This is a genomic window from Permianibacter fluminis, assembly GCF_013179735.1.
Taxonomy (GTDB): Bacteria; Pseudomonadota; Gammaproteobacteria; order Enterobacterales; family Permianibacteraceae; genus Permianibacter; species Permianibacter fluminis.
In genome coordinates this window covers 1147525-2070270 of sequence record NZ_JABMEG010000001.1, presented here as the reverse complement: position 1 = coordinate 2070270, position 922746 = coordinate 1147525, and the positions used below count along the sequence as shown (strand labels likewise).

The 922746-nt window shown below is 59.5% G+C and carries 762 protein-coding genes, 7 tRNA genes, 2 other RNA genes and 1 pseudogene (2 of these 772 cut by a window edge); 327 read left to right on the top strand and 445 right to left on the bottom strand.

The genetic code is table 11. From position 1 onward, the window contains the following. Together HPT27_RS08960 and HPT27_RS08955 are read left to right on the top strand one after the other, a co-directional pair. A protein-coding gene (locus HPT27_RS08960; protein WP_172241966.1) for an alpha/beta fold hydrolase crosses the window boundary here: on the top strand, window positions 1-693 show its 3' portion. It extends 231 nt beyond the left edge of the window; 693 of the gene's 924 nt are visible here — the last part of the coding sequence; the start codon falls outside the window, past its left edge; the stop codon is at window positions 691-693. Window positions 694-893: 200 nt separating this feature from the next. Next, window positions 894-1508 (top strand): trimeric intracellular cation channel family protein, encoded by a 615-nt coding sequence (locus tag HPT27_RS08955; protein ID WP_172241963.1) that lies wholly within the window; start codon window positions 894-896, stop codon window positions 1506-1508. Window positions 1509-1576: 68 nt separating this feature from the next. Here HPT27_RS08955 and HPT27_RS08950 read toward each other — a convergent pair whose 3' ends face one another. Then, the gene (locus HPT27_RS08950; protein WP_211197910.1) at window positions 1577-2395 is read right to left on the bottom strand and encodes a M90 family metallopeptidase; all 819 of its coding nucleotides are present in this window, start codon (window positions 2393-2395) and stop codon (window positions 1577-1579) included. A 333-nt stretch (window positions 2396-2728) separates the two neighbouring features. Between HPT27_RS08950 and HPT27_RS08945 the strand changes: the two genes are divergently transcribed. Continuing rightward, window positions 2729-3613, top strand: coding sequence for a PD40 domain-containing protein (locus HPT27_RS08945; protein ID WP_172241960.1), 885 nt, complete (start codon window positions 2729-2731; stop codon window positions 3611-3613). A gap of 24 nt (window positions 3614-3637) precedes the next feature. Beyond that, a complete protein-coding gene (locus HPT27_RS08940; protein WP_172241957.1) occupies window positions 3638-4003 on the top strand; it encodes a YbaN family protein in 366 nt (121 codons plus the stop codon). A 231-nt stretch (window positions 4004-4234) separates the two neighbouring features. Here HPT27_RS08940 and HPT27_RS08935 read toward each other — a convergent pair whose 3' ends face one another. Continuing rightward, entirely contained in the window at window positions 4235-5581 is a 1347-nt protein-coding gene (locus HPT27_RS08935) for a DUF4785 domain-containing protein (protein WP_172241954.1), read from the bottom strand. 11 nt (window positions 5582-5592) lie between these two features. Beyond that, a complete protein-coding gene (locus HPT27_RS08930; RefSeq protein ID WP_211197909.1) occupies window positions 5593-6537 on the bottom strand; it encodes a lipase family protein in 945 nt (314 codons plus the stop codon). 560 nt (window positions 6538-7097) lie between these two features. On the opposite strand from HPT27_RS08930, the gene HPT27_RS08925 reads away from it, so the two are divergent. Next, window positions 7098-7523, top strand: coding sequence for a low affinity iron permease family protein (locus HPT27_RS08925; RefSeq protein ID WP_172241951.1), 426 nt, complete (start codon window positions 7098-7100; stop codon window positions 7521-7523). Window positions 7524-7598: 75 nt separating this feature from the next. On the opposite strand, the gene HPT27_RS08920 is transcribed toward HPT27_RS08925, so the two are convergent. Both HPT27_RS08920 and HPT27_RS08915 read right to left on the bottom strand, forming a co-directional pair. Continuing rightward, window positions 7599-9083 (bottom strand): outer membrane protein assembly factor BamB family protein, encoded by a 1485-nt coding sequence (locus HPT27_RS08920; protein ID WP_172241948.1) that lies wholly within the window; start codon window positions 9081-9083, stop codon window positions 7599-7601. Between the two features lie 248 nt (window positions 9084-9331). Then, on the bottom strand, window positions 9332-10198 hold the full coding sequence (locus HPT27_RS08915) for a TIGR02285 family protein (protein WP_172241945.1): 867 nt from the start codon (window positions 10196-10198) through the stop codon (window positions 9332-9334). Between the two features lie 249 nt (window positions 10199-10447). Here HPT27_RS08915 and HPT27_RS08910 point away from each other — a divergent pair, with 249 nt between their 5' ends. The 3 genes from HPT27_RS08910 (at window position 10448) to HPT27_RS08900 (ending at window position 11953) form a co-directional block, all read left to right on the top strand. Next, window positions 10448-10765, top strand: a complete 318-nt coding sequence (locus HPT27_RS08910; protein WP_172241942.1) for a hypothetical protein — start codon at window positions 10448-10450, stop codon at window positions 10763-10765. Continuing rightward, window positions 10762-11232: a hypothetical protein gene (locus HPT27_RS08905; RefSeq protein ID WP_172241939.1), complete on the top strand. Its 471-nt coding sequence runs from the start codon at window positions 10762-10764 to the stop codon at window positions 11230-11232. The genes HPT27_RS08910 and HPT27_RS08905 overlap by 4 nt, the downstream gene beginning before the upstream one ends. 322 nt (window positions 11233-11554) lie before the next feature. After that, on the top strand, window positions 11555-11953 hold the full coding sequence (locus tag HPT27_RS08900; RefSeq protein ID WP_172241936.1) for a hypothetical protein: 399 nt from the start codon (window positions 11555-11557) through the stop codon (window positions 11951-11953). Window positions 11954-12110: 157 nt separating this feature from the next. On the opposite strand, the gene HPT27_RS08895 is transcribed toward HPT27_RS08900, so the two are convergent. Beyond that, on the bottom strand, window positions 12111-13025 hold the full coding sequence (locus HPT27_RS08895; protein ID WP_172241933.1) for a LysR family transcriptional regulator: 915 nt from the start codon (window positions 13023-13025) through the stop codon (window positions 12111-12113). A 147-nt stretch (window positions 13026-13172) separates the two neighbouring features. Between HPT27_RS08895 and HPT27_RS08890 the strand changes: the two genes are divergently transcribed. After that, window positions 13173-13931, top strand: a complete 759-nt coding sequence (locus tag HPT27_RS08890) for an SDR family NAD(P)-dependent oxidoreductase (RefSeq protein WP_172241930.1) — start codon at window positions 13173-13175, stop codon at window positions 13929-13931. Between the two features lie 160 nt (window positions 13932-14091). Next, window positions 14092-14454, top strand: coding sequence for a hypothetical protein (locus HPT27_RS08885; protein ID WP_172241927.1), 363 nt, complete (start codon window positions 14092-14094; stop codon window positions 14452-14454). Window positions 14455-14494: 40 nt separating this feature from the next. On the opposite strand, the gene HPT27_RS08880 is transcribed toward HPT27_RS08885, so the two are convergent. From HPT27_RS08880 to ftrA, 5 genes are all read right to left on the bottom strand, one after another. Further along, window positions 14495-14857, bottom strand: coding sequence for a DUF3088 family protein (locus HPT27_RS08880; protein ID WP_211197908.1), 363 nt, complete (start codon window positions 14855-14857; stop codon window positions 14495-14497). 24 nt (window positions 14858-14881) lie between these two features. Then, the gene (locus HPT27_RS08875; RefSeq protein ID WP_172241924.1) at window positions 14882-15130 is read right to left on the bottom strand and encodes a DUF1272 domain-containing protein; all 249 of its coding nucleotides are present in this window, start codon (window positions 15128-15130) and stop codon (window positions 14882-14884) included. Window positions 15131-15153: 23 nt separating this feature from the next. Continuing rightward, on the bottom strand, window positions 15154-16119 hold the full coding sequence (locus HPT27_RS08870) for a GlxA family transcriptional regulator (RefSeq protein ID WP_172241921.1): 966 nt from the start codon (window positions 16117-16119) through the stop codon (window positions 15154-15156). A 53-nt stretch (window positions 16120-16172) separates the two neighbouring features. After that, the gene (locus HPT27_RS08865) at window positions 16173-16733 is read right to left on the bottom strand and encodes an isochorismatase family protein (protein WP_172241918.1); all 561 of its coding nucleotides are present in this window, start codon (window positions 16731-16733) and stop codon (window positions 16173-16175) included. 199 nt (window positions 16734-16932) lie between these two features. After that, window positions 16933-18006 (bottom strand): transcriptional regulator FtrA, encoded by a 1074-nt coding sequence (gene ftrA, locus HPT27_RS08860; protein ID WP_172241915.1) that lies wholly within the window; start codon window positions 18004-18006, stop codon window positions 16933-16935. A gap of 167 nt (window positions 18007-18173) precedes the next feature. Between ftrA and HPT27_RS08855 the strand changes: the two genes are divergently transcribed. From HPT27_RS08855 to HPT27_RS08830, 6 genes are all read left to right on the top strand, one after another. Further along, on the top strand, window positions 18174-18611 hold the full coding sequence (locus tag HPT27_RS08855; RefSeq protein WP_172241912.1) for a rhodanese-like domain-containing protein: 438 nt from the start codon (window positions 18174-18176) through the stop codon (window positions 18609-18611). 71 nt (window positions 18612-18682) lie between these two features. Next, entirely contained in the window at window positions 18683-19978 is a 1296-nt protein-coding gene (locus HPT27_RS08850; RefSeq protein ID WP_172241909.1) for a hypothetical protein, read from the top strand. 62 nt (window positions 19979-20040) lie between these two features. Then, window positions 20041-22236, top strand: coding sequence for a TonB-dependent receptor (locus HPT27_RS08845; RefSeq protein WP_172241906.1), 2196 nt, complete (start codon window positions 20041-20043; stop codon window positions 22234-22236). 193 nt (window positions 22237-22429) lie between these two features. Then, entirely contained in the window at window positions 22430-23041 is a 612-nt protein-coding gene (locus tag HPT27_RS08840; RefSeq protein WP_172241903.1) for an outer membrane beta-barrel protein, read from the top strand. A gap of 215 nt (window positions 23042-23256) precedes the next feature. Continuing rightward, on the top strand, window positions 23257-23652 hold the full coding sequence (locus tag HPT27_RS19460; protein WP_328820589.1) for a YchJ family protein: 396 nt from the start codon (window positions 23257-23259) through the stop codon (window positions 23650-23652). A 202-nt stretch (window positions 23653-23854) separates the two neighbouring features. Next, on the top strand, window positions 23855-24337 hold the full coding sequence (locus tag HPT27_RS08830; protein ID WP_172241897.1) for a PH domain-containing protein: 483 nt from the start codon (window positions 23855-23857) through the stop codon (window positions 24335-24337). A gap of 79 nt (window positions 24338-24416) precedes the next feature. Here HPT27_RS08830 and HPT27_RS08825 read toward each other — a convergent pair whose 3' ends face one another. Further along, the gene (locus tag HPT27_RS08825; RefSeq protein WP_172241894.1) at window positions 24417-25757 is read right to left on the bottom strand and encodes a choice-of-anchor H family protein; all 1341 of its coding nucleotides are present in this window, start codon (window positions 25755-25757) and stop codon (window positions 24417-24419) included. Window positions 25758-25921: 164 nt separating this feature from the next. Here HPT27_RS08825 and HPT27_RS08820 point away from each other — a divergent pair, with 164 nt between their 5' ends. The 3 genes from HPT27_RS08820 to HPT27_RS08810 all read left to right on the top strand — a co-directional run bounded on the left by HPT27_RS08820 (window position 25922) and on the right by HPT27_RS08810 (window position 29816). Further along, window positions 25922-26656 carry an FAD-binding oxidoreductase gene (locus HPT27_RS08820; RefSeq protein WP_172241891.1) on the top strand — a complete coding sequence of 245 codons (735 nt, stop codon included), beginning with the start codon at window positions 25922-25924 and terminating at the stop codon, window positions 26654-26656. A gap of 36 nt (window positions 26657-26692) precedes the next feature. Then, entirely contained in the window at window positions 26693-28684 is a 1992-nt protein-coding gene (locus HPT27_RS08815; RefSeq protein ID WP_172241888.1) for a cation:proton antiporter domain-containing protein, read from the top strand. A gap of 166 nt (window positions 28685-28850) precedes the next feature. After that, the gene (locus tag HPT27_RS08810; protein ID WP_172241885.1) at window positions 28851-29816 is read left to right on the top strand and encodes a YbgA family protein; all 966 of its coding nucleotides are present in this window, start codon (window positions 28851-28853) and stop codon (window positions 29814-29816) included. Between the two features lie 102 nt (window positions 29817-29918). On the opposite strand, the gene HPT27_RS08805 is transcribed toward HPT27_RS08810, so the two are convergent. Both HPT27_RS08805 and HPT27_RS08800 read right to left on the bottom strand, forming a co-directional pair. Further along, on the bottom strand, window positions 29919-30521 hold the full coding sequence (locus tag HPT27_RS08805) for a hypothetical protein (protein ID WP_211197907.1): 603 nt from the start codon (window positions 30519-30521) through the stop codon (window positions 29919-29921). 64 nt (window positions 30522-30585) lie between these two features. Continuing rightward, window positions 30586-30996, bottom strand: coding sequence for a cupin domain-containing protein (locus tag HPT27_RS08800; protein ID WP_211197906.1), 411 nt, complete (start codon window positions 30994-30996; stop codon window positions 30586-30588). 502 nt (window positions 30997-31498) lie between these two features. On the opposite strand from HPT27_RS08800, the gene HPT27_RS08795 reads away from it, so the two are divergent. Next, on the top strand, window positions 31499-32260 hold the full coding sequence (locus HPT27_RS08795; protein WP_172241882.1) for an SDR family oxidoreductase: 762 nt from the start codon (window positions 31499-31501) through the stop codon (window positions 32258-32260). 81 nt (window positions 32261-32341) lie between these two features. Here HPT27_RS08795 and HPT27_RS08790 read toward each other — a convergent pair whose 3' ends face one another. From HPT27_RS08790 to HPT27_RS08770, 5 genes are all read right to left on the bottom strand, one after another. Further along, a complete protein-coding gene (locus HPT27_RS08790) occupies window positions 32342-32965 on the bottom strand; it encodes a hypothetical protein (protein WP_172241879.1) in 624 nt (207 codons plus the stop codon). A gap of 146 nt (window positions 32966-33111) precedes the next feature. Then, window positions 33112-33480, bottom strand: a complete 369-nt coding sequence (locus HPT27_RS08785; protein ID WP_172241876.1) for a DUF3192 domain-containing protein — start codon at window positions 33478-33480, stop codon at window positions 33112-33114. A gap of 75 nt (window positions 33481-33555) precedes the next feature. Beyond that, on the bottom strand, window positions 33556-34491 hold the full coding sequence (locus HPT27_RS08780) for a hypothetical protein (RefSeq protein WP_172241873.1): 936 nt from the start codon (window positions 34489-34491) through the stop codon (window positions 33556-33558). Next, on the bottom strand, window positions 34488-35375 hold the full coding sequence (locus tag HPT27_RS08775) for an ABC transporter ATP-binding protein (protein ID WP_172241870.1): 888 nt from the start codon (window positions 35373-35375) through the stop codon (window positions 34488-34490). Before HPT27_RS08775 ends, HPT27_RS08780 begins: the two co-directional genes overlap by 4 nt. After that, window positions 35372-35743: a GntR family transcriptional regulator gene (locus tag HPT27_RS08770; protein WP_172241867.1), complete on the bottom strand. Its 372-nt coding sequence runs from the start codon at window positions 35741-35743 to the stop codon at window positions 35372-35374. The genes HPT27_RS08775 and HPT27_RS08770 overlap by 4 nt, the downstream gene beginning before the upstream one ends. Window positions 35744-36223: 480 nt before the next feature. Between HPT27_RS08770 and HPT27_RS08765 the strand changes: the two genes are divergently transcribed. Beyond that, entirely contained in the window at window positions 36224-37177 is a 954-nt protein-coding gene (locus HPT27_RS08765; RefSeq protein ID WP_172241864.1) for a YeiH family protein, read from the top strand. Window positions 37178-37197: 20 nt separating this feature from the next. Then, window positions 37198-38085, top strand: a complete 888-nt coding sequence (gene nudC / locus HPT27_RS08760) for an NAD(+) diphosphatase (RefSeq protein WP_172241861.1) — start codon at window positions 37198-37200, stop codon at window positions 38083-38085. A 157-nt stretch (window positions 38086-38242) separates the two neighbouring features. Here the strand turns inward: nudC and HPT27_RS08755 are convergent, their stop codons facing one another. Together HPT27_RS08755 and HPT27_RS08750 are read right to left on the bottom strand one after the other, a co-directional pair. After that, complete coding sequence (locus tag HPT27_RS08755; protein ID WP_172241858.1) at window positions 38243-38647, bottom strand: hypothetical protein; 405 nt, start codon at window positions 38645-38647, stop codon at window positions 38243-38245. A gap of 98 nt (window positions 38648-38745) precedes the next feature. Then, the gene (locus HPT27_RS08750) at window positions 38746-38952 is read right to left on the bottom strand and encodes a hypothetical protein (RefSeq protein WP_172241855.1); all 207 of its coding nucleotides are present in this window, start codon (window positions 38950-38952) and stop codon (window positions 38746-38748) included. An 81-nt stretch (window positions 38953-39033) separates the two neighbouring features. Between HPT27_RS08750 and HPT27_RS08745 the strand changes: the two genes are divergently transcribed. Further along, window positions 39034-39342 carry an MGMT family protein gene (locus tag HPT27_RS08745; protein ID WP_172241852.1) on the top strand — a complete coding sequence of 103 codons (309 nt, stop codon included), beginning with the start codon at window positions 39034-39036 and terminating at the stop codon, window positions 39340-39342. A 123-nt stretch (window positions 39343-39465) separates the two neighbouring features. On the opposite strand, the gene HPT27_RS08740 is transcribed toward HPT27_RS08745, so the two are convergent. Together HPT27_RS08740 and HPT27_RS08735 are read right to left on the bottom strand one after the other, a co-directional pair. Further along, on the bottom strand, window positions 39466-39840 hold the full coding sequence (locus HPT27_RS08740) for a YqcC family protein (protein ID WP_172241849.1): 375 nt from the start codon (window positions 39838-39840) through the stop codon (window positions 39466-39468). Between the two features lie 3 nt (window positions 39841-39843). Beyond that, the gene (locus HPT27_RS08735) at window positions 39844-40050 is read right to left on the bottom strand and encodes an SEC-C metal-binding domain-containing protein (RefSeq protein WP_172245201.1); all 207 of its coding nucleotides are present in this window, start codon (window positions 40048-40050) and stop codon (window positions 39844-39846) included. A gap of 302 nt (window positions 40051-40352) precedes the next feature. Between HPT27_RS08735 and HPT27_RS08730 the strand changes: the two genes are divergently transcribed. The 4 genes from HPT27_RS08730 to HPT27_RS08715 all read left to right on the top strand — a co-directional run bounded on the left by HPT27_RS08730 (window position 40353) and on the right by HPT27_RS08715 (window position 43522). Continuing rightward, entirely contained in the window at window positions 40353-41198 is an 846-nt protein-coding gene (locus HPT27_RS08730) for an ABC transporter ATP-binding protein (RefSeq protein ID WP_172241846.1), read from the top strand. Window positions 41199-41200: 2 nt separating this feature from the next. Then, window positions 41201-42511: an ABC transporter permease gene (locus tag HPT27_RS08725; RefSeq protein ID WP_172241843.1), complete on the top strand. Its 1311-nt coding sequence runs from the start codon at window positions 41201-41203 to the stop codon at window positions 42509-42511. Between the two features lie 94 nt (window positions 42512-42605). Continuing rightward, on the top strand, window positions 42606-42998 hold the full coding sequence (locus HPT27_RS08720) for a hypothetical protein (RefSeq protein WP_172241840.1): 393 nt from the start codon (window positions 42606-42608) through the stop codon (window positions 42996-42998). Then, window positions 42995-43522, top strand: coding sequence for an RAD23 family protein (locus HPT27_RS08715; RefSeq protein WP_172241837.1), 528 nt, complete (start codon window positions 42995-42997; stop codon window positions 43520-43522). Before HPT27_RS08720 ends, HPT27_RS08715 begins: the two co-directional genes overlap by 4 nt. A 154-nt stretch (window positions 43523-43676) precedes the next feature. Here HPT27_RS08715 and HPT27_RS08710 read toward each other — a convergent pair whose 3' ends face one another. Next, on the bottom strand, window positions 43677-44795 hold the full coding sequence (locus HPT27_RS08710; protein ID WP_172241834.1) for an alkane 1-monooxygenase: 1119 nt from the start codon (window positions 44793-44795) through the stop codon (window positions 43677-43679). Window positions 44796-44976: 181 nt separating this feature from the next. Between HPT27_RS08710 and HPT27_RS08705 the strand changes: the two genes are divergently transcribed. Beyond that, window positions 44977-46188, top strand: coding sequence for a DUF3667 domain-containing protein (locus HPT27_RS08705; protein WP_172241831.1), 1212 nt, complete (start codon window positions 44977-44979; stop codon window positions 46186-46188). Window positions 46189-46601: 413 nt separating this feature from the next. Here HPT27_RS08705 and HPT27_RS08700 read toward each other — a convergent pair whose 3' ends face one another. The 8 genes from HPT27_RS08700 to HPT27_RS08665 all read right to left on the bottom strand — a co-directional run bounded on the left by HPT27_RS08700 (window position 46602) and on the right by HPT27_RS08665 (window position 55113). After that, window positions 46602-46967, bottom strand: a complete 366-nt coding sequence (locus HPT27_RS08700) for a cupin domain-containing protein (RefSeq protein ID WP_172241828.1) — start codon at window positions 46965-46967, stop codon at window positions 46602-46604. Window positions 46968-47015: 48 nt separating this feature from the next. Then, window positions 47016-48266 (bottom strand): threonine/serine exporter family protein, encoded by a 1251-nt coding sequence (locus HPT27_RS08695; protein ID WP_172241825.1) that lies wholly within the window; start codon window positions 48264-48266, stop codon window positions 47016-47018. Beyond that, window positions 48263-49363, bottom strand: coding sequence for a hypothetical protein (locus HPT27_RS08690; RefSeq protein WP_172241822.1), 1101 nt, complete (start codon window positions 49361-49363; stop codon window positions 48263-48265). Before HPT27_RS08690 ends, HPT27_RS08695 begins: the two co-directional genes overlap by 4 nt. Window positions 49364-49375: 12 nt before the next feature. After that, window positions 49376-49717, bottom strand: a complete 342-nt coding sequence (locus HPT27_RS08685; RefSeq protein ID WP_172241819.1) for a DMT family protein — start codon at window positions 49715-49717, stop codon at window positions 49376-49378. A gap of 240 nt (window positions 49718-49957) precedes the next feature. Next, window positions 49958-51901 carry a 23S rRNA pseudouridine(2605) synthase RluB gene (gene rluB, locus HPT27_RS08680; RefSeq protein WP_172241816.1) on the bottom strand — a complete coding sequence of 648 codons (1944 nt, stop codon included), beginning with the start codon at window positions 51899-51901 and terminating at the stop codon, window positions 49958-49960. 301 nt (window positions 51902-52202) lie between these two features. Beyond that, complete coding sequence (scpB, locus tag HPT27_RS08675) at window positions 52203-52964, bottom strand: SMC-Scp complex subunit ScpB (RefSeq protein WP_172241811.1); 762 nt, start codon at window positions 52962-52964, stop codon at window positions 52203-52205. Then, window positions 52961-53806: a segregation and condensation protein A gene (locus tag HPT27_RS08670; protein WP_172241809.1), complete on the bottom strand. Its 846-nt coding sequence runs from the start codon at window positions 53804-53806 to the stop codon at window positions 52961-52963. Before HPT27_RS08670 ends, scpB begins: the two co-directional genes overlap by 4 nt. A gap of 92 nt (window positions 53807-53898) precedes the next feature. Continuing rightward, window positions 53899-55113 carry a tryptophan--tRNA ligase gene (locus tag HPT27_RS08665; protein ID WP_407951138.1) on the bottom strand — a complete coding sequence of 405 codons (1215 nt, stop codon included), beginning with the start codon at window positions 55111-55113 and terminating at the stop codon, window positions 53899-53901. A 286-nt stretch (window positions 55114-55399) separates the two neighbouring features. Between HPT27_RS08665 and HPT27_RS08660 the strand changes: the two genes are divergently transcribed. Further along, the gene (locus HPT27_RS08660) at window positions 55400-56749 is read left to right on the top strand and encodes an MgtC/SapB family protein (RefSeq protein WP_172241803.1); all 1350 of its coding nucleotides are present in this window, start codon (window positions 55400-55402) and stop codon (window positions 56747-56749) included. A gap of 38 nt (window positions 56750-56787) precedes the next feature. Here HPT27_RS08660 and HPT27_RS08655 read toward each other — a convergent pair whose 3' ends face one another. Continuing rightward, entirely contained in the window at window positions 56788-57408 is a 621-nt protein-coding gene (locus HPT27_RS08655; protein ID WP_172241800.1) for an L-threonylcarbamoyladenylate synthase, read from the bottom strand. After that, on the bottom strand, window positions 57405-58313 hold the full coding sequence (locus HPT27_RS08650) for a PHP domain-containing protein (protein ID WP_172241797.1): 909 nt from the start codon (window positions 58311-58313) through the stop codon (window positions 57405-57407). The genes HPT27_RS08655 and HPT27_RS08650 overlap by 4 nt, the downstream gene beginning before the upstream one ends. A gap of 134 nt (window positions 58314-58447) precedes the next feature. On the opposite strand from HPT27_RS08650, the gene HPT27_RS08645 reads away from it, so the two are divergent. From HPT27_RS08645 to HPT27_RS08630, 4 genes are read left to right on the top strand one after another with little or no spacing between them, the layout of a single operon-like run. Then, window positions 58448-59020, top strand: coding sequence for an inner membrane-spanning protein YciB (locus HPT27_RS08645; RefSeq protein ID WP_172241794.1), 573 nt, complete (start codon window positions 58448-58450; stop codon window positions 59018-59020). 4 nt (window positions 59021-59024) lie between these two features. Beyond that, window positions 59025-59324 carry a YciI family protein gene (locus HPT27_RS08640; RefSeq protein WP_172241791.1) on the top strand — a complete coding sequence of 100 codons (300 nt, stop codon included), beginning with the start codon at window positions 59025-59027 and terminating at the stop codon, window positions 59322-59324. 51 nt (window positions 59325-59375) lie between these two features. Next, entirely contained in the window at window positions 59376-59645 is a 270-nt protein-coding gene (locus tag HPT27_RS08635) for a BolA family protein (protein ID WP_172241788.1), read from the top strand. A 54-nt stretch (window positions 59646-59699) separates the two neighbouring features. After that, window positions 59700-60632 (top strand): VanZ family protein, encoded by a 933-nt coding sequence (locus HPT27_RS08630; protein ID WP_172241785.1) that lies wholly within the window; start codon window positions 59700-59702, stop codon window positions 60630-60632. 113 nt (window positions 60633-60745) lie between these two features. On the opposite strand, the gene rpoS is transcribed toward HPT27_RS08630, so the two are convergent. From rpoS to HPT27_RS08590, 8 genes are all read right to left on the bottom strand, one after another. Beyond that, window positions 60746-61729, bottom strand: a complete 984-nt coding sequence (rpoS, locus tag HPT27_RS08625) for an RNA polymerase sigma factor RpoS (protein WP_172241782.1) — start codon at window positions 61727-61729, stop codon at window positions 60746-60748. 90 nt (window positions 61730-61819) lie between these two features. After that, complete coding sequence (locus tag HPT27_RS08620; RefSeq protein ID WP_172241779.1) at window positions 61820-62728, bottom strand: peptidoglycan DD-metalloendopeptidase family protein; 909 nt, start codon at window positions 62726-62728, stop codon at window positions 61820-61822. Between the two features lie 13 nt (window positions 62729-62741). After that, on the bottom strand, window positions 62742-63410 hold the full coding sequence (locus HPT27_RS08615) for a protein-L-isoaspartate(D-aspartate) O-methyltransferase (RefSeq protein ID WP_172241776.1): 669 nt from the start codon (window positions 63408-63410) through the stop codon (window positions 62742-62744). After that, window positions 63407-64171: a 5'/3'-nucleotidase SurE gene (gene surE / locus HPT27_RS08610; RefSeq protein WP_172241773.1), complete on the bottom strand. Its 765-nt coding sequence runs from the start codon at window positions 64169-64171 to the stop codon at window positions 63407-63409. The genes HPT27_RS08615 and surE overlap by 4 nt, the downstream gene beginning before the upstream one ends. 202 nt (window positions 64172-64373) lie before the next feature. Further along, window positions 64374-64844, bottom strand: a complete 471-nt coding sequence (ispF, locus tag HPT27_RS08605; protein ID WP_328820710.1) for a 2-C-methyl-D-erythritol 2,4-cyclodiphosphate synthase — start codon at window positions 64842-64844, stop codon at window positions 64374-64376. A gap of 19 nt (window positions 64845-64863) precedes the next feature. Then, window positions 64864-65202, bottom strand: coding sequence for a hypothetical protein (locus tag HPT27_RS08600; protein ID WP_172241767.1), 339 nt, complete (start codon window positions 65200-65202; stop codon window positions 64864-64866). Between the two features lie 23 nt (window positions 65203-65225). After that, entirely contained in the window at window positions 65226-65954 is a 729-nt protein-coding gene (gene ispD / locus HPT27_RS08595) for a 2-C-methyl-D-erythritol 4-phosphate cytidylyltransferase (protein WP_328820564.1), read from the bottom strand. A 9-nt stretch (window positions 65955-65963) separates the two neighbouring features. Next, the gene (locus HPT27_RS08590) at window positions 65964-66248 is read right to left on the bottom strand and encodes a septum formation initiator family protein (RefSeq protein ID WP_211197905.1); all 285 of its coding nucleotides are present in this window, start codon (window positions 66246-66248) and stop codon (window positions 65964-65966) included. 295 nt (window positions 66249-66543) lie between these two features. Between HPT27_RS08590 and HPT27_RS08585 the strand changes: the two genes are divergently transcribed. Next, on the top strand, window positions 66544-67233 hold the full coding sequence (locus HPT27_RS08585) for a putative 2OG-Fe(II) oxygenase (protein ID WP_172241761.1): 690 nt from the start codon (window positions 66544-66546) through the stop codon (window positions 67231-67233). On the opposite strand, the gene rrtA is transcribed toward HPT27_RS08585, so the two are convergent. From rrtA to HPT27_RS08560, 5 genes are all read right to left on the bottom strand, one after another. After that, window positions 67216-67836, bottom strand: a complete 621-nt coding sequence (rrtA, locus tag HPT27_RS08580; RefSeq protein ID WP_172241758.1) for a rhombosortase — start codon at window positions 67834-67836, stop codon at window positions 67216-67218. The genes HPT27_RS08585 and rrtA overlap by 18 nt on opposite strands. 94 nt (window positions 67837-67930) lie before the next feature. Beyond that, a complete protein-coding gene (gene eno, locus HPT27_RS08575; protein ID WP_172241755.1) occupies window positions 67931-69214 on the bottom strand; it encodes a phosphopyruvate hydratase in 1284 nt (427 codons plus the stop codon). A gap of 162 nt (window positions 69215-69376) precedes the next feature. Continuing rightward, a complete protein-coding gene (gene kdsA / locus HPT27_RS08570; protein ID WP_172241752.1) occupies window positions 69377-70222 on the bottom strand; it encodes a 3-deoxy-8-phosphooctulonate synthase in 846 nt (281 codons plus the stop codon). Between the two features lie 47 nt (window positions 70223-70269). After that, on the bottom strand, window positions 70270-71904 hold the full coding sequence (locus HPT27_RS08565) for a CTP synthase (RefSeq protein WP_172241749.1): 1635 nt from the start codon (window positions 71902-71904) through the stop codon (window positions 70270-70272). A 146-nt stretch (window positions 71905-72050) separates the two neighbouring features. After that, window positions 72051-72425 carry a winged helix-turn-helix domain-containing protein gene (locus HPT27_RS08560; RefSeq protein WP_172241746.1) on the bottom strand — a complete coding sequence of 125 codons (375 nt, stop codon included), beginning with the start codon at window positions 72423-72425 and terminating at the stop codon, window positions 72051-72053. Between the two features lie 915 nt (window positions 72426-73340). Between HPT27_RS08560 and HPT27_RS08555 the strand changes: the two genes are divergently transcribed. Next, window positions 73341-76154, top strand: a complete 2814-nt coding sequence (locus HPT27_RS08555; RefSeq protein WP_172241743.1) for a TonB-dependent receptor plug domain-containing protein — start codon at window positions 73341-73343, stop codon at window positions 76152-76154. Between the two features lie 72 nt (window positions 76155-76226). Here HPT27_RS08555 and HPT27_RS08550 read toward each other — a convergent pair whose 3' ends face one another. Next, window positions 76227-76382: a hypothetical protein gene (locus HPT27_RS08550; RefSeq protein WP_172241740.1), complete on the bottom strand. Its 156-nt coding sequence runs from the start codon at window positions 76380-76382 to the stop codon at window positions 76227-76229. A gap of 107 nt (window positions 76383-76489) precedes the next feature. Here HPT27_RS08550 and HPT27_RS08545 point away from each other — a divergent pair, with 107 nt between their 5' ends. Beyond that, on the top strand, window positions 76490-79381 hold the full coding sequence (locus HPT27_RS08545) for a TonB-dependent receptor domain-containing protein (protein ID WP_172241737.1): 2892 nt from the start codon (window positions 76490-76492) through the stop codon (window positions 79379-79381). 153 nt (window positions 79382-79534) lie between these two features. On the opposite strand, the gene HPT27_RS08540 is transcribed toward HPT27_RS08545, so the two are convergent. From HPT27_RS08540 to HPT27_RS08515, 6 genes are all read right to left on the bottom strand, one after another. Then, window positions 79535-81676 carry a methyl-accepting chemotaxis protein gene (locus HPT27_RS08540; protein ID WP_172241734.1) on the bottom strand — a complete coding sequence of 714 codons (2142 nt, stop codon included), beginning with the start codon at window positions 81674-81676 and terminating at the stop codon, window positions 79535-79537. 232 nt (window positions 81677-81908) lie between these two features. Next, window positions 81909-82772, bottom strand: a complete 864-nt coding sequence (gene mazG / locus HPT27_RS08535) for a nucleoside triphosphate pyrophosphohydrolase (RefSeq protein ID WP_172241731.1) — start codon at window positions 82770-82772, stop codon at window positions 81909-81911. Between the two features lie 17 nt (window positions 82773-82789). Next, window positions 82790-85012, bottom strand: a complete 2223-nt coding sequence (gene relA / locus HPT27_RS08530; RefSeq protein ID WP_172241728.1) for a GTP diphosphokinase — start codon at window positions 85010-85012, stop codon at window positions 82790-82792. A gap of 366 nt (window positions 85013-85378) precedes the next feature. Then, a complete protein-coding gene (locus HPT27_RS08525) occupies window positions 85379-85726 on the bottom strand; it encodes a DUF2185 domain-containing protein (RefSeq protein ID WP_211197904.1) in 348 nt (115 codons plus the stop codon). 388 nt (window positions 85727-86114) lie between these two features. Beyond that, the gene (gene rlmD / locus HPT27_RS08520; RefSeq protein ID WP_172241725.1) at window positions 86115-87443 is read right to left on the bottom strand and encodes a 23S rRNA (uracil(1939)-C(5))-methyltransferase RlmD; all 1329 of its coding nucleotides are present in this window, start codon (window positions 87441-87443) and stop codon (window positions 86115-86117) included. A 127-nt stretch (window positions 87444-87570) separates the two neighbouring features. Continuing rightward, window positions 87571-88344: a 3'-5' exonuclease gene (locus HPT27_RS08515; protein WP_172241722.1), complete on the bottom strand. Its 774-nt coding sequence runs from the start codon at window positions 88342-88344 to the stop codon at window positions 87571-87573. Window positions 88345-88460: 116 nt separating this feature from the next. On the opposite strand from HPT27_RS08515, the gene HPT27_RS08510 reads away from it, so the two are divergent. Next, window positions 88461-89471, top strand: coding sequence for a type 1 periplasmic-binding domain-containing protein (locus HPT27_RS08510; protein ID WP_172241719.1), 1011 nt, complete (start codon window positions 88461-88463; stop codon window positions 89469-89471). Beyond that, on the top strand, window positions 89468-92311 hold the full coding sequence (gene barA / locus HPT27_RS08505; protein WP_172241716.1) for a two-component sensor histidine kinase BarA: 2844 nt from the start codon (window positions 89468-89470) through the stop codon (window positions 92309-92311). Before HPT27_RS08510 ends, barA begins: the two co-directional genes overlap by 4 nt. Before the next feature lie 201 nt (window positions 92312-92512). On the opposite strand, the gene corA is transcribed toward barA, so the two are convergent. From corA to HPT27_RS08480, 5 genes are all read right to left on the bottom strand, one after another. After that, on the bottom strand, window positions 92513-93493 hold the full coding sequence (gene corA / locus HPT27_RS08500; RefSeq protein ID WP_172241713.1) for a magnesium/cobalt transporter CorA: 981 nt from the start codon (window positions 93491-93493) through the stop codon (window positions 92513-92515). A 108-nt stretch (window positions 93494-93601) separates the two neighbouring features. After that, the gene (locus HPT27_RS08495) at window positions 93602-95392 is read right to left on the bottom strand and encodes a M61 family metallopeptidase (RefSeq protein WP_172241710.1); all 1791 of its coding nucleotides are present in this window, start codon (window positions 95390-95392) and stop codon (window positions 93602-93604) included. 205 nt (window positions 95393-95597) lie between these two features. Beyond that, window positions 95598-96593: a YhdH/YhfP family quinone oxidoreductase gene (locus HPT27_RS08490; protein WP_172241707.1), complete on the bottom strand. Its 996-nt coding sequence runs from the start codon at window positions 96591-96593 to the stop codon at window positions 95598-95600. 160 nt (window positions 96594-96753) lie between these two features. Continuing rightward, entirely contained in the window at window positions 96754-98181 is a 1428-nt protein-coding gene (locus HPT27_RS08485; protein ID WP_172241704.1) for a peptide MFS transporter, read from the bottom strand. Window positions 98182-98392: 211 nt separating this feature from the next. Further along, complete coding sequence (locus HPT27_RS08480; protein WP_172241701.1) at window positions 98393-99010, bottom strand: alpha-ketoglutarate-dependent dioxygenase AlkB family protein; 618 nt, start codon at window positions 99008-99010, stop codon at window positions 98393-98395. 217 nt (window positions 99011-99227) lie between these two features. On the opposite strand from HPT27_RS08480, the gene HPT27_RS08475 reads away from it, so the two are divergent. Together HPT27_RS08475 and HPT27_RS08470 are read left to right on the top strand one after the other, a co-directional pair. Further along, window positions 99228-100967 carry a peptide MFS transporter gene (locus HPT27_RS08475; protein ID WP_172241698.1) on the top strand — a complete coding sequence of 580 codons (1740 nt, stop codon included), beginning with the start codon at window positions 99228-99230 and terminating at the stop codon, window positions 100965-100967. A gap of 104 nt (window positions 100968-101071) precedes the next feature. After that, complete coding sequence (locus HPT27_RS08470; RefSeq protein WP_172241695.1) at window positions 101072-101491, top strand: CBS domain-containing protein; 420 nt, start codon at window positions 101072-101074, stop codon at window positions 101489-101491. A 222-nt stretch (window positions 101492-101713) separates the two neighbouring features. On the opposite strand, the gene HPT27_RS08465 is transcribed toward HPT27_RS08470, so the two are convergent. Together HPT27_RS08465 and HPT27_RS08460 are read right to left on the bottom strand one after the other, a co-directional pair. Then, window positions 101714-102217 (bottom strand): DNA-deoxyinosine glycosylase, encoded by a 504-nt coding sequence (locus tag HPT27_RS08465; protein WP_172241692.1) that lies wholly within the window; start codon window positions 102215-102217, stop codon window positions 101714-101716. A gap of 312 nt (window positions 102218-102529) precedes the next feature. Next, on the bottom strand, window positions 102530-103891 hold the full coding sequence (locus HPT27_RS08460) for an amidohydrolase (RefSeq protein WP_172241689.1): 1362 nt from the start codon (window positions 103889-103891) through the stop codon (window positions 102530-102532). A gap of 45 nt (window positions 103892-103936) precedes the next feature. On the opposite strand from HPT27_RS08460, the gene HPT27_RS08455 reads away from it, so the two are divergent. Continuing rightward, on the top strand, window positions 103937-104575 hold the full coding sequence (locus HPT27_RS08455; protein ID WP_172241686.1) for a DNA-3-methyladenine glycosylase family protein: 639 nt from the start codon (window positions 103937-103939) through the stop codon (window positions 104573-104575). Window positions 104576-104946: 371 nt separating this feature from the next. Here HPT27_RS08455 and HPT27_RS08450 read toward each other — a convergent pair whose 3' ends face one another. Further along, on the bottom strand, window positions 104947-107847 hold the full coding sequence (locus tag HPT27_RS08450; RefSeq protein WP_172241683.1) for an ATP-binding protein: 2901 nt from the start codon (window positions 107845-107847) through the stop codon (window positions 104947-104949). A 103-nt stretch (window positions 107848-107950) separates the two neighbouring features. Further along, window positions 107951-108700 (bottom strand): glycerophosphodiester phosphodiesterase family protein, encoded by a 750-nt coding sequence (locus HPT27_RS08445; RefSeq protein WP_172241680.1) that lies wholly within the window; start codon window positions 108698-108700, stop codon window positions 107951-107953. Between the two features lie 273 nt (window positions 108701-108973). Between HPT27_RS08445 and HPT27_RS08440 the strand changes: the two genes are divergently transcribed. Beyond that, on the top strand, window positions 108974-110203 hold the full coding sequence (locus HPT27_RS08440) for a nucleoside recognition domain-containing protein (RefSeq protein WP_172241677.1): 1230 nt from the start codon (window positions 108974-108976) through the stop codon (window positions 110201-110203). 673 nt (window positions 110204-110876) lie between these two features. Here the strand turns inward: HPT27_RS08440 and HPT27_RS08435 are convergent. Further along, the gene (locus HPT27_RS08435) at window positions 110877-111470 is read right to left on the bottom strand and encodes a class I SAM-dependent methyltransferase (protein ID WP_172241674.1); all 594 of its coding nucleotides are present in this window, start codon (window positions 111468-111470) and stop codon (window positions 110877-110879) included. Between the two features lie 250 nt (window positions 111471-111720). Between HPT27_RS08435 and HPT27_RS08430 the strand changes: the two genes are divergently transcribed. From HPT27_RS08430 to queF, 4 genes are all read left to right on the top strand, one after another. Next, window positions 111721-112053, top strand: coding sequence for a DUF1820 family protein (locus HPT27_RS08430; protein WP_172241671.1), 333 nt, complete (start codon window positions 111721-111723; stop codon window positions 112051-112053). A gap of 188 nt (window positions 112054-112241) precedes the next feature. Further along, a complete protein-coding gene (rlmM, locus tag HPT27_RS08425; RefSeq protein ID WP_172241668.1) occupies window positions 112242-113303 on the top strand; it encodes a 23S rRNA (cytidine(2498)-2'-O)-methyltransferase RlmM in 1062 nt (353 codons plus the stop codon). Beyond that, entirely contained in the window at window positions 113303-113650 is a 348-nt protein-coding gene (locus HPT27_RS08420) for a hypothetical protein (protein WP_172241665.1), read from the top strand. Before rlmM ends, HPT27_RS08420 begins: the two co-directional genes overlap by 1 nt. Before the next feature lie 52 nt (window positions 113651-113702). Continuing rightward, window positions 113703-114524, top strand: a complete 822-nt coding sequence (queF, locus tag HPT27_RS08415) for an NADPH-dependent 7-cyano-7-deazaguanine reductase QueF (protein ID WP_172241662.1) — start codon at window positions 113703-113705, stop codon at window positions 114522-114524. Between the two features lie 126 nt (window positions 114525-114650). On the opposite strand, the gene aceF is transcribed toward queF, so the two are convergent. Continuing rightward, window positions 114651-116306: a dihydrolipoyllysine-residue acetyltransferase gene (aceF, locus tag HPT27_RS08410; protein ID WP_172241659.1), complete on the bottom strand. Its 1656-nt coding sequence runs from the start codon at window positions 116304-116306 to the stop codon at window positions 114651-114653. Between the two features lie 12 nt (window positions 116307-116318). Further along, window positions 116319-118994 (bottom strand): pyruvate dehydrogenase (acetyl-transferring), homodimeric type, encoded by a 2676-nt coding sequence (gene aceE, locus HPT27_RS08405; RefSeq protein ID WP_211198023.1) that lies wholly within the window; start codon window positions 118992-118994, stop codon window positions 116319-116321. Window positions 118995-119376: 382 nt separating this feature from the next. Here aceE and HPT27_RS08400 point away from each other — a divergent pair, with 382 nt between their 5' ends. From HPT27_RS08400 to HPT27_RS08390, 3 genes are read left to right on the top strand one after another with little or no spacing between them, the layout of a single operon-like run. Beyond that, the gene (locus HPT27_RS08400; protein ID WP_172241653.1) at window positions 119377-119955 is read left to right on the top strand and encodes a TetR/AcrR family transcriptional regulator; all 579 of its coding nucleotides are present in this window, start codon (window positions 119377-119379) and stop codon (window positions 119953-119955) included. A gap of 50 nt (window positions 119956-120005) precedes the next feature. Continuing rightward, complete coding sequence (locus HPT27_RS08395) at window positions 120006-120446, top strand: hypothetical protein (protein ID WP_172241650.1); 441 nt, start codon at window positions 120006-120008, stop codon at window positions 120444-120446. Between the two features lie 42 nt (window positions 120447-120488). Beyond that, the gene (locus HPT27_RS08390) at window positions 120489-121457 is read left to right on the top strand and encodes a tetratricopeptide repeat protein (RefSeq protein ID WP_172241647.1); all 969 of its coding nucleotides are present in this window, start codon (window positions 120489-120491) and stop codon (window positions 121455-121457) included. Between the two features lie 87 nt (window positions 121458-121544). On the opposite strand, the gene HPT27_RS08385 is transcribed toward HPT27_RS08390, so the two are convergent. Together HPT27_RS08385 and HPT27_RS08380 are read right to left on the bottom strand one after the other, a co-directional pair. After that, complete coding sequence (locus HPT27_RS08385; RefSeq protein WP_172241644.1) at window positions 121545-123725, bottom strand: carbohydrate binding family 9 domain-containing protein; 2181 nt, start codon at window positions 123723-123725, stop codon at window positions 121545-121547. Window positions 123726-123766: 41 nt separating this feature from the next. After that, window positions 123767-124771 (bottom strand): NHL repeat-containing protein, encoded by a 1005-nt coding sequence (locus tag HPT27_RS08380; RefSeq protein WP_172241641.1) that lies wholly within the window; start codon window positions 124769-124771, stop codon window positions 123767-123769. A 168-nt stretch (window positions 124772-124939) separates the two neighbouring features. Between HPT27_RS08380 and HPT27_RS08375 the strand changes: the two genes are divergently transcribed. Further along, window positions 124940-127108 carry a winged helix-turn-helix domain-containing protein gene (locus tag HPT27_RS08375; protein WP_172241638.1) on the top strand — a complete coding sequence of 723 codons (2169 nt, stop codon included), beginning with the start codon at window positions 124940-124942 and terminating at the stop codon, window positions 127106-127108. A 124-nt stretch (window positions 127109-127232) separates the two neighbouring features. Here the strand turns inward: HPT27_RS08375 and ampE are convergent, their stop codons facing one another. From ampE to HPT27_RS08360, 3 genes are all read right to left on the bottom strand, one after another. Next, window positions 127233-128087 (bottom strand): regulatory signaling modulator protein AmpE, encoded by an 855-nt coding sequence (gene ampE, locus HPT27_RS08370; protein WP_172241635.1) that lies wholly within the window; start codon window positions 128085-128087, stop codon window positions 127233-127235. Window positions 128088-128208: 121 nt separating this feature from the next. Next, the gene (gene ampD / locus HPT27_RS08365; RefSeq protein WP_211198022.1) at window positions 128209-128763 is read right to left on the bottom strand and encodes a 1,6-anhydro-N-acetylmuramyl-L-alanine amidase AmpD; all 555 of its coding nucleotides are present in this window, start codon (window positions 128761-128763) and stop codon (window positions 128209-128211) included. A gap of 75 nt (window positions 128764-128838) precedes the next feature. Then, on the bottom strand, window positions 128839-131208 hold the full coding sequence (locus HPT27_RS08360; protein ID WP_172241629.1) for a DUF1631 domain-containing protein: 2370 nt from the start codon (window positions 131206-131208) through the stop codon (window positions 128839-128841). 491 nt (window positions 131209-131699) lie between these two features. On the opposite strand from HPT27_RS08360, the gene nadC reads away from it, so the two are divergent. Further along, window positions 131700-132596, top strand: coding sequence for a carboxylating nicotinate-nucleotide diphosphorylase (gene nadC, locus HPT27_RS08355; protein ID WP_172241626.1), 897 nt, complete (start codon window positions 131700-131702; stop codon window positions 132594-132596). 65 nt (window positions 132597-132661) lie between these two features. Here the strand turns inward: nadC and HPT27_RS08350 are convergent, their stop codons facing one another. Together HPT27_RS08350 and HPT27_RS08345 are read right to left on the bottom strand one after the other, a co-directional pair. Further along, the gene (locus tag HPT27_RS08350) at window positions 132662-134797 is read right to left on the bottom strand and encodes a sulfatase-like hydrolase/transferase (protein WP_172241623.1); all 2136 of its coding nucleotides are present in this window, start codon (window positions 134795-134797) and stop codon (window positions 132662-132664) included. A 138-nt stretch (window positions 134798-134935) separates the two neighbouring features. Next, a tRNA-Thr gene (locus HPT27_RS08345) sits at window positions 134936-135011 on the bottom strand. Window positions 135012-135767: 756 nt separating this feature from the next. On the opposite strand from HPT27_RS08345, the gene HPT27_RS08340 reads away from it, so the two are divergent. The 7 genes from HPT27_RS08340 (at window position 135768) to HPT27_RS08310 (ending at window position 142109) form a co-directional block, all read left to right on the top strand. Further along, window positions 135768-136256 carry a pilin gene (locus tag HPT27_RS08340; protein WP_172241620.1) on the top strand — a complete coding sequence of 163 codons (489 nt, stop codon included), beginning with the start codon at window positions 135768-135770 and terminating at the stop codon, window positions 136254-136256. A 111-nt stretch (window positions 136257-136367) separates the two neighbouring features. After that, complete coding sequence (gene pilB, locus HPT27_RS08335; RefSeq protein ID WP_172241617.1) at window positions 136368-138077, top strand: type IV-A pilus assembly ATPase PilB; 1710 nt, start codon at window positions 136368-136370, stop codon at window positions 138075-138077. Window positions 138078-138286: 209 nt separating this feature from the next. Continuing rightward, complete coding sequence (locus HPT27_RS08330; RefSeq protein WP_172241614.1) at window positions 138287-139570, top strand: type II secretion system F family protein; 1284 nt, start codon at window positions 138287-138289, stop codon at window positions 139568-139570. A gap of 13 nt (window positions 139571-139583) precedes the next feature. Next, window positions 139584-140474, top strand: a complete 891-nt coding sequence (locus HPT27_RS08325; RefSeq protein ID WP_172241611.1) for a prepilin peptidase — start codon at window positions 139584-139586, stop codon at window positions 140472-140474. A 19-nt stretch (window positions 140475-140493) separates the two neighbouring features. After that, window positions 140494-141114 (top strand): dephospho-CoA kinase, encoded by a 621-nt coding sequence (gene coaE, locus HPT27_RS08320; protein WP_172241608.1) that lies wholly within the window; start codon window positions 140494-140496, stop codon window positions 141112-141114. 13 nt (window positions 141115-141127) lie between these two features. Continuing rightward, entirely contained in the window at window positions 141128-141889 is a 762-nt protein-coding gene (gene zapD / locus HPT27_RS08315) for a cell division protein ZapD (protein ID WP_172241605.1), read from the top strand. Window positions 141890-141911: 22 nt separating this feature from the next. Beyond that, window positions 141912-142109 carry a DNA gyrase inhibitor YacG gene (locus HPT27_RS08310; protein ID WP_172241602.1) on the top strand — a complete coding sequence of 66 codons (198 nt, stop codon included), beginning with the start codon at window positions 141912-141914 and terminating at the stop codon, window positions 142107-142109. Between the two features lie 121 nt (window positions 142110-142230). Here HPT27_RS08310 and HPT27_RS08305 read toward each other — a convergent pair whose 3' ends face one another. The 3 genes from HPT27_RS08305 to HPT27_RS08295 form a co-directional block, all read right to left on the bottom strand. Next, window positions 142231-143181 carry a Nudix family hydrolase gene (locus HPT27_RS08305; RefSeq protein ID WP_172241599.1) on the bottom strand — a complete coding sequence of 317 codons (951 nt, stop codon included), beginning with the start codon at window positions 143179-143181 and terminating at the stop codon, window positions 142231-142233. Window positions 143182-143298: 117 nt separating this feature from the next. Continuing rightward, complete coding sequence (gene secA, locus HPT27_RS08300) at window positions 143299-146022, bottom strand: preprotein translocase subunit SecA (protein WP_172241596.1); 2724 nt, start codon at window positions 146020-146022, stop codon at window positions 143299-143301. Window positions 146023-146500: 478 nt separating this feature from the next. Beyond that, on the bottom strand, window positions 146501-147436 hold the full coding sequence (locus tag HPT27_RS08295) for a M23 family metallopeptidase (RefSeq protein ID WP_172241593.1): 936 nt from the start codon (window positions 147434-147436) through the stop codon (window positions 146501-146503). A 229-nt stretch (window positions 147437-147665) separates the two neighbouring features. Here HPT27_RS08295 and HPT27_RS19700 point away from each other — a divergent pair, with 229 nt between their 5' ends. Further along, on the top strand, window positions 147666-147878 hold the full coding sequence (locus HPT27_RS19700; protein ID WP_407951137.1) for a DciA family protein: 213 nt from the start codon (window positions 147666-147668) through the stop codon (window positions 147876-147878). A gap of 292 nt (window positions 147879-148170) precedes the next feature. On the opposite strand, the gene lpxC is transcribed toward HPT27_RS19700, so the two are convergent. The 19 genes from lpxC to HPT27_RS08195 form a co-directional block, all read right to left on the bottom strand. After that, window positions 148171-149091: a UDP-3-O-acyl-N-acetylglucosamine deacetylase gene (lpxC, locus tag HPT27_RS08285; RefSeq protein ID WP_172241587.1), complete on the bottom strand. Its 921-nt coding sequence runs from the start codon at window positions 149089-149091 to the stop codon at window positions 148171-148173. A gap of 420 nt (window positions 149092-149511) precedes the next feature. Then, window positions 149512-150705, bottom strand: a complete 1194-nt coding sequence (ftsZ, locus tag HPT27_RS08280; RefSeq protein WP_172241584.1) for a cell division protein FtsZ — start codon at window positions 150703-150705, stop codon at window positions 149512-149514. A 129-nt stretch (window positions 150706-150834) separates the two neighbouring features. After that, the gene (gene ftsA / locus HPT27_RS08275; RefSeq protein ID WP_172241581.1) at window positions 150835-152067 is read right to left on the bottom strand and encodes a cell division protein FtsA; all 1233 of its coding nucleotides are present in this window, start codon (window positions 152065-152067) and stop codon (window positions 150835-150837) included. Between the two features lie 114 nt (window positions 152068-152181). Beyond that, a complete protein-coding gene (locus HPT27_RS08270) occupies window positions 152182-152961 on the bottom strand; it encodes a cell division protein FtsQ/DivIB (RefSeq protein WP_172241578.1) in 780 nt (259 codons plus the stop codon). 10 nt (window positions 152962-152971) lie between these two features. After that, complete coding sequence (locus HPT27_RS08265) at window positions 152972-153928, bottom strand: D-alanine--D-alanine ligase (protein ID WP_172245198.1); 957 nt, start codon at window positions 153926-153928, stop codon at window positions 152972-152974. Window positions 153929-153939: 11 nt separating this feature from the next. Next, window positions 153940-155391 carry a UDP-N-acetylmuramate--L-alanine ligase gene (gene murC / locus HPT27_RS08260; protein ID WP_172241575.1) on the bottom strand — a complete coding sequence of 484 codons (1452 nt, stop codon included), beginning with the start codon at window positions 155389-155391 and terminating at the stop codon, window positions 153940-153942. Beyond that, the gene (murG, locus tag HPT27_RS08255) at window positions 155384-156526 is read right to left on the bottom strand and encodes an undecaprenyldiphospho-muramoylpentapeptide beta-N-acetylglucosaminyltransferase (RefSeq protein WP_172241572.1); all 1143 of its coding nucleotides are present in this window, start codon (window positions 156524-156526) and stop codon (window positions 155384-155386) included. Before murG ends, murC begins: the two co-directional genes overlap by 8 nt. Continuing rightward, a complete protein-coding gene (ftsW, locus tag HPT27_RS08250; protein WP_211197902.1) occupies window positions 156523-157785 on the bottom strand; it encodes a putative lipid II flippase FtsW in 1263 nt (420 codons plus the stop codon). The genes murG and ftsW overlap by 4 nt, the downstream gene beginning before the upstream one ends. Continuing rightward, window positions 157782-159122: a UDP-N-acetylmuramoyl-L-alanine--D-glutamate ligase gene (gene murD / locus HPT27_RS08245; RefSeq protein ID WP_211197901.1), complete on the bottom strand. Its 1341-nt coding sequence runs from the start codon at window positions 159120-159122 to the stop codon at window positions 157782-157784. The genes ftsW and murD overlap by 4 nt, the downstream gene beginning before the upstream one ends. A gap of 11 nt (window positions 159123-159133) precedes the next feature. Next, window positions 159134-160216, bottom strand: a complete 1083-nt coding sequence (gene mraY, locus HPT27_RS08240) for a phospho-N-acetylmuramoyl-pentapeptide-transferase (RefSeq protein WP_172241569.1) — start codon at window positions 160214-160216, stop codon at window positions 159134-159136. Next, on the bottom strand, window positions 160216-161601 hold the full coding sequence (locus tag HPT27_RS08235) for a UDP-N-acetylmuramoyl-tripeptide--D-alanyl-D-alanine ligase (RefSeq protein WP_211197900.1): 1386 nt from the start codon (window positions 161599-161601) through the stop codon (window positions 160216-160218). Before HPT27_RS08235 ends, mraY begins: the two co-directional genes overlap by 1 nt. After that, window positions 161601-163100, bottom strand: coding sequence for a UDP-N-acetylmuramoyl-L-alanyl-D-glutamate--2,6-diaminopimelate ligase (locus HPT27_RS08230; RefSeq protein WP_172241567.1), 1500 nt, complete (start codon window positions 163098-163100; stop codon window positions 161601-161603). The genes HPT27_RS08235 and HPT27_RS08230 overlap by 1 nt, the downstream gene beginning before the upstream one ends. Further along, the gene (locus tag HPT27_RS08225; protein WP_172241565.1) at window positions 163093-165039 is read right to left on the bottom strand and encodes a peptidoglycan D,D-transpeptidase FtsI family protein; all 1947 of its coding nucleotides are present in this window, start codon (window positions 165037-165039) and stop codon (window positions 163093-163095) included. The genes HPT27_RS08230 and HPT27_RS08225 overlap by 8 nt, the downstream gene beginning before the upstream one ends. Beyond that, window positions 165036-165356: a cell division protein FtsL gene (gene ftsL, locus HPT27_RS08220; RefSeq protein ID WP_172241563.1), complete on the bottom strand. Its 321-nt coding sequence runs from the start codon at window positions 165354-165356 to the stop codon at window positions 165036-165038. Before ftsL ends, HPT27_RS08225 begins: the two co-directional genes overlap by 4 nt. 109 nt (window positions 165357-165465) lie before the next feature. Then, window positions 165466-166383, bottom strand: a complete 918-nt coding sequence (gene rsmH, locus HPT27_RS08215; protein ID WP_172241561.1) for a 16S rRNA (cytosine(1402)-N(4))-methyltransferase RsmH — start codon at window positions 166381-166383, stop codon at window positions 165466-165468. A gap of 12 nt (window positions 166384-166395) precedes the next feature. Next, entirely contained in the window at window positions 166396-166842 is a 447-nt protein-coding gene (mraZ, locus tag HPT27_RS08210) for a division/cell wall cluster transcriptional repressor MraZ (RefSeq protein WP_172241559.1), read from the bottom strand. A 294-nt stretch (window positions 166843-167136) separates the two neighbouring features. Further along, an RNA gene (gene rnpB, locus HPT27_RS08205) (RNase P RNA component class A) lies at window positions 167137-167523 on the bottom strand. A gap of 112 nt (window positions 167524-167635) precedes the next feature. Beyond that, entirely contained in the window at window positions 167636-168046 is a 411-nt protein-coding gene (locus HPT27_RS08200; RefSeq protein ID WP_172241557.1) for an HIT domain-containing protein, read from the bottom strand. Window positions 168047-168118: 72 nt separating this feature from the next. Continuing rightward, complete coding sequence (locus HPT27_RS08195) at window positions 168119-169369, bottom strand: DUF819 family protein (RefSeq protein ID WP_172241555.1); 1251 nt, start codon at window positions 169367-169369, stop codon at window positions 168119-168121. A gap of 370 nt (window positions 169370-169739) precedes the next feature. Here HPT27_RS08195 and HPT27_RS08190 point away from each other — a divergent pair, with 370 nt between their 5' ends. From HPT27_RS08190 to HPT27_RS08180, 3 genes are read left to right on the top strand one after another with little or no spacing between them, the layout of a single operon-like run. Next, window positions 169740-170294 carry an RNA polymerase sigma factor gene (locus tag HPT27_RS08190; protein ID WP_172241552.1) on the top strand — a complete coding sequence of 185 codons (555 nt, stop codon included), beginning with the start codon at window positions 169740-169742 and terminating at the stop codon, window positions 170292-170294. Next, a complete protein-coding gene (locus HPT27_RS08185; RefSeq protein WP_172241549.1) occupies window positions 170284-170967 on the top strand; it encodes a zf-HC2 domain-containing protein in 684 nt (227 codons plus the stop codon). Before HPT27_RS08190 ends, HPT27_RS08185 begins: the two co-directional genes overlap by 11 nt. Further along, a complete protein-coding gene (locus tag HPT27_RS08180) occupies window positions 170964-171920 on the top strand; it encodes an HlyD family secretion protein (RefSeq protein ID WP_172241546.1) in 957 nt (318 codons plus the stop codon). The genes HPT27_RS08185 and HPT27_RS08180 overlap by 4 nt, the downstream gene beginning before the upstream one ends. Window positions 171921-171994: 74 nt before the next feature. Here the strand turns inward: HPT27_RS08180 and HPT27_RS08175 are convergent, their stop codons facing one another. The 3 genes from HPT27_RS08175 to HPT27_RS08165 all read right to left on the bottom strand — a co-directional run bounded on the left by HPT27_RS08175 (window position 171995) and on the right by HPT27_RS08165 (window position 176663). Further along, window positions 171995-173272, bottom strand: coding sequence for a metal-dependent hydrolase family protein (locus HPT27_RS08175; protein WP_172241543.1), 1278 nt, complete (start codon window positions 173270-173272; stop codon window positions 171995-171997). Window positions 173273-173504: 232 nt separating this feature from the next. Beyond that, window positions 173505-175469 carry a type IV pilus assembly protein FimV gene (locus HPT27_RS08170; RefSeq protein WP_172241540.1) on the bottom strand — a complete coding sequence of 655 codons (1965 nt, stop codon included), beginning with the start codon at window positions 175467-175469 and terminating at the stop codon, window positions 173505-173507. 186 nt (window positions 175470-175655) lie between these two features. Next, window positions 175656-176663, bottom strand: a complete 1008-nt coding sequence (locus HPT27_RS08165; RefSeq protein WP_328820523.1) for an HpcH/HpaI aldolase/citrate lyase family protein — start codon at window positions 176661-176663, stop codon at window positions 175656-175658. Between the two features lie 189 nt (window positions 176664-176852). Here HPT27_RS08165 and HPT27_RS08160 point away from each other — a divergent pair, with 189 nt between their 5' ends. The 6 genes from HPT27_RS08160 (at window position 176853) to HPT27_RS08135 (ending at window position 183076) form a co-directional block, all read left to right on the top strand. Next, entirely contained in the window at window positions 176853-178097 is a 1245-nt protein-coding gene (locus tag HPT27_RS08160) for an HpcH/HpaI aldolase/citrate lyase family protein (protein ID WP_211197898.1), read from the top strand. Between the two features lie 130 nt (window positions 178098-178227). Then, window positions 178228-179826: an acyl-CoA synthetase gene (locus tag HPT27_RS08155; protein WP_172241537.1), complete on the top strand. Its 1599-nt coding sequence runs from the start codon at window positions 178228-178230 to the stop codon at window positions 179824-179826. Window positions 179827-179935: 109 nt separating this feature from the next. Next, entirely contained in the window at window positions 179936-180841 is a 906-nt protein-coding gene (locus HPT27_RS08150) for an HpcH/HpaI aldolase/citrate lyase family protein (protein ID WP_211197897.1), read from the top strand. Between the two features lie 65 nt (window positions 180842-180906). Next, entirely contained in the window at window positions 180907-182001 is a 1095-nt protein-coding gene (locus tag HPT27_RS08145; protein ID WP_172241532.1) for a MaoC family dehydratase, read from the top strand. Between the two features lie 84 nt (window positions 182002-182085). Next, window positions 182086-182631 carry a hypothetical protein gene (locus tag HPT27_RS08140; RefSeq protein ID WP_172241529.1) on the top strand — a complete coding sequence of 182 codons (546 nt, stop codon included), beginning with the start codon at window positions 182086-182088 and terminating at the stop codon, window positions 182629-182631. 124 nt (window positions 182632-182755) lie between these two features. Beyond that, window positions 182756-183076 carry a heavy metal-binding domain-containing protein gene (locus HPT27_RS08135; RefSeq protein ID WP_172241526.1) on the top strand — a complete coding sequence of 107 codons (321 nt, stop codon included), beginning with the start codon at window positions 182756-182758 and terminating at the stop codon, window positions 183074-183076. Between the two features lie 12 nt (window positions 183077-183088). Here the strand turns inward: HPT27_RS08135 and HPT27_RS08130 are convergent, their stop codons facing one another. The 8 genes from HPT27_RS08130 to HPT27_RS08095 form a co-directional block, all read right to left on the bottom strand. Further along, entirely contained in the window at window positions 183089-183352 is a 264-nt protein-coding gene (locus HPT27_RS08130; RefSeq protein WP_172241523.1) for a GIY-YIG nuclease family protein, read from the bottom strand. Between the two features lie 54 nt (window positions 183353-183406). Further along, window positions 183407-184468 carry a DUF4340 domain-containing protein gene (locus HPT27_RS08125; RefSeq protein ID WP_172241520.1) on the bottom strand — a complete coding sequence of 354 codons (1062 nt, stop codon included), beginning with the start codon at window positions 184466-184468 and terminating at the stop codon, window positions 183407-183409. A gap of 54 nt (window positions 184469-184522) precedes the next feature. Next, on the bottom strand, window positions 184523-186388 hold the full coding sequence (locus HPT27_RS08120) for a Gldg family protein (protein WP_172241517.1): 1866 nt from the start codon (window positions 186386-186388) through the stop codon (window positions 184523-184525). A 35-nt stretch (window positions 186389-186423) separates the two neighbouring features. Further along, the gene (locus HPT27_RS08115; RefSeq protein ID WP_172241514.1) at window positions 186424-187188 is read right to left on the bottom strand and encodes an ABC transporter permease; all 765 of its coding nucleotides are present in this window, start codon (window positions 187186-187188) and stop codon (window positions 186424-186426) included. Between the two features lie 65 nt (window positions 187189-187253). Further along, the gene (locus tag HPT27_RS08110; RefSeq protein ID WP_172241511.1) at window positions 187254-188177 is read right to left on the bottom strand and encodes an ABC transporter ATP-binding protein; all 924 of its coding nucleotides are present in this window, start codon (window positions 188175-188177) and stop codon (window positions 187254-187256) included. A gap of 279 nt (window positions 188178-188456) precedes the next feature. Continuing rightward, entirely contained in the window at window positions 188457-189347 is an 891-nt protein-coding gene (locus tag HPT27_RS08105) for a 1-aminocyclopropane-1-carboxylate deaminase/D-cysteine desulfhydrase (protein ID WP_407951136.1), read from the bottom strand. A gap of 23 nt (window positions 189348-189370) precedes the next feature. Further along, on the bottom strand, window positions 189371-189595 hold the full coding sequence (locus HPT27_RS08100) for a hypothetical protein (RefSeq protein WP_172241505.1): 225 nt from the start codon (window positions 189593-189595) through the stop codon (window positions 189371-189373). A gap of 173 nt (window positions 189596-189768) precedes the next feature. After that, a complete protein-coding gene (locus HPT27_RS08095) occupies window positions 189769-190113 on the bottom strand; it encodes a hypothetical protein (RefSeq protein WP_172241502.1) in 345 nt (114 codons plus the stop codon). 58 nt (window positions 190114-190171) lie between these two features. Here HPT27_RS08095 and HPT27_RS08090 point away from each other — a divergent pair, with 58 nt between their 5' ends. The 4 genes from HPT27_RS08090 (at window position 190172) to HPT27_RS08075 (ending at window position 195458) form a co-directional block, all read left to right on the top strand. After that, window positions 190172-191473: an MFS transporter gene (locus tag HPT27_RS08090; RefSeq protein WP_172241499.1), complete on the top strand. Its 1302-nt coding sequence runs from the start codon at window positions 190172-190174 to the stop codon at window positions 191471-191473. Window positions 191474-191591: 118 nt separating this feature from the next. Then, a complete protein-coding gene (locus HPT27_RS08085) occupies window positions 191592-194099 on the top strand; it encodes a choice-of-anchor B family protein (RefSeq protein ID WP_172241496.1) in 2508 nt (835 codons plus the stop codon). A gap of 72 nt (window positions 194100-194171) precedes the next feature. Then, on the top strand, window positions 194172-194972 hold the full coding sequence (murI, locus tag HPT27_RS08080) for a glutamate racemase (RefSeq protein WP_172241493.1): 801 nt from the start codon (window positions 194172-194174) through the stop codon (window positions 194970-194972). Between the two features lie 78 nt (window positions 194973-195050). After that, a complete protein-coding gene (locus HPT27_RS08075; protein WP_172241490.1) occupies window positions 195051-195458 on the top strand; it encodes a hypothetical protein in 408 nt (135 codons plus the stop codon). 110 nt (window positions 195459-195568) lie between these two features. On the opposite strand, the gene mrcB is transcribed toward HPT27_RS08075, so the two are convergent. The 4 genes from mrcB to HPT27_RS08055 form a co-directional block, all read right to left on the bottom strand. Then, complete coding sequence (mrcB, locus tag HPT27_RS08070; RefSeq protein ID WP_172241487.1) at window positions 195569-197860, bottom strand: penicillin-binding protein 1B; 2292 nt, start codon at window positions 197858-197860, stop codon at window positions 195569-195571. 157 nt (window positions 197861-198017) lie between these two features. Next, window positions 198018-199673, bottom strand: a complete 1656-nt coding sequence (locus HPT27_RS08065) for an acyl-CoA dehydrogenase family protein (protein WP_172241484.1) — start codon at window positions 199671-199673, stop codon at window positions 198018-198020. Window positions 199674-199754: 81 nt separating this feature from the next. Further along, window positions 199755-200231 (bottom strand): SET domain-containing protein-lysine N-methyltransferase, encoded by a 477-nt coding sequence (locus tag HPT27_RS08060; protein WP_172241481.1) that lies wholly within the window; start codon window positions 200229-200231, stop codon window positions 199755-199757. 105 nt (window positions 200232-200336) lie between these two features. After that, the gene (locus HPT27_RS08055) at window positions 200337-200723 is read right to left on the bottom strand and encodes an S-adenosylmethionine decarboxylase (protein WP_172241478.1); all 387 of its coding nucleotides are present in this window, start codon (window positions 200721-200723) and stop codon (window positions 200337-200339) included. A gap of 349 nt (window positions 200724-201072) precedes the next feature. Here HPT27_RS08055 and HPT27_RS19270 point away from each other — a divergent pair, with 349 nt between their 5' ends. Continuing rightward, a complete protein-coding gene (locus HPT27_RS19270) occupies window positions 201073-201645 on the top strand; it encodes a hypothetical protein (protein ID WP_172241475.1) in 573 nt (190 codons plus the stop codon). 25 nt (window positions 201646-201670) lie between these two features. Here the strand turns inward: HPT27_RS19270 and hrpB are convergent, their stop codons facing one another. Next, on the bottom strand, window positions 201671-204229 hold the full coding sequence (gene hrpB, locus HPT27_RS08045; protein WP_172241472.1) for an ATP-dependent helicase HrpB: 2559 nt from the start codon (window positions 204227-204229) through the stop codon (window positions 201671-201673). A gap of 278 nt (window positions 204230-204507) precedes the next feature. Here hrpB and HPT27_RS08040 point away from each other — a divergent pair, with 278 nt between their 5' ends. The 3 genes from HPT27_RS08040 to HPT27_RS08030 all read left to right on the top strand — a co-directional run bounded on the left by HPT27_RS08040 (window position 204508) and on the right by HPT27_RS08030 (window position 207140). Continuing rightward, window positions 204508-205275 (top strand): substrate-binding periplasmic protein, encoded by a 768-nt coding sequence (locus HPT27_RS08040; protein WP_172241469.1) that lies wholly within the window; start codon window positions 204508-204510, stop codon window positions 205273-205275. A 132-nt stretch (window positions 205276-205407) separates the two neighbouring features. After that, complete coding sequence (gene thpR / locus HPT27_RS08035) at window positions 205408-205953, top strand: RNA 2',3'-cyclic phosphodiesterase (RefSeq protein ID WP_172241466.1); 546 nt, start codon at window positions 205408-205410, stop codon at window positions 205951-205953. A 785-nt stretch (window positions 205954-206738) separates the two neighbouring features. After that, entirely contained in the window at window positions 206739-207140 is a 402-nt protein-coding gene (locus HPT27_RS08030; protein WP_172241463.1) for a hypothetical protein, read from the top strand. 286 nt (window positions 207141-207426) lie between these two features. Here HPT27_RS08030 and HPT27_RS08025 read toward each other — a convergent pair whose 3' ends face one another. Next, window positions 207427-207822, bottom strand: a complete 396-nt coding sequence (locus tag HPT27_RS08025) for a VOC family protein (RefSeq protein WP_172241460.1) — start codon at window positions 207820-207822, stop codon at window positions 207427-207429. 221 nt (window positions 207823-208043) lie between these two features. On the opposite strand from HPT27_RS08025, the gene HPT27_RS08020 reads away from it, so the two are divergent. Further along, window positions 208044-209312, top strand: a complete 1269-nt coding sequence (locus tag HPT27_RS08020) for a hypothetical protein (protein WP_172237160.1) — start codon at window positions 208044-208046, stop codon at window positions 209310-209312. Window positions 209313-209408: 96 nt separating this feature from the next. Further along, window positions 209409-210323, top strand: a complete 915-nt coding sequence (locus HPT27_RS08015) for an LOG family protein (protein ID WP_172241457.1) — start codon at window positions 209409-209411, stop codon at window positions 210321-210323. A 58-nt stretch (window positions 210324-210381) separates the two neighbouring features. On the opposite strand, the gene HPT27_RS08010 is transcribed toward HPT27_RS08015, so the two are convergent. Next, entirely contained in the window at window positions 210382-210840 is a 459-nt protein-coding gene (locus HPT27_RS08010) for a hypothetical protein (RefSeq protein WP_172241454.1), read from the bottom strand. Window positions 210841-211068: 228 nt separating this feature from the next. Here HPT27_RS08010 and HPT27_RS08005 point away from each other — a divergent pair, with 228 nt between their 5' ends. The 11 genes from HPT27_RS08005 to HPT27_RS19065 all read left to right on the top strand — a co-directional run bounded on the left by HPT27_RS08005 (window position 211069) and on the right by HPT27_RS19065 (window position 228088). Continuing rightward, window positions 211069-212301 carry a TolC family protein gene (locus tag HPT27_RS08005; protein WP_172241451.1) on the top strand — a complete coding sequence of 411 codons (1233 nt, stop codon included), beginning with the start codon at window positions 211069-211071 and terminating at the stop codon, window positions 212299-212301. 23 nt (window positions 212302-212324) lie between these two features. Next, window positions 212325-214055 carry an efflux RND transporter periplasmic adaptor subunit gene (locus tag HPT27_RS08000; protein ID WP_172241448.1) on the top strand — a complete coding sequence of 577 codons (1731 nt, stop codon included), beginning with the start codon at window positions 212325-212327 and terminating at the stop codon, window positions 214053-214055. 10 nt (window positions 214056-214065) lie between these two features. Then, window positions 214066-217206 carry an efflux RND transporter permease subunit gene (locus tag HPT27_RS07995; RefSeq protein ID WP_172241445.1) on the top strand — a complete coding sequence of 1047 codons (3141 nt, stop codon included), beginning with the start codon at window positions 214066-214068 and terminating at the stop codon, window positions 217204-217206. 86 nt (window positions 217207-217292) lie between these two features. Then, window positions 217293-217790, top strand: coding sequence for a hypothetical protein (locus HPT27_RS07990; RefSeq protein ID WP_172241442.1), 498 nt, complete (start codon window positions 217293-217295; stop codon window positions 217788-217790). Between the two features lie 63 nt (window positions 217791-217853). After that, window positions 217854-218309 (top strand): YybH family protein, encoded by a 456-nt coding sequence (locus tag HPT27_RS07985; RefSeq protein WP_172241439.1) that lies wholly within the window; start codon window positions 217854-217856, stop codon window positions 218307-218309. Window positions 218310-218703: 394 nt separating this feature from the next. Beyond that, window positions 218704-221220, top strand: a complete 2517-nt coding sequence (gene thrA, locus HPT27_RS07980; protein WP_172241436.1) for a bifunctional aspartate kinase/homoserine dehydrogenase I — start codon at window positions 218704-218706, stop codon at window positions 221218-221220. Window positions 221221-221338: 118 nt separating this feature from the next. After that, entirely contained in the window at window positions 221339-222295 is a 957-nt protein-coding gene (gene thrB / locus HPT27_RS07975) for a homoserine kinase (protein WP_172241433.1), read from the top strand. A gap of 95 nt (window positions 222296-222390) precedes the next feature. After that, entirely contained in the window at window positions 222391-223683 is a 1293-nt protein-coding gene (gene thrC / locus HPT27_RS07970) for a threonine synthase (protein ID WP_172241430.1), read from the top strand. 193 nt (window positions 223684-223876) lie between these two features. Further along, complete coding sequence (locus tag HPT27_RS07965; protein ID WP_172241427.1) at window positions 223877-225025, top strand: cell surface protein; 1149 nt, start codon at window positions 223877-223879, stop codon at window positions 225023-225025. Window positions 225026-225356: 331 nt separating this feature from the next. Beyond that, on the top strand, window positions 225357-226778 hold the full coding sequence (locus HPT27_RS07960; protein WP_172241424.1) for a DUF6384 family protein: 1422 nt from the start codon (window positions 225357-225359) through the stop codon (window positions 226776-226778). Between the two features lie 20 nt (window positions 226779-226798). Further along, a complete protein-coding gene (locus HPT27_RS19065) occupies window positions 226799-228088 on the top strand; it encodes a hypothetical protein (protein WP_211197896.1) in 1290 nt (429 codons plus the stop codon). A gap of 58 nt (window positions 228089-228146) precedes the next feature. Here the strand turns inward: HPT27_RS19065 and HPT27_RS07950 are convergent, their stop codons facing one another. From HPT27_RS07950 to hemA, 8 genes are all read right to left on the bottom strand, one after another. Further along, complete coding sequence (locus HPT27_RS07950) at window positions 228147-229316, bottom strand: ABC transporter permease (RefSeq protein ID WP_172241421.1); 1170 nt, start codon at window positions 229314-229316, stop codon at window positions 228147-228149. Continuing rightward, a complete protein-coding gene (locus tag HPT27_RS07945; protein WP_172241418.1) occupies window positions 229316-230476 on the bottom strand; it encodes an ABC transporter permease in 1161 nt (386 codons plus the stop codon). Before HPT27_RS07945 ends, HPT27_RS07950 begins: the two co-directional genes overlap by 1 nt. 8 nt (window positions 230477-230484) lie before the next feature. After that, window positions 230485-231246 carry an ABC transporter ATP-binding protein gene (locus HPT27_RS07940; RefSeq protein ID WP_172241415.1) on the bottom strand — a complete coding sequence of 254 codons (762 nt, stop codon included), beginning with the start codon at window positions 231244-231246 and terminating at the stop codon, window positions 230485-230487. 12 nt (window positions 231247-231258) lie between these two features. Continuing rightward, window positions 231259-232464: an efflux RND transporter periplasmic adaptor subunit gene (locus tag HPT27_RS07935; RefSeq protein ID WP_172241412.1), complete on the bottom strand. Its 1206-nt coding sequence runs from the start codon at window positions 232462-232464 to the stop codon at window positions 231259-231261. An 85-nt stretch (window positions 232465-232549) separates the two neighbouring features. After that, window positions 232550-233329, bottom strand: coding sequence for a HesA/MoeB/ThiF family protein (locus HPT27_RS07930; protein WP_172241409.1), 780 nt, complete (start codon window positions 233327-233329; stop codon window positions 232550-232552). Between the two features lie 118 nt (window positions 233330-233447). Beyond that, on the bottom strand, window positions 233448-234281 hold the full coding sequence (gene prmC / locus HPT27_RS07925) for a peptide chain release factor N(5)-glutamine methyltransferase (RefSeq protein ID WP_172241406.1): 834 nt from the start codon (window positions 234279-234281) through the stop codon (window positions 233448-233450). A gap of 1 nt (window position 234282) precedes the next feature. Further along, on the bottom strand, window positions 234283-235371 hold the full coding sequence (gene prfA / locus HPT27_RS07920; protein ID WP_172241403.1) for a peptide chain release factor 1: 1089 nt from the start codon (window positions 235369-235371) through the stop codon (window positions 234283-234285). Window positions 235372-235394: 23 nt separating this feature from the next. Beyond that, entirely contained in the window at window positions 235395-236675 is a 1281-nt protein-coding gene (hemA, locus tag HPT27_RS07915) for a glutamyl-tRNA reductase (protein ID WP_172241400.1), read from the bottom strand. Window positions 236676-237011: 336 nt separating this feature from the next. Here hemA and HPT27_RS07910 point away from each other — a divergent pair, with 336 nt between their 5' ends. From HPT27_RS07910 to HPT27_RS07870, 9 genes are all read left to right on the top strand, one after another. After that, a complete protein-coding gene (locus HPT27_RS07910) occupies window positions 237012-239090 on the top strand; it encodes a tetratricopeptide repeat protein (protein WP_172241397.1) in 2079 nt (692 codons plus the stop codon). Next, the gene (gene lolB, locus HPT27_RS07905; protein WP_172241394.1) at window positions 239087-239668 is read left to right on the top strand and encodes a lipoprotein insertase outer membrane protein LolB; all 582 of its coding nucleotides are present in this window, start codon (window positions 239087-239089) and stop codon (window positions 239666-239668) included. Before HPT27_RS07910 ends, lolB begins: the two co-directional genes overlap by 4 nt. A gap of 37 nt (window positions 239669-239705) precedes the next feature. After that, the gene (gene ispE / locus HPT27_RS07900; RefSeq protein ID WP_172241391.1) at window positions 239706-240557 is read left to right on the top strand and encodes a 4-(cytidine 5'-diphospho)-2-C-methyl-D-erythritol kinase; all 852 of its coding nucleotides are present in this window, start codon (window positions 239706-239708) and stop codon (window positions 240555-240557) included. 11 nt (window positions 240558-240568) lie between these two features. After that, a tRNA-Gln gene (locus tag HPT27_RS07895) sits at window positions 240569-240643 on the top strand. A 160-nt stretch (window positions 240644-240803) separates the two neighbouring features. After that, the gene (locus HPT27_RS07890; RefSeq protein WP_172241388.1) at window positions 240804-241748 is read left to right on the top strand and encodes a ribose-phosphate pyrophosphokinase; all 945 of its coding nucleotides are present in this window, start codon (window positions 240804-240806) and stop codon (window positions 241746-241748) included. 155 nt (window positions 241749-241903) lie between these two features. Beyond that, entirely contained in the window at window positions 241904-242527 is a 624-nt protein-coding gene (locus HPT27_RS07885) for a 50S ribosomal protein L25/general stress protein Ctc (protein ID WP_172241385.1), read from the top strand. A gap of 154 nt (window positions 242528-242681) precedes the next feature. Beyond that, on the top strand, window positions 242682-243263 hold the full coding sequence (pth, locus tag HPT27_RS07880; protein ID WP_172241381.1) for an aminoacyl-tRNA hydrolase: 582 nt from the start codon (window positions 242682-242684) through the stop codon (window positions 243261-243263). Between the two features lie 125 nt (window positions 243264-243388). Then, window positions 243389-244480: a redox-regulated ATPase YchF gene (ychF, locus tag HPT27_RS07875; RefSeq protein ID WP_172241378.1), complete on the top strand. Its 1092-nt coding sequence runs from the start codon at window positions 243389-243391 to the stop codon at window positions 244478-244480. A gap of 215 nt (window positions 244481-244695) precedes the next feature. Then, window positions 244696-245655 carry an OmpA family protein gene (locus HPT27_RS07870; protein ID WP_172241375.1) on the top strand — a complete coding sequence of 320 codons (960 nt, stop codon included), beginning with the start codon at window positions 244696-244698 and terminating at the stop codon, window positions 245653-245655. Between the two features lie 120 nt (window positions 245656-245775). On the opposite strand, the gene katG is transcribed toward HPT27_RS07870, so the two are convergent. The 3 genes from katG to HPT27_RS07855 all read right to left on the bottom strand — a co-directional run bounded on the left by katG (window position 245776) and on the right by HPT27_RS07855 (window position 250841). Further along, window positions 245776-247968 carry a catalase/peroxidase HPI gene (katG, locus tag HPT27_RS07865; RefSeq protein ID WP_172241372.1) on the bottom strand — a complete coding sequence of 731 codons (2193 nt, stop codon included), beginning with the start codon at window positions 247966-247968 and terminating at the stop codon, window positions 245776-245778. A 266-nt stretch (window positions 247969-248234) separates the two neighbouring features. Continuing rightward, window positions 248235-250403, bottom strand: coding sequence for a PKD domain-containing protein (locus tag HPT27_RS07860; protein WP_172241369.1), 2169 nt, complete (start codon window positions 250401-250403; stop codon window positions 248235-248237). Between the two features lie 84 nt (window positions 250404-250487). After that, the gene (locus HPT27_RS07855) at window positions 250488-250841 is read right to left on the bottom strand and encodes a hypothetical protein (RefSeq protein ID WP_172241366.1); all 354 of its coding nucleotides are present in this window, start codon (window positions 250839-250841) and stop codon (window positions 250488-250490) included. A 324-nt stretch (window positions 250842-251165) separates the two neighbouring features. On the opposite strand from HPT27_RS07855, the gene HPT27_RS07850 reads away from it, so the two are divergent. The 3 genes from HPT27_RS07850 (at window position 251166) to HPT27_RS07840 (ending at window position 254302) form a co-directional block, all read left to right on the top strand. Continuing rightward, window positions 251166-252575, top strand: coding sequence for a transaminase (locus tag HPT27_RS07850; RefSeq protein ID WP_328820491.1), 1410 nt, complete (start codon window positions 251166-251168; stop codon window positions 252573-252575). Window positions 252576-252704: 129 nt separating this feature from the next. Continuing rightward, window positions 252705-254099 (top strand): glutamine synthetase family protein, encoded by a 1395-nt coding sequence (locus HPT27_RS07845; protein WP_172241363.1) that lies wholly within the window; start codon window positions 252705-252707, stop codon window positions 254097-254099. A 126-nt stretch (window positions 254100-254225) separates the two neighbouring features. Then, window positions 254226-254302 (top strand) — tRNA-Met (locus HPT27_RS07840). A gap of 825 nt (window positions 254303-255127) precedes the next feature. Here the strand turns inward: HPT27_RS07840 and HPT27_RS07835 are convergent. The 3 genes from HPT27_RS07835 to HPT27_RS07825 all read right to left on the bottom strand — a co-directional run bounded on the left by HPT27_RS07835 (window position 255128) and on the right by HPT27_RS07825 (window position 259015). After that, on the bottom strand, window positions 255128-256021 hold the full coding sequence (locus HPT27_RS07835; RefSeq protein WP_172241360.1) for a hypothetical protein: 894 nt from the start codon (window positions 256019-256021) through the stop codon (window positions 255128-255130). An 82-nt stretch (window positions 256022-256103) separates the two neighbouring features. Next, window positions 256104-256475: an ACT domain-containing protein gene (locus HPT27_RS07830; protein ID WP_172241357.1), complete on the bottom strand. Its 372-nt coding sequence runs from the start codon at window positions 256473-256475 to the stop codon at window positions 256104-256106. Further along, a complete protein-coding gene (locus HPT27_RS07825) occupies window positions 256472-259015 on the bottom strand; it encodes a M14 metallopeptidase family protein (protein ID WP_172241354.1) in 2544 nt (847 codons plus the stop codon). The genes HPT27_RS07830 and HPT27_RS07825 overlap by 4 nt, the downstream gene beginning before the upstream one ends. A 285-nt stretch (window positions 259016-259300) precedes the next feature. Between HPT27_RS07825 and nfuA the strand changes: the two genes are divergently transcribed. After that, window positions 259301-259882 carry a Fe-S biogenesis protein NfuA gene (gene nfuA, locus HPT27_RS07820; protein WP_172241351.1) on the top strand — a complete coding sequence of 194 codons (582 nt, stop codon included), beginning with the start codon at window positions 259301-259303 and terminating at the stop codon, window positions 259880-259882. Between the two features lie 60 nt (window positions 259883-259942). Here nfuA and HPT27_RS07815 read toward each other — a convergent pair whose 3' ends face one another. Then, window positions 259943-260731: a lysophospholipid acyltransferase family protein gene (locus tag HPT27_RS07815; protein ID WP_172241348.1), complete on the bottom strand. Its 789-nt coding sequence runs from the start codon at window positions 260729-260731 to the stop codon at window positions 259943-259945. Window positions 260732-260751: 20 nt separating this feature from the next. After that, window positions 260752-261513, bottom strand: coding sequence for a GNAT family N-acetyltransferase (locus HPT27_RS07810; RefSeq protein ID WP_172241345.1), 762 nt, complete (start codon window positions 261511-261513; stop codon window positions 260752-260754). A gap of 316 nt (window positions 261514-261829) precedes the next feature. Between HPT27_RS07810 and HPT27_RS07805 the strand changes: the two genes are divergently transcribed. Continuing rightward, a complete protein-coding gene (locus tag HPT27_RS07805; protein ID WP_172241342.1) occupies window positions 261830-263902 on the top strand; it encodes a M13 family metallopeptidase in 2073 nt (690 codons plus the stop codon). 186 nt (window positions 263903-264088) lie between these two features. Here HPT27_RS07805 and HPT27_RS07800 read toward each other — a convergent pair whose 3' ends face one another. Continuing rightward, window positions 264089-265987 carry a hypothetical protein gene (locus HPT27_RS07800; protein ID WP_172241339.1) on the bottom strand — a complete coding sequence of 633 codons (1899 nt, stop codon included), beginning with the start codon at window positions 265985-265987 and terminating at the stop codon, window positions 264089-264091. 229 nt (window positions 265988-266216) lie between these two features. Here HPT27_RS07800 and HPT27_RS07795 point away from each other — a divergent pair, with 229 nt between their 5' ends. Both HPT27_RS07795 and HPT27_RS07790 read left to right on the top strand, forming a co-directional pair. Further along, window positions 266217-266846, top strand: a complete 630-nt coding sequence (locus HPT27_RS07795) for a TetR family transcriptional regulator (RefSeq protein WP_172241336.1) — start codon at window positions 266217-266219, stop codon at window positions 266844-266846. A 9-nt stretch (window positions 266847-266855) separates the two neighbouring features. After that, complete coding sequence (locus HPT27_RS07790) at window positions 266856-267566, top strand: NAD(P)H-binding protein (protein WP_172241333.1); 711 nt, start codon at window positions 266856-266858, stop codon at window positions 267564-267566. A gap of 122 nt (window positions 267567-267688) precedes the next feature. On the opposite strand, the gene HPT27_RS07785 is transcribed toward HPT27_RS07790, so the two are convergent. Beyond that, window positions 267689-268540, bottom strand: coding sequence for a 23S rRNA (adenine(2030)-N(6))-methyltransferase RlmJ (locus HPT27_RS07785; RefSeq protein ID WP_172241330.1), 852 nt, complete (start codon window positions 268538-268540; stop codon window positions 267689-267691). 168 nt (window positions 268541-268708) lie between these two features. Next, complete coding sequence (locus HPT27_RS07780) at window positions 268709-269353, bottom strand: hypothetical protein (RefSeq protein ID WP_172241327.1); 645 nt, start codon at window positions 269351-269353, stop codon at window positions 268709-268711. Window positions 269354-269628: 275 nt separating this feature from the next. On the opposite strand from HPT27_RS07780, the gene HPT27_RS07775 reads away from it, so the two are divergent. The 3 genes from HPT27_RS07775 (at window position 269629) to HPT27_RS07765 (ending at window position 271655) form a co-directional block, all read left to right on the top strand. After that, window positions 269629-269702 (top strand) — tRNA-Gly (locus HPT27_RS07775). A 142-nt stretch (window positions 269703-269844) separates the two neighbouring features. After that, a complete protein-coding gene (locus HPT27_RS07770) occupies window positions 269845-271017 on the top strand; it encodes a sensor histidine kinase (protein WP_172241324.1) in 1173 nt (390 codons plus the stop codon). After that, entirely contained in the window at window positions 271014-271655 is a 642-nt protein-coding gene (locus HPT27_RS07765; protein ID WP_172241321.1) for a response regulator, read from the top strand. The genes HPT27_RS07770 and HPT27_RS07765 overlap by 4 nt, the downstream gene beginning before the upstream one ends. Before the next feature lie 24 nt (window positions 271656-271679). Here HPT27_RS07765 and HPT27_RS07760 read toward each other — a convergent pair whose 3' ends face one another. The 5 genes from HPT27_RS07760 to HPT27_RS07740 are packed head-to-tail and all read right to left on the bottom strand — an operon-like array spanning window position 271680 to window position 275615. After that, on the bottom strand, window positions 271680-272315 hold the full coding sequence (locus HPT27_RS07760) for an SCO family protein (RefSeq protein WP_172241318.1): 636 nt from the start codon (window positions 272313-272315) through the stop codon (window positions 271680-271682). A 4-nt stretch (window positions 272316-272319) separates the two neighbouring features. Further along, complete coding sequence (cyoE, locus tag HPT27_RS07755) at window positions 272320-273225, bottom strand: heme o synthase (RefSeq protein ID WP_172241315.1); 906 nt, start codon at window positions 273223-273225, stop codon at window positions 272320-272322. Further along, on the bottom strand, window positions 273222-274217 hold the full coding sequence (locus HPT27_RS07750; RefSeq protein WP_172241312.1) for a COX15/CtaA family protein: 996 nt from the start codon (window positions 274215-274217) through the stop codon (window positions 273222-273224). The genes cyoE and HPT27_RS07750 overlap by 4 nt, the downstream gene beginning before the upstream one ends. A gap of 56 nt (window positions 274218-274273) precedes the next feature. After that, entirely contained in the window at window positions 274274-274906 is a 633-nt protein-coding gene (locus HPT27_RS07745) for a hypothetical protein (RefSeq protein ID WP_172241309.1), read from the bottom strand. A gap of 1 nt (window position 274907) precedes the next feature. Continuing rightward, window positions 274908-275615 carry an SURF1 family protein gene (locus HPT27_RS07740; protein WP_172241306.1) on the bottom strand — a complete coding sequence of 236 codons (708 nt, stop codon included), beginning with the start codon at window positions 275613-275615 and terminating at the stop codon, window positions 274908-274910. A 180-nt stretch (window positions 275616-275795) separates the two neighbouring features. Here HPT27_RS07740 and HPT27_RS07735 point away from each other — a divergent pair, with 180 nt between their 5' ends. Together HPT27_RS07735 and HPT27_RS07730 are read left to right on the top strand one after the other, a co-directional pair. Then, entirely contained in the window at window positions 275796-276008 is a 213-nt protein-coding gene (locus HPT27_RS07735; RefSeq protein WP_172241303.1) for a twin transmembrane helix small protein, read from the top strand. Between the two features lie 220 nt (window positions 276009-276228). After that, window positions 276229-277299 carry a trypsin-like serine protease gene (locus HPT27_RS07730; RefSeq protein WP_172241300.1) on the top strand — a complete coding sequence of 357 codons (1071 nt, stop codon included), beginning with the start codon at window positions 276229-276231 and terminating at the stop codon, window positions 277297-277299. A 225-nt stretch (window positions 277300-277524) separates the two neighbouring features. Here HPT27_RS07730 and HPT27_RS07725 read toward each other — a convergent pair whose 3' ends face one another. Genes HPT27_RS07725 through coxB form a run of 4 tightly spaced genes read right to left on the bottom strand, consistent with a single transcriptional unit; the run spans window position 277525 to window position 281939 of the window. Further along, complete coding sequence (locus tag HPT27_RS07725; RefSeq protein WP_172241297.1) at window positions 277525-278439, bottom strand: cytochrome c oxidase subunit 3; 915 nt, start codon at window positions 278437-278439, stop codon at window positions 277525-277527. 57 nt (window positions 278440-278496) lie between these two features. Further along, window positions 278497-279054 carry a cytochrome c oxidase assembly protein gene (locus HPT27_RS07720; RefSeq protein ID WP_172241294.1) on the bottom strand — a complete coding sequence of 186 codons (558 nt, stop codon included), beginning with the start codon at window positions 279052-279054 and terminating at the stop codon, window positions 278497-278499. A gap of 47 nt (window positions 279055-279101) precedes the next feature. Continuing rightward, window positions 279102-280706 (bottom strand): cytochrome c oxidase subunit I, encoded by a 1605-nt coding sequence (ctaD, locus tag HPT27_RS07715; protein WP_172241291.1) that lies wholly within the window; start codon window positions 280704-280706, stop codon window positions 279102-279104. A 12-nt stretch (window positions 280707-280718) separates the two neighbouring features. Continuing rightward, a complete protein-coding gene (gene coxB, locus HPT27_RS07710) occupies window positions 280719-281939 on the bottom strand; it encodes a cytochrome c oxidase subunit II (protein WP_172241288.1) in 1221 nt (406 codons plus the stop codon). A gap of 221 nt (window positions 281940-282160) precedes the next feature. Here coxB and HPT27_RS07705 point away from each other — a divergent pair, with 221 nt between their 5' ends. Both HPT27_RS07705 and HPT27_RS07700 read left to right on the top strand, forming a co-directional pair. Then, on the top strand, window positions 282161-282610 hold the full coding sequence (locus HPT27_RS07705; RefSeq protein WP_172241285.1) for a YiiD C-terminal domain-containing protein: 450 nt from the start codon (window positions 282161-282163) through the stop codon (window positions 282608-282610). Between the two features lie 468 nt (window positions 282611-283078). Continuing rightward, entirely contained in the window at window positions 283079-283705 is a 627-nt protein-coding gene (locus HPT27_RS07700; RefSeq protein WP_172241282.1) for a hypothetical protein, read from the top strand. 36 nt (window positions 283706-283741) lie between these two features. Here the strand turns inward: HPT27_RS07700 and HPT27_RS07695 are convergent, their stop codons facing one another. The 5 genes from HPT27_RS07695 to HPT27_RS07675 form a co-directional block, all read right to left on the bottom strand. Beyond that, window positions 283742-284281: an acyloxyacyl hydrolase gene (locus tag HPT27_RS07695; protein ID WP_172241279.1), complete on the bottom strand. Its 540-nt coding sequence runs from the start codon at window positions 284279-284281 to the stop codon at window positions 283742-283744. Between the two features lie 152 nt (window positions 284282-284433). Next, the gene (gene djlA / locus HPT27_RS07690; protein WP_172241276.1) at window positions 284434-285231 is read right to left on the bottom strand and encodes a co-chaperone DjlA; all 798 of its coding nucleotides are present in this window, start codon (window positions 285229-285231) and stop codon (window positions 284434-284436) included. 24 nt (window positions 285232-285255) lie between these two features. Further along, window positions 285256-285942 (bottom strand): N-acetylmuramate alpha-1-phosphate uridylyltransferase MurU, encoded by a 687-nt coding sequence (gene murU, locus HPT27_RS07685; RefSeq protein WP_172241273.1) that lies wholly within the window; start codon window positions 285940-285942, stop codon window positions 285256-285258. Continuing rightward, the gene (locus HPT27_RS07680; protein ID WP_172241270.1) at window positions 285942-286964 is read right to left on the bottom strand and encodes an aminoglycoside phosphotransferase family protein; all 1023 of its coding nucleotides are present in this window, start codon (window positions 286962-286964) and stop codon (window positions 285942-285944) included. Before HPT27_RS07680 ends, murU begins: the two co-directional genes overlap by 1 nt. Beyond that, entirely contained in the window at window positions 286957-287397 is a 441-nt protein-coding gene (locus HPT27_RS07675; RefSeq protein WP_172241267.1) for an OsmC family protein, read from the bottom strand. The genes HPT27_RS07680 and HPT27_RS07675 overlap by 8 nt, the downstream gene beginning before the upstream one ends. Window positions 287398-287562: 165 nt before the next feature. Between HPT27_RS07675 and crp the strand changes: the two genes are divergently transcribed. Together crp and HPT27_RS07665 are read left to right on the top strand one after the other, a co-directional pair. After that, window positions 287563-288198, top strand: coding sequence for a cAMP-activated global transcriptional regulator CRP (crp, locus tag HPT27_RS07670; protein ID WP_172241264.1), 636 nt, complete (start codon window positions 287563-287565; stop codon window positions 288196-288198). A 71-nt stretch (window positions 288199-288269) separates the two neighbouring features. Continuing rightward, the gene (locus HPT27_RS07665; RefSeq protein WP_211197894.1) at window positions 288270-289175 is read left to right on the top strand and encodes an AEC family transporter; all 906 of its coding nucleotides are present in this window, start codon (window positions 288270-288272) and stop codon (window positions 289173-289175) included. Window positions 289176-289234: 59 nt separating this feature from the next. Here HPT27_RS07665 and HPT27_RS07660 read toward each other — a convergent pair whose 3' ends face one another. From HPT27_RS07660 to rpe, 3 genes are read right to left on the bottom strand one after another with little or no spacing between them, the layout of a single operon-like run. Further along, window positions 289235-289810: an anthranilate synthase component II gene (locus tag HPT27_RS07660; protein ID WP_172241261.1), complete on the bottom strand. Its 576-nt coding sequence runs from the start codon at window positions 289808-289810 to the stop codon at window positions 289235-289237. 33 nt (window positions 289811-289843) lie between these two features. Beyond that, window positions 289844-290560: a phosphoglycolate phosphatase gene (locus tag HPT27_RS07655; RefSeq protein WP_211197893.1), complete on the bottom strand. Its 717-nt coding sequence runs from the start codon at window positions 290558-290560 to the stop codon at window positions 289844-289846. Next, window positions 290553-291233, bottom strand: a complete 681-nt coding sequence (rpe, locus tag HPT27_RS07650) for a ribulose-phosphate 3-epimerase (RefSeq protein WP_172241258.1) — start codon at window positions 291231-291233, stop codon at window positions 290553-290555. Before rpe ends, HPT27_RS07655 begins: the two co-directional genes overlap by 8 nt. A 158-nt stretch (window positions 291234-291391) precedes the next feature. Between rpe and HPT27_RS07645 the strand changes: the two genes are divergently transcribed. The 3 genes from HPT27_RS07645 (at window position 291392) to HPT27_RS07635 (ending at window position 295372) form a co-directional block, all read left to right on the top strand. Beyond that, window positions 291392-291871: a GFA family protein gene (locus HPT27_RS07645; protein WP_172241255.1), complete on the top strand. Its 480-nt coding sequence runs from the start codon at window positions 291392-291394 to the stop codon at window positions 291869-291871. A 198-nt stretch (window positions 291872-292069) separates the two neighbouring features. After that, complete coding sequence (locus HPT27_RS07640; RefSeq protein ID WP_172241252.1) at window positions 292070-293743, top strand: hypothetical protein; 1674 nt, start codon at window positions 292070-292072, stop codon at window positions 293741-293743. Window positions 293744-293920: 177 nt separating this feature from the next. Next, the gene (locus tag HPT27_RS07635) at window positions 293921-295372 is read left to right on the top strand and encodes a lipopolysaccharide kinase InaA family protein (protein ID WP_172241249.1); all 1452 of its coding nucleotides are present in this window, start codon (window positions 293921-293923) and stop codon (window positions 295370-295372) included. 105 nt (window positions 295373-295477) lie between these two features. On the opposite strand, the gene HPT27_RS07630 is transcribed toward HPT27_RS07635, so the two are convergent. Continuing rightward, window positions 295478-296641: a VanZ family protein gene (locus HPT27_RS07630; protein ID WP_172241246.1), complete on the bottom strand. Its 1164-nt coding sequence runs from the start codon at window positions 296639-296641 to the stop codon at window positions 295478-295480. Window positions 296642-296757: 116 nt separating this feature from the next. Here HPT27_RS07630 and HPT27_RS07625 point away from each other — a divergent pair, with 116 nt between their 5' ends. Next, the gene (locus HPT27_RS07625; protein WP_172241243.1) at window positions 296758-298317 is read left to right on the top strand and encodes an acyl-CoA ligase (AMP-forming), exosortase A system-associated; all 1560 of its coding nucleotides are present in this window, start codon (window positions 296758-296760) and stop codon (window positions 298315-298317) included. 6 nt (window positions 298318-298323) lie between these two features. Continuing rightward, window positions 298324-299565, top strand: coding sequence for a pyridoxal-dependent decarboxylase, exosortase A system-associated (locus tag HPT27_RS07620; protein ID WP_211197892.1), 1242 nt, complete (start codon window positions 298324-298326; stop codon window positions 299563-299565). Between the two features lie 391 nt (window positions 299566-299956). On the opposite strand, the gene HPT27_RS07615 is transcribed toward HPT27_RS07620, so the two are convergent. The 4 genes from HPT27_RS07615 to HPT27_RS07600 form a co-directional block, all read right to left on the bottom strand. Then, window positions 299957-300826 carry an OmpA family protein gene (locus HPT27_RS07615; RefSeq protein WP_172241240.1) on the bottom strand — a complete coding sequence of 290 codons (870 nt, stop codon included), beginning with the start codon at window positions 300824-300826 and terminating at the stop codon, window positions 299957-299959. A gap of 100 nt (window positions 300827-300926) precedes the next feature. After that, window positions 300927-301757, bottom strand: a complete 831-nt coding sequence (locus tag HPT27_RS07610) for a MotB family protein (protein ID WP_172241237.1) — start codon at window positions 301755-301757, stop codon at window positions 300927-300929. A 6-nt stretch (window positions 301758-301763) separates the two neighbouring features. After that, window positions 301764-302513 (bottom strand): MotA/TolQ/ExbB proton channel family protein, encoded by a 750-nt coding sequence (locus HPT27_RS07605; RefSeq protein WP_211197891.1) that lies wholly within the window; start codon window positions 302511-302513, stop codon window positions 301764-301766. 10 nt (window positions 302514-302523) lie between these two features. Further along, window positions 302524-302724 carry a hypothetical protein gene (locus tag HPT27_RS07600; RefSeq protein ID WP_172241234.1) on the bottom strand — a complete coding sequence of 67 codons (201 nt, stop codon included), beginning with the start codon at window positions 302722-302724 and terminating at the stop codon, window positions 302524-302526. Here HPT27_RS07600 and HPT27_RS07595 point away from each other — a divergent pair. The 4 genes from HPT27_RS07595 to HPT27_RS07580 all read left to right on the top strand — a co-directional run bounded on the left by HPT27_RS07595 (window position 302723) and on the right by HPT27_RS07580 (window position 307029). Further along, window positions 302723-302974, top strand: a complete 252-nt coding sequence (locus HPT27_RS07595) for an exodeoxyribonuclease VII small subunit (protein WP_172241231.1) — start codon at window positions 302723-302725, stop codon at window positions 302972-302974. The two genes, HPT27_RS07600 and HPT27_RS07595, sit on opposite strands and share 2 nt — an antisense overlap. Then, window positions 302971-303864 (top strand): polyprenyl synthetase family protein, encoded by an 894-nt coding sequence (locus tag HPT27_RS07590; RefSeq protein WP_172241228.1) that lies wholly within the window; start codon window positions 302971-302973, stop codon window positions 303862-303864. Before HPT27_RS07595 ends, HPT27_RS07590 begins: the two co-directional genes overlap by 4 nt. Window positions 303865-304008: 144 nt before the next feature. Continuing rightward, complete coding sequence (gene dxs, locus HPT27_RS07585; RefSeq protein ID WP_172241225.1) at window positions 304009-305859, top strand: 1-deoxy-D-xylulose-5-phosphate synthase; 1851 nt, start codon at window positions 304009-304011, stop codon at window positions 305857-305859. 183 nt (window positions 305860-306042) lie between these two features. Continuing rightward, window positions 306043-307029 (top strand): DUF2167 domain-containing protein, encoded by a 987-nt coding sequence (locus HPT27_RS07580; protein ID WP_235950858.1) that lies wholly within the window; start codon window positions 306043-306045, stop codon window positions 307027-307029. 102 nt (window positions 307030-307131) lie between these two features. Here HPT27_RS07580 and HPT27_RS07575 read toward each other — a convergent pair whose 3' ends face one another. From HPT27_RS07575 to glyA, 14 genes are all read right to left on the bottom strand, one after another. Next, window positions 307132-307584 carry a DUF2721 domain-containing protein gene (locus HPT27_RS07575; RefSeq protein WP_172241222.1) on the bottom strand — a complete coding sequence of 151 codons (453 nt, stop codon included), beginning with the start codon at window positions 307582-307584 and terminating at the stop codon, window positions 307132-307134. Window positions 307585-307657: 73 nt separating this feature from the next. Next, entirely contained in the window at window positions 307658-309004 is a 1347-nt protein-coding gene (locus tag HPT27_RS07570; protein ID WP_172241219.1) for a hypothetical protein, read from the bottom strand. Then, window positions 309004-309666, bottom strand: coding sequence for a retropepsin-like aspartic protease family protein (locus HPT27_RS07565; RefSeq protein ID WP_172241216.1), 663 nt, complete (start codon window positions 309664-309666; stop codon window positions 309004-309006). Before HPT27_RS07565 ends, HPT27_RS07570 begins: the two co-directional genes overlap by 1 nt. Next, window positions 309663-310127, bottom strand: coding sequence for a phosphatidylglycerophosphatase A family protein (locus HPT27_RS07560; RefSeq protein WP_172241213.1), 465 nt, complete (start codon window positions 310125-310127; stop codon window positions 309663-309665). The genes HPT27_RS07565 and HPT27_RS07560 overlap by 4 nt, the downstream gene beginning before the upstream one ends. After that, complete coding sequence (gene thiL / locus HPT27_RS07555) at window positions 310124-311155, bottom strand: thiamine-phosphate kinase (protein WP_172241210.1); 1032 nt, start codon at window positions 311153-311155, stop codon at window positions 310124-310126. The genes HPT27_RS07560 and thiL overlap by 4 nt, the downstream gene beginning before the upstream one ends. 23 nt (window positions 311156-311178) lie before the next feature. Beyond that, complete coding sequence (locus HPT27_RS07550) at window positions 311179-311673, bottom strand: YcxB family protein (protein ID WP_172241207.1); 495 nt, start codon at window positions 311671-311673, stop codon at window positions 311179-311181. A 34-nt stretch (window positions 311674-311707) separates the two neighbouring features. After that, the gene (gene nusB, locus HPT27_RS07545; protein WP_172241204.1) at window positions 311708-312154 is read right to left on the bottom strand and encodes a transcription antitermination factor NusB; all 447 of its coding nucleotides are present in this window, start codon (window positions 312152-312154) and stop codon (window positions 311708-311710) included. 49 nt (window positions 312155-312203) lie between these two features. Further along, window positions 312204-312677 carry a 6,7-dimethyl-8-ribityllumazine synthase gene (gene ribH, locus HPT27_RS07540; RefSeq protein WP_172241201.1) on the bottom strand — a complete coding sequence of 158 codons (474 nt, stop codon included), beginning with the start codon at window positions 312675-312677 and terminating at the stop codon, window positions 312204-312206. 71 nt (window positions 312678-312748) lie between these two features. Continuing rightward, on the bottom strand, window positions 312749-313855 hold the full coding sequence (gene ribBA / locus HPT27_RS07535) for a bifunctional 3,4-dihydroxy-2-butanone-4-phosphate synthase/GTP cyclohydrolase II (RefSeq protein WP_172241198.1): 1107 nt from the start codon (window positions 313853-313855) through the stop codon (window positions 312749-312751). Between the two features lie 15 nt (window positions 313856-313870). Continuing rightward, complete coding sequence (locus HPT27_RS07530) at window positions 313871-314533, bottom strand: riboflavin synthase (RefSeq protein WP_172241195.1); 663 nt, start codon at window positions 314531-314533, stop codon at window positions 313871-313873. A 111-nt stretch (window positions 314534-314644) separates the two neighbouring features. Continuing rightward, window positions 314645-315790 carry a bifunctional diaminohydroxyphosphoribosylaminopyrimidine deaminase/5-amino-6-(5-phosphoribosylamino)uracil reductase RibD gene (ribD, locus tag HPT27_RS07525; protein ID WP_172241192.1) on the bottom strand — a complete coding sequence of 382 codons (1146 nt, stop codon included), beginning with the start codon at window positions 315788-315790 and terminating at the stop codon, window positions 314645-314647. A 106-nt stretch (window positions 315791-315896) separates the two neighbouring features. Next, entirely contained in the window at window positions 315897-316310 is a 414-nt protein-coding gene (locus tag HPT27_RS07520) for a hypothetical protein (RefSeq protein ID WP_172241189.1), read from the bottom strand. A 48-nt stretch (window positions 316311-316358) separates the two neighbouring features. Beyond that, on the bottom strand, window positions 316359-316814 hold the full coding sequence (nrdR, locus tag HPT27_RS07515; RefSeq protein ID WP_172241186.1) for a transcriptional regulator NrdR: 456 nt from the start codon (window positions 316812-316814) through the stop codon (window positions 316359-316361). A gap of 416 nt (window positions 316815-317230) precedes the next feature. Further along, on the bottom strand, window positions 317231-318484 hold the full coding sequence (gene glyA / locus HPT27_RS07510) for a serine hydroxymethyltransferase (RefSeq protein WP_172241183.1): 1254 nt from the start codon (window positions 318482-318484) through the stop codon (window positions 317231-317233). Window positions 318485-318836: 352 nt separating this feature from the next. Here glyA and HPT27_RS07505 point away from each other — a divergent pair, with 352 nt between their 5' ends. Next, window positions 318837-321686 carry a TonB-dependent receptor domain-containing protein gene (locus tag HPT27_RS07505; protein ID WP_211197890.1) on the top strand — a complete coding sequence of 950 codons (2850 nt, stop codon included), beginning with the start codon at window positions 318837-318839 and terminating at the stop codon, window positions 321684-321686. Window positions 321687-321765: 79 nt separating this feature from the next. On the opposite strand, the gene HPT27_RS07500 is transcribed toward HPT27_RS07505, so the two are convergent. Continuing rightward, on the bottom strand, window positions 321766-323073 hold the full coding sequence (locus tag HPT27_RS07500; protein WP_172241180.1) for an aspartyl/asparaginyl beta-hydroxylase domain-containing protein: 1308 nt from the start codon (window positions 323071-323073) through the stop codon (window positions 321766-321768). A gap of 185 nt (window positions 323074-323258) precedes the next feature. Between HPT27_RS07500 and HPT27_RS07495 the strand changes: the two genes are divergently transcribed. The 9 genes from HPT27_RS07495 to HPT27_RS07455 all read left to right on the top strand — a co-directional run bounded on the left by HPT27_RS07495 (window position 323259) and on the right by HPT27_RS07455 (window position 331116). Next, window positions 323259-324668 carry a cryptochrome/photolyase family protein gene (locus tag HPT27_RS07495; RefSeq protein ID WP_172241177.1) on the top strand — a complete coding sequence of 470 codons (1410 nt, stop codon included), beginning with the start codon at window positions 323259-323261 and terminating at the stop codon, window positions 324666-324668. A gap of 123 nt (window positions 324669-324791) precedes the next feature. Further along, window positions 324792-325208 (top strand): nuclear transport factor 2 family protein, encoded by a 417-nt coding sequence (locus HPT27_RS07490; RefSeq protein ID WP_172241174.1) that lies wholly within the window; start codon window positions 324792-324794, stop codon window positions 325206-325208. Further along, complete coding sequence (locus HPT27_RS07485; RefSeq protein ID WP_172241171.1) at window positions 325205-325969, top strand: SDR family NAD(P)-dependent oxidoreductase; 765 nt, start codon at window positions 325205-325207, stop codon at window positions 325967-325969. Before HPT27_RS07490 ends, HPT27_RS07485 begins: the two co-directional genes overlap by 4 nt. Beyond that, window positions 325966-327222 (top strand): NAD(P)/FAD-dependent oxidoreductase, encoded by a 1257-nt coding sequence (locus HPT27_RS07480; RefSeq protein ID WP_172241168.1) that lies wholly within the window; start codon window positions 325966-325968, stop codon window positions 327220-327222. Before HPT27_RS07485 ends, HPT27_RS07480 begins: the two co-directional genes overlap by 4 nt. Beyond that, window positions 327222-328046, top strand: a complete 825-nt coding sequence (locus HPT27_RS07475; protein ID WP_172241165.1) for a DUF1365 domain-containing protein — start codon at window positions 327222-327224, stop codon at window positions 328044-328046. Before HPT27_RS07480 ends, HPT27_RS07475 begins: the two co-directional genes overlap by 1 nt. Then, window positions 328043-329293: an SAM-dependent methyltransferase gene (locus HPT27_RS07470; RefSeq protein ID WP_172241163.1), complete on the top strand. Its 1251-nt coding sequence runs from the start codon at window positions 328043-328045 to the stop codon at window positions 329291-329293. The genes HPT27_RS07475 and HPT27_RS07470 overlap by 4 nt, the downstream gene beginning before the upstream one ends. Continuing rightward, window positions 329272-330033, top strand: coding sequence for a DUF2878 domain-containing protein (locus tag HPT27_RS07465; RefSeq protein WP_172241160.1), 762 nt, complete (start codon window positions 329272-329274; stop codon window positions 330031-330033). The genes HPT27_RS07470 and HPT27_RS07465 overlap by 22 nt, the downstream gene beginning before the upstream one ends. After that, complete coding sequence (locus HPT27_RS07460) at window positions 330014-330547, top strand: chalcone isomerase family protein (protein ID WP_172241157.1); 534 nt, start codon at window positions 330014-330016, stop codon at window positions 330545-330547. The genes HPT27_RS07465 and HPT27_RS07460 overlap by 20 nt, the downstream gene beginning before the upstream one ends. After that, on the top strand, window positions 330544-331116 hold the full coding sequence (locus HPT27_RS07455; protein ID WP_172241154.1) for a DUF3833 domain-containing protein: 573 nt from the start codon (window positions 330544-330546) through the stop codon (window positions 331114-331116). Before HPT27_RS07460 ends, HPT27_RS07455 begins: the two co-directional genes overlap by 4 nt. A gap of 45 nt (window positions 331117-331161) precedes the next feature. On the opposite strand, the gene HPT27_RS07450 is transcribed toward HPT27_RS07455, so the two are convergent. Together HPT27_RS07450 and HPT27_RS19060 are read right to left on the bottom strand one after the other, a co-directional pair. Further along, the gene (locus HPT27_RS07450; protein WP_172241151.1) at window positions 331162-334641 is read right to left on the bottom strand and encodes a bifunctional diguanylate cyclase/phosphodiesterase; all 3480 of its coding nucleotides are present in this window, start codon (window positions 334639-334641) and stop codon (window positions 331162-331164) included. Between the two features lie 130 nt (window positions 334642-334771). Continuing rightward, window positions 334772-336388, bottom strand: a complete 1617-nt coding sequence (locus HPT27_RS19060) for a peptidylprolyl isomerase (protein WP_211197889.1) — start codon at window positions 336386-336388, stop codon at window positions 334772-334774. A gap of 178 nt (window positions 336389-336566) precedes the next feature. On the opposite strand from HPT27_RS19060, the gene ettA reads away from it, so the two are divergent. Then, on the top strand, window positions 336567-338234 hold the full coding sequence (ettA, locus tag HPT27_RS07440) for an energy-dependent translational throttle protein EttA (protein ID WP_172245171.1): 1668 nt from the start codon (window positions 336567-336569) through the stop codon (window positions 338232-338234). Between the two features lie 72 nt (window positions 338235-338306). On the opposite strand, the gene HPT27_RS07435 is transcribed toward ettA, so the two are convergent. The 8 genes from HPT27_RS07435 to HPT27_RS07400 all read right to left on the bottom strand — a co-directional run bounded on the left by HPT27_RS07435 (window position 338307) and on the right by HPT27_RS07400 (window position 345732). Continuing rightward, the gene (locus HPT27_RS07435) at window positions 338307-338558 is read right to left on the bottom strand and encodes a YceK/YidQ family lipoprotein (RefSeq protein ID WP_172241148.1); all 252 of its coding nucleotides are present in this window, start codon (window positions 338556-338558) and stop codon (window positions 338307-338309) included. 87 nt (window positions 338559-338645) lie between these two features. Continuing rightward, window positions 338646-339527 carry a protease HtpX gene (gene htpX / locus HPT27_RS07430; RefSeq protein ID WP_328820709.1) on the bottom strand — a complete coding sequence of 294 codons (882 nt, stop codon included), beginning with the start codon at window positions 339525-339527 and terminating at the stop codon, window positions 338646-338648. Between the two features lie 188 nt (window positions 339528-339715). Then, a complete protein-coding gene (gene lnt, locus HPT27_RS07425; protein WP_172241142.1) occupies window positions 339716-341263 on the bottom strand; it encodes an apolipoprotein N-acyltransferase in 1548 nt (515 codons plus the stop codon). 238 nt (window positions 341264-341501) lie between these two features. Beyond that, a complete protein-coding gene (locus HPT27_RS07420) occupies window positions 341502-342383 on the bottom strand; it encodes an HlyC/CorC family transporter (protein WP_172241139.1) in 882 nt (293 codons plus the stop codon). A 10-nt stretch (window positions 342384-342393) separates the two neighbouring features. Further along, window positions 342394-342879 carry an rRNA maturation RNase YbeY gene (gene ybeY, locus HPT27_RS07415; protein WP_235950980.1) on the bottom strand — a complete coding sequence of 162 codons (486 nt, stop codon included), beginning with the start codon at window positions 342877-342879 and terminating at the stop codon, window positions 342394-342396. Between the two features lie 2 nt (window positions 342880-342881). Further along, window positions 342882-343922 (bottom strand): PhoH family protein, encoded by a 1041-nt coding sequence (locus tag HPT27_RS07410; protein WP_172241134.1) that lies wholly within the window; start codon window positions 343920-343922, stop codon window positions 342882-342884. Then, window positions 343919-345307: a tRNA (N6-isopentenyl adenosine(37)-C2)-methylthiotransferase MiaB gene (gene miaB, locus HPT27_RS07405; RefSeq protein ID WP_172241131.1), complete on the bottom strand. Its 1389-nt coding sequence runs from the start codon at window positions 345305-345307 to the stop codon at window positions 343919-343921. The genes HPT27_RS07410 and miaB overlap by 4 nt, the downstream gene beginning before the upstream one ends. Before the next feature lie 191 nt (window positions 345308-345498). Then, window positions 345499-345732, bottom strand: a complete 234-nt coding sequence (locus HPT27_RS07400) for a hypothetical protein (protein ID WP_172241128.1) — start codon at window positions 345730-345732, stop codon at window positions 345499-345501. 253 nt (window positions 345733-345985) lie between these two features. Between HPT27_RS07400 and HPT27_RS07395 the strand changes: the two genes are divergently transcribed. Then, on the top strand, window positions 345986-346585 hold the full coding sequence (locus HPT27_RS07395) for an acyl carrier protein phosphodiesterase (protein WP_172241125.1): 600 nt from the start codon (window positions 345986-345988) through the stop codon (window positions 346583-346585). A 52-nt stretch (window positions 346586-346637) separates the two neighbouring features. Here HPT27_RS07395 and HPT27_RS07390 read toward each other — a convergent pair whose 3' ends face one another. Together HPT27_RS07390 and waaA are read right to left on the bottom strand one after the other, a co-directional pair. Continuing rightward, on the bottom strand, window positions 346638-347201 hold the full coding sequence (locus HPT27_RS07390; protein ID WP_172241122.1) for a hypothetical protein: 564 nt from the start codon (window positions 347199-347201) through the stop codon (window positions 346638-346640). A gap of 100 nt (window positions 347202-347301) precedes the next feature. Next, on the bottom strand, window positions 347302-348555 hold the full coding sequence (gene waaA / locus HPT27_RS07385; protein WP_172241119.1) for a lipid IV(A) 3-deoxy-D-manno-octulosonic acid transferase: 1254 nt from the start codon (window positions 348553-348555) through the stop codon (window positions 347302-347304). A gap of 112 nt (window positions 348556-348667) precedes the next feature. Here waaA and HPT27_RS07380 point away from each other — a divergent pair, with 112 nt between their 5' ends. Together HPT27_RS07380 and HPT27_RS19605 are read left to right on the top strand one after the other, a co-directional pair. Beyond that, window positions 348668-350179 (top strand): M16 family metallopeptidase, encoded by a 1512-nt coding sequence (locus HPT27_RS07380; RefSeq protein WP_172241116.1) that lies wholly within the window; start codon window positions 348668-348670, stop codon window positions 350177-350179. Then, the gene (locus HPT27_RS19605) at window positions 350176-351669 is read left to right on the top strand and encodes a M16 family metallopeptidase (RefSeq protein ID WP_172241113.1); all 1494 of its coding nucleotides are present in this window, start codon (window positions 350176-350178) and stop codon (window positions 351667-351669) included. Before HPT27_RS07380 ends, HPT27_RS19605 begins: the two co-directional genes overlap by 4 nt. 161 nt (window positions 351670-351830) lie before the next feature. Here HPT27_RS19605 and HPT27_RS07370 read toward each other — a convergent pair whose 3' ends face one another. The 3 genes from HPT27_RS07370 to HPT27_RS07360 form a co-directional block, all read right to left on the bottom strand. Beyond that, on the bottom strand, window positions 351831-352466 hold the full coding sequence (locus tag HPT27_RS07370) for a TetR/AcrR family transcriptional regulator (RefSeq protein WP_172241110.1): 636 nt from the start codon (window positions 352464-352466) through the stop codon (window positions 351831-351833). A 148-nt stretch (window positions 352467-352614) separates the two neighbouring features. Further along, window positions 352615-352926 carry an RnfH family protein gene (locus HPT27_RS07365; RefSeq protein ID WP_172241107.1) on the bottom strand — a complete coding sequence of 104 codons (312 nt, stop codon included), beginning with the start codon at window positions 352924-352926 and terminating at the stop codon, window positions 352615-352617. Between the two features lies 1 nt (window position 352927). After that, window positions 352928-353374 (bottom strand): type II toxin-antitoxin system RatA family toxin, encoded by a 447-nt coding sequence (locus HPT27_RS07360; RefSeq protein WP_172241104.1) that lies wholly within the window; start codon window positions 353372-353374, stop codon window positions 352928-352930. Window positions 353375-353491: 117 nt separating this feature from the next. On the opposite strand from HPT27_RS07360, the gene smpB reads away from it, so the two are divergent. Further along, window positions 353492-353974: an SsrA-binding protein SmpB gene (gene smpB, locus HPT27_RS07355; protein ID WP_172241101.1), complete on the top strand. Its 483-nt coding sequence runs from the start codon at window positions 353492-353494 to the stop codon at window positions 353972-353974. Window positions 353975-354155: 181 nt separating this feature from the next. On the opposite strand, the gene HPT27_RS07350 is transcribed toward smpB, so the two are convergent. Next, window positions 354156-356102, bottom strand: a complete 1947-nt coding sequence (locus HPT27_RS07350; protein WP_211197887.1) for an amidohydrolase — start codon at window positions 356100-356102, stop codon at window positions 354156-354158. 241 nt (window positions 356103-356343) lie between these two features. Between HPT27_RS07350 and HPT27_RS07345 the strand changes: the two genes are divergently transcribed. The 3 genes from HPT27_RS07345 to HPT27_RS07335 all read left to right on the top strand — a co-directional run bounded on the left by HPT27_RS07345 (window position 356344) and on the right by HPT27_RS07335 (window position 360471). After that, on the top strand, window positions 356344-357027 hold the full coding sequence (locus HPT27_RS07345; RefSeq protein ID WP_211197886.1) for a TetR/AcrR family transcriptional regulator: 684 nt from the start codon (window positions 356344-356346) through the stop codon (window positions 357025-357027). Between the two features lie 250 nt (window positions 357028-357277). Further along, window positions 357278-358327 (top strand): hypothetical protein, encoded by a 1050-nt coding sequence (locus HPT27_RS07340; protein WP_172241098.1) that lies wholly within the window; start codon window positions 357278-357280, stop codon window positions 358325-358327. Between the two features lie 62 nt (window positions 358328-358389). Beyond that, window positions 358390-360471 carry a M14 family zinc carboxypeptidase gene (locus HPT27_RS07335; RefSeq protein ID WP_172241095.1) on the top strand — a complete coding sequence of 694 codons (2082 nt, stop codon included), beginning with the start codon at window positions 358390-358392 and terminating at the stop codon, window positions 360469-360471. A gap of 319 nt (window positions 360472-360790) precedes the next feature. Here the strand turns inward: HPT27_RS07335 and HPT27_RS07330 are convergent, their stop codons facing one another. After that, window positions 360791-361618, bottom strand: coding sequence for a complement resistance protein TraT (locus HPT27_RS07330; protein ID WP_211197885.1), 828 nt, complete (start codon window positions 361616-361618; stop codon window positions 360791-360793). Window positions 361619-361653: 35 nt separating this feature from the next. Continuing rightward, window positions 361654-362379 (bottom strand): complement resistance protein TraT, encoded by a 726-nt coding sequence (locus HPT27_RS07325; protein ID WP_211197884.1) that lies wholly within the window; start codon window positions 362377-362379, stop codon window positions 361654-361656. A gap of 399 nt (window positions 362380-362778) precedes the next feature. Between HPT27_RS07325 and HPT27_RS07320 the strand changes: the two genes are divergently transcribed. Both HPT27_RS07320 and HPT27_RS07315 read left to right on the top strand, forming a co-directional pair. Next, window positions 362779-363672 (top strand): ABC transporter ATP-binding protein, encoded by an 894-nt coding sequence (locus HPT27_RS07320; protein WP_172241089.1) that lies wholly within the window; start codon window positions 362779-362781, stop codon window positions 363670-363672. A gap of 13 nt (window positions 363673-363685) precedes the next feature. After that, window positions 363686-367276: an ABC transporter permease/M1 family aminopeptidase gene (locus tag HPT27_RS07315; protein WP_172241086.1), complete on the top strand. Its 3591-nt coding sequence runs from the start codon at window positions 363686-363688 to the stop codon at window positions 367274-367276. Between the two features lie 135 nt (window positions 367277-367411). On the opposite strand, the gene HPT27_RS07310 is transcribed toward HPT27_RS07315, so the two are convergent. After that, window positions 367412-368197, bottom strand: coding sequence for a phosphatase PAP2 family protein (locus HPT27_RS07310; RefSeq protein WP_172241083.1), 786 nt, complete (start codon window positions 368195-368197; stop codon window positions 367412-367414). A 234-nt stretch (window positions 368198-368431) separates the two neighbouring features. On the opposite strand from HPT27_RS07310, the gene ssrA reads away from it, so the two are divergent. Further along, window positions 368432-368783: a transfer-messenger RNA gene (ssrA, locus tag HPT27_RS07305) on the top strand. A gap of 358 nt (window positions 368784-369141) precedes the next feature. Beyond that, window positions 369142-370155, top strand: a complete 1014-nt coding sequence (locus tag HPT27_RS07300) for an L-threonylcarbamoyladenylate synthase (protein WP_172241080.1) — start codon at window positions 369142-369144, stop codon at window positions 370153-370155. Window positions 370156-370182: 27 nt separating this feature from the next. Here HPT27_RS07300 and HPT27_RS07295 read toward each other — a convergent pair whose 3' ends face one another. Continuing rightward, window positions 370183-371187: an AraC family transcriptional regulator gene (locus tag HPT27_RS07295; protein ID WP_235950855.1), complete on the bottom strand. Its 1005-nt coding sequence runs from the start codon at window positions 371185-371187 to the stop codon at window positions 370183-370185. A gap of 224 nt (window positions 371188-371411) precedes the next feature. On the opposite strand from HPT27_RS07295, the gene HPT27_RS07290 reads away from it, so the two are divergent. The 10 genes from HPT27_RS07290 to HPT27_RS07245 all read left to right on the top strand — a co-directional run bounded on the left by HPT27_RS07290 (window position 371412) and on the right by HPT27_RS07245 (window position 388080). Then, window positions 371412-373025: an FAD-dependent oxidoreductase gene (locus tag HPT27_RS07290; RefSeq protein WP_172241074.1), complete on the top strand. Its 1614-nt coding sequence runs from the start codon at window positions 371412-371414 to the stop codon at window positions 373023-373025. Window positions 373026-373247: 222 nt separating this feature from the next. Next, a complete protein-coding gene (locus HPT27_RS07285) occupies window positions 373248-374906 on the top strand; it encodes an acetolactate synthase large subunit (protein ID WP_172241071.1) in 1659 nt (552 codons plus the stop codon). A 500-nt stretch (window positions 374907-375406) separates the two neighbouring features. After that, window positions 375407-377341, top strand: coding sequence for a hypothetical protein (locus HPT27_RS07280; protein WP_172241068.1), 1935 nt, complete (start codon window positions 375407-375409; stop codon window positions 377339-377341). 357 nt (window positions 377342-377698) lie between these two features. Next, window positions 377699-380290: a Fe/S-dependent 2-methylisocitrate dehydratase AcnD gene (gene acnD, locus HPT27_RS07275; RefSeq protein ID WP_172241065.1), complete on the top strand. Its 2592-nt coding sequence runs from the start codon at window positions 377699-377701 to the stop codon at window positions 380288-380290. A 228-nt stretch (window positions 380291-380518) separates the two neighbouring features. Beyond that, window positions 380519-380911: an endonuclease domain-containing protein gene (locus tag HPT27_RS07270; RefSeq protein ID WP_172241062.1), complete on the top strand. Its 393-nt coding sequence runs from the start codon at window positions 380519-380521 to the stop codon at window positions 380909-380911. Window positions 380912-381073: 162 nt separating this feature from the next. Next, window positions 381074-382270 (top strand): 2-methylaconitate cis-trans isomerase PrpF, encoded by a 1197-nt coding sequence (prpF, locus tag HPT27_RS07265; RefSeq protein ID WP_172241059.1) that lies wholly within the window; start codon window positions 381074-381076, stop codon window positions 382268-382270. Window positions 382271-382410: 140 nt separating this feature from the next. Next, entirely contained in the window at window positions 382411-382821 is a 411-nt protein-coding gene (locus HPT27_RS07260; RefSeq protein WP_211197883.1) for a GntR family transcriptional regulator, read from the top strand. Between the two features lie 103 nt (window positions 382822-382924). Next, complete coding sequence (locus HPT27_RS07255) at window positions 382925-383881, top strand: ABC transporter ATP-binding protein (RefSeq protein WP_172241056.1); 957 nt, start codon at window positions 382925-382927, stop codon at window positions 383879-383881. A 96-nt stretch (window positions 383882-383977) separates the two neighbouring features. Continuing rightward, complete coding sequence (locus HPT27_RS07250) at window positions 383978-385801, top strand: hypothetical protein (protein ID WP_172241053.1); 1824 nt, start codon at window positions 383978-383980, stop codon at window positions 385799-385801. Between the two features lie 107 nt (window positions 385802-385908). Continuing rightward, complete coding sequence (locus tag HPT27_RS07245) at window positions 385909-388080, top strand: S9 family peptidase (RefSeq protein ID WP_172241049.1); 2172 nt, start codon at window positions 385909-385911, stop codon at window positions 388078-388080. 59 nt (window positions 388081-388139) lie between these two features. On the opposite strand, the gene HPT27_RS07240 is transcribed toward HPT27_RS07245, so the two are convergent. Together HPT27_RS07240 and HPT27_RS07235 are read right to left on the bottom strand one after the other, a co-directional pair. Then, on the bottom strand, window positions 388140-388847 hold the full coding sequence (locus HPT27_RS07240) for a hypothetical protein (protein ID WP_172241046.1): 708 nt from the start codon (window positions 388845-388847) through the stop codon (window positions 388140-388142). A gap of 106 nt (window positions 388848-388953) precedes the next feature. Further along, on the bottom strand, window positions 388954-390033 hold the full coding sequence (locus HPT27_RS07235) for an MBL fold metallo-hydrolase (protein ID WP_172241043.1): 1080 nt from the start codon (window positions 390031-390033) through the stop codon (window positions 388954-388956). 298 nt (window positions 390034-390331) lie between these two features. On the opposite strand from HPT27_RS07235, the gene HPT27_RS07230 reads away from it, so the two are divergent. From HPT27_RS07230 to HPT27_RS07220, 3 genes are all read left to right on the top strand, one after another. After that, the gene (locus HPT27_RS07230; protein ID WP_235950854.1) at window positions 390332-390919 is read left to right on the top strand and encodes a TetR/AcrR family transcriptional regulator; all 588 of its coding nucleotides are present in this window, start codon (window positions 390332-390334) and stop codon (window positions 390917-390919) included. A 122-nt stretch (window positions 390920-391041) separates the two neighbouring features. Beyond that, window positions 391042-391863 (top strand): substrate-binding periplasmic protein, encoded by an 822-nt coding sequence (locus HPT27_RS07225; RefSeq protein WP_172241037.1) that lies wholly within the window; start codon window positions 391042-391044, stop codon window positions 391861-391863. A 137-nt stretch (window positions 391864-392000) separates the two neighbouring features. Continuing rightward, window positions 392001-392507, top strand: a complete 507-nt coding sequence (locus HPT27_RS07220; protein ID WP_172241034.1) for an SRPBCC family protein — start codon at window positions 392001-392003, stop codon at window positions 392505-392507. Window positions 392508-392965: 458 nt separating this feature from the next. Here HPT27_RS07220 and HPT27_RS07215 read toward each other — a convergent pair whose 3' ends face one another. Further along, on the bottom strand, window positions 392966-393409 hold the full coding sequence (locus HPT27_RS07215) for a winged helix-turn-helix transcriptional regulator (RefSeq protein WP_172241031.1): 444 nt from the start codon (window positions 393407-393409) through the stop codon (window positions 392966-392968). Window positions 393410-393513: 104 nt separating this feature from the next. Between HPT27_RS07215 and HPT27_RS07210 the strand changes: the two genes are divergently transcribed. From HPT27_RS07210 to HPT27_RS07185, 6 genes are all read left to right on the top strand, one after another. Further along, window positions 393514-394461: an alpha/beta fold hydrolase gene (locus HPT27_RS07210; protein WP_172241028.1), complete on the top strand. Its 948-nt coding sequence runs from the start codon at window positions 393514-393516 to the stop codon at window positions 394459-394461. Window positions 394462-394505: 44 nt separating this feature from the next. Further along, window positions 394506-395504, top strand: a complete 999-nt coding sequence (locus HPT27_RS07205) for an NADP-dependent oxidoreductase (protein ID WP_172245161.1) — start codon at window positions 394506-394508, stop codon at window positions 395502-395504. A gap of 625 nt (window positions 395505-396129) precedes the next feature. After that, the gene (locus HPT27_RS07200; protein WP_172241025.1) at window positions 396130-396612 is read left to right on the top strand and encodes an RNA polymerase sigma factor; all 483 of its coding nucleotides are present in this window, start codon (window positions 396130-396132) and stop codon (window positions 396610-396612) included. After that, window positions 396609-397064 (top strand): hypothetical protein, encoded by a 456-nt coding sequence (locus HPT27_RS07195; protein WP_172241022.1) that lies wholly within the window; start codon window positions 396609-396611, stop codon window positions 397062-397064. The genes HPT27_RS07200 and HPT27_RS07195 overlap by 4 nt, the downstream gene beginning before the upstream one ends. Window positions 397065-397826: 762 nt before the next feature. Next, on the top strand, window positions 397827-399122 hold the full coding sequence (locus HPT27_RS07190; protein ID WP_211197882.1) for an SIR2 family protein: 1296 nt from the start codon (window positions 397827-397829) through the stop codon (window positions 399120-399122). Continuing rightward, window positions 399119-400879 carry an ATP-binding protein gene (locus HPT27_RS07185; RefSeq protein WP_172241019.1) on the top strand — a complete coding sequence of 587 codons (1761 nt, stop codon included), beginning with the start codon at window positions 399119-399121 and terminating at the stop codon, window positions 400877-400879. Before HPT27_RS07190 ends, HPT27_RS07185 begins: the two co-directional genes overlap by 4 nt. Window positions 400880-400995: 116 nt before the next feature. Here the strand turns inward: HPT27_RS07185 and HPT27_RS07180 are convergent, their stop codons facing one another. The 3 genes from HPT27_RS07180 to HPT27_RS07170 form a co-directional block, all read right to left on the bottom strand. Beyond that, entirely contained in the window at window positions 400996-401394 is a 399-nt protein-coding gene (locus HPT27_RS07180) for a RidA family protein (protein ID WP_172241016.1), read from the bottom strand. A 174-nt stretch (window positions 401395-401568) separates the two neighbouring features. Further along, window positions 401569-402465: a DNA alkylation repair protein gene (locus HPT27_RS07175; protein WP_211197881.1), complete on the bottom strand. Its 897-nt coding sequence runs from the start codon at window positions 402463-402465 to the stop codon at window positions 401569-401571. A gap of 65 nt (window positions 402466-402530) precedes the next feature. After that, complete coding sequence (locus HPT27_RS07170; protein WP_172241013.1) at window positions 402531-402872, bottom strand: FKBP-type peptidyl-prolyl cis-trans isomerase; 342 nt, start codon at window positions 402870-402872, stop codon at window positions 402531-402533. A gap of 282 nt (window positions 402873-403154) precedes the next feature. On the opposite strand from HPT27_RS07170, the gene HPT27_RS07165 reads away from it, so the two are divergent. From HPT27_RS07165 to HPT27_RS07110, 12 genes are all read left to right on the top strand, one after another. Beyond that, on the top strand, window positions 403155-403574 hold the full coding sequence (locus tag HPT27_RS07165; RefSeq protein WP_172241010.1) for an ArsR/SmtB family transcription factor: 420 nt from the start codon (window positions 403155-403157) through the stop codon (window positions 403572-403574). Further along, a complete protein-coding gene (locus tag HPT27_RS07160; protein ID WP_172241007.1) occupies window positions 403571-404056 on the top strand; it encodes an SRPBCC family protein in 486 nt (161 codons plus the stop codon). The genes HPT27_RS07165 and HPT27_RS07160 overlap by 4 nt, the downstream gene beginning before the upstream one ends. A 50-nt stretch (window positions 404057-404106) precedes the next feature. Then, complete coding sequence (locus tag HPT27_RS07155) at window positions 404107-404463, top strand: hypothetical protein (protein WP_172241004.1); 357 nt, start codon at window positions 404107-404109, stop codon at window positions 404461-404463. Continuing rightward, on the top strand, window positions 404460-404633 hold the full coding sequence (locus tag HPT27_RS07150) for a hypothetical protein (RefSeq protein WP_172241001.1): 174 nt from the start codon (window positions 404460-404462) through the stop codon (window positions 404631-404633). The genes HPT27_RS07155 and HPT27_RS07150 overlap by 4 nt, the downstream gene beginning before the upstream one ends. Further along, window positions 404630-404977: a GFA family protein gene (locus HPT27_RS07145; protein ID WP_172240998.1), complete on the top strand. Its 348-nt coding sequence runs from the start codon at window positions 404630-404632 to the stop codon at window positions 404975-404977. The genes HPT27_RS07150 and HPT27_RS07145 overlap by 4 nt, the downstream gene beginning before the upstream one ends. A 51-nt stretch (window positions 404978-405028) precedes the next feature. Continuing rightward, window positions 405029-406492, top strand: coding sequence for an MFS transporter (locus HPT27_RS07140; protein WP_172240995.1), 1464 nt, complete (start codon window positions 405029-405031; stop codon window positions 406490-406492). A 50-nt stretch (window positions 406493-406542) separates the two neighbouring features. Next, entirely contained in the window at window positions 406543-406932 is a 390-nt protein-coding gene (locus HPT27_RS07135; protein WP_172240992.1) for a VOC family protein, read from the top strand. Window positions 406933-406975: 43 nt separating this feature from the next. After that, window positions 406976-407359 carry a VOC family protein gene (locus tag HPT27_RS07130; RefSeq protein WP_211197880.1) on the top strand — a complete coding sequence of 128 codons (384 nt, stop codon included), beginning with the start codon at window positions 406976-406978 and terminating at the stop codon, window positions 407357-407359. A 140-nt stretch (window positions 407360-407499) separates the two neighbouring features. Continuing rightward, window positions 407500-407991, top strand: a complete 492-nt coding sequence (locus HPT27_RS07125; RefSeq protein ID WP_172240986.1) for an SRPBCC domain-containing protein — start codon at window positions 407500-407502, stop codon at window positions 407989-407991. A gap of 152 nt (window positions 407992-408143) precedes the next feature. Next, a complete protein-coding gene (locus tag HPT27_RS07120; protein WP_172240983.1) occupies window positions 408144-408701 on the top strand; it encodes a hypothetical protein in 558 nt (185 codons plus the stop codon). Window positions 408702-409216: 515 nt separating this feature from the next. After that, complete coding sequence (locus HPT27_RS07115) at window positions 409217-412408, top strand: bifunctional diguanylate cyclase/phosphodiesterase (protein WP_172240980.1); 3192 nt, start codon at window positions 409217-409219, stop codon at window positions 412406-412408. 423 nt (window positions 412409-412831) lie between these two features. Beyond that, window positions 412832-414364, top strand: coding sequence for a 1-acyl-sn-glycerol-3-phosphate acyltransferase (locus HPT27_RS07110; protein ID WP_172240977.1), 1533 nt, complete (start codon window positions 412832-412834; stop codon window positions 414362-414364). A 20-nt stretch (window positions 414365-414384) separates the two neighbouring features. Here HPT27_RS07110 and HPT27_RS07105 read toward each other — a convergent pair whose 3' ends face one another. The 4 genes from HPT27_RS07105 to HPT27_RS07090 form a co-directional block, all read right to left on the bottom strand. Further along, on the bottom strand, window positions 414385-416274 hold the full coding sequence (locus tag HPT27_RS07105) for a putative bifunctional diguanylate cyclase/phosphodiesterase (RefSeq protein WP_172240974.1): 1890 nt from the start codon (window positions 416272-416274) through the stop codon (window positions 414385-414387). Between the two features lie 158 nt (window positions 416275-416432). Then, window positions 416433-416621 carry a hypothetical protein gene (locus tag HPT27_RS07100; RefSeq protein WP_211197879.1) on the bottom strand — a complete coding sequence of 63 codons (189 nt, stop codon included), beginning with the start codon at window positions 416619-416621 and terminating at the stop codon, window positions 416433-416435. Window positions 416622-416631: 10 nt separating this feature from the next. Then, on the bottom strand, window positions 416632-418530 hold the full coding sequence (gene feoB / locus HPT27_RS07095) for a ferrous iron transport protein B (protein WP_172240971.1): 1899 nt from the start codon (window positions 418528-418530) through the stop codon (window positions 416632-416634). Beyond that, a complete protein-coding gene (locus HPT27_RS07090) occupies window positions 418530-418817 on the bottom strand; it encodes a FeoA family protein (RefSeq protein ID WP_211197878.1) in 288 nt (95 codons plus the stop codon). The genes feoB and HPT27_RS07090 overlap by 1 nt, the downstream gene beginning before the upstream one ends. A gap of 418 nt (window positions 418818-419235) precedes the next feature. On the opposite strand from HPT27_RS07090, the gene HPT27_RS07085 reads away from it, so the two are divergent. Then, on the top strand, window positions 419236-419769 hold the full coding sequence (locus HPT27_RS07085; RefSeq protein WP_172240968.1) for a hypothetical protein: 534 nt from the start codon (window positions 419236-419238) through the stop codon (window positions 419767-419769). Window positions 419770-419802: 33 nt separating this feature from the next. On the opposite strand, the gene HPT27_RS07080 is transcribed toward HPT27_RS07085, so the two are convergent. From HPT27_RS07080 to HPT27_RS07070, 3 genes are all read right to left on the bottom strand, one after another. Beyond that, window positions 419803-420165, bottom strand: coding sequence for a GFA family protein (locus HPT27_RS07080; RefSeq protein WP_172240965.1), 363 nt, complete (start codon window positions 420163-420165; stop codon window positions 419803-419805). A gap of 55 nt (window positions 420166-420220) precedes the next feature. Continuing rightward, the gene (locus HPT27_RS07075) at window positions 420221-420859 is read right to left on the bottom strand and encodes a site-2 protease family protein (RefSeq protein WP_172240962.1); all 639 of its coding nucleotides are present in this window, start codon (window positions 420857-420859) and stop codon (window positions 420221-420223) included. Window positions 420860-420978: 119 nt separating this feature from the next. Beyond that, a complete protein-coding gene (locus HPT27_RS07070) occupies window positions 420979-421956 on the bottom strand; it encodes a hypothetical protein (RefSeq protein ID WP_172240959.1) in 978 nt (325 codons plus the stop codon). Window positions 421957-422276: 320 nt separating this feature from the next. Between HPT27_RS07070 and HPT27_RS07065 the strand changes: the two genes are divergently transcribed. Beyond that, window positions 422277-423779, top strand: a complete 1503-nt coding sequence (locus HPT27_RS07065) for an alanine/glycine:cation symporter family protein (RefSeq protein WP_172240956.1) — start codon at window positions 422277-422279, stop codon at window positions 423777-423779. Between the two features lie 295 nt (window positions 423780-424074). Here HPT27_RS07065 and HPT27_RS07060 read toward each other — a convergent pair whose 3' ends face one another. From HPT27_RS07060 to HPT27_RS07050, 3 genes are all read right to left on the bottom strand, one after another. Further along, entirely contained in the window at window positions 424075-424527 is a 453-nt protein-coding gene (locus HPT27_RS07060; protein WP_172240953.1) for a DUF1579 family protein, read from the bottom strand. Between the two features lie 114 nt (window positions 424528-424641). Beyond that, complete coding sequence (locus HPT27_RS07055; RefSeq protein WP_172240950.1) at window positions 424642-426405, bottom strand: DUF885 domain-containing protein; 1764 nt, start codon at window positions 426403-426405, stop codon at window positions 424642-424644. Window positions 426406-426674: 269 nt separating this feature from the next. Next, on the bottom strand, window positions 426675-427133 hold the full coding sequence (locus HPT27_RS07050) for a Rid family detoxifying hydrolase (protein WP_172240947.1): 459 nt from the start codon (window positions 427131-427133) through the stop codon (window positions 426675-426677). 186 nt (window positions 427134-427319) lie between these two features. Between HPT27_RS07050 and HPT27_RS07045 the strand changes: the two genes are divergently transcribed. Then, window positions 427320-428108 carry a hypothetical protein gene (locus HPT27_RS07045; RefSeq protein WP_172240944.1) on the top strand — a complete coding sequence of 263 codons (789 nt, stop codon included), beginning with the start codon at window positions 427320-427322 and terminating at the stop codon, window positions 428106-428108. A gap of 47 nt (window positions 428109-428155) precedes the next feature. Here the strand turns inward: HPT27_RS07045 and HPT27_RS07040 are convergent, their stop codons facing one another. Continuing rightward, the gene (locus HPT27_RS07040; RefSeq protein WP_172240941.1) at window positions 428156-430309 is read right to left on the bottom strand and encodes a tetratricopeptide repeat protein; all 2154 of its coding nucleotides are present in this window, start codon (window positions 430307-430309) and stop codon (window positions 428156-428158) included. 208 nt (window positions 430310-430517) lie between these two features. Next, entirely contained in the window at window positions 430518-431261 is a 744-nt protein-coding gene (locus HPT27_RS07035) for a class I SAM-dependent methyltransferase (RefSeq protein ID WP_172240938.1), read from the bottom strand. 406 nt (window positions 431262-431667) lie between these two features. Between HPT27_RS07035 and HPT27_RS07030 the strand changes: the two genes are divergently transcribed. Next, window positions 431668-432531 (top strand): DUF5694 domain-containing protein, encoded by an 864-nt coding sequence (locus tag HPT27_RS07030; RefSeq protein WP_172240935.1) that lies wholly within the window; start codon window positions 431668-431670, stop codon window positions 432529-432531. A gap of 107 nt (window positions 432532-432638) precedes the next feature. Here the strand turns inward: HPT27_RS07030 and HPT27_RS07025 are convergent, their stop codons facing one another. Beyond that, window positions 432639-435575 carry a tetratricopeptide repeat protein gene (locus HPT27_RS07025; protein ID WP_172240932.1) on the bottom strand — a complete coding sequence of 979 codons (2937 nt, stop codon included), beginning with the start codon at window positions 435573-435575 and terminating at the stop codon, window positions 432639-432641. A gap of 561 nt (window positions 435576-436136) precedes the next feature. Between HPT27_RS07025 and HPT27_RS07020 the strand changes: the two genes are divergently transcribed. After that, on the top strand, window positions 436137-438092 hold the full coding sequence (locus HPT27_RS07020; protein ID WP_172240929.1) for a methyl-accepting chemotaxis protein: 1956 nt from the start codon (window positions 436137-436139) through the stop codon (window positions 438090-438092). Window positions 438093-438426: 334 nt separating this feature from the next. Further along, window positions 438427-439113, top strand: a complete 687-nt coding sequence (locus HPT27_RS07015) for a PEP-CTERM sorting domain-containing protein (RefSeq protein ID WP_172240926.1) — start codon at window positions 438427-438429, stop codon at window positions 439111-439113. Window positions 439114-439226: 113 nt separating this feature from the next. On the opposite strand, the gene HPT27_RS07010 is transcribed toward HPT27_RS07015, so the two are convergent. The 5 genes from HPT27_RS07010 to HPT27_RS06990 form a co-directional block, all read right to left on the bottom strand. Next, window positions 439227-441251, bottom strand: a complete 2025-nt coding sequence (locus HPT27_RS07010; RefSeq protein ID WP_172240923.1) for an amidohydrolase family protein — start codon at window positions 441249-441251, stop codon at window positions 439227-439229. 60 nt (window positions 441252-441311) lie between these two features. Then, a complete protein-coding gene (gene ppnN / locus HPT27_RS07005; RefSeq protein WP_172240920.1) occupies window positions 441312-442709 on the bottom strand; it encodes a nucleotide 5'-monophosphate nucleosidase PpnN in 1398 nt (465 codons plus the stop codon). A gap of 197 nt (window positions 442710-442906) precedes the next feature. Beyond that, window positions 442907-444658, bottom strand: a complete 1752-nt coding sequence (locus HPT27_RS07000) for an N-acyl-D-amino-acid deacylase family protein (protein WP_172240917.1) — start codon at window positions 444656-444658, stop codon at window positions 442907-442909. A gap of 435 nt (window positions 444659-445093) precedes the next feature. Then, window positions 445094-445645: a nuclear transport factor 2 family protein gene (locus tag HPT27_RS06995; RefSeq protein ID WP_172240914.1), complete on the bottom strand. Its 552-nt coding sequence runs from the start codon at window positions 445643-445645 to the stop codon at window positions 445094-445096. 123 nt (window positions 445646-445768) lie between these two features. Further along, complete coding sequence (locus HPT27_RS06990) at window positions 445769-446143, bottom strand: hypothetical protein (RefSeq protein ID WP_172240911.1); 375 nt, start codon at window positions 446141-446143, stop codon at window positions 445769-445771. An 87-nt stretch (window positions 446144-446230) separates the two neighbouring features. On the opposite strand from HPT27_RS06990, the gene HPT27_RS06985 reads away from it, so the two are divergent. The 5 genes from HPT27_RS06985 to HPT27_RS06965 all read left to right on the top strand — a co-directional run bounded on the left by HPT27_RS06985 (window position 446231) and on the right by HPT27_RS06965 (window position 451370). After that, window positions 446231-446683, top strand: a complete 453-nt coding sequence (locus tag HPT27_RS06985) for a TlpA family protein disulfide reductase (RefSeq protein WP_211197877.1) — start codon at window positions 446231-446233, stop codon at window positions 446681-446683. A 27-nt stretch (window positions 446684-446710) separates the two neighbouring features. Then, window positions 446711-446935: a DUF4266 domain-containing protein gene (locus tag HPT27_RS06980; RefSeq protein WP_172240908.1), complete on the top strand. Its 225-nt coding sequence runs from the start codon at window positions 446711-446713 to the stop codon at window positions 446933-446935. Next, complete coding sequence (locus tag HPT27_RS06975) at window positions 446926-448284, top strand: DUF3570 domain-containing protein (RefSeq protein ID WP_172240905.1); 1359 nt, start codon at window positions 446926-446928, stop codon at window positions 448282-448284. Before HPT27_RS06980 ends, HPT27_RS06975 begins: the two co-directional genes overlap by 10 nt. A 316-nt stretch (window positions 448285-448600) precedes the next feature. Beyond that, entirely contained in the window at window positions 448601-449512 is a 912-nt protein-coding gene (locus HPT27_RS06970) for an FAD:protein FMN transferase (RefSeq protein ID WP_172240902.1), read from the top strand. Between the two features lie 460 nt (window positions 449513-449972). Beyond that, window positions 449973-451370 (top strand): esterase-like activity of phytase family protein, encoded by a 1398-nt coding sequence (locus HPT27_RS06965; RefSeq protein WP_172240899.1) that lies wholly within the window; start codon window positions 449973-449975, stop codon window positions 451368-451370. 182 nt (window positions 451371-451552) lie between these two features. Here HPT27_RS06965 and HPT27_RS06960 read toward each other — a convergent pair whose 3' ends face one another. From HPT27_RS06960 to HPT27_RS06945, 4 genes are all read right to left on the bottom strand, one after another. Continuing rightward, entirely contained in the window at window positions 451553-452008 is a 456-nt protein-coding gene (locus HPT27_RS06960) for a hypothetical protein (RefSeq protein ID WP_172240896.1), read from the bottom strand. A 469-nt stretch (window positions 452009-452477) separates the two neighbouring features. Continuing rightward, on the bottom strand, window positions 452478-453533 hold the full coding sequence (locus HPT27_RS06955) for a 2-oxoacid:ferredoxin oxidoreductase subunit beta (RefSeq protein ID WP_172240893.1): 1056 nt from the start codon (window positions 453531-453533) through the stop codon (window positions 452478-452480). Further along, window positions 453530-455422, bottom strand: a complete 1893-nt coding sequence (locus HPT27_RS06950; RefSeq protein WP_172240890.1) for a 2-oxoacid:acceptor oxidoreductase subunit alpha — start codon at window positions 455420-455422, stop codon at window positions 453530-453532. The genes HPT27_RS06955 and HPT27_RS06950 overlap by 4 nt, the downstream gene beginning before the upstream one ends. Before the next feature lie 47 nt (window positions 455423-455469). After that, window positions 455470-457320 (bottom strand): FAD-dependent oxidoreductase, encoded by a 1851-nt coding sequence (locus tag HPT27_RS06945; protein ID WP_172240887.1) that lies wholly within the window; start codon window positions 457318-457320, stop codon window positions 455470-455472. 420 nt (window positions 457321-457740) lie between these two features. Here HPT27_RS06945 and HPT27_RS06940 point away from each other — a divergent pair, with 420 nt between their 5' ends. Both HPT27_RS06940 and HPT27_RS06935 read left to right on the top strand, forming a co-directional pair. Further along, complete coding sequence (locus HPT27_RS06940) at window positions 457741-458121, top strand: hypothetical protein (protein ID WP_172240884.1); 381 nt, start codon at window positions 457741-457743, stop codon at window positions 458119-458121. A gap of 301 nt (window positions 458122-458422) precedes the next feature. Continuing rightward, window positions 458423-459196, top strand: coding sequence for a substrate-binding periplasmic protein (locus HPT27_RS06935; RefSeq protein WP_172240881.1), 774 nt, complete (start codon window positions 458423-458425; stop codon window positions 459194-459196). A 16-nt stretch (window positions 459197-459212) separates the two neighbouring features. Here HPT27_RS06935 and HPT27_RS06930 read toward each other — a convergent pair whose 3' ends face one another. Next, window positions 459213-460049: a class I SAM-dependent methyltransferase gene (locus tag HPT27_RS06930; protein WP_172240878.1), complete on the bottom strand. Its 837-nt coding sequence runs from the start codon at window positions 460047-460049 to the stop codon at window positions 459213-459215. A gap of 280 nt (window positions 460050-460329) precedes the next feature. On the opposite strand from HPT27_RS06930, the gene HPT27_RS06925 reads away from it, so the two are divergent. From HPT27_RS06925 to HPT27_RS06915, 3 genes are all read left to right on the top strand, one after another. Then, window positions 460330-461346, top strand: coding sequence for an AraC family transcriptional regulator (locus tag HPT27_RS06925; protein WP_172240875.1), 1017 nt, complete (start codon window positions 460330-460332; stop codon window positions 461344-461346). Between the two features lie 194 nt (window positions 461347-461540). Next, window positions 461541-463820, top strand: a complete 2280-nt coding sequence (locus HPT27_RS06920; RefSeq protein WP_172240872.1) for an FdhF/YdeP family oxidoreductase — start codon at window positions 461541-461543, stop codon at window positions 463818-463820. A gap of 204 nt (window positions 463821-464024) precedes the next feature. After that, window positions 464025-465308: a glycoside hydrolase family 26 protein gene (locus HPT27_RS06915; protein WP_172240869.1), complete on the top strand. Its 1284-nt coding sequence runs from the start codon at window positions 464025-464027 to the stop codon at window positions 465306-465308. A 197-nt stretch (window positions 465309-465505) separates the two neighbouring features. Here the strand turns inward: HPT27_RS06915 and HPT27_RS06910 are convergent, their stop codons facing one another. After that, entirely contained in the window at window positions 465506-466258 is a 753-nt protein-coding gene (locus HPT27_RS06910) for an MgtC/SapB family protein (protein ID WP_172240866.1), read from the bottom strand. Between the two features lie 566 nt (window positions 466259-466824). Here HPT27_RS06910 and HPT27_RS06905 point away from each other — a divergent pair. Then, complete coding sequence (locus HPT27_RS06905) at window positions 466825-467469, top strand: substrate-binding periplasmic protein (RefSeq protein ID WP_172240863.1); 645 nt, start codon at window positions 466825-466827, stop codon at window positions 467467-467469. Between the two features lie 45 nt (window positions 467470-467514). Here HPT27_RS06905 and HPT27_RS06900 read toward each other — a convergent pair whose 3' ends face one another. The 4 genes from HPT27_RS06900 to HPT27_RS06885 form a co-directional block, all read right to left on the bottom strand. Further along, window positions 467515-468183 (bottom strand): hypothetical protein, encoded by a 669-nt coding sequence (locus HPT27_RS06900; protein WP_172240860.1) that lies wholly within the window; start codon window positions 468181-468183, stop codon window positions 467515-467517. Between the two features lie 475 nt (window positions 468184-468658). Further along, window positions 468659-468883, bottom strand: a complete 225-nt coding sequence (locus HPT27_RS06895; protein WP_172240857.1) for a helix-turn-helix transcriptional regulator — start codon at window positions 468881-468883, stop codon at window positions 468659-468661. Then, complete coding sequence (locus HPT27_RS06890) at window positions 468880-469302, bottom strand: hypothetical protein (protein WP_172240854.1); 423 nt, start codon at window positions 469300-469302, stop codon at window positions 468880-468882. The genes HPT27_RS06895 and HPT27_RS06890 overlap by 4 nt, the downstream gene beginning before the upstream one ends. A 644-nt stretch (window positions 469303-469946) precedes the next feature. Then, window positions 469947-470804, bottom strand: a complete 858-nt coding sequence (locus HPT27_RS06885; protein WP_172240851.1) for a DUF2306 domain-containing protein — start codon at window positions 470802-470804, stop codon at window positions 469947-469949. Window positions 470805-471006: 202 nt separating this feature from the next. Here HPT27_RS06885 and HPT27_RS06880 point away from each other — a divergent pair, with 202 nt between their 5' ends. Next, the gene (locus tag HPT27_RS06880; RefSeq protein ID WP_172240848.1) at window positions 471007-472161 is read left to right on the top strand and encodes a helix-turn-helix domain-containing protein; all 1155 of its coding nucleotides are present in this window, start codon (window positions 471007-471009) and stop codon (window positions 472159-472161) included. 300 nt (window positions 472162-472461) lie between these two features. Here the strand turns inward: HPT27_RS06880 and HPT27_RS06875 are convergent, their stop codons facing one another. Further along, the gene (locus HPT27_RS06875) at window positions 472462-473148 is read right to left on the bottom strand and encodes an SOS response-associated peptidase (RefSeq protein WP_172240845.1); all 687 of its coding nucleotides are present in this window, start codon (window positions 473146-473148) and stop codon (window positions 472462-472464) included. Between the two features lie 453 nt (window positions 473149-473601). Between HPT27_RS06875 and HPT27_RS06870 the strand changes: the two genes are divergently transcribed. After that, complete coding sequence (locus HPT27_RS06870; RefSeq protein WP_172240842.1) at window positions 473602-474879, top strand: glycerophosphodiester phosphodiesterase family protein; 1278 nt, start codon at window positions 473602-473604, stop codon at window positions 474877-474879. Window positions 474880-475121: 242 nt separating this feature from the next. Beyond that, the gene (locus HPT27_RS06865; protein ID WP_172240839.1) at window positions 475122-476096 is read left to right on the top strand and encodes an MBL fold metallo-hydrolase; all 975 of its coding nucleotides are present in this window, start codon (window positions 475122-475124) and stop codon (window positions 476094-476096) included. A 285-nt stretch (window positions 476097-476381) separates the two neighbouring features. On the opposite strand, the gene HPT27_RS06860 is transcribed toward HPT27_RS06865, so the two are convergent. From HPT27_RS06860 to HPT27_RS06810, 11 genes are all read right to left on the bottom strand, one after another. Continuing rightward, on the bottom strand, window positions 476382-479510 hold the full coding sequence (locus HPT27_RS06860; RefSeq protein ID WP_172240836.1) for a P-loop NTPase fold protein: 3129 nt from the start codon (window positions 479508-479510) through the stop codon (window positions 476382-476384). 78 nt (window positions 479511-479588) lie between these two features. After that, window positions 479589-480680 (bottom strand): c-type cytochrome, encoded by a 1092-nt coding sequence (locus tag HPT27_RS06855; protein ID WP_211197876.1) that lies wholly within the window; start codon window positions 480678-480680, stop codon window positions 479589-479591. 630 nt (window positions 480681-481310) lie between these two features. Next, a complete protein-coding gene (locus HPT27_RS06850; RefSeq protein ID WP_172240830.1) occupies window positions 481311-481814 on the bottom strand; it encodes a DUF1579 domain-containing protein in 504 nt (167 codons plus the stop codon). A gap of 66 nt (window positions 481815-481880) precedes the next feature. Continuing rightward, complete coding sequence (locus tag HPT27_RS06845; protein WP_211197875.1) at window positions 481881-483485, bottom strand: DUF885 domain-containing protein; 1605 nt, start codon at window positions 483483-483485, stop codon at window positions 481881-481883. A 275-nt stretch (window positions 483486-483760) separates the two neighbouring features. Beyond that, window positions 483761-484501, bottom strand: coding sequence for a PIN domain-containing protein (locus HPT27_RS06840; RefSeq protein ID WP_172240827.1), 741 nt, complete (start codon window positions 484499-484501; stop codon window positions 483761-483763). A gap of 176 nt (window positions 484502-484677) precedes the next feature. Continuing rightward, on the bottom strand, window positions 484678-485613 hold the full coding sequence (locus HPT27_RS06835) for a CPBP family intramembrane glutamic endopeptidase (RefSeq protein WP_172240824.1): 936 nt from the start codon (window positions 485611-485613) through the stop codon (window positions 484678-484680). A gap of 320 nt (window positions 485614-485933) precedes the next feature. Continuing rightward, window positions 485934-487493, bottom strand: a complete 1560-nt coding sequence (locus HPT27_RS06830; RefSeq protein WP_172240821.1) for an EAL domain-containing protein — start codon at window positions 487491-487493, stop codon at window positions 485934-485936. A 109-nt stretch (window positions 487494-487602) separates the two neighbouring features. Then, a complete protein-coding gene (locus HPT27_RS06825) occupies window positions 487603-489180 on the bottom strand; it encodes an EAL domain-containing protein (RefSeq protein ID WP_172240818.1) in 1578 nt (525 codons plus the stop codon). Window positions 489181-489444: 264 nt separating this feature from the next. Then, window positions 489445-490455 carry a low-specificity L-threonine aldolase gene (gene ltaE / locus HPT27_RS06820; RefSeq protein WP_211197874.1) on the bottom strand — a complete coding sequence of 337 codons (1011 nt, stop codon included), beginning with the start codon at window positions 490453-490455 and terminating at the stop codon, window positions 489445-489447. A 337-nt stretch (window positions 490456-490792) separates the two neighbouring features. Next, window positions 490793-491554: a DsbA family protein gene (locus HPT27_RS06815; protein WP_407951134.1), complete on the bottom strand. Its 762-nt coding sequence runs from the start codon at window positions 491552-491554 to the stop codon at window positions 490793-490795. An 89-nt stretch (window positions 491555-491643) separates the two neighbouring features. Continuing rightward, complete coding sequence (locus HPT27_RS06810; RefSeq protein ID WP_172240812.1) at window positions 491644-492558, bottom strand: MBL fold metallo-hydrolase; 915 nt, start codon at window positions 492556-492558, stop codon at window positions 491644-491646. A 180-nt stretch (window positions 492559-492738) separates the two neighbouring features. Between HPT27_RS06810 and HPT27_RS06805 the strand changes: the two genes are divergently transcribed. Beyond that, a complete protein-coding gene (locus tag HPT27_RS06805) occupies window positions 492739-493656 on the top strand; it encodes a LysR family transcriptional regulator (RefSeq protein WP_172240809.1) in 918 nt (305 codons plus the stop codon). Between the two features lie 168 nt (window positions 493657-493824). Next, entirely contained in the window at window positions 493825-495633 is a 1809-nt protein-coding gene (locus tag HPT27_RS06800; RefSeq protein WP_235950973.1) for an ABCB family ABC transporter ATP-binding protein/permease, read from the top strand. Window positions 495634-495724: 91 nt separating this feature from the next. Here the strand turns inward: HPT27_RS06800 and HPT27_RS06795 are convergent, their stop codons facing one another. From HPT27_RS06795 to HPT27_RS06785, 3 genes are all read right to left on the bottom strand, one after another. Next, window positions 495725-496300, bottom strand: coding sequence for a DUF3501 family protein (locus HPT27_RS06795; RefSeq protein ID WP_172240803.1), 576 nt, complete (start codon window positions 496298-496300; stop codon window positions 495725-495727). Between the two features lie 55 nt (window positions 496301-496355). Beyond that, complete coding sequence (locus HPT27_RS06790; RefSeq protein WP_172240800.1) at window positions 496356-497699, bottom strand: heterodisulfide reductase-related iron-sulfur binding cluster; 1344 nt, start codon at window positions 497697-497699, stop codon at window positions 496356-496358. Window positions 497700-497813: 114 nt separating this feature from the next. Then, window positions 497814-498236 (bottom strand): rubrerythrin family protein, encoded by a 423-nt coding sequence (locus tag HPT27_RS06785; RefSeq protein ID WP_172240797.1) that lies wholly within the window; start codon window positions 498234-498236, stop codon window positions 497814-497816. 577 nt (window positions 498237-498813) lie between these two features. Between HPT27_RS06785 and HPT27_RS06780 the strand changes: the two genes are divergently transcribed. After that, on the top strand, window positions 498814-501576 hold the full coding sequence (locus HPT27_RS06780; protein WP_211197873.1) for a lamin tail domain-containing protein: 2763 nt from the start codon (window positions 498814-498816) through the stop codon (window positions 501574-501576). A 137-nt stretch (window positions 501577-501713) separates the two neighbouring features. Then, the gene (locus HPT27_RS06775) at window positions 501714-502313 is read left to right on the top strand and encodes an NF038129 family PEP-CTERM protein (protein WP_172240794.1); all 600 of its coding nucleotides are present in this window, start codon (window positions 501714-501716) and stop codon (window positions 502311-502313) included. Window positions 502314-502469: 156 nt separating this feature from the next. Here the strand turns inward: HPT27_RS06775 and HPT27_RS06770 are convergent, their stop codons facing one another. Next, window positions 502470-505514 (bottom strand): TonB-dependent receptor, encoded by a 3045-nt coding sequence (locus tag HPT27_RS06770; RefSeq protein WP_172240791.1) that lies wholly within the window; start codon window positions 505512-505514, stop codon window positions 502470-502472. A 269-nt stretch (window positions 505515-505783) separates the two neighbouring features. Here HPT27_RS06770 and chrA point away from each other — a divergent pair, with 269 nt between their 5' ends. Next, window positions 505784-507112 carry a chromate efflux transporter gene (gene chrA / locus HPT27_RS06765; protein ID WP_172240788.1) on the top strand — a complete coding sequence of 443 codons (1329 nt, stop codon included), beginning with the start codon at window positions 505784-505786 and terminating at the stop codon, window positions 507110-507112. 108 nt (window positions 507113-507220) lie between these two features. Here the strand turns inward: chrA and HPT27_RS06760 are convergent, their stop codons facing one another. Together HPT27_RS06760 and HPT27_RS06755 are read right to left on the bottom strand one after the other, a co-directional pair. After that, a complete protein-coding gene (locus tag HPT27_RS06760; RefSeq protein WP_172240785.1) occupies window positions 507221-508123 on the bottom strand; it encodes a DMT family transporter in 903 nt (300 codons plus the stop codon). 272 nt (window positions 508124-508395) lie between these two features. Beyond that, window positions 508396-509331, bottom strand: coding sequence for a LysR family transcriptional regulator (locus HPT27_RS06755; protein WP_172240782.1), 936 nt, complete (start codon window positions 509329-509331; stop codon window positions 508396-508398). Window positions 509332-509576: 245 nt separating this feature from the next. On the opposite strand from HPT27_RS06755, the gene HPT27_RS06750 reads away from it, so the two are divergent. The 6 genes from HPT27_RS06750 to HPT27_RS06725 all read left to right on the top strand — a co-directional run bounded on the left by HPT27_RS06750 (window position 509577) and on the right by HPT27_RS06725 (window position 519529). Then, on the top strand, window positions 509577-509846 hold the full coding sequence (locus tag HPT27_RS06750; protein WP_172240778.1) for a hypothetical protein: 270 nt from the start codon (window positions 509577-509579) through the stop codon (window positions 509844-509846). Window positions 509847-510259: 413 nt separating this feature from the next. After that, on the top strand, window positions 510260-515116 hold the full coding sequence (locus tag HPT27_RS06745) for a response regulator (protein ID WP_172240775.1): 4857 nt from the start codon (window positions 510260-510262) through the stop codon (window positions 515114-515116). A gap of 116 nt (window positions 515117-515232) precedes the next feature. Then, complete coding sequence (locus HPT27_RS06740) at window positions 515233-516357, top strand: response regulator (protein WP_172240772.1); 1125 nt, start codon at window positions 515233-515235, stop codon at window positions 516355-516357. A gap of 17 nt (window positions 516358-516374) precedes the next feature. Further along, the gene (gene kefF, locus HPT27_RS06735; RefSeq protein WP_172240769.1) at window positions 516375-516923 is read left to right on the top strand and encodes a glutathione-regulated potassium-efflux system oxidoreductase KefF; all 549 of its coding nucleotides are present in this window, start codon (window positions 516375-516377) and stop codon (window positions 516921-516923) included. Beyond that, window positions 516913-518769 (top strand): glutathione-regulated potassium-efflux system protein KefC, encoded by a 1857-nt coding sequence (gene kefC, locus HPT27_RS06730; protein ID WP_172240766.1) that lies wholly within the window; start codon window positions 516913-516915, stop codon window positions 518767-518769. The genes kefF and kefC overlap by 11 nt, the downstream gene beginning before the upstream one ends. 88 nt (window positions 518770-518857) lie before the next feature. Beyond that, window positions 518858-519529 (top strand): type 1 glutamine amidotransferase domain-containing protein, encoded by a 672-nt coding sequence (locus HPT27_RS06725; protein WP_172240763.1) that lies wholly within the window; start codon window positions 518858-518860, stop codon window positions 519527-519529. 50 nt (window positions 519530-519579) lie between these two features. Here HPT27_RS06725 and msrB read toward each other — a convergent pair whose 3' ends face one another. Then, entirely contained in the window at window positions 519580-520074 is a 495-nt protein-coding gene (gene msrB, locus HPT27_RS06720; protein ID WP_172240760.1) for a peptide-methionine (R)-S-oxide reductase MsrB, read from the bottom strand. 64 nt (window positions 520075-520138) lie between these two features. Further along, window positions 520139-520780, bottom strand: a complete 642-nt coding sequence (gene msrA / locus HPT27_RS06715) for a peptide-methionine (S)-S-oxide reductase MsrA (protein ID WP_172240757.1) — start codon at window positions 520778-520780, stop codon at window positions 520139-520141. A gap of 161 nt (window positions 520781-520941) precedes the next feature. On the opposite strand from msrA, the gene modA reads away from it, so the two are divergent. From modA to HPT27_RS06695, 4 genes are read left to right on the top strand one after another with little or no spacing between them, the layout of a single operon-like run. Then, window positions 520942-521745, top strand: coding sequence for a molybdate ABC transporter substrate-binding protein (gene modA, locus HPT27_RS06710; protein ID WP_172240754.1), 804 nt, complete (start codon window positions 520942-520944; stop codon window positions 521743-521745). Window positions 521746-521774: 29 nt separating this feature from the next. Next, on the top strand, window positions 521775-522188 hold the full coding sequence (locus HPT27_RS06705) for a TOBE domain-containing protein (protein WP_172240751.1): 414 nt from the start codon (window positions 521775-521777) through the stop codon (window positions 522186-522188). Continuing rightward, on the top strand, window positions 522185-522859 hold the full coding sequence (modB, locus tag HPT27_RS06700; protein ID WP_172240748.1) for a molybdate ABC transporter permease subunit: 675 nt from the start codon (window positions 522185-522187) through the stop codon (window positions 522857-522859). The genes HPT27_RS06705 and modB overlap by 4 nt, the downstream gene beginning before the upstream one ends. Further along, on the top strand, window positions 522859-523731 hold the full coding sequence (locus tag HPT27_RS06695; protein ID WP_172240745.1) for an ABC transporter ATP-binding protein: 873 nt from the start codon (window positions 522859-522861) through the stop codon (window positions 523729-523731). Before modB ends, HPT27_RS06695 begins: the two co-directional genes overlap by 1 nt. 18 nt (window positions 523732-523749) lie before the next feature. Here HPT27_RS06695 and HPT27_RS06690 read toward each other — a convergent pair whose 3' ends face one another. Further along, window positions 523750-526995 (bottom strand): hypothetical protein, encoded by a 3246-nt coding sequence (locus tag HPT27_RS06690; RefSeq protein WP_172240742.1) that lies wholly within the window; start codon window positions 526993-526995, stop codon window positions 523750-523752. 117 nt (window positions 526996-527112) lie between these two features. After that, the gene (locus HPT27_RS06685) at window positions 527113-528516 is read right to left on the bottom strand and encodes a diguanylate cyclase domain-containing protein (RefSeq protein WP_172240739.1); all 1404 of its coding nucleotides are present in this window, start codon (window positions 528514-528516) and stop codon (window positions 527113-527115) included. Window positions 528517-528797: 281 nt separating this feature from the next. Here HPT27_RS06685 and HPT27_RS06680 point away from each other — a divergent pair, with 281 nt between their 5' ends. Then, window positions 528798-529622 (top strand): hemerythrin domain-containing protein, encoded by an 825-nt coding sequence (locus tag HPT27_RS06680; protein WP_172240736.1) that lies wholly within the window; start codon window positions 528798-528800, stop codon window positions 529620-529622. A gap of 136 nt (window positions 529623-529758) precedes the next feature. Here the strand turns inward: HPT27_RS06680 and HPT27_RS06675 are convergent, their stop codons facing one another. Both HPT27_RS06675 and HPT27_RS06670 read right to left on the bottom strand, forming a co-directional pair. Further along, complete coding sequence (locus tag HPT27_RS06675; RefSeq protein WP_172240733.1) at window positions 529759-531153, bottom strand: GAF domain-containing protein; 1395 nt, start codon at window positions 531151-531153, stop codon at window positions 529759-529761. Further along, complete coding sequence (locus HPT27_RS06670; protein WP_172240730.1) at window positions 531153-531653, bottom strand: hypothetical protein; 501 nt, start codon at window positions 531651-531653, stop codon at window positions 531153-531155. Before HPT27_RS06670 ends, HPT27_RS06675 begins: the two co-directional genes overlap by 1 nt. Before the next feature lie 300 nt (window positions 531654-531953). On the opposite strand from HPT27_RS06670, the gene HPT27_RS06665 reads away from it, so the two are divergent. From HPT27_RS06665 to HPT27_RS06650, 4 genes are all read left to right on the top strand, one after another. Continuing rightward, window positions 531954-532952: a class 1 fructose-bisphosphatase gene (locus tag HPT27_RS06665; protein ID WP_172240728.1), complete on the top strand. Its 999-nt coding sequence runs from the start codon at window positions 531954-531956 to the stop codon at window positions 532950-532952. A 7-nt stretch (window positions 532953-532959) separates the two neighbouring features. Further along, the gene (locus HPT27_RS06660; RefSeq protein WP_172240726.1) at window positions 532960-533310 is read left to right on the top strand and encodes a hypothetical protein; all 351 of its coding nucleotides are present in this window, start codon (window positions 532960-532962) and stop codon (window positions 533308-533310) included. Window positions 533311-533466: 156 nt separating this feature from the next. After that, complete coding sequence (locus HPT27_RS06655) at window positions 533467-533922, top strand: hypothetical protein (RefSeq protein ID WP_172240724.1); 456 nt, start codon at window positions 533467-533469, stop codon at window positions 533920-533922. Window positions 533923-534068: 146 nt separating this feature from the next. Next, window positions 534069-534410 (top strand): zinc ribbon domain-containing protein YjdM, encoded by a 342-nt coding sequence (locus HPT27_RS06650; RefSeq protein ID WP_172240722.1) that lies wholly within the window; start codon window positions 534069-534071, stop codon window positions 534408-534410. Between the two features lie 41 nt (window positions 534411-534451). Here the strand turns inward: HPT27_RS06650 and HPT27_RS06645 are convergent, their stop codons facing one another. Next, window positions 534452-535183, bottom strand: a complete 732-nt coding sequence (locus HPT27_RS06645) for a hypothetical protein (RefSeq protein WP_172240720.1) — start codon at window positions 535181-535183, stop codon at window positions 534452-534454. Between the two features lie 243 nt (window positions 535184-535426). On the opposite strand from HPT27_RS06645, the gene HPT27_RS06640 reads away from it, so the two are divergent. Then, the gene (locus tag HPT27_RS06640) at window positions 535427-535969 is read left to right on the top strand and encodes a dihydrofolate reductase family protein (protein ID WP_172240718.1); all 543 of its coding nucleotides are present in this window, start codon (window positions 535427-535429) and stop codon (window positions 535967-535969) included. Window positions 535970-536044: 75 nt separating this feature from the next. On the opposite strand, the gene HPT27_RS06635 is transcribed toward HPT27_RS06640, so the two are convergent. From HPT27_RS06635 to HPT27_RS06610, 6 genes are all read right to left on the bottom strand, one after another. Beyond that, on the bottom strand, window positions 536045-537454 hold the full coding sequence (locus tag HPT27_RS06635; protein WP_172240716.1) for a hypothetical protein: 1410 nt from the start codon (window positions 537452-537454) through the stop codon (window positions 536045-536047). Window positions 537455-537689: 235 nt separating this feature from the next. After that, window positions 537690-538556, bottom strand: a complete 867-nt coding sequence (locus HPT27_RS06630; RefSeq protein WP_172240714.1) for a pirin family protein — start codon at window positions 538554-538556, stop codon at window positions 537690-537692. Window positions 538557-538705: 149 nt separating this feature from the next. Further along, a complete protein-coding gene (locus tag HPT27_RS06625) occupies window positions 538706-541804 on the bottom strand; it encodes a DNRLRE domain-containing protein (protein WP_172240712.1) in 3099 nt (1032 codons plus the stop codon). Window positions 541805-541930: 126 nt separating this feature from the next. Beyond that, on the bottom strand, window positions 541931-544060 hold the full coding sequence (locus HPT27_RS06620; RefSeq protein WP_235950851.1) for a putative bifunctional diguanylate cyclase/phosphodiesterase: 2130 nt from the start codon (window positions 544058-544060) through the stop codon (window positions 541931-541933). Window position 544061: 1 nt separating this feature from the next. Continuing rightward, complete coding sequence (locus HPT27_RS06615) at window positions 544062-547874, bottom strand: response regulator (protein WP_172240710.1); 3813 nt, start codon at window positions 547872-547874, stop codon at window positions 544062-544064. A 171-nt stretch (window positions 547875-548045) separates the two neighbouring features. Then, window positions 548046-548276, bottom strand: coding sequence for a DUF3330 domain-containing protein (locus tag HPT27_RS06610; protein ID WP_172240709.1), 231 nt, complete (start codon window positions 548274-548276; stop codon window positions 548046-548048). Window positions 548277-548546: 270 nt separating this feature from the next. Between HPT27_RS06610 and HPT27_RS06605 the strand changes: the two genes are divergently transcribed. Further along, window positions 548547-549278: a phosphatase PAP2 family protein gene (locus HPT27_RS06605; protein ID WP_172240708.1), complete on the top strand. Its 732-nt coding sequence runs from the start codon at window positions 548547-548549 to the stop codon at window positions 549276-549278. Window positions 549279-549349: 71 nt separating this feature from the next. On the opposite strand, the gene HPT27_RS06600 is transcribed toward HPT27_RS06605, so the two are convergent. The 3 genes from HPT27_RS06600 to HPT27_RS06590 are packed head-to-tail and all read right to left on the bottom strand — an operon-like array spanning window position 549350 to window position 555191. Then, complete coding sequence (locus tag HPT27_RS06600) at window positions 549350-550798, bottom strand: efflux transporter outer membrane subunit (protein WP_172240707.1); 1449 nt, start codon at window positions 550796-550798, stop codon at window positions 549350-549352. Further along, the gene (locus HPT27_RS06595; protein ID WP_172240706.1) at window positions 550791-553925 is read right to left on the bottom strand and encodes an efflux RND transporter permease subunit; all 3135 of its coding nucleotides are present in this window, start codon (window positions 553923-553925) and stop codon (window positions 550791-550793) included. The genes HPT27_RS06600 and HPT27_RS06595 overlap by 8 nt, the downstream gene beginning before the upstream one ends. A gap of 57 nt (window positions 553926-553982) precedes the next feature. Further along, the gene (locus HPT27_RS06590; RefSeq protein ID WP_172240705.1) at window positions 553983-555191 is read right to left on the bottom strand and encodes an efflux RND transporter periplasmic adaptor subunit; all 1209 of its coding nucleotides are present in this window, start codon (window positions 555189-555191) and stop codon (window positions 553983-553985) included. Window positions 555192-555521: 330 nt separating this feature from the next. Here HPT27_RS06590 and HPT27_RS06585 point away from each other — a divergent pair, with 330 nt between their 5' ends. Then, complete coding sequence (locus HPT27_RS06585; protein WP_172240704.1) at window positions 555522-556145, top strand: TetR family transcriptional regulator; 624 nt, start codon at window positions 555522-555524, stop codon at window positions 556143-556145. 39 nt (window positions 556146-556184) lie between these two features. Here HPT27_RS06585 and HPT27_RS06580 read toward each other — a convergent pair whose 3' ends face one another. The 4 genes from HPT27_RS06580 to HPT27_RS06565 all read right to left on the bottom strand — a co-directional run bounded on the left by HPT27_RS06580 (window position 556185) and on the right by HPT27_RS06565 (window position 560313). Further along, entirely contained in the window at window positions 556185-556607 is a 423-nt protein-coding gene (locus HPT27_RS06580; RefSeq protein WP_172240703.1) for a hypothetical protein, read from the bottom strand. A gap of 217 nt (window positions 556608-556824) precedes the next feature. Continuing rightward, complete coding sequence (locus tag HPT27_RS06575; protein WP_172240702.1) at window positions 556825-557655, bottom strand: THxN family PEP-CTERM protein; 831 nt, start codon at window positions 557653-557655, stop codon at window positions 556825-556827. 323 nt (window positions 557656-557978) lie between these two features. Next, a complete protein-coding gene (locus HPT27_RS06570; protein WP_172240701.1) occupies window positions 557979-558839 on the bottom strand; it encodes a THxN family PEP-CTERM protein in 861 nt (286 codons plus the stop codon). A 184-nt stretch (window positions 558840-559023) separates the two neighbouring features. Beyond that, a complete protein-coding gene (locus HPT27_RS06565) occupies window positions 559024-560313 on the bottom strand; it encodes a 6-phosphofructokinase (RefSeq protein ID WP_172240700.1) in 1290 nt (429 codons plus the stop codon). Window positions 560314-560466: 153 nt separating this feature from the next. Here HPT27_RS06565 and HPT27_RS06560 point away from each other — a divergent pair, with 153 nt between their 5' ends. The 4 genes from HPT27_RS06560 (at window position 560467) to HPT27_RS06545 (ending at window position 564197) form a co-directional block, all read left to right on the top strand. After that, window positions 560467-560976 carry a hypothetical protein gene (locus HPT27_RS06560; RefSeq protein ID WP_172240697.1) on the top strand — a complete coding sequence of 170 codons (510 nt, stop codon included), beginning with the start codon at window positions 560467-560469 and terminating at the stop codon, window positions 560974-560976. A gap of 20 nt (window positions 560977-560996) precedes the next feature. Continuing rightward, window positions 560997-562346: a UDP-N-acetylmuramate:L-alanyl-gamma-D-glutamyl-meso-diaminopimelate ligase gene (gene mpl / locus HPT27_RS06555; RefSeq protein WP_172240694.1), complete on the top strand. Its 1350-nt coding sequence runs from the start codon at window positions 560997-560999 to the stop codon at window positions 562344-562346. Between the two features lie 345 nt (window positions 562347-562691). Next, window positions 562692-563312, top strand: coding sequence for a flavin prenyltransferase UbiX (locus HPT27_RS06550; RefSeq protein ID WP_172240691.1), 621 nt, complete (start codon window positions 562692-562694; stop codon window positions 563310-563312). A gap of 114 nt (window positions 563313-563426) precedes the next feature. Continuing rightward, a complete protein-coding gene (locus tag HPT27_RS06545) occupies window positions 563427-564197 on the top strand; it encodes a DUF2310 family Zn-ribbon-containing protein (protein WP_172240688.1) in 771 nt (256 codons plus the stop codon). A gap of 36 nt (window positions 564198-564233) precedes the next feature. On the opposite strand, the gene HPT27_RS06540 is transcribed toward HPT27_RS06545, so the two are convergent. Further along, window positions 564234-566444, bottom strand: a complete 2211-nt coding sequence (locus HPT27_RS06540; protein WP_172240685.1) for a putative bifunctional diguanylate cyclase/phosphodiesterase — start codon at window positions 566442-566444, stop codon at window positions 564234-564236. Between the two features lie 398 nt (window positions 566445-566842). Here HPT27_RS06540 and HPT27_RS06535 point away from each other — a divergent pair, with 398 nt between their 5' ends. Together HPT27_RS06535 and HPT27_RS06530 are read left to right on the top strand one after the other, a co-directional pair. Continuing rightward, the gene (locus HPT27_RS06535) at window positions 566843-567811 is read left to right on the top strand and encodes an ABC transporter ATP-binding protein (RefSeq protein WP_172240682.1); all 969 of its coding nucleotides are present in this window, start codon (window positions 566843-566845) and stop codon (window positions 567809-567811) included. Further along, window positions 567808-568605: an ABC transporter permease gene (locus tag HPT27_RS06530; RefSeq protein WP_172240679.1), complete on the top strand. Its 798-nt coding sequence runs from the start codon at window positions 567808-567810 to the stop codon at window positions 568603-568605. Before HPT27_RS06535 ends, HPT27_RS06530 begins: the two co-directional genes overlap by 4 nt. Before the next feature lie 156 nt (window positions 568606-568761). Here HPT27_RS06530 and HPT27_RS06525 read toward each other — a convergent pair whose 3' ends face one another. Further along, the gene (locus HPT27_RS06525) at window positions 568762-569076 is read right to left on the bottom strand and encodes a hypothetical protein (protein ID WP_172240676.1); all 315 of its coding nucleotides are present in this window, start codon (window positions 569074-569076) and stop codon (window positions 568762-568764) included. Between the two features lie 727 nt (window positions 569077-569803). Here HPT27_RS06525 and HPT27_RS06520 point away from each other — a divergent pair. After that, window positions 569804-571900: a sodium-translocating pyrophosphatase gene (locus HPT27_RS06520; protein WP_172240673.1), complete on the top strand. Its 2097-nt coding sequence runs from the start codon at window positions 569804-569806 to the stop codon at window positions 571898-571900. A gap of 330 nt (window positions 571901-572230) precedes the next feature. On the opposite strand, the gene HPT27_RS06515 is transcribed toward HPT27_RS06520, so the two are convergent. From HPT27_RS06515 to dusA, 14 genes are all read right to left on the bottom strand, one after another. Next, window positions 572231-572821: a hypothetical protein gene (locus HPT27_RS06515; protein ID WP_172240670.1), complete on the bottom strand. Its 591-nt coding sequence runs from the start codon at window positions 572819-572821 to the stop codon at window positions 572231-572233. 175 nt (window positions 572822-572996) lie between these two features. After that, complete coding sequence (locus HPT27_RS06510; RefSeq protein WP_172240667.1) at window positions 572997-575234, bottom strand: CHASE2 domain-containing protein; 2238 nt, start codon at window positions 575232-575234, stop codon at window positions 572997-572999. Between the two features lie 77 nt (window positions 575235-575311). Further along, window positions 575312-576067 carry a hypothetical protein gene (locus HPT27_RS06505; RefSeq protein ID WP_172240665.1) on the bottom strand — a complete coding sequence of 252 codons (756 nt, stop codon included), beginning with the start codon at window positions 576065-576067 and terminating at the stop codon, window positions 575312-575314. Between the two features lie 97 nt (window positions 576068-576164). Then, a complete protein-coding gene (locus tag HPT27_RS06500; protein WP_172240663.1) occupies window positions 576165-578384 on the bottom strand; it encodes a hypothetical protein in 2220 nt (739 codons plus the stop codon). 2 nt (window positions 578385-578386) lie between these two features. After that, window positions 578387-579295: a hypothetical protein gene (locus tag HPT27_RS06495; protein WP_172240660.1), complete on the bottom strand. Its 909-nt coding sequence runs from the start codon at window positions 579293-579295 to the stop codon at window positions 578387-578389. Then, complete coding sequence (locus HPT27_RS06490) at window positions 579292-583146, bottom strand: beta strand repeat-containing protein (RefSeq protein ID WP_172240657.1); 3855 nt, start codon at window positions 583144-583146, stop codon at window positions 579292-579294. Before HPT27_RS06490 ends, HPT27_RS06495 begins: the two co-directional genes overlap by 4 nt. A 582-nt stretch (window positions 583147-583728) precedes the next feature. Next, the gene (locus HPT27_RS06485) at window positions 583729-584622 is read right to left on the bottom strand and encodes a DUF4097 family beta strand repeat-containing protein (RefSeq protein ID WP_172240654.1); all 894 of its coding nucleotides are present in this window, start codon (window positions 584620-584622) and stop codon (window positions 583729-583731) included. 199 nt (window positions 584623-584821) lie between these two features. After that, the gene (locus HPT27_RS06480) at window positions 584822-585355 is read right to left on the bottom strand and encodes a hypothetical protein (protein WP_172240651.1); all 534 of its coding nucleotides are present in this window, start codon (window positions 585353-585355) and stop codon (window positions 584822-584824) included. Then, complete coding sequence (locus HPT27_RS06475; protein WP_172240648.1) at window positions 585352-585894, bottom strand: RNA polymerase sigma factor; 543 nt, start codon at window positions 585892-585894, stop codon at window positions 585352-585354. Before HPT27_RS06475 ends, HPT27_RS06480 begins: the two co-directional genes overlap by 4 nt. 226 nt (window positions 585895-586120) lie before the next feature. Beyond that, window positions 586121-587068, bottom strand: a complete 948-nt coding sequence (locus tag HPT27_RS06470; RefSeq protein WP_172240645.1) for a PIG-L family deacetylase — start codon at window positions 587066-587068, stop codon at window positions 586121-586123. A gap of 52 nt (window positions 587069-587120) precedes the next feature. Then, entirely contained in the window at window positions 587121-587552 is a 432-nt protein-coding gene (locus HPT27_RS06465) for a copper chaperone PCu(A)C (protein WP_172240642.1), read from the bottom strand. Window positions 587553-587743: 191 nt separating this feature from the next. Then, complete coding sequence (locus tag HPT27_RS06460; protein WP_172240639.1) at window positions 587744-587998, bottom strand: PspC domain-containing protein; 255 nt, start codon at window positions 587996-587998, stop codon at window positions 587744-587746. Between the two features lie 112 nt (window positions 587999-588110). Continuing rightward, on the bottom strand, window positions 588111-588854 hold the full coding sequence (locus HPT27_RS06455) for a PspA/IM30 family protein (RefSeq protein ID WP_172240636.1): 744 nt from the start codon (window positions 588852-588854) through the stop codon (window positions 588111-588113). 285 nt (window positions 588855-589139) lie between these two features. Next, entirely contained in the window at window positions 589140-590144 is a 1005-nt protein-coding gene (gene dusA, locus HPT27_RS06450; protein WP_172240633.1) for a tRNA dihydrouridine(20/20a) synthase DusA, read from the bottom strand. Between the two features lie 229 nt (window positions 590145-590373). Here dusA and HPT27_RS06445 point away from each other — a divergent pair, with 229 nt between their 5' ends. Next, entirely contained in the window at window positions 590374-590868 is a 495-nt protein-coding gene (locus HPT27_RS06445; protein WP_172240630.1) for a cytochrome C, read from the top strand. Window positions 590869-590953: 85 nt separating this feature from the next. Further along, window positions 590954-591301, top strand: coding sequence for a putative signal transducing protein (locus tag HPT27_RS06440; RefSeq protein WP_172240627.1), 348 nt, complete (start codon window positions 590954-590956; stop codon window positions 591299-591301). A 54-nt stretch (window positions 591302-591355) separates the two neighbouring features. On the opposite strand, the gene HPT27_RS06435 is transcribed toward HPT27_RS06440, so the two are convergent. After that, window positions 591356-592951, bottom strand: coding sequence for an alpha/beta fold hydrolase (locus tag HPT27_RS06435; protein ID WP_172240624.1), 1596 nt, complete (start codon window positions 592949-592951; stop codon window positions 591356-591358). A gap of 40 nt (window positions 592952-592991) precedes the next feature. Continuing rightward, the gene (locus HPT27_RS06430; protein ID WP_211197872.1) at window positions 592992-594392 is read right to left on the bottom strand and encodes a DUF4397 domain-containing protein; all 1401 of its coding nucleotides are present in this window, start codon (window positions 594390-594392) and stop codon (window positions 592992-592994) included. A gap of 234 nt (window positions 594393-594626) precedes the next feature. On the opposite strand from HPT27_RS06430, the gene HPT27_RS06425 reads away from it, so the two are divergent. Both HPT27_RS06425 and HPT27_RS06420 read left to right on the top strand, forming a co-directional pair. Then, complete coding sequence (locus HPT27_RS06425) at window positions 594627-595301, top strand: sigma-70 family RNA polymerase sigma factor (RefSeq protein ID WP_172240621.1); 675 nt, start codon at window positions 594627-594629, stop codon at window positions 595299-595301. 6 nt (window positions 595302-595307) lie between these two features. Continuing rightward, the gene (locus HPT27_RS06420; protein WP_172240618.1) at window positions 595308-596000 is read left to right on the top strand and encodes a ChrR family anti-sigma-E factor; all 693 of its coding nucleotides are present in this window, start codon (window positions 595308-595310) and stop codon (window positions 595998-596000) included. A 61-nt stretch (window positions 596001-596061) separates the two neighbouring features. Here the strand turns inward: HPT27_RS06420 and HPT27_RS06415 are convergent, their stop codons facing one another. The 5 genes from HPT27_RS06415 to thiC form a co-directional block, all read right to left on the bottom strand. Next, complete coding sequence (locus HPT27_RS06415; protein ID WP_172240615.1) at window positions 596062-597672, bottom strand: methyl-accepting chemotaxis protein; 1611 nt, start codon at window positions 597670-597672, stop codon at window positions 596062-596064. A 150-nt stretch (window positions 597673-597822) separates the two neighbouring features. Next, window positions 597823-598656, bottom strand: coding sequence for a 3',5'-cyclic-AMP phosphodiesterase (cpdA, locus tag HPT27_RS06410; RefSeq protein ID WP_172240612.1), 834 nt, complete (start codon window positions 598654-598656; stop codon window positions 597823-597825). Next, complete coding sequence (locus HPT27_RS06405; RefSeq protein ID WP_172240609.1) at window positions 598657-599160, bottom strand: DUF1249 domain-containing protein; 504 nt, start codon at window positions 599158-599160, stop codon at window positions 598657-598659. It abuts the gene before it with no gap. Between the two features lie 83 nt (window positions 599161-599243). After that, window positions 599244-599840, bottom strand: coding sequence for an NUDIX domain-containing protein (locus tag HPT27_RS06400; protein ID WP_172240606.1), 597 nt, complete (start codon window positions 599838-599840; stop codon window positions 599244-599246). Between the two features lie 146 nt (window positions 599841-599986). Further along, on the bottom strand, window positions 599987-601882 hold the full coding sequence (gene thiC, locus HPT27_RS06395) for a phosphomethylpyrimidine synthase ThiC (protein WP_172240603.1): 1896 nt from the start codon (window positions 601880-601882) through the stop codon (window positions 599987-599989). A gap of 346 nt (window positions 601883-602228) precedes the next feature. Here thiC and HPT27_RS06390 point away from each other — a divergent pair, with 346 nt between their 5' ends. The 3 genes from HPT27_RS06390 to HPT27_RS06380 all read left to right on the top strand — a co-directional run bounded on the left by HPT27_RS06390 (window position 602229) and on the right by HPT27_RS06380 (window position 606406). Further along, the gene (locus HPT27_RS06390; RefSeq protein ID WP_172240600.1) at window positions 602229-602885 is read left to right on the top strand and encodes a protein-L-isoaspartate O-methyltransferase family protein; all 657 of its coding nucleotides are present in this window, start codon (window positions 602229-602231) and stop codon (window positions 602883-602885) included. 226 nt (window positions 602886-603111) lie between these two features. Then, window positions 603112-604476, top strand: coding sequence for a TolC family outer membrane protein (locus HPT27_RS06385; RefSeq protein WP_172240597.1), 1365 nt, complete (start codon window positions 603112-603114; stop codon window positions 604474-604476). Window positions 604477-604780: 304 nt separating this feature from the next. Continuing rightward, a complete protein-coding gene (locus HPT27_RS06380; protein WP_211197871.1) occupies window positions 604781-606406 on the top strand; it encodes a M12 family metallo-peptidase in 1626 nt (541 codons plus the stop codon). 78 nt (window positions 606407-606484) lie between these two features. Here the strand turns inward: HPT27_RS06380 and HPT27_RS06375 are convergent, their stop codons facing one another. After that, window positions 606485-606691 (bottom strand): heavy-metal-associated domain-containing protein, encoded by a 207-nt coding sequence (locus tag HPT27_RS06375; protein ID WP_172240594.1) that lies wholly within the window; start codon window positions 606689-606691, stop codon window positions 606485-606487. 392 nt (window positions 606692-607083) lie between these two features. Here HPT27_RS06375 and HPT27_RS06370 point away from each other — a divergent pair, with 392 nt between their 5' ends. From HPT27_RS06370 to HPT27_RS06360, 3 genes are all read left to right on the top strand, one after another. Continuing rightward, window positions 607084-609555 (top strand): heavy metal translocating P-type ATPase, encoded by a 2472-nt coding sequence (locus HPT27_RS06370; protein ID WP_211197870.1) that lies wholly within the window; start codon window positions 607084-607086, stop codon window positions 609553-609555. Window positions 609556-609757: 202 nt separating this feature from the next. Continuing rightward, window positions 609758-610171 carry a Cu(I)-responsive transcriptional regulator gene (cueR, locus tag HPT27_RS06365; RefSeq protein WP_172240588.1) on the top strand — a complete coding sequence of 138 codons (414 nt, stop codon included), beginning with the start codon at window positions 609758-609760 and terminating at the stop codon, window positions 610169-610171. Between the two features lie 137 nt (window positions 610172-610308). Beyond that, the gene (locus HPT27_RS06360; RefSeq protein WP_172240585.1) at window positions 610309-610740 is read left to right on the top strand and encodes a hypothetical protein; all 432 of its coding nucleotides are present in this window, start codon (window positions 610309-610311) and stop codon (window positions 610738-610740) included. Between the two features lie 92 nt (window positions 610741-610832). Here HPT27_RS06360 and lipA read toward each other — a convergent pair whose 3' ends face one another. The 15 genes from lipA to leuS form a co-directional block, all read right to left on the bottom strand. After that, entirely contained in the window at window positions 610833-611846 is a 1014-nt protein-coding gene (gene lipA, locus HPT27_RS06355) for a lipoyl synthase (RefSeq protein ID WP_172240582.1), read from the bottom strand. 5 nt (window positions 611847-611851) lie between these two features. Beyond that, a complete protein-coding gene (lipB, locus tag HPT27_RS06350) occupies window positions 611852-612550 on the bottom strand; it encodes a lipoyl(octanoyl) transferase LipB (protein WP_172240579.1) in 699 nt (232 codons plus the stop codon). Between the two features lie 131 nt (window positions 612551-612681). Next, window positions 612682-612942 carry a YbeD family protein gene (locus HPT27_RS06345; RefSeq protein ID WP_172240576.1) on the bottom strand — a complete coding sequence of 87 codons (261 nt, stop codon included), beginning with the start codon at window positions 612940-612942 and terminating at the stop codon, window positions 612682-612684. Window positions 612943-613065: 123 nt separating this feature from the next. Continuing rightward, window positions 613066-613911, bottom strand: a complete 846-nt coding sequence (locus HPT27_RS06340; protein ID WP_172240573.1) for an aminotransferase class IV — start codon at window positions 613909-613911, stop codon at window positions 613066-613068. A gap of 120 nt (window positions 613912-614031) precedes the next feature. Then, window positions 614032-615192 (bottom strand): D-alanyl-D-alanine carboxypeptidase family protein, encoded by a 1161-nt coding sequence (locus tag HPT27_RS06335; protein WP_172240570.1) that lies wholly within the window; start codon window positions 615190-615192, stop codon window positions 614032-614034. A gap of 229 nt (window positions 615193-615421) precedes the next feature. Then, complete coding sequence (locus HPT27_RS06330) at window positions 615422-616273, bottom strand: septal ring lytic transglycosylase RlpA family protein (protein ID WP_172240567.1); 852 nt, start codon at window positions 616271-616273, stop codon at window positions 615422-615424. Then, complete coding sequence (gene mltB, locus HPT27_RS06325; protein ID WP_172240564.1) at window positions 616270-617325, bottom strand: lytic murein transglycosylase B; 1056 nt, start codon at window positions 617323-617325, stop codon at window positions 616270-616272. Before mltB ends, HPT27_RS06330 begins: the two co-directional genes overlap by 4 nt. Before the next feature lie 78 nt (window positions 617326-617403). Further along, window positions 617404-618525 carry a rod shape-determining protein RodA gene (rodA, locus tag HPT27_RS06320; RefSeq protein ID WP_235950849.1) on the bottom strand — a complete coding sequence of 374 codons (1122 nt, stop codon included), beginning with the start codon at window positions 618523-618525 and terminating at the stop codon, window positions 617404-617406. Next, window positions 618518-620416, bottom strand: coding sequence for a penicillin-binding protein 2 (gene mrdA, locus HPT27_RS06315; RefSeq protein WP_172240561.1), 1899 nt, complete (start codon window positions 620414-620416; stop codon window positions 618518-618520). The genes rodA and mrdA overlap by 8 nt, the downstream gene beginning before the upstream one ends. A 126-nt stretch (window positions 620417-620542) precedes the next feature. After that, a complete protein-coding gene (rlmH, locus tag HPT27_RS06310; RefSeq protein ID WP_172240558.1) occupies window positions 620543-621013 on the bottom strand; it encodes a 23S rRNA (pseudouridine(1915)-N(3))-methyltransferase RlmH in 471 nt (156 codons plus the stop codon). Between the two features lie 51 nt (window positions 621014-621064). Then, window positions 621065-621430: a ribosome silencing factor gene (gene rsfS / locus HPT27_RS06305; RefSeq protein WP_172240555.1), complete on the bottom strand. Its 366-nt coding sequence runs from the start codon at window positions 621428-621430 to the stop codon at window positions 621065-621067. After that, window positions 621420-622088 carry a nicotinate-nucleotide adenylyltransferase gene (gene nadD, locus HPT27_RS06300; protein WP_172240552.1) on the bottom strand — a complete coding sequence of 223 codons (669 nt, stop codon included), beginning with the start codon at window positions 622086-622088 and terminating at the stop codon, window positions 621420-621422. Before nadD ends, rsfS begins: the two co-directional genes overlap by 11 nt. Then, window positions 622085-623107 carry a DNA polymerase III subunit delta gene (holA, locus tag HPT27_RS06295; protein ID WP_172240549.1) on the bottom strand — a complete coding sequence of 341 codons (1023 nt, stop codon included), beginning with the start codon at window positions 623105-623107 and terminating at the stop codon, window positions 622085-622087. Before holA ends, nadD begins: the two co-directional genes overlap by 4 nt. Continuing rightward, window positions 623108-623611, bottom strand: a complete 504-nt coding sequence (locus HPT27_RS06290; RefSeq protein ID WP_172240546.1) for an LPS-assembly lipoprotein LptE — start codon at window positions 623609-623611, stop codon at window positions 623108-623110. Next, window positions 623611-626214: a leucine--tRNA ligase gene (leuS, locus tag HPT27_RS06285; RefSeq protein ID WP_172245135.1), complete on the bottom strand. Its 2604-nt coding sequence runs from the start codon at window positions 626212-626214 to the stop codon at window positions 623611-623613. Before leuS ends, HPT27_RS06290 begins: the two co-directional genes overlap by 1 nt. A gap of 144 nt (window positions 626215-626358) precedes the next feature. On the opposite strand from leuS, the gene HPT27_RS06280 reads away from it, so the two are divergent. After that, entirely contained in the window at window positions 626359-627132 is a 774-nt protein-coding gene (locus HPT27_RS06280; protein WP_172240543.1) for a YdcF family protein, read from the top strand. A 56-nt stretch (window positions 627133-627188) separates the two neighbouring features. Here HPT27_RS06280 and HPT27_RS06275 read toward each other — a convergent pair whose 3' ends face one another. The 4 genes from HPT27_RS06275 to HPT27_RS06260 all read right to left on the bottom strand — a co-directional run bounded on the left by HPT27_RS06275 (window position 627189) and on the right by HPT27_RS06260 (window position 634483). Next, a complete protein-coding gene (locus tag HPT27_RS06275) occupies window positions 627189-631403 on the bottom strand; it encodes an EAL domain-containing protein (protein WP_172240540.1) in 4215 nt (1404 codons plus the stop codon). Window positions 631404-631461: 58 nt separating this feature from the next. Further along, entirely contained in the window at window positions 631462-632547 is a 1086-nt protein-coding gene (gene alr / locus HPT27_RS06270) for an alanine racemase (protein ID WP_172240537.1), read from the bottom strand. 117 nt (window positions 632548-632664) lie between these two features. Then, window positions 632665-634032: a replicative DNA helicase gene (gene dnaB / locus HPT27_RS06265; RefSeq protein WP_172245133.1), complete on the bottom strand. Its 1368-nt coding sequence runs from the start codon at window positions 634030-634032 to the stop codon at window positions 632665-632667. 211 nt (window positions 634033-634243) lie between these two features. Beyond that, on the bottom strand, window positions 634244-634483 hold the full coding sequence (locus HPT27_RS06260; RefSeq protein WP_328820352.1) for a DUF2798 domain-containing protein: 240 nt from the start codon (window positions 634481-634483) through the stop codon (window positions 634244-634246). 196 nt (window positions 634484-634679) lie between these two features. Between HPT27_RS06260 and HPT27_RS06255 the strand changes: the two genes are divergently transcribed. Continuing rightward, window positions 634680-636509: an SLC13 family permease gene (locus HPT27_RS06255; RefSeq protein WP_172240534.1), complete on the top strand. Its 1830-nt coding sequence runs from the start codon at window positions 634680-634682 to the stop codon at window positions 636507-636509. 3 nt (window positions 636510-636512) lie between these two features. On the opposite strand, the gene HPT27_RS06250 is transcribed toward HPT27_RS06255, so the two are convergent. Continuing rightward, window positions 636513-636803 carry a hypothetical protein gene (locus tag HPT27_RS06250; protein WP_172240530.1) on the bottom strand — a complete coding sequence of 97 codons (291 nt, stop codon included), beginning with the start codon at window positions 636801-636803 and terminating at the stop codon, window positions 636513-636515. A 135-nt stretch (window positions 636804-636938) separates the two neighbouring features. Here HPT27_RS06250 and HPT27_RS06245 point away from each other — a divergent pair, with 135 nt between their 5' ends. Further along, entirely contained in the window at window positions 636939-637994 is a 1056-nt protein-coding gene (locus HPT27_RS06245; RefSeq protein ID WP_172240527.1) for an RHS repeat domain-containing protein, read from the top strand. A gap of 391 nt (window positions 637995-638385) precedes the next feature. Here HPT27_RS06245 and HPT27_RS06240 read toward each other — a convergent pair whose 3' ends face one another. Both HPT27_RS06240 and HPT27_RS06235 read right to left on the bottom strand, forming a co-directional pair. Then, window positions 638386-639090, bottom strand: a complete 705-nt coding sequence (locus tag HPT27_RS06240) for a YebC/PmpR family DNA-binding transcriptional regulator (RefSeq protein WP_172240524.1) — start codon at window positions 639088-639090, stop codon at window positions 638386-638388. A 209-nt stretch (window positions 639091-639299) separates the two neighbouring features. Then, window positions 639300-640700, bottom strand: a complete 1401-nt coding sequence (locus HPT27_RS06235; protein WP_172240520.1) for a diguanylate cyclase — start codon at window positions 640698-640700, stop codon at window positions 639300-639302. Between the two features lie 534 nt (window positions 640701-641234). On the opposite strand from HPT27_RS06235, the gene HPT27_RS06230 reads away from it, so the two are divergent. Beyond that, entirely contained in the window at window positions 641235-641945 is a 711-nt protein-coding gene (locus tag HPT27_RS06230) for a hypothetical protein (protein ID WP_172240517.1), read from the top strand. 423 nt (window positions 641946-642368) lie between these two features. Here the strand turns inward: HPT27_RS06230 and HPT27_RS06225 are convergent, their stop codons facing one another. Further along, window positions 642369-642974 carry a thiol:disulfide interchange protein DsbA/DsbL gene (locus HPT27_RS06225; protein ID WP_172240514.1) on the bottom strand — a complete coding sequence of 202 codons (606 nt, stop codon included), beginning with the start codon at window positions 642972-642974 and terminating at the stop codon, window positions 642369-642371. Between the two features lie 120 nt (window positions 642975-643094). Then, entirely contained in the window at window positions 643095-644375 is a 1281-nt protein-coding gene (locus HPT27_RS06220) for a serine hydrolase domain-containing protein (RefSeq protein ID WP_172240511.1), read from the bottom strand. 174 nt (window positions 644376-644549) lie between these two features. Here HPT27_RS06220 and HPT27_RS06215 point away from each other — a divergent pair, with 174 nt between their 5' ends. Next, on the top strand, window positions 644550-645725 hold the full coding sequence (locus tag HPT27_RS06215) for a tetratricopeptide repeat protein (protein ID WP_172240508.1): 1176 nt from the start codon (window positions 644550-644552) through the stop codon (window positions 645723-645725). Window positions 645726-645919: 194 nt separating this feature from the next. Here the strand turns inward: HPT27_RS06215 and HPT27_RS06210 are convergent, their stop codons facing one another. Next, window positions 645920-646492, bottom strand: a complete 573-nt coding sequence (locus HPT27_RS06210; protein WP_172240505.1) for a TetR/AcrR family transcriptional regulator — start codon at window positions 646490-646492, stop codon at window positions 645920-645922. A 111-nt stretch (window positions 646493-646603) separates the two neighbouring features. Here HPT27_RS06210 and HPT27_RS06205 point away from each other — a divergent pair, with 111 nt between their 5' ends. Together HPT27_RS06205 and HPT27_RS06200 are read left to right on the top strand one after the other, a co-directional pair. Then, a complete protein-coding gene (locus HPT27_RS06205; RefSeq protein WP_172240502.1) occupies window positions 646604-647353 on the top strand; it encodes an SDR family oxidoreductase in 750 nt (249 codons plus the stop codon). Between the two features lie 369 nt (window positions 647354-647722). Then, on the top strand, window positions 647723-648949 hold the full coding sequence (locus tag HPT27_RS06200; protein WP_172240499.1) for an FG-GAP repeat domain-containing protein: 1227 nt from the start codon (window positions 647723-647725) through the stop codon (window positions 648947-648949). A 293-nt stretch (window positions 648950-649242) separates the two neighbouring features. Here the strand turns inward: HPT27_RS06200 and HPT27_RS06195 are convergent, their stop codons facing one another. The 3 genes from HPT27_RS06195 to HPT27_RS06185 all read right to left on the bottom strand — a co-directional run bounded on the left by HPT27_RS06195 (window position 649243) and on the right by HPT27_RS06185 (window position 655461). Further along, window positions 649243-649647 carry a hypothetical protein gene (locus HPT27_RS06195; protein ID WP_172240496.1) on the bottom strand — a complete coding sequence of 135 codons (405 nt, stop codon included), beginning with the start codon at window positions 649645-649647 and terminating at the stop codon, window positions 649243-649245. A gap of 208 nt (window positions 649648-649855) precedes the next feature. Next, window positions 649856-654391, bottom strand: a complete 4536-nt coding sequence (locus HPT27_RS06190) for an RHS repeat protein (RefSeq protein WP_172240493.1) — start codon at window positions 654389-654391, stop codon at window positions 649856-649858. Window positions 654392-654735: 344 nt separating this feature from the next. Then, window positions 654736-655461: a TerC family protein gene (locus tag HPT27_RS06185; RefSeq protein WP_172240490.1), complete on the bottom strand. Its 726-nt coding sequence runs from the start codon at window positions 655459-655461 to the stop codon at window positions 654736-654738. Between the two features lie 497 nt (window positions 655462-655958). On the opposite strand from HPT27_RS06185, the gene acs reads away from it, so the two are divergent. From acs to HPT27_RS06125, 12 genes are all read left to right on the top strand, one after another. After that, complete coding sequence (acs, locus tag HPT27_RS06180; RefSeq protein ID WP_172240487.1) at window positions 655959-657905, top strand: acetate--CoA ligase; 1947 nt, start codon at window positions 655959-655961, stop codon at window positions 657903-657905. A gap of 341 nt (window positions 657906-658246) precedes the next feature. Beyond that, on the top strand, window positions 658247-658744 hold the full coding sequence (phaR, locus tag HPT27_RS06175; protein ID WP_172240484.1) for a polyhydroxyalkanoate synthesis repressor PhaR: 498 nt from the start codon (window positions 658247-658249) through the stop codon (window positions 658742-658744). A gap of 285 nt (window positions 658745-659029) precedes the next feature. Further along, on the top strand, window positions 659030-660175 hold the full coding sequence (locus tag HPT27_RS19600; RefSeq protein ID WP_172240481.1) for a methyl-accepting chemotaxis protein: 1146 nt from the start codon (window positions 659030-659032) through the stop codon (window positions 660173-660175). A gap of 152 nt (window positions 660176-660327) precedes the next feature. Then, window positions 660328-660615, top strand: coding sequence for an STAS domain-containing protein (locus tag HPT27_RS06165; protein ID WP_172240478.1), 288 nt, complete (start codon window positions 660328-660330; stop codon window positions 660613-660615). A gap of 3 nt (window positions 660616-660618) precedes the next feature. After that, window positions 660619-662307: a SpoIIE family protein phosphatase gene (locus tag HPT27_RS06160; RefSeq protein WP_172240475.1), complete on the top strand. Its 1689-nt coding sequence runs from the start codon at window positions 660619-660621 to the stop codon at window positions 662305-662307. A 130-nt stretch (window positions 662308-662437) separates the two neighbouring features. Continuing rightward, window positions 662438-662800 (top strand): response regulator, encoded by a 363-nt coding sequence (locus tag HPT27_RS06155; protein ID WP_172240472.1) that lies wholly within the window; start codon window positions 662438-662440, stop codon window positions 662798-662800. 24 nt (window positions 662801-662824) lie between these two features. Next, window positions 662825-664864, top strand: a complete 2040-nt coding sequence (locus tag HPT27_RS06150; RefSeq protein ID WP_172240469.1) for a chemotaxis protein CheA — start codon at window positions 662825-662827, stop codon at window positions 664862-664864. Continuing rightward, window positions 664861-665346 carry a chemotaxis protein CheW gene (locus HPT27_RS06145; RefSeq protein WP_172240466.1) on the top strand — a complete coding sequence of 162 codons (486 nt, stop codon included), beginning with the start codon at window positions 664861-664863 and terminating at the stop codon, window positions 665344-665346. The genes HPT27_RS06150 and HPT27_RS06145 overlap by 4 nt, the downstream gene beginning before the upstream one ends. Before the next feature lie 66 nt (window positions 665347-665412). Beyond that, window positions 665413-668256 (top strand): methyl-accepting chemotaxis protein, encoded by a 2844-nt coding sequence (locus tag HPT27_RS19695; RefSeq protein ID WP_172240463.1) that lies wholly within the window; start codon window positions 665413-665415, stop codon window positions 668254-668256. A 15-nt stretch (window positions 668257-668271) separates the two neighbouring features. After that, a complete protein-coding gene (locus HPT27_RS06135) occupies window positions 668272-669111 on the top strand; it encodes a CheR family methyltransferase (RefSeq protein ID WP_172240460.1) in 840 nt (279 codons plus the stop codon). Further along, window positions 669108-669713 carry a chemoreceptor glutamine deamidase CheD gene (cheD, locus tag HPT27_RS06130; protein WP_328820340.1) on the top strand — a complete coding sequence of 202 codons (606 nt, stop codon included), beginning with the start codon at window positions 669108-669110 and terminating at the stop codon, window positions 669711-669713. Before HPT27_RS06135 ends, cheD begins: the two co-directional genes overlap by 4 nt. A 9-nt stretch (window positions 669714-669722) precedes the next feature. Then, window positions 669723-670769, top strand: a complete 1047-nt coding sequence (locus HPT27_RS06125) for a protein-glutamate methylesterase/protein-glutamine glutaminase (protein WP_172240457.1) — start codon at window positions 669723-669725, stop codon at window positions 670767-670769. A 256-nt stretch (window positions 670770-671025) separates the two neighbouring features. On the opposite strand, the gene HPT27_RS19245 is transcribed toward HPT27_RS06125, so the two are convergent. After that, window positions 671026-671343 carry a hypothetical protein gene (locus HPT27_RS19245; RefSeq protein ID WP_235951078.1) on the bottom strand — a complete coding sequence of 106 codons (318 nt, stop codon included), beginning with the start codon at window positions 671341-671343 and terminating at the stop codon, window positions 671026-671028. Between HPT27_RS19245 and HPT27_RS06120 the strand changes: the two genes are divergently transcribed. Beyond that, complete coding sequence (locus tag HPT27_RS06120; protein ID WP_328820708.1) at window positions 671294-673924, top strand: hybrid sensor histidine kinase/response regulator; 2631 nt, start codon at window positions 671294-671296, stop codon at window positions 673922-673924. The two genes, HPT27_RS19245 and HPT27_RS06120, sit on opposite strands and share 50 nt — an antisense overlap. 43 nt (window positions 673925-673967) lie before the next feature. Here HPT27_RS06120 and HPT27_RS06115 read toward each other — a convergent pair whose 3' ends face one another. The 5 genes from HPT27_RS06115 to HPT27_RS06095 all read right to left on the bottom strand — a co-directional run bounded on the left by HPT27_RS06115 (window position 673968) and on the right by HPT27_RS06095 (window position 680073). After that, window positions 673968-674828 (bottom strand): DUF1853 family protein, encoded by an 861-nt coding sequence (locus HPT27_RS06115; protein ID WP_172240451.1) that lies wholly within the window; start codon window positions 674826-674828, stop codon window positions 673968-673970. Beyond that, the gene (locus HPT27_RS06110) at window positions 674825-675823 is read right to left on the bottom strand and encodes a TerC family protein (protein WP_172240448.1); all 999 of its coding nucleotides are present in this window, start codon (window positions 675821-675823) and stop codon (window positions 674825-674827) included. The genes HPT27_RS06115 and HPT27_RS06110 overlap by 4 nt, the downstream gene beginning before the upstream one ends. Window positions 675824-676347: 524 nt before the next feature. Continuing rightward, window positions 676348-676545, bottom strand: coding sequence for a hypothetical protein (locus tag HPT27_RS06105; RefSeq protein ID WP_172240445.1), 198 nt, complete (start codon window positions 676543-676545; stop codon window positions 676348-676350). A gap of 376 nt (window positions 676546-676921) precedes the next feature. Further along, window positions 676922-678973: a 3-deoxy-7-phosphoheptulonate synthase gene (gene aroF / locus HPT27_RS06100; protein WP_172240442.1), complete on the bottom strand. Its 2052-nt coding sequence runs from the start codon at window positions 678971-678973 to the stop codon at window positions 676922-676924. Window positions 678974-679356: 383 nt separating this feature from the next. Next, the gene (locus tag HPT27_RS06095) at window positions 679357-680073 is read right to left on the bottom strand and encodes a DedA family protein (protein ID WP_172240439.1); all 717 of its coding nucleotides are present in this window, start codon (window positions 680071-680073) and stop codon (window positions 679357-679359) included. A gap of 294 nt (window positions 680074-680367) precedes the next feature. Here HPT27_RS06095 and asd point away from each other — a divergent pair, with 294 nt between their 5' ends. Next, window positions 680368-681213: an archaetidylserine decarboxylase gene (gene asd, locus HPT27_RS06090; RefSeq protein WP_172240436.1), complete on the top strand. Its 846-nt coding sequence runs from the start codon at window positions 680368-680370 to the stop codon at window positions 681211-681213. A 211-nt stretch (window positions 681214-681424) separates the two neighbouring features. Here asd and cobA read toward each other — a convergent pair whose 3' ends face one another. Further along, window positions 681425-682171 (bottom strand): uroporphyrinogen-III C-methyltransferase, encoded by a 747-nt coding sequence (cobA, locus tag HPT27_RS06085; RefSeq protein ID WP_211197869.1) that lies wholly within the window; start codon window positions 682169-682171, stop codon window positions 681425-681427. Between the two features lie 16 nt (window positions 682172-682187). On the opposite strand from cobA, the gene HPT27_RS19055 reads away from it, so the two are divergent. Next, window positions 682188-682412 carry a hypothetical protein gene (locus HPT27_RS19055; RefSeq protein ID WP_211197868.1) on the top strand — a complete coding sequence of 75 codons (225 nt, stop codon included), beginning with the start codon at window positions 682188-682190 and terminating at the stop codon, window positions 682410-682412. On the opposite strand, the gene HPT27_RS06080 is transcribed toward HPT27_RS19055, so the two are convergent. The 3 genes from HPT27_RS06080 to nirB all read right to left on the bottom strand — a co-directional run bounded on the left by HPT27_RS06080 (window position 682402) and on the right by nirB (window position 688058). Next, a complete protein-coding gene (locus tag HPT27_RS06080) occupies window positions 682402-685143 on the bottom strand; it encodes a nitrate reductase (RefSeq protein WP_172240433.1) in 2742 nt (913 codons plus the stop codon). The genes HPT27_RS19055 and HPT27_RS06080 overlap by 11 nt on opposite strands. A 3-nt stretch (window positions 685144-685146) precedes the next feature. After that, the gene (nirD, locus tag HPT27_RS06075) at window positions 685147-685503 is read right to left on the bottom strand and encodes a nitrite reductase small subunit NirD (protein ID WP_235950962.1); all 357 of its coding nucleotides are present in this window, start codon (window positions 685501-685503) and stop codon (window positions 685147-685149) included. A gap of 128 nt (window positions 685504-685631) precedes the next feature. Next, window positions 685632-688058, bottom strand: a complete 2427-nt coding sequence (gene nirB / locus HPT27_RS06070) for a nitrite reductase large subunit NirB (protein WP_211197867.1) — start codon at window positions 688056-688058, stop codon at window positions 685632-685634. Between the two features lie 566 nt (window positions 688059-688624). Here nirB and HPT27_RS06065 point away from each other — a divergent pair. The 4 genes from HPT27_RS06065 (at window position 688625) to HPT27_RS06050 (ending at window position 692757) form a co-directional block, all read left to right on the top strand. Continuing rightward, entirely contained in the window at window positions 688625-689191 is a 567-nt protein-coding gene (locus tag HPT27_RS06065; RefSeq protein ID WP_172240427.1) for an ANTAR domain-containing response regulator, read from the top strand. Window positions 689192-689649: 458 nt separating this feature from the next. Beyond that, window positions 689650-690930: a CmpA/NrtA family ABC transporter substrate-binding protein gene (locus HPT27_RS06060; protein ID WP_407951133.1), complete on the top strand. Its 1281-nt coding sequence runs from the start codon at window positions 689650-689652 to the stop codon at window positions 690928-690930. Next, complete coding sequence (ntrB, locus tag HPT27_RS06055; protein WP_172240421.1) at window positions 690927-691886, top strand: nitrate ABC transporter permease; 960 nt, start codon at window positions 690927-690929, stop codon at window positions 691884-691886. The genes HPT27_RS06060 and ntrB overlap by 4 nt, the downstream gene beginning before the upstream one ends. 64 nt (window positions 691887-691950) lie before the next feature. Continuing rightward, window positions 691951-692757, top strand: a complete 807-nt coding sequence (locus HPT27_RS06050; RefSeq protein ID WP_172240418.1) for an ABC transporter ATP-binding protein — start codon at window positions 691951-691953, stop codon at window positions 692755-692757. A gap of 45 nt (window positions 692758-692802) precedes the next feature. Here HPT27_RS06050 and HPT27_RS06045 read toward each other — a convergent pair whose 3' ends face one another. From HPT27_RS06045 to HPT27_RS05990, 12 genes are all read right to left on the bottom strand, one after another. Next, window positions 692803-694650 carry a chitinase N-terminal domain-containing protein gene (locus tag HPT27_RS06045; RefSeq protein ID WP_172240415.1) on the bottom strand — a complete coding sequence of 616 codons (1848 nt, stop codon included), beginning with the start codon at window positions 694648-694650 and terminating at the stop codon, window positions 692803-692805. Between the two features lie 47 nt (window positions 694651-694697). After that, the gene (locus tag HPT27_RS06040; RefSeq protein ID WP_172240412.1) at window positions 694698-695066 is read right to left on the bottom strand and encodes a VOC family protein; all 369 of its coding nucleotides are present in this window, start codon (window positions 695064-695066) and stop codon (window positions 694698-694700) included. Window positions 695067-695079: 13 nt separating this feature from the next. After that, on the bottom strand, window positions 695080-697548 hold the full coding sequence (locus HPT27_RS06035; protein ID WP_172240409.1) for a PQQ-dependent sugar dehydrogenase: 2469 nt from the start codon (window positions 697546-697548) through the stop codon (window positions 695080-695082). 349 nt (window positions 697549-697897) lie between these two features. After that, window positions 697898-698617: a hypothetical protein gene (locus HPT27_RS06030; protein WP_172240406.1), complete on the bottom strand. Its 720-nt coding sequence runs from the start codon at window positions 698615-698617 to the stop codon at window positions 697898-697900. Between the two features lie 7 nt (window positions 698618-698624). Next, window positions 698625-698942 carry a hypothetical protein gene (locus tag HPT27_RS06025; protein WP_172237158.1) on the bottom strand — a complete coding sequence of 106 codons (318 nt, stop codon included), beginning with the start codon at window positions 698940-698942 and terminating at the stop codon, window positions 698625-698627. Window positions 698943-699199: 257 nt separating this feature from the next. Continuing rightward, on the bottom strand, window positions 699200-702727 hold the full coding sequence (locus HPT27_RS06020) for a hypothetical protein (protein ID WP_172240403.1): 3528 nt from the start codon (window positions 702725-702727) through the stop codon (window positions 699200-699202). A gap of 313 nt (window positions 702728-703040) precedes the next feature. After that, window positions 703041-705317, bottom strand: coding sequence for a protein kinase domain-containing protein (locus HPT27_RS06015; protein ID WP_172240400.1), 2277 nt, complete (start codon window positions 705315-705317; stop codon window positions 703041-703043). Continuing rightward, window positions 705314-705964 carry an ECF-type sigma factor gene (locus HPT27_RS06010; RefSeq protein ID WP_172240397.1) on the bottom strand — a complete coding sequence of 217 codons (651 nt, stop codon included), beginning with the start codon at window positions 705962-705964 and terminating at the stop codon, window positions 705314-705316. Before HPT27_RS06010 ends, HPT27_RS06015 begins: the two co-directional genes overlap by 4 nt. Window positions 705965-706208: 244 nt before the next feature. Further along, window positions 706209-707186 (bottom strand): phospholipase A, encoded by a 978-nt coding sequence (locus HPT27_RS06005; protein WP_172240394.1) that lies wholly within the window; start codon window positions 707184-707186, stop codon window positions 706209-706211. A 60-nt stretch (window positions 707187-707246) separates the two neighbouring features. Further along, window positions 707247-708218 (bottom strand): elongation factor P--(R)-beta-lysine ligase, encoded by a 972-nt coding sequence (gene epmA / locus HPT27_RS06000; RefSeq protein WP_172240391.1) that lies wholly within the window; start codon window positions 708216-708218, stop codon window positions 707247-707249. Between the two features lie 43 nt (window positions 708219-708261). Next, entirely contained in the window at window positions 708262-709896 is a 1635-nt protein-coding gene (locus tag HPT27_RS05995; protein ID WP_172240388.1) for a diguanylate cyclase, read from the bottom strand. Beyond that, window positions 709893-710300, bottom strand: coding sequence for a response regulator (locus HPT27_RS05990; RefSeq protein ID WP_172240385.1), 408 nt, complete (start codon window positions 710298-710300; stop codon window positions 709893-709895). The genes HPT27_RS05995 and HPT27_RS05990 overlap by 4 nt, the downstream gene beginning before the upstream one ends. Window positions 710301-710562: 262 nt before the next feature. On the opposite strand from HPT27_RS05990, the gene HPT27_RS05985 reads away from it, so the two are divergent. Genes HPT27_RS05985 through HPT27_RS19240 form a run of 3 tightly spaced genes read left to right on the top strand, consistent with a single transcriptional unit; the run spans window position 710563 to window position 715719 of the window. Then, window positions 710563-713241, top strand: coding sequence for an ATP-binding protein (locus tag HPT27_RS05985; protein ID WP_172240382.1), 2679 nt, complete (start codon window positions 710563-710565; stop codon window positions 713239-713241). After that, entirely contained in the window at window positions 713238-714785 is a 1548-nt protein-coding gene (locus HPT27_RS05980; RefSeq protein WP_172240379.1) for a CHASE domain-containing protein, read from the top strand. Before HPT27_RS05985 ends, HPT27_RS05980 begins: the two co-directional genes overlap by 4 nt. Next, a complete protein-coding gene (locus tag HPT27_RS19240) occupies window positions 714688-715719 on the top strand; it encodes a sensor histidine kinase (RefSeq protein ID WP_235950959.1) in 1032 nt (343 codons plus the stop codon). The genes HPT27_RS05980 and HPT27_RS19240 overlap by 98 nt, the downstream gene beginning before the upstream one ends. Window positions 715720-715866: 147 nt before the next feature. Here HPT27_RS19240 and efp read toward each other — a convergent pair whose 3' ends face one another. After that, the gene (efp, locus tag HPT27_RS05965) at window positions 715867-716430 is read right to left on the bottom strand and encodes an elongation factor P (RefSeq protein WP_172240376.1); all 564 of its coding nucleotides are present in this window, start codon (window positions 716428-716430) and stop codon (window positions 715867-715869) included. 57 nt (window positions 716431-716487) lie between these two features. Between efp and epmB the strand changes: the two genes are divergently transcribed. From epmB to HPT27_RS05945, 4 genes are all read left to right on the top strand, one after another. Further along, window positions 716488-717543 (top strand): EF-P beta-lysylation protein EpmB, encoded by a 1056-nt coding sequence (epmB, locus tag HPT27_RS05960; RefSeq protein ID WP_172240373.1) that lies wholly within the window; start codon window positions 716488-716490, stop codon window positions 717541-717543. Window positions 717544-717736: 193 nt separating this feature from the next. After that, window positions 717737-719575: a hypothetical protein gene (locus tag HPT27_RS05955; RefSeq protein ID WP_172240370.1), complete on the top strand. Its 1839-nt coding sequence runs from the start codon at window positions 717737-717739 to the stop codon at window positions 719573-719575. A gap of 98 nt (window positions 719576-719673) precedes the next feature. Then, a complete protein-coding gene (locus HPT27_RS05950) occupies window positions 719674-721749 on the top strand; it encodes a GGDEF/EAL domain-containing response regulator (protein WP_172240367.1) in 2076 nt (691 codons plus the stop codon). A gap of 4 nt (window positions 721750-721753) precedes the next feature. Further along, on the top strand, window positions 721754-722869 hold the full coding sequence (locus HPT27_RS05945) for a hypothetical protein (protein WP_172240364.1): 1116 nt from the start codon (window positions 721754-721756) through the stop codon (window positions 722867-722869). A 9-nt stretch (window positions 722870-722878) separates the two neighbouring features. Here HPT27_RS05945 and serB read toward each other — a convergent pair whose 3' ends face one another. Further along, on the bottom strand, window positions 722879-723841 hold the full coding sequence (gene serB / locus HPT27_RS05940; protein WP_172240362.1) for a phosphoserine phosphatase SerB: 963 nt from the start codon (window positions 723839-723841) through the stop codon (window positions 722879-722881). Between the two features lie 287 nt (window positions 723842-724128). Between serB and HPT27_RS05935 the strand changes: the two genes are divergently transcribed. The 4 genes from HPT27_RS05935 to HPT27_RS05920 all read left to right on the top strand — a co-directional run bounded on the left by HPT27_RS05935 (window position 724129) and on the right by HPT27_RS05920 (window position 729527). Further along, window positions 724129-725589 carry an adenylate/guanylate cyclase domain-containing protein gene (locus HPT27_RS05935; RefSeq protein WP_172240359.1) on the top strand — a complete coding sequence of 487 codons (1461 nt, stop codon included), beginning with the start codon at window positions 724129-724131 and terminating at the stop codon, window positions 725587-725589. After that, window positions 725586-726641 carry a hypothetical protein gene (locus HPT27_RS05930; RefSeq protein ID WP_172240356.1) on the top strand — a complete coding sequence of 352 codons (1056 nt, stop codon included), beginning with the start codon at window positions 725586-725588 and terminating at the stop codon, window positions 726639-726641. Before HPT27_RS05935 ends, HPT27_RS05930 begins: the two co-directional genes overlap by 4 nt. Before the next feature lie 302 nt (window positions 726642-726943). Next, window positions 726944-728269, top strand: a complete 1326-nt coding sequence (locus HPT27_RS05925; protein ID WP_172240353.1) for a TonB family protein — start codon at window positions 726944-726946, stop codon at window positions 728267-728269. A gap of 403 nt (window positions 728270-728672) precedes the next feature. Beyond that, entirely contained in the window at window positions 728673-729527 is an 855-nt protein-coding gene (locus HPT27_RS05920) for a hypothetical protein (RefSeq protein ID WP_172240350.1), read from the top strand. Between the two features lie 91 nt (window positions 729528-729618). Here HPT27_RS05920 and parC read toward each other — a convergent pair whose 3' ends face one another. From parC to HPT27_RS05880, 8 genes are all read right to left on the bottom strand, one after another. Further along, a complete protein-coding gene (gene parC / locus HPT27_RS05915) occupies window positions 729619-731868 on the bottom strand; it encodes a DNA topoisomerase IV subunit A (protein ID WP_172240347.1) in 2250 nt (749 codons plus the stop codon). Window positions 731869-732246: 378 nt separating this feature from the next. Further along, complete coding sequence (locus HPT27_RS19690) at window positions 732247-732588, bottom strand: YgaP family membrane protein (RefSeq protein ID WP_407951005.1); 342 nt, start codon at window positions 732586-732588, stop codon at window positions 732247-732249. Window positions 732589-732635: 47 nt separating this feature from the next. Further along, window positions 732636-733175, bottom strand: a complete 540-nt coding sequence (locus tag HPT27_RS05905) for a hypothetical protein (RefSeq protein WP_172240344.1) — start codon at window positions 733173-733175, stop codon at window positions 732636-732638. A gap of 48 nt (window positions 733176-733223) precedes the next feature. After that, the gene (locus tag HPT27_RS05900) at window positions 733224-733616 is read right to left on the bottom strand and encodes a hypothetical protein (RefSeq protein ID WP_172240341.1); all 393 of its coding nucleotides are present in this window, start codon (window positions 733614-733616) and stop codon (window positions 733224-733226) included. Window positions 733617-733707: 91 nt separating this feature from the next. Next, window positions 733708-734307, bottom strand: coding sequence for a LysE family transporter (locus HPT27_RS05895; protein WP_172240338.1), 600 nt, complete (start codon window positions 734305-734307; stop codon window positions 733708-733710). Between the two features lie 76 nt (window positions 734308-734383). Next, the gene (locus tag HPT27_RS05890) at window positions 734384-735529 is read right to left on the bottom strand and encodes a hypothetical protein (protein ID WP_172240335.1); all 1146 of its coding nucleotides are present in this window, start codon (window positions 735527-735529) and stop codon (window positions 734384-734386) included. A 131-nt stretch (window positions 735530-735660) separates the two neighbouring features. Next, window positions 735661-736188: a DUF1569 domain-containing protein gene (locus tag HPT27_RS05885; protein WP_172240332.1), complete on the bottom strand. Its 528-nt coding sequence runs from the start codon at window positions 736186-736188 to the stop codon at window positions 735661-735663. A gap of 161 nt (window positions 736189-736349) precedes the next feature. Next, a complete protein-coding gene (locus HPT27_RS05880) occupies window positions 736350-737108 on the bottom strand; it encodes a hypothetical protein (protein ID WP_172240329.1) in 759 nt (252 codons plus the stop codon). A 360-nt stretch (window positions 737109-737468) separates the two neighbouring features. On the opposite strand from HPT27_RS05880, the gene HPT27_RS05875 reads away from it, so the two are divergent. Then, on the top strand, window positions 737469-738116 hold the full coding sequence (locus tag HPT27_RS05875) for a DUF3667 domain-containing protein (protein ID WP_172240326.1): 648 nt from the start codon (window positions 737469-737471) through the stop codon (window positions 738114-738116). A 45-nt stretch (window positions 738117-738161) separates the two neighbouring features. On the opposite strand, the gene HPT27_RS05870 is transcribed toward HPT27_RS05875, so the two are convergent. The 3 genes from HPT27_RS05870 to parE all read right to left on the bottom strand — a co-directional run bounded on the left by HPT27_RS05870 (window position 738162) and on the right by parE (window position 742458). After that, complete coding sequence (locus HPT27_RS05870) at window positions 738162-738695, bottom strand: REP-associated tyrosine transposase (protein ID WP_172240323.1); 534 nt, start codon at window positions 738693-738695, stop codon at window positions 738162-738164. Window positions 738696-738931: 236 nt separating this feature from the next. Then, window positions 738932-740446: a leucine-rich repeat domain-containing protein gene (locus HPT27_RS05865; protein ID WP_172240321.1), complete on the bottom strand. Its 1515-nt coding sequence runs from the start codon at window positions 740444-740446 to the stop codon at window positions 738932-738934. 119 nt (window positions 740447-740565) lie between these two features. After that, complete coding sequence (gene parE, locus HPT27_RS05860; protein WP_172240318.1) at window positions 740566-742458, bottom strand: DNA topoisomerase IV subunit B; 1893 nt, start codon at window positions 742456-742458, stop codon at window positions 740566-740568. A 547-nt stretch (window positions 742459-743005) separates the two neighbouring features. On the opposite strand from parE, the gene HPT27_RS05855 reads away from it, so the two are divergent. Then, window positions 743006-745516 (top strand): putative bifunctional diguanylate cyclase/phosphodiesterase, encoded by a 2511-nt coding sequence (locus tag HPT27_RS05855; protein WP_172240315.1) that lies wholly within the window; start codon window positions 743006-743008, stop codon window positions 745514-745516. 86 nt (window positions 745517-745602) lie between these two features. Here HPT27_RS05855 and HPT27_RS05850 read toward each other — a convergent pair whose 3' ends face one another. Next, entirely contained in the window at window positions 745603-746637 is a 1035-nt protein-coding gene (locus tag HPT27_RS05850; RefSeq protein ID WP_172240312.1) for an ABC transporter substrate-binding protein, read from the bottom strand. Window positions 746638-746964: 327 nt separating this feature from the next. On the opposite strand from HPT27_RS05850, the gene HPT27_RS05845 reads away from it, so the two are divergent. Continuing rightward, window positions 746965-748527, top strand: a complete 1563-nt coding sequence (locus HPT27_RS05845) for a methyl-accepting chemotaxis protein (protein ID WP_172240309.1) — start codon at window positions 746965-746967, stop codon at window positions 748525-748527. Between the two features lie 107 nt (window positions 748528-748634). Here HPT27_RS05845 and HPT27_RS05840 read toward each other — a convergent pair whose 3' ends face one another. Beyond that, on the bottom strand, window positions 748635-749600 hold the full coding sequence (locus tag HPT27_RS05840) for a helix-turn-helix transcriptional regulator (RefSeq protein WP_172240306.1): 966 nt from the start codon (window positions 749598-749600) through the stop codon (window positions 748635-748637). Between the two features lie 117 nt (window positions 749601-749717). Between HPT27_RS05840 and HPT27_RS05835 the strand changes: the two genes are divergently transcribed. After that, the gene (locus HPT27_RS05835; protein ID WP_172240303.1) at window positions 749718-750254 is read left to right on the top strand and encodes a peroxiredoxin; all 537 of its coding nucleotides are present in this window, start codon (window positions 749718-749720) and stop codon (window positions 750252-750254) included. Between the two features lie 112 nt (window positions 750255-750366). Here HPT27_RS05835 and HPT27_RS05830 read toward each other — a convergent pair whose 3' ends face one another. The 5 genes from HPT27_RS05830 to rpsO form a co-directional block, all read right to left on the bottom strand. Then, window positions 750367-751587, bottom strand: coding sequence for a hypothetical protein (locus HPT27_RS05830; RefSeq protein ID WP_172240301.1), 1221 nt, complete (start codon window positions 751585-751587; stop codon window positions 750367-750369). Window positions 751588-751724: 137 nt separating this feature from the next. After that, a complete protein-coding gene (locus tag HPT27_RS05825) occupies window positions 751725-752192 on the bottom strand; it encodes a UPF0158 family protein (protein ID WP_172240298.1) in 468 nt (155 codons plus the stop codon). 9 nt (window positions 752193-752201) lie between these two features. Next, window positions 752202-752726, bottom strand: a complete 525-nt coding sequence (locus HPT27_RS05820) for a hypothetical protein (protein WP_172240295.1) — start codon at window positions 752724-752726, stop codon at window positions 752202-752204. A 131-nt stretch (window positions 752727-752857) separates the two neighbouring features. Beyond that, on the bottom strand, window positions 752858-754957 hold the full coding sequence (pnp, locus tag HPT27_RS05815) for a polyribonucleotide nucleotidyltransferase (protein ID WP_172240292.1): 2100 nt from the start codon (window positions 754955-754957) through the stop codon (window positions 752858-752860). 205 nt (window positions 754958-755162) lie between these two features. Beyond that, window positions 755163-755432 (bottom strand): 30S ribosomal protein S15, encoded by a 270-nt coding sequence (gene rpsO / locus HPT27_RS05810; protein WP_172240289.1) that lies wholly within the window; start codon window positions 755430-755432, stop codon window positions 755163-755165. Between the two features lie 240 nt (window positions 755433-755672). Here rpsO and HPT27_RS05805 point away from each other — a divergent pair, with 240 nt between their 5' ends. Continuing rightward, complete coding sequence (locus tag HPT27_RS05805) at window positions 755673-756275, top strand: RNA polymerase sigma factor (protein WP_172240286.1); 603 nt, start codon at window positions 755673-755675, stop codon at window positions 756273-756275. Beyond that, window positions 756269-756511 (top strand): zf-HC2 domain-containing protein, encoded by a 243-nt coding sequence (locus HPT27_RS05800; protein ID WP_172240283.1) that lies wholly within the window; start codon window positions 756269-756271, stop codon window positions 756509-756511. The genes HPT27_RS05805 and HPT27_RS05800 overlap by 7 nt, the downstream gene beginning before the upstream one ends. Window positions 756512-756637: 126 nt before the next feature. On the opposite strand, the gene truB is transcribed toward HPT27_RS05800, so the two are convergent. The 8 genes from truB to HPT27_RS05760 all read right to left on the bottom strand — a co-directional run bounded on the left by truB (window position 756638) and on the right by HPT27_RS05760 (window position 765149). After that, window positions 756638-757576: a tRNA pseudouridine(55) synthase TruB gene (truB, locus tag HPT27_RS05795; protein ID WP_172240280.1), complete on the bottom strand. Its 939-nt coding sequence runs from the start codon at window positions 757574-757576 to the stop codon at window positions 756638-756640. A gap of 188 nt (window positions 757577-757764) precedes the next feature. Further along, complete coding sequence (rbfA, locus tag HPT27_RS05790; RefSeq protein WP_172240277.1) at window positions 757765-758175, bottom strand: 30S ribosome-binding factor RbfA; 411 nt, start codon at window positions 758173-758175, stop codon at window positions 757765-757767. Between the two features lie 88 nt (window positions 758176-758263). After that, complete coding sequence (gene infB / locus HPT27_RS05785) at window positions 758264-760855, bottom strand: translation initiation factor IF-2 (RefSeq protein WP_172240274.1); 2592 nt, start codon at window positions 760853-760855, stop codon at window positions 758264-758266. Between the two features lie 69 nt (window positions 760856-760924). Next, window positions 760925-762421, bottom strand: a complete 1497-nt coding sequence (gene nusA, locus HPT27_RS05780; RefSeq protein ID WP_172240223.1) for a transcription termination factor NusA — start codon at window positions 762419-762421, stop codon at window positions 760925-760927. 15 nt (window positions 762422-762436) lie between these two features. Continuing rightward, window positions 762437-762979 (bottom strand): ribosome maturation factor RimP, encoded by a 543-nt coding sequence (gene rimP / locus HPT27_RS05775; RefSeq protein ID WP_172240220.1) that lies wholly within the window; start codon window positions 762977-762979, stop codon window positions 762437-762439. 356 nt (window positions 762980-763335) lie between these two features. Then, a tRNA-Met gene (locus HPT27_RS05770) sits at window positions 763336-763412 on the bottom strand. Window positions 763413-763446: 34 nt separating this feature from the next. Continuing rightward, a complete protein-coding gene (locus tag HPT27_RS05765) occupies window positions 763447-764616 on the bottom strand; it encodes an MJ1255/VC2487 family glycosyltransferase (RefSeq protein WP_211197866.1) in 1170 nt (389 codons plus the stop codon). Then, window positions 764616-765149, bottom strand: coding sequence for a phosphatase PAP2 family protein (locus HPT27_RS05760; RefSeq protein ID WP_172240217.1), 534 nt, complete (start codon window positions 765147-765149; stop codon window positions 764616-764618). Before HPT27_RS05760 ends, HPT27_RS05765 begins: the two co-directional genes overlap by 1 nt. Window positions 765150-765380: 231 nt before the next feature. Here HPT27_RS05760 and HPT27_RS05755 point away from each other — a divergent pair, with 231 nt between their 5' ends. Then, entirely contained in the window at window positions 765381-765767 is a 387-nt protein-coding gene (locus tag HPT27_RS05755; RefSeq protein ID WP_172240214.1) for a diacylglycerol kinase, read from the top strand. 114 nt (window positions 765768-765881) lie between these two features. Further along, on the top strand, window positions 765882-766820 hold the full coding sequence (locus tag HPT27_RS05750; RefSeq protein ID WP_172240211.1) for a UDP-2,3-diacylglucosamine diphosphatase: 939 nt from the start codon (window positions 765882-765884) through the stop codon (window positions 766818-766820). Between the two features lie 97 nt (window positions 766821-766917). Here the strand turns inward: HPT27_RS05750 and nuoN are convergent, their stop codons facing one another. The 18 genes from nuoN to HPT27_RS05660 all read right to left on the bottom strand — a co-directional run bounded on the left by nuoN (window position 766918) and on the right by HPT27_RS05660 (window position 784355). Beyond that, window positions 766918-768348: an NADH-quinone oxidoreductase subunit NuoN gene (nuoN, locus tag HPT27_RS05745; RefSeq protein ID WP_172240208.1), complete on the bottom strand. Its 1431-nt coding sequence runs from the start codon at window positions 768346-768348 to the stop codon at window positions 766918-766920. 20 nt (window positions 768349-768368) lie between these two features. Next, window positions 768369-769895 (bottom strand): NADH-quinone oxidoreductase subunit M, encoded by a 1527-nt coding sequence (locus tag HPT27_RS05740; protein WP_172240205.1) that lies wholly within the window; start codon window positions 769893-769895, stop codon window positions 768369-768371. An 18-nt stretch (window positions 769896-769913) separates the two neighbouring features. Next, window positions 769914-771980, bottom strand: coding sequence for an NADH-quinone oxidoreductase subunit L (gene nuoL, locus HPT27_RS05735; protein WP_172240202.1), 2067 nt, complete (start codon window positions 771978-771980; stop codon window positions 769914-769916). Window positions 771981-771989: 9 nt separating this feature from the next. After that, window positions 771990-772295 (bottom strand): NADH-quinone oxidoreductase subunit NuoK, encoded by a 306-nt coding sequence (gene nuoK / locus HPT27_RS05730; RefSeq protein ID WP_172240199.1) that lies wholly within the window; start codon window positions 772293-772295, stop codon window positions 771990-771992. Further along, window positions 772292-772930, bottom strand: a complete 639-nt coding sequence (locus tag HPT27_RS05725) for an NADH-quinone oxidoreductase subunit J (RefSeq protein ID WP_172240196.1) — start codon at window positions 772928-772930, stop codon at window positions 772292-772294. The genes nuoK and HPT27_RS05725 overlap by 4 nt, the downstream gene beginning before the upstream one ends. 25 nt (window positions 772931-772955) lie before the next feature. Continuing rightward, window positions 772956-773450: an NADH-quinone oxidoreductase subunit NuoI gene (gene nuoI / locus HPT27_RS05720; protein WP_211197865.1), complete on the bottom strand. Its 495-nt coding sequence runs from the start codon at window positions 773448-773450 to the stop codon at window positions 772956-772958. Between the two features lie 61 nt (window positions 773451-773511). After that, complete coding sequence (nuoH, locus tag HPT27_RS05715; protein ID WP_172240193.1) at window positions 773512-774537, bottom strand: NADH-quinone oxidoreductase subunit NuoH; 1026 nt, start codon at window positions 774535-774537, stop codon at window positions 773512-773514. A 3-nt stretch (window positions 774538-774540) separates the two neighbouring features. Continuing rightward, window positions 774541-776694: an NADH-quinone oxidoreductase subunit NuoG gene (gene nuoG, locus HPT27_RS05710; RefSeq protein ID WP_172240190.1), complete on the bottom strand. Its 2154-nt coding sequence runs from the start codon at window positions 776692-776694 to the stop codon at window positions 774541-774543. Between the two features lie 127 nt (window positions 776695-776821). Further along, window positions 776822-778126, bottom strand: a complete 1305-nt coding sequence (gene nuoF, locus HPT27_RS05705; protein ID WP_172240187.1) for an NADH-quinone oxidoreductase subunit NuoF — start codon at window positions 778124-778126, stop codon at window positions 776822-776824. A gap of 13 nt (window positions 778127-778139) precedes the next feature. Continuing rightward, window positions 778140-778646 (bottom strand): NADH-quinone oxidoreductase subunit NuoE, encoded by a 507-nt coding sequence (gene nuoE / locus HPT27_RS05700; protein WP_172240184.1) that lies wholly within the window; start codon window positions 778644-778646, stop codon window positions 778140-778142. Further along, window positions 778646-779899: an NADH-quinone oxidoreductase subunit D gene (locus HPT27_RS05695; protein ID WP_172240181.1), complete on the bottom strand. Its 1254-nt coding sequence runs from the start codon at window positions 779897-779899 to the stop codon at window positions 778646-778648. The genes nuoE and HPT27_RS05695 overlap by 1 nt, the downstream gene beginning before the upstream one ends. A 4-nt stretch (window positions 779900-779903) precedes the next feature. Beyond that, complete coding sequence (locus HPT27_RS05690) at window positions 779904-780563, bottom strand: NADH-quinone oxidoreductase subunit C (protein ID WP_172240178.1); 660 nt, start codon at window positions 780561-780563, stop codon at window positions 779904-779906. Window positions 780564-780573: 10 nt separating this feature from the next. Beyond that, a complete protein-coding gene (locus HPT27_RS05685; RefSeq protein WP_456238493.1) occupies window positions 780574-781101 on the bottom strand; it encodes a NuoB/complex I 20 kDa subunit family protein in 528 nt (175 codons plus the stop codon). Window positions 781102-781167: 66 nt separating this feature from the next. Next, complete coding sequence (locus HPT27_RS05680) at window positions 781168-781536, bottom strand: NADH-quinone oxidoreductase subunit A (RefSeq protein WP_172240175.1); 369 nt, start codon at window positions 781534-781536, stop codon at window positions 781168-781170. 459 nt (window positions 781537-781995) lie between these two features. Then, window positions 781996-782080, bottom strand: a tRNA-Leu gene (locus HPT27_RS05675). A gap of 33 nt (window positions 782081-782113) precedes the next feature. Next, window positions 782114-782524: a preprotein translocase subunit SecG gene (secG, locus tag HPT27_RS05670; RefSeq protein ID WP_172240172.1), complete on the bottom strand. Its 411-nt coding sequence runs from the start codon at window positions 782522-782524 to the stop codon at window positions 782114-782116. A gap of 30 nt (window positions 782525-782554) precedes the next feature. Further along, window positions 782555-783331, bottom strand: a complete 777-nt coding sequence (tpiA, locus tag HPT27_RS05665; protein WP_172240169.1) for a triose-phosphate isomerase — start codon at window positions 783329-783331, stop codon at window positions 782555-782557. A 151-nt stretch (window positions 783332-783482) separates the two neighbouring features. Next, entirely contained in the window at window positions 783483-784355 is an 873-nt protein-coding gene (locus HPT27_RS05660; RefSeq protein WP_172240166.1) for a DUF3034 family protein, read from the bottom strand. A gap of 82 nt (window positions 784356-784437) precedes the next feature. Here HPT27_RS05660 and HPT27_RS05655 point away from each other — a divergent pair, with 82 nt between their 5' ends. The 3 genes from HPT27_RS05655 to HPT27_RS05645 all read left to right on the top strand — a co-directional run bounded on the left by HPT27_RS05655 (window position 784438) and on the right by HPT27_RS05645 (window position 787916). Beyond that, the gene (locus HPT27_RS05655; RefSeq protein ID WP_172240163.1) at window positions 784438-784869 is read left to right on the top strand and encodes a group I truncated hemoglobin; all 432 of its coding nucleotides are present in this window, start codon (window positions 784438-784440) and stop codon (window positions 784867-784869) included. Window positions 784870-784932: 63 nt separating this feature from the next. Continuing rightward, on the top strand, window positions 784933-785538 hold the full coding sequence (locus tag HPT27_RS05650) for a methylamine utilization protein (RefSeq protein ID WP_211197864.1): 606 nt from the start codon (window positions 784933-784935) through the stop codon (window positions 785536-785538). Further along, entirely contained in the window at window positions 785538-787916 is a 2379-nt protein-coding gene (locus HPT27_RS05645) for a putative bifunctional diguanylate cyclase/phosphodiesterase (protein WP_172240160.1), read from the top strand. The genes HPT27_RS05650 and HPT27_RS05645 overlap by 1 nt, the downstream gene beginning before the upstream one ends. Before the next feature lie 72 nt (window positions 787917-787988). On the opposite strand, the gene glmM is transcribed toward HPT27_RS05645, so the two are convergent. Further along, a complete protein-coding gene (gene glmM, locus HPT27_RS05640; protein WP_172240157.1) occupies window positions 787989-789323 on the bottom strand; it encodes a phosphoglucosamine mutase in 1335 nt (444 codons plus the stop codon). Between the two features lie 227 nt (window positions 789324-789550). Beyond that, the gene (folP, locus tag HPT27_RS05635; RefSeq protein ID WP_172240154.1) at window positions 789551-790363 is read right to left on the bottom strand and encodes a dihydropteroate synthase; all 813 of its coding nucleotides are present in this window, start codon (window positions 790361-790363) and stop codon (window positions 789551-789553) included. Between the two features lie 187 nt (window positions 790364-790550). Here folP and HPT27_RS05630 point away from each other — a divergent pair, with 187 nt between their 5' ends. Both HPT27_RS05630 and HPT27_RS19050 read left to right on the top strand, forming a co-directional pair. Further along, complete coding sequence (locus HPT27_RS05630) at window positions 790551-792335, top strand: BamA/TamA family outer membrane protein (protein WP_172240151.1); 1785 nt, start codon at window positions 790551-790553, stop codon at window positions 792333-792335. A 157-nt stretch (window positions 792336-792492) separates the two neighbouring features. After that, window positions 792493-793164 (top strand): PEP-CTERM sorting domain-containing protein, encoded by a 672-nt coding sequence (locus HPT27_RS19050; protein ID WP_211197863.1) that lies wholly within the window; start codon window positions 792493-792495, stop codon window positions 793162-793164. A 524-nt stretch (window positions 793165-793688) separates the two neighbouring features. Here HPT27_RS19050 and ftsH read toward each other — a convergent pair. Both ftsH and rlmE read right to left on the bottom strand, forming a co-directional pair. Further along, a complete protein-coding gene (ftsH, locus tag HPT27_RS05620; protein ID WP_172240148.1) occupies window positions 793689-795608 on the bottom strand; it encodes an ATP-dependent zinc metalloprotease FtsH in 1920 nt (639 codons plus the stop codon). 53 nt (window positions 795609-795661) lie between these two features. After that, window positions 795662-796291: a 23S rRNA (uridine(2552)-2'-O)-methyltransferase RlmE gene (gene rlmE / locus HPT27_RS05615; protein ID WP_172240145.1), complete on the bottom strand. Its 630-nt coding sequence runs from the start codon at window positions 796289-796291 to the stop codon at window positions 795662-795664. Between the two features lie 133 nt (window positions 796292-796424). Here rlmE and yhbY point away from each other — a divergent pair, with 133 nt between their 5' ends. Further along, window positions 796425-796745 (top strand): ribosome assembly RNA-binding protein YhbY, encoded by a 321-nt coding sequence (gene yhbY / locus HPT27_RS05610; protein ID WP_172240142.1) that lies wholly within the window; start codon window positions 796425-796427, stop codon window positions 796743-796745. Window positions 796746-796828: 83 nt separating this feature from the next. On the opposite strand, the gene greA is transcribed toward yhbY, so the two are convergent. From greA to carA, 3 genes are all read right to left on the bottom strand, one after another. After that, window positions 796829-797305, bottom strand: coding sequence for a transcription elongation factor GreA (greA, locus tag HPT27_RS05605; protein ID WP_172240139.1), 477 nt, complete (start codon window positions 797303-797305; stop codon window positions 796829-796831). Between the two features lie 108 nt (window positions 797306-797413). After that, window positions 797414-800635, bottom strand: coding sequence for a carbamoyl-phosphate synthase large subunit (gene carB, locus HPT27_RS05600; protein WP_172240136.1), 3222 nt, complete (start codon window positions 800633-800635; stop codon window positions 797414-797416). Between the two features lie 103 nt (window positions 800636-800738). Beyond that, the gene (gene carA / locus HPT27_RS05595) at window positions 800739-801866 is read right to left on the bottom strand and encodes a glutamine-hydrolyzing carbamoyl-phosphate synthase small subunit (protein ID WP_172240133.1); all 1128 of its coding nucleotides are present in this window, start codon (window positions 801864-801866) and stop codon (window positions 800739-800741) included. Window positions 801867-802217: 351 nt separating this feature from the next. Here carA and HPT27_RS05590 point away from each other — a divergent pair, with 351 nt between their 5' ends. Beyond that, window positions 802218-802952: a cupredoxin domain-containing protein gene (locus tag HPT27_RS05590; RefSeq protein WP_172240130.1), complete on the top strand. Its 735-nt coding sequence runs from the start codon at window positions 802218-802220 to the stop codon at window positions 802950-802952. A 60-nt stretch (window positions 802953-803012) separates the two neighbouring features. Here the strand turns inward: HPT27_RS05590 and selD are convergent, their stop codons facing one another. Both selD and HPT27_RS05580 read right to left on the bottom strand, forming a co-directional pair. After that, entirely contained in the window at window positions 803013-804059 is a 1047-nt protein-coding gene (selD, locus tag HPT27_RS05585) for a selenide, water dikinase SelD (RefSeq protein ID WP_172240127.1), read from the bottom strand. A 20-nt stretch (window positions 804060-804079) separates the two neighbouring features. Continuing rightward, entirely contained in the window at window positions 804080-804823 is a 744-nt protein-coding gene (locus HPT27_RS05580; protein WP_172240124.1) for an AraC family transcriptional regulator, read from the bottom strand. Between the two features lie 323 nt (window positions 804824-805146). Here HPT27_RS05580 and putA point away from each other — a divergent pair, with 323 nt between their 5' ends. The 3 genes from putA (at window position 805147) to HPT27_RS05565 (ending at window position 811070) form a co-directional block, all read left to right on the top strand. Beyond that, window positions 805147-808308: a bifunctional proline dehydrogenase/L-glutamate gamma-semialdehyde dehydrogenase PutA gene (gene putA, locus HPT27_RS05575; protein WP_172240121.1), complete on the top strand. Its 3162-nt coding sequence runs from the start codon at window positions 805147-805149 to the stop codon at window positions 808306-808308. Between the two features lie 126 nt (window positions 808309-808434). Continuing rightward, window positions 808435-809844, top strand: coding sequence for an NOL1/NOP2/sun family putative RNA methylase (locus tag HPT27_RS05570; RefSeq protein ID WP_172240118.1), 1410 nt, complete (start codon window positions 808435-808437; stop codon window positions 809842-809844). A 260-nt stretch (window positions 809845-810104) separates the two neighbouring features. Further along, window positions 810105-811070, top strand: coding sequence for a PEP-CTERM sorting domain-containing protein (locus tag HPT27_RS05565; protein ID WP_172240115.1), 966 nt, complete (start codon window positions 810105-810107; stop codon window positions 811068-811070). Window positions 811071-811265: 195 nt separating this feature from the next. On the opposite strand, the gene HPT27_RS05560 is transcribed toward HPT27_RS05565, so the two are convergent. The 8 genes from HPT27_RS05560 to HPT27_RS05525 form a co-directional block, all read right to left on the bottom strand. Continuing rightward, complete coding sequence (locus HPT27_RS05560) at window positions 811266-811721, bottom strand: REP-associated tyrosine transposase (protein WP_172240112.1); 456 nt, start codon at window positions 811719-811721, stop codon at window positions 811266-811268. 49 nt (window positions 811722-811770) lie between these two features. After that, entirely contained in the window at window positions 811771-812469 is a 699-nt protein-coding gene (gene trmH, locus HPT27_RS05555) for a tRNA (guanosine(18)-2'-O)-methyltransferase TrmH (RefSeq protein WP_172240109.1), read from the bottom strand. Between the two features lie 49 nt (window positions 812470-812518). Further along, complete coding sequence (locus HPT27_RS05550; RefSeq protein ID WP_172240106.1) at window positions 812519-812902, bottom strand: RidA family protein; 384 nt, start codon at window positions 812900-812902, stop codon at window positions 812519-812521. A gap of 52 nt (window positions 812903-812954) precedes the next feature. Next, window positions 812955-813164 carry a hypothetical protein gene (locus tag HPT27_RS05545; RefSeq protein WP_172240103.1) on the bottom strand — a complete coding sequence of 70 codons (210 nt, stop codon included), beginning with the start codon at window positions 813162-813164 and terminating at the stop codon, window positions 812955-812957. 13 nt (window positions 813165-813177) lie between these two features. Then, window positions 813178-813438, bottom strand: a complete 261-nt coding sequence (locus tag HPT27_RS05540; protein ID WP_172240100.1) for a hypothetical protein — start codon at window positions 813436-813438, stop codon at window positions 813178-813180. Then, complete coding sequence (gene spoT / locus HPT27_RS05535; RefSeq protein WP_172240097.1) at window positions 813439-815577, bottom strand: bifunctional GTP diphosphokinase/guanosine-3',5'-bis pyrophosphate 3'-pyrophosphohydrolase; 2139 nt, start codon at window positions 815575-815577, stop codon at window positions 813439-813441. A gap of 22 nt (window positions 815578-815599) precedes the next feature. Continuing rightward, window positions 815600-815869, bottom strand: coding sequence for a DNA-directed RNA polymerase subunit omega (gene rpoZ / locus HPT27_RS05530; protein ID WP_172240094.1), 270 nt, complete (start codon window positions 815867-815869; stop codon window positions 815600-815602). 187 nt (window positions 815870-816056) lie between these two features. Beyond that, the gene (locus HPT27_RS05525; RefSeq protein ID WP_235950848.1) at window positions 816057-817100 is read right to left on the bottom strand and encodes a zinc-dependent alcohol dehydrogenase family protein; all 1044 of its coding nucleotides are present in this window, start codon (window positions 817098-817100) and stop codon (window positions 816057-816059) included. A gap of 435 nt (window positions 817101-817535) precedes the next feature. Here HPT27_RS05525 and HPT27_RS05520 point away from each other — a divergent pair, with 435 nt between their 5' ends. Next, window positions 817536-818447 carry a LysR family transcriptional regulator gene (locus HPT27_RS05520; protein ID WP_172240091.1) on the top strand — a complete coding sequence of 304 codons (912 nt, stop codon included), beginning with the start codon at window positions 817536-817538 and terminating at the stop codon, window positions 818445-818447. A gap of 95 nt (window positions 818448-818542) precedes the next feature. On the opposite strand, the gene HPT27_RS05515 is transcribed toward HPT27_RS05520, so the two are convergent. The 5 genes from HPT27_RS05515 to HPT27_RS05495 are packed head-to-tail and all read right to left on the bottom strand — an operon-like array spanning window position 818543 to window position 821338. Continuing rightward, window positions 818543-819106 (bottom strand): hypothetical protein, encoded by a 564-nt coding sequence (locus HPT27_RS05515; RefSeq protein WP_172240088.1) that lies wholly within the window; start codon window positions 819104-819106, stop codon window positions 818543-818545. A gap of 19 nt (window positions 819107-819125) precedes the next feature. After that, on the bottom strand, window positions 819126-819368 hold the full coding sequence (locus tag HPT27_RS05510; protein WP_172240085.1) for a hypothetical protein: 243 nt from the start codon (window positions 819366-819368) through the stop codon (window positions 819126-819128). Window positions 819369-819385: 17 nt separating this feature from the next. Further along, window positions 819386-820009, bottom strand: coding sequence for a guanylate kinase (gene gmk / locus HPT27_RS05505; protein WP_172240082.1), 624 nt, complete (start codon window positions 820007-820009; stop codon window positions 819386-819388). A gap of 37 nt (window positions 820010-820046) precedes the next feature. Next, complete coding sequence (locus HPT27_RS05500; protein WP_172240079.1) at window positions 820047-820484, bottom strand: hypothetical protein; 438 nt, start codon at window positions 820482-820484, stop codon at window positions 820047-820049. Between the two features lie 2 nt (window positions 820485-820486). Further along, the gene (locus tag HPT27_RS05495; protein WP_235950847.1) at window positions 820487-821338 is read right to left on the bottom strand and encodes a YicC/YloC family endoribonuclease; all 852 of its coding nucleotides are present in this window, start codon (window positions 821336-821338) and stop codon (window positions 820487-820489) included. Between the two features lie 344 nt (window positions 821339-821682). Between HPT27_RS05495 and rph the strand changes: the two genes are divergently transcribed. The 4 genes from rph (at window position 821683) to HPT27_RS05475 (ending at window position 823752) form a co-directional block, all read left to right on the top strand. Continuing rightward, window positions 821683-822399: a ribonuclease PH gene (gene rph, locus HPT27_RS05490; protein ID WP_172240073.1), complete on the top strand. Its 717-nt coding sequence runs from the start codon at window positions 821683-821685 to the stop codon at window positions 822397-822399. Between the two features lie 12 nt (window positions 822400-822411). Further along, window positions 822412-822753: a hypothetical protein gene (locus HPT27_RS05485; protein ID WP_172240070.1), complete on the top strand. Its 342-nt coding sequence runs from the start codon at window positions 822412-822414 to the stop codon at window positions 822751-822753. Beyond that, on the top strand, window positions 822750-823382 hold the full coding sequence (locus tag HPT27_RS05480; RefSeq protein ID WP_172245112.1) for a LysE family translocator: 633 nt from the start codon (window positions 822750-822752) through the stop codon (window positions 823380-823382). Before HPT27_RS05485 ends, HPT27_RS05480 begins: the two co-directional genes overlap by 4 nt. A 61-nt stretch (window positions 823383-823443) precedes the next feature. Further along, window positions 823444-823752 (top strand): hypothetical protein, encoded by a 309-nt coding sequence (locus HPT27_RS05475; protein ID WP_172240067.1) that lies wholly within the window; start codon window positions 823444-823446, stop codon window positions 823750-823752. Window positions 823753-823826: 74 nt separating this feature from the next. Here the strand turns inward: HPT27_RS05475 and slyD are convergent, their stop codons facing one another. Next, entirely contained in the window at window positions 823827-824360 is a 534-nt protein-coding gene (gene slyD / locus HPT27_RS05470; protein ID WP_172240064.1) for a peptidylprolyl isomerase, read from the bottom strand. A 291-nt stretch (window positions 824361-824651) separates the two neighbouring features. Between slyD and HPT27_RS05465 the strand changes: the two genes are divergently transcribed. Then, the gene (locus HPT27_RS05465; RefSeq protein ID WP_172240061.1) at window positions 824652-826541 is read left to right on the top strand and encodes a M1 family metallopeptidase; all 1890 of its coding nucleotides are present in this window, start codon (window positions 824652-824654) and stop codon (window positions 826539-826541) included. A 61-nt stretch (window positions 826542-826602) separates the two neighbouring features. Here HPT27_RS05465 and HPT27_RS05460 read toward each other — a convergent pair whose 3' ends face one another. The 3 genes from HPT27_RS05460 to HPT27_RS05450 form a co-directional block, all read right to left on the bottom strand. Continuing rightward, complete coding sequence (locus tag HPT27_RS05460) at window positions 826603-827298, bottom strand: hypothetical protein (protein WP_172240058.1); 696 nt, start codon at window positions 827296-827298, stop codon at window positions 826603-826605. 153 nt (window positions 827299-827451) lie between these two features. After that, window positions 827452-828039 carry a hypothetical protein gene (locus tag HPT27_RS05455; RefSeq protein WP_172240055.1) on the bottom strand — a complete coding sequence of 196 codons (588 nt, stop codon included), beginning with the start codon at window positions 828037-828039 and terminating at the stop codon, window positions 827452-827454. A gap of 68 nt (window positions 828040-828107) precedes the next feature. Continuing rightward, complete coding sequence (locus HPT27_RS05450) at window positions 828108-828869, bottom strand: SDR family NAD(P)-dependent oxidoreductase (protein ID WP_172240052.1); 762 nt, start codon at window positions 828867-828869, stop codon at window positions 828108-828110. Between the two features lie 94 nt (window positions 828870-828963). On the opposite strand from HPT27_RS05450, the gene HPT27_RS05445 reads away from it, so the two are divergent. Beyond that, window positions 828964-829956 (top strand): cation diffusion facilitator family transporter, encoded by a 993-nt coding sequence (locus HPT27_RS05445; protein WP_172240049.1) that lies wholly within the window; start codon window positions 828964-828966, stop codon window positions 829954-829956. Window positions 829957-830281: 325 nt separating this feature from the next. Here the strand turns inward: HPT27_RS05445 and tdh are convergent, their stop codons facing one another. Further along, on the bottom strand, window positions 830282-831307 hold the full coding sequence (gene tdh, locus HPT27_RS05440; RefSeq protein WP_172240046.1) for an L-threonine 3-dehydrogenase: 1026 nt from the start codon (window positions 831305-831307) through the stop codon (window positions 830282-830284). 340 nt (window positions 831308-831647) lie between these two features. Continuing rightward, a complete protein-coding gene (locus HPT27_RS05435) occupies window positions 831648-832844 on the bottom strand; it encodes a glycine C-acetyltransferase (protein ID WP_172240043.1) in 1197 nt (398 codons plus the stop codon). 168 nt (window positions 832845-833012) lie between these two features. Between HPT27_RS05435 and ggt the strand changes: the two genes are divergently transcribed. Beyond that, window positions 833013-834710 carry a gamma-glutamyltransferase gene (ggt, locus tag HPT27_RS05430; protein WP_172240040.1) on the top strand — a complete coding sequence of 566 codons (1698 nt, stop codon included), beginning with the start codon at window positions 833013-833015 and terminating at the stop codon, window positions 834708-834710. A 231-nt stretch (window positions 834711-834941) separates the two neighbouring features. Continuing rightward, entirely contained in the window at window positions 834942-837407 is a 2466-nt protein-coding gene (locus HPT27_RS05425) for a TonB-dependent receptor plug domain-containing protein (protein ID WP_172240037.1), read from the top strand. Window positions 837408-837490: 83 nt separating this feature from the next. On the opposite strand, the gene HPT27_RS05420 is transcribed toward HPT27_RS05425, so the two are convergent. The 7 genes from HPT27_RS05420 to HPT27_RS05390 all read right to left on the bottom strand — a co-directional run bounded on the left by HPT27_RS05420 (window position 837491) and on the right by HPT27_RS05390 (window position 846050). Next, entirely contained in the window at window positions 837491-837874 is a 384-nt protein-coding gene (locus tag HPT27_RS05420) for a YccF domain-containing protein (protein ID WP_172240034.1), read from the bottom strand. A 158-nt stretch (window positions 837875-838032) separates the two neighbouring features. Then, entirely contained in the window at window positions 838033-838653 is a 621-nt protein-coding gene (locus HPT27_RS05415) for a lysoplasmalogenase family protein (RefSeq protein WP_172240031.1), read from the bottom strand. 2 nt (window positions 838654-838655) lie between these two features. Further along, window positions 838656-839027 (bottom strand): CoA-binding protein, encoded by a 372-nt coding sequence (locus HPT27_RS05410; RefSeq protein WP_172240028.1) that lies wholly within the window; start codon window positions 839025-839027, stop codon window positions 838656-838658. A 76-nt stretch (window positions 839028-839103) separates the two neighbouring features. Then, entirely contained in the window at window positions 839104-840339 is a 1236-nt protein-coding gene (locus HPT27_RS05405; RefSeq protein ID WP_172240025.1) for a TonB family protein, read from the bottom strand. Window positions 840340-840657: 318 nt separating this feature from the next. Next, the gene (locus HPT27_RS05400; RefSeq protein ID WP_172240022.1) at window positions 840658-841941 is read right to left on the bottom strand and encodes a TonB family protein; all 1284 of its coding nucleotides are present in this window, start codon (window positions 841939-841941) and stop codon (window positions 840658-840660) included. Between the two features lie 147 nt (window positions 841942-842088). Further along, window positions 842089-844632, bottom strand: coding sequence for a TonB-dependent receptor plug domain-containing protein (locus HPT27_RS05395; protein WP_172240019.1), 2544 nt, complete (start codon window positions 844630-844632; stop codon window positions 842089-842091). A gap of 437 nt (window positions 844633-845069) precedes the next feature. Then, window positions 845070-846050, bottom strand: coding sequence for a malate dehydrogenase (locus HPT27_RS05390; RefSeq protein WP_172240015.1), 981 nt, complete (start codon window positions 846048-846050; stop codon window positions 845070-845072). Between the two features lie 437 nt (window positions 846051-846487). Here HPT27_RS05390 and HPT27_RS05385 point away from each other — a divergent pair, with 437 nt between their 5' ends. After that, entirely contained in the window at window positions 846488-847921 is a 1434-nt protein-coding gene (locus HPT27_RS05385) for a sensor domain-containing diguanylate cyclase (protein WP_172240012.1), read from the top strand. A 175-nt stretch (window positions 847922-848096) separates the two neighbouring features. Further along, window positions 848097-849389, top strand: coding sequence for a 4-aminobutyrate--2-oxoglutarate transaminase (gene gabT / locus HPT27_RS05380; RefSeq protein WP_172240009.1), 1293 nt, complete (start codon window positions 848097-848099; stop codon window positions 849387-849389). Between the two features lie 55 nt (window positions 849390-849444). On the opposite strand, the pseudogene HPT27_RS05375 reads toward gabT, so the two are convergent. Beyond that, window positions 849445-850440: pseudogene (locus HPT27_RS05375) on the bottom strand (integron integrase). Between the two features lie 746 nt (window positions 850441-851186). On the opposite strand from HPT27_RS05375, the gene HPT27_RS05365 reads away from it, so the two are divergent. Beyond that, window positions 851187-852164, top strand: a complete 978-nt coding sequence (locus HPT27_RS05365) for an alpha/beta fold hydrolase (protein ID WP_172240002.1) — start codon at window positions 851187-851189, stop codon at window positions 852162-852164. Window positions 852165-852261: 97 nt separating this feature from the next. Here the strand turns inward: HPT27_RS05365 and HPT27_RS05360 are convergent, their stop codons facing one another. Further along, window positions 852262-853041 carry a substrate-binding periplasmic protein gene (locus HPT27_RS05360; RefSeq protein ID WP_172239999.1) on the bottom strand — a complete coding sequence of 260 codons (780 nt, stop codon included), beginning with the start codon at window positions 853039-853041 and terminating at the stop codon, window positions 852262-852264. Between the two features lie 160 nt (window positions 853042-853201). Here HPT27_RS05360 and HPT27_RS05355 point away from each other — a divergent pair, with 160 nt between their 5' ends. Together HPT27_RS05355 and HPT27_RS05350 are read left to right on the top strand one after the other, a co-directional pair. Beyond that, the gene (locus HPT27_RS05355) at window positions 853202-853942 is read left to right on the top strand and encodes a substrate-binding periplasmic protein (protein ID WP_172239996.1); all 741 of its coding nucleotides are present in this window, start codon (window positions 853202-853204) and stop codon (window positions 853940-853942) included. Window positions 853943-854198: 256 nt separating this feature from the next. Further along, window positions 854199-854936 carry a substrate-binding periplasmic protein gene (locus HPT27_RS05350; protein WP_172239992.1) on the top strand — a complete coding sequence of 246 codons (738 nt, stop codon included), beginning with the start codon at window positions 854199-854201 and terminating at the stop codon, window positions 854934-854936. A 174-nt stretch (window positions 854937-855110) separates the two neighbouring features. Here HPT27_RS05350 and HPT27_RS05345 read toward each other — a convergent pair whose 3' ends face one another. Both HPT27_RS05345 and recG read right to left on the bottom strand, forming a co-directional pair. Next, a complete protein-coding gene (locus HPT27_RS05345) occupies window positions 855111-855398 on the bottom strand; it encodes a hypothetical protein (RefSeq protein ID WP_172239989.1) in 288 nt (95 codons plus the stop codon). Further along, the gene (gene recG, locus HPT27_RS05340; protein WP_172245108.1) at window positions 855385-857514 is read right to left on the bottom strand and encodes an ATP-dependent DNA helicase RecG; all 2130 of its coding nucleotides are present in this window, start codon (window positions 857512-857514) and stop codon (window positions 855385-855387) included. Before recG ends, HPT27_RS05345 begins: the two co-directional genes overlap by 14 nt. A gap of 288 nt (window positions 857515-857802) precedes the next feature. On the opposite strand from recG, the gene HPT27_RS05335 reads away from it, so the two are divergent. The 3 genes from HPT27_RS05335 (at window position 857803) to HPT27_RS05325 (ending at window position 859377) form a co-directional block, all read left to right on the top strand. After that, the gene (locus HPT27_RS05335; RefSeq protein ID WP_172239986.1) at window positions 857803-858249 is read left to right on the top strand and encodes a DUF6249 domain-containing protein; all 447 of its coding nucleotides are present in this window, start codon (window positions 857803-857805) and stop codon (window positions 858247-858249) included. A gap of 76 nt (window positions 858250-858325) precedes the next feature. After that, window positions 858326-858940, top strand: coding sequence for an RNA polymerase sigma factor (locus HPT27_RS05330; protein WP_172239983.1), 615 nt, complete (start codon window positions 858326-858328; stop codon window positions 858938-858940). A 17-nt stretch (window positions 858941-858957) separates the two neighbouring features. After that, window positions 858958-859377, top strand: a complete 420-nt coding sequence (locus tag HPT27_RS05325; protein ID WP_172239980.1) for an anti-sigma factor — start codon at window positions 858958-858960, stop codon at window positions 859375-859377. Window positions 859378-859744: 367 nt separating this feature from the next. Here the strand turns inward: HPT27_RS05325 and HPT27_RS05320 are convergent, their stop codons facing one another. The 3 genes from HPT27_RS05320 to HPT27_RS05310 all read right to left on the bottom strand — a co-directional run bounded on the left by HPT27_RS05320 (window position 859745) and on the right by HPT27_RS05310 (window position 873336). Continuing rightward, a complete protein-coding gene (locus tag HPT27_RS05320; RefSeq protein WP_172239977.1) occupies window positions 859745-866812 on the bottom strand; it encodes an RHS repeat-associated core domain-containing protein in 7068 nt (2355 codons plus the stop codon). Then, window positions 866812-870327, bottom strand: a complete 3516-nt coding sequence (locus tag HPT27_RS05315; RefSeq protein ID WP_172239974.1) for a putative Ig domain-containing protein — start codon at window positions 870325-870327, stop codon at window positions 866812-866814. Before HPT27_RS05315 ends, HPT27_RS05320 begins: the two co-directional genes overlap by 1 nt. Before the next feature lie 396 nt (window positions 870328-870723). Beyond that, window positions 870724-873336, bottom strand: coding sequence for a glycoside hydrolase family 3 protein (locus HPT27_RS05310; RefSeq protein ID WP_172239971.1), 2613 nt, complete (start codon window positions 873334-873336; stop codon window positions 870724-870726). A 434-nt stretch (window positions 873337-873770) separates the two neighbouring features. Between HPT27_RS05310 and HPT27_RS19595 the strand changes: the two genes are divergently transcribed. Both HPT27_RS19595 and HPT27_RS05300 read left to right on the top strand, forming a co-directional pair. Then, the gene (locus HPT27_RS19595; RefSeq protein ID WP_211197862.1) at window positions 873771-874940 is read left to right on the top strand and encodes an AraC family transcriptional regulator; all 1170 of its coding nucleotides are present in this window, start codon (window positions 873771-873773) and stop codon (window positions 874938-874940) included. Window positions 874941-875155: 215 nt separating this feature from the next. Next, the gene (locus HPT27_RS05300; RefSeq protein WP_172239968.1) at window positions 875156-876715 is read left to right on the top strand and encodes a sodium:solute symporter family transporter; all 1560 of its coding nucleotides are present in this window, start codon (window positions 875156-875158) and stop codon (window positions 876713-876715) included. Window positions 876716-876905: 190 nt separating this feature from the next. On the opposite strand, the gene HPT27_RS05295 is transcribed toward HPT27_RS05300, so the two are convergent. The 12 genes from HPT27_RS05295 to HPT27_RS05240 all read right to left on the bottom strand — a co-directional run bounded on the left by HPT27_RS05295 (window position 876906) and on the right by HPT27_RS05240 (window position 893412). After that, window positions 876906-878480, bottom strand: coding sequence for a tryptophan halogenase family protein (locus HPT27_RS05295; protein WP_172239965.1), 1575 nt, complete (start codon window positions 878478-878480; stop codon window positions 876906-876908). Between the two features lie 37 nt (window positions 878481-878517). After that, window positions 878518-880014 carry a tryptophan halogenase family protein gene (locus HPT27_RS05290; RefSeq protein ID WP_172239962.1) on the bottom strand — a complete coding sequence of 499 codons (1497 nt, stop codon included), beginning with the start codon at window positions 880012-880014 and terminating at the stop codon, window positions 878518-878520. 31 nt (window positions 880015-880045) lie between these two features. Further along, on the bottom strand, window positions 880046-880804 hold the full coding sequence (locus tag HPT27_RS05285; protein WP_172239959.1) for a SapC family protein: 759 nt from the start codon (window positions 880802-880804) through the stop codon (window positions 880046-880048). 149 nt (window positions 880805-880953) lie between these two features. Next, window positions 880954-884034, bottom strand: coding sequence for a TonB-dependent receptor (locus tag HPT27_RS05280; protein WP_172239956.1), 3081 nt, complete (start codon window positions 884032-884034; stop codon window positions 880954-880956). A 352-nt stretch (window positions 884035-884386) separates the two neighbouring features. Beyond that, window positions 884387-884533, bottom strand: a complete 147-nt coding sequence (locus tag HPT27_RS05275) for a hypothetical protein (RefSeq protein ID WP_172239953.1) — start codon at window positions 884531-884533, stop codon at window positions 884387-884389. 117 nt (window positions 884534-884650) lie between these two features. Continuing rightward, window positions 884651-885205, bottom strand: a complete 555-nt coding sequence (locus HPT27_RS05270) for a response regulator transcription factor (protein WP_172239950.1) — start codon at window positions 885203-885205, stop codon at window positions 884651-884653. Next, window positions 885202-886488, bottom strand: coding sequence for an ATP-binding protein (locus HPT27_RS19590; protein WP_172239947.1), 1287 nt, complete (start codon window positions 886486-886488; stop codon window positions 885202-885204). Before HPT27_RS19590 ends, HPT27_RS05270 begins: the two co-directional genes overlap by 4 nt. Before the next feature lie 240 nt (window positions 886489-886728). Then, window positions 886729-888336: a diguanylate cyclase gene (locus HPT27_RS19585; RefSeq protein ID WP_172239944.1), complete on the bottom strand. Its 1608-nt coding sequence runs from the start codon at window positions 888334-888336 to the stop codon at window positions 886729-886731. A 113-nt stretch (window positions 888337-888449) separates the two neighbouring features. Beyond that, window positions 888450-889343 carry a methyltransferase domain-containing protein gene (locus HPT27_RS05255; protein WP_172239941.1) on the bottom strand — a complete coding sequence of 298 codons (894 nt, stop codon included), beginning with the start codon at window positions 889341-889343 and terminating at the stop codon, window positions 888450-888452. A 19-nt stretch (window positions 889344-889362) separates the two neighbouring features. Continuing rightward, a complete protein-coding gene (locus HPT27_RS05250; RefSeq protein WP_172239937.1) occupies window positions 889363-890604 on the bottom strand; it encodes a DUF418 domain-containing protein in 1242 nt (413 codons plus the stop codon). A gap of 138 nt (window positions 890605-890742) precedes the next feature. Beyond that, on the bottom strand, window positions 890743-891651 hold the full coding sequence (locus HPT27_RS05245; RefSeq protein ID WP_172239934.1) for a general secretion pathway protein GspB: 909 nt from the start codon (window positions 891649-891651) through the stop codon (window positions 890743-890745). Then, window positions 891652-893412 carry an ExeA family protein gene (locus HPT27_RS05240; protein WP_172239931.1) on the bottom strand — a complete coding sequence of 587 codons (1761 nt, stop codon included), beginning with the start codon at window positions 893410-893412 and terminating at the stop codon, window positions 891652-891654. A 168-nt stretch (window positions 893413-893580) separates the two neighbouring features. Between HPT27_RS05240 and HPT27_RS05235 the strand changes: the two genes are divergently transcribed. The 4 genes from HPT27_RS05235 (at window position 893581) to HPT27_RS05220 (ending at window position 898308) form a co-directional block, all read left to right on the top strand. Beyond that, on the top strand, window positions 893581-894828 hold the full coding sequence (locus HPT27_RS05235; protein ID WP_172239928.1) for a multifunctional CCA addition/repair protein: 1248 nt from the start codon (window positions 893581-893583) through the stop codon (window positions 894826-894828). Beyond that, window positions 894758-895207 (top strand): hypothetical protein, encoded by a 450-nt coding sequence (locus HPT27_RS05230; RefSeq protein WP_172237156.1) that lies wholly within the window; start codon window positions 894758-894760, stop codon window positions 895205-895207. Before HPT27_RS05235 ends, HPT27_RS05230 begins: the two co-directional genes overlap by 71 nt. 58 nt (window positions 895208-895265) lie before the next feature. Beyond that, a complete protein-coding gene (locus HPT27_RS05225) occupies window positions 895266-896864 on the top strand; it encodes a tRNA/rRNA methyltransferase (RefSeq protein WP_172239925.1) in 1599 nt (532 codons plus the stop codon). A gap of 88 nt (window positions 896865-896952) precedes the next feature. Beyond that, a complete protein-coding gene (locus HPT27_RS05220; RefSeq protein ID WP_172239922.1) occupies window positions 896953-898308 on the top strand; it encodes an RsmB/NOP family class I SAM-dependent RNA methyltransferase in 1356 nt (451 codons plus the stop codon). Window positions 898309-898355: 47 nt separating this feature from the next. Here the strand turns inward: HPT27_RS05220 and HPT27_RS05215 are convergent, their stop codons facing one another. Then, a complete protein-coding gene (locus tag HPT27_RS05215; protein WP_172239919.1) occupies window positions 898356-898853 on the bottom strand; it encodes a hypothetical protein in 498 nt (165 codons plus the stop codon). 143 nt (window positions 898854-898996) lie between these two features. Here HPT27_RS05215 and HPT27_RS05210 point away from each other — a divergent pair, with 143 nt between their 5' ends. Next, window positions 898997-900202, top strand: a complete 1206-nt coding sequence (locus tag HPT27_RS05210; protein ID WP_172239916.1) for an FAD-dependent oxidoreductase — start codon at window positions 898997-898999, stop codon at window positions 900200-900202. 227 nt (window positions 900203-900429) lie between these two features. Continuing rightward, window positions 900430-901038, top strand: a complete 609-nt coding sequence (yfbR, locus tag HPT27_RS05205; protein WP_172239913.1) for a 5'-deoxynucleotidase — start codon at window positions 900430-900432, stop codon at window positions 901036-901038. A 391-nt stretch (window positions 901039-901429) separates the two neighbouring features. Here the strand turns inward: yfbR and HPT27_RS05200 are convergent, their stop codons facing one another. Continuing rightward, window positions 901430-901813 (bottom strand): hypothetical protein, encoded by a 384-nt coding sequence (locus HPT27_RS05200; RefSeq protein ID WP_172239910.1) that lies wholly within the window; start codon window positions 901811-901813, stop codon window positions 901430-901432. Window positions 901814-902375: 562 nt separating this feature from the next. On the opposite strand from HPT27_RS05200, the gene HPT27_RS05195 reads away from it, so the two are divergent. Further along, complete coding sequence (locus HPT27_RS05195) at window positions 902376-902843, top strand: Dps family protein (protein ID WP_172239907.1); 468 nt, start codon at window positions 902376-902378, stop codon at window positions 902841-902843. A gap of 143 nt (window positions 902844-902986) precedes the next feature. Here HPT27_RS05195 and HPT27_RS05190 read toward each other — a convergent pair whose 3' ends face one another. From HPT27_RS05190 to HPT27_RS05180, 3 genes are all read right to left on the bottom strand, one after another. Next, window positions 902987-903811 carry an undecaprenyl-diphosphate phosphatase gene (locus tag HPT27_RS05190; RefSeq protein ID WP_172239904.1) on the bottom strand — a complete coding sequence of 275 codons (825 nt, stop codon included), beginning with the start codon at window positions 903809-903811 and terminating at the stop codon, window positions 902987-902989. 141 nt (window positions 903812-903952) lie between these two features. Then, the gene (locus HPT27_RS05185; protein WP_172239901.1) at window positions 903953-904207 is read right to left on the bottom strand and encodes a hypothetical protein; all 255 of its coding nucleotides are present in this window, start codon (window positions 904205-904207) and stop codon (window positions 903953-903955) included. Further along, entirely contained in the window at window positions 904207-905451 is a 1245-nt protein-coding gene (locus HPT27_RS05180) for a class I SAM-dependent methyltransferase (protein WP_211197861.1), read from the bottom strand. The genes HPT27_RS05185 and HPT27_RS05180 overlap by 1 nt, the downstream gene beginning before the upstream one ends. Window positions 905452-905585: 134 nt before the next feature. On the opposite strand from HPT27_RS05180, the gene mtgA reads away from it, so the two are divergent. From mtgA to HPT27_RS05165, 3 genes are all read left to right on the top strand, one after another. After that, window positions 905586-906344 (top strand): monofunctional biosynthetic peptidoglycan transglycosylase, encoded by a 759-nt coding sequence (gene mtgA, locus HPT27_RS05175; protein WP_172239898.1) that lies wholly within the window; start codon window positions 905586-905588, stop codon window positions 906342-906344. 141 nt (window positions 906345-906485) lie between these two features. Continuing rightward, the gene (locus tag HPT27_RS05170) at window positions 906486-907475 is read left to right on the top strand and encodes a 2-hydroxyacid dehydrogenase (RefSeq protein ID WP_172239895.1); all 990 of its coding nucleotides are present in this window, start codon (window positions 906486-906488) and stop codon (window positions 907473-907475) included. A gap of 232 nt (window positions 907476-907707) precedes the next feature. Then, window positions 907708-908421: an SDR family oxidoreductase gene (locus HPT27_RS05165; RefSeq protein WP_172239892.1), complete on the top strand. Its 714-nt coding sequence runs from the start codon at window positions 907708-907710 to the stop codon at window positions 908419-908421. A 340-nt stretch (window positions 908422-908761) separates the two neighbouring features. Here the strand turns inward: HPT27_RS05165 and folK are convergent, their stop codons facing one another. Together folK and folB are read right to left on the bottom strand one after the other, a co-directional pair. After that, window positions 908762-909307, bottom strand: coding sequence for a 2-amino-4-hydroxy-6-hydroxymethyldihydropteridine diphosphokinase (gene folK / locus HPT27_RS05160; RefSeq protein ID WP_172239889.1), 546 nt, complete (start codon window positions 909305-909307; stop codon window positions 908762-908764). 222 nt (window positions 909308-909529) lie between these two features. Next, window positions 909530-909895, bottom strand: a complete 366-nt coding sequence (folB, locus tag HPT27_RS05155) for a dihydroneopterin aldolase (RefSeq protein ID WP_172239886.1) — start codon at window positions 909893-909895, stop codon at window positions 909530-909532. A gap of 555 nt (window positions 909896-910450) precedes the next feature. Here folB and plsY point away from each other — a divergent pair. Further along, entirely contained in the window at window positions 910451-911062 is a 612-nt protein-coding gene (plsY, locus tag HPT27_RS05150) for a glycerol-3-phosphate 1-O-acyltransferase PlsY (RefSeq protein WP_172239883.1), read from the top strand. A 161-nt stretch (window positions 911063-911223) separates the two neighbouring features. After that, window positions 911224-911730 (top strand): DUF2846 domain-containing protein, encoded by a 507-nt coding sequence (locus HPT27_RS05145; RefSeq protein ID WP_172239880.1) that lies wholly within the window; start codon window positions 911224-911226, stop codon window positions 911728-911730. A gap of 142 nt (window positions 911731-911872) precedes the next feature. Here HPT27_RS05145 and HPT27_RS05140 read toward each other — a convergent pair whose 3' ends face one another. Both HPT27_RS05140 and tsaD read right to left on the bottom strand, forming a co-directional pair. Beyond that, window positions 911873-914248: a hypothetical protein gene (locus tag HPT27_RS05140; protein ID WP_172239877.1), complete on the bottom strand. Its 2376-nt coding sequence runs from the start codon at window positions 914246-914248 to the stop codon at window positions 911873-911875. A 466-nt stretch (window positions 914249-914714) separates the two neighbouring features. After that, the gene (gene tsaD, locus HPT27_RS05135) at window positions 914715-915722 is read right to left on the bottom strand and encodes a tRNA (adenosine(37)-N6)-threonylcarbamoyltransferase complex transferase subunit TsaD (protein WP_172239874.1); all 1008 of its coding nucleotides are present in this window, start codon (window positions 915720-915722) and stop codon (window positions 914715-914717) included. Between the two features lie 359 nt (window positions 915723-916081). On the opposite strand from tsaD, the gene rpsU reads away from it, so the two are divergent. The 5 genes from rpsU (at window position 916082) to HPT27_RS05110 (ending at window position 921313) form a co-directional block, all read left to right on the top strand. Then, window positions 916082-916297 carry a 30S ribosomal protein S21 gene (gene rpsU, locus HPT27_RS05130; RefSeq protein WP_172239871.1) on the top strand — a complete coding sequence of 72 codons (216 nt, stop codon included), beginning with the start codon at window positions 916082-916084 and terminating at the stop codon, window positions 916295-916297. A gap of 199 nt (window positions 916298-916496) precedes the next feature. Continuing rightward, a complete protein-coding gene (locus tag HPT27_RS05125) occupies window positions 916497-916946 on the top strand; it encodes a GatB/YqeY domain-containing protein (protein WP_172239868.1) in 450 nt (149 codons plus the stop codon). A gap of 101 nt (window positions 916947-917047) precedes the next feature. Beyond that, the gene (gene dnaG, locus HPT27_RS05120; RefSeq protein ID WP_172239865.1) at window positions 917048-918832 is read left to right on the top strand and encodes a DNA primase; all 1785 of its coding nucleotides are present in this window, start codon (window positions 917048-917050) and stop codon (window positions 918830-918832) included. Between the two features lie 362 nt (window positions 918833-919194). Next, complete coding sequence (gene rpoD / locus HPT27_RS05115; RefSeq protein ID WP_172239862.1) at window positions 919195-921057, top strand: RNA polymerase sigma factor RpoD; 1863 nt, start codon at window positions 919195-919197, stop codon at window positions 921055-921057. Between the two features lie 179 nt (window positions 921058-921236). Beyond that, window positions 921237-921313 (top strand) — tRNA-Ile (locus HPT27_RS05110). Window positions 921314-921327: 14 nt separating this feature from the next. On the opposite strand, the gene HPT27_RS05105 is transcribed toward HPT27_RS05110, so the two are convergent. Further along, window positions 921328-922746, bottom strand: partial view of a tetratricopeptide repeat protein gene (locus tag HPT27_RS05105; protein ID WP_172239859.1) — the 3' portion only. 711 nt of this gene lie beyond the right edge of the window; the window shows 1419 of its 2130 coding nt (coding positions 712-2130); the start codon falls outside the window, past its right edge; the stop codon is at window positions 921328-921330.

The following is a 922746-nucleotide window of genomic DNA, read 5'->3' as shown; positions in this document are numbered from 1 at the left end:
GACAAGCCGCGCAATTTTCAGTACAGCATCGCCGCCCAAGCCGATCTCGCCGAAGCGGTTCTGGCGCATTTTGGCATTACGCGCGCACGCGTGCTGGCCCACGACTATGGCGACACCGTTGCCCAGGAATTGCTGGCGCGGCAACTCGAGGGGCAAATAGAGGGACACCAAGAAGGGCAACAGGAGGGACAACAGGCAGGCCATGCCCGCTGGCAGCTGCAGCAACTGTTCCTGCTCAATGGCGGCTTGTTTCCGGAAAGCCATCGTCCCGTGCTGCTGCAAACACTGCTCGCCTCACCGCTCGGCGGCCTGCTGGCGGCATTGACCCGGTATCCGCGCTTTGCCGCCAACATGCAGCGCATTTGCGCGCACTCGCTGTCCGCGGCAGAACTGAACGGGATGTGGCAATTGCTGACCCGACAAGATGGCTTGCGCGTCATGGCAAAATTGATTGCTTACATGGCCGAGCGCAAACGCTGGCGGGAACGCTGGGTCGGCGCACTGATCCAGGCCGACATTCCGGTGCGACTGATCGCCGGCATGGCCGATCCCATTTCCGGCGCCCACATGGTTGCGCGCTATCGCGAACTGATTCCGGCGCCGGACGTAGTCGAGTTGGCCGGCGTCGGCCATTACCCGCAACTGCAGGCCAGTGCCGCCGTTGTCGCCGCGATCACCGAGGCCTGTGCTTGAATGATCCGGCGGCCACCAAATCGGCTGACGCGGCCTTGACCAGCCGATAAAATCGCCTGCGACTGCAACCGTCACCACAGGCGAAACTGAAACGGCGGACAGTTGCCGGCTTTTGCGGCAAGGCAACTTGGCCGTTGCTGCAATACTTGCAGCGACGGTCACCGCATCCCCCTCCCCCTGATCAAAAGGCCAGCCCGGATATGCTCGTTTATCTGCTCGGAATGCTCGGCACCGCCGTATTTGCCATCACCGGCGTGTTGGCGATACGGCGTCAGGGCGTTGATGTTTTTGGTGCCGTGGTGCTTGGCGTGGTCACGGCGCTGGGCGGAGGCACCGTGCGGGATCTGATTCTTGATGTACCGATTTTCTGGATTGTCGATTTCAATTCGATCTGGGTCGCCAGCGGTGCAGCACTGCTGAGTTTCTTTCTGGCCCAGCATCTGCACAGCACTCGCCAGCTGCTGCTCTATCTCGATGGGTTTGGCGCCGCCCTGTTCGGCGTGCTGGCCACGGAAAAAGTGTTGGCGCTAGGTCATGGCGCGGGGCTGGCCGTGATGATGGGCGTCTGGACCAGTATCGGCGGCGGTATCGCTCGCGACGTCCTGGCCAGCCGCACCAATCTGCTGATGTCCACCGAAATTTATGCCACGCCGATTCTGGTCGGTTGCACCTGTTATGTGTTGCTGCGCGGCCAACTGGATACCGCGACCCTCAGCATCTTTGCAGTGCTGCTGATCTTCAGCTTCCGCGCACTCGCCATCGCCCGTGGTTTGAAAATGCCGCACTGGCTCTCGACCCATCGCGAGCGCAGCTGATTTTTGCATGGCACACAGCGCTGCACGGATACCACACTTCCAATCCGTCGCAAACGCTCAGACTGCACTCACCAGGTCAGCGGGTCCACCCGATAGAAACGACTCAACTGCTGGTACAGCGCTGGATGCTCAGTAGCCATGGCCTGTGGCTGTTCAAAAAACACTTCTGACACCACGGCAAAAAATTCGGCCGGATTGGTCGCACCGTAGTGGCTGAACAGGGTTTCCAGACCGATGCGTGCCGCTGACTGCAGCTGTTCAAACTCGGCGCGCAATACGGCTGACCATTCCGGGTAGTGCTCGCGGCGCGCCAGAATCGGTGCTCCATTGGCCGGACCATTTTCCTGATCCAGTTGGTGGGCAAATTCGTGAATCACCACGTTGTGGCCATCGTCCGGCACTTCACTGCCCTGCACCGTGTTTTGCCATGACAGTATCACCTGACCCTGCTGCCAGGACTCGCCCGACAACACCTGCCGCTGTTCGGTTACCAGCCCCATGGCATCGGTGTGTTTCTTGTTGACGATAAACGCATCCGGATAGATCAGAATCTGGCTGAGGCCGGGGTAGTAGTCGGTGTTGCGATTCAGCAGCAGCAAACACGCCTGCGCGGCGATGGTGACCCGCATTTCATCGGTCACTTCCAGGCCATCACAACCCACAAAGACTTTCTCGGCCAAAAATACCTGGATGTGTTTTTTGAGCTGCAGCTGCAGATCGGCCGGCATGCGGCGAAAATACGGCACCCGCCGCTTCAGGATCTGCCGCCACGATTCCGGAAAGGCTTGCTGCCGGATACGGCGACGCCGGTAGTATTTCAGATAGGGCTTGCCGAACATCCAGGCCGCCAGCAGCAAGCCAAGTCCGACAATGATGAGTATGGGCAACGGAAAACTCACAACGCTGTGAGGAAGAGAAAGCAAGGTGGGTCTGCTGTCGGGCAATTTCAAGCCCTGCCGACGGCCATCACGTTGCCGACCGGCCTTGTTGGTGCCACACACACAAGCACAGACACAGGCGCCACATGATGCTGCCGTTGTCAGCGGCAGCCGCCTTGATCATAGCTACCTTGATCATAGTTACCCTGGTCAGAGTCGCCTTGGTCAGGGTCTCCTTGATCAGACTCGCCTTGGTCAGATTCACCTTGGCCGAGGCTGTTCAGCCAAGTAGCATGGCCGCCGTTTGATTCATCCACACTCACCAAGCACGGAATGCTTCACATGCGCCACATGTTACCCAAATTGCTCGCATCGCTGTTGGTGCTCGCTGGTTGTGCGCCGCAGACCACCACGCTGACGCCGGCACACCCGCTGGCGTGGCATCAGCGGGAAATTTACGCCGCCGGCACAGTCTCGACCACGGCCACTGAAGTGCGCCTTGCCATTTCGCCCGATGGCCGACACGAGGTGTGGGGCATTATCGATGGCCGGGAAAGTGGCTGGGATTTGCTGGAGCGCCAGCGCCAAGGTGATGGCTGGTCCCTGCCGGCACCGGTGCCGTTCAACAGTAACGCCAACGATTTTGATCCTGCTTTCAGTTCCGATGGCAAAGGCTTGTATTTCTTTTCCAATCGCGAAGGCGGCTACAGTGGTGATGACATCTGGTTCGTGCCGCTTACCGAACAGGGCTGGGGACAGCCAATGCCGCTGGGATCTGCCATCAACAGCAGTCGCAACGAATGGGCGCCAACACCGCTGAGCACGGGTTGTCTGCTATTTGCCAGCGATGGCCATGGCGGCGCTGGCGGCATGGATCTCTGGCAAAGTTGCCCGGAGGCGGGACAGTGGCAAACCGCCACACCGCTGGTTGGCATCAACACCAGCGCGCATGAATACGATGCAGCCGTGCTTGCTGATGGCCAGACGCTGGCGTTTACCCGTTCCGACAATCCGGATGAAGGCGGTGCACTCTGGTTGGCAACCGCCAGTGATGGCGGCTATCACACCGAACCGCTGCCGGAAAGCGTCAACAGCCCGGCCGGCTGGACATTAGGCCCCAGCACGTCGCCGGCATATCCAGGCCAATTGTTTTATTCCAGCTATCGCGAGCAGGAAAGCATCGGCCATCTGGATATTTTCTCGATTCTGTACCAACAATCAAAATAGCGTTTAACGGCTCAAATCCCACTCATGCTGACGCGTGCAAAAAAATACTTGTTGATGGCGGCTGGCGTGTTGGCCTTGCTGTTGGCGGTGGCTGGCATCGTACTGCCGTTGTTGCCCACTACGCCGTGGGTCATCGTCGCGGCGTTCTGTTTTGCCAAAGCGGAACCGAAATGGGAAAAACGGCTGCTCGATCATCCGCGCTTTGGTCCCTACATCATCGCCTGGCGCGACCGTCAGGCCATCCCGCGGCTCGGCAAAATTGCCGCCGGCATCATGCTGATTATCAGTGCGGTGGTGGGCTGGTGGCGTTTGCCGCTGGCATGGGCCTGGCTGCCGACGCTCGTCGCCATCGTGGTCGGCAGCTGGATCTGGACCCGGCCAGACAACTGAACATCTTTTGCAGAATTGAGCGCGAACGATCATCTCATCAACGCCGGACCGGCAGAAAAACTCACTGCCTGACAAGGATGCAGCAGCAGCCTGTGCGCGTTGATGGGGTCAACGCGTACAGGTGCTTTCTCACCACACCACAACCACTCCACAACTACACCGCAACACCACACAACTCTGCACATCAAAACAAAATAACTCAGCGCAACAGTTCAGCGATACGGCAAAAACTCAGCGCCGATCCCGACCGTTGTCGGCAAGCCGGGCATTGCCCTGCCACTGCGCCGGCCGCAATGACAAGGCTTGCGCCTGACGTTGCAGCACGCTCATTCGCGATTGATCGATCAATTGCAGGTCCTGCACCGCTAGCGTGCCGCTGACGCCGGCTTCAGTGAGCACCGATTTGTCGAGCGTCAGGCTCAGTTTGCGTTCACCGGCTTGCAGCCAATTGGCGCTGCTGGCAAACAACACCGGCCGGACAACGCCGGTACCGTCTTTGCCGCTGACCACGGCGCGCACTTCGTAGCGGCCTTCACTGGCAACGGTCAGCGGTATCTGCAGCGTGACGTTGCTGGCGGTTTTACTCAGCTGCAGTTGCTTGCCAAGCCGGGCACTCGGTGCGGCAAAGGCGAACGCGCTGCGCAGCTGTCGCTCGACCGTCAGACCGTTGTCGGTGGTTTTCAGCTGCCACTCGACTTCCCACAGGCCCGGGACATCGGCCGTGGGCGCATCGAGCAACTGCGCGATCTGCCAACGGTTGCCCGTGCCACGGGCAACGGTCAACGGCAAGCGCCGACCATCCGGCGCCAGCAGCACGGCGGAGATCGCCTGGACCGGCAACGCCTTCGCCGCTTGTGACGCCGATTGCTCATGCAACAAAACGCCTTCCGCATTCAAACTGCCGCCGGCGAGTACGTTGTAATTGGCGTGTTTGGCTTGCAAACGGTACGGGCTGTCGGGCTCGAATACCTGCACGACAAATTCCGCATCGGCTGGCATCGGCTGTTTCGCTGTCAACGTGAACACACCGGCGCCCATGTCGGCATCCAGTTTGGCTGCCACACTGCCACGCGCGAACGGCAAATTGCTCGGTTGATCTTTTGCGGCCTGATACAGCGATTGAGCTGCGCTCGCCAGCGATTGCTCGCGGCCCTGCGGACTGCGCAAACTCAGTGCTTCACCGTCGACCAGCAGCACGCTTTTGCTGGCCTGATTGCCGTTACCAAATCCGCTGATACGCAACAAGGCGCCCGGCGCGGTGGTCGGCAAATCGATACCGCGATTTAGCTCGGCGCCACTGATCTTGCGCCAGTATTCCTTGCTTTCGACCGCTTCCGGTTTCGGATTGAGGCTCAGCGCGGAATCCATGTCGAGCGCATAGCTGACCGACACCGGCTCGCGGTTGTCGTTCTGCCACGGCGCACTGATCGCCGGTCGCAAATCGCCGGGGATTTGATCACCCGCAACAGCCGGCAGCAGTTTCAGCGTTTCTGCCGCGACTACCGGCAACGCGCCGGTCAAGCCAATGACCGCGCCGATAATGGCGGTGCGCACCGATCGCTTGTTCAAATTGTTCATGGTGTGGCCCCTCACAGATCGTTACGCAGGATGACGTCAAGACCAAAGCATTTCTTGCGGCTCTGGTTATGGCTCAGCGGTTCAGCACCGTTGGTCCGGGTGATGTCCTTGAACCAGAGTGAGCCGGCGCCACTTTGCGACGAGCAGTTGAGAAAACCATCGGAACAACTGTTCAGCCAGGCCTGGGTGATCTCCAGACCGACGTTGGCGGAATAGCCTCCGCAATAGCTGTCACCATCCCAAATTGCCGAATCAACATCGCTGCCGACCACCGTCCAGAAACCTTTCGGCAGGGCTGGCCGGCCGGCGGTGCCGAACAGATTGTTGGCGTTGTAATTCGCCATCCACGACACTTGCTGTTGGCGCACGGCATCGGTTTTGAACCCCAGCAACCAGCCCACGGACGACTCGAACACATTGCCATTCATCACCGCATCCGCGAGCGGCGTGCCGAGACTCGATGGTGCCAGTGCGTTGACCCAGCGGATCTTGCTGATGATGTTCGGGTAGCGGCTGTCCGAGGTCGGATTCGACAGAATCCAGCGCACGACGTTGCCACCGTTCGAATGGGTGATGATGACCAGATCGGTGATCGCTTTGTTGTTGATGAACGTGGTCAGCTGGCCAGCCAGACAACCAGCGGCGGCTGAACTCCACATGTACTGATTGAAGTCGCAATTGACCACCACGTACTTGCTTTGATCCGGCAAACCCTGCCGCACCGAGTCGATGAAATCACCGCCCCAGTAATCCCAGGCATCACTGCGGTGATCACCGGTGCCATGGACAAACGCAACACCGGTCACCGCTGCGGACGCCTGTCCGGCTAACAGCAGGCTGGTCAACAGCAACGCGGTCAACGCCAGCAATGGCGACAAAAAAGCGTGCGATGCGCGACGACAAAAAGCAGCACCACCGGCTGAAATGTAACGACAGGATGAAATGAAACGACGCATGAAAAGCCCTCCTCGGTGAAATGAGCGAAAAGGGCCTTGGCGCTGGACAACAACTCCACGTCGGTGCGCGTTGGCACCGGAAATGGCAGACGGAAAACTGGGCTCGTCGGCGGGTGATGTTGCGCGGCTAACGCGTCATCCCCGTCTTTTTCTCAGGCTCAAGGCAGTCGCCGGTTCCTCCGCTGACCGATTCCGACCGCTGCCTGCGCAACTGATCGGTGCTCGGTGCTCCGACGACCGATCAGATCTTTAGCAGACCCCAAAAAGTGTGCAAGCGCTTCGCTTTTAGCACTTATGTACCTTGATTTTGCTTCACTGCAGCATGAATTCGTTCGCTGATTTTGCTGCGCAGCAGCATGGATTTGCGTCGAATGGCTTGCCCATACAACGTCTGGAATCTTGTCCCGGGCGCAACGCCACGGCCGCACGGGATGAGCTAATCGCATCGAGCGCGCCTTCACTTCTGCCTCGTCGGACTAACGACCGGCTTGTGCTTAACTGAAGCCAGTCTGTCGACCGACAGTCCGTCGGTGATGTTCACCCTTGTCCCGGAATTCACCATGAGAAAACAACGCTGGTTTTCCCGCTTCGCCAAGAGCACGGCCCGGCTCAGCGGGCGACCGCTGGCCTTCAACCTCGCGGTATTAACCATCGCCGCGTGGCTGATCAGCGGCCCTCTTTTTGGTTTCAGTGATACCTGGCAACTGGTGATCAACACCGCCACCACCATCATCACGTTTCTGATGGTGTTCCTGATTCAGAACACCCAGAACCGCGATACCGAAGCCATTCAGGTCAAGCTCGATGAGCTGATTCGCGCGACCAAAGGCGCCCACAACGCGCTGCTGGATCTGGAAGAGCTGGAAGAACATGAGCTCGACCGTTTTCGCCAACGCTACCAGCTGATGGCCGAGCAAGCTCGCGCCGCACTCAGCGCCGGTGAGGCCGATACCGAAACGCCGGAGCCGAGTGCCGATGGCGGCTAGCGGGCGGCTGGAGCGCGACTAGCGAGTCAGCACCAAGCTCGCCGACTGCACACCGTACTCACGGCACCGCAAGTTTCAATCGAGTGGAAACGCGTACATCGTGCCGTTCAGGCCACCGACATAAACCGTTTTGTCGGCAATCACCGGCGTGGCAGCAAAGCCGCTGACAAAACTGCCCGGTGCTTCCGGTGCCGGCCACCGCCAAAGCATTTTGCCGCTGGCGCGGTCGAGCATGCTGAGACTGCCGAGGTGGCGAATCTCATACGGATTGACCCCAATGGCGCTGACCACAATGCGCTGTTCGCTGAGCGCCGGCCGCGCCCAGGCGCAGCCGTACACATCCGTGCGCCATAGCACTTTCTGATCGCGGGCATCGATCCAGCTCAGCCGACGCAGATCGGAAGAGCCGATATAAAACGTGCTGCCCGCTCCTGCCACCGCACCGGATTCCACCGCCGAACCCCATAGCGTCATCTTCCAGATCACGCTGCCATCCGCCGGATTCAGCGCCGCCAGCAGACCGCTGCGATTGCCGAGTATCAATTTGCCATCGATCAGCGCGGGTGGATTGCTGATGGCCGCGAAGGTATTTTTCTGCCAGCGCTCGTTGCCGGTTTTGCGTTGCAGGGCATAGACATGGCCATCCATGCTGGCAATGAAGACGTTGTCATCTGTCACCAGCGCATCGCTGCGCATGCTGCCGGAGCCAGCAAAGCGCCAGAGCCGCTTGCCTGTGACCGCGTCGACGGCATGCACACCGCCATCGCCCGCACCAACATACAGCACGCCATCGCGCAGCACCGGTGTGGGCGCATTGAGATCAAAGTCAAACTCGCCGCTGTTACTGATCACCGGATGCGGCAACATGCGCGTGCTTTGGCTGTCCGCCAAATCGTAACGCCACAGCGGTTTGCCGCTGCCACGATCGAGCGCAAACAAAAAGCCGTTGTCGCAGACAAAATATAACTGCGCAGCGGTCAGCAAGGCCGCACCATGGATCGGCCGGCCGGCCGCGAGGGTCCATTTGAACGCGCCGGTCTTGGCATCGAGCGCGCTGAAATTGCCGGTACTGGAACCGACATAGAGCGTGCCGTCTGCAACGGCCACCGGCGCATAAATGGCGCCACCGAGCACGGTCTGCCAGCGCGGCGCCGGTGCGCCGGGGATCACCGGCAATGGCGACTCGGCCGGTAGCTGATCAACCCGCTGCAAATGCAGCGGTGCGTTCAGGCTGAAATAACTACCGGACAAACGTTGCTGGTCTGCGGAAGGCGTCACGCTCAACAGGCTGTCGGCATTGCGAAAGCTGGCGCCGTCCTGCTCGACCCGGCCAAGATCCAGACCGTAGAAATTCATCACCGGCTGGTACAGATACACCCGCAACTCCTGATCGGCATTGCGGCGGAATTCAAAACCGATAGGCACGCGGTCGTAATCAAAGCCAACTTCACCGAACCATTTCCCGATCAGAACCTCGCCCGGCTGCGGCTCGACCGCCACCGACGTTGCCGGCCCCCACAGCGCCGCCAAACCGGCCAGCATGATGATGAACATGCGCATGAAACTCTCCTTGCCACCGCACAGACCCGACCGGCGGTCTGAGCGCAGTAGAGCGCAAGGCCCGGCAAGATCCTGCGGCATATTCACATCGGCAGGGGTTCTGACGGGAAAACGGCGGGCAAATTTGTAACGGCAGGTTGCCGGAGGCAGTGGCGGGTTACCGCCAGCGGAACGGCGTCGCAATCAGGCTCTGGGACAAAACTGGCGTCGCGATCAGGACCGCATGAAACGCCGTGCGAGACTCGGTGTCAGGGCGTGCTTGGCAGCAGCGGTGATTGTTCGAGTATGTATTTCTGCCAGTAATGCTGAAAATCCTTGAGCTCGGCTTCGCTCAGCTTTTGGTACAGCGAGTGCTGATAGTCGGGCTCGCGAAACAGCTCTTTTAGTGCAGCGTTTATGCGGGCGATGGCCTGGGCGCCGAATTCGGTTTTGGCGCAGGCGATGACGCCGATGGAAAACTCGGCATTGCCGACCAGTTTGTACGAGGCAAACGGTGTTCGCGTCGACGGTTGTTGCGATTCCCAGTACCGCACCACCAGCGGATATTCGATGGTGTAATCGATGCGGCCGGAATCCAGCATCCTCAGGATGTTGTCGGAATCCAGCGCCAGAAATTGCAGATTGGGCACTGCGCTGGGCGTAGCAAACAATTGATCAAGCAGCGGACCGTAGCTGCGAGAACGATGCACAAGACCATGCAGATTCGGCATCGACGCGACGGTGGCCAAATCCAGCGCCGGGACCTCGCCAAATTGGCTGACGCTATCCTGCCTGACGATGAGCCGGGTGCTGAGTCCGATATCCATTGGCACCGAGAACAGCATGAACGGTTCGCGTTTGGCGGTGCGTTGCAAGGGCATGGAGCAGACCGGACGGTTTGACATCAGCTCGGTTTCCAGCCGGATGACCGACACCCGCTGGGTAACGTGCTCGTACTCCGGCAAGCGGGCAAACAGCATCTTCATCTGATCGCCAGTCACGCCGCCGACCATCTGATCGCCTTGCATCAGGAAAAACGGTGGCCAGTCCATCAGTAGCCAGGTCAGTTTTTCCTTGGCCTGCGCCGTGGCAGCGCAGCACGCCAACAGCAAGGCAGGAAGGTATTTTCCGGCCATTCCGTCGCCACCTTTCGCTCACCGATATCTGCCTTCGATACTAGTTCAAATCCGGCACTGTCATTGGCCATACGCTGGCTGACCATAAGCTGGCTTGCAATGGCTTGGCTAATCAGACCCCGCGCGCTGCCGGTTCACCTCCGCCCTTGCCATCCATGCACAGACACCGGCACGATGACCGCCTGTTTATTGCTAGTCCAGCATTGCTCACCCAGCTACATGGCCACCAGCAAACGGCAACCAACCTCCATGACCCCCACTTCACTGCAGCCGGCGCTCGGCACCGTCCGCGGCGTGCTGCTGACCGCCGGCATCGGCTTGTTCACCCTGGTGGTGCCGAGTGCTGGCGGCGCTGTCGGTTTCAACATCGGCCTCGGTATTGCGCTGCAATTGCTGTGGTGGCTGGCCATGCGCCTGGCGGCGCGGTATGAACAGAAACAGCAACTGGCTGGCGCGCTGACACCGGTGATTGCGCTGGTGCTGGAACTGGTCATCGATGCGGTCACGATTGGTCTGTTCAGTCACGCCATCCTGCACCACTGGTGGCAAGCCGGTGAAAGCCTATGAAGAAGCTTGTCGCGATCCTGCTGGTGCCTTACGCACTCTGGTTGAGTTTTGCCTACCAGTATCATTTCATCGACGGCGCCAACCTGCTGTTTCACGAGGCTGGCCACGTGATCCTGAGTCCGTTCGGCAACTGGCTGCAATTTCTCGGCGGCACGCTCGGCCAGCTCGCGTTTCCGGTCGGCACGGCCTGGTATTTCCGGCGCCAGCAAAAACCGTTTGAAACCGGCATCTGTGTGTTCTGGGCCGGCGAAAACCTGCTAAACATCGCGCACTACATGGCCGACGCGAAAGCGCAGGTACTGCCGCTGGTCGGTGGCGGCATTCATGATTGGGGCTGGATGCTCGGCCGGTTCGGCTGGCTCAATGCCGCCGAACGGCTTGGCGGCTTGCTGCACTTTTTGGCGGCCTTGCTGGTGCTGGCTTGCAGCGGGTATTTGCTGAAGCTCAGCTTTCGAAAGGAAGAGTGATATCGCGCTATCGGGAAAAGACCCACCAAGCAAACAAACCTGACGTTTTAGCGGGCTGTGCCTGGCTGATAGCCGTTTCAGGATATATAGCCAGCGCAGCGCCACGTTAATGCACAACAAGCCCTTGAAGCCAAGTACAAAAGCGGTCAAATTCCCGACCATTTAAAAAACCAGTTTGGAGGCATGCCTCCTAATCACAAGTTGGACGCCTATGCGATCTCTCACAACTGCCTGGCTGATTCTGCTTCTCGTCGGGTGCGCTAGCCTTCCCGAAGGCAGCCCTCCACAGAATCTGGGTGCAAACATTTTCGTTCCCAGCAGCGTGACGGCCGAAGACGTAGAACATCGGTGCAATGGCCACTTTCAGGGCGAACACTGGAAGTATCCATTTGCCATCTCACACGTATGGTATCCAACCCGGCAGCAGGTGGAACGCGTTGATCAGTTGCTCTCGACCACAATCACCAAGCAAGCGCGATCGCTCAGGCCGGAGATGGATTTGGATTACTCCGACTACCAACGTCAGTTCATTGGCTTTAGGTCTCGTGGAAAAAACTACATCTTCGCCGTTGGCAAACGCTCCGGCGTATTAGAGCTCAAAGACAGACCCCCGACTAAGTTTCTATTTGATTTGTGTGGTGGGGGAACGTGGTTTTGGAGTGCGGCTTACGAACTGGAAGCCAATAAACTGGTGGACACTAGCTTCAACGCAGATAAATAAAAAGAGCAGAAAACATAACAGCATTGGCGTCTAACCAGCCGCCCCCCCCGACGCTGCGCACTTGCGCACAGTAAACGTAGGGCGCAATACATTGCGCCCTACCTGATTGGGTGGCGCACGGCGTCGCCAACTCAAGCTGAACAACGAACTGACAGGTTCAACTCGAATCCCTCACCAAATACGCCTGCAGCGTCGCCGTCACCCAATCCATAAATGCTTTGACCCTTTTGGGCAGATGGCGACGGTTGGCGTACAACAGGGAAATCGGCATCGGCGCGGCGCGGTATTGCGGTAGCACTTCCAGCAATTCGCCGGTCGCCAACGCGGCCCGCACCGCGGCATCCGGCACTTGAATGATGCCAAGACCGGCCAGACAGGCGGCGAGATAGGCATCAGAATTGTTGACGGTGATTGCGCCGGACATGGCAACCGCCTGCGGCTCGTTGTGGTCGTCGACATATTCAAAGCCGGTGGATTTGCCGCCGAGCGTTGGCACGTAATGCACAAGTTGGTGCTGCGCCAGATCGGCCAGTGTCTGCGGCAGACCATGCTGGGCGACATAGCTGGGGCTGACGCAATTGAGCAGGGCGTATTGCCCAATGGGCCGCGCGATCAAACTGCTATCGAGCACATTGCCGACCCGGATCACGCAATCAAAGCCTTCGCGCACGACATCGACCCGGCGATCAGTGCTGCTGAGTTCGATTTCGATGCGCGGGTGCGCGCGTAGAAATTCCGCCAGTTTCGGCACGATCACGTTCTTGGCGATACCGCTCGACATATCGACCCTGATGCGACCGGCAAGCCCGGCCTCGCCGGCCTGAAACAGCGTTTGCAGCTCGTCGATATCGGCCAGCAGATCCTTGCAGCGCTCATAAAACGTCAGGCCATCCTGGGTCATCTGCACTTTGCGGGTGGTCCGGTGCAGCAAGCGGGTGCCGAACTCGGTTTCCAGCTGCTGCACCGCCGCCGAAATGCTGGCCTTGGGCAGGCCCATGCTGTCGGCGGCCTGGGTGAAACTGGCCAACTCCGCCACCCGCAGGAAAATCCGCATGGCATCGGTCTGGTTCATGGCTGCCCTCAGGCAATTGTTCAGATATTGCGAACAGTCTAATCGCTTTCCGGCAATTTATCGGCAACAAACACCACAATAGACTGCGCTCACGGTTCAGCCCGCCTGCTGCTGACCCCGCTGATACCCCACCGTGAGGACCCCCGCATGAACCCGAAAATTGCACTGATAACCGGCGGCAGCCGCGGTCTCGGCCGCAACAGCGCCATCAAGCTCGCCCAGCGTGGCGTTGATGTCATCCTGACCTACCGCAGCCAACAGGCCGAGGCCGCCGCCGTCGTCGCCGAGATCGAGCAGCTCGGCCGACGCGCCGTTGCGGTGCCGCTGGATGTCGCGCAGGTCGGCGGCTTTCCTGCCTTTGCTGTAGCAGTAAAAGCCGCGCTGAAAACGCATTGGCAGCGCGAGCGCTTTGATTATCTGGTCAACAATGCCGGCATCGGTGTCCATGCCGCGTTTGCCGACACCAGCGAAGCGCAATTTGATCAGCTGATGAACGTGCACCTGAAAGGTCCATTTTTTCTGACCCAAGCATTGCTGCCGCTGCTGGCTGACGGTGGCCGCATCATCAATATTTCCAGCGGATTGGCGCGTTTTGCTGTGCCGGGCTACGCCGCTTACGCCGCCATGAAAGGCGGCATCGAAGTGCTGACCCGCTATCAAGCGAAAGAACTCGGCAGCCGCGGCATCGCCGTCAACACGATAGCGCCCGGTGCCATAGAAACCGATTTTGGCGGCGGCATGGTGCGCGACAATGCCGAGGTCAATGCCTTTCTGGCTGCGCAAACCGCGCTCGGCCGGGTCGGCGTGCCGGATGATATCGGTGGCGTTATTGCGTCACTGCTGGCAGACGACAACCGCTGGATCAACGCCCAGCGCATTGAAGCCTCGGGTGGCATGTTTCTGTGACTTGTAGCGATTGGCGTGGCCGGTTTATCGCCGGGATGCACCGGCTACACGCCGCAGCACGATAAACCGATTTTGTCGTTTGATATTGCCGGACGCCGCTTTCGCTCGCGGAGGGCGGCGCCTAGAATGGCGGCGTTCCGGTTTTTTGAAGCAAATGTGAATGTTGAAACGTCTGGTCTTTCTGGCACTGGCCGCTGCAATTGGTTATCTGATCTACGCACTGAATCAGCAACCCAGCGCGGCCCATCCATTCGCCCCGTACAAACTCGACGAGTTGGCGAGCCGGCCGTTGCCGAAACAGGTGTTTCTGGACGGCGTGCACTTCTATGCCGAAGATCTCTGCAAGGACAAACCCTTTCTGGCCATCATCAAGACAACGGCCGACGCCTGCCTGCAACACGTCCACGATCAGCACTCCCGTTGTCTGGCAACGGTGGCCACGCTAACCCCGGAGGAAATTCGCGATAGCGAAGAACTCGGGGAATACAGCCAGCAGTACGTTGGCTGCGTGACGCCGAAATAAGCCGCGTTCAGCATTGGCGCTGACGTCGCGACGAAGCGGATCAGGGATGAATCTCGGCAATGCCGTATGCAGCGGAAAGATACGCGGCAATCGACTCGACTCCACTGACGAAGTACGCACCGGTCGCCTCGCTCTGTTTGAGCAAATGGCGACCAGCCGAATGAGGGCGCGCAACCACCAGCACCGGGCAACTCTGCTGGGCCTCACCGAGCAGCGCAACGATGGCCGGCCGCGGGCGCGGAAAGGCAACGCGCACTACCGCGAGCGTTCTCGCCAAGTCGGGGTAGTAATGCAGAATGCCTTCAATGGCGGCACAGTGAACGCAATAGAAAGACTGTGCGCCCAATTTGGCATCGGCAAAATCCGGCGCCAGCAGAAACAAGGTATCGCGTTCCAGCGTCATGGCATTGATCTCCAATGATGGCGATTAATTCAGTGGCTTGCAGCCATCCGGCTTGTAAATGCGTTCAGTCGAGGCCGGATATTTGCTCAGCAAGCGTTCGGCGCGGCTCGGCCGTATGCCGAAATTTCCGCCGCAGTTCGGGCATTTGCCGTGCAATACGGTGTCGACACAGTTTGCGCAAAACGTGCATTCAAATGAGCAGATGCGCGCATCGGTGGCATCGGGTGGCAGATCTTTGTTGCAGCATTCACAGTTCGGGCGCATTTGCAGCATGAGAGTCTCCTTCGTTGATACGGTTATTGCCGAGCGACGCGGCGCTGCGCAGTGGGCGAATCCTGATGCTCGCTGCGCCAGGCGCGGCGCAAACTGCGGGCACTGCCATAGCCGGTCAATTCGGCGATGCGTTCAACCGAATGACCGGTATCACTGAGCAGGCGTTTGGCATGATCAAGCCGGATGCGCTGCTGATAGTCGTGCAGACTGATGCCGGTGGTATCGCGGAAAACCCGGGTCAGGTGGCGCACGGACAGATGCACGGCATCTGCGAGTTCGTCGAGTGACCAGCGTTTTTCCGGTTGCCGGCAAATGAGATCCTGAACGCGATGGATCTTCGCCTGCATGTGATTGCGCCACGACAGCCACGGACTGAGCTGCGGGTCGTCGCCGCTGCGGCGCAAGTACACCACCAGATCACGCGCCACGGCTATCGCCGTGGTTTGATCGCACCATTCACCGACCAGATACAACGCCAGATCCAGACCGGAGGTGACACCGGCGCTGGTGTAGACATTGCCATCCTGAACAAAGATCCGATCATCGGCGATGCGCGCTGCCGGTTCTGTTTGGGCCAAACGCGCGCACAGATCATGATGCGTCGTGCAGTGTTTGCCGGCCAACAGGCCCGCGTGCGCCGCGACCAGCGCGCCGGCACAAACCGCGACCAGCGTGTGCTGGGGTTTCAGACTGTGCTGCAACCAATGACAGGCCGCCTTGCAGGCATCGGTCTGCAAGGGATCAATTTTGCTACCGGAAATGTGCAGGCCGGGGATCACCACGACTGCATCATCCGGCAACTGCTCCGGGAGCGGTTCGATGTCGGCGAGGGTGACGCCCTCGCCGACTTCCAGCTGCGGGCTGACGCCAATCATGTGCAAACGAAAGCGCGGCCCCACCATCTTGTTGACGGTGCGAAACACCTGCCACGGCCCGGCCATGTCGAGCAGCAACAGGTTTGGCAGCAGGATGAAATACATGTCGCGCATGGGTTGGAGATCCGCTTGCGGTTACTTCATTACAGCGTCAGTTTGTCGGTGGATTAATCATCCAACCCACGCAGACATTCTTCCACCGTGACGATCTTGGCGAACCGGTTGTGCAGCACCAGTTCGGTTTTTTCTTTGATCTCAGCCGTGGAGTACACCCGACCGCTGACCGGGTGTTGCATCGGAAACGTCAGCGTCGCTTCGGTGACGTAATCCACGGCATAGCCCAAATCGGCAGCCACGCGGGTGGTCGTTTCACAGCATTGCTCGGTGCGGATGCCGGTGATGATCAGGTGGTTGATGTCCTGCTCGACCAGCCAGCGTTGCAAACCGGTGGTGGTAAAGCTGTTATGGGCGCTTTTGACGAATTCGACCGCACTGTCCGCGGGCAGAAACGCCATCGGCTTGACCCAGCCTGAGGCGAGGCTGAATGCGCCGTCCGGGTCGACATGCAGTATACGCACGACCGGGACATTTCGGGCCTTGGCACCTGCGAGCAGTGCCAGCAAGCGGTCCTGGAATGCCGGCAGGTCATCCTGCCGCCAATAAGGCTTGTGCTCAAACGATTGCTGGACGTCGATCAGTAAAACGGCCGATTTTTTCCGTGATTTCATGCTGGCTTGCTCCCGTCGTGGTGAATGGACGGTGAGCAGCGTACGCCGCCGCGCTGTTCCGTATCAGGTCCCGGGCGGCCCAGAGGCGGACAAATCCGGCCATTATGCTGCGGCGACTGGAGGCGGACTTCCCGGGAGAGTGGCTCTTGGGTGAGTGTTTCCGGGAGCATGTTTCCTGAAGCACGGCCGCCGGCCCCGCTTAATCACGAACGAGAGTGGCGAGGCCGGTCTTGCCCGCCACGTCGCCGGCAGCCGGCCGCCGAAAGCGCTCGCGGTAGCGCGCCGGCGTCAGCCCGAACACCCGCCGGAACGCGGCCCGGTAGGTTTCCAGCGACGCGATACCGCAGGCCTCGGCGATTTGCGCCAGCGACAGCGACGACGACTCCAGTAGGGCCTGCGAGCGGTACAGGCGCTCGCGGATCAGCCAGTCTTTCGGCGCCATGCCGGCAGCCTGCTGGAACCGGCGCAAGAATGTCCGTTCGCTCATGGCCGCTTGCTTGGCGAGCGCCGGCACCGTGATGGTTTCGGTCAGCCGGGCCCGCGCCCAATCCATGGCCTCGCCGATCCCGCGGCCGGGGTGAGCCGGCAGCGGAGCCTCGACAAACTGGGCCTGACCGCCTTCCCGATGTGGCGGCACCACCATCCGGCGGGCGACCTGATTGGCCACTTTGCTGCCGTAATCGCGCCGGATCAGGTGCAGGCAGGCATCAATGCCGGCCGCACTGCCGGCCGAAGTGATGACTTGCCCCTCATCGACATAGAGCACGTCGGGCTCAAGCTGAACGCGCGGAAAGCGGGCGCGAAAAGCGTCGCGATAGCGCCAGTGGGTGGTCGCCCGTTTGCCATCGAGCAGACCGGCCTCGGCCAGCACAAACGCGCCGGAGCAAATGGTCAGAAAGCGGGCGCCATTGGCCGCCGCCTGCCGTACCGCGTCGAGTAGCGCGGGCGGCACCGGCGCCTGATGGTGGCGCCAGCCGGGCACGACAATGGTGCGCGCCGCAGCCAGCGTGGCCAGCCCGGCGCTGACCGTGGCGGTCATGCCGCCCAGCATCCGGATCGGACCGGGCTCGACCGCGACCAGCGCGAACTCATACCAGGGAAAGTCGAATTCCGGCCGCGGCAGGCCAAAGGCCTCGACCGCAATGCCGTATTCGAAGGCGCACAAGCCGTCATAGACGAGTACCGCCACCAGTCCGGGCGACGAGCCGGTAGCTGCCGATTCCGTTGATGCTGATGCCGATCCGCCCGCCTCCGCTCTGGATGCCCGCGCCATGAAAACCTCCGCCACTCGATTGGCGAAAATCTACCACATCCTGTCTTTTGCGCCACTGCCGGAGTTCGGCTGACCGCCAGACAATGACGACCGTCAGCGCCCCAGATCGGCACAACAGCCCGGCGCCACCGGCGTCAGATCCACACGCAGCCCAGCAGGAGAACCCCATGAGCACCGCCCCGAGCTTCACCCGCAAAAGTGCCGTCAGCCAGATCACGGCCGCAACCCCAGAGGACGTCATCCAGCACGTGCAGCGCCGTCTGGCGCTGGAAACCGATTGCTGGGATGTGCACGACAGCATCAGCACCGGCAACAAGGATTTTGTTCTGGTCGATGTCCGCTCGCCGGAAATGTTCAGCCGCGGCCATCTGCCGGGTGCCGTCAATATTCCGCACGGCAAATTGATTGCGTCGCGTTTGCAGGACTTTCCACCGGACAGCTTGTTCGTGGTCTATTGCGCCGGCCCGCACTGCAACGGTTCCAGTCGCGGCGCCTTGCGGCTGGCCCAGCTCGGTCGACCGGTCAAGGAAATGATTGGCGGCGTAACCGGCTGGCTGGATGAGGGTTTCACGCTGGAAACAGCGAGCGCGGATCAAGAGAGCTGAAAGCGCTGCCGACACGCCGCACTCAGGGCGCTGATACACTGCGGCCATCATTTGGCCGAGGTGTTTTATCCATGAGCGAAACCACCGATCTTTCCGAAAGCGTTGCGGAACTGTTCAACAACGGCTGCGCCTGCGTGTCGCTGGATCGGGCCAGCCTCGCCAGCGCGCTTGGCGATCAACTCGGCGCACCGATGGCCGATGCGCTGGCGCACCACTATCCCGGTTTGTTCGCCAACGTCGCGCTGTTTTTGCCGACCAGCGAATTCCGGGCGATGCAGCAACTGATTGAAGCCGTTGAAAGTGTTGTTGCCAGCTCGGCGTATCAGCAATCGGTACTGGCGAATGCGCCGGCTGTGGCGCAAACCGATGCAGGCCCGGCCGGCGCTTTCATGGGATACGACTTTCACCGCGATGGCGACAAACCCAAGCTGATTGAGATCAACACCAACGCCGGCGGCGCATTTTTGAACGCGGCGCTGCGCCGGGCCCAGCAGGCCTGCTGCGCGGAAATGGCGGCGGTGCTGTGGCCACCGCTGGCCAACGATTTTGAAACCAGTGTGCTGGCGATGTTCCGGGAAGAATGGTCGCGTCAGCGCGGCCAGCAACCATTGCGGCGCATCGCCATCGTCGATGACCAACCCGAACAGCAATTTCTGTATCCGGAATTTCAGCTGGCAAAAGAGCTGTTTCAACGCCACGGCATTGATGCCGTGATCGCCGATGCCGGTGCACTGCAGTATCAGGATGGCCGACTGACGTATCAGAACGACAGTTCACAACTTGCCGATCAAAGCATCGATCTGGTCTACAGCCGGCTGACCGATTTCCTGCTCACCGCCCCGGCTCATCAGGCGCTGCGGCAGGCGTATCAGGACGGCGCGGTGGTGTTGACGCCGAATCCGCACAACTATGCGTTGTACGCCGACAAGCGCAACCTGATCCAGCTCAGTGACGCCACCCAATTACAGCAATGGGGCGTACCCGCCGCCGTGCAAACCACCCTGCTCAACAGCATCCCGAAAACGCTGGCGGTGACGGCGGCCAACGCCGAGTCGTTGTGGCGCGAGCGCAAGCAATGGTTCTTCAAACCGGCGCAAGGCTTTGGCAGCAAGGCCAGTTATCGTGGCGACAAGCTGACCAAAGGCACCTGGGCCGACATCATTGCCGGCCATTACGTTGCCCAGACCTTTGCCCCGCCCAGCGAACGGATGATCAGCGAGGATGGTGCGGCCATCGCACTGAAAACCGATATCCGTATCTACCGCTACGCCGGCCGCAGCCTGTTGGTAGCAGCACGTTTGTATCAGGGACAGACCACCAATATGCGCACACCCGGTGGCGGCTTTGCCCCGGTTTTTCTGACCTGAGCCACCGGCCCGAAAAATGCTGACTACACTTTTCAGCAAGCGCTGAACCGTGGAGTGACGCCATGCGGCGAGTCTGGCCAGCATGCCTGTTGATTGCTGCGCCATGGATGGCAACGGCCCATGCGGCCGAGACAACGGAGCTGTTTTCCCTGTCGCTGGATGAACTGGCCAGGGTGGTGGTGACCTCGGCATCACGCAAAGCCGAGCGGCTGATTGACGCGCCGGCCACCGTCATCGTGTTGACGCAAAACGATTTGCGCTTGCGCGGCTATCGCGAACTGTCCGAAATTTTCGACGATCTGCCGGGCATGGATGTGTCCCGCCCTTACGGTGACACCTGGTTCCAGAACCAGTGGCGCGGCATCCGCAAAAGCATCTCCGTGCCCTACTTGCTGATGCTCGATGGCTTGCCCCTGAATCATCTTTACTTCAATCAGGCGGAGATCATCAGTGCGCTGCCGATGAACGAAATTGACCGGGTCGAAGTGGTCTACGGCCCGGCCGCGGTGGTGTATGGCGCCAACGCCTTTGTCGGTGTCATCAACGTCATCACCCGACAACAGCTCGGCGAAAATGGCACGCATTTCACCGGCCAGTTGCGCCGCGGCAGCTTCAACGCCGAAGAACTCGACTTCCATTACCTGCAGCAGCGGGATGACTGGCGCATGAGCATCGCCGGCCGGCTCGATCGCGGCGAGCGCGACCCCGATCAGGCCGACGGTTATGAATGGCTGAATGACCGCTACTACTCCGATCGTCAGCTGTGGGGCGCGTTTGTCGATGATCCGGATTACGGCGGCCGTCACGACTCGCCACACGAGCACAGCGGCATCGATGTCAGGCTCGGCTGGCACGACACTGAACTGAGTGCGCAATATTTCGTGCTCGAATCCGGCTTTGGCAGCGTGTATGCCGCCGACGCGGCGCAAAATCACGCGGTCTGGCGCGAGCCCGATCTGATCCTGTCGTTGCGCCAGCAGCATCAGGGCGAATCCTGGCAAGGAAACACGATCCTGCGTTATCGGGAAAGTGGCGTCGCCGACAATTCCTATTTTCTCGAAGGCTACAACGTCACCGATGAGTTTGGCGTGACGCGCCGGGTGGTGGATTTCTCCTATTGGGGTTCGGAAAACGACAGCCTGGCCCTGCTGCACGACGGCCAGACCACGCTGAGCGAACACTGGTCGCTGGTGGCCGGTGGCAAATACGCCCGCAAGAATCTGCAGAAAGCCTATCGAACCAATTACGGTCCGTCCGTTGATCCGGAAACGCTGCTCGATTTGGCCGACTACCCTTTCCCCGATCACGCCAGCAATGACAGCATTCCGAACAACCATATCGAAACCCGCGAATGGTCGCTATACGGACAATTGCGTTACAGCACCGAAGGCGTATTTGCCGCCTCCGATCAGCACATCGTGACCATCGGTCTGCGCCACGATGGTCACAGCGAATACGACAGCGCTACGTCGCTGCGCGGTGGCTATGTGCTGAGCAATGGCCGCTGGACCGGCAAAGTGCTGTATGGCGAATCGTTCAACGAACCAGCACCACGCGAACTGTATGGCGGCTGGCGCGGCAGCGGCAGTGATCCGCAGCTCGATCCGGAAACCGGAAAAACGCTGGAAACCCAGATTGCCTATGCCGGACCAAACTACAGCCTGTGGCTATCGCGCTGGCAGCTGCGCACCCGTAACGACATCGTGACGTTCAGCGGTGGCGCCCGCAATGAAGGCGAGCGAGAAATCGACGGCTGGGATCTCGGTTGGCGCTGGAAGCTGGCCGCCGAATCGTTCTGGCAAACCCAGCTCTGGGGTTATTACTCGTATATCGATGCCAACGAGATTGCGGCCGGCAGTGAACAATCGATTCCGGTTGGCGATACCGCCGACAACAAGCTGCAGTTTGGTTTGACCTGGACACCCGCACAGCAAACCGCACTGACGCTGCGCGGTCGACATATCGGCAGCCGCGACACGGTTGCGAGCAATCCGGCCGAGCATCTTGACAGCTACACCGTCTGTGACATGACGCTGCTCTGGCGCGGCATCATCGATCCCTCGCTAAGCCTGTCGGTAACCGTACTCAACCTGTTCGACAAGGACTATGCCCAGCCCGGCGTGCGCGAAGCTGCTGCCGGATTCAGTCCCGGCAGTCGCGACAACAATGACGTCTGGCAAGGCAGCGCCAGCTTTTACAATTCCTTGCTGCCGCAGGAAGGTCGCAGCATTCAGTTGTCATTTTATTGGGATATTTGACACAACTTCCTTCATCACCAAACTGCAGTCCGCGTGAATTTTGCTGGCAAAATTCAGCTGAATTTTCCCTGAACAACGCCACTCGCACAGTTCATTTCCGGTTCAGCCAACCGACTCTACTCTGGCCTCCGTCCGGACCGAATGCCGGTCCGCATTCGAACAGGCAACTGTTCACCTACAGACGGAGTTGTTCATGATGATGAAGAAATCGCTGCTGTCCCTCGCTGTGTTCGCCGCTGCTGGCGTTGGTGCGGCGCAGGCCAGTGATCTGTCCTACAACTATGTGCAGGGCAGCTACACCGAAACGGAAATCGATGCTGAAGGCGCGTCCATTGATATCGACGGCTTCAATCTTGGCGGCTCATTTGAATTGGGCGACATGTTTTTCGTGACACTCGAAGCCGGCAAGGCCAGCGGCAACGACAACTTCCTGGGTGCCGATGTCGATGTTGATACCGACAGCCGCACCATCGGTTTTGGTTTTCACACCGCCATCAACGACAAGGTCGACTTTGTTGCCAGCTTGGCCAAGTCAACGGTTGATGTCACCGTTGATGTTGACGGCTTCAACGAGTTTGATGGCGATGCCGATGCCAATCTGCTGTCGGTCGGCGTGCGCGGTCTGGCCAGCGAATCGGTCGAGCTGTTTGCCAACGCGATCTACGTCGATGGCGACGATGACTCCGAAACCGATCTCAATTTCGGCGGCATGTACCATGTCAGCTCGAATTTCGGTCTTGGTTTGAGCTTCACCTCGGCGGACGATGCCGATGCCACCTCGGTGTTTGCTCGCTTCACGTTCTAAACCCGTGTTCTGAATCCTGAGTCCTGAGTCCTGACGCAACATCGTTCAGGAAGCTACGGCCCCGCTTGCGGGGCCGTAGTTTTTTGCTCACAAGGCTGAGCCGTTAGCACTCTCGTCGCAGCTCGGATCTCGGTCTCTCGCCATCACGTTTGCCGCAGCACCACACCGGCTTGCGGCATAATGGCGGCTCACACCCATCCCTGACGTTTCTCAACGTGGCAAAAACCGCTGCTGCGCCTGCCTGCCCGTGCTCACCTGAGCGTCGCTATGCCGACTGCTGCGGGCGCTATCACGCCGGCCAGATCGCGCCAACACCGGAAGCGCTGATGCGTTCGCGTTACAGTGCCTACGTGCTCGGCTTAGATGATTACCTGCTGGCGAGCTGGCATGCCAGCAGCCGACCTGCCGCGCTGGATTTGCAGGACGAGCCGCCACGCAAATGGCTCGACTTGACCATCAACCGGCAGTACACGAATCCCGATGATACCGGCGTGGTCGAATACTGCGCCCGGTTCAAGATCGGCGGGCGAGCCTATCGCCTGCACGAAACCAGCCGCTTTGTCCGTGAGCAGGGCCGTTGGTATTACCGTGATGGCGATATTCACGACTAACGCCAATCAACCAGCGCGTGACCAGACGCACCGGAGTCGCCCGTTCAAAAGCGAGCGGAACGCCAGGCACGGCCAACGGCCCACAGCCTGAGCGCAGAACGCCGCCATTTTGGCAATGGCTTCTAGGCAAGCCGGAGTCGACCCGGTAAGGTAGGCCGCGCGCAATTTGCCTAAACCTGTGATGCAAGGGGAGACAGTCTCGATGGATTCCTATGTCAAGAAAGTGCTGATCAGCGGCGAGCGGATTTTGCACACCGGCCAAGTCTCGTGGTGGACCTTGCTCGGGCCGCTGGCGCTATCGGCAATGTTGCTGGCCAGTGCGCTGAGCTTGCAGCTGCTGCATCCGATCCCGGTGCTGCCACTGGTGTTGCTGGCCGCGTCGGCGCTGGTGGCGCTGGTCGCCTACGTGCGGCAACGCTCAACCGAGCTTGCCATTACCAACAAGCGCATCATCGTCAAACGCGGCTTTGTCCGCCGCGACACCATCGAAATCAATCTGGTCAAAGTCGAGAGCTTGCAGGTGGAGCAAAACTTGCTCGGCCGGATGCTGAATTTCGGCGACATCATCGTTTCCGCCGGCGGCGGCCCGATGGCGCCGGTCAGCGGCATTGCCGCGCCGCTGGTTTTTCGCCAGCACTTCAACGAAGCCACCGACCAAAGCCAGCAACCGGCAAAAGCCGGCTAAAAAAAAAGCGCGACTGCAATGGTATGCAGTCGCGCCAACTTGCCGATGCGCGCCCTCATGGCCTGCATCTGAAACCGCCTTACAGCGGCTGGCTTGGCTTGTTACGAGCCTTTTGCAGCAGCCGATCACGTTGGCTGCGCCAGCGGGCGAAAATCAGCCCGGCCACCACGCCCAGCAACAACCAACTCATCGAGCCACCACCACCGCTTTCACTGGAGTGGCTGCTGCCGCCACCGCCATTGCTGCCGCCGTTGGCCACCGTATCGCGACCGGCATCTTCCAGCGGCACCCGTGACAATTCCGGCCGTTCGCTGGAGACGGTCGCCACCAGCAGATTGCTCGCGGCATCGTACAGATCGATTTGCACATCGTAGCGTGAGGTGATGTACCCACTCAGCCAGTCGCCAGTGAAGCTGAAGCGATCGGCATCACCGCTTTCATCGACCTGGAATACTTCCGAGGTATGTTCGGTCTGCCAGTTGCCATCATCGGCACGCACCCGCAACACCGCATAGGCCATGCTGGCGCCAAAATCGCGGTCCGGATCAAAACTGATGCTGAACTTGGAGTAGTAGCCGTCGTGATCGCTGTCGATCAGCAGCGTGGTATCGACATCATTGATGTGATAACCCGCATTCGGCAACGGAATGTCGAGCCCGGCATCTTCCAGTCGCAAATCCCGCAGCGACGCGTCCTCAAACGGACCGATGGTCGCGACGATGCCGCTATAACCGACCTCGTACAAATCGATCAGGACATCGTAGTCACCGGTCGGATAACCGTCATTCAGCGTGGTGTCGACGTAGTAGTCATCGCTGTCGCTGTTGCCGTAGATCCAGAAATCATCGGTGGTGTAGTAATGCTCCCAAGGACCGGTGTCGCCGACCCGGCGCAGATACAGTTTGGCGTAGACCTTGGCATCACCGCTGCTGACATCGGCATCAAAGCGGATTTCGAAGCGGCGGAAATAGCCGTCGGCATCGACATCGCTGATCAGGTCGCGGCCAGCATCCCAAAGCCGGAAGCCGTAGCTGCTGCTGCGCAAGGTGACGGTATCCGGACGGGCGGCTTCTTTCTGCGTGGTCTTCTGGCCGCTGGCTGCCAGCACACGTTCATCACGGTAGTGCACCGGTGTGGTCGCCGCGTTGCCGGCTTTCTGCCCTACCGAGCCATTGTCGGGCTCGGTTTCATTTTGGCTGTCGGCGCTGCGGCCAGACTGATAATGCGACTGCGGCGAGGAACTGCCCGTATCTGGCGCTTTGTTGGCCACCGCAGCCGCACTGCCAGCGGTTGTCGATGCCGCAGATTTGCTCGCAACATAATTGCCAGACGAACTGGCTGAAGTCGCCGGCGTTTCGCTGGCGGCCCAAGCGGCTGGCATGGCCAGTACTAGAGCAAGGGCAACGGCGCTGCGTAACATGGTTTCACTCCCTGGTCGTTCGACTCAATTGCAGGGGCCGCTAACGCCGCCCCATGCATGATGTTGGCGCTCATTTGGCACGCCGGGCACTGAATCGATCCTGAACGGTGGACGCTCCCGACCCAGCCCCCTAAACTGGGCGGGCAAACATTCAGGTAACGTTCATGCTCACCACTCCCATTCGATTGCTCGACTCGGCCATGATCAGCCGCAACGTGCGCCGGCTGCGCTTTGTTCGCAGCGATGGCGGCAGCTTTGCCTACCGGCCGGGTGAATTTGTTTCGCTGCATCTGCCCGATGACAGCGGCGAGATTTACAAGCGCAGTTACAGCATTGCCACCGTTGCCGACAACCCCGCTGCTGCCGAGACGCTGGAGCTGGTCGCCAGTCACGTTGAAAACGGCAAGGCCACGCGCTGGTTCTGGCAGGCGCAGCCGGGCGCCGAAATTGCTTTTTCCGGCCCGCATGGCCTGTTGGTCTGGCCGGAAGTGCTGCCGAAGCGGCTGATTTTGATCGCCACCGGCACCGGCGTAGCGCCCTATCGGGCCATGTTGAAACAAATGCAGCCGCATTTGACGCAAGGCATGCAGGTGCATCTGCTGTTTGGTGTCCGCGATCAAGCCGAGGCATTTTATCTCGACGATTTTCGCGCGCAGGCGCAGGCTTTCCCGTCATTCCAGTTCAGCCTGTGCGTGTCGCGCGCGGCAGCCACTGCGCCCGATGAATATGCCGGCCGGGTCACTGATCGCTTGCAGCAGCTGAATCCGCAGGCGGACACGGATCTGGTCTATCTTTGTGGCAACCCGGCCATGGTCGATGAAGTGTTCGAGCGCCTGAAAGCCGTCGGGTTTGGCGTCAAGACCGTCAAGCGGGAGAAGTATATTTTTTCGCGCGCCTGATCCGCGCTATTCGCCACTAGCGAGGACCACCGGCTCATGCTGCTCCAGGGAATACTGCTGATTGGCTTGACCGTGTTGGTCATCGCGCTGCTGCTGCGCTGGCAGATGCCGGCCATTCTCGGCTATCTCGCCGCCGGCATCGTGCTGCGCGAGTTCGGTTACGATCTGTACGGCCAATCATCGGAGCTGCGCTTGCTTGGCGAGCTCGGGCTGGTCTTTCTGCTGTTCACTCTCGGCCTGGAGTTCTCGCTGCCCAAACTGAAAAGTTTGCGCCGCGCGGTGTTCGTGTTCGGGCCCAGCCAGTTGCTCGGTACTGCGTTTGCGCTGGGCTTGCCACTGTATCTGTTCGGCTTGCAAAGCAAATTGGCGCTGGTGCTTTCGCTGGCGCTGGCCATGTCGTCGACAGCTTTGGTCAGCAAGCTGTTGGCAACGCAGCGCGAACTCAATACCCGTCATGGTCGCAACGCCATTGGCGTGCTGCTGTTTCAGGATCTGGCGGCGGTGCCGTTGCTGATTCTGGTGCCGGCGCTGGGAGTCTCCGGCGAAGGCCAATTGGCCCAGCATCTGCTGCTGGCCTTTGCCAAAGGCCTGACGGCGGCGGCGCTGTTGGTGCTGGTCGGGCGCAAGTTGCTGCCGCCGCTGTTTCACTGGGTTGGCAAATCCCGTAGCGATGAATTGTTCGTGCTGGTTTGCCTGCTGGTCACGCTGGTCGCGGCCGAAGTGACCCACGAACTTGGCCTGTCGATGGCGCTCGGCGCGTTCCTCGCTGGCACCTTGCTCGGCGAGAGTCAGTTCCGCCACCAAATCGAAGCCGAGATCCGGCCGTTCCGCGATGTCCTGATGGGTTTGTTTTTTATCGGCATCGGCAACTTGCTGACGCTGACGGTGCTGGTCGATCACACCAAGGTCATCGTGCTGGCCCTGCCGTTAATCATTTTGATCAAGGCACTGGTCGTGTATGTGTCGCTGCGCCTGCTGAAAGAGCGTCGGCGCGAAGCGATCATGTCCGGCATCGTGCTGGCGCAAGTCGGCGAATTTGGTTTTGCGCTGTTGGCGCTGGCCTCGGATACCGCCCTGCTTGATCGCACCACCGTATCGGTGGCGCTGTTCGTCGGCATTGCCAGCATGCTGCTGGCGCCGTTGGCGTTGCGGCACAGCGGCAATCTTGCGGATCGCCTGCTGCGACGCCGTCGTCGGCAGGAAGACGACAGCGATCCGCTGCAGGTCATTGAGTTGGCGGCACTGGAATTGAGCGGCCATGTGATCGTCTGCGGCTTTGGCCGGGTCGGCCAATTGGTCGTGCGCTTTACCGAAAACGAAGGTTACAAGGCGCTGGCACTGGATCGCGACAGCCAACGGGTGCTGGAGGCCAATCAGGCAGGCGTGCGGGTGTTTTTTGGCGACGCCAGCCGACCGGAAATTTTGCGCGCCGCCGGTCTGGATCGCGCCCGCATGGTGGTGGTCTGTGTCGACAGTGCCGGGCACGCCGAATTGATCATTCGCCGGGTACGCGCGCTGCAACCCGAGCTGCCGGTTCTGGTTCGTACCCAGGATGACAGTCACCTCGATGTGCTGCGGGAAAGCGGCGCCACTGAAGTGGTGCCGGAGATTCTCGAAGGCAGTCTCATGCTGGTCTCACATGTGCTGGTGATGCTCGATGTGCCGGTCAACAAAGTGCTGCACCGGGTTCAGCAGGCGCGGCGCGCCCGCTACAAACAGTTGAAAGGATTTTTCTACGGCGCCGGTGCCGACATGACGGTCGACAGCAGCAAACGGCCGCAGCAATTGCACCCGGTCACACTCGGCAAAGACGCCGCTGGCGTGGGCAGCACACTGGGTGATCTGCATCTGGAAGCAATGGGTATCGAGGTCACCACCCTGCGCCGCGGTGAGGTCGAAACCGCCTACCCCGCCAACACCGAGATGCTGCGGGCCGGCGATACCCTGGTGCTGATGGGCTTTCCGGAAAATATCGAGGCGGCGGAATCACGGCTGATTTCCGGCGCGCGCCGGTTCAGCCGGTTTTAGTCGGCGGAATGCGCCGGCCACGTGAAGTCTTGTGCGAGACAATGCCCATGATCTGGAAGCCGGCTTTTCCGAAACCGCAGGTGCACCAGCAACGACATTGCTACGTATCAGCTCGATACGCCCAGCCTAGTTCAAGACTGGCAACCCAAATCAAGAACACGACAACATGATTCCGTTTGAAACGCCAGCACAGAAACCCGTCGTCGGTATCAGCACTTGCCTGCTGGGCGAGCCGGTGCGTTACGACGGCGCGCACAAGCGTGACGATTATCTGACCGGCGTCTTGTCGACGCATTTCGATTACCGGCCCTACTGTCCGGAGGTTGGCATCGGTCTGGGCGTGCCGCGTCCGCCGATTCAGCTGATCAATATCGATGGCGCCATCCGGGTGCGTGGCGTGCGCGAACCGGAACGCGATTTCACCGACGCGCTGCATCAGTTCGCTGACCGGCAATTGCCGAGCCAGCGCACGCTGTCAGGCTATGTGCTGAAAAGCAAATCGCCCAGCTGTGGCATGGAGCGGGTCAAGGTGCACGGTGCCAAGGGCGGATTGCCGCAGCACAGCAGCGGCGCTTACGCAGCACGCCTGCTGCAGAATTTGCCGCTGCTGCCCGTGGAAGAAGAAGGCCGCCTGCACGATCCGGTGCTGCGGGAAAATTTCATCGTTCGCGTTTATGCGTATGCGCGCTGGCAAGCGCTGCGGGCAAGCCATCCGAGCAAAGCCGATATCATTGCCTTTCACACCCGGCACAAACTGCTGCTGCTCGCCCATAACGAGGCTGCCTATCGCCGGCTCGGCAGGATGGTCGCTGAACTGAAAGGCCCGCTCAGCGCGCACTGGCTCGATGCCTATGCCAATGAATTCATGGCGGCGTTGAAGCGCAAAGCCAGTCGCAAACGTCACACCAATGTGCTGCAGCACATCGCCGGCTATTTCAAGCGCACGCTTGATGCGGCAGACCGGGACGAGTTGGCCACGCTGATCGATGACTACCGTCTGGAAAAAGTGCCGTTGATCGTGCCATTGACCCTGCTGCAACACCATTTGCGCAAACAACCTGATGCCTACCTGAATCAGCAACTGTATTTTGCGCCGTATCCCACTGAACTCGGCTTGCGCAATGTGCTGTAGCACGGGTCTCTGACCGTAACGGATATGCTTTTCTGAAAGGCCGCTGACCGCGACTGCCTTCTGGCAAAAGTTGCGGGCGGCAGCTCACCGGAAACGCTTCACTCAACGCGACGGCCGCGCCGCTTGCGCCAGCAGCCGCGAACGGGCTGAACGTAACAGGCAGCGGGAATACAGCTGGTGAAAGCCGAGCAAGGCATGAAACAACAAGCCCATTCCACGCCGCCGATCGCTTTCATTGCCGCCACGCGGCACCACGGCCGAGCCGAAATAAAGCAAGGTTTTAATTGGGCTCACGTCAAGCGAATCCGCATTTCTCAAGTCCGATGTACCCGATGCCGATTTGTTGGCATCCGCTGCAGCGCCGACAGTCTCAACCATCAACCAGGACTTCGTCCGGCCGGTGAAATCGGCCAGCAGAAGCTGTCCGCTGGCACGGGCTTCCACGCGCCACGCTGCAAAGTGATCGCAGTCACCAGACGCCAGTGCTTGGGCGTCGCGGTCCGTTGACGTTTTGCCAACGGCCCAACGAAGAATCAGTCGCTCCAGTTTGAACAACGTCGTGGTGTAGAACGCCTCGATAAACGCTGGTGCAGAAACAACACCGGCGACCGTCGTCACATAGCAATCGGTGTATGCGCCCTGGTCACGACAGCGCTGCAACAGCGCCGTCGGCGGCAATTCGCAGGGTTGGATTGCAGAACTCATGAAAGCGAGTCCGGCAATGTAAACGACACAGCCGTCACTTCCGCTGAACCTTCACTGACGGCGCTCAATTGCCAAACTCGTATAGCGGCTGCGCCTTGTCGACCACGTGCACGGTGAACAGTTTCAATGGCACCTCGCCAACCACGGTGAAGCCGGCATGCTCGGCGTCGCGCAGATTCACCAGCGATGCACCGGTCAACAAGGCACTGGCCTCTTTGCCGGGCAGCTGAATGCTCGCGCCCTGCACCACATACGCCACTTCAATGCCGTGATGCGAATGCCGGGCAACGGTAGCGCCGGGCGGATATTCGGCCGTGGAGGTGATCACTTCCATACCTGGCGCGCCGGACAAATCGACGCGCTTCACTTCCACCCGCTGCGGTGAATCCGTGAGCTTTTGCGCCAGCAGCCCGGAAGCAAAACCCAGCGCAAATACCGCGCCAGCAAAAACCCGCATTCTGATGACCGAAGCCATGTCGATTCCTCTGTTAGTCGAAACCATCGCGCCGTAAGACGCGGTCGCATCGCGATGCCCAGCACATAACATCGCATCAGAACCCAACTACAGCTCACCCGCTCGCGTTCATGTTGTTGCCGCACCGCCGCAGAACACGGCGATACCCGTCACCAACGGCAACGCAGCTTAGCAAGATTGTCCGACCGGCATTGGCGGTCGTCGTGCGCTTTCGATTCATTGCCGACGGCGCTCACCACTCTGTGCGTGGACCGTTGTCAGCGTCGTCGTGCACCCATGTCACCGCGACCACATGGCCCTGTTTGGGCGACTGACAGCGGTCTTGTCCCCGGCCTTGGGACAGCCGGTCACCAAACCCGCGCCACACTTCTGGTGAGAACGAACCAGTTACTTCGCGCCGTCCCTGCCCGCGACGGCCCGCCCCCTTCTCTGGTCGGCGTTTCCTGCTATAGTGCGGCGGTTTTGTGCATCGCAGCATTTGCCGCAGGCTAACGAGGTCGCTATGCAGATTCAGGACAAAGTCATTGCCATTACGGGCGCGGGTCAGGGTTTGGGTAAAGCCATGGCGCTGACCCTGGCGAGCCAGGGCGCCAAGCTGGCGCTGGTCGACCGCAACGCTGACGCGCTGGAGCGGGCGGTGGCGGAATGCCGCAAGCTCGGCGTGCGCGCTGAAGGCTATATCGCGGACATCGCCAACGAGGGCGAGGTCGAGAACCTGTTTGCCCGCATTGAAACGGCATTCGGCGGGGTCGATGCGCTGGTCAACAATGCCGGCATCATTCGCGACGGCCTGCTGGTCAAGGCCAAGGACGGGGTCATTGAAGGCAAGCTCAGCCTGAGCGATTGGCAGAAAGTGATCGACGTCAATCTGACCGGCGTTTTCCTCTGCGGCCGTGAAGCTGCGGCGCAAATGGTGCAGAAAGGCCGGCCGGGCGTGATCGTCAATATTTCGAGCATTTCCCGTAATGGCAACATGGGTCAGAGCAATTACGCGGCGGCGAAAGCCGGGGTCGCAGCCATGACTGTGACTTGGGCGAAAGAGCTGGCACGTTACGGCATTCGCTGTGCGGCTATTGCGCCAGGCTTTATCGCCACCGACATGACCGCGAGCATGAAGCCGGAAGTGATTGCGAAAATCGAAAGCGGCATTCCGCTGCGCAAGATGGGGCTGCCGGAAAACATCGCCCAGACGGTCAAATTCATTCTGGAAAACGATTACCTGACCGGCCGCGTGCTGGAAATCGACGGCGGTCTGCGGCTGTAGCACGAGCCGATTGCCCAACAAAAAACGCGGCCGATGCCGCGTTTTTTGTTGTCGCATTGTTGTCACATTGCTATCGAAATCTCAGCTGTCCGGATCAATACCCTGCAGCAACAGCTGATTCATTTTGTAGACCGTGGTGAACCAGGCGAGCCCAACCGCCATGCGCTTGTCACCGGCCAGCGTCTGATTGCCAGCCAGGCCCTGACGAAAGCCGTTGGCCTGATCGATATCACGCTGATAGCGCCGGTACAGATTGGCGCAGGTGGCCTCGTCGCGCAGTTCATCCGGCAACCATTTCTGTTCGAATGCATGCAGCACGGCATCCTGCAAGGTGCCGCCGCGGGCGCACCAATCGCGATTCAACACTTCCCGGACATAGGCGACAAATTCGGTTTGCAGAAACGCCGAATTGATCGGTTGGATGGTTGGCTGGCTAGCTGATGGAATAGTCGGCCGGCTGGTGACCGTAGCCGCAGCCGGGCCACGCGACGGTGCCGTCGTGTTGCTGCCGGATTCGGCGCTGCGGCCAGCGAAGCGATTGGCCATGTCGGCCAGTTCTTGCCGCTCTTCGCTGCTGAGCTTTTCCGGATCGCCGGCTTGCTGCAGACGCGCGATCAAATCCCGGTAATGTCGCTGCTCGTCATGCGGCAGCGTGGTCAACCAATACTCCAGCGTGTTGTCAGCCGCCGCCATCGTCGGTGTCATCCGTCAAAACCCAATCGGCGCGCATTCTCGCATATTTGTTGCGGGCTGTGAGCGGCCCAAAAATAGGCAGGGCGGGTCGCCGTTGCCGGTGACCCGCCCTGCTGGTTTTGTTAACGGCGTGTGGCGATTGCCGCGTTCAGCGGCAATCAGCGCGCCAGTGCCTGACGGTAGGCATCTTCACCAAACGCTACCAGCTTGCCATCGCGGAATACCAGCGGGGTGGTTTCGTCACGGCTGGTATCGCCGTCCGACTTGGTCCGATGGGTGCGATAAAACCAGACCCGGTATTCGCCATCCTTGCCGGCGAAGGCTTCGCTGAATTCCGGCTCACCCAGCTTTTCCCGTACCGACTCGGTGCTCTGGCCGAGCGGCAGGTCGGCAATTTTTTCCCGCATCTTGCTGTCGCGGCGGCTGACGCTGTCACCGGTATCAAAACCATCCGGACCAATCGCGATGACGCAACCGGTCAAGGTGGTTGCCATCGCCAAAGACAGTGCCAACAGGGTCTTCTTCATCGTTGTTTCCTTTTCATCTAACGTTTGGTCAACTGCGCAGCGGCCGGTGAATGCCGCTGCTGCAAAAATCACTCATTACACATCTTGCAGTCGGCGGCGGGCATAGACCGCACCGGCCAACAGCGCTATCGACAACAGCAAACCGAACCAGAACTGGCCGTTGCCAAACACTTCCAGACCGTGGCTGTAGCTGGCAAACGGGTAGTGCTCGCCCATCTTGTCCATGTCACGCATGTCACCCCACAACAGCGTGGCCATGCCGACCAGTCGCTCGCCAATCCAGTCGGCAATGTATTCCGTGCCCGTCAGCAATTTCTCGACCAGCATCAGCACCAGCGGCAAGACAATGGCGAGCATCAGCGGACGCTTGGTCGTTGCCGACAACAGCAGGTTCAGGGCAAAGAACGGCAGAACCCACAGCATCATCAGCAGGTAATGAAAGTAGGACGACAGCCAGAACAGCGGCAGATGGCTCGGTGCCCATACCGTGCTCCAGGCACTGACGCCGACATACCAGCTCAGGCCCGTTGCAATCAGCATCCAGATCAGTTGGAACGCTGCCGCAGCCGCCAACACCACGGCGGGATACACCACCACGGCGGTCGCCAATTTTGCCAGCACCGTGTGCAGATCCGATACCGGCAGCGAGCGCCAGAAATAGATCGAGCGGTCCTTGCGGTCGTCATACAGCGCGGCCACACAGTAGAACGGCAAAATGATCAGCAGCAGCAAATCAAACGGCACCCGCAAGCCCATCAGACCGGCCTGCACCGCTTGCACGCGTTCGGTGTCGGTAAAGCTGTTCAGTTTTTCCGCCAACAGATCCAGCTTGAAAACTTCACCTTCCAGATGAATCTCCGGGGAATGGCCAATCTCATAGGCACCGCGGACAACGGCCCAGCAGCTCAGCAAGGCCAGCACGGCCGCAACAATGATCGGCGTCCAGACCAGACTGCCCTTGTTTTCCCACAGCTCACGCTTGATCAGCGTGCCAAAGGCTTTGGTATTCATACTTTTGCCTCCGTCATTTTGGCGACAAACACATCGGCAATGCCGGGTGTCCGCAGTTCGCCAAGGCCACGCAGTTGCTCGCGGGCGATATTTTCAAACATCAGCACATGGCGACCGAACACTTCCCGATCGCTGATCGGCTTGTAAGCGCGCGCCGCGTCCAGCTGTTCGCGCGGCACCATCACTTCGGTGTAGCGCTCGCTGACCGCGTCCATGGTGCCGTTCAACACCAGTCGGCCTTTGCTGATCAGCAGAATGTCGGTCAGCAGATGCTGCACTTCTTCCACCTGGTGCGTGGTCAGCACGATGGTGCGTTCACGCTCGTAGTAGTCGCCCAGCAGGGTTTCGTAAAACGCCTTGCGGTAGACAATGTCGAGACCCAGAGTCGGCTCGTCCAGAATCAGCAACTCGGCGTCGATTGCCAACACCAGCGCCAGATGCAACTGCGCCACCATGCCTTTCGACAGCGTGCCGATTTTGGCTTTGGCCGGGATGTTGGTTTTTTTCAACATCGCCTCGCAGCGCTCGCGGGAAAAGCGCGGATGCACGCCATCGACATAATCAATGGCCTGATCGACCCGCAACCAGCGCGGCAGAATCGCGACATCGGCGATGTAGGCAACCCGCTCCATCAACTGATCACGATGGGTACGCGGATCCAGCCCCAGCACCGACAGCTCGCCATCAACATCGGTCAAGCCGAGCATGGCCCGCAGCAAGGTGGTTTTGCCGGCGCCGTTGCTGCCGATCAAACCGACGATGCGGCCTTTCTCGATGGTGAAATCAACCTGATTCAGCACATCGGTTTTGCCGAACGCCTTGTGGATGCCACGGCCTTGCACCAGCACGTTGTTGTTGTGCACAGCACTTGCGGAACCGGTCATGCGGCACCTCCCGGGCTGCTGTTGAATGCCAACAGCTCTGCCGGCGTCAGATCCAGCAACTCAATGCGTTTCAGCACACGCGGCCACTCTTCGTCGAGGAATTGTTGGCGCAGCTGCGTTTTCAGTTTTTCCCGCGCGCCTTCGTTGACGTACAGGCCAAGCCCGCGTCGCTTTTCCACGATGTTCTCCTCGGACAATTCCTGATATGCCTTGCTCACGGTCAGCGGATTGATGCGGTAATCCGCCGCCACCTGCCGGACCGAGGGCAGGGCATCACCCGGGGCCAGCGCGCCTTCCAGAATCAGCAGCACGATACGTTCGCGCAGCTGCCGGTAAATCGGCGCTTCGTCACTCCACTCTGCTCGCATAGGCCTCCTTACTTGCTCTCAATCAGGCCCGGTTGGAACCGTTTCGCCTGGGTTGGGGGTGTCGCGCCCGTCCGGTCAATCGACCAGCCGGGCGCGAACGCTCGGGAAATTCAGCTCCAGAAACAAGGAGCCGCTACATCAGTTCGGTATTGCCTGCTCCACCGGTATTGCGACCACATTCGCCCTGTCCTTGGCTCTCCGTGGTGGTGTTGTAGTGAACTATAACACCGAGACTGTGACCGTTTGCCGGTGACTGTTACCAAAGGTAAACAGGGTCAGTCGGCGTAAACGTGGGGTCACGGCCCGGCAAGCGGCGCGGGCAACGAGGCCGGCACCAACGCGGCGACACGGTCTGGCCGGTAGCAATCCTTCAATCGCCAGCGCACGAACGTCCCGACTCGTGGTTGCCTGACGCCGCTGCCGCGCTCACAATGCCGGCCTCTGCCGTCCCCGGCGATTTTTGTAGCGATAGCCCGGTTGATGTCCCTGCCCGCCCTGCCCCGTCCTCAGGATCGGTTTGCTGCCGCCCTGCTTGCCTTGCTCAGCGTTGCCTGCCTCGTCGGCATCCTTGGCAGTTCACTGGCCTTGCTGGCCGGCATTGGTCTCGGTCTCTGGCTGGGCAACCCGGTCAAAGCGCAGACCCAGAAAGCCTCTGGACTGGTGCTGAAGACTGCCGTGGTTGGGCTCGGCTTTGGTCTGCCGCTGAATGTCGTGCTGGCAACAGCGCGCGACAGCCTGGCGCTGACCATCGCCACCATTGCGCTAGCGCTGTTGGCCGGCTGGTGGCTGGCGAAATGGCTGAAAGTGGAATCGGTGCTCGGCCAGCTGCTGGCGGCCGGCACCGCCATTTGCGGTGGCAGCGCAATTGCCGCCGTGGCGCCGGTACTGCGCGCCAAAAGTGAAACCATTGCGGTCGCAGTGGCGGTGGTGTTTCTGCTGAATGCGCTCGGTCTGGTGATCTTCCCGCCGCTGGGTCATTGGCTCGGTTTGACGCAGGCCGAATTCGGTTTGTGGGCCGCGCTCGCCATTCACGACACCAGTTCGGTAGTCGGCGCGGCCGCCAATTACGGCAACGAAGCGCTGGCCGTTGCGACCACCGCCAAATTGGCGCGCGCGATCTGGATCGTGCCGCTGGTCTTGCTGTTCGGCATCGTCAATCGCAGTCGCGATCAGCAAAATGCCTTTCCGCTGTTTATCTCGTTTTTTCTGCTCGCCAGCCTGATCCGGACCCTGGTGCCGGCCCTGGCCGACATCGCACCGCACATCACCAGTTTCGCCCGCGACCTGTTCGCCTTGTCGCTGCTGTGGATCGGCGCCGGCATCACCCGGACTACCTTGCGGAACTTGAGCATGCGGCCGCTGATACTGGCGGTCACCTTATGGCTGATTTTGGCCACCGGTTCGCTGCTGGCCATCGAGGCAATGCATCCGTGATAAATTCTTCGGTGACCGCCATGTTGCATTTCACCTTGCAGCGGCAAGCGCTGCTGCGCCACGACGAAAGCCAACTGCAACAGCTGCGCAACAGCAAAGATGCGCGCGTCCTTGGCATCTTCGATGACAAGCTGCCCATGCTGGCCGGCGAGCTGTTCCGGCCATTGCAGGAATTCAGCAGCCGCCAGCGTGCAGAAGCATTTTTTCTCGGGCTGTATGAAGGCCTGCCAACGTTTGCGCTGGCGCTCGACGAAGCCAATGCCGGCGGTTATCGGGATGCCGACTTCGACGATTTGCGGCCACGCGCGGGCTACCTGACCGCCGAACATCTGGCGATCGCCTGCGAAGCGAAAGCGCTGGTGCACTGGCATGTCCATCACCGGTTTTGCGCCGGCTGCGGCGCACCCACCGAGGTCCGCGAAGCCGGCCACAGCCGGCATTGCCCGAGCTGCCAGCGCAATCATTTTCCGCGTACCGATCCGGCAATTATTGTCGGGGTCACGCACGCCGACAAATTGCTGTTTGGCCGTGGCGCCAACTGGCCGGCCGGTCGGTTCGGCATGATCGCCGGTTTTGTCGAACCGGGCGAAAGCATGGAGCAGGCCGTCGCCAGGGAAGTGATGGAAGAAACTGGCATTTTGATCCGCAACGTCCAGTACGTCATGTCGCAGCCATGGCCCTCGCCGATGTCGCTGATGCTGGCGTTTTTTGCCGAAACCGATGACCCGCAACTGACCCTGCATGACAAGGAATTGGAAGAAGCGCGTTGGCTCAGCCGCGATGAGTTGGTAACCGCCGTCAGAAATGGCAGCATGAAATTGCCGACCCGCGCGTCAGTGGCTTACGGCTTGACCAAAGTCTGGTTCGAACAGCGCGGAGACTCGCTGGCAGACGCGCTGCCAAAGTAAGAGCCTGAACCACGAGTCCTGGTCCAAGAGGACTTATACACAAAAGTACTAGCCCGCAAGTAAAGGCCCGCGTGCCTGACCGCATTCGCCAGACCGATTTCTGCCAATAAAAAACGCCGTGCAAGCACGGCGTTTTTTTATTGCGGCAACGATCCGCTCAAGGCTCGCAGTTCTTGTCAGAGACCTGCCAGATCACCGGCTCCCAGAACTCGTTGCGATCAAACGGCTTCTTGGCATTGAATTTGGCGCCGACCCGATAAACCTTGTTGGCTTCCACCTCAACGGTCAACACCTTGCCGTAACCGCGATGGCGCGCCGGCACTTTCAATTCCGGGGCATCGATGAACTCATAGATGCGCAACTCGTGCTTGCCCGGTGCAAGCCGGTGCTCGCGGTTCTCCAGCAAGGTATTGCTGCTGTCGATGGCGCCGATGCGCGCCTCGTAAATATCCCGGGTTTCCGGCCCGTCAAAAAACGTCGAAACGGCGCCACAATTGCCTGCAATGGCCTGACTGGACACGGCCAGCATCACCAACGATGTCACGGTTAGGGCTCGAACCACGTTACACCTCGTCAACAAATACACCGGATGGACGCAGGCTGAGACCGTGGCGACCACAAAACAGTTCCGGCGCCACTGGGGCGCCGGACTGATACTGCTTATTCTTCTTCGCTGTCGTCGAACTCGTAGTCGTCGTACTCGCTGAGTGCGGCGCTCAGTTCGCGTTTTTCCCGCAACATCTCGATCTGACGCCAGCGCGGCGGATGCTTGGTGGCATCCGCATGATTGACGTTGACATTGACGTGAATGGTCTCGGTAGACTCCACCTCGACAAAGTCTTCGTCCAGACCTTCAATACCCGCCATACTGCCTACCTCAACGCAAAATGATGAAATTTCGGGCGAGCTATATACGGACTGGCGCGAACTTTGTCAACTGATGCTTTTATGACCAGCCCATCCGACTTGCACCAACGCCTGCTTGCCGTCATCGCCGCGATTCCCGCCGGCGAATGGTGCAGCTATGGCGAGGTCGCTCGGCGCGCGGGTTTGCCGGGTTATCACCGATTAGTGGCACGTTTGTTGGCCAGCCAACCGAACGGTGGCCGCCTGCCTTGGCATCGGGTCCTGCGGGCCGATGGCCGGCCCGGACTGGCAGAAGGCTCGGCCGGTTGGCGCGAGCAATTGCAGCGGCTGCGCGCCGAAGGCGTGCGCATCGAAAATGGCCGCGCCAAGAGGCCGCCGGAACCGGGCTGACACGAACCGGGCGTTGATGCCCTCGCCATGGCCTTTGCGCCACAGAGAAACGCGCTCAGCGCGCCGCTCGAACCGATTTCAGTGCGCTTATTCTCAGTGCACTTGTTCTCAGTGCGCTGATTTTCAGTGCACTACCGGCGCCACCAATAGCTCATCCATCGCCTTCAGCAAGGTAATCAATTCCCGCCGCGCGGCCATCTGGTCGCGGAAACAGACTTCGGCATAGGCCGCCAGACCCGAACCTCGCGGCAACTCTGCACCGGCGTCCAGCAGCGCCTGCATCCGCGGCAGAAAGACAAATTGCAGCCATTGCTCAATTGACAAGGTATCGACGCAGAACGGCAGCGTGCTGGCAAAACGCTCGACCGGCGGCGGTACCGCCGCCCAGCAGTCCAGCCGACGCAGTTCCTGCTGGATGGCACCCAGCAGGCGGGTGCACTCCTGCAGTTGCACCTCGGGGTGCAGGGAAACCGGGTTGTCGCCGTCAGATGCGCTCATCGTTCAACGCCCGTGGCATTTCTTGAACTTGTTACCCGAGCCGCAAGGGCAAGGGTCATTGCGGCCGACTTCCCGCAGCGGATTGCGGACCGGGGCCTGAACGTGATGGTGGTGATGATCGTGGTCATGGTCGCAATCCGGACCGTGCACATGTTCGTGCTCATGGTCGTGATCGCAATCCGGGCCGTGAACGTGCGGCTGGCCGTGCATGGTGAAGCTCCCGATTAAAAAAACTGCTGACAGGCCGCCATTGTCCCGTCCGGAGCGGTACCGACGCAAGCAACGCGCGGGCAACGCCAGCGCCACACCAGCCAGCGAGATGACATTCGTCATCTTCAACGGGTGACGGCTGGCACTGCCGCGCTGGCCCGGCGGCGCCGACACTGACGCCATCCGAACCGCGCCGCCGTAACCGGCCGGTTTCCCCCGCGTCAGCAAGGAGAACAGCTGACTTTGTTGCCACCTCTGTCCGCCACCAATTCACTACACAACAGAACCCATGCGAGATCATCATGCTGGAACTGGAAAACGTCAGTAAAGCGTACGCCGGCAAACGCGCCGTGCATCAACTCAGCTTGCAGATACGCGCAGGCGAAATCTTTGGCTTGCTCGGCCCGAACGGCGCCGGCAAAAGTACCAGCTGTGCGTTGATTACCGGATTGCTGGCGCCGGACAGCGGCAGCGTCTGCATCGCCGGCACCGATCCGCGCCAGCACACGGTGCGCCGGCGAATCGGTTTGGCGCCGCAAAAGCTGGCGCTGTACGAGCGGCTCAGTGCTCGCGCCAATCTGCAATTCTTTGCCTCGCTGTACGGCATCACCGGTCTGTCTGGTAACGAAGCCGTTGGCCAGGCGCTGGCGCAAGTGGGCTTGACCGAGCGCGCGGAGGATCCGGTCAGTACGTTTTCCGGCGGCATGCTGCGCCGACTCAATCTGGCCGGCGCCCTGGTGCACAACCCGGACCTGCTCCTGCTGGATGAACCGACTGCGGGCGTCGATCCGCAATCGCGCAGCCGCCTGTTCGACACTGTGCTGGCCTTGAAAGCCGCCGGCAAGACGGTGATTTACACCACGCATTACATGGAAGAAGCCGAGCGGCTATGCGACCGCGTCGCCATTCTCGACAACGGCCGGTTGCTGGCGCTCGATACGGTGCCGGCCTTGCTGCGGCAATACGGCGGCGCCAGCGAAATCGTGCTGCGCAATGGCCACGGTCAACGCCAGATCAGCACCACCGATCCGCTGGCAACCCTGCGCGAACTGCTGGCCACCGACACCAGCGCGGATCTGCTGGAGGTGCGGCCACCGACGCTGGAATCGGCGTTCCTGAATCTGACCGGCAAACATTTGAGGGACTGACGATGAACCATTCGATCGGCAAAACCGTGCTGTTGATGGCGCGCAAAGATTTTCAGTTGCTGCTGACCGACAAGGTCACGCTGTTTTTTACTTTTGTCTTCCCGCTGCTGTTTGCCCTGCTGTTTGGCGGCATGATGGGCGGCGGCAACAGTGGCCGGCAGATTTCCTTGGTGCTGGTGCAGGAAGATGCATCAAGTGCCGCGCAGGAGTTTGCCGGCTTGTTGAAAGCCGCGCCGGAATTGCAAATTACCGAGCAGGACCGGAGCACCGCCGCCGAGCAAGTGCGCAAAGGCGAAAAAACGGCGTATCTCATCATCCCGGCCGGTTTTGGCGAGCGCTGGCAAGCCGGTTTTGCCGGCACGTTCTCCGGTCAGGTGCCAACCGTGCAGCTCGGCGTGGATCCGGCACGCGAAGCCGAAGCGGGCATGCTGCAAGGTGTGCTGATGAAATACGCGGCAGAACGGTTCAAAACCTTGTTCGCTGGTGGCCCGGCCCTGCAGCAGCAAATGCAATCCTCGATTCAGCAAATCGAAACCAGCGCCGACATGCCAGCCGAATGGCGCAGCCTGCTGCTGGACTACCTGCCAAAAATGCAAACGCTTTTGGCGAAACAGGCTGAGGCGCCGACGGCCGCAAACCGCGCCAATGACGCCGGCTTTCTGCCACTGAAAATTGATGCCGAAGCCGTTGCCATCGAAAAGAAAGGTCCAGGCAATGCGTACGCCGTGCTGTTTCCGCAATCGATGATGTGGTCGGTGCTCGGCTGCCTGATGGGCTTCGGTGTGTCGCTGGTGCAGGAACGCAGCCGCGGCACGCTGCAACGGCTGCAGGCGGCGCCCGTCAATGCCGCCAGCATTCTGGCCGGCAAGGCACTGGCATGCGCACTGACCCAAATGGCGGTGATGAGTCTGCTGCTGGTAATTGCCCATGTCTTTTTCCGGGTGCCGTTACCGCATCCGCTGGCATTGATCGCGGCCGTGCTGGCCATCACGGTCTGCTTCAGTGGCATCATGACGCTGATGGCCGCCATCGCCCAAACCGAGCAAGCGGTCAACGGCATGGGCTGGGCGGTGCTGATGGTGCTGGCGATGATCGGCGGCAGCATGATTCCCTTGTTCCTGATGCCGCCCTGGCTGCAGACGGTCAGTCATATCAGCCCGATCAAATGGGGCATCCTCAGTCTCGAAGGTGCAATCTGGCGCGACTTCAGCAGCGTGGAAATGTTGTTGCCGCTGACGGTCTTGCTCGCCATTGGCCTGCTCGCCTATGGTGGCGGGGTCTGGCGATTCCGGCGCGAAACGCTTGCCGGCTGAATGAACGGCTGGAAAGCAAAACCGGAAACAGAAGCTGAACACGGGCGTCGGTTGATGAAATCGACTCGGCCCATCGCAATGACAACGGAGTGCAATGATGACCGACGAAAAACTGCCGGCAGCCACAGATAACAGCGATAAAGTGATTTACCGAATCACCATGGGCATTGTGGTGATACTGGTCGGCTTGTTGTTTCTGGCGAAGGAGCAGGGCTACAACCTGGATTTTCTCTGGATCAAGAACTGGTGGGCATTGTTCATCCTGATTCCAGCGGTGGCGATGTATGCCCGGGTGATCTCGCGGGTGCGCCGGGTCGGCCGGTTTGATGCCGATGCTGCCGGCACCTTGATTGGCGCGTTGTCGACCAGTCTGGTCGCGGGCCTGTTTCTGCTGGATCTGAATTTCGGCAAATGGTGGCCGGTGTTTGTGATTCTCGGTGGCGTGGCGATTTTGCTCAGCGCCTTCAGCCGGAACACCGAATCATGAACGCCCACCCGAGCTCGCTCATTCAGGCACTGCTATTGTTTGCGCTATCCGCTTGCAGCGCCTCGCAACCAGTCGCGTTGTCAGCGAAAACGCCGACCATGGTGACCACGGCTGAAACGCCGGCTGTTTCACCGAGTCTGGCAGCGAATGTCGTGGGGAATGCAGCACCTGCCGGGAAGCCTGCTCCCGAAACAACGCCCGCGACACCGCTCACAAAACCAAACCCGGACACGATCACCGATGGCAAGCCCGTCACAACGCCAGTTGCACCACGCAGCTTGCGCGACTATCAGCAAAGCCTCGGCAAGGCCTGTCAGCGTGACGCGGACTGTGTGGTCAAGAACGTCGGCAGTTGCTGTGGCTATCAGCCGCAATGTGTCCACAAGGACGTGCAAACGTTTCCTGAGCAGGTGAAAGCCTTGTGTGAAAAGGAAGGTCGCAGCAGTATCTGCGGCTTTCAGGAACCGGCCGGTTGCAGCTGCGTCAACAACCAATGCCGGAGCAGCGCCGGCAGCGGTCTCTGATCGGAACCGCTCATCATCGAGATCGCGGCAACAGTCGCGATCGTTTCAATCAAAGCTCTGCGGAAACATAGCTCAGCGAAAACTTAGACCAGCGAAAACCGGGCAGTGTCCTTTGCCAACTGTTCGCGTCAACTGGTCGTGTCAACCCGTCACATCAATTCGTACCGTCGGGATCGCCACCATAGTAGGCGCGTACCCGCGGATTCATCACCGCAAACCATAGCGGCGGCAGCCAGGCCAGCATCACCATGGTCGGGTAGCCGCCCGGCAGCTGTGGACTGTCATCGAAATGCCGCAAGATCTGGTAGCGCCGTTTGGGAAAGGCATGGTGGTCCGAATGGCGTTGCAAATGAAACAGCAACAAATTGCTCAGCCGATAGGATGAGTTCCAGGAATGCAGATGCGTCACCCGCTCGTAGCGGCCATCGGCCTGCAGGCGACGATGCAAGCCGTAGTGCTCGATGTAGTTGACCGTTTCCAGCAACACGATGGCGACCAGGCTCTGACCAAAAAAGAACAGCACGCCGTGCCAGCCGAACAACAGCGCCGCGGTCACGGCAAACACGCCACTCAGCGCGGTCCAAGCCACGCATTCGTTGCGCCAGGACCAGATCGGCAAGCCCTTCTGGCGCAGGCGAATCGCTTCCAGCCGAAAAGCATTGTGAACATTGCGGATAATCGCCCGCGGCACAAAACCGTAGACCGTTTCACCGTAGCGGGCGCTGGAGGCATCTTCCGGCGTCGAGACATGAACGTGGTGGCCGCGGACATGTTCAATCTTGAAACCGCCATAGCAAACGCTGGCCAATAAAATGCCACCGGTCCACTGATCGAGTTTCTCGTTCTTGTGAATCAGCTCGTGCGCCACCGTAATGGCCAATACGCTGCTGACGGTGCCAAATGAGACGATCCAGCCGAGCAGTGCGAGGCCACCCGGCAGCTGGACGGCAACGACAGCACCGCTAATCAGGCTGGCAAACTGCAGCGGCAGGCACAGCAAGGTCAGCGTTCGATACCATGGCTGGGTCGACAGCACGCGGCTTTGCTCTTCATTCGGGTTCAGTGTGTCTTTGCCAATTAGATAATCCAGCAGCGGCACCAAGCCAAACACCACGACCGGCGTCCAGAACATGAACAAGGTCGGGTAAGCACTGGCCGCACCGTGTCGCAAACTGAGCCACGGTAGCAGCAGTGGCAAAAACACCAGGGCAAAGCTCCACGCTTTGCGGTGCAGCGCTGGGGTAATGGCGTCTGTGGTGATGCTAACCGTCATGGACGTCTCCTTGCCGGACCGAACGTGATGAGCGCGACTATAGCACCGCCGCGATTGTTGTTTGCCAGCCACTGACTTACCCTTGCCAGCATGACAATGCCGACGGCTAACGCCGCGGCCGCCTCCGATTGAGATCTGTATCCCTATGCTCCAACAAGGACCGGCACACGAGCTGACCCCAATGCAGTCGACAACACCGGCGACCCGCACCGATGGCATCCTCTCGACCACGGTGATTGAACCCGCTGCTCGCACTTGTCCGAATTGCCAAACACCGATGCATGGCCCGTTCTGTTATCAGTGCGGCCAGCATGAGCGCTCGTCCTTGCGCCATGTCGGGCTGCTGTTCCGCGACTTTCTCGATGATGTGTTGAATCTGGATTCCCGGGCCGTCCGGACCCTGAAGCCTTTGCTGTTCCGGCCGGGCTTTCTGACCCTGGAGTTTTTCGCCGGCCGGCGCCAGCGCTATGTGCCGCCACTGCGACTGTATGTGATCGCCAGCCTGATCTTTTTTCTGGTGGCCGGGTTTCTGGTTTCCTCAAGCAACGGTGTCGTCGAGTTTGATGGCGGCGAAGCTGCCGCTAACAAACAGCCGACTCACCCAGCGCAAGGAAATGACGCGGAACAAGTGACGGACGGAAAATTGCCGAACGAGAAAGAGTTGCAGAACGAAGCCGAACTGCGCCAGGCGATGGCAGATCCCGAGCTGGCCAAGGCGCTGGAGCAGGCGCCTCCGGCCGTCAAGAAGATGCTGGCGCAAAAAGCGGCTGCCGGAGCCATACCGCCCGTCCCGGCGGTACCTAACAAGGAAAACATCGGCATCAAGATCGGCGAAGATGACGATGTGGTTGGTGCCCAGATCCCGGAGAACATTGAATTCCTGCCGGCGTTTGCCAATGAATGGCTGGCGACCACCAACAAGGAGTTGCGGGAAAAGTCCAAGAACATTCGCAATGACCCGCGCAAGCTGGTCACAGCCGTGCTGAGCGTATTGCCGCAGTCCATGTTTATTCTGCTGCCACTGTTTGCCCTGCTGCTGAAGCTGTTCTACCCGTTTGCCAATCGGCTCTACATGGAGCACCTGATTGTCGCGCTGCACAGCCATTGCTTTATGTTCTTCCTGTTTACCCTGCTGTTCAGCCTCAACTATGTCGTTCGTGATGCCACCGGTCTCGCGATTACCTTTCCGCTGGTTGAAGATGTGCTGGGTTTTGTCACCGGGACGTCACTTGTGCTCGGCGTGCCCAGCTATTTGTATCTGATGCAGAAACGGGTCTACGGCCAGAGTCATATGCTGACCGCATTCAAGTTTTTCATGATCGGCATTGTCTATGTGACGCTGCTTTCCATCGTGGTGGCGGTGGATATCGTGCTGGGGATTTTGCGGATGTAGTCTTGTCCAATAAAAAGGGCGCCAAACGGCGCCCTTTTCTTGTGCGATTGATTTAATGACCGGCGAGATTCTGAGGTTTTTGGCCAATCTCATCGACCCTTTTCTGCGGTGGATTTACCCAAATCACTTTTAACCCGCGCTCTCTGGCGGTCGCATTCACCAATGCCACCTTGTCAGCATCCGTCTGATACGAACTGGCAACCCGGGGCATGCTGCTACAACCTGCCACCAGTATTACCGCAGCCACAGCAACCACTACCCGTACGCTACGCATAACTACCTCCTTGCCGGAAAGAACTCACCACTATCGGAAGTCAGCGTAGGCCTCGGTAGTAACCCATGGCGGTTTACAAATGCACAGCCCCACTGTGCAGAATTTACATCTGCCGCCGTCCTCGGCAGCGCCTCAGCCGCTACTTCGGCTCAAAAATTACATAGTACTTATGCGCTGACTCAACAACTTGCCAAACCCCTTTGAAGCCGGCAGGAATAATGAATGCATCACCGGCACCAACCGTGGTCTGGACGCCGGCGGCATCGGTGATGGCGATGCGGCCACGGGTGACATAACAAAACTCATGTTCGGTATAGCTCACCCGCCAGGTGCCGGGCTCGCCGGTCCATTCGCCGGCGTGGAACTGGCCGGTGTCGTCGCTGTAGTGGTTTGCCACCGTCTGCTCGGGCGTACCGGCCAGGACTTTTTCAGCAGCGGGCAGAAATGCCTGCACCGACGAACGGGCAGCGGCGAACATCAAGACCGCCTGATTTTGCTGACTCATGAAGCAGGACTCCCCATTTCAGAATGATTCTGCGAACGGCCGGGTGACTCAGGCCACTTCGCCGCGCTGGATCCGCTCCCGGCGGGTCGGCAGGGCAAATACCGACGACAGCAGCAAGCCAATCACCAGGGAAATGCCAGCCAGGATCATCTGGAAGGCGATGTCGAGCCCGGCGACGACGTTCTGTTCCAGCAGTGCATGCAAGCTGCGAAAACCGACACTGCCCGGCACCAGCAGAATGATGCCGGGCACCAGCATGATCGAATTGGGCCGGTCAAAAATGAACCGGAACAGGTGCGACACCCCGCCAATGACAAACGCGCCACAAAACGCACCCGCGACCGGGCCAAGCAGGCTGCTGCCATAGCGTGCGCTCGAATAGGCAATGAGGCCCGCCAGCACCACCCAGATTCCATCGCGCATCCGGGCCTGAAACAAGGCAACAAAACCAAGACCGGCCAACAACACCGCGGGCCATTCCGTCCAGACCGGCAGCAGTTTCGGGGCGGTGTAGACGAGCTGCGGAAACAGCTTGACCCCCAACTGATCGCCAACGGCCACGCCAAAGCCCATCAAGACAAACAGAATCGCTGCGCCGGACAGGCGCGCGGTACCCGACACCAGATTCTGCGTTGCTAGTTCGGCGAGGCCCACAGTAATCATCAGCCCCGGCAACAGCACAATGACACCGGACACCAGCGTCGTGAACACCGAGGTGTGACCGAGAGCCGAAGCCAGGGCATAGGACGTCAACGCGGCCAGCAGCGCCGCCAAGGTCGGGAACATGTAGGTCCAGATCAGGCTGCGGGCGGTCCAGATCGCCAAGCCGCCAACCAGCACGCCGATCAGCAGCGACGACAGCATTTCAGCCCAATCGCCACCGAATACCCGCGCCACACCCGAGGAGACCAGACCAAAACTGAAAATCACCGCCCACTGACCCCAGCGCGGTGGTGCCGTGGTGATGGTCGCCAGTTCCTGCGCGGCCGCCGCGATGGCAATCTCGCCATGCAGCACACGCTCGGCCAGATCATGGGAACGGGTCAGTTTTTCCAGATTGATATCACCCGGCGCCACCCGGATAACGAAACTCGAATGCCGGTCCGGCTCAAACAGCGACAGCGTGATCATGGTCGGCAGCGAAAAACACTCCAGACCAAAGCCCAGCTTTTTCGCCACATCATTGATGATGCGTTCGAGCTCGTAGGCCGGTGTGCCGTAAGTGTGCAAGGCTTTCGCCAGCCGCAGCACAAAACCGGTCGGCGTATCTGCAGCGGGCCAGCGGGATTCATCGATCATTGCCCATCCGCCTCTGGTTTCCGCAGAGCGGGTAATTGCGACAGCTTCGCACGCGCCTGCCTGTCCGCTTCTCGCTCAGCCATTTCAGCCTCAGTAAACCATCCTTGCGCGACACGATAGTCATACAGTGCTCCGTAACGACTATTCATGACGACCGCTTTTCGCTCTGGCTCCGACAGCAAGTTGAACAAGGGCAATCGATGCTCAAGCAACATGGTAAACAGCATGCCGCGCTCGCTACCGCCTTCCAGATCGCAGGCGCCATCTTTTTCGTTCCAGACATCCGGTAACGAAGCTGCCAGCTCCTGCAATAGTGTCCTGCAGGTGATCTGCTCCAACGGGTCACCCAGCTGCCGTGAAACATGATGAGACCAAACACCTGTATTCAAATCCAGTTTCGACAAACCTAAATCACCACCAACCCACAGCTCGTCGCGTACCCGACCTAAGCCGTTGAAGCGAGCTTGGCAGGGTCCAGGCTCACTCACACGTGCCATATTGGGCAGCGTAATCAAATCGTCCGAAGACCAGTCATATCGAATGAGCCCACCTGACGGTTGTGTCGTACCTTCGGTTTCATATTCAGAGAGCAACCAGACGATTTCGCCATCGACCACCAAATCGGTAATTGAATCAGTTGCAAAGCCATGAGCGCGTCGAAATTCCCAGCTCTTTTGTGTCCGGTTATAACGCCCCAGTCCGCCGAGCTCACGAACGCCCTCACCGTGATAGACCTCAAGACCAAAATAGACATACTCGCCGCTAATGAAGCAACTGCTAACACCTTGCACCAACGGCGAACCCCATGACTCGTATTCTTGCGTGAGCACCTCTGGGCGATAACGCACAAAATCGGTTCGGGATACATCCGGCAGTTCGGTCAACAATTCTTTGCAGGCAGCGAACCGGTCATTCCGACCAGAAAGGAATCGCTCAGGATAGCGGTGTGCCCACACACTCTCGCCATTCTCATTTGGATAAACATAAATTTTTGGCAGTGAGGCTTCAAATACACAGCCATAACCTGCACTGGCCAATTCGGCCGTCAGAAAAAATCCAATAACGGCAACCCGCATCAAAACAGATTCGACATCCATGCCAGCTCACCCCTAACTGCGGAAAATAAAATAGACGGCCCCGAGCAGGCAGATGGCCGCCCACAGGTAATCCCATTTGAACGGTTCGTTCATGTAGAACAAAGCGAACGGGACAAAAACGCTCAGCGTGATCACTTCCTGCAGGATTTTCAGTTGGCCGAGATTCAATTCGGTGTAACCGATGCGGTTGGCCGGCACCTGCAGCAGATATTCAAACAGCGCAATGCCCCAGCTGACCAGTGCCGCGACATACCAGGGCTTGCTACTGAGATTTTTCAGATGCCCATACCAGGCAAACGTCATGAACACGTTCGAGGCGATCAACAGCAACGTGGTCTGCAGCAGAACAGGCATTGACGATGGCTCGGTCAAATACGGAGAAGTGCCGGGATTAAAGCCGAGCCCTGCTGGAAAAGCAAACACCGATGGCTGCGGCAGCGGCCATCGGTGTTTTCAGAACAAACATCGGCTTTATCGTGGCCGGCGTGACCGCAGCGAACCCGGTCCGTGCTAACGGCTCAAACCGGCAGCGTCAACAAGACCGGTTCAACACGCATCGCGCATCAGGCATCACACATCAGGCAGAACAAGCGCTCAGCGCGTGCGTTTGCCTTTGCCAGCCGGCTTGCCTTTGTTGGCCGTTTTGCCAGCCGTACGACTGCCACCGCGTTCGCTCGCGCTGCGAGCCGAACCGGAGCGCGATGAGGCATTGGCCGACTTGCCAGCGGTACGGGCGGCCGGCTTGGCCGCCGTTCTGCTGCGTGTCTCGCCACTGCGTGCGGAACCGCGCGCTGAGTCGCTGCGCGATGCACTGCTCTTGCCCACTCCGGTACGGCTGGTGGTGCGAGTTCCACTCGCGCGGCTCGGCCGATCTGACGCAGTGGCCGAGCGGCTACGAGCCGGCCGGTCACTGTCGGCTGCGCGGCTGCGCGCCGAACGCGGGCTGTCTTCGGTACGCCGATCGTCAGTACGACGGCTGTCACTACGAGTGCCGCGTGTACTAGCCGCTGTTCTGGCGCCTGTCGGCTTGGCACTGCGGCGGCGCGGCGCTTCGTCTTCACTGCTGCGTGCGGCTGCTCGGGGCGCGCGGCGCGGCGCCTCATCGTCCGCACTGCGCGTGCGACTGACCGTGCGCGTGGACCGACGTGGTGCCGCCTCGTCGTCATTGCGCTCGGCGTACGACGTTGACCGGGCCAGACCGGTGCGGGTTGCGGTACGGCCGGACGCGCTGCGGCTGGTTGGCGCACTGCGAGTTGAGGCACTACGGGTTGAGCTACTGCGAGATTCCGTATCGCGAGCGGTACTGCTGCGTGTTTCGGCACTGCGTGTCGACGCAATGCGGGACGCTGCAGAGCGAGCGCCCGGCGCGACCGGACGTGCGCGAGTCTCGTCCGTGGCAGCGCTGCGAGTGCGGGTGCGTGGCGTGTCGCGTTCATCACCATCGGCGCGCGTGGCAGCGGTTTTACCGCCAGCACGCTTGGCTTTTTCTGCGGCTTTTTCCTGAGCAATTTTACGCAGCTCGCTTTCACGCAGCGTGCGCTTGCCCGACAAGCGGCCTGAGCGGCCACTGAATTCAACGCCAGCGGATTCGGCTTCGCGGCGCCGACGCAACAGCTCGGCGGCACGCTCCACCCGATCCAGCGGCAGCTCATCGGCCTTGCTGCCGATCACTCGCGGTTTGCGACTGCTGACTGGCGCGACGTCGTCATCGAATGCGTCATCACCGTCAGCGCGGCCACGCACCGGCTCACTGCGCCGGGATTGCTGGTAATCGCGGCGCCGTTCGGCACGCGGTGCCTGCGGTTCAATGCCAACCGCTTCGCACAGACGATCAGATTCTTCCAGCGTCAGCAAGCGGTTCATGCCTTGCTTGAGCAAAGGGTCCAGCGACACCGGGCCATAGCGAACACGGATAAGACGCGATACCACCAGTTGCAGCGACTCGAACATCCGGCGCACTTCCCGGGTCCGGCCTTCGGACAAGGTCACGTGATACCAGCGGTTGGTGCCGCTACCACCGCGCGATTCAATGCTGTTGAATTTGGCCAGGCCATCTTCCAGCACCACCCCTTCGAGCAATTGCTTGCGCTGCGAAGGCTTCAACTCGCCCAAAATCCGCACCGCGTATTCGCGCTCGACTTCGTGCGACGGGTGCATCAGGCGGTTGGCCATTTCGCCATCGTTGGTGAAAATCAGCAGACCGGAGGTGTTCAAATCAAGCCGGCCGATAGCAACCCAGCGGCTGCCACGCATCGGCGGCAAGCGATCGAAAACGGTCGGCCGACCTTCCGGATCCTTGCGGGTGGTCACTTCGCCTTCCGGCTTGTGATACATCAGGATTTTACGGTTGACCAAGGATTCCGGGATCAGCTTCAGCCGGCGGCCATCGAGTTTGACTTCATCTTTCGGTTCGACACGGGTGCCGAGCAAAGCCGGATAGCCATTGACCATCAGGCGGCCATCTTCAATCCAGGTTTCGATTTCACGACGGGAACCGAGGCCGGCACGGGCCAATACTTTTTGCAGCTTCTCGCTCATGGCGATTTCCTTCTTTCAGCGTGCATTGCACGCACTTTGCGGGACGATCCGTCTGCTCACGCAGAGGGAGTGTTTTATATAAATCATGAGGCGGTTCATGTGTCGCAGAACCACCTGCCTTTGCCGGTCACGGCGGTGGATCCGCTACGCTTGATCCACCCTACTCGGCTCGTCTTCAGCTACGCGACTATCGCCTTGGCCGATGATGCTCACAGCTCTCCTGCTTGACTACTCGCGCAGGAGACACCTGTTTGCAGTGGACCGCAACGATCAGCACTGCGAACAGTAATGAAGAAAGGTATCAATGCACCGACGGGGTCGGCAGCACCACATCCGGTTCCGGAATGCCGGCTTCATCCATCGCCGCTTCAATCGCCTGTTCTTGTTCCATCCGGGCAACTGCTTTTTCGACTTCGGCATCCTGCTCGACTTCAGTCTTGACGGTCTGCCGCGCTTCTTCGAAGTTCAGTTCGACGTTCAGGCTGTCAAAGTCTTTCAGTTCGGCCAGTGACGGTAACTGGTCCAGACTCTTCAAATTAAAGTAGTCGAGAAATTGCCGTGTCGTCGCGTACAGCGCCGGCCGGCCGGGTACATCGCGGTGGCCGACGACCCGGATCCAGTCGCGCTCCATCAGGGTCTTGATGGTCTGGGTGTTGACGGTGACACCGCGTATCTCTTCGATTTCCGAACGGGTAATCGGCTGCTTGTAGGCGATCAGTGCCATCGTTTCCAGCGTTGCGCGGGTGTATTTCTGCGGCTTTTCATCCCACAGCCGGGCTAGGTACTGGGCCAGTTCCTGTTTGGCGGTGAACCGGTAGCCGGAGGCGATTTCTTTCAACTCGACGCCACGAGTCTGGCACTCGACCCGGATGCGCTCCAGCGCTTTCAAAATATCGGTCGGGCTTGGCCGTTCGTGTTCATCGAACAGCGCCGACAGCTCGTCCAGTCCGAGCGGGCGGCCGGCAACCATCAACGCGGCTTCGAGAATTTGCGCCAGCCGCTCTTCGGCCGGCGGAAACACCTCAACCGGCAGCACTTCGTTGATTTCGACTTCGTTACTCATTGGATTTTCGCCCTGACGTGGATCGGTCCAAACAATTCGGATTGAATGATTTCCACCAGCGACTCGCGTGACAGCTCCATGATGGCCAGGAAGGTCACGACTACGCCCATGCGGCCTTCAGCCGGAGTGAACAGCGCCGGGAAATCGGTGAAATGCACTTGCGACAATTTTTCCAGAATCGCACTCATTCGTTCGCGCACCGACAGTGGTTCCATCGCGACGAAGTGGGATTGGGTCAGCTCGACCCGCTTCATGACATCGCGCAGCGCCAGCAGGATTTCTTTCAGCTCGACATCCGGTACCGGCTTGACCAGATCCAGATTCGGCAGGTCGGTGCTGGCAACCCAAACGTCTCGACCGATACGTGGCATCGCATCCATGTCTTCGGCCGCTTTCTTGAAGCGTTCGTATTCCTGCAAGCGGCGCACCAGCTCGGCACGCGGGTCTTCTTCTTCGCCGTCTTCGCTCGGCGGCCGTGGCAGCAGCATGCGCGATTTGATTTCGGCCAGCACGGCGGCCATCACCAGATAATCCGCTGCCAGTTCCAGATTGAACGCCTTGACCATCTCGACGTAATCCATGTACTGGCGGGTGATCTCCAGCATCGGAATATCGAGGATGTCGAGGTTCTGCCGGCGGATGAGATACAGCAGCAAATCCAGCGGACCTTCAAACGATTCCAGAAACACCTGCAGCGCATCCGGCGGGATGTACAGATCTTTCGGCATCGCGGTCAGCGGCAGACCATGGACCAGCGCAAACGGCATTTCTTCCTGCACACCTTGCGGCGGCGTGGCGTCCGCTGGCACTGCTACCGGTTGTTGTTCTTCGCCTGTGGTCATTCTTGGTTCTCAATGTTCTTGGCGCACGCGCCAAGCCTTAATACGTTTGCAAGTAAATTTGCTGCCGATATGGCGTTTGCCAATCGCGCTTGTTACCAATACGACAGCTGCATCGCTTCGCGGACATCGGCCATGGTTTCGCGAGCGACTTCACGCGCCCGCTCACCGCCTTCAGCGATGATGTTTTTCACCAGCTGGCGATTGCCTTCAAATTCTTTGGCACGCTCGCAGAAGGTTCCGACCTCGGCTTTCACCGCATCGATCACCGGCTGCTTGCATTCCAGACAGCCGATGCCGGCGGTTGTGCAGCCTTGCCGAACCCAGTTCTTCACCTCGTCCGGCGAGTAAATCTTGTGGAACTCCCAGACCGGGCAGTTATCCGGATTACCGACATCGGTACGACGAACTCGGGCCGGATCGGTCGGCATGCGCTTGATTTTGGTTTCGATGTCTTTTGCGTCTTCGCGCAGCGCAATCGTGTTGTTGTAGGACTTCGACATTTTCTGACCGTCGAGTCCGGGCATTTTCGACACCGGGGTCAGCAGCGCATGCGGCTCCGGCAGAATGATCTTGCCCCCGCCCTCGAGAAAGCCCAGCAGACGCTCGCGATCGCCGAGTGAAATGCCGGATTGATCTTCGATCAGGGCGCGCGCAGTGGCGAGTGCTTCGCCATCACCATCCTGGGTGTAGCGGCGGCGCAGGTCGTTATACAACTTGGCGTTTTTCTTGCCGAGTTTCTTGATTGCCGCTTCGGCTTTTTCTTCAAAGCCCGGCTCCTTGCCGTAAATGTGGTTGAAGCGACGGGCGATCTCGCGAGTAATTTCCACGTGCGGGACCTGATCGGCACCAACCGGCACATGCGCGGCTTTGTAAATCAGGATATCGGCGCTTTGCAGCAGCGGATAACCGAGGAAGCCGTAGGTTTGCAGATCTTTGTCGGCCAGCTTTTCCTGCTGCTCCTTGAAAGTCGGCACCCGCTCCAGCCAGCCGAGCGGCGTCACCATCGACAGCAGCAAATGCAGCTCGGCGTGTTCGATTACCTGCGACTGGATAAACAAGGTCGCGGCGCCCGGATTGACCCCGGCGGCGAGCCAGTCGATGACCATTTCCCAGCAATTGTTTTCAATGCCGGCGGTGTCGTCATAACCGGTGGTCAGCGCATGCCAGTCGGCGATAAAGAAAAAGCATTCGTACTCGTGCTGCAGCTGCGCCCAGTTCTTGAGCACGCCGTGGTAGTGGCCCAGATGCAGGCGGCCGGTCGGCCGCATGCCGGAAAGCACGCGGGAGTTGCCGGAAGTCGACAAGATTTGCTCCTGTTATGGTTAGGCTTGTGCCAAAAACTGGCGCCAACGACTTGAGTCAGTCGTGGCTTCGGTCGGCGCCAGCGGCAGTCGGTATTCGAGGTCTTGGCGACTGCGGCGGCCGGCGGTCCGGCCGGGACCGGGCATTATAGCGAGCATGGCCGGCCATAGGCGGCCAGATCGCAGGGCTTTGCCGGATTGATTGCCATGGGCCGGCGCCGGCCAAATCCCCGGCAAAAGCTGCTAGCCTGAAAGGAAGTCTCGGCCAATCAATCACTTGGAGCCGTTCCGCATGGAGCTCAGTGCCGATATCGTGCTGGTTCGCGACTTTGCCATTGCCCTGGCCATCGGCGCCCTGGTCGGGGTCGAGCGGGAGAAACACCGCGAACGCAGCGGCCATGGCGCCGCCGGCCTGCGCAGCTTCATGCTGATCGCCGAGACCGGGGCGCTGGCGGCCTGGCTTGGTCAGCAACTGGCGGCGCCCTGGCTGGTGGCGGCGGTTTTGCTGGCTTTGGCCCTGGTGATCGGCCCGCTGAGCCGCCGCAGCGCCAACGGCCAGACTGCCATCGCGACCGGCGACACCAGCCCTGAGCGCGCCGGCATCACCACGTCCATCGCCGCCTTGACCGTCTTCCTGCTTGGCGCCGTTACCCTGTATGGCCATGCCGAACTGGCCGTTGCGCTGGCCATTACCACATCGGCGATTCTGGCGTTCCGGGAGCCAATGCACGGCCTGGTCCGGAAAATCGATACCGATGACATTTATGCCGGGCTGAAACTGCTGATTGCCACGTTCATCGTGCTGCCGCTGATCCCGAATCGCACGCTCGATCCCTGGGGTGCGTTCAATCCGTTCCAGCTCTGGTCACTGGTGATCATCATCTCGGCGCTGTCGTTGGTCGGTTACGTCGCGATGCGCTGGCTCGGCTCCGAACGCGGCATCGCGCTGACCGCCCTGAGCGGTGGCTTGGTCTCCTCAACTGCGGTCACGCTGAGTTTTGCCCGGCGCAGTCACGAGCAGGTTGAAACCAGCCGAATGCTCGCCACCGGCGTCTTGATTGCCTGGCTGGTGATGTATGCGCGGGTGCTGATTGAAGTGGCCGTGGTGCATCCGCCGCTGGTCTGGCGCATCGGCGGGCCGCTGCTGGCGCTGGCGTTTGTCTGCGCGGTTCTGGCGGGCTATGGCTGGCAGCGCAATAGCCGGGATCACAACGGACTGGCTCATGATGGTCAGACACAAAGCGGACTGCTTCATAACGGACTGGTTAACAACGGCCATCAGCTACCAGTAACAAATCCGTTCAGTCTGGTCTCGGCAACGCAGTTCGCGTTGTTTTTCACCGCCGTGCTGTTCGTGGTGAAACTGAGTCAGCATTACCTGCCGTCGGAAACCTTGTATGGTGTGGCGGCGCTCGCCGGCTTTGCTGAAGTGGATTCGATCACGCTGTCGCTGGCCAGCATGATCCGCGATGGTGGTGATATTCGCACAGCCAGTCACGGCATTTTACTCGCCACGCTGACCAATACCTGGACCAAAGCCGGACTCGTGCTGGTGCTCGCCACCGCGCAATTGCGTCGACCGATTTTGCTGGCAACGCTGTCACTGACGGCGACCACCTTGCTGCTGATGCTGGTCATGTAAGCGCGGCACATTCAGCTGCAATCGCAACCGATTAGCGGCTACTCAAACGCCGTGCTGTCACCGGCGCCACGGCGCACCAACACCGGCACGCCATCGGTCAAATCGACCACCGTGGTCATGTCGTTGCCGCAGAAACCGCCATCGATCACCACGTCCACCTGATTGCCGACGGCATCGAAAATATCCTGCGGATCAGCGCCCAATTCGCCGGCATCCGGCAACACCAGACTGGTGCTTTGAATGGGCTCCGCCATTTCTTTCAGCAAGGCCTGAGCGATTTTGTTGTCCGGCACCCGCAGGCCGATGGTCTTGCGTTTTTCATGGACCAATCGTCGCGGCACATCCTTGGTCGCGCGCAGGATAAACGTGTACGGCCCCGGCGTGTGCGCCCGCAGAACCCGATAGGCGGGGTCTTCGACTTTGGCGTAGGTGGCAAGCTCGGACAGATCGCGGCAGACCAGCGTGAAATGGTGCTGCTCGTCGAGCCTGCGCATGCGCCGGACTCGATCAGTCGCGGCCTTGTCGCCGAGCGCCCAGCCAAACGCGTAACCGGTGTCGGTGGGATACACAATGACGCCGCCGGATTTCAGCAACGCGACCACCTGTTGAATCAGGCGCGGCTGGGGATCGACGGGATGGATTTGTACGATGCGACTCATGCTTGCGCGTCCGGCGCCATGTTGCCGTCCTTGTTCAAAATATCGACCTTGTTGAGGGTAGCGGATGGCAGGCCGAATAATTCCGGCCGCGCCTGCCAAACGGTGATCACATCGGGTGGCTGCGGCGGCATTTTGCCGAGCTCGGTCCAGTGCTGATCGGGGCTGTGAAAATCGCTGCCCTGACTGGCCCACAAACCGCGCGCGCGCGCCGAGCGCGCCAACCGCTGCGCTTCTTTCGGAAACAGTTGCGGGTAGGAAAGCTCCATCGCCTGACCGCCAGCAGCAACAAACTCGTCGAGCAAGCGATCCAGCGCGCTGCCTGACAATCCATAGCGGCCCGGATGCGCCAACACCGGCACACCGCCAGCTGCGCGTATCCAGCCCACGCCTTCGGCCAGCGAGCACCATTCGGCGGCCACGTAAGACGAGCCCTTGCGCCCCAGATAACGGGCAAAAGCGCGATCGTTATCGCGGACCAAACCGCGCGCCACCAGCAACTGGGCAAAATGCGAACGGGTCGGTGCCGCCACCGGAAAGCGCTGCTTGAGCTCGGTCAACACACCGGCCACACCGTCTTCTTCCAGCCGGGCACTGATAGCCTCGGCGCGAGCCCAGCGCCGCTGCTGCTGGGCCGCCAGCCCCGCCCGCAAGCCGTCGTGCTGCGGGTCAACCGCCAGCCCGACCACATGAATCTCGAGTTTCTGCCAGCCACAGGAAATTTCGACTGCTGGCACCAGCGTCAGGCCGTGCTGCGTCGCCGCCGCTCCCGCTTCCGCCAGCCCCTGCAGTGAATCATGGTCCGACACGGCCAGCACCCGGACGCCGCGCTCAGCCGCACGCGCCACCAGCGCCGTCGGCGCCAGCGCGCCGTCTGAACAGTGGCTGTGGCAGTGCAAGTCGTACATGGGTGATTCCAATGCGGCAGGCCGGTTGGCCGAAGCCAGTGCGTTGAGCTGGCTACACACCGGCTCAGGTGACGCTGACGCCAGCCAACCGGTAAGATGGCGGCCCGTCACGCGCGACTGATGTCCAGTTTACCATGTTGAAGTTCCTGCTCGATTTTTTCCCGCTGCTGGCGTTTTTTGTCAGCTACAAAATGGCGGACATTTATACCGCTGTCGCCGTGTTGATGATTGCCACCACCATTCAAACGGTGGGCAATCGCCTGCTGAGCGGCAAATGGCAAAAATTGCATCTGATCGGCCTGGCGATTGCGCTGCTGTTTGGCGGCCTGACGCTGATCCTGCACGATGACCGTTTCATCAAGTGGAAAGTCACGGTGTTTTTCTGGTTGCTCGCCGTGGTGTTTATCGCCGGTGCCACCATTCGCCGCTCACCGCTGAAAGCCTTGTTTGAATCGATGAACGAACAGACGCTGCCGGTACCTGCCAAGGTCTGGATGCAGGTCGACCTCATTTGGGGCGTTGTGTCGGCGTTGATTGGCGGTGCCAATCTTTACGTCGCGTTCCATTATCCGCTCGATACCTGGGTCAATTTCAAAGTCTGGGGCATCACCGTGCTGCAGATTCTGTTGTTTGTTTACACCGGTTACGCGCTGTATCGCTTCATGCCACAGGAAGCGGATAGCGACAGCCCGCAACCGAAGGAGTGATGAGATGTTTTACGCATTGATCGGTGAAGATGTACCGGGCACGCTGGACAAGCGCTTGGCCGCACGCGGCGAGCATCTGGCCCGTTTGCAGCAACTGCGTGATCAGGGCCGTTTGCTGCTGGCCGGTCCGTTTCCGGCGGTCGACAGCAATGATCCGGGCCCGGCTGGTTTTACCGGTTCGCTGATTGTTGCGGAATTTGCCTCACTGGCCGACGCCCAGGCATTCGCCGACAGCGATCCCTACGTCGCAGCCGGCGTCTATGCCAAGGTCACGGTCAAGCCGTTCAAGAAAGTCTTGCCGTAAGCGGTCCTTAACAGAGCACGACTGCCACAACAGTACTTAGCCGAGTCCGAAATGATTGATAATCGTGCCCGTCTGATTGAAATCGAACAGCGTTTGCGCGCCGCGCTGGCACCAACAGAATTTGAGTTGCTTGATGAAAGCCATTTGCACGCCGGTCATGCCGGGGCACTGACCGGCAAAGGCCATTTCGCCGTCCGCATTGTCAGTGAACAATTTCGCGGCAAATTGCCGCTGGCGCGACACCGGCTGGTCTATGCTGCGTTGGCTGAGCTGATGGAAACGGATATCCACGCCTTGCGAATCGACGCGCAGGCGCCGTAAAACGCAGCTGACAATGTCAGTTGTGATGATGGTCGTACACGAGCAAGGATGCCAATGCTGCATGCCCGCCGCCACCGCCTGACCCTGCTGGTCGCCAGTCTACTGGTCGCACTCTATTTACTGCTGGTACAGGACAAGATCGCGCTACCCAATCGCGCTGCGGCCGCGCTGTGGGATCTGGCGCACTTGCCGCTGTTCTTCCTGCTGACCGTGATTTTTGATCACTCGGTGCTGAAGCGGCATCCACGCCGCGCCGCGGTCTGGCTGCAGCTGCTGCTTCCGCCGTTGGTGGTCTTTGCCATCGGCACGGAATTGCTGCAGTCCCTGACCAATCGGGAACCCAGCCTCGGCGATGTCATCACCGACAGCGTCGGTATCGGCTTGGCAACGCTCTGGCTCGCCAGCTCACGTTATGTCGGCGCCGGCTGGAAAAAAATGCTACGCGGCATTGTGTTTGCAATAGCCGCGTCATTGCTGATCCAGCCCGGTGTGCTGCTATGGGCCGACTATCACATCAAACACAATTTTCCGATGCTGTCCGATTTTGAAAGCATCATCGACAGCAGCAACTGGTCACTTGGCAAACGCAGTGCGGAACAAGCTCGGGACGGTCGCCATTCGCTGAAAATTGTGTTTCCCACCCAGCTTTACTCTGGCACAACGCTGCGACATTTCCCGACCGACTGGAGCGCCTACAAAACGCTGCATCTGTCGGTGTTCAATCCCGGCAACGACACGCTGCCATTGTCGCTGCGGATCCATGATCGCAAACATGAACTGGGCGAGCAGCCCTATCATGACCGTTTCAATTACAACTTTGCTGCCGGTCCCGGCTGGACTGATGTCCAGTTGCCGATCAACCGAATTGCCAGCGGCCCTCGCGACCGCAAGCTTGACCTTGGCCAGCTTGCCGCGCTGCGCTTGTTCTATCAGGGTCTGCCGGCTGACGGCACGGTGGTTTATCTTGATGCGGTGTATCTGGATTGAGCTCAGTCGCCCGCTGATCGAAAATAAAAAGCCCCGCACTAAGCGGGGCTTATTATTTGTTCTATTTGCCTTATTGCTGCCAACGCTATCGGCAGCAACGGCTACTCAAAAGATTACTCAAACAACGCATCCATCGACAGGTTCTGCTCGCGCAGAATCTCGCGCAGGCGGCGTAGCGCTTCAACCTGAATCTGCCGCACCCGCTCGCGGGTCAGGCCGATTTCATTGCCAACTTCTTCCAGTGTTTGCGGTTCAAAGTGCAGCAGGCCAAACCGGCGCGCCAGCACTTCGCGCTGCTTGTCGGTCAGCATGTTCAGCCACTTCTCGATGTTCGATTTCAGATCATTGTCTTCGAGAATGGCCACTGGTTCGGCGCCAGCATCATCAGCAATGGTATCGAGCAGCGAACGATCACCGTCCACGCCGATCGGTGTGTCGATGGAGCTGATGCGCTCGTTGAGGCCGAGCATGCGCGAGACATCTTCGACCGGTTTGCCCAGCTTCTCGGCAATTTCTTCGGCGGTCGGCTCATGATCCAGCTTTTGCGCCAGTTCACGGGCGGCCCGCAAATAAACGTTGAGTTCCTTAACCACATGGATCGGCAGGCGAATGGTCCGGGTCTGGTTCATCAGCGCCCGTTCCACGGTCTGGCGTATCCACCAGGTGGCGTAGGTCGAAAAACGGAAACCACGTTCCGGATCGAATTTCTCGACCGCGCGGATCAAACCCAGATTGCCTTCTTCAATGAGATCCAACAGCGGCAGGCCGCGGCCGTTGTAGCGGCGGGCAATCTTGACCACCAAGCGCAGGTTGCTCTCGATCATCCGTTGTTTGGATTTCAGGCAGCCACGTTGCGACTTGCGGGCAAAGTAGACTTCTTCTTGCGGGGTCAGTAGCGCGGCGATGCCGATTTCACCCAGGTAAAGCTGGGTGGCATCCATGATTTTTTCATCGTCGGCGAGTTCGTAATGCGGGTTTGCCGCAGGCGCTTCGCGCTCGGCAAGTCGGGGGAGAGTATCTTCTTCGGCGAGTTCTTCAGCGATTTCTTGCTCGAGCTCTTCTTCCAACAACAACTCGTTATCCCACTGCTCATTCATGGCAGCCTCTCCACAAAGTGCCGGTGTTCGGCTTTGTTATGGTTCGGGTCCGCTCACCCTCCGGCATCGGCCCCGCTGCTGCTTATGCTTTCAGCGCTTGGGCAAATGCTTGAGTGGATCCACCGGTTGGCCCTGATAACGGATCTCGAAATGCAACTGCTCGACATCCGTACCAGTAGAACCTATATCGGCAATCAACTGGCCAGCTTTAACTGAGTCGTTCTCTTTGACGTGCAAACGGCTGTTGTGCGCGTAGGCGCTCAAAAAGTCATCGTCGTGTTTGACAATAACCAGCTGCCCAAAACCCCGCAAGCCATTTCCCGCATAGACGACGCGACCAGAAGCCGCCGCTTTGACCGGTTCACCGGAATGGCCTGCAATATTCACGCCTTTGTTACCGGTCGGGCTCGCCGAGAAGCCAGCCAACAGCTTGCCTGGGGCTGGCCAGGACCATTTTATCGGACCGTTGGCGACACCGGGACTGGTACGATTTTCTTGGGGATTTACCGGAGTTTTTGTATCTTTTTGTACATCGGCAAGTGGCTTGTTCGTGCCGGGTTTGGCCGCCGAAATCGGCGCTGTCGGCGAGGCTTTCGGGGGATTGGTACTGCTGTTGGATGGCCGTACAGATGGCAATTCGACCGCCTTCGGAGGCGGTTCTGCCGTCGATATTTTGACGTTTTCGTCAGAACTTTGACGTTCGTAGGTCCCAATTGGCAGCTTCGGCCCGGACAATTTTAAGCGCTGACCGGGAAAAATCCGATAATCGGTATCGACGCCATTCCAGCGTGCGAGCGTCCGGAAGTCCAAATCATAGGCAAAGGCAATGGAGTAGAGCGTCTCGCCGGCCGCGACAACATGGTAGCCACGGTCAATCGCCTGCTCCTGAGCGATCAACCGGGACTCGAACGGCGCCATTGGCGGCGGCAGACAGCCGGCCAGCAGTGTGGCGACACCAGCAAAAACTGTAATTGCGACCGGTTTGCGGAATGCCTGCATCAGTTCTGGTTACTTACTCAGTGGGGCCGGGCTGTAGCGGCACAAAACGAACCTTGTCCATGATGGCACTTTGCAGCTGATCGCCACGCTTCTCAATCAGCATCAGATTCTGGCTGCCATTGGCTTGGCCGACTGGCACCACCAACCGGCCACCATCGGCCAGCTGCGCGACCAGCGCCGGCGGAATCGCCAGCGGCGCCGCAGTGACGATGATGCCATCGAACGGGCCTTTTTCTTTCCAGCCTTGAAAACCGTCACCGTGGCGGTATTCGATATTGTCCAGCTGCAGCGCACTTAGCCGCGCCTGCGCCTGTTGCTGCAACTCGTCAATGCGCTCGATGGTGTACACCTGCTCGACCAGCTGCGCCAGCACGGCGGTCTGGTAACCGCAACCGGTGCCAATTTCGAGGACGTTTTTCAGCGGTCCGGCATCAAGCAGAATCTCGGTCATCTTGGCGACGATGAACGGTTGCGAAATGGTCTGGCCACGGCCAATCGGCAGCGCGGTGTCTTCGTAGGCGCGATGGGCGATCCCTTCATCGACAAAGATATGCCGCGGCACGCCAGCCATCACCGCCAACACCATCGTGTTGCGGATGCCCTCTTCCTGCAGCCGCTGCACCAGCCGGGTTCGGGTGCGATCGGAGGTCATGCCGATGCCACGCAAATTGCTGCCATTCATGGCGCCAGTCCTCCAATCCATTCGGTGAGCTTCGGCAGGCTGCTGTGCGCGGTCATGTCGACATGCAGCGGTGTGACCGAGACATAACCGTTGTCGACCGCATGAAAATCGGTGCCCTCGCCGGCATCGTCGCCTTTGGCTGGCGGACCAATCCAATAAACGTCGCGGCCTTTCGGATCGTGGGCAGGAATTATGGTGTTGGCGCGATGACGATGACCCAGCCGAGTCACCTTGAAGCCTTTGAGTTCGCTGAGCGGCAGGTCCGGCACATTGACGTTCAGGATGCGATTGGGTTCAAGCGGATGGTTGTGCAGATTGCGCACCAGCTGCACCGCCACCGCGGCTGCGGTTTCGTAGTGCACGCAGTCGGCGCCGAGCAGCGACATGGCAATGGCCGGATAACCGAGATGCCGACCTTCGAGCGCGGCGGCAACGGTGCCGGAATACATCGTGTCGTCGCCCAGATTGGCGCCATTGTTGATGCCGGCGATGACGATATCAGGCGGTTGCGGCATTAATCGATGGGTTGCCAGGTGCACGCAATCGGTCGGCGTGCCGGTGACCGCGAAATAACCTTCAACCGTCAGGTGATAACGAATGGGCGCATCCAGCGTCAGCGAATTGCTGGCGCCACTGCGGTTGCGATCCGGCGCGACTACCGTCAAGTCGCAGTGCGGGGCAAAGGCCTGGGCAAGCGCCTGAGCCAAGGCTTTCAGGCCGGGCGCAAAATAACCATCATCATTGCTGAGCAAAAAACGCATGCGTTTCAGTTCTTGTTTTAGCGATAGCGAATTTCGGGTCTGGTCAATGCCAGACAACACCAACCGCAGGCTGACGCGTCACCGCGTGGCAGTCCGCCGCTTCAGGCAGCTGGCGAGCTATGTTACCGGGCCGATCAGCAACCGTGCAGTTTTCTTTCCGCCGGCGCACGCGGCGCTGGCCAAAACATCGGCAATTCGCCGATTAACCAGACAGCAGTGCCACGGCATGCACGGCGATGCCTTCCTTGCGGCCGATATAACCCAGCCCTTCCGTGGTGGTCGCTTTCAGGTTGACCGCCGTTTCCGGCAAGCCCAGATCGGCAGCCAGCTGCGCGCGCATGGTCTGTTTGTGCGGACCAAGCCGCGGCACCTGAGCAATAACGGTGACATCGACATTGTCCGGTCTCAGCCCCCGCTCCGCCGCCAGCTTCAGGCAATGTGCCAGCAGCGCCCGGCTGCTGGCGCCGCGCCAGCGCTCATCGGTATCGGGAAAATGTTCGCCGATATCGCCGAGCGCTGCCGCTCCCAATAGCGCATCACAGACGGCATGCAGCACGACGTCACCATCCGAATGCGCCAGCACCCCTTGCGCGCCCGGAATCGTCACCCCAGCGAGGATCAGCGGCTTGTCACCGCCGAATTTGTGCACGTCGTAGCCGTGGCCGATTCGAATTGTCATGACAATCTGTTCCTCAGGCCGCAAAAAATTTGAGCAGCAACTGGATGACCGCTATTTGCAACACGAAGGCAAACAAGCTCAGACCAAAGGCGCCGCCGAAACTGGGCTTGAGCACCAACCAGAACCCGACCGCCATGCCAATGAAGCCGGTCAGAAAGCCAAAAAATGGCCCCAGCAATTGATAGCCCAGCCACGCCCCTGCCGATGCAACCGGCACGGCCAATGCCGACCAGCCGATGGTCGCGCGTTCAGCGTTGAAGAATTTCGCAGCAATATAAACTGGCAGGACCATCACGACAAAAACAATGGCAGTGATGATGCCGGCAGACTGCGTGTGAAAACCGATTTGCACCAACATACTCCCAACAAAATGAATTAGCGCAAGCCTTGCTCGCGCTGCTCGCGCAGAATTTGTTCGGCCATGGCCAGATCCTGACCCTGGGTGATTTTCAGATTGTCATCGCGGCCACGTAGCATCGTCGCAAACAGACCGAGCTGTTCGACCGCTGCGGTATCGTCGGTGTGGACCACACCAGCTTGTTCAGCCTGCTGCAAGGCTGCATGCAAAATCCGGTAGCGAAAGACTTGTGGCGTCAGCGCCCGCCAAAGTCCGTCGCGATCAACCGTGCCGGTGACGCGGCCGTGCGGATCACGGCGCTTTAGTGTGTCGGCAACTGGCGCACCCAACAGCGCACCGACATTTTCCTGCGCCAGAACAGCAAACAGCTGATCGAGATCGGAGCGCAGCAACAGTGGCCGGGCGGCATCGTGAACAAAAATCCAGTCGTCCGCTTGCGCCTTGCCGGCCAGCGCCTGCAGCGCCGCAAACACCGACGCCTGTCGGGTCGCGCCGCCGACGCAAGTCAGTACCGGCGTGGTCGCGACATCGGATTGCGGAAAATGTGCGTCGTCGGCGGCCAAGGCCAACATCACCCCGGCAAAACGCGAATCGGATTGAAATTGCTGGACGGTATGCCAGAGCACACTGTGGCCGAGTAGGTCGAGATATTGCTTGGGACGGTCAGCGCCGAGACGGCTGCCGGAGCCGGCGGCCGGGATGACCGCCCATGCTGCCGGGCCTGTCATCACTGTCGAATTCAACACGGCAGGCCCTTAGGATTCCTTGACGATGCGATAGAAAATCTCGCCTTTCTTGACCAGACCGAGCTCATGGCGAGCCCGCTCTTCAATACCGTCGAGGCCGGATTTCAGATCCTGGACATCGGTCTGCAGCAGGGCGTTGCGCTCGCGCAGCCGATCGTTTTCCAGCTGCTGGCGAGCGATCTGATCATGCAGATCGTTCAATTCAGCCAGACTGCCCGCGCCATGCCAGAGCCGGCCCTGCAGCGCACAGCAAACCAACAGGAACACTATCGCCAAGACTTTCATTGCGGACATCCGGGTCGTCGTGGAATCAGTTTGGTAATCGCCAGCAGCCCGCACCACAGCGGTCGAGGCAGCTCAAGGCCGGGCAAAGTATCGCAGAAACATCCGGGCTTTGCCTACCGTTCCGGTTTGCAGGGTTTTACCCATTTGGCGTTTCAGCCAGCCGCTGTTTTGCCGGTCCGCTGCTTTTCCAAAATCATGTATTGAAGAACCAGTCATTTGCCGGAGCAGCATTCGGCCAAGCCAGTGCTTTGCTAGGATAGTGGCAGACGGCGCAACCCGACGCCGACCATGGATGATGTCACCGATGGATACTGCCCAGTCGTCGGCAGCGCCGCCGCTATCGCTGTTCCCGACCCCGGTTTTTTGTCAGCCACTGGCGGATACCGAGCGACTCAACCATGAGCTAATCGCATTGGTGCAGAGCCTTTATCAGCAACAGCCAAGCGTGCAGCGCAGCAATGTCGGCGGCTGGCAATCGGCAAAGGATCTGCAGAACAATCCGGCACCGGCCATTCAGGCATTTCTGGCGCAATCCCGCGCCGTGCTCAGTGACTGGGCCATGCTGACGTTTGCCTTGCACACGCGCCCGGACCCGGCGATGTGGTGGTTTGCGCTGTGGGCCAACGTGAATCGGCCCGGTCATTACAACCGCGCGCACGATCATTTCCGCAGCGGCCAGATCGGTTCATCGTTTTACTACGTGCGCACGGGTGGCAATCAGGCCGGCGGTCGCACGGTGTTCATCAACCAGCAAAGCGTGCCGCATTTCGTCGACTGCGAGGTGGGCTGGCGCGACCACGAATACCCGGTGACACCGCAGGATGGCATGCTGGTGGTATTTCCGAGTTGGCTCGGTCACCGGGTCGAACCCTATACCGGTGACGGTGACCGAATCACCCTGGCATTCAATGCCGGCCACCCGGATCTTCCGGTCCGGCGGCGCGGTGATCGGCCGCTGCCGCCGTGGCTGAAACGCTTACTGGGTCGCGCCTGAGCGCCGACGCAACAGCGGTATACCAATCAGCAACGCACCGAGCAGATAACCACAGCTCAACCCCCAGAGATGGGCATCGACCGCAACCGGCGCGGCGATCAATTCCGCCAGCTCTTCGGTATGGCCACCCAGTTGTTCATACAAAATTCGGCCCAGCAAATACGCACTCAGCACACCGCCAACCAGCCATTCCCGATTGGCCAGCAGCAGCAAACCACCGAACACTGCAATACCGTACAACGCGCCGGACATGCCGACGTACCAAGCCACGCCCGGCGAAAACAGGTGCATCCCGAGCACATTGCAAACCGTGCAAAACGCGGCCACCAGCCACCATTTCGCCCGCGAGCCAAGGCCCTGAAACAACCAGTATTGGAACACCACGCTGGCGGCATTGAGCAGCCAATGCCAACCGTTGCTGTGCACCAGATTGGCGGTGAACAACCGCCACCAGGCTCCCGCGTTGACGTCCGGGCGCTGATAGCGCAATTCGCTGACTGCATCCGGCCACAGCAACAGCGCCGCCGTAATCAACAACCACAACCAGAGCGGCCAGCCGGCACGCCACTGCGCGGCCGACAACATCATTGCATTCGGTTTCACGGCTCGTTTCTCTTTTTTTGTTCCGGTTGGTCGTATCAAACCGGTGGATAATGAAAAGCCCGCAGGCGCGGGCTTTTCATGTCATCACTGTCGCTCACTTCAGGCGCGAAAACGCCCGCTTGCCGGCGTATACGGCCTTGCTGCCGAGCTCGCCTTCGATGCGCAGCAGTTGGTTGTACTTGGCAATGCGATCCGAGCGGCACAGCGAACCGGTTTTGATTTGACCGCAGCCGGTGGCTACCGCCAAATCGGCAATCGTCACGTCTTCGGTTTCGCCGGACCGATGCGAAGCCACCGAGGTGTAACCGGCCTTGTGCGCCATCTCGATCGCGGCAATGGTTTCGGTCAAGGTGCCGATTTGGTTGACCTTGATCAGGATCGAGTTGGCAATGCCCTTGTCGATACCTTCTTTCAGGATCTTGGTGTTGGTGACAAACAGATCGTCGCCAACCAATTGAATGTCTTTGCCGAGTTTGTCGGTCAGTTGTTTCCAACCGCCCCAGTCGCTCTCGTCCATGCCGTCTTCAATGCTGATGATCGGGTACTGCTTGCACCAGCCGGCCAGGAAGTCGGCAAACTCGGCCGAGCTGAACGACTTGCCTTCGCCTTCGAGGTGGTAGTAACCCTCTTTGTAGAACTCCGAACTGGCAACATCGAGACCGAGGTAAATGTCCTTGCCCATCTTGAAGCCGGCTTTCTCGATTGCGGTAGCAATGCACTGCATCGCTTCTTCGTTCGATTTCAAATCCGGCGCGAAACCGCCTTCATCACCGACGGCGGTATTCAGCTTGCGGGCTTTCAACACGGCCTTCAGTGCATGGAACACTTCGGCACCGTAACGCAGTGCTTCGGCAAAACTCGGCGCTCCGACCGGCAGAATCATGAACTCTTGGACATCGACGTTGTTATCGGCGTGAGCGCCGCCGTTGATGATGTTCATCATCGGCACCGGCATGATGAATTCGCCGCTCTTGTTCAAATATTGATAGAGCCCCTGACCTTTGCTCTGCGCCGCCGCCTTGGCTATTGCCAGCGACACCGCCAGAATCGAGTTGGCGCCAAAGTTGGCCTTGTTGTCAGTGCCATCCAGTTTGATCATCAGCTCGTCAAGCGCGGCTTGCTGGGTCACGTCCTTGCCGATCAGCGCGCTGCGCAGTTCGTTGTTGACGTGGCCAACGGCTTTCAGCACACCTTTGCCGAGGTAACGGCTCTTGTCACCGTCGCGCAGCTCCAGTGCTTCGCGCGAGCCGGTCGAGGCGCCGCTCGGCGAACAGGCCAAGGCACGAATGCCATTGTCCAGAATGACTTCGGCTTCAACAGTCGGGTTGCCGCGCGAGTCCATGATTTCGCGGCCGATAATGTGCTTGATAGTTGCCATGACGGGTCCTTGCTGTTTCAACTCAGAGAAAATCTCAAACCAACAAACGAATGTGGCGACACCAGAATCGCTTTCCCGATAGGGCGGATCAAGCAGAGCGGATCCGCCGCTGCAAAACAGGTGGTTCCGCTACGCTTGAACCACCCTACGGCCGGTTAAGCGTCAAGCCGTTTCGATCGGCGGAAACGATTTGACCAGATCGTCAATCGCTTTCACCTGCGTCAGAAATTGTTCGAGCTTGTTCAGGCGCAGTGCGCAGGGGCCATCGCATTTGGCGTGGTCCGGGTCCGGATGTGCTTCGAGGAACAGACCGGCGAGACCGGTGGCCATGCCGGCGCGAGCCAGTTCGGACACTTGCGCCCGACGACCGCCGGCGGCTTCGGCAAGCCCGCCCGGCATTTGCAGCGAGTGTGTCACGTCAAAAAATACCGGGTAATGAAATTGCTTCATGATGCCGAAGCCGAGCATGTCAACGACCAGATTGTTGTAGCCGAAACTGGAGCCGCGCTCGCACAGGATCAACTCGTCGTTGCCGGCTTCCTGACATTTTTTCAGGATATGGCGCATTTCCTGCGGTGCCAGAAATTGCGCTTTCTTGATATTGATGACCGCTTTGGTCTTGGCCATGGCGACAACCAGATCGGTTTGCCGCGACAAAAAAGCCGGCAACTGGATGATGTCGGCGACTTCAGCAACCGGCGCCGCCTGCTGCGGCTCGTGCACATCGGTGATCACCGGCACGCCGAAAGTCTGTTTGATTTCCTGAAAAATCTTCAAGCCTTCGTCCAGACCCGGCCCCCGATAGGAGTTGACCGATGAGCGATTGGCCTTGTCGAAGCTGGCTTTGAACACATACGGAATGCCGAGCTTCTGGGTCGCTTTGACATAGGCCTCGCAAACTTGCAGCGCCATGTCGCGGGATTCCAGCACATTCATGCCGCCGAACAGCACGAACGGCAACTCATTGCCAATCCGGATCTTGCCAACCTGAACAATCTTCTGACTCATGCGATCAAACGCTCCTGGTCGGGTCCCCTGCGGGAGGGGACCTCAGCTTATTTTTTGACGGTATCGCGGTGTTGCGCTGCCGCCGTGACAAACGCGGTGAACAGCGGATGACCATCGCGCGGCGTCGAAGTAAATTCCGGATGGAATTGGCAGGCCAGGAACCACGGATGGTTTGGCAGCTCGACCATTTCGACCAGACTCTTGTCTTCCGAACGACCGCTGATTTTCAGGCCGGCGTCGGTCAGCTTGGGCAACAGCACGTTGTTCACTTCGTAGCGATGGCGATGCCGTTCCATCACGGAGTCCGCGCCGTACACTTCGCGCGCCAGCGTGCCCGGCTCCAGCCAGCATTTCTGGGCGCCAAGCCGCATGGTGCCGCCCATGTCGCTGCCTTCACTGCGTTGCTGAACCGAACCGTCGGCATCGCGCCATTCGGTGATCATGGCAACGACCGGATACGGCGATTCCTTGTTGAACTCGGTCGAATGGGCACCGGCCAGATTGGCGACATGACGGGCGTATTCGATCACCGCCACCTGCATGCCAAGGCAGATGCCAAGGTAAGGAATCTTGTTCTCACGAGCGTATTGGGCGGCCTTGATCTTGCCTTCGATGCCGCGCTCGCCGAAACCGCCTGGCACCAGAATGGCATCGGCACCTTTCAGAATATCGGTGCCATTGCGATCGACTTCTTCCGAATCGATGTAATGGATGTTGACCGTGTTGCGAGCATGCAGACCGGCATGCTTCAGCGACTCGGTCAGCGATTTGTAAGCCTCGGTCAAATGCACGTATTTACCGACGAAAGCGATGCTGACTTCGCCTTTCGGATTGGCCTGCGCGTACAGCACTTTTTCCCATTCGGCCAGATCGGCCGGTTTGGCGTCGAGCTTGAAGCGCTGAACGATCAGTTCATCCAAACCTTGGGCGTGCAGCACGGCCGGAATGCGGTAAATGCTGTCGACGTCCTTCAACGAGATGACGGCTTTTTCATCGACATTGGTGAACAGCGCGATCTTGCCGCGCTCGGAGGCCGGCAACGTGCGGTCGGAACGGCAGATCAGGATGTCCGGCTGGATGCCGAGCGAACGCAGCTCTTTTACCGAGTGCTGGGTCGGCTTGGTCTTCAGCTCGCCGGCGGTTGCAATATAAGGCAGCAGCGTCAGGTGCATGAACGCGGCGCGCTCGCGGCCGAGCTCGAAACCGAGCTGGCGAATGGCTTCGAGGAACGGCAGCGACTCGATGTCGCCAACGGTGCCGCCAATCTCGGTGATCAGTACGTCATAGCCTTCGCCGGCGGCGAGGATCTGCTGCTTGATGGCGTCAGTAATGTGCGGAATGACCTGGACGGTGGCGCCCAGATAGTCGCCACGGCGCTCGCGGCGCAGCACTTCGGCGTAGATCTTGCCGGTGGTGCAGCTGTTCTTGCGCGACAGCCGGGTGCGGATGAAGCGCTCGTAATGGCCGAGGTCGAGGTCGGTCTCGGCGCCGTCGTCGGTCACATAGACTTCGCCGTGCTGGAACGGGCTCATAGTGCCCGGATCGACGTTGATATAAGGGTCCAGCTTCAGCATCGTGACCTTCAGGCCACGGGCTTCGAGAATGGCGGCAAGGCTCGCCGAGGCAATACCTTTACCCAGGGACGACACGACGCCGCCCGTCACAAAAATAAAACGCGTCATGGCTGCAGGCCGCTCGCAGTCGAAAGTAAACAGGAAGAATAGGGGAAGCCTGCGGGAGCAGGCTCAGGACGGGGGCAAATTCTAGCAAATCGGCCCGGCTGGCGGCAAACCAAAACTCCGGGTCGAAAGGCTAAGCTTTTGAATTGTCAGGCAGTTACTTTCTCAATCTGGGGCCATTGCCGCTCCAGCGGCTGGGCTGGCCTCAGCAGACGGTAGCCGCGCCGGGGGATGGTCTCGATAAATTGCGGCACGCCGGTATCGTCGCCAAGCAGCCGGCGCAGCGCCCAGACCGCATTGGCGACGCCCTGCCGGCCCACCGTTTCGTACTGGCCCCAGACTTCGGCCAGCAACTCATCCGGCGACACCGGGCTCGGGTAGCGCTCAATCAGGCAGACCAGCACGGCCAACAGCTTCAACCGGACCGGCTGCGAAAGACCACTGCGATCAATCCGCTGCCGGCCTTCATCGATCAGGCATTCCCCCAGCATCCAGCATCGGCTTTCGAGTCGCATGATCAGCATCCCCTTTTCCTGGTGAACTGCACCCTCGCGCGCCGGTCTGCTACCAAGCGGGCTCGCCGGCAGCGAACCGTTCGTGGCGAGGTCTTTGCGACGGGCATCGTTGGCTGGCGACGCAGCTACAGCATGATGCGCAGGTACTGCATGAGGCGCCGCTACTGCATGAGGCGCCAAGACAGCATGGGTTGTTGCCACAGGTGCAGTTTCCATTCTGACAAACACGACGACATCTCCCGGAAAAAAGTTTTGCAAATCGCAACAGCGCTGAGAAACAACTGTTATCTCAATGCATGCCGACGAGAATGAAATTACATCGAAACCGGGACGCGAATGTGGCACTTTTGCGCGGTGCCGATCGGTAATATTGCCTCTGCATCGGCATGACCTGCGTGACCAAGGTTTCCCCTGGCCTTGGTGGTTTCTGCTGCAGGTCGGATGGCGGAGATGCAGCAAACGCAATCGTCAGCCGTTGCGGCGATTGCCGCGTGAAATTGCCTTATTTTCCAGCCCGGGAGCAATTGGCTCGCGCTGGCTCCCTGGGTGAGGACACGACCTGATTTGTCCCGTTCTACTCCGCCATCCTTCTTTTCTCAGGCCATTCCCGCTCATTTTTCTGCCTGACTTTCCCACTGCACCGAGCACCGCACGCGTAACGCCAGATCAGCACCGCCACATCCGCACAGGCGGCGCGGTGGATGCTGTGCATTATTTACATCGCCCGCACGCCGCTGCCGAAAAACACTCGCTTACAGCTCCGACACAATTTCGGACAATGCAAATTACATCGCCATTGGAATGCGCTTCCATTGCTCCTGTGAAACGCGAATGTGAAGTTGAGAGGGATCGTGGCAGGGATCACGGCATCGTTTTTTTGCCGACTCGTTGTGCCACGACAACAATCACAACAGGAGAAAGCCAATGCCCCTCAGCAAATGGAAGCGCCGCCGTGCGGCATTCACCCCCGCTGCGCCAGATTCGGCTCTGGTCGCATCATCGACAACTGGCACCGCAAGCACCCGACTTTCCGCCACCGTGATCGGCGTGCACGCCGCGCTGCTCGCTTTCACTGGCTTGAATTCGACGGTCAGCATCGCCGCCGACAGCGCCAGCACCAGTACTGATGACAAGGAAGAACGGATCGAAGTCACCGGCTCGCGCATCAAACGCAGCGAGCTGGAAGGGCCGAGTCCCGTCATTACCATCAGCGCCGACGACATGAACAAGGAAGGTTTCAACACGGTGTTCGACGCACTGCGCTCGCTGTCGCAGGCAACCGGCGCCGTGCAGGGCGAGCAATACGCCAACTCGTTCACGCCCAATGCCGAAACGCTGAACCTGCGCGGTTTTGGTCCGGGCCTGACCCTTTATTTGCTCAATGGCCGTCGGGTCGCTGACTATCCGCAGCCCTATAACGGCCAGAGCAATTTCTTCAACCTGGCCCAAATCCCGGCGGCGATGGTGGATCGGATCGAGATCCTGTCCGGTGGTGCTTCGTCGATTTACGGTTCGGATGCGGTCGCTGGCGTCGTCAACATCATTACCCGCAAGGACTACGACGGTCTGACCGCCACCGTGCGGCTTGGCGACACCACGGAAGGCGGTGGCGAGTCGCGCAAGCTGCAGCTGGTCGGCGGCCACAATTTTGGTGATGCCAACCTGACCTTCGCGTACGAGTACATGAAACGGGAACCGATTTTCGGCAAGGACCGCTCCTACACCGACAGTCGCAGCGACAACCCAACGCTGACCGGCCCGGCCATTCTCGATCGCGAGTTGCTGATTCTGAGCGGCACGCTGGTCGAATACATTGATCCGACCGAAGCGGTCTGCGACCGCTTTCATGACATGGAATATGCGTTCCGCCCCGGTCGCGGTTTCTATTGCGGCCGCGACGGCGCCGGTGACGAATCGCTACGCGGTGATCGCGAGTGGCACACGCTTTACGGCAGTCTGGTGGTGCCGGTCGGCACCGACAGCGAGTTTTACGCCAGCAGCTATCTGTGGAAGAGCGAATCGAAGCACAGCAATTTCCGGCTCTGGTGGGGCAGCGTCAACGGCGGTTATTACTACGACCCGGCGTTCGATGATCTGATCACGGTACAACGGGTCTTCCAGCCGAGCGAAACTGGCGAGCAAACCCAGAATTTCACCGAAGAAGCCTTTGATCTGGCAGTTGGATTCCGTACCACCTTGGCCGGCAGCTACGATCTGGATCTGGCCATCAGCCACAACGCCGCCGATTTCGCCAGCCGCGAACACCGGTTCAAGGAAGAAGCCATCAACAGCTATTTCCTTGGCGATCAACAAGGGGAGATTTCTGGCTTCCCGATCTTCACGCTCGATCTCGATCGGTTCTACAACCCGCTGAGTCGCGAGCAGATGAATTCGCTGATGGGTATCGCCACCAACGACGCCGACTCCGACTCCACCACGATCAGCGCCAGCCTCAGTGGCGATCTGTTCGAGCTGGACGCCGGCGCAGTCCAGTTCGCCAGCGTGGTCGAATGGGGCACTCAGTCGTATGACATCAAACTCGACAACCGCACATTCAACACCGAAGGCGAGGGCTGGTGGGGTTTGACCGGCACCGGTGGCGGTGGCGAACGTGACCGGATGGCAGTTGGTGTGGAACTCAGCGTACCGCTGACCGAGCAATTGCGGCTGACCCCGTCAGCGCGCTACGACAAATACGATGACATCACCGCGGTTGATGACGCGATCACCTACGGGCTTGGTCTCGAATACCGGCCACTCGACAACTTGTTGCTACGGGCAAAATATGCCACCAGCTTCCGGGCGCCCGACATGCACTATGTGTTCAGCGATGAGAGCGGCTTCTACACCAGCATCATCGACGAATATCTGTGCCGGCAGAACGAACCGGATACGCCGCTCGGTGAATGCGGCGAAACCTACACGGTGTTCGGCACCCGCGCCGGCAATCCGGAACTGGAGGAGGAAGAAGGCACCTCGTACACCGTAGGCATGGCCTGGGACATTACGGACGATCTGTCCTTTACCCTCGATTACTACGACATCGAACTGACCGGCATCGTCAATGACTTGAGTCTGCCCAATCTGCTCGCGGTGGAAGCGGCGTGCCGCATCGGGACCGATCGCGGTGGCAATCCGGTCGATGCCGGCTCGGCGGAATGCCTGGACGCTTTCGCGCGCATCGAGCGTTGGCCTGACGATGGCTCACCCATTGCCGAACAAGTGCAGCAGGTACGGCAAGATCCCATCAACACCGGCCTGCAACGGCAAAAAGGTCTGGACGCTCAGCTGACTTATGACTGGCGCGAAACCGGCTTCGGCGATTTTGCCTTCAGCCTGAACTGGACCCATGTGCTTGAAACCCAGCTGCAACAATATAAGGAAGATCCGATCGACAAGGACTATCGCGACAACAAGTTCCTGAACGGTGAAGCACGCAGTCGCTTGCGCGGTTCCGTGACCTGGACGCTTGGAGATTGGGCCACCACGCTGTTCGCCAGCCGGGTCGGTTCGATCGCCAACTACGCCTCGAATGATCGACTGGACCCGTGGACAATCTATAACCTGTCGACTGCCTGGCAAGTTACCGACGGCGACCGGCTCAGCCTGATTGTCAACAACCTGCTCAATACCGAAGCACAGGTGGACAAGACCCAGAACGCCTGGCCGTATTTCTATGCCGGCCAGTACAACGCGGTTGGTCGTGAGCTGTTCCTGGAATACAGCCACAGCTTCTGAGTGGTGAGCGGATGTCCGGGGTAATTCGGACATCCGCTGTTAAGCGGGAAACCATATCAACTGGACATAACATCAACGAAACGACAAGAGCGCCTGATGGCGCTCTTGTCGTTTCATCCCTATGCCAAGTGCCGCGCAAGCCAACTCGTCATCGCTGCGACATTTTGCCGGTGATTTGCCGGAACTTTTTTCCAACATATTCACATTCCATCGTTTGGTGATGGCCATTCCATGCCAGCTCCATCGTCTCGCCATTGCCGCTGTGTTTCATTGCACGAACGGGCCAGTTACCGCTCGCCCCGGCGCATGACGTGTAATAGACAGGAGAAAAAAACATGAGCGACCTCACTGCAACAACGGCCAGCACGCGCTGGTCACTCTTTGCCATGACGGCACTGGCGCTGGCCATACCGAGCGCCTATGCCGCCGACGCGGCCGATGACGGCAGCGCTGAACGGGTCGAGATTACCGGTTCACGCATCAAGCGGGTCGACGTCGAAGGCGTCAACCCGGTCTACACAATCGACCGCAGCGGCATCGAAAAATCCGGGGTCGGCACCATAGGCGAACTGCTGCAGGAAATGCCGACCGTCTCCGGCGCTGCAACCAATCCGCAGGTCAACAATGGCGGTGGCGATGGCGCTTCCAAAGTGTCGCTGCGCGGACTAGGCGAAGACCGCACCCTGCTGCTGCTCAATGGCCGGCGGATGCTGACCCAGGACATCAACTCGATTCCGCTGGCGCTGGTTGATCGCATTGAAGTGCTGAAGGATGGTGCGTCGGCTATTTACGGTTCTGATGCCATTGCCGGCGTCGTCAACGTGATCACCCGCAAGAATTTCACCGGTGTTGAAGTCACTGCCACCTATGGTCGCACCAGCGAGGACGACGGCCATCGCAATCAGGTTGAAGTGATCAACGGCGTCAACTCCGACAGCGGCAATCTGGTGTTTGGCATGAACTACACCAAGCAGGGCGCGATCTCGGCCGCCGATCGCGATTTCAGCCGCGTCGATCGCCAGCTCTATGATGGAGCTGTTTATGAAACCGGCAGCCCGACGCCGCCGTGGGGCCGCACACTGGTGCCGATCGATGCTGCCACGGCCGCCGGCGCCGACCTGAGTTCGCCAGCCTGCACCCTGCTGGATCTGGATGGCGATGACGTCAACGACGCGGTCTACCTGACCACCAATCATGGTAGCCAGGGCACCGCCGGCAGCGATTACCGCTGTTTCATTTTTGATGGCGCCGGCAACGACAGTTACAACTACCAGACCACCAATCTGGTGCTGACACCGCAGGAGCGCAAACACTTCTTTGTCCAGGGCACGTACAACCTGCCGCACGACATCGAATATTACGGCTATGCCAGCTATGTCGATGTCGAAGCACATGCCCAGATTGCGCCGGCACCGCAGAACGGTCTGGTCATCGACGCCAGCAATCCGTTCAACCCATTCGGCGTCACGCTCGATCTGGACAACGGCATCCGGATGGAGCTGACCGGTCCGCGCATCACCGAAGTGGAAACCAGCAACATCGAAATGACCAATGGTTTGCGCGGCAGCATCGGCAGCTGGGATTGGGATGTCTATTACAGCTGGTCGGAACAAAAGCAGCTGACCACCAACCGCGGCTTTGTCTATTCGACCCCATTGTTGAATGCGCTTGGGCCCGCCTTCCAGAATGGCGATGGCAGTTACAGTTGCGGTACGGTCGGCAATCCGATTGCCAATTGCACGCCGGTCAATCTGTACAACCTCGACCCGAGTGATCCGGCCGTGGCGCAGTTGCTGACGCAAATTCAGCCGCATACCCATGATGTGCTGGCCCAGCACCAGCAAGTTGCCGAAGCGACCATCACCGGCGATCTGATCGAGCTGCCCGCTGGCCTGCTGGCGCTGGCCGCCGGTTACCAGTGGCGCTGGACCGATTACGATTTTGATCCGGATTTCCTGGCGGTGCAGCGTACCGTCGATGGCATCGAAAACGATCCGATCTTCGGTGAGTACGACATCAGCGAACTGTATTTCGAATTGAATGTGCCGCTGCTGGCGAATGTGCCGGGCGCCGAACTGCTCGAATTGAACATCGGCAGCCGGGCCTCGGATTATTCAACCTTTGGTCGCACCACCAACAGCAAAGTCAGTTTGCTGTACAAGCCCTGGGCGGATTTGAAAATTCGCAGCACCTGGGCCGAAGTGTTCCGCTCGCCAACCATGACCGACCTCTACACCGGCCGACTGGAAAGCGCAGCCGAGTTTACCGACCCCTGCACCGGACTGACGCAGGCCATTGTCGATGCCAACCCGCATGCAGCCGAGGCCTGCGTTGGCGTGCCGCGCAACGGCAATTACAACAGCCCGTTTGATCAGCTGACCGCCATTCAATCCGGCAACGCGGATCTGAGCCCGGAAACCGGCACCATGCTGACGTTCGGCATGCTGTATCAGCCGAGCTTTCTGAGCAATCTGTCGACCACTATCGACTGGTTCCATGTCGAGTTGGAGGACACCATTTCCACGGTCGGTACCCAGAATATTCTGGATCTGTGCTTCAGCCGCGGTCTGTATTGCGATCGTATCCATCGCGATGCGTTCGGCAGCTGGTCGGAAGGCAATTCCCAGATCGATGATCCAACCTCCAACGTCGGCGCGCTCGATGTCGAAGGTATCGACTGGAATATCCGCTACCTGTTCGATGAAACCGCGTTCGGTCGATTCAAGTTCAATCTGGATGCGACCTATTTCATCAAGTACGACAAGGAAGCGGTAGCAGGTGTCGCCGAATCGCTGGTCGAAAATGCCGGCTTGTTCGTGGACCAGTCGCGCGGCGGTGATGGCCATTTTGGTCGGGTGCGGGCCTTGGCAACGCTGGATTGGAGCCTGGGTGACTGGGACGCCAGCTGGACCATGCGCTACATCCATTCGGTTCGTGAAAGCGGCGTTCAGGCCGACGAATGCCTGAGCAATACCGCACCAGCCGATTGGGCCACCGATTGCCCGAACGCCGATCCGTCTGACCGGGTGGTGCCGGCTTATCTCTATCACGACCTGCAAGTGTCGTGGGCGGCCTCAGCGCTGGCAACCCGGTTCAGTCTCGGCGTCGAAAACCTGACCGACAAGCAACCACCGCGGCTGTACACCGGCTTCGAAGGTGATACCGATTTCCGCACCTACGATAACAAAGGCCGCTTCCTGTACCTGCGGGCAACCACCACGTTCTGAGTCGGAATCCGCTGTTCAGTCCGTGAAGGAAAAAGGGGCCACTGCGGTGGCCCCTTTTTTCTGCTGTCATTTCTCTTCAATGCGTTGGCCTGCAGTCGCAGTTGCTGATCCTGATGCTGCCGCCAACGCACCGACCATGCCCCAATGCTGCGCCTACAGCCGGAACTGTCCCACCAACTGCTGCAGGCGATCCGCCAGTGATTTCAGTTGGCTGCCAGTGCCGGCGTTATCGTGGGCGCCGCGCGCCAGCATTTCCGCAACATCGCGAATCGAGGTGATGTTACGGGTCAGCTCTTCGGTAACCATGGTCTGCTCTTCCACCGCGGTGGCAATCTGCGTGTTCATGTCGCTGATCGTGGTGATGGCGGTGGTGATGGTTTGCAGCGACAGGCCGGCCCGGTCGGCCTGACTCACGGCGTCTTCAGCGCGACCCCGGCTGGTGGTCATCGCCGCAACAGCGCGCTCGGTGCTGGCCTGAATCGCACCAATCATGTTCTGGATTTCCTGAGTGGAGGTGTGCGTGCGCTGGGCCAGATTACGCACTTCGTCGGCGACCACGGCAAAACCGCGCCCCTGCTCGCCGGCGCGCGCCGCTTCGATGGCGGCATTGAGCGCCAGCAGATTGGTTTGCTCGGCGATTCCGCGAATGACATCGAGAATATTGCCGATTTGCGCGCTGTCATCGGCCAATTGCCGGATCACCTGTGCCGCTGACTGGACATCGGTTGCCAATGCCTGGATCGCGCCAACGGTGCTGTTGACTTCTTTCTGACCGCCGCGCGATTCGTTGCTGGCCGAGTCAGCCGCCGTAGCGGCCTGATTGGCGCCGCCGGCAACTTCCTGAATGGCACTCGACATTTCCGTGACCGCAGTTGCCACCATGTCGATATCGGTTTGCTGGGCGGCGATTTCCTGCGAGGTTTTCTCCGACAGCTGCGCCGTCATTGCCGCCGCCTGATTGACCTCGGCCGAACACTCGGCAATGGCCTTCATCATATTCTGCAGCCGGGTCAAAAACTCATTGAATGCCGACGCCAGCTGACCAATCTCGTCTTCACTGGCGACCGGCAGGCGCCGGGTCAGATCGCCACCGCCTTTGGCGATTTCCTGCAGTGTCTCGGTGACGCCCTTGATTGGCCGCGCCAATGCCCGCGCCGTCATCGCGACCAGGAACAGCGCCACGGCCGCCACCGCCAGCGCAATCACCAATTGGATCACGGTCGCCGAATCATTGGCGCTGTTCAGTTCGGCATTGAGTTTTTCCGCTTCCGCCATCACCACCGGCGTCGGTACCCGGATCAGCATCTGCCACTGGCTGTGGCCGTCGGCCAGCGGTAACGGAATCATGGCCTCGACATCATCACCGTCGTTGAAGCGGACATCGATCTGGCTCTGGCTCAAGCGTGATTGCGCGCCACCCGCCCAGGGCTCGCTGAGTGCGCTGAGTTTCTTGCCGATGTTGTCGGCATTGCCGCTGTCGGCCACGACCACACCAATGCTCGACAACAGCATGGTCCGGCCGGCGCCGCCATACATGGCGCTGTTGGCACTGTTTGCCATCTCTTTCAACGCCACCAGCGAGTAATCGATGCCGGCAACGCCAACCGCTTTGCCGGCGCGCAGAATCGGCACGGTTGCCGAGCTCATCAGCGTCGGCACACCATCGACATCATCGACATAAGGTTCAACGAAGCAGCCGGTTTTTTCCTTGAGTGCGCAAGTTACCCAGAGATTACCGGGCAGGCCGTTGTCGCCGAGCGCGGTGTCGTTCAGATCTTCTTCCGTCATCGCCTCCGGCACGATCTCGCCAGCCTGGTTGTAGGCCCAGTAAATCGACACCCGGCCGGCTTCATTGCTGGCCAATTCTGCTCGCCCGCCGAACTGGCTGTCGCGGCCATCGAAACCATTTGGCTCAAACACCAGCCACACGCCCAGCGCCTTCGGCATGGCCCGTTGCAATTGCTCGGTCAGTTTCATGATCTGTTCACGGCCGGCGGCCGGGCTGATCAGATTGCCGCGCACATCGTCACCAATCGAGGCAGCCGCCACGCCGACCGCGCGCGAAAAATGGTAGGCATCTTCCAACTGGCGGATCATGTCGTGTCCGGACTTGTCAGCCGCCAGGCTCAGTTGCTGACGCGCCGCCGACTGGCTCAGCTCGCTGGTGCGGTCGCGGACCAGATCCTGCGCTTTGCCGGAGGCCCAGAGCCCGGCCAGCAGCATCACCAGCAACGCCGCCAACAAGCCGATGCCGTTGAGCACCAGCAACTTCTTTTCTATCGATCGGAACTGCATTGCCACTGCCTCGCGTCACGCTGCCAATAACCATAAGTGTAGTGGGCGTATCGGCGGCTGGCGGGCAGACTTGAGCGAAAGCGGCTGCAACGGCATCAGCTACAGCAGCAACAGCCGAGTTGGCACAAAGGCCATCGACAAAAGATTGGCGCGAACGCCATGAGCGCCACGGACGGCAGCGGTGACAGCGGTCTTGCGGGTTTGAAACCCACAGCCCGGTCTGCGGCTGAATTTATGGCTTGGTCGATAACTTGGTCTGCGGACTGCCCTGCAAATCGACCTGCAACTTGGCTTGCTGCCAGAGCTGTTCCAAGCGGTCTGGCCCCAAATCGGCGACAGCCTCGCCTTGTTGACGCGCCAATTGTTCGACCAATCGAAACCGGCGACTGAACTTGTCGGTCGCCCGGCGCAGCGCCGCTTCACTGTTCAGCTGCAGATGCCGCGACAGATTGACGCAGGTGAACAGCAGATCGCCAAATTCGTCTTCCATCGCGTCAGCGTCGCCGGCGGCCCGGGCCGCCGCCAATTCGTCCAATTCTTCATGCAGCTTGCTGACCACGGCATCGGCGTCCGGCCAATCGAAGCCGGCGCTGGCGGCCCGCTTCTGGATTTTCTGTGACCGCGCCAAGGCCGGCAGCGCCAAGGGCACATCATCGAGCAGGCTTGGCTCGGTGCCGGAACCGGTCTGTTTGCTGGCGCGTTCTTCGGCCTTGCGCTGCTCCCATTGCCGATGCAGCTCAGCATGGGAAACGTATTGCCCGTCGGCGAACACATGTGGATGCCGGCGCAGCAATTTGTCCGACATGGCCTGCGCCACGTCAGCAAAACCAAACCGCCCCTGCTCGCTGGCCATCTGGCAATAGAACACCACCTGGAACAACAGATCGCCGAGCTCGCCTTTCAGCTCGGTGAAATCTTCGCGGGCAATCGCGTCAGCCACTTCGTAGGCTTCTTCCAGCGTGTAAGGCGCGATGGTGGCAAAGGTCTGCTCACGATCCCAGGGACAGCCCTTATCGGGATCACGCAGCGTCGCCATCAGTTGCAGCAGCTGGCTTAGCGCCGCTTCGGCGGTCTTTGTTTTGCTTTCTTCAGTCATCGCGCAATCGCTCTTGCTCAGCCATCATTGCGTCGGCGCACCGACAGCACGCTCGGCAGCTTGGCAATCTGTGACACCAGTCGACCGAGCGCATCGGCATCGCGCACTTCCACTTCCAGACCAATGCTGGTGATGCCGGTGCGTTTGTTGACGTGGGTGGTCAGGCCGACCACGTTGATTTTTTCGTTGGCGACCAGCGACGTCACATCGCGCAGCAAGCCTTGCCGATCGGTGGCCTCAATCGCCAAATCCACCTGATACAGCGCCGAGGCATCGCTCTGCCACTGGACATCGACCACCCGCTCCTGTCGATCCTCACGCGCGCGCAGCATGTGAGCACAATCGGCCCGGTGAATGGCAATGCCGCGGCCTTGAGTGATGTAACCGAGAATGGCGTCACCGGGCACCGGCCGGCAGCAGCCGGCCGAATGGGTCATCAGATTGCCGATTCCCTGCACTGAAATTGCACCGCTGGCCTCCCGCTCGCTCGGCGCCCGCACCACCGGCTTGATTTCGGTGCTTGGTTCGGCCTGCGGCATATGCAGCGCCAGCAGCGAATTGATCGCCTGCACCACCCCAATTTCGCCAGCACCGATATTGCCGTACAAATCCTCGACGCTGTGCAAATTGAACCGCTCGGCCAGCGGCAACAGCTCGGCTTTCGACAGGCCGTGTCGCGCCAGCTCCTTGTCCAGCAACTCGCGACCTTCGGCAATATTCTGCTCGCGATTCTGCTGGCGGAAATAGGTCTGGATTTTCAGCCGTGCCCGCTGTGAATGGACATAGCCCAGATGCGGATTGAGCCAGTCGCGCGACGGCACGCCCTCCTTCGCGGTCAGGATCTGCACTTGCTCGCCGGTTTGCAGCACATAAGTCAGCGGAACAATGCGGCCGTTGACCTTGGCGCCGCGACAGCGATGGCCGACCGAGGTGTGCACATGATAGGCAAAATCGATCGGCGTTGAGCCCGCCGGCAAATCGACAATGCTGCCATCCGGGGTGAACACATACACCCGATCCTCGACGACTTCGTGACGAAACTCTTCCAGCAGCGCATTCGAATCGGCGACTTCTTCCTGCCACTCGACCAATTGCCGCAGCCAGGCGATCTTGCCTTCGTGCCCGGCGTCGGCACCAGCCGCCGCCCCTTCCTTGTAACGCCAGTGCGCGGCGACACCAAGCTCCGACTCCTGATGCATCTGGAAGGTACGGATCTGCACCTCCAGCGCCTTGCCTTCCGGACCAATCACCGCCGTGTGCAGCGAGCGATAGCCGTTCTCTTTCGGCGTGGCAATGTAATCGTCGAACTCTTTCGGAATGTGTTGCCAGAGCGAATGCACGATACCGAGAGTGGCATAGCAATCGCGAATTTCCGGCACCAACACCCGTACGGCGCGGACGTCATAAATCTCGTCGAAGCCGACGCCCTTGCGCTCCATCTTGCGCCAGATGGAATAGATATGTTTGACCCGACCGCTGACCTCGCCCTTGATGCCGGACTTTTCCAGCTCGCTTTCAATCCGCTTGATGACGTCGCGAATGTATTGCTCGCGCGCCAGCCGTTTCTCGTGCAACTGCCCGGCAATGCCCTTGTACTGCTGTGGCTGCAAATAGCGGAACGCCAGATCTTCCAATTCCCACTTCAGCTGGCCAATGCCCAACCGGTTGGCCAGCGGCGCAAACACCTCGCGGGTTTCTTCGGCGATGCGGCGCTGAGTGCTCTCGTCCTTTTCCTTGACCGCACGCAGCAGATAAATCCGCTCGGCCAGTTTAATCAGCACGATGCGGGTGTCATCGACCATTGCAATCAGCATTTTGCGCAGATTGTCGCCCTGCGATGCCGACAGCTTGTTGCCTTGTTTGCTGGCCTGCAGGCTGCGGATGGCATCCATCCGCAACGCCCCGCGCGCCAGCTTGGCCACTTCCTTGCCAAGCTTGTCCTCGACCGTTTCCAGTTTCAGATCGCCGGCTTGCAGGCTCGGATAGATCAGCGCCGCGGTCAGCGTCTGGGTATCCAAATTCAGCCCGGCGAGAATTTCCGCCATCGCCAAGCCCTGCTCGAAACAGGAAATGCCGAGCTCGGTCAGGCAATCCCAATGCTGCTCGATCACCAGATCCAGCGCGGTTTCGAGCTGCTTCATTTGCTCGGGTTCGCGCTGAACGTTGATTCGGTTGAGCCATGAGCTCAGATCGATGGCGCCATCGGGGGTGAGGGGGAATTCTTCGCGGACTTTGACCATTTATTGGCTTTCCGTTATTCGGTTTTCATAGCGAGACGCGGCATGCTTCCGTTCGTCCTGAGCTTGTCGAAGGATGAACGGCTGCTGTGGATCGTCTTACGCTCGCGTTCGAAAACCGACCGACAATTCGAGGGCCGAGAGTGCCGGGTCTCGCCCCGGCGGGCGAGTAACTTTCTTTGACGCAAAGAAAGTTACCAAAGAAACATGCCCGGCTCCGAGCCGTGCTACGCACGGTTCCCTGCGCTGCTCAAGGTCTGGTGGCGGCTGCGGAACTCGCGCTACGCGCTCAGACAGTCCTCGCCGACAACTCCACCAGACCTCTCCGCTGCTCGGCTCGTCGAACGGGCGAGAGTCAAAAAACTAAATCTACCTATTCTCCACATTCCAATCGCTTACTGGTTGAAACTGGTCGCTTCCTTCGCTCTTTTCAAAAGCACAGCCTATAGGAGAATCAAGAAGGCTAATTATGCTCTGATCATAGTTGGCAATTGTATTGACATCATAAATTTCAATGTTGTCGGGATTATCTACGTACTCATCAGATTCAAATCCTGACATGAAACGCCAACCGCTATCGAGTCTGTTATCGGGAGACTCCCTATACATGAAACGAACAGGGTGTCCATCGACGGTAATCATGTCTGAAGCAAAGCAAGCACCATAACCTTGGACAATAGGGCGTATGAGATCTTTAGTTAGCTTGTATTTTTTCATTATTTTTATCTGCAATTCCGCTCGAACGAAGTAACAAAGCAAGCTAGAACCGGGGCCCCAATCGCGCCAGCCGCTGGGCACGTGACAGTGGCCGGGTGCGCCGGCACGGATAGCCGGCGCAGCACTGATAAGGCAGGAAGCCGCATCAGTGCGTGCCCGTAGCCAATGGCACGTGAACAGCGGGCGGACTCACCGAAGCAACCCAACCACTACTGGCGCGTCTGGGGCGTGTTTCTTTGCTCACTTTCTTTGCACGAGCAAAGAAAGTTAGGCGCCCGCCGGTGCGCGAACCGGCAAACCTGCCGACTATTCTGCTGTCGAAACAGCTAGAGAGGATTTCCCGGCAACACCCCCACCCTAGCCCTCCCCCTTACAGGGGAGGGAACAATCAAACCAAATCAAACACCGCTATCGACTCGACATGCGTCGTATGCGGAAACATATCCATCACACCGGCTTTGGCCAGCTTGTAACCGAGCTTGGTCAACTCACCGGCATCACGCGCCAGCGTTGCCGGATTGCATGAAACGTACACCACGCGTTTGGCTTTGAAGCGGGCCAGTTCACGGACCACTTCCAGCGCGCCAGAGCGCGGTGGATCGATCAGAATCTTGTCGAAGCCTTCGCCGACCCAAGGCTGGGCCGGCAGATTCTTGGCCAAGTCGGCCCCGTAAAAACTGACATTGGTCAAGCTGTTGTGGGCGGCGTTTTCGATGCCGCGTTTGACCATGCTCGCTTCGCCTTCGACGCCGACCACTTCGCGCGCTTTGGTCGCCAGCGGCAGGGTGAAGTTGCCGAGGCCGCAGAACAGATCCAGCACTCGCTCATGCGGCTGGACATCGAGCAGATCGATCGCCAGCTTCACCATCCGGCGGTTGATACCGGCGTTGACTTGAGTGAAGTCGGTCGGGTGAAACTGCAGTTCAACACCAAAATCGGGCAAGCGGTATGACAAGCGGTCATGACCATCTGCCGGCCAGACTTTGCGGACCGTGTCCGGGCCACCGGACTGCAGGTAGAGATCGAGGTCATAGGTCTGGGCGAAGGCCATCAGCGCGGCGCTGTCGCTGTCGCTGAGCGGCTGCAGATGGCGAATACCGAGCGAGGCGCGATCATCACCGACGGCGACTTCGATTTGCGGCAGTGCGCTGCGGCAATCGAGTTGCGAGATCAGCTCGCGCAGCACCGGAATCAGCGTGCCGACTTTCGGGTGCAGGACATGGCATTCATTGATCGCAGCGAGAAAGCTGGAGCGCTTTTCCCGGAAGCCGACCAGCGCGCCGCCTTTTTTTTCGACGTATTTGACCCCGAGCCGGGCCTTGCGCCGGTAACCCCAGACCTCGCTGGTCAGCGCCGGCAGGCGCTCCTCGACAGTGACATTGCCAAAATGCGCCAGCTGTTCAAACAGCACTCGTTCCTTGTCCCGGATCTGGGCATCGCTGCTGATGTGCTGCGACGAGCAGCCACCGCAGACGATGGCATGCGGGCAGCGCGGCTCGACCCGATCAGCCGACGGCTGCTCGATTTTGATGGCAAGACCTTCATCGAATTTGCCGTGCCGGGCGGTGTACTGGAATTGCACCGTTTCGCCGGGCAGCGAGTTATCGATGAAAATGGTTTTGCCATCGAGATGGGTGACACCACGGCCATCGTGGGCGAGGTTTTCTATCACCACGGTCGGGGTTTCAGTGGGCAAGGGTTTGCGTTTCTTGATCATCTATCTTCTGCTTGATTGATTGGTGCAAAGGGTTTTTAAAAAGGTTTGGGGAGTGGAGGCCGGCAGCGAGTGCAACGTCGACGGCATCCTCTCCCCTGCCCCTCTCCCACAGGCTGAGAGAGGCATATCAGGACGGCCAGGCCGCCAGAAATTCATCAAAATGCGTTTTTTGTTCCTGCGCCAGATAGGCACGCAATTTCTGTTGTTCCGTGTGCAATTGATTGGGATCGAGCCGGCCGCGCATTTGTTCATAGCGCAGATACACCAGATAGGTATTCAGCACATCGGTTTCGCAGTAATCGCGAATGGCTTTCAGCTGCCCGGCCTTGAACGCATCCCAGACCTTGGCGCCGCTCATGCCCATCTTGCCGGGGTAACCAAGCAGCGTCGCCACATCATCCAGCGGCGCCACGGCCCGGCCTTGGTACATGGCCAGCACATCCATCAGATCGGTGTGCCGATCGTGATAACGGTTCAAATAATTGTTCCAGCGAAAGGCGCTGTCCGTTTCGCCGGTTTCCCAATAGCGCGACGCCACCACGTTGTGCAGCATCGCGCGGTAATGCAGCACCGGCAGATCAAAACCGCCGCCATTCCAGCTGACCAGGGTTGGGGTGTATTTTTCCAGGCCGTCGTAAAAGCGCTGGATCAATTCGGCTTCGTTGCTGTCTTCCGTGCCGATGCTCCAGACCGCCAGACGATCCTGACTGCGCAGCACCACCGAGATTGCCACCACACGTTGCAGGTGCAGCGGCAGAAAGTCGCTGCCACCGGTTTTCTGCCGGCGCAGCAGTTGGGCAGCGGCCAGCACGTCGTCATCCGGCAGTTCGCCAAGCTCATACAGCCGGCGCAGACCGGCGATATCAGGGACCGTCTCAATATCGAAAACCAGGATGTTCATTTGCCGTGCCCGGCCCCTTTTGCTGTGGCTGTGCAGTGTACCGGATGGGCGCCGTGCCGGCACCGTTCGAACGCACGTGCAGGAAGGCTGGGAATGCAGCGGTCCGCTACGCCATAATGGCCACTCATTTCGTCGGTCAGCGCGGGCAATACATGGGTCGGAGTGCCACCGTCATCGCGGTTGCGGCAGTGTTGTCGCCGCTGCTGGGCCTGCTGGCCCCGCCGGCGGCGGCCGCTGACCGGCTGCTCTGGCTGGCCGAACCGCAACCGGCCGTGATGAGCGCCTTCAGCAGCCGCTGGCTTGAGCTGCGCGGCAGCGCGCCGGAATGGCTGAGCCAAACACCGGCATTTGGCGCGGACATGAACATCACGCTGACCGTGCGCGACGAGCCCGCCGCGATGCCGACCGCAGGCAACGCACCGGAACTGTTTCTGCACCTGCCGCGCGATCAGGCTGGCCTGACCGCTAACCGCGCCGGCATTTACGCCGAGCCAAGCCCAGCCGCGCTACTGGCGCTGTGGCAGCAATTGCTGCCCGACCGGCGCCCGGCCGGCATTCTGGTGGGCGCCGGCCATCAGGCACTGTGGCCGCAATGGCAACAAGCGGCGCAGCAGCTGCCGTTAGGGGTCGGATTTGTCCGCGCCGGTGAACAGGCTCAACGGGTTTTTGCCCTGGTGCGACCGGGCCTCGGTTTGCTGCTGTACAGTGCCGGCACCAGCGCCGCCGATCCGGTTGCGCTTGGCGTGATCCTGCGCGAAAGTCTGGCCAGTGGCCTGCCCGTGCTGGGCACTGACCCAGCGCTGTTGCCGGCTGGTGCGCTGGCCGTGTTGCATCAGGAGCCCGCGGCGCTGGGCAGCCAAGCTGCGGAACTGGCTGTGGCACTGCTGAACGGCAAGGCCGGCAGCATTCAGGAGCCGCAACCGCTGCGCCGACAGATCAATTTTCAGGTCGCGCGCAGTCTGCAGCTGAGCGCGCTGAGCCAGCTCGAAGCCAGCCCGGAGCTTTCGCAAAATCCGGGCGCCGCAACACCAGCCGCCAACGCGGCGAAATCGAACAAACCGGATAGCACGGATCAGAACGCCACCGGCCACGATGGCCACCACCAGCAAACGGATAAGCAACCATGACGGATTGGGGTATACGCAGTCGGATTCTGTTTCTGGCCCTGATCCCGGTGGTCGGCATTTCCGTGCTGCTGCTGAGTTTTTTCATCAGCGAACACAGCGCCGACGTCAACAATTCGCTGCGCCAGCGCGGCCAGACCATCGTTCGCCATCTGGCTTATGCCAGCGAATACGGCATCGCCGCCGCCAACGAAGAACAACTGCGTTACCTGATCACCTCCGCCCGCGACAGCGACGATGACGTCGAAGCCATTGCCGTTTTCGACAATCAGCATCGTCTGCTCGCCCGCACCGGGCACGATCGCTTTGACGACACCTTGCGCGCCAACGGCGAACTGCCACAAGGCATCAGCTGGGCCGACAACGACACCGGCTTCGTGGTCCGGGCGCCGGTATTCGGCCAGCTGCTGAGCCTGCGCGATGTCAATGACAATGCCCGGCCGGACCGACCCATTCTGGGTTACATCGCGGTGCAGATGTCGCGCGAAAGCGAAGTGCTGAAACTGTATGAGACGCTGGCCATTGCCCTGGTTGTGGTGCTGGCGGCGGCCGCCATCGGTGCTGCGCTGGCGATCCGGATGGCGCGCAATGTCATCGTGCCGATTGTGCAAATGGCGCAGGCGGTGCACCGGATCAAGGAAGGCAAGCTCGACACCCAGGTCGAGACCCGCGCGACCGGCGAATTGAAGGTGCTGGAAAACGGCATCAACAACATGGCGAGCTCGCTGCAGGAAGCGCACGAGGAATTGCAGCAGGGTATCGATCAGGCCACCGCCGATCTGCGGCAAACGCTGGAGACCATTGAAGTCCAGAACGTCGAGCTCGATATTGCCCGCAAACAGGCACTGGAAGCGGCCCGGGTCAAATCGGAATTTCTGGCCAACATGAGCCATGAAATCCGCACCCCGATGAATGGGGTGATTGGCTTCACCAATCTGCTGCTGAAAACCGAGCTCAGCGGCAAACAAAAAGAATACCTCAACACCATCCGCAAATCGGCGCAGGGCCTGCTGACCATCGTCGACGACATTCTCGATTTTTCCAAAGTCGAGGCCGGCAAGCTGGTGCTGGAAAACGCGCCACTTGATCTGCGCGAAATTGCCGACGAAGTGCTGGCCATGATGGCGCCGGTTGCCAGCGACAAGAAGCTCGAACTGGTCGCACTGGTCTATTCCGATGTGCCGAGCAACCTGCTCGGTGACGGCCTGCGACTCAAGCAGGTGCTGACCAATCTGGTCAACAACGCGGTCAAGTTCACCGCTCAGGGCAGCGTTGAAATCCGCATCATGCTCGAGCAGGAAAGCGAGCACGACGTGGTGATCGGCCTGCAGGTGCGTGACACCGGCATCGGCTTGTCCACCGAGCAGCAAAAGCAATTGTTCCATGCCTTCACCCAGGCCGACACCACCACCACCCGGCGCTTCGGTGGCACCGGCCTCGGTTTGGTGATTTGCAAAAAGCTGGTGGAAAAAATGGGCGGCGAGATCGGCCTGACCAGCGAAGCCGGCAGCGGCTCGACCTTCTGGTTCACCATCCGCTGCGAAAAATCTGACGATGCCTGGACCGCACTGCGCCACAACGATGAACTGGCCGGTCGCCGCGTGCTGATGTTTGAGCCGCACGCCACAGCGCGGCTGGCCATGGGCCATCTGCTGTCGTCATGGAAGATGCTCTACACCGAGTTTGACCAGATCGGCGATGTGGTCGATTACCTGCAGCACAACGATCAGAAAATGCAGGTCGATTTGCTGTTGCTCGGTGGCCCGCTGCACAGCCAGCAGGACCGCGAGTTGCTGAAGCGGCTGATCGAGCTGGGGCGTGACCGTAACGGCGCCCGTATCATCATCGCCAGCCGCAGCGTTGACAACAGCGAGCACGCCAGTCTGCTGGACATGGGCGTGGACAGTGTCATCGGCAAACCGGTGGGCCAGCGCCGGTTGTTCGGCATCATCCAGTCACTGTTCCAGCGCGGTGCACGCAGCCACAGTGACGACAACATCGATCACGGCGCTGCGCAGGACGAACCACTGGTCTGTCGCTTGCTGGCCGTCGATGACAACGACGCCAATCTGGAATTGGTCAGCACCTTGCTGGCCGACATGGGCGCTGACGTGCACACCGCCCGTAGCGGCCGGGAAGCCGTAGACATTGCTCGTGAACAGGATTTCGATTTGATTTTCATGGATATCCAGATGCCGGAGATGGATGGCATCGAAGCGACCCGGACTCTTCGTGCGCATCCGCGCCACCGCAACACCCCGGTCATTGCGCTGACCGCACACGCGATGCACGGCGAGCGCGAGACGCTGCTCGATGCCGGCATGGACGACTACCTGACCAAGCCGGTCACCGAGCAAGAGCTGTACGACACCGTGCAGCGTTGGTTGCAGCAGGGCGAGCGCACCCGCAGTCGCCTGCGCCGCCGCCGTGCCGATGGCAGCACCATCGAACGCGCCGCCGCTCGCGCCCAAACCGGACAAGCTGCCGCCATCGATTGGCCGCTGTCATTGAAAATGGCCAACCAGAAACCGGATCTGGCGCAAACCATGTTGAGCATGCTGGTGCAAAGCATTCCGGAAGCTCGCAGCCAGATCCGCAGTGCCCACGACGACGGTGAATTGAAACTGCTGCTCGAACGGGTGCACAAATTCCACGGCGCCACCTGCTATGTCGGCGTGCCGCAGTTGAAGCAACTGGCGCACGATCTGGAAACCGCACTAAAGCAGGGCGATGGCAGCCGCGCGGAACAGCTGTTGCCGCAATTGGAAGCGGAAATGGAGCGGGTGTTGAAGGAAGCCCCGATGCATTTGCCGATCGCAACCGAAACCGAGACTGAAAGCTGAAATTTTCAGCAATAAAAAAGGCGGGATGACCCCACTGCCGCTCAGTTAAGCTTTGTTCTGTCACCCCCGCGAAGGCGGGGGCCCAGTGTCTTGCGCGAAAGTCGCTGGATTCCCGCCTGCGCGGGGATGACGGCTTCTCTTAACTGAACGGCATTGCGGGATGACCCGCCTTTTTTATTTTCGGATTGTTGGCATCCGCCCTCAGATCCAACGTCGGCGTTTGAAGAACCAGTAGGGCAGTGTGCCGGACCCAATAATCAGCACCAGCGCTATCGGATACGCCCACGGCCAGGTCAGCTCCGGCATGTGCTCGAAATTCATGCCGTAAATGCTGGCAATAAGCGTCGGTGGCAAAAACACGGTGCCAGCCACGGCCAGGGTCTTGATGATAGTGTTCTGCTCGATGCTGACCAGACCTAGCGTTGCATCCAGCAAAAAGCCAATCTTGTTGCTCAGAAACGCCGCGTGATCGGCCAGCGACAGCAAGTCGGCACGCAGGCCGTGTAGATGCTCGCGCAATTCCGGTTGATTCGGCAGCCGCGCGGATTCCACCAAGAAATTGTGCAGCCGGGTCAAGCTGGTCAAGCTTTCACGGATTCGCGCCACCAGATCACCATTGCGACCGAATGCGGTCAGAAATTCGCGGAACAATTCTTCGCTGCGGCGCTGGTCCTTGTTTTGCACGGTACCAAACACTCGCCGCGACAACTGATCCAGATCAGCGCCAGTACGCTCCAGCAAATCGGCCATGCGGTCGACAATGGCATCGAGCAACGCCGTCATCAGCTGGGCCGGTTGCTGCAGCAACTGCGGTTTGCTGCTGCACTGGTTGATCATGTTACGAAACGGACTGGGATCGGCATAGCGCACGGTGATCAACCGGTTCGGCATCAGGATGAAGGTCACCGGCGTCGATTCCGGCATGTCGCTATCGGCGTTGAACAGCACGGTCGCTGTCATGAACAGCACGCCGTCTTCGACGTACAGCCGGCTCGACGTTTCAATCTCCTGCATTTCTTCCCGGGTCGGAATTTCACCGCCCAGCGTCTGCTCGACCACCTGCTCTTCTTCTGCGCTGGGGTTCAGCAAGTCAATCCAGAGTGCATTCTGGATATGGATCTTGGCCTCAGCGGCATAAGCCGAGATCTCCTGCGCGCCACTGCCGGCATAGCATCGCAACATCCTGCACCTCACATCGCCGGTCGCATCCGGCTGTCACTGCCTGTTGATCACCCATCAGCGGCCAAGTCCATCAGAACATGAATGCCGCCGCTGATGGTTTGGCCGCACTCAGTCTTTCGCCGGCTTTGGCCACGGCACGCCCAGCCAGTTGCTGTTCAGTTGTTTCTGATCGGAACTGGCGTCTTCAAGTGCTTTGAGTTTGCGCTTGCCTTTGTCCTGCAGCACCGGCTTCAGTGTAACGGTGTTCAATTGATCACGACGGAACAGAGTGACCACAGTCGAATCACTTTTGACAGCAGCGCTGCGATCGGCAAAATCCTTGGCGCTCACGCGCAGCTGATCAATCGCGACGATCTGGTCATTCGCCACCAGCCCCGCTTGCCAGGCCGGGCTGTCACGCTCGACTTCACTGACCACGGCAAACTGATCAGCGCCGCCGTCCTTGATCTTGACGCCCCACCATGCCGCCTGCTGGCCCTTGTCGTCCTTGCCCTGATCAATGCGCAATTGCAAACCGGCATCCTTGAGCAGAGCCGCCAATGGCAGCTCTTTGGTGCCGGCGACATAGTCCTGCCAGAACTGCTCCCAATCAAAATTCGCTCGGGCTTGCTGGCTCAGTGACTTCAGTATGGCCTTGACGTCGGCACTGGTATAGCCGCCCTGCTCGACTCGCTTGTGCTGCCACAATTGCTTGTGCAGATCCTCGATCCCGAGTTTGCCCTTGCTCTGTTGTCGCAGCAGCAGATCCATTGTCAACGCCAGCAGTTCACCTTTGCTGTAAATGCTGACTGAGGCATTGCGGGCGCGTTCGCCGCTGGGTTGTATCCACTCGTCAAAACTGGATTCCAGCGCGCTCTGGAAGAAGCGACCGGGTTGGTGCAGGTAATCGTCGAGAATGCTGGCTTCTTCTTCCAGGTACTCGTCGCGGGTTTGCACACCGGCGCGCAGCGTCAGCAAGTTGTCAAAATAGCTGGTGTGGCCTTCGGCCAGCCACAACAGTTCGCTGTAATTCTCTTTTTGATAGTCATACGGCACCATCGCGGCTGGCCGATAGGCTTTGACATTCCAGGTATGGAAAAACTCGTGCGTGGCCGTGCGGATGAACTTCAGGTAATCCTTGCGCGGCGCAAAGCCCCAGCGCGATAACTGGATGACTGTCGAGTTGACATGCTCGGTGGCGCCACCTTCACCGCTGGTGGCGTGGACAATGAACAGATAGCGGGCAAACGGATAACCGCCAAACAGTTTCCCCGTGGTGGCAACCAGTTTCTGCAAGTCCGCGACAATCTGTTTGCCGTCGTGATTGCCGGCGCCCCAAATCGCTAGTTCGATGGTTTTGCCATCGACAACAAAGGAATGAAACTCGTGCAGCCCGGTTTCGATCGGCGAATCGACCAGCTCGTCATAGTTCGTGGCGACAAAGCAATGATTACAGTCACCGGCGCGCATGCCCGAGCGTGATTGCCAGTTCGCCGGTACCTGCAACTGCACGCTGACAGGATTGCCGCGCTGCTCACCGTTGTAGAGCCACACCGCGCTGGCATCAAGATAGGCATGACTGTCATCAATGTGGCGGGTGCGCTGGCCGAGTTCATTGGCGTATAGCTCGTAGCGCACGGTCACCGCCTCGCCGGCCGCTTTCTCGATCAGCCAGCTGGCTTTATCGGTCTTGCGCACGGACAGCGCGCGGCCATCGTTGCCAGTAGCAGTGAGCTGCCGCAGGCCATTGGCCAGCGGCAGAATCTGATAGCGACCGGTGCGCCAGACCGGCAGCTGCAAGTTCAGCGTGCTGGCATTGCTGGCCGGAAATTGCGCACTGACCTCGGCCAGATGCTGGGCCGCATTGCTGATGCGCAGTTCGTAATGCACCTCGTCAGCGGCGGTGGCAGCGTGTGCCATGCCGACGCCTGCCAAACCCATTGCCAGAACGCTAACCACCCGGAGCCAATGTCTCGTCATTTTGTGCAACAGCCTTTCTTTTCGCTTCAAGATGAAAAATGGAAAGCCGCCGTAGGAGCGGCCTTGGCCGCGATGCTTTAGCACAGTCATCGCGGCCAAGGCCGCTCCTACTGCCGGTTCAACGTCATCGCCACGCCACCAAACCCTAACGACAATCAACAATCGTTCGGCCCAGGCGCTTGCGGTCGAGCAAGTCATTGCAAGCCGGGATCACGTGGCGCAGCGCGACCGTCTCGGTAAAAATCCGTTCGAACGGAATCCGCCATTCGGCGCCGAGTTTCTGCCAGATTTGTTTGCGCAGCGGCATCGGGCAATTGGCCGAGCTGACCCCAAGCAACGAAACGCCGCGCAGGATCAGCGGAAACACCGTGGTCGGCAATTGTTCGCTGTCGGCCAGTCCGACGCAGGCGACATTGCCCCACAAATTCACATGCGCGATCAGTTTCGCCAATTGCTGGCCACCGACATTGTCGACAATGCCGCCAAAGCGGCCCGCTTCCAGTGGCCGGTCGCCCAGCTTCAGATCCGCCAGCGTGCACACCTCGCTGGCACCGAGCTGGCGCAGATAATCGTGATGCTCCGGTCGGCCCGACAGCGCAATGACCTCGTAACCCTGGCTGGCAAACAGCGCGACGGCAACACTGCCGACCCCACCGGTGGCGCCGGTGACCACAATCGGTCCTTTGTCCTTGCTTTGGTGATTTTCCAGCATCCGGTGCAGGCACAGAGCCGCGGTGAAACCCGCCGTGCCGAGCGTCATCGCTTGCGCCGCGGACAAACCGGCCGGCAGCGGAATAATCCAGTCGGCTGGCACCCGCGCCCGCTGGGCAAGGCCGCCATCCTGCGCTTCACCAAGGCCACAACCATTGACCAGCACGCGCTGTCCGACCGCAACCGCCGGCGAGCTCGACTCCAGCACGGTGCCGGCCAGATCGATGCCGGCATTGAGCGGATACGAGCGCAGGATTTTGCCGCGCCCGGTCACCGCCAGCGCGTCCTTGTAATTGATGCCGGAATACTCGACCGCCACCAGAACCTCGCCGGCCGACAGCTCGCTGTCGTTCATCTCGATCACGCGAGCATGAATCTGTTTTTTGTCCTGAACGACGTCCTGAAACACCCGGCAGGCGAGAAAACTCATGGCGCTATCCTCTGAGGGTCACGGCTTGGGATTGTAGCGGGTTCGATCTGCCCGTGCGCTCTGGCAATCATTGACCGCAACACAAATCAGCGCAAAACAAAACCCCGCCGCAGCGGGGTTTTGTAAAGCGGATATTGTGCCGCGCAAACGCGCGTCCGCATCAGGCCTTGGCGGTGGTGCTTTCGGCACCATGCATCCAGTCGACCAGCTTGCCGGAGACCAGCCACATCAGCACCGAGAACAGCACCAGCACGGCCGCAATGGCAGCAAACACGAACAGCAGACCAGAATGCTCCGGCATCACACCCATGCTGATGGCGAACTGCTGGACAAAACCATACTCGCCCGCGTGTTCCGTGAAAGCACCGATGTAGCCTGCCAGGAAGTAGGCGCAGGCCGGCATCAGGAACCAGACGCCCATGATCACCGACATCAACCGCAGCGGCGCCAGCTTGGTCATCAGGCTCAGGCCGACTGGCGAAATGCACAGCTCACCGAGCGTATGGAACAAATAGCCCAGCGTCAGCCAGATCATCGACATCTTGTGATCCGAGGTGCCCTGCATTTCGAACACGCCGAGAATCAGAAAACCGAAACCGATCGCGGTCAGCAAAATACCGGCCGACACTTTCAGTGGCGACGACGGGTTTTTGTTTTCCCGCGCCAACTTGACCCAGAGCCAGGCAAATACCGGCGCGAAGATCACGATGAACAGCGGGTTCAGCGACTGGAACCAACCGGCCGGTACTTCAAAGGCCCCCACCATCCGTTGGGTGTTGTCCTGCGCGACCAGGTTCAGCAGACCACCGGCTTGTTCAAACGCGGTCCAGAACATCATGATGAAGACAAACATCGACATCACAACGCGCAGGCGATCGCGCTCTTCATGGCTCAGCGGCTGCTTGACGCCACCGGTCGCTTCTCTCGAACGCTTGGCCGTTGGTACGACACCGATGTCGCCGAGAAAGCGCTTGGCGAACAGCAATTGAATCGCCACCGAGATCAGCATGCCAACGCCAGCGGAGAAATAGCCCCAGCGCCAGCCGTAATTCGGGTCTTCACCAAGGGTCGAGGTAATGAATGGCGCAATGAACGCACCGAGGTTGATGCCCATGTAGAAAATGGAGAACGCGGCATCACGGCGGGCATCGCCCTGCGGATACAGCTCACCGACCATGGTCGAAATGTTCGGCTTGAACAGACCGACGCCGGCGGCCATCAGCACCAGACCGATGTAATACAGCGTGATATCGCCCGGCACGGCAAAGAACAGCGTGAACTGTGCCGCCGACATGATCAGGCCGCCGAACAACACCGAGCGGCGCATGCCGAGAATGTTGTCGGCAATCCAGCCGCCGAGAATATTGGTGGCATAGGCCGAGCTGGTGTACCAGCCGTACAGGATCAGCGCTTGGCCACGATCCATGCCAAAGCCCGGATTGGCGCCATCAACGGCAGCAACCAGAGACAGGACTACCAGCGCACGCATGCCGTAGTAGCAGAAGCGTTCCCACATTTCGGTGGTGAACAACAAGAACAATCCCGCTGGATGGCCCAGCAAGGTTGTTTGGGGAATGTTGCGGCTCATTAACGACTCCGTAGCTGTCACCCGCCGGACGAAGACCCGTCCAGGCGTAATTTGTCTATTTTTTATGCTGGTCGGGACGCGCCCGCCAAGCTGGCCGACTTGATATCACAGGGGGATATAACGAACAAGGAAAATGCCGGTGGCCGCTTGTCACAACAAAGCTGCTGCAGCGCAGCAATTACCGGCTTTAGCGATGCAACGCAACGGCCGTTCAAGACGCAGTCGGATGAATCCAGCGAAAGGTAAAGTTCAGTCGCTCCGCGACCGGCTTGGACGTTTTCGGCAAGGCATGGCGATAGTTGGCCTGGGTGGCGCCGGCCATCAGCAGCAAATCGCCGTCTTGCAACAAAAGCTCCAATCGCTGCTGTTTTTGCCGCCGATGCTGCAGGCAAAACCGCCGCGCGGCGCCAAAACTCAGCGAGGCGATGACTGGCTCCGGCCCCAGCTCGGGCTCGTCATCACTGTGCCAGCCCATGCTGTCCTGGCCATTGCGATAACAGTTGGCCAGCACACTGTTGAAGCGGGCGCCACTGACCAGCTCGACGGCAAGCCGCAGCTCGGTCAGCAGCGGCGTCCACGGCAAGGGCTCGTTTCGTTTGCCGGAATAGACGTAAGCGCAATCCGGGTCGCCATACCAGGCCGTCAGCCGTGGCTGCAGCACCTCGCGGCCAAAAATGACGATCGGCTTCTGCTGCCAGGCCAGTGTCCGGCGCAGTTCCGCCTCGATATCGGCGCAGTCCTGCGCCGGCCACAGTGCGCGCCAGAGCTGTAACTCGGCGTTGGCTAGTACCGGTGTTTCAAAATCAGAAAAATGGGCTGGCTTTAACATGAACACCGCAACTCCATAATCCAGTCCGTTCTGGTCGCCCGCTCCGCCACCAGCCCTAGCCCCTCCTCAACGAGGAGGGGGATCAATCATGCCGTGCTGGCTTCACGTCACCAGCGGCCGTTACACTCGCGGGCGTTTTGTGGACCGGCGGTCAATCGCCGCCGGTAAAGGATTAGCAGTTTGTAGACTCACCGCTACAACATAACGAGATCAGGACATGACCTCCACCACCTTGGGCCAACAACACGTTCACGACCAACAACGTGGACATGAGTTGTTCGGCCACCCTGCCGGCGTGTACGTCTGCTTTTTTACCGAAATGTGGGAACGCTTTTCGTTTTACGGCATGAAGGCGCTGCTGGCGCTGTATCTGATTAAACATCATCTGTTCACCGATAGCGAAAGTCTGGCGGTGCTAGGCGCCTATGGCGGTCTGGTCTATGCGATGCCGGTACTCGGCGGCATTCTGGCCGACCGTTATCTGGGCATGCGCAAAGCGGTGGTGCTCGGTGGCATTCTGCTCTGCCTCGGTCATCTCGGCATGTCAGTCGAAGGCCATCAAGCCACGCTCAATGCCGATGGCAGCCCACAGCGCGATCTGTTTGCGCTGAGCATTTTCTATCTGTCGCTGTCCTTGATCATCAGCGGCGTCGGCTTTCTGAAGCCAAATATCTCGACCATCGTCGGCAAACTCTATCCGGACAATGATCCGCGCCGCGATTCCGGTTTCACCTTGTTTTACGCCGGCATCAACGTCGGCGCCATTTTCGCCAGTCTGGTCTGCGGTTATCTCGGTGAACGCTATGGCTGGGGCTATGGCTTTGGCGCCGCCGGCATCGGCATGTTGGCCGGACTGGCGGTGTTCCTGACCGGCCAAAAATACCTGGAAGGTCATGCCGAGCCGCCGCAGCCGGAACGGCTCAAACAAAAAGTGCTCGGCCCGATCAATATCGAATGGGCAATTTATCTCGGCAGCGTGTTGGGTTTACCGTTGCTGTGGCTCCTGATGCAACTGGGCCATGCCGTGTTCTCGTTGCAGGTATTGACGCTGGTGGGCTGGCTCGGCTGGCTCGGCTGGTACGTCACGACCCGCTGCGACAAAGTGCAGCGGGAACGCATGCTGGCCTGCGTGTTCTTTGTTTTCGTTTGCCTGCTGTTCTTCTCTCTGTACGAACAGACTTACGGTTCCTGGGTGCTGTTTACCGACCGCATGCTCGACAAGGATTTGTTCCCGAGCTTGGTGATCCGTGACGGCCACCCGATGCCGTGGTCAGTGATTCCGTTGGCGCTCAGTCCATTTGTGGTCGCCGCGGCACTGCGCATGAAAGGCAATCGCGGCCCGTCCTGGTTGCTCGGCAGTTTGACCGTCGTCGGTCTGGTGGCGATTTTCCGTGACAGCGTCGTGCTGCCGCAAACCGCCGGTTCACTGACCTATCTCGGCGCGCTGTTCATTGTGCTGCTGTCGCCGGTCATGGCCTGGTTGTGGCCGGCGCTGGAAAAGCGCGGCTGGAATCCGTCGAAACCGGTTAAAAGCGTGCTCGGTTTGGCGCTCGCTGGCTTGGCGTTTCTGCCGCTGGCCGCGGCCAATGCCACTGTCGGTCCGGATCAGATGGCCAGTGTCTGGTGGTTGGTGCTGGCTTATTTCGTCATCGAAGTCGGTGAAGTCACATTGTCGCCAATCGGCTTGTCGGCGGTGACCCAATTGTCGCTGCCAAATGTGGTCGGGCTGATGATGGGCGCCTGGTGGCTGGGCACCTCGTTCTCGGAACAAATGGCGGCGTTCTTCGGCACTTGGGCTGCCATCGATGTTCCGGCTGATGGTCAGATTGACATGGCCATGGCCACTGCCAAATACGGCGAGCTGTTCGACAAGATGGTCTTGCTAGGTCTGGTCTCGGCCGCGGTCTGCCTGTTGCTGGTGCCGCTGATCAAGCGCTGGATGCACGGCATCAAATAAGCGTGGGTCTCACGGCAGAGAAAAGGCGGCCTCCGGGCCGCTTTTTTTTTGCTTCGCCATTTCAGTGCTAGGCTTTCCTCACCGCCACCGCCGGAATGCCCATCATGAAACTGGTCGCCGATCTGATGACCCGCAACGTGCTCAGCTTGCGTGACAACCAGACCTTGAAAGAAGCCCACGCCCTGATCCGCGACAAAGGCATCCGTCATATTCCGATTGTCGATGCGCAAGACAACCTGGTTGGCGTCCTGAGCCAGCGGCCCTTGCTGGCATTCCTGCTGCAGGCTGTCGACAGTGGCGGCTTGCCGTATGCCAACAAACTGGAAGCGCGCACGCTCATCCGCGAACTGATGGAAGAACCCATGACCATCGCCCCGGAGCAACCCCTGATCACCGCCGGCAGCTATCTGCTCGACAACAAACAAGCCTGTCTGGTGGTGACCGAAGGCGGCAAGGTGACCGGCATTTTGAGCCCGGTGGATTTCATTCGCTGTGCGCTGCATTTTCTGGAAGCGAAAAACTGAGTGCTTGGCGCAAACAAAAGACCTGCCACTACCACTGGCAGCAGCAAGGCTGACGTGTACCGGTAGAAGCGGCCTTGGCCGCGATTTTTTTAACTTTCAAACCATCGCGGCCAAGGCCGCTCCTACGAAAACTGACAGAACGAATTGTCGTGGTGGGAGCGGCTTTAGCCGCGATTCTTTACTGACTAAACAATCGCGGCTAAAGCCGCTCCCACAAAACATTTAATCATCAAGATACTCGCGCAAACTCGACCACGCCTTCAGCTTCGCCGCAAGCGACTTGCCAGCATGCGCCGGACTGGTTGACGGCAGCTGCAACAGCGCAATGCCGGTCATATCCACCACCGGCAGCACATGCCGGCGAAACAAGGTGAACGCAGTGCCACCGTTGCAGGCGACCGCGCGCAAGTGCCGGCACTGCCGGAACAACGCCGGAAAATCATTTGGCACTTCACTGGCGCGGGCAATGGCCGAATCCAGACTGCCGGGCCGCTCGCAACTGGCCAGCACATCCCAGACTGCGATCCGACCAGCCTGGAGCGCGGCCACCCGCTGCGGGTACGGCAAGGCGACGTCAAATTCCAGCAAGGTAGCCATGATCGGCCAGAACGCATTGCGCGGATGGGCGTAATACTGCTGCGCTTGTAGCGAAGCGACGCCAGGCATGGTGCCAAGGATCAACACACGGGCGTGTGGCGTTTCAATGGCAGAAAAACTTTCAATCATCAAAGCGGTGACTCAAAGCTCACGGCGAAGCCAAAAGCCGGAATATGAAAGCGGTGAACATGCTTGCCCCCTCCCCCTTGACGGGGGGTCTTGCAGGGAATTGCAACGCATCCCAGTGGATGCGTTGCCCTGCGGGACGACGAGCACTCTGTGCTCGGCCGGGCGGGTTGGGGAGAGGGTGAAACATCAATCGAGATGACATTATTGCTATAGCGAGCACTGCCACCCTCTCCCCTGCCCCTCTCCCGTCAAGGGAGAGGGGAAATGTCAGCGCACATCGCAACGTTCAGGAATTTACCGAATCGATGTGATTCATTTCACTGGCAACAAATCCAGCGCCGCCGCCACCAGTGCTTTCACCCCGGTCCGCAGCGTCGGCGCCGGTACCGGCGCGAATTCTGGCGAGTGCAGCGCCGGCAGCGTCACTTCACCGCGCAGGGATTTTTCGTAGACCATCGGATCCACACCGCCGACCCAGAAAATCGTGCTGGGGATCTTGTCGGCGGTTTGGCCGTACATCGAGAAATCTTCGCCGGCCATGACCGGTTCGGTGGCCAGCACATGATCAGCACCAAGCGCTTTGCCAAATACCGCAACGAGATGCTCGGTCAGTTTCGGTTCATTCCAGGTGGATGGCGTGTATTCATCGCGCACGCGCACGTCCGGCATCGCGTCGGCCGGCATGCCGGCGGCCAGCGCGGTGCCGGTGACGATACGCTCGATCGATTTCAGCATCAGCTCGCGCACCGTCGGCGAATAGCTGCGCACCGTCAACGCCATTTTGACTTCTTCGGAAATGATGTTGGCTTTGGCGCCGCCGTGAATGGAGCCGACCGTGATCACCGCCGGTTCGCGCGGATCGATTTCGCGGCTGACGATGGTTTGCAAGGCCAGCACGACTTGCGCCGCCAGCACGATCGGATCCTTGGTCTTGTGCGGATAGGCGCCGTGACCGCCAACACCACGGATGGTGATATCGACGTTATCGACGCTGGCCAGTGCCGGGCCGATGCTGTACGCCACCGAACCGGCCGGATGCGATGCCGAGGTGTGCAGCGCAACGGCGTAATCCGGTTTCGGAAATTTGTCATACAGCCCGGCTTTCAGCATCGCTCTGGCGCCGCCGGAAACCTCTTCGGCAGGCTGGCCGACCAGCACCAACGTACCCTGCCATTCTTTTTGCCGCGCTTTCAGTTCACGGGCCGCACCGACCAGCGCGGTCATGTGGATATCGTGACCGCAGGCGTGCATCACGCCGACCGTTTGGCCGGCGTCATTTTTGCTGGTGACTTTGCTGGCGTACGGCAGACCGGTGTTTTCCACGACCGGCAGCGCATCCATGTCGGCACGCAGCAGCAAGGTGGGGCCGCTGCCATTCTTGAGCACCGCGACCACGCCATTGCCGCCAACGCCGGTGCTGACTTCATACCCCACGGCCTTGAGTTCCTTGGCGACCCGTTTGGCCGATTCGGTTTCACGAAACGACAGTTCCGGGTTTTGATGGAAATACAGATAGAGCTTTTCCAGATAGCGCGCTTCCTGCGTCATTCCGTCATCAGCCTGCACGGGCAATGGCTTAGCCGCCAGCGCGGCACCGACCGCCAATGGCAACAGGGCTGCGATAAGCCCGCGAGCGGTAAATTGCGATGACGTTTTTTCGTTCCGGGCCAACATCGTTTATGCTCCTGACAGGGGTTCAGACAGGCAGAGGACAAGGTCATGGAGCTTATCACCGATGAACGGATGTTGCGCCGGGCGGCCGAGCATCTGGCTGGCCATGATCGGGTCATGGCCGCGTTGATTGAGCAACATGGCATTAGCCGGATGACGCCGTGGCAGAACGAACCGTTTACCGCGCTGATCGGCGCCATCATTTCCCAGCAGCTGTCAGTCAAGGCTGCCGACACCATTGAAAAACGGGTGCTGAAAATCGGTGGCCGCGGCGACCGTTTTGTCGCCAGCAAATTGCTGGCCGCCAGTGACGAAGAGCTGCGCGCTTGCGGCCTGTCCGGCGCCAAGACCCGCTATATCAAGGGCATCGCCGAAGCCGCACAAAGCGGCCAGCTGAATCTGAAACGAATCCGCGATCTGCCTGACGACAAGCTGATTGAAACCCTGACCGAGCTGAATGGCATCGGCCGCTGGACCGCCGAGATGCTGATGATTTTTGCCTTCGGCCATTCCGATGTCATGAGCCTGGGTGATCTCGGCCTGCGCAAAGGCATTGAAGTGGCTTACGAACTCGACCACCGGCCCAGCGACAAGGTCATGCTGGGTACCGCCGAAATCTGGCGGCCGTATCGCTCGGTCGCCAGTTGGTATCTGTGGCGGGCGGCGGAAAGCGGGCCGGTGAATTAAGGAGACTCTGATTAAGTCTCCGTTCGCCCTGAGCCTGTCGAAGGGAGAACAGAATTACGCTGAAATATCGGTCATCTGTGGTTCGATGACCGCAGGAAATCCCCCTGCGGGACAAGCTCACCACGAACGGCAGTTGACGACTCAATCAGAGTCTCCTTAAGCAAGCGCTGATTCAGTTCTGAAATCAAAATCAAACCGCCACCCCGGCGAAAGCGCCTGTAGGAAGTACCCTTGGGGTGCCGGGGTCTATGGTCTCGATAAAAATGGATTCCGGCCTTCGCCGGAATGACAGCGTGATGACTTAATCAGAGCTTCCTTAATTGTCATCGCAGTGAGCTGGTCAATTCCAATCGCGCCACGCCCGGCACATTTCAGTCGTACGGTTTCAGGCGTAAAAACTGCCGCAGCAACGCCTCGATCTCGCTGCGCTGAAACGGCTTGCTGGCAAAGGCATCGCAACCGGCGGCCAGGCAGCGTTCGCGATCGCCACTCATGGCATTGGCGGTCAGTGCAATGATCGGATGATTGAAACCGCTGGCGCGCAATTTCTGCACCGCTTCATAACCGTCCATGCGCGGCATCTGCATGTCCATGAACACCAGATCGTAAGGCGATTGTTGCCCCGCTGCCTGCTCAATCATCGATAGCGCAATCAAGCCATCACCCGCAACATCCACCTGCACCCCGCAGGATTGCAAGACTTGGGTGGCCAGCTTGGCATTGACGGCGTTGTCTTCTGCCACCAGCACCCGACCGGCGAAGCGTTGACGCGGTTGGCCCGCATGCAGCAGCGGACTGCGCTCAAACTCGCTGACCAGCAATTGCTGATCGACCCGCTCGGCTGAGAATTCCAGGACAAACGTGCTGCCCTCGCCGGGCACGCTGTGGACCCGGATATCGCCGCCGAGCAACCGCGCCAGCTGGCGTGAAATGGCGAGGCCAAGACCGGTGCCGCCAAAGCGATGTGCGGTGCCAACATCGCCCTGTTCAAACGGATCGAAGATGCGCTGCAGATTGGCCGGCGCAATGCCGATGCCGGTGTCGCTGACCGCGATGCGAAATTTGGCCACCAGCTCATTGAGTTCGGTGCTGATCTGCAACTGAATCTGGCCAACCTCGGTAAATTTGATGGCATTGCCAAGCAAATTCAGCAGAATTTGCCGTAGCCGCAGCGGATCGGTAATCACCTGCGCCGGCAACGGAAAACGATAGTCGGTCAGCAGCAGTACTTGCTTCTGCTCGGCGCGCGGTTGCAGCAACTGCACCACTTCCTGAGCGATGGCCATGATGGAGCAGGGCTTCGTTTCCAGCTTCATGTGGCCGGCTTCGATGCGCGACAAATCCAGCACATCGTTGATCAGGGTCAGCAAGGTCTTGCTGCTGTCGAGCACGGTTTGCAGCGACGGCTTCAGCGGTGCCGGCATTTGCTTGTCGTCGAGCAACAGTTCGGTGTAACCCATGATGGCCGTCAGCGGCGTCCGGATTTCGTGACTCATGCTGGCCAGAAACTGACTCTTTGCCTGACTGCCGGCAACCGCCTGATCGCGTGCCTGTGACAGCTCAATAGTGCGCTCTGCCACTTCGCTTTCAATACGCGCCGCATAGTGACTGAACGACAACAGATAAATGCCGAGCGTGGCCGACAGCAACAACCCGACCAGCAGCAACAGCAGGGAACGATACGGCGTCGGCGCCAATGCCGCCGGCGTGGTCATGCTCAATTGCCAGGTGCGATCACCGAAAGCAACGCTGTAGTGATTTTCGGCCGCGACGGCGGTCTTGCTGGCGCTTTCGCTCGGTGCCGGTTCCGGCGCTGGCCAGCTCGCCAACCATTGCTGCTCGCCAGCATCGTTCTGCAATGACAAGCTGGCCTTCACACCGGTCACGACATCTTCGGTCATCGCCGTACGCAGCAGCAGCGCCGGATCGACCACGGCCAGCAAGATGCCGGCGAGCCGCGCTGGCGACTTGTCAGCTGGCTTTCTGTCAGCCCGATCTGTATCAACCTGATCTGCATCAACCTGATTCGTATCACTCTGATCTGTATCAACCTGATTCGTGTCAACCGGCTTCGCGCCGTCCTGCTCCGCTCCAGCCTGCTCCGCGCCGAGAACATAGGGCACGGCCGCCAGCACATCGCTCGCCGCGCTTTCGGTCGGCGTCGATGGCTGGACCAGGCCCACCTGGAATTGCAACTGCCGCTGAACGCGCCGAATCAGATCGGCGCTATCCGGTTGCGCCAGCAAATCGAGCCCGAGCAGCGAACGATAAAAGGCGCTCGGTTCGACATAGCTGACCGGAAAATAGTCGGGGCGCGGCAGCGCGCTGACCAGCACGCCGCCGCTTTGCTGGCGGATCTCAAAAGCTGGCTCGGTCTGTCGCTGTGCGTGTTCAAACGCGGTGCGTTCGGCCGGCGTGATATGTGGCAACCACTGCACCGAGCTGACCACCGGCACAAACGGCAGTTGTTGCAAAGCAAAGTTGCGAAATTCGGCGCGTGTCACCGATTCGGAACTGCTGAACAGCGCCGCCAGCATTTGCAGCGCTTGCCGCACGCTGGCTTGCTGTTGCTCCAACCGGTGCAGCACCCGGCTGTGCACCAGCTCCTGCTGGGCCTGCCACTCGACCACTTCGCGCTCTCGCCAATGCAGCGCGGTGACGGCACTGAGCACAGACGCAAACAACATGATCAATGACAAACCGATCCGGCGCGACAGCCGCAATTGCTGACCCGGCGACTGCCAGACATAGAGCAGGGGCAACAAGGCAATGACACCCATGCTGTCACCGCACCACCAAGTCAGCAGCGCTTCACTGAGATTACTGATGGGCAACTCATTGAGCAGCACCAGCACGGCGCTGCCCCAGAGCGGATTGATGAGGCAAGCAAGCGGCCCCACCAGCAACACTTGCCGCGCCAGTGAGCGGCCTGAACGCGGTGCCACGGTATCGCCACCATGACGCTGCCACAGCCACAATCCCGCCAGCGCCTGTGCCACCGCGCCGAGCGCAATCAACGCCGAAGCAACCCAGGCGTTGATGGTCGGCTGCTCGGCATAAATCAGCGCATTGAACAGTAGCGAGCCCAGAAAAATGCCGGGCCACAGGCGTCGACCAAACAAGGCCAGCGCGACAAACGCGATGCCGGCCGGCGGCCAGACCGGCATCACCATGGTCGGTGGCAGCGCCAGCAGGCGCGCCAGCAAGCCGCCAGCGAAATAGGCAACCGCCAATGCCAGGCAGGCAAGAACAGTGCGGGCAGCAGCGGGCATCCGTGGGCTCATTCCAGGCCATTCGTCCGGTTAACTATAGCGGCAAGCCGGCAAATGCTCGCGCTGTCACTGCGCAACCAGCATGGTCCGAATCGTTCGTGGGTCATGCCGGCACCAGCGGCTGATCGGAAAATACCGCCGTCACACCGAGCTGCCACAACGCCTTGGCCCGGGCCGGATCATTGACGGTCCAGATCAGCACGTCGCGGCCACTGGCGCGGACTGCGGCAATCTGTTCGGGCGTGATCAGCGAGTCGTCGTAGTGAAAGCTGACCGCCGCGAGGGCATCGAGCTCGGCCAGAATGCGCGGCAGCGGCCAGCGCCGCTCCAGCAACAAGCCGCGTGGCAGTTCCGGCAGATAGCGCTGAAATGCACGCAGCGATTGCAGCGAAAAACTGGAGATCAACAGCGGCAGCCGCGCCGACCAGTCACCGGCCCGCAGCAAATCGGCGACGGCGCGGGCGGTGGCGACGTAATCGACGGGATTGGGTTTCAATTCAATGTTGATGCCGATACCGTGATCGGCGCAGAACTGCAAAACATCCTGCAGCAGCGGAATGCGCTCACCGGCAAAGCGCGGTGAAAACCAGCTGCCGGCGTCCAGCTTGCGCAATTGTTGGTAACTCATCGCGTGTGCCCGACCGCGACCATTGCTGGTGCGATCCACGCTGTTGTCATGCAGCACAATCAACTCGCCGCTGGCACACAGCTTGGCATCGAGCTCGACCCAGCGCAGTCCGGCCTGCTGCGCCGCGACAAACGCTGCCATGGTGTTTTCCGGCGCTGCTGCCGCCAAACCGCGATGACCGATCACGCGCGCCGTGCGCAGCGAGGCCAGTGTGCTGTTGTGCATACGCCCTGACTCCTTCATCGCGGGCTCGTCGTGCATTCGAGATCGACCTTGAATTCGGGCTCCAGCATGAACGCGGCTCCGATGTGAATTCGAGATCGGGCTTGCAGGCTGGCGTGAGCCACATGGCGGCCAGATTGACCTCACTGCGCGGGCAGCGGCGCAAATCGTCGCGCTGCATTTTTCCGTCACCCGCCACTGCGCGGTTTCACCGCTGGCCACTGCATGGCAAGATGCCTGCATTCACCACCCGACACAAGCGGACGACGAGCCTTCATGCTGAACCGGATCTGGCTGGGCTTTTTTCTGGCGGCATTTGCCGGCGCGCTGTGGCAATGGCTGGTGCAGGACAACACCGCCATTTTTGCCACGCTGACCAGCGAAGCGTTTGCGATGGCGAAGCTGTCAGTGGATATCGCGCTCGGCCTGGTCGGCCTGCTCTGTTTATGGCTCGGCCTGTTGAAGATAGCTGACCACGCCGGTCTGACGGCCGGGTTGTCGCGCTTGCTGGCGCCTTTGTTCGGCAAACTGTTTCCGGAAATTCCGCGTGGCCACCCGGCGCTCGGCAGCATGGCGATGAATAGCGCCGCCAACCTGCTCGGACTCGACAACGCTGCGACACCGATCGGCCTGCGCGCGATGCAGGAGCTGCAGTCGCTGAATCCACTCGCCGACACCGCCAGCCGCGCCCAGATCCTGTTCATGGTGCTGAACACGGCGTCGCTGACGCTGTTTCCGGTCACCGTGATGATGTACCGGGCGCAAAGCGGCGCCAGCGATCCGGCCGCGGTGTTTCTACCGATTCTCGGCGCGACGGCCTGTGGCACCTGTGTCGGCTTGGGGCTGGTGGCGTGGCGGCTGCGGCTACCGGTGCTCAATCGGGTGGTTGGCGCCTATGTGCTGGCGGCGCTCGGGGTGATCGCATTGATGCTGCTGCCAGTGTTCTGGTTGCCGCACGACGCCCTGACCGGTTATTCCTCGGCGCTTGGCAATGGCCTGTTGCTGGCCGCCATCGCCAGCATTCTGCTGCTCGGCGCACGCAACAAGGTCGACTTGTTCGACAGCTTTATCGCCGGCGCCAAGGAAGGTTTTGCGCTGGCGATTCAGATATTGCCGTATCTCGTTGCGATGCTGGTGGCGATTGGCCTGCTGCGCGCCAGCGGTGTGCTGGATCTGCTGCTCGACGGCGTCCGCTACCTGGTGGCAACGGCTGGCGGCGATACTGCCTTTGTCGATGCCCTGCCGACCGGCATCATGAAAATGCTGTCCGGCTCCGGCGCCCGCGCCATGATGCTGGAGACCATGCGCCAGTTTGGCCCGGACAGTTTTGCCGCGCTGACCTCGGCGGTGATGCAAGGCAGCTCGGAAACGACGTTTTATGTGCTGGCGGTTTATGCCGGGTCGGTTGGCCTGAAGAAGCTCGGGCCGACGCTGATGTGCGCCGTGCTGGCAGACGTTGCCTGCATCGTTGCCGCCGTGCTGCTGAGTTATGCCTTCTTTGCTTGAGCGAGGGATGGGGCTGGTTGCGGCAGGCTGACAATGCGACCGGCCAATCCGGCCGACGGGTAATTCAGGCAAGGGACTATTCGGACAAGGTGCTGCCCGAGCCCTGCGCAATCCGGACAAGACTCAGACCGGGCAATGCTCAGCCCGGACAAAAACCACCCAGCCCATTTGTGCGATTAGCGACCAAAACCCCGCGCCGGATCAGGCGCTTTTTTTACACTGTCAGCGCGCGAACCCGTGCCAGATAAGTCCGCGCAAAACACTCAGGTTAGTCCTCACTTGCACCGGCGAAACGCGCCGCGCCGTTGCCCGATTGACAATTTCGTGACGCCGTTCGTCCACAGCCCGGGTTTCGCCGCAGTGCAGCGTCAAAGCGCCGGCTACAAAGACTGTACAATCCTTCGACAACGCCAAAAATAAGCGCTAACTCATTGAAATGGTTGATTTAAATATAATCGTACGTTTTTTGAGCAATTCAAGTTAAAGGCCAGAATCTGCTGGGCCGGCATCGGGTTTCGGCAAGATTTCACCAAAGTTATCCACAGAAATTGTGGACAGCTGATGACGGCTTCGTGAAACCTTCGTGCATCTCAGCTGCAAGCGGCAAGAATCCGTCGTGGAACCTTTTTTGTGACTTTTTTACCCCGGCCGACCGCCGACAAAACAACCGCTCTCAGGCCTTTTTGACCGCCGCCGAGATGGTGTAGTGAGCACCTTGCTTGCGCTTCTCGTAGTTGCCGAACACTTCGTTGAAGCTGCGTTTAACAAACTCGCGCAAGCCGTTGATTGTGACCACCACCAGCTCGCCGCCCGGCGCCAGATGATGCAGGGCGTCATAGAAATACAGATAGAACAGCTCATTGCCCGCTTTCGCCGGCAGGTTGGACACGATCAGGTCGAACTGGCGAGTGCCCACTTCCGACAGACCGTTGGACAGGAAGGCCTCGGCGTTCTTGATGCCGTTCGCCGCCAGATTTTTCTTGGTGTATTCGACCGCGACATAGTCCTTGTCGATCAGGGTGTGCATGCCTTGCGGCGCCATCCGGGCCAGCGTCATGCCGAGCACGCCGTAGCCACAGCCGACGTCGAGGGTCCGGGCGTCCGGCTTCGGCTCCACATAATCCAGCATCAGCCGCGAGCCCTCATCGACCTCTTTCGGCGAAAACAGACCGTGGGTGGTGGTAAACCTGAAATCGAAGCCACGGACATTGGCGGCAAAGTGCAGATCTTCGCGGTAGCGGCAGGCGGTCGGGTGCGGTGACGGCATGGTGGTTCCAGTTCAAGGCAGGCCGGCAGTCAGCGCTGCCGTGGCCGGAAGGGTCGCTATGCTACCATTGCGCCCCCATTGACCGGGCCAGTCGCATAGCGACGACTTCCTCATTCCCCTCGCCCCTTGTGGGAGAGGGTGGCACGCAGTGCCAGGAGAGGGGTGGGCATGCCGCGAGCGAACGACCGGATTCACCCAGTCCCCATTCGGCATGCTTGACTGAGCCCTACACTGAAGCCAATTCAACACCATGTCCGAACCCCGACTGTACCGTGTGATCTTCCTGAACCAGGGTCAGCACTACGAGCTGTATGCCCGCTATGTCTACCAGAGCGACATGTGGGGCTTTGTCGAGATCGAGGAACTGGTGTTCGGCGAGCGCAGCCAGCTCCTGGTTGACCCGGCTGAAGAAAAACTCAAAAACGAATTCGACGGCGTCCGCCGCAGCTATATTCCGGCACATGCGATTGTCCGCATTGACGAAGTCAGCAAAGTCGGCGAAGCGCGCATTACTGACGGGAAAGGCGAAAACGTCACGCCGTTTCCCGCCGGCATGCCAAGGCCGACGAAGAAGCCGGAATAATGATTCTGATCCCCCTCCTTTTTAAGGAGGGGTTAGGGGTGGTTGCGGAGTTTCTAATCGAACAGCTCTTTATCGCTGACAGCTTTGCGATCTGAGTTCAACCGCCCCCAACCCCGCCTTGACAAGGCGGGGAGCCAAAACATATTTGCTTTCGCACAATCCGAAGCTGTTCAAACGAGGTTTTTCCCGTGGCATTAATCGTTGCCCATTGCCGCCCCGGTTTCGAAACCGAATGCGCCGCCGAACTGGAAGCCATGGCGCAAGCCTGGGATACCGAACTCACCACCGAAATCCCGGCGCTCGGTGGTTTAGTGTTCGGTCGCGGCAATGTCCGCGCACTGGCAGAACAGATGGACGTCAAATTGCTGGTGTTCACCCGGCAATGGTTTCTCGCGCTGGAAGAAGTCGAGCTGGATCCGAAAAACCGTGTTGACGGCATCCTGAAAGCGCTCGGCCGCAGCAGTGGCGCCGCACTGTTCATCGAAAGCAGCGACAGCGAACCGGGCCGCGAATTGCAGGCACTGTGCCGCAGCATCACCGCACCGCTGGAACAGGCGCTGAAAAAAGCCGGCATGCTGCGCGAAGGCGACGCTTCCCAGAAAGGCAGCGATCAGCGCCTGCACGTCCTGTTCCTCGATGGCAGCCATGCGCTGGTCGGTTACGCACCGATTGCCCGCAGCCACAGCGAACCGATGGGCATTCGCCGCCTGCGCATGCCGAAAGATGCGCCAAGCCGCTCAACCCTGAAACTGGAAGAAGCGCTGCAGGAATTCATTCCCCGAGATCAATGGCCACACCGATTGAAGCCGCGCATGCGCGCCGTCGATCTCGGCGCCTGCCCCGGTGGCTGGACCTATCAGATGGTGCAGCTCGGCATTCATGTCACGGCGGTGGATCACGGCCAGATCGATCCCCGTTTGATGGCCACCGGCCAGGTCGAACACCGCGCACTCGACGGCTTTCTGTTCAAACCGGAACGCCGGGTCGACTGGCTGCTTTGCGACATGGTGGAAAAACCGATGCGAGTCGCCCAACTGCTGGCGAAATGGCTGCAGAACAACTGGTGCCGCGAAGCGATCATCAATCTGAAACTGCCGATGAAAAAACGCTTCGAAGAACTGGAGCGCTGCCTGGATACCATCGAGAAGCCGATGCTCGACAGGAACATCAGTTTTGAATTGCAGGTCAAGCATCTGTATTACGACCGCGAAGAAGTGACTTTGCATATTCGTGTATTGGGTCAAGGCTAATGCATATATTTATCGGGTTCGCTTACGCCACGATCAATCTATTTTTTATGATGTGGTATGGAATTAGCAGGCACAACTGGGAAGGGCCAAAGAGCATGCTTGGTATTTCCGCTGGGTACGTCGCAGTTGTGCTGGTGGCAATTTATGTCCCTCTATGGTTCGCGCGCAAAAAAACGCGAACCGCTGCGTTTATTGGCCTGCTCCCGCCTTGGCTGCTTTTAGGCCTGATTGCAATCCCGCAACAGGAAGCCCCACAGATGCTGCTTTGTATTTCGGGGATTTTCTCAACACTCTTTTTCGCAAGATTGTTGCTGGAACCGATATTTGCGAAATTGAACAACGAATAGAACAACCTAACTTGCATCATTTTTTGCGATTACGATTCCCTCCGAGAAAAAAATGAGCCACGAACTCCTGCTCGGCAAAACCGTGCTGTACAAGGATCAATACGATCCGAAACTGCTGCACCCGGTGCCACGGGCGCTGAACCGCGCCCATTTGCCGTTGACGACATTGCCATTCACCGGCGTCGATATCTGGAACGGCTACGAGCTGTCCTGGCTGAACGGCAAAGGCAAGCCGGTCGTTGCGCTGGGCGAATTCACCGTACCGTTCAACAGCCCGAATTTGATCGAATCAAAATCCTTCAAGCTCTACCTGAACTCATTCAATGGCACGCGCTTCAATGAATGGTCCGACGTTCAGCAAAAAATGCAGCAGGATTTGTCAGCGGCAGCCGGTGCCGACGTACGTGTCGAACTGAAGCCAGCCAGCGAAGCGGTGATGCGGCCACAATGGCCGGGCGATGGCCTGTGTCTTGATGAACTGGATATTGCCTGTACCGACTATGCCTTGCAGCCGGACTTGCTGGCCCTCGATCAGGCCCGCGCCGGCAAACCGATACGGGAAACCCTGCACAGCCAACTGCTCAAATCCAATTGCCCGGTTACCGGACAACCGGATTGGGCGACCGTGGTCGTGCGTTACCACGGCGCCGCCATCGACCACGCCAGCCTGCTGCGTTACATCGTTTCGTTCCGCAATCACGCCGAGTTTCATGAGCACTGCATCGAGCGGATGTTCTGCGATATCTGGCAGCGCTGCCAGCCGCAAGCCCTGACGGTATTTGCCCGTTACACCCGCCGCGGCGGTCTCGACATCAACCCCTACCGCAGCAGCGACGAAACCACCTACGACAATCGGCGAGCCGCCCGGCAATAAGCCGCGACAGCTGAACATCGCACAAAAACAAAGGCCGGCATGTCTGCACATGCCGGCCTTTGTTTTTAACAAGAGCAACTTTTGACGAGAGCAACGGCTCCCGCGCGGGCTGATTGCCGGATGGAATTACAGCAGCAAGCGCCGGATGTCACTCAGGTTCTTGGCCAGATGCGTGATAAAGCGCGCACCGACCGCACCATCAATGACCCGGTGGTCATAGGACAGCGACATCGGCAGCATCAGTCGCGGGACAAACTGCTTGCCGTCCCAGACCGGTTTCATGCTGCTCTTCGACAGACCCAGAATCGCCACGTTTGGCCAGGCCACGATCGGGGTGAAGTAGCTGCCACCGATGCCACCGAGCGACGAAATCGTGAAGGTGGAGCCTTGCATCGCATCGGCACCGAGTTTCTTCTCGCGGGCTTTCTTGCTGATTTCCGCCAGTTCTTCCGATAGTTGGAACACCGATTTCTTATCGACATCACGCACCACCGGCACCACCAAACCATCCGGGGTGTCGACGGCAACACCGATGTGCCAATATTTTTTCAGCACCAGCGTTTCGCCGTCCGGCGCCAGTGAGGCGTTGAAGCTCGGGAACGCCTGCAGCGTGTTGACCACGGCCTTCATGACAAACACCAGCGGGGTCAGTTTGATGCCGCGTTTTTCCGCTTCGTCTTTCGCACCCTGACGGAAGGCCTCCAGTTCGGTGATATCGGCATCGTCATGCTGGGTGACATGCGGAATGGTCAGCCAGTTGCGATGCAGATTGACGCTGGAGACTTTCTGGATGCGGGTGAGCTGACGGGTTTCCACCTCGCCCCATTTGCTGAAATCAATCGTCGGCAGCTCCGGCACACCGGCGCCGCTGCTGGCAACCGGTTTCGGCCGGTTGAGTTCGAATTTGACGAAGGACTGAATGTCTTCCTTCATCACCCGGCCTTTCGGACCGGACGCATTCACCTTGCCAAGATCGACGCCCAGTTCGCGGGCAAAGCGCCGTATCGCTGGCGAGGCGTGAACAATTTTCTCGCCCACTGCTTTGCGTTCGTACGGATAGTCCGGCACCGGTGCCGCACGATCCGTGCTAACCGATGGCATTGCTGCGGTGACAACGCTCGGCGCACTTGCAGCAACGCTTGTGCTGGGCGCCGGTGCCGCAGCCAGCGGTGCAGACGCGCCGCCAGCGACCTTGATAACGCCGATAACGCTGCCTTTCGAGACTTTGTCGCCGACTTTCAGCGCAATCGATTCGACCACACCGGACACCGACGATGGCACATCCATCGTGGCTTTTTCGCCTTCGACCACAATCAGCGTGTCGTCTTTCTTGACGGTATCGCCGACTTTCACGGCGATCTCGATCACATCGACATCTTTGGCGTCGCCAATATCCGGAACGGATACGGTCTCGCTACGGGCCGGGCCGCTGGCAGCAGCAGGTGCTGCTGCGACCGGCGCTGGTACCGCCGCAACCGGAGCGGGTGCTGATGCGGAAACTGCAGTCGGTGCTGGCGCAGGTGCAGACACCGCTGCGCTAGCACCGGCTTCTTCCAGCAACAAGATCAACGAACCTTGCGAGACCTTGTCGCCGACTTTCAGTTTCATTTCCTTGATGGTGCCAGCCGCTGGCGCCGGCACTTCCATCGTCGCCTTGTCGGTTTCCACGGTGATCAGCGTGTCGTCTTTCTTGATGACATCGCCGACCTTGACCGGCACTTCGATGACATCGACATTTTTGACGTCGCCAATGTCCGGTACGGTGATTTCACGGATTGCCATGTCGTGCGCTCCTTACACCGTGACCGGATTCGGTTTGTTGGGATCAATGCCATACAAGGTGATGGCATCCTTGACCGCCTTGGCCGGTACATCGCCACGGTCGGAAAGCGCTTTCAGCGCGGCGATCACGATGTAGTGACGATCCACTTCGAAGAACCGGCGCAGCGCAGCGCGCGAATCGGAACGACCGAAACCGTCAGTGCCAAGCACACGGTAATCGCCCGGTACCCATTGCCGAATCAGGTCGGCCAGCGATTTCTGGTAGTCGCTGGCGGCAACCACCGGGCCTTCGCGATCTTTCAGCACTTTGGCGACATACGGTGTTTGCGGTTTTTCATCCGGGTGCAGCAGATTCCAGCGATCGGCATCGAGGCCGTCACGGCGCAGCTCGGTGTAGCTGGTGACGCTCCAGATGTCGCTGACAACGCCGTGGTTGTCACGCAGCAGATCCGAGGCCGCCAACACTTCGTTCAAAATGGTGCCGGAACCGAACAGCTGCACTTTCGGCGCTTTCTTGCCTTTGCTCTTGCCAGCCGCTTTGGCGTCAAGCTCGCCTTCGCGCAGCAGGTACATGCCTTTCAGGATGCCCTCTTCGGCGCCTTTCGGCATCGCCGGCTGGACGTAGTTTTCGTTCATCAGCGTGATGTAATAGAAAACGTTTTCCTGTTTCTCGACCATGCGCTCCAGACCGTTCTGGACGATCACCGCCAGCTCATAGCCATAGGCCGGGTCGTAGGCAACGCAAGACGGAATGGTTGACGCCAGAATGTGCGAATGGCCATCTTGATGCTGCAGGCCTTCGCCGTTCAATGTGGTGCGGCCGGCGGTTGCGCCGAGCAGGAAGCCACGCGCCTGCATGTCACCGGCGGCCCAGGCCAGATCCATGGTCCGCTGCAGACCGAACATCGAATAGAAGATGTAGAACGGAATCATCGGGTAGTTGTTGCTGCTGTACGAGGTACCGGCTGCAATCCACGACGAGATCGCGCCCGCTTCGTTGATACCCTCTTCCAGCAACTGGCCCTTGATGTCTTCTTTGTAATACGACACCTGATCGGAATCGACCGGCTGATACAGCTGGCCAACCGACGAGTAAATGCCGTACTGACGGAACATGCCTTCCATGCCGAAGGTGCGAGCTTCGTCCGGAATGATCGGCACGCAACGCGAACCCAGCACCTTGTCTTTCATCAACACATTCAGCATGCGAACGAACGCCATGGTGGTGCTGATCTCACGATCGCCACTGCCGGCGGTGACTGCTTCAAACGCTTTCAGTGCCGGCACTTCCAGTGATTCGGCTTTGGCACGGCGCGCCGGCAGGAAACCACCAAGTGCCGAACGCCGCTCACGCAGGTATTTCATTTCCGGCGAGTCGGCCGGTGGCAAATAGAACGGCAGATCAGCCAGCTTGTCGTCCGGAATCGGCACGCGGAACCGATCGCGGAAGGCCTTGATCGCATCCAGATCCATTTTCTTCAATTGGTGAGCAATGTTCTTGCCTTCACCAATCGGGCCGAGGCCGTAACCCTTGACGGTTTTCGCCAGAATGACGGTTGGCTGACCTTTATGCGTGGTCGCAGCATGGAACGCGGCGTGCACTTTGTGCGGATCATGACCGCCGCGATTCAAGCGCCAGATGTCTTCGTCCGACATGTTGGCCACCATCGCCGCGGTTTCCGGATCTTTGCCGAAGAAGTTTTCCCGGGTGTATTTGCCACCGAAGGACTTGTAGTTCTGGTATTCGCCGTCAACGGTTTCTTCCATGATCCGGCGCAGCGCGCCTTTGGTGTCGCGAGCCAGCAGCGGGTCCCAATAACGGCCCCAGATCACCTTGATCACGTTCCAGCCAGCGCCACGGAAATCGGCTTCCAGTTCCTGAATGATTTTGCCGTTGCCACGGACCGGACCGTCGAGACGCTGCAGGTTGCAGTTGACGACGAAAATCAGGTTGTCGAGTTTCTCGCGACCGGCCATGCCGATGGCACCGAGCGATTCCGGCTCGTCCATTTCGCCGTCGCCCATAAAGGCCCAGACTTTGCGGCCGTCGGTTTTTTGCAGTTCGCGGTGTTCGAGGTAGCGCAGGAAACGCGCCTGATAAATGGCTTGCAGGGGCCCGAGGCCCATCGACACAGTCGGGAATTGCCAGAAGTCCGGCATCAGCCACGGATGCGGATACGAGGTCACACCTTTGCCATCGACGTCCTGACGGAAATGCGCCAGTTGTTCTTCGGTCAAGCGGCCTTCCATAAAGGCACGAGCATAAATGCCGGGCGAGGCATGGCCCTGGAAATAAATCAGATCACCGCCGTTGCCTTGGTCACCTTTGAAGAAGTGGTTGAACGCAACGTCATAAATGGTCGCCGACGACGCGAACGAGGAAATATGGCCGCCGAGTTCCAGATCGAGTTTGCCGGCACGCAGGACGATTGCCAACGCGTTCCAGCGAATGATCGAACGGATGCGCGCCTCGATGGCTTGGTCGCCCGGATACGGCGCTTCCTTCGACGGCGGAATGGTGTTCACGTAAGCCGTGGTCGCCGAGTACGGCAGGTAGGCACCGGAGCGGCGGGCCTTGTCGATCAGCTTTTCCAGCAGGTAGTGGGCGCGTTCGACGCCTTCGGCTTCGAGTACGCCATCAAGGGCGTCGAGCCATTCCTGGGTTTCGGTCGGGTCGTTGTCGGGCAGTCGGTCGAGCGACATGATGGGCTCCTTAATACAATTCGGCTGACGTCATTCGGGTTCACCGGCACGGCGCTGGGCGCGGATACCGGCGGTCTGGCCGCCATGCTGCCAATTGAGTGACTGTTATTGCTTGGCTAGCTCTTAGCTATGGCGGCATGCCGACCGGCTTTGCGGGCGACAAACTGCCGGCAAGTCTAGGCTGGTCAAGGAGAAAAGCTACGGCTGGACTGCCATTCCAGCTCGGGGTCAGACCAGATGGCCAGCCTTTTCGGCAATATTTTACTTGCAGGTAAGTAAAATACAGGATTACCATCGCCACATCCTCGAACACCGAGGGCTAACTGCCATGATGTGGCTCGCTGCCTCACCCCAATCAGGACTGTCCATGAGCGCCCGTCGCGATACCCGAACCGAAGTGCTGGAGCTGGCGGAGAAGCTGCTGCATGAGCGCGGCTTTCGTGGCTTCTCCTACGCCGACATTGCCGGTCCGCTCGGCATCAAACCCGCTGCCATCCATTACCACTTCCAGGGCAAGGAAGAGCTCGGGGTCGCGTTGATCGAGCGCATCCGGGACCGGCTCAAGGAAGCGCAGATCCGGTTTGCCGCCGAGCAAACCCCTTGGGATCAGCAGCTCGATTTCCTGTTCAACTACTACCGCCGCCATGCCAGCGAAAACTGCGCCGTCTGCGCGGTGGGCGTTGCGGCCATTGAGGCCGACAGCATCCCGCACAGCATGCAAATCCAGGTTCGGCTGCTGATCAAGGAAGTGCTGAACGCGCTGGTCCAGATGCTGGCCCGCGGCCGCGATGCCGGTCAGTTCCACTTTGAAGGCCGGGCCGAAGAGCGCGCCACGCTGGTACTGGCGGCGTTGGGTGGTGCCCTGCAGTTGCAGCGGCTGACCGGTCTGCCCCAGCTGGAAACGGTCATTGCCGAACTGCAGCATGGCCTGGCGAGCCTGCACTGATTTTTATTTACGGAAGACACTTACTTATTAGTAAGTATATGGAGGTCATCATGAGCACGTTCCCGCTGCAAGCCCGCCCGTCCCCTGCCCTGTCATTACCGGTCGCGGCCGGACCATGGGCAATTTTCGCCCCGGTACTCGGCATGGCTGGCGCTGTTCTGCTGATGTTGTTGCCGACGTTCGGCTTCGGCGACGCGGGCCCGGTCTATGCCGCGTTCAGCCTCGGCATCGCCACGCTGTATCTGGCTCTGGTGCCGATCTGCGAACGTAGCGGCCGCGCTGCCATGGTACTGGCCGTTGCCAACGCCATCGCCGGCATCGCCCTGGTCGATTGGACCTCGGCCTTGCACGGCTGGCTGAGCTTGCAAACGGTGATCGCCGCCTTGTGGTTGCTGCGCGACCAGAACCGTGGCGAGCGCGCGTTGGCCGGCCTGATTCTCGGCCTGAACGCCGGCGCCGTGGCCGCACTGGGTTTCAGTTTGTCGGGCTGATGCCGCTCCGGCAGAATGACGACCGAGCCTGCAGGAGTTGTCATGTCTCGTCGTCGTTCTGCCACGCTGGCAGCTGTTTTTGTTTTTCTGTTGATTCCGCTGATTCCGCTGATTGCCTTGCTGGCGCCGCCCCCGGTTTCAGCCAGCGAAACGGCGCTGCTGGATCTGGCCGCGCAGCAGCATTTCCCCGAACCGCGCGAAGCCAAACTGTTGCAGTACCGGTTGCTGAATTATCTGCAGCAAGTCGGCGCGCTGTACGACCAACCGGAAAGCAGCAAGCGGCAAGCGGATATCGCCGAAGCCTTCGATACGCTGGGCAAAACCTATGGCCGTCTCGGCATGCCGGTGATGGCAGCGTTTTATTACGATCAGGCGCTGCGGCTGGAGCCAAACTCCAGCCATCACAAAGCCGATCTGGGCGCCGCGCTGCTCCAGATTGGCGAGCTCGACGCCGGCAAACGGCTGTTGCTGCAATCACTGCAGGGCGATGATCATGCCGATCATGATCGCAGCGTTGCGGTCGGTCTGATCCAACTCGGCGCGTACCCTGACGCTGACCGGATTTTTCGCGACGTGATCAAAACCACCGCTGAAGCGAGCGACCGGCATTACGCCTACCTCATGCTGTCGCTGCTGCAACCGCTGCTGGGCGACGCCAGTCGCAACGCCTTGCCACCGCCACCAAAAGCTGAGCGCAACCAATGGCCGGCGCTCGCCGCAGGCTGGTTTGCACTGACTGACGAAACCGACTTGACCGCCTATTTGACCGCGCTGCAAAGCAAGGACAGCGACCGCTTCCGCGAGCAATTGTGCGAAGCGCTGTTCTACCGTGGCTGGTATTGGCAGGGTGTCGGCAAGCCTGATCGCGCCCGCGACTATTTCAAAGCTGTCCTGCAAATGAATCTGCCGTCGTTCGATGAGACGCAACTGGCCCGCTATTTTCTCAATCGAATGCAACCGATCATGCCGGCATCGCGCGGCAGCTCGTTCGATCCGATGCCGGTCAGCTGACCGGCATCGTCGCTATCGCTGCTAACGCTACTCACACCCTTCAACCCGCACAACCGCTCGTGCAATCCGCGCACGCCAGCACAGGCATCAAAACTGGAATGCGTAGGAAACCTTGAACACTGCGTCAGTTTGTTCAGCGCGGAAGTGCTGATCGGGATCGCGGCTGGCGCCGTGATTGAACATCAGGAACACTTCTTGACCGGCCTGCGGCAGCCATTGCAAGCGGGTATTGATGCCCAATTGCTCGCTGACATTATCAAACTGCGCCACGGTAACCCAGGACCAGGTGTCGTTGAACGCGACGGTCGATTTCAAGCGAAACAAACGCACCAGGAAATCACCTTCCGGAAACCGCAATTGATTAAAGCTGGCGAGCCCTTTCCAGGTCAGATGAGGGCTTTGCTTCCAGGTCAGCTCAGTACGCAGCTCGTCCTGATCACCGTGAAAAAATTCGCCGACACCAATCCGTCCATTGAACACCCAAGCCCCGGACTCGGCCGTTTCGACATTCAGGATTGCCCGCTGAAAACGGTAGTCACCGATCGGTACCGCAAACCGGTCAGCCAGCGTAAACGCTTCGCTGACCACTTCCCGATTGAACGACAGGAACGGCTCGTAATAATTGAAATCCCACGGTGACCATGGCGAAAATTCGGCGATCTCAGTTTGTACAGCATTGTCGACCCCGGTCACCCGATTCAAATACAGCCAATAATTGTTCGCCAGCCAGCGGCTGTTTTCCGGCCGGGTCCGAAACCGGTAGAACAGGCGGGCGTCGCGGATACCGGCCCGGTTGACAAAACCCAGGGCCGGATCGAAATTCTGCTGCACTTCCTTGTAGAACGCCTCGACGAAATGCCGGTCATCCGGTTGCCGCAGCATGCCGCCGAAAGCGCCATCATCGCCAGCAAGCCCTTCGGTGTCGCTGCGCTGCCACCACAGATTGGCTTCCAGCGGTTTGCCGGTAAAAGTCGCGGCCGTGCGGTAGCGAAAATCGGTACCTATCAAGCGGTTGTCGGGGCCGCCACGCGGATTGCCGCTGGTGGCAATCACCCCGACACTGGCTTGCTCAAGCACATTCCGAACGAACCGGGCGACAAACACATCCTGCTGTTCAATCGCGTCAGTTTCGTCTTGCCGAACCCCGAGAAAACCGTAATTCCAGTCGCCACTGCGACCGGTCAACTTCAGCCCGCCCTGCAGATCGACTGGCTGACCGTCCGCATCCAGACCGATGGTGCGGGAAAAGAACGGCCGGGCATTTTCACTCAGATCACCAAATTCGAAAATGCCGGCGTCTTGCAGGAAGAACAGGCGCTTTTCCGGCAGGAACGGTGAGAACCGACTCAGGTTGACGATGCGGTCGTCAACATCGGTGGCGGAAAAATCGGTGTTCAAGGTCAGCGCGGCGGTGACGGAGTCATCGATTTTGTACAGCACATCAAGCGCCGGCTCAAAGTCCGAACTGTCCTCACGCGCGCCAGTTTCGGCCGCAGCGAAGTCGCGCTGTTTTTTCAACACCAGTGACGGCACCACTTGCAAGCCAAGCCCTTGCTGCATGCCTTGCAGTCCGCGCAGCTGACCGGCCCAGGTCGGTGCCAGCGGCGCTTCGACCTGTCCGGGATTGCTCCACATCAGCAATTCATTCTTGCGGGCGATCGCGCGATAGAAATTCAGCCCCCAGGTATCGCCGTCCGGCCGGAACGAAAGCGCCCGGAAAGGGATCTTGACCTCGACGGCCCAGCCTTGATCGTTCAGGCGGCTTTCGGCAAACCAGAAGCCTTCCCAATCCTCCAGCAAGGTGGTGTTGTTTTCGATCAGGCCATCGGCGCGAATGCCGTTTGGGTTGACCTCGAAGAAGTAGCCGTTGCGTTTATCGAGAAAGGTATCCAGTACCACCACCAAACGATCATCTCCGCGCACCCGTTTCTGCCGCGACAAAAAATTGCGGGTCACTTCGGTCGGTTCACTGTCGTAGAGCTGGGCACCGATATAAAGATTTTCGTCGTCGTAGAGCACCCGGATTTCGGTGCGCTCGCTGGCGTCAGCGAGCGCAATCGGCTCGTACTGCTTGAAATCGCTAATCGCGCTTGCCTGTTGCCAGACCGCGTCGTCCAGCACGCCATCGAGCTGCGGTGCCGCGCCGACTTTGATGGCTTGCAGTGATTTACCAGACTGGCTGTCGATGGTCGCGTAGGCGGCCGGCGCCAGCCAGACCAGTGCCAACAGAGACAGTATCCAAAGACCGGTGATCAGGGTCCGTTTCACTTCTTACTCCTTGCAGTAGAGATGGGTTGTTGTGGCTGAAATCAGTGCGGCAACACCAGCTTTTGCAGCGTCGATTGCGCGTCGATATCGGCATGGCGGGAAGCGCGGAGCTGCTCCGCGAGAAACCAGAATTCGTCGGCTTGCACGAGCCCGCCGCGTGGTGGAAATTGCTGGCGCGACAGCACGGCGATGGTGTCACTGCGCAGCACGCGCGATGGCATCGTGGTGTCGGCGTCAGTGGTCAGCGTCAACAGCTGCAGCACACCGGTGCCTGCAGTCAGGGCCAGCAATCGGCCGTGATACCAGTGCAGGCTGGTGCAACTGTTGATCGCGGTTCCGGCTGGCAACGCCAGGTTTTCGCTGACGCCAGTGCTCAGCTGAATGCGCAGCAAGCCGCGTTCGTGACCGAGGTAGAGCCAGCCATGCGCGTCATCGAGCGCGATGCCATGCGGTTCACGCACCTGCGGACCGCCACGCCAGAAAACGGCCAGCTGATCGTCATCGGCCGTTAGCCGATACACCGCCGGCCGTTCGTAACTGTGGCTGAGATAAACGTCACCATTGCTGGCAACAACGAGATCACCCAGATGGTGCCAAGCGCCGGCCTCGACCAGCAGATGGCGCTGCTGCAGCCGGCCGCTGGCCAGATCAAACCGATACAGCGCGGCTGCGGGCGCCGGCACAATCGGCCGGCTTGACGGTTCGGCTTGCGAAGCGATGGCCCACAGCCAGCCGTGCGCGCTGTCGAGCTCAAGCTCTTCCAGACGGGCCGGACCGTCGGTCGGCAAGCGGGCAAAGAAGTTCAGCGATTGTCCGGCGCGACGGCGCCAAATCAGTCCGGTCGCGGCGTCACCGATAAAGAGATCACCACTGCCACTGTCTCGAGCCAGTCCGGCGGGTTGCTGCAGGCTTGGCAGTGGATCCAGGGTTTCCGGCATGACGCCGGACCACGATCGGTTCGGCGCCAGCGCAATCAACGCAATCAACAAAACCGGCCACGCCAGCGACGGCTTCGCTGACAACCGCCACGACAACACTTGTGACATAAGACCGGCTCCACGGCGCTCGGGATAGGCGCTACTATCCCGAGCCGCCGCGCTGTCCGCCGGACAAGCGGCTGAGCAAAAGCTGATGAAACGTTGACAACGCGCCTGTCCGACCGGCGCTCGGCCGCCTGGCTGTCCGATGCCTGCCCTGATGAGTACCGACTGTTTATGAGCACACCGATTCCGATGACCACCCGCGGCGCCAGCAACGAGGCCGCCGGGCTGGCATTCGGCCGCTGGCAGCTGCAGCCGGCGCTGTGCCGGATTCGGACCGGCACGCAGGAGTGGCAGCTGGAGCCGCGGGTCATGCAAGTGCTGGCCGCGCTGGTTCGGGCCAACGGTGAACCGGTGACCCGGGACGCCTTGATGCAGGCGGTATGGGGCAAAGAGGTGGTCAGCGAGGACGCGCTTAACCGGACCGTGTCGCGACTGCGCAAAGTGCTGAGCGAGGAACTGGACTGTCCGGCGCTGTTGGAAACGATTCCGAAGGTCGGCTATCGACTGAGCCTGAACGAGCAAGCCGAACCGACGCCGCCATTGCCCGCTGTCGCCACCGCCGAGGCTACTGAGACTGTCGCCGCCGCGGTCGACTCGCGCACCTCGGCCACACCGCATCCGGTGCGTCCGACCCGGCAATGGCTGATGGCAAGCACCATTGCGGCCCTGCTGGGTTATGTTGGTTGGCAGCAACTGAGCAACAACGCCGGCATGATGCCGGAGCCGGCCACCGATTACGGATCAGCCCGTATCACCCCATTCACCACGCTGCCCGGTCGCGAAGTCAGCGCCAGCTTTTCACCTGATGGCAGTCAGGTGGCGTTTACCTGGCTGGCGCCGGAAAGCAAAAATGGCGACATCCAGGTCCGCACCCTGGGTTCCGAAACCTTGCATCCGGTGGCGGCCACCGCGGCAAATGAGCAACGACCCGCTTGGTCGCCGGATGGTCGCCGCATCGCCTATTTCGCCGTTACCGATGAACACTGCGAAATCCGCCTGGTGTCTCCGCAGGGCGGCCCGTCCCGCAAACTGATTGATTGCCCGGTGCACAACTGGGACAACCTGACCTGGCGGCCGGATGGCCGCGAGCTGGTATTCACCGACGAGAGTGGCGGCCTCGTTGCGGTCAATGTCGACAGCGCCGCCCGGCAAATGCTGACCGCACCCAAGCCCACCGATCAGGAAGATGGTGATGCCAGCTTCTCATCCGACGGCAGCAAACTCGCGTTCAGTCGTTGGCGCGCCGCCGGGGTCGCCGACGTGTATGTCCTCGAGCTGAGCAGCGGCGCGCTTCAGCGCCTGACCGGCGACAACGTCAAGATCCACGGTATTGCCTGGGAACCGGATGGCGAGCATTTAGTGTTCGCCTCCAACCGCGCCGGACCGTTTGCGCTCTGGCGCATCGCCTCGACCGGTGGCGCACCAAGTCGGGTACCGGTCAGCGGTCGCAGCACCGACTTTCCCGCCATCGCCCGAACCGGCGCCATGATTTATGAAGAAGGCAGCGGTCAGGCCAATCTGTTTGCCGCACCGGTCAATCAACCGGAAACGCCGGCGCGGGCACTGACCTTTGATACCCGTTGGGATTGGCAGCCGGTGCTGGCACCAAACGGCGAGCGCCTGGCCTTTGTCTCAGACCGCTCCGGCACCACGGAGATCTGGTTGGCCAAACCGGATGGCAGCGAACTGCTGCAACTGAGTCATTTCAATGGCCCGTTTACCAACGGTCCGGCGTGGTCACCAGACAGCAGCCAGCTGGCGCTTGATGCGCCACCGGCAGGCAACACCGATATCTACCTGCTCGATGCCAGCGGCGGCAATCCGAAGCGCATCACCAGTGACCCGGCGGAAGATCGCTTTGCCAATTGGTCGCGTGACGGCACGCGTTTGTATTTCGCCTCGTTCCGCACCGGTGATTGGCAGATCTGGCAGCACCAGCTCGGCACCGGTGAAGAAACGCAGCTCACCCGGGATGGCGGTTACATTGCCCGGGAAGCGGCCGACGGCAATCTGTATTTCTCCCATCCTTCCGAGCCCGGATTGTGGTTGCTGAATCGCGACGATCGCAGTCGCAGTCTGGTTTTGCCCGAGGTGGAGTTGGCGTTCTGCAACAGCTGGCAGCTCTATAACGACGGCATTGCCTACGTCAAAGATCGCGCCGATGGCGGCACCCAATTGCAGCACTATTCGCTGCGCACTCGGCGTGACCGCTGGCTACGACCCTTGCCGCGGCTGACTTACAAATCCGGCTTGTCCATTACCCCGACCGGTGAGGTGCTGTATTCCGAAGTGCTGCGCAGTGAAGCCGATTTGATGTTGGTGCTACCGCCGGCAGGCTGAGTCCGCCCCCTGCTCGCGCGCAAAACAAAAGCCGGGAAATCCCGGCTTTTGTTTTGCTGCAGCTCCGCGACAAGTCGATGCCGAAAGTCCTGATGACACTGGTATCGACGACAAAGCCGCCGGGTCAAATCAGCACCCCAAACAGCGAGAACAGTGCGATCAATACCAGCACCAGCAGCAGCGCCCGCTCGGCCAGCGCCAATGCCTGAACGTTTTCTTCCAGCGCATCCATCGGCAGGTCCGGGCCGATGGCAAGTGACGCCAAACCGCTGTCGAGCAGAATGCGTTCCGAGCTGGCATCGGCCTCGCGCCAGAACGGATGCAATACGCTATAGCCACGGACAAAATCGCCGACCAGCGCATATGACAGCGCGGTGATTCGGGCCGGCACCCAATCCAGCACATGACGCAGCGATCGGATCAGTCGCTGATGCGGATGACCCGGTTCGTTTTTCAGCAATTCGGCGTACAGCGTACACAGCCGATAGAACAGACATGCCGCCGGTCCGAGCACGGCAAACCAGAACAGCAGCGCGATGAAACGGCTGTTGATTTCGGTGAAGATGAACCGCGACACCTGCCGGCCCAACTGCGGCAACTCGTCGACCGCGTCGGCATCGACCCGCTCACGGGCATGCTCCCAGGCACTCTGGCTGTCATTGCGTTCCAGCGCGGAGAAATACGGCGCCAGCAACGCCCGCAAATCCTGTGGCCCAAGGCAATACCAGAGCACGCTGGTACCGACCGCCAGATAAAGCAGCTGACCAATCCAGCCGCCCGTGAACGCCAGAATCAGCGCCAGCAACAGCGGCACCGTGCCGGTCATGAACAGCAGACCGCCAAAACCTTCGAATTGGGCCGGAAACTGGCGTTGCATGAAACGGCGGAAGCGGACAAACCAGCGGAAGTTGCGATAGCTGGGCGGCAACCGGAAATACCATTCCAGCACCAGCACCAACACGATGGCCAACAAGGTCATGACACGTCCCTGAACAAGATTGAGTCGATACAGCTGCGGCAATTATCGCACAGAAATTTGACGGCTCCGGTCATCGGGCCGTCATTGGCGAGATATCGGGTCGGCAAGCGGGCGCGGACCGTCAGCCGGCACTTGCCAGCATGGCGCGATAACGCAGCCAGTCGAACGCCGGACCGGGATCGGTTTTGCGGCCCGGGGCAATGTCCTCATGACCAGCAATGCACGCGTTGCCGATGGCCGGCCAGCGTTGCTGAATCGCCCGGGTCAACGCCACCAGCGCCGGATATTGCGCTGCCGCATACGGCGTATCGTCGGCGCCCTCCAGCTCGATGCCGATGGAAAAATCATTGCAGCGGTCACGGCCGGCAAACTGCGAGACCCCGGCGTGCCAGGCCCGTTGCAGGCAACTGACAAACTGGACGATTTCACCGTCGCGGCGAATCAGGAAATGACTCGACACCCGCAAGCCGTGAATCGAGGCGAAATAAGGATGCGCTTGCGGATCCAGCTGGCCATGAAACAGTTGCTCGATATACGGACCACCGAACTGGCCCGGCGGCAAACTGATGCCGTGGATAACCAGCAGGGAAATGTCGGCGGGCGCGGCCCGCTCGTCACAATGCGGCGACGGCGATCGGCGCGCCCCCACTAACCAACCATTGGCATCGAGCTGCATAGACATTTATCTGCAGAAAAAAAGCTGGCCACTCAGGGTGGCCAGCTTAGCGCGTTTTGATGAATACCAGCGAACTCAGCTGTCGGCTGCGTCCTTCAGCTTACGCAGATTCGAGATGACCGCTTCCAGCGCCCGGTCAAACAACGCCGCGTCATCCAGCAACTTGACGCTGCCGCGGCGCAAGGCTACCGCCATGCCCGGGCGAGTGAATTCGGCCACTTTGACACCGGAACGGTTGACGAAAATCAGCTTGCCGACGGTCGGAATCCGCGCCGCCAGTTTGCAACGGGTGTTGCGATCCGGCTCGCGCAATTCGATCCAGCTGCCGACCTGCAGCGCATCGACCTGATCGATATAACCATCGACGTCCGGCTCGTTGTCCGGCGCGCTTTCCATGACGATGTCTTCGCCAAGCTCTTCACCGCTTGGCAGCTCTACCGGCTCGACATTGATCGAGGCCAGCAACGCAGCATCTTCGGCACTGGTGTCCGGCAGCGCATCGGCCAGCAAATCGGTATCGTGCGACGACATGCCAAAATCGGCTGCGACGACGCCGTTGTCGACCATGTCATCAAGACCGCTGTCTTCCGGCACCACCGGCTCGACCGGTGCCCGCATCAACTGGAAGTGCAGCGCTTCCAAATCCTGCAACAGCGCGCTTGATTCCAGCGCACCATAGGAAATCGATTCAAACCCGGCCCGCAACTGGCGAATCAGGCCTGGGATCAAACTCGGCAACTGCGAGCGTTCGGTTGGCGTGCGCACGGTCACCGTACGCACCAGCACGTCGGCCACTTGCGCTGCATGGCGGAAGGCATCGGAGTCGGCACCAGCACGCAGGTGTTCGAGGAACAGCACTTTGCTCCAGACATCATGCAGCAGCTTGTGCGCGACCGGCGGCAACGAGCGTCCGGCCACCACCTTCTGCAGCAGGTTGTCGACCACATGCTTGGCCGAATCACTGCGCGCCTTGCCTTCTTCGGCTTCCTTGGTGCGTTTTTCAATGATCAGCGAGCGCCGACGCTCTTCTTCACAGTAACCGCGAAACTCTTCCAGCAACTCGGTGAACAGCCGCGAGTCATCTTCAAATTCATTCAGCACCCGCTGGACAATCGTTTCTATACGGCCCTGCAGGCCATCACGACCACGCCGATCCGGATCCCAGCCAATGCCGGCGTAGGCCATTTCGTTCAGCAGCAGACGCGCCGAGTGATTGCGGTTGCTGAAAAAACTCTTGTCGACCAGCGCGACTTTCAGCATCGGAATCTGCAAACGCCCGAGCTGGGCCTTGATGTCATCCGGCAGATTGGCGTCGCCGAGAATGAAATCGAACATCATGCTGACGATGTCGATCACGTCATCGTTGACGGCACCGACGGCACTGGCGTCAACGCGACCACCGACCACAACCGGCAAACGCGCAGCAAGCGCAGTCCGCAGATCGATGGATTGGCCGACCGGCACGGCACCCGGATCGTGCTGCAGTTTCGACAGCGCCTGCAGCAACTGCGGGGTTTCAACTACCGGCACCACCGGCGCACCAAAACCGCCGTCAAAGAATGCGCCCGCAGCCCCGCCCATGGCCATACCGCCACCTTTCTGGGCAGCGAGCAAATCGCGCAGGGCGTTGAACACTTCGGCCTTGATATCGACCGGCTGCTCGGGTGTCACGACATCGCCAAGACCATCGTCTTCGGCGACTTTGCGTTTTGCCGCCGGCGGCGGGGTCGCCAGTTTGCGCGGCTTGCGCACATGCAAATCCGGCAGCACACCGTTATCGGCGAAGAACAGGTTCAGGTCGTCATAAACATTCGGCAGCTCGGCCATGACGCTGCGTTCAAACAGTTTGAACACCACCAGCTTGGCACGCAGATCCAGGCCCAAGGCTTTGGTGGCGGAGCGGAAGCTTTCGCAGATGCGTTTCGGATAGACCGGCAGATCATCCGCCTCGACCCGGATATCCGGCACCACGGCATCGAACCGACGGGCCAGATAACGCAGCGGCTCTTCGTTGCGCTGCTTGGCGCGCGAGACCATGCCGTCGACGGCGAGGTTTTCTTCCAGCTCGTCTTCCTTGACCAGACTGAGCGAATCGAGCGAATAGGTGGCACCGGCAGCGCCCGCCATATTCTCATTCCGGCCAACCAGATCGTAGAAGCCGTTCTGCAACTCCTGCCGGAACACGTTTTCCATGCCCTTGCGCTTGATGCGCAGTTCCCGCATGGCGTCGAAATACAGGGTTTGGTCCTTGTTGTTGCCGGCCTTGTCGGCCAAGTCAAACAAGGTGTCGTCAGCGGTATCGAGCATGTGCCCGAACAACTTGGTCAGCGCCTCCAGCGACTGATCCCTGACCCGCTCTATCAGCTTGGGCAATTTCCGCTGCTCCTGGACACGACGCGGTTCACCGGTGCTGGTGAATTGCATTACGTGGGGTTCAAATGCCATGTTTCTTTACTCCAGGGGCGTGCGCACAGACTTTTCTACGCCATGCCATTACAGCGGAAAGCCGTCGAGTGTGCCGTGATGCAGTCGACACTGCCCTGGAGTGGGGCACGTTTGCCGACCAGAGGTCGAATTGCCACGATGCCCGGAGACTGTATAGCTGCTGCCTTGCTGCTTTGGCCAGCGCCGTCGGAAAAGTCGGTCGTTTTGCCGGCGCACCGGCCGATTGCTGGCGAAAAATCCGCCTGCGAATCACCCGCATGAAAGACACATGCCGAACCAGCTGCGCAACGCGCAACCGCCGCCGGCCACGACAGCGGGTAAGGTGAAAGTTTGCGGCGCCTCGACCGGGCAGTCGATAATCAGGCCCTCGATTGAGCTACCGACTGGCTGGGCAAGCGAAAGACCGAGCAATCGACTTGTTCCGCCCGGCCCGCCAGCCGTCGAGCCTGTCCGTATAGAAAGCTTATAACAACTGCCCCCAGAGACCGCCCATGCATAACCGCCTCGACCCCGAATACCTCGCCGCTGCCCGTCAGCAAAGCGTCCGTCAGGCCTTGGCTGAAGATCTGGGGCAAGCACCAGGCAGTGGTCCGCTCGACCCGCAGCGGGATTTGACCGCCATGCTGGTGCCGGCCGGTCGGCTCGCCACGGCCACCATCATCACCCGCGAGGCAACGCTGGTCTGCGGTCAAGCTTGGGTCGAGGAAGTGTTTCGACAACTGAGGCAGACCGGCAACGGCCTGGAGGTTGCGCTGCAATGGCGCTGCCGCGAAGGGGAATCGGTCGACGCCGACAGCCTGCTGTGCGAACTGAGCGGCCCGGCCCGGCTGCTACTCACCGGAGAACGAACCGCGCTGAACTTCCTGCAAACCCTGTCCGGCACCGCCAATGCCGCGCGAGCGTTTGTGGCGCCACTGGCTGGCAGCCGCTGCCAGCTGCTCGATACCCGCAAAACCCTGCCCGGCTTGCGCGCCGCCCAGAAATACGCAGTCCGGGTCGGTGGCGGCAGCAATCACCGGATCGGCCTGTTCGATGCCTTTCTGATCAAGGAAAACCATATCGCCGCCTGCGGCGGCATTGCCGAAGCGGTCAATGCCGCCCGCCGGCTGGCACCGAAGGTTCCGGTTGAGGTTGAGGTGGAATCCTTTGAAGAACTGGAACAAGCCCTGAGCGCCGGCGCCGACATTATCATGCTCGATGAATTCGCCGACGCCGACCTGCCCCGCGCCGTCAGCCTGACCGCCGGCCGCGCCAAGCTGGAAGTGTCCGGCAGCGTCTCCGCCGAACGGCTGAAAACCATCGCCGCCGCCGGCGTCGATTTCATCTCAGCCGGGGCGATTACCAAGCATGTGAAGGCGGTGGATTTATCGATGCGGGTGCAGCTGTGATGTCAGATACTTCGCCTGAAATCCAATGGTCTGTGCCCAAAAGCAGTCGGTGCTTGCCTATTGATCTAATTAAGCCTCCCATCAACAAAGCGATGCCTTTCGATAGCACTTTTCATCAGACTATCCCAGGGCAAAGACTCGCTACCATAACGAGATTTCAGCGCCTCAATCATCTCGGAAACAGGCGCCTGTGCCGCAAACTCTGTACCGAAATCATTGGTCCATTGCTTCGATTCACGATTGAACAAGACAATTGTTCTCGGATAGTTCTCAAAAATCGGCGTGCTAGCAACATCGTTGACCGGCGGCAATAATGCCAGCTGCCACGTCCCCAGCAGCACCGACCGAATCTTGTTATCCAACCGTTTCTCGAAGAATTCGGGCTTAAGCTGAAGTAATGGTTCTGTATTGCTGACCTCATAGCTCTGGAGAGTTTCTTCCATCAACTTGGCCGCATCCACCTTCGTAACATCTGCGATGGCTGAAAAATATAAATCAGATTCGACAAATCTCGGTAGGTTCTGCAAGTCACCGACAACGCCCCCGGATACAGCGGCCGCCAGACTGCGACCATCAAATCGGTCTTTTGTAAAAGGGATTTTTGCTAAGTCCAAAAGCGTTGGCGCGACATCAATCAGCGATACGCCTGACGATTCAAATGCAGGCTTACTCTTTAGCTCGGGTGTATTTATTTGGAATGCCAAAAAGGTTTGAATCTGACTTTGGTCGAAAACACTTACCCCGTGACCATTAACATAGGTAAACGCCTGGCCAATAAGACCTTCCTCAGGCATTGACTCGTGTCCAACATACTGTTTGCCAATGAGTTCAAAATCACGCCCGCTCTCTAAGTCGTGACCATGATCAGTCAACAACACAATGATGGCGTTATCTAGGTATCCAGCCGATTTCAAATTAGACATCAGCCAATCCACCTGCTCAGTCGCTCGACGGATGGCCGCAGCATGAACGACCTCCATACCGGACAGACCTTCGTGGTTGCCAATTTTGGGAGACTCCCCCCAAAAGTACGGATAATGTGAAACACAAAAATGTGACACTAAAAACAGCGGTTTATCCGATGTTTTAGCCAAAACTTGTTGAAGCTTTTGATCGTGATGATCAGGCAAATACGCACCTTTTGAAGCGCGATTTCCGTAACTATTTGGCAAAATATACTGGCTACCCGGAACAAAATGCATGAAGAGATTATTCAATGGCAAGTCAGCGATGGTAGAAATAAGGAAGTCAATGGCCCCCATTCTTGGGCCGACCACCTCATCGAACCCATATCGCTGATCGATATTTGCAAACAGCCTTTCATCCATAGCGAAGACGGTGCGATAACCTGCGTTATGAAAATCATAAGCTATCGAGCGATCCGTTTTTACCGTCTCAATCGGCGTCAAGTTAAAACGAGCGCCACTATCGACAGCATCAAGTCCAGTCAAAATGCCGGACCAAGATCCAAAGGTCCTCGGTACGCTCGGAACCGAATCAGCGAACCAGTGCATCTGCTCAATTTTTGAAATAAAATTAGAAAAATTCTCTTCGTGATAGCGGCCAAGCTGAAACGGAGAGAAGGAGTCGACACCAATTATTATAACGTTCGGCTGGCTTGTTTTAGCGGCCGGACTGAACCCTGAGTCGATATTATGGCTAATGGTGATTGCGAGCAAAATGGCCGCTGCCGCATAAACCGTTTTCTTTCGATTGGCCAACCACAACGCCACTAACATTGGCACCGCGACTAATAACGACAATATTGCAGCGACCACTATTTCGGTCACGGTATTTCGCAAATATATCGGCACCAACAAGTCGAATCGCGACCCACTGTATATGACGTTGTTGGCAAATCCTATTGCCATCCATGAAAGCAACGTATACAGCAAGAAGGTTGGAACAAAAGTTCGATACCGCCAACTCCGACGCACCATGAAAAATGCCACAGTGCGATAAGTCAACCAAACCAGTCCAGCCCAGAGAATGAACGATAGCAATAGAAACAGCGCCAATTGAGTAGTCAGATAGCTACTGGAGGTCAGCACAGTGACAATGATGTCCAACTGCATACCCTTAGAAGCGGACCCCACCAAGGTCGGCACCAAGAATTGCAAGTAGAATACGAAACCGAGCGAACACAAAGCCAACAACCGCAAAATCAGTAGTTGACGGCTCAATTTAGTGGAAAGGACCATAGCGAGGATTCTGTCTGACCGAGACTAGCGGCAAGGATGACCCAAGCTGCATGTTCAGACAAGGGCGTCCTTTCAACCCTAAGCATGGGCATCGAGTAACAAGAGGACAGATGATCGTTTGAGCTGTGTATGGAAAGATGGTGCCGGGGATAGGAGTCGAACCTACGACCTTCGCATTACGAATGCGCTGCTCTACCAACTGAGCTACACCGGCGTCTTAATGCACGTACCGCGGCGCGACAGTATAAGGACTCGCCTAGGAAGGCTCAAGTATCACATTTGACATTGGTCAGCACATTGTCGAGAAGTAAGCCAAAGCTTGATAGCCACACTGCCAAGCAATTTGAACGCCCGAAGAACTACGACAATCTCTGCAGTTCGGGTCAAAACAACTCGCCGCTTTCCGACCCCGACCGTAGTCCAAACAGGGCGGCACGTGACGTTGTGGAGTAGGTCGTGCTCCAACTGGAGAAGCGTCCATGCTGATAAAGTTGGATATGCGTGGGTTGGCCATAGCCTTGCAGACAGCGGCTCAACATCGTTTTTTTTTGAACCACCTAGTCTTTGGAAAGACTGGCCTTACTTCTAGGGCCCCTCCCCGGATACCCGCCCTGTTTTTAATAGGCCACTGACAAATATTGTCACAAGCTGCCGCGCAATCGAGAAGGGGCACACGCCCTACCCCTAGCGAAGTACGGTATAGGAATACCCGCAATTGTGAGGCACCTCACAAATAAGTCTATGTAGAGAGCAATTTATCTGGGCTGGCGCGTTCCCAGACCGGCAGAATGCTGGGAAGTTGACCCATCAAATATTTGGCACGATACTTGCTGGCGTACTGATAACACTGGTCGGTCGCCCGTACGCTGCATTCGTTGTTGGGGCGTACGAGACGCGCCAGTGGCGGATTTGGGATTTTCACCTATCCTGAATTGACTGGCCATACCTTCCCCTGTGAGGAGCTTTAAACATGAAATCAGTGCAAAAGGGCTTTACCCTTATCGAACTCATGATCGTCGTTGCGATTATCGGTATCTTGGCTGCCGTTGCGTTGCCAGCTTACCAAGACTATCTCAAGCGCTCGAAGGTTTCCGAAGTGGCCGCGGCTGCCGGTGCCTGCAAAATTTCCGTTGCAGAGTTCTTCGCCGCCAACCCGAATACTGTCCCTTCGTCCGCCAATGCGGCCGGCTGCTCGACTGACTCGGCTGGCGTCAGTCAGTACGTTGAACAAATTGCCGTTTCGGGCAATGTCATCACTGTCGAAATCCAGAACATTGATCCGGATTTGTACAACGAACAACTTATGCTGAAGGCTTGCACGAATGCCAGCGGTGGCTTGGCTGGCGGTTCCTGCTCGGATGCTGCTTCCGGCGACACCATCAAGGCATGGCGCTGCTACACTGGAGCATCGGCTAGTCTGTTCAAGTTGTTCCCGGCTAACTGCCGTAACAGCTCGTAAGTTACTGTTGTTTAGGACAAAGGCGAGCTTGGCTCGCCTTTGTTTTTTTAAGATTGTCCATTACCTTTATCTGAAAGCTGCTAATGAAAAGAATCTGTCGGAACAACTGAAATGAGCACACCGGGTACCAAAATGGCCTTGGGCGGCCTGCCACGACGGCTGGTCACAGACGGCATTCTTGAAGAGGGCATCGCTCAAGAGGCGTTGGCTCAGGCGGTTAAGACCAAGCAGCCCTTCGTTAGCTATGTTGTCCAGAATAAGCTAGCCAAAGCTCACGTTCTTGCGAATATAGCGTCCCAGGAGTTCGGCGCGCCGCTGTTTGACATCGAGGCGATGGATCAAGATCTGATTCCAAAGGAACTGGTCGAAGAAGCCATCATCCGGCAGCACCGGACCATGCCACTGTTCAAGCGCGGTAACCGGTTGTTCGTTGCCATCTCGGATCCGACCAATCTCGAAGCCCTGGACAAGGTCCGGTTCCATACCGGCATGAGCATTGAAGGCATTCTGGTTGAGGATGACAAGCTCGGCCGTGCCATCGACAAACTGCTCGATGCCAAGGATGCCGGCAGTTTCGAGGGCATGGATGAGGACCTCGACAACCTCGATATTCAAGGCGGTGATGAGGAGCCGGCCGGCGATGACGGTCAGGGCGCGGACGATGCTCCAATTGTTCGATTCATCAACAAGCTCTTGATGGACGCCATCAAAAAGGGCGCCTCGGACTTGCACTTCGAGCCTTATGAAAAGGAATACCGGGTTCGGTTCCGTGTTGACGGTGTGCTAAAGGAAATCGCCAAGCCGCCGGTCAATCTTTCAAGCCGGCTTGCCGCCCGTTTGAAGGTTATGTCGCGGCTCGATATCGCCGAGCGACGGGTGCCCCAAGACGGCCGTATCAAGCTGAAATTGTCAAAAAACAAGTCCATCGATTTCCGGGTTTCGACACTACCAACCCTGTGGGGCGAAAAAGTCGTCATGCGGATTCTGGACTCCTCAAGCGCCAAATTGGGCATCGATGCGCTGGGTTATGAACCGGTCCAGAAACAAGCGTTCATGGATGCCATTGCCAAGCCACAAGGCATGGTTTTGGTGACCGGACCGACGGGTTCCGGCAAAACCGTGTCGCTGTACACTGCCGTCAACATTCTCAATGACGAAGAAACCAATATTTCGACGGCGGAAGACCCAGTCGAAATCAACTTGCCCGGCGTCAATCAGGTTCAGGTCAATCCGAGAGCTGGTCTGACCTTTCCGATGGCGCTTAGGGCCTTCCTGCGGCAAGACCCGGACGTCGTGCTGGTCGGCGAAATCCGCGACCTAGAAACTGCCGAAATTGGCATCAAGGCGGCCCAGACCGGTCACTTGGTGTTGTCGACCCTGCACACCAACAGCGCCCCGGAAACCCTTACTCGTTTGATCAATATGGGGGTTGCTCCGTTCAACATCGCGACAACGGTGCACCTCATCATTGCCCAGCGGCTGGCACGGCGCTTGTGCTCACACTGCAAAAAACCGGTCAAACTGCCACCAGAAGCGCTGATTCAAGAAGGATTTCGTGAAGAAGAAGTGGCAACTCTTACGCTTTACGAGCCGGTCGGCTGCGATAACTGCAACAAGGGCTACAAAGGCCGGGTTGGCGTTTATGAAGTCATGCCGGTTACCGATGCCATCAGCCGCATCGTCATGAGCGGTGGCAACGCCATTGATATCGCCGACCAGATGCGGAAAGAGGGTATCAAGGATTTGCGCGAGTCCGGCCTGGAGAAAGTCAGGCAGGGAGTTTCCAGTCTGGCCGAAATCAACCGGATTACCTCTGATTGACCGGCTTTTGCTTAGGCCAGAATTTGGGTTAGTCCAGACGAATTGCCGGCGACAGGCCTATCAGAAATGCCGCGCTGAGAAATCAAGAGTACTGGCATTTCCCCATTGGCAGTGCTTCAATAGGCCTGTTTCCGGGACGAAAAGCACAATTAGTCAACGCTTTAGCCGCTAGAATTACAACAACACCTGAACTTGAAGGGACCAAGGCCATGGCATTGCAAGCCGTCAAAAAAGACCCCGCCGCCAAACCCCGGTCGAATGCGATCACACGCCCAACGGCGCCGGTCGCTAAACAAAAGACCTATGCATGGGAAGGCGTTGACAAAAAAGGTCAGAAGATCAAAGGCGAAATGCAGGCCGCAAACGAAGCCATGGTCAAAGCCCAGCTGCGCAAGCAAGGCCTGATGCCGGGCAAAATAAATCGCAAGGCAGCCGACCTTTTTTCACCGCGCAAAGCGCCAATAACGCCGGCCGATATCGCCATGATGGCAAGGCAACTGGCAACAATGATGAAAGCGGGTGTCCCTCTTGTTCAGTCTTTCGAAATTATTGGCCGTGGCCACGAAAAACCATCGGTTCAAGAATTGATGATGACCATCAAGGGCGATATTGAAGCCGGCGCGCCCTTTCATGAGTCACTGCGCAAACACCCGAAGTATTTTGACCCGCTTTTCTGCGACTTGGTAGGTGCTGGTGAGCAATCCGGCTCGCTTGAGCAAATGCTGGATCGTATCGCGCTCTACAAGGAAAAGTCGGAGCGCATCAAGTCGAAAATAAAGAAGGCGCTCTTTTATCCAACAGCTGTGTTGGTAGTTGCCGCCATAGTCACAGCGATTCTTTTGCTGTTCGTTGTGCCGATGTTCGAAGACATGTTCAAGAGCTTCGGCGCCGACTTGCCCGCCTTCACTCAATTTGTGCTGGGCATATCAAGATCGCTCCAGGAGACTTGGTACATTTACTTGGCGGTCATTGTTGGGTCCGCGTTCGGTTTTGGTTATTTGAATGTCAATTCACAAGCGTTCCGGGATGGTAAAGACCGATTGGTCCTCAAGCTTCCGGTGATCGGCATCATCTTGAATAAAGCCGCTATTGCCCGCTATGCACGCACATTGTCGACAACCTTCGCTGCGGGCGTCCCGTTGGTTGAAGCGCTGGAGTCGGCTGCCGGCGCGTCTGGCAACGTTGTCTATCGAACATCCATCTTGAAAGTTCGGGATGATGTGACCACCGGTATGCAGATGAATCTGGCGATGCAGGGCACTGGAATGTTCCCCAACATGGTCGTGCAAATGGTTGCCATCGGCGAAGAGTCGGGTGCGCTAGATGCCATGTTGGCCAAGGTGGCAGACATTTACGAGGCGGAAGTTGATGACGCAGTAGATGGTTTGGCATCACTGCTCGAACCGATCATCATGGCTGTACTCGGGGTTGTGGTCGGCGGCCTGATCGTCGCCATGTACCTGCCTATCTTTAACCTCGGCAAGGTCATCTAATAACAAGCACAACATGACACTACTTGATCTCTTTGGCGGCGACCGTGTGTTCTTCACGGTCGCCGCCGGCATTTTTGGCCTGCTGATTGGCAGCTTTCTCAATGTCGTGATCTTCCGGCTGCCGATCATTTTGCAGCGGCAGTGGCAAGCTCAGGCGCGTGAATTGATTGTTGAAGGCGGCTGTTCCTTCAATGGTGAATACCGCGATAATTACCCGAGTGACTTTGGTTTGGTGATGCCGCGCTCGGCTTGCCCTCATTGCGGTTATGCGATTCCTGGCTGGTTGAATATTCCTCTGCTGAGCTGGTTGTTTCTGCGCGGCAAATGCAAGCAGTGCAAGGATCCTATTTCAGTTCGCTATCCGATCATCGAGGCCATGACCGGTGCCGCTTTTGCCTTTGCCGCTGCAGAGTTCGGCCCGGATGGCTTGCTGTTCGGCGCAATGCTGTTTACCGCGTTGTTGATCGCCATGGCGGGCATCGACTGGGATACCAAGCTGTTACCCGATCAATTGACCTACCCTCTGCTCTGGCTGGGCTTGCTGTTCAACATGAGCGGCGGTTTCGTGCCATTGAATGACGCCGTTATCGGTGCCGTTGCCGGCTATCTGAGCCTGTGGTCTGTGTATTGGGCGTTCAAGCTGCTGACCGGCAAGGAAGGCATGGGCTACGGTGATTTCAAATTGTTCGCGGCACTGGGCGCCTGGCTCGGCTGGCAGCAATTGCCGATCATCATCATTCTGGCGGCTGTCGCTGGCTTGGTCATCGGCGGCAGCATGGTGCTGTTCTCACGCAACAACGATCGGCAAATTCCGTTCGGTCCCTATCTCGCCATTGCCGGTTGGTGCTCGCTGTATTTCGGCGCTGACTGGATGAGTGCTTACCTGCGCGCTTCCGGGCTGTGAGTGCGGCGGTAAACACGCGATGACCGAGCCGCTGCGGATTGCCCTGACTGGCGGGATTGCCAGCGGCAAAACCGCTGTATCACGACGCTTCGCTGCACTCGGCGTGCCGGTGATTGATGCCGATGTCGCGGCGCGCCGGGTTGTCGAACCCGGTCAAACCGGCTTGCAGCAATTGGTCGACTTGTGCGGCCGCGAGATTCTGCAAGCCGATGGTCAGCTTGATCGCCGCGCCTTACGTCAGCGCATCTTTGCCGATGCCGACCTGCGCAGACAGGTCAACGCCATCCTGCATCCGCTGATCCGAGCGGAAATGAATGCTGCAGCACGCGTGCAGCCCTACCCTTATCAGATCTTCGTGATTCCGCTGCTGGTCGAAACCGGTCAGTCAGGCGATTACGATCGGGTATTGTTGGTCGAGGCCAGCACCGAGCAGCGTCGCCAGCGCCTGATGGCACGTGACCAGGTTGATGCGGATCAGACAGATGCCATCCTCGCGGCTCAAGCCGCCGATGCTGCACGACGCGCTGCGGCCGACGACATCATCGACAACAATGCCGATGAGCAAGCGCTCGACAGTCATGTAAAATTGCTGCACTTACGCTACCTGCAGCTGGCTGGCCAGCCAACTGCAGCCCCCTGACGGCGACCGAGCCATGACCGCACCGAACCTGCTGCTGTTCGAGCAACCCTTGAATGAGAAGACCCGGGTCTATCTACGGCTGGAAGGTATTTTCAATCGCGCCCAGCAGTTGTTGGCCGAGCAGAGTCTGGCCGCTCACTACGCGGCGTTCGGTACCCTTTTTGAGTTGATGGACTCGGTCGATCACGGCGATCTGCGCGGCGATTTGCACAGTGATCTGGACCGGCAACTGCAGCAGTTACGCGCACTCGGCAGCAACCCGCAAGTCGATGCGGATAAGCTCGGCCGCTTTCTGCAACAACTGGAAAAGCTGCATCACTGGATCGTTCATCATCAAGGCAAATTTGCTGCGCGCTTGCGCGAAAATGAATTCCTGCATGCCATCAAGCACCGCTATACCCTGCCCGGCGGCACCTGCGCGTTCGATTTACCACGACTGTATTGCTTTTTGCAGCGGCCGGCCGACGCGCGCCGCGAGCGCCTGCAGCAATGGCTCAATGAATTGCACGGGGTACGTACCAGCGTTGATGTCTTGCTCAGACTGATGCGGGAAAACACCAATTGGCGCAGCGCCCAGTTTGACGATGGTTTTTTCCAACTGGAGCCGGTGCACGGTCAACTGCTGCGGCTGCGCATGCCGAGCACACAATCGGTCTATCCGGAGGTGAGCAGCGGCCGTCAACGCTGCGTCATTCGTTTGGCTATTGCCGATGATGAAGGCGCCGTCAAATACCTGCGCGAAAGCAGCAGCTTTGAATACTCACTGTGCGGCTGAACGCCGCCGCTTGTAGACCGTTATGACTGATCAAACACCCGAGAAGCCGCCACTTATCATCGCCTGCCCTTGCTGCCGGAAATCCGTGCTCTATCGTGCCGACAATCCGTGGCGACCATTCTGCTCCGAGCGCTGTCGGCTGATTGATCTGGGCGAATGGGCATCGGAAGGCCATCGCATTGCCGGTGAGCCGCTTGAGCCGGATCCGGATGAGTCCTAGCCGTTAGCAAGTAACTGCGTTAACAAGAAAAAGCCGTTAATGACCGATCGGTTAATAGACAGCAGAAACTGGCAGACAACGCCGATAGCCGGCCATCATGTCCTGAACGTTCAGCAATCGATCAATCATGCTCCGGCCACAGCGCGCGTATCGCGGCAATACCTTGGCCGCCATGTTGCCAGCTGTCGAAAATATCACGCTCAAGCATGCCGCCCAGCGCATAGACAGGCCGATTCGCTTGCCTTGCCAACTCGGCAAATCGCCGCCAACCCAAGCCTGGCTGCTCTGGATGAGATCGGGTTTCCGCAACAGGCGACAACAGCAGAAAATCTGCATTGAGTGTCTGCGCCAACTGAAGCTGTGCTTCGTCATGGCATGCCAGCGACAGCCAGCGTGGCCGTGACGGCAATCCTGCCGCCGTAGCCTTCGCAGCATTTTCGCTAGACAGGTGCCAACCGTCACAGGACAAATCTGCGATTAATTCAGGTCGACGATTCAGCATCAGCGCGCAGCCATGACGCTGACAAATCGCATGGACGTCGACCGCCAGTTGCCGATATGCCGCATCCGGTAACGTATGTGCGCGCAGCTGAATCATTCGCACACCACGTTGGCAAGCGCGCTCGACTTTGGCCAGAAAATTTTTGTTTTCCGTCGGCTCCGGAGTAATCATTAAACGATCAGGCAATTGCACCGCGGCGATAATCGGCAGGTTCGCTGCCGGAAACTCGTATTGACTGAGCTGAGCGGCGGGCACCCATGCCAGAGGTTGGCCTTCATGACCGTGCGGCTCGCCGCTAAAGGCATCGACCCGGAAAACATGCAGGCGCACGGATTTGTCACCGTAGTGATGGCTGACGGTGATCAGCGGCCGGCACCGGCTGACCGTGATCCCGAGCTCTTCCTGCAACTCGCGAATCAAGGCTTGCTCTGCCGTTTCACCCGGCTCCAACTTGCCACCCGGAAACTCCCAGCGATCGCCTTGATGCCGATGGGCGGCCCGCTTGGCGATCAATACTTCATCTGCCGCGTTGACAATGGCCGCTGCCGCGACCTCAATGAATTGACTCATGCCGACATTCCCGATCCCTGCTAAACAAGGCTAAAGCACTGACATCAGCCCGATACGCGCTAATAAAAAAGGGTGAGCTAGCTCACCCTTTTTTATTGTTCAGCTCAAGCAGCAGGCCTACGCAATTGCACCGTGGCAGTGCTTGTATTTTTTGCCGGAACCGCAAGGACACAGATCATTGCGGCCGACTTTTTGGCCAACACGCACCGGCGCATTCGGCGCCGCTGCTGCCGGTTCATCTTCGACCGGCTCGGCTTGCATGGCGGTAGCTTCGGCGTGCTGGAACTGCAATTTTTGCCGCTCGGCTTTTTCCTGTGCTTCGCGCTCCATGCGCTCCACTTCCGACTCAGTGCGCACCTGCACCCGCGACAGGATGCTAACTACATCGTACTTGATCCGATCCAACATGCCGGAAAACAGCTCAAACGCTTCGCGCTTGTATTCCTGCTTCGGATTTTTCTGGGCAAACCCGCGCAGATGAATGCCCTGACGCAGATAGTCCATCGCGGCGAGATGCTCGCGCCAGGCACTGTCAACGTTCTGCATCAACACCGCTTTTTCGAAATGGCGCAGTACCGGCGCACCGACTTGCGACTCCTTGGCGTCATAGGCTGCAACCGATGCTTCCCGGATACGATCCCGAATGCCTTTCTCGGTCAGATTGTCATCGGCTTCCAGCCACTGACTGACTGGCACTGACAGGGCGAACTCGCCGCGCAAGCGCTCTTCCAGACCCGAGAGGTTCCACTGGTCAACAACACTTTGCGGCGGAATGAATTCACTGATGACTCCGTCGATGACGTCATCACGCATCGCCCGAATGGTCTCGGAGACATCATCCGCCTGCATCAGCTCGGCACGTTGCTGGTAAATCACCTTACGCTGATCGTTCGAGACGTCATCGAACTCGAGCAGGTGCTTACGAATTTCAAAGTTGCGCGCCTCGACTTTGCGCTGGGCATTTTCAATCGCCCGGTTGACCCAAGGATGCTCCAGCGCCTCACCGGCTTGCCAGCCCAGTTTCTGCATCATCGCGCCCATCCGGTCCGAGGCAAAAATGCGCATCAGATCATCTTCCAGCGACAAATAGAAACGTGACGAACCGGCATCGCCTTGGCGGCCAGCACGGCCACGCAGCTGGTTGTCGATACGGCGGCTTTCATGACGCTCGGTACCAATGATGGCCAAACCGCCAGCAGCGAGCACCTGATCGTGCCGCTCCTGCCATTTGCGTTTGGTTTCTTCTTTCTGCAATTCGGTGGCGTCTTCACCCAGCGCGTTCAAATCAGCCTGCAAGGAACCACCGAGCACAATGTCGGTACCGCGACCGGCCATGTTGGTGGCAATGGTTACAGCACCCGGACGGCCGGCCTGGGCAATGATCTGCGCTTCGCTTTCGTGGAACTTGGCGTTCAGCACCTGATGTTCAATCTTGTCGTGATTGAGCAACTTGGACAGAATTTCGCTGGACTCAATGGATGCGGTGCCGACCAGTACCGGTTGGCCTTTTTCGCGCCGGGCCTTGATGTCCTCAATGACGGCTTTGTATTTGTCCTGTTTGTTCAGGTACACCAAATCCGACATGTCCTGACGAATCATCGGACGGTTAGTCGGAATGACCACCACTTCGAGACCGTAAATTTGCTGGAACTCGAATGCTTCGGTATCGGCGGTACCGGTCATGCCGGACAGCTTGTTGTACAAGCGGAAATAGTTCTGGAATGTGGTCGATGCCAGCGTCTGGTTTTCCTGCTGGATCTCAACCCCTTCTTTCGCTTCAACCGCCTGATGCAGGCCTTCCGACCAGCGCCGGCCCGGCATAATACGACCGGTGTGTTCGTCAACAATGACCACCTGATTGTCACGGACGATGTAATCGACATCACGCTTGAACAGGGTGTGTGCGCGCAGCGCAGCATAGGCGTGGTGCAACAACTGAATCGACGACGGACTGTACAAGCTCTCGTCTTCGCCAAGCAGACCGGCCTGCACCAGCAACTGCTCGACTTTTTCCTGGCCCAGCTCGGTCAGATGCGCTTGCCGGCCCTTCTCGTCCAGATAGAAATCGCCTTCGCCCTGATCGTCCTCGGTTTCCTGACGGACCAGTTTCGGAATGATGGCATTGACGCGTTTGTACAGCTCACTGGAACCTTCAACAGCACCCGAAATGATCAATGGCGTCCGCGCTTCGTCGACCAGAATCGAATCGACTTCGTCGACGATGGCGAAATTGAGTTCGCGCTGGGCTTTCTGGTCCAGCGAGAACGCCATGTTGTCGCGCAGGTAATCAAAACCAAATTCGTTGTTGGTGCCGTAGGTGATATCGGCGGCATAGGCGGCGCGTTTTTCTTCACCCGGTTGTTGCGACAGAATCACACCGACCGACAGACCCAGCGCTTCATAAACCGGACGCATCCAGTTGGCATCGCGCTTAGCCAAATAGTCGTTGACCGTGACTACGTGCACGCCTTTGCCTGACACCGCATTCAAATACGCTGGCAGTGTCGCCATCAGCGTTTTGCCTTCACCGGTGCGCATTTCGGCAATGCGGCCCGAATGCAGCACCATGCCGCCGATCATCTGGACATCAAAATGGCGCAGACCCAAGGTCCGGCGCGCGGCTTCGCGTACGGCGGCAAAGGCTTCCGGCAGCAACGCGTCCAGAGCGGTACCGGCAGTGAGACGTTGCTTGAATTCTGCAGTCTTGTTGCGCAGCTGCTCGTCGCTCAGCTGCTGAAAGCTCGGCTCCAAGGCATTGATGGCATGAACATCTTTGGAGAATTTTTTGACCAGCCGCTCATTGCGGCTACCGAAAACGCGGGTCAACAGAGAAGCAAACATGAAAGTCCCAATCTGGTGAGAATCGCCACCGGCGAATTCATTGTTATGGTCAACAGCTGTTATTGCTAAAAGCCGATTCGTTGCCTCGACGTGCCGACACAACGACATGCCAGCAGCGAGTGTTTCATTCGTTTCGACTGACGTTGGACAGTGAAGTCACGTCAGTGTGCGGGGCGACTTGCCATCGGAGCCGGTGCTGAGGCTGCGCGTTAACGCCGGCCTCGAAACCGGGTCCCGCCACGGAGCCGGCATTCTACCGGCTTTCACCGGGCCAAGGAACGCAAGTCGGCACCGCCGAAGCGGGCTTCCGGCGGCCCGTTTGCACAGGTGGAGACAGGCGCACCAGATTTCAAGGCAGCAACGGCAAATCGCCAGCGAGAAAGCGTTGCCGCGGACTGAAATCCCCGGCACGCATTCGACCCAGATCGGCAGAAACAACAACGGCGCCCGCAGGCGCCGTTATCTTGGAGAAGCAGGCTCAGCTCTTGTCGCCGAGGTACTTGGCCGGATTCAGGAACAGGCCATCGCGCAGCACTTCGTAGTGCACGTGTGGCGCGGTCGACCGACCGGTTGAACCAACCTTGGCAATGACCTGGCCTTTGCGGACCAGCTCACCGACTTTCACCACCAGCTTGGAGTTGTGACCATAGCGGGTCACCAGACCATCGCCATGGCCGACTTCGACGACATTACCGTAACCGTCTTTGACGCCAGCGAAAACCACCACACCAGCAGCGGTCGCCATCACGTCGGTGCCTTCCGGCGCGACGAAGTCGATACCTTTATGCCAGGTCGTGTTGCCGTGGAACGGGTCCGAACGATAACCGAAATACGAGCTGATATAGCCGCTGTTGACCGGATGGCCGGAAATCAGCTTCTCGGTGCCCATGTGCTTGTCGAGCAACAGCGACTCCAGCACCGCCAGTTGTCGACCACGGGTTTCCAGCTGCGAATTCATCGCGTCCAGCTGATCAATGAACTCCAGCGGTGACGCACCCGGAGCATTGGCCAATGGCTCGCCTTCGGGTCCGCCCATGGCCGGTTCAGCGGTGAATTCAAACTCTTTGCCTTCCAGGCCAACCAGCTCGGTGACCCGTTCGCCAACGGCATCAAGCCGGGCGATATGCGCCTGCAGCCGGGCAACCCGGGCCGCCAGGGCGTTGATTTGCTGTTCGGATTCGCTGCGGGTGGTATCGACGGCGCGGCGCTGGGCATCCAGCTCCTGCTGCCAGCTCTCGACGGTGCGTTCACTGACCACACCGTTTGGATGCAACTTGACCGCCAGCTCGTAGCCGCCGAAACCGGCACCGGCGATCACGCCGAGGCCAAACAGGGCAGCACAGGCCTGACCGGCGCGACCGAGCTGAAGGCGTTTGGCCCCGGCTCGGGTATGGGTAATCAGGGTCAGCGTCATGGGTTCGTTATCTCGTCACTTTGTAGCAAAAACCACCTGCCTGGCAGCAATTGCTACTACCGTGGCGTGTACCGAAAGCAATGTGCAGTTACACTGGCCCTGCTAGGCAAAACCTATTCAGGCATAAACAGTGAACCGCCCAACGTCTGCTCAATCGGTCGCCAATTTGCTCGGTCAACCCGAGGGCCCACTTAAGGCGCTCCTCGACCGGCTGGCTCTTCTTGAGGGCATGGACCTTAACCTACAGCCCCTGCTGCCCGCAAGCCTTCGCGGCCATTGCCGTGTCACCGCCGTGGACGGCGTCACACTCGAGGTCACCGCCCGCCAAGCCGCCGTGGCGACCCGGCTCCGCTATCTTGTGCCGCAGCTGCTGTCCGGACTCCATAGCTGCGGTTATCCGCAGCTGCAGCAGATCCGGGTTCGGGTATTGCCGCCAAGCTGAGTGTTTTTTGTTCAATTGCACCGAACTGAACAGAGTGTAGGCCGGATTTAAGCCATGCAGCGTTGCCGGCCCGCACAATCACACTGTGACCGCAGCCACAACTCAGGCGGTCAAATCAGCGAGCACGAATACCCTCCCGCCGCGCGGCGCCGTTTCAGACGTTGCCAGCGCCAGACCATCCGGCTGCCCTGAAATCCGAATACCTGAAACCCGAATTCCTGAAATCGGAAGACAAACAGCCGAAAGCCGGGCGAGGCCCGGCTTTCGGTTACTGCTGGAGAACGCTGGACAATTAACCGGCGGCCAGTACCGGGTTCATGATGTAGGAAATTGGCGCCGTGCTGGCTTCGTCTTCAAACGTCACCAGCTCCCAGGCATCGGCATCGGCTTTCAGCGCCCGCAGCAGCTGATTGTTCAGGGCGTGCCCGGATTTGTGGGCGCGGAAGGCACCGATCAGGCTATGGCCCATCAGGTACAGATCGCCGATGGCGTCGAGAATCTTGTGTTTGACGAACTCGTCTTCGTAACGCAGACCGCCTTCATTGAGGATGCGGTACTCGTCCAGGACAATGGCGTTTTCCATCGAACCGCCCAGCGCCAGGTTCTTAGAGCGCAGGTATTCGATGTCATTCATGAAGCCAAAGGTCCGGGCCCGGCTGACTTCCTTGACGAAAGAGGTCGACGACAGATCGACCAGCGCCCGTTGCACGGTGTTTTGCAGGACCGGGTGATTGAAATCAATGGAGAAGTCGATTTTGAAGCCGTCGAACGGTTCAAAGGCAGCCAATTTGTCGCCGTCACGGACTTCGATTTTCTTCTTGATGCGGACAAAACGCTTGGCCGCGTTCAACTCTTCGACACCCGCAGACTGAATCAGGAACACGAACGGACCGGACGAGCCGTCCATGATCGGAATTTCCTGGGCGCTGACTTCAATGTAGGCGTTATCGATACCGAGCCCGGCCATCGCAGCCAGCAGGTGTTCGACGGTCGAAATCCGCACCCCATCCTTGACCAGACAGGTCGACATGGTGGTTTCGCCGACGTTTTCCGGCATCGCGGTAATTTCCACGACCGGGTCCAAATCCACCCGGCGAAACACGATGCCGGTATTGGCCGGCGCCGGACGCAAGGTCAGGTACACCTTTTCACCGCTATGCAGACCGACGCCAGTGGCGCGGATGGCGGTGCGCAGGGTACGTTGCTTGATCATGCTTCAATGTGCTCCTGAATCAGGTCGGCATTCTAGGCACCGACCGACGCCCGGAGTTCCTTCTTCGCTCGCATCCGGTTCCGGAGGCGACAACCCGCGGCAGCGGGGAGGTCCATCAAATGACTGCGCCAGACGCTAAACAAAGGCGCTGACACTACCGGCCAGGCCCGACAATCCGGCTGGCTGGTCAAAAGGTGTGCAATTCCACACTGCTCGGGCCAGCAAGTCAAGTTGACTTATGACCTGTACCAGTTATCGCAGCGATAGACGCCACGGCGATAGCGGCCAACCCGAGAAGCCTTTCTTCCTTTACCAGCAGCGTACAAGTCCGGGCCACAGCCACCACCGCCCACCCCGGCAAAGGGGGGGCCTTGATGGGCGGCGGCAGCATCGGGACCGGACTCGCAGTGCCGATTCGGCTCAGTCCGCCTGCTTGCGCAGGAAGGCCGGAATGTCCAGATAGTCCAGATCCGAACCGGCAGCCATCCGCATCGGCTGCTGGCTCGCACTGCCGTTGTTGCGCATGGCGGTCGGCCGCTCCAGTTCCTTGTAATTGACGGCACTCTCGACCGGCCGCTGATTCGCCTGCTGCTGTTGGTGTTGCTGCACCAGTCGCACCGGCTTGTCATCCATAGGCGCCGCCGCACTGGCATGCAATCCAAGACCAGTGGCAACAACCGTCACGCGCATTTCATCGCCGAGGCTGTTGTCCAGTGCCGTGCCGATTTTCACCGACGCGTCGGCGGCAGCGAAACTTTGCAGCACGTTGCCGACTTCCTCGTATTCATCGATCAGCATGTCTTCGCTGGCGGTGATGTTGACCAGAATGCCGCGCGCGCCAGCCAGATTGACGTCTTCCAGCAGCGGGCTGCGCACTGCCAATTCGGCGGCCCGACGAGCACGACCTTCACCGGCGGCAACACCCGAACCCATCATCGCCATGCCCTGCTCGGCCATCACGGTACGCACGTCAGCAAAGTCAGTGCCGATGAAACCCGGACGGGTAATCAGATCGGCAATGCCTTGCACCGCGCCACGCAGCACGGCATCGGCGTTGCGGAACGCTTCGGTCATTTTGGCGCCGCCGTAAACGGCCAGCACTTTGTCGTTCGGAATCACGATCAGGCTGTCGACCGCCTTGCGCAATTCGGTGATACCGCAATCGGCAACCTGCGCGCGCTTGTTCATTTCAAACTTGAACGGCCGGGTCACAATCGCAACGGTCAGGATGCCCATGTCTTTGGCAATTTGCGCAACAACCGGCGCCGCGCCAGTGCCGGTACCGCCGCCCATGCCAGCGGTGATGAACACCATGTCGGCGCCTTGCAGCATGTCCTGAATGCGCGACTTCTCTTCCAACGCGGCCTGCTTGCCGATTTCCGGATTTGAGCCGGCGCCCAGACCTTTGGTCAGATTGGAACCGAGCTGCACCGTGAAGCGAGCTTTCGACTGCTTCAGTGCCTTGCCGTCGGTATTGGCGGCAATGAACTCGACGCCTTCGATGTTGGCGTCAACCATGTGGTTGATGGCGTTGCCACCACCACCACCAACGCCAACCACTTTGATCACCGCGTTGTCGGCGGCGTTTTCCAACAGTTCAAATGTCAATGCCATGATTACGTTCCCCTTTTTATTCATCCGTTTCCGGATGCTTCAGTCACTGCATGTTGTTGCTGCCAACCGCTACTGCCTGTAGCCGCAACAGCCCTTGCAACTCATCACGTGTTTCACAAAATAAAGAAATCAAAAACCGCTAAACCACTTTTTCATTTTTGTCAGCAAACTGCCAAAACTGTCGTCACCGCTGCTGCTGCTGCGCGGCATCGACAACTGTTGCTTGCCATACATCAGCAAACCCACGCCGGTGGCGTAAATCGGATTGCGCACCACTTCCGACAAGCCCGACACATACTGCGGCACACCAAGGCGCACCGGCACATGGAAGACTTCTTCAGCCAACTCAATAACGCCCTGCATCTTGGCGGCACCACCCGTCAGCACGATGCCGGAAGCAATCAGCTCTTCAAAACCGCTGCGCCGCAGTTCGGCCTGCACCAGCTGGAACAGCTCTTCGTAGCGCTGCTCGACCACATCGGCCAGAATCTGCCGGCTCAACCGGCGCGGCTCGCGCTCACCCATGCCCGGCACTTCGATGGTGTCGTCAAGCGAGGTCAGCTGTTTCAGCGCGCAGGCATATTTGACCTTGATCTCTTCGGCATGCTGGGTCGGGGTGCGCAGGGCCACCGCAATGTCATTGGTAACCTGATCACCGGCAATCGGAATCACATGGGTGTGGCGAATGGCACCACCGGTAAAAATGGCGATATCGGTGGTACCACCACCGATATCGACCAAGCACACGCCCAAATCCTTTTCGTCTTCGGTCAGCACGGCATAGCTCGATGCCACTTGCTCGAGAATGATTTCATCCACTTCCAGGCCACAGCGACGCACACATTTGACAATGTTCTGCGCGGCACTGACTGCGCCCGTCACGATGTGAACCTTGGCTTCCAGCCGGACGCCGGACATGCCAACCGGCTCCCGAATGCCTTCCTGGTTGTCGATGATGAATTCCTGCGGCAGCACATGCAGGATTTTCTGATCGGCCGGAATCGCCACCGCCCGCGCGGCGTCAATCACCCGCAGAACGTCGTCATAAGTCACTTCCTGTTCGCGGATGGCAACAATGCCGTGCGAATTCAGGCTGCGAACATGCGAACCGGCAATACCGGTGTAAACCGAGTGAATTTCGCAGCCAGCCATCAGCGCCGCCTCTTCGACTGCGCGCTGAATCGATTGCACGGTCGATTCGATATTGACCACGACGCCCTTCTTCAGGCCGCGCGACGGATGCGAACCCAGGCCGATGATCTGGATATCCCCTTCCGGCGAAATTTCACCGACGATGGCAACGACTTTGGAGGTGCCGATATCCAAGCCGACAATCAGTTTTTTATCTGTCATTTTTACCATCTTGGTTCTCGTTGCTTCCTGTCACAAGACTGCCGGTAACCAGAATCGTCATTACCGGAATTCCTGCCCAATTCCACTGCAGCGCCACCGCATCCAGCCCGCCAGTGGCACCGCTTACAAACCTGCCGTCTTGCTATTGGTCATTTTCTCGGTCTGCGGCCAGGCCACGGCAAAACCGGTGTCGTAGCGCAAATCGATATAAGTCGGGACATTGCCATCGGCGACCAGACCTGGATACAAACTCATGAACCGCTGCAGGCGACCGTCCCAGTCGTCGCGACCAAACATCAGCTGCAATTTGTTGTTCAGTGTCATCATCAGCGCACCGCGACCATTCAAGTCCAGCTCGACGATGGTCAGGCCGAGCGGTTTCAATTGGTCGTTGCCGCCAACAAATTGCGCAACCGCCTGCTCGAGCTGGCCATGACTGCTGCGCAGCAAAGCCAAATGACCAAATGCCGCAACATTGGCTGGCGCGTATGGATTGCCGTCGGTGTCGATCAATTCATCCTGATTCAGCCGCAGCCACGGTGTCCGTTCAACAACCGTCACTTGCAGTTCGCCCGGGTACACCCGCCGCAAACTGACCGACTTGACCCACGGCAGCGCCGCAACCCGCTCATGCAATTGCCGCAAATCAAGTGCCGCCAGTGTCATGCCGGCCTGCACTTGCATGGCTGCCAGCACTTCCGCCGATTTGACCTGACGCATCGCGCCTTCTACTCGCACCCGCTGCAACTGCCAGCTGTCACTGTCGCGATAGCGTTGCTGCAGCGTCAGCACCAGTACCGTGGCACCAATCAACAGCAACAAGGCCGAAACAAACGGCAATACCGTCTTCAGCCGCTGCGTGAGCGGAATCTGTTCGGTCGTCTTGCGCGTTGCCTGGGCCATGGTCTTGCCCTCACTGCGCCAATGTCGGCAGCAGAATCTGCTGCACCAACTGCTCGAAACTCATGCCGGCCACTTTCGCCGCTTTCGGCACCAGACTGGTTTCCGTCATGCCCGGCACCGTGTTCACTTCCAGCACATAGAACTGCTGGTTGCTGCCATCACGCATCACGTCAACCCGGCTCCAACCTTTGCAGCCGAGCGAATCGAACGCCCATTTCGCCAACGCCCCAAGCTCGGCTTCATCGGCGGCCGACAGACCACTCGGGCAGTGATACTGAGTCGTGCCACCACTGTGGTACTTGGCCTGGTAATCGTAAAAATCGCGCGGCGTTTCCATCGAAATGCTCGGCAGCACTTCATCACCGACAATACCGACGGTGTATTCCGGGCCGCTGACGAAACGCTCGACGATCACGCTCGCGTCGTACTTCAATGCTTCGATCACCGCTTGCTGCAATTCGATGGCCGTCCGCACCTTGGCCATGCCGACACTGGAACCTTCATGCGCCGGTTTGACCATCAAGATCGGTCCGAGCTTGGCAAACACCGCTTGCGCGTCGGTCTCGGTTGCGACCATCGCGGCAGTCACCATCTGAAACGGTGGCGTCGACAAGCCAATGCCCTGCCACAATTGCTTGGCGCGCATCTTGTCCATCGCCAATGCCGACGCACCAACACCTGAACCGGTACAGGGCAAACCCAGCAATTGCAATGCGCCTTGCAGTTGACCGTCTTCACCGCCACGGCCGTGCACGGCATTCCAGACCCGGGCATAGCCGCCGGTCTTCAGGGTCTGCAAAAAATCACCGACGGCATCAATGCCATGAGCGTCAACACCGCTGCGCTGCAAGGCTTCCAGCACGGCCTTGCCGGAACGCAAACTGACGTCGCGCTCAGCGGACGTGCCGCCGAACAGCACGGCGACTTTGCCGAACGCTGCCGGAGCCGGCAGCGCTGGCCGATTCATTTGAGCCTGACTCACTTGCTACTCCAGACGTTTTTCAACGCGACAAAATCCAGTTTCTCGGCTGCCAGTTGTTTGGCAATGCCACCGATATCGCCGGCACCTTGGGTCAACAACAAATCCCCTTCGCGCAGGATATTGGCCAACACATCGGGCAACTCGCCTTTGTGCTCGATGAAAATCGGGTCGATGCGGCCGCGGGCACGAATGCTGCGACACAGCGAGCGACTGTCGGCGCCTGCGATTGGCGTTTCGCCAGCGGCATACACTTCCATCAGCAACAAGGCATCGGTCTCCGACAGCACCTGCGCAAAGTCTTCATACAGATCACGGGTACGGGTGTAGCGATGCGGCTGATAAATCATCACCAGCCGGCGTTCCGGCCAGTTTGCCCGCACCGCCTTGATCACCGCCGACACTTCGCGTGGATGGTGGCCGTAGTCATCCACCAGCCAAACCTTGCCATTACTGGTGGCGTGCTCGCCGTGTGACTGGAAGCGACGACCGACGCCCTTGAACTGACTCAGCGCCCGCACAATCGCGTCGTCACTGACACCTTCTTCGGTCGCAATCGCAATGGCGGCGAGCGCATTCAGCACGTTGTGCCGGCCGGGCAAATTCAGCGTCACGGCCAGCGGCGCGCTGTGGCCACGGCGATGCACCAGAAATTGACTGCGGCCCTGCTCCTGCTCGACCGCGCTGGCGCGGACATCGGCATCGTCATCAAACCCGTAAGTGGTCACCGGCCGGGTGATACGCGGCAGGATTTCCCGCACGTTCTCATCGTCGGTACAGAGGACTGCCAGTCCGTAGAACGGCAGATTGTGCAGAAACTCGACGAAGACATTTTTCAGTTCTTCGAAATCACCCTTGTAGGTATCCATGTGATCGGCATCGATATTGGTGACGACGGCCACCATCGGTTGCAGATGCAGGAACGAGGCATCACTTTCATCGGCTTCGGCCACCAGATAGCGGCTGCTGCCAAGCCGGGCATTGGTGCCGGCGCTGTTGAGCAGGCCGCCGATGACGAAGGTCGGATCCAGATTGCCTTCGGCCATGACCGAGGCCAGCAAACTCGTTGTGGTGGTTTTGCCGTGCGTGCCGGCCACCGCGATGCCATGACGAAAGCGCATCAGCTCGGCGAGCATTTCCGCCCGCGGCACCACCGGAATCCGGTTGGCACGCGCCGCCAGCAATTCTTCGTTGTCCGGTTTGATGGCCGTTGAAATCACCACCACATCAGAGCCGGTGACATTGCTGTCGACATGACCACGAAATACGGTTGCACCGAGCTGCTTCAGCCGCTGCGTCACCGCGTTGTCAGCCACATCCGAACCCGAGACCTGATAGCCCTGATTCAGCAGCACTTCGGCGATGCCACCCATGCCGGCGCCGCCGATGCCAATAAAATGAATGCGTCGGATCCGGCGCATTTCCGGCACGTTGTAAGTACCGTTAGCCATTGCCGTTACTCCGCGTCGAAAAGTTGTTGCTTGAATGATCGTTGTTTGAACGGTCATCGTCTTGTTTCATCTTCAGCAATTGCTCGCAAACCGCAGCGACCTGTTCGGCCGCATCGGTAATGGCCGCCGCACGTGCGGCTTGCGCCGTGCGCTGCAGCAGCGCGCGATCAGCAGCCAGGGTTTGCAAACGTGTCGCCAGCGTTGCCTCGGTCAGCTCGTTTTGCGGCAATAACCAGGCGGCATTGCGTTCACTGAGGTAGCGGGCATTCGCGGTCTGGTGATCATCGACCGCATGCGGATACGGAACGAAAATGGCGGGCACGCCGACCGCGGCAATTTCTGACACTGTCAATGCGCCGGCCCGGCAAATCACCACATCCGCCCAACTGTAAGCAGCAGCCATGTCGTCAATGAACTCACTGACCTTGACGTCCGCGCGCGAGCCATAGCGCTGCGCGGTGACGCTGTGCTGACCACGGCCAGTCTGATGCCAGACTTCCATTGCAGCCGTTGTCTGAGCGAGCGCCGACGGTACCGTTTCATTGAGCACGGCAGCGCCGCGACTGCCGCCGATCACCAACACCCGCAGCGCCCCGCTGCGCTCGGCAAAACGCGCCACCGGCTCAGCAAGTTGCAGCAACTCCTTGCGCACGGGGTTGCCAACAGCGCGCACCGAACGCGTGGCAAATGCTTGCGGAAATGCCGCCAGCACAACCGTGGCAACGCGTGCCAACCATTTGTTGGTCATGCCGGCGACGGCGTTCTGTTCGTGTATCACCAGCGCGCGTCCAGTCAGCCGCGCCATCAGACCACCGGGACCGCTGGCAAAGCCGCCCATGCCGAGCACCACATCGGCATTCGTTTGCTGCAGCACTTTGCGCGCAGCCAGCAATGCCGACAGCAACCGTAGCGGTGCCGTCACCAGCGCAGCGATACCTTTGCCACGCAGGCCACTGATGGCGAGCAGATGCAGCGGAATATTCCGCGCTGGCACCAGCTGTTCTTCGAGACCACCGTGGCTGCCCAGCCACTCGATGCGCCAACCGCGGCCACGCAGCACTTCCGCCACGGCGAGGCCGGGGAAAATATGGCCGCCGGTACCACCGGCAGCAATCAGCAGGCAAGGCGCGGTCATGACGGCACCTCTTCTGCAGTTGCATTGTTGCTGACGTTGTCCGCGCCCACTGACTGCCGCAGCCGTTCCGGCCGGACATTGCGGCCAACGCCGGCACGCAAGCGGCGCTCAAAATCCACTCGCAGCACAAAGGCAATGGCGACCACGGTAACGATCAACGCATTGCCGCCATAGCTGATGAAAGGCAAGGTCAACCCTTTGGTCGGCAGCGCGCCGCTGGCGACACCAATGTTGATCAGCGCCTGCAAGGCAAACCAGGTTGCGATGCCGACGCAGGCGTAGGCCGAGAAGGCCATTTCCGCTTTCAGCGCCAGTTGCGCGACCCGCAGGATGCGCAGCACCAACAAGGCAAACAGCGTCAACACGACTGCCACACCGACCAGACCAAACTCTTCGGCAAACACCGCAAAAACAAAATCGGTGTGCGCTTCCGGCAGGTAGGCCAATTTCTGCAAGCTGTTGCCGAGCCCCTGCCCCCACCACTCACCGCGTCCGAACGCGATCAGCGACTGGGTCAACTGGTAGCCGCTGCCATACGGATCGGCCCACGGATCCAAAAATGTTTTCAGCCGCGCCAAGCGGTATTCCGCCGACAGCGCCACCACCGCCAGCACCGAACCGGCCACCAGACAAAGCGCGGCAAACTGCCAGACTTTGGCGCCGGCCAGAAACATCATCGCGAGACAGGTCGCCATGATCACGACGCTGGCACCGTAATCCGGTTCCAACAGCAACAGAAATGCAGTGAAGCCCAGAATCAGCAGCGGCCGGAAGAATCCTTCGAAACGGGTGCGCAGCAACTCGTTGCGGCGTTGCAGATAATCAGCCAGATAAATGATGACGAACAGCTTGGCCAGTTCCGAAACCTGGACGGTGAAAACGCCGGCGCCGAGCCAGCGCTTGGCGCCGTTGATTTCGCGACCAAGAATCAGCACCAACACCAGCATCACCAGACAGGCCACCAGCAGGTGCATGGCGATTTTCTGCCAGTCGGTGCTCGGCCGGGTCAACACCACGGCCGCGAAGGCGCCACCGATGCTCAGGTAAACCAGATGACGCAGAACAAAATAGAAACCGTTGCCGTTGCGCTCCATCGCGAACGGCAGCGAGCTGGATGCAACCATCAGAATGCCGAGCGCCAGCAGCAGCACAGTCAAACCGGCCAGCCAGCGATCGAACAGCACCGGAGACTTGCCCGCATCATGCTGGAACAGGGACTTGAGTCGAGCGGTCAGGGTCGCATTCATGGTCGAACTCATGGCAGCAACTCAACGGCACGCGCGAACCGATCGCCACGCTCTTCGTAATTGCGGAACATGTCGAGCGATGCACAGGCTGGCGACAGCAATACCGCATCGCCGGGTTCGGCCAGTGCGGCCGCAGCGGTAACGGCCTCTTCGATGCTGTCGACAAATTCCTGCGTCACCGAATCCGGTACCACCGCCGAGACGCGCTCGGCATCGCGACCGAGCAGCACCACAGCGCGAGCGTAGTGGGCCAGCGCCGAGGTCAGCGGCAGCAAATCCTGACCCTTGGCATCGCCGCCCGCGATCATTACCAGCTTGCCGGTAATGACCGGACCAATACCGCTGATCGCTGCCAGCGCAGCGCCGACATTGGTAGCTTTCGAATCGTTGTAATAGCGCACACTGGCGTGTTCACGCACCAGCACGCAGCGATGAGGCAAGCCCTTGAAGCTGCGCAAACCGTCACGCATTTTTTCGGCTTTGACGCCAACCGCTTCGCACAGCGCCACCGCCGCCAGCACATTGGCGGCGTTGTGTTCACCCTGAATCGGCAAATGTTCCAAATCAGCAAACGCCTGCTCACCGACAGTCAACCAGCGCCGGCCGTTGAGATGTTCAACCCGGTATTCGGCATTGCTGTGATGAATGGCAAACGCCACGTGCCGGTGGGCCCGATCAAAATCACGGCGGGTTTCCCGATCATCGGCATTGAATACCGCAACATTGGCGTGGTGATAAATGCGGGCTTTGGCTTCGGCGTAGGCGGTCAGCGACGCGTAGCGATCCATGTGATCTTCGCTGATGTTCAGCACTGTGGCAGCGGCCGCACGCAGGCCGTAAGTGGTCTCCAGCTGGAAGCTGGACAGTTCCAGCACGTAATAATCCGGCACCGGCTGCTCCAGCAGATCCAGCACCGGGGTACCGATGTTGCCGCCGACCAGCGCCCGCTTGCCGGCCTGATTCAACAAATGGCCGGTCAGCATGGTGACCGTGCTCTTGCCGTTGGAGCCGGTGATGGCAATGATCGGCGCCCGCGCCACCTGGACAAACAATTCGATATCGCCGATGACCTGAGCACCACGGCTGCGCGCAGCGGCGATTGCCGGTTCCGCCAGCGCCAGTCCCGGCGACAGTACGATCACCTCGGCCTTTGCCAGCAGCTCAGCATCCAGCGCACCAAATTTGCATTCGGCATCTGGCGCAATCTCCCGCAACTGATCAACGCCCGGCGGTTGTGCCCGGGTATCGGTCACGGCAAACGCAACGCCGCGGCTGCGCAAATAGCGCGCAACCGAGATCCCGGTCTTGCCCAGACCGGCGATCACATGAAAGCGACGTGCATCGACCATAACGCTTATCCTTAGCGCAGTTTCAGCGTGGCCAAACCGGCCAGCACCAGAATCACGGTAATAATCCAGAACCGGACAATAACCCGCGGTTCCGGCCAGCCTTTCAATTCAAAATGGTGATGAATCGGCGCCATCCGGAACACCCGGCGGCCGGTCAATTTGAACGACGCGACCTGCACTATCACCGACACCGTTTCCATGACGAACACACCGCCCATCACGAACAGCACCAGCTCTTGCCGGACCAGCACCGCAACCGTGCCAAGCGCCGCACCGAGTGCCAGCGCGCCGACATCGCCCATGAACACCATGGCCGGATAAGTGTTGAACCAGAGGAAACCCAAGCCCGCGCCGACAATCGCGCCGCAGAACACCGCCACTTCACCAACGCCGTGGACGTAGGGAATCTGCAGGTATTCTGCAAACACCGTATTGCCGGTCACATAGGCAAACACCGCCAGCGCGCCGGCGACCATCACGGTCGGGACAATGGCCAACCCATCGAGACCATCGGTCAAGTTGACCGCATTACTGGTGCCAACAATGACGAAATAGGTCAGCAACACGTAACCGAGTCCGAGCGGCAGCAACACGCCCTTGAAGAACGGAATGATCAAGGTGGTTTCGGCAGCGCTGCCGGCATGCAGATAGAGATAAATGGCCGCGGCAACGCCGACTACCGATTGCCAGAGATATTTCCAGCGGGCAATCAGGCCTTTCGGATCCTTGCGCACCAGCTTGATGTAATCGTCAGCAAAACCGACGGCGCCAAATCCGAGCGTGACCAGCAGCACCACCCAGACAAAACGATTGTTCAGATTGGCCCACAGCAGCGTGCTGAGCGCGATCGCCACCAGAATCAGAGTGCCGCCCATGGTTGGCGTACCGGATTTGCTCAGGTGCGTTTGCGGGCCGTCTTTGCGCACGGTTTGGCCGACTTGATAATGGCGCAACCAGGCGATCATTTTCGGCCCGACGATCAAGGAGATCGCCAGCGAGGTCAGCACGCCGAGAATGGTCCGGAACGTCAGGTAACCAAAGACGTTGAAGCCGTGGTAGTACTGTTCAAGGTATTGCGTGAGCCACAGAAGCATCAGTGCATCTCCCCATGATCTTTGTCGTTGTTGGGAGTTGAAAGAGCAGAAACAACGCGCTCCATGCGTGCACTGCGTGAACCCTTGACCAGCACCACATGGGTGGCAGTCAAGGCAGTCTGGAGTGCCACCAGCAGCGGCTCCAGTTCGAGAAAATGCTGGCCACCGGCGCCAAACGCGGCGCTGGTTTCCGCACTCAGTTTGCCGAGGCTGTACAGCGCGGCAAGGCGCTTCTCACGGGCATAACGGCCGACCTCGGCATGAATGGCGGCGGCTTCGGCACCCAGTTCACCCATATCGCCAAGCACCAGCACCGGCTGCCCCGGCAAACTGACCAACAGATCAATCGCCGCTTTGACCGATTCCAGATTGGCGTTGTAGGTGTCATCAATCAGCGCGGCGCCGCTGCGCGTTTGTTTGCGCACCAGACGGCCGCCGACAACCGGGGTTTCCTGCAAACCTTTGGCAATCCGCGCCAACGGCAGACCGAGCGCTTCACCAACACCGGCAGCAGCCAACGCATTCATGACATTGTGCTGACCGGGCACCGGCAATTGCACCGCCACTTGACCACGCGGCGTCACCAAGGTGAAACGGGCACAGGCGGCACTGTCGAGGACAATATTTTCAGCGCGAATATCCGCTGCCGGCGTCGAACCGAAGCCCAGCGTTTTGCGCGAGCCGATTGCCGCCCGCAGTATCGGTTGATGAAGGGCATCCTGGTTCAGCACCGCGCAACCATTGGTCGGCAAGGCAGCAAAAATTTCACTCTTGGCGCGGGCCACGCCTTCGATGGAGCCAAAGCCTTCCAGATGCGCGGCACCAATGAGAGTAATGGCCGCGACGCTGGGCTCGGCGATCGCCGCGCAATAGGCAATTTCACCAGCGTGATTGGCGCCCATTTCGATCACGGCGTAGCGATGGCTGGGTTGCAACCGAAACAGCGTCAGCGGTACACCGATGTCATTGTTAAGATTGCCTTGGGTCGCCAAGGTCTCGCCGTCCTGACGCAGAATGCTGGCGATCATTTCCTTGACCGTGGTTTTGCCGGCGCTGCCGGTCAAACCGACAACCGTGGCAGCGCAGCGGCGACGCCAGGCGCGCGCCAAATCACCGAGTGCGCGCCGGGTATCGGCCACCACGATCTGTGGTACTGACAGCGGCAACACTCGCTCGACCAGCAGCGCGATCGCGCCGCCGGCGATCGCGCCGGCGGCAAATTCATGGGCATCAAACCGCTCACCGCGCAGCGCCACAAACAGCGATGCCGGCACCGGTTGCCGGGAATCGGTGTTGACTGCGCGCACGTGCATTTCGCTGGCCGCATCAGCGCCGTGCAGCTGGCCGCTGGTCGCGGCGGCGATGTCACGCAATTGCATGTCCATCAGCGCCGCGCTCCCTGCAGGTTCTGCAACAAGGTTTGCACTACGGCCACTTCCGAATACGGCGTGCGCTGGCCATTGGCTTCGACATAGGCTTCATGCCCCTTGCCGGCCAACAACAAGGCATCACCGGCCTGCAACTCAGCCAACACGGTGGCGATGGCCTGCTGGCGATCGGCAATGAAACGAACGCCTGCACCGGCTTTCATGCCAGCACGAATGTCATTGGCGATGGCCAGCGGCGCTTCCGAACGCGGATTGTCATTGCTCAGCACCACATCGTCGGCAAAGCGTTCCGCGATGGCGCCCATTTCCGGCCGCTTGCCTTTGTCGCGATCACCGCCGCAACCAAACACGACGGCAACTTTGCCGTGGCAATGCAGGCGCAGCGCCATCAGCGCTTTTTCCAGCGCATCCGGGGTGTGGGCGTAATCGACCACGACCAGCGGTTGCTCGCCGCCACCAAACCGTTCCATCCGGCCAGCGATTGGCTGCACCGTACCGAGCACGCCGGCAACCTCATCGAGCGAAAAACCGTTGGCGCAAAGCGCGGTCAGCGCCGCCAGCAAATTGCTCAGGTTGAATTCGCCGAGCAGCGGGCTTTGCAGCAGCTTGCGCCCCCAAGGCGTGACGATTTCGGCCAGAATGCCGTCGCTGCTGTAGTGAATGCGTTCGGCGTGCACGCTGCCCGCGATGCCGGCAATGGCATGCGCGCGAACACCGTAGGAATATTTGCTGGCGGTAATGGCGGGATCGGCCAGCAGTTCGCGACCAAATTCGTCATCGGCATTGATCACCGCGTGCTGCAGCGCCGGCCAGACAAACAGCCGACGTTTGGCGGCGCCGTAGGCGGCCATGGTGCCGTGGTAATCGAGGTGATCGCGGGTCAGATTGGTGAAAATCGCGGTGCGGAAATGCAGCGCCTCGACCCGGCCCTGATCCAGACCATGTGAAGACACTTCCATTGCCGCCGCGCGGGCACCTTGTTTCAGACCTTCGGCCAGCAGCCGTTGCAAAGCGATGGCATCAGGCGTTGTGTGCCGACCCGGTTGCAATTCGCCAAACAAGCCATAGCCGAGCGTACCGAGCACGAAGGTCGGTCCGGTCAGCCGGGTCAGTGCGGCGGCCAGCAACTGGCTGGTAGTAGTCTTACCATTGGTGCCGGTTACCGCGTAAAGCGGCATCGCGGCACTGGCATCGTCGTAGGTTTTTGCGGCCAGTGCCGACACCCGCATACGCAGATTGGGCACGGCGATCAAACGTTCGTCACCGTTGGCGGTTTCCGTCAATGCGGCGACCGCGCCACGCGCAAACGCGTCGGCAATAAATTTGCGACCATCAGTGGCGGTGCCGGCCAGGGCAATGAAGATGTCACCAAACTGGACATCACGACTGTCCAGCGTCAGCCGGGTAACCGGAATCGCCGCCATGCTGGCGGACACCTGCACCGATTCGCCAGCCAGCAATTGCTGTAGCGTCAGGGTCACTTTTGATTCAGACATCGTGACCTCCTGCTGGTGTTGAAATCTGCGCGGAAATTTTTGCTGAAGTTTGTGCGGGTGCGCGGACCGGCGCGGGCGCAGAGCTGACCACATTCGGTTGGCTCGCGCGTGCTTGCTGCTGGCCGACGCGAACCGCCGACTTGTCATCCGGTGCGACATTGATGAGACGTAGCGCCTGATCCATCACGGCGCTGAAGACCGGCGCCGCGATATCGCCACCGTAGTATTTGTCACCGCTCGGCTCATCCACCACCACCACCATGACCAGGCGTGGATTCTCACAGGGCGCAATGCCGGCAAACACCGAGAAATAATCGTCGCTGTAGCCACCGGCCACGGCCTTGTGCACGGTGCCGGTCTTGCCCGATACGCAATAGCCGCCAACTTTGGCGCGCTTGCCGGTGCCACCATCGGTGATCACTTCGCGCATCATCGCCAGCACTTCCTGGGTCACGTGTTCGTCAGCAACGCGCTCACCAATCACACCACCTTTGACTTTCAACATGCTTACCGGACGTTTGATACCGCCGCTGGCCAGCGTGGCGTAAGCACTGGCAATTTGCAGCGGACTGGCAGTCAAACCATAGCCATACGACGCGGTGGCCAATTCGAATTTCGACCAGCGCTTGTCCAGGTTCAGCCGGCCGGCAGTTTCGCCAGGAAACCCGGTATTCAATGGCTGACCCAGACCGAACCGCTCATAAGTGCCGAGGAATTGCTCCTTCGACAAACTGAGCGCCATTTGGGTAACGCCAATATTGCTGGATTTCTTGATCACACCGGTGACATCCAGCACGCCGTGATTGCTGGTATCTCGCACCCAGGAACCACCAACACGCAAATAACCCGGACGGGTATCGATCACGGTATGCGGTGTGTATTTGCCGGACTCGAGCGCACCGACCACCACCAACGGCTTGACCGTTGAGCCGGGCTCGAACATGTCGGTGATGGCGCGATTGCGGGTCGCGCCTTTCGGCCGGTCATTGCGCTTGTTCGGGTTGTAGGAAGGCAAATTCGCCATCGCCAGCACTTCACCGGTATTGACGTCAAGGATTACCGCCGAACCGGCGCGTGCATGCTGTTCATTGACGGTGGCGCGCAACTCGCGGAAGGTCAGGTTTTGCAAACGACCATCCAGTGCCAGCTCGATATCCTGACCCGGTTCAGCCTCCTGCAGCACGCCTTGCGACTCGACCACGCGACGCTTGCGATCCAGCAATTGCCGCTCGCTGCCCGGCGTGCCGGTCAACTGCTCATCAAACGCCCGCTCGATGCCTTCGATACCTTTTTCGTCGATGTTGGTGAAACCCACCACGTGCGCGGCCACTTCGCCGGCCGGATAGGAACGGCGATATTCACGAGTCAAATGCACGCCAGGCAGATCCAATTGCCGCACCAGCTTGGCGACCGTCGGCTCCAGTTGCCGTTTGACCCAGACGAAATGCTTCTTGGCGTTGTTCTCGACCAATTTGTTCAAGGCAGAAGTTTTCAAACCCAGCAACGCGGCCAGCTGGTGCCAAGCGGTGCCTTGGCGCAGCCCTTCGGCATCGTGCTTTTCTTTGATTTCGCGCGGGTCGATATACAGCGATGCCACTTCGATGGAGACCGCCAGCTGCTGGCCATTGCGATCCAGAATGCTGCCGCGATAGCTGGCAATGGGAGCATCGCGCAGCGCGCGCACCGCACTCTCTTTTTGCAGGAAGGAATTCTCAACCAGCTGCAGATAACCGGCGCGAACACCAAGGCCGACAAAGCCGAGTACCAGCACGCCGCCGAGGAAATAGAAACGCCAGTTGTAAACCGGATAATTGCGGCGGGTATCGGCCGTTGCCTTGGCCGCACCCGATTTGGCAGTGGCGGCACTCATTGCCTTGGCCGCCGGCATTTTTTTGGCCGGCACTGGCTTCGCCTGATCCTTGCCTGCTGCGCGGCTCATGGTTGCACCACCCGTTCATTGGCAATGCCGACCCGCTCCATGCCCAATTTTTGCGTCGCAACTGTTTCGACCCGGCCGTGCTCGGCAAGCGCGGCTTGACCCAGCTTCAGCGCGCGGTAATCGTTGTCGAGATCGTCACGCTGCTTTTCCAGCGCTTCCAATTCCGCACGTGCCATCCGGGTCTGATACGCGCTCCAGACCACGGCCAAGGCGGACAGCAAGGTCAGCAAGGCGAGCAACGCCACGGCAAAACCGACGCCGCGCAAGCTGGCCAGCAGCGCCTTCAGCAGGGAGGGCTGTTCGGTGCTGGCGTTCATGCCAACTTCTCGGCGATAAACACAATCAGCACGGCACGCGCTGGCGTCGAATCACTGCGACAGCAAGACTGAGGGCAGAGTGGTTGGTCATGCCAGTACACGGAGAGGTTCATGCGAGCTTCTCCGCAATGCGCAGCACGGCACTGCGTGAGCGCGGGTTGCGGGCAACTTCCTGAGCCGATGGCACCACCTTGCCGTGCAGCTTGACCCGGGCGTGAATTTCGCTGGCGCGAATCGGCAGATCTTTCGGCAGATCGTCGCCTTTGGCTTCGCGCTTCAGGTACTGCTTGACGATGCGATCTTCGAGCGAATGAAAACTGATCACCGCCAACCGGCCGCCCGGCGCCAACACTTCAAATGCTTGCGGCAATACCCGCTCAACTTCGCCGAGTTCATCGTTGACGAACAGACGCAACGCGAGAAAGGTACGGGTGGCCGGATGTTTGTGTTTTTCGTGCCGCGGTAGCGCCTCGGCAACGATATTGGCGAGCTGGACCGTGCGGGTGATGGGCTCGACCTCGCGCGCGGCAACAATGGCGCGGGCGATGCGACGGGATTGGCGTTCTTCGCCAAGACGATAAAGCACATCGGCGATGGTTTCATCCGTCGCCGTGGCGAGAAAGGCGGCTGCGCTTTGTCCCCGCGTGGGATCCATGCGCATGTCCAGTTCTCCGTCACGCATAAAACTGAATCCGCGCGCCGCTTCGTCCAGTTGAGGCGACGACACGCCCAAGTCCATCAACACGCCATCGACCTTGCCGGTCATGCCGCGTCGTGCAATCAAATCGGCCAGCTGCGAAAACGCGCCCTGCTCGATTGAAAACCGCGGGTCGCTGCCGAATTGTTCGTGCGCGACCGCTATCGCCTGCGGATCTTTATCAATACCCAGCAACCGACCCGCAGGACCCAGCTGCTGCAAAATCAAACCGCTGTGGCCGCCGCGACCAAAGGTGGCGTCCACATAGAAACCATCCGCACGCACCGCCAGCGCTGCCACCGATTCGTGCAGGAGTACCGTCTCGTGCATGGGCCTGTCCCCTTAGAACGAGAGCGCTGGTAATTCAGCGGTATCAGTACCGTGGGCCTCGATATCGACCCGGATCTGTTCATCCCAACGACCGGCATCCCAGAGCTGGAACACTTTGCCTTGACCGACCAACATCGCGTCCTTGGTCATGCCGCACTGCTCGCGCAGCACTTGCGGCAACAGCATGCGGCCGGCGCTGTCGAGCTCGATTTCGGTGGCAAAACCCATCAGGATGCGTTTGATGCGTTGGTGCACCGGGTTGGTGTTCGACAACTTCTCAAGGTCTTGCTCGAGCCGTTCCCAGGCCGGCATCGGAAACACCAGCAGGCATGGCAGGCTCAAATCGCGGGTGATGACCAGCTGACCGGCGCAGAGGTTTTGCAGGGCGTCACGGTGCCGGGCTGGCATGGCGATGCGGCCCTTTGCGTCTACCGAGATGGCACTTGCCCCACGAAACACTGGTTTGACTGTCCTGTCCGGTTGAACCTGAAACGTGATCCACAAAACGACACGTTTCCCCACTTTTCGCCACTATAGAAACGAGGGTGATCACCGTCAAGCAAATTCCCGCTTTAATTCGGGGAAATAACGCTTGTTTGACAAGGACTTAGCGCTGGATCACAGCTTGTGGATAAGTACCAGTTGGAAGGAAGAAAACGAAATCAAACTCTTGTGCATGGAACGTGAGAATTCACTTTAAGTTTGGTCAGGAAGCGCCTGCCCTGGCGCACCGGAACGAAAGGGAGGTGAAAAGAAGGGAGTCGGCCGATAAGCCGGATTCTGTCGAGGACAGTCATTCCTCTGGGCCGCCTGTCACCAGTCGGCTCAAGCAACCTACCCGCGTCCAGCGCGGGCCACGCCATTGGACGCCTATTTGGTCTTGCTCCGGGTGGGGTTTGCCGTGCCATCGCCTGTTGCCAGGGACGCGGTGCGCTCTTACCGCACCATTTCACCCTTACCTGCGACCGTTTCCGTTCTGTTCCTGTTTCCAGTCCCAGCTCGGACAAGCCACATCGGCGGTATCTTTCTGTTGCACTTTCCATCGGCTCGCGCCGTCCAGGCGTTACCTGGCACCCTGCCCTATGGAGTCCGGACTTTCCTCCAGCACCTTGCGGCACCAGCGACTGTCTGGCCGACTCCCAGCGGCGATCTTAGCCGAAAGCCGGCAAAGACCGCAGCGCGAATTTTTGTTAGCGACAAGAATCGTGCAGAAAGTAAGCGCTTCGCTAACGACCGACGGAAATACCGGCGCTTACAGCGACAGCTTCGCCCGCAAGGTCTTCAGCAACGCGTCCGCCGCTGCCGGTGCATACGGCAGCGCCGGCACCTTGCCCCACACCGGCGCCGGCCACGCTGCATCACCGACTTTGCGCACAATGTGATGAATATGCAGCTGCGGCACCATGTTGCCGAGTGCAGCCACGTTCAGTTTATCGCCGGCAAACTGCTGCATCAGCGCTTCGCCCAGCGTGCACGACTCGGCGAGAAACTGCGTGCGATCAGCGGCATCCAGCTGGTAAATCTCGCGCAGATCCGGCCGGCGCGGCACCAGAATCAGCCACGGGTAATTGCTGTCGTTCATCAACAGCACGCGACACAGCGGCCAGTCGCCAACGATGAGGCAATCGGCCGCCAAGCGTTCGTGCAAAACGAAATCATTCATTTCAATCACCTGCTGCCAATCAGCCACTGCTACCAATCCACAACCCGAAACCAATCTATCACCCGAGACCAATCAACCACCTGAAACCAGGCGCATCATTTCCGCGCACATGTAGCCGCCATAAGTGCCGAGCACATAACCAAACACCGCCAGCAGCACGCCGACGGGTGCCAGCGACGGATGAAACGCTGCCGCAACCACCGGCGCTGATGCCGCTGCGCCGATATTGGCTTGCGAGCCAACGCAGAGGAAAAACAGCGGCGCCCGGATCAGCTTGGCGACCAGAAACAGCAGCGCGCCGTGGGTCAGAATCCAGAACAGGCCGACAAAGAACAATTGCCAGTGCTCGGCTATCGCCGCGATATTCATCTGCATGCCGACGGTGGCGATCAGGATGTACAAAAAGCCGGAACCGATTTTGGACGCGCCAACGCCTTCGAGTCGGCGGGCGCGGGTAAATGACAGACCGAGGCCACCGGCCGTCGCCAGTATCACGACCCACAGAAACGTGCTGTCGAGGCTCCACGTCTTCAAATACGGCGCATGCTCGCCAATATAACTGGCGACGAAGCCCGCGAGCCAATGCGCCAAACCGGTAACGCCAATTGCCAGCCCGACCATGATCATCAGATCGTTCAGGGTCATTTCGCGTTTGTGCTCGGCCTGGAATTGCTCAACCGTTGCCCGCACCTCATCAATGGCGCGGGTGTCGGCCTGCAACCAGCGGTCAAGCCGGCTGGAGTTGCCAATCAGAAAAAACAGAAACGCCATCCACAGATTGCCAATGATGATGTCGATGGTCACCATCACCGAGAACAGGTCAGTCGGTGTGTTATAGGTTTCGCGCAGCGCCGCTTGATTGGCAGCGCCACCGACCCAGCTGCCGGCGATGGTGGCGAGACCGCGCCACAGCGCATCCGGCCCGGTGCCAGTCACCTGTTCTGGCGAAATCAGCGAGTAAATGTACAAAATCAGCGGGCCGCCGATCATCACGCCGAGCGTGCCGGTGAGAAACATCACCAAGGCTTTCGGACCAAGTGCCAGCAAGCGCTTCAAATCGACGCTCATGGTCAGCAACACGAGGCTGGCCGGCAGAAAATAATTGCGCGCAACCGGGTAGAGATTGGAGGCACTGCCATCGATGATGCCAAACGTGTTCAGCAGCGACGGCAGGAAATAGCACAGGAAAATCGCCGGCACATAGGTGTAGAACGTCTTCAAAGGTGACCACTGGCTGCGCGAGCTGCTGAACACCAGCGCGAGGATCAGGGCCAGCAGGCCCATTACGACGACATCATTGTTAATCAGGACTGTGCGTTCCATAACCGGTCTGCATGCGGGTGGTGTCAACGGAAGACGGCGCCATCACGGCGCCGTCGAGGCAGGTTCGGAGGCTGTTTCGAGTGCAGCCTGAACCGGGCCGGACTATAGCATGCAGCTGTCCGGCAGCTGACAGACAGCAATCGGCCAGCGACCGGCCAGCGATCGACCAGATCAGCCGTCAGACTGTCAGGCCCGGGCGGTCCGACTGCCTTACTGCTGCGTCGCAGCAGCCCCGATCTGCACAGCCGCGCTGGCGGCCGGCGGCGCCAGCAGGTCTTTTTTCCGGATCGCGCAAACTATTTGTCGGCCGGCTACGACAATCAGCATAGACGGATCGGAAAGCCGGTCCAGACCAGAAAAACGGATAACCATGTTCGGAATAGCAGACGACGGCGAACTGATTGCCAAGGCGCTGGGGGGATCACAGCGCGCCTGGCTGAGTCTGGTTCGGCGCCACGAAAAGCGGGTTTACAACCTCGCCTACCGGATGACCGGCAACCGGCAGGATGCGCTTGACCTGATGCAGGAAGCATTTCTGGCGGTCTACCGCAACCTGCCCAATTACCGGGCAGAGGGCGTGTTTGCCGCCTGGCTGCTGCGCATCGTCGCCAACCGGGCGGTGGATTTCTTGCGCCGCCGACGTGGCAATCCGCTGCATCGCGCCGCCGAGGTCGATGAAGAGCATGTCGCGACCGAATCCAGTCACGACAGTGCCGAGCAAGACAGTCTGCGCGCCACGCTGCTGCGGCTGATGGCCGGCCTCAGCAATGAACAGCGAATGGTGGTGGAACTGAAATTTTTCCAGCACCTGACTTTTGACGAAATTGGCAAACATCTGGGCATTCCGGAAAACACCGCGAAAACCCGGCTGTATACCGCGCTCCAGCATTTGCGCGGTCATGAGGAGCTTAAACATGCGTTGTGACGAAGCCGGTCTTCTGCTCAGCGATTTTCGCGAGCACTCGCTGCCCGAGACCGAGCAGCATCAGGTTGCCGAACACTTGCAGCAATGCGCGCAATGTCGCGCCGATCTGGCAGCGCTGGACAGCCTCACCAGCCAAGCCCGGCAATGGCGCGATCTGTCGGTACCGGAATGGCATCGCACCGCGTTTGCCGTACCGGAAAAACAACGCGGCCAATGGCTGCAATGGACGTCGCTTGCCACCTCGGCGCTGACCCTGTTGCTGGTCGTGGCAAAAGTGGACATCAGCAGCGACGACCACGGTCTGCGCATCAGCTTTGGTGGTGCGCCGAAACCGGCTGCCAGTCAAATGCTGACGGCCGAAGCGCTGGAACAGCGGCTGAACCAGTTCAAGGAACAGCAGCAACTGACCATTACCAATCAGCTTGCGGCCTGGGACATCACCCGCCAGCAAGACAGTCAGAAAATGATGACCGCGGTGGTCAATTACGCCCGCGATCAGCAACAACAGGATCTCGCGCAATGGGTCAATTACTGGAAGACCGTTCGCGATCAAGACCAGGCGCTGCAGGTGAAAGCTTTCAGCGATTTGTTAACCACTCAACAACAAAGTCGGCTTGAGTTGCGCGCGCTCAAGGCGTCCTTGCAAAACCCCACTAACTCGGAGGCATTATGAACCGTACTGCTGTATTGAAGGGTCGCCCGGTCGCCAAATTGGCAACCGTCCTGACCGCCATGTTGGCCGCCAGCGCGACTCTGTTTGGCGTCAGCGCCAGCGCAGCCGATTACACCGCCATCAGCAAAGATGTGCAGATCCTCGGTCAGGTATTGGAAACCGCAACCGCACCCAAATCCCGCGGCGGTCGCTGGGAACATGGCGGCATCAGCATCGAAGGCATTTATCTGGCCGGTCAAGGCATGGTGTTCGACATCAACCTGCCGGGCGCCCACTACGGCCAGATGTTCGGCGCACCGCTGCCGCCGATGGCACCGCTGGCACCGATGCCGGCACTCGCCTGGAGCGGAGATGACGACGAAGACGCGCCGGACCCGGAAGACATGGTCGATACCGAAGAAATGGAGTCCGTCGTTGAAGAAGCCATGAGCGCCGCTCAGGAAGCGATGAGCGAGATGGGTTACAGTGGCGGCATCGACAAGCAAACACAGGAGCAGTTCCGGGCGCTACGCGACAGCCAACGCAAAGCGGCCCGCGACTACCGCGATCAGCAACGCGCTTACGCCGATGCCGTACGCAAGAAAAAAGATCTGAGCCAGGCCGACAAGGACAAACTGAAAGCCAACCTGGAAAAATCGCGGCAAAGCTTTGAAGCGGCGCAACAACAATTCCGCACCAAGGCCGAAGCCCTGCGCAATGACCAGAAGCAAAAGTGGGCCGCCAAGCTGCAGGAAACCGAAAACCAGTTGCTGGACGCGCTGTGCAATTACGCCGGCTCAACCCGTCGTCTCGGCGCCGGCGAAGCCGTCAGCTTCGTACTGCGCGATGCCTCGGGTGACAGCGAAGCCAAGCACAAGATCTGGGTCATCAAGAAGACCGACCTCGATGCCTGTGCCAGCGGCAATCAAACCGCCGGCGTGCTGCAGAAGAAAGCGATCAGCTACAACTTCTGAAGCTGGCTCGGTATAAAACAAAACGGGGCGCAAGGCGCCCCGTTTTGTTTGTTGCGTCAGCAGCCTCACTGACATCACTGCTTGTAAACCACGCCTTCCTTCATGACAAAGCCCAACTGCGTCATCAGCTTGATGTCTTGCAGCGGGTCGCCTTTGACGGCCACCAAGTCGGCGTATTTGCCGGCGCTGATGCTGCCGAGATCCTTTTCCTGACGCAGCAGCGTCGCGGCATTGATGGTCGCGGACTTGATCGCATCCATCGGGGTCATGCCGGCTTCGACCATGTAGACAAATTCCATGGCGTTGCTGCCGTGCGGGCCGACACCGGCATCGGTACCGAAGGCAATCTTGACGCCGGCTTTGTAGGCTTTGGCAAACGTCTTCTGAATCTCAGCGCCGATGGCGGCGGCTTTTGGCCGCACGACTTCCGGGAAGTAGCCATCGATTTTGGCTTTGTCGGAAACGAACTTGCCGGCGGAAATGGTCGGCACATACCAGGTGCCGTGCTTTTTCATTTCCTTGATCACTTCATCGTCCATGTAGGTGCCGTGCTCGATCGAATCAACGCCGGCTTTGACTGCCCGCAGCATGCCTTCCTTGCCGTGTGCATGCACGGCGACCGCAAAGCCGTAATCCTTGGCGGTGTCGACAATGGCTTTCAGTTCGTCGTCCATGAATTGCGGATTCTGGCCATTTTTGGCCAGGCTTAGCACGCCGCCGGTGGCGGTGATTTTGATCACGTCGGCGCCTTCCTTGTAGCGCTGGCGCACGGCTTTGCGGGCGTCATCGGCGCCGTTGATCACGCCTTCATCCGGGCCCGGATTTTCCCGCAGCTCCATGTTGACACCATTGGTCGGGTCGGCGTGACCCCCGGTGGTGCCAATGGCTTTGCCGGCAGCGAAAATGCGCGGGCCGACAATCCAGCCTTTTTTGACGGCATCGCGCAGACTCAGGTTCAGGCCATCGGAGGCGCCAAGGTCTCGCACCGTGGTGAAGCCGGCGTGGAGCGTGCGCTGCAGATACTGGGTTGCGTGCAGGGCAAAGTCGGCCGGGTTCAGGAAGAACGGTTCGGTGTACGAGGTCGGGCTGTTTTCATGTGAAACGTGGACATGCATGTCGATGAGACCCGGCATGACAGTGCTGTCCTGCAGGTTGAAATACGGGCTGTAGCCTTGCGGATCAACATAGCCGGCCTTGACCTCGGCGATCCGGTTGTCCTTGATGATGATGGACATCTGGCTTTGCACGGTGCCGTGTTCGGTATCGATCAGTTTGCCGGCGTGAATCAGGGTGTCGGCATGGACAGCGCCAGCGAGCAGCAGCAGCGCGGTAGTGGAAAGGCGGAAGGACATGGGCAGACCTCAGTTCGAGTTGTGTGAGTGGACGGCGATGTGTAAGCAGAAAGCCAGGTGAGGCTAGAACGCGAGGTCCGAGTGTAGCGAGTACGGCAGCACCGTCAAACGACAAAGGCCGGGAAAAATCCCGGCCTTTGTCTGATCTCAATTTGCGGCGGTGCGACAAAACCGCTCTTTCATTCCGAGCGCGCCATGGCGGCGCACCGGTAAGCAGAGCTGTCGTTACGCGTCAGCCGGAGGTCTTCTTGCCGTCATCGCGGCTGACCGGCTTGTCAACATGGGTAACGGTGGCGCGATCAAACTGCTCGCTGAGCTGCTCCTGATGCTCCTGCTGCCACTCCAGCTGATCGTGCCGGACTTGCTTTTGCAGCCGCTGCAATTGCCGGCGCAGCATCAGATCATCACCGGCGATATGCATTTCCTGCTCAAGCATTTCCAGTGCCCGATCAAACCGTTGATAGGAAACATACGTTTCCAGCGCCGCCTGCACCTGCTTGAGTTTCAGCGTGCGCCGATCCGGCGCGTTGGCATCGATCGGCACTTGCGCGGACTCTTCGGCATCGGCCAGCGGCAACACCGGCCGCGGTTCACGCGGTGCCCGTGGTTTGCTGCGCACCGGCAGTACCTGAGCCCGACGCTCCGACCATTGCCAGAACAGCACGCCAGCCAGGCTGAGCGCAAACACCGTCAGCAGGCCCCAGATCACACCGCGCCACGGCTGCTCACCCGACGGCGTCGCCGCGTCTCCGGTTTCGCTGACGGCTTGGTTCGCGTTGGAAGATTCCGCCAGCGTGTCGTTGACGCGCACCGTGACGGGTTCAGCTGCGACGAAGGTAGTAGCGGCTTGCTCGGCAGCTTGTTCGCTCGCCGTCGGCGATTCGGTTGTCACAGCCTGTTCTGAGCCGGCGGCGGTTTCTGTCACGGAAGGCGATACAGTGGCCGAGTTTGCTGTCGCCGCTGAATTCATTCTTTCCGTTTCGCGCTGCATGAGTTCGGCGTAGCGACTGTCCATCTGGTTCAGCTGGGTTTCCAGCGCCTGCAACCGTGCCGTTGCGGCTTGCAGATCCGTTTTCAGGCTGAGGTTTTCCTGTTGCAACTGCTGCAGATTGACGGCCGCGGAGTCTGTTGCTGAACGTGCGGTGGCAACTATTGTTGTACTGGAACCAGCCGTCGATGATTTCACTGCCTGCGCACCGGCATTGCCATCGACGCTCACCGACTTCGCCGGCGGCGCCACCGTCGTGATGACGGTCTCAGTTGCCGTGCTGGCCACCTGTGATTGCCCAGCGGCGCGATTGGCATTGAACAGCGCCAGCCAGTCTTGCCGCTGATAATTTTGCACCTCGGCTGCACTCGGCAGTTTCAGCGGCATGGCCATTTTCAAACGATTGGGATCGCCGGCGATAAAAGCATCGCGATTGGCCTGATACAGCGCGACACCGAAGGCATGCCATTCATCGCCGCGCGCCTTGCCGAGCCGATGGGCTATGGTCGACAAACTTTCACCGGGCCGGGTTGGCCCGTACACGGTTTCCGCCGTCGCATTACTGTTGGCAGATGACGTACTGACGAGAGCGGCTGGCGGATTCTGATTGACCGCCGGGTTCGCCGTTTTTTCTGCCGGCAAATGAGTCACCGGCGCGTGCTCCGCTGACGGTGGCAGTTCATTGATCGCTGCAGAAGTAGCAACGCTGGCTGCAGTATCAGGAATGCGATTCGCGCTCACAGGCGTGCTGGTAGTCGCGGCGGCAGTCGGTGCAGTGGCAAGGCTAGTCGCCGGAATGGTGGCCGGCGCTGGCGTGCCCGGCAGGTCCAGCAGCACGGCGTAATCGCGCAGGTAGCGGGTGCTACCCTCTTCCGCGACCAGCACCAGATTGAGCAAGGGTTCGCGCAGCGCGCGCCGGCTGCTCAGTTGCAGTACCAACCGGTTGTCGCGCACCAGCAATTCGGTGCGGACATCGTCAATTTCCGGCAGGTAGTCGTAACCGAGTGCGGCGAAATCTTCGCGCTTGCCGAGCCGGACCTTGACCGAGTCGGCGGCATAGGCTGGTACACCGAGAATGGGGATTTCCGCTTGCAGCGGTTGATTGAGCTGCGACTGCAGCTGCAAATCACCAAAGCCCAACGGCAACGCGGGTTGACTGAATGACAGCCCTATCAACAGGGCGGACAGTGACAAGCGGTACGGCGCCATGACACGAATCCTTGTGCAAGTCCTTGTGCATGCTTGTAGTAAGCATCTGCCCGCAGGCAGCGTCGCCGTCCGGGATAACGGCCAACAAAGACAGTATGGGAACGGCTCGGCGGTTTTGCAAAGCCGTTCCTGTGCGGATTTGTGTAATGGCGCGGACGGTCTAACGAACGTGCGCTATGCGAACTTTTAGCTGAAAAAGGCCTTGGTTGCTTCCGCCGATATCGGCGCGCCGGTCAGCTTGGCGCGCTTCAGCAGCGTCCAGAAGTAACGATAGGTAGCGCGGTCGTGCAGTTCGCCTTTGTGCTGGATGGGACCCCAGTGATTGGCCTGTGCGGCCAGCAGAATTTCGGCGCCGTCCTGAATCTCGGAGAAGTCCGGTTTCATGGCATCGACAATGGCCTGGATCTGGGTCGGGTAAATCGACCATTGCCGCAAGAAACCAAATTCATAACGGGCGCGATGGGCATCGGCACGGGTCTGTTCCGGGTTCTTCAAATCGAGCGTAACGTTGTGGGCCGGGACCACGCCATTGGCCAGCGCGGCAGCCACCATCTCGGTTTTGGCGCGGGCCAGCAGCGGGTGATCGAACTGGCCCGGCGAGCGCATGCACGAGGCCGGAATAGCCCCGTGGTGGCCGGAGACAAAGTCCATCATGCCAAAGTCCAATACCTCGACCCATGGCAGCGTGGCAATCTGCCACACTTCGTGCAGCGCACCATGGGTTTCAATAAGGACGTGGATCGGCACTTCGCGTTTCAGATGCAGCTGCCGGCACTTGTCCTGGATGTAGGTCACCATGTCCTCGGCCTGACGGGCATTGGTGCACTTGGGAATGGTGATATAGGCGATACGTTCGCCAGCGGCTTTCAGCAGGATGTCGACATCCTTGCGCCAGAATTCGTGGCTGTAATCGTGAATGCGGACGCCGGCGCGATGGTGTTTGTTGGCGTCGGAATTGATGACCGCCGCGACCATTTCGGCATGCTCGGTCTCTTTGCCGGCCTGGGCGCCGTCTTCGCAGTCACAGGTGATGTCGAAGATGGGGCCAAGCTCGTTCTGCAGCTGAAGGGCCTTGTTGATGAGCTTCTCGCTGCCAGCAAAATGCTCGCAGCTGGCCAGCGCCGGAAACGGGCGCTCGCCTTCAAACAGGGCGACATCAGGGTGCACGGGCCGATTCACTGCAGGTGGGGTCACGGTGGTCTCCTTGCGACAGGTCTGAATTCCGGGGATCAAGGTCCGGTGGGCATTTTGCCCGAGTTTTAGCGAGGAAAAGCGCCGCTACTGCTTTGGTCGTAGGCGCCTGAACCGGCCGGGCCGGCCTCTCCGAGCCTGTATTGATAGCACAGTAAACAAACATTTCAAACGGGTATTTCAAATGAGCGTTTGAATCGTTATATTCGACGGAACCGCCCGGCCCGACCAGTGCCGGGACGCCCGGCTTCTCGCTTTGCGGAGGGTGAGAGCCGGTGCAGACCAGACCGCAGGAGGGCAGTCGGCATGATGGCAGAACACGCATTTCTCAAAACCATCAACGAGGAATTGGTGCTGGGCGGCCCATGGCCGGGCATCCAGCTCTATTACCCGCCGGTGAAGTACAACCCGGCCCAGGGTATCTACGAAACCATGGAGCAGGCTGCCGAGCGCATGCGCAAATACGCGCGTGAGTGCAAGGCACACACCCTGCTGTTCGACTTGGAAGACGGCTGCCGGCAGAAAGAAATGTCGCGCGATCTGCTGCGTCAGGAGCTCGCTTCGTTCGGCGAAGCAAAAGACCGCGGCTTCCAGATTGCCCTGCGCATCAACCCGTTCCGCACCGCCGAGTACGAGAAAGATCTCGAACTCATCAAGGACATGTCGCCGTTTATCGACGTGATCATTCTGGCCAAGGCCGGTGAGGTCTACGGCGCCGCGGAGATTCGTGATTTGAGCGGCTGGCTGGTCAACGTCAACCCGTCCATCACCATCCAGCCGATTATCGAGCACCCGCGCAGCCTGAAGATTGCTCCGGAGATGATGCAGTTCGCCACCGTCAAGCACGTGGTGTTCGGTATCCACGACTTCTCGAAAGCAATGGCGATTCACCTGACGCCCGAGAACTGGATCAACGAGCTGCGCACCTATCTGATGATGCTGCTGTTCGAAGCCCGTATCGCTGGTAAAGGCGTGATCGGCGGCGTCGAAGTGCTGCTTAATGCCAGCGCGATGCCGGAAACCTACATCGAACCGCACGACATCCGCCGCTGGCTCGATCTGCACGGCGACCGCGAAGCGCAAATCGTGTACGCCCACGCCGTCGAAGAAGCGCAGATGGGTTTGACCGGGAAACAGGTTATTCATCCCGGCCACATTCATCTGTGCAAAGTCGCGTTCACGCCGTCACCGATGCGCATCCAGCGCGACGTCAACATTCTCAAAGCCGCGATTGATGCCGACGCCCTGCTCGGCGGCGCCATCCGCTTCGAAGGCGAAATGCTCGACCCACCGATGTTCGGCAAGGCGCTGCAAACCCTGCTGCGCGCCAACGCGCTGAACGCGCTGCCGGCCGAGCAAAAGCTGTTTGCGATCGAAGTACTGAAGAAACTGCCAGTACACACGATCCGCGAAAACTGGCCGTACGGTCTCGTATAAATGCGTTCCCTCCCCTGCCAAGGGGAGGGCTAGGGTGGGGTCGCGAGCGCAAGCTCGCGTGAGCATTTCAAGATATCGTAGGGCGGGTCAAGCACAGCGGACCCGACATTTGGCAACCGAGAGCAACACCATGTCCGACTGGCAGTGGAATATCCCGGAACATTTCAATATCGGCACCGCCTGTACCGATCGGCACGCCCATGGCGAACGCGCCGCGCATTACGCGATGATCGTCGAAGATGCCGAGCGCGGCGAAGAGCGCGTCACCTACGCCCAGCTCGCCGAGCAAAGCTCGCAACTTGGCGCAGCGCTGCTCGCGCTCGGGGTCAAACGCGAAAGCCGCGTGCTGATCCGTTTGCCGAACTCGATTGCCTATCCGGTTACCTTCTTCGGCACGATGAAGGCCGGCGGCATCGCGGTGCCGTCGTCATCACTGCTGACCGCCAGTGAGCTGGCCTATCTGGCAAAAGACTCCGGCGCCGAAATTCTGGTGACCCACGTCAATATGTGGCTGGAACTGGTCGAGCAGCTTGGTCAGGTCAGTACACTCAAGCATGTCATCCTGTCTGGCTGTGACCGCTTGCCGGTTGGCTTACCACGCAGCAAAGCCGAACTGCATGCCTTCAATGATCTGCTGCGTAAGCACGCACCACTGAAGAAAGCGGTGGCGACCAAGGCCGATGATCCGGCCTATCTCGTCTACACCTCTGGCACCACCGGCTACCCGAAAGGCGTGTTGCATGCGCACCGCGCCTTGCTCGGCCGGGTGCCGGCCGCCACCAATTGGTTCGACTTCAAAGGTCAGGATCGCATCCTGCACTCCGGCAAATTCAACTGGACCTATGTGCTCGGCACCGCGCTGATGGACCCGCTCTATCACGGCCACACCGTCATCGCCTATGAAGGCCCGAACGATCCCGGCTTGTGGACCCGTTTGATCGCCAAACACCAGTGCACAATTTTTATCGGCGTGCCGACGGTCTATCGCCAGATCTTGCAAAAGACAGCGACCAGCAAAGCCGATGTGCCAACGCTGCGGCATTGCATGTGCGCGGGCGAGCACCTGTCCGATGATGTGCTGACCGCGTGGCAAGAGCGTTTCGGCCAGCCGATTTTTGAAGCGATCGGCATGAGCGAATTTTCCTATTACATCTCGCATCCGCCGAGCCGGACACCGCGGCCGGGCGCTGCCGGTGTCCGTCAGCCCGGCCACAACATTCAATTGCTTGACGAAGATCTGCAACCGGTGCCGCGCGGCGAAGAAGGCATGATCGGCATTCCGGAATCTGATCCGGGTCTGTTCCTGTCCTACTGGCAGCTGCCGGAAGAAAACGCCAAGCTGCGCCGTGGCGGCTACTTCCTCACCGGCGATTACGCCTGGGAAGACGAAGACGGCTACATCTGGTTCATGGGCCGCAAGGACGATGTGATTAAATCGTTCGGCTATCGGGTCAGCCCGCACGAAATCGAGCGCGTGCTGAAAAGCCATGACGGCGTCGGCGATTGCGTTGCGCTCGGTCAGCAGATTGACGCCAGCAAGACCTTGGTGGTTGCCTGCGTCATCCGCCGCCCGGGCAGCCACGCCACCGAAGCCGATCTGCTCGCCTTCGCCGAAAAAGAACTTGCCGCGTACAAAGTGCCGAAACGGATTTTCTTTTTCGACGATTTTCCGCGCACCAAGAACGGCAAAGTGCTGCGCAAGGATTTGCTGAAGCAGTTGCCGGCCTGACGAAATATAAAGCGCCGTTCGTGCTGAGCTTGTCGAAGCATGAATGGCAACGATTTGATCGACTCGCCCTTCGACAAGCTCAGGACGAACGGTGAATGGAGAAAGCTTGATGAACAACGTTCCCTACCGCCCGCGCCGCACCATGCTGTATGTGCCGGCTCACGTCGAGCGCCATCTGGAAAAAGCGCGCGGCCTGCCGACCGACAGCATCATTTTTGATCTGCAGGAATCGGTGCCCTCCAGCCTCAAGACCCAGGCCCGCGAGCAGCTGAAAAAGGCGTTTGAAAATCCGGATTTCGGCCACTCCGAAAAAGTGGTCCGGATCAATCCGCTCTATTCGCCCTGGGGTCAGGACGATTTGCGCCTCGCCGCTTCCTTGCCGATTGACGCGATTCTGCTGCCGCGGGTGGAAAGCAAGCAGCAGGTGCTCGACACCCTGATCGCACTTGATGCCCTCGGCGCTACTCATATTCAGTTGATGTGCAATATCGAAAGCCCGTTTGGCGTGCTGCGCGCCGAGGAAATCGCCGGCGCCTCCGATCGGGTCTGTGCGCTGATCATGGGCACCACCGATCTGGCCAACGAACTCAAGCTGAACCCGAATCCGGAACGCACTGGCCTGCTGACCTCGCTAGGCTTGGTCATCCTGGCTGCGCGCGCGCACCGCAAATGCGTGGTCGATGGCCCGCATTTCGATTTGAAAGATGTCAAAGCCGCGGAATTTGCCTGCCGGCAGGCGCGCGATCTCGGCTTTGATGGCAAAGCCATCATTCATCCGGTCCAGCTGACCTACGCCAATGATGCCTTCACTCCGAAGCGTGGCGATGTCGACCGCGCCCAGCGTATCATCGAGGCACTGAAAGACGCCGATGCCAATGGCATGAGCACAGCCGTGATCGATGACCGCCTGATTGAGCCGGCAATGATCGAATGGGCCCGCCGCGTGATCGCGGTATTCGAAGCGGTGCATGCGCTGGGCCAAACCGAATTGCTGGGCCAAGCCAAACGGCGCTGAAGGAAGCGATTCCCCACCTTGTTAAGGAGGGGCCAGGGGTGGTTGAGCTCAGCGCGCATTGCCGTATGAGCAGCAATAGCCACGCCAGTGACTTACAACATCCACACAAGGCAACAACCGTGACCATCGGCCGTTTCTTTGAAGATTTTCAACTCGGTGAGCGTATCCAGCACGCGACGCCACGCACGCTGACCGAAGGCGATGCCGCCCAGTATCTGGCGCTGTATGGCTCGCGCTTCGCGCAGTACTGCGCCGCGCCGTATGCAACGGCCTGCGGCTTTGCCAAAACACCGCTCGACCCTTTGTTGGTCTTTCACGTCGCGTTCGGCAAAACTGTGCCAGACGTGTCACTGAACGCTGTCGCTAATCTCGGCTATGCCGATGTCCGCTTCCTGCAGCCGGTGTTTGCTGGCAACACCCTGTTCGTCGACAGCGAAGTGATCGGACTGAAGGAAAACAGCAACGGCAAGACTGGCGTGGTGTATGTGCAATCGCGCGCGCAGAACCAGCACGGCGAGCCGGTGTTGCAGTGGCAACGCTGGGTCATGGTGCACAAACGCGATCACAAGACACCGACCGAGCACAACAGCGTGCCGACCGTCAAAGCCGCGCTGACCGCCAGCGAATTGCCGCTGCCGCAAGGTTTGCACGCGCCAGCTGAGCAGAATTACTACACTGGCAGCAGCACCGTCGCGTGGGACTACCGCATTGGCAGCGTGATCAACCACGGTGGCGGCATCACCATCGGCGACAGCGATCACATGATGGCAACCCGGTTGTATCAGAACAATGCCAGGGTCCATTTCGATGCGGCCTACATGCAGCAACAACCGGCCGGCAAACGGCTGGTTTACGGCGGTCATATCATTTCGCTGGTGCAGGCACTGAGTTACAACGGTTTTGAGAATGCGCTCTGGCTCGCGGGATTCAACGGCGGCGTCCACGCCAACCCGAGTTTTGCCGGCGACACCATTTACGCCGCCAGCGTGGTCACCGATGTCCAGAAACTCGGCAACGGCTTGTCGGCATTGCGGGTCGTCAGCTTCGGTATCAAAGGTGAACCGGGCGAGCTGCTGGCGAGCTTGCCAGCTTTGACCGAAAGCGCCAGCTTGCCGAGTACCATTGTGCTGAAGTGGGATTACTGGCTTGTGCTCCCTTAGCAAATGGGCAACCAGCTGACGGTGATTGTTGCTCTGTCTGTGAGCTGTTGTGCTGGCGTCGCACATGCGGCAGAGCCAGCGCAAGTGGACGACGGTGGCTTACCAGCCAGCGTGCTGGAAAAGCTCAATCAGCAGACATCCGCTGTCGTCAGCGTGGAGATGAAAGCACGCCCTGCTGCCACAGAAGTGGATCAGTCGCCAGCCGAGCCGGCGGACGTCACGCAGTGGCGTCAGAGCCAACAAGCGATACGCCAGCAAAAACAAGCCCTGCAGGAGCAGCGACGGCAGCAGCCGGGCTATTCCCCCATCAGGAGCTTGTCTGCAGCGCCCGAGTTCGCCAGCCAATGCGTGAAGTTGGTGTGGCAGGAAGACGGCAATCCGAGCTTCCAGAACCAGTGCGGCAAGCCGGTGCAAATCGCTTATTGCTGGGTCGACTGGCCTGGCGAACACGGCGCGCTGGATTGCCAACACAGTGGCATCGGCCTGAATACCGGCGGCGCCGCAACGGGCCCCAATTTTCGCGACGGCAAATATCAAGTTCTCTGGTTTGCCTGCACCAAACCCGGCCTGCCTACCGCCATCGAGCTCAGTCTCTCGCCTGCCAGCATGGCGGGGCAATGCTTCTGGTAAGCACCGAAGACCGGAAAGTGGCGCTCGGCAGCCGCGATTAGCGCATGTCCCGTTACATCCTGTCATGTACCGTTTACCGGATTGATGCTGGAATGCTGCCGTCACCGCACAAGGAGCTGCTGACATGCTGATGACCACCACGCCGTCGTTCGAAGGCAAAACCATCGTCGCCTACAAAGGCATCGTCACCGGCGAGACGATCGTTGGTGCCAATATTTTTCGCGACATCATGGCGACCGTGCGCGACATCGTCGGCGGCCGCTCCGGCGCTTACGAGAATGCGCTGCGCGATGCTCGTCAGATGGCACTCGATGAACTCGCCGACGCCGCTCGCGCGGTCGGTGCCAACGCCATTGTCGGTATCGATCTGGATTACGAGGTGGTCGGTCAGGGCGGCTCGATGCTGATGGTGTCGGCCAGCGGCACCGCCGTCGAGATCAAATAGCGCGCAGCGTTGTCAGTGGCCGGCGGCAAGCGCGGCTACTGAATCCAGTTGCCGTTTTGCCGCTGCCGGCAAACGCTTGATGGCATGCTCAAGCTTCAGCGCTTCAGAGCGGCCGGCCACCGGAAAACTGGCCAGGAGCTGGCGGGGTTTATGCGAGCGCGTGTACTTGGCGCCGTTGCCGGCACAATGCACGGCATAGCGCTTGGCCACATCGACCGCAATACCGGTATAGATGCTGCCGTCTTCACATTCGATCAAATACACATGCCAGGTCACCGGCGTTTTTCCCCTCAACAAAAAACAAGGGCCGCAATCGCGGCCCTTGTTGTATCAGCTGCCGGCCTTCTTGTCTTGCACCAGCGCATTCAGGTCGCGGGCAAGGCCTTCACCTTTGTAGCTGGAGATTTCGTAAACCCAGCCGGCATGCTGGGTGTTGAACGCCGCAACAGCCTGTTTGATTTCCTCGCTGGCAGCCGGGCCGGCTTCCTGATGCAGCGTCACAAAATGCTTGCCGTCTTTGCCATAGTGCGTCAGCAGCACGATCTGATCGTCAAAACTGCTGTAGCGGGTCAGAGTCGCGGTGGCCTTGCTGAAATCAAACGTCGCCAGCGCCTGCACATCAACCGCGTTGAGTCCGTTCAGGCCATCGGTCAGACCGGACAGCAACCAGGCCGCGCCTTTTTCCTTGCCGGCCGGCAGCGGACTCAGGACAAACTCATTGTCCTCGGGCTTGCTTTTGCTGAGTGCAAACTGCCGCTCTCCCGGCTGCGGCAGACAAGGTGCCTGGATGCATTGCACTGGCACCAGCTTCAGCCGCTCGACTTGCTTCAGCTTGACTGCCGGCAGGTTGATAAGCTCGGTGCGTAACCAGTCGCTCGCCTCTTTGCTGACATCCAGTTCACGATCGATAAGCCAGCTCTGCGGATCGTTCTTGGCGCGAACGAAATGTCCGGCCGGTCGCGACACCGCTGTACCGACGATCAGATCGGCAACCACTTTCTCGCCAGCCATCACCGTCAACAGGGTCGCCTTCTCGGATGTTTCGGCGACGCCCAATTTGTCGTAACGGGCCGGGTCGGCCGTTTTGGCTTCCTGCTTGTCAGCCCGACTCAGGTTATCGAGTAACGCGCGAATTTTGCCGACGTTCGCCGGATAATTTCCGCGATTGACCAGTTGCCAGTGTTCGCCGCTGCGCTGCAGATCAATGGCAACCTGACCGGCGTGACGCAAAACAATATGATCAATGGCCGCAAGTTCTGACTTCAGTTCCGGCAGCAATTTCTCCGCAACCGGGCTCGCCGCACGTTGCGGTCCCAACCAATTCACGGCGAGCACAGCCAGCACCAATAGCAAGGTGCCGATGCCGAGCAAGGAAAAAAGGCGTTGATTCATTAATGGAAACTCCCCATTGGTCAATCAGCCGGAGCAACCCCCGGCCCCCCGGTTTCAGTCGCGCGCCTTGCGGCTGCGGGCTGAACGGCGACCGAGCGCGATAAAGGTAGCCAAGGCAATCAACAGCAGCGGCACCAGCGCGATATTGATCAGCTTGAGCTTGGTGCCAAGTGCCTCGATATCGCGATTGAGCTGGTGCTGGACGTCACGCAGCTCTTTGCGGATACGCAGCTTCTCGCCCTGAAAGTCACGCAGTGCCTGCTCTTCCTGCGGATTCAGTTGTACCGTGCCGGATTCGTTCATCCGCTTTTGCAGATCACTGAGTTTCTGTTCGGTTTCATTCAGCCGTTGCTGCAGAGCCTCTTCCTGCACGCGGAATTTGGTTTCGGCATCGCGGCGCAGTTCATCGAGCTTGTCAAACGGGCGGGCAAAGCGGCCGCGGCTACGCAGGCCAATCAGATCGCTGGAGTCGGCGAATTGCTCCACGCTGTTGAAGACAAAGTTGCCGTTGTCCGCAAACGGTTGCGCAACGCGCTGGCCAAAGAAATCCTGCACTTGCACCCAGAACCGGTCAGACAGCAGATCGGTATCGGCGATCAGCAGCACATTGATGCCGGTGTCGACGGCGTCACTGCGGTGTTCGCCACTGACACCAGCCGGTGCCGCCGCGAACGCGCTGTGGGCACTGCCGGTGATATGGGCAGCGATCGTCTGTACCTTGTCGGCACTGACAAACTCTTTTTGCAGCGTCGTCGGGTCCGGCAAAAACTCGAACTTGGCGCGCGGCATCAGCATGCTGTGCGAACCGGACACCAACACCGGTGTCACGGTTGATTTGGCCTCCGGCAGGGTTTCAATCACGCCAGCACTGCCGACGTTGATCGCTTCCAGACCATTGGTCAGGTTGTTGCCGGCAGCATTGCCATCCAGACCGAGCAACCCTAGATGGCGAACCGGATTGCCACCGGCGCCGGTTTGCACGCTCAGCGCATGATCGGCGTCGGCCAGAATCTGGTTCATGTCGACCTTGACACCCCAGGCTTGCAGCAGACTGTTCAGATCATCACCCGGCAACACTTGCGGGAACGGATTCTGCGGACCGGCCGGCATGCGATCGGTTTCAGCAAACGGATCGACGAACAGCAGCAGCTTGCCGCCATTCAGCACATATTGGTCGATGGCATAGCGCAGCGGTTCGGACAATCCTTTCGGTTGCACCACCACCAGCAGATTCAGATCGCTCGGCAGACTGGTCGCATCGCTGGCAATGTCTTCCACCCGGAACAACTGCTTGATTTGCTCGAATACCACCCAGGTCGGTTTTGGTTCGCGGCTCATCATGTCAAAACCGCCGTTGACCGGCAGCCCGCTCAGCAAACCAACTTTCGGCGGCTCGCTACGGCTGAGCTTGGTCAGCATACGGCTGATGTCGTATTCCAGCGACTGCTCCTTGTCCGGTTGCAGGAAGGCAATAATTTCCTTCTCATCGACGCTGTTGCTGCCGACCAAACCGAAATAGATTTTCCGGTCAGCCACCGGCACGGCTTGCAAGCCCAGTTGCGCAGCCCGGTCTTCGTCCTCTGAAAACGGCACGGGGTCGACAAGGCTCAGCACGATCTTGCCTTTGCCGATGCGCTCATACTCCTGCAACAACTCACGAACGCGCTGGGCGTAGGTGCGCAAGCTTTGCAGCTCCGGCTGCGACTTGGATTCCTGATCGGAAAAAAACAGGCTCAGGTGGACCGGCTCGCTGATGCGGCCGACGATGCGCTCGGTGCCTTCAGAAACCGAGAACAATTGATTCTCGGTCAAATCGATGCGCCAGCCGCGCATGATGAGCGTGCTCAGGATGCTGAGCGCGACAAAGGCCAGCGCCAGCAACATCAGGCCGGCCCGGGAAAACAGATTCTTGTTGGTCATGGCTGTTCTCGTTAGCTATGCGTGATGGTGGTCGGTTACTCGGCTTTCTTCATGTCCAGCACAATCGCGGTGGCGATCAGCCAGGCGACCATGAAAGACAGAAAGAAAAACACATCACGAAAATCCAGCACGCCTTTGCTGATGCTGTCGAAATGGGTCAGGAAAGACAGGTTGGCAATCGCGTCCACCAGCAGCTTCGGCAACCACCCGGCAACCCAATTGAGCACCAGCGGAAAACCGGCCAAGACAAAAACAAAACACAGCACAACGGTCAGAATGAACGCCACCACCTGCGAGCGCGTGGCCGCCGACAAACAGGTGCCGATCGCCAAAAAGGCGCCAGCCATCAGCAGGCTGCCAACATAGGCTGCGGCAATGACGCCGTTATCCGGATCACCGAGATAGTTGACCGACAGCCACATCGGGAAGGTCAGCGCCAAGGCCAGCGCCAGCAACGCCCAGGCCGCGAGAAATTTCGCCAGCACGGCCTGCCATAGGGTAATCGGCAAGGTCATCAGCAATTCCAGCGTGCCGCTGCGCCGCTCTTCGGCCCAGGTGCGCATGGCTACCGCCGGTACCAGAAACAGATACAGCCAGGGATGAAAGCTGAAGAAGGCCAATAGATCGGCCTGATTGCGGTCGTAGAATTTGCCGAACTCAAAAGCAAAAACGCCGCTCATCACCAGAAATATCACCACAAACACCAGCGCCAGCGGCGTTGCGAAATAGCTGCCCAGCTCGCGTCTGAACAAGGTCTTGATTGCATGAAATTTGCTGATGGGTTGCGCTGCAGTGGACATGGTCGTAACCGTGGAAGCAGAAGTTGAAGAGGCAGTCGAAACGGAAGATGCAGGAGCTGTCATGATCACACTCCGGCCGTGACGTCACGGAACACATCATCAAGCCGGCCACTTTCAGCAAATAATTGCTGCACCGGCCACTGCTGTTGCCGCAGCAACTCGCTGACCACCGCAAACGTCGACTGGCCATGCTGCGGCAACACCAGCAACTCATGCGCATCGATCACTTCAACGGCTTTGACCCCCGGCAATGCCGCCAAGGCGTCGCGCTCTTCCGCCTGATGATCACGGTTCAGCACAACCCGGGCAGCGCCATGGTATTTCGAGCGGGCAAGCAGATCCTGCGGCTTGCCGTCAGCCAGCAAGCGACCACGGGCAATGATGATGGCGCGACTGCAGACCGCCGTGACCTCTTCAAGAATGTGGGTGGAGATGATCAGGATTTTGTCTTTGGCCATGCCACGGATCAGCTCGCGCACCTGATGCTTCTGGTTCGGGTCGAGACCATCGGTTGGCTCATCGAGAATCAGCACCTTGGGGTCATGCAAAATGGCTTGCGCCAGACCGACCCGGCGCTTGAAACCTTTCGACAGCGTCTCGATGCTTTGCGCCAGCACCTCCTGCAGTTGCACCTGGGCGACGACAGTGTTGATGCGTTCGGTTTTCTTGCTGCCACTGAGCCCGCGCATATCGGCGATGAAATCGAGAAACGCCTGCACGGTCATGTCGCCATAACAGGGCGCGCCTTCCGGCAAATAGCCAATCAATTGTTTGGCCGCGAGCGGATCGGATTCAATATCGTGACCACAGATGCGGATGCGGCCGGCGCTCGGCGTCAGAAAGCCGGTCAGCATTTTCATCGTGGTGGATTTGCCGGCGCCGTTCGGGCCGAGGAAGCCCAGCACTTCGCCGGGGCTGACCGAGAAACTGAGATTGTCGACGGCTTTGAAATCGCCGAACTGACGAGTCAATGACTGGATTTCAATCATGTCGCGAGTTGCTCCTTTTTTGTTCTGTGCCGATGAGTACCGGCAAGGTCATTCTGGGTTCGCGCGGCGCCAACAGCGGCATCTTGCAACGTGGCTTTTGCAATGCCGGCCGTGGCCAGGAACAAATCGCGCGAACGACGGTTCGTGATAAAGCAGGCAGTGGCGAGTGTGGCGTTCCGAATGCCAGCACCCGCTCGCCGGGTTTGCCGCACCGCGCCGGCATCATAAGTACCGGCAATCAATTTTCAAGTGCGCGCATTTCACGTCCGTGAATGGACGTTACGGGCGGGCACCCTGCAGACCACCGGTGTGAACCAGCAGAATGCGCTGACCGCGACGAAACACGCCTTGCCGCGCCAGCTTCTGCAGGGCGTAACAGACCCTGCCGGTGTAAACGGGTTCCACCGGCAGGCCGGTCTCGGAAAAAAAAGTTTGGCAAAACTGCTGCAGGGCATCGGGCCGGCGACCGTAGCCACCAAAATGAAACCCCGTCAGCACTCGCAGCGGCGCTCGGCGCGTCACACACGCTTCGGCCAACAGGCGTTTGGCCTCTGGCAGCAAAAAGCCGCCGCCTTTCAGCACCGCCACCGCCCAGACCTCGCCATGCGCTTGCATGGAGCGTAGCCCGACCGCCAGACCGGCCATGGTCGCGCCGGTACCGGCCGCGGTCAGGACAAGCTCGGGTGCGAACTCGGCCACCGCCTCGCTCTGCAGACTTTCCTTCAAGCCGGCGATGGCCAGGGCATTGCTGCCGCCTTCCGGCAGCCAATAGGCGGTGGGTTCGAAGCGAGCCATGAAGGGTGCCGGCGCGGTCCGCAGCTGGCGATAGTCGGTCCGGGACAACGGAATCAGTTGCATGCCGGCGGTACCGCAGTCGCGCAATGTCGGCGACAGTGACGGTGGAAGCGGACCACGGACAAAGGCAGCAGTGGCAAAACCGAAACGGCGACCCGCCAACGCCAGCGCGTGCAGGTGATTGGAATAAGCGCCGCCCATGCTGACCAGCGTTTGGGCACCCCGACGATGGGCTTCGATCAGGTTGTACTGCAGCTTGCGGGCCTTGTTGCCGGCCAGCTCGGGATCACGCAGATCTTCACGCAAAACCCGGACATCGAGCCGGAGCGCGGAGAAAACAGGGAGAGACAGTGGCTGAAGCGGCGCTGGGGCCAGCGCCGCGAAGTACTCGGCCGGGGTCAGAGGCTGACAGCCCGGTCGATGGCAGTTTCCGACAGCAACAGCCAGGAGGTATCGCCGCGACGGCGATCCGGTACCACCCGGCGGTTCAGGCCAAAATGGCCCAACAGCTTCTCGAACTCGTCGTTGCGGACGCTACGACGGCGCTCTTCCCGGCGTTCAGGCCCGACATAAACCATGTCGGCCTGGCCGGCTTGCACAACCCGAATGAAACCACTGGTCATGTCTGGCCACCTTGGGCGAATGCGAACTCGTTCACAAAATTGTGAACGGTGACATTATGCGTCATTTTCTGCCCTTGGCAAGTCGTCGGAGGTGACCGGCAGCGTCAGGCCGATGAATGGCCGTTCGAAAAGCGTACATTTTGGCCAAATGGCATGGCCTGGCGCTGCGTTTATCAGCCGCCGTGCCGGGCGATATGCCAACGCAACTGGAACGCAAACAAGGCAAAGGGAATCCAGAACGCCAGATCAAAGGCGGCGCCGGTCATGGCCGCCCGGGCGATGCCGGCCACGGTCAGTACGCAAAGGCCGTTGGCCAGCCAACGAACCCAGATGCGTTCGACCCACCAGGGCTGGCCTTTCCAAAGGGTCTGGTCGTGCTCGACCACCCGGTTGCGAGCAATGTCATCGAGCAGGCCGGCTTCTTTCCAGTCGCGCTTGCGGGCCTCGACCGTCGCCTGCATCGCGGCTTTGCGCTCCGCTTCGTTTTTGCGCCGGTAATGATCAGTGGGCACCGTCATGGCCTTGCCTTTGTGGCAGCATCGTCGCCGCGATTCTAGCAAACCCCGGATAACGCGATTGGCCTTAACTGCCGCTACTGCAATCGGCCCACTGCCCCGCACCGTCATCGTGCTGGGGCTGGTCAGCCTGCTGATGGATCTGTCCAGCGAGACCATTCACGCGCTGCTGCCCCTGTTCATGGTCAATGTGCTCGGCCTTGGCACCGTTGCTATCGGTTTGCTTGATGGCGGTGCCGAGGCACTGACCTTGGCCCTGAAGCCTTGGGCCGGGCGCTGGTCCGATCGCATGGGCAAACGCAAGCCGTTGACGATTGCTGGCTACGGATTATCGGCGTTGGCAAAACCGCTGTTTGCGCTTGCTGGCGGTGTCGCGGCGATCGCTGCGGCGCGGGTACTGGACCGCCTTGGCAAAGGCATCCGCGGAGCACCGCGCGACGCATTGATCGCCGATGTCACAGCACCGGCACAACGGGGCGCGGCTTACGGTGTGCGCCAGGCGCTGGATACCGTGGGCGCCTTGCTGGCGCCGTTGCTCGCTGCCGAATTGCTGTGGTTGTTCAGTGGCGATTACCGGGCGGTGTTCTGGCTGGCGTGTTTGCCGGCGCTGGCGGCGGTGGCCCTGCTATGGCTGGCAGTCAGGGAACCGGCGGTCGCCGACAGCGCGCCCTCGAATGTCAGCGCAACACCCGAACAACAACCAATTGATTCCATCGACGCCTCGCGGCCGGCTGTCACGTTGACGGTTCCGCGCGGAGCCGATCTTCCCGCGCTGCCGCACGAAGCCGATCTTGCCGCGCTGCCGCGCGAATTTTGGCTCACCGTCGGTTTTGCCGTCTTGCTGACGCTGGCGCGACCCGGTGAAGCCTTTCTGATTCTGCGCGGGCAATCGCTTGCGCTCGGCGATTACCTGAGCGCCTTGTTGCTGGCGGCGATGAATCTGAGTTACGCCCTGAGTGTGTGGCCGGTCGGTCATTTTTTTGACCGGATTGGCGCCAGCAAATTGCTGGGTTTCAGTTTGTTGTTCCTGTTGCTGTCACAGGGGACGCTGGCACTCGCTGCAACGACGTGGGCTGTGTTTGCCGGCGCCCTGTTATGGGGATTGCATCTGGGGTTTTCACAGGGCGTACTGGCCGCATTGGTCGCCCACCATGCGCCGAAAACGCGACGCGCAACCGCGTTTGGCTATTACGCCTTGGCCGTCGGTTTGGCCTTGCTCGGCAATGGCGCCGCATTTGGCGCCATCTGGCAGCGGCTGTCTCCCGGTCATGCGTTTGCCTGTACCAGTGTCATGGCCATGTTGACCCTGCTGGCGTTGTGGCGCTGGCAACGGCGCCGCAACAACCCGGCCCCGGCACGCTGAATGCCGCGCAGCCAAAGCCGGCACATTGCGGCGGACTCGGCAACTGTACAATTTGCCATTGAGTCAGCGTCGCAACGCTGTTAGAACCTTGCCTATCTTTTGCTGCGAGTGTTCACAGATGAACCGTCCCCGTTTGCGCCAGCCGGCGCTGCTTGTTTCGTTTGCCTTGGCGGCTGCTACCGGATTGGTGCTGCAGGCCACTCCCGCGCATGCCCACGGCAGTGGTCATGCCACCCGCTATGTTGCCGCAGATGGTGTCGACCGCGGCCATTGCGCGACGCCGACGCAGCCGTGTCAGAGCATCGCCTATGCGCTGGGAAAGTCCGGCAAGGGCGACACGATTCACGTTGCCGAAGGCACCTACCACATTCGCGGAACCCAGCGCGTCAACCTGCTCGCGGGCGTCGTGCCCATCGAGGGTGGTTACAGCCGTGCCGACAACTTTGCCAAAGCCGATCGCCGTCGGCATCCCACCCAACTGACCGGGGTCCCGTTTGAATTCCGCGAACAGTTGGAGAGCAAAGGCTTTCAAATTATCCAGGACAGCAAAGGCGGCGATATCGCGCTGAATATCAGCGAGCAGAAACTGCTCGGTACCTGGCAGAAAGTGTCGAGCGCCATCGAAGGCCCGGCCAATTGTGAGGGTGGCGTTGCCGGCAGCTATAACTGCAACAAGATGGATTTGCTGTCGCATATTCCGCTGAGCCAATTCTCCAGCCGTCCGGAAAGTGCCAATGACATCTGGGGCTTCATGGACCGCAATGACGGTCACGAATACGCGCTGATCGGTCTGTCCAACGGCACTGCCGTGGTCGACATCACCGACCCGACTGCGCCGCATGAAGTGGGCACCGTCACCGGACTCGGTTCGCTCTGGCGCGATGTCCATGTCTACCAGTATTTCGACATCAGCGCGAATCGCTACAAGGCCTATGCCTACGTCACCACTGAAGCTGCTGGCGGCGGCGTGCAAGTGATCGATCTGACTGCGCTGCCAACAGCCGTCAGTCTCGCTTACACCATCCACGATGTGCAGTCGGCACATACGCTGTACGGCAATTTTGATTATGCCGACGGTACCCCGGTCGAAGGTCTGGTGCCGACTCTGTTCATCGCTGGCTCGGATGTTGTGGTGGCCGGCAAAAACAAGGACGCCGCGCCCAATCGCAGCCGGGGTTCCTGGCGCGCCTATGACATGAGCAATCCGGCGCATCCGGTGTTCGTGCACCAACCGGTATCAACCGGCAGCTACATGCATGACAGCACCGGCTTTATCCTGACTGACGAGCGCACCTCGCAATGCGCGCCCGGCCATAACCCGTGTGAAATCCTGTTCGACTTTAACGAAGACACGCTCGATATCTGGGATGTCACCGAACGCGCCAATCCAACCCGGCTGGCGAAAGCACCCTACGGTGGCGTCGGTTACGCGCACTCCGGCTGGTTTACCGCCGACAAGCGCCACCTGATTCTCGATGACGAACTCGACGAACAAATTACCGGCGCCAATTCGCGCTTCCGCACGTTTGATCTGAACGATCTGCACAATCCGGTGGTAGCGGCCAATTACTACGGCCCGACCACCGATATCGACCACAACACCTACATTCGCGGTTCGCGGGGTTACGTTGCCCATTATCGCCGCGGTGTGGTGGTGCTTGATGTCAGCAATCCCTTGGCGCTCGCCGAAGCGGGTTCGTTCGACAGTTCGTTCATGTTCCCGTCCGCCGCGGAGTTCAATGGTGTCTGGGGCACCTACCCGTTTTTCCCGAGTGGCAGCGTGGTGCTCAGCGATATCGAAAACGGCTTGTATGTCGTGCGCGACAACACTGTCGCCGCTGGCAAGGGCCGGCTTGGTTTTGGCGTGACGCACTATCGGGTCAATGAATCGGCCGGCAGCATCAGCATTCCGGTGTATCGCAGCGGTGGTGCCAGCGGCGCCGTCAGCGCGCGTATCGTCAGCGCCGACGGCAGTGCTGTGGCTGGCAGTGATTATCAGGCAACCGATGTCACACTGAACTGGGCCGATGGCGAACGTGGCAGCAAATTTTTGACGCTGCCGCTGCTCGATGACAGCGACACGGAAAGCGCAGAAACCGTGCTGCTGAATCTGACCGTTGCCGGTGGTGCCGAAACCGATATTGTCAGCCAGCTGAAAATCGATTTGATCAGCAACGAGCAAGTCGGGGCACTGGGTTTTGCCGGCGCCAGTTCCAGCGTTGCCGAAAATGCTGGCACGGTCACCCTGACCGTGCAGCGGTTCGAAGGCAGCGTTGGCGCCGCCAGCATTCATTACCAAACCGAGGACGGCAGCGCGCTTGCCGGCAGTGATTACGACGCCGCCAGCGGCACCCTGAACTGGGCTGGCGGCGATGCCAGCAGCAAGACCATCACGGTGACGCTGCGCGACGACAGCAGTGTCGAAAATGATGAAAGTTTTGCCATTAAGCTGAGCGCCGCAACGGGCGCTGCCGCGACCTCGTCAATGCAGGCCACTGTGACCGTGCACGACAATGACGGCAATCCGGGTTCTGGCAGTGGCGGCGGTGGTGGTGGCGCCGTCATGTTGCTGTGGCTGCTGCCCTTGTTGGCGCGGCGCCAGCACAAATCGAACCGCCTGGATTGACGGCACGGCCGTCAGATAGGCGAATGGCCGGCCCGCTGCTACACTGCGCGCCGACCTTTTATTGTCCGCATCATGTCCACTGCTCTCGCGCCCGTTCTGGTTTTTGATTCCGGTGTCGGCGGTCTCAGCATTTTTGCTGATATCGCGGCGGCGCTGCCTTCCTTGCCGCTGGTGTTCGCCTGCGACAACGCCTTCTTTCCTTACGGCACCAAAGCCGAAGACGAATTGGTCGAGCGCGTCGATGCCGTGCTGCACGCGCTGATCGATCGCATTCAACCGCGCCTGATTGTCATCGCCTGCAACACCGCCAGTACGGTGGCGCTGCCGCGCTTGCGCAGCCGGTTTGCCTTGCCGATCGTTGGCGTGGTGCCGGCAATCAAGCCGGCCGCCAAACTCAGCCGCAATCGCGTTATCGGTCTGCTGGCCACGCCGGCCACGGTACAGCGCCCGTATACCGATCAGTTGATCCGGGAATTCGCCAGCGACTGCACCGTGATCAAGGTTGGCAGTCGCGAGCTGGTGCAACTGGCCGAAGCAAAGTTGCGCGGCACCCATATTTCCGTGGAAGCGCTGCAGCCGATACTGGCGCCGTTTTTTGCCGACCCCGACCGCAGCGCCGACACCATCGTGCTCGGCTGCACCCACTTTCCGCTGCTGCGTCAGGAGTTGGCGGCGGCCGCGCGGCAACCGGTGCAGTGGGTGGATTCGGGTGAGGCCATCGCGCGCCGGGTTGAAACGCTGATTGGGCGTCCGCCAGAACAGCCTGCGCCTGCGACCACGGCCTGGATGACGGCCGACAATGCCGAGGCACGGGCGCTGTGGCCGGCGCTGGCCCAACAAGGCTTCAGCACCTTGCAGTTCATCACGATCTGAACGCCACTGACCCGCTTCCTGCTTGCAGTCGGCAACAATCGGCGCTACAACCAACAGACCACTCCGGGAGATTCCACCATGCGTCAGGTTGTCACGATGTCTGTGTTTGTTGCCGCGTTGGCACTGACCGGTTGCGCCAGCGCGCCACCGGCCAAAGTCGACGCCCATTTTCTGGCTTGGCAAAGCGCGCAAGTTGACGAGCTGATCCAAGCCTGGGGCGTACCGCAGCAAAGCCGCGAAGTCGCCGGCAAACATTACGCCGAATGGACCAAACAGGATGTCTCCAGCTCGCCGCGTTTTTCACTCGGCCTCGGCGGTTTTGGCGGCAACTTTGGCGGCGGCGTCGGCACCTCGTTTGGTGGTGGCGACAAACATGATTTCTGTTCGGTACAAGCTGAACACGACAGCGACGGCCGGGTCAGCGTGATCCGCTGGACGGGCGATACCGACATCTGTCTGGAACAGTTCGCGGCACGCAACCGGTGACATAAGCCGTTACGAAAACGACCAGCGGGTTGAGATTGCATGAAAAAGAAAAGAGCGGGCATGCCCGCTCTTTTCTTTTTCTGCTTGTGACCCGACGGCCGCAACAACCTCTAAGGACACCCCATTGCCGGCGCTGCCGATGCTGAGCTCATCACCGGCAACCACGCGGTGCCCGGACACTCCAGCGCATAGCGACTACCGTTGCCATCGACAAACGCAAACCGGACACCGCTTGGCAATTCCAGACTCAGCGGTGCGGCCCCTTTGACATTAAGCCAATCGGAAAAGAGCTGCATGGCGCCGCTGGCGCCGGTCAAACCGGTGCTTTGATTGTCGTCACGACCGACCCAGAAGACCGCCAGATGTTCGCCATCAAAACCGGCAAACCAGGAGTCGCGCTGATCATTGGTGGTGCCGGTTTTGCCGGCGACATTGAGTTCCGGCATTCGGGCGCCGAGCGATTTGCCGGTGCCGTCGCGGACCACCTCCTGCAGCGCGTAATCGACCAAAAATGCGGTGCCGGGCTGCAGGCGGGCATGGACTTCGTCCGGCCGCAACCAACTCTTGCCATCATCACGGCGCACCGCGCGGATCGCTTTCGGAATGCGCACGCTGCTGCCGTTCGCCAAACCGGAATAGAGCGTTGCCACATCCATCGGACTCAGTTCGAGCGCCCCGAGCGCCAGTGACGGCCACAAATGGATATCGCGTTGCAAGCCCATGGTTTTCAGGGTCGATTCGATTTCCGGCAGGCTGACTTCCATGGCTAGGCGTGCGGTCGCGAGGTTTAACGACTCCGCCAGTGCGCGGTGCAGCGGCACGATGCCGTGGGCACGACCATCGTAATTTTTCGGTTGCCAGGTGGCGCCATCATCGGCGCGCATAACAAATGCCGAATCCTGCAAGGTGGTGCCGAGATCAAAGCGACTGCTTTGCTTCAGCGCGGCGTAGTAAATCATCGGTTTCAGCGTCGAACCGACCGGCCGCTTGGCATCGAGTGCGCGATTGAACCCGGCAAAACTTGCATCGCGACCGGCGACAATTGCCCGCAGTCGCCCCTGCTGCCGATCGGTCACAATCACCGCCGCTTGCAAAGGCCCGTTCGGATCCAGCCGTTGCAAACCTTTTTCCACCACCAATTCGGTTTTTCGCTGCAACACCGGATCGACGCTGGTGAACACCTGCAGACCTGACTGGCTGGTGTCGGTCTGGCCCAGATCGGCACGCAATTCCCGTTTGATGAGATCCAGCACCGCCGGCATCTTGCCGGACAGTGCCCGTGGCGTGCCGAGCACACCGAGCGGCGCCTGCTGCCAGCGCGCCAACTCCTCGGCATCAATCTGGCCGACTTGCTGCCGGCGCGCCAGAACAAAATCGCGACGCGCTTTTGCCCGCGCCGTTTGCTTCCACGGTGAGTAATAGGAAGGCCCGCGAATCAAACCGACCAGCAAGGCGGTTTCGGCCGGGTCCAGTTCAGCCACCGGTTTGCCAAAATAATACCGGCTGGCCAGCGACACGCCATGAATGGCGCGCTGACCATCCTGACCGAAATAGATCTCGTTCAAATACGCTTCGAGAATTTCATCCTTGCTGTAATTGCGCTCCAGCACAATGGCCATCAACGCTTCGCGGATCTTGCGCCACCAACTGCGCTCGCTATTCAGAAAATAATTCTTCACCAGCTGCTGGGTGATGGTGGAGGCGCCCTGCTCGGCTTCGCCGGCGCGCAAATTGGCCCAGGCAGCACGCGCGATGGCGCTCGGACTTATGCCAAAGTGCTGGTAGAAATGTTGGTCTTCGGTCACCAGCAAGGTATCGATCAGGGTTTTCGGAATGGCACTGAGCGGCAGCAACTCGCGGTCTTCATCCGACCGCGCCGAGAAACGGCCGAGCAGTACCGGATCCAGTCGAGCGCTATCGAGTTCCTTGCCGGTGGCGTCGCGCAGCAAACTGATGCGGTCACCGCGCAGGCCGACTTCGATGCCGCGCTCCGGCAGGGTGCCGTCGGCAAAGGTGAAACCTCGCGCCCGTATCAAAAATCCGCTGCTGCGATGCGCATATTCACCGGCCACTTTCGGCGCCTTCGTTTCGCGGTAGCCGAGCAACTTCAATTCCAGCAGCAGATCGGTTTCGCTCAGAACATCGCCTTCGCGCAGGGTTTGCACGCGGGCGTAAACGCTGGCAGGCTCGGTCCAGCGCTGGCCTTCAAAACGACGGGTCACGTCGGCTTGCAGGTACAGCATCAGTGCGGCAAAGGCCAGCAGCAGCACGCCGGCAATTTTCAGCAGCAACGGCCACCAGCGCCGCTTGCCGGCACCGGAGCGACCTGCCGGCGGCTTGCGCGGGCCAGTACTACGCGAACCAGTCTTGCGAGCAGAGGTGTTGCTGGAGCGACGAGCCACGGAGTCAAATATCCCGACCAAAAGGGGCGCACACGTTACCGCAGCGCGGCCACCGGCTCAACCGGGCGGCAACCGCCACGCAAGAGCATTGCGGCAATTCCGTGGCTTTCCGGAGACAATCCCACATCAATCAAGCGACAACACCGCGACGTCTTGCTCAGTGCTGCGGCTGACTGCGCGCGATCAGCTCGGCAAATGGCAATCCGGTCGGCAGGCTGCCAAATTGCCAAAACGATTCCGCCGCCAGCCGACCAGCACAGAAACTGTCGGCAACAAACGCCGGCGCGCCGCGTTGCAAAATAACGCCCTGCCATGCCAGCACCAGTTGCTCCACGGCCCGACGCGCGCTGGCTTCATCGACGCTGCCCGACAGCCAGTGCAACGCGCGCGCAATGGCCTGATCCAGTAACGGATGCAGGCCCCGGCCGGTCTGCAATTCCTGTTCGAGCGCAGTGACAGCGGCCGGCTCACGCTGCAGCGCCCGCAGGACATCGAGACACTGAATATTGCCGGAGCCTTCCCAGATGGCATTGACCGGAGCTTCGCGGTACAGCCGCGGTAGCACACTGTCTTCGACATAGCCGCCGCCACCGAGACATTCCATCGCTTCGTAAATGAGCTGCGGTGCCCGTTTGCAGACCCAGAATTTGGCCAGGGCCGTGCCGATGCGCACCAGTGCTTTTTCACTGTCGTTGCTTGCGGCGCAATCCAGCGCCATGGCCAGACGGATGCCGAGCGCCAACGCGGCCTCCGACTCCAGCGCCAGATCAGCGAGCACGTTTTGCATCAGCGGCGCCTGATTCAACTGCACGCCAAACGCGTGACGACCGGCACCGTGCTGCAATGCCTGCGCTACCGCTTGGCGCATCAGCGCCGCGCTGCCGATCACGCAATCGAACCGCGTCAGCGCCACCATGTCCATGATGGTGCGGATGCCGCGGCCTTCGTCACCAATCAGCCAGGCCTGGGCACCGCGTAATTCGATTTCCGACGAGGCGTTGGCGCGGTTGCCCAACTTGTCTTTGAGCCGCTGAATTTCCATGGCGTTCTTTTGCCCGTCAGGTTGCCAGCGCGGCAACAAAAAGCACGACAGACCGGCATCGGTTTGCGCCAGTACCAGAAAACCATCAGACATCGGCGCCGAACAAAACCATTTGTGTCCGACCAACCGATATAACTCACCGTTGCCGCGCCCGGCCAAGGGTTTGGCGAACGTCGTGTTGGCCCGCACATCGGAGCCGCCCTGCTTTTCGGTCATGGCCATGCCGATGGTTAGTGCGGTTTTCTGTGGGTACGGCAGATTGCGGAGGTCGTAATCATTGGCCAGTACCTTGCCCAGCCACGAATCGCGCAGCGGCGCCGGCAGTTGTTGCAACACCGACACACTGGCGAAGGTCATCGTCAACGGACAGCCGCTACCGGCTTCAGCCTGACTATGCAGATAGGTCAGCGCGGCCCGCGCCACGTGTGCGCCGGGTTTCGGTTCGCGCCACGGCAAGCTGTGATGGCCGTGCGCAGTCGCGACCTGCATCAGGCGATGATAGGCGGGATGAAATTCGATCAGATCGATACGGTTGCCAAACCGATCGTGCGAATGAAATTGCGGGGTAAAGCGATTGGCCTGGCGGCCGGCTTCCATCAGTTCAGTGCCGGTCAGCGCGCCATATTGATCGAGCATCGGCTCGGCCCAGTTGCCGCCACCGTGCTGCAGCCAATGCTGCAAAACGCGATCACTGCGATAGCCGTGATACGGCTCCAGCGCCGTCGCCTGATTGAAAACCTGATGGGTACTGGCAAACGAGGTGTCAGACATGCGCTGGCTCCGGTCATGACCGTTGTCCGGAGCCTAGCGCACATGTCACGGCAGGGGAAAGCGAATCCGCAGACGAGGGGCTCAGCGCACCAGCCGACCGCGAATCCAGCCGCGGCAACTGCTGGCACCACAGCCACAATAAAACGAGCGGAACAACTCGTCTTCGGTCGTTTCGTAATCCATGGTCAGCATGTCACCGGCCTTGATATCGCGACGTGCGGTAAAGGTCAGCGTGCGCATGTCACAACTCATGTTCGGATCACAGGCGTGCAGCACCTTGCCCATGACGATCGGGTCCGACAGATATTTGCCCGGTTCAATCTGCAGCGTATACAACGTCTGCTCGGTCACCACCGAACCGGTGAAAGTAAACACCACCTCGCCGGCGGAAAAATCCACCATGGCCTGCAGGCCTTCCCCCTTACCATCCGCGGTGCTGATCACCCGCACCCGATCCCGGGTCGGCTCATGGGCAAATGGCGGACTGATGCTGGCGTAATAGCGGTTGCCGGAGGCGGCCGCCGAGGCCGCATTGTGGAGCATGACGTCACGATTCATAAGCTGCACCGGTGCTGACATGAAATCCCCTTAACGCATTGCTGACGACCGACCTGTCGCCCCTCTGGAACGGAATGAGGGCGCTACCCATTGCCATGCCGGCGGTTATTTGCGGATCACGATTTGATGGGTCACCTGCTTCGGTGCGTAATATTTATTGATGACGGCCATCACCGTCTCTTCCTCAAACCATTTGCAGCTGAACACGTCGAGATACATGTCGCGCGCCTGATCATTGGTGTGCACCGTCAGTGCTGAGGTTGTGATCAATTGCACGGCCGAGATGCCGACCTGACAGCCATCGCCAAAGCGGGCGGCAATCGGTTCGCCGTAGCGAATCATGTCGATCTTGTCGGCCAGCTCCTTGAGAAATTCTTTCATTGTGTCGACTGACAATAGATTGTCGTTGCAGCCTTCACAGGTCAGCATCATGTGCTTGCCGTAATAGCGGCAACCGTTGACGGTAATGTTCTTGTATTCATCCCAGGCCATGATTCCATCCACTCGTTTGCTTGGCGACTGTCGCCGGCCGTTGTCCGCCCGACGCACCCGGTTCGATCCGAATTGCTGAGCTAAATTCCAGATACAAAAAACCCCAGTCGGAATGCCCTCATGACAGCCGGGTCCTTGCCCTGCTGCTGCCACGAAAGATTCGTCTCCGGGGTTCATGCCGCCACATGACGGCGAGACTTAATATGCTCCGCCACGAGGGTCATATCAATAAAAATGTTGGCCGTCCAAATGCGGTTCGATTCAGGCCGGATTCAGCCCGAACCAGCACACTGCCGCACCGACCGAAACGCCGGCTGGCGCAGGTCGTTGCCTTGTTGAGGATGTGACGGTGTACGGAAGACTGAACTTACTTGCCACGATTTTGCTGACCGCGATTTTGTTTAGTCCGCCGTCACGAGCGGCGGACACTCACTTTGCGTTTGAGCTCGGCTTTATCGAGCCCACCGAGTTGGCCGGACTGTCACTGCGCGGTGCCTGGTCACCGATACGCTATCTGAGCGCCGAACTGGGCTTTCAAGATCTGGCCGTCAACCGTGACGGAAACCATATGGCCAATCACCGCGAAGACGACGCTTCGGCGTTTACCGGCAGTCTGCGGCTGGATTTGCCGCTGACAAAAAGCGCCGGCATTTTCGCTCGAGCCGGTTACGCGGCCTGGTCTGCCGATTACGACTACGCATCCGGCGCTGAAACTCGAACCGCAGAGGCGTCCGGGGTCGATCCGTTTCACGAAGTCGGCATTTACTGGGAAGCCGAAGCAGGTCTGCAATTCAACATGTCGGTTCGAACCATGACCGGATTGCCCGACGATGATTTTGCCAGCACCAGCAACACTGCCCGTGATTTCACGGCGACCGCCGACCAACGCGATTTTCTGATCTCGGCGCGGTATCACTTTTGAACGCCGCGGGCGGCTTGCTGCCCGCTCAGGAATTGTTCCGCTTGGCCCGGTCATCGGCCGCCTTGCTGCGCCGGGTTGGCTCGGCTTCGAGCGGATTGTCCGGCCAGTAATGACGCGGGTACTGTCCGCGCATGTCCTTGCGCACATCCGGATACGCGTTCTGCCAGAAGCTCGCCAGATCCTGGGTCACGGCGATCGGTTGCCGACCGGGCGCCAGCAAATGCAGCAGCACTTTGGCCTTGCCACCGGCAAGCAGCGGCGTATCGCGTTCACCAAATACTTCCTGCAAGCGCACGGCCAGCACCGGCTGCGGGCCGCTGTAATCGAGCGCGATGCGTGATCCGGTTGGCACGGTCAGATGGGTCGGCGCGAGCCGATCCAGTTCCTGCAGCTGCGAATAGCTGAACAGACTTTTCAGCGCGGCCAGCAAATCGACGCTGGCCAGTTGGGCGCGCGTGCGCAACCCGGTCACGAACGGCGCCAACCAGCGTTCCAGCGCTGCCAGCAAGGCCGGCTCTGTCAACTCCGGCCAGTCGCTCGGGGCGTAACCGTGTTGCCGCAGCCATTCGCTGCGCGCCCGCAGCTGGGCAGCAGCACCGCTCCAGTCCAATACCGACAGGCCCAGTTGGCGGACGCCATCAAGCAGCGCGGCGGTGCGCGCAACCGGATCGGATTCAATGGTTTGTTCGCTGAAAATCAGCGCGCCGAGTGCGCGCCGACGCCGCGCCACCACGCAGTGCTCGCGGCTGTCCCAGAGCACCTCGTCGCGCGTCACGATCAAATCACCGAACACGTTCTCCAGTTGCTCCGCCGGCAGCGCCGCCGCCAGAAAAATTTTTGTGTCGGCGCCGACGCCATCGACATCGGCGACCGCCAGAAACGGCTCGCGGCTGAGCCCGCTGCCGTCCGGCAAACTGGCACCGACGCCACTGGCAAGCTGGTAGCGCAGACTTCTTTCACCGCCGCTCTTGCGCATCGCCGTGCCGGTGGCATTGGCGCTTCCCGGTGTCGCACGTTGGCGGGCAATGCGTTCCGGATAGGCCAGTGCCAGCAGCGTGCCTATCTGCTCATCGTGTTCGGCTTCGTCACGGATCTGCAGCAGGCTGCGCAAGCGCTTGGCCTGTTGCCGGGCCCGATCACGGGCGCCGCGATCCACGGCGCCGCCATGCACCAGCGCCAGCCAGCGCGTGTGCAGATCAACATCGCTGCGATCCTGACCGCGCAAAATGTCGCGCTCTTCCAGCAACGCCGCAACATCACAGGCCAAGGCACCGAGCCCGAGCTCCTTGCCGCGCACCAGCATATGACCAAACCGCGGATGCACCGGCAAACGCGCCAAAGCGCGGCCGTGTGCAGTCAGGCCCGCTTGCGCATCCAGCGCACCGAGTTGCAGAAGCAGATCACGCGCTTGCTGCAGATGCGCCGCCGGCGGCGCATCGAGCAGCCGCAGCGTGCTGACATCGCGCACGCCCCACTGCGCCAGTTCCAGCGCAAACGGCGTCAGATCGGTGCTGAGCAATTCCGGTGTGGGAAACCGTGGCAGGGAACCGTGCTGGCTTTCCGACCACAATCGATAACACGCGCCGGATTGCTGACGACCAGCACGGCCACGACGCTGCTCGGCCGTCGCTTGCGAGACATTGACGGTGGCAAGGCCCGACATGCCACGAACCGGATCAAAACGGGCTACGCGGGCAAGACCGCTGTCGATGACAATGCGGACGCCATCAATCGTCAAACTGGTTTCCGCGATCGCGGTCGCCAGAATGACTTTGCGTTTGCCGGCAACCGCCGGCGTCAGTGCCGCCTGTTGCTGCGCTGGCGCCGCTTCACCGAACAAGGCATGCAGCTCGACATCGGTCAGCGCCTGCGCTTCCAGTTGTTGTTGGACACGGCGAATCTCGCGCTGGCCCGGCAGAAAAACCAGGACATCGCCCGACTCTTCCCGCAGCGCTTTGATGATCGCCGCGACCACTTGCGGTTCCAGCGGGGCATTGGCGTTGCGCCCGAGATAGGTGGTGGTAACCGGATAACTGCGACCCTCACTTGCGACAACCGGTGCCGGTGCACTGTCACTACCAAGCAGGCTGGCCACAGCAACACCGTCGAGCGTTGCCGACATCACCAGTACCCGCAAATCGTCACGCAGACTGTCTTGCACTTCCAGCGTCAGTGCGAGGCCCAGATCCGCTTGCAGCGAGCGCTCGTGAAACTCGTCGAATATCACCGCGCCAACGCCGGACAATTCCGGATCCTCCTGCAGCATCCGGGTCAGGATGCCTTCGGTCACCACGACAATGCGTGTCTGCGGCCCGACTTTGCTGTCGCCACGAATGCGATAACCGACCCGCTCGCCAGCGCTTTCGCCCAATTGCCGGGCCATGTACTGGGCGGCGCGCACCGCCGCCAGCCGGCGCGGCTCCAGCATCAGAATCTGCCGGCCCTGCAACCAGCCGGCATCAAGCAGCGCCAGCGGTACCCGGGTGGTTTTCCCGGCCCCCGGCGCTGCCGACAACACCACGCGCGGCGCGCGGCTCAGGCTGTCCAGCAGCTGGGGCAACACTTCATCAATCGGCAGCGACACGGCGTTTCAGGTGCAGGTAAGCAATGCCGGCCATTATGCCTGTCGTTGTCGGTAGATAGTCGCTGCCAGTAGACAGTCACGGTCTGGGTATGGCCGTTTGCAGCAGGATGTGAAGACGGCCCGCTTTCGATAGCGGGCGAGTTCCGCACACGGCCAGCCCGGTGCGATGACAGCTCCGGTGCGACGACAGATCGCGGTATCGCGTTTACACTCTTGCGACCGGTCCAGGGAATCACATGCCACGTACAACCCGCACTTGCCCCAAACGAGTCAGCACCGTGCGACGACGCGTTGGCCTTTTCTTCATCAGTCTGCTGCTGCCGGCCACGCCGTTGTTCGCGAGTCCGCCGGTGGTGCTCTGCGCCGACACCTATTGTCCGTACAACTGTGAACCGGGTGCCGAGCAACCCGGCTATCTGATCGAACTGGCCACAGCCGCCATGGCCAGCCGCAACGAAACCATCGAGTACCGTATCGAGCCCTGGGAGCGGGCCATCGTTGACACCCGCGGCGGCCGCTGCGATGCCTTGGTCGGCACCCCGGCCGGCGATCCCGCCGATTTTATTTTTCCGAGCGTTGAGGCCGGCATGAACGTCAACGTGTTCATCACGCTGGCCGCCAGCAACTGGCGCTATCGCGGCGCCGAGTCACTGGCGGATATCGTGCTGGGCGGCATCGATGGCTATCGTTACGGCGAGCCGGTCGACAGCTGGATTGCCCAGCACCACAACGACGTGGCCCGGGTGCAACTCATCAGCGGTGAAACCGCCATCGATCAGAATCTGGCGATGCTGGCCCGTGGCCGCACCACCGCGTATCTGGAAGACAAAATGGTGCTGCAATACCGCGCCCAGATCACCCGCCTCGGTTCGCCATGGCGCATCGCCGGCGAGGCCAGTCGGCTGCCGTTTCACATTGCGTTTTCACCAGCGAAACCAGAATCCGCTGCGCGCGCCAAGGCACTGGCGTCGCTGATCAAAACCTGGCGCCAGAACGGCCAGCTGAAAAAACTGCTGGCGCGTTACGGTCTGGATGACTGGCACTGACGCCATCGCGCGTTTATTCTGTCGGAAGATCACTTCTGGCACCCGATCCGTTTACCGGAATTCTTACTCACCGCGCGTGTCAATGCGTCACCGCATGGCATCTGGTCCGCAACTCCATTCGTAGCAAGGTTCATGGCCCACCAACATCGCTTGTTTTTTGCCCTGACGCTACCGCGTGATGCGGCGCAAACACTGGAACAATGGCGCCGACCGTTACCGCTATGCAGCGGCCGCTGGGTGCCGATGGCCAACCTGCATCTGACCCTGGCCTTTCTTGGCGAAGTGGATGACAGCGCGCTCGATGCGCTACTCGACAGCGACATGCAGGGCCTGCAACCGTTCACTCTGGCCTTTGGCGAGCTCGGTTATTTCAGCAAAGCCAAGGTGCTGTTCGTCGCGCCCACCCATGTTCCCAATGAACTGCAACAACTCGCCGAGCATTGTCAGCGCCTGCAAGGCCGCTACGGCAACGCCAAAAAAGACCAACGCTACCAACCGCACATCACGCTCGCGCGCGAGGTCGAGCCGCCAGTGCCACCGGCCGCCATGCCGCTCAACATGCAATTCGATTGCCGGCAACTCGCCCTGATGGCTTCGCACAACAGCCGCGATGGCGTCAGCTACCAAGAAGTCGCAAGCTGGCCGCTGCAACGACCAATACGACCGCAGCCGCGCTGAAAACGCCAACAAGCACAGATCTAGCGATGCGAGACCGACTTTAAGTCAGCAAGAAAATACCGTGCCAAACGGCATAAACTACTTCTTTGTCTGGTTGTACCTGGCACGTAGCAACAGCGATAAAAACCGACAAACGGTATCAAGCTGCTGAGTCTAAAAGGAATATCGGTCAAATCGACTGGATGCGTAACAGGATTAGGTTGCGGCCCCCGCCAGCAACAACGCCATGGCATCTAAACCAAGTAGATAATTTAGAGATGTTGCCGCCAAGCTATTGAACTGATGGCAAAAATGGGTCAAATTTCTCGGCATTCAAAATTTCGTTAGGAGGCATGCCTCCTAATCACAAGTTAGGGCCCTCATGTTTCAGCTTATGCGTTCGTATATTGGGCACAAAGATTGGCGCTTGAGGCTTGCGTATAACAATGCTGCCAGCTTTATATGGACTTTCTGGGTAATTTCGATGATGAATCTGGTTTGCCTCCTCATTGGTCTTATATTCGGTAGGGTTACCATAAAGTCCGGGCTAACATTATTGGCCCTGAGTATTTTTTCGTTTGTCATCTCATACGTATTTTTGCCCGCTGCAAAAAAAAGACATCGACAAATCATTCTGAGAAAAGTTGGCATAGTACAGTAGGATGTCGAGCCGCCGCCCTAACCAGGCGTTCAACGCGGACAGTTCGCAGCGGGGCATTTGCTCCGCAAATTTTACGCCCCGCTGCAAACCACTCCGCCGGCAAGCCGGCACCGTTCTGCCGGTTAACTTGGCGTTAGGCCTCAACATGTGGCGCATTGAGTTCTCGTCCGTAAAGTTTCTTCCGTTTCTGCCAGAGGAAGCGCAAGCAAATCCCGGTGTGTACGGCTATGAACTCGCGCACTGGTTGTGCGCGTCGCTCGCAAAGACCGGGTTGGTCACGACCTATCCGCTTGGAGAAGATTGGGGTTGGTTGCTGGAGTTTCTCGACGATGATCTTGAAATTATGGTTGGCTGCTCAAGCGTGTGCGGCGAGGACGAGGGATATGAAGGCAAACCGATCGACTGGTCCATCTTCGTTGAGCCGCGTCGGTCCATGAAGCAGAAAATCTTTGGCACCGCTCCCGTTGCTGCGGCAGAGCGACTGCAAGAAGCAATCAAGTCATTGCTTGCGGCGGAAGGGATTGAGGTGCGAGATGTCGAGGCCTAACAGGTTCTTCGACGCGGACGCTAACGTGCTTCGTCGCTTCGCTCCGCGCCTCGTGTGCGCCGGTTAAGTCCAACGTTGGGCGTCATGAGCAAGCGTAGGTGCGAATCTGCGCAGCAGCTTCGCACGCATGTTGCTGACATTTGTCGCTCACGATAAATCTGACTTACAGCGCATCACGCCAGCCGTTGCGCCTTCCTGTTGTGCGCTACCGTAGCGAGCCCCCTCATCCGGCGCTGCGCGCCACCTTCTCCCGGCAGGAGAAGGGATTTGCTCACCGCTCGGCAAACTACACTGCTTTTGGCGGTTGCCAGAGCTCCAGACGATTACCGGCCGGGTCAGTCAACCAACCAAACTTGCCGTAATCTCCGTCTTCGATTTCCGTGTCCACGGCCACACCTTCCGCTTGCAGCCGCGCCAGCGTGGCGCGCAAATCGGCGACGACAAAATTGAGCATCAGCGCGCTGCCTTTGAAGTATTCGCTGTTCCGGGGAAACACGCTGAACACCGGATAGCCGCTGCTGGCGATGTCGGTGATGGCAGCCGGCGAACAGAAATGAACGCCGCCGTTGGCTTCAAAACCAAGACCAAAGTGCTTGCGATACCAGTCGGCCAATGCGGCCGGGTTGTCAGCTTGCAGAAAGACGCCACCGAGGGCGATTTGGGCGGGGTTGGTTTGGCTCATGGCAGGTTCCGTTGCTGGCTTGGGTGGCTGATGACGACAGGTTTGAGATTGCGGCACATCGCTCCTGTTTGCACGTTGGCGGTGACGCGGTGCTGACAGGAAAACCGCTGCGTGGCCGGCGTCCCTTCATTTTCCGCCGGCGGCGCCGATACGCTGGACACGCTCTCGACAACACGCGGTCCGCGGCAGCTTAGCCCCAGCCCGCTCAGGCAGAAGCCACGATGCATGGATCCCGACAAAAACTCAATCGCGGCTGCCGTGTCGCCGGTGCCACTCTGGCAGCTTTGCTGGCCTTGATGGTCGCGCTGCCGGGCTGGGCAGAGGAGCAGATTCTGCTGAGCCACGATGAGCTGCAGGCCTGGGCCGATGCCCGCCTGCAACCGCGCCCGCAAACCCGGCAGCCGTTATGGCTGGCACCGCTCGCCAATGACAGCCGCACCCGCACCGACGAAGCGCTGCGCGACGCCGGCAGCTCGCTCGCCGATATCGAGCGCGGCGGCGTGCCGCTGAGCCTGCTGGATGCCCTGCTCGCTGGCCAGCTGGTCGGCAGTGGCCGCTACGAACTGACCGAGTCGTCATCACTGTCTTCATTACCGTTGCCGCAGCTGCAGGTGCGTATCACCCGCTACCACCCCGCCCACCGGCAGGGCGAAGAAGGCAGCCTGAGTCAACCAATCAAGAGTCACTGGCACAGCTGGTTCGCCGATGAGCCGTTGCCGGTCTACGTCACCCTGTCGGCCGAATGGTACGACCCGCTGCGCAACCACCGCCGGCAACTGCTGATCACCGCCGCCAGCGACACCTGCCTACGAATGGAACAGGCGCCAGCTACCGCGAGCACACCGGCGCCGTCGGTGTTTACCGAAACCTACCGACACAGCGCGATCGGTCAGGCGACGCTGGCCGCGTTCAACCGACTGCTGGCCTGGCTGGATGAGCGCAATGATCATGATGGCTTTGCCCTGACCATCAGCAGCGTTCGCGGCAATCGCCTGCAACTGCAGGATCCGGCTGGCTTGTTGCAGCCCAATGAAGAGCTGACCTTGTTTCACCGCGACTACGACGACCGCCGCATCGGCAGTATTCGCATCAGCCCGCAGCGTGCAGCTCAGCAAAGCCTGGTCGAGGCCTGGCCAATCACCCTGGCCGCCGGCAGCGTCCGACCCGGTGACGAAGTGCGGCTGGAACGGCCGGCCGCCGGACCGCTCATCACACCGGCGCTGTCGGTGCCGGGCTCGCATTGCAGTTCAGCGGAAACGGCCAGTGCGGAAGAAACAGTCCGCGCGGACGCGTCAATGCAAGCAACCGAAACCACAATGGCAGCGCAGACCATGACCGAACCAGCTGCCGAGCCAAATGGTGCAGTCACCGAACCGCTGCCATTGCCGGCACCGTCGACACCAACATCCACATCAACAACAACGCCAACGCCAACGCCAACGCCAACGCCACCAGCAGCAGAAACGGAAATCGAACGGCCGCAAAGCTGATCGACGACCGGCAGCGTTGTTGCCTTGCTTTCGCCGCGCCGGCCTCCGACACTGACAGCATGACCGCAATGGTGTCCGTGTTCAGGAACAAAGCTCATGGCAAAAAATCGCCCGCGTTCGCGCGTTTACCCCACCGCCAAAGAAACGCTGCGCGCTGCCGCCAAGCACATCAATACCGAACAAACCCAGTCACCAACCTATCGGCTGGCGTTTGCCGACGACGATTTTCTGCTATCCGACAGCACCCGCGCCGTGCGCCTGATGCTGGAATGGAGCAAGTTTGACGAGCTGCTGGAAAGCTCCGGCATCGAACACACCATCGTGATGTTTGGCAGCGCCCGCATCGGCACCCGCGACGAAATGCAGGTGCGGGTCAGCGCCTTGAAATCGGCCCTGAAACTGGATCACGACAATCACGACTTGCTGACCGAACTGGCAATTGCCGAACGGCTGTTGGAAAAAAGCGCGTATTACGAAGCAGCCCATGCACTGGCCTATCGCATTGCCCGTGACGGCGAAAGCCAGTTTGGTTTTCCCTGCACCGTGATCACCGGTGGCGGTCCCGGCATCATGGAGGCCTGCAACCGCGGCGCCCATGATGCCGGCGCCGACAGCATCGGCCTCAATATCGTGCTACCAACCGAGCAGCACCCGAATCCGTTCACGACGCCACGCTACAGCTTTCAGTTTCATTATTTCGCCATCCGGAAAATGCATTTCCTGATGCGCGCCCGCGCCATCGTGGTGTTTCCCGGAGGCTACGGCACCCTCGATGAAATGTTCGAAACGCTGACGCTGCGGCAAACTGGCCGGGTCACCCGGATGCCGATCATCCTGATGGGCGAGCAGTATTGGCGTCGGCTGATCAATTTCGAGGCCATGGTCGAGGAAGGCGTGATCGGCGCCAGCGATCTGAGCCTGTTCTGCTATGCCGAAACCGCCGATGAGGCCTTTGACCAGATCACCAGCTTCTACCGGCAATATCCGCTGACCCCGGATAACGGCGGCTGAGCCCGGCCGGCAAGCTGCTGGCGCTGGGTCCGAACGGGAAGATTCCGAACGGAAAAGCTCAGATTGGGAAAACCCCGAACAGGAAAATTTTGCCGACCTTGCCACGTGGCAAGCCCTTGCTTGACCGCGAAACCGACGCGTATCCTTCCCAACCATGAGAACGCCTGCCGTCATCCTGCTTCTGCTGGTCATGCTGGCGCCGCGCCTGGGCGCTGCGCTGCCGCATGAGCTGGCCTGCGCCGGCATGAATGGGCACGCCATGGCGCCGGCTGAAGAGCGGGCGGTGACTCATCCGCACCATGAAGCGGCTGCTTTGAGCCACCACCATGCCAGTGCCGAAATACCCGCTCACCAGCAAGACCATCAACACCATCACCAGCAAGCGCCGCAGTCTGCTGATCAACAAACTGGTCAACAATCTGATCAACAAACGGCGCAGCAACTTGCTCAACCGAGTGAGCAAACCGATCGCAACGACACCGGCAACTGCCAGCACTGCGGTGATTGCGACGACCACTGCAGTGCCGTGCTGTTGACGGCACTGCCCCGCCTCAACCTGTTGTACTCGCCGACCCCGCTGGCGACGCTGATCGCTATGCAGCCGGTCAGCCGTCAGAACGATCTGAATCGCCCTCCCCGAACCGCCTTGTCGTAATCCGGTGCCAACTGCGCCGTGGCGTTGCCGTGCTCGCACGGTGGCGTCGCCCGCGCCAGTTTTCGCAACTGTTTTGCTGACGAGGCCGTCATGTTGCCGTTTGACAAAATTTCCCTTGCCGCTGGTCGTCAGGACCGAGGCTTGTTCGCGCTATCAGCTCGATTTGTCGTGCTGATGCTGTTGATGCTGCCGGTTCCGCAGGTCGCCGCGGATACGCTGCAGCAAGCGCTCGATGCCTATTGGTTACGCCAGCCGCAAGCTCAAGCCATGTCGGCGCGCCTGGACAGTGCCGCTGCCGGCAAAAGTCAGGCCGATGGCGTACTGGCCGGCGCCCCGACCCTGGCGCTGTCGCGCCGCGACCAGCGCGATGGCGCCAGCCGCGAAACCGAACTGGAAATGGCCTGGCCACTCAGCGGCAACCGCGACGATCGCCAGCGCCAGGCCGCTGCCACGGTCGTGGCAACCGAAGCCGATGCCAGCCTGCTGCGGGTGCAACTCGCGGCCGAACTAATTCGCATCGACAGCGAAAGGAAATTTCGCAGCGAACAATTGGCACTCGCTACCGCACGGCTGCAATTGACCGAAGCCCTGCAACGGGACGTCAGTCAAAAAGTCGCGGCGGGTGAACTCGCGCGCGCCGATCTGCTGACCGCGCAAACCGAAACGCTGGCCGCCACCACAGTCAGACTCGGCGCCGAACAAGCCGCTGAGGAAGCGCTGAGCCAGTGGCAATGGCGCACCGGCAACAGCAATGAATTGATCGACCCGGTCGATGTCCCGGTGAGCACCGATGTCGACAACAATCCGCAGTGGCAGCGTGCGAAAGCGTTGGCGCAAGCCGCGGCGGCGCGCAGCCATTTCGAACAACGCCGCAGTGGCGACATCGAACTCAGTCTGCTGCTGCGCCGGGAAGAAGATCCCGTGCTCGACGAGCAGATTGACAGTGCCGGCCTGCGCATCAGCGTGCCACTGTTCGCCGGTGCCGGGCGCAGTCAAGCCGTTGCCGACGCCGAGGCTGAACGCCTGCAGGCCGACGCCGAAGCCAAGCGCGTGCTGCTGACGCTGGCACAGGAACAGCAGCAAGCGCGCCGTTATTGGCAGCGCAGTGCCGAACAGGTGGCGTTGATGCAGCAACAGCAACAATTGGCGGAACAAAGTCTGCAATTGGCGCAAGCCGCTTTCGCTGCTGGCGAAACCACGCTCGCCGAGCGGCTGCGGGTACAGCAGCGACTATTCGACAGTCGCGAAGCCCTGTCGCTGCAACGCAAACAGCAGCGCGATGCGCTGGCCCGACTGATTGAAGCAGAAGGCGTACTGCCATGAACGGCTTACGGAAGAACGAGTCCATGACGAATAAATTATTTCTGGCCGCCTGGCTTGCCATCGGGCTGCTCAGCGGCGCCAGCTTTGGTCACGGTGGTGAAGATCATGCTGACGAAAAAGCCACTCCGACCAATCCGCTCATCACCGGCAGCGGCAGCCGTGCCAGCCTGCAAGGTGAATATGCCGAAGCCGTGCTGGTCGCCCAGCCTGAACAGTTGACGCTGTGGTTGGATGAAGCGGACAGCAATGCCCCGCTGCAAGCCGAACTGCAATTGCAGATCGATGGAACCGTCTTTGATTTGCATAGCGACACGATTGGTGTTTATCAGACGACGCTTGCCAGCCCACTCACTGCCGGTCCGCATCCGGTTGTGCTCAGCATGATTGCCGGCGATCAGAGTGAGTTGCTCAGTGGCACGCTGCAGATCGGCGCCAGTGAAGCGCCCGACTCTACGCATTCGTGGTCACCGTGGTGGTGGCTGCTGACAGTACCGGTCATCGCGCTGTTGGTCTTTACGCTACGGCGTCGGTCAGCGCAAAAACCGCAACGGTTTGATCGACCCCATGAGCAACATGCGCAGGAAAGACAGCAACAGCGGGAACGAGCGGATTCAGACAACCAACACGGCAACCGGAACCTGCTGATCATTCTGGTGGCGGTGCTGGTATCGATGCCACTACAACGGGCGTTTGGCCACGGTGGCGAGGATCATGCAGACGAGAAACCCGCAAGCATTGCAGTGAACGGCGACGCGCCCAAACGCTTGCCCGATGGCAGCTTGTTTGTGCCGAAATCGGCCCAGCGCTTGCTGAACGTGCGCACCGAGCGGGTGCAGGTGGCCGATCATGCGGTCAGCCTGCGACTGAACGGGCAAGTGATCGCCGATCCGAACGGCAGTGGTTTGGTGCAAGCACCGCAGGCCGGTCGGGTATTGCCGGTGCAAAATCGGTTGCCGGCGCTCGGCAGCAAAGTCCGCGCCGGCGAAACACTGGCGCTGCTGGAGCCAGTGATTAGTCAAAGCGAGCGCGCCAACCTGACCGGCGAACTGGCCCGGGTCGATGCCGCACTGACCGCAGCCAGCCAACGCTTGGAACGGCTCAATGGCATTCGCGACAGCGTGCCACGGCGTGACTACGAACAGGCCAGTGTCGATGTCGCCGGCCTGCGCGCCCAGCAGCAGGCGCTACGCGATTCGCTGCAAGCCAAGCTGCCGTTGCGGGCACCGATTGCCGGCGTGATCAGCGACACCAGCGTGGTCGCCGGCAGTCAGGTTGAGGCCGGTCACACCGTGTTCGAAATTGTCAGCAGCAACGCCCGGGTCATTGAAGCGGCCGCCTACGATGACCGCTATTTGCAAACCGTGCAGAGTGCAGTGTTTCTACACGATGGTCGGCAGTATCCGCTGCGCCTGCTCGGCATCGGCCGCAAGCTGCGCGATCAGGCCATGCCGGTGCAATTCCAGATGCAGAACAGCAGCGGCGTCAGTTCCGGCGAACTCGCCATCGGCACCATCGGCACGGTGCTGGTCGCCAGTGCCGAACAGCATCGCGGCGCGTCGGTACCGCAATCGGCGCTGCTGCGCGGTGACGATGGCCGCGCCCAGGTGCTGATCAAAATTGCACCCGAACAATTTCGCTTGCTGACCGTCAGCAGCGAGCCGCTGCCCGACAACCGTGCGCTGATCAGCAGCGGTCTTGCCGGTGGCGAGCGCGTCGTGATCAGCAACGCCAGCTTGCTGCAACAAATCCGATAGGCGCCCGCGTATGTTCAATCAAATTGTTGAAACCAGCCTGCGCCAGCGTTTGTTTGTACTGGTGTTGGCGGCACTGCTACTGATCGGCGGCGTGGTGACGCTAAAGCGCCTGCCGGTTGATGTGTTCCCGGATCTGAACCGGCCAACCGTCACCGTGATGACCGAAGCGCCCGGCATGGCACCGGAGGAGGTCGAGCAGTTTGTCAGCTTCCCGCTGGAGTCGGCGCTCAACGGCATGCCGGGCGTCAGTCGGGTTCGCTCGGTCTCCGGCATCGGTTTGTCAGTGATTTATGTCGAGTTTGATTGGGGCAGCGACATCTACCGCAATCGCCAGCTGGTTGCCGAGCGTTTGCAGAGTGCCCGCGAGCAATTGCCGCCAACGACCACGCCGCAACTGGGTCCGATCTCGTCGATCATGGGCGAGATACTGCTGATTGCCCTGAGTGCCGATGGCGTCGATCCGAAACAGCTGCGGGAAATTGCCGAATACGATTTGCGACCGCGACTGCTTGCCATCGCCGGGGTCGCTCAGGTCATTCCGATTGGCGGTGAAGTGCGCGAGTTCCGGGTGACACCGGACCCGCAGCGACTGAGTGCGCTCGGCGTCACGCTGGCGGAATTGTCGGACGCGCTGCGTGATTTCGGCCAGAACACCAGCGGTGGATTTCTCGATCAGGCCGGGCGCGAATACCTGATCCGGCATCAGGGTCGCAACACCTCGCTGGCCGACTTGCAACGCCTGGTGGTGGCGCATACCGATCAGCATCCGGTGCTGTTGACCCAGGTCGCCGAGGTCAGCATGGCGGCCAAACCCAAGCGTGGCGACGGCAGTTTCAATGGTGCGCCGGCGGTGGTGTTGTCAGTGCAGAAACAACCCGGCGCCGACACGCTGGCGCTGAGCCGCGCCGTTGAAGCGGAGCTGAGTCATTTCAATCAGACCCGGATGGAAGGCCTGAAGCCGGCCGAAGTGTTGTTCCGGCAGGCGACGTTTATCGAAGCGTCGGTCAGCAACGTTCAAGAGGCGCTGCGTGACGGGGCGCTGATGGTGTTGATTGTGCTGGTGGCGTTCCTGATGAGCGCGCGCACCACGCTGATTTCGCTGACGGCCATACCGCTGTCGATCGCAGTGACCATTCTGGTCTTCAGCTGGCTCGGCCTGACCATCAACACAATGACGCTCGGCGGCATGGCGATTGCCGTCGGTGAGCTGGTCGACGATGCCGTGGTCGACGTTGAAAACATTCTGCGCCGGCTGCGCCAACGCGGCACCGACAGCGTGCTCAGCGTGGTTCGCGCGGCGTCGATTGAAGTGCGCTCCGGCATTGTTTACGCCACCGCCATTGTCGTGCTGGTGTTCGTGCCGCTGTTTGCTCTGCCCGGTATCGAGGGCCGCTTGTTTGCGCCGCTCGGCATCGCTTACATCGTGTCGATTCTGGCCAGCTTGCTGGTCTCGATGACAGTGACGCCTGTGCTGGCGTCGCTGCTGCTGCCACGGGTCAGTCAATTGGCGAAAGCCCGGGGTTCGGCGCAGCAAAATGCCGCCGGTGCCGATCACGACAGTCTGCTGGTACGCTGGTTGAAAGCGCGCGATGAACGGTTGCTGTACTGGAGCTTCGCCCACGCCAAACCGGTGCTGCTGAGCGCCGCTGCTTTGGTGTTGCTGGCAGTGGCACTGGTGCCGCTGTTGCCACGGAGTTTTCTGCCGCCGTTCAACGAAGGCACGCTGACGGTCAACCTGATCATGAAGCCCGGCGTGTCGCTGGAGGAATCGAACCGGGTCGGCAGCTTGGCCGAACAACTGATTCTGCAAGTACCGGAAGTGCTGAGCACCGGGCGCCGGACCGGTCGCGCCGAAATGGATGAACACGCCGAGGGCGTGCATTACAGCGAGATCGATGTCGATCTGCGCGCGGACGATGGCGAACATGACAGCCGGCCGCGCGAACAATTGATCACCGAACTGCGGCAACGGCTGAACCAGTTGCCGGCCAGCATCAGCATCGGCCAGCCCATTTCGCACCGGCTGGATCACCTGTTGTCCGGGGTTCGGGCAGAAATCGCCATCAAGATTTTTGGTGACGATCTCGACAGCTTGCGCGGTCTGGCCGAAGGCCTGCGCGAACAGCTGGGCAGCATTCCCGGCGTGGTCGATCTCAGCATCGAAAAACAAGTGCGGGTGCCGCAACTGCAAGTGCAGCTCGATTACGCCCGCGCCGCGGCGCTCGGCGTGTCACCAGCACAAGTACTGCGGTCGCTGGAACAGTTGGTTGGCGGTGAACACATCAGCCAACTGGTCGATGGCAATCGCCGTTACGATCTGGTGGTGCGGGTGGACGACGCCTACCGCAACGCCGACGGCTTGTCGCGGCTGTTGATTGCCACCCCCAATGGCAATGTGCCATTGACCGAAGTCGCCAGTGTTCAGGAAACCGATGGTCCTAATCAGATCGGCCGCGAGCAATCGCGTCGACGCATTGTGCTGGCTGCCAACACCGGTGGCCGGGCGCTGTCGGCGGTGGTCGCCGATATCCGCGCCGTGCTCGATCGCTATCCGCTGCCGCAGGGCTACAGCGTGGCGCTGGAAGGGCAATTCCAGGCACAGGAACAGGCCACCAAGCTGATCTCGCTGCTGTCACTGGTGTCGCTGGCGCTGATCTTTCTGGTGCTGTACAGCCGCTATCGCTCGGCGACGTTGACGCTGCTGATCATGGCCAATATTCCGCTGGCACTGGTCGGCAGCGTGTTTGCCCTGTATCTGGCCGGGCAACCCTTGTCGGTGGCCAGCCTGATCGGTTTCATCACACTGGCTGGCATCAGCGCCCGCAACGGCATTCTGAAAATCAGCCACTATCTGAATCTGTGTGCGCACGAAGGCGAGCAGTTCGGCCCGGCCATGATCATTCGCGGCTCGCTGGAGCGACTGACGCCGGTGCTGATGACTGCGCTGACGGCGGCGTTTGCGCTGATTCCGCTGGTGCTGTCGGCCGGCGAGCCCGGCAAGGAAATCCTGCATCCGGTCGCCCTGGTCATTTTTGGCGGCCTGATCAGCTCAACGCTGCTCGACACACTGGTGACACCGGTGGCGTTTTTGCTGGTCGGAGAAAAGCCGCTGCGCAAGCTGCTGAGCCAAACCAACAGCGAAACGTATTGAAACACAAACACCGCTTGAGCTTGCCACGTGGCAAGCCAGCACAATAGCTACCGTTTCCACCCGCTATTTTTTACAGGAGCTGCATCATGAATCTAAAGACACTGCTCATCACGCTCAGCACAACGCTCACCGCACTGCTATTCAGCGGCGTCAGCGTTGCTCATGACGACAACTGGCTGGATCAACAAAAAGCACCGCACGACGGTCAATTGCGCATGGCCGGTCAATACCATATCGAGCTGGTTTTGACCGACAAAGGGATGGACGCCTACCTGACCGACCATGCCTTTGTTGCCCAGCCGAGCCAGGGCGGCAGCGCCGCGGTTACCGTGCTGGCCAACAAGAAAGTGAGCCAGCTGAAACTGACCGCCAGCGGCGACAATCAGCTGACCGGCACTGGCAGCTATGAACGCAGCGCCGACATGCAGGTGGTGGTGGTGTTGAACATGCCGGGCCAGTCTCCGCTGCAGGCAAAGTTCACCCCGCTGCGCAAAGCCGCCGCCAGCGGTCACGATCATGGCGACGATCATAGCCATGAAAAGGCCGAGCACAGTCACGACCACACAGATGATCACCAACACTGAGCCTTGCTGACTTCAATCAAAACCCAAGTTGACCGCCGCCGATGGCCGCGACAGGTAACCACCATGAGAAAAACGAAATTTGTGAGCGGGCTCAGCTTTGGCGCGGTGCTTGGCCTGAGCTTGCTCGGCAGCCCCAGTTTTGCCGGTACCGATCCGCTGCTGACCGTCGCCGCATTTCATCAGGCGATGCAGCAAGGCGACAAGAACGCCGTGCTGGCAAAGCTGCGCGACGATGTGCTGATTTATGAATCCGGCCACGTCGAACGTTCGCGCCGGGAGTATGGCGAACACCACCTGTCGGCCGATATCGCCTTCAGTCAGGCGGTCAAGCGGAAGGTGTTGAAGACCGACAGCGCGATCAACGGCGCGCTGGCGGTCGTCACGCAAGAAACCGAAACCACCGGTCGCTACCAGGACAAGGATGTGCATCTCATCGGCGTTGAAACCACGGTGCTGGTCCAGACCGGTGACGACTGGCAGATCCAGCACGTGCACTGGTCATCGCGCAAAGCCCACTGAGCCGGTGACAAGCACTGAGAAGCGTATTTGCTGCGAAAGGCTGGCCACCGGAAACTCTGCGCATGTCGATAACTTCATTCCCAGCCGTCATATCAGTAAGCGATACTGCTGGCTTGACAGTCCGGTCACGGGCAAGGCACTGTGCGGACATCATGACGATGTTCGCTGCTCTGACCCAGGTCGGTCTTACGACCACCAGCACCGGCACTACCCGCAAACGGGTGGTGGCGACCGGCGCGTAAGTCAGAAACACGACGCGCAGTGAAGCCCGCCACCCGAACAGGGTCGCGGGCTTTTTTGTTGCCTCGCGATCGGTGTCGGTGAGGCCGACAGCTGGCTTAGCGGGCAAAACGTGACCGACAAAAAGGCAGTGCTGGTTCAGGGAGACCGCGACATGCTGGTGATGAAATTCGGTGGCAGTTCACTTGCCACCGCCGATCGAATGCAACAGGTCATCGCCTTGACCGCGGCGGCTTGCGCCGGTCGTCACGCGCACAACCCTGGTGAAGATCAGGGCCAGACCCAAGATGACAACCGCGAAACGGTGGGTCTGGTGGTGTCAGCATTGGGCGGCGTCACCGATCAACTGGTGCGGCTGCAGAGCGCTGCGCTGCGTGGCGAAAACGCCGATGCCGAACGGGCCGCACTGGGCAATCGGCATCTGGATCTGCTGGCTCAGCTGCCATCGCTGTCAGAAGCCGTGCAAGCGCAGCTTCGCGGCGCCATTGGCCAACGATTGCAGCAACTGGATCGCGATCTGGATGGCGTGCGTCTGCTGCGCGCCTGCCCTGATGAAGTGCAGGCCCGCATTCTGGCCTGTGGTGAGCAATTGTCGGTGCTGATCGTCGAGGCGCTGCTGCGCGCCCGTGACTTGCGAGTGCAGTTGGTCGACCCGGCCACGCTGATCCGCACGCAGGGACCGGTGCTGGAAAGCACACCGCAATTGGAAAAAATTGATGCGCTCGGCGCGGCGCTGCGGACGCTGCCCGTTGATGTGATTCTGCTGCCCGGTTTTATCGGTGCCGACGAACGCGGTACATTGACTCTGCTCGGCCGCAACGGCTCTGATTATTCTGGAGCCCTGCTCGCTTACGCGCTGGATGCCAGCCTGTGCGAAATATGGACTGATGTCGACGGCGTTTACAGCGCCGATCCGCGCCGGGTGCCGCACGCCCAATTGCTCGATTCGCTGAGCTATGAAGAAGCAATGGAATTGTCCTGGTTTGGTGCCAAGGTGTTGCACCCGAAAACCATCGGCCCGCTGGCGCTCAAACGCATCGATATCCGGATTCGCAACACCCTCAACCCGTCGGCTCCCGGCACCCACATTGGTCCGCGACAAAGCGTGGTGCCATCACTGGCGCGCGGCCTGACCCTGCTCGATCAGGTGGCGCTGATCACCCTTTCCGGTCCCGGCATGCAAGGCGTGCCCGGCATTGCCGCCCGCATTTTTGCCGCCGTCGCCCGGGAACAGATTTCGGTGATGTTAATCACCCAGGGCAGTTCAGAGTTCAGCCTCAGCTTCGCGGTACCGGCGCGCGAACAAGCACGCGCCATCGCGGCGCTGGAACAGGATCTGGCGCTGGAGCGGCGCAGCGAATTGATCCGGCCGTTTGATGTGCTGGCCGACGTCGCGATTCTGACCCTGGTCGGTGATGGCCTACACCAGCAGCGCGGTGTCGCCGGGCGCTTCTTTGCCGCACTGGCAGCGACCCGGGTCAATGTCATTGCGATAGCCCAGGGCTCCAGCGAGCGCTCGATTTCTGCCGTCATCGGCCGCAACGAAAGCGAGCGCGGCCTGCGTGGCGTGCACCAGCAATTCTTCGAGAGCCGCCAGCGTATCGAAGTGTTTTTGATTGGCACCGGCACGGTTGGCAGCGCACTGCTCGAACAACTGGACAGCCAGCAGGAGTTCCTGCGTGCACATGGCATCGATCTGCGCCTGTGCGGCGTGGCCAACTCGCGCCAGCTGCGGCTCAGCAATGATGGCATGGCACCCGCTGCCGCCAAGCAGGCGCTGGCCGATGGCGAAGCGTTCTCGATTGACCGGCTGATCAGCCATATCAGCAACAATGGCTATCTGAATCCGGTGATCGTCGATTGCACCAGCGACGCCGACATTGCCCGCGCCCAATTGAAAGCGCTCGAACAGGGTATTCATGTTGTCACTGCCAATAAGAAAGCCAACACGTTCGACATGGCGTTCTACCGCGCGCTGCGGCAAACCGCCGATCGGCAGAACTGCCGCTATCTGTACGAAACCAATGTCGGCGCCGCCCTGCCGGTGATCGACACGCTGCAGAACCTGATCAAGAGCGGTGACGCGTTGCAGCGTTTTGCCGGCATCCTGTCGGGCTCGCTGTCCTATGTTTTTGGTCTGCTCGATGACGGTGTCGCGTTTTCCGACGCGGTCAAGGATGCCCGCAGCCGCGGCTTCACCGAGCCGGATCCGCGCGATGATCTGTCGGGTATGGATGTCGCGCGCAAACTGCTGATCCTGCTCCGGGAGTCGGGTCAGCTCGCCGAACTCGGCGACGTCGATGTGCAAAGCATTTTCCCGCCGGATTTCGATGTCGGTGGCAGCGTCGACGCGTTCATGGCCCGACTGCCACAAGTGGATGCCTATTTCGCCAGCAAGATGCAGCGTTTGCAGGCCGAACGAAAAACGCTACGCTTCGCCGGTGAAATCGCCGACGGCCGCTGCCGCGTTGGCTTGATGGAAGTCGATGCTGGGCATCCGCTGTTCGCCATCAAGGGCGGCGAGAATGCGCTGGCGTTCTACACGCGGCGCTATCAACCGGTACCCTTGGTCATCCGCGGCTATGGTGCCGGCGCCGCCGTCACCGCCGGTGGCGTGTTTGCCGATATATTGCGTACCGTTTCGTTTCACCCGGCCCGGAAGTCCGACTGATGCGTGTCACAGCCGCTTTTGTTACCACCATTGTCACCGGTAAATGTGTCGCTGCATTTGCACGGGCAGCCGATGAACGGCTCTCGATTACGTTCCATCCACACCGGAAGTCTGACTGATGCGTGTCACAGCTTTTGCTCCCATTTCCACCGGCAATTTCATTGTCGGTTTCGATGTGCTTGGCGCGGCCTTGCAGCCGGTTGATGGCGCTCCGCTCGGTGACTGGGTCACGGTCGAAGATGCCGCGACGACGATCACCACCATCGGAGGTCCATTTGCCAACGCACTGCCAGCCGACCCGCACAGCAATATCGTCCACACCTGTCGCGAACGTTTTGAACAAGAGCTGAATAAAAAAGGCGGGACGCCGCGACCAAATCGTTTGAGCCTGCACAAAGCCTTGCCGGTCGGCTCCGGCCTCGGCTCCAGCGCCGCCTCGGCGGTCGCGGCATTGCAGGCACTGAACCTGTTTTATCAGAACGCATTGACCGACCGGGAAGTGCTGGTGCTGGCCGGCGAAATGGAAGGCCGGATCAGTGGCAGCGTGCATTACGACAACGTGGCTCCGGCCCTTCTTGGTGGTTTGCAATTGCTGGTTCCGGATGCGCGATTGTCGGTCGGTTTGCCGCTGCCGCCCTGGCATCTGGTGCTGTATTACCCCGGCATTGAAGTGGCAACGCGCACGGCCCGTGCAGTGCTGCCGGCACACTACGATCTGCACACCGTGACGGCGTTCGGGCAACGGCTGGCCGCGTTTGTTCAGGCCGCCACTGCACACGATTGGTCACACGCCGCCGCCCTGTTGTCGGATGAATTGATCGAGGCGCATCGGGCGCCGCTGGTGCCGGGTTTTGTTGCCGCCAAGGCGGCGGCGCTCGCCAGCGGCGCGCTGGCATTCAGCCTGTCTGGCGCCGGCCCGACCTGCATCGCGGTCTGTGCCGATGCCAACACGGCAGCGCGCGTACGCGAGGTGCTGGATGCGGCCTTTCCGCTGCAGGCAAAGCGGCAAGTGTGGATCTGTCGGTTCGATGCCATTGGCGCGCGTCCATGGCCGGTTGCAGTGCCGGGTCAGTAAGCGGATCGCTGCGCGGTTTTGGCAAGAATCAATCTGGTCGCCCGCGCGATAACGCGGCGGCCTTGCAATCAATCGGTTTTGATGGACTCTGCACCATGAAGCTTTACAACCTCAAACACAGCGACGAACAAGTCAGCTTCCGGCAAGCGGTGTTGCGCAGCATTGGTCGCGACAGCGGCCTGTTCTACCCCACGGCGCTGCCGCGCTTTGCTGATGTCGACGCGCTGCTGGCCCAGCCGTTTGTGGCCCGCTCGCAAACGATTCTGGATCGGTTGCTGGGCGAAGATTTTGACGCCGGCGTCATCCCGGCACTGGTCGAGCGCGCCTTTACTTTTCCGGCGCCAGTGCACGCGGTCAGCGAGAAAGTCTCGGCGCTGGAGTTGTTTCACGGTCCGACGCTGGCGTTCAAAGATTTTGGTGCCCGCTTCATGGCCCAGGTGATGGCGCACCTGCTCGAACGCGGCGATCATCAAGGCCCGCTGACCATCGTCAGCGCCACCTCCGGCGACACCGGCGCCGCAGTTGCCCATGCGTTTTATGGCCTGCCGAATATTCAGGTGGTGATTTTGTATCCCAAGGGCCGCATTTCCAGTTTGCAGGAAAAGCTGTTCTGCACGCTCGGCGGCAATATCCGCACCCTGGCCGTCGATGGTGACTTCGACAGTTGTCAGGCGCTGGTCAAGCAATGCTTTACCGACCGCGAATTCGTCACCCGTTTTGGCTTGAACTCGGCCAACTCCATCAATATTGCCCGGCTCATTGCCCAGAGCACCTATTACTTTGAAGCGCTGGCGCAGCTACCACAGCGCGATCGGGTGGTGATCAGCGTACCGTCTGGCAATTTCGGCAACCTGACCGCCGGCTTGTTTGCCCAGGCGCTCGGCCTGCCAGTGCACGCCTTTGTCGCCAGCACCAATGCCAATGACACGGTTCCGCGTTATTTGCAGAGCGGCATCTGGAACGTGCGCAGCACCGTGCCGACCCTGAGTAACGCCATGGATGTCAGCGCGCCCAACAACTGGCCGCGTATCGAAGAATTGTTCGCGCACGCGCAGCGCTCACTCAGCAGTGAACTGCGCCACGCTGCCATTACCGAGCCGGAAACCCTGGCGGCACTGCGCGAGCTGGACCAACTCGGCTATCTGGCCGAGCCGCACGCAGCAGTGGCGTACGCCAGCCTGAAGCGCAATCTGCACGACAATGAAACCGGCTTGTTCCTGTGCACCGCCCATCCGGCCAAGTTCAAGGAAGCCGTCGAATCCACACTCAATCGCCAGTTGCCACTGCCGGCGGCGCTGGCCGAAGCCGACCGCCGTCCGTTGTTGTCACACGAGGTTCCGGCAACGCTGGCCGCCTTGCAACAGCAGATTGCCGCCGCCTGGCAGTAATCAACGCCGTCAGCAGTCCATCCCGCGCACCGCCGCCGGCCTGAACCGGGTCGGCGGAGGCGACGCCATTTCTTGTTACAGCCCGATACTTGTTGCGACCCACGCGCGCGTTACTATGTGCGCCATTAAAACCGCCCGTTCTGGTAAACCAGCCCGTTCTGGATAGCCGGCCACCTGCAGGAGCACCGTGACGATGAGCATCGCCAAAGCCTTGGACACCGCTGTGTCCGCCCTCAACAAAATCGGCCTGACCTTGAAAGCCGAACCGGATGCGCCGGTGGTTGCGGTTATCAGCCAGATTGCCGAACTCGGCCAGGACGATGCCACCGCCATCGCCCGCACCCTGCAACAGGCCAGCGCCTTCAACGACATGGTGCGCAGTGAAATCGGCCAGATGACCATTGCCAATCGCTACGAGTCGATCGCCAGCGATTTCAACTCGATTCGTGACGACGCCAAGAGCATGGTCGGCTACGTCGATGACGGTCGAGTCGACTGGAAAGAGAAAGCCGCGATGACCTGGATGCGCATCACCCGCGGCAGCATTCCGGATCGTTTCGACGACATCCGCAAAACCTATTTGACGGTTGCCAAGGATTGCAAAGAGCAGATCGATCGCGAGAAAAATATCCTGTTCGCCTATCAGGAATTCCGCGTCGCGATGAAGGAAAGCGAAGTGGCATCGCAGCGCCTGCTGAAAACCGCCGACGACAAACTCGCCGCCGCCAAAGCCGGGCTGCAAAACGCCCAAGCGGCCGTCGATGCCGGTGATCGCAGCCAAGGCGAAGCCTTCGCCAAACTGGAACTCGCCCGCGATCAAGCCATGCGGGCATTGCAGGACGAAGACCGCCGCTACCAGGTCGCCAAGGATCTGGCCGACAACATCAAGGCCAGCTACGCCGCCGGTGAAGTCGTGATGGCGCGTCTGCTGCAAACCACCGCCGTAAAAGAACGCGTGTATCAGCAAGCCGTGACTTTCTTCTCGACCAACGAAACGGTGTTTACCGCGCTGTCGGCCGCCTTCACCTCGCTGCAAGGCTTGCACGAAGGCACCCAGACCCTCAACGCGATGAAAGATGGCGTCAACAAGGGCTTGGAATCGATTGCCGATCTCGGCACCGAAATCCAGATCGAAGGTCTGAAGGCCGGCTACGGCCCCGGCCTCGCGGTCGATTCCGTGCGCAAACTGGTCGATGCCGTGGTCGATTTCCAGGCCCGCTCGTTCGAGACCATCAAGGAAATGCGCGCCCTCTCGACCAAGAACGCCACTGAAATTGCCGAAACCGTCGAAGCCGGCAAGAAGCGCTTGAACGATCTGGTCACGCATCAGGCCGCGCAATAGGCAACAAACGGTGGCCCTGATGGCAAAAGCATCAATGCACAATGTGTTGAATGCTTTTGCCTGCCTCGCCCGTCTGACGAGCCGAGCAACGGAGAGGTCTGGCGGGGCCGTCGGCGAGGACTGTCTGAGCGCGCAGCGCGAGTTCCGCAGCCGCCGCCAGACCTTGAGTAGCACAGGGTACCGTGCGTAGCACGGCGAGGAATCGGGCATGTTTCTTTGGTTCCTTTCTTTGCGCCAAAGAAAGGAACTCGTTCGCCGGGGCGAAACCCGGCAATGCTAGCTATTGATTCCGGCCTGACAGAATGCGCATCGCCCCAAAAGAGACATCAGTATGACCGATACAAACGCCAAAGCGTTTGAAGAAAAACTGCTGACCATCGATCTCATCGATGGCCTGCGCCGCGAACAAGAGCGCCTCGATCTGGCGCTCAACGACGGCGAGCAGATGAAAGCGCTGCGTGGACAAATTCAGGCCTATTACCAGCAAGCCGGCATTGTCGTGTCGGATGCGGTGATTGATCAGGCCATTGCCGAGCGGCAAGCCCAGCGTTATGCCTTCAAGCCCAACAAACTGGGTGCTGTCGGTCGCGCCGTAGCCAGCTGCTATGTTTACCGCGGCCGCATTACCGCCAGCGCGGCGGTGCTTGCCGGTATCGTGCTGCTGGCCAGCTTCATCAACCAGCAGATCAGCAACTGGCAACAGCAGCGCGAACTGGATGCCTATCGTGCCCAGCTGCAACAGCAACTGGATGCGGTCCAGACCGAACAAGTCGCTGTCGCCAAGCTGCCACCGGCGCTGCCGGATCTGGCCAGCGACAAAATTCCGGCCTTGCCAAACTGGCTGCAGGAATTGCAAGCCAGCTACCAGCAGGCCTTGCTGGCGCTCGCCAGCAGCAAAAGCTGTGCAACGCTGCAACTTCCTGAACAGCTGCCATTGGCCTGGTCCGGTGAAGCGGAACTCGCCAGCTGTTCGGCCGCACTGCCGACAACCCAGGCAGCCAGCAAGCAGGCCACGCAACTCGTCAAAGCGCATCAGCAACTGGCCACGGCGGTGAGCCAATACGATTTACTGCAGCAACGCCTTAACGCCAACTCGGCGCTGAGCGAATGGCGCGCCGTTGCCAGTGTCATGGCGGAAACGACCGCTCGCACGGCCATCGGCAGTGATCGCCTGCAGTTTGTCGAGTACGCCGGCAAAGCCAGCCAAACGCTGGATATCATTGCCGCCGTCGCTGGCACCCACACTCGCGCCAGCAGCTGCCTGAGTGACGCTGTAAAAGAAAGTGCCGGTGCCGATCGCGATGTCCTGAACGGTTTGCTTGGTGAAGGCCAGGCATTCAAGCAAGCGAGCAGCATTGATGGTGTTGATCGCTGGGCCAAGCACGCCGACCGCACCTGTGCATTTTTCAAAACCCCGATCACGCTGCGTATTGTCAGCGAGCCGGGCGAGAAAACCGGGGTATGGCGTTACTACGATGGCAACCGTGGCGCCAAAACCTATTACATCATTGTTGATGCAGTCACAGCCGGTGGCGACAAAGCGTCGGCCCTGATCCAGAGCGCGGAAGATCAGCAGCAATACGAGCGCCGCCGGTTTGGCGTGCGGGTCAATGAAAACACCTTTGAAGCAATCAAACGCGACAAACAGGACGACGGTCTGCTAACCCAACCGGAGGCGGGCAAAAAAGCCGCCAACAGTCTGCGCTGGCAACTGAGCAGCGGGTTTGACTCCAATTTCATTGCTGAGTGGTAAGCGTTTTTCCGGAGAACATCATGGCATCCAGCTCCACGCTCTATGCGCGTTTGCAAGCCGTTCGCAATGAGCATGACCGCGTACAAGCCGATTTTCAGCGGCAACAGTCGGCGCTGCAACAGGTGCAAACCGCGCTGGCCAGTACGCTGCAGCAGATCCGAGGCCATGTCATCGAGGCCATCCGTGCCGGTGAGCGCTTTGACTGGACCGACACCGACGAACAGGTATCCGCGCTGTTCAAACAGCTCTACGCCCGCAACGAAGCGCTGACCGAACAGCTGCAGCGCGACGATGCCGAGGCCGCCGCCGCCAATGAAGCCGTGCGCGCCGCCGTCAGCGAGCATGAAGCCGCGGTGCAGGCGCTGGCTCATCTGGATCAGCATATCGACAACGCCACCAACGAGGTGGCTGAGGTGCAGCAGCTGCGCGGCCGTATCGATGAGATCGAACTGCTGAGTGAGCGCCTGCAACACCAGCAAGCTGATGCCGCCGCCGACGCCAGTGAAAAGCGCAAGGCTTACGAAGGCGACCGCTACTTTCGCTATCTGTGGCAGCGAGGCTACGGCAGTGACCGTTATCAGGGCAGCAGCGTTGCCAGCCGCTTTGATCGCTGGCTGGCCGAAAACTGCTACTACCCTGACAATGCCCGGCAATATGAATTGCTGCTGGCAATACCGGTGCGCCTGCAGGCGGCAGTGACCGAATCGATCGAGCAGATCAAGGCACTGACCGCGATAATCGACAGCCATCGTGATCAGATTGCCGAGCGGATGCAGCGTCCTGCGGCACAAAAAATCGTGACAGATGCCGAGGCCAAGGTCAGCGCGGCGAAGGCCGTCGTCAGTGACATTCAACAGCGCATCGACGCGGCGAAGCAGGAAACCGGCGCCATCGCGATAGGCGAACACAATCTGCATCAGCGCATGACCCAGCTGGTTGCCGGCAGCGTCACCGATCGTGAACTGGCACGCTTCGTCAACGCCACGCTGACCACGGCCGATGATCAATTGCTGCAGCGCTACGACCTCGACTACCGCAAGCAACAGCAGCTGCAAGCCGAGCTGTCGAGTCTGCGCGCGTCGCAGCAATCGCTGGTGAACGAAGTCGCCGAACTGAATTCCGCCTACCAGCGCTCACAGGCGATTGAAGCCGCACTGATTGCAGCCGCCACGGCGCGTCGCTCGCATCATCGCTCCGGTGGCGGCATGTGGGGCGGCGGCGGTCTTGGTGGTGGTGGCTTCGGTGGCGGCGGCTTTGGCGGTGGTGGCGGTTTTGGTGGCGGCGGCTTTAAAACTGGTGGTGGGTTTTGAAGCTGGCAGGTTTGCCGACCGGAAAAAACTAGCGCGACAGTGAACTGGCGAACTCGCGTCAACCCGCGCGCAGCGCATCGACAATATTCAGCCGCGCTGCGCGTGCTGCCGGCAAGAAGCCGCCCAGCAAGCCCATGATCAGCGAGAAAATCAGCGCCTTGATGACGATTCCCGGCGTCAGAGAAAAGCTGAATGCCAGCTCGGAAAACGTTTGCCAGTTCATGGTCGAGATGGTGAAGAACTGCATGCCCGAGGCGAGCACCAGCCCAACGACACCACCCACCAGTGACAGCAGCAAGGCTTCCACCAGAAAGGCCGTCATCACCGCGCGGCGATTGAAGCCGATGGCACGCAAGGTGCCGACTTCAGCAACCCGGTTGGCGACAGCGGCATACATGGTGATCATGGCTCCGATCACGGCGCCGAGCGAAAAGATCACGCTGAGTGTCACGCCGAGATAGCGAATGAACAGCGCCATGACCCGTGACTGGTCGGCATAGAACTGCGTTTCGCGCTTGGCTTCAACGGTCAGGCGCGGATCGGCATCGAGCTCCTTGACCACAGCATCAAACTGGCCACTCTCGGTCAGCTTGAAGGTGGCAGCGGAAAAGACCGACCGACGGAACGACTGCATCATCAACTCGCTGTCGGCCCAGATTTCGGAATTGAAGCCAGTTTTGCCGGCATCGAACAACGCCACCACCACCCAGTCGCGCTGACCAAAGCGGATGGTTTCGCCCAAGCCTGCGCCCTGAAACCGTTCGGCGATTGCCCGGCCGGCGATCACTTCGGCACTGCCCGGCCGAAACATCCTGCCTTGAACAATTTGCACCTGTGGCCGCAACACGAGGCCAGCCTTGTTGGTGCCGCGAATGACCACGTTGGCTGGCTTGACCGTGCCACGCTTCTGCAAACTGATCAGCACAACGGATTCTTTCGCCAGCAATTTGCTGCCGTCCCGATCGGTCGCGACATGCGCATTGCTCTCAATGATGGCGGCCTGATTGCGGTCCACCACACTCTGCGCTTCTGTTTGTGAACCCTTGCGGATGACGGTGACATTGTCCGGCGAGCCGGTGGCGATCAGCGTCTCGGCCAGCCCCGCTTCCAGCATCAATACCGTTGCATAGACAAACACCACCAGCGCCATGCCACCGGCCGTCAGCAAGGTAGTCAGTTTGCGGGTTCGCAAATTGCGCCAGACATAAGAAAACGGAATGGACGACATCAGCCAATACTCCGCAGGCCGTCAACAATACGTATGCGGGCCGATCGGATAGCCGGAGTTGCCGCTGCCACCAGCGCAACCACCAGCGCACAGCCACTCTGCAGCCACGGCGTCTCACGCGCCACATTGAACACCGGGAAGACATTGTCAAGAGCGTTGCCAAAACCGCGCGCCAAGGGATAGGTCAGCGCAATGCCGATGACCGCGCCAACGGCACATAACAGCACCGACTCCAGCACAATCAGCATCGAGATAAAGCCGGGAGAAAATCCCAGTGCTTTCAGCGTCGCATATTCGCTGGTGCGTTCGCGGGCCGCCATGGCCATGGTATTGGCCATCACCGCCATGATGATCAGAATTACCACATACGAGACGATTTCAATCGCCACCACAATGGCCTCGGTCATCGACACAAAACCGAGCTGGAACGCTTTCTCGGTTTCGGTCAGCGTTTCCGCAAGGGAGTTGCGGAACTCCTTGTCGATGGCAGCGGAAATCTCAGCGACGTTATCAGGATTGTTGACCGAGACGATAAAAACGCCAGTGCGATTGGCCCGTCGCGGTGCCGACTTTTTCATGGTTTCATTCAGATAGTCCCAGTGAAAAAAGAACTGGTTCTCATCGGTATTCTGCTCACGGCCGTCATAGATAGCGCGCAGGACAAAGCTCCACTCGCCGGGAAAGATCGTGCCTTTGAGCGGAATGACATCGCCCACTTGCCAGCCAAAGCGCTTGGCCAGCTTGCGGCCAGCCACGACGCCGCGCCGATCCACCAGAAACGCCTTCTTGTCCGCCTCGGCGACAACAAACTCCGGGTACTGGTCCAGATAACCATTGGAGATGGCGAACTGCGGAAAGAAATTGCGCTCGTCGATATAGATGCCACCAAACCAGTTGGCCCAGCTGATGGCCGTGACGCCGTCAACCCGGCGAATCCGGTCCTTGTAACTGATCGGTAACGTGAACACCAACGAGATGCTGCTGCGGGTAACCAGCCGGGCGTTCGACGCGGCATCGGCGCCGGCATACCAGGCCGTCACGATGGTTTTCAGCAAACCAAACGCCAAAATCGCGACCACCAGCCCGGTCACGGTCAACACCGCGCGCAGCCGATGTCGCCAGGCATTGAGAAAGGCAGATTTGAGCAGAAACAAAAACATGGCCGGACTCAGCTCGCGGGTACGGCATTCGGCTTCAGCGAATGCGTCTTGCCATTGCTCTCCAGCGCAAACAGCTCGCCTTTGTCCAGATGCAACATGGCGTGGGCCGTTTCGGCAGCGCGGACATCGTGGGTCACCATGATTATGGTTTTGCCGAGTTCGCGGTTGAGTTGATCGAGCAGACGCAGGACCTCGGTCGCCGAGACTTTGTCCAAATCGCCGGTCGGTTCGTCGGCGACAATCAAAGAGGGATCGGTCACCAACGCACGAGCGATCGCAACGCGCTGCTGTTGGCCACCACTGAGCTCGGAGGGGTAATGGCTGGTGCGGTCACTCAAGCCAACCATCGCCAACGCCAGTTCGGCATGCTGACGGCGTTCACGCCGCGACAGCCTGGTAAGCATCAGTGGCAGCTCGACATTTTCCAGCGCCGTCAGCACCGGCATCAGGTTGTAAAACTGAAAAATGAAACCGACGTTGCCGGCGCGCCAGGCGGCGAGATCGCGCTCGCTCAATCGGGCAATATCCACGCCGTCGACCAGAATCTGGCCGCTGCTCGGTCGGTCGATGCCGGCGATCAAATTCAGCAAGGTGGATTTGCCGGAACCGGACGGCCCCATCAGCGCCAGAAAATCGCCACGCGCCACATCAAAGGTGATGTCGGCAAGCACCGGCACCGGTTGGCCGCCGCGATAATAGGTTTTGCTGACGCTCCGCAGCGATACCGCTGCCGGGGTCGCTGCTGTGCTGGTCTCGGTCACTGGGCTCATGGCAATCCGCACTCATTCCGCGACGGTGACGGCGGCGCCGGCTTTCAGCTCCGGCGCCGGATTCAGCACAAGCTTGTCACCGATTGTCAGATCGCCACTGATGATCTGGGCATCACCGAGCATACTCGCTACGGTCACGGCAATCACCTCCAGCTTGCCGTCACGAACCCGCAGCACTTCCTTGCGGTTGTCGACGCTGCGTATCGCCTGCGGATTGACGCCCATGCGCGGCTTGCGCTCGTCAGCTGCCAGCGTTCGCTCCAGGAACGCGACTTTTGCGCTCATGTCCGGCAACACCCGGGCATCGGTTTCGACAAAACGGATTTTGAACATCACGGTGGCTTTGCTGCGATCCACCGACGGCACCATGCTGGCAACTTCACCCAGCAGTCGCACTTCGGGCAAACCATCGAGCTGGATCTCGCAGGCTTGACCCAGCTTCACTTTGCCGAGCGACGCTTCCGAGACATCGGCTTCCACTTCAAGAGTGTTCATGTCGGCCATGCTGACGACGGCGCCCTTCGAATCCAAGCCGGTATTGAACGGACTGAGCACATCGCCGACGTTGGCGTTTTTGGTCAGCACGACGCCATCGAACGGCGCCCGGATGCTGGTATTTTCCAATGCCACCTGCGTCACCCGGACATTGGCTTCGGCTGCCTGAATCGCCGAGCGCCGGGCCGCGACGGCAGCTTTTGCCTGGGCATAACGTGCGTCGGCCAGATCGTAATCCGAGGTCGAAATGAGTTTTTGCGCAATCAACTCCTTGGCACGCTTGAAAGCGAGTTCGGTGTTGCGCAATTCCGCTTCGGCTTCCTGCAATTGCGAACGCGCTACAGCGGCGTTGGCTTGTGCCTGCTCGACTTGCGCTTTGACGTCAGAGTTTTCCAGCCGCGCGATCACCTCGCCCTGCTTGACCACACTGCCTTCGCGCACACCCAGCCATTCCAGCCGACCGGTGCCTTTCGAGGCGACCGCCGCCTTGCGCTGCGCCGCGACGTAGCCGGTGGCGTTCAGTACCGTAATCGGTTGCGACGGCCAGACATTGACGACGCTGGTGGTGCTGACGTTAGCCGGTCGGTTACCGCCGAGCACCATGATGACGACAACGGTCACCGCGATGGCCGCCAGCCAGATCAGACGCTTCGGCCACGGCGATCGGCTGCTGACGGTCAAACCGGAGCGATCGATTTTGAGTTGGTTCAGATCGGTGCTCATGTTCCCTTACCCACAAAGTTGTTATCAATTTGGTGTGCTGCACGGGCGCTGCTTGCAACGTTGTTCTTGCTGACGATCGTTCTGACTAACTGCCGGCTTTGCCGTGCACCGCGGCACAGACGCGGCAATCCGGATCCCGCTGCAGATACAACTGGCGCCACTGGCCTTGCCAGGCATCGTAGACCGTCAATTTCGGTTTGCTCTCACGCAGTCCGACGACCAGCTTGATGACTTCGACTGCCTGCAAGGCGCCAATCACGCCCACCAGCGGTGACAATACGCCGGCCTGCGCGCAGGTTTCCCCTTCGTCAACGCCATCGGGAAACAGACAGGCGTAACACGGCGATAAATCATCACCGCCATCACGATTGAGGAAAACGGCCAGTTGCCCTTCGCCGCGGATCGCGGCGCCGCTGACAAGCGGTTTGCGGGCGCGGACACAGGCGGTGTTCAGCAAAAAGCGGGTGGCAAAATTGTCACTGCAATCGACCACGACATCGGCCGCACGCACGCGTTCGCTGACATTGTCTTCGCTCAGCCAGCTGGTATACGCGTTGACCTGAACCGATGGATCAAGTGCCAGCATGCGGGTTCGCAGCGACACCGCCTTGAACTCCCCGATAGCGGCGCTGTCATGACCAATCTGGCGCTGCAAATTGGACAGCTCGACCCGATCTCCATCCGCCACCGTCACCGTCCCGATCCCGGCTGCTGCCAGATAAAGTGCCACCGGGCAGCCCAGACCGCCGGCACCGACAATCAGGACATGGCTGGCGCGCAAGCGTTGCTGGCCGGTGATATCGATTTGTGGCAACAGGATATGCCGGCTGTAACGCAGCAGTTCGTCGTCGGAAAACTCGGCCATGTGCGAAATCCCTGTTGCGTTTGTTGCTATCGTCGCCGTTGCTGCGGTCGTCACCGGCTTTGCAGCTGAGTTTTACTGTTGAGTGCTGCTGTTTAGTCTTGCTGCAAAGTCTTGCTGTCTAGCAGTGCCCGAGCGTAACCCGCGGTTGACCCGCCAGATCCGGCAATGTGCGCACCTCGGCAAAGCCGGCGGCGCGCAGCAACGCTGCCACCGCCTCGCCTTGATCGTAACCATGTTCCAGCAGCAACCAGCCGCCCGGTTCCAGATGCGCCGGCGCACCGGTGACTATGCTGCGAATATCGTCGAGACCGTCACTGCCAGATACCAGCGCCGAGCTGGGCTCAAACCGGACATCACCCTGGGCCAGATGCGGATCGCGATCCGCCACATAAGGCGGATTGCTGATGATGGCGTGATAGCGTCGACCAGCAACCGGCGCAAACCATGAGCCGTATTCAAAGTGAACGTTGTTGAGCTTCAGGCGACGGGCATTTTTTTCGGCGATGCGCAGCGCCGCAAAACTGGCATCGGTGGCTGTCAGCTGCCAGTGCGGCCGTTCCTTGGCCAGCGACAGCGCAATGACGCCGCTACCGGTGCCAAGATCCAAGACCTGTTGCGCGGCTCCTGCCGGCAACACCGCCAAGGTTTTCTCGACCAGCAATTCGGTTTCCGGACGCGGGATCAAGGTGTCGCTGGTGACCAGAAACGGTAACGACCAGAACTCGCGCTCACCGGTCAGATAAGCCACAGGTTCGCCAAGTTGGCGCTTGCGGATCAGCGCATCGTAAGCCTGCTGCTGCTCGCTGCTCAGATCTCGCTCGGGCCAGGTTCGCAGATAGGTGAGCGACTCGCCCAGCACATGACAGAGCAAAACTTCGGCATCACGCCGGGCACTGTCACTGACCGGCGCCAAAACAACGTCTGCTTGTTTCAATGCACCGGCGATTTGCATGTCAGCCTCCGGAGGCGAGTGCAGCAAGTTGATCCGCTTGATACTCATTAACGAGCGGATCGATCACCGGATCCAAATCGCCTTCGACAATATCGGTCAGCGAATACAGCGTCAGATTGACCCGGTGATCGGTCAGCCGGCCTTGCGGAAAGTTGTAGGTGCGAATGCGCTCGGAGCGGTCCCCGGTGCCGACTTGCAGCCGCCGCTCCTGCGCTTGGGCAGCGTGGGCTTTTTCCTGTTCGGCGGCCAGCAGTTTCGATGCCAGCAGCGACATGGCTTTGGCCCGATTCTTGTGCTGTGAACGTTCATCCTGACATTCGACCACGATGCCACTCGGCAGGTGAGTGATGCGAATTGCCGATTCGGTTTTGTTGACGTGCTGACCACCGGCGCCAGATGAACGATAGGTATCGACTTTCAGATCGGCCGGGTTGATGTCGATCTCACCGACTTCATCGGCCTCGGGCAGAATTGCCACCGTGGCGGCCGAGGTATGCACACGCCCCTGTGATTCGGTCGCCGGCACCCGCTGTACCCGGTGCGCCCCCGATTCGAATTTCAGTCGCGAATACACGCCCTGCCCCACGATGCGGGCAATCACTTCCTTGTAACCGCCGTGTTCACCGACCGACTCCGAAACAATTTCAATCTGCCAGCGATTGCGATCCGCGTATTTGCTGTACATGCGGAACAAGTCACCAGCGAAAATCGCTGCTTCATCACCGCCGGTGCCGGCGCGGATTTCCAGATAGACGTTGCGGGCGTCATTCGGATCGGTTGGCAGCAGCAGCTTCTGCAAGCTGAGCTCCAGCCGTTCCAGCTCAGCCTTGGCGCCCGGCAATTCCTCCCGCGCCAGCTCACGCATCTCGGTGTCACTGTCGGTCAGCATCTTTTCGGTGTCGGCCAACGCGGCCACCGCTTGCTGCCAGGCATTGAACTCGCTGACCACCGGCTCCAGCTGGGCATACTCTTTCGACAGTTCGCGAAATTTGTTGTTGTCACCGAGCACAGCCGGATCGGCCAGCAAAGCGGCGAGCTCCTGATGACGCTCAACCAAGGCCTGCAATTTACGTTCAACAGAATCTTTCATGGAGGGGTTCGTAGTTTCTTGGCTTAACTGTTTTGCAAAGGATCGGCTTTGCTGGTCGCATCCAGATCAAACAGGTGGCGCACGGCGTCCAGGCTGTGGCTGCGACCGGCAGCAGCATCGGCGCGCAGTTGTTCGCTCGGCGCATGCAGAAATTTGTTGCCGAGGCGATGGCCGAATTGCTTCAACACGTCAGCCGCATCCTCTCCGGCCGCCAGCCGTTGCAGCGCCCGCTGCAGCTCCTGATCCTGAATCTGTTGCCAGTTGTCGCGCAGATCCCGGATGGTGCCGGCGGCATCGCGCTCACGCTGCCAGGCCAGAAACTGTTCGACCTGCGTCGTGATGATGGCTTCCGCTTCCACCGCAGCATCCTGGCGCGCTTTCAGGTTTTCCTGCACGACTGTCGTCAAATCATCAACGGTGTACAAAAACACATCGTCCAGCGTGGCGACTTCCGGTTCGATGTCGCGCGGCACCGCCAGATCGACCATGAAAATCGGTTTGTGCTTGCGCTTCTTAATGGCACTTTCGACCAGACCTTTGCCGAGAATCGGCAACGGGCTGGCCGTTGAACTGATCACGATGTCGGCGCGTGGCAACACCGTTGCCAGCTCCGACAGCGGCACCGCGACGCCGCCGTAAACCGCTGCCAGTTCTTCGGCCCGCGCCAGTGTCCGGTTGGCGACGATCACCGAGGTCTTGCCCGGCTGCACCAGATGCTGGGCCGCCAGCTGCACGGTTTCACCGGCGCCGATGAACAGCACCGTGGTTTTCGACAAATCGGTAAAAATACGTTTGGCCAGTTGCACGGCGGCATAGGCAACACTGACCGCCGATTGACCAATGGCGGTATCGGTCCGCACTTGTTTGGCGACGGCAAAACTTTGCTGGAACAAACGCGAGAGTTGCTGGCCCAAGCTGCCGGCTGACTGGGCGGCGGCGAACGCGTCTTTCAATTGCCCGAGAATCTGCGGCTCACCGAGCACCATCGAATCGAGTCCGCTGGCGACCCGCATGACATGGCGGATTGCCTCGGCATCACGCTTGACGTACAGGCAACGCTGCAGGTCCTCGGCACTGATATGACGATGCTGCTGCAGCCACTGACTGACGGCGGCCGGCTCGATGTCGCCGGACAGATACAGCTCGACCCGGTTGCAGGTCGACAGGATCGCGGCTTCAGGCTGATTCGGCTGGGCACTGAGATCGCGCAGGGCATCGGCCATGATCTCGGGCGGAAAGGCCAGCCGATCACGGATCGCAACCGGTGCAGTGACATGATTGATTCCGATCGCAAAAACGCTCATTCGCTTGCGGTGACCCCCGGCTGGCGCGGCGCGCATTGTAGCATTGCGCAGCCGCCCCGGCGGCGGTTGATGGCGGTAGCGGCGACCGGTGTTGCTATCGGTGTTGCTTTGCTTGCTGCTTTGCCTGCTGCGCTGAGCATGGCTTTCGATTTTGCCTCGGCTTTTGCGCCAGGCTTTTTTTGGTCAAGCAGACCGCTGGCAAGATTGGCACGGTCTGCCGGATGGCAAACGTGTAGCGGGTTTGCCGATCAAGGCCGGCATTGCCGGCCTCGGTCTGGCTAACAGAGTTCGGTATAGTGACAACCCGGGCGTACGGCCCGGCCCAGGAAATAAGACATGCCTTCATTGCGTTGCAGCGGGCCAACAGGCCGGAATGAATTGTGGTCACCGGCGCGTGCCGGTTTTGTTCAGCGCCGGACGGCATTGCTGCTGACGCTGAGCCTGTTGGCGGCCGGCTGTCAAAGCCTGCCAACCGCTGCGCCTGCCGAGGCCGTGATCACAGAAGCCAAAGCGCCCGACGCGATGGCCGCCGAGCCAACGGCGAGTCCGGCCACCGAGGCCAACGCAACGGCCGGCTCCGGCGAAGCCAATGCCTACGATCAGTCGCAAACCTATTATCAGGTGCTGCTCGGTCAACTCGCCCAGCAACGCGGCGAAAACGGCGTCGCCCTGAACAATTTGCTGGCCGCCGCCGAAAGCAGCAACGACGTGACCCTGGCCCGGCAAGCCTTCAGCCTGGCGCTGAAACAGCGGGATACCGAGGCAACGCTGCGCGCCGCTACGCTGCTGGCCAAATTGGAAGCCAGCAATCCGGAAGCCCGGCTGGCACTGGCCTTGGCGCAACTGCAAAACCAGCAAAATGACGCCGCGCTGCAAACGCTGGAACAAGCGCTGGCGCTGGTCGGCGGCAATGAAAACGGCCAGCTGGCGCTGCTTGGCAAGTTCGCCCGCGCCGCCGGACCGGACAGTCTGTCGATGCTGGCTGAGCTGTCGCACCAGCACCCGAATCCGGAGTGGGTGTTGCTGGCGGCAGCAGTCCAGGCCCAGCATTTTGGCGACGGCCCCTACGCCATGGTGCTACTCGACAAAGCTATGGAGGTCGCCCCCGATTACCGGCGGGCGCTGCTGGTCAAAGCCGAGTTGTTGGCCAATCGCGATGGTGACGCCGCCATCGCCCTGCTGCAGGACAGTTTCAAACAACACCCGGACGACCGCGAACTGGCACTGGCACTGGGCCGGACGCTGTACGCGCAAGGCCAGTTTCCGGAAGCCGTCGCCGCGTTGACCCCGTTCGCCAAAAACAAATCCGACAAGGAAGCCGGCTACCTGTATGCGGTCAGCCTTTATATGGCGGGCGAGCTGAATGCTGCCCTGCCACGCCTGAAGCAGGCCGCGGAAGCCGGCGAGCAAACCGGACCGGCTGGCTGGCTGTGCGCCCAAGCCGCCGAACGACTGAAACAGGATCAGCAGGCCCTTGCCTGTTACGACCTGGTCAAGCCGACCGACAGCCAATACGCACCGGCCCAGCGCGCCAAAGCCGAACTGCTGAGCAAGGCCAAGCGCTACGACGAGGCGCTGGACGTGCTGACCGACGCCCGCATGAATCTCGACGGTCTCAGCACCGGCATGGCCGGCAACGCGGACACCGACAACCGCATCCGCCAGCAAGCCGGCTTGTTGGCCAGCCAGTTGCGGCTGTTGCAGCAGGCCGGCCGCAGCGCCGAAGCCAAAGCCCTGTTCCATGCCGAACCGGGCGCCTACCAGCAACAACTGGAGCCGGCGCTGCTGGCTGCGGGACTCGACCAGAAAAATCCGGCCGGCTTGTTGGCGGCGTATCGCGAACTGCGGCCTGAAGCGCCGGCCGCCCAACTGCAGTGGGCACTTACTGGCGCCGGCCTGCTCCAAGAAAAAGGCCTGATGCCGACCGCACTGGAGCTGCTCGATGGCGAACTGACCGAGCAAAAGGACAACACCGAGCTGCTGTACGCCGCAGCGCTGATTGCCGAACCACTCGGCCAACATGAGCGCTGCGAGGCCGATCTGCGCCGGGTATTGGCGCTCGACCCGAACCATATCGATGCATTGAACGCGCTCGGCTACACCCTCGCCGACCACAACCGTCAGCTCGATGAAGCACTGGATTTGATCCAGCGCGCCCAACGCTCCCGACCGACCAGCGCCGCCATCATGGACAGCCTCGGCTGGGTCCATTACCGCCGCGGCGATCTGAACGCCGCCCGAAACTGGCTTGGCCGTGCGTTCGCATTGGAGCCTGAGCCGGAAATCGCTGCCCATTACGGTGAAGTGCTGTGGCAGCTGGGCGACAAGAAAAAAGCCCGCCAGATCTGGCGGGACGCCGCCGAGCAGGCACCAGACAATCAGGCCTTGAAAGCCGTAATGGCAAGACTCAAGTGAGTAGCAAACACTTACTTTTCGCACCGATCGCCGGGCTCTTGCTGCTGGCAGGCTGTGCCGGCAAGACCGGGCCGACGAAAAGCCTGAGCGAGCAGGAGGCCGCAGTCAGCGCCCTGCAAAGCTGGCAGCTCGATGGCCGCATCGGCCTCAAGCGCGGCAACGAAGGCTTTTCAGCCGGCCTGGATTGGCACGAAGCCCCGGGCGATTTCCGCTTTGAACTGACCGGCCCGCTCGGCGAAACCCGGGCCCGGCTGACCGGCTCGGCAACCGAGGCCATTCTGGAATTGCCCGATCACGCGCCGATCGCCAGCACCGATATCGAGTCGCTGCTGCACGACAATTTTGGCTGGCAATTGCCGGTCAACCGGCTGCGCTGGTGGGTGCGCGGCTTGGCCGGGCCGGATGCCATCGTCCGCAGCCGCGATGCTGAAGGCCGGGTCAAGCAACTGACCGCCGATGGCTGGCAGGTCGATTACCTGGCCTGGCAGGAAGTGAACGGCCTCTGGCTGCCGAAACGATTGGAAGCCCGCAACGCCGAACTCAGCCTCAAGCTGGCCCTGTACGACTGGCAACTCTGAGCGGCCCCGCCGCCCCCTGACTTCCTCACAATCGACCATGCCCACGACCGAACTGAACCTGCTCTCGCCCGCCAAACTGAACCTGTTCCTGCATGTGACCGGCCGGCGCCCGGACGGCTATCACCTGCTCGAAACAGCGTTTCAGCTGCTCGATTATGGCGACGACATGGTGTTCCGCCGCCGCGATGATGGCGTCATCAGCCTCAGTCCGGCACTGCCCGGCGTCGCCACCGAAGACAATCTGGTGGCGCGGGCGGCGCGGGCGCTGCAAGCCGAAACCGGCTGCCGGCTCGGTGCCGGCATCCAGCTGCACAAGCGCATTGCCATGGGCGGCGGCCTCGGCGGCGGTTCATCCAATGCCGCAACTACCTTGCGGGCACTGAACCGGCTTTGGCGACTGGGTCTGAACGTTGAGACGCTGGCCCGAATTGGTCTGGCATTGGGTGCCGACGTACCGGTCTTTGTCCGCGCCGAAACCGCCTACGCCACCGGCATCGGCGAAGTGCTGACGGCACTGGATTTACCGCGGCAAACCTATGTCGTGCTGACCCCGGCGGTCGCCGTGCCAACCGCCGAGATTTTCCAGCACCCCGCGTTGACACGTGACCATCAGCCCTGCACAATACGCGCCCTCGCCGACCGGGGCTGGTTTGAACGAACCACAAACGATTGCGAACCCCTGGTTCGCACGCTGTATCCGGCGGTGAATACGCTCATCGAGCGACTGCAGAATTTGGCGCCAACGCGCATGACTGGCACCGGAAGTTCGGTGTTCGCGTTGGCCCGCGATGAAACCCACGCGCAGCAAATGTTGGACGCATGCGTCGATTTGGCGCCCGGTTTCATTGCCCATGGCGTACCACGCTCAGCGTTGTATGACTGTGTGTAAACAGTTTGTGTAGGGGTATCGCCAAGCGGTAAGGCAGCGGGTTTTGATCCCGCCATTCGGAGGTTCGAATCCTTCTACCCCTGCCATTATTCGTTGCAGTGGCAGCACAGCGGGTTTTGATCCCACCGCACAATTGGCGGCGGTTCCAAACCCTCTACTCCTGCCACTGATTTTGTAGAGACACTCAGTTCTCTGCTGCAAAACTCCGGCGCGTTTCGCGCCACGCCTGCCCTGTCGAGGTTCCGCATGTCAGACATGATGCTCTTCAGCGGCAATGCCTGCCCCGAGCTGGCACACGCCATCGCAGCCCGCCTCAACACCCAGGTTTCGCAAGCGACTGTCGGCAAGTTCTCCGACGGCGAAATCAATATCGAAATTCGTGAGCATGTCCGCGGCAAGGATGTCTTCATCATCCAGTCGACCTGCGCCCCGACCAACGACAACCTGATGGAACTGGTGATCATGGCCGACGCGCTGCGCCGGGCCAGCGCCGGTCGCATCACCGCAGTCGTCCCGTACTTCGGTTATGCCCGTCAGGATCGCCGGGTCCGCTCGGCCCGGGTCGCCATTTCGGCCAAGGTCGTCGCCGACATGATGTCGATCGTCGGCGTCAACCGCTTGCTGACGGTTGATCTGCACGCCGATCAGGTGCAGGGCTTCTTTGATATTCCGGTCGACAACGTCTACGCAACGCCGGTGCTGATTGACCATATCGCCAAGCAGCATTTCCCGAACCTGATGGTGGTATCACCGGACGTCGGTGGTGTGGTGCGGGCCCGCGCTGTGGCCAAACGGCTCGGTGATGTCGATTTGGCCATCATCGACAAGCGTCGGCCGCAGCCGAACGTCGCGGAAGTGATGCACATCATCGGCGAAGTCGAAGGCCGCAACTGCGTGATCATTGACGACATCGTCGACACCGCCGGCACCCTGAGTCTGGCTGCAAATGCGCTGAAAGCCGCAGGCGCCGCCACCGTGCATGCCTACTGCACGCATGCCGTGCTGTCGGGCCGCGCGGTCGAGAACGTTCGCAAATCCGGCCTCGACAAATTGATTGTGGCCGACACGATTCCGCTGCGCTCCGAGGCCAAAACCTGCGAGCAGATTGAGGCGCTGTCACTGGCGCCACTGCTGGCCGAAGCGATACGCCGGGTCAGCGAGGAAGAGTCGCTGTCGGAGATGTTTGTTTAACGAATTTTTGCAGGCGCGGCAGTTTTCCACTTCCGCGCCTGTGCTGTTTTTATGCGGTTGCAACAAGGCCGCATGAAAGTGCGTAACGTCTGGTCGCGGACGTTGCGCCAACCGGTCACACAATTCCGTGTCGCCGGATTTTTGGAGCATCAAAAATGGCAATTACGTTCGAACTCGACGCGCAAAAGCGTGACGACCAGGGGAAAGGTGCGAGCCGCCGCCTGCGTCATGCTGACTCAATCCCGGCCGTCATTTACGGCGCCGGCAAACCGGCCCAGTCGATCACCCTGAACCACAACAAGGTGATTCTGGCGCTGGAACACGAAGCGTTTTACTCGCACATCCTGACCATCAAAATCGACGGCGTTGCCGAGCAAGCGATTCTGAAGGCCGTGCAACGTCACCCGTACAAGCCGAAGGTTCAACACCTTGACTTCCTGCGCGTGAACGCCAACGAGAAGCTGCACACCAAGGTCGCCATTCACTTCGTCAACGAAGCGGGCTCACCGGGTGTCAAGGCTGGCGCGATGATTCACCACGACATGACTGAAGTGGACATCATCTGCTTGCCGAAAGATCTGCCGGAATTCATTTCGGTTGATCTGAGCACGCTGGCCGTTGGCCAAATCATCCACCTGGGTGATCTGAAGGCGCCGGCTGGCGTTACCTTCACCGCGCTGCAACACGGTGACAACAAGGCCGTGGTCTCCTGCCATGCCCGTAAGGGTGGCGCGGAAGAAGAAGCCGCTCCGGCCGAAGGCGAAGCGCCGAAGGCCTGATTGCCGCGGTAGAATGGCCGCTCGCCTCGCAGCGATCGGCCACTGCCACGCAATCTGCAGTACTGAAGGCCGTTCCCTGCGAACGGCCTTTTGTTTTTTTACGGCCTGTTGCCGATAACGTGCTGACCAACCAAGTTGAGCGGACAAGCAGACTGTGGCACTCAAACTGATTGTGGGGCTCGGCAATCCGGGCGCCCAATATGCGCAGACCCGGCACAACGCCGGTGAGTGGTATGTTCGCCGACTGGCCGACAAGCTGGGTGTGCGACTCAGTGTCGAACCAAAGTATTTCGGCGAAACGGCGAGCGCGGTTGTTGCCGGCGAGCAGGTGCGCTTGCTGATCCCGGCCACTTACATGAATCGCAGCGGGCAAGCAGTTGGCGCCATGGCCAATTTTTACCGCATCGCACCGCAGGAAATCCTGGTCGCCCACGACGAGCTGGATATTCCACCCGGCACGCTGAAGCTGAAAATTGGCGGCGGCCACGGCGGTCACAACGGCTTGAAAGATATCGTGCCGGCTTTGGGCAACAGCGCCGATTTCTACCGTTTGCGGATTGGCATTGGCCATCCCGGTGATCGGGAACAGGTGACGGGCTGGGTGCTGGGCAAAGCGCCACGCGCCGAGCAGGAGAAAATGGATGCTGCCATCGACGAAGCGCTTCGCGAAAGCGAACTGCTCATTCGCGGCGAATTTCAGAAAGCGCAGCAGAAGCTGCACAGTTTTGTCGGTTAAAACGTCAGTTGACCGAAGCGACTGCAGCGGTCTGATTGACTGACAGTATTGGCGCCCTCACCGCTTGCGGAAGAGGGTTGGCAAAGAGGGAGCGTGTCGCACGCCCTCATAGCGGAGTAATTGAGATGGGTTTCAACTGCGGTATCGTCGGTCTGCCTAACGTCGGCAAGTCCACTTTGTTCAATGCGCTGACCAATGCCGGCATCGCAGCCGCGAACTTTCCGTTCTGCACCATCGACCCGAACACCGGCATTGTGCCGATGCCGGATGCGCGGCTGAACGAGTTGGCCAAGATCGTCAATCCGCAAAAGACCGTGCCGACCTCGATGGAGTTTGTCGATATCGCCGGTCTGGTTGCCGGCGCCTCGAAAGGTGAAGGCCTCGGCAACAAGTTTCTGGCCAATATCCGTGAAACCGATGCGATTGCCCATGTAGTCCGCTGCTTTGATCACCCGGACATCATTCACGTTTCCGGCAGCGTTGACCCGGCCCGCGATATCGAAATCATCAACATGGAACTGGCGCTGGCGGATCTAGACACCGTCGACCGCGCCATCAAGCGCACCGAAAAAACCGCCAAGCACGGCGACAAGGAAGCCAAGGCCGAATACGACGTGCTGGTCAAAGCCAAGGCCGCACTCGATGAGGGCCAACCGGTCCGGACGCTGGAACTGGACGAAGCCGAATTGAAATTGCTGCGCGCACTCGGCCTGATGACAGCCAAGCCGACCATGTTCATCGCCAACGTGCTCGAAGACGGTTTTGAAAACAATCCGATGCTTGATACCGTGCGCGCCATCGCCGCCAAAGAAAGCGCCGAAGTAGTGCCGGTCTGCGCCGCCATCGAATCGGAACTGATCGCCCTTTCAGCAGAAGAGCAGCAGGAATTTCTGTCCGAACTCGGCCTGACCGAACCCGGTTTGAACCGCGTGATCCGCGCCGGTTACAAACTATTGAACCTGCAGACCTACTTCACTGCCGGAGTCAAGGAAGTGCGTGCCTGGACCGTACCGGTCGGTGCCACAGCGCCAAAAGCCGCCGCCGTCATTCACACCGATTTCGAGAAAGGCTTTATCCGCGCCGAAGTCATTTCCTATGACGACTTCATCAAATACAAAGGTGAAGCAGGCGCGAAAGAGGCCGGCAAATGGCGTTTGGAAGGCAAGGACTATGTCGTGCAGGATGGCGATGTCATGCATTTCCGCTTCAACGTCTAAGCCACGCTTCTGCGTCGCTGACGGTGGTTAATTCAGCCACCGTTCAGACAGCATGATCAGCGAAACCGGTCCACGTGACCGGTTTCGCATTTCTGTCAACCGATCATCGTCTCGTGCGTTTTCAATCGCGGCGCTGCGGATTACACTGCGGCGGCGTCACACCGAGCAATGCCGGCCATGGTGGCCCGCTCTTGCCAGCACAAGGAGATCTGATCGTGCGCATCGTGCGTAATCCCATTCTGATGCTTTTGACCATTGCTCTGACGGCGCTGTCGCAGCTCGCCGTCGCCTTTGATGCGGACCGCGGCAAGGATCACCCGCTGCTGTCACGTTATCCCGGATCAAAAATTCTCAAGCAAGTCGCGGTCGACTTTGATGAATACGAATTGGTGCTGAGCGCACCCACGCTTCAGGAAGCCTCGTTTGCCAGCGTGAAGAAGCAGACACTGGAAGGCAAGCTGACCAAAACGTCTTACGACATTCCGGCCAGCGCCAGTTTGCTGGCTGCTTATCGCAGCTACGAACAGGCGTTGACCAGCGCCGGCTTTCAAGTCCTGTTCCAGTGCAAGCATCTTGCCTGCGGCAGCACTTCATTCTGGAGCGACCGCGTGCTCTACACCGCCGGTAGCAAGGACCGGCAGTTTTACCTCGCCGCCAAGCGGGGTGATGAGCAAGCAGCGACGTATGTCGCGTTGCACATCTCCCAAAATGGTGAAGGCGGCTTTATCCACGCCCAGCTCGACATTCTGGAGCAACAGGCCATGGCCACTGGCCTGATTCAGGCCGATACCCGCACCACGGTCAGCAGCCTCGACAGCGCCCTGAAGGCGACCGGCAAGGCCTCGGTGTATGACTTGTATTTCGACACCGGTAAGGCCGAGCTGAAAGCGGATTCCAAACCAGCGTTGGACGCGATTGCCCAGATCCTGAAAACGCAAACCGGTTTGAAGCTGTATGTAGTCGGCCATACCGATACAGTCGGGGCCCTTGCGCAAAACAGCGAGCTGTCACAAAAGCGCGCCAACACCGTGGTCGACGCACTGGTCAAGCAATATGGCATTGCCAAGGATCGGCTCAGCGCGCACGGCGTCGGGCCCTTGGCGCCTGTTGCCAGCAATGCCGATGAAGCTGGCCGCAGCCGCAACCGCCGTGTCGAACTGGTTCGCGCGCCGTAAATTGCTCTTTTTCTTGAAAACAAAAAGGCGGCCAGTGGCCGCCTTTTTGTTTTTCTGCACAGAAGAAGCATATTTCAGCAAACGCGAGTTGCCGCAAAGGACAATCGTGCTCCGCGTTATCTAGCGAAGATCAAAGCGATCCAGATTCATGACTTTGGTCCAGGCTGCAGCAAAATCCTTGACGAACTTTGCCTTGTTGTCATCGCTGGCATAAACCTCGGCCAAGGCGCGCAGCTCGGAGTTGGAGCCAAACACCAGATCGACGCGTGTTCCCGTCCACTTGAGCTTGCCGCTCGCCCGCTCATGGCCCTCATAGATTCCCGCGACAGCGGAAGGCTTCCACTCGATGTTCATGTCGAGCAAATTGACGAAGAAATCATTGCTCAGCGTTTCCGGCGTCGCGGTCAGGATGCCGTGCTTCGCCTGCCCGACCGTGACGTTCAGCGCCCGCATGCCGCCAATCAGCACCGTCATTTCCGGTGCCGTCAGCGTCAGCAACTGCGCCCGATCCAGCAGCAGCTCTTCCGCCGGGGCATTGAGGCCGGGACGCTGGTAATTGCGGAAGCCATCGGCAACCGGTTCCAGCACCGCAAACGATTCAACATCGGTTTGCGCTTGCGAGGCATCGGTACGGCCGGCAGCAAAGGGCAAGCTGAGATCGTGACCGGCTTTTTTGGCCGCCGCTTCCACAGCCGCATCACCCGCCAGCACGATCAAATCAGCCAGTGACACTTTTTTGTTGCCCGTTTGGCTACGATTGTATTCGGCCTGAATCGCTTCAAGCGTCTTCAACACTTTCGCCAACTCGGCCGGCTGATTGACTGGCCAGTCCTTCTGCGGCGCCAGCCGGATGCGAGCGCCGTTAGCACCACCGCGCTTGTCGGAGCCGCGGAAGCTGGCGGCGGATGACCAAGCCGTGCTGACCAATTGCGCAATCGACAAACCGGACGCCAACACCTTGGCCTTCAACGCCGCAATGTCCTGCGTCGTGATCAACTCGTGATCCCGCGCTGGCAGCGGATCCTGCCAAAGCAGTTCTTCGGCCGGCACATCCGGGCCGAGATAGCGTGCTCGCGGTCCCATGTCGCGATGCGTCAGCTTGAACCAGGCACGAGCAAAAGCGTCAGCAAATTCCGCCGGATTTTTGTGAAAACGGCGGGCAATTTTTTCAAAGGCCGGATCAAAGCGCAGGGACAAATCGGCGGTGGTCATCATCGGTCGATGCTTTTTCGACGGATCATGCGCGTCCGGGATGAGGTGTTCCGGTTTTACGTCTTTGGCGAGCCATTGATGCGCGCCGGCCGGGCTCTTGACCAGTTCCCACTCGTAACCAAACAGCATGTCGAAGTAACCGTTGTCCCAGCGGGTCGGGTTTGGCTTCCACGCACCTTCGATGCCGCTGGTGGTGGTATGCACACCTTTGCCGCTACCGAATGCATTTTTCCAGCCCAGCCCCATCTCTTCGATAGCCGCGCCTTCCGGTTCGCGACCAACCAAAGCCGGATCGCCGGCGCCATGCGCTTTGCCGAAGGTGTGACCGCCGGCAACCAGGGCAACCGTTTCTTCGTCGTTCATTGCCATGCGCGCAAACGTTTCGCGGACGTCACGACCGGACGCGACCGGATCCGGGTTGCCATTCGGGCCTTCCGGGTTGACGTAGATAAGTCCCATCTGCACGGCCGCCAGCGGATTCTCGAGTTGGCGATCACCGCTGTAGCGTTGATCACCGAGCCAGCTGTTTTCACTGCCCCAGTAGATGTCTTCTTCCGGTTCCCAGATATCGGCACGACCACCGGCAAAACCGAAGGTCTTGAAGCCCATCGATTCCAGCGCGCAATTGCCGGCAAGGATCATCAGATCTGCCCAGGAAATCTTGTTGCCGTATTTCTTCTTGATCGGCCACAGCAGCCGGCGCGCCTTGTCGAGGTTGCCGTTGTCCGGCCAACTGTTGAGCGGCGCAAAACGTTGATTGCCGGCGCCACCGCCACCACGGCCGTCAGCGATGCGATAGGTGCCGGCGCTGTGCCAAGCCATGCGAATGAACAGTCCGCCATAGTGGCCCCAATCGGCCGGCCACCAGGCTTGCGAATCGGTCATCAGCGCATGCAGATCGCGCTTCAGCGCGGCGAGATCGAGTTTCTTGAATTCGCTGGCGTAATCAAACTGCTCACCCATCGGATTCGATTTGTTCGAATGCTGGTGCAGGATTTTGAGATTCAGTTGGTTCGGCCACCAGCGGGCATTTGCCGACGCCCCGGCTGCGGCAGTGGCTCGGGCCGCGCCCGAGAAAGGGCATTTTGCTTCATTCGACATGGTGTTCTCCTGGGCAGGTTTCGCAGTCAACGTTGCTTGGCGGACACACTCCACCAACGCATTGTCACCGCAAGCATGGGATCAATTGACGACTCAATGCGGCTGGAAGCAGGGTACGACGACGGGTCACCACCGGACAGTCAATGCTTTCGATGATTAGGATAGGCAACGCCGATGAAAGCGCCAGCGGGTCATCGGGGCATCGTGTTCAGCACAAAAGCAAACGGGGAGCAACGCTCCCCGTTTTGCTGAACTGCACGCGTCAACTAGCGACGCTTACGGCGCAAGCCGAGCATGGCCACAACCGCCAAGCCCAACACTTCGAGCGAACCACCGCCACCGCCGCCACCGCTCCCACCACCGCCATTTGAGGTCGGTGCGGTCACATTGACCTGCACGGTCTTTATATCGGACGCGCCGTTGCCATCGTCAACCCGAACAGTAAATGTAAGGGTGTCAGCGGCACTAGGAGCCATAAAGCTCGCTTGAGCACTGGCTGCCCCGCTCAGAGTGATTGTCCCACCACTGGTTTTCTCCCAAAGATAGGTAAGACTGTCTGCATCCGGGTCACTGCTGGTTGACGCATTAAGGCTAACACTGGCGCCAGTCGAGACATTGATGGTGGCTTGGCTGACACGAGCTATTGGAGGCCGATTGCCTGTTGGAGCAAGAATGTTTACTTGCTCGAACTTTGACTGAAACACTCCAGCATGCGGACCGGCAGGGAATAAAGCCTCTGCGGCGGCAACGGTAGCCGTTGCCATATCCGTCATGGTCAGGTTGGCGCCAAGACCAAATTGGGCCTCCAAAATAATCTGATCCACCTCATCGCGTGGCACGCCTTGGCGCATCAACTCCACCAATGATTGAAACAGCGGAGTGGACCACAACTCATCGCCCAGCACGCTACCGACCTGCTCATGCGCACCATACGTGATGGCCGGACTGAATTGATATTGCGTCATATCCATGCGCCGCCCGTCCCAGCAGCCAGGCCCATCCCATGTGTAAACTTGGTTGGGGTCGAAAACTTGACCATTGGTCGTGCTGTAACTGTATGAGCCCGCCCAATAATCACCAAAGCCTTCGCCCATCGCGCCAGTATCGCCGCCATCCCAGTTATTGTTGATGTCGTAATTAATCGCATGGCCATATTCATGCAGGATCACATCGGCATCTTCATTGTCGTCAACACAGCCGTGTCCGAACTCCAGATAGTCGCCACCACCCCCGTAGACATACTGAGAGTTATCATCGCCATTTAGGCCATTAGTATCGACATCCATCGCCCGCTCAAGCACCGCAGTGCCGCCAGTAAAGCCCATTGCTTGAATGTAACGCTGGCTCTGATCAAGATGGTAATAAGTGTTCACGTCATTAAATGCATTATTGCCGCGCTTGTTCGTCCAATTGCCATCGGCGTCAGTACTCGGCGCTGATACCGGATTCGCAATTTCGACAATACGAACCCAAGGCCCATTTAAACGAAAAACACCGCCACTGAATTCGATGTCGTTCAAGTTCTTGGTTAAATAGGCTGAGTCGGGAACGGTTGAAGTATTCGTCAGCGCATAACTCTTTTGTGTGGTCCGCGGGTCTGGATCAAAAACTAGAGCGGTACCATTGACCTTTAGAGCATTAACAGCAGGCTGCTTGGCTTCCTGTTTTGCCTGCCACATCGAGATCGATTCCCGCAACGGACGATGAGCGGGGTTGGCGGCTGCGGCAGGCCAAAGCGAGCCGTACTCCGGAGGATTCGCCGCTGTCTTGCGTGGCAAATCAATGCGAACCGCTCTCAGCACCTCACCTGAGCTGGCATCAACGAAATGCTCCCACGCACCGCGCGGTTGGTCGGCAGAAATTTGTGTTCGATAAGCCAGCACCAGCTTGTCAGCAACATTGACGTAATAGAGCTCGGCGCTTGGCTTGAAGCGCAGGCTGCCACTGCCTTGCATATAGTCCCACGCAGTTTCCAGCGCTTGCTCCGCCAGCAGCGCTGGTTTAGCTGATTTGTTAATAACACCAGCGCTCGGATAAGTATTGTTGTACGAGCGAATGACGCGGCCATCTTTCTTGCCGATCGACACAATCGCTTCGCCGTGCAGCACCGGCACGCCATTGAGTACTTGTTGGAAGTAATAGTGCGTCGCGGTCAGGCTCTGCCGGGTTTTGGTCAGCTGCAGATTGGCCAGATTTTTGGCCAAGCCAAATTGCTCGGCGTGCTGGCTCAGAAAATCGCGCGCCAGCGCTTCATCACGCAAACCGACTTTGCTGTTCGCCTGAGTCGGTGCCAGCACCATCTTGACGGTGTGCCGGTAATCATTGTGGTAACGCAATTGCTCGGCCGCATTGGCGGCCAGTGGCAGGCTTGCTGCCAGCATGGCGATGAACAGAGGTTTGATACGCATACGACGCGACAAAATGCGGTGCTTCATGAGTCGACTCCCAACTCGTTAAATCATCAATGGCTGGCGCAACAGACATGTCACGCCCTGATCCTGCAGGTGATGAAAAAGCGTTTAGCGGTTGATACCGAGCAGCTGATTGACGGCATCGCGGTCAGCCAGCTGGTAAATGGTGCCGTAGGGTTCACTGGCCAGCACGGCGTAACCGTCGCTGGAGTAAAGCCAGGTGTTAGGGCTGCCGGCGCCAAGTTCGACCCGGTAATCAAACTCCGGGCGGCGTTTCAGCACCACCTGCCGCTTTTCGGCCCAGGCCTTGTTGAGGCTGGTGATGGCGTTGCCGTCAGCCACTACCTGGCGCAGCTCATTGCTGGCGGACAACACCCGCACCGAATCGGTGCTTGCCATGTTGTGGGTACACGCCGCCGTGGCCAGCGCGCTCAGAACCGCCGATAAAAAGATCCGTTTCAAGGGTCCACACTCCTGCATTATGTATCTGAATGTACAGAACTTTTCGGTATTTTCCGGGGCCGTTCCGCAGCGCTGAACACCTTGCCGGATTCGGCCATACGGTGCAACCCGGATGCGCAATAGTGCCCAGCATAGTCCTTTGCCCGGGCCTGCACCTGCCGCGCCATCAGCGCTATCGAAAGGTCGAACCCGTCAACCGCCCGATTGACAGCCTGCCCCAGACACCCCCATATTCCTGTCTGTTTAGCATAATCAACACTCAGTCCAATATCTTTGACGGCCAGCACAGGGTCTCTGCCCGCTGGTGCGTTTCAGGAGCGCGTCGTGACCCAGCTTGCCGCGGCCTTGGGCACCATCAGCCCCAAGGCCATTGCCGCCCTGCATCAACAGGAAGCCGAGGCCTTTCTTGCCCGCCGGCCGCAAAGCTGCGCGCTGTTCGAGCAGGCCCAAGCCCACCTGCCCGGCGGCGTGCCCATGCACTGGATGCGTGACTGGGGCACCCCGGTGCCGCTGGTGATTGATAGTGCCCGCGGCATCACCCTGACCGATATCGATGGCAACCACTACCGCGACTTCTGCCTCGGCGATACCGGTGCCATGTTTGGCCACTCGCCGGCACCGGTGCAGCGCGTGCTGCGCGATCACGCTGGCGACGGCCTGACCGCGATGCTGCCCGGCGCCGATGCAGCCGTTGTTGCCGCCCATCTGGCCGAACGTTTCGGGCTGCCGTACTGGCAAGTCACCGCTACCGCCACTGACGCCAACCGGGCGCTGCTGCGCTGGGCGCGCGCTATCGCCACGCTGACGGATGCCAAGAAAGACAAAGTGCTGGTTTTCAACGGCTGCTATCACGGCACCGTCGAAGAAACGATGGTGCAATTGCACGACGGTCGCACCGTCAATCGGCCCGGTTTGATCGGCCAGATTTTCAATCTGAGTGACAGCACGGTTGCCATTGAATTCAATGATCGCGCGGCGTTGTCAGCCGCCCTGGCGCGCGGCGATATCGTCGTGTTGCTGGCCGAGCCGGTGATGACCAATTGCGGCATGGTCTTGCCGGATGAGGGCTACTGGGCCTTTGCCCAAGCCGAGTGCAAAAAATACGGCGTGCTGCTCGCCATCGATGAAACCCATTGCATTTCCAGCGGCTGGGCCGGTTACACCGGCACCCACCAACTGCAGCCGGACTTTCTGGTGCTTGGCAAACCGATTGCCGGCGGCCTGTGCGCAGCGGTGTACGGTTTCACCGCCGAGGTGTTCGCGGCGATGAATCGCGTGCGCGATCAGCGTGAGCCGGGCCACAGCGGCATGGGCACCACACTCGCCGCCAATCTGCTGACGCTGCGCGCCATGCGCGCGATGCTCAGCGACGTCATGAGCCACGAGGCGTATGCGCACATGCTGCCGCTGGCGGAATATCTGGCCGATGGCTTGCGCGCACTTTTCGGCCGGCACCAACTGCCGTGGTCGATTGCACAAGTTGGTGCCCGCTGTGAATGGATTTTTGCCCCGACCGTACCGCGCACCGGTGCCGAAGCCCTAGCCCGCGAAGACGATCACGACCTGGGCGCTGCGCTGCATCTGGCACTGCTCAATCGCGGCGTACTGGTCACGCCTTTTCATCACATGTGCCTGGTTTCACCGCAAACCCAGCGCGCCGATATCGATGCCCTGCTGAACGCGCTCGACGACTGCCTGCTGCTGCTCAAGCACCTGTCGCAACCTGCCGGCTGATCGCCGTTTCTTTCTGTGGGAGCGGCTTTAGCCGCGATTGCTCGGCTCACGCTCAATCGCGGCTAAAGCCGCTCCCACCACAACCCTTAGCCAAGAAGAACGAAAATAACGATCAACGGAGTCCACACCATGAACATGCAAAGCGCTCAGCCGCTGCTCACCGAACTGCAAGACTTTCGCCGCCGCTATCCGCTTGTCGATCATTTCTACGCGCTGATCAGCGACAACAACGGCGTGCTGCGCGGCAAGCGCCTGACGCTGGCCGAGCTGGAAGAATTTTTCCAACACGGCCGAGGTGTCGCCAGCTCGATACTGTGGCTCGACGTCACCGGCAAAGACATCGCCCACTACGATCTGGTCTGGCAGGACGGCGATTCCGATCGCTGGTGCCAAGCGGTGCCCGGCACACTGACCCCGGCACCGTGGCTCGGTGAGCGTTATGGCCAAGTGCTGTTCACCATGTCCGAACCCGACGGCACACCGACGCCACAAGATCCGCGACAAGTGCTGGCCGGCGTGCTGCAGCATTTCCAAAAGATGGGCTTGCGGCCGGTGGTGGCCGCCGAGCTGGAGTTTTATCTGGTGGAGCGCGAGCGCACCGCCGATGGCCACATCCAGCCGCCAAAGAATCCGCGCACCGGTGAACGGCCAACCCTGATCCGCGGTTACGAAGCCAATGAACTCGATGATTTCGCGACCTTCCTGACCGAGGTGCACGACACCGCAGTCAGCATGGGCATTCCGGCCGAAACCGTGATTTCGGAATATGGCCCGAGCCAATTCGAGATTGTGCTGCACCATCAGGACGATGCCCTGCGGGCGATGGATCAGGCGGTGCTGTTCAAGCGCGTGGTCAAAGGCGTCGCGCTCAAACACGGTTACATCGCCACCTTCATGGCCAAGCCGTATGCGCAGGAGTCCGGCAGCGGCCTGCATGTGCACATGAGCGTCATTGACCAAGCCGGCCACAATGTCTTTGCCGATCCGTCACCAGCCGGTTCGCCGCAGCTGCACCATGCCATCGGCGGCCTGCAGAAACATCTGGCCGACAGCATGTTGCTGTTCGGACCGCATGCCAACAGTTACCGCCGATTGCGGCCCGGCTGCTACGCGCCCATCAACACCGCCTGGGGCATCAACAACCGCACTGTCAGCCTGCGGGTGCCCGCCAGCGGCCCGGCCGCGCGCCGGCTGGAACACCGGGTCGCCGGTGCCGACGCCAACCCCTATCTGGTGCTTGCCGGCATCCTCGCCGCCGCCCACGACGGCTTGGTCAAGCAGCTCGACCCCGGCGCCCCGGCCGTCGGCGACGCTGGCAAGCTCGCCGCTGGCGGTCAGGGCAGCAAGGCCCTGCCCAGAAACTGGCAGCAGGCCATCGACGCCTTTGCCAGTTCCGACTTCATTCGCCAGTACTTCCCGGCCGGCTTCATCGACACCTATGTCGCCACCAAACAAGCCGAACTGGCCGAGTTTTATGGCGAAGTCAGCCCGCTGGACTACGACTGGTACCTGCGCACGGTCTGATCGGCGGCATATTTTGACGCCGGGCGCGCATTCGACCTTGACAGTCACCGGCCCATTTTTGACAATACGCGCCCCTCGCCGGCCTGCCGGCGAGGCCTGTTTTGGCCTCTGGCTAAAAACAGGGCTGGTGATGTAGCTCAGTCGGTTAGAGCGGAGGATTCATAACCCTCAGGTCGGCAGTTCAACTCTGCCCATCACCACCAAATTCAAAAGGCGCCGAAAGGCGCCTTTTTTCTTTTAAGCTCTTACAGCTTGATGCGTCGTGCTATGTGTATATGTGATATTCAGTATTTTTGCGCACGAGAATCATCAGGAATTTGGAGGACTTCCTATACATCCCGCTCATCATCCCTAGGTTTGCTTCTCCCTAGAGATAGTAACAGCATAATCACGACAATAACGCCCAACAGCACGATGTAGACGAGCGCCTCGCGACCAGACTTGTGCCAGCGAAAAGTGCCCCAAACGCCGCAAACAAGAACGAGGACAACGACAATATTTGCCAGCCATCTTCGTATCAATCTCTAAGCTCCTCTATAGTCGCCGAATCGAAAACCATGTTTGGCCTCGAAGGGTAGCAAAACACAATGAGACCCTGCACATAAAGCCGGTGTAATCAAAATCGGAAAATCTTAATCGTACGCCTATCTTAAGCACCTATCGATGTTCGAGATCGCCGGTTCTCGCACCGGCGGGCGAGTAGCTTTCTTTGGCGCAAAGAAAGCTACCAAAGAAACATGCCCGGCTCCGAGCCGCGCTTCGCGCGGTGCCCTGCGCTGCTCATTCCGTCTGGGGCTTTTCAGACAGCACGTCCATGTGCAGCCTGAAAAGGCTTCGGCTTCCTGCCTCGCCCCTTCACTTCGTTACGGGCGGTTAACCCAGACTCCATTCCGCTGCTCGGCTCGTCGAACGGGCGAGAAAGGTCAACAGCACGCTTCGCGCAAAAAAACTTTTGCCACTCCGGCGAAATACGGTATGGCATGTTGACGTAGGTGCGAATCCGCGGAGCGGCTTAGCACGCATGAATCCTAGTTGGGACTACGCTGACTACAAATTTTTTGCGCCAATACCCAAAGTCTTTCTGGAGGAACTTGCGTCTTCAATGGAAGGAAGCCGCGCAGTTGACGTTCGGCTTCAAGCGCAGCAACGGTATCGGCCAGCGCGGCATCAAGCTCCGCCTTAGGTAAGCTCGCATCAGTGGTGAAAAACTCTTCATTGAGTCCGGCGACAAGGGCTTCCGTCGCCTCGCCATACCGATAAGCCAGCAATTGAAGCTCGATCTCACGTTCAGGGCTCAATATTCCTCGTTTCTTAAGCAATTGCAGCTCAGAACCGTAGCTCATTCCGACGGAAGTCAAAGCCGCGATGTATCCACCGTCAAGCACGGCCTGCAACAGCAGCTTTCGTGACTCGTCAAGCAGGTGCAATGCTTGTTCTTGGCCTTCAGGACTAACGCTGGTTCCATCAATGATGATATCCGCTTGGCCACCCCGGATTTCACCAAGCACAAGCGCTGCCATTGGATCTCCATTTCCTGCCATTTGCGTAAGATTTGCTTCCGAATAGGTGACATATGCACTATGTCCGATAAATTGCTCTCTGGTAACAGGATCGAAGACCAAGACCCCTATCGACTCAAGCCAAGCCTCTGACCGCTTCCATTCCTCTGTCAATTGAAGAGCGCTAAATGGCAGGCATCCGTTTTCCGGAGAGTTTGTGCGAGGCACCAAGCCATTCTTGCTAACTACCGATGAACGAGCTATCGCAGCAGCACGTTCTTTGCCATCCACGTCCACGGAGTCGGCACCAACCTTGTCAAACGAGAAACGGTTATTGATTAGGTGGCCCAATATCAGATAGGCAACTATTACGGCCAGAAGCAGAACCGAAAAGATGAAAAAACCGCGTCGACCAAGCTTCATTTTTAATTCACCAATTTTTTACCGCCAACATTAACTACGGACAGAGTGTGGCGCGTAACAACCGAAGGGCATTGCGCCGGATTTACACCACCTCAAAACCAGAAGCCTGCAACGTGCTTACCGCTTCAGTCAGCTTGTTTTCGCCGACCAGCAGATAATCCGTGTCGTACGTTGAAATGGCGAAGATCGAAATGCCGGCTGCGGCCAGTGGCTGGGTCAATGCGGCCATGATGCCGGTCAAGCTGAAATCGAGTGGACCTTGCACTTTCAGCATCGCGAACGGGCCTTGCACCGGTACGGCTTTCGGGGCGGCGTTGTAGCGGCAGACGAGCGAGGTTTCTTCCGGCGTCCAGGTGATGTTGAAGATCGCGTCTTGCACCAACTGGCAATCGGTGCCGGGGGCAAGCCGGCAAACGGCCCATTGGCCGGGGACGTGGCTGAGCGTGAGTTTCATTCGACGTTGGCGCCCGGGTCCGCCGGTTTGTCGATAATCGGCGCAAAGAAAATCGCATTCATCAGCAGCTTGCTGCTGCCAAACCAGCTGGCGCGAAACGCCAGCGAGGTGGTGGCGAGTACGATGGTGCCGTTGCCGACTTTCTCGGCGGCGAGCGCAGCCGAGCCGGCCAGACGCTTGACGTTGTCTTCAGAAACAAAGCCGGCCAGCACCGGCGCATCGGTGAATTGCGCGGCGGTGGCGTACGGGCTTTTCAATGGCGGCAGCACGTCGGTGTGGGTGCGGAACAGCGGCAGGGTATCGCGGGCAAAACCGAAACCGAGCGGATGACTGCGATCCAGATTGGCCAACAGAATCGCGCCGGCAATTTTTTTCTCGGCTTCTTTTTCTTCCATGCTGGCGTAGGGCAGGCGTTTGTCACCGGTGTCAGTTTCAGTTTGCAACTTGTTGCGGACAAAGTCCTGCTGGCTGGCCCATTGCACGGCGCCATCGATTGCAATCAGAGTGCCGCCGGCCTTGACCCACTCGGCAATGCGCTTGCTCTGCTCGTCGTTGAGACTCTTGTAGCGACCGTCGGCCAGAATCAAATGGCTGTAGTCATTGAGGTTCACATCGGCAAAGCCGCCGAGGTGGCTCATGGTCAGCGGCAAATGCATCCGGTAATCGAGCAAGTGCCAGATTTCACCGGCGCTGTTGGCATCAACACCGGCACCAATGAGCAGTAACACATTCGGCGTTGCCAGCGCTTTCAGGCTCGGGCTGCCGAGATCCGTGCCGGCCTCGGCATAACCGGATTGCAGCGGCCAGACATCGATGGCGTCGCGATTGGCGATGTCCGCGAGCAATGCCCGCAGTTTGTCGACCGGCGCTGACTGAATGCCAAGCGGGATCACGATGCTGCCGCGCGCGAGCTCACGGCTGGCGCCCTGCGATTTGACCGTCATCGGTTTGGTGACCACGCGCAGTTTGTAGCCTTCGCGCAGCAACTGGTTAGCGGCGCGCGGCGCGTAATAGCTGTCCCAGGCAAAGGCATACGCGAGCTCGCTGTCGCCTTGCACTTTGCCGGCCGGTGGCGTCAGCTTTTGCACCCGCTCACCGAGCAGCTCGCGTCGCCACTGGCTTTTGCCAAGACTTGCCTGCGGCATATCAAAGGCCAGCGGCAAGGTCCAGGCCGAGACGTCGTAGAACACGTTGCTGGCAAAAGCCTTGCGCGTCTCGAACAGGGATTTGATCAAGCGATATTGGCGCTGCTCCAACGCGATCACATACGCGCGCCCGGCAGCAAAAAAATTGCCGTCAACACGGACGTCCGCCGCCAGCTTGTTGATGACAATGCCATGGGCCTGCAGCACCCGCAAAAACTGGTATTCCCGGGCCGGATCGCTCGGCTCCGCGAAGACAATCGCCCGCTGCTCGTCTTTGCTGGCTTCGGCCGCGGCATCGGCATAGAACTGGCTTTGGTAACTCATCAATTGCTGACGCTGCTCATCCGCCGCACGCAGCGTTGACAGCGACGTGGTCAACTGATTGCGAATGGCAAACGGAAAACTGATCGGCCCGTTCTTGCTGTTTTGAACGTGGCCGCGCGCGCTGGCCTGCTCGAACAAAATGCCAACGCTGCCCTGAATATCGGGATAGGTGGAGCCTTTGCCGTAGTAGAAATCGTCGAAGCCTTCTTTGCTGTAGTAAAGCCGTTTGTCCGCATCGAACGCGGCGGCGTGATAACGGGCGATGGCATCGGTGAGTTTCAGATTTTCCGCGGGCGTCAGCGGGTTTTGCCGGGCCGGCACGCCGGGCTGGAAAAAGTAGGTGCCGTCGGTGCCCATTTCATGGAAGTCACCGAGCACATGCGGTTTCCATTCCTGGAATTTCAGCACCCGGGCATAGGACTCCGGCTGCTGCACCATCAGCCAGTCGCGATTCAGATCAAACCAATAATGATTGCCGCGACCGTTGGGCCAGATCTCGCGGTGCTCGGCGTGCAGATTGTCTGGCACCAATACCCGACCCCGGTAACTGTTGACCCAGCTGCTGAACCGGGTCATGCCATCCGGATTCAGCGCCGGGTCGAGAATAATCACGGTCCGTTCGAGCAGCTTTTCCAGAGCCGGGTCGCGGGCCGCAGCAAGGTAATACGCCATCAGCAAGGCCGCGTTGGCACCGCTGGCCTCGTTGCCATGCACGCTGTAACCGAGCCAGACAATCAACGGTCCGTCGTTCTTGCCGGCAGCGCGCGCGGCGCGGATTTCATCGATGCGGGCGCGATTGGCCGGGCTGGAGATGATGGCCTGCAGCAGCGGCCGCTGCTCATGGGTGCGGCCAATCTCCTCAACCAGCACGCGTGGCGAGCGCCGCGCCAGCAACTGCAGATAATCCACCGATTGCTCGGGCCGGACATGCCATTCGCCGACTTCAAAGCCGAGCAGCTCGGACGGCGCCGGCACCTCCGGATCGAGGTTGCTGCTGCCGGGGACCAACTTGTCGAAGTAATACGACAGCTCGACCGCCTGTGCCGGCAGCGTCAGCCATGACGTCAGCACGATAGCCAACGACAGGGACCGCAGAGAACACGACCGCAGCGAAAACCGCAGCGACCGGGCCGCGACAGGTACAGGATTCATCCGACAGGCTCCGCAAGCACTTCTGGCACGGAGCATACGCAATATGACGGTCACGCGCCAAAGCCCGGAGAAAAATCAGGGCTACTCGCCCGCTGGCGGTTGCCGTGAAAGCCGGCCGCGATGGCGGTATGATCCGCATCAGCCACTTGCAGACAACCGCTGCCGCCACCATTGACCGGGGCGGACACCAACCGAGTCGTCACCATGATCCGCATCACCGAAACTGCCCAGGCCCATTTCCGCAAATTGCTGAGCCAGCAAAGCGAAGCCGATACCCATATCCGGGTGTTCGTGGTCAACCCCGGTACCGCGCGCGCCGAGTGCGGCGTGTCCTACTGCCCGCCGAGCGCCGTGGAAAGCACCGATGTCAAATTCGATTACGACGGTTTTTCCGCTTTTGTCGATCCGGAAAGCGAACCGTTTCTGGTCGATGCCGAAATTGATCTGAAAACCGACACCATGGGCTCGCAGCTGACCCTGAAAGCGCCAAATGCCAAAACGCCGCAAGTGAGTGCCGATGCGCCACTGGCCGACCGGGTCAATTACATTCTGGAAGCCGAAGTGAATCCGCAGCTGGCCTCGCACGGCGGCAAAGTGACTCTGGTGGAATTGACCAGCGACAGCGTCGCGGTATTGCAATTTGGTGGCGGCTGCCACGGCTGCAGCCAGGTCGATGTGACGCTGAAACACGGCATCGAAAAAACCTTGCTGGAAAAATTCCCGGAGCTGTCCGGTGTGCGCGACATCACCGAACACGCCACCGGTGATGCGCCCTATTACAGCTAAGCAAGCATCGCAAATGGAAAAGGCCGGTCAACTGACCGGCCTTTTCTTTTTACCACCGATTCACAACTCCACCGTTGGCATGGGGTAAAGCACGGCCGCCACCGCACACTGCGCGGCACTCGCCTGCTGCTTCGGATTGCCGGAGATCGCTGGCAGCAGCTGAATATGCGCATGCAAATCGTGCTCAGCCAGAATGAGCCACAAGCTGCTGGCAAACGTATCGCGGCCGATAAACGGCACGGCTGCCGCGCCGCGCCCCCGATAGGCCAAGGCCAGCGGCACCACCGCCTTGTCGGCCGGCAGCAAGCGGGAATGAAAATGGCGCAACTCACCACCACAGCCGGTGGTCCCTTCCGGAAACAGCAGCACCGTCTCACCGGCGTTGAGTAATTGCTGGATTTTACTGCGGATCTGCTCGCTACTGTTGTCACCGGTTCGCTTGCCACGTTGCAGAAAAATCGTCCCGGCGCTGGCTGCCAGCAGACCGATGATCGGCCAATGCCGCACCTCGCTTTTGGCAACAAAACGTACCGGCAACTGGGCGCCGATCACCACGATATCCAGCCAGGAAACATGATTGCTGAGCAACAAGCTGCCGGCGGCGGGCAGCGCACCGGCACGGCTAATGCCGACACCGATAAACAGACACGCCACCCGCATCCAGGTCGGCATCAGCGGTTGCAAACAGCGTTCAACCGTCCGCCACGGTAGCAACAAGCGCAACAGAATCAGCGCCAGCAAGCCGCAACCAATCCAGCTGAGTATCAACACAAAGCGCAGACCTTGCCGCAGGCGGCGCCAACTTTTCCAGCCGACCGCAAGCGGTTTGTACAGAACTGCAACGGGCATCTGCATAATGAAGGCCGCGCTCAGCGAGCGCGAAAATGCCGCGCGTAACGCTCGTTCAACTCGCTGACATCGAGCAGCACAAACAGATCGGCGCAGCCGAATTGCTCATCCCAACACGGTTCGGCACCGATTCTGGCACCAAGCCGCAAGTACGCTTTCAGCAGTGGCGGCACGATGGTCGTGATCTGGGCCAAATCGATGTTGGTCAGCTCACCGACTGCCGGAGTCGGGTTGACCGCTTTGACAGCAAGCGATTCCGGCAGCTGATAGCTGTCTCGCAACCGCCGCATCAGCGCATGAACATGGGTGCTGTCGCCACGCAGTGGCACGCTGGCGCAGCCAAACAGATGCTTGACTTGCTGCTGACGGAACAGCGCCGCCAAACCTTGCCAGAGCAGCGCGATGCCGCTGCCATCGCGATAATCGGGATGAATACAGGTGCGGCCCACTTCCAACATTTCACCGGTCAGTTGCAACACGGTATCCATCAGGAATTCGCCTTGCGAATAAAAGCCGCCGGCATTTTTCGCGCCAGCCCGATTGAGCAAACGGGTACCGCCGACCAACTGGCCGTTGTCGCGGTCGATGACATAAAGATGCTGGCAATGCCGATCGAACGGGTCCCGATCCAACCCCTCGTGATCGACAATCTCGGCGCCCATTTCCTCGGCAAAAATTTGGTAGCGCAGCCGCTGCAACGCCCGCACCTGGGCGACATCATCGGCAAGGCAGATTTGAAAACGGTCGGCTTCGGCAAGCACAGAGGAGCGGTTCGGGGCCATGGCAAGGTCTCGGCAGAGATGACCTGCACAGCCTGCTGACTGGCCGTTTCGCCACCGTGACGAATTGGCGACGCGACTGTGACAGCCCCACTCCCCGGTCCTCAGCCCCCTCCCCCGCCCCTATAGCAAGGGCAGCGCGCCAGCCGGGTGGCCGCCGGGTGACACTGGCCGGACAAGCGGTCCAGTCACGTCCCGAAACAAATTCGACCCTGCCAGCGCCGACAGCTGTTGTTAGCATGTCCGGGCTTCGCCCGCTGCGAGGACTGGCTGAGGAGGCTGCGCAGCGTGTTTCCAACCCCAAAACACAGGTAAGACCATGAATAAGTGGATATTGTCTGCACTGGCTGCTGCCGTGCTGGCCGGTTGCAACTCGCAACCGGAACCGACTGAAACGGCGCAAGCCCCGGCCGTCGAACAAGTGGCGCCGGAGCCGGTCTCCGGTATTGCCGCGGCCAATGTTGATCAGGCTGTGCGCGCCCAGGACGACCTGTTCCGCCACGTCAACGGCACCTGGCTGAAGACCACCGAAATCCCGGCCGACAAATCCAATTACGGCTCGTTCACCAAACTGGCTGACGATGCCCAAGCCCACCTGAAAGAAATCATCGAAGCTTCGGCCACCGCCACCAACGCGCCGGGCAGCGAAGCGCAGAAAGTCGGCGACTTCTACAACAGCTACATGAACGAAGCCAAGCGCGAAGAGCTCGGCATGAAGCCGGTCGAGCCGTACTTTGCCGACATCGATGCGCTGAAAGACAAAAATGCGCTGGTCGCCTGGTTTGCCAAGGCCCAACGCGAAGGCGTCAACACGCCGGTGGCGTTCTTCGTCAACAACGACGAGAAAGATGCCAGCCAGTACATCGGCTACTTCTATCAAAGCGGTCTGGGTTTGCCGGATCGTGATTACTACGATGTGAAGAAAAAGAACGATGAGAAAGATCAAGCCATTCGCGCGGCTTACCTGAAGCACATCGAAACCATGTTCAAGCTGGCCAACCTGAAAGATCCGGCCGCCAGCGCCAAGAAGGTTTATGCCCTGGAAGAAAAATTGGCCATGGGCCAATGGACCCGGGTTGAAAATCGCGATCCGCAAAAAACCTACAACAAGGTGGAAACGGCCAAGCTGAACACGCTGACGGGCGATGTCGACTGGAAAGGCTTTGTCGAAGGTCTTGGTATCGGCAATCAGGCCAATGTCGTGGTTGCCCAGCCGAGCTACGTCACGACATTCGGCAAAGTCATCAAGTCTGCCTCGCTGGACGACTGGAAGCTGTACGCGAAATGGCAAGTGCTGAGCGGCGCCGCTCCGGTGCTGGCGAAAGCGTTCGATGACGAAAACTTCAACTTCTACAGCAAGACGCTGCGCGGTACCCAAGAGCAGCAACCGCGCTGGAAGCGTGCCGTGCAAACCATCGACGGCGCCATTGGCGAAGCCGTTGGCAAGATCTATGTCGAGAAGCATTTCCCGCCGGCCGCCAAAGCCAAGATGGAAAAGCTGGTGCAGAACCTGCTGACCGCCTACGGCCAGAGCATCGACGGCCTCGAGTGGATGAGCGCCGACACCAAGAAAGCCGCGCATGAAAAGCTGGCCAAATTCACCTACAAGATCGGTTACACCGACAAGTGGCGTGACTACTCGGCGCTCGAGATCAAGAGCGACGATCTGGTTGGCAACATCGTTCGCGCGACCGCATTCGAGTTCAACCGCAACCTGGACAAGCTCGGCAAGCCGATCGACCGCACCGAATGGCTGATGACCCCGCAAACGGTCAACGCCTATTACAACCCGGTGATGAACGAGATCGTTTTCCCGGCCGCGATTCTGCAGCCGCCGTTCTTCGACATGAATGCTGACGACGCGGTCAACTACGGCGGTATCGGTGCCGTGATCGGCCACGAAATCGGCCACGGTTTTGACGACCAGGGTTCGCAGTACGATGGCGACGGCAACCTGAAGAACTGGTGGACCGAGCAGGACCTGAAAGAATTCAAGGTTCGCACCGGCAAACTGGTCGCGCAGTACAATGCGTTTGAACCGCTGCCGGGCAAGCACGTCAACGGCGAGCTGACCCTGGGTGAAAACATCGGTGACCTCGGCGGCCTGACCATTGCGCAGAAAGCCTGGGAACTGAGCCTGAACGGTCAACCGGCAAAAGTGATCGACGGCTTCACCGGCGAGCAACGCTTCTTCATGGGCTGGGCGCAAGTCTGGGCCCGTAAGTATCGCGATGAAGAGCTGAGCCAGCGTCTGGTCACCGATCCGCATTCACCGTCGGAATTCCGCTGCAACGGTATCGTCCGCAACCTGCCGGCGTTCTATGCGGCGTTCGACGTCAAGGAAGGCGACAAGCTGTATCTGAAGCCGGAAGAGCGGGTCAAGATCTGGTAAGTCATGGCAATTTGCTGCAAGCAAGACAAAGGGCCCTCACGGGCCCTTTGTTTTTTCTGCTGAATTCACCGACTCAGTTACGGCGGCTGCTGCCGTTGACTGCGCTCAGCACGAACGGTCTGCTTGGCGGCAGCGCCTGCCGAGAGCAAATCGGACGACAGCAAAAACCATCCAAATACAACCGCATCAGCGAATGACCACAGTCAACGCACGCAACGTAAACGTGTTGCTGCTGTCGACAAAGCCACCAAGCGCATGCAGTTTGACCAGCTTGCCACCGGCGCTCAGTCGGGTCGTCAGTTCGGCAAGAAACGCGCTGTAGCTGCTGTACATGAATACGCCATTGCTTGTGCGAAGGGCATACCAGTCGTGACCGTCACTGGCAGGCGCCAGCAGCGGTGAACTGACCAGATTTTGCAGATCCACCCGCAGGCCACCGCGCTGCAGGAAGTGCCGGTCGCCGAGGGCATCATCTTGCAGATCGATCACCACACCGGCTTCGGTGGCGCTGGCAAACGGTGTGCTGCTGCCTTGCTCGCCAAAACCGACCATGATCTGGGCACGCGCGCTGCTGAAATCCTGCACCGAGAGCGCATCGAAATCGGCTGGGGCATTGCCATAGGCGCGGACATAACCGAGTGCACGTATCGGTGCGCCGATGCTGTGCAGTTGACTGAAGGCATTCGGTGTCGCCACTTCGTAGGCACTGGCATCAGCATCGAATTCAGCGCTGCTGCCGGTACCGCTGAAATCAAATCGGCTGGGCGACAAGCCCGCCAAGGCTTGCAGATTCAGGTTCAGTTGCCCCGGTTGTTGCAACAGCAGGCTGCCGCCGGCGCTGGTCAGCCGCAGCAGTACGGCATCAGCGGCCAGTATCGCGCCGCTGTTGTCGTCGAGGCTGTTGTTGTCACTGCTATTGTCGTCACGGCTCAAGCTGCCGAGCGCGGTGATGCGCTGACCGACCGAAATTTCTGCCAGCGAAAGATCGTTCTGATGAGCACGCGGCTTGATTACCTTGGTGTCGGTATCGAGCGCTACAGTCAGGGTTTCCCGGAATGACACCGAGCCATCGGCACGCGCCAAGGTCGCGCCGAATACGGTCAGCGTGTTATCGCTGCGTGCCAGCACCACGCCTTCAACCGCATCCAGCGTGCCGCCCGGCACGCTGCTGCCCGCCCAGACTTCATCGGCGACAAAATGCTGGCTGCCGCGCTCATAGCGACCGAATGCAAGCGTCGCCGTGCCAGCGGCTTGCGCCGCCAGCGCGGTGAGGCCGTCGGCACCGGCCAACGCTTCGCCATTGATCAGGAAATTGCTGTCGGCATCGGTGTAAATGCGAACGCCACCACGACGATCACTGCGATCCCAGAATGGCCGCAGTGCCGCCCGGTAGTAGGAATCGGTAAAGTTGACGCTGAGCAGCGGGCCGCGCAAACGAAACGGCCGATCATCGACCGGTTCGACGCTGGCAAGCAGCACCGGCTCCACCGTCACCGTCACCGGATCGGCGCTCAGATCAACACTGTTCGACGCCGCCAGATTGAAATCCAGCTGCAGCATGGCCGGTATGCCGGGCGCAATCCGCAGCGGTTTGCCGCTGTCGAGTTGAATCGCCAAACTCAATTCGGTTACGGCATTGCCATTGGCATCGATCGGCTGCGCGTTGACCGCGCTGCCATCACGCTCGACCTGGATATCGGCGTTGCGATAATCCAGCGTGATTTCGCCACTGACGTAGCGACCGGTCGGCACGGTTGCCGCGGTCACCAGTTCGCTTAACTCCACATACTGGGCGAAATCAACCCGGGTCCGGGTCGGCAGCAGCTCGACACGCACGCCATCCTGCCGGATCAGGGTCAGCTTGCTGACATCAACTTGATAACTGAGAAAATCGCCATCGGCGTCGGTCAACCCAACCTGCACTTGACCGCAGTTGTTGTCATTGGGATCGGCCTCGGCATCCGAGGTTTCGCATTGCTTGGTTAACACCGTAGCCGCCGGTTCCGAGCCGGCACCGCCGCCACAGGCGGCCAGCACGACCAGCAGCCAGCCGGCCGCCAGCACGCGCATCATATTGGGGGTCATCATCGTCTCCTTGCTGAAGGTCCAGCCCCCACTGCCAAGCTGCAACGCCAGCGCCAGTCAGAGGGCATCCATCGGCTTTAACGCCCCGGGCAGCCATCCGTTGACCACGAAACAGACCAGCAGCGGCAACGATGCCTTGTCCTGCCAGACCGGCTTGCCTATAGTCGCCGCACCCCTGCGCTGATTCGGCGGCACCGGCCGCCGGTGCTCGCGACTGTTGGACACTGCTGTGACTGCCACGTTTTTACGCGCTCGCGCGCCGGAACAAAAAGCTGACCGCCGAGCGCACTTGCTGCTGAAAGCGGCCGAATTGTTTCAGCGCGATCGGGTCGTCCCGACTGCCGCGCAACTGGCCGAGGCCTGCGGCTTGGCCAAGGGCACGGTCTATCTGTATTTCCGCAGCAAGGAAGAAATTTTTCTGGCGCTGCTGCACGAGCAGTTTGCCCTTTGCCTCGATGATCTGGCCGCGCGGCTTGCCGCCGAACCATTGACCGAGTCGGCACAAGTGGCCGTGCGCATCAGCGCGGCGATCAAGGCCCGCGAATTTCTGCTGCCACTGGCCGTGATGGGGCCGACGATTCTGGAACAAAACGCGTCGGATGAAGCCCTGCTTGCCTACAAGCAAATGCTGGCGGAAAAGCTGACCTGCTGTGCCGAGGTCATTGCCGCACTGCCGGGATTCACCGTCGATCAGGCGCTGCTGCGGCTGCATCAGGGCTACGCCATGATGATCGGTTGCTGGCAACTGGCTAACGCTTCGCCGCGCATGTGCGCGCTGTTGCAGGCACATGGTCTGCGCGCACTGGTGCCCGAGTTCTGGTCGCAGCTCGATGACGCGCTGATGCGGCTGTGGCGCTGAGGCAAGCGAATGAACACCCGTAGCGCGAGCGCCGCGCTCAACACCGAGCGCGCCACGGCCACCGCGCCAACCCGGGTTGCCGTGTTCGGTGCCAGTGGTCTGGTTGGCCGCGCGCTGATCACCACGCTGCTGGCCGATCCCGACATTCATGAAATCCATTTGCTGCTGCGACACCCCATCGCCGATTTGCCCGGCGATAGCCGTTTGCATCAGCACAAAGCCGAGTTCAGCAATCCCGATAGTTGGCGCAAATGGCTGCTCGTCGATGCCGTGTTCTGCACGCTGGGCACCACGATAAAAATCGCCGGCTCACCGGCCGCGTTTCGGGCCGTGGATCACACGCTGGTGGTGACGGCCGCCAGTCAGGCCAAACGGGCCGGCGTCGGTCATTTTCTGGTGGTCAGCGCGCTTGGTGCCGATGCGAAATCCAGTGTGTTTTACAACCGGGTCAAAGGTGAAATGGAAGCGGAGCTGATGACGCTTGGCCTGGCCAAACTCAGCATTTTTCGGCCATCTCTCTTGGCCGGTGCGCGCTCGCAGTTTCGTTTCGGTGAACGGGTGGGTTTGCTGCTGGCCGGTCTGTTTGGCACGTTGCTGCCACGGCAATGGCGACCGATTCGCGACAGCAGCGTGGCCAACGCCATGTGGCGTGCCAGCCGGGAACAACGCGAGCAGGTCAGAATTTATCAATCGGGCGAAATGCAATTGCTGCATCGCTGAGGCCTGCCGGCGCAGTGACCGGCACAGTGGCTGACACAGAACGCTGACTCATCAACAAACTCATCTCATTCAAAACACGTCATTGCCAGGCTACGTCGCCTGCTAGTCAGGCGTCCGAGTTTTTATTCGCCCACCAACCAGCCGGATTCACAGTAACCCTGTTGCTGCGGCGACATCTTTTTCCACAGCGGCAACAGCATCTGGTCGACCTGCTCCGGCACTTGAAATGGTGGATTGATGATCAGCATGCCCGAGCCGTTGAGACCTACGTTGGCAACGTCATTGAATACGGTCAGCTCGCTGTACCAGATTTTGCGAATGCCAGTGCGCTGCATTTTTTCATGCAGCTTGCGGGCATCGATTTTGGCCTTGATGGGATACCACAGCGCAAACGTGCCGGTGGCAAAACGCTGATAGCCTTCCTGCAGGGCGCGCACAATGGCGGACCAACTGTCGGCTTCATTTTCATAGGGCGGATCGATCAGCACCAGCCCGCGCTTTTCCACCGGCGGCAGTTGCGCCCGCAGGGCATGATAGCCGTCTTCGTTGCGGACGCTGATCCGGCGCCGACCTTCCAGCACCAGTTGCAGCGCTTTGGCTTCGTCACTCTGCAATTCGCAGCACACCGCCCGATCGACGGGGCGCAGCAAGCGGGCGATGATCTCGGGCGAACCCGGGTAATAGCGCCAATCCGTCTGGCCGCGATCCTTGTTCAGCCGCAGCATCAACTGCTGCAGATCGCGAACACCAATCGGCGCGTCCGGCCAGTCCTGCAGCAGCGCGATACCCTGCTGCCACTCGCCGGTTTCCCGACCGGTTTTGCTGTGCAAGTCATACAGGCCGCGACCGGCGTGGGTATCCAGCACCAGAAACGGTTTGTCTTTGCGTTTCAAGGCTTCCAGCAGCAAGATCAGCACCGTGTGCTTGAGCACATCGGCGACGTTACCGGCATGAAAGCCGTGGCGATAATTCATAATATTCTCACTATCGTTTGCTGACGGCTGTCGTTGCCGATTGAGTTCGTTACGGACCGCTACCGTTGCTGACTACAGCGTCTGCCTAACCAGGCGCACTGCCATGTCAATGCAGGCGGCGGGTTTTGTGGTCGGCCGTGCTCGTAAAATTGTCGCAGGCGATGCGCGCTAGAAGCGCGCAGTCAGACCGATGCCCACTTCGTATTGCGTCCAGGTGCCGGATTTGATTTTCCATTCGCAGTCGCTGTCATCGCAGCGCACCGTGGTTTCACTGCTGAACACGGTACCGAGCCAGCGCGCTTCCGCCAGCAGTTGCCAGTCCTCTGTCAGCGGCAATGCCAAGCCGGTAAACAGACTGAACGCCGGTCGCGTTTCCCGCTCGCGCTGCGCCAGATCGGGACTCAGCCGCTGAATGCCGATGGTGGCGCCGACATACGGCAGAAACGGCTGATCCTGCCAGTATTTGCGACCGCCAAACTGAATCGAGTCCTGGCGCATGGCCGTCATCACCGTACCGGTCTGGGCATCGGTATCAAAGCGGGAAAACCACAGATCAAAGGCCGAACTGGCGGTGTTGAAATAATGCAGCGTCAGCGCGGCGCTGTTGCCCTCATCGATGCTGACCGGGGTACCGTTGACTGCCAAATCATCACCGAAACGATAATTGGCCAGCACGCTGACGCCAACCTCGGCTCTGGCAGTCGCCGCTGCAAGCAGCATCGTTGCGGAGAACAGCATCGGCAATGACAAGGACGGCCGCCAACGGTTGGCGATCAGCACGTCTTGCGTGGAATGCGGCGGAGTCCGAACCATGCACATGACCAGCTACCGGTTTCAATTCATGTGCTCAGTATACCGGAGCCGTCGCCCTCGGCTGCGGTCATTCGCCACCGGCGCGAATCGCCACGCCGACCAATTCGCGGCGCAACCAGACCATTGGTGGGTAGATGCGTTGTCGGCCCTGCCACAGCGCGATATGATGGCGCCCGTCGTTGCGCGGTCACGACGATGACAGCACCGGTCGTTCGAGCGACAGCAATACCGGCAACACCAATTCCGAAAACAGCAAAACCGGCAAAACCAGTCTCGCGGGCGTAGTTCAATGGTAGAACTTCGGCTTCCCAAGCCGATAGCGTGGGTTCGATTCCCATCGCCCGCTCCATCTTTTTCAAGCGCACCTGTTCGTCCTCCGCTTCACCCTCCGTTGGCCCGGCCATGACCGCGATCATGACTTTCGGCACCGGTGCCGGTGCGCGTCAATCGCTACAATACCGGCATTGCCACGGGCGAGCCGGAGCGCTGCCATGACCCTGACCACACCAGCCTGCCCTGCAGCCGCGACCACCGAGCGCGCATTTGATTGGCTATTCTGGGTTGGCATTCTGACCTGGGCCATTGTCACCACAGTCGAGTTGCTGCTTAGCGATGCCCGCTTCGCCGTTATGCCTGCCACCCAAGCTTGGCTGACAGTGCTCGGTTACCTGCTGTTTCTTGCCGGCTTCCTGCTTGCCGTTTTCAAACCGGCGCGACTGCCACAACCGCTGACCCAGTGGCTGGGCGTCGGTCTGGAAGGACTCAGCGTGCTGGCGCTGCAATGTCTGGAGCCGCGCTCGCTGAATCAGATTCTGCTGATCATGTGGAGCAGCCAGCTGCCGTATTACTTGCCGCTATCGCGGGCCATGCTGCTGAGCGCATTGGCGCTCGGGCTCAATGCCGTCATTCGCCTGCAGCTTGAGCCACACAGCTTTTTCTGGTTTGAACCGGGCATCTATTTCACCTTCAGCCTGTTTGCCATGGTCAGTTCCCGCAATGCCATGGTCGCCGAACGTGCTCGCGAAGAACTGGCGCAGCGCAATGCCGAATTGCTGGCAACCCAGAATCTGCTGGCGGCCAGCGCCACCGAGAGCGAGCGTCTGCGCATCGCTCGCGACCTGCACGACAGCATGGGTCATCACCTGACGGCACTGGCCTTGCAACTGGAGATTTTGCAGCACCAACAAGGTGATACCGCCAAACAAACCCAGGAGCAGGCGCGACAACTGGTCAAGCTGCTGCTCGCTGATGTCCGCGCGACGGTCAGCAATCTGCGCGCTGAACATTCACTGCACCTGAACTCTTTGTTGGCGCCGCTACTGCAATCAACGCCGCGCCTGCACATCATCAGTGCCATTCCGGATGAGTTGACCGTCAGCGACGCCCGCACCGCCGAAACGCTGCTGCGCGCCACCCAGGAAATCATCACCAATACCTGGCGCCACGCCAATGCCCAATCGCTGGAGTTACAGGTGTCCGCTCACGCGGGACAACTGATACTGGAAGCCAGTGATGACGGCCGTATCAGCGAAAATTGGCAGCCCGGCAATGGCCTGACCGGATTGCGCGAACGGATTAGCGAGCTCGGCGGCCATTGCGATTTGCAGCGCGATCAGCGTGGCAATTTGCGGGTTCGGCTGGAACTGCCTCAGGTGCCAGCATGATCCGGGTGATGGTGGTCGACGACCAGCACTTGGTGCGGCAAGGCATTTGTTCACTGCTGCAGCTGTCGCCGAAGGTAGAGGTGCTTGCTGAAGCCAGCAACGGTCAGGAAGCGCTGCAGTGGCTCGACAGCCATGAGGTTGATGTGTTGCTGCTCGATCTACGCATGCCCATCTGCGATGGCTTGGCCACCTTGCAGGCACTGCGGGCAAAGCAAAATCCGACACCAGTCCTGATACTGACCACCTTCGATGATGATGAATTGGTGTTGGCCAGCATCGAAGCCGGTGCGCGCGGCTATTTGCTCAAGGATGTCACGCTGGAATCATTGATCAGCGCCATCGAAACCGTCCATGGCGGTGAGCAATTGCATCAGCCCGTAGCGCTGAAGGAACGCGCGCGTTTGGCAACCATGGCAGGCGCGACTGCCGGAGACGGTGCGCCTGCGGAGGCGCTATCGCAGCGGGAACGAGAGATTCTGCGACTGCTGTCAGGTGGTTACAGCAACAAGGAAATTGCCCGAGCATTGAATCTGGCCGAAGGCACGGTAAAAAACCATGTTTCGGCCATTCTGGCCAAGCTCGGCGTGCGTGATCGTACGCGAGCGGTGTTGAAGGCGGTGGAGCTTCAACTGATTTGAATGCGGCGCATTCGATACCGGCACTTAATGCTGGCGAATGGACAGGTAGTCCGCAGACAAATTGGCCGCGACAAAGCCACCTGTCGGCGCTGGTGCAAACAACGCAAAACGCTCGCCGTTTGGGTTGACCAAAAAAACGCGCACGCTGTGATCCATCAGATAACCGCCACCGTCCTGCGCCACCACGGCATAGGCAACGCCAAGATCCCGGGCAAAGCCATCGGTGGCCATCGGTAATCCAGTCAGGCCGATCAGGTCGGGATGAAAGAACGGTAGATACCGCTGCAGTTGCTCAACAGTGTCACGCGCCGGGTCGACCGTTGCAAAGATTACTTGGGTATCGGCTTTGAGTTCAGCCGGCAATTGCTTCAGAAACTGGGCGAACACGGACAAAGTTGTCGGACAGATATCGGGGCAGGTTGTGTAACCAAAGAAGATAAAGGTCCATTTCCCGACCAGCCGCTCGTTGGTGAACGGCTGACCGTTCTGGTCAATCAGGGCAAACGGCGCCAATGGTTTGGGTTCTGGATAGAGCTGGCCGCTGCTGAGTTGCAGCGGTTCGGGTTTGCTGAACAGCGGCTTCAACAACCACGAGCCAGTGACGGCCGCGAGCACGATGACCAGGACCAGCAACCAGGAACGGCTTCGATACATCGACATCCAGTTAACTCCAATAGTGATCGACCAACAGCACGACGAACAGCGCCATCAGGTAGACAATCGAAAACCGGAACGTTGCCATCGCCTGACCGGGACTGTCGCGGAATTTCAGCTTCCAGGCATGGACCAAAAACCAGATACCGAGAATGACGCTGCCAACAAGATAAATCCGCCCGCTCATCCCGGTCAGATACGGCAGCAGCGTGGTCAGCAACAACAGCACGGTGTACCAGAGCACGCAGGTCTTGGTGAACTCGACACCGAATACCACCGGTAACATCGGGATGTCGGCTTTGGCGTAATCATCGCGACGATGAATGGCCAAGGCCCAGAAATGCGGGGGTGTCCAGACAAAGATAATTAGCACCAGCAGCAAGGCATACGGGTGCACACTGTTGCTGACCGCTGCCCAACCGAGCAGCGGCGGCGCGGCGCCAGAAAGACCACCGATGACAATATTTTGCGTGGTCGCACGCTTCAGATAGCCGGTATAAATAAAGGCGTATCCAATCAGGGCAAAAAACGTCAAGCCGGCAGTCAGCGGGTTAACCAACAGCGCCAGAATCAGCATCGACAAAATGGCCAGCAGCAGCGCGAATGCCCAGGCGCGCGGGCCATCGACCTTGCCTTGCGGAATCGGGCGGTTCAGGGTGCGCGCCATGATCGCGTCAATGCGTTGATCCAGCACCTGATTGACCACCGCGGCACTGGCCGAGGCCAGCGCGATTCCGAGCGTACCAAACAGCAGCGCTTGCCAATCCGGCAGCCAAGCTTCGCGAGTATCGATGGCGAGGAACATGCCAATCACCGCCGTCAACAACAGCAACGCTACCACGCGCGGCTTGGTCAGCTCATAGTAATCGCGCCACCCGGCGCGATTGTCGACAGGGGTTTCCGGCGCTGCGCTCATGCTTGTCCCCGCGCGGGCGATGCCGCCAGATTGGTCAGCAACACGCTGATCAACAGCAGCGCGCCAACACCATTGTGGGCAACCGCAACGGCCAGCGGCAGCCCGAACACAACATTGGAAATGCCGAGGCCAATCTGCAGCAGCAGCAAGCCACCGATCAACGAACCATACCGGCGACCGTCAGCGCCCGAGCGCCACAACCGCAACGCCAGCAGCCCCACAACAAGCAGCACCAGCCAGGCACCCAGTCGATGCGCACTGTGTATGGCGATGCGCGCAGCCGGCGACAGCACGCCAAACTCGTAGTTGCGATCACTGAGGTGCAGCGAAAAGCCTTCGGCAAAATCTGCCTGTGCCAGCCAATCGCCTTGACACACCGGCAGTTCGTTGCAAACCACGGCCGCGTAGTTTGAACTGGTCCAGCCGCCAAGAAAAATCTGCAGCACAACCAGTATCGCCGCCAGCAATAAATGACGTTGCAAATTGCGGGTGGTGTGCAGCGGCGTAATCTTGCCATGCAGTTGCAACGCAAGCAGCGTCAATAACGACAGCGTGGTGAAACCGAGCAGCAAATGGGTCGTCACCACCACCGGCATCAGCTTCATGGTAACGGTCCAGGCGCCGAATGCGCCTTGCACGCACACCAACGCCGCGAGAAAAAGCGGCAATACCAAAGGATGGCCTTGTTTGCGCGCACGCAGGGCAAGCGCCGCAATGATGATGATGCACAGGCCAAGCGTTGCCGCAAAATAGCGGTGGATCATTTCTGGCCAGGCTTTCGCTGCCACAACCGTTTGTTCTGGAAACAGTTCGGCTGCGCGCTGCAATTCATGCGACTCGTCCGGCACACTCAGGTGGCCATAACAGGTCGGCCAATCCGGGCAGCCAAGGCCGGCATCACTCAGCCGGGTCCACGCCCCCAGGCCTACCACCACCACGGCCAGCAGCGCCGCAAACGTTGCCAGCCAGCGCGTGTATTTCGTTGCATTCATTTGTATTCAGTCCGGCTAAATCAGGGCGTTGACCACAACTAGCAATTTGAACGATATCAACCGATATGAGAGAAACGCAGCAACTTCTGGAAGTCCTTGCGGATGTCCTTGCTGCGCTCGATTGCATCCTGCTGCTGACTCGGTGCCAGATAGCGCAGCACGACATTGCCTAGCGGATCGATCACGTAATACGCCGGCCCGCTGACCTGATTCTGGTTCAGCGCTTCGACACTGGCGTTCAGCCGTTCTGCCTGTTCGGGCAGCTTGACGTCGGGCGCAACACCAAGTGCGCCGATGCGGACCCGATCCTGATCCTTGCCAATGCCGATCCAGGTCTGTTGCAAGGTGTAGAGCTGCAGCTGACAAGACGCATCACAGGCGTCACCGCGGTGCACGTAAACCAGCCACCACTTGCCACCCGTTTCAAACGTGCGGCCATCGTTGAACTGCCATTGCCAGTTGCCAATCTGCGGAACCGGCGTCAGCAGCTCACCGCGATTGCTGCGGGCATAGTTCTGGAACCAGCCGCCAAAATAGCCGGCGTAGGCAAAAAAAACCGGCAGGATGAACACCAGCAAAATGCCGATCAGTTTCCAGCGATTGCGCAGCACTTGCGCCCGTGGCAGTTGCAGGGAGGCAGCCGATTCGGGCGACGCCGATGCTGCCGTGTTGGGGGTGTGGTCGGTCATGTTAACTCGAACGTTTCCGGGAATTTTCTTTCGGCTGATACAACCACCAGCCGTACATCAACAACAATGCGGCACTGAGCGCAAACCAGGTCACGGCATAACCGCGATGCTTGGCCGGAGTCATGCCATTGGTTTGCCAGTTCGGTTGCAAGGCTGCGGCGCTGTCGCCATCCAGCCGCAACAGATACGGCAGGGTGTGATCGTCACCGGCGCGCAGCAATTGAAAATCGAGTACCGGCATACGCACCAGCGGCTGCTGCAGATCAAGCACCGGCGAACGCCACGGTTGCCCCGGCTTGTACAGCACACCGTGCAGCTGCGCGGCGCCGCTGGCGACCGTCGGCGGGGCCACAGAATCAATCTGCCAGCCACGATCAACCAGCAATTTGCGGCTGTCGTTCAACAGCAGCCACTGCAGTAGATGGGCGCCGCGTTTTTCATCGTGGCTCTGGTTTTCCAGCACCAGCAGCGGCGCCTCCAACCATGCACCCAATACCTGCACCCGGTGCGCGGCCGGATTGTCGCTGGCGAGCGCAGCCAGCAGATCAATGGGCGCCGCACTCAGCGCCATGTCCTGGACGTCCTGCAGGTGCTGCTTTTCCGCTTCGCGCCGCAACTGCCAAAAGCCGAGATTGACCGTCAATATCAGGACGGCCGTTACCAGTACGGTCGGCCACAGCGGCAGAGAAAAACGACGGGAGGACGACATGATCAGCCGTATCAGACACTGGCCAAAAAACGGGCGGCAAGCTTACCACAGCGACCTGCCGGGCTCATCTGGCATGCTGCTGGCGTTGACCATTGTGCTGCTGAACAACCGGGGTGGCGCTTGGCGTTGACCGGGCAGATGGTTATGCTGCCGGCCCGAATCAATCCGAGGAGCACTACCATGTGGTGGGCCAAAGCTGTCGTTATCGTCATTCTGCTGGCCATCCTGTTCGTACTGTTCCGCGGCCTGTTTTTCCTGGTCAAAGATCAGGGCGACAGCAAGCGGACGGTCAACTCGTTGACTTGGCGGGTTGGTCTGTCAGCGCTGCTGTTGCTGGTGCTGATACTGTCGATCAAGTTCGGCATTCTGGTACCGCATGGCGTTGCCGGCTGAGCAGGCGACTGAGCAGGCATCCGTCTGGCCGGTTCAGTCTGGCCTCTGGCACTGAACCCTGATCGTTTCACCTGTCTGCCATTTTTACACGTTCCGGAATTGTACGAATTTCGACCGCTCCTTTTCTTCGCATTTCAATTGCTTAACCCGCTGGTCTGTACATTGCTTCGTCATGACGGCAGTTCCACGACCGTAAAAAGCAAACGAAGGAGAGGAAGTAATGAACCCGTTTAATTACGCCTTGGCCGCAGTTGCATTGGGGGTGGTCGCTACCGCTCAAGCCGGATTGGTTGACGGCAGTCAGGCCGATTATCGACCGTTGGTGGTGGTCGGTGCGCCATCATCGGATGGCATTGGCGGCGCCCTGCCCTATATCGATCTGAACGATGACCAATTTACTGGCACCGTGCAGCTGCAGTATTTCGGCAACCGTTATTGCTCCGGCAGCTTGCTGCCATCCGGCCGCCACATCCTGACAGCCGCCCACTGCGTCACTTATGGCGGCGGTACCCCCTACCCCGACTTCAGCAGCGACAGCATCCAGTTTGACGGTCCCGGTGGCGAACATGTCGACATCGGTTTCCGCAGCGTCACGGTCAATCCCGGCTGGACCTTCGACTACACCGGTAATGGCAATGATTTGGCCATCATCGAGTTGACTACAGCGGCACCGAGCTGGGCCGAGCGCTATGACCTCTACACCGGCAATGCGGTTGGCACCGACTACACCCGGATTGGCTACGGCGGCTTCGGTTGGGGCGACACCGGCTCCATTTACGGCGGCATCACCGCCGACGGCGAGAACTTGCTGCGGGTGTTCGGCAGCAACCATTTCGACGGCGACAATGCCGAACTCTGCTACATGATTGGCTGGAACTGCAGCGGTGGCGGCGTGCTGACCTCCGATTTCGACAACCTGTACGATCTCGACGGCGACGGCATTGGCGACAACGATCTGTGGGGCCAGCTGTTCTACAACTTCGACGGCGGCAACTTGGCCTACGTCAACGGACCAACCAGCCATGAAGCCGGGTCGGCACCGGGCGACTCCGGCGGCACCTTGCTGGTCAATGGCATGCTGGCTGGCGTGACTTCTTACGGTTTCAGTTTCGGCTGCGTTTACTTCGACTACGACTGCGGCCTGAACTCGTCCTGGGGCGAAGGCATGACCGACACCTCGGTCGCCTGGCACTACGACTGGATCACCGCCAACTCGGTGCCGGAACCGGGGGTGCTGGCACTGTTCGGCGTCGGCCTGCTGGGCCTGTCACTGCGCCGCCGCAAATCTTAAGTGCGGCAGCAAAACAAAACGGCGGGAGATTCCCGCCGTTTTGTTTTTGTAGATGGTTAGCTGAGCTTCAGTGCCTGATCCAAGCACAGCTGACCTAACTGCCTCACCGAATTCTGCAAAGACAAAGGCCGGCAATGCCGGCCTTTGTCTTTTTCACAAACTGTCTTTTCACCAATCAAATCTAGCGTGAATCGACCTGTTCGCTATAGTTCTCGCGCAACGCCCTTACAGGCAGTACACGAAAATAAACAAACCAATCCAGACCACGTCAACGAAGTGCCAGTACCAGGCCGCCGCTTCGAACGCGAAATGCTTGTCCGACTTGAAATGGCCTTCGGCAATCCGGAAGGTCATCACGGTCAGCATGATGGTGCCGAGCGTCACGTGCATGCCATGGAAACCGGTCAGCATGAAGAAAGTGCTGCCGTATACGCCAGAACCCAGGGTCAGGCCCATTTCGGTGTAAGCGTGGTGATATTCCATCGCCTGCAAACCGAGGAAGGTGGCGCCCAGAATCAGCGTCGGCCACATCCAGTTCAGCGCCTTGACCTTGTTGTTTTCCTTGATCGCATGGTGGGCAAAGGTCAACGTGATCGACGAGGTCACCAGCAGGATCGTGTTGATCAGCGGCAGGCCCCACGGCAGCATGCCTTCGGTCGTTTCGCCACTCGGCGTTTTTACCAGCGGCCAGACGTTAACGAAGTCAGGCCACAGCACATCGTGCGTGCTGGTCTTGGCACCTTCACCACCGAGCCACGGCACGACAAACATCCGGATATAGAACAGCGCACCGAAGAAGGCGGCAAAGAACATCACTTCCGAGGTGATGAACCAGAACATGCCCTGACGGAAGCTGCGATCCATCTGCTTGCTGTACAGACCGCCCAGCGATTCCTTGATGACATGGTTCCACCAGCCAATCAGCATCACCAGCAGCGTGGCGATACCGGCCAACAGAATCCAGCCGCCCCAGTTGTTGGTCGCACCAACGCTGAACTTCTGGATGCCGGACGAGTGCTGCACAAAGTTGGCAGCGCCAAACACAATCAGACCCAGCGCAATCGAGCCGATGAACGGCCATTTGCTCTGTGCGGGCACGTAATAATGTTCGTACTCGCCGTGCTCTTGGTTATGAGCCATTTTTTACTCCCTCACGAAGCCTGCAACGTCATTGCCGTTGCGTCATGTTGCTACGTATCACTTTGCTGCGACGGGTTGCAGCTTGTCGGTAATGTTGTACAGCGTGTAGGACAAGGTCAGTGTATGGACATCGGCCGGCAACTGCGGGTCGATGATAAAGCTCATCGGCAACTCGGCTCCGGCATGCGCTTCCAGCGGCTGATTGTTGAAACAGAAGCATTCGGTCTTGTTGAAATACATCGTTGCCAGCCCCGGGGTCAGACTCGGCACCGCCTGACTGACCACGCGCTCACCGGTATGGTTGAGCACTTTGAAACTGACGTGATGCAACTCACCCGGATGCACCTGCAACTTTTTCACCACCGGCGTGAATTCCCACGGCAGGCCGCGATCAACCGCGGCCAGGAATTCAACCGTCACGGTACGTGAGGTATCAACCTGCTGCTGCAAGACAGCAGCCTTGCCGCCGGTTTTGCCGTTGATGCCGAACACATCGCAAAACACGTCGTACAACGGCACCATGGCGAAGCCGAAAGCCGTCATGCCAAACGCTACACCCGCCAGCTTCAGCGCCAGCAGCTTGTTGCGTTGTTGCACAGTCTTCGATTCGGTCATGGTGCCCTGTCTATCTCTTCAGTCCCAACAGTTGGTACAAACACCAATCAACTGTGAGCGTTCTCGTCAGTGATCACCGGCGGCGTGCTGAAGGTGTGGTAAGGGGCCGGCGACGGCACCGTCCACTCCAGACCATGCGCACCATCCCACGGCTTGGCCGCCGCTTTCGGGCCGCCCTTGATGGTCTTGATGATGATCCACAGGAACAGCAGCTGGGTCAGACCGAGGCCGAAGGCACCGATCGACGACAGCATGTTGAAATCCGCGAACATGACGTTGTAGTCCGGAATACGACGCGGCATACCGGCCAGACCCGAGAAGTGCATTGGGAAGAACGTCAGATTGACGAAAATCATGCTGAGCCAGAAATGCAGCTTGGCCAAGCCTTCGCTGTACATGTGACCGGTCCATTTCGGCAGCCAGTAGTACACCGCCGCGATGGTGCCAAAGATGGCGCCCGGGAACAGCACGTAGTGGAAGTGGGCAACGACGAAATAGGTGTCGTGATACTGGAAGTCGACCGGCGCCATCGCCAGCATGACGCCCGAGAAACCACCGATGGTGAACAACACCACGAACGCGATCGCGAACAGCATCGGCGCTTCGAAGGTCATCGAGCCTTTCCACATGGTGGCGACCCAGTTGAAGATCTTCACGCCAGTCGGCACGGCAATCAGCATGGTCGCGTACATGAAGAACAGTTCGCCGCCGAGCGGAATGCCGGTGGTGAACATGTGGTGCGCCCAGACGACGAACGACAGGAAGGCGATCGACGCGGTCGCGTACACCATCGAGGCGTAACCGAACAGCGGCTTGCGGGCAAACGCCGGAATGATTGCCGAAGCGATACCAAAGCTCGGCAGAATCATGATGTAGACCTCGGGGTGACCGAAGAACCAGAACACGTGCTGGAACAGCACCGGATCACCGCCGCCAGCGGCGTTGAAGAAATCGGTACCGAAGTGACGGTCGGTCAGCATCATGGTCACCGCGCCAGCCAACACCGGCATCACCATGATCAGCAGGAACGCGGTGATGAGCCAGGTCCAGACGAACAGCGGCATGCGCATCAGGGTCATGCCCGGGGCGCGCATGTTGAACACGGTAACGATCACGTTGATCGCGCCCATGATCGAGCTGATACCCATGATGTGCACCGAGAAAATGAAGAAGTCGGTGCTCGGCGGACCATAGGTGGTCGACAGCGGGGCGTAGAACGTCCAGCCGAAGTTCGGGCCACCGCCGCTCATGAACAAGCTGCTGATGAGCATCAGGAAGGCAACCGGCAAAATCCAGAACGACCAGTTGTTCATCCGCGGCAAGGCCATGTCTGGCGCGCCAATCATCAGCGGAATCATCCAGTTGGCGAGGCCGGTGAAGGCCGGCATCACCGCACCGAACACCATCACCAGACCGTGCACCGTGGTCATCTGGTTGAAGAAGCTCGGCTCGAAGAATTGCAGACCCGGCTGGAACAGTTCAGCGCGAATCAGCAGTGCCATGAAACCACCGGTCAGGAACATGGCGAACGCGAACCACAGGTACATCGAACCGATGTCTTTGTGGTTGGTGGTGTACAGCCAACGGGTAATGCCGGTCGGCTTGTGATCGTGGTGATCATCGTGATGATCGTGTGCGGCGTGTGCGCCCATGGTCATCTCCCCTTATTTGCCGTTCTTGAACGCAGCAACATCTGCAGGCTGCACCAGTTCACCGGTGTTGTTGCCCCAGGCATTGCGTTCGTAAGTGATGATGGAAGCGATCTCGACGTCGGTCAGCTGGGCACCGAACGCCTGCATCGCGGTACCGGCCTTGCCGTTGATCACGATATTCAGGTGACCGGCAACCGGACCGGTTGCGATCTTCGAACCGGCCAGTGCCGGGAAGGTCGGCGGCAGGCCTTGACCTGTCGGCTGGTGGCAGGCGGCGCAACGGGCGAGGTAATTCTTCTCACCATCGGCCATCAGCTGCTCCATCGTGAACGAGGAAGCGGCAGCTTTGGCGGCGTCTTCGGCAGCGATGCGTTTTTCTTCCTGCTTCTGGGCAACCCAGGCGTCGAATTCGGCCGGCTCAACCGCGCGGACAACGATTGGCATGAAGCCATGATCCTTGCCGCACAGCTCGGCGCACTGACCGCGATAGATGCCCGGTTTTTCCACCCGTGCCCAGATTTCGTTGATGAAGCCCGGGATAGCGTCTTTCTTGATACCGAAATCCGGCACCCAGAACGCGTGGATAACGTCTTCGGCAGTGACCAGGAAGCGGACTTTCTTGCCGACCGGAATGACCAGCTCATGGTCAACTTCCAGCAAATAGGTAGCGCTCTTCTCGGTCGGCTTGTCGCCGGCACCGACTACGCCGCCAGCAAGCACATGGCCAATGGCTGCAATCGGCGTACTGGCCAGTTCGCTGCTGTTGACGAAGGTGTCGCGCGGGGTGGCGAGGGCCGAGAAATACTCCAGCTCCTGATCCGGATAGCTGTATTTCCACTTCCATTGATAGCCTTTGACCACGATCGTCAGATCGGACTCGGCGGTATCGTATTGCTTCATGAGCAGCTTGGTGGACGGCACCGCAAACACGATCAGGATAATGAACGGAATGGCGGTCCAGAGAATTTCCAGCGCGGTCGAATGGGAAAACTTCGCCGGTACCGGGTTGTTCTTCTTGCTATGTGCCCACATCGAATAGGCCATGGCACCGAAAACCACGACCGCGATGACCAACATCACAATCACAACCCAGTTGTGCAAGTGATAGGCTTCACGGCTGATCTCGGTCACGCCCTCGCGCAGATTCAGCTTCGACTCATTCGCGAACACGGCCGTCAGCGACGACAGTGCAAGCAAACCGAGCCCGGCTTTGAGCTTGCTCAAAAAAGACATGCCTCATCTCCATACATAATGACGGGGTGGAGATCACCACCCCGAAAGACCTCGCTGCCGTGTTCGAACCCAGCCGGCGACCTGCGGCAAAAAGCCGCAGCTTTTGCGAGGCTGCGAATTCTACTGGCTGACTGGCCCCAACTCCACACCCAACCCCGGGAATCTTCGGGGTTTTTTGCCTTCCTTTATACTGACGGCCCGACCTGTCCGGATTGGCCGACGTGACCGCTGCTGAACTGACCACCCTGCTGCATCAGGAAATCCCCTTGAGCCAAGCTCTCGGTTTGGCCGTTGAGATGGCTGAACCGAATCGACTCCGCGTTAGTGGCCCATTCGATGCCAACCGCAATTTGCATGGCACGGTGTTCGCCGGCAGCATCTACTGCTTCGCCACGCTGGCCGGCTGGAGTCTGGTACATGATTACTGCCGGCGCCAGCAATTGCCGGCCTCGGTGGTGCTGCGTCACGCCGACATCCGCTACCTGCGGCCACTGACCGGGGCACCGGTTGCCGAGGCATGGTTGCCGGAACCGGAAGACGTTGAGCAGTTCCTGCACAGTCTGCGCAGCAAAGGGCGCGGCCGGCTGCTGGTGCCTGCGGAGCTCAAAGAAGGGGAACAGGTGGCCGCCAAGTTTCTGGGCGAATATGTTGCCGTTCGCGCCGAGCATTGAGCGACGAGAAGCCGCCGATTTGCTGCCGTGATCGACCCGTCGACTGTCTGGCTGCAACGGGTCGCAAACGCCGCCCGGCATTCGACCAGCTATCCTCAGCAGATGAACCCGAGCCGCCTCCGCCTACCGCTACTTGCCCTTGGCTTGCTGCTAAGCACAGCAACTCGGGCGGCAGAACCATCCGTAACGCCTGCGAGCAGCGCGCCTTCAACCAACACCGCGCCTGTCCCAGCCTCTGCACCCGCACCGGTCGCCGGCTCACAGGCTGCCACCACCGCGGCCACATCAGCACCGGCAAGCGAAGACCGGGAATCGGCCTGGCTGCAGTCGTTTCCCGCTGAACGCAAACGACAAATTGGCTCCGGCAGCGACCGTCAGACAGTCATTGTTTGGCCACCGCAACAACGTTGGCGCGGCGATCTGCTACTGCTTCCCGGGGCCGGCAATGCCGATCGACATCATGGACCGTTGCTGGAACTGGCTGAACGTTTGGCGCGATCGGGCTGGCGTTGCTGGTTGCTGGCGCGGGAAAGCAAGCCCGCAGACAACGCCGTGATCGGCAAAGCCGCGCCGCTGCAAGCGGCTACGCTCAGCGCAGTGCAAGAGCTGATCGGTGGCGAACCCGCGCCGACCGATGTCCAACCCGAACAACCGGGCAAACTGCCGCAGTTTTTGTTGGCACAGGCCGATGCGGCGGAAGTGGCGTGGGCAGAAGCGAACGCAGCCAGCAGCCGCTTCACTGGCATCATCCTGCTCGGCGCCGAACAGCTACCAGAACAGGCGCCCAAACAATCGGTACTGGAACTGCAAATCGCCGAACAGTCTCGACATGTTGCGGCGGCAGCGCGTGCCCGTCAGCTGCGCTGGCAAACCCTGCCGCAATATCAGCAACAAACTTTGCTGAGCAGCAGCAAACTACCGGTCACCGCTTGGCTCGGTAACGCCATTGATGGTTGGCAACGCAAGATCGCCAGCCAACAACAAACCCTGGCAAGCGATGACAGCCTGAAGCGACAGATGACCGCGCAGCCCGGCAGTAACGCGGCACCCGGCGCTACCACCAACACAACCGCCAACAAGCCCGCAACGCCCTAGCGGTGACCGCACGCAAACGGTTTGAACCGAACCGACTCAGAGCCGGTAACTGAGCAACAGCACCGCGCCGTCGAGACCGGGATTCGGGCTCTTGGTGTAACCGTTTGAGTAGTGCCGGTAACGCAGCGACAGTTCCCACTGTTTCGCCAATTGTTTACCGAGGGCAAAATCGAGCGCGAACTGATTGCGGCTGGCCAGCTCCACTTCTTCGTACACCCGATCGGTCAGTCGAGTCAGCCCGACTCCGGCGTCAGCAAACCAGCCGTCGTCATGCTGCCAGCGCCACAGCGCCGTCAGTGCCGCCACATCCATGTCTTCGCGACGACCAAGATGGGAACCGGACCAATGGGCAAACTGGACATTGACATAGGTTTGATCAACCTCGGCCCAGGAGAAATACTCCGCCCAGTCGGTGTGCCAGCGCAGATCCAAGCCGACGATTTCGGTCGACGCGATATCGCCGCTCTGGATCAAATCATCGTTAAGGCCCTTACCGAGCACCATTCCGACCGCATCCAGCGCAAACGCCTTGCTTGCCATTAGGCCCAGCACAATCACAGTGATCAACTGCCGCATCCTGCCTCCTGTTTGATCGGTAATTTCATTTATCGACGTTCCACTCAAGTCGAACATAAGAAAACGCCGCCACGCCGGCTTTTGTGGGAAGGCATGGTGAGGGATTAATCACCAGCGGCTGATATCAGCCCGGCTATGGGCAGATCTCACGCTCACTCCGTTCCGCGCTGCCGCCGGATCAGCTGATACGACTGCTGAATCTGCTGCGCCCGCTCAGTCGCTTCCTTCATCATTTCTTCCGGCAAGCCCTGCGCCACCAATTTGTCCGGATGGTGTTGCGCCATCAGTTTGCGGTAACTGCGCTTGATGGTTTCATCATCATCAATAGCCTGTACGCCGAGCACCTTGTATGCCGCCACAAGCTTCGCCGACTCATCCTGCCGGACATCGGCCTGATGAAAGTGGGCCGCACCAACGATTTGCGCGATCAGCGCTGCCGTTTCGGCATCACTGAATCCGAGCGTCTGGCCGATGCGCGCGAGCAACGCCCGCTCTTCCGGGTGCAAGCTGCCGTCGGCCATGACCGACTGGATCTGAATTTCAAAAAAAGTCTGCAGCAAATGCCGGCGACGACCGCATTCCTGCTTCAGACTGCTGAGTGCGCGCTGCAAGGAAAACTCGGCACTCTTGCCCTGATTGAACAGCCCGATGGCCGCCTGCTTCTGCGCCTCGCTGAGGGCAAAATGCCGCATCACCTCGCGGGCAAATTCAATCTCGTGTTCGCTGACCCGGCCATCCACTTTGGCGATGTGGCCGAGCACACTGAAGGTCGCGGTAAAAAATGCCGTCTGCACCCGAACCTGACTGCCTGGCGAATAATCCTCGTCGCTCTCGGTATCGGCGACGCCTTTGTCGAGCTGATGGCCGAGCACGGCGCCGAGCAGCGCGCCAAAATACCCGCCCATTGCGTAACCAAGTCCGCCGCCCAGCACTTTGCCCCACCAGCCCATCGCGTCGTTTACTCCTGCTTGAATTTAATGCTGGCGCAACTGCGCATCGAGTTGCTGCAAGCGTTCGGGCGTGCCGATATCAAACCAGCGACCACGAAAATGTTCGCCGCTGACCTTGCCCTGCGCCATCGCCGCCCGCAGCAATGGCGCCAGCGGCGCCTTGCCCGGCAGGCATTGTCGGAACAATTCCGGCTGATACCAGCCGATGCCGGCAAAGGTCAATTTGGCCGCGCCATCGGCCCGCACGGTTTGGCCGGCAAGGGCAAAATCACCGTGCGGATGCTGCGGCGGATTGTCGACCAGCACCAGATGCGCCAGCGCGTTTGAACCCGCGTTGTTTGCTGCCAAGCAATGAGTGGTAAGCGCGGTAAAATCGTAGTCACACCAGATATCGCCGTTGACCACCAGAAACGGCTCGGCGCCCAGCAAAGGCAAGGCCTTGACAATGCCGCCCAGCGTTTCCAGCGGCGCCGCTTCTCGCGACCACTGAATCGACACACCGAACGCACTGCCGTCGGCAAACATCGCCTCGATTTGCTCGCCGAGCCAGGCATGATTGATCACCAGTTCAGTGATGCCGGCCGCACGCAAACGTTCGATATGCCATTGCAATAAGGGTTTGCCGGCGACCGGCAACAGCGGCTTCGGCGTATGGTCGGTCAGCGGTCGCATTCGCTCGCCGCGACCGGCCGCCAGTATCATCGCGCGCATCAGGAATGGATCTCGCGGAGTTTGACTTGACCGGTGGCATCAAGGCGGGACGCCACCTGCTGCCGCAACCAAACGGCAAACGCCTGCAGCTCGTCGTATTGTTCGGCGACGTTGATGCAGTAACGCAGGGTCAACGGCAAATCGGCCAGATAACCGCGCTTGCCATCGCGATAATGCAGCCGGGCGAAAATACCCAGCACTTTCAAATGCCGCTGCAGGCCCATCCAGTCGAACCAGCGCAGCCAGGTGGCATCATCAACAGCGTGGCCGCCAGCGCCGACATACCGATCACGGTATTTCAGCGCCCAGTCGCGCACCTGCGTCGCGGGCCATTCGATATAACAATCGCGCAGCAGCGACACCAGATCGTAAGTCACCGGACCCCAGACCGCGTCCTGAAAATCAATCAGCCCCGGTACGGCAAACCCCGGACGCAGCATCAGATTGCGTGAGTGAAAATCGCGATGGCACAGGACAAACGGTTGTGCAGAGGCATTGGCCAGCAACAGATGCATGACCCGTTCGTATTGTTGTTGCTCGGCTGGCTCGAATGGTCTCTGCAGGTGTCGCTCCAGCAGCCAGCTCGGGAATAACTCCATTTCCTGTTTCAGCCGCGCCGGTTCGTAGCGTGGCAGGCTGACTGGCAACTCGGCGATGGCCTGCCACTGCGCCAGCAGGTTCATGGCATCGCCATAAAGGCCGGCCACCGATTGCGGCGTCAGTTTCGCCAGCAGCAAGCTGTCGCCAAAATCTTCCAGCAACAGAAAACCTTGGTTCAGATCGGCGGCGTAAACTGCAGGCGTTGGCAGGCCGCGTTCGCGCAGCGCGTTTGACAGCGCGACAAAATGGCCAGCATTTTCCCGCTCCGGTGGCGCATCAACGGCAATCCAGCTGCGCTTGCCATCACGCAGACGAAAATAGCGGCGAAAGCTGGCATCACCCGAGACAATCTGCCAGTCACCGGCAGCAACACCGGCTTCGCGCCGAGCCCACTGCGCCAACGCCTCACTGCGATCAGCCATTGCCAGCGCCGACCTCGGCCACATCGTTGATGGCAAAACTGCTGGTGATGGTGACGGTGCCGGCCAACATCAGTGCCACTGAACAGTATTTCTCCAGACTCATGCTGACTGCGCGTTCGACCTGTTCTTTCTTCAGGTTGCGGCCGCTGACGATGTAATGGGCGTGGATGGTTTTGAACACCCGCGGTGAGGTTTCCGCCCGGGTACTGTCAAGTTCGCAGACGCAGTCGGTAATGTCCTGGCGGGCTTTCTTCAGGATCATCACGACATCGATGGACGAGCAGCCGCCGACCCCCATCAACACCATTTCCATTGGCGTCACCGCGCTGTCGCGGCCACCGCTGCTGGCGCCGGCCGACAGCAGCAGGCTGTGGCCACTGGCCGACTCGGCAACAAAACTCAAATCATCAAACCAGCTGACTTTGGCTTTCATTTTGTAGGCTTAATCCCGGACGCAGAACAATGGCGAGAGCTTAGCATCCCGGACCGCCAACCGGCGCACGGTTGTGATGTGATGCACTTCCCATCACGGCGCCGAGGCGTATACTCCGGCGGATAAGAACGTCTGCCGTTGCAGGCAGATAAAGGAGAGACCCGCATGGCGTTGCCGCGACGTATCGCTGCTGATCCCACTCTGGAGTGGTTTGTATCCCATTGCCATCGGCGCAAATACCCGGCCAAGAGCACCATCATTTATGCCGGTGACAAGCCCGACACCCTGTATCTGATTATCGAGGGTTCGGTCTCGGTGCTGATCGAGGACAACGATGGCCGCGAGCTGGTGCTGGCTTATCTGAACGCCGGCGACTTTTTCGGCGAGATGGGTCTGTTCGATGGCCAAGACGTTCGCAGCGCCTGGGTCCGCGCCAAAGTCGAATGCGAAGTGGCGGAAGTCAGTTACACCAAGTTCCAGCAGCTCGGCCGCGAAAACCCGGATCTGCTGCTGAAGCTGGCCGGCCAGATGTCGCTGCGCCTGCGCGCCACCAGCCGAAAGGTTTCCGATCTGGCGTTCCTCGATGTCACCGGCCGGGTCGCCCGGACGCTGCTCGACCTGTGCAAGCAACCCGATTCGATGACCCACCCGGAAGGCATGCAGATCAAAATCACCCGGCAGGAACTCGGCCGGCTGGTTGGCTGCTCGCGGGAGATGGTCGGCCGGGTGTTGAAGGCGCTGGAAGAACAGGGCCTCATCACGGCCCGCGGCAAAACCATGGTCATCCGCGGCGCGCGCTGAGCGCCACCGCGAGCAGTTCGGGCAGGCGAATGCGTGGAACCTGCCCGAAGTGAAAATGTGCTGGTAGAAATGTGCTGGTAGAAAACCTGCTGCTGATTGCGATTTGTCTCGCCATCGGCGTCATCTTGCGGATCTCGCGCCGGGTTGGCGACGATGTCGCGCACGCCCTCAACGCTTACGTCATTCATGTCGCCTTGCCGGCTGTTGTGCTGCACCAAGTGCCAGCCATGCAGTTCACCGCACAACTGCTGTTTCCTGCCTTGTTGCCGTGGCTGCTGCTGGCAGTCAGTGCCGGCGCGGTCCTGCTGCTGGCGCGTTATTGTCAGTGGTCGAAAGCGATTACCGGCGCGCTGTTGCTGGTGGTGCCGCTGGGTAACACCTCCTTTCTCGGCTTTCCGCTGGTGCAATCGTTCTGGGGCGAAGCCGGCTTGCCGGTCGCCATCATTTACGATCAGCTCGGCAGTTTTGTCGCGCTGTCCACTTACGGGATCTGGATTCTGAGCCGCTACGCCGACTGCCCGCCGCCGACTGTCAAACGGGTGCTGGAGCGGATGGTGCATTTCACGCCGTTTCTGGCCTTGCTGGCCGGTCTGCTGCTGAGCCAGATCACGGTGCCTGTGGTGCTCGACGACGTATTCAAGCGCATCGGCGCGACGCTGGTGCCGGTGATTCTGGTCGCGGTCGGTCTGCAGTGGAAACTGGATTTGCACGCGGAGCTGCGCGCACCGCTGGCGCTGGGGCTAAGTCTGAAACTGCTGGCGATGCCGCTGCTGGCGCTGGCCCTGGTGCAAGTGCTTGGCGTGCACGGGTTGACGGCGCAAGTCAGCGTGTTTGAAGCCGGCATGGCGTCCATGATCACGGCCGGTGCGCTGGCAATGAATGCCAATCTGGCACCGCGACTGGCGGCGGCGATGGTTGGTTTTGGTATCCCGCTCAGCTTGCTGACGCTGACGTTGTGGCATTCCCTGTTGCAGTGAAATCATCTCGCTGAATCCGAGCGCAACAAACGGCGCCCACCGAAAGACATGCAGGCCGGTCAGCGCATCAGAAAATTCTGCAGCAAGCGATGGCCGTGCTCGGTCAGAATCGATTCCGGATGAAACTGCACGCCTTCAATCGGCAGCTGCCGATGCCGCAATCCCATCACGTAATCGCGTTGGCCCGCGCGTTCCGTCCACGCCGTTTCTTCCAGCTCGACCGGCAACTGCTGGCGATCCACGATCAGCGAGTGGTAGCGGGTTGCCGCAAACGGCGCTGGCAGATCACGAAAAATGCCCTGCTGGGCGTGATGAATCGGTGAAGTTTTTCCGTGCATGACCGCGTCGGCGCGTATGACCCGACCGCCGAATACCTGGGCAATGGCCTGATGGCCGAGACAAACGCCGAGTATCGGCAAACGTCCGGCACAGTGTGCTATCGCAGCCAGAGAAATGCCGGCTTCATTCGGCGTGCACGGGCCAGGAGAAATCACCAGTTGCGCCGGTTGCAGCGCGTCGATATCGGCCAGCGTCAGGGCATCATTGCGACGCACGACGACCTCGGCGCCCAGTTCAGCAAAATACTGCACCAGGTTCCAGGTGAAGGAATCGTAGTTGTCGATCAGCAGCAGCACGTCAGCGGCAACCGTTCGACGTAACGCGAGCGTTCAGCGCCATAATGCCGGCAACTCGTTCAAGTTATCGATGATCGCATCCGGCCGTGATGCTGCCACTGGTTCGCCATGGTTGTAGCCAAAGCTGACCGCGACCACCCGCATGCCGGCGGCCCGCGCGGCCTCGATATCGGTGCGGGAATCGCCGACCATGATGCTGTCGGCAACGGGAACGCCAAGCTGGGCGCAGGCCTGTTGCAGCGGCAGCGCCGACGGCTTTTTTTCAGGCAGCGAATCGCCACCAATGAGCAGGGAAAACACGTCTGCGATGGCCAGCGCCTTGAGCAGCGGCGGCACAAACTCAATCGGCTTGTTGGTCACGACGGCCAGTTTAATGCCGGCCTGTTGCAGCACCGGCAACTGCTCGGCAACGCCGGGGCACAGCGATGAGCGAACGCAGACATGCTGACGATAATGCTGCAGAAAGCGGTGATGCGCGTCGGCAAGCAGCTCGTCTGAATGGCCCGGCGCGCCACACCAGCTTGACGCCGACAGCGCCCGCTCAATGAGTTTGCGCGAACCGTTGCCAACCATGGAGCTAATGTGCGCCTCACCGAGCGCCGGTAACTGGTAGCTGGCCAACATGGCATCCACTGCGTCCGCCAGATCCGGCAGGCTGTGCACCAAGGTCCCATCCAGATCAAACAGCAGCGCGCGCGGCGCCGACCAGCGCGGCGTCATTTGCCCACCACCGATGCCGACTTCAGCCACGCACGGTCGCCAGTTGCTGCCGCATCTGGTTGATCACGGCATGGTAATCGGGCTGTCCAAACACCGCCGAACCGGCGACAAAGGTATCGGCGCCCGCCGCGGCGATGGCAGCGATGTTGTCGACTTTGACGCCACCGTCCACTTCCAGCCGAATCGGTTTGCCGCTGCGGTCAATCCGTTCGCGCACGGCGCGCAATTTGTCCAGCGCCGCCGGAATAAACGACTGGCCGCCGAAGCCCGGATTGACCGACATGATCAGCACCAGATCCAGCTTGTCGAGAACCCAGTCGAGGTAATGCAGCGGCGTCGCCGGATTGAACACCAGACCGGCCTGACAACCGTGATCTTTAATCAGCTGGATGGTGCGATCGACATGCTCACTCGCTTCCGGGTGAAAGCTGATCAAGCTGGCACCGGCCTTGGCGAAATCCGGAATGATCCGGTCGACCGGCTTGACCATCAGATGCACATCAATCGGCGCCGTGATGCCGTGCTTGCGCAGCGCCGAACAGACCAGCGGTCCGATGGTCAGGTTCGGCACGTAATGATTATCCATGACATCGAAATGCAGCCAATCGGCGCCGGCTGCCAATACCGCGTTGGCATCCTCACCGAGCCTGGCAAAGTCAGCGGACAGCAACGACGGGGCAATCAGATAGGGGGATTTGGACATGGACGAACCGGACCTTGCAGAACAACGACAGCCGACGGCGGGGCCCGACATTCTACGGAGCCTGCAGATCCGCCGCCAGCGGTTGCCGAGCGCCCCCAAAAGTCCGTAAAGTGAGTGCGCGCTGTCGCCCCGGATGGGCGTCGTGGTGGAGACAACGGATGCTGACCATTACCGGGCAATGTCATTGCGGCAATCTGTCCAGCTCGATGACTCTGCCAGCTGCCGTCGGCAATTTGACCGTGTTTGGCTGCCCGTGCAGCTTTTGCCGACTGCAAGGCGCCAGCTGGTTCGGCGGCCCCGGCAAGGATTTGCAACTGACCGCCGAGCTGCCTTCGCAAGCCACCTGGTATGTCGCCGGCCAACACCTGCCACGCATTCTGCTGTGCCAGCACTGCGGTGTCGTGGTGGCTGCCGTCACCCGCATTGGCGGCCAGTGGTATGGCGTCATCAATGCCAAGACCGCGGTGCTGCCGGCACTGCCGCAGGACTTTCTGCCACTTCGGGCCGAACCGATGACCGAGCAGGAGCGCGAGGCCTTGCGCCAGCAGACTTTTGCGGTCGGTGTGCACTTCGCTGGCGGCTTGCAGCCACCGGAATTGCCGGAAGAGCCGGCCTTTGCATCGGCAGCCAACGCCTGATCGAACGCTCGTCACAGAAAATTCTTCTACATTATTGTTTACAAGCAGCCTCCAGCTGGTTAATTTTCATACCCCCCGGACCAAAACTGTGTGCCAAGTCACAGGGAGGGCTAGATGCCCGCCGTTCCCCGTCCGGGTTAGAAAAACCAGTGCTTTGCAGCCGTTTTTGGCTGCCTTTAAAGGTGGGAACCTGTGGTTATGCAAGTCAATTCCAGCACAGCGGCACTGCAGCTCGTCCGCAGTGACGTCCTCGATCTGCTCAACAAGGCCGGTGATGGCCTCGATCAGTTCGCCCAAAACTGGCAACAGCGCGATGGCCTCGATGACGTCATCCAGTCGCTGCTGGCCCTGCGCGGTACCTTTGAATTGTTGGAACTGCCGGCCGCTCGCCGGTTTGCCCAGGAAGCCCTCGAAGCCGTCCAGGATCTGGCATTCGAGCCCGATGCAGCCGCGCTGACGCTGCTGGAACGGCTCAGTTTCGGCTGCGCCCTGATTGGCCGTTATGTCGATTACATTGCCGGCAAGACCTGCGATTTGCCGGAACTGGTGCTGCCCGCCATCAATGGCCTGCGCAGCAGCCGCAAATTGCCGTTATTGCCGGAAAGCGCCTTTTTTGCCGTCCGGGTCCCCGCCGTCCAGGCGCTGTCACCGAAAGGTTTTGATGAACTCAATCTGTCCGGCCGCCGCCAGCATCTGATGCTGCAGCTGGGCGTGGTGCATGTGCTGTCGCAAGCCCAATCCGGCCCTGGTCTGCGTCTGATCGATCAGGCCTGTCGCAGCCTAGTCAGTTCGGCTCCGGATGCCCGCCACAAGGAACTCTGGTTGCTGAGCCGCCAGTTTGTCAGTGCGCTCGAGCAAGAGCTGGTGCTGACCCCGGCCCGCAAGCGCGTACTGGGTAATCTGGAGCGCTATCTGGCCGAACACTTGCGCGCCGCCAACAACAATCTGCGTTCGCTGCCGCCCGAATTGCTCTGGCGCGATCTGTTCTATCACCTGAGCCTGTGCAAGCAACAAGCCGCCGGCTTTAGCGCGCTGGCTGCGGCCTATTCCGTGCAGCTGCGCCCGGTCAACCAGCTGGATCTGGCCGAAGCCCAGTTGGCACTCGGCGCTCCGGCCGAAAGCACCTATCGACTGGTGCTCGAACAGGTTCGTGACGAACTGAATCTGGTATTGACCGAACAAAATCACCTGCTGGTCGCCAGCCCCGGCGCCGAGATTAATGTTGCCGGCTTGACCGAAACCGTCCGCCGCCTCGGCCACACCCTGCTGCTGGCCGAACAGAACAGCATGGCGCAAATCCTGATCGAAGCCGGCGATGCCTTTGGCCTGCACAGCAACAAGCTGATCGTGGCCTGCCACAGCGCCGTGCAAACGCTGATCAACAGTCTGGCCAAGGTCAAACTGGGTCTCGACACCCGTCTGGCCGGCGCCCGCGTCAACTCCGAGCTGGATGGCACCGAGCCGCACGCCGCCGTGCAGGACGAGGGCCGCATCAGCGCGCTGACCGATATTCGCCATTACCTCGGCGAAGTCACGGCCGCTTTTGACGGCTACATTGCCGCCAACGGCCAGCGCAATCACCTGCTGCAGGTCACCAGCACCTTGCAGCGGGTTTGCCATGCCCTGACCTTCCTGAATCTGGAACGGCTGGCCGAACCGCTGCAGGAAGTCTCGCAAATGGTCGACGTGGCCGTCGCCCCGACCACCCTGCGTAGCCTGCCGGCTAGCGTGCTGACCCTGATTGCCGACCTGCTGATGGCTGTCGATTACGGTATTGAATGCCTGCTCGGCCAACAGCCGCTGCCCGCCCGCGTGTTGACGCTGGCCGACAGTAGGGCGCTGGCTTTGCGCAAGGCGCGTCGGGTTGCCTGATCCCGGTTTTCCAATCGAGAGCGCGGGCAAAACCTGACAACAGTACGACTCCAGTCGCGCCACCACTCCCGGGCCATTGCAACAGACCCGAGGGTGGTGGCGTTTTTACTTGAGCTTCCTGACGGCTGCCGCTAGGCTGGCGCACCTTTTTTGCCGACCCGTTCACAGTCCTCCGCCATGAAGGCGCGTTCCCCCGTTGCTCACTATCTGCGTCAGCTGGCCCCCGGCCAAACCCAGACGTTCGCCCTGCCGCTGAAAGACCGTTCCGGTCCGCTGGCCTGCGATCGGCTGCTGCGGCTGATGCCGGGCAAACGGGCGGCGTTCTACGGCCATTACGGCAGCTCGGAAGTCATTGCCAAACTGTTTTTCAAACGTGGTCGGCATCGGCAACTGTGCAAACGTGAACTCGATGGCCTGCTGGCCTTGACCGACTGCGGCTGCGACACCCCGCCGCTGCTCTACACCGGAACTGCCAGTGACAATGCCGTGACGGTATTGCTGCTGGCCTGGCTGCCGGGCGCGCAAAGTCTGGTGTCCCGTTGGCCCGCGCTCGACACCGATGCGCAACGTCAGGAACTGCTCAGCGCCGTTGCCGACGTGTTGGCCCGGCAGCACCTTGGCGGCGTCTGGCAAGCCGATCTGCATCTCGGTAATTTTCTCTGGCACGAGGGTCGCGTCGTCTGCATCGACGGCGACGAAGTGCATCAGCAAAAAGGCCCGCTCGATCGCGCCGCCGGCTTTGAAAACTTCGCGGTATTTTGTTCGCAGCTGCCACCGCGCTGGGATCATTTGCTGACCGTTGCCTTCCTGCATTACCAGCGCCAGCGCTTTGGCGAAACGCTGCTCAGCTGGGCGGCGTTTTTGCCGGCCATTCAGCGCCATCGTCGGCAACGTTTTGAATACATGCTGGCCAAAGCCGGCCGCAGCACCACCTGGCTGGAAGCGCGGCGCACCGGTGCGGGTCAGGCGGTACTACAGCGGGAATGGGATGGCAGCGATCTCCAGACGTTCCTGTCGTCGCCGGATGCCGACGTCGATAACGCCAGCATCCGCTACAAAGAATTCGGTAATGCCACCGTGGTGCGCCGTGAATGGGCCGCCGGCCCGGTCGTGATCAAGCGCTACAACCTGAAAAACCGCTGGCAGCAGCTCAAGCGCGCCTTCAGCACCAGCCGGGCCGATCGCTCATTCCGCTTTGCCCACGCCTTGCGCATGTTTGAAATCGACACGCCGTTGCCGATTCTGCAATTGGTGCGCAAGCACGGCCCGTTCAATGCGGAAGCGTTTTACGTCAGCGCGGCGGTGACAGCACCGTCGCTGCGGGAATTCCTCGCGGGCGACGCGCCGCTGACAGCAGCACAGCAGCAAGTCATCGAGCGGGTGTTGGATCTGTTTGCCGAATTGCATTCGCTGCAACTGGTTCATGGCGACACCAAGGCCACCAACATCCTGATTCGCGACGGTCGGCCGGTACTGCTCGATCTCGACGCCATCAAACTGGTCACCGGCAAGCGTCGGCATCGCCGTCTGTTCGGCAAGGACATGGAGCGCTTGCTGAAAAATTTTGCCGAGCAACCGGACCGGCTGCAGGCCTTCACCGCAGGCTTGCAGGCACGCGGCCTGCGCTAGGCAGGCAGGTGTTATTTGCCGATTCTTTGTTCGCGTATTTGCTATTCGGCTATTGCTGACCAGTTATTGCTGATCGGTTATTTCTGATCGGATTTGACGCTGCCGCTAGTCTGCTTTTGCGCTGACGCGGGCCAGCGTGTCCGCATTGGCGGCAGTGACCCGACTGGCCTCGGCCGGCGGCGTGGCTGCGGCAGTCCGTAGCAATAACACCATCAACAGCAGCAACAGCGGATCAGTCAGTTCAGCGCGGTGTCCCGGCAACCAGCGCTGACCAAACTCCAGCGCCACTAACAGCAGCAACAAGAGCACAAGCCAGCGCCGTTCGCGCCAGCCAATGCGCAATCCAAGTTCATACAGGCAGCCCAGCCAGAACGCTTTTTCCGCCAACGTTGCCAAGGCAAACGGCACCGGGGCATTGACCAGACCGCCAAACGGCAACCAGCGAAACGGCTGCGCAACCGTCATCGGATGCCAAGGGCTCAGCGCCTTGGTCAGCACCATCAACACGGTCAGCCACAGCAGCAAGCGCAGCGAGCGCAGACCGAGCGCATGCAGCAGACCGGCGGCGAGTGGCGCCAGCAATTCCTCACGAAGCAGGCCGTTGCCCATCAGCCAGGGCTGCAGCAATACGCAGACAGCGATCAGCGCGCCGAGGCGCCAGGGCGCCAGCGCCGGCCTGAGCAGCCGCAGCACAATCAGCCAGGCCAACGTGTGCGCGGCGAGCAACTCGAATTGCCATTGCAGCTGCTGCCACAGGAACAGCTGCCGCTCGATGGCCCGCAGCGGGTTGCCGGGCAGATACGGGCTGAGCTGCGCTGCCAGCCAGCACAGCACCAACAGGCCGGCCCGGCTGTCGAGCCAGAACCGGCCCAGGTGCTGCCACCGTGTGGGCGACAACCACGGCGCCAGACCCGCGCCCAGCCCAAGCCCTATCCAGTTCATGCCGACATCCATCAGCGACGGCTGCCGGCTTGGCACGAATACCTGCAGCCATTGCAGCACCGCTGCCAGCGCGGCGCCGGCCAGCAGCAGCAAGGCCAGCCGGTTGCGGGTGGCGTGGCTGGCGTCGTGACCCGGCCCCGCCAGCCAGCGCGCCAGCAGGCCAAATGGCAGGAACAGCAGGACATTGGCCAGCATGTCGACCGCCGACCAGGCCGGCTCGAACGGAATCGGCTCGACCCGAAACCGGAACGGGTACAGCGAGACGTAGACGATCAGCAGAGTCAGGACATACAGCAGCCGACGCAATTCAGGGCGGGCAGATGACATCGAAGGCCTTCGCGTGGCGGCCGGAGCCTGTAGAATAGCGACCTCGTCTGCCGGCGGCGACCGCCGCCTGGTGCAGATGCCTGACGATGCTGTAACGACAAGGATGCTGTCTGACCATGAAGGAACTGCTGCACGCATTGCTGCTCGGCTCGGCCGAGCGTTTCCCGGACCGCCCGGCGCTCCATTTCCGCGATGACACCCTCACTTACCGCCAGCTGGCCGATGCCATCACCGGCTTTGCCGATGCCGCCGTCGCCCGTGGCCTGAAAGCCGGCGAACGAGTCGCGTTCTTCCTGCCCAAACAATTCGAAACCGCGATTGCGATTTTCGGCACTGCCGCTGCCGGCGGCGTGTTCGTGCCGGTCAACCCGCTGCTGAAACCGCAGCAGGTCGCCTACATTCTGCGCGACTGCAATGTCCGCACGCTGATCACCGCCAAAGGCCGTTACGAGCAGCTCAAAGACGCGCTGCGAGATTGCCCGGATTTGCAAGAGACCGTGCTGGTCGATGGTGACGTCGATGGCACAGTCAGCTGGAAAACCTTCCTCGCCAGCGCCAATGGCAGCCAACCGCATCGCCGCATCGATGGTGATGTCGTGTCGATTTTGTACACCTCCGGTTCGACCGGTAATCCGAAAGGCGTCGTGCTGTCACACCGCAACATGGTCGCCGGCGCGCATAGCGTTGCCGAGTATCTGGAAAACACCCCAGACGATCGCCTGCTCGCGGTGCTGCCGCTGTCGTTCGATTACGGTCTGTCGCAGCTCACCACCGCGTTCTCGGTCGGCGCCTCGGTCGCACTGATGGATTACCTGCTGCCGAATGACGTGATCAAAGCCTGCGTCAAACACCGCATCACCGGTCTCGCCGCCGTGCCGCCATTGTGGGTGCAGCTGGCGCAACTCGAATGGCCGCAGGAAGCCAAGAACACGCTGCGCTATTTCACCAACAGCGGCGGTCACATGCCGTTCGCAACGCTGCAGGGGCTGCGCGCGCAGTTGCCGAAAACCAAGCCGTTTTTGATGTACGGTTTGACCGAAGCGTTCCGCTCGACCTTCCTGCCGCCGAGCGAAGTCGACACCCGCCCGGGCTCGATGGGCAAAGCGATTCCGAATGCCGAAATCGTTGTGCTGCGTGAAGACGGCAGCGAGTGCGGCCCCGATGAACCGGGTGAACTGGTGCACCGCGGTGCGCTGGTCTCGCTCGGTTACTGGAACTCGCCGGACAAGACCGCTGAGCGGTTCAAGATTCTGCCGAAGCGGGTCAACGGTTTGATGCTGCCGGAAATCGCCGTGTTCTCCGGTGACACCGTCAAGAAAGATGTCGAAGGCTTTTTGTACTTCATCGGCCGCAAGGACGACATGATCAAGTGCAGCGGCAACCGCATTTCGCCGAGCGAACTGGAAGATGTGGTGTATCGCCAGAAAGGCATCGCCGAAGTCGCCGCGCTCGGCATTGCCCATGACACGCTCGGTCAGGCGGTGGTGCTGGTGCTGAAAACCACCAGCGACTACAACGAAGCCGAGCTGCTGGCGACGCTGAAAAAAGAACTGCCGAATTTCATGCAGCCGCAAAAACTGATCGTCCGTGACAACCTGCCGCGCAACCCGAACGGCAAGATCGACCGCAAAGCGCTGTCGACCGAATACGCCGATCTGTTCGGCGCCCAGCACTGAGGCTGCATGATGTCCACACCGACTCCTCCTCAGCACGCGCCGATTCCGCATTACCCTGTCGTCAACGGTGAACTCACCGTTGCTGGCATTCCGCTAACCCGTTTGGCCGCGCGCGTGGGTCAAACGCCGTTCTATGTTTACGATCGCGCGGTGATGACTGCACGTGTGCAGCAACTGCGGGCAGCGCTGCCAAAAGCCATTTCGCTGCATTACGCGATGAAAGCCAATCCGATGCCGGCGGTGGTGCAGCACATGGCCACGCTGGTCAACGGCCTCGACGTTGCCTCGGGCCGCGAACTGCGCGTGGCGCTCGACACCGGCATACCCGCGCACGAAATCTCCTTTGCTGGACCCGGCAAATCCGATGACGAGATCCGGATGGCCGTGGCAAGCGGCATCGTGCTCAACGTCGAATCGTTTGCTCAGCTGGAATCCGCTGCAGTCGCGGCGCGCGAACTCGGCGTCAAGGCCAATATTGCGGTGCGGGTAAACCCGGATTTCGAACTGAAATCGTCCGGCATGAAAATGGGCGGTCACGCTGCGCAGTTTGGTGTCGATGCCGAACAGGTGCCGACCCTGCTGAACCGCATCAAGGAACTCGAGCAGAACTTTGTCGGTTTCCATATTTTCTGGGGTTCACAAAACCTGCGCGCCGAAAATGTTCGCGATGCCCACGACAAAACCTTCGCCCTCGCCTACCGGCTGGCCGAAAGTGCGCCATCGCCGGTCAAACTGCTCAACATCGGTGGTGGTCTCGGCATTCCGTATTTCCCCGGCGACACACCGCTCGATCTGAATGACATCAGCGCCAACCTGCAGCGCCATGTCGACGAATGTCAGCAGCGCTTGCCGCAGGCCGAGATCGTCATGGAACTGGGCCGTTATCTGGTCGGCGAAGCCGGCTTGTATGTTTGCGCAGTGCGCGAGCGGAAAATCTCGCGCGGTGAAGTCTTCGTGGTCACCGATGGCGGCTTGCATCACCATCTCGCCGCCAGCGGCAATTTCGGCCAGATCATTCGCAAGAACTATCCGGTTGCGCTCGGCAACCGGATGGATGACACCGAGAAAGAAACGGTTCAGTTTGTAGGTCCACTGTGCACACCGCTCGATCTGCTCGGCAACAAAGTGCAACTGCCGGTCGCCCGCAAAGGCGATTTAGCAGTGGTGTTTCAATCCGGCGCCTATGGTCTGACCGCGAGTCCGCGCGGGTTCTTGAGTCAAGGCGATGCGGTGGAAGTATTGGTTTGATGTTGCTTCTGCTTAAAACAAAACGCCACCGAAGGGTGGCGTTTTGTTTTTTGCGTTATCAGCACCGGCCGTTCTGGGACTTGTGCTTTTGCTAACGTTGCTTGCGCAAGCAATAAAAGGTAAGTCAGACCCCCGGGGCATTCAAATCACGAGATGGCGTTCATATAGCAAACTTCATCTCGTACACACCCCCACCCCAACCCTCCCCCTGACAGGGGAGGGAGTGGAGAGTCATTTCCTTACCTGCTCATTTCCTTACCTGCTCATTCCCTTACCTGCTCATTCCCTTACCTGCTCATTCCCTTACCTGCTCATTCCCTTACCTGACCATTTTCCTAACTGATCATTTATTTGCCAGCTCATATCTTTGGCAACTCGTTTCTCTATCTGATCATTTCTTCACCAATTCAACCCGACGATTCTTCGCCTTGCCCGCCTCGGTCCGGTTGTCGCCAATCGGATACTCCTGGCCGTAGCCGGCTGCGGTTAGCCGGTTCGCGGCGATACCGCCGTCAACAATCGCTTTCATCACGGTTTGGGCCCGCGCTTGTGACAGGGTTTTGTTGGCAGCCGGTTGACCGACATTGTCGGTGTGGCCGCCGACTTCGATTTTCAGTTGCGGCGCCAGCTTCATCATGCCGACAATTTCCTTGATCACGGCCTTGCCATCGGCTTTCAGCTCCGACTTGCCGGTATCGAAGTTGATGTACAGCGTGACCAGGCCGGTCTTGTTCATTTCATCGAGCATGGCGTTGGCGCTGACTACCTGCTGCATGCCTTCGATTTCCAGAATATTCAGCAAATAGCTTTGGGTGGGCGCCGAATAAATTTCCGGCAGCACCTGAATCCAGACGTCCTTGCCGTCGACTGCGGCTTGCAGCGTGATCTCGCCGCCATCGCCATCGCGCGGCAGCCGTTCGTACACCACTTTGCCATTGATGGCCTTGATGGCATTTTGATAGTTGCGCAATAGCTGCAGTGCACTGGGCTGATTGGCTTGGTCGTAGAAATAGCGAATGCTGGTCAACATGCCTTCCTTGCTCTGCCTGTCGGCATCGCCATTGGCTTTTTTGCCAACCGCCAGTTCAACCGCATTGAATTGTTTCGAGTAGTCGGTGATAAACGACTGTGGCCAGCGCTGCAGCATCGGATGATCCTTGCTGCCGGTGATATCGTCGCCCGCCTGAGCGACGCCCAGATTGAGCAGGCCGGACAATGCGATGGTGACGAGCAAAAACCATTGCCGAATAATCCTTGTCATAAGCTTCTCCTTGCTTGTTGTGCAGATGGGTTGTTTCAGCGTTGCCGGCCAACCGCAGCGGTATCAACGTTGCAGCGTCGCCATCCTCACCGTTGCGGCGCTAGCGCCTGACCACAATTTCCACCCGCCGGTTGCGGGCCCGGCCTTCCTCGCGATCATTGCTGGCCAGTGGCATGGTGTCGGCGTGGCCGCTGACGATGAGCCGGGCAGGCGGAATACTACCGCCTTGCATCAGCTCGTGGGCAACGGAAACCGCGCGCGCCGAGGACAATTCCCAGTTGGATCGGTAGCGGTCGGTTTCAATTGGCTGGTTGTCGGTGTGACCGGCAACCTCGATATGGCCGGTGGTGGCAGCCAGTCGTTCGCGAATGCGCGCCAGCACCGGGCGCACCGGCGCCTGCAGTGCCGCATCGCCGGACGGGAAGCTGCCGTTTTCGCGAATGCGCAGGGTGATCGTCCGGCCTTCGGCCAAGAGCTCGATGCGGTTGGCAACAATCTCGTCGTGCAGCGAGTTAGCCAGATCCTGCGCCAGCTGTTCGGTTTCGGCCTGCTCGCGGGCCGCCAGCTGCAATTGCGCCGCCGTCAAATCGGTGACCGGATTGGCATCAGAGGGTTCGCTCGGCGGCTCGGTTGTGTTTGGTGACGAGTCCGTCGTGGGCGGCTCGACCGGTGCGGGTTCCTCAGCGCGGCTGTCGGTAGGCAGCGGCTCCGTTATCGTCAACGGCGGTGGATTGGCTATCAGCGTGACCGTCTCGACCCCGAGCGAGGCCTGCAGGGATTCGGCAATGGCCTTGAAGCGCTCGGCATCCATGGTGGAGAACGACAGTAGCAGGACAAAAAAACACAGCAGCAGCGACATCAGATCGGCAAAGGTCACCATCCAGGACGGCGCTCCGACAGTGGCAGTCCCCTCTTCTTCGTCATCGAACATGCGGCATCACTCACTGCGTTCCGGATCGAGATAGGCCTGTAGCTGGGCGACAATCAGGCGTGGATTGTTGCCGGCCTGAATACCGGCCAGACCATCCATAACCAGCATTCGCAAACGCTTTTCGTTCTGCGCGATCAGTTGCAGCTTGTCGGCCAGCGGCAGCGCAACCAGATGCGCAATCAAGGCGCCATACAGCGTGGTCAGCAGCGCCACCGCCATGCCGGGGCCGACCGATTTCGGATCATCCAGATGGGCCAACATGGCGACCAGACCGATCAGCGTGCCAAGCATGCCCATGGCCGGCGCCACATCGCCAAGACTGCGGAACACCTGCGCCGAACGCAGATGCCGGGCCTGCTGCTGCGACACGTCCCGTTGCAGCGACGTGCGCACCGCGTCGCCGTCATGACCGTCGACCATCAGCGCCACGCCTTTTTGGGCAAACGCGTCGTCCACCACCGCCGACTCCAGCGCTAGCAAGCCGCCTTTGCGCGCCTGCTCGGCCAGCCGGCCGATTTCGGCGACCAAATCCGCCGGCGCCGGCAGATCGTCGCGCAGTACCCGCGCCACCGAGCGCAGCGCCTGCAGGCAGTCGCGACCGCGAAACCGGCTCAACACAACCAGCGGACTGCCGACCAGCACGATCAACACCGACGGCCAATCCAGATAGCCGGCAATATCGCCGCCCAGCCAGATCGACAGCGCCAGCACCGCCACCGCGCCGAGTCCGCCCAATACCGTTGCCCAATCCAGCACAAGCCATCTCCTACTTGCGTACCTCGACAACCTTAGTCGGTTTTTTCCGGCCCTGCGGTGCCGGCATGCCGGTTAACGAAGCCGCGCCCCGGTCATTCCAGTCGCTGCCACCGTCGTCGGCGCCATCGACATCCGTCACCGCAAATGGCTTGGCCCGGTCGCTGCCATTCGGCGACAATAGCGCCCCACCGTTTTCCCCGGTTGTCGACATGGCCAAGAAACCTGCTGCCGGCTTTGATGCCCAGCTGAAAGAACTGGAACAGCTGGTCACCCGCATGGAGCAGGGCGATCTGGATCTGGACGAGGCGCTGAAGCAATTCGAGCATGGCGTCGCGCTGGTCCGGCAATGTGAACAACAACTGCAGGTCGCTGAGCAAAAAGTGCAGCTGCTGAGCCGCCAGGGCGAGCAGGAAACACTGGTCGAGTTTGACGCCAAGCCGCTGGCTGACAGCGCCTCATGAGTTCTTTTGTTGAATTTCTCGACGGCTGCCAGCAGCGCGTCGATGGCGCGCTTGCCCGGATGCTGCCAGTTGCCGAAGGCCCGACCGCCCGGCTGCACGCGGCCATGCGCTATGCCACGCTGAACAAAGGCAAACGGCTGCGGCCAATTCTGGTCTACGCGGCCGGCGCGCTGCGTCATGCCGATGCCCACGATCTGGATGTCGCTGCCTGCGCCGTTGAACTCATCCACGCCTACTCGCTGGTGCACGACGATCTGCCAGCGATGGATGACGATGATCTGCGCCGCGGTCAGCCAACCACTCACATTGCCTTCGATGAAGCCACCGCGATTCTGGCCGGCGATGCGCTGCAGACGCTGGCGTTTGAACATCTGGCCGCTGCACCATTGAGCGCACAAAGCGAGCCGATCCGGATTCAGTTGCTGCAGTTGCTGGCCAAAGCCTCGGGCGCAGCCGGCATGGGTGGTGGTCAGGCGATTGATCTGGCGGCCACCGGACAGCAGCTGACGCTGGCCGAACTGCAGCACATGCATGCGCTGAAAACCGGTGCATTGATCACCGCCAGCGTATTGATGGGCGCGGCCTGTTCCGGCCCTTGGCAACCAAACGAATGGCAGGCGCTGACGGCCTACGGCAATGCGCTCGGCCTGGCATTCCAGATTCACGACGATGTGCTCGATATCGAAGCCGACACCGCCACACTCGGCAAGCCGCAAGGCTCCGATATCGAGAAAGGCAAAATGACCTTCCCGGCGCTGCTCGGCTTGGCGGAAGCCAAACGGCGTGCCCAGCAAACCGCCGAACAAGCGGTCAGTGCGCTGGCCGGGTTGCCGTATCACACCGGCCGCCTGATCGAGCTGGCGCGTTACGTGGTCAGCCGCGGACACTGAGCAAAAAAACGACCGCGCCCTTCGATGCTTCGACAGACTCAGCATCAGGGCGAACGAATGCGCAACAAAGGTGAAGAAATCACCCGACGTGCAGAGCCTGTCAATGCACGACGCGTGATTTCATCCAGTGAGTGATCGACAACAATGCCTGCAGATTTGACCCAGTATCCGTTGCTCTCCCGGCTTGATTCGCCGGCCGATCTGCGCGCCCTGCCACGGACGGAACTCGCCGCCGCCGCCGACGAGCTGCGCCGGTTTCTGATCGACACCATTTCGCGCTGTGGCGGCCACTTCGCTGCCGGGCTTGGCACAGTCGAACTGACCGTCGCGCTGCATTACATTTTCAACACGCCGGATGACCGGCTGGTCTGGGATGTCGGCCATCAAGCCTATCCGCACAAGGTACTGACCGGTCGGCGCGATCAACTGCACACCATTCGTCAGCATGGTGGCCTGCATCCGTTCCCGGCGCCCAGCGAAAGCGTTTACGACACCTTTGCGGTCGGCCACTCGTCAACCTCGATCAGCGCCGCGCTCGGCATGGCACTGGCCGCCAAAGCGCGTGGCGACAACCGCAACGTGGTGGCCATCATCGGTGATGGCGCCATGACTGCCGGCATGGCCTTCGAAGCGCTCAATCACGCCGGTGCACAAGATGTGAACCTGCTGGTCGTGCTGAATGACAACGACATGTCGATCAGCGAGAACGTCGGCGCGCTGAACAATTACTTTGCCCGGCTGCTGTCATCGCGTTTTTATAACGCGGTGCGCGAAGGCGGCAAGAAAGTTCTGAGTGCGGCACCACCGCTGAAAGAACTGGTGCACCGCGCCGAAGAGCACATGAAAGGCATGGTGCTGCCAAGCACGCTGTTCGAAGAGCTGGGCTTCAATTACATCGGTCCGGTCGACGGCCACAATCTCGATGTCCTGCTCGATACGCTCGGCAATCTGAAAACCCAGACCGGGCCGCGCATTCTTCATGTCGTGACCCGCAAAGGCAAAGGCTATGAGCCGGCCGAGAATGATCCGATTGCCTACCATGGCGTGCCGATTTTCGACCCGAGCAAGGACAGCCTGCCGCCGAGCAAACCCAAGCTGACCTATTCCAATGTGTTCGGTGAATTTCTCTGCGATATCGCCGCGCAGGACAAGCGCGTTTACGGCATTACCCCGGCAATGCGCGAAGGCTCGGATCTGATTCGGTTCTCAAAAGAATTTCCGGACCGCTATTTCGATGTCGCCATTGCCGAACAACATGCGGTGACCTTGGCCGCCGGCCTCGCGAAAGAAGGCGCCAAGCCGGTGGTGGCGATTTACTCGACCTTCCTGCAACGCGCCTACGATCAATTGATCCACGATGTCTGTCTGATGGATCTGGATGTACTGTTCGCAATCGATCGCGGCGGTTTGGTGGGCGGAGATGGCGCCACTCACAATGGCGCGTTCGATCTGTCTTACCTGCGCTGCATTCCGAATTTGCTGCTGATGGCGCCATCGGACGAAAACGAATGCCGGCAAATGCTTTACACCGGCTGGCTGCACAAGGGCCCGGCAGCGGTCCGTTACCCACGCGGCACCGGCATGGGCGTCACGCCGGAGAAAACCTTCAGCGCGCTTGCCATCGGCAAGGGCCGCATCGTCCGCCAGGGCGAGAAAATCGCCATTCTGAATTTCGGTGCTTTGCTCGGTGACGCCTTGAAAGCGGCCGAAACGCTCAACGCCACCGTCGCCGACATGCGGTTCGTCAAACCGCTCGATACCGAATTGATCAGGCAACTGGCACACAGCCATGACCGGCTGATTACGCTGGAAGAAAATGCCGTGCTCGGCGGCGCCGGCTCGGCCGTCGGTGAATTTGTGCTGGCACAGGATCTGAACGTAAAAGTCCGGACGATCGGTCTGCCCGACCGCTTTATCGAACATGGCGATCCGGTCCGGTTACGGGCCGAAAGCGGCATCTCGGTCGCCGCACTGATTGCCGCTGCGCAGGACTGAGCACTGTTTGACAAGATTGCAACCTGCCAGCACCGGCCGCCGTCTCGGCGGCCTTTCTTTCGGCAGCACCGGTTGGTAGGCTGTTTTCTCGAATGCCTTACAAAAATACTGAAAGCACGGTTTACCCACCCTGCCTTTTTACAATCCAAAAACAACCTGTAGACAAATAACAAGGACGACACAATGAATACCCAACCACTGAAATTGCTGCTCACCGCATTGTGGCTGACCATGGCCAGCACGCTGGCCGTTGCCAATGCGGACAGCACTGCAACTGATTCCGAAGCCTATTCCGACAGCAGCGAAACCGGCGCTGATGACAGCGCGGGCGATGAAAGCACCGGCGATGATGCCGACTCGGCCGCAACCGACGACGCGGCCGAACAGTTTGTTGCCAGCCTGCAAATGCAACACGGCGAAATCGCGTTGCCTGGCAAGTTTGCCAAGATCACCCTGCCAGAGAATTTTGTTTATATCGACAGCAAGAATGCCGAGCGGCTGTTGACGCAAGGCTGGGGCAATCCGAGCGGTGATGGCACCATCGGCATGATCCTGCCGGCCGATGTCAGCCCGATGAGCGCGGAAGGCTGGGGCATCGTGCTGACCTATGAGAACGATGGCTATGTTTCTGATGAAGATGCCGCCGACATCGACTACAACGATCTGCTGAAAGACATGCAGGAAGCCACGAAAGACGAAAACGACGCGCGCAAGGATGCCGGTTTCGGCGATATCGATCTGGTCGGCTGGGCCGTGCCGCCATCCTACGATGGCAACCAGCACAAAATGGTCTGGGCAAAAGAATTGAAATTTGATGGCGCCAGCGAGAACACCTTGAATTACAACATCCGGGTGCTCGGCCGCGAAGGCGTGCTGGTGCTCAATGCGGTGGCCAGCATGGGTCAGCTGCAAACCATCCGGATGGAAACGCCGGCGCTGGTCAGCGCCACCGAGTTTCTGCCCGGCAAGCGTTACGAAGAATTCAACGAAGACACCGACAAAGTGGCGGAGTACGGACTGGCCGCGCTGGTCGCCGGTGGCGTTGCCGCCAAGCTCGGCTTCTTCGGCAAGATCGGCGTATTCCTGCTGGCGTTCAAGAAGCTGATCATCGCTGGCGTCATCGGTCTGGGTGCACTGATCTCGAAACTGTTTGGCAAAAAATCAGGTTGATCAAACCGCTAGTGCCGATCGCGCTGGTCGCTGCTCACTGCTCGAAACCAACAACAAAAAAGCCCCGCGTTCGGGGCTTTTTTGTTGGCAGGAAAATCACCATCAATGCGGTCCGATTCGCAGCGCGGCCGTGGCGACGTAGATTTCACGCAGGAACACCATCAGACCGCCGATCAGCGCCACCATCGCTGCGACGAACAGCCAACCGATATAGGCTTCGATACGGGTATTGGTGAACGCAGCGGCAAAAAGGCCAACAATCACCAGACAGATCAGCAGCGCGCAACTGGTCACCAGACTGATGGCGAGGTTGATCAGCTTGGAGCGCCGTGACAGCGTGTGCAGCTCATCGTGCACCCGCTGTTCGCGGTCAGCACTGACATGCGGCAACAGATCTTCCAGCTTGCGCGCCCGATCGATGATCCGGGCCAGCCGATTGGTCAGCACGCCGAGCAAGGCACCAACACCGGTCAACAGAAAAACCGGCGCAATGGACAGCTGAATGACATGGGCAATATCCGCTACGTCGTTGGCAGTGGTCGTGGGCAGTGGCATGTCGATTTCCTGATACTTTCGTAATGAGCAGTTGAGGGCAAAGTTCAATCAGCGATCGTCAGTGCGGCTGGTGCTACGGCGATGTCCGTTTGAGCTCGGCCGGCAATTCCCGCGCCGGCACCGGAATGATTTTCCAGTCCGCGCGTTTAGGTGGCACCCGGCGCTGATAATCAAACAAGCTGACCGCCGGCTCGCGGCCCCAGGCCCGTGCCGATGGCAATTGCGGAAAATGCAAACCGTACACGGCCCGGGTACTGCTGATCAAACGGTGTTCGATTTCCGTGCCGGCTGTGCGCGATCCGCGCAGCAAACCGAGCAGGTGTTCAACGCAGGCCTCGAAGGCTTGCCACGGCAGCAATCGGGTTTGTTCCGCCAGCAGATAACGACTGGCTTTGCGGGCCTCCCGCCAGCTGCGTTCGCGCAGCAAGGTGGACGTGAACAGCAGTGGCGCCAGCAAATGCGATGACGCGCCACGGCACGGCACCTGAATGCCGGCTGCGCGCAGCGCATCCATGCTGAGTCCGGTGCAATTGTTGTCGGTGTGCTGATACTGGACCCGGTGATCGTACAACCGCTCCAGTGTCGTCAGCAGCTGTACGTACAAGGCGCTGGCGATCTGCTCATCGGCCACATCACAAGCGACCAACCATGACGGTCGGTATTGCTGCTGGCCGCTGTTGATGTCGGTCAGATAATTGTCCATTGGCACCAGCGCCGGCAGGATGCCTTTCTCGCTGACCACATCCGGATTGTAGAAGTTGGCCACCAGCCAGTCGGCGATATCGCCGTCGTCACGCCAGCGACCGAGAGTCAGGGCAAAGTGACCGCCATGCGCTTCATCATCGTCGCCCTGGGCGCCATTGAGCATCACGCCGATGGCCCAGCGCGGGCTCGACTGATCGCGATCTGTTTGTTCGTCCCGTTGCCACAGCCGCTGGCAGCAAAATGGCTGCTGCGCGCCGCTTTCGCCTTTCAACACGAAACGATGCCAATCATCGGCAAGCAGCGCAGCGGTGGCTTCAATTCGCCAATCTTCCGGCCACAGGCTGCGCGCGCGAGCCGGTTCGTCGGCTTGCCCGGCGTTCAACTCGCTGCGAATGCGCAGCGGATGGCGCGCCAGATAGCGCAAAGTGTCCTGATTGATAAACGTGGGATTGCTGGCGAGCGCCGGCACCAACGCCAGCGGCGTTACCGCACTGCTGTCCAGTTGTCGAATGGCCAAAGGCTCGGCCTGCAGCCGCTGCCGGCAACGGAGTTGCGGTGCCACCAACCAGATCGGCGGCGACGGCTGTTGCTGCGGGTCCAGCGCAATCCATTGGCCGGAAAAATACCAGTGTGCGGCCGGACTCAGCCGATCGCGACTCGCATCGGCGAGCACCGCTTGCCACTGCGCGGGATCCGGCGGCAGTGGCAGCGCCATCAGTAGCGCGCCTCCAGCACCAGCAAGTTGTTTTGCTTTTCCAACTTGACGGTGCTCAGAAAACTCATGCCGAGCAGAATTTCACTGCCAGTCTCGGCTTCGATGACTGCGGCTTCAACCAATGCTCGCTCAATTTCGCCGACTTTCACCGTCTTCAGCATCACCTGCCAGGCTTTCACCACTCCTGATGCGGTTTGCACCATCATCGGCTTGCCTTCGTGGCGAAACGCAATACCGAGACGCGCGGCCATTGAAGCACTCATGGCAATCGAGGTGGCGCCGGTGTCGACCATAAAACTGACCGGGATCCCGTTGATGGCGCCCGCAGTTCGGAACATGCCGTGATTATCGCGGGCGATCTGCACCCGCAATACGTCGGGCGTGGCCATGCTGGTATGCATGTCGGCGCCGAGCCGAAATTCCTCGCGCTTGCCGGCGATTTCCAGCACTGCTCGCTCACTGTCAGAACGGATGAGCTTGACCCCCTCCGGACTGGTTTCACCGACCTTCAACAAGCGCTGTTTGCCATCGATAAACAGCATCGCGCGATCATCAAACAAACCGAGCACGCGAATATCGGCCGCGATGGCCGTGGTGCCGAGCAGCAGCAAGCCAAGCGCCGGAAGGCACCCGCGCCACCAACGCGAAAATCGCCCGCTCATGTCAACACCCGCCAACCGAGCTGCAATACAGCGCATGCCATGGCTCCCGCCAGTAAATCGTCCAACATGATACCGAGCCCGCCCTGACAGCGACGATCGGCCCAGGATACCGGCCACGGTTTGGCGATATCGAAAATCCGGAACAAGACAAAGATTAGCAAGACATTGAGCCAATGAAACGGCAAGAACAAAGCGCTGGCCCACAAGCCGACCCACTCATCGACCACGATGGCGCCCGGATCCTTGATGCCAAAATCGCGCGCCGTGCGCTCGCTGGCATACACGCCGAGCGCAAACAGCGGCACCGTCAGTGCGGCATAAACCAGCGGCGATAATTGCCACCAACCCAGGATCACCAGCGGCAATGCCGCCAGCGTGCCAAATGTGCCAGGCGCTTTCGGCGCCAGACCGCTGCCAAACCCGACGGCCAGCCAATGCCAGAATGACTGCGGTTTAATCACGACCGTTCCTTGAGATGGCTGTTAAGTTGATTGCTGTTGGCTTGGTCGACGTGAGATTGACTGTCTTTGAAATGATCATAGCCGCGCTGCGTCGGCATAAACGCCGCACCGTTCCAGTCAAGTGCAAGGCCGGGCGTCGCCGTAATGCGACCAATGCGCGTCAGCGTGACACCGCAGGCATTGACCGCTGCCTGCGCCTGCGGCCACCGCGCTGCGGGAATCGTGACGCAAAGCTCGTAGTCATCGCCGCTGCCCAGCGCCAACTCCACCGCCTGTTGCTCGGTCGTGGTTTGTCGGCGCAGTGCCGCGGAAAGCGGCAGCGATTCCATCTGCAGCGCGGCGCCAACCCCGGACCGATTCAGCACATGCTGCAAATCCTGCAGCAGACCGTCCGAAATATCGATGGCGGCATGGCCGATGCCGCGCAGGGCCAGTGCCGCGGCCAGCCGTGGTGACGGTCGATTGAGCCGTGCCAGCAACCACTCCGCATCAGTTTGATCCGTTATCGGCGACTGGCCGAGCGCATGCGCCAACGCGCGGCCAGCGTCACCCAAGGTGCCCGTCACGGCAACCACATCGCCGACTTGCGCGGCATCGCGACGCAGCGCCTGCGGTGCCGGGACAAACCCGTGCACGGTAATCGTGATGCTGAGTGGACCGCGCGTGGTATCGCCACCAACCAGAGCCAGCTTGTGCGGTTCAGCCAGCGCAAACAACCCGGCACTGAACGCCTGCAGCCACGGATGATTGAATTCCGGCAGAGTGATGGCGAGCGTCGCCCACGCTGGCTGTGCGCCCATGGCCGCCAGATCACTGAGATTGACTGCCAGCGCTTTCCAGCCGATGTCGTACGGCGCAGTATCGACCGGAAAATGCACGCCGGCGATCAGGGTATCGGTGCTAACAGCGAGTAACTGTCCGGCCGGTACGGTGAGCAGCGCACAATCATCACCGACCGCCAGCGCGACATCGTCACGGCGATTCGGCCGAGTGAAATAGCGCTGAATCAGATCGAACTCGCCGGGCATGGAAGCATCAATTGCGTAAAAGATCAAAAACGACTAGCGAGCATTAGCTCGAACAATCGCCTCTGCTCGGCATCGGAAAACGCACGAAGCGGAATAAACACACAAGGATTCGCGCCGATATAAAGCAAGTAACCAAACTTAGAGGTGCAATACTTATTGATAACTGACCAGCTCAATTTATTATTGAAGCCGGGTCCGGATAAATCTATTCCCGCTTCATTGAAGACGTATGTGTGCTCTCCACTAAAGGCGATTGCTGACTTGCTACGCGCTACTTGTTGCCAAACGATGAAAAAAAACACGCCAGTCATTAAAACAGGCGAGAAGACAAGAAGCAGAAAATTTAAGTCATAAGCTTCATCGGCTTCACTCATAAGACGAAGCAACGCCATCCCCCATGGTGCAACCAGAAATAATGCCACAGCGCAGGAAAGCAGGACTGGCCTGGAGCTCAGCGCGCCGAAACTGGCACGCAGAACATCTTTTTCCTCAGGGGAAAACGTCAACACAATATCCATTCACTCTATCCTTGATATCGCAGTCCAGAGTGGTTCAGTCCTGCGGCCGGGTTTTGGCCGCGACTTCGGTTGCACGCAGCGCGCGCGCCAGTTTGTCGAGCACGCCGTTGACGAATTTGTGACCGTCGGTGGCGCCAAAGGTTTTGGCCTGCTCAAGCGCTTCGTTGATGACGACCTTGTAGGGCACGTCGAGCCGCTCTTTCATTTCAAACGCGGCCATCCGCAGGATTGCCAATTCGACCGGATCAATTTCTTCCAGCTTCAGGTGAATGGTCGGCTTCAGCAGATTGTCGAGCGCGTCTTTCTGCTCAACCACGCCACGCAACAGCTGTTGGAAATAGCTGGTGTCGCAGCCTTTGAAATCCTGATCCTCCAGCATGTGCAGCTCGATCTGCTGCGGCGCGATCTGGTTGATCTGCCACGAGTAGATGGCTTGTACCGCAAAGCGGCGGGCCTGACGGCGTTCGGAGGGTTTGCTCATGGTGTTATCCAAAAAATGAAATCGTTTACCAACATTCCGGCCGATCAGCTCAGCCGATTTGCTTCAGCACGCTGAGCATTTCGATGGCGGCCATGGCGGCATCGGCGCCTTTGTTGCCCGCCTTGGTGCCGGCGCGCTCAATCGATTGCTCGATGGACTCGGTCGTCAGCACACCGTTGATGACCGGAATACCGGCAGCAAGTGCGACCTGCGACAAGCCCTTGGCGCTTTCGCCGGCGACCACTTCAAAGTGATACGTCGCGCCGCGAATGACCGCGCCGAGCGCAATCACCGCATCCTGTTTCTTGCTGGCCGCAAGCTTCTGGCAAACCAGTGGCAGCTCGGCTGCGCCCGGCACTCGCACCACGGTAATGTTCTCGTCCTTGACGCCGTGACGCTTCAGCGCATCTAGCGCGCCCTGCACCAGTTGCTCGACAATGAAGCTGTTGAAACGCGACGCGACAATGGCATAGCGGGCATCTGCTGCCGTGAACACGCCGTCGATTTGTTTGATGCCGCTCATGCGGAACTCCTGTTAATCAAAATGAATCTGCACTGCAGGAGCGAGCTCGCTCCTACAAAATCCAATAGAGCTTACGGCTCGACAAACTCCACCACTTCCAGCTTGAAGCCGGACAGCGAATACTTGACCGGCTTGCTCATCAGCCGCAGCTGATGCACGCCAAGATCACTCAGAATCTGCGAGCCAATGCCGATGCGGCGCGAACCGCCGGTACGCTCGGTGCGTGCTGGCGTCTCGCCACGATCTTCCGCCGCGTAGCGCGACAGCTGCAGCAACTGCTGATCATTACCGGCTTGCGCCGCCAGCACCAACACCACACCTGCACCCTCCTTGACCACACGTTGCAGAGTCTGATCAATCGGCCAGGCACCGCTGGCGCGCTGGCCACGCAGCACATCGGCCAGCGGATCAGCAACGTGAACACGAGTCAGCACCGGCTGACCGGTATCGACCTTGCCATACACCAACGCGTGATGCAGCTGACCGTCGATGGTGTCCTGATAAGTGTAGAGGGTGAAATCGCCGTAGGCGGTCGGCCAGCGGCAGTTTTGCAATTGCTGCACGGTTTTCTCATGCAGCGAACGGTATTCGATGAGGTCGGCAATGGTGCCGAGTTTGAGCCCGTGTTCGGCCGCGAACGTTTCCAGATCCGGCCGGCGCGCCATGCTGCCATCTTCGTTCAGGATCTCGACAATGACGCCGGCCGGCTCAAATCCCGCAAGCCGGGCCAGATCAACCGAGGCTTCAGTGTGGCCGTTGCGGGTCAACACTCCACCGGGCTGGGCCATCAGCGGAAAAATATGGCCGGGCTGGACGATGTCGGCGGCCTTGGCATTTTTCGCTACCGCGGCCTGCACGGTGCGGGCACGGTCCGCCGCTGAAATACCGGTTGAGACACCGACCGCCGCTTCGATCGAGGCAGTGAATGCGGTGCCGTGGCGAGTGCCATTGGCCTGCACCATCGGACCGAGACCCAAAGTCAGGCAACGCTCGCGGGTCATCGGCAGGCAGATCAAACCACGACCGTATTTGGCCATAAAGTTGATCGCTTCCGGCGTGATGCACTCGGCCGCCATCACGAGGTCACCCTCGTTCTCGCGATCTTCATCATCCATCAGGATGACCATTTTGCCGGCGCGAATATCCGCGATCAGTTCCGGTACCGAACTCAGAGCCATGCTTACGTCCTCAACTCAGCGCGCACCGGGAAAACCGGACCGCGCCAACAAACTTTCCGTGATGCTGCTCACTGCTGCCGGCGCCTCACCGGCCTGCAGCAAGCGCTCGAGATACCGGGCCAACACATCCACTTCAATGTTGACCAGAGTCCCGGCCTGCCACGCACCCGAATTGGTTTCCGCCTGCGTGTGCGGCACCAGAGTCAGTTCAAAACAATCGTCATTGACCGCGTTGACGGTCAGGCTGATGCCATCAACGCAAACCGAACCCTTGTGTGCGATGTAGCGCTTGATGCTCTGCGGCACCCGCACGGTAAATTGATCGGCGCGGGCAGCATTGCGCCGGCTGATGATTTCGCCGATGCCATCGACATGGCCGGAAACCAAATGGCCGCCGAGCCGCGTCGTGGGCGTCAGCGCTTTTTCCAGATTGACCCGCGTGCCGGCTTTCCAGTTCTTCAATGACGTGACGGCCAAGGTTTCGACCGAGACATCGGCATCGAAAGACTGTTTGTCAAAACGGACTACCGTCAGGCAGACGCCGTTGACGGCGATGCTGTCACCGAGCTGGACGTCGCTCATGTCGAGTTTGCCCACCGCAATCGACAGCAAAACATCACCGCCACGCGGCTCGATGCGCTGGATGCTGCCTACGGATTGGATGATGCCGGTGAACATTCGTCGTTACTCGATCATGAGGGCAAGTCATTGTAGGAGCGAGCTTGCTCGCGATGCCGTTACTGCAAGGGTGAAAACCAATCGCGAGCAAGCTCGCTCCTACAGAAAATGTTAAGGCCGCAGTGTCAGTCGCAGATCGTCGCCAAGCTGACGAACATCAACCAGCTTCAACTGCGGGCATTGCGGCAAGGCCGTGAACACTGGCAGTTGCAGCAGTGGCCGGGCGCTGTCGCCGAGCAGTTTCGGCGCAACATAAAGCATCAGCTCATCGACCAGTCCGGCGGCGAGGAACGCGCCCGCCAGCGTGGCGCCGGCCTCGACCAGCACGGCGTTGATTTGCCGCTCGGCCAGTGCAGCCAGCACGGCAGGCAAATCGACTCGCTCACCATCGCCGCAGCGCAGGGCGGTGATCATACCGGGCAATGCCGGTTCCTGCTTGGCGCTGTCGGCGGGTTTGCCAGCGGTTTTGTCCGCTTTTTTCCCGGCTAGGCAAACCAAGGTGGGCGCCGAGCTGTTGCTGATCTGGCGGCCGGGCGGCAAGCGGCCTTGCGAATCGAGCACGACCCGCAGCGGCGGCTGCCAGTAAGAAGGGTTCACGTAGTCCGGCCAATCGGCGTCGGTAAGCCGGACCGTCAGCTGCGGGTCATCGGCGAGCACGGTGCCGATACCGGTCAGGATGGCCTGATGGCGGGCGCGCAAGAACTGGACATCGCGCCGGGCGGCCTCGCCGGTAATCCATTTGGATTCGCCATTGCCGAGCGCGGTGCGGCCATCGAGGCTCATGCCGAGCTTGACCGTGACCCACGGCTTACCCGCGCGCATCCGCTTCAAAAAGCCGGGATTCAGCGCCGCGGCCTCAGCCTGCATCAGACCATGTTCGACCGCGATGCCGGCGCTTTTCAGAATCTCGAAGCCTTTGCCGGCGACGTTCGGATTCGGGTCCTGCATCGCCGCGACTACCCGGCTGACGCCGGCGACCAGCAACGCCCCCGCGCACGGTCCAGTCCGGCCCTGATGGGCGCAAGGCTCCAGCGTCACGTAAGCCGTCGCGCCACGCGCCTTGTCACCGGCCTGTTTGAGCGCGTTGATCTCGGCATGCGGACCACCGGCCACCTCATGCCAGCCCTCGCCGACCACGACGCCATCGCGCACCAACACGCAACCGACATTGGGATTCGGTGCAGTGGTGTAGCGGCCACGCTCGGCAAGCCGGAGCGCGTGGGCCATATGGAGAGCGTCGTCAGCGGTAAAGGTCATGGCAGGAATCGAGTGGAAAGGTGAATCCAGTGTAGGTTGGGCTGAACGGATGTGAAGCCCAACGGCGGAGGTGAGACCGGGGAAAGCTGTTGGGCTTCGCTAGGGCTTAGCCCAACCTGCGCGACTTAATACTTATCAAGAACCTTTGCACACCCCAACAAGCCATTACAGCAATACAAGAGTAAACCACTGAAAAGATGGGGAAGATGAAAACACTGAAAACATTTCGACCACCGTCACTTAAATGTGCACTCAAGGCCTTTCTGTCTTCCTCTGTCCAAGTAGCCTCTTCTTCTGGCGTCCAGATGCCATCACCGTTTCTATCCAAAGGCGCAATTCTCTGTTCTAGGTAGAAGTCATAGCCAAACCAATTGACAATTACGACGCCACTCATAAATGCTGCAGACAAGAGCGCCGAGATAACCAACCTTGCGTATCCATTGCGTGATTTCTTGATAAAAAAAAGGACAATGAACGGAGTTAGCAGCAGCAGAAGATAGAGTGTCGGGGCGTAGTTCATGATTTCGTCATCATTAGAGTTCGAATCGAAAATCGCGCTGCATACCCATCAATCGCCTTTCTGCAACTTCGCAATCTCGTCGCGAAACTCCTGCACATCCTGAAACCGGCGATAGACCGAGGCAAAGCGGACAAACGCCACTTCATCGAGTTTGCGCAGTTCGGCCATGACCAGCTCGCCGAGCACTTTCGATTGCACTTCGCGTTCGCCGGTGGCGCGCAGCTTGGACATCAGGTGGCCGATGGCCTCTTCGATTTGCTCGACCGAAACCGGGCGCTTTTCAACCGCCCGCATCATGCCGGCGCGCAGTTTGTTTTCATCGAACGGCTGCCGACTGCCATCGTTCTTGACGATGCGCGGCATGACCAGCTCGGCGGTTTCGAAGGTGGTGAAGCGTTCGCTGCATTGCGTGCATTCGCGCCGGCGCCTTACTTGCGTGCCATCCGTTACCAGACGGGAATCGATCACTTTGGTGTCGTCAGCGGAGCAGAACGGGCAGTGCATGGCTGTCCTCTTGTGGGAAGGATGTTTTGGCTGGGGAGCAGGTTAACGGTTTGGGGCGGGAAAGCGAAGGGATGGGGGCTGGGGAACGGGCGATTACTAGCGGTTGGGGTGAGTCGGGGCTTGGGAGCGGCAAAGCCCCCCTCCTAACCTCCCCCCTGGCAGGGGGAGGAACGGTACGGTTCCCTCCCCTGCCAGGGGGGTGAGATCGGGAATTCAAGGTCGTCACAGTTGATGACCTTGCCGACCGAACGACGCCAACTCCGTTGGCGGCCGGGCGGGCTGGGGTGGGGGCTTTGTCGAAAGGCTGCTGCAGGCCATGCGATCTGGCTCACGCCGCACCGATACCTACAGCAATCCCAAACAAAAACAAAACCCCGCCGAAGCGGGGGTTTGTCAGTTCAGTACAACGCCGTGACTTAGCTGCCGTAAACCGGGAAGCGTGCGGTCAGTTTGAGCACTTCGGCCTTGACCCGGGCGATGGTCGCCTCATTGGTCACGTCATCCAAAATGTCGCAGATCCAGCCGGTCAGTTGCACGGTCTCGGCTTCCTTGAAGCCGCGGGTGGTGATGGCCGGGGTGCCGACGCGGATGCCCGAGGTGACGAACGGGGTGCGCGGGTCGTTCGGCACCGAGTTCTTGTTGACGGTGATGTTGGCGCGGCCGAGGGCGGCGTCGGCGTCTTTGCCGGACAGGTCCTTGGCAATGAGGCTGACCAGCATCAGGTGGTTGTCGGTGCCGCCGGAGACGATGTCGTAACCGCGGTCCATGAACACCTTGGCCATGGCCTTGGCGTTGACGACGACCTGTTTCTGGTAGGTCTTGAATTCCGGCTCCAGCGCCTCCTTGAAAGCCACGGCCTTGCCGGCGATGACATGCATCAGCGGGCCGCCCTGGCCGCCCGGGAACACCGCGCTCTGGAATTTCTTCTCGAGCTCCGGATTGGCCTTGGCGAGGATCACGCCGCCGCGCGGACCGCGCAGGGTCTTGTGGGTGGTCGAGGTCACCACGTCGGCATACGGAACCGGGTTCGGGTATTCACCGGCGGCGACGAGGCCCGCGACGTGCGCCATGTCGACCATAAAGTAAGCGCCCACTTTGTCGGCAATCTCGCGCAGCCGCTTCCAATCAACAACCCGCGAATAGGCCGAGAAGCCGCCGAGGATCATCTTCGGCTTGTGCTCGAGGGCCAGCGCTTCGGCGTGGTCGTAATCGATGTAACCGGCTGCGGTCAGGCCGTACTGCACGCTCTTGTAGAGCTTGCCGGAGAAGTTGACCGGCGAGCCGTGGGTCAGGTGACCGCCGTGGGCCAGCGACATGCCGAGCACGGTGTCGCCCGGATTCAGCAGCGCCATGTACACGGCCGAGTTGGCCTGCGAGCCGGAGTGGGGCTGGACGTTGGCGTAATCGGCACCAAACAGCTGCTTGACCCGGTCGATGGCCAGTTGCTCGGCCACGTCGACGTATTCGCAGCCGCCGTAGTAGCGCTTGCCCGGATACCCTTCCGCGTACTTGTTGGTCAGCACCGAGCCCTGCGCCGCCATGACCCGGGCGCTGGTGTAGTTCTCGGAGGCGATCAGTTCGATGTGCTCTTCCTGACGATGGCGTTCGTGTTCCATCGCCGACCAGAGTTCGGCGTCGTATTGGGCCAGGGTAGCGGGGTTGCGCAGCATGGTTCGGTTACCGGATGGGGTGGGCAAAAAATGAGCGCGCATTGTACTCGATTGGATGGCCGAACAGCAGCTTACAACTGGCACACTTGCCAGCAAATCGGCGCCGGCGTAGCCTCGGGCGTCATGACGTTTGGCCATGTAAGGAGATACACCCCGGCGGCCAAGCCGGACCAGCAGTCCCGATTAAGGAGCGGGCCTGCGCACCGCAGTGAAAAAGAAGAAGTGTTGTAGCCCGAGGAATGCAGTCCGGGGCCAAAGATGTTCCTGACATCTGAAGGCACACCCTCCTTCCATGGAGGGTGAAAAAAAGACGTGAAAACGCTAGAACCCTGCAAACGGAGCAAACATGAAAATGAAAATGTCCAGGCTGTCCACCGCCCTGCTCGCCGCGTGCGGCGCATCATTACTCCCCACCCTGGCCTTCGCGGCCGACGAAACCCAAGAACAAGCTGAACGCGTTGAAATTACCGGTTCGCGGATCAAGCGGACGGATACCGAAGGCGCGGCCCCGGTGATGACCCTGACACGGGAAACCTTGGAAAAGGCCGGTGTCACCTCGATCGGTGAAGTGCTGCAGCAACTGACCACCGGTGGTAAAGCGCTGAACGGCAAGTTCAACTCATCGGGTAACTTCGGTTATCCGCCGGACAACGGCGGCATTGGCGCCGGCTCGGCACAAGTCGACTTGCGTCACCTCGGCTCCAAGCGCGTGCTGGTGCTGGTTGATGGCCAACGCTGGGTAAACGAATCATCAGGTTCCGGTGTTGCCGGCGCGGTTGACCTGAACACCATTCCAATGGCAATTGTCGAGCGTATCGAAGTGCTGGAAGACGGTGCTTCGTCAATTTACGGCTCTGACGCCATCGCTGGCGTTGTCAACGTCATCACCCGTAAAGACTTTGATGGCCTGGATATTCAAACCTACTACGGCCAATACGACAAAGGTGACGGCGAAACCGAAAAAGCGGAAATCACCATCGGTGGCGGTAACGACAAATTCCACGCCGTGTTCTCTGCTTCGTACAACAATCAGAAAGAAATCAGCTCCGGTGATCGGGCGATTTCCCGCACTACTTATGGTGCAGACAGCTCTCGTGGCTATCAAGGCTACTTCAACTTCTGCGACCCGAACATTGCCGATCCGGATCAACTGGGCTCATGTGCCGGTGATTACTTTGCGTTGGGCCTCGATCGTGGAACCGGAAACATTTCCTGGGACCCCAATGACCCGTTTGGCGGCTCGTATCATGATTTCGGCTCGGAAGGTTACGACTTCTTCAACTACGCGCCTTACAACCTTCTGCTGACCCCGAACAAACGCAAGAGTATCTTCACTTCGTTGACCTACGAACTATCGTCAACAACGCAGTGGTATATGAAGGCGTTGTATAACACTCGCGAATCCGCCAACCAGGCAGCGCCAGAGCCGATTAGTTTGGGTGTCAATGGTGATGGCCTTTCCAGCCAGATCGTCATTTCGGCACTGAACCCCTATAACCCGTTCGGCATCGATCTGGTCCCCGGCGTCAACTTCAACGATTTGCGTCGTCGTCCGCTTGAAGGTGGTCCGCGGGTGTTTGAACAGCACGTTGACACGTTCTATTTCAATACTGGTTTCAAAGGCTCGTTCGGCGACTACGACTGGGATTTGAATTACATCGCTTCGTCGAACCGGGCTGAGCAAGACTTTTTCAACAGCTTCAACTTGCGCAAAATTCAAATTGCGCTTGGGGATCCGGACGTCTGCTTGGCGACCACTGGCTGCGTACCACTGAATCTGTTTGGCGGTATGGGTGCGAACGGCCAGGGTACCATCACGCGCGATATGCTGAACTGGATTCAGATGGATACCAAGGACTCCAGCGAGCAGACATTGCATGCCGTCAGCGCCAACTTGAGTGGCAACTTGTTTGAAATGCCGGCTGGCGCAGTTGGCTTCGCGGCCGGGTTTGAGTACAGAAAAACTGGTGGTACGTTTAACCCGGACCAAGTTCGCGCGACCGGTGAATCAAACGACTCCATTGCCATTTACACCAGCGGTAGTTACGACGTCAAAGAAGTTTATGCCGAACTGCGTATCCCGATTACCGAAAACCTTGAGTTGAACCCGGCTATCCGTCGTTCGGACTACTCAACCTTTGGTTCGACCACCAACGGCAAAATATCCGCTAAATGGAACGTCATGGATGACCTGCTCATTCGTGCGTCCTACTCGGAAGGCTTCCGCGCCCCATTTATTGGCGAAATGTTTGGAACTGGCCAATTCGGCGCCACCGTCACCGATCCTTGCGACGGCGCCGTCGATGGCAGCGATGGCTTCAACAGCAATGCGCTGGAAATTGCCTGCGTTGCTGATGGCGTGCCGGACGGCTTTACCCAGATCGATCCGCAGATCACCACTACTACCGGCGGCAACCCGGATCTGGAGCCAGAAGAGTCGAAGAGTACAACCGCCGGCGCAGTGTATTCGCCAAACTGGGCACGTGACTTGAGCTGGGCCAACCGCATTGATTTCGAGCTGACTTACTACAAGCATGAAATCGACGGCGCTGTTCAAGGCCAGGATCCGCAGAACATCGTAGACCGCTGCATCAATGATGGCGTTTCCGCATACTGCGCAAACTACACCCGTAACATTACCGGCCAGATCAGCAATATCTCGGCATTGGCTGCCAACGTCGGCTCAGTCGAAACCAGCGGTTACGACTTCCGGATTGTCTGGGCGCTGAACACGGGCATTGGTGACTTCAAGGTGAACTGGGCGACGACTTATGTCGATGACTACACCGAACTGGATGAGAATGGTTCGCCTATTCCGCGCCAGGTTGGCATAGAAGTGTCCGACAGTGCCATTCCGGAAATTCAGTCAAATGTGCAAACCGACTGGACAATGGGTGACATGAACATTGGCTGGACCATTCGCTACATCGACTCGGTCAAGGAAGTTTGCGACTCGTCGACACCAGAGCAAGTGGGTTGCGTCAACAACAGCAACACGCTGGATGCCACGATGTATAACGACCTGCAGTTCGGTTTGGCGGATCTGTTCGCCGTCAAGGGTCTGCGCCTGAACGTCGGCATCAACAACGTGCTCGATGAAGATGCTCCGACCTGCTACAGCTGCACATTGAATGGCTATGACGCCGGCACCTACGATCTGCCGGGTCGGTTCTTCTATGTCCAACTGGCTTATCGCGAGTAAATCTACGGCAAGGCAAAAACGGCACCTTCGGGTGCCGTTTTTGTTGCTGCCAGAAATGGAATTCAATAGCGAAGCTGACTTATTCCTGCCATTGATCCTCATGAATATCCCCGATTGCACCAATCAGGTCAGTCAGCGCTGCCCGCTCGACCTCCTGCAAATGCGGATTCCAGATATCGCCGAGCAGAATCACCCGGGTCTGGTCGCTGCGATTCCAGGCCTCGTGCTCGTAGCAGTCATCAAACACAAAGGCTTTGCCGGCGTGCCAATGCACTTCCTCTATGCCGATCAGGTTCAACGCACAATGGGCGGGAATTTGTAGCGCCAGATGCAATACCGAGCGGATATTGGTCACGCCACGGTGCGGCAGGATATGGGTGCCGGCGGTCAGCACCGAAAAGCACACCTCCGGGCCGTGATCGCGAATGTGCACCAACGGCAGACCGGCCAGCACAGCCGACGTCTGCGGGCAGCGCTGATGATTGGCTTCGATGCGCTGACCGTGCCGGAAAAAGAAAAACGCATTCCAGGCCGGCTTGCCATGACCGGCATGGATCAGATGCGCGCCCTGCTCCGGGCGTTCATAGCGGTGAAACGGCTCGTTCGCCGCGTCGGTATTCAGGATGGCCTGCATTTCGGCGCGAATGGTGTCGGCCTGGGCCTCGAACTGTTCCAGCCAAGGAAAGCGCTCGCGGGAGAAGACCGGCTCTGGCGGCAAGCCGGGGAAATACAGAAACGTCGGCTTCTGCCTGCTGTCGCCGTATTGCAGCGGGATCCGGTGCAGGTACATCGCAACACAGTCATGAACGCGCTTGAGCGCATCGCGGCCGTATTGGGTTTCCAGCGGCGTCAGCAGTTGGCTGAAAATCGCCAGCCTTTGATTGTCGACATAACGAATGGCATGCTCGACGAGCGGTCGCAAATTGGCTGGCGTCGTTGCCGGGTCGCGCCACTCCTGCTGCTGTTGGGCGGCACTGATGGCCTGAAAGTAATGACTGAGCGCGGCTCGCGGCCGCTTGCGCCGCTCTTCAACATGGCCCCATAACAGTCGCGCGACAAAATCCTCGGGCCGCAACCGGCAGGCCTGAGCAAAGGCGTCCGCCGCACCGGCCAAATCACCTTGATGATCACGCAGCATCGCCAATTGCGACCACAGCTCCGCCTGTGTGGGCGCCGCAGCAACCGCACGCTCCAGAATATTGCGTGCCTCCGGCCAGCGTTCTGCCCGCTGCGCGCGGCGGTACAGAAACAATGCGGCCTCGGTATCAGCGGCATCGTTGGCAAACAGGGCCGAATACAAGTACGCCGCTTTTTCCAGCTGCCCCTGTTCGGCCAGCAGGCGGGCAAAGGGCCGGTTGGCGGCGGTGATGGCGGGAGTCTGAGCCATGAATGGATATCGGCAAGCGTGTTCAAACAAGGCCGTCACGATAACAGATAGCAGGGTCTGATCCAGTCGCCGTTGGCTCTCGTATAACCAACCTTGGATGCAATCTGTGGCGGTCGATTTCTACCCAGCTGGCCACTGCGGACGGCGGCCGTTACCGCCGTCCGATTAACCGAAGAGCAGAACAAATGAAGCTGGTCTGGTTTCGTCACGATTTGCGCATCGCCGACAACAGCGCCCTGCACGCTGCCTGCACCGGCGATGGTCCAGTTACCGCCCTGTACGTCCTGAGCGAATCACAGTGGCAGCGACATCTCTGGGCGCCGATGAAGCGGGCGTTTGTCCGGGCCCATTTGCAGGAGCTGGCACGCGGGCTGGCAGCGCTCGGCATACCGCTCAAACTGCTGCAGAGTCGACACGTTGTCGGCCAGGCTGAAGACGTCTTGGCCTTTGCCCAAGCCCATGCCGTCAGCGAGCTGTATATAAACGACGAATACGGCGTGCACGAGCAGGACCGGGATCAGCGCCTGCTGATCGGCGCGCAAAAATGCGGCATTGCCGTCCATCGCTATTGCGATCACCTGTTGCTGCCGCCGGGCAGCGTGTTGACCTCGGCAGCCCAGCAGCCCTACACCGTTTACACACCGTTCAAACGTGCTTGCGAAGCGCGGTTGCCGGCCAATATCGGCGTCTTGCCGGCGCCGAAAAAGCAGCCGGTCAATGCCCTCACTGCCGATCCCGTCCCCGACCATTTTGCTGGCGAAGCGGCGTTTGACCGCGATGCCTGGCCCGTCGGTGAGCAGGCGGCCATGCGCCGCTTGCTGAGTTTCTGCAAAACGGCAATCGGCGATTACCGTGATGAGCGCGACCGGCCCGATCACGCCGGCACCAGTCGATTGTCACCGTATTTGATGCTCGGCGTGCTGTCGCCACGACAAGTCTGGCAAGCCGCGGCAGCGGTACCGAGCGAAGGCAGTGCCGGCTTTCGCAATGAACTGTTGTGGCGTGAGTTCTATCAGCATTTGATGGCGCAGATCCCACGGCTCTCGAAAGGCAAGCCGTTCAAACCCGATACCGACTTGCTGCCCTGGTCTTACGACAAAGCAGCATTTCAACTCTGGTGTGAGGGCAGCACCGGCATCCCGATCGTCGATGCCGCCATGCGTTGTCTGAACCAAACCGGCTGGATGCACAACCGTCTGCGGATGATTGTCGCCAGTTTTCTGACCAAGAACCTGTTCATCGATTGGCGCTGGGGCGAACGCTACTTTCTTGAGCACTTGATCGACGGCGAATTTGCCGCGAATAACGGCGGCTGGCAGTGGAGTGCCTCCACCGGTACCGACGCCGCGCCGTACTTCCGCGTCTTCAATCCGGAGACCCAGGCACAGCGTTTTGATCCGGACGGCGTGTTTATCCGTACATGGATACCAGAGCTCGGCAATGAGTCGGCGCGCAGCATTCATCTGGCCGGCAAGCGCAGTGGCTATCCCGCACCGATGGTCGATCTGAAGCAAAGCCGGGCATTGGCAATCGGTCATTTTCAACGACTGTCTGGCCAGCCGATGGGGCAGGACCAGCAGGAGCTGGCGCTTTGAGAGTGGCCGCGCCGTTGCAATCTGGCATCGGCGCTGGCACGGCTAGATAAGCACCACACAAGACGGCACACTGGCTGGCAGTCAATCCCTGCAGTAGCCCAACAAAACCATGCTGGAGTGGATATGAATTTGGTCGCAAACGTTCAGCACCTGTACCGCAACCTGCACGCCGGCAATCTGGATCAGTTGTCGGGTGTCTATGCCGACAACGTGCTGTTTATCGATCCATTCCACCGCATCGAAGGGCTGCCGGCACTGAAAGCCTATTTCGCCGGCATGTACAGCAACGTCCGGCACTGCGATTTCCAGTTCGAACGGGTATTGCACGATGACCAGTCGGCGTTGATCCGCTGGACCATGTCGATTTCCCATCCGCGGCTCAATGGCGGCCGCACCTTGCATGTGCCCGGCGTCACCGAGCTCGAATTCACCGACCGCATCAGCCTGCACCGCGATTTCTTTGACGCTGGCGCGCTGCTCTACGAGCAAGTGCCGGTCATCGGCTGGGCCATCCGCCGGATCAAGGAACGCATTGCATGAGCTGGGATCGGCAACAACAACGGCGGATCTGGGTCATCGGCGCCAGCACCGGCATCGGTCATGCGCTTGCACGACAGCTGCTGAGCGAAGGTCATCACGTCGCGCTGTCTGCCCGGCGCACTGCGGCGCTGGGCGAATTGGCGGCAGAATTTCCGGATCAAGAGTTGGTTGTGCCTTGTGATGTCACCCGCAAGGACGACATCAGTGCAGCCGTGCGTCGCATCGGGCAGCACTTTGGTGGTCTCGATACCGTGATCTACAACGCCGGCAGCTGTGAATACCTGAATGATGGCCAGGTTGACGCGGATCTGGTCGAACGGGTCATGGCAACCAATTTTTTCGGTCTGGCACATTGTCTGGAAGCCGTCATGCCCTTGCTGAAGCAGGGGAACGCGCCGCAGATCGCCGCGGTATCCAGTTCGGCGGCCTATCTGCCGTTGCCGCGCGCTGAGGCCTATGGTGCTTCCAAGGCAGCGATGAGCTATTTCCTGCACGCGCTGCGGCTTGACCTGCGGCCACACGGGATCAGCGTCAATGTCATCTGCCCCGGCTTTGTCAAAACCCCGCTGACTGATCGCAATGATTTTGCCATGCCCTGCCAAATCAGCGCCGAGCAGGCCGCCGCCGAAATTGTCGCCGGCCTGCGCCGCAACAAAAAAGAAATTCATTTTCCCCGCCGCTTCACCCGTCTGCTGAAAGCAGTCGCGTCGCTGCCGTTGGATCTACAACAAAAACTTACCGGACAGTTGGTGCGCGCGTGAAACTGGCAATTATTGGTGGTGGCATTTCTGGCTTGTATGCGGCCTGGCGTCTGGCACCGTCACATCAGGTCAGCGTTTTCGAAGCCAACAACTATGTTGGCGGGCATACCCATACGGTTGACGTCACGGTCGCCAGTGGTCGCTATGCCGTTGATACCGGCTTCATCGTTTGCAACGACCGCACCTATCCGCTGTTTCTGCAATTCCTTGAGGAGTTGCAGGTGGGCCGGAAGGCCACCGACATGAGTTTCAGTGTCAGCTGTGCGCGCAGCGGGCTGGAATACAACGGCCACAACCTCAACACCTTGTTTGCCCAGCGCCGCAACCTGCTGTCACCACGGTTCTGGAAATTGTTGCGCGACATCCTGCGCTTCAATGCCCTGGCCAAAGCGGTGCTGCGCGACCAGGCCATTAACAATGAACAGACACTGGCCGGCTTTCTGCAGCAACACGGCTTTGCTGGTGACGTGGTCAGCCATTATCTGGCGCCGATGACGGCGGCCATCTGGTCAACGCCGCTGCGCGAGGTCAGCCAGTTTCCGCTCGGCTTCTTCCTGCAATTTTGCGACAACCATGGCCTGTTGAATGTCAGCGATCGACCGCAGTGGTATGTCATCGAAGGTGGCAGCCGCCGTTACGTCGAGGCCCTACTGCAACGGCTGCCGGCCACCGTGCAGTCCGGCACGCCAGTGCGCTGGGTGCGGCGGCACAGCGACTCGGTTGAATTGACTTTTGCGGATGATCGCCGTGAGCACTTTGATCAGGTGATTTTTGCCTGCCACTCCGACGAGGCCTTGCAGCTGCTCACCGATCCGTCGCCGGAAGAATCGCAAGTTCTGGCCGCGATTCCCTATCAGGAAAGCGAAGTGGTGTTGCACACCGATCAGCGCTTGCTGCCAAAAACGCCACGCGCCTGGGCAGCCTGGAATTATCTGCTGGGCGATGAGCCGACCGGCAGTGCCCTGCCTACACTGACCTACAACATGAACATGCTGCAGGGTATTCAGGCACCGGAAACCTTCTGTGTCACGCTGAACCGCTCCGGTGCGATTGCGCCGGAGCAGGTGCTTGGCCGCTATCGCTATGCCCATCCGCAGTTCAGCAAGGCAGCGGTGGCGGCGCAGCTGCGACATGGGGAAATCAGCGGCGTCCGGCGCAGTCATTATTGCGGCGCCTATTGGGGCTTCGGTTTTCATGAAGACGGCGTGCGCAGTGCTGCGCGCGTGGTCAACCAGCTGCAGGAAAGCCGGTAATGCAGAGCGCGCTTTACACCGGGATACTGACCCATCGCCGTGATCTGGCGCCGGCACACCGCTTTGCCTACCGAATGCGGCTGCTGTGGCTGGATCTGGATGAGCTGGCGGACTTGTTTGCTCGCAGCCGCGGTTGGTCATGGCAAAAACCCGCCATTGGCTGGCTGCGTCGGCGCGATTACCTGCGACCCGAGACCGCATCGCTGGCACAAGCCGTGCGTGATGAAGTCAGCAGCCAACTCGGCGTAACACCGACCGGCCCCATCCGCATGCTGACTGCACCACGCGTGTTCGGCATCGGGTTCAATCCCCTGACGCTGTATTACTGCTACGGCACCGACGGCAACACACTGGAGTTTGTGCTGGCCGAAGTGCGCAACACGCCGTGGCTGCAAAGGCATTGTTACGCGCTGGATCTGCGTCATGCCGACACCGCCGGGTCGAGTGCAGAGCACGCCAAGCAGTTCCATGTCTCGCCTTTCCTGCCAATGGATATGGCGTATCACTGGCAATTGCAGCTGCCCGGCGAGCAGCTGAACGTATTGATCCGAAACGAGCGCGCCGGCGTAACGGTATTTCGGGCCGTACTGGCGCTGCAGCGCCACGCTGAACTGACGCCGGCACTGCTGCAGCGCGAGCTGTGGCAGCACTGGCCACAAGGGCTGAAAACGCTGGCCGGCATTTACTGGCAAGCCGTCAAATTGTTGCTGCGTCGCGCCCGCTTCTACGGTCACCCCGGGCCACATCGTCCGGCGACCATCATCAGCGGTGTGCCGAGTGGCCATCCTTCGCCAACACCGAACTCGCCGGAGCGCGTGACATGAGTGTGCATATCGACAGTCAGCGGCTGCCACGCCGCGACAGTTTGCTGATCAACCGTTGCCGCGCGGCAATTCTGGACAAACTGCAGGCGCTGCAAAGTGGCGTTGTGGTGGTCCATGAAGATGGCCAGCACGCCTGCTTTGGCGACGCCAGCGCTGCCGAACTGCATGCTGAGCTGCACATACTGCACCCGAACGCCTGGGCGGAAATTGCCCTCGGCGGTAGCATTGGTGCTGCCGAAAGTTACATGGCCGGCGACTGGCGCTGCAGCGATCTGACTTCACTCGTTCAGCTGTTCGCGCGCAATCTCACCTTGCTTGATCAGATGGAGGGGAAAGTAGCCTTCTTTACTGAGCTGGCGCGCAAGGGCTTGCACTGGTGGCATCGCAATACCCATGAACAGGCGCGAAAGAATATCGCCGCCCATTACGATCTCGGCAATGACATGTTCGCGCTCTGGCTTGACCCCCTGATGATGTATTCCAGCGCCATCTATCCGCAAGCAGACAGCGGCCTTGACCATGCCGCACAATTCAAGCTGCAGCGTATCGGCGAGAAGCTGCAACTAAAACCAACCGACCATGTTCTGGAAATTGGCTCTGGCTGGGGCGGTCTGAGTGTGTACCTGGCACAGCAGTTCGGCTGCAAGATCACCACCACAACCATTTCCCGCGAGCAGCATGCCATGGCCCGCGAGAGGATTGACCGCGCGGGCGTCGCTGATCGGGTCGAGTTGCTGCTGGAGGACTACCGCGATTTGAGCGGTCAGTATGACAAACTGGTTTCGGTCGAGATGATTGAGGCGGTCGGCCTCAAATTTTTGCCACAGTACTTTCGCAAGTGCAGTAGTTTGCTCAAGGCCAATGGTGCCTTCCTGCTGCAGAGCATCACCATAGCTGACCAACGCTATGACTATGCGGCAAAAAATGTCGACTTTATTCAACGTTACATTTTTCCTGGTGGCGCTTTGCCCTCCAACACCCGCATTGCCGAATGCCTGCGCGACGAGACCGACTTCCGGCTGGTGCATCATGAGGACCTTGGTCTGCACTACGCCCGCACCTTGCGTGACTGGCGCGCGCGTTTCCATGACAAACTGAATGACATCCGTGCGCTCGGTTATGACGAACGCTTTGTCCGGATGTGGGAATACTATCTCTGCTATTGCGAAGGCGCGTTCCGCGAACGCGTGATCAGCTGCGCCCACATGCTGATGCACAAGCCGCGTTGCGGCATCGCCTCGGCCTGACCGTCATGCTCGACATGATCAGCATGGCCGATACCACGGTCAGAACCGAGAAGAGTGACCATGTCGGCACATCCACTGGGCGCGGCGCCACTGAAGTGCTTTGTGAGGACAAGACGCATCGGAATGCGGGCAGCCAGCCCCCTGCTCGCGGCGCTTCTTTTTATCGCGGTCCGTTTTTTCACGGCTCCGATTACCGCCTGACGCCGCTAGTACTTGGGCTGCTGATTGGGTTGTCGGCACAAGCGACTTGGTGGGCGGCGGTGCTGTATGGCAACTTCGCCGCGTCGATGGCCCTGCTGCTGCAGTTGTCACTGCAATTGCTGCTGCAGCGCTTCGTTCGGGCGGTCCAGTTCGACACGGTGAAATTCGCGCTTGTTGTTACCGGCAGCGGCCTGCTGTTGGATGCAGTGACAGTGGCGACTGGTGCGGCGAGCTTTCGCGATGGCGCCTTGATCGGCATTCCCCTCTGGCTGGTACTGCTCTGGCTCAGCTTTGCTCTCTCGCTGCCAGGGCTGTGGCAATGGCTGACTCGTCAGCGCCAACAAATGCTGTCACTCGCAATCGCCGGCCCGCTCGCGTATCTCGCAGGTGCGCAATTGGGCGCAGTCAGCATTGTTCGGCCGGGGCTGTACGCCGTTTTGCTGTTGAGTGGTTGGCTGCTGTTGCCATGGATCTGGTGTGGCTACTGGCAGCGATTGCAGGCAACGCGCGAGACCGTTGATGTCACGAACCAACATTAAATCGCTACTGGCCTTGTGCTGGCTGCTCGCCGCACTGCCGGCGCACGCCGAGCTCAATCTTCCGGACCGCACCGGGCTGCAGCAGGTCGGCGCCGGCACCTTGCGCTGGCTTGGCTTTCGCGTTTACGACGCCAGCACCTGGGCAACGACAGCGCCCTTGCCAAGTGATGGCACAGTACCGACGCCGTTTGCCCTGCAAATCATTTATGCCCACGATATCGACGCCGCTGATCTGGTCGACGCGACTGCGACGGCCTGGCAGAAACTCGGCTTGCTCGATGAACGCGCCAAAAACTGGTTACCGGGTTTGCGCACGCTCTGGCCGAATGTAAAAGCGGGCGACTGTCTGGTGCTGTATGTCGATGCCAACGGCAATGCCGGGTTCTATTACAACAATCAATTGCTCGGTCGCATTGACGATCCGCAGTTCGCCAGTCGCTTCGCCGCCATCTGGCTGCATCCGGACAGCAGCGAGCCGACACTCAGAAACCAACTGCTCGGTAAAGCGCCATGAGAAACCGTTTTATTTACCGCGGGCATGTCCGACTGTGGCATCTGCTGTGTGCGAGTTTGCTGGCGGCGATGCTGCTGTCCGGCTGCACACCGGCCATTACCCGCTACGAAGGGCAGCTGCCAAAACTCGATCTGCGCCAGTATTTTTCCGGCAAGGTTCGCGCCTGGGGCATGGTGCAGGATTATCGCGGTGCGGTAACCCGTCGGTTCACCGTGGATATTGATTGTCGCTGGCAAGGCGATACCGGCACGCTGGACGAGCAGTTTGTCTTTGCTGACGGTGAAAAGCAGTTCCGCCGCTGGACCCTGACCCGCATCGATGATTTACATTATCGCGGCCGTGCCGACGATGTCATCGGCGAAGCGGTCGGTGAGCTGGCCGGCAACGCGCTGCGCTGGTCCTATACCCTGCGGCTGCCGGTCGATGGCAGCAGTTATGACATTGCGTTTGATGACTGGATGTTCCTGCAGGACGAGCAACGCCTGTTCAACAAAGCGCGGATGAGCAAGTTCGGCATCGACGTTGGCGAGATCACGCTGTTCTTCGAAAAACAGGTCGAGGCGAAGTAGCTCGGTCATTCGGCACACTGTGCTGAGCCGTGAAACGCCGAGTGCTTAGCTTTTACCCGCGTCGGTAGCGCTCGTCAGCGGCGCTGGTCGACCAAACAACCAGCCCTGACCAAGCTGACAGCCGCGCGCCACCAGAAAGTCGCGCTGCGCTTCCGTCTCCACGCCTTCGGCCACCACATCCAGATGCAGCTGGCGCGCCATGGCGATCAACGCAGAAATGATCGCGGCATCGTCTTCATTGCCCGGCAGCTCGCGCACAAACATCCGATCCAGTTTGATGCCGTGAATGGGCAGCTCGCGCAATTGGCTGAACGAGGTATAGCCGGTGCCAAAATCATCGATCACCACGCGCGCCCCCGCCGCCACCAGCGCCTCCAGATTCTGTTCCGTGATGGCACTGCGCTCCAGCAACAGACTTTCGGTGATTTCCAGTTGCAGGGTACCGGCAGTGACCGCAGCTTCCGTCATCAGCCTGGCGACGCGGGCACCAAAACCCACTTCCCGCAGTTGCCGCGCGGACACGTTGACCGACACTTTCAGGCCCGACGCTTGCCGCTGCAGTGCCGGCAAGTCTTGCAAGGCTTGGCGTAACACCAACTCCCCGAGCGGAACGATCAAACCGGTGTGTTCGGCCACCGGGATGAACGCATCCGGACTCAACAAACCACGCTCGGGATGCTGCCAGCGCAGCAGCACTTCGTAGCCGGTCAGGCGTGCATCCGGCATCGTCACGATGGGCTGGTAATGCAAGCGGAATTGGCTCGGTTCGGCACCCGGTTCCAGACCACGGCGCAACTCCATTTCCAGTTGCAGCCGCTCGCGGCTGACGTCGTTCATTTCCGGCGCGAAAAACACAAACCGGTCCTTGCCTTCCGCCTTGGCGCGGTACATCGCCAGATCGGCGTTGCGTAGCAGCACATCGGCCTTGTCGCCATCGAGTGGCAGCAGGGTAATGCCGACGCTGCTCGATACCGACAGCGTGTGCTCGGCCAGCACCATCGGCGCCGCCACCGTGGTCATCAGTTTTCGCGCCAGCGATCCCGCCTCGATGCTGTCGTTCAGATTGCCGAGCAGCAGGCAGAACTCGTCGCCGCCCAACCGGGCCACCAGATCGTCTTCGCGAACATGGCGTTGCAGACGCTGGGCAATTTGCTTGAGCAGATCATCGCCGGCTTCGTGACCGAGGGTGTCGTTGATGCGTTTGAATTCGTCGAGATCAAAAAACAGCAGCGCCGCCATGCCGCCGGCACGGCGCAAGCGTCGCACTTCTTCTTCCAGCCGCAACAGGAACAACCGGCGGTTGGCAAGCCCGGTCAGCGCATCGTGGAAGGCGAGGTATTCCACTTTTGCCTGCGCCTGTTTGTACGAGCTGATGTCTTCCAGCACCGCGACCACATTTTCAATCTGGCCGGTGCCGTTACTGATCGGCGACAGCGAGGCATGCAACCACAGTTTATTACCGTCACGACGACAGCCAATGAATTCGCCCTGCCAACCTCGCCCTTCTTGCAATGACAAGGAAATGGCATCGCGCACCAGTTGGCCGTCGGCGTCATCCGGCAGCATCAACTGCAAGGCCGATTGGCCCTGCGCCTGCTCCGCCGTTTGGCCCAGCATTTGACTGAAGCTGGCGTTGACATACTCGATGACGCCGCGGGCATCGCACAGCATGACCGCGCTGGCGGTTTGTTCGATGGCGCGCGAAAGCTGACGCAAATGTTGCTGGGCACGGTGCCGCTCGATGGCCAGGCGAACCAGCGCCGCCACCGAATCAATCAATTGCAATTGCGCAGGTGTCGGCAACGCCGGCTGTCGGGTGTACAACGCAAAGGTGGCCAGCACCTGACCATTGCTACCCTTTACCGGCTCGGACCAGCACGCAGCAAGACCGGCGCGCGCCGCCAATTCGGTGTAGTCCTGCCAGAGCGGGTCGGTCGCAATATCACCGACAATCACCCGCTGACCGATTGCCGCTGCGGTACCGCAACTGCCGACGCCGTGGCCAATCGCGATACCGTCGATGGCCTCACAGTAAAAAGCCGGCAAGCGACCGGCAGCGGCATGACGAATGACGCCACGCTGATGATCAACCAGTAGAATCGACGCCAACAATTCCGGTTCCATCGATTCGACTACTTGCACCACGTGCGCCAGCACCGCAGCCAGCGACGTGCCGTCAGTCAGCCGTTGCAATACCCGCACATGCAACTGCTCAATTTGCTGTTGCCGGGTACGTTCGGTGACGTCTTGCGCCAGCACCAGCACGGCCTGTTTTTCCGCATCGTGCAGCGGCAACACCTGGGCTTGCAGCAAGCGTAGCTGGCCATGTGAATCCTGCACGCTGCCGGTGACATCCAGAACAGCTTGACTGGTCGGGTTTACCGTCTCGCGCGCCTGCTGCAGCCAGTCCGGCTCGGACTCACCGAGTTGCCGCATTGCGCGGTTGGCAATCAACACCTCACCGGTTTTCGTCCGCACGCTCAGATACAGCGGCAGCGCATCAACAATTTCCCGCAGCCGGGTCGATTGCTGCTGAATGGTCAAGGTGCGCTCCCGCACTTGCTGTTCGAGCTGCTGGTTGACTTGTCGCAAATCCAGATTCAGCTGACGGCGTTCGCGCAGCAGCGTTGCCGCCAGCAGCGTGGTGACTTGCAAACTGACCAGAAAAAACTGCAGCGCCAGATGCGAGTACAACGGCGTGCCGAGCTGAAACGGCCCGCGGCCCTGAAAGTGCACCACCACAAACACCATGCCGACCAGCAGCAACAACAGATTCAGATAGAAAAAGCGCAGCCGCACCACGGCCCAGAACAACAGTGGCAAACCGATCGGCGCCAGCAGTGCCTGCCAACCGGTATTGGCCAAGGCCGGCGTCAGCAGCGCAAACAGATAGAACGAGACCAGCACCATCAGGCTGATGAATTCGAGAAACTGCTGCGCGGAAGCCCGTCGCCAGGCCAAGGTCAGCAACACCGGGGCGATCAGCAAACAGCCGACCATATCGCCGCTCCACCACAGCACCAAGCGGGTGCCGGGATCGAGGGTCGGTTTACCGGCGAACGCCAACAAGGTTGCAATGCCGACCAAGGCACTGAAGAAACTGCCGACCGGCGCCGCCAATACCATGAAGCGCAACAATGCCGGCGTGTCGTTCAGCTTGCTCGGACCATAGCCACCACTGACGCGCTGAATGAACCAGGCCTCGCCGGTATTGGCTGCCGCGCAGCCGATGGCGATACCGATGGCGTTGAGCGCAGGAATATCGAAGGACAGCGAAGAAAAGAACATCAGCAGCAGGTTGCCGGCAAACGGAACCCACAAGGCCCGCGGGCCCGACACCAGCGCCAGCGCAGCAGCCAAACCGGATGCCGGCCACACCGTGGAAACCAGCCCGCTGCCATCACCGAAACGCAGACCGATGTAACCGAGCAACGCATACAGCAACACCAGCGCGACCAGCTGTGGCCATGGCAAGGCAAGTGGCAGCGTTGCTGCTGGCGAATTCCCGCTGACTGACTCCGACACGTGCATGTTCCCTTGCCTGACTGACCACAAAGTCTAGCTGGCAAGCGGCTGATGTCAGTGCGGTGACCGCAATTTCGCAGCGAAATTTCCGCGGCGGCGCGACCGTACGCAGAATTCCGTCACAGTGGCATCACGGCAGCGGCGTCACGGCCAGCAATGTATCCATTTGTCGCAGCGCCATCGCCACGTCCAGGCCGGCTTCGACTTTGGCAAATACCGTGTAATGCCAATCCAGATGGGGATTGCGGCCGGTGTTGATAAAAAATTGCGAGCCGCCGGTATCTTTGCCGGAGGTGGCAACGCCGATATAGCCCGGTGCATGCGGCAATTGCGACAACTCTTCCCGGATACGCCAGCCCGGGCCGCCATCGCCGGTTGCAGTCGGGTCGCCGCCCTGAGCAACAAAATTGCCGATGACGCGATGAAAAACCGTGCCGTTGTAGAAACCGCTATCGGCCAATTTGGCGAAGTTGGCGGCGGTGTACACCGCTTCCGGCAACAGCACGATATCGATGGCACCGCGCACCGTGTGCAAGCGAAACCGGCGCCCGACCGCGCGCTCGGCTTCGGCATAGCTCAGCGTTGGCGCCGCCGGTTCCTGGCTTTCGCTGTCGGCTTCACTGCCGGTTGCATTGCCGCCGGCCTCCGCTCCAGTTGGCGGCTGCAGCAGCGGCGCCAGCCAGGCACTGTCGGTCGGCTGCAATTGCTGCTGGCTCTGCAGTAGATCACGCAGCGGTTCGAGCTCGGCCGGCCTGTTCAACAAGGTTTGCAGCACCGCCACCCGCTCCGCGCTGGCCGCTGAGCGCAGCGCCCGCGCCACGGCTTCGCGCAGGGCCGGGCCCTGCAGCTGGCCCGCCAGCAGGGTCTGCAATTCAATGCGTTCGTTGGCGTTCAGCGTGCGACCGCCGACGCGATTGCGCTGCTGGGCCTGCAGCCAACGTTTGCTGTTCCGCTCGGTAACGGTCTGGCTCAGCGCCCGCAACAGAAAAATCCGGGCGCTGGCCGATTGACTGGTGGCAAACGCCTGCTGCAGCGCCTTTGCCTGCGCCTGCACGGCCGGCTCCTTGCGACCACGAGCCAGAGCAAACGCGGCCATTTCACCGACCGGTTCGGCCTTGCTGCTGGCCACAATCAACTGCTTCACCAGAACTGGGTCGATGGCCGTCAACGCCGCCCGCCGATAGCTCCACAGCAAGCCGGTGGCCTGTGCCCAAGCCGCTTGCTCGGCGACTGGCTCGGTGACGGGCTTGGCGCCCGCGCGCCAATAATCCCGCAGCAGCAACTGGGTCGCCTCGCTGCCGCAATTGCCCAGCGCACGCAGCAGCGTCACCCGGACATTGAACTCCCCTTCCTTGCTGAGTTGACTGAGCAGCCCCTGCTCGACTTCCTGCTGGACTGCGTCAGCTTCGGCGCCGGCGATGGCCAGCGCAAATGCGGTCTCGGCACGCACCGAGGCGGCCGGGTGCTGCAGCAGCGGCAACAGCGCCGGCACCACACTGTCGCCACCGAGCCGGCCCAGCGCCCGCACCGCCAGCACCAGTTCGTCCGGATTGTTATTGGCGAGCGCGACCGGCCAAATCGCGGCGGCGCCATCACGCCGATCGCTGGCCTCGGCCGCGGCGGCCACGGTCCCGGCATCGGCCGAAGCCACCGCCAGCGCGACCTGCGCCAGCAGCAAGCCACCGACCAACAGTGCCGAGCCGGTGCGGCAGCGTCGGGATAACGGAAAGCAAAGCGAACGGGCCATGGCAGGGTTTCCACTAGCAGTACCAGATATCCGGCACGGTAGCAGAGGCCATCAAGGCCGGGAAGCCGGTCGGCAGGTCGTGCCCGCGACTGGCACCCGCATTGCGCTGGCCGGCATCGGCGCGGTCGGCATCAGGTACAATGCCGGCGTTTTTTTTCCTTCAGTCGAGGACGCGTCAGTGGCGCAATACATTTATACGATGCATCGGGTCAGCAAGGTCGTGCCCCCGAAACGCACCATCATCAAGGACATTTCGCTGTCGTTTTTCCCGGGCGCCAAAATCGGCGTGCTCGGTCTGAACGGCGCCGGCAAATCCACCGTGCTGAAAATCATGGCCGGCGTCGACAAAGAGTTCGACGGCGAAGCACGCGCGCTGACCGGCACCAAGATCGGTTATCTCGCCCAGGAGCCACAGCTCAACAACGACAAAACCGTGCGCGGCAACATCGAAGAAGCGGTCGCCGACATTTTCACCGCCAAAGCCAAGCTCGATGCGGTTTACGCCGCCTACGCCGAACCGGATGCCGATTTCGACAAGCTGGCGAAAGAACAAGGCGAGCTGGAAACCTTCCTCGCTGCCAACGGCGGTGACGACATCGATCGCAAACTGGAAATCGCCGCCGACGCGCTTCGCCTGCCGCCGTGGGATGCCGACGTCAAGAATCTTTCTGGCGGGGAAAAGCGTCGTGTCGCCCTGTGCAAACTGCTGCTCAGCAAGCCGGACATGATCCTGCTCGACGAACCGACCAACCATCTGGATGCCGAATCGGTCGCCTGGCTCGAACGCTTCCTGCACGATTTCCCCGGTACCGTTATCGCGGTCACCCACGATCGTTATTTCCTCGACAACGTCGCCAGCTGGATTCTCGAACTCGACCGCGGCCACGGCATTCCGTGGGAAGGCAATTATTCCTCGTGGCTGGAACAGAAGCAGGCCCGCCTGATTCAGGAAGAGCGCGCCGAAGCCTCGCACATGAAGGCCATGAAAGAAGAACTGGAATGGGTCCGGCAAAATCCGAAAGCGCGGCAGGCCAAGAACAAGGCCCGCGTGCAGCGCTTTGAAGAGTTGTCGAGCGTGGAATTCCAGAAGCGCAACGAAACCCAGGAACTGTACATTCCGCCGGGACCGCGTCTCGGCAATCTGGTGGTCGAAGCCAAAGGCCTGAAGAAATCCTTCGGCGACAAGATGCTGTACGACAACCTGAGTTTCAATCTGCCGCCGGGCGGCATTGTCGGCATCATCGGCCCGAACGGCGCCGGTAAATCGACCCTGTTCAAAATGATCACCGGTGAAGAAAAACCGGATGGTGGCGAGCTGCGCATTGGCGACACCGTCAAGCTGGCCTATGTCGATCAGTCGCGCGACAGCCTCGACCCGAACAAGACGGTCTGGGAAGAAATTTCCGACGGTCTGGATCTGATCACCATCGGCAATTTCACCATGCCGTCGCGGGCCTATATCGGCCGCTTCAATTTCAAGGGCAGCGATCAGCAGAAGTGGGTGAAAGACTTGTCCGGTGGCGAGCGCAACCGTTTGCATCTGGCCAAGCTGCTGAAAAGCGGCGGCAACGTGCTGCTGCTGGACGAACCGACCAACGATCTGGACGTCGAAACCCTGCGCGCGCTGGAAGAAGCCCTGCTGTCGTTCGCCGGCTGCGCTGTGGTCATCTCACACGATCGCTGGTTCCTCGACCGCGTCGCGACACACATTCTGGCGTTTGAAGGCGATTCGCAAGTGGTCTGGTTCGAAGGCAACTATGCCGACTACGAAGCCGACAAGAAACGCCGTCTGGGCGTGGAAGCGGATCAGCCACATCGCTTGAAGTACAAGCCGATCGAACGTTGAGATTCGCGCTGCGCTACCGCAAAAACAAAACCCCGCTACCGCGGGGTTTTGTTTTGTGTGGTCAGCCAATGTTTAGTGACCCAACATGATCAGAAAGTCGATCGGGAGCAGCACGGTATCGGCGACCAGACAAAGTGGCAAATCCACCGCCGAGCGCACCAGCACCTCACCGGGCACCACCGGCCGTCCCCAGGAACGGCCAATTTCGGTGATGGCCTGCTGACTGCCTTTATAGGGATGCAGCTCTGCGGGTTGCGCGACATGCACATAGGCCGTCGAGCATCCAGATAGCCCCAACACTCCTACCAGCAGTAACATGCGCATCGGCTTACGTCCGGTTTACCGAATCCAGACGCGAAGTAAAACAAAAGGCGCCTGAATGGCGCCTTAATGTTGTCCGTGTGCAGAGGCTTACGACAAGTTCTGCAGCGCCCGGATCCGGACCTCCAGCGGCGGATGGGTCGCAAACAGCTCCGCAATACCAGTGCCACTGCGCAGACCAAACGCGGTCATCTCGGCCGGCATGTCCACCGGCTGGCCGGATTCGGCCATCAGCCGCTGCAGCGCCGCGGTCATGGCAAATTTGCTGGTCAGTGTCGCGCCCGCTTCGTCGGCGCGGAATTCACGCCGACGGGAGAACCAGGCGACGATCATCGAGGCCAGAATGCCAAGCACCATTTCGGCAACAAAGGTGGCGATGTAGAAGCCGATACCGGGGCCACGGCTGTCGTTGTCCTTGCGCAGAAAACTGTCGACGGCATAACCAATGATACGGGCAAAGAACATGACAAAGGTATTCACCACACCTTGAATCAAAGTCAAGGTCACCATGTCACCATTGGCCACGTGACCAATCTCATGACCGAGCACGGCTTTGACTTCGTCGCGCGAAAACCGGCGCAACAGGCCTTCACTGACTGCGACCAACGCATTGTTCTTGTTCCAGCCGGTGGCAAACGCATTCGACTGATGCGACGGGAAAATACCTACTTCCGGCATACCGATACCGGCTTTGTGCGCCAGCTCGGCCACCGTATCGACCAGCCAGCGCTCTTCAGCGGTACGCGGCTGTTCGATGATCTGCACGCCCATCGAGCGCTTTGCCATCCATTTGGAGATCAGCAGAGAAATGAACGAGCCGGTCATGCCGAACACGGCACAGACCACCAGCAGGTTCATCAGATTCAAGCCACCGGGGCCAACATAGCGGCCGACACCCAATACGCTGAGTACCAAGCCCGCGACCAGCATCACTGCCAGGTTGGTCAACAGGAACAGCACGATACGCATGATGCATGACTCCAGAAATTGCAGTTGTGCCCGCCGCAGGCACGAGGGATTGGCGGCGACTGAAAACAGATACGGTCAAACAACAGCAATCAGCCAGCAATCACTACTCAATAATCATTGATCAACAAGCCGCACCCAACACGACATCTTCACACCGGGCATTCACGCCATTGTCGCAGCGGTGGTGGGGACTATAGTCTGGATTGCAAGGCTTGAGACCGCAAAACGCGGCGCGAACTCCCCCAGGCAACACCCAGTAACAAAGCGATCAAAATTGACACCGGCCACAGGCCCCAATGCACCCACAACGTGTCAGGTTTTGCCGCACTGATACGGGCGCGCAGGATAGCGGTTTCAAACTGTGGCAGGCTGTGCTGAATGCGGCCATCGGCATCGATGATTGCGCTGACGCCGGTGACCGTGGCGCGGATCACTGGCAGACCATTTTCCATGGCACGGGTACGGGCGATCTGCAAATGCTGCCAAGGCCCCCAGCTGCCGCCAAACCAGGCATCGTTGCTGACCGTCAACAGATAGCCCGGGTCACCGCGCAAGCTCAGCACGTTGTCGCGCACCAGTTCCGGGTAGGCAATTTCATAACACACGGCGCCAACCATTTTTTGTCCGGCCACCGTCATGACCGCGCCGTGTTCGCCCTCGCTGAATCCTGACATCGGCAAATTGAAGAATGCGAACAAGCCGCGCAGCATCGACTGGAATGGCACATATTCACCAAACGGCACCAGATGGCGTTTGTCGTAACGGCCAGCCGCGGTGCCATAGCCGACAATGGAATTGAAGTAGCGACCATCCGCATCCTGCACCGGCAAGCCGGTCACCAGCGCGGTGTTGCTGGCGCGCGCGGCCGCATCCAGATTCGGAAAATAATCGCCGAGATAATGGGCGAACGACGGGATGGCGGCTTCCGGCCAGATCACGGCATCGACTTTACCCAGCAGCGGCGTGGTCAGCTGCTGATACTGATTCAGAATGCGATTCAATTGCTCCGGTTGCCATTTCAGGCTCTGTTCGATATTGGCCTGCACCAGCGCCACCGACAGCGACGGCGCCGCCGTCGTCGTTTCTGCTTGCTGAGCCGGTTTGCTGCTGACCGGTGTCAACAGCAACACCAGCACCAGCGCGGTCGTGACACGCGCGACAAAATGGATCCGACGCTGACCCGGCTGCGGTTTCGCGACCAAAAGGAGCAGCGCGGCCAGCAACGCCACCGCCAGACTGGCGCCATAAACACCGAGCAGCGGCAGCAAGTTGCCAAGCCAGGTATCGGTTTGGCTGTAGCCGGCAAACAACCACGGAAACCCACTGAAGACATGGCCGCGCAAGTACTCGGCCAGCACCCACAACGGCGCAAAGGCGATCAGGCGCGCGCTTGCCGTTGGAAAACATCGCACCAAGGCCCAACCGGCCAGCGCCGGAAACAGCGCCAAGATCGCCACCATGCCACCGGTCAGAAACAGCGACAGCGCCAGCGGCGCTTCGCCAAAATCGCGGATCGCAACGTGGACCCAGGAGACGCCGACCACAAACGCGGCAAAGCCCCAGAGAAAGCCGCGCCATGCGGCCTGTTTGGCGGTCGCGTGCTGCCAGCTGAGCAGCAGCAGAGTCAGTGACAACAACGCAAACCATGGCAGTGCAATGGGCGCGAATGCCAAGGGAAATAGCGCGCCGGCCAGCACCGGTATCAGCGTCATCAGCCAACGGGAAAGAAATGCCTGCATGGTGTGCGATCAATCCTTAGCGAGAACAGCACTGCTGTTCCTTAGTTAACAGCAATCGGGGGAATGACAGTCCGGTTAACGACATTTCAGTCAGCAGCATTCCGGGTATGACATTTCGGGTATGACAGTTCCGGTAAAGCAACGGGCCGCAATCGGCCCGTTCTCGGTTTCGGTTTTTTCTGCGCTGAACCACTCGATGCTGATCGGTGCAAAACAGCCTCGCTCAGCGCGACAGCACTCAGCTCGGCAGCGCCGCCGGCGGCTTTTTCTTTATCTTCAACAGTTTGATGCGGCGGCTGTCACTGGCCAGCACCGTCAGCTCATAACCGGCCATCACCAGTTGTTCACCGCGCTGCGGCAAATGGCCGAACTGATTGGCCACCGCGCCACCGATGGTATCGAACTCTTCTTCATCCAGTTCGGTGCTGAACTGTTGATTGAAGTCTTCCAGTTCCATGTCGGCGCGGACATGCCATTCGTTGTCGCCAAGCTGACGCAGGTATTCCTCGGCGTCGTCAAAATCGTATTCGTCGGCAATCTCGCCAACGATTTGCTCCAGCACATCTTCGATGGTGATGAGTCCGGACATGCCGCCGTATTCGTCGACCACCATCGCCATGTGATTGCGACTGCTGCGAAACTCGCGCAGCAGGCTGTCGAGCCGCTTGCTTTCCGGCACCACCAGCGCGGGCCGCAAGATTTCATGGATATCGAATTGTTCGCGCGCCTGCTCCGGCGACAGCAAACTGAACTGCAGCAAATCCTTGGCCAGCAAAATGCCGTCAACCTGATCGCGCGAGGCGCCGATGACCGGGTAGCGGGAATGGCCCGACTCGACCACCTTGGGCAGCAACTCGGCGAGATCGGCATCGGCATCGAGCACCACCATCTGCGAGCGCGGAATCATGATGTCGCGCACGCGCAGCTCGGCCACGCTCAGCACACCTTCAAGCATGGTCAGGGTATCGCGGTCGACCACATTGGTGTCGGCGGCCTCGCGCAGACTGTCGAGCAGTTCATCGCGATTTTGCAGGCCGGGTTGGAGCGCGTCGAGCAGGCGGTGGAACCAGTTGCGGCGACGCGGAATTTGGCGTGGGGTACTACTAGAGTCGTCAGACATAGAAAGGCTTTTAACGCTCTCCGGCGTAGGGATCGGGAATCTTCAGCGAAGCCAAAATGGTGCGTTCCAGCGCTTCCATTTTCACGGCTTCAGAATTCTTGATGTGGTCGTAGCCTAGCAGATGCAGGACACCGTGTACCACCATATGCGCCCAATGGTGATGAAGCACTTTTTCCTGCTCGGCCGCTTCGCTGGCAACCACGCCGGCACAAATGGCCAAATCGCCAAGGTAGTGCTTACTCACCTGGCCCGGCAGGTCGAAGGCCGGCGGATCAAACGGGAAGCTCAGCACATTGGTCGGCTTGTCCTTGCCGCGGTAGTCGCGGTTCAGCGCCTGACTTTCGGCGTCGTTGACGACGCGAATGGTCAACTCGAACGCGCCATCGGCATAGTCGGCGACGTGTTGCAACGCAGCGCGGGCCCAGCGCTTGAGCAGCAGATCAGACGGAATGTCGCGGCGGCGCGAGGCGCGCTGTACCGCAAGCGTCAAACGCAGGCTCATGGCAGCGTCCCCTTGTCGGATTTTTCACTCGGCTCGTGCGCGGCCTGTTCATTGGCCTCTTTCAGCAGGGCCTGCTTGCGCTCCCAATGCTCATAGGCGCGCACCACTTTCATGACCACCGGATGCCGCACCACATCATCGGCCGAGAAGAAATTGAAACCGACCGAATCGATGCCCTTCAACACCTCGATGGCATGACGCAGGCCGCTCTGGCTCTTGCGCGGCAGATCGATCTGGGTGATGTCGCCGGTGATGACCGCGCGCGAATCAAAGCCGATGCGGGTCAGCAGCATCTTCATCTGTTCGATGGTGGTGTTCTGGCTTTCATCGAGAATCACAAACGATTCATTGAGCGTGCGCCCGCGCATGAAGGCCAGCGGCGCCACTTCGATGACATTGCGCTCCATGTACTTGGCCACTTTTTCGAAGCCGAGCATTTCATACAGCGCGTCATACAACGGACGCAGATACGGATCGACTTTCTGGGCCAGGTCACCGGGCAAAAAGCCGAGCTTTTCCCCGGCTTCAACGGCCGGGCGGGTCAACACGATGCGCCGCACCTGCTGCCGCTCCAGCGCGTCCACCGCGCAGGCGACCGCCAGATAGGTCTTGCCGGTACCGGCCGGACCAATGCCGAAACTGATATCGTGACGACGGATGCTGTCGATGTATTCGGCTTGCGCCTTGTTGCGGGCCTTGATCGGACCGCGTTTGGTATAAACCGTGAAATCGTCACCGCGGCTGCGTTCTTCCCGGTCATCGCGAACGCGATACTGCTGCAGCAGCAGATGCAGATCCGCGCGGGAAATGGCGGCCTGGCTTTCGCTCAGCTCAAACAGGCTCTGCACCACATCGGCAGCCGCTTCGGTGTGCTCGCGCTCACCGATGATGCGGAACTGGTTGCTGCGGTTGTTGATTTCGACCCCGAGCCGACGCTCGATCTGGCGCAGGTTTTCATCTAGCTGGCCGGCAACCGCCGCCAGCCGATCGTTGTCGAGCGGCTCCAGCGTGAAATCCAGGGTATGCAGATTACTCAAGCGGCAATTACCTTATCGATCAGTTCGCCGCGCAGGCTGTTGGTCATCGCCTGGGTGATGCGAACGGTAACGAACTGGCCAATCAGCGCGTGCGAGCCGGGGAAATTGACCAGCCGGTTGTTCTCGGTACGGCCACAAATCTGCAGCGGATCTTTGGTGCTCGGCCGTTCGACCAGAATGACCTGCTCGGTGCCGACCATTTTGCGAGCGATATCTTGCGCCTGTTGGTTCAATCGGTGCTGCAGCAATTGCAGCCGCTGCTGTTTGCGTTCGGCCGGGGTGTCGTCAGCCAGATCGCCGGCTGGCGTGCCCGGACGCGGGCTGTAAATAAAACTGAAGGAGACGTCGTAATTGATCTCGGCAACCAGCTTCATGGTCGCTTCGAAGTCGGCGTCGGTTTCACCGGGGAAGCCGACGATCAAATCGGTCGACAGCGAAATGTCCGGCCGGATCGCCCGCAGCTTGCGGATTTTCGATTTGTATTCCAGCACGGTGTGGCCGCGCTTCATGGCCGCCAGAATGCGGTCGGAACCGCTTTGAATCGGCAGATGCAGATGCGACACCAGCTTCGGCACCCGGCCATAGACTTCAATCAAGCGCTCGGAGAATTCGACCGGATGTGAAGTCGTGAAACGGATACGGCCAATTTGCGGAATCGACGCGGTCAGCTCGATGAGCTCAGCCAGATCGGCCTCGCCACCGTCGTGCTTGGCACCGCGATAGGCATTGACGTTCTGACCGAGGAAATTGATTTCGCGCACGCCACGCTCGGCCAAGCTCAGCACCTCGGCCAGCACATCATCGAGCGGCCGCGACACTTCCGGACCGCGGGTATAGGGCACCACGCAGAACGTGCAGTACTTGTTGCAGCCCTCCATGATCGAGACCAGCGCGCTCGGACCATCGACACTGGCTTCTGGCAGCCGATCAAATTTTTCGATTTCCGGAAACGAGATATCGACCGCCGGAATGTGCTGGCTGCGGACCTGATTGATCATTTCCGGCAAGCGGTGCAGCGTCTGCGGCCCGAACACGACATCAACGTAGGGCGCCCGCTTGCGAATATTCTCGCCTTCCTGCGACGCGACACAGCCACCAACGCCAATCAGCAGATTCGGATTCTTGTCTTTCAGCTCGCGCCATTCGCCCAATTGCGAGAACACTTTCTCCTGGGCTTTTTCCCGAATCGAGCAGGTATTCAGCAGAATGACATCGGCTTCAGCCGGGTTGTCGGTCGCCACCAGGCCGTGCGCATCCTTGAGCAAATCGGCCATTCGCGACGAGTCGTACTCGTTCATCTGGCAGCCCCAGGTCTTGATGAAGACTTTTTGGGTCGGCTGCGACGCGTCAACTGGCGCTGGCCGGGGATCAGGGGTATTGCTCATGCGGACATCGGAGGCTGAAGAAAAAGGGCGGCGATTTTAGCATCAGCCGGCCGGCAGGTGGCGGTCCATGCGCCCTTGGCGCCGGTCATGGCCGGGCAAGCGGCACGCGGGTTCTGTGTCGGGCGGCCAGTCTGATGCCGGTACTGCCGGTTTTGGGTTCCAGCACCTGGTGCGGTCGGTCGGTGCGGTGCTCAGCGGCGCGAGACCGCGGCGGGTGCCGTCAGCGCCGGATCGATGGCCATGGCCTGTTCCGAAACCATGTCGGCGATGGCCCGTTCCGCGCTGCGCCGGACCAGCTCGCCGGCCACATCACGAAAGGCCCGCTTAATCAGTGCGGCCTTTTTCAGGTCGTGATCATCGGTAAACGGCAGCGCATTCAGTTCGGCCAACAACGTGGCGCTGCGCTGGTCCAGCCAAATTTGCATGTTGCTGCTCATTGCGGGCCCTCCCAAACGGCCGGCTTGGCGGCGGCAAACGTCGCCGTGGGCCGGAATATCAGGCCTGCACAGAGGGTAGTCACTTACCGGCAATCCCGCAATTTGTAGGGTTTTTCCCCGAACCAGCACGGCTGCGCAAGGCGCGCTAAGCTGCCAGCATGAACACCCTCGCTTGTGCCAATCCGCCGCCCTGCCACGACGTTGCGCCGCGACGGCCAAGGCGTGTGTCGAGGACGGTTGGATGAACTATCTGGCCCACTGCTGCCTGGTGCCGCCGACCGCCGAAGCGCTGGCCGGCGCCCTGCTCGGCGATCTGATCCACGGTCCGGACCTGTCCGCCCTGCCCGCCGAGGTGGCTCGCTCGGTCCGGCTGCACCGCGCCATCGACCGCTATACCGACAACCACCCATACGTCATCGCCGCCAAGAACCTGCTGCAACCGCCGCTGCGCCGCTATGCCGGCATCATCGTTGATGTCGCATTTGATCATCTGCTCAGCAAGGACTTTGCCCGCTGGCATCACGAACCGCTGCCCTCACTGGCGGCAAAGGTTTACGCCGCCATCGCCCAGTATCGTGAATTAGCGCCAGAAGCCACCCGTGGCCGGCTCGATTACATCGTCAGCCAACGGCTGCTGGAGCGATACGAAAACCCGCTGTCGATCGGCCGCGCCTTGATGGGAATTGGTAGTCGATTGAAGCGAAACAATCCCTTGGCGGAGGCCGGGCCGGTGGTGTTGCCGTTGTTGCCACAGTGGCAGGAACGATTTGAGCGGTTTTATCCGGAGTTGATCGGGTTTGCCGAAGAGGAGTGGGCGCGGTTGGTGCAGATCAATAGATAAAACACGGTTCAAAATTTGTTTGGCTGTACTTCTCATAAGGCTCCGCAGTGCTTTAGTCCTCCCAGTAAAACAGTGCATCGAACTCAGTATAAGGACGATCTGAAAGGTTCGTGAAGACCTGAAATTTTGGGTCTATTCGCTTTGCAAGATCTTCTTTTTTCAATCGCACAAGTCCATAACCCTCAAGAACATCTTGCATTTCGATGGCTAGCGAAGACACAGCTGGAGTTTTAAATTCATCTATGCACTCAAAAGTTGGCATGTAGCTGCTACCCCCTCTTTCCGCCCAGGTCTTTTCACCCTGTAACAAGACAAAGTACGGTGCTAGACGACAAAGCAGGACGGCTAGGCCATGGTAGGCCTCACCGAACTTTCCTGGATATTCAAAAAAAAAGCCATCTGTTGACTTATAAAACCAAGCATCAACAAATGATGCATAGCCAGAGCCATAGTGATTCCATTCAACTCTCGACTTAGTCCCCAATTTCCGATCAGCGCCTGAGCAGACTCCCTTATAAAATGACTCCACTACAGAAGGTGACTCATCCGCCCATGGAAACGTATTGGATATCGAGCGTTGCGCGAGAAGCCGTTCGATCTCTTCATCTGAAAGCATTGGTTAACCTCAAAACGAATATTTTTCTCATTTAGCAACCTGAAATGGCATTTGGCGCAGAGAGGCCACAGCAAGCATCGGTAAGACATGGGTGACTTTTTCAGACTAGGAACCCCTCTATTCGCACCAATACCCGCTCCAAACTGCCACGCAGCGTATTCAATTCCGCCAGCGCTTTCTGCCCCACGAATTCTCGTATCGCCGGGTCCGCCCATCGCTGCCAGCATTGTGCTAACTGCTCGGCCGAGCTGACCTCGACCAGAGCGCCAGCCCGACGAAAGCGTCGCGTCTGCATGGCAAAATTGAAGCTGTGCGGGCCTTGCAGGATTGGTATGGCGAGCGCGGCCGGCTCGAGCAAATTGTGACCGCCGGTTGGCACCAAGGAGCCGCCGACAAACGCGACATCGGCCGCTGCATACAGGCCCATCAGCTCGCCCATGCTGTCACCGACCAGCACCTGCGTTTGTGCGCTGACATCGGCGCGACTGCGCCGCGCAGTGACAAAACCGCGTTGCTGCACCAGCGCGGCAACGGCATCGAAACGTTCCGGATGGCGTGGCACCAGAATCAGCGCAGCGTTCTGCACCTTGGCGCGCAATTGGGCAAAGGCATCGAGCACCAGCTCGTCTTCGCCGGCGTGGGTGCTGGCGGCGATCACGACATAGCGCTGCGCACCAAGCTGCTCGCGCAAGCTGGCACCGAGTGCGCGTTGCGCGTCCGTCACCGTGACATCGGTTTTGATACTGCCGGTCACAACCACCTGCGCCGCAGAAACGCCCAAGCGACGAAAGCGGCGGGCGTCGCTGCGCTCTTGCGCGGCAATCAACGTCAGGTGCTGCAGCATGTCGCGAGTGAGTAAGCCCACCTTGCTGTAACCACGTGCCGAACGCTTGGACAAGCGGGCATTGACCAGCACCACCGGCACCCTTGCCGTGGCGCAACCAGCCAACAGATTCGGCCACAATTCGGTTTCCATGATCAGGCACAGCCGCGGTTGCACCGTGCGCAGAAACCGGGCGACCAGCCACGGCAGATCATAAGGGCCGTAAACATGCTGCACGCTGCCACCAAAGGCTGCCTTGACCCGCTCCGAACCGGTCGGCGTGGTGGTGGTGACGGTGATCGGCAGTTGCGGATAACGTTGCTGCAAGGCTTTGATCAGCGGTACCGCCGCCAGCGTTTCGCCGACCGAAACCGCATGCACCCAGATGCCACCGGTTTTCAGCGCTGGCAAACGGGCGAAGCGTTCGGCCCAGCGTTGCCGGTAGCCGGGGTTGGCGCGGCCACGCCACCACAAACGCAGCAGAACAAATGGCATCAGCAGAAAAAAGACCAGCGTGTACAACCAACGCATAGCGATCAAAGCGGCAGGACAGGAAGTGGGGCGCAGGATAGCATAGGGCCCACACGCGCAGGCCGGCCCACGGGTCTGCCAGCCACGCCAACAACGCGGGATGGATTGCCGAATGACACCGATACGCTTGGTCACGGTTGCCGCGCTGCTGCTGGCGACGGCAGCCGCTGGCGACGACCGCACTGGTGACAATACCGACGCCGTCGCCAATGCCGTCAACCGTGCCGTTAACAGTCCAAACAACGGCACCAATACCGAACCGGCCAACTGCCCGGCGGTTGCCTACGCATTGCAGCAACTCGGCGCGCTGGATGCCCGCCGCAGTCAATTCCAGCTCGACAATGGCCTGACCGTGATTTTGCTACCCGATGCCGAAGCCAGCACGGTCGCGGTGGTGACCACGGTGCAAGTCGGCGCCCGCGATGAACAGGACGGCGAAACCGGCTACGCACATTTGTTCGAACATCTGATGTTCAAGGGCAGCGACGGCGTGCCGGATGGCGCCTACAGTCAACGCGTCAACGGCGTCGGCGGCAGCTTCAATGCCGAAACCGATTTTGATCGCACCAGTTACTACGTCACGGCCCCGGCCGAGGCGCTGGAACAATTGCTCTGGCTGGAGGCTGAGCGCTTTCGAGCGCCGGATCTGAGCGCCGAAAAAGTCCACAACCAAATCGCTGCCGTGCGCGAAGAAATGGCATTGACCGTCGACAACGTGCCGTTCATGCGCAGCGGTTCCGAGCTGCTGTTTACTCAGCTGCAAGGCAGTGACTATGACCATCTGGTGCTCGGCAGCGTGGCCGATCTCGACGCGGCCACGGCCGAGAAACTGCAGGCGTTTTATCAGCGCCATTACCGGCCGGAACGAGCGGTGCTGGTGCTCGCCGGCCGCTTTGATGCCGCCGTTGCCCGGCAGTGGCTGCAGCGCGATTGGTCACGCTGGCACGCGCATGGCGACGCCGCTGCCATAACGCCGCTGCAACGACCGCTTGCGCGCGCCTTCGATGCCACGCTAGTGGACAGCCGCGCGCCGTGGCCGGCTTTGCTGCTGGCCTGGCAAACCGTGCCGGATGATCACCCGGATGCCGCCGCTGTCGCGCTCGTTTACGAGCAGATGCTGCGCGGTGAACAGGGCCAGTTGCGACAACGGCTGCTGGCCAAGCAATGGTTGCTGCACAGCGCCGAATTGCCGCTGCAGTTACCGCGACTGGGCCTCGCCCACTTTATTGCTGTTCCGCGCGCCGCCGCCGCATTGACCGATCTCGAAACCGAAGTCCGGGCCGCTTTCACCGAGCTGGCGCAGCAAGCGCCCAGTGAACAACAACTGTGCGAACTGAAGACCGCCCGGCTGCGCCGGCTGATCGGCGTTGCCGAAGGTCCGCTGATGCTGGGTTATCGCGAAAGCATTGATCAAGCGCTGTGGCAGCAGTCTCGCTTGCTGGCCGAGGTGAGCGGCCTGCAGCAGGTGACGAGCGCCGATATGAGCCGCGTCACGGCGCAGTATTTTTTGCGGAACCAGCTGACCCTGACATTGTCGCCACCGTGGTATCTGCGCTGGGCCAAACGGGTACTGGAATGGTTGCCAGTAAGCTGGAGTGAAGCGCTGGAGGCGAAAGCGCTGTGAAAAGATCTGCCACGTTTATTGTTCTGCCATCGGTCGCACTGGCACTGATACTGAGCGCGCTACTGTCGGCGTGCAGCCATCGGCCAGCGCTGCCCCCGACGCCGATCGCGCCCGCCCAAATCCTGCCAATACAGCCACTGATAGACAGCCCGGCCAGCCCGGAATTTGGCACGCTGACCCTGCCGCCACTGACCCAGCAAACGCTGAACAATGGCGTCTCCGTGGTGACGATACCGTCGGCCCGGTCGCCGTATTTGCAAGTCATGCTGATGGTGGATGCCGGCCGTTTGTTGCTCGGCAGCCACGCCGATGTGCTGGCCGAAATGCTGCGGTTGACCGGCAGCGCCGACTCACCTGCCCGCTGGCAACAACAGTGGCGCGAACTGGGCGCCACGCTGTCGGTGCGCAGCGGCCCGCATCGATTGATTTTCAGCGCCGAAGTGCTGCCGGACAAAGCGGACGCCCTGCTGCAAACGCTGCAACAAATGTGGCGCGCGCCCAACCTGCGCTCGGCCGAACTGCTGAATCAGGTCCAGCGCAATCTGCGGGTGCAACAGCATGAACAGGATTTGCTCGGCGGCGATTATGCCCGGCTTTGGCAGCAGCTCGGTTACGGTGCCGATCACCCGTATGGCAACAACGCGCTCAGTCGTGACGCCTTGCAACGCATTACCCTGACCTCGCTGCAGCAAGCCTGGCAGCAGGCGCGCAGCGAGAAACAGCAATGGCTGCTGGCCGGCACCATCAACGACGCGTTGTTGCCGAACTGGCGCCAGCAACTGGCAAGCGAACCAATGAGCGCCACGCGCGCGCGCTGGCGGCAACTGCAAGCGCCACTGCCGTCGGAATCCATGCCGCCACAAGCAGCGCTGACCTTTCATCTGCTCAATGCCGATGATGCGCCGCAAGTGAATGTGATGCTCGGTTTTGCATTAGCCTTGCCCGATGCGCAAAGCCGCTGGACCTGCGAAGCCTTTGCCGAACTGCTCGGCATGGAATTCAGCGGCCGACTGTTCGCCGATTTGCGCGAACGCCGCGGCCTCAGTTACGACGTCGGCGCCTATTGCTCTGCGGCCCCGCTCGCCAGCGAGCTGGTCTTGCACGGCAGCACCCGGCCCGAACACGCGGCCGCATTTGTCCACGGCATGCTGGTGCATTTGCAATTGCTGAGCAGCCAAGCCGCCGGTGCGGACGAGCTGGCCTTGCTGCGCGGCTCACTGCGCGGACAAACCCGCGTGCAACTGGAAACCGCACGCCAGCGCAGCCGTTTGTATAACGCCATGGAACTGCTCGGTGGAGATTGGCAGAGCCTGATAGCACGCGATGAATTTTGGCGGGAACTTGCGCCAGCGGCATTGCCGGCCTTTGCCGAGCGCTGGCTGCGGAGCAGCCCGGTGATTGTGTTACGTGGGGATGCCAGTGCGCTGGAAAAGCAATTACAAAAAGTGTTTCCGGAAGCGCAGATTGTTCGGCATGACGCTGTGCCGTAGTGACGCTGTGTTTGATCCCCCTCCGTTTAAGGAGGGGTTAGGGGTGGTTGCGGAGATCGTCATCGCAACGCGCGTTTTAGCTTAGGCGATTCCACGCTGAGCTGAACCACCCCCAGCCCCTCCTTGACAAGGAGGGGAGGCAATACGCGCTTCCGAAAGCCTCAAATCCCCGACCCGCCCGGCAAACAACGGCGCAGCATGGTCAGGCCGACATCGCACAGCCATTCGTGCAGCAATTCGCTGTGTTCGGCGGGTCGGCCGGCGACGAAGCCGTGGCCGGAACTAAGCAGGGTCTGGAACAGCCGGCAGTATTCGATCAGCTGCGGCCTGGGCAGAATCGAGCCACGCTCCTGCAGCACGTCGGCCCAAAACGCCGCCATGTCCTGATGAAAGCCTTCGGTCAGATCTTTCAGCTCCGGCACCCGTTCGATCATCGGCTGCAATGAGCTCAGCGACCAGCCATTGCCTTCGGCCGGATAGAGCGCGTTGCTGACTTGCTCCAGCAACGCCGGCAGGCTCATGTGTTCGGCTTCCAAGCGCCAGACTTCGCAGCGCGCCTGCAAACCTAGGCAACGCTGTTCGAGCAGCGCGTAAATGATGGCCTCTTTGGCGGGAAAGTATTGATACAGCGAGGCGATATCGATGCCGGCTTCGGCGGCAACGGCATTGGTATTGAAGGCGAGCAGGCCATCGCGTTCGAGCAGGCGATCAGCGGCTTCGAGTAGCCGTTCGACCGTTTGGCGCGATCGGGCTTGGCGCGGTTGGCGCCGGGGCAGTACAGCAGCGGGTCTTACCACGACAACGCATTCCTGCAAGCGGTAGAGGATTTGAGTGTAGAGGAGCGTTGGCGCCGGGACTGCGAATTCGTCAGCAAGAGCTCACTTTTGCCGACGAACGGCGGCTGCGCCGGGGCAAATTCGCTGAAGCGGGGTAAACAGACCGCAGTCAGCGCCGCCGCTTGGCCTTTTCGCGCTGCCGGAGGGTAGTTTGCGGGTCGATGATCAACGGTCGATAGATCTCGATGCGGTCGCCGGCCTGCACCGGAAGGCTCAGTGCCACCGGGCGCGACCAGATGCCGACGGCGGTGGCGGCCAGATCGATTTCCGGGTATCGGCGCAGGATGCCGGAACGCTGGATGACCTGCTCGACGGTGCTGCCGGCCGGCACGGTCAGCGCCAGCAGGGTCTGCTGCTCGGGCAGCGCGTAGGCGACTTCGACGGCGAGTTCAGCCACCTGCGCCGATTCGGCGACCGCCATTTCAACCGGAGCTGGGCTGGCCATACAGGTTCCGGGCGCGGTCGTGGAAGGCATCCATCAGCGAATGGATCAGTTTCTGGAAGGCGCCGCCAAAGGCCAGATTGCCGATCAGCGAGGCAAATTCGAAATCCACGGTCAGGGTGACCCGGCAGCCATGCGTGCCGAGCGGGACAAACTGCCAGGCGCCGTGCAGCTGTTTGAACGGGCCGTCGGCCAGCCGCATCTCGATGTGATGCGACGAGCGCCATTGATTGACCGTGGTGAACGACTGCTTGAACGCCGCCTTGGCCAGCGTCAGCTTGGCGCGCATGCCATGGCTGCTGCGGTCGAGCACCTCGGCGCCGGCACAGCCGGGCAGGAATTCCGGGTAACGCTCGACATCATTGACCAGCGCGAACATCTGTTCGGCGCTGTACGGCACGATGGCTTCCCGGTGGACACGTGGCATAACGGCAAAATGGCAGCAGCGGAATGGCCGCAAATGCTAGCACAGCGCGGTCCCGAACTCGCCCCACGCCGGCGCCGGCATCGCTATAATGGCCGCCCCTTTGAGGTCCTGCGTGCCATGGCAAAAGACAAGAACAGCAAACCCGGTGATGCCACCATCGCGACCAACCGGCGGGCGAACTTCGATTATTTCATCGAACAGCGCAGCGAAGCCGGCATTGTCCTGCAAGGCTGGGAAGTCAAATCCCTGCGCGCCGGCAAAGCCAATCTGACCGACAGCTATGTCATGTTCAAGAACGGCGAAGCGTTTCTGATCGGCGCCCAGATCATGCCGCTGTTGTCGGCCTCGACGCACGTGGTCGCCGACCCGACCGCAACCCGCAAGCTGCTGCTGAAGAAATCCGAAATCGTCAAACTGAATCAGGCGGTGGCCATCAAGGGCTATACCGTGGTGGCCACCTCGCTGTACTGGAAAGCCAACCGGGTCAAGGTCGGCATCGGCCTTGCCAAAGGCAAACAGGAACACGACAAGCGCGACACCAGCAAAGAGCGCGACTGGCAACGCGAAAAAGAGCGGACGATGAAGAAGCACGTGCGCTGAAAAACGGAATCGCCCACTGGATTGATCCCCCTCCTTGTCAAGGAGGGGTTAGGGGTGGTTGCAGGAATAACGCGCAACGCGCCAGTAGTGAACGACATCTCAACCTGCGCTTAACCCCCCCCTGCCCCTCCTTGACAAGGAGGGGAGCAAAAGCCACCACACGATCAATTGCGGTTTTCGATCAGGGTTTGCGATAAACCGGCTCACCACGAAACACCGTCAATTCCACTTCGGTATCGGCTATCTGTTCCGGATGACCGCTTGCCACCAGATCAAACAGATTGCGATCGAGCACGACAAAATCGGCTGACTTGCCGGTTTCAATCGAACCACTGATCGCCTGCTGGCGCACCGCACGGGCACCGTTGATGGTGTAGGCCGCGATCATTTCCGTCAGCGAGGTCCGCTGCGCGGCGTTGTACGGCAAGCCACCGGCCGAGGCGCGGGTGACGCCGGCCGCAATATTGACGAACGGCCGCGGATCGCGCTTGTCGACTGGAGCATCACTGCCGGCGACCAGGGTCGCACCGGCCTGGCGTGACGATTCCACCGGATACACCGCCGACCAGCTGTAACTGCTGGCGTTGTACAGCACGCTCAGAATGTCCTGACCGGCCACACTCGGCTCGATAAACGGCGTCACCAGCACATCGTATTCCGGCAGCGTACCGATCCAGGCGTAGGTAAACGTCAGGTAAACACCGAGCGCGCCAAGCCGCTGCTGATCGTCCGGATGCACCATCTGCAGATGGGCAATGGTGTGCGGAATGCCGCTGGCGCCATTGCGATCGCGCGCTGCCTGCAGCGCATCGATCGCCGCGCGGGTGCTGCGATCACCAATGCTGTGCATGTGCACGCTAAAACCCGCCGCATCGAGCGCGCTGACATAATCCTTGAGCACGTCGGTTTCGTAATTGACGATGCCGTTGTTGCCGGAATCCTCGCTGTCGGCTTCAACGGTGACGGCACCGCTGTCGGCGTCGTAATGCAGATGCGGGGTCTGGAAGTTGTGCAGCATGCCGGCGTTCGGCGCGAACGGAGGGTTGCTGAACGGATCGCCTTCGAGCACGCCATCGATGAATATCTTGACGGCATCGGCCTTGATCAGCGGATCGGCCGCAAAGGCACTGCGCACTTCATTGGCCTTGGCCAAATGACCGTCAATATCGACCACGCCGCCATAATCATCGGCAACAAAACAGGTGGCTGCCGTGACCCGCATGTGCAGCAGGCTTTGCGCTTCCATCTTGCTGTATTGCGAGCGGACGAAATCGTTGACGCAGGCATCCTGAATGCTGGTGATGCCGCGCGAGGCAAACATCTCGGCCACGCCCGGCAGGATCGCGCCGTACAGCGCATCGGCTTCCGGACCACTGGCACTCAGCAGGTTGGTGTCCGGCGACGGAATCGCGTAGCGGGCGTCCTCGCGGATGACGCCGGATTCGAGATTGACGTAAGGCGCATACACTTCAAACACGCCGCCCGGTGCCAGTGATTCACTGCTGTAGCCAACCGTGTTGCCGTCAGCATCCAGCGCCATGGCGAGCGCCACGGTGTTGTACGCGCTGGCGTGACCGTCGACCCCGCTCAGCATCACCGGGTGATTCGGCGCTGCGGCATCGAGCGCCTGCAGCACGGTGCTGTAATTCACCGTCGGATCATTGCCCTCGTACGGCACCCACTGATTGATCACCAGCCACTGCCCGTCCGGGATGGCGTAATGCGCGAGACAAACTGTCACCTTCGCGGCCAGCTCATCCAGTGTCACTGGCTCGCCATCCAAATCGCACATGTCGAGCGCGACAGTGCCGAGACCGTGCACATGGTTGTCGTGCAGGCCGGGCAGCACCATCTTGCCGCCCAGATCGACAATCTGAAAACCGCGGCTGTTGTAGGACTCGGCGTCAGCACGGCTGCCGACTTGCAGGAATTTGCCGTCGGCGACCACGAAGGCCTCGGCAACCTGACGCTGGTCGTTCTGGGTATAGACCTTGGCGTTGACGTAGATGGCGCCCTGCTGATCGGGGCCGTCGCTGGAATCGCCGCAGCCGGCCAACGCCAGCAGCAAAGCGGCTGCGACGCCAAGCTGGCGGCCATAACGGATCAATGGGTTCTGTAGGCTGGTCACTGCTACTCCCTCCTGGCTGGGTTGACGTCTTGTTTATGTGCAGCTTTTACTGCACATTACAGTCATTACTGCAATTGTCAACGACTGCCCAAGCTGCACCGCAGCAAGCGACCACTACCGCGACCGGGACGACGCTCGGGTTGCCGGCGGCCCGCCCCGCCCCGTACAGTGCCCGGCAAGCCGGCCCCACCATCAGTTCCTGATCACCGGTTTCCAGAAAACAGAGGCCCGCACGAGCACCATGTCCGATCCTGTCAGCAGCCACATCGAGCCCCCGGAAAGCCTGCGTATGCGGCGCCTGCCGCAGCAGAAACGCTCGCAGGAAGTGGTCCGGCTGATTGAGCAGGCGACCCTGGCGCTGCTGGCCGAACAGGGCTTTGCCGCGCTCAACACCAATGCCATTGCCGAACGGGCCGGGATAGGCATCAAGTCGCTGTATCACCTGTTTCCGAACAAGGAAGCGATCATCTACCGGCTGGCCGAACAATGGCTGCAAGCCGTGCGTGTGGCCCAACAGGACATCCTCGCGCGCCAGCTCAGCTGGCAGGACACGCTGGATGCGCTTGACAGCGCGCTGGACGCGCTTGATGAACGTTTCGTCGGCTACGGCCCGCTCTGGCGGGCGATGGAACTGATGCCGGAATTGCATCCGCTCGAAGACGCGCATGAACGCGCGCAGATCCGGTTCTGGTCCGATTGCCTGCGCCAGTTTGGCTGCCGCTGGCCGACCAGCGAGCTGACCGCGCTGATCACGTATTTCTACCGCACCACCGACATCGCCAAGCAATGCAGCAAGGAGCTCGGCAGCGACGGCAAATTGCTCTGGCAATTGCATCGGCACTGGCTGAACCAATTGTTTGCCAGCGCCGTCCGCGATCCGGATCCGGCCGCGCTGCTGCGCCTGCCGACCAGTACTCAGCGCTGACGCGCCAGCGACGGCACTGGTCCATCAATCCGGCCGGTCGATCTCAGCCCTCGCTGTCGCTAATCAAGCTTGCCAATCCGGCTCAACAATCCATCTCAGCAAACACGCTCCGTAACCGGTCTCACCAACCACGCTCGCCACCGATGCCAGCCAGCAGCGCGACGCCGATCACGGCTTATTACCAGTCGCTCGACAAACCGGCGGGCGACGCGCTATACCGCAAGCAATTGCCGTGGCCAAGGAACCTGCCATGCCCGTCGTTGTATTGCTGCTGTTGTTTTGTTCTTCAGCGCTGGCTGCCAACGCGCCGATCTCGGTCAGTGAATGGCGCGCCCAGCTCAGCGAACCGGCCGCCCAGCGCTATCAACAACAACTTGAACAAATCCGGCTGGCCGGCAGCTATCACGGCGAGCTTGATGGCCTGCCGAGTGATCCAGCCGTGGCCGCCGCCGCACGCACCTGGCTGTTGCACGAAGCGATGCAGCAACTGCGCACGCAAGACCCGACGCCCGCCGCACTCGCACTTGCGACCCGGCTCAGTCAGTCGCCGGACGATGTGCTGTTGAATCAGGATGTCGAAGGCCGCTTGCGCGCCGTTTCGCAGGCACCGGTTGCCCAGGCCGCGCAGGCAACGCTGCGTTGGTGGCAAACGCAGGCGCGCGCCGCCGTGTTGCGCCAGACACTCGACCGCGACAGCGTGATGCAAGCCGCGGCGCAGTGGCAGCAACTTGACGCCAGCGAACGCGACAGCTGGCTGCTGGCCCTGCAACAACCCGCGGGCGACTGGCCGGCGCGACTGGCCGATATCGAGCGGCCGACACTGGCAAAACAGGCGCCGGAACTGGCTGCCGCAGTTGCCCTCGCCGTGCACGATGCCACGCTCGCCGCCGCGCTGCTGCGGCGCGAGCCGGGCGAGATCGGTAGCCGCTTGCTCAGCGCCGTCGCCACCGAATTTCCCGATCAGCAACTGGCCTTGTACGACGCCGCGCTCGCCAATCCGGCGCTGCGTTCACAGAGCTGGTTTCAGTTGGCAACTGTCGCCGATGCCGGCGCGCAGCAACGCCTGCAACAAGCGGCGGCATCCGGCGATCGCTCGGCAATCGCGGCTTGGTTGCAACAACAGGGCGAGCAGACATTACCGACGCTGCAACGCTGGCTCGCCAGCAAGAATGAAGCGCAGCAACTGAACGCCATCTATGCGCTGCGGCTGTTGGCAACGCCGGCCGCACGCCAGCAATTGCAACAAGCCGCCAAGCAGCCCCAGCTCAGTGCCAAAGTCCGCCGGGAGTTGCAGCCATGACACGGCCGATCAGAAAAGAACCAACCTTCGCGATCGCGGCTGTTGTTACTGCCACGACAGTCATGACTGTCATGGCTGCCGGCGTGTGCTCCGCCACCCAACTGCAGTACACGCAATCGCCTGCGGGTAGCAACACCGTGGCGCTCGGTTATCCGGTGCCATCGCCGATTGATTCGCTGACGCCGGTCGCCGGTTTTCGCAGTTATGCCAGCCTGCATGCGCGGCACCAGCAACTCGATACCGACAGCGCCAATGTTGCCGCCGTGCAGATCGGCAGCACGACTGCCGGCCGACCGATCTGGGCTTATGTTTTGTCCGATGCCGATGGCAACACCGCCGAAGGCAGCATTGTCGAAGCGGGCATGCTGCAAAACGGCGGCATCCACGCCCGCGAATGGCAGACGCCGGAAGCCGTCACCAGCATTTTTGAAACGCTGGTCAGCAACGAAACCGATCAAGGTCTGCATCAGTATTTATTGGAGAACAGCAAGATTGTTTTGATCCCGGTGCTGAATGTGGATGGCTTTCTGCAGAGCCAGCGCTATCCGGATCGAGCGATGTGGACAAAGTACGCTGGCGATCCCAGCGACTGGCCGCGCGACGGCCGGATGCGGCGGAAGAACATGCGCGGCGTCGATGAAAATCTGGCGACCGAATCCGACAACCTGCTCGGCGTTGATCTGAACCGTAACAACAATCCGTTCTGGGCCAGCAGCAATGGTTCCTCCGGCAACAACGCGGCGCTGACCTATCACGGCAGTGGCCCCGGCTCGGAACCGGAAATCCAGGCCCTGCAACAAGCCGCTGATCTGTTTGCCAGCCATCAGCTGCGCTTCTATATCGACACCCACAGCTTCAGCAAGGTTTACATCACGCCACGCACCGGCAACGAACGGCGCGATGACATTGCCCTGGCACTCGCCCAGCAAATGGTCAACGCCACCGGCAACAGCTATGCCGTCGATCCAGATCCGATCAACGCCGGCATGGGCACCACTGACGGCCACTTTGCCTACAACTACCAAATTCCGTCGTACACGCTGGAAGTCGAGCCACGCAACAGCAGCGCCGAATACGGCGGCTTTGGCAGCAGTCACGATGGTTTTATTCTGCCAGCGAGCCAGATTGATCGGCTACGCAGCGAAATCACCCGCGCCTCACTGCTGGGCTATTACCATCAAAGCGGCGCACCGGCGCTGATCGCAGCCCAAGCGATTCGGCTGAGCGATGACCACGAGATGGCCGCGCAAAGCTGGACACCCGACAGCGCCACCCATCGCGCGCAAGCGCGCAGCGAAGCTGGCGCTTGGCAGATTGGCGAAAGCTATCGGTTGATCCTCGATTTCAACAAACCGATGCGGGTGCGAGACAGTGGCGGCGTGGTAACCAACTACCGTGGTCAAAACGTCAGCTTGAGTCCCGTCATTCGCCTGCTCGGTCAGCACATTGATGGCAGCACGATCAGTGAAACCTTGAGCACCACTACGTCCGGCTGGTGCACGGCACCGGCTTGTCGCCGTTACGACAGCGATCGTTATCAACTGGATTTTGTCTGGCCAGCCACGCTCAGTCCCGATGAGCTGGTCAACGTAAAAGTCGAACTGGCGGTCAGCGATTTGTCCGGTCTGGCGCTGGATGCCAATGCCGCCACCGTGATGCGCTGGCAAGACGGCCACTGGCAGGATTACGAAGACGCCATCGGACTGGCGGGTGACACCGGCGGTGCTGATCGCAGCTTCCGCCTGCTCAGCACTGGTGAGCCGCCGATTTATCATGGCGGTATTGCACCACCACCGCTTCAGATCGGCGACGCGCTGAATTACAGCTTCGCTGCCGATGCCTTTACCGACCCGGAAAACGGCGCCCTGCAATACACCTTGCAAGCCGATCCGGGACCGCTGCCGACGTGGCTGCAACTCGATTCTGCCAGCCGCACGCTGAGCGGCACACCGAATGCCGCCGGCAGTTATTCCTTCGCGGTGGTCGCAATTGATCCGGCCGGCAATCGCAGCTTTGCCCCGGTGACCATCACCGTTAGTAACCGCAGCTCGTCGGGTGGCGGCGGTGGTGGCGGTAGCTGGTCAGTGCTGTCCTTGGCACTGCTACTGCTGAGCGGCCTCCGACGTCAGCGCAGGATTGTCTGACACCAATAAAAAGTTTCGCATCGCGGTAATGCCACTCAGTAAAGAAGTCGCACCTTCGCCCCCCGCCTTGTCAAGGAGGGGCTGGGGGTGGTTCAACTCAGCAAGCAATGCGCTGCGCAAATGGATTCAAATACTCGGTCATTGCAGAGTCTGCAGAAACTTAAGTCTGCCTGTTGGCTCCTTTCGGCACTCAACCACCCCTAACCCTTCCTTGACAAGGAGAGGGATCCATAGCGATTCGTCCTTCGCGTCAGCGTGACTGACGCCAACAAAAAAAAAGGGCCGCATCGCGGCCCTTTTTTCTTACACAATCGCTCGCTCAAAACATGCCGGCCAGCACCCGCGCCAGGCGTTCACGAACCAGCGGCGCGGCATCAGCCCAATCCAGATTCACCTGATTGGCAACACTGAGAATGCGGGTCTGGTATTTGCGCTGCGGCACATCGCGTGACCAGAAGCTGACGGTATCGCCAGACTCGCCCTGCTGCAGCGTGTGCTCCGCAGATTCATGAGCCAAGCCTTCGCCGTCCTCAATCCGCTCACTGACCTGAATATCGGTCAGCACGGTGTAGTAAACATCCTTGACGAAAGCATTGGCGGTCCATTCGGTGACGCCGATGATCAGCGCCGCTGCCAATACTTTTTCGACATCCTTGCGATCGACATGGCCGCCGTAGACCAACTGGACACCACCATGGACGTGGGAGTCGCGCCGATCGTTTTCCACGATCACCGGCTCCGGCGTTACCGATTCGGCATCGTCGGTCGGCAGGCTGTGTTCAAACTCCGCCAGCAATTCACCCGGCGGCTCTTTCGCCACCGACAGCACATTGGCCTGCAACCAGAAATGCGCGCTGGCGGGATTGTCGACCACCTGATAACCGCGCTTGCGAATCGCGTCGACGATATCCTGCTGCAGATCAAAGGACGGCTCGCTGGAACTGTTGCGCACCTGAATGAACACCGTGCGCTGCTCCGGCTCGACCGGCGTCATGATGATGCTGGAACTCATCCGGGTCTGGACATCCAGATCATGCTTGCTGGTCGCCGTGTGCAGCGCGGTACAGCCGCTCAGCCAGAGCGCCGCGCTGATCGCGATGACGCGGATCAAGCCTTTACTGATGACGCTGCCGGCATTCATGCGCATTTGCCTTTCCATCCTGGTTTGCACCCGAGCTCAACTCAGAACATGCCGGCGATGGCGCGGGCGAGTCCAGCGCGCAAGCTCGGCGCCGCTTCTTCCCATTCCAGATTGACCTGGTTGGCATAGCTCATCACGCGGGTTTGGTACTTGCGTTGATCGGTTTCGCGCTGATAGGTCGAGACGGTGTCACCGCTGGTGCCCTGACGCAGTTTGTGTTCGCTGTCTTCTTTGACGATGCCATCCGGCAACCGCTCCATCACCTGAATATCGGTGATCACGCTGTAGTAAATATCTTTGACCATGGCATCGATGACCGTGCCGGCGACCGCGCCGACCACAATCGCACCGGCGGCGTTGGCGCCACCACTGCCACCGCTGGCGCGGTGCAGCGCGTAACCGGTGACGGCGCCACCGGCAACACCGGGGCCGGCTGCCATCGCGGCATTGGCATTGCGGGCGTCGGTCTTGCCAACTTGGAGTACGTTGGCTTGCAGCCAGTAATTGGCGCGCTTCGGGCTGTCGATAACCTGATAGCCACGGGAGGTCAGAAACGCCACCACATCGGGGCGCAAATCAAATTCCGGCTTGTCGGAGGTATTGCGGACATCCACATACACCGTGCGCAATTCCGGCTCGACCGGGTCCAAGAAAATCGACGCGCTCATCTTGGTCTGGACATCCAGATCGCGTTTGGCGATCGAGGTGTGCAGCGCACCGCAGCCCGCCAACAGCGTGATTGACGCCAGCACAGTGGCCAGCAGCATGGTCCGTTTCATCATGTTCTCCCCGGTTAATCGTTTGGCAGCAAAGCCCTTGTGTCAGGCATTCTGGCCAGCAGCATCTGAACTCTGCCTGAATTCTATCGCCGCCGGGGCGGGATGCCACCAGGGCCGGAAGTCATGGTCGGCCCTACGGTCCGTATTGGCGAAACAACCGGATAAAGGCCGCAATATCAACGTCGCGACGGCAATTCCGGGGCGTCAACTTCAGGGCGCCAAACCGGCGGTTTTGTAGCGCCGCACAGCTTTTGTAACAGTTATGCCGCCCCCGGCCCGCAACAGGCCACCTACCATGCCGGCCTATCACCGCCGTTCGGCCTTTTCGTGCCATGCGGCCAGTTTTTAACCAACTGCCAATTTTGACCAGTGAAGAAGGGACCCTCGATGCTGACCATCCGCGATTTGTCCAAAACCTACGCCAATGGCGTGCAGGCCCTGAAGAGCGTTTCGCTTGATATCCCGAACGGCATGTTCGGCTTGCTCGGCCCGAACGGCGCCGGCAAATCCAGCCTGATGCGGACCATCGCCACGCTGCAGGACGCCGACACCGGCAGCATCACACTCGGCGAGCTCGACGTGCTGGCCAACAAGGATGCGACCCGGCGCGTGCTCGGCTATCTGCCGCAGGACTTTGGCGTCTACCCGAAAGTGAGCCCGGAAGAGTTGCTGAATCACTTCGCGGTAATGAAAGGCCTGACCCGTACCGGCGAGCGCAAAGACACCGTCGAAGCGCTGCTGAAACAGGTCAACCTCTGGGATGTGCGCAAACGCAAACTCGGCGGTTTCTCTGGCGGCATGCGCCAGCGCTTTGGTATCGCCCAGGCCCTGCTCGGCAATCCGAAGCTGGTGATTGTCGACGAACCGACCGCCGGCCTCGACCCGGAAGAGCGCAACCGCTTCCTGAATTTGCTGGCCGAAATCGGCGAAAACGTTGTGGTCATCCTGTCGACCCACATCGTCGAAGACGTCACCGATCTGTGCCCGCGCATGGCAATCATCAGCAAAGGCGAAGTGCTGCTGACCGGCGAACCGCGTGCCGCGATTGAAGCAATGCAAAACCGCATCTGGCGCAAACAAATCAGCAAGGCCAAACTGGCGCAGTATCAGGAACAATACAAGGTGCTGTCGACCCGGCTGGTCGGTGGCCAACCGGTGATACACGTTTATAGCGAACAGGCGCTCGACAGCGGCTTCAGCGTTGTCGAACCGGATCTGGAAGATGTTTACTTCCGGCAACTGCGTCGGCACGAAAGTTTGACTGCCGCCAACGCCGCCTGAAGGACGACACGCCATGTTTCGGGAATTTTATCGTTTTGAACTGCGCTTTCAGCTGCAGCAACCGCTGTTGTGGATTGCGGCGGCAGTCTTTGGCCTGATGGGTTTTGGCGCCGCCAGTAGCGACGCAGTCCAGCTTGGCGGCGCCATCGGCAATATCTACCGCAATGCCCCGAGTGTGATCATTCAGTTCATGAGCTTGTTCACCGTGATCAGCCTGCTGGTGGTCACGGCGTTCCTGCCCGGCGCCCTGCTGCGCGATCACGAGCTGAACACCGCCGAATTATTTTTCAGCAAACCGATGCGCAAGGGCGACTACCTCGCTGGCCGGTTGTTAGGCGGCATGACCGCGACACTGGCCATTTATCTGCTCATTGCCTTCGGCATTTTGCTCGGTACGGCGATGCCATGGATTGATCCGGCTCGGCTGGGGCCGGTCTCGGCAACGCCGTACCTTTGGTCGCTGCTGGTCATGGTGATTCCGAACGTGCTGTTCACCGGTGCCCTGCTCAGTCTGTTGGCGGTGCTGACCCGTAACCTGCTCAGCGTGTACGTTGGCATCATCGCGTTTTTTGTCCTGTGGGGCGTTGGCAGCGCCATCGGTGGCCGGCTCGACAACGAATGGCTGTCCGCGCTGGTTGATCCGTTCGGTCTTGCCGCAGTGGATTTGGAAACCCGCTACTGGTCAGTTGCCGAGCTGAATCAACAGCTGCCGCCACTGAATCACTATTTGCTGGCCAATCGTCTGCTGTGGCTGGGCGCGGCGCTGCTGCTGTTCGTCCTCAGCTATGTCTGGTTCAAACCGATGCGCACCGGCACCGGCCGCAGCTGGCGCAAGAAAACGGCGCCGGCTGCCACAAGCCAAGAACAAGTGAGTGCACGCGCTAGTTATCAACCGGTCATGCCGGATTTTCAGGGCCACAGCCTGTGGCAACAATGGCATGCACAATGGCGCTTTGATACGGTCGGTGTACTGAAGAGCATTCCGTTTCTGGTCATGCTGATTTTTGGCTTGCTGAATTTCTCCATCAGCGCCAGCTTCGGCAACGAGATGTATGGCACCGCGGTCTATCCGGTGACCCATTTGATGGCCTCGACCCTGGCAGGTACGTTCAACTTCCTGTTGCTGCTGATCGTGACGTTCTATGCCGGCGAGCTGATCTGGAAAGAGCGACAAGCCAAATTGGGCGATGTCACCGATGCCTTGCCGGTTCCGAACTGGTTGCCGCTAAGCGCCAAAGCCTGTGCCCTGCTCAGCATCATCGGCATTTATCTCAGCGCCGGTGTTGTCCTCGCCATTGCCATCCAGCTCAGCAAGGGCTACACCAGCATTGAACCGCTGCTGTACCTGAGCGAGACAGCACTGGGTGCATTACCGTTTGTCTTGATGGGCTTGCTGGCGTTGGTGCTGCAAGTGCTGTTCCAGAACAAGTTCATTGGCTACCTCGCAATCATTCTGGTGATCGTGCTGCGGATGACGCTAAGGACTGTCGATCTGGAGCATCCGCTGTATCTGTTCGCCGCCGCCACGGAAATCCCGTATTCCGACATGAACGGTTATGGCCACTTTCTCACCGGCCATCTGGCACTACGTGGCTATTGGCTGCTGTTTACCTTTGCCTTGCTGTTGGTTGCCGCCGCGCTGTGGGTGCGAGGACTGGTGCCAAGCTGGTCCCGGCGCTGGCGCGAAGCCGGCCGCCAGTTGCGTGGACCGCTGGGCCTGATGCTCACGGTGACACTGGTTGCCTGGGCCGGCTTGGGCAGCTGGATTTTCTGGAATACCAATATCGTTAATGACTACGTCACCAGCGATCAGGAACTGGACCTGCGCGCCGAATACGAACGCCGCTACGCCCAGTACCAGTCACTCAACCAGCCACGGCTGACCGCCGTCAATGTCGCGCTGGATATTTATCCCAGCGAGCACCGCGCGCTTGCCCGTGGTCATTACGAGATGATCAATCGCAGTCCGGAACCGATCACCGAGCTGCATCTGGCCATTGCAGACGGCAAAGACTACGACTTGCAATCGGTCTCGCTGCCGGACAGCGCACTGAAAAGCTATGACGCCGATTTTGGCTATCGCATCTATACGCTGCCGGAGCCACTGCAGCCAGGTGCGACGATGTCACTCGATTTCACCATGGCGTATGCCAAGCGCGGCTTTGCCACCCGGAACAACAACAGTCTGGTGGTCGACAACGGCAGCTTCATGAACGATGCCGAGTTGCTGCCCTGGTTCGGTTATAACCCCAACTTTGAAATTGATGACCGCAACGAACGGCGCAAGCGCAATTTGCCGGAACACCAGCGAATGCCGAAGCTGGAAGATGAAGCTGCACGCGCCAACACCTACATTTCCGATGACGGCGACTGGATCCAGTTCGAAACCACGGTCTCGACCGTGCCGGACCAGATTGCGCTGGCGCCGGGCTATCTGCAGAAAGAGTGGACCGAAAACGGTCGTCGCTACTTCCATTACAAAATGGACGTGCCTATGCTGCCGTTTTTCTCCTGGCTGTCGGCACGCTGGCAGGTCAAGCGCGATGACTGGCATGGTCTGCCCATCGAGATCTATTACGACCAGAAGCATCCGTACAACATTGACCGGATGATCACCTCAGTCAAGGACTCGCTGGACTATTTTAGCAGCCAGTTCACGCCGTATCAGCACAAGCAAGTGCGCATACTGGAGTTTCCGCGCTACGCCAGTTTCGCCCAGTCGTTTGCCAACACCATTCCGTATTCGGAATCGATTGGCTTCATTGCTGACCTGCGCGATCAGGACAAAATTGATTACGTCTATTACGTGACCGCCCATGAAATTGCCCACCAATGGTGGGCCCATCAGGTCATTGGTGCCAATGTTCAAGGCGCAACGGTGCTGTCCGAATCGCTGGCCCAGTATTCGGCACTGATGGTGATGGAAAAGGCCTACGGCCGTAACAAGATGCGTCAGTTCCTGAAGTACGAACTCGACAACTACCTGAATTCGCGCGGAAGTGAACTACTGGAAGAGCTGCCGCTGTACCGGGTGGAAAACCAGCCTTACATTCACTACCGCAAAGGTTCGCTGGTGTTCTACCGCTTGCGGGACGAGATCGGCGAGGAAGCCTTGAACCGGGCTTTGAAGCGTTTTCTGCAGGACAAGGGCTATCAGAACGCGCCGTACACCACCAGCGCCGAATTGCTGAGCTATATCCGGGCAGAAACGCCGGCCGACCGGCAGCAACTGGTTACCGATCTGTTCGAAAAGATTAGCTTCTACGACAATCGGATGAAAACGGCCACGGCCAAAAAGCGCGCCGACGGTACGTACGACGTGACGCTGGAGTTCAGTGCCGACAAACGTTACGCCGACGGCGTCGGCAATGAAACCGAAGCGCCACTCGATGACTGGATCGAAGTCGGTGTGTTTGCGCGCAAACCCGGCGCCGAGGAGCGCGACGAAACCGTACTGCATCTGGAACGTCGGCACATTACCGAGAAACAGCAAACGCTGACTGTAACGGTGGACAACGAGCCGTATGAGGCCGGTTTTGATCCGTACAACAAACTGATCGATCGCGTTTCCAACGACAACCGCAAACGGGTGACAGTGGAATAGCGCTGTCGAGTCGGCCAAAAAAATAGGCCTGTAGAATAGACTTGTCGCAACAAACAAAACGGCCACTCCCGAGTGGCCGTTTTGCTATCGAGTCCGCATCGCGGATTCTGACGGTATAGGTTGAAAACTGCGGGTTCAGAAGCGGCCGCGCCACTCCAGCCAGAAACCGTCGCGGCTCGGTTCAATCACCAACTGTGCGTCGGGGAAACTGGTTTTCAAATAGGCGTCGTACAACCAACCCGAGATAAAGTGACCGACTGCGGCACCGGCCAGCACATCGGTCGGATAATGCCCCTGCGCTTCAACACGTGCCCAGGCCACGCTGCTGGCCAGCGAATAGACGCCAATGTCCCACCACAATTGCTGCGACGGCGACCAACCGTAATCGTCGATATTGCGCGCCGCTTCGGTGGCGTAGGCAAAGGCCTCGGTGGCGTGGCCGGACGGAAAACTGTGCTGATGACCATTGGGCCGCTGCCGATCAAACACGCCCTTCAGCCAGCCGGTTGTGCCATCGGCGGCACTGTGCGCGGCAATCAGCACGGCGACGCGTTCGGCTTGATCGGTCCAATCGTTATCGGCCGGTGTTGGCGCAAGCAGCGCGCTGCCTACCGCCAATACGCTGAGCGCCTGAATGCCACCATCGGCGACATCATTGGCACCTTGGTCGGAACCAAACACCGGATGATTCTCGTGCGCGTAATCGGACAATCGCTGATCGGCGCCGGCCACGTGAATGGCGCCAGCCGCCAATAATGGCACCCAGGTCGCCGGCGATTTGGCCGTGCTGAGCGCCGAATCCCGCCATTGTCCGGCGCTTGGCCATTGCGAATGGCTGGCGCAACCGCTGGTCAACAACATCACGCCGCCCAGCAGCATCGCCGCCAATGCCCGCCAACCGCATACGCCCACCGCCGACATGCCACGCCCTCAAACCCCAAGTCATGCCATGAGTGTCAGGCGCGCATCCTTGCCGGCACCTTAAATGCCGAACACAGGCGTAGAAATGGCGATTGCGACGCGTCTTTGCGGAAAGCCGTACCAGTCCGGCTGCAGGTCAGCATGGCTTTACCGACGCAGGCATGGAATAATTGCCCGGTCTGCTGAGGTGAGCGCTTGAACTTCCGGTTTGCGTGCCCATCTTACAGAACACTTGGGGACGATATGGCTTCGACGGCGATATCAAGGACCTAGGTGCATGCCGAGGAGGCAACAGGACCTCGTACCCACTCTGTTGCACATTATAGTTGCCAACGACGACAACTACGCTTTAGCCGCTTAAGGCTAAACTGCTAATCGGAAGATGCCTCTGGTACCGAAGCGCAGTCATCTACAGAGGATAAGGTTGGCAGTGCGCCCGACGCTGTCGCTCGAAAACCTACTGGGCTCGCGGATCAATAGCCTGTGCGTTGGCGATTGACTCGCTAAACCAAATAACTGCACTAAGCATGTAGTACCGAAGTTTGCGAGTTGTCGGACGCGGGTTCAATTCCCGCCGTCTCCACCAAGCAAAGAAAAAGGGCTGCGCGAAAGCGTGGCCCTTTTTCTTTGCCCGCGACAGCGGGGATTTAAGCCGCGGAGCGGGTTCACAAAAAATGCCAGGAGCAATTTTGGGCCGCCGCAGGCGGTTCCGCGCACAGCGCGGACGAGGCTCAGGGATGAGCCGAGCAATTCCCGCCGTCTCCACCAAGCAGAAACAAAAAGCCTCCCCTGCGGAGGCGTTTTTGTTTCTGCTGCGATGCGGCGGGTGCTGAGGGCAATCCGTGCCGGCTTTATGCATACTATCCGCCGTTCTTGCCCTCGCCCGTCTGCGCGGTGAGCGCAGGGAAAAAATATCGCTTTTCTTCGGATCTACTTCACACGCCATGAACACCGAACACCTTTTTCCACACAACACCAACGACATCGCCCGCGCCGGCTACTTGCTGCGCGCTGGCGAACTGGTTGCGGTGCCAACCGAAACCGTGTACGGGCTCGCAGCCGATGCCAGCAACGCGGCGGCGGTGGCGAAAATATTTGCCGCAAAAGGGCGACCGGCGGATCACCCGCTGATCGTCCATCTGGCCGGGCTCGATCAGCTCACGCGCTGGGCTTGCGAGATTCCGGACTGGTTGCCACCGGTGCTGACGCAACTGTGGCCGGGGCCGCTGACCGTCATTCTAAAAAAGCAGCCTCACGTCTCGGACGTGATCACCGGCGGTTTGCCGACAGTCGGTTTGCGCGTACCGAACCATCCAGTGCTGCGCGATCTGCTGCAGCAATTTGATCTGGCGGTGGCGGCGCCGTCGGCGAATCCGTATCAGCAATTGAGTCCAACCCGCGCCGAGCATGTGCTGGCCGGTTTGCGCGGCAAAATTGCCGCCGTGCTCGATGGCGGCCCGTGCACGCTTGGTACCGAATCGACCATTCTGCGCATCGACCACGATCACGCCGAAGTGCTGCGGCAAGGCCCGCTCAGTGCCGCAACACTGCAAGAGCTGTTGCCAGTGCCGGTGCACACACCCGTGCGGCACCAGCACGCCGTGTCGGGCAACAAGAAAGTGCATTACCGGCCGCGCGCCCATGTGCAGCTACTGCCGAGCGAAGCGTTGCAACAACAATGGCCGCAGCGGCATGCGACAACTGGGAAACGGGTTGGCGCGCTGGTGTACTCGGCGCCGCTGGATGGCGACACCACAGCCGTGTTGCGTGTACCGCCCACGCACCACGACTACCGGCAACGCTTGTATGCCGCGCTGTTTGAACTTGATCAGCGTGGACTTGACGAGATCTGGGTCGAGCTGCCACCGCAGGAACCGGAATGGGCTGATATTCACGATCGCTTGCAGCGCGCCGCCGGCAGTGCTGATGAGAGAGAGTCCGCTACGGACCAGCATTGATCACGCCGGCGTTAACGCTTTTTTCCCTCACGCTTGCGCCGCATTCGCCGAAGCGGCGCGCGCTTTGCGCCAGCGCCCCGGCGTCATGCCGGTCCAGCGTTGGAACGCCCGGTAAAATGTGCTGGCTTCGGCGAAGCCTAGCGACTGGGCGATATCGTTCAACGCTCGTGCGGTTTGGCCGACCGCATGCAGCGCCACATCGCGTCGGACTTCATCGAGCAATTGTTCAAAGGAAAGCCGCTGCGCCTGCAGCCGCCGCGCCAGCGTGCGTTCGCTGATATTGAGCGCACGCGCGGCATCACCACGGCGGGGCAGTTGTGGCCCGAGTTGGGCGGCGAGCCAGTCGCGCAAATACGGCGCGGTGGCGCCGGCCTCGCTGAGCGCAGCCAATTGCGCCGCGGCGTAACGCTCGTGCAGATGGGCGAGCTGCGCATCGGCTTGTGGCAGCGGCAAATCGAGCAGCGCGTTGTCGAGCAGCAAACCGTTGAACGCCTGCTCGAATTCCATCGGGCACTGAAACACCGCGCGATAGCCGGCGAGCGGACCCAGCTGAGCGTGGCTGCATTGCACTTTCACCGGCCGCGCCGGTGTGCCGGTGACCCAGCGGGCAAAACTCACCACGGCGGCGAGCACCGCTTCGATCTGATGCGGTGAAAACGCCAGCTCGCCCTGGCGCGGGTGATAGACCAGCCAACTCGCGTTGTCGCCAGCGAGGATCTGGAAGCGACCGCCATCGGAAATCAGCCGCTGGTATTTCTGCAACTGCGCCAGCGCTTCGCGCAGCGTCGCCGATGACTGCAAGACAAAGCTGACGACGTTGAGACTGGCCGGGCCGACCAGCTCGCCGGCCTTCAAGCCAAAACCGGGATCGCCAGTGCAGCGGTCGGCGGCACGCCAGAGCCGGGTGATGTAGTCGATGGGCCAACGTTCGCGGCTGAGTTCGACCGGGTCGATGCCGGCCGCACCCAGCAGCCGGTCGGACGCCACCCCGAGGCGATTGGCCGCGGCGATAACGGTGTTGACCCAGCTCATCGAGACAGTGGCCTGCAAAGTCAATTTAGCTGACCCATAAAGTCAATCATGGCGGCATCTTAGCGGGCTATCTTGGTTCGCAACAGGGCGAGGTAAAAAGCAGAGTGAATTTCTGCTGGTGGAATCCGAGCTTCGTAGCCGGTCCCCCCCTCTCCCCTACCCCTCCCCCGCCAAGGGGGAGGGGACAAAGAAGCATCGCTCGATTGCCCTGATCAGGAGATGTGATGAACCCCAAGCCACATTCGGATGTGTTGGTCGTCGGCGGCGGCCTTGCCGGCATTGTCACGGCGCTGGAGCTGTTGCGCGCCGGCAAGTCGGTGACGCTGGTGGACCGCGACACGCCGGAGCGGTTTGGCGGGCTGGCGCTGTGGGCGTTTGGCGGCATGGCGTTGGTCGGCACACCGCTGCAAGCGAAAATGAAAATTCCGGATACACCGGAGATCGCGCTGCGCGACTGGCTGCGCTTTGGCGAACTTGCCGATGAGGACGGCTGGCAACAGCGCTGGGCGCGTTACTACGTCGAGCATTCGCGCGCTGAGGTGTACGACTGGCTGCGCGGCGAAGGCATTTCGTTTCTGCCAGCGGTGAACTGGGTCGAGCGCGGCCGCTTTGGTGAGGGCAACAGCCTGCCGCGTTATCACGTGGTCTGGGGCACGTCGCGTGAACTGACGCGTTGTCTCATCGCCGCGCTGCAACGCGCCAACCGCGATGGTCGGCTGACGCTGCTGCACGGTCATCGCGTCACCGGGCTTACCCACAGCAGCGGCCGCATTGATAGCGCGCTGGCGATCAACGACAGCACTGGCGCCGAGATTGCGCTGCGCGCCGAGCGCGTGGTGCTCGCCGTGGGTGGCATCAATGGCGAACACAGTGAATGCCGGCGGAACTGGCCGCGGGATCGGCCAGTACCGGCCACGATGCTGAACGGTGCGCACCCGTTTGCGGACGGCCGGCTGCATCACGAGGTTGAAGATCGTTTTGGCGGACAACTTCGCAACGCCGGCGAAATGTGGAATTACGCCGCCGGCTTTCCACATCCGTATCCGCATTTTGCTGGTCACGGCCTGTCGACCATTCCGTGCAAATCGGCGCTCTGGCTCAATCACAAAGGTGAGCGTATCGGCCCCGAGCCGCTGGTCACCGGCTTTGACACCCATTGGCTCTGTCAGCGCGTCGCGGCACAGGAAAAACCGTGGACCTGGCATCTGCTCAACTGGCGCATCGCCGCGAAAGAATTTGCCATCTCGGGTGCCGAGCACAATCAACGCATTCGCGACAAGCAGTTCCCGCTGTTCCTGAAAGAAACGCTGTTCGGCAATCACCGACTGGTCAGGCAGATGCAAAGTGAGAGCCGGCATTTTCTGGTTGCCGATACGCTCGCAGAACTTGCCGGAAAAATGAATGCGCTGACCTGCTCGCATGACATCGACCCTGCCGTATTGCAAGCAACCGCCGATGCCTTTGATGCCAATTTCGTGAACGGTAGCAAACTGGAAAACGACGATCAGCTCCGGCGTATCCTGCACGCACGGCAATGGGGCCCGGACAAATTGCGCACATGCGCACCCAAACCGCTGCAACTGTCGGGCGCAGGGCCGTTTATCGCGATCCAGATGCAACTCATCACCCGCAAAAGCCTTGGCGGTTTGCAGACCGATTTGCACAGCCGCGTGCTCGACGGCCGTGGCGAACCGGTGCCGGGACTGTATTGTGTTGGCGAGGCAGCCGGCTTTGGTGGCGGTGGCGCCAGCGGCAAACGTTCGCTGGAAGGCACGTTCCTGCCCGGCTGTATTCTGACCGCGAAAGCGGCAGCACGATCGATTGTGGCGGGTAGCTGACACAGCGCGCCGCGTGATCTGAAAGTAGATGTGATCCCCCTCCTTTTTAAGGAGGGGTGAGGGGTGGTTGCGGAGTCCGAAATGAATCACTGCGTTTTCTGCTAACGCAAATCGTCCTGAGTTGAACCACCCCCAGCCCCTCCTTGCCAAGGAGGGGAGGAAGAACGACAACTCGCTAGCGATCTCAACATCGCTGCGACCGAAATTAAAAGGAGAACAACAATGGCCAATGGCGCGCAAGCCCTGATGAAAACGCTGGTAGATGCCGGCATTGAAGTGTGCTTCACCAATCCCGGCACCAGCGAAATGCATTTTGTTGCGGCGCTCGACAGCGAGCCGCGCATGCGCGCCGTGCTGGCCTTGTTTGAAGGTGTCGCCACCGGCGCTGCCGACGGCTATGCCCGGATGGCCGACAAACCGGCCGCGACGCTGCTGCATCTCGGCTGCGGCCTTGGCAATGGCCTCGCGAATTTGCACAACGCCCGCAAGGGCAAGGTGCCGATGGTCAATATTGTTGGCGATCACGCAACCTACCACGTGCCGTTCGATGCGCAATTGCAGTCCGATATCGAAACGGTGGCGCGCAATGTCTCGCCCGGTTTTGTCCGCACCGCGAAGAGCACCGCTGATCTGTGCAAGGACGCCGTTGCGGCGGTCAGCGCCGCGCGCGGTTTGCCCGGTCAAGTGGCAACGCTGATTCTGCCGGCCGATGTCTCATGGGGCGACGGCGGCGTGCCCTGCCCGCCACCACCGCAGCCGACTCCCGCCGCTGCGGATGCGACAACGATTAACACCATTGCCGAAGCCATCCGCTCCGGCAAGAAAACCGCATTGCTGCTCGGTGGCCGCGCGCTGCGTGAGCCCAGCTTGCTGGCGGCGGCGCGCATCGCCGCGCACAGCGGCGTCAAATTGCTCGCCGAAGTATTTCCGACCCGGCTCGAACGCGGCGCCGGCTTGCCAGCGGTTGAGCGCATTGCCTATCTCGCCGAACTCGCCAGCGTGCAGCTCGCCGATATCGAACAATTGATTCTGGTCGATGCAAAAGCGCCGGTATCGTTCTTTGCCTATCCGGGCAAAAAAAGTTATCTGGTTCCGGACAGCTGCACCGTATTCACGCTGGCAACGCCGGCGCAGGACAGTGCCGCCAGCTTGCAAAAACTCGCCGCAGCACTGGCAGCAGAAAACACCGCGCCCTTGTTGCAACCCGCGCAACGACCGGGTCGGCCGCGCGGCAAACTGACCGCCGAAAAAGTCTGCAAGGCCGTCGGCCATCTGCTGCCGGACAATGCCATCGTCATTGATGAAGCGATCACCTCGGGTCTGCTGTTGTCGGCAATGACAGCAGGTGCCCCGCGCCACGATCTGATCACGTTGACTGGTGGCGCCATCGGTCAGGGTTTGCCCAATGCCATCGGCGCGGCGATTGCGTGCCCGGACCGGCCGGTGCTGGCCTTGATCGGCGATGGTACCGCGATGTACACCATTCAATCGCTGTGGACGATGGCGCGCGAAAACCTGAACGTCACCGCGATCATTTTCAACAATGCCTCGTACTCCGTGCTCAATGTCGAACTGGAGCGGGTCGGTGCGCAAAAAATTGGCCCGAAAGCCAAATCTCAGCTTGATCTCAACGGGCCGGTGCTGAACTTCGCCCAGCTCGGTCAAGGCATGGGCGTGCACGCTGTGCGGGTCAGCACGGCCGAGGAGTTGGTCAAAGCGATGGAATATGCCTTGGCGATGCCGGGCCCGCATCTGATCGAAGCGGTCGTGCCGGAGTCACTGAACGGCGTCAAACGAAAAGTGTTGCCGTGGCTGCTGCGTGCGCTGCCAAGCCTGCCCCGGTCACTGGCAAAAACACTGAAGCGAAAAATCGCCCCATAAAAATTCCTGACACCAGCAATCAATACTGTAAAGATGCGCGGGCTCGGCCCGCCATTCTTTACAGCAGCTCACGCAAAAACACACTCAGCCCTCAACTCTTTACAGTTGCGCAATGTGCCGACACCTATCGCCTTGCATTCTCAGCGTATCAACGCCTTGAACCAACACCAATAACCGAGCTTCAGCACGTTGCATCAATCGTTTGTCACGCACTCTCCGATGGCTTTGCTTTAGATTTGAGGTCTGCACACGCATCGCCCTGCAAACACCAAGCGCTTCCAAATCGCACATAAGCCCGGCGACTGTTGCAACCAATTGACCCTTATGCCGTTTTGTGCGCTGTCCGACATCTTCACGCCCGCATCACACAGCAGGATCTACAATTCATCGGCGCCCCATCACGCGAGGATCGAAAAACCCACACCAGCAATGCTTGCCCACGGAAGCACACCATCCGTCAGTCGAGCATGACAGGGCACGAACATCAAGCGAGGTGGCACATGAACGCAACAGATGCTGCAGTCGATGACAACGTTAACCTGGCCTATCCCGTCGTTGCGCCGTTGCCAGCGGTCACCAACCCGACCGAAAGTCAATTTCAGCTGTTCAATGATCTGCAATTGGCTGCCGCCGACACCGGTTGGCTCAGCTACACGCCGCCGCTGGTGAATAGCGGCCCTATCAAGTATCGATTACAGACCGACCGGCTGTCGCAACCTACGCCAACGGATTACAGCCCGAGTCAGCTCGGCGGCGAACCGTACAGTTGGCGCAGCCATGGCATCACCGCGACTTACGTTGACAACTCGTCCGGTTGGTATTGGTTGCACGTTGGTGGTGATTGGCTGGATCGCAATGGCATTGCCCAGGGCCCGACGCCGTGGTTCAGCTTCGATGCCAAAAAACCGCCCGTTGCCGGAGCGGTTACCCACACTGTTGATGTCACGGCACTGATGAATGCGGTGCTGACGCGCCACACGTGGAACGCCATGCTGATGAAGCCGGGCAGCGCCGCGCGCGTCATCGCCGGTTGGCGCCACCCCACGGCGTATCCGCGCATCAATGTGATCTACACCGACGGCACCAGCGCCGTGTTGAATGCCATCTATTCGGCAAAAATGTCGACCTCGTCAGCCTATGTGCTGGCGAACAGCCCGAGCCAAACCTTGCCGGTCGTGCTGGAGTTTGCCAAACCGACCAAAGCCGTTCGCAGCGCATCGCTGAACATCACGGTGCTCGAACATACCTCCGGTAGCAGTTCGATCGTCACCGGCAATCTGCTCAATCCGCCGATCAACAACGACCCGGTTGAGCAGGGCCTCGCGGCCAGTGCCGGGCTCTACGATGCCGGGCTGCAAAATATTCCGAGTGTCATTGGTGTGCACGGTTATGGCGATGGCTCGCAGCGCAGTGATTTCATTTCCAGCAGCGGACTGTCGGTAACCTCGGAGAGCAATTACAGTCCGGACATCTGGGGCCGCGGCCCGAAAGACACCAGCAAGTTTCCTTATCTCGATCTCGGCAAATATATTGCTGCCGGCAGCAACTTCGAATTGGTCAGCTCGACCTATGTCGGTGAAGGCTTCAAGCCGTTGGCACCGGGCATTGGCGCAATGCGGGTCAAGATGGCCGCTGAGCCGGGGCTGACCAATGGCTCGGTGATTGATCACACCGGCACCACCGCCAGCATCGCGCGGATTTTTTTACCGGATGAAGATTTCGGTTTGCTGAAGCGCATTTTTGTCCGTTACTACATCATGTTCGGCACGCCACTCGACAGCACGTTTGCCAAACGCTACGAAGTCCGACATTCGCCAACCGGCGCGCCGATATGGACCGACATGGCAGGCAAAACCGGCATCACGCCGAGCCACACCAATCGTTATGGTTACAGCGGTAGCAGTGGCGGCGGTTTTGGCTGGCAGATGCGCCTGTCTTACGCCATTCGCAATCTGGAAATGGGCGCGCCCAGCGGTGGTGCGATCAGTCTGGGTTTGCACACTTACGACTTTCTGACCAACCAGCCACCGGGCCACAAATACGGCATCACCGATCAGGGCAAGGACAAAATGTTCGGCCAGCGCGGCGGTCTCGGCGGCGTGATTTATCCCGGCCAATGGTACTGTCTGGAGATGGAGGTCAATCTCAATACCGTGATGCCGGAACCGCCGGGCTGGATCGCCGATGGTTCGGTCAATGTCTGGATTGACGGTCGCGCCGCGTTCAAACGCACCGGCATGGTGATGCGCTCATTGCCAATCGAAACGCCGGAATATCTGCCCTACTCGACCCGGCCCGCGCGCGAACTGGGCCACGCCTACCTCGACTTCAACTGGTATCACGGCGGCACCACGGAAAACCCGGTCGACATGACCCTGTTCGTTACCAAGCTGGCCTGGGCCAAGGCCTACATCGGTCCGATGCGAACGCAGTGAGCCGGGCCGGTCGATAGAGCGCCGGCACGCCACACCGACTGTCGCACGTGGACCGCCCCGGCCCGCGTACCTTGAGCCAGCGGCTGCGGCTTGCGTCCGCCGCCGTCGGCGTCATTCCGCTCCGGCATGGCGGGCGCCTTTCTGGCCCGCCAACGGCCACAGCGGCCCGAACCGCTGCTATATTCCACGCCCTCATAAGTGGCAGCTCGTCGCGCCCCTTCGATGGGCGTTTTTTTCATGAGCATGCGACCAAAGCCGGATGACCCTCGGCCCCGTTTTCCGGATAATGGACAAACGTTTGAATGCCGAATTCGGCACTTGCCCTCCACCACCACCCCGCACTGGATGCCTCTCATCATGAACACCGCTTTTCGCAAGAAGTTGGCCGGTACCACCCTGGATTGGTTTGATGCCCGTGCGGCAGTGGAGGCGCTGAAGCCCGGCAGCTACGACGGTCTGCCTTACACCGCGCGCGTTCATGCCGAGAACCTGGTGCGCAAATGCGACCCGGCCATGCTCAATGATTGCCTGCTGCAACTCATCGAGCGCAAGCGCGACCGCGACTTTCCGTGGTTCCCGGCCCGGGTGGTCTGCCACGACATTCTCGGCCAGACCGCGCTGGTTGATCTCGCCGGTCTGCGTGATGCGATTGCCGATCAAGGCGGCGACCCGGCGAAAGTGAATCCGGTGGTGCCAGTGCAATTGATCGTCGACCACTCGCTGGCAGTCGAGTGCGGCGGTTTTGATCCGAACGCATTTACCAAAAACCGCGCCATTGAAGATCGCCGCAACGAAGATCGTTTCCACTTCATCAACTGGACCAAGAAAGCGTTCCGCAATGTCGATGTGATCCCGCCGGGCAACGGCATCATGCACCAGATCAATCTGGAGCGGATGTCACCGGTGATCGGCGTGCTTGATGGCGTCGCCTATCCTGACACCTGCGTCGGCACCGACAGCCACACCCCGCACGTTGACGCGCTCGGCGTGATCGCGGTCGGCGTTGGCGGTCTGGAAGCGGAAAACGTCATGCTCGGTCGCGCGTCCTGGATGCGGCTGCCGGACATCATTGGCGTTGAGCTCACCGGCAAACCGCAACCGGGCATCACCGCTACCGATATCGTGCTGGCGCTGACCGAATTCCTGCGTAAAGCCAAAGTCGTTGGCGCTTATCTGGAATTTCGCGGTGAAGGCGCCGCGGCACTGACGCTCGGTGATCGCGCCACCATTTCCAACATGGCACCGGAATACGGCGCCACCGCCGCGATGTTCTTCATCGATCAACAAACCCTTGATTACCTGCGCCTGACCGGCCGCAGCGACGAGCAAGTGAAACTGGTCGAAACCTACGCCAAACAGGCCGGCCTCTGGGCCGATGCATTGAAGACCGCGCAGTACGAACGCACGCTGACATTTGATCTGTCGAGTGTGGTTCGCAACATGGCCGGTCCGTCGAATCCGCATGCACGCGTTGCCACCACCGAGCTCGCCGCCAAAGGCATTGTGGCGTCGTACACCGAAACCGCTGGCCAGATGCCGGATGGCGCCGTGATCATCGCCGCCATCACCAGCTGCACCAACACCTCGAACCCGCGCAACGTCATCGCCGCCGGCCTGCTGGCACGCAACGCAAATCGCAAAGGTCTGGTGCGCAAGCCGTGGGTGAAAAGCTCGCTGGCGCCGGGTTCGAAAACCGTTGAACTGTATTTGCAGGAAGCCGGCTTGAAAGACGATCTGGAAAAGCTCGGCTTCGGCATCGTCGCGTTTGCCTGCACCACCTGTAACGGCATGAGCGGCGCGCTCGATCCGAAAATCCAGCAGGAAATCATCGACCGCGATCTGTACGCCACCGCCGTGCTGTCTGGCAACCGCAACTTCGACGGCCGTATTCACCCGTATGCCAAGCAGGCTTTCCTTGCCTCGCCGCCGCTGGTCGTTGCGTATGCGATTGCCGGCAGTATCCGCTTTGATATCGAAAAAGATGTGCTGGGTCATGACCAAAACGGCAAACCAGTTACGCTGAAAGACATCTGGCCGAGCGATGAAGAAATCGATGCCATTGTCAAAGCGGCAGTCAAGCCGGAACAATTCCGCAAGGTGTACGAGCCGATGTTCACTGCTGCCGTGGCCAGCAATGAACAAATCAGCCCGCTCTACGATTGGCGCGCGCCGAGCACCTATATCCGCCGGCCGCCGTACTGGGAAGGCGCACTGGCCAAACCGCGCACGCTGAAAGGCATGCGGCCGCTGGCGCTGCTCGGTGACAACATCACCACCGATCACCTGTCGCCATCGAACGCGATCATGCTGAATAGCGCCGCCGGCGAATACCTCGCCAAAATGGGCTTGCCGGAAGAAGACTTCAACTCTTACGCCACTCACCGCGGCGATCACCTGACCGCGCAGCGCGCCACTTTCGCCAACCCGACCTTGATCAACGAAATGGCCCTTGTCGATGGCCAGCAGAAAAAAGGCTCGCTCGCCCGCGTCGAACCAGAAGGCAAAGTCATGCGCATGTGGGAAGCGATCGAAACCTACATGAACCGCAGCCAGCCGCTGATCATCATCGCCGGTGCCGATTACGGCCAGGGCAGCTCGCGTGACTGGGCAGCAAAAGGTGTGCGTCTTGCTGGCGTCGAAGCGATTGTTGCCGAAGGCTTCGAGCGCATCCACCGCACCAACCTGATCGGCATGGGCGTGCTGCCGCTGGAATTCAAAGCCGGCGTCAACCGCAAAACGCTCGGCCTCGACGGCACTGAAACCTTTGACGTGATCGGCGCCCGCACCCCGCGCGCCGATCTGACTCTGGTCATTCATCGTCGCAATGGTGAACGCGTCGAAGCCAAAGTCACCTGCCGACTCGACACGGCTGAAGAAGTGTCAATTTACGAAGCCGGCGGTGTGCTGCAACGGTTTGCCCAGGACTTTTTGGAAGCGGCGAAAGCGTGATCTGAAGGAGCCCCCTCTCCCCTAGCCCCTCCCCCGCGAGGGGGGAGGGGAACCAAAGCTTCGGATCGATACGATGTTTTAGCCCCTCTCCCCTCGCGGGGCGAGGTGGGAATTAGCGAAGCACCGCTTCGTTCCACCGCAGCGCCACGAGTCAGCGAGTGGCAGGGGCGCGGAGCGGGGGTTGGGGAGAGGGGGCTCGCAGGATGCGATCCGCCAGGGAGACCGAGAATGGATTCTCGCAATTTCGCCAAGTCGCTGCGGCGTAACATGACTGACGCCGAACAGCTGCTGTGGCGTCACCTGCGCGCGCACCGGCTGAACGGCGAGAAATTTCGCCGTCAACAGCCACTCGGGCCTTACATCGTGGACTTTATCCACTTCGATGCCAGGTTGATTGTTGAAGCGGACGGTGGCCAGCACAACGGCAGCATCAGGGATCAAAACAGAGATGCATGGCTGGAGCAGCAAGGTTTCAAAATTTTGCGGTTCTGGAACAACGACATTTTGAACAATACAGACGCGGTGCTCACCGTGATATTCGAAGCGGTTAGCGGCCCCCTCTCCCCCAGCCCCTCTCCCGCGAGGGGAGAGGGGAGCAACACAACCGGTCAAGGTGATTGAACTTGGCGCTGCATGAGACACAGTTATAGAAATTCCCGCATCTACAGCGACATGACTTAGACAACCGAACTGAACGAGCCCCTCGCCCCTTGCGGGAGAGGGGTTGGGGAGAGGGGGAACCCTCTGCAACGAACAAAACACAATTCGCGACAGGACCCAACCATGAGCCAACCCCAAATCAAAATCCCCGCGATGTACATGCGTGGCGGCACCAGCAAAGGCGTGTTCTTCCGCTTGCAGGATTTGCCGAAAGCAGCACAAGTGCCCGGCCCGGCGCGCGACGCCCTGCTGATGCGCGTCATTGGCAGCCCGGACCCGTACGCCAAACACACCGATGGCATGGGCGGTGCCACTTCCTCGACCAGTAAATGCGTGATCATCAGCAAGAGCAGCAAACCGGATCACGATGTTGACTACCTGTACGGGCAAATTGCCATTGATCAGGCCTTCGTTGACTGGAGCGGCAATTGCGGCAACCTGAGCACTGCGGTCGGCCCGTTTGCGATTGCCAACGGTTTTATCGATGCCGCCCGATTGCCGCGTGATGGCATGTTCGCGGTGAAAGTCTGGCAGGCGAATATCGGCAAGACCATCATCGTTCACGTGCCGATCAAGAACGGCGAAGTGCAGGAGATTGGCGACTTTGAACTCGATGGCGTGACCTTTCCCGCCGCCGAGATCGTGCTCGAGTTCATCGACCCGGCCGATGAAGGCGAAGGTGACGGTGGCGGTTCGATGTTCCCGACCGGCAACCTGATTGATGATCTGGACGTGCCCGGCATCGGCACACTCAAAGCGACCATGATCAACGCCGGCATCCCGACCATTTTCGTCAACGCCAAAGACATCGGCTACACCGGCACTGAACTGCAGGACGCGATCAATAGCGATACCAAGGCGCTCGCGATGTTCGAAACGCTGCGTGCCCACGGCGCCGTCAAAATGGGTCTTATCAAAGACATTTCGGAAGCGGGCAAACGTCAGCACACACCAAAAATTGCGTTCGTCGCTCCGGCGACCGATTACAAAGCCTCAAGCGGCAAGCTGATCAACAAAACCGATATCGATCTTTGCGTGCGCGCACTCTCCATGGGCAAACTGCACCACGCCATGATGGGAACCGCTGCCGTTGCGATTGGCACTGCCGCGGCCATTCCCGGCACGCTGGTCAATCAAGCTGCTGGTGGTGGTGAACACGAAGCGGTGCGCTTTGGTCACCCATCAGGCACGCTGCGCGTGGGCGCCCAGGCCGAACAAGTCAACGGCCAATGGGTTGTGCGCAAAGCCATCATGAGCCGCAGCGCGCGGGTGTTGATGGAAGGTGCGGTACGGGTACCAGCCGAGATACTGGCTTCCTGAGCCAACCACCCGGACGCCAGAACCTTTTGCCAGAAGGCCTCCGCTTGGGAGGCCTTTTTGTTGGTGCGGCCAACTGCGCTTGACAGCTTGGCTCAACACGATCTACTGTATCATTACGAATAGTACAGTAGGTACAGAGCATGTCCCGCACCGTCCCCCTGATGCTGCAGATCAGCCCGGCTGATCCGCGCCCCATCAACAAGCAGCTGACTGATGGCATCCGCCGGCTCATTGCCGGCGGTGAGCTCGCGGTTGGCGACCAGCTGCCGAGCGTTCGCGGCCTGGCCCAGCAACTGACCATCAACCCCAACACGGTCGCCAAGGCCTACGGCGAGCTGACCAGCGAAGGCTGGCTGGATGCGCGGCAGGGGCTGGGATTGTTTGTCGCGCCACAGCGTCAGTTGTTGTCGGATGCCGAACGCGAACGCCGGCTGGGGCTGGCCATCGACCGCTTCACTGCCGATGTAGTCGGGCTTGGCTACCCGCTCGATGACGTGCTGGGTCAGGTCGAAACGGCGCTCGCGCCTTGCTTGAAACGGCGCAGCGCCTGACGCGACAGCGAGCTCGTTGCGACCTGCGCATTCAGCTCCGTTCATCAAGACAAGTTCATTCAGGCCAATTCATCAAGACCAGTTCATCAAGAAAGGATTCGTCATGTCTGTTCCGCAACTGCAGATCATCGAAAGCCATGCGTCGCAGCCACAGCCGGCGACGGCAGATTACGTCATCGAAACCGATGCGCTGACGCTCAGCTATGGCCGCAAGCGCGCGTTGAACCAGCTCAGTCTGCGCATTCCACGCGGCCGCATTCACGCCATTGTCGGCGCCAACGGTGCTGGCAAGTCGTCGCTGTTCCGCATTCTGCTCGGCTTTCAATCGCCGACCTCCGGCACCGCGCGCATTCTTGGTCGCGACTGCAATGCGCTGACCCATCATGATCGCGGCCGTATCGGCTTCGTCAACGAAGAGCACAGCCTGCCAGCCTGGCTGCGCGTCGCTGAAGTCGTGGCGATGCAGCGCCGGTTGTATCCACGGTGGGACGAGGCGCGTTACCAAAGCATCGTCGGCCATTTTCATGTCCTGCCGGAGCAGCGTATTCGCGAGCTCTCGCGCGGTGAACGCGCCGGCGTCAATCTGGCGATGGCGCTGGCGCAATGCCCGGAGTTGCTGATACTCGACGAGCCGACGCTGGGGCTTGATGTGGTGGCCAAACGGGCGTTTCTGGAAGCGGTGCTGTTCTCGGTCGACAGCAGCGATTGCACCATCATTTACTGCTCGCACCAGATGGAAGAGATCGAACGCCTCGCCGACAACCTGATCATTCTGGAGCGCGGCGAGTTGAAGCATATGTCGGCACCCGATGCATTCTGCGAGCGGGTGTCGCTGTGGGTGGCCGAGTACCCGTTTGTTGCGCCCGGCGCCGAGAGCTTGCCCGGGGTATTGCAAGTGCAGCGCATCGATGGCCTGTTTCATTTTCTGGTGCTGGATCAGGGCGATGATTTTGCCGCGCTGCTCGATGGCCACGGCGCCCGCCGCCATTACCGCGGCAGTGTCAGCCTGGATCGCGCCGTAAACGCCTTTTTGGCGCGCAATCATGCGACGCCGAAGTGAGTGCTTGACACCAGGTATCGATGCCCGCGGCCGCCGGCATAACGACAGTCGTTGCCCGGCATCGGCAACCTCGACATTTCGAACGGAGTCACGGTAATGAAGGACTTATTTTTCTCCGAGCTGCGCCGGTTTCGCAAACTGGCGTTGGCCGCAGCCGTTATTCATTTGCTGCTGCTACTGTTTGTCGGCCGCATGAATGATCTGCTGCAGCAGGCCTACTTTCAAAGCGCGCCCATTTTCGCTTTTTATCTGCTGCTCGGTCTGGCCCTGGCCATTTATCAGGTGGGCAGTTACCGCAAGCCCAGCCAATGGCTCTGGTTGATCCACCGGCCGCTGCCGACCAGCCACATCTTTGCTGCGCTCGCCTTGTCGGCAGCGACCTTGCTGACGCTGGTCATGCTGCTGCCACAATTGCTGATCGTACTCGGTACCGATCTTTTCACCAGCAAAGTGGTCGATATCCGCCACTATCTGATGCTGCTGCATTTGCTGGCGTTCGCGATGATGGCCTGGCTGGCCGGTGCCCACGCCTGCGTCAGCCGACACAAAGCGGCGATTGCAGTGTTGGCCGCGCCGATTTTGCTCAGCCTGCATCTGGTGTCGGTGTGGTGGTTGCTGCTGCCGGTATCGCTGGCACTGGCCTGGCTCAGCTGGATCACGTTAAAAAGTTTTCGCGCCAATCGCGAAGCGCCGGTGCAGGGTACGGCCACGCTGTTGTTGACGGCGCTGCCCTTGCAACTCGGATTGTTTCTGGTGGTGTATGAAATCGGCGCCTTCTTGTATTTGACTGGCAGCATCATGGTCGGTACCGACCCATTGAATACTGAGTTCCCGCCTCATGGCGGCGTGATCGAAAGCCTGCGCAGCGAACCCAAAAATGCCATGGTGATTGCGCTGGAGGGCAGCACTGATCCACGCGCGCCAGCGTGGCGCGAGCAATTGCCGCTAATGGAGCCGGTCCGCATCGGCCCGTTCGTCCAACGCTTTCCCATCCGGCAGCAACTCAGCAATCTGAATGTCCCGACCGAATGGTTCGACGAGGTGCATAAAATTCTGTGGACCTTCAGTCACGACCGCATGCTGTTTCACGGCCGCAATCCGGAAAGTGGCGCTGACCACGGTTGGTGGGGCGTCAAAGGTGCCGGCGATACCACACCATTCCGCGAAGTACCGTTTGCCAGTGCCGATGGTTATCTGATGTCGCGCTCGGTGCTGTATGCCATCGATGACGACAGCCATCGTCAGCACGAATTGCTGCGGTTGGCGGCTGATGAGAGTTTTGTTGATGTGCCACGGCGGGAGTTCAACCGTCTGCTGGTGCTGACCAATCAACGCGTTATGGCCTATCGCAGTGATCGCGAAGCCGCCTCTGCGTTTGCGCCACCGCTGCTGGATTGGCAACTGCCGCTGCCGCACAGCGTTGATCAGTTGGAGTTTGTTGATATCGCTGAACTGATGGATGGCTGGTTGGTTTCAACGCTGTATGGCGAAGGCCAGCGACAAATCGGTTTCACCCAGTTCAATCACTACGCCTTGCCGTCGCAGCAGGTCAATTATATTGATGACGAAGGTCATTCAAGTTTGATCAATACCCGCGTGATTCCGCGCGATTACCCCAGCCTGTACACCGTGGACTGGTGGTTTTCGCCGCCGTTGTATCTGCTCGCCGAATGGCCGGACAGCGCGCTCGACAAGGGCTTTACCTGGCCGCTGAAACCGGAGCCATTGCCCCGCGACCCGGTGCTCTATCCGGTCGCCGCAACGTTTATGTTGCTGGCAGCCGCGCTGGCGTTTTGGTGGCTGCGCGACTGCACCACCACTACCGGGCGGCGGCGATTCTGGCTTGCCAGTTGTGTACTGCTTGGCTTGCCGGCATTGCTCAGCCTGTTCTTGCTGGAACCGCGCAGGCAGCGCACTTGAGCCGCCGCTGACAGCAAGTCGCCGATCACAGGCGAGCCCGGCGATGGAGTGCGTCGCGCCGGGCTCGCCCGCACCACTCTCCGCTATACGTTGCAAGAGACAATGCCATGCTAATGTCGCCGTGGCAGGCCCCCGGTCTGTCCAAAGATTATTGTCACTTCTGTTCGTTTGCCGCCAGAACCGCCGCGTTGCTGATGCTGCTCAGTCAGCCGGTATTTGCGACAGACGTTCGCGCGAGCGATAACAAGAGCGCTCACGCGAGCGCCACGGTTAGTGCAAGCACCAACGGCTCGGACTTGCTGGACGACAGCCGCCAGCTCGCTGCTGCGGCAGCGGAATACCAAGCCATGCGCCCGACGCCACCGCTGCCGCGCGAGCAATGGCTGCGCCGCTCACCGATCAGCGCCGTACAACTGTCACCCGACGGCCGCTATCTCTGTTTTCGCAAACGCCAGGCGCAGCAAACCGATCTGCTGCTGCAAGAGCGGGAAATTGGCAAGCCGATCCGCGTGCTCGCCGACATTCAGCAATTGGACGTGGTCTGGGCCGGCGACAGCAAACGCTTGTGGTTGGCGGACACCGAAGGCTTGGCCGTGTTCGATGTCGCGACCGGGCAAGCGCGTCGCATTCTGAAGTGGGCGGACAAACGCCGGCAGCAGCTGTGGCTGGTCGACCATCACGCGCCTGACTACGCTGTGATCAGTGAAAAAGTGGCGCAGAACGATCGCTGGGTGTTTCGCTATCTGCGGGTCGACAGTCGCGGCCAGACGACATTGTTGCTGGAAACGGCCAAGCCATTGCGCAACGCGCTGCTGAACGCCGACGGCACGCTGGCGTTCAGCAGTGGCTACGAAGATGAGCAATACGATACGGTTATCCGGCGCTACACCGGCGTCACCTCGCAGGATTTGCTGCACTGTGTCGGCATCGAGCAATGCCGGTTGGTCGGCTACAACCCAACAAAACAAACGCTATGGTTGCTCTCGCATCACAACGAAAACACCTTGGCAATGCAACGCTGGCAAGCCGCTGATGGCGGTTGGCAAACCGTGCACCGGGGGCCGGGGCAGCGCGCCGATGCTACGTCCGTATTGTGGCAAGCCAATACCGATGACTGGCTCGGCATCGCCTACCACCCTGATCATCAGCGCTGGTACGGCAAGACAGCTCGGCTCAGCGCCCAGCTCGCAGCGTTGCAACAGCAAGTGCCGGAGGCGTCATTGCAATTGACCAGTGCCGCTGACGGTCAGCATTGGTTGGTGCAAGCCCGTCATGCCAGCTGGGCACTGGACCGCTACTTTATCTACACGCCAGATCAGAACCAGTTGCAGCCGCTGTTTCGCGCCGAATTGGCGAACACGACGGCAATCGACCCCGCGATTGCCAGCGCCGCCATTCCGGTCAGTTATCGCGGCAACGATGGCATGTTGCTGCACGGCTACGTGTATTTGCCACATGGGGTCGCGCTCAAGAACGCGCCGCTGATCGCGCTGCTGCACGGCGGCCCGTACAACCGTGATCGCGATGACTTTCAGCCGATCACCCAGCTGCTGGTAAATCGCGGCTACATCGTGTTCAGCCCGAACTTTCGCGCGTCGATTGGCTATGGCATGAACTACGTACTGAGTTCGCAGGGGGACTTCGGCAACGGCAAGGTGCTGGCTGACATCTTGACCGGTATGGATTTTCTATTGGCGCAAGGGATTGGCGATGCCGCGAAGCAGGCGGTTGCCGGGCATTCGTTTGGCGGCTATGCCAGCTTGTTGGCGGCGCATCATGCGCCTGCGCGGTTTCAGTTTGCGGTGGCAGCAGCGGCGCCGGTCGACTTCAGCTGGGGCATGCAGTGGATTGCTGCCAACGGCGGCTCGGCGTTACCGGAAGATGGCCCGCCGGCGGAGATCTTTTTTCGTCACTATGGCGTGCCGCTGCAGGATCCAAGTTGGCAACAACGGATGCGGCAAGAGTCACCACTGGCCACCATCGCGCAGCTGAAAACGCCGCTCTATCTTTGGGCGGGTGGCGTGGATGATCGGGTACCGCTGAAAGGCCTGTATCGCTACGCCAGTGAGGTCAAACGGCATGGCTCGGCCGTCCAGCTATTGGTCGACCCGGACTCCGGCCACAATCCACAGACCGAACTCGGATTCGAAGTGATTGTGTATCTGCTGGAAGCGGCAGCGGCGGAACATTTTGCTGGCGTGCTGACGCCGCCGTCGGCAGCTTTGCAGGATTTTTTAAACAAGAACACGAAATTGAACACGATGGACAAACGCCGTTAAGCTAGACGTTGTTCGGGATCCAACCGGACGTGCAGCGGAACGTATTGTTGGCGCCGGCGTCAGAAGCGACGCTGGCAGGCGTCGGAACTGGCATTCCGTTTTGCCATCCAGCCAGCACAGCACGTTTGGCGGCGAGTCATCACTTCGGCGGCGACGGGCTCGGGTGTCGGCGCTTTGCTTGTCACGGTCGCTGGCAATGTGGTCGCGGTTGCTGGCAATGTGGTCGCGGTTGCTGGCAATGTGGTCGCGGTTGCTGGCAACGTGGTCGCGGAGATCAGAGGCATCTTGTCTGGTGACGACGATTCTGCCGGCAAGATTGCCGCAGACAAGCAGTCTGGCGACGCGACTATGGTCACCACAGTTTCGAGCCCCAAACCATTCAGTTCGTGCTGAACCATTTGCGCAGAGGCCTTTTCAAACACCAGCACGGCGGGCAGCGCTGCGCTGACTGATGGCCGCTGTGGCCGCCACTTTTGCGCCGACGCCCACTCCGGGCTGAATTCCCGGATCACCACGTCGATATGGCGGACATCGTTCAGCATGAACTCGTCGCCGATGTAAATCTCGTAGCGCTGTTCTCTAGTCAGCGCTACAGACGTCAGCATCACGGTCAGCTTTTCGCCGGCGAGCAAGGTCGACCACTGCTGCTGGATGAGGTGCAGCAGCGAAGCGGTTGTTGACCGAGCGGCAGTCGCTGTGATGTCAACCGCTGGAATGTCATTGTCGGTGATGTCATTGTCGGTGATGTCATCGTTTTGGCTTGTCATGTCGATGCGCTCCTTTTTTTAAACGGATTGATTCACGCGCTTACCGCAAAAACCGTTCCCCGAAACGCACAGACAGTTTGCCGGCCGGCGCTATTCGTGGATGCCGTCAATCCCGCGTGACCAGCAACTGATGCTCAGCCGGATGCGCGGGCAACGCGGCCAGCGCTCGCCACCAGCGGGTCGTCGGTTGCGGCTGCGCGATACTCAGATGCTCGCCCATGCGCGGCGTGGTCAGCGCGACATGGTGGTGCGCGGCCAGTGCGGTAATGCGTTCAAATGGCTCATGCCAACTGTGCATCGACAAATCGAAGGTGCCATTGTGGATCGGCAGCAACCAGCGGCCACGCAGATCCAAATGCGCTTGCAGCGTCTCTTCCGGTTGCATGTGCACGTCTGGCCATTGCGCGTTGTAGGCGCCGGTTTCCATCAGCGTGAGATCAAACGGACCGTACTTGTCGCCGATGGCTTTGAAGCCATCGAAGTAGCCGGAGTCGCCGCTGAAAAACACCCGGAGCTCGTCATCGCGGATCACCCACGACGCCCACAGCGTCTTGTTGCTGTCAGCCAGACCGCGACCGGAAAAATGCTGCGCGGGTGTGGCGGTCAGGCGCACGCCGGCCAGCTCGGTGCCTTGCCACCAATTGAATTGGCGCACCTTGCCGGGCGCAATGCCCCATTCGATCAACGTGTCGCCGACACCGAGCGGCGTCAGAAAAAACTCGGTCTTGTCAGCCAGAGCTAGCACGGCCGCTTTGTCCAGGTGATCGTAATGATTGTGCGACAGGATCACGGCCTGAATCGGCGGCAGTTCGGCGAGCGAAATCGGCGGTGCGTGAAAACGTTTGGGCCCCAACCATTGCAGCGGTGAGGCACGCTCTGCAAACACCGGATCGGTCAGCCAGAACGTGCCACGCAATTTCAGCAGCACCGTCGAATGACCGAGCCGGAACAGGCTGCGATCTGGCGCTGCGTCCAGTTGCGCGCGGGTCAGCGTATCAACCGGTATCGAACCCGGCGGCACGGTGTCAGCGGGCTTGTTGAAGAACATGTTCCAGGCCACCGCCAAGGTTTGGCCAACACTCAACGACCGGATGCGACGGTCGTTGTGAAATTTGCCGTGGCGGTGTTGCGGCGAATCGGAATACGGCAGCTGGCGATCAGCCGGCGGGCAAAGCGAGAAGGTCATGGCGGAGACTCCGATTGGCAAAATCCGGCGGGGCAGCAGCAGCGAACACAAAGGCGCGTTTCAGGCGCGGGAGCCGGTCACCTGCCCGCGCTGGCGCCCGGCCCGAACGGAAAAGTACACTGCACGGTGTAGTTTTGTAAAGCAAAAAGTAAACTGGCTGGTGTAGACTGCGCAAAACCCCTACTTTGCCCGTGCCATGTCCCGCTCCGCCCCCGCCAAACCGTCGCCTTCAACCCCAGCAGCCGAAGCCAGCCCGGTCAGCGCCAGCGAGACAACGCCTGCGCCGAGCGGCCAGCGCATGAGTGACCGCAAGCGCGAAGCCATCATCGAAGCTGCGGTAGAGGAGTTCCGCCTCAATGGCTTCGAGGCCACAAGCATGGACCGCATCGCCAGCGCGGCCGAGGTTTCCAAGCGCACCGTCTACAACCACTTTCCCAGCAAGGACGTGTTGTTCGCCGAAATCCTGACCCAGCTCTATCACCGCATTCATGCCCAGCTTACCGTTCCGTACCGCGCCGACCGACCGCTGCGCGATCAGCTCGAAGAGTTGCTCTGGCAAAAAATGCGCTTGCTGAACGACAGCAATTTCATCGATCTGGCCCGGGTCGCCATTTCCGAAGCCATTCACTCACCGGAGCGCGCCCGCGAGATGGTTGGTCGCATGAGCGAACGCGAAGAAGGCCTGACGGTCTGGATTCGCGCCGCCGTCGCCGACGGCAAACTGAACATCGCCGATCCATTCTTTGCCGCCAACCAGCTGCAGGGACTCATCAAGGGCTTTGCGTTCTGGCCGCAAATTTCGCTCAGCCAGCCAACGCTGACGCCGGCCATGCAAAAGCAGGTCATTGATGCCGCCGTGGAAATGTTTTTGCGCTGCTATAGTTGAGCGGGAACGCGAGATTCCGGCCTGCGTCGATAAGGCCGTGGCAGCCGGCCCGCATCATCGTTACGCTCGCTACCCGTAACGAAGAACCGCCCGAAACTGGAACCCTCCGCAATCGAGGCCTCATGCGCACGCTGACCCAAATTGGCTTTGCTTGTTTGAGCGTGATCGCTGCCATCGCGGCGATCAGTGTTGCAAGCATTGTTGCGCACGCCGACACGGAAGCCGGTTCACGCGCAGAGAACGCCCAGAAACCGGTTGCGCTGGTTGCCGATGACTGGTGCCCGCAGCACTGTGAGTTCAATCCAAGCCACAAGGGTTACATCGTCGAGATTGTTGAGCAGGCGCTGACCGAAGAAGGCGTGGCTTTTACCATCACCTACGCACCATGGACGCGCGGCTTGCGCATGACTGAAGCCGGCGACTTTGATGGACTGCTGACGCCAACCGTCAATGGCTACGAACAATTCCAGTTTCATCAGGAGCCTGTTGGCTATCAGCAATATTGTTTTTACGTCAACGCCGACTCTCCGTGGCGCTACACCGCGCCCAAGGATCTGCTCGGCAAGCGACTCGCGCATTTGAAGGAGTCAGGCTTTGGCGAGCTGGAGACTTATCTCAAGGCCAATAAGGACGCCATCGCCATTGATGAGTTTCCCGGCAACAAGGATTTCACGTACAGCATTTTCAAATTTCTGGCCGCCGGTCGCGCCGACACCATCATCATGACTTCTGATGTGTATGACTTTGGCATTCGCCTCGGCAAAATCGCCAGCACCTTCAAAAGCGCGGGTTGTTTGAGCAAGCAAAAGCTGGCAGTCGGTCTTTCAAAAGGCAATCCTGAGCGGGCAAAATGGCTCGGCCAAAAGCTGGACAGCGGCATTCGCAAACTGCGCCACTCCGGCAAGCTCAAAGCCATATTGGCCGAATACGGCATTTCGCCGTAACACGGCGTGAAGTGCGTTGTGTGCAGTGCGCTGCTTACAGTGACCCGCGTTCAGTGAACAACGCAACACGTCGTAACCTGCCAGCGCCCACGCAAAAATCAAACTTTCCCGCCATTCAACCGGACGGAGCCGCCATCATGAACACGCCGATTACCCACACGCCCGATCCAAAACTGGATCTGCTACTTGAACGCATTGTCGATGTGCGACCGGAACTGGTCTGGCGCGCCTGGACCACGCCGGAACACATCACAAAATGGTTCACGCCCAAGCCGTGGGAAACTCCCGAGTGTGAAATTGATCTGCGCCCCGGCGGCCGGTTTTACACCGTCATGCGCTCACCCGAAGGCGAACGCTTCCCCGGGGAAAGCTGCTTTCTGGAAATTGTCGAAAACCGCAAACTGGTCTGGACCAACGCCATGGAGCCCGGCTACCGGCCAAAAATGTCAGCCGCCACCGAGCACTGCGGTGACTTTCTTTTTACCGCTGTCATCACCATGGAACCAGCCGGTACCGGCACGAAATACAGCGCGCTGGTTATTCACCGCGACGAAGCCGGGCGCAAACAGCATGAAGAGATGGGTTTTCACGATGGCTGGGGCACGGCGCTGGATCAGCTCGTTGCGCACATGAAAAGCGTGTGAGTGCGCGATTGCCGAAAAGCCAAACGCTTTCAGCTCTTGCGGAAGAGAATGAACCACAGCGAATCATCCGTCACAGCGTCGCCGTGCTCGAACGTTAACGAAAGTAGCCCGGATGCAGCGCAGCAAAATCCGGGATCTTCTCGATGACCGCGTGATCACTACGGTTATCAATGCCACCATCAATCACTGCGAATTTGCCCAGAATCCGAAGCACGTCTCTGCCAATAAAAAGCGGCCTTCTCCAGCAGCGTGTCGCCGGCTCGCAGTATGGTTTAAGAGACTCGTGGGATGGCTGGAGACCGGTTGTGCCGAAACCCATCGTCCAATTCTCCTCACCAATTTATTGATGGGTTCTGCTAACGCGCTCCCATCCTGCGAACGACCTACACAGACTGGCAACGCATTGCACGCTTTCCGTCTTAACTTGCGAGAACGCAGTCAGCTGGCGCAATCACCAATCAGCTTTCGTCTGGCGTGACCGTGCGAATCGGTCGCGTGCCAATCTTCGCGCCGGTGACTTCGTCAATCGCAACGGCCTTGATCTCGGTTCCGGTTTCAGCGTCGAGGAAACGAATCAGCTTGCCGCCGCCCCGGTATTGCCGCCCCCACGCGCCAATCATGAACAGCACCGGCAGAAAATCGCGGCCGGCAGCGGTCAGCAGATATTCCTCACGCGGCGGGTGCTCCGAGTAGCGCCGCTTCTCCAGCAAGCCCTCCTCGGTCAGCATCGCCAGCCGCCGGGTCAGCATGGTCGGTGCAATACCCAGGCTTTTCCGGAACTGGTCGAAACGGGTCAGGCCGGCATGGGCATCCCGCAGCAGCAGCAGGCACCAGGCATCGCCGGCAAAGGCCACGCTTCGGGCGATGGGGCACGGGTCGTTGGTACTGTTATTTTCGTCCATATCAAATTGGTAGTGACTAGTCGGTGGATTGGGAGTATCGTTGCTATCAATTTGATAGTAACACCCTAGCCCCCAGCATTCCACCCCGCGCGGAGATTTCCCCGATGAGCACGACCAATACCGGCACCGCCACAGCAAAAGCCCCCTTCGCAGGCCTCGAGGCTACGGCTTCCGGCCGGGCAAACACCGCCAAGGCGGCCTCGCAAAGACAGCCGCGCACCGTGAAATGGGCGAATGCCCCCACCCGCACCATCGATGTCGGTGGGGCGCTTTTTGTGTATCGGGAACTCGGGCCTGACACGGGTGTGCCGGTTGTTTTTCTGCACCATCTGATGGCGGTGCTGGACGACTGGGACCCGCGCGTCATCGACGGCATTGCCGCGCAGCGCCGGGTGATCGCCTTCGACAACCGTGGCGTGGGCGCTTCCGAAGGCTCGGTGCCGCGCAGCATTGAAGCAATGGGCCAAGATGCCATTGCCTTCATTCGTGCACTCGGACACAAGCAGGTTGATCTGCTCGGCTTCTCGCTCGGCGGAGCGGTCGCACAAATGGTTGCCCTGCAAGCGCCTGAACTCGTACGTCGCATCGTGCTCGCAGGAACCGGACCCCGCGGCGGTGGCGGCGTCGACAAGATCAACAAAATTGCCGCGCTCGCTTATCTCAAAGCGGCGTTCACGCTGAGCGACCCAAGAAATTTCCTGTTCTTTCCACGCACGCCAGAAGGCAAACGCGCCGCGAAAGATTACTTCTCCCGACTGAAAGAACGCCGCACCAACCGCGACAAAGGCATTTCCATGCAGGCGCGATTCGCCCAATTGGCAGCGATCAAAGCAGCGGGACAGAGTGAGCCCGACGATCTGTCGCAGATTACCCAACCGGTTCTGATCGCCAATGGCGACAACGATCTCATGGTCGCCAGCAGTCTCTCGGCCGACATGGCTCGCCGACTGCCGAATGCCACGTTGACGCTATATCCCGATTCCGGACACGGTGGCGTTTTTCAGTACCACCACATCTTTGTTCCGGCCGTGCTGAACTTCCTCGCCGACTGATTTGATCACGCAACAACGAGATACCCGACATGAAAAAAACCATGATGAAAGCCCTCACCTTCAAACGCTACGGCAAGTCGCCCGATATCGGCTTCACGGACGTTCCCCGGCCAGAGCCGAAAGCCGACGAACTGCTGGTGCAAATCCACGCCGTGGGACTGAACCCCATCGACAACATGATCCCGACCGGATTGTTCAAACCGGTGCTGCATTTTCAGCTTCCGGCGACACTTGGCAGTGATCTGGCCGGTGTCGTGACAGCGGTCGGCAGCCAGGTAACGCGCTTCAAGCCGGGCGATGCGATCTACGCCAGCATTTTCGATCTGGGTACGGGTTCACTGGCAGAATTTGCGGTAGTGCCGGAGCGCGCTGCCGCCATGAAGCCGACCAATCTGGACTTTGTCCAAGCCGCTTCAATCCCGATGGTCGGGCTCACCGCCTGGCAGGCCTTGAAAGAACGCCTCAATCTTCGCGCTGGTCAGAAGATCTTCATTCCGGCCGGATCCGGCGGCATTGGCACGTTTGCGATCCAGCTGGCGAAGCAGCTTGGCGCCACCGTCGGAACGACTACCAGCACGGGCAATATGCCATTGGTCAGCCGTCTTGGCGCCGACGAGATTGTTGATTACACCAAGCAGGAATTCGACACAGTGCTGAGCGGCTACGATGCCGTTCTCGGCACCATCAGAGGCGACGCAATTGAAAAAGCCATCGGCATTCTCAAACCGGGAAGCAAGATCGTATCCCTTGTCGGCCCGCTCGACGCCGCGTTCGCTCGTGCCAAGCGATTGAACTTTGTTCTCACCTTCGTGTTTGGCTTGATGAGCCGAAAAATCATGCGGCTTGCCAAGCAACGTAACGTCTCCTATCAATTTCACTTCGTCCGCCCCGATGGCGCGCAACTGAATGAAATCGGCAAGCTCCTTGAGGCCCAGCGCATCCAGCCAGTCATCGACACCGTGTTTCCTTTCGCACAGGCAAAAGAAGCGCTGGATTACCTTGCGAAGGGCCGCGCCAAGGGCAAGGTCGTCGTCAAAATGTAATGGCGCCGCTTTCGTCTCTACCGGAACGCGCAGCCTGAATGAAGGGAAAGGGAATCCGGGTCGAGCCCCGGCGCGCCCCCGGATTTCGCTGCGCTGCATCCTGGCTACCTTCGTTTGAGCACCGCACTCGACCAGCAGGTGGCTCACGACAACAGCTGATCGGCAGCGAACCTCATCGCCAACATCGCCTGCCCAAGCACCCGCGAACTCGTGGCGCTGCGGCGGAACGAAGCCACGCTTCGTTAATTCCCACCTCGCACCGCGAGGGAAGAAGGGCTTAAACCACCTCGCCCCGCGAGGGAAGAAGGGTTTAAACCCCCTCGCCCCTTGCGGGAGAGGGCTGGGGAGAGGGGGCACCTCCCCTGGCACTCCACCCCAAAACCGCCCAACCTTCACCGCCAACGAAAATATTCCGTTTTTTCGGTAACCTTTTGCCCGCTCGCCAATATTGTCTAAGAACCATCTCAGAAAATGAGTTGGGCGATGGCGAGGCGTGCGCAGAGGAGCGCAAGAGCCGGAGTGTACAGGTCGTACATGAGGACTCTGAGCACCGCATGCGCACGGATCGCCGAGTGCCAGCCATTTTTGAGATGGCTTCGACAGAGATTCTGAAAACGGAACCCGAATGCAAAGCTTTCATGCGCTCTACCAGCGCTATGCCAAGGATGTGTATCGCTTTGCCCTGGCGCTGAGTGGCAACCGCGCACTGGCCGAGGATTTAACCTCAGAGACGTTTCTGCGGGCCATGTCCACGACCACCGAAATACGGGCTGACACGGTCAAGGCCTACTTGTTCACCATCACCCGGCACCTGCATTTTCAGCAGCGCAAGAAAGGCGCCCTGATGACGCCGTTTGATGAGAACGAGCACAGCCATAACCCGGTGGTTGATCACGACTTATCGCAGCAGCAACAAACCGAGCAACTGCTCCAGGCCATCCAGCAGTTGCCCGAACACGAGCGAGTGGTGCTGTTGCTACACGCTTACGACGACATGCCGTACGAAGAAATTGCCACCACGCTGAGCATCAGCGTGGCCGCCGCCAAAGTGCGCGTGCACCGCGCCCGCTTCCGGCTCAGTGAATTGATGAAGGAGAAATCAGCATGACAGTTCCACCCAACAAGAATCTAGCCAACCAAAATCCAAACAGCATCTCGCGCGATGTGGTTTTGGATCTGTTGCCGCTGTATCTCGCCGGCGAAGCCAGTGAGGACAGCAAGCAACTAGTCGATGGCTATATTCACGCCAACCCCGAGTTCGCGACCTGGTTAAAGGAAAACCAGGCCTCGCTCATCCCCGCCGCACCACTTTCACCGTCAGCACAATTGGAAAAGGAGACTTTCATGAAATTCAAGACCGAACAACGGCGTAAGTCATTTCTGCTGGCCCTGGCGATTTTTTTCACCGCCATGCCCTTCGCCTTTATCTTCGAAGGCGACAAAGGCCTGGTCTGGTGGATGATCAAAGACAGCCCGAGCCAGGCCTATGGTTTCCTGTTCATCGCTGTGTGCACTTGGGTGGGTTATATTTGGAGCTCACGCGACAAAACCGAAGCATGATGGCGTCAGCGACAAGCCCCGCCGATGGTTCGGGGCAACGTCAAGCAGAAAATTTCCGCCGCCTGCCCAGCCAGCAGGCGGCGAAAATGCCTTTAGGGTGTTGGCCACCTGTCTATGTCGGTTGCGCCGCCCCAGCAAAAAAAAGAGCGCTGTTAGGCCCTTTTAGGCAGCTTTCGACCCGTAGCGGACAGTCAGGAGGAAATCAAATCTGTCCCAATTTCTCCAGAATGCTGCTACGCAGCAGGGTCGATGGTTGAAAGGTAAACGGCCGCTGCTGGACATTCAACACTTGCGATGAAAGTAGAAGTCGCCTAGGGTTGAATTCTCGTTAGCACTGCTCAGGCCGGTGCTGGCACAACAGGCTTGGAGGTACAGGTACACATTGAAATAAACGCCGCGATCTCGTTTGGGTTGGAAATCTTCGCTTCCATATTTGGCTTTATTGCAATCACTCTGGAGGTGTCTATGAAAAACTCAATCGCTTTCTTTACCTCGGTAATGGCATGTGTTTGGTGCGGAATTGCGTTCCTGCGGAGTCTCTGGTGAGAGAAAATTCCAACCCAAGCGAGAGATTAACGTTTATGTATTTGTGCTACTTGCCAAGAGAGAACGTAGGTAGGTTCGATTCCTCCTCTCCGCACCAACTCTTTGGTTTGTGGGCATAGAGCGCTTACAAGTCAAACCAGTATTAGGCATAACGACCGGCATCAACGGCTCATTTTGCCGCGAAAGTCATAGAGTAGGGATTAACAGAGGCGACAAATGGATAAGCCAGCTGCACCAGTTCCGCCGCCACTTGCTGCACCTGCTGCGGTTTCAACGTCGGAAAAGCTAATGTTCTTCGGGCCTGAATCAGATGCCTGGAAGGATTTGAAACCGGATGTTCCAACCGGAGCCGAAAAGGCAAGTGAGGAAAGAATCATTGCCGCTGCGAAAACGGCTAGAGAAGAGCTCAAGAACTTATTGCTCTCGTCTCTCCAAATGCAGCATGTCATTGTGCTTGCAGGTAGTGGCACATCGCTTGGCCCGGTTACCAAAGGACCATCTATGCGGACCCTTTGGGAGTGTTGCGTGAATGCGAACCCAGGAGCAGGGTCAGCTGCACGGACGGTTTCGCCTGCAGCCGCAAAAGTGATTGCCGAGATCGGATACGACATTGCTGCCGAAAAAGAGAATATCGAGGCCCTCTTGTCCCGGTGTGAAGCATATCTTCAAGTGAAAGGAAGCAAAGAAGTAACAGCCTTCATTACGGCGTCGAAGCAGGTGATACTGGAAAAGTGCTCCGAGTTTATCGATCCGGCGGATGCGAATCAACTGGCAGCCCACCGCACCTTTCTTCACAGACTTTCTCGCAGGCGCGTCCGTGATTCTCGATTGAAGCTCTTCACGACCAACTACGACCTGTGTTTTGAAACTGCCGCGGGACGGCAAGGTTTGGTAGTTCTTGATGGCTTCTCGTTCACCCAGCCGCGACAGTTTGATCCTCGATTCTTCCTCTATGACATCGTCCGTAGGCCGACGACGGGCGATGACGCAGGGACGCCGCTGGAAGGTGTCTTCCACATCTATAAGCTTCATGGCTCAGTCAACTGGTCACGGAAGACTGAGAATGAAATCGAGGTAGAGCCAAAACCGACACCAGATTTGGCGTGTCTGATTTACCCCGCAAAGGGGAAGTATCAACAATCCTATGTTCAGCCCCACCTCGAATTAGTGTCGCAGTATTTCTCCGCCCTTCGCGAACCAAACACGTGCCTCATTGTGACGGGCTTTGGCTTCAACGATGACCACTTGTCCGAGCCTATTCTCGCTGCTGTGCGGACGAACCCACATCTGCGTTTGATTGTCGTCAATCCATTCGCCGACGACCTCACCGCTCGACCAAAAGAGAAGAACAAGTACTGGGAAACGCTGTTCAGCTTGGCCAAGCAGGGAGAGGACGTCTGGCTGGTTAACGCCAACTTCGGCGATTTCGCAGAAATGATTCCGGATCTGAAGTCTCTTACGCCTGCTCAACGACTGACTCGGGATATTAAACTTTTGGCTGACTCCAAATGAATAGAACATCTACAGTCGAGGAAGCGTTCCCCCGTGGCCTGCTTCGCCCGGAGCTGTTCATTGGTGTTTTGTCTTCAGTCTCCGCTCAAGCGGTTCGATTCAATTTGAATGATGCAGGGTCGCCAAGTGGTGCGCATTACCTCGGAGGACGTTACGGCAAGGGGGAGGTTGGTGAGTTTGTTTTGATTGAAGGTCAGATAAATCTATTGCTCGGCCGAGTCGTTGAAATCCATCTACCAGAATCAGAGCGTCGCTCAGTAGATGCATTTCATTCGAAGGTCATCGACCTGGACGCAGTTGGAACAATCCAACTGCTTGGCTCAGTCGCGATGGATTCATTGCGCGTCACTGCTGGCGTTGAGTCCTACCCCCGCCTTGGGGACCGAGTTTATGCTGCACCTCACAACTTTGTTGCCGACCTGCCAAGCTTGATGGAGCCGGAAGGAAGCCCTGGGAGTACGGTACTCCTGAAGCTGGGTTCCATCGATGTTGCTCTCGAAAGTGCTGTCTCGATTCGGCCCGAGAAGCTCTTTGGCCGCCACTGCGCGATTCTTGGGACAACCGGGGGCGGTAAAAGTTGGACGACAGCGCGCATCATCGAGGAGTGCTTGAAATTCAAAGCCAAGATCATCCTCCTCGATGCAACTGGTGAATACCGGGGCTTCAGGGGGGCATTCGTGAGGCATTTGCACCTCGGTACTCCTGTCAACAAGGCTACCGATTCGGAGGCTCGCTCTCTTCCACCAACTAGCTTTGTAGAATCTGATTTTATCGCCCTGTTCGAGCCCGCAGGGAAAGTGCAGGGACCCAAGTTGCGCGCTGCGATGCGTAGCCTTCGATTGGCGAAGCTAGTGCCTGCCGTAGCAACGAATGGGATCATCAAGAAAATAGACCAGTCAAAGGTCCCCGTTGTCACGGCAGAGCAGCAAGCTGGCGTTGGGGCAAGACTTGACGATCCGTGTCAGGAGTTTGACGTAGGCAATCTCATTGCTCAGATCGAGCAAGAATGCGTGTATCCGGACGGCTTTGGGGCGGCCCGCGGCTCGAAGGATACAACCAAATGGGGCGGCGACTCTGGCGAGGTCTCCTATTGCCTGTCTCTAATGTCTCGAATCAGCGCAGTTCTGACTTCCCCATCGTTTGGCTGCGTCTTCAATTCAACTGCCCCTGCGCTGACTGATGCGATCGATAACTTCGTTACCGACAACGGGAGGCTGCTTCGAATTTGTCTGAGTGGCGTAGCCTACGAATTCAAGGCTCGGGAGATTGTTGCGAACGTTATCGGAAGACATCTTTTGAATAAGGCACGTGGCGGCGCATTCGCAACCTCGCCAGTCGTTGTTATCGTAGATGAGGCGCACAATTTCCTAGGAAGGCAAATTGGTGGCGAGGACGCCGTGGCTCGGCTTGACGCGTTTGAGTTAATCGCCAAGGAAGGTCGGAAGTTTGGTTTGAACATTTGCCTCACCACACAGCGGCCACGCGACATAACAGAAGGTGTTTTGAGTCAGATGGGAACACTCGTTGTTCATCGGCTAACGAATGACAGAGACCGAGAGGTGGTTGAACGGGCATGCGGCGAAATTGATCGCTCCGCGTCCTCCTTCCTTCCGAACCTGAAGCCGGGTGAGGCTGCGATCATCGGTGCAGATTTTCCAATACCGCTGACGATACAAATATTTCCCCCAGATGCTGAGCCAAAGTCTGACGGCCCAAACTATCAGAAGTGCTGGAAAGCTGATCCTGCTACGCCGTAAAAAATGGAAAAAGGGGACAGATCTATTTTCGTCTCACTGTCCGCAATGGGTCGTTAGCAGTCGCTCAATAGTGACCTCCGGATCAGTGTTTTTAGGGCCCGCCAATAATTGCTCCACTACGGCATTCTGGTAACCGCAGTCAAATTCATAGTCAGCAAGACGCCAGGTTTGGGCAGCTCGTGCACACCGATTACCGTCCGTGTTGGCCAATGTTTTGCCATCATCTCAACGTAGGCTTTGTTCATTTCGTCAAAGTCGCTCATGTGTAGCAGAAACACATTGATGTGCATGACATGGTCCAAATCGGAATTCACGGACTGCAGCATGACCTGAAACGATTTGAGGATCTGTTTGCACTGCGTATACACATCGGCGCCGGCGAGTTGGCCGGTCGCTGGGTCAAACCCGGCGGTTCCGCCAATGCTGATCAGGTGGCCAACTTTGGCGATGTGGTTGTACGGGCCAATGGGGGTGGGCGTGTCGGGTGGTGTGTAGGTTTCTACGGTGTTTTTCATGTGCTAGCCCCTGCCCCAATGCTTAACTGGATTAGCAACAGCGGATCCCCCTCTCCCCAACCCCGCTCCGCGCCCCAGCCACTCGCTAACTCGTGGCGCTGCGGCGGAACGAAGCTGTGCTTCGTTAATTCCCGCCTCGCCCCGCGGGGGAGAGGGGATCAAAGAAAGGTCGGGCTATTTATTGGCGACGCGTTTCCTGACGACGGGGCTGGTGATTTCTCGTAGTGCATCTTTGCCGATCCATCTGGCGGTTGCATCTTGCGATGCAGCAAGGCGGGTGGCGACGGTCACGGCGGCGGCGTTCAGGGCTTTGTTGCGTTTGCCGATGGCGCGCAGCGCCATGTTCACCGCCTTTTTGACAAAGTGACGCTCGTCGGTCGCGCCGGACTCGATTAGTTGTAGTCCTTTCAAGAAGCCCGCATCGGGCGCGGCTTTGTCATGTACCGACAGGCACCAGAACAAAGCAAAGCCCGCGCGCTTTTCAAACTCAGCGGTCTTCTTGGTCCATTGCTCGGCTTTTTTCCAGGCGTGGGGCGTGCGGTCCCACAGCGCGAAGCAGAGCGTGTCGCAGACGGCCCAGTTATCAAAATCTTTAGCCCAACGGTCCATTTGTGCGGGTGTTACACGCTCGGGCTCGGCGACGTACGCACAGAGCATGCGCGCCTCATAAACGCCCGTTTTCCACAGAGCTTCGGCGAGTTCGTGATGGCGGCCCAGTTGCTTGCCGACTTTCTGGATATCGGCCATTTTGACGCCGAGCGCGTTGGTGTTGGGTATATTGAAGCGGGTCATGCCATCGCGCACGGCCTTGCTGCTGGCGCGCTTGAGCGCGGCCATTGCCACGTCCAGCAACTCGGGAACCGATGGCGTTGCTGCTGCGGTCTGTTTTGCGACGGTCTTTTTTGTGACGGCCTTTTTGGCGACGGCTTTTGTCTCGACAATTGCTTTTGCGCCGGCAGTTGTTATAGCGGTTTTATTCTTCGTGGTCTTTTTTACAGCCGTCTTGGCAGGTGTGCCGGCCTTGGCTTTTACAGCGACCTTGTTCGCTGTGGTGCGTGATGTCACTGCCATTGGCTTCGGCACTCCTGTGCGCGGGTTTCGGGTTGCAGACGTTCTGAACGACTGTGCGTCACCATTCAGTCATCACGCGTCAGCACTTCCAGCAATTCGATTTCAAAGATCAGGTTGGAGTGGGGCTTGATCCGCGGGCCCATTTGCCGTTCGCCGTAGGCGAGATGGGCCGGCACAAACAGTTTGCGGATGCCGCCGACTTTCATGCCGATTAGGCCTTGGTCCCAGCCTTTGATGACCCGGCCAGTGCCGATCACGCATTGAAATGGCTTGCCGCGATCATGCGAGGAATCGAACGGCGTGCCGTCGTCGAGAAAGCCGCGGTAGTGCGCCGTGATCAGCGCGCCTTTGGCAATTGCCTTGCCGTCGCCTTCGCGCAGGTCTGTGATTTCCAGTGCCAAGCTCATAGTGGCTTCCTCGGGTTTGTTATAGCGGCAGTTGCGCGTTGGTGTCGCAATCGGCCCGCATGGTAACCCAGCCAGCGCTGCGCGCCCCGAGGTCTGCTCCAGCCTCGTCCCTGCAATCCGGAAGTCTTTGTGGACGGGTCATGGTGAGCTTATGCCGCAATCCGCCGCATCCAGCCCCAGTGCCCGGCTGATTCGAACCAAAGCTTGGACCGGTATTGCATTGACAGCGACGACTACCGGCATTACTTTACCAAAAGGTTAATTAACCAATGAGTTGTCCAAATGGCTGTCGACCCGCTCAGCGCCACCTTTGCCGCCCTTGCCGACCCGACCCGGCGGGCGATTCTGGCCCGGTTGGCATCGGGTGAGAGCTCGGTGACCGAGCTGGCCGAGCCGTTCGACATGACCATGCCGGCGGTGACTAAGCATCTGAAGGTGCTGGAAAAAGCCGGGCTGATCACCCGCGGCAAGGCCAAGCAGTGGCGGCCCTGCAAGCTCAAGGCGCAGCCGTTGAAGGAGGTGGCCGGCTGGGTCGAGCAATACCGGCAATTCTGGGAACAGCGACTGGATCGGCTGGAAGAGTATTTGCGGGTGTTGCAAGCCGAAGAAGCCGCGCCGCCAGCCGCAAGCGGCGCGGAAGCGTCAGCCACCGAGCCTGCCCCGGCCACAGGCAAATCCCGCTCACGGAGGAGCAAAAAATGACGGCTGTCGCCTCCCCCATTGCCAGCAACTCTGCGCCCGTGCAGCACGGCAGCTTTGTGCTGGAACGACACTTTGCCGCAACGCCGGCGCAAGTGTTTGCGGCCTGGGCCACGCTTGAGGCCAAGCGGCAGTGGTTTTTCTGCAGCGACTGGCCAGCCGCGCAGCATGAACTCGATTTTCGGATTGGCGGCCGTGAGCGCAATCGCACCGGACCGGTCGGTGGGCCGGTGCACGAATATGACGCGCTGTATCACGACATTGTGCCCGACCAGCGAATCATTCTGAGTTACAGCATGGCCATCGGTGGCAGCCGTATTTCGGTGTCACTGCTGACCGTTGATCTGCAAGCCGCCGGTAGCGGCTGCCAGATGACACTGACCGAGCAGTTGGCGGTGCTGGATGACCGGTATCCCATTGCCGAACGCAAACACGGGACCAACGAAGGGCTGAACAATCTTGCCGCGTATTTGCAACACGCATAACGGTGGCCGCAGATAACGCCGCGATCACGGCGCCAATGGAGGGCATTGACATGTTTGGCAATGGCATGTTTTGCAAAAATTTTCTGTGGCAACACGCTGCTGAGCCATTCACGCGTGCTGCGCCGAACGGTTTGATCCCCCTCCTTGTCAAGGAGGGGTTAGGGGTGGTTGCAGAACAACAATGCAAAATCCGGATTACGTTGGCAACGCCACAAGCTGAGCTTAACCACCCCCAGCCCCTCCTTGACAAGGAGGGGTGCCGTTCCGCGCGGGTACCGGAGTTTTGGTGTCCGGCCAGAAAGGGGATTGCCCCGATTCAAGAGGGCGAAGCGATGACATCGTTGCCGTTGGCGGCCGCCGCTTTAGCGATCATCCATGACGACGTCTTGTCAGGAGACTGTGTATGAGCCCGAGTACCTGGCTGGTGCCGGGAGCCCTGCTGCGGCGACAATTGCCACCGGTGCCGCGCGCGGAAAGTGCGGTGATTTATGCGCTGCCATTACCAGGTAAAGCGCAGGATAAATTGTCGGCGCACGAACAGCAGCAATCAGCTCCCATAAAAGGAACACAATCATGAAATACCAAGGCAGCTGCCATTGCGGCAAGGTGGCGTTTGAAGTGGAAGGAGAGATCACCGGCGCACTCGCCTGCAATTGCTCGATTTGCCAGCGCCGGGGCTCGCTACTGTGGTTTGTGCCGCGCTCGGCCATGCAGTTGCTGACGCCGGAAAACGATGCCAGCACCTACACCTTCAACAAGCACCAGATCAAGCACCGGTTTTGTTCGACCTGCGGCATGCACCCGTACGGTGAAGGCACGGCGCCGGACGGCACAGTGATGGCGGCTATCAATCTTCGTTGCCTGGAAGGAATTGATCTGGATGCCATTCCGGTGCAGCACTACGACGGCCGCGCGCTCTGACTTCGCGCGCCGCCAAGCCAACAAAAACGATCTGCTTAGGATTTCAAACCCATGAAAGAACAGTTGAACGAGAAGCAGCGTTGGCTCGCCCTGATCGTGCTGTGTCTTGGCGTGCTGATGATTGTGCTCGACACTACCATCGTCAACGTCGCGCTGCCGTCGATACGGGAAGATCTGCAGTTCAGCGAGACCTCGCTGGTCTGGGTCGTCAATGCCTACATGCTGACCTTCGGCGGCTTTTTGTTGCTCGGCGGTCGGCTCGGTGATTTGTATGGCCACCGCAAATTGTTTTTGCTCGGCCTGACCCTGTTCACATTGGCCTCACTGGTCTGTGGTCTCGCCAATTCACAAGGTTTGTTGATTGCCGCGCGCGCCATTCAGGGCCTCGGCGGTGCGGTGGTGTCTGCGGTATCGCTGTCGCTGATCATGAACCTGTTTACCGAGCCGGCCGAGCGCGCCAAGGCGATGGGCGTTTACGGTTTTGTTTGTGCCGGCGGCGGCAGCATCGGCGTGTTGCTCGGCGGCTTGCTGACCGACATGCTGAGCTGGCACTGGATTTTTCTGGTCAATCTGCCGATTGGTGCGGCCGTCTACGCGCTCTGCCTGCGACTGCTACCGAACCTGCCCGGTCATGCCGAAGGCGGCAAACTCGATATCGCCGGTGCGGTGACAGTCACCAGCGCCTTGATGCTGGCTGTGTATGCCGTGGTCAATGGCAACGAGGCCGGTTGGACGTCGCTGCAAACCATCAGTTTGCTGGCGCTGGCGGTGGTCCTGTTGCTCAGTTTTCTGGCCATTGAATCGCGCGTGGCGCAGCCGTTGATGCCCTTGGCGTTATTCCGGCTGCGCAATGTCGCGGTATCAAATGTGGTGGGTGTGCTGTGGGCAGCGGCGATGTTTGCCTGGTTCTTTATTTCGGCGCTGTACATGCAGCTGGTATTGCAATACAGCCCGATGCAAGTGGGTCTGGCGTTTCTGCCGGCCAACCTGATCATGGCGGCGTTCTCGCTGGGGTTGTCAGCAAAAATTGTCATGCGCTTTGGCATACGCGGACCGCTAGCATTTGGTTTGTTGCTGGCCGGCGTCGGTTTGGCGCTGTTTGCCCGCGCGCCGGTCAACGGCGTGTTTCTGGCCGATATTCTGCCCGGCATGGTGCTGTCCGGCATTGGTGCCGGCATTGCGCTGAATCCGGTGTTGCTGGCCGCGATGAGTGATGTCGAGCAAAGCGAATCGGGACTGGCTTCGGGCGTAGTCAACACCTCTTTCATGATGGGTGGCGCGCTCGGCTTGGCGGTGCTGGCCAGTCTTGCCGCCGGCCAGACGCAGGGCGCAATCGTCGCAGGCGCCGACACTGCCAGCGCCTTGACCAGCGGTTATCACGCTGCATTTCTTGTTGGTGCCGCCTTCGCCATATTGGGCGCGCTACTTGGCGCCAGTTTGCTGCGGGCCGGCCGCCACGGCCAGACCGAGACCACTGCCACGGACAATACGGTTGCCAGCGCGTTGGCAGACTGAACTGCACGCAACGTGGCGGGCGCAGGCTCCAGCCGCTTTCAGGAGGTACCATGCAAATCAAAATCAGCAGCGTGATGGTCAGCAATCAGGAGCAGGCGCTGAAATTTTATACCGAGAAACTCGGCTTTCAGAAAATGGCTGACATTCCATTCGGTGACTATCGCTGGCTGACAGTGACATCACCAGAGGGTATCGCCGGCGTCGAATTGTCACTGGAACCGATGGGCTTTGCGCCGGCCAAGATCTTTCAGCAAGCGTTGTATGAGGCAGGTATTCCAGCGACTGCCTTCCTCACCCATGACATTCAGGCTGAGCTGAAAAAGCTGAAAGCGCGCGGCGTGGTCTTTCGCGGTGAGCCGACCAACATGGGCCCAATAACGGCCGTGATGTTTGACGATACCTGCGGCAACTGGATTCATCTCGTTCAACCCAATCAATAACCGTACAGATACTCAGGGAGTCATTATGGGCCGGCAAATTTATGTGAACTTACCCGTCAAAGACGTTGCAAAAACCAAGGCATTCTTCAGCGCGCTCGGGTTTTCCTTCGAGCCAAAATTTTCCAATGACGACGCGGTCTGCATGATTGTCGCGGACGACATCTACGTGATGCTGCTGGTCGAGAAGTTCTTTCAGAGCTTCATCAGCAAGGAAATCAGCGACGCCAAAAAGACCACCGAAGTGCTGCTGTGTCTGTCATGCAGCAGCCGCGCGGAAGTGGATGAGCTGGTCGCCAAGGCGGTCGCAGCCGGCGGTCGCGTGCTGCGCGAGCCACAAGACATGGGCTTCATGTATGGCCACTCGTTCGAAGATCTGGATGGCCATATCTGGGAGCTGATGTACATGGACCCGAATGCCAGCATGTAATGTCGGTTGCCGGGCGGGTTGACATGGTCGGGAGACGTGAGCCGTAAAACTGGCTGGTAAAAGTGACGATTGCCGCGACTGGTATGACAGTCAAAAGCTGTGGCAGAGTGAACGCTGTCTCGCGGCAAAAAGGTCCGACCATGGAAACGTCAGCGCCCATTGTGACAGCAGATCAGGCCACGGAAGTGGTGATCACCCGGTTGCTGAATGCACCGCGTGAACTGGTGTTCAAAGCCTGGACGGAACCGCAGCATGTGATGCAATGGTGGGGCCCGACCGGCTTTCAGAACACCGATTGCCAGCTCGACCTGCGTGAGGGCGGCGCGTTTGCGTTGCACATGACCGGGCCCGATGGCATCAGCTATCCCTGCCTCGGTCACTACGAAGAGATCTCGCCGCCGGAACGGCTGGTGTTGATTGGTGAAGCCGATGACCGCCATGCCTGCGGCGCCGGCTTGCCACCACGCGCGCGGATCACGGTGACGCTGGTCGATTTTCATGGCCGCACTGAATTGACCATCCACACCCGGTTTGAATCCGCGACGGGCAAACAGGCTGCGGTTGCAATGGGTTATCGCACAGGCTGGGAAGGTGCCTTTGCGCGTCTGGCTGATTATTTGCGTGCGAATTGAATCTGTTTGCGAAATGAATCTGTTTGCGAAATGAAACGGGGCGCGAACGAAGCCAAGGCATGAATTAAAAACCTTGCCTGCCGCGCCGCACTACCCCGGCGATCTCGCTGTGCCGGTTTTCCACCAACGATGACAACAAAAGGACCTGCAACATGAGCGAACTGCCGCAACTCTGGTTGCCCATACTGGCCTCGGCCGTGTTGGTTTTTATTGCCAGCAGTCTGATTCACATGGTGTTCAAGTGGCATAACAGCGACTACAAAAAGCTCGACAACGAAGACGCGATGCGCGCCACCGTCCGAGCTGGCGGCCTCAACCCGGGCCAGTACCATTTCCCGCATTGCGGTGACATGAAGGAGATGAACGATCCGGCCCAGCAGCAGAAATACAAAGACGGCCCGATCGGCATTCTGACCATCATTCCGAACGGCATGCCGAACATGGGCAAGATGCTCGGCTCCTGGTTCCTGCTCAATCTCCTCATTGCCGCAATGGCCGCCTGTCTGGCCGCGCAATCGTTCGGCTTGCAGGGCAATGCCCATCTCGCCGGGCATCTGGTTGGCATGAGCACGTTCATGGCCTACGGTACCGGCAGCGTCGCCAATGCAATCTGGATGGGCAAGACCTGGAGCAGCGTGTTCAAGGATCTGCTGGATGCGCTAATTTACGGCACCGTCAGCGCGCTGACCTTCATGTGGTTGTGGCCATAATCACGCCGTCTCACTGACGGCCTTACCCGAAAAAAAGGCGCGGCCTGCTGGTCGCGCTTTTTTTCTTTGCCTCAATCAAACACAGTACACAGCGGGTGAAGATCGCGCTTGATGATCCCCCTCCTTGTCAAGGAGGGGTTAGGGGTGGTTGGGTTCCCGATGCGATCAAGCAGGAAGTCACGCAATTTTTTCGAACCCAAACGGGCAGCGCGCTATGAAGTGAATAGCTGCCGCCGTGCGTTCTGAACTGAACCACCCCCAGCCTCTCCTTGCCAAGGACGGGAGCAGCACAAACCCGTAACTCGCTCGCAAGGCGTCTAATTGGCGGCGTATTTTCCCCGTCACCCAATTTTCCCTACATTCAGTTTTCCCTACCCCCGAAACCTGCTGCCTTGCCGCCAATTCTCGCCGCCAAAACCGACTAAACTGCAGCCATCTCACCCTTGATTGCCATCGATGCGGGTGGGGCTCAACGCCCCAGCCGCATTGCGAGACCGGCAACCGTCGAGCACGCGATGACCAACGATACCGTGCTGGCCCTGAGCCAGGCCTGCCATGCCGAAGTGCCGCTGGACTCCGCCCTGAGTCAGTTGACCTCGGTGCTGGCGAGCGCGCTACAAGCCTCTCGCGTCAGCATCTGGCAACGCAATGAACAGTCCTGTCTGTTTTGCCGGGCCGAGTCCGCTGCCGACAATCCGCTGCGCCGAGCCGCGGTCTTTTCCGCCCAGCAATGCCCGCGCTACTTTCAGCAACTGCAAACTCGGCAGCTGTTAATCAGCAGCGATCCGCAGCAAGACCCACGGCTGGCCGAACTGGCAGCCGGTTATCTGGCGCCGTTCGCCATCTCGGCGCTGCTGGAAATGCCTGTGCACGCCGGCGGTCAGCTCTGGGGCGTATTGCGGGTGGAACAGAACAATGGCCGTCGGGAATGGAGCGCCGCGGATCAGTCACTGCTCATACTGGCAGGCGAGCTGCTGGAGCAACGGCTACAACACGAACAACTGCAAACGCAGCTTGGCAAGCTGCAACAGATCAACGCGATGCAGCAGGCGATACTGGACGGCGCCGATTACGCGATTATCTCCACCGATGTCGATGGCGTGATTCGCAGCTTCAATGCGGCTGCCACCCGCATGCTGGGTTATCCCGCCGAAGCCGTCATCGGCAAGCTAACCCCGGCGCTGTTTCACGATGCCGACGAAGTCCTGCAACGGGCGACCGAACTGAGCCAGCAGCTTGGCGAGCCCATCAATAGCGGCTTTGATGTGTTCGTCGCGCTGTCGCGCCGCGGTCAGGCCGAACAGCGACAATGGACGTACATCCGTAGCGATGGCAGTCGCTTTCCGGTGCTGCTGTCAGTCACTCCGATACGTGAGCATGGCGATGGCATCAGCGGCTTTCTTGGCATTGCCGCCGATCTGAGCGAGCAGCAGAAAACCCGCGCCTCGCTGCGTGACAGCGAAGCCCGCTATCACACCTTGTTTGAAGGCACCGGCGACAGCATCTTCCTGATGCGCGGCGAACAATTTGTCGACTGCAACCCGGCCACGCTGAAAATGTTTGGCTGCACCCGCGAGCAAATCATCGGCCAGCCGCCGTATCGGTTCTCACCAGAGTTTCAGCCGGACGGTCGCCGCTCGGATGAAAAAGCGGTGGAGAAAATCACTGCCGCGTTCAACGGCATGACCCAGAAGTTCGACTGGCTGCATTGCCAGTACGACGGCACCCCGTTCGATGCCGAAGTGACCTTGAATATCGTCACCATTGCCGGCGAGCCGCATTTGCTGGCGACGGTCCGTGATCAATCCGAGCGCAAGCGCGCCGATGCCGAGTTGGCGCAATCACGCAAGGAATTGCTGGAACGCAATGAGAGCTTGCGGCTGATCAATCAGCTGTCGACCCAGCTGCACGGTTCGGCCGACACCCAGCTCATTCTGCAAATGGCGACCGATGCGCTGCTGGGTCTGAGTCAATCTCCGCACGTGATGATCTGCCTGCAGGACGATGACCCGATGGCACCGCACGTCAATGTCAGTGCCGGCTTCGCTGCCGAGCGTTTTCCGGTCGGTGAGCTGACGCCGCTAGTCGAAGCTCTGGATCGGGTTCTAGCCAAACAGCCGGGCTTGTTTGTTTGCCCGGCGCTGACCGATGGCGAGCCGTTCCCGACCGCCGTTCGCGACCGCTTACAGCACGCCGGCGTTCAGGCCGGCGTGGTGATTCCTTTGCCGTATCGCGAGAAGGTGCTCGGCCGCATCGGACTCTGGTATCGCGAGCCGCGCGATTTCGGTGATATCGAACTGGATTCGTTTACTGCCATCGGCAATACCGTTGCGCTGGCGATTGCCAGCGCGCGCCACGTCGATGGTCTGGAATACCTGGCCCACCATGACAGCCTGACCGGGCTGCCGAACCGGATGTTCCTGCATCGTGAGTTTGCCGCTCGCATGGCCCACCGCAAAACCGACAACGGCCGGGCTGCATTGATGCTGATGGATCTGGATCGGTTCAAGGAAATCAATGACACCCTTGGCCATCATGTCGGCGATTTACTGCTGCAACAAATCGGGCCGCGGCTGAAGTCGGCGTTTGCCGGTCAGGACGGCGTGCTGTGCCGGCTCGGTGGCGATGAGTTCACACTGTTGCTGCCCGATGGCATCACGGCCGCTGCGGAGAATGGCGAGGGCCATATCGAGGCCAGTGTCGAGAATGATGTCGAGGCCATGCGCCAGTTCGCCCAGCAATTGCTGAAAGCGCTGCGTGCTCCGTATGACGTGGCCGCCATGCAATTGATGGTGGATGCCAGCATCGGCATTGCATTTTATCCAGACGATGGTGACGACAGCCACGCGCTGCTGCGCAGTGCCGACGTGGCAATGTATGAAGCCAAACGCAAAGGCGGCGGCGTCGCCATTTATGATCGCAGTCAGGATCAGAACAGTCCGGAACGGCTGGCCATGATGGCCGATCTGGATCTGGCGCTGCGCGAGCGCCAGTTGCTGCTGCACTACCAACCCAAACTCGAATTGAAAAGTGGTCGCATCACCGGTTTCGAGGCACTGGTGCGTTGGCAGCATCCGCGTTTTGGTTTGCTGTTTCCGGACAGCTTCCTGCCGATGGCAGAAATGAGCGAAGCCATCCATCCGCTAACCGAGCTGGTGCTCGATATGGCCTTGGCACAATTGCAGCAATGGCAGACACGCGGGCTGAAACTCAACATGGCGGTCAACCTGTCGGCGCGCAATCTGCGCGATGACCGTATTTTGCAGACGATCCAGACCGGCTTGCAGCGCTATCAGGTCGAGCCAGCCCAGTTGGAACTGGAGATCACCGAAACCGCGCTGATGGATGAGCCGGAGCAAGCCGCGTTCCGGCTCGACCGGATGGCCGAGCTCGGCGTCCGCATCGCGATTGATGATTACGGCGCCGGTTATTCCTCGCTGGGTTATCTGCACCGGCTGCCGATTCACGCCTTGAAAATTGACCGACTGTTTGTCCGCGACATGTTCAGCAACGAACACGACACCATCATTGTCCGCTCGACCATTGCGCTGGCGCACAACCTCGGCCTGCAGGTGGTTGCCGAAGGCGTTGAAGACAGCCAGACCCAGATGCTGCTGCTCGGCATGGGCTGCGATCACATTCAGGGTTACCACCTGTCCCGGCCGATGCCACCCGACCAACTCGGCCGCTTCCTGCAGAACCCGTAGTCTGCACATCCGAAGTGCTTTCATGCCTCAGCGTGTTTGTGCGCCCCAACCTGACTGCTGCAGCACTGGCGGTCAGCGACATAACGCGCTAGCTTAATCAGGACAGCGATCTGTGCTGACGGCCAGCCGAGCCAAGTCGGAACAAGCTTTGGGACGCACGGAACAAGTCGTCAACTACCGTTCGTGGTGAGCTTGTCCCGCAAGGGGATTTCCTGCGGTCATCGAACCACAGAAGACTGATATGTCCGCGTAATTCTGTTCCCCCTTCGACAGGCTCAGGGCGAACGGAGACCCAATCAGAGTCTCCTTAGCCTGAACCAGACGAGACAGAACCGCACAGAACACGCTCAGCTGAGCCCGGCAGCGACCGCAAGCAATCGTTGCAAGACAAGGACGCAACACCACACCAAGGATGCCCCGGCAATGACAAGTACCGTTACTCTGCCTCTGTGGCTGGTATTGCTGTTGCTGGTGCTGAGCCTCTGGATGCTGGCCAGCCGCTTGTTGATGCCGTCGATGCGCTGGCTGATGCGACGGCGGGTCAACAAGGTCATCAATCGGCTCAATCAGCGCCTGCATATTTCCATCCGACCTTTTCAATTGACCAAGCGCGAAGCCTTGATTGATCGGCTCGCCTACGACCCGAAAGTGCTCGAAGCTGTCGCCGAATACGCCAATGAAAAGCACTTGCCGCGCGAGCTGGTCCAGCAGCAGGTGCACAAATACGCGCGCGAAATCGTGCCCGCCTTCAACGCTTATATCTATTACCGGGTGGGCTACGCGCTGGCCCGGCGCTTCGCCCGCTTTCTGTATTCGGTGCGGGTGCGTTTCCACGATGACAACAAACTGGCTGGCATCGACAGTCATGCCGCCGTGGTGTTCGTGATGAATCACCGCAGCAACATGGATTATGTGCTGGTGGCGTTTCTGGCGGCGAAGAAAACCGCGCTGTCTTATGCGGTCGGTGAATGGGCTCGGATCTGGCCGTTGCAGCAATTGATCCGGGCGATGGGCGCGTTCTTTGTCCGGCGTAACTCCAAGGACCCGTTGTATCGCCGGGTGCTGGAACGCTACGTCAGCATGGCGACCGAGCAAGGCGTTTGTCAGGCGGTGTTTCCGGAAGGCGGCTTGTCGCGCGATGGAAAACTGCAAAGCCCTCGCCTTGGCATCCTCGATTATATGCTGCGCAGTTTTGGTCCGCGCGCCGAGCGCGATATCGTGTTCGTGCCGGTGGGCATCAACTACGACCGGGTGCTGGAAGATCGCACGCTGCTGCGCACGCTGGACCCCAGCGCGCCCAAACGCAGCAGCTGGTTTGCCTTGCGCACCACCGTGAAATTTGTCGGTCAGTCGTTCTGGCTGATGCTGCGCTCGCGCTGGCAGCGTTTTGGCTACGCCAGCGTGGTGTTCGGCTCGCCGCTCAGCGTGCGCAGTTATTGCGCCGAACGACAACTGATTTTTGCAAAGCTGAACAAGGAAGAACGAATCGCCGCCGTCGCGGAGCTGTCACAGCAACTGATGACCCGCATCGATGCGGTGGTGCCGGTGCTGCCCGTGCCGCTGGCGTGCGCGACGCTGCTGGAAGCCGGCGGTACCTGGTTGTCGGCGCTGACCATCAAGGCGCACTGTCAGCAGCTGCTTGCGCGCGCCGCCCAACTGCATTTGCCGATCGTGATTCCGCCGGCAGTGCAGGAAGCACAATTCGACGCGGCGCTGCACATGCTGGAGGTTCGGCATTTGGTAGAAGTGCGCGACGGCAGTTATCGCGCCGTGGTGTCTGAGCGCGCGGTGTTGCAGTACTACGCCAATACCCTGCCGCAGGCGCTGCGCGACGGGGCCGCCAGCGGCGAGCGGCAAACGGGCGACGTCGATGCACTTGCTACCGTCGATACCAACGAAACCAACGAAACCACTACAACCGACACAACCACATCTGCCACCACCACCGTGCACTGAGTGTAAGTGTGGTCGAGTGACTACCCTTTGCTGCGCTCGGCAAACGCCAGAAACTGCTCGGCCGGCAAGGCCGGTGACCAGTGATAGCCCTGGCCGCCGGTGCAACCGAGTGCAGTCAGCTGCGCCAGCGTTGCAGCATCTTCAATGCCTTCAGCGACGGTATCAATCTTCAGGCTTTGCGCCATCTGGATGATGGCGCGGACGATGGCATAGTCCTGACTGTTTTCGCAAAGCTTGCGAACAAACGACTGATCGATCTTCAGGCACTGGACATCAAAGCGCTTCAGATAACCCAGATTGGAATAGCCGGTGCCGAAATCGTCAATGGCCAGCCCGACACCGAGATCGCGCAACTGACCGAGACTGGCACTGACATTGGCCGAATCGTTGATCAGCAGGGACTCGGTCAGTTCCAACTCCAGTGCCGCCGCCGGCAACGCGCTGTTCCACAGTGCCGACTGCACCGTGGCCGCGATATTGTCGCGACGAAATTGTACCGGTGACAGGTTGACCGAAATGACCCAGTTTTCGTAGCCGGCCTGCCGCCACTGCGCGGTTTGCCGACAGGCTTCCTGCAACACCCAGGCACCAATTTCGACAATGATGCCAGACGCTTCTGCAATCGGAATAAAGGTATTCGGTGGGATCAGGCCGCGCTCCGGATGCAGCCAGCGCAGCAGCGCTTCGGCGCCGTACAGGCGGCCGCTTTGCAGATCGAATTTCGGCTGGTAATGCAGCTGGAACTCGTTGCGCTGCAGCGCCTGGCGCATGCCAACGATCAGTTGCAAGTGATCGTTGACCATGGCATTCATTTCCGCATCAAAGAAGCGGAAGCCGTTGCGGCCGGCAGCCTTGGCGCTGTACATCGCGGTGTCGGCATTTTTCAGCAAGGTATCAAAGTCGGTACCGTCCTCCGAATACAGTGCAATGCCGAGCGAACAGGTGACCGTGATCTCCATGCCGGTGATGCGATACGGCTGCAACAGCCGCGTCATGATCTTGCTGACCAGCGCCGCCACGGCATCGCTGTCGCTGGCTTCGCTGACCAGAATCAGAAATTCGTCGCCGCCTTGCCGGCAGACGGTGTCGACCGCGCGCGTGCTGTGCAGCAGCCGCTTGGCCACCTCGCACAGCAGCTCATCACCGGCGTCGTGACCGAGCGAATCATTGATGGTCTTGAAGTTGTCGAGGTCCAGAAACAGCAGTGCCGCCAGCTGCTGATGGCGCTGGGCGTTGGCGCAGATCAAACTGAACCGGTCGCGCGCCAGCGTCCGGTTGGGCAGCCCGGTCAGGGCATCGTGATTGGCGAGAAATTCGATCTGCTGCTGCGATTGCAGCACCCGCTCATTTTCGGCGCCGAGTTCGGTCATGGCCCGGCGCAAATCCGCCACCAGAATGGAAATGCTGAACGCCGTGACCGACAGCACCACCAGCAAATCGATATAAGCATTCAGGCCCGGTGGCGCTAGGCGGTTGATGTAAATGCCATTGAGATTGACCACTGCCATGCCGATGACCGTCAGCACCATCAGCGCAAACAACGAGAAATACAGCCGCCGATTGCCGACCATGCCGGCAAAAATCAGGATGACCGGATACGCCAGCAGGGCTTCATCGCGCGCGCCTTCGTTGATCGCCGCCAGCAGCGACAGCATCAGACAGACCGAGCCGAGCATGATGGCGGCGGCAAGCTGGGTGTAGTCGCGGTAAGCCAGCCAATACGCCAGCGCCATGATGGCGGTGGCGATCGTCAGCACGACATTGGTCAGCCAGTTGCCGTAGAAAAGACCCTTGATCAGCGAGAACAGCAAGGTCACCAGCACAATCAACAGAATCTGGCGGACACGCCGGGACTGAAAAGTGGCGATGGGACCTTTTTGGGTCAGCGATGGCGGTGGCGTTGCGGGCATGAGCGGGCGATGTCTGGCGAGCCTGTTGCTCAACCAAGGCTAGTGCACTTTTGCCCGATGTCCCCTGCCATTGACGAACGAATGGGTGATTTTTTTCCGGCGCTTGGCGCCGGACATGAGCAGAGGGCGACAGCGATGCTGACGGCCTGCCGTTGCCCTCAGCTGTGCGACTTGCGCACCGCTGCTGCACTGCCGCAACCGTTGCAGCCGCCGCCACATTGACCGGCCGTGCTGACGGGTTTGCCCGACCAGCGCGCCAGCCAAGTCGCCGGCAGCAGTTTTTTGGCCGCATAAGCAAACGCCAGCAGCACCATCAGCAGGGCCAATGCATTCCACAACTCAGTCATGTTGGCCTCCTCAGCCGGCACCAAACGCCACTGCAACGCGGTAGGTGATGAACGACGCCAGATACGCCAGCGCGAACAAATACGTGGTCATGATCAGCGGTGCTTTCCAGCCGCCGGTTTCGCGTTTGACCGTGGCAATGGTCGACAGGCATTGCGGCGCAAACACATACCACACCAGCAGCGACAGCGCAGTCGCCAGACTCCACTGGCTGGCGATAATCGGCGTCAGCAATTGCGCCGCCGCATCATCGGTTGCCGAAAGCGCGTAGACGGTGCCGAGCGCGCTCACGGCTACTTCGCGCGCGGCCAAACCGGGCACCAGTGCGATGGAAATCTGCCAATTGAAACCAATCGGTTCAAAAATATTGGAAAGCAAACGACCGAGATAACCGGCGTAGCTGTAATCGATGGCCGGGCCGGTGGCGCCGGCCGGTGGCGCCGGAAACGTGCTCAGGAACCAGAGCAGAATGGTCAGCGCCAGAATGATGCCGCCGACCCGCGACAGAAAAATCACCACCCGTTGCCACAAACCGATGGCGATATTGCGCACCGCCGGCAGGTGGTAAGTCGGCAACTCCATCAACAGTTGCCGGGTCTGGCCCTTGGCGGTCAGCCGCTTCAATACCCAGGCCACGGCGAGCGCAGCGATGATGCCGGCAAAATACAAACCGAACAGCACCAGCCCCTGCAATGACAAACCGCCCCAGACTTCACGCTGTGGAATAAACGCGCCGATCAGCAATGCATACACCGGCAAGCGTGCCGAGCAGGTCATCAAGGGCGCGATCATGATCGTCACCCAGCGATCGCGCGGATTCTGAATGGTGCGCGCCGCCATGATGCCGGGAATGGCGCAGGCAAAACTCGACAGCAGCGGAATGAATGAGCGGCCGGACAAACCGACACCGCCCATCAAACGATCCAGCAGAAACGCCGCGCGCGGCAGGTAGCCGGATTCTTCCAGCACCAGAATAAAGAAAAACAGTATGACGATTTGCGGCAGAAACACGATGACGCCGCCGAGGCCGGCAATGATGCCGTCGACCAGCAAGCTGCGCAGCAGGCTTTCGGACATCGTGCTGGCCAGCCAGTTGCCGAGCGCGGCGGTGCCGGTTTCGATCAGGGACATCGGCCATTCGGCCCAGGCAAACACCGCCTGAAAAATCAGGAACAACACCGCCAGCAAAATCAGCGGCCCGGCGACCGGATGCAACACCACCCGATCAATGCTGTCGCTGCGCGAATTAGGCAAGGTGTGATCGAGACCGAGCACGGCCAGAATGTGCTGCACTTCGGCGTGATCATCGGCCACCGAAACGGTATCGCTCTCAACGGCATTTGCCGACACCGGCTCGGTGCCGGGAACCGTCCAGCTGTCGGCGACATCCAGCACCGCGCGCAGTGCATCGGCGCCACTGTGCTGCACGGCCACGGTCGGTACCACCGGCACGCCGAGTTCGCGCGCGAGCGCGTCGGCATCAATGTTCAGGCCCTGCTTGCGCGCCATGTCGACCATGTTCAGCGCCACCACCATCGGCACGCCGAGTCGTTTCACTGCCAGCACAAAGCGCAGATTGCGGCGCAAGTTGGTGGCATCGACCACGCACACCGCCAGCTCGGGCCGCGGCTCGTCAGCAAGCCGACCATGCAGCACATCACAGGTGATTTGTTCGTCCGGCGAGCGCGCCTGCAAGCTGTAGGTGCCGGGCAGATCCAGCACCCGCATCCGCCGACCATCCGGGGTCACGAAGCGGCCTTCCTTGCGCTCGACCGTAACGCCGGCGTAGTTGGCGACTTTCTGCCGGCTGCCGGTCAGCAGGTTGAACAGCGCAGTCTTGCCGCAATTGGGGTTGCCGACCAGCGCGATATGGCGGGCCTGCAGCAGGTTGCTATCAGCAATGGCGTCCATCAATGCCCGCCTCCGCTATTGATGCTGACCACCTGGACGCAATCGGCTTCGGCCCGGCGCAAGGCAAACGTCGACAGCCCGACCCGGACCGCCAACGGTTCCCCGCCCGGCACACCACGGGCCAGAATCAGCACCCGCTCACCCGGCAAAAAACCGAGCTCGGCCAAGCGATTGCTCAGCTCGACATGGGCTGAGTCAGAAGTGAGCGCTATCACCTGATAGGCCTGGCCAGCGACCGCCGCCGACAGCGGCAGCACGGGCGCAAGGTTTGCTGCGGGCGAAGACACGATAGGAAGCCTGATGATAATGATTCGCGTTTGACATGATCGGGCCTGCCCGAAATTCCGTCAAGTCGGCAGATCAAGGAATGGCCGGATTCTTCACGGCTACCGGCCCAAACTGGCAAGGGCGTTCAGGCTGGCAGCCGTGCGGGTTGTCAGGCAGAAAAACCGTTGTCGGTTGGGCTGAGCCCTGCTGTACAACCCCGAAGCCCGGCACTGTTTCTCACACCAACATTTATTTGTTGGGCTTATCAGCCCAACCTCCGGAACTCGCGTTGTTGAACCACACATTGAATAGCCTTGCTTTGATTATCTTCGCGCTGAATAACCACGTGGCGACAATGCCCATCACTCGCTGATCGTTCCGCCTACAAATTCTTCAACTCATACCGGATAATCTGGCAAACCACTCAGGATGATGACCATGCCCAGCCGATTGCTCGCCACACTCCTGGCACTCGCCGTCACCGGCTGCACCAAACCGGAAGCGCCGATTGCTGAAAACCAGGAAGATCCGGTATTGGTCTCCGCTGAATCGTCGACTCAGGGAGCTGATGATGAGAGTGCAGACGAAAGTTCGGAGGAGTCGTCCGACGACGCCACCGAAGACAGCGCGGAAACCAAGCAAGAGCCAGCGGAAACAACCGCCGCTGAAGCCATCGAAGAACCGTCGGAAGCCGTGCTGCGCGAACTCGAATTCCAGCGCTACGACGCCATCAAGAAAATGGGCGGCTTACCAGTTCAGGTGACCGCCACCGGTCGTCAACTGACGCTGCATCCAACGCTCTACGAGGTCCACAAAGAAAGCTGTCACCCGATACCACAGGGAAAGCCCGGCGAGTTCGAATGCTCGCTGAGAATCAAATTGAGTCTGGCGCCGGATGGCAGCAACCCGTCGGAGCAAGGCGAGCGGATTAGTGTCAAGCGGACAACGAAGGGGGAATGGGTGTTGCACTAAAACAGCAGCAGCATGCAAACAGTGCAACGGCGTCTACGGCATGGCCGCACCAACCGTCTGCCGTACCGGAATACCTTCCGGATCGAATCCTTCCAGGCAAAAAACGTTGATGCCGAAATAGTCCGGGGTAACCCGTTTGCGATGGAACGGATAAATGCCGCAGATTTTGCAGAAGAAGTGGCGGGCGGTGTGGGTGTGAAACTGGTATTCCGTCAAGGCGTCGGCGCCTGCCAGCAGCCGGAACTGCTGCTCGTGCACTTTAACCATCAGGGCGTTTTTGCGCCGGCAGATGGAGCAGTCGCAGGTGGTCAGCTCCGGAAAATCGGTATCAATCTCAAACTGCACCGCTCCGCAGTGACAAGAACCGCGATAGGTTTGCAGGCTGCGGGCGTTCATGAAGGCCAGCTCCGTAGCAGGTGTTGAATCGAACTGCGCTTCGATATCACCGGCATCAAACAAACGTCAGGTACGGCATCAGCGTGCCGGCAAACGAGGTGACCACGCGGAACACTGGCACGCCGGCGATGCTCAGCACAATCAGCGCCATGAACACCATGTTGCCGTAACGGGCGTTGAATTGATCGTATTGATAGCCAAGCCGCGGCGGCAGAAACCAGGACATGATGTAGTGACCATCGAGCGGGCCAAGCGGGATCAGGTTGAACAGCATCAGCAGCAGGTTGATCTGGGCCATGATCAGCAACGAGAACGCGGCCGACGAATCCGGCGCAATGCTGCCGCTGCGGGCAAAGAACACGTAAGCATTGATGGCGACTACCGCGAGCAACAGATTCATCGCCGGACCGGCCGCGGCGACCGCAGCAGAACCCCAGGCATGACGAATATTGCGCGGATTGAAGGGCACCGGTTTGGCGTAACCAAAACCGACCAGCACGACCATGGCAAGGCCCATCAGATCAATGTGGGCGCCGGGGTTAAGTGTCAGCCGACCGGCGAGGCCCGGCGTGCGATCACCTAGCACAGTCGCGGACGCGGCATGACCAAACTCGTGCAGGGACAGCGACAAAATGATCGCGACCAGCACAATGCCAAACACTTGATATTCACCATTCAAAAGTAACGACAGCACAACAGCACCTTCCACCAAGACACGTGCAGGTCACGTGTAAAACCCATTCATCTCAAATCATTTCTGCAGCGGCACATTGCAGTCATTCGCGCCGCGGTGGGCGAACCCAACCATTACGCTCAGGCCAATGGCAGCGCGCTGTCCGCGCGGCACAGCGCATCATGCAACTGCTGCACGGCCAGCGCGTCCGGATGGCTGCGCTGACTGCCCAGCGCTTCGACAAAACGGCAGGCAGCAAACTGGCTCGCCTGCGCATCATAAGCTGCCAGCCAGCGTTGCCGCTCGGGCAGATGCTCGGCAGCCACCGGCCAGACGCCGGGCCGTGGCCGCAAATGACCGGCCATGCCAATACGCCAGGGCTTGGCGCTGACCCGGGCACGAAAGCAGCGCTGGTTGCGGCACATTTGCTGGTAAACCGGATCGGCCGCCAGCGCGGTGAAACAGCGCTGGACCTCGGCTTCATTAGCATCGAAAGTCCGCTGCATCACCAGCACCCGAAAGCCGGCCGGGGTCCGGTAGACGCGCAGATGCCAATCCGGATTGGCACTGGCGAACGCCCGGATCTGCGCCAGCGCCTGCTGCTCGGCACCACCGCGCAGGCGTTGCCACTGCCGTTGCAACAGGCTGGCGACCGGGTAACTCAGCAGCAACGAGCCAAAGAACAGCGCCAAGCCCAGCGGCCACGATTGCCGCATGACACCGAAGAAAATTGCCAACATCACGCCGACAAAATTCACCACCGACAGCCAGCGCGCCGACAGTGGGCTGCTGAAGTCCATGTCGACAAACAGCACATTGGCAGTGTTCAGGCAAAGCGCGCCATAGCTGTTGCGGGTGATCACGGTGTCGCCGTGCCGGCTGACAATCTCTTCGCGAATCGGCAGGCCTTCGGCGCCGTTGTAAGCGATCTTGGCTTCGCGCCGGGCCAAACTCTCGCCGGATGCCACCCGCGCCAGCGCCTCTTCTACCCGCTGCTCGGCGTGCTGTTGGGCGGCGTCCTGGCTGGCATCGGACCAACCGAAACGGCGCACGGTGATTTGCTTGTTGCCGGTGCGCTGCTGGCGCCGGGCTTCGGCCCAGTATTGCGGGACGATCATCGTGTTCTCCTTTGCCGCGCTACCGGCGCGGTGACCGCGTGGGCACTCGATTCTGGCCATCCATGCGGCTGTTGTCGTGTCAATGGACAATGACAGTTGCGGCCACCGCCGTTTTTTGCTGGGCGCCGCGCGGGCAAGCCGTTATCTTAACCGCGACTTCGGCCAGCCGGCCGCTGCGCCAATCGATCTGCATTGGCTTGCATGATACCGGCTGGGCCGGACCGTATCACGACCGCCCGCGCGGTGTTCGCGCGCGGTCGAATCACGATGCTGCCATTCACAACAACGCAGTCGAATCAAAAACAAGTGAGATGCTTCCCATGATGGACTTGGTCAACACCATTAACAGCTATGTCTGGAGCCCGGCACTGATTTATCTCTGCCTTGGCGTTGGTTTGTATTTTTCGCTGCGCTCGCGCTTCGCCCAGCTGCGCCATTTCGGCGAAATGCTGCGGCTGATGTTCGACGGCAAATCGACCGATGCCGGCGTGTCGTCGTTTCAGGCGCTGACCATGACCCTGGCCGGCCGGGTCGGCACCGGCAATATCGCCGGCGTGGCGACCGCGATCACGTTCGGTGGCCCCGGTGCCATGTTCTGGATGTGGATGGTGGCGTTTCTCGGTGCCAGCTCGGCGTTTGTCGAATCGACGCTCGGTCAGGTTTACAAAGAAAAAATTGCCGGCGAATACCGCGGCGGCCCGGCGTTCTATATCGAGAAAGGCCTCGGCATGAAGTGGTATGCCATCGTGTTTGCCATCGCGACCATTTTTGCCACCGGCGTGTTGCTGCCGGGCGTCCAGGCCAACTCGATTGGCGCTGGCCTCAATCAGGCGCTCGGCGTCAACGTAAATGTCACCGCCGCCGGTCTGGCGATATTGCTCGGCTTCATCATTTTTGGCGGCGTTAAGCGCATTGCCAATTTCGCCAGCACCGTGGTGCCGTTCATGGCGCTCGGTTACATCATTGTCGCCTGCGTGATCGTTGCACTGAATATCGGCGAGCTGCCGCATATGTTCGTGATGATCGTCAAGAGCGCGTTCGGCGCTGATGCAGCCTTCGGTGCGATGTTGGGCTTGGCGATCAGTTGGGGCGTCAAGCGCGGCGTGTATTCGAACGAAGCCGGTCAGGGCAGCGGCCCGCATGCCTCGTCGGCAGCGGCGGTATCGCATCCGGCCAAACAGGGTTTGGTGCAGGCGTTCTCGGTGTACATCGATACCCTGTTCGTTTGCTCGGCCACCGGGTTCATGTTGCTGATCACCGGCCTGTACAACGTCGATGGTCCGAACGGTGAAGTGCTGCATCAGGGCGTTGCCGGTGTTGCGGCCGGTCCCGGCTATGTGCAAACCGCGATGGAGCAGATGATGCCGGGCTTCGGTTCTATTTTCGTCGCCGTCGCGCTGTTCTTCTTTGCCTTCACCACCATCGTGGCGTACTACTACATTGCCGAAACCAACATCATCTACATCAACCGCAAAGTGCAGCGGCCGTGGATGATCATGGTGCTGAAGATCGCGATCATGGCAGCAACCGTTTACGGCACCGTGAAAACTGCGGATCTGGCCTGGGGTCTCGGCGACATCGGCGTTGGCCTGATGGCCTGGCTGAACATTGTCGCGATTATCCTGCTGCAGAAACCGGCATTCCTGTGCCTGCGTGATTACGAAGCGCAGAAGAAGCAAGGCCTGGACCCGGTGTTCCACCCGGAAAAGCTCGGCATCAAAAACGCCGATTACTGGACCGGTCACCGCGCCGAAGACATTCAGCAAGAAGCCGCAAAACAAGCAGCAGCAGTGGCGGCGGCCGAAGCGGTCAAGCAAAACTGAGCCACAAGCACGGAATGAAAAATGGCAGCCAACAAGGCTGCCATTTTTTTTGATGCGGGTTTCGTAGCTCTGACTTGGCAGAACAGGTCTGACAGGCCCATTCGGTAGTCTTTGGTAGGGCGGGTCAAGCGCAGCGGACCCGCCAATTCGATTGCAAACCAGACAAGCCGGTCGGGTAAAAAAAGGGACCGATTAAAAACGGCAGCTCCGCTGCGCTTGAGCTGCCCTACGGTGTTCTGTGCTCTGTGTTCTGTGTTCTGCCTACGGCATCAACGTTATGCCAAGCGGTGCGACTTCAACCGGCTTTTGAATACTGGCCGGTCATCATGTTTTTCCAATCGCCACCCGGCGCTTTCATGTCCATCTCGAACCGGTAACGACCGCCACTGACGGTGAACACACAGCGGCTCGACATTGGTCCGAGCTCCGCCGCGAGCGACAACACCTCGCCTTGCCAGCGGCCGCGATAGACATTGGCCGAGCCGCCCATAGTATCGAACCAATACAGCGCAACGTCATCACCGTCGACCGTGAACACGCCATGGCCGCGAAAGGTCACGACACCAGACGACTCCTGCCGGTAATCCTGAATCACGGCAAAACCATCGAGCGCGACCCGGTTCTCGACGATACCCGTGGCGCTGCCCGCCGGCGCCCAGTCCGATGCCGGCATTTTTTCATCGCCACGCCAGGAGCCAGCCAGACGGGCCAGTTGCTGATGCCGGTGATCGGGTTTTGGCATGTCCATAGAGATGAGCTCCAACGATGAAAATATAGGAGCCAAAAGTATAATCAGCCGCCATGAAAAACGGCTGCATGACGCAGCCGTTGTTTCAGACGATTTAGGTCTTGTTGAATCACTTCATTTCTTGAGTTGCACCGGGACAAAGTCGGTCAGCACGGTTTTGCGCAGCAATGCTGGCGGCACCAGACCCTGAGCCAAAACAAAGTCATTGAACGCCTGCCGATCAAACTTGTCGCGCAGCATCAGCTGGGCAAGCTGGCGCGTTTCCATCAGCCGTTGATAGCCGTAGAAATACGAAGTCGCCTGGCCCGGTGCGCGGAAGGTGTAGCGCTGCATTTCCTGGGTTGCCATGCCTTCGGACAGGCCGACTTCATTCATCAGGAAACTCTTCACTTCTTCCGGCGTGATGCGGCCGAGGTTGACCATGGGATCAAGGAACGCACGAGCGGCACGCTGCATCCGCGCCTGCAGGGCGAACAGCTGACCGTCGAGCGGTTCGTACGGTTGCATTTCGGCTTCGGCATACAGCGCCCAGCCTTCGACGTTGACGCTGTTGAAAGCAAACACAGCGCGTGCGGTCGAGACACCGGTTTCGATCATCTTGGCAAACTGCAGCTCATGACCCGGCCGGGCCTCGTGCGCGGTCAGGGTCCAGGTGCCGGCCTGATGAGTGAAGTCATCGAACACTTTGCTCTTGCCACTGGCATCCGGCGGCATCGCCGTGGTCAGGACAAACTCGCCGTATTCACCGGTGTTGCCAAGCAGGCGCGGCGGATTCATGTGCGGCGCCGGTTGCTGGGCATTTTCTGCCGGGCTGGCCAAGCGGATCACAGCCTTGCGATCCGGCAGCGCGACGATGTGATTCGCGGCAATGGCGCTTTCAATCTGGGCCAGTCGGTCCGCGTACAGCGGCATGACCTTGTCAGCCGGGATCTGCTCGGCTTTCAGCTTGCGCATGACAGCGCGGTAATCGGCGTCATCAAACTTGCGTTCCTTTGCGATCAAACCCGCAGTAATCGTCATCTGGTTGCGGATTTCGGCAAACGAGGTCAGCGCTTTGGCGATCAGATCGTCCGGGGTGATGTCGACACCAAACTGGTGCAGGTTGTCGGCGTAGACTTCGGCTGGCAGCAAATGGTCCTTGCGAGCACGCGGCAGAATCTCCTTGTCGACCCACTTGTTGTACGCGGTCAGCTGTTTTTCCAGCGCGGCGTAGCTTTTCTTCCAGTTGGGCAGGCCACTGGTGGCCAGCAGATCCTTGATGCCTTTCAGCAGCTGCGGCGCGTTGCGCTGGTTTTGTTCGATTTCACCAATGAACGGACCAAGCAGACCTGGCTCGGCCTTGATGCGCTCCAGCGTACGCTCGATGGCCAGTTCAGAAATCGGCCGGAAGCCTTTGGCCATGCCGGTATATTTGTCCAGACGGGCCTGCAACGTCAGCTGCCGCTCTTTCGGAATGCGCGGGTCCAGCGTCTGCTGCACCACGCCGAAAATCAGCCCGGTGACATCCATGTAGGGGAAAAAGTATTTGCGATTGAGCGTGCTGCTGGAAATCTGGTCGTTGGCCGACCCGATCAGAATTTCCAAGTCCTGACGAATACGCAAATCGGTTTCTTCGGCCAGCTGCTTTTGCAGCTCGGCGATGACGCCGCGAATCTCTGCCACCGATTCATCGAACTGATCATGGGACAAATCGGTAATAGCTTCGTCGTAGCCATCGACACCCAGTTGGCTGGCGCCTTCGGGCGAATACTTGGCCATGACATTGAGCAGTTTCTGGGACTGATCATTACTGCGGCTGATCCAGTCCTGATCAGCGTAGGACGGCGCAGACAATGCCAAGGCCAGGCTCAGGGCGAGGGCTTTTTTGAAATGACGCATGGTGTACTCCAACAAACAGGATGACTTCGAAAACCGGGTTGATTCAATGCCCGGCTTGCTGCAAAAAGGACCACTTCGCTACGGTAAAAACTGCAGCGCATTGACCGCAAACTACGGTGCGACTCGAGCGTTCAGGTGAGCGGGGATCCCGTCCCGCCTGTCGCCCGAAGCGTCGAGCGAGACTAAGCCGGATGCCCCAATCCACCTAGCAAAAATGTATTTCGAAATGCGACCCGTCGGGGCCGTCGGACACATTTGCCACGGCTGGCTCAGTTCCGGGCGGCAATGCACTCGACCTCGACCCGTGCGCCCAAGGCCAGACCATTGCTGCCAAACGCACTGCGCGCCGGGAAGTGCTCGGAAAAGTAGCCCTTGTAGATGGCGTTGAACGCCGACCACTCCGCCATGTCCGCGAGCATGACGGTGCATTTGACGAGATCGTTCATGTCATAGCCATTGGCATTCAGAACACTGCGAATGTTGTCCATGGTCTGTTTGGCTTCGGCGGCCATGCCCCCCGGCACCAGGGCCATGGTGCCGGGTACGACGCCAATCTGGCCGGACAGATACAGCAGCTTGTCGACCTGTACCGCTTCCGAAAAGGGCAAGTTCGTCGGCAGCACTTTGCCGGAGTTCAGAAACTTCACGTCCGGGGTTTGCTCGGCAAAAGCGAGCCGGCTTCCCAACAGGGCGATCACCGCCACAAAAATGACAGATAAGCTGCGCATGTAAAAACTCCTGACAAATCGCTTCGTTTATCGGCGACATTCATCGGCCATATCGCCCGAATCCGCACGATGTTTGCTCGCTGCTGCGCTGCATCAGCATCAGATCAGCGCTCGCTTTGGTCATGAACTATACTGCGGCGCGTGCTTCCCGAGCACCCAGAACCCATCATGCAAGGAGCTGCAACAATGAAAGGGTCGTTCTCCGCCAAACTGCTGACAACGCTTACGGCCGTGCTGATGTCGGCCATTGCTACCGATGCCAATGCGATTTTGATCCGCAGCGGCGGTGGTTCAACCCAGCAGGATTCATTCAACGAAACCTACCGGCTGTATGACCTCGCCACACTCGACTATCGCGCCAGCCGCGTGGTCAGCGGCACGTCCATCGGCGGCTACTCCCGTAACAGTCTGCACTTTCCGGCCTACGCCACGCCGCCGGCCGATTGCTGGGACAACATCATTCGGCCCGATACCGGTGGCGAGTTCCACACCGATTGTCATTACGAATTTTATGTCGGCGACCTGCTGGAGTTGATGGGCGAAACGGATTATGAGATCAACGGTGCGCTGTATGAATTGAACTGGCATATTGCTGGCATGGGCCATGAGTGGGATTACACCAGCTCGGATTTGAGCGGCGCTTTCCTGCAAACCGTGATGCCACCGGATATGGGCCCTGGCGCTTACGATGCTTGGTTCACGTTCACACAAATTGCACCAGAGGGTTACACGCTGTTCCATTACAGCAACATTCTGGATCCGTACCGCTGCGACATGGCCGACAATGAAGATCATACCGGCGAGGAAATGGTCTGCGGTCAGATTGGCTGGCTCAGCGAGAGCACCAGCTACACCAGTTGGGCGCGTATTCTGGTGTTTGATCGCCCGATCAGCGTGCCAAGCCCCGATGCATTGATCTTGCTGCTGAGCGGCTTCGGCGTACTGCTAATGCGTTACCGAAAGCAAAACCGTTGAAAAAAAGAGGGCTCCGATGAGCCCTCTTTTTTTGTCGCTGAAACGGTTCAGGATTTCTTACCGGCAATTTCGTTCAGCACCAACGCTTTCGCCTTGTCACGCTCGGTCGCTACCGCTGCTTGAATCTGCTGAAACACCGCTTGCGCGCGCGGTAGCGCCCGAATCCGGCTCAGCACCGGATCACGCGCGGTCCACCATTCCCGCCAACCTTGGCTAAACGCCAACTCCAATGCCGTCAGCGCTGCCTCGTCATTGCCTTTCAGCGCTTCGATGCGAACGCTGAGATAGCTCTGCTGCATGTCGACAATGCCTTGACTGACGCCATCGGTCAGGCGCCCGGCACAGGCTTGCACCAACGCATCGGCCTCAGCTTGGCGCCCTGCTTGTTGCAGCGCATAGGCGATTTCAATGCCGGGACTACACATCGGCATCGGCGCCGACAGCAGATCCGTCTGGCTCAACTCGGGCAATGCTTGCAGCAGCAACTGCTGACCACGGTTCGCATCACCGACCAGATATTCATACCAGCCAGCTTCAAACGCCACCCAGGGGTCATCGGGATTGGCCTGCAATTGAAACGCCATTTCCTTGAACAGGGCCGGATAATCACCGCTCAGCAATAATCGGGTTGCGGTGTAGTAGCTGTCGGTTGCCAACGGTTTGGCTTCATCCAACAAACCCAACATAAGCAGCATCGAAACATAGGCTTGCTGAAAATTGACGTTGTCCGGCGAGATCAGCATGGCCTTGTGCCAGTGCGCCAGACTGAGCGCCAGTTCGCCATTGCGGAATGCCGCATCCGCCAATCCCTGATGGCCCATCGGCGAAGACGGATACTGATCAATCAGTTGCTCGAACTGTTGCCGTGCTTCGGCAAAGCGGCCACGCCGCGACAACTCAAATGCACGGTTGAACATCGTCGTCACCGACAACGGATCGAGCCGATACGCATGCTCCAATGAATCCAAGGCATCGATGTGGCGGCCGGCTTTTTCCAGTGCCAGATACTTCCACATATGAGCGATTGCCAGATTGGGATTCAAGCTGAGCGCTTTGTCATAAGCCGGAATGACTTCGTCGACTTTCTGCTGCAGCTCGAACACCTTGCCCTGAATGGCATAGGCATCGGCCAGCTCCGGTGCTCGCACCAACGCTTTCGCCAGATTCTGTTCGGCCAGACTGGCCGCAATGCCCGGATCCAGAATGCCGAGTTTGCTTTTGCCACTGGCCAGCAGCACCAGACTGTCGGCCAAGCCGACATAGGCCTGGGCATACTCCGGATCGACGCCTATTGCCTGCTCGAAGAGCTTGCGAGCGTCCTTCATCGCTTCGGTCGTTTGCTTGCGGTATTGCTCGCGGCCTTTCAGGTACAACACATAGGCATCCGAGCTGGCCGTTTTGGCGCTGCTTTTTACTGCGCCAGCTTCGAGATAAACATCTTCCAGCAAATTGGCAACCGATCGAGCGATCTCTTCCTGCATGACAAACATGTCGCTGAGCGTGCGACTGAAACTCTGCGTCCACAGCGTCTTGCCATCCGTGGCATCGACCAGTTCGACAATCACTTTCAACCGATCACCCGCCACCACGATGCTGCCGGTCAGCACCGTCGCCACGCCCAACGATTTGCCGGCATCGACCGGCGTCATGCCTTTGCTGGCGGTAATAAAGCTGGAGCTCGCCGCTGCCACCTGCAGGCCGGGACGCTGACCGAGCAGACTGGTCAATTCTTCCGCCAGACCTTCAGCGAAGTAACCTTGATCGCGTTCCGGACTCTGATCGCGAAACGGCAACACGGCAATGGAGGGCGCCACTGCCACCTTGCTCTGGCCTTCGGCCGTTCTGGCCATGTCGGCGGCAATGCGGGTATAGAGCAGATAGGCGATCAGCACCGAGCCGATCAGAATCACCATCAAACCAAACCACTGCGCCAATCCGAGCGTGGTGACAGCGGCTTCCTCACTGGGCGCCGTGCGCTTGAGGCCTTCGTCGGTGAGTTCAAAGAACCAGGAGATGTAGAACACCACCGGAAAGCCGGCCAGCAGAGCGATGGCGACAACGGTGGCGTAAATCGGCGGCAGATTCAGCATCGGAAACAGTGCTGAAACCGTTTCCAGGGTGGCGAGAACAACACCGGTGTAAATCGCCAGCGTCTTGATGACATTGCGACGACGCAGCTCGGACAGCAGCTTCATTAGCATGGCCTGGCGAGGCTCCGGTTCCCTCTGGAGTGTGGAGCCAGTGTAGCCGGCTGATCCGGACAATAGCAAAGGTCGCCCGGCTTCGGCCGAGCACGGTTCGGACTACGAGGTTGAGCCAGTGCGGCAAAACGGCAACAGAATGACGGGCGCTGCAGGGCGGGTTGGTCAGCTCGCTGCAGCGCGCCAGATGAAACGAGGAAGAGACGGCCTACTTCGTCGCGGCCTTGTTGTTCCTGACGACAAAGACGAACCGATCGGTGTGGTAGCGGATGGCAGGGTCGAAAACCGACAGGCTGTGGTCGTCCTGCGGATTCTGCAGGGCATCACTGGCGGTCACCAACTCAAAACCAAACTTTGCCAGCTCGTTCTTGACGTAGGCCGCTTCGATGCGATGCAGCTCCTGGCCGCTTTGAATGCCGGTGCCGGGGTTGGCATTGTGATCAACCACCAGCATCAGGCCATTGGGTTTCAGCGCCTTGCGGATCTGAGCCATCAGCTGCGCCGGATCAATTTTCCAGTTCTCGGAGACGTGGTACATGTCGTGATAACCCATGACAAAAAACACCGCGTCCACGCTGTTTTCGGCCAGGCCCAAATCGTCCACTTCCTTGTCGTAACGCACGACATTCTTAAGCCGGTTGCCGGCAAGCCGTGCCTCAAGTTCTTTGCCGACATAGGGCATGTAAGCCTTGTTGTTGTGCAAATAGACCTTGCCGTTCGGCCCAACGGCCTGCGACAGCAGTTCGGTAAAATAGCCGCCACCGCCGAGCAGATCGAACACAACCGCGCCTGGCTTGATATTCATCAGCGCCAGCATCTGCTGCGGCTTGCTGGTTTCATCGCGCTTCAAATCGGCTTCACTGCGGCCGGGCGCTGCCAGATTCACCTCGGCCTGACAGACCAGACTGGCCGCCGCCATCAGCAGACCACCTAACACTGCATGCATCTTCATCTCGCTCTCCTTTTCGCCGATTTTGAAATCGCGTTCCTGATGTTGGGCTCCGCCGCTGCGCCCAACTGATTGGACTAATCGAACCTAACGCCGATCTCGAACATTCATTTCGAACATTCCTGTCGAACGCTCCCGCCGAACCCGAAACCATCTCGAACCCGCGGCCACCCACGCCAGCGACCACGGCAAGCCAGCAACCGCCAGCGCTGACACGGTTCGCGAATACCGCGCCGGCGATCCGATGCGCGGCAATATAGCGCCGCGACCGCAAGGAATTGCGCTGTCCGTGAATATTGCCAGCCGACCTTGCTGCAATGCGTCAGGAAATTTCTCGGCAACGGTACAAACCCATGCGCGAAAAGCGGCGTCCCAGCACCAGCACGACTTGCCCCGATAAGGAAACGCCATGAAAAAGCTATCCACCACACTGACCGCGTTGACGCTGCTGTTCAGCCTTGCATTCAGCAACGCTCAGGCTGCAGCCGAAACCACGCCCGTAGCACCAAAATCGGCCACGCCATCGACAACGACCAGCTCGGCCGCACCCGCCAAGGTCATGCTGCTCGGCCTGTTTCATTTCAACAACCCCGGCTTGGACGCGGTGAAGTTCGAGACCATCGACGTGCTGAAACCCGCCTCGCAAGCCTACCTGCAGGCGCTGACCGAGCGTCTCAGCACATTCAAGCCAACGAAGGTTCTGCTCGAATACGATCCGCAAAACGAAGCGCAAATGAATCAGCGTTACCAGGATTATCTGGCTGGGAAGTTCGAGCTCGAACGTAACGAGATCTACCAACTGGGCTTTCGCGTCGCCAAACTCGCAGGGCTCCGCAAGGTCAGCAGTTTCGACGAACGCAATGTCAACTGGAACAGCGACTACTGGACCTACATGCAAGAACACGATCCGGAAGCCATGAAAGCGATGGAGAATCTGATTGACTCGCTGTCAGCGCGTTTTCAGCACCAGCATCAGACTTTGAGCTTGCGCGAATTGTTGCTGGTGAATAACTCGCCGGAGGAGGACCGGCTCAACAAGGACATGTATCTGTTGACCAATGCCGTCGGCGCCAGTGACGGGAAATATCTGGGTGCCGATGCCAGCGCCAGCTGGTGGCAACGCAATTTCCGCATGTACGCCAATATCCAGCTCGTCGCCACGCCCGGCGAACGCGTGCTGGTGATCGCCGGCCAGGGCCACACCGCCATATTGCGTGACCTGCTCCGCATCGACACGCGACTGGTCGAAGAGCCGGTGGTGCCCTATCTCTGAATTCTAACGCAAGGCCAAGATGGGCGAGGTGCGAAAAATAGAAAGGCGACAGCCACCGAAGTGGTGGCTGTCGCCTGCGGACAACACTGTAGAGATACTGACTTCGCTTACAGCAACTGACTCGGCAAATACGTCTGCTGCTGTGCGTATTCGGCGAGTACCTTGTCCGCGCTCAGGACTTCACCGTTGAGTTTGTTGTACAAATAGCTGCCAACCGCCGCATGAGTGCTGTAGGCATAGAGCTTTCTGGCGATGGCGTCCGCCAGCTTGCTTTCTGGTGCCACCCGAACGTTATTGGCAATCCGCTCAGCGGTCTCCGGTCGTTGATGGACAACCAGAGCCCAGTCAGTCAGCCCAGTCGCCTTCGGGAACAGCTGCATGTCGTGGACGACGATATCGAACGCGCGTTGCGACGATGCATGCTCCTGCAACAACTTTGCATCAGCTTCATTTTTACACAACGCAAGCGCCGCAAGGCTCTCATCGGTCAGGTTCCGGCCCGCGCGTTCGCGCTGCTGACGGTAGCCGACTGACTGTCTGGCAACAGCCAGACTTGCCTGGGTCATCAATGCGGTCACCAACTGACTGCTCAATGCGCTTGATGGTTGCAGCTTTTGAGCGGACTCCAGCAATTGCACCGCTTCATCAGCACTGGCCAGTGCACCATCCTGAACCTGCCGCAAAAGCAGCTCGGCCAGCTTGGATTGCGCCACGGCACGTGTCATTGCTGACATTTGTGCCTGCTGATTCAGGGCTCGGTAAAATGCAATCTGTTGCCGCAAGGACTTTTCAGTTTCGGCCTGATCCGCGTGCTGGATGTAGTCATCGTATTGCTTTCTTATCGCCACCAGATCAACGGCATTCTGCTCCAGCTTGCCGTTGATATAGCTCATCAGCTCCGTATCCTTGGTAAAGGACGCCAACTGATACAAACTGAAGTAATTGCGTGCCTCTTTTGGTGCAAGCAACACGATTTTTTTCAAATAATCCGCTGCCCGCTTTATCAGTGGATTGCTACCAACACTGGCCTGATACTGTTCGTAGCCACGCTGATCTGCATAAAGAAAGCCGAGGTCATCCAGCGACGGGTCCGTCTGCAGCAAGGCAAAATCGACTTTCCCGGCAAATATTTCCCGAAGTCCGTTGGTCATCAGATAGCTGGCGACATTGCCGAGCAAAATGCTGTCAGACGGCGACAGTTCGACCGCCTTCTCCATCAGCTCAATGCCCTGTGCAAGCGCACGCTGCTCACCGGACACCCGATGCAACGCCAGATAGATCAGCGCGGTATTGTTGTAGGTCGCTGCGCTGGCCGGCAGCACCGATGCCTGCTTGATCGCCTCGCGGTAAAACTCGGCCGCTTTCTTGCCGTTGCCATCCCGCTCCGCCGCGTACCCCTTTTCTGAGGTCAAATCCATAACCACCGATGGCGCCGTCGGATCGGCGCGTTCCAACCAGAACAGCCGGTCCTTTTGCGTCTGAGCCAGTAGTGCCAACAGCTGGGCGGCGGCGTACTTGTTCACCTTGTCACTGGCGGCGTCATACGACTCCTTCGCCAGCTCGGTCGCCTCGGCGTTCATGCCGATGTTGCGGAGAATATTGGCCACCGACAACAGCGCCTGCTGGCTGCGCTTGTATTTGTTCAGCAACTCATCGAATTGCTTGTGGCCGTCCTCATGCTTGCCAAGCCAATAGTAAACCTGGCCCAAATACAGACGATAATCATCGCTGTCACCGACCACGCCGTTAATCGCCAGAAAAGTCGACTCCGCGTGCTTCAGCTCGGCATCTCGCGCCGCCGCATCCGTCATGGTCTCCGCGCGACGTAGCAACACGATTCCGTAATCCAGCGCCACTGGAACAACCTTGGCCTTGTCTCGATAGGCCTCCAAAGCTACCGCCAACTTTTTATTGCCACGCACCTGGTTGGCTACATACTCGTTGACCAGTGCCTGCCGCTCTGCCTCGGGCGTTTTGTCGTAGCGAGAGTAGAAACTTTGCGGTCCTTTGCCTTTGTTGAGCTTGTCGAATTCAGCATCCCACAAGTTCTTTTGCAGATCAAAGTAATGCTTTTCGGCACTGTTCAGCGCTTTCAACCGGTCGGCCATGTAGGCAGAGAGTAATGGATACGCACGCTGGAAGTCGCCTTCCGCAACATAGGCTTGACCGAGTATGCGAGCGCCGTCACTGCTGCCCAGCTTTGCCTCTACCGGTTGCAGAATTGCCAATGCCGCTGCGTGATCGCCGCGGGTGACCAATAGCTGCGCCAACTCAACAACCGCATCCACCTGCTCGGGGTTCTGGCCCAGAACGGCGCGTAGCAGCGGCTCATCCATCTGCTGAAACGCGATGTCGTCAGCCGCCAGATCAGCGATGCTGTGATACAGCTGATGGGCTTCCGTCGGCGCGGTCTGCTGGATTGCGGTCAGCCTTGCCTTGGTGTCGGCTAGCAGTTGTTGGTCATTCAGCCGCAGATGCGAGGACGGAATGGACCGAATGGTCTTAATGGTCTCGGCCAGCTCGCTGTCAGGAATCGCGCCGATCCGTTCATGACTCAGCAGTCGCTTCATGGACTCCTTGGCTTGATTACTGAATTCCGCCGGGGCGCCGTCGAAGACACTTTTATAGAGCTGCGCTGCGGCGGCGTAGTGGCCAGCATTGATGGAATCTTCTGCCTGCGAGAGCTTGTTCCGAGCTTGATAAGAAGGTGAGTCCAGATACGCCATGATGGCGGTTGTCACGCCGGTAAGCAGCAGCGCTGAGACCGCGGCAACCCCGGCTTTTTTTGCGAATGCCGACACTGGCACCTTGCCCAGTACGTAACGATCCGAGCCATGCTGGGCAACCCGATAGGCTGCCAACGGGAAGATCGGAACAAAGAACAAGGTGAAACAGAGCGTGGCGACATGTGAGCGACTCTGGTTATTGAAATCGCGCTTGCCAAACAAGCGTGTACCAATGCCGAAGTAGCTGAACTGTTTTGGCGCTTCAAATACCGGCTCAAGCTCCGGGTGTATGGTTTTTATATCGACGGTCTCGGTCACACCAATTTCCTCATATCCATGCGGGACATCATGTCCACTCTTGTTCAAAGCCGGCAACGCAGCAAATGTTTGTCGGAACTGCCCGTACAGATCAGGCGGCAATCCGCAGCGCCGGCATTGCAACCCAAGCCAACGGTAATTGGCAAGTCGCGGCAACATAAAATTACCGCGTGCAGGAGTCGCAGGGAGATGACGTTGCTGTCGGATGTTTTTTGTACAGCCGTATTCGCGGGCTGGTGACTGGCGGCACGAGCTGACTGCGACGTCTTGACGGCAAATAAATCGCGGACGTCATGATGAAGTCATGGCACGGCCCAAGCGATTGATTATCAGGCAACGCGTGCCGAAACCGGTACGTCATAACCGATTGCACTGATACACCTGTCCCGGTCGCGTGCAAAATCCGTTCACCTGACTACTAGCTGTACATGCGTACTCACATAGGCGTACAGGTCAAACGCTCACGTTTGGCGCAGAACGAACTACGCTATCAGTGCTTAGTGGAACGCGGCTTTGCCGCAGTGACGTACTGCCGTTGTGTGCTGTAGGGGAGTCACGGCCATGTTCCACCAGTTGGGCCTGCGGGCCAAGTTTCTCGTTGTCGGCGCGGTGCTGGTGTTGCCGCTGCTCTGGGTCGGTTATCTGCTGCTGGACCAGATGAGCATCGCGATCGATTTCAGTCGCAAGGAAATTGTCGGCACGCAGTATCTGCGGCCCTTGCAGCCCTTCCTCGATCAAGCCGGTGCGGCCAGACTGGCCGCCAACAGCAGTCAAGCCATCGATTTCGATGGCCTGCAACGCCGCTGGCAACTGCTGCCGCCGCTGCAGGAACGCCATGGTGAAGCGCTCAATTCCGCAGAGATTTTTCACCGGGCCGAGCTGGCGATTGCGGCCATGCGCCAGGCGAACAATGCGGCCGCCGGGGTTGAGCTGGTGGCGGCCGCACGCGCGCTGATTGCCCGCGCTGGCGATACCTCCAACCTGATTCTGGATCCGGATCTCGACAGCTACTACATCATGGACATGGTGTTGCTGAAGCTGTCGGATGGGCTCGATTTGCTCTGGCAGCTTCGACAGCACGGGCTGGGCATTGCGGCCCGCAATGCCATCACCGCCGACGAGAAAACCCAGCTGGTGGTGTTAGCCGGCCTGTTGCAGGCCAATACTGACGGCATCAATTACGACAGCACTGTCGCTTACGAGAACAACAGTGCTGGCGATTTACCTGCTACGGTGAAGCAAGGTGTCAGCGATTACAATCAAGCTGCACAAACGCTGCAGGATTATCTGAAAGCGCACTTCACCGGCGGTGACTACAGCGCCAATGCCGAGCAATTTACGCAGCTGACCGAGACGCTGCGGCAGGCCAATCTGGAGCTCTACGACGGCGCCTCCGCCGGCCTTGAGACCATGCTGAGTCGCCGCGTCGATGGCTTGGTCAGTCGCAAATGGCTGGTGTTGTCCGGCTCCCTGATTCTGGAAGTGTTGGCCATCGCACTGGCGATGAACATTCTGCGCGGCGTGCTGAGCCGGCTCGGCGGTGAACCGGAGTATGCCCGCGCCAGTGTCCGGGCGATCGCTGAAGGTGATCTGCAGCAAACGCTGCAGCTGCGAGCCAATGATCAGGACAGTCTGCTGGCCGGCATTCAGTACATGCAGGCGCATTTGCGGGAATTGATCGGCGGCATTCGTGAGCACGCCGACAAGGTGTTGGTACTGGCCGGTCAGCTGGCCACAGCGGCCAAGACCATCGTCGAGAATTCGCATCAGCAAAGCGGCGCCACCCACACGATGAGCGCGGCCATTCACGAAGCCACCACCAGCATTGCCCAGGTTGCCGAGCACGCCAAGCGCGCCACCGATCTGTCGATGGAATCGAGCCAGTACGCCGAGCAAGGTGAAAAGGTCGTACAGCGCGTTACCGATGACATCCGCGAACTTTCGACGCTGGTTGATGATTCGGCGCGCGCCATTCGCGAGCTGGGTAGCCAGTCAGAACAGATTCATACCATTGTCAATGTCATCAAGGGCATTGCCGATCAAACCAATCTGCTCGCGCTCAATGCCGCTATCGAAGCCGCGCGGGCCGGTGAACAGGGCCGCGGCTTTGCTGTGGTTGCTGATGAAGTGCGGCAGCTGGCGCACCGCACCAGCCAATCGACCCGGGAAATTGCCGACATGATTGACGCGATTCAAAAAGGCACGAGCGGCGTGGTCAACAACATGAGTGGCGTCGCCGAAAGGGCCGGCCACAGCGTCACGCTGGTCAATGAAGCGATGAGCGAAATCGCCAACATCCGGCAGGCCGCGCATACCGCGCGCGCCGCGATCGACGAGATCTCACTGGCGCTGTCGCAGCAAACCGACGCCAACCAACTGCTCAGCGAAAATGTCGAAGGCATTGCCACCGTCACCCGGCAGAACAGCGACAGCGTCGATGCCACCGCCAGCAACATCGATGAGCTGAAACGATTGGCCGACGGCATGCAGGACGTCGTCGCGCACTTTCGGGTGTAAGCCGGCGCCGCTGCGCCTTCCGCCAATTGGCAGGTAGCGCCTAGGCAAGTAACAACGCTCGCTGTCGGCGGATTTGACAGCGACCGGGCAGACCGGCTGACGATAGGCTCATAAGTCGCTGAATGGCCGGCAATTTTTCGAGCCGGTACAGCACTTGCTGTGTCGACTCTGGTACTGACAATTCTGGTGCCGACAGTTCTGGCATCGACAGCTCGGCACCGGTGCGGCGCACAGCGTGCTTTTCGAACCGATATATGCCGGACGTCGATGGCTCGAATCGTAACGCTTTACCTAACCCGCTTTACCCAACCAATGGAACAAAAGGAGTTGTGACATGAAGGGCTTTGCAAAGAACTGGCAACGCGGTCTGGCAGCGGCTTTTGCCGGCAGCCTGCTCTGGAGTCAGGCCAGTCAGGCCGATTTGCTGATACCGGATACCTTTGTCGATCTGAGCGGCACGACCTCGGCCAATGAGCCGTGGCTGGCCGGCACAATCGTCGAAGACGTGATGACCGCGTTCTCGTTCAGCGCATATGGCGGCACGGTTTCCGGCACGGTCCAGAACCGGGTGGTGCTCGCCGACGATGGCACCTACGATTTTTACTGGCGGGTATTCAATGATGAAAGTTCGGCCGGAGCCATTTACTCCTGGCGCATTGGCGGCTTTGTCACCGACAGCTACAACGCCAATTACCGCATCGATGGCCTCGGCGACATCGCGCCCTCCTCGGCCTATCTGTTTGGAGTCGACGGCGGCTACGTCAATTTCTATTTCCTCAATGATGCCGGGGCGCCCAGCCTCGGTGCCGGCCTGTCGTCGAACTTCTTTTTCTTCGACACCGATGCCACCTACTACGACAGCAGCGCGTTTTACGACCTGACCAACTACGGCCAAACCGAAATCAGCGATGCCTACACCACGTTCACGCCGGCCGATGTGCCGGTCCCGGAACCGACCACGTTGCTGCTGCTGCTGGGCGGCTTGTTCGGTGCCAGCCGCTGGCAGCGCCGTCAGCGCTAATCGTTGCCCATGCGGAAAAACAAAACCCGCCTCGGCGGGTTTTGTTTTGTCGGACGGATGCAGGCGGACTGGTTTGTCAGGTTTAATCTTTCAACGCCGGAGCCCATCGCCGCTTAAGGTTTGGCCATCACGACCGCCGGTGCCGGGCCATCGGTAAAGCCTTTGATGCTCATGCCGGCAAAAATTTTGCCTGGCTCATACAAGCTGTCGCCTTTCATCACCAGACGGGCTTTGCGCAGCGCTTGGATATCTTGCAGCGGATTGTCTGCCAGCAACACCCAGTCGGCGTCATAGCCGGGCGCGATCCGGCCTTTGCTGGCGCCCGCGCCGGCAATCGCTGCAGCATTGAGCGTGGCAATGCGCAGGACATCTGCGACCGGAATGCCGGCTTCGACATAGAGTTCCAGCTCCCGGTGCAGAGCAAAACCGGCCAGATCATCGGTGCCGGCAACAATCGGCACGCCGGCGTCGTACATCAGCTTGACCATTTTCAACAGCGCCTGCGCGGCTTGCTTGTAGGCCGCGCGATTGCTGTCGTTGATATCCATTTCCGGCGCCAGCTGACTGCGCTGCACCGTCAACGGGAAATGGTCAAAGACACGGGCAATGGACGGATTGGGTTTGCCTTTTTCATGGGAATACATCGCGACGAAAATACCAACGGTGGGATCGAGCACCGTCTTGTGCTGCTTCAGCAGCGCGACAAAATCCTGCACCGGTTTGCTGGTCAGGTCCAGCTGGCCGGCCTTGTCGCCAACCAGCGTAAAACGCAGCGGTGTTCGGGTGTCATCCGTCTTGCTGGCCAAAAAATTCAGGAACAGCATGTTGACGTGCTGAATCTCATCATAGCCGGCGGTCACGGCCTCAGACGCGCTCATGAATGCCGGAATATGACCACTGACACGCATGCCACGTTCGTGCGCACGCTTGGCCATTGACTCGACCCACGCCGGCGGTACCGAGCTGTACAACTTGATCTGCGGATAGCCTTGCTTGGCAATTTCATCGATTTGCTGCAAGGCTTCGTCCTGCGATTTGACGATTACGCCGGTCGGCGCCCGGAACGGGCTCTCGGCATCGATCAGCGCAGCGCGGTAGACATTCGGTCCGGCGATGGCCTTGCTCTGGATGCGAGCAATCAGATCATCGAGTTGCTCTTTCTTGTTGCCAAGATCGCGAATACTGGTGACGCCGCCGGCAATATTGAGTACCGCCGAGTTGTCGAACAGATGCGAATGCATATCCCACAAGCCCGGCATCATCACGCCATTGCCGGCATCAATGCTGTCGTAACCGCCGTGCTGCGTGCTGGCTTCATCGGCGCTGACAAACTTGCCGTCGCGAACCCAGACATCCTGCGGCTTGCCCACAGTGCCGGCGGCGACATCCAGCACCCGGACGTTGCGCACGCGCAGCAAGCGTGTTTGCGAACGGCTCGCCTGTTTGGACAGCTCGGCATAGAAACCGCGGTCGATGGCTTCCGCTTCGGTTTGCAGCGTCGGCATGGCTTTTTCCCAACCGGCCAGAATCAAACTGCTCCAGTCGCTGGAGAAGCCGATGTAGCGCTGATCATCGGTCAGCCAGATCAAATCCGGCGTCAGCCCGAGTCCGTGTACCGAATACAAATTGGCATGCTGGCTGCCATCACCGACCGGCACGTCGACCGTCTTGATTTTCCTGACCGTCAGTTCGCCGCTCGGGAACAGCGCCAGCGTTTGTTTGGGTTGTCGCAGCGCCGCCCGGACCAGTTCGACATAGCCAGCGGGCGTGCCGTTCATCGAGACATAAAAGGCGTTTTCTGCAGACCGGCGGCTGCCATCATCGACGCCGTTGCGCCAGCTGGCCACACCATCGGCGAAGGTGAACGTTTCATCGACCGGCGCGCCGAGATAGGAGTGACCGCTGACGGCGAGCTCAGCCAAAAAGCCGGCCCCATTGAGCCGGTAGCGTTCATGAATCATGGGGCCGCGACCCCGATCATTGAACTGGAAATCGACATCGGCCGAGCCGTCGTCGTGATAGACCACGGTTTGCCCGCCTTCGATTTTGCAGTTGTTGATGAAATGATACTGGACCGTTTCCTCGGCCAGCAGAGGCAGCGACAAACTCGCAAGCAAGGTCAGCACGACAGATTTCATGAACCCCTCCAGGTCAGCACAGCGGATGTGGACGGCGAGTATTGCCCAGCCGGAATCGGCTCAGCACACAATCCGGTAACAAGGCGTGTAAGCACGGCCCGGCAAACGCATTCGGCCCTGCGCGACAAACTGCGCCAGCAGCGCATCCATCGCCGTCATGATCGCCGCCTCGCCACTGATTTCATACGGTCCGTGTTGCTCAATGGCGCGCACGCCCTGCTCTTTCACGTTGCCGGTCACGACTCCGGAAAATGCCCGTCGCAGATTGGCCGCCAGCTCGTGTGCCGGCTGCCCGCTGTGCAAATCAAGCGCCCGCATGCTGGCGTGGGTCGGCACAAACGGTTGCTGAAAGGCCGGCGCAATCTGCAGCAGCCAGTTGAAGCAATAGGCATCGCTGTTGTTGCGCCGGAACTCGCGCACCTTAGCAATGCCAGCCTGCACCGCCTGCGCTGCCGCGACCGGATCATCGATGATGATTTGGTAGCGGCTTTGTGCCCCGGCACCAAGCGTGTGGCCGATGAACTCATGCACGCGTTCGAAGTAACTGGCAGCTGATGCCGGCCCGGTAAAAATCAGCGGGAACGGCATCGCCTGATTGGCCGGATGCAACAAGACACCGAGCAGATACAGAATCTCTTCTGCCGTGCCGGCGCCACCGGGAAAAATCACAATGGCGTGACCGACCCGGACAAACGCTTCCAGACGCTTTTCGATGTCCGGCAAAATCACCAGATTGTTGACGATGGGGTTCGGGGCCTCGGCGGCAATAATGCCGGGCTCGGTCAGGCCGATGTACTGACCGCCACTGATACGCTGCTTGGAGTGGCCGATGGTGGCGCCTTTCATCGGCCCTTTCATCGCACCGGGGCCACAACCAGTGCAGATATTCAGGCCACGCAAACCGAGCTGATAGCCGACCAGCTTGGTGTAGTCATATTCCTCGCGCGAAATCGAGTGGCCGCCCCAGCACACCGCCAGATTCGGCTCGGCGCCCGGCCGCAGCACTTTGGCGTTGCGCAGAATGTGAAACACGGCATCGGTGATGCCGGCGCTGGCGGCCAGATCAAACCGCGGGTTCTCGGCGATTTCGTCGCTGACATAAATGATATCGCGCAACACCGAGAATACATGCTCGCGCATGCCACGGATCATTTCACCATCGACGAAGGCCGTAGCCGGCGCGCCGCTGATCTCCAGCTTGATGCCACGCGCCTCCTGGATGATCTGGACATTGAAGTTGGGATAACGCTCAAGCAGCTCTTTGCCACTATCCAGATCATTGCCGCTGCTCAGCACGGCCAGCGTGCAATTGCGAAATACCGTGTGCAGGCCACGCTGGCTGGTATCGAGCAGTTTGTCGATTTCCAGTTTCGACAGCAGCTCCAAACGGCCCTTGGGCCGAATGCTGGCGTTGACGGTGGCGTAATTGCCATGTGATTGCGGTGCGGTTGCGGTCATGTCGATGCCGTCCTGGTGATACTTCTCTGGTAATGCTTTCCTGGTGATGTCGTTCTGGTAATGCACAAGGCTGTCGAGACAAATTATCGGGGCGGCATGTTACGGTGATTCACAAACCGTCAGGATGTACTTCTGAGTCGTCTGAAACAAACGTTCGCTAAAACTATAGCTCCCGATGTCATCGTTTGTCTGCGCGCTCAAGGCTCATGGCGACGGCGGATGAACTCGCCAAATTTGCGCACCCAACCGAGCTCCGGCGCCGGTTGGTCATGCTCGAACGCGATCTGGCCGTTGATAATTGTCGCCTTGACCACGCCATCACTGCGATTGACCACCCGCGGCAAACCGCCCAGCTCTTCAAAGGGCGCTTCGGCATAGGCATCGAGCGAGGCGTGCTTCAGCGCCTGCGGGTCGAGCAGAACCAGATCCGCGCGCGCGCCAAGCGCGATCTTGCCGGCATCAATGCCATACCAGTCGGCGATTTCACCGGTCAGCCGCCATACGGCCTTCTCGGCCGACATGACCGGCCGCTCTTGCACGGCCATTTGCAGCAGACACAGGCCAAAATTGTAGAACGCCATATTGCGCAGATGGGCGCCAGCATCGGAAAAACCAATGATGGCGCAATCCTTGTTCAGATTGATCCGGACCCGCTCTGGATTGTGATTGGCGATCAGGGTTGACCAGCGCAAGCTGCGGCCGTAGTCGATGATCAAATCCAGAAACGTGTTGACCTCATGGTCGCCGCGCTCGTTGGCGATCTGCCGGATGGTTTTACCAACCAGCGATGAGTCCGGACAGCCGATGACGTGGGCATCGCCAAAATCACGATGCCAGACCCGGCCACCCCACTTGCGCCGGTAGTCGGCTTTGAATTTGGCGCGGTAGGCCGGGCTCGCGAACAATTTGTTGCGGTCAAAATCGCGCTTCAGATGCAGCGCCACTTCACCGGCCGGAAACTCTTCGAAGATGATGAAATCAATCCCGTCGGCATACACCTGAAACGGTTGCGGCAAGGCCTGCCAGCGAAATGCCGCGCCCAGCCAGCGATTGAACAGCTGCGTCACCGCAGACATCAACTGATCGAGCCCCGGTTTGGCCTTGGCGTCCATCAGGGTGATCAGCGTGGTTTTCAGCCGGCGCCGCAATGCCAGACTGGCCGAGGTGAACAGGTAAAAGACCGAGTTGATCGGATTGTTGAGATTGGGCGCCGATTGCAGGATGGCACCACGCTGGCGCAGCAACTTATGCAGGCGCCGGTATTCGCTCCAGCGCGCATAAACCGACGGCAGCGCCGAGGAACGGTAACGATCACCATCCACCTTGTCCCAGGGATTGGTCATGCCAGACATGCCGAGCAGACCACGGGCAATGCCGTCATCGAGCAGCTGTTCCATTTGCTGCATTTCCTGCTCGGTCGGCGCCTCGCTGGGGTCAACAGCACGTGCCAGTCCCATGACCGCCGTGCGCAAATCGGAATGACCGATATAGCTGGCGATATTCGGCCCCAACGGTAACTGACTCAGGTAATCGATATAGCCTTGGGCATCGTGCCAAGTCTTCTTTTGCTGCAACACCGGCAGCACGTATTCGCGCGGAATCGACTCGACCCGGGTGAAGATGTCGGAGGCGTCTTCGGCCTCGCAATAGATCATGCTGATCGAACAACTGCCGATAAAGCAGGTGGTCACGCCATGACGCACCGACTCGTGCAGACCGGGCGCCAGCAACAGTTCGGCGTCGTAGTGGGTGTGAATATCGATAAAGCCCGGCGTGACCCACAGGCCTTGCGCCGGCAGTACCCGGGCCGCATTGCTTGCCGGCAACGGCGCTTCACTGATGGCAACGATACGGCCGTTGGTGATGCCAACATCGGCCTGTCGTGGCGCCGCACCGGTGCCATCAAACAACCATCCGCCCTGCACCAGCAAATCCCACGTGTCAGCCATGGCAACCCCTGCTAAACGCCTCGCGAACCGCACTGCGGCAGTAACTGGTTTACCAGCAATTGCCAGCAGTGAAAAGAGGCAAGATGCAGCGATTCGCAGTCAACAGCGGCTGGCGGGAAATCAAAAGCCAGGCAGTTCTACCGCAATCCGGCACCGCGCCCAGCTGCGCGGATGCCGAACCACAGTTGCCGCAAGGGCCTAGCGGGAGTTTTTCTTCTCGCGCTTGGCGGCTCTCTTTTCATCAGCCGTTTTCTGCGGCTTCTTTTTGGTGTCTTTCTTCTGGTCCATACCTTTGCTCATGATGCGCTCCCAATGCGGCGACAAGCCGTGGCCGGATTACAACACAGATGCGGCACCAGCACGGCAGAAACCTGCGTCCCGTACTTGGCCGGTGTCATGATCTTGTGAATTGATGGTGTTGATGATGTAACCGGTTTACGGTGCAGCCGGTTTCTCCGCTCCACCGTTTTGCGGTAGCGCCGGTTTGCCAAGCGGGCTGTCGGCACAGGCCTCGGTTTCGACGGTGTACAGCACATTGACGATCTTCCAGCCGTCACCTTGCTGCACCAGATCAAAGGCATCGACACCGCAGTGACTGAATTTGCCGTCGATATGAAAATCGTAGGCGGTCCACACTGTGGCGATGCTGCCATGAATATTGACCTGTGGCGCCCACATCCGTTCCAGCAACTGTTCCTTGCGGGTCGGCCAGCTGGCGAAATCCTCGTGAAACGCCCGGTTACGCACCAGCAAGGCACCATCCTTGCGGCGCACGGACTGTGCCCGAGCATCCGGCATCAGCACCTTTTCCGCAGCGGCCACATCATGGCTGGCCAGCGCATCAAAAAAACCTTGCACAGCGGCCAGCACCGCTTGCTCGTTGGCGTTGGCTGCCTGCCCGAACAACGGTAACGTCGTCAGCATCAACACCGACACGGCGGCACCATGCCGCCGAACGTGACGGCCGGTAGTCTGGTTTGCTTTCATCAATGCACGCTCCTTCTTTTTCAACCCTGTCTTACCGGTCACGCCATACCCTTCATGCACTGCCGGTCATGTCATCGCGGCTTTGCAATCGCAGACCTGTGAGGCCGGCATGGAGAGTCTAGTCTATTCATACCAGGCCAGTACTGAGGGCCCGGCAGCAGGGATCCACGCCTCGCGGCATTGCGACACCAGCACGTTCTCACCGTCATTTCTTGCACCGACTGCGTTCGCGTTCTGGGCCTGTTGTTTGCCAGATATTCGCTGCCGCATCTCTGCTGTAACGCATTGACTGCGACTGTCGTCCAAGGCTGGTGCGGACAGCAGGAATCGACCATTGCCGGCGGCAATTCGGTCAGCAAACACGACCGCCATGAAGATGATCGCCGGGAACGTTTTCACAAACCGCTTGCCAATAGCCGGCAGCTGGCGGTCTGCCTTTACCTCCCCCGCACGACAAAAGTGGCGCCGATACAGGGAAAAAGCGGTATTGCTTGGCAATTCGCCATAGCGGGTGCGCGGTCTTAAGAACGTGTTAAGCCAAGTTGCCTACTGTGCCAGCGTGAGAACATATCGAGGTGGACTGCCGTGCCTGTGTTGAAAAATAAATTGCTGTCGCTGTTGCTGCTGGCCAGTGCCGGCCTCGGTCTGAGTGAATCTGCCGCAGCGCTGGATCTGTCGGCCTATCAGGGCAAGGTGGTCTATCTGGATTTCTGGGCGTCGTGGTGCAAGCCCTGCCGGCAATCATTCCCGTGGCTGGCCGAAATGCAGCAACGCTATGGCAAAGACGGATTCGTTGTGGTGGCCGTCAATGTCGACAAGGAAAAGGCGCTTGCCGATCGGTTTCTGACCGAGATGCCGCATCCGTTTACCGTTGAATTTGATCCGGATGGCACGCTCGCCACCCGCTTCGGGGTCGAGGCGATGCCGTCGAGCGTGTTGATCGACAAGCAAGGCCACACCATCACGACCCATGCCGGCTTCTTCGAGAAGAATGTCGACAAATACGAGCAGCGCATCCGCGCGGCGTTGAGCCTGTAATCCTTCCCGACTTGAGGACTTCTGCTGATGAAATCCGTGGCTAAATTTGTGCTCGCTGCAATGGCTGCCGCCACCTTGGCCGGCTGCAGCAGCATTGATGTCAAACCCTGGGATCGGGATCTGCTGGCAAAGAAATCCATGCAACTCGATTCTGCACCGCTCGAAGCCGGGCTCGATGATCACATTTACTTCAGCAAAGAAGCGTCCAGTGGTGGCCGTGGCTTTGGTGGTGGAGGCTGCGGATGCAACTGAAGCGTGGTTCAAAACACAGCAAGCCGCTGCGCGACAAACTGGCCTTGGCAGCCAGCGCGCTGCTCGGTACTACCGCCGTCGTCGCCGCGGAAGACAACAGCTGGCAAGTCGATACCGCCGTGCTGTTGTATTCGGAAGCGGACAGCCGGGTGCAGGCCGTCGAGCCGGTGATCAACCTGAGCAAGGACTGGGGCGATGAGCACATCAGCTCATTCAAGCTGGTGGTCGACTCGCTGACCGGCGCTTCGCCCAATGGCGCAATGGCCGCCAACCGGCCGCAAACGTTTACCGGCCCGTCCGGCAACGGCGGTTACAGCGCCGGCGTTGGCGAGACACCACTCGATGATTCCTTCCACGATCAACGTGTCGCACTGCGCGGCGGCTGGCAACAGCCGTGGTCGGACAGCTCGCGCATCAGCGTCGGCGCCAATGTCTCCAGCGAATACGATTTCAAATCGCTGTCGATTGATGGCAACTACGCCCGCGACTTCAACCACAAGCTGTCGACTCTGTCGTTCGGCCTCAATCTGGAGCTGGATCAAATCAATGCCGTCGGCGGCTTGCCGCAGGCCTTTTCCGCCATGCCGGTGCAAAATGCCGAAGGCGAAGTGGAAGACGAAAGCGCCGACAATCGCGACAGCAGCGACACCAAGCAAGTGGCTGATTTTCTGATTGGCTACACCCAGGTATTCAGTCGCAACTTCCTGATGCAGTTCAATCTGTCGCACTCGCAGTCGAGCGGTTATCAGAATGATCCGTACAAACTGCTGACCGTTGCCGACCAGGGCAACCTGATCGTCAATCCGGACCCGAACAATGCCAATGGCATGTACCTGTACTGGTATGAGAGTCGACCGGATACCCGCAGCAAGGACAGTTTTTTTGTTCAGGGCAAATACAGTCCCGGCGAAGATGTCATTGATGTGTCGTATCGCTACATGACCGACGACTGGGGCATCCGCTCGCATACTATTGATGCCAAATACCGCTGGGAAATGGGCAATGGCTGGTATCTGGAGCCGCATCTGCGCCAGTATCGACAAACCGCCGCCGATTTCTACCGCGCCTATCTGCAGACCGGTATCGACACCGACGGCAGCGCGCAAACGGCACTGATCGACTACGCTTCGGCCGATCCGCGACTGGCCGATTTTGATGCCACCACCATCGGCCTGAAAATCGGCAAGGTGCTCGGCGTCGACAACGAACTGTCGCTGCGTGTGGAGACATACAAGCAGACCGGCAATGTCAGCAACAACGCACCGGCCGGTAGTGATCTGGCAGGCCAGCCCGCGTTCGCCGACATGACCGCCAGCTGGGTGCAGTTGAGTTACGGTTTCCGCTGGTAACAAAGGCTTGTTGAAGTCGAACCGGCAGATTTGCGCCGTGGTCATCATGACCGCGTAGCAAGCCTGCCAATAATCTCACCCTCGCATCGTTTCGTGTTATGGAGCGGCACGAGGGTGGTTTATCTTCTCCCTCTGCTCTCCCGTCGTAAAAGCCGGTGTGTTAACGACACAGAGTCGCTGCGGGTCACCGCAGTTGACGGTAGAACCGCAAGCTTCACCTATCATTTGAGCTGTACTGGCAGGCGGCCAACACTGTCGGCAACCGCCATTCAGTGCCACAATGTTGTCACAGCCGAAACCGTTTGATTGCCCGCCCATGCGCCCACCTGCCACCGCCTCCACGTTGCAGCTTGAGTTGCAATCCTCACGACAGCTGGGCAGCGCCCGCTTCAACGCCATGGCCAGTCCCTGCGAAATTCTGCTCGACAGCAGCGATCAGCACTTGCTGAGCCACTGCGGTCAGTTGGCAGAGCAGGAAGCGCTGCGCATCGAACAACGCTTTAGCCGCTATCGCAACGACAATCTGATTTATCAAATCAACAACGCCAACGGTGAGCCAGTCACAGTTGACGACGAGCTCGCCAACCTGCTCGATTACGCCCAGACCCTGTACGAACTGTCCGATGGTTTGTTTGATATTTCCTCCGGCGTGCTACGCAAACTCTGGCGGTTTGACGGCAGCGGCACGCGCCCGGACCAGGCCGCCGTGACGGCGCTGCTGGACAAGGTCGGCTGGCAAAAAGTGCGCTGGCAACGGCCGCAGCTGCAATTGCGCGCCGGTATGGAGATTGATCTCGGTGGCATCGGCAAGGAATATGCGGTTGACCGCGTGTTTGATTTATTGGCAGGCCACACCCATGTCGCGCTGCTGGTCAATTTCGGCGGCGATTTGCGCGCCCGTGGCCCACGCGCCAACGGCGAACCCTGGCATGTGGGTTTGGAACAACCGGACAAACTACAACAAGCGCTGACCGATCTACCACTACAGACTGGCGCCCTGACCACCAGCGGCGATGCCCGCCGCAGCTTCGTCGAAAACGGCGTGCGTTACGGCCATATCCTGAACCCGAAAACCGGCTACCCGGTGCGCAACGCACCGCGCTCGGTCACGGTACTGGCCGACACCTGCATCGAAGCCGGCGCGCTATCGACGCTGGCCATGCTGCACGGCGCCGAAGCTGAATCTTTCCTCAGTGAGCAGGATGTGCGCTCGTGGTGCGTGCGCTAGCCGCAGCGCGCCGCTTTGTTTGCGTCGCTCACCGAAGCAAGCCCTGAATCAGGACCCACCCTGTCATTCCGGCGAAAGCGCCCGCAGGAAGTGCCCTTGGGGTGCCGGAATCCATTTTTATCGAGAACAAGGACCCCGGCAAATTATCGGCGCTTCCTGCGGGCGATTTCGCTGGCGTAACAGCTTGATTTCGATTTCAGGACTTATACAAGTTCTCATTAACAGTCTCAGCACCTCACATACGCAACACACCTCACGCACATCTCACGCACTGCACCTATCAAGCTCAGCAGGTTTGCTCCTCTCCCACGCCGCAGTTCCATCACGCCAACCGGGTACTGAGGCCGACACTGTCCGTTGCCGCCATCAAGTCATCAAAAATCTGCCATCGGTTTGTCACAGAGGCCACCGACCATGACCAGTGCTTTCTCTACTCCGCTTGCAAAGGAACTCCGCGATTATGGAATGTAAGACACTGGCGCTGGCTGTCACCGTGGCAATCGCTGCATTGGCATCGGCCAACACGGTCTCGGCCGACATCAATCTGATCGCCATTGGCAGCATCAATGGTCACTACGAAGATCTGGCGTTCGACTCAGCCGCGGCGCTCGAAAACGGCGTCCGTGGCAACCCGCTTGGCGGGCTTGGCTCCGGATTGGCCTCGGCCGGTGGCAACACCTTTCTGGCGTTGCCGGATCGGGGTCCGAATGCTCAGCCCTATGACAGCAGCATCGATGACACCACATCGTATATTCCGCGCGTGCAAAGCCTCAGCTTGAGCCTGGTGCCGAGTCCAACCGGCGCTGCGCTGCCGTATCTCGTATCGGCACACCTGACCGACACCACCTTGCTGTCGAGCCTGTCGCCGCTGCATTACGGTGCGCAGGTACCGGCGCTGAACGCGCGCGATCACCGCTTCTATTTCTCCGGTCGCTCCGACAATTTTGCCGCCGACAAAAGCTCCACCAACAGCCGCAACGGCAGATTGGACCCGGAAGGCATCCGGCCGGCGCGTGATGGTGAATCGTTTTTCATTACCGACGAGTACGGCCCCTACGTTTACCAGTTTGATCGTCGCAGCGGCGTGCGCTTGCGCGCGTTCGCGCTGCCGGACAAATTTGCGGTCAGCCAGTTGAGCAGCAAAGGCGATGACGAAATTGCCAGCAACAGTAGTGGCCGTATTGCCAACAAGGGCATGGAAGGTTTGGCGATTACGCCGGATGGCAAAACCTTGCTCGGCATCATGCAAAGCCCGCTGGCACAGGATGGCGGCACTGGCGCGCCGTACACCCGGCTTGTCAGCATCGACATCCGCAGCGGCCGCGTGCGCGAATACGCCTATGAGCTCAGCAACATCGGTACCGCCAGCAAACCGAAATATCCGACTGTCAGCGAAATTGTCGCCATTAATGATCACGAATTTCTGGTTGATGAACGCGATGGCAAAGGTCTTGGCGACAACTCGTCTGCTGCCTACAAGCGGCTGTATCGCATCAACCTGACCGGCGCCACTGACGTGAGCCAGTTGAGCGGTGCCGCCAATCTGGCTGGCAAAGCGGTTGCCAAAACACCCTTTCTGGATCTGGTCGCGGCACTGAACGCGGCGGGCATCAGCAGCAGCGATATTCCGGCCAAGATTGAAGGCCTCGCCTTTGGCCCGGATCTGGAACGAAATGGCATGGTCTATCACACCCTGTTCATCGCCAACGACAATGATTTTCTCGGCACGGTGACCGACAGCCTGCACCCGCTCGGCACCGACAACTCGAACCAGTTCTTTGTCTTCGCGGTCGATGAGGCCAGCCTGCCCGGCTATGTGCCGCAGCAATTCATCGAGCGGGGCCATCTGCACGATTGATCCGTGCGCATTACCAAAATACAACAAGGGCAGCCGAGGCTGCCCTTGTTGTATCGGGTCGGTGATGTGTCATGGACCAGTGCATGTAGGTGCGGAGCCACGTAGCGGCTTCGCACGAATGAGATGCTCATGCGTCCGAAACGCTGCGTGGTTCGGACCTACGTGAACTGCGTTATGCATCTTTACCAGCCGACGTCTAGCGTGCTTTTAAATGACTCGTCGCGATTGGATATATTGAATTTATGGATATACCATTTTCCTTTTATAGAAATAAAGGACATCTCTAATAGAATAAAAGCGCCATCTGTTGTTAGTTCAATAGCATAAGCGCGATCGTCAAATAGGCCTTCAATAACTTTATGTTTGGCTTTATGTATCGAGTAAATTTGATCGGAGCCAGACATCTGAATAAAAATTGGTTGGATTTTACTCGCAAGAGACTCTGAATCTGAATCTGCAATAGATGGGGAAAGATGGGGCTTAATAGACTGACGGAAGCACTTTTCGACCTTTTCTTTATCCTTGAAGCAATCCAGTGCACGCCTCTCAAATTCAGCAATATCGTTAATTGGCTCGGCAGATTGTACTGGGCCGACAGTAAGAGCTAAAACAAGAATCAACTTTAAAACGTCGGACATGAGCGCTCTCTAAGATGCATAGCTAGTAATCAGGAGGAACGCCTCCTAAGAAGTTTTTTAATTAACACGAATTTGACTCATTTTGGGTTTTACTTCAAGGGTTTGGCATAGCTTACTCGAACTTCCTTTTTTTAAGGCGGCATGCCTCTGTTGCTGATTCGCATTGCCTCCCAATCAAAGTAAATTCCCATAGTAGGATGCCAGAAACCCTTGAAATCAATTGGTTAGCTACAAAGTGCCTGGCGAACCTCTGATCAAAAGTGGCAGGTTCAACCATGGGTAGCGGCAGAAATTCAGTTTCGGCCCAGGAACTGTTCGCTGACCATCAGTCAGCGACTCCTCAGGTCGTCTAGCGTGGCTTAGTCCTTTGGTGTTGGATGCGGCTGCTGCTCGCGCCGCGCGTCAAGTTGACAACAGCAAACGTTCATCGCATACCTTGTCCACAACGCCCCACACTTCTCTATCGCGCTCAACGCAGCGATGCATTGATTTTGGCCAGCGCCCCTTGACCCGGCACCAGTTCGCGTTCGCCGAGCTGGTTCAGCGGTTTGTCGCAGGTATTCAGGTGGGCGTGCAGATCTTCCGGCGCGGGGTGGACATAGAGCAGGCCGGTGACCAGTTCGCCGAGCGCCTGATGCTTGTGCAGATAGGTCATGACTTTGATCGGGTCATGCACGTCGTAATCCAGATGCCGTTTGCGCAGGCGCAGCACGGAGCCATCGGATTGCAGCACGTCCTGCAGCGCGCCGGCTTCGTACTGTACGGTCTCCGCCTCGGCATGCGGCACGATATCGATACGGTTGACCGCGTCATTGTGCTCGCGGACAAAGTCATAGCTCTTGGTCGAACCGGTGTGGTTATTAAAGGCCACGCAGGGCGACACCACATCAATGAACGCCGAACCTTTGTGCTGAAACGCCGCTTCGATGATCGGCACCAGCTGTTCCTTGTCACCGGAAAAACTGCGGGCAACGAAGGTCGCGCCGAGTTGCAAGGCCAGCATCACCAAATCAACGGGGGAATCGGCGTTGGTGATGCCTTTCTTGGACTGCGAGCCTTTGTCAGCGGTCGCTGAGAACTGGCCCTTGGTCAAGCCATAGACGCCGTTGTTCATCACGATATAGACCATGTTGACGCCGCGGCGAATGCTGTGGACAAACTGGCCAATGCCGATCGAGGCCGAGTCGCCGTCGCCGGAAATGCCGAGGTACATCAATTCGCGATTGGCGAGGTTAGCGCCGGTCAGCACCGACGGCATCCGGCCGTGTACGGTATTGAAGCCATGCGAGCCGCCGAGAAAATAGGTCGGTGCTTTGGAGGAGCAACCGATGCCGGACAATTTGGCGACCCGGTGCGGCTCGATATTGGCATTGAAACAGGCCTGAACGATGGCCGCAGAAATGGAGTCGTGACCGCAGCCGGCGCACAGCGTCGAGACCGCACCTTCGTAATCGCGGCGAGTGTAACCGCGCTCGTTCTTCGGCAGCGACGGATGATGCAGTTTGGGTTTGGCGATATAGGTCATGATTTCACTCCCTTGCCGGCAACCACTTGAGTTATCGGCAGCTCGTGACTCGGCAGGGCCGGCGCCAGCTGCAACTGCTTGCGTATGCTGTCGACAATGAAGCGCGCGGTGATCGGGGTGCCGTCGTAATGCAGTACTGGCAAGAGCTTGGCCGGATTGAGGTTGCCCTCGTTGACCAGCATGTTGCGCAACTGGCCGTCGCGGTTCTGCTCGACGACAAAGACTTTGCTGTGCCGAGCGACAAAGTCGAATACGGAATCGGGGAACGGAAAGGCCCGCAGCCGCAACAAATCAACGAACACCTGTTGCGCCTGCAGCTGGTCAAACGCCTCCTGCATCGCCGGGCTGGTCGAGCCGAAGTAGATCACGCCAATCGATGTGCCAGAGGCGCCAGCACTTTCACAGCACAGAGTTTCGATAGGCTGCGGCACCAGTTTTTTTGCGGTGTCGAATTTGCGCAGCAAGCGCTCCATGTTGTCGACATAGACCTCGCCGTTCTCGCTGTAACGGGCGTAGCGGTCCTTGGTGGTGCCGCGGGTAAAAAATGCGCCTTTGCTCGGATGCGTACCGGGATAGGTGCGATACGGTACGCCATCACCGTCGACATCGAGATAGCGACCAAAATTCTTGCCGGCCTCCAGCTCTGCCGCAGTCATGATCTTGCCGCGCTGCATCTGGCGGGTATCGTCCCAATGCAGCGGCGCGCACAGCCGGGTGTTCATGCCGATATCCAGATCGGTCATCAGGAACACCGGCGTCTGCAGCTGATCCGCAAGGTCCAGCGCCGCCGCGGCAAAGTCGAAACACTCTTTCGGGTCTTCCGGAAACAGCAGCACATGCTTGGTGTCGCCGTTGGAGGCATAGGCACAGGAATACAGATCGGCTTGCTGAGTCCGGGTCGGCATGCCAGTGGAGGGGCCGCCACGCTGGACATTGATGATGGTCGCCGGGATCTCGGCAAAGTATGCGAGGCCGATGAATTCGGTCATCAGCGAGATACCGGGACCGGAAGTGGCGGTAAACGCGCGGGCACCGTTCCAGCCCGCGCCGATGACCATGCCAATGGATGCGATCTCGTCTTCGGCCTGGATGATGGCGTAATGCTTTTTGCCGGTGTCCGGATCAGTGCGGAATTTGTTGCAGTATTTTTGGAAAGCATCGACCACTGAGGTCGACGGCGTGATCGGATACCAGGCGCACACCGTTGCGCCGCCATAAATGCAACCGAGCGCGGCGGCGCTGTTGCCTTCGATGAAGATCCGGTCGCCGACCTTATCTGCCCGTTTCACTTTCAGGCCAATCTTGCTGCAGTCCATCTGCTGCAGCGCGTAATCGCGGCCCAGATGCAGCGCCTGCTTGTTGGGTGGCAGCAGCTTTTCCTTGCCTTTGTACTGCTCGGCCAGCAGTTGCTCGATTTCAGCGGTGTCGATATCCAGCAATGCCGACAGCACGCCGACATACATGATGTTCTTGAACAACTGACGCTGACGAGGGTCGCTCCAGGTTTCGTTGCAAAGCTGGGTCAGCGGCACCCCGATGATGTGAATATCGTCGCGCAGTTGGTCGGCATGAATCACCCGGGTGCTGTCATAGAACAGATAACCGCCGCTGACGATTTCCTTGAGGTCTTCCGTCCAAGTTTGCGGATTCATGGCAACCATCATGTCGCAGCCGCCGCGCCGGCCCAAATAGCCCGCCTCGCTGACCCGAACTTCATACCAGGTCGGCATGCCTTGAATATTGGACGGAAAGATATTGCGCGGACTGACCGGCACGCCCATCCGCAGAATGCTGCGGGCGAACAGCTCATTGGCCGAGGCCGAACCGGAACCGTTGACGTTGGCAAACTTGATCACGAAATCATTGCAGCGATTCAGCGTAGTGGTCATGCGACCTCTCTGTTTTATTTAGCTGTGTCCGGTCAAAGCCAAACCGCTCAGGCCTTGGTACTACTGGCGTTAATGGAACCATTGGCGCTACTGGAACCACTGGCGCGCTTGTGACAGGCGTGGCCCGCCTGCGCGGTATGCAACAGAAACTTCTGCATGTCCCAGGCGCCGGTCGGGCAGCGCTCGGCACACAGACCGCAGTGCAGACAGACATCTTCATCCTTGGCCATGATGCGACCGGTTTTCAACGCGCCGGAGACGTACAGATCCTGACTCAGGTTGACTGCCGGCGCTTTCAGCGTGCCACGCAGCGCCAGTTCATCGGCGTTGTCGGTAAAGGTGATGCAATCCATCGGGCAGATGTCGACACAGGCATCGCACTCGATGCATTTGTTGTCGGTGAAAACGGTTTCGATGTCACAATTCAGACAGCGCTGCGCTTCCTTGAACGCCAGCTGGACATCAAAGCCCATCTCAACTTCAATTTTGATATCGGTCAGCGCCAGATCGAGTTTCTGCAGCGGGACTTTATGGCGCTTGTCGAGCGCCACCGCATTGTCGTAGCTCCATTCATGGAGACCCATTTTTTGGCTGACCAGCGTGGTGTCCGGCGCCGGCCGGTCGGCAACCGAAAGACCCCGGCATTGCAGATCAATGGACAGCGCGGCTTCGTGGCCGTGGGCCACGGCCCAGATGATGTTCTTCGGGCCGAATGCCGCGTCGCCGCCGAAAAACACTTTCGGATGACTGGACTGGAAACTGACCGGATCGACCACCGGCAAACCGGAATCCTCAAACCGGACACCGATGTCGCGCTCAATCCAGGGAAAGGCATTTTCCTGACCGACCGCCATCAGCACTTCGTCACAGGCGATGATCACGTCCGACTCACCGGTCGGCAGCAATTGTCGCCGGCCTTTTTCGTCATATTTTGCGGTAACCGGCTCAAAGCTCATCGCCGTCAGCGTGCCGTTGTCGACGATAAAGGCTTTCGGGTTGAGAAAATTCCGGATCACGACGCCTTCGTGCATGGCGTCTTCTTTTTCCCAGGGACTGGCTTTCATTTCGTCAAAGCCGGAGCGCACCACCACGGTCACGGCTTCACCGCCAAGCCGGCGCGCACTGCGGCAACAATCCATGGCCGTGTTGCCGCCGCCGAGCACGATCACCCGTTTGCCGACCTTGTTGACATGACCGAACGACACCGACGCCAACCACTCGATGCCGATATGAATACTGGCCGCCGCTTCCTGCCGACCAGGCAGGTTCATGTCGCGGCCGCGCGGCGCGCCGCTGCCAACAAACACGGCGTCGTAACCCTGCGCCAGCAGCGCCTGCAAACTGTCAATGCGTTCACCGGCACGAAACTCGACACCGAGATCCAGCACATAGCCGGTCTCTTCATCGACCACGGTTTCCGGCAAGCGGAACTTGGGAATTTGCGTGCGGATAAAACCGCCGGCTTTGGCGGCGCCATCGAACACCGTGATCTGATAGCCGAGCGGCGCCAGATCCCGGGCAACGGTCAACGATGCCGGGCCGGCACCGATGCAGGCAATGCGCTTGCCATTGCGCGGCGCCAGCGTCGGCAACCGGGCACGAATGTCGTCTTTCAGATCGGCCGCGACCCGCTTCAGCCGGCAGATCGCCACCGGCTCCTTGCTTTGGCCATCTTCAACGCGACTGCGTCGGCAGGCCGGCTCACAGGGGCGATCACAGGTTCGGCCCAAAATGCCGGGAAAAACATTGGAGCGCCAATTGACGAGATAGGCATCGGTATAACGACCGGCGGCGATCAGGCGAATGTATTCGGGAACCGGAGTATGGGCCGGACAGGCCCACTGACAATCAACCACTTTGTGAAAGTAGTCTGGATGGCCAATATCGGTTGGCTTCACTGATGTTCCTCCGCCGCAGATCGGATCTGCTTGGGGCTCCCCATCTCCCGGGGACGGAACTGCCATTTGCTTTTAGAGCACATCGGCCCGGGTGTCAACGGCACCTGCACGATGCTGGAGATTTTTCAGCACGGCTTCGCGCACGCTGGCGGCGGCTGTTGCGTCAGTGCGCGGTGCGTGTTCGGGTGCGGTCGGAAAAATCACGTTGCCGCGTGCGGTGGGCAAGCGCCTTCGGCACACATCATCTCGGCAACGCGGCCGAACGCAACGCAACGCAAAAATCAGCACCAGAAAACGACAAGCGAAATCACTACGCCATCTTGCGATCACGCAACCGTCATTTCCGCACTGCACAATCCGTCCGCCGTTCAGGGTGAAGTCTGCATAACGGCGTAACCGTTCGACCGAGGAGAATTGAACATGATGATGATTCGTGCTGCATTGATCGCGTTGTTGCTGGCGACAGTTGGCGTGCCCGTCGCCGAAGCCGCCAGCCCGACTAAAATGTACTCATCGGCAGAGACGATGCTCGGCTCCGATTTCCGCGTAGTTCGCACGCTGCAGTCATTCAAGCGTGACGGTTACGTTGAGGTGAGCCGCAATTTCAGCCAAATTATGTATCTGATCGCACCGACTCAGGATTACAAAGCGGGGGAGTACGTCATAACACTGCGTAAATCGGCTGACGGCTATTCGTTGACCACCTACTACGCCGAAGTTCATGTCGAAGTCATGGCCGATATCGAGACTGGTCGTTATTTCGCTGGCCGTGTCTGGACCGAGGAATCGGTGGTGCATTGATCGACTTGGCACAGAACTGTGATGATGTATGCTCAGGCTGAATTTGCGCCGGCACACACGCCGGCGCAATACATTTCCCACCTCGAAAAGCAAAGGACTGGTCGTTGCGGCAGCCTGAAGCCCCGGTAATAGCGGCAATTCTGGCGACGCGCCCTGTTTTTTGTCGCTGCTATACTGCTTGCAGATCGTTTAATAGCATCGGCCTGCCCCTGCCATGTTTTGTGACCTTGCCACCTACCTGCTCAACTGCTTGGGTTACAGAGTGATCAGCCATCGTTCGGCGCCAGGTGTTTGGCCTCTGTTGGCGTTGCTGCTGTGCTTGTTTGGCAGCCACGTGATCGCGGCGGAGCAGGCTGCGATCATCACCACAACAAAAACCACAGCAACTCCCAGCCCAAGCGCCTTTACAATTTCCACCTTCGAAAATGCCGAAGCGCTGGTCACACCGATGCAACAGGTCATCAGCCAGGCCTATGCTCGCTTGGGCATACAGGTGGAGATACGGCGACTGCCGCTAACCCGGTCGCTGTCGGAAGCCAATGCCGGTCGTTATGACGCCGAGCTCGGTCGGGTACAGGAAAATGCCAAAGAGGCGCCGAACCTGCTGATGCTGCCGATTGCAATTGGCGAAACGGCCTACCACGCCTACATGTTGAAAACGCGGGCCAAACCGGAATTCGCCCACTGGGCCGGGTTACGACAATCGGGGTTGCGGATCGGCGGTCGGCTGGGTGCACGCGTGCCGGAAGTACAACTGGGTGCGGCCTTGAATGTCCGCAATCAGACCCAGGAAGCGCTGATGAAAATGCTCATCGATGACCGGATTGATGTGGTGGTCGGCACCATGACCACTACGCGCGGCATTCTCGCCGCCATGAAAACCGAGCACCCGAATTGGGTTGCCCAGATAGTGGAGCTGCAACCACCTTTGCAGTTGCAGCCCTTCTACCACTTTCTGCACAAGCGTCACGCCGATCTGTTGCCCCGGCTCAACGCGGAGCTCGCCGCCATGCAAGCGGACGGCAGCATCGCCAGAATTTGGCGCGATGCCGCCGCGCCAGCAACCACGAAATGACAAATCGACACCGCCATCAACGGCCCTTGGTGATCACCACTTCAAGGTATTCACCGGGCACGATCAGCGAACTGGCGCCGCCAATGTTCAGCCGGTTCAGCAGTGCCGTGATATCCCGCTCCAGCACCTGCTGACCGGCCGCGTCCAGCGCAGCAAAGGCTTTGTGGGTCGGGCCATAGTAATCACGGAAAATCTGCAGCCAGTGGCTTGGCGATTGATAGCGGAAATTGAACATCCGGCGTTCACAGCGAATCTGCGCCGCGTGCGGTCCGAACAGTTCGACCAGATGCGATTCCGTGCCCCACAGTGCCGGTGATTTCAGTCCCGCCGGCGGCGGCACATGGGCACCGATCACCTTGAACAGCTGGCCGATAAAACCATCCGGCGTCCAGTTGGCCATGCCGAGCCGGCCACCGATGCGCAACACGCGCAGCATTTCATTGGCGACCCGGCCGTGATCCGGGGTGAACATCGCGCCGAAAGTCGATAGCACCACATCGAAGCTCCGATCATCAAACGGCAGCGCTTCGGCATCGGCGACCTGAAAATGCACGGCAAGGCCGTCGGCACGCGCGCGTTCCCGGCCCTTTTCCAGCAACGCCGGCACATAGTCGGTCGAGGTGACGTGGGCGAAGCGGCGCGCTGCTGCCAGCGTGGCATTGCCATTGCCGGCGGCAACGTCCAGCACCCGCTCGCCGGCACAGATATCTGCGGCTTCGGCCAGTTGCTCACCGACAATTTGCAGGGTGCTACCAATGACTGCAAAATCACCGCTGGCCCAGGTGGCCTGCTGACGCTGTTTGATCGCGGTAAAATCCGGCGCGCTGGCGCCGGCAGCCGTAACTGAACTCATGGACATGCTCCTTGTTGTCTGCTGTCAGTAGCTATCTACTGTCGGTAGTTGTCTGTCGTCGGTGGTTATCTGTCATCAGCCGTTAGCTGTTGTCGGTAACAACCCATCGACGCTACCGGAATCGTCGTTGCAACCGTGCCACGACGGGCGCATTGTCCGGAAACGCGGTCCGGGCCGATTGACCTTGCGTCCAGCGGATTTGCTCCGGCGTCCGCGATTGCGGTGCGCTGATCGCACACTGGCCGGGCCGCCGCTGCCCACCCCATGGAATGGCACCCGTATGAACCATGACGCCTTGTCGGATGTCCTGCGCAGCGTGCGCCTGCGCGGCGCGGTGTTTTATTACGTCAGCTTTCGCGATGAATGGGTCGCCGAAACGCCGGCGGCGCCGGAGCTGGCGAAAGCGCTGATGCCGGGTACCGAACACGTGCTGGCGTTTCATCTGGTTGTCCGTGGTGCCGGCTGGGCCGCCGCCGACGGCTTGCCACCGGTGCGGCTCGCAGCCGGCGACATCGTGATGTTTCCGCGCGGCGATACCCATGTGCTGTCGAGCGCGCCGGGCATGCATGCCGAGCGCGACACCAGTGACTGGCATTTCACCACCCGCAACGATCCCAAACCGATTGCACTCGCCTATCACCGTGGCGTACTGCGCCCCGGCGAACTCAGCCCGGCCGAAGACGCCAGCACCGTGGTGGTTTGCGGATTTATCGGCTGCGATCTGCGACCGTTCAATCCGCTGATTGCCTCACTGCCACGGCTGCTGCATCTGCCAGCGCCCGAGGTCAGCAGCTGGTTGAATCCCATGCTCAATCAGGCGGTCAATGAATCGCGATTGCGCAAGCCCGGCAGCGCGGCGGTGCTCGACCGGGTCAGCGAAATGGTATTTGTCGATGCCGTGCGCCGCTATCTGGAATCACTGCCGGAAACCGATCAGGCCGGCAGCGAAGCTGGCTGGCTGGCGGCGCTGCGCGATCCGCATGTCAGTCGCGCCATTGGTCTGCTGCATGAGCGCAGCGCCGAACCCTGGACGCTCGACGAACTCGGCAAACAAGTGGGCTTGTCGCGCTCGGCCTTGCATGAACGCTTCGTCAATCTGGTTGGCCAACCGCCGATTCAATACCTGACCAACTGGCGTATGCAATGCGGCGCTCTGTTACTGCGTGAAAGCAACGCCACCGTCGCCAGCATCGCGCTCGATGTCGGTTACGATTCCGAGGCGGCGTTCTCGCGCGCATTCAAGCGTCTGGTTGGCCAGCCGCCGGCGGCATGGCGACGGCAGCAGAAAGATCGCTAGTTGCGTGAACACTGCAATCGCTTTAACCGCGATAGCCGCCGCAATCACCATAACTACCGCGACCATCACTTCCGCCTCTAGCATCTCGCCGCAAAGCGGTCCGACATCTTGGCGGCAATGATGCTGATATGCTGCCGCAGCCACATCCGCGTGATACGCCGCATTGCAATGCGCCCAGTTGAAGCCCTGAAGTCATGAGTCACAAGTCTGCCCCTGCCGGTGGTCGCGGCGCCATTGCGGGCGCCATCAAGGCGTTTGCCCAGCAACGCATTCCGGTCAAGCTGGTCGGTTCATTCCTGCACGCCAACAAGCTCGACGGCTTCGACTGTCCCGGCTGCGCCTTTCCGGACAAGCCGGGCGCGCCCATGGTTGACAGCTGCGAGCAGGGTCAGAAAGCCATCGCTTGGGAAATGACCCGCAAACAAACCGGCGTCGATTTCTTTGCCGGCAAGACACCGGCACAGCTGCAGCAACTCAGCGATCACGAACTGGAAGCGCACGGCCGGCTGACCACGCCGATTCTCTATGAGAAACAGACTGGCGTTTTTCGCGCCATCAGTTGGGCCGATGCTTACGTTGTCATCGGCCGCGAAATGGCCGCCTTCACACCCGCGCAGGCGGCGTTTTACGCGTCCGGCCGCAGCAGCAATGAAGCGGCGTTTTTGTGGCAATTGATGGCGCGCAGCTATGGCTGCGCCAATCTGCCGGACTCCTCCAACTTCTGTCATGAACCGTCCGGCTTCGCGCTCAAGCAAGCGCTCGGCACCGGCAAAGGCACCTGCGCGCTGACCGATTTCGAGCACGCCGAACTGATTATCGTGATGGGTCAGAATCCGGCCAGCAATCACCCCCGCATGATGGTGGCGCTGTATGAGGCCGCGCAGCGCGGCGCGACGGTGCTGGCGTTTAATCCGTTAAAAGAACGCGGCTTCGACAATTTTTCTGATCCCAAAAATGTTGGTGAGCTGCTCCGCAATGACGGCGTCGCGGTGGCAAGCGCCATTCATCAGGTTCAACTCGGCGGCGATCTGGCGGCGCTGAAAGGCATCATCAAGGCGCTGCTGGAATTGGCCAGCACTGATCCGCAGGTGCTGGATCACGAATTCATTGCTCAGCACACCGACGGCTTTGCCGCGCTGTGCGAGGACGTGGCAAACGAATCCTGGCTGGTGCTGTGCGCCGCATCCGGCTTGACCGAAGCGGCGCTACGTGATGTGGCCAAGCGCTATGCCCTGTCGAACGCCACCATGATCACCTGGTGCATGGGCATCACCCATCATGAACACGCGGTTGCCACCATTCAGCACATCGTCAACCTGCTGCTGCTGCGCGGCAATATCGGCAAGCCCGGCGCCGGCGCGTTGCCGGTGCGTGGTCACTCGAATGTACAGGGCGACCGGACCATGGGCGCAACCTCCAGCGTCTCGGTCCAATTCCTCGACAATCTGGAAGCCGCATTTCCGGACGCCAAGCTGTGCCGCGAGGCCGGCCTGAATGCGGCCGCCGTGATCAACGGTTTGCTGGCTGGCGAGATTCGCGCGCTGCTCAGTCTCGGCGGCAATTTCGGCGTCGCCGCGCCCGATTCACCGCGGGTGCTGGCGGCGCTGGAAAAATGCCGGCTGACGGTTCATATCGCCACCAAACTGAATCGCACCCATTGCCACCCGGGCGAAATCGGTTTGCTGTTGCCAACACTGGGACGCACCGACATCGACACCCGGCAAGGCGCCGTGCAGTTCGTCACCACCGAAGATTCGATGAGCGTGGTGCGCCGCTCGCGTGGCGTGCAAGCGCCTATCGACGACGCCATGCAAATCAGCGAGCCGGCCATTGTCGCCAATATTGGCGCGCAGCTGGCGCCGCATGCCCGCAGCATTCCCTGGCTGGAGCTTGCCAACGATTACGCTCGCATTCGCGAATTCATCGAGCAGGGCCAGCGCGGAGTGACCGCCGGCTTCGAGCAATTCAACCAGCGCATCACCAGCGACGGCCGCGTGCAGCTACCCAACCGGGCTGCCCAGCGCCGTTTTGTCACGGCCAGCGGCAAGGCGGAATTCCGTGTGCATCCCTTGCCAAAGGAAAACGCCGTGCAGCTTGCGCGCCAGCGCCATGGCGACAGCGTGCTGGCACTGATGACGCTGCGCTCGCACGATCAGTTCAACACCACCGTTTACACCAATAACGATCGCTATCGTGGCGTGTTTGGTGATCGGCGCGTGCTGCTGATCCACGCGGACGATCTGAACCGGCGCGGTCTTTTTCCCGGCGATCAGGTGGATATCGAGGCCGTCAGCAACGACGGCATTGTCCGCCGGGTCAGCCGCTTCACCACCGTCGCCTACGACATCCCGCGCGGCTGTGTCGCCGCCTATTTTCCGGAAGCGTCCGCGCTGCTGGCCGCCGGCATCCACAGCACCCAGACCCAGACGCCGGCGTACAAAGATGTGCCGGTGTTGCTGTATCGCTCGCGCTGAGGTTTCTGCGTCGGGCAGTCAACCAAACGCCGTTGCCGGCGTTATCTACGCTGGGCTCCTGCTTGCTGCTGAGTGAATGACGGCCGTCTGCGCCACGCGCATTTTTTTGCGCGGGCCGGATTTGCCGCTCCGGGCAGGAGGCCTGTCACCGCTTATCACCGCTCTTCGCTACTTTTCACCAGACACCTAGGGATGGTTGTTGCCATGAAATTATTGCCCAACGCTGTATGCGACTGGCGCTTGCTCGCCAGCATCGGTCTGTTGCTCACTGCCGCCGTACCTACCTTGGCGGCTACGCCACCGCCGATTGAACCACCGATCGACAACGCGGCAACCGCGGAAACCCGCCAGCTTCACAGCAAGCTCATTGCGCTAGCCGATGCCGATGGCTTTGCATTTGGCAATCAGGGCGACTACCACAGCGGTGTCGGCTGGGATGATCTGCCAGATGACATTATCCGGCCATCCGACATTTATCAGGTCTTGAATGTTCACGCCGGCGTCAGCGGCTACAACGCCAATTGGCTGTTCGACAAGGACAACAAGGCGAACTATGCCGCCTTTGATGAAATCGGCAAGGAAATGCAAATCGCCAGTCATCGCGGTGCGCTGATCACGCTGCACTGGCCGATGGACAATCCGGTCGCCCCAGCAGATGACCGAAATTGCACAGACTGCTCGCATCTCATCGATAGCGTACTTGAACACAAGGTGTACGATCCGGACAACCGTGGCGAACAAGGCGAAAATTATCTGCTGTGGACGCAGTGGATGGATGTGCTCGCCGAATTCATCAAGACCAGAGCGGTCGATGGCGGCAAGGCCATTCCGATTCTGTTTCGACCGTGGCATGAAATGAACCAGGGTGAAGATGGCGTCGGCCGCTGGTATCAGGTTGCCAACAACTCACGCGAGGAGTATCTGGCGCTGTGGCAGCAAACGGTAAGCTACTTGCGTGACAAAAAAGGCATCCACAACCTGCTGTATGTTTACGCCCCCAGTCTGAACGCCATCGCCTGCGAGGGCTGCAAGCCGAGTGAAAAATATCTGGAGAACTATCCCGGTAATGATTGGGTAGATGTCATGGCTGGCGATTGCTATGCCGAGGGCATTGCCGACAGTCAGGCCCGCTTTGCCCACCTGACCCAAGGCATCCAGATTATTGCCGACACCGCCCGCACGAACGGCAAAATCCCGGCCTTGTCCGAAACCGGCTACAAGGACGGATTGCAACACGACGTCGGCAACAACTTCTGGTATTCCCAGTGGCTGCTTGGCGTCAGCGGCGCTGTGCCCGCCAAGCTCAAACGAATGGCCTACGTGATGAGCTGGAGCAATTCCGGCGATGCAGCCGAGCCCAAGTTTTTTGTGCCGTATCCCAAGCCGACCAAAGAGCATGACGAGATCGCCGACTTTCGCGCGTTTCACGCCAGCCATATGCCGTTGTTCGCCGGCGACTTGCGCGCCATGTTTGACGGAGCGAAGTAAGGGAAGAATGGAGAGCGGACGCTTTTGGCTTTCTCAGTGCGATGGGTCAGATAGATTGATGCTATGCGTGCTGAGCTGAACCACCCCCAGCCCCTCCTTGACAAGGAGGGGCTGGGGGTGCGAATCGCTGCTCAAGTGACTGGGCGAGGTTGCCGGTATGGCTGCAAGCATTGCTCGCGTGTTCGACTGGAGTCCGCTCAGTTGCGCGCGTGCGAGATCTGGAACTTGTCGATGCCTTCGAAGCGCAGCAACTCGTTTGACAGCTCCATCAGGCTCGCGCTCTTGCGCCCCTCCACGGCAACAGCGACGAACTGCCACTGCACCTGGGTGTTTTCATAAGTGATCGAGAACGAACCATTGGCGATGATGTAGCCGCGTTCGGTCGCAACCCGGCGCAGCGTATCTTCGGTGGCGATGAAGCCGGGTCGGAATCGCATGATGATGGTAACCGCCGGCCGGGTCGGCAAACGCGCTTCAATTTTCGAACCCCACATCATCAGCGATGCCGACAACAACGCCAGCAGAATGGCCGCGGCATAGAACCCGACACCGACCAGCACACCGATCGCAGACGACGCCCAGATGGACGCCGCCGTGGTCAGGCCGCTGATGTTCATGCCTTCTTTCATGATCACACCGGCGCCGAGAAAACCGATGCCGGTGACAATGCCCTGAATGATCCGGGTCGGATCTGCAGCGGCCACCATGGTGGTTGCGTGCGCGCCAAACCACTGTTCCGGATAGCCCGCCAGTACGGTCAGTGCTGCCGATGCCATGCAAACCATGCCGTACGTGCGCATGCCCGCCGCGCGGCCGTGGTAGCTGCGCTCGTAGCCGACAATCAAACCCAGCAACAACGCCCCGGCCAGACTGAAGAAGACCACCAGATTGATCTGCAGTGCCAATGCGGTCCAGTGATTGGCAAAGACATTGAGCGGATGAGACGACACGACGCACCTCGGTGAACGGCCCGCGGGCGCGGACGCCCGACTGCTGACAGCAAGCGTAGTTCAAGCTGGCGCGGTGATGCCCGGGGTCTAAACCGGCCTGCCGGACCGGCAACCGAACTTGCAGCCGGACCCAATCGTGCGGATGTGAACAGCAAGGCCGAATGGTCGCGACACAGGCGTGGCCGTGGCTATGACAATGGCAATGGCAGCGACATGCCAGCGGACGACTACACTGAACGCAGGCAGCCACGGAGATGAACAAACGTGGCCGACTGTTGTAGTCAACGAACGGGGTCGCCCCCCAAGTGAGAGCCGCGAGCGACATGGCGAATTGCAAGCAGCGCAGGTGCTCACCCCCACACTGGCGACGGCTGCCATATCACCTTGGGCTGACACGCGGCCTGCTCGGCCTTGTGCTGTCTTGCTCGTCCAGTCTGGCTTCACCATCGAACGTAGCAGCGGCAACGCACTCTACAGCGACGGCTACAACACCTGCTACAGCGACAGCGCCGTTCACCATTGTGGTCGATCAGCAGAGCAGCTACGACTCCTGTCAGGTGATCGAAATGCGGATCACGCAATACATTCTGGTGGAACGGCTGAAGCAGGCCTATCGCTGCGACAGCCTGCCGTGGATCCGGGCGCAACTGCTGGTCAAGTCCGGCGAACGTGACGCCATGGTGACCATCCCGACGAATGAGCGCCGGCAATACGCTGACGTTTCCGCGCTGCCGGTGGTCACGCTGAACATGCGCATGTTTGTTGCCAACGACTCACCGCGTTACGGCGAACTATCGAACGCCAAGACGCTTGACGATCTGAAGGCTGGCACATTCATCGCACAAGCCGGCTCCGGCTGGGCCAAGAAGCAGATTGAGCCACGCCACCTCGCCATCGAATGGGCCGGCAATATCGAAAATGTGTTTCGCATGCTGAAAACCCGGCGCGGTGATTTCACGATTCAGGGTGACATCTACGCCATGCCCATCCTGAAAGCCTTGGCGTTCGAGGACCAGATCAGCATCACGCCGGTGATCTTTGATCGAGCGGACTATCACTTGCTGATTTCCAAGCAATCGGCCCAGCGCGAACTGATGCAACGGTTCGACGCCGAGCTAAAAACCATGACCGCCGACGGCAGGCTCACCATCGTTACCCAGCAAGCCATGCAGGCGATCAGTGACGAGATGAGCAGCAAATATAAGAAGTAAAACACCCAACCAACAGATCAACCGAAAAGAAAAGCGGCCACCGCTTCAAAAATGGTAGCGCGCGCTGAGCTCAGCCAGCCCAAAGTCGCCGTACTGGCTGTACTGAAAGCCGATACTGAAACGCTGCGCTGGCAGCCAGCGAATATTGGCAGCGCCGTAAAGCTCCCCGCCATCCTCGCTGATGACCCCGGCGTCCCAGGTCAGCTCAAAGAAACGGCCCAAACCATGGCGAGCCCCCGCGCTCAATAGCGCGTCATCGCGATCCTCTAGGTCCCGGTAGAACCCGAACGGCGCGTCAATCACATGCTCATCACCGGGAAACTCGCGATGCAAGCCACCCGCTTTGATAAACCAGTCCGACTGGTCCGTGTGGTGGAATATATAGCCGGCGGTGATTGACAGCACCGTAACTGACAGCGTCTGCGCCGTGCAATTTTCCCTGATGGCATTCGATTCGAATTGCAGCGCCCCGACAAACCATTGCGGCGCAAACTGCCAGCTTGCCGCGATGGCTGTGCCATTCAAATGCGTGGTTTCCGACCAGGCGCACTCGAAGTAGGTTTCACCATGTCCCACCTGAACGTAACTGAAGGGCTGCTTGGAGTCCGCTCTGGCGACGGCATTGACAAAACTGAGTACACAAATCACACAAAAAGTAAAAAACATGCGGAACATGAGCAAGGATCCTTCTTGCAGAAAGGGAGTGCCGTTCAATGTCGGCGCAATAACGCCGCGCCGGCGAGCATAGCAAAAATCACGTTATTGGCACGACTCTGATTTTCGATACGCCGGAATTCGAAGTGCGATGGAAAATGGGCCAGCAGCCTGGCTAAATTGCTCAGTCAAGTGAACAAACGCAATGAGTGGCCGCTAGAACTCCCTTCTTGTCGAACGCGAAGCAAAAAAGCAGCGCCGATGCGCTGCCCGAAGTGATTGAACCAAATAGCACTAAGCCGTGCGCGCTGAGCTGCCCCACCGTCCGTTTCTTGACAGGGAGTGGAGCACCTGCGGGAGTGGAACGAAACTAACGCAAGACACTGGGCCCACGCTTCGGCAACCGCTCCTGCGTTGCTCTACCTCCTGCATCCTTGCAGTCGTTCGCGGGGGTGACAGTTCCGTTATTGCTTAATCGCCGGGGCCCGCATGAAGCCTTTTCCCGCGAAGCCGACAAGCCGCTCGAAATCGCAAATCAATCCGCCGTTTGCGGTAGCCACTGAAAAACCTGCTCCAGCGGCACGTTGAACACCTGCGCGATGCGGAACGCGGCTTCCAGGGTCGGCGAATATTTGCCGGCTTCAATGGCAGCGATGGTCTGCCGGGTCACGCCGATGCGCTGACCGAGTTCGGCCTGCGACATTTCACCGTGATGGAAACGCAGCGTGCGGATCTGGTTGGTGATGGTGCCGTTCATCATGCTTGCCTGCGATAGCTGACAACGATCAGGCTGTATCGCACGAACTCCGCCAGCGCAATCGTGAACAGCGATGCGTTCACCAAGGTCCAGCCGCGTGACAAGAACGGCATCACGCCGCCGACCAGAATGAAACCGAAGATCAGCAAGTGGTAAGCGACATTCTGCGAGCTGCTGCCGATGGCGCGATCGCGCTCGTCAGGCGGCACCCGGGCATCGTCCGGGGCGCTGCGTCGGAGCGACAAATGACCGATGCCCAGAATCACCAACTGGGTGATGGCCGCCACGGCATACCAGCCCAGCAGGCGCAGGTTGGGCACTTCCTCGCCCGGAGCGGCGATAGCCACATAGCCAAAGTACGGGCCAAAGGTCACGGCCATGGCAATCAGGGTGAGCCAGGCGGTTTTTTCACGGTAGGGCACGGCAGTCTCCTCGGTTCCATTTGAGATGTCATTTACATCGAACCTTATGTTAGTTATTTTTAACATCAAGTCAAGCATAACTACCATTTTCAGAGACACCAACGGTCTACCCCCTCCAAACCCACCTCGTTCCGCCAGGCAAAACCTGCCCTTTTTCCGGCTAGGCGATTGCCAACGTTATCGGCGGGTCCGCTGCGCTTGACCCGCCCTACGGCATGACAAGTGCGCGCGGGCGGTTTCACCCTCTCCCCAGCCCTCCTCCGTCGAGGGGAGGGAGACAACAGAATCGGCAGCGCCGTGTTGTAGCAAGTCGTAGGGCAGCTCAAGCGAAGCGGAGCGGCCGTGTCAGCGAGCATCATTTTCTGCTGAATTTCAGAGTAGACATGTTTTCCCTCCCCCTCGACGGGGGAGGGATCAAGGGAGAGGGTGATCTCGTCGCACGTTTCCAAGCAAGATTTGGAAACCTCATCTCACACCTTCATCCTGCGCTTTAGGCGCTAGGCGATTGCCAATGCTATCGGCGGGTCCGCTGCGCTTGACCCGCCCTACGTGATGACGTCGGTCGATGCCAATCAGATTGCCGTTGCCCAGCGCCCCACTTCACAACCGGCACCGCATCCATAGACGAAAAACCGCAACACCAATCAACCAGCCAACACATTCCCGATTCGCGGTAACCACATCATCAGGATTGCCGCGACCACGCCGAGTAGCGTGATCAGCGCCGCGAGCGACAGCATTGCAGCAACCCACCATTTTCGCGCCACATGGTGTTGGCGTTGGGCCCAGAACCACAGTTCGGCAACGGCCATCGGCAGCGCATAACAAGCAACGGAAATGAAAAGATCGACCGGGCCATCGAGATTATTGGTGTTGCCGTTTTGGCCGTGGTTGACCAGATACCAGCCCATCAAATACAAGCGGAAGGTCCAGACCCCGTTGATCAGCAAAAACGCATGCACCGCCCAGCGCCGGTGCCGATCAAACTGCCGGGCGCGAGCAGCCCGCCACGCCAGCAGCACGGCCACAGGAATCAACAGTCCGTTAATCGTGATGCCGATGGCACCCAGATCACTCAAACGGGAGCCGCGTACCCAGGTCAGATACAAACCGGTCAGCGCGCCGAGCAAGCCCATCACCAGAAACACCCGGCCATTCCAGCGATGCAGCTGTGGCCAGCGCCGTCGCAGCGCCGGCAGCAATTGCAGCACGCCGCCCACACTAAGCATGGCCGCCGGTAGCACATGGGCAAACAACATCAGGTTGCCGACCGTATCGCCGGCAACATAACCGGTGATCGGTCGCGCCTGATTGGCGCCCTCATAGTTGCCGGTCAGCGCCGGCACCGCGTACAGCACGGCAATGTAAAACGCGAACAGCCATTGCCCGGCCAACGCGACCAGCACCCAACCGGTCACGCTGAGCTGCAAGGCGCGGTCCGCCGAGTGATAGCCACTCCCCACCCCAGTAACACCGGCGCTGCCGGTCAGTGACGTCTGCATGAATTCCTCGTCAATAGAATGAACAATGCAGCGCAGCGTGACGGTCGCGCCGGCGGCCGTCGTGCCGAATTTGAAAATCGGCGCAGGGTTTTGCCGTGTGGTGGCCGGCACGCGGTAAAGAAACCGAAACATCTTGCCGGTTGACGGTCGCCGGCAGCGGCGCGAGCATCCGCACAACGGAACACAGCAGGACGGACGGGACATGGACATTCGGCTATTGCAGGGAGCGGTCGTGCTGACGGCGCTGGGCCTGCTGTTGCTGCAGGTCACGGTGCGGCAGAAACAGACCGTGCATCTGGTGTTCGCGGTGTTCTGCGGCTCCATGGCAATGATGATGGCCAAGCGGCTCGGCGCGGACACGCTCGGCCCCTATCAATACCTGCTCGGCCTCGGCGCCTGCGCCACCTGCAACGGCTATTGGCTGGTGGCCCGTGCGCTGTTTCGCGAGCAGCATGCCGTGGCGGGTCGGCATCTGTTGATCGCCGGCAGCGTGGCGCTGCTATTGATGAGCGACCAAGGGATCACCCTGCTCAGCAGCTTGCACCAAGCCCCGGAGAGCACATGGCTGCCGGTCCAATCCGCGCTCAACGCCCTGATGGGCTTGTTGTCCTCATGCTTGCTGGTGCTGGCCTTCTGGGAAGGGGCTCGTGGCTGGACTAGCGCAAATCGCACCGACCGCTTGCAGCGCATGATCTTTCTGCTCTGCTACGGCGTGTCGGTACTGAGCACTACCGTGGTCAAAGCCATCGCGCCGGCGATCACCGATCCGCAGGCGCACAGCACACTGAACGAAATCGCCATCGCTCTGGCTTCACTGCTGATGCTGCTGGTGACGCAAGTGCTGATCCGTTGGCGCCATCCGGCCCGCGCAGCTTCACCGCATTCCATCAACGTCTGCCCACCTGAATCGACAGTCAGCTTCAGTGAACCGATCACCAATGATTCCGTGCAACCGGTTTCAGAACCCGCAGTCAATGACGCCGAGCAATCACTCGCCGAACACATTCACCGCGCCCTGCGCGAGCAACAACGCTATCTGGAAACGGAACTGAAAGTGGCCGACCTGGCCCGGCAATTCGAGGTCTCGGAATACCGCATCAGCCGCGCCATTCATAATCATCTGGGCGCACGCAACTTCAATCAATTGATCAACAGTCTTCGCGTCGAACACGCCAAAACCCTGCTCGCCGATCCGGCGAAACAACACTGGCCGGTATTGGTCGTCGGGTTGGAAAGCGGCTTCGCCTCCGTCGGGCCCTTCACCCGCGCCTTCAAAGCCATGGCCGGTTGCACGCCCGGCGAATACCGCAAAGCCATGCAAGCCAAACCGCTGATGACTTCAACAGTGAACGCCTGAGTTCTTTGCGCTTCTGTTGTTGGGGCACAGCAGCTACTGATGCGGCCCCGAATTCCGTTTTCCCCCTCTCCTACGGGAGAGGGCCGGGGTGAGGGTCCCCGCCGCACACACCAAAACAAACCTACACAAGCATTTTGGCCTCCCCCTCTCCCTCGACGGGGCGAATGCAAGAATTCACGATGCACTGCTTCGTGCCGCTGCAGCGCCACGAGTTAGCGAGTGGCAGGGGCGCGGAGCGGAGCGGGGCTAGGGAGAGGGTGAACCATCAGCACGCACCGCATCTTCCAATCAAACCCAAACTCACTCTTTCCCCTTCCTCCGCTTCCCTTTCTCCTTCACCACCGGCTCCGCCTTTAACCACTGCTCCGGGCACGGCTGCAACTGCGCCTGCAAATCCGCTTCACTGCTTTCCGGGTCACACCACGTATTTATCCCCTGCTCATCCAGAATCACCGGCATGCGATCATGAATCGCTCCGACCACGGCATTGGGTTCGGTGGTGAGGATCACCGCTTCCTTGTTGTCATCCTGAGTCGAGGGCGACCAGATGGCCGCAATGGCAAACAGATCTGTTTGCGTGGGTGTGAACAAGTAGCGTTCGAACTCGGCCTGCGAGCCTTCGACTCGCGGCTCAAAAAAGCCACCGCACGGCACCACGCAGCGGCGCTCGCGCACGGCAGTCTTGAACGTGCGGGCAGTGAATACTGTCTCCGAGCGGGCGTTGATCACCGGCATGGTGTCGCCGGCTTCCTGCTTCCATTTCGGCAACATGCCCCAGCGCACCAGCTCGGCGGTCGGCAAACCGCCGGTCATTTGGTAGGCCACCATCATGGCATTGCGGATCAGGTTCTTGCGCGGGCCGGGCCGGCCATCGTCATCCGGCAACTCCGGCCCGAGCAGTATCTCGATGATCTCGGCCGGAATGCCGTGATCGACCATCCACTTGCGCAGCACCTTGGCCGCCGCCTTTTGCATGGAACCGCACATGGGCGCCTCCGCCCCATCACGCCAGAAGCAAACAATAGTCGCTCTCGCGGCAGGCGTCGGTTCGGCGGGCGGGATTTACCGGAAAGCGGGAAACAGCGAGCGAAAGGTAAGGCGGGTTCGGAGCGCAAGCGACAACCCGCCATCTCGAATCACGCTCCACCTACCGAGGCTGAAACGGTGGCTTGCTTCGCGAAGCCACCCTACGCCGAACCGACCGTTCACCTTGCGCGCGTTAATCCGTCTTACGCGCGTTACCCGTCGGCATTTTTCCCCAACCAACTTTCACAGTGCCGGCGTGGCAGCCGTTCACAGCCCCAGCCGCTGTCACCCTTTCGTCACGATGTTGTCACCCATCAGCCCCGACATCGCCGTACCACTGTGACTTTCTTGTCATACAACGCATCTAGTGTGACCCGTGCAGATCTTCTGCCTAGCAATCAAAAGGAAATCAACATGAAACATCCGTTGTTAACGGCTGCCGTGTTGTTGATCACAGCCATCGGCGTCACCCTGACTGCACAAGCGGAGCAACCCAGCTCGCAGCAGCAATCCCATCAACGCATTGAGCTTGGACCGCGGCCCTATTTTTTGCTGTCCCAAATGAATGAGGGGCCGTTAAAGAGCCGGCTTGAGCGCTGCCAAAATAGTGAACCACGCAGAACAATGTTCTCGATTGGTCATCGTGGCGCCGCGCTGCAATTCCCTGAGCACACGGAAGAGTCGTATCGGGCCGCCGCCAAGATGGGCGCTGGCATTCTGGAATGTGACGTCACCTTTACCAAGGACAAGGAATTGGTTTGCCGCCATTCGCAATGCGATCTACACACCACCACCAACATTCTCGAAACCCCGCTGGCGGCAAAATGCAGCAAACCGTTCACGCCCGCCCAGTATGACGCAGCTGGGAATTTGCTCGCACCTGCCAGCGCACAGTGCTGCACCAGTGATCTCACCGTCGAGGAATTCAAAAGCCTGCGTGGCAAAATGGACGCCGCCAACCCGATGGCACGTACCGTCGCCGAGTACATGGGCGGCACGGCAAATTTCCGCACCGACCTTTACGCCGGCCCAAGCAGTGGCACCTTGCTGACCCACAAAGAGAGCATCGCGTTGTTCAAGTCCCTGGGCAGCAAAATGACGCCGGAATTGAAAGCGGCCAGCGTCACCATGCCGTTTGACGGCTTTACCCAGCAGCAGTACGCCCAGAAAATGATTGATGAGTACAAAGCCGCCGGCGTCAATCCGCGCCGGGTGTTTGCCCAATCCTTCAATATCGCTGACGTGCTGTATTGGATTGACCATGAACAAAGCTTCGGTCGCCAAGCGGTCTATCTGGACGATATCGACCCGACCGATACCGACCCCAACAATGATCTACCGGCCTCGTTTGATGAGCTGCGCCAACTCCACAGTCGTGGAGTCAATATTGTTGCGCCACCGATGTGGGCACTGCTGAGCACAGATAACGTTGATCGCATTGTCCCGAGCCGGTATGCGCGCGACATAAAGCACGCCGGTCTGGACATCATCACCTGGACGCTGGAACGCTCCGGCATTCTCGCGGATGGTGATGGTGGCTGGTATTACCAATCCATCAACAACGCCCTGAAGAATGAAGGTTCAACCTTTGAGGCACTGCATGTGTTGGCGCGAGATGTCGGCGTCCGTGGGGTGTTCTCCGACTGGCCCGCGACCACAAGCTATTACGCCAGCTGCATGGGCTTGGAATAAGGTTCTCACCGCCTAGCTGCTATCGCCTAAGTTTGTACCCTCAGATCCTGAGATTTGGGGGTACAAACCTTTGCACTGTTGCAACCCCTAGTCTGTGTCAAATGTAAGGCCTGACCCTTGGTCACTGCACGGTGCAAAACCGCGTGCCAGCGTCATTTTTCAGTTCATCGTAGAATGCGGCTCCCCTGCCGGCGGAATAACGTTCTTCCCGGCCTTGTGTTTCCTTCTCAGGAGGAGTTTCCATGCTGCGCCGCACACATCGCGTTCTTGCCATTGCTGCATTGTTGACTGGCTCGTGGCTCACCTCGGCTCAGGCGGCAACAAGCCTGACACAGGGGGCATCACCCGCTGCCCAGCAGGCCGGTTATTACCGGATGACGCTCGGTGATTTTGCCGTTACCGCCCTGTCTGACGGTACCGTGGCATTGCCGGTGGACAAAATTCTGCTCAACACCAGCCCGGACCACGTCAACAAGGTGTTGGCGCATCACTACCTGTCGTCACCGCTGGCGACCTCGGTCAACACCTATCTGATCGACACCGGTGAGAAGCTGGTCATGATCGATGCCGGCGCCGGTTCACTGTTTGGCCCCACGCTGGGCAAGCTGGTAAACAGCATCAAGGCCGCGGGTTACCGCCCCGAGCAAATCGATGAAATCTACATCACCCACATGCACGGCGATCATGTCGGTGGCTTGAGCGCGAACGAGCAAATGCTGTTCCCCAACGCCGTTGTCCGCGCCGAACAAAAAGATGCCGACTATTGGCTCAGCCAAGCCAACCTCGATGCGGCACCGGCCGAAGGCAAAGGCAGTTTCCAAGGCGCACAGCTGTCACTGAAGCCGTACATTGCGGCCGGCAAATTCAAGCCGTTCAGTGGCGACACCGTGCTCACCACCGGCGTGCGCGCACAGGTCACTGGCGCCCACACCCCGGGCCACTCCATCTACGTGGTGGAAAGCAAAGGCGAGAAGCTGGTGTTGTGGGGCGACCTCATCCATGTGAGTGTGGTGCAAATGCCCAACCCGGACATTGCCATCCAGTACGACAGCGATGCCAAGAACGCCGTAGTCCAACGCCGAAAAGCGTTTGATGCCGCCGTGAAAGAAGGCCATTGGGGCGCAGCCGCGCACCTGCCCTTTCCCGGCATTGGCCACCTGCGCAAAGATGGCAACGGCTATCAGTGGATTCCAGTGAATTATCTAAACGACAAATGATGGCCAATACCTGATGTGTTGCTGAAAGACGCACACCGTGGACGCGCCGGCGAGATCGATCTTCTGCGATCTCGCTGGCGCGATGGCCTACATGGACGAATTAAAGGGCTTTGACCCTGAGGGCCCGCAACAAAATCGCAATCGAATTCCAGCGTATGGCGTCAATAAGGCGCAGCCGCATTGCGCCGTATGGTATTGAATCCGGCGCAATGCCCTTCGGTTATTTCGCCCTACCTCGCTGAGGGTGAAACGGCGGCTTGCTTCGCGATGCCGCCTTACGCGCTTTTACCCACCATTAATTAGTCGACCATAGACTTTATGGAGGGATTCATAGCGAGTAAATCCCGGGGCGGAAGTTGCCTCTTTAATGAGCGCGCGCAAGTTATTTTTTTCTGGTTCATTAAGCAACGTCGACAGAATTGACCAGTTTCTATGTGTCTCTTCTGAGTACTGAAAAGGTGTAGAGAGTGCAAATTCAACATGCTCTAGATACGGCACCGCAAAGCTGCCACCAATACTTTGAATAACATCCAGTTCGCGAAGTCTGACCAAAAGTTCAGCACAAACGCCTTCGCCGAAAAGATCGCTTCTCCACTGCCCTTCAGTGATCCCGCTTATACCATCCAAAATAAACCCAACCAATCTATCTGTTCGCAAGCTATTAATATTTATCACCGAAACATAGATGCCACAATACTTAGAACTGAACGCCTCAGAACAGATTTTATTCGGAATGTCCGCGGCCCGAATAAATACCTCCAGCGACCTTCCCAATCTCCTCGAAAGCAAAAACCAGTTGTCAGACAGGTCTTCAAGCTTAACTTCTGAAGCAAAACCCTCATACCCAGTTAAGGTTGAGACGGCGCCAGAAAGGAACAAATGATTTAATGAAACGCTTGTTGCAACTGCATTCAAAAGTTTAGGGATACCACCCATCTGAATTGCGACGTCTGCGACCAACCCTCCAAGCTTGGTCGACTCAAACTCCATAGCGGCAAGCAATACATCTTTTTCACCCTTCCAATTTCTATGTGGGACAGCCCTTGTTGTATTGGCGGTGGATGAATATACAAGCGCCACATAAACGGCAGCAGCAAGAGAAGTAACTTCACTTCTGGAAATAGCGTGTTCGATGAGAGAATAAAGGTTGCCACCAGCGCAGAAGGCTGAAAATTCAGCACTTTGCCCAGAACCTAAAAACCTTTCAGCTTTGCAGATGCCTAAAAGGAGATTGCGCACTTCATCCGCTGGTAATTTTTGTGCGCTTTTTAGCCTGCTAACTATAGTGCCAATAAACATACCCCATGGAATATCACTTAAAATCGCACCGGTAATATCAATTGACACTAGATGCTCAGCAGAAAATTTTCCTGAGTTAACGGCACTTTCGCCGACATTGCTAACGTAGTCTTTACCGCTAAAACCAACTTCGAAAATCTTCCAGCCTATTGAATCCCGCTCCCCCAGCAACAACTCATGCATATATTCACAGCATTGAGCCCAGTTCTCAGGAGATGCCCCTGCTATTGAGAACCTTCCAACATCCTTGACTGACGCCCCTCTAACTTCTTGAATTGAAAATATTTTTACAATTGCAAAAATTATTTCCTTTGCGACAGCAAGACTCTCGCCATAGGTTGCCGATTTTGACTTTAGAGATCTTTGTATCGCCTTTAGGGTTCTCTCAACGATAAATCCTTCGCCACTAATTGTGAAGAACATTTCAAGAGCTTTGGCCGTGTACCCATCGACATCCGGCCACTCTGTGATCGACCCAAACCCTTCTTTGAGCTGCTGATGTATTCGTCGCACAAACTCGTTATCTTGGGAAAGAATACCTGACGAGCCAAGACTTGACGCTATGAGACAAAGCTCTCTAGAGCTTCCATGAGACTGAGAAATTCGCCTGCCTAAAACAAGCCAGAAGCTTTCGCCGTGCGCATTCAAAATTTCCTCAAGCCCCTTTCCTTCTTCGGCGAATAGTGAAACTTGAACTGGCTCTCTAAGCAGTATCTCGATACCGGAATCAGGGTCGACGTTAAACAACATAGCAGCCATATTTCTTTTTAGTTCGCTGCCAAAAAGCCTTGTCGCTGAATCTGACGGAATAACTAAATTCATCATTCGCTCAGAAATAGACTCCCTTTGCATGCTTTCGATTACAAAATACGCAATGTGACTCAACGGAAACTTCCCGCCCCACTGAATGTAAATTGTACATATTTGATTTACAAAAAACTTTAACTCTCGTGGCGTTGGAAATGCGTATGATTTTTTCCCAAAAAAATCATACGCAATGAATATGTCGTGAAATTCATTATGGCGATTGTGGGGAATGGCATCATAAAGAAGGGAGGTCAGATAGTCTTTCCATCCGATCAGGATAGGAGGTGCCGCATAAAATCGAATTGACAAGCTCTTCTGAAGAAATGACTCTGCAATAGCAAATTTATCATCCTCTTCTGCCCCCCATATCTTCGTTAGCTGCGATTTTGCGTAAGGAACTATTGTCCAGATTTGGCTTTTCCAATTGACACGTTCTTTATGTGACAGGAAAACTTGCAATGTAGCCCAAATGAGCTGAGCCGCTTGCGCGTCAACCCTATCCAAGTTATCGACAACCAAAACAATTTTTCTATTTCCATGTTTGCCAAGCGCGTCACTCATCGCATCAAAAAAATGCTTTTCAAACTCAATCGACGTTGGCTCGCCGGTTGAAGTCGTTTCAGATTCGACATGCTGGTTTGGAGCGAAAGTAATGAACTCCCAATTATCAAGCTTAAAGACCTTTTTATTTTTAACGAACCGTAGGTAAAAGGACCAAATAAAAATGAATGCTACGGGTGAAAATGAAAAGAGGCCGAGGATAAATGACCAATTTACCGGGTATGACAAATTGAACGCTGCGAGTTTGCCGAGTCCGCCCTCTAATAGAGTTGTGGTGACCGGAAGCATTAAGAGTAGAAATGCGAAGAAATACCCTATCCCAGTTGGTTCGGTTTTTGGCTTTGACGTAGTTCTCTCTTTTCGGGAACGAATTTCTTGGAGTGTATTGCCCCACGCTTCTCGATTTAGCCAACCAGCCTCTGTGAGCTTGGCAACGATAGTTTCTAAGAATGAACGCCGCAATGGGTCTCCTGCATGTGCCCACGCGTCATAAACTATTACTTGCACATCTTCTGATAAGTCTCGGGAAAGTCTTCTGCTCACCATATTTACAATGGTTGACTTACCGGCCCCCCATTCCCCTTCCAATCCAATACTCTTACCGCTATTGGAAGCAATGATGAGATTTGCAATTGCATCTGCAGTCCTGCTGTGAGGACCAAGTCCGCCATATTTAGAGAAATAGTCATCATCTGCAGGGGCATCATTTAGAAAATTTACGTCTAAAGTAGGCGCTGTCCTGGTCATCTGTTGTCCTTCGGACTAATTGGGCCGGCTGCGGAGTCGTGGAAGGGGATCAGCTTCCCTTATCCACAATCAAAGGGGTCAGAGCCCTTTATCCACCACCGCTCCCCGCACCACCGGATATCCCAGATTCATCCAGCCATAAATCCCTTCATACAACACCGCTGATTTGTTGTAGCCACGTTCGCGCAATTTGCTGGTGACGTATTCGGCGGCGGCGCGTGGGCAGGAGCAGTACGCGACGATCATCACGTCTTTGGGCAGGGCGGCGGTGACGGTGTCAAAGTCGGAGTAATAGGGCAGCGGGAAAGAGCCTTCGATGTGGGCGGTTTGCCAGACGGAGGTGACGCGGGTGTCGAGCAGCACAATGCGCTGCTTGGCGGTGAGCGCGGCGGCCAGATCGGCAGCGGACACATAGAGATTGTCTTTCAGCGTAAAGCTTGGATCTTTACCGGCCGGGTTGAGCACGAACTTGTCGGGCGTCGGCAATGGCTGCAGCACGGTTTCGGTGGCCTTCCAGCCGCCAGCGCGGCTGCGCAGGAAAGCGGTGAGGCTGTTGATGTCGTCGGCGGAGAGTTTGTCTTTGAACGGTTGCATTGGGGTGCCATCGCGACCGTTCTGGATGGCGTAACGAATGAACTCGTCGCTGTTGTGCGCGAGCGCCGATGGATTGCCGAGTGCCGGTGCGCTGATGCCTTCACCGTTGCTGCCGTGGCAGGCTGCGCATTCTTTTTGGTAGAGCTCGCCGCCGCGGGCGACATCACCGTGCACGGGTTCGGTGGTCAGCGCGGCGCGCTCGACGCCGGATTGCTCGAACAGCCAGAAGGTCAGGTCCCAGGTTTCATCGAGCGTCATTGGGCCGCCGGCTTCATCGAGGTAGCCGCCCATGGCGGTGCCTTGCCGGCCGTATTGGATGGGCCGCAGCACCGCGTGCGGAATGCCGGATTCGAACAGCGATTTGCTGCGCAGTGACGGCGCGTGATCGTTGACGTGGCCTTGCCGGTCGGCGCCGTGGCAGAGCACGCAGTATTTTTGGTAATTGGCGGCAGCGCGCTCGCTTTGCTCAGGCGTGAGTTTGCGCACCGGCGGCAGGCCGGTGGGTTCGGCAGCGTGGGTGATTGGCAGGGCGAAAGCGGCCAGCAGTGGCAGTGCAACAAGAGCGAAGCGGGTCACGGGGAATCCTTTCGGGAATGCGGGCGGGTTTTGCCACAGCATACCGTGTGAGCGGGAGTTTTCTAGTACTGCTTTCTTGGTGTTGAGGTCACGCGGCGGCGCAGCATGGTGTTGGGACGTGGGATTGTTGGGGGCATGGGTTTGTTGGGGATAGTGGGCAGTTGTTTGGGCGGGAGGATTCACCCTCTCCCCGGCCCTCCCCCGTCGAGGGGGAGGGGGAAAACATCACCCCCAGCCGCTCGCTGATTCGTGGCGCTTCGTCAATATTCGCCTTCGCCCCGTCAAGGGAGAGGGGGAAAAGGCCGTGCGCTGCACAGCCACTCGCACACACCGCACTGTTGAATGTTGATGGTCGCTTTGTTTTGCCCTCTCCCTTGATGGGAGAGGGATTAAGGGAGAGGGTGGGCTTGGGACTTACTCGGTAGTGGAGGTTGGTATGTGCGGAGAGATTCACCCTCTCCCCGGCCCTCTCCCGTCAAGGGAGAGGGGGACGCCACGTCCCAGCCGCTCGCTGATTCGTGGCGTTTCGGCGGGACGAAGCAGTGCTTCGTCAATATCCGCTTTCGCCCCGTCGAGGGAGAGGGGGAAAGCCCACGTCGTTTCGTCTGTCACATTCGGCGAACCGTTCGGTCAGCTTGCGGTTTTCGGATCGAGCCGTGAGAACACCATGGTCCAGTTGGTTTCCCAGGTGGCGCCGGCATCTGGCGAGAACGCTTGCTCCCAGCTTGGGTTATCGCCGGTGTTTTTGCGCCAGACAAAGCGCACTTTGATCGGCATGCCGCGCAGGGTGTCGTTGGCGAAAAACTCACCGGTGTCGCCAGTGAAGCCGCCAATGACCGGAGTGTCGAGTTGATGCGGGCTGCGACCATCGAGCCACCAGATGGCCCAATTCCGGGTTTCGCGATTGAACGAGCGCAAAGCTGCCGCGCGCACATCGCCTTCCGGAAATTGCAGAATATTGTCTTCGACGTTGCCGTAACCACCGAGAAGATGGCGGGTGGAGCTGAGCCCGCGAAACGTGGTCCACTCGGTGCAGCCGGTCAAACGCGAATTCAGGCGTCGGTGCTGAACCTGCCAGTCGCCGATGATGAAATCAAAGTCGGTGGGCGCGGTGTGTTCATGTGGCAGAGCCATGGAATTCCCTTTTGTTTTCTGGCCCCGCAAAACCGCGGGGCGATGGTGATTGCAATATCCGGCCCTTCAACTTGCCAACAACTGCTTGTTGGTCAGCGCTACCGGGATATTGCCGTAGTCATTGAAGGCTTGGAAAAAATCCTTCATGACAAACGGCTTGTTCTGCTGCTCCAATTGTTTGGCGCGCTGTGCCATCAAGCGTTCGATCAGGTATTTGCCGACCACGTAGCTGGTGCCATAGCCTGGTTGGCGCAGGTACAGGTGCTGCTCAAACTTGAGCAGTTCGGGCTCGCGTCGCATCCAGTTGCGCGGCGTCCATTGCAGGTGCACCTGGCTCGCCTCTTCCATGGTCATCAGGTTGGCGTGGGCATACAGCGAACCGAGGCCACGGGCCGCGCGCTGGGCGAGCATGGTCCAGACGATTTCGCGTGTGCGCGGGTTGTCGTCATGCAGGCCCATGTGCATGAACATTTCTTCCACGCCGGTGGCGATGCCTTCGTTGCGGCTGTCCCAGATGTTGTACAGCAAAGGGCCGCGACGGATCGGGCTCACATGCGGTTCATCGCGCACTTGCGCCAGCTCGAACCAGTGATACCAGTGGCAGTACTGCGGCAGCGGGTCGTAGTGACGGCCGATATCAAAGAAATTGCGTTTGTCTTCTGGCACAAAGTCCAGCAGGTGTGCGCGCAGGGCCGGTTCCATGTTGGCCTTGATTGGCATCACTTGCTTGGCGGCCAGAAAGCGCATCAGTTTGCTGGCGGAATGGTCAGCGAGCTGAGCGTATTCCGCTGGTGTGTTGGCGGCTTTCATTGGCGGAAGATGGGCGTTGCGCTGCTCTTCCAGCTTCAGGTTGGCCCAGGCGCGATCCAGCTCGCGTTGCAGCAGCGCCACTTCCTGATCCCAGGTCAGCGGCACCAGATGCACATGCTGCTGGTACCAGGTGTAGTTTTCCTTGCCGATACCGGACGGGCCGGTTTTGCTGGGCGCTTGCGCTTGCAGCCAGCGGGTAAATTCGGCAGTGGCCGTCATGCCGGCAGCGATGGCGGCTTTGAGCGCGTCGCTGGCGTTCGCCTGCGTTTGTTCGGCCAACCATTGCAGATCGGCCTGCTGCTGCACCATGTTGTTGATGCCGGCATTCCATAAATCTTTGGCGTTGCCGTTCAGGTTTTCGCGCGCCTGCTTCAGCAGCGGCGGGATGACGGCAAGCTCGCGCGCCAGCTTGTCTTGATCAGCGGGCGACAGCGGAAAGCGGTATTGCCAGACTTCGACGGTGGCGTGATTGGTTGGCCCCTCATGATCCGGCACATCGCTCTGCTCCATCCACAGCGTCTGGTAGAACGCCGGATCGCGGACCCAGGGTTGCAAGACCCGGTGATTGAAATCAAAACCGTTCATCTCCGCCTGGACGATCTGCCAATCCACCTGTTTATCAACCGGCCATTGGCTGGTGTCGATTGCATGCAGCCGGGCCTGATAGTGCTTGAGCTCGGCGTGCGCCGCCGTGAACCGGGCCGCGGTGTAATCTGGCGCGCCGTCGCGCAAGGGCGGCCGCTCAAACGCGCGCCAGTCGTGAAAAAGTTTAACCAGTTGCTGGTGGCCTTTTTCCGCGGCAGCGGGATCGATATAGGATTGGTCAACGGCGTGAACGCCGTGCATCAGGGTGCTGAGCATGATGGTTCCTGCGCATGCGGTAACAATACGGGCCTCGCAGCTGCCGCGATTAGCGGCGCGCGACACAAACGGAATTCGGACCGGCTCTCAAACGGCTTGCTATGGTGCGGTGCGGAAGGCAAACAAATCGACAAGCCAGCATGCGGGCAATGTACACCGGCGCGTAGCTGTCGACAAACCCGGATAGCGGGCGGGAGAAATTACGCGACGATAAACAAGAAACGCGCGGTCACAGGGTCCGACGTGATTAGCCTGCGTCTTTCACCGGAACAGCACTAGGCATCGGAGTAGCTCACCGTGCTGCCGGTAAGCGTCACCATGCCGGCAAGCTTCCATTCCGCGAGGATGGTTTCCGGGATTGGCTCGGGGGTCATGTGCAAACTCTTCACATGGCTTTTCAGCCAGCTCAGAATTCTGGCTTTGGATTTTGGCCGGTTGGCGCCGGTCACTTGCAACTGCGCGAACAATTTGCTGGCGGCTTCTGACAGGGCAGCGGCGTTGTTGGCCTTGATTTTTACTTTGGTGACGGGTTTTGGTTTGGTTTTGGCTGATGCCTTGGTGCCAGCAGCAGCCTTGTTTGACGTAGATTTTGCAACTTGTGTTGCCGCTTTGCCCGCTGGCTCAGACTTGGCGGCCGGTTTTTTGGCTGGCGACTTCTTGGCCGTCACTTTGCTTGCGGCATTTGGTTCAACCAACTTGCAACTGCGGCCCAGCAATTCCAGATGGTTGATCAAGCCCTGATAGCCTTTGTCATTCGAGATCACATGAAAGTTGATGTCGGTGGCAGCGCGCTGGTGCTCGATACCCATATGAAATGCCAAATGAAAGTCGACGTTGTTTTTGCTGGAGGTCGGCACGGTGATGAGATCAACGTGGCACACGCCTGAGGCGGGCAAGGCATCAAACTTGATGCTCTTGTTCTGCGGCCCGCAGAACACCAACACCCGCTGGTAGGCGGCAAGGTTTACCGACTCCAGCGACCGGACGTTTTCATAGTCGACAAAGGCCCAGTTCATAGCTGCATCCTTTCAACGTGCCGTAGCGCCTGCGTTGGGCAAGACTACGGCAGTCCGGTGCCGGCTGACAATTCCCCCGGCGAGCGGTTCTGGTTGACCGTGCATGGAATGCAATCAGCGCGGCCTATAGCAAATCCAACCCCAACCTCAACCGAACCCTAAGCTCAACCCCATGCTTAACCCAACCAGGTCTTGATGAAAGGCGCCAGATTGGGAATCAAATCCGTCCAGCCATGCAGCAGCACCAGCAACAACAGATTCCGGGTGCGCGCCCACAGCACACCGAACATCAGGCCAATCGGCGAGACCACGACAACGGTATAAGCCATGGCGGTGAACACATCGGGCGCGCCGGACATGCCTTCCATGGCATAAGCACCGCGCAATACATAGCCGGGGGCATGGGCGAGGCCGAACAACAGCGCCATCACGACAATGCCGACTGTTTCGGAACGAAAGAATTGGGCAGCGCGGGTTTGCAGCAACACCCGGAACAGAAATTCTTCGGTCAGGCCGGCTTCGAGGCTCATCCACAGCAATGCCAGCGGCGCCATGACGGCAACAAGCCAGCCCGGCTGCTCCAGTGCCGCGATACGCTTGGGCCCCTGCCCGATCAACAACTGCAGGCCAAGTAGCAAAACGGCCATGATGATCAGCACGCGCCAGCCACTGCGGCCGGAACCGAGTGAACCCAAACTGAATCTGCCAAACAGGTCGCGCCAACGATAACCCATGCGGGTGAAGAGCCACGCCGGAATCAGTACCATGGCCGCCAGCTTTGCCAACAAGATAACAACTTCTTGCGGTTGCTCTGCGGTCACCAAGGCTTTCAGTGCGCTCAAGCCCCAACCCAGAAACAGTAAGGAAAACAGCAGCAGATAGCCGGCGATTGCGCCGAATTCCTTGCCCGGCTGATGCACCACGGCAGCAACCGGTTTGATGCCGATGGTGACGAGCCAGGCGGCAACGGACAGGCCAATGCCAAAGATCAGCAACACAGCAAGGTATTCACCGGCTTCAAACGACTGTGAACGACCAAGCAGTAACAGTGACAACGCATAAATGCCGAGATAGCTGAGCACAGCTACCGGCGCGATGAGATTCCGCTTCATGACATCTTTACCTTGAAGACTGCGATGTGATCTTTGCCTGACCGGACGCGGTCATGCTGATTCACGCCAGCGCGCACTTGCGCGAGCGGCGCCTAGCTGAACACAAGCCGAGCGTTCAGGTTCGCGACGGCCGTGCGAAAACTGTTACCGATGATTTCCGCTGCCGGCTGGCTGAGCTTCCGGTCTGCTGTGATTCGATGACAGCAGGATATACCAATGGCACGAGCTCACCACAAACGGCGGCCGGGGCCTCATGATTGATGTCTGGTTCAGCACCGTCATGGCGTGCTCGGATCATTCACGCGTTCGGTCACACGAGCTCAGGCTTTGGTGGCAAGCTGGTTCAACAGATCGCTCACGGCCATGGGCTTGGCGAACAGCCAGCCTTGGGCATATTGCACACCGTGCGCGCGCAGGAAGCTGGCTTGTTCGCCGGTCTCAACGCCTTCAGCAATCATCAGATAGTTCAGGGATTTCGCCATCTCGATGATATGGCGGACCACTTGACTGGTCGGGGCGTCGGTGCCGAGCGTATCGACGAAGGATTTGTCGATCTTCAGATAATCAACGGCGAATTTTTCAAGGTAGGCAAGGCTGGAATAGCCAGTACCAAAATCATCAATCGCGACCTTGCAACCCATTGCCCGCAGCGCCGTCACCCGGGACCGCGCGACCTCGGCGTCGAGAAAGCCGCGCTCGGTCGCTTCGATCACGATGTTGTGCGGTTCGGCAGCACCGTCCTGCAGCAGATTGCCGAGCGCCGGCAACAGTTGCGGCGACTCGATGTCTTTTGCCGACACGTTGATCGCGACATGAAATTCGGGATAACGGGCAAAAACCGGTTTCATGTCGTTACCGGCCAGCTGCAAGACCCGCTCGGTCAGGCGCAGGATCAAATCCGATTCTTCCGCCACCGGGATAAACACATCGGGTCGCACCCATTCGCCATCACTGCGCCGCCAGCGGATTAACGCTTCGGCGCCCACCCAGCGACCGCTTTGCAATTCCACCAGCGGTTGATACTGCAGGAAAAATTCGTTGCGTCGCAGCGCTGCCCGGATCTGGTTTGGCATGGACGACTGCGCCACCGCCAGCCGCCAGATGATCAGCGCCAGAACCAAGCCACACAGCACGCCGATAGGTACCATGCGCAGCGCCAGTTGTTGCTGACGAAGCGCCAACTGGCGAGCGGGAATGGCCGCGTACGAGGCATAGTCGCCAACAGTCGAACGAATGATGGCGACCGTGTAGTCGCCACCCCAAAAGGCCACCCGCTCGCGCTCGCCCAGCCGGTCAATCCAGCGCGCATCAAACGGGCCGCGTGACAGCAGCGTCTTCTTGCTGCTGCGGGCAAAACTGCCGAGCGCAATGCCGGGGTCGTCGACAAATACTTCGGTACTCAGGCCGCGATGAACCACGGCGGCAAAGCCGCCTTTTTCCGACATGGCGTAGAAATGCCCCGAGCCCGGCGGCAACTCGACATTGATGCGCGTTGCATAGCCATTACCACTGATGTAATCGGGGGCACCGACCGGGAAGCGCTCGCCATGCAAGCCGTAGGCGCTGCATTCGAGGTAGTTGTTGCGAACATGACCCACGGTTTGCAGATACGGTGAAGCACTGTCGATATCGGCCATCGCTTTCAGATTGACGGCAGAACACGGGTGCGCCGGATCCAGGTTTTGCAGCGTATCGATGGCGGCAATGATTTGTCGACTGGACTCATCACTGCGCCGCAAGACCTCCGTTGCCAACACCTCGGCATAATGCTGCTCCTCTTTGATGCTTTGGCTGTTAGCCAGGTAAAGCGAGATGAGTGCCGGTGCGATACTCGCCACCAGCCCCACTGTCAGCGCCAATGCTGCCACTCGCTTTACCACGCTAAAAAACCCCTGTTCTTTTGCCATGCTGCGGCGACTGTCACCACCGCATTTCGTGGCAATGCGCTAATCGATTACAGTTCAGAAAACCCTTTCGGTCAGCGATTTCTCATAACGAAGCATCTGCGGCCATGCTCACGTTCAACTGCTGCGCCAGATCTGCTGCCGTCATCGGCTGACCGAACCACTGCCCCTGGGCGTAGCGCACGCCGGCACGTTGCATCTGTTCAAGTTGGGACTGGCTATCAATGCCTTCGGCAATCATTTCCAGCTGCAACGCCTTGCCGATGGCGATGATGTGCTGCACCACCTGGCTGGTCGCGGCGTCGGTGCCTACTGTACTGACGAACGCGCGATCAATTTTTAGAAAGTCCAGCGTGAACCGTTCGAGATGCGACAGCGTGGAAAAGCCGGTGCCAAAATCATTGACCGCGACCCGGCAGCCGACCGCACGAATGGCGGCCACCTGCGGCTGCACTTGCTCGGCATGCAGAAAACCGCGTTCGGTAATTTCCACCAGCAGCTGTGCCGGCGGTAAACCCAGCTTTGCCGTCAGTTGCTGCAGCTGCGCCGGCAACGCCGGGTTTTCGATGTCGATGGCCGAAACATTGACGGCAACCCAGAACTCGGGCCGTTGTTGCAACAGCCGGCGCAGATCGTGACCGATCAAATTCAGCACGCGCTCGGTAATGGCGGGCATCAGGCCAACGGATTCCGCCACCGGCAAAAACAACCCGGGCCGGACAATGGCGCCGTCACGCCTACGCCAGCGCACAACGGCCTCGACCCCGCAGCAGCGGCCGGTTGCCAGTTCAAACAAGGGCTTGTATTGCAGGAACAGTTCGTTGCGCGCCAATGCAGTTTGCAGCTGTGCTTTCATTGAGCTTTGCGCGCGCGCCGTGCGCAAGATCAGCACTGTCAACAGCACACCAACCACCAGACCGAGCGGCAAGGACCAAAGCGCCAACTCCCACATGCGGCCATGCAAATGTTGGGCGGGAATGCTGGCATAGGCGACGAAATCGCCCACCGTCGAGCGCACCATGGCAATAGTGTGCTTGCCATCAAAGAAATGCGTGCTGCCTTGGGCCGGCATGTGCGCCAACCACTCAGCGGAAAAGTCGCCGCGATTGGCGACCAGTTGCCGGCTGGTGTAGCCCACCAAGCCGACCCCAATGTCAGCTTCGCTGGCGAACACGTCGATGGCCAGATCGCGATGTACCAATGCGGCAAAGCCATTTACTTCCGAGACAAAGAAATGCCGCCCTGACCCCGGCACCAGCTCGACCGACCGGCGAATGGAATAGCCCTTGCCGCTGACGTAATCCGGCGGCCCGAGATAAATCCCTTTTTCGTGTAAACCTTGAGATGAACAGCGCAAATGGTTGTCACTGATATGGCCGACCAACTGCAAATAGCTGGCGCCCAGATCAATGGCCTGCATGGCCGCCAGACTGGCCGGTGAACAACTGTGATCGGGATCGACTTGCTTGAGGTGCGCCAGCGCAGCGTAAATTTGCTCGGCCACGTTATCACTGCGCCGGCGAACTTCATTGGCAATGGCGAGCGCCCGCTGCTGCTCATCTTCGACACTTTGCCGGTTGGCCAGATACACCGACACGGCCAGCGGAATCGTGGTGGCCACCAAGCCCACGGCCAGCGCGAGCACCACCATGCCCTTGTTCACAGCGCGAACACCTTGCATCGCACAGGGCCGGACCGCTTGCTGCGTTCGCAGACCAGTCCGTGGTGATGGTGACTGCCTATCGCCGGCACAAACTGCCCTCTCGCTGCTGATGACGGCGACCGCGTGGTGCCGACTGCCATTCGCCCCGTGCGGGCTGGCACCGAGTATAGACAGCCACTTCAGGCGGCGGCGAGCCGCTTGGACACTTTGTCACAATTGTGCCTGCGCTCATTGGCAGCGGTGCGCAAGCCAATTGTCTGACCTTCAGACAAAGGCCCGAATGACAGCAATCACGCGCTCGATATCGGCGGCGCTGACATCCAGATGGGTGACTAGTCGCAAGCGATACAGGCCGGTGCTGACAATGCCGTGTTGCTTCAAATGCTCCGTAAAAGCGGACGCGCGCTCCGGCGCGACATTCAGAAACACCATATTGGTCTGCACCGGTTCGGCCGTGATGCCGGGCAAACCGGCGAGGCCCTCGGCCAAGCGTTTGGCGTTGGCGTGATCATCTGCCAACCGCGCAACATTGTGCTGCAGTGCATACAAACCGGCGGCAGCCAGAATGCCGGCCTGACGCATGCCGCCGCCGACCATCTTGCGCCAACGTTTGGCGCTGTGGATGAAGTCCTTGTTGCCAAGCAGCACCGAGCCTACCGGTGCGCCCAAGCCTTTGGACAGGCAGATCGACACGCTGTCAAACGGCTGCGCCAGCGCGCGTTCCGATTTGCCACTGGCGACCACGGCATTGAAAAAACGCGCGCCATCCAGATGACAGCTCAAGCCTTTTTTGCGCGCCAGCGCGGTCGCCTGCTCGACGTAGTCTTGCGGCAGCACTTTTCCGTGCCAGGTATTTTCCAATGCCAGCAAGCGTGTGCGGGCAAAGTGGGCATCGTCTGGTTTGACTGCCGCTTCGATTTTATTGAGCGGCAGTGTGCCATCGGCGGCATGTTCAATCGGCTGCGGCTGAATGCTGCCGAGCACCGCGGCGCCGCCGGCTTCGTATTTGTAGGTGTGGGCATCCTGGCCGACGATATATTCATCACCGCGCTGGCAATGGCTAAGCAGGGCGATGAGATTGGATTGAGTGCCGCTCGGGACAAACAGACCGGCCTCGAAGCCGAGCCGCTCCGCCAATGTGGCCTGCAGCCGGTTGACGGTGGGATCGTCACCAAAAACATCGTCACCGACTTCGGCATCGGCCATGGCCAGGCGCATGGCATTGCTGGGACGGGTGACGGTGTCACTGCGCAGATCGATCAGTTTTTCAGACATGGGAGCACACGGTGTTGGCAGGCGTGCGCAGAGAGTAACACTGGGCCGGTGTGTGACTCAAAAAGTGGTGGATGGTGTTGGATGGTCTCGGAGAGTCTGGGATGGTTTGGACCGACGGGAGCTTTCAGTATTGCGAGCAACCAATGGTCGGCGGGGCTCGTCGCGATATCACCCCACCCCGGCCCTCCCCTTTGCAGGGGAGGGGGTGCTGTCGAATCGTTAGCTCGAGCGGCAACGTTTCAGTAGAGGGCTATTGCAGAAAATACGGAGCTGCTCGTTCCCCAGTTGGCGCAGCTGGGCAAATGCTGCAGTTTGCTGTTGAGACAAACCCACGTTTTCAACAAGCGCCGCTATCCAGATCACAGGTCAATGGCGCTTGATCACCTTGCACACCGACAACATGCAATTGATTCTGCAAGAATTCGCGCCATTGCTCCGGCTTGCCGAGATACTGACTCCATGGCAGCACGGTCAATGTGCCGCCGGTTTCCAGTACCAGGGTCGGAAAACCGCGACCGCCGACATCACTGAGCAAGCGTCGGCTTTGTTCGACATGTTGCAGCGTCGCGTTGCCTTGCAGGCTGGCAAACATCGGCGTGAACTGGGCAGCAGCCAAACCGATTTCCTCGGCGCAGTTGATCAGTACATCCGCATTCGCAATGCGCCGACCTTGAACGTAGTGCGCACGTTGCAGATGCTTGAGCAACGCAAGACCAGCACCCGCGAGTTGCTCGGCAGCGAGGATGGCGGTGATCGGCGGTTCGGAATCGAAAACCGCGCTGGGGTCGCGCAACAAGCCGTCGCGATAGGCTGCACCAAATGGCTGGCCGGTCATGGCCTCGATGCGGGCATCGTGCGGCAGCACGTAGTCGCGCAATCGCGGCGTCACCGTTTGCCGCTGGCGGCCCATCATCATGCCGCCGGCGTGCAACACAACGCGAAAACGGCTGGCTGTTTCTGTGGCTGAGCCCGTTGTGACTGAACCTGCTGTACCTGAACCTGCTGAGCCCAATCCTGCCGCGGCCAACTGCGCTGCCACTTCAAGTAGCGGCGCGGCGGCGTAACACCAACCGCAGAGCGGATCGAAAATATAGTGCAGACTCGCGCCGCCAGTGGCGACGCGAGTCTTTTCGGTTTCGGACGTCGTTTCGGGCGTCGTATCTGACGTTGGGCCGGTCGTACTGACACTTACCATTTCATTTCACCTGTGTTCACTTTGGCGCCGATATCGAGCGCAATCGGCAAACCGGCATCCGGGTATTTCTGCTGCATGGTGGCGATCAGCGCAGCGCTGTCTTTGGCGCCGGCCAGCTCGCGTTCGAAGGTCGCCAGATAGGCCTGACTGTAGCGCACGGCGGACAGATCATGCGCAGCGCCAACTTGGGCATGGCCGGGCACCACGATGGCCGGTTGCAGCGCTGCTATCCGCTCCAGTGCCCGACTCCAGGCGGCGCGCAGTTCCGGGGTTTGGGTATCAGCGGTCCACAGATGCAAACCGGCAAAAACGTTGACGCCACCGAGCACTGCGCGCAAGTCCGGGACCCAGACAAAACTGCGCGCTGGCAGCTCGCTATCCAGACCTTTGATTTCCAGCCGATGACCTTCGAGCAGGATCACATCACCCGTCAACACCGACGGAATGATCGGCTGTTGCGGACCGTTGGCGCCGAGCTTCGGGCCCCAGAACGCGACTTTCTTGGCGACGGTATTGCGAATCCAGTCGACGGTGGGCTGGCTCGCGACAACTTTTGCCTGCGGGAAAGCTTGGGTGATTACTTCGAGCCCGAAGTAGTAATCCGGATCACCGTGGCTGATGTAAATCGTGGTCAGATTTTTCTGGCTGGCGAGAATATCAGCGACCAGACGGTGGGCATCGACGCGGGTGAATTGACCGTCGATCAACACGGCGTCGCGCTCGCCGGCCAGCAACACCGAATTGACGTGAAAACTGTTGCTGTCGGCGTTGTAGACCTTGAGTGTCAGAGCGGCGGTTTTGCTGGGTGTGGCTTCCGTGGCGTTAGCCAAGTTGGCCATAGCAGTGTTGGTCAGCGCCAGCGCGAACAGGCCGGGCAGCAGGGTGCGTTGCAGGGTAAGGCTGGTCATGGCAGGACTCCGTTAATCCGTTGGGGCTGGGGCGCGGGGGTTGAAGCGTTAAGGCCGGTGCGGCGGTGAACGTCGGTGGTCGCCGCGGCATGGACGGCACTGTAGGCGCTTGATTCGACCGGATATAGCCGCCAAACTGCGCTTGTTTGTTGCATAAATCGAGCGAATGGGGCGAACGAGATGGATCGGTTGATGGCCATGCGGGTCTTTGTCGAAGTCGCCCAGCGCGGCAGCCTGACGGCAGCGGCTGACAAACTGGAGCTGTCGCGGGCGATGACGACCCGCTACGTCGCCGAGCTGGAGCGCTGGCTCGGCACCCGCTTGCTGCAACGGACGACGCGGCGGTTGTCGCTGACCGAGGCCGGCGACGCCTGCCTGCAGCGCTGCCGGCAGATGCTGGAACTGGCCGATGATGTCGAGCAGATCGCCGGTCAGCGTGACGTCGAGCCGCGCGGGCTCATCCGTGTCACTACCAGCTCGTCGTTCGGGCAGACCCAGCTGGCGCCGGCCATCAGCCGTTATTTGCGTCGCTACCCGCAAACCCGAGTCGATCTGCTGATGGTCGATCGCACAGTCAATCTGGTCGAGGAACGGATTGATCTGGCAGTGCGCATCAGCAATGAACTCGACCCGGCGCTGATCGCGCGAAGGCTGGCGCCCTGCCATTCGGTGCTGTGCGCCACGCCAGCGTATCTGGCCGAACGGGGCCAACCGCAGACGCCGGCGGAACTCAGCGAACACGACTGCCTGACCTATTCCTACTTTGGCAAAAGTCAGTGGCGGCTGCGCTGTGGCGATGACGAGCAGCTGATCAGCGTTGCCGGCAAATTGAGCGCCAACGAAGCCACGGTCTTGTTGCACGCCACGCTTGCCGACGCCGGCATTGCAATGCAACCGACCTATCTGGTGGCGCCGCTGCTCAACGCGGGCAGCCTGGTGCGGGTGCTGCCGGACTGGCAACCGGTGTCGATGAACATTTACGGCGTTTACGCCTCACGCCGGCATGTCCCGGCGACCCTGCGCACCCTGCTCGACTTTCTGGTCGAACAATTTGGCCCGCACCCCAGTTGGGACCGGGTATTGCAAAACTCCCGCTAATAGCTCGCGGCAATCAAACCGTGACAACCCGCTCGCGCCAAGCAGACCGCGCCAGCACGCTGTCAGCAGCGACAGTGCGTCGCCAGCAAAGCGCCAGCCAAAGCCGTATCATCAGCGCCAATCCTTCCTCGGTAACGCCTGCTCATGACTGCCTCCGCCACACCCGATATGACCCTGGTCAAGCCCGACCAACACGGCAAGACCGGCCGTGCCGTGATCCGCACCTTGTTGCCTTTTCTGAAACCGTATCGCTGGCGCATTGCCTTGGCGCTCAGCTGCCTGCTGGGCTCCAAGCTCGCCAACCTCGGCGTGCCGATGCTGATGAAATCGCTGGTCGATGGCCTGAACGTGGCGCCGAGTCTGCTGGTGTTGCCGGTGGCGCTATTGATTGCTTACGGCGCCTCGCGGGTGTCGGTCAGCTTCTTCAATGAAATGCGCCAGATTGTTTTTGCCCGGGTCATGGCCCGCAGCGCCCGCACGGTGACGCTGCTGGTGTTCCGGCATTTGCACGCGCTGTCCTTGCGCTTTCATCTGGCCCGGCGCACTGGCGGCGTCTCGCGTGATGTCGAGCGCGGCGGCACTGCCATTTCCGATCTGCTGGATTGGACGCTGTATACGATTGTGCCGACCATTCTGGAAGTGAGCCTGGTCACCATTGTTCTGGTCATCAAGTACGACGCTGGCTTTGCTGTGATTACCCTGCTGACACTAATGGCCTATATCTATTGGACCTTCCGGATCACACGCTGGCGCAACAAGTTTTATCAACAAGCGGTGGAAGCCAACACCGCCGCCAGCGCCAAGGCGGTCGACTCGCTGCTCAATTACGAAACCGTCAAATACTTCAACAACGAGGAGCACGAAGCCCGTCGTTACGATGAAACGCTGATCCGGCAGGAAGATGCCAACGTCAAGGCGTTGAAGTCGCTGGCTATCTTGAATACCGGTCAGGTTGCGATCATCAGCCTCGGCGTTACCGCGATGATGTGGCGCGCCTCGGCCGGGGTGGTTTCGGGCGCGATGACAATCGGCGATCTGGTGCTGGTCAATGCCTATTTGCTGCAATTGGCCAGTCCGCTGAATTTTCTCGGCATGATGTACCGCGAAGTGAAGCAGGCACTGACCAATATCGAGCGGCTGTTCGGTCTGCTTGATGAACCGCAAGAAGTCGCCGACAAACCCGATGCCAGGCAGCTACAGACCCAGAATGCCGAGGTCCGTTTTGATGATGTCCACTTCGGTTACGACAGCCGGCGGGAAATTTTGCACGGCGTCAGCTTTCGCGTGGCGCCGGGCGAAACGATTGCTGTGGTCGGCCATTCCGGTAGCGGCAAATCCACGCTCGCCCGCTTGCTGTACCGGTTTTACGATGTTGGTAGCGGCAGCATCCGGATTGATGGTCAGGATATCCGTGATCTGACCCAAGATTCGGTGCGCAGCGCCATCGCCATCGTGCCGCAGGACACCGTGCTGTTTAACGACAATATTCTGTACAACATCCGCTACGGCCGGCCGGACGCAACCGACGAGGAAGTGTATGCCGCCGCGCGTGCCGCCCACATTCACAATTTCATCACCACCTTGCCGGACGGTTATCAAACCGAGGTCGGCGAGCGTGGCCTGAAACTCTCAGGCGGTGAGAAGCAGCGAGTGGCGATTGCCCGCGCCTTGCTGAAAAATCCGGCGATTCTGATTTTTGATGAAGCGACCTCAGCGCTGGATTCACGCTCGGAGAAAGCGATTCAGGAAGAGCTGGATCGGATCGCGGTCGGGCGCACCACGCTGGTGATCGCCCACCGCTTGTCCACGGTGATGAATGCCGACGAGATTCTGGTGCTGGATCATGGCCGGATCATCGAGCGTGGCAAGCACGCCGATCTGCTCGCGGCCAACAGCCATTACGCGGCGATGTGGCGGCTGCAATTGCAGGCTGCCGAAAAAGCGGCCGACGGCATCGAGTCGCCGGTAACGGGCTGAGCGCGGTCGCATTGCACGCCGCCGTTCGGCGGCGTGCAAGACTCAATGTGCAACACTCGACTTGTGACGATCAAAGTTCAACGTTCAACGTTCAACCGAAGTCTTGCTTCAGCGCGGCCAGTGTCGGTGCCGGAATCGGCATCGATGCCGGATAATGCGGATGGTCGCAGCCGACCAGCACCGGCCGGCCGTCACGGATGGCCGTGATTTCATCGGCGCTGAATTCAAAGCGCAGAAAATGCACGGATGAGGTCTTCTCGGCGGTTTCCCGCTCCAGATCTTCATCGGCGATGGCGTAGATCTTGGCGAACCCCTGAACCTGGACGTAGACCTTGTCCTCGACGCCAATCAAGCGCGCCAACTCCCGCTGCCGCTGCTCGACTTCCGGGTATTCAATCAGCAGTGTGGCTTTCCAGTTTTTACCTTCCGGCACCAGCGGGTTGTAGGCGTCCAGTTCATCCTGAATGCCGGCTTCTTCAAAGATTTTCTCCACCCGCAGCATCTCCTGAATCTGGTAACGGATGGTTTTTTCATCTTCGAACTGAAAGGTCAGGTGCTCACCCAGATGCACGGTGCGCAGGCGCCGGTGCGGAATCACCTCGGCGCGAAACTGCGGCCGAATCTTGGTGTAGCTTTCCAGTGACAGCAGACTCTCACGCGGGATCATGCTCGACTCCTCCGGAACTCTGGGTTCCGTTTGTCAGTGATACCAACGGCTGTGCTCACGACAGTCCATACGCAATACGCAGCAGACTGATCGGATGCTGCAACGCCGGTTTCGGTAATTGCTGCTCATCCATGCCCTGGGCAAGATGGTGGCCGGCCAGTGGGCAATCGGACGCCATGTAATCGGCCTCAGCAGTGGCCATGGCCTTGACCACCGGCTTGCCGATCTTCATTGCCGTTGCATGGTGCTCGGTTTTCACGCCATAAGTGCCGGCATGACCGGAGCAGCGTTCGATGACGGTCATTTTTGTGCCGGGCACCAGCTTGAACAGTTCTTCGGTTTTGCGGCCCATGTTCTGCACCCGGCCGTGACAGGGCACGTGGTAGGAGACGTTGCCGAGTTCGGTTTTGAAATCGGTTTGCAACAGCCGGTCCTTGTGCCGGGCCACCAGATACTCGAACGGGTCCCACATCGCGTCTTGCACCAGCTTGACCTCCGGATCATCCGGGAACAGCAGCGGCAACTCTTGCTTGAACATCAGCGTACAGGACGGCACCGGCGACATCAGCGCGTAGCCTTCGCGCGCCTTCTGCGCGAGCAGCGGAATATTGGCCTCCTTGGCCTTGCGCACCGCCGCCAGATCACCGAGTTCCAGTTTTGGCATGCCGCAGCAGCGGGCCTCGTTGACCAGCTGATAGGCGATGCCGTTGTGGCTCAGCACCTTCAGCAAATCGTGGCCAATTTGCGGCTCGTTGTTGTTGACATAGCAGGTGGCAAAAATCGCCACCTTGCCCGGTGTCCGTTCACCGTTCCTCGGTGTCAGATCAGGTTGACTGGGTGCGGCCGACTGGCTCAACGTGCGCGTCGCCAGTTTCGGCAGCCAGGCTTTGTGGTGAACTCCAAGTGCGCGCTGCATCAGCTTGCGCACCGGCTTCAGATCCGTGAAGGCATTGGCCGCCTGCACCACTATCGGGACGCCGGCGATCTGGCCTTGCAGATCGGTGCTGGCGAGCAGCTGCTCGCTTTTCTTGACCTCACCGTTGTTGAACTTGATCGCCTTGGCCCGCAGCATCAGATGCGGAAAATCCAGATTCCATGGATGCGGCGGCACATACGGGCATTTGGTCATGTAGCAGAGGTCGCAGAGATAACATTGATCAACGACCTTGATGAAATCTTTCTTGTCGACGCCATCGACCTCTAGTGTGCTGCTGTTGTCGACCAGATCAAATAGCGTCGGGAAGCTGTTGCACAGCGAGACGCAGCGGCGACAGCCATGGCAGATGTCGAAGACGCGTTCGAGTTCTTTGTCGCAATCGGCTGCGTCGTGGTATTTCGGGTCCTGCCAGTCAATCGCATGACGGGTTGGCGCTTCCAGATTGCCTTCACGGGTTGACATGCGAGCTCCTTGCCTATCAATCAGACGGTGAATGCAGCCGGCGGCGTCCCGGTCACAACCTCGATCACAAGCGCGACCTCAAACTCGATCGCGAACGATGCCGGCTGCCGACAGTCAATCTGCCAGCGCGTCGAGCGCTTTCTGGAACCGGTTGGCGTGCGAACGCTCGGCTTTCGCCAGCGTTTCGAACCAGTCGGCAATTTCCTCAAAGCCTTCGCTGCGGGCGGTTTTGGCCATGCCCGGATACATGTCGGTGTATTCATGGGTTTCGCCGGCCACCGCCGCTTTCAGATTTTGCCGCGAACTGCCGATCGGCAAACCGGTGGCGGGATCACCTACCGCCTCGAGAAATTCCAGATGACCGTGAGCGTGGCCGGTTTCGCCTTCGGCAGTGGAGCGGAACAATGCCGAGACATCATTCTGGCCTTCGATATCGGCTTTGTTGGCAAAGTAGAGATAACGGCGATTGGCTTGCGACTCACCGGCGAATGCGGCTTTCAGATTGTCTTCGGTTTTGGACCCTTTGAGATTGGCCATGATGACCTCCTGCTGCGGTTGAAGGTGATAACACCGGCCGCGCCAGCTTCATGCTGATCGCAACCAGACCCTACCCCTGCTGTCAGGATCTGCCCTGACAACGACAACACGTGATTCAGGAACGTCGACGACATGATTCTGCGCCACCACGGCGGCACAAAATTACGGCGCTCATACGACAGTGGCGGATGGCGTGCTGTTGCACCAGCCGACTGACCTCTCCGCCATGAATTGGCTTTGCATTCAAACGTGAACCTACAGGCCGACTGCAGCTATCGCCACATCAGTAAACGACAAACTGGCGAGCGACCAGCTGACGAACGACCAACCACCGGCCCAGCCGATTCCCGGCAGCGCAGACTGCCCGGTCTTGATTGAAGCGCTCCGGATAGCGTTTGGCCAATAGGTGCTGGCAGTCGTTCCGATAGGGGCCGCCTATCGGCTGCACCGGGCATCACGCTACAAAACGCTACGCGCTGTCATGGCACCGTCGTCCGGTTGTCACACCTGCCCCCTACCCTCGCCGCGGACCCGGCAGCAAATGCCGGTGGTATTTCGCATCGGAGGAGCATGGTTCATGCACGCACAGTTGAAGCAGGAACAACCGAATCAGGGACGGTTGGAGCAAACACAGTGTAGGCGGATTTTCGCCCATGACCGCTTGCACCATGGCGGCCGCATCGCATTGCTGCTTGCCGGCAGCATGGCGTTTGCAGGCAACGCCATGGCAGCCGTGGTGATCAGTCAGGTGTACGGCGGTGGTGGCAACAGCGGCGCCAACCTGCGTAACGATTTCATCGAACTGCACAACAACGGCAACGAAGCGGTCACGCTCGATGGCTGGACCGTGCAGTACGCTTCCAGCACTGGCAGCAGTTGGCAAAAGACCAATCTGGCGGGCGTCATCGCCGCCGGCCAGTACTTACTTGTTCAGCAGGCCAGCGGCGCCGGTGGCAGCGAAGCACTGCCCACACCGGATTTCATCGGCAATATCGCGATGTCGGCGTCGAGCGGCAAAGTGGCGCTGGTCAACAACAGCACAGCGCTGAACTGCGCCAATGGTTGCGACGTGGTCAGTGGCGTTATCGATCTGGTCGGCTTCGGCAGCGCCAGCAGCAGCGAAACCACGCCGGCACCGACGCTTGGCAACACGCTGGCAGCGCTGCGCAAAGACAACGGCTGCAGCGACAGCAACAACAACAGCAGCGATTTCCAGACTGGCGCGCCCAGCCCGCGCAACGGCGGCAGCAGCTTCTTGCTTTGCGGCACCGGTAATGGTGGCGGTGGTGGTGGAGGTGGTAATGGCAGTGATAACGACAAACGGATTCGCGAGATTCAGGGCAGCGCGCATTTGTCGCCACTTGTTGGTCAGCACGTGACCCGCGTGCCCGGCATTGTCACCGCCGTCCGCAGCAACGGCTTCTTTATGCAGGATGATGTGCCAGATGCGGATCCGGCAACATCTGAAGCTGTGTTCGTGTTCACCGGCACTGCGCCGACGGTGACCACAGGCGATCGCGTTGAAGTGGCGGGAACGGTGACGGAATTTCGTCCGGGCGGCAGCGGCGGCAGCACGAATCTGACCATCACCGAACTGAGCTCACCGACGGTCACCAAGCTGGCCAGCGCCCAGCCGTTACCGGCGGCGATCATGCTCGGTGCCGGCGGCCGGCAACCGCCGAGTGCGATCATTGCTGCCGGAATTGCCGGCAATGTCGAAGACCGCGCCAGCTTGATTCTGAGTCAGGGCATCGACTTCTATGAAAGCCTCGAAGGCATGCGGGTGCAGATCAATGGCGCCCTGGCCACCGGCCCTACCAGCAGCTTCGGCGAACTGCCGGTCATCGCCGACAACGGACTCGATGCCAGCCTGCGCACGGCGCGCAATGGTCTGGTCATTCGCGCCAACGACTTCAATCCGGAGCGGATCATTCTTGACGATGGTTTTGTCAGCTTGCCGCTGGCCAATGTCGGCGACAGTTTTGCCAGCGTCAGTGGCGTCATCGATTACAGCTTCGGCAATTACAAGCTGGCGGTAACGGCATTGTCGCCGCTGCAAAGCGCTGGCCTCACCGCTGAAGTGGCGCGCGCCGCGGCCATCGGTGAAACCACCATTGCCTCGTACAACGTCGAGAATCTGGCAGCCACCAATGATCCGGCCAAGTTCGCCCGGCTGGCCCAGCAAATCGTCGCGGCTTTGCGCGCACCGGACATCATCGCGGTGATGGAAGTGCAAGACAACAACGGTGCCAGCAATGACAGCGTGGTCAGCGCCGATCAGACCTATGCGACGCTGATTAATGCCATTGTCGCCGCCGGCGGTCCGCGCTATCAATTCCGCAGCATCAATCCCGCTGACGATCAGGATGGTGGTCAGCCCGGCGGCAACATTCGCCAGGGCTTTCTGTTCAATGCCACCAAAGTGCGCTTCGTCGATCGCCCCGGTGCTGACGCGCTGACCGCCAATGCTGTTGTCAGTGACAGCAGCGGCGCACATCTGCAATACAGCCCCGGCCGCATCGCGCCGACCGACAGCGCTTTTGACGACAGCCGCAAACCGCTGGCCGCCGAGTTTCTGATCAACGGCAATCGGGTCGTTGTCATTGCCAATCACTTCAACTCGAAAGGTGGCGATCAACCGCTGTTCGGCCGCTACCAGCTGCCGGCGCGCAACTCGGAAATCCAGCGCCACGCGCAGGCGACCTTGGTTGCGGCATTTGTTGCCGAGCTTCGCGCGGCCGACCCGACCGCCAAGGTTGTGGTACTGGGCGACATCAATGACTTCCAGTTCTCCGACACGATGGCAATTCTGAAATCGGCTGGCCTGCATGACTTGATCGAAACGCTGCCCGAAAGCGAACGGTACAGTTATGTGTTCGAGGGTAATGCACAAGCACTCGATCACATTCTGGTCAGCGACACGCTGCGACTGCAGAGCAATGAATACGACGTGGTGCATGTCAATGCCGAATTCGCCGACCAGGCCAGCGATCACGACCCGGAAGTGGCTTACCTGCAATTTCCCATCGCCGGCACCAACGTCAGCAGTCAATTCAGCTTGTACAAATCGGGGCTGAGCTACAACCGCTGCACCGATCTGTACACCGGCACCCTGACCTTGACCGCAAAAGCCAGCGTCAGTGGCCCGCTGATCGTCACACTGACCGGACTGCCCACCGGCGTCAGCTTGCACAACGCCGCTGGCGACGTTGCCGGTGTGCCCTTTTTGCGCCTCAACGATGTCAGCGCTGGCCAACAAATCAAGCTGACGCTGCAGATCCGCAATCCGAACCGGGTCAGCATTGGTTACAGTCCGGTGGTTTATCAGGGCAGTTTCTGATTCAGGCAGTTTTTGATTCCGTCATTTTGCGATGACTACTGGTCATCGTTGATTCCGTAGTGCCGCGCCAATGCAACTGCAACGCCCTGGCGCGGCTCGACGCAAAACCTCGTCACAGGACGATAGGGAGAAATACCGTGTACCCATTGGCAATCCGTCTGCTGCTGACGCTGACACTGGTACTGAGCAGTGCCGTCAGCCATGCCGACCTGTTTTACCGCATTGATATCGATACCCGCAGCGTGACCGGCAGCAGCGGCCTGATCGAGTTGTCGCTGGCAGGTCTCGAGGACTCGCCGCTGGCGGCCGCAGAACTGCAAAGCCTTTATGGTGGTGCTGGTGAGGTGCTGGATCAATTCGGCAACGTTGCCGGCGATCTGTCGAGCACACTGACGCTGGCCAGCGATATGGGCTTTGCCGACATACTGCAACAGCAACAGTTCGGCGACGTGCTGTCGTTGCAACTGCGGCTTGCTGGTGACTGGCTCGACACGCTGGCCGACGCCGGCCTGACCTTCGCCATCAAATTATGGAGCGCCGACTTTCAGCCGCTGCTGAATGTGGACGAAACCGGCGATCTGCTGCGTCTGCAACTGCAACCCGGCAACGGTGTGCAAGTGGAATTGCTCAGTGAATTCGTCATGGTGCGACCTATCGCGATCGCATCACCACCAATATTGTCGCTGGCTTTTATTGGTTTGGTCGCTTTATTGTGCTACCGAAGGACAGCAACCTAAAGGCCGCAACTGCAGCCAATAAACAGAGATACTACAAGCAAAACATAGCACAACCGACTCATATTAAGCGAAATAAAAAAGCGCCACCTCGTTTCGGTGGCGCTTTATTCCTAGCGAATAACCAGACGTTTAACTATTTAACACCGTCCAATTAAATCAGAACTTGTATCGCGCGGTAATCAAAACAGACCGTGGACTCTGATAGTTCACATCGTTCAGATAGTTTGGATTGACTTCCAACGCCCCCGCCACCTTCCGGTCATGGGTTTCATTGTATTCGGTCACATGCTGCCAATTGAATACGTTGAAGATATCAAGCTTCAGAGACAGCTTGTCATCTGCCCAATCCGGTGTGTATTTCACTCCTAAATCAAATCGATAGACCCATGGCGTCCGCCCCTCACTGCCACGATGGGTCAGCTCGGAATCGTAGATGTCATCGCCATTAGCGTCGACCAAGGGGTCCTTAACGCAATAGAAGCTTGAAGCGCCATAACCTTGCAAGCTGGAGTCATCCTCGCCGCTAAATCCCTCCGGGACGTAACCATTACAGCTGACCGGACGGCCAGATTGGGCAAGGAAATTGCCTGACAAACTCAATTGTGGTGTTAGCTCATAGGCACCAAATACTTTGACTGTATGGCGGCGGTCATTGGGCAAGTAGCCGTTACTACCATCGGTGAACAATGCATGATCAAAGTCTTGGGTCAAACCTGCGTCGTCCTGCTCAAGCGTCGAGTTTACATAGCCTTCCATGTTGCCTTCGCTCTTTGCCCAAGTATATGACCCCTGAAGGAACCAACCATCACCACCGGACCGCTCCCAGAACAACTCCACAGCTTTGTATGTACGCTCATAGTCCGGCAATCCAAGATAGCTATTGGAGACGGTCACTTCGGAAAAATTGCCGTCGTTCTCAAGATCCATGTTGATGGTGACATCTTGACCAGGGTTTATGATGACGCACTGAGCCATGGAAGCGGTGTCGAAATTGGTGTAGCCATGGTCAGTCGCCCAATCGGCAAAACCTTGATGGCTGCAATAGTCATCCATACCATTTTTGACTTCACGGTAAATGCCCCGTGCGCCGACGGTCCAGTTGTCCGCCATCTGCATTTGCAGTCCAATGATCAACTCATCCTGAAACATTGGCTCCAGGTCGGTCGATGCTACTGTCGATGGATCCGGCGCCGTTAATGGTAAGGAGCCATTTTCGGTCATCGGCGCAATTGGAGTACCAGCACTCGGCTGGCCATTCGCCGGGTCAATAACGCCGTCATAGGTGAAAAACTGCTCGTTTGAATATTCAGCACCTGACGCACGAATATTTGAGTTTGAAGCCACTGGAATGTAATAGCGACCAAGAGTAGTAAATACCTTCAAGCTACCGTCGCCATTTACATCCCACGAAGCACCCAGTCGAGGAGCGATTAAATTGCTGGCGTCAACAAATGAGACCCCGTCACCATTTTTATTGTCAAACGACTCGCTGCGCAAGCCGGCATACAGCAGCACATCATTTATTTGCCAGCTGTCTTCCAAGTAAAGCGCAGAGTTTTCTACCTCATAAGTGCCGGATGAGGTTTGCCGCGTACGTAAACGGTAATACTCGGTTCCTGTTGGCAACGTTACGCCCCGAACCACCCGCCCACCGGCTTCGGTTACAGTAAACAATCGATAGTAGCCGCCACCTTCATATGCTTGTCCGGCAGCTCCGGATGTGAATTTCTCTTCGTCTATACCGAAACGAATCTGATGCTCGCCAAGCTGCCACTCCAAGTCCAGACGCTTTGCTACGCGCTCGTCAGTATCCTTCCCAAAACTTTCATCACGGGCCAATGCAAAGTTATCCTCATCCCAGCACCCGAGATAGATGACTGAATTTCGATCGGCACGGCTGTCGTAAATGGTCGGACAACTGGAGACGCTTCCGGAGTCGGTGTAAATCGTTTTATTAAATTCGAAGTTATCCGTGTGCTTGAGCTTGCCATAACTCGCTGACAGGGTAAGGTCACTTGTTAGATAGCCTGTGTACTTGGCGACCCAGAGATTGCCCCCGTCACGAATGGTCGATGACTTTTCCAAATTGCCATGGTGACCTGTATAAAACTCGATCGGCACACCTGCTCCGTCGGTTGGATTTCGATAGAATCGGCGATCGGTTTCTTGCTCGTTATCGATCGCGGTCAACTCCAACAAATGGTCGTCGGTGATATTCCAGTCTAGCTTTAACAAGTAATTGGGTGACCTGTTCGATGTGCTCGTGCTGGTGTCATTGCCATACGAATCGACTGATTCATCTCGCCCCTCTACCAAGGCGAACACGAAAAGACGATCAGAAACGATCGGGCCGCCACCGTAAATATTGTATGACAAATCATCTACTTTATTGTCTTCACGGTAGACGAAGTATTTGCTCGATTCATCTTGATCTGGGTCGCGAGACCTAACATTTGAGCTGTGCTCACGCAGGCTTTCTGGCTCCCATACAACGCTAGCACCGCCTTGCCATTCGTTCGTTCCTCGCTTGGTCACGAGACTAACGACACCACCCAGTGAACGTCCATACTCTGCACCATAACCCCCGGTCTTTATTTGCTGTTCAGCAATTGCGTCAAACGGGAGCGTGGCATAGGAGACGAAATTTCGAATGTTAGTTACATCGAAACCATTGATGTAATAGCCATTTTCAGCAACTGATGCACCACCGAATGATGCCAAGTTGCCGAACCCAGTGTCGCCTTTGGTGGTGCCAGGCGCAAGCAAGGCGACATCGGTAATGTCGCGCTCAACAGTGAGACGCTCCAACTGCTGTGATGAAAAGACAGTATTTGACTCAACAGATGAAGTGTCGATAGGTGAAATTCGCGAGCCGGAAACGGTCAGAACATTTTCATCCGCCCCGAAGTTGACTGAGGTGCCAGTGCCCGTACTAACAACAACTTCGTGAGTTTCGTCTCCTGAAGTGATTTTATACCGTCCAGACTGCAGCTGCGGAAAGCTATAGCGGCCGTCGGCATCCGCTTCGATTTCTCGTTTTAGTCCCGAATCGAGACTTTGAATCGCAACCTTTCCTCCAGCCCGCGTATGACCAAAGATTGAACCAGCGGCGATGTCTGCGATTGCAACCCCGGCAGTGCCTGTCAAAACTGCAGACACAGCTATCGCCAAGACGCGTTTGCGCCATAGTGTACTTTTCATCAAATTGTCCCCTAGCAATAAAATCCGAACACCTCGGTTTGCACTTCTGTCGTCTCCGCTATCCGACCTATTGTTTGGCGGTATATTGGGACGAGTTACAAGCTAATTTGTACCAGCATAGACTGTCAACGAATTAGAATGTGTAGGGCTAGATGTGGTGTCGCCATCGGAGTGGTCATTCCAGTAGTGCTTTGCGCTCCGATGTCAGCCAACCCAAGACCAATGAAACCAAACCAAATCAAAGGCCTGCCATCTATTGGATATCCGCAATGCCAGTTAGAAGTCCATCAAGAACCGAGGCGTTCGCCTTCTGGCTGAAACTCGGCTTCATCAGCTTTGGCGGCCCAGCCGGGCAGATTGCCGTGATGCATCAGGAGTTGGTCGAACGCAAACGCTGGTTGTCGGAGCGGCGGTTTTTGCACGGCTTGAATTACTGCATGATGTTGCCGGGGCCGGAAGCGCAGCAGCACGCGACGTATATCGGTTGGCTGATGCATGGCACCTGGGGCGGTATCGTTGCCGGTGGTTTGTTTGTCTTGCCATCGCTGCTGATTCTGATTGCGCTGTCCTGGCTGTATGTCAGCTTTGGTGATGTCAGCTGGGTGGCCGGTATTTTCTACGGCATCAAACCGGCGGTAACGGCAATTGTTGTCCACGCCTGCCACCGCATCGGATCGCGGGCGCTGAAAAATGGCTGGCAGCTGGCGATTGCCGCCGCGGCATTTGTGGCGTTGTTTGCCTTGCACGCGCCGTTTCCGCTGGTGGTGGTAGGGGCCGGTATCATCGGCGCTCTCGGTGGCCGCTACGCGCCGGAGAAATTCCAGCCGGCCGGCAAACATGAAAGTCACCAGCAATACGGACCGGCGCTGCTCGATGACGATACGCCCATTCCGGCGCACGCCCAGTTTCGCTGGATCCGACTGGCGCGCACGCTGATTGTCTGTGCGCTGTTGTGGGCCTTGCCGATGCTGATGTTGACGGCGCTGTTCGGTTGGCAGGGTGCGCTGACGCAAATGGCCTGTTTTTTTACCAAGGCCGCCTTGCTGACCTTTGGTGGTGCCTATGCGGTGCTACCGTATGTGTATCAGGGTGCGGTCGAACAGTTTCGCTGGTTGACCGCGCCACAAATGATTGATGGTCTGGCGCTCGGTGAAACCACGCCGGGACCGCTGATCATGGTGGTGGCGTTTGTCGGTTTTCTCGGAGGCGCCAACAGCGAACTGTTCGCCGGCCAGCAACCGCTGCTCGCCGGCGCCATCGCCGCAGCCGTGGTGACCTGGTTTACCTTTCTGCCGTCCTTTCTGTTTATTTTTGCTGGCGCACCGTTTATTGAAACGACCCGCGATCAATTGCATTTTACTGCACCGCTGACGGCGATCACCGCCGCCGTGGTAGGCGTGATCCTGAATCTGGCGCTGTTCTTTGCCTATCACGTCTGGTGGCCACAGGGTTTTGCCGGCGCCGTTGACTGGCCATCGGTGGCGATTACCGGTCTGGCCGTGCTGGCGTTGTTCCGGTTCAAGCTCGGGGTGATTGCGTTGATTTTCAGCAGCGCCCTGCTGGGTTTGTTGCTGACTGCGCTACGGACATTGACCTGAAAGAAACGAGCCCGCGATGGATCATCGCGGGCTCGTTTGAACGACGGGAAAAAACATGGTGCGAAAAAGCGGATCTGATCAGTTTGCTACTAACCGCACCCGCAACACTTAACTCTGCACCGCCGGTGCGATCGGTTTGGCGCGGGTCGGCAGTTTCAGAATGCCGGCGGCCAACGCAACTCCCAACAAGATCACCAGACAGCCGAGGATCATGTTGCTGGTGACCGATTCCGACAGGAACAGCGTGCCCCACAGCATGCCGAACACCGGCAGCAAATACGTCACCGCGACGGCTTTCAGCGGCCCGACATGGGCAATCAAACGGAAGAACAGAATGTAAGCGATGCCGGTGCAGGCGATGCCGAGCGCCAGCACGCTGAACCAGCTTTTCGCCGACGGCATGCTGTCCGGCCAATACAGCGCAGCCAGCGGCAACAACAGAATCGTCGCGGCAATCTGGCTACCGGTAGCAATGGCCAGCGGACTGACGCCAGTCAGGAAGCGCTTGGTGTAATTGGCCGAGATGCCATACGACAGCGAGGCCACCAGCGCGGCGACCACGGCCCAGCCACTGCCATTGTCCTTGAACGAAATCTTGCCCCAGACCAAAACCAGCACACCGAGAAAGCCGACGATCAACCCGACAATGCGCGGCAATGACAGTTTGTCGGCCAGCCAGAAGTAGGCAACCAAAGCACCAAACAGCGGCACACTGGCATTGAGCACAGCGGTGAAGCCGGCCGTCAGCGACAGCGTGGCAAACGCGAACAGCGAAAACGGAATCGCCGAGTTGATGGCGCCAACGAGAGCAAAATGTCCCGTTTTGCCGCGCAAGCTGGCCAAGCCGCCCTGCCAACTCAGGATGGCCAGCAAAAACACCATCGCAATGCCAACCCGAATGAAAATCAACGGCACCGGACCAAATTCAGGCGCGGCAACGCGCATGAACAGGAACGACGAACCCCATATCGCTGCCAGCACCAGCAGCTCGATCAAATCACGTGGTTTCATGATGAATCCTTTGTCTCAACATAACAGCAGCGAATCAGGCGGCGTTTGCTGCCGACCGTGAGTCTGCGGTGGTCGGCGTTCAGATGCCGCCGAAAATTGAACAAGTCGTTTGACCAGAAATAAGCGTCATCAACGTGGAAATCCTCCTCTGGTCAGCGGCGCGCACGGCGGGGGCCGCAAGATGACTCGCTGCAGGCGGCCGATGCCCCCTGCCCGTCTTGAGTCACGAATCACGAATTACGAATTACGAATGGCCTTGCACAAACCAGCCATCAGCAATGGCATTGGTCGTTGGCCAGCACTTCATCCCAGTACGGGTTGTCGCCATAGGCTTCGAGAAAGAAATCGACCGCCGCTTTGACTTTGGCCGGCAGATGTTTGCGATGCGGGTACAGGGCGTAAATGCCTTCCGATTTATGGGTCCAGTCGTCGAACAGGCATTTCAACCGACCACTGGCCAAATCGTCGGCGACGCAGAAGCTCGGCATCCGGGCGATGCCCTGACCGGCCAGTGCCGCTTCGCGCATGCCCATCAGGAAATTGCTGCGGAACGGGCCCGAGACATAGACCGATTCGCTGCGGCCGTGACCAACAAACTCCCACATGCCGTCGAACTGGCAGAACGTCATCAGACACGGGTGCCGGGCCAGATCGGCCGGTGTTTGCGGCGCGCCATTGCGGGCGATGTAATCGGGGCTGGCAACGATGACATTGCGCGACGTAGTCAGCCGACGGGCAATCAAACTGGAGTCGGCCGGCTCGCCCACTTCGATCGCCAGATCGAATGCACCGGCGACCATGTCGAGGGCGCCGTCGATGAACACCAGATCCACTTCCACTTCCGGATAGCGGTGCTGGAAATTCGGCAACACCTTGGTGACCTGGGCGAGACCAAACGACAGCGGCACCGCCAGCCGCAGCGTGCCGCGCGGCGCCGACTGCAGCTGACCCAGATGCTGCTCGGCCTCTTCGGCTTGGGTGACCACCTGCCGGCAATAGGCATGGAAGGCGATGCCGGCTTCGGTCGGCGTCAGCTTGCGGGTGGTCCGGTTCAGCAGCCGGACCCCGAGGTGGGTTTCCAGCCGGGCCACCGCCTTGCTGACCGCGGCCTTGGACAAGTCCAGATCGCGGGCGGCAGTGGAAAAGCCGGAGGCATCCACCACCTTGGCGAAAACGGCCATGTCGGCCAGACGGTCGGTCAGTGCCATGTTGGGGTACTCCCTCGTATGGATTAGCCCGCTTGCTCAGCCGGTTCGCCCGGCAGGGGCCGCAGCGTTGGCGGTATCGATGGGGCGCACTCTACGCCGACCGGGACGCCGAATCAGCACCTAATTGGAAACAGTGCTGTGATTTATCACCGGATTGTGCCGCAAACGCAGCAGGTAGAGACTTTGCAGCGTCCCCTGACCGGCCACTGTTGACCGGCCACGACCTGACCAACAGGAGTGTTGCCATGAAACTGTTCAATCCGCCCCCCACCACCCTGCCAGCCACTCCGGCCAGCCGTCCGACGGAACCGGACCGCTTCCGGCAGGCGCTGGCTCAGCAAAGCATCGGCATGCTGGCCGCCGGCGGCTATTTCAGCCCGGCTCTGGCGAAGCAACTGCTCACTGCCGGGCAAACCGACGGCGCCACTGCACCGGCGCCGCGACGGGCCGCACCGATGCTGGTCGGCCGCCAGGCCGGCGCAAATAGCTGCCCGAGCAATGTCTGCTGCGCCTGAGGCGAATCGGCTGGTTTTGCATAGGGCATTGCACTGTGTTGCCAACACCGATTGGCTTGCCGTGACGATTGCCCGAACCGCGATGAACCGAAATAAATTTGATTAAGGCTCAGCCGTGACGGCTGAGCCTTGCTTTTTTCAATCATGCCTCGTTCTCCCAATCATTCCTCACGCCGTTTCCCGCATCATCCCCCACATCATTGCTCCACATCCGAACAGCAACACCTGCTCCGAGCGGCAATCACCGGTCCGAACCACAGCCGCTATTCATCAACACCCGAGCCGTCGAATGTCGGCCTGTCACCGCCTTTTTACCGTCCTGTTGCCGCAGAAATGCCCGGCTGACTGGTACTCGCGCAGCTCATCGACTATCCCTAAGTCTGTACTCGCGTCCTGCTCAGACGGTGCCGGCTTTGGCTTCCCCCTCCTCACAACGGCTCGATTTCAAAACCCAGCAACTGCTGATCACGCTGGTCGCCTTGCTGTTTGGCATCGTTTGCTCGGTGTTGATCAGCAGCAGCATCATCCGCAATCGCGAAAGCGCGCTGACCTCCGACTTGCAAATTCTGGCCGGTCGCATCGATGGCGAAACCATCAACGGTCGCATTTTCGGCGCCATCGAAACGCTGGCGCGCACCAATCTGCCGATCAAAGCCAGCGCGCTCGGCAACAACGGTCTTGATGCGCCAGAAACCCTGCAGGCACTGCGCGAGCTGTCGGAGCTGGTCAACAGCGACAATGCCTTTGTGATGGATCGCACGGGCCTCATCACGGCGTTTTATCTGCGCAGTGGCGAATACGGCGCCGGCCGCAATTTTGGCCAGCGGCCGTATTTTCAATTGGCCATGCAGGGCAAAACCAATCTGTATCCGGCCATCAGCGCGTTGACCCAGGATCGCGGCATTTTTGTCGCCGCACCCATTCGCGAGCAAAATCAGATCGTTGGAGTGCTGGTCGGCAAAATCGACTTCACCGGCATCGACAACTTGCTGCAATCGCAGCGGCTGCCGCTGGCGCTGCTGTCGCCGGAAAACGTGGTGTTTGCCAGCAATCAACCGGACTGGAAGTATGCCGTGCTCGGTGACACCGCTGCGGTCGAGCGAGTGAAGGCCGATGCCCGTTACAGCCATTACTACGACAGCACGACGGCGCTGCAGCTGCTGCCGGAAGGCAAGCGCGCAGCGCGCGTCAACAACCAGCACTATCAGCTGCTCGGCACCTCACTGCAGTGGCGCGACAATGCCGGCGACTGGCGACTGGTCGCGTTTGCCGAACCGAATCTGGGCTGGAGTCTGAGCCACCGTCTGCTGAGTGGCGTGTTGCCGCTGCTGTTGATCGCGCTGGCCGGTTCCTGGTGGCTGAGCCGGCAAATCCAGCTCGGCATACGCCAACGTTACGAAGATCGGCTGCGCACCTTGTCGCGCGCCGTTGAACAAAGCCCGCAAGCGATGTTTGTCACCGACAGTGACGGCAAGCTGCTCTACGTCAATCCGCAATTCCGACAAATGTTGGGCTATACCGCCGAGCAATTGCCGGGCATTGCCATCGCCGACTTTCTGCGCAGCCCGAAATTGGCCGACAAAATGCTGCTGGTCGCCGCCAAGCGCGAGCCCTGGCGCGGTGAACTGGAGCTGCAGCACTGTTCCGGCAAACGGTTCTGGGCCGAACTGTCGCTGGCGACGCTGCACGATGACGCGGGCGAGGTGCACCAGACCATCGGCCTGTTCAATGACATCAGCACCCGCAAAGCGATGGAAGCCGAGCTGCGCCATTACATCGATGCTGCTGACGCCAACCGGCGCCGGCTGGCCGAAATGACCGACGCGCTGCCGGTCGCAGTATTCCAGTATGTCAACGGCAGCAACGGCGTGCAGTTTCGTTTTGTCAGCCGGCAAAGCGAGCAGGTGCTCGGCGTCGCCATGCACGATCTGCTGGTCGAGCCGGACAGCATCTGGCCGGTCATCGATGGCGACGATGTTGCAACGCTGGAAGCGATGTTCAACAGCAGCGAGACCAGCGCCGAATGCGAATTCCGTGTACACCGGCGCGGCGAGGTTCGCTGGATACGCATGCTGGCCAAGGCCAACAGCAAAACCGACGAACAGGTGTGGAACGGCTATTGGCTCGACATCACCGAAGAACGCCAGCGAGATCAAGCGCTGGCCGATCAACTGGCGTTCCAACAGGCATTGATCAACACCATCCCGAATCCGATTTTCGTCAAAGACAGCGACAGTCGCTTTGTCCTGTTCAATCTGGCGTATGAGCAAGCTTTTGGTGTCGAACGTCAACACCTGATCGGCAAGCGAGTGCTGGATCTGGACTTTCTGCCCGAAGCCGACCGGCAGGCCTTTCAGGCTGAAGATGAACGGGTGATCCGGGAGACGCGGACCATCAATCGCGAGCTGAGCCTGAGCTTCGCCGATGGCAAAAATCATCACACGCTGTACTGGGTCAGCGGCTTTCGCAAAGCCGACGGCAGCCCCGGCGGTCTGGTCGGGGTCATTGTCGATATCTCGGCGCAGAAACACGCCGAGCAAGCGGCGCAGGCTGTGCGCCAGCAACTGGTCGACATGACCAACGCACTGCCGCTGACCGTGTTCCAGTTCCGCGCCAGCGCCGACGGCGAGGTCGGCTACACCTTCATTGCCGACAGCATCGAGCAAGTGCTCGGCGTCAGCGCAGAAAGTGTGCATCGGGATCGGGCTGAACGCTGGCGTCATGTCGTTCCGGACGATCGCGCCGAGCTGGAGCAACTGGTCGAGAAAGCCATCCGCACCGGCGGCAACACCGAATTGCATTTCCGGGTCCGCATTCATGATCAGCTGCACTGGATCCACAGCAAGTCGGTCGGCCGTCGACTACCCGATGGCAGTACCGTCTGGAACGGTTTCTGGATGGATGAAACGCTGGCCCATCAGCAAGGCGAAGCGCTGCAGCACGCCAAGGACATCGCCGAAGAGGCAACCAATGCCAAATCGCTGTTCCTCGCCAACATGAGCCATGAAATCCGCACGCCGATGAACGCCATCATCGGCCTGTCGCATCTGCTGCTGAAAACCGCGCTGCAAAAACGCCAGCGCGAATACGTCGGGAAAATCCAGAGCTCGGGCCAGTTGCTGCTTGGCGTCATCAATGATGTGCTGGATTTTTCCAAGATCGAATCCGGCAAGTTCGAAATCGAGCAGGTCGAGTTCGAGCTGGAGCGGGTGCTGGATACGGTCGCCAACCTGATCGCCGAGAAAGCTGCCGGCAAAGGCCTGGAGTTTATTTTCGATGTCGACCCACGGTTGCCGCACACGCTGATCGGCGATCCGTTACGGCTCGGCCAGATTTTGATCAACTACACCAGCAACGCGGTCAAATTTACCGAGCGCGGCGACGTCACCATCATCATCCGGCTGCAGCGCGAAGATGCCAACCAACTGCTGCTGTACTGCGCGGTGCGCGACAGCGGCATTGGTCTCGACGCGGAGCAGAAAGCCAAGCTGTTTCAATCGTTCCAGCAAGCCGACAGTTCAACCACCCGCAAATACGGCGGCACCGGTCTGGGCCTTGCGATTTCGCGCAAACTGGCCGAGCTGATGGGCGGCGAAGTCGGCGTCGACAGCGAGCCCGGTCGCGGCAGCACGTTCTGGTTCACCGCCTCGGTCGGCAAAGGTAAACAGGAAGCACCGGTGCTGGTACCGCAACCGGATCTGCGCGGCTTGCGCGCACTGGTGGTGGATGATCACAGCACTGCCCGGCATGTTCTGACCGAGCTGTTGAAGAGCATGACCTTTCGCAGTGACGAAGCCGAGAGCGGTCAGGACGCGCTGCAACGCATTCAGGCCGCCGATGCCACCGGCGCGCCGTTTGATCTGGTGTTTCTCGACTGGAAAATGCCCGGCATGGATGGCATCACCACGGCGCGCCGGCTGCGCCATCTGCCACTGAGCAAACCACCGGCCGTGGTCATGGTGACCTCGTATGGCCGCGAAGAAGTATTCCGCGACGCCGCCCATGCCGGCATTGCCGATGTGCTGGTCAAGCCGGTGCATGCATCGCTGCTGTTCGATACCACCATGCGCGCGCTGGCACCAGAGCGGTCGATCAGCATGACCGTCACCGACAGCGACGACAGTGCCGAGCCGCGTGCTCATGACGGCGTCAGCAATGCGCAACTGGCGCGACTGGCCGGACGCCGCGTGCTGTTGGTGGAAGACAACGAACTGAATCAGGATGTCGCCTGCGGCTTGCTGGCTGAAGTGGCCATGCAGGTTGATATTGCCGCTGATGGCGAGCAGGCCTTGGCGGCGCTGGCCAAGCAAACCTACGATCTTGTGCTTATGGACATGCAGATGCCGGTCATGGATGGCATTACCGCCACCCAGGCGCTGCGTCGGCAGCCGCAATTTGCCACGCTGCCGGTGATTGCGATGACCGCCAATGCGCTGGCCAGTGATCGCGAACGCTGCCTCGCGGCTGGCATGAATGATCACGTCGCCAAGCCGATTGATCCCGATGAACTGTTTCGCGCCATGCTGCGCTGGTTGCCGGATGCCGGCACTACCAACGACACCGGTGTCAGTGCACCAGCAAACGGTGGCAACACAAACAACAAAACCGGCAAAACCATCGCGATCAGTTTGCCGGTAGTCGCCGGCCTGAACACCCGGCAAGGCCTGCGCCGCACCTTGAACAAGCCGCAGAGCTATTTGCGTTTGCTGGAAAAATTTGTCGAACGGCAAGCCGACAGCGCCGACCGACTTGCCGAGACGCTGAGCCAACGCGATTACCGCACCGCCGAGCGACTCGCGCACACCGACAAGGCGCTTGCCGGCAACATCGGCGCCGAAGCGCTGGCGGCGCTGGCAGCCGAACTGGAACAGATGGCCAGAGAACAGGTACCGGCGGCCATCTGGCAGCCGGTACTGCAACACTACGGCAGCGCACTGCAAGCCCTGCTGGAACCGCTGCGTCAACAATTGCAGCCTGCAACGGCCCGTGACGCTGCCAACGCAACGGCGAGTGTTGGAGCCGCAAGCGATGGCGAAAGGGGCGTTGAACCGCCGGCAGCGCCGCCGGATCGCCACGCCGTCACCGAGCTGCAGCATCAGCTGGCCGGTGGCGACAGCGAGGCAACCGACAGTTTTACCCATCTGCGCGCCAGCCTGCAGGGCTGGCTGGGCGATGACGCAACCCGCGCGATCGATCGGGCCATTCAGGACTATGATTTCGACAGCGCAGCGGCGACCTTGGCCACCGCGCTGGCCAAGCGGCCACTCTGAGCGCGTTCACGCGCAGCCGGCAAAGCCAATCGCCATATCAATACCAGTATCAATACCAGTACGAGCACGAACCCGAACATCAAAGCCGGATCAGGGAATCCGTACGGAGCGTGTCGATGACCACCATCACCGAGCAGGGAAAACCGATCAGCGGCAACCGGCCGGTGATCCTGATCGTCGACGACACACCTGACAATCTGACCTTGATGAGCGGTTTGCTGCGCGAACATTACCGGGTCAAAGTGGCCAACAGCGGTGCCAAGGCGCTGCAGCTGGTTTCAGATCAGGTGCCGGATCTGATTCTGCTCGACATCATGATGCCGGATCTTGATGGCTACGCTGTGCTGCGGCAATTGAAAGCCGCTGCCAGCAGCCGGCAGGTGCCGGTCATTTTCCTGACCGCGAAATCGGAAATTGAAGATGAGCGGCTCGGCCTCGAACTCGGCGCAGTCGATTACATCACCAAACCGATCAGCCCACCGATTGTGCTGGCGCGCGTGCACACCCATCTGCAATTGAAAGCGGCCGCTGATTTTCTGCGCGACAAGAATGCCTATCTGGAAGCGGAAGTCGCGCGCCGCACCCGCGACGTGCAAGCGCTGCAGGATGTCACCATTCTGGCAATGGCCTCGCTGGCCGAAACCCGCGACAACGAGACCGGTCATCACATTCGCCGGACCCAGCATTACGTCCGGGTGCTGGCCCGGCATCTGCAGAAACAGGAGAAGTACGCCAGCATGCTCAGCGATGAAGTTATCGCGATGCTGTTCAAGTCGGCGCCGCTGCATGACATCGGCAAGGTCGGCATACCGGACCGCATCCTGCTGAAGCCGGCCAAACTGACCGACGAAGAATTCGCCATCATGAAAACCCATACCACGCTCGGCTGTCTCGCCATTGAACATGCCGAGCAAGAGCTCGGCATGTCGGTCGAGTTTCTGCGCTATGCCAAGGAAATTGCCCAGTCGCATCAGGAAAAATGGGATGGCAGTGGCTACCCAGACAGTCTGGCCGGCGACGCCATTCCGCTGTCGGCGCGGCTGATGGCACTGGCCGATGTTTACGACGCGCTGATTTCGGTGCGCGTATACAAACCGGCGATGCCACACGAGCAGGCCCGGCAGATCATCATTGCCGGACGTGGCAGCCATTTTGATCCGGACGTGGTCGACGCCTTTGTCGCTGAGGAAGCACAGTTCCGGCAAATTGCGGCACAATGGGCCGATGACCTGGCCGCCTGAGCGCGTTTGCGCTAATCATGATCTGCGTTATCTATGCCCATCCGTATCCGGCCCGCTCGCGCACCGGTCGCGCCCTGCTCGATGCCGTGGGCGATTTGCCCAGCGTGCACATCCGCTCGCTGTACCAGCTCTATCCGGATTTTGATATCGATGTCGACACCGAGCAGCAAGCGCTGGTGCAGGCGCAGCTGATCGTTTGGATGCATCCTTTGTATTGGTACAGCACGCCGGCGTTGCTGACACTGTGGTTTGAAAAAGTGTTGGCCCGCGACTGGGCCTACGGTGACGATGGCAACGCCCTGCGCGGCAAGGATGTGCTGTGGGTCACCACCACCGGCGCGCCGGCCGAGTCGTATCAGCGCGAAGCTGAGCACGGTCATCCCTTCGCCACGTTTGTGCCGCCGTTATCACAAACCGCGCGCTTCTGTGGTATGCGCTGGCATCCACCGATCGTCGTGCATCAGGGGCATCGCTGCGCCGAACACACTCTGCAGCAACAAGCCCAGCAATTCCGCGCACGCTTGCAAAGCTATCCGCACTGGCCGGAGCCTGACCATGCTGGTTGAAGTGCTGATCTATCTGAGTGTGGCGGTCATTTGCGTTGGCCTTGCCAGTTGGAGCCGGCTCGGCGCCGTGCTCGGCTATCTGGTGGCCGGCATCGTGGTCGGGCCTTGGGGTTTTGCCTGGATCCAGGACAGCACACATGTGCTGCACATTTCCGAACTCGGCATTGTGCTGATGCTGTTTTTGATCGGCCTTGAGCTGGACCCGAAACGGCTCTGGCAAATGCGCGGACAAGTGTTTCTCGGCGGCAGCGGCCAGTTGTTGCTGTGCGCACTGGCCTTGACGGCCGCGGTCTGGCCGCTGCTGCCGGATTGGCGCAGCGCCTTGATCGCCGGTTGCGCACTGGCGTTGTCATCAACCGCAGTGGCGATGCAGGCGATGACGGAACGCAATCTGCTGACGACACCGATGGGCCGCAGCGGCTTCGCGATTCTGCTGTTTCAGGACATTGCAGCGATTCCGCTGCTGGCGCTCGTTGCAGCGTTGGCACCGACCACCAGTGCGCCGGTCAGTTCGGCATGGCTCGCCACTGGCAAAGCGATTGCCGCGATACTCATCGTCATTGTGCTGGGCAGTTTTCTGATTCGGCCGTTGCTGCGACTGGTGGCGCGCACGCATTTGCGCGAACTGTTCACCGCCACCGCGCTGCTGCTGGTGCTGGGCGTTGCCGCGCTGATGGCAGCGGCCGGCTTGTCGATGGCGCTCGGGGCGTTTCTCGCCGGGGTGCTGCTGGCAAGTTCGGAATACCGACACGCGCTGGAAACCGATCTGGAGCCGTTCAAAGGTCTGTTGCTCGGTTTGTTTTTTGTCGCGGTCGGCATGACCATGGATTTTGCCTTGCTGTTGTCACGGCCGATCATCGTCGCCGGTTTGCTGCTCGGCCTGCTGTTCATCAAATTTTTGTTGCTGTGGTGGCTGGCAAAACGGCTGGACATCACCGCCGCGCATCGGCCGTGGTTTGCCGTGCTGCTCAGTCAGGGCAGCGAGTTTGCCTTTGTCATCTTCACGCTGGCCCAGCAACAGCAGGTGTTGAGCAGCAACTGGGCCGGGGCACTCAGTCTCACCGTTGCGCTGTCGATGGCGAGTACACCGCTGCTACTGATGGCCGTTGCCCGTTGGCAGCGCGCGCGGCCATCACAACGCGCCGCGGATACCATCGAGCCGCCGGCGGATGCCACGGTGATCATCGCCGGCTTTGGCCGCTTTGGTCAGGTTATCGGTCGGCTGTTGTTTGCCAGTGGCATCAAGGCGGTGGTGCTCGATCACGATCCGGATCAGATTCAGTTTTTGCGCAAATTCGGTTTCACCGTGCATTACGGTGATGCGACCCGGCTCGATCTGCTGCAGGCCGCCGGCGCCGACCGGGCCCGGCTGCTGATCAATGCCATCGATGACGTCAACGACAATCTCGCGCTGGTTGACAAGGTGCGGGCACATTTTCCGCAGCTGGCCATTCTGGCGCGCGCCCGCAACGTCAGCCACTACTACGAATTGCGTCAGCGCGGCGTCGAAGTGCTGGAGCGGGAAACGTTTGAGTCGGCGCTGCGGCTCGGTCGGCGCGCGCTGGAACAATTGGGCCACGACGCCCATCACGCCCGCGAACTGGCGGACCGTTTCCGTCGGCACAATCTGCAAACACTGACCGCACTGCAACGCCACCTGACCGACGAAGCCAGCCGGCTCAGTCTGGCAAAAGCCGCGCGCACGGAACTGGAAGCGCAATTTGAACGCGACCGCCAGCAGCTGGTCAGAGCGCATGGCGAGATCTGGACAGCGGCCGTTTCCCGCGCGCCCGAATCCGAATCCGGTAAGGCAGAATCCGTCGTGCGCCCTACGGCAACGGAATAACGTGAACGGCGGGCACCCGGCCCGCCGGTCAGCGAAACCACGCTGCCGCTGCTACAGTGGTGGAAGTTCATCGCAAAGGAGTCTGCAGATGAAACCGGTTCATCTCTTGTTGGTGGTCACCAGTGCCAGTCGCATGAGCACGGGTAAAGCCACCGGTCTGTGGCTGGAAGAATTTGCCGTGCCGTATCTGCAGTTCCGCCAGTCAGCGGTGCGGCTGACAGTGGCGAGCCCGGCTGGCGGCGCGGCGCCGATCGATCCCGCCAGCGCAGCCGAGCTGGATGCCCACCCGGAGTGGCAACCGGCTGTCGCCGCGTTGGCGCACACCGACGTACTCAGCAACGTGCATGCCAGTCAGTTCGATGCCGTGTTCATTCCCGGTGGCCATGGCTGCATGTTTGATCTGGCGACCAGCAGCGCCATGAGCCGATTGCTGCGGGAATTTTTTCAGCAGAAAAAAATGATTGCAGCGGTTTGTCACGGCCCGGCTGCGCTGGTCAATGCCCGCGATGACAACGAGCTGCCGCTGGTGCATGGCAAACGCTTGACTGCCTTCACCAATGCCGAAGAGCGCGCCGTCGCGCTCGATACCTCAATGCCCTTCCTGCTGGAATCGCAACTGCGCGAATGCGGTGCCCGTTTTGTTGCCGCGGAAAATTTTCAGGCCCATGTCGTGCGCGATGGCTGGCTCATCACCGGTCAGAATCCCGCCTCCAGCGCCGTCACCGCCACCTTGCTGCTGCAGGCGCTGGCAGTGCACTGAAGCGGCCAGCGGGCCGCCTCATGTCATCCACTGCGGCCCGCACGCAGCCATCAGATCTGCGGCAATTCCGCCGCATCCGTCAATGGCTCGCCCTCGGCCCGGAAGTGCATCGCGATCGAATTCAAGCAATAGCGCCAGCCCGTTTCCTTCGGCCCATCCGGAAAAACATGACCGAGATGACTGTCGCAGCGCTGGCAACGGATTTCAATGCGGATCATGCCGTGGCTGGTGTCGCGAATATAGCGAATATGGTGCGGATCAAACGGGGCAAAAAAACTGGGCCAGCCGGTGCCGGAATCAAATTTTGCCTGCGACGAGAACAGCGGCAAACCGCACAGCCGACAGCAATAACTGCCGGCCTGCTTGTTATCGAGCAGGGTGCCGCAAAACGGCCGCTCGGTGCCATGATCCAACAACACCCGACGCTCATCCGCACTGAGTGCGGCCGCCAGCTGGTTACGCTGTTCGCCGCTTAGCCCTTGTAACTGGTAGCCACTGGCGGAGCGGACGGGCGCCGGGCCATCGGGCAAGGCGATGGGTTTCATCGGGATGTCTCCTGTCGAGTTCAATTGTCTGTTGGCCAACACGCAGCACGATCAAGTACACGCTTCATTCGGATTCAGCATCGGCTTTGATCGCGGCGGCAAAATAGTGCTGCAATTTTTCCATCTTCGGCACCGCGACGGCCTGGATATACGGTTGCCAGGGATTGCGCGCTGCATATTGCTGGTGATACGCCTCGGCGCGATAGAACGTCGTCAACGGCTCCACCGTGGTGGCGATCGGACCGGTGAAAATTCCGGCCTGATCCAGTTGTCGGATATAGCGTTCAACAAATTCGCGCTCGGCCGCATCGTGGACGAACACAGCCGAACGATACTGCGTGCCGCGATCATGGCCTTGCCGATCTTTCTGGGTCGGGTCGTGGGCCACGGCAAAGAAGATTTTCAGCAACTCGCCGGCACTGATCTGCTGGCCATCGAACTGAATCCGTATGGCCTCGGCATGGCCGGTATCGCCATTGCACACCCGGCGATAATCGGCCGACTCGGCACTGCCACCGACGTAACCGGACTCGACGCTGTGCACGCCCTTGAGCGCGGCAAACACCGCCTCGGTACACCAGAAGCAGCCGCCGGCGAGAATCAGTTCGGCTGTCGCTCCGGCAGGTGGCGGCGCGCTTTCCGGCAGCGGTACCGCATTGGGGGCAACGCGCAAGCCTTGGCCGGGTATTGCACAAGCTTCAGACATCACAAACTCCTTTGGTGCACGGTCAGCAACGTCCGTTTGGACGCACGCCCGGCCGTTTCATTACAAAAACGCCGCGACCTGATGGTACCGATGTTCAGCCCGATGGCCGCGGCTCTATACTGTGCGCCACGCAGTCAGCGTCGGTTGTACGGAGTCGCACGATGTCGAGGTTCACTGGCCATCTGCTCACACGCGGCAGCCGCGCTGCGCTATTCGGCGCGTTGTTGCTGATCAGCGCCCTGCCGTTCGGCCGGGCCAGCGCCGGCACGGACGACTCGCTGTCCGTTGCCGTTGCCGCCAACCTGCAGGGCGCGTTCACCGAGTTGGCCAGTGCCTTCGAAAAGGAGACCGGCATTGTCGCCCGAGGCAGCTTCGGTGCCACCGGCAAACTGAGCACCCAGATTCGCCAGGGTGCGCCCTTTCATCTGCTGCTGGCCGCCGACAGCGATTACCCCAAAGCGCTGCACAGCGACGGTTTTGCCTTGCTGCCGCCGCGCCCTTACGCCATCGGCACTCTGATCGTCTGGACCACTCGCGAGCTGCCAATCGACGACTGGCAGGCGCTGCTGCGGAGCGAGCGTGTCCAGCATATCGCAATCGCCAATCCGGACACCGCGCCCTATGGTCGCGAAGCAGCGCGGGCGCTGCAGCACTTCCAATTGCTGCGCGACGTGCAAACCAAACTGGTCTATGGCGAAAGCATCGGCCAGACCAGCCAGTTCATCGTCAGCGGTGCGGCCGATATCGGCTTCACCGCCAAATCGGTGGTGATCGCCCAAGGCGATGCGGTGCCCGGACAATGGCGCGAAGTCGCCGCCGACAGCTACGCGCCGATCGTCCAGTCGGCCGTGCTGCTGCGCTATGCCGAGGGCCATGAGCGCGCCCGCGCCGAACGCTTTTACGCGTTTTTGTTCAGCCCGACGGCGCGCGCCATTTTTCAGCGCTACGGCTATTTGTTGCCATAACACGCTCCACTCTTCACTACGGTACTGCGATGAACGAATTACCCGGCCAGCTGCTGGCGCTGGAGCAGGAACATGGCGTGCTGCTGGCCGATGTCGCGGTCGATGGCGCGCCGTTCACGGCGCTGCTGCTGCATGCCGGCGCCCAACCACAGTGGCCACTCGGCGCAGCGGTTCGACTCAGCTTCAAGGAAACCGAAATCGCGTTGGCAAAAAACCTGCGTGGTGAATTGTCCTTTCGCAATCGCCATCCGGCGACGGTCACCGGTATCGGCCACGGCAAATTGCTGACCGCGGTGCAACTGCAGTTTGGCCCGCATGCACTGACCAGCGTGATCACCAGCGGCTCAGCGCGCCGGCTGCAATTGCAGGTAGGTGATCAGGTGGAGTGGTTGGTCAAAGCCAACGAAATGCAGATCGAACTGCTGGCGACGACGAGCCCATGAACTGGCATCCGTTCTGGTTGACGGCGCAACTGGCGACGCTGACCACCAGCCTGTTGCTGCTGCTGTGCGTGCCACTGGCCGGCTGGCTGGCATTCGATCCGCCCGGTCAGGTGCGGCGACGCAAATGGCTGGTCGAAGTGTTGTGCAATTTGCCACTGGTGTTACCGCCCACCGTACTCGGATTTTACCTGTTGCTGGCATTCAGCCCGGCCTCCTGGTTCGGAAGCTGGCTGCAGGAAACCCTTTCGCTACGGTTGGCGTTCAGTTTTTCGGGTTTGGTCATCGGCTCCTGCCTGTTCAGCTTGCCGTTCATGCTGCAACCCTTGCTCGGCAGTTTCCGGCAAGTGCCTTGGTCGCAAATCGAAGCGGCGCGCTGCTGCGGCAAAACCGACCGCACCACGCTGTGGCGGGTGGTGCTGCCGCAGTGCCGGCCGGCGCTGCTGTCCGGCATCGTGCTGAGCTTTGCCCATACGGTGGGCGAGTTCGGTGTGGTGCTGATGCTGGGTGGCAACATTCCCGGCCAGACCCGGGTAGTGTCGATCGCGCTGTATCAGGAAGTAGAGGCGCTGAATTACGCCGCTGCCCACCGATACGCCCTGCTGCTGGTGCTGTTTGCCTTTGTCGTACTGCTTGGCATCCGTTGGCTACAGCAACAGCAGGAACGCTGCTGATGCTGCGCGTGCAACTGGAAAAACGCATCGGCCCGCGCGAACAGCAGCGGTCGCTGAGCGTTGCGTTTGAGCTGGCTGCCGGCGACGTGCTGGCACTGTCAGGTCCATCAGGCGTTGGCAAGACCACGCTGCTGCGTCTGCTCGCGGGTCTGGAACAACCGGATCGGGGCCTGATCCATTTTGCCGACCAATGCTGGCTCGATACCCCCCATCAGCGCCGCGTGAACACCGTACACCGCCGCATCGGTTTTGTCTTTCAAGACTATGCGCTGTTCCCACATATGACCGTCAGCGAACAGTTGCGTTTTGCCCAGCGCCAACCAGATCTGAAACGCACACAAGAGTGGCTGGATCGGCTTGAGCTAGGCGCGCACCGCGATCAGCTGCCCCGACAATTGTCGGGGGGTCAGCGCCAGCGACTGGCACTGGCACGAGCGCTGATTGGCGAGCCGCAATTGCTGTTGCTGGATGAACCGCTGTCAGCGCTGGACGCCGACTTGCGGCAGGACTTGCAGCAGATGCTGGCGCGGATTTTTCGCGAACAGAAGATCACCACGGTGCTGGTCAGTCACGATCCGGGGGAAATTTTTCAATTGGCGCAGCGCTTGCTGCTGCTGAGTGAAACGGCAGCATCGCAGCTCGGCACGCCGACTGAATTGCTGCTCGGCGCGCTGACGCCGGGCCGCTGCACGCTGCACGCCACGGTGCTGGCGCTGCAGGCCAGCGACGTGATGGTGACGGCGGTGCTCGGCATCGGCGCGGATCGCATCACCACCCTGATCACGCCGGCAGAGGCAGCCGCGCTGCGCATCGGCCAAACCGTACAGGTGCAGCTCAATGGCACCAGCGCGACCTTGCGTCACCCGTCGTGACATTGCTTAAGAAAAATATCAGTGCCTGACAGTATCTACCGGGACATTACCGTTTTTTTTGCCAAAGGGCTTTCTTAACAAAATTAGCAGTACCATGACGACACTTGCCACAGGCATCGAGCCGCCGCCGTCACCGCCACCGCTGCTGTCGTTATTGGTGGCTACCGTTGCTGTAAACACAACCCGTGTCTCGTGTACACCATCAGTGACGAAAAGAGCGAGTTGCGCGCTCCCCTTACCGCTGCCTCTTACTCGCAACTGTCGCATCGCACCGCTGCCAATCAGTTCAACATCCTGAGCGGATACAACAGTCGGAATACTGGATTCGATGCGAATGACCAGTGTCTCAGGGGTTGTGTCACCATCAGCAAGCACAATTGACTGAGGCTCCGACCAAGCGCCCTTTAGAACCTGCACATCGCCGGGCTTGGACAAGCTGGGAATCGTTCCCGGCACCAGTGGCACACTCCACAATTCGTGACCTGCTTCATCAGCCTCCGCGCTGATAAAAACAGTTCCTGCGGTTATTCCGAGAACAGATGAACCTTGTTGAAACGGCAATGTCGCGCGCTCAACCGAAAACCCGTTCTCAGACGTAGGCGAACGAGCGATTCGCAATACATATTCTTGTCGACTTTCGTTGCCAGCAATCAAGTACAGAGCGTCGCTCGCCACCTGTCTGGCATTGAGCCAATCTTTCGGTTCCAGGTTGTCAGGCAAAGGAATTTTGCGAGTGCCTGAACTGCTTCCATCCGATACCCACAACTCCCGATGCCCATCCTGCCCGTAGGGTGTAAATGCGACATGACCGGCCAGCGAAACCAGGGCCGACTCTGCCGACATGCTGGCGTTCTGAAACTTGCCAAGCTCAGTAAATCCAGCTCCGTTGACGCTGGCCCGGACTGAAGTATTGTCATTGTCCGATACGTGGAAGAACAACCGAGACCCCAGCATATGACTTGGAGAAGATGGTCCGCCCGACACAAATGCTTGCTGTCCTCCGTTTCTGAAAAAATACCAACCACTGCCCTTGGCGCCGGTACCAGCTACTACCAGTTGCTCGCCGGCAGTCTGCATACTGAATACACTAAGTGAACTCGCTTCAGGAATGAGCGCAGACAGAGGCATCGTTCCGGATTCACTACCATCGCTCAGCCAAACCTGCGAATTGGAATTTGAGCTTTTTGCTGGAAAAACAGTGCGTCCTTGCCAATATGTAGGCCCCAGCTGGTAATAGCTTTGGCCAGGCTCGGAGGAAGCAGCCCCCTCCGCCAAATCACGGAGCAAATGGGTCCCAGAGGCAGTGCCGTCGGCAAGCCAAAGTTCAGCCCCTATCGCCGGTGTATAGGTACAAAGCAAAAGCCCCGCGTCAGTCACTCCAACGAAGGGCTGGGAGCAATGTTCCGCCTTGTTGCTGTCGTTATAAATCTGACTCGCCTCAGCAGTGACGGGGTCGATGCGCCAGAGGTCGCCAGCCAACGGACCACTCTGCCGCATCATGAACAATTGATTGTGCCAAGCCGTCAATGCCGAATAGTCAAACCAACTTTCCCCCATAGCAGGAACAGACGTGACTTGCCGTGTGCCAGTTGCGGAACCATCGCTCAACCATAGCACGGCGCCAAGCTGATCTTTGTCGGCGATAAAAGCCAGTTGATTATCAACAATAACAGCGCTGCGAGGATTGCCGTCCGCTGATGGATCACTTACAACATCAGAAAATGCAATAACGCTCTTGCTGTTCAAGCTGAATTTGTCTGCTTCCCACAAGCCGTAAGAGCCAGATGCCGGGCGACCACTGAAATACCATTTTTCGTCATGACGAATCGGATAGTTTCTGTAGTCATGATTGGGCTCGATTTGGGCAACATACTTGGCACTATCGGAACCATTCTTAAGCGCGAACAAATATGTCAAAGCAAATTCGCCGTAACGTGCGGTAAAAAAAACCGAGTCCTCATCGCCGAAGAATGGCTGAGGACCATACAGCAAATTTTGGCTTGTTGCCTCCGCCAGAGCTTTGGTGCCAACAAAAGTTCCATTCGACTTCCAGATCGCGAACCCTTGCTGCGAAATGTCATCACACTTCGCGAAATACAACTCCCCAGAAACAGGCGTTTCATTCAGCAACATGACGCCCCCCTGCGAGGAAGCTTCGATCAACGTAGTAACAGCTCCAGACGACCAATCAATTGCACTAAAACCATAGCCGCCACTCCTGGTCTCCCCCTCAATGACCAAGGCTTGTGGCAACGAAATCAATGTCTCCGCATCATCAAAACCGGAACCGCTGCCGGCGATCATGTCAACATGCAATTGAGTTCCATTACTTGTGCCATCACTTCGCCATAACTCGACTCCATTTTGCTGTGACTGGCAAACAAAGTAGATCTTTCCTTGATGAAGCAGCGGAGAAGAGCTTGAGTATGCGGAACACCGTCCATCAGTCAGATTTATCGCGGCGGCCACGCCATCCAAGCGGAAGTACCACAAGTCATTTCCTAGAAACAGATAGGCGGAAGCTCCGTCAACCAATATTTTTGGTGTGGACTGAAGCTGCCATTGCGTTACGGGCAAGTCGTTCGGTGCTTTGACATAATTACCATTGGCCTCCCGCCACCACAACGCAGGCCCCGACCCATCGTCAAAAAAATGGAACTGTAGGCCAGCAATGAGAGCGCCCGTTTCTGCTGCGAATTGACGCTCGTCGTCGAGCGATGTCGCTAGGTATGTGCCACCCTCTGTTCCGTCACTTCGATACAGCAGATACGAAGAGCTACTGTCTCCTGCAACACGAATCAAGAAGGCAGCGTCATCGGCCTTCACGGCCTTCACTGAGACAAAACCGCCACTTCCCAAACCTGGGATACGATCAAGCAATAGATGGGACCCTGTCGAAGTTCCGTCCGTCACCCAAAGTTCGAGTCCGTGTACGCCATCGTCAGCGTAGAAAAAAACTTTGTCATCAACAAGAGCCATATCATGCGTGTACGAAATACCGCTACCACTTCCGAGTTTGATATCCCGTACCAAAGATCCTGCATGTATGGACTCGTTATAAACCCATAGTTCACGACCATGCACACCATCGTCGGCGCTAAAGAAAATCTTGTCACCAACCCGCTGCATGCCTTCAGGATTGCCCCCATTCAGGTCAGCTATTCGTTGATTCAGATCGGCTATTCGTTGTGGGTTCAGATCCGCACCAACTGGCACGAAGCTGCTGGCAGACAGCAGCAAAAATAACATGGTGACCGAACGCATAACTGCATCCTGTGAAATTTGAGTGGTTGACAAGGTGAATCGCTTGGCAATTTAGCGGTCGGACACCATATGATGCAACCCATATATAGGATTAAATGAGAATTGTTTCTGCAGGACTCACACAGATGCGCTGAGACCATTGCCTTTGCTGGCATACATCGCGTGATCGGCCGCGCTCATCAGCTCATCGATGCTGCTGCCGTTTTCCGGATAGCTGGCGATACCGATACTGACTCCGACGCTGAGGCTCTCAACACCAAACAGCAGCGGCCGCGACACCGCCCGGTGCACCCGATCCACCACGGCATTGAGCGAACTGCCCGGTTCAGTATCCGGGAGCAACACCAGAAACTCATCGCCACCGATACGTGCCATGAAATCGGTTTCACGCAGGCATTCCTGTAATTGTCTGGCCACGTGCACCAACAAGGCATCGCCCGCTGCGTGACCGAAATCGTCGTTGATGCGCTTGAAGCCATTCAGATCCAGATTGAGCAACACAAACTTGCGCTGACTACGCCGCGCCAGTGCCATGATTTCAAATGCCCGCTCGTCAAAGCGCAGCCGGTTGGCGGCACCGGTCAGCGGATCGTGGCGGGCCAGCCGCTGAATTTTTTTCCGGTCTGCGATCAGCATGCCAACCATCACGCCCATCGCCAGCGACAGCAAACTGCTGAGCGTATACATCGCAAAAATCTGCGTGGCACTGCGGGTTCCGGTCCAGCCTGCGCGGGGTCGCGCTGCCAGTTGCCAATTGCCGCCCGGCAGTGACACATCCAGCAGCTCGGCATCGGCCTGCTCGAACAAGCTGGCCGCACCCAAAAACACATCTCCGTTGGCGCCGAGGCCATCGCGACCGCGCAGGGCAAATTCGACCTGGCCTTCCTTGTCGAGTCCGGCGCTGGCAAAAATCGGCCGGGTGTCCAGCGCCACCGACACCAGCCCCCAGTATTTGATGGTGCCATCAGGCTGACTCAGCAACACCGGAATGCGGTTGATCAAACCGAGCCCGCCTTGCGCCAGCTCGATGGGGCCGTTGAGGATAGGCTTCCAGTCACGCATCAGCCGCTCGATCGATTCACGCTGGCCGGGCGTGTCGAGATAACGCAAACCGAGCGCGCGTTCATTGCCGGCCAAGGGGTAGACGTAACGGATGACATTGTCCGGCGCCAGCGCCAGATTGCGGATGTTCGGCCGCAACCGCAGCAGGGTGGCAGCGACCTTGTCGAATTGGCTCAGCGTGAAATCCGGATTGGCCGAAACAAAAGCCACGATGCCCCAACCGAGGTACAGCGAGCTGTTCAGCTCCGACTCCAGCTTCGAGCGGACCGCACCCGCCTCCGCCAACACGGTGCCACGTTGCTCCTCGCGGCCACGTTGCACTTCCAGCCAGACCAGATAGCTGCCGAGCACCAAGGCCAGCAGCCCGGCCAACAGGCCGGCCGCAATCGCCAGATAATCCCATTTCTCGCTGGCCGCGCTGGGTTGCCGCGCCATGGGCGCAGCGGGTCTGTTCTGCACGCGGCAGGCCTCCTGCCCGCGGAATTCCGGTCACGCCCACAGCATAGCTCAGGGCAACAGGCCCGGCCTGAGCACCCGGTCGCAGGGCCGTGGCAACGTCCGCTTACAAGCGCTTACCGGCTTAGCAAGTATTTAAGGTTTCCTTAGCCGCTATTTAGCAACGCCGGAAACACCTGCTGGCTAGCATAACCACCGTCGACAGCGAACACGGAACGCCCGCCATCGACGATTGACGCACTGCGACAGGCCGGGCGTCTGCGATCTCACAGGAGTGAAACACCATGACTTTCCCGAAAACCGAAACTTTGCCGAAAACAGACGCGCGCCGCAGCGACGTTGCGAACACCGCCGTCCGCTACAACATCTACGGTCTGGTCCACAAAGGTCTGCGGGCCCAGATGGCACAGACCCTGGTGGTGGCCGGCCGCACCGATTGGAGCGATCGCGATGATGCCAATTCGGCGCTCGCCGAAATCCGCGCGCTGGCGCAATCCTGCCGCAGCCATCTGCAGCACGAAAACCATTTCATTCATCCGGCCATGGAAGCGCGCCAACCCGGCTCCGCCAACGCCGCCGCGCTCGATCATCACGAACACGAACAGGCCATCGCCGGTCTGCTGGCCGATTGCGATCGGGTCGAGCGCAGCGCATTGACTGAACGGACCCCGGTCGCGGCAACGCTGTACAGCCGGCTAGCACTGTTCATTGCGGAAAACTTCGAGCATATGGCGATGGAAGAAGTGGATCACAATGCCGTGCTCTGGCGTCACTATAACGATGGCGAGATCCACGCCATCGAACAGGCACTGGTCGCCTCGATTGAGCCGGAAAAAGCCATGGGCTCCCTGCGCTGGATGATGACGGCGGCAACGCCGACCGAGCGCGCCGAAAAACTGCGCGGTATGCAACAACACGCGCCGGCCCCGGTGTTCATGGGCGTGCTGACCATGCTGCAACCGGCGCTGCGTGCCAGCGATTGGCGCAAGCTGCAGATCGCGTTGCAATTGCCGACCGTTGACGAACGCGATCCGGCTGAACTGGATGCGGTCAGCAACCAGCAACGCTCCGCACGGCAGCAGCAGCAAAGCGCCAGCGTGGCTGCCTGAAACGAGTGCCGGCGCGTGACGCAAGGTAAGCGCGTCCGCAGTGACAGCATTGAAAGCAGCACCAACAACAAAGGCGACCGGAGTCGCCTTTGTTTTATTTCACGTCGTGCACCAGCCGGCACACGCTCAGGTAAACTCAATGACCCGAGCGCAGCTGCAGCGGCCGATCAACACGCAGGCGGAACCGGCCACGGCCGGTTTTTTCTATCGCCAGATAATCGCAGCGCTCCGCGAGCCGGCGCGCCAGCAAAATCAGCCGCGCTTCCAGATTGTCCGACAACTCCGGCAAGCCAATCGCAGGATCCAGCCGCAATTCGCGGTTGCTGAATTCGTCGCGGCCACTGCTTTGATGGCAGCTGACCAGCTTCCACAGAATCGCCCCGGCGACGCCCTTGATGAGGTAGTTGTCATCAAGAAAGATGATGTCGTTTTCCGGGTAGTGCTGCAACACTACCGGCACGCCCGGCGTCGCAGCACTGTTCTCTGCACCGGTGGCTTTGCTGGCCGTGGCCAGCTCGGCCGCATTCGGTATCGACGCCGGATCGGTTTCGTCACAACCGGCTTGCAAAATCTGTTGCAGCAACATGCCGAGTTGCCGGGTCAGCGTGACCAGGGCATCTTCATCGTCATAGCTGAAGCGACACGGCTGCTCACTTTCGACAAACAACACGCCGAGCAATTGCGTGCCGGACAGAATCGGAATCGCCATCTGGCTTTCTGATGCCGGCAAACCGGGAAACGGAATTTCGGCCGCCAGTTCGTTACCACGACCGGCTTCGGTGAGGTTTTGCCGAATGGCCTGACCGTAAGCGTACTCGCTGGTCTTGAAGGCAATCCGCACCGGAATGTGATGCGCCGCGGCCAAACCAATCAGCCCTTCACCGACCGGAATTTCCCAACCGATGCCGGCCGCCGCGTAGCCGTGACTGGCCACGGTATACAAGCGCTTGCCGACTTCATCGACCAGCAGAATCATGCTTTGCTCAATGCCGAAACCGCAGGCCAGCAGCGCCAGCGTTTCATCGAGCAAACACGCTACATCATTACACTGTTGTAATTGCTCGCAGCCATGGCGCAGCGCTGTCAGCAGCGCTCGCGGCGGCATCGGTGGCAGCGCAGCAACCGGCACTTTCTCGATGGCTTGCACCTGATAAATGTCGGCGCCCTGCAGTTTGAAAATGCCGGTCATGCCGGAGTGGGCCGCGATACCAGCCAGTTTGACTTTCATCCGCTCGAACAACCGGCCACTGTGTTCGGTGCGCAGATAATGCAAGGAGAGGCTATAGGCCTGACCGGTCATCGGGTTGATCACGTACACGGTGGCGTACGGATTGGCGAGAATGTTTTCCCGGGTCTTGTTGAAAAACTGGAACGACAACGCGACATGCTCGCGGTCAACGTAATCGACTTGCGACACATAGGTGACATTGGGTGTGCCATCGGCGGCGCAGGTGGCAATGGCGCTGGGAATAAAACCTTCCAGACAATCGCGAATGCTGTCGACGGTCAGTGCGGCGGCGGTCGGAAACATCAGACGCGCTCCCCGGCCCGTGGCCCCGGCGTTTGATCAAATGCCGCCAGCGGCGTGAAGCACAGCGCGACCAGATCACCATCATCACCGGCAAACAATTGGCGACCGAGTTCGGCCGGTTCATTGATGAGCGCGATGTCATCACCAAAAGCTTGCGCACTGGCCTGCACCAGAAACCGATCCGATGGCAGCGGCGGCAACAGCCGGGCATCGCGAGCTTTCAGTTGCAGCGTTTTGTGCGTGCTCGGCAGGCAGAACGCCACCGCAACCTGACCGTCACGGCGAATGTCCGCCAGCAAGGCCGGACAATGCGATGGCCGCAGCAACACCGTCACTTCACTGCCCGTTTCGCCGGCCTGAACCCGGCAACCGACGGCGTGCAGCACCGAGGTACGCCGCGCTGGATTGCTGGTTGCCACCAGAATCGACACACCGCGTTGCATGAAGGCGATTTCCGCCTCGGTCAATTGCCGCGTTGGCGTATGGCTCTGCCCGCTCATGTTCTGGCAACTCCCCCGCGCCGGTATTCGTCAATGGCCCCGGCCCGGCGCTACCGGCCGGGCGCGTGCCGATTGGCGCGATTGTACCTGCGGATGCCGATTGCGCCAGATCCCGGTTGCGTCAGAGCCCGATTGCTCCTGACCCCGGCTTCACCTGACCCAGACTGCGACCATTCCGGCCATGCCGCCGGCAGCAGCGACCGGCGCGAGCAGGCGACGGCGGCGGTTGGTTCAAGGGTCGCTTTCGGCGACAATAGCGCCCCTCGAATGCCCCCCACCCGCCGCCCTGCCGGAGTCGCCATGCGCCGCATCACCCTGTCCCGTTACCTGATTGAGCAACAACGCGAGAAAGGCTCGCTGCCCGGCGATCTGCGGCTGCTGATCGAAGTGGTCGCCCGTGCCTGCAAGACCATCAGTGTCGCCATTGGCAAAGGCGAGTTGGCCGGCGTGCTCGGCGGCGCCGGCAGCGACAACGTGCAAGGCGAAGCGCAGAAGAAACTCGATGTGCTATCGAACGACATTCTGCTGGAAGCCAACGAATGGGGTGGCCACTTGGCAGCGATGGCGTCGGAAGAAATGGATGACCCGCATCCGATCCCGAACCGCTATCCGAAAGGCGAATACCTGCTGGTGTTCGATCCGCTCGACGGCTCGTCCAATATCGACGTGAACCTGTCGGTCGGCACCATTTTCTCGGTGCTGCGCTGCGCCGAGGGCATGGAACCAACCGAGCAGGCCTTTCTGCAACCGGGCACCAAACAGGTCGCGGCCGGTTACGCCGTTTATGGCCCGTCAACCATTCTGGTGCTGACCACCGGCGATGGCGTCGATTGCTTCACGCTGGACCGCGAGCAAGGTTCGTTTGTGCTGACCCAACCCAAAATGTCGATTCCGGAAGACACCAAAGAGTTCGCCATCAACATGTCGAACCAACGGTTCTGGGAGCCACCGATGCAGCGCTATGTCAACGATCTGCTGCTCGGCAAAGAAGGCCCTCGCGGCAAAGACTTCAACATGCGCTGGGTCGCGTCAATGGTCGCCGATGTGCACCGCATCCTGACCCGCGGCGGCATTTTCATGTACCCGCTCGACAGCAAAATGAAAGACAAGGGCGGCAAACTGCGCCTGATGTATGAAGCCAATCCGATGGCCTTCATCGTCGAGCAGGCCGGCGGCGCCGCGACGACCGCGCGGCAACGAATTATGGACGTGCAACCGAGCAGCCTGCATCAGCGCGTACCGGTGGTGTTGGGGTCGAAGAATGAAGTGGCGATGGTGACGAAATATCACCAATCCTGATTCTGGAATGATGCATACGCTCCATGCTGGCTTAGGAGATCAGCTAATCATGTGGCAACTTATAGCCATTGCTCTTGCGCTATTTATCGTCCCGATCCTGTTGCCGCGCGGTAGCGCATTCAAGATCGGAGCCAGCGTGCTGTCATTACCGTTTATTGCGTTCTGGTCTTACTATGTCTTTCGTCAGCATGCCGGTAACGCGGTTTATGATGGTTCTAACACATTGGGTGAAGCGTTTGTTTTAGCGGGTTGCTATATCCTGACTTGGGCATTGATATTCGGGTTTATGGCGCGAATCGTAGTTCGTGGCTTTTTGAAAGAATCGATTGCAATGAAGAACACCCAGTATCGAAGCTAGCTCCATGTGCAGGAGCGAATGGAAGCGAGTGTAGGTGCGAATCCGCGCAGCGGCTTCGTACGAATTAACAACCTATACGCCCGATAGACTCTTTGGTTGGCAATTCATCATCAGTAACCGGCTACCTATCCATCGCAGCGGGCTTTAGAGGCGGATATGAAACGAGCAGCGCAGCTATCGACACGGTTCATCATGGCCTTGATAGCTGCCGTGTGGCTGAACGCACCCGCTGCACTGGCCGCCGAACCACAAGTCTATCGCTGCGGCGACAGCTACAGTCAGGTGCCCTGTGGCGACAACGCCAGCCAGCCGAAACTGTATGGCGCGCGCGGCGGTGCGGAGTTGAGCGCGCTGGAAAAGGCCAGGAGCTGTGCAGCGGCGGTCGCGACGTCCCGGCCACCGCAGGAAGATGGCAGCGACTGGCAATTGCTTGACGCCAGCGAAGCCAAGCCCGATCTGATTGCAGTCAATGGTGCGCAGGTGCTGGGCTTTCGGCTCAGCGTGACCATGGCGCAGCGAACCGCGCACGGCCAGCTACAGGGACGCCAGCAGTTTCTGTGCGCGGTCAGTCAGGATTTTCAGCGCGTGTTGTCAGTGCAGGCTTCGCCCTGATTGCCCCGCAGACTCGCCGGCAGCGGTCGGTACCATCGCAATACCCCTGTAAAAAATGCTAGAATTGCCGCCCTACTCCGGGCTTGTCACTGACTGTCTCTGCAGGCCCGGTTCGCGCTGTTCTCTTATCGAAATCCAGGTGTCGCATGAGCCAATTGCCACAGTGTCCGAAATGCCATTCCGAATTTACCTATGAAGACGGCGCCATGCTGATCTGCCCGGAATGCGCCCACGAATGGCCAAAGCAGGCCGCTGCCGAAGCCGCTGAAGAAAAGAAAGTGGTACGCGACGCAGTGGGCAATGTCTTGAACGACGGCGACACCGTTACCGTGATCAAGGACCTGAAAGTGAAAGGGTCGTCACTGGTGGTGAAGGTGGGCAGCAAGGCCAAGAACATCCGGCTGGTCGATGGCGATCACGATATCGATTGCAAAATCGACGGCATCGGCGCGATGCAGTTGAAATCCGAGTTTGTCAAAAAGGCCTGATGGATCGGGCTACCCGCCCCGCTTGCCAAAGACACCGCCGATCATTCGGTCTTCTTGACCAGCCGTTGCTGCGAGTCACTGGCCGCTTTGACGTTGTCATTGAAGACATGACGGTAGCGCTGGAAATCCTCGCTGGTTTCCAGCTGCAATTGCGTCGCCAGCCCCAGCACTTTTTCACTGAACCACAACTGATGCGATTCGCCGGTGCCGTCACCGGTGACAAACCCATCAGCGATGTCGACGAACAAGAGATGGCAGTAATAGGCCTGCAAGGTGTCACGAAACAGCACCGTGGCGTCGCCGCGATCCAGCATGCCAGCGGCGATGAAGTCGTGCAGATCGGCAAAGAAATGATCGACTCTGGCGATGCTTTTGTAAGCCTCGGCCTTGTCCGTGCGCAAATGGCCGATGCGTTTCTTGCCGTTGTTGAACGGCTCGCTGCGCAGCGCTTCCCAGGCCATTTCCCGACAGCGAATCATCTCCGGCTCGGACCAGACCTCCCATAGCTTCATGGCGAAATTCAGCGTCAGTTGCCGGCGCTGTTCGCCAATGGTCCAGACCGCCACCAGCAACGCGACGATAACGCCGAAACCGGACAGCACGATCGGCAGCCAGTCCTTGTTCGGCATCTGGCCATATAGCCAACCGCTGACGACAAACCAGGCCAGCGTCAGCAACAACAGCGGCCAGGCCACCCAGGGCTTCGCCAGCTGCCGTGCCCGCGCCGAGGAAGCGGATTTGGAAGAGAAGCGGGAAGAAGAAACCAGCGCCATGACCATGCTCCTTGTCGTTGGCGGCCACAGTGACCGCCTCCCGCCGGCGACATCCGCTTGCACCAGCGTCTACACAGAACTGCCGTTCACTGCCTGACGCTTCGCGGCCGCGCACGTCACCGCCCTAAACGTCATGCCCCGAAAATGCAGCTGACAGACCGCTGTCAGTGTCATCCCGTTGCGCAACTCGCTGCACGCACCGCCTGCGCTAGGCTGGTGCCATCACGCAATGAGGGTACCGACATGGCCGCACCCGTGACGCTGTTCATCGCCATGAGTCTCGATGGTTTTATCGCCGGCCCCAATGACGAAATCGATTGGCTGTTCACCGATCAGGATTACGGCTTCACGCCGTTTTTTGATTCCGTTGATACCCTGATCATGGGCCGGCGCAGCTACGACTTGTCCTGTTCCTTTGATGAATGGCCTTACCCCGGCAAACGCACCATAGTCTGGACGCGCGAAGCCGGCAAACGCTGGGACCCGCGCGTGCGTTTCGCGACGGCTGCACCGGAGTTGCTGATCGCCGAGGCGCATGCTCGCGGCAGCCGTGGCATCTGGCTACTCGGCGGCGGCCAACTGGTGCGGGCGGCGTTGGCCGCACAGCAGATTGACGAAATACGGCTGGCGATTCATCCGGTGATACTCGGCGCCGGCATTCCGCTGTTTCCGCCCGGCACCGCTCGCACCTCGCTGCAACTGCTGCAGAGCACCGCTTATGATTCCGGTCTGTTGATTGCGCATTACCGGGTAGTTCGTCCGCTCGTGGCAGAATCCGCGCACTAGGCGATACGAAGTTGCATGCAGCAAGCAAAATCCTGATAGCGGCAAGAATAGTTCAGCTTAGTCAAAGCCGGGCTGCTAAGGGCAGGAGTTTTCTGGCTGCCAATTGGCCGGCTTGTAGAACCAGACCAGACCTTCACGACCATTTTGCAGCGCCACGAAGACATCCAGCTCTGGCGCATAATGCCATTTGCCGAGCACACCATTGCCACGCTCGGGCTCCGGAATCATCAGCGAATGATCAGGCAACAAACTCAGCCGCCACGGCGTGCGACTTTCGCTGTCGTCAGCGATGTCGGCTGTACTCGCTGTCAATTCTGTATTGGTTGTTGATGTTTCATTTCCCGGGGCGCTTTTTGGCGTGCCTTTGTTTGACATGTCAGTCGCCGTGGCTTTCGACGTGTCCGCCGAAGGCGCCAACACCCAGACCGCTTGGCCGCCGCACCAGAGCGCGAACCGGTTGCGCTTGCGATCGTAATCCAGACCACAGTCGCGCGGCCGAAACCGTTTTTGCGCCAACGCTCGTTTGAAACTGCCATCGGTATCGGTGTACGGCATGACCTGCTGACGGTTTTCGGGACCGGGCTGTTGCAACGACCAGAACAGAAATGGCGCCTTGCTGGAGCCGGTGCGCACCAGCAATTGATGCACCGGGTCGTAGCCACACGCGGTTTGGTCGCTCGGCCCCTGCCAATAGCCGCCGACGTGTTGCCAGCTGTCGGCGGTTGGTTTGGCGATATCCAGAATGCGATAGCGGAACAGATTCAGCGCGGTGCCCTTGCCCACTCGCGCGGCTACGTAAACCACGTCTTCGGCATTTTCCTCGCTGTAAGCAGTGCATCCGTTGACATGATTGCTCGGCGTCAGCGTGCCTTCCTGCGGTGCCTCGTAGCTGTCACGGTTTTGCCAGAGCTGAGCACCTTCGGGCGCGGGTGCGTTCGGCTCCCGCTGCACCTGCGAACCGCTGCTGCCGCCGAGCTTGCTACCATCGGCTCGCGCCACATCAAACAGATACGGACCGGTGCGAACCACTTTTCCGTCTGCTGTACTGCGCCGCCAGGCATCGCCGTTGTTGTACGCGGCGCCTCCAAAACTGAGCAGCCGATCGAGCCGCGGCAGATACACGTTGTTGTCGTAGGTGTGACTGGCAATCGGTGCCATGTCCACCCCATCGATGGCCATCTCGATACCGTGTTCGTCACGGCGGATTTCACTCGGCAGCGCCGCCCGTTGCCAGCGACCGTCCTGCGCCTGCCAGACATAGACATCGTTGCCGCTGTAGTCACCGTGACCGCCGCCGAACAGCCACAGACTGCTGCGCTTGCTGTCCCAGGCAAATCCGCCCCACGCCGTAATGAGCCGTGACGGTTCGGCCGACCGGCCGCGATTGAGTGGCCGCTGCGCCGCCGGCGTCCAGACCTCGTGAAAGGCATTGCGACTGGCCAGCCACCAACTGTTTTCCGGTAATCCCGCCACCTGCGACAGCAATTGCTGCTGCGCTGCGTTGCATGTCGGCGTCTGTGGCGAAGTTTGTATTGAAGACGGTGGCGGAGTTTGTATTGACGACTGTGCGGAAAGCGGTGCCGACGTTTGCACTGCCGGCTCTGCTGCGAACGAACGGCCTAGCAACAGCATCACCAGTAACACGCGCACTGAAAACCAGCACGAACGTGGGTCTGTGTGGCGAACGGAACCGTTCATGATGCAGGCGCCGCCGCTGCGATCAGCGCTCCGGCAACGGAATGAATTCCTGCTCGCCCGGTACCTGGGCAAACGTGCGCGCCTGCCACTGCGCTTTCGCGGTCTCGATCAGCGCTTTGTCGGAGGCGACAAAATTCCACCAGAGAAAGCGCGGGCCATCGAGTGGTGCGCCGCCCAGCAACAGACAGCGGGCAGCCGCGTCGCTGCTGACGGTGAAATCCGCGTACTCCGGCAACACAGCCAGTTCGCCGGCGCTGATCACGGTGCCGGCGACGCGTACACTGCCCTGCGCCACATACAATGCCCGCTCCTGATACTCGGCCGCGAGATGAACATGAGCTGCCGCGAGGAATTGCAGATCGGCAAACAACGTTGGTGATGGCACCTGCACCGGCGAATGCTGCTCGTTGACGGTGCCAATCAACACGCGCAGCCGCGACCCATTTTGGCTAATCAATGGCAACACGGCTTGCGGATAATGAACAAAACCCGGCTCACCCTGTTCTTGCGCGCGCGGCAACGCCAGCCACATCTGAATGCCTTCGACCGGGTGCGCCGCCGCGCGAATGTCGGCGGGAATGCGTTCAGAATGCGCGACACCGTGACCTGCGCTCATGACATTGACCGCGCCCGGCTCGATGCGCTGCAGATTGCCCAGCGAATCGCGATGGTCAAACGCGCCGCTGCACAGATAGGTCACGGTCGCCAAGCCGATATGCGGATGCGGCCGGACATCGCCTTCGGTGCTGCCGGCCGGGAAAGTCGCCGGGCCCATGTGATCGAGAAACACAAACGGCCCCACCGCCTGCCGACTGGCTGCCGGCAGCAGACGCCGGACCATGAAACCGATATCGCGGGAACGACCGTGAATAATTGTCATTACAGTCATGCTGGCGTGCTCCGATTTCGACCCGGGCTCAGGGCGGGACAACGGCGTCCTGCAACATAGCACAGCCATATTTGTCGCGCTGACACGACCCCGGCGGAAACGAAACAGGCGCCGAATGGCGCCTGTTATCGTTACTTCCCACACCGGCCTTATGGCGCCGCGTAAGTCACTTCCAGAATCGGCCGCTTGCCCGGATCGGTACTCAGTTCGCGGGTGTAGAAACGTTTCAGGTTGGCGTTGTCGCCGCTGACCCGGCGCAGCCGCCAGCCGTAATTCGGTTCACCGTTCTGCATGGCCTGCACACCAACCGTGACATCGAAATCGAGCCAGCCGGCGCTCCATGGCGCAGTCACCTCAGCATCAGCGGGCGCAAGGTAGTCCGTGCCGGCGCCACCGGCACCGGGTACGGTCCAGGCTTCGCCACTGCGCGCGTTGTTCCAGCTACTGAGTTTTTCATCCCAGTCGCGCAGCAGTCGGTGCATGGCGTAGCGCGGATCGTAGCTGCTGTATTTATAAATCTTCAGTCGCACCGATTGAATGACCGAATTGTCCGGCACCGGGCCGCCTTCGCGCTGGAAGATCGCAAAGCGCAGCATCGGCGTGTAATAGCCGCCCTGCTCCTGCACCAGCGTCGAGCTGCCGTAGTTGCTGGCCTTGCTGTAACTCGACAGATAGTTGTCGCGGGTGCCGGCATAACCACCAACACCGTCCTGCAAAATCACCGTGCCGCTTTGCCCGGCCTGCACCGTGATGCTGACCACTGCCGAGTTGCCCTGACCATTGCGATCATCGTACGCACGCGCGAGCAGATTGCGGTTGCCGGACGGCGCCCCGTTCCAGACAAATTGATACGGCGCTTCGTTGTCGGTCGCCAACAAACTGCTGCCGTCGTAGAACTCGACCCGGGCGATGTTGCCGTCGCTGTCGGTCGCCGTGGCGGTCAGCGTGATCGGTTCGTCAGCGGCAAATTGCTGACCGTTGTAAGGCGTATCCAGACTGACGCTTGGCCGGATGTTGTCATCACCGAGTGGTGGCTGCCAGCCAATCGGTTTGTAAATCCAGATATTGCCCTGGCTGGAGTCCTGCAGCGCCATGAATGCATTCAGGTTCGGAATGAATTTCCACTTGCCCAGAATGCCGGTACCCATGACCGTGCTCGGCCCGGTACCGATGGGTGCTGGCGCCTTGTCGAGTTGCCAACCGCTGCTGCTGAACGTTGCCGGCGGCGTCAGTAACCACAGCTGGTTGCCACCGCACCAGAGCGCGTAGCGACGCGCAACCGGATCAAAGTCCAGCCCGCAGTCGCGCATCTTGATGGTGCCGGCGCTGAGCAAACTTAAGAACTGACCGCTGCTGTCAGTGAACGACACATATTTTTCGTAATTGGTCGGTCCGGGCGTGTTCAGATTCCAGAACACAAACGGCCGCGTTGCCGAGCCGGTGCGCAGGAACACTTTCTGCTGGGCATCGTAAGCACACGTTGCCTGACCTTGCGGGCCATCCCAATAGCCACCCACTTGCTGCCAGACATCGAGCGCAGGATTGGCCAGATCGGTAATCACATAACGAAACACCGAGGTCGCGGTACCACCGCCCAAACGGGCACCGACATACACCACATCGCGACCGTCTTCTTCGGCGTAACCGGTGCAACCTTCGACATGACTGCCGGGCAGTTTCGGATTGCCAACCAGATTCAAAAACATTTCCCGGTTCTGCCACATGTCGCCGCCAAGCACATCCGGATACGGCCCAACCCGTTTGACATGCGAACCGTTGCTGCCACCGACTTTGTTCGGATCCGCCTTGGCCGGATCAAACAGGTACGGCCCGGTTTTGCGACTGGTCAGGGCATCCACTGCCGACAGGAACATGCCGCCGTTGTTGTAGGCGGCACCTCCGAAGGCCAGCATCTTGTCGTGCAGTGGCAGGAAAATATTGTTGTCGTAGGTATGAGCCGAGGCCGGGGCGTGGCTGACGCCATCGATGGCGACAAAATTGCCGCGGATGTCTTTCACCACTTCGCTGGGCAACGACGCCCGCTCCCACATCCGGGTGCTGCCGCGCCAACGGTACACATCATTGCCGCTGTAATTGGCGTGACCGCCGCCGTACAGCAGCAAATCACCACGGTTGCTGTCCCAGGCAAAGCCGCTCCAGGCACCGATGATTTTAGACGGGTCCGGATTGCCGCCGTTGTTCAACGGCCGCAGCACCGCCGGCGTCCAGACATCGGAATACAAATTCTGATTGGCGTGCAGCCACTCGCCTTCCGGCAGCGCCGTCAGGTCGGCGAGCAGGCCGGACAGATCGCCGTCGCCAGTATAACTGCGGGCATCGCCGCCCTCGATTTTGCTGCGGTTCGGGTTTGCGTTCAGGCTCCGGCCGGCTTGCTGCGTTTCGCTGCGTGCAGCGCTGGCGAGTACCGGATCACCTTCAATCACATCCAGTTGCAGATGACCGCTGCCGCGCACGCCACGGGCGTCCTTGACGGTCACAATCAGATCATGATGACCGATGTCCTGAGCACGACCGCGCACTTCACCAGTGCGCGCATCGAGCACTAGGCCCGCCGGCAACCGGCCGCTGACAATGGCAAATTCAAACGGTGCGACACCGCCACTGACCGGAATTTTTTCCCGATAGGCGATTCCGGTTTCCACCAGCGGCAATTTGTTCTGTTCAAGTTTCAGTGCGGGCGCTTTGTTGCCGAGGTATTCGATGCGCAGTGCATCGACCAGCAGCAGGCCTTTGCTTTCGGCAAACTCGATCCGGGCCGGACCGGCGGCAAAATCATAACTGCCCAGATCACGCCACTGACCGCCATCACTGCGCTGCTCGATGAGTTGGCGATGACTGCCATCGCGATCCATCACGGTCACGGTCGCCGTGCCGGCCATCGCCTCGATGGGCCACCAGGCGTAAACGCGGTAGAAACCGGCGTACGGTAACTGCGGCAAAAAACTGAACCGGTCCAGCCCCTTGCCAACGGCCTTCAGCACTTCATCGCTGTGGCCAAGATAAGCGCGCACCGGCACAAAGCTGCCACGCTTTTCAACAGCGGCATCGGTGCTGAGATAAACCTGATTGAATGCCGGAACCGGTTTTGCTGATGTTGCTGATATCGGCGCTGCCGATGCTTGTGTTGAAGTGCCGCGATTCAACTCTTGCGCGTGCGCGGATTGCACGGCAACTGGCAAGGTGGCGACAACGGCCAGCAACATGCCGGCACCGATCCCCTTGTTCATGCGTCCTCCCTGACGAGACGTTTTCTGGTGGCGGGGAAATTCTGCCACAACGTCGCGGCGCTGACATGACGCGCTGCGCCAGCGGTCGCTCTGCGCACAAAAAATGCAATGAAACGTCAGCTAATTTTACAAGCCGGCGCGATCTGCCAGTGACACCTGTCCCGGATAGCGACTGGCTTCCGCTTCAGGCAAGGGTTTGGCGAACAAGTAGCCTTGCACGCAATCACAGTCAATCGATTGCAGCCAACGCAATTGCTCGGTGGTTTCAACGCCTTCGGCGACCACCTCCATACCGAGATGATGACTGAGCTGGATCAGCGTTTCGACGATGGCGGCGTCCTTGCCATTGGTCAGGGCGTTGGCGATAAACATCCGGTCAATTTTCAAGGTATCGATTTCAAACTGGCGCAAATAGGCCAGCGACGAATAGCCGGTGCCAAAGTCATCGATGGCAATGCGAAAGCCTTGTTGGCGCAACTCGCGCAGCACCCGCTGACTGTGCTCCAGATCCTGCATCAGCGAGCTTTCGGTGACTTCCAGTTCCAGCTGGTTTGGTCGCAGCTGGCATTGCTCCACTATCCGGGCAATTTGGGTGACCAACTCGGCAATGCCAAATTGCCGGGCCGACAGATTGACCGAGATGATCAGATCCCCGGCAAACTGCGCTTGCCAGCGTTGCCGCTGCTGACAGGCCCGTTCAATCACCCAGCCACCGATACTGTTGATGAGCCCGGTTTCTTCCAGCAACGGGACAAAAATAGCGGGCGATACCAACCCGGCCTGATGATGCTGCCAACGCAGCAAGGCTTCGAAGCCGCGCAGACGACCGTCGCTCAACATCAGCTGCGGTTGATAGTGCAGCAGAAACTCTTCGGTGGCGACCGCCTGGCGTAGGCTCTCTTCCAGCAACAATCGGGCGCGGGCGCGACCATTCATTTCGGCGGTAAAAAATCGGTATTGATTGCGGCCTTCCGATTTGGCCTGATACATCGCCAGATCGGCCGCTTGCAGCAGGGCGTCGACGCTGTCGCCGCAATCCGGCCAGGTCGCGATACCGATGCTGACGCTGACCGCAATCTGCAGGCCCTGTAATTCGAGTGGTGCGACTATCGTTTCGAGAATTTTTTCCGCGATGCGGGCTGCATCCTCCGGGCTATCGAGGCCGTCGAGTATCACCGTGAATTCGTCACCGCCGAGCCGAGCCAGCGTGTCATAGCTGCGGGTACAGCGGCGCAAGCGCTCGGCCATCCGCCGAAGCAACTGATCGCCCGCGGCGTGACCGAGCGTGTCGTTGATCCGTTTGAACCCGTCCAAATCCAGATACAGCACCGCCAGCGATTTGCTGTTGCGCTGGCTGCGCGCGACCGCGGCATGCAGCGCCTGCAGAAAGCCGTGCCGGTTGAACAACTCGGTCAGCGAATCGGTTATCGCCTGCTTCAACAGTTGTTCCTGCAACTGCTTGGGCACCCGGTTATCCTGAAACACCACCACCAGACCACGGTGAGGTGGCGGCAGTGGCGCGCTTGACAGCGTCACCGGCAGCCGCTGGCCAGTTGGCGAGAACAGCAGGGCGTCATGAGCCCGGTAAGTCATCTTCTTGTGCCAATGCTGAAAGAACAGACTGTTCTCCCATGGCACCACATTGGAATCCGGTGCTGTCGCGAGCTTTTGCAGCGGCTCGCTTTCCAGCATGATCAGTGGACAATCCAGCAACTGACAGGCGGCTGGATTGGCGTAGCTGATGATGCCCTGCTCATCGACCACCAGAATGCCTTCGGCAGCGGTACTGAGAATGGCGGCGTAATAGCTGCGTGCTTCATCAAGGTTTCGGTTCATCAGTGAAAGCCGCTGCCGCGACAATTGCAGCTCCTGCAGCACGGCGACTTTACGCTGCAGCACGTCGGGGCTGAACGGTTTGTACAGGTAATCGATCGCGCCGGACTCGTAGCCGCGCAGCATCGCCCGCTCGTCGCGCTCGGTGGCGGTAATGAACAAAATGGGAATGTCGCGCGTGCGTGCCTTGGCGCGCATCAACCGCGCGACCTCGTAACCATCCATGCCCGGCATCTGGACATCGAGCAGCACCAGCGTCACGTCATGACTTAACAACAGTGACAGCGCCTGCTCGCCCGACTGGGCAGACAGCAGCTGACGCTCACCGTCTTCCAGCACCGCTTCCAGACTGGCCAGATTTTCTGGCCGGTCATCGACCAGCAGCAGCACCGGTTGGTGTTTCAGTTTTTTTGCCGACAGCATGTCAACACTCCTGGCCAGGGCTGAGCCAGCGCGCCAGCAGCTCGCGCATGCCGGCCTCATCGACCGGCTTGGCCAGATAGTCATCGGCGCCGGCCTGCAGGCATTTCTCCCGATCACCTTTCATGGCATGTGCAGTCAGCGCGACAATCGGCAGATGCAGCTTGCGCTCACGCTTCAGAATTCGGGTGGCGGTGTAACCGTCCATGACCGGCATCGCCATATCCATCAGCACCAGAGCAAAGTTGCTGTCGCGACTGAGCACGCTGATGGCTTCCTGACCGTCGCGCGCCACTTCCACTTCCAGCTGGAACTGTTCGAGCAAGGCTGACATGGCGTAGATATTGCGGACATCATCGTCGACCAGCAGCACGCGCTGATCGCGAGCAGTAAACGGCAGCGCCGCCCGATCCTCGCCACTCGGTGCCGGCAACACCGCGCCGAGAAACGGTTGCACGGCCTGGGTCAGCAATTGATCGGCCTGAGCGCCTTTTTGAATGACGCTGCCGCTGAATTGGCGCAGCCATTGCTGTTGCTGGGCCGACAAATCCATGCCGGTGTTGATGATGACGTGCACCCCGGTCAGCGGTCGGATCTCAGCCATTTGCTGCAACAGCTCAAAACCCGATTGGTCAGGCAGCTGCAGATCAATGACCAGACAGCGATATTCGTCAGCCGTATACGCTGCCAGCGCTTCCGCTGCGGTGGCACAGCCATGCACCATTGCGCCGAATTGGCTCAGCACTTCACCGCAATGTTCGCGTTCAACGGCATTGTCTTCGACCAGCAGAATCGACAGCTCACTGCCACCGCTTGGCGCCAACTGGCGCAGCAGCTTGTGCAACTCATCGTGACTGACCGGCTTGACCAGATAACAGACATTCTCGTCATCCCAGCTCATCGGCTGTTGCACGCAAGAAATGATGTGCACTGGCAACAAGCGCGTTTGCGGCCGGTTTCGGATTTCGCGCAGCACTTGCCAGCCGCTGATGTCTGGCAACAAAAGGTCCAGAATGATGGCATCAAACCGCAACCGTTCGAGCAACTCCAGCGCTTCGCTGCCGCGTTCGGTGCGATAGCTGGTGAAGCCGTAATGGTTGGCGGTATCGACCAGAATCTGGGCGAATGACGGATCGTCTTCGACAATCAGCAGGCGCGGCGCACCTTCGCTGGCGCCACTGATTTGCAAGGTCGAATGGCTGTTCGCGACCGGCACTGCATTAAGCGGCAGAAACAACTTGAACACGCTGCCGACGCCGAGCGTACTCTCAAGCGTCAGCACGCCGCCGAGCAGTTCGGTCAATTGCCGCGAGATGGTCAAGCCAAGCCCGGTGCCACCGAAGCGGCGGCTGGTGGAACCGTCGGCCTGGCGGAAGGCCTGAAAAATGGTTTCGTGCTGACCAGGCGCAATGCCAATGCCGGTATCGCGCACGGCAATGCAAATCGCTTCCGGCGTCAGCACCCGACTGGGCACGTCCTCATGCTGGCGAGTAATGCTGAGTTCAATCCGGCCGACATCGGTGAACTTGATGGCATTGGACAACAGGTTGCGCAGAATCTGGTGCAGGCGCTGCGGGTCGGTTTGGCACAGCGGAGGCACGTCGTCGGCCACAGTGAAGCGCAACTGCAGGTTCTTGGCCTCGGCCAAGGGCCGGAACGACGTTTCCAGCGCCACCGTCAGCTCGCGAATGTTGACGGCCTCCATCACCAGTGTCATCCGGCCCGCTTCGACTTTCGACAGATCCAGAATGTCGTTGATCAGGTTCAGCAGATCGCCGCCGGAGCGGCGAATGATATCGGCATGCGCGACTTGCTTGCTGGTCAGATTGCCGGCCGGGTTGCGGGTCAGCTGCTCACTCAGGATCATGATGCTATTGAGCGGTGTGCGCAGCTCGTGCGACATATTGGCCAGAAATTCCGATTTGTAGCGATTGGCCAGCGCCAGTTGTTCGGCTTGTTCACGCAGTTTAAGTTCGGCGGCTTTGCGCGCGGTGATGTCGATGATCACCGCTTGAATTGAGCGCTGACCACCGGCCACAATTGGCGCCAAACCGACCTCCACCGGAATGGCAAATCCGGACTTGTGTCGGGCGAACAGTTCGCGATTGCTGCCCATTTGCCGCTGGCTGGGCGCCCGGTGATAGCTTTCCCGCAGCCCCGGATGTTTTTCCCTGAGCGATTCCGGAATCAGCACCTCCACTGACTGGCCAAGCAATTCGGCGCGGCTGTAGCCAAACAATTGTTCGGTCTGACTGTTGACCAGTTCAATCTGGCCCTTGCCATTGACCAACACAATCGCATTCGGTGCGGCCTCGACCAGCATGCGCGCCCGCTCTTCGGCGTGCCGGCGCGCACTGAGATCAATGATCGAGCCGATGGTCTTGACGCCGTCGTCGGTTTGCACCGGACTCAGGCCAATCTCGACCGGCACTTCGCTGCCATCCTGACGCCGGGCAAACAGCTCGCGACCGCTGCCCATTTGGCGCGGCGAAGGCGCGGCCTGAAAGCCGCGCCGCCAGCCATTGTGCTGATTGCGATACCGCTCCGGCAGCAGCACTTCGATCGGTTGATTCTGCAGCGACGCCCGATCGTAACCAAACAATTGTTCGGCCTGCGGATTGAGCCACTCGATGCGGCCCTCCGCGTCAACGATCAGCATGGCGTTGGGCGCGCCATCAATCAGCATCTGGAAGCGTTCTTCGCGCTGCTGCAACTGCTGGGTCAGCCGGGTTTGCTGGCTGTGCAAACGCTCACGCTGACGGGCGTAGAACACCACGAGCAGCGCCAGCAACAGCGCGACACAGGTGCCAGACAACAGCAGCGGACCGGCATTGCCGCGCGGCAGACTTTGCTCAAATTGCGGCGTGCTGAGCACCTGCAGCTGCCACTCCCGACCGGGCACCTTGAGAATCTGCGTTGACTTAAAGCGTGGCGCCGCCGTCGCCGCTGCCGATTGAAACAGTAGCGCTTGTGCCGTGCTTGCAGCCGAATCATGGGGATTGCTGGCAGCGCTAGAGGAGCTGGTGGAATTGGCTGCGCTGATCGCGCCGTTGTCGGTCAGCGTCAGCTGCAGACGCGCCAACTGCCCGGCCAGAATACCGGTCAACAGATCACCGAGCCGAAGCGGACTGTAGACATAGCCCTGCACGCGTTCGGCACCATCTTCCGAATTGTTGCCCGGCCGATACAGCGGCCAAACCATCACGACACCGGTCTGTATGCCCTGCTCGGTTTCCTGTTTCAAAATCAGCGGTGCGGTCAGCACGGCGCGGCCTTCATCGCGCGCCTGTTTCAGCGCGGCGGCGCGCGCCGGTTCTGAGCCCATGTCAAAACCGAACGCGCGCAAATTGCGCCAGTCGATGGGCTCCAGATAAAACACCGGGAAGTATTCGTGTGCGGGGTCGGTTGCCAACGGCGTGACTTGATACTGCGGCAACCCTTCGGCGTGGGCCTGGGCGATGTGGGCAGCCAACGCGCGCGCTGGCACGCGCGGCAGATAGCCAATGCCCTGCAAACCGGGATTACTCAGATCCAGTCGCAAGGCGGCGGTGAACTCACGCCATTCGGCCCGCGACACCGCATCGGACGCGGCGAACAAGGCCGCCGCACTACGCAACACGCCTTCGTAGTTGTGCAGCTGTTGGGCGATGCTGGTGCTGAGCTGGTCGGTCTCACTGGCAAATTGGCGACCGGCAATCAGCTCATCCTGCTGGCGCACTTGCTGCCAGACCAACAGGGTGGCGAGCATGACCACGCCGAAGACCAGGCTGAACAGGCCCACCAAGCGCCAGAATGCGGTTTGCCGCGGCACATCCATGCCGACCCCCGATATCCACAAAATCACTGCTACTGACTAGCTAAGCAGCTGTGTCGGTTTTTTGCCATGCTGCTCCGCGCCAAAAGCTCGACGGAGCAATTGGTACTTTCACTCCAGCTCGAACCGGCTCAGATGGCGTCGGGATGCGCCACTGAGCACCGGTACCGGCGTCTAGCGCCAGGCCCGCGGCGCCGGCCACTCATAATCGGTCGCGGCGGGGTACTCGCTTTCGCAACGCTTATGGAACCAGGTCTCGTAACAATCGAGCCCGCAGTAATACTCAACGTATTGCTCGCCTTCCGGGTTCATGGCGGCACTGAGCGGAATCTCTTTGCGGCAGATGTTGCAGGCCACCGGCGCCTGCTCTTCCGTGCTCGCCGGTTGCGGTGCTGACTCGGCCATTGCCGTTCTCCTGATGGCGGCACACCGGGTTGGTGCTTCCTGCTTGATAGGCCGAAACCACCATCCCTGCACGGTTTTCCGAGTGGTAGGAACAATCTCTTCTAAGCCGTAGCCACGCCCAGCAAACGCGTGAACTAGCCCCTGCCGCCAAGACGCATTCGATCCGGCCGACGAGTCCGTGTCGCAGCAGGCTCAATCCGCGGCTTAATCCGGACTTAAGCGCGTCGCTCTTATCGTGCACCTGTCCCAAGTGCTGCATGAGACGAGCCCGTGTTCGACAAATCCCTGGTGCCGCAATGGCTGAATCTGGCGCTGTGGCCGATGTGCCTGCTGCTGGCCTTGCTGCTGCTGTTCAGCCTGCTGCGCATCGACGCCAAATTGGCGGCGTCGCTGTATGCGATCGGCCACGCATTTCCGTATCAGGGCTCGGCCAGTTACGAACTGTGGTTGCACGAATGGCCGAAGAAAATTGCCGTCGGCGCGTTCTTTGTGCTGTTGCTGGTGTCGCTGACTCCGTGGCGCGGCCGGTCACTGCGGCGCTGGTACATTCCGCTGTGGCTTAGCCTGGCGGCGATGCTGATTTCCGGTTCAGTGATTGGCACCCTGAAACGGGAAACCGATGTCTATTGCCCGGTCCAGATCGCCAATTACGGCGGCAGCCATGCCGCCACGGTCGAAGGCCCGTTCCCGACGTTTGCCGGCAGTGGCGGTCATTGCTGGCCGGCCGGTCACGCCACCTCGGGCATGAGTTTCATCGCGCTGTATTTTGGTTTGTTGATGATGGCCAAACCGCGACTGGCGCAAGTGGCGCTATGGGGCAGTTTGGTCAGCGGTCATTTTCTTGGCTTGGCGCAAGTGCTGCGCGGCCAGCACTTTCTGTCACACCAATTGTGGACCACGGCGATCTGCTGGTTCGTCAGTCTGGCGCTGTTCTGGTTATGGCATGAGTTCGTTGCCGAGCGGGTATTGCAGCCACGATCGATTTCGCAGACAGCAAGTTGAGTCGGGCACAAACAACAAGGGCGACCATGAGGTCGCCCTTGTTGCTTTCAAGCATAGCTCACAGGCACGGTTCAGCCTTGCGACCAACCGCCACCAAGCGCGCGATACAGATCAACCGTTGCCGTCAGTTGATCGAGCTGCGCTTGCACTTGCTCCTGTTCAACCTGACGCAACTGCCGCTCGACATCGAGCAATTCCAGATAGCCGATACGGCCGGCATCGTAACGCAGCTTGGCGACGCGATAACCGTTGCTGAGTGCTTCCACCCGGCGCTGCTGGGCCTGCTGAATTTCGCGGGTGCTGGTCAACGTGCTGAGCGAATCCAGCGTTTCCTTGAACGCGGTTTGCACCGTGTTCACATAGGCAGCGGTTTGTGCCTGCGCCTGCGCTTCGGCGCTGCTGACATTGGCGTTGACCCGATACAGGCTGGTCAGCGGCTGCGACAAACCGAGCGCGACTTCCCAGGCTTTCGCCGGTGCATCGAGAACGTCGGCCAGCGCATCGGACACGCCGCCGGCAAAACCGGTCAGCGACAAGGACGGCAGGTACGCCGCCTTGGCAACACCGATGCGGGCATTGGCCGCTTGCAAGCGTGCTTCTGCTTGCCGCACATCCGGACGCCGAGACAGCAATTGCGCCGGCAAATCCATCGGCACGGCTGGCGCTGCCGGCAACGCCGCGGCGTTCAACGCATCGGCGCTCAGTGCAGCACCGTTTTGCCACGCCGCCACCATCGCTTTCGGTGACTGACCACGCAGCACCGCCAGTGCGGTTTGCACTTTCGCCCGCGCCGCTTTTTGCGCCGGCAATTGTGCAGCCACCGCTTCCGCTTCGCTGCGCGCCTGTTCGAAATCGTACGGCGAGATCAACCCGCTATCGAGCCGCTTCTGCTGCAACCGGACGTTTTCGGTGCGTGTGTTCAGCGTCTGTTCGGCCAGCGCAATCTGCCGGTCCAGCGCCCGAGCCTGAAAGTAGGCTTGCGCGACATTGGCGGCGAGCGCGGCCTGCACGGCATCGCGCGCGGCAACGTTGGCTTCAAGCTCGGCCAATGCAGCTTCGTTGGCACGGCGGATCTTGCCCCAGAGGTCAAACTCGTAATCCAGCTTGAGCCCGGCCTGATAGACCGTACTGTTCAACGCTTGCCCGGCCGGTGTCACCGCCTCGCTGTTGCGCGTCTTGGTGCCGCTGACACCGAGATCAACCGTCGGCCAGTAATCGGCACGCGCCAATTGCAGCTGGGCCGCTGCGGCATCGACTGCCGCGACCGCCACTTTCAGATTGCTGTTCTGTTGCAGGCTTTCGTTGATCAGAGTTTCCAGCACCGGATCATTGAAGCTGCGCCACCACTGTGCCAGCTCGACTTGCGCGGTCAGCGGCGCGCTGGTTTGCCATTGCTCCGGCAGGTCCAGGTCCGGCCTTTGATAGTCCGGACCGATGGCACAACCCGCGAGCACCGACAAGGCCAGCAGCGAACCGACAAAGCGCGTGCGCCGCACCGATTTGATCATTGCATTAGTCATGAGCCACCCCCGGTTTCGTCGGGCTGATCGCAGGCGATTTGCCAAGACGGAAATCGGTAATCAATTTGAAGAACAAGGGCACGAAGAAGATCGCCAGGAAAGTCGCGGCCAGCATGCCGCCCATCACCCCGGTACCAACCGCGACCCGCGCACCGGCACCGGCGCCGTGCGAGAACGCCAGCGGCAACACGCCCAGAATGAACGCCAGCGACGTCATCAGAATCGGCCGGAAGCGCAGTCGCGCTGCTTCCATGGCCGCCTCGACGGTTCCCATGCCTTCGTGCTTTTTCATCATCGCGAATTCGACAATCAAAATCGCATTCTTGGCGGCAAGGCCGAGCAGCGTCACCAGACCAATCTGGAAATACACGTCATTGCTCATGCCACGCGCCCACACAGCCACCAGCGCACCGAAGGTGCCGAACGGCAGCGCCAGCAGCACCGACAACGGCAGCGTCCATTTCTCGTATTGCGCCGCCAGAATCAGGAACACCATCACAGCGGCCAGACCGATCGCGAAACCGCTCGAACCGGAGGATTTCTTTTCCTGGAACGAGGCGCCGGTCCAGTCGTAACTGAAGTCTGCCGGCAGCGTTTCTTTCAGCAATTGCTCGACCCTGGCGATGGCTTCACCAGTTGACACGCCCGGCTTGCCGCTGCCGAAAATCTTTGCAGCGGGCAAATTGTTGTAGCGATCCTGCGAGTCCGGGCCAGCGGTGTATTTGACCGTGGCGAACGCCGACAGCGGAATCATCCGGCCGCGATCGGAGCGGACGTAGATGGCACCGATATCGTCCGGCCGGGTTTTGTAATCCGGATGCGCCGACATCAGCACCTGCCAGGTGCGGCCGTATTTGTTGAAGTCGTTGACGTAGTACGTGCCCAACGTTGCCGACAGCGTGTTGAAGGCTTCGTCAACGGAGACGCCGAGCGATTTGGCCTTCTCGCGATCGACATCGACAAACAGTTGCGGTGTGCCGGCGCGCCACAGGGTCGCGACATTCATCAGCAGCGGATCCTGATTGGCTTTCGCCAGGAATTGCTGGGTCACTTCCTGCAGGCGATGGGCACCACCTTCACCGCGGTTCTGGATGAACACTTCAAAGCCACCGGCCGAACCCAGGCCGAAAATCGGCGGCGGGTTGAAGGCCAGCACCAAAGCTTCCTTGATGTGCGCGGTCTTCATATAGACCTCGCCAACCAGCATGTCGGTGTTGACGCCCGGACGCTCATCCCAATGTTTCTGGGTCACGAAGATTGTCGCAGCACTGTTCTTGTAGCCGCCACCGAGGAAATCAAAGCCGGTGAAAGCAATCGCGTAGGCGTTGGCATCGTTTGATTTGATCGCATCGACCACTTCTTTGACGACCGCATCGGTCCGATCCAGCGTCGCGCCGTCCGGCAACATCACCGCGGTCATGAACCAGCCTTGATCTTCATTTGGCACCAGCGAGCCCGGCGTGGTTTTCCACAAGCCGCCGGTCAAGGCCACCATGCCGCCGAACAGCAGCACACCAACGACGCCGCGCTTCAGCATCCAGGCCACACCTTGGCCGTAGCGCTGGGTCACGCGCTCGAACCAGTGATTGAACCAGTCGAAGAAGCGATTCGGTTGTTTGTGCTCGTGCTTCAGAATCAGCACGCACAGCGCCGGAGTCAGCGTCAGCGCGACGACCCCGGAAATGATCACGGCAATCGAAATGGTGATCGAGAATTGGCGATACAACTCGCCGGCCAGACCGCCGAGGAAAGCGATAGGCACGAATACCGCGGTCAGCACCAGTACAATGGCGATCACCGGGCCGGTGACTTCGGTCATTGCCTTGATCGCGGCCTGATACGCCGACAACTTTTCTTCATGCATGATCCGTTCGACGTTTTCCAGCACCACGATGGCGTCGTCAACAACGATACCAATCGCCAGCACCATGCCGAACAGGGTTAGCGTGTTGATCGAATAGCCAAGCAGATGCAAACCGGCGAACGTACCAATCAGTGATACCGGCACCGCAATGGTCGGAATCAGCGTCGCCCGCCAGTTCTGCAGGAACAGGAACACCACCAGGAACACCAGCACCATCGCTTCGGCCAGCGTCTTGCCCACTTCCTTGATCGACACTTCAACAAAGCGGGTGGTATCAAACACCACGGTTTTGGTCAGGCCTTGCGGAAAGCGCGAAGCCAGATCGTCCATGTTGCTGTTCACTTCATCGGCAACGGCCAGCGCGTTCGCGCCCGGTTGCAGGAAGATACCGACCAACACCGCGTTCTGGCCGTTGACCCGGCCGCGGAATTCGTAATCCTTGGAACCGAGTTCAACTTTTGCGACATCTTTCAGCCGCACCAGTGAACCGTCCGGATTGGCGCGAACAATAATCTGCTCGAACTCGGCCGCGTCAGCCAGGCGGCCTTTTGCCGTGATGGTGTAAACCAGTTGCTGGCCATCACCGACCGGCGGTTGACCGACTTTGCCCGGCGCGAACTGCGCGTTCTGCTCTTGAATCGCCGCAGCAACATCCGTCGTGGTCAGCTTCAGCTTGGTCAGTTGGTCCGGCTTCAGCCAGATCCGCATGGCGTAATCTTTGGCACCGAAAATCTGCACGTTAGTGGTGCCGGGGATACGCTTGATGCGATCGAGCACGTTCATCGTGACGTAGTTGGAAATGGTCAGATCATCGAGGCTGCCATCGGGCGAGGCAAATGCCACCACCTGCAGGAATGACGAGGAACCTTTTTCAACAGTTACGCCTTGCCGACGCACTTCCTGCGGCAAGCGCGCTTCCGCCTGCTTGACCCGGTTGTTGACGTTGAGCGCAGCCTTGTCGACATCGGCGCCGATTTCGAAGGTGACTTCGATTTGCACAACGCCGTTGGAAGCCGAGGTCGACTTCATGTAGAGCATGTCTTCGACGCCGTTGATCTGGTTTTCCAGCGGCGCGGCAACCGTTTGCTCCAGCACTTCGGCCGAAGCGCCCGGATACACCGCCATCACCGTCACAACAGGCGGGGCGATTTCCGGGTATTGCGCAATCGGCAGACTGCGCATCGCCGCGAGACCGGCGATCACAATGAACAATGAAATGACCGTGGCGAAGATCGGCCGGTCAATGAAAAAACGCGAGAACATAATCAGAATTCCTTACGCGCGAATGGGCGGGTGGCGGCTGGGCACAAGCACCAAGGCTCAGCTGGCCGGCGCGGCTGCAACAGCAGCATCGGCCGTGGCCGGCGCCGCGATTTGCACCGGCGCCCCCGGGCGGATCTTGATCAGGTTGTCGAGAATGACCTGATCGCCGTCGTGCAAACCTTTGCGAATGACCCATGCGCGCTGTTCGCCAGCGCCGGTCCATTCACCGACTTCCACCGGCCGGAATTCAGCAACCGCAGCGCCGCCTTCACCCTTGCCAATCACATAAACAAATTTGCCGTTCGGGCCTTCGAGCACCGCTTTTTGCGGCACCACAATCGCATCCGGGCGGACCGCGCCGTTGACCACAACGCGAACGAACTGACCGGACTTCAATACGCCATCGCTATTCGGCAAACGCGCACGCATGGCAACGGTGCCGGTTTCGGTGTCGATGCGGGCATCGTTGAAATTCACTTTGCCAACGCGGTCCAACACTCGGCCATCCGCCAGCTTCACTTGCACGCTGAGCGCGGTTTCGGTTGGCGCCTGCAGACTGCCGTTGGCCAGCTCTTGCTGGCGCGCCAGCCACTCGTTTTCCGACACCGAGAAATACACGTCCATCGGATCGGTTTGGGTCAGCGTGGTCAGCATGTCGGTACCGGCATTGACCAGCGCCCCTTCAAACTTTTGCGCCAGACCGGTGACGCCGCTGATCGGCGCGGTGACCTTGGTGTAACCCAATTGAATGCGTGCTTCGCGCAGATGCGCTTCAGCGGCTTTCAGCGCGGCTTCGGCCAAATCGTGTGCGGATTGGGCGTCGTCCAGTTCCTTCCGGCTGGTGGCGTTTTCTGCGGCCAGCGGTTTCAACCGATTGAGTTCCCGTTCGGCCTGGGCGAACTGCGCCTTGGCGCGCGCGGCTTCGGCATCGGCGGCGGCAAATGCCGCTTCGAACGGTTTGGCATCGAGCTGGAACAGCACTTGGCCGGCTTTGACGACCGAGCCTTCTTCATAAACACGCTGTTCGATGATGCCGCCGACCCGGGCGCGGATTTCGACTTCCCGCGAGCCTTTGGTCTGGCCGATGTATTCACGGGCGACCGGCAGGTTCTGGCCGGCCACGGCGACGACCGAGACTTGCGGCGCCGGGAATGCCATGCCGCCGCCTTCTTGGGCGTTGCCGGAGCAACCGGCGAGGGCAATCAGCAACGGCAGGGCGGCCAGCGCAAACGGCAGCCGCGAGCGGAGGTTTTGACGGGTTTTCATGGTGTGACTCCATTCTTGCAAAGACAAATTGGTGAAGGTTTGAATTCGGTACGGCGGGGACAGACCGGTCGGCGCAGTGGCGGCAGGGTCTGAAACGGGTTCATAAGACGACCGGTCATCCGAATTTGGATGGCATCTTACATACAACCATGCATGTTTGTAAATTCCAAGATAGAATGCTTCCCACGTGGCGCTTATAGCGTCGTGAAATCAAGTACTTATGTACAGGTTTGTTCGATGAGCCATGCCGACAGCGTGGCGAAGACAATCGCAAGCAGGCCTTAAGACGGCCGTCAGTATCCTCCAGTGCTACTGACAACGAGGTGACAGGTGGCTAGACGTACCAAAGAGGAAGCCCTCGAAACCCGTTCGCAGCTGCTCGATGCGGCCGAACGGGTATTCAGCGACAAAGGTGTCACCAACACCTCGCTGAACGAGATTGCCGAAAACGCCGGGCTGACCCGCGGCGCCATCTATTGGCATTTCCGCAACAAAATGGATCTGATCGATGCGCTGATGGAACGGGTACGGTTGCCGCTGGAAGACATGCGGGAGCAAGCGGAAGCCATGGTGCCGGATGATCTGCTCGGGCAAATCCGGCTCAACGCCATTGCCGTGCTGCGGCAAACGGTGCGCGACCCGCACCACCGCGCTATCGCCACCATCATTTTGCAGAAGTGCGAATACGTCGATGACGTGCTGCCGCTGAAACAGCGTCATCTGGAATCGCGCAATGAATGTGCAACCGAAGTGGAGCAACGCTTTCAGGAAGCGATTGCGGCCGGTGTATTGCCGGCAAACTGCAACGCCCGCCTGGCGACCATGGCGCTGTTCAGCTATGTCGATGGTCTGGTCTACAACTGGCTGCTGGAGCCGGAGTATTTTGATCTGGATGCCGACGCGGAAAAACTGGTTGATCTGTTTTTCGAGGGCCTGCGCCGACAGCCGGTGTGAGGCGCAGGCAACAAGCTGATTTCGGGAATCAACCGCGATCTAGCGTGCGATACCGGCACGGCGTTTATCATGCAGCATGCTGCCCACTTTGCAACCTACTAAACCGGCCACAAAATACGTCAGCGGTGCCGCCCAGTTCAGCCACGCCGGATGCGCCACCTGCAGCAGCATCAGCGCCGCCACCAGCAACAATATCGCCACCACAATGAAGCCGTGGCGCCAGGGTTGTTGTGGCGCCCACCACGCCGCGATCAGAGCACCGTCACAGCCACCAAAGAACCAGGCCAGCGACATCAGCACGCTACCAGCCGGCGCATTACGAAGGTAATCGGCCATGGCGGCGTCGACGTCGGCCAAACCTATCGGCACTGGATACAACTGATAGCCAGCCCACTCGATCAAGGCTGTCACCATCGCTCCCATCAATAGCCCTGCAAACACCGCCAAGATACTGCGCCCCATTTTCGTTCACTCAGTTGCGTGTAGTTGTTACGTGTAGTTGTTGTGTGTAGTTGTTGTGTTCAGGTGTCGTGTTCCGCTGTTGTGTTCAGGCGGTAGTTCAGCTGCTGTATTTAGCGGCTCAATTGCCACAAAACCGCAGCAAAATTTTGCCAAGAAAAAGGCGACCCGAGGGTCGCCTTTTTCTTGCTCGGGAAATTCCCGGCCAATTGCTTACCGCTTATTGCTTACGCGGACGACGCATCGCGAAACCGACCAGACCGAGGCCAAGCAGCGCCAAGGTTTCCGGAGTCGGGACGATGTAGTCGATGCGAGCCTGGGTGATCAGGCGGCTGAAGCCCGGCGCATAAGTTTCGCCAGCGCCGCAACCGGCTTGACCATCGGTCGAGCAAGCTTCGGTGGTATAGATGGTGAAGGTGCCGTCACCGTTATCCACAATGGTGGTGCCCACGCCAGCGAAGAACTGGAAGGACAGGATGTAGCAACCGCCGCCATCGCAGAACAACGGAGCTGAACCATTCAGGCCGCCGGTGACGAAAATGTCATCGCAGGCGCTGCCGTTCGGGTTCGGGCCCGGGCAGTTAACCGAGTTCATGTTGGTGGTTTCGTCGAAATAGACGCTGTTCACACCCGGGATACCAACCGAGATTGGCGAGGTGATTTCGAACAGACCGGAGATATTAACGGTCTCCATGTTGCCGCCAGCATTGGTGATGATGTGGTTGTAGTGGTCGAAATAGTTGATATCAACCCAACCGCCGTTGGTGATGATGGAACCAACGATATTGGTGATATTCAGGAAGCTTTGGGAATCATCCGGATTCGATTCCGTACCCCAAGCCAGCGTGTCATAGCTGCCATTGCCATTGAGGTTGCCGAAATTCATGCTGCAGGTGTTGTTACCGGCAGCACTGCCTTGGCACGTCCAAGCGCCATCATCAAGAAAACCGGTCGTGGTTTCAAAACCGAACGCCGGAATACTTGGGTCGGCACTGGCAGTGCCAGCACCAGCCAGCATCAAGCCGGCCAACAACAGTTTCTTGAGTTGCATAGTCCACTCCTTGGGATCACGGGTTGAAACTGACGGTATCAGAGCATCTACCATGCCAGCTCGACGAATCACCTTATGAACCAATGAGTTAGCGAAATAACCGGAATTCCGGTTGGGTGGATTTGTAAACCCGCCTGACAGCGGTAAACCGGTCATATCCGGTACACATGCGCCGCTAATCAATCCGGACGCAGGCCGACCAAGGGGATTGGCCCGTCGCCAAAGGGCCGTGAACGGCCTGTCATTGAAGCAAGAATTGGCGCAAGAAAAAGGCGACCCGAAGGTCGCCTTTCAGTACTGCAACAAATATCAATCGCGCGGGATTAGCCTTGTTTACGCGGACGGCGCAGGGCAAAACCCATCAGACCCAGGCCGAGCAGCGCCAAGGTTTCCGGAGCCGGAACCGGGATGGCGATGTAGTCGATACGAGCCTGGGTGATCAGGCGGCTGAAGCCTGGAACATAGGTTTCACCGACCCCACAACCGGCCAAACCGTCAGTCGAGCAGGCTTCGGTGGTGTAAATGGTAAAAGTGCCGTCACCGTTGTCGACAATCGTAGTGCCCGCGCCAGCAAAGAACTGGAAGGACAGGATGTACCAGCCGTTGCCGTCATTGAAAATCGGTGCCGAGCCGTTCAGGCCGCTGGTGACGAAAATATCATCGCAGGCGCTGTGGTTCGGGTTCGGGCCCGGGCAGTTACGGGCGTTCAGGTTCGGGGTCTCGTCGAAATAGACGCTGTTGACGCCCGGGATACCCACCGAAATCGGCGAGGTGATTTCGAACAGGCCGGAGATGTTGACCCCTTCCATGTTGCCGCCGGCGATGGTGATGATGTGGTTGTAGTGGTCGAAATAGTTGATGTCGACCCAACCGCCGTTGGTGATGATCGAGCCAGCCAGATTGGTGATCTGCAAATAGCTCTGCGAGCGATTGGCAGGAAGTCCGCCCTGAATTGACGAAGGCACACCCCAGGCCAGCCGGTCATAGCTGCCATTGCCGTTCAGCTGGCTGAAATTCATGTTGCAGATGTTGGCATCAATGCCACCGCCTTCGCAGTGCCAGCCAGTGTTCAGAAAACCAGTGGTGGTTTCGAAACCGAAAGCCGGGATAGCCGGATCTGCGCTTGCTACGCTGGCACCAGCCAGGGCGACACCAGCAATGAAGAGTTGTTTGATAAAGCGCATGGTCCACTCCGTGGGTTAGAAATACAGGACACCGAAAACAAAGCAAGCCCCATGCCAAAAATAAATCACCCTTTAAAATGAACAAGTTAAAAAGGAATTCCCGTCGCTTTTTACAACGACTGTAAAGCCCGTTGACTAATGACCACGGCCAAATCTCCCGGCCGTGGTCCGCCTCACTCACCCGCTACTTGCCCGGCGCAGTCCACGGCGCCAGTTTCTTCTTCACCGCCCGGTTCTTCAGCTGGACGTAGGCCGGCAAGCCATCCTGATACGGCGGATAGGCTTCGCCTTGTATCAACGGCAGCAAATACCGTCGGCAGGCGGCGGTGATGTGAAAACCGTCCGAACTGATGAAGTTGGCCGGCATCTTGCGCTCGACATTGGCGATATCGCTGAGCTGGGCCATGCCGATTTCCCAGGCGTATTTCGCTCCTTTCTTGCGGACAATCACCGGCATCACCGCGCTGTGGCCTTTGACCGCGAACTCGACCGCCGCCTTGCCGACCGCGTAGGCCTGCTCCAGATCGGTTTTCGCGGCGATATGGCGGGCCGAACGCTGCAGGTAATCGGCGACCGCGTAGTGATACTTGTAGCCGAGCTTATCCTTGATGAGCTGGGCGATCACCGGCGCCACGCCGCCAAGCTGGCTGTGGCCAAACGCATCGACGGTGCCGGCCTCGGCCAGGAATTTGCCATCGGCATTCTTGACCCCCTCCGACACCACCAGCGCGCAGTAACCGTATTGCTTGACGCAGGCATCCACCCGCGCCAGAAATTTCTCCGGGTCAAACGCCACTTCCGGAAACAGGATGATGTGCGGCGGCTGGCCGGCTTTTTCACTGGCAAGGCCACCCGCAGCCGCGATCCAGCCGGCATGCCGGCCCATCACTTCCAGCACGAAAATCTTGGTCGAGCTGCTGGCCATCGAGGCCACATCGAGACCAGCCTCCCGAATCGACACCGCGACATACTTGGCGACCGAGCCGAAACCCGGGCTGTTGTCGGTAATCGGCAAATCATTGTCGACCGTTTTCGGAATACCGACGCAGGTCAGCGGATAACCGTGTTCAGCGGCCACTTGAGCGACCTTGTTGGCGGTATCCATGGAGTCATTGCCGCCGTTGTAAAAGAAGTAGCGAATATCGTGGGCGGCAAACACCTCCAGCAAACGCTCGTATTCGGCCCGGCTCTGGCTGATGGATTTCAGCTTGTAGCGGCAGGAGCCAAAGGCGCCGCCCGGGGTGTGCTTGAGTCCGGCGATCGCCGCCACGCTCTCGCCGCTGGTGTCGATCAGGTTTTCCTGCAGCGCGCCGATGATGCCGTCGCGACCGGCAAACACTTTGCCGATTTTCTTCGGGTATTTGCGCGCGGTTTCCAGCACCCCGGCCGCCGAGGCATTGATGACGGCTGTGACGCCACCGGATTGGGCATAAAACGCGTTGTACACCTTGGCCTTGCTGCGACTGCTCGCCATACCGTCTGCTCCCTCGCTGCCGCCGGGCCTGAATCCCGGCAGAAAATGTTGAGACCGCCCCTGACAATTCCGCCAGCATCCGTCGCTCGCATGGACGCTGATCACCGGCACCCGGCATAATAGCGCAGGCTTTTCACCACTGCGGTAGCGTCCATGTTCTCGTTGTTGCAGCTGTTTTGGCGGCTCCATTGGCCGATTTGCCAGCTGCAGCGCGGACCACAGGATCTCCCTGCCGCGCCCGCCTTGCTGCGCTTCGCCATGCTGGCCTGCTTTCTGAGCGGCGTGTTGGTGTTCACGCTCAGCGTGTCGGTTGCCGACGCCATGCTGCGCACCGGTTTTTCCCTGGCCATCAGTTTGCTGATCTGGCCCTTGCTGCTGCACGCCGCCGGCCAACAAGCGCGCTTATTGCAAACGCTGACGGCAGTACTCGGCTGCGCCGCCATCCTCAATTTTCTGCTGTGGCCGCTGAGCTGGCTCATCCGCTCGCTCGGTGATCGCGCCGGCCTGCTGCCGCTGCTATTGATCGCCCTGCTGCTGTGGAGCGTAACCGTCAGCGGTCATATTCTGCGCCATGCACTGGACTGGCCGTTGCCGCGCGCACTGGCGCTGGCCGTGCTGCTGTTCGCGCTACGCTACGGCCTTTATCAGCTCATTTTTGCTTAACGGAATCGACTCGTCACATCATGCATATTCATATCCTCGGCATTTGCGGCACCTTCATGGGCGGCCTCGCGCTGCTGGCGCGCGAGCTCGGCCACACCGTCAGCGGCTCGGATGAAAACGTCTACCCGCCGATGAGCACACAGTTGGCTGATGCCGGCATCCGTCTGCACAGCGGCTACGATCCGGCGGCGCTCAATCCGGCACCGGATCTCGTTTTGATCGGCAATGCGCTGTCGCGCGGCAATTCGGCGGTCGAATATGTGCTGAATCGCGGTTTGCGTTATCAATCCGGCGCCGCGTGGCTGGCCGACGCCGTGCTGCAGCAGCGCTGGGTCGTTGGCGTTGCCGGCACCCACGGCAAAACCACCACCACCAGCCTGGTCGCCTGGATACTCGATTACGCCGGTTTGCAACCCGGCTTTTTGATTGGTGGCGTCGCCAGCAATTTTGGTATTTCAGCCCGGCTCGGCAACGCGCCGTTTTTTGTCATCGAAGCCGACGAATACGACACCGCGTTTTTCGACAAGCGCTCCAAATTTGTTCATTACCACGCCCGCACGGCCATTCTGAACAATCTGGAATTTGATCACGCCGACATCTATCCGGATCTCGCCGCCATCGAAACCCAGTTTCACCATCTGCTGCGCACCGTGCCCGGCGAAGGCAAAGTGATTTATCCGGCCGACGATGCCGCGCTGGCGCGAGTATTGGCACGCGGCTGCTGGAGCGCGCAGGAAAAACTGCACGATGAGCTCGGCTGGCAGGCACGCAACATCAACGAGCGCGACAACAGCTTTGATGTCTATTGGCAGAACCAGCTGCAAGGTCGGGTCAACTGGTCGCTGCTCGGCGGCCACAACCGGCACAACGCCTTGGCCGCACTCGCCGCAGCCCGTCATTGTGGCGTGCCAGTGGCGCAAGGCATCGCGGCACTGGCGCACTTCAACGGCATCAAACGCCGACTGGAATTGCGCGGCGAAGCCAACGGCATTCGCGTTTACGATGACTTCGCCCACCACCCCACTGCCATCGCGACGACGCTGGCCGGTTTGCGGGCGCAAGTCGGCGCGGCACGTATCATCGCGATTGTCGATCCGCGTTCCGCCACAATGAAGATGGGCGTGCACAAAGACACGTTGGCGCCCTCGCTGGCCGGCGCCGATGCCGTGCTGCTGCACAAACCCGGCAACCTGGCGTGGCAAGCGAACGTGCCGACGGATTTCGGCAAGCCATGGCAAACCTATGCCGAGGTCGATGCTATTGTTGAAGCAGCCAAAGCCATGTGCCGACCCGGCGATCACGTGCTGGTGATGAGCAATGGCGGTTTCGGCGGCATCCACGACAAATTGCTGGCGGCCTTTGCCGCATGACAGTGCGTGCCCCATGCTTCCGAGCAGCGCAACACCGAATTTCGTAGGAGCGGCCTTGGCCGCGATTTAGGTCAAGATTCAAATCGCGATTCAGGCCACGTCACACCTAAGCTTTCGCGGCCAAGGCCGCTCCTACAGACTTTTGCAGCGAAATGAACCGGTATTCAAGTTTCGCGCTGGTTGACGCAAGCGTTTCTATCGCAGCCCGCGCAACACGACTCCCTCTCCCCTCGCGGGAGAGGGTTGGGGTGAGGGGGCTGTCTACGAGACCAGCGAGCTGGTATTTCGCGGCCAAGGCCACTGCAGAAACCGACAAACTGCACCAAGAACGGCGGAGAACCTCACATGACTGAACGCGCCATCACCCTCGCCATTACCGGCGCTTCCGGCGCACCGTACGCATTGCGCTTGCTGCAATGTCTCGCCAGTCATTACGACAAAATCTATGTGCTGCTGTCGCCACCAGCGCGCGTGGTGCTGGCAACGGAATCCGGTCTGAAACTGCCGGAAGCGACCCGCGAATGCCAGTTGAAACTGCAGCAGCATCTGCAATTGCCGGACAACAAAATCGAAGTGCTGGCGCGTGACAACTGGTTCAGCGCCGTCGCCAGCGGCTCCAGCGCCCCCAAACAAATGGTCGTGTGTCCCTGCAGCACCGGCACACTGTCCGCCATTGCGGTCGGTGCCAGCGATAACTTGATCGAACGCGCCGCCGATGTCGTGATCAAGGAAAAAGGCCAGCTGATTCTGGTGCCGCGCGAAACGCCGTTCTCGGCAATACATCTGGAAAACATGCTCAAGCTCGCCCAGCTCGGCGTGACGATCATGCCGGCCGCACCGGGCTTTTATCACACCCCGAAATCAGTCGATGACCTGGTAGATTTTATGGTCGCCCGCATTCTCGACCATCTCGGCGTGCCGCAGGCCTTGGCGCCGCGCTGGGGCTATGGCGGCGAACAGGGGTAGCGAGGATGGCTTGGGCTGAGGCTCAAAGCCAAACGACTTGCTAACCGGATTCACTAACGGTTGGGCCTTGCGACCCGGACTGCCTCATCTCATGACGTTTGGAAGTTCATAGATATGCATGTGCATAAAATTATTTTTTCATTCGATCGAAGCTTCTTATTGGAAAATCTTGCTGACCTGCTGAATGGATACCTATCAGCATTGCGAATGAATGGCCAAGTTTGTGGACGAGAATGGACATCGCACATTGAAAAAGACAAGTGCTGTGTTTTTGCTAACACACCGGAACCATTCGCTTTAGACGAACGTTTTTCTAGCGAATTTGTTCGAAAGGCCGTAGCAACCGCTGCAACTAATGGAGTAGAAATCACTTCCCAGCGTGTCGGCGAGAGTATCGAAGGAGCGAAGCTCTGCTCGTGTACCGACCCGAGCGGATTTGCACTTTTTACAACATTTCTATCGCTCGAGTCGCCAATCCGCTGCATGGACTGCTTTGGCGTGATTCCGTTATATCGATTTTCGCCATTGCAAAGTGGAGAATTCTATGAGGTCATCTGTTGGCAGTCAGACTATCAGTCTTGTGACAGCCTTCAGATGAATTGTAGCGTCCTAGAGGAACCCGCGACCGCGCAGCTCTCAGAGCTGGATAGCAGCCTCACCAGCACTGGCCGAGATATATGCGCGACCATGTCAAACGCTACAGGCAAACCGTTTTACTACTACCTCTATCGAGCTAGCGGCAGCGATTTTTTGACTGAGCAGCAACGTCGTTGTCCATCGTGTGGCGGAGCTTGGAGCACGAACAGACCAATTCACAACCTGTTCGATTTTAAATGTGACCATTGTCATTTGCTGTCGAACATTGCGTGGGATGTGCAGAAATAATGAACGCATGGCATTGCACCCCACTGCAGTCTGGTGTCAGCCAATAATTTCCGGCAAATCGCGCATCAAATCCGAGGCCGGTACTGGCACGCCGACAAAATAACCCTGCACTTCTTCACAGCCGAGCTGACGCAGGCGTTCGCGCTGGACGCTGTTTTCGACCCCTTCGGCAACCACGGTCATGCCGAGTTTGTGGCCAAGTTCGATCAGCGTGGCAGTGATGGCGACGGCGCTGGCGTCGCGATCCATGTCGGTGACGAAATCGCGGGCGATTTTCAGGGTGTCGAAGCCATAACGGCGCAGGTAAGCAAACGCCGAATAGCCGGTGCCGAAATCATCCAGTGCCAGCCGCACACCCAAACCACGCAGCGCTTGCAGTGGCAGATGATGCAGTGGTGCCGACAGCAAAATGCTTTCGGTCAGTTCCAGTTCCAGTGCCGCAGGTTTCAGGCCGTATTCGCGCAGCAGGGCACTGACCCGGTCCGGCAAATCAGCGCGCTGCAATTGCCGGGCGCTGAGGTTGACCGAAACGCGCCAGGGCTTGCCTTGTCGCCACCATGAGGCGGCCTCGCGACAGGCTTCGCGCAGCACCCATTCGCCAATGGCGTCAATCAGACCGCTGTCTTCGGCAATGGCAATGAATTCATCCGGCGGTATCGCCCCGAGCGTGCTCGATTGCCAGCGCACCAGTGCTTCAAATCCGGTCACCCGGTTTTCGTTCAAATCCCAGCGCGGCTGAAACCACAGCTCAAGCTCGTCGCGCTCGAGCGCGCGCCGCAACGCCGATTCCAGCTGCAGGCGCCGCACCGCCGGCTCGTCCATGTCGCGTTCGTAAATCTGCCAGACGCCGCGGCCGCGGTGCTTGGCGCGGTACATGGCAATGTCGGCGAATTTCAGCAAGTTGCCGGCGTCGGTGCCGTGCTGCGGATACAAGCTGATGCCGATGCTGGGCGAGACACCGATTTCCTGTTCGGCCAGCATGAACGGCTCGCGGAAACTGGCAACGATATGCGCCGCCAGCGCTTCAGCCTGATTGAGCTGACCCGGCAGCAGCACAATGAATTCATCGCCGCCGAGCCGCGCCACCAAGGTTTCATCGGCCACGCACTGACGCAAGCGATTGGCCACTTGCTGCAGCAGATGATCGCCGTGACCATGGCCGAGCGTGTCATTGACGTGCTTGAAGTGATCAACATCCAGAAACAGCAAGGCAAACGCCGGTGAGCCGGCTTGCATCAGCGCGCTTTGCAGCCGTTCCTGAAATTGTTTGCGATTGGGCAGACCGGTCAGAAAATCGTAATTGGCCAGATAGCGCAGTTCGTTTTCAGCCCGACGCCGTTCGGTGATATCGGACATCACGCCGACATAGCAATCCTGGCCAGTCAGTTGGTCGGTCACCGCTTGCAGATCCAGCGACATCAGGCGCTCGCTGCCGTCCTTGAGCCGTTGCCACAACTCGCCCAGCCAGCGACCGTCGCGCTCCAGCTGATCGCGCAGTTGATGATAAACCGCGTGCTCATGCTGGCTGGAATTGAACAAGGCAGTGTCGGCACCGAGCACTTCGTCAGCGCTGTAACCAAAATGACGGCAGAACGCCTGATTGACCCGGACAATCCGGAATCGGGTGTCGGTGATGACCACACTCTCGGCCATGTGCTCAAGCACGGTCGCCGACAACTGCAATTCCTGTTCGATTTGTTTGCGGGCGGTGATGTTCTTGGTGGTGCCGGCGAAACGCAGCGGTGCACCGTTTTCATCGCGTGCGACCAAGCGGCCGCGATCAAGCACCCAGCACCAACTGCCGTCCTTGTGCCGGAGCCGGTATTCCAGTTCGAAGTTGTCACGACGACCGGCCAGATGGCCGCCGATGCTGCGCAGCACCCGTTCGCGATCATCCGGGTGAATCAGGGAATAAATGGCGGTGCTGGTCGGCGCCAGCTCGGCGGCCGGGTAGCCGAGCATCTCGGCAACGCCCATGCGGGTGATGGTCGCGGTCTTGAGATTCCAGTCCCAGACACCATCACCGGAACCCCAGAGCGCCGATTGCAGATGTTCGCGCGTGGTTTGCAGTTGCTGCCATTCGCGTTCGCGTTGCTGGCGGCTGCGCCGTTCCCAGAACAGCACGCCGGTCAGAATGCCGGCGATCAGCAACAGCCCGGACGCCGACACGCTGAGCACAGTATCGGCCGCCTGCGCGGTTGGCACCGACAGCGCTGCCAGCCCGCCGGTGATCCGCGAGAGTGACAAGTGAGAAGTCCCAAAAAGGAAAGGCTTTGTGGCCATTATCATCAGTGTTGGTTGGCGGCCCGGCCGGACTATAGCGGCTATAATCCGGCGCTCGCAATCACATTGGCGCTTTTTTCGCCAATTGCTGCCGCGATCACAGTTTCGCGGCAATTCGGCAGTGTCGGCGGCAAGCGTACGACAGCAAGCGGACCCGCCAGCTGATCGCAGACAAGTTTTCCGAATTCACCGCAAGCGTCACAGCCTGGCACCTCGGCAGTAGCGTCAGCAGGCCCGCCCGGACATCAACGATGTATCGGGATGTAGCAAGCGCTGAATGAAGCAGAACCACAGAGGTTAAGGGCCCGGAGATGTAGCAGGCCCCAAAATGAATATGGTCTCGATATGAGGAAAGTCCCGGCATGAGCAAGGCCCCGGCACTGCAGATCACCGGTCTGCGCAAGATCTACAGCAATGGCGTTGAGGCGCTGAAAGGCATCGACCTGACGGTCGCAGCAGGGGACTTCTATGCCCTGCTCGGTCCGAACGGCGCCGGCAAATCGACCACGCTCGGCATCATCAGCTCGCTGGTGCGCAAGAGCGGCGGTGCGATCAAGGTTTTTGGCATCGATATCGATACGGATTTCAACGCCGCCAAACGTCAGCTCGGTTTGGTGCCGCAGGAATTCAATTTCAGCCAGTTTGAAACCGTGCTGCAAATCGTGGTCAATCAGGCCGGCTTTTATGGCGTGCCACGACCGCTGGCGTTGCAACGCGCCGAAGTGTTGTTGACCCAGCTCAGCCTGTGGGACAAGCGCAATAGTCAGTCGCGACAACTTTCTGGCGGCATGAAGCGGCGATTGATGATCGCGCGGGCGCTGATGCATCAACCCAAGCTGCTGATTCTCGATGAGCCAACGGCAGGCGTCGACATTGAACTGCGCCGGTCGATGTGGACCTTTCTGCGCGAGTTGAACCAGGCCGGCACCACCATTGTGCTGACCACGCATTATCTGGAAGAAGCGGAAATGCTTTGTCGCAACATCGGCATCATCGACAAAGGCCAGATCATCGAGAACACCAGCATGAAGCAATTGCTGGCCCGCCTGCATCAGGAAACCTTCATTCTGGATTCACCGCAGTTGCCGCCGATTTTGCCGACACTGTCCGGCTATCCGCTGCGCCGGCTCGACGAGCACAGTCTGGAAGTCGACGTCGAACGCAGTCAGGGTCTCAATGAATTGTTCACCCTGCTCGGCCAGCATGGCATCACCATCACATCGATGCGCAACAAGGCCAATCGACTGGAGGAATTGTTTGTGAATCTGGTGCAGGGCAATACCGGGGCGGCGCCCAACCCGCTGCCGCCCGCCGCGGGAGCCGCGTCATGAGTCGTCATCTGTTCAGCACCTCGCTCAGCCACAACAACCGCATTGCGCTGCATGCCATTCTGAGCAAGGAAATCGCCCGCTATGTCCGCATCTGGCCGCAGACGCTGCTGCCACCGGCCATTACCACGACGCTGTATTTCATGATTTTCGGCAATTTTGTCGGCAGCCGGATTGGCTCGGCGGGCGGCGTCAGCTACATGGAATACATCCTGCCGGGATTGGTGATGATGTCGGTGATCACCAACTCCTACGCCAACGTGGTGTCATCGTTTTTCAGCGCCAAGTTCCAGCGCAGCATTGAAGAACTGCTGGTGGCGCCGGTGCCGGATGGCATTCTGCTGCTCGGTTATGTGCTCGGCGGTGTCAGCCGTGGCCTGCTGACCGCCATCATCGTGACGACCTTGTCCTTGTTGTTCGTGCCACTGCAGGTTCAGCATTGGGGCTTGATGCTGGCGCTGGTGCTGCTCGCATCGGCGCTGTTCTCGCTCGGCGGGTTCATCAATGCCGTGTACGCCAAGAAGTTTGACGACACCTCGATCATTCCGACTTTTGTGCTAACTCCGCTGACCTATTTGGGCGGCGTGTTTTATTCGATCAGCTGGCTGCCGCCGGTCTGGCAGACCATTTCACATTTCAACCCGGTGCTGTATCTGGTCAATGCCTTTCGTTACAGCTTCATGGGCCATTCCGATGTCAACATTGGCTTGGCCTTTGGCCTGCTCAGCGCCGGCTTGGTGGTGCTGACGGTGTACGCCATGTGGCTGTTGCGTCGCGGTACCGGCCTGCGTAGTTAATGGCACGTGCAACACCGAAACAAAAAAACCGAGACAAAAAAATGGCCACCTGCAGATGGCCATTTTTTATTGCGAAGTCTTGTTCTACAAACCAGGTCAGGCAAACCGCTTCTTGCAAATCAGGTCTGGCACACCGGGCCCGTCACACGCAGGCATTCACGAATGCGCGCGCAAGCTCTTGTCGTCGCTCAGCTTGTCGTTGCTGATCCGGCTGCTGCCCATCGTGTTCTTGCCGGTATTGTTGCTGCCCTCGCCGACCAGCTCGCGGTACATGGTCCGGCAGCGCCGGCACTGCCAGCGCTCGAACCGGTGCACGCCCAGCCACAGGCCGGCCAGAAACGCGACCACGCCGAACGGCCAGCCATGGGCTTCCATGACACTGAGAATGGTGGCGCCGGTAACCATCAGCGCGATGCTGGCGGCGGCCCACAACGGCATGCCACCGGCGATGGGGCGCCGATGCACCCGCATAAGCTGACCCCCGCAGTGCGTGCAGGCACCACGCCAGGGAGAAGGAGCAGGTTCGTGACGGACTTCAGACATTTAACATGTACTCTCGCGGAACAGCCGTGCTTTGATCGGTGTTGTAAAGCAAGCTGAATGCCGTTTCGGCAAGTTGTTGAAATCAAACCGCATTTTTTCTGCGTCCCAATTTGGCCCAGGATTGGTGGTAAAGAATGCTGACAACATCTGTCGGTACCGCAATCTGCCCGCCATTGCTCAAAAGATCGCCGGCTTTGTCCACAATTCCGGCAACTGCTGCATCGCACAACAACAAAGCGGCAAAGAATTGGCCTGGCCCGTCCTGCCGGTAAGTATTTTCAGGTATAACCACCGCAGACCGACCGACAAGGGGTGTTGCGCGCCTGCGTGCAACAACGGCCGGCCTGACGTACGGAGAGCCCGCTCTCCAACCCTTGGAGCACAGAGAAACCGCTGTTTCGCATAACAAACAGTTTGGAAAAATAATCAGCTGCTCCGGGAAGTTCAGGCGTTGTCGTGAACTGGGGTCAGGTGCGCGTATGGGCACCGGCAACAGCTTGCGATGGTTGTCGCCACGTTTTGTGGGGGACTGGCATCGCTGCGTTCGCGCGGCACCGCCAGGCACAGCGTTCTTCTCGATGTTCTTCTCGCAGTGGCTGAGCAGAACGATCCACCACCGTGGATCCGGTTTGTACTGCCTGAAGGAGAACGTTGGATGGCTTTTGCAGCAAATGCAGGTCTCATTTTCGCGCTGATTTGCGCCGGCGTCGCCGTGGTCTACGGCGCGCTGATGAGCAAGTGGATTCTGGGTCAAGCGGCCGGCGATGAGCGGATGCGAGAAATCGCCGCTGCCATTCAGCAAGGCGCGCAAGCCTATCTCAATCGCCAATACACCACGATTGGCGCCGTCGGTGTCGTGCTGTTCCTGATCATCGGCTTCGTGCCGGCTCTGGGCTGGACGACTGCGGTCGGCTTTCTGGTCGGCGCCGTGCTGTCGGGCCTGGCCGGTTACATCGGCATGAACGTATCGGTGCGCGCCAACGTCCGCACCGCCGAAGCGGCCAAGAGCGGCATCAATGCCGCGCTCAATGTCGCCTTCCGTGGCGGTGCCATCACCGGCATGCTGGTGGTTGGTTTGGGTCTGGGTGGCGTCGCCGGTTACTACGCGTATCTGCAAGCCACTGCCGCCGAAGGCGCCGTGCTCAGCGATGTCATTCATCCGCTGATTGGCCTCGGTTTCGGCTCCTCGCTGATTTCCATTTTCGCCCGTCTCGGTGGCGGCATCTTCACCAAGGGCGCTGATGTCGGTGCCGATCTGGTCGGCAAAGTCGAAGCCGGCATTCCGGAAGATGATCCGCGCAACCCGGCCGTGATCGCCGACAACGTTGGCGACAACGTCGGTGACTGCGCCGGCATGGCCGCTGACTTGTTTGAAACCTATGCGGTGACCATTGTCGCGACCATGCTGCTCGGCGCGCTGATGCTGAAAGGTTTCGCCAGCGAAGCGGTGTTGTATCCGCTGGTGCTCGGCGGCGCGTCGATTCTGCTCAGCATCGTCGGCTGCTTCTTCGTCAAGCACACGCCCGGTCAGAAGATCATGACCGCGCTGTATAAAGGCCTGATCGTGTCGGGCTTGCTGGCGATTCCGGTGTTCTGGTATGTCACCGGCAAGGTGATTCCAGACAACGCGCTGGACAGCGTGATGGGTATCAGTGGCGGCGGTCAGCTGCGCTTGTTCCTGTCATCTGTTATCGGTCTGGCGTTGACCGGCCTGCTGGTCATCATTACCGAGTACTACACCGGCACCGATTTCCATCCGGTCAAACACATCGCACAAGCATCCACTACTGGTCACGGCACCAACATCATTGCCGGTCTCGGTGTCTCGATGAAATCGACCGCGTGGCCGGTGCTGGCAGTGTGCGTTTCGATCTGGGCGGCGTACGCGCTGGCCGGTCTGTACGGCATTGCCATCGCAGCAACCGCGATGCTGTCGATGGCCGGCATCATCGTTGCACTCGATGCTTACGGTCCGATCACCGACAACGCTGGCGGTATTGCCGAAATGGCCGAACTGCCGAAAGCCGTACGTGATGTCACCGACCCGCTCGACGCGGTTGGCAACACCACCAAGGCGGTCACCAAAGGTTATGCAATCGGCTCTGCTGCGCTGGCCGCACTGGTGCTGTTTGCCGACTTTACTCACGCGCTTGAAGGCGTTGGTAAATCGTTTGCGTTCAGCCTGAACGATCCGGCCGTCATCATCGGTTTGTTTATCGGTGGTCTGATTCCTTATCTGTTCGGTGCCATGGCCATGGAAGCGGTCGGCCGTAGCGCCGGCGCCGTCGTGGTCGAAGTGCGTCGTCAGTTCAAGGAAATCGCCGGCATCATGGAAGGCACCGCCAAGCCGGATTATTCCCGCGCGGTCGACATGCTGACCAAAGCGGCGATCAAGGAAATGATGATCCCGTCCTTGCTGCCGGTATTGGTGCCGATCATCACCGCGTTTGCCCTGAACTGGCTGATGGGCCCCGGTGCAGGCGTGCGTGCACTTGGTGGCGTGTTGATGGGCACCATCGTCACCGGCCTGTTCGTCGCCATCTCGATGACCACCGGTGGTGGTGCTTGGGATAACGCCAAGAAGTACATCGAAGAAGGTCATTTCGGTGGCAAAGGCAGCGAAGCCCACAAAGCCGCTGTCACCGGCGACACCGTCGGCGACCCCTACAAGGACACCGCCGGCCCCGCCGTCAACCCGCTGATCAAAATCATCAACATCGTTGCGTTGCTGATTGTGCCGCTGGTTGCGTAAGGTCTTACGCTGAAACAAAAAGGGCAGCTTCGGCTGCCCTTTTTGTTTCGCTCGAATATTCCGGAATTTGCGATATGCGCTTGCTTCAGTGCATATGCGTGTCCCGCCGATTGAAGCTGAGCGACAGGAACAAACCCAGCTGACCATCGAAGCCCACCAGCAAGAGATGAGAGCCTATGAGCCAGCGCAGATATCGACCAAACGTAGCTCGGATGCAGCGTAGCGAACTCCTGGGTCTATTCGAACCCAGCCCCGGATTCCAAATCACTCCATCCGGGCGCAGCCTAACCGCCAGACTTTCCCATCGAAACGCTCTGTTCAGCGGGATGATCAATCCGCAGCAGACTTAAATCCGAACCCCATACCATCATCGATCAGGTAGCCTCGCAAACGAATCCCGGTAATTGCCCCTTTCGTTCGCAGCATCACACCGGCATATTCGGGAATTACAATGGGACTTACCAGCCGTTCACGAACATTAACGCGCTGGGCATCGTCGAAATGCGAACGATAGACTTGGATCGTGTTTGGTGTTTTACCCTCACTGAACAAACTGAGACTTAAGCTGTTCGCATAGGGTGCAGAGGCGCTCAAATTGATGTATTCAATATCAGTGACCACCAGCTTTAGCCCTTTGAAGAGAGTGAAGCGAGTCGCGTAATAGCCATCACTCTCAGCAACTGTCGCCGCATGCAACTCAAATGTCATCCAACTATCAGTCATACTGACTTTTGCCGCTGGCATCAATTCACCCGCCATAGGTAGGTCGATAATGACACTGCGCTCAACTGGAATGGCACTCAATGGCGTTGTCGACCTGACGTCTGCAGCACGGCTCTCGCCGACAAGTACGCAGAGCAACAGTAAGCCTGCGACCGTCAGATTCAATGAGCGCACCATCTTCCCAATAACTTTCTTCATAAAACTCCCTAATGTGAGCTGGACCATTCTTATGCCGGCACGAATAGCCTGTATTGCGCTGACAAGGGGAGGAAACGTTGGCGTCAATTGAAACCCGCCAAAGCCATTAGCTGATGCACCATGCAAATAAAAATCCCCGTTTAAACGGGGATTTTTCTCGGGAGCCCATTAGTGGCTATTTGCTGGTATGGGTAAACACACCATCCCAGTCATTCGGTGGTGGGTTGTCGCGATAGTGCTGAATGCGTTGCAGATAGAGTTTGTAAATGTAGCGGTTGGGTTCGTCGCGCAGAAAATCCTTCAGGCGCTTTTCGGCCAGATCCCATTGCTGGGCGCGGTATTGGGTCAGCACGTGATGGAAGCGGGCCAGGCCTTCTTTTACGGCAGCGGAGGATTGTTCGGCCAGTGCCACCGGTTCATAAATGGTGACTGGCGCGTCTTTGCCTTTGACCCGGACCCGATCCAGTTCACGGAACAGAAACTCCGGCATCCGTTCCTTGGTGGTTTCGCTGAGGATGATGTCGACGCCGTACAGCTTGGTCAGCCCTTCGAGCCGCGAGCCGAGGTTGACGGCATCGCCGAGCACGGTATAGGCCATGCGGAATTGCGAGCCCATGTTGCCGACGCTCATCACGCCGGTATTCAAACCGACGCCAATGGAAATCGGCGGCCAGCCGCGTTGCTTGAATTCATCGTTGAGCCGAACCACGACTTGCTGCATTTCAATCGCGGCCAGCAGAGCGTTGCGGGCATGCTGCGGATCATCGAGCGGCGCGCCCCAGAAGGCCATCACCGCATCGCCCATGTATTTGTCGATGGTGCCGCGGTGGCGGTGGATCACTTGCGTCAACGGCGTCAGCAGTGCCTGCATCAATTTGCTGAGCTCTTTCGGCGGCACTTTTTCTGACAGCGTGGTGAAGCCGCGGACATCGGAGAACAGCACGGTCATGTCACGGGCCTGACCTTCCAGCGTGATTTTCTCCGGATTTTCCGACATTTCGCTGACCAGTTCCGGCGGCACATATTGGCCGAACAGGCGCGCCAGCGAACGCTTGGAACGTGACTCGACAAAATAACCGTACGAGACGTTCATCAGGTACAAGAGCGCAATCAGCAGAATCGAATTGACCACCGGCACCAACACGCCACCATTCCAGGCAACGATGCGGATCAGCAGCACAATGCCGATCAGGGCCAAAGCAAACCCGACACTGAGCAGCGGCGGCAGCCGGGCTCCGAGAAAAATCATCAGCAGGGTTGCGGTCAGCAGCAGCAGCACTTCGGCGGCCAGCATGTATTCCGGTTGGTACAGCAAGCGTTGGTCGAGAATGCCGGCGATCAGGTTGGCATGCACCTCAACGCCGGGGTAAACGTTTTGCACGGGCGTGGGCCGCAGATCAACCAGGCCGGGCGCCGTGGTGCCGACCAACACAATCTTGCCCTGCAGACTCGCGTCGGGCAGGGTGCGATTGAGAATGTCGCTGATCGACACATAAGCAAAGCTGTTGCGCAGGCCACGGAATGGCACCAGCACAGAACCGGCTGCATCGACCGGAATGCGGTACTGACCGAGCTGCACCGATTCAACGGCAAACAGATCGTCGGTCACCGCTTGCACATCAACCTGCAGTTCCGGATTGGGCAATACCGCCTTGGCCGTTACCAATGCCAGCGACGGATACAGCTGACCCGCATATTCCTGCAGCAACGGCACCCGACGATAAATGCCATCGACGTCAACGGCGGGGTTATCAAAGAAGCCGACATTGCTGACTTCGGTTTGCAGCGTCGGCAGGTTGGCGGTGTAGCCTTTCGGTTGCGGCACCGGCAAACGGCCGTGTAAATCCGCCGGCAGTTCGGCCACCGAAGCCGGCAGAGCATTCAGCTGGCTGGCGTGGGCCTGATCAAAAACATAGCCCAGCACGACATTGCGACCATGCAGGCTGTCAGCAAATTTGTGGTCGTAATCGACCTCAGTCAGCAAGCCGGCCAGCACGGCTTGGGCCGCTGGGTCCTGATTGAAAGCACCGTCGTGCAGACGCTGCAGAATCGGTCCGGCATCACTGCGATCGGCTTCCGGAAACACGATGTCGAACGCAACGACTTTGGCCTTGTAATTATCGAGCAGCACTTTGACCAGATTGGCCAATCGATCACGCCGCCACGGCCATTGTCCCAATTCGCCAATGCTTTTTTCATCGATATCGGCGATGACAATCCGATCATCCACCGTATTGCTGAGCGTGTGGTTCAGATGCAGATCGTAGGCATCCAGTTCCAGCTCGGCTAGCAATGGCACCCGGAACGCACCGACCACGTGCAGCAAAAAGAAAACCAGCAGCGCAAAACCGGTCAGGATGCGCAACCACGATGACGGACTGACCCGGCGCAATGCAAGCATGAATCGGAACATGATGGGTTCTTGTTGTTGGTGTCGATACGCCGGTCATGGCCCCTGCCCTGCGCCATGACCTCCCTTGTCGTCTTTGCTCAGTAACCTTTGCGCGGTGATTTGTAACCTTTGACCGAGGCGAACGGCGGTGCCCGGCCCACCAGCGCTTCGATCAGCATCAATTCTTCGTCGGTGTGGTTCTTCATGGGCGCCGGCGTAATCAGGGTGCCGGTGCGACCGTCAGCGGCAATGTAGCGCGGTGCGTCATGATGCGCCGAGACGATGTCTTCCTTGCTGCCGGCATCGTTGATGGCGCCCAAATCGACCGCGCCATAGCAGGTGCAAACATAGCTGTGATCAGATGCTGACTCGGTGTAGACACCCGTGCCGCGGATGCCGATGGTGGCGGTGGTGGTTCGCAGATTGTAGCGTTTGGTCGCCTCGCGGCGGCCGAACACCGACAGCAATTTACCGGTCAACAGTTGCAGGCCGTCGGTCAGGATGTTGCCTTCTTCCTTGACCGCAACGCTGGCGCGATTGCCGGAAAACTGCACGCGGGTATTTTCCCGCACCAAGTGCGCATCACTGCCAATGACAAAGCTGATGAAGCTGTTGCTGCCAGTTTCAACGAGCGCGTTGGCGCCGATCAAGGTGGTCTCCGTAGCGGGAATGCCATCGACGCGAACATCACCACGGTAATCAAAAATGGAGCGTCCCGGCGGCAGCAAATAACCACCCTTGGCCTCGGCACTGCGTGGCAGCAGCAAGCCGGAACCGGCTGCCATGCCAAACAAGCCAGTCTGGATCGCGCGCATCAGAAACTCGCGGCGGGCATTTTCATCATGACGTTTCACAGCTCTCTCCTTGGTCGCCAGCGTGATGGCAAGCGGCCGTTTGTTGCAATCATCAACGGTTGCGAACTGCAACCGGTACATTTATCAAATGCTGCATTCAGGGACAAACGCCCGGCGAGTTGCCGCAAACGGCACCTTCGCGGATCCAGTTCAGCAGCGTGTTGTAAGTGGCGCGGCCCTCATCGGTACTGCGATCAATCTGCATGCCGCCGCCGTGACGAACGCTGGTGGGTTTGCGCAGCAAGCGACTGTTTTCCGGGTCGGCAAAATTGATCCGCGCCAGCACATCGCGATAGACGTTCGGATTGCCATCGTCGTAGCGCACCGGAATGCCGACGTTCAAGGTCGGGCTGGTGTGGCAAGTGGCGCAGCGGGTGTTGGTCGCACTACCGAGCAGCGGTCGGATGTCGTCAACAAAGGTCAGCTGATGCTGATCGCTGGCCGCACTGTCAACGGTCAAAACCAATTGCGCGGCAGCGCTGTCGCCACGTGGGCCGCTGACTACCAGCTCCAGCACATAGTCGCCGTCCATGTCCGCACTCAACACCGGTGCGCTGCTGGCCGCATCGCTGAGCGCGGCGGTGGCACCAACCGGTGTCGTCACGATGCGCCAGCGATAGCTGTCGGCAAACAGGCTGGCCGAGCCGTCCAGCTGCACCGGCGCATGCACAATGCGATCGGCACCGGGCTTGGCAACCGGATTGCCGGGCGGCTGCACATTGCCATTGCTGTCGAACAGCGGAAAATCGTGCAGATAGCTCGCCAGCAAGGCCGGCGCGCCGGTCGGGTCGCGCCAGAAACTTTCGTAATTGCGCAAACTCAGCGGCATGAAGCCGCGGCGATAAACGTAATCGATGATCTGATCGTTGTAGGCCATGAACTTCTCGTAACTGGAGAAGTTCACCGAATTCGCCAGCGCGACCATTTGGCCATCGACATCAATCAATTCGTTCTCGCCGGCCTGATTGCCCTGCAAGGCATGGCAGCTGCTGCAATGCGGTTCCACCACCCGTTTGTACAACAGCTCAACGCCTTCCGGCCGGAACGCGGTTTGTTGCCAGCCAGCCGGGACGTAATCGTCGTCTGCAGTCGTGAGCGGCAGGCCATCGCCACCGTAACGACCGGCCGCCGTATCAATGGCGAAATCGGCGCTCCATTTCGCGGCTTCATCGGCCGGTCGGTCGCGCAGCACAACGTGGGTGCCGTGAACAAATTCGTTGAGCTCGCGCAGGCCGGCTTCCAGATCGGCACGTCGATAACCCGTCTGGCTGGAGAATTCGAGTGCGTTGACTTCCAGCGCGTTGTATTTGGCGCTGCGGGCAGTGATCAGCGGAAAGCTGCCATCGCTTTCGAGTGGCAGCATGCGACCACCGTGGCACGCCAGACACGGACCCGGCATGAACTTTTTGCCGCGACCATCCAGATTGGTTTCCAGCACCCGATTCTGGGTCGCACCGGCTGTAGTCCCGGTCGGCTCAAAGGTGAAGAACTTCATGATCTTTTCCGAATCCGGATCATCCGGATCGATCGGGCTGAACTCGATCGCATTGGTGCCGACATGGTATTGCCGGTCTTCCCGAATGGCCGCTTCTAGATTCAGTGGCCCGTAATTGGTGGCACTTTCCGGTACCAGCTCGACCAGATAGTTCTCGACAAAAATGGCGACGCTGCCGTCATCATTGCGGCGTGCCCGCATGTTGCGACCGTAACCAAGATCCTTGGCGTCGCGAAACACCACGTGCACTTGTTCGCCGGCATCAAAGCCGTTCTTGTGCTTCCAGTCGGCCAGCGTGGTGCGCTCATTGTTCGGGTCCACCAGCCGGTAATACGCCTCGGCATAGGCCTGACTGTTGACTGCATTAGCCGCCAACTCCAACGCCGCATTGCTGCCGCCGCCGCTGTTGTCATCCTGGGCGATGATCTGATCATTTTTCAGCAGATACAGATACGCATCGACGGAACTGGTCAGTAGCAGCTTGGCACCACCCGCTTTTGTCAGCGTGAAACTGTGGCGCGGATTACCAGCAGCCAGCGGTTCCTGACCAGCGGAACTGGTCCAGCTGCCGGAAAACTGCTGCACGCTGCCATCATCGAGTGTCAACTGCAGTTGATAGCTGCCGGCGAGTCCGGCGTTGGCAGTTGCAGCGACAACGGTATAGCTGCCGGCGGCCAAGGCCGGCATGGCATCGGGGAAAACCAGAAACGTATTCGGCGTATCGGCGGTGACGACGACCGGCGTCGGCTCGGTATCGTCGCGCTTGCCGCATCCAACCAGCGTCAGCGCCGTCAAGGCTAGCAACGGCCATCCATAGCGCATGATCAAAACCTCATCAAAATGCTGGCACGAACAATCTGGCGGTCATACTCCACCGCGCTGTCGTCCTTGGCTTCAGAACGGATTGTCATCACCGACAGATCGAACGAATAGGTATCGGCAAACGACCGATTCAAACCGAGCGTCGCGGTGATGGTGTGGGCATCAAGCCTATATGCCAGCCAGCTGCCGCAGAACATGTCGGCGAAGGCCTGATCCGGTTCGATTTGGTCGGACACCGCAACGAGCGGATAGATGTCGGTTGCCGGCAGATCGTTACAGAACCGGTTCTGCGCGGTTGACGATATCTGGCCATCGATATAACTGAGCGTGCCGTAGCTGATCCAATCGGCATCGATGCGGTAATCCAGATTGCCAAACACGCGGCTGCTGGCCAGATCAAAAACGCTGCCGTCGCTGTCAGCCACCTTGCGTTCCAGACCGACCAGATAAGTCCAGCGGTCGGTCAACCGCTGGGTGCGCTGGGCTTGCAGCGTCACCACAGTCGAGTCGCGCTGATCGACATCGATATTGTCATCCTGTCCGCGCAGGGTCAGCTGGTAAAACGGTTCAAAAAAACCGAACTCCCCCTGCCAGCGATAAACCAGTTCACCGCCGGCACTGACCCGTTCCAGCGGTTTCATTACCGCGTGGTGTTCCGATTCGAACAGTACCCGCGCCGTCAACGCCTGGGTAGCGCCGAGATCAAAATCATAGTTCACGGCGGCGCCGAGATTGCCGATGTACTCGCCGACGATGTCCCGGCGAAACTGGCTGCGACCGACGTTGTCGTCATAACCGCCGGTGACATCCAGATCCACTGACCATGATGATTCCTCCGCCCATAGCGGCATCGCCATTGGCGCAAGCGTTAGCAGCAAAAGTGTCAGCAGCCATTTGTTTTGCCCACTCATGCTGAATGCCTCCCACGGCGACGGCGAATGATCATCAAGCTGGCGCTGACCAGCAGCAGTGCGATGGCAGCGGGGCCGCCGCCACCATTGGGTCCGTCATCGGGCGGGGAATCGGCTGGTGTGCTGCGCGCAATCGCGATGCCACCTGGATCGGCGACCACGCCATTGACGATGCCATCGGCGTCGTTGCTGCCGCCATCGAGAATGGTCAGCCGCAAACATTGCTCGCCGGTGTTCAAACCGCTGTGCCAGCTGTTGGCATCAAGCGCCGGACACCGGCCATCAACCATCAACGCACTGGCAATTTCATCACCGTCGGCGACCCGGAAACTGCGCCAGCTGCCGGCAATCAATTTGCGATACACCGCCTGCGGTGGAATGTTGATGGCCAGCGGTATGATTACCCGGGCATAACGCTGGGTGTCGCTCAGCCCGACCAGCTCGAAGTCATACAGCTCACCGAGTGGAGCGTAATCGGCATCGCTGATCACATCGCCATTGCTGTCGGTGATCTCGGTGCTCAGCAAGCGGGCGCCTTGTCGCTGTGCTGTCAGTGCGCGTTCACCGAGCCGCAGTTGCAGACCCGGGTCAGTACTGATCAGTCGGCTCATCCGATCGGCGGCGTTGGCATTGATCACCAGCAGATTACGCGCATCAACCGGGTCACGATAATCCGAGCTGCCATCGCCATCGCTGTCAGCCAATCCTTCCGCCAAGTCATCGAGGCCGTCGCCATCGCTGTCATTGCTGTCGAGCAAGACCGGCGCAACACCGGCCACCCGAATCGACAAACTCTGCGTCACTTGATGGCTGCCGTCACTGACCACCACCGTCACCGCAAAGGTGCCCGTTGCCAGCGCGGACGGATCAATGGTCAGCAAATTGCCAGCGGCGTTGCTGCTGATGCTGTCGTCGCTGACTTGCCACTCATAAGTCAGCGTGTTGGCATTGGCGTCGGTTGCCAGTGCCCGCACACTGAGCAGGCCCAGATCGGTGTAGATGATCTGGGTCGGGTCACCGGCCTGCTCGGCTTGCAAACGCACTTCCGGTGGTACCGGCCGATCGACAATGGTGATCGTCGCTTGCCGGCTGTCACCAAGGGTGGCGTTGGCGGTGCTGCTGGTCAGCGTCACCACAATCGTTTCGTCGGCTTCTGGCGCGGCGTCTGCTGTGGTCGTGAATTGAATGTTGCCGAGCTGGCCGCTGCTGATGGTGACCGTGCCATTGGCGAGATTGTGATCGCTGCTGCTGGCGCTACCAGCGACGTTGTACACCAACAGCACCGGATACTCTGGTGCCTCACCGTTCAGTTGCACGGCCAGATCCACGATCTGACCTTCGCCAACCTGCAACGCGTGGACAATTTCGGCACGTGGCAACACCCGGATAATTTGCTCGCTGGTGGCGGTGTTGCCGACGGCATCTTGTGCCGTCCAGGTGATGGTATACAAACCGGGCCGGAACGGACCGTGAACATCCGCCGTCACCGCCACGGTGCCGTCAACACCATCTTCGGCGCTGGCGGTTTCGCCGGCATCGGTCAGATAACCGGTGGCGTTGACAGTCAGATCGCCGTTGGTGGTGATGACCGGTGCGACCGAATCCACCGCAATCGCGTCGCAAACCGGATCGGCATTGGCGACGCAGTTCAGATACTCGGCCAGGTTGCTGAGACCGTCACCATCGAGATCAGCATTGGCATCGGCCGGATCAAACGGATCCAGACCGCGCGCCAACTCAATGCTGTCGGGCAGACCATCGTTGTCATCGTCTTCATCGCAGGCATCGCCGCTGTTGTCGACATCGTTGTCGGCCTGATTGGTGTTGGCAAGCAGCGGGCAATTGTCATCGTAATCGGCAATGGTATCGGCATCGCCGTCGAGTTTCTGCACCGTGATGGTGAAGCTGCTGGTGGCGGGACCGGCACCATTTTCACCGCCATCCACCACCCGCACGGTCACGGGATAACTGCCATCGGTGTGTTGGCCCGGTGTCCAGTTGATGATGCCGGTTGCGCCGATGGTCATGCCGGCCGGCGCTACTGGCAGCGAGAATGTCAGCGCGCCGCTACCATCGTTGTTGTCATCCGGATCAGTCACGCTCGCCGCCAAGGCAAACGGACTCAGTTCGGTAACCGTTTGACTGCTGATGGTCGCCAGTGACGGCGCATCGTTGATGGCAACAATGGTCAGGACATAAACATCCGACGCGGCTGCCAACTGGGCATCACGAACCGTAACGGTAATCGTGCTGCTGCCGTTCTGGTTGGCAAGCGGCGTTGCCGTCAAGTTGCGGTTGGCACCGCTGCCACCAAACACCAGATTGCTGTTCGGCACCAGCGCGGTATTGCTCGACGTGGCGCTGACCGTCAGTGAACCGGCGGCGGTTTCATTGTCGGCTACCGTGAACGACACCGTGTTGCTGTTGTCTTCGTTGCTGCTCTGGTTGCTGATGTTGGAAATGGTCGGATTGTCGTTGACCGCTGACACCAGCACGACAAAAGTATCCGAGCTGGTATCGACACCATCGAACACCGACACGGTGATGGTGGCCGATCCGGTTTGATCCAGCGCCGGCGTCAGGCTCAGCGTGCGCGAACCACCGCTGCCACCAAAGCTGATATTGGCATTCGGAATCAGGGTCTGATTGGACGAGCTGGCCGACACCACCAGCGAGCCGGCGGCGGTCTCGATGTCACTGATCGAAAAGGCAATCGGGCCCAGCGGGGTATCTTCGGAGGTGCCTTGATCACTGATATCGGAAATGCTCGGCGCATCGTTGACCGAGTTGACGGTCACCACATAGGTGTCGGTATCGGTCGTGGTGCCGTCGCTGACGGTGACGGTAATGGTGCTGCTGCCAAACTGATTAGCCGCTGGCGTTGCCGTGATCGTGCGCGCCGCACAGGAACCGCCGAACACCAGACTGCCATTCGGAATCAACGTGGTGTTGGACGAGCTCGCCCCGAGACTCAGGCCGCAGGTACTGCTGCCATCAGCCAGCGTGAATGCTACCGCGCCGGTTGAACTGTCTTCATTGATGCTGCGGTCGGCGATATTGCTGATGCTCGGGCAAGCCAAGGTATTGAAGTTGCTGCCATTGGCGCTGGTGGTGGTGTTGACTGCGTTAACACCCTGGGCAAAGAAGTTGTACGTGGTGCCGCAATTGCCGGCGCCGCTTAAACTGATGGTTTTGCTGATTGCCTTGCTGGCACCGTTGCCATCGGAATCGGTGCTGAAGTCACCTTCTTCCGTGCCGGTGACCGTGGCCGTGGTATAGCCACCGGCCGAACTCTTCTTGTAATGAAAACTGAACGACGACTCGGCGCCATTTTCGCTGACATTGGTATTGAGCGTGACCGAGTATTTGCCGATGGCGGAAGACGTTGGTGTCTGGACAAAGGGCGCGCTCTGCAGCGGCCGGCTGTCGGCGATCCAGCTGGTCAGCAGCGACTTTTGACTGGCGGTCAGGCAATCGACGCCGGGGGTACAGGCAAACGGCATCAGGTTGGCATCGATCAGCGTTTTCGCACACTGATAAACCGGTTGCGACGAGCCGCCGCAACTGCCGATACCAGTACCGGATACCGGAGTGAAATTGGCCGTCACTGCGGCATAGGAATCCAGGAATGGTGTCTGGCCGCCACCGGCACTATGGCAACCGGTGCAGCTGGCAAAAACATTGTTGGCTGTGCCATCGGTACCGTTGTAAGTGGCATCGGCCGCACCAGCAGCATGCACTGGCGCGGGCATAGCGATGATCAGCAGCAGGCCGATCAGCAAGGCACAGAGGCTGATCAGTCGCGACCGGCCACCACCTTGAGCAATGGATCGCGGCTGCCCGCTCGGCATGGAGCAAGCAAGGTTGCGGTCAGTGACTTGGCTGTCCCCGTCCCCCCGGTACTGCAAACATCCCCAGAGCATCGGTCAAACTCCCTTCGCCGGCTTCGTGTTATCGACCCAGTGTAACCCAGCCGTGCCGGTACGGATAATCCCGGCCAGGGCCGCCAATCAAGGCTGTCGCCGAATCTGCCGGGCGGTGTTCGACTGCGACGACAACAGCCGTCAATCAGCGGTTTCGATAGAAACGAAGCGGCGGCCAGCTTACCGCCACGATCTGCGCAATTTTCCGCGGGCTGCACCGACCAGTGGGCAGCGCCCGTTCGACAGAACTGCGACCGATGTCGCCACGCCTTGCATATCAAGGCCGATCAAGAGCCCATCAATGGCTGGCCAACACATGCGCAAACTGGCGCCACCAGACGACAGCACGGATGGACAAAAGCTTACGACGGCGTGCGAAAACGCCGCACATTCGCCTCAACCGACGCTCCGATACGGGCACCGTCTGACAACGTTGCGGCAACAAAAAGGGGCGGTGTTGGCCGCCCCTTTTTGTTGTGCTGACACGCACGGGAATTAACTGACTGCGCGTCATTTTTTCCGGAAGGCAATCTCGCCGCTGACCACCGAGGCCTGGATCCGGCCACCGCCATTGCCGACCTTGATGTCCAGACTTTCGGCGCCGGTGAACTCCGCCTCATCCGGGACTTCGTTGGTCAGCTCGTTGGTGATATCGCCACCGGGGCCGGTTTCGGCTTCGATGCGGGCATTGACTGCACCACGGGCGAACAACACCAGATTGCCGCTGACACTTTCCATTTCCACATCGGTGTCATCAGACAGCGCGCCTTCGATGCTGACGTCACCCGACACCGAGGAAAAATCGCCTTTGCGCAAGGTGCCTTCGTTGCGGACCTTGACATTGCCGGACACGCTTTCGGCGTGCAGGCGTTCAGTGGTGATGTAGGCATCGATATCGCCACTGACGGTTTCCAGATCCACTTCCTTGCCGGCACCGCGCAGCTCGATATTGCCGCTGACGCTTTCGACATCAACATCATGACCAAGCTTTTCCAGCTTCAGATCACCGCTGACGGTACTCAGATCGCTACGCCCAGCGACATCGCGAACGTTGAGATTGGCCGAGACCAGTTCGACCCGCAGACTGTTTGTCCGCGGAATCTTCACGGTAAGTTTACTGCCCTCGCCACGATGAACATTGTTCGGCAGTTTGTCTTCGATATGAATGGTGTTGCCGCTGCGTTCAAAGACAAAAGCTTCGCTCTTGTCATCGCGATTACCTTCCACGCTGACCTTGTTTTGCTCCCAGCCGATCACAGTGATGTCACCGCGAACGATGTCGATGGTGACTTCGCCTTTGCCATCGGCATCCAGGCTCAGGTTGACCGCTTCACCGGCTTGGGCGGCCGCGCTCAGCAGCGGTGCCAGAGCCAGCGCGATCAGACTCAGCAGCATCTTGTTCATGTCCAACTCCTGTTAAGTGCTGGCGCCGCACAGGCTTTGCGCTAACGCCGGTTTGCATGGTGTCGGTAGCGCGGTGCTACCGTCGGGGTTCTGATACTGAGACGCGAACCGCTTGCGTCGGGTTTGAATCGTTTTCGCGGCCCGGTGTTTTTTTCCGGCCGCTGTTCTGGCTTTCTTGCCGGGAAAATTCCGGCATAACTCAAATCGATACCCGGGAGGCGTTTTCCGCCAGCTGGTAAACCTCGATCTCTTTTGCCAGCGTTTGCCGCAGCAATTGTTGCAGCGCCGGATCATCCGGCTGCTTGTTCAGCGCCTTGGCCAGTTGCTCGTGCGCCGTCCGGATGATTTGCAGATTGCGCTCGACAGTGGCTGCTGTTTCCGGATCCAGATTGGTTTTCAAGGTCGGCCACTGCTCGGCATAACTGGTGCGTGCCAATTGATACGGCGACTCAATCTGCTGCAGCAGTTGCTGGCTGCTGGCCAGCGCTGCATCATCAGAGCGCTGTTGATACAACTGCCAGGTGAATACCGCTGACATGGCACTGACCAGTACACTGGCCGCGACCGCAGCGGGCAGCCAACGCTGCCGAGCCGGCTTGCTGATTTGCTGGGCGATTTCCGGCCACAGATCGCGCTCTGGCGCCAGTTCACTCGGCAGCTGCTTGAGCTCGGCTTGCAACCACTCCGGCTTGCTTGCGCCAGCGTGTTCGTGATGAATTGATTCATGGCTCATTGCAGCATTCCTCTCAACAGCTCGCGGGCCCGAAACAACTGCGCTTTGCTGGTGCCTTCGGCAATGCCAAGCGCGGCGGCGGTTTCTTCGTGGCTATAACCTTCAATATCCATCAGTACAAACACTTGCCGGGCACGCACTGGCAGCTGCGCAATCGCGGCTTCCAGATCACGGGCCTCGCCCGGCGTTTCGTGACTCAGCGTTTCCGGAATCTCGTCATCGCCGCCGCCTTTTTTCAACCAGCGCAGCCACGGTCCATGTTTGCGCTGATAGGAAATCACGGCATTGGCGGTGACCCGGTGCAGCCAGGTAGAAAACTTGGCCTCACCGCGAAAACTGTGCAGCTGCTGCCAGGCTTTGACAAAGGCATCCTGGGTCAGCTCTTCCGCCAGCTGCCGATCCCCCAACAGGCGCACGCACAGGGCGTAGACGCGCCGATGCTGGCTGCGATAGAGCTGTGCGAACGCCGCTTTGTCGCCTGCCTGGGCACGGGCAACGGTCAGCGCCAATTGCTCATCGGCTTGCTCTTGCTCGGTCATACCGGCGCCGGCAGCAGGCCGGATTGGGGTGACATTGGCGGGTTGGTCCAAAACGGTCGCCTCCAAGGCGGCTGATACCTGCACGATGGTCCCCCATTTTTGCACAGCTTTGCTGTACCAATGCCCTTCGGACGCGTTTATCGCGGTCTGGGTTTGAAGGCGTGCGGGAAATTTATTCAGCCCACCCGACTGGCGGCTCAACGCCATCGGGCAGCTTGCGCGACAGTCAGTCGCGGTTGGGAATGCGCTGCGGGTAGTGCCGGCAGAGCCAGGCCTCGCCCCAGCCATCAGCGTCTTCGGCGCGGCAAGCCGGTTGCAGGGTGTCCGGGTTGGCGCAGCCACGCACATCTTCGCGGCAATAGGCGCGCATTACCTCGGTTTTGCGGGTCGCCTGCTCGATCGACAGGTTGGCCGGCAGATCCTGAATGGGATAGTCGTCATGCAAGCGCACCACCCGCACCCGTGGCTGTCCGATCAGCGCCGTCAGCACCAACCGGGCAACGATGACGTGATCAGGGTGAGCGCCTTCGCCGCCGGGCCGGCTGTGCCGGACCGGGAAGGGCCGATTGGGCTGCAGGGTATAGAGCGTGTCGGGGTCCCAGTCGTTTATGAGCGCCTTCAACACGGCAACCAATGCGATCTCATCGTAGTCGACGCCGGCTTGCGGCCCGATGGTGTGGCTGCGTTCGTGTTCGGTGTAAAGCTCGTACAAGGTCGCGGGCTGGCGCGGCCGGATGTCGTCGTGAGCGCCACAGGGCAGGTGCAGAAAACTCAGCTGGATTTTCGGCTGGCCGGCCAGTGTCAGTCGCTGCACCGGTTTGCCGGCGACGAGCAACCATTGTTCCTGCCAGTCCTGACGCGCGGGGGCATCAGGCCGCTGCGCCATGAAGGAATACGCCGCTTTCAATCCGGCCAAGCGTTTGCTGTTGTCCGGTTCATCGACATAGCCAGCCGTGACGATCACGGTGTGGACACAGGCGCCGCGCGCAATGGCGGCATCGATCGCCGGATTGATGAAATACAGATCGTCATCGGCATGCGCGACGATGGACAGAATCCGGCTGCCGACACAGGCATCTTCCGGTTCGACGGCCGGCGCTTTCTGCTTGGCGAAGGTGCTGGTGCTGGTGCTTGCCAGCAACAGCACCGACAGCGCGAGCAGCGCCCGGCCCACGAAGCCGGATCTCGGCGTGCGGTAACAATCAGGTTGGCAACGCACAACAGGCTCAGCGTGCTTGCACAGGCAGCGTGATGGCGAGCGTATCGCCATCGGCAAATTTCAGAGTCAGCTGCACCGAATCGCCGAGTTTCAGTGGCGTCTGCAGGCGCATCATCATCACATGCAGACCACCCGGCTTCAGCACCAGCTCGCCGCCTTGTGGCAGCGGCGCACTATCAACATGGCGCATGGTGGCCATGCCATTTTTCTCGGCTGATTCATGAATCATGGTCATGCCGGCACAGGCACAGTCAGCATCAACCAGCGCCCGCGCGGCACCGGCATTTTTCAGCGTGAAGTAAGCCGCGGCCGGACTGCCCGGTGGCGGCAACCGGACATAACCGTCCTGCACCGTGATGCCGGTGGCTTCGGCGGCCAACAATGGCGGCGCCAGAACCGGCAAAACCGTTATCAATAACAGCGAGAACAGGGTACGCATCAAGGCAAACTCCGCGCGCTCACCGAAATCGGCGAGCGACCGCAAGACGGGCTTCGGATCAGGCAACCCGAAGCGGGGACCGGTCAGATTCTGGCCGCGGATTATAGTTCAGGGCAGCCGGCCGGTCTGCGGCAATTGGTCGCGGACCGGCGGCTGAAGAGGATGACGGGAAAAGCCGAGTTGGGTAGAACTCAGACGTCGTAATGCGGCTCGTGCTCACGGTCGAGCAGCAGCGCCGCCAGGAAGTAGGCAATCAGCGTCGCCGGGAAGAAAAACACCAACGCCAGAATGGTCACTAGTCGGACGGAAAACCGCGACCAACCAAAATGGTCGGCAATGCCGGCGCAAACGCCAAACACCTTGCCACCATGGGCGGCCCGGAATGGCCCACGACCACTGTAACGCTCGTCCGCATTTTTGCGGCCACAGTAGGGACATTCACTCATGTTCACACTCCTCGATTGCGCCAATAACGGTCCCAAACGGAAACCAGGGCCGCACAGCAACTGAACACCAACACCGGACTGAACATCACCACCAACAATTGATACGCTGCATTCATGGTGCGCGCTCCTGTTTGTCAGTTGACGAGGCAGCTGTAACAAAATCTGCATCGGCGATTGGTTCGGCGTTTTCCGCGGCGCTTGTTGCAGAGTCTGTCGCAGCGTCTGTTTTGGCCGCGGTTGCCGCCACCGTGGTCGCCTGCGGGGTGAGCTCGGTTGACGACAATTCTGTCGCGGGTCCAACGTCCGGCTCTGTCCGGGTAAACGGCACAGGCGTTGTCATGTCGCTTGCGGCACCGGCCAGCGGCGCGTCCCATTGCAAGCGCTGACGCTGCAATTGCTGTTCGGATTCGGCAAAGCGCTGCTCGCGCTGCGCCAGTTCCGCCAAGGTGCTGGCAATCAGCAGCGCCGGCCGGCGCGGCATGTGGTGTTGCTCACTCGCCGTGACAAACCGCGCTTCCATCGCCGTCAGTTTTTCTGTCAGCGTCTGGACCAGCTCGCTTTGCTTGGCCAGCACCACTTGAATCGCCTCGACTTCGGCAGCGCGGCGCTGCACTTCCACCGCGGCCGCCTCAGCCAATTCGGTACGCGGCAAACCGGCTGCAACATCGCGACGGGCTTGCCAACTGGCCAGCGCGGCACGGGCATTCGCCAGTTCGGATTGCAACACCCGTTCGCGGGCGCGCTCACGCCGATGCAGCGCCTGCACGCGCACCAGCTCATGCCGCATCGCCTGCAACCAGCGCTGGCCTTGTGGCCACAGCGCGCGCATTTCCTGTTTGAACCATTCCAGCGCCATCGCCGGACTCCTGTGCGGGCTCATGCCGGAGACGGCATGACGGAAGACAACTGACCGATAGCAGTCATATCGCAACCACCATGCCAACCCGCAAGGCGCAGGCAACTGCTTGATTTACAAGGACTGACAGGGAAAGGTGACAGCGGCACATGAGCATGGCCACCATCGAATGGCGAATTTCACCATTCGCTTGCAAGAAGCTGGGCAGCGCGGACTAACCCGCGCCACCAATGAAGACAATACAGAGAAAGGGCGCGCTAACAGTCGAGCGCGGCAGCGCCAACCCTACTCGGTCGCCGCCGCCTCTTCGCGCTGTTGCGCCTCAACGGCAGCCAGCGCAACAAACAAGACCTCGACGCCGGCGCCGCGCTTGTGTGCCTGTTCCGACAGCACACGGCGGAACAAGCGGCCGCCCTTCTGGCCATGATACAGGCCGAGAATGTGCCGACTCAGATGCTGCAAGCCACTGCCATGCGCGAGTTGATAACGGGCATATTCGGCAAATTCGCGCAGCACGTCAGCACGCGTGGTAGCGGTACTGTGATCACCAAATAACTGCGCATCAACGTCGGCGAGAAACCAGGGATTGTGATACGCCTCGCGGCCGATCATCACGCCATCGACATGCTGCAAATGTTCCGCAACAGCGGACCACTGGGTGATGCCGCCATTGATGATGATTTCCAGTTGCGGAAAGGTTTGCTTGAGCCGGTACACCGTGTCGTATTGCAGCGGCGGAATTTCCCGGTTTTCTTTTGGCGACAAACCGTTGAGCCAAGCCTTGCGGGCATGCACGGTAAAACTGCGGCAACCGGCCGCCGCGACGACTTCGACAAAGCGGACCAACTCGGCCCAGGAATCCTTGTCATCAATCCCGATGCGGTGCTTCACCGTTACCGGAATCGCCACGGCGCTGTTCATCGCCGCCACACATTCCGCGACCAGCTCCGGCTCGGCCATCAAACAGGCACCGAACTTGCCCTCCTGCACCCGATCCGAAGGACAGCCGACATTCAGGTTGATCTCGTCGTAACCATAATCGACCGCAATGCGGGCACATTGCGCCAATTGCTGCGGATTCGAACCACCCAGCTGCAAGGCCACCGGATGTTCAAACCGATCAAATTTCAATTGGGCATCGCGACTGCCGTGCAAAATCGCACCGCAGGTGACCATCTCGGTGTATAGCAAAGCATGCTTGCTGATCAGCCGGAGAAAATACCGGCAATGCCGATCCGTCCAATCCATCATCGGCGCAACACTGAAGCGGCGGGAAAGCTCTACAGACACTCGTGCTACCTCTAGGCGGCCACAACCGGCCGACGAAACCCGGCGCGTATGTTAACGCCTCCCGGCTCCTGTTGCAGTTTCTAAACAACGGTGAATTTACGAAAGTCTTAGCAACGGCCGGCGGCGCAGCGCGCTAGTGTTCGCGGCGCTGGAGCTGCCGGTTTGCCACCCGGGCCGAACCGTCAGTTGGGGCTGTTCCCGCCAGCTTGTTCGCAAAAGGAAAGGAATCATGCTTAGGTTCGTCAATTTGTCGCGCGCGCTGGCGCTCGCCGGTGTGCTTGTGTTGCCGCTGATGGTGCCGCAGATCGCGCAGGCTGATCCGCGCGGCAAGGCCGAGAATGCCGACATCAGTCGCGGCCGTTATCTCGCCACGATTGGTGGCTGCAATGACTGCCACACCCCGAATTATCCGGAAACGGCCGGCAAGGTGCCGGAGTCGGCCTGGCTGACGGGGAATTCGGTGGGCTGGAAAGGACCGTGGGGCGTGAGCTACCCGGCCAATTTGCGGCTGTCGGTGCAACAGCACAGCGAGGATGAGTGGATCGCGCTGGCATCGTCGCCGCTGCGGCCACCGATGCCGTGGTTCAATCTGCGCGAGATGGCCGAGCCGGACAAACGCGCGCTGTATCGTTTCATTCGCAGCCTTGGCCCGGCCGGACAAGCCGCACCGCTGGCATTGCCGCCGGGCGCGGTGGCTGCCACTCCGGTCATTTCGTTCGAGTGATGGCAACGCTGGCGGCAGCGGTTGCTTGCTGTCGCCAGCCTTGGCTGCATCCGTCGGACAAATCAGTGGTGGTAATGGCTGTGCTATGTTGTCAGTAACCGCCGCCACGATGATCATCATGCACAAGCTCTATACCGCTGACAATCCGTTCGAGGCGCATCTGTTGCGCGGCTTTCTGGAAGCGCAAGGCATCAGCGTACAGGTGCAGGGCGATGCCCTGTTTTCGATGCGCGGCGAATTGCCGATGGGTTTCGATACCCTGCCCAGCGTCTGGGTGCTGCATGCCAACGAAACCGCGCGCGCCGAATTGCTGCTGGAAGAATGGCGAACGCAGCAACACAGCAACGAACCGAATTGGCATTGCCAGCATTGCGGCGAAGATTGTGAAGCGACTTTTGATGCCTGCTGGTCTTGCGGCACGGTGCGGGCGTGAGCGAAACGCGCAACCAGCACCAATAACCAAGCGCCATCCCGCTTCTCTACCTCGTTATCGATTCACCGTGCGGACAAACGCTGCCACCTGCGCGGCCAGTCGCTCGCGTTGACGACCGACCAGCACACCGATATGACCGGCCGGCAAGCGTTCGATTTGCACCGGCGACGCCATCAAGACCGACACGGCAAGTGACGCTGCCGGCGGCACAATGTGATCCTGATCGGCAATCAGCACTTGCAGCGGACATTGCACCGCGTCCAACGTCATCGTTTGCGACTCACCCTTCTGGGCATTTCGACACAGGATATTGTGCTGATAGTACCGCTCCAGATAAGTCGCCAGCGCCGGCCCACTGAGCAGCGGGCCACTGAGCAGCCAATGTTCCAGACGCAAAAAATTCGCCAGCGCCGCCGCCGAACACGGCTGCGTGAGCAGCGACAGATATTTCCCGGTGCGCAGGCTGTACGGCTTCAGGTTGAGAAATGCGAGATTGAGCGTCGCGGGCGAATGCGCTTGCACGGTTGCCAGACTGGCGGCTGGCAACGTTTGCGACCACGCCGACAAACGATCGTCCGCACTGTGAAAATCAATCGGCGTCACCGCCAATGACAGCGACGCGATGGTGCTGTCATTTTTCGCCGTCTGCTTTAACGCGAGACTCAGCGCCAGCGTACCGCCCTGACAGATACCAAGCACCGAAACCCGCGAACGCTGGCTCGCCAGACAAACTTCTTGCAGCGCCGGTTGCAGCAATTGCTCGACATAGTCATCGAGTGTCAAACCGTGCGCGCCGCTGTCGGCCCAATCCAGCAACCACACGGCCAGCCCTTGTGCCTGCAAGCACGCGATCAGCGATTGCTGCGGACTTAAGTCAAGCACGTCCGGCCGGTTGATCCAGGCATACACCAGCAGAATCGGCGTGGCATCGGCTGGCGCCGGATAGCGAATCAAGCGGGCGCCATGTTGCTGCCAATGCACGGCGCGTTCGCCCGGCTCGGCGCTGGCCGGTTGCTGAATGGCTTGCGCTGACAAACGGCCTGCTTGTTGCGCCATTGTCTGCAGGGTTTGTTGCCAACTGGCGGGTAAAGACTGCTGCGACGCGCGAGACAAGATGCTCGGGTTGGCGCTCGGATTGACTCTCAACATGGCGTCGAAGCCGGGCCAGCTGGCGGCGATCAATAATTGCGCGGTTTCGTTCGCCGACAGCGCCTGCCAGCACCGTTCATGTTCGCGTTGCCAGACACGCAATGCGGTGGTCAGCGACGGCAAATCCGCGTCAGTATGTTGCCCCGATGGAGCTCTCGCCTCTTCGTTCGAGCGCTCATGCTCAGCGAGTACCGCAGCGCGCCAGCGCGACCAGAGTTGTTGCAGGAAGGCGTGCCACGGATGGCCGGCAAACGCCGCCAGAATCTCTGCCGTAACGATCGGCGACTGCAGACTTGCCGCCCACAGCGGCGTCACCGCCAACAGCTGCCGCAGGCTTTGCTGCAGGCGCCATACGGTCAGCGCCGCGCTCGCTGCCGGCGTCAACGCCGGTCCGCTTTGACCGAGCACCCAAGCGTCATCGTCCGGCTGGCAACCGAGCATCGCAAGCACGGCAGTGACCGGAGACAGTGGCGAGAAATCAATTTGAGGAAGCGATGACATGCCCGGCCAGTATAGCCGGGCATGTTGGCAGAGCGCGCGTTTAGATCACGTTGAAATCGTCGAGCAGAATCACGCCCAGCGGACCACCGCCACCGACTTCATCACGGGCGATTGCGGTGTAGATGCCGCCGGCTTCGACGCTGATCGCGAGCGGACCGATGGCTGCCGTTTTGCTGCCGGTCGGCGTGATCACCACATCGTAATCACCGGCCGGCAAGGACACGTAACCGGTGTCCGCCTTGAACGGCACGTTGCTGAAGTTCGGCGTCACCGTGTTCAGATCGGTGCCCGGTGCGACGACGTAAATGTCGACGGCTCCAGCCGCCGGGCTGCCGTGCACCAAGCGCACCCGCGCTTCGGTGGCAATGCGACGCGGATTGTCGGTCAGCACCAGCGGTTCGATGTCGGCGAGTTCGCCAACCGCGAGCACACTGCTGACACTGCCGGCGGACAGATCCAGATCGGCGTCGATAGCAACGATATCGTTGTCGGCATCGGCCGCGACTTTGACGTTGTAGCTGTCCGCCGGTACCCGGACGTAACCGGTGAAGTCCGGATAGGTGAGCGCATCGACCAGCGGTTCGGCGAAGTTGTCATTGACCACAACATCCACCGCCGGCGCGTCTGGCGAGGCATGCACCACGCGCAGCGCCGCCGGCGTGTTGACGTCACGAATGACGCTGCTCGGGTTGCTGCCATCGCTGACCAGCAAATTAATCGGCGAATAATCGCTGCCGTATTCGCTGTTCAGGATGTTTTCGCTCGCCACCAGCAGCAGATCGCCACCGGCGAGCGGCACCGTGCCGCTGTCGAACACCACGGAGTCCTTGTCGCCGGCCAACGTCACCCGGATGCGGTAGTCGGCATTGGCGACCGTGACCGGACCGAGCGTTTCCCGGAACGCGAAACTGCCAAGCGCGGAGGCATCGGCAAGCGCGGCGTCCGGCGCAGTGACGTAGACATCGACCTGCGGTGCGGCCGGCGCGCCGTGGAACACGGTGACCCGGGTCTGGCCGCTGGCGACGGCGGTGTCATCGGCCTCGATAAGCTCCAAACCGATGTCGGCGACGTAATCCACCGCAATGGCGGTGTAGATCTTGTCGGCGGCCAGCGTCAGCGTGGCCGGTCCGATCACGGTCGGCGTGCTACCCGGCAGGATGCCGTTGACCGCGACCTGCAAATCGCCGGTGCCGATTTCGACCAGCGGTGAAATAGCTTCGTAATCGAAGTTGCTCAGCAGCGTGGTGCTGCCGCTGACCACGACGTTGACCGGCGGGGCGTCCGGCGAGGCATGCACCACCCGGACCTTGGCGGTGGTTGGCGCCGGCAACGGGTCCGGATCGTCATCATCGCCATCGAATACGCCGCAGCCAGACACGGCAAAGGCCAGCACCGGCACGCTGAGCCAGCTCAGCAGCTTCCTGCCCATCAACATAGACATGATTTGCTTACCCCCTGTTATCCCTAAGGTTTCCCCGCACACAACAGCTGGCGGTCGGGGCAGGAATACGGGGCAAGGCCGGCAGGGCGATCACTTTGCTCGGGGCCAGTGCGCGAAAAATCCGACTGGCGGCACAGATTCGGCAATTTGCCGAGTTCAGCGCTCGACAGCACTGATCCGGCCGGGCCTCAGGACCGTAACAGTGAGCATCAGACCGCCAGCCGAGCACGAGACATGGCAAGCAGCGATTCACGCACTTCAGCACCGGGCGCCGCATCACGCCCGGGTTACAATGCGGCCACTTCTTCCGCTGCCCGGTTTGCCCCTCGCATGGTGGTCAACAACGTCGACAAGGGTAAGGCCGACACCTTCGCCGCCTGCCTGCAACGGGTCGCCCGCGAGCGCTGCACCGAGTCGTTCGGCACGCTGTTCCAGTATTTCGGCCCGCGCATCAAGGCCTACTTTGTCCGGCTCGGCGCCGATCCGGCCTCTGCCGAAGAATTGACCCAGGACACCATGCTGCTGGTCTGGCGCCGCGCAGAGACTTATCAGCAAAGCAAAGCCGGGGTCAGTACCTGGATGTTCACCATCGCCCGTAACCGCTACATCGACGCCAAATGCCGGCGCATCGGTCCAACCGAGCTGTTGCCCGTTGACGATTTGTGGCCGGTGCTGGAAGACGACAGCATGCCGACCGATGAACAGGCCGACTTGCTGCTGCGCGGTGGCGAGTTGCGGCTGTCAATGGCGCAACTGCCGGCGGCTCAAGCCGAAGTGATTGAGAAAGCTTACTTCGAAGATAAATCCCATCAGGAAATCGCCACGGAACTCGGCGTGCCGGTGGGCACGGTCAAATCGCGTATCCGGCTCGCACTGCAGCGGCTGCACGCCAGTTTTGGCCAAGGATAAACACATATGTCTGCAAGCCATCACCCGAGCGCGGACTGGTTACTGGCCTATGCCAGTGGTCACATGGCCAGCGCCCATGCGCTCGCCACCGCCGCGCATTTGTCGAACTGCCCGCACTGCCAGTTGCAACTGAGCACGCTCAATGAGCTCGGTGGCAATTTGCTGGAGCAATTGCCACCGAGCGCCATGAGCGGCGACAGCTGGCAAAAAATGTTGCGCCGACTGGAGCCGGGTTCCGACCGCGCGCACTCGCCCGCTACCGGCAATGCCGCCAATGCCATTAACACCGGATCGACAGCGACAGCGAGCCGTTCGGCGCTGCCGGCGCCACTGCAAAAACTGTTGCCCAATGGCTTGCCGCGCAAATGGACCCGGCTCAGCGGCAGTGTCCGGCAAGCGACCTTGAAGCAGTTGCCGGATGGCACGCTGATCGCGCTGCATCATATTCGGGCCGGTGGCAAAGTACCGCAGCACACCCACGACGGCACCGAAATCACGCTGGTGCTGAATGGTTCGTTTTCGGATCAACACGGCTTGTATCAGAGCAGCGATTTTCTGGTCGTCGATGACAGCGTTGAGCACACGCCGACCGCAGTGCAAAACGAAGACTGCCTGTGCCTGACCGTGCAGTCGGCACCGCTGCGACTGACCGGCCCGGTGGGCCGCTGGTTCAATCCGCTGATTCGCGCGTTGTATTGATCAGCCGGCAAAAAGAACGGAAAAACAAACGGCGCCATTGGCGCCGTTTGTTTTTACTGGCTCAGACCCGGAAGTGGGCCACCTCGCTTTGCAGGGCCTCGGCATAACCCGCCAGCCGGTTGCCGGTTTCAGCGCTGGCGCGTGCCGCTTCCGCGCTGTGGCCGGCAATGCCGCGAATGGCTTCGACATTGCGCGCGATGTCATCGGTCACCGCCGTTTGCTCTTCTGCGGCCGTGGCGATCTGGGTGTTCATGTCGGTCAGTTTCAAAACCGATTCGGTAATCTTGCTGAGCGACGTTTCGGCAGCCTTGGCGCGCTCGACACTGGTATCGGCCTTGCTGCGACCACGCTCCATGATGCTGACGGCATTGCGGGCACCGCCTTGCAGACTCTGGATCATTGATTGGATTTCCAGTGTGCTTTGCTGGGTGCGTGCCGCCAGCGTCCGCACCTCATCGGCCACCACGGCAAACCCGCGGCCCTGCTCACCGGCACGCGCCGCTTCAATCGCTGCATTCAGCGCCAGCAGATTGGTTTGCTCGGCGATGCCCTGAATGACATCGAGCACTTTGCCGATGTTGGCGGTTTCCAATTCCAGCTTGTGGATGGTTTCCGAGGCATTGCCGACATCGCTGGCCAAATCCTCAATGGCTTTTACGCTCTGGCCCACCACTGTGCGGCCATCTTTGGCATCTGCATCGGCACTGTGCGCAGCTTGCGCGGCCGATGAGGTGGTTTGGGCAATGGCCTGCACCGTGCTCGACATTTCGTGCACCGCTGTGGCCACCTGTTCGGTTGCGCTGCGTTGATCGCCAATCAGGTTGTCCGCGCGTTTGGTGATGCCGGACAACTGACCGGCGGCGTCACTGACTTCATTGGCGTGGCCGATCAAGCGCTGCAAGGTCTGCTGCAACTTGGCGACAAACTGGTTGAACGCCGCCGCGACTTTGCCGAGCTCATCTTCGCTTTGCACGTCCAGCCGCTGGGTCAGATCGCCATCGCCGTGCGAAATGTCTTCGATACGACTCAGCAGCGTTGCCAACGGCCCGACGATCATGGGCGGGAAAATCCAAGCCAGCAGAGCGCAGACGGCCAGACCGATCAACAACAGAATGATTTGCAGCGTGGCGCTGCTGCTGCGGGTGCTGGCGACTTCTTCATCAGCGGCGGTCGCCGCTTTCATGATCAGATCGCCCATCCGATCAATGGTATCGCGGGTACTCTGAAACTGGCCGGCAGCCTGTTCTATCGCCACACTGTCGGCACCGCCATTCATCAGCGCCGACGAGCTCTGCTTCCAGGTGGCAAAATTCTGCTCGAAACTGCGCAGCTCGGCCTGAATCTCTTTGCTGTCCGGATGCAGGGCGGCCGCCTTGTGGATCCGATCAGTCGCCTGCTGCAAATTTTCGCTGTGATCGCTGCGTTGCTTGTTGGCATCACCGAGCCCGGCGGTCAGTGCGCGCTCGGCAACCAGCGCCTGATACAGATCGCGATCCGCTTCCAGCACCAGATTGACGCTGGGCAGCAAGCGGCCGGAAATATCATTGGCCAGGCCACCGATACGGTTGGTCGCGCCCATGCCGACCCACATCATGATGGCCAGCATGGCGGCCAACACGATAATCGGCACCAGCAATTTGCGGCGGAAAGGCCAATCGCGAAATCCGAACATGGTGAAACTCCCTGTGCCAAACCTCAGGGAGTATAGGAAAGCGTGCGGAATTTGCCCGCTACCGCGGGCATCTGGACAGGAGAAGCAAAGCTAGCGCGGCAAGGCGCCAAGTCACGCGCAGCGGGGTGTGTGAGAACGGCTGCAGTTGGCTCAGTAGCCCTTCACCGTGTAATCAACCGTAAATTCCATGTGGTCAATTCGGCGCACGCTGGTCTCGATGCGGCCGTCGTCGTGCAGACGCAGCAGGCGATAACCCGGGCTTTCGGTATCGGCCTGGAAATCCTCCGAATGCGGTTTGAACTGAACGCAGGTCGAGGGCGTCGCCAGCAGCCGGATGCCGTCCTGCTCTTGGTCAAAGGCCTGATGGATATGGCCCCACAGCACCACCGACTTGGCGTTGTGCGCCCGCAGCATGGCCAGCAAGGGCTCGGGATTGTTCAGACCAATGGTGTCGAGCCAGAAGCAGTCGACCGGCACCGGATGATGGTGCAGCACAACCAGCGCATGGTGCTGCGGAAATTCCTGCAATGACTGTTCGACCAATGCCAGTTGCTCGTCTTTCAGCTTGCCGTAAACCCGGCGCGGCACCATCGAGTCGAGCAGAATGATCTGCCAGTTGCCAACCAGGATGCGCTTGGCTGCCGACCAATTGCCGCCGGTCAGTTCGGTCGCCATCAGGGTCGGTTCATCGTGATTGCCAGGGATCCAGAATGCCGGCATGGCGAAGCGGTTGACGCCTTCGCGCAGGCGCCGGTAAGACTCGGGCGTGCCGTCCTGGGACAGATCGCCGGTCGCCAGCAACAAGTCCTGCGGCGGCAGGGTCGCGACATCGTCGAGCACCGCATTCAGCGAGTGGACGGTTTGCAATCCCAGCAGCTTGCCACTGTCATCCTTGAACAGGTGACAGTCGGTGATTTGGACCAGCTCGACCACGCCATTCTGGCGAGCCGCAAGCCGATGAACAGGGACAGTTCCATGTCGCATTCAGGAGGCTCCGGTGCGCACCACGGGTGCGCGTACAGAAGTAAGCCGAACACAATGGACAGGCACGCGCCGACGCTGGCAGGACGCCAGCCATTCGGTCAGGAAGTCAGTCACTCGCTGTTTTTCGTCGCGCTGCGCCATCTGTGCGTTCGGGTAAGGATAACTACCCTGCATCACTCGTCGGTTGTGCCACTGTAGCACCTCCGCCAAACGGGCATCATGGTACAAACGCACAATCATGCGTCGGGCGCCGACGCCCCACTGTGAAGCACTGCCCAAAGCGACCGAATCGAACTCCTGAACCTTCAGGGTGGTGGTGTAGCGGTCTTCGTCCAGCGTCGCCAGTTCCAGTGCACGCTTGCCACCGGCGCGGCCACCGACATCGCCGACGGCCACTAGCGCAGTCAGCGTCTGGTAATTGCGTTCACAGCCGGCCAGTAACCGGTCGAGATCCGGTACGTAACGGCGCGGCTGTTGTTTGGCTCGAAACAACACAGCGTTCATGCCACAACCTTAGCGCGAAAAGGCAGCGATTGCTAACCAGCGCAGCGTTACCGAATGCTACCGGCGTACCGTCGATGAGCGTGTTACCAATCGGTGCCGTGGATGCGCAGCCACTGCAGCGCCAACACCGTCATGGCATTTTCGATATGACCGGCGTCGAGCCAGTCGAACGCCGTTTGCCGAGGTACCACGTGAATGCGGATATCCTCGTGCTCCTCTGGCAAACCGCCATGCGCAGCCAGACCGGAGGCATCGACTTTGGCTGCATAGACATGGAACAGTTCATTGCAGCAGCCGGGGGTGGTGAAAAAGCGGCCAACGAAATGCAGATCTTCAACCCGGCAGCCGGCCTCCTCCATGGCTTCACGCCGGGCAATTTCTGCCGGTGGCAGCGCCTTGTCCAACATGCCGGCGACCATTTCCAGCTGCCAAGGTGAGCGTTGGCTGGCCAGCGCGCCTATGCGGAACTGTTCAACAAACACCAGCGCATCGAGCGCCGGGTCGTACAGCAGCACCGACACGGCACCGCGGGTCATGAACACTTCCCGCGTCACCGGCTCGCTGACGCCACCGGCAAAGCGCTGATGCCGGAACACCACTTTTTCGACCCGAAAGTAGTTTTTGTACAAATCTTCCTGACTCAGGATTTCCACATCGTCTTTGCCGAATTGCGGTTTCATGGTGGCCGCTGTCTCTCGTTTTGTTGACTGGTTTTGCTGACTGGTTTTGCTAACGGGCCCCGCTGACTGCCAGGGTCAAGCGGCTGCGACCAGCAAAAAGGGCAGGTTGGTTGACCTGCCCTGTTGTTGATGACCCGACTGCAGCCTCAGGCTTTGTTGAAGACATCCGCGCCGGAGTCGCGGAATTGCCGGGCTTTTTCCTCCATGCCAGACTCCAGCACCACCTCGATATTCTGGGTGGCAATGGTCTCCATGCCGTGTTCAGCGGCGTAGTCGCGGACATCCTGGGTGATTTTCATCGAGCAGAACTGCGGGCCGCACATCGAGCAGAAATGCGCCGCCTTGTGGGCATCCTTCGGCAGCGTTTCGTCGTGGAATTCGCGGGCAGTGTCCGGATCCAAGGCCAGGTTGAACTGATCTTCCCAGCGGAATTCAAAGCGCGCTTTCGACAAGGCATTGTCACGCACCTGCGCGCCCGGATGGCCCTTGGCCAAATCGGCGGCGTGGGCCGCGATCTTGTAAGCGATCACGCCATCCTTGACGTCTTTCTTGTTCGGCAGGCCAAGGTGCTCTTTGGGCGTGACGTAACAGAGCATCGAGGTGCCAAACCAACCGATCATCGCGGCGCCGATGGCGCTGGTGATGTGGTCGTAGCCCGGAGCGATATCGGTGGTCAATGGCCCGAGCGTGTAGAACGGCGCCTCGTGGCACAGCTCCAGCTGCTTGTCCATGTTCTCTTTGATGAGGTGCATCGGCACGTGGCCGGGGCCTTCGATCATGGTCTGGACATCGTGCTTCCAGGCGATTTGGGTCAGCTCACCCAGCGTTTTCAATTCGCCGAACTGGGCTTCGTCGTTGGCGTCGTAAATCGAGCCCGGGCGCAGGCCATCGCCGAGCGAGAAGCTGACGTCGTAGGCCTTCATGATTTCGCAGATCTCTTCGAAATGCGTGTACAGGAAATTCTCTTTGTGGTGCGCAAGGCACCACTTGGCCATGATCGAGCCGCCGCGCGACACGATGCCGGTCATCCGCTTGGCGGTTAACGGCACATAGCGCAGCAGCACGCCGGCGTGAATGGTGAAGTAATCGACACCCTGCTCGGCCTGTTCGATCAGCGTGTCGCGGAAAATGTCCCAGTTCAGCTCTTCGGCCTTGCCGCCGACTTTTTCCAGCGCCTGATAAATCGGCACGGTACCGACCGGCACCGGCGAGTTGCGGATGATCCATTCGCGGGTTTCGTGAATGTTTTTGCCGGTGCTGAGATCCATCATGGTGTCGGCGCCCCAGCGGATGCCCCAGACCAGCTTTTCCACTTCTTCTTCAATGCTGGAACCAAGCGCCGAGTTGCCGATATTCCCGTTGATTTTCACCAGGAAGTTGCGGCCGATGATCATCGGCTCCAGTTCCGGGTGATTGATGTTGGCCGGAATAATCGCCCGGCCGCGCGCTACTTCTTCCCGAACAAAATCAGCAGTAATCAGTTTCGGGATCGCGGCGCCGAATGACTGGCCCGGGTGCTGGCGCAGCAACATTGCCTCACGCACCGCTTCGATACGCGAATTCTCGCGAATGGCGATGTATTCCATTTCCGGCGTGATGATGCCCCGACGGGCGTAATGCATCTGGCTGACGTTGGCGCCGGCTTTGGCTTTGCGCGGCGTATGCAGAAACTCGAAGCGCATGTGCTTGAGGCTGGCATCAGCATTGCGCTCACGGCCGTAGCGCGAGCTGAAATCACTGAGCAGCTCGGTGTCGGCGCGCTCAGTGATCCAGCTTTCGCGCAGCCGCGGCAGCCCGCGACGGATGTCGATTTGGGCAGACGGGTCGGTGTACGGGCCCGAGCTGTCGTAAACGGTGATCGCCGAATTGGCTTCCGGGCCGCGTTCGGTCGGGGTGTCGGTGACGCTGATTTCGCGCATCGGCACCTGCAAATCCGGCCGGCTACCGGTCACATAAATCTTGCGCGAGCGCGGAAACGGGCGGGTGCAATCCTCGGAGACGGTGGCGGTCTGGGCGAGAAATTGATCCGGCATGGCATTCATCAGCAACAACCTCGGGGGGCAAGCTAGCGCCGACCGTCGCGGTGACAATCGGCAAAAGGCGGGAAAGACTGGTCGCAACTATACCGAGCCGGTGCCAACCCCGGCAAACTGCAGGGTCTCTTTCGGCCGCTGGTCGGAGGCTCGTCGCGGCGGCCAAACGGCTGCCGAAACCGTCGCGGGCAGCGCTGCTAAACCCCGGCCAATCAAGGCAAAACGGCTGCGAAATGCCCACAATCTGTTACACTTGCCGTCTTGTTTGTCGCCCCCCCGCCCCCTAACCTGCCGGCCATTGATGCAGTGCGGTCAGCCGGTTCGGAACGGGATCTCAACGATAAGTCCGAATGCCATGAACATTGAAAAAGCCCGCTTCAACATGGTCGAGCAACAAGTGCGTCCTTGGGATGTGCTCGACGGCCGTGTCCTTGACCTGATGGCCAGTTTGCCGCGCGAACAGTTTGTGCCCGGCGAGTACGCTTCGTTGGCATTTGCCGACGTCCGCATCCCGCTTGGCCATGGTCAGGACATGATGCCGCCGCGGGAAGAGGGTCGGTTGTTGCAGGCCCTGAATGTTCAGGCGGGCGATACCGCACTGGAAGTCGGCACCGGTAGCGGCTATGTCACCGCGCTGCTGGCGAGCTCTGCCCGCCAGGTGTACAGCGTCGACATCATTCCGGAATTCGTGACCAGCGCCCAGACCAAGCTGAACAGCTTGAATCTGGGCAGCAAGGTGACGCTGGAAGTAGGCGATGCCTCGGCTGGCTGGGACCACTACGGTCCGTATGACGTGATTGCGATTACCGGTTCGTTGGTCAAAGTGCCGGACAGCTTCAAGCGCAGCCTGAAAATCGGCGGCCGGCTGTTCTGCATCGAAGGCGACCTGCCGGCCATGACCGCCAAGCTCATCACCCGCACCGGTGAGCAAAGCTGGAATGAAGAAAGCTTGTTTGAAACGGTGGTTGCGCGGTTGATCAATGCGCCGCAAAGCCCGCAGTTCCGGTTTTGATTGTCTCTGATTGAGCGGCGCTCGCCGGGCGCCGGTTCGGTCCGGACCGGCGCCGCTTCATCGCGTTTCATTTGGCCGCTGTTGTATTGACAGTCAGGCCCAAGCTTTCACATGTCAGCAAACGATTTCCGCGCGGTTTGCGTCAACGCTTACTGGGTCAGCCGACCCTTGCGCCCGCAAACCGTTCGACCGTTGATTGAAAGTTGCATTGAGAAGGAAGCTACTGATGTTCAAGCGCACGCTTAGCCAAACCCTGACCCCGGTCGCTGCCACCGTGGCACTGCTGATCAGCAGTGCCGGTCATGCCGAAAACCTGATTGATGTCTATCGCGCTGCGCTGCAGAACGACCCTCAGTTTTTGGCCTCAGAAGCACGGGCCAATGCCGCCAAAGAAGGCGTGACGATTGCCCGCTCGGTGCTATTGCCACAAATCAGCGGCACGGTATCGAAGAGCAAAATCGACAGCCGCACAGAAAGCTCGCCCATTTCGCCGAACGACGATGACAGCGACACCAATCGTGACGTCGTCAGCCTGCGGCTGGATCAGCAGCTCTATCACCACGACAGTTGGGTTGGCTTGTCACAAGCGGAGAAACGCTCCACGCAAGCAGAATTGGCCTTCAAAGCGGAGCTGCAGGGACTGGTCGTCCGCTCGGCAGAAGCCTACTTCAATGTGCTGTCAGCACAAGACGGCGTTCAGCTGGCCCAATCCGAGCTGGAGTCGATCGGCAAGCAACTGGAGCAGACCAAACAGCGGTTCAATGTCGGCCTGATTGCCATTACCGACGTCCATGAAGCCCAGGCCCGCTACGATCAAGCGCAAGCCAATATGATCTCAGCGCAGAATACGCTCGACAACGCCAATGAGTCGCTGCGTCAGATCACCAGCGCCTACTACGCATCCATCAATCGTTTGAAGACAGATTTGCCGTTGACCTCACCGGATCCGGCCAGCGCTGACGACTGGGTCAAGGTTGCCCAGGAAAGCAACCTGAGCCTGAAGGCCCAGCGGCTCGCCGCTGAAGTCGCCCACGACGAAGTCAAACGGCAGCGGGCAGGTCATTACCCGACCCTAGATTTGTCTGCGTCGTACACCGATACCGATAGCGATGGCGACAGAACCGCGCTGCTGACCGACACCACCAGCCCGTTCGACAATTCGAACGAAACCAAGTCCATCGGAGTGACCTTGTCGGTGCCGATTTTTTCCGGCTTCCGCACCAGCGCCTCGACCGATCAGGCGTCAGCCAATTATGTCGTGGCCGCGCAGGACATGGAAAAGCAGCATCGCCAGACCGTGCGTGATGCCCGCAGTGCCTACCTCGGCCTGCAAGCGGCAATCAGTTCGGTGAAAGCGCTGACTCAAGCGGAAATTTCCGCACAGAGCGCGCTGGAAGCCACGCAGGCTGGTTTCGAAGTCGGCACCCGCACCATTGTCGATGTGCTGCAAGCCACTTCAAACCTGTACCAGGCCAAACGCAACCTGTGGCGCGCCCGTTACGATTACGCCTTGAACGTGTTGCGATTGAAAGCCGCGGCCGGCACCCTGGTCGAAGACGATCTGGTCAAGGTTAACAGCTGGCTGGAGTGAGCTACAGGCTCGCCGCATCGGCAATAAAAAAACGCGCTTCGTCGCGTTTTTTTATTGCCGGAGAAACGTAGCACGCCAGCTACAAATGCAGGCCTCACGATACCTTTCGATACAGTTCGATCGCACGCCGATACAAGCCAGACGATTTTTGCTGATTGCTGCGGATTCATGCCGGGTAAGGATTGCCTCGACATAATCAACAGTGATATCAAACGGCGTCGCTGCAAGCTGGGCCGTCTGCAGCCACACCGGAGGAATCTGCCGCAACGCAGATCACAGCAAAAACAAAATCACTGAGGTCCCCATGAAACGTTACTCCCTGCTCAGCCTCGCGCTGACCGGCAGTCTGTTGTCGGCTGGCTCGCTGTATGCCGCCGATGACTTGTTCATCAGCACGCAAAACAATTTCAAAGCAGCCAGCGCTACTGACATGGCGCAACTCAGCCGGCTCCGCTCCGACCGCAAAGTCGAAGCAATGGCAGAAGGCCTGCGCGCCAATCCGAGCCTGATGAAGAGTGCCGAGCTGCACTTGAATCTGATGGCTGGCGCCGAGGCCAATGCCAAGCTGAAAAAGAGCTACCGCACCAATGATGGCGGCGACGTCTGGATTGGCGATGTTCAAACGCTTGCCAGCAAGAAAAACGGCGCGGTCAGCAATGGCGACCAAGCCATTCTGGTTCAGCGCAATGGTCTGGTGACGGGCAACGTTCGCCTGAACGGCAAGCTGTACAGCATTCGTCCGCTCAGCAATGGCGATCACGTCGTTACCAAGATCGATGAAAGCCAATTGCCGCCGGATCACCCGGAGGGCGAGTACCGCTCGATTTTCGATAGCGCCCAGCGCCAGTTCAATGCCCAGCGTAGCCAAATGAACAAAGGCATTACCACCAATGCCGTGGCGCTGGCCAACAGCACTATCCGCCTGCTGGTCAACTACACCCAGGGCGCTGCCGCTGCGGTCACCGACATCAGCAGCATGATCGATCTGGCAGTTGCCGAATCGAACCAGGGCTATGTCAATTCCGGCATCAACATCACCTTTGAATTGGCCGCCAAGTCGCAGGTGACCTACACCGAATCGACCAGCATCACCACCGATCGTGATCGCTATGCTGGCAAGACCGACGGCTACATGGACAGCATTCACTCGCAGCGGGACAGCGTCGCCGCTGACGTCGGCGTGCTGATTCTGAATAACAGCGAAGCCTGCGGTATTGCCAAGGCCATTGGCGCCACCGAGTCGACCGCGTTTGCTGTCGTGCACTACGATTGCGCCACCGGTTACTACTCGTTCGCGCACGAAATCGGTCACCTGCAAGGTGCCCGCCACGATCCAGCGAACGATCCGACCACCACCCCGTATGCCTACGGTCATGGTTATCAGGCGCCGAACAAAGCCTGGCGCACCGTGATGGCCTACAACTGCTCGCCGTCTTGCACCCGGATCAACTACTGGTCGAATCCGAACAAGACTTACAGCGATGGCCAAGCGATGGGCACAGCTTCGCAATCGGATAACGTCCGCGTGTTGAACGCTACCGCTGCGACCGTTGCGGCATTCCGTGGCGGCACACCGCCGCCGAGCGAAAGCTACAGCAACACCGCCGACTACAACATTCCGGACAACAACGCGACTGGCATTCAAAGCCCGATCAGCGTGCCGACATCCGGCACCGCCGGCACTGTCACGGTTGACGTGAATATTGTGCACCCGTACATCGGTGATTTGATCGTCGACCTGATCGCGCCAGATGGCAGCGTTTACAACCTGCAAAACCGCAGCGGCGGCAGCGCCGACAACATCGTGAAAACCTTCACGGTCAGCGGCGCCAGTGCCGAACAGAAAAACGGCAGCTGGAAACTGCGTGCCGCCGACCGTGCGTCGGCCGACACCGGCTACATCAACTCGTGGACGCTGAAGTTCAACTAAGCACGCCATGTCGTAGCTCAACTGCAGTCAAACAAAAGGCCAGCTTTGCTGGCCTTTTTTCTTTCCAGGTCACGGTGATTAGGGCTGCTGAATCACACCCGGTTCAAAGCCGGCGTCAACAATGGCGGCGCGAATGTCCTGCTCGGACAGATCGCCGGCAATCTTGACCTGCTTCTTTGGCAGATCGACTTGAACGATCGCCTCCGGATCGCGTTGCTGGATCGCGCGGGTCAGCGCGCGGGCGCAATGGCCGCAGGTCATGCCGTCAACATTGGCGGTATACATAGCAAAACTCCTCAGTCGCTCGGACCGTCGCGGTCCGGTTCGACCAATAGTCTCCAGCTTGCCACGGCGGCAGGGTCAAGCGGACAACAGTGGCAATTTTTCGGCTCCGGCCCATCACCAACGTTATTCCGACACCAGAAAGGGGGTCTTCGAATTGTCGCGCATTCGGGCAACCACCGCCTTGCGCCGGGACAAGCCGGCGCGCCCCAACCACTCCGACCCTGCAAAAAACGCTTGACCTTGCCACAATGGGAAGGCGGACAGTGCCGTCCAACGGGCTAGCCCATTGCCAACCGGCCGCCCCTTTGGAGGTCAATATGAACGCCGTCTGCGAGATTCCCGTCACCCCCGGTCAAGCTGGTCGCCACCAAGAGGCCCAGCCCGAGATGCCCATGAACGACTCCGGTAGCCGTCAGCTGCAGTTGCCCATCGGCGGCATGACCTGCGCCAGCTGCGTTGGCCGGGTCGAGAAAGCCTTGGCCAAGGTGCCGGGGGTGCGGGCCGTCCGGGTGAACCTCGCCAATGAAACGGCTTATTTGGACACCGAAGCCAGTGTTAGCCGCGATGCGCTGGTAGCTGCCGTGATTGATGCCGGCTACGAAGTCCCTGCGCCGGCCGCTGCCACGACCGTCAATCTGATCATCGGCGGCATGACCTGCGCCAGCTGCGTCGGCCGGGTTGAAAAAGCCTTGCGCGGCGTCGCCGGCGTTATCGAGGCCTCGGTCAATCTCGCCAGCGAAACCGCGACGGTCAGCCTTGCTGCCGACGTCGATGTCAGCGCCCTGCTGAACGCCGTGCAGGCTGCCGGTTACGAAGCCAGCGTCAAAACCACGGAACCGCTTGCCAGCCAAGCCCGCACTGCCGACAGCGACAAAACCGCCCGCGAAAAACGCGCCGTGCTCATCGCCAGCCTGCTGTCACTGCCGCTGGTCATTCCGATGATCGGCGATCTGTTCGGCCAGCACTGGATGCTCAACGGCTGGCTGCAGCTGCTGCTGGCAACGCCGGTGCAATTCTGGCTCGGTGCGCGCTTTTATCGCGCCGGTTGGAAAGCGCTGAAAGCGAAAGCCGGCAACATGGATTTGCTGGTCGCCATCGGCACCAGTGCCGCGTTCGGTTTGTCGCTTTACCATTTGCTGTTCGTGAATCACGGCCCGCATACCGTGCTGTATTTTGAAGCGGCCGCCGTGGTCATTACGCTGGTGCTGCTCGGCAAATATTTGGAAGCACGCGCCAAGCGGCAAACCACCGATGCCATTCGCGCGCTCGCCGCACTGCGGCCGGATACCGCCCGGGTGCTGCGCGCCGGTAGCGAACAAACGCTGGCGATTGCTGAGGTGATCATTGGTGATCGGGTCATCGTCAAACCCGGCGAACGCATTCCGGTCGATGGCGTCATCGCCGATGGCGCCAGCCATGTCGACGAATCGCTGATCACCGGTGAGAGCCTGCCAGTCGCGAAAGCGGTTGGCGACCGGGTCACCGGCGGCGCCATCAACGGCGAAGGTTTGCTACAGCTCACCACGACCGCGGTCGGCACCGAAACCGTACTCGCCCGCATCATCCGCATGGTCGAAACCGCGCAAGGCGCGAAAGCCCCGATCCAGCGGCTGGTCGACAAAGTCAGCGCCGTGTTCGTGCCAGTCGTCATCGCGATTGCGCTGCTGACCTTCATCGCCTGGTGGGCCTACAGCGGCAACGTTGAAAGCGCCATTCTGAATGCTGTCGCCGTGCTGGTGATTGCCTGTCCGTGTGCGCTTGGCCTCGCGACACCGGCTGCGCTGATGGCCGGCACCGGCGTCGCCGCCAAGCATGGCATTTTGATCAAGGACGCCGAAGCGCTGGAGATTGCCCACCGCGTGCAAGTCGTCGCCTTCGACAAAACCGGCACGCTGACGCTGGGCAAACCGCAAGTGGTCGCGATTGAAGCCGCAGCGACGGAACGGAAAGAAATTCTCGCGCTCGCCGCCGCGCTGAATCAGGGCAGCGAACACCCGCTGGCCAAAGCCATGCTGGCCGCCGCCGAAGTGGAGTTTGTCTCGATTCCGGACGCGAGCAACATCCGCGCTTTGCCGGGTCGCGGTATTGCAGGCCAGGTCGGCCTGCTTGATTTGCGGCTCGGCAGTGGCCGCTTGATGCAGGAACTCGGCGTCAGTGTCAGCGCGCTGCAAAGCCGTGCACTGGCGCTCGCCGGTCAAGGCTACACCTGCTCGTGGCTGGCGACCGCTGGTGACAAACCGCGCCTGCTCGGTCTGGTTGCGTTTGGTGACACCTTGAAGCCGGAATCGGCACCGGCCATCACCGGTCTGAATGCGCGCGGCATCCGCACGGTGCTGATCACCGGTGACAACGCCGGCGCTGGCAACGCGGTCGGCGCCAAACTTGGCATCAGCGAAGTGCTCGCCGATGTGTTGCCGGCCGACAAAGCCGCCAAGGTCAATGCATTGCAACAGCCACCGCATACATCAGTGCCCATGAGCGCGCACGCGCGCCACGTGGTCGCGATGGTTGGCGATGGCATTAATGACGCGCCGGCACTCGCCGCAGCCGATGTCGGCATCGCCATGAGCACCGGCACCGATGTCGCGATGCACACCGCCGGCATCACGCTGATGCGCGGCAACCCGCTGTTGGTGCTCGATGCCATCGACATCTCGCGCCGGACCTATCACAAGATTCAGCAGAATTTGTTCTGGGCTTTTATCTACAACATTGTCGGCATTCCACTGGCGGCATTCGGCTTGCTGAATCCGGTCATTGCCGGTGCCGCGATGGCGTTCTCCAGCGTCAGCGTGGTCAGCAATGCGCTGCTGCTGAAGCGCTGGCGGCCCGCCGCTGATCGCCAGCAGGGAGGTGCATCATGATGTGGCTCCTGTCTCGAGCTGAAAGACACCCGGCACAGCGAACCGATTTGCCGCCCCTCCTTGTCAAGAAGAGGCTGGAAGTGGTTGAGCTCACGCCGAGATCAGGCACAGAGCTTGATGCAGCTGTGCTCGTCATACCAACATCTCACCCTATCGCGGGCAAGCCCGCTCCTACAGTCCAAGCCGCTCAGGAGCACCGCTCATGAATATCGGTCAAGCAGCAAAAGCGACCCATGTTTCGGCCAAGATGATCCGCTATTACGAAAGCGTCGGCCTGATTCCAAAAGCGCTGCGCTCGGAAGCGGGCTATCGTCACTACAGCGACGCCGACCTCGGCGCGCTTCGGTTTATTCGTAGCGCCCGTGATCTGGGTTTTCCGCTGGAGAAAATCAGTGAACTGTTGAAGCTCTGGCGCAACGAGCAACGGCCCAGCGCCCAGGTCAAGGCGCTGGCCGAAAAACACATTGGTACACTGAACCAGCAGATTCAGGACCTGATCGCGATGCGCGATTTTCTCCAGCAAGTCGCCAGTGCCTGCCCCGGCAGCGACGACCCGCATTGCCCGATTCTGCAGGAACTGGCACAGCCACATTGCCACGCAAAAGGGACACGTTGAGCCAGGAGCAGCGGGAATCGGTGAGGTTATTCAGAGAGGCCAATACAATGGAGTCAAAGTTTCAAAGTTTTTTGGCTTCGCGTTGCTCTGTCCAGCCTACCTGACTTCGATATACTCCACACTTGAAGCCATTAATAATGGCTCTTTCTCCAAGCCACCATGTGGTACTCACCCCTCACCGTGTGTCTAAAGGCCGTTTCATGTCGATAGAGATACTGGCAGCGTGCGCGAGTGCAGCTCTCCTGTTTTCCGCCTTGTGCCTCTATTTGATGCCGGGTGTTGGAAAACCAGGCCGGCTCAAAAGAACCATTGCGTTTACATGGTTTTTGATTCGCCGCACCACAGGAACAATTGGTACTGTCTTTTTTTTGTCAGGTTCCTTTCACTTTTTTAATACGGCGTTTCATGGGCACGAAATGCTGGCAAACACCCTGGTCGGACTTTTCCTGCTCTCACTTGCCATCTTTCTTCTCCATTTCACTTTTTTTGGAAAGAAAAGCAGAACGTCAACATTCCCTGAGGACAGGGCTGTTTATCACCAAAGGAAGGAAGGCTATCGTAAAGAGTAAGAACAAGAACGCTCGAAATGAACAGGAAATTTTTAATAAAATTAACAAAAAGGCGTGCAGTGCACGCCTTTTTTTATTCGATGGCACAAGCCTCAGGAAACCTTCTCGCCCGCCGCCTGCTTGTCAGCATGATATGACGACCGCACCATCGGGCCCGACGCGACATGAGTGAAGCCGAGGCCGCGGGCGATTTCGCCGAGCTCGTCGAATTCTTTCGGTGTGACGAAGCGCTTGACCGGGTGGTGATGCCGTGACGGCTGCAGGTATTGGCCGAGCGTCAGCATGTCGATGTCGTGGGCGCGCATGTCTTGCAGCGTCTCGATGATTTCCTCGTTGGTTTCGCCGAGGCCTAGCATCAGTCCGGATTTGGTCGGGATGCCGGGGTAACGCTGCTTGAACTCTTTCAGCAGATCCAGTGAGTTCTGATAATCGGAACCGGGCCGAACCGCTTTGTACAGGTGCTTGGCGGTCTCGAGGTTGTGGTTGAACACATCCGGCAATCCATCCTTGAAAATGTCGAGCGCGACTTCACGGCGGCCGCGGAAATCCGGCACCAGCACTTCCAGCTTGGTGTTGGGATTGAGCGCCCGCGATTCGCGGATGCAGTCGACAAAATGCTGGGCACCGCCGTCGCGCAGATCGTCGCGATCGACCGAGGTGATTACGACATATTTGAGCTTCATGTCGCGAATCGATTCGGCCAGATGCTTGGGTTCATCTTGATCCAGCGCCAGCGGCCTGCCGTGGGCGACATCGCAGAACGTACAGCGCCGGGTGCAGATGTCACCCATGATCATGAAGGTCGCGGTGCCGTGGCTGAAACATTCCGGCAGGTTCGGGCAGCTCGCTTCTTCGCAAACGGTGTGCAGCTTCTTGTCGCGCAACATGTGCTTGATGCGGTTGATTTGATCGCCACTCGGCAAGCGCACGCGGATCCAGTCCGGTTTGCGCGGCATTTCGGTGGTCGGTTCAATCTTGACCGGAATGCGGGCCAGCTTGTCGGCGGCGCGCAGCTTTTCACCGGGAACGGCTTTGGCCGGCTTGGTGGCGACGGACTCTTGCGCGGATGTTGACTCACCCGGAACGGCGTTGGCCGGCTTGTCCATTTTGATCAACTCACAACAGCGGAAAGGGGTTGCCCGAGCGCGACATCAGCCGGCGCGGAGCGGGCGGCATTATAGCCCAGCCGGCTCAGCAGAGCCTTTATGAGAACCGGTTCTACCGCGCTGAGGCTCGCTGGTCCGCCCTCGTTGGCCAGCGTGGTCATCTGAAGGCCCTGATAGCCGCAGGGGTTTATCCGGAAAAACGGCTCCAAATCCATGGCGATGTTGAAGGCGATGCCATGAAAGGTACAGCCGTGCCGGACCCGGAGGCCGATGCTGCAAATCTTGGCGCCGGTATTCTTGCCTGCAGTCAGGTAGACGCCGGGCGCATCGGCGCGCGCCGCGACCGCAATGCCGTAGTGAGCACAGGTGTCGACCACGGCATTTTCCAGCGCCGTGACCAGCTCACGGACGCCGAGCTTTTTCCGGCGCAGATCGAGCAGGAAGTACACCACCTGCTGACCGGGACCGTGATAGGTCACCTGACCGCCACGATCGACCTGCACCACCGGAATGTCGCCCGGTGCCAGCACATGCTCGGCCTTGCCGGCCTGGCCCTGGGTGAACACCCGCTCGTGCTCGACCAGCCAGATCTCGTCATGGCTGGTTTCATCACGGGCATCGGTGAGCGTTTTCATAGCCTGCCAGATCGGTTTGTAGGTTTGCCGACCGAGCTGACGCAGGATGACGGTTTCGGTTAAGGACACGTTGGTAGCAAGCTCATTTGTGCGAAGGACTCGTGACAGTGGGCTAAGCGTAGTCGTTTCGCCGCCAGGGTTTTGCTGCAACCCGTTTGCGATGACCGAATTGCTGCGAACTGGCGGTTCTTCACCGCGGCTTACAGAACAATTCGCACGCCGGTCACCTGACGCAGCGCGGCGTACACCGCCTCCACTTCAGCTTTGGCGGTGAAATGCACCGCCACAGTGACCGATTGGTACTTGCCACCGGCGCTCGGCGTGCTGCGATGGTGATAATCGCCGGGCAGAATCGCGTGAATGGCGGCGACCACGTCGTCAGCAAAATCGCCGCGGGCATCCCCGACGACTTTCAGATCCAGTCGGCACGGAAACACCCAGGGATCCTTTTGCTCGGTCATTGCATCACCTCTTGGTTCCAGCTGCATAGTTTCATCTGCATGCTTTCAGCTGTAGGAGCGGCCTTGGCCGCGATAGCGATTTGAAGGCAATCGCGGCCAAGGCCGCTCCTACCAAAAACCTCTTCAGCGCAGTTTGTCTTCGTGAAACCACTGCGCAAATTTGGGATACAACGCCCGGCTGGCATCGTAGTGCCGGTCGACACCATCGAGCCTGCTGATTCGGCGCAGCTCGCGCAGGCTGCTGCTGATCCAGATTTCCTCGGCCTGCTGCAACTCGCTCCGGGCAATGCCACGCTGCTCGACTGGCACGCCGTGCTGGCCGGCCAACTCCAGAATCACCGCCCGGGTAATTCCGGACAGCATGCGCGGCTGCTCCGGCGGCGTGATCAGCCCCCCCTCGCGAACGATATACAAATTGCTGCTGCTGCCTTCGAGCGCTTCACCATCACGAATCAAAATCGCCTCGTCGGCGCCAGCTTCGCGCGCTTGTTGTCTGGCCATCGCATTGGGCAGCAGATTGATGGACTTGATATCGCAGCGCTGCCAGCGCAGGTCCGGCACGGTGATGGCCGTCAGCGCCGGTCGCTCGGGGCCGTCCAACGCTTGTGGCCACGGCGTCACGTAGGCGAATACGCTGGCAACGCAACCCTCGGTATAGAAATGATCGCGTTGGCCGGGTACACCGCCACGGGTGATCTGGAGATAGAGACTGGCGTTTTCTAGCGAATTACGCTGCAGCAGCTGCTGCGTGATCTGTTCCAGTTCGCCATCACCGATGCGGCAATCGAGCGCAATGGCGGCGAGGCTGCGCCGCAACCGGGCCAGATGCAGCGGCCAGCGATGCAAGCGGCCGCGATAAATCGGCACGACTTCATAAATGCCGTCGCCAAACAAAAAGCCGCGATCGAACGCTGACACTTTTGCCTGTTCGGCCGGCAGATACTCGCCATTCAGATACACCGTCGCCATGCCCGCTACCTCGCCTCTGCGTTGATCAGCCGCTCTGCTGCGGTCGGCCCACGTGACAAAAATGACTGACGGGCCGAAGCGGCCCGTCAGTGCTACAACTCAGCCGACGCTGACGCTCATTCAATCACCGAACTTCTTGGCAAACCAATCACTGACCTGACGCACCACGCCGCCTTCCGGCACATCTTTCAACGCCACCAGCGGATGCTCGGCAACGTCCTTGCCATCCAGTTGCAGGAACAATTTGCCGACAACCTGACCTTTGGCCACCGGCGCCTGCAGATCCGGCAGCAAACTGTAATTGGCTTTCAGATCCTGACGCCGACCGCGCGGCAACACCAGCGTCGCCGGCTCGGCCAGGCCGACTTCAACGGTTTCGCTGTCGCCGTACCAGACTCGCGGCCGGGTCAATGGCTCGCCAGCCTTGACCGCCTGCACGGTATCAAAATTGCGGAACGCCCACGTCAGCAATTTTTTGCTCTCGACGGCGCGCGCCGGCATGCTCTTGCCGCCCAGTAATGTTGCCACCAGCCGCATGCCGCCCTGAGTCGCCGAACTGACCAGGCAAAAGCCAGCGGTACTGGTGTGGCCGGTCTTGATGCCGTCCACATTCAGGCTGGTGTCCCACAACAGACTGTTGCGATTCGGCTGCTTGATACCGTTCCATTCAAATTCTTTTGCCGAGTACCAGCGATAGTCATCAGGAAAATCACGGATGATGGCGGCGCCAAGCAGGGCCATGTCGCGCGCAGTGCTGTAATGCTGCTCATGCGGCAGGCCGGTGGCGTTCATGAAGTGGCTGTTGCGCATGCCAAGTTTCTTGGCGTAATTGTTCATCAGCGTGGCAAAGGCTTCTTCACTGCCGGCGATGTGTTCGGCAACCACAATGCTGGCGTCGTTGCCGGACTGGATGATGATGCCTTTGTGCAGATCATCCAGCGATACTTGCTTGCCAACTTCGAGAAACATCAGCGAGTTTTCGCTGGCGTTCTTGTTCAGTTTCCAGGCCTTCTCGCTGACCGTTGCCATATCACTGAGACTGACCCGGCCTTGTTGCACTTCGGCCGCCAACACATAGCTGGTCATCATCTTGGTCAAGCTGGCCGGCTCGCGACGCTCGTCCGGATTCTGCTCGGCCAACACCTGACCGGTATGGTAGTCCATGATGATCCAGGCCGGAGCATCGATCAGTGGTGCCGGCGGTGCACCCGGAGCCAATGAGGTGCCAGCAACAGCCAGCGTGGCAACAGAAAGAGCGAGCGAGAGCAGCAGACGTTTCATTGGCAAATCAACTTTGTTGGAATTACGTTGGAACTGACAGCAGGCGAGGTCCGGGAACCGGGCCGGATTGTAACCAAGCCGGTCGCTGCATAAAACCCTGAGTGCGGTTTTCGCTTAACGGGTCACCATCAGGGCATCAGGCGCGACAGCACATTCAGGGTTGTCTGACTAAAGTTTGCCTGACTCAAGGCTGTCTCATTCAAGACAGCCCGATTCAAGGCAGCCTCATTCACGGACCAACAATGGCGGGACGTTCGTATCCTTTGCCTTCAAGATGGTCGCGCACCTTTTCGGCGTAATCGCGCCGGCTGAGCGGACCGACCCGAACCCGGTACACCCGGCCGTCATCGGTATCGGCTTCGAACACCTTGACCGGATAACCGACCAAAGGTTGCACTTGCGCCGCGACTTCATCGGCGCTGTCTTCATTGCGGAACGAAGCAATCTGGACGAAGAACAGCCCCTCGTCTCCCGCTGCGCTGGTCGTCGTGTTGCGAGGTGCCGTGCCGGCACTGCTGCCTGTTGCGTTGGTGTTGGTTGCGGTGCTGTCATCATCGCCGGTCAGCGCGCTGATTTCGACCCGGGCCGTACCGGTCCCAGTCATGCCAAGCTTGTGCGCCGCCGCGTAAGACAAATCAATGATGCGGCCTTCCTTGAACGGACCGCGATCGTTGACCCGGACAATGATCGATTTGCCATTGTCGAGATTGGTCACCCGGACATGCACCGGAATCGGCAAAGTCTTGTGCGCCGCCGTCATCTTGTACATGTCATACGGCTCGCCGCTCGAAGTGCGCTTGCCATGAAATTTGTTGCCATACCAAGAAGCGATGCCGCGCTGGGAAAAACCCTCTGCGGAATCGAGCACGTGATAGGTCTCGCCAAGCACGGTGTAACTTTCCGGGTTACCAAAGCGACTGCGCGGTTCCTTGCGCGGCACCGGCTCTTGGACATGACGCAAATCCGGCGGTACATCCGGACCGCTGTCGGCCTCATCCTTGGTCGGTGATGATGAACAGGCCATCAGCAGAAAACTGATCGCCAGCACACCACCATGAACCGCTGCGCGAATATCTCTCATCGACTGCCCACTCCTGCACGACTGCTGTTGGCTGGCGGAGTCGTCGCGCTGGTCGCGGTTGCCGTCGATGGCTGCAGATAAGCTGCTTTCAACTGGCCGGCAAACTCCAGCACGGCGCGCGCATACAACGGGCTCTTGTTATAGCGGGTAATGACGCGGAAATTATTGAAGCCAAGATAGTAATGCCGACCATCCGCCTCATCGAATACCAGCAAGGCAGCTTGCCAGTCCGGTTGCAGGGCCACCGGCGCCTGCATGCCGGCGGCGAACAGATCGTTCAGCGGCGCGACGTCACGCTTGGGGTACAGCAGCGAGCCGGCCGGCTCTGCCGCGAAACTGACCGGCAACATCATGGCGCCACCGGTTTGCCAGCCGTGAATCCGAAAATAGTTGCCCACGCTGCCGATGGCATCTGCCGGCGTCTGGAACAGATTTACCTGACCATCACCATCAAAATCGACCGCCCACTTCCGGTAGCTGGTCGGCATGAACTGGCCCATACCCATGGCGCCGGCATACGAACCCATCGGCGTGGTCAAATCCCAGTTCTGTTCACGGGCCAGGACAAAAAACTGCTCCAGCTCGCCGGTGAAATATGGCGACCGCGGCGGGTAATAAAACGCCAGTGTGTTGAGCGCATCCAGCACCCGGTGCTTGCCCATGATGCGGCCGTAATTGGTTTCAACACCGATAATGGCCACGATGTATTCGGCAGGCACGCCAAATTGCTGTTCAGCTTTCGCCAGCGTATCGGCGTGCTCGCGCCAGAACGCCACGCCATTGTTGCGGCGGGCATCGGTCAGGAAAATCGGCGCGTAATCTTTCCAGGGTTTGACCGCTTCGGCGGGTTTGGTCATCAGCGCAATGATGTCGTCTTTCTTTTCCGCTTGCTGGAGTCCAGCCTCTACTTCGCGCTTGTCGATGCCGTATTGCGTTTGCATGCGCGCGGCGAATTGCTGCTGCGGTGTTGGCGTACAGCCGGTCATGACCATAGCGGTCAACAGTGCCGCAAAGACCGAACCGGCATTCAACAGTTTGCATTGTGTATTCATGTTCGACAAAGGATGGCGCCTGTTCAACTCGGTTGGTTCACCCGCAGAAAACGCGGGAGCGAAAAAAACTGGAAATCCTCAACTGGTCAGCAGTCGGCGGTGGGTATGCACCGACATCAGCACACCAAAACCGGCCAGCAAGGTGACCGCGGCGGTGCCACCATAACTGACCAGTGGCAACGGCACGCCCACCACGGGCAGGATACCGGAGACCATGCCCATGTTGACAAACACATAGACAAAGAACGTCAACGCCAGTGCCCCGGCCAGTAACCGGGAAAACGTATCCTGCGCCTGATTGGCAATATACAGACCGCGAATGATGATGAAGGCAAACAGCGCCAGCAGCACCAGCCCGCCGAGCAGACCGAACTCTTCACCGATCACCGCGAAAATGAAATCGGTGTGCCGCTCCGGCACAAACTCCAGCTGCGACTGGGTGCCCTGAAAATACCCTTTGCCGTACAGGCCGCCAGAACCGATGGCGATTTTTGACTGGATGATGTGATAACCAGCACCGAGCGGATCGCTTTCCGGATCCAGAAAAGTCAGCACCCGTTGACGCTGGTAATCGAGCATGTAGAAATACCACAGCAGCGGCGCCAAGCCGGCCACACCGATGCCGCCGGCCAGCAACAGCTGCCACGGCAAACCGGCTAGCCATAACACCATGAAGCCGGACGCAGCAATCAGCAGCGCAGTGCCCAAGTCCGGCTGCAGGGCAATCAAGCCCACCGGCAACAGAATCAGGCCACCGGCAATGGCGATATGCGTCAACCGCGGCGGCAAGGGTCGGTCGGCAAAATACCAGGCCAGCAACATCGGCACGGCAATCTTCATCAGCTCCGATGGTTGAAACCGGATGAAGCCGAGATCCAGCCAGCGCTGCGCACCTTTGCCGATCACACCAACCACATCAACGATCACCAGCATGATGATGCCGATGACATAGAGCGCTGGCGCCCACAGTTTCAGCAACCGTGGTGGCACTTGCGCAATCACGATCATCGCGGCAATGCCAAGCGCGAAACGCATCGATTGCTGCACCATATAATCCTGACCACCGGCGCTATACACCACCAACAAAGCCACTGACATCAGCGCCAGTAACCCCATCAGCAGTGCCCAATCCAGATGAAAGCGCCAGAGCAAGCCGTAGCGCTCCCGGTGCGTGTGCATGCGTGAGCTGTATTCAGTCATGGGCTGGCTCCTGGTCGCGCTTGGCGTTCGGCTCACGGGATTGGGCGAGATAATGATCCATGACCCGACGGGCAATCGGTGCCGCATTACTGGCGCCACCGCCGATGACGTTCTCGACCAGCACCGCTACCGCGATCTGCGGTTTGTCGAATGGCGCAAAACCGATGAACAGGGCATTGTCGCGAAAGCGTTCGTCAATCTTGGTGGCGTCGTATTTTTCGTTCTGGCCATACGAAGTCACCTGCGCGGTACCGGTCTTGCCGGCGGCATCGTAATTGACGCCGACAAACGCTTTGCGGGCGGTGCCGTTTGAGGCCATGACCACGTCACGCATGCCACCGCGCACCACTTCAAGATAAGCCGGGCTGGCAACTTCCGGCTGCACCGCGGCGAGCGGTGCCGACACTTTCTGCGCATTGTCGAGGCTGCCGATGCTGTCAACCATGCGCAGCTCGCGGCGCACACCACCGTTGGCCAATGTTGCCGCTGCGTTGACCAATTGCAATGAGGTTGCGCTCCAGTAACCTTGGCCAATGCCGACGCTAATCGTTTCGCCCGGATACCAGGCATCTTTGCGTGCGCGCCGCTTCCATTCCCGGGTTGGCAACAAACCGCGCACTTCTTCATCAACATCGATACCGGTCAGCTGGCCAAAACCAAAACGCTGCATCTGCTCCGACAGTTTGTCGATGCCCATGCGATTGGCCAGATCATAGAAATACGTGTCGCAGGATTGGCTGATGGCAAAACGGACATCGAGCCAGCCGTGCGCCGGCAAGCCCTTGTTCAACACCCAGTCGCGATAACGCCGATCATCGCCCGGTAATTTGAACCAGCCCGGATCGAAAATTTTTCGCTCGATGGTGGTGGCACCGGTGTTGAGACCAGCCAGTGCCAGCACCGGTTTGACCGTCGAACCCGGCGGATAAACACCGAGCAACGCGCGGTTGTACAGCGGCACATCCGGCGACTCCAGCAAGCCTTGATAACTCAGCCGATCAATGCCGGTGACAAACGGATTCGGGTCATAGCCCGGCGCACTGACCAACGCCAACACGCCGCCGGTATTCGGGTCCACTGCAATCACCACGCCGCGCTGATCGCCGAGCGCCGACAGCGCGGCCATTTGCAAACCGCTGTCCAAGTGCAGATGCAGATCGCGGCCCGGAATCGGCGGCACCCGGTTCAACACCCGGACCACCCGGTCATGCACATCAGTTTCGACTTCCTGGAAACCGGCGGCGCCGTGCAACACGTCTTCGTAATGTTTTTCCAGGCCGAGTTTGCCGATGTGCTGAGTCGCGGCGTAATTGTTCTGATCGAGCTTTTCCCATTCCTTGTCGTTGATGCGGCCGACATAACCGAGCGCGTGCACCAGCTGCGGTCCGAATGGGTAATAGCGAATCAGGCGCCCGGTCAGGGTGACGCCGGGAAAGCGGTGCTGGTTGCTGGCAAACACCGCCACTTCCCGATCGCTCAGACGCGAGCGAATCGGTACTGGTTGATCGCGCCGGTGTTGTTTGCGCTCGGCGGCGAAACGCTCGCGATCATCGTCGGTGATAGTGACAATGCTCGCCAGCTGATCGAGCGTGGCGGCAATATCGGTCACTTTTGCCGGGATCATTTCCAGCGCAAAGCTGGAGCGATTTTCCGCCAGCAACACGCCGTTGCGGTCATAGATGAGGCCACGGGTCGGCGCGATTGGCTGGACGCTGATGCGGTTGCGGTCCGCCAGGGTCCGGTACTGGTGATGTTCGACGATCTGCAGATAGAACAGCCGGGTTGCCAACACCAGTGTCAGCAAGCCGACCACGCCGGCGGCGATGGTGGCGCGAACAAAGAACAGGCTGGTCTCCGCCACCGGATCTTTCATGCGCATGCGGCGGTTCATGTCAGGCCATTCTCACGATGGTTGGCGGTACGACAAATTCTGTTCAAAGTCCGGTTTCACCAATGTTGATACTGTCGGCCGGCCCGCTGCAGGCAGCGCCCGTCAGGCAAATTCTTTTATTCCGTCTCAAGCCCGGTGATACGGATGATTGCTCAGCAAAGTGTGAGCGCGGTACAGCGCTTCCGCCACCACGATCCGAACCAGCGGATGCGGCAGCGTCAACGCCGACAGCGACCATTTCAGTTCAGCTTTCGCCAACAACTCCGGGGCGATGCCGTCGGGGCCACCAATAATCAGGGCAATATCACGACCATCCTGGCGCCAGCGCTGCATTTCGCCAGCCAACTGTTCGGTACTCCAGTTACGGCCTTTGACATCCAGTGCCAGCAGCCGTTCAGCCGGTTTCAGCTGCGCCAGAATCTGCTCGGCTTCCTGCGCCATCAGCCGGGGAATGTCGCTGTTCTTGGTCCGCTCCGGCAGCTTCAGTTCAACCAGCTCCAGCCGGCACTCATGCGGCATCCGGCCAGCGTATTCCTCGTAGCCTTCGCTAACCCAACCGGGCATTTTGTTGCCGAGCGCAATCAGGCGTATGCGCATGCTTGTGGTTTCACAACCCAGTCCGTGAGGGCACGCGGTTCCTGCAGCCGCTCATTGCTTTTTCCGGGCATCAATTTGGCCGCTGTTCGAACCCCAGTCCGTGTCCCACAATTTCTCCAGCTGGTAGTAATCGCGGGTTTCGCGTTGCATGACATGAACAATCACGTCACCCAAATCGACCAATATCCATTCGCCTTCCTGCTCGCCTTCAACCCCCAGCGGCATGGCACCGGCGGCCTTGGCTTTCTCGACTACATAATGGGCAATCGATTTACAATGACGACTCGAGGTGCCGCAACAGATGACCAGATAGTCAGCGATGCTGGTCAGCTTGCGCACATCCATCGCATTGACATCACGGGCTTTGATTTCTTCCAGTTCGCGCAGAACCAGATCGCGTAACAACTCAGCTTGCATACAGTTTGTGCTCTTCAATGTAGGCCGCCACCGCCGCCGGCAGCCCTTCCGGGCAGCGCACACCAGCGCGCAGCGCCGTTCGTATGGCGGTTGCTGATGCCGGATGTTCCGGCATCGGACACAGTAACACGTCGCCAGCATGGGCCTCGGCGAGGCTGCTGGCGGACAACGGTCGACGTGCTGACCAACCGCGTTGCAACGGCGCCGGCAAACTTGCGCTCGCCTGCGGTCGTGGTACGACGATCAAAATCGCCAACGTCAAGATTGCCTCTGGCTCGCGCCAGCTCGGCAAACCACAGTAGGCATCCCAGCCGAGAATGAGTGCCGGCCGCTCATTGGCCGCGGCACATTCACGCAGCGTCAACACCGAGTAGCTTGGGCCGCTGCGATGCAGTTCGCGATCATCCAGCTGCAACAGCGGTTGATCGGCAATGGCCAGCTGCAACATCGCCAGACGTTGCTGATCGGTGGCACCCGGTTCAGCCCGGTGCGGGGGCAACGCTGCCGGCATCATTCGCACCGGTTGACCAGCTGCCTCGGCAACTGCGCGCGCCACTTGCAGATGACCCTGATGCACCGGATCAAACGTGCCGCCATACAACAGCGGCCCGACTTTCTCACTCGCGAGCGTCACAGCCGACGCATTCGCTGCGCTCATGCGGTCGGTACCGACACGGCGGCCAGACTCATCAGCACTGCTTCCAGCAACAGCCACGGCTCGCCTTTGGCGACGCCTTTGATTTGCTGATCCAGCTGGGCGACGCGCTGCATTTGCTGCTGACAACCTTGCACACCCAGCCGGGCCGCAACGCGCTCGAACAGCGGCAGCCGTGAACTGAACACGCCGACCTCTTTCCAGGCATCACCGATGCGCTGGCCGCGCGCCTTGATATGGGCGACATTGACCAACGCCCGGATGTCCCGATGCAGCAAACCAAACAGGCCGCGCAAATTGCCTTGCTCGTCTTCGTGACGCAGCCCATGCAGCATGCGCAGGCAACGATTGCCGTCACCACGCAGCGCCGTGTCCATCAACTCAAACAGGTTGTAGCGGGCATTGTCGGCAGCCACCGAGGAAATTTGTTCCGCCGTCAGTTTGGCGCCCGGAAACAACAACACCAGCTGACTGATCAGCTGATGCGCGGCCAACAAATTGCCTTCGCACAATTGCACCAACAGCGCCAAGGCATCCGGCTCGGCCTGCAAGCCGGCGGCGCGCAAACGCTGCTGCAACCAACTGCTGATTTCGGCGCTGCCAACGCTGGCAATGGTGACATGGCTGCCACGCTGCTCCAGCGCTTGAAGCCATTTGGCCTCGGCCTCTTTGCGATCCAGTTTGGGCAGCGTGATGACCAGCACGGTGTCGCTGCCGAGCCGTTCGGCCTGCTCGTTCAGCGCGGCTTGCGCCTCGCGATTCGGGTTGCCGGTAAAGCGCAGCTCCAGCAAACGCTGGCTGGCGAACAGACTCAGGGTGCCGGTGTTGGCGAACAGGGCATCGAAATCAAACGACTTGTCGACAACATGGCTTTCCCGCTCGCTGAAACCGCGCGCGCGCGCCGCTTGCCGAATCGCATCCAGCGCTTCCTCGATCAACAGCGGCTCATCACCGCTCAGCAGATACAGCGGCGCCAGTTCGCGTTCGAGGGCGGCGGTCAGGGCCGGTCCGGCAATCTTCATTCAATGCGTTCCGGCGGCCTGATAGGCAATTTGCCGCAACAATCGGGCGGCGATGTCGCGCCGCATTTCCTGCACCAGCAATGCCTCTTCTTCGGCCTTGCCGAGCAGTTCGGCATTGTCAAAGTTGTATTCGCGTCGCGAATCGAGTTTGCGGGTTTCGCTGTCGGTCACCGCATTCGGTGCCGCCAGCGCGTACTCAACGGTCAGGATCAGCTCATAGTCAGCAGCCCGTCCGGTGGTGTTGACGGTTTGCACCCGCCGGGTCATCCGCTCGTCGCGCAGTTGCACCACCATGCCGGCGTCAATCGCGCTGGAACTGATCGTCATGTCGGCTTGCCGGACACTGTCCGCCAGCACCTGCTCGAATTCACCATACGGCGTTTTGCTGTCGATATAGACCTGCAGCCCGGCGACACCGGGCTGCACGCCGCGCAGATGAAAACCGCAGCCGCCGACGCTCGCCAGCATCAGCGTGGTGATCAAGACGCCAGCAAGCCGGCGCATCAGGCCACCACCAGGTTCAGCAACTTGCCCGGCACGTAAATGACTTTGCGCAGGCTCTTGCCCTCCAGCTGGCGCTGCACCGGCTCTTCGTCCAGTGCGGCAGCTTTCGCCTGCTCTTCGGTGGCGCTGACCGCGAGTTCCAGTTTGGCGCGCAGCTTGCCATTGACTTGTACCACCACGGTGACCGAATCGCGCTGCAAGGCCGACTCATCCACTTCCGGCCAGGGCTGCCGGTACAACGACGTATCGTGGCCAAGGTGCTGCCACAACACTTCGCTGATGTGCGGCGTGATCGGCGACAGCACCAGCACCGCAGTTTCCAGTGCGTGTTGCACCACCGCCCGATCCTGTTCATCCATCGCAACAAACTTGTTGATCGCGTTCAGCAGCTCCATCACCGCGGCAATGGCGGTGTTGAACGTGTAGCGACGCTGCATGTCATCGCTGGTTTTCTTCAGCGTCTCATGGGTCTTGGCGTAAAGCTCGCGTTGCTGCGCATTGAGCGCGCTGACGTTGAGCGGCGCCACCAGACCGTTGACGCGGTGACCGTACACCGCCTTCCACAGCCGGCGCAGGAAGCGGTGCGCGCCTTCGACGCCGGCATCGCTCCACTCTAGCTGCAGTTCCGGCGGTGCTGCAAACATCATGAACAGACGGACGGTGTCGGCACCGTATTTGTCGATCATCGCCTGCGGATCAACACCGTTGTTTTTTGATTTCGACATTTTTTCGGTGCCGCCAATGTGCACCGCCTGACCGTCGACTTTGTAGCGGGCCGCAACCGGCCGCGCCTTGTCATCCAGCTCGACGTCGACGTCGGCCGGGTTGTACCAGGTTTTCTTGCCATCCGGGTCCTGCCGATAAAACGTATCGGCGATCACCATGCCCTGGGTCAGCAATTTGGTGAACGGCTCATCGGAGTCGACCAGACCTTCATCGCGCATCAGTTTGTGGAAAAAGCGCGCGTACAGCAGATGCAGAATCGCGTGTTCGATGCCGCCAATGTATTGATCGACCGGGGTCCAGTATTTGGCCCGTTCGTCGAGCATCTTGTCGGTCGCATCCGGGCAGGAATAACGCGCGTAGTACCAGCTCGACTCCATGAAGGTGTCGAAGGTATCGGTTTCGCGTTCGGCCGGCTTGCCACAGCTGGGGCAGCTGCACTGTTTCCACGCGGTCATTTTCTTCAGCGGCGAACCGTCACCGGTGACGGTGACCTCGGTCGGCAACACCACCGGCAGTTGCTCATCCGGTACCGGCACCGCACCGCAATGCGCGCAATTGATCACTGGGATCGGGCAGCCCCAGTAGCGCTGACGCGACACGCCCCAGTCACGCAGGCGGAAATTCACTTTCTTGTCGCCGGCGTTTTTCGCCTTCAGGTGTTTTTCGATTGCCGTGAACGCGGCCGCGAAATCAAGGCCATTGAATTCGCCGGAATTGATCAGGCGGCCTTTTTCTGTGTACGCGGCCTTGCTCAGATCGCAGACTTCACCGTGGCCATTTACGGACGGCATCGGTTCGATGACCTGATCAATCGGCAGACCATATTTGGTCGCGAATTCCCAGTCGCGCTGATCGTGACCCGGTACAGCCATGACCGCACCGGTGCCGTATTCCATCAGCACGAAATTGGCGGCCCAGACCGGCACCTTGCGACCGCTGATCGGGTGAATGGCATACAGACCGGTGGCGACACCTTTTTTCTCCATGGTCGCCATGTCGGCTTCCATGGTGGTTTGGGTTTTGCACGCCTCGATGAACGCGGCGAGTTCGGCATTGCCGCCCGCCATGGCCAAGGCCAACGGGTGCTGCGCCGCAACCGCGACGTAGGTCACGCCGAGCAAGGTGTCCGGCCGGGTGGTGTAGATTTCGAGTTGTTCGCTGCGGCCGTCGATGCCAAAGCGGATGGTCATGCCTTCGGATTTGCCAATCCAGTTGCGCTGCATGGTTTTGACCTGTTCCGGCCAGCCTTCCAGCATGTCCAGATCAGTCAGCAGTTCATCAGCGTAATCGGTGATTTTCAAAAACCACTGCGGAATTTCCCGCCGCTCGACCAGCGCGCCTGAGCGCCAGCCACGGCCGTCGATCACCTGCTCGTTGGCCAGCACGGTTTGGTCGACCGGATCCCAGTTGACCACCGCCATTTTTTTGTAGGCGATGCCCTTCTTCATCAGGCGAGTGAAAAACCACTGTTCCCAGCGGTAGTAATCCGGTTTGCAGGTGGCGAGCTCGCGGTCCCAGTCGTAACCAAAGCCAAGCCGCTTCAGCTGGCCCTTCATGTAGGCCATGTTGTCGTCGGTCCAGGCCGCTGGCGCGACCTGATTCTGGATGGCGGCGTTCTCGGCCGGCAGACCAAAGGCATCGAAACCCATCGGTTGCAGCACGCTCTTGCCCAGCATGCGCTGCACCCGGGAAATGACGTCGCCAATGGTGTAATTGCGGACATGGCCCATGTGCAAGCGGCCGCTCGGGTACGGGAACATCGACAGGCAATAGAATTTTTCTTTTTCACTGTCTTCGCGGGCGGCGAAGGCATTGGCATCGGCCCACTGGCTCTGGACGCGGGGCTCAATCGAATCGGGGCTGTAATGCTCTTCCATAATGGTCATGGCGGGGGGCAACTCGTCGGAAAATCAAGGTTTTACTGATACTGTGAAGCTTACCTTACCGGCCCCTGCCCTTGCCATGGCAGGCTGCCGGCCTTTATGTTGGCCGACTGGCTCGGCCCCACTGCGGAACCGTAAATGAACTGGGACATAGTATTGGTTTACGCCGGCAAAGCTCTGCTGTTGCCGCCCGGCCTGAACCTGCTGCTGATGGCGGTAGCGCTGTTGATTGGCCGGAAATGGCGGCTGCTTGGCGTTGGCCTGTTTGGCCTGGCCGTGCTGTCGCTGGTGGCGCTGAGCTTGCCCATCACCGCCGAAGGCCTGATGGCGCGGCTGCAGCCAACTACCGCGCAAAAACTCAGCCTGCTGCCGCCCGACATGCAGAATGCCGCCATCGTCGTGCTCGGCGGCGGCCGCCGCAGCAGCGCCCCGGAATTCGACAGCGCCGACACGGTCAACGCCCGCACCCTGGAGCGGCTGCGCTACGCCGCCCGCTTGCAGCGCCAGACCCATCTGCCGGTGCTGCTGTCCGGCGGCAAACCGTTTGGCCAGGCCACCGCCGAAGCCGTGCTGATGAACGACAGCTTCATCAGCGATTTCCGCGGCGCCCCCAACTGGCTGGAAGCCGATAGCCGCAACACCGCCGAAAATGCCGAATTCAGCGCCCGCATCCTGAAAGCCAATGGCATCAACACCATCTTTCTGGTCACCCACGCCGCGCACATGCCGCGCGCGCAACATGAATTCGAACAACAGGGATTGAAAGTGCTACCCGCTCCGACCGGCTTCCACCAACCGGGCAGCGGCAAAACCGGCCCGCTGGCCTGGCTGCCGAGCGCCGACGCGCTGGCGCAATCGAGCGAAGCGTTGCATGAACAGTTGGGGCAGATTTGGTATGGCTTGACCGATTGACCGGATCGGCGAATAAAAACAGCAGACCTTGGTCTGCTGTTTTTTCACAGCAACACCTACCAATGCCGCTTCAAAACCTCGGCCACTTCATCAGCCGGCAAGGGTTTTGACAGCCAGTAGCCTTGCATTTCTTCGCAGCCTTCGTCGCGCAGGAATTGCAGTTGTTCGTTGGTTTCGACGCCTTCGGCGACGACGGTGAGTTTAAGTGAGTGCGCCATGGCGATGATGGTGCGGGTGATGGTGGCGTCATCCGGATCGATGGTGATGTCACGGACGAAGGCCTTGTCGATTTTGATGGTGTCAATCGGCAGCCGCTTCAGATAGGACAGCGAGGAATAGCCGGTGCCAAAGTCATCGACCGCCAAGCGCAGGCCGAGTTGACGCAAGGCGTTCAAACGGCCAACGGCTTGCGCGGCATTGGCCATGACCAGCGACTCGGTGATCTCCAATTGCAGCCATTGCGGTGACAGGACAAAGTCATTGAGGATTTGCTCGACCCGGCTGGCCAGATCACCGGCCATCAATTGCCGAATGGAAATGTTGACCGCAATCGGCACCACCGGCAGGTTCTGTTCGCGCCACTGGACGATTTGCCGGCAGGCTTCACGCAGCACCCAATCGCCGATCGGCACAATCAACCCGGTTTCTTCGGCCAGCGGAATGAATTCGTCCGGCATGATTTTGCCGAGCTCAGCACTATTCCAGCGCAGCAGCGCTTCCATGCCGGTCAGCTCGCCGCTGCGAATATCCATTTTGGGTTGGTAGTGCAGCGTGAACTCATCGTGTTCGATGCCACGGCGCAGCGCCGTTTCCAGACTGAGCCGGCGGCGCATAGTTTCGTTCATGGCGCCGACGTAGAACTGGTAATTGTTGCGGCCCTGATCTTTGGCGTGATACATGGCCAGGTCGGCGTTTTTCAGCAGCGTGGCGCTGTCGTCGCCATCATCGGGGAAGACACTGATGCCAATGGATGGCGACACCACCACTTCGGTGCCGTTCAGCAGATACGGCTCGGCAAATGCTTTCAGCACTTTGTCGGCGACCACGCCAACCGATTCCAGCGTCGCCACGCCTTCGAGGATCACGGTGAATTCATCGCCGCCGAGTCGCGACACGGTATCGTCATCGCGCACGCTGATCGACAGCCGGCGCGCCACCTGTTTCAGCAAGCCATCGCCGGCAGAGTGACCGAGCGAATCGTTGATTTGCTTGAACCGGTCCAAATCCAGAAACAAGAGCGCGACCCGTTGATTGTGCCGACGGGCATGCGACAGCGCGTGGCGCAGCCGCTCGTGAAACAGCGTGCGATTGGGCAGGCCGGTGAGCGTGTCGTAATTGGCGAGCTGGCGCAGTTCGTCTTCGTAACGTTTGCGCTCGGTGACATCTTTCATGGTGCCGGCCATGCGCAGCGGTTTGCCAATGCCATCGCGCTCAACCACCCGGCCACGATCCTGGATCCAGACCCAGTTGCCGTCAGCGCCGCGCATGCGGTATTCGGCGTCAAAACTTTCTGATTCACCGGCCAGATGCCGTTGCAGCGCGGCCGGCATCATCAGCGCATCGTCCGGGTGGATGAGGCTGTCGCGCCAGGCTTCAGTCGGTAGAATTTCGGCAGGCGGATAACCGAGCAACCGGTCAATGCCGGAACGCACGATGACGCCGCTGCGCAAATCCCAGTCCCAGAGTGCATCGCCGGACCCCCACAGCGCCCATTTCAATCGCGCTTCGCTGTCGCGCAGGGCAACGTCGGCCAAGGCCCGTTCGCGTTCGCGCGCGCGCCGGGTCAGCGCCCACCAGCCGAGAATGAGCAGCGTCGACAACACATAGCCGAGCTTGGCCAACGGCGATTTCCACAGCGGCGGCACCACCTGTATCGGCACCCGCAGCGGCTGCGTGCTCCAGACGCCGTCGTGATTGGTGGCGGTGACTTCCAGCTCATAACGGCCGGCATCGAGATTGGTGTAGAGCGCCTCGCGCTGATTGCCGGCCTCGACCCAGTCGTGATCAAAACCGGTCAGGCGATAGCGGTAGTGCAGCCGCTGCGGCGCCAGATAGTCGAGCGCGGCAAATTGCACCGCCAGCACCCGGTCTTCGAAATCGAGCCGGACCGGGCCGGACAATTCGCCGAGCACATTGCGCGGCGCTTCGCGGCCGATCTGGATGGCAGTGACATGCAGCGGCGCCGGACGCTGGTCCAGCTGGATGCGGGTCGGGTCGAAGGCGTTGAAACCGTGGGTGCCGCCGAAATAGAGCCGGCCGTCATTGCCGGCGATAGCGGCGGCGCCATTGAACTCGGAGCCTTGCAAGCCGTCCTGGCGGTCATAGCTGACCACCTGACCAGAACTCGGGTCGTAGCGCATGATGCCGCGGTTCGAGCTCAGCCAAAGTAAGCCGTTACTGTCTTCCAGTGCCGCGTAAATGGTCGAGTCAGACAGTCCGGCCCGGCTGTCGACGCTGGCAAAACTCGGTTGCTCGGCGGCCGGGTCGGCCAGCCGGCACAGGCCGCTGTGGGTGGCAATCCAGAGCTCGCCGCGGCGGCTTTCCAGAAAGTGCCGGATCAGGTTGCCGCACAGACTGCCGGCCGAGGCGGGGTCGTGCAGAAACGTCTGCACCCGGCCATCGGGCAGCAAGCGGTTCAGGCCGTTGGCGGTACCGATCCACAGCGCGCCATGACGGTCACGGTGCAGCGCCAACACCATATTGTTGGTCAGCCGCTGACCCGGCAGGCCTTTGCTGTGAAAGTGCCGGGCCAGTGCATTCCACACCGGCATTTCAAACAGACCGGCATTCTGGCTGCCAAACCAGACGGTGCCATCCGGATCGCGCCACAACGAGCGGACATTCGGCAAATCGCCGGCCGCGGTCCAGTCGAGCATGGCCTCGGCTTTGCCCTTGCCGGGTTGGTAGCGCAGCAGACCTTCCGAACTGCCGAGCAGCAGACTGCCATCACCGCCCGGCACGATGGCCTGGACCCGGAACGGTCGCTGCCGGGCAGCAGCCGGCAAGGCCGCCAGCAAGGCCGCGGTGTGATAGGTGTATTCCGACTGACCCGGCGCCAGGCTTTTCAGGCCGCCGCCGTCCATGCCGAGCCAAAGCGTGCCGCTGGGCTCTTGCCACAACGTGCGGATATGGTTGCGCAAGGCATTGCCGCCGGTGCCCGCAGAGGCCACGCCGGAATAGTCACGATAGAGGTCGAAGCGATCGCCGGCGGCATAGGTGCGGGCCAGTCCCTGCAGCGAGGTTCCGACCCAGAGCAGGCCGCCGTTATCGACCATCAAACTGGGCAAATTCAGATCCGGCAGGCTGGCGGCATCGTTGGCTTGCGGGGTGAAATGCTGCAACCGATTGCTGTCCACCTGATAGCGGGCCAAACCGGCATTGTTCAGACTGAGCCAGATGTTGCCGTTGCGATCACCGGCAAGCGCGCGCACGCCGCGTTGCAGGATGTCGGCATCGTTGGCCGGAATGACCGCGCTGATCTTGGCGGGCTCGGCCGGGTTGGCGCTGGACAACAGGGCCAGCCCGCGATCACTGCCGACCCAAATACGCTGCTGCGGGTCGCGCCACAACGAGCTCACCGTGCGGCCGAGACCCGGACCGGTCAGCGGGCGCACCACGTGCTGGGCATCGACATGCAACAGCCCGGCGCCAATGGTGCCAACCCAGACGCCGCCGTGGCCATCAGCCAGCAAACCGCGCGGCGCCGTGCCACGGCCGATATCGAGGCCGACCCCAAGCCCGAGCTCAAGCCGCTGCGGTTGATAATCGCGGAAAGACAGCCAGACCAAACCGTCTTCGGTGATCAGCCAGAGTCCGTCGTCGGCCACCGCCATGGCTTTGATCGCGGCCATACCGGCTTGCAGATTGGCCAGCGGCGACGGCAGCGGCAGGGGTTCGCCATGACTGATGTCGTACAGGCCCAGGCCACCGCTGTTGGTGGCGATCCAGAGTCGGGCTTGCGCGTCTTCGGCGAGCGCGGTGATGAAATTGGCGCGCAGATTCAATGCCGGCACGACGTCTTTATAGACCTCGACCAGCCGGTAGCCATCAAAGCGTTGCAACCCGCCCTGAGTGCCAATCCAGACAAAACCGCGGCTGTCCTGCATGACCGCATTGACGGTGTTCTGCAGCAGGCCTTGCTCGTTATCGACGATATCGAAGACAAGGCTGTTGCCCGCGTGCGCAGGCGTTGTCGTGCCGGCCAGTAACACCAGCACCAACACCGCGAGGAACAGCCTCGCTCGTTTCAGCAGTACCGCGGTTTGCTCCACACCCGTCACAACCTTGGCAGACAGTCGTACAAGGATAGTCGCTGGTGCGTCATTGCACTCAGCGCGGCTCGTTGACTGAAGAGAACGGTACCCGCGGCGTCACTGCGCAAAGCAAATCGTAGGAAATGGTGCCGGCCGCTTCCGCAACCGTTTCGATGGGCAATTCAGGGCCCCAGAGCACCGCGCGTTCGCCGATGGCGATATCCGGATTCGGTCCGAGATCGACCGTCAGCATGTCCATCGACACCCGGCCAACCAGCGGACACAAACGATCCTTGACGAAAACCGGTGTGCCGGCCGGCGCGTGGCGCGGATAACCGTCGCCATAACCCATCGCGACGACACCGATCACGGTGTCGCGCTCGGCCGTCCAAGCGCCGCCGTAACCCACCCGATCGCCTTTTTTCAGTTCGCGCAGCGCAAACACCTGCGACTCCAGCGTCATCACTGGCTGCAAGCCGTGTGCGGCACCGGTGTGACCGGGCAGTGGCGAGCAACCGAATAGCAACAGGCCCGGCCGCACCCAATCAAAATGGGTTTCCGGCCACGCCAACACGGCAGCGGAATTGGCCAAGCTGCGTTCGCCGGTCCAGTTGCGCGTTAACTGCTTGAACAACTGCAACTGATTTTGGGTTTCGCGGTTTTCAATTTCATCGGCGCTGGCCAGATGTGACAGCAAACCGACCGGCTGCTGCACCCAGGCAATCCGGCTCAGCCGCTCGTGCGCGGCCGGCACCTGCTCCGGCGGAAAGCCGAGCCGGTGCATGCCAGTGTCAATCTTCAGCCACACTTTCAGCGGCGTTTCCGTTGGTGTTTCTTCCAGCGCGGCCAGCTGCTTTTCGTGATGGACGACGGTGGTGAAACCGCGCTTGGCCATCAACGGAATTTCCCGCGAGGCAAAAAATCCTTCGAGCACAACGATTTCGTTTTCAATGCCGGCGTCACGCAGCTCGAGCGCTTCTTCCACGCAGGCCACACCCAGCGCATCGGCCGCTTTCAAGGCGTGACCGACCCGGACCAGACCGTGGCCATAACCATTGGCTTTCAGCATCGCCATGACCTTGCGGCCCGGCGCCAGGCGGCGGATATGCGCCAGATTGTGTTGCAGGGCGCTGATGTCAATCAGCGCGCGGGCGGCACGCATTGCAGTATTCCGTAAATGAGAACTACCAGTAGGAGCGAGCTTGCTCGCGAGATGGGATCATCGTCAAAACCATCACGAGCAAGCTCGCTCCTACAAAAAACCGCCACAACATCAGGATCAATAGAATTCGCCCGCGTCCGGGGCAAAGTTCTTGAACCGGGTGTAGCGGCCCTGGAAGGTCAGCTGGATATCGCCAATCGGTCCGTTACGCTGTTTGCGGATCAGGATTTCGGCAATGCCTTTATTGTCCGGTTTGTCCTTGTGATAAACCTCGTCACGATAGATACACAGGATCACATCAGCGTCCTGCTCGATGGCGCCCGATTCGCGCAAGTCGGCCATGACCGGACGCTTGTCGGTGCGCTGTTCCAGCGAACGGTTCAGCTGCGACAGCGCGATGAGCGGCACTTTCAGTTCTTTCGCCAGCGCTTTCAGTGAGCGCGAGATTTCCGAAATTTCGGCGGTGCGGTTTTCCGAGCCGCCATCGGATTGCATCAGCTGCAGGTAGTCGACCATGATGAGGCTAAGGCCGCCGTGTTCACGGTGCAAACGGCGGGCGCGGGCGCGTACTTCCAGCGGCGATAGTCCGGCGGTGTCATCGATGTACAGATTGTTGCGCTCTTTCAGCATCGCCACGACGCTGAACACCCGATCCCAATCCGGCGAATCGAGTTGGCCGGAACGCACTTTCGAAAAATCGATTGAGCCAAGCGAGGCAATCGAACGCATGATCAATTGCTCGGCCGGCATTTCCATCGAGAACACCAGCACCGGCTTGTCGGCGCGCATCATGGCGTTTTCGCACAGGTTCATGGCAAAGGTGGTTTTACCCATCGACGGCCGCGCCGCGACGATGATCAAATCGCCTTTCTGCAAACCGGAGGTTTCCTTGTCGAGATCATCAAAGCCGGTCGACAGGCCGGTCAGGCCACCCGTTTTGCCAACTTCTTCCAGATGATGCACGACGTTTTTCAGCATGCCGCCGACCGCGCGCGGGCCAGTGTCGGCCTTGGTGCGCTTTTCGGCGATCGCCAACATCTTCGCTTCGGCGTGATCGAGCAGCAGATTGGCCGACAGGCCTTTCGGGAAATAGCCGGTGTCGGCAATTTCGTGCGCCGCCGAGATCATTTCCCGCAGCAGCGCCCGCTCACGCAGGATATTGGCGTAGCTGAGAATATTGGCCGCCGATGGCGTGTTCTTGGCGAGCTCGGCCAGATAGCTCAGGCCACCAACGCCGTCGGCTTCGCCTTCGCGTTCGAGCTGCTCGAACACTGTGACCGCATCGATCGGATGGCCTTCGCCGGCCAGTTTGGCCATGGCGCGAAAAATCTTGCGGTGATCGTCGCGATAAAAATCGTCGGCGACCACGGCCTCGGAGACCCGCTCCCAGGCGCCGGTATCGAGCATGATGCCGCCGAGCACGGCCTGCTCGGCTTCCAGCGAATGCGGCGGCGCCTTGATGTCATTGATGTCGCGATCAGCCATCACGGCAATTCTCGGTAATTGAAAGGGATCAGCGCCCGCTCACGGCATGCGGCAGCGGCGGAGGCTTTTGAAGGCCGGCCATTGTAGGGCAAGGCTTCCGACCTGACACCGGAAAGCCGTGCGCCCACATGGGTCCAACAACTTATCCACAGAGTTGTCCCCGCCGCTGGCGCCGCCCGGGTCAGCGGCGGCCGCCATGACGCAACCCGGCTTACTGGAACCGGAACCCGCGCGCCAGCAAACGGCGGGTCAGCGGGGCGAAAATCAGCACCAGCGGAAACGCGATGGGCCAGGCGATAAAAAACGCGTGCAGCCATTTGCCGAGAAAACCCTCCACCCAGCCAAGATTGACCAGGGTCAGCAAGGCCGACATGCAAAAGGCCATGAAACCGGACATGAACCCGGCAAACAGCAGGGGCTGCCAACGGGCAGCAAGCGTGACAGGGCGCACAAAAACACTCCAAGAGGCGACAAAATGGTGAACGGCTAGCGTACCCAAAGCGAACTGGCGGCGATTTTCCCGCACTGACCGCCATCACACCAGCGGCGCAAGCATGGCTGACACCAACACGCGCTACGCTTTACGCTCAGAACGTTTGTTAATCGGAACCGTGGGCGCCTCGCTGCCCGCTCTGCAAGGACTTCGGATGACTCTGCCGCCGCTACCGGATTTGCATGCCCTCGCCGCGCTCGCCTTGACCGGCTTTGCCCTGTATCTGTTCCGGCGCGAAGATCTGCAGCTGGAAACCGCCTGTCTGTTCATCCTGATTGTGCTGGCGGTGAGTTTTGAATACTTCCCCTACAAGGGCCCACTCGGCACGCTGGATGCGATCAGCGTGTTCCAGAATTTCGGCAACGAGGCGCTGATCACCATCTGCGGATTGATCATGGCCGGTGAAGGCATTTCCCGCACCGGTGCGCTCGAACCGATGGGCCGGTTTCTCGCGCGGTTCTGGCGGTTCTCGCCGTCGTTTGCCTTGCTGGCAACCTTGTTGGTCACGGCCGCCGTCTCGCCGTTCGTCAACAACACGCCGACCATGATCGTGATGATCCCGATCCTGGTTTCAGTCAGTCTGCGCGCCGGCCACAGCCCGAGTGCGGTGCTGATGCCGACCAATCACGCCAATCTGCTCGGCGGCATGGTGACTACCATCGGCACGTCCACCAATTTGCTGGTCATCGATGTTGCCCGTCGGCAAGGTCTGGCCGAAATCGGCATGTTCGACTTCGTGTTCCCAGCCTCACTTGCGGCCGGTATTGGGGTCCTTTACCTGTGGTTAATTGCGCCACGACTGCTGCCGACCCGCGCGGTCACCATGGATACGTCGCCACGCATGTACAGCGCGCAATTGCATGTGCACCAGAAGAGTTTGTGCAACGGTCGCAACCTGAAAGAAACCGTGCAGAAAACCGGCGGCTTGCTGCAGGTGGAAAAGATTCTGCGCGGTGACGACATCGTGGTGGCGGCCGTGCCTCACGCGACGCTGCGTGCCGGTGATCGGCTGGTGGTCAGCGAGAGCCCGGCCCAGCTAAAAGAACTGGAGAAAATGCTGCGAGTCACCTTGATTCCGGGTGAGCTGCGCGCCGAATTGCCCGGCACCCTGCAAGCCGATGATCAACAACTGGCAGAAGTGGTGGTGGCGCCGCATTCAACGCTGGTGGGACGCAGCTTGAAAGAGGAACGCTTCCTGGAAAAAAACCAGCTGCTTTGTCTAGCGTTGCATCGTGCCGGCATCAAGCTGGATCGACCGCAAAGCCGGCTCGCCGACGAACCACTGCGCACCGGCGATGTGCTGCTGGTGCAAGGTCCGAAACCACGCCTGCATGCGCTGAAGATGGCTGGTGATCTGCTGGTGCTTGACGGCAGTCTGGATTTGCCGCGTTCACGTCGAGCGCCGCTGGCGTTGCTGATCATGGCCGGTGTGGTGACGGCGGCCGCGCTTGGCTGGTTGCCGATTGCCATCAGCGCGCTGTGCGGTGTGCTGCTGATGGTGTTGTCACGCTGCATGAAATGGCAGGAGGCGGTGCAGGGCTTGAGCTTGCAGGTGATTCTGGTGATGGCGACCAGTTTGTCGCTCGGCAACGCCATTTTGTATTCGGGCGCCGCCGATTGGCTGGCGTCGCTATTTGTGGCGTTCAGTTTTGGCGCACCGGTGGCGGTCAGCCTGTCTGGCTTGATGTTGCTGATCGCGATTTTCACCAATCTGGTCGACAACAATGCCGCCGCGGTGATCGGTACGCCGATCGCTATCGGCGTTGCCCGTCAGCTCGGCGTCGAACCCATTCCGTTTGTCATCGCCACCTTGCTGGCGGCCAATCTGTCGCTGGCAACGCCAACGGCCTACAAGACCAATATTTTGATCTGGAACGCCGGCGGCTACACCTTCAATGATTTTCTGCGAGTCGGCTTGCCGCTGATGTTGCTGATGTGGCTGGCGCTGTCAGTGATTGTGCCGTGGCATTACCAGCTATTCTGACGGTCATTTTGCGGCCAGCGTTTTACTGCACCCGTTTTGCTGCATCCTTTTTGCTGCATCCTTTTTGCTGTAATAACAGCCATTGCAAACGCTCCACTCAGCAATGCCGTGCAGGCAGTGGCTCGCGCTTGCCGCCACCCAGTTCTTGCCAAAACACAGTTCCTGCCCAAACAGCGTTCTTGTAAAAACAGAATTCTTGCCCAAACAAAGTTTGCGAACCTGGCAGCGGCAAACCCCATGCACGCGTCGCTTACTTTGTAGTGTTTTGTACCAATAATCGCGGTATTGCTGCACCGAGAGCGCCGCAATTGTTCAGAAATCAAACAAGCGCAGCCGACGGCGCCACAAATTTGACGTAGCACGCAGTATTCCATCAGCTCGCTGTTTATAACGGTGGCCCGCCCGCTTCCACTGCCCGCGCCGTTACCGATGCCTCGCCTGTTCGCTTCCTGCTGCCACGTTGCTCGCGCTGCCGTATTGGCCGCGATCGCGTTGGCATCACTGCAGGTCAAGGCTGGCGATTCGGAACCGGCCAGCGTGCGCTGGATGCTCTATGGCAGCGGTGAAGAGCTGCCGACGCAAGAAGACGCGGTACGGGTTGGCTGTGAGCGGTTGCGGAAAAATCCGCCAACATCGGTCAACAGCGTGACCCGGGTGAGCGAATGTGGCAAAGCCGTCAGCGTTACCGCCAGCGCTCGCAATTACAAAGTTGCCTATCGATTACAAGCACATGATCCGGCACTCGATCACGATACCAGCACCGAAAGCACGTTTCTGATTCAGCGCAAGGCCGTCTGCACCAGCACCGCTTTTCCCTATCTGCGCGAAGACGATGCCAGCCGCTTTCAGTATTCCTGCTGGCGCTGTCCGGTGGCAGATCTGCGCCCGCAGGCGCCGCGTTTTGTCGCCGAACATACCGTGCAATGGTTTCGTACCAGTCAGTGCCCGTTGCAGTTCGAACAAACCCGCGAAGATGACGGCAGCCCGCTGCGCCCAGCCGCACCAAAATCGGCCAGCAAGATTCCGCTGGCAAACGGTTTGTCCCCCAACGACCACGCCGCCTTCCGGCTGCTGCGCGATGCCGCCTACGGCCGGCTCGCCGAACTGCGTTTTGCCAACGGTGAACGGATTTTTTTTGTCGGCGATGGCGACAGCAATACGCCACTGAGCCCGGAACTGGCGCAGCACGGCCAGCTCGCATTGGTTAACGATGACTGGATCTGGACCACCCCCGACCGCACCCAATACCACTTTGGTCCGGGCAACGATGGCTACAGCAAAGTGGCCAGCAAGCACAGCCGCGATGGCAAGATCTGGCGCTTCAGTTGGCAAGCACCCGCCGCCAAACAAGCACCGGCCAACACGCTGGCGATCGCCGGACAGCTGGAAAGCATGATCGACCCGAGCAACCAGAGTTACCGCTACATTTACGACGGTCAGGGCCGGCTGGCCAGCATCATCATGAAAGGGGCGAATCAGCGCTGACTAATCAGCTCATGCTCATGCTCATGCTCATGCTCATGCTCAAAATAATGCCAGCACAAATATTAGAGCGCCGGCGGCGCTCTGCTAACCAGCCCATTGTTCACGCCTCCGCAGCAAAATCCGAACGAATCTGATCCCCCTCCTTGTCAAGGAGGGGTTAGGGGTGGTTGAAGAATTTCAGTGGTGATGCCCGGATAGTGAACCGTATAGCGGCCTGCGCCTAACCACCCCCGACCCCTCCTTGACAAGGAGGGGGGTAAATCGCCATCACAGCTCGCAAGTGCGCCAATCAGTACCGATTTGGCGACAAGCAAATTGCTTTGGTTGTCCGACACGACAGCAACAAAAAGGGCGCCGACGGCGCCCTTTTTGTTTGCTCCAGAAACCAGACTCAACCTGCCAGGCCGACGTAAACGTTCTGCACGTCATCGTCTTCGTCGATCGCTTCCAGAAACGCTTCGACTTCCGCCAGCGCGGCGGCATCGGTCAGCGTGACCGGATTCTTCGGCACATAACCGAGCTTGGCGGAGCTGACGGTGAAACCGTGTTGGGGCAGCGCTTTTGCTACCGCGTCCAGATCGGTCAACTCGGTCAGGAACAAGACGCTGCCGTCGTCATTGACTTCGACTTCCTGGGCGCCGGCTTCAATCGCAGCTTCTTCCGGATCGAGACCGGCCTTGGTCGGCGTCGCTTCGATCAAACCGAGATGGCGAAAATCCCAGCTCACCGACCCGCTGGCGCCGAGCTGGCCTTTGCGGAACAGCATGCGCACGCTCATCGCGGTGCGGTTTTTGTTGTCGGTCAGGCATTCGACAATGACCGGCACCTGATGCGGGGCAAATCCTTCGTAAACGACGGTTTCGTAGTTGATCACTTCATCAAGCAGGCCAGCGCCTTTCTTGATGGCACGCTCCAGCGTGTCTTTCGGCATCGAGGCTTTTTTGGCCTGATCCACCGCCAGCCGCAGCTTCGGGTTCATGTCAGGGTCAGGGCCACCGCGCGCTGCAACCATGATTTCCTTGACCAGCTTGGTAAATTTCTGGCCTCTGGCATTGGCGGCTTCAACTTTGCCCTTGGTCTTCCACTGTGCACCCATAACACTCTCTCGGTAGTCGCGTATCTGACAGGTTCGACGGCCATGACCGGCCATCGCGGCTGGGCAGTATAAAGGGCCGGCTGGCGGGAATGAACCGAAGGATGCAGCGGGATGCGCCTCGCTTGACCGCTATCAAGCCCGGCGGACCCGGCCGCGCAGCGGCGCAGCCGGGATTCAGGTGCAACCGGGGTTCGGGCTTGGCCGGCCGCCTAGCTGGAAATGGCCCGGACCTGGTTCCGGCCCTGGGCCTTGGCCTGGTACAGCGCGACGTCGGCCTGCTTGAGCATGGACTCGACACTCTGGCCCTTGCTGTATTCGCTGACGCCAAAGCTGGCCGTGACCCGGTGCGGATACCGGTCGATGCGCAGCTTGTCACTGTCCAGCAGCTGCCGCAGCCGCTCGGCCTGCTCGACCGCATCGGCCTGACCGGTGTTCGGCAACAGGATCAGGAATTCCTCACCGCCCCAGCGGGCCACGATGTCCTGCTCGCGCACCGACGCCTCAAACGCCCGCGCCAGCGCTTTCAGCACTTCATCACCGATGTCGTGGCCGAACTGATCGTTGATGTTCTTGAAGTGATCGATATCGACCAGCACCATTGAAAAGGTGCCGCTGGCCGCTTCAACGCGGCCGCTTTCACTGTTGGCCCGCTCCAGCCGCGCCACTTCGGTCTGCAGCGATTGCGCCATCGCCCGGCGGTTGATCAGCTTGGTCAGAAAATCGGTGCGCGCGGTTTGCTCAAGCAATTTTGCCATCCGCTCGCGTTCGCTGATTTCCGCCTGCAGTTGCCGGTTGGCGTCCTGCAGCTCGGCGGTGCGCCGCTCGACCCGCTGCTCCAGCTCGGCCTGCGACTGGCGCAGCTCGCGCATCATGTCGTTGAAGGTCACGGTCAACTGGTCGAGCTCGTCACCGCCGGTCACGGTGCTGCTGCCACCGGACTGACTCACTTCCAGACAGCGCGCATGCAGGGCATCAATCCGGCGCAGAAAACTGCGTGACAGCAAATGCCCGAACAGCAGCGCCATCAGCACCGATAGCACCAGCGAAAACGCACCGGTCCGGCGCAGTGCATTCAATTTGCGTTCGACTTCATCGGCGCGCATGTCGATGCCGATGGCATAGCGGCCATTGCTGCCACGGATCGGGGCATAACCCGACATGAACGTGCCCCACTTGTCGTGGATGAGTTCGCGATCACAACTGGGCGCTTCGAAACCGGCCAGCAACGCCGGCGCGTCGACCAAATACACCTCACCCGGCTGGGCCGGATCGTCCGGATCGGAATCGAGCACAAACTTGATTTGCGCACCGTCGCGCCGAGTCACGTAAATGAAGGCGATGTCCGGATTCGATGCGACCAGCTCGCGCAGCCGGGCGATGCCACTCTGATACGCAGGTTTGGTCTTGTCGGCCGGCGTCAGGATCTGATCCAGATCGGCTGGCGTCACAGCATTGCTGAGCAGCGCGGCGCTGTATTTGAGCCGGGTTTGCAAACTGCCGAGCAAGCTCTCGATGGCGCTGTTGTAGAAGTAACTGCCGATACTGCCTGACACCAGCACAATGGCGAGAAAGTGGCTCAGGAACAGTTTTTTCCGCGTCGAAAATGTCATCCGTTTTATTCTTTTCGGGTGGGCTGAGGCGGCACAGGTCGCGGACCTGTCTCTTACTGAAGTCTGCCGCCGGACGCTGCCCGCAACCCTGCGTCAGCCGGCCAACACACAACAGGGCGGGAGCCTACAGCAAATCCCGGTCACTGCAAGCTCCGATCTGCGTTTGCGCTGGCGACAGCTGCCGGGCCAGTGCCTCGCTGCCGCCACCGTACGGCCTTGGCTCGGCAGGGCAAGACCGCAGCAACGAAACGGCATCCGATCCGCGCAAGCCCGACGGCCGCCAACCCCGGACTATCGTCCCAGCAAATGGCTAATGCCGTTTGCCCAGTGCCGGTTGCCCGTCGACGGTTGTCAGTTGCCGCCGCCAGGCAGTCATCGCATTCGCCCCTTTCATTCAACCATCACATTCAATCGACACATTGAACCGTCGCCTGCTGATGCCGGATTCGCCCACGGTTGCCACACAGTTGCTCCGCATTGCCATGCGTCAATGGCGGTCATGGCCCGTTCCCGCCGCCACCAACGAGTACCGCAATGACTGCCAGTTTCCGGCGTAATTCCGTGCGCACTTACCTGCGCAGCTATCTGCGCAGTCATCAGCGCAACTATCGCCGCAACAGTCTGTGCGCCTGCCTGCCGCTGCTTGCGCTGTGCTGGCTGACGACAACCCAGGCCATGCCGCTCACCGTCGATGATCGATCACCGCCGCCGCCGCGCGGCGATAGTGCCGGCGACAACGCCAACGACAATGCCGACATAAGTGCCGACCTCTATGCCGGTAACCGCGAACAGGACGAAGCCCGTTATTTTCTGAACGGTTTGCCCGACCTGCGCCGACGGCTGTCACTGTCGCCGCTGCAACATGCACCGTGGTATGCCGCCGAAGCCACCAGCAAATCGCTGCTCAGTGCGCTGTGGCAGTCAGAATTGCCACTCGGCCACTGGCGCCAGCAACTGGACAATCCGGAAACCGGCTTTGCCGACATCAGCGCCGACATGCTGAGCTATCAGCAACACCGCGCCGAGCAATGGCAACAGTTTCTGCAAGCCTGGAAAAACCTTGAAGCCAGCTTCGACAGCGCGCAAAGAGAAACGCTACGCCGATTCTGGCGTGACTGGACTGTGCACTGTCAGCTCTTGCAGGCCTACCGCAAGCAAGCACGGGAAGACAACTGGCGTTCCGAAGACCGGCGCCCAAGCGGCGGACCGCCACCCGGTGGCCCGGGTATTCGTGGCTCGTTCTGATTTAGCGACTGGATTGATGAATTGCTGGGTTGATAAATTTGGGGATTGACGCGTTGTTATGCTTCATTCGCCCGCAGACTCAACACTGCACATGTTGCTGCCGACAATAGTCAGCGCCAAAGAAAATTGAGAGAAGACCAGTACTGATCCGTTACGCGCAAAAAGGGAAATAACCGAACGATGCTGATCCCCCTCCTTGTCAAGGAGGGGTTAGGGGTGGTTGAACGCAGGACGCTCTACAGCTGGAAATCTCAGCGCATTACCAATGCGTCGAAGGTGAAGTCATTCAATCAAATCGCACGCAGCAGCGCACACTGAGCTGAACCACCCCCATCCCCTCCTTGACAAGGAGGGGAGCGCCAGCGCGATGCCTTCACCTTATGTGAGTGACATTCGCCTATTGGCGACTTTCTACAAAGCCGATTATTTCAGCGGCAATTCGCTCAGCACATTGAACAGATCGGCCTTGGCCAATGTTCCGTCGGTGTAATACTTTTCGTTGATCACAAACGCCGGCACGCTGTTGACCCGGAACTTCTGGACAAACGCCTTGGCGACATTGACCTTGGTGTTGACGTAAAAACCTTTGATGGTTTCTCGCACCACCGCTTCCGGCTTGCCGAACTTCACCAGAAACGCCACCGCATCATTCTCGTTGCGGATCGGGCTGTGGCCGCCGTTGTCCTTGTGAATCAAATCAAACAGGGGCTTGTGCATCTGTTCGGAAATGCCGAGCGCTTCGGCGGTATAGAACATCTTGATCAACCAGCTGCCTTCATCATGAATGCCGTAATGCGGAATGCGCAGAAACTTGACATTGGCCGGCTTGGTTTTCTTCCAGGCTTCAATGCGCTCATCCAGTCCGTAGCAGACCGGGCAGCCATAGGAAAACACTTCGACCACGGTGGGTTCAGCGGTTTTGCCCATGGGCTCAGCGATTTTGTAATGCACGCCTTCTTTCCAGTCGCCTGGGGCGGCGACCGCGGCCACCGAGAACAACGCTGCTGCAACCACTGCCAAGAATTTCATCTGCCTCTCCGATTTCACTTTGTCATAATCCGGTACGGAACCCGCGCCAGCCGAACCGCGGCCATTTAACCAGCCTGTCTGACCCGGGACAAGCGTTAGCGGTTCCGGCGGCGGCCAAATTCAGGGTTCGAAGGCCAGCAAATCCCGGCCGGTCGCTGCCCGGACAATCTGCTGGTACACCATGCTGCCGCCACCACCGTTGGTCATCACCACCAGAGCCCGGCCCCCGGTCGGCTCGGCAATTGCGAAGGTTTTGAATTGATTGGCGTTGTTGCCACCGTGATACAACACCGGCCCAACACGGGTCTGCTCACGATTCCAGCCGAGCGTTTTGCCACTCCAGTCGGGCCGGGTTTCGATCTGCGTTTCGGTGTAGAGCTGCTGGCTGCTCTCGCTCAATTTCGGTGCATCAGCCATTGCCATCAGCACCCGCAAGAACCGGCCGTAATCCGCTGCGGTGCAACGCAAACTGGCAGCGCAATTGGCCATCAAATCACCGGGCCAGCCCACGGCGTCGGTCGGGACCTTGTCCGCCAACGCTGCGTAGGCCTGTTCGGCATCGGCATAGCGCCATTGGCCAAGTGGCTTTTGCCTGCTACGCGCCAGCGACTCGACCAACTGCCACTGCGCACGCATACCCTGCGGCGGCAGCGGTACCAGCGCACCGGCATCCGGCGCGGCATGGCCAAAAACCGAACGCGCCGCGAGCGCATCATCCCAAGCAAAACTGCTGTCGCGCATACCTGCAGGTGCAAACAGATAGCGCTGGGCAAGCGTCTCCAAACTGGCATTCATCAATTGCTCAACCACCAGTTGCAGCCAAAAATACGCTTCGCCGGAATAGCGAATCTGGGTACCGGGAGTGAACGCCGGTTGCAATTTTTCGGTCAGCGGCTGCTTGCGCCAATTGACCAAGCCGGTGCTGTGGCAAAGCACGTGCCGCGCCGTTATGCGATCACAGTTCGGATCGTTTGCCAGCCATGACGGGCGCAGCAGTGAGGTCAACGGTTGATCGAGATTAAGCCGCTGCTCATCAACCAGCCGCAGCACCAACCAGGCAAACACGGGTTTGCTCAGCGACGCTGCCTCAAACAAGGAATCGCCCGTGACAATGGCGCCGGTTTCAGCGTTGGCCAGCCCGGTGTGATAACACCACGTCAGCTCGCCATCATGCACGGTGGCCATCGCCACACCGGGCACCTGATAGGCGCGCATCAGCCGCGGCAAATCCGCCAGAAAGTCCGCATCCAATTGCCACGGCATTGCCGCGCGCGGTGCCACAGCCCGCGCCGATGCATTGCCGTGCGCGCATGCCGTCAAACCGGGCCCGAGCACCGCACCCAGCAGCGCCAGCCCGGCCGCTTGCACACTGCGGCGGCGCCTCTCATCGACTTCCGACATGGGTTGGTTCCTTTGTCACGGCAGGCTGCCAGTGTGCCTGCCCGCTGCGCCGCTGTAACCGGTCGTCACCGATTGTCGCCAGTCTTCGCGCTTCGGCATCGGGCGCCGCGCGCTTGCGATGCGCCTGGACCACAGGCAGCATGGCTGACCACCTGCTCACTGACCGGATGCCCCATGAATCGTCGTCTTCCGCTGCTGCTGGCCTGTGCCGGCAACCTGTTGCTCGGGCTGTCGGCCAGCCACGCCGAAACCGCCATGGAAAAAAATGCCAGCAATCCGCTGGCGGCTACCGGACAACAACTGGCGGAAATCCTCAACCAGCGTGATCAGGCCGCGTTTGCGCAAATGATCGACATGGATGCGCTCGGCGCGCGCGTGACCGCCGGCATGGGCTTGCCGGAACGCGACCAGAAAGATTTTATCGCCGGCATGAAAAAATCCCGCGAGCGCATGGCCGCCAGCACCATGACCCAAATCGAGGCCAAACACGGTCAGGCAAAACTGGTCAAGACCCTCAAGAAATCCACCGGCAGCGAACAAATCATCCGGATTGACTACAGCAACGCCGAAGGCGAATCCGAAGGCTACGAATACCTGCAGTTTGAAATCGACAACAAACAGAAAATTGGCGACTGGTTTGTGCACAGCCAGGGCAGCCGCATCAGCGATTTCATGCGCCGCTTGGCCGCCAGCATGGTCAAGGACAAAAACCTCATCACCACCCTGTTCGGCACCGTTCAGTTCGACGGCGATGTGCTGAAAATTGTCCAGGAACTGTCTAAGAAAATGCAGGCGCTGGATTATCCCGGCGCCTACAACACCCTGCAGCAATTCCCCGACGGCTACAAAAAGACCGTCAACTGGGCGACGCTGCAAGTTGCCGTGGCAACCAACCTCGACGAAGCCAAATACCGCGCTGCACTGCAATACCTCGCCGACAACCACGGCAACCAGCCCGCGCTGCAATTCATGCTGATCGATCACTATTTTTATCAGCAGCAATACGACCGCATGATCAAGGCGCTTGAGACGTTTGAACGACGCGTGGTCGAAGACGGCGTCAGCAACTTCCTCAAGTGCAACGGTCATTACTTTGCCAAGGACTACGTCAAGGCCCGCGCTGCTTGCCAACGCAGCATCGAACTCGAAGCCGACGTCCGCTCACCGTACTGGACGCTGATCGAAATCGCCCGCAGCACCCAGGACGCCAAACTGGCACTGGCCACGCTGAGCGACTACGAACAACAATTCGAAACCGAATTCGATCCGGACAAACTGGTCGCTCTCGAAAGCTACCAGTGGCTGGCCAATCGCGACGAATTCAAGCGCTGGGCCGCCGAACGGCGATAGCCAGTTTGCGGTGAAAAAATAGTCGGAGCAAAACGCGACCCGGTTTGCTCCGACGAGAACCGAAAAGAAAACACCCGATATCGGCTGTGTTACCGGTATCGGGTGTTGATGCGATATCTGGCTAGGCTTTCAAGCTCTCACGCTGTCACGTGGACGTGCAGCTCGTAGTTCCGAGCAGACTCATTTCGCTCCCGTTAACGCCGGCCGAGCAGTTGCTCTGCCGTCCAACGGGCATCACGTGCGCGCTTCGGCCCGTCCTGCAACGATGCCGAGACGGCACCATCAAACAACACCTGCAGCGCGCCGGCCGTACGCTCCGGGTCGTTTGCGCCGGCCGCCTTTGCCCAACGCTGAAATCGCTCAGCCAGCCATTGCCGCTGGGTCACCGCCAGCACCCGGGCGGGGTGCGTGCAATCGGCTATCTCGCCGACCAAATGCTGAACCGGGCAGCCGCGAAAATCCGGTTTGAGGGTCCATTCCACGACAAAGTCGAAGAAACGCAGCGCCCGCTCCGACTCCGGAAATTGTTCCAGATACTGATCAATATCCGCGCGCGCGGCCTCAATTCGTCGGCCCACATACGCCGCGATCAACTCATCCTTGCCACCAAAATGGGCATACAGCGAGGCCTTCGCAGCGCCCGCCTCCTGCAGCAACCGGTCGACACCGACCGCCCGAATCCCCTCCTGATAGAAGAGCCGGTCAGCCGCATCGAGCAGCCGTTCGCGAACGGGGAAGTCGTTGGTTTTGCTGGGGGTCGTTTTCATGGCTTGACAATACAGAATGGTCTGTCTATAGTCAACCCATCAAACAGACAGACCGTTCTGTTTATCGAAATCACTTCCTTACGCCCGTCCAACTTCAAAGGAGTTTCTCAGATGAGCTTTTCAGTCAAAGGTAAAACCGCACTCGTGACCGGCGCCAACCGCGGTATCGGCGCCGCCATCGTTGATGCACTCATAGCCGCCGGTGCCAGCAAGGTGTACGCCGCAGCTCGCCAACTGTCTGATCTGGCCGAACTGAGCCGTCGCCATGGCAGCAAAATTGTTGCCCTGGAGCTGGATGTGACCAACGCGGAACAGGTCCGTGCGGCGGTCAGCCGCGCCACCGATTTGCAAATGCTGGTCAACAACGCCGGTGTGGCGGCTCACGCCGGTGGTGCTTTCACGGATCCGCAGTGGCTGGTTGCAGGTCGTCAGGAAATGGAAGTCAATTATTTCGGCACGTTCCAGCTGAGTCAGGCCTTTGCGCCGGTACTGGCGGCCAACGGTGGAGGCGCCATTGTCAACATCGGTTCGGTTGCCTCGCTGGTCAACTTTCCGTTGTTCGTCGCCTACAGCGCGTCAAAGGCCGCCACCCACTCCATCACTCAGGCCGCGCGAATTCTGTTGAAGGCGCAAGGCACGCAAGTGTTCGGCGTGTATCCGGGCCCAATCGACACCCGCATGGCCGCTGAAGTGCCGTTCGACAAAACTTCCCCTGCTGACGCCGCGCGCGCCATCGTCACCGCGATTGAAGCCGGCATCGAGGAAATTTTCCCGGACCCGATGAGCCAAAGCATGGGCTCCGCCTACCTCAGCTCGCCGAAAGCACTGGAACAGCAAGTCGCCGCAATGGTCGCGGGTTAACGCTCAAACGCACACCCCGCCGATGAACTCTCTGCGGGGTTTTGCGCAACCTGTTTTCAATTGAAAGTTCTGCTGCGTTGGATCTGGCCTGCCAAGTTTCACCGTCTATGTAACCCCAACATTCTGCCGTCGCGGGCGAAAACTGCGGCACTACGCAGACCCACGGCCACCCCTTCCCCACCGCGCTACAAAATCACTACATAACTCATACAATTCATCGACATAGAGCAACTTGTACGACCTCCTACCATTTGCTAGGTTGCGCAGTCTCGGCGCCTCAATACGCCGAAAGTCATTCGACCGTTTCGCTGTCGGTTATCCACGTAAAAACGAAAGGGTGCCATCACCATGGCGCCAAGGAGAGGTTTTATGTTGAAAAAGCTAATCGCGCTGTCGTTGATCGCTGGAGTTGTCTCGGCACACGCCGAAGACACTCTGAGAAGCCTGGGCGTTCTGCCAAGTAACAAACCGGCGTTTCTGCAAATTGAGAAGCTGCGACCGAGCGAAGATCCCTCGCTCCTGATCAGTTCGTTTCAACCGTTTGGCCGTGATGAAGTGCGGCACATTGCCAACATCGGCAGCTTCGTCAGCAACGTCTCGCTGGCAGCCGAGCAAACGCTCGCCACGACCATTACCTGGCCAAACGGCATGCACACGGTGCCAGAGTCAATCAGCGGCGGCGCGCCGCTGATTGCGGTCGCTGGCGGTTTTCTTGTGCCTGGCAAAGGTACCGGCGCCATCACGCTGCTGGACCGTGACACCAAATCCACGCGCAAACTGACCCGCGACAAGAGCGGTTGGTTCTATCATCGCATTGCGTGGTTCGATGTGGACAACGATGGCCGCCTCGACATTCTGACCGCCCGCGGCAACAAACCGCTCTTTGGCAGTGCCAAGGGCGAATTGTTGTGGCTGAAGCAGCCGAGCAGCAACCCACTCACCGCCACCTGGACCGAACACGTGTTGAAGTCCGGGCCGGACGTTCATTTCGTTATTGACGATCTAAACGGTGACGGCACCCCGGAAATTGTTGCGACCGAGTTCTTTGCGAAAAAACTGTCGTTGCACTGGTTTGAAGGCGGGGTGCTGAAGTCGCGCGTGCTGGACAGCAGTTTAGGCGCCGCTTTTGACGTCAGCATCGAGGACCTGAACAACGATGGCCGCCGCGATCTGCTGGTGACCAACCATGAAAACCAGGCCGCAAAAGCCGCCGTTTTCGCCTATGAAGTGCCGCAAGAAGTGAAGACGGGCACATTCATCCGCCACACCTTGCTCACCAACATCCAGACCCGCAACAGTGGTGCGGGCCAGGCGTCACCGGGTACCGCGTTTGCGTTCCATCCCCAGGTCAGCAACGCCAATGGCAAACCGCAAATCATGGTCTCCGGCGACGGTTCACAGCGCGTACATTGGCTGGCGCCAACCTCAACCTCCAGCAGTGACTGGAATTATCAGGAGCGGATTGTGGTCGATGTCGGCGGCACCGTTGGTCAACTCGCCATTGCCGATGTCAACGGCGATGGCTATGTCGAAGTCTTCGTCCCGGCATACGACGCCAACAAAATTTACGCCTTCACGTTCGCACCGGCGCTTTAACGCGTTGTTGGTGTGTTATTGATGTGCTGTTGATGCGTTGTTGACGCGAAAACAAAAAAGGGAAGTGGCAATGATCTTGCCGCTTCCCTTTATTGAGGAGACCAACGCATAGGCAATTTCGCGCCAACATGATGGCAATTGAATAGAGCGTAGCCCGGAACAAGCGCAGCGGGTTCCGGGAAGCTTTTTGGCTGTTCCCCCAACCCCGAGAAAAGAAAACTCGGGTCATGCCGTTGGCACGACCCAAGCTACGCTAGCTGACGCGAATTCGTACCTACGAGATTTAATCGTGGCTACGCGAGCTTAATCCAAACAGCGCAAGGAGAAAACGGAGCATGTTCCGGAAACTTTAGATCTGCCTCAACAGCAATATCAATTGCTTTTTTTTGATCCGCCAGAATTCTAAACTGGTTTAGCGCAGATACAAGGCAACCACCTGTTGGGCCATATGCCGTCGGAAGAAACTCAGCGCTATGAAGAACGCTAGACTGTGTTCTGATGTCGACAACATCATACCCGGCCAGCATCCACTCTTCATCCAAGCAATGACATCTGGATTTATCGGCAATGCCGAACATATCAGCAATAGGATCAATTAAAGAGTCTGGCATTTGAAATGCTACCGACAAAAACGCTTCGCCGCTTCCAAAAGCCACCTCTCGCATCAATTCATCCAGTAGATTGAAACCATTTCGCATCGGTGCTGGCTCTCCTTGCTCAATTTGAGGCCAAACAGTGCAGTCTATGGTTGCGGGGTAGTCTTGCAGACCCTTCGAGTCGTTAGGCACTCCGCACGAAGTGGCGCGCTCAATCTTTTGGCAAGCAAGAAGCAGGCATCTAACATCGAACCCAACTACTCGCCATTGTGAGTCTTTTGAAAGAGAAGCAGCTGTCCAGCTTGGCATTTTAGCGTCCTATGAATCCGGGATATGTCGAGCATGCCTGCATACCTGGGGGTGGGAGAGCAACCACACCTACCCCAACTTTCCCCCCAAGGTAGCGCCAGAAGCAAGTCGAATGTGCATCTCTCTTTCTTTGCATTTGAAAAAGATGGTAGTGCGTGGTCAACCCTCCATGAAAATGCGAGGTGTCGGGCCCCTCGTAACACAAGGTGCCCTCCGGTGGCGTACATGGTTTTTCGTCATCTTCACATGCTTTGTCGCCTGTCTGTGTCGAGCTAGTACTAGTGGCATGCGTGGCGCTATTGGTATTCACAATCGCGTTTCCGACAGCAATAACAGTGCCACCCACGAGAACTGTACAGGGCAAATACGCTAGGCAGCCAAGCACTAAGGGGACAATTTGTCCTGTAGGGTCTGAATAGAGAATCGAATTATTCAGCGCATAGCTATAAGTATTAATCCCTCCCGTTAACCCAATCGGATCACTCTCCACATACTTCCCCGTCACCGGATCATAATCCCTGAAGTAGTTGTAGTGCAGCCCGATCTCCGCATCAAAAACTTGCCCCGGAAAGCGCAGATTGAAATTCAGCGGCACGCCGTTGCCATCGACATCTTCGTTCGCCAGCGTTTCACCGAACGGCGCGCTGTCCCATTGCCAGACGACGATTTGGCCGCTGGTTGAGATGGCGCGTGGCGTGTTCAGCTGATCGGTTTCGATATTGAACACACCGCTCGGCCGCAGCAGCAGCACTGGCATGTTGCCGAGGTACACCACTTCGTTGATCAGCGAACCATCGGCGTTGTATTCGCCAATCAACTGCCCCGCTTCGTCATAGGCATAGCGGGTATCACCGCTTTGGCTGCCACTGACCAGTTTGCGCACGCGCTGGCCGAGGCCGTTGTAGCCGTTGTCCACGTTCACCGTGCCTTTGCTGACGCGGCTCAGGCGGTTGGCGGTGTTGTAGCTGTAGCTGCGCAGGCCGTCGCTGAGGGTGTTGCCGGCGGCGTCGTAGCTGTAGCTGCGGCTTTCCGCGCCGGTAATGCCCAGAATGCGGTTGCTGGTGCTGGCGTTGTCGTAATCGCTGTAGGCGCTATTTTGCGTCAACGATTCGCGATTGCCGTTGGCGTCGTACGTGAACAACTGGTTGATGACGCTGGTGTAGCCGGTGAGGCGATCGAGCGCGTCGTAACCAAACTGTTTGTTTTGGCTGCCTGTTTGGGTTTGTTCTCCAATCTGACTAGTCAGCCGACCGGCGCGGTCGTAACCGAGCGTGACGGTTTGCTGCGCCAGCGGGTAGCTGGTCAGGCGACCGTCCAGATCGAAGCTGCGGTTGTAGGCGCTGCCATCACTCCAGTTCCAGCCTTTGACGCCACCGAACGCCTGATAGCGCAGGTTGTAAACGCGGTCGCTGCCGTTGACGCTGAGCGCAAGCAGCTGACCGGCGCTGTTGTAACGCAAGGCCACGACATTGCCGGACGGATAGGTGACGCTGGCCAAACGACCGTAGCTGTCGTAAGCATATTGGGTGACCAGCGAGCTGCTCGGGGTAAACGACAGCGTTTGGGTTTTGCGCAGCAGGCGACCGGCTTGATCGTAGCGGTAGGCGGTGCTGCCGCTGCTGTCGGTGACCGAGGTCAGGCGGCCGATACCGTAGTTGCCGCTTGCAACTTCGTCATAAACAAAGTTCACCACGACGCCGTCGTGATACGTGATCTTGGTGACCCGGTTCAACGCGTCGTAGCTGTACGTGGTGGTGTGGCCACGGGCGTTGCTGCTGGTCTTGACGTTGCCGGCGGAATCAAAGGTTTGGCTGGCGACGCCGGTATCCGGACTTACTGTTTGCTTGAGCTGGCCCAGCGCATCGACACCGTATTGGGTGACCAGCGTTTTCGGGTCGGTGACTTGAGTCAGCTGATCCTGACTGTCGTATTGGAACGCGGTGGCGCCGTTCAGCGCATCGGTGATGGCGCTCAGGCGGTTCAGCGGATCGTAACCGTAGCTGCTGTTATTGCTGCCGGTATCGGTAAGGCGGCTAGTGCCGGTCAGATTGCCGTTGGCGTCGTAGGTGTAGCTCGCCACAACTTCATTGGCGGCATTCAAATCCTGCAGCAACTGGTTCAGCGCGTTGAATACCTTGGAGCGGCGCAGCACCACACTGCCATCGGCAGCTTTCACTTCTTCCTTGATGCGATTGCCGGCCCAATCCAGCGTGTACTCGATGCGCTCGCCATTGGCGTTGCTGATGGCCGTGAGCCGGTGCGCGGCATCGTATTCGTACGCAACGAAACTGCCATCCGGCATTGTGACTTTGGTCAGCTGACCGACTTTGTCGTAATCGAACGTCGTGGTCAGCCCGCCGACGGTACGGGTTTTCAGCCAGCCGCGCGGCGTGTAGCTGAGCGTGGTCACCAGACCGTTGGGGTCGGTGATCTGACCGGGTTTGCCGTGGGCGTCGTAGTTGGAAAGATTGGTGATCTGGCCTTTGGCATTGGTCACCGTCAGCAGATTACCTTGGCCATCGTAGCTGTAGCTGGTGATATCGCTGACATCGGTACGCGCACCATCAACAGTCGCGAGTTGACCGGTGGTGGTGTAGGTGTATTTGGTGGTGCGCGTCGTACTCGTTGCACTGTCGTTGTCCGCCAGTTGGGTCAGCTGCCCCTTGCTGTTGTACGTGTGCGTCAGCGTGCGTGTACCGGTCTTAATCTGATACGGCTGGCTATTGATACTGCTCCAGCTGGTGGTGCTGGTGCGCTGCTGCGCGGTGCCAACGCCTTCGGTGCGTGATGTCTCGCGCCCTGAGCTATCCCGAACGTAAGTCGTTATCACGCCATTGCGGTCGGTCGATTTGTTCAAGAAACCATTGCTGTCGTACTCATTGACCACCGCACCAACATTGCAATTGAGACACGGAAAATCTTCATCACGGGTAATGCGGTCCGCGCCATGACTACGGTCGATGACCAGCAAGCGCTCGCGATAGGTGAGGTCATCCTGATGGTATTGGACAAGTGAGTTGCCTGTTTCCAAGTACTCCATTGTCACTTTTTCAGCATGATTACCGAGCTCGCTTAATGTGGCTCGGCCCTGAGCGTCGTAACCATATTGCGAATAGCGATTGCCATTCTCGTCGATGATGCCGGTCAGATGATGCGGCAGTCGGGCATCTTCATAGAGATAGGTCTTGATGGGGTTATCGCCGTCAACGCTGAGGGTATCGTCGGGAAAAGCAACGGCTATTAGATTTCCGTTGCCATCGTAGTCATAACGGTAACGCTGGCCAGCTGGGTCGATTATCGCATTCATCCTTCCTTGCATGTCGTATTCGACCTGAACCCGGCGACCGAATGGTTCAGTCACGCTCGTTAAGCGATAGACTCCTGCGCCATAATCCTGCCATCCATAGCTATATAACTGGCCATTCTTGAGCGTTTTAGTCGCAACCTTACCGCCAGCACCAAAGCCGTATTTTTCCCCTTTCGCATTCGACCAAACCCAGCTGCCGGTGCTGTTCGACAGACTGCCGTGGGCGGCGGAGCTTGAAGTTAGCGTGGTTGCGGTACCGCTGCCAATGAACAGTAACCGACCACCGTCACCAAAGCGCAACTCAGCTATTTGGCCGTGCTCGGCCTTTTTAACGAAGCTAAAGGTTATGTCGTCTGTGGTGAACCATTGCGGCAGCAGCGAAGGCGCACCACCAAGTTGAGGCATGCTGCTGTAGTGACGAGTGAACGACAGTCCAGCCGGGCCGCTGTAGTCGGTTTCAGTTTTCATTTTTTCGCCGGTGCGGCAGGCGATAGGATTAGGAGTTGCGTATTTGGCGAAGCTATTGCCTGTCGCCATACACGAACCCTGTTGACCAAAATCTTCTGGGCACTCCCCTGACTGAAACCAACGAGCATCGGTATTTGAAATAAACTTTGGCGCTATCAAGCTTCGCTCCGCCGTCGAACAGCGCCAGCAAAGGCCGATATCTGGATTTGCCGTCGCGGTTGGGCCAAAAACATATGGAGCAGTTGTACATGTGAGGGAGCTGGTTAGACTCCCTCTGGAGAAACTATCAGTTTCAGTATAATCATTGTCACAACCGTCATTTTTACGGGTGAACGTAAAGTACACAAATGCACCCGTTCCGTTTTGTTCAATCTTGTCAGGGCAAGATTTCAGCTGTCTCCCGTTCATAGCTGTCACATCTCGAGAGCTCGCCGGGCACGCCGATTCGTTACTAAAATAGAAGTCTTGAGCAGCGATGGAGCAAAACGCGTCCACCGCTGTGTCGCGAGTCAAAAAAATATTACCGGAGGCGTGGATATCTACACCATCAGCTTGTAGATTACCAAAACCATGCTGTCTAGCTATCGAGCAGCTTGATTCTATCCCATCACAGGCAAAACTCAGCTTCGAGGCCAGAACAAAAATTAGACCTTGAAAAATTAGCTGTGCGTTTTTACGCCAACAGGCAGCCTCCATTGCGGAGTTTTGCATTGTTTTTATTGGAGAAGCCATTGATAGAATTGAGAGATCTGGGTTCAGCATATTTAACTCATCTATAAACTAACAAAAAGAGTTCAACAGGGTGACTTGGTAATCCCTGCTTTTTTCAACTCGTTCTTAGCATCCGTTGGATTTTGATGACGTCCACCCAACTTACCAATACTGAATCTCCGGCGGAGCGAATGAATAAATACTTACCTAGAGTGTCGCCAGTTTGGCGCCGCACATTAAATGCTGCTATCAGATTTCCCAATTAAATTCTTTCGACTCTGTTCGCCGATGCACGACATTCCCTATTTGTATAGCGTTTTACAGCGACGAGGCTGATAATCTGTGTTGAAAAAAGGGCGAGTCACCGACTCGCCCTTTTTGTTTGACAACCCCTGCTAACCCATCGGTTTGCCATCAATCTTCTTGCGCATCCGGATATTGATCATCTCGACCGTCACCGAAAACGCCATCGCGAAGTAGATATAGGGTTTGGGAATCTTGAAGGCCAGGCCTTCGGCGATCAGTGCCACACCAACCATGATCAAAAATGACAGCGCCAGCACCTTGATGGTCGGGTGACGCTCGACGAATTCGCCGATGGCTTTGGCGGCGAACATCATGACGCCGACGGCCAGCATGATGGCGATGACCATCACTGGAATGTCGTTGGCCATGCCGACGGCGGTGATGACCGAGTCGAGCGAGAACACGATGTCGATGATGGCGATTTGAATCAGCGTGCCGACGTAGTTGGCTTTGCGCAGCTGCGGATTGCTGTCGTCTTCACCTTCGACGGCGGCGTGGATTTCTTTGGTGGCTTTGACCAGCAGGAACAGACCGCCGCCGATCAACACCAGATCGCGGCCAGAAATTTCGTGCCCGACCAATTCAAACAGCGGAGTCACCAGCCGCGCGACCCAGGCCAGGGACAGCAGCAGCAGGATGCGCGAGATCATCGCGAGACCAAGGCCGAGGATGCGCGCCGACGGCCGTTCGCTGGCCGGCAAGCGGCCGACCAGAATGGAAATGAAGATGATGTTGTCGATGCCGAGTACGATTTCCAGGGCAGTCAGGGTACCGAGGGCTATCCAGGCCTCGGGGTTGGCAATCCACTCAAACATGGTTCCACTCAAACGAAGGCTGCCGGTTGGGCAGCAGGAATCGGCAGCGCCGCGGTCATGCGAGCATGCCCGATAGGGTCAGGCCAGTATGCCCGGCGAACCGGGCCGGGCGGGCGGCAAGAATACCGGAGGCCCCCAGACCGGCCAAGGAAATCCGCCATATGACAGCCCGGTTGAATTGCGTTGGCTTGCTTGACCGGAAACAGACCGGGCGCCATGCTCGCGCTCCGGTACGGGGGTTCCGGCGGCCGGGATGCATAAAAGGGTTTGAACTCAGCAGCGCGCTCACCCTTTCCCCTGCCCGATCGGCCAAGCACACTGCGCTTGACGCTCAGCTCGACAAACCGGTCATAGGGACGCTTTGCCATTCCCTGCATCGGCCCCGTCGAGCGGGTGTGGGAACAGGCCCCGCAGCAACAAAATCGATAAATTCATCGCTTTCGGCATGACCCCGCTCTGGCGGGCGCGGTATAAAACCAGAACAAAGGGAGATGGCTATGTCCGAACATGTTTATCCGGTGCCGGCCAGCATGGCCTGCCACGCCAAGGTCACGGCCGCGCTGTATGAGGCGCTGTGCAAGCAACACAGTGAGGACCCGGATCGGTATTGGGCCGAGCTCGGCCGTCGGCTTGACTGGGCGAAGCCGTTTACGCAGGTAAAGGATGTCAGTTACGCCGCCGAGGATTTGCATATCCGCTGGTATGCCGATGGCGAACTGAACGTGTCGGTCAATTGCCTCGACCGCCATCTGGCCAAGCGCGGCAACCAGACCGCGCTGATCTGGGAGCCGGACAATCCGGCTGAAGCAGCCGAATACATTACCTACACCGATCTGCATGCCCGCGTTTGCAAACTGGCCAATGCGCTGAAGCATTTGGGCGTCAAGAAAGGCGACCGGGTCACCATTTACTTGCCGATGATTCCGGAAGCAGCCGTGGCGATGCTGGCCTGCGCGCGCATCGGCGCCGTGCACACGGTGGTGTTTGCCGGTTTTTCACCGGAAGCGCTGGCCGGACGCATTGAAGATTGCCAATCGAAAATCGTCATCACCGCCGACGAAGGTCTGCGCGGCGGCAAAACCATTCCGCTGAAAGCCTGGGTCGATACCGCACTGACCAAGAAAGGCACGGAGTGCGTGCAAAACGTCTTGGTAGTGCAGCGCACTGGCGCGCACTGGCTGCAGCACAGTGGCCGAGATCTGAATTACGAAGCGCTGATCAGCAAGGAATCCTCGCATTGCCCGCCGGAGCAAATGAGCGCGGAAGATCCGCTGTTCATCCTGTACACCTCGGGCTCGACCGGCAAACCGAAAGGCGTGCTGCATACCAGCGCCGGCTATCTGGTCTGGGCCTCGTTCACCCACGAGATTGTGTTTGATTATCACGATGGTGATGTTCACTGGTGCACCGCCGATATTGGCTGGATCACCGGCCACAGTTATGTCGTCTATGGCCCGCTCTGCAACGGCGCGATTTCGCTGATGTTTGAAGGCGTGCCGCAGTACCCGGATTTCTCCCGGTTCTGGCAAGTGGTCGACAAACATCAGGTCAATATTTTCTACACCGCACCGACGGCCATCCGCGCGCTGATGCGCGAAGGAGAAGCGCCGGTGCAGTCGTCATCACGCGCCTCGCTGAAATTGCTCGGCACGGTCGGCGAGCCGATCAACCCGGAAGCCTGGGAGTGGTATCACCGGGTGGTGGGAAACAGCAAACTGGCCATCGTTGATACCTGGTGGCAAACCGAAACCGGCGGCATCCTGATCTCGCCGCTGCCGGGCGCCACGGCGCTCAAGCCGGGCTCGGCGACCAAGCCGCTGCCGGGCGTGTTGCCGGCGATTGTCGATGCCAACGGCGCGCTGCAGGATGGCGCCGTCAGCGGCAATCTGGTGCTGCTCGACTCCTGGCCGGGGCAGATGCGCACGGTTTACGGCGATCACCAGCGCTTCATCGATACCTATTTCAAAACCTATCCGGGCATGTACTTCACCGGCGATGGCGCCCGCCGCGATGCCGATGGCTATTTCTGGATCACCGGCCGGGTCGACGACGTGCTGAACGTGTCCGGCCACCGCATCGGCACGGCCGAAGTGGAGAGCGCGCTGGTGGCGCACCATCTGGTCGCCGAAGCGGCCGTGGTCGGCTGCCCGCACGACATCAAGGGCCAGGGCATCTATGCCTATGTCACGCTGAAGCAGGGCATCGAAGGCTCGCCAGAGCTGGTCGAGACACTGCGTCAGACAGTGGCGCGCGAGATCGGCGCCATCGCCAAGCCCGATTACATTCAGTGGGCGCCCGGCCTGCCGAAGACCCGTTCCGGCAAGATCATGCGGCGCATCCTGCGCAAAATCGCCGAAAACGAGTTCAGCAATCTGGGCGACATCAGCACGCTGGCCGACCCATCGGTGGTGCAGCAGCTGATCGACAACCGGCTGGTCCGCTGAAGCCGGCAGCACCGGGCCGTTATGGCCAAGCCATTGCATTCTGGCCCGGCACGGGCGCCCGACCGCCAGCGCAATATGCCAGCGGGTGCCGGGCGGGGGTGGCCGGCGGCAACTGTCAATAAACCGGCGAACGGGTCCGCACTTAGCGCGACCAAGCCGCGCACGCCAAAGATCTGGCACGCCAGAAAGACTTGTGCCGGCCAGCGGGCCTGAATATGCTCCGGTGCTGCGTCAGGAAACGACGCTTGGTTGGAACGCTTTCCCGAGCACCTGTGTTGACGTTTGCAAGACCGTCAACAAAACAAGACCCGAATAAAAAAGGACCTGGAGCATTAATAGAAATGTCCGACATCAGAACCATCAAGAAGTATCCGAACCGTCGGCTCTACGACACCGCGATCAGCAGTTACATCACCTTGAACGACATCAAGGAACTGGTGATGACCTACACGCCGTTCCGGGTCGTCGATGCCAAGACCGATGACGATCTGACCCGCGCCACGCTGCTGCAAATCATTGCCGAAGAAGAAGAAAAAGGCAGCCCGATTTTCAGTACCGATATTCTTTGTCACTGCATCCGCATGTACGGCGATTCCATGCAGGGTATGGCCGGCCGCTTCCTTGAACAAAGCATGAAGTTGTTCGAAAGCCAGCGCCGCGACGCCACCGACCCGATGAAGGCGGTGTGGTCTGCCAACCCGATGCAGTTCATGCAGAACATCGCCGAGCAGAACCTGAACATGCTGAAAACGATGCAGCGCAATTTTTTCAGCCAGGAAGCGTTCACCGCAGAACCGGCGCGAAAGACCCCGGAGCCAGAAGACAGCGAGAAACCTTGAATGCTCGGGTGCCAACCCCTGCTTAGTGACTCCAAGGCCCTGCATTGCAGGGCCTTTTTACTGGTAGCGCAGACCTGGTGTACAACACGGCTCAACGGCCATCAGCTCGTGACACTGCGCTTTTGCCGGCTCACAGCCCTGCCCCGGTTGCATTGATGGCAACTCCTGCTACGTTCTTTCTGATGGCATTTTCTTGGTGACATTGCTCGGGTGGCATGTTCTGCCGACACAGCTTGCCAGCCAATGCCCGTCAAGTCGCCGTCTTCAACTGCCTGGGATGCTTCTGTGCCGACCACCATTTCGCGTTTCACCATTGCAACCGGCCTTGCCTTCGCCGTTGCCGCCGCAGGCCTGTGGCTGACCGACTCCGGCTGGGTGGCAATTTTCCTGGCGCTGCTGACCCAGGCTACGTTGGCACTCTGGCTGAGCGCAAATGCGCAAAACGCAGCCCCCCCGGAGCCAGCGGCCGACCTCACCCGAGTAACGGACGAACGCCGCGTTATTGGCGAGTCAGCCGCCGTGCTGCAGGCGAGCTCGCAAAGCGCCGGGGCCAATTGCCAGCAACTGAACAGCCTGCTGGCCGATGCCATTGCGCAATTGACCAGTGGCTTTCTGCGCATGGAAGAGTTGGTCCGCCAACAGCATGCGCTGGCCGAACAGCTCACCCACCGCGAAGCGGACAGCTCAGGTGAGGAAATGGACTTTCACCAGTTCATTCAAGAGACATCGAGTACGCTGACGACATTCGTTGAAGCCACGGTCGACATCAGTCACACCTCCGTTCAATTGGTCGAGCGGGTCGGCGCCATCAGCAATTTGATGAAAGGCATTCTGAAAGCACTGCAGGACATCGATGCCATTGCCAGCCAGACCAATTTGCTGGCACTGAATGCGGCCATCGAAGCCGCGCGCGCCGGTGATGCCGGCCGTGGATTTGCCGTGGTCGCTGATGAGGTAAGGGCGCTGTCGAACCGCTCCACCGGTTTCAGTCAGGAAATTCGCAAAGTGGTCGCCGAGGTGGAGCGTGGCGTCAACGAAGTCGAGCAAAGCATCAGCATGCTCGCCTCGCGCGATATGAGTTTTGCCATTACGTCGAAACAGCGAGTGCAATCAATGATGCAAATTCTTGGCAACATTGACGAGGCCGACCGAAAGACCGCCGATCAACTGGCGGCCATTACCGCAGACGTAAACGGCGCCATCCAGAAAACCATCATCAGCCTGCAATTTCAGGACATGGCGCGACAACTGATTGAAAGCACGCAGTCGGAGTTGAAACGAATCGTCTCAGGCACCGACCTCACTCGCGCCAGCCAGATGAACCAGGACTTCGATGCCTTGCGGCGCTGGCTTGATCAGCAAAAAAGCGACCAGCAACATCAACCGGTATCGCAGCAATCCTTGCGCGCCGGCGAAATTGATCTGTTCTGATCGGAAAATGTCACTGAATGAAGATTGCCCGCCAACTTGCCTTTGGCGACCCAACACACAGTTCTTAAGCACCACACCGAATCCGCAACCAGGCCGCCCCTTTAGGCAATACGTATGGCGACGACCGAATGCCCGTCAACAGGAGCCGCGCAATGACCAACCCCGTGTCCGTTATTCGACTTCAAGGCCGCTTCGACTTTTCCTTTTTTGCCCGCTTTCGCGAGCAGTATGAGCCCGCGCTGGGAAATCGCGATATCCGGGAAATTGAGATCAACTTCGCCGATGTGGACTACATCGACAGCTCAGCGCTTGGCATGTTGATGTTACTGAAAGAAAAGGCAGACGCTGCCAACAAAAAAGTCCGGCTGCGGCAGGTACGCGGACTGCCACGCGAACTGCTGACCATTGCCAACTTTCAAACCAAGTTCGATATGGACTAGTCGATGCCAGTCGCACCAGAGCAGCTGCATGTACTCATCATTGAAGATGACTTCTTGCAGCACCAGTTGCTGTCCGCCTTTATCAGCAGTGTCGGCTACCGGGTCGAAGTAGCCGAATCGGGTGCGGAAGCACTGGCGCTGTTTCGCCAATCAGCACCCGACGTGGTCTTGCTTGACTATGAACTCCCCGACATGTCAGGGAAGGAGATTGTTCAGCAGCTGCGTCAGCTGCAAACCGAATGGTTACCGATACTTTTTCTCAGCGCGCACAGCGAGATCGAGGTCCAGCGGGATTGTCTATTGGCTGGTGGCGATGATTACATTACCAAACCACTGGACTTCACCATCCTTGAAGCCAAGATTCAGGCGTTGTCTCGCCTGGCCTTGATGCAGCGAAAAATACGGCAACAAAAGACCCAACTGGAAGCCCACATTGCCCAGGAGGAACGCGAAGCCTCCGCGGCGCTCTATCTGTATGAACGACTGATTACCTCGAACGAAAACCAGGTCCCGGAATGCCAACAACTGCTGATTCCGGCAACCCAATTTAGCGGCGACATGATTTGCACCAGCGTTGGCACTAATGGCCACCGCTACCTGCTGCTGGCTGACGCGACTGGTCATGGCCTGTCAGCGGCAATTGGTCTGATTCCGGTTACCCAGGTATTTCACTCGATGACCCGGAAGGGCCATCACATCAGCACGATTGCCCGCGAGATGAATCGGCAAATTCGCCTGTTTACCCCGAGCTATCGCTTTGTTGCGGCAGTACTCATCGAAATTGATCCGTTTCAACTGCAGTTGGATGTCTGGAATGGCGGCATGCCGACCGGCCTGCTATGTCGACAATCGGGCTTGCCACTGCGCGAGTTTCGCTCTCGTCACGTTGCGCTGGGCTTGTCGTCAGCCAATGAGTTTCATGCCGATGTCGACAGCGAGCGCTACCAGGCCGATGACCGGCTGCTGTTTTTTTCCGATGGTCTTACCGATGCCTGCAATGCCGACAATCAGGTGCTCGGTTCCGCCGCCATTGCCGGGCTCGCCGCCAAACATGGTGCCCGACTTGAGCTTGCGCAGTTGCAGGAACACCTCAGCGGTCATTTGCAGGGCCAGCCCGCACAAGACGATGTCGCGATTATTCTGGCGACGCTACCTTCAGCCAGTTGCGTCGAAACCACAACGAACAGTGGTCATGACGACACGGAGCTGACCGCCTGCGAATTACAGATCACTTTGCATGATCAGCTGATCCCGAACTTTGACTTGCTGCCAATGGCGATCGAATGGCTGCGCCGGGTCGGCTTCCCGGAAGCACGACTCGCCCGGCTGCACACCGTCATGATGGAGCTGGTAACCAATGCCATCGATCACGGTTTGCTGCGCCTGGACAGCAAACTCAAAGAAGGTCCCGATGGCTTCCTCCGCTACCTCAATGAGCGCCAGAACCGAGTGCTGCATCTGAACGAGGCAACGCTGCGGCTGACACTGAGTCTGCACCCCGAATCTCCGAGTCCTTTTGTCAGGATTCAAGTCAGTGACAGCGGCGCCGGCTTTGATGTCAGTCATATTCCCGCAGCCAGCCCCAGTGACGAGCGCAAAGGGGGTCGCGGTTTGCAACTGGTTCGGAGTCTCGCCGCCAATGTCCATTTCAATGCCAGCGGCAATGCGGTGTCCGCGGACATTCCCCTTTGAAGGTTTCATCCGGGCGGCATTTGACCCCTGTCCATGCTCATCTATTCTTGATCAGTAGTCCGGCAATACCCGGCGACATGAGCGGCCGCCAGCAACGCTGTCTTTCACCCCTCTGCATGAGCCTTCGTCCATGAAACACATCCTGATCGTTGACGATTCGACGTCGATTCGACAAATGGTGAGCTTCACGCTGAAAAGCGCCGGCTACCAAACCACTGATGCGGTAGATGGCGTGGACGGTTTGAGCAAGGCAAAGTCCGGCAAATTTGACTGCATCTTCACCGATCAAAACATGCCAAACATGGATGGCCTGACCCTGATCAAGTCGCTGCGCGCGTTACCCAGCTACGGCAAAACCCCCATTCTCGTTCTGACAACGGAAGCCAGCGATGCCATGAAGGTAGCCGGGCGCGCGGCGGGCGCAACCGGCTGGCTGGTCAAGCCATTCGACCCGCAGAAGCTGCTTGAAATTGTCAAAAAAGTGCTGCCCTGATAGCGACACCTGCAAGGACTGGGCGTGAACATCGATCTCTCGCAATTCACCGGCGTCTTCTTTGAGGAAACGGCAGAGCATCTGGCCGAGATGGAGCATCTATTGCTGGCCATTGACACCGACACGCCTGACGCTGACCAGTTGAATAGCATTTTTCGTGCGGCCCACTCGATCAAAGGCAGTGCCGGGGTATTCGGTTTTCAAGCACTGTCGAGCGTCACCCATGTACTGGAAAGCCTGCTCGACAAATTGCGCAACGGCAGCATGTCGCTGCAGCCCGGCATGGTCGACAGCTTCCTGAGTGCCGTTGACACCCTGAAAGATATCGCCACGGCCTATCGCACCGGCCAGGACCCAGACCTCGCTGCGGCAAACCGGATATGTGAGCAACTGGAGCAATTTATCCGGGCGCCACAACAGACTGTCGCCGGCAACGACAGCAGTTATGGTTTGTTCATCGAGCCGGCTGAAACAGAACCGGCTTACGGTATTTTTTCTGCAGAGAACGTTGCTGACGCTGCCACTGCCGCCGTTGATGGCAGCGACTTTGGCTTATTTGCCGACAGCCCGGGCGCACCTGCGAGCGAATCCGACTTTGGCCTTTTTGAACCGACTGCCAGCGACAGCGACCCTGTCGCCCAGTACGTTGATGAGGTTCTGAATCCGCCGCCGGTCGCCACGGCTCGCGCGGTTGTGGAAACGACTCAAAAGCGTGCACCTGCCGCGCCGCGACCAACAACGCAAGCGCCAACACCAACACAAGCAGCAGCAACGACAGCAGCATCAGCAGCCACACAACCGGTCAGCAGTGCGCCGGCTGCTGCTGCCAGCAAAAAAGCGGAGGTCCCGATCGAGTCAACATCGATTCGGGTCAATACCGAAAAAATTGATCAGATCATCAATCTGGTGGGTGAACTCGTCATCACCCAATCGATGCTGGCACAGACAGCAGCAGACTACCAACATGCCAGCGCCGAGCGCCTGCAGAACCGGTTGAACACGCTGGAACGCAATACCCGTGATTTGCAAGATGCAGTGATGTCGATCCGGATGATGCCGGTATCGTTCATTTTCAATCGCTTTCCGCGCGTGGTGCGCGATCTGGCCCAGAAACTCAGCAAGCAGGTTGAGCTGATCATCGAGGGCGAAACCACCGAACTCGATAAAGGCCTGATTGAGAAGCTGGCAGACCCACTGACTCACCTGGTCCGTAACAGCATCGACCACGGCATTGAAATGCCGGCACGTCGACTGGAGCTCGGTAAACCGGAAAAAGGCAGCATCCGGCTGTCCGCGTTTCAGCGCAGCGGCAGCATCGTCATTGAAGTGTCGGATGATGGTGGCGGTCTCAACCGCGAGAAGATTCTTGCCAAGGCGAGTGAACGCGGTCTGCCGGTAGGTCACGACATGGCTGACAGTGATGTCTGGCAACTGATTTTTGCGCCCGGATTTTCCACCGCCGAGCAAGTCACGGATGTCAGCGGCCGCGGTGTCGGCATGGACGTGGTCAAGCGCAACATTCAGGAAATTGGTGGGCGCATCGAGATTCAGTCCAACGAAGGTCTCGGCAGCACGATGAGCATCCGGCTGCCGCTGACTCTCGCCATCCTCGATGGCATGGTGGTCGCGGTGGGTGGCGAGCGCTACATCATTCCGCTGGTGTTCATTAGTGAATCGCTGCAACCGAAGGCCAGCGACATTCGCACGATAAGTGGTAGCGGTCAGGTAGTAATGGTGCGCGACGACTACATCCCGCTCAGCGCGCTGCATTTGCACATGGGCGTCGTCCCCAAATTCACCGACCCGACGCAGGGCTTGCTGGTCGTGCTGGAAAACGAGGGCGGCAAGATCGCCCTGCTGGTCGACGAGCTGCTCGGCCAGCAGCAGGTAGTGATCAAGAGTCTGGAAAGCAATTACCGCCGCGTCGACAGTATTGCCGGTGCCACCATCATGGGTGATGGCCGTGTTGCCCTCATTCTGAATATCGAACAACTTATCCAGCGCTATGGCCAACCGGCCCTGATCCGGGAGCTCAAGGCTGACGCGCAACGAGGTGCTGCATGACGGCTGCCACCACTGCGGTTACTGCGGGCCAGGAAGTGCTGACCTACACTCTTGGCAACGAAGAATATGGCATCGACATCCTGAAGGTGCAGGAGATCCGTGGCTACGAACCGACTACCCACATCGCCAACGCGCCACCGTTCATCAAAGGCGTTATCAATTTGCGCGGCACCATTGTGCCCATCGTTGATTTGCGCATTCGATTCAATGTCGGTGAAGCCACTTACAACGAATTCACGGTGGTGATTGTGCTGAATGTTCACGGCCGTGTGGTTGGGATAGTCGTTGATGGCGTCTCCGATGTGCTGGCCTTGAAGGCCGAGCAGATCAAACCGGCGCCGCAATTCAGCTCTACCGTGAACACCAGTTACATCGACGGCCTCGGCACCATCGACGACCGCATGATCATACTGCTGGATATTGAAGGCCTGCTGGCCAGCGCCGACATGGCGCTGTTCGAAGAGATGGATTCACAAACCTGAAACCGCCGTATTGCGGCAGCCAATGCTGGCGCTGCCAGAACCGATTAGGTGAACAAGGAGTAGCTCATGCGCGTCAACAGCCCGATTACCGGTGTCGAACGCCAGATGCGGGACGGCGAATTCATCGTCTCGAAAACCGATCTGAAGGGGATGATCACCTACATCAATCCCTACTTCTGCGAGATCGCCGATTTCACTGAAACCGAGTTGCTCGGCCAGCCGCACAATATCATCCGCCATCCGGACATGCCGAAAGAAGCATTTGAGGATTTGTGGCGCACGCTGAAAGCGGGCAAGCCATGGACCGGCTACGTCAAAAATCGCACCAAGGACGGCGACCACTATTGGGTGCTCGCCAATGCCACGCCGATCTGGGAAAACGGCAGCGTTACCGGCTATCTGTCGGTGCGCAGCAAGCCGGACCGCAGCATGGTGTCGCAGATCGAAAAGATTTACGGCGACTTTCGCGCCGGCAAAGCCGCCGGCCTGGCCATTGCCGAGGGCAAGATCATCCAGACCGGCCGAGTGGCCCGGTTGCGTTCGGCAATCCACAACCTGCGCATCGCCAGCCGATTGAAACTGACCGCCGGTTTCTTGCTCGCGATGATGCTGGTCATTGGTTCCGCCAGTTATATCGGGCTGCAAAAAGCCAACGAGGCACTGCATTCTGTCGACGAAAACCGATTACACCCCATAACCCAGCTCAAAGCGATTGCTGATGCCTACGCCGTTGACATCATCGACGCGGTAAACAAAGCCAATGCTGGCATATTCACCGCCGAGCAAGCGGCAAGCTCGGTTAAAAAAGCCCAGGCAACGATTAGTGAGAAATGGCGAGAATTCAAGGCAACCGACCAAAGCGAACAGGAGCAACATCTGGTCGCCGAAACCGAGCAACTGTTCAAGCCTGCTGACGAGGCCATCGCCACACTTGAAGGAAAGCTTCGCGGCATGTCCGGCAAAGTGGCAAACGGTCTCAACGACTACGATGGCGCCCTGTACGGCCCCATCGATGCGATTGGCAACAAAATTTCCGAACTGATCGCGATGCAGCTCACCTTGGTCGACGGCGACATTGTTGCGGCCAATGAGCGCCATCGCAACATGACCTGGTTCATCATCGCCGTGATCGCGATTGCAGCAGTGTTGGCCAGCCTGTCGATTGCAGCAGCCATTCGTATCATCACCACTCCAATTGCTACCGTCGGCGGGCAAATGCTCCGCATTGCCGAGGGCCGCTTTGACCAGACCATTGAAAAGACCCGCGACGATGAATTTGGTGCGCTGGTAGATTCGTTCCGTTCACTGTATACCCGGCTGGGTTTTGACCTCGCCGAGGCGCGTGAACAGATCAAGCAAGGAACCATTCTGAAGACAGCGCTCGACAGCGTCACCGCCAACGTGATGATTGCCAATCCCGACTTCGACGTCACCTACATGAACAACGCGGTCATCAGCATGTTCCGCAAGGCGGAGTCCGATATCCGCAAAGAGCTGCCGCAGTTCGACGTCAACAACATCATGGGCGGCAGCATAGATCGCTTCCACAAGAATCCGGCCCATCAACGCGGCTTGCTGTCCCGGTTACAGGATACCTATCGCGGCACCATCCATCTTGGCGGCCGCACCCTGACCGTTGCTGCCAACCCAATCATGGGTGCCAACGGCGCGCGTCTTGGCGCGGTGGTGGAGTGGCAGGACCGCACGCTGGAAGTGGCCGTCGAAAAAGAAGTGGCTGACATCGTCTCGGCGGCCTCCAACGGCGAATTCGGTAACCGGCTGCGGGTCGACAACAAAGACGGTTTCTTCCGCCAGCTTGCCGAGGGCATGAACATGTTGCTGGAAACCTCGGAAGCGGGCATGCGCGATATTCAGTCGGTACTGCAAGCGATGGCGAAAGGCGATCTGACCAAACAGATCAGCAAGGATTATCGCGGCCTGTTCGGCGACATGAAAAACGCGGCAAACGAAACCAGTGCCCAACTGACCGATGTGGTGATGCGCATCCGCGAAGCAACGGACACCATTAACACCGCCGCCAACGAGATTGCCTCCGGTAACGCCGATCTGTCGAGTCGCACCGAAGAACAGGCCTCGAGTCTGGAAGAAACCGCCTCCAGCATGGAAGAACTGACTTCAACCGTGAAGCAGAACGCCGATAACGCCAAACAGGCCAATCAGCTGGCGGTCAGCGCGTCTGACATTGCCCAGCGTGGCGGCACCGTGGTCGGCGATGTTGTCACCACCATGAGTGCCATTCACGAGAGCGCACGCAAAATTGTCGACATCATCACCGTCATCGACGGCATCGCCTTCCAGACCAATATTCTGGCGCTGAATGCCGCGGTCGAGGCCGCCCGCGCCGGCGAACAGGGTCGAGGCTTTGCCGTGGTGGCCGGAGAAGTGCGCAATCTGGCTCAGCGTTCGGCTGCCGCCGCCAAGGAAATCAAAACGCTGATTTCCGATTCGGTGGAAAAAGTCGAAAACGGCAACAAGCTGGTCTCGCAGGCCGGCGATACCATGCAGGAAGTTGTCAACGCCATCCGCCGGGTCACCGACCTGATGTCGGAAATTGCCGCGGCTTCGCAGGAACAGAGTCGTGGCATTGAGCAAGTGGGTTCGGCCATCACCCAAATGGATGAAGTCACCCAGCAAAACGCTGCGCTGGTCGAGCAGGCCGCAGCTGCCGCTGAGTCGCTGGAAGATCAGGCGCGGCAACTGGTCGAAACGGTGCGCTATTTCGAAACCGGTGGCAGCCAGGCACTCAGCTCGGCGCCGACCCGAACCGCGAGCCGCACACCGGCGAAAGCACCTGACAGTAGCCGTAAGCCAAGCACTACCGCGCGCAAATCAACACGAGCAACCAGCAAACCGCCAGCGGATCTGGATGATGAGTGGGAGCAATTCTGAGTGCGAGCATAGAGCGTGACGCAAGGCTTCGATACCGCGCGTGAGTTTGCCTACACCAAGGCGGATTTTGACCAGGTCCGGCAGCGCATTTACCGCATTGCCGGCATATCGCTGAGTGATGGCAAAGCGGATCTGGTCTACAGCCGGCTGGCGCGCCGCTTGCGCGCCACCGGCATTGGCGACTTTCGCGAGTATTTGGCGCAGTTAGATACAGATCCAGAAGAGCAGCGCGAGTTCGTCAACGCGCTCACAACCAATCTGACGTCGTTCTTCCGTGAGCCCCACCACTTCGACATGCTCGCCCAGTTTCTGCCACGCCGATCAAACCCCATTCGGATCTGGTGTGGCGCGGCGTCGACCGGCGAAGAGCCGTATTCCTTGGCAATGACTGCCGTTGAGTCTTTCGGCAGCTTGACGCCACCGGTGAAAATTCTCGCCACTGATCTCGATACTCAGGTCCTGGCGACCGCCGAAGCTGGCATTTACAGTGAGGAAAAAATCGAGCGCCTGTCAACGGGTCGCCGGCAGCAGTTTTTCTTTCGCGGCAAGGGCAGCAAGCAAGGACTGGTGCGCATTCATCCGGCGCTACAGGCGCTGCTGAGCTTTCGGCAACTGAACCTGCTCGATACGAAGTGGCCACTGAAGCCGGGCTTTGATGCCATTTTTTTGCGTAACGTCATGATCTATTTTGACAAGCCGACGCAAGCCGCGGTACTGCAACGCTGTGCGTCTGTGCTGCAACCTGATGGCCTGCTGTTCGTTGGCCATTCCGAGTCGCTCGCCCATGTCGCCAATCTGTTCAGTCCAATTGGCCGGACGGTGTACAAACTGCAATCGACAAGGAAGGCATCGTGAGTGATACCGAGGCCGTTCTTGCTCCCAACCGCTACTTTGATCGCCACTTTGACTGCGAGGCGGTCAAGATTCTTCCCGGCGAGTATTACGCCACCACGCGGGACATGCTGATTGTGACGGTGCTCGGGTCGTGCATTTCGGTCTGTTTGCGCGATCGGGACAGTGGCATCGCCGGCATGAACCACTTCATGCTGCCCAACACAATCGATGCCAGCGACCCGATTGGCGCGTCCGCACGCTACGGCGTGTTTGCTATGGAGCTGCTGATCAACCATCTGATCAAACTGGGGGGCAGGCGGCAGCGCTTTGAGGCCAAGGTTTTTGGCGGCGGCAACGTCCTGCGCGGCCTGACCGCCAGCAACGTCGGCAGTCGCAATGCCGAATTTGCCGAAGAATACCTACGCACTGAAAGGATTCCGGTGGTGGCGCATGACGTCATGGGCGAGTGGCCACGCAAAGTCTATTTCTTCAGCCACGAAGGCCGGGTATTGGTCCGCAAGCTGCGCACGATGCACAACAACACCATCCTCGACCGCGAAGCCGAATACGGCAGCCGTTTGCGCGATGCCCGCGTCGCGGGCGATGTCGATTTGTTCACCTGAGGCGCCCGAATGACCATCAAAGTTCTTGTGGTCGATGACTCGGCACTGATCAGGGCCGTGCTCGGCGAGATCATCCGGCAGCAACCGGATATGGAGCTGGTCGGTGCCGCGGCGGATCCCTATATCGCTCGTGACCTGATCAGCAAAACCAATCCCGACGTGCTGACGCTGGATATCGAGATGCCGCGAATGGACGGACTCGAATTTCTCGAACGACTGATGCACGGCCATCCCATGCCGGTACTGATGCTATCGTCGCTGACCGAGGCGGGCGCTGACGTTACCTTGCGCGCACTGGAGCTCGGTGCGGTCGACTTTTTCACCAAACCCAAACTCGGCTTGCGCGAAGGGCTAAACGAGTACGCCGAGGTTATTGCCGACAAGATCCGCACCGTCGCCAGCGCAAAAGTGCAGAGGCGGCTACGCAAGCCAGAAACAAGGTCTACCCGTCCTCCTGTTCAGTTTGTCAGCACGGAAAGGGTGTTGCTGATCGGCGCCTCTACCGGTGGCACTGAGGCCATCAAAGCGGTACTCGAGCGCTTACCAGCCAATTGTCCGGGCGTATTGGTCACCCAACATATGCCGGCAGGCTTCACCCGCTCTTTCGCCGAGCGACTCAACCGCGTCACCGGACTCAAGGTTTGTGAAGCACAGGGAAATGAGCGTCTGTTGCCGGGTCACGTCTTCATCGCTCCGGGTGACAAGCATCTGAAACTGACCCGCAGTGGAGCCAATTACATTACCCAATTGTCGGATGACGCTCCGGTGAATCGGCACCGGCCGGCCGTTGACGTGCTGTTTCATTCTGCCGCCCTTGCCGCCGGCAAAAATGCGGTCGCGGCCTTGTTGACCGGCATGGGCAAGGACGGCGCAGACGGACTGCTTGCCATGCGCAATGCCGGCGCGCATACCATTGCCCAAGATGAAGCGAGCAGTGTCGTTTACGGCATGCCGAGGGAGGCTGTCGAGCGCAACGCCGCCTGCGAGCAACTGCCTTTGCCTGACATCGCTGCCGCTATGATTCGCGCGGCCGGCGGCAGCACGACGCGAATCTGATCGACATGTCCGATTCGCCCCCGCGCTCAACCAAATTACGCCTGCTGCGTCGGTTGGCCTTCTTTGGCTATATCACGGGTATCGGCGTGTTGAGCAATTCGCTCGCGCCGCAGCCCTCTGATGTCATGCCATTCCTGCTTGGCAACATGGCTATCACGCTGGTTGCACAGCGACTGGGACTCTGGTGGGGGCTGGCAAGCCTGGCGCTGGTCATGCTGCCGATACCGCATTGGCCGGTCCGGGTCTTCAGTGCGGTTCATCTGCTGCTGGCATTCTGGCTATTGCATCGCTGGCGTTGGCCCATCAAAAGAAGCCTGCCGGTCATGGCGCTATTGTTGCTGCCCTTCGCAATCTGGGCGGCAAAACCTTTCAATGCGAACCTGCTGCTTTGGCTAATTGGTATCGCCATTCTTTTCGCCGGATTGCTGAACAGCGAATTGGGCGCATTGCTGGTCATCCGAGTAACCGAGGCCGCACGCGGCAAGACCCAGACGTTCAGCCAGCTACTGGCGAATCGCCTGACCGTGGCAACAGCGACTCCGTTATCAATGGCAGCGCTGATCGCGCTTGGCATTTATATTGATCAGGACTTGCGTCACCGAGCGGACGAGCTGGCGCAGGAAGCGGCCGAGCGAGCCAAGATTGTTGCCACCCATATTGATCAGCACCGTACCGCCATCGATGCTCACGCCGCCAGCATCAAACCCAACGACGAAGAGCGCTACAAACGAACATTGGGTGTTCTGGCAACTACCTACCCCGGATTTCTGACACTGCTCATAGCTGACGCAGAAGGCAAAATCATTGCCGCCGCGCCGGCGGGGTTCACCAGCCAGTTAAGCAGCGTCACTGACCGCGACTATTTCCGGGTACCGAAGCACACCCTGCAACCCTTCACCAGTGGCGTATTCCGGGGCCGCGGCTTTGGCACTGACCCCATTATTGCATTGAGCGCTCCGATACTGGCAGACGACACCAGTTTTCAAGGCATTGTCGAAGGCTCGCTGAATCTTCGAACGCTTGATGCCATGGTGTTTGAAAAATCAACGGAGCATGAAAATTTCGGCGTACTGTTTGACCACAAAGGAACGGTTATAGCGAGTGACTTTCCTGGCATTAAGGTCCTTGAAACAATCAGCCCCACAGATCCCAGACTCTCACCGGCCGACACCATTCGCCAGCACGATGGCATGTCCATTCAATATCTCAATGGCAATCGTAGCCATTTAATCAGCCTGAAGATGATCGATTTTACGCGCTGGCAACTGGCACTTTTGCAACCATATCTGCCGCTGGCGCAAATTGCCGCCACGCTCACTCTGCTGACCATCATGTTGTGCCTGACCATTATGCTGGCCAGTCATCTTTTTGCGGCCAGCTTTTCCCGCGTCATTGCCGCACCACTGGACGACCTGCTCCAGCGCATCCGGGGCCTCGATTTGGCCGATGCCGACACCTTGCACCCGGTTGACATGCAAACACCCGTTGCCGAGATTCAGGAACTAGCGGTTGACTTCAATGATTTGGTAAACCGCCAGACTGCGATGTATGGCCAGCTTCGTGCCTCGCTCACCCTGCTCGACGCGGCCAATCAGGAGCTTGAGCATCGAGTCAACGAGCGCACTTTGGAGTTGGTGAACGCCCGTGACAGCGCCCAGCATATGGCCAACGTAAAGTCGGCATTTTTAGCCAACATGAGCCATGAGCTTCGAACGCCGTTGACCGCCATCATCGGCTTCACCGAGCAAGCACTCCGTCAATCCGGCACCTCGACTGAAGTGACCGAGGCGCTCGAGGTGATCGCGAGAAATTCAAACTTCCTGCTGGATCTGGTCAACGACATCCTTGATGCCAGCAAGCTTGAGTTCGACAAAATCGAACTCGAACAGGTGCTTTTCTCCCCCCTTGCGCTGGTCCGTGACATTGTCGCAACCACCCGGCAACGCGCCGAAAGCAAGGCCATTTCGTTAAGTTTCGTGCCGGAATTTCCGTTACCGCGCTATGTCAGTGGCGACCCCACTCGCATCAAGCAGGTTCTGTTCAACATCATTGGCAATGCGGTCAAGTTCACCGAAGAAGGCGGCGTCACGGTCAGTTTGTCGGCGGAGTCGACCGGACAGGAATGGCAGATCTCGGTTCGCGATTCCGGCATTGGCATGACTGCCGAGCAGCAACAGAAACTGTTTCAACCCTTCGTTCAGGCAGATGTGTCCACCACCCGAAAATTCGGCGGCAGCGGTCTTGGTCTGTTCATCAGTCGCCAGCTGATCCTGCGGATGGGAGGCACATTTTTGCTGGAGAGCGTGCCCGGAAACGGCTGCCAATTTGTCATCACACTGCCGACGGAACAACAAGAGATAAGCTGGCTCGGGGATGCCGATTGTGTACCCGAGTCAGAAGCGAGTTCACGGCCATTGCTATCAGTCCCGAGCTTGTCTGGAAAAGTATTGATAGCCGACGATGTTGAAGATCTGCGGCGCCTGGTCAGCCTGATGGTTGCGAGCACCGGAGCAGAAATCCGCGTGGTTGAGAATGGCGCGGAAGCCCGTGATGCCGCGCTTGCGGACTCATTTGACCTTATTCTGATGGACATGCACATGCCGGTTCTCGACGGCAGCGCAGCAACCGCGGAACTCCGGGCACTAGGTTATCGCGGGCCGATTGTTGCGTTGACCGCCGATGTCATGGCAACGGATATCGAGCGTTTCAAAGCATCGGGTTGCGATGATCTGCTGGCCAAGCCCATCAAGGAAGCGCAGCTGCTCGCGGTATTGACTCGCTATCTGGCCAAACGGGATACCGCCAAGGTGGACGCCCCGGCTGATGCCGTGAAAACAGCAACTGCCGGGGCGGCACCTGAGAGCATTCGTTTGATGCTTGAGCAGTTGAGCAAACAGTTCGCAGCGCGGCTATCGGGTGATCTTGACGGGCTCCGACAAGGACTCGCGGACGCTGATTGGTCGCGATTGAAAGGCCAATTGCACAAGCTGAAAGGCGCCGCCGGGACGTTTGGCTTTCCGGCCATCAGCAGCCAAGCCGAACGCGCCTACCAGCAATTGCAAAAGGATGATTTTGCAGCGGCCGGCAAAGAACTTTCGATGTTGTTTGATGCAATTGAGGCCGTCATCGCTGATCGCAATGCGACAAGCAAATAAGCACTGTTCGTCTCATCGTCTTCAATAACGCTTGATTTACCAATCAGTGCCGTCTCGCCTGACCGTCATCCGGCACGACCATGGCCATTTCGCCATTCGATAACAGAAATGTCGAAAAACTCGGCCAGTGTGGCTGCAGCAATAGCTCACGAAAAGAGTCTCTGCAGACTGCCTGCGGGATTCGCGCCAGCCAGTGCTCGTGTGCCACCGGCATAGCAAGAAGCTCGCCCTGGGTTGACAACCAATCGCGCCACTCAGCGCGAGTTGCCCAGCAGCCCCGCTCATGGTCGGGCGCCGCAAATGAGACTCGCGCATCACGCTGGGCCAACGGATAGAAAAGACGTCCTTTTACTATTGCCCGAGTCTGTTGCAGCGAAAGTCCGGCGCGCACCAATGCGGCTTTTCCCGCGCTGCTGTGACCGAGCATCAATTGCTGCTGACAAAGCTTGGCAAGCTTTTGCTCCAGCCTGTCCCGATGCAAGGTGCCATGCCAGTTGGCGGGATCTTCCAGATCGCCTTCACCAAGGTAGAACTTTGCCGCCAGCTCCCAGTGTTCAACCTGGCCGGTTTGGCGGTCGCGCAGCAACAAATCAAACTCGCCGAGCGTCCGCTTGGCTTCCGCAACCACCAGCCCGCTTGCCAACAGCTGCCAGCGCGGATGCGATGCCAGCCAGTATTGCCAGAGCGCCTCAAATCGGCGCCCCAGCCGTTTCGGCAACTGCCAGTCTGGGCCGGTCGCTGGTTGCCACTGCAGCCACAATTGTCGACATTCTGCTGCGTTGAATGATTGGTGCGGCAGCAACAAGTCGGTTAGCAAAGGCGGAGAGTCAATCGCCCACTCCAGCTCTGCCGACAACGACGGGACCATCGGGAAGCCCGGCCCCGCCGTTGTTGCAATGGTCATGTATGCCCGCCATGTTGCCGTTTGGCTTGTTTGCGCGCTCTCGATTCGCTGCGCTCGGCACTGGCCCATACCGATGCCAGCATGCTGGCGATCAGTAAAAACAGCACCACACCGAGCGACATCGCCACCGGTATTTTATAGACATCGAGCAACAGCATTTTGACCCCGATGAACGCCAGCACCAGCGCCAGACCGTATTTGAGCAGACGGAATTTTTCCGCCATCCCGGCCAGCAGGAAGAACAGCGCGCGCAAACCAAGAATGGCAAAAATGTTCGAGGTCATGACGATGAAAGGATCGGTGGTGATGGCGAAGATGGCCGGGATCGAATCCACCGCAAAAATGATGTCGGTGACGCCGATCAGCACAACCACCAGAAACAGCGGGGTGTAAAACCGGTAACCCGCTTCCTGCACCCATAGCCGCATGCCGCGATAGTCGTTGGTGATGCGCAAATGGCCACGCATCCATTTCAGTACCGGGTTGGTTTCCAGATCTGGCGCGGCATCGGCAAATACCAGCATCTTGACGCCGGTGACCAGCAGGAAGGCACCGAACAGGTACAGAATCCAGTGGAACTTCGCGATGAGCCAGGCGCCGATCAGGATCATGATGACGCGCAGGATGATAGCGCCGATCACTCCGATCACAATCGCTTCCCGCTGCAGCACCGGCGGCACCCGAAACGCGGTGAAGATCATCAGGAAGACAAACAGGTTGTCGACCGACAGCGATTTTTCGATGACATAACCGGTCAGGAACTCGCTGGCTTTCAGATGGGCCAGCTCACGGCCGGCGGTGGCATCGAGCCAGAGCCAAAGCCCGGCGCAGAACAGCAAGGCCAGTCCGACCCAAAGCAGCGACCACCACAGCGCCTGCTTGAAGCTGACCACTTCGTCTTCGTGCTTTTTGACGCCACGCAGATCGAGCGCGACGGCGAACAGCACGAACAGGCTGAAGCCGCTCCATAACCAGATATTACCGATGCTCTCCATGGTGCCCCCTTCAGCGAACGCAAACAGCACAGACAGGCTGTGCGGCGAAAGAAGACAACGGGATGCAAGACGACTGTGGCACGACAACGCTCCTTTGCGACGGTGGAAAAATTCCTCCGGCAATGGTGTTGTCACTACAAAGACGACCTTTGCCGGGGATGGCAAAGGTCTCGCCGGCACTTGCAGATACAACCTTGCGAGCGCCCGCCGGGCCGGGGAACAGGTGGTTCCCGTGATGACGACCATCGGCGGTTAGGCTACTCCCCTTTGGGAATGCAGGACCGAGTCTAGGGCTGTTGGCACAGGCCGTCAAACCAACTCGGTCACTTGAGCCATTACGCTAGGGGTTGCCCTCCGGATCAACGGCGGCAAAAAAAAGCCGGCTCAGAGAGCCGGCATCGGAGACAGACCTGTTGGGGGGAACAACAGTCAGTGAAAAACGCTCGGTAAAACCCAGTAAAAAAACCCTGCAGACAAAAGCGGCGCGGACTGCCGCTCGCGGTACCCGTCCTTGGTACCCGCGCTTACAGCGAGGCCGAGGACAGGCTCAGGCCGTCACAGCGATAGCCGTTGCGCATCAGCACGCCGGCGCCCAGCTGGGTTTGCGGACAGGCCGCATCACGGTTGCTTGGCAGCTGGATCTGGCCGCAGCAGGAGCAGCCCAACAGGCGTACGCGGCCTTTTGAAAACGTTACCCACTGATGTGATTTACGGTCGTCCATTGCTGCCTCCAGCGATTCCATCGGTTACGGCGTCCGGGATGACACCGTGATGGGAGGCATTATGGTTGGCGCCTGGTCCGGCCGCTGCACGCCGCCGCCGGCGCTTTTTGTCCACTTTTTAGCCGACTGCCTGTGAGCCAAAGCTCACATGGCCGGTACGGGGGTCTGAGCAGGTCGGTGTGGATCGGCGAAAAGAGCGCCGTCCAAACGCCGTGCTGGCTCAAAAGAAATGCCGCAAAAACGCCGCGCCAACCCGCAGAAATCCTGATGTGCCGACCGTGACTGCGCTCACCGCAGCGAGGCGGCAGCTGTCGCAGCCAGCACCAAGAACCTGCTCAAGACCAGGAACAAAACCTGGACCGGCACCAGCACGTCCTTACTGATACAGCCGCTGCATCATGCCGGCGAACTGCTCGAAGTAGAGCGCTTGCGGGCCGTCCGACAGCGCCTTTTCCGGCTCCGGATGAAACTCGACAATGATGCCGTGGGCACCAACCGCCTTGGCCGCCTGTGCCAGCGCCGGCACCAGATCACGGCGGCCAGCCGCATGCGAGGGATCAACGATGATCGGCAAATGGGTCAGCTCGCGCAGCACCGGCACCGCGCTCAAGTCGAGCGTACTGCGGGTCGCCGTTTCAAACGTGCGGATACCGCGTTCGCACAGAATCACTTGCTGGTTGCCGCCAGCCAAAATGTATTCGGCGGCTTGCAGCCATTCATCAATCGAATTCATCAGGCCGCGTTTGAGCATCACCGGCCGATGGGTTTTGCCGAGCTCTTTCAGCAGTGAGAAATTCTGCATGTTGCGGGCACCGATCTGCAGAATGTCGGACTGCCGCGCCACCGGCTCGATATCTTCGATGCTCATCACTTCGGTGATGATCGGCAGGCCGTGCCGATCGCCGGCTTGTTTCATCATGTCGAGCCCCGGCAGGCCGAGTCCCTGAAACGCGTACGGCGAGGTGCGCGGCTTGAAGCAGCCACCACGCAAAATCCGCGCACCGTGCTGCGCTGCCCAGGCGGCACAGCTTTCGATTTGCTCGACCGATTCAATCGAACACGGTCCGGCCATGACAATGAAATCGTCACCGATACGAACGCCGCCGACTTCGACAATGGTGTCATCCGGTTTGTGTTCGCGACTGGCCAGCTTCCAGCCCTTGCCGGCCTTGGCCGGTTTTTTTGCCGGCGCTGCGACCGCTAGGCCAATCGAAGACGTGGGGTCTGACACCGGCGACGAGTTTTCCGTACGGCTTTCCGTTTCGCTTTGCGCCAACACCGTAACCGGCACTTGTGCCGGCGGCAGCCGCTCGCTGGGGTAGCAACCCAGCACGCGCAATACCCGCGTGCAGCGGCTCAGCGCTTGCACGGCTTCTTGCAGCGTTTCGCTTTCGATATTGCCTTCGCAATCGAGGAAGAACATCGCCTGCCATGGTTCACCCGGCATCGGTCGCGATTCGATGCGAGTCAGGTTGATGGCACGATCACGGAACACCAACAAGGCATCGGCCAACGCGCCCGGCCGCTGCCAGGTACAGAACATCAGCGAGGTTTTGCTGGCCACCGGTGCCGGCACCGATTGCAGCGTGCGTGACAACACAACGAAACGCGTTTCGTTGTCGGCGGTGTTGGCAATGGCATCAGCCAGCACCACCAGACCGTACTCCGCCGCGACCGCTTCGCTACCAATCACCGCCAGCGGCGCCTCGGCACTGGCGACCTGCTTAAGCGCAGCGGCAGTGCTGTCGCAGTAACTGAGCGCCAGCCGGTTGCGCTGCAGGAAATCATCACACTGCGCCAGCGCCTGTGGATGGCCCAGCACATTCTGAATCTGGTTGATGCCAACGCCGGGCTTGGCCAGCAGCGAATGTTTTATCGGCAGGTAATGCTCGCCGACCACATACAGATCACCATCGCGCAGCAAATCGTAGACAGCGCTGATCGCACCAGTGATGCTGTTTTCGATTGGCAGCACGGCGTAATCGCTGTCACCGCTGCGCAGCAAATGGACCACATCACGAAATTGCCGGCCCGGTTTCAGCTCCAGCTCGGCGACATTGGCAAACCAGGCTTCGGCCGCCAACGCGCTGTAAGACCCTTGACCGCCGAGCACGGCAACGCGAGCAGTGTTCGGCAAGGGGTGCAGCGTGGCCCGCTGCGCCCGCAGCGACTCTTCGATCACGGCGTGAAAAATCTTGGTGACATAGCGCGGATGCAGGCCCAGCTGCTGGGCTTTCTGCACGTGCTGGCTCAGCAGTTTTTCTTCCCGGGCGATGTCGCGCAGCGGTAACTGCGAATCGATTTTGCTGGCAGCAACCGCCCGCGCCAGTTGCTGGCGCTGGGCCAACAGCTCCAGCATGCTGCTGTCGAGCGCGCTGATTTGTTCGCGCAATTGCTGCAGCGGCTGCGCTGCGTTGTCAGTACTCATGTCTGGCTCCGGATAGCTTCAGGTAAGTCAAATCAGAATTCGTGGGCCACGCGCGCCGCAATTGCTCCCGGCAATTGTCGGCATGCCCCGCATCCCTGCGGGGCAAAAAAAAACCTCCCCGGCTGGGGAGGTTTTTTTGCTGGCGCTTGGCGTTTTACCCGCTCGCGACTCAGCCCTCCCCGGCTCGCTGGAGAGTAAAGTAAAAAAAGTAGGACTGAAGTCGTGTGTTCATGGCGTCGAGACTAGGGGCTGCCCGGATACGCTGTCAATCGAGCGATTATGGTCGTTGGTTATGACGGGTGCGATTGCCGAACGCGCATCGACAAGGCAACGGCCATCGCGCTGCATCCATGACTCAACACTTATCGCCGCGCAGGTGGGGCTCACCCTTTGCCGATGACCGTGCCAATCGCCTTCAGCACATCCAGCAGCACTTGCCACCACGGCAGTACCGGCAATAGCAGCAGCAGGCCGGTGGCCAGCGCGATCACGGCCGCAGCGGCCGCACGTCGCAACGACCAGAGCTGACGCGCCGCCCACAGCAGCGCCGCCACCAGCGCCAGATGAAATGCGAGCGGCCACAACGAAGCCAGCGGCAGGTTCAACGAGGCACCAACCGCAATGCCCGGCAGTAGATAGGCCGGCGCCCAGAGCAGGCCGCCGAGCAAATTGGTCGGCCAGTAAAAGCGCCAGGGGAATTGCAGCAACCCGGCGACAAACGGCAGCACCGCCCGAATCGGCCCGACGAAACGACCGACCAGCAGGCTCAGCACGCCATAGCGGATGAACAGCGCTTCGGCCTGCTTCAGCAGCGGCTGATGGCCGGCAAAAAAGCGCGAGTTCTGGATGCGCTGGCTATGGTGATGACCCAGCCAAAACCCGACCGCCTCGCCCAGCACGGCGCCGACATAGGCCGCCCAGACAATCGGCCAGAACGGCAGGTGACCGGCGCCGACCAGGGTGCCGAGACCCAGCAGCAGCAACCAGCCCGGGACGAAAAAGCCGACGATGACCAGCGACTCCAGAAAGGCGACCAGCGCCACCACCAGCACCGCCCAAGCCGGGTGAGTCGAGGTCCAGCCGAGCAGGGAATCCACCATGACGTGCGTTTGTCCTTTTGGGTCGCGAAGCGATATGGGGCGGCCCGAAGCGATCTCGGCCGGCACGGAGCCGTGTTGATCGGAGCAAAGCAGCTTCGCGCGGCGCCGAGCCTAGCATAGGGCCGGCAAAGCCAGCCGTCGCCAGCCCGGTTTCGCGGGCGGGCGACGGTGGTATCCTAGCCGGCCTTTTTTACAGCCGTTTTTTAACGCCCCTTTTTCCGACCGGCCGCTATCACGCCGGTCGTAGCTGGCCGAACCTAGACGCCAGCCGCCCGAACCACCCGAGGAAATGTTGTGAGTGATCGTCTGAAAGTCCTGCCGCAATACCTGATGCCCAAGCAGCTGCTGACCGTGCTGGCCGGCAAGGCTGCTTCCGCCCAAGCCGGCAGCCTGACCACCTGGGCCATTCGCAAATTCATCAAGCGCTACGGCGTCAACATGGCCGAAGCAGTCAACCCGGATCCGGCCAGCTACACCAGCTTCAATGACTTCTTCACCCGGCCGCTGAAGGACGGCGCCCGGCCGCTGGCGAGCAGCGCGCTGATCTGCCCCGTCGATGGCGCGATTTCGCAAGCCGGGCCGATTGCCGGCGATCAGATTTTTCAGGCCAAGGGCCATCAGTATTCGACCAACACCCTGCTCGGCGACGATCCGGAATTGGCCGCGCAGTTTCAGGATGGCTTGTTCGCCACGCTCTACCTGTCGCCAAAGGATTACCACCGCATACACATGCCCTGCAAAGGCAAACTGAAATTGATGCGTTACATCCCCGGCGATCTGTTCTCGGTCAATCCGCTGACCGCGCGCGCGGTGCCCGGCTTGTTTGCCCGCAACGAACGCACCGTGTGCGTGTTCGAAGGCGAACACGGTTTGTTTGTGCAGGTGTTGGTTGGCGCCACCATTGTCGGCAGCATGGCGACGGTCTGGCATGGCCTGATCAACCCGCCGCGACCGGGCGTCATTTGCGAATGGCGTTACGATGATCAGAACATCGTGCTGGAACAAGGCGCCGAGATGGGCCGCTTCCTGCTCGGTTCGACGGTAGTCGCATTGTTCCCGAAAAATGCTTATGCATTGAACCCACAATGGCAGCCGGGTAACGGTATCCGGATGGGCGAAGTGATGGCGACGCGTGCCTGACTGCAGCAGCGTATTGCAAGCGCGGAGCGGCAACTACCCCACCCTAGCCCTCCCCTTGACAGGGGAGGGAACCGTTTTGCTCCTCCCCCTGCGAAGGGGGAGGCCGGGAGGGGGTGATTGCCGCTCCGACCTTGCAAAACATTTCAGCTGCCTGGAAACGCATTTTTTCTGAAATTTAAAAAAAAAAGCGCAATCGCGAGCAAGCCCGCTCCTAGCTATCCACTGATGCAGCAACCCAGCGTGCCGGCTGCTGCAACAACACCTCCACCACCCTTCCCACCACAACTAACGTCGGACTGACCAAGGGCATCACCGCCAGCTCTTCATTGATCGTCGCCAGTGTACCGGTTAGTACCTGCTGACTTGATGTCGTCCCCTGTGCAATCAACGCCACCGGCCAATCGGCGGGAAGCCCGCACTGCTGCAACGATGCGCAGAGTTGTGGCATGCGCGCCAGCCCCATGTAAATCACCAATGTCTGATCACGGCGTGCCAGCGCTTCGCTGCTGGCTGGCAAGTCGCCATGCTGATTGCAGCCGGTCAGAAACAACACCGATGACGCGTAATCGCGATGGGTCAGCGGAATGCCGGCGTAGGCCGCGCAGCCGAGCGCGGCGGTGATGCCGGGTACGACTTCCACCTCGATGCCAGCGCGCCACAGCGTTTGCATTTCTTCACCGCCGCGCCCAAATAGAAACGGATCGCCGCCTTTGAGCCGGACGACTTGCAAACCTTGCTGTGAGTAGTGCACCAGCAGTTGCTCGGTCTCAGCCTGGGCAACATGATGATCGCCGCTGCATTTGCCAACATACTGGGTGTGCGCGCGTGCCGGCACCAGCGCCAGGATGGCGGTCGAAACCAGCCGGTCATAGAGCACGACATCGGCGGCGGCCAGAATGCGCGCAGCTTTCAGGGTCAGCAATTCCGGATCGCCGGGACCGGCGCCGACCAGAAACACTTTGCCGTTTCCACGAATGCTGGTTGACGATTTTTTTATCGCCGGCGATATTTTTTCTGTCGCTGTTTTTTCCGACGATGCCCTTTCCGACGTTGTCCTTTCCGACGTTGTCCTTTCCGACGATCTCTTTTCCGACAATCTCTTTTCCGAAGAAAACCAGCGCCGGTACAGGCGTTGCCACCAACCGCCACTGTCCATCGCGGGCAATTCGGTATTGATGCGCGTGGCAATCATGCGCTGACCTGCTGGCGCAGTTCGGTATCAATCAAGCGTTGCAGCGCCGGCACACAAGACCCGCAATTGCCGCCGGCCTGGCAGACGCGGGTCAGCGCGGCCGGGCTGCGATTGCCAGCACGAATGTGTTGCCGCAGGGTCAGTTCACCGACAGCAAAACAGGCACAGACAATGGCGCCGGTTGCTGCGACCGGACTGCTGCTGCGCCCCGACAGCAAGGCTTTGCGATCCGCCATCGACAGGCTCGGCTGACCGAACAAACTTTGCAGCCAGTGCCGCTCCGGCAATCCGCCATCCGGCGCCACGAACAAGCAGGCCTGCAGGCGGCCCTCCTGCAACCATGCGGCCCGATAGGCACCGCGTGCCGAATCGCCCCAGTCGATACGCTCACCAGCAGGCATCGACTCGGCCGCAAAAATTGCCGACAGCAGCGTCGTCACGTCGCTGCGCTCGCTATCGGCCACTTCGTAACGCGTGCAGGCGACAACAGGAATCCGGCTCCAGTAGCGACAGCGCGGTGGCGCCGCCAGCGGCTCGCGCGTCAGCAGAAATCCCTGCCATGCCATCGGCACCGCTTGCACCCGAACCGGCGTGTGCTTGAATTCCGGCTGCCCCGACTGCGGATCGCAATCGGGATTAACCACCGCATCGATGCGAGCATTGCTTGCAAATTGTTCACTCCAGTGCATCGGTGCGAAAACACTGCCGATGCGCATGCCGTCATCGCATTGCACGCGCAGCAGGGCGTTACCCCAGTGACTGTCCAAGGCGGCAAATTGCCCTGATTGCAGACCGTAGTGTTCGGCATCGCGCGGATGGATGTGCAGCAGCGGCTCACTTTGGTGGCCATTGAGTTTGCTGGCACGAGCCGTGCGCGTCATGGTATGCCACTGATCGCGGATGCGACCGGTGTTCAGCACCAACGGAAACGCCGCAGTCAATGGCTGTGCCGGCGGCCGCGCGGTCAGCGCCTGCATCCGGGCGCGACCATTCTCGCGGGCAAATGCACCCTCACCAAACAGCCGCACGCGGCCTTCACCGCTGGCCGTGATCGGCCACTGCACCGGTGTCAATTGGTCGTACTGTGCCGCGTCCAGCTGCGCCAGTGCGCCGAGGCGAAAGATCCGTTTTCCGGTGTTTTCAAACTCCGACAAGCGCGCGTGCTCGGTGAAAATCTCCTGCGCGTTGGTGAACGCAAAAGCGCTTTCATAGCCGAGCCGTTTGCCAACTTCGCAGAGGGCCCACCAATCGGCTTTTGCTTCACCGGGTGCTGGTAGAAACGCCCGCTGCCGGGAAATGCGCCGTTCGGAATTGCTGACTGTGCCGTCCTTTTCGCCCCAGGCCAGCGCCGGCAGGCGTAGCTGCGCGAGCTCGACGGTATCGGTGTGCCGCACAAAATCGGAAGCGATCACCAACTCGCAGCGCTGCAGCGCTGCCCGGACCCGATTGGCATTGGGCAAACTGACCACCGGATTGGTTGCCATGATCCAGACGGCTTTGATCTGACCGTCGGCGATGGCGTCAAACAAATCGACTGCTTTCAAACCCGGGCCGGTAACCAGATTCGGCGCGGACCAGAAACGCTGCAGGCAATCGCGATCAGCCGGCGTAAAGGACAGATGCGCTGCCAGTGTCGTTGCCATGCCGCCGACTTCCCGACCGCCCATTGCATTGGGCTGACCGGTCAACGACAGCGGACCGCAGCCCGGTTTGCCGATCCGACCGGTGGCCAGGTGCACATTCAGAATGGCGCTGACCTTGTCGGTGCCGGCACTGCTTTGATTGACGCCTTGCGAATACGCCGTCACCACGTTTGCCGTCGCCGCAAAACGACGATAGAAACTCTGCAGCGACTCTTCGCTGATGCCGCACTGGCGGGCGACGGTCGACAGATTCGGCGCGGCAATTTTTGCCGCCGCAATGCAATCGGCCCAGCCGTCGACGTGACGTTCAAGAAAGGCAAAATCGAGCTGGCCGTACTGCACCAGATGCACCAGCAAACCGCTCCACAACCAGACATCGCTGCCCGCCGCGATCGGCAAATGCTGATCGGCAATCACGCAGGTTTCGGTGCGGCGCGGGTCAATCACGATCACCTGCAGTGCAGGCCGCGCCTGCTTCGCCGCCTGCAGCCGCTGAAACAGCACCGGATGACACCAGGCCAGATTGGAGCCACTGAGCACAACCAGATCGGCCTGCTCCAGATCGGTATATGCCGCCGGAACCACGTCTTCGCCAAATGCCAGTTGCTGACCGGTGACCGCCGAGGCCATGCACAGGCGCGAATTGGTATCGATATTGGCGCTGCCAATGAAGCCCTTCATCAGTTTGTTGGCGACATAATAATCCTCGGTCAGCATCTGACCGGAGGCATAGAAGGCAATCGCCTGCGGACCGTGTTCGGCGCGAATGCGAGCGAAGCGATTGGCAATGGTATCGAGTGCCGTGTCCCAACTGATGCGCTGAATTCTGCCATCAGCGTCCTGCCACTCCGGATACAGCAAGCGATCCTGTAGCCCGAGCGTGTCAATCAATGCCGAACCTTTTGAACACAACCGGCCCAGATTGGCCGGATGTTCCGGATCACCTTGCACGCTGAGACGACCGTCGGCGCTGCGCTGAATCCGCAACCCGCAACCGACACCACAATACGGACAGGTGGTCCGGGTCTGTTCCTGATTCTGGATTGGGATCGTGACCGGGATCAGCGCATCAGCGGTCCTCTTCGCGGCTGACATGGTTCAGTCCACCGTGTTCAGTCGCGCCCGCGATGTCGTTGGCGCTGGCAAGCCGAGATAGACCTCACCACCGACCACCTTGACCGGAAACCGCGGCACGCAACCGATATCGGGCGCCTTTGCTTCGCCGCTGTCGAGTTGCACCTGCCAGGCATGCAAGGGGCAACTGACCAGCCGACCATGGACAATGCCTTCCGCCAGCGGTCCGCCGCGATGCGGACAGCGATTCAGCAAAGCGAACACTTCATCTGCGCTGTTGCGAAACACCGCGATCTCGCCGTGCTCGGTCCGCACCACTCGCGAACCTTGTGGGGGAATATTGCGCAGCAGGCCAACGGCGAGCCAGTTGCTGTCGAGCAATCCCGGCAGCTCGCCGCCGCGGCCGCCGCGTGCGGCTGTCGATGTTGATGCACTCTTCGTTAATGCGGTCATTCGCTATTCCCTTCACTCGTTTTCAAAACGATGCCTTCACGTTTGGCCAACACCGGTCAACTTAAATCGACAATCGGAATAAAACGCTCACGAGAGGCCGGGCTCGCCAACTCCGCCCACGGATCTTTCTGGAAGTGCTGCTGCGAATCGCGAAACCGCTGCGCCAGCAATTGTCGACCCGCAGCGTCATGCACCACGCGCTGCTGGACATAGGCCAGACCTACACGCTCCAGATAGGGCGCCGTGCGTTCGAGATAGCGACCTTCATCACGATAGAGCTGCATGAACGCGAGACAGTATTCTTCGACTTCGGCCATTGTCTCGACCCGGCACAGCACGTCGGTGCCGCGCAATTTGATGCCTCCATTGCCGCCGACATGTAGCTCCCAACCGGATTCGATGGCAATGACACCGAAATCCTTGATGGTGGCTTCGGCGCAATTGCGCGGACACCCCGACACTGCCATCTTGAATTTGTGCGGCGTCCAGGCGCCCCATGTCAGCTTTTCCAACTGGATGCCCATCGCGGTCGAGTCCTGGGTACCAAACCGGCACCACTCGGAACCGACACAGGTTTTGACGGTACGCAGCGCCTTGCCGTAAGCGTGACCGGAAACAAAACCAGCTTTCGCCAGATCGGCCCAGACGCCGGGCAAATCGGATTTTTTGACGCCGAGCAAATCGACCCGCTGACCGCCAGTGATTTTCACGGTTGGAATCTGAAATTTGTCGACCACGTCGGCGATGCTGCGCAGCTCGTGGGAATTGGTGACACCGCCCCACATCCGCGGCACCACTGAATAACTGCCATCTTTTTGAATATTCGCGTGCATGCGCTCGTTGACGAAGCGGGCCTGACTGTCGTCCTGCGCTTCGCCCGGCCAAGCCGCAAGCAAGTAAAAATTCAGCGCCGGCCGGCATTTGTCGCAGCCGTCGGCGTGACGCCACGCCAAGGTCTGAAAGATCTGGCTCAGTGACAGCAATTTCTGTTCGCGGATCGCGCTTCGCACCGCATCGTGGCTGAGCGTGGTGCAGCTGCACATGGCCGGCAACGCCGGCGCGCTGTAGTTGTCACCAACGGCCGCAGCCAGCAACTGCTCAACCATCGGCGTACAGGCGCCGCAGGACGCCGAAGCTTTGGTGTGGGCGCGCACCGCATCCAGTGTTTGCAAATTCTTGCCGCGTATCGTCTCGACAATCTTGCCTTTGCAGACGCCATTGCAATCGCAAACCGGCTTGTCATCCGGCCAATCCAGCACCGCCTGTTGGCCGCCGCCTTCGGCTTCGCTGACCGGACCAAACAGCAGACTGTCGCGCAGCGCGGCAACGCTGGTTTGCGCTTTCATCAGCTGGAAATACCAACCGCCATCGACGGTGTCGCCATACAGCACGGCACCAACCAATTTGTCGCCGCGCAGCACGACTTTCTTGTACACCGCTGCACCCGCATCCTGATAAACAATGCTGTCACAACCATCGCCGCCCTGAAACTCGCCGGCCGAGAACAGCTCGACGCCGGTCACTTTCAATTTGGTTGAGGTCATCGAGCCCTGATAGAACGCTTCGCTGTTGCCTGCCAGCTGCGCGGCACAGACGCGCGCCTGTTCATACAAGGGCGCCACCAGTCCGTAGCACTGGCCCCGGTGCTGCACACATTCACCGACGGCGTAGATGCGGGCATCGGAACTTTGCAAGGTGTCGGAAACCAGCACGCCGCGCTCGCAGCCGAGTCCGCTGCGCTGAGCCAATGCAATATTGGGCCGGACGCCGGCCGCCATCACCACCAGATCGGCGGGTATGCTGCTGCCGTCAGCAAACTGCACCGCAGTGACCCGTTCCGTGCCGAGCAGGGCGCTGGTTTGCACCGCCATTTTGAATTTGATGCCACGTGCTTCGAGCGTTTGCTGCAGCAGCGTGGCGGCGGTGGCATCAAGCTGTCGATCCATCAGCGTCGGCAGCAGATGCACCACCGTTACCGCCATGCCCTGCTTTTGCAAACCGTAGGCGGCCTCCAAGCCGAGCAAGCCACCACCTATCACCACCGCATTGCGGAATTGCCGACTGGCGCTGAGCATCTGCTCGACATCGTGCAGATCGCGGTAGCAGACCACGCCCGCCAGATCACGGCCCGGTATCGGCAGCACAAACGGCAGCGAACCGGTTGCCAGAATCAGCTGATCATAAGGCTGGACGATGCCGCAATCGGTGCGCACGATGCGAGCGTCGCGGTCAACGACGGTGACGGCCTTGCCGCAATGCAGTTGGATGCCGCGTTCGGCATACCAATCGATGGGATTGATCAAAATCTCATCCGGCTGCTTCTCACCGGCGAGCACCGGTGACAGCAGGATGCGATTGTAATTACCGTGCGGTTCGGCACCGAACACCGTGATGTCATAGCGCTCCGGCGCCAGTGCCAGCAGCTCTTCAATGACTTTCATGCCGGCCATGCCATTGCCGACCAGCACCAGTTGTTGTTTCATCGGCCGCTCCTGCGCAAAAAGCAAAAACGGCGCTTGTGCCGCGGCTAGCGAAATCGCCAGTCGGGACACAAGACGCCGTTGTCTTGCCGAAATGGATTGCAATTCAGATGCCAGCGTTGCCAACGCTGATGGCAGCGCTCGTCGCGGCGGCTTGTTGCGCGCGCGAAAGAGCGGGATAGAACAGAAATATGCACACTGTCGGTGCAAATCCGCCACCGAATCGGTGCAGTGACTCGCGACAGCCAGTCCGTACGGCATTTCTCCCGCTAAAAAACGAAGATGAACTGGTGACAAATTTGAATTGCTGATGGTGACCGTGATGAACTCGATGGCCGCTTCATCACTCGCACGTGCACCAGTGCCAACCACGATCCGCTCACTTGCACCAAGCCCACGCCCCAAAACCGCTCGCCTGCGATGCACCCCGGCGAGACATCACTGCAAGACATAATGTCACGACTGCCGCAAGCCAATGCCCACAGGCAGCGCATGTGATGGTTATAAGGAATCGGACGTGATGCGGCCCGTCGCTTGCAGCAGATCGCCGGGTTAGTGGAGGTCATGACATGCGAGTGCTGGTGGTGGCAGACAGCAACGACCGCATCGATCCGGTGGTCGCCGCACTGCGGCAGGCGGGTATTGAATCGGTGCAGGAAATGGAAGGCGCGATCGGTTTGCTGCGCCGGGTTGCCGATTTTCAACCGGATCTGATCTTGATCGACACCGCCTCGCCATCACGCGATGTGCTGGAATCACTGTGTGTGGTCAACAGCCATGCGCCCCGGCCGATGTTGATGTTCAGCAACGACGATTCCGATGCCAGCATCAGCGCGGCGATGGCGGCCGGCGTCAGCATTTACTCGGTAGAAGGCATTGATGCCAGCAAATTGCCACCGATCATGCGTATCGCCGCCGCCCGTTTCCGCCAGGACCAGCAGCGCTTGACCGAACTTGACGCCATCACCCAGCAACAACACGAGAGGCAATCGGTGGCGACTGCCAAGGGCCTGCTAATGGCGCGCGATGGCTTGAATGAAGAAACGGCCTATCGCAAGTTGCGCGATAGAGCCATGCGCAACCGCCGCTCGCTCGCCGAAGTGGCCAGCGACCTGCTGAAGCGTTGGCAGTCGTGACAACGTCATCACAGTAGCAGCGATACGTCACAGTCACAGGCACAGTCACTGCCACAAGCGAAGTTACGGCAACAGGCATCGCCGCGATCAATCTGGGGCCGCGAAATGGTGCAAGCTGCTTCACGGCGGTGCGCAGAGTTTGCCGAAATGCCGTCGTCATGCCGCTGCAATCCACAGTACGCCGGCCGCAAAGCGCGCATCGGCTGAAATCGGGTTTGCTGGCATGCGCTTTGCTCTCTTCATTGTGCAAAGTTGAATTTTCCTCATCAGTTCGGACAACGGCGTCCCATGCCCTGCAGCAACGTGCAGGACATCGGACGCCGTTTTCATTTTTGGAGAATGCCATGACTGTCGCCCTGCTGAAGACTGCTGCCGAACCCGCCACTACCGCCGCAACAAGTGATAGCACCGCCGCCAATGAATCATCGCCAACAGGCGATGTCACCAGCGTGCCAGCGATCGCTGATGCGGGGATCAGCGCCGATGTCATCAACGGCGGTCGGCGCCTGTTTGGCAAACAGTTGGCGCTGGCCGCCAGCGCTCTCGCCGTTGCCGGCTGGTTGCCGCAGCGACAAGCCTGGGCCGCAGGCAGCGACAAGCCGGAGAAGACCCGGGTACAGGTTGGCTTTATTCCGCTGACTGATTGCGCGTCGGTGATCGTCGCCTCGCAAATGGGCTTTGACAAAAAATATGGCATCGAGATTGTGCCGAACAAGGAGGCATCATGGGCCGCCGTACGCGACAAGCTGGTGAATGGCGAGCTGGATGCCGCGCACGTCTTATACGGACTCGTGTACGGCGTGCATCTGGGCATTGGTGGCAGCAAGAAAGACATGGCCGTGCTGATGAACCTGAATCACAACGGTCAGGCGATAACCCTGTCGAACCAGCTGAATGAGCAAGGCGTGCGTGATGGCGAGTCGCTGGCCAAACACATTCAGAAAAATCCGCGCGAATACACCTTTGCCCAGACCTTTCCGACCGGCACCCATGCGATGTGGCTGTATTACTATCTGGCCAGCATCGGCGTGCATCCGTTTCAGGATGTCAAAACCATTGTGGTGCCGCCGCCACAAATGGTCGCCAACATGCGGGTCGGTAACATGGACGGCTTCTGTGTTGGCGAGCCGTGGAATGCCCGCGCCATCTTCGACAAAATCGGTTTCACGCTCGCCACCTCGCAAGACATCTGGACCGATCATCCGGAGAAGGTGCTCGGCTGCACGGCGGCGTTTGTCCAGCAGCATCCCAACACCGCGCGGGCACTCACTGCCGCCTTGCTGGAAGCATCGCGGTTTATCGACGATCCGCGCAACCGCGCGACCGTGGCCAAATTGATTGCCGGCAAAGCCTATGTCAACGCGCCGGCCGAGGTGATCGAGTCGCGCTTTCTCGGCCAGTACGACAATGGCATCGGCCGGCGCTGGCAGGATCCGAACTACATGAAGTTCTACAACGACGGTCAGGTGACGTTTCCGTATTTGTCCGACGGCATGTGGTTTCTCACCCAGCACCGACGCTGGGGTCTGCTGAGCAGCGAGCCGGATTATCTGTCCGTCGCCAGTCAGATCAACCAGATCGCGATTTACAAGCAAGCGGCAGCCGCAGCGAAAGTCCCGGTACCCAGCGACGTCCTGCGCAGCAGCAAGCTGATCGACGGCAAGATCTGGGATGGCAAGGAGCCGGCCCGTTACGCTGCCAGCTTCAGCCTCAACAGCGCGCAAGGTGTGGCGGCATGAATACGGCAAGACAGTTGAGCGCGGTGCCGGCAGTGGCATCAATATCAACAGCACCAAACACGCCAGATCCCGGCGTCGAGCAAACGCATCGGCAACGCCAGCAGCGCACGGAGCAGGCGACACTTCGGGCCGCAGTGCTGGCCAAACACGAAGCGGAGTTTGCCCTGCGTGCACAGGTCAATCGCGAACGTTTGCGCGCGCTGACGCAGTTGCTATTGCCGCCACTGCTTGGCCTTGCACTGCTGCTGATGATCTGGACCTGGCTGGCACAGTTGCGCCCGGAGTTGCCCGGCCCGCTGGCAACCTGGCAGGCGGCCGCCGCGTTGTTTGCCGATCCGTTCTATGACAATGGTCCGAACGATCAGGGCATCGGCTGGAACATTCTGTATTCGCTCGGCCGGGTCGGGCTGGGCTTTGGTCTGGCGGCCGGCGTGGGCATTCCGCTGGGCTTTCTGATTGGCCGGTTCGCTTTCATCAACGGCATGCTGGCGCCGATCATTCATTTGCTGCGACCGGTATCACCACTGGCCTGGTTACCGATAGGTCTGCTGGTATTCCAGAAAGCGCAGCCAGCGTCGATCTGGGTGATTTTCATTTCCAGCCTGTGGCCCATTTTGATCAACACCGCGCTGGGCGTGCGCAGCGTACCGCAGGATTATCTGAATGTGGCGCGCGTGCTCAATCTCAGCGAGTGGAAAGTGTTTACCCACATTTTGTTTCCTGCCGTGCTGCCGTATCTGCTGACCGGTATTCGCTTGTCGATTGGCGTCGCCTGGCTGGTAATTGTCGCCGCCGAAATGCTGACCGGCGGCGTCGGCATCGGCTTCTGGGTTTGGGATGAATGGAACAACCTGAACGTTGCCCACATCATCATCGCCATTTTTGTCGTCGGCGGCATCGGCTTTGCGCTGGAGCAGAGCCTGGTGCTGTTGGCACGGCGCTTCAGCTACCACTGAAAAATGTCACAGCACTTGCTTTGCTGAACAACCGTTACCGTTCCACCATCACCGAGGCCGGCACATGAGCAACGGAAAGGCAAAATTCATCAGCGTCGAGCAGGTCGACATGGTGTTCAGTGGTCGTCAGGGTCGTTTTCAGGCACTCGACCAGATTAATCTGGCGATTGCCAAAGGCGAATTCGTTTCCCTGATCGGCCACTCCGGCTGCGGCAAGTCGACGTTGCTGAATTTGCTGGCCGGACTGACGCTGCCGAGCAGCGGTGTGGTGATCTGCAACAACCGCGAGGTGGCCGGGCCGCGGCCTGAGCGGGCGGTGGTGTTCCAGAACCATTCGCTGCTGCCCTGGCTCAGCTGCTTTGACAATGTCTATCTGGCCGTCGAGCGGGTGTTCGGTGGCAAAGAAAAGAAAGCGCAACTCCGGCAGCGCACCGAGCAAGCCCTGGCACTGGTTGGCTTGTCCGCCGCCGCAAGCAAACTGCCGCAGGAAATTTCCGGCGGCATGAAACAGCGGGTCGGCATTGCCCGGGCATTGGCCATGGAGCCGCAGGTATTGCTGATGGATGAACCGTTCGGTGCGCTCGATGCGCTGACCCGCGCCCATCTGCAGGACGAACTGCTGCGCATCGTTGCCGGCACCGGTTCGACGGTCGTGATGGTCACCCACGACGTCGATGAAGCCATTTTGTTGTCCGATCGCGTGGTCATGATGACCAACGGTCCGGCCGCCCGCATCGGCGACATCCTGACCGTGGATTTGCCGAGACCACGCGACCGGCTTGCACTGGCCGAACAGCCACGCTATCACCAGCTAAGGGCCAAGCTGCTGGAGTTTCTGTATCAGAAACATCGACACCATGATGCCGCCTGAATCCTCAGTCGGCGATTCGCCATCGTGCAGTGAGGTGCTCGCGCCTCAGCGACGCCGACGACAGCCCAGCCACAACAACAGGCTCGCCAGCAGTTCACCGAGACTACCCGCACCCGAGCCACCGCTCTCGCTGCTGGCCGGTGTCGATGGCGTGCTGGTGACACGCGTCGACATCGGCGTCGATTCGACACAGCGCTCATTGCACAAGCGAACCTGCACGGTCAATTCAGCATCCTGATTTGCCAGGTAATCCAGCTCACCGCTTACCGGCCCGTCGCCCGCACTCAGGGCGCGCTCCACTGCAACCGCACCATTCACCAGCAGCGTCACGGTGCTGGCACGCTGCGCCGCCGCCGATTGCCAATTGACCGGCACCGTTACACTGTTGTTGCTGCCACGATCGTAACTTGCGGCAAGCATCGCAATGGTCGGCACGGCGGGCAGTGGTCGCTGTACCAGCACGGAACGTGTCGCCGAATCGCTGCACTGTTGATCCGCACACAAGCGAACCTTCAACGCCAACCAGCCCGACGTGCTGGCGACATGACTGTAGCTTGCTGCCGGCAAGTCAGTACCGCTGGCGATGGTTTCTTCATGCACCAGCACATTGTTGACCAGCACTTGCCAGCGATTGGCCCGCACGCCGGTCTGGGCTTGCCAGTGCAGCGTCACCGTGGCGCTGCCGTTTACCAATTCAATAGATGCCGGCAGCGGGTCGAGCAATGCCGGTGCCGGCGTGTTTGCCGGAGGCGGCGTGTTGCCCGGCACGGCAAACGAATCCGGATCAAAACCGGCTTCAGCGTGCAGTCCCGACAGGTCAACAAACTCGAACTGCGCCATCCGCAGCGTTTGCAACTGATCCCAAGTTGCCTCATCCCAGCGTGCGCTCGGTTCACCCTGGACAAACAGGTTCTGGCCAATATCGGCGACATACAAGCCATAACGCTTCATCGCCGTCGCGATGGCTTTTGCTTCGACACTCCAGTTGGCCGGAATCGGGGTATCGGATTTCAGGCGCAACAATGCGCCAAACGGCATCGCATTGGCGTTGGCGCCACCGGCGTAATGACGGGCCGGCCAGACATAGGCGCGATCGATCACTGCGTTATCGAACGTCACCCGTATGGCGTGTTCGATGAGCCCGGCCTCGGCTTCATCGACGCGCACCAGCAAGGGCAAAATCGGCAAACCCGCGGCATCACCGGAAGTCCAGCCGTCGGGGCGCATGGCATTGGAGTCCAGCTGCCAGGCCGCAGTGGAGTAGGCATACCACTGCTGATCCACCTGATACGAGAAATAACTTTCCCAGAGCCGGCAGCTGCCCTGTTCGACTATCAGAACATGGCGATCACCACACTGCTGTGAATCGTTACAGCTGCCGTATTCCGCCTTGATCAGATTGGCGAGCGGAAACGGAAATTTCCGCGCCGACGGCGCCAGCTGACTGCAATCCCGCTGCAGGGTGAAACCCGCCCCGGCAGCAACGGCGCAATCGCTTTCACCCGGCTCACCATCGCCGTTGCCGGCACGCGGATCGGTGATGTCGAAACTGACCACCGGCCACAACGTGCTCTGTGCAGTGCCGTCGATCACATTGAACGGAATGCCGTAATAGTCCTGCCATTGCTGCTGATCTTCGTTGCGGCCCCAATCCAGGTGCAGCGGCCGGTTGGCGCCCACCTGGTTAATCCAGGTCGCACTCATCGCGTGGGTGGGAAAGCGGCTTTGATCATCAATTCGGGTGTTGAAAATTGCATCGTCCGGAAAGAGTGGGCAGTTGCCCACCGTCGGCGCCGCCATGGCCATACCGACCGGAAGACTCGCCAGCACCAGTAGCCAGCGGTAATTTTTGCCGCTCAGCAGCGGCAACTTTGGTGTCGGTTCTGCGGACATCGTGATCTCCTGGCAACGCTGACTGTTCGTCGGCACCCGTGCCGTCATCAATTGCAATCCAGCAAGCGGCTGTTGGCGGTGATTTCCCACAAATAGCCATCGTCATCATTCAGATAGGCCGAGTAGTAACCGAGCGCCGTTCGCCGTGGCGCCATCAAGGCGACGGCGCCGGCGGCAGTCGCTCGCTGATACAGCTGATCGACTTCAGCCGTGCTGCTGACCGGGTACATCACGTGACCGCGACAATGTTTGGCCGGCGGCGGTTCGGCACTGACCAGCACAACCATCAGGCTGTCATTGCTGGAGAGGTAGACCCGTTTATCCGACGTCACTTCAATTGGCTGCAAACCCAAACCATGCTGGCATAGCGGGGAATCCAGCGAGTGGCGTTGTACTGACAAGGTGTAGAGCAACATGTCCGGTGGCCCGTCACAGCGCACTGGCGCAATTGTTGAGTGAGCGTATCCAGTCGGTCAGCACGGTGATGGCTTGCTGGTCAACCACATGGCTGCCGAGTGGCGGCATCCGGTTGGCATCCAGCGCGCGCATTCGCGCCAGCAAAACCGAGCGCTCCGGTGCGCCGACCGCCAACAGCCGCGCATCAGCAAGCCCCAGTGAGCCGAGCGCCGGCGGTTGATCACAGACCTGGGTTTGCGCCAGCGGCGTCTCGTAACGGAAGTCCAGTTGCACCGGTGTGTTGCCGCCGGGACGATGACAATGGCTGCAATTGCTGTGCAAATAACTCCGCGCGCGCTCGGCCAACGTCGTCGAGCTGTCACTCAGATCAGCAAATTTTTCACTGCGCTGACTGACGCTCAACGGCGTGCTGAATACGCCAATGTGTTCCAGTGTTCTCAGTTGGTTATCGGTGACGTTGCTGGCGGTATAGTGATAATCCCGATTAAGCTGGCGCGTCTCCGGGCTCAGGGCATTGCCGGAAGCGGCGGTATGACACTGCGAGCACTCCTCGCGACTCGGAAAGTGCCAGGTGATAGTGCCGACCACCTTGTCCTTACCGGTGGCGAGCAGATCAGCATCCGACTGATCATCGCGCCATTCATAGCTGTAGCCTGACCAACCATCCTGGTGATGCATCAGCAGCCGGGTTTCCACCAAGCGGTTATCGAGGGAAAAGTTTTTCATCAGAATGGTGCCGACCGGCAGGCTCAAATCACCAACACTGTCGACTGCCATGGTGCTGGTGTTCGGCAACGCCATATACCGTTGCTTGCTCGCGCCGTCCGACCACAATGGCGAATTGACCGTATAGGGCAGCAGGCCGGCCGCGGGTTGCTGTGGCGCATCGGCAGCAACGCATCCGGTCGCGGACAATCGAGTGGGAATGGTGCTGCTGGTCGGCCCGGAGCCGGCGACGATTTTGTAAATCTGACCACCGGTACCGCCCTGCCATATCTGCAGCAAGTACAACTCACCGGCATTGTCCTCCGCGATCGCCACCGGCTGCAGATGCATGTCGCCAAAGTCGGTCTGCTGGTAGTCGCTGCCGGTTCGGTTCAGCCCCCAGACATGGCCCGCACAATAATCGGAGTAGACATAGGTACCGCGCAGCGCCGCGAGCGCGGAGCCTCGGTAAACGGCACCGCCGATAATGGAGCAACCCTGTTCGTGTGAATATTCAAAAACCGGCGCCTGCTTGCCCGTGCGATTGCAGCTGCTGGCATTGCGACAGTGATCACCTTCCAGCTCACTCCAGCCGTAGTTGCCGCCGCGAGTCACCTGGTCAATCTCCTCCCACTGAGTCTCACCGACATCGGCAACCCAGAAGGTGCCGGTGACGCGATCAAAACTGAATCGCCAGGGGTTGCGGAAACCATAAGCAAAGATCTCAGGCCGACCACCACCATTGACGAAAGGATTGTCAGCCGGAATGGTGTACGGTGCGCCAGCATTGACGTTGATCCGAATCACTTTGCCGTGCAGAGTGCTGGTGAGTTGGCCGTTTGCCGGCGACTCATCATCACCAAACGATGTGTAGAGATAGCCATCCGGGCCAAAAGCAATTTGGCCTGCTTTGTGATGTGTCGCTGTCGCTGGCACTTCCAACAAGACTTGTTCCGAGGCGGGATCAAAGCCTGAACCATCCGGGCGCACGGTAAAGCGAGACACCCGCGATGCAAACGGCGCGTTGGCAACATAGTTGACGTAGAGAAAACCATTGCTGGCAAAATTGGGATGAAAGGCAATGCCCAGCAAGCCTGATTCGTTGCTGCTGTTTACCCGATTGCCAATATCCAGCACCGTCTCGGTCTGGCTGACATTGACACTGTTTTGAAAACGCAGAATGCGACCGGATTGGATCACCGCATAGAAGCGAGCATTGTCCCCGGGCGCCTGATACAACCCGAGCAGACCGCCCATGAACGGGAGTTGCGGAAAGGCTTTGGCAACCGCCAGCGAACTGCTGCCGCCGGCACTCGCGGGAGCCACACAACTGGTATTGTCCGGCCGCTGTGCCAAACCAAATGCCGGCTCGATCGTTTGCAAGGTCCAGGACCACTCGGCGGCTGGCATAACGTTTCCGGCCCGATCGCGCACACCACTCAGCGTGAACACCGCTGCACCGGACAGCTGATCCGCATCCTGTGGTTGCAGGCTCAACACCGCGCCATTGATCTGCCATTGCAAGGCCACATCCTGTCCGGCAACGCGCAGCGCGGCCTGGACCTGGCTGCCGTCAATGGTTTCATTGAACGTGACGACAATGGCGGCGGTCGGGACAATCTGGACAGCGCCGGGGGCAGGTGCGCGGTTGCTGATCTGTGGCGGCTGCAAATCGGTAGCGGGAGTGCCACCACTACCTCCATCGCCACCACTGCCACCACCGCTGCAAGCGGCAAGCAGAATGCCTGCACTGAGCCACATCAAGAATTGCCGCATTGTTTCCACCTCTCGCCTGGAGCACCTGCGCACGGCGACGAGGCCATGCCTCATCCCGAACGCGACTTCTGTTTTATGCGTCTGTGGGTATATGCGTCGGCGCCGGGATATTTCCGCCAACCGCCAGCAACTTCGCAGCTCAAACGGCAGTAGGCGTCGTGTTGAGGCTGGACGTGAGTCCGAGGCAGATCTCAGGTCGGATTGCTTGCTGAGGATTAGCGCGGTTCACCATGATGTTGCGCGGCCGCCGCGATTCGGTGTTCGAGCGCAGCGATTCTGCTTGCGACAGCGTGTTCTCAGCGGAAGATAGCGGCATGACTAAAAATATGACGCTGCGATGACCGCCGGGTCAGTGGTGAGTTTGCGCACCTGCCGCGGCCGCACCCGTAAATTCCGCGGCCGCAAGGTCCGGGTCGGGCAAATACACCTTCAATGCCTGCCGGGTATAGTCAATGCCGTTTTGCTTGTAGGTATTGGCCGAACAGACGCCGACCAGCAAAAAGCTACAACGGCTATGACCCGGCCCACCCGCTTCAGCCGGCGCTGGCAAACTGCATACCCGCCGCATTGCCTCCAGCTTTTTTTCTCGCGCCCCGGCATCCGGTCCGGCACAAACAAATAGCTGCGGGTTGTCGATGAAGATGTTGCCAAAAAAAGCGGCCTCAAAATAGGGATTGTCGAGCGCCTCTTGCGCGCTGACCTGTAAGGCAGCAGGCGCCGTGACATCGTCGTTGGCGCGTAGCGACAGCAGCACGCGCTTGCCAAAAAAATTGGTGCGTGCCAACAGGCAAGTGGTCAGCAGCTGCTGCTCTTCGACGGTGAGGCCGCGCGTCAACCATCCGGGCGCCAAGCCCATTGCGCCGTCGAACTGGTAGACCGTGCCATTGTGCGAGACACTGACCGCCACGCCTTCCGGCAAGGCACAGTCCACCAGATACTTCAGCCGTTCACGCGAGGCCTCACTGCTTGCCTCTTGTTCGTCCCGCAACTGATAGCGGATGACTTCCGACCAAACCGAGCCGGACAGCAAACCGAATACGGCGGCCGCAAACAACAGGCAAGCGCGCATGAAAGGCTTACTTGACCAATGCGGCGGAAGCCATTTTAGGCAACGTGCCGATCCGGACAATCGGCGCTACCGCGCCGGCACCAGCGGCGCGCTTGCCGTTTGGATAGATACCGTTTGGATAGATACCGTTTGGCCGGAGCGCATTTTGTGTCAGTGCGTTTTGTGTAAGCGCGTTCGAGTGCAATGCGTTGGAATGCAAGGCATTGGAGTGCAGCGCGTTCGCTGTGAGCGAGTTCGGCGCGATGCCATTGTTGCTGCCCGCAGCACTGACGCTGCCACTGGCAATGACGAGCAGCATGGCTGCTGAAAATACGGCTTTGTTCATTTCTGTATCCCTTTGCTAAAACCAAAATCCACCGATGGTGACGTCGCGAGTTGAACAGAGTCTGGTCGCCACGGCCCACCACTGCGATCAAACGGCAAGCGTTTTATCGTCGACACATGAGTACGTACCGGCAGTCAGATTGCCGCCAACACCCGCATCATCCTTTCAAACTGTCATCAGGAAAGTGACCGTCGCTCCCGCGAGGTCATCAGCGACAGCAACAGCACCGCCGCACGCCACAGCGGCGGTGCCATCTGCTAGGGAATCTGCAGCACGCCACCGGCATCGGCGACCAATGCACCACCGATACTGACAGTGATCGTACGGCCACCGGCGCTCGACTGTTCCGTGATGCTGTACGAGCTGCCCGGTAGCAGGCCGGTAAGGTAAATCCGTGTCACGGTACCGGCGACGACAAAGTGGGTGCCAGTAAATGGCAGGCCCAACTGCGCTGGCATCAACACCGCCTGCTGGCCAACCACTGCACCGACGTATTCATTGCCGTTGTCGCTTTGCACCACGCTGGCGGACTTGGCAGCGACGGCGGCATCGGCACCTTCCAGCACGTGCAGGAATAGCGCCCGTCGCGGCTGGCCGGTCGCCTCCACCCGCAGACGATAGCCACCGGTGCCATTGCTCTTGTTGGCCGCCATCGGATCCAGGGTTGCCTGCCAGAAGCCATCCGGAGGGTTCAGCGCTGGACCTTCAATGCTCGCGCTGGCGGCGCTGCCACTCGGCAGCAGTGTCGTGACAAACAGGCGCTGGCCGTTCGGGGTAATGGCTGTCGTCAGACTGCCGGTGCGCTGCGGTGCATTGCCGTTGCTCGGCAGATTCAACCAGAACCGTTTGAAGCGATTGTCGGTGCGGGTTTCGGCGCGGTCCAACACGACAAACACATCCGGTTTCAACCAGAACAGCGACCGACTGGCGTGGCTGACGTCGCTGGCGCGATTGCCGTCGACATCGGCGTAGTTGTACAGATTGGTGGCATCACCGGTGACAAAGGCGTAATCATCGCTGACCACTTCAGCCAGCACTTTCGGATCGCCGGCGTGAGCACCGCCGATGTACTGACTACCACGCGCCAAAAAGCGCTGATGGTAATCACTAACCGGCGCCGCCGGATCATTCTGGATCGTCAGGGTGTTCTTGTATTCCGACGACGCGGCACCAGCGCCGTACGCGGTGAGCTCCTTGGTCAACCACTCGCCTTTTCGCCAGAAGTCAAACATGTTGCCATCGCCGTGCTGGTGGTCGATGGAATTCCAACTGAGTTTGTAATTGAACAAGCGGACATCGGCGTTGTCGTTCCAGCTGGTTCGCGCCTGCAGGCGACCAAGACTTGGTGCAAAGAAATGGCTGGCGTATGCCGGCCGCGGATCGGCCGGCGGCGCCGCGTTCGGGTTACCGGGTTGTCCCGGTTCAAACAACAGGAAATACAGGATCGACGCCATGATGTCGTCATCATGGTCGGCCTTGGCCGTCAGTCGGGCCGGATTGTCGGGCGGCGCGTAATACTGGAACCACTTGGCGGCATTCAGATCGGCGCTGTTGCCGTTGTAGCGCGCATACAGCCCAAATGGCGCCAGCACATCGATATCATCCTGCAGATAGACTTGCTCGCCGTCACCGAACCAAGCTGGCTGGTACACATCGCCATAATCGGTGTGCACTTTCCGCGTGCTCAGGCTATGGAAGAAACCCGGCAGCAGCCGCGAGAACAACGGATGATTGCGCAGTGACACTTTGTCACCGTACAACGTTGTGTCGTCCATGCCGCTGGTATGCAGGGCCAGCATCATGCCGTAATAGAAACCGAGCGAGCCTCCGTACTCGGCGCCTTCCGGACTGATGCCGCCGAAGCCGTCGTTGCGATACATGTAATCTGTCATGTACAGGTGGGTGCCGATCGCCTCGTGCATGAAATCACCAAGCTTGCCGGCACTGTCACCACTGACGCCGGCCTCGGCCACGTCATCGGCAGGGTCGATCACATTCGCCATCATGAAAATATTGCGGGCGTGCGCCATCAGATAATTGTTGGCGGCGTAGCGAATGGCGCGCCGCTTCGGATCCTGGAAATCAAGCAGCGCCGGATGATTGCGCCGGGCATTGCCGACCGGCACGTCCTCCACGTGTTCGTTGTAATAGGTAACCGATGGGTAGCCGTCGCGATTTTCCGCCGCCCAGCGGAGAAATACCCGACGGATCCGCCGCTTTTCATCGGCGGTCAGATGCGGGTACAACCAGTCAACCGTCAGCGGAAAAGCCACACCATGCCAGCGACCACGATCCGATGCCGAAAAGGCATCGGAGCGAAACCGGCCGCTGCCGACCCCGAGATACGCTTGGTCAATCACTTGGAACAGCGCGTTCTTGCCCGCAGCGACCCAACGCGGATTGCGGTTCGCATCGACATCGATGAGGCTCATCAGCGCCATCAGCGCCGCGTACGCTTCGGTGGCAGCCGGCGTATAGGTGCTGCCACCGTTGTCCATCGTGGCGAGCGCGCCAGATTCAATGCGCTGCAATGCTGTATTGGCCAGTTGCAGCAGGCCATCTTGATACATGGGATTGCTGCTGGTGGCCCAGCTGCGCAGCGTCGGTAAATCAGCAGCGCGCAACCACAACCGTGGATGGCCACTGACCGGGGTACGACTCTGTACCGGATTGACCCGCAGCAACGCCGTGTCGCTGTAGAGAATGCCGATGCTGTTGCTGACCACCACATCGAAGCGGGCGTTGTCGTCGGCCTGAACCGGTGTCAGCAAGTAACTCGCAGCGGTGGCACCGGCGATGGCATTGCCATTGCGTCGCCATTGGTATTGCAGCGCCGGCCCCTCGGCCGTCACCGAGAACTCGACCACGTTGCCCACCGTAACCGTGCGATCGACCGGTTGTTTGCTGATGCTCGGTGGCAACAAACCACTGACAACGCTCAACCGCGCTGCTGCGCTGGTAACACTGCCGCTGCTGTTGCTGACCGTAACACTGTACATGCTGCCATCGTCAGCGTTGCTGACGGCCGCCGTGACATAGTGTGGTGACGTTGCAGCGTTCAGCGTCGCGCCGTTGCGACGCCATTGATAGCTGAGGTTGCTGCCTTGAGCGACCACCTGAAATGACGCCGTCTGGCCGGCGAGCACCGAGACAGCGGCAGGCTGCGCCAGAATTTGCGGCGCCGCAGCTCCGTTCACTGTCACCGTCGCGCTGCCGCTGCGTTGCGGATCAGCAACGCTGGTTGCAGTCACGATCACCGTTCCGGTTTGACCCGGCGCCGTGAACAAACCATTGCTGGTGATGGTGCCGGCGGTGACGGTCCAGTTCACGGCAGTATTGCCGGTGCCACTGACGGTGGCGGTGAATTGCTGGGTGGCGCCGCCGCTCAGTGCAAGCGCTGCCGGTGCCACCGTAACGGTGATGATCGGTGTCGTGCTGGTCACGGTTACCGTTGCGCTGCCGTGCCGGCTTGCATCGGCCACACTGGTCGCCGTAATCGTCACGGTGCCCGGTTGCGCCGGTGCGGTGAACATGCCGTTGCTGGAGATGCTGCCGGCGGTCGCCGTCCAGCTCACCGCGCTGTTATTGCTGCCGGTTACGGTGGCGCTGAATTGCTGACTGCTGCCGACCGACAGCGCTGCCGTCCCCGGATTGACAGTAACGACAATGCCGCCGCCATTTCCCGCCGAATCCTCACCCCCACCGGATCCGCCACCACCGCACGCTGACAGCAATGTCAGCACCGCCACAGCGACAAGCCGTGACCACCAGCCAATACCGGACATAGACACCTCGCAGGTAAAACGTCGTGGCAACACCTGCGTCCATGCGCTGCTGCGTGAGTTGTTGTTGCTTGCTTTCTTGTTGCGTCACGACAGTGATGCGAGCGCGAATCCGCAAATCCGCCAGTTGCTGGCGGATTTTTTTTGGACATGGAGCCGGTTATTGGATAAGACGGTTTCTGTAGCTGACGGTGTAGCTGAGCGTCGTTTAGAGTGGCGGGAAGGTTTGAGAGTAACAGGTGTCGTTGAAAGGCTTTGTGCGGTTGAAGGTAACCATTTAGCGAGCCGGTTCAGTGCCCCGGCCACAAACGCCGGCCTACTGCGCCGGACTGCTGCGCAGACAGCGATCCAGACCGGCCATGGCGGTTTCCAGGCTGCCGTCTGCACTGGTCCACAGTTCCGCTGCCATGCCGGCGGCTTGCGCGCGCCAGCGCTGCGCCGGCGCCATGACACCCAGCTGGCACTGCGCCTCAGCCACACGCAGCTGCGACAGTCGCAGCAGCTTGTGTTCCGCTGGCAAGACCGGCGTGCGAATCGCCAGCACCTGTTCGCGCAGTGGCAATACCTCGGACCATCGCGCTTGCATGGCTAGCGCATCGGCCAAGTTTTGCACTGCCATCGAGAGAAATCCGTACTCATCGGCATGGCGCTGGCGAAAAATCTCGACCGCTTGGCGCAGCTGCTGTTCGGCCGCCGGATAGTCCTGACGCGCGTACTGAACATTGCCGAGCATTTGCAGCGCCAGCGCATGTTCAATCGATTCGACACCGAAGAACTGCCGGGTCAATGCGGCTTGCTGCACCATGACGCTGTCGGCTGCAGCCAGCTGCTGGTACTTGATGCAATACCAGGCCCAGTCGCGCTGTGCATCCAATGTTGCCGGTGCCACCGCGCCCAGCACAGCCGCCAGACGCTGGTGCGCTTCGGCGGCATAACGCAAGGTGTTCTCGGCATCGGCACGGGCGTCATAGCCATACGCGAGCAACAGCACCAGCTCGGCATATTCCTGACTGTCTGCGATGGGCTCGTGTTGCCAGCGATTGACCGTCTGTTGCAGCAACCGCAGTGCCGCTTGATCATTGTTGTGCCGGCTGAGACCCGTGGCGCGCTGGCCGGCGTAACGTAGCCGCGCCGCATCCAGACTGTTGCTGGTGTTGTCACGCAGCAATTGGCCGATCTGCTGCAAGCGTTGCTCGGCCAGTTCGACCTCGTTCAGGTGCCAGGCCGCGCGCACGCGCATCAACAGCATGTCAGCCTGTAGCTCGGCCGTCAGCTGCGACCAAATCGTGTCGTGATCAATAAACCGATCCAATAGCTGCGCCGCTTTCTGGTGCTGCTTCTGCTCAATGTAAGCGCGCGCCAATGCGGCCGCAGCAATGGCCTGATCGATCTCGCGTTCAGCCAGCAATGCCATGCCGTGCTCGGCCGCGTGGTCGAGCAACTCCTCGACGGTCAGTGCCTGCTGCGTACGCGCCGGCGTCAGCCGAAACAGATTGGACAGGAATTGGCTGGTCACCTGCGCGCTGTGGGCTTCGCGCTCGGCGACGTCACGTGCCGCCCAGACATGAAACCAATAAACTCCGGTCAGGCCGCCGAGTAGCAGCAGCGTGGCGGCGGCAGCAAAAGCCAGCCGAATCTCCCGTTGCAACCAGAATCTGGCGCGATCAAATGCCGACCACGCTTGCGCCTGCACCGGTCGATGCTGAAGCACGCGATCCAGATCGGCCTGCAGTTCATCAACGCTGCGATAGCGCTGCTCCACGTCGGGCTGGCCGGCCCGGGCAATGACCGCCTGCAGATTGCGCTGCACCGCCACCGGCATCTGGCCGGACGCGACTACGCTGCTCGCCGCTGCCACGTTGTGTGGTGACAGTGCAGATTTCGCCGGCGCCGGCATGCCCAGCACGGTCGCCAGCAACAAGCCCAACTGATAGGTATCGGAAGCAGTGGTCAGCGCCCGGCCCTGTTGCTGTTCCGGGCTGGCAATACCGGGTGAGAACGCCAGGGTTTCGCTTTCATTGTGTTGCCAGACATGGCTGGCGATACCAAAGTCGAGCAGCCGCGGTTGACCCTGCTGATCAACCAAAATGTTGCTGCATTTGAGATCGCCGTGTATCACCAGACGCTGATGGGCATAGCGCACCGCTTCGGTAATCGCGCGCACCAGTTGCACGCGCTGGCGCCAGCTCGGTTGTTGCTGTCGGCAATACTGATCCAGCGGCACGCCATCGACGAATTCCATCGCGGACCACAACCAGCCATCTGCCAGTTCGCCGCCGTCGATCAATCGCGCGATACACGGGTGTTCGAGCTGGGCCAGCAAATGGCGTTCAAAGCGGAAGCGCTGCCGGTGCGCGTCGCTGGCCCGTGCCACCTTGATGGCAACGGTTTGGCCAAAACCACCGTCGACACGTTCGCCGAGATACACCACGCTGGCGCCGCCACGGCCCAATTCCCGTTGCACGACAAAGGCACCAACGCGATCACCCGTTTTCAGTTGCGGTCGATCACCGTCCAGCTGTTCGACAAAAGCGGCAAACAGCGGCCCGCTCAGCGCGCCGCCCGGCACCAGAAAATCAAGACTCTTGCTCACGCGGCGGTTTCGCGCCGGACATCAAGCTGACTGGCGAGCCAGGCCCGCGCCTGTGCCCAGCTGCGCTCGACCGTGCGCAGGGAAATGCCCATGGCCTCGGCGGTTTCCTGTTCCGAATAGCCGGCGAAGAAACGGCACTCGATCACCTGAGCGCCGCGGGCATCGAACAGCGCCAGATCTTTCAGGGCGTCATCGAGCCGGCTCAGTTGATCGGCCTGATCCAGTTGCTGTTGCCGTTCGATGGCTTCATTGGCATCCAGATTGCGATCCAGCACTTTCCGTTCGCGCAAACGCCGACGGGCGTAATCGCAGATGAGTTGACGCATGACCTTGGCGGAGAGATTGAGAAAATGCGCCCGACTCTGCACATGGCGCGCCGCCGGTGACACCAGCCGCAAATAGGTTTCGTTGACCAGCACCGTCGCGCTCAGTGTCCCCAGCCAGCGATTGCCAACCAGTTGCCGGCGCGCCAGCCGACGCAGCTCGCGATGAATCGCCGTGATCATCGCGCTTTGTACCGAGTCATCACCGGCGTGATAGCGCTGCAACAGCAGCGTGAATTCACTGGCTTCGACTACCGCCAACCGCACCGGCTCCGAATCGCCAGTTGCTGTTGCCGTCAACTCTGTGACATCAAACGAGGACACCCACAACCTCCAGCAGCCGTGATCACGGCTGATCTGCCCATGCTGGCAATGCGCCGCCATCTTAGCTGGAGTTACCGCTCGATCTGTACCGTTGATGCCGCAGTCTGGCGCCTTCGGTCGCCAGAAAATGTACCGGCACGGAGGTCAGAGTTGTTGTGGCAAGAACACGCGTACCCGTTGCCGCGGGTGGGAAAAATAAAGGCTGTTGCTGTGGTGGGTTTTCGGTGGCGCGATCGTAAGCGGGCTATTTCGGCCGCAAGGTGACCCCAATCGCCAGCCGGTTCTCGGCGTGGTTGTAATCGATCAGGCTTTCACCGTAACCGCTGAACAGATAGACATACCAGCTGGTCTGTTCGGAGCCGGTCGGAAAACTCCAGCTCAACTCAATGGCACCTTTGCCGGTTTCGGGATTGCCGCGCACCATGCCGGTGAACAAGTGCCGGCACAATTGCCCGTCAAGGCAGCGGCGATAACGCAACTCGGTGTTGCCGTAGTAATCGCCGATATCCGGGTTGTCGTCGCCTTTGGCTTCGAGCGGATCATCCTTGTTGTCTTCCGGCAAGCGGTACCAGCCTTTGACCAGGATGATGTCGTCATCGCCTTCATGAAAGGCGGTCAAATACAGTTTGTTCCAGCTGCGCGATTCCGGAATGCGTTTGCCGTTCGATTCGTGCTCGAGGCCGAGATCAAACCCCCACTGGCTGGACAGCCAGTTGCCCGGTTGGAAGCGGGCAAAAATTTCCGGGTTGTAATTGGTTTCCCGGAACGGTGCCGACTCGTCGCTGTTGTAGGCCTGCCAGAACGAGCGCTGGGTATAACCAAAGAACAGCGGACCGCCGAGGATGCGCGCTTTCAGGCTGAGCTGGAAGACCGTTTCACTGTCACTGCCGGTGTAGCGTTCATTGAACGTGAATGGCGCCAGGAACATGTCTTTGTGAAACGACACGCCGCCTTTGCGATCGATGGCCTGAACCAGTGCATCACGCTGCGATTCGAGACCATCATCAGCAGCCGGATCGGCAGTCGCGACGGCTGGCGATGCCGGTGCTGCTGGCTGCGCTGATATCGCAGACGTTTCTGACGTTTCTGACGTTTCTGACGTTTCTGACGTTTCTGACGTTTCAAGTTGCGAGGACACAGCTGAAGCCGGCAACGGCTCCTGCGCCATGACTTTCGATGCCGCCCACAACAGTATCGCCAGCAAAAGCAAAATTCTTCTCATGACCAACCTTGTTGAGCCGCAGCGGTGGCGGCACTTTTTCTTGTCAGGTGCAAGCCTGACTCAGGCGTTGCGGATGGTAAAGCTCAACACTTCATCGATGTGCCGGGCACCAAGCGCCAGCATCACCAGCCGATCGACACCGAGCGCGACACCGGCGCAGGCCGGCAGGCCCTGCGCCAACGCTGCCAGCAAGGCTTCATCGAGTTCACCGGCCGGCAGGCCGCGCGCATGACGCGCGTCGTTGTCGGCGAGAAAGCGCCGGCGCTGTTCGGCAGCGTCGGCCAATTCGTGAAAGCCATTGGCGAGCTCGATACCGTTGACATAGACCTCGAACCGGCTGGCGACCGGTGGCGTTTCCGGCCGGATTTGCGCCAGCGCTGCTTGCGACGCCGGGAAATCAAAAATGAAACAGGGGCGGTCGTGACCGAGCGTCGGTTCAATGCAAATTGAAAACAGCAATTGCAGCATGCCATCACGATCAAGCGCACTGCCGGTGTACTGCGCCCGATCGGCGCAGAGCGACGCCAGCACGGCATCGCTGGCGCTGTGCGGATCGATGGCCAGCACCTGCTGAAATGCCGCCGCGTAGCTGAGCCGCTCGCCGGCCGGACAGCGCAGAACTTGTTGCAGCAGTGCATCGACTTCGGTCATCAGCTGATGGTGATCAAAACCGAGCCGGTACCACTCCAGCATGGTGAATTCCGGATTGTGGTAACGCCCGGATTCGTCATCGCGAAACACTTTGCAGATTTGATAGATGTCGCCATAGCCCGCACACAGCAGCCGCTTCATCGGAAATTCCGGCGAGGTGTGCAGAAACAGGCGCTTGCCGCTGCTGGCACCGGGGCCGTGCCACCGGGTCTCCATGAAACCGAGCTGCAAATCGGTGATGCTGGCGGCGGACAGCACCGGCGTTTCAACTTCCAGCACGGCGCGGTCGGCAAAAAACCGGCGCAGGCTCGTCATGACGGCCGCCCGGCCGCGCAAATGGTGCAGGCTGGCTGTCGGTTGCCAGGAAAGCGCGTCAGTCATGAGTGGGACGATTACTACGGAACGGGCGGCGATTATAACGGACTCAGACGTCCTCGGCGGTCAGAACCCGGTTGCGGCCGGCGGCTTTGGCGGCATACAGCAAGCGGTCGATTTCGTGCAGCCAGTCGGCCAGTGACTGGCCCGGCAGCCATTCGGCGAGCCCGGCACTGAAGCTGACATGCAGGCGACCCCGGCTGCCGAGGTAATCGAATTTGCCGAACTGGGCACGGATGTCATCGAGCAGGGCCCAGGCAGCGGCCTGACCGGTTTCCGGAAACACGATCATGAATTCCTCACCGCCCATCCGGCCAATCAGATCGGTCTTGCGCAGCCGCTGGCGCAGGAACTGGGTCAGCCCTTTCAGCACGGTGTCGCCAACATGATGGCCATCGGCATCATTGATTTGCTTGAAGTGATCAATATCGAGCACCGCGCCGGTCAGCGGTTCCTGCAACCGACGACTGCGCGACATCTCGCGCTCGATGCCGACGAACAACGCGCGCCGGTTCATTACATGGGTCAGCGGGTCCGACATCATCACCTGGCGCAATTCGCGGTAACGGCTGGCCCGGATCCGCACCGACTCGACCAGATGCAGCGGCGAGATCGGCTTGACCAGAAAATCATCGGCCCCTTCCCGCATCGCGCCGAGTTGCAGCGTCCGGTTCTCTTCTGACGACAGGAACACCAGTGGCACCGCCAGATACTGCGAATCCATCCGCAATGCCCGCGCCACGTCGGGGCCATCCCAATTCGGCATGTAGACATCGAGCAGGATGAGCTCGGGCGCAAAATCCTGCACCTCGATATCCAGCCGTTCGGCATTGGTGCAGATCTGCACCTGCATGCCGGCCGCGGTCAGAATGGCGGAATGTACCCGCGCCACCATCATGTCATCGTCGACCAGCAGCACCCGGTACGGCGCGCTGTCTTCGGTCCATTCCGGCTGGTCCAGCACTTCCAGCAAATCCGGCAGGCTGAGCGGCTGTGGCAACACCGCCTTGGCACCCAGTTTGGCCGCTTGCAAGCGAGTGATGAAGTCGCGCCGCTTGCTGGCAATGACCAGCACATGCGAGCGCAAGCTGGCCATATCCAGGGTCTGAAAAAGCGGGCTGTCGAACGGTGGCAAATGCCCGGTATCGACAACGATTGCCGCTGGCGTCGACAGGGTTTGCATCAGGCCGGCGTGCAGTTCATCGACCTGTCGGCAGATGCTGACTTTGAGCTGGAAATTTTCCAGCTGTGGCATCAGATCGGCGGTGTCGGTATCGGTGTTGACCAGATAGAACACCTGACTCAGGGCATGCGCGGGTCGGCTGGCAGTGGCCAGATCGACGACCTTGCTTGCCGGCGCCGCGATTGTTGCCGCTGTCGGCGCCAACCATGACGACAGCGCCTTGACCTCGGCCAGAAAACCAGGCGCGGCCGGCAGCCGGTCGGCGCGCACGGCAGTTTCCAGCTGACGTGCGCGTTGGCTGAGTTCGGCATAGCCAAACGTGCCGGCTGCGCCCACCAGCGAATGCAAGGCCCGCTGCAGCGTTTCCAGAGCAACGGCATCACCGGCGCTGGCGGCGGCAAACGCTTCGCCGATCGCGGTCAACCGGTTCGGCAGACCGTGGCAAAACTCTTGCCGCAATTGGTCGAGCAGCAGATGCGGCGAGGGAGTCGGTGCTTTCATTTGATCTCGGCACCCTGTTGCTGCCACTGCTGCCAATGCCGCTGTAATTGTTCCGCCAATTGCATCGGGTCAAACGGTTTCGATACCACCGCAATGGCGCCCTGTCGCAGCAGTTGCTCGATTTCCTGCGGCTGCGCTTTGGCGGTCATGAAAATGGCGGGAACCTGCTGCAAGCGGGTCTGTTCGCGCAGCAGCCGCAAGGTGCTCGGGCCGTCGAGGCCGGGCATCATCACATCCAGCACCAGCAGTTGCGGTTGCTGATCGGCGGCGCGGGCAATGGCTTCCTGACCGGAATTGAAAATGGTCACCTGCAAACCGCCGATGGCTTCCAGCGCGATGCGAACAATGGCCTGAATATCCGGCTCGTCTTCGACATACACGACGCGTGACAACGTCTCCGCCATTTTCACCCCTGAGTACTGAGCGCAGCCACGTCCTTGTCGACGGTCTGGTCATACTTATCGCCCCGGCCAGTGCGCCGGCCTTTGAAGGATAGTCGAGGTTGGCGAGGCCGCCGGGCCGCCTGCGGCGAGAGCAGGCCGGTCCACACGAGACGCTGGGTCGTTCAGGCGAAGCGCGTGTACGCCCGAGCGAAGCGCATGTACGCCCGAGCGAAGCGCATGTACTAGAGTTAAGCCACCTCGAACATCAACCCGGTCGGTCGTTTTGCGTCAGCGTCCCGTGCTGTTGATTCTCGCCATCGCGCTGGCCTATGCGGCCAGTGGCCGGCTTGGTTTGCTACTGGCGATTCCGCCCGGCTTTGCCACCGCATTGTTTCCTCCGGCTGGTCTGGCACTGGCCTGCCTGATCCAGTTTGGCGGGCGGGCCCTGCCCGGCATCTGGCTCGGCTCCTTGCTGATGAACCTGTCGGTCAGTTGGCCAACCAGCGGCCAACCCGGCACCGGTGACGTTGCGCTGGCGGCGGGCATTGCCCTGGGCTCGACCCTGCAGGCGATAACCGGTCGCTGGTTGCTGCAACACTGGGTCGGGCTGCCCGTGCAATGGGATGACGAGCGCAGTCTGGTTCGGTTCGCGCTGGTCAGTGCAACCAGCACGACGGTTGCCGCCAGCATCGCCATAGCGACGCTGTGGTCGGCAGGCCGAATCAGCGGCCACGATGCCGGTTACAGCTGGCTGACCTGGTGGGTCGGCGACAGTATCGGCGTACTGCTGATCACCCCGTTGCTGCTATTGCTGCTGGCACCGGACCGCGCCACCGCGCGGGCGCAATTGCGCGCCATCGGCGTCCCTATCGTGTTCACCTTTGTTCTGGTCACCATGGTGTTTGTCCGCGCCAGTGATTGGGAAAACCAGCAGCTGCAAGTTGGCTTCAGCAATCGGGCCGGGCAGATTGAACGCAGCGTGCAACGGCACTTTGAACAGCAACGTGATCAGCTGCAGATGCTGGAGCGTTTTTTTGCCGCCAGCACGCAGGTGACGGCAACCGAGTTCAGCGAGTTCACCCGCGATCTGGCCAGCGGCAAGAGCGGTAATGTCTCGTTCAGCTGGGTGGTCCGGTTGACGCCGGATCAGCTGGCCGGGTTCCAGCAGCAGCAACGCGCCAATGGGGTGACCGATTACAGCGTCTGGCAGTGGCGCCAGGACGGCCAGCAGGAGCCGGTGACAGCGCGCAGCAGCTATTTTCCGATTGGCTATATCGAGCCGGTCGGCAGCCACTGGCTGCGCGGTTACGACAATGGCTCTGAGCCAGAACGTCACGCACTGTTCCAGTTGGCACTCGCGCGGCAGTTGCCAACCGTGTCAGCGCGACTGTGGCTGAAACAACTCGGCCACAACGAACCTGCCGTGCTGCTGGCCCTGCCCATCCAGCGACCGAAGCGCGACGAGCTGGTGGTCGCCGGCATTCAGATTGGCCCGGCCATTGCGCGCGCGCTCGGTGAGTTGCCGCACGATGACATCGCCATCCGGCTGTCGGATCTGGATGCCACGGGAACGCAGGAGCTGTTCAGCAGTCACCCGACCAACGCCGTGATCAATCCTGCCTTTGCCACCCGCACCGAATGGCCGTTTGCCGGCCGTCGCTGGCAACTCGAGTTGCAGGCAACACCCGCTTATCTGAGCGCACAGCATTCCTGGCAGGCCTGGCTGGTGCTGGTCGGCGGCATGCTGTTCACCAGCCTGCTCGGCGCCATGCTGATGCTGGTGCACGGCCGCGCCGTGAAAGTGCAGCGGCTGGTCGAGCAACGCACCAGCGAATTGCGGCAGCAACAGCAAACCTTGCAGACCATCAGCGACAGCGTCGCCGATGCCATTTTGCTGCTCGATGAACACGGTTGCATTCAAATTGCCAACCCGGCCACCGAACGGCTGCTGCAACTCAACTGGACGGCGCTGCGCGGACGCCGGCTCGATCAATGGCTAACCGGCTGGCAGCACAACTGGCTGCAGCAGGCCTCGCAGCAAGGGCCGGCCGGTGTCCGCGTGGAAACCCGATTGCAACAAAGCAATGGCGGCAGCCGCGATGTCGAGATTGCGCTGACGGCGTTGGCGACCGGCGCCGAAAAACGCTATTGCTGCCTGCTGCATGATCTGACCGACCGCATCGCGGTCGAACGCATCAAACGCGAGTTTGTTGCCACCGTCAGCCACGAACTGCGCACGCCGCTGACCTCAATTCGCGGCGCACTGGCGCTGCTGCGCGGAATCGGCTTGCAGCAGAGTCCGGAGCAAGCAAAAACCTTGCTGACCATGGCCGATGAAAACAGCAAACGGCTGCTGACGCTGGTCAACGACCTGCTCGATTTTGAAAAGCTGGAGATGGGCAAGCTGGAAGTGAAACTGCAAACGGTAACGCTGCCGGCGTTGCTGACCAGCTGCATCAATGAAATGGCCGGTTTCGCGCTCAGTCAGGATATCCGGCTGCAATGGCAAAGCCGCTTGCCGGAAACGTATCGAATCACGCTGGATCCGGACCGCTTCGCCCAGGTGATGAACAATCTGCTGTCGAATGCCATCAAGTTTTCTCCGCGCGGCGGCACCGTCATCATCCGGGCCGAGGCCAACGCGGATCGGCTGCGGATCGAAGTGTGCGATTACGGCATCGGCATTCCGGCGGCCAAGCAGGCCAATATCTTCCAGAAATTCTGGCAGGCGGATGCCTCGACCAGTCGCCGCCACAGCGGCACCGGATTGGGTCTGGCGATCAGCAAAGGGCTGGTCGAAGCCATGCAGGGCCGCATCGGCTTTCACTCGCAGCCCGATGTCGGCAGCACGTTCTGGCTGGAGTTTCCGAGCAGCAATGATGCCAATGAGCTCGGCACTGTGCCGCGTGATAGCGATCCGAATGACAATCATCCGCGTGATGCCGGCCCGACGCCGCCATGATCACACACCCGGGCGGTCAACGCTGGTTTTATCGTCGGCACAGTGCCTGGCTGATTGCACTGGCCAGCGCCACGCTGGTGCTGCTGGCCGCGTGGAGTGTGCAGCAGCTGCGCTGGCGCGCCAGTGAAGCCCAGTTGCTTGGCTCCAGCCACGATTTGGCGACGCTGTTGGCACAGCGGATGCGCGCGCACGAACAGATTCTGCGCGGTGCGGCCGGCTTGTTTGATGCGTCCGAAAACGTCAGCCGAACCGACTGGCAACGTTATGTCACGCAACTGCGGCTGGCCGAAAAATTTCCCGGCATTCAGGCGGTCGGCTATGCCGAACGGTTTACCGCCGCCGAACTGCCCAGCCATGTTGCCCGGGTGCGCGCCGAAGGCTTTCCGGACTATCAACTCAAGCCTCCGGGTGCGCGCGAAACCTATTCCAGCATCATTTTTCTCGAGCCGTTCGTGGGCCGCAATCTGGCCGCGTTCGGTTTTGACATGCTGGCCGAACCGGTCCGCGCGGCCGCCATGCAGCGAGCCACACAAACCGGCAACGCGACACTGACGGCGGCAGTCACCTTGATGCAGGAAACCCATGGCGAAGTGCAGCCCGGTTTTCTGATGTATGTGCCGGTGTATCGCCGCGCGGCGGTGCTCGACAATGAGGCCGCGCGTGCGCAGGCCGTGGTGGGTTGGGTGTACTGTGCCTTTCGCGCCCATGATCTGGTCGATCGCATCCTGATCGACGCCAGCACCGATATCGAATTCGCCTTGTTCGATGGCAGCGATTTCAACCAGCCGGCGAGCCTGCTGTATGGCAGCGACAAACAGGCCGGCGCGGAATTGCCCGCACTGTGGCAGCGGAGCGGCCATTACCGCGTCCAGCAACTGAACGATTTCGACCGACCGTGGACGCTGGTGACCTGGCTGCCGGCCGATACCGATCAGCAAACCGATGCCCTGCTGGCAGTATTGCTTGGCCTCGGCAGCGTGATCAGCGTACTGCTGTTCTTGCTGTTTTCAGCGCTGTCGCGCCGGGAACAACAAGCCAGTCAAATCGCCGCCGAAATGAGCCGCAATTTCCGCCAGAGTGAAACCGCGCTGACAGCCAGCGCCCAGCAGGCACGCGCGATTGTCGACAATGTTGCCGATGCCATTTTGTCGGTGCATGCCGACGGTCTGATTGTGCAAGCCAATCCGGCTGCGGAACGGCTGTTCGGTTACGCCAGCAATGCCCTGACTGGCGTCCAGATTCAATTGTTGCTGCCGAGCTTGTCGATTGCACAGCTGGCCGCGCTGCTGGCGGATGATCACGCCGCGAGTCAGGCGTCGAATCAGACAGCGAATCAGGCAACTATTCCTGCAACGACAGGCATCAGCACGCCGATCACGACGGCACCGGCCCAGGACTTCGCATGCCGACGGTCTGATTGTGCAAGCCAATCCGGCTGCGGAACGGCTGTTCGGTTACGCCAGCAATGCCCTGACTGGCGTCCAGATTCAATTGTTGCTGCCGAGCTTGTCGATTGCACAGCTGGCCGCGCTGCTGGCGGATGATCACGCCGCGAGTCAGGCGTCGAATCAGACAGCGAATCAGGCAACTATTCCTGCAACGACAGGCATCAGCACGCCGATCACGACGGCACCGGCCCAGGACTTCGAAGGCCGTCGTCGTGACGGCAGCACGGTCGCGATCGAAATGACGCTGTCCGCCATTCCGAACGCTGAACCGAAAACCTGCATTGCGGTTTGTCGCGATGTCAGCGAACGGCGCCGGGTTGACCGACTGAAGCGGGAATTTGTTGCTACGGTCAGCCATGAACTGCGCACGCCACTGACCTCGATCACCGGTGCGCTCGATTTGCTGGTGTCCGGTCAGCTGGCGGCCGTTCCGGCGCCGCTGCACAGTTTGATCAGCATTGCCCAGCGCAACAGTCGCCGGCTCGGCGATTTGATCAACGACTTGCTCGATGTCGAGCAGATCAGTCGCTGCCAACTGACCTTATTCATGGAAGACATCGTCGTGCAACGCAAGCTGGAGGAAACCGTTGCCGCCATCACCGCCTATGCCGACTCACTGGGCGTGCACCTGCAACTGCAATGCGACGCCCCCAGCCCGGTCGTTCACGCCGATCGGAAACGGCTGCGTCAGGTGCTGAACAATCTGCTGTCGAACGCGATAAAGTTTTCCCCGAAAGGCGGCACGGTTGCGGTCCGCTGCGAACAACATGACGGCCTGGTCCGTATCACGGTGCGGGATCAGGGACCGGGTGTGCCAAAAGCGTTTGAGCCACGGCTGTTTGAACAATTCTCGCGCGCCGACTCGGCCGATACCCGCCAGATCGGCGGCACCGGGCTTGGCCTTGCCATCAGCAAGGAATTAATCGAACGCATGCACGGCCACATCGGCTACCACCCGGTGCAGCCAACCGGCGCCTGCTTTTTCATCGAGTTGCCGCAGCAAACCGCCACGGAATCAAAAACCTCATGACCGACCACCGCTGCAACCATCACAACAATTACAACGACAGCCGTCACCGCCACATAACAAATCACAGCCGGACAAGATTTTCAGACATAAAAAAACGCGGCACCAGGCCGCGTTTTCTTATTGGAGATTTTCCCCGAACGACTGCACTCAGGCGCGCGATACGTATTCGCCGGTGCGGGTATTCACTTTCAGCTTGTCGCCGATGTTGACGAACAGCGGCACCTTGACCACGGCACCGGTTGCCAGCGTTGCCGGCTTGGTACCGCCACCGCTGGTGTCGCCGCGCAGGCCCGGATCGGTTTCGGTGACTTCGAGCACCACGTGATGCGGCGGCAGCACCAGAATCGGCTTGCCGTTCCACAGGGTCAGTTCGCAGACGTCCTGATCGCGCATCCACAGCGTGCTGTCGCCCATGGCTGCTTTGTCGGCGGCGATTTGTTCGAAGCTGGTCGGGTTCATGAAATACCAGAACTCGCCGTCGGTGTAGCTGTATTCCATTTCGACGGTGACGACGTCGGCAGCTTCCAGCGTATCGCCCGATTTGAAGGTGTGTTCGACCACACGGCCGGTCAACAGATAACGCAGTTTGATCCGGTTGAACGCCTGGCCTTTACCGGGTTTGACGTATTCGTTGTCGACGATGGCGCAGGGCTGGCCTTCCATCATCACTTTCATCCCGGCTTTCATTTCGTTGGTACTATAGCTGGCCATAACGTCCTCGAATTTCGTGCAGTGTCGTTAACAGGTGAAACAGGTACAGGCGAAAAAATGGCCGACATTCTAGCCAACTTGCCCCCAAAAGGGCAGATCGCGGCCATCCCGGTCCAATCAGACAGCCCGCGCGACTGGCGACAAACCCTGAAAGAGGCCATCGAATCGGTCGAAGAACTGATGACGGCCGTGCAAGTGCCGGTCAGCGCCCTGCCCGAGCGACTGCAGGCCCAGACCGATTTTGCCCTGCGGGTGCCACGGCCCTTCGTCGCCCGGATGGCCAAGGGCGACCTGAACGACCCGCTGCTGAAACAGGTGCTGCCGGCGCCGGAAGAGCTGCAACTGAGCCCTGGCTACAGCCATGACCCGCTCGACGAGCAGGACACCGAAATCCCCGGTCTGCTGCACAAATACCGGTCGCGGGTGCTGCTGATCACCACCGGCGCCTGCGCCATCAATTGCCGTTACTGCTTCCGCCGGCATTTTCCCTACGAAGACAACCGGCCCGGCCGCAAGGGCTTTGCCGCCATCTGCGACTACATCCGCCAACACCCGGAAGTGAACGAGGTCATCCTGTCCGGCGGCGACCCACTGGCCGCCCCCGACAGCTATCTGGCCGAGCTGCACAGCCAGTTGGCGGCCCTGCCGCAGCTGCGACGCTTCCGCATTCATACCCGGCTGCCGGTGGTCATTCCGGAGCGGGTCAACGACGAGCTGCTGGCTTGGCTCGCCAGCCCACGCTTCCAGACCGTGGTGGTCATCCACAGCAACCATGGCAATGAAATCGATGCCGAAGTCGGCGCGGCGCTTACCCGGCTGCGCCAGGCCGGGGTGACGCTGCTCAATCAGGCGGTGCTGCTGGCCGGCGTCAACGATTCGGTCGCGGCCCTGAGCGAGTTGTCGGAGCGTTTGTTCCGTTACGGCGTGCTGCCCTACTACCTGAACCAGCTCGATCAGGTGCAGGGTGCCAGCCACTTTGCCGTGCCGGACGAACGGGCCCGGGCGCTGATGCGCGAACTACTGACCGTACTGCCGGGCTTCCTGATGCCCAAGCTGATGCGCGAACAGGCCGGCAAAACCAGCAAAACCCCGCTCGATCTGCGGCTCGACTGAAGCCGGCACCGGCCGCGCCCGATGCGCCGGCCGGCTGACAAGGCGGGTCTTGTGGGCTATTGGTTAAGGAGCCAATCCGGCACCTAAACGCGGGTGCCATGCCTGCTGGTTTTCTGACCGGGATACGATAGTATGCGCGATGCCGTTAGCTTGTTCGGTAGGGATACCGAGACGCCATGAAAGCAGGGAAACAATGAGAACAGGACAGCTCGGCCTCAGCGTTCGAGAACGGGGTGCCACCCGCCAGACTCAGGTCACCCTGACGGCACGTGCCGTCAGCCAATGGCTGGACAGTCTGCCCATTGCCAATATTGGCGAGAGCGCCCGTCAGGTTTATCAATTTCTGGTCGACGTCAACAGCGCGTCACTGGATGTCGGCGAACGCCTGAAAATCATGCAGGCGCTGACCAAGGTGGTCGGCCATATCACCGATGCACTGCGCAAGCATTATATCGGTCAGTCGGTGTCGCTGAACGAGAAGCAGCGCAAGATTGCCGCGCTCGCGCAAGCCATGCAGTCGGAAATGGCCATCGGCTACAAAACCGTGGTTGAAGACATGCTGGGCGAAGGCCATCAGCGCTACAACCCGCAAGTGTTGGTGCCTGCCCTGTATTACGCCACCCATTATTTGAGTCTGGTGCTGCTGCGCTGCTATCAGCTCTACTCGCAGCAACCGGCCCGGCTGTGGAAAGAATTGCATTCGCTGTTTCATTTTGCCGAACAAAATGGCCTGCATCGCACCACTGCGGTCAGTGAATACAGCGAGCTGACCGTCGAGTCGGCTTACTTGCGCATCGTGCTGACGGCTTGCGCCAATCCCTATCAATTGCGCCAGCGTGAAATTGAACAATTGTTCGATGCCGCGGCAACGCTGTCGGCCGAAGCGCTGCTGCAACCGTATGCCGGTGGCAAGGATTTGTTCTTTCTGGATCTGGAAAGCGATCTGGGCCCGCAAAGCAGCGCGCTCAATCAGCAGACACCGGGACCGAATTGCCGCAGCGTGCAACTCGATGCCGTGCTGGCCCGCGTCCAGGACGATTTGCGCAGCGCCTCTGGACTCTCGCTCGGCGTAGCCAAGAATCCGGTTCAGCAACTTGGCGCCACGCTGCTTCGGCATCTGGTTCGTGCTTACGGCAATCTGGCCTCGCGGGCGTTTTCCCGGACCCCGGCCAATGGCACCATCCGCGTCGCAGTCGGGCTATCGGCCAGCCACTATCTGCTGGCTGGCGAAGGCGACAACAAGGCCGAGACGGGTCAGAACGATCGTCACGATCTGAACACCCTCGAAGGCAGCCTGCACAACGCCACCCTGGTCGACGATGACCGGCTGCATTCGCGCATGTTGGCCGGCAACAAGAAAGTGGGCAGCGGTCCGACCGATCCCTGGGAGAAGCTGTATCGGACCAAAGAAAGTCCGGAAGCCGGTCACAAAGCGCAGGACCTCAGCGCGACAGCGCCACGCAATTTCACCAACAATGCCAATGTCAGTTACGAATTCCAGATCGCCGCGCTGATCAACATCAGTCCCGGCGGTTACTGTCTGGGCCTGCGCGGCAATGTCCCGGTGCAGACCCAGACCGGCGAAGTGGTTGGCCTGATGGAACAGGACGAAGACGGCGCCCTGCACTGGAACATCGGCAGCATCCGCTGGATGAAGCGGATTCCGGACGGCGCGCTGCATCTCGGCATCCAGCTGATCGCCCCGAATGCCCGGCCAGTGCTGACCCAGGTCCGCAACAGCCAGCAGGCGGGCAGTGCCGCGTTTCAGCGCAGTTTGCTGCTGCCGGCACTGAAAGGGATTGGCCAACCGGCAACGCTGATCACCGCGCCGATGCCGTATGCGGTCAAACAGAAAGTGCGGATCAAGGACGGCAGCAAGGTGTACGATGTTCAGCTCACCAAACAGGTGGCCGCCAGCGCATCGTACCGGCAGTTTCATTTCAACGACGCCCTGAATGCGCGTGACAGCGAAAGCAGTGGCAACAAGGCCGGCGACGGCGATAGTTTTGATTCGGTCTGGGAGTTGCTTTAACGGTGTGAACCGGTCGGCGTTGTCTTGTAGCGCGCCAACAAAACCGGACATGCCAGCAAGGCTCCGCCTCCTGCCCGAATCGAGCAAGAGTTTCGGGAATGTCCAACAAGATTCGTACTATTCATCTGTTGTTGCTGGATCCGTCCTCCAACGACGCCGAGCACACCACCACTTTGCTGCGCAACAACGGCTTCGCCGTGCGCGCCAGCCAGATCGTCACTGAAGATGAACTGAAAGCGGCGCTGGAAAAGCAGTCCTGGGACATGCTGATTGCCAAGCCGGCGGTCGGCGAATTCACCGTTGAAAAAGCCCTGCGCATTGTCGAGCACTACAACCGCGATACCCCCATCGTGCTGCTGACCGAGCAATACAGCAGCGAGTTACTGGTCGAAATGCTGAAGCAGGGCATCAAGGATGTGGTGCCAGTCCATGAGGAAGAGCGGGTCCGGCTGGTGGTCGGCCGCGAGCTTGCCAATGTCGAAGATCGGCGCCGGCGCAAACAGGCCGAAGCCAGCCTGCGCGAAACCGAAAAGCGCTGTGATTTGCTGCTCGCCAGTTCGCGCGATGCCATTGCCTACATCCATGATGGCATGCACATCTATGCCAACAAGGCCTACACCGAATTGTTCGGTTATGACGACCCCGATGATCTGGCCTCGATGCCGGTCATGGATATGATCACCGACGAGTACCACGACTCGTTCAAAAGCTTTCTGCGCGATTACGCCACCAGCGCCGATACCACCGAATTCCATTTCAAGGGCCAGCATGCCGAAGGCGAAACCTTTGACGCGGTGCTGACCCTGTCGGCAGCGAAATACGATGGTGAAGAATGCACCCAGGTGCTGATCCGGCGCGATGCCGACAGTGCCGTGCTGGAACAGAAACTGAAAGAGCTGTCGGCTGTCGACACGCTGACCGGATTGTTCAACCGCCAGCATTTGGTCGAGAAGCTGATGCTGTCGGTCGATCGCGCCAGCAAGCAGGAAGGCATGAGCGCGCTGGTGCTGATGGAGCTTGATCAGTTCAACAACATCAAATCGCGTTTCGGCCTCAGCGGCACCGATCGGCTGATGCGCGACTGCGCCGACTTTCTCCGCCGTAAACTCGACGATGACATTCTGCTGGCCCGACTTGGTGATGACGGTTTCGCTGCGCTGGCCAATGTCGCGACGCCGGATGCCGGCCGCGAACTCGGCGAGCGGATGTGCCGCGAATTTGCTGCGCACTTGTTTGAAGTCGAAGGCCACACGGTCAAGAGCACGCTGTCGGTTGGTGTCATGCCGATCGGCGAGAATGCCCCCGATGCCGAGCAGCTGATCGGAAATGCCCACGCCGTGCTGGTGATGGTGAAACAGAAAGGCGGCAACGGTTGCAAGATGTTCAACCCGAGCCTGCTTAACGCAGGCGACGCCGACAAGCACGTGCTGCTGGCGGTGCAAGAAGCGCTCGACACCGGCCACGCCTACATCCAGTTTCAGCCTTTGGTCAAAATGCACGGCAAACCGGGCGCCTACTACTCGGTCATGCTGCGCATCAAGGACGAGAAAGGCAATCATGTCAGCCCGGAACAGGCCTTCCCGGTTGCCGAACAGGCTGGCATCGCGGCCAAACTGGACCGCTGGGTCATTACCGAAGCGATGCGCTCGCTGGCGGCCTACAAAGGCAAGGAACAACCGAAGCTGTTCGTGCAGCTGTCAGGTGCGGCGCTGATGGAAGAGTCACTGCCGAGCTTCATCGGCCAGAATCTGCGGGTCAACCGGCTTGAACCAAGCGCGATTATTTTTCAGATCAACGAAGGCGATGCCAACGAGCACCTGAAGCGCTGTCTTGCCTTCCTTGAAGGCTTGAAGAAGGTCCAGGGACTGAGCTGTCTGGCCGCATTTGGCAGCACCGATCACAGCGAACAAATGCTGAAAGATCTGAAGTTCGACTTCGTCCGGTTTGATGGCAAATTTGCTCCGCAACTGGCAACCAACCAGGACACATTGCAGAAAGTCAAACAGCTGCTCGAACACGCCAAGGAAGCCAAGAAGCAGACCATCATCCCGCGCGTCGAGGACGCCGGCTGCATCGCAACCTTGTATCCACTGCCGGTGGACTATGTCCAGGGTTTCTTCTTGCAGCCGCCGATGAGCACGATGGATTTCGATTTCAGTACCAGCGAGTTCTGAGTCGGTGGCAGGCCATCGGTCGTCGGCGATCACGCTGACACGTAATCCGACGTTTCCGTTCGAGCGACTGATCTGGGGTCTGGTGCTTTTTTTCCTGCTCACCGCGCCGGTGCTGGTGTGGCTGCTGCTGCCGACTCACGATGACGCCATCTTGCCCACACTGGGCGCGCGCTTGCTGCGTGAACCTCGGCTGTATTTCAGCCTTGTCGCAACACTCGCTGGCTTCGTCTGGCATCAACGCACCCGCCACCGTGAGCAATTGCGACTGGATGAGCGCGGCATACACTACACGCCGCCATTCAGTTGGTGGCCACAGCGCGGCTTTAGCTTCACTTGGTCAGAGATCGAAAGCCTGCAGCTGCTGCCATTTAGCCGGTATCAGCGTGGCGCGATACCGGTGTTGCAAATCCAGACCAAAAATCAAACCCGAAAAATTTGGCCGCTGCTGTGGTTTCCATCGGAGCTGAGCTGGGCTGAACATCGGCAGCGCCAGCGCATTCGCCGCGGCACCGATCTGGCTCAAGCGTTTGCTGGCTGTGCGCTTGCCAAGCAGTTGACGGCATTGGGACAATCGGTACACGTGCAACCCGGCAAAACGGCCGGCTTTGATTTGTTTGGCAACCGAGCAAGCCGCGCGGCCGTGCTGGTCATGTTTGCGTTGTTAACCTATGCATTGGCTGATGCGATGCTGGCGCAGCAACGCTATTTAGCGTTCACGCCCTGGCCACTGCTCGGGCTGTTTGGCGTACTTGCTGCCGTCAGCATGACAATACTGCTGCGTCGCTTCGCCGTACCCTTGCTTGAAGCCATTGCCGTTGCAGCGTTGTTTGCGGGAGCTTTGGGCCTGGCCGGATACAGCGGTTTGTTGCGATTGAATCAATTCAGCGATTGGGATGGCAGCGAAACCGTCAGCTATGTCAGGCAGGCGAATGGCCTGTTCAGCGCCACCGGTTTCCCGGCCATTGAAGTCGATGCACTGGAACCGTATTGGCAGCAATACCCTAACGGGCAGCACTATTCATTTAGCCTATACCGCGGCAGTCTGGGCTTCTGGCAACTCGACGAAGCCCCAGTCAACGCGCAAATGCGCGCGTTTTATCGTGCCCGTGACCAACACTGAAGCGACTCATCAACTAAGCAAACTCTGTTGCAGCGTTGCCAGCGCGCGCATGTCGCACACATCGAGCGCCAAATCGGCGGCCAGGCGCAATGTCGGTTTGGCGCGGAACGCCACGCCGAAGCCGGCGACTTGCAGCATCAGCAAATCGTTGGCGCCATCACCAACTGCCCAAATGCAGCGGCCATCGATTGCATGCTGTGCCTGCAATTCCTGCAGCGTGCGCGCTTTGACTTCACCATTGACGATCTCGCCCGCGACTTCACCAGTCAGCGCGGCACCGTCATCGAGCAGGGTGTTGGCGCGGACATAATCAAACCGCAGCTGCTCGCCGATAAAACGGGCAAACGGCAGAAAACCGCCGGACACCAGCCCGAGCCGGACTCCGGCCGCACGCGCGGCGGCAGCAAACTCCGGAACACCGGGATTGCATTGCAAGCGTGCCTTGACCTGCTCAATCGCCGTCAGCGGCAACCCTTTCAAGGTCGCGACCCGCCGGATCAGCGAGCCGTTGAAATCCAGTTCGCCGCGCATCGCCGCTTCGGTGATGGCCGCCACTTGTTCACCGCTGCCAGCTTCCTTGGCCAGCTCGTCGATGACCTCCATCGTGATCAGCGTTGAATCCATGTCGAACAGCACCAGCTGCGCCGGCAATGCCTGCGCCAGCACGCCGATATCGACGGCGGTTTGCGTGGCCAGCTCACGGCACCAACGCTTGCTCGGCACGGCGCTGATGGCCAGCCGCAGCAGCTCATGCCCGTGACCGTGGCCACCCGCAAGCACGCGCGTGGCGATGCCTGCGGCATTGAGCGCCTGCACAATGGTCGCCAAGGCGGTATCGTCCAGCCGCGGCGCCAGCAGCAGCAGCTCGCTGCCCGAACCATGCTCGGCCATACCGGTGCCCGGCAACGGTAACTGTGACGACAATGCCGTCGTCAATGCTGACGACCAGCCCGATGCAAGCGACAACGACATGAACACTCCCAAGGTCGGCATGACGCCGTGGCCAAAAAAGCACCGCGCTGACAACGCGCGCCGCGATTCACTCAAACAGATCCCGTTAACGACCGGTCATTGCGGAGGCAACGCGCAGACGATGCGACAAACACCGCAAGCGGTACGGCAAACCGCGATCAGGTCGACAATGCGCGGCACCAGCTTGGCGCAAGCCGTCATAAGCTGGCACACTTGGCCCTGATTGCGACCCGCCGGGTCGCGAGCGTGCAGGTGGCCCGCCGGGCTGCCGAGTGTACCCGATCGCCATGGCGCAGCTTCGACAACGCTACTTACCTGCCAATCCGGTCAGCGCCGCTCCAGTTCTGACGCTGGCGCACAAGCTCGCCTTCGCCATTGGCGGCTTGATGGCCGTCATGCTGGCCGCGACCTGGTGGCTGATCAGCGCGACCGTGGAAAACCTGCTGGCCGATCACGCCTTTGCCTACGGCCGCCACATGGCCGAATTGTCGGCCGGCTCGGCCGCCGAACCGCTGCTGGCCGAAGATCGTTTGCAATTGTCGGTGCTGCTCGATGCCTTCAAGGACGATCCGTATATCGTCAATGCCGGCGTTTATGATCGCTATGGCCGGGTGCTGGCCAGCACAACGCCGTTACCGGCGCTGCCGATCGCACAACTGGAATCGCTGACCCAAACCCACGCGCTGCCAAAGCAGGCAAGCCGCACCATCATTCTCGCCGAGCCGGTCAAATTTCAGGAAGTGAGCGCCGGTTATTTGCTGCTGACACTCGATCGCCAGATTCTGGAAAAACCACTCGAACGATCCTTGCGAAAAATCGGCATTGCCTCGGCCTTGATGATTACGCTGGCCATGATTGCCGCCTACCTGCTCGGCCGGACGCTGGCACAACCGATTGACCGGCTCGCCCTCGCCACCCGCGCCTTGCGCGAAGGCCGTTTTGAATTGCTGATCAACGAACGCCGCGACGATGAAATCGGCGTCATCATCGGCACCCTCAACGACATGGCGCAGAATCTGCAAAAACGCATGCAGACCGAAAAAACCCTGACCCGGTTTGTTTCATCGGCAGTGGCCAACCGCTTGATGCAAGGCGACGGCGGCGTGATTGAAGGCCAACATGTGATTGCCACAGTGGTGTTTGTCGACATGGTCGGCTTCACCGCGATGAGCGAACGCCTGCCAGCCCAGCGCGTCGCCCAGATGCTGAACTATTACTTTGGCGTGGTGAACCGGGTCGCCAAGCTCTATCACGGCAACGTCGACAAATACATCGGTGATGGCGCCATGCTGGTGTTCGGCGCGCCGCAAACCGACAGCGAGCATTGTTTCCACGCGCTCTGTTTTGCTGACTTGCTGATGCAACTGATCGACCAGCTCAATGCTCGCCGGCCGTCGTGGCTGCCGCCGGTGGCGTTCCGGCTCGGCATGCACACCGGCGACATGATCGCCGGCAGCATGGGCTCGGAAGATCGGATGCAGTACACCGTTATCGGCGACTCGGTCAACCTCGCGGCCCGACTCTGTTCGGTCGCCAAGGGTGGCCAGATCATCCTGAGCGAAGAGGTGTTGAGCCAACCGGACATTCGCAACCGGATCGCGGTCGAGCCACAAGGCAATGTGCAATTGAAGGGCAAGTCGCTGGAGACTTTCTGCTATCGTTTGCATGCCTTGCACTCGCCGTTCCAGCAGTTGATTGATCGGCAGGTGCAGCACCTGCTCGAACAACAACCGGTATTGCCTGAATGATCGTACGCCCGCTGCTGCTGACGGCTGTCCTGCTGATGCTTTCGGCCTGCAGCCTGTTGCCGGGGCAACGCGCTGAAACCGTCATCAGCAAAGCCGCCGCGCCCGATTTGAGCACCCAACTGGCCGAGGCCGAAGCGGCGCTGGCCGAACAACCGAATGATTCCGGCTTGAAAGAAAAAGTCGGCAACCTGCGCAGACAAACCACGCTGCTGGAAACCGATCACCTGAGCAAGGCCGAGAAACTGTGGGCCGGTCAGCAACCGGGCGCTGCGATTGCCGAACTCGATGTCGGCCTGCTGAGTTTGCCGGGCAGTTCGGCGCTGCAACGACGCCGAACCTATTACCGCGAACTGCTCGATCGCCGGCTGGAAATGCCACGCGCCGAATTGCGCCTGGTGCGTGGCCGCTATGTCGCCGATGCCCTGCGGGTGCAAAAACAAATTCAGCAACTGGCGCCCAATCAAGATGCCGCGACGCTGGCCGCATTGGAACAGGAACGGCAGGCCCTGATGGTTGAAATCAGCGCGCTCGGCCAAAAGGCGCTGGAGCGCAAGCAATACGGATTCGCCCGCTGGTCCTACAATATCGCCGCCGATCTTGGTGCGCCCGATGCCAGCAAATGGCTGACAGAAATCGGCAAGCGCGAGCAGCAGAAAACCAAGAAAGTCACCACGCCGGTGATCGAGCCTGAGCTGTCCGAGCAACAAGTGCTGGAAGCACGGCGAAGCACCTTGAAGAAAGATCTGCAGGCCGCGCTCGATCGGCGTGATCTCGGCGGTGCCCGCCAGCAATTGACCGAGCTGCAGCAATTGTTCCCGACCGATCCCGATGCCAGCAAGTTTCAGCAAACGCTGAAGCCGCTGGCCAAAGAGCAGGTCAAGGTGCTGCAGGCCGATGGCAACCGGCGCTACCGCGATGGCGATATCGCCGGTGCACTTGCGGCCTGGAAACAAGCGCTGGCGCTGGAGCCGGACAATCGCGAACTGCCGCCGCTGATCGAGCGGGCCGCCAAGGTACAGAGCAATCTGGACAGCCTGCGCGAGCGCAAATAGCCCGCGATTGGCAATGCGCTTTTCTTAATCGGCACCGACCGTGTCCGGTCCTGTTAATGACGAACACGGTTAATGACCAACCCAGTTAGTGACCGGCCCCGTTCGTCACCGGCCCAGATCGCCGCCTGACTCGAGCCTGCCTGCCTCAGAGCCCGGCTAGTCCTAGCCAATATCCCTGCCAGGCCCGCCCCGGCGGGGCCAGCCACAACCATTTGCCAGCGACAAACCGGCCAGCAGGCAGGAAGAACCGGCCGGCACCAGCTACGCTAAGCCGGTGTTCCGTCGCGTTGTCAGGAGCCCGGATGCGTCACCCCCTGCTCAGTTCTGCCCGGCCACGGCGGCTGCTGCCGCTGCTCGGGCTTTGTTTGTCGGCATTGCTGGCATCCGGACCGGCCGTCACGGCCGACAGTCTGGAAGCCCTGCAATTGCCGGACGGCCGGGTTTTGCTGAATGGCGTCGGCGTTGCCCGGCTGCTGAACGAAGACATGTATGTCGCGGTGCTCTACGCCAGCCGCCCGACCGGCAACCCGGCCGAGCTGCTCGATGCCCGCCAGCGCCGCCGGCTGCAGCTGCGCATTCTGGCCGACCGGCTGTACCCCAGTGGGGTCGCCCGCCATTTTCGCGATCTGGTCTCGCTGAACAATCCGCGCGACGAAATCACCCGCGAAGCCAAAAACCTCAACCGTTTCTACGGCCTGTTTCAGTACGGACTGATGCGCGGCGATGAAGTGATCTTCGACAACGTTGCCGGCAAAGGCCTGCTGGTCAGCATCAACGGCCAGACCGTTGCCGAGTTCAGCAGCCCGATGATGTTTGATTTGCTGCTCCGTTGCCTGATCGGCGACAAACCGCCGAACCTGCAATTCCGCAGCCAATTGCTCGGCGATCAGGACGCAGCCGGCCGCGCCGCGAACCTGGCCCGCTTTGCCGCGTTGCAACCGCAGGATGAGCGCAAAACCATTTACGCTACCGTGAAGGCACCGGCTGCCGACAACGCCATCGCCGAAACGCCGAGCAAACCCGAACCGGCGAAAATTGAGCCGGCAAAACCTGAACCCGTGAAAACGGTAGCAGAAAACAAACCGGCGCCGGTCGTCAGCAAACCCGCGTCGCCGCCACGGCCGGTGGAGAAGCCGGAACCGGTCAGCCAGTCGGTCACCAGTCCCGGCACAACGAACACCAACACAGCGAACCCGAGCACCAGCAAAGTGCCAGCACACACAGAATTGATTGCCGCCGTGACGCCAGGCGGCAACACCGATGCAGTGAAAGCGCCGACCGTGAAAACCCTGACTGCCGACGAAGTCACCGCGCTGTTACAGCGTTACGAAGGTCAACTGCGCGAACGTTTGCTGGCGGCCATGGAATATCCACGGCGCGACATGAAGCGCAAATACGGCATCACCCAGATGGCACGTCAGAAAGGCAAAGTGGTGCTGCGGCTGAATCTGGATACCGGTGGCGACGTCAATGCAGCCTGGTTGCAGGAGCGCACCAACGAAGCCATTCTCGACAACGCTGCGCTGGCATTGGTCGACAAAGTGGCGCCGTTTCCGCCGCTGCCACAGGAACTGCCGGACAGCGCCTACGAATTCTATGTACCGCTCGAATTTGATCCGGATCGCTGAGTGATCCAGACCTTGTCTTGACCGGGCTGCCGATGTGATCCGGCTCAATTGATGAACCGGATCGGTTGCTAATCCGCAGCCTCTTTCTGCTAGGTCATACTTTGCCCCACTCAGCCGCTGATTTCGTTACTTAAGCTGTTTCTGTGTAGCGGCGCAACGACGTAATCGAGAAACCACGTAACCACATGCTCACGCAGTCAACGTTCTGCTGGCCACCCGCTGACAGCCTGTGAGCGATTTCCTACAACAACTCCCGCCCGGTTCCGTTGTGGCGCGCGCCTGATGCGCGCAGGCTGTGCTGCGCCCGCTTTGCTGTCGCGCGCCGCTCTGGTGCAGGTCTGCAGCCCGGTTACGGCTGCGACGGCGCCGTCCTCGCCACTCTTTTCAGGAACAGGGAGTTCCCATGCGTAAATCCACTTTGGCGCTGCTGTGCAGCGCTGCTGCGTTCATGTCCACCGGGCTCGTGTCCAGCAACGTCATGGCCGCCGGTTTGAGCCTCGACGGCCGACAAAAGCCGCTGCGGGAAGCCGACACGCTGCCACGCGCCGGCACACAATCCAGCACCAAGCTGCTCAGCAAGAGCAGCGACATCGCGGGCCTGACCAACGAACAAGTCGGTGATCCAGCCTCGTTTGGCATGCACGCGGTCTGGCTCGGTGTTGCCCAAACCCAGTCGGTTCTGCTGCGCGATGATTGCACCGGCACCGATCCGACTTACGAGCGCTGCATCAAGCTGAATCCACAACCGGCTTCAACGACGTTTGATGAAAAGAAATTGGCCTCGCTGTACATCCCGGCCGGCTCCTCGCTGTCGCTGCTGTGCCAATGGGTGACGCCATTCTGGAATTACCAGTTCCATAACCTGACCGGCGTCAATCAGCCGAATGCCCGCATTACCCTGACGCCCTACATCACGATTTATAACGACGTGCTGAATGATCCGGCAGCCATTGACCCGAGCACCGGCTTGCCGTACGGCGGTGAGTTCACCTACAGCATTTCCATGACGCACGCCGAGTCGCGCTCCTTGATGGCAGGTGAGCGCCAGATGCAACGGCTGAATTACTCACGCGTCTGCATTGGCGGCATTGTCAGCGCCCAGAATCTGATCGACATGTTCGGGCTGCCGCAATACCTTGCCGATCAATTCCTGCAGAAAGACACCACCATTCTGTTCCATCTGCGTGGCAGCGCCGCGCTGGTGGACGATGCCTCGCTGATGTATGGCGTGCGCATCATGGGTGACCAGAAGCCGTAAGCCCCTTCATAAATGCCATCCATACAGGAAAATAAAAAAGGCCAGCATCTTGCTGGCCTTTTTTATTTGCACCGCCGTAAAAGACAAACGCTTATCCTTTCACTTCCACACTCAGTCCATCCACTTTCTGGAAGCCACGCGGCAGCTTGTTGCCACGGCGACCGCGCTCGCCCAGATAATGTTCGATATCGGCCGGCTTCAGGGTAAAGCTGCGTTTGCCGCTTTCGATGACCAAACTGTCTTTCTTGCCCAGCACCACCATGTCGACCATCCACTCTTCGCGCTTGGCCAGCAGCGCCGTGTCGATGCCGAGCATCTTGTTGCCTTTGCCTTTTGCCATCTGCGGCAATTCGGTCAGCGGGAACACCAGCAAGCGGCCATCGTTGGAAGCGCAGGCGACCAGCTGATTGGCGACGTCGGTCACCCGTTTCGGCGTCAGCACTTTGGTGTGCTCCGGCACCGTCAGCAGGGTCTTGCCGTTCTTGTTGCGCGCCAGCATGTCTTCGTAGCTGGTGACAAATCCGTAACCGCCGTCGGTCGCAACCAGGTAGGCATCCTTGTCATCGCCCATCAGTGCCGCAATGAAACTGGCGCCCGGCTCCGGAATGAACCGCGTGGTCAGTGGCTCGCCTTGACCACGAGCACTCGGCAACTCTTTGGCGATGACCGAGTAGGTGCGGCCGGTGGTGTCAAAGAACACCGCCTGCTGGGTCGATTTGCCTTGCGCCGCCATCAGGAAGCCATCACCAGCACGATACGACAAGCCGGCTGCATCCAGCTCATGGCCTTTGCCACAACGTGCCCAGCCCATTTGCGACAACACGACAGTCACCGGTTCCGCTGGGGTCAGCTCTTCTTCGCTCAGCGCTTTTGATTCTTCCCGCTCGACAATCGGCGAGCGGCGATCGTCGCCGTATTTGTGCGAATCGGCGATCAGTTCCGAACGCACCAGATTCTTCATCCGCTGTTCGCTGGAAAGCGTGCGTTGCAGATTGGCTTGTTCCTGCATCAGCTCCATCTGCTCGCCGCGGATTTTCATCTCTTCCAGCTTGGCGAGATGGCGCAGTTTCAAATCCAGAATCGCTTCAGCCTGGATATCGGAAAGACCAAAGCGCGCCATCAGCTCGGCTTTCGGATGTTCCTCTTCGCGGATAATCCGGATCACTTCGTCGATATTCAGGAACGCGACCAGCAAGCCATCCAGAATGTGCAAGCGCGCTTCGACTTTGTCCAAGCGCCATTGCAAGCGCTTGCGAACGGTTTCGGTGCGGAACGTCAGCCACTCGCTCAGCAGCATCTTCAGATTCTTGACCTGCGGCTTGCCATCCAGACCAATGACGTTGAAGTTGGCGCGGAAACTTTTTTCCAGATCGGTGGTGGCGAACAGATGGCCCATCAGCTCGGCGGCATCGACGCGGTTCGAGCGCGGCACGATGACGATGCGGGTCGGATGCTCGTGATCGGACTCATCGCGCAAATCCGCGACCATCGGCAATTTCTTGGCCTGCATCTGGGCAGCGATCTGCTCGATCACTTTCGCGCCCGAGGTCTGATACGGCAGCGCGGTGACGACAATCTCGCCATCGTCGACTTCATAGCGCGCGCGCAGTTTCACCGAGCCTTTGCCGGTCTTGTACATCTCCAGCAGTTCTTTGCGCGATGTGACGATCTCGGCTTCGGTCGGAAAATCCGGTGCCGGCAAGCGCAGGCAGAGCTCGTCAATATCGGCATTCGGGTGATCGATCAAGTAGGTACAGGCGGCGACCACTTCGCGCAGGTTGTGCGGCGGAATATCGGTGGCCATGCCAACCGCAATGCCGGTAGTGCCATTGCACAGCAGATTCGGCACCCGCGATGGCAGATTGAGCGGCTCTTCCATGGTGCCGTCAAAGTTCGGCCCCCAGCTGACCGTACCTTGACCGAGCTCATCAAGCAGCAGCGCGGAATATTTGCTGAGCTTGGATTCGGTGTAGCGCATCGCGGCGAACGACTTCGGATCATCCGGCGAACCGAAGTTGCCTTGACCATCGATCAGCGGATAACGATATGAGAACGGCTGCGCCATCAGCACCAGCGCTTCATAGCAAGCGCTATCACCGTGCGGATGGTATTTACCGAGCACGTCACCAACCGTACGAGCCGATTTCTTGTGCTTGCTGGCGGCGTCGAGACCGAGCTCGCTCATCGCATAAACAATGCGGCGCTGGACCGGCTTCAGGCCATCGCCGATGAACGGCAGCGCCCGGTCCATGATCACGTACATGGAATAGTTCAGGTACGCCTGCTCGGTAAAATCCGCGAGCGAGCGTTTTTCAATATCACCAAAAATGGAATCGGTCATTGCGGCCTCTACTGCAGCAGATCAGCACGAACGCGGGCTGACCCGAAGATTAATGCGGGGACGGGCGCAGCCGACGCGCCGCGAATCCGGGGTGCATTAAACCAAAAATGGCGCCGGAAGGCGCCGCTTTTTGTGGCAGGGATATTTTTGTGGCCTGGGCATGGGAAAGACGGGCGCCAAAATCGGCCGCGCTGGCCACCGAACGACCACACCTGCACGCAATCCGCCGCGTAAGCCTGCACCTGACCCAGCACCCCGGAACCTCGTGATCGCCGCCAATGGCGACGTGTTGCTGGCGCTCAGTTCGTCATGGCGTGGCGGCGGGGCAACGCCGCCGCACCAACAGATGGCCGCCGAGATTGCCAGCAGACAGGAGTGCTACTTCTTGACCGGGCAGCTGTTGAAGCCAATCAGCGTATACAGCGGGCAAAAATTGAACAGCCCGGTGGCAAGCGGCACTACACCAATCCAAGCCCACGCAGCCCCGCCCAAAACAGCCCACGCGATCAGGCCCAGACCAATAACAATGCGGGCGATTTTATCGATGCCACCGACATTCGTTTTCATGCTGCAGCACTCCTCTGGTCGTTGTTGCCGTAGATGCTGTTGATGTTGTTGATACCGTTGTTGCCGTTTCCGTAACTGCTGTTGTCGCCAAAAGACAGCTTCACTGTGCGCCGCAGCGGCCAGCGACAGGTTGCGGCGGATCAAGCTTGCCATGACCGGCAGCGCAATTATGGCGCTGTCGCGATCAGGGGTTGGCGCGATCAGGTTCCGGCGTGCTTGCCCAGGTCCTGCAAGACTTGTTGCAGCGTACCTTTCGGAGCGAACGGCCAGTCACCTCCGTATTCCAGATCATCGACACGCCAGCCATCCTCGGTCAGCGTCAGATACAGAATGTCCTGCCAGTGTGCGGGCTCCTGACCGGCCGGCGCATAGGCCAGCAGAATCTGGCACGCGGCCTTGTCGCCATCTTCCTTGCAGGCTTTCACTTCGGCACCGGTAGCCCCTTCAAACAAAGAGCTGAACAAGTCGCCTTCGATCAGCGGTGGCGAGGGTTCGGTCTGCGCCTTCGCGTAGGCCTGCTCGGCCGCTGCCGCGTGCTGCAGCGCCTGATGCAAGGCCGGCGACAGATACGGTGCCAGTTTCGCGAGTTGCCCGGCATCCGGCACGCCGCCAGCCGCACCATTCAGCAAGTAGGCTTGATAGAAATCGCTGGCGATCTGCTGGGCAGGAACGGCCGGTGGTTTGTTGCAGGCAGCGAGCGGTAGCAGCAGGACAGCCAGCACGGCGATACGGGAGAACATGGCGCTCACTCCTTGCAATGAATGTCATCGCCCAGACAAAAACCGGGATCAGCTCGCACCGGTCGGCATTTGTTGCTGCAACCAGCGCACCGCTTCCGCTTCGTCAAAGAATAATCGCAGCTTCAAGCCCTGCATCTGCGCCTGCCGCTCGTAAAAGCGCCAGTTTTCGACATTGTCTTCTGGTGAAATCAGATGCACGGCCGGCAGATAGTGGGTACGGGCCGCTTCCGGCGCAATGTATTTGCCGGCATATTCACCGAGCGACAGCAGCGACGAATGCAACCGCGCCTGACGCAAATCATAAACAATCGGGTAACCGGTTTCGCCCGCCTTGGCCCGCGCCGCCTGCAACAAGCCCAGGCCAACATCCAGACTCAGCACACCGCTGTAGCTGATCCAGACCAGCTTGCGGACTTCATCAACCGTGGCTTCGTAATGCATGCCGCACCGTTGCGGCGAAAAAAGCGCCGCGAAAGAAGCAAAGACTCATCTTACACGGTGACGCCGGCAACGGCGTCGGACCTGTTGCCGCTCACGCAGCCAACCACAGCCCGCGCACGCCAAATGCCAGAATGCCAAGTGCGCTGAGCGCGTTCAGCGTCACCAGCCAGCCGCGCTTGCCAAACAGGCGACCGAGCGCTCCGGCGGCCAACACCATCAACACTGCAATGCTGCCGGTGCCCGCTGCCGCCGCACCGGCCAGTATCGTCGCCGACGCCGCCGTGGGCGTCGTTACCAGTTGCAAGGCAAAACTGCCGAACGCCAGCACGGTCAAGGGATTGACCACGGTCAGCGCAAAGGTGGTGAAAACATAATGACGGTGACTGCGCACCGGCGCCGCCGCGCCATCACGGCGACGCAACTGATACAGCATCCGCAGCGCCAGCAGCATCAACACCAGCGCCGCAATTCCCTGCAGCGGCTGGGCATAGGCCTGCAGCAACGGCACCAACCGATCTGCGGCGTGAAACGCCAGCAAGGCAAACAACAGATCCGCCGCAGTCGCGCCGAGCGCACAGCTCAGACCCGCGCGCACGCCAACCTGCAGTGAGGTATTGATGATCAGCAGCGCGATCGGGCCAACGGCGATGGCCAGCGTTATGCCAAAAAGAAAAGCTTGCCACTGCGACATGGGACACCGGTTTGGTCACATCGCAGGCGCCAAACTGGCGCCTGCGACATCTAGATTACCGCTTTCGCGCCATCGCTCAGATTCGATTGCGAAGACTGCCCAGACTGCCTTTTGCGCGGCCACGCAAATCCGAACTGGCGGCGTCGGCTGCCACGCGCTCCAAGGTTGCCGCAAAGCGCGGATCGGTGCTCAGAACAAGCAAGGTGCAGACCCGCTCCAATGCCGCCACTTCATGTGGCTCCGTGACATCCAGCGAGCCGGCAAGACGGCGCTCCAGCACTTTCAACAACTCCGGATCGTTGAGCACCACCAACTCAGACGCGTGCAACACCAGACGAAAATATTTGCCACCGACGCTGGCCAGGATATTGGCCAAGCGGGCATTGCTGCCCTGATAGGCGGCGGCAGCTTTGCTGCGGTCCTGCCACAATTTGTCGACAATCCAGTGATCGCCACTGGGCGCGACACTGAACACGACAATACCAAAGCCATCGTAATGTGCCAGCACCGCGTCGGTACGCGCCGGCACTTTCACTTTGTCATTGATGTTCAGATCCATCGAGCTCAGGTAATCCGGAGTGCCCAGCCGGGTCATGACTTCCGGCAGGCGCTGACGGATCAGCTGCTGTTCCGACACGACGATGTCGGCAGCATGACGGTGTTCAGCAAGTGCCGCTTCTGCGCGCGCGCGTTCCTGTGCAAGACTGACCGAGCCTCGCTGGTAAGCTGCATGACCCAGATCACGCAAATCCTTGCTGGCCGCTTTGATCGCATTGCGGATTTTGCGGCTGTCAGTCTTGCTCTGACCAAGCTGCAACACCTCTGCGTAACGATTGTCGCCAGAATGGCCGAGCACAATGCCGAGCCACGCCACAGCATCTTCGCTGCGCTCGGTTACGCCGGCGTCCAGTTCCTGATACAGCCGTTCGGCGATCAAATCCAGTAACGGCAGATCAGCCGGCTGCCGTTTGTCGAGCATTCGGCTGACCGTGCGGGTATCAACGACATTGGGGCTGGTCAGCAGGGTGACATTGATGTCCCTGATGGGGTCGCTGGTCTGGTCGCCAAGCGGAGCACTCATCTGGCCCATGACAGGCTCGGGCACTTCGCCTGCTTGCGCTGGCGTCACATTCAAAGCCAAAACCGACGCCCATACCGACATCGATAACGTCAACATCTGGCGCCGGGCGCCAGCGATACCGCTCCACATAATGACTTTCATCCCTTTCTCAATTGTCCGAAATTTGTGCGCGGCATTATTCCATGCCGTCCTTAGCGTTTCGATAGCGTTTTGTATCGGCAGCTTTGCGACCTTGTCAGCTTGCTCATGCAGGCTTGTTCATACCAGCCGGCTCAGACCAGCACTTCGCGCAGATGGTTCTCGATATGCATCAAATGCGCGGCCCGGTATTGCCGGGCGTCGAGTTGGCCGTAGGCGAAGTGCTCGGCAAGGCTGGCGTGATGAGCGTCGAACTGTTGCAAAGCAGCCAGCAACCGGTCCAAGGCTGCATCGGTATCGGTATCGGTAATGCCGTCCAGTGTTGGCGCACCGGGAATCGGTTCGGCGAGGTTATGGCGCATGGCGCCTGCCACCGAAAACGCAGCGAATGCCGCGGCACCGACCGTGTGCTGAAACCAGGCCGGCTTGGCTTGCGGATAGCCGGTCAGTGAAAACTCGATGCTCTGGGCCAGGTGAGTAAAAATTTGCGCCGGCAACCACGTGCCGGTGCTGCGCAGGGTCTGGCCCTTGAGCGCCTGCAGCCGTGGCGTGATGTCGAGCGTGGCAAACGCTTCGAGCTGGCGCTTGCTCAGCACATGACCGACAACCGTGCTGCCAACAAGGGCTGCCGCGCCGGCAAGCAGAAAATGGCGACGGTTCATCATGACTCCAGTGGCGATATAAATTGGCTGATCATGCTACGGAATGAACTGGCGCTTGCATAGGTTGCGGCACTTTCGACCTGCGCCGTGAGAACGGGCCTGTCAGCAAGCGCATGACATGGGTCACCAGTCGGCAGCAATCAGGGTTTGACCCGGTGAGGCTATTGGCCGAGACCGACCTTTGCGTAGCGTTTCAGCACCGCATCGATGCGGCCTTCGATGGTGAGTTTTTTGACTGCCTTGCGCAAAACTTGCAAGGTGGTATCGGGTAACTGCGGGGAGGCGAACAACCAGACGGTACGGCGACCGAGCACGACAGGCTTGCCGAACTTTTGCCAATCAAGATGCAATTCGATCGCGGCGACTTGCAGCGCCAGCGCCACCGAACACAATGCCTGTATGCGTCCTGCCTGCAACATACGCAGGCCACTTTTGTGGTCGTTGAGATCAAATAAATGCAAATCCGGCCGCCCAGACAATTCATCACAACCGCCACGCAGCCGACCAATCACCAGACCGTTCAAGGCATCGGTGCGCAGCGCAGCACCCTTCTGACCGTGACCCACCAGCACCACCTCGACGTTTGCAAGTGGAGCGACTTCCCGCGCAGTCTCGTGCAACGCACTGTTGCCAAACATGATGGTCAGATCGGACTCGCCGTGCAGCACCATATCCACAGCCCGCGGATACGGCAACAACTGAAACTGCATCGGCGACTGGCTAGCGTTCGCCAACAATTCGCCAATGTCCTTGTAGGCACCACCAATGGCAGCATCAGTCGCGATTTGATCCGCTGACAGGGGTGCAGCAGCCGGCAGCAAAAAGCCGTACGGTGGCACATCCACAACTGCCAGACGCAGCGGGGCCGCCAGCAGTGGCAGGCAAAAACAACTCAGGAGAAAGACCCCGAAACGGATCATGACTGGACTCGTTTGCCGCACTCAACTGAGCGTAGCCAGCATCCGCCGCTTTTGCCAAGCGATGCGCCGCTCACTACGCTTAACACGTTGCATGCATTTCGAAAAATGGTGGAATGCCATGCGAACCCATCCCACCGTTTGGTACGCCGCAAATTGCACTTTCCATGTCGCGCTGGCGGCCGCTACACTGCGGGTCCACTTGTCTTGCCGGCCCTCAACATCGTGTCTGACGCCCCGTTGACGACTTACCGCGCGCCGCTGCCGCTTGAGCCTGTTCCTGCAGCCAGTGAACAAGATTGTTGCCCCGCTTGCGGCCATTTGCGCACCGGCCGGTTTTGCAGCCAGTGCGGTCAGCGCCGCGTGGCTCGGCTGGATACTCGCACCGTCTTCAGCCATGCGCTGCAAACCTTGTTGTCATTTGATGGCACCTGGCTACGTACCATCAAAGAGTTGTTGCTGCGGCCGGGTGCGCTGATATTGGCCTATCACGCAGGCGCGCGCGATCGTTACGTCAATCCCGTGTTGCTGGTGATTGTCAGCTACACCTTTTATTTTCTGCTCTGCCATTGGCTGGGTATTGATCCCTTCGCCAGCGTCGGCGGCACCCACAACATGGATCAGCCTGTGCTGACCTTTATTACCAATTACAGCGGCCAGCTGAGTGTGCTGACTGCGTATCCGGCGGCCATGCTGATGCGTCGGTTTTGGCCCGGCACCACTACCGCCGAGCGCTATGTCGCGCTGCTTTATGTGCAAAGTCTCAGTGGCTTCACCAGCATTGCCCTCGCGCTCGTGACAGCGCTCGGCATCGGCTACGGTACCAGCGTGAGTTACCTGCTTTCGTTCGCCGCCGCGATCTACGCATTTGCCGGCGTACGGCAACCGTGGTGGAAAGGCGCCTTGACCGGCGTCGCGGCGTCGTTGTGTTATTTGGTGGTGGTATTCGGTGTGGCGTTTGTTGTCGGCATCGTCGGCGTGCTGGTGTTTGGTCTGGGCAAACCGGCCTAAGACGATGGCAGCGGCACGGCCTGTGCAACCGGGATTGCGCGGCATTCAGTCCGGATAGTCAAGTGAGTTGGTGCCGGCATCGCCGCACCAGTTGGATGGGTAAACGCCGGCTTCGACGAGTTTGTGAAAGGTGGAGTGCGGCCAGTCTTGAACGCGCGTGACGAGACCATGTTTGAGCGGGTTTATATGGACATAGTCCATGTGTGCCCGGAAATCTCTTTCGTCACGGATCAGGTGTTCCCAGTAGCGGCGTTGCCAGATGCCGCGTTCACCACGGTTCACGCGGACGGCAGAGCGCCGTTCGATAGAAGGAAGTGAGCGAGCAAACAGGGTTTTGATCAGGCGGATACGAAGCGGATAGTCGTTGTCGGCGGCAGGCGGAGTCCAGGCGCAATGCATGTGGTCCGGCAAAACCACCCAAGCATCGATGGTGAATGGGTGCAATTCATGAACACGGCGTACAACCGTGCGCAGCCGATCAATCTCCCGAATCAGCAGATCGTTGCCGTGCCGCTCCAGTAGATTGATAGTGAAAAACCACGTGGCCCCCGGCGCATAAGCCCGTCGATAGTTAGGCATTCCTTGCCTCGTAAATTGACAAACGGCCGGTCAAATCCCATGTAGGGCGGAACACCCGCAGGGTTTTCCGCCGAATGTTGCATTTCCGAAACGTTCCAAGCTTTCCTTAAGGAAACATGCGGCGGAAATGCTTCGCGGTTCCGCCCTACCCCGAGGCGTTAATCCGCCGTACGCGCGGTTCTATCCGCGCTTTAAATTTTTAAATTACCCTTTAAATTTGCGTTACCTCGCACAATTTAGCAGCTCGAATAAACCTCAACTTTCCCAACAGGCAGCGAGCTCGTATACGCACGAATCTCATCGCAGGTGAGGCTTTTCATATCTTGAAATCTTTTTAGGCTTCTAATATTCAGCCACTTTAGATTAGGCAACCCATAGAGAACATCGAGGCGATTAAATGAAGACCCTTCGAAACTCAAATACTCAACCGACATTGCACCCGACAACACTGCCTGCCAGTCTGTTAGAGGAAGGCTTTCGGCACCGCATCCGGGAATCAATTCGCACCCGTTAGCATAGTCAGTGGCAGCCGTTACATCATCAAAATATGCATACTCAATCTGAGGAAGCTTTGATAACAACGGATACTCAAAAATAGTTACACCATCAAACCAAACAGCTTTCAACTTCTGCAATTGATAGATTGACTGCAAATCAAGAGCAGCAACTCTGTTTCCGTCCATCTGCTGTGAACCGACAGCTAGAACCTCCAGATTTACATGACCCCCTACTGCGGAAAAATTACGGATATAACCACCACTAACACTTAGTGATTTCAGGTTAACCATCCCCGACGTAATTGACAAATCAACACACAGACCATTGACGTGTTCCAGAGCCAAACTTTCCAATTTCACCAAGCCAGACAAAGCATTTGGAATATTGCAGACCTCATAAGGTGACGCGCTAAAAAAAAATGTATTAATTAATGTAAGCTTTCTAAGATCACGCAATCCGCCTATGGTTTCGAAAGAAACATCTTCTTCACGAAAACCTCTCAGGAAAAGCTCTTCCAAAGCTGGAAGACTTCCTAAAAAATCAATATTTGATACTCCAGTTGAGGCATAAAGACTTAGACTTTTCAAGCCAGTTAACTTCCTAATGGGCGAAAAATCCTCATCTTGGGCATTTCCATATGTCAGAGAGGAGAGCTGCGATAGGCCGGAAACAGATTCATTTGCATTAGGCCACCCATCTCCACCCCATATCGAGTATCTAACTCTTAGCTCGCGTAACTTTTTTAGCCCCTTCAACGGCTCAAAATCAACTGGATTATTCCCTGTCAAATCAAGGTACTCAAGATTTTTTAGGGTCGACAAAACAATCAGATCTGATACTGAATTTCTATTCAGCGAGAGTTTCCTTATTGCCGACATTCCGTGCAGCGGAGAAAGATCCGATATCAATGGGTCGAGGGGCAAAGCGTCGATCTTTGAATTTGGCGTTAGATTTAACGATTCGAGATTGGCGAAAACACTTATTCCAGAAATACTTTTAATGAAAGTCCGCGGAGGATTCAGTCTTTCGTCAGAGCAATCAACATGCCTTACATCAGCGGTTGATGACCAATCACTCAACTCCGAAAGTCTATTTACGCAGTACCGTAACCCCTCATCTGGGATAATCTTATTAGAAAGTGGAAATTTTTCTTCTTCAACTCCGCCAGCACCACCGCCACTGCACGAGGCCGTCAATAGAGAAATGCCAGCGAGGATCATCAGCATGAAGGCCTTACGGGAATTTCTATTCAAGTCACTCTCCCTCAGTTTGCAATAAGTTATATATTCGCTATTCAACACACCGCTTCAAGCGCCCCGACTCCAATGTAAGAAAAAACTGTCTCTCTGTTTGCAGCCAAAAGATATTGTTATCAAACCACTTCCGCCAAATTCCCTTTATCTTCCAACCACGCCTTCCGGTCGCCGGCCCGCTTCTTGGCCAGCATCATGTCCATGATCGACACGGTGCCTTCCCAGTCATCGATGGTCAGCTGCACCAAGCGGCGAGTATTCGGGTCCATGGTGGTTTCGCGCAGTTGCAGTGGGTTCATTTCACCGAGGCCTTTGAAGCGGGTGACCTGGACTTTGCCGCGTTTTTTCTCGGCGTTGATGCGGTCGAGAATGCCTTCTTTCTCGGCTTCATCGAGGGCGTAGTACACGTCTTTGCCGATGTCGATGCGGTACAGCGGCGGGCAGGCGACATAAACGTGGCCGGCTTCGACCAAAGTGCGGAAGTGTTTGACGAACAGCGCGCAGAGCAGCGTGGCGATGTGCAGGCCGTCGCTGTCGGCATCGGCGAGGATGCAGATGCGGCCGTAGCGCAGATCTTTTAAATCCGAGCTACCCGGATCGACGCCGACGGCAACCGCGATGTCGTGCACTTCCTGACTCGCCAGTACTTCATCCTTGTCGACTTCCCAGGTGTTCAGGATCTTGCCGCGCAGCGGCATGATGGCCTGAAACTCTTTGTCGCGAGCTTGCTTGGCGGAACCACCGGCGGAATCGCCTTCGACCAAAAACAACTCCGAACGCATGATGTCGCTACCGGCGCAGTCGGCGAGCTTGCCGGGCAGCGCAGGGCCTTGGGTGATTTTTTTCCGTTCGACTTTCTTACCGGCTTTCAAACGCTTGTTGGCGTTGCTGATGGCGAACTGGGCCAGCTCTTCGCCGAGCTGGGGATTATTGTTGAGCCAGAGCGAGAACACATCTTTGACCACGCCGCTGACAAAGCTGGCGCATTCGCGTGAGGCCAAGCGCTCTTTGGTCTGGCCGGCAAATTGCGGCTCTTTCATTTTTACCGACAGCACGTAGGAAATTTTTTCCCAGATGTCTTCCGGCGCCAGTTTGATACCTCGCGGGAGCAAGTTCCGGAGTTCACAGAATTCGCGCATGGCCTCCGCCAAGCCCTGACGCAGGCCGTTGACGTGAGTGCCGCCTTGCGCGGTCGGAATGAGGTTGACGTAGCTTTCACCGAGCAGCTCGCCGCCTTCCGGGACCCAGGTCAGCGCCCAATCCACGGCCTCGTTTTCGGACACCATGTTGCCGCAGAACGGTTCTTGCGGCAGGCATTCGGCGCCGTCGAGCGTGCTGATCAGATAGGCGCGCAGACCGTCTTCGTAGTACCACTCGTCGCGCTCGTTGTCTTTTTCGTTGATGAAGACAATGCGCAGGCCCGGCGCCAGCACCGCTTTGGCGCGCAGCAGGTGTTTGAGTTTGGGTACCGAAAAATTGGCGGAATCGAAATACTTGGGGTTGGGCCAGAACGCGACGGTGGTGCCAGTGACGCGTTTGGGCGCCTCGCCGATGACTTTCAGTTCCGATTTTTTGTCGCCGTCGGCAAAGCCTATGTGAAACTCTTTGCCGTCGCGTTTGACTTTGACATCAACGCGACTGGACAGCGCATTGACCACCGAGATACCAACGCCGTGCAGACCGCCGGAAAAGTTGTAGCTCTTGTTGGAGAACTTACCGCCGGCGTGCAGCTTGGTCATGATGACTTCGACACCCGAGACTTTTTCTTCCGGGTGGATGTCGACCGGCATGCCGCGGCCGTCGTCTTGCACTTCGACGCTGTTGTCGGCGCGCAGAATCACGGTGATGTTTTTACAGAAGCCGGCCAGCGCTTCGTCGACCGAGTTGTCGATGACTTCTTGCGCCAGGTGGTTCGGCCGGGTGGTGTCGGTATACATGCCGGGGCGGCGTTTGACCGGGTCGAGACCGGAGAGCACTTCAATTGCGTCGGCGTTGTACTGCTGGGTTGCCATGGCTGCTGTCTTTCCTGAACACGTGTTGCTGAAAACGAACGGTCTGAATACCTGTGTGGCGACACCGGCTTTATCTGAGCCGGCTTGCCTGAATCCTGTTGATTACGCCCGCACCGACCGGGCGGGAACCGGTCAGGCTGAAACTTGCGTGGCCGGGCAACTTGGTCACGCGTTGCCTTGGCTACCTACTGAAATTGCTGCTACTGCAAGGCCGAAAACCGGGCACCGCGCTGGCCAGTCTGACCATGCGCGAGAGCAGCGCCTGCGCCCGTCACGATAGCGCCGGTAAGGGCAATTATCCGCGCGCAGCACCGGAGCACCGGTTTTGGCGAGAAAATCACCAGCTGCAATCCGCTGCCACCGTGGGCCGGTATGGTCGCCGCTCACCGGCCCCGGTGCAAGCGTCGTGGTCCGGCAATGCCGTGTTTGCGGCCAACTCTGGCTGGCGGCGATTGCTTGACCGGACTGCATGCCGGCACGGGGCAAAAAGCCGAATCGCCAGCCATACTTCGCTGACCTTCCTGCGACCTGTCAGCCAGCCAGCGGCATGCCATCAACGTCTATCTGGAAATCCTGGTTGCCGGCGCCCATTCGGCGTCTGGCCGGGGTGCGTGCGCGAATCTGGGCGGTATTTCTGGCCGGCGCAACCGTCACGCTAGCGGCGGCAGTGTTGGCGATTGCCGCATTCGGCTCGGCCAGCCGGCAAGCCGACCATATCGCCGCGGTCAGCGTGCCGATCTTGCAACGGGTGGCCGACGCCGTCGAACAGGCCAACCAACTGGCGGCGTTGGCACCGTCCCAGATGAGCGCCAACAGCGAAGCAGAGCTCGCGACGCTGCTGGAGCAGGGCCAGCAGGTCAGCAAGGCCCTGCAGCAAACGGTGGCGACGCTGCCGCGGCCGGATTACCAGCGCCAGCTGTCGGTGTATATCGAATCGCTGGACAGCAATTTGGAATCGATGAACCGGGTGACCCGCGCCCGGCTGACGCTGCGCGATCAGATCAACGCCGATGTCGACGAAGCCAGCCGCATCACCGACGCCCTGCGCATCGTCCTGTCGCCGATTGGCGCCGCCATGAATAACGACAGCACCCGCGCGCGCCAGTTGTACGCGTTGCAGGAAATCAAAATCGAAATCCATTTGCTGCACAGCCTGATCACCAGGGTTGGCTTTGAACCGGACCGGCTGCGGGTGGCCAAGGAAACCAACGCCGCGCAAGATGCGCTCGACCGGATTGATCTGCGGCTGACCGAGATGCCATCGGGCGGCATTCGCGATGTGGTGATCAAAGCCGTGACCCAGTTGCAGGCGCTGATGTTCGGCGAACAGAACGTGCCACTGCAGCAAATGCAGCGGCTGGAAGCGCGCCAGCAGGCCGATGACCTTCTCGAAAGCAATCGCAGTCAGATGAATGCGCTGCGCCGGCTGCAACGCGCCATTCAGGCCGACACCGCCAGCGATGTCGCCGCCAGCACCGCGGCGATGAGCCGGGCGTTCAATTGGGCACGTACCGCCTTGATTGCGTTGGCGCTGTTTGCGGTGGCCGGCGCGCTGCTGCTCGGCTGGCTGTTTGCCGGCCCGCTGCTCGGCAACCGGCTGGTGGCGCTGGCACACGGCGTCGAAGACATGGCCGGCGGCAAACTCGACACCGCAATCGCCGACAAGGGCAATGACGAAATCGGCCGGCTGGCGGAAGCGTTGCGGCAATTCCAGGGCCTGGCGCGCGAACGCGCCCGCATCGAAAACGAATTGTCGCGACTGGCCAACTTCGATGCCCTGACCAGCCTGCCGAACCGGCATTTGCTGCACCAACGCGCCAATGACTTGATCGAGCACAGTGCCCGCGCCGGTCAGCGCTTTGCCGTGCTGTTTGTCGACCTCGACCGGTTCAAACCGGTCAACGACAGCCAGGGCCATGAAGTCGGCGATCTGGTACTGCATGAAGCAGCGGGCCGGCTACAACACAGCGTGCGCCGCACCGACATGCTGGGCCGGCTCGGTGGCGACGAATTTGTCCTGCTGATGGAGATGAGCCACAACATCAGTGATGCCGAACTGGTAGCAGAGAAGATCATCGAGGTACTGCGCGAACCGTTCCGGGTGGGCGAAAAGAATTTCTTTATCGGCGCCAGCATCGGCATTTCCCGCTACCCGGATGATGGCCACGATTTTGCCGAGCTGCTGCGCAAAGCCGACGCCGCGATGTACAACGCGAAAGCGCTCGGCGGCAACAGCACGGCGATTTACCGCGAGGAAATGAACGTTGCGGTCAGCAAGCGGTTGGAAATGGAATCGGCGCTGCGCCATGCGCTCGACACCGGCGAACTGGAAGTCTGGTATCAGCCCAAGGCGCAGTTGCAGGACGGCCGCATCAGCGGCGCCGAAGCGCTGATCCGCTGGCGCCGCGACGGCAAGCTGATTTCGCCGGCGGAGTTCATTCCGCTGGCCGAAGAGACCGGTTTGATCGTGCCGATCGGTGCCTACGTGCTGCGACAAGCGGCCGTTGATGCGGTGCACTGGCGCGCCATTGCCGGCGACCGGTTCAGCGTGGCGGTGAACCTGTCATCGCGACAATTGATCCACCCGGAACAGTTGGTGCTGGCCGTGGAAGAAGCCTTGCAGAACAGCGGCCTGCCGGCCGCCGCACTGGAACTGGAAGTGACCGAGAGCCTGTTGATGCAAAACCTCAGTGCCGCCAGTCTGCTGCTGGAGGATCTGCGGCACAAAGGTCACCGGATTGCGGTCGACGATTTCGGTACCGGCTATGCCAGCTTGAGTTACGTGAAAAATCTGCCTATTGATATTCTGAAAATTGATCAAACCTTTGTTCGCGGCCTGCCCACCGATGCCGGCGATATCGCGGTGGCGAGCGCACTGCTCGGGCTCGGCAAGGCGCTGAATTTCGTCATGGTGGCGGAAGGCGTCGAGACCGTGGAACAGCGCGACTACCTGCGCGAACGCGGCTGCCAGATCATGCAGGGCTATTACTTGTCGAAGCCACTGCCGGCGGCGCAGTTCGAGCAGTGGCTGCAGGGTCAGCAGAGTGCCGCCGCGTGAGCGCGTGACAAACCGACAGCAAACGTCACTATGGGCATGCTTGAACGGGGCGTCTGATGACAGTCGTTTACCACGGTTGTCCGCCGCTATAACCGTGCCGCCAGCTTGGCAAAGATCTCGGCGCGCAGCGGTTCCCGCAGCGCTTCCTGGGAGGAAAATTCCAGTTTGGCGAGCAACTCCGCCGACGGAAAAATGATCGGGTCCTGACGCAGCGTGGTTGGCAGCAGCGGCAAAACCCGGTTGTCCACCGGTGACACCCCCAACTGCATCACTTCCTGAGCAATCTGCTCCGGCTGCAGCAGCCAGCTGAGCAGCAATCCGGCTTGTTCCGGCTGCTGGCAGCTCGCACTGACGGCGTACAAATCACACCACAACTCGCCGCCGCGCTGCGGAATGGCGTAGACCACATCCGGATCGCTGCGGGTGTTGGCCCAGCCACCATCGCTGTAAGACATGAACAGCCAATCGCCGCGCCGAATCGCGTCTTCGGCAACTACCTGAATTTCCCGAATATGCGGCGCGCACTGGCTCAGCAATTGGTCGGCAGCCAGCAGCTGACTCGGCTTGGTGCTGTTGTATGAAAAACCAAAATTGCACAGCGCGGCCCCGACCACACTCTGGACATCGTCGAGCACGCTGGCGCGCTTGCCCGGCAACTGCATCACGGCGGCCCAGAATTCCGGCCAGTCGCGCAGCAGCGGAAAGTGCGAACGCCGATAAATGAATCCGGTGGTGCCGTAGTTTTTCGGCAGCGCCAACTGACGCCCGGCCAGCTCGCCCAATCCACCGAAGCGGTTATTCCAATGCCGGGGTTGTGCAACCTCCGACGCAGTGGTCGGCAGGTTTTGCAGCAGCCCGAGCGCGTGGTAGTGCGGCAGCATGTAATGACTCAGCGTCACCACATCAAAACGCTCGCCCTTGATGCAGGCAGCCAGTAAATCCTCATTGGAATCGTAGGTCAGCAGGGTCACGGCAATGCCGTGCCGGGCGGTGAACTCACGCAGCACATCGGCAACGTTGTATTCCGGAAACACCGCCACCCGCAGTGACTCGGCTGCACGCAAACCGGCCGGCAAGGTCAGCCCCAGCAGTCCTGCCTTGAGCACCGTACGCCGCTGCATGGAACACTCCTGTTCGCATCGGCTGCGGCACCGCAACATATACCGGGCGATAAAGGCCTTGATGCCCTACCGCCGCGACGCATTTGCGACCGCTCACTAGCCATGACGCATTCACTATTCAGTTATAGCTGCAAATGGCCGGTTTTGATCTAGGCTCAATAAGCCATGCTGCGGTGGCCGCCATACGGTTGCCGCGTACTTCGCCAGCCAGGGAACGGGAACGCTGATGCGGGCAGCGAAACTGCTGAACCGAGCGAATGCTTGCGTACCTGTGCGAAGGCAATCGAAGGTTAATCGAAGAACGGCATCAAACAAGGACGACACACCATGCGCAACAATCAGCCCGTCACGCAGCGTGAAGTCATGATGCGTGACGGTCAGGAACTGGTCAGCGCGACCGACAGCCGAGGCATCATCACCACCGCGAACGAGGCTTTTGTTGCCATCAGCGGATATTCCAGTGAGGAGCTGATTGGCGCGCCGCACAATCTGGTCCGGCACCCGGACATGCCGACAGCGGCGTTTGAAGATTTGTGGCGCACGATCAAGGCCGGTCGCGCCTGGATGGGCATCGTCAAGAACCGCTGCAAAAATGGCGATCACTATTGGGTCGATGCCTTCGTCACCCCGGTGTTTGAAAAAGGCCAGGTGGTCGGTTACGAATCGGTACGGCGAACGCCGAGACGCGAATACGTCGAACGCGCCAGCCAGCTGTACCGTGAACTGCAATTGGCGCAACGCAGTCGACGCTGGCGGCCCGGCTTTGCCGCCCGCATCGTGCTCGGCAATGCCGCCGCGCTGTTGATCAGTTTGCTGGTGGTGCTGCTGCTTGGCGATGGCGCCGCGATTCTGATTGGCACCGCCGCTGGCTTTGCCACGCTGGCGGTGTTGCTGCCGATGCTGCTGGCGCCGCTACGCGCCTTGGTGCAACAAGATCGCGGTTATGCGCCGAATCCTTTGATGGTGCAGATTTACAGCGGTCGCAATGATGAGATTGGTCGGCTGCAAACCGAAATGCACTGGCAGGAAATGCGCATGCTGACCGTGCTGGGCCGAGTCACTCACGAAAGCAACCTGCTGCATCACAGTGCGTCGATTGCCAACAGCCGGGTCAACGACACGCTGCAACAGGTGGAACGGCAACAACAGGAAACCGAACAAATCGCCACTGCGGTCACCGAGATGTCGGCAGCGATTGCCGAAGTGGCGCGCCACGCCGACGATGCCGCCAGCTACACCAGCACCGCCACCGACGTGGTGTCGCGCAACCGGCAAGTCATGCTCGATGCCGCCGGACAAATCCGGGCCCTGGCGAGTCAGATGGAAAACGCTGCCAGCAGTGTCAGCGAACTCGATCAACACAGCGCGGCAATCGGCTCGGTGGTCGCGACCATTCGGGGCATTGCCGATCAGACCAACTTGCTGGCGCTGAACGCAGCCATTGAGGCGGCCCGCGCCGGTGAGCAGGGTCGCGGCTTTGCCGTGGTCGCCGACGAAGTGCGCAACCTTGCCAGCAAGACCGCGCAGTCGACTTCGGAGATTCAGCGCACGATTGAACAACTGCAAGTCGGCGCCAAACGCGCGGTCGAGTTGATGCGGACCAGCATGGAGCAAGCGGATCGCACTGCCGAACAGACCGGCTCGCTGGAGCAATCCCTGGCGGAAATTTCCCAGACCGTAACCCAGATCAATGATCGCAGCAGCAGCATCGCCGCCGCGGCCGAAGAACAACGCACGGTGACCGAAGACATCAATCAGCGGGTGGTGCGCATTGCCGATCTGGCCAATGCGACCACCGAAGCGACCAATCAACTGGCCAGTGAGACCCATGATGTCCAGCACATGGCGGATGAAATGAGCAGCTTGGTGCGGCGCTTTCAAAGTCGTTGATGGCTGCGGCGGTGCGGCATGGCCCTCGGTTACGGCTCACGCCGCACAGAAAAAAAGCCGGCGCAATGCGCCGGCTTTTTTCACATCACAGTCGGAGCCGATGCCGCTCAGGCCGGATAGTGCGCCAAGGCGGCCTGCAACTGCTGGCGAATGGTGCTGCGCAAACTGGCTGGAGCCAGCACTTCCACCTGCTCGCCCCAGGCCAGCACATCGCGCAGCAACTCGGTCGGATTCGCGTAGGGCACCTGCAGTTGCAACCGGCCATCGGCAAGCCACTGCAACGTTTGCTCCGGATGCCAGACCTCGGCTTGCACCCAGCGCGCCGCTTCGGCACTGAACAGCAGCTCAGCGCGCTCGGCGGGCGCGCCGGAGAAAATGCCGTAGGAATGGGTGAAATGCTGATCCAGTTCGCTGTCGCTGAGCTCGCGTGCTGGCGTCTTCTGGCGCCGGCAATCCTGCACCGCATCGAGGGCAAACGTGCGCAAGGCGTTGCGCGTGTGACACCAACCGTCCAGATACCAGTTGTCGCGATACAGCACCAGACGCTGTGGCGAGACCATGCGCAATTCGCGGGCATTGCGGGCGCGGCTGAAATACTCGAACTGCAGTTGTTGCCGTTGCTGCAGCGCCAGCACCAGCTCGGAAAAAAACGGTAGCGCCGCCACCCGTTGCCGACTGCTGACCACCCGCAGGCGGCGAACAAAATCCTCGCCATCGACGGCATCGGCTTTCAGCATCTGCTGGACTTTTTTCCGCAGCGCCTTGAACTCACGCTCCATGATCCGGCTGCCGAGGCTGGCCAGCGCGTTGTCCAGCACCATCAGGGCCAGCAGTTCGGCCTGACCCAGCCAGGTACCGGGCAATTCGAAACGCTGATCCGGGCGCGGCCGCCAGGCATAGCCGGCGCGCGACGACGCAATCGGTGCGTCATACTTGGCGCGAAATTCGGCGACCAGCCGCTTGATCGTGGCCGGGTCGCATTCCAGCCGTTCGGCCAGATTCTTCAACGGCACAGGCTGGCGGTGCGTCTCCAGCAGGTTTTGCAGCTGGCGAAAGCGTTCCCACTTGTCCATTTCTCGTTTTCCGTTGCTCGGTCGGGCGTTAAGCTCATGCCGGTACACAGGCCGGTGAACCTGCGCCACCAAAGCTGCGTAGAATAAGCGCTACCACCATTCGAAGGGAGACCGGTCATGATTACCCTGTTGAAAACTGCGGCCCGCTGCTGTCTGGGCGCCGTGCTCGCACTGACGGCCATGGCCGTGCAAGCCTCCAGCTTTGAAGGCATGGCGGCGCCGACGTTTTCGCTGCCGGATCAGAACGGCAAAATCCACACGCTGGACAGCTTCGCCGGTCATTGGCTGGTGCTGTATTTCTATCCGAAAGACAATACCCCCGGCTGCACCACCGAAGCGAAAAACTTTGCTCGCGATTACAGCCAGTTCACCGCGCTGAATGCCGAGATTGTCGGCATCAGTCTGGATGACGTGGCCTCGCACAAGGACTTTGCCGAAACCGTCGGCGCCAAATTCACCCTGCTGTCCGATACCGACAAGCAAGCCGCCAAAGCCTACAAGGTGCTGACCTCGTTTGGCCCGATGGACTTTACCAAGCGGCAGACCTTTGTCATCAACCCGGACGGATTGGTGGTCAAGCATTATGAAGACGTAAAAGCCGACAGCCATTCGGCGCAATTGCTGGCCGACCTGGCGGTATTGCAAAAGAAATAGCGGTTGCCTTCATCACGATAAAACGCCCGGCCATGCCGGGCGTTTGCGTTACTGGCCGCTACGATCACCGGAGAGCACGTCACCAGAGTCTGCTGTGGCGGCGCACTCGCGGTTACCGCCGCAGCGGTGGCGGCGTTGCCTGTGCTGGCGTTGTCGTTGACGTACTGGTTGATGTCACTGCCGCAGGTTTTGCTGTTTCGCTTCTTTCTGTATCGGGACTCACTGAACCCGGCATCACCGCCGCTGCAGCCGGCGCGTCTTCATCACCGGTCTTGACGTAGTGCACCGACAAGACCTGCTGCACCGGCACCGCCATCAACTCGTTTTGTTCGTTCAGCAAAAACAGATAGAGACTGTTGCCGGCCACCACCTTCCAGGGCAAAACCTGTTGCGGTGCACTGGTCAGCACTACTTCCGTGCGCTTGTCTTTTTGTTTGCTCACGCTGACGTAGCGCATCTCGGCAGTAAACCAGATGACCGCGGCATAGATAACCACGAAATTGAGCAACAGGGTATCGCGGGCCGGCCGCTTGCTGAATCGGATCAGCAGCGGAATGGCCAGAATCGGAATCGCCAATGCTGACAGATAAATCAACATCAGCCGCTGCACCGCCGGCTCCGGGATCAGTTTCGGAATCACCAGGACTGCAACCACAAACATCAACATGGTCAGCAATAGACCCGGCCAATTGCTGCCGAGTTGATTTTGCAAGGTCTGCTGGCGCATGCGGTGGCGCATTAGCCACTGCGTAACAAAGGTGAAGCCGACCGCAATGCAGGCTGGAACCAGCCCCTCGATACTGGCGGCCAGATAATCACTGAGACCAAAGTAGCGGCCAACCGGCAACCCGAAGTGACTGAAGAAAATGCTGTTGAACAACCAGCCACTGAACAGAAACAGCGCTGAAACCACCGGCAAGGTCAGCGGCGCGTGCAACCAATTGCCAAAGGCATTGTCGAGCGCATCGGCATTCATCTTGTCGCGCAGCGGTTTCAATTGTTTGCGTCCGACCGGCTCCAGTTGCAAGCCACTGACGGCCGACACGCCCTGCAATTGCAGCCGCGCTGTGCGCAGTGCACCTGCCGCCTGCTGAATCGAATCCTCGGCATTGGCGCGCTGCCACAGCAACCGGGCCGGTTGATCGTCGCGGAATTCATCGTGGCCATTTTCAATGGCCCGGACCATGCGCACCAACAGCCGCAGCGGTTCGGCATCGTCGGCACGGCGGGCGCTGTCATCCAGATAGGGCCAGAGCAATAGAGCCAGGCGTTCACGTTGCTGCCAACAGGCCCGCAGCTGACGCCAATAGGTCGGAGAAAACCAGCGCAACATCACGATTCCTTTTGCTTGTTATTTTGATTGCGTTATTGATTGCTTGTTAATTGATTGCCACTTTATTCGCTTTCTGTTTCCGCTTTCTTTCGCCGGATTCAGCAGTGTCTACTTTGCGTGCAAAAGCCACGGGCAAGTCAACCGCAGCCATCTGTCGCATCGCTTGCTTCAGCATGCCGAACGATGCCCTGCGCGGCCAGCCACGCGTCTGCCCAAGCCAGTGCGCGCTCGCGAAGCTGCTGCTCCCACACTGGCACAAGTGCCGGCGTGCTGGCCAGCACATCGCGAAAATGAAAGAACGCCCGTTGCCGGCCGAGCGCTGCCTTCAACGCCATTTGTAAGCCGGGCTCAGCCACATTGCAGGCGAATGCGCGCATGGCCTGAAAGCCGATATCGCCAGACAACCGCGGCAAGCGCAGCCAGCGTTCCGGGGTCGTGGTCATCGCGGCATGGAATGCCGGATCCTCTTGTACTTCGTCATCATCAAATTGCGCGCTGACTTGATAGATGTCTCCGGTCTGCCGATCGAGCCAGCTCTCGACTTGCGGGTTGCGCTCGCGCAATGCCGTCAGCAGATCGTCAGCGTTGATGCTCAGAGTTTGCACGGTAGCTGCTTATTGCCCCGAACACAGTTCGGGCATGGTTTGCTGGAAATAACGCAGCGCGCACCATTGGCTGTCACGCTGTTCCAATTGCACATAGTCGTGACCGCTCCAGCCATAGCGGAACACCCAGACCTCGGCACCGCCGCTGCCCCAGGCCGGCACATAGGTTTCAAACTCGTGCCAGCCCTCGCGCTGCGCCGGCAATACCTGCAGCGGATGATGCGCCAGCTCAATGTGCTGCGTACTGGCGATCCAGCTGTGTCCATGCGGCAGGAACAACGCAAATTCGCCGCCGCGGGCATAGCCACTGATCATCAACAGCAGTTGTTCGCTGTCATCATCGCGCAAATGCAGTGAATATTCCGGCTGCCCCCAGGGCCAATGCTTGCCCCAGGCCTCATGCCATTGCCGGAGTTGTTCGACACGGTAGGGTTCGACGGGATCGTCCGGTTGTTGCCAGACCGGCTCTGGCAAAACTGGATCTGCCGCGCGCAGGCATGGCGCCATCAGCAGCAACAAAACAGTCCATGTCATTTTCATCTTGCTGCGAATCCTTGCAAGTTTGTTATGGCAAACCATACGACAGCGCAACTCACAGCGGCAACAAAAAGGGGAGCTCGCGCTCCCCTTTTTGTTGCCTTGGTACAGGCCATTACGACAGCGGCTTAGCCGTTGTTGCCTTCCAGCAGCGCTTTCATCGACAGACGGATTTTGCCGTCCTTGCCGACTTCCAGCACTTTGACTTTGACGATCTGACCTTCTTTCAGATAGTCGCGAACGTTTTCAACGCGCTGGCTGGTGATCTGGCTGATGTGAACCAGACCATCTTTGCCCGGCGCGATGTTGACGAAGGCGCCGAAGTCAGCGAGACGCACCACCGGACCTTCGAAGACTTGACCTTCTTCGACATCCGAGGTGATCGCCTTGATGCGGTCAATCGCGTCTTTGGCTTGATCGCTGCTGACGGCCGCAATGCGGATGGTGCCGTCATCACCGATGTCGATGCTGGTGCCGGTCTGCTCGGTGATGCTGCGAATGACCGTACCGCCCTTGCCGATGACTTCGCGGATTTTTTCCGGGTCGATCTTGATGGTGGTGATGCGCGGGGCGAACTGCGAAATATCTGAGCGCGAGCTGCTGATGGCTTGGTTCATAACATCGAGAATGTGCAGCCGGCCGCCTTGGGCCTGACGCAGCGCAGTCTCCATGATTTCTTTGGTGATGCCGTCGATCTTGATGTCCATCTGCAGCGCGGTGATACCGTTGGCGCTACCAGCGACCTTGAAGTCCATGTCGCCGAGGTGATCTTCATCACCGAGAATGTCGGACAACACAACGAAGCGCTCGCCTTCTTTGACCAGGCCCATCGCGATACCGGCAACCGGCGCTTTGACCGGCACGCCGGCGTCCATCAGTGCCAACGAGGAACCGCAAACCGAGGCCATCGACGACGAACCGTTCGATTCGGTGATTTCCGAAACCACACGAACCGAGTACGGGAAGTCTTCGAACTTCGGCATCATCGCGATGACGCCGCGCTTGGCCAGACGGCCGTGACCGATTTCGCGACGCTTCGGACCGGTCATCATGCCAGTTTCACCGACCGAGAACGGCGGGAAGTTGTAGTTGAACATGAACAGGTCTTTCGACTCGCCGGTCGGGCTGTCGATCAGCTGACCGTCTTTTTCGGTGCCGAGCGTAACGGCAACGATCGCTTGGGTTTCGCCGCGAGTGAACAGCGCCGAACCGTGAGCACGTGGCAGCACGCCACCGGCACTGACCGAGATCGCACGGATCATGTCGTGATCACGACCGTCGATGCGCGGCGCGCCCGACAGGATGCGATCGCGGACGGTGCGGTATTCGATGTCACCAAAAATTTTCTTGACCGCATCGGCGCTCGGCGCACCTTCTTCGCCAGTTGCCAGCTTGGCAACCACGGCATCACGCAATGCACCAACGGCGGCGTAACGCTGTTGCTTGTCGGCGATTTGATAGGCAGCGGTCAGGCCGGTTTGCGCTTCGGCCTTGATGGCTTCGATCAGCGCGGTGTTCGGCTCCGGTGCTTTCCAGTTCCATTTCGGCTTGCCGGCTTCAGCGGCGAATTCCTTGATGGCGCGGATGGCCACTTGTTGCGCTTGATGACCGAACATCACGGCGCCGAGCATGATCGCTTCCGACAGCTCGTTGGCTTCCGATTCCACCATCAGCACGGCGGTTTCGGTGCCGGCAACCACCAGATCCAGATCCGATTCTTTCAGTTGCTTGTTGCTCGGGTTGAGCAGGTATTGGCCGTCCTTGTAACCGACGCGGGCAGCGCCGATCGGGCCCATGAACGGCACGCCTGACAGCGCCAGCGCAGCGGAGGCACCGATCATCGCCGGAATGTCCGGGGTCACGTCCGGGTTGATCGACATGACGGTGGCAATGATCTGGATTTCGTTCAGGAAGGCTTCTGGAAACAGCGGGCGAATCGGCCGGTCGATCAGGCGCGACACCAGCGTTTCGTTTTCGGTAGCGCGGCCTTCACGCTTCTGGAAGCCACCGGGGATGCGACCACCAGCGTAGAATTTTTCTTGGTAATGAACGGTCAGCGGGAAGAAATCTTTCTTCGGATCGGCTTCGGTCTTGGCGACGGCGGTCACGAGCACCACGGTGTCGTTGACGTTGACCATGACGGCACCGGTGGCTTGACGGGCGATCGCGCCGGTCTCAAGGGTGACGCGGTGTTCGCCGTACTGGAAACTCTTGGTAATCGGATTCACGTATATTTTCCTCTTGCAGTCTTAACATTTCGGTCGATGATTTGCGCGCGCGATCCTACGCCCGAAGGCCCGGAATTGCACGTAAAAATGGCACTTTGGTCTACTTGGCGACGTCGGGCTCACAGCCCCGCCGGTGATGGATGGCCAAAAGCAAAAAGCCCCGGAATCCCGGGGCTTCTGTTGCCGATTGGCTGGCAGCGTGCAATTAGCGACGCAGACCCAGACGCTCGATCAGGGCGCTGTAACGCTCCTGGCTCTTGCTCTTCAGGTAGTCCAGCAGCACGCGGCGCTGGCTGACCATGCGGAGCAGACCGCGACGGCTGTGGTGATCTTTGACGTTGGCCTGGAAGTGACCTTGCAGGTCGTTAATGCGGGCGGTCAGCAGGGCAACCTGGACTTCCGGCGAACCGGTGTCGTTCTTGCCGCGGCCGAAATCGGCAACCAATTTGGCTTTCTGTTCAACAGTTAGTGACATGACGTACTCCAAAACGAGAGGTTTGACAGCTTCGCCGGTCCGCTCACTAATGCAGACCCGGTCGAGAGGCGCGAGATTGTACAGATCCCACCCGGCAAAGCCAAGGTTAATTGCCGGCGGCGACGAGGCTGGCGGCCGGGCGGGCAGCCTGCTAAAAAGGACGCCCGCCCCGGTCGCTCTCGCCTTTGTCTTTGCCGACCCAACCCGAGCCGACTGACCCGACAGGATCGAACCGACGCCATGGACGAAAGCAAGCAACTGGAGCTACTGCGCCAGCAGGACAAGCAGGCCTTCGCCGCGTTGGTCAGGGCCCAGCACGGCAAGCTGAAAGCCGTGGCCCGGGCCATGGTTGGCAGCGCCGAAGCCGAGGAAGTGGTGCAGGAGGCCTGGCTCAGTGCCTGGCGGGCGCTGCCGGCCTTTGAAGGCCGCTCAAGCCTGAAAACCTGGCTGACCCGCATCGTCATGAATGCCGCCCACAGTCGGCTTCGGCGGCGTGACCAGACCCTGTCACTGGACCAGATCGCCGGCGAAAACCCGAGCTTCTGGGACCGGTTCAACCCGGATGACGGCCACTGGCAGCAAATGCCGATCAGCTGGCGCTCGGACCGGCCGGACGGGCTGCTGCAGCAAACCGAGCTCGGCGACTGCCTGCAAAAGAATCTGGACCGGCTACCGGCGCTGCAGCAGGCGGTGTTCACGCTGCGCCACGTCGAAGAGCTGGAGTTGGACGACATCTGTAACGAGTTGAACGTCAGCGCATCCAATGTCCGGGTGTTGCTGCATCGGGCCCGCCTGAAGCTGTTTCAGGTGGCGGAGCATTATCAGGAGACCGGCGAATGCTGAGCTGCAAAGAAGTCACCCAGCGCGCCGGTGACTGGACCGACGGCACGCTGTCGTTGAAACAAAAGCTGGCGGTACGGCTGCACCTGCTGATCTGCGTGTTCTGCCGGCGCTTTCTGCGCCAATACAAACTGGCGGCCGAAACCACGGCGCTGCAGGCCTGTCAGCATGACCACCATGAAGTCGAAAAGGTGCTGAAAATGATTGATGACGCGCCGCGTGATCAGCACTTGCCCTGAGCAAGGCCAATTGTTCAGGGCACGCCACCGCAACATAAAAAAGGCCGCGCATTGCGCGGCCTTTTTTTTCTTAGGCAGTGATTTAACCTGATGGCTGCCCGACCAGAAAATCGCCGCTCGCACCCGTCACGGTTCACTGCGCAGCAAGCGTTTTGGCGCCAGATAACCGTCTTCGTTGATTTCGCCGACGCCGAGAAAACGGCCGCTGTCATCGTACATTGCCAGCGCGCCATCATCTGATGCGCTTTTCAACGTGGCACTCTTCAATAAAACCGGCTGGCCATGGTTGATGAAATGCGCCATGGCCACCGGCATGGTGACTTTCGGCAGTGCCTGCACCAGACAATCGACCGGCAGCAACAGTGCATCCAGCGCTGCCAGACCCTGCGCGTCTTTCAGTTCGGCCGTGGCATCGGAATTGAGCATCTGCTCGGCCCGGAACGGACCCGCGGCGGTCCGCCGCAACACGGTGACGTGGGCGTAACAACCGAGCGCCGCGCCGATGTCATCGACGAGCGTGCGGATATACGTACCTTTGCTGCAATGCACGTCCAGTGAAAAGAATTGGCTATCGAAACTCAGCAACTGGCAGCTGAAAATCTCAATCTCGCGCCACTCGCGCTCGACTTCAATGCCCTGTCGCGCCAGCTCGTACAACGGCTTGCCGTCTTTCTTTAGTGCCGAATACATCGGCGGCAATTGCTGCTGCTTGCCAAGAAACCGGCCAACCACCTCGCGCAGCTGCGTTTCGCTGACGCTGACTTCGGCGTGGGCAATCACCTTGCCTTCCGCGTCAAAGGTGTCGGTGCGCTCACCGAGCTTGCCGGTGACGGTATAGCGCTTGTCGGCATCGAGTAGAAACTGCGAGAACTTGGTCGCCTCGCCAAGGCAGATCGGTAACAAGCCGGACGCCAGCGGATCGAGGCTGCCGGTATGGCCGGCTTTGTCCGCCTGATACAGCCGCTTGATCCGCTGCAGCGCCGCGTTCGAGCTGACGCCGGTGATTTTATCGAGCAAAAAAACGCCACTGATGTGGCGTTTCGGCAAGCGCTGTTGCTGTTGCATATCCTGCATTCCAAACAGAAAATCGATTTCGGGTAGCCCGGATTAGGCGTGCAACGCCGTAATCCGGGTTTGCGCAGCAAACGTAAACCTCCCGCCCGCTACCAACCCGGAAGACGCTCCGGCCGCTTCCCTTCCGCCTAGCCAAACAATCGAAACGGCATGATGCGGCTCACCGCACGGGCGCCGGCCTACTCTTCTTCGTCCGCGCCGCGCGATACGTCGTCGTGATGAGCTCTTGCCTGATCGCTGGCAATGGCCGAATCGATCAGACTGGACAGGTGCCGGCCACGGGCCAGGCTGTCGTCGTAATGGAACATCAGCCGTGGCAGCTGGCGCATGCGAATCCGCTGCGCCAGCGCGCTGCGCAGAAAGCCGCTCATGTTATTGAGCACCTTCACCGCTTCGGTAATGTCTTGCAGCTTGTCACGGCCGAGGAACGTCACGTAGACATTGGCGTTTAGCAAGTCGCGTGACACTTTGACCGCCGACACAGTGGTCATCGGTACGCGCGGATCTTTGACTTCACGCTGCAACAACAGCGCAAGTTCACGCTGGATTTCGTCACCGACACGGTCGGTACGTTTGAATTCACGGGCCATACGACGGGCTCCTCAACTGCAACCCGGAGACAGGGACGGGCGCTTGCCCGCCCCTGCACAGGACTGATACTGCTGTAACAACAAAATATTAGATGGTCCGCGCCACTTCGACGATTTCGAACACTTCGATCTGGTCGCCAGCGCGAACATCGTTGTAGTTCTTGACGCCGATACCGCATTCCATGCCGGCACGAACTTCCTGAACATCGTCTTTGAACCGGCGCAAGGAGTCGAGCTCGCCTTCGAAGATAACGACGTTGTCGCGCAGCACCCGGATCGGGTTCGAACGCTTGACGTGACCTTCGAGCACCATACAGCCGGCAATGCTGCCGAACTTCGGATGCTTGAACACTTCCCGAACCTGGGCCATGCCAACGATGTTCTGTTTCTTCTCCGGCGACAGCATGCCGGACATCGCCGACTTCACTTCGTCGATGACGTCGTAAATGATGCTGTGGTAACGAATGTCGACGCCATTGGCTTCCAACACTTTCTTGGCCGAGGCGTCGGCGCGAACGTTGAAACCAAACAGAATCGCATTCGAGGCCGCCGCCAGGTTGGCGTCGGACTCGGTGATACCACCAACGCCCTGTGCAATGACCTTGACCTGCACTTCGCTGGTCGACAATTTGGTCAGCGATTCGCTGAGCGCTTCGACTGAGCCGTTGACGTCGGCTTTGACGATCACGTTCAGCACGCTGCTGGCGCCGTCCTGCAGGTTGGCGAACAAATCTTCCAGCTTGGTCTTCTGCTTCGACAGTTTGACGTCGCGGATCTTGCCCTGACGGAACAGCGCCACTTCGCGCGCCTTGCGCTCGTCAGCCACCACCGTCGCTTCGTCACCGGCCATCGGCACGCCATCGAGACCCAGCACTTCGACTGGAATCGACGGACCCGCCTCATTGACCGGACGACCGGCTTCGTCATTCAACTGACGCACGCGGCCAAACTGCGTACCGGCGAGCAGAATGTCGCCCTTGCGCAGCGTACCGCCTTGCACCAGCACGGTGGCCACGGTACCGCGGCCCTTGTCCAGACGCGCTTCGATGACGACACCGTATGCCGGGCCTTCGATCGGCGCTTTCAATTCCAGCACTTCGGCTTGCAGCAGGATTTTTTCCAGCAGCGTGTCGACGCCTTCGCCCGACTTGGCCGAGACGTAAGCAAACTGGACATCACCGCCCCAATCTTCCGACAGCACGTTGTGCTGCGACAAATCGCTGCGCACTTTTTCGCGATCAGCGCTCGGCTTGTCGACCTTGGTGACGGCAACAACGATCGGCACATTCGCGGCGCGAGCATGCTGAATCGCTTCAATCGTTTGCGGCATCACGCTGTCGTCGGCGGCGACGACCAGTACGACGATGTCGGTGGCCTTGGCACCACGGGCACGCATCGCGGTAAACGCGGCGTGGCCGGGGGTGTCGAGGAAGGTGATCACGCCACGCGGCGTCTCGACGTGGTAAGCGCCGATATGCTGGGTGATACCGCCCGCTTCGCCAGCCGCCACTTTGGTGCGCCGGATATAGTCGAGCAGCGAGGTCTTACCGTGGTCGACGTGACCCATGATGGTAACGACCGGAGCACGACTGGTTTGTTCCAGCGCGCCACCTTTGCTCTGCGCGAGCAGTTCGGCTTCGAGCGCGTTTTCGCTCATCGGCTTGGCGGTGTGGCCCAACTCTTCGACCAGCAGTACGGCGGTTTCCTGATCCAGTACCTGGTTGATCGTGGCCATCATGCCCATCTTCATCATCGACTTGATGAGATCAGCGACTTTCACTGCCATCTTCTGGGCGAGCTCGCCCACGGTGATGGTTTCCGGAATGGCAACTTCACGCACAACAGGAGCCGTCGGTTTGGAGAAATTCTGTTGCAGCGATTGCGGCGTGCGACGGCCTTTGCGACGGCCACCACCACGACCACCACCGACATCGTCGCCAGCCTCGCCGATCAAATCCTGAACGCGGCTGCGCTTCAGCACGTGCTCATTGACGGTGGTGCCATCGGTGCGCTTTTTAACGCCATCTTTATGAGTATGACCGGCGGATTTGTGGCCGCGCTTGTCATCATCATCACGTTTCGCGGTGACCGGTTTCGCCGCGACACCCGGCTTGGCCGCGGCCGGTTTGGCACCAGCCGGCGCACTCGGGCGTGCCGCAGCATCAGTCGGACGCTTGGCCGCTTCTTCGGCGGTGCGGCGTTTCAAATCTTCTTCCGCGCGACGGGCCGCTTCTTCTTCGGCGCGTTTGCGCGCTTCCAGTTCGGCCTGACGACGCGACTCTTCTTCATGCCGGCGACGTTCTTCCAGCTCGACATGCTTCGGTTCTTCTTCGACTTCCGGCTTGGCAGTGCCCGCTTCCAGCGCGGCCAGTTCTTCCGGCGTGCGCTTGACGAAGGTGCGCTTCTTGCGCACTTCCACCTGCACCTGCTTGGTGGTGCCACTGGTGGTCGCTACTTTCAGGGTCGACAGCGATTTGCGCTGCAGCGTGATGCGCTGCGGGCCACCGACGTCTTCGCCGTGACTTTTGCGCAAGTAAGCCAGCAGATCCTGCTTTTGTTGCTCGGTGACAGCACTGCTGGCACTGGTCGCTTCGATGCCGGCAGATTTCATCTGCTCCAGCAGTTTTTCTACCGGCGTGCCGACGGTTTCGGCAAGTTTGGCGACGGTCAATTCAGCCATATTGGGTTCTCCGGTTGCGGTTGTTGTTGTTGTGTACGTTCAGTAGCTACGTGCAACTTCATCCGCAACTTATTGGTTTTCACCGGCAAACCATGGCGCCCGGGCGGTCATGATCAACTGGGCGGCACGCTCTTCCGTCATGCCATCGATTTCGACCAGTTCATCGACCGCTTGCTCGGCCAGGTCGTCCATTGTGCAAATGCCTTTCGCGGCCAACACGAACGCCAGATGCTTGTCCATGCCATCCATGTTCAGCAGGTCATCCGCCGGTTCGTTTTTGCTGAGTCTTTCTTCATTGGCCAGCGCGCGATTGAGCAGCGCATCTTTGGCGCGCTTGCGCAGTTCATTGACCAGATCTTCATCGAAGCCTTCAATCTGCAGCATTTCGGCCAGCGGCACATAGGCCACTTCTTCCAGGCTGGAGAACCCTTCGTTGATCAGCAACTGGGCCAGATCTTCATCGACGCCGAGTTCGTTGACGAACACATCCTGCACGCTGTCGGTTTCGGCGGCGTGCTTGGCTTCGGCTTCGGCAGCGGTCATCACGTTCAGGGTCCAGCCGGTCAGCTGCGAGGCCAAACGGATGTTCTGACCACGGGCACCGATGGCCATCGCCAGTTTGTCGTCGGCCACGGCCAAATCCATGCTGTGCGAATCTTCATCGACCACGATCGAGCCAATGTCGGCCGGCTGCATGGCATTGATGACGTACTGGGCAACGTTGTCATCGAACAGCACGATGTCGATCTTTTCGCCACCGAGTTCGTTCGAGACGGCCTGCACGCGCGAACCGCGCATACCGATACAGGCGCCTTGCGCATCAATGCGCTTGTCTTTCGAGCGCACGGCAATCTTGGCGCGCGAACCCGGGTCGCGCGCAGCGCCCTTGATTTCAATCACGCCTTCGGCAATTTCCGGCACTTCGATGCGGAACAGCTCGATCAGCATTTCCGGTTTGGTCCGGCTCATGAACAGCTGCGGGCCACGGGCATCCGGCTTGGCAGCGTACAGGTAGGCACGCACGCGGTCGCCCGGACGGAAAGTTTCCCGCGCCATCGAATCTTCGCGCAGGATGATCGCTTCGGCGTTGTTGCCGAGATCCAGAATGGTGCCGTCGCGGGTCGATTTCTTGACCACGCCGGTGATCAGCTCGCCGACCCGGTGGTAGAACGCCGCCAGCACTTTCGCCCGCTCGGCTTCGCGCACTTTCTGCACGATCACCTGCTTGGCCGTTTGCGCGGCAATACGACCGAACTCGATCGACTCGACCTGCTCTTCAATGAAGCCGCCAAGACCAATGCCCGGCTCCATTTCCTGGGCGGCCGACAGCGTGATCTGGCGCAGCGGGAATTCCATCGGCGCGTCATCCGGCACCACTTCCCAGCGGCGGAAGGTTTCGTAGTCACCGCTCTTGCGATCGATTTTGACCCGGGCATCGATGTCCAGGTGATTCTTTTTCTTGGTCGCGGTTGCAATGGCAGCTTCCAGCGCTTCGAAAATGGTTTCCGGGTTGACGTCCTTTTCGTTCGAAACGGTTTCAACCACCATGAGGATTTCTTTGTTCATGGCTGTACCTCTTACTTAGGATTCTGAATTGGAATCGGCGTTTGACGGTGAACGGTCAGTCTGTTCGTTTTTTGCTTCTTGTTTCGACTTCTGCAGCTCGGCTTCGATATCCGGCACGACGTGGGCCTTGTCGATCTGGTCGAGCAAAATGGTGACGGTTTTTTCCGGCTCCAGTTGCAGCACGATCTGGTCCTGATCGGCTTGCTGCAACAAGCCAGTGAAATTGCGCCGGCCGGCGACCGGCAGCACGGTTTTGACCTTGATGCTCTGGCCGACAAATTGAATGTAATGCGCAGCCGTGAACAGCGGCCGATCCCAGCCCGGCGACGAAACTTCCAGGCGGTAATCGCTGTTGATCGGGTCGGCAACGTCGAGCACGCCGGACACCTGATGGCTGACCAGCGCGCAATCATCAACGGTCACGCCATTGGCATGTTCGATATAAATTCTGAGCAAGGCGCGGCGGTTGAGAACCTGGTATTCCAGACCCCACAGCTGCATGCCAGCGGCTTCCACCGCCGGTTTCACCAAGGCTTCCAAGGTGGCTTTATCGGCCATTCATCACTCCAGGCGCGGGAAATTTCGCGCAAAAAAAAATGGGCACAAGGGCCCATTTCTGATTTCGAACCGTACCGCCTGTTCATGCAAGCTGTTGCTGAAACAGCAGGTTGTTATGGCAACAAGGTGGCGTTGTTCGGGGTGAAAAGCTTGTGCGTCTTTTCACCGGGCACTGCGGCTGATGCGACTCAGGCACATCAGCTGGCATCGGCCTCGCGGCGATACCGCCGGCTGCCCGACCTGCCGGGAACAAGCTTAGCGCGTTCACCTGACAGCTGCAGCCGATACCAGTAAAAAAGCCCCGAATACGGGGCTTCTTTACACATCGCATCATCAAACCACATGACGCTGAAACCTGGTTGCGGGGGCAGGATTTGAACCTACGACCTTCGGGTTATGAGCCCGACGAGCTACCAGACTGCTCCACCCCGCGTCTGAGGGGCGGCATTATAGGAGGGCCACCCCGACTACACAAGCGGAATATCCGGCGCCGCCGGATTCACGCCCAGCGGCTCATCGCGCCAGCGCGGCAGGCCGCGGGTTTGCTGCCAGAGCTGCTCGGCCAGTTGCGCCAGCGGCGCGGCGCGGCCGGCGGCAATCCAGCGCGCCAGGGCCGCCGCCACGTCCGGATAGGCGACCGGTGCGGGCATCGGCGCCGCCAACAGGGCCGCCACTTCGGCCGGGTCGAGCCGGGTCATGACCCGGGCCCGGCCGAGCTCAGCCAGCGCTTTGGCGTTGCTTTCCTGTTCGAACTGGGCTGCAAGCGGCCGCACCAGCAATTTCTTGCCAAGCACCAGTGCCTCCGAGGGCAGTTCGAAACCGGCGCCGGTGACGATGCTGGCGCAATCGGCCAGATCGGCCTTGAAGCCGGTACGGGAGAACGGGCAGAGCCGGATATGACCGCGTTGCTCCGGGGCACTGACGGCACAGTAAATTGAGAAGCGATGGTCACGAAAAGGCTCGAACAAACGGATCAAATCTGCAGTGTCTTCAAACGGCAGATAGACCAGCACCTTGTCCGGCTGCGGCGCCAACGATGTCAGCGGCGCGGCCAGCGTCGATGGCTCCAGCACCGGCGGCAACAGCGGCTGGCCAAAGCCATGCCAATGCAGGCCGACCGGCTCGCTGACCGGCGCCATGTACTTGAGCACCAGCCGGGACGGGATATTGATGCCGGCTTTCGGGATCGGGTGCCGGAACGCATATTGGTGACCGATGCCCAGACTCGGAATGCCCTGCCGGCGCGCCGCCCAGGCCGTGATGGGCTCAAAGTCGCTGATCACCAGATCATAAGAAGCCAGTGACAGCTGGCGTATATCGCGCAGCAAGGTCAGCGGCTGGGCCTGCAGCACCGTGCGCAGCGGGTCGATGTGGCCATGCCGCATGGCAAAGGTGAGTCCTTGCTTCAGCTGAAAGTCGCCAAAACTCTCGACGCCGAACAGCTCCTCGCGCGGGCGGCCGGAGACCAGCACGTCGACCTCGCAGCCGGCCGCGCGGAGCGCCGGCAGCAAGGCCCGGGCCCGGGTGATGTGGCCGTTGCCGGTGCCTTGGACACCGTAGAGGATTTTGATCGGACGAGTTGTGGCGATTAGGTGTGCGGGCGCAGACGCCATCAGCGCGGATTCGGTCGCATTCATCAACCGACCACGCTCAGCGCGACTGCGGCACAGGAGCCGCCAAGGACCATGCCGGCGGCGATATCGCCCGGATAGTGCACGCCAAGCAGCACCCGCGAGGCACCGACCGCCAAGGCCCAGCACCAGGCCAACGGTGCCAGCGGCGGGAAGTAGGCCGAAATCAGTGTTGCCCAGACTGTCGCGGCCGCCGTATGGCCGGACGGAAAGCTGAATTCATCGGACGGCAGCAGGTAGGGCGACGAGCCGAGCCGGACAAAGGGCCGCTCGCGCTTGAAGCTTTTCTTCAGCAGCACATAGAGCGGCACATCGAGACCGTAGGCGAGCAGGCCGGTCAGAAAGAACCACCAGCCGGTGTCGCCACCGAAGGCCGCAAACAGCAAGCCGATGGCGGCATACCAAGGCCCATCGCCGGTTCGGGAAATCCAGCGGGAGATCTCCGCCAGCTGGTCGCGGTGTTTGCGGGCGGCACACCAGCGGAACGCATGGGCGTCGGCCGAGTGCAATTTATTCAGTATCAGTGTCGTCTTTATCATGGCAGCCTGAATACTGCCGGCCACCGATGTCAGCCTGATGGCTGTATTTTGACCAGTTGATGACAAAGCGGGATGTTTGTGCTGGTTGTTGACGTGATGGTGTTGGCGTTGAACGGCCCATGAATCCTCCGGCGGACATCGGCCGAGGTAGCGGCAAGCGGCTGAAAACGCTATAAATGCGCGTCTTTTTTGCCGGCCAGTCCGGCAACCGCCTTTCGGAGTTTCCCTGCCATGCCCAAGCCCGGTAAAACCGGCGTCGTCCGGTTGTTTGATGCCTTCGGCTATTCCATCAAAGGTTTCCGCGCCGCCTGGGCCAATGAAGCGGCGTTCCGGCAGGAAGCGGTGCTGGCCTTGGTGTTGTTGCCGGGGTCGTTTTTTCTTGCCCGCACGGGGCTTGAGTTGGCGCTGCTGATCGGCGGCGTAATGCTGGTGCTGGTTACTGAATTGCTCAACAGTGCCATCGAGGCCATTGTCGACAAAACCACCCCGGAAATTCACGAACTGGCCGGGCGCGCCAAGGACATGGGTTCAGCCGCGGTGCTGTGTGCACTAATCGCCTGTGGCGCGATCTGGTTGTTCATTGCGCTGGACCGATTTGCCCCCGGCTGGTTTGGCTGAGTGCTGCCGGCGCGCTGGCATCAGCGCGCGCTGTCATGAAGGCTTCAACGCACCGCCACGTTGTTGTTATGTGCTGGCAGCACACTGCCAGAAACCAGCAACCGGGTGGCGGTCATGTCCGCAGTGGTTTCCGTAGCCAGTATGGCTACTGCAGGTTTGCCAGCAGCAAATCTGCCTAAAGCAAACGCGCCGGCAGTCAACGCGGCTGCCACGGCTGTCTCACCATCAGCACCGAATGTTCGCGCGCGCAAACCGCATTACCGCGCGATTTTTCTCTCCGATATCCATCTCGGTACCAAAGACTGTCAGGCTGATGCTTTGCTGGCTTTTTTAAAGTCGGTACGTTGCGACACGCTGTATTTACTCGGCGACATCGTCGATTTATGGGCAATGTCAAAACTGGCACACTGGCCGCAATCGCATTCCGATGTGGTGCGCGCCATTTTGTCGAAAGCACGGCGCGGCACTCGCATCGTTTACATTCCCGGCAATCACGACCGGCCGCTGCGGCATCACGTCAAACAGGTCTTCGGCAATATCACCTTGCTGCGCGAAGGCGTGCATGAAACGGTCAGCGGTCGGCGTTATTGGCTCATCCATGGCGATGACTTTGATGTCCATGTTCGCTGCAATCGTCTGCTGGCGCTGATCGGCGACAAAAGCAATGACGCGTTGTTGCGACTGAACCGGCACCTCAATCAATTGCGACTGAAATTCGGGCTACCGTATTTCTCACTGGCCGGTTACATCAAGCAGCGCCTCGGCCGGGCGCGGGCCTATATCGAACGATATGAGCAGGCGGTGGCAAGCGAGACAGCACGACGCGGATTCGACGGCGTGATCTGTGGTCACATCCATGTTCCGGCAAGCAAGGACCTGTCCGGAATTCAGTACCGCAACAACGGCGACTGGGTGGAAAGTTGCAGCGCCCTGATCGAAGACGAACATGGCGAAATCCGCCTGCTCTACCGACCGCTACAGGGGCAACAACAAGGCCGGCGACAAGGCAAAATCGAACCATTCAGTTTGCCGTCATTGGCCGACGCAGCCTGAACACCCGGGCTCGCTGCAAAAAAAAAAGGCCGCTTCAGAGCGGCCTTTTTTTAAACCTGATTGAACAACGTAATCAAGCAATCCAATCAAAAAAAACTCAACCAGCAAACGCTTTCAGGCAGTACGCCAGAATCGTGCCCGGGAACAGGCCAAGCACCAGCATGGCCAAGCCGTTGGCACTGATGGCGACGCGCAGCGCGGTCGATGCGGTGATCGGCGATTTGTCGTCGGCTTGATCGAAGAACATCACCTTGACCACTTTCAGGTAGTAGTAGCAACCGATCAGCGAGAACACCGCGCCGGTCAGCGCCAGCCAGGTTTGGCCGGCATGGACGGCAGCCATGAACACCTGCAGCTTCGGCCAGAAACCAATGAATGGCGGAATGCCGGCCATCGACATCATCACCAGCATCATCAGCAGCGCATACCACGGGCTGCGTTGCCACAGGCCCTTCAGATCACTCAGGTTGTCGCTTTCAAAACCGGCCCGCGACAAGAACAAAATCATGCCGAAACCACCGAGTGTCATCAGCGCATAAACCAGGATGTAGAACATCGAGGCGGCATAACCTTCGCTGGTGCCACTCGAAATGCCGATCAGGAAATAGCCCATGTGGGCGATGGCCGAATACGCCAGCAGCCGTTTCAAGTTGCTTTGCGCAATCGCACCGATGTTGCCAATCGCCATCGAGGCAATGGCCAGCGCCGCCAGCATCGCCATCCAGTCTTCATGCAGTGATGGCAGCGCTTCGGTCAGCAGCCGCATGATCATCGCGAACGCGGCGATTTTCGGTGCGCTACCGAGGAACGCGGTCACCGAGGTCGGCGCGCCGTGATAAATATCCGGAATCCACATGTGGAACGGTACGGCACCGAGTTTGAACGCGATGCCGGCGATGATGAAGACCAGGGCGAAGCGGTACATCACCAGCTGGCCTTGCTCGGTCGGCGCGCTCGCCAACTCGCTGATGCCAATGTGGCCGGTGACGCCGTACAACAGTGACATACCGAACAACAGGAAGCCGGACGCCAGTGCGCCCATGACGAAATACTTCATCGCCGCTTCCGGTGCCTGCTTGCTGTCACGCTGCATCGCCACCATCGCGTACAGCGACAGCGACATCAGCTCCAGACCCAGGTAAATGGTCAGCAGGCTGTGCGCGGTGATCAAGACCATCGCGCCGAGCATCGCAAACAGACTCAGCAGGTAGTATTCGCCGCGCATGAATTGCCGCTCAGCGATATACGCGCGGGCATAGAGCAGTGAAATCGCGGTGACGATGTACAAGCCGACTTTCAGCACGGTGCCGAGACTGTCGAGCATGAAATGACCGCCATACAGCAGGGCACTCGGTGCCGGTGCCAGGTTGATGGTGATCAGCAGCGCACCGAACAGGGCAATCTGGCTGAGCCAGAAACTGTTGCGGCGCTGCGGGCCGGGCGCAAACAAATCGACCAGCATCACCAGGCAGGTCATGCCGAGCACAAACAGCTCGGCGGCCAGCGGGGCAAAAGAAATATCTTGCATGCCGTTCTCCAACATGACCATCAGGCTCCCGCTTTCGACTGCATGATGTGGTGAAGCAGATTCTGCACAGTCGGCTCCATCAGATCGGTCAGCATTTTCGGATACAAGCCAAGCGCCAGCACGGCAATTGCCAGAATCACCAGCATCAGTTGTTCGCGCTTGTTGATGTCTTCCAGCTCGGCAACGTGACTGTTGTTGACTTCACCGAACACCACCCGCTTGTACATCCACAAGCTGTAGGCGGCGCCGAGGATCAGCGTGGTCGCGGCCAGAATCGCATACCAGAAATTGGCACTGAACGCGGCCAGGATGACCATGAACTCACCGACAAATCCGGAGGTGCCCGGCAGACCGGCGTTGGCCATGGTGAACAACATCATCAGCGCGGCGAATTTCGGCATGGTGTTGGCGACGCCACCGTAATCACCGATCTGACGGCTGTGCACGCGGTCATACAGCACACCGATACAGAGGAACATGGCGCCGGAAATAAAACCGTGCGAGATCATCTGGACCAGCGCACCCTGCACACCCAGAGTCGCCTGCATGGCGTTGCCGCTCTTCAGCAGCGCAAACGCGATAAAGAAGCCGAGCGTAACAAAGCCCATGTGCGCGATGGACGAGTAAGCCACCAGCTTCTTCATGTCTTTCTGCACCAGCGCAACCAGACCGATATAGACCACCGCAATCAGGCTGAGAGCGATCATCACATCGGCCCAGGCCAGCGAAGCATCCGGCGCGATTGGCAGGTTGAAGCGGACAAAACCGTAGGTGCCCATCTTCAGCATGATCGCGGCCAGCACCACCGAGCCGCCGGTCGGCGCTTCGACGTGCGCATCCGGCAACCAGGTGTGGACCGGGAACATCGGCACTTTCACGGCAAACGCGATCAGGAAGGCGGCGAAAATCCAGTGCTGCACAGACAGCGACATTGGCAACTGGTGCAGATCAAGAATCGCGAAGCTCTTGGCCTGAATGGCCATGTAGATCAGCGCGATCAACATGAACACCGAGCCAAAGAAGGTGTACAGGAAAAACTTGATAGTGGCGTAAACGCGATTCGGGCCGCCCCAGATACCGATGATCAGGAACATCGGCACCAGCATGGCTTCCCAGAACACATAGAACAGCATCGCATCGAGCGCGGCAAACACGCCGTTCATCAGCCCGGTCATGACCAGGAACGCCGCCATGTATTGCGAGACGCGGTTCTCGATCACTTCCCAGCCGGCGATCACGACAATAACCGTGGTGAACGAGGTCAGCAGGATCAGCGGCATCGAGAAGCCATCGACCCCGAGGCTGTAATTGATGTTCAAACCGGAAATGGTGAACCATGGACTCTGTTCGCCAAATTGCATGGCTGCCGTGGTGGTATCAAAGCCGGTATAAAGAGGCACGCACAGCGCCAGCGTAACCAGAGCCGTAACCAGCGCCAGCCATTTTGCCGTACTGCCGTTGTTGCGCTCGCCGGCGCCAAACAGCACCAGCGCCGCACCGATGATCGGCGTCCAGATCAGCAGGCTGAGCAGGGGAAGAGTTGTCATGTTCAAGTAGCCCCTTGCTTACATGCGGAAGTACAGCCAGCCGATCAAAAGCAGCAGGCCGATAATCATTGCGAAGGCGTAGTGATACAGGTAGCCGCTCTGCAGCTTGCGCAGCTGCACCGCCAATCGACCGACGCCACGGGCGCTGCCATTGACGATCAACCCGTCGATCAGTTGGGTATCACCGTGCTTGGACAGCCGGCCACCGACGCGCAGCGTGCCGTTGGCAAATACCGCCTGATTGAAATCATCGAAGTAGTATTTGTTGATCAGCAGGGTGTGCACGGCTTTCAGTTTGGCTTGGGTCTTGGCAGCAATCTGCGGATTCTTGACCCAGATGAACCAGGCACTGAAGACCCCAGCAGCAGCCAGCCAGAACACCAGCGTCATCGGCGCATGCAAGGCGAAACTGACCCAGCCATGTTCAAGGTGCTCGGCGATCACCGCCATCGATTCGTGATGTTCCGGCGCGATATAGATCACGCCCTTGAAGAAATCACCGGCTAGCATCGGCTCGGCAAAGAACCAGGCAATGATCACTGATGGAATCGCCAACAGAATCAGCGGCAGCGTAATCACCCATGGCAGGTGATGCGGCACGCCGTGACCGTGATCATCATGGTGACCATGGTGAGTATGCGTACCGTGTTTCTTGCCCTGTTCTTGTTGACCAGAATCATGCGGCACCTTGTGGTGATGGTGCTCGTCGGCGTCATGGAAGCGTTCGTTGGTGTGGAACACCAGGAAGAACATCCGGAAGCTGTACAGTGCGGTGATAAACACGCCGGCCAGTACGCAAACGTAGGCATAACCCGAACCGGCAATGCGCGAGGCATGAACCGCTTCGATGATAGCGTCTTTCGAATAGAAGCCGGAGAAGAACGGTGTGCCGATCAGCGCCAGTGAACCGAGCAGCGCGGTGATCCAGACCACCTTCATGTGCTTCCACAGGCCGCCCATCTTGCGGATATCCTGCTCGTGATGCATTGCGACGATCACGGCACCGGCACCGAGGAACAGCAGCGCCTTGAAGAAGGCGTGGGTCATCAGGTGGAACACGCCGGCGGCGTAAGCCGAGGCGCCGAGCGCGACGACCATGTAACCGAGCTGCGACAGCGTCGAGTACGCAACGACCCGCTTGATGTCGTTCTGGACGATGCCGAGGAAGCCCATGAACAGCGCGGTGGTGGCACCGATGACGATGACCACGGTCAGCGCGGTTTCCGACAGCTCAAACAGCGGCGACATCCGCGCCACCATGAACACGCCGGCGGTCACCATCGTGGCGGCGTGAATCAGCGCCGAAATCGGCGTCGGGCCTTCCATCGAATCCGGCAGCCAGACATGCAGTGGCACTTGGGCCGACTTGCCCATTGCACCGATGAACAGGCCAATGCAGATGACGCTGATCGCCGACCATTGCATCGAGTCAGTGACATTCAGCACCAGCCCCTGCTTGGCCCAGTCCGGTGCCGCTTTGAACACCGTGGCGTAATCCAGCGAACCAAACCAGAACAGCACAGCGGCGATACCGATCAGGAAACCGAAATCGCCAACCCGGTTGACCAGAAACGCTTTCATGTTGGCGTAGATGGCGGTCGGGCGCTTGAACCAGAAACCAATCAGCAGATACGACACCAGACCCACCGCTTCCCAGCCGAAGAACAGCTGCAGGAAGTTGTTGCTCATCACCAGCATCAACATCGAGAAGGTGAACAGCGAGATGTAGCTGAAGAAGCGCTGGTAACCGTTGTCGTCGGCCATGTAGCCGATGGTGTAAACGTGCACCATCAGACTGACCGAGGTCACCACGACCATCATCATTGCGGTCAGGTTGTCGATCAGGAAACCGACTTCCATCTTCAGACCGCCGATGCTGGCCCATTCATAAACGCTGCCGTTGTAGGCCGGCAGGCCGTTGATGCCGTGCTGCCAGAACACATAGCAGGACAAGGCCGCGGCAATGGCGACACCCAGAATAGTGGCGGTGTGTGAACCGACCCGGCCCACCTGCTTGCCGAACAGGCCGGCAATGATGGCGCCAATCAAAGGCGCCAGCACGATGGCAAGATAAATCTTTTCCATGTCGGCGTCTTACCCCTTGAGCTCGTCGAGTTCTTCGACGTCGATGGTGCTGCGGTTACGGAACAGCACGACCAGAATGGCCAGACCAATGGCCGCTTCAGCAGCGGCCACGGTCAAAATGAAAAACACAAAAATCTGTCCGGTCGCATCGCCGAGGTGACGCGAGAACGCGATGAAGTTGGTGTTGACCGCCAGCAGCAGCAACTCGACGCACATCAGCAGCGTGATGACGTTCTTGCGGTTCAGGATGATGCCGGCAATCGAGATGGCGAACAGCGCACTGCTGACCACCAGATAATGTTCCAGCGTGATCATGCTTGTTCTCCCGTGGCGGCCGGAGCTGTTTTTTGTGAGCTCGGCTTTACCGGTTCGACCTTGACAATCCGCAACCGCTCTTCCTTGCTGACATTGACCTGGCGGCCAACATCCTGGATCTTGCGCATGCGGGTACCACGGAACGTCAGCGCCACAGCGGCAATCAAGGCCACCAGCAGAATCACCGCTGCCAGCTCGAATGCGTAGAAATAGTCGGTGTAGAGCAGCTTGCCGAGCACCTCGATGTTCGGGGTGACGCCACCACCAGCCGGCACCGCTGCGCCCAGCGAAAAACCGCCGGAGCGGACCATGCCCCAGATGCCGAAGAACACCAGCAGCGCGGCAATGACACCCAGAGGCAGGTAGCGGGTGAAGCCTTGTTTGACCGCCGCGTAATCGACATCCAGCATCATCACGACGAACAGGAACAGCACCATCACCGCGCCGACGTAAACCAGCACCAGCGCAATCGACAGGAACTCGGCCTCCGTCAGCAGCCAGAGCACGGCGGCACAGAAGAAGGTCAGCACCAGACTCAAGACGGCGCGTACCGCGTTGCGCACGGTGATCACCATGGTCGCCGAGACCAGGGTCAACGCCGCGAACACATAGAACACCAGAACTTTCAGTTCCATGTCGGTTCCCTATTTAAAAAAGACATTAGCGGTAGGCCGCGTCAAGCGCGCGGTCTTCCGCAATTTGGGCTTCGTATTTGTCACCAATGGCCAGCAACTTGGCCTTGGTCATGATTTGCTCGCCGCGCTTCTCGAAGTGGTAATCGAACACCCGGGTTTCGACGATTGAATCGACCGGGCAAGACTCTTCGCAGAAGCCGCAGAAGATGCACTTGAACAGATCAATCTCGTAACGGGTGGTGCGACGGGTGCCATCGTTCTGGCGCGGGCCGGCTTCAATGGTGATCGCCAGCGCCGGGCAAACCGCCTCGCACAGTTTGCAGGCGATGCAGCGCTCTTCGCCGTTCGGGTAGCGACGCAGCGCATGCAGACCGCGGAAGCGGTTCGACTGCGGTGTCCGCTCTTCCGGGAACTGGACGGTGATTTTTTGCATGAACATGTGCCGCCAGGTCACCTGCAGACCGTGGCGCAGTTCAGTCAAGGTATAGGTATGCCAAAACCGGCGAATACTTTCCAACATGATGGCCTCTGTCGAATCCTAGTGCTTAGCCGCTCGGGGTTAACTGTTCAGGGTTGATTGATCAGTACCACGGGCCAAAGCCGGTCTTGACGAACACGGCAACCACCGCCACCCAAATCAGGGTGAACGGAATGAAAACTTTCCAGCCAAGTCGCATGACCTGGTCGTAACGGAAACGCGGATAGGTGGCGCGCAGCCAGAACATGCCGAACAGGAAGCACCAGGCTTTCAGCAGCAGCCAGATCGTGCCCGGCACCCAGGCGGTCAGCGCATCCAGCACCGGCACGCCCTGGAACGGACTCAGCCAGCCGCCGAAGAAGAACGTCGCGGTCAGCACGCTGATCAGGATCATGTTGGCGTATTCGGCGAGGAAGAACACGGCGAAGGCCGAACCGGCGTATTCGACGTGGAAACCGGCGACGATTTCCGACTCGCCTTCCGGCAAATCGAACGGTGCCCGGTTGGTTTCAGCAACACCGCAAATCCAGTAGATCACCGCCATTGGGAACAGCGGCCAGATATACCAGTGGCCAATGTGACCCGACTGTTTCAGCACGATGTCGCCGAGGTTCATCGTCTGCGCCGTCATCAGCACACAGACCAGCGTGAAACCCATCGCAATTTCATAGGAAACAATTTGCGACGCCGAACGCAGGCCGCCGAGAAACGCGTATTTCGAGTTCGACGCCCAACCGGCGATCAGCACGCCGTAAACGCCGAGTGAGGTCATCGCCAGCAGGAACAACAGACCGGCATTGACGTTGGCGAGCATCATGCCGGCGTCGAACGGCACCACGGCCCAGGCAACAATCGCCGGGGCAAAACATACTACCGGGGCCAACAGAAACAAGCCCTTGTTGGACGCAGTCGGCTGCACGATTTCTTTGGTCAGCAGCTTGATGACGTCGGCAAACGGCTGGAACAAACCCCAAGGTCCGACCCGGTTCGGACCAATCCGGATCTGCATGAAGCCGATCACTTTGCGTTCGGCATACGTTGCGTAGGCAACCGCCAGAATCAGTGGCAACACGATGGCAATAATTTTGGCGAGTATCCACGCGCCTTCGATCACATATTCCATCAGCATGAATCAGGCCTCCACGCGCGCGGGCTGCGCTGCCGGTGCACGACCGGCGGCAGTTTGTTGCAAGCTGGCCGCGCGACGCACGGTGCCATCGACTTGATACAGACCGAGCGGTTGACCGGCACTGCCGCCACTCAGTTTGCTCGGCGCATGCCAACTCACCGCTGGCGCTGCCGTACGAGCCATGACCGCTTTCAACTCCGCCAGCACCTCTTCGGATGAGTTGTAATCAAAGCCTTTCAGGTTCAGCAAATTGCCGAGCACACGCAGAATTTTCCAGGCCGGGCGCGCTTCGCCCTTGGCCGGAACGGCTGCCGCAAAGGTTTGGAAAACCCCATTGGCGTTGACGAAGGTGCCCGAGGTTTCGGTGAACGCGCCCATCGGCAACAACACATCCGCGTACTGGCTGGCAGCGCTGTCGGCGAATGGGGTCAGTGCCACGACGAACTGGGCATTCTTCAGCGACTCATTGGCGGCTTTGCCGACGATGCTGTCGTGCTCCGGCTCGACATCGAGCAGGACGTAGGCTTTCAAACCATTCTTCAGCATCTCGACCGCATTGCGACCGGCACTGACGGCTTGGCCGGCTTCGCGGCGATGCGGCAAGGCACCAGCAAGCCAGGCACCGGCGCTGTTGGCACCGTGGCTGAACACGCCGACACTGGCGCCGCTCAAAAGCCCGATCAGTTCTGCCAACGCTTGCACACTGGCGGCATATTCATGCTCCAGCGCCGCTGCGCCGAGCAGCACCGCCTTGTTGCCATCACGCAGCAGCTGCGCCGCCACCCGGCTGTGCGCTTCGCTGACGACAACGTTGGCCAGCAGCGCTTGCGCGCCCGCCGGCAACAGCTCGACTTTGCGAACCGACAGCGCCTTGGCAATGCCGGCCAGCGAAGCCAGCAAGTCAGGCGCGACGATGTCTTCAGCCAGTTTGAAATTCCAGTCGTAATCGGCATCCGCCACCGACATCACGACGCCGCTGCGGGTGCTCTTGCGCAGCCGCAACGCAGCAATCGGTTGCTCGCGGCGCAGATTGGAACCGACCAGCAAGGTCGCATCCAGCGTTTCCAGATTGGCCACCGGCACGCCAAGTGCCGGGAACAATGGCGCATGGGCATCGGTACTGAAATCGCGCTGACGCAAGCGGACATCGATGTTGTTGGAGTTCAGGCCACGCAGCAGTTTCTGCAGCAGATACAGCTCTTCGGTGGTGGCAGACGGCGATGCCAGCGCGCCCAGATCGGCGCCAGCCAGTTGCTTCAGATTGGCAGAGGTCAGTTCCAGCGCTTCCTGCCAGCTGACATCATGCCACTGACCGTCGCGACGAATGCGCGGGCTGGTCAGACGCGGCGACTTGATCAGGGCTTCGTAGGAATAGCGATCACGATCCGACAGCCAGACTTCGTTGATGGCTTCGTTTTCCCGCGGCACCACCCGGATCACATCGCTGCGCCGGACGTGGACATCGACGTTGGAACCGAGACAGTCATGCGGCGCGACGCTCGGCCGCGATTGCAGCTCCCAGGCGCGGGCGGTGAACCGCGACGGCTTGGCGGTCAGCGCACCAACCGGGCACAGATCAATGACGTTGCCCGACACTTCCGAATCAACGCTTTTCTCGATGAACGTGCCGATGCTCATGTGCTCGCCGCGACCGGTGGCGCCCAGCTCGCGAATGCCGGCGATTTCGGTGCCAAAGCGGACGCAACGGGTGCAATGGATGCAGCGGGTCATTTCGGTCGCGATGAGCGGACCAATGTCCTTGTCTTCGACGACGCGCTTGCCTTCGGTGTAGCGGGAAATGTCACGGCCATAGCCGACGGCCAGATCCTGCAGTTCGCATTCGCCGCCCTGATCGCAGATCGGGCAATCGAGCGGATGGTTGATCAGCAAGAACTCCATCACCGCTTTCTGCGCATCAAGCGCCTTCGGCGACTTGGTCTGCACGATCATGCCTTCGTTGACCGGTGTGGCGCAGGCCGGCACCGCTTTCGGCGCCTTGGTCACGTCGACCAGACACATCCGGCAGTTGGCCGCGACCGACAGCTTCTTGTGATAGCAGAAGCGCGGAATGTAAATGCCTGCAGCGTCCGCGGCTTCGATGATCATCGAACCCGGTTCGACCTGCAGTTTCTTGCCATCAATTTCGATGTTGACCATCGTCTACGTCTCTTGCAGGGGAAGTGACCGTGCCTACACCTCGGCCATCACTTCGTTGACTGCCCGAGTTGTCGTGCTGGGTGACAACTCAATTCTTCAAAACTTGCCTTGGCGCTTGCCGATCACTTCAGTGACCGCCACCACCGACGATGCTGCGCTTGTGCTCGATGTAGTGTTCGAACTCGTGGCGGAAATGCTTCAGGAAGCTCATCACCGGCATCGCCGCGGCATCGCCGAGCGCGCAAATCGTCCGGCCGGAAATGTTGGCAGCGACCGCATCAAGCTTGGCCAGATCGTCACGGGTGCCTTCGCCGTGGACAATCCGGTGCAGCATGCGCGCCAACCAGCCGGTACCTTCGCGACATGGCGTGCACTGGCCGCAGGACTCTTCGTAATAGAAGTGCGAAATGCGGGCCAGCACTTTGACCAGGTCGGTGTCCTCATCCATCACGATCACCGAACCGGCGCCGAGCATCGAGCCGGCTTTGCTGATGCTGTCGTAATCCATGGTCAGGTCCATCATGATGTGCGCCGGCAAAATCGGCGTTGATGACCCACCCGGGATAACCGCTTTCAGCTTTTTGCCGTTCAACATGCCGCCGGCCATTTCCAGCAGATCTTTGAACGGCAGGCCCATTGGCACTTCGAAATTACCCGGCTTATTGACGTGACCGGAGACCGAGAAAATCTTGGTGCCGCCGTTGTTCGGCTTGCCCTGCTCCAGGAACCACTGGCCGCCTTTTTCAAGAATGACCGGGACCGAAGCAAACGACTCGACGTTGTTGACGTTGGTCGGCCGACCAAAAACACCGTAGTTGGCCGGGAACGGCGGCTTGAACCGCGGCTGGCCTTTCTTGCCTTCAATCGATTCGATCAGCGCAGTTTCTTCGCCGCAGATGTAGGCACCGGCACCGTAGTGGGTGAACAGATCGAAATCGATGCCAGAGCCGAGCATGTTCTTGCCGATCAAACCGGCGGCATAGGCTTCTTTCAGCGCGTTTTCAAACCGCATGATCGGCTCGTAAAACTCGCCGCGAATATAGTTGTAACCGACGGTCGCACCGATCACGTAGGCGCCGATGGCCATGCCTTCAATCAGCTGGTGCGGATTGAAGCGCAGGATGTCGCGATCTTTGTAGGTACCCGGCTCGCCTTCGTCGGCGTTGCAGACCATGTACTTCTGGCCGGCAGCGTTGCGCGGCATGAACGACCATTTCAAACCGGTCGGAAAGCCGGCGCCACCGCGACCACGCAGGTTGCCGAGTTTCAGCGATTCAATGATTTGTTCCGGCGGAATTTTTTCCGCCAGGATTTTCCGCCACTGGGCGTAACCACCGACCGATTCATAGGTCTTCAGCGACCACGGCTCCGGCAACCCGATGGTCCGGTAGCAAACCGGGCCTTTGTTCAACTGGTAAGCGACATCGATCATCTTGCGAGCTCTCTTAATCCAGCTTGGCCAGAATCTGATCCACTTTTTCCGGGGTCAGATTTTCGTGATAGGTCTTGTCGATCAGGCAGCACGGCGCGCCACCACAGGCAGCCAGACACTCCACCTCGCGCAGCGTGAACTTGCCATCCTGGGTGGTTTGCTTGAAACCGATACCAAGTTTTTTCTGCAGGTGGCCAACGATCTGATCCGAACCACGCAGCATGCAGCTAACGTTGGTGCAGACGTTGATGACATGCTTGCCAACCGGCTGCAACTGGTACATCGAATAGAAGGTGGCAACTTCGTACGCCGCAATGCGCGGAATGCCGAGATAATCGGCGACCGCATCCATCGTTTCGGTGCTCAGGTGATTCAAATGATCCTGGGCGATGGTCAGTGCGCCCATCACGGCCGAGCGACGGCGATCCGGCGGATACTTGGCCAGCCAAACTTCGATTTCGGCAATCGCCGACGCCGGCAACAGCTCTTTCAGCTTGTTCGGATTTGTTTGCGTGGTCATCAGCGGTCAATCTCCCCGAACACGATGTCCATCGTGCCGATAATCGCAACGATGTCGGCCAGCATGTGGCCACGACCCATTTCATCAATGGCGGACAGATGGGCGAAACCTGGTGCACGGATTTTCACCCGGTAAGGTTTGTTGGCGCCGTCTGAAATCAGATAAATACCGAACTCGCCTTTCGGGTGCTCGATGGCGCTGTAGACCTCGCCTTCCGGTGCGCAGAAGCCTTCGGTGAAGAACTTGAAGTGGTGAATCAGCGCTTCCATGTCGTGCTTCATGGTTTCGCGACGCGGCGGCGCAACCTTGTAGTTGTCGATCATGACCGGGCCCGGATTCTTGCGCAGCCACTCGATGCACTGACGGATGATCCGGTTCGACTGCCGCATCTCTTCGACGCGAACCAGATAACGGTCATAGCAGTCGCCGTTCTTGCCAACCGGAATGTCGAAATCGAGCTTGTCGTACACTTCATACGGTTGGTGCTTGCGCAGATCCCAGACCACACCCGAACCGCGCAACATCGCGCCGGTGAGGCCGAGTGCCAAGGCACGCTCCGGTGACACCACACCGATACCAACGGTGCGCTGTTTCCAGATCCGGTTGTCGGTCAGCAGCGCTTCGTATTCATCAACCCGCTTCGGAAACTCTTCGGTGAATGCCCACAGGTAATCGAGCATCGAGCCCTGGCGCATTTCGTTCAGTTTCTTGGTGTCTTTGTCGCTGCGGAATTTCGATGCCTGGTATTGCGGCATGCGATCCGGCAGATCACGGTAGACGCCGCCCGGACGATAGTACGTCGCGTGCAGACGGGCACCGGAAACAGCCTCATAGCAATCCATCAGCGCTTCGCGCTCGCGGAAGCAATACAGGAACATGGTCATGGCGCCGATATCGAGACCGTGCGCACCGAGCCAGAGCAGGTGGTTCAGCACGCGGGTGATTTCGTCGAACATCACCCGGATGTACTGGGCCCGCACCGGCGCTTCAATGCCGAGCAATTTCTCGATGGCCATGACATAGGCGTGCTCGTTGCACATCATTGAGACGTAGTCGAGCCGGTCCATGTAACCGATGCTCTGGTTGAACGGCTTGCTCTCGGCCAGCTTCTCGGTACCACGATGGAGCAGACCGATATGCGGATCGGCGCGGACGATGGTTTCGCCGTCCAGCTCCAGAATCAAGCGCAGCACGCCGTGCGCGGCCGGGTGTTGCGGACCGAAGTTGATGGTGTAGTTACGAATTTCTGCCATGTTCTTAGGCCTTCTTCGCGCTGTAACGCTGATCGTGGCGAATGACGCGCGGCACCAGCACGCGCGGCTCGATCGACACCGGCTCGTACACGCAACGCGCTTGCGCGGCGTCGTAACGGATTTCGACGTTGCCGATCAGCGGGAAATCTTTCCGGAACGGGTGGCCGACAAAGCCGTAATCGGTCAGCAGCCGACGCAGATCGTTGTGACCGTCGAACAGGATGCCAAACATGTCGAATGCTTCGCGCTCAAACCAGTTGGCCACCGGCCACAGCTCGGACACGCTGGCGACAATCGGGAATTGCTCGTCGGCAAACACCCGCACCCGCACGCGCTGGTTATGGGTCACCGACAGCAGATGAACCACGACCGCGAAGCGCGGCTTGTCCCAGCTCGCTTCCCGCGGTTGTTCGCCATCGACACCACGGGAAAAACCGGCGCTGGAAGCGTCTTCGGTTTCCCATTCGGTGGCGCCGTATTGCGAGTAGTCCACACCGCACAGGTCGATCAGTTGCTTGAACTGAAAATGTTCCTGATCACGCAGTGCCTGGCAGACCGCCAGATAGTCGTCCCGCGAAACTTCAATGGACACTTCATCACGATCGACAACGCAGGCCTGCAGGCGCGCGCCGAAATGTGCCGTCAGTTGTTCGGCCAATTGCATGGGCGTTTCCTCAGGCTTGCCGCGCGATGGTATTGGTGCGGCGAATCTTGTTTTGCAGCTGAATCAGACCGTACAGCAGCGCTTCCGCGGTCGGCGGGCAGCCCGGTACGTAAATGTCGACCGGCACCACCCGATCACAACCGCGAACCACGGCGTAGGAATAGTGGTAATAACCGCCACCGTTGGCGCAGGAGCCCATCGAAATGACCCAGCGCGGTTCCGGCATCTGGTCATAGACGCGGCGCAAGGCCGGCGCCATTTTATTGGTCAGGGTGCCGGCGACGATCATCACGTCGGATTGGCGCGGACTCGGCCGGAACACGATGCCGAACCGGTCGAGGTCATAACGCGACGCTCCGGCGTGCATCATCTCGACGGCGCAGCAGGCCAGACCGAACGTCATCGGCCACAGCGAACCGGTGCTGGCCCAGTTGACCAGGGTGTCGACCGAGGTGGTGACAAAGCCCTTTTCCACGACGCCTGTATTTATGGCACCAGTGCTCGACGCACCAGATTCCATCACACCTTCAACAGCCATTCCGGCATCCTCTTGAAGCGTTACCAATGCAAAAAAAGCGCGCGAGTGTCGAAGCCGTTGCCGGACTTACTCCCACTCAAGCGCGCCTTTCTTCCACTCGTAAATGAAACCCACCACCAGCAGCCCGAGAAACGCGGCCATGGCCCAGAAACCGAACCAGCCGATCTGGTTGATCACCACTGCCCACGGGAACAGGAAAGCGATTTCCAGATCGAAAATGATGAACAGGATGGCAACCAGATAGAACCGCACATCGAACTTCATGCGGGCGTCTTCAAAGGCGTCGTAGCCGCACTCGAACGGAGCATTTTTTGCTGCGTCCGGCTTGTGCCGACCAAACAGATAACCGAGCAACCAGCCGATGACCACCAGCGCGGTGCCAAGACCAAGCCCGACCCCCATGAAAACGAGGATGGGAGTGTAATTCTGCAGCATGTGTTTCACCCTGAAAAATCGGACCCTTGTAACGCGGGACCTGAAAAAGGGGCACCCTGCGTACCGCCCTGCTGGAACCCCGTCAGCGGTACACACATTCGTGGTGGGATAAAAACCACGAGATTTTAGCAGCTTCCACCAGCTTTCGTCTGATGCATTGCAACGTAAGTACAGGATCCAGGCGGCATTTTTTCACAGCCGCGGACCGGCGCTGCTGACGCTACTGGCGAAATCCAGCGCTTCTGCTAGCAGTCATCGTCCCGATGTGCTGCCGGCGCAGACGCCATACCCACCAGCCCTGCGCGCTGCAGCATTCCCTACATCGATGTAGGTCGTCGCGCGCGTTCCCTACGCGCGCGACACGCCCGCCATCCCTGGCAGGCGAAAAAAATGGCATCGTCATTGCGGACAGATGCCATTTCTTTGTTTGGGCCCGACCGTAGATCCCGGTCGGTGATTTGGTGCGGAAGGAGGGACTTGAACCCTCATGCCTTGCGGCGCCACCCCCTCAAGATGGTGTGTCTACCAATTTCACCACTTCCGCTTTATTCGTCCCGGTGCGAAGACCGGGTTGCGCTCAGGGCTTCGGGGTATCCGAAGCGGGCTGGGCATCAGCCGGAGCGGCTGGAACATCGCTGTTGCTGGCCGGGGCCGGTGCGGCCAAGGCCGGGACATCGGCAATCGGCAGCGTCGTTGCCGGCGCTTCGCTGGCCGGCGCGGCGGCGAAGACATCGTCACCGGCGGCGGCAACCGGATCGCGGTGGCTGGCCAGATAACCGAGCACCAGCAGAATCACCAGCGATGCCAACGACAACCACCAGGTCGCCTTGGTCATGAAGTTGCCCGAACCGGCAGCGCCAAACACGGTGTTCGAGGCACCGGCGCCAAACGAGGCACCGAGATCGGCACCCTTGCCCTGTTGCAACAAAATGATGCCGATCAGCGCCAGCGCGATGATCAGGAACAGGCCCAACAAAATCTCGTACATTTCAGTCTTCCGACTCGATTGTTGCAATGCTCAATCAGCACTGCGGCAAATGGCGATGAACTCATCTGCCTGCAAGGACGCGCCCCCGACGAGAGCGCCATCCACATCCGGCTGCGCCATCAGCGCAGCCGCGTTATCCGCTTTGACACTGCCGCCATACAGAATCGGCAGTTGTCCGGCGAGCATCGGTTTGCCGATGGCACTCGCCTGTTCCTGTAACCAGTTGCGCACCTGGGCATGGACGTCCTGAGCCTGCTCAGGGGTCGCGGTGCGACCGGTGCCAATAGCCCAGACCGGCTCATACGCCAGCACAATCTCGCTGGCCCGCGGCTGTTGCAGCAGCTCGGCCACGGCCGTCAGCTGCGCCGACAACACCGCCCAAGTCCGGCCGCTTTCCCGATCCGCCAAGGTTTCCCCGATGCAGATGATCGGCAACAACCCGGCGGACAAGGCCGCAGTGGCTTTCGCGGCGACCAGCTCGCTGCTTTCGCCGTGGTAACGGCGCCGCTCCGAGTGACCGACGATCGCGTAGCGACAGCCCGATTCCAACAGCATCGCCGCTGCCAGCTCGCCGGTGTAGGCACCACTGACGTGGGCGCTGACATCCTGGCCGCCGACCGCGCAGCGTGGGTGCTGCAGCAGACCGGCCAACTCACCGAGGTAGACCGCCGGCGGACAGAACACGACCTGGCAGCGACCGGCGGCTGGCAAGCCTTGCTGGACGGCTGGCACCAAGGCCCGGAGCAGGGCGCGGGAACCGTGCATTTTCCAATTACCGGCAACAATGCGCGGACGCGACGGACTCATGAAAATGGGCCTGGCGGAGCGGGCGCATATGGTAGCGGCGACATCGGCAAGTTACAAGCAAACGACGGCAGCTCCGGCGGCGGCAGGCAAACCGCCGGTTGTCGTGGCGACATTCGGTCCATCTGACGAGTCTACGCCGGAGCCCTGGCGGTCAATAATTGAGCTGAACCTGCAGATAGGTGCCGGATTGATCGGCCTCGGTCACGGCAATGTGACCCAGCTCGACCCGGGCCAGCGTGACGGCCAGATACCGGTTCGGTACCCAGGCCAGAAAGGCATCGCGGGCAGCCTGCTCGGCATAGACCAGATTGTCGGGCCGCTGCCGGTATTCAGCGCCCAGCACCAGCTGATCGGTCAGAAACACCCCGAGCGCCAGCTCGCCGAGCAGACTGCGGCTATCGTCTTTCGGGCCACCAAAACCAAGCAGGCCGAACTGGTTGGCGCGGCTGTAGCGCAGCCCGGCGTTGACCAGCAGGTTGTGCCCGAACACGGCGCCAAAATAGAGCTTGGTCGCCGCCAGATACGGCTCGGTGTCGCTGTCTTCGGTGCCACCGAGCGCGGCAGGAATGCGCTCGAAATCGCGGTTACGCTTGTATTGCAGGCCCAGCGCCAGCTGCGGCAGCGCGCTATCGGGCGTGAATACCGCATCACCGGCCAGCCGCCACTTCAGACCCACGATGTCCTGCTCGATCACTTCGCCGACCACCACGTCCTGCAGATCGAAGCGCTGCCGCGCCAGGCTGAACTCCACCCGATCAAACAGCCCCAGCGTCACCGCCGCGCTTTCGAACTGGTAATCGGTCAGCGGCAACCGGGTATAACTGACCGCGCCACCCCATTCGGTATCGGTGCCGTAGCCACTTATCAGCGCCCACGTGCTCAGGCCGCCGCCGCCACTACCCTCGACATTGACCACGCCGCCAGTGGCCGGCAGCCGTCCACCAGGGTCGGCCTTGGCCGCGCCGATGGCGCCGACTAGCGCAAAAGCCGCCAATATCCGTATCAGCCCACTGCGTATCGCCATGTTTTGCTCCTGTGCGCCGGATGACCGATACGCGGTCACTGGCTATGCTCAATGCTAATCGACCCGGAGGGTCTGTCAAAAAATGAACCGCCTAAGCCTGTTTGCCTTGCTCTTTTGCACCGCCGTTGCCAGCGACACGCGCGCCGATGACTCGCTGTACACGCGCATCGGCGGTCTGCCGGTGCTGCAGAAAATCACCAGCCGGCTGGTCGACCGCTCCAGCACCGAGCCGGTCACCAAGCGCAGCTTCAACAAGGTCAATCTGGACCGGGTCAAAGAAAAGCTGGCTGAACAATTCTGCGTGCTGGCCGGCGGCCCCTGCACTTACACCGGCGATGACATGAAGCTGGTGCATCAGGGCCTGAACATCAGCGAGCGCGAGTTCTACGGTCTGGTCGAGCAACTGCGTCAGGTACTCGACAGCGAGGGCATCGGCAGCCGGGAAAAAAACGAGCTGCTGGCGCTGCTGGCCCCCATGAAACCGCAGGTGGTGCATCAGCCCACCGAGCCGTGACAAACAACACGGCCCTGATTCAAAACCCCATCCTGAAACGGAAAACGGGATACGGAGCAAACAATGCTGATACGACCGCTACTCGGTTTTGGATTGCTGCTGCTGGCAGGCGTCAGTACGGCGGCCGAGTTCAGCGTGCGTGTCGTTGGTCGTGACGGCAAGCCGGTTGCGGATGCGGTGCTGTATGTCGAATCCGCGGCCGCCAAACCGGTCGGGGTAACCGCTGAAATCGATCAAATCAACAAAGAGTTTGTCCCCTATGTCAGCGTGGTGCCGGTCGGCAGCAAAATCCGCTTCCCGAATCGCGACAACATTCGCCACCACGTCTACTCGTTCTCCGACGCCAAAAAATTTGAACTGAAGTTGTACAGTGGCGTGCCAAGCGAACCGGTGACTTTCGACAAAGCCGGCGTGGTCGCGCTCGGCTGCAACATCCACGACTGGATGCTGGCCTATGTGCTGGTGGTCGACACGCCGTGGTTTGCCCGCAGCAACGAGCAAGGTTTGGCAACGCTGCAACTGCCACCTGGACCACAGCAATTGCAGCTCTGGCATCCGGATCTGGAGCAGCCGCTGGCGGCCATTGCCATCACCGTTACCGATCACGCCGCGCCGCTGACGGTGACGGCGGCGCTACGACCACGAGCCAGCACGGAAGCGAGCTACTAATGAGCGAACCGCGACCGCCCCGCCGCTATCTCAGCCGCCGACTGGCGCTGATTTACGGCAGCTTGCTGCTGCTGGTGCTGGCCGCGGTGTTGCTGTTGGTCAGTCAGGTGCAGCGCGCCATTGTCACCCAGCAATTGCACGATGATCTGCTGCTCGGCCAGGGCGTGTTCCAACGGGCACTGGAGCAGAATCAACAGCAGCTGACTCAGGCCGCCAAAGTGCTCGCCGCGGATTTTGGTTTTGTCGACGCTGTCGCCAGCCGCGATCAAGGCACCATCAGCTCGGCCCTGAACAATCACGGCCGCCGCATCAGCGCCGATTTGAGTCTGCTGGCCAGCCTTGATGGCCAACTGATCGCCGACAGTCGCGACGACAGTGCCAACGGCGTGTTTCCGTTCCCCGATTTGCTGCAACTGGCGCGCGAACGCGGCGCGGCCAGCAGCATCGTCAGCCTCGACAACAAGGCCTATCAATTGGTGGTGGTACCGGTGAAAGCGCCGCTGCCGGTTGCCGTGGTCGCCATGGGTTTTCTGATCGACGCTGCAGTGGTCAATGATCTGCAGAAACTGACTGGCATGCAGGTGTCAATTTTTGGTCGTGACCGCCACGCGAAAACCAATACCGAGACCAATGCCAGTACCGAGTCGTGGCAGTTGCAGGCCAGCACGCTGACCGCCGTGCAGGCCGATGCGCTGAAACAGCAAATGGCCAGCGCGGACATGGCTGCCGTGCAAACCCTGCAACTGGGCGATGTGCCGTTTCAGAGTCTGGTTACCAGTATCGGGGATCGCGACAACAATGAAGTCGCGGTGTTGCAGCGGTCGCTGGATCAGGCACTGGCACCGCACCGGGAATTGCAGCGCTACCTGCTTGGCCTTGGCGGCATTGCACTGTTACTGGCGTTGATCGCCACGGTGTTCCTCGCGCGTGGCATCGTCAAGCCGCTGCAGCAATTGCAAACAGCAGCACAGCGCATGGAAGCCGGCGATTACGCCGTCAACGCCGATGTCAGCAGCCGCGATGAAATCGGCGATCTGGCCCATGCGTTCAACACCATGCGCTCGACCATCGCCAATCGCGAGCAGCAAATTCTCGATTTGGCCTATCGCGATCCGCTGACCGGCCTGCCCAATCGCACCTACTTCACCGAACAGTTGCAGCAGGCGCTGACGGCCAACATCCCGGCGGTGGTGGTGCTGCTCGATATTGATCGCTTCAAGATGATCAACAACACCCTTGGTCATGCACTCGGCGATGAATTGCTGCGCGCCGCCGGCGCCCGCTTGCGCGCCCTGTTGCCAGATCGGGCGACGCTGGCCAGGCTGGGTGCCGACGAATATGCCGTGCTGTTGCCGGAAGCCACCGACCGTGACGGCCGCGCCCTGGCGGAGCAACTGGCCGGCGCCATGCAACAACCGTTTGTTGCCGGCGGCCAGACTGTCGATCTGCGCGCCAGTTTCGGCTATGCCGTGACCCCGGAAGACGGCAACCGCACCAGCGCCGTACTGCGCGCGGTTGATGTCGCGCTCTATTACAGTCGGCAACAGCGGCGTGGCATCGTTCGTTTTGATCCGGCGCTGCAACCGTTTCGCGCGGAACATCTGTCGTTGCTTGGCGATTTGCGCCGGGCGGTGGCCGAAAACGAATTGCGCTTGTACTACCAACCCAAAGTCAATCTGCAAGGCAGCGGTCACGGTTATTGCGAAGCGCTGGTGCGCTGGCAACATCCGACGCGAGGCTTCATTCCGCCGATCGATTTCATTCCGTTTGCCGAGCAGACCGGCGACATCAAACGGCTGACCCGCTGGATTGTCGCCCGCGCGCTCGGTCAATGCCGGGAATGGCAACAGGCCGGCATGCCGGTCAATATCGCCATCAACATTTCCGCCCATGATCTGCTCGACGACAGCTTGCGGGAGTTTGTTGCCGAAAGTCTGGACCGCTCTGGCGTGGCACCGGAACGACTGGGTCTGGAAGTGACCGAAAGTGGTTTTATCGAAGAGCCGGAACGGGCGATGGCGTTGCTGGGGCAACTGCGCGCGCTCGGCGTCAAACTGGCCATCGACGATTTTGGTACCGGCTATTCTTCGCTGGCGTATTTGAAAAAGCTGCCGGTGCAGGAACTGAAAATCGATCAGGCCTTCATCCGGCAACTGCGCGCCGAAGGCGACGATGCCGCCATTGTCCGATCAACCATCGAACTCGGCCACAACCTGGGCTTGCAGGTGGTCGCGGAAGGCATCGAACATCAGGAGCAAGCCATATTGCTACGCGATTGGGGCTGCGATCGCGGTCAGGGCTATCACTTCAGCCGGCCGGTGCCGGCTGACGATTTTCGCCAATGGCTGCAACATGCAGGCGCCACGCTGAAAGTTTGAAGCAAAAAAAAGCGCGTCGTTGACGCGCTTTTTTTCTTTCCACATTCAGCCTTTCTCATTCCGACTTACGTCTTACGCCTGTTTGACGGCCTCGGCAATCCGCTCGGCACAGCGCTTGACTTGAGCGCTGTCGCGGCCCTCGACCATGACCCGTATCAGTGGCTCGGTACCCGATGGCCGCAGCAGCACCCGGCCGCTGTCACCGAGTTCTTTTTCGACCGCGCTGACCGCCTGCTTGACCTGCTCAGCATCCATCGGTTTGCTGCCGGCTTTCAGCGGCACGTTGATCAAGGTCTGCGGGAATTTCTGCATACCGTGCTTCAGGTCGTGCAGGCTGACACCGTTCTGCACCATTGCTGACAAGACTTGCAACGCCGAAACGATGCCATCACCCGAGGTAGTCTTGTCCAGACAAACGATATGACCGGACGATTCGCCGCCAAGCAGCCAGTCTTTTTCCTGCATCAGCTCCAGCACGTAGCGGTCACCGACCTTGGCGCGAGCAAAACCGACACCCAGCTCTCGCAGCGCCACTTCCAGACCGAGATTGCTCATCACGGTACCGACCACGCCGCCGTGCAATTTGCCCCGGCGCAAGGCATCGCGACCGACAATGAACAGGATCTCGTCGCCATCGACCACTTCGCCTTTGTGGTCCACCATGATCAGGCGATCGCCGTCGCCGTCGAGTGCCACACCGACATCGGCGCCGCGTTCAACCACGGTTTTCGCCAGCAGCGCCGGCGCGGTTGCACCGACCTGATCGTTGATGTTGACACCGTTTGGCTCAACACCGATGGCAAACACCTCGGCGCCAAGTTCTTCCAACACCGCCGGCGCCACCTTGTAGGTGGCACCATGCGCGCAATCGACCACTACTTTGAGACCACGCAAGCTCAGGTTGTTGGCAACCGTGGCTTTGCAAAATTCAATGTAGCGACCGGTTGCTTCGCTGACCCGGCGGGCGCGACCGAGTTCGGCGGAACCCACCGTGGTCATCGGCTCTTCGATCATGGCTTCGATGCGCGCTTCGGTTTCATCCGGCAGCTTGAAACCATCGGCCGAGAAAAATTTGATGCCATTGTCGTAATAGGGATTGTGCGACGCCGAGATGACAATGCCGGCCTGCGCCCGCAGCGTGCGGGTCAGGTAGGCAATGGCCGGTGTCGGCATGGGCCCGAGCATGTGCGCTTCCACACCGGCCGCTGACAGACCGGCTTCCAGTGCCGCTTCAAACATGTAACCGGAAATCCGGGTGTCTTTGCCAATCAGCACTTTGCTGGCGCCGCCATTGGCAAACACCTTGCCCGCTGCCCAGCCGAGCTTCATGACAAATTCCGGATTGATCGGATGCTCACCGACCTTGCCGCGCACACCGTCCGTGCCAAAATACTTGCGCTTGCTCATGCTGTTTCCTTGTTTGCATCTGCGCTGTGTTGGCAGCGCGCGTTGTTCTGTAAACCTGTCGTTCTGTAGACCTGCAGCTCTGTAAGCCTGCTGTTCTGTAAAACCCGTAGTCCTGCTAAATCTCTAGTTCTGTTAAACGTGTTTTTCTATTCAGGGATGCCGGATGAAAAGACGGCATCAAAAAATATCGTCGCGGCAACGTTAGTCGCTGACAAAGCGTGTTCCGTTCAGGCCTGCACCATCGCCTGCCACAATTGCAGCGCTTGCTGCGTTTCCGCCACGTCGTGCACGCGCAGGATGCGAGCGCCCTGCTGGGCCGCCAGCAAGGCCAGCACCACGCTGCCGAGCTGACGCTTGTCGACGGCAACGCCGGTCAACTGGCCGATCAGCGATTTGCGCGACAAACCCGCCAGCACCGGATAACCCTGTGCGCACAGCGATGCCAGCTGTTGCAGCAGGCGCAAATTATGGCTGCTGGTTTTGCCAAAACCAAAGCCGGGGTCAAGACAGATGCGGGAGCGGTGCAAGCCGGCCTGCTCGCAAGCGGCCGCGCGCGCCAGCAGCCACTGCCGCACATCCGTCACCACATCCCGATAGTGCGGCTGCTGCTGCATCGTGCGCGGATCGCCCTGCATGTGCATCAGGCAGACGGCCGCATCGTATTCGATCGCCAGCGCCAATGCGCCCTGTTCCGTCAGCGCCCGAACATCATTGAGAATGGCAGCGCCGACCTGCAGTGCCGCACGCATCACGCCGGCCCGGCTGCTGTCGACCGAAACCACGGCACCGAGCGCGCACACCGCTTCGATGACCGGCAACACCCGATCGAGCTCCTGCTGTTCGCTGACCGGTGCGGCGCCGGGCCGGGTCGATTCGCCGCCGATATCGATGATCGTCGCGCCCGCCGCCAGCAGGGCTTCGGCATGTTGCCGCGCCGCATCCAGTTGCAGGTAGCGACCGCCATCGGAAAACGAATCCGGCGTGACATTCAGTATGCCCATCAGCACGGGCGGCCCCTCGACAGGCCAGGCGAAACGCATCGTGGTCGTGCCCTGCTTAAGTTTTCAGCAAGAATGGCTGGGCATTATCGCACTGTGCCGCCGTTGCCGCGACAGTGCGTAAACGGCCCGATATACTCAGTTCAGTGCCACTGCAGGGACGAACGGCCGGGGGTCGCCATTGTCGCAGTTTGACGCAAGGTTCAGCACCGCAGGTCGGGTTGTCGGATTGCTGCTGGCATTGCTGCCGGTACTGTCGGCTGGCCGCGCATTGGCCGAACCACCAGCTCCGGCCGCAGCAACCGACACCGTTATCGACGCGGCCGCACCGGCCGCTGAGGACAGTTCCGCCGAAGACAGCTCCACCGAAGAGAGCAATGCCGCTGTCGCGCCGCTGGATCCGCTGTTGCAACACCAGTGCGTCGTGCTGCCACCGGCCGGCGCCTCGCCGGAGCAACTGGCCGATTACGAACAACGCCAGCTGCCGATTGGCGAAATCAATATCGTTGTCGATCCCATCTTCGATCTGAACAATCCTGACGAAAACAACTGGCTGTTCGCGCTGGTCAATGATCTGCACATTCCGACCCACGATAAAGTGATCCGCGACGATTTACTGTTCGGCAGCGGCACCCTGTTCAGTGCCGATCAGATGGCTGAGTCAGAACGGGTGCTGCGGACGCGGCGCTACCTGCGCGATGCCAGCATCCATCCGGTCGGCGAATGCATCGACAAGGTGGATCTGGAAGTACGGGTCAAGGACGTCTGGACGCTGGTGCCCGACGTCGGCTTTTCCCGCAGCGGTGGCAACAACACCAGCCGGTTCGGCTTCCGCGACAGCAATTTCCTCGGCACCGGCACCGCGGTGCACGTGATCCGCGAACGCGATGCCGAACGCACCGGCACCGCGTTTGGTTATCGCGACCCCAATTTCGGCAATACCCACAGCGTGCTGAATCTCGAATACACCGACAACAGCGACGGCAAGAAGCATGAATTCGGCCTGTACCGACCGTTTTTTTCGCTGGAGACGCCGTGGGCCGGCGGCCTGACCACCTTGCGCGATCTGCGCAACGACAGCCTGTATTTCCGCGACGACAAAATTCAGAGTTTCGAACACGACGAAGAAAGCAACAGCCTGTTTGCCGGCTGGTCGCGCGGTCGCATTGATCACTTGACCGAACGCTGGCGCTTCGGCATCAATGATGAGCGCGACGATTTTGCCGCCAACGACGACACCGTGCCCGGAGCGCCGTTGCCGGAGAACCGCCTGTATCGCTACGGCTGGCTGGAATGGGAGCGGGTCAACGATGACTACGTCAAAGCCGTCAACATCAACCAGATGCGCCGGACCGAAGACATCAATCTCGGCTGGTCAACGACGCTGCGGCTGGGCCGCACCAGCTCGGCCCTCGGCTCGGTCGATCAGGGCTGGATTTACAGCGCCGCCGCTGAACGCTACTGGCTGATCCGCGACGATCAGGTGCTCTACCTCAGTGGCGACGTCAACGGCATTTATCAGGACCAGCCACTGCAGCAAGTCAGTCAGTTGCAGGCCCGCTATCACCTCGGCGATTTTGCCAGCCACCAGTTCTTTGCCGGCCTGCGCCTTGAGCACGGCCGCAACCTGTTTGTCGATCAGCCGTTGATGCTGGGCGGCGACAACGGACTGCGCGGGTATCCGTCGCATTATCAGGTCGGCGACCGGACCGCACTGCTGACGCTGGAAGAACGGTTTTATCTCTTCACCGAAGTGCTGTCGCTGTTTGACGTCGGCGCCGCCGTGTTCGCCGATGCCGGTCGGGCCTGGTATACCGACCGCGACAACGGCCTCAATGGTGGCTGGCTTTCCGATGTCGGCTTCGGTCTGCGGCTGACCCCGACCCGGACCGGCAATGAGCGCGCCGGCAAACAAACCGTGCTGCACCTGGATATCGCCACCCCGCTCGACCGTGACGACGACCCCAGCCTCGACAAGATTCAGTGGCTGGTGAAGGTTAAAGAAAGCTTCTAATCGCCACGTCGGCCAGCGTCAGAAAGATTTACGTTGGCGTGCGACCATGTTCCAAAGCAGTCGCATATCCCTCTGTTATGTAAGGAAATTCTTTGGTTGGAACGATTCCTGCTGGTCAGCAAGGGATTTTCCGTTTCCTTTGCTAGGAGGGCATTTCATGAAGCGCGCACTTTTTGCTGGTCTCACCCTGTTTGCAGCTGGCGCCAGCCAGGCCGATGTCATCGTTCTGAACTTTGAAGACATGCTGGCTTACGAAGGGGTTCAAGAGTTTTACAACGGCGGCACCGGCAGCATGGGTTCCACCACCGGTCAGGACTACAACATCAGTTTCAGCCCCAACGGCATCATTTGCATGGACTTGGACGTCCCGGGCGGTAACTGCAATAACGCCAATGAGCCGTCGCCGAGCAATGGTCTCATCTTCCTGGAAGGCAATGCCGCCACGATGAACGTGCTGGACGGTTTCACCACCGGCTTCTCGTTCTTCTACGCGTCTTACTTCAACGCTTCGGTGCAAGTCTGGTCGGGCCTTGACGGCACAGGTGACCTGCTGGCCGAAATCTTCCTGGCCGAAAACCTCAGCGGCGGCTGTGCGGGCGACCCGAACGGCAACTACTGCAACTGGACCGATATTGGCGTGCTGTTTGACGGCGTTGCCCATTCGGTCAATTTCGGTGGCTCGGCCAACTATGTCATTTTCGATGACATTACCTTGGGCTCAGGCTGTGCCGGTCGCGATTGCAACCCGGTTCCGGAACCGATGTCACTGGCGCTGCTGGGTAGCGGTCTTGCCCTGCTCGGTTTCCGCCGCCGCAAAGCCGTACGCTAAGCCTTACCGCAGTGCAAAAAAGGGCGCCAATAGGCGCCCTTTTTTTGTCCTGATTCCCGCACGTTGCTGTGTTAGCACCGGCAGCGCCGGTCAACGCCGCCTTCGCACACCGACATCGTCCTGTCGTTTACTGACAACCATTTGCGCACAACAAAAAGCGCGACTGATATCGAGCGCTCTATGTTCCTTAAACGACGCGAAATCAGCGCAAGCCGCACATCGGGACCGAACACATAGGCAAGCGCAGGTTAACGCGGTCAGCAAAGCGAAACCCGCTTCGATAACTGTCCCGTCAGTGTGCACTGAGCTCGTTTACGACTCGATGCCGCGACACCAATCTCCCGGGACGAGCTGACCAGCAACGGAGGGCGACAAACTGCAGGTTGAAGATCGTTCTTACCCGAACCTTGTACGGGACAGGCTCTGCGCCTGTCGAAGGGTAACGGCAGAGGATCGGCCACAACTTTCTCACCAGAAACAACAAAGGCGCCTACGGGCGCCTTTGTTGTTTGCACAATCGTGACTCAGTGAGCGGCTGCGGCATCGCCACCGACGTTGGCGGCCGACGGCGCGGTTTCGGCGGTTGCGGTTTTGCCACCACCGCTGCTGCGATCATTCCAGCCTTCCGGCGGTTGCGGCTCACGGCCCTTCATGATGTCGTCGATCTGCTTGGTATCCAGCGTTTCGTACTTCATCAGCGCGTCGGCCATGGCGTTGAGTTTGTCGAGGTTTTCGTTCAGCAACTTCTCGGCCAGCTGGTAATTGCGATCAATGATCGAGCGCACTTCTTCGTCAATGGCGCGGGCGGTCTGATCCGAGACACTCTTGTGCTGGGTGATCGAGCGACCGAGGAATACCTCGCCTTCGTCTTCGCTGTAAGACAGTGGCCCCATCCGTTGCGACAGGCCCCAATGAGTCACCATGTTGCGCGCAAGCTCGGTCGCCCGTTGGATGTCATTGGAGGCGCCCGTCGTGACGCCATCAAAACCATGGATGATGGCTTCGGCGATACGACCGCCAAACAGAATGGCAATGCGGCATTCCAGATACTGCTTGGAATAGGACAAACGGTCCTGCTCCGGCAGTTGCATTGTCACACCCAAAGCGCGACCGCGCGGAATGATGGTGACTTTGTAAACCGGATCCGAGTACGGCAGCAGATAGCCCAGAATGGCGTGACCGGCTTCGTGGAAAGCGGTGTTGCGCTTTTCTTCTTCGGTCATGACCATGCTGCGCCGCTCGGTGCCCATCATGATCTTGTCTTTGGCCGCTTCAAAAAAGCGCATCTTGACGACCCGCTCATTGGCGCGCGCCGCGAGCAGTGCCGCCTCGTTAACCAGGTTGGCCAGATCGGCACCGGAGAAACCCGGGGTACCGCGAGCAATGACCGCCGGCTCGACATCGTCAGCCACCGGCACTTTGCGCATATGCACTTTCAGAATCTGTTCGCGACCACGGATATCCGGCAAACCGACCACCACTTGCCGGTCGAACCGGCCCGGGCGCAACAGCGCCGGGTCCAGCACGTCCGGGCGGTTGGTCGCGGCGATAATGATCACGCCTTCGTTGCCTTCAAAACCATCCATCTCGACCAGCAGCTGGTTCAGCGTCTGTTCGCGCTCGTCGTGACCACCACCGAGACCGGCGCCGCGATGGCGACCGACTGCGTCGATTTCATCGATGAAAATAATACAGGGCGCATGCTTCTTGGCTTGATCAAACATGTCGCGCACGCGCGAGGCACCGACGCCGACGAACATCTCAACGAAATCAGAACCGGAAATAGTGAAGAACGGCACTTTCGCTTCGCCGGCAATGGCGCGGGCCAGCAGCGTTTTACCGGTACCCGGTTGGCCGACCATCAACACACCGCGCGGGATCTTGCCACCGAGCTTCTGGAACTTGCCCGGGTCGCGCAAAAACTCGACCAGTTCAGCCACTTCCTCTTTGGCTTCTTCGACGCCGGCAACATCGGCCAACGTGGTCTTGACCTGATCTTCACCGAGCAGGCGGGCCTTGCTCTTGCCGAAACTGAGCGCTCCACCTTTGCCACCGCCCTGCATCTGGCGCATGAAGAAAATCCAGACGCCAATCAGCAGCAGCACTGGCAGCACATTCATGAACAGGACAAACAGCCAGCTGGTTTTTTCCGGCGGGATGATGGCGACGCGGACATCGCTGTTGGAGAACTGCTCTTCCAGCTTGTCGGTATAGCGCGGCAGCTGGGTAACGAACTTGTCGCCACCCTTGTAGGTGCCTTCGGCTTCGAGCGAATCGACGTGGATCTGAACTTCCTGGACCTTGCCGGCACGAACATCACCGAGGAACTGGGAATACTCGACCGCCTGGACACTGCCGCGGCTGCCAGTGAAATTGTTGAACACCGACACCAGCACAATGGCAATCACCAGCCACAGCAGGACATTTTTGAACAGGTCGTTCAAGGGACTACTCCTTCTTGCTGACGCAGACAGGCGTCAGCGTATGGAAACTCAAACTAGCTCTTGGCCCCAGTATAGTGCCGTGCCAACACGAACACTTCACGAGAACGGTCACGAGATGCGTCAGGCTTGCGAATTTTGACGCTTTGGAATAAGCGCCGCAGTTCTACGATGTAGGCGTCCGAGCCTTCGCCCTGGAACATCTTGACCAGCAAATCACCGCCCGGTTTCAGCTGGCCCTTGGCGAACTCCAACGCCAGTTCCAGCAAATACATCGAGCGCGCCTGATCGACGACGGCCGTTCCACTCATATTGGGGGCCATGTCGGACAAAACAAGGTCGACCTTCTCGCCGTTGAGCCGTTTTTCCAGCTCGGCCAGCACCGCGTCTTCCCGGAAATCGCCTTCGATGAAATCGACGTCGGGCAGCGAGTCCATCGGCAGGATATCGAGCGCAATGATACGGCCCTTGCCATGCGTGCGGGTAAGTACATACTCACTCCAGCTACCTGGCGCTGCCCCAAGGTCTACGATCACCATGCCGGGCCGGATCAATTTGTCCTTCTGATCGATCTCCTGCAGCTTGAATACCGCGCGCGAGCGCCAACCTTCCTTTTGCGCCTGTTTGACGAACGGATCATCGAAGTGCCGTTGCAACCAACGGGTCGAACTCTTGCTGCGTGCCATACTCGGAGTACTCGTTTATTGAGCCGGCAAGACCGAACGCGGCTCGTGCAATCCACTGATGGGCGCTAGAATGGCGCCCCTTTATTTCCAACCGGGCTCATCAGCCCGGGTTAGCCGACTACCGGACTACGCCATGCCCACTCTTGCCAGTAACCAGGTTCGTCATCTGCGCGCGCTTGCCCACAGCCTGAAACCGGTGGTGATGCTCGGTCAGCATGGCCTGACTCCCGCCGTGCTGGCGGAAATCGAACTGGCCCTGGCGCATCACGAACTGATCAAGGTGAAGCTGGCCGGCGAAGACCGTGATGAGCGCCGCGCCATAGCCGAGCAGATCTGCGAACAAATGCAGGCAGCCAATGTCCAGATTCTCGGCCACAACCTGATCGCCTTCCGGGCCAAACCGAAAGACAGCAAGATTGTGCTGCCAAAAGCCAACAAACCGAAATTGGTCTGAAGCCATACGAATATTCGACTGCAGCGATAAGCTACTGCCCAGACAAAAACGCCGCGACATCGTCGCGGCGTTTTGCTTTCAGCTTACAGGTACTTCACCGCGACGATTTCGTATTCGATATCGCCACCCGGCGTCTTGACCACCACCACATCGCCTTCGAACTTGCCAACAAGGCCACGGGCGATCGGTGAACCAACACTGATCAGGTTGTTCTTGATGTCGGCCTCGTCTTCACCAACGATGCGATAGACCAGCTCATCACCGGTCTCGGTGTTGGCGAGCTCAACGGTGGCACCGAAAATGACCTTTCCTTCGTTGGTCAGCTTGCTGACATCGATCACCTGGGCATTGCTGAGCTTGGCTTCGATATCAGCGATGCGGCCTTCGATGAAACCCTGCTGTTCACGGGCAGCGTGATACTCGGCATTTTCTTTCAGGTCACCATGCGCGCGTGCTTCGGCAATCGCCGCAATCACTCGCGGCCGCGCCACGGTTTTCAGTTCGTTCAGCTCTTGATTCAAGGCTTCCGCACCGCGCGCCGTCATCGGTACACGACTCATTCCATCTCCTTTCTGCGCCGCCTTGTGCTGTTCCAGCAGATGGGCGGCGGCAAATATTGCATCCGGTTTGCAGGACATTCTCATGCGACATGTCCCAGGCAAACCACGTTAAGCCTTGATCCGGCGATGCAGCGACTGCACCGACTCGACCCGATCACGATCCTGCTCACGCAGCGCGGCACAGCTGGCATAGGCGCCGGCAATGGTGGTCGTGTACGGAATCTTCTTCTGCAGGGCCGAACGCCGGATCATGTACGAATCGGCGATCGCCTGTTTGCCTTCGGTCGTGTTGACGATGTAGGCAATCTCGCCGTTCTTGATCAGGTCGACAATATGTGGCCGACCTTCCGTCATCTTGTTCACCCGGGTGCACGGCACACCAGCTTTTTCCAGAATTGCCGCGGTGCCTTCGGTAGCATGCAGATGGAAACCAAGTGCCACCATCTGCCGACCGAGATCCGGCAGCTTGGCTTTGTCGGCATCGCGCACCGAGACAATCGCCTTGCCGCCGAGCGGCGCTTGCGCCGCGCACGCCAGCTTGGCTTTGTAATAGGCCTCGCCAAACGTTTGCCCGACGCCCATCGCTTCGCCAGTTGATTTCATCTCGGGGCCAAGAATCGGATCCGAACCAGGGAATTTGTTGAACGGGAAGACCGGCTCCTTGACCGCATAGAACGGCGGAATCACTTCCTTGGTCATGCCTTGCTGCACCAACGACTGGCCGGCCATGACCCGCGCAGCAATTTTTGCCAGCGGCAAGCCGGTCGCCTTCGACACGAACGGCACCGTGCGCGAAGCACGCGGATTCACTTCGAGCACGAAGATCTTGCCGTCCTGAATCGCGAACTGGGCATTCATCAAACCGACCACATCCAGCTCTTTCGCCATCCGGTGCATCTGCTCACGCAGCACATCCTGTTGGGCTTTCGACAAGGAATACGGCGGCAGTGAGCACGCCGAGTCGCCAGAGTGCACACCGGCCTGTTCGATGTGTTCCATTATGCCGCCAACCAACATGGTTTCGCCGTCATAGATGCAATCGACATCGACTTCGATCGCGTCATCGAGGAAGCGATCCAGCAGCACCGGCGAATCGTTCGACACTTTGACCGCGTGAGTCATGTAGCGGCGCAGTTCGTCGGCGTTGTAGACAATTTCCATCGCCCGGCCGCCGAGCACATAACTCGGCCGCACCACCAGCGGATAACCGATTTCATCGGCCAGCCGGACACCGTCTTCCAGATTGCGGGCGGTGCGGTTCGGCGGCTGATGCAAACCGAGCCGTTCAATGGCTTGTTGGAAACGCTCGCGATCTTCCGCGCGGTCAATGGCATCGGGCGAGGTGCCGATAATCGGCACGCCGTTGGCTTCGAGGGCGCGCGCCAATTTCAGCGGTGTTTGGCCACCGAACTGCACGATCACACCCTTCGGCTTTTCCTTGTCGACAATTTCAAGCACGTCTTCCAGCGTCACCGGCTCGAAGTACAGCCGATCGGACGTGTCGTAATCGGTCGACACGGTTTCCGGGTTACAGTTGACCATTATGGTCTCGTAGCCGTCTTCGCGCATCGCCAGCGCCGCATGCACGCAGCAGTAGTCAAATTCAATACCCTGACCAATCCGGTTCGGACCGCCGCCCAGCACCATGATCTTGTCACGGTTGCTCGGTTCGGCTTCGCATTCTTCTTCGTAGGTCGAGTACATGTAAGCGGTCGATGTGGCGAACTCGGCGGCGCAGGTGTCGACCCGCTTGTAAGCCGGACGAATGCCGAGTTTGTGCCGCACTTTGCGCAACTCGGTTTCGGTGACACCAAACAATTCCGACAACCGGATGTCCGAGAAGCCCTTGCGCTTGAGCTCGAACATTTCTTCCTTGCTGAGCGACGACAGCGCACGCTTGCTGACGTCGCTTTCCAGCTTCATCAGTTCTTCGATCTGGATCAGGAACCACGGATCGACATGGGTGAGCTTGAATACTTGATCCAAGGTCCAGCCTGCGCGGAAAGCATCGCCGACATACCAGATCCGGTCCGGACCCGGCACTTGCAGACGCTGGCGGATTTCATCCTGAGCGGCTGGATCTTTCAGATTTACCTTCGGATCAAAGCCGTGCGCACCGACTTCCAGACCGCGCAGCGCCTTCTGCACCGACTCCTGGAACGAGCGACCGATCGCCATCACTTCACCGACCGACTTCATCTGGGTGGTCAAGGTCGCTTCGGTCTGCGGGAATTTTTCAAAATTGAAGCGCGGGATCTTGGTGACCACGTAATCGATTGACGGTTCGAACGAGGCTGGCGTCGCACCACCGGTGATATCGTTCTTCAGTTCGTCGAGCGTGTAGCCAATGGCCAGCTTGGCAGCGACTTTGGCGATCGGGAAGCCGGTCGCTTTCGAGGCCAGTGCCGACGAGCGCGACACCCGCGGATTCATTTCGATGATGACCATGCGGCCGTCTTTCGGATTGACACCGAACTGCACGTTCGAACCGCCGGTTTCAACACCGATTTCGCGCAGCACCTTCATCGAGGCATTGCGCATGATTTGATATTCTTTGTCGGTCAGCGTCTGGGCCGGCGCCACGGTAATCGAGTCACCGGTGTGCACGCCCATGGCATCGAAGTTTTCGATCGAGCAGACGATGATGCAGTTGTCGGCTTTGTCGCGGACCACTTCCATCTCGTACTCTTTCCAGCCGATCAGCGATTCGTCGATCAGCAGTTCCTTGGTCGGCGACAGATCCAGACCGCGGTTGCAAATTTCCTCGAACTCTTCCTTGTTGTAAGCGATACCGCCGCCGGTGCCACCCATCGTGAAGCTCGGCCGAATGATGCACGGGAAGCCAACCTTGGCCTGCACCGCCCAGGCTTCTTCCATGCTGTGCGCGACATCGGCACGCGGCATGTCCAGACCAATCTTGCGCATGGCCTGCGCGAACAGCTGCCGGTCTTCCGCTTTCTTGATGGCTTCTTCGCGGGCGCCGATCATTTCAACGCCGAATTTTTCCAGCACGCCGTTGCGCGCCAGATCCAGCGCGCAATTCAGCGCGGTCTGTCCGCCCATGGTCGGCAGCAGTGCATCCGGCTTTTCTTTTTCGATGATGCGGGCGACGATTTCCGGGGTGATCGGCTCGATGTAAATCGCATCGGCCATGTTCGGATCGGTCATGATCGTGGCCGGATTCGAGTTGACCAGAATGACCCGGAAGCCTTCTTCCTTCAGCGCCTTGCAGGCTTGCGCGCCGGAGTAGTCGAACTCGCAGGCCTGACCGATCACGATCGGACCGGCGCCGATGATCAGGATGCTTTTTATGTCTGTGCGCTTGGGCATTGCGTTACCGTTTTGCGTGTAGGGTGCGCCGTGCGCACCAAGTTCAATTCGTTGATGCCGCGTCGGCACCGCGTTCATCGGTGCGCGACGCGCACCGTGCCCGTTATTTCCGTTTCGTCATCATGTCGATGAATTGATCAAACAGCGGCGCGACATCGTGCGGACCGGGGCTGGCTTCCGGGTGGCCCTGGAAGCTGTAGGCCGGCACGTCGGTGCGGGCGATACCCTGCAGCGAACCATCGAACAGCGATTTATGCGTAACCCGCAGGGTCTTCGGCAGCGTCGCTTCGTCAGCGGCGAAACCATGGTTCTGGCTGGTGATCATCACGGTGCCTTTGTCCATGTCCTTGACCGGATGGTTGGCGCCGTGGTGACCGAACTTCATCTTGACGGTTTTGGCGCCGCTGGCCAGCGCCAGCAGTTGATGACCGAGACAGATACCGAAAATCGGAATGCCGGTTTTGAGCAGCTCGCTGATCGCGGTGATGGCGTAATCGCAGGCAGCCGGATCGCCGGGGCCGTTCGACAGGAAGATACCGTCCGGCTTGTATTTGAGCACTTCACTCGCAGGCGTTTGCGCCGGCACCACGGTCAGCTTGCAGCCGCGCTCGGCCAGCATGCGCAGGATGTTGTGTTTGACGCCGTAGTCGTAGGCGACGACGTGGAATTTTTGGTCGCTGACGCTGTGGTAGCCGCGGTTCCAGGCCCATTCGCCGGTGTTCCACTCGTAGGCTTTCGTGCAGCTGACTTCTTTCGCCAGATCCATGCCGTTCAAACCGGCAAAGCCGCGCGCCAGCTCCAGCGCTTTGGCTTCATCGATGTTGTCACCGGCGACGATGCAGCCATTCAGCGCGCCCTTGGTCCGCAGCAGCTTGGTCAAGCGGCGGGTGTCGATATCGGCGATACCGACCACGTTGCGCTTTTTCAGGTAGCTGCCAAGGTCCTCTTCCATGCGGTAGTTCGAGGCCAGCCGTGGCAAGTCGCGAATGATGAGGCCAGCGGCCCAGACTTGATCCGATTCGGCGTCTTCGGCATTGCAGCCGGTATTGCCGATGTGCGGGTAAGTCAGGGTGACGTGCTGTTTGGTATAGGACGGGTCGGTCAGGATTTCCTGATAGCCGGTCATCGCGGTGTTGAACACCACTTCGCCGACCGATGCGCCATGGGCGCCGATGCTGACTCCGCGGAACAGGCTGCCGTCTTCGAGGGCGAGGAGAGCGGGCGTAGACAAAATACCTCCGGGCGACAGGCGTGCAACTAGCGCCGAAGCCTGCCGAAGCGGGCACCGGAGCTATTTACGGGGGGTGGATAAAATCGCTGGGATTCTACGCGAGGACCGCTCGGCTGTCCACGTTGCCGGCGCTTGGGATTAGCACGGCCCTGGCCTATGGAAAAACACATAAGCCCTTTTCTTTCAACAGGTTACTGGTCGCCTCAAGGCCGTTGCAGACACCGGCGGCAAAGACTGCGCCGGCCGACACCTGACGGGTTGACCCAAGCCCGGGTTGCCGACGTATATTGCAGGCAGTCGGGCATCGGTTCGCTGGGCGAACAGCGGCGGCGCAAGCAGACAGGAGTGGTTATGGGCAAGGGATGGGCTTTGAACGGGCTGGCAACGCTGGCTCGGCTGCTGTTGATCGGCGCAGTGTTGAGTGGCGCACTGGTGAACCGCGCCAACGCCGACTTGATCACCGGCGAACTCAGTTTCGATGGCACCCCGCCGACGGCGGCGGTGCTGTTTGTCCGCAACCCGGACGCCAGCATCAATCAATTGCAAATTGATCAGAAAGATCGCCAGTTCAGCCAGTTCATGAACGCCGGCTCGACCGGTGCCGTCATCACCTTTCACAACTCCGACAGCGCCCGCCACAACCTGTACGCCAACAGCTACAGCACCGGCACCCGGTTCGATGTCGGCCTGATCCCGCCTGGCAAAAGCGTCACGCTCAACGTCAGCTGGCCGGAAGACAGCATCGTGCGGGTAGGCTGCGCCATTCACACCCATATGGAAACCTATGTCGCCAATATCCGCTCGGCACATTATCAGGTGCTGCCATTCAAACGCTGGGAAGCCAAACGCAGTGGCAGCCTCGATGATTACGATGCCAGCGCGCCGTCCAGCGATGAGTTTGAAGAGAAAATCAGTAACGAACTCAGTATCAAGCTGCGTTCGGTACCGACCGAGCTGACCCACCTGACGCTGCTGGTGCCGTATTTCGCGCCGCTCAATTTTGATCTGGCGCATGGCGAAAGCAAAACGCTGGACGTGATGCGTGACGGCGTCAAGCGCGGAACCTTGACCATCAAGCGAAGCTGATTGGGTCGCTGTGCAAAAAAAAAAGCCACCAATCGGTGGCTTTTTCTTTTTCCGTGATCGTCAGGCCAACACGTCAACGCCGGCATCGCCCGCTTGCACCCGGCCAATAATGGCCGCGTCGACAAATCCCTGCTGGCGGAACAGCGCCAGCACCGACTCGGCGACGGTCGGCGCACAGGCCAGCAACAATCCACCACTGGTCTGCGGATCGGTCAACAGTGCCCGCTGCCAGTTCTCACCGCCGGCAAACAGCTGAACGTGCTCGCCGTAGCCCTGCCAATTGCGCTCAGACGCACCGGTGATGAAGCCTTGCTGCGCAAGCGCAGCCGCAGCCGGCAGCAATGGCACCTGCGACAAATTGATCTGCAAACGCTGCTTGGCGCCACGGGCCATTTCCCAGCCATGACCGAGCAAGCCAAAACCGGTGACATCGGTCATGGCATGAACATCGGCCATACTGGCCAGCGCCGTACCGACGGTGTTCAGCTGGGTGGTGCTGGCCAGCATGGCCGCGTAGCCGGCAGCATCGAGCGCGCCTTTTTTCAACGCCGCCGAATACACGCCAACGCCGAGCGGTTTGCCCAGTATCAGCACGTCGCCAGCTTGCGCCGTATCGTTGCGCTTGAGCTGGTTCGGCTGCACAACGCCAATACCGACCAAGCCATAAATCGGTTCCGGCGCATCAATCGAATGACCACCGGCAATCGGAATGCCGGCGGCTTTGCAGACCTCTTCGCCACCACGCAAAATCTCGCGGATCACGGTCGCCGGCAATTTGTTGATCGGCATGCCAACAATGGCCAGCGCAAACAGCGGCGTGCCGCCCATCGCGTAAATATCGGACAAGGCATTGGTCGCGGCAATGCGACCAAAATCGTACGGGTCGTCGACAATCGGTAGAAAGAAATCGGTGGTCGCGACAATGGCCTGACTGTTATTGAGTTGGTAGACCGCGGCATCGTCGCTGTTTTCAACACCGACCAGCAGTTGCGGCACCACCTGTTTGACAATCGAATCACCCAGAATCTGCTGCAGCAAACCGGGGGCAATCTTGCAACCGCAGCCGCCGCCATGGGCGTATTGGGTGAGCCGGACGGGTTCAGTCATGGTGAGGCTCCTCGTCTGGTTCAACGTGCCGACAGCGAGCGAAACTCGCTCGGCGTCAACCCAGTCACCTGCTTGAATTGGCGCGAGAACGCCGCGTGATCATACCAACCGCAATTAACGGCGATTTGGCCAAGCGGCGTCTCGGTTTCCATCAATGCTTGCAGCGCGGCATCGATGCGGGTCTTGGTGATGAACTGGGCGCTGGATATATGAAACACCCGCTTCATTCGCCGCTCGAACTGCGGCACCGACAGCTTGGCCATTTTCGCCAGCGTTTCCACCCGCAGGCTTTCATCGTAATGCGCCTGGATGAAATCGACCGCCGCGGCAAACGCTTCGTCGATCAACCCGGCCCGGCTCGGGTCGACCAAATCTTTCGACAACGTGGCGATACCGATGATCTTGCCCTTGCCATCCTTCAGCGCCACCTTGTTTGACAGGCACCAGCCGGCGCTGCCGTTGGCGTAGCGAATCAGATCCAGGCTGTCGACGATCGGCATGCCGGTGCGCAGCAACTTTTCGTCTTGCGCTTCATAGCGCGCGGCCATATGGGCCGGGAACAGATCGCGGGCGGTGCGGCCGAGCGCCTCGGATTTGTGCTTGAGTCCGCAGCGTTTGACCCAGGCCTCGTTGACCGCCAGGTACTTGCCGTCGCGGCGCTTCAGCGCGAACACCAGATCCGGGATCGGATCGAACAGCGCCTCGATATAGCCGGGGTTGGCGACCGTGGCAAAAAACGCGGCGATGTCATCGGCATGGGCCATGGCGAACTTCTACCCGTCGGATGGGATGAGCGTGCAAGGCAAGCATTGTCGCCGCTGGCCAGCTGGAGTGCCAGCGCGCCGCCGTTGCCTACAGGGCCCAGCCGGCTTTTGTAGCCCGCCCTCGCCCCGGCCATTGCCGGCATACAAGTCAGCCCGTGCCACAACCGGGACAATAGCGCCCGTTCGAATCGCGGTTGGTCCGGCCTGCGTTGCGCAGCAATTCGGCTGGCACCGACCATACTTGGCGGGTTTCCTTTCTGCTGAACAGGTTGCTGTTCTGCCGAAAGGAACGCCCCACCCGCCTGCCGTTACCGGAGGTTTGCATGTTCCCCGCCCGTCGCGCCCTTGACCCGGAATTCCGGGAGCTGGCGCTGGATCAGTGGCGTGAGCTCATCACGCGCAATTACAACGTCGACGAATCGAGCTATCTCGAAGAGTTGCTCGGCCTGCTCAGTCTCAGCGATGCCGAGATTGAAACGGTCACCGCTGATGCCACCCGCTTTGTCGAGAACGTCCGCGAGCGCAACCGCGACAAGCAGGGCGTCGAAGCGTTTCTGCAGCAGTATTCCTTGAGCACGCAGGAAGGCGTGATCCTGATGTGTCTCGCCGAAGCCTTGCTGCGCATTCCCGATGCCGAAGTCGCCAACAAACTGATCGCCGACAAGCTGCGCACCGCCGACTGGGACAAACACGTCGGCCAGAGCGAATCGCTGCTGGTCAACATGTCGACCTGGGGCCTGATGCTGACCGGCAAAGTGATGACGCTCGGCAGCGAAGAAGACGGCCGACCGTCGCACCTGCTGAACCGCTTGATCCAGCGCTGCGGCGAACCGATCGTCCGGCAGGCGCTGAACCAGGCCATGAAGCAAATGGGCTCGCAGTTTGTGCTCGGCCGCACCATCGATGAAGCACTGGACCGCGCCGCCAAGGATCAATCACGCGGCTATACCCATTCCTTCGACATGCTCGGCGAAGCGGCGTTTACCGCCGAAGATGCGGTCCGCTACAAGGCCTCCTATGCCGCAGCGATTCGCGCCATCGGCGGCGCGCCAAAACCGGAACGCGTTCCGCCGGCCAGCATCTCGATCAAGCTTTCAGCACTGCATCCGCGTTACGAAGTGGCCAAGCGCGAGCGCGTACTGAAGGAATTGACCGCAACGCTGATCGATCTGGCTCGCGAAGCGCGCGAACGCAATGTGTTCATCACCATCGACGCCGAAGAAGCCGATCGGCTGGAGCTGTCGCTGGAACTTATCGAGCGCGTGCTGCGTTCGGACGTTTGCCAGGGCTGGAACGGTTTCGGTCTGGTCGTGCAAGCCTATTCCAAGCGTGCGCTACCGGTGCTCGGTTACCTGAACCAGCTGGCGAAAGAGCTGAAGCGGGTCATTCCGCTGCGCCTCGTCAAAGGCGCGTACTGGGACAGCGAGATCAAGTGGTCGCAAATCGCTGGCCTCAAAAGCTATCCGGTTTACACCCGCAAGTCGGCGACCGATGTGTCTTATCTCGCCTGCGCTAAATATTTGCTGAACCAACAAGGCACGTTTTTCGCCCAGTTTGCGACCCACAACGCGCAGACGGTGAAGAGCATCCTGAACATGGCCGGCAGCCGGCGCGATTTCGAATTCCAGCGTCTGCACGGCATGGGCGAAGCGCTGTACGACGCGCTGATCGCCGAACATCCGGATCTGTACTGCCGCGTCTACGCACCGGTCGGCGCGCACAAAGATCTGCTGCCCTATCTGGTTCGTCGGTTGCTGGAAAACGGTGCCAACACCTCGTTCGTGCACCAGCTGGTCGATGAAGACACCCCGGCTGCACTGCTGGTCACCCATCCGGTTCGCAAACTGAAATCCTTCCCGACGCTGCACAACGCCCGCATCGCGCTGCCGCCGCAACTTTTCGGAGCCACTCGCATGAATTCCGCCGGTACCAACCTGAACATCCGCGCTGAACTGGAACCTTTCGTCGCCGGCGTGCACGCCTACAAAGGCAGCCAGTGGCACGCCACGCCGATCATCAACGGCGAACTGATCGTCGGCGCCAAAAAAGAATGCTACAACCCGGCTCGCATCACCGAAGTCATCGGCAGTGTCACCCGGGTCAATCGCGATCAAGCGGAACGCGCACTGGAAATCGCCTACAGCGCCCAACCGGGCTGGAACGCGACCCCAGCCGATCGCCGCGCTACTGTGCTGGAAAAAGCCGCCGATCTGTTTGAATCGCACAAGCACGAACTGATCGCCATCTGCACCCGCGAAGGCGGCAAGACGCTGCAGGACGGCATTGATGAAGTGCGCGAAGCGGTCGACTTCCTGCGTTACTACGCCGAACGCGCCCGCATCGATTTCGGCAAGCCGGTGGCGCTGCCGGGACCCACTGGCGAACGCAACGAACTGCATCTCGACGGCCGCGGCGTATTCGCCTGCATCGCCCCGTGGAATTTCCCGCTGGCGATCTTCACCGGGCAAGTGGCGGCCGCGCTCGCCGCTGGCAACAGCGTGCTGGCAAAGCCGGCCGGGCAAACGCCGCTGATCGCATTCCGCGCCGTGCAATTGTTGCTACAGGCCGGCGTACCGGCTGATGTGCTGCATTTCCTGCCGGGCTCGGGCGCTGAACTCGCACCGGTGCTGACCGAAGATCCGCGCATCGCTGGTGTTGCGTTTACCGGCTCGACCGAAACCGCGTTCCAGATCAACCGCGCACTGGCTGCTCGTCACGCGCCAATCGCGTCGCTGATCGCCGAAACCGGTGGCCAGAACGCGATGATCGTCGATTCGTCGGCGTTGCCGGAACAAGTGGTTGCCGACGTGATCCGTTCGGCGTTCACCTCCGCTGGCCAGCGCTGCTCGGCCATGCGTGTGCTGTATGTGCAGAATGAAGTAGCTGACCGCATCATCGAAGTGCTGCACGGCGCCATGGCCGAACTGAAACTCGGTGACCCGATGGACCCGAGCACCGATATCGGCCCGGTGATTGATGCCGCCGCAAAACGGGATCTGGAAAATCATATTTCGCAAATGCGTGCCAGCAAGAAGTTCCTTGCTGAAGGCAAGCTGCCGGCCAATGCCAGCGACGGTCATTTCCTCGCGCCAGTCGCGTTCGAGATCGGCAGCATCCACGATCTGAAGCAGGAAAACTTCGGCCCAATCGCGCACATCGTCCGCTACAGCAGCGACGATCTCGACAAGGTCATCGACGACATCAACCGCTACGGTTACGGCCTGACGCTCGGCATCCACACCCGCAACGAAGCAACCGCCGCGCACATCGCCAAGCGCGCCCGCGTTGGCAACGTCTACATCAACCGCAACATGATCGGCGCGGTCGTTGGCGTGCAACCGTTCGGCGGTCAAGGCATGTCCGGCACCGGCCCGAAAGCCGGCGGCCCACACTACCTGCACCGCTTCGCCACCGAACGCACGGTGTCGAACAACATCGCGGCGGTGGGCGGCAACGCCACGCTGCTGAGCCTCGGCGACGCGTAATCAGCAAGGTAACAAAAACGGGGAGCACAGCTCCCCGTTTTCATTTCCGGAGTGGTCGACGACCACACCAGTTCCGGCGATACTGGACCCAACAGCGCCAATTACAACCGGACCGGCAACGCGACCATGGCTCTCGCTGATTTTGAACACTACCTGCGTCAACACCTGAGCGCGACCGAGATCGACGCGTTGATGGCGTGCAACCGCACGCCACTACGCCCCTGCTTGCGGACGAACCCACTGCGAGCGGGAGCAGAACTGCCCAGTTTCTTTGACGAGTGCCTGCAGCGCAACAACAGTGTCCCGTGGTGGCCGCAGGCATTCTGGTATCAGGCAAAGTACCCGGAAAATGAGTTTGCCCTTGGCAACAGCATCGAACATCTGAGCGGTCAGTTTTATATTCAGGAAGCCAGCTCGATGTTGCCAGTCGCGGCGCTGCTGAAGTTTCTCGATACCGACACAGCCACAGTGCTCGACATGTGCGCCGCACCGGGTTCAAAGACCACCCAGCTCGCGGCCGCGCTGAACAACCGCGGCACCATCATCGCCAACGAGCTTTCAGCAAGCCGCTTGAAGACCTTGTCAGCCTCGCTGCTCCGTTGCGGTGTCAGCAACACGGCGCTCTGTCATCTTGATGCCCGCCGCTTTGGCGAGCTGGCGCCGGAAACCTTTGACGCGATTCTGCTCGACGCACCGTGCACCGGTGAAGGTACGGTGCGCAAAGACCCCGGCGCACTTAATAACTGGAATCTCGGCACGATTGAAACCACCGCCGCGCTGCAACGTGAGTTGATCGCCTCGGCCTTCCATGCGCTGAAACCAGGCGGCGTGCTGGTGTACTCCACTTGCACCATCAACCGCATCGAAAACCACGACGTCTGTCGCTGGCTATTGCAAACCTTCGCCGGCATGGCCGAAACCCTGCCGCTTGATTCACTGTTCCCCGGTGCTGAGCGAGCCGCAACACCGGAAGGCTGGTTGTGGCTGTTGCCACAAATTTTCGACAGCGAAGGTTTTTTTGTCGCCGCGTTTCGCAAGACCGGAAGTACCGAGACAGCGCCTGGCCATCCACGCAAAGCCGCCGATTTCGCCTATGCGCCGCTGTCTCGCCGGCTCAGTACCGAGTTGTTGCAACATTGGCGGGACGGTCTCGGCGTCGACGCCACCGCGTTGGCCCTGCGGCTGTATGTACGCGATGAAACCGTGTATTTGTTAATTGAACAGGCGGAGCACTGGCATCAGCGTTTGCAAATCAATCGCTTTGGCTTGCCAGTAGCGGAATTGCACAAAAACGGCATGCGCAGCCTGCACAGTGCCGCCATCGTGCTTGCACCCGCCCAAGACCAGGACGTAATTGCCGTTAGCCGCGAAGCGGCGCGGCACTTCCTGATGGGCCGCGACATCGACGTGACTGCTGGAGGTACCGGCGAGCGTCGTATCCAATTTGATGGTGTGGTGCTGGGGCTCGGCAAATTGCGTGACGGCAGACTGAAGAACGGCTATCCGCGCGACTTCGTCAACGACCGGGCCCGTTAACCGCGGTGGCCGCTAGCGCGGCGCCAGCAAAGCCTTCCCACGTCAATTTTTTTAACGCTTCAAGTTCATTCTGTCGTGGCGACGACACCAAGCCCCTGAAAAACCAAGCGCTTGCCCCATCCGGCACGAACCCTGCTTCCTTGAACGACAGCCCCACTAGGGCTCGCGGTTGCGACTGGCTTTCGTTTGGCAAACAAGCTGCCTCAGGACTTACTGTCACAACAGACGTTCCATCACAACAAAGATCGGAGGGGATTTTCATGGCTCAACGCAGGATTGGTGTTGCCGTCGCGACCATCGCGGCCGCGCTGTTCGGGCAATTGGCGCAAGCGGATCTGGTGACCATTCATAACGGCACCATTGCCATGACCACCGCGCGCAGTTGCAGCAGCGTTGACGATGCCAGCACGCTGGACCGCTGCTATGAAAATGACGCGATGACGTTCGCGCACACCATGCGCGAGTTCAATCAGGTCTATAACCCGGGCTCCAGCTATGCCTCGGCGTCGGCTACCAATGCGCTGTCGATTGCCGGCAGCAATGTCACCAGCGCTTGGGTATCGGCGCCGTCGGATGCTACTTATCTGCCGAACCTGCATCAGCAGGCTTATTCCGGCACCGAATACGCCCGCGCCGGTGCGCACGTGGCGCTGCTGCAAGGTTACGAATGGGATGGCACCGGCAGCGCTGATCGCTCACTGGATATCAATTTCAATTACACCGGCAGCGACGTCACGCTGTATGACGATGTGGTCGCGGCCGATGCGGCCAATAACCGCATCGATGCATCGTTCTCGCAAGTCAGCGTCTGGGTGTTCTCTCTGCTCGGTACCGACATCCTGATCGAAGACGATTTCGCCAACGATCCGGCACTCGGCGCCTGCTATTTTGATTTGGGTCTGGCTGACTGCCTTGCCACGGTCCGACCGGACTTCCAGTTGCTCGCCTCAACCGTGCTGACCGCCGACGCCTCGGGCAGCGATCTGAGCGCCAGCCTGAACTTCGCGCTGGATCCTACGCGCACGACCTTCGTCTGGATGCAGTCGATGGCCTGGGGCCGGTTCGGCAGCTTCTTCGATGGCTCGCACACCTTCACCGCCCACTTCGACAGCATCGAAGGCATGAACCTACTCTCGGACGGCGCCAACGCCGTTCCGGAACCGTGGTCACTGTCATTGTTCAGCGCCGGCTTGCTGCTGATGTGGACGCGGCGCCAACGCAAGTGAACAATCGTGGGAAATAAAAAACGGGAGCGTTGGCTCCCGTTTTTTTGCCTCAGCTCGACAAAGCCATAACTCCGATTCTTGTCTTCGTCATTGGGCGAAAAGCGCAAGTAGCTATGGGTTGATACCAACCCGTGGGAGCGGCTTCAGCCGCGATTACCCTACGGCCGGTGCGCGACATGGCAATCGCTCAAGCGTTTACCCGAGCCAGACAGCATCCCAGTGCGGGTACTCGGCCACATTTGTCACCAACCCCCTCCGGAGCGGATTGGCTACCACGTAGCGAGCCAAGGCTTGCAGATCCGCTTCCTGCCGAATCGCTCGATCATGAAACCCGCCTTGCCAGAGCGGCTTCACACCATGCAACTTAGCTACCTTCAGTGAAGCTCTGGCCTTCACTCGGCGCATGAGCAACGACAAGCTGATGCTTTTAAGCTCCACCAACCAATGCAAATGATCCGGCATCACAACATAACAATAAGTGCATGTCAGGCCATCGCGGTCGCAAGCAAGCATTTCCAAAACAAGCGCTCGCGCGATGTTGAGTGTCAAAAAATGTGGCTGGCGCTGATAAGTGCACGCCGTCAGTAGATAGAAACCACGATGAGCCGAATATCGGCCAATACGCAGCGAACGAGAATGTGGACGTTCCATGTCCAATCTCTTTTTCTTTCGCGGCTAAAGCCGCTCCCACAGGGTTTGCTCAGTACTCCCCATCCTCCGGCGACAACTCCACTTCGGCTTCGCCGGGGTGGCTGAGCAGATCACCGGTTTCCGGGTTGATGCCGGGATAGGGTTGTTGGTGGTTGCGGCAAAATTGTGCGACGCGGGGATGCAGCCATTCCACCAGCAGGCGCTGGTAGTCGGCGTCGGTCAGCCGTCGCTGGCGATAGAATCCGGCATCGCGGCGCTGCCGCTCGGCTTCGTACAACACTATCGCGGTCGCGACCGAGACATTCAGCGACTGCACCATGCCGTCCATTGGAATGATGATGTGCTGATCGGCGACGGCAGCAGCGGCTTCCGACACACCAAATTTCTCCGCACCGACAATGATGCAGGTCGGTTTGGTGTAATCCACCGCGCGAAAATCCACTGAGCGCGCGCTCAGCTGTGTGCAGAGCAATTGATAGCCCTGCGCTTTCAATTGCTCTGCAGCAAGCTTGACATCGGCGTGTCGGGTGCAATCCACCCAACGGGTTGAGCCTGCCGTGGTGGCATTGCCAAAGCGCACCTGCTTTGATGGTGTGACGGCATGAACCTGACCCACGCCGATGGCATCGCAGGTGCGGACAATCGCGGCCAGGTTATGCGGCTTGTTGACTTCATCCATCAGCACGGTCAGATCGGGTTGGCGCTTGGCCAACACCGCGAGCACGCGCTGGAAACGTTCGGGCGTCATGACTTTCTCGGCTTTGCTAACAGGCAACAACGGGGATGGCTGGCGTTGCTCAGGACAGCACCATCACGCCTTCAATTTCAACCCGGCAGCCGCGCGGCAGTTCTTTCACGCCAACCGCGGCACGGGCCGGATACGGCTCGACAAAATACTCAGCCATCACAGCGTTAACGTCAGCGAAGAAACTGAGATCGGTCAAAAAAACATTCACTTTGACGAAATCCTTCATGTCGCCGCCGGCCGCCTGCGCTACCGCTTTCAGGTTCTTGAACACGCGATGGATTTCATCGCGGATTTCGCCGCTGACCAGCTGCATCGTTGCCGGGTCGAGCGGGATTTGGCCGGATAGGTAAACGGTGTTACCGACTTTCACGGCTTGCGAATAGGTGCCAATCGCCTTCGGCGCATGTTCGGTGCTGATGATGGTTTTCGACATGATGACAATCTCAGGTGGCAACGCGGAGTCATAACAAATTTACCGATAGAGTTCAGAAGTTTCTCGACCAATAAATTGCGATTGAATTATCCAGATCATTGAGTTCGATATAGAACTCCATATAGTCTCTGGCTTCAACACTTAAATAAACAGCATCGGTAGAAGAGTCTTTTTCCAAAGCATTATTGTCTACTGCTGCCATAAGCAGTTTTGCCTCTTCGCTGTCCCAAAATTCTCCGGCAAGATCCTTGGCAACAGACATCGCAGACTTGCCATCAGGTCATTTTTCCTTTAGGAAATGATCGACGAATACTGAATCCAAGATGGTCACATCCACCGTACGTCACGCTCACCTTGCTGCCATCGATTTCATTCCACGACGCAGTCATATCATCAAATGAAACGGCAGCCCCACTATGCTGCGTGGCAATTTCAGTGAGTTTCAGTCGCTGGTTTCCAGTGTCGTAAGTACAGTCGTCCGCCGAAACAGCTGATAGAACCATGAAACCGATAGGTAATAGGAAAATCTTGGTCATTTACGAGCTCGGTTTTGCGGTTCGCTCATTCTGGGCACGATGATGCCGAACGATCCGGTTCACTTCATTCATCGCCCGCAGCCGGCGCATGATGTTGGCCAGATGCAGACGGCCACGCACCTGGACCATGAACACGATGGTGTTGTAACTGCCATCGCGCGGATCGATTTCGAGGTTGACGATGTTGGCTTCTTCATCGGCGATGGTTGAGGTGAGCTGAGCCAGCACGCCGCGCTGGTTGATCACATCCACTTCCAGTTCGACCGCGAATTCGCCTTTGACGTCTTTTTCCCATTGCAGCGGCACGGTCTTGCCCGGTTTGCCGGTGAACTCGGCGGTGTTCGGGCAGGAATACATGTGCACATTGATACCGCGGCCGGCGCTCAGAATACCGATGATCGGATCGCCCGGAATCGGGCAACAGCAACGGGCGTAATTGACCAGCATGCCTTCGGTACCGCGAATAGCCAGTGGCTCTTCTTCGCCGGTTTCAATGCGCTTGATCACGCGCCGTTCCGGATCAAGTCGGTGCGCGACGGCGATGGCCGGGATCTGACCGATGCCGATATCGGCCAGCAGATCGTCAAAGCTCTTGTGCTTGGTTTCCTGCGCGACTCGTTTGCGCTCGGCTTCCGGAAATTGATCGACGCTTTTCTCGTGCAGGGCGTTCTCGAGCAGCCGCCGGCCCATGGCAATCGATTCGTCGCGGCGCTGGTTCTTCAGGAAGTGGCGGATGTTTGCCCGCGCTTTGCCGGTGGCGGCAAAACTGAGCCAGGTCGGATTCGGCCGCGCCCCCGGCGCCGTGACAATCTCGACCGTCTGGCCGTTGCGCAGCACGGTGGAAAGCGGCGCCAGTTGCCGGTCAATTTTTGCTGCCACGCAGGCGTTACCAACATCGGTGTGAATGGCGTAAGCAAAATCAACCGGGGTCGCGCCCACCGGCAGTTCAAGAATATTGCCGTTCGGGGTGAACACATACACCTCGTCCGGAAACAGATCGATTTTGACGTTCTCGACAAACTCCATCGAGTCGCCGGCACGCTGCTGAAATTCGATCACACTGCGCAACCACTCACGAGCACGGGTTTCTGCCGGGTTGGGCGCGCTGCCGGTTTTGTACAGCCAGTGTGCGGCCACGCCATTGCTGGCCATTTGATCCATCTGCTCGGTACGGATCTGCACTTCGACGTGCAAACCATGCGGGCCTTTCAGTACCGTGTGCAGGGACTGATAGCCGTTGGTTTTCGGAATCGCAACGTAATCCTTGAACCGTCCCGGCACCGGTTTGTACAGATTGTGGATTTGGCCCAGCACGCGATAGCAGCTGTCTTCGCTGTCGGTGATGATGCGGAAGCCATAGATGTCCATGACTTCGGCAAAACTGCCGACCCGGGTTTTCATTTTGTTGTAGATGGAAAACAGCGATTTTTCCCGGCCCACCACTTTGGCGTTGATGCCGGCTTTTTGCAGTTTTCCTTCGACTGCCTGGGCAATGCCGCTGACGATTTCCTTGCGGTTGCCGCGTGCGCGCTTGACCGCGTTGCGCAGCACTTGATAACGCATCGGGTACAGTGCGGCAAAACCGAGATCTTCCAGTTCCTGACGAATGCTGTACATGCCGAGCCGGTTGGCGATGGGCGCGTAAATTTCCAGCGTCTCTTGCGCGATGCGGCGGCGCTTGTGCGGCGCCAGCGCGCCGAGCGTCTGCATGTTGTGCAAACGGTCGGCGAGCTTGATCAGAATGACGCGGATGTCGCGCGTCATCGCCATCATCATCTTGCGGAAGTTTTCGGCTTGCTGCTCGGCCTTGCTGCCGAACTGGATCTGGGTGAGCTTGGACACGCCTTCGACCAGATCGGCCACTTGCGGGCCAAACTGTTCGATCAGTTGTTCTTTGGTAACGCCGCAGTCTTCGATGACGTCATGCATCAGCGCGGCCGCGAGGCTCTGCGCATCCAGACGTAGACCGGCGAGAATGCCGGCGACCGCCACCGGATGGGTGATGTACGGTTCGCCGGAGGTGCGTTGCTGACCGGCATGGGCATCGCGGGCCAGCACAAAGGCTTTGCTGATTAACTCGACCTGTTCCGGTTCAAGATAAGCAGCTATCTGCTGACGCAAGCCCTCGAAAAGTTGCATGGCCGGGGGCTCGCGGAACGGATTATTCGAGGCTGAAATCCGGGGTCTCTTCTACCACCGGTGCAGCAATTTGCTGAACCACGCGCAGCTCTTCCTGCTCGACGTATTCGGCGTCGATGAGGCCGGCTTCGAGTTCGCGCAGCGCGACCACGGTCGGCTTGTCGTTATCCCACTCGACTTTCGGATCCTTGCCGCCGGTGGCGAGCTGACGCGCGCGCTTGGCCGAGACCAGCACCAAATCAAAACGGTTGCCGACTTTCTCGACTGCATCCTGGACGGTGACACGTGCCATGCCTGAACCCCTTAAACGATTACGGTAACGATTACGGACTGCGGACTGCCATAGCAACTGCAAAACGCGTAGGCCCTGCGCTGGACGCAGGGCCGTGTAGTGTAGCGAAAAGGCGGCCAGCCGGCCAGATCGGATACGGGCGCAGCGGGATTCAGGCCGGCGGCCGGCCCGGCCGGTCGGGCGGGTTTCAGCCGATCTCGACCACCACCTTGCCGACTGCTGCCCCGCTCTCCAGCCGGCGATGGGCAGCCGCCATGTCGGCCAGCGCGAAGGCCGCCGAATCCAGCACCGGCCGCAGTTGGCCGGCGTCGGCCAGTTTAGCGACTTCGCGCAGTATCTGGCCGTGATGCGCCCGGTCCAGCCTATGTTTCGGGTCATGCAGCATCGGGATCAGCATGAACACCACATGCAGGCTCAGGCCCTTGAGGTGCATCGGGGTCAGGTCATATTGCTGGCTGGCGACGATGGTGACCACCTGGCCATTGAGCCGCGCCGCTTGCAACGCCGTGTTCAGGTTGTCGCCGCCGACCGCGTCGAACACCACGTCAAAACCGGCACCGTCGGTCAGCCGCTGGACGTAATCGGCCACCGTTTCTTCCCGGTAATTGACCACCGCATCGGCCCCCAGCTCGCGCACCAGCGCCGCCTTAGTAGCGGACGACACGGTCGCCGTGACATGGGCGCCACGCGCCTTGGCAATCTGGACCGCGATATGACCAACGCCGCCTGCGCCACCGAGCACCAGCACCTTCTCGCCCGGTTGGATGCGAGCCCGGTCGACCAGCCCTTCCCAGGCCGTGATGCTGACCAGCGGCAGCGCCGCCGTTTCGCGCCAGCTCAGGGTTTTCGGCTTGGCCGCCAGCAGTCGGGCGTCGGCATTGACATACTCGGCATAGGCGCCCGGCAGGCCGCGAACGCCGCCGGCGCTGCCATAGACCTCGTCACCGACCTTGAACGCCGTGACGCCGGCACCAACCGCAACCACCTCGCCGGCGACATCCGCCCCCAGCACGGCCGGCAAGACCGGACCCAGCGCCGGGCCATGACGGCGAATCTTGTAATCCACCGGATTGACGCTGGTCGCGCGCTGGCGCACCAGCACTTGGCCCGGACCGGCTTCCGGCCGGGTCACGGTCTCCAGCTGGAACACCTCGGGTTCACCGAAGGCGCGGATGAGCTGGGCCTGCATGGTGCTCGGCAGGTGGGTGGTGGTCAGGCTTGGCTTGGTCATGGCAATCACTCCGGTTTGGGTACAGGCGGAGCAAACGGCTCCAGCGATGGCGGACAGTGTAATTGCGATGGTAAATGGCGATAATCAGGCAGACTGTGGATGCAGTGTTTGGCTTTATTTGAAAATTGCGATGATTTAACCGCCTCGGCGGATGGCGACAAGCTGCTAGCCGGCCACGTCTTCGGTCCCGAAGCCCCCTCTCCCCAGCCCTCTCCCGCGAGGGGAGAGGGAGTTGAGCTCACTCGTGCCTCATAAGGTAGAGCGGGATTTAACGAAACACGGCTTCGTTTCGCCGCCGCGCCACGTGCTGGCGATTGCTTGGCCCGCTACTAAAGGCGAGCACGCACTTTATTGCTCCCTCTCCCCTCGCGGGAGAGGGTTGGGGAGAGGGGGAACCGCTACACCACAGCAAAAGGTAACAAAGGAAAACCAACGATGGACGAAGCCGATCTGCAGCTGTTCCTGCGCATCGCTACCCTGGGCAGCCTCAGCGCCGCCGCCCGCGAAGCCAACCTGTCACCGGCCGTGGTCAGTCATCGGCTCGGCCAGCTGGAACAGAAACTCGGCGTGCGGCTGTTTCACCGCAGCACCCGCAGTCTGAGTCTCAGCGAAGACGGCCGGCTGTTTCTGAGCCACGCCGAAGCGCTGGTAGAAGCCATGACCAACGCCCGCGCCAGCTTCAGCGCGCCGGGCCAGCTGGTGCAAGGCGTGTTGCGCGTCACCACCTCGGCCTCGTTCGGCCGGCAACACCTGACCCCACTGCTGGCGAAATTTCTGGCGCTGCATCCGCAACTGAAAATCGATTTACATCTGTCCGATCAGGTGGTCGATTTGATCCAGGAAGGGTTCGACGTCGGCATCCGCATGGCCGAGCAAATTGATCCGGGTCTGGTTGCGCGCAAACTGGCGATCAGTGATCGATTGCCGGTGGCCGCACCGGCCTATCTCGCCCGTCATGGCACTCCGCTGCAGCCGGCGGATCTGGCGCAGCACGAATGCCTGATCCTGAACGAGCAACGGCAATGGAAATTTGTCACCGGCAACGGTTCTGAACTTGCCGTGCAGGTGCAGGGCCGGCTGCGCTGCAACCACGGCGAAAGCCTGCGCGAGGCCGCACTCGCCGGACTCGGCATCTGCATACAATCGATCTGGAACATCCACCGCGAGCTCGCCAGCGGTGCACTGGTGCCGGTGCTGATCGATTATCCGCTCGCCAACAAATCCCATATCTGGGCGGTGTATCCGAGCGGCCGTTTGCTGGCGCCGAAGGTAAGAGCGTTTATTGATTTTCTGCTGGCGGAGTGGAAAGACGTGCCGTGGGCGCTGGTGAATTCATCGGCTGCGTAGAGCAATCGGAATACTGAAAAAAGCGGCTGAGGTGATTTTTTCGGCCATGAGTTCCAGTGAGAAATTGCCCGGATTGCATCCGGACCAAGACAGCACTAGGTCGCTTGTAGAACCGAATGAACCGGATTCATCAATTTGCGTTGATAACGCTCCGCGTTCCGGCACCCCATCATCAAGCCTAAAAGAGAAGCCAGAAGACAAATCAACTCACCCGGATCGAAGTAAGAATAGGCCAACCAAGAAACTACAGTAGGGATGGCAACAAAGGGAAACGTCAATCCTACAAACCGCCAGTATGGCTCGGTCAGTTTCCGATACATCAAATAAGAAACCATTGCCGACACGAAGATAAGGATAGGGACACCGACCAGAGCGAGTTTGATGGCCTTGTAGACAATCAACAATGAGCCAAAGCAGGCATCAAAAAATTCATGGTCCGATTCATAGGCGCACGGCTCTATCGGCAGATATTTCAGTAAAGCGGATTCCAGGGTATCCGAAAAAAGCGCGGACTGAAATTCCAGCAGCAATGACATCACCAGCCAGATTGCTGCGGTTGCTGTTAGCAGCCGACCAAAGCCCAGTTTATTTGTTCCATGTCCCATGGTCAGCGCAACAACTCCCGCAACTGCTTGCCATGTCGCTGCAACAGCAAACACACCTCACAACACGCAGCCGTCATTTCCGATCCTGCATAACGCGAAATAGTGCAATGCCGACAAACAGGGCACTATTCAGCAGCAACACCGCGACCCAGCCGCCGCTGAAGATTCCAATTACCAGCCCTGAAAGTGCGGCAGACAAACCCGCCCAAAGCCAGCCATTGTCCCGCTTGCCGTTCTTGGCCTCTTCCTTCGCCATCGCATAGAACGTAATTCCGCAAACGCAAGCCAGGATGAAGTTGGTCTGATAGAAGATCATTTCGCTTTCTTTCCGCTTCAGGAAAGCAGCGCTTTCATCTGCTGTGCATGCCGTTGTTGCTGCACCGCAGTCTGGCAGCGTTCGGCCAGAAATACCGCCTTCAATTCGGTCAGGGCCTGATTCAGGTCGTCATTGATAATCAGGTAATCGTATTCCGGCGCGTGGGCGATCTCGCCTTTGGCGGCCGCGAGCCGGCGTTGAATCACCTCTTCACTGTCCTTGCCCCGACCACGCAGCCGGGATTCCAGCGCCGCAATCGACGGCGGCAGAATGAAAACGGTGACGCAGGCCGGCATCAGCTTGCGCATCTGCGCTGCGCCCTGCCAGTCGATTTCCAGAATCACATCCTGGCCTTCGGCAAGTCGGGCCTCGACCCATTCGCGCGAGGTGCCGTAAAAATTACCATGGACCTCGGCGTGCTCGTAAAACGCATGGCGCGCAACCATGGCCTTGAATTCGTCTACGCTGACAAAGTTGTAATGCACGCCATGCACTTCGCCATCACGCTTGGCACGCGTGGTGGTGGAAATGGAGTGGATCACGCCGGGCATGTCTTTGACCAGCGCCGTCACCAGCGTGGTTTTGCCGGTGCCGGAGGCGGCGGAGATGATGAAGAGTTTGCCGGGTGCGGATTTGGTCATTTTTTCTGGTGGCCTTTATACGCGATGAAATTCCCAACTACTTGCTATACGCCGCTTCGATCGACACATCTGCAGCAAGTTGCGCTGGATCGGCAATCTCGGTCGACTTGCCACAAATAATCACAAACGGCGTTGCCTCGTCAGGCTCAATTCGTTGCTTCACGGACTGACTGCATTTATCTATGGGCACTCCGCCAACTCGCACCATAGCTTCCAAATAGAGTGAGGTCACCGCAACATCGCTGGCATTTGTGACCTTGCCCTCAACACTTATTCTGTTGCTGACGAAGTTCACCTTCTCAACGACTGCTCGCAACCTTGTCAGATCGGAGGGGGACAGCTGCCCCGATACATTGGTAGCTGCCCCTGCAGATTCCAGTTTTGTAAACGCAAAGACAATCCCGACAAGTGCAATGGAAAAGCCGATACCAAACACTACCCCATCAATAAACTTTCGTCCCAACCCTGTCATCATAATCACTCGATGTTTTGCACCTGTTCCCGCATTTGCTCGATATACACCTTCAACGACACCGATACGGCGGTGGTGGCGGTGCTGACTGATTTCGAGCCGAGCGTATTGGCTTCGCGGTGCAGTTCCTGGATCAGGAAGTCGAGTCGGCGGCCGATGGCGCCGCCTTCGTCGAGCAGGCGGTTGATTTCGTTGACGTGAGTGCTTAGCCGGTCCAGCTCTTCATCGACATCGATGCGCTGGGCGAACATGACCATTTCCTGTTCCAGCCGGGTCGGATCGAGTTCGACTTTCGCTTCGCTGAATTTGGCGAGCAATTTCTCGCGGGCTTTCTCTTTGATTTCTGGCAACAGCGCCCGCGCCTTGACCACTTCGGCGGCGATACCATCGAGCCGCTCTTTCAGCATGCGTTTGATCTGCTCGCCTTCGCGCGCGCGCATGGCCAGCAGATCGGTCAGCGCGCCATCGAACAGGGCCAGCGCTTCGGCTTGCAGTTGTTCGGCATCCGCATCGGCGGTTTGCAGCACGCCGGGCCAGCGCAGGATGTCGGCATGCGACAGCGATTTGCCGTCGACACCCATGGCATTCAGCCGGGCACTGAGTTGGCCGAGCTGGGTCACCAGCGTTTCATTGATCGCCGGCAGTTGCTGGGCAATGGCCGGTTCGTAACGCAACGAACAATCCAGCTTGCCGCGGGTGAGCCGCTGCTTGGCTTGATCGCGCAGCACGTGTTCCAGCGCCCGCATGGTGTCCGGCATCCGGAAAGACGGCTCCAGAAAACGCTGGTTCACCGAACGGATTTCCCAAGTGAAGCTGCCGAGGGTGCTGGTGGCTTCGCGGCGGGCGAAGGCGGTCATGCTGTGGATCATGGGTTACCGGGGGCAAACGGAAAGGGCGGTTAGTTTAGCAGCGTAGCGGATGGGAAGAACGGTTGCGGGTCGTTTGATTCCCCTCCTTACCAAGGGGGAGCCGGATAAAGCCCAATGCCAGTGCATTGGGCGCCGGCGCAGCGCCAATTGCTCTGCAATTGGCTGGGCGGGGTGAGGGGTGATTGCGGAGGCGGCAAGTGCGCCGTTCGCTTCGGATACGCCAAATCAGCCTGAGCTTAACCGCCCCCAGCCCCGCCTTAACAAGGCGGGGAGTTTCACGGTCGACCAGCCTATAATGCCCGCCTTCTCCGCTTCGATCTCCCGGATTCCCCATGCGCCCGAGCCAACGCACCCCGAACCAGCTGCGTCCCTACACCCTGACCCGCCAATTCACCCGCCACGCCGAAGGCTCGGTACTGGTCGAGTGCGGCGAGACCAAGGTGATTTGTACCGCCAGCGTGGTCGACGGCGTGCCGCGTTTTCTGAAAGGCAAAGGTCAGGGCTGGTTGACTGCTGAATACGGCATGTTGCCGCGCGCCACCCATGACCGGAATGATCGGGAAGCCGCCCGTGGCAAGCAGGGCGGCCGGACGCTGGAAATCCAGCGTCTGATCGGCCGCGCGCTGCGCAGTGCGGTCAATCTGGATCAGCTTGGCGAATTCACCATCACGCTCGACTGCGATGTGATCCAGGCCGACGGCGGCACCCGCTGTGCGTCCATCACCGGTGCCTGCGTCGCGCTGCACGACGCGATTCAGTGGATGCGCAAGGAAGGCAAAATCAAAACCAATCCGTTCAAGCACTGGGTGTCGGCAATCAGCGTCGGCATTTACCAAGGCGTGCCGGTGCTGGATCTGGATTACCCGGAAGACTCCGGCTGCGAAACCGACATGAACGTGGTGATGACTGAAACCGGTGGCTTTATCGAAGTGCAAGGCACCGCCGAAGGAGCGCCGTTTTCACCGGAACAGTTGAACGCATTGCTGGAACTCGCCAAGCAGGGTTGCCGCGAGTTGTTTGATATCCAGAAGACGGCGGTGAATCAATAGAATCGAGATGCCATGCCATCCTGGACCCCAATTTCTGAAACTGACCTGGCAACTCTGCTGAGTCAACAGTTAGAACTTTGCTCAAACGAACAACAAGCGCTGTTCGAGCGTCATCGCGTGACGCCGTATAAAGTCGCGATATCTCGCTTTGGCGATATTGAGTCGGTGTTTGTTGTTGCCGAGGTCGATTCACGCGTTATTTATTTTGAGGATGTTGAAGAGGGATTCGAACTTGATGTCATTGACTCGTCCGGCTTGATCCGGGGCAAGGGTTGCAGCCAATTTGAGCTACGTCATGTACTCGCACTGCTTCAAGACAACGACCTTCCCACTCTGGTAAACACCCCATGCTGATCGAATCATCAACCCTCGCCGCCTTCGCCCTGCTCTGTTTCGGTCTGGCGATTACGCCCGGCCCGAACATGATTTATCTGCTGTCGCGCTCGGCCAGTCAGGGCGCGAAAGCCGGACTGATTTCGCTGAGCGGTGTTGGCGTTGGTTTTCTGATTTACATGCTGCTGGCGGCGTTCGGCGTCAGCGCGCTGCTGCTGGCCGTGCCCTATGCCTACGATGCGCTGCGACTGACCGGCGCCGCGTATTTGGCCTATCTGGCCTGGCAGGCATTGAAGCCGGGCAGCACCAGCGGTTTGCAGTTGCGGGAATTGAATCCAGACTCGCCGCGCAAACTGTTCAGCATGGGCTTGCTGACCAATCTGCTGAACCCGAAAGCGGCGATGCTGTATCTGTCCTTGCTGCCGCAATTCATTCACGCCGAACGCGGCCAGGTGCTGGCACAAATGCTGTTGCTCGGTGGTCTGCAGATCGCCATCAGCATGACCGTCAATGGCAATCTGATCCTGATCGCCGGTCGCATTGCTGCGCTGTTGCAACAACGGCCACGCTTTGCCCAGCTGCAAAAATGGCTGATGGGTACGGTGCTGGGCGGGCTGGCTGTGCGGATGGCATTGGATAGTCGGCGCTGAGCCAGCTGCGATACGCGATTCACCAAGCAACAAATTGCCGGCCCATTCAGGAGTGCTCAAGGTGGCAAACGCAACATCGTTTGGTACTGCCTTTCGACAGAACTTGCTGATTGTTGTGATGCTCATCGGCCCGGTGGTGGCGTTGGGCTTGGTCCTTCGGCCGCTCGATTCGCTGTTCAAGCTTGTTGGAGTCTGCGCGCTGTTGCTGATCAGCGCGGCGACCGCCATCGCCTTGATCAATCGCAAGGCCAAAGCGGTGAAGTGCACAAGCTGCTCGACCGAGCTCTACGCGTTTCATGAACTGCATCAGCACATGAAGCACTGCCCGAACTGCGGCAGCCCGATAGCAAACGCCCTGCAAACTGATTGATCATTCGATGCAAACAAAAACGCCACCTCCCGGTGGCGTTTTTGTTTGGCGAAGCAGCGTTTGCCGCTCAGCGCTTAGTGGCAACCGCCACCGCAGCAATGCTCGCCGTCTTCTTCTTCGTCATCGTGGTGGTGGTGACCACCGGCGCCGTGCACGTGGCCGTGGGCCAGCTCTTCGGCGCTGGCGTCACGCACGTCGACGACTTCAACAGCGAAGTGCAGCTCAACGCCAGCCAGCTCGTGGTTGCCGTCAACGGTGATTTGGTCGCCATCGATATCGGTCACGGTGATGACCACCGGGCCGGTGCCGCCGGTTGCCTGGAATTGCATGCCGACCATGATGTCGTCGATGCCGCTGAACATGCTGCGCGGCAGCACTTGCACCAGCTCTTCGATGCGCTCGCCGTAGGCTTCGGCGGCCGGGATCACGGCGTCAAACTTGTCGCCGACGGCTTTGCCGTCCATCGCGCTTTCCAGACCCGGAATGATGTTGCCGCGGCCTTGGATGAAGGCCAGCGGTTGGTTGCCCTCGGAGCTGTCCAGCACGTTGCCGGCCTTGTCGCGCAGGGTGTAATGGATGCTGACGACCTTTTGATCGGCAATTTGCATGGGGAAGCTCCGGCAGCTGAGTGCGTGTCGTGATAACAAAAAAAGGGACTGGGCTTTTGGCCGGCGCGCATTTTACCCGTCCGGCCGCGACTCTGCCTGACTACTTTCTGGCCAGCCATCGGCTGAACGCTTGTCCCAGCTCTGGCTGCCGACTGGCACTATTGCAGGCCCCTTTCGGGGCGGGCCTGCCTCGACATCCGGCCGCCAGCTTCTTACCATGCCTGCCTCTTGTCGCGGGTTGGCTGTGGCCACCGCGATCTGCTGTCCCCTTAACCCGGACCGGACCTGCTGATGAAAGCCCTGTACTCCCTGTTGCTCGTACCGTTGTTTGCCGGTTTCACCGGCCTCGCCGCCAACCCGGCGACGGCTGCCGCCACCGACTCCGTGCGCGATGTGCACTCCTACGCCGAACCCGACAAGGTCACCACCCGCCATATCCATCTGGATCTGGATGTCGACTTCGCCGCGCACCAGCTGCGCGGCAGCGCGACCCTGTCGCTGCAACGGCTGGCGACGGCTTACGATCAGCTGGTGCTCGACACCCGCGCGCTGACCATCAGCAAAGTCGAAGCCGGCCGCGCCGGCGTGCTGCAGCCGACCACCTTCTCGCTCGATGCCGCTGACCCGATTCTCGGTAGCGCGCTGCGCATCACGCTGCCAAAAGACGCCGACACGGTAAAAATCAGTTACGCCAGCAGCCCGGAAGCCTCGGGTCTGCAATGGCTGACACCGGCGCAAACGGCCGGCAAGAAATATCCGTTCATGTTCTCGCAAGCGCAGGCCATTCACGCCCGCAGCTTCATTCCGCTGCAAGACACGCCGCAAGTCCGGGTGACCTACTCGGCGGTCATCCGCACGCCGAAAGATCTGCGCGCGGTGATGAGTGCCGATAACGACGCCAGTGTGGCCGCCACCGTCAGCGGCGCCACCAGCGAATACAAATTCAAGATGCCGCAGGCGATTCCGTCGTACCTGATCGCCATCGCCGCTGGCGATCTGGCCTTCAAACCGATGAGCGCACGCACCGGCGTCTGGGCCGAGCCGGTCACGCTCGATGCTGCGGTCAAAGAATTTGCCGACACCGAACAGATGGTGGTTGCCGCCGAAAAACTGTACGGCCCGTATGCCTGGGGTCGTTACGATTTGCTGATTCTGCCGCCGTCGTTCCCGTTTGGCGGCATGGAAAATCCGCGCCTGACCTTCGCGACCCCAACCGTCATTGCGGGTGACAAATCGCTGGTCAGCCTGATTGCCCATGAGCTTGCCCATTCCTGGTCCGGCAACCTGGTCACCAACGCCACCTGGCGCGATGCCTGGCTCAACGAAGGTTTCACCACCTACGTCGAAAACCGGATCATGGAAGAACTGTACGGCCGCGATCGCGCCGTGATGGAACAAGCGCTCGGCCGCGCCGATCTGCTGGAAGACTTCGCCAAGGTCGACGAGAAAGATCGCGTGCTGACCCCGGATCTGACCGGTCGCGATCCGGATGAAAACTTCAGCCGCATTCCGTACGAAAAAGGCGCGTCGCTGCTGTTCTATCTGGAAGACAAATACGGCCGCGACAAATTTGATGCCTTCATCAAAGGCTATTTCAATACCTTCAAGTTCAAGACCCTGACCACCGAACAGTTCCTGGCCTACGCCGAAAAAGAATTGCTCAACAAAAACCAGCGCGGCATCAAGCTGGCCAAGCTGAAAGAGTGGCTGTATCAACCGGGCCTGCCGAGCGACGCCACCCAACCGGAATCGCCAGCGTTCGCGAAAGTGGATGAGCAACTGCAAGCCTTCGTCACCGGCAAGAAAAAAGCCGCCGCGCTGCCGACCAAGCAATGGACCACCCACGAGTGGCTGCGCTTCCTCGACGGCCTGCCGGAAAAGCCGACCCTGGCACAAATGCAGGATCTCGATGCTGCATTCAAACTGACCCAGAACGGCAACAGTGAAATCGCCCACGCCTGGCTGCGCGCCGCGATCCGCGCCGATTACAAAGTTGCCTTCCCGCGCCTGGAGCAATACCTGATCCAGATCGGCCGCCGCAAACTGGTGATCCCGCTGTACAAACTGCTGGCGCAAACCCCGGCCAACAAAGCCTGGGCCATTGAAGTGTTCAAGAAAGCCGAGCCGGGTTATCACCCAATGACGATTGGTTCGGCGAAGAAAGAGCTGGGCTTGAACTGATTTATCCGCAGCAAACAAAAAGGCGACCGATGGTCGCCTTTTTGTTCACCACGAAAACACATCAATCCGCTATGTTAGTTTTACGCTTGCGTGACAAGCCCAATACGGAGAATGCGAGCAGCAATGCAGTTGTCGGCGCTGGTACCGGAATTGGCTCAGCCTCACCGCGGACAAGGAAACTACCAAAACTCGAGTCTGACTCATTACTGAAGGGATGGCCGCCAGTGAAATGCGCCTCACCGATTGCCGTCCAGCCTGGGATGAAAGACAAATCGATGTAATCGATTTTTCCGACCAGTGCGGAAAAAGGTTCGCCAACCGGGTGCGTTGCAAAACTGACGGCATTGCCAAAGAAATCCGTACCCACCAAGCCGGCAACACTGACACGACTGCCAGCGTCTATTGTGGGTCCCAACAGCAGCGCAAGCGCCAACGCTTCCGCCGGATGGGTATTGCCAACGTCGTAACCATCATCCGGAATTCCGGCATTGATGAAAAGCTGCAGCAGCTCTTGCTGGGTGGCAAAGCGGAAACCACGGCGCATCCAATCTCCGGTGCGAACCTGGTCAAACGATTGACCCGCCGTCAGATTGACATCCAGCCACTCCATGCCGGTTACCGTATCAAGGGTAATCCAGCCGTCACCGGAATCTGCTTGGAAATCTGTGCTGATCAGATTGGCATGCGCCTGTTGGGCCGCAAGGAAAACAGAAGTGGAAAGAACGACCTGCTTGAAAAAACGACCAAAAGCAAACATCAACATACTCCATTGAAAAACAGAATCCTTATGCGGCATTGCAGCAATCACGCCGTTATTGTCACACAAATCCTGCCGGATCAGCCAGCTCGACCCAAAACCGTTGAATCTCGTAGATCCCTCAGTGCTCGTACGGTGGTTGTTGTGGTGGAATCAGTAGCGGCTACGTTGGCTTGGCGCTTTGTTTGTGCCGGTTGGGAGCAGCGCTTCAATGTTGGCTTCCAATTCGCGCAGACGCTCGGCAATTTCAAAGCCGCTACAACCAAGATTGTCCTTGAACTGCCAGCTTTCGGTCGTGGCGGGGGTGGCGAAGATTTTTACTGCGTGGTCGGTGGCAAAGCTTGTGCAGATTGTTGCCCGACTGAGATCGCTCGGCAAATCGCGCGTCAGCTCACGCAATCGCTGATAGAGCGCGCTGAGCTGCGTCACCTGTGCATCGCTCATGCGACCTGCCATTGCAGGCTCATCACCGCGTATCAACTGATAGCTGCCATCGAGCAGCCAATGCAGCGTCAGGGGCTGACAGGGTTTGCCGCAACGATTCTGGTATTCAAAATGGGGCTGTGTGGTGCCGGCTACGGCACTCGGCTCGATCGGGTCAAGCATCGCCACTTTCTTTGGTGACAGGCTCGATGGTGCGCTGGTGCACGCGGTAATAAACAGCAGCACTAGTGATGCCCCGACGCGCGTACTGTTGCGCCATTTGCCATTTGCAGTGCTGTTGCGTGTTCGCTCAACCATCCTGACTTCTCCCTGGCAAGGAGGGGAACACTACAGCAGCTCACCTCCGGCGATGATTGCACTCCACGTTATTTCCGGTGCACCGCCAATGGCCCGTGGGCCTGACAGACCGGCATCACTTCGATACTGCTGATATTGACGTGTGCTGGCTGGGCGATGGCCCAATCAACGCACTCCGCGACATCGGCTGGCGTCAATGCCTCGGCGCCGGCATACACTTTCGCGGCTTTCTCGGCATCGCCTTTGAAACGTACCAGCGAGAATTCGCTGCCGCCGACCAAACCGGGTTCGATATTGGTGACACGCACGCCGGTGCCGAGCACATCGGCGCGGACATTGCGGGCAAACTGATCGACAAACGCCTTGCTGGCACCATAGGCATTGCCCCCCGGATACGCGTACGAGCCGGCGATGGAGCCCATCATCAGAATATGACCACGTCCGCGTTCGACCATGCCCGGCAAAATCAGGCGGGTCAGCAAAGCCAGTGCGGTGCAATTGGTATCGATCATCTGCTGCCAATCATCGAAGTCGGCTTTATGCGCAGGCTCCAGACCCAGCGCCAAGCCGGCGTTGTTGACCAGCACATCGACGGCTGCAAACTCGGCCGGAATCGCCGCGATGGCAGCGCGCAGCGCAGCCTGGTCACGAACATCCACAGCAATGATGTGACAGGGCACGTTCAGGCGCGCAGCGAGTGCCTGCAGGCGGTCAGCGCGGCGCGCCAACAGGACGAGTTTCATGCCGCGGACTGCGAGCCGTTCGGCGATGGCTTCACCGAAGCCGCTGGAGGCACCGGTGACGAGTGCAATGTGGTAGGGGGTTGCCATGAGGGATTCCAATCAGGGAAGACTGTCTTGCGACAAAACCGTGCCGCATAATGCTACGACGATTTGTAGCCACGCAAGGTAGTCTGCGCCCGTTATGGCCACCGAACCTGTCAATTCGCATTCCGCGCCGAATCATGGCCACCACTCGCACGGTCATGGCAATGATGCGGGCCATGGTTCGGCTCATGGTCATTCGCATGCGCCGGGTCACCATCACCATCATCACGCCGGCAGCAATATCGCGTTAGCGTTCTGGCTGAACCTGTCATTCACGATTATCGAGTTCATCGGCGGCTGGCTGACCAACAGTCTGGCGATCACCTCAGACGCGCTGCATGACCTGGGCGATAGCGTCGCGCTCGGCATGGCCTGGAAGCTTGAACACTACGCCGGCAAAGCCGCCAATGAGCGTTACTCCTACGGCCATCGCCGGTTCTCCCTGCTCGGTGCGCTAATCAATACCGTGGTGCTGATCGCCGGCGGCCTGTTCATTCTGTCGGAAGCGATTCCGCGCCTGCTGCATCCCGAAACGGTGCATGCACCCGGCATGCTTGCACTGGCGGTGCTGGGTGTGGCCGTCAACGGCTTCGCCGCGTTCCGGATGCGTCACGAACAAACATTGAATGCCAAGGTGCTGGCCTGGCATTTGTACGAAGATTTACTCGGCTGGGTCGCGGTGCTGATTGTCAGCGCAGTGATGATGGTCAAACCGATGCCGATCCTAGATCCGATCCTGTCGGTGCTGATCACCCTGTATGTGTCGTACAACGTGGTCAAAAATCTGCGTCGGACCCTGGCGCTGTTTCTGCAGGCGGTGCCGGAAGAACTGAGCCTGCCGGAAATCGAGCAGCAACTCTGCGCCATTCCACAGGTGCTGTCTTGTCACCATACCCACTTGTGGTCACTGGATGGCGAACGCCATGTGCTGACCACGCATTTGATTGTGGCCGAAGCCACCGATATTCATCAGATAGGCACAATCAAGCAGGTGGTGCATGCGCTGGCACACCAGCATGGCTTGGCGCATACAACCATTGAGATTGAGCAGGAGGGTGTGCATTGCTCGATGGCCCAATTTCACACGTGATGGAAGTGCGAAATGAGGTCACTAATACACCTTCTCGTTTCGTTTTTGCTGGCCAGCGTATTTCTTGCCGTTTGGCTGATATTGGCAAATCACTTTCAATGGCCCCACTTCACTGGCTGGGGAATGGCACACGGCGGATTTATCGTGGCATTTCCGATCTGCTGGCTTGTCGCTCATCTTTTATTAAAGCTGCCGAGGTGGGGACGCAAAATTGGCGGCACATAAAAGGCGCACTGAAACAAGACCGAAAAACAAAGAGGCCCGCAGTGCGGGCCTCTTTGTTTCCAGAGCTAAAAAGTAAGTCAGTCGCTCTATCAGTGCAGGGTTATTCCCAACTGAGAATCACCTTACCCGAGTTACCCGATCCCATCGTCTCAAAGCCTTTCTGGAAATCAGCCACGTTGAATCGGTGAGTGATAATCGGCGTCAGGTCCAGGCCGGACTGGATCATCGCGACCATCTTGTACCAAGTCTCGTACATCTCGCGGCCGTAAATGCCTTTGATGATCAAACCTTTGAAAATCACCTGATTCCAATCCACTGCCGCTTCTGACGGTGGAATGCCGAGCATTGCAATTTTGCCGCCGTGGTTCATCGCTTCGAGCATGCCGCGGAACGCGGCCGGTACGCCGGACATTTCCAGACCCACATCAAAGCCTTCGGTCATGCCGAGCTCGTGCATGACGTCGGTGACTTTCTCTTTGCTGACGTTGACCGCGCGGGTGGCGCCCATTTTCTTGGCGAGATCGAGCCGGTATTCATTGACGTCGGTGATGACGATATGACGGGCGCCAACATGACGGCAAATCGCGACCGCCATGATGCCGATCGGGCCGGCGCCGGTGATCAGCACGTCTTCACCGACCAGATCAAACGACAGCGCGGTGTGGGTGGCATTGCCGAACGGATCAAAAATGGCGGCGATGTCATCCGGAATGTCATCCGGGATCGGGAAGGCGTTTTCAGCCGGAATCACCAGATATTCGGCAAACGCGCCCGGACGGTTGACGCCAACACCGGTGGTGTTGCGGCACAGGTGACGGCGACCGGCGCGGCAGTTGCGGCAATGACCGCAAACCAGATGGCCTTCACCAGAAACGCGCTGGCCAATTTTCAGGCCTTTGACTTCGCTGCCCATGCCGGCAACCACGCCGACGTATTCGTGGCCGACCGTCATCGGCACCGGGATGGTTTTCTGCGACCACTCATCCCATTTGTAGATGTGCATGTCGGTGCCGCAGATGGCGGTCTTCTTGATTTTGATCAGCACATCGTTAGGACCGACATCCGGCTTGGCGGCATCCACCATCCAGATACCCGGTTCGGATTTTACTTTGGCGAGCGTTTTCATTTTGCGTTACCTCTTCGCGTGCCGCAGCACGGCGATTCCTCGTAGGGTGACTCAAGCGGAGCGGAGCCACCGATTGCTTCGATATCGCTGGCGGATCCGGCGCTGCGCGCCTTGATCCGCCCTACCGGTCGTATTGTCAGCTATTTGCGCGGCTATCACCCCACCCTAGCCCGTCCAGACATCAGCAGAACTGATGTCGCTCGGACGGCAGATTCGTCAACTTTGACGAATCTGAATTCCCGTTCTCACCCCCTTGGCAGGGGAGGGAACCGTTCAGCTCCTCCCCCTGCCAAGGGGGCGGCTGGGAGGGGGTGATTGCCGCCCCAATATCAGATTCTCGTTACTTAATCACACCGAGTTCACGGCCCACTTTGGCAAACGCCGCGACCGCTTTGTCGATGTGGTGCAGCTCGTGCGCCGCGGACATTTGCGTTCGGATACGCGCCGCGCCTTTCGGCACCACCGGGAAGGAAAAGCCAATCACATAGATGCCTTCCTTCAGCATCCGATTGGCGAATTCCTTGGCCAGTGCAGCATCACCAAGCATGACCGGCACGATGGGATGGTCGGCACCCGCCAGGGTGAAGCCAAGCGCGCTCATCTTGTCGCGGAAATGCGCGGCATTGCGCCGCAGCTTGTTGCGCAGGGCGTCGCCGCCTTCGAGCAGCTCGAGACAGCGGATAGTGGCGGCAGCGATGGCCGGCATCAGCGTATTGGAGAACAGATACGGCCGCGAGCGGTTGCGCAGCCAGTCGATCACTTCTTTTTTGCCGGAGGTGTAACCACCGCTGGCACCGCCGAGCGCTTTACCGAGCGTGCCGGTGATGATATCGACCCGATCCATCACGCCGCAGAACTCGTGGGTGCCGCGACCGCGTTCGCCAATAAAACCGACCGCATGCGAATCGTCGACCATGACCATGGCGTTGTATTTGTCGGCCAGATCGCAGATGCCTTTCAGGTTGGCGATAATGCCATCCATCGAGAACACGCCGTCAGTGGCGATCAGTTTGAACCGTGCTCCGACGGCATCGGCTTCTTTCAGTTTGGCTTCCAGATCGGCCATGTCGTTGTTGTTGTAGCGGAAGCGCTTGGCTTTGCACAGCCGCACGCCATCGATGATTGATGCGTGGTTAAGTGCGTCGGAAATCACCGCGTCTTCTTCGCCGAGAATGGTTTCAAACAGGCCGCCGTTGGCATCAAAACAGGACGAGTACAGAATGGTGTCTTCGGTGCCAAGAAACTTCGACAGCCGCGCTTCCAGATCCTTGTGTATCGACTGGGTGCCGCAAATGAAACGCACCGAGGCCATGCCGTAGCCGTATTTGTCCAGTGCGGCTTTGCCGGCTTCGATCAACTGTTTGTTATTGGCCAGGCCCAGGTAATTGTTGGCGCAGAAATTGATGACGTTCTCGCCGGTGGTGACGTGAATGTCAGCGGTTTGTTGGCTGTCGATCACCCGCTCGTCTTTGTAGAGACCGGTGTCTTTCAGTTCCTGAATCTGGTTGCGGAGGTGTTGCAGAAATGCGTCACGCATGGTGGGGTTGCCGTCTCGACAAAAGGGCCGCTATGACCCGGAAAAGCCAATGGCCCGTGCAAAGCAGGGCCATTTCGGATGGGCGTATTGTAGCCGTTTGGACCTGTCTTGCCGACCGGACCAGCCGGGGTTAAGGTCGCTGCTCCCACCCTTTTCGTGCCTGCTGCCATGAAAGCTCTCCGTCTGCTCGCCCTCGCCGGCCTGCTGTCGACCACCGGCCACGCCGCCGACCGCGTTACCGGGGCCGCCTTTGCCACCCGTTCCGAAGTCATCGCCCAGCACGGCATGGTGGCGACCAGCCAGCCACTGGCGACCCAGATTGCGCTGGATGTCCTGAAGCAGGGCGGTAGCGCCGCCGATGCGGCCATTGCCGCCAATGCCGCGCTTGGCCTGATGGAGCCGACCGGCAACGGCATGGGTGGCGATTTGTTCGCCATGGTCTGGGATGCCAAAAGCAAAAAACTGTATGGCCTGAATGGTTCGGGCCGCAGCCCGAAGAGCCTGAGCCTGGCCCATTTTCAGCAGCTCGGCTTGAAAGCGATTCCGCCGCAGGGCCCGCTGCCGGTGTCGGTGCCCGGCGCCGTTGACGGCTGGTTCGAGCTACACAAAAAATTCGGCAAGCTGCCGATGAAAACGCTGCTGGCACCGGCTATCCACTATGCCCGTGACGGCTTTCCGGTCAGTGAACTGATTGCCTGGTACTGGCAGCGCAGCGCGCCGGTGTTGTCGAAGTGGCCGGGCTTCAAGGAACAGATGACGATCAACGGCCGCGGCCCGAACAAAGGCGAAATCTGGAAGAACCCGAACCTCGCCAACACGCTGGAGAAGATCGCCAAAGGCGGTCGCGATGCGTTCTACAAAGGCGAGATCGCCCGCAGCATCGACGCCTACATGAAAAAACACGGCGGCTTTCTGTCCTACGACGATCTGGCCAGCCACCACAGCGAATGGGTCGAACCGGTTTCGATCAATTATCGCGGTTACGACATCTGGGAACTGCCACCCAACAGTCAGGGCATCGCCGCCCTGCAAATGCTGCAGATTCTGAAAGCTTATGACTTCAGCAAGATTGCTTTCGGCTCGGCTGAACACGTGCATTTGTTTGTCGAGGCCAAGAAGCTGGCCTTTGCCGATCGGGCGAAATATTACGCCGACCCGGACTTTGTCAAAACGCCGGTCAAGTATTTGCTGAGCGAGGAGTACGCCGCCACCCGCCGCACTGCAATCCAGCCGGACAGCGCAATGCAGGCCGTCGATGCCGGTCACGCGCCACTCAATGACGGCGACACCATTTACCTGACCACAGCCGACAAAGACGGCAACATGGTCAGCCTGATCCAGAGCAATTATCGCGGCATGGGTTCCGGGATGACACCGGACGGGCTCGGTTTTGTCCTGCAGGATCGCGGCGAAATGTTTGTCTTGCAGGAAGGACACGCCAACAGCTTTGCGCCGGGCAAGCGGCCCTTCCAGACCATCATTCCCGCGTTCATCAGCAAGGACGGCAAACCTTGGGTGAGTTTCGGCGTCATGGGCGGCGCGATGCAACCGCAAGGTCATGTCCAGATCGTCATGAACCTGATCGATTTCGGCATGAATCTGCAGGAAGCCGGTGACGCGCCACGGATCTACCACGAAGCCTCGGTCGACGAACCCAACGGCGAGCCGATGCATGATGGTGGCATCACCTATCTGGAAACCGGCTTCCCTTACGAAACCATCCGCGAGCTGATGCGCAAACGCCATCAAGTGCAATTCAACAACGGCGGTTACGGCGGCTATCAGGCGATTTTGCGCGACGCACAAAATGCGACCTATGTCGGCGCATCCGAAGGCCGCAAGGACGGTCAGGCGGCCGGCTACTGAAGCAAAAAAAATTGTGCAGATTTGTACACAGCCGAACGTCGAACCGTGCAGGTGACCGGTCGTTTATTTCGACTGTCTCACAGAGCCAGCAAACTATCTTGCACTGTTGTTGCGCAGTGATATAGTCGGCCGGTCACTCGCGGACGTGTAACGCTGTCTGATCTGCCGGTGCAGCAGAGCTGCACGTTTTTCTTGTGGGCTCTGCGTATAACCATTACAAGGAGCCCCGCCATGAAACGCCCTGCTTTTCATCACCGCAATACCCTGCTGACCGCAGCGGTGCTGAGTGCCTTGAGCCTCAGTGCCGTCGCGGCTGAAACCACCAGTGACGATTCGGAAGAACGCGTTGTCACTATCGGTACTCGCCTAAGCGGCCGCACCACCACCGAAACCGCCGCACCAGTCGATATTATTTCCAGCGAATCCATTCGCAATGCCGGCATCACCGACACCGGTGAATTGCTGCGCGCGCTGGCGCCGTCATTCAACATGAACAACACCTCAACCTCTGATGGTCAGGATCTGATGCGTCCGGCCAGCTTGCGCAGCATGGGCCCGGATCAGGTGCTGGTGCTGGTCAACGGCAAGCGCCGCCATCAACAGGCGGTCGTCGCTGTGCAACAAAACGTGGGGCGCGGCAATGCCGGCACCGACATGAATGCCATTCCGGTCACCGCCATCGATCGCGTTGAAGTGTTGCGCGATGGCGCTGCTGCGCAATACGGTTCCGATGCCATCGCCGGCGTCATCAACATCATTCTGAAAGACGACACCGGCACCCGCGCCTGGGCGCAACTGGGCCGGACCAAAGAAGGTGAAAACAATAAACAAGCGGGCATCAACACCGGTTTTGCGGCGGGTGAAGGTGTCATCAACGTCAGCTTGGAATGGCAGGATAAAGACGAAATCAACCGCGCAGGTTTGTCGAACTGGGGCGGTGATAGCCCGGTTACCAAGCAATTGCTGCTGGTGGGTGAAGCCCCCGTCGAAGCTAAGCAATTCTGGTTCAATAGTGAGCTACCGGTCGGAGACGGCCAATTCTATGCGTTTGGCGGTGTCGGAAAACGTGAAGCCGAATCGCTAGGCTTTTTCCGTGCGCCGGGCTCGGCGCGAGTCTGGGATCAGATATACCCGATCGGGGTTACTCCGAAATTGGGAACACAATCTGAAGACACTGCTTGGACCTTGGGTTATCGCACCGATATTGCTGACGGCTGGGATATGGATGTCAGCTACGGTAACGGCGAAAACCGGATGGAATTCCGCAATCTCGAATCGCTGAACGCGTCCTATGGTCCCGACAGCCCGACCACCGCTTATGATGGTGCACTGATCAACGGCATGTCGGTCATCAATGTAGACTTCAGTGGCACTGTCGCATGGGGAGTAGGTAAAGACGACTTGTCAGTTGCTTTCGGTGTCGAACGTCGTGAAGACACTTACGAAATCGAAGCCGGAGATCTTGTTTCCTATTCACGCGGCGATACCGAGTGTAACCAGATTGCCAACCCGACCGGTGATCCAGACGCTGTTTGTGCCCCGGGTTTCTTTACCACCCCCGGTATGCAGGGCTTCCAGGGTTATCGACCGGAGTTTGAGGGCGAGAATAGCCGTGATAGCACGTCGGTTTACCTCGATACCGAAGCTTTCCTGACTGACTCCTTCTCAATCGGAGCTGCCTTGCGCTTCGAAGACTATTCCGATTTTGGCAATACCACGACTGGCAAGCTGTCCGGCCGTTTCCAGTTAACGCCTGAATTTGCTTTGCGCGGCACTTACTCTACCGGCTTCCGTGCGCCAGGTATGCAACAGCAGTTCTTCACTCAACGCTCGATTTCGCTTGGCTCCAGTGGTGTGCTGGAAGACTTGGTGACACTACGCCCGGGTTCCGAACTCGCCAGCGAACTGGGTTTTGAAGATCTTAAAGAGGAAACCTCGGAAAGCTTCAGCTTTGGCTTTGTGTATAGCGGTGACATCTGGACCACCACGGTCGATATCTATCAAATCAATATCGACGATCGAATCGTCTATTCGCAGGCTATTTCTGATGGGTTAAATGCGGAAGTCAGTGCGTTCTTTGATGCCCACGGTGCAGTACTAGATGGCGGTGATGGCCAGCTTGATGGCGTCTCCAAAGTGGAAATTTTCACCAACGCCGCAAATACCGAGACCAAAGGACTGGACTGGGTCAACCAATGGCGCTTCGAAGGCGGCGCGGACTCCCGTTGGCTGTTTGAAGCTTCGGTGCACATGAATGACACCGACATCACCGACGTCAATACTTCGTCCAGCATCGTTCCGAACAGCAACATTGTTGATCCGGGTATTGAGAACCTGATCGAAGATGCGCAACCGGGCAAACGGGCAACGCTGTCGGCTAACTGGATGACCGGTCCCTTCTCAACGACCTTCCGCGCCAGCTACTACGGTTCTTACTCGGATCACGCCGCAGCTTATGGCTTGCCAAAGCACACCTTTGGCGCCAAGACCTTGTTCGATTTGACCGGGTTCTACGACCTGAACGATTCGGTTCGGCTGTCCGCTGGCATCCTGAACTTGACCGACGAATACCCGGACAAGTGGGGCTCTGACGGTTCACCGTTCAGCGATTACCTCGGCTTCACCTACGGCTGGAACACCATTCCGTTCAGCCTGGCCGGCCGTCAGTACTATCTGCGCGGCGAAGTGACGTTCTAAGCAACATTTCACAGCAAAACCTGCAGCAAACAAAACGGGGCGCATTGCGCCCCGTTTTGTTTTTCCCAGCTAATGGCTCGACGTTAGCGAATATCCGCCAGGTTGCGACCAAACGGCGTCACTGCCAGCCGCATCAATTTCAGGTGCTGCAGACCAAACGGAATGCCGATGATGGTCAGGCACAGAATGAAACCCAGCACGGCGTGAAACAGCACCGCCCACAGGCCACCGAACAGCAGCCAGATGATGTTCAGGAACACATACAGGATGCCGCTTGGCGTCGAAGTGTCACGGCTGACCGAAGTCGTACCGAACGGGAACAGCGCGAACAACGCCAGCTTCAGGTTCTGGAAGCCCCAGGGCAGACCGACAATGGTCAGACACATGGCCAGGCCGCCGGTGAGATAAAACAAGAACACCAGCCAGCCACCGAACAGCAGCCACAACAAATTCAAGATCAGACTCATGATGAGTACCTCCTGTCTTATTGATCTTGTACTGGTTAATGCAAGCGCGGGGCCAACCGCTGATGCGCCGCGTTATCGGTCCTCGCGGGCCCTGGCCACGACGAAACCCGAGCAAGAGTGGCGCAGGTCGCCGGCGAGTGGTGAATTTGACCAGCCCGTTAACGATTCTGAAGAAAGTTGCAGACGAACAGGATCTGCGCCAGAAAATAGCTGCTCAGCACCAGCAGCTGGGCATAGCGCAGCGGTTGCCGGAATTTGTTCCAGCCGAGCAAACCGTCACTGAGCGCAAACAATAGCGCTGCCGGCAGCAATCCGAGCCAGCTCATTGAGCTGAGCGCAAGACCCGCCGCCAGTGCCACCATCAGCGCCAGCACCAGGCAGTATCCGGTAACTGCAACCCGCAGCAGGCGCTGGCGCGGCCAGAGCACGCGGCTCATCAGTGCGGCCACAGCAAGCGCCAGCACGGCGGCAAGGACGGTCAGCGTTGCGCCTGCGCTCAGCAGCGCTTGCATCATCGCCAGATGCGCCAGCAAAAACGCCAACAGCCCCAGCAGAAAAAATCGCGCCGGCAGTAACAGCGCGACATCACCGAGCCACGCCAGAGCAAGCGCCAGCAGCAACCATTCCCGCCCCGGAAACGCGGGCGTCGTCGCGACCGCCACGATCAGCAGCAACAGCGGCAACGGTTTGCTGACAACGTAAGCCACGCGCTGGCCAGACTGCCCGGCCAACGTGGCGAGTACCGCGCAGACGGCCGCCAGAATCACCCACAGTGACACGGTCAGAATTGCCCGGTATTGAGCAACACCAAGGTGCAGGCTTCTTCGAATGGAATGCCGGCGGCGCGCAACCGTTGCTCCAGCAGCTCTGACTCCGAACCCGGATTGAAGATGACCCGTTTCGGTTTCAGCGCAACGAGTTCATCGGCGAGCGCGGCACTGCGCTCCGGGCCGATATACATCGTGACGGTATCTACCGGTTGCTGGATGGCGGCCAGCGACGGCAGCACCGGCAGGCCTTCGATTTCGCTCAGCAAGGGATGCACGGGCAGCACGGTGTGGCCGTGTGCACGCAACAATTTTTGCGCCTTGTTGGCGTAACGATCCGGTTTGTTGCTGGCACCCAGCACTACGACAGTTTCGATCTGGCTCATCGCGCACTCCGGTTGCAACGGCAGGCATAAACAAACGGGGGCCGAAGCCCCCGTCATCGATTCACACCGTTTGCACTTACAGCGTAAAGCGCACCGGGATATCGATATTGTAACTGTCTTCCGGCAATTCCGGTGGCAACGCCGGCAGCGGCATCGACTTGGTGACCATGTCGACCATCGCGCGATCCAGCAAACGCTCACCGGTCGACTCAACCACTTCCACCGCCAGCATGTTGCCGCTCTTGTCGACCGTGGCGCGCACCACGCCTTCACCGGTCAGCTTGTCCTTGAACGCCTTCGGCGGATAGAACTGGTTCTTGCGGAACAGTTTCATCGCTTCGCGCTTGTAATCACCGAACAGCAAGTCCGGATCGATAACCGCCTCGACCGCCGGAATATCCAGCATTGGGATGGCTGCCACCGGTTCCACTTTTGGTTCGGCTTTGGCCGGCTTGCTCTCCGCCACGACCGGTTTGGTTTCCACCGGTTTGCTCTCAACCGGTTTGGCGATCTCGACCGGTTTGGTTTCGACCGGCTTGGTTTCAGCAACCAGCGGTTTCGTCTCGACCGGCTTGGTCGGCGCTACCGGTTTGGTTTCCACAGGCTTGGTTTCAACGGGTTTGGTTTCAGCCGGTTTCACGTCAGCCGGTTTTTTCACCTCGTCGGCAACCGCCGCGAACGTGCGGCCGGCAACAGGCAGCAAGGTGTCGTACTGGGCAATGTACGTCGTCCGCTGTTTCGGATCGCCTTTGCCAGTTACCGCAGCCTTGAAGGCCTGACTCGGCGGCAGATCGCCAACCCAGGCATTGAGCAGCAAGTTGAAGAAACTGGTGGAGCGGATGGTGTTGACCTTGCCACCGTTGATGGCGATTTCGGTGCCAACACCCGGCACGTGATCAAAGGTCACCGTGTCACCACGCTGCAGGTTGTCTTTGAAGGTATTGGCGAAGGCAATGATGTACTGACCTTGGCCTTGCCAGACCGGCCGCGGGTTGTTCAAGGCGATGCGCTCTTTGAACGTACGGCCGAGCTCACGTGCCGACCATTTTTCCGCGACGATCTTGATGCTCATCCGCTTCGGCACGTTATCGGCCAGCGCGGCGTCCAGTGTCTTGACGTCGGCCGGAGCGAAAATCGCACCGAGATAGATATCGGTGCGCAGCTCCTGCGCCATGCCAATGCCGAGCACCTGCAGATCGGTATTGGCGACCCGCGCGTCTGCTGCCTGCACCGACGTTGCCAAACCGCCAGTCCCCACCCCAATCGCGAGCGTCAGCCCGCAGAACATCAGTATTTGCTTAATTATTTTCATCTTTGGCGTACCTGGTGAAACCGTGCACAACTGTGAGGAAGTTAACGAAATTACCTGCCTCTCGTCCAGCTCGGACGGCTGTGCTGCCGTTTGAAACCGACAAAAAGACGTCGTGGCGGGCTTTTTTCTGTCTGGTCCGGCCAGCAAGGCCGTATTTGGCTGGGTGCGCGACAGGTGCTGCGAAAGACAGGCGGCAAAAACCGGGGCGAAAAAAAGGGACCGTTGCGGTCCCTTTTCATTGGCTTTGCTGCGCAGTGGTCAACCGACCCGACCGAATCGCTGCAGGTCAGAGTCAGCCATAACGCGGTGGACGCCGGTTCAGCGGACAAAGTCGACCGGGATTTCCAGGCTCAACTCATTGACGCTGACCTCAGCCGGCAGCGCTGCAAGCGGCACGCTGCGCTCGACCATGCTCACCATGGCCTGATCCAGAATCATTTGCCCGGTCGATACCACGACCGTGCTGGCCAACACGCTGCCAGCCCGATCAATCTGCACCCGTATCACGCCCGAACCGGTCAGACCGAGCCGCCAAGCACGCGGCGGGTATTCCAGTTGCTTGCGAATCTTCTGCAACGCGCTTCGCTTGTATTCACCCAACAGCAAATCTTCGTCGACCAGTGCGGTCGCCACGCTGGCGATTGGCGCTTTGGTCGGCGCCTCGGTCTGCACGGAGCCCGGAATCACATCAACCTGCTCGCTTGGTGTCGCAACCGGCTGGGCCGTGGCTACCATGCTGACTGCCGCTGACTCCCTCGCATGGGCAGGTGTTGTCGCCGGCTGCGGTGCGGAACCTGCCGCCGCGACGGCGGTTACCGCAGGCTGCGGCGGCACGGCTTTGCTGGTCGCGGTCGGTACTGGCTTCTTGGCCGCCGGTTTCGCTGCCGGCGCGGACGCGGCTTTGTCCAGCGCTGTCGCGCTCGATGCCAGCGTCGCCGTTGAAACCGGCGCCGGGTTGCCCGCAGCGGCGATCGCGGCGCTGCTGGTCAGCGGCCGCGACACGGCCGGGATTGCGGTAAACGACAGGATCAGACGGGCGCGAGCTTCCGCGTCCTGGCTGCCGAGCAAGGCCGATTGAAACGCTTTCGACGGCGGAATATCGCCCAGCCAAGCCGACAACAGCAGCGGATAAAAACCATCGCCGTTGATGCTCACCAACAGCTCGTTGTTCAATCGAACGCGAGTGCCCTGCCCGGGCAGAAAATCAAAATCGATCTGATCGCCGCGCTGCAAACCGTCCTGAAACGCCTCGGCGAATTTCAAGATCCGCTCGCCTTGGGGTTGCCAGGTACTGCGCGGGTTGTTGAGCGCGATCAGCTCTTTCCAGTGCCGCTGAAATTCGCGCGCTGACAGCCGATCCGCCAGCACTTTCATGCTGAGCCGCTTGGGCACTGTTTCGTTGGCGGCCTGACCGGGATCCGGACTCCAGTCCGGCAGATACAAGGCGCCGATATAATAGTCATTGCGCAGATGCTGGGCGACGGCAATGCCATGCAGTTGCAGGCTGACATTCGGCGCCAGCGTGACCACCGTCAGATCGTCGGCTGCTGACTGATTTTGCGCTGACAGCGCCGGACCATAGCTGACCAGCGCCAGCGCCATCAACCAGCACCGAAACCACAACCGTGGGCGCAGCACTGCCGGCCAACGGCAACAACGTTTCAACCGTTTGTTCATCTGCCTGACGCCATCATTGTTGCATCGCCATGAAAAGGCCCGCACAGCGCGGGCCTTGTCCTTACTTCCTGATCAAAACCGGCCTTGCCATTCCAGCGACACGGTACGACCCAGTGCCGAGTACAGCGAGCGATTGAAGAATGGCCAGGAAAACGCCGAGGTCGGCGGCGCTTCGTCGGTAACGTTCTGCACGCCCAACACCACGCGATGGCCGGCGTTGAACGCATAGCCCGCCTGATAATCCAGTTGGGCATACGGATCGACGGAGTAAAACGCCTCGCCATTGCCGTCAACGATATCCCAACGGCCAACATACTGAACAGCCGCATAGTGGGTCATCGCATCACCTTGCCAATGCAACATCAGCTTGGCCCGCCACAACGGATTACCCGAAGTGCCTTCCAATTCCTGAATGCCACCATCCGGATAGGGCTCTTCTTCGATATTGATCAGACGGGTAATTTCGGCGTTCCACTTGAGCACACCGCCCAGAACTTTGTTGTAGCGAAAACCGAGTCCCAAATCGACACCAAACGCCTTGCGGCCGGCAAGGTTCAGGAAGGAGTCGTTGTAAGTGACATCGGTAGCGGTGTAAGTCGCGCCATTCCAGGCCGTGAATACTTCACCAGCGGCCAGCACCCGACCAGCACAGAATGCCGGCGGTGTTGGATTGCTCACGCACAGCCGTTCAATCGTGGCGGCGCCGAGATTGGAAACGATGTTGTCGACATCAATTGACCAGATGTCCAGCGACACTTCACTGCCACTGGCCGGTTCCACCAACACGCCCAATACCAGCGACTCGGACTCTTCCGGTTGCAAATCCGGATTACCGGATTGAACAAACGGCCGCGCGCCGGCGCTACCGATATTCAGATTGGTATACAGCTGGTGCAAACCCGGTGCCCGGAAGCCGGTGCCCCACGAGGCGCGGAACAACCAGTTTTCTGCCGGGTTCAACCGGAAGCCGATTTTCGGATTGGTGCTGCTGCCAAAATCATTGTAATCATCCTGACGCACCGACAGCGACAACTCAGCCCGCTCCGACAACGGAATCGCCGTTTCGACATAGGCGGCATTGAGCTGGCGATCGCCTTCTGCACCCGAGGTGCCATAGCCGACCACATTGCCGTCCAGAATGGCTTGTTCGGAACGATCGAAGAAATCTTCTTTACGGTGTTCCGCACCGGCGGCGAGCCAAATCGGACCGAGCGTGGTGTCAATCAAGGGGCCGGAAACCCGCATTTCCTGCACCGCGACGCTGGATTCGCCGCTGTGCCAGAAGCTGTCGGTGTAGTCGGCCACCTGAGCGGCAGTCAAGCGATTGCGCAGCGAGACCGTGCCATTGGCGACATCCGCCGCCAGCCGGCTGTAATCATCGATATGCAACCAGCCTTCACTCAGCTCTTCGTCAATTTCGTTTTTGCTTTGATAAGCCGAGAACGTGAACTCAAATTCGCCGAGTTGCCAGTTCCAGTCCATCGCCAGATGTTGGGTCGCCGAATCCGTTTCAATGGTCGGTGTGCCAAGTTCGGTCAGGCGACGCACCACGCGATAATTGACACCATCTACCGTGTCATTTTGGGCAAATGCCGGCGTCGAGGTAAAAAAGCCGGTGGACCGTGTGTCAACGCCCACCAGTCCGTAGCTGAAGCTTACGTTGGCCCAGCCAAAATCGTATTTGACGTGGCTATCAAAACTGAATCGATCCGATTCCGGCAAAAGCTGCGACTGGCCAGCAAAATCATACGCACAGAAATTGCCGGTAAACGCCGGATTCAGCAGGCTCGCCGCCAAGGTGTCGGCAGCCGCGCAATTACCGAGTACTGAAACTTCATTCGTTGCCAGGTTGCGTTGCCATGCGGTCCCGCCCACCGTGCTGCGACCGTCGACAACGCCCAAATCGCCAAAATCAAAGCGCAGCGAACGTGCGTAGTCGCGATCAGCGCCCAACAGTTCTTCGCGCTGAGAAGCTTCTGCGCCGACCAACCAGATCCACTTGCCGGATTCACCGCCGGTCAGCACCGACAGCGAACCGGTTTCGGCGCCGCCGTCTACTGGCGCTTTGCCGCGCAGATTGACTTCCGTGCCGTCAAAACGCTCATAGGTAATGATGTTGATGACGCCAGCCACGGCATCCGAACCGTACAGGGCCGATGCGCCGTCTTTCAGAATTTCCACCCGCTTGACGGTCGCCAGCGGAATGCTGTTCAAGTCGACAAAGGCTTTGCTGCCGCCGGCACCAAACGGATAAATCGGCTGCCGTTTGCCATTGACCAGAACCAGCGTGCGTTCCGGACCAAAGCCACGCAGATCAAACGCCGCGGCACCCGGGGTAAAACCACTGGTGAACGCTTCGTTGAACGTGCCGGCGCCATTGAACGCCGACATTTGCAGCAACTCACTGATCGAACTGGCGCCGGAACCTTCAATTGCAGTGCGATCGATGACGACTACAGGCGAGGCGGTTTCCTGATCAATGCGTTTGATGTGAGTGCCGGTAACAACAATCCGCTCTTCCTGATTTTCGGCGGCAACGGCAACGATGGCTTGAGTGGAGAGCAACGCGACAACAGCATGCGCAACCGGATGGCGGCGCAACAACGAGAACTGCATAACGACTCCTGCGACTGGAACGGCGGAAGAAACACCGCATAAAACGGTGAAGGTCCGGTCAAAAACCAGACAAGGGCGCGCAATCTAGGAGCTGAGGTAAGGGGCGTCAAGCAGAACTTGGCCAATCTTGGCGGGGTGTAAAGTGGCCTTTACGCCATGTATCGAAATGTAGCGCCAAAACCGCAAAAAAAATGACATACGTACTAGAGAATTCAGCTGATTGAGGACGATGGTTCCGAAAAACACGCGAGATCAGTGGCATGCATTTTTTTGCACCAACATGACCTAGGTGTCGAATGCACTTGCATATTTATCCGGTCATCGGCACTGACAACGCGGTCGCAAGGTTTCAATTGGCAGCACACGTTGCGCCGCCAATCGCAAAACAAAAACGGGGCCAAAGGCCCCGTTTTTGTTCAACCACTGGCAATCGCGAATTACAGCAAGTCTTTGCAGGTATCGCGCTCTTCCTGCAGTTCCTTCTCGGACTCTTTCATCTTGGCCTTGATGAAGTCATTGACCGGCAGGTTCGGGATGATGGTCCAGTCGCCGTTCTTGCAGATCACCGGGTAGGAGTAGACCAGACCCTTCTCGATGCCATAGCTGCCATCCGACGATACCGCCATCGAGGTCCAGTCACCTTCGGCCGTACCGAGCACCCAATCACGCATGTGATCGACCACGGCATTGGCGGCCGAGGCTGCCGACGACGCACCGCGCGCAGCGATCACGGCGGCGCCGCGTTTGGCCACGGTCGGGATGAAGGCATCGCGAGTCCAGGCGTCGTCATTGACCACGGTCGGTGCCGCCTTGCCATTGATGGTGGCGTAAGTGATGTCCGGCACCTGGGTGGTCGAGTGATTGCCCCAGATCAACATCTTCTTGATGTCGCTGACCTTGCCGCCGACTTTCGCCGCCAGCTGGTGCAGACCACGGTTGTGATCCAGACGGGTCAGCGCGGTGATGTTGCGCGGGTTGATGCTCGGCGCATTCTTGCTGAGGATGTAGGCGTTGGTGTTAGCCGGGTTGCCGACCACAACGATCTTGATGTTCTTGCTGGCGACCTTGTCGACGATCTTGCCGAGCGCGCTGAAAATCTTGCCGTTGTCTTTCAGCAGATCGCTGCGCTCCATGCCCGGGCCGCGCGGCTTGGCGCCGACCAGCAGGGCGTAATCGGCGTCCTTGAACGCGACTTCCGGGCTGTCGGTCGGGACGATGCCATGCAGCAGCGGGAATGCGCAGTCATTCAATTCCATCGCCACCGCTTCCAACACTTTCAGCGCCGGGGTGATTTCCAGCAATTGCAGAATGACCGGCTGATCTTTGCCGAACATTTCGCCATTGGCGACCCGGAACAGCAGCGAATAACAGATTTGACCGGCGGCACCGGTAACAGCAACGCGAACAGGAGCTTTCATGGGGTGGGTCCTCGACACGGGGGCCGGCCCTGACCGGGCCGGGATGACTGGAATTGAGGGCGCAAAGAGTAGCATACGAGCCCCGCCACTGTCGGCGTCGAAATCCGCCATGCAGCGGCCACAGATCACCCTCACAAACGCTCTTGGTCACGAGCGCTTGACCCCGGATTCCGCTTCGCTGCATCCGGGCTACCAAACCGCTCCATCTCCCGTAGCCCGGATGCAACGCAGTGGAATCCGGCAGGTCTTTCAAATACTCATCGCGACATCGCCGGGCACCGCCCTCGCTACCTGCCCTGCACTGCCCTGCCCGACCCGCCACTCCACCGCCGCCCTGTTTCCTGCCTGTCGCTGACAATTGCCGGCCCGGCTGCCAGACTAGGGGCTACTGCCCCTATGGCCCCTTGCTGGTCGCGATCCCGGGAGTAGACACGGACGTGTTGGGTTACCTGTTGGCAGCGCTAAGTCTTGCCGGCCTCGGCTACTGGCTTTGGCGCCTGCACCAAAACCGCTTGCAGAGCGAGGCCGCGCTACGCAGCAGCGAGGCCAAGTACCGCCTGCTGCTCGACTCGGCGCCGTGCGCCATCGTCATCACCTCGCTGCGCGACAACACCGTGCTGTACCTGAACCGGCGCGCCGTGGCCGAATTTGATGTGCCCCATGCCGACGAAGTGGTCGGCACGCCGGCGCCGATGTATTACCAAAACCCTGCCGATCGCGAACTGTTTGTTGCCACCCTGAAGCGCGACGGCAAGCTCGATGACATGGAGCTTGCGCTGCAGACCCCGGGCGGCGATCCGGTCTGGATGTCGGTGTCAGCGCGCGTCACCGACTTTGAACAGCAAGCCGCCATCTTTGTCGCCGCCGTCAATGTCAGCGGTCGCAAACAGGTCGAAATGGAACTGCGCGAACAGCGCCGGGTGCTGCAGCAGTTTTACGATGCCATGACCGATCACGTGTTCCTGATCCGGGTCGATGCCGATCAGCAATTCCGCCTGATTGCCACCAACAACGCGATGGCCAGTTTCTTCGGCGCCAGCAAGGATCAGATGCTGGACCGCACACTGTCGGAATTGCTGACCGACCCCACTTTGCTGGCCAGTGTCAGCGCCCGCTACCAGCACGTGGTGGACACCCGGCAAGTGGCTCACTACGAAGAGTCGGCGCCGGATCGCGACACTGTCCGCCAGGACTTTGATACCGTGCTGTCGCCGCTGCTCGATGAGCGCGGCCGCTGCCGCTACATCTGCGGCATTTCCCGCAAAATCAGCGAACGCAAACACATGGAAACCGCGCTGCGGGTCACCAACGAACATCTGCAGCAACAGCTGAGCAAAATCGAAGAACTGCACGGTTTGCTGCGCGAGCAGGCGATTCGCGATCCGCTCACCGGTCTGTTCAACCGGCGCTACATGGAAGAATCACTGGATCGGGAATTGTCGCGGGCGCTGCGCGAAGGCTACCCGGTCAGCGTGGTGCTGGCCGACATCGATCACTTCAAGAAACTCAACGACACCTACGGTCACCCCGCCGGCGACGAAGTGCTGCGGCAACTGGCGCAACTGCTGAAAGAGCAGGCCCGCGCCAGCGACATTCCCTGCCGCTACGGTGGCGAAGAATTTCTGTTTGTGCTGCCGCACGCCAACACCGCAACGGCCGTTGAACGCGCCGAACAATGGCGACGCGCCTTCGAGCAACTGGCCGTGCCCTTCGGCACCCTCAGCCTGCGGGCCACGCTTTCTGCCGGCGTCGCCAGCTACCCCGGTCACGGCCGCACCGCAGCGGCCTTGATCGATGCCGCCGACCGCGCGCTGTACGACGCCAAGCATCAAGGCCGCAACCGGATTTGCGCAGCGGCCGACAAGGTCTGAGCCGGCCGTTGCCGCTCGGTTGGTCGGGCGGGACAGGATTCCGTGCCGCCCATTCGCAGTACAAACGTCCAAGCAAGCTGGCCGGCCCTTGCTGCTGGCCGCGACACTGTGTTTAACTTATTAAACACACCCCGAACCACCGGCCCCCGCGCCGGCCTGCCTGATAGGTCTCGCCATGTCTTCTAATGCCGCCCCCCGCAATGCCGACCTGCAAAAACGCCGTGAAGCCGCCATCGCCCGCGGCGTTGGCCAGGCCACCCAGCGCTACGCCGACAAAGCGCTGAACGCCGAAGTCTGGGACGTTGAAGGCAAGCGCTACATTGATTTCGCTGGCGGCATCGGCGTGCTCAACACCGGCCACCGACATCCGAAAGTCATGGCCGCCATCGAAAAACAACTCGGCCGTTTTCTGCACACCTGTTTTCAGGTGATGCCCTATGAGCCTTATGTGGAGCTGGCGGAAAAACTGAATGCGATCGCGCCCATCAAGGGCCCGGCCAAATCGCTGTTTCTTTCCACCGGCGCCGAGGCAGTGGAAAACTCCGTCAAGATCGCCCGCGCCTACACCAAGCGCACCGGCATCATCGCCTTCAGCGGCGGCTTTCACGGCCGCACCATGATGGGCATGGCGCTGACCGGCAAAGTGGCGCCGTATAAAATCGGCTTCGGGCCGTTTCCGGCCGAGATTTATCACGCCCGCTTCCCGCACGCCTACCACGGCGTCACCGTCGCCGACACGCTGGCTGATCTGCAAAACATTTTCAAAAGCGATATCGAACCGAGCCGCGTCGCTGCCATCATCATTGAACCGGTACAAGGCGAAGGCGGCTTCACCGTCACGCCGCCGGAACTGATGCGAGCGCTGCGTGCGCTCTGCGACGAGCACGGCATTTTGCTCATCGCCGATGAAGTGCAATCCGGCTTCGCCCGCACCGGCAAATACTTCGCCATGCAACATTACGACGTCCACGCCGATCTCATCACCACCGCCAAATCGATTGGCGGCGGCCTGCCGATTTCCGGCGTCGTCGGCCGCGCCGACGTGATGGACGCACCGGCACCCGGCGGCCTCGGTGGCACCTACGCCGGCAATCCGGTGGCGTGCGCCGCCGCTTGCGCCGTCATTGATGTAATCAACGAAGAAAACGTGCTGGCGCGCTCACAGGCGCTCGGCGACAAGTTCAAACAATTCATGACTGAACTGGCCGCCGACAAGGCCCTCGGCATTGGCGAAATCCGTGGTCTTGGCGGCATGGTCGCGTTTGAACTTGTCAAACCCGGCAGCCATGAACCGGACGCCGACCGCACCAAAAAACTCACCGCCCGCGCCGCCGAACTCGGCCTCATCCTGCTGAGCTGCGGCGTCTACTACAACACCATCCGCGTGCTGGTCCCCATCACCGCCGAAGACAAGATCTTTGCTGAAGGTCTGGCGATTTTGGCGCAGGCGCTACGCGAAACAGCTTGAGCGTCAACAGCAGACAAAAACGGCGGGAACTCCCCGCCGTTTTCTGTTTGTCCGCTCAATCCAGCGGACTGACCACCGCCAAACCGCCACGATTCAGCACGTGGGTATAGATCTGGGTGGTTTTGACATCCTTATGCCCCAGCAACTCCTGGACGGTACGAATGTCGTAGCCGCGCTCAAGTAGATGGGTGGCGAAGGAATGTCGCAAGGTGTGCGGGGTCGCTGGTTTATCCAGCCCAGCGGACCGCACAGCCGATTTCATGGCCCGCTGAATTCGTTTCTCATCCAGATGATGCCGACGCCTCAGGCCCGTTCGCGGATCAACCGAAAGCGAGTCAGCCGGGAAAAAATACTGCCAGCCCGGCTCCCTGTCGGCTCCCGGGTACTTGCGCGCCAAGGCAAACGGCAGATACACACCGGGCACATTCGCCGCTCCGTCTGCTTGTGCAAGGGACAGTGCCACCTGCTTTTGTGCCCGCAATGAAACGATTAGCTTCTGTGGCAGCACCGTTACCCGATCCTTGCTGCCCTTGCCATCCCGAATCAGTATCTCACTACGTTCGAAATCCACATCCTTGATGCGCAGGCGCATCGCCTCCATCAGCCGCATGCCGGTCCCGTACAGCAACTGAAGCACCAGCGCCTCAACGCCGGAGACATGTAACAGCAAGCGCTGAACCTCATCCCGGGACAAAACGACTGGCAGGTGCTGCGAAGGCTTGGCCCGCGTTACCCCGTCCAGCCACGGTAACTCGATCTGAAGAACCTCTTTGTAGAGGAACTACAATGCCGCCAGAGCCTGATTCTGTGTCGATGCCGAAACCCGGCGAGCGACCGCGAGATGCGTAAGGTATTGCTCCACCTCTGCGGCGGCCATATCCTTCGGGTGGCGTTTGTTATGGAATAGAATGAACCGGCGAATCCACTCGACGTAACTGGTCTCCGTCCTGATCGCGTAGTGCTTGACACGGAGCCGGTCCCGGACCTGATCCAATAGCCGAACAGGGGGGTGTATTCTGATGGGGTAATTGTTTTTCCATAATGCCGGCATCCTTGCGACAAGTCATTGAATTACAAGAGCACCCTGCTCAGGGCTCGGTTTTTATACACCAACCGAGGAATTTTATACACCATCCTTGGTGTCCAATAATAGTTAGGTGCCAGATGATTTGCGCGCATTTAAATCCGGTTGAAGAGAGGATTAAGTCTGAGGGTGTTGCTGAAATCTTCAGAGGAAGACCGTGGAGCAACGTCAAGGGTGTGTGGGTTTACTTTGACTGTTACTTGCATCCAAACAGCCTAATGGAGTCACTGTCTCTCGCCAGCTGTGTCAAGAGGCACGAACACAAGGGCACTCACGATGGCTCAGAACTCGGCCTTATTTGTGAAGCCTGTGACTGCGGGGTTATGGGTTTGCACCCCTCTGCGAGGAAAGGCGGCGTTAAAAGTGTCGGCTAAAAAAATGTCACCTAACCCTTCGGTCAAGCGGGACTGCGGAACCGACGTGGTTTCTCCGGCCAATCGCTCTCGCGCCGCAGCCCTTTACCGCCAACGTTAATTCACCCAGGTCCGAACCACGCGGCATTTCGGACGCATGCAAGCTCCATTCGTGCGAAGCCGCTCAGCGGATTCTCACTTACCAACTTCCATCAGCCCAATCCACCTCGTTTTTTTTGAACTCGACGCAACTCTTTTCTTTTTTTTGGTCTGAGGCACTTCCTGCTTGTCGGCCAACGCTGTCTTCGCGATGGCAACGCCGATTCAAGCCTGCCCACCAACCAAAGCCCTGTTCCTTTCATGTCATATTCAATGTTGCGTTCGCTGCTGTTCTGTCTTGCCACTATCGTGCTGACGGCCTGTGCATCACCCGCTGTTCCGTCCAAACCCAACACACCACTCGATGCGGCGACCCCGCCGAGCTGGCGAAGCGAGCTCGCGGAGGTTGACGGCGAGCAGCTGGAGTATTGGCTGAGTCGCGCGCCGCAGGCGCGGGCGACGCTGGTATTTGAGAATGGCCTGATGCTGCCATTGACGACCTGGCAAACGGTGGCTTCGGCGTTTACCGAGCGCTGCAATGTGCTGGTGTACAACCGCGCCGGGGTCGGTCGAAGCAGCGTGCCGGAAGAAGCTCAAGCGCCCGAGCACACCGCGCAGCAATTGCAGCGGCTGTTGCAACAACTGATGCCGGACCGCCCATCCGTTCCGACGGTGTTGGTCGGGCACTCGCTCGGCGGCCAGTATGTGCAGCTGTTTGCGCGGCAATACCCGGAACTTGTCAGCGGCATCGTGCTGGTTGATGCACTACCGGTCGGCACCGTCAAACCGGTGGCCGAGTTTCCTTGGTATACCCGTTTCGGGCTGTGGTTGTTTGCGCCGGAATCTGCGCAGCGCGAAATCAGCCATATCGCACCGATGGGTGAGGCCTTGCTGGCGAACACGGACCCATTCCAGAAACCGATGGTCCGGCTGGTGGCCGCTACCGATCCGGTAGCGCACAAGCCCGAAGGGTTGATCAAGGATTTGCTGAAGGGCGCGCTTTACGCCGAGGATTTTGGTGTCTGGGCGCTGGACCCCGATGTCGCCGAAGCGCGCATGAATGAGCTATATCCCCAGGCCAGCGTGCGCGTTTTGCAAACGCCGCACCGCATTCAGGAGAGCAACCCGGCGGCGGTGATTGATGCCATCAACCTGCTGCTCGACAGCATTGAGCATGAACGCGCGCAAGCAAACATTGATGCGGTGAGCGAGAACGCAGCTAGCGCTGATCGTCAGTAAATACCGGGTGAGGTGATGGCAGGGACCGTCGCAGCGTGTGCATCAATTCGCACGCCTCTGGCGCTGTCGACTCGGCGCGCAGATACGCACCACAGTCTTACTGATACGACTTGACGATGGTTCGCCATTCCGGATCCGTGGCCAGCTTTTGCATGATGGGTTCCAGCCAGTCATAGACATCGCGACGCTTGAATGGCACCAGAATCCGGCGGGCGAAAACATCGTGCGGGCGCTCGGACAGGTAATACAGCTCACGACCGCCGAAATGCTTGACTAGGTAATCGAAAGTGCTGCGGCTGATCACGGTGGCATCGATCCGGTGCACGCGCAGTTTGGTCAGGTTTTGCAATTCGCTGTTGGTGTCTTCGCGGGTCAGTTGGCCGGCGGCAGCGGCTTCGTCGATGCCGTAGTAGTAAAGACCGTTGACCAGACCAATGGTTTTGCCGCTCAGGCTTTCCGGGCCGTTGTAATTCACGGGCCGGTCAGCCGGTGACACCAGCTCGTCGCGGTCTTTCATCAGCGTTGAAGTCCAGAGATAACGCTGCTCTTCGATATCGTGAAACCAGAGCGGATTGACACCGATGATGACGCCATCAAAGTCGCTGCTTTGCGCCAACTGGTCCAACCGTTTGCGCGGCATGTATTCGGTGCGCAGCAGCGCTTTGCCAAGCTTGCGATTGACGTATGCGGAGAAATCGTAATACAGGCCCTGCTCGTGCTGAACGTCGACAATGAACGGCGGCTTCAGATGGTAGGCATAGACGACCACCGGCGCCGGTTCAGCGGCCTGCACCGTCTTTGTCAGCATCAGCGCAATCAGTAAAAACGCCGCTGACCAGCTGGCTTTGCCGAACACCCGTCCCTGCAATTGCCGCATCGGCCCGCTCCTGCATTGAAGAATTGCTCCGTCCTTTCAGGGCAAGTGTAGTCGGTGATCAGGCCACCGCCCGGCGTAGATGGCCAAATGCCGGGCGCACTGGCGTCGATGCCAGAATCGACCATACTTGCGACAACATCCGCCGGTTGGGAGACCGATCATGCTGCGTTGGCGCCACCTTTTGCTTGCCATGTTGTTGCTCAGCCCGTGCGCGTTTGCCGGCAAGCAAATCAAGCTGTCTTCACTGGATTGGCCACCGTATACCGGGCCCGCGCTGGCCGACAAAGGCGCCACGGCTGCGGTGGTCAAAGCCGCATTTGAAGCGGCCGGTTACAGCGTGCAAATTGATTTCTTTCCGTGGGAGCGCGCGGTGGCGATGGCCAGTGACGCCAGCAGCGGCTATGCCGGCTATTTTCCCGAGTACTACTCGGCCGACATCGCCAAGGACTTTCTGTTCTCAGAACCGGTGGGCAATGGTCCACTCGGTCTAGCGCAAAACAAGGAAGCGCCGATCAGCTGGAACACGCTCGATGATCTCAGCAAGCTGAAAGTCGGTGTGGTGCAGGGCTATGTCAACACCGAAGGCTTCGATGCCAATGTCGCGGCCAAGAAGCAGACAGTCGAGGCGGTGACCTCGGATGCGCAAAATCTCAACAAGGTCGCGGCTAAACGCATTCCGGTGGCGATCATTGATCAAAACGTCATGAACTATCTGCTTGGCAACGACGCCTCGCTGGCTGCCGCCAAGGGCAAACTCGAATTCAACAGCAAAGTGCTGGAAGACAAGAAGTTGTACATCTGTTTCCGGAAAGGCCCGCAGGGCGAGGAGTACGCCAAGGCGCTGGCCGAAGGGCTTAAAAAGATTGATGTGGCCGCCATCGTCAAGGCGCATTTGAAGTAGCGCAGACCGCAGTCAGCTACTGCGGAAAAACGCGACCGCCGCCGGCGCAGGCGGCGGCACGCGACGCGCCGTACCGGCGGCAGCGCGCCCATAAGAATAGATTCCGGCTTTTGCCGGAATAACAGCGTGAAGATTTAATCAGAATGTCTTTCGCTGACGTGTCTTGGCAGACTGACTTGTTTTTGTAAACTGACTGGCTTTTGCAAACTGACGGATTGAGAACCGGATTGTCACAAGCCCCGAGGAGTTGTAACCGATGTCCCTACGGGTGGTATTGCTGATACTGTTGTTGTTGCGTAGCACAGCGCTCGGTGCGGCGGAAGTCATTCGACTGGCGTCGCTGGAGTGGCCACCTTATACCGGTGAGCAGCTGCCGGATGGTGGCAGCACCAGCGCCGTCCTCAAGGCCGCATTTGCTGCCGCCGGCTATCAACTGGAAATCGATTACCTGCCGTGGGAACGGACGCTGGCATTGGCAAACTCGGCCGACAGCGGTTATGCCGGCTACTTCCCGGAATATTTTTCCAGTGAGATCAGTGAGCACTTTCTCTATTCCGTGCCGATTGGCAGCGGCCCGCTCGGGCTAGCCCAGCGCCGCGTCAAACCCCTCGTCTGGCAACAACTCACGGATCTGCAACCGTTCACCATTGGCGTCGTTCAGGGTTACGTCAATACCGAAGAGTTCGATGCCAGTGTTGCCGCCGGACTGCAGCGGGTCCAGCCGGCAGGCTCGGATGCCCAGAATCTGAAGAAGTTGGCGGCCGGTCGCATTGATGCAGCGGTCATTGACTACAACGTGATGCGCTATTTGCTTCGCCACGATCAGTCGCTGACGCCGGTCAAGCAACTGCTGGAGTTCAATCCGCGCTTGCTGGAAGACAAATTGCTGTTTGTCTGTTTTCGCCTCGGCCCCGATGCCGAGCGGCTGGCCAAGGCCTTGGCACAAGGATTGGAGCAGATTGATGCGGCGGCGATAGAGGCCAGTCACCAGTAATGGTGATGACGGTAGCCACGGTCAGCGTGGTACCCGCGCAAGCGGGTGAAAATGTTCGGATCGGGTAACGGCCCGATATCGGCGATATCCTGATTTGCGAGAGTCTATTTCCGAAACGCTATTTGCGAGCCGTTATTTGCGAAAGACTATTTGCGACAGGCTATTTGCGAACCGTCACATTCCACCCGCAAGATGCTGCAACACCGCGCGATTGGGTGGTGGACAAGCAACGGCGTGAAACTGCTCGGCTAGCGCCCGACAGCCCGGCGAAAAGTACAGCGTTTGCAAACAGTGCAGACCATCGCTGTCGGTGTGCAACCAGAGCGATTGCGCGGCGTCATGCCCGGCCAGCGGCCAACGTTCGGCAAACAGTTCCTGCACGGTTTGCAGGACCGGACTGGCCTGAATGGCATCGCCGAGCGGCAGCAACCACCAGCTATTGCCGTCCTCAAACCTGGCCATAACCTTCCCGACCTGCGAGCCAGCGCGCGATCAGCGGCGGCACTTGCTGCGGATGACGGGCGAGCAACTCGCGCGCCAGTTGCTGCGCCAACGCCACCCGTTTCTGATCGCGGGCGATGTCGGCAATCTTGAACGCCATGATGCCCGTTTGCCGGGTGCCGAGCAGTTCGCCGGGACCGCGCAGTTCCATGTCTTTTTCGGCGATGACAAAGCCGTCGTTGCTGTCGCGCATGACTGCAAGTCGTTCCTTTGCCATGGCCGACAGCGCGCCGTGATACATCAGCACGCAATGGCTTTGCGCGCTGCCGCGACCAACTCGGCCGCGCAGCTGATGCAATTGCGCCAGCCCCAGCCGCTCAGCGTTTTCGATAATCATCAGACTGGCGTTGGGCACATCGACGCCGACTTCAATCACCGTGGTCGCGACCAGCACATCGGTTTCGTGCGCCTTGAATGCCTGCATCACGGCCTGTTTTTCCGCTGGCTTCATCCGGCCATGCACCAGCGCAATGCGTAGCGGCGCCAGTTGTTCGCGCAGCAGATCGTAGGTGGCTTCGGCGGCCTGCGCCTGCAGCAATTCCGATTCCTCGATCAGCGTGCAGACCCAGTACACCTGACGGCCTTCGGCGCTGGCGGCGCGCACCCGATCAATCACTTCGTCGCGACGATTATCCGGGATCACGACCGTGGTGACCGGCGTGCGACCGGGCGGCAGTTCATCGATGATCGAGTTGTCCAGATCGGCATAGGCGGTCATCGCCAGCGTGCGCGGAATCGGCGTTGCCGTCATCACCAGCTGGTGCGGCATCCGATGCGGGCCCTGACTGTCGTCGCTGCGACCTTTTTCCCACAGCTGCAAACGCTGGTGCACACCAAAACGATGCTGCTCGTCGATGACCACCAGCGCCAGGTCCTTGAACACCACGCCTTCCTGAAACAGCGCATGGGTACCAACGACAAACGCCGCGTCACCGCTGCGTATGTCGGCCAAAACGCTGTCGCGGGCTTTGCCCTTGATGCGGCCCGCCAGAAACACGCAGCGAATGCCGAGCGGTTCAAACCAGCGGGAGAAATTCAGCAGATGTTGTTCGGCCAGTAGCTCGGTCGGCGCCATGACCGCCGCCTGTTTGCCGGCGCCGAGCGCATTGAGCGCGGCAAACGCTGCGACCAGCGTCTTGCCGGAACCGACATCGCCTTGTACCAGCCGCAGCATTGGTCGGGGTTGTTGCAGATCGCTACGGATCTCTTTCAGCACTTTGGTTTGTGCGCCGGTCAGGCTGAACGGCAAGGCCTGCAGCAATTTTCGGGTCAGCGTTTGTTCGGCCGGCAGCGCGGTCGCGGCCTGCGCTCGGGCTTTTTCCCGCAGCCGCAAAAAGGTCAGCTGGTTGGCGATCAACTCTTCCAGCACCAATCGGACAATCGCCGGATGCTCGCCGCTGATCAGCGCCAGCGTGTCGATGTCAGCGGGCGGTTGATGCACGGTGCGCAGTGCCAGCGTCAGCGACGGCAAACGCTGTTCGCGCAGCAAGTCGGCCGGCAGCAGATCCACGATTTCATGATTGGCGAGTTTTTGCAGTGCCTGCTGCACCAGCTTGCGCAAGCTTTGTTGGCTCAAGCCCTCGGTGATCGGATACACCGGGGTCAGTCGCTCGCCCAGCGCGACAACTTCATCGTCCTTGAGCCAGCGCAGTTCCGGATGAACAATTTCCATGCTGCGGCGACCGTAGCGCGCTTCGCCGTAAACCCGGACCCGACCACCAAACTGCAGCCGATCCTGCTGGGCCTTGTTGAAGTGAAAAAAACGCAGCTCCATTTCGCCGCTGTCATCGCGCAGCCGCGCGACCAGCGAACGGCGCCGGCCGAAGGCAATTTCGGCGCCGAGGATCTCGCCTTCGATTTGCGCCGGCTCGCGCGGGCTCAGCTCGGCGATTTTGCTCAGCCGCGTGCGGTCTTCATAACGCAGCGGCAAATGAAACAGCAAATCGGCCAGGGTCCGGATGCCAAGCCGCTCCAGCTTTTGGGCAAGCGCCGGCCCGACGCCGCTGAGCGTCGTCACGGCCTGCTGTTCCGGTACGGCCGAGCCGGCCTTGGTTGGCGTTGCCGGTGGCGCCGACATGACCATGGGCATCCCTTTCATCCCTGCAGACGGCGAGTATACCCAACTGGCACCATCGGACCGCCAGCGGCCACCATGGCGTTCTCCACCTCGTCCCTGATAACGAGCCACAGCGAGCCCGGATAAATTTTTCCGAAAAGCTGAAACCGGTTGCCCCGGCGGCCCGACTCATTAGTCGTAACCCGATACCTCAGACCGGTAGGCCGGTAGACCAGCAGCCCAAGGCAGTCACTACTGCTGGCGTTACCCGAAACTGGCATTTACTGAAAAGACAGGCTGGAGCTCGCAATGAATGAAGCACTGATTCCCATCATTATCGTGCCGGTGGTCTTCATCACCCTGGCATTTGTCGCCAACATCGCCATCAACCATTTTTCCCGGCTGCGCCTGCAAGAGCGCGAGATGCTGAACAAGGAGCGCATGGGCGCGATGGAGCGCGGCATCAATGTGCCGCTGCTGGAAGCGCCACGGCCGCACCGCAACCGTCCGGCACTCAATACCGGACTGACCCTGCTGGCGGTCGGCATCGGCATCGGCGTCTACATGTTCGACGGCTGGCATGACAACGACTGGGCGCTCGGCCTGATCGTGGCATTGGCCGGCGCGGCCAAGCTGGTGTACTGGCAACTGGCCGGCAAGGCCGAATGGCAGAACCATTTGCAACAGGACAAGGTCGTCAGCGAAGCCTACCTGACCTATCTGCACGAACTGACCAACAAGATCCGCAACGGTTGATCGACGATGCCTTGCCGCCACCATGTGCTGGCGGCAAGGCAACCGAACGTCGACAATGTTCAGATGACATCCGGCAATGGGTTGTGAAGGCTTGGTTTGGCAAACACTGAACCAGTATCACGAATGCAGTGATCTGGAGCTCGCCCAACACGCGGCCGCTGGCGAAACGCTGGCGCGCCGGGTGCTGGTCGATCGCTATCTGCCGCTGATTTACAGCGTCTGCATTCGCAGCGGTCTGAGTCGCCACGATGCCCAGGACATGAGTCAGGAATGCGTGATCAAACTGTTGCGCGTGCTGCCGCAGTATCGCGGTGACGCCAAGCTGTCGACCTGGATTTACACCATCTGCAAGCGCTGCATTGCCGATCATTTTCGGGCCGGTGCCCGGCGTGAAGAAACGGTCGACTGGACCGATCCCGTGCAACAGGCACGTGCGGATATGCAGCAGCAGGGCCGGCACCATGACCACCACCATGATCACAATCAGGCGCGCGAAGATGCCGACCGCATGACCCAGTGGATTGCTGAACTCGGCGAACCGCTGCGGACCGTGATGCTGCGGTTTTATCTGGCCGATGACAGCATCAGCGACATCGCCCGCGATCTGAAACTGGCGGAAGGCACCATCAAAACCCATTTGTTCCGCGGCCGGCAATTGCTGCGCCAACGATTGGAGGGGCAACCCGTATGAAAGCCACGACACCCATAATGCCCAGCGAATGCGAACTGACGCTGCTGCGCCAATTCGACAACGATGGCCGGCCCGGTTTGCCGACCCCGCCCGATGTCGCGGCGCATTTGGCCGGCTGTGCCGATTGTCGCCAGGAATGGGCGCAGCGCGCAGAAACCGACGCCAGCTTGCGTGCGGCGCTCGCCGTCGAAGTGCCGGTCGCGGTGTATCGGCTTGCCTATCAAGCCGCCGTGCAAACCAGCGAACCGCCGTCGACCTTGCGCAAAACATTCCGGCTGCTGTTCGCCGGTTTGGTCGGCACCAGTTGCGCACTCGCCACCTTGATGACGCCGTATCTGAACCAATGGGTATGGCTGGCACCCGTCAGCTTCGCTACCGCCGCCGCGCTGACCTACCTGTTCGAATTCGCCGACGAGAACAAACTGCCGACGTTGTGACGACAATAGTGGCGATAATTACATCCTGCAATAGTGCGGGAAAGTAATTATTGTCTTTTAAGGAAGAACGCGAATTACAAGCCATTTCGCCTCTTGAACTTAACAGTACGACGTGTTGGAAAAAATCCGAACCACTTGAGCGTTCTAAGATAATGCTCCAGGCGAGGCAAAATTGTCTCGCGTTCCCTATCGGTTAGCTCATAAGGTAAATTTGATTCCCCATGGCAGCACGGCAAAATAACAACAAACTCCCGCTTCAAACAGATTAAATTAAATTTGTATATACCTTCACGATCACAATACTCAATGCCTTCATTCTTTGAAGCTAAGCGAATTCTGTAATCAGCTCTCATATAAACACCAATTTTTACGGATACACAATTGGAATGCCTCTGGCAGAAAGAATGGCTCTTTCAACCGTCGCCCATATCGACAACGGGTTTTCGGAAAGAACAACTGCGGTGGCGACACCATCAGCATTTGCCGCAAACGTAGCCGAGGCCGCTCTCCACACAAAATTTGGGAGATTGATACCTAGTGTATTATGAACGACGTCCAAAGCTCTCCCAATAGGGGTCAGTTCCAATGTAGTTCCCATCCCTTCAGCGATCCCTCGAGCACCTTGCGAATATCCTGACCAAAATACGGAATTTGTTCCACCGTTTAACCCAGCAGCCCATAGGGTTCCAACGCCCCAGGCATAACCACCATATGTCCCCACATTGTACGACGTAGAAGTAGTATTGACGGAGCCTATGTCCCAATCACTTCTTGCATCAGCGGTGTTGTAGAAACCAAAGCTAAGTATTGTTGAAACCCCATCGCCAAATCCTGAAAAGGCGTCCACCACCGGATCCGGAATACCTGGGAGTTGCGCCCCCAGCTGCTGCCAAAATCCCGTATCGGACGAGAACATATCGGACTGGCCGGCTCCCGTATAAGATATCTGAGCATATTGAGTTAAAATTGCGCTTGTAGCAGCTAACCCGGTTGGGTCGACTGAATTGGTTGGATTGTTTTTGACATACGCGTAACGACTCACTCCATCGATAAAGCCGGCTGGGTCTCGTTGTGTGAACCGCCCTAATGATGGGGAATAATATCGAGCTCGATAGTAAATCAGACTATTTGAGGTGGGCTCGCGGCCTGTGTAGCCAAACTGAGATATCGTACCTGTCGTTGACGACACGCCACCCCATGCATCGTACTTAACAAGCCCAGTAAGATTTCCACCCTCGTCACTGGCGCCAATTGCACTGCCAAGACCATCTTGGTGATAAAAGCGTGTGCCCCCGACGTTACCGGTGCTTCTTAGAAACGGGGTGTCTATTCCACCAGAGGTATAGACCCCGTCAGGAATATTCCAATTACTGCCGTACTCGGCGTATATGCCATCGCCACTGTACAGATACTGACTCATCACGCCACCAGTTGCTTTGCTTATACGATTACCTGAGTGATCGTATATATATTGCTCTGTGGGAAGGCCGGTTTTATTGACTTGAGTGAGCTTGTTCAGTACATCGTACTGCAAGCCAGTGATGACGCTACCGCTGCAATCAGTTCCGGTACGGGTAACGCCAGCGCCCTCACAGAGCTTGGTCATGCTGCCGTTGACGTCGTAAACAGCGCCAGCTAAAAGCGCGCCGCTAACCGTACCCTGATGAACTTCGAGCAATTGCTGAGCGGCATCGTGGACAAAAGCGCGAGTCACACCAGCGGCATTTTGCAAGACACGATTGCCAAACACATCATAGCTATTGCTTTCAATCAATGTGTTGCTGGCATCGTTGGTGCGCACCTCACTAAGGCGGCTCAGCGCGTCATAGACATACTTTTGATTACGCGGCACGCCATCGAATACCTCGTTGGACGTCAGCCGGTTACCGAGCTCATCATAGGTGTAGTCATGTTGGCTGATGATGGCACTGCTTGAGCGCCGATTGACCAGCTGCTTCAGGGTGTTATCGGTATTCCATTGATAGCGAGCGCTGATACCGTTCGGCAGCCATTTTTCCAACAAACGACCGCCTGCATCATATGCCAGCGTTATCTGTTCGCCACCTGGCGCCCAAATCTCTGTGAGCCGACCACTCGCGTCGTAAATGTAATTCGTTTGCTTACCGCTATTGTCCGTCATTGAGCGCAACAGGCCGCCGGGACTATAGGCATAGGTCAATGACTTGCTGCCCCGGCTGTCGAGAACAGATGCCAGCCGATGCGCGGTATCATAGGTATAGGTATACGTTACTGCCGGGCCAGCAACATTGATGACTTGGCCCAGCGTATTGTAGGTGTAAGAGGTAACGCGGCCGAGGTGATCGGTTTGCGTATCTAGCCTGTGACCGTATTTCCAGGTGAACTGGGTGATCTGCCCTTTTGCATCCGTAACTTTGCCCAGGTTACCGAAGGTATCGTAATCGGAAAAGATCGTGCTCTTTGCCAGTGCATCGGTTTCTTTCAGTTTTCGACCAAAATCATCAAACTGATAGGTTGCCTGAGTCAGCAATACGTCCGTCGACTCACTCGTGCCGGTGCTGTCGGTACGGCCCGCTTTGATTTCTACCACCTTGCCTAAGGTGCTGTAACGGTAGGTGGTAACGGGCCGAATGCTGCCGAAGCTCACATCAGAATATGCGGGCTCGACAACGCGCACGACTCGGTTGAGCTCATCGTAGCTGGTGTAAGACAGATTACCCTTCGGATCCTTGACCGAAGTGACGTTGCCCGACAGGTCATAGCTGTATTCGGTTATCCGACCTAATGCGTCGATTTTTCGCTTGAGCCGGCCATCTTGCGTGGCGCCATAGTATTCATACTTGGTGGTGTTGCCATTAGGGTCCGTTTCTTCTCTTGTTCTACCGGCCGCATCCAGTCTGCGGCTGACAAAATGATCTTGCTGATCAAACGCACGGACAACTTTTCCTGTGGGGTCATAATCGAAGGCGATAGTGTAACCATCTGGATTGGTCACCTTTCGAACATTGCCAGCGCCATCGTATTCCTTCCGCGTTGCGTAACCAGCAGCGTCAATACTGGTGACCATGCGTCCTGCGATATCATAGCCCCACGCCAGCTGATCATGAATGGTGATGACCGCAGGACCATTTTTACTTATCGCCTTCGTGGTGGCGATTTCCGCGATTCGATTGCCATTCGCATCGAATGCGTAATCTCGCTTCAGAACGGGGATATCCGTTGCTGAAGTCACCAAGTCCAGTTCGTTGTATTGAAACGAAACCGGCTCCCATGAATCATTCACCCCGTTGGTAATGCGCCCGAGATTATCGTGCTTGATATCGACAAACTCTTGCGAGTCCAATGAACCATTACCATCTCGATCACCTTGCCGGGTTATTCTAACGGCGTTCAGGCCAAGCACTCCATTTAGCGTGTCGTTGTAATTAAAGGTCTGCACCGGCCCCACTTTGGTGGAGAAATCCCTTACATGCTTGCTGCTTGCAATGTTTCCGTAGGAGTCATAGGTGAAAATAACCCAATCAATCAAGTCAGCCTGAACAGGTGTGTACGTGGTTGGATCAATAGCCGCCCCAACACCACTCTTTAGCGATAAAACCTCAAGCAAATTGCCTTTGGTATCGAGCTTGTAAAGCTTGTAGTTGCCGCGCTCATCCTTGACCTTTCTTGGTTTATTCAGATAGTAGTAACTCAACTCCACCGTAGCCCCTGATGGCCTGGTAATTACGCTGATATTGCCGCTTGGGTCATATGCATACTGAGTTTCCAAGCCAAGCGCATCTCGTTCCTTGGTGCGGAGCATCGGCTTGGCGGCATCATAGGCATAAGTTTGATAGTTACCATTTTCGTCAACAATCTTGGTGGGATTGCCTGAGCTATCAAAGAAATACCGCTTGCTAAATCCTCGTTCGTTTACAGAAACCGACTCGCGACGGAAGTCGTTGTAGGTAAAGGTTTGGCATTCCGCCACATCGTTGCAGTGCCGCGAGACACGACCATTGGCATAGTACTCAAATGTCATTCCACCGCCATTCGGGCTTGCGAAGCGTTTCATTGCGTGATTCAGTTTTTCGCCATCGGCCGCACCGTAATAGCTGTACGTTGCTGCAGGTTGCAAGCCAGCAAACGCACGTGGATTTTTGTACGAGGTCAAATCGCCGCTTGTGTTATAGCCATACTCCCAGGTGCGACCGGACCAGTCCGTAATGCGATAAATACGATTCGATGTGTCATATGTGAAAGTCAACACACGGCCCAATCCATCCGTAATTGTGGAAAGCTTGGTCGAGGTATATCCCATGCTCAAGGTATTGCCGTTGGCGTCGGCAATTGACAACAACTTGGCAGTTTGCCCCGTTGTCGTTCCAGCATTGCTGGCAAATGTATAGGTCAGACCGTTCTTTTCGGTGATCGAATAGGTCCCATCGCTTTTTCGCATTAGGCTGGAAGTGACGCCCGGCGGATTGCTGAAAGTCGAACCATTCGGCACAGAAGTACCCGCGCGCCAAAAGAACCGTTCACCACCAGACCCGTCGATCCAACTCAGCTTGACGACACCACCTTCAATGCCATAGAACTTCAAATAGTGGTTGAAGCTATGCGACCAACCGTAGCCAAGAGGTCCGTTCAGAGGGTTGCGGCTGTTATATGCCCGCGAAAACACAATCGGGAAATTGCCACGGCCTTTCAGCGTAAGGTCAGTTTCATTGTGATACATGTTGCCGGTGACCATATTCACCGGATCGCCAGCCCAGATATTGTACAGGCTGTATCCGTTTGCTCCGGCCAAGGAGGTCACGACATCATCGCCGGTTAGAAAGGCCGTCGGTAATCCTGACTCGATTGTGTATCCGGTTCCAAGGATTGAGTCGTACCACTGCCCTATGGGGGACCCAGTCGTGTATCCACCGGAATACTTATTGATAACATATGCCGCACTTGCCGAAGGATTAGTTGGACTATCAACCAAGTTCTTTTCAGCGACGAAAAGAGCGCCTTTCCACGTATCATACTGAACCAGACTTCGCGGAATAGTCAGTGTATATCCGTTGTCAACGTAATTGGCCTTAATGCTTGCCACATCGGTACTGGTGTAGTTCAGCGCAGTATTGCTATTGCTGGTGAGTTTTGCGCTCTCCGTTGTCCAATTCGCACTGTTGATGGTTAGAACGGATATACCGCGCTCTGCCGCGAATTGAATGCCGCGAACCGTTGAAACAGCATCCATATTGGCGATTTCTTGCCAGATGTACGATTCGAAATATGAGGAGCCATACCCTGAAACTTTAAAGGTCTTCCAGACAAGTTTTCCGGTGCTGAGATCCACGTTGCGAGATTGCGCACCAGGAAAGTCGATATATAAACCACTCCGATTAACGGCAAATGGCAAATCAAATAGGTATTGGACCTTGGTTTTCGTCGCAGTGATACCAAGATGAAGACCGCTTTCTCCTGACCCACCATCAAGCCCTGCAACTCTCTTGGCGCTATCAGAGATGTAGCGCATGTATTTTAGGCCCGCTATGTGCAGGAATTCCCCCTCAACCTCTTCCGGATTGCTATTCGGGGACGGCGTCAGCTTTACACTATTGAGTAGCTTTGCGGTACGCGCAGCTATAAGCGCATCAGACGCGTGATAAGCGTAGACATTCAGGGCGTGATAGTTGGCAGCCGCAATGGTATTCAGCGTGACGCTGTTGACAGTCGGAGAGTTTATATCCGAGAGCGTTAATGTCATTGTTAGCTTATTGCTTACGGTGCACAGCCCTACGCTAGTCCCTGTGGTCGTTGTCTTCTCCGTTTCGTCCACTTTGATGCTGGGAACGACATTTACCGTACACGGTGATGAGGAGTCAGGATTCCCATCATTTCGCCAGTTGTTGAGAGCGGTCTGATCACTGGCGGTAGCGCCTTTAAATGACAGTGTAGTGCGACTTAACACGCTCTCGGGCAACGTCAAAGTGACAGCATTGACAAGCGCCGCATTACTGCTGCTGCGCACATCAATGGCGAGTTTGTACCGATGTTTCTCTGGAAGTTTCGCCACCTCCGCAGTGAGCCCGGTATCCCAGTTGGTAAATCCGGCCACGGTAAAGGGCAATGATGCCGGCAATACATCGACCCGTACGGGCAACAACCGTCCCGCATATGCCACATCCGAAATGGAGCTGTTGGCATAATACGGCGGAAGTGTTCTCGCGATACCCAGTACCGTCTTTTCATACCATTCGGCGGGAGTCTCGTTACGCCGCTGTGACATATAACCCGTGAAATCAAATGCCGCAGCGGCATTAACGCCTGGCTGGTACTCCGCCAACTTGAAACTGGAATCAAGCGGCATCCAGCGATAGCCTTGCTGATCAGAACCAAGGCCTCGATAGTTGCCATACGGTACGCACGCCTCGACCCAAACATGGGTGAACTGGACAGTATTGCCGGAAAGGCTAACAGGTATCCGACCCTGTGCCAGCACATTGGCTACCGCTACAAAGCTCTTGGCGCCAACCCAGTTTTTTAGTCTAGCGTCGTTGTCGAAAGACACGACCCCTTTTACATACCGCGCCGGAAAATTCGAAGCCCGCAGCAAAGCGATAAGAAGAGAGGCTTGATCTGTTGCATTACCCGCCCTACTAGTTAACACGCCTTGCGCGCCCTTTAGAGAGCCATAATAAGGCTCAAATCGAATTTCGTTCGTCACATATCGATAGATCGCTACCGGTGAAAACTCCAACGTTTCCGCGAGAGCGCGAATCTCTGGCGTCAGCGAGGCTTCGGCTTGTGGCGTAGAGTCAGTACCCAGATCCGCGGCCGTGTAATTGCAAACAGACGCATCCGTAGGAACATTCGGCGCAGAACGAAGAAGGCCTGAATCTGTCTTGCTAAATGGTTTATTGCTAGATGCGGAGCTCGATCGACTAACCAAGTAACTTGGAAGCGACCCCAAGTCAATTGACGGCGATTGAAATGCCTTTTGTTCACTGACGAAATTCGGTTTCGCGAATTCCGTCGCTTCCAAATTAGGTGCTGAAAGTGTTTTGCTATTCAGCGCACCATTCTTTAGCTCTACTTCGGCCTGCGAAAATCGAGCATCAAGATCAGGCTTAAGCTGATCCCAAGCCTTTTGCTGCTGGGAACCGTCGGCAAAACGCTTCCGCAGCGCACTCCACTCTTCCGCGTAAGCATGCTTAATGAGCCCCAACTGTTCTTTTGCTTGCTGCCTATTTACGGTCACCGGAGATAGACCACTCTCCCCGCCGACCCTTGCAGTCAACAAATTGAGTCTTTCAGACGCGCGCCGGGCCTGGCCATCAGCCGATGTCCCCGTGATTTTTTCAATGGCCTGCTTGGGCAGTTGTAGCTCGCCCGCAATGGCGGCGCTACCTATCGGCGTCAATGCAGCTATCGCTATTGCCGCAACGGAACGCACCAAGGTGAAACCGTCTATTCTGTCCGTCATTATTGCGCTTCCTTGACTTTTCTTTTTTTATCGGCGACATCATCTGCGCGGCACTGTGAAATTTGATCGACCTTCACGTCTTGTGGAGTCAGCGTGACGTCGGGTTGGCCTCCGGCATAAAATAACGCATTGCGTGTGAGTTCAATCCATATCGCCTCTGCGTTAGGTGCACTATCACTAGCCATTGGTCGCCACAGCAAAGTGCTTGGCAGCACCCAGCCATAACGATTTAGGCTTCCAGCATCAGCACCCGGCAAAACGCCATCAATTGCCAGCCAGTGCCACGAAGAGGAGTTTGTTGGCACATGGTCAATCGATAGCAACCCTATTGCGCTCGTTTTTTCTCGTGTGGCGGATTCGAGGCAAGAAGCAGCGTTGACGTGTCTTTCCATACTTTTGGCGATGGGTCCTCGACAGGTGGCTTGCCCCCCAGCGATAGCTCCCGCGAGTAGCATGCTGTCAACGCACTTCAGGCGGTCGTTTTCGCTTGATAGGAGTCGGAATGCTTCAGCACGAGCGATATTAACAATATCGTTTCCTGTTACGGCTAACCCAAACGTCACCTCCGGCAAGGCTAGGGCCCGCAGGCGACCAACCGCATCGCACGGAACACCGTGACAGAACGCTGCCAAATTGCCCTTAACAGGAAGTTCACTGATAAGTGCATCAGGAACCGCTGCTATAACCTCGCTGCCACATACTGCCGGAGAATTCCCTACGTCGCAGTTTTTGGCACTAATGGACATGAAAGACAGTGGCGCTCGACTAACCAGGGCATTTGTCCTTACAGCGATGTCAGGCATTGCTCGATAATGAATGGCTATGTACGGCAAGAAGGTCGAGTAGTCAGTGGCCAAGGTTCGGCCGACATAAACACGCTCATCGTCATCCTTCGACCGATAAATGCGCAAGGTAGCGGAATCAAACAACGACTCAATGGCTCGGCGAATGCCCGACACATTCCAATCACCTCCAATGAGGTAGTAATGACGGATAGCCGCCGCTCCTTGCGTAACTGAACCCCCTACCGGTTTTACAGTCAACGCCGTTGCGTTGATGCCGCTACCTAGCGAGGACTCCGATGTGCCACCACCCTGAAGCACTTTTATCTGGGCCAGCACGAGCGTTGATTTTGATGTCGCGTCGGTGACCTGATAGATGAAATTTGTAGGGTCCTGCACCATTGTTGGCGTGCCATAAACACTACCGTTAGCGGGCTTAAGGGACAGGCCATTTGGCAACTGCCCCCCTGCTAGGCGCCAGGCAAATGGACTTGTACCTGTGCCAGATGGTAAGGAATAGGCGTAGGCTTGGCCGGTGTAGGCGTTCGGTAGTCTCTGCACCGAATTTGTCCCTGCCATCGAAGTGCCATTGCCGGTGGCGAGATATCTGCTGTCGGCGACACTTGGGTTGGTTCCTAGCTGCAGCTCTACCAAATCCGGCACCCCATCTGAGTCAACATCAGATAGCGGCGTGTCGAGTGTTGGGTATGAGCGCAAAACCTGCGCGGTAATATATGCATCCAGCCCCCAACTACCATAGGCACTACCAGAAACCAGAGTCTGGTTCGTGGCAAGATAGTTCAGCGCGCTTGTTGTCACAGCATCGGTTGGCCGGGTCACCCTCAGAAGTTCGTGCACCAATGCCGTCTCAAGAATAGTCCCGGAACTTCCGTCGCCAAAACTGCCGTCTGGTTTCAGTTTGTTTGAAATGAGTCCATTTATCCCGCTATCAAGAATAGTTTGTAAGGCATAACTTTGTTCGGTGCAGGAGTAGCTCGGTGCCAATGCTTTCAACCTATTTATCGCCTGCAGCACATAAACGGTTGGAATCACGCTACTGGTGAGTTGGGAACTGGGAGAGTTGGCTATGTCGCGTGTTTGAACGTACGACCAGCCGAAGTCCATCGAATTTTGGTTGGTGACTAATTTGCAAGCGGCATTGGCGTAACCGGGATAGCTGGCATTGGCATCGCGTAGCGCAATAGTGGCGAGAGCCGTATCCATGTTGCTATGATCAAAAGCACTGTAGGTTCCCCAAGTTTGCTGACCGCCCAACTGCTGAGTGAGCACAGAAAGGTAGCGAGAAGCATCAGCGCCAGCTAGCATTAGCGCATTGGCACGCCTAGCTTGCGCATCTACACTGTAAGCATTGCTGCTACCAAGCAGAGCTACCGCAGCGCTGGTGGAGTATCCGCCAATTTTTGCATTTGTCAGAGCCTGTAATGCCACGGATGTAACAGGCACATCGGAGCCAGGGCCAGTACGCCAAGCGCCATCTCCTTGTTGATGAGAGATCAACCAGGCAAGCCCTCTTATACGAGAATCACTTACTATTGTTGCTGGGTTTTGACCAACTGCAACGGTGACCACCTTGGAGCTACTTCCGCCCGCGCCGGTACACGATAAATTATAAGTTTTGGCAATCGTCAAATTGCCGGTGGAACGGCTTCCGCTGGTTGAAACACTACCTATCCCATTGTCTAAAGCGCAGTTAGTAGCGTTGGTTACAGCCCAGGTCAATGTGCTTTCGCCGTTATATGGAACTGAGGTTGGTGAGGCACTAAATGAAATCGCAGGCTTATCAATAACAGTTACCACGGCATTGACGGTAACCGTGGCAACTGAGTTGATGTAATTGAGGGAAAAACTCTGAGTGCTATTCACTGCTCCCGTTGATTTTGAGCCACCTAGAGAGACACTAGCACCATCCAAGGTGCAAGAATTTGCTCCCGAGCTCGACCACGTTAATGTCGCTGAGCCACCTTGCAACACACTGGTTGGAGACGCCGAAATCGTCGCCGTCGGTGGATCGATAACGGTAACCGTTGAGGAGGCGCTATTGGAGCCACCCGCACCGCTACATGCCAGCGTATAAGCCTTGGTTGCCGAAAGAGAACCTGTGGATTGAGAGCCATTGATTGCGACGGAAAGACCGTCCAAAGCGCAGCTTGTCGCGTTAGTTGTTGACCAACTGAGACTGGCGCTTCCTCCAGTGACAATGCTTCCCGGAGAGGCACTGAAATTGATAGTGGGCGGCGTTGGCGGGAGGGTTACAGTTAGCGTCCCTCCGGAACGGCTGGCGCCGCAATAATCTGCGCATGCTTCAACTGTATAAATGTAGTTTCCGGCTGGCTTTCCCGTAAAACTCCACTGCCTTGCCGATGTGGAAGCAACGCTACCAACTGTGGTATTTGCGGCCCCATTCAAACTCTCATACAGCCAGTATCTTTGCGCGTCAATGGCGGCGCCCCAAGCAACATCATATGTTCCATTTGACGATGTTGATGGATAGGTAATAGATGCAGGTCTTCCAGGTGTTATCTCTCCCGTACAGGGATCTATTGCGAGTGGCGCCAGGTCAGCAACATCGGATTTTTCTCGTGCGACTATTGTCGGTTCACAAGGAATCGCTATGGCAGAGGCTGAGATTTCGCCATCTGGTTCTGCGCCAAAAACAAACGCCGGGAGAAAAAAAAAGATAGCAATAGCAAACGTGCGGACGGACGGCCACATTCCCTGTTTCCCCAAAATGAATATCTTCCATGTGCCGCTTTTTGGCTGCGGCCTTGCAGTTTCAAGCTATCTTTGGCCCCCCCCTGTCAAGCATTTTCTCCTCGAAGTTGGCGAAACCACTCATTTGACGCGGATTGTGTGATGAGATCTGCCGGACTTGAAGAACAACCAAAGAAGAATGCTTCGCAATTCTTGAAGCAACCAACGCGGAGATTACAGACCTTTGCCATCCCAACTTTTGAACATATCCAATTCCATCTCGGTGCCGCCTACGTTACAAATGCTGGCCGGCTAACCCATCGCAACCCGATTGTAAACAGCAAAAAAAATGCCGACTTACGCCGGCATCAATCACTACTACCCAACATGCTTTTCCATACAGTCGGGACATTGGATTCAGTTGACAGTACAGCGCGCCTGACCTTCATTGGGTTTCAAGCGGATGCGGGCAATCTGCAAGGTCAAGGCGCCTTCGGAGGCGATGACAAATGGCGCACTGACCCGATCCAGCCGAAACTCGCCGCTGATGCGGGCCGGATCGTTGAAGCAGCGCAGCAGCACTTCGGCGGTGCGCCAACCTTTGCCGGCGCTGGCAGCAAATTCCTGGGTGACATCGAGGTAGCTGCTGCAATCGACGCCGCAGGCAATGCCAAGCCGGACCGGTTTGCCGGACGCGGCGATCACCTGATAATCAATCTCCAGCGCCATGTCGCCATTGCTCTGGCGCGCCCAGTTGATACGTTCACCTTTCTCGTGCACCAGCGAGACAAACGCTTTGTCCTTAATGTCGATGACCAAGGTGTCTTCCTGCTGCTTGCGATCCGCCGCCTGCACCGTGACCGCGCGATGCCGCGACACTTGCACCGGATTTTCCACCAGCGTTGCATCACCTTGATCGAGCAATTGCAGTTTCCAGGGCGAGGTCGCCTTGCCGGCCGTGAACAGGCGATCAACATTGACCACCGTGCCGGGACTAAGGCCCGAGGTTTCGCTCAACACTGGCACCGCAATGGTGGTTTGGTAATTCAGACCATAGCCGTAACCGAACAGCGGGTGATAATCCTGATCGCCAACATTGAGCACTTTGCCAGTGGCATCGTTCGGCCAGGAAAACGAAAGCTTGCCGCTGAAATCGTAATGCAGGCTGCCACCCGGTTGCCGGACCATGACATCGGCGAGCGCGCCGCCTTCGGTGCCCGGCAACCATGCCGCGACAAAGGCATCGCTCTGGTTGAGTTCCGGATTGACCCACATCGGCCGGCCCGACAAAAACACCGCAACAGTAGGAATGCCGGCGCGCTTGAATGCGGTCAGTTGCAACAGCGCGGTGTCGTCAGCGAAATCGAGATGGGCGCGGTCACCTTGAAATTCGGCGTACGGATCTTCACCGAATACCACAATCGCAACATCGGGCCGCTCCTGATAGCTGCCGGATTCGCTGAGTTCGACCCGGCCACCGCCAGCGGTCAGTGCTTGCTGCAGACCTTGATAAATCGATTCGCCATGCGGGAAATGCTCGTTGCGATTGCCGGTGCCTTGCCAGTTCAGCGTCCAGCCACCGCATTGTTTGCCGATGTTGTGGGCGCCGTCGCCGGTGATCAGCACTTTGCTGTTGGCGCGCAGCGGCAGCAAACCCTGATTGTTTTTCAGCAGCACCAGCGATTTGCGTGCGGCCTCGCGCGCGACGGCGCGGTGTTCCGGCGCACCGAGCAATTGCCATTGCCCGGCGTTGGCGCGTTCTGACGGCTTTGCGGCGCTCAGCAAACCCATCCGGTATTTGACCCGCAGCACCCGGCTGACAGCTTCGTTGAGCCGCGCTTCACTGATGACGCCGCTGCGCACTTCTTTCAGCGTGGCCTCGTACAAACCCTGCCAGCTGCTTGGCGCCATGAACATGTCGAGACCGGCATTGAACGCTGCGGCGCATTCGGTTTCGGCGCAGCCCGGAACATGGGCATGGCCATTCCAGTCACCGACGACAAAACCGCTGAAGCCCATGCGGCCGATCAGCACATCGGTCAGCAGCGCGCGGTTGCCGTGCATTTTCTGGCCCTGCCAGCTGCTGTACGAGGCCATGACGATCTGGGCGCCGGCCGCGATGGCCGCCGGATATCCGGCGGCATGAATGTCGCGCAATTCGTCTTCGCTGCTCAGCGTGTTGCCGGTATCGATGCCGTTGTCGGTGCCGCCATCGCCAACATAATGTTTGACCGTGGCCACCAGATGATCGCCATTGAGAAATTCCGCCGTCCCGAGCTTGCCCTGCACGCCTTCGATCATGGCGCTGGCATACGCCCGGACAATGTCCGGATGCTCGGAATAGGATTCGTAGGTGCGGCCCCAGCGATCATTGCGCGCCACGGCGACCGTCGGCGCAAAAGTCCAGTCCTGTCCGGTCACCCGGATTTCCTTGGCGGTGACAGCACCGATGCGGCGAATGAGATCCGGATCGTTGGCGGCACCCAGGCCGATGTTGTGCGGAAAAATCGTCGCGCCGACGATCTTGCTCTGACCATGCACGGCGTCGGTGCCCCACATCACCGGAATGCCGACGCCACCATCGCTGGTGTCGGTCGAGGCTTGCCAGAAGGCATCGGCGAGTTTGAGCCAGTCGGCGGCCGGGCCGCGATTGTCCTTGTTCGGTGCCGAGTTGCCACCGTTCAGCACGCTGCCGAGGTTGTAGCGGCGCACTTGCTCCGGCGTCACCGAGTCGATATCGGCCTGAATGATCTGACCGACTTTTTCTTCCAGCGTCATCCGTGCCAGCAGGGCACTGACCTTGGCTTCGAGTGCCGGATCTACCGGCAAAGGCGACGATTGCTGCGGCCAGCGTTCCGGATGAATGCGCTGAGCCGACTCGCTGTCGGTTGTCGTCGCCGGCGCGGTGACCTCGGTTTCGGTACAGGCCGACAACTGCAGCAGCAACAGGCTGGCGACCAGCGCCAGAGCGCGGATTGAACTCGAACCCGGTGCGGCATGCGAGCGTCGTGCGGGACTGGAACGCGTCATGTTTCCCTCGATGAATGGCGACAGACTGCCCGATCCAGTCTGTTCGTGCTGACGAGTAAACGGCAAGCGGTCACCACTGTCGTTCAACTTTTTGTTGGCAGTCGTTCAACCTTCGTCGGTTCGGAAAGTTGAACCGCTCGGCACAGAAATGATGCACTGCACGATGACTACACGCCCGCTTGCGGTGCAGCAAGCGCACTGGGTAAGCTCGGGCGGGCTCGATTGGTTTGGCGCAATAGGTCTGGCTCACATTGTCAGGTCCAGCATCGCAATGACACCTCGGGCCCTGACAGTTTTCGCTATTGACTGCCGGCTTGCGCCGGCAGCTGCGGGTCTGGCCATGCAGCAAGTCAGAACCCGCACATATTTCTGTTCCCCTTCGACAGGCTCGGGGCGAACGGAGGATTTCATCAGAGCCAGGCCGGGAAGCGTTCGTGCAGCAGACACTGTTCAATGTCCACGATGTGGTGCTGTTCATCACCGTCTATCAGTGTCTGCTGTTTGCGCTGTTCCTGTGGATATTCCGGGTCCGCAAGCGCGGCAATACCTTGCTGGCGCTGTTTCTGCTCTGTCACGCGGCGATTCCGGCCGACACCCTGATTCTGTACGGCGCCGCGTTCCAGCACTGGGCCATCGAGGTCTCGCCGAATCTGTTTTTCGCGTTTGGTCATGCGCTCTGGCTGGAAGCGCCGCTGCTGCTGCTCTATGTCCGGACCATGGTCTACCGCGACTACCGGCCGCGCTGGCGCGATGGCTGGTTGTTTCTGCCGTTTCTGTTCTACACGCTGTTCATGCTGCTGCATTACTACCGGCTCGATCACGCCAGCAAGATTGCGATCCTGTATGGCTATGACAGCTTTGATGACCGTACCTACAGCCGTTACGTCAATCTGCTGCGCGAACTGTTCCGGCTGGCTTGCGGCGTGCTGGCTTACAGCGAGCTGTGGCGTTACCAGCAGCGGATCAAGGATGTTTACGCCAACATCGAGAAGATTGATCTGACCTGGCTGCGCATTCTGGTACTCGGCTTTCTGGCCATCCGCGCCGACAAGGTGTTCGAGCTGTTTGGTCTGGTGCTGCCGGTTGGCTGGCAATACTACATCGACTTCGAATTCATCGGTTTGGCGGCAAACTACACCGTGATGCTGCTGATCAGCGCGCTGATCTTCTTCAGTTTGCGCTTCAGCACGGTGGTCACCGGCTTGCCGGAACCGAAGCCGGAGCTGGAGGAGAAGCCGGTCGACAAGCTGGTCATCAGTCCGGACGAGATCCAGCGGTTGGAGAGCCACATGCGCGAACACAAGCCGCATCTGAACTGCCTGCTGAATCTGGACAATCTGGCCGGCCAGCTGCAATGGGCGCCGCGTCACCTGTCGCAGGTGATCAACCGGCACTACCAGCAGAATTTTTTCGATTTCATCAACACCTACCGGATTGATGAATGCAAACGGCTGCTGGCCGACCCGAGCCATCGCGGCGAAAACATGCTCGAGATCATGGAATCGGCCGGCTTCAACTCGAAAGCGACCTTCAACACGTTCTTCAAGAAGAAGGTCGGCCTGACCCCGAGCGAATACCGCCAGCAACAACTGGCCAGCCGTTGAGCAGGCCGGCGAACCCGTCCGATCGGCGTCTTGGCGACGCGCCGGCACAATCTTGAACGTTCAACTTTCGCGTTGAACCGACCCCTGAACGACAAGCCCCGGCCGCCATCGTATGGTCATGCCGGGTATGGTCGGTCAGGCGCGTGCGCGCTGGCCGGCTGTGAGCATTGACGGGCTGGCATGACGCCAGCCTCACCGCGGGTAGCCATCACACCATGACTCTGCCAGATCTGATCAGCATTGCCGTTTATGTCGTCATCCTGTTCTCGGTGGCCTGGTGGGCTTCGCGCACCGACCGGAACCAGGAACGCAGCGCCAAGGACTACTTTCTCGCCGGCGGCAGCTTGCCGTGGTGGGCGATTGGCTCGTCGCTGATCGCCGCCAATATTTCCGCGGAGCAAATCATCGGCATGTCCGGCTCCGGCTTCGCCATCGGGCTGGCCATTGCCTCTTACGAATGGATGGCCGCGCTGACCTTGCTGCTGGTCGCCAAATTCCTGATTCCGGTGTTCCTGAACAAGGGCATCTACACGATGCCGGAATTTCTGGAGAAGCGTTTCGACAGCCGGGTCCGCTTGTTGATGGCGGTGTTCTGGCTCGGCGTGTATGTGTTTGTCAACCTGACCTCGGTGCTCTGGCTCGGCGCGCTGGCGATGCACACCGTGGCCGGCACCGACATGTTCTGGGGCATGCTGCTGCTCGCCTTGTTCTCGCTGCTGTATTCCACTTGGGGCGGTTTGAAAGCGGTGGCGATGACCGATGTGATTCAGGTCACCTGTCTGGTCGGTGGCGGTCTGCTGGTGCTTGGCCTTGCGCTCGACAAGATTGCTGACGGTCAGGGACTACTGGCCGGCTGGTCCTTGCTGCTGGAACGGGCACCGGAAAAATTCGACATGATTCTGGCCAGCGACAATCCGAACTACGCCAGCCTGCCCGGCTTGTCGGTGCTGATTGGCGGCATGTGGATCATGAATCTGTCGTACTGGGGCTTTAACCAGTACATCACCCAGCGCGCGCTGGCAGCGAAAAGTTTGCCGGAAGCGCAGAAAGGCATTCTGTTCGCCGCGTTCCTGAAATTGCTGATGCCGCTGATTGTCGTGTTGCCCGGCATCGCCGCGTTTGTGCTGCATCCGGACCTGCCGAAATCCGACATGGCCTATCCGGAAATGATGAAGTTGGTGCCGCCCGGTTTGCTCGGCATCTGCTTTGCGGCGTTGATTGCCGCAATTGCCTCATCGGTCAGTTCGATGGCCAACAGCGTTGCCACCATTTTCACCATGGACATTTATCGGGTCCGCATCCGGCCCAAGGCAACCGATCGCGAATTGCTGGTCAGTGGCCGGCTCGCCGCCATCCTGTCGGTTGTGCTGGCCATGCTGGTCGCCAAACCTTTGCTCGGCGAACTGGATCAGGCCTTCCAGTACATTCAGGAATTCACCGGCTTTTTCACTCCGGGCGTGGTGGTCATTTTCCTGACCGGCATGTTCTGGGCACGCACCACCGCCAACGCCGCCTTGGCCGCCACCTTGCTGTCGGTGCTGGCATCGCTGGTGCTGAAACTGGCCGCGCCGATGCTGCCGTTCATGGACCGGGTTGGTTTGGTCTTCCTGCTGTGTCTGGCTGCGGTGATCGTGATCAGCCTGCTCGAACGTCGGCAACCGTCAGACAAGGCGATTGCCCTGCGTGAGATCAACTTTGCCACCACGACCGCCTTTCACATTGGCAGCGCTGGCGTTGTACTGGTGCTGGTGGCGTTGTATGCAACCTGGTGGTAAACAGACGTGAGCGGTGAATCTGTCAGCTAGTTTTTCTGCGACCGGTTCACCCACTTCCCGGCCCTCCCCCATCAACGGGGAGGGCGCGATGGAGTTCCGTGTCATCAGGTCTAGCGCCTATCACGGCTATCGCAATTCACGGCTATCACATAGCACAGCTATCGCCGTTCTCTGCGCAGCTGAGCGTCAATCAAACCGGTTGCAAACCATACTGGCGAATTTTTGCGATCAGGCTGCGATTGTCGGGCAGCGCCTGCAGGCAGCGTTCAACAAATTGCCGGTTCTGCTGATACAGCGCCTGAAACCGTTCGACATCCTGATTGCGCCGGCGGGTGCTGCGCGGCTCGGTGCGAAAGCCCATGCCGTACAGCACGTATTGCCAGCTCGCCGAGGCGAACACTTCTTCGATTTGCGGAAAATCGTGCCGGCACGGTGGCTGATAACGCCACAGCTCCAGCCAATCGGACAGCCGTGCCGAGCGCGTTTCCGGCCGCACATGTTGGCACCAATACTCGCTGTCGCGACGCTGCGACACGGCGTAATGCAATTTCAGAAAATCGATGATGCTGTCCCAACGATAACGGAAGCGCTCGTTGTAACGCTTGGCTACCACGTCCATAGCGCTGCGCGTTGCTGGCATGTCCTCGCTGATCATCGCGGCGCCGAGTTCAACCAGCACCAGCGCCGAGGCTTCGAGCGGTTCGAGAAAGCCGGCGGCCATGCCAATGGCAACACAGTTGCGATGCCAGAATTCGGCGCGATGACCGGGCCGGAATTCGATGCGCCGAAACGCCACGTCCTTGACCCGATCCGCCGGCAAGCCTTTGCTGATGTAAGCCATCAGTTCGGCCGCCGCCGCGTCATCGCTGGTGAACTCGCTGGCGTAAACATGGCCGATGCCTTTGCGGGTCGGCAGACCGATATCCCAGATCCAACCGTTGCGCTGCGCGGTCGAGACGGTTTGCGAGGCAATCGGATCCTGTTCATTTGCATACGGCACCTGCGCTGCCAACGCCCGATCGTTGAACAGTTGCCAGCGGCAATCGATGAAGTCGATGCCGTAATGTTGGCCGAGCAGCAGCGAGCCCAAGCCGGAACAGTCAACAAACAGATCACCGCTGACGGTGCTGTCACCAGCAAACGCCGGGCGATCCAGTTTCAGTGCGGCGATGTCGCCGCTGGCATCTGTGCAAATTTCGGTGACGTTGGCCAGCACATGACGAACGTGCAAGACCTCGGTGCAATGTCTTTGCAGCAGCACACCCAACTTGCCGGCGTTGAGGTGATAGGCGTAGTTGGCAACCGCGGCGTATTCCGGTGTTGTGATTTGTTTGGGCGCCAGCCCGCGCTGACAGACGTGGCTCTGGAAATTGACCGCATCGGCAAATGACTCGCCGCTTTTCATCGCCAGCCACAGCGACGCCAGATCCAGCTCGCCATAACCTTCCGGCACCACCAGCGGGTGATAGTAATAATCGTCTTCGGCGCCGGTCACCCAGCCAGCAAACCGGGCGCCTTGCTTGAAGGCGGCATCGCATTCGCGGAACAGTTCGGTTTCGCTCAACCCGATCCGGCGCAGCGTGTTGCGCATCGATGGCCAGGTGCCTTCGCCGACGCCGATGGTCGGAATATCCGGTGATTCCACCAGAATCACTTCCAGCCCGTCCGGTTCGCCGGCCCGGTGCTCGGCCGCGATCACGCCGGCAGTCAACCAGCCGGCGGTGCCACCGCCGAGGATCACCACGCGTCGGACGGCTCGGTTCATATCGATGTGCTCCTGTGACGGGCTGCCATCGCCGTAGTCAAGCCATCGACTCGGCGCTGGCTTTGCAGTAGTTGTCGAGCGCCTGCTGATGACTCGGCATGGCGCTGACCAGTTGCTGCACGTGCTGACGATAGCCGTTGAGAAAACGGCCGAGCTCGTCATCGGACATCAGCTCGACAATGGGATGATGATCTTGCGGCAACACGCCCTGACCGATCATGACTTGCGTCCAGGAATCGAGCTGGAACAATTCCCGGTTCTGGAAGTTCACCATGCCGGTGCGACGGAACAATTCAAGCCGCGCCGCTAGCGAATCCGGAATGGCCATGTTGTTGCAGTAACGCCAGAACGGGCTGTCGCGACGCTCGGTCGCGTGATAGTGCAGGATGAGAAAATCGCGGATGGATTCAATCTCTTCGCCGCACAGGCGGTTGAATTCCTGGACCCGCACCGGATCGATACCGGTGCGCGGAAAAAATTTCAGCAGCCGCAGCAAAGTCGACATTGCCAGATGAATCGACGTCGATTCCACCGGTTCCAGAAAGCCGCTGGCCAAACCCAGCGCCACACAGTTCTTGTGCCAGTATTCGCGCCGACGACCGGTCTGGAATTTGAAACCGCGCGGCTCGACCAGCGCCTTGCCATCGAGGCTGGCCAACAGCCGTTCTTTCACGGCGTCTTCGCTGGCGTAACGACTGCAGTAGACAATGCCGTTACCGGTGCGATGCTGCAGCGGAATGCGCCACTGCCAGCCATATTCGTGCGCAAGCGCCTGGGTGTACGGTCGCGGTGCGCCGACCCGCTCGCTCTGCACGGCGACCGCCGCATCACAAGGCAGCCAGTGACCCCAGTGTTCGTAACTGACATTGAGCGCCTTGCCGATCAACACGGCCGGAAAGCCGGTGCAATCGACAAAAAAGTCACCGTCGATCACGCGGCCATCGGTCAGCTTCAGCGCCGCGATATGACCATCGGCCTCGTTCAGCACCACGTGCTCGATCCGACCTTCAACGTGCGTTGCGCCATGAATCAGCGCATGTCGACGCAAGAACTCCGCGTACAGGCCGGCGTCGAGATGGTAGGCGTAATTGAGTCGGCCGGCGTCACCCGGCAGCAGCTTCATTTGCCGCGCTGCCTGCAGCTCAATGCTGTAGTCGCCAAAATCGGCGCTCAATCCGCGCTCACGGCCGTAATGCCAGAAGTGGTGAAAATCGCAGGCCCAGCAATCCTTGCCGGTTATGCCGAACGAGTGAATGTAACGATTGCCGAGACTGGCCCAGTCGGTGAACTCGATACCGAGTTTGAACGTGGCCTGGCAGGCGCTCATGAATTCCGGCTCGCTGATACCGATCAAGCGATGAAAATTGCGCAGCGGTGGTATGGTCGCCTCACCGACGCCGATGCGGCCAATCTCGGCCGATTCCACCAGCGTCACCCGCATTTGTTTGCCATACAGTTTGGCAATGGCGGCGGCGGCGAGCCAGCCCGCGGTGCCACCGCCGGCGATGACAATGTTCAGTATCCGTTCGCTCATGCAAAGCTCCCGTTGCCAGCGCGCCTTAAGTTCAGGCCGATGCCGCCGTGCGTGATGTCGATGTTGTTGCTGTTGCTGATGCTGTTTGTGTTGATGATGCAGAAGCCGAACCCGGCCCTGCCGCCGATGTCAGCAGTGGCCGCAAATTGCCGAGCGAGCTGGCAAGAAAATAGGCCGCCTGCAAATGGCCGGCACGGTTCAAGTTGGACAATACCGTGGCATCCAGCGCTTTCAAGCGATCCGGATTGATGGCGTACAAACCGCGCAGCATTTCGCCGGGGTGATCAATCGCAATCGGTTCCAACAGCTGTTGACTGGTCAGCGCGTCGACCAGCGCTGCCGTTTGTTGCTGACCTTCATGAATCGTGTGCATGAGAGTGGCCATGTGCCGGGCATGGGGCGTGGGCTGACCGGCATCATCATACAAACGCTCGCCATCACCGCCGACCCGCGGGTCGTCCAGATCAATGCAGAGTTTCAGGCCGTTGCCATCATCGTGCATCAGAAACGGACCACGGCGTGCCAGCAGCGGAACATAGCGGCTCAGCCACTCGCCGCGCGGGTCGAGAAACGCATTGCCGGTGGCGGTTGCCGCCAGCAGCGCGCAGAAAAAAAAGCGACCGGTATCGGTTTGCTTGCAGGCAAACAGCGGGAATTCCTTGTGCGCGGCATCCAGCTCAGCGGGCAGAATCGGAATCAGGCCGAGACCGTCGTGGCTACGCAAGCGATAGCCGGTGCGGACTCGCAGGGTGCGATGACGATTGCCATCGAGCAGGGTGATATTGGCCATGGCTTGGCTCTCGCTAGTGAATCACCGGCATCACGATGCCGAAAACAGAAAAACCGGGATGACCGCCACGATAGCAGAGCATCCCGGAAATGGGAGAAGTGATCAATCCGGAGGTGATGCGGCAACGCAGCACCTCCGCAGCCAGGAGCTTAAAAGTTGTAGCGCACCCCAAACGCGTAGCGCGGCTCCAGGATTTCCAACCGCAGGAACTGCGCACTGGTCCGGGCATGCTGACGCTCATCCTCGCCAGTGAGGTTGATGCCTTCGAACGAAATGCTCAGATCGTCGGTCACCGCATAGCTGACGTTCAGATCGAACTGTTCGTAGTCCTCGATGTAGCGCGGACGCAGACCGCCATTCTCGATGCCAACCAGAAACTCCTCGCGCCAGTTGTAGGCCAGCCGGGCCGAGACGCCGTAGTTCTCGTAAATCAGCGAGACGTTGGCCGTATCGGACAAACCGGTCAGGGCGAACTGGCTGACATCGCTGGGTGCGCCGTTGTCATAGCTGACATCGCCTGCGACATCGGTGTAGTTCAGCAGCACACCAAACCCGGTGTCACCGAAGAATTGCTGGAAGGCCATCTCCCAGCCATCGATCACCGCGTCTTCGTTGTTGGCCGGGCGACTGACCCGGAACACCATCAGCTCATCGCCGGGTTCGCCCACGACATCGACCAGGGTCTCGAACTCTTCGGGCGTGTGGGCATCGTAAGCGACGCCAAGGATGTTGGCCGCGACCATTGTGAACAGCGAGGTGTCATTGACCGGAATGTCGAGTGCTTCCAGATCCGCGATCGCCTGCTGAACGCGTGGGCCATTTGTCGGGTCGCGCAGATCATAAAGCGTCTGGTTGACTGCTTCGGTGCCGATGAAGTTCTTGACGTCCTTGCGGAAGTAACCGAGTGAGGCATAGCTGGCATCACCGAAATACCACTCCACCGACAGATCGAGGTTCTTCGACTCCAGCGGCAGGATGCCGGGGTTACCGGACTGGGCGCCACCGAGAATCGAACCGGGGAGAATAGTCGGGAAGGTCGGTCCGCCCAAACCGGTCGCCGCCGCGCCCATGCTGTCGAAGCGGGCCCGGGCAATGGTCTTGCTGTAGGAGAACCGGGCTTTTATGTCGTCGGTCAAACCGACGTCGATATCCAGATTCGGCAACACATGATCGTAGCTCGCCGTTTGGGTGTACATCACGGCAGTATCGCCGGCCGGAACCTGGTAGTCATTGTTGCTCTCCCAGATCACTTCGGTTGGGATGTTGGCTTGATCGGTTGAGGTCACGTCAGTGTTCTCGTAACGAACACCGAACGCCGCCCGCACCGGATACTTGCCCCAGTCGCCATTGAAGCGGTACTGCGCGTACACCGCCCATACTTCTTCTTTGATCGTGCGATTCAGGTTGTCGACCGGATTGACATCCCAAGGCAGGCCGACGGCAGCGGACAGGTATTCACCAATCTGGGCCGCATCGCCGGTGTAGCCCATCAGCAGCGGCCGTGCGCTGCCACCGCTGACCAGACTGAAGAAGCCGGCGGCGGTGCCACCTGGTGTCATCGAATAGCCGTCGAACAAGCTGCCGTAGTTGATCGGATCCAGAAACTCGGCCGGCACATCACCCGGATTGGCCACGCCCCAGCCGCCTTCGAGGAGTTCCTGATAGAACGACTGCTTCAGCCGGTGTTCCATCGTGCGCGACTCGACCCCGAAATCGATCGAGTGGAAATTCTCGAATTCGAATTTGCCATCAAGCCGGATCTGCTGGTAATCGGCATAGGACCGATCATTGTTGATCTGGCGCACTGCCGAACCCACTTCCGAGACATCGAGCACGCCGTTGTCATTGAGCAGCGAATCATCCAGACCGATCATGATGATCGGTATACCGTTGGAGGTCCAGTTGACGCCCTGTGCACCCGAGACATTGGCACCAAGGCCAATGTTGATCCAGTTGCCGAAGCCGGCATCCGGCAGGCTCGATGCTTCCGAGTCATGCGCATCAAGCGCGAGGGTCAGCGCTTCATTGACTTCCCACTTCAGGTTGAAACCGAGTGAGTTCAGTTCGTTGACCTGGTTCTGCTGTTGCAGGGCCAAACCGACATCACGCGGATTCAGGCCACGACCGACTCGTTCCTCCCAATACAGCACAGGAGTTTGAGCGGTGCCGTTGTCAAACGCCAGATCGCTCTTGTACGAGTCCATCCAGATCGACAGCTCGGAGCGGTTTTCATACAGCTCCTGCTTGGCATAGGTGTAATCGAGCGTGCCGGTCAGGTTGTCTTTCGGTTTCCACTGCAGCGTCAGCTGAGCATTGGTCCGGGTCCGTTCGCGATCGGAATGGGTGTAGCGCAGATCGGTCGGCATGCCGTACAGCGAGCCATCGGCCGGCGGGTTGAAGATGTTGATCGGCGCGCCGGATCCCGGATCAGTCGGTTGCTGGTTGATGTTGCCGTCGAATTCGGCATAGTTCCAGCCGTTAACATAGGCACCGCTGGCACCGCTGTCACGCTGCTGATACGAACCGGTCACACTGACGCCGAAATTGTTCTGATCATTGGTCCAGCTGAACAGCCCGGAAACTTCTGGCGTGTAATCGTCACCGACTTCATTGCTGGTGTCGTGCAGCAGCTTGCCGCCGAGCGAAGCATGCAGACCAGGGTTCTGCAGCGGCCGCAGCGTTTCGATATTGATGGTGGCGCCCATGCCGCCGGAGGCAATATCGGCCCGGCTGGTCTTGTAGACACTCAGCGCCCGGACACTTTCCGAGGCTAGGTTGTCCATATCAAAGGCGCGGCCCTGCGAGACACCGCCGCCGTTCTGATTCAGCGAGGTTGCCGGCATCAAGCGGCCGTTCAGTGTGGTCAGGTTGTAATCCGGACCGAAACCGCGCGCCGTCACCTGATTGCCTTCACCGTTACGCCGGTTGATTGACAGGCCGGTAATACGCTGCAGCGATTCCGCCAGGTTGGAATCCGGGAACTTGCCGATATCCTCGGCGTTGATGGTGTCGACGATGCCCTGCTCTTCACGTTTCCGGTCGCGCGACGACTGCAAGCTGCCGCGAATGCCGACCACATCGACGACGGTCGCGTCGTCGGCCACTTCGTTGGCGATGTCATCCGCCCAGCTGAGCGGCGCGACACCGGTGGCCAACACCGAGGCCACTGCACTGACCACAAGTTTCCGTTTGAATCGGGGTTGGCTGACTGCTTTGCCGGTCCTGTTCATTGTTCCTCCTGCCGCCTGTTGTTGGCTCGGCGATTGTTGTCTCGACGATTATCTCGCTGGTTGTTATGTCGCGAACCTTGTGGCTAGCCATGCCCCGAGCCACGGTTTGGCCAACTCGCCAACCCTGTCCCCGGCGGCTCATGCCGCTGCCGCGAATCTGCTCCCACCGCAACGCCCCTCTCCGGCGCTGTGATCAAGAACGCGCATGCTTTGCCTCGGCGAAAACGAACACGCCCGCTGACAAGATGGCAGTGGACTTATATCAGCGCGTTCCCGCCAGTTTCGTTCAAGCTTGCGATCTACCCGAATTTGAACAAGCGCCATCGACAAAAGCGATGTTCAACTTTTGTCGTTACGCAAACACAAACCGGATTTCGCGGGCAAGCCATTGATTGCTGCGACGCAGCAGCCCTTTTGTTCGCATGGCGACAAAAGCGGGGCGCTGGAGCAGGACAAATAAAAAAGGAAAAAAAGAGGCGCGTACGGTGGGAATCATCATGCTGCAGAGCAGCATTTGGAATGATGTCGCGTCACACGGTGACGCCAAGGAACCGTATTCCTTTTATTGCGCCGTGCTGGCGCTGGCGTCAACAAAATGCTGCTATGCAGCAATCCTTCAGCGCGGTCGCGGCACTTTTGCCAACTTGCGCTGCAAGGTGCGTCGATGCATGCCGAGCGCGCGCGCGGCGGCCGAAATATTGCCATCGTGTTCGGCCAATACCCGCTGGATATATTCCCAGGACAATTGCCGCAGATTGAGCGGCTCGCTGGCCAGCATGGCCGGCTCGTCCGGCTCGCCACTGTCGGCGGCGGCCGGCATCGGTTGCAGCGCCACGACCAGATCGGCCAGCGAACAGGGCTTGACCAGATAATCGTCGGCGCCGCGCTTGATGGCATCGACTGCCGTGGCAATGCTGCCAAAACCGGTCAGCATGATCAGCCGCGCTTGCGGCAGGCGCGCCCGCAATTGTTGCAGCAACTGCAGGCCGTTTTCGTTGCCAAGCCGCAAGTCGATCAGCACACCGGCCGGTGTCCACTCGGTCAGCGCCGCCAATGCGCTGGCGCCATCGGCCGCGGTCTTGACCTCAAAATGCTGTCGACGCAGACCGCGCGCCAGCGTCGCGGTGAAATCCTCATCATCATCGATCAGTAAAATCGCCGCGCCACTCATTCGGCTGGTCCTGTCAGGGGTAACTGGATATCGGTGCGGGTGCCGCCGCCGGCGTCATGCTGCCACGAAACCGAGCCGCCGAGCCGCTCGATGCTGGCGTTGGCCAGATGTATGCCAATACCAAGGCCCGATCCGCTGAGGCCGGCTTTGCCACCAATGACGGGTTTGCTGCTGAGAACCGCACCACTGCTGTCGGGCCGATCGGCAAAGCCGCTGCCGGCATCGTGTATCGACAACACCACCTGGTCCGCCTCGCGTCGGGCTGTGATCCGGACCTGACACTGACCGTTACGCTGCGAAGCTTCAAAGGCGTTGTTGAACAGATTCAGCAAGGCCGGCGCCAGCGAGCTGGACACTTTGGTCCGGATACCGTCCAGCGCGGACAGCTCAACGCTGAGCTCGGCCTGCGGCCGATACCAGCGCCACTGCTCCAGCGTTTCCTGAATGAGCTTGGGCAGTTCAATGCTGTCTTCCTGATCCCGCACCGAGCGCAGGCTGTTCAGCCATTTCCGGCAATGCTCAATTTGCTTGTCGAGTTCGGCAAGCAATTGCAGGCGTTCGCTGTCGGCGAGCGGTTGCCGTAATTCGTCCGCCAGCAATAACAAGGTGTTGAGCGGGGTGCCGAGTTGATGCGCCACTTGCGCGGCTTGAGTACCGAGTGCGACCAGCCGCTCATCGCGCAGCGCCCGTTCACGTGCCTGCCGGATGCGCGTTTCGTGCTCGCGTAATTGCCGCAGCAATTGCAAACCAAACGCCGCCATCGCCAGCGCGGTCACGACAAAATTGATCCACATGCCGTACAGATGCACTGCCATCATCTGTTCGTGATCGACATGCCAGTGAAACGGCGGCGGCAGCGCCAGCAGCAGCAAATAGGCCAGCACCGCCGCGACCAACACCGTGAACGTCAGCCGGGTCGAACCGGTCAACAACGCCAGCGCAATCGGCAGCAGCAGCAGCGAGACAAACGGATTTTGGCCAGCACCGGTGTGATACAGCACCAGCGCCAGCTGGGCAATGTCGAAACCGAATTGCAGATACAGCCGCCAGCCTTTGAACGGCGCGGCCTGCCGCAGCCACCAACCGGTATAAAAGTTGAAGGCCGCGGTCAGCAACAGCACATAGGTGATGGTCGGCCACGGGATCGGATAGGCCAACCAGCGGTCGGCCACCACCATCGTGGTCAGCTGCGCCAATACGGCGAAATGGCGCAGCCAGAACAGGCTGCGCAAGGTCAGCAGCGGTTGCGCGCTGTCGCTGCTGAGAGAACTCGGACCGGTCACCGGAACAGCTCGCCATGGTCAGGGAAGGATGCCGGCCATGCTACCGCCGATCCGGTGCGCGACGGCATCTGGATTGCAGCAATGCCGGCCAATCGGCTGCGGCAAACTGTCGCAGGCGGTTTTGGCTGGCAGGCTTTCGCAGGTGTTTTCTTGCAGGCTGGCGTTCGCTGGCGGCTCTTCGCAAACTGCGATTCTGCTGGCCGATGTCGCCAGCCAGTCTCGTGATGCCGCATCGATAGCTCAAGCAGCGCGCGCAGCGCCGGGCGGCAACTCGCTGACCTGCAGGTTGTTACGGCCGCCGGCCTTGGCTTGGTACAGCGCCTGATCGGCGCAGCGGATCATGGCATCACGGCTGGCCGCGAGCGCATCGGCCGTCAGCGCCAGACCCATCGACACGGTCAGCCGTTGATGATTGCTGTCCAGGTGTTCGATGTTCAATTCCTGCACCGCCTGGCGCACCCGCTCGGCAATTTCCCGGCCATTGTCCGGGCCATCGACCGACATGAGCACGACAAACTCTTCACCGCCCCAACGGAACAACATGTCACCGCCGCGACGAATCGCCATGGTCATGGCCGCCGCGACTTTGCGCAGCACGTCGTCGCCAGCGAGATGGCCGTAGCGATCGTTGTAACGCTTGAAATGATCGACATCGATCATCAGCACGGCAAACCAGCGGCCGGCGCGTTGCGCCCGCTCCTGTTCGATGCTGAACACGGCATCAAAGTGGCGACGATTGAACGCGCCAGTCAGGCCATCGGTAATCGTCAGCCGTTCGATTTGCCGGGCTGCCCGCTCAGAGCGCACCAGCAACACCAGCAGCAGCGCGCCGAGCACAATCAGCAAGGCAAACGGCATCGCCAGTCGAATCGCTTGCCACCAGACGGCATCAACCCGGCGTATCGCATAGAGGGTGGTGGCGCCTTCATCCAGCGGAATGCGCAGCGCATACCAGTCGCCTCGCTGTTCAAACTGAAACGTGGTGACGCCAGTGGGCCAGTCCTGCAAGGCGATCGGCAAGGCGCTGCTGGCTGTGGCCAGTAAAGCGGTGTCGATATCGCGACTGCGCGCGGCCAGTTGATTTCGGTTGTCAAACAACAGCACCGAGGCACCTTCGTAATCGGCGCTGCCGAGCAAGTCATTGAATTCGGCCAGCGTAAAATCCACCGCAACGGCACCGCGAAACGCATCGGCAACGTACACCGGCGCGCTGGCGGTAATCATCATGCCCTTGCCGGCCAGATCGTTGTAGGCCGCGCTCCAGCGAAAACGCCGCTCGGGATTTTGCTGCGGAATGATCGCGACCCAGAACTCTTGCTGCTTGATGCTGCTGTCATAGCGAAAGTCGGCCAGTGACGACCACGGATACAACAAAATGAAATCACGCGCCGAAATGAAATAGATCCAGGGAATCGCCGGGTCTTGTTGATGACCAAGCCGGAACAGCGGCATCAGCCGCCTGACGGCATCGAGCTCTTGCCAGAGCAAACCATCATCGGCGTGCAGCACGCCAGCACCGGTGATGCGACCCAGACGGCTCGCGGCGCCATCACCCGGCGGATCCACTTGATAAAACCCTTTGTCATCCTGTTGCCAGCCCTCACGTCGGGCGCTGTTGCTGCCGGGCTCGGCCAATACTTCCGCGACGATCAATCGCAGCGTTTCCACTTTGCGCCGACGTTCCTGCAGACGATGGCCAATTTCCTGCGCCGTGCCGGTCACTTCCCGCGCCGAGGCCTGCAGCCATTCATTTCTGTACTGAAGTACCTGTCGATAGACGCTGTAGGTCGCCAGCAGCAGTACCAAACTGCCAACCACGATCAGCCACTGCATCGAGCGCGCTTTCACCGACATCCCCAGTTACGCGGTATCCAGCAAGTATAGTCAGCGGCGATGACTTCGCCGGCTGGCGCGCTGGCACGTTGCGTTGCTGAGCAAGCAAGACGCACAAGATGCGCGAATCAGCCCTGCGGTTTGCGGGCAATGAAGGATTGCATGGGGCGACCATCGGCCAGCGGTTCGATGCGATCGTGCAGGATCTGCCAGTCACGATAGTGCTGCGCCAGCTCACCGGGCTCGAGCAAGAATTCCGGTCGCTTCGGACCAGCAAATTTTTCTGCGCCGCGAGCAAAGGTTTCGTACACCAGCAGGCCACCGGGCGCCAGCCACTCGCGCAGCCGTGGCAGCAAGGGTCGGTGCAAATAACGCGCGACACTGATCAGGACAAAATTTTCCGGCGCCAGCGTAAAGGTCGGCGCTTCGATATCCGCGCACTGGGTTTCAATACGGAAGTTCAGCGCGGCGGCACTGGTCAGCAAGCGTTGCAAGGCATCGGCTTTGTGATCGATCGCCAATACCGAGTAACCACACGCAGCCAGCGCCAGCGCATCACGGCCGCTGCCACACGCCAGATCCAGCGCTCGCGGTGCGTCGGAGTCGATCCCGCTGAAACGGACTGGATTGCCAAGCTCGGCAAGTGCCCGCCGCAAACTGCTGTTGGCTTGCCACAGTTGCCGCGATTCGCTGCCCTGACGCAGCACCGATTGCTGTTGCCATTGCTGCAGCAGGGCTGGCGTAATCCATATCGTCTGGGCAATCGGGTAGCCCCATTCCGCCAACTGCCGGGCCAGTTGCAGCAATTCGCTGAGATCATCGTGGGCCAGTTGCAGCGGCGTGCCCGGCAATGGCAACTCATGCCGGCGCAGCACCAGATCAGCTTGCGGCAGATGTGTGGCGATTGCGTGATGAGCTTGTTGATACGGCTGCGCTGAACGCAGATCGAGTAAGGCCAGTGCGGGATTAATCACTTGTTGAAGCTGATATTGCAGTTGCGAGCGTGTATCGGGCGTGGTCATGAACAAACACAACCGCAGCTCAGCGCTGCGGCTCGGTGCGCCGGAACGCCGGGCGCACGCCGTAACTGAACCAGCGCCATAACCATTCCAGCGGGCCCTGCTGGTAACGCCGCAACCAGAACACCGAACCAGCAACCAATACCACCCAGATGATTACTGTCATCAACAACAAGCTTGCACGATCCCGATAGCCATACCAGCCCAGACCGTGGCCATAAAATATCGTCGTGCAGATGATTGTGGTGAACAGATAATTACTGAACGCCATTCGACCGGTGGCGATCAGCGCACTGCGCAACCAACCCGGCGCCGGTCGCTGGCTCCAGCCGATGGTCAAACCGGCATAACCAGCTGCCAGCAGCAGCGAGCCGACACTGTTCCAGTGATTGCCCATGATCAGGCTCGCATCAAAACTGAACTGGCTGTCGATCAGCTTCTGGACGCCGACGATCACCAGCAGCAAACCGGATGCCAGCCCAATCAGACCAATGCGCCAATAGCGGCGTGCCGACCATTGGCCAATCAGAAAGCCATTGCGATACAGCAACACCCCGAGCAGCATCTGCGCCAACAACCGCGGACCATAAAACAGCAGCGTCGAGGCCTGACCGTCCCAGGCTTCCGGCACCCGGTCGGCCATCTGCTGCCACCAACCGCCGCGATAGATCGCCAGATTCTGGGCAACGGCGTCAGCGTCTGGCAGCCAATATTTCATTGACTCGGTGATCGCCTCCGAACCCTGCTGGCTGACGCTGAACCAGAGCAGCGCAAACAAGGCAAACTGCAGCAGCAGCAAACTGCCCGCGGCCAATAACAGGCTACGCTGACTGGCTTGCAGCAGCGGAAACAGCAGCATGCCGCAGATCGCATACAGCACCAAAACATCGCCAAACCACAGCAAATACGCATGCGCCATGCCGAACCAGAGCATGACCAGCAGGCGCCGATAATGCAGCGACATCGCGGCGGCGCCGCGTGCACTGGCATGGTCGAAAAACAGCGCCATGCCCGCGCCAAACAACACCGAGAACAGCGTGATGAATTTTTCCTGCGCGAAAACGGCCGCAAACCACCAGGCAAAAAAATTGACACCGTGCAAATCACCATAGGCCGCCGGATTCTGATAGGCCGCGTACGGCATCGAAAAGGCCCAGATATTGACCAACAGAATGCCGAGCACAGCGATACCACGGATCAAATCCAGCGACGGATAACGAGAATACGATTCGGCAGGGTGCGCAAACGAAACAGCGGCCGTCATGGTGTCGGAAGGTCCATCCGTGGTGAGGCGCGCCGGCGCACGCTCAAGGTATGCAGGCATTGAACCATTAGCCAGCCGGCGTCGACAACCGTCGCCGAGCACAATCCTGACAAATGGTCGTTGATTGTTGCTCTCTGATTAGGGACTGAAGCTGGCCAGCGCTGGCAACAGGAATCGATGGCCTTTGAATTCGAGCACGGCTCCTTCCGGCACCACAGCGACCAGTTTCAAGCCGGCGACAATGGCTTGGCCCGGCCCGAACGCACTGCCATTGATCATGACAAAACTGTCGCGCGCATTGCTGGCATAGATATGCGAATTCATGGTCAGGATGGGCAGCTGCTGACGAATCTCCAACGGCAAGCTGTGAATACTGGGCGTCGCCTCGCTGCCGTCATCGGCGTTGTCATTGCCAGCGCGGTTGTCGGCCGTGTTGCCGTCCGCGCTGTCGCTGCCTGCAGCAAAACCGGTGCTGCTGCTTTGCTCGCGATTGGCATCGCGCTGTGCCGGTTGTGGTCCGGATTGGGTGAAGGCCTGCTGGCTTGCTTGCCTGTCTGCTTGCGTACCTGCTTGCGAGCCTGTTTGCGAGCTCGTCATCGAACCGGAATCATATTGGCCATTGCGGCTTTCATCGCCACTGCTGCGCGGGTATTGGCGCGCGGAATTCGGCGTAATCAGCTCCGGACGTGGCCGGTCCCGCACCACGATGGCCTCGTTGGCGCTGGCCGGCTGCTGCACCACAATCACCGGCGGCATCGCGGCGGCGGCATTGCTTGGTTGCGGCGGCGGATTCGTGGTGACCGACGCGTTCGAATCCCGATCAGCGCGGGCATTGTCGTTGCCGGCAAAACCAAAACGCCAGACCAGCAGCGCCAGCAAAATCGTGTTCAGGCAAATCGCAATGACCGCAACCGTCAGCCACGGTGAACGCTGGCGCGGCTCTTCTGCGCTTTCCCACTCGACCGTCGGGGTCTGCAGATCCGGCACGGCGGTTTTTTCCTGTCGCTCGCGTTCTGATTTGCGCAGCGCTTCCAGCAAATACGACATTTAGCGACTCTCCACCGAATAGCTGAGTTGCGCAGCCGGTGCATTGCCACCGGCATCGGACAGATTCTGGCTAGGCAGTGCCGGCACATGCAGGCGCGGTTGCCGTTCATCATTAGCCTGCACTGCGATCAAGGTTTGCACACCGGCAACACCATCGGGCATCAGACCGTGCTCGCGCTGAAATTGTTGCACCTGCAGTTTCATTGCGTTGTCAAAGCGGGCGCTGGCGGCACCAGCGGTGCCACCATTGGCGCTGGCGAGCGCAGTGGCGAGCCAGATGATTTGCGGTCCGCTCATGCCTTCGCTGAGTGGCCGGCTGTAACCGTTTGGCGGTTGCCAGAGCAGCTGATATTCGCCAGACCAGAGTTGCTGCAATTGTGGCAAGGACAACTCCGCTTCGCGCTGACCAAACCGGATCAGCGCGCGCTGCTCGGTCATGCCCACCAGACTGACCCAGAACGGACCACGCTCGCCGGCGAGCAACTTCAGTGACGCAGGCGTGTTGTAGGTTTTCAGCAGCGCCAGATCGGCGAATCCGCTTTCGCAGCGCAGGCGGTATTGTTCGACATGGCTGCAGAACGGGCCGTCCCGCAGCGGCTCGTATTCACCTTGCCACTGGGTCAGCAATTCCTGCGCCGCCAGATCGCCGCGCCGATCCGGCGCGACGTCTCCGAGCAGCGCCAAGGCCAATGCTTCGTTACCGGTGGCAACCGTCGTGGCATCGGGCGCGGCGCTGTTCTGCGCAGCATCGTTCCCACTCACGATATCGGTATTGCCGCGCGCCACCTCTGTCGCGGTCGTGCGAGCCGCGTCAGGTTGTTTGCCCCCCGGCGACCACCACAATGCCAGTGCCAGCGCTGAAGCCAGCAAACCGCCACCTGCAGCAAGCCAGGGCCAGACGGCGCGCCGGCCGGCGGCCCGGCGCGCATAACTCAGATCGCCCAAGACTTCACGCGCCGCTTGTCGCAACATGGCTTCATCAATGCGATCTTTTTCGCGGGCATAACCACCGAGCAGGGCCCGTTCAGAAATGGTGTTGATCAAACGTGGAATGCCGGCCGAAAAATAATGCAGGGCACGCAGCGCATTGCCGGTAAAGGGCGAGCGCTGGACACCCGCCACTTGCAGCCGGTGCAAAACATAGGCGCCGGTTTCGGCGAGATTGAGCGGCAGCAGGTGGTAACGGGCGGTGATGCGCTGAGCCAGCTGACGCAATTCCGGTTGCGCCAAACGCTCCAGCAATTCCGGTTGGCCAATCAGAATGATTTGCAGCAGTTTTTTCTCGTTGGTTTCGAGATTGGTCAACAACCGGACCTGCTCCATCGCTTCCAGCGACAGGTGCTGCGCTTCATCGATCATCAGCACCGTGCTCAAACCGCGGCGATGATTTTCCAGCAGCCGTTCCGCGATCACATCGGTCAAGGCTTTCAGGCTGGTCTTGGCATCCGGCGGCGCGATATGCAGCTCGTCGATGATGGTTTGCAACAGCTCGACCGGCGACAGCCGCGGATTCAGCACGTAAGCCAGCCGGACGTTTTCCGGCAATTGTTCCAGCAGGCAGCGGCAGAGTGTGGTTTTACCGGTGCCGACTTCGCCGGTCAGCAAGATAAAGCCGCCACCAACGCCGACCCCATATAAAAGGTGAGCCAGCGCCTCGCGATGGCGGCCACTCAAATAGAGAAAGCGCGGATCCGGCGCGATGGAAAACGGGGTTTCCCGCAAACCGTAATGATCCTGATAGATCGGCTGGCCCTGATACATCGGTCGTGCAGTCGCGGCATGTCGGTGGGACGGCCATGATACTCGCCGACCGGCTTCCGTCATACCGGCCAAACCACGCGGACACGCGGGCCGCGCGACAGCCGCCGTCGGCGCTGCCCACACCGATCTGCACAACTCATCGCCGCAGGCTCGGGGTAGAATGCCGGCATGAAGAGTTACCTCGTCGGCGGCGCCGTCCGCGATCAACTGCTCGGCCGCCGTGTCACGGAACGCGATTATGTCGTCGTCGGCGCCACCGCCGAGCAGATGCTGGCCTTGGGCTACACCCAGGTCGGCCGCGATTTTCCGGTGTTTCTGCATCCCGAGACGCGGGCCGAATACGCGCTGGCCCGGACCGAGCGCAAAAGCGGTCACGGCTACCGCGGCTTTGTCATGCACGCCGCACCCGACGTTACCCTGGAAGCCGATCTGCAGCGCCGCGATCTGACCATCAATGCGATGGCGCTGGATGATGACGGCACCCTGATCGATCCCTATCACGGTCGCGCCGATCTCGACAAAAAACTGCTGCGCCACGTCTCGCCGGCCTTTGCCGAAGACCCGGTTCGGGTGCTGCGGGTGGCCCGGTTTGCCGCCCGCTACGCGCCACTCGGATTTACCGTTGCCCCGGAAACGCAGGCGCTGATGCAGCAGATGGTTCGCGACGGTGAGCTCGACCACCTGACTCCGGAGCGGGTCTGGCAGGAAACTGCGAAGGCCCTCAGCGAAGACGAACCCGGTGTTTATATCGAGGTGCTGCGCAGCTGCGGCGCACTGAAAATCATCTTTCCCGAGCTGGATTGCCTGTGGGGCGTACCGAATCCGGCCCAGTGGCATCCAGAGATCGATACCGGCGTACACACGCTGATGGTGCTCGCGGTTGCCTGCCGGATCAGCGACAATATCCGGGTCCGCTTCGCGGCTTTGGTCCACGACCTTGGCAAGGGTGTGACACCGGCGCAGTTCTGGCCCAGCCACCGCGGTCATGAAGAAGCGGGCGTGCCGATTATCGAGGCACTGGCCACCCGGCTGAAATTGCCGAACGAGTTTCGCGATCTCGCCGTGCTGACCTCGCGCTTTCATCTACACTTTCATCGCGGCTTCCAGCTGCGCCCGGGCACGGTGCTGAAAGTCCTGATGCAAAGCGACGCCCTGCGTCGGCCGGAGCGCTTCCAGGAATTGCTGCTGGCCTGCGAAGCCGATTACCGCGGCCGTGAAGGCTGGCTGGAGCGCGCCTATCCACAGCGCGCCTACTGGCAACAGGCGTTGGCAGCGGTCCGCGCCGTGCCGGTTCAACCCCTGCTCGATCAGGGCCTGCAAGGCCAGAAGCTGGCCGACCACCTGCATGAGCACCGCACGCAAGCGGTTGCCGAATTACGTGCACGACTGGCTCACGACAGCTCGGAACTGGCGTGAACCGCTAACCCGTTTCGTCGCCACGCGACGAACAGCACCTGAACCGATCCGTGTCCGCGACGACGCCGATCACGCAGGAATTTTGATTGGCGTTGACCAAGCCGTCACGACTGGCACGCCTGATTTGACCCGACACAAGGCTTACATACAAGCGCCACACAAACGCCGCACAAACGCACCCCTGTTGCTTTGCATCGGGTTCGCCAGTGGCCCCGACGCGGTGCTGGCCGAGCGTCAGGAAATGCCCGTTTGGGTGCTGCCGGGTACGACGAACCGGCATGAATTTCGACCGCTATATCGACAGCTCGATCAGCTCGGATGTCGGCATGAATTTCGACGATTGATAACGACCTTGGCCAATTTGGCAGAGCAGCACTGAACCACCGAATGGCGCGCGCAACGCGAACCTCATTTGCTCAACACAGCACGGAGCTGGCATGAAACCAAGCAAACCCCGTTCTTCCGGACCACGGCGAACTGATCACGGTGATCGTCCGCGCCGTCACGACAACGATGACCGGCCGAAGACCCGTTTTGATGAAGAACGCCAGGCCCAGCGCAATGCCGCCGGCCCGCGCAGCGACAGCGCCCGCCCGGCGGGTCGTGGACCACGCCGCGATGATCGCGCGGGTCCCGGCCGCGACGGCGGTCGCAGCTTTGGCGATCGGGATCGCAATGGTGGTGGCGAGCGTTCGTACGCCGACCGCAATCGTGGCCCTGGTGGTGACCGCAGTGTCCGGCCACGCGGTCCAGGCAGGGATCCGAGCATTCAGGTCTGGCGTCCGGAAGACGACAACATTGGCAATCGCGATCCGGGCCAGCGCGGCAACGACAACCGGCGCAGCTTTGACGATCGCCCACGCAGTGATCGGCCGCGTGACGACCGTCCTCGTAGCGACCGGCCACGCGACGATCGGCCGCGTAGTGACCGTCCTCGTGATGACCGGCCGCGTGATGATCGCCCTCGTGATGACCGTCCCCGTAGCGATCGACCGCGCGATGACCGTCCACGCAGCGATCGGCCGCGCGAAGAACGTGCAGCGCGTGACGGCGGTGATCGGCCGCGTCGTGATTTTGACCGGCCACGCGACGATCGTCCCCGTGATGAGCGCCCGCGCGATTTTGATCGGCCGCCGCGGCCTGACTTTGTCGACCGAGGTGAGCGTAGCGAACGACCTGATCGCAGCGAACGCTTCGACCGGACCGAGCGAGATGCACCGCGCCGCGAACGCTTTGATCGCGACGAGTTTGCAGCTGAAAGCAGCACCGACAGCGCGCCGGTCAAACCGGAAAATGCCCAGCGTCGCGACGAGACCCGCATTCATGGCGTCAATGCCTGCAAGGCGTTTTTCGCCGTGCGTCCGCAGGATCTGATCCGGGTGTATCTGACCCAGAGCCGCGCCCCGCAATTTGCTGACGTGATGAAGCATTGCGTCAATGAACGGCTCGCCTATCACATCATTCCCGATGATGAGCTGGCCCGCGCCGCCGAAACCGAACACCATGAAGGCGTTTGCTTTCTGGTGCGCAAACGCGTCACCCAAACGCTGGATGAGTGGCTGGCCACTGTGCCGGCAAAAGGCTCGCGTCGGGTGCTGGCATTGGAAAACGTCGGCAACCCGCACAACCTCGGTGCCATCCTGCGTACCGCGGCCCATTTCGGCGTCGATGCCGTGCTGGTCAACGCTGGCGCGCCGGTGCACAGCGGTGCCGTTGCCCGCACCGCCGAAGGTGGCTTTGAAGCGCTGACGCTGGTGGAATATCGCGATCTGGCGGCAAGCTTTACCAAGCTCACCGAAGCCGGTTTTGAACTGCTCGCCACCAGTGGCGATGCCGAGACCGGGCTGTTCGATAAAAAACTGCCAAAGCGCGCGGTGATCTGGTTCGGCGAAGAGCACAGCGGCCTGTCCGATTTTGTTCTGGAACACGCCACTACCACGATCAAAATCCCCGGCAGCGGCGCTGTCGAAAGCCTGAATGTCAGCTGCGCGGTTGCCGTGGTATTGGCGGAATGGCTGCGCACCAGCGCCAAATAGTCCTCTCTTCCACTCCGTTATCGCTGCCGGCAACGACAGTGATAACGGCGTGATCTTGTCACATCACTCGCAACGGGAATCCGTCCTGATGTCCAGCAAAAACAAGTCTGAAAACAACCAAGAACCGCGTTTCGCCCGCACCCGTTTTCGCCAAGCCAGTGAGCTGCTCGCCAGCATTTTGCCGATCACCGAGCCAGCCGATACCTTGATGGATCGCTACTTCAAGGCACACCGCGAAATGGGCTCGCAAGATCGCGGTTTTGCCGCTGAAACGGTTTATGGCTGCCTGCGCCGATTGCGCGAATTGCGCGCGCTGAGCGCCGGCACCGGGCCGTTTGTCGGGCTGCGTTTTGAGGCAGAAACGCTGGTCGCAACGTACCTGATTACGGTCCTTGGCTGGAGCGGCCGGGCGCTGGAAGACACAGACTTCAAAGACCGTTCCACCGCGTTGATCAAGGCGGTGCGCAGCTTCGACAAAAGCAGCTTGAGTTTCGCCGATCGGCTAAATTTACCGGACTGGCTTGCCGAACCAATTCGGCAACAACTGGGCGACGACGAGGCCGAAAAATTGGCCCGCGCCCTGAACGAACCGGCACCGGTGGATTTGCGGGTCAGCACCCGCCGGATCAGTCGCGACGACGTGCAGAAACGGCTCACCGAGCAATCGTTTGATTGCAGCCCGATGCCGCTGTCACCGTGGGGCTTGCGCCGTGCCCAGCGCGGTCCGCTGTTCAACACCAAGGAGTTCAAGGACGGCCTGTTTGAAATGCAGGATGAAGCCAGCCAATTGGTCGGCTGGCTGGTCAGCCCGCGACCGCGGCAAACCGTGATCGATTTCTGCGCCGGTGCCGGTGGCAAGACGCTGCACCTGGCCGAGTTGATGAACAACAAAGGCAATCTGGTGGCTTGCGATGTTGCGGCCTATCGGCTCGACAAAATGAAGCCGCGCTTGATCCGCGCCCAACTCGACAACGTTCGCTTGCTGCCGCTCAGCAGTGAAAATGATGACGCACTGAAAGGCTATTACGGCGAAGCCGATGCGGTGCTGGTTGATGCGCCCTGCTCTGGCTCCGGCACGCTGCGCCGCAACCCCGACATGAAATGGCGCGTCATGGACATCGCCTCGCTGCACGATCAGCAGTTGTCGATTCTGACTGGCGCTGCCCATCTGGTGAAACCGGGCGGTCGGCTGGTGTACGCGACCTGCTCGTTGCTGGCACAGGAAAATCAAGCTGTGGTCGAGGCATTTCTGGCGACGCATCCGGATTTTGTCCGGGTCGGCATCGACGGCTCGGATCATCAGGACGAAGGGATTCTGGCGGCATTCGACGCACTGGATCCGATCCTGGCCGCGAATCTGCGCGAGCGCGGCGAGTTGGTTTTATTGCCGCATAAGCACCACACCGACGGCTTTTTTGGCCAGCGATTGCAACGCCGGTTGTAAGCGCTGATCGGCACAGACAATCGAGAACTACCACCTTACTCTTGTCGTTATGATTGAGGTGGTAGTCTTCCCGCATAGACGACCCCTTCCGCTTGCCACTCCATCAGCCACGCTGCTGATGTTGACGACAGCCATAGTTCGAAATCGGCATCGAGCAAAATTGCGCAGTGTCGTGCACACTCGGCCGCCGTCATGCACAGGGCCGGCGTTTCCGCATCACCCCAGACTGCCAGGATCGGGGCCGTCTCTTCGGCAGCATAATGGCGCAACAATTGGCGACAGAGTTGCTCGCGATCCTGCCCGTCATGCCAGCGCTGCACACTGACATCGGGCACGGCTGACCAATCAATGCGACTACCCATTTGGGGAAAGCGCTGGCCGATCCAGATGGCGTTGACGGCATCTGGCCAAATCAACTCATAGCTGGCACCGGCTTGATCCAATGCCGCCAACTCCCGGGCAATACGATTCCGCTGCGCGTCACGCTGCTGTCGCAGTTGCAGCGCGCGGCGCCGTGCCAACAGTTCATCACGATTTCCGCTCATGCCTTGCTCACGTCGTGGCCGCAGACACTGATCACGCGCGGTATCAGTACCCGCATTCGGCTCGGTTACAAGCACGGATACGAAGGTGTGGTTTGCGCGCCCGTGTCTGCCATAATCAGACCAACACTCCGCTCGATTATCGAATGATGCCGACCCCACCTCCAGAAGATTTCGACTGCGATCTGCTCGTGATCGGCGCCGGCATCCATGGCGCTGCGGTCGCCCGCGAAGCGGCCGCACGCGGCTGGCGGGTGATCGTGCTGGAGCAATATGGCCATGCCGCGGCGGCTACGTCGTCGCATTCCAGCAAACTCATCCACGGTGGCCTGCGCTACCTTGAAACCGGACAACTGAAACTGGTTTACGAATGCCTGCGCGAGCAGCGCATCCTGCTGCGGACCGCGTCGCAGCTGGTGCACAAGCAGCGCTTTTTCATCCCGGTCCGGGATGGCATGCGGCGACCGGGCTGGCTGGTCCATTGCGGGTTGCTGCTGTACTGGCTGCTGGGTGGTAGCCGGCCGCAACGGCTCAAGGCCCGGCACGGCGAGACCGACGGCCTGCTGACCCGGCGCGGCATGTACCTGCTGAGCTATCACGATGCCCAAACCGACGATGCGCCGCTGACCGCTGCCGTGCTGGCCAGCGCCGAGCTGATGGGCGCCGAGCTCCGCTATCGGTGCACCGTCGAAAGCCTCGCCCTGAGCGAATCCGGGGCCTCGGTGACCTACCGGAACGCCGCCGGCGAGTCGGTACGGGTGCAGGCTCGGGCGGTCGCCAATCTGAGCGGGCCCTGGGTCCGGGAGTTGCTGGCCACGGTCCAGCCGGCCCAGGCGTTGCCGGCCATCGAGCTGGTCAAGGGCTCGCATATCGTGCTGCCACAGCCGCCGCAGCGCGGTTGTTATTACCTGGAGGCCGAGGATGGCCGGGCAGTGTTTGTGATGCCCTGGCGCGGCCAGCGGCTGGTCGGCACCACCGAAAGCCCGTTCACCGGCAACCCGGCCACGGCGACGCCGGATGACGCGGAGATGGATTACCTGCTGCGCACCCACAACCACTATTTCGCGCCGACCTTTCGCCGTGAAGACATCATCGACAGCTGGTCCGGACTGCGGGTATTGCCGCAAGGCAGCGGCAATGCCTTCAAGCGCCCACGCGAATCGGTGTTGCTGACCGACCGGCCGCAACAACCACGGCTGCTCAGTCTGATTGGCGGCAAGCTGACCTCGCATCGCGCCACCGCCGAGCAAATTTGCAATGTGCTGGCAGCGACGCTGCCGGCAACAACCGATCGCATCGATACCCGTCGGCAAATGCTGCCGGCGGTCAACCTACCCATCGCCCACAGCTGAATGCCAACGGCGCGTACGCCTCTGACACGCGTGCTGCGGCGCATGGATGGCATTGGCCATCGCGACACGCCGGCATTCTGGTATTCCGGTATTTAGTCAGTTCGTCCAGCAATGAACTGACTTCCAGATGACGCCTGCTGGCAATTCCGCGCTGGCAAGCAGCGCAGATGACGTCAGCCTGCGCCCTCGGTTAGTCTCGAACCACGCACCCGTCACGGAGTTTCATCATGAGCAGTCCGTTCTTCGCTTACCTCGCCCGCCTGCGCTACATCGAACGCTGGGGCCTCAAACGCAATGCGATGCGCGAGAACGTCATGGAGCATTCGTTCGAGGTCGCGGCGATCGCGCACACGCTGGCCAGCATCCGCAATCAGGTGTTTGGCGGTCAGGTCAACGCCGATCAGATTGCCGTCGCGGCCTTGTTCCATGACGCCAGCGAAGTCTTCACCGGCGATTTGCCGTCACCGGTCAAATACCACTCGCCGGCCATTCGCGACGCCTACAAGGCGATTGAGGCGCAAGCGCAAATCGATTTGCTGAGCATGTTGCCGGCGGCGCTGCAGCCAACCTATCGGCCATTGCTGCTCGACACCGCCATGTCGGCGGACCAACACGAACTCATCAAGGCGGCCGACACCATCGCGGCCTGTTTGAAGTGTCGGAGTGAACTGTTGGCCGGCAACAATGAGTTCAAGGTCGCTGCCGAAGACATCGAGAACCGCCTGCAGGCGCTGAAATCGCCCGAGGTCGATTACTTCATGCGTGAGTTTGCCCCGGCCTTTGAGCTGACGCTGGACGAGATCTGCATTTCCAAACCGGGCCAGACCGGCAGCTAAGCGCTGCGGCGTCGAGCGCAACAGCCGTCACCGCAGCACTCACTGATCGACCAAATCCGGAGCAGCGGATAGTGACGAGCAGCCAGTGGAACCAGCGTCAGCAGCAAAATCGGGAGTGAAACAGGGAGCGGCTACGGCAGGCGCAGCGAGAGGTTTGCAATGCCACGGTTGCTGCAGCAAGGCTGTCAGCGGCTGTTGGCGTATGAGCTCAAAGGCATCAGCGGGCGCTGTTCAGCATGAGCACGGCTACAGCAATGGCATTACGGCAATGGCATTACGGCAAGCGGGTGAAGCGGGTTCTGAATACTTAACGACTGTCTGAACACTTAACTACGGAAGGTGGCGAGCCGCAGAGGAGACCTCAATGCGGCTCGCCGAAACGCCAGGCGTCTTAGGCAGCTTTGACAGCTTTCTTACGACGACGACGCTTTTTCGGCTTGTCAACAGCAGCCATGGCCTTGGTCTCGAACTTGGCAAATGCCTTCTCGAGCTTGGCCTTGAAGCGAGCCATTTGCTTGGCTTGACGCTCTTTCAGCTTGGCGACTTTCTTCTTGGCAGCAGCCAGACGACGAGCACGGGCAGCGGCTTCACGCTTTGCTGCACGTTCTTCTTTGCTCACCTTCGGGGCGGCTTTCTTTTTGGCCTTCACAGCCTTCGCTTTACGCGGGGCCTTGGCTTTGACGGCTTTCGCCTTTACGACTTTCGCTTTACGCGGGGCTTTAGCCTTGGCGGCTTTAGCCGGTTTCTTTGCCTTTGCTTTGGTAGCTTTTGCCATTTTTGATTTCTCCAGTCAGGTAGCGGTGAACGCTACGGCGCTGAGTATATACAAGTTTTTTTGTATGGTGAAATTTTAGGCAACGTTTTTTGTGCAAAAACGCAATTTTTTTGTCCTTTGCAGCCCATTTTTGGATCAAAAACGTGGTCAACACACGGCGTCACCGCAAATCGATCGTCGATGCACAGCAAAAAGCGGGATCTGATCGCCGCGCGTGGCCACCATAAAACCGGTTTTGGATCGGTTTGCAGACCCCGTTTGGATCGCAAGCCGGCAGTTTTGGATCGGACTGAAGCCAAACCGCTGACGGATCCAAATCGGGATCCAAATCCACCTCGCGATGCGTTCATGAGGTCGCGCAAACGGAATCTGGCGCCGATGATCGGACCACCAACTGCCCAAATTTGTCAGTTCGGTAGTCACGATCCACTGCCGACAAACGGCACAACCATTCACCGGCTGTATGGCTGCGATAGCGGCGGCGAACTTTCACCGGTCCGGGAATCAAGACCATAATGACCGCAGCCGTACCCCGTCGCTTGTCATCACAAGGAGTGCTTTCATGGAGATCAACATCGGTATCAACGCCTCGCAACGCGAAGCCATTGCCCTTGGTCTGTCGCGTTTGCTGGCTGACAGCTACTCGCTGTACCTGAAGACGCACAGCTACCACTGGAATGTCACCGGGCCGATGTTCAACACCCTGCACCTGATGTTCGAGACGCAATACACCGAGCTGGCGCTGGCGGTTGACGCCATTGCCGAGCGGATTCGCGCGCTCGGTTTCCCGGCACCGGGCACCTACCGCGAATTCGCCGCGCTGACCAAAATCCCGGAAGACACCGACAAACCGGACGCCAAGGAAATGATCCGCCGGCTGGTGCTGGGTCAGGAACAAGTCGTGCGCACCGCCCGCGAACTGTTCCCGCTGGTCGAAGCCGCCAGCGATGAGCCTACCGCCGATGTTTTGACGCAGCGCATGCAACTGCATGAGAAGAACGCCTGGATGCTGCGTGTTCTGCTCGAATGACGGGTTTGTGGGAGCGGCTTTAGCCGTGATTGAGAGAAGACGCCGCAGCAAGCAATACCGACCCCTTCTGTTACCGAGCAAAAGAAACGGGGCCAACCGGCCCCGTTTCTTTTTTGGCTGCGCTGAGCGCTACTGACTGCCGTTCAGGCGGCGGACCAATCGATCCAGCCAAGCCCGGCAGTTGCCAGAATCAGCAAACCGAAACCGATCCGGTACCAGGCAAAGCCAACGAAGGTGTGGCTGGAGACAAACTTCAGCAGCGCCCGCACCGCGACAATGGCGCTCAGGAAGGCCGCGACAAAGCCAATTGCCAGCATGGGAATATCGTCGCCGCTGAACAGCTCGCGATGCTTCCAGCCGTCATAAACGGTCGCGGCGAAAATGGTCGGCATGGCCAGAAAGAACGAAAACTCGGTGGCGGCCTTGCGGGAATAGCCAAACAGCAAGGCACCGATGATGGTCGCACCGGAACGCGAAGTACCGGGGATCAACGCCAGACATTGGGCAAAGCCAACCTTCAGTGCGTCCATCGGCTTCATGTCATCAACGGTCGGCACCGTGACCACATGGGTCCGCTTCTCGGCCCAGAGGATCAGAAAACCACCGACAATGAACGCCGCCGCCACCGGGATCGGGTTGAACAGATACGCCTTGATGCCGCTGGCGAACAGCAAGCCCAACACGGCAGCGGGCAGAAACGCGAGCAGCAGATTGACGGTGAACCGCTGCGCCGGCGGCTCGCTCCAGACGCCGGTGAGAACCGAACCGATGCGGGCGCGGTATTCGAAACAGACCGCCAGGATCGCCCCCGACTGAATGACGATGTTAAAGACCTTGGCCTTCTCGCCATTAAAACCAATCAACGCGCCCGAGACGATGAGATGACCGGTACTGGAAACCGGCAGGAACTCGGTCAGCCCTTCAACGATGCCCTGAATCAGGGCCTGCACCCACAACCACCATTCCATTTGCTCAATATCCTTGTTGGATGAAACCGTCAGATTGAATTGTCTTGTCGGAAAAACCGGCCACCGGCCGTCGCCGTTCGGAACCCGCTGCCGGACGCAAGCGCGTGACTACGCCAGCACCGACCGACGCGACCAAATGCGCTACTTGGTCAGCCAGTACAGCAGCATCAACACACCCATCTGGGCGAACGCCAGCAGCCAGAAATAGACGCTGAAACCGACGATACGCAGGTGGATGTTGTCGAGCATCTTGGTCCGCTTGGCCCAGATCCAGCCCAGCACGGAACTGGTGACGGTGACACCAATCAGCCACGGCACCCAGTTCACCTGGCGGGCATTGGCCTCGGCAATGGACGGCAGGATCAGCAGTAACAGAATCAGCAAACGCTCGGCCATCAAAGGCGCTCCCGCATGTCATATAACGCGAAGCCGGTCAGCGGCTGCGTCAGGCAATCATCGAGCCCTTTGCCGAGTGCGATGACCTTGAACAGCTCACCCATCTCGTGCGGCATCAGCAATTTTTTCAGCGCCTGGGCGGCAACGATCTGCTCGGTTTCATCCCGAATTTGCATGGCCATATCAAGCACGCCGAGCGACTGCAGAAAGCCCGCCTGATGGCAATAACCGAGCACGTCCAGCCCGGCGGCCAACGCTTGTTCGGCCACTGCGGTGAAGTCGACATGCGCGGTCAGATCCTGCAAACCGACCAGCACCAAGGGGTCCGGATGGGCGTGATGGCGGTAATGGCACATCAAGGTGCCGGCACTGCGATCCGGGTGATAGAACTCGTGGCGGGGAAAACCGTAATCGATCAGCAGCACGGCACCGCGCTGCAAAATGCGGCCAAGGCTGTGCAACCAACCGGCCTGCAAGGGATGCATTTCCGAGCGGTAAAGCGCCGGCCATTGTTCAACGAGAGCGGCTGGCAAACTGGCAAACCAGCGCTGCAAGCTTTTATCGGCCGGCAGTTCAGTCCAGGCAAATTCGCCTTGCTCGGTGCGGGTAACGGCGCACTCCAGCAACTCGCCGTCACGCCGGCACCAGACCGTGGCCGGCATCGCGTCGAGCACTTCGTTGGCCAGGATGACGCCGCTGAATGTCGCCGGCAGGTGTTCGAGCCAGACCACGCGGCCAGCGATATCGGCCGGCAATTGCTGCAAGGTTTCCTGCTGGCGTTGGCGCAAATCGGCCGACACTTCGATGATCAGATAGCGGCTCGGCAGGGCATCGAGCGCCTGCAATTCGAGCAGCAGATCCCGGGCCATGATGCCGCGACCGGCGCCAAATTCGAGCAGCTCACCGCCGCCGATCGCCTGCAGCACTTCGGCACATTGCCGGGCCAGGCAGCGGGCAAACAGCGGCGAGATTTCCGGCGCGGTGACAAAGTCGCCGCTGGCACCCAGCTTGGTCGCGCCGGCGCTGTAATAACCCAGACCCGGCGCATACAGCGCATCGGCCATGAACGCCGAAAAGGGCATCGGCTGGTTGGCCAGCTGCGCGGACAAATGCTGGTGCAGCCGCTCGCTGTGGCTGATCGCCTCATCGGATGGCAGCGGTAACCGCGGGTTCAATCGGTGCAGTTGAGTTTGCAGGCGCTCGCGATGGCTCATGGAAAACCGGCGGTGAAGAGGACGCGGCATTTTACGGTTCTGCGCCGATCCCTGCACGCTTAACTGCCAGTATCTGACACGCGGCCGGGGCGCACGGCCCGGCGCGCAGTCGGCCGCAATATCCCGCTTGCTGGCACACCGGCGAACAAAGAGAATGGCGCGCCATGACTGAACAAGCCACCCGCATCACGCCCGCTAATCGCACCAGCAAACCGCGCCCGTCATTGCTGCGCCGGCTCTGGCGCACCTGCTATTGGTTCACGCTCGGTTTCATTTCGCTCTCGATCTTGTTGGTGCTGGTGTTCCGGTTTGCGCCGGTGCCGTATTCCGGCGTGATGATGGAGCGGCAGATTGCGGCCTGGTGGAGCGGCGACAAGAACTATGTCGCGCGCAAGAAATGGGTGCCGTATGAACGCATTGCCAAAGCGGCACCGCTGGCGCTGATGGCCGGCGAAGATCAGAAATTCCCCGAGCATTACGGTTTCGATATCGAGCAGATGGAAAAAGCCTGGACCGCGCACCAACGTGGCAAACGGCTGCGCGGCGCCAGCACCATCAGCCAGCAAGTCGCCAAGAACCTGTTTCTCTGGTCCGGTCGCAGCTACGTCCGCAAAGGTCTCGAAGTGTGGTTCACGCTGTTGATCGAAGCGCTGTGGTCGAAGGAGCGCATTCTCGAAGTGCACCTGAACATCGTCGAGTACGGCAAAGGTCTGTACGGCGTCGAAGCGGCGAGCCGGGTTTATTTTGGTCGCAGCGCGGCCCAGCTCAGCTGGTCACAGGCCGCGTTGCTGGCAGCGGTGCTGCCCAATCCGCATCGGTTCAAAGTCGACAAACCGTCGGCGTATGTCTATCGCCGGCAAAGCTGGATACTGGATCAGATGCGCGGTTTGGGTGGCACCGAGTACCTGAAGCAGCTCGATTGATCCGAGCCGGACAACGCCCACATCACGTACTGTTCGTCCTGTCTGCACGCGCCGCTCTTCCTATATATAGGTAGCATTTGATCGGCATGGCGCCGGTTCCGCTCTTCCTATATATATAAAGGAAGAGAAAAGGAGCCGCGCATGGACGTTCTGATCTACAGCAGTCAGCCCTTCGAGCGACCGTTTCTGGATGCGGCGGCGAGTGCACGCGGCCATCGCTGCCAGCATCAAACCTTGGCGTTGAACGCCAGCACGGCGGCACTCGCCAACGGATTTTCCGCGGTCAGCCTGTTCGTCAATGACGACGGTTCCGCTGCCGTTTTGCAGCAACTCGCAGCCGGCGGCACCCGCTTGTTGGCCTTGCGCAGTGCCGGTTTCAACCACGTCGATCTGAATGCCGCGAAGGCATTGCAACTGGCCGTTGCACGGGTGCCGGCGTACTCGCCGTATGCCGTTGCCGAGCACACGGTTGGTCTTATCCTGACGCTCAATCGCAAGTTGCATCGCGCCTTTGCCCGCGTTCGGGAACAAAATTTTTCGCTCAATGGCCTGCTCGGTTTTGACCTGCATGGCAAGACCGTCGGCATCATCGGCACCGGTCAAATCGGTTCGGTACTGGCCCGGATCATGAGCGGATTTGGCTGCACGGTGCTGGCAACCGATCCAATCCAGAACCGCGACTGTCTGGCCCTCGGCGTGCGCTATGTGACGCTGCCGGAGTTGCTTCAGCAGAGCGATATCGTCAGCCTGCACTGCCCGTTGACCGCCGCCACCCAGCACCTGATCAACAGTCAGACACTGGCACAAATGAAGCCGGGCGCGATGCTGATCAACACCGGCCGCGGTGCGCTGATCGACAGCAAAGCGGTGATTGTCGCCATCAAATCCGGCCAGCTCGGCGCGCTGGGCATGGACGTCTACGAAGAAGAAGCCGGGCTGTTTTTCGCTGACCATTCAGGCGACATTCTGACCGATGATGTGCTGGCGCGGCTGATGACTTTCCCCAATGTTTTCATCACCGGACACCAGGGATTCTTCACCCGGGAAGCGCTGCAAAATATCGCCGAGACCACCATGACCAACGTCTCGGCGTTTGCCGCTGGCACACCCAATGGCAACTGGCTCAGTTGATCAGTAGCCGGTTAGCGAACGTAGAAGCGCGACGGTTTTGCCTGCAGGAGCGGACTTGGCCGCGATGAAATTTGCGATGTAGCAGCGGCGTTGGCCGCGATGAATTTCGCACCACGGTTGCCAGGTTTTCACCGGAACGCAACGCGATCACAGCCACGGCTACCGCGTGAATGGCACCGGCACTAACGAATTTTTTCACCACGCAGGTTGGTAAAGAACAAGGATTCTTCCCATGCAAGATGCCATTCTGGTTACCGGTGCCGGCCGTCGCGTTGGCCACGCACTTGCGTTGCATTTGCGCGCCCAGGGCCATCCGGTCATTGGCCATTATCATCACGACAACCCGGAACTCGACGCCCTGCGCAGCGCCGGCATCACCGTGATTCGCGCCGACTTTACTGATCAAGCCAGCGTGCAGGCGCTGGCCGAATTGGTCAAAGCGCAATGCCGATCGCTGCGCGCCATCATCCACAATGCCTCGGCGTTTTCCGCCACGATGACCGCCAATGACGATGCGCTGGCGCAATTCGATCAGTTCTATCAGGTGCACATGCGCAGCCCGTTTGCCTTGACCCGCGCGTTAACCGGCCACCTGCGCGCCTGCAGCAAAGCACACGCCGACATCATTCACATCAGCGATATTTTTGCCGACAAACCCAATCCGCGCTTCGACAGCTATTGCGCCAGCAAGGCCGGTGGCCAAAATCTGGCGCTCAGTTTCGCCCAATCGCTGGCACCCAAAATCAAGGTCAACGTGATCCAGCCGGGGCCTATCCTGTTCAAGGACTGGCACAGCGCCGAAATGAAAGAGAAGGTGTTGAGCGAAACCCTGCTCGGCGTCGAAGGCGGCGCCGAACCGATTTGTCTGGCGGTGTCGGCACTGCTCGCCAACCCGTACCAGACCGGCGCGGTGATCGCCGTCGATGGTGGCAGGCGGTTGGGTTGATGCGGTTGCAAGCGCTGGTGTCGGTCAGCCTGGCAACAGATACGTCGCGCCGGTCGAAATAAATGAACAACAGCAGGTAGGGCGGATCAAGCGTAGCGGATCCGCCATTTTCAATGGCGCTGGTGGGTCCGCTACGCTTGACCCACCCTACGACTGTTCACGCAACCGACCAATCGGTTAGCCGAAGCCAATCACTCTCGTCGCGGCATCGAGCGCACTCCCCGAGGCACTTCCACCGCGACGTCGCATACTTCGAAAAAAAACAGCAGGTAGGGCGGATCAAGCGCAGCGGATCCGCCATTTTCAATGGCGCTGGTGGGTCCGCTACGCTTGACCCACCCTACGACTGTTCACGCAACCGACCACTTGGCTCGCCAAGACCAATCACGCCCGTCGCGGTGTCGAGCGACACCGTCGCCGGCATTTCACCGAGCGACAAACCGTCGAGATGGATCGGCGTCACCACGCCATTCGGCGCCCGCAGCGGCCGGTTCTGCAAATAATCCAGCAACTCCTCGGCCAGAGGCCGCAGATAGTTCTCCTTGATCATCGGCAGTTGGGTGCGGCGGGCATTGCGGATACGGGTCAGCAGATCGATATCGGCCGGGCGGTCGCGGGTTTTCCGGTCCGGCGCGCTGCGATCACGGCCGAGCGCTTCCTCGATGCGGTTGGTTTGCTGTTTGAGTGCCTCCGGCGACAAGTCGCTCGTCACCAGCACTACCACATTGAGAAAATCATGGGCCGATTGCATGCCTTCCGGCGCCGTCCGCACCACCCGGCTCAGATACAGCTGCGGCGAAATGGCCAGCAAGGCCTTGAGCACCGCCGGCACATTCTGCTCCGGCGCCACATTGCTGCCGATACCCAATAGATAACCGCTTGGCAAAGCTGAACCTCGTTGATTGAATTCCGATTGCTGAGCTACCGCATGGCAATCGCGGCAGCTTCCAATGCGCAACTTGCATTTTGCACCCCCCTCCTTGTGAAGGAGGGGTTGGGGGTGGTTCAACTCAGCACGCAGCAGAGATCAGGAAGAGAGCAGTTCGTTGGTTATGTTCCGCAACCACCCCTAGCCCCTCCTTAAAAGGAGGGGGATCGGATTGCAGCCTTACCGGCCCCGCTCAATCACCACACCAATCCGCGGCACCTGCGGGAAAATGAAAACCTTGGCCAGATCCACCGTCAGGCTTTGCACTTTGCCAAACTCGGCCAGAATCGTGGTCGCGATGCGCTCGGCAAAAGTTTCCAGCAAGCGCACCGGTTGCTCGGGCGACAACTCGGCGGCCAGCGCCTGCACCCGCGACAGCACGGCGCCGTAATCGAGCGCGTCAGCCAGCTCATCACTGGCAGCGGCGGCTCGGGTATCCACTTTCAGGGTCAATGTCAGCAGCAGCTTCTGGCTGATTTTCTGTTCCCAGGCAAACGCGCCGATGGTCACGGCAAGTTCGATATCGCGGAGATAAATGGTGTCCATCAGCGGCCTGTTCGGTGTCGGAGGCGAAGGTGGCAAGCATTGTCGGGCTTCGTCGGCGCGCTGTCACGGCGGCATTGTCGTGATACGCGGGTTAGGGAGCATCTGATTACGTTCAAGCCCTGTGATACCGGCGAAAGCCGGTATCCATTTTTGCCGATGAAAAGGGGTCCCGGTTTCGGCAACCGCTCCTGCGTTGCTTTACCTCCTGCATCCATGCAGTCGTTCGCCGGGACGACAGAAACGCTTTCCTTTCAGACTCAATCAGAGCGTCCTTAGGTTTAGTGAGTCAGATTTAGCGAGTCAGGTTTGACCGGTCAGTGTCCGCTGGGTATGACACGGCACTGGTCACACTGGCTTGGCTTTCGCTCGCCGGTATACTGCCGGCTTTGCTGCGCACACGCTGCGCGACCTCCGCTAGCGAGCACGCGAACGGTTCACCCTCTCCCCAACCCTCTCCCATCAAGGGAGAGGGGGTTGAATTCCCTTCTCCCCCTGTGGGAGAAGGGCCAGGGATGAGGGGGCCGCAGCGCGTCCCGAGCCCACTACTCCGACACCATGACCACAAACCTGCTGCTCAACCTTGCCTTTGTCCTGCTCGCCTACCTCGCCGGCTCCGTATCGGCGGCGATTATCACTTGCCGCCTGCTCGGCCTGCCCGACCCGCGCTCGCAGGGCTCGAAAAACCCCGGCGCCACCAATGTCATGCGCATCGGCGGTAAAAAAGCCGCGCTGATCACGCTGGCCGGTGACTCCATCAAAGGCGTGATCCCGGTGCTGCTGGCGCAAGCCTTCGGCGTGGACGGGCTCTGGCTCGCCGCCGTCGCGCTTGCCGCCTTCCTCGGTCACCTGTTCCCGATTTTCTTCGGCTTTGAAGGTGGCAAAGGCGTCGCCACCGGCTTTGGCGTGATCTTCGCGCTGGAATGGCGACTGGGCCTGTGCCTCGGCGCGGTTTGGCTGATCATGGCCGTGCTGTTCCGCTACTCCTCACTGGCCGCGCTGACCGCGTTTGCCGCCGCACCGGTAATCGCCTGGTTTTATTGGCCCGCCTACACCTTGCCGCTGGCGATTTTGAGCGCGCTGCTGATTTGGCGGCACCAGGAAAATATCCGGAAGTTGATAAGTGGGCAGGAAAGCAAGATTGGCCAGAAGAAAGTGGCGCAAAGTTGATGGATAGTCCGGAACAAGCGAAGCGGGTTCCGGAAAGGTGCTGCACGGTGCACGAAAAACCCGGGTCATACTGCGCATGACCCAGGCTACGCTTGCTAAGCGTACCTACGAGGTATTAAGAGTTCTATCTAGGTAAATTGATTTGATTGCGAGGAGTACCAATGAACATAGGGAAGATGGTCGCTGCAAGTGCCTTATTATTGACGCTGACCGCATGCGTCTCAGCACCTGTTATTCGAATACTAGATGCAGATAAACGAGCTGTAGCAGGTTCAGAATTTCCCGAAGCTGCAACCGTATATTTTTTTCGTGGTTCAAGCAGTGCTGGCTCAATGTGTGCCTTCGACATCTATATGGATGGCAAGGAAATTGGCTCAGTGAGGCGCGAGCGATATTTGGCGTTTCCTGCCAATGGCGGTGCACATCAAATAGCTATAGAGCACCATTTTCCATGCGGGAATCCCCCCATTAAGCTGGATATAGATTTCGCTACTGAGAAAACTTATTATCTCTACTTCGAGCCTGACGTGCAGCTCGGTGCCGGGATGTCGATGCAATCGTCGACATCGGTAGCTTTGATAGATGAATCCTTTGCGAAGCGTCTTCTGGACTCCTACAAACCCGGCGCAATAAAGACCGCTTCTGAGGCGAGTGAAAAGAAGAAATAGCCGATATCGAGTACAGCGGATTAATCGCTCAGCGTAGGGTGGCTTCGCGAAGCAAGCCACCGTTTCACGCATCGAAGATGGCCGCGTAATTCAAAACGGCGGGTTGTCGCTACGCGCCGAACCCGCCCTACTTTTTCAGCCCTTACTCCAGCCCCGGTGATACCAGCCGGTCGATTACACAGCACATCTGCACGCCGGTTTGTTCGCCGAGTTTGCGGTAGCTTTCCCACTGCACTTCGTCGAAAAATTGGTCCATCGTGGTTTGCTGCGGGAAGTCTGGGTTTTCGCTGCGGTAGTGTTGCAGGTCAACCGATTCGTCGCCGCACATGGCCGGTTTGACGTACAGAATCCAGATATCAGGTTCACGGCTGTCGTCGGTGTTGTCGGTATACCAGCCCACGGCAAGGCTGGCGCGACCGCCGTTCTGTCGCAGTTCGCCGTCGATTTTTCCGCGCAGGGTTTCCAGTGACACCAGCGGCGAGGATTCGGCAAAGCGGGCGCGGCGCTCGTCGTCACTGAGCACGCGGATTTCGCAGCCGAAATCCATCCTCGCCTTGTGCACCAGATTGCCAAAGCCCTGGTATTGATAGTTCGGATCACATTCGGCATCGATGATCACCAGCACCGGTACCCGCCGCCGGATCATTTCATAGGCGCCCATGTTTTCAAAATGGCCGCCGTCGCTCAGGTACCAGTACGGCGCGGTGGTGCCGCGAAAATAGCCGAGCAGTTCCTGCACCATATAGCGGAACAGCCGTGGGCAGTAATAACTCCAGAACGGCAGTTTGCGAGTGCGCCACCAGTAACCCAGCCGAACATTGCCGACCGCGCAAATGACGCTGCTCCACCAATGGGTCAGCGAACCGAGGCCGGTAGAAAACGCTGCGCCGGAAATGCCGACCCAGCGACCGACGGTCAATTCTTCATGACCTTCACAACCGGAGAACAAGCGCCCGGTCGGTGACTGGTTGATGGCTTTGGGATGCTGTTTGGTCGGGAACGATGGCCCCAATGCACTCCAGCCGTTTTGATCGCGCAGCAAATGGTGCCGGGCACCGACGCTGTACAGCCAATGCGACACCGATAGATTGATGCCTTTGCGATCCGCGCGCCAGAGATTGCTGTCTGCTTCCACTGTTTCATTGATGGTGCAGTTGATCAGATGCAGCGGGCCACCTTCCTTGTCGGGTTGATAATCGCTGAGCGGCAGATCGCCGGGCGTGGTGCCGCCAGCACCGCATTGTGCGCCGCGCATGACATCTCGATTGCGCAGCAGCGCCGCACTGAGAAAACTGCGCGCCAACCGCGCGTAGTAAAACGGATGCAGCGAGGTCGAGTTGATAAGATTGACCCAACAGGCGATCAGAAACAGAAATCCGATTTGCACGGCAAGCCACAGCCAATGGCTAACCGCAAATTGTTGGTAACGCGGCCAGCCGTAGAAATGCAGCACATGCGCGGCCAATGCAAAGCCGAGCACGGCCAGCGACAACAACACCAGACTGCCGGCCAGCGCGCCGACCACTGACAACGGCAACGTGAATTTGCTGCCACCCTCGCCTTTGCCACCGATCAGCGACGCCATGATCCGGCGACCGAACAGCAGCACGGTTTCGGCACCGGCCAGCACGCCCGCCGCCCAGACTGCAAACTCATCCAGAAATTTTTCCCGCATGCCGGGATTGGCCAGCACCGTGCCAAGCCCTTGCAGCAGCGCCAACACCAGCAGCAACACCAGAATCGTCAAGCAGCGGCCCTGCCACAGCGTCAGGCAATAGCGATGCCGGCGCAGCTTTTCATCATCGGCACTCAGCATCAGCCAGGGCCGGGCGATGCGCGCTTCTTCGCCGCCATCGACGAGCAGCGCGTAAAAGTAATAGAGGATACCGAGCAGCAGAAAACCGGCGACCGGAAAAATGGTCAGCGAAAGCCACGGTCCGGAAAAGGTTTGGATCATCGCCAGCCAACTGATGCCGACCGCGCTGGTGGAAAAATACCGGGTTAGCGGTTCCAGCAAGGGCGACAGCAACAGCGTCAGCAAACCCACGGTGTAAGCGAGCGCGGCAAACAGCACTTGCACCATCAGCAAGCTGCGCAGCATGTAAGCAAAGGCGAGCCAGCCATCATCGTTGCCGCCGGGCGCCAGATAGCGACCGTGCCGGCGCAGATGTTCGACCGGACCGCTGTGCGGATTGAGCAATTGCTCGGTGACGCTTTGCGGATCGCCGCAGCTTTGAAACAGCCGGCCGAGAAAGCTACCGAAATAGCCGCCTCCGGAAACGGTCGACAGCCAATCCACTTTCGGTAACAGATTGCCGACCCGGCCATCACCGCGGGCGAGGCCCTGAAAAAAGCCAAGCGCAAAGGTCGCTGAACGGATGCCGCCACCGGAGACCGCAACGCCAAGTTCGACTTGATCCAGCTCGACACGCGCGGCCGCGCGCCGCCGCGCCAGCAATTGCTGCTCGGTCATCCGGACGGCGGACGGGTGATGGAATTCGCGGCTGTCACTTGCCATGACGCACTCCCTGCGTTGCCGAAGTCAGCCGGCCGCGAACGCAAAGGCGAGCGCCAATACGGCTGACAACCAGAATGGAGAAACGCGCGGAACGGCGATAGAACACCGCGTTTGCTAACGAGCTTCAGCAAACAACGACGACAGGACATGCTGAATGAATCGCTGCAAGCGTAGTCCTGTTGGTGGACGACTGACAAGGGAGCGGTAAACGTAAGCCTTCTCCCTTGACGGGAGAAGGTTTGGATGAGGGTGAAGCTGCCGCTCTCGTTGTAGTGTGCAGCCGCTCTGACTGCAGGGTCACGCTCTCCCCAACCCGCTTCGCGCCCCGGCCATTCGCCTGTGGCGCATGGCGCTTCGCTGGAACAGCGCTGTGCTCTGTTAATTCCCAGCTTCGCCCCATCAAGGGAGAGGGAGAAGCGGTACGCACCAATTTGCGCGCCTACATCGCGGCAGCGACTAGTGAGTGTTACGGCGCGCGCAGATCAATCATCGGCCAGCGCGGTCGGGCGCTGATGGCCAGGTCGCGGTGTTCACCGGCCAGCAGGCGCTGGCAACCGGCGTAGGCGATCATCGCGCCGTTGTCGCCGCAGTATTTCAGCTGCGGGTAATAGGCTTTGCCGCCGCGTTTTTGCAGCAGCGCCTGCATCTTGGCGCGCAGCTGCAGATTGGCGCTGACGCCACCGGCGATCACCAGCGATTTGTGCTGGGTTTGTTTGAGCGCGCGCTCGCATTTGCCGACCAGCGTGTCGACCACGGCATCCTGAAAGGCCAGCGCGATATCGGCAACGGCCTGCTGGCTTTGATCAGAATCCTGCCAGGCGAGCAGCGCCGCCGTTTTCAGCCCGGAGAAACTGAAATCGCAATGCGGCCGGTCGAGCATCGGCCGCGGAAATTTGTAGAGACCCGGCCGACCCTGCTCGGCCATTTTCGCCAGCCGGGCGCCGCCGGGGTAACCGAGACCCATGATCTTGGCGGTTTTGTCGAAGGCCTCGCCGGCGGCGTCGTCGAGCGACTCACCGAGCAGTTGGTAGTCGCCAAGGCCACGGACATCGACAATCTGGGTATGGCCACCGGAGACCAGCAGCGCCAGAAACGGAAAGCTCGGCCGGTCGGCTTCCAGCATTGGCGCCAGCAAATGCCCTTCCATGTGGTGCACGCCGATGGCCGGAATGCCCCAGCCATAGGCGAGGCTGCGGCCAATCGACGCCCCCACCAGCAGCGCGCCTATCAGGCCCGGACCTTCGGTGTAGGCAATGGCGTCGGGCCGCTCGACGCCGGCTTTGGCCAGCACTTCACGGATCATCGGCAGGGTCTTGCGGACGTGGTCGCGCGAGGCCAGTTCCGGCACCACGCCACCGAATTCGGCATGCATGGCGACCTGGGAATAGAGCGCGTCGGCCAGCAAACCGCGCTCGCTGTCGTACAGCGCAACGCCGGTTTCATCGCAGGAAGACTCGATACCAAGGACTTTCATTGCCGCTGCGTTTCTCTGGTCAGATGCCGGTTTGACCGGCGGTCACCCTCAGCCCGGCCCTCTTTGGTTGGGAGCGGGGCAGGCGGGTCGGCATTGTAACGGCCCGGCGGGCCAGCCGGGTGCCCGGATCTCGGCTGGCCCCATGTGCCGATCAGGGCTAGGCCCGACCGAACTGGGCCGGGATCGGACCGGAATCGAACCGGGATCGGGCTTTGATCAAAGCTTGACCAAAGATCTGTTTGCGATCGATCCGGGCCTTTGGCTAGAATGTCGCCCCTTTCCGGGAGTAGCCATTTGGCCGCTCCCACCCGTGTACCCGTGGGGCGGCTGTAAATGCCCCGAAAGCTTAAGGTTCTGCAATGCCGAACGTGAAGGTCAAAGAAAACGAGCCGTTTGACGTCGCCCTGCGTCGTTTCAAGCGTGCATGCGAAAAAGCCGGCACCCTGGCGGAAGTCCGCTCGCGTGAGGCCTATGAAAAGCCGACTACCGAGCGCAAGCGCAAGAAAGCCGCTGCGGTCAAGCGTTACGCCAAGAAGCTGTCGCGCGAATCGATTCGCAAAGAGCGTCTGTACTAAGCCTCGCTTAGTAAACGACGTGATTTGCTGGCTGTCCGCAACGACAGCCGGAGCTCAGGCAGGGTGGCGCAGCAGCGCGAAACTGCCAATCGGGTACACCGTTTAGCGAGCTTAAAGATGCCAGGCCTAGTGCCTGGCATTTTGCGTTTCAACCGTTTTTGCCGGCGCCAACGCGCCGCATGACAAAAAGGAAAACACCATGACCAGCTTGCGCGATCGCATCACCGAAGACATGAAAACCGCCATGCGCGCCCAGGACAAACAGAAACTGGGCACCATCCGTTTGCTGCAGTCTGCGATCAAGCAACAGGAAGTGGACAACCGCATCACGCTCGACGACACCGCCATTCTTGCGGTCGTTGAAAAGGCCATCAAACAGCGTCGGGAATCGATCAAGCAATACGAAATCGGCGGCCGCGCTGATCTGGTGGCAGTCGAGCAGGCCGAGCTCGAGGTGCTGCAGGCCTACCTGCCGGAACAGCTCGGCGAGGCCGAACTGAGCGCCCTGATCGTCGCTGCCATTGCCGAAACCGGCGCCGCCAGCGTCAAGGACATGGGCAAGGTGATGAACCTGCTGAAGCCGAAAGTGCAGGGCCGCTGCGACATGGGCGCCATGTCGGGCCTGATCAAAGCCAAGCTCGGCGGCTGAGTCCGGTTGCCGTATCCCGCGCCGTCGACCGACGGCGCGGCTTGTTTCTCGCCGGTGCCGGCAGGCACCATAGCTGTCCTCTCCGCACCCTAAGCTGAACCGTGGCCGGCCGTATTCCCCAGCAGTTTGTTCAGGATTTGCTGTCCCGCGTCGACATTGTCGATGTGGTGCAAAGCCGCGTGCCGCTGAAAAAGAAGGGCAAGGATTACTGGGCCTGCTGCCCGTTTCACGGCGAGAAAAGCCCGTCGTTTTCGGTTTCGCAGAGCAAGCAGTTCTACAAGTGTTTTGGCTGTGGTGTGGCCGGCAATGCGCTCGGCTTTGTCATGGCCTACGACCGCATTGAATTCCCGTCGGCAGTCGAGCTGCTGGCCGAGCGGCTCGGCATCGAAGTGCCGCGTGAGGAAGGCAGCGACCCGCAGGCCGGGCTCCGCCAAGAGCTCTACGCCATCCTCTCGGAAGCAAGTACACACTATCAGCGCAAACTGCGCGAGACGGACGGAATAGCCGGCGTCGAGTACCTAAAGCGGCGCGGGGTTTCCGGCGAAATCGCCAAGCATTACGGCATCGGTTATTCGCCGCCCGGCTGGGACGGTTTGCTGAAAGCGGTCGGCACCAGCCCGCGTCTGCGCGAGTTGCTGGAACAGGCCGGCATGCTGATTCCCAAGGATGGTGGCGGCCCTGAACAAAGAGGCCATTACGACCGCTTTCGCGAGCGGGTCATGTTCCCCATTCGCGATGCCCGTGGCCGGGTCATCGGCTTTGGTGGCCGGGTGCTCGACCAGGGCGAACCGAAATACCTGAACTCGCCGGAAACGCCGGTTTTTCACAAAGGTAGCGAGTTGTACGGCCTGTTTGAGGCCAAGCAGCACAAGGACAGCCAGAGCCGGATGGTGCTGGTCGAAGGCTACATGGACGTGGTCGCGCTGGCCCAATTCGGTATCCCGAATGCGGTCGCTGCACTCGGTACCGCCGCCACCGCCGCCCACCTGGAAACGCTGTTCCGCTACTGCCCGGAAGTGGTCTGCTGCTTCGACGGCGACAAAGCCGGCCGCGGCGCCGCGTGGCGAGCGCTCAGTCATGCCATTGCCCTGCAACGGGAAGGCCGGCAGGTGAAGTTCCTGTTCCTGCCCGATGGCGAAGATCCGGATTCGCTGGTGCGGCAGGAAGGCCCCGAGGCGTTCAAGGTCCGCTTGAGTGAGCAGTCGCTACCGCTGTCGACTTATCTGTTTGAAGAGCTCGGTCGGCAGACCGATATCAGCAGCCTCGATGGCAAAGCCCGTCTGGCCGCACTGGCGAAACCGCTCATAGGCAAAGCCACCGACCCGGTCTTCAAAATGCTGCTGGAGCAGGAACTGAATCAGCGCATCGGGCTGAGCCAGCCCATGATCGCCGAGCGCCCCGCCGCACCGCGCCCGAGCCGGGCGCCGACACGACCGAAGCCGCTGGCGATGACGCCGATGCGGACGGTGTTGGCGCTGCTGCTGCAGCAACCGACGCTGATCGATGAACTGCCGGTCAACGCCGAACGCGAGTTGAAAGCGCTCAAAGGTGGCGAGCTGCTGGCGCTGATGGCGCAAACCCTGCGCGAGCAGCCGGGCGTCAATACCGGCGTGCTGCTCGGCCTGTTCGCCGACCACCCGCACGAAGACACCCTGCGCCAACTGGCCGCGTGGGCGCCGGACGGTGCCGATACCGACCCGAAATTGCTGGAAACCTTTGAAGCCTCGCGGCCGCAAGTTTTCGCCGACGCCCTGACCCGGCTGCGGCACGAGGCCGCGCAGGCGGCTGCCGATCCGGCTCATCTGGAAGCACGGGTCCGCTCCGGCCTCGCCACGGCCGAAGAAAAAGCCCGCTTCATGGCCGGCTTGCGCGCCGGCAAGACCTGACCGATCCCCCTCCTTCCTAAGAAAAGGAGCTGACGACGGCCCTTGAATTGGCACCAAACCGCCCCATCTAGCGGACCCGGCATCGGGACGGTGATGAACCAGCGGCGACTTAAACGGCACGGGCGCCTTAATCGGAACGCGGTTACCCAGAATGACAGGCCCGACTTTGCCGATTTCGTGAACAAGCAGACCCGCAATAGCGGTCTACCCTGTATAATTGCCGGCTTTTTCCGGAACCCCTGACCAAGCCCCGTGGCCTTAAGCACCGTCCCCGCCCCGCAAGCGGCCGGACCGGCAGGCGCAAGAGGCTTGGTCAGCGCTTCCCTCCGTTTTTTCTCTCATCTGCAGCAGGTCGCACCGGCATGGCATCCACTGAAAACTTTGACGCCGACAATACCCAGCAATCCCAGCTCAAACTGCTGATTGCCAAAGGTAAGGAGCAGGGCTACCTCACTTACGCTGAGGTCAATGACTTCCTGCCGCCGGACATCATCGATCCGGAACAGATCGACGAGATCATCCGCATCATCAACGACATGGGCATCCAGGTCTTTGAAGTCGCGCCGGATGCTGACCAGTTGATCATGAGCGATGCCGCGCCGGTCGCCGACGAAGACGTCGCCGAAGAAGCCGCCGCCGCACTCGCCAGCCTCGACGTTGAAGTCGGTCGCACCACGGACCCGGTCCGCATGTACATGCGCGAAATGGGCACCGTGGAACTGCTGACCCGCGAAGGCGAAATCGAAATCGCCAAGCGCATCGAAGAAGGCCTGCGTGAAGTTCTCACCGCGATCACCGAATACCCGGGCACCACCACTTATCTGCTCGACGAATTCGATCGCTACCTCGCTGGCGAAATTCGTCTGGCCGATATTCTCAGCGGCTTTATTGATCCGAACGCGGTCAATGAAGAGCTGCCGGCTGCCGCAACTCACATCGGTTCCGAGCTCGCCACCGAAGAACTGGAAGACGAAGACGCCGAAGCCGCTGACGAAGAAGAAGTCGACACCGGCCCGGATCCGGAAGAAGCCAAAGCCCGCTTTGTTGCGCTGCGCGAGCAGCACGAGAAAGCTGTTGCCGCGCTGAAAAAATTCGGCAAGAACCACAAGACCACCAAGGCGGCGATGACCGAGCTTGGCGATCTGTTCATGCAACTGAAGCTGGTGCCGAAGCAGTTTGATCGTCTGGTCCACAAGACCCGCAAACTGATGGACCATGTCCGCACGCAAGAGCGCCTGATCATGCGCCTGTCCTGCGACAAGTCCGGCATGCCGCGCAAAGCGTTCATCGCCAGCTTCCCGGGCAACGAAACCAACACCAAGTGGCTCGATGCCCACCTGAAAGCCAAGAGCGAATTCCGCGACAAGCTTGAAGCCAACGCCGAAGACATCATCCGCGCCCAAAAAAAACTGGCGCAGATCGAAGAAGAAACCCATCTGGCCGTGCTCGACATCAAAGAGCTGAACCGCCGGATGTCGATCGGTGAAGCCAAAGCCCGCCGCGCCAAGAAAGAAATGGTTGAGGCCAACCTGCGTCTGGTGATCTCGATCGCCAAGAAATACACCAACCGCGGTCTGCAATTCCTCGATTTGATTCAGGAAGGCAACATCGGTCTGATGAAAGCGGTCGACAAGTTCGAATACCGCCGCGGTTACAAGTTCTCGACTTACGCGACCTGGTGGATTCGTCAGGCGATCACCCGTTCGATCGCCGACCAAGCGCGTACCATCCGGATTCCGGTGCACATGATCGAAACGATCAACAAGCTGAACCGGGTCTCGCGCCAGATGCTGCAAGAGCAGGGTCGTGAACCGACGCCGGATGAACTGGCTATCCGCATGGAAATGCCGGAAGACAAAATCCGCAAAGTGCTGAAGATCGCCAAAGAGCCGATCTCGATGGAAACCCCGATCGGCGACGATGAAGATTCGCATTTGGGCGATTTCATCGAAGACACCGCAACCGAATCACCGGTCGATGTCGCGATGGCAGAATCCTTGCGCGAAGCCACCCGCGAAGTGCTCGGCGGCCTGACCGCCCGCGAAGCCAAAGTGCTGCGCATGCGTTTCGGTATCGACATGCCAACCGACCACACGCTGGAAGAAGTCGGCAAGCAATTCGACGTCACCCGCGAGCGGATCCGTCAGATCGAAGCCAAGGCCCTGCGCAAACTGCGTCACCCGTCGCGCTCGGAACGCCTGCGCAGCTTCCTCGACGAGCAATAAGCAACACCCCGTCGTTCCCGCGCAGGCGGGAACCCAGTGTCTTTCCTGAGGCGCTGGATACCCGCCTACGCGAGTATGACGAAAAACAAAAAAGGGGCGCTTGCCAGCGCCCCTTTTCCTTATTACCCTTCGCCACGCTGATTTTTCCTCAGCGCACGCAACAAGCCGTTCTGCAGTACGGGCCCTTAGCTCAGTTGGTTAGAGCAAGCGACTCATAATCGCTGGGTCACTGGTTCAAGTCCAGTAGGGCCCACCACTTCATGAAGCTGGCTATCCCTCGCTCGATCTTTTCCGTCGGCGCCACATCAGCATTGATGCCAAGGCCAACAAACCAAACGAGCCGGCGGCAAGTAGCCATTTAAAGGGGCGTAACTTTAGCCGCGCCGCACTGACCGTTTCCTGCCACTGCAAGGTCTGCGCTGCCTGAAAATCAGGCTCAGGGCAAAGTTGACCAAAATGTGCCGCCCAAGGAACGTAAGGCCCTTCATTTATGTAGCGCTGATAAATTTTCTGCGCTGCATCCCCGTCACGATAGATTAGCCACTCGGTTGCATGGCAAAGCGTCGCCGCAAATGCTTGGCTTCGTGGAGACAACTGGTCTGCCGCCTCATTCGCCAACGCAGCGGCTACGTACCGATAGTGAAAGCGTTTGTTCGGTCGTGCCCTGCTTTCTTCCAGCCTCGATAATTCAGTCGGGGTTCGCCACTCATCGAGCTCTTTCGTCTCTGCCCACTCACTCATTCCCCCTGCGGCGGAAAAGTCTGGCGCCATTTCAAAACCGATGAGCTCCATGCCGGATTGGCGTAGCAATGTTGCCGCTTCGTATGCGGCTGAAGCGCGGCCAGTTGCGGTCCAGCGTGACTTGGCTTGCTTTCGAGCCAGCCCGTAACGCGTAGCGAGTTCACGAAGCTCAGGCGAGCCGTAAAATAAAACTGCTTCATCGTAACGCTCAGCTCGCATGAGCCGACGTGCCAGCAACTCTCGCAAAAGCTGATGATAATCCTGTGCCCCCCATAAATGGGACCCTTCTTGCGCTTTGCTGGCAGGTGTCGGCACCGTGTGTTTCTCGACGAAACTCTTGAGCTCATCCACAGTCAGTACCCGCTCCGCGAGCGTTGCCGCATCGAGCCAGTAGAGTTCGGCCCCTTGCATCAGCAGATCAAGGGCATCCAGGTAATCGCCGCGCCCCAACGACAAAATTGCAGCCTCAGCCTTGACGCGACACTGCGGCATGACCGACTCATACTCGCCATTTTCCGTGACCTTTTCGCCCCACACCTCCTCTTTCGGAAACGATTTCATTGCTTGCGCATAGGCGCTTTGTGCCAGGGCCTTGTCGCCGGAGCGCAGCGCCAGTTTTGCCCGTAACCACCAAGCCAAACCACTGTCACCGGCTTTTTCGAGAAAGCGACGGGCACTGTCATAATCACCGTATTGATAGCTAGCGGCGGCAAGTCGATCTAGTGAAGAAAGCTCAACAACGTTTGTCCGTGCGAAAATCTTGGCGACCCTCGCATAATTTCTATGGTCGTAGGCACCACGACTGAATAGGTACGCAGCCAGAAATTGCTGAACGGAGCCATCATTCATAGCAGCTTCCAGCTCAGCATCGGGTAGCGCGAGCATTGACTCTGCCAGACGAAGTAGTGAGGCGTAGCCACTTTCCGAGCCATGCGCAAGCTGGCTGCT

Coding starts and splice junctions, on each gene's coding strand:
- HPT27_RS08955 (WP_172241963.1), top strand. CDS start 894: ATGCTCGTTTATCTGCTCGGAATGCTCGGCACCGCCGTATTTGCCATC.
- HPT27_RS08945 (WP_172241960.1), top strand. CDS start 2,729: ATGCGCCACATGTTACCCAAATTGCTCGCATCGCTGTTGGTGCTCGCT.
- HPT27_RS08940 (WP_172241957.1), top strand. CDS start 3,638: ATGCTGACGCGTGCAAAAAAATACTTGTTGATGGCGGCTGGCGTGTTG.
- HPT27_RS08935 (WP_172241954.1), bottom strand. CDS start 5,581: ATGAACAATTTGAACAAGCGATCGGTGCGCACCGCCATTATCGGCGCG.
- HPT27_RS08930 (WP_211197909.1), bottom strand. CDS start 6,537: ATGCGTCGTTTCATTTCATCCTGTCGTTACATTTCAGCCGGTGGTGCT.
- HPT27_RS08925 (WP_172241951.1), top strand. CDS start 7,098: ATGAGAAAACAACGCTGGTTTTCCCGCTTCGCCAAGAGCACGGCCCGG.
- HPT27_RS08920 (WP_172241948.1), bottom strand. CDS start 9,083: ATGCGCATGTTCATCATCATGCTGGCCGGTTTGGCGGCGCTGTGGGGG.
- HPT27_RS08915 (WP_172241945.1), bottom strand. CDS start 10,198: ATGGCCGGAAAATACCTTCCTGCCTTGCTGTTGGCGTGCTGCGCTGCC.
- HPT27_RS08910 (WP_172241942.1), top strand. CDS start 10,448: ATGACCCCCACTTCACTGCAGCCGGCGCTCGGCACCGTCCGCGGCGTG.
- HPT27_RS08905 (WP_172241939.1), top strand. CDS start 10,762: ATGAAGAAGCTTGTCGCGATCCTGCTGGTGCCTTACGCACTCTGGTTG.
- HPT27_RS08895 (WP_172241933.1), bottom strand. CDS start 13,025: ATGAACCAGACCGATGCCATGCGGATTTTCCTGCGGGTGGCGGAGTTG.
- HPT27_RS08890 (WP_172241930.1), top strand. CDS start 13,173: ATGAACCCGAAAATTGCACTGATAACCGGCGGCAGCCGCGGTCTCGGC.
- HPT27_RS08885 (WP_172241927.1), top strand. CDS start 14,092: ATGTTGAAACGTCTGGTCTTTCTGGCACTGGCCGCTGCAATTGGTTAT.
- HPT27_RS08880 (WP_211197908.1), bottom strand. CDS start 14,857: ATGACGCTGGAACGCGATACCTTGTTTCTGCTGGCGCCGGATTTTGCC.
- HPT27_RS08875 (WP_172241924.1), bottom strand. CDS start 15,130: ATGCTGCAAATGCGCCCGAACTGTGAATGCTGCAACAAAGATCTGCCA.
- HPT27_RS08870 (WP_172241921.1), bottom strand. CDS start 16,119: ATGCGCGACATGTATTTCATCCTGCTGCCAAACCTGTTGCTGCTCGAC.
- HPT27_RS08865 (WP_172241918.1), bottom strand. CDS start 16,733: ATGAAATCACGGAAAAAATCGGCCGTTTTACTGATCGACGTCCAGCAA.
- ftrA (WP_172241915.1), bottom strand. CDS start 18,006: ATGGCGCGGGCATCCAGAGCGGAGGCGGGCGGATCGGCATCAGCATCA.
- HPT27_RS08855 (WP_172241912.1), top strand. CDS start 18,174: ATGAGCACCGCCCCGAGCTTCACCCGCAAAAGTGCCGTCAGCCAGATC.
- HPT27_RS08850 (WP_172241909.1), top strand. CDS start 18,683: ATGAGCGAAACCACCGATCTTTCCGAAAGCGTTGCGGAACTGTTCAAC.
- HPT27_RS08845 (WP_172241906.1), top strand. CDS start 20,041: ATGCGGCGAGTCTGGCCAGCATGCCTGTTGATTGCTGCGCCATGGATG.
- HPT27_RS08840 (WP_172241903.1), top strand. CDS start 22,430: ATGATGATGAAGAAATCGCTGCTGTCCCTCGCTGTGTTCGCCGCTGCT.
- HPT27_RS08830 (WP_172241897.1), top strand. CDS start 23,855: ATGGATTCCTATGTCAAGAAAGTGCTGATCAGCGGCGAGCGGATTTTG.
- HPT27_RS08825 (WP_172241894.1), bottom strand. CDS start 25,757: ATGTTACGCAGCGCCGTTGCCCTTGCTCTAGTACTGGCCATGCCAGCC.
- HPT27_RS08820 (WP_172241891.1), top strand. CDS start 25,922: ATGCTCACCACTCCCATTCGATTGCTCGACTCGGCCATGATCAGCCGC.
- HPT27_RS08815 (WP_172241888.1), top strand. CDS start 26,693: ATGCTGCTCCAGGGAATACTGCTGATTGGCTTGACCGTGTTGGTCATC.
- HPT27_RS08810 (WP_172241885.1), top strand. CDS start 28,851: ATGATTCCGTTTGAAACGCCAGCACAGAAACCCGTCGTCGGTATCAGC.
- HPT27_RS08805 (WP_211197907.1), bottom strand. CDS start 30,521: ATGAGTTCTGCAATCCAACCCTGCGAATTGCCGCCGACGGCGCTGTTG.
- HPT27_RS08800 (WP_211197906.1), bottom strand. CDS start 30,996: ATGGCTTCGGTCATCAGAATGCGGGTTTTTGCTGGCGCGGTATTTGCG.
- HPT27_RS08795 (WP_172241882.1), top strand. CDS start 31,499: ATGCAGATTCAGGACAAAGTCATTGCCATTACGGGCGCGGGTCAGGGT.
- HPT27_RS08790 (WP_172241879.1), bottom strand. CDS start 32,965: ATGACACCGACGATGGCGGCGGCTGACAACACGCTGGAGTATTGGTTG.
- HPT27_RS08785 (WP_172241876.1), bottom strand. CDS start 33,480: ATGAAGAAGACCCTGTTGGCACTGTCTTTGGCGATGGCAACCACCTTG.
- HPT27_RS08780 (WP_172241873.1), bottom strand. CDS start 34,491: ATGAATACCAAAGCCTTTGGCACGCTGATCAAGCGTGAGCTGTGGGAA.
- HPT27_RS08775 (WP_172241870.1), bottom strand. CDS start 35,375: ATGACCGGTTCCGCAAGTGCTGTGCACAACAACAACGTGCTGGTGCAA.
- HPT27_RS08770 (WP_172241867.1), bottom strand. CDS start 35,743: ATGCGAGCAGAGTGGAGTGACGAAGCGCCGATTTACCGGCAGCTGCGC.
- HPT27_RS08765 (WP_172241864.1), top strand. CDS start 36,224: ATGTCCCTGCCCGCCCTGCCCCGTCCTCAGGATCGGTTTGCTGCCGCC.
- nudC (WP_172241861.1), top strand. CDS start 37,198: ATGTTGCATTTCACCTTGCAGCGGCAAGCGCTGCTGCGCCACGACGAA.
- HPT27_RS08750 (WP_172241855.1), bottom strand. CDS start 38,952: ATGGCGGGTATTGAAGGTCTGGACGAAGACTTTGTCGAGGTGGAGTCT.
- HPT27_RS08745 (WP_172241852.1), top strand. CDS start 39,034: ATGACCAGCCCATCCGACTTGCACCAACGCCTGCTTGCCGTCATCGCC.
- HPT27_RS08740 (WP_172241849.1), bottom strand. CDS start 39,840: ATGAGCGCATCTGACGGCGACAACCCGGTTTCCCTGCACCCCGAGGTG.
- HPT27_RS08735 (WP_172245201.1), bottom strand. CDS start 40,050: ATGCACGGCCAGCCGCACGTTCACGGCCCGGATTGCGATCACGACCAT.
- HPT27_RS08730 (WP_172241846.1), top strand. CDS start 40,353: ATGCTGGAACTGGAAAACGTCAGTAAAGCGTACGCCGGCAAACGCGCC.
- HPT27_RS08725 (WP_172241843.1), top strand. CDS start 41,201: ATGAACCATTCGATCGGCAAAACCGTGCTGTTGATGGCGCGCAAAGAT.
- HPT27_RS08720 (WP_172241840.1), top strand. CDS start 42,606: ATGATGACCGACGAAAAACTGCCGGCAGCCACAGATAACAGCGATAAA.
- HPT27_RS08715 (WP_172241837.1), top strand. CDS start 42,995: ATGAACGCCCACCCGAGCTCGCTCATTCAGGCACTGCTATTGTTTGCG.
- HPT27_RS08710 (WP_172241834.1), bottom strand. CDS start 44,795: ATGACGGTTAGCATCACCACAGACGCCATTACCCCAGCGCTGCACCGC.
- HPT27_RS08705 (WP_172241831.1), top strand. CDS start 44,977: ATGCAGTCGACAACACCGGCGACCCGCACCGATGGCATCCTCTCGACC.
- HPT27_RS08700 (WP_172241828.1), bottom strand. CDS start 46,967: ATGAGTCAGCAAAATCAGGCGGTCTTGATGTTCGCCGCTGCCCGTTCG.
- HPT27_RS08695 (WP_172241825.1), bottom strand. CDS start 48,266: ATGATCGATGAATCCCGCTGGCCCGCTGCAGATACGCCGACCGGTTTT.
- HPT27_RS08690 (WP_172241822.1), bottom strand. CDS start 49,363: ATGGATGTCGAATCTGTTTTGATGCGGGTTGCCGTTATTGGATTTTTT.
- HPT27_RS08685 (WP_172241819.1), bottom strand. CDS start 49,717: ATGCCTGTTCTGCTGCAGACCACGTTGCTGTTGATCGCCTCGAACGTG.
- rluB (WP_172241816.1), bottom strand. CDS start 51,901: ATGAGCGAGAAGCTGCAAAAAGTATTGGCCCGTGCCGGCCTCGGTTCC.
- scpB (WP_172241811.1), bottom strand. CDS start 52,964: ATGAGTAACGAAGTCGAAATCAACGAAGTGCTGCCGGTTGAGGTGTTT.
- HPT27_RS08670 (WP_172241809.1), bottom strand. CDS start 53,806: ATGACCACAGGCGAAGAACAACAACCGGTAGCAGTGCCAGCGGACGCC.
- HPT27_RS08660 (WP_172241803.1), top strand. CDS start 55,400: ATGGAGCTCAGTGCCGATATCGTGCTGGTTCGCGACTTTGCCATTGCC.
- HPT27_RS08655 (WP_172241800.1), bottom strand. CDS start 57,408: ATGAGTCGCATCGTACAAATCCATCCCGTCGATCCCCAGCCGCGCCTG.
- HPT27_RS08650 (WP_172241797.1), bottom strand. CDS start 58,313: ATGTACGACTTGCACTGCCACAGCCACTGTTCAGACGGCGCGCTGGCG.
- HPT27_RS08645 (WP_172241794.1), top strand. CDS start 58,448: ATGTTGAAGTTCCTGCTCGATTTTTTCCCGCTGCTGGCGTTTTTTGTC.
- HPT27_RS08640 (WP_172241791.1), top strand. CDS start 59,025: ATGTTTTACGCATTGATCGGTGAAGATGTACCGGGCACGCTGGACAAG.
- HPT27_RS08635 (WP_172241788.1), top strand. CDS start 59,376: ATGATTGATAATCGTGCCCGTCTGATTGAAATCGAACAGCGTTTGCGC.
- HPT27_RS08630 (WP_172241785.1), top strand. CDS start 59,700: ATGCTGCATGCCCGCCGCCACCGCCTGACCCTGCTGGTCGCCAGTCTA.
- rpoS (WP_172241782.1), bottom strand. CDS start 61,729: ATGAATGAGCAGTGGGATAACGAGTTGTTGTTGGAAGAAGAGCTCGAG.
- HPT27_RS08620 (WP_172241779.1), bottom strand. CDS start 62,728: ATGCAGGCATTCCGCAAACCGGTCGCAATTACAGTTTTTGCTGGTGTC.
- HPT27_RS08615 (WP_172241776.1), bottom strand. CDS start 63,410: ATGAATGGCAGCAATTTGCGTGGCATCGGCATGACCTCCGATCGCACC.
- surE (WP_172241773.1), bottom strand. CDS start 64,171: ATGCGTTTTTTGCTCAGCAATGATGATGGTTATTTTGCGCCCGGCCTG.
- HPT27_RS08590 (WP_211197905.1), bottom strand. CDS start 66,248: ATGTCCGCAATGAAAGTCTTGGCGATAGTGTTCCTGTTGGTTTGCTGT.
- HPT27_RS08585 (WP_172241761.1), top strand. CDS start 66,544: ATGGATACTGCCCAGTCGTCGGCAGCGCCGCCGCTATCGCTGTTCCCG.
- eno (WP_172241755.1), bottom strand. CDS start 69,214: ATGGCAACTATCAAGCACATTATCGGCCGCGAAATCATGGACTCGCGC.
- kdsA (WP_172241752.1), bottom strand. CDS start 70,222: ATGAGTCAGAAGATTGTTCAGGTTGGCAAGATCCGGATTGGCAATGAG.
- HPT27_RS08565 (WP_172241749.1), bottom strand. CDS start 71,904: ATGACGCGTTTTATTTTTGTGACGGGCGGCGTCGTGTCGTCCCTGGGT.
- HPT27_RS08560 (WP_172241746.1), bottom strand. CDS start 72,425: ATGCTGATCATGCGACTCGAAAGCCGATGCTGGATGCTGGGGGAATGC.
- HPT27_RS08555 (WP_172241743.1), top strand. CDS start 73,341: ATGCCCCTCAGCAAATGGAAGCGCCGCCGTGCGGCATTCACCCCCGCT.
- HPT27_RS08550 (WP_172241740.1), bottom strand. CDS start 76,382: ATGGCCATCACCAAACGATGGAATGTGAATATGTTGGAAAAAAGTTCC.
- HPT27_RS08545 (WP_172241737.1), top strand. CDS start 76,490: ATGAGCGACCTCACTGCAACAACGGCCAGCACGCGCTGGTCACTCTTT.
- HPT27_RS08540 (WP_172241734.1), bottom strand. CDS start 81,676: ATGCAGTTCCGATCGATAGAAAAGAAGTTGCTGGTGCTCAACGGCATC.
- mazG (WP_172241731.1), bottom strand. CDS start 82,772: ATGACTGAAGAAAGCAAAACAAAGACCGCCGAAGCGGCGCTAAGCCAG.
- relA (WP_172241728.1), bottom strand. CDS start 85,012: ATGGTCAAAGTCCGCGAAGAATTCCCCCTCACCCCCGATGGCGCCATC.
- HPT27_RS08525 (WP_211197904.1), bottom strand. CDS start 85,726: ATGAAAAAATACAAGCTAACTAAAGATCTCATACGCCCTATTGTCCAA.
- rlmD (WP_172241725.1), bottom strand. CDS start 87,443: ATGATCAAGAAACGCAAACCCTTGCCCACTGAAACCCCGACCGTGGTG.
- HPT27_RS08515 (WP_172241722.1), bottom strand. CDS start 88,344: ATGAACATCCTGGTTTTCGATATTGAGACGGTCCCTGATATCGCCGGT.
- HPT27_RS08510 (WP_172241719.1), top strand. CDS start 88,461: ATGGCCACTCATTTCGTCGGTCAGCGCGGGCAATACATGGGTCGGAGT.
- barA (WP_172241716.1), top strand. CDS start 89,468: ATGACGGATTGGGGTATACGCAGTCGGATTCTGTTTCTGGCCCTGATC.
- corA (WP_172241713.1), bottom strand. CDS start 93,493: ATGTTGCGATGCTATGCCGGCAGTGGCGCGCAGGAGATCTCGGCTTAT.
- HPT27_RS08495 (WP_172241710.1), bottom strand. CDS start 95,392: ATGGCACACGCTGCCACCGCCGCTGACGAGGTGCATTACGAACTGCGC.
- HPT27_RS08490 (WP_172241707.1), bottom strand. CDS start 96,593: ATGAGTTTTCTCGCCTGCCGGGTGTTTCAGGACGTCGTTCAGGACAAA.
- HPT27_RS08485 (WP_172241704.1), bottom strand. CDS start 98,181: ATGAGCCGCAACATTCCCCAAACAACCTTGCTGGGCCATCCAGCGGGA.
- HPT27_RS08480 (WP_172241701.1), bottom strand. CDS start 99,010: ATGTTAAAGCCAGCCCATTTTTCTGATTTTGAAACACCGGTACTAGCC.
- HPT27_RS08475 (WP_172241698.1), top strand. CDS start 99,228: ATGACCTCCACCACCTTGGGCCAACAACACGTTCACGACCAACAACGT.
- HPT27_RS08470 (WP_172241695.1), top strand. CDS start 101,072: ATGAAACTGGTCGCCGATCTGATGACCCGCAACGTGCTCAGCTTGCGT.
- HPT27_RS08465 (WP_172241692.1), bottom strand. CDS start 102,217: ATGATTGAAAGTTTTTCTGCCATTGAAACGCCACACGCCCGTGTGTTG.
- HPT27_RS08460 (WP_172241689.1), bottom strand. CDS start 103,891: ATGTTGGCCCGGAACGAAAAAACGTCATCGCAATTTACCGCTCGCGGG.
- HPT27_RS08455 (WP_172241686.1), top strand. CDS start 103,937: ATGGAGCTTATCACCGATGAACGGATGTTGCGCCGGGCGGCCGAGCAT.
- HPT27_RS08450 (WP_172241683.1), bottom strand. CDS start 107,847: ATGCCCGCTGCTGCCCGCACTGTTCTTGCCTGCCTGGCATTGGCGGTT.
- HPT27_RS08445 (WP_172241680.1), bottom strand. CDS start 108,700: ATGCACAACAGCACACTGGCCTCGCTGCGCACGGCGCGCGTGATCGGT.
- HPT27_RS08440 (WP_172241677.1), top strand. CDS start 108,974: ATGCTGAACCGGATCTGGCTGGGCTTTTTTCTGGCGGCATTTGCCGGC.
- HPT27_RS08435 (WP_172241674.1), bottom strand. CDS start 111,470: ATGCCGTCACCGCACCCGACCGCCTGCCGCTACCGCGAAGATCTGCAC.
- HPT27_RS08430 (WP_172241671.1), top strand. CDS start 111,721: ATGTCCGAACCCCGACTGTACCGTGTGATCTTCCTGAACCAGGGTCAG.
- HPT27_RS08420 (WP_172241665.1), top strand. CDS start 113,303: ATGCATATATTTATCGGGTTCGCTTACGCCACGATCAATCTATTTTTT.
- queF (WP_172241662.1), top strand. CDS start 113,703: ATGAGCCACGAACTCCTGCTCGGCAAAACCGTGCTGTACAAGGATCAA.
- aceF (WP_172241659.1), bottom strand. CDS start 116,306: ATGGCAATCCGTGAAATCACCGTACCGGACATTGGCGACGTCAAAAAT.
- HPT27_RS08400 (WP_172241653.1), top strand. CDS start 119,377: ATGAGCGCCCGTCGCGATACCCGAACCGAAGTGCTGGAGCTGGCGGAG.
- HPT27_RS08395 (WP_172241650.1), top strand. CDS start 120,006: ATGAGCACGTTCCCGCTGCAAGCCCGCCCGTCCCCTGCCCTGTCATTA.
- HPT27_RS08390 (WP_172241647.1), top strand. CDS start 120,489: ATGTCTCGTCGTCGTTCTGCCACGCTGGCAGCTGTTTTTGTTTTTCTG.
- HPT27_RS08380 (WP_172241641.1), bottom strand. CDS start 124,771: ATGTCACAAGTGTTGTCGTGGCGGTTGTCAGCGAAGCCGTCGCTGGCG.
- HPT27_RS08375 (WP_172241638.1), top strand. CDS start 124,940: ATGAGCACACCGATTCCGATGACCACCCGCGGCGCCAGCAACGAGGCC.
- ampE (WP_172241635.1), bottom strand. CDS start 128,087: ATGACCTTGTTGGCCATCGTGTTGGTGCTGGTGCTGGAATGGTATTTC.
- ampD (WP_211198022.1), bottom strand. CDS start 128,763: ATGCAGCTCGATGCCAATGGTTGGTTAGTGGGGGCGCGCCGATCGCCG.
- HPT27_RS08360 (WP_172241629.1), bottom strand. CDS start 131,208: ATGGCATTTGAACCCCACGTAATGCAATTCACCAGCACCGGTGAACCG.
- nadC (WP_172241626.1), top strand. CDS start 131,700: ATGCATAACCGCCTCGACCCCGAATACCTCGCCGCTGCCCGTCAGCAA.
- HPT27_RS08350 (WP_172241623.1), bottom strand. CDS start 134,797: ATGGTCCTTTCCACTAAATTGAGCCGTCAACTACTGATTTTGCGGTTG.
- HPT27_RS08340 (WP_172241620.1), top strand. CDS start 135,768: ATGAAATCAGTGCAAAAGGGCTTTACCCTTATCGAACTCATGATCGTC.
- pilB (WP_172241617.1), top strand. CDS start 136,368: ATGAGCACACCGGGTACCAAAATGGCCTTGGGCGGCCTGCCACGACGG.
- HPT27_RS08330 (WP_172241614.1), top strand. CDS start 138,287: ATGGCATTGCAAGCCGTCAAAAAAGACCCCGCCGCCAAACCCCGGTCG.
- HPT27_RS08325 (WP_172241611.1), top strand. CDS start 139,584: ATGACACTACTTGATCTCTTTGGCGGCGACCGTGTGTTCTTCACGGTC.
- coaE (WP_172241608.1), top strand. CDS start 140,494: ATGACCGAGCCGCTGCGGATTGCCCTGACTGGCGGGATTGCCAGCGGC.
- zapD (WP_172241605.1), top strand. CDS start 141,128: ATGACCGCACCGAACCTGCTGCTGTTCGAGCAACCCTTGAATGAGAAG.
- HPT27_RS08310 (WP_172241602.1), top strand. CDS start 141,912: ATGACTGATCAAACACCCGAGAAGCCGCCACTTATCATCGCCTGCCCT.
- HPT27_RS08305 (WP_172241599.1), bottom strand. CDS start 143,181: ATGAGTCAATTCATTGAGGTCGCGGCAGCGGCCATTGTCAACGCGGCA.
- secA (WP_172241596.1), bottom strand. CDS start 146,022: ATGTTTGCTTCTCTGTTGACCCGCGTTTTCGGTAGCCGCAATGAGCGG.
- HPT27_RS08295 (WP_172241593.1), bottom strand. CDS start 147,436: ATGACGCTGACCCTGATTACCCATACCCGAGCCGGGGCCAAACGCCTT.
- HPT27_RS19700 (WP_407951137.1), top strand. CDS start 147,666: ATGGACCTTAACCTACAGCCCCTGCTGCCCGCAAGCCTTCGCGGCCAT.
- lpxC (WP_172241587.1), bottom strand. CDS start 149,091: ATGATCAAGCAACGTACCCTGCGCACCGCCATCCGCGCCACTGGCGTC.
- ftsZ (WP_172241584.1), bottom strand. CDS start 150,705: ATGGCATTGACATTTGAACTGTTGGAAAACGCCGCCGACAACGCGGTG.
- ftsA (WP_172241581.1), bottom strand. CDS start 152,067: ATGGTAAAAATGACAGATAAAAAACTGATTGTCGGCTTGGATATCGGC.
- HPT27_RS08270 (WP_172241578.1), bottom strand. CDS start 152,961: ATGGCCCAGGCAACGCGCAAGACGACCGAACAGATTCCGCTCACGCAG.
- HPT27_RS08265 (WP_172245198.1), bottom strand. CDS start 153,928: ATGAATCGGCCAGCGCTGCCGGCTCCGGCAGCGTTCGGCAAAGTCGCC.
- murC (WP_172241575.1), bottom strand. CDS start 155,391: ATGGCTAACGGTACTTACAACGTGCCGGAAATGCGCCGGATCCGACGC.
- murG (WP_172241572.1), bottom strand. CDS start 156,526: ATGACCGCGCCTTGCCTGCTGATTGCTGCCGGTGGTACCGGCGGCCAT.
- ftsW (WP_211197902.1), bottom strand. CDS start 157,785: ATGAGTTCGACCATGAATGCGACCCTGACCGCTCGACTCAAGTCCCTG.
- murD (WP_211197901.1), bottom strand. CDS start 159,122: ATGGTCGATGCACGTCGCTTTCATGTGATCGCCGGTCTGGGCAAGACC.
- mraY (WP_172241569.1), bottom strand. CDS start 160,216: ATGCTTCTGTGGCTCACGCAATACCTTGAACAGTACTACCACGGCTTC.
- HPT27_RS08235 (WP_211197900.1), bottom strand. CDS start 161,601: ATGGACATGCAATTGCGTGACATCGCCGCCGCGACCAGCGGCCAGCTG.
- HPT27_RS08230 (WP_172241567.1), bottom strand. CDS start 163,100: ATGTCTGAATCAAAAGTGACCCTGACGCTACAGCAATTGCTGGCTGGC.
- HPT27_RS08225 (WP_172241565.1), bottom strand. CDS start 165,039: ATGAGCCGCGCAGCAGGCAAGGATCAGGCGAAGCCAGTGCCGGCCAAA.
- ftsL (WP_172241563.1), bottom strand. CDS start 165,356: ATGAACGCCAGCACCGAACAGCCCTCCCTGCTGAAGGCGCTGCTGGCC.
- rsmH (WP_172241561.1), bottom strand. CDS start 166,383: ATGCACGAGACGGTACTCCTGCACGAATCGGTGGCAGCGCTGGCGGTG.
- HPT27_RS08200 (WP_172241557.1), bottom strand. CDS start 168,046: ATGAATGATTTCGTTTTGCACGAACGCTTGGCGGCCGATTGCCTCATC.
- HPT27_RS08195 (WP_172241555.1), bottom strand. CDS start 169,369: ATGGAACGCACAGTCCTGATTAACAATGATGTCGTCGTAATGGGCCTG.
- HPT27_RS08190 (WP_172241552.1), top strand. CDS start 169,740: ATGTTCGGAATAGCAGACGACGGCGAACTGATTGCCAAGGCGCTGGGG.
- HPT27_RS08185 (WP_172241549.1), top strand. CDS start 170,284: ATGCGTTGTGACGAAGCCGGTCTTCTGCTCAGCGATTTTCGCGAGCAC.
- HPT27_RS08180 (WP_172241546.1), top strand. CDS start 170,964: ATGAACCGTACTGCTGTATTGAAGGGTCGCCCGGTCGCCAAATTGGCA.
- HPT27_RS08175 (WP_172241543.1), bottom strand. CDS start 173,272: ATGTCCTTCCGCCTTTCCACTACCGCGCTGCTGCTGCTCGCTGGCGCT.
- HPT27_RS08170 (WP_172241540.1), bottom strand. CDS start 175,469: ATGGCGCCGTACCGCTTGTCACTGTCCGCCCTGTTGATAGGGCTGTCA.
- HPT27_RS08155 (WP_172241537.1), top strand. CDS start 178,228: ATGTCCGACTGGCAGTGGAATATCCCGGAACATTTCAATATCGGCACC.
- HPT27_RS08150 (WP_211197897.1), top strand. CDS start 179,936: ATGAACAACGTTCCCTACCGCCCGCGCCGCACCATGCTGTATGTGCCG.
- HPT27_RS08145 (WP_172241532.1), top strand. CDS start 180,907: ATGAGCAGCAATAGCCACGCCAGTGACTTACAACATCCACACAAGGCA.
- HPT27_RS08135 (WP_172241526.1), top strand. CDS start 182,756: ATGCTGATGACCACCACGCCGTCGTTCGAAGGCAAAACCATCGTCGCC.
- HPT27_RS08125 (WP_172241520.1), bottom strand. CDS start 184,468: ATGAATCAACGCCTTTTTTCCTTGCTCGGCATCGGCACCTTGCTATTG.
- HPT27_RS08120 (WP_172241517.1), bottom strand. CDS start 186,388: ATGACCAACAAGAATCTGTTTTCCCGGGCCGGCCTGATGTTGCTGGCG.
- HPT27_RS08115 (WP_172241514.1), bottom strand. CDS start 187,188: ATGTCCACTGCAGCGCAACCCATCAGCAAATTTCATGCAATCAAGACC.
- HPT27_RS08110 (WP_172241511.1), bottom strand. CDS start 188,177: ATGATTGAAATCCAGTCATTGACTCGTCAGTTCGGCGATTTCAAAGCC.
- HPT27_RS08100 (WP_172241505.1), bottom strand. CDS start 189,595: ATGACCAGTGGTTTCATTCGGGTTGTGCAAGCCGGCCAGGCCGACATG.
- HPT27_RS08095 (WP_172241502.1), bottom strand. CDS start 190,113: ATGACGGTGCCCACTGATCATTACCGGCGCAAAAACGAAGCGGAGCGC.
- HPT27_RS08085 (WP_172241496.1), top strand. CDS start 191,592: ATGAACCGTCCCCGTTTGCGCCAGCCGGCGCTGCTTGTTTCGTTTGCC.
- murI (WP_172241493.1), top strand. CDS start 194,172: ATGTCCACTGCTCTCGCGCCCGTTCTGGTTTTTGATTCCGGTGTCGGC.
- HPT27_RS08075 (WP_172241490.1), top strand. CDS start 195,051: ATGCGTCAGGTTGTCACGATGTCTGTGTTTGTTGCCGCGTTGGCACTG.
- HPT27_RS08065 (WP_172241484.1), bottom strand. CDS start 199,673: ATGTCTGACACCTCGTTTGCCAGTACCCATCAGGTTTTCAATCAGGCG.
- HPT27_RS08060 (WP_172241481.1), bottom strand. CDS start 200,231: ATGAATCGTGACGTCATGCTCCACAATGCGGCCTCGGCGGCCGCCTCC.
- HPT27_RS08055 (WP_172241478.1), bottom strand. CDS start 200,723: ATGGCCTGGGATGAATACAAGAACATTACCGTCAACGGTTGCCGCTAT.
- thpR (WP_172241466.1), top strand. CDS start 205,408: ATGGCCCACCAACATCGCTTGTTTTTTGCCCTGACGCTACCGCGTGAT.
- HPT27_RS08030 (WP_172241463.1), top strand. CDS start 206,739: ATGTGGCGCATTGAGTTCTCGTCCGTAAAGTTTCTTCCGTTTCTGCCA.
- HPT27_RS08025 (WP_172241460.1), bottom strand. CDS start 207,822: ATGAGCCAAACCAACCCCGCCCAAATCGCCCTCGGTGGCGTCTTTCTG.
- HPT27_RS08020 (WP_172237160.1), top strand. CDS start 208,044: ATGCATGGATCCCGACAAAAACTCAATCGCGGCTGCCGTGTCGCCGGT.
- HPT27_RS08015 (WP_172241457.1), top strand. CDS start 209,409: ATGGCAAAAAATCGCCCGCGTTCGCGCGTTTACCCCACCGCCAAAGAA.
- HPT27_RS08005 (WP_172241451.1), top strand. CDS start 211,069: ATGTTGCCGTTTGACAAAATTTCCCTTGCCGCTGGTCGTCAGGACCGA.
- HPT27_RS08000 (WP_172241448.1), top strand. CDS start 212,325: ATGACGAATAAATTATTTCTGGCCGCCTGGCTTGCCATCGGGCTGCTC.
- HPT27_RS07995 (WP_172241445.1), top strand. CDS start 214,066: ATGTTCAATCAAATTGTTGAAACCAGCCTGCGCCAGCGTTTGTTTGTA.
- HPT27_RS07990 (WP_172241442.1), top strand. CDS start 217,293: ATGAATCTAAAGACACTGCTCATCACGCTCAGCACAACGCTCACCGCA.
- HPT27_RS07985 (WP_172241439.1), top strand. CDS start 217,854: ATGAGAAAAACGAAATTTGTGAGCGGGCTCAGCTTTGGCGCGGTGCTT.
- thrA (WP_172241436.1), top strand. CDS start 218,704: ATGCTGGTGATGAAATTCGGTGGCAGTTCACTTGCCACCGCCGATCGA.
- thrB (WP_172241433.1), top strand. CDS start 221,339: ATGCGTGTCACAGCTTTTGCTCCCATTTCCACCGGCAATTTCATTGTC.
- thrC (WP_172241430.1), top strand. CDS start 222,391: ATGAAGCTTTACAACCTCAAACACAGCGACGAACAAGTCAGCTTCCGG.
- HPT27_RS07965 (WP_172241427.1), top strand. CDS start 223,877: ATGAGCATCGCCAAAGCCTTGGACACCGCTGTGTCCGCCCTCAACAAA.
- HPT27_RS07960 (WP_172241424.1), top strand. CDS start 225,357: ATGACCGATACAAACGCCAAAGCGTTTGAAGAAAAACTGCTGACCATC.
- HPT27_RS19065 (WP_211197896.1), top strand. CDS start 226,799: ATGGCATCCAGCTCCACGCTCTATGCGCGTTTGCAAGCCGTTCGCAAT.
- HPT27_RS07950 (WP_172241421.1), bottom strand. CDS start 229,316: ATGTCGTCCATTCCGTTTTCTTATGTCTGGCGCAATTTGCGAACCCGC.
- HPT27_RS07945 (WP_172241418.1), bottom strand. CDS start 230,476: ATGTTTTTGTTTCTGCTCAAATCTGCCTTTCTCAATGCCTGGCGACAT.
- HPT27_RS07940 (WP_172241415.1), bottom strand. CDS start 231,246: ATGAGCCCAGTGACCGAGACCAGCACAGCAGCGACCCCGGCAGCGGTA.
- HPT27_RS07935 (WP_172241412.1), bottom strand. CDS start 232,464: ATGAGCACCGATCTGAACCAACTCAAAATCGATCGCTCCGGTTTGACC.
- HPT27_RS07930 (WP_172241409.1), bottom strand. CDS start 233,329: ATGGCCGAGTTTTCCGACGACGAACTGCTGCGTTACAGCCGGCATATC.
- prmC (WP_172241406.1), bottom strand. CDS start 234,281: ATGCAAATCGCCGGTGCATTGAAACAAGCAGACGTTGTTTTGGCGCCG.
- prfA (WP_172241403.1), bottom strand. CDS start 235,371: ATGAAAGATTCTGTTGAACGTAAATTGCAGGCCTTGGTTGAGCGTCAT.
- hemA (WP_172241400.1), bottom strand. CDS start 236,675: ATGAGCGTTTTTGCGATCGGAATCAATCATGTCACTGCACCGGTTGCG.
- HPT27_RS07910 (WP_172241397.1), top strand. CDS start 237,012: ATGCCTTCATTGCGTTGCAGCGGGCCAACAGGCCGGAATGAATTGTGG.
- ispE (WP_172241391.1), top strand. CDS start 239,706: ATGCCCACGACCGAACTGAACCTGCTCTCGCCCGCCAAACTGAACCTG.
- HPT27_RS07890 (WP_172241388.1), top strand. CDS start 240,804: ATGTCAGACATGATGCTCTTCAGCGGCAATGCCTGCCCCGAGCTGGCA.
- HPT27_RS07885 (WP_172241385.1), top strand. CDS start 241,904: ATGGCAATTACGTTCGAACTCGACGCGCAAAAGCGTGACGACCAGGGG.
- ychF (WP_172241378.1), top strand. CDS start 243,389: ATGGGTTTCAACTGCGGTATCGTCGGTCTGCCTAACGTCGGCAAGTCC.
- katG (WP_172241372.1), bottom strand. CDS start 247,968: ATGTCGAATGAAGCAAAATGCCCTTTCTCGGGCGCGGCCCGAGCCACT.
- HPT27_RS07860 (WP_172241369.1), bottom strand. CDS start 250,403: ATGAAGCACCGCATTTTGTCGCGTCGTATGCGTATCAAACCTCTGTTC.
- HPT27_RS07845 (WP_172241363.1), top strand. CDS start 252,705: ATGAACATGCAAAGCGCTCAGCCGCTGCTCACCGAACTGCAAGACTTT.
- HPT27_RS07835 (WP_172241360.1), bottom strand. CDS start 256,021: ATGAAGCTTGGTCGACGCGGTTTTTTCATCTTTTCGGTTCTGCTTCTG.
- HPT27_RS07830 (WP_172241357.1), bottom strand. CDS start 256,475: ATGAAACTCACGCTCAGCCACGTCCCCGGCCAATGGGCCGTTTGCCGG.
- nfuA (WP_172241351.1), top strand. CDS start 259,301: ATGATCCGCATCACCGAAACTGCCCAGGCCCATTTCCGCAAATTGCTG.
- HPT27_RS07815 (WP_172241348.1), bottom strand. CDS start 260,731: ATGCCCGTTGCAGTTCTGTACAAACCGCTTGCGGTCGGCTGGAAAAGT.
- HPT27_RS07810 (WP_172241345.1), bottom strand. CDS start 261,513: ATGGCCCCGAACCGCTCCTCTGTGCTTGCCGAAGCCGACCGTTTTCAA.
- HPT27_RS07805 (WP_172241342.1), top strand. CDS start 261,830: ATGAATAAGTGGATATTGTCTGCACTGGCTGCTGCCGTGCTGGCCGGT.
- HPT27_RS07800 (WP_172241339.1), bottom strand. CDS start 265,987: ATGACCCCCAATATGATGCGCGTGCTGGCGGCCGGCTGGCTGCTGGTC.
- HPT27_RS07790 (WP_172241333.1), top strand. CDS start 266,856: ATGAACACCCGTAGCGCGAGCGCCGCGCTCAACACCGAGCGCGCCACG.
- HPT27_RS07785 (WP_172241330.1), bottom strand. CDS start 268,540: ATGAATTATCGCCACGGCTTTCATGCCGGTAACGTCGCCGATGTGCTC.
- HPT27_RS07780 (WP_172241327.1), bottom strand. CDS start 269,353: ATGGTTCGGACTCCGCCGCATTCCACGCAAGACGTGCTGATCGCCAAC.
- HPT27_RS07770 (WP_172241324.1), top strand. CDS start 269,845: ATGACCCTGACCACACCAGCCTGCCCTGCAGCCGCGACCACCGAGCGC.
- HPT27_RS07765 (WP_172241321.1), top strand. CDS start 271,014: ATGATCCGGGTGATGGTGGTCGACGACCAGCACTTGGTGCGGCAAGGC.
- HPT27_RS07760 (WP_172241318.1), bottom strand. CDS start 272,315: ATGTCGATGTATCGAAGCCGTTCCTGGTTGCTGGTCCTGGTCATCGTG.
- cyoE (WP_172241315.1), bottom strand. CDS start 273,225: ATGAGCGCAGCGCCGGAAACCCCTGTCGACAATCGCGCCGGGTGGCGC.
- HPT27_RS07750 (WP_172241312.1), bottom strand. CDS start 274,217: ATGAATGCAACGAAATACACGCGCTGGCTGGCAACGTTTGCGGCGCTG.
- HPT27_RS07745 (WP_172241309.1), bottom strand. CDS start 274,906: ATGACCGACCACACCCCCAACACGGCAGCATCGGCGTCGCCCGAATCG.
- HPT27_RS07740 (WP_172241306.1), bottom strand. CDS start 275,615: ATGTCGTCCTCCCGTCGTTTTTCTCTGCCGCTGTGGCCGACCGTACTG.
- HPT27_RS07735 (WP_172241303.1), top strand. CDS start 275,796: ATGTGGTGGGCCAAAGCTGTCGTTATCGTCATTCTGCTGGCCATCCTG.
- HPT27_RS07730 (WP_172241300.1), top strand. CDS start 276,229: ATGAACCCGTTTAATTACGCCTTGGCCGCAGTTGCATTGGGGGTGGTC.
- HPT27_RS07725 (WP_172241297.1), bottom strand. CDS start 278,439: ATGGCTCATAACCAAGAGCACGGCGAGTACGAACATTATTACGTGCCC.
- HPT27_RS07720 (WP_172241294.1), bottom strand. CDS start 279,054: ATGACCGAATCGAAGACTGTGCAACAACGCAACAAGCTGCTGGCGCTG.
- ctaD (WP_172241291.1), bottom strand. CDS start 280,706: ATGGGCGCACACGCCGCACACGATCATCACGATGATCACCACGATCAC.
- coxB (WP_172241288.1), bottom strand. CDS start 281,939: ATGTCTTTTTTGAGCAAGCTCAAAGCCGGGCTCGGTTTGCTTGCACTG.
- HPT27_RS07695 (WP_172241279.1), bottom strand. CDS start 284,281: ATGCGGCAGTTGATCACTGTGATTGTGCTGGGCCTAATGGCAAGCAAG.
- djlA (WP_172241276.1), bottom strand. CDS start 285,231: ATGGGCTGGTGGGGCAAAGTGCTGGGCGGCGGACTTGGTTACGCAATG.
- murU (WP_172241273.1), bottom strand. CDS start 285,942: ATGCGCGCGATGATACTGGCGGCCGGTCGCGGCGAGCGAATGCGACCG.
- HPT27_RS07680 (WP_172241270.1), bottom strand. CDS start 286,964: ATGGCTGATCGCAGTGAGGCGTTGGCGCAGTGGGCTCGGCGCGAAGCC.
- HPT27_RS07675 (WP_172241267.1), bottom strand. CDS start 287,397: ATGAAAGCCAAAGTCAGCTGGTTTGATGATTTGAGTTTTGTTGCCGAG.
- crp (WP_172241264.1), top strand. CDS start 287,563: ATGGCGTTGCCGCGACGTATCGCTGCTGATCCCACTCTGGAGTGGTTT.
- rpe (WP_172241258.1), bottom strand. CDS start 291,233: ATGTCCAAATCCCCCTATCTGATTGCCCCGTCGTTGCTGTCCGCTGAC.
- HPT27_RS07645 (WP_172241255.1), top strand. CDS start 291,392: ATGCTGACCATTACCGGGCAATGTCATTGCGGCAATCTGTCCAGCTCG.
- HPT27_RS07640 (WP_172241252.1), top strand. CDS start 292,070: ATGCAAGTCAATTCCAGCACAGCGGCACTGCAGCTCGTCCGCAGTGAC.
- HPT27_RS07635 (WP_172241249.1), top strand. CDS start 293,921: ATGAAGGCGCGTTCCCCCGTTGCTCACTATCTGCGTCAGCTGGCCCCC.
- HPT27_RS07630 (WP_172241246.1), bottom strand. CDS start 296,641: ATGTCATCTGCCCGCCCTGAATTGCGTCGGCTGCTGTATGTCCTGACT.
- HPT27_RS07625 (WP_172241243.1), top strand. CDS start 296,758: ATGAAGGAACTGCTGCACGCATTGCTGCTCGGCTCGGCCGAGCGTTTC.
- HPT27_RS07620 (WP_211197892.1), top strand. CDS start 298,324: ATGATGTCCACACCGACTCCTCCTCAGCACGCGCCGATTCCGCATTAC.
- HPT27_RS07615 (WP_172241240.1), bottom strand. CDS start 300,826: ATGACAAGGATTATTCGGCAATGGTTTTTGCTCGTCACCATCGCATTG.
- HPT27_RS07610 (WP_172241237.1), bottom strand. CDS start 301,757: ATGTTCGATGACGAAGAAGAGGGGACTGCCACTGTCGGAGCGCCGTCC.
- HPT27_RS07595 (WP_172241231.1), top strand. CDS start 302,723: ATGGCCAAGAAACCTGCTGCCGGCTTTGATGCCCAGCTGAAAGAACTG.
- HPT27_RS07600 (WP_172241234.1), bottom strand. CDS start 302,724: ATGTCGACAACCGGGGAAAACGGTGGGGCGCTATTGTCGCCGAATGGC.
- HPT27_RS07590 (WP_172241228.1), top strand. CDS start 302,971: ATGAGTTCTTTTGTTGAATTTCTCGACGGCTGCCAGCAGCGCGTCGAT.
- dxs (WP_172241225.1), top strand. CDS start 304,009: ATGCCTGCAGATTTGACCCAGTATCCGTTGCTCTCCCGGCTTGATTCG.
- HPT27_RS07580 (WP_235950858.1), top strand. CDS start 306,043: ATGAATACCCAACCACTGAAATTGCTGCTCACCGCATTGTGGCTGACC.
- HPT27_RS07575 (WP_172241222.1), bottom strand. CDS start 307,584: ATGCCACTGCCCACGACCACTGCCAACGACGTAGCGGATATTGCCCAT.
- HPT27_RS07570 (WP_172241219.1), bottom strand. CDS start 309,004: ATGGCGCTGCCACTGCCGCCGGATCCCGCGCAGTGGCAAGCGGTGCTC.
- HPT27_RS07565 (WP_172241216.1), bottom strand. CDS start 309,666: ATGAGCGGGCGATTTTCGCGTTGGTGGCGCGGGTGCCTTCCGGCGCTT.
- thiL (WP_172241210.1), bottom strand. CDS start 311,155: ATGCCCGGCGAGTTCGATCTGATTCAGCGCTATTTCACTCGGCCGAAT.
- HPT27_RS07550 (WP_172241207.1), bottom strand. CDS start 311,673: ATGGATATTGTGTTGACGTTTTCCCCTGAGGAAAAAGATGTTCTGCGT.
- nusB (WP_172241204.1), bottom strand. CDS start 312,154: ATGAGCAAACCCTCCGAACGCCGTCAGGCCCGCCGCTTTGCGGTACAA.
- ribH (WP_172241201.1), bottom strand. CDS start 312,677: ATGAGCGGCATCAAACAAATCGACGGCGTGTTCACGGCAGCAGATGCC.
- ribBA (WP_172241198.1), bottom strand. CDS start 313,855: ATGGCTCTGAGTTCGGTACCGGAACTGATCGCGGATATTCGCGCCGGC.
- HPT27_RS07530 (WP_172241195.1), bottom strand. CDS start 314,533: ATGTTCACCGGCATCATCCAATCCGTAGGCAGCATCCAGCGCATCGAG.
- ribD (WP_172241192.1), bottom strand. CDS start 315,790: ATGACCTTTACCGCTGACGACGCTCTCCATATGGCCCACGCGCTCCGG.
- HPT27_RS07520 (WP_172241189.1), bottom strand. CDS start 316,310: ATGAACTACGCCCCGACACTCTATCTTCTGCTGCTGCTAACTCCGTTC.
- nrdR (WP_172241186.1), bottom strand. CDS start 316,814: ATGCACTGCCCGTTCTGCTCCGCTGACGACACCAAAGTGATCGATTCC.
- glyA (WP_172241183.1), bottom strand. CDS start 318,484: ATGCTGCGCAACCCCGCTACCCTGGCCCAATACGACGCCGAACTCTGG.
- HPT27_RS07505 (WP_211197890.1), top strand. CDS start 318,837: ATGAAAATGTCCAGGCTGTCCACCGCCCTGCTCGCCGCGTGCGGCGCA.
- HPT27_RS07500 (WP_172241180.1), bottom strand. CDS start 323,073: ATGGCTCAGACTCCCGCCATCACCGCCGCCAACCGGCCCTTTGCCCGC.
- HPT27_RS07495 (WP_172241177.1), top strand. CDS start 323,259: ATGAAGCTGGTCTGGTTTCGTCACGATTTGCGCATCGCCGACAACAGC.
- HPT27_RS07490 (WP_172241174.1), top strand. CDS start 324,792: ATGAATTTGGTCGCAAACGTTCAGCACCTGTACCGCAACCTGCACGCC.
- HPT27_RS07485 (WP_172241171.1), top strand. CDS start 325,205: ATGAGCTGGGATCGGCAACAACAACGGCGGATCTGGGTCATCGGCGCC.
- HPT27_RS07475 (WP_172241165.1), top strand. CDS start 327,222: ATGCAGAGCGCGCTTTACACCGGGATACTGACCCATCGCCGTGATCTG.
- HPT27_RS07470 (WP_172241163.1), top strand. CDS start 328,043: ATGAGTGTGCATATCGACAGTCAGCGGCTGCCACGCCGCGACAGTTTG.
- HPT27_RS07460 (WP_172241157.1), top strand. CDS start 330,014: ATGTCACGAACCAACATTAAATCGCTACTGGCCTTGTGCTGGCTGCTC.
- HPT27_RS07455 (WP_172241154.1), top strand. CDS start 330,544: ATGAGAAACCGTTTTATTTACCGCGGGCATGTCCGACTGTGGCATCTG.
- HPT27_RS19060 (WP_211197889.1), bottom strand. CDS start 336,388: ATGGCCCGTTCGCTTTGCTTTCCGTTATCCCGACGCTGCCGCACCGGC.
- HPT27_RS07435 (WP_172241148.1), bottom strand. CDS start 338,558: ATGCGCATGTTACTGCTGGTAGGAGTGTTGGGGCTATCTGGATGCTCG.
- lnt (WP_172241142.1), bottom strand. CDS start 341,263: ATGCAGGCATTTCTTTCCCGTTGGCTGATGACGCTGATACCGGTGCTG.
- HPT27_RS07420 (WP_172241139.1), bottom strand. CDS start 342,383: ATGTCTGACGACTCTAGTAGTACCCCACGCCAAATTCCGCGTCGCCGC.
- miaB (WP_172241131.1), bottom strand. CDS start 345,307: ATGAGCAATACCCCTGATCCCCGGCCAGCGCCAGTTGACGCGTCGCAG.
- HPT27_RS07400 (WP_172241128.1), bottom strand. CDS start 345,732: ATGCAAATTTGGCTGGACCAGCGCAGCGCCACGTTGTTGGCCGAACTG.
- HPT27_RS07395 (WP_172241125.1), top strand. CDS start 345,986: ATGAACTATCTGGCCCACTGCTGCCTGGTGCCGCCGACCGCCGAAGCG.
- HPT27_RS07390 (WP_172241122.1), bottom strand. CDS start 347,201: ATGCTTTCAGATGAAGAGATCGAACGGCTTCTCGCGCAACGCTCGATA.
- waaA (WP_172241119.1), bottom strand. CDS start 348,555: ATGCGTTGGTTGTACACGCTGGTCTTTTTTCTGCTGATGCCATTTGTT.
- HPT27_RS07380 (WP_172241116.1), top strand. CDS start 348,668: ATGACACCGATACGCTTGGTCACGGTTGCCGCGCTGCTGCTGGCGACG.
- HPT27_RS07365 (WP_172241107.1), bottom strand. CDS start 352,926: ATGGCGGTCGCCGAATCGGCGCAGGTGGCTGAACTCGCCGTCGAAGTC.
- HPT27_RS07360 (WP_172241104.1), bottom strand. CDS start 353,374: ATGCCACGTGTCCACCGGGAAGCCATCGTGCCGTACAGCGCCGAACAG.
- smpB (WP_172241101.1), top strand. CDS start 353,492: ATGGCAAAAGACAAGAACAGCAAACCCGGTGATGCCACCATCGCGACC.
- HPT27_RS07345 (WP_211197886.1), top strand. CDS start 356,344: ATGTCCGATCCTGTCAGCAGCCACATCGAGCCCCCGGAAAGCCTGCGT.
- HPT27_RS07340 (WP_172241098.1), top strand. CDS start 357,278: ATGCCCGTCGTTGTATTGCTGCTGTTGTTTTGTTCTTCAGCGCTGGCT.
- HPT27_RS07335 (WP_172241095.1), top strand. CDS start 358,390: ATGACTGTCATGGCTGCCGGCGTGTGCTCCGCCACCCAACTGCAGTAC.
- HPT27_RS07330 (WP_211197885.1), bottom strand. CDS start 361,618: ATGCGCATGAATGCCGGCAGCGTCATCAGTAAAGGCTTGATCCGCGTC.
- HPT27_RS07325 (WP_211197884.1), bottom strand. CDS start 362,379: ATGCTGCTGGCCACTGTGCTGGCGTCAATCACGCTGTTGGCGGGCTGC.
- HPT27_RS07320 (WP_172241089.1), top strand. CDS start 362,779: ATGCTGACCATCCGCGATTTGTCCAAAACCTACGCCAATGGCGTGCAG.
- HPT27_RS07315 (WP_172241086.1), top strand. CDS start 363,686: ATGTTTCGGGAATTTTATCGTTTTGAACTGCGCTTTCAGCTGCAGCAA.
- HPT27_RS07310 (WP_172241083.1), bottom strand. CDS start 368,197: ATGTCGGCGGTGGGCGTATGCGGTTGGCGGGCATTGGCGGCGATGCTG.
- HPT27_RS07300 (WP_172241080.1), top strand. CDS start 369,142: ATGAACACCGAACACCTTTTTCCACACAACACCAACGACATCGCCCGC.
- HPT27_RS07295 (WP_235950855.1), bottom strand. CDS start 371,187: ATGAGCTGGGTCAACACCGTTATCGCCGCGGCCAATCGCCTCGGGGTG.
- HPT27_RS07290 (WP_172241074.1), top strand. CDS start 371,412: ATGAACCCCAAGCCACATTCGGATGTGTTGGTCGTCGGCGGCGGCCTT.
- HPT27_RS07285 (WP_172241071.1), top strand. CDS start 373,248: ATGGCCAATGGCGCGCAAGCCCTGATGAAAACGCTGGTAGATGCCGGC.
- HPT27_RS07280 (WP_172241068.1), top strand. CDS start 375,407: ATGAACGCAACAGATGCTGCAGTCGATGACAACGTTAACCTGGCCTAT.
- acnD (WP_172241065.1), top strand. CDS start 377,699: ATGAACACCGCTTTTCGCAAGAAGTTGGCCGGTACCACCCTGGATTGG.
- HPT27_RS07270 (WP_172241062.1), top strand. CDS start 380,519: ATGGATTCTCGCAATTTCGCCAAGTCGCTGCGGCGTAACATGACTGAC.
- prpF (WP_172241059.1), top strand. CDS start 381,074: ATGAGCCAACCCCAAATCAAAATCCCCGCGATGTACATGCGTGGCGGC.
- HPT27_RS07260 (WP_211197883.1), top strand. CDS start 382,411: ATGTCCCGCACCGTCCCCCTGATGCTGCAGATCAGCCCGGCTGATCCG.
- HPT27_RS07255 (WP_172241056.1), top strand. CDS start 382,925: ATGTCTGTTCCGCAACTGCAGATCATCGAAAGCCATGCGTCGCAGCCA.
- HPT27_RS07250 (WP_172241053.1), top strand. CDS start 383,978: ATGAAGGACTTATTTTTCTCCGAGCTGCGCCGGTTTCGCAAACTGGCG.
- HPT27_RS07245 (WP_172241049.1), top strand. CDS start 385,909: ATGCTAATGTCGCCGTGGCAGGCCCCCGGTCTGTCCAAAGATTATTGT.
- HPT27_RS07240 (WP_172241046.1), bottom strand. CDS start 388,847: ATGACAAGCCAAAACGATGACATCACCGACAATGACATCACCGACAAT.
- HPT27_RS07235 (WP_172241043.1), bottom strand. CDS start 390,033: ATGACCTTCTCGCTTTGCCCGCCGGCTGATCGCCAGCTGCCGTATTCC.
- HPT27_RS07230 (WP_235950854.1), top strand. CDS start 390,332: ATGAGTGACCGCAAGCGCGAAGCCATCATCGAAGCTGCGGTAGAGGAG.
- HPT27_RS07225 (WP_172241037.1), top strand. CDS start 391,042: ATGCGCACGCTGACCCAAATTGGCTTTGCTTGTTTGAGCGTGATCGCT.
- HPT27_RS07220 (WP_172241034.1), top strand. CDS start 392,001: ATGAACACGCCGATTACCCACACGCCCGATCCAAAACTGGATCTGCTA.
- HPT27_RS07215 (WP_172241031.1), bottom strand. CDS start 393,409: ATGGACGAAAATAACAGTACCAACGACCCGTGCCCCATCGCCCGAAGC.
- HPT27_RS07210 (WP_172241028.1), top strand. CDS start 393,514: ATGAGCACGACCAATACCGGCACCGCCACAGCAAAAGCCCCCTTCGCA.
- HPT27_RS07205 (WP_172245161.1), top strand. CDS start 394,506: ATGAAAGCCCTCACCTTCAAACGCTACGGCAAGTCGCCCGATATCGGC.
- HPT27_RS07200 (WP_172241025.1), top strand. CDS start 396,130: ATGCAAAGCTTTCATGCGCTCTACCAGCGCTATGCCAAGGATGTGTAT.
- HPT27_RS07195 (WP_172241022.1), top strand. CDS start 396,609: ATGACAGTTCCACCCAACAAGAATCTAGCCAACCAAAATCCAAACAGC.
- HPT27_RS07190 (WP_211197882.1), top strand. CDS start 397,827: ATGGATAAGCCAGCTGCACCAGTTCCGCCGCCACTTGCTGCACCTGCT.
- HPT27_RS07185 (WP_172241019.1), top strand. CDS start 399,119: ATGAATAGAACATCTACAGTCGAGGAAGCGTTCCCCCGTGGCCTGCTT.
- HPT27_RS07180 (WP_172241016.1), bottom strand. CDS start 401,394: ATGAAAAACACCGTAGAAACCTACACACCACCCGACACGCCCACCCCC.
- HPT27_RS07175 (WP_211197881.1), bottom strand. CDS start 402,465: ATGGCAGTGACATCACGCACCACAGCGAACAAGGTCGCTGTAAAAGCC.
- HPT27_RS07170 (WP_172241013.1), bottom strand. CDS start 402,872: ATGAGCTTGGCACTGGAAATCACAGACCTGCGCGAAGGCGACGGCAAG.
- HPT27_RS07165 (WP_172241010.1), top strand. CDS start 403,155: ATGGCTGTCGACCCGCTCAGCGCCACCTTTGCCGCCCTTGCCGACCCG.
- HPT27_RS07160 (WP_172241007.1), top strand. CDS start 403,571: ATGACGGCTGTCGCCTCCCCCATTGCCAGCAACTCTGCGCCCGTGCAG.
- HPT27_RS07155 (WP_172241004.1), top strand. CDS start 404,107: ATGTTTGGCAATGGCATGTTTTGCAAAAATTTTCTGTGGCAACACGCT.
- HPT27_RS07150 (WP_172241001.1), top strand. CDS start 404,460: ATGAGCCCGAGTACCTGGCTGGTGCCGGGAGCCCTGCTGCGGCGACAA.
- HPT27_RS07145 (WP_172240998.1), top strand. CDS start 404,630: ATGAAATACCAAGGCAGCTGCCATTGCGGCAAGGTGGCGTTTGAAGTG.
- HPT27_RS07140 (WP_172240995.1), top strand. CDS start 405,029: ATGAAAGAACAGTTGAACGAGAAGCAGCGTTGGCTCGCCCTGATCGTG.
- HPT27_RS07135 (WP_172240992.1), top strand. CDS start 406,543: ATGCAAATCAAAATCAGCAGCGTGATGGTCAGCAATCAGGAGCAGGCG.
- HPT27_RS07125 (WP_172240986.1), top strand. CDS start 407,500: ATGGAAACGTCAGCGCCCATTGTGACAGCAGATCAGGCCACGGAAGTG.
- HPT27_RS07120 (WP_172240983.1), top strand. CDS start 408,144: ATGAGCGAACTGCCGCAACTCTGGTTGCCCATACTGGCCTCGGCCGTG.
- HPT27_RS07115 (WP_172240980.1), top strand. CDS start 409,217: ATGACCAACGATACCGTGCTGGCCCTGAGCCAGGCCTGCCATGCCGAA.
- HPT27_RS07110 (WP_172240977.1), top strand. CDS start 412,832: ATGACAAGTACCGTTACTCTGCCTCTGTGGCTGGTATTGCTGTTGCTG.
- HPT27_RS07105 (WP_172240974.1), bottom strand. CDS start 416,274: ATGCCCGCAACGCCACCGCCATCGCTGACCCAAAAAGGTCCCATCGCC.
- HPT27_RS07100 (WP_211197879.1), bottom strand. CDS start 416,621: ATGACTGAGTTGTGGAATGCATTGGCCCTGCTGATGGTGCTGCTGGCG.
- feoB (WP_172240971.1), bottom strand. CDS start 418,530: ATGGACGCCATTGCTGATAGCAACCTGCTGCAGGCCCGCCATATCGCG.
- HPT27_RS07085 (WP_172240968.1), top strand. CDS start 419,236: ATGCCCAGCCGATTGCTCGCCACACTCCTGGCACTCGCCGTCACCGGC.
- HPT27_RS07080 (WP_172240965.1), bottom strand. CDS start 420,165: ATGAACGCCCGCAGCCTGCAAACCTATCGCGGTTCTTGTCACTGCGGA.
- HPT27_RS07070 (WP_172240959.1), bottom strand. CDS start 421,956: ATGATCGTCCCGCAATACTGGGCCGAAGCCCGGCGCCAGCAGCGCACC.
- HPT27_RS07065 (WP_172240956.1), top strand. CDS start 422,277: ATGATGGACTTGGTCAACACCATTAACAGCTATGTCTGGAGCCCGGCA.
- HPT27_RS07060 (WP_172240953.1), bottom strand. CDS start 424,527: ATGGACATGCCAAAACCCGATCACCGGCATCAGCAACTGGCCCGTCTG.
- HPT27_RS07055 (WP_172240950.1), bottom strand. CDS start 426,405: ATGCGTCATTTCAAAAAAGCCCTCGCCCTGAGCCTGGCCTTGGCATTG.
- HPT27_RS07050 (WP_172240947.1), bottom strand. CDS start 427,133: ATGCGCAGCTTATCTGTCATTTTTGTGGCGGTGATCGCCCTGTTGGGA.
- HPT27_RS07045 (WP_172240944.1), top strand. CDS start 427,320: ATGAAAGGGTCGTTCTCCGCCAAACTGCTGACAACGCTTACGGCCGTG.
- HPT27_RS07040 (WP_172240941.1), bottom strand. CDS start 430,309: ATGCTAATGAAGCTGCTGTCCGAGCTGCGTCGTCGCAATGTCATCAAG.
- HPT27_RS07035 (WP_172240938.1), bottom strand. CDS start 431,261: ATGAAGATGCATGCAGTGTTAGGTGGTCTGCTGATGGCGGCGGCCAGT.
- HPT27_RS07030 (WP_172240935.1), top strand. CDS start 431,668: ATGAAAAAGCTATCCACCACACTGACCGCGTTGACGCTGCTGTTCAGC.
- HPT27_RS07020 (WP_172240929.1), top strand. CDS start 436,137: ATGTTCCACCAGTTGGGCCTGCGGGCCAAGTTTCTCGTTGTCGGCGCG.
- HPT27_RS07015 (WP_172240926.1), top strand. CDS start 438,427: ATGAAGGGCTTTGCAAAGAACTGGCAACGCGGTCTGGCAGCGGCTTTT.
- HPT27_RS07010 (WP_172240923.1), bottom strand. CDS start 441,251: ATGAAATCTGTCGTGCTGACCTTGCTTGCGAGTTTGTCGCTGCCTCTG.
- ppnN (WP_172240920.1), bottom strand. CDS start 442,709: ATGACCGCAACCGCACCGCAATCACATGGCAATTACGCCACCGTCAAC.
- HPT27_RS07000 (WP_172240917.1), bottom strand. CDS start 444,658: ATGGCTGACACGTGGGATTTGCTGGTGCAGGGCGGATGGTTGTTTGAT.
- HPT27_RS06995 (WP_172240914.1), bottom strand. CDS start 445,645: ATGAAAGCAAACCAGACTACCGGCCGTCACGTTCGGCGGCATGGTGCC.
- HPT27_RS06980 (WP_172240908.1), top strand. CDS start 446,711: ATGAAATCCGTGGCTAAATTTGTGCTCGCTGCAATGGCTGCCGCCACC.
- HPT27_RS06975 (WP_172240905.1), top strand. CDS start 446,926: ATGCAACTGAAGCGTGGTTCAAAACACAGCAAGCCGCTGCGCGACAAA.
- HPT27_RS06970 (WP_172240902.1), top strand. CDS start 448,601: ATGCGCCCACCTGCCACCGCCTCCACGTTGCAGCTTGAGTTGCAATCC.
- HPT27_RS06965 (WP_172240899.1), top strand. CDS start 449,973: ATGGAATGTAAGACACTGGCGCTGGCTGTCACCGTGGCAATCGCTGCA.
- HPT27_RS06960 (WP_172240896.1), bottom strand. CDS start 452,008: ATGTCCGACGTTTTAAAGTTGATTCTTGTTTTAGCTCTTACTGTCGGC.
- HPT27_RS06955 (WP_172240893.1), bottom strand. CDS start 453,533: ATGACCTATATCGCCAAACCCAAACTGCATCATCCGTCGCTGCCGAAG.
- HPT27_RS06950 (WP_172240890.1), bottom strand. CDS start 455,422: ATGACCACTACGCTGAATCGCTGCAATGATTTCGTGATCAAGTTTGCC.
- HPT27_RS06940 (WP_172240884.1), top strand. CDS start 457,741: ATGATGATGATTCGTGCTGCATTGATCGCGTTGTTGCTGGCGACAGTT.
- HPT27_RS06930 (WP_172240878.1), bottom strand. CDS start 460,049: ATGAGTTCAGTTACGGCTGCCGGCGCCAGCGCGCCGGATTTTACCGCG.
- HPT27_RS06925 (WP_172240875.1), top strand. CDS start 460,330: ATGAACCATGACGCCTTGTCGGATGTCCTGCGCAGCGTGCGCCTGCGC.
- HPT27_RS06920 (WP_172240872.1), top strand. CDS start 461,541: ATGAGTCACAAGTCTGCCCCTGCCGGTGGTCGCGGCGCCATTGCGGGC.
- HPT27_RS06915 (WP_172240869.1), top strand. CDS start 464,025: ATGAAATTATTGCCCAACGCTGTATGCGACTGGCGCTTGCTCGCCAGC.
- HPT27_RS06905 (WP_172240863.1), top strand. CDS start 466,825: ATGCGGATCACGCAATACATTCTGGTGGAACGGCTGAAGCAGGCCTAT.
- HPT27_RS06895 (WP_172240857.1), bottom strand. CDS start 468,883: ATGATGAACGGCACCATCACCAACCAGATCCGCACGCTGCGTTTCCAT.
- HPT27_RS06885 (WP_172240851.1), bottom strand. CDS start 470,804: ATGCAGACGTCACTGACCGGCAGCGCCGGTGTTACTGGGGTGGGGAGT.
- HPT27_RS06880 (WP_172240848.1), top strand. CDS start 471,007: ATGGACATTCGGCTATTGCAGGGAGCGGTCGTGCTGACGGCGCTGGGC.
- HPT27_RS06875 (WP_172240845.1), bottom strand. CDS start 473,148: ATGTGCGGTTCCATGCAAAAGGCGGCGGCCAAGGTGCTGCGCAAGTGG.
- HPT27_RS06870 (WP_172240842.1), top strand. CDS start 473,602: ATGAAACATCCGTTGTTAACGGCTGCCGTGTTGTTGATCACAGCCATC.
- HPT27_RS06865 (WP_172240839.1), top strand. CDS start 475,122: ATGCTGCGCCGCACACATCGCGTTCTTGCCATTGCTGCATTGTTGACT.
- HPT27_RS06860 (WP_172240836.1), bottom strand. CDS start 479,510: ATGACCAGGACAGCGCCTACTTTAGACGTAAATTTTCTAAATGATGCC.
- HPT27_RS06850 (WP_172240830.1), bottom strand. CDS start 481,814: ATGGCTCTGCCACATGAACACACCGCGCCCACCGACTTTGATTTCATC.
- HPT27_RS06845 (WP_211197875.1), bottom strand. CDS start 483,485: ATGCTCAGCACCCTGATGCACGGCGTTCACGCCGTTGACCAATCCTAT.
- HPT27_RS06840 (WP_172240827.1), bottom strand. CDS start 484,501: ATGAACTGGGCCTTTGTCGACTATGAAAACGTCCGGTCGCTGGAGTCG.
- HPT27_RS06835 (WP_172240824.1), bottom strand. CDS start 485,613: ATGAAGCGGAATCTCATCGCGCCGGTAGCTGTGCTCAGCTATCTCGGC.
- ltaE (WP_211197874.1), bottom strand. CDS start 490,455: ATGTCTGAAAAACTGATCGATCTGCGCAGTGACACCGTCACCCGTCCC.
- HPT27_RS06810 (WP_172240812.1), bottom strand. CDS start 492,558: ATGACCAGCCTTACCCTGCAACGCACCCTGCTGCCCGGCCTGTTCGCG.
- HPT27_RS06805 (WP_172240809.1), top strand. CDS start 492,739: ATGGATCGGTTGATGGCCATGCGGGTCTTTGTCGAAGTCGCCCAGCGC.
- HPT27_RS06800 (WP_235950973.1), top strand. CDS start 493,825: ATGACCCTGGTCAAGCCCGACCAACACGGCAAGACCGGCCGTGCCGTG.
- HPT27_RS06795 (WP_172240803.1), bottom strand. CDS start 496,300: ATGATCCCGCGTGAGAGTCTGCTGTCACTGGAAAGCTACACCAAGATT.
- HPT27_RS06790 (WP_172240800.1), bottom strand. CDS start 497,699: ATGTCAACCCGTGAAGGCAATCTGGAAGCGCCAACCCGTCATGCGATT.
- HPT27_RS06785 (WP_172240797.1), bottom strand. CDS start 498,236: ATGGCCAATCTCAAAGGGTCCAAAACCGAAGACAATCTGAAAGCCGCA.
- HPT27_RS06780 (WP_211197873.1), top strand. CDS start 498,814: ATGCACGCACAGTTGAAGCAGGAACAACCGAATCAGGGACGGTTGGAG.
- HPT27_RS06770 (WP_172240791.1), bottom strand. CDS start 505,514: ATGAAAAGTACACTATGGCGCAAACGCGTCTTGGCGATAGCTGTGTCT.
- chrA (WP_172240788.1), top strand. CDS start 505,784: ATGCCAGTTAGAAGTCCATCAAGAACCGAGGCGTTCGCCTTCTGGCTG.
- HPT27_RS06760 (WP_172240785.1), bottom strand. CDS start 508,123: ATGAAACCACGTGATTTGATCGAGCTGCTGGTGCTGGCAGCGATATGG.
- HPT27_RS06755 (WP_172240782.1), bottom strand. CDS start 509,331: ATGGCACTGACCGACCGTCTGGCCGACATGGCCGTTTTCGCCAAGGTG.
- HPT27_RS06750 (WP_172240778.1), top strand. CDS start 509,577: ATGAAACTGTTCAATCCGCCCCCCACCACCCTGCCAGCCACTCCGGCC.
- HPT27_RS06740 (WP_172240772.1), top strand. CDS start 515,233: ATGACCACCATCACCGAGCAGGGAAAACCGATCAGCGGCAACCGGCCG.
- kefF (WP_172240769.1), top strand. CDS start 516,375: ATGATCTGCGTTATCTATGCCCATCCGTATCCGGCCCGCTCGCGCACC.
- kefC (WP_172240766.1), top strand. CDS start 516,913: ATGCTGGTTGAAGTGCTGATCTATCTGAGTGTGGCGGTCATTTGCGTT.
- HPT27_RS06725 (WP_172240763.1), top strand. CDS start 518,858: ATGAAACCGGTTCATCTCTTGTTGGTGGTCACCAGTGCCAGTCGCATG.
- msrB (WP_172240760.1), bottom strand. CDS start 520,074: ATGAAACCCATCGCCTTGCCCGATGGCCCGGCGCCCGTCCGCTCCGCC.
- msrA (WP_172240757.1), bottom strand. CDS start 520,780: ATGTCTGAAGCTTGTGCAATACCCGGCCAAGGCTTGCGCGTTGCCCCC.
- modA (WP_172240754.1), top strand. CDS start 520,942: ATGTCGAGGTTCACTGGCCATCTGCTCACACGCGGCAGCCGCGCTGCG.
- HPT27_RS06705 (WP_172240751.1), top strand. CDS start 521,775: ATGAACGAATTACCCGGCCAGCTGCTGGCGCTGGAGCAGGAACATGGC.
- modB (WP_172240748.1), top strand. CDS start 522,185: ATGAACTGGCATCCGTTCTGGTTGACGGCGCAACTGGCGACGCTGACC.
- HPT27_RS06695 (WP_172240745.1), top strand. CDS start 522,859: ATGCTGCGCGTGCAACTGGAAAAACGCATCGGCCCGCGCGAACAGCAG.
- HPT27_RS06690 (WP_172240742.1), bottom strand. CDS start 526,995: ATGCGTTCGGTCACCATGTTATTTTTGCTGCTGTCTGCCAGCAGCTTC.
- HPT27_RS06680 (WP_172240736.1), top strand. CDS start 528,798: ATGACTTTCCCGAAAACCGAAACTTTGCCGAAAACAGACGCGCGCCGC.
- HPT27_RS06675 (WP_172240733.1), bottom strand. CDS start 531,153: ATGTTTCCGACCGCCGCCGCACTGACCGTCGACAGCATTCGCGATTGT.
- HPT27_RS06670 (WP_172240730.1), bottom strand. CDS start 531,653: ATGAGCGGGCAGAGCCATACGCCAACGCGGCAATTGACCGAGGCGGAA.
- HPT27_RS06665 (WP_172240728.1), top strand. CDS start 531,954: ATGCGCCGCATCACCCTGTCCCGTTACCTGATTGAGCAACAACGCGAG.
- HPT27_RS06660 (WP_172240726.1), top strand. CDS start 532,960: ATGATGCATACGCTCCATGCTGGCTTAGGAGATCAGCTAATCATGTGG.
- HPT27_RS06655 (WP_172240724.1), top strand. CDS start 533,467: ATGAAACGAGCAGCGCAGCTATCGACACGGTTCATCATGGCCTTGATA.
- HPT27_RS06650 (WP_172240722.1), top strand. CDS start 534,069: ATGAGCCAATTGCCACAGTGTCCGAAATGCCATTCCGAATTTACCTAT.
- HPT27_RS06645 (WP_172240720.1), bottom strand. CDS start 535,183: ATGGCGCTGGTTTCTTCTTCCCGCTTCTCTTCCAAATCCGCTTCCTCG.
- HPT27_RS06640 (WP_172240718.1), top strand. CDS start 535,427: ATGGCCGCACCCGTGACGCTGTTCATCGCCATGAGTCTCGATGGTTTT.
- HPT27_RS06630 (WP_172240714.1), bottom strand. CDS start 538,556: ATGACTGTAATGACAATTATTCACGGTCGTTCCCGCGATATCGGTTTC.
- HPT27_RS06625 (WP_172240712.1), bottom strand. CDS start 541,804: ATGAACAAGGGGATCGGTGCCGGCATGTTGCTGGCCGTTGTCGCCACC.
- HPT27_RS06620 (WP_235950851.1), bottom strand. CDS start 544,060: ATGCTGTCGGCAAAAAAACTGAAACACCAACCGGTGCTGCTGCTGGTC.
- HPT27_RS06615 (WP_172240710.1), bottom strand. CDS start 547,874: ATGGATGTGCCGCGGCAAACCGCATTCTGGCGCTTGGTGGGCCTGTTC.
- HPT27_RS06610 (WP_172240709.1), bottom strand. CDS start 548,276: ATGGCCGAGTCAGCACCGCAACCGGCGAGCACGGAAGAGCAGGCGCCG.
- HPT27_RS06600 (WP_172240707.1), bottom strand. CDS start 550,798: ATGACTAATGCAATGATCAAATCGGTGCGGCGCACGCGCTTTGTCGGT.
- HPT27_RS06595 (WP_172240706.1), bottom strand. CDS start 553,925: ATGTTCTCGCGTTTTTTCATTGACCGGCCGATCTTCGCCACGGTCATT.
- HPT27_RS06590 (WP_172240705.1), bottom strand. CDS start 555,191: ATGAAAACCCGTCAAAACCTCCGCTCGCGGCTGCCGTTTGCGCTGGCC.
- HPT27_RS06580 (WP_172240703.1), bottom strand. CDS start 556,607: ATGGGGCGCAGTATCTTGGCGGTGTTTGCAGGGCTATTGATGGGAGCG.
- HPT27_RS06575 (WP_172240702.1), bottom strand. CDS start 557,655: ATGCAACTCAAGAAACTGTTGTTGGCCGGCTTGATGCTGGCTGGTGCT.
- HPT27_RS06570 (WP_172240701.1), bottom strand. CDS start 558,839: ATGCGCTTTATCAAACAACTCTTCATTGCTGGTGTCGCCCTGGCTGGT.
- HPT27_RS06565 (WP_172240700.1), bottom strand. CDS start 560,313: ATGGCGAGCAGTCGCAGCAAGGCCAAGGTGTACAACGCGTTTTATGCC.
- HPT27_RS06560 (WP_172240697.1), top strand. CDS start 560,467: ATGTTCTCGTTGTTGCAGCTGTTTTGGCGGCTCCATTGGCCGATTTGC.
- mpl (WP_172240694.1), top strand. CDS start 560,997: ATGCATATTCATATCCTCGGCATTTGCGGCACCTTCATGGGCGGCCTC.
- HPT27_RS06550 (WP_172240691.1), top strand. CDS start 562,692: ATGACTGAACGCGCCATCACCCTCGCCATTACCGGCGCTTCCGGCGCA.
- HPT27_RS06545 (WP_172240688.1), top strand. CDS start 563,427: ATGCATGTGCATAAAATTATTTTTTCATTCGATCGAAGCTTCTTATTG.
- HPT27_RS06535 (WP_172240682.1), top strand. CDS start 566,843: ATGAGCAAGGCCCCGGCACTGCAGATCACCGGTCTGCGCAAGATCTAC.
- HPT27_RS06530 (WP_172240679.1), top strand. CDS start 567,808: ATGAGTCGTCATCTGTTCAGCACCTCGCTCAGCCACAACAACCGCATT.
- HPT27_RS06525 (WP_172240676.1), bottom strand. CDS start 569,076: ATGCGGGTGCATCGGCGCCCCATCGCCGGTGGCATGCCGTTGTGGGCC.
- HPT27_RS06520 (WP_172240673.1), top strand. CDS start 569,804: ATGGCTTTTGCAGCAAATGCAGGTCTCATTTTCGCGCTGATTTGCGCC.
- HPT27_RS06515 (WP_172240670.1), bottom strand. CDS start 572,821: ATGAAGAAAGTTATTGGGAAGATGGTGCGCTCATTGAATCTGACGGTC.
- HPT27_RS06510 (WP_172240667.1), bottom strand. CDS start 575,234: ATGTTCCGATTCATGCTTGCATTGCGCCGGGTCAGTCCGTCATCGTGG.
- HPT27_RS06500 (WP_172240663.1), bottom strand. CDS start 578,384: ATGCGCTATGGATGGCCGTTGCTAGCCTTGACGGCGCTGACGCTGGTT.
- HPT27_RS06495 (WP_172240660.1), bottom strand. CDS start 579,295: ATGAGTGGGCAAAACAAATGGCTGCTGACACTTTTGCTGCTAACGCTT.
- HPT27_RS06490 (WP_172240657.1), bottom strand. CDS start 583,146: ATGCCGAGCGGGCAGCCGCGATCCATTGCTCAAGGTGGTGGCCGGTCG.
- HPT27_RS06485 (WP_172240654.1), bottom strand. CDS start 584,622: ATGAACAAGATGCTGCTGAGTCTGATCGCGCTGGCTCTGGCACCGCTG.
- HPT27_RS06480 (WP_172240651.1), bottom strand. CDS start 585,355: ATGAGCCATGAATCAATTCATCACGAACACGCTGGCGCAAGCAAGCCG.
- HPT27_RS06475 (WP_172240648.1), bottom strand. CDS start 585,894: ATGACCGAGCAAGAGCAAGCCGATGAGCAATTGGCGCTGACCGTTGCC.
- HPT27_RS06465 (WP_172240642.1), bottom strand. CDS start 587,552: ATGCGTACCCTGTTCTCGCTGTTATTGATAACGGTTTTGCCGGTTCTG.
- HPT27_RS06460 (WP_172240639.1), bottom strand. CDS start 587,998: ATGAGTGAATGTCCCTACTGTGGCCGCAAAAATGCGGACGAGCGTTAC.
- HPT27_RS06455 (WP_172240636.1), bottom strand. CDS start 588,854: ATGGCGCTGGAATGGTTCAAACAGGAAATGCGCGCGCTGTGGCCACAA.
- HPT27_RS06445 (WP_172240630.1), top strand. CDS start 590,374: ATGCTTAGGTTCGTCAATTTGTCGCGCGCGCTGGCGCTCGCCGGTGTG.
- HPT27_RS06440 (WP_172240627.1), top strand. CDS start 590,954: ATGTTGTCAGTAACCGCCGCCACGATGATCATCATGCACAAGCTCTAT.
- HPT27_RS06435 (WP_172240624.1), bottom strand. CDS start 592,951: ATGTCATCGCTTCCTCAAATTGATTTCTCGCCACTGTCTCCGGTCACT.
- HPT27_RS06430 (WP_211197872.1), bottom strand. CDS start 594,392: ATGTCTATGTTGATGGGCAGGAAGCTGCTGAGCTGGCTCAGCGTGCCG.
- HPT27_RS06425 (WP_172240621.1), top strand. CDS start 594,627: ATGGCAAGCAGCGATTCACGCACTTCAGCACCGGGCGCCGCATCACGC.
- HPT27_RS06420 (WP_172240618.1), top strand. CDS start 595,308: ATGTCTGCAAGCCATCACCCGAGCGCGGACTGGTTACTGGCCTATGCC.
- HPT27_RS06415 (WP_172240615.1), bottom strand. CDS start 597,672: ATGTTCGGATTTCGCGATTGGCCTTTCCGCCGCAAATTGCTGGTGCCG.
- cpdA (WP_172240612.1), bottom strand. CDS start 598,656: ATGCGACATGGAACTGTCCCTGTTCATCGGCTTGCGGCTCGCCAGAAT.
- HPT27_RS06405 (WP_172240609.1), bottom strand. CDS start 599,160: ATGAACGCTGTGTTGTTTCGAGCCAAACAACAGCCGCGCCGTTACGTA.
- HPT27_RS06400 (WP_172240606.1), bottom strand. CDS start 599,840: ATGAAACCGCAATTCGGCAAAGACGATGTGGAAATCCTGAGTCAGGAA.
- thiC (WP_172240603.1), bottom strand. CDS start 601,882: ATGAATGCCATGCCGGATCAATTTCTCGCCCAGACCGCCACCGTCTCC.
- HPT27_RS06390 (WP_172240600.1), top strand. CDS start 602,229: ATGAACATTGAAAAAGCCCGCTTCAACATGGTCGAGCAACAAGTGCGT.
- HPT27_RS06385 (WP_172240597.1), top strand. CDS start 603,112: ATGTTCAAGCGCACGCTTAGCCAAACCCTGACCCCGGTCGCTGCCACC.
- HPT27_RS06380 (WP_211197871.1), top strand. CDS start 604,781: ATGAAACGTTACTCCCTGCTCAGCCTCGCGCTGACCGGCAGTCTGTTG.
- HPT27_RS06375 (WP_172240594.1), bottom strand. CDS start 606,691: ATGTATACCGCCAATGTTGACGGCATGACCTGCGGCCATTGCGCCCGC.
- HPT27_RS06370 (WP_211197870.1), top strand. CDS start 607,084: ATGAACGACTCCGGTAGCCGTCAGCTGCAGTTGCCCATCGGCGGCATG.
- cueR (WP_172240588.1), top strand. CDS start 609,758: ATGAATATCGGTCAAGCAGCAAAAGCGACCCATGTTTCGGCCAAGATG.
- HPT27_RS06360 (WP_172240585.1), top strand. CDS start 610,309: ATGGCTCTTTCTCCAAGCCACCATGTGGTACTCACCCCTCACCGTGTG.
- lipA (WP_172240582.1), bottom strand. CDS start 611,846: ATGGACAAGCCGGCCAACGCCGTTCCGGGTGAGTCAACATCCGCGCAA.
- HPT27_RS06345 (WP_172240576.1), bottom strand. CDS start 612,942: ATGACCGAGCAAAAGGATCCCTGGGTGTTTCCGTGCCGACTGGATCTG.
- HPT27_RS06340 (WP_172240573.1), bottom strand. CDS start 613,911: ATGGCGACGGTGTATCTGAATGGCGAGTATCTGCCGGCCGAACAGGCA.
- HPT27_RS06335 (WP_172240570.1), bottom strand. CDS start 615,192: ATGAAACGTCTGCTGCTCTCGCTCGCTCTTTCTGTTGCCACGCTGGCT.
- HPT27_RS06330 (WP_172240567.1), bottom strand. CDS start 616,273: ATGAGAGATATTCGCGCAGCGGTTCATGGTGGTGTGCTGGCGATCAGT.
- mltB (WP_172240564.1), bottom strand. CDS start 617,325: ATGAATACACAATGCAAACTGTTGAATGCCGGTTCGGTCTTTGCGGCA.
- rodA (WP_235950849.1), bottom strand. CDS start 618,525: ATGACTGAATACAGCTCACGCATGCACACGCACCGGGAGCGCTACGGC.
- mrdA (WP_172240561.1), bottom strand. CDS start 620,416: ATGAACCGCCGCATGCGCATGAAAGATCCGGTGGCGGAGACCAGCCTG.
- rlmH (WP_172240558.1), bottom strand. CDS start 621,013: ATGCGCATACGCCTGATTGCGCTCGGCAACAAAATGCCCGGTTGGGTT.
- rsfS (WP_172240555.1), bottom strand. CDS start 621,430: ATGCAAGCTGAGTTGTTACGCGATCTGGTTCTGCGCGAACTGGAAGAA.
- nadD (WP_172240552.1), bottom strand. CDS start 622,088: ATGAGCGCAGCGAATGCGTCGGCTGTGACGCTCGCGAGTGAGAAAGTC.
- holA (WP_172240549.1), bottom strand. CDS start 623,107: ATGAAGATTGCCGGACCGGCCCTGACCGCCGCCCTCGAACGCGAACTG.
- HPT27_RS06290 (WP_172240546.1), bottom strand. CDS start 623,611: ATGCGCCGGCTTGCTGGCGTCTTGATCACCACGCTGATGCTGGCGAGC.
- leuS (WP_172245135.1), bottom strand. CDS start 626,214: ATGGAAGAGCATTACAGCCCCGATTCGATTGAGCCCCGCGTCCAGAGC.
- HPT27_RS06280 (WP_172240543.1), top strand. CDS start 626,359: ATGAACTGGGACATAGTATTGGTTTACGCCGGCAAAGCTCTGCTGTTG.
- alr (WP_172240537.1), bottom strand. CDS start 632,547: ATGCGTGCCGCCCGCGCGCTGATTGACATCAGCGCCCTGCAACACAAT.
- dnaB (WP_172245133.1), bottom strand. CDS start 634,032: ATGGCTGATCGCGACATCAATGACATCAAGGCGCCGCCGCATTCGCTG.
- HPT27_RS06255 (WP_172240534.1), top strand. CDS start 634,680: ATGACTCTGCCGCCGCTACCGGATTTGCATGCCCTCGCCGCGCTCGCC.
- HPT27_RS06245 (WP_172240527.1), top strand. CDS start 636,939: ATGCCTCGCCTGTTCGCTTCCTGCTGCCACGTTGCTCGCGCTGCCGTA.
- HPT27_RS06240 (WP_172240524.1), bottom strand. CDS start 639,090: ATGGGTGCACAGTGGAAGACCAAGGGCAAAGTTGAAGCCGCCAATGCC.
- HPT27_RS06235 (WP_172240520.1), bottom strand. CDS start 640,700: ATGACATTTTCGACGCGGAAAAAACTGTTCCTGAGCCACTTTCTCGCC.
- HPT27_RS06230 (WP_172240517.1), top strand. CDS start 641,235: ATGACTGCCAGTTTCCGGCGTAATTCCGTGCGCACTTACCTGCGCAGC.
- HPT27_RS06225 (WP_172240514.1), bottom strand. CDS start 642,974: ATGAAATTCTTGGCAGTGGTTGCAGCAGCGTTGTTCTCGGTGGCCGCG.
- HPT27_RS06220 (WP_172240511.1), bottom strand. CDS start 644,375: ATGTCGGAAGTCGATGAGAGGCGCCGCCGCAGTGTGCAAGCGGCCGGG.
- HPT27_RS06215 (WP_172240508.1), top strand. CDS start 644,550: ATGAATCGTCGTCTTCCGCTGCTGCTGGCCTGTGCCGGCAACCTGTTG.
- HPT27_RS06210 (WP_172240505.1), bottom strand. CDS start 646,492: ATGAAAACGACCCCCAGCAAAACCAACGACTTCCCCGTTCGCGAACGG.
- HPT27_RS06205 (WP_172240502.1), top strand. CDS start 646,604: ATGAGCTTTTCAGTCAAAGGTAAAACCGCACTCGTGACCGGCGCCAAC.
- HPT27_RS06200 (WP_172240499.1), top strand. CDS start 647,723: ATGTTGAAAAAGCTAATCGCGCTGTCGTTGATCGCTGGAGTTGTCTCG.
- HPT27_RS06195 (WP_172240496.1), bottom strand. CDS start 649,647: ATGCGAAATGGTTTCAATCTACTGGATGAATTGATGCGAGAGGTGGCT.
- HPT27_RS06190 (WP_172240493.1), bottom strand. CDS start 654,391: ATGCTGAACCCAGATCTCTCAATTCTATCAATGGCTTCTCCAATAAAA.
- HPT27_RS06185 (WP_172240490.1), bottom strand. CDS start 655,461: ATGTTTGAGTGGATTGCCAACCCCGAGGCCTGGATAGCCCTCGGTACC.
- acs (WP_172240487.1), top strand. CDS start 655,959: ATGTCCGAACATGTTTATCCGGTGCCGGCCAGCATGGCCTGCCACGCC.
- phaR (WP_172240484.1), top strand. CDS start 658,247: ATGTCCGACATCAGAACCATCAAGAAGTATCCGAACCGTCGGCTCTAC.
- HPT27_RS06165 (WP_172240478.1), top strand. CDS start 660,328: ATGACCAACCCCGTGTCCGTTATTCGACTTCAAGGCCGCTTCGACTTT.
- HPT27_RS06160 (WP_172240475.1), top strand. CDS start 660,619: ATGCCAGTCGCACCAGAGCAGCTGCATGTACTCATCATTGAAGATGAC.
- HPT27_RS06155 (WP_172240472.1), top strand. CDS start 662,438: ATGAAACACATCCTGATCGTTGACGATTCGACGTCGATTCGACAAATG.
- HPT27_RS06145 (WP_172240466.1), top strand. CDS start 664,861: ATGACGGCTGCCACCACTGCGGTTACTGCGGGCCAGGAAGTGCTGACC.
- HPT27_RS19695 (WP_172240463.1), top strand. CDS start 665,413: ATGCGCGTCAACAGCCCGATTACCGGTGTCGAACGCCAGATGCGGGAC.
- HPT27_RS06125 (WP_172240457.1), top strand. CDS start 669,723: ATGACCATCAAAGTTCTTGTGGTCGATGACTCGGCACTGATCAGGGCC.
- HPT27_RS19245 (WP_235951078.1), bottom strand. CDS start 671,343: ATGCCAAGCGCGATCAGCGCTGCCATTGATAACGGAGTCGCTGTTGCC.
- HPT27_RS06115 (WP_172240451.1), bottom strand. CDS start 674,828: ATGACCATTGCAACAACGGCGGGGCCGGGCTTCCCGATGGTCCCGTCG.
- HPT27_RS06110 (WP_172240448.1), bottom strand. CDS start 675,823: ATGGAGAGCATCGGTAATATCTGGTTATGGAGCGGCTTCAGCCTGTTC.
- HPT27_RS06105 (WP_172240445.1), bottom strand. CDS start 676,545: ATGGACGACCGTAAATCACATCAGTGGGTAACGTTTTCAAAAGGCCGC.
- aroF (WP_172240442.1), bottom strand. CDS start 678,973: ATGAGTACTGACAACGCAGCGCAGCCGCTGCAGCAATTGCGCGAACAA.
- HPT27_RS06095 (WP_172240439.1), bottom strand. CDS start 680,073: ATGGTGGATTCCCTGCTCGGCTGGACCTCGACTCACCCGGCTTGGGCG.
- HPT27_RS19055 (WP_211197868.1), top strand. CDS start 682,188: ATGCTGGTTGACGATTTTTTTATCGCCGGCGATATTTTTTCTGTCGCT.
- HPT27_RS06080 (WP_172240433.1), bottom strand. CDS start 685,143: ATGTCAGCCGCGAAGAGGACCGCTGATGCGCTGATCCCGGTCACGATC.
- nirB (WP_211197867.1), bottom strand. CDS start 688,058: ATGAAACAACAACTGGTGCTGGTCGGCAATGGCATGGCCGGCATGAAA.
- HPT27_RS06065 (WP_172240427.1), top strand. CDS start 688,625: ATGCGAGTGCTGGTGGTGGCAGACAGCAACGACCGCATCGATCCGGTG.
- ntrB (WP_172240421.1), top strand. CDS start 690,927: ATGAATACGGCAAGACAGTTGAGCGCGGTGCCGGCAGTGGCATCAATA.
- HPT27_RS06050 (WP_172240418.1), top strand. CDS start 691,951: ATGAGCAACGGAAAGGCAAAATTCATCAGCGTCGAGCAGGTCGACATG.
- HPT27_RS06045 (WP_172240415.1), bottom strand. CDS start 694,650: ATGTCCGCAGAACCGACACCAAAGTTGCCGCTGCTGAGCGGCAAAAAT.
- HPT27_RS06040 (WP_172240412.1), bottom strand. CDS start 695,066: ATGTTGCTCTACACCTTGTCAGTACAACGCCACTCGCTGGATTCCCCG.
- HPT27_RS06035 (WP_172240409.1), bottom strand. CDS start 697,548: ATGCGGCAATTCTTGATGTGGCTCAGTGCAGGCATTCTGCTTGCCGCT.
- HPT27_RS06030 (WP_172240406.1), bottom strand. CDS start 698,617: ATGCGCGCTTGCCTGTTGTTTGCGGCCGCCGTATTCGGTTTGCTGTCC.
- HPT27_RS06025 (WP_172237158.1), bottom strand. CDS start 698,942: ATGAACAAAGCCGTATTTTCAGCAGCCATGCTGCTCGTCATTGCCAGT.
- HPT27_RS06020 (WP_172240403.1), bottom strand. CDS start 702,727: ATGTCCGGTATTGGCTGGTGGTCACGGCTTGTCGCTGTGGCGGTGCTG.
- HPT27_RS06005 (WP_172240394.1), bottom strand. CDS start 707,186: ATGAGAAGAATTTTGCTTTTGCTGGCGATACTGTTGTGGGCGGCATCG.
- epmA (WP_172240391.1), bottom strand. CDS start 708,218: ATGACTGACGCGCTTTCCTGGCAACCGACAGCCAGCCTGCACCATTTG.
- HPT27_RS05995 (WP_172240388.1), bottom strand. CDS start 709,896: ATGAAAGCACCGACTCCCTCGCCGCATCTGCTGCTCGACCAATTGCGG.
- HPT27_RS05990 (WP_172240385.1), bottom strand. CDS start 710,300: ATGGCGGAGACGTTGTCACGCGTCGTGTATGTCGAAGACGAGCCGGAT.
- HPT27_RS05980 (WP_172240379.1), top strand. CDS start 713,238: ATGATCACACACCCGGGCGGTCAACGCTGGTTTTATCGTCGGCACAGT.
- efp (WP_172240376.1), bottom strand. CDS start 716,430: ATGGCCAGCTATAGTACCAACGAAATGAAAGCCGGGATGAAAGTGATG.
- epmB (WP_172240373.1), top strand. CDS start 716,488: ATGGCCGACATTCTAGCCAACTTGCCCCCAAAAGGGCAGATCGCGGCC.
- HPT27_RS05955 (WP_172240370.1), top strand. CDS start 717,737: ATGAGAACAGGACAGCTCGGCCTCAGCGTTCGAGAACGGGGTGCCACC.
- HPT27_RS05950 (WP_172240367.1), top strand. CDS start 719,674: ATGTCCAACAAGATTCGTACTATTCATCTGTTGTTGCTGGATCCGTCC.
- serB (WP_172240362.1), bottom strand. CDS start 723,841: ATGTCGTTGTCGCTTGCATCGGGCTGGTCGTCAGCATTGACGACGGCA.
- HPT27_RS05935 (WP_172240359.1), top strand. CDS start 724,129: ATGGCGCAGCTTCGACAACGCTACTTACCTGCCAATCCGGTCAGCGCC.
- HPT27_RS05930 (WP_172240356.1), top strand. CDS start 725,586: ATGATCGTACGCCCGCTGCTGCTGACGGCTGTCCTGCTGATGCTTTCG.
- HPT27_RS05925 (WP_172240353.1), top strand. CDS start 726,944: ATGCGTCACCCCCTGCTCAGTTCTGCCCGGCCACGGCGGCTGCTGCCG.
- HPT27_RS05920 (WP_172240350.1), top strand. CDS start 728,673: ATGCGTAAATCCACTTTGGCGCTGCTGTGCAGCGCTGCTGCGTTCATG.
- parC (WP_172240347.1), bottom strand. CDS start 731,868: ATGACCGATTCCATTTTTGGTGATATTGAAAAACGCTCGCTCGCGGAT.
- HPT27_RS19690 (WP_407951005.1), bottom strand. CDS start 732,588: ATGGCAAGCTTGATCCGCCGCAACCTGTCGCTGGCCGCTGCGGCGCAC.
- HPT27_RS05905 (WP_172240344.1), bottom strand. CDS start 733,175: ATGTTCTCCCGTATCGCCGTGCTGGCTGTCCTGCTGCTACCGCTCGCT.
- HPT27_RS05900 (WP_172240341.1), bottom strand. CDS start 733,616: ATGCATTACGAAGCCACGGTTGATGAAGTCCGCAAGCTGGTCTGGATC.
- HPT27_RS05895 (WP_172240338.1), bottom strand. CDS start 734,307: ATGTCGCAGTGGCAAGCTTTTCTTTTTGGCATAACGCTGGCCATCGCC.
- HPT27_RS05890 (WP_172240335.1), bottom strand. CDS start 735,529: ATGAAAGTCATTATGTGGAGCGGTATCGCTGGCGCCCGGCGCCAGATG.
- HPT27_RS05885 (WP_172240332.1), bottom strand. CDS start 736,188: ATGAACCGTCGCCATTTTCTGCTTGCCGGCGCGGCAGCCCTTGTTGGC.
- HPT27_RS05880 (WP_172240329.1), bottom strand. CDS start 737,108: ATGATCCGTTTCGGGGTCTTTCTCCTGAGTTGTTTTTGCCTGCCACTG.
- HPT27_RS05870 (WP_172240323.1), bottom strand. CDS start 738,695: ATGCCTAACTATCGACGGGCTTATGCGCCGGGGGCCACGTGGTTTTTC.
- parE (WP_172240318.1), bottom strand. CDS start 742,458: ATGGCAACCCAGCAGTACAACGCCGACGCAATTGAAGTGCTCTCCGGT.
- HPT27_RS05855 (WP_172240315.1), top strand. CDS start 743,006: ATGCCATCAACGTCTATCTGGAAATCCTGGTTGCCGGCGCCCATTCGG.
- HPT27_RS05850 (WP_172240312.1), bottom strand. CDS start 746,637: ATGCAGCGGCGTACGGTGCTCAAGGCAGGACTGCTGGGGCTGACCTTG.
- HPT27_RS05845 (WP_172240309.1), top strand. CDS start 746,965: ATGCGCAACAATCAGCCCGTCACGCAGCGTGAAGTCATGATGCGTGAC.
- HPT27_RS05840 (WP_172240306.1), bottom strand. CDS start 749,600: ATGGACAAGTGGGAACGCTTTCGCCAGCTGCAAAACCTGCTGGAGACG.
- HPT27_RS05835 (WP_172240303.1), top strand. CDS start 749,718: ATGATTACCCTGTTGAAAACTGCGGCCCGCTGCTGTCTGGGCGCCGTG.
- HPT27_RS05830 (WP_172240301.1), bottom strand. CDS start 751,587: ATGTTGCGCTGGTTTTCTCCGACCTATTGGCGTCAGCTGCGGGCCTGT.
- HPT27_RS05820 (WP_172240295.1), bottom strand. CDS start 752,726: ATGACATGGACTGTTTTGTTGCTGCTGATGGCGCCATGCCTGCGCGCG.
- rpsO (WP_172240289.1), bottom strand. CDS start 755,432: ATGTCACTAACTGTTGAACAGAAAGCCAAATTGGTTGCCGATTTCGGC.
- HPT27_RS05805 (WP_172240286.1), top strand. CDS start 755,673: ATGGACGAAAGCAAGCAACTGGAGCTACTGCGCCAGCAGGACAAGCAG.
- HPT27_RS05800 (WP_172240283.1), top strand. CDS start 756,269: ATGCTGAGCTGCAAAGAAGTCACCCAGCGCGCCGGTGACTGGACCGAC.
- truB (WP_172240280.1), bottom strand. CDS start 757,576: ATGCAACAGCAACAGCGCTTGCCGAAACGCCACATCAGTGGCGTTTTT.
- rbfA (WP_172240277.1), bottom strand. CDS start 758,175: ATGGCCCGTGAATTCAAACGTACCGACCGTGTCGGTGACGAAATCCAG.
- infB (WP_172240274.1), bottom strand. CDS start 760,855: ATGGCTGAATTGACCGTCGCCAAACTTGCCGAAACCGTCGGCACGCCG.
- nusA (WP_172240223.1), bottom strand. CDS start 762,421: ATGAACAAAGAAATCCTCATGGTGGTTGAAACCGTTTCGAACGAAAAG.
- rimP (WP_172240220.1), bottom strand. CDS start 762,979: ATGGCCGATAAAGCCACCTTGGAAGCCTTGGTGAAACCGGCGGTGGAA.
- HPT27_RS05765 (WP_211197866.1), bottom strand. CDS start 764,616: ATGAATGCGACCGAATCCGCGCTGATGGCGTCTGCGCCCGCACACCTA.
- HPT27_RS05760 (WP_172240217.1), bottom strand. CDS start 765,149: ATGATAAAGACGACACTGATACTGAATAAATTGCACTCGGCCGACGCC.
- HPT27_RS05755 (WP_172240214.1), top strand. CDS start 765,381: ATGCCCAAGCCCGGTAAAACCGGCGTCGTCCGGTTGTTTGATGCCTTC.
- HPT27_RS05750 (WP_172240211.1), top strand. CDS start 765,882: ATGTCCGCAGTGGTTTCCGTAGCCAGTATGGCTACTGCAGGTTTGCCA.
- nuoN (WP_172240208.1), bottom strand. CDS start 768,348: ATGCAAGATATTTCTTTTGCCCCGCTGGCCGCCGAGCTGTTTGTGCTC.
- HPT27_RS05740 (WP_172240205.1), bottom strand. CDS start 769,895: ATGACAACTCTTCCCCTGCTCAGCCTGCTGATCTGGACGCCGATCATC.
- nuoL (WP_172240202.1), bottom strand. CDS start 771,980: ATGGAAAAGATTTATCTTGCCATCGTGCTGGCGCCTTTGATTGGCGCC.
- nuoK (WP_172240199.1), bottom strand. CDS start 772,295: ATGATCACGCTGGAACATTATCTGGTGGTCAGCAGTGCGCTGTTCGCC.
- HPT27_RS05725 (WP_172240196.1), bottom strand. CDS start 772,930: ATGGAACTGAAAGTTCTGGTGTTCTATGTGTTCGCGGCGTTGACCCTG.
- nuoI (WP_211197865.1), bottom strand. CDS start 773,450: ATGTTGGAAAGTATTCGCCGGTTTTGGCATACCTATACCTTGACTGAA.
- nuoH (WP_172240193.1), bottom strand. CDS start 774,537: ATGCTGATGGAATATGTGATCGAAGGCGCGTGGATACTCGCCAAAATT.
- nuoG (WP_172240190.1), bottom strand. CDS start 776,694: ATGGTCAACATCGAAATTGATGGCAAGAAACTGCAGGTCGAACCGGGT.
- nuoF (WP_172240187.1), bottom strand. CDS start 778,126: ATGATCGATGTCGCTTACCAGTTGAACAAAGGCCCGGTTTGCTACCGG.
- nuoE (WP_172240184.1), bottom strand. CDS start 778,646: ATGACCACGCAAACAAATCCGAACAAGCTGAAAGAGCTGTTGCCGGCG.
- HPT27_RS05695 (WP_172240181.1), bottom strand. CDS start 779,899: ATGGCAGAAATTCGTAACTACACCATCAACTTCGGTCCGCAACACCCG.
- HPT27_RS05690 (WP_172240178.1), bottom strand. CDS start 780,563: ATGCAATTGGCCGAACAACTGACGGCACATTTCGGCGCGCGCCTGCAG.
- HPT27_RS05685 (WP_456238493.1), bottom strand. CDS start 781,101: ATGGCTGTTGAAGGTGTGATGGAATCTGGTGCGTCGAGCACTGGTGCC.
- HPT27_RS05680 (WP_172240175.1), bottom strand. CDS start 781,536: ATGCTGCAGAATTACACTCCCATCCTCGTTTTCATGGGGGTCGGGCTT.
- secG (WP_172240172.1), bottom strand. CDS start 782,524: ATGTACGAGATTTTGTTGGGCCTGTTCCTGATCATCGCGCTGGCGCTG.
- tpiA (WP_172240169.1), bottom strand. CDS start 783,331: ATGAGTCCGTCGCGTCCGCGCATTGTTGCCGGTAATTGGAAAATGCAC.
- HPT27_RS05660 (WP_172240166.1), bottom strand. CDS start 784,355: ATGGCGATACGCAGTGGGCTGATACGGATATTGGCGGCTTTTGCGCTA.
- HPT27_RS05655 (WP_172240163.1), top strand. CDS start 784,438: ATGAACCGCCTAAGCCTGTTTGCCTTGCTCTTTTGCACCGCCGTTGCC.
- HPT27_RS05650 (WP_211197864.1), top strand. CDS start 784,933: ATGCTGATACGACCGCTACTCGGTTTTGGATTGCTGCTGCTGGCAGGC.
- HPT27_RS05645 (WP_172240160.1), top strand. CDS start 785,538: ATGAGCGAACCGCGACCGCCCCGCCGCTATCTCAGCCGCCGACTGGCG.
- glmM (WP_172240157.1), bottom strand. CDS start 789,323: ATGAGCAAGCGCAAGTATTTTGGCACGGACGGTGTGCGCGGCAAGGTC.
- folP (WP_172240154.1), bottom strand. CDS start 790,363: ATGCGTTTCGCCTGGCCTGTCGAGGGGCCGCCCGTGCTGATGGGCATA.
- HPT27_RS19050 (WP_211197863.1), top strand. CDS start 792,493: ATGAAGCGCGCACTTTTTGCTGGTCTCACCCTGTTTGCAGCTGGCGCC.
- rlmE (WP_172240145.1), bottom strand. CDS start 796,291: ATGGCACGCAGCAAGAGTTCGACCCGTTGGTTGCAACGGCACTTCGAT.
- yhbY (WP_172240142.1), top strand. CDS start 796,425: ATGCCCACTCTTGCCAGTAACCAGGTTCGTCATCTGCGCGCGCTTGCC.
- greA (WP_172240139.1), bottom strand. CDS start 797,305: ATGAGTCGTGTACCGATGACGGCGCGCGGTGCGGAAGCCTTGAATCAA.
- carB (WP_172240136.1), bottom strand. CDS start 800,635: ATGCCCAAGCGCACAGACATAAAAAGCATCCTGATCATCGGCGCCGGT.
- HPT27_RS05590 (WP_172240130.1), top strand. CDS start 802,218: ATGGGCAAGGGATGGGCTTTGAACGGGCTGGCAACGCTGGCTCGGCTG.
- selD (WP_172240127.1), bottom strand. CDS start 804,059: ATGACTGAACCCGTCCGGCTCACCCAATACGCCCATGGCGGCGGCTGC.
- HPT27_RS05580 (WP_172240124.1), bottom strand. CDS start 804,823: ATGGCCCATGCCGATGACATCGCCGCGTTTTTTGCCACGGTCGCCAAC.
- putA (WP_172240121.1), top strand. CDS start 805,147: ATGTTCCCCGCCCGTCGCGCCCTTGACCCGGAATTCCGGGAGCTGGCG.
- HPT27_RS05570 (WP_172240118.1), top strand. CDS start 808,435: ATGGCTCTCGCTGATTTTGAACACTACCTGCGTCAACACCTGAGCGCG.
- HPT27_RS05565 (WP_172240115.1), top strand. CDS start 810,105: ATGGCTCAACGCAGGATTGGTGTTGCCGTCGCGACCATCGCGGCCGCG.
- HPT27_RS05560 (WP_172240112.1), bottom strand. CDS start 811,721: ATGGAACGTCCACATTCTCGTTCGCTGCGTATTGGCCGATATTCGGCT.
- trmH (WP_172240109.1), bottom strand. CDS start 812,469: ATGACGCCCGAACGTTTCCAGCGCGTGCTCGCGGTGTTGGCCAAGCGC.
- HPT27_RS05550 (WP_172240106.1), bottom strand. CDS start 812,902: ATGTCGAAAACCATCATCAGCACCGAACATGCGCCGAAGGCGATTGGC.
- HPT27_RS05545 (WP_172240103.1), bottom strand. CDS start 813,164: ATGTCTGTTGCCAAGGATCTTGCCGGAGAATTTTGGGACAGCGAAGAG.
- HPT27_RS05540 (WP_172240100.1), bottom strand. CDS start 813,438: ATGACCAAGATTTTCCTATTACCTATCGGTTTCATGGTTCTATCAGCT.
- spoT (WP_172240097.1), bottom strand. CDS start 815,577: ATGCAACTTTTCGAGGGCTTGCGTCAGCAGATAGCTGCTTATCTTGAA.
- rpoZ (WP_172240094.1), bottom strand. CDS start 815,869: ATGGCACGTGTCACCGTCCAGGATGCAGTCGAGAAAGTCGGCAACCGT.
- HPT27_RS05525 (WP_235950848.1), bottom strand. CDS start 817,100: ATGACCAAGCCAAGCCTGACCACCACCCACCTGCCGAGCACCATGCAG.
- HPT27_RS05520 (WP_172240091.1), top strand. CDS start 817,536: ATGGACGAAGCCGATCTGCAGCTGTTCCTGCGCATCGCTACCCTGGGC.
- HPT27_RS05510 (WP_172240085.1), bottom strand. CDS start 819,368: ATGATCTTCTATCAGACCAACTTCATCCTGGCTTGCGTTTGCGGAATT.
- gmk (WP_172240082.1), bottom strand. CDS start 820,009: ATGACCAAATCCGCACCCGGCAAACTCTTCATCATCTCCGCCGCCTCC.
- HPT27_RS05500 (WP_172240079.1), bottom strand. CDS start 820,484: ATGATGACAGGGTTGGGACGAAAGTTTATTGATGGGGTAGTGTTTGGT.
- HPT27_RS05495 (WP_235950847.1), bottom strand. CDS start 821,338: ATGACCGCCTTCGCCCGCCGCGAAGCCACCAGCACCCTCGGCAGCTTC.
- rph (WP_172240073.1), top strand. CDS start 821,683: ATGCGCCCGAGCCAACGCACCCCGAACCAGCTGCGTCCCTACACCCTG.
- HPT27_RS05485 (WP_172240070.1), top strand. CDS start 822,412: ATGCCATCCTGGACCCCAATTTCTGAAACTGACCTGGCAACTCTGCTG.
- slyD (WP_172240064.1), bottom strand. CDS start 824,360: ATGCAAATTGCCGATCAAAAGGTCGTCAGCATCCATTACACCCTGCGC.
- HPT27_RS05465 (WP_172240061.1), top strand. CDS start 824,652: ATGAAAGCCCTGTACTCCCTGTTGCTCGTACCGTTGTTTGCCGGTTTC.
- HPT27_RS05460 (WP_172240058.1), bottom strand. CDS start 827,298: ATGTTTGCTTTTGGTCGTTTTTTCAAGCAGGTCGTTCTTTCCACTTCT.
- HPT27_RS05455 (WP_172240055.1), bottom strand. CDS start 828,039: ATGGTTGAGCGAACACGCAACAGCACTGCAAATGGCAAATGGCGCAAC.
- HPT27_RS05450 (WP_172240052.1), bottom strand. CDS start 828,869: ATGGCAACCCCCTACCACATTGCACTCGTCACCGGTGCCTCCAGCGGC.
- HPT27_RS05445 (WP_172240049.1), top strand. CDS start 828,964: ATGGCCACCGAACCTGTCAATTCGCATTCCGCGCCGAATCATGGCCAC.
- tdh (WP_172240046.1), bottom strand. CDS start 831,307: ATGAAAACGCTCGCCAAAGTAAAATCCGAACCGGGTATCTGGATGGTG.
- HPT27_RS05435 (WP_172240043.1), bottom strand. CDS start 832,844: ATGCGTGACGCATTTCTGCAACACCTCCGCAACCAGATTCAGGAACTG.
- ggt (WP_172240040.1), top strand. CDS start 833,013: ATGAAAGCTCTCCGTCTGCTCGCCCTCGCCGGCCTGCTGTCGACCACC.
- HPT27_RS05425 (WP_172240037.1), top strand. CDS start 834,942: ATGAAACGCCCTGCTTTTCATCACCGCAATACCCTGCTGACCGCAGCG.
- HPT27_RS05420 (WP_172240034.1), bottom strand. CDS start 837,874: ATGAGTCTGATCTTGAATTTGTTGTGGCTGCTGTTCGGTGGCTGGCTG.
- HPT27_RS05410 (WP_172240028.1), bottom strand. CDS start 839,027: ATGAGCCAGATCGAAACTGTCGTAGTGCTGGGTGCCAGCAACAAACCG.
- HPT27_RS05405 (WP_172240025.1), bottom strand. CDS start 840,339: ATGAAAATAATTAAGCAAATACTGATGTTCTGCGGGCTGACGCTCGCG.
- HPT27_RS05400 (WP_172240022.1), bottom strand. CDS start 841,941: ATGGCGCTGGCGCTGGTCAGCTATGGTCCGGCGCTGTCAGCGCAAAAT.
- HPT27_RS05395 (WP_172240019.1), bottom strand. CDS start 844,632: ATGCAGTTCTCGTTGTTGCGCCGCCATCCGGTTGCGCATGCTGTTGTC.
- HPT27_RS05390 (WP_172240015.1), bottom strand. CDS start 846,050: ATGAAAGCTCCTGTTCGCGTTGCTGTTACCGGTGCCGCCGGTCAAATC.
- gabT (WP_172240009.1), top strand. CDS start 848,097: ATGTCTTCTAATGCCGCCCCCCGCAATGCCGACCTGCAAAAACGCCGT.
- HPT27_RS05365 (WP_172240002.1), top strand. CDS start 851,187: ATGTCATATTCAATGTTGCGTTCGCTGCTGTTCTGTCTTGCCACTATC.
- HPT27_RS05360 (WP_172239999.1), bottom strand. CDS start 853,041: ATGCGGCAATTGCAGGGACGGGTGTTCGGCAAAGCCAGCTGGTCAGCG.
- HPT27_RS05355 (WP_172239996.1), top strand. CDS start 853,202: ATGCTGCGTTGGCGCCACCTTTTGCTTGCCATGTTGTTGCTCAGCCCG.
- HPT27_RS05350 (WP_172239992.1), top strand. CDS start 854,199: ATGTCCCTACGGGTGGTATTGCTGATACTGTTGTTGTTGCGTAGCACA.
- HPT27_RS05345 (WP_172239989.1), bottom strand. CDS start 855,398: ATGGCCAGGTTTGAGGACGGCAATAGCTGGTGGTTGCTGCCGCTCGGC.
- recG (WP_172245108.1), bottom strand. CDS start 857,514: ATGTCGGCGCCACCGGCAACGCCAACCAAGGCCGGCTCGGCCGTACCG.
- HPT27_RS05335 (WP_172239986.1), top strand. CDS start 857,803: ATGAATGAAGCACTGATTCCCATCATTATCGTGCCGGTGGTCTTCATC.
- HPT27_RS05330 (WP_172239983.1), top strand. CDS start 858,326: ATGGGTTGTGAAGGCTTGGTTTGGCAAACACTGAACCAGTATCACGAA.
- HPT27_RS05325 (WP_172239980.1), top strand. CDS start 858,958: ATGCCCAGCGAATGCGAACTGACGCTGCTGCGCCAATTCGACAACGAT.
- HPT27_RS05320 (WP_172239977.1), bottom strand. CDS start 866,812: ATGACGGACAGAATAGACGGTTTCACCTTGGTGCGTTCCGTTGCGGCA.
- HPT27_RS05315 (WP_172239974.1), bottom strand. CDS start 870,327: ATGTGGCCGTCCGTCCGCACGTTTGCTATTGCTATCTTTTTTTTTCTC.
- HPT27_RS05310 (WP_172239971.1), bottom strand. CDS start 873,336: ATGACGCGTTCCAGTCCCGCACGACGCTCGCATGCCGCACCGGGTTCG.
- HPT27_RS05300 (WP_172239968.1), top strand. CDS start 875,156: ATGACTCTGCCAGATCTGATCAGCATTGCCGTTTATGTCGTCATCCTG.
- HPT27_RS05295 (WP_172239965.1), bottom strand. CDS start 878,480: ATGAACCGAGCCGTCCGACGCGTGGTGATCCTCGGCGGTGGCACCGCC.
- HPT27_RS05290 (WP_172239962.1), bottom strand. CDS start 880,014: ATGAGCGAACGGATACTGAACATTGTCATCGCCGGCGGTGGCACCGCG.
- HPT27_RS05285 (WP_172239959.1), bottom strand. CDS start 880,804: ATGGCCAATATCACCCTGCTCGATGGCAATCGTCATCGCACCCTGCGA.
- HPT27_RS05280 (WP_172239956.1), bottom strand. CDS start 884,034: ATGAACAGGACCGGCAAAGCAGTCAGCCAACCCCGATTCAAACGGAAA.
- HPT27_RS05275 (WP_172239953.1), bottom strand. CDS start 884,533: ATGATGATTCCCACCGTACGCGCCTCTTTTTTTCCTTTTTTATTTGTC.
- HPT27_RS05270 (WP_172239950.1), bottom strand. CDS start 885,205: ATGAGTGGCGCGGCGATTTTACTGATCGATGATGATGAGGATTTCACC.
- HPT27_RS05255 (WP_172239941.1), bottom strand. CDS start 889,343: ATGACCACGCCCGATACACGCTCGCAACTGCAATATCAGCTTCAACAA.
- HPT27_RS05250 (WP_172239937.1), bottom strand. CDS start 890,604: ATGACGGCCGCTGTTTCGTTTGCGCACCCTGCCGAATCGTATTCTCGT.
- HPT27_RS05245 (WP_172239934.1), bottom strand. CDS start 891,651: ATGTCGTATTTGCTGGAAGCGCTGCGCAAATCAGAACGCGAGCGACAG.
- HPT27_RS05240 (WP_172239931.1), bottom strand. CDS start 893,412: ATGTATCAGGGCCAGCCGATCTATCAGGATCATTACGGTTTGCGGGAA.
- HPT27_RS05235 (WP_172239928.1), top strand. CDS start 893,581: ATGAAGAGTTACCTCGTCGGCGGCGCCGTCCGCGATCAACTGCTCGGC.
- HPT27_RS05230 (WP_172237156.1), top strand. CDS start 894,758: ATGAGCACCGCACGCAAGCGGTTGCCGAATTACGTGCACGACTGGCTC.
- HPT27_RS05225 (WP_172239925.1), top strand. CDS start 895,266: ATGAAACCAAGCAAACCCCGTTCTTCCGGACCACGGCGAACTGATCAC.
- HPT27_RS05220 (WP_172239922.1), top strand. CDS start 896,953: ATGTCCAGCAAAAACAAGTCTGAAAACAACCAAGAACCGCGTTTCGCC.
- HPT27_RS05215 (WP_172239919.1), bottom strand. CDS start 898,853: ATGAGCGGAAATCGTGATGAACTGTTGGCACGGCGCCGCGCGCTGCAA.
- HPT27_RS05210 (WP_172239916.1), top strand. CDS start 898,997: ATGATGCCGACCCCACCTCCAGAAGATTTCGACTGCGATCTGCTCGTG.
- yfbR (WP_172239913.1), top strand. CDS start 900,430: ATGAGCAGTCCGTTCTTCGCTTACCTCGCCCGCCTGCGCTACATCGAA.
- HPT27_RS05200 (WP_172239910.1), bottom strand. CDS start 901,813: ATGGCAAAAGCTACCAAAGCAAAGGCAAAGAAACCGGCTAAAGCCGCC.
- HPT27_RS05195 (WP_172239907.1), top strand. CDS start 902,376: ATGGAGATCAACATCGGTATCAACGCCTCGCAACGCGAAGCCATTGCC.
- HPT27_RS05190 (WP_172239904.1), bottom strand. CDS start 903,811: ATGGAATGGTGGTTGTGGGTGCAGGCCCTGATTCAGGGCATCGTTGAA.
- HPT27_RS05185 (WP_172239901.1), bottom strand. CDS start 904,207: ATGGCCGAGCGTTTGCTGATTCTGTTACTGCTGATCCTGCCGTCCATT.
- HPT27_RS05180 (WP_211197861.1), bottom strand. CDS start 905,451: ATGCCGCGTCCTCTTCACCGCCGGTTTTCCATGAGCCATCGCGAGCGC.
- mtgA (WP_172239898.1), top strand. CDS start 905,586: ATGACTGAACAAGCCACCCGCATCACGCCCGCTAATCGCACCAGCAAA.
- HPT27_RS05170 (WP_172239895.1), top strand. CDS start 906,486: ATGGACGTTCTGATCTACAGCAGTCAGCCCTTCGAGCGACCGTTTCTG.
- HPT27_RS05165 (WP_172239892.1), top strand. CDS start 907,708: ATGCAAGATGCCATTCTGGTTACCGGTGCCGGCCGTCGCGTTGGCCAC.
- folB (WP_172239886.1), bottom strand. CDS start 909,895: ATGGACACCATTTATCTCCGCGATATCGAACTTGCCGTGACCATCGGC.
- plsY (WP_172239883.1), top strand. CDS start 910,451: ATGACCACAAACCTGCTGCTCAACCTTGCCTTTGTCCTGCTCGCCTAC.
- HPT27_RS05145 (WP_172239880.1), top strand. CDS start 911,224: ATGAACATAGGGAAGATGGTCGCTGCAAGTGCCTTATTATTGACGCTG.
- HPT27_RS05140 (WP_172239877.1), bottom strand. CDS start 914,248: ATGGCAAGTGACAGCCGCGAATTCCATCACCCGTCCGCCGTCCGGATG.
- tsaD (WP_172239874.1), bottom strand. CDS start 915,722: ATGAAAGTCCTTGGTATCGAGTCTTCCTGCGATGAAACCGGCGTTGCG.
- rpsU (WP_172239871.1), top strand. CDS start 916,082: ATGCCGAACGTGAAGGTCAAAGAAAACGAGCCGTTTGACGTCGCCCTG.
- HPT27_RS05125 (WP_172239868.1), top strand. CDS start 916,497: ATGACCAGCTTGCGCGATCGCATCACCGAAGACATGAAAACCGCCATG.
- rpoD (WP_172239862.1), top strand. CDS start 919,195: ATGGCATCCACTGAAAACTTTGACGCCGACAATACCCAGCAATCCCAG.